Source organism: Archangium lansingense, assembly GCF_026626635.1.
GTDB classification, from domain to species: domain Bacteria; phylum Myxococcota; class Myxococcia; order Myxococcales; family Myxococcaceae; genus Archangium; species Archangium lansingense.
The window spans coordinates 5,917,892-6,840,637 of sequence record NZ_JAPNKA010000001.1 but is presented as its reverse complement, the minus strand read 5'-3'; the positions used below and the strand labels follow the sequence as shown (position 1 = coordinate 6,840,637).

Annotated in this window: 696 protein-coding genes, 7 pseudogenes and 1 riboswitch (2 of these 704 only partly in view); of the genes and pseudogenes, 334 read left to right on the top strand and 369 right to left on the bottom strand. The window is 68.3% G+C overall.

The window, feature by feature from the left end; genetic code table 11:
• Positions 1–2,694: the final stretch of an Ig-like domain-containing protein gene (locus OV287_RS27760; RefSeq protein WP_267537066.1), read on the top strand. Its footprint begins 2,907 nt before the window's first position; 2,694 of the gene's 5,601 nt are visible here — the last part of the coding sequence; its start codon lies beyond the left edge, outside the window; the stop codon is at positions 2,692–2,694.
• 447 nt (positions 2,695–3,141) lie between these two features.
• Here the strand turns inward: OV287_RS27760 and OV287_RS27755 are convergent, their stop codons facing one another.
• The 5 genes from OV287_RS27755 to OV287_RS27735 form a co-directional block, all read right to left on the bottom strand.
• Positions 3,142–4,140, bottom strand: a complete 999-nt coding sequence (locus tag OV287_RS27755; RefSeq protein ID WP_267537065.1) for a hypothetical protein — start codon at positions 4,138–4,140, stop codon at positions 3,142–3,144.
• Positions 4,110–4,925: a serine/threonine protein kinase gene (locus OV287_RS27750; protein WP_267537064.1), complete on the bottom strand. Its 816-nt coding sequence runs from the start codon at positions 4,923–4,925 to the stop codon at positions 4,110–4,112. Before OV287_RS27750 ends, OV287_RS27755 begins: the two co-directional genes overlap by 31 nt.
• Positions 4,926–4,937: 12 nt before the next feature.
• On the bottom strand, positions 4,938–5,804 hold the full coding sequence (locus OV287_RS27745) for a DUF2381 family protein (RefSeq protein WP_267542428.1): 867 nt from the start codon (positions 5,802–5,804) through the stop codon (positions 4,938–4,940).
• A 211-nt stretch (positions 5,805–6,015) separates the two neighbouring features.
• Positions 6,016–6,573, bottom strand: coding sequence for a GNAT family N-acetyltransferase (locus OV287_RS27740; protein ID WP_267537063.1), 558 nt, complete (start codon positions 6,571–6,573; stop codon positions 6,016–6,018).
• A gap of 24 nt (positions 6,574–6,597) precedes the next feature.
• Positions 6,598–7,572 (bottom strand): LysM peptidoglycan-binding domain-containing protein, encoded by a 975-nt coding sequence (locus OV287_RS27735; protein ID WP_267537062.1) that lies wholly within the window; start codon positions 7,570–7,572, stop codon positions 6,598–6,600.
• Between the two features lie 280 nt (positions 7,573–7,852).
• On the opposite strand from OV287_RS27735, the gene OV287_RS27730 reads away from it, so the two are divergent.
• Together OV287_RS27730 and OV287_RS27725 are read left to right on the top strand one after the other, a co-directional pair.
• Positions 7,853–7,990, top strand: coding sequence for a hypothetical protein (locus OV287_RS27730; RefSeq protein ID WP_267537061.1), 138 nt, complete (start codon positions 7,853–7,855; stop codon positions 7,988–7,990).
• Positions 7,991–8,128: 138 nt separating this feature from the next.
• Positions 8,129–8,407: a LysR family transcriptional regulator gene (locus OV287_RS27725; protein ID WP_267537060.1), complete on the top strand. Its 279-nt coding sequence runs from the start codon at positions 8,129–8,131 to the stop codon at positions 8,405–8,407.
• 30 nt (positions 8,408–8,437) lie between these two features.
• On the opposite strand, the gene OV287_RS27720 is transcribed toward OV287_RS27725, so the two are convergent.
• A complete protein-coding gene (locus OV287_RS27720) occupies positions 8,438–9,754 on the bottom strand; it encodes a hypothetical protein (RefSeq protein ID WP_267537059.1) in 1,317 nt (438 codons plus the stop codon).
• A 1-nt stretch (position 9,755) separates the two neighbouring features.
• Positions 9,756–12,524 (bottom strand): TonB-dependent receptor domain-containing protein, encoded by a 2,769-nt coding sequence (locus OV287_RS27715; protein WP_267537058.1) that lies wholly within the window; start codon positions 12,522–12,524, stop codon positions 9,756–9,758.
• 224 nt (positions 12,525–12,748) lie between these two features.
• On the opposite strand from OV287_RS27715, the gene OV287_RS27710 reads away from it, so the two are divergent.
• The 6 genes from OV287_RS27710 to OV287_RS27685 all read left to right on the top strand — a co-directional run bounded on the left by OV287_RS27710 (position 12,749) and on the right by OV287_RS27685 (position 20,493).
• Positions 12,749–13,522: an ABC transporter ATP-binding protein gene (locus OV287_RS27710; RefSeq protein ID WP_267537057.1), complete on the top strand. Its 774-nt coding sequence runs from the start codon at positions 12,749–12,751 to the stop codon at positions 13,520–13,522.
• Positions 13,523–13,527: 5 nt separating this feature from the next.
• Complete coding sequence (locus OV287_RS27705; protein WP_267537056.1) at positions 13,528–14,331, top strand: ABC transporter permease; 804 nt, start codon at positions 13,528–13,530, stop codon at positions 14,329–14,331.
• A 180-nt stretch (positions 14,332–14,511) separates the two neighbouring features.
• Complete coding sequence (locus OV287_RS27700) at positions 14,512–15,117, top strand: MEDS domain-containing protein (protein WP_267542427.1); 606 nt, start codon at positions 14,512–14,514, stop codon at positions 15,115–15,117.
• 24 nt (positions 15,118–15,141) lie between these two features.
• Positions 15,142–17,748 (top strand): hybrid sensor histidine kinase/response regulator, encoded by a 2,607-nt coding sequence (locus tag OV287_RS27695; protein WP_267537055.1) that lies wholly within the window; start codon positions 15,142–15,144, stop codon positions 17,746–17,748.
• An 83-nt stretch (positions 17,749–17,831) separates the two neighbouring features.
• On the top strand, positions 17,832–19,982 hold the full coding sequence (locus OV287_RS27690; RefSeq protein WP_267537054.1) for a M13 family metallopeptidase: 2,151 nt from the start codon (positions 17,832–17,834) through the stop codon (positions 19,980–19,982).
• A 115-nt stretch (positions 19,983–20,097) separates the two neighbouring features.
• Positions 20,098–20,493 (top strand): VOC family protein, encoded by a 396-nt coding sequence (locus tag OV287_RS27685; RefSeq protein ID WP_267537053.1) that lies wholly within the window; start codon positions 20,098–20,100, stop codon positions 20,491–20,493.
• A gap of 50 nt (positions 20,494–20,543) precedes the next feature.
• Here OV287_RS27685 and OV287_RS27680 read toward each other — a convergent pair whose 3' ends face one another.
• Positions 20,544–22,022 (bottom strand): endo alpha-1,4 polygalactosaminidase, encoded by a 1,479-nt coding sequence (locus tag OV287_RS27680; RefSeq protein WP_267537052.1) that lies wholly within the window; start codon positions 22,020–22,022, stop codon positions 20,544–20,546.
• A gap of 93 nt (positions 22,023–22,115) precedes the next feature.
• Here OV287_RS27680 and OV287_RS27675 point away from each other — a divergent pair, with 93 nt between their 5' ends.
• Positions 22,116–23,432 (top strand): DUF418 domain-containing protein, encoded by a 1,317-nt coding sequence (locus OV287_RS27675; protein ID WP_267537051.1) that lies wholly within the window; start codon positions 22,116–22,118, stop codon positions 23,430–23,432.
• 46 nt (positions 23,433–23,478) lie between these two features.
• Here the strand turns inward: OV287_RS27675 and OV287_RS27670 are convergent, their stop codons facing one another.
• The 3 genes from OV287_RS27670 to OV287_RS27660 all read right to left on the bottom strand — a co-directional run bounded on the left by OV287_RS27670 (position 23,479) and on the right by OV287_RS27660 (position 26,209).
• Positions 23,479–24,282 (bottom strand): hypothetical protein, encoded by an 804-nt coding sequence (locus tag OV287_RS27670; RefSeq protein WP_267537050.1) that lies wholly within the window; start codon positions 24,280–24,282, stop codon positions 23,479–23,481.
• A gap of 87 nt (positions 24,283–24,369) precedes the next feature.
• The gene (locus OV287_RS27665) at positions 24,370–25,113 is read right to left on the bottom strand and encodes a hypothetical protein (protein WP_267537049.1); all 744 of its coding nucleotides are present in this window, start codon (positions 25,111–25,113) and stop codon (positions 24,370–24,372) included.
• 208 nt (positions 25,114–25,321) lie between these two features.
• Entirely contained in the window at positions 25,322–26,209 is an 888-nt protein-coding gene (locus tag OV287_RS27660) for a LysR family transcriptional regulator (RefSeq protein WP_267537048.1), read from the bottom strand.
• Positions 26,210–26,315: 106 nt separating this feature from the next.
• On the opposite strand from OV287_RS27660, the gene OV287_RS27655 reads away from it, so the two are divergent.
• On the top strand, positions 26,316–26,894 hold the full coding sequence (locus tag OV287_RS27655) for an HD domain-containing protein (RefSeq protein ID WP_267537047.1): 579 nt from the start codon (positions 26,316–26,318) through the stop codon (positions 26,892–26,894).
• A gap of 1,012 nt (positions 26,895–27,906) precedes the next feature.
• Here OV287_RS27655 and OV287_RS27650 read toward each other — a convergent pair.
• On the bottom strand, positions 27,907–28,995 hold the full coding sequence (locus OV287_RS27650; protein ID WP_267537046.1) for an alkene reductase: 1,089 nt from the start codon (positions 28,993–28,995) through the stop codon (positions 27,907–27,909).
• A gap of 58 nt (positions 28,996–29,053) precedes the next feature.
• On the opposite strand from OV287_RS27650, the gene OV287_RS27645 reads away from it, so the two are divergent.
• Positions 29,054–30,034, top strand: a complete 981-nt coding sequence (locus tag OV287_RS27645; RefSeq protein WP_267537045.1) for an AraC family transcriptional regulator — start codon at positions 29,054–29,056, stop codon at positions 30,032–30,034.
• 107 nt (positions 30,035–30,141) lie between these two features.
• Here the strand turns inward: OV287_RS27645 and OV287_RS27640 are convergent, their stop codons facing one another.
• The gene (locus OV287_RS27640; protein ID WP_267537044.1) at positions 30,142–30,861 is read right to left on the bottom strand and encodes a sulfite exporter TauE/SafE family protein; all 720 of its coding nucleotides are present in this window, start codon (positions 30,859–30,861) and stop codon (positions 30,142–30,144) included.
• 50 nt (positions 30,862–30,911) lie between these two features.
• On the opposite strand from OV287_RS27640, the gene OV287_RS27635 reads away from it, so the two are divergent.
• The 8 genes from OV287_RS27635 to OV287_RS27600 all read left to right on the top strand — a co-directional run bounded on the left by OV287_RS27635 (position 30,912) and on the right by OV287_RS27600 (position 38,941).
• Positions 30,912–33,323: a heavy metal translocating P-type ATPase gene (locus tag OV287_RS27635; RefSeq protein WP_267537043.1), complete on the top strand. Its 2,412-nt coding sequence runs from the start codon at positions 30,912–30,914 to the stop codon at positions 33,321–33,323.
• The gene (locus OV287_RS27630) at positions 33,320–33,511 is read left to right on the top strand and encodes a cytochrome oxidase (RefSeq protein ID WP_267537042.1); all 192 of its coding nucleotides are present in this window, start codon (positions 33,320–33,322) and stop codon (positions 33,509–33,511) included. Before OV287_RS27635 ends, OV287_RS27630 begins: the two co-directional genes overlap by 4 nt.
• Positions 33,512–33,515: 4 nt before the next feature.
• On the top strand, positions 33,516–35,852 hold the full coding sequence (gene ccoN / locus OV287_RS27625; protein ID WP_267537041.1) for a cytochrome-c oxidase, cbb3-type subunit I: 2,337 nt from the start codon (positions 33,516–33,518) through the stop codon (positions 35,850–35,852).
• Between the two features lie 2 nt (positions 35,853–35,854).
• Entirely contained in the window at positions 35,855–36,028 is a 174-nt protein-coding gene (locus OV287_RS27620; protein ID WP_267537040.1) for a cbb3-type cytochrome c oxidase subunit 3, read from the top strand.
• Positions 36,025–36,579, top strand: a complete 555-nt coding sequence (locus tag OV287_RS27615) for a c-type cytochrome (protein ID WP_267537039.1) — start codon at positions 36,025–36,027, stop codon at positions 36,577–36,579. Before OV287_RS27620 ends, OV287_RS27615 begins: the two co-directional genes overlap by 4 nt.
• A gap of 10 nt (positions 36,580–36,589) precedes the next feature.
• Positions 36,590–38,011 (top strand): cytochrome c oxidase accessory protein CcoG, encoded by a 1,422-nt coding sequence (ccoG, locus tag OV287_RS27610; protein ID WP_267537038.1) that lies wholly within the window; start codon positions 36,590–36,592, stop codon positions 38,009–38,011.
• 92 nt (positions 38,012–38,103) lie between these two features.
• A complete protein-coding gene (locus OV287_RS27605) occupies positions 38,104–38,514 on the top strand; it encodes a c-type cytochrome (protein WP_267537037.1) in 411 nt (136 codons plus the stop codon).
• Between the two features lie 115 nt (positions 38,515–38,629).
• The gene (locus OV287_RS27600) at positions 38,630–38,941 is read left to right on the top strand and encodes a hypothetical protein (RefSeq protein ID WP_267537036.1); all 312 of its coding nucleotides are present in this window, start codon (positions 38,630–38,632) and stop codon (positions 38,939–38,941) included.
• Here the strand turns inward: OV287_RS27600 and OV287_RS27595 are convergent.
• The 9 genes from OV287_RS27595 to OV287_RS27555 form a co-directional block, all read right to left on the bottom strand.
• Positions 38,916–39,134, bottom strand: coding sequence for a hypothetical protein (locus OV287_RS27595; RefSeq protein ID WP_267537035.1), 219 nt, complete (start codon positions 39,132–39,134; stop codon positions 38,916–38,918). The genes OV287_RS27600 and OV287_RS27595 overlap by 26 nt on opposite strands.
• 21 nt (positions 39,135–39,155) lie before the next feature.
• A complete protein-coding gene (locus tag OV287_RS27590; protein ID WP_267537034.1) occupies positions 39,156–40,031 on the bottom strand; it encodes an alpha/beta fold hydrolase in 876 nt (291 codons plus the stop codon).
• A complete protein-coding gene (locus tag OV287_RS27585; protein ID WP_267537033.1) occupies positions 40,028–40,675 on the bottom strand; it encodes a TetR/AcrR family transcriptional regulator in 648 nt (215 codons plus the stop codon). The genes OV287_RS27590 and OV287_RS27585 overlap by 4 nt, the downstream gene beginning before the upstream one ends.
• 138 nt (positions 40,676–40,813) lie before the next feature.
• Entirely contained in the window at positions 40,814–41,695 is an 882-nt protein-coding gene (locus tag OV287_RS27580; RefSeq protein WP_267537032.1) for an arginase family protein, read from the bottom strand.
• A gap of 41 nt (positions 41,696–41,736) precedes the next feature.
• Entirely contained in the window at positions 41,737–42,966 is a 1,230-nt protein-coding gene (locus OV287_RS27575; RefSeq protein ID WP_267537031.1) for an eCIS core domain-containing protein, read from the bottom strand.
• Between the two features lie 84 nt (positions 42,967–43,050).
• Positions 43,051–43,425 (bottom strand): hypothetical protein, encoded by a 375-nt coding sequence (locus OV287_RS27570; RefSeq protein WP_267537030.1) that lies wholly within the window; start codon positions 43,423–43,425, stop codon positions 43,051–43,053.
• Between the two features lie 155 nt (positions 43,426–43,580).
• Positions 43,581–44,870, bottom strand: coding sequence for a sensor histidine kinase (locus OV287_RS27565; RefSeq protein ID WP_267537029.1), 1,290 nt, complete (start codon positions 44,868–44,870; stop codon positions 43,581–43,583).
• A gap of 71 nt (positions 44,871–44,941) precedes the next feature.
• Positions 44,942–45,889, bottom strand: coding sequence for a D-2-hydroxyacid dehydrogenase family protein (locus OV287_RS27560; protein ID WP_267537028.1), 948 nt, complete (start codon positions 45,887–45,889; stop codon positions 44,942–44,944).
• 11 nt (positions 45,890–45,900) lie between these two features.
• On the bottom strand, positions 45,901–46,524 hold the full coding sequence (locus OV287_RS27555) for a DUF2239 family protein (protein WP_267537027.1): 624 nt from the start codon (positions 46,522–46,524) through the stop codon (positions 45,901–45,903).
• A 409-nt stretch (positions 46,525–46,933) separates the two neighbouring features.
• Between OV287_RS27555 and OV287_RS27550 the strand changes: the two genes are divergently transcribed.
• On the top strand, positions 46,934–47,311 hold the full coding sequence (locus OV287_RS27550; protein ID WP_267537026.1) for a PH domain-containing protein: 378 nt from the start codon (positions 46,934–46,936) through the stop codon (positions 47,309–47,311).
• Between the two features lie 26 nt (positions 47,312–47,337).
• Here the strand turns inward: OV287_RS27550 and OV287_RS27545 are convergent, their stop codons facing one another.
• Complete coding sequence (locus OV287_RS27545) at positions 47,338–48,351, bottom strand: MYXO-CTERM sorting domain-containing protein (protein WP_267537025.1); 1,014 nt, start codon at positions 48,349–48,351, stop codon at positions 47,338–47,340.
• 165 nt (positions 48,352–48,516) lie between these two features.
• On the opposite strand from OV287_RS27545, the gene OV287_RS27540 reads away from it, so the two are divergent.
• On the top strand, positions 48,517–49,323 hold the full coding sequence (locus tag OV287_RS27540; RefSeq protein WP_267537024.1) for a hypothetical protein: 807 nt from the start codon (positions 48,517–48,519) through the stop codon (positions 49,321–49,323).
• Between the two features lie 2 nt (positions 49,324–49,325).
• Here OV287_RS27540 and OV287_RS27535 read toward each other — a convergent pair whose 3' ends face one another.
• Positions 49,326–49,955: a nuclear transport factor 2 family protein gene (locus OV287_RS27535; protein ID WP_267537023.1), complete on the bottom strand. Its 630-nt coding sequence runs from the start codon at positions 49,953–49,955 to the stop codon at positions 49,326–49,328.
• Between the two features lie 206 nt (positions 49,956–50,161).
• Between OV287_RS27535 and OV287_RS27530 the strand changes: the two genes are divergently transcribed.
• Together OV287_RS27530 and OV287_RS27525 are read left to right on the top strand one after the other, a co-directional pair.
• A complete protein-coding gene (locus OV287_RS27530) occupies positions 50,162–51,295 on the top strand; it encodes a HEAT repeat domain-containing protein (protein ID WP_267537022.1) in 1,134 nt (377 codons plus the stop codon).
• A 119-nt stretch (positions 51,296–51,414) separates the two neighbouring features.
• Complete coding sequence (locus OV287_RS27525; RefSeq protein ID WP_267537021.1) at positions 51,415–52,695, top strand: energy transducer TonB; 1,281 nt, start codon at positions 51,415–51,417, stop codon at positions 52,693–52,695.
• A gap of 149 nt (positions 52,696–52,844) precedes the next feature.
• On the opposite strand, the gene OV287_RS27520 is transcribed toward OV287_RS27525, so the two are convergent.
• Entirely contained in the window at positions 52,845–53,192 is a 348-nt protein-coding gene (locus tag OV287_RS27520; protein WP_267537020.1) for a YtxH domain-containing protein, read from the bottom strand.
• 243 nt (positions 53,193–53,435) lie between these two features.
• On the opposite strand from OV287_RS27520, the gene OV287_RS27515 reads away from it, so the two are divergent.
• The 12 genes from OV287_RS27515 to OV287_RS27460 all read left to right on the top strand — a co-directional run bounded on the left by OV287_RS27515 (position 53,436) and on the right by OV287_RS27460 (position 65,665).
• On the top strand, positions 53,436–54,965 hold the full coding sequence (locus OV287_RS27515; protein ID WP_267537019.1) for an acyl-CoA carboxylase subunit beta: 1,530 nt from the start codon (positions 53,436–53,438) through the stop codon (positions 54,963–54,965).
• Between the two features lie 35 nt (positions 54,966–55,000).
• Positions 55,001–56,146 carry an acyl-CoA dehydrogenase family protein gene (locus OV287_RS27510; protein WP_267537018.1) on the top strand — a complete coding sequence of 382 codons (1,146 nt, stop codon included), beginning with the start codon at positions 55,001–55,003 and terminating at the stop codon, positions 56,144–56,146.
• Positions 56,146–57,009, top strand: a complete 864-nt coding sequence (locus OV287_RS27505; protein ID WP_267537017.1) for a hypothetical protein — start codon at positions 56,146–56,148, stop codon at positions 57,007–57,009. The genes OV287_RS27510 and OV287_RS27505 overlap by 1 nt, the downstream gene beginning before the upstream one ends.
• A gap of 5 nt (positions 57,010–57,014) precedes the next feature.
• A complete protein-coding gene (gene rnc / locus OV287_RS27500; RefSeq protein WP_267537016.1) occupies positions 57,015–57,839 on the top strand; it encodes a ribonuclease III in 825 nt (274 codons plus the stop codon).
• Between the two features lie 77 nt (positions 57,840–57,916).
• On the top strand, positions 57,917–58,477 hold the full coding sequence (locus OV287_RS27495; RefSeq protein ID WP_267537015.1) for a peptidylprolyl isomerase: 561 nt from the start codon (positions 57,917–57,919) through the stop codon (positions 58,475–58,477).
• A gap of 145 nt (positions 58,478–58,622) precedes the next feature.
• Positions 58,623–59,567, top strand: a complete 945-nt coding sequence (era, locus tag OV287_RS27490) for a GTPase Era (protein ID WP_267537014.1) — start codon at positions 58,623–58,625, stop codon at positions 59,565–59,567.
• A gap of 11 nt (positions 59,568–59,578) precedes the next feature.
• Entirely contained in the window at positions 59,579–61,039 is a 1,461-nt protein-coding gene (gene der / locus OV287_RS27485) for a ribosome biogenesis GTPase Der (RefSeq protein WP_267537013.1), read from the top strand.
• An 80-nt stretch (positions 61,040–61,119) separates the two neighbouring features.
• The gene (locus tag OV287_RS27480; protein ID WP_267537012.1) at positions 61,120–61,926 is read left to right on the top strand and encodes a tetratricopeptide repeat protein; all 807 of its coding nucleotides are present in this window, start codon (positions 61,120–61,122) and stop codon (positions 61,924–61,926) included.
• Between the two features lie 55 nt (positions 61,927–61,981).
• A complete protein-coding gene (locus OV287_RS27475; RefSeq protein WP_267537011.1) occupies positions 61,982–63,094 on the top strand; it encodes an outer membrane protein assembly factor BamB family protein in 1,113 nt (370 codons plus the stop codon).
• On the top strand, positions 63,091–63,522 hold the full coding sequence (locus tag OV287_RS27470) for a (deoxy)nucleoside triphosphate pyrophosphohydrolase (protein WP_267537010.1): 432 nt from the start codon (positions 63,091–63,093) through the stop codon (positions 63,520–63,522). Before OV287_RS27475 ends, OV287_RS27470 begins: the two co-directional genes overlap by 4 nt.
• Positions 63,522–64,406 carry a ribonuclease H-like domain-containing protein gene (locus tag OV287_RS27465; protein WP_267537009.1) on the top strand — a complete coding sequence of 295 codons (885 nt, stop codon included), beginning with the start codon at positions 63,522–63,524 and terminating at the stop codon, positions 64,404–64,406. Before OV287_RS27470 ends, OV287_RS27465 begins: the two co-directional genes overlap by 1 nt.
• A 140-nt stretch (positions 64,407–64,546) precedes the next feature.
• Positions 64,547–65,665 carry a serine/threonine protein kinase gene (locus OV287_RS27460; RefSeq protein WP_267537008.1) on the top strand — a complete coding sequence of 373 codons (1,119 nt, stop codon included), beginning with the start codon at positions 64,547–64,549 and terminating at the stop codon, positions 65,663–65,665.
• Positions 65,666–65,668: 3 nt separating this feature from the next.
• On the opposite strand, the gene OV287_RS27455 is transcribed toward OV287_RS27460, so the two are convergent.
• On the bottom strand, positions 65,669–66,220 hold the full coding sequence (locus OV287_RS27455) for a hypothetical protein (RefSeq protein ID WP_267537007.1): 552 nt from the start codon (positions 66,218–66,220) through the stop codon (positions 65,669–65,671).
• A gap of 440 nt (positions 66,221–66,660) precedes the next feature.
• Here OV287_RS27455 and OV287_RS27450 point away from each other — a divergent pair, with 440 nt between their 5' ends.
• Positions 66,661–68,745: a S46 family peptidase gene (locus OV287_RS27450; RefSeq protein ID WP_267537006.1), complete on the top strand. Its 2,085-nt coding sequence runs from the start codon at positions 66,661–66,663 to the stop codon at positions 68,743–68,745.
• Between the two features lie 93 nt (positions 68,746–68,838).
• Here the strand turns inward: OV287_RS27450 and guaA are convergent, their stop codons facing one another.
• Positions 68,839–70,392 (bottom strand): glutamine-hydrolyzing GMP synthase, encoded by a 1,554-nt coding sequence (gene guaA / locus OV287_RS27445; RefSeq protein ID WP_308809746.1) that lies wholly within the window; start codon positions 70,390–70,392, stop codon positions 68,839–68,841.
• 96 nt (positions 70,393–70,488) lie between these two features.
• On the opposite strand from guaA, the gene OV287_RS27440 reads away from it, so the two are divergent.
• The gene (locus OV287_RS27440; protein ID WP_267537004.1) at positions 70,489–71,103 is read left to right on the top strand and encodes a hypothetical protein; all 615 of its coding nucleotides are present in this window, start codon (positions 70,489–70,491) and stop codon (positions 71,101–71,103) included.
• Between the two features lie 53 nt (positions 71,104–71,156).
• On the opposite strand, the gene guaB is transcribed toward OV287_RS27440, so the two are convergent.
• Positions 71,157–72,614 (bottom strand): IMP dehydrogenase, encoded by a 1,458-nt coding sequence (gene guaB, locus OV287_RS27435; RefSeq protein ID WP_267537003.1) that lies wholly within the window; start codon positions 72,612–72,614, stop codon positions 71,157–71,159.
• A gap of 142 nt (positions 72,615–72,756) precedes the next feature.
• On the opposite strand from guaB, the gene OV287_RS27430 reads away from it, so the two are divergent.
• Complete coding sequence (locus tag OV287_RS27430) at positions 72,757–75,345, top strand: TIGR02266 family protein (RefSeq protein ID WP_267537002.1); 2,589 nt, start codon at positions 72,757–72,759, stop codon at positions 75,343–75,345.
• A 68-nt stretch (positions 75,346–75,413) separates the two neighbouring features.
• Here OV287_RS27430 and OV287_RS27425 read toward each other — a convergent pair whose 3' ends face one another.
• The 20 genes from OV287_RS27425 to sppA all read right to left on the bottom strand — a co-directional run bounded on the left by OV287_RS27425 (position 75,414) and on the right by sppA (position 96,538).
• The gene (locus tag OV287_RS27425; RefSeq protein ID WP_267537001.1) at positions 75,414–76,175 is read right to left on the bottom strand and encodes a DedA family protein; all 762 of its coding nucleotides are present in this window, start codon (positions 76,173–76,175) and stop codon (positions 75,414–75,416) included.
• Between the two features lie 310 nt (positions 76,176–76,485).
• The gene (locus tag OV287_RS27420) at positions 76,486–76,941 is read right to left on the bottom strand and encodes a Crp/Fnr family transcriptional regulator (RefSeq protein WP_267537000.1); all 456 of its coding nucleotides are present in this window, start codon (positions 76,939–76,941) and stop codon (positions 76,486–76,488) included.
• Positions 76,942–77,027: 86 nt separating this feature from the next.
• A complete protein-coding gene (gene miaB, locus OV287_RS27415) occupies positions 77,028–78,410 on the bottom strand; it encodes a tRNA (N6-isopentenyl adenosine(37)-C2)-methylthiotransferase MiaB (protein ID WP_308809745.1) in 1,383 nt (460 codons plus the stop codon).
• A gap of 94 nt (positions 78,411–78,504) precedes the next feature.
• The gene (locus tag OV287_RS27410) at positions 78,505–79,014 is read right to left on the bottom strand and encodes a hypothetical protein (protein WP_267536999.1); all 510 of its coding nucleotides are present in this window, start codon (positions 79,012–79,014) and stop codon (positions 78,505–78,507) included.
• An 11-nt stretch (positions 79,015–79,025) separates the two neighbouring features.
• Entirely contained in the window at positions 79,026–80,423 is a 1,398-nt protein-coding gene (locus OV287_RS27405; protein ID WP_267536998.1) for a VWA domain-containing protein, read from the bottom strand.
• 47 nt (positions 80,424–80,470) lie between these two features.
• Complete coding sequence (locus OV287_RS27400) at positions 80,471–81,760, bottom strand: class I SAM-dependent RNA methyltransferase (protein WP_267536997.1); 1,290 nt, start codon at positions 81,758–81,760, stop codon at positions 80,471–80,473.
• Positions 81,761–81,884: 124 nt separating this feature from the next.
• Positions 81,885–82,541 carry a CoA transferase subunit B gene (locus OV287_RS27395; protein ID WP_267536996.1) on the bottom strand — a complete coding sequence of 219 codons (657 nt, stop codon included), beginning with the start codon at positions 82,539–82,541 and terminating at the stop codon, positions 81,885–81,887.
• A 9-nt stretch (positions 82,542–82,550) separates the two neighbouring features.
• Complete coding sequence (locus tag OV287_RS27390; RefSeq protein ID WP_267536995.1) at positions 82,551–83,249, bottom strand: CoA transferase subunit A; 699 nt, start codon at positions 83,247–83,249, stop codon at positions 82,551–82,553.
• 93 nt (positions 83,250–83,342) lie between these two features.
• The gene (locus tag OV287_RS27385; RefSeq protein ID WP_267536994.1) at positions 83,343–84,521 is read right to left on the bottom strand and encodes a thiolase family protein; all 1,179 of its coding nucleotides are present in this window, start codon (positions 84,519–84,521) and stop codon (positions 83,343–83,345) included.
• Positions 84,522–84,787: 266 nt separating this feature from the next.
• Entirely contained in the window at positions 84,788–86,497 is a 1,710-nt protein-coding gene (locus OV287_RS27380) for a 30S ribosomal protein S1 (protein ID WP_267536993.1), read from the bottom strand.
• A 361-nt stretch (positions 86,498–86,858) separates the two neighbouring features.
• Positions 86,859–88,004 (bottom strand): acyl-CoA dehydrogenase family protein, encoded by a 1,146-nt coding sequence (locus OV287_RS27375; protein WP_267536992.1) that lies wholly within the window; start codon positions 88,002–88,004, stop codon positions 86,859–86,861.
• Between the two features lie 11 nt (positions 88,005–88,015).
• A complete protein-coding gene (locus OV287_RS27370) occupies positions 88,016–88,498 on the bottom strand; it encodes an AgmX/PglI C-terminal domain-containing protein (protein ID WP_267536991.1) in 483 nt (160 codons plus the stop codon).
• 14 nt (positions 88,499–88,512) lie between these two features.
• On the bottom strand, positions 88,513–89,655 hold the full coding sequence (locus OV287_RS27365) for an acyl-CoA dehydrogenase (protein WP_267536990.1): 1,143 nt from the start codon (positions 89,653–89,655) through the stop codon (positions 88,513–88,515).
• A gap of 150 nt (positions 89,656–89,805) precedes the next feature.
• Positions 89,806–90,582 (bottom strand): enoyl-CoA hydratase-related protein, encoded by a 777-nt coding sequence (locus OV287_RS27360; protein ID WP_267536989.1) that lies wholly within the window; start codon positions 90,580–90,582, stop codon positions 89,806–89,808.
• A 15-nt stretch (positions 90,583–90,597) separates the two neighbouring features.
• A complete protein-coding gene (locus tag OV287_RS27355) occupies positions 90,598–91,446 on the bottom strand; it encodes a 3-hydroxyacyl-CoA dehydrogenase family protein (protein WP_267536988.1) in 849 nt (282 codons plus the stop codon).
• 67 nt (positions 91,447–91,513) lie between these two features.
• A complete protein-coding gene (locus OV287_RS27350) occupies positions 91,514–91,921 on the bottom strand; it encodes a hypothetical protein (RefSeq protein ID WP_267536987.1) in 408 nt (135 codons plus the stop codon).
• Between the two features lie 4 nt (positions 91,922–91,925).
• Positions 91,926–92,414, bottom strand: coding sequence for a hypothetical protein (locus OV287_RS27345; RefSeq protein ID WP_267536986.1), 489 nt, complete (start codon positions 92,412–92,414; stop codon positions 91,926–91,928).
• A gap of 28 nt (positions 92,415–92,442) precedes the next feature.
• Entirely contained in the window at positions 92,443–93,525 is a 1,083-nt protein-coding gene (locus tag OV287_RS27340; RefSeq protein WP_267536985.1) for an Mrp/NBP35 family ATP-binding protein, read from the bottom strand.
• A 129-nt stretch (positions 93,526–93,654) separates the two neighbouring features.
• Positions 93,655–94,830, bottom strand: coding sequence for a zf-TFIIB domain-containing protein (locus tag OV287_RS27335; RefSeq protein WP_267536984.1), 1,176 nt, complete (start codon positions 94,828–94,830; stop codon positions 93,655–93,657).
• A 13-nt stretch (positions 94,831–94,843) separates the two neighbouring features.
• Positions 94,844–96,538 carry a signal peptide peptidase SppA gene (gene sppA, locus OV287_RS27330; protein ID WP_267536983.1) on the bottom strand — a complete coding sequence of 565 codons (1,695 nt, stop codon included), beginning with the start codon at positions 96,536–96,538 and terminating at the stop codon, positions 94,844–94,846.
• 81 nt (positions 96,539–96,619) lie between these two features.
• On the opposite strand from sppA, the gene OV287_RS27325 reads away from it, so the two are divergent.
• Positions 96,620–96,973: a hypothetical protein gene (locus OV287_RS27325; RefSeq protein ID WP_267536982.1), complete on the top strand. Its 354-nt coding sequence runs from the start codon at positions 96,620–96,622 to the stop codon at positions 96,971–96,973.
• Between the two features lie 14 nt (positions 96,974–96,987).
• Here the strand turns inward: OV287_RS27325 and OV287_RS27320 are convergent, their stop codons facing one another.
• Positions 96,988–97,890, bottom strand: a complete 903-nt coding sequence (locus OV287_RS27320) for a LysR family transcriptional regulator (RefSeq protein ID WP_267536981.1) — start codon at positions 97,888–97,890, stop codon at positions 96,988–96,990.
• A gap of 87 nt (positions 97,891–97,977) precedes the next feature.
• On the opposite strand from OV287_RS27320, the gene OV287_RS27315 reads away from it, so the two are divergent.
• From OV287_RS27315 to OV287_RS27295, 5 genes are all read left to right on the top strand, one after another.
• Positions 97,978–98,514, top strand: a complete 537-nt coding sequence (locus OV287_RS27315) for a ferritin-like domain-containing protein (protein WP_267536980.1) — start codon at positions 97,978–97,980, stop codon at positions 98,512–98,514.
• Between the two features lie 153 nt (positions 98,515–98,667).
• The gene (locus OV287_RS27310) at positions 98,668–99,504 is read left to right on the top strand and encodes a hypothetical protein (protein WP_267536979.1); all 837 of its coding nucleotides are present in this window, start codon (positions 98,668–98,670) and stop codon (positions 99,502–99,504) included.
• A gap of 151 nt (positions 99,505–99,655) precedes the next feature.
• Entirely contained in the window at positions 99,656–100,510 is an 855-nt protein-coding gene (locus tag OV287_RS27305) for a hypothetical protein (protein WP_267536978.1), read from the top strand.
• Positions 100,503–101,489: a type VI immunity family protein gene (locus OV287_RS27300; protein ID WP_267536977.1), complete on the top strand. Its 987-nt coding sequence runs from the start codon at positions 100,503–100,505 to the stop codon at positions 101,487–101,489. The genes OV287_RS27305 and OV287_RS27300 overlap by 8 nt, the downstream gene beginning before the upstream one ends.
• 90 nt (positions 101,490–101,579) lie before the next feature.
• Positions 101,580–101,858: a hypothetical protein gene (locus tag OV287_RS27295; RefSeq protein WP_267536976.1), complete on the top strand. Its 279-nt coding sequence runs from the start codon at positions 101,580–101,582 to the stop codon at positions 101,856–101,858.
• A gap of 32 nt (positions 101,859–101,890) precedes the next feature.
• Here OV287_RS27295 and OV287_RS27290 read toward each other — a convergent pair whose 3' ends face one another.
• Together OV287_RS27290 and OV287_RS27285 are read right to left on the bottom strand one after the other, a co-directional pair.
• The gene (locus tag OV287_RS27290) at positions 101,891–103,624 is read right to left on the bottom strand and encodes a putative ABC exporter domain-containing protein (RefSeq protein WP_267536975.1); all 1,734 of its coding nucleotides are present in this window, start codon (positions 103,622–103,624) and stop codon (positions 101,891–101,893) included.
• Complete coding sequence (locus OV287_RS27285) at positions 103,621–104,358, bottom strand: ABC transporter ATP-binding protein (protein ID WP_267542426.1); 738 nt, start codon at positions 104,356–104,358, stop codon at positions 103,621–103,623. The genes OV287_RS27290 and OV287_RS27285 overlap by 4 nt, the downstream gene beginning before the upstream one ends.
• 135 nt (positions 104,359–104,493) lie before the next feature.
• On the opposite strand from OV287_RS27285, the gene OV287_RS27280 reads away from it, so the two are divergent.
• From OV287_RS27280 to OV287_RS27270, 3 genes are all read left to right on the top strand, one after another.
• Entirely contained in the window at positions 104,494–105,930 is a 1,437-nt protein-coding gene (locus tag OV287_RS27280; protein WP_267536974.1) for a GuaB1 family IMP dehydrogenase-related protein, read from the top strand.
• 221 nt (positions 105,931–106,151) lie between these two features.
• Complete coding sequence (locus tag OV287_RS27275; protein WP_267536973.1) at positions 106,152–106,499, top strand: HU family DNA-binding protein; 348 nt, start codon at positions 106,152–106,154, stop codon at positions 106,497–106,499.
• A 215-nt stretch (positions 106,500–106,714) separates the two neighbouring features.
• Positions 106,715–107,377, top strand: coding sequence for a hypothetical protein (locus OV287_RS27270; RefSeq protein ID WP_267536972.1), 663 nt, complete (start codon positions 106,715–106,717; stop codon positions 107,375–107,377).
• A 38-nt stretch (positions 107,378–107,415) separates the two neighbouring features.
• Here the strand turns inward: OV287_RS27270 and OV287_RS27265 are convergent, their stop codons facing one another.
• Complete coding sequence (locus tag OV287_RS27265; protein ID WP_267536971.1) at positions 107,416–110,274, bottom strand: MopE-related protein; 2,859 nt, start codon at positions 110,272–110,274, stop codon at positions 107,416–107,418.
• Positions 110,275–110,585: 311 nt separating this feature from the next.
• Positions 110,586–110,991: pseudogene (locus tag OV287_RS27260) on the bottom strand (tyrosine-type recombinase/integrase); the annotation flags it as partial.
• Positions 110,992–111,215: 224 nt separating this feature from the next.
• Between OV287_RS27260 and OV287_RS27255 the strand changes: the two are divergent.
• Both OV287_RS27255 and OV287_RS27250 read left to right on the top strand, forming a co-directional pair.
• Complete coding sequence (locus tag OV287_RS27255; protein WP_267536970.1) at positions 111,216–112,142, top strand: DUF6310 domain-containing protein; 927 nt, start codon at positions 111,216–111,218, stop codon at positions 112,140–112,142.
• A 1-nt stretch (position 112,143) separates the two neighbouring features.
• A complete protein-coding gene (locus OV287_RS27250; protein WP_267536969.1) occupies positions 112,144–112,902 on the top strand; it encodes a DUF5953 family protein in 759 nt (252 codons plus the stop codon).
• Between the two features lie 177 nt (positions 112,903–113,079).
• Here OV287_RS27250 and OV287_RS27245 read toward each other — a convergent pair whose 3' ends face one another.
• Complete coding sequence (locus OV287_RS27245; RefSeq protein WP_267536968.1) at positions 113,080–113,709, bottom strand: hypothetical protein; 630 nt, start codon at positions 113,707–113,709, stop codon at positions 113,080–113,082.
• Between the two features lie 358 nt (positions 113,710–114,067).
• On the bottom strand, positions 114,068–114,445 hold the full coding sequence (locus OV287_RS27240; protein WP_267536967.1) for a hypothetical protein: 378 nt from the start codon (positions 114,443–114,445) through the stop codon (positions 114,068–114,070).
• 400 nt (positions 114,446–114,845) lie between these two features.
• On the opposite strand from OV287_RS27240, the gene OV287_RS27235 reads away from it, so the two are divergent.
• The 5 genes from OV287_RS27235 (at position 114,846) to OV287_RS27215 (ending at position 120,402) form a co-directional block, all read left to right on the top strand.
• Positions 114,846–115,745, top strand: coding sequence for a cupin domain-containing protein (locus OV287_RS27235; protein ID WP_267536966.1), 900 nt, complete (start codon positions 114,846–114,848; stop codon positions 115,743–115,745).
• Positions 115,746–115,806: 61 nt separating this feature from the next.
• Positions 115,807–116,058 carry a hypothetical protein gene (locus OV287_RS27230; protein ID WP_267536965.1) on the top strand — a complete coding sequence of 84 codons (252 nt, stop codon included), beginning with the start codon at positions 115,807–115,809 and terminating at the stop codon, positions 116,056–116,058.
• A 253-nt stretch (positions 116,059–116,311) separates the two neighbouring features.
• Complete coding sequence (locus tag OV287_RS27225; RefSeq protein ID WP_267536964.1) at positions 116,312–117,697, top strand: hypothetical protein; 1,386 nt, start codon at positions 116,312–116,314, stop codon at positions 117,695–117,697.
• Between the two features lie 386 nt (positions 117,698–118,083).
• Entirely contained in the window at positions 118,084–119,346 is a 1,263-nt protein-coding gene (locus OV287_RS27220; protein WP_267536963.1) for a cytochrome P450 family protein, read from the top strand.
• Between the two features lie 123 nt (positions 119,347–119,469).
• On the top strand, positions 119,470–120,402 hold the full coding sequence (locus OV287_RS27215) for an L-tyrosine/L-tryptophan isonitrile synthase family protein (RefSeq protein ID WP_267536962.1): 933 nt from the start codon (positions 119,470–119,472) through the stop codon (positions 120,400–120,402).
• A gap of 66 nt (positions 120,403–120,468) precedes the next feature.
• Here the strand turns inward: OV287_RS27215 and OV287_RS27210 are convergent, their stop codons facing one another.
• Together OV287_RS27210 and OV287_RS27205 are read right to left on the bottom strand one after the other, a co-directional pair.
• A complete protein-coding gene (locus OV287_RS27210) occupies positions 120,469–121,485 on the bottom strand; it encodes an oxygenase MpaB family protein (RefSeq protein WP_267536961.1) in 1,017 nt (338 codons plus the stop codon).
• Positions 121,482–122,441 carry an oxygenase MpaB family protein gene (locus tag OV287_RS27205; RefSeq protein WP_267536960.1) on the bottom strand — a complete coding sequence of 320 codons (960 nt, stop codon included), beginning with the start codon at positions 122,439–122,441 and terminating at the stop codon, positions 121,482–121,484. Before OV287_RS27205 ends, OV287_RS27210 begins: the two co-directional genes overlap by 4 nt.
• A 134-nt stretch (positions 122,442–122,575) precedes the next feature.
• Here OV287_RS27205 and OV287_RS27200 point away from each other — a divergent pair, with 134 nt between their 5' ends.
• From OV287_RS27200 to OV287_RS27190, 3 genes are all read left to right on the top strand, one after another.
• Complete coding sequence (locus OV287_RS27200) at positions 122,576–123,250, top strand: TetR/AcrR family transcriptional regulator (RefSeq protein ID WP_267536959.1); 675 nt, start codon at positions 122,576–122,578, stop codon at positions 123,248–123,250.
• A gap of 260 nt (positions 123,251–123,510) precedes the next feature.
• Positions 123,511–124,596, top strand: coding sequence for a cytochrome P450 (locus OV287_RS27195; RefSeq protein ID WP_267542425.1), 1,086 nt, complete (start codon positions 123,511–123,513; stop codon positions 124,594–124,596).
• Positions 124,542–124,835: a ferredoxin gene (locus OV287_RS27190; protein WP_308809744.1), complete on the top strand. Its 294-nt coding sequence runs from the start codon at positions 124,542–124,544 to the stop codon at positions 124,833–124,835. Before OV287_RS27195 ends, OV287_RS27190 begins: the two co-directional genes overlap by 55 nt.
• A gap of 80 nt (positions 124,836–124,915) precedes the next feature.
• On the opposite strand, the gene OV287_RS27185 is transcribed toward OV287_RS27190, so the two are convergent.
• Positions 124,916–125,080, bottom strand: coding sequence for a hypothetical protein (locus OV287_RS27185; RefSeq protein ID WP_267536958.1), 165 nt, complete (start codon positions 125,078–125,080; stop codon positions 124,916–124,918).
• Positions 125,081–125,331: 251 nt separating this feature from the next.
• Between OV287_RS27185 and OV287_RS27180 the strand changes: the two genes are divergently transcribed.
• The 3 genes from OV287_RS27180 (at position 125,332) to OV287_RS27170 (ending at position 127,186) form a co-directional block, all read left to right on the top strand.
• A complete protein-coding gene (locus tag OV287_RS27180; protein WP_267536957.1) occupies positions 125,332–125,715 on the top strand; it encodes a DUF952 domain-containing protein in 384 nt (127 codons plus the stop codon).
• A 326-nt stretch (positions 125,716–126,041) separates the two neighbouring features.
• On the top strand, positions 126,042–126,542 hold the full coding sequence (locus OV287_RS27175) for a hypothetical protein (protein WP_267536956.1): 501 nt from the start codon (positions 126,042–126,044) through the stop codon (positions 126,540–126,542).
• The gene (locus OV287_RS27170; RefSeq protein ID WP_267536955.1) at positions 126,539–127,186 is read left to right on the top strand and encodes a hypothetical protein; all 648 of its coding nucleotides are present in this window, start codon (positions 126,539–126,541) and stop codon (positions 127,184–127,186) included. The genes OV287_RS27175 and OV287_RS27170 overlap by 4 nt, the downstream gene beginning before the upstream one ends.
• A gap of 24 nt (positions 127,187–127,210) precedes the next feature.
• On the opposite strand, the gene OV287_RS27165 is transcribed toward OV287_RS27170, so the two are convergent.
• Positions 127,211–129,430, bottom strand: coding sequence for an ATP-binding protein (locus OV287_RS27165; protein ID WP_267536954.1), 2,220 nt, complete (start codon positions 129,428–129,430; stop codon positions 127,211–127,213).
• A 110-nt stretch (positions 129,431–129,540) separates the two neighbouring features.
• The gene (locus tag OV287_RS27160) at positions 129,541–130,389 is read right to left on the bottom strand and encodes a class I SAM-dependent methyltransferase (protein ID WP_267536953.1); all 849 of its coding nucleotides are present in this window, start codon (positions 130,387–130,389) and stop codon (positions 129,541–129,543) included.
• Positions 130,390–130,633: 244 nt separating this feature from the next.
• On the opposite strand from OV287_RS27160, the gene OV287_RS27155 reads away from it, so the two are divergent.
• Both OV287_RS27155 and OV287_RS27150 read left to right on the top strand, forming a co-directional pair.
• Complete coding sequence (locus OV287_RS27155; RefSeq protein WP_267536952.1) at positions 130,634–131,518, top strand: oxidoreductase; 885 nt, start codon at positions 130,634–130,636, stop codon at positions 131,516–131,518.
• Between the two features lies 1 nt (position 131,519).
• Positions 131,520–132,533, top strand: coding sequence for an AraC family transcriptional regulator (locus tag OV287_RS27150; RefSeq protein WP_267536951.1), 1,014 nt, complete (start codon positions 131,520–131,522; stop codon positions 132,531–132,533).
• On the opposite strand, the gene OV287_RS27145 is transcribed toward OV287_RS27150, so the two are convergent.
• Positions 132,526–133,176: a TetR/AcrR family transcriptional regulator gene (locus OV287_RS27145; RefSeq protein ID WP_267536950.1), complete on the bottom strand. Its 651-nt coding sequence runs from the start codon at positions 133,174–133,176 to the stop codon at positions 132,526–132,528. The two genes, OV287_RS27150 and OV287_RS27145, sit on opposite strands and share 8 nt — an antisense overlap.
• 75 nt (positions 133,177–133,251) lie before the next feature.
• Between OV287_RS27145 and OV287_RS27140 the strand changes: the two genes are divergently transcribed.
• A complete protein-coding gene (locus OV287_RS27140; RefSeq protein ID WP_267536949.1) occupies positions 133,252–134,472 on the top strand; it encodes a serine hydrolase domain-containing protein in 1,221 nt (406 codons plus the stop codon).
• Between the two features lie 103 nt (positions 134,473–134,575).
• Here OV287_RS27140 and OV287_RS27135 read toward each other — a convergent pair whose 3' ends face one another.
• Both OV287_RS27135 and OV287_RS27130 read right to left on the bottom strand, forming a co-directional pair.
• Positions 134,576–142,906, bottom strand: a complete 8,331-nt coding sequence (locus OV287_RS27135) for an RHS repeat domain-containing protein (RefSeq protein WP_267536948.1) — start codon at positions 142,904–142,906, stop codon at positions 134,576–134,578.
• Positions 142,907–142,958: 52 nt separating this feature from the next.
• A complete protein-coding gene (locus OV287_RS27130; RefSeq protein WP_267536947.1) occupies positions 142,959–143,891 on the bottom strand; it encodes a hypothetical protein in 933 nt (310 codons plus the stop codon).
• Between the two features lie 215 nt (positions 143,892–144,106).
• On the opposite strand from OV287_RS27130, the gene OV287_RS27125 reads away from it, so the two are divergent.
• Both OV287_RS27125 and OV287_RS27120 read left to right on the top strand, forming a co-directional pair.
• Entirely contained in the window at positions 144,107–146,035 is a 1,929-nt protein-coding gene (locus tag OV287_RS27125; protein ID WP_267536946.1) for a sigma 54-interacting transcriptional regulator, read from the top strand.
• The gene (locus OV287_RS27120) at positions 146,028–149,543 is read left to right on the top strand and encodes a protein kinase domain-containing protein (RefSeq protein ID WP_267536945.1); all 3,516 of its coding nucleotides are present in this window, start codon (positions 146,028–146,030) and stop codon (positions 149,541–149,543) included. Before OV287_RS27125 ends, OV287_RS27120 begins: the two co-directional genes overlap by 8 nt.
• Before the next feature lie 20 nt (positions 149,544–149,563).
• Here OV287_RS27120 and OV287_RS27115 read toward each other — a convergent pair whose 3' ends face one another.
• The gene (locus tag OV287_RS27115) at positions 149,564–150,061 is read right to left on the bottom strand and encodes a hypothetical protein (RefSeq protein ID WP_267536944.1); all 498 of its coding nucleotides are present in this window, start codon (positions 150,059–150,061) and stop codon (positions 149,564–149,566) included.
• A 294-nt stretch (positions 150,062–150,355) separates the two neighbouring features.
• On the opposite strand from OV287_RS27115, the gene OV287_RS27110 reads away from it, so the two are divergent.
• The 3 genes from OV287_RS27110 to OV287_RS27100 all read left to right on the top strand — a co-directional run bounded on the left by OV287_RS27110 (position 150,356) and on the right by OV287_RS27100 (position 154,085).
• Positions 150,356–151,192, top strand: coding sequence for a hypothetical protein (locus OV287_RS27110; protein WP_267536943.1), 837 nt, complete (start codon positions 150,356–150,358; stop codon positions 151,190–151,192).
• Between the two features lie 97 nt (positions 151,193–151,289).
• Positions 151,290–152,657, top strand: a complete 1,368-nt coding sequence (locus OV287_RS27105) for a di-heme oxidoreductase family protein (RefSeq protein ID WP_267536942.1) — start codon at positions 151,290–151,292, stop codon at positions 152,655–152,657.
• Positions 152,658–152,714: 57 nt separating this feature from the next.
• Positions 152,715–154,085, top strand: coding sequence for an alpha/beta hydrolase family protein (locus OV287_RS27100; RefSeq protein ID WP_267536941.1), 1,371 nt, complete (start codon positions 152,715–152,717; stop codon positions 154,083–154,085).
• A 39-nt stretch (positions 154,086–154,124) separates the two neighbouring features.
• On the opposite strand, the gene OV287_RS27095 is transcribed toward OV287_RS27100, so the two are convergent.
• On the bottom strand, positions 154,125–155,408 hold the full coding sequence (locus tag OV287_RS27095) for an SGNH/GDSL hydrolase family protein (protein WP_267536940.1): 1,284 nt from the start codon (positions 155,406–155,408) through the stop codon (positions 154,125–154,127).
• 315 nt (positions 155,409–155,723) lie between these two features.
• Between OV287_RS27095 and OV287_RS27090 the strand changes: the two genes are divergently transcribed.
• The 3 genes from OV287_RS27090 (at position 155,724) to OV287_RS27080 (ending at position 158,783) form a co-directional block, all read left to right on the top strand.
• Positions 155,724–156,419: a pirin family protein gene (locus tag OV287_RS27090; protein ID WP_267536939.1), complete on the top strand. Its 696-nt coding sequence runs from the start codon at positions 155,724–155,726 to the stop codon at positions 156,417–156,419.
• A 76-nt stretch (positions 156,420–156,495) separates the two neighbouring features.
• A complete protein-coding gene (locus tag OV287_RS27085; protein WP_267536938.1) occupies positions 156,496–157,887 on the top strand; it encodes an alginate export family protein in 1,392 nt (463 codons plus the stop codon).
• A gap of 134 nt (positions 157,888–158,021) precedes the next feature.
• Positions 158,022–158,783: a hypothetical protein gene (locus OV287_RS27080; protein ID WP_267536937.1), complete on the top strand. Its 762-nt coding sequence runs from the start codon at positions 158,022–158,024 to the stop codon at positions 158,781–158,783.
• 33 nt (positions 158,784–158,816) lie between these two features.
• On the opposite strand, the gene OV287_RS27075 is transcribed toward OV287_RS27080, so the two are convergent.
• A complete protein-coding gene (locus OV287_RS27075) occupies positions 158,817–159,944 on the bottom strand; it encodes a methanobactin export MATE transporter MbnM (RefSeq protein WP_308809743.1) in 1,128 nt (375 codons plus the stop codon).
• Positions 159,945–160,161: 217 nt separating this feature from the next.
• Positions 160,162–160,854, bottom strand: coding sequence for a YcnI family copper-binding membrane protein (locus OV287_RS27070; protein WP_267536936.1), 693 nt, complete (start codon positions 160,852–160,854; stop codon positions 160,162–160,164).
• Between the two features lie 1,122 nt (positions 160,855–161,976).
• Between OV287_RS27070 and OV287_RS27065 the strand changes: the two genes are divergently transcribed.
• Entirely contained in the window at positions 161,977–163,374 is a 1,398-nt protein-coding gene (locus OV287_RS27065; RefSeq protein ID WP_267536935.1) for an NHL repeat-containing protein, read from the top strand.
• A 604-nt stretch (positions 163,375–163,978) separates the two neighbouring features.
• Here the strand turns inward: OV287_RS27065 and OV287_RS27060 are convergent.
• Both OV287_RS27060 and OV287_RS27055 read right to left on the bottom strand, forming a co-directional pair.
• Positions 163,979–164,305 (bottom strand): SRPBCC family protein, encoded by a 327-nt coding sequence (locus OV287_RS27060; RefSeq protein WP_267536934.1) that lies wholly within the window; start codon positions 164,303–164,305, stop codon positions 163,979–163,981.
• Positions 164,306–164,314: 9 nt separating this feature from the next.
• Positions 164,315–164,533, bottom strand: a complete 219-nt coding sequence (locus tag OV287_RS27055) for a hypothetical protein (RefSeq protein WP_267536933.1) — start codon at positions 164,531–164,533, stop codon at positions 164,315–164,317.
• 215 nt (positions 164,534–164,748) lie between these two features.
• Here OV287_RS27055 and OV287_RS27050 point away from each other — a divergent pair, with 215 nt between their 5' ends.
• Positions 164,749–166,068, top strand: coding sequence for a hypothetical protein (locus OV287_RS27050; RefSeq protein WP_267536932.1), 1,320 nt, complete (start codon positions 164,749–164,751; stop codon positions 166,066–166,068).
• Here OV287_RS27050 and istB (OV287_RS27045) read toward each other — a convergent pair.
• The 4 genes from istB (OV287_RS27045) to OV287_RS27030 all read right to left on the bottom strand — a co-directional run bounded on the left by istB (OV287_RS27045) (position 165,992) and on the right by OV287_RS27030 (position 169,497).
• Positions 165,992–166,759, bottom strand: coding sequence for an IS21-like element helper ATPase IstB (gene istB, locus OV287_RS27045; protein ID WP_267533277.1), 768 nt, complete (start codon positions 166,757–166,759; stop codon positions 165,992–165,994). The two genes, OV287_RS27050 and istB (OV287_RS27045), sit on opposite strands and share 77 nt — an antisense overlap.
• Positions 166,740–168,254 carry an IS21 family transposase gene (gene istA / locus OV287_RS27040; RefSeq protein ID WP_267536931.1) on the bottom strand — a complete coding sequence of 505 codons (1,515 nt, stop codon included), beginning with the start codon at positions 168,252–168,254 and terminating at the stop codon, positions 166,740–166,742. Before istA (OV287_RS27040) ends, istB (OV287_RS27045) begins: the two co-directional genes overlap by 20 nt.
• Positions 168,255–168,263: 9 nt before the next feature.
• Complete coding sequence (locus tag OV287_RS27035) at positions 168,264–168,593, bottom strand: hypothetical protein (RefSeq protein WP_267535216.1); 330 nt, start codon at positions 168,591–168,593, stop codon at positions 168,264–168,266.
• A gap of 535 nt (positions 168,594–169,128) precedes the next feature.
• Entirely contained in the window at positions 169,129–169,497 is a 369-nt protein-coding gene (locus OV287_RS27030) for a hypothetical protein (protein ID WP_267536930.1), read from the bottom strand.
• A gap of 299 nt (positions 169,498–169,796) precedes the next feature.
• Between OV287_RS27030 and OV287_RS27025 the strand changes: the two genes are divergently transcribed.
• Positions 169,797–170,492, top strand: coding sequence for a pirin family protein (locus OV287_RS27025; RefSeq protein ID WP_267536929.1), 696 nt, complete (start codon positions 169,797–169,799; stop codon positions 170,490–170,492).
• A gap of 149 nt (positions 170,493–170,641) precedes the next feature.
• On the opposite strand, the gene OV287_RS27020 is transcribed toward OV287_RS27025, so the two are convergent.
• A complete protein-coding gene (locus OV287_RS27020; protein ID WP_267536928.1) occupies positions 170,642–171,226 on the bottom strand; it encodes a hypothetical protein in 585 nt (194 codons plus the stop codon).
• 460 nt (positions 171,227–171,686) lie between these two features.
• Here OV287_RS27020 and OV287_RS27015 point away from each other — a divergent pair, with 460 nt between their 5' ends.
• Entirely contained in the window at positions 171,687–171,941 is a 255-nt protein-coding gene (locus OV287_RS27015) for a metallothionein (RefSeq protein ID WP_267536927.1), read from the top strand.
• A 21-nt stretch (positions 171,942–171,962) separates the two neighbouring features.
• Here the strand turns inward: OV287_RS27015 and OV287_RS27010 are convergent, their stop codons facing one another.
• Complete coding sequence (locus OV287_RS27010) at positions 171,963–172,589, bottom strand: TetR/AcrR family transcriptional regulator (RefSeq protein WP_267536926.1); 627 nt, start codon at positions 172,587–172,589, stop codon at positions 171,963–171,965.
• Positions 172,590–172,669: 80 nt separating this feature from the next.
• Between OV287_RS27010 and OV287_RS27005 the strand changes: the two genes are divergently transcribed.
• A complete protein-coding gene (locus tag OV287_RS27005; protein ID WP_267536925.1) occupies positions 172,670–173,515 on the top strand; it encodes an SDR family NAD(P)-dependent oxidoreductase in 846 nt (281 codons plus the stop codon).
• Here the strand turns inward: OV287_RS27005 and OV287_RS27000 are convergent, their stop codons facing one another.
• Positions 173,516–174,838, bottom strand: a complete 1,323-nt coding sequence (locus OV287_RS27000) for an ammonium transporter (protein WP_267536924.1) — start codon at positions 174,836–174,838, stop codon at positions 173,516–173,518.
• A gap of 592 nt (positions 174,839–175,430) precedes the next feature.
• On the opposite strand from OV287_RS27000, the gene OV287_RS26995 reads away from it, so the two are divergent.
• Both OV287_RS26995 and OV287_RS26990 read left to right on the top strand, forming a co-directional pair.
• Positions 175,431–176,651, top strand: coding sequence for a pyridoxal phosphate-dependent aminotransferase (locus OV287_RS26995; protein ID WP_267536923.1), 1,221 nt, complete (start codon positions 175,431–175,433; stop codon positions 176,649–176,651).
• Entirely contained in the window at positions 176,648–177,433 is a 786-nt protein-coding gene (locus tag OV287_RS26990) for a nitrilase-related carbon-nitrogen hydrolase (RefSeq protein ID WP_267536922.1), read from the top strand. Before OV287_RS26995 ends, OV287_RS26990 begins: the two co-directional genes overlap by 4 nt.
• 81 nt (positions 177,434–177,514) lie before the next feature.
• On the opposite strand, the gene OV287_RS26985 is transcribed toward OV287_RS26990, so the two are convergent.
• A complete protein-coding gene (locus OV287_RS26985; protein ID WP_267536921.1) occupies positions 177,515–178,501 on the bottom strand; it encodes an SDR family oxidoreductase in 987 nt (328 codons plus the stop codon).
• A gap of 107 nt (positions 178,502–178,608) precedes the next feature.
• On the opposite strand from OV287_RS26985, the gene OV287_RS26980 reads away from it, so the two are divergent.
• Both OV287_RS26980 and OV287_RS26975 read left to right on the top strand, forming a co-directional pair.
• Positions 178,609–179,592, top strand: a complete 984-nt coding sequence (locus OV287_RS26980) for a helix-turn-helix transcriptional regulator (RefSeq protein ID WP_267536920.1) — start codon at positions 178,609–178,611, stop codon at positions 179,590–179,592.
• A complete protein-coding gene (locus OV287_RS26975; RefSeq protein ID WP_267536919.1) occupies positions 179,576–179,800 on the top strand; it encodes an amphi-Trp domain-containing protein in 225 nt (74 codons plus the stop codon). Before OV287_RS26980 ends, OV287_RS26975 begins: the two co-directional genes overlap by 17 nt.
• 279 nt (positions 179,801–180,079) lie before the next feature.
• Here OV287_RS26975 and OV287_RS26970 read toward each other — a convergent pair whose 3' ends face one another.
• Both OV287_RS26970 and OV287_RS26965 read right to left on the bottom strand, forming a co-directional pair.
• Complete coding sequence (locus OV287_RS26970) at positions 180,080–181,690, bottom strand: sensor histidine kinase (RefSeq protein ID WP_267536918.1); 1,611 nt, start codon at positions 181,688–181,690, stop codon at positions 180,080–180,082.
• Entirely contained in the window at positions 181,687–182,358 is a 672-nt protein-coding gene (locus OV287_RS26965) for a response regulator transcription factor (RefSeq protein WP_267536917.1), read from the bottom strand. The genes OV287_RS26970 and OV287_RS26965 overlap by 4 nt, the downstream gene beginning before the upstream one ends.
• Before the next feature lie 174 nt (positions 182,359–182,532).
• On the opposite strand from OV287_RS26965, the gene OV287_RS26960 reads away from it, so the two are divergent.
• The 3 genes from OV287_RS26960 to OV287_RS26950 all read left to right on the top strand — a co-directional run bounded on the left by OV287_RS26960 (position 182,533) and on the right by OV287_RS26950 (position 188,043).
• Complete coding sequence (locus OV287_RS26960) at positions 182,533–183,096, top strand: hypothetical protein (protein ID WP_267536916.1); 564 nt, start codon at positions 182,533–182,535, stop codon at positions 183,094–183,096.
• 107 nt (positions 183,097–183,203) lie between these two features.
• Positions 183,204–184,598: a HAMP domain-containing sensor histidine kinase gene (locus OV287_RS26955; protein ID WP_267536915.1), complete on the top strand. Its 1,395-nt coding sequence runs from the start codon at positions 183,204–183,206 to the stop codon at positions 184,596–184,598.
• Positions 184,599–184,788: 190 nt separating this feature from the next.
• Positions 184,789–188,043, top strand: coding sequence for a PAS domain S-box protein (locus tag OV287_RS26950; RefSeq protein WP_267536914.1), 3,255 nt, complete (start codon positions 184,789–184,791; stop codon positions 188,041–188,043).
• Here OV287_RS26950 and OV287_RS56815 read toward each other — a convergent pair.
• Positions 188,022–189,113, bottom strand: coding sequence for a DUF2378 family protein (locus OV287_RS56815; protein ID WP_506344825.1), 1,092 nt, complete (start codon positions 189,111–189,113; stop codon positions 188,022–188,024). The two genes, OV287_RS26950 and OV287_RS56815, sit on opposite strands and share 22 nt — an antisense overlap.
• A 298-nt stretch (positions 189,114–189,411) precedes the next feature.
• On the opposite strand from OV287_RS56815, the gene OV287_RS26940 reads away from it, so the two are divergent.
• Together OV287_RS26940 and nth are read left to right on the top strand one after the other, a co-directional pair.
• Complete coding sequence (locus OV287_RS26940) at positions 189,412–191,544, top strand: site-specific recombinase (protein ID WP_267536912.1); 2,133 nt, start codon at positions 189,412–189,414, stop codon at positions 191,542–191,544.
• A gap of 77 nt (positions 191,545–191,621) precedes the next feature.
• The gene (gene nth / locus OV287_RS26935; RefSeq protein WP_267536911.1) at positions 191,622–192,263 is read left to right on the top strand and encodes an endonuclease III; all 642 of its coding nucleotides are present in this window, start codon (positions 191,622–191,624) and stop codon (positions 192,261–192,263) included.
• A gap of 22 nt (positions 192,264–192,285) precedes the next feature.
• On the opposite strand, the gene OV287_RS26930 is transcribed toward nth, so the two are convergent.
• The 3 genes from OV287_RS26930 to pdxR form a co-directional block, all read right to left on the bottom strand.
• The gene (locus OV287_RS26930) at positions 192,286–192,993 is read right to left on the bottom strand and encodes a glutamine amidotransferase-related protein (RefSeq protein WP_267536910.1); all 708 of its coding nucleotides are present in this window, start codon (positions 192,991–192,993) and stop codon (positions 192,286–192,288) included.
• Between the two features lie 122 nt (positions 192,994–193,115).
• The gene (locus OV287_RS26925) at positions 193,116–193,262 is read right to left on the bottom strand and encodes a hypothetical protein (RefSeq protein ID WP_267536909.1); all 147 of its coding nucleotides are present in this window, start codon (positions 193,260–193,262) and stop codon (positions 193,116–193,118) included.
• Between the two features lie 53 nt (positions 193,263–193,315).
• Positions 193,316–194,836, bottom strand: coding sequence for a MocR-like pyridoxine biosynthesis transcription factor PdxR (gene pdxR / locus OV287_RS26920; protein ID WP_267536908.1), 1,521 nt, complete (start codon positions 194,834–194,836; stop codon positions 193,316–193,318).
• A gap of 95 nt (positions 194,837–194,931) precedes the next feature.
• Here pdxR and OV287_RS26915 point away from each other — a divergent pair, with 95 nt between their 5' ends.
• The 6 genes from OV287_RS26915 to OV287_RS26890 all read left to right on the top strand — a co-directional run bounded on the left by OV287_RS26915 (position 194,932) and on the right by OV287_RS26890 (position 201,174).
• Complete coding sequence (locus tag OV287_RS26915; RefSeq protein WP_267536907.1) at positions 194,932–195,597, top strand: pyridoxamine 5'-phosphate oxidase family protein; 666 nt, start codon at positions 194,932–194,934, stop codon at positions 195,595–195,597.
• Positions 195,598–195,667: 70 nt separating this feature from the next.
• Entirely contained in the window at positions 195,668–196,390 is a 723-nt protein-coding gene (locus tag OV287_RS26910) for a hypothetical protein (protein ID WP_267536906.1), read from the top strand.
• A gap of 241 nt (positions 196,391–196,631) precedes the next feature.
• Positions 196,632–197,171: a TetR/AcrR family transcriptional regulator gene (locus OV287_RS26905; protein WP_267536905.1), complete on the top strand. Its 540-nt coding sequence runs from the start codon at positions 196,632–196,634 to the stop codon at positions 197,169–197,171.
• Positions 197,172–197,197: 26 nt separating this feature from the next.
• A complete protein-coding gene (locus OV287_RS26900) occupies positions 197,198–198,589 on the top strand; it encodes a hypothetical protein (RefSeq protein ID WP_267536904.1) in 1,392 nt (463 codons plus the stop codon).
• A gap of 86 nt (positions 198,590–198,675) precedes the next feature.
• The gene (locus OV287_RS26895; protein WP_267536903.1) at positions 198,676–199,986 is read left to right on the top strand and encodes a hypothetical protein; all 1,311 of its coding nucleotides are present in this window, start codon (positions 198,676–198,678) and stop codon (positions 199,984–199,986) included.
• 3 nt (positions 199,987–199,989) lie between these two features.
• Positions 199,990–201,174 carry a hypothetical protein gene (locus OV287_RS26890; RefSeq protein ID WP_267536902.1) on the top strand — a complete coding sequence of 395 codons (1,185 nt, stop codon included), beginning with the start codon at positions 199,990–199,992 and terminating at the stop codon, positions 201,172–201,174.
• Positions 201,175–201,273: 99 nt separating this feature from the next.
• On the opposite strand, the gene OV287_RS26885 is transcribed toward OV287_RS26890, so the two are convergent.
• Both OV287_RS26885 and OV287_RS26880 read right to left on the bottom strand, forming a co-directional pair.
• The gene (locus OV287_RS26885) at positions 201,274–202,605 is read right to left on the bottom strand and encodes a cytochrome P450 (RefSeq protein WP_267536901.1); all 1,332 of its coding nucleotides are present in this window, start codon (positions 202,603–202,605) and stop codon (positions 201,274–201,276) included.
• Between the two features lie 47 nt (positions 202,606–202,652).
• Positions 202,653–203,768, bottom strand: a complete 1,116-nt coding sequence (locus OV287_RS26880; RefSeq protein ID WP_267536900.1) for a tetratricopeptide repeat protein — start codon at positions 203,766–203,768, stop codon at positions 202,653–202,655.
• Between the two features lie 215 nt (positions 203,769–203,983).
• Between OV287_RS26880 and OV287_RS26875 the strand changes: the two genes are divergently transcribed.
• The 3 genes from OV287_RS26875 to OV287_RS26865 are packed head-to-tail and all read left to right on the top strand — an operon-like array spanning position 203,984 to position 208,937.
• Positions 203,984–206,272 (top strand): GMC oxidoreductase, encoded by a 2,289-nt coding sequence (locus OV287_RS26875; protein WP_267536899.1) that lies wholly within the window; start codon positions 203,984–203,986, stop codon positions 206,270–206,272.
• Between the two features lie 9 nt (positions 206,273–206,281).
• On the top strand, positions 206,282–207,838 hold the full coding sequence (locus OV287_RS26870; RefSeq protein ID WP_267536898.1) for an FAD-dependent oxidoreductase: 1,557 nt from the start codon (positions 206,282–206,284) through the stop codon (positions 207,836–207,838).
• Positions 207,839–207,884: 46 nt separating this feature from the next.
• Positions 207,885–208,937 carry a lipase family protein gene (locus tag OV287_RS26865; RefSeq protein ID WP_267536897.1) on the top strand — a complete coding sequence of 351 codons (1,053 nt, stop codon included), beginning with the start codon at positions 207,885–207,887 and terminating at the stop codon, positions 208,935–208,937.
• On the opposite strand, the gene OV287_RS26860 is transcribed toward OV287_RS26865, so the two are convergent.
• The 5 genes from OV287_RS26860 to OV287_RS26840 form a co-directional block, all read right to left on the bottom strand.
• Complete coding sequence (locus OV287_RS26860; protein ID WP_267542422.1) at positions 208,938–209,849, bottom strand: fumarylacetoacetate hydrolase family protein; 912 nt, start codon at positions 209,847–209,849, stop codon at positions 208,938–208,940. It abuts the gene before it with no gap.
• On the bottom strand, positions 209,849–210,922 hold the full coding sequence (locus OV287_RS26855; RefSeq protein WP_267536896.1) for a hypothetical protein: 1,074 nt from the start codon (positions 210,920–210,922) through the stop codon (positions 209,849–209,851). The genes OV287_RS26860 and OV287_RS26855 overlap by 1 nt, the downstream gene beginning before the upstream one ends.
• A gap of 72 nt (positions 210,923–210,994) precedes the next feature.
• Positions 210,995–211,555 (bottom strand): DUF2378 family protein, encoded by a 561-nt coding sequence (locus OV287_RS26850; protein WP_267536895.1) that lies wholly within the window; start codon positions 211,553–211,555, stop codon positions 210,995–210,997.
• A gap of 119 nt (positions 211,556–211,674) precedes the next feature.
• Entirely contained in the window at positions 211,675–213,324 is a 1,650-nt protein-coding gene (locus tag OV287_RS26845; protein WP_267536894.1) for a sensor histidine kinase, read from the bottom strand.
• Positions 213,293–213,994: a response regulator transcription factor gene (locus OV287_RS26840; protein WP_267536893.1), complete on the bottom strand. Its 702-nt coding sequence runs from the start codon at positions 213,992–213,994 to the stop codon at positions 213,293–213,295. The genes OV287_RS26845 and OV287_RS26840 overlap by 32 nt, the downstream gene beginning before the upstream one ends.
• A gap of 177 nt (positions 213,995–214,171) precedes the next feature.
• Between OV287_RS26840 and OV287_RS26835 the strand changes: the two genes are divergently transcribed.
• A complete protein-coding gene (locus OV287_RS26835; RefSeq protein ID WP_267536892.1) occupies positions 214,172–215,587 on the top strand; it encodes an SPFH domain-containing protein in 1,416 nt (471 codons plus the stop codon).
• Positions 215,588–215,600: 13 nt separating this feature from the next.
• On the opposite strand, the gene OV287_RS26830 is transcribed toward OV287_RS26835, so the two are convergent.
• The 4 genes from OV287_RS26830 to OV287_RS26815 form a co-directional block, all read right to left on the bottom strand.
• Positions 215,601–216,473 (bottom strand): serine hydrolase, encoded by an 873-nt coding sequence (locus OV287_RS26830; protein WP_267536891.1) that lies wholly within the window; start codon positions 216,471–216,473, stop codon positions 215,601–215,603.
• 61 nt (positions 216,474–216,534) lie between these two features.
• A complete protein-coding gene (locus OV287_RS26825) occupies positions 216,535–218,835 on the bottom strand; it encodes an AAA family ATPase (protein ID WP_267536890.1) in 2,301 nt (766 codons plus the stop codon).
• Complete coding sequence (locus OV287_RS26820; RefSeq protein WP_267536889.1) at positions 218,832–222,293, bottom strand: AAA family ATPase; 3,462 nt, start codon at positions 222,291–222,293, stop codon at positions 218,832–218,834. Before OV287_RS26820 ends, OV287_RS26825 begins: the two co-directional genes overlap by 4 nt.
• Entirely contained in the window at positions 222,290–225,643 is a 3,354-nt protein-coding gene (locus OV287_RS26815; protein ID WP_267536888.1) for an AAA family ATPase, read from the bottom strand. Before OV287_RS26815 ends, OV287_RS26820 begins: the two co-directional genes overlap by 4 nt.
• A gap of 90 nt (positions 225,644–225,733) precedes the next feature.
• On the opposite strand from OV287_RS26815, the gene OV287_RS26810 reads away from it, so the two are divergent.
• The gene (locus OV287_RS26810) at positions 225,734–226,909 is read left to right on the top strand and encodes a M48 family metallopeptidase (protein ID WP_267536887.1); all 1,176 of its coding nucleotides are present in this window, start codon (positions 225,734–225,736) and stop codon (positions 226,907–226,909) included.
• A gap of 464 nt (positions 226,910–227,373) precedes the next feature.
• Positions 227,374–228,066: a ceramidase domain-containing protein gene (locus tag OV287_RS26805; RefSeq protein ID WP_267536886.1), complete on the top strand. Its 693-nt coding sequence runs from the start codon at positions 227,374–227,376 to the stop codon at positions 228,064–228,066.
• On the opposite strand, the gene OV287_RS26800 is transcribed toward OV287_RS26805, so the two are convergent.
• The gene (locus tag OV287_RS26800; RefSeq protein WP_267536885.1) at positions 228,041–228,244 is read right to left on the bottom strand and encodes a hypothetical protein; all 204 of its coding nucleotides are present in this window, start codon (positions 228,242–228,244) and stop codon (positions 228,041–228,043) included. The genes OV287_RS26805 and OV287_RS26800 overlap by 26 nt on opposite strands.
• Positions 228,245–228,367: 123 nt before the next feature.
• Entirely contained in the window at positions 228,368–228,871 is a 504-nt protein-coding gene (locus OV287_RS26795) for a hypothetical protein (RefSeq protein WP_267536884.1), read from the bottom strand.
• A 508-nt stretch (positions 228,872–229,379) separates the two neighbouring features.
• Here OV287_RS26795 and OV287_RS26790 point away from each other — a divergent pair.
• Positions 229,380–230,807 (top strand): hypothetical protein, encoded by a 1,428-nt coding sequence (locus tag OV287_RS26790; RefSeq protein ID WP_267536883.1) that lies wholly within the window; start codon positions 229,380–229,382, stop codon positions 230,805–230,807.
• 288 nt (positions 230,808–231,095) lie between these two features.
• Here OV287_RS26790 and OV287_RS26785 read toward each other — a convergent pair whose 3' ends face one another.
• Positions 231,096–232,109, bottom strand: coding sequence for a TIR domain-containing protein (locus OV287_RS26785; protein ID WP_267536882.1), 1,014 nt, complete (start codon positions 232,107–232,109; stop codon positions 231,096–231,098).
• Positions 232,110–232,152: 43 nt separating this feature from the next.
• Positions 232,153–233,226 (bottom strand): RNA 3'-terminal phosphate cyclase, encoded by a 1,074-nt coding sequence (gene rtcA, locus OV287_RS26780; protein ID WP_267536881.1) that lies wholly within the window; start codon positions 233,224–233,226, stop codon positions 232,153–232,155.
• 66 nt (positions 233,227–233,292) lie between these two features.
• Here rtcA and OV287_RS26775 point away from each other — a divergent pair, with 66 nt between their 5' ends.
• Positions 233,293–234,546, top strand: a complete 1,254-nt coding sequence (locus OV287_RS26775) for an ArsB/NhaD family transporter (RefSeq protein WP_267536880.1) — start codon at positions 233,293–233,295, stop codon at positions 234,544–234,546.
• Positions 234,547–234,549: 3 nt separating this feature from the next.
• On the opposite strand, the gene OV287_RS26770 is transcribed toward OV287_RS26775, so the two are convergent.
• The 7 genes from OV287_RS26770 to trpS form a co-directional block, all read right to left on the bottom strand.
• A complete protein-coding gene (locus OV287_RS26770; RefSeq protein WP_267536879.1) occupies positions 234,550–235,374 on the bottom strand; it encodes a hypothetical protein in 825 nt (274 codons plus the stop codon).
• Positions 235,375–235,456: 82 nt separating this feature from the next.
• A complete protein-coding gene (locus OV287_RS26765) occupies positions 235,457–237,289 on the bottom strand; it encodes a cyclic nucleotide-binding domain-containing protein (RefSeq protein ID WP_267536878.1) in 1,833 nt (610 codons plus the stop codon).
• A 1-nt stretch (position 237,290) separates the two neighbouring features.
• The gene (locus tag OV287_RS26760; RefSeq protein WP_267536877.1) at positions 237,291–239,396 is read right to left on the bottom strand and encodes a HEAT repeat domain-containing protein; all 2,106 of its coding nucleotides are present in this window, start codon (positions 239,394–239,396) and stop codon (positions 237,291–237,293) included.
• A 68-nt stretch (positions 239,397–239,464) separates the two neighbouring features.
• On the bottom strand, positions 239,465–241,657 hold the full coding sequence (locus OV287_RS26755; protein ID WP_267536876.1) for a pseudouridine synthase: 2,193 nt from the start codon (positions 241,655–241,657) through the stop codon (positions 239,465–239,467).
• A gap of 31 nt (positions 241,658–241,688) precedes the next feature.
• Positions 241,689–242,669, bottom strand: a complete 981-nt coding sequence (gene scpB, locus OV287_RS26750) for an SMC-Scp complex subunit ScpB (protein ID WP_267536875.1) — start codon at positions 242,667–242,669, stop codon at positions 241,689–241,691.
• Complete coding sequence (locus tag OV287_RS26745; RefSeq protein WP_267536874.1) at positions 242,656–243,522, bottom strand: segregation and condensation protein A; 867 nt, start codon at positions 243,520–243,522, stop codon at positions 242,656–242,658. Before OV287_RS26745 ends, scpB begins: the two co-directional genes overlap by 14 nt.
• A 17-nt stretch (positions 243,523–243,539) precedes the next feature.
• Entirely contained in the window at positions 243,540–244,553 is a 1,014-nt protein-coding gene (gene trpS / locus OV287_RS26740) for a tryptophan--tRNA ligase (protein ID WP_267536873.1), read from the bottom strand.
• Positions 244,554–244,788: 235 nt separating this feature from the next.
• Here trpS and OV287_RS26735 point away from each other — a divergent pair, with 235 nt between their 5' ends.
• On the top strand, positions 244,789–245,955 hold the full coding sequence (locus tag OV287_RS26735; protein ID WP_267536872.1) for a DUF4388 domain-containing protein: 1,167 nt from the start codon (positions 244,789–244,791) through the stop codon (positions 245,953–245,955).
• A 30-nt stretch (positions 245,956–245,985) separates the two neighbouring features.
• Here the strand turns inward: OV287_RS26735 and OV287_RS26730 are convergent, their stop codons facing one another.
• Positions 245,986–246,588 carry a Uma2 family endonuclease gene (locus OV287_RS26730; protein ID WP_267536871.1) on the bottom strand — a complete coding sequence of 201 codons (603 nt, stop codon included), beginning with the start codon at positions 246,586–246,588 and terminating at the stop codon, positions 245,986–245,988.
• Positions 246,589–246,810: 222 nt separating this feature from the next.
• Here OV287_RS26730 and OV287_RS26725 point away from each other — a divergent pair, with 222 nt between their 5' ends.
• On the top strand, positions 246,811–247,479 hold the full coding sequence (locus tag OV287_RS26725; RefSeq protein WP_267536870.1) for an SRPBCC family protein: 669 nt from the start codon (positions 246,811–246,813) through the stop codon (positions 247,477–247,479).
• A gap of 24 nt (positions 247,480–247,503) precedes the next feature.
• On the opposite strand, the gene xerD is transcribed toward OV287_RS26725, so the two are convergent.
• Positions 247,504–248,457 (bottom strand): site-specific tyrosine recombinase XerD, encoded by a 954-nt coding sequence (gene xerD / locus OV287_RS26720; RefSeq protein ID WP_267536869.1) that lies wholly within the window; start codon positions 248,455–248,457, stop codon positions 247,504–247,506.
• Positions 248,458–248,683: 226 nt separating this feature from the next.
• Here xerD and OV287_RS26715 point away from each other — a divergent pair, with 226 nt between their 5' ends.
• The 3 genes from OV287_RS26715 to OV287_RS26705 are packed head-to-tail and all read left to right on the top strand — an operon-like array spanning position 248,684 to position 251,358.
• Positions 248,684–249,370, top strand: coding sequence for a Coq4 family protein (locus OV287_RS26715; protein ID WP_267536868.1), 687 nt, complete (start codon positions 248,684–248,686; stop codon positions 249,368–249,370).
• 6 nt (positions 249,371–249,376) lie between these two features.
• Positions 249,377–249,922: a MarR family winged helix-turn-helix transcriptional regulator gene (locus OV287_RS26710; protein ID WP_267536867.1), complete on the top strand. Its 546-nt coding sequence runs from the start codon at positions 249,377–249,379 to the stop codon at positions 249,920–249,922.
• A gap of 20 nt (positions 249,923–249,942) precedes the next feature.
• Positions 249,943–251,358: a cytochrome P450 family protein gene (locus OV287_RS26705; RefSeq protein WP_267536866.1), complete on the top strand. Its 1,416-nt coding sequence runs from the start codon at positions 249,943–249,945 to the stop codon at positions 251,356–251,358.
• Between the two features lie 14 nt (positions 251,359–251,372).
• On the opposite strand, the gene OV287_RS26700 is transcribed toward OV287_RS26705, so the two are convergent.
• From OV287_RS26700 to OV287_RS26675, 6 genes are read right to left on the bottom strand one after another with little or no spacing between them, the layout of a single operon-like run.
• Positions 251,373–251,924, bottom strand: coding sequence for a glutathione peroxidase (locus tag OV287_RS26700; protein WP_267536865.1), 552 nt, complete (start codon positions 251,922–251,924; stop codon positions 251,373–251,375).
• A 25-nt stretch (positions 251,925–251,949) separates the two neighbouring features.
• Positions 251,950–252,561: an L-threonylcarbamoyladenylate synthase gene (locus OV287_RS26695; RefSeq protein WP_267536864.1), complete on the bottom strand. Its 612-nt coding sequence runs from the start codon at positions 252,559–252,561 to the stop codon at positions 251,950–251,952.
• Positions 252,562–252,573: 12 nt separating this feature from the next.
• Positions 252,574–253,872 (bottom strand): cation:proton antiporter, encoded by a 1,299-nt coding sequence (locus OV287_RS26690; protein WP_267536863.1) that lies wholly within the window; start codon positions 253,870–253,872, stop codon positions 252,574–252,576.
• Positions 253,869–255,074 carry a cation:proton antiporter gene (locus OV287_RS26685; protein ID WP_267536862.1) on the bottom strand — a complete coding sequence of 402 codons (1,206 nt, stop codon included), beginning with the start codon at positions 255,072–255,074 and terminating at the stop codon, positions 253,869–253,871. The genes OV287_RS26690 and OV287_RS26685 overlap by 4 nt, the downstream gene beginning before the upstream one ends.
• A 33-nt stretch (positions 255,075–255,107) precedes the next feature.
• On the bottom strand, positions 255,108–255,446 hold the full coding sequence (locus OV287_RS26680) for a hypothetical protein (RefSeq protein WP_267536861.1): 339 nt from the start codon (positions 255,444–255,446) through the stop codon (positions 255,108–255,110).
• Positions 255,447–255,483: 37 nt separating this feature from the next.
• Positions 255,484–255,942, bottom strand: a complete 459-nt coding sequence (locus OV287_RS26675) for a general stress protein (RefSeq protein ID WP_267536860.1) — start codon at positions 255,940–255,942, stop codon at positions 255,484–255,486.
• 291 nt (positions 255,943–256,233) lie between these two features.
• Here OV287_RS26675 and OV287_RS26670 point away from each other — a divergent pair, with 291 nt between their 5' ends.
• Positions 256,234–257,034 (top strand): TVP38/TMEM64 family protein, encoded by an 801-nt coding sequence (locus OV287_RS26670; protein WP_267536859.1) that lies wholly within the window; start codon positions 256,234–256,236, stop codon positions 257,032–257,034.
• A gap of 6 nt (positions 257,035–257,040) precedes the next feature.
• Here the strand turns inward: OV287_RS26670 and glnD are convergent, their stop codons facing one another.
• On the bottom strand, positions 257,041–259,737 hold the full coding sequence (gene glnD / locus OV287_RS26665) for a [protein-PII] uridylyltransferase (protein ID WP_267536858.1): 2,697 nt from the start codon (positions 259,735–259,737) through the stop codon (positions 257,041–257,043).
• Between the two features lie 99 nt (positions 259,738–259,836).
• Here glnD and OV287_RS26660 point away from each other — a divergent pair, with 99 nt between their 5' ends.
• Positions 259,837–260,916 (top strand): GNAT family N-acetyltransferase, encoded by a 1,080-nt coding sequence (locus tag OV287_RS26660; protein ID WP_267536857.1) that lies wholly within the window; start codon positions 259,837–259,839, stop codon positions 260,914–260,916.
• A gap of 10 nt (positions 260,917–260,926) precedes the next feature.
• Here OV287_RS26660 and OV287_RS26655 read toward each other — a convergent pair whose 3' ends face one another.
• Positions 260,927–261,949 (bottom strand): Rieske 2Fe-2S domain-containing protein, encoded by a 1,023-nt coding sequence (locus tag OV287_RS26655; RefSeq protein ID WP_267536856.1) that lies wholly within the window; start codon positions 261,947–261,949, stop codon positions 260,927–260,929.
• A 74-nt stretch (positions 261,950–262,023) separates the two neighbouring features.
• Between OV287_RS26655 and OV287_RS26650 the strand changes: the two genes are divergently transcribed.
• The 6 genes from OV287_RS26650 to OV287_RS26625 all read left to right on the top strand — a co-directional run bounded on the left by OV287_RS26650 (position 262,024) and on the right by OV287_RS26625 (position 273,961).
• On the top strand, positions 262,024–262,713 hold the full coding sequence (locus OV287_RS26650) for a class I SAM-dependent methyltransferase (protein ID WP_267536855.1): 690 nt from the start codon (positions 262,024–262,026) through the stop codon (positions 262,711–262,713).
• 224 nt (positions 262,714–262,937) lie between these two features.
• On the top strand, positions 262,938–266,066 hold the full coding sequence (locus OV287_RS26645; protein ID WP_267536854.1) for a serine/threonine-protein kinase: 3,129 nt from the start codon (positions 262,938–262,940) through the stop codon (positions 266,064–266,066).
• Positions 266,067–266,127: 61 nt separating this feature from the next.
• On the top strand, positions 266,128–267,009 hold the full coding sequence (locus tag OV287_RS26640; protein WP_267536853.1) for a sigma-70 family RNA polymerase sigma factor: 882 nt from the start codon (positions 266,128–266,130) through the stop codon (positions 267,007–267,009).
• Between the two features lie 138 nt (positions 267,010–267,147).
• Positions 267,148–268,386, top strand: coding sequence for a matrixin family metalloprotease (locus tag OV287_RS26635; protein WP_267536852.1), 1,239 nt, complete (start codon positions 267,148–267,150; stop codon positions 268,384–268,386).
• 180 nt (positions 268,387–268,566) lie between these two features.
• Positions 268,567–269,502 carry an SDR family oxidoreductase gene (locus OV287_RS26630; RefSeq protein WP_267536851.1) on the top strand — a complete coding sequence of 312 codons (936 nt, stop codon included), beginning with the start codon at positions 268,567–268,569 and terminating at the stop codon, positions 269,500–269,502.
• Positions 269,503–269,632: 130 nt separating this feature from the next.
• Positions 269,633–273,961: an AAA domain-containing protein gene (locus OV287_RS26625; protein ID WP_267536850.1), complete on the top strand. Its 4,329-nt coding sequence runs from the start codon at positions 269,633–269,635 to the stop codon at positions 273,959–273,961.
• Positions 273,962–273,995: 34 nt separating this feature from the next.
• Here the strand turns inward: OV287_RS26625 and OV287_RS26620 are convergent, their stop codons facing one another.
• From OV287_RS26620 to OV287_RS26610, 3 genes are all read right to left on the bottom strand, one after another.
• Positions 273,996–275,789 (bottom strand): N-acetylmuramoyl-L-alanine amidase, encoded by a 1,794-nt coding sequence (locus OV287_RS26620; protein ID WP_267536849.1) that lies wholly within the window; start codon positions 275,787–275,789, stop codon positions 273,996–273,998.
• Positions 275,790–275,862: 73 nt separating this feature from the next.
• Entirely contained in the window at positions 275,863–276,627 is a 765-nt protein-coding gene (locus OV287_RS26615) for a DUF3592 domain-containing protein (RefSeq protein WP_267536848.1), read from the bottom strand.
• 30 nt (positions 276,628–276,657) lie between these two features.
• Positions 276,658–277,275 (bottom strand): TIGR02265 family protein, encoded by a 618-nt coding sequence (locus OV287_RS26610; protein WP_267536847.1) that lies wholly within the window; start codon positions 277,273–277,275, stop codon positions 276,658–276,660.
• A gap of 247 nt (positions 277,276–277,522) precedes the next feature.
• Here OV287_RS26610 and OV287_RS26605 point away from each other — a divergent pair, with 247 nt between their 5' ends.
• On the top strand, positions 277,523–279,448 hold the full coding sequence (locus tag OV287_RS26605) for an ATP-binding protein (RefSeq protein WP_267536846.1): 1,926 nt from the start codon (positions 277,523–277,525) through the stop codon (positions 279,446–279,448).
• A 25-nt stretch (positions 279,449–279,473) separates the two neighbouring features.
• Here the strand turns inward: OV287_RS26605 and OV287_RS26600 are convergent, their stop codons facing one another.
• Complete coding sequence (locus OV287_RS26600) at positions 279,474–280,628, bottom strand: class I SAM-dependent methyltransferase (RefSeq protein ID WP_267536845.1); 1,155 nt, start codon at positions 280,626–280,628, stop codon at positions 279,474–279,476.
• A 204-nt stretch (positions 280,629–280,832) separates the two neighbouring features.
• Here OV287_RS26600 and OV287_RS26595 point away from each other — a divergent pair, with 204 nt between their 5' ends.
• The 4 genes from OV287_RS26595 to OV287_RS26580 all read left to right on the top strand — a co-directional run bounded on the left by OV287_RS26595 (position 280,833) and on the right by OV287_RS26580 (position 287,142).
• Complete coding sequence (locus tag OV287_RS26595; protein ID WP_267536844.1) at positions 280,833–281,417, top strand: hypothetical protein; 585 nt, start codon at positions 280,833–280,835, stop codon at positions 281,415–281,417.
• A gap of 102 nt (positions 281,418–281,519) precedes the next feature.
• The gene (locus OV287_RS26590) at positions 281,520–282,833 is read left to right on the top strand and encodes a PKD domain-containing protein (RefSeq protein WP_267536843.1); all 1,314 of its coding nucleotides are present in this window, start codon (positions 281,520–281,522) and stop codon (positions 282,831–282,833) included.
• Positions 282,834–282,905: 72 nt separating this feature from the next.
• Positions 282,906–286,643, top strand: a complete 3,738-nt coding sequence (locus OV287_RS26585; protein ID WP_267536842.1) for a WGR and DUF4132 domain-containing protein — start codon at positions 282,906–282,908, stop codon at positions 286,641–286,643.
• 70 nt (positions 286,644–286,713) lie between these two features.
• Positions 286,714–287,142, top strand: coding sequence for a hypothetical protein (locus tag OV287_RS26580; protein WP_267536841.1), 429 nt, complete (start codon positions 286,714–286,716; stop codon positions 287,140–287,142).
• Between the two features lie 26 nt (positions 287,143–287,168).
• On the opposite strand, the gene OV287_RS26575 is transcribed toward OV287_RS26580, so the two are convergent.
• Complete coding sequence (locus tag OV287_RS26575; RefSeq protein ID WP_267536840.1) at positions 287,169–287,876, bottom strand: dienelactone hydrolase family protein; 708 nt, start codon at positions 287,874–287,876, stop codon at positions 287,169–287,171.
• 273 nt (positions 287,877–288,149) lie between these two features.
• On the opposite strand from OV287_RS26575, the gene OV287_RS26570 reads away from it, so the two are divergent.
• The gene (locus OV287_RS26570; protein ID WP_267536839.1) at positions 288,150–289,658 is read left to right on the top strand and encodes an eCIS core domain-containing protein; all 1,509 of its coding nucleotides are present in this window, start codon (positions 288,150–288,152) and stop codon (positions 289,656–289,658) included.
• 3 nt (positions 289,659–289,661) lie between these two features.
• On the opposite strand, the gene OV287_RS26565 is transcribed toward OV287_RS26570, so the two are convergent.
• A complete protein-coding gene (locus OV287_RS26565; RefSeq protein WP_267536838.1) occupies positions 289,662–292,880 on the bottom strand; it encodes a carboxypeptidase-like regulatory domain-containing protein in 3,219 nt (1,072 codons plus the stop codon).
• Positions 292,881–292,975: 95 nt separating this feature from the next.
• Positions 292,976–294,526 (bottom strand): glycoside hydrolase family 43 protein, encoded by a 1,551-nt coding sequence (locus OV287_RS26560; RefSeq protein WP_267536837.1) that lies wholly within the window; start codon positions 294,524–294,526, stop codon positions 292,976–292,978.
• 421 nt (positions 294,527–294,947) lie between these two features.
• On the opposite strand from OV287_RS26560, the gene OV287_RS26555 reads away from it, so the two are divergent.
• On the top strand, positions 294,948–296,183 hold the full coding sequence (locus OV287_RS26555) for a TonB C-terminal domain-containing protein (protein ID WP_267536836.1): 1,236 nt from the start codon (positions 294,948–294,950) through the stop codon (positions 296,181–296,183).
• Between the two features lie 102 nt (positions 296,184–296,285).
• On the opposite strand, the gene OV287_RS26550 is transcribed toward OV287_RS26555, so the two are convergent.
• Positions 296,286–299,768, bottom strand: a complete 3,483-nt coding sequence (locus tag OV287_RS26550; RefSeq protein ID WP_267536835.1) for a M4 family metallopeptidase — start codon at positions 299,766–299,768, stop codon at positions 296,286–296,288.
• Between the two features lie 310 nt (positions 299,769–300,078).
• Between OV287_RS26550 and OV287_RS26545 the strand changes: the two genes are divergently transcribed.
• Genes OV287_RS26545 through OV287_RS26535 form a run of 3 tightly spaced genes read left to right on the top strand, consistent with a single transcriptional unit; the run spans position 300,079 to position 304,167 of the window.
• Entirely contained in the window at positions 300,079–300,645 is a 567-nt protein-coding gene (locus OV287_RS26545; protein WP_267536834.1) for an RNA polymerase sigma factor, read from the top strand.
• A complete protein-coding gene (locus OV287_RS26540; RefSeq protein ID WP_267536833.1) occupies positions 300,638–303,577 on the top strand; it encodes a CHAT domain-containing protein in 2,940 nt (979 codons plus the stop codon). Before OV287_RS26545 ends, OV287_RS26540 begins: the two co-directional genes overlap by 8 nt.
• 14 nt (positions 303,578–303,591) lie before the next feature.
• Complete coding sequence (locus tag OV287_RS26535; RefSeq protein WP_267536832.1) at positions 303,592–304,167, top strand: hypothetical protein; 576 nt, start codon at positions 303,592–303,594, stop codon at positions 304,165–304,167.
• Positions 304,168–304,295: 128 nt separating this feature from the next.
• Here OV287_RS26535 and OV287_RS26530 read toward each other — a convergent pair whose 3' ends face one another.
• The 3 genes from OV287_RS26530 to OV287_RS26520 form a co-directional block, all read right to left on the bottom strand.
• The gene (locus tag OV287_RS26530) at positions 304,296–304,871 is read right to left on the bottom strand and encodes a hypothetical protein (protein WP_267536831.1); all 576 of its coding nucleotides are present in this window, start codon (positions 304,869–304,871) and stop codon (positions 304,296–304,298) included.
• 343 nt (positions 304,872–305,214) lie between these two features.
• Positions 305,215–306,090: a hypothetical protein gene (locus OV287_RS26525; RefSeq protein WP_267536830.1), complete on the bottom strand. Its 876-nt coding sequence runs from the start codon at positions 306,088–306,090 to the stop codon at positions 305,215–305,217.
• 377 nt (positions 306,091–306,467) lie between these two features.
• Positions 306,468–307,592: a YopT-type cysteine protease domain-containing protein gene (locus tag OV287_RS26520; protein ID WP_267536829.1), complete on the bottom strand. Its 1,125-nt coding sequence runs from the start codon at positions 307,590–307,592 to the stop codon at positions 306,468–306,470.
• Between the two features lie 673 nt (positions 307,593–308,265).
• Here OV287_RS26520 and OV287_RS26515 point away from each other — a divergent pair.
• On the top strand, positions 308,266–309,024 hold the full coding sequence (locus OV287_RS26515) for a YopT-type cysteine protease domain-containing protein (RefSeq protein WP_267536828.1): 759 nt from the start codon (positions 308,266–308,268) through the stop codon (positions 309,022–309,024).
• Between the two features lie 71 nt (positions 309,025–309,095).
• On the opposite strand, the gene OV287_RS26510 is transcribed toward OV287_RS26515, so the two are convergent.
• On the bottom strand, positions 309,096–310,118 hold the full coding sequence (locus tag OV287_RS26510) for a deoxyhypusine synthase family protein (RefSeq protein ID WP_267536827.1): 1,023 nt from the start codon (positions 310,116–310,118) through the stop codon (positions 309,096–309,098).
• A 335-nt stretch (positions 310,119–310,453) separates the two neighbouring features.
• Between OV287_RS26510 and OV287_RS26505 the strand changes: the two genes are divergently transcribed.
• The 7 genes from OV287_RS26505 (at position 310,454) to OV287_RS26475 (ending at position 318,710) form a co-directional block, all read left to right on the top strand.
• The gene (locus tag OV287_RS26505; protein ID WP_267536826.1) at positions 310,454–311,590 is read left to right on the top strand and encodes an AAA family ATPase; all 1,137 of its coding nucleotides are present in this window, start codon (positions 310,454–310,456) and stop codon (positions 311,588–311,590) included.
• Between the two features lie 10 nt (positions 311,591–311,600).
• On the top strand, positions 311,601–313,913 hold the full coding sequence (locus OV287_RS26500; protein WP_267536825.1) for a DUF5682 family protein: 2,313 nt from the start codon (positions 311,601–311,603) through the stop codon (positions 313,911–313,913).
• Positions 313,910–315,034: a VWA domain-containing protein gene (locus OV287_RS26495; protein WP_267536824.1), complete on the top strand. Its 1,125-nt coding sequence runs from the start codon at positions 313,910–313,912 to the stop codon at positions 315,032–315,034. Before OV287_RS26500 ends, OV287_RS26495 begins: the two co-directional genes overlap by 4 nt.
• The gene (locus OV287_RS26490; RefSeq protein WP_267536823.1) at positions 315,031–317,061 is read left to right on the top strand and encodes a YehQ family protein; all 2,031 of its coding nucleotides are present in this window, start codon (positions 315,031–315,033) and stop codon (positions 317,059–317,061) included. Before OV287_RS26495 ends, OV287_RS26490 begins: the two co-directional genes overlap by 4 nt.
• A gap of 221 nt (positions 317,062–317,282) precedes the next feature.
• Positions 317,283–317,741, top strand: coding sequence for a hypothetical protein (locus tag OV287_RS26485; protein ID WP_267536822.1), 459 nt, complete (start codon positions 317,283–317,285; stop codon positions 317,739–317,741).
• A gap of 114 nt (positions 317,742–317,855) precedes the next feature.
• Positions 317,856–318,167 (top strand): PadR family transcriptional regulator, encoded by a 312-nt coding sequence (locus OV287_RS26480; protein WP_267536821.1) that lies wholly within the window; start codon positions 317,856–317,858, stop codon positions 318,165–318,167.
• Between the two features lie 12 nt (positions 318,168–318,179).
• Positions 318,180–318,710: an alpha-ketoglutarate-dependent dioxygenase AlkB gene (locus OV287_RS26475; protein WP_267536820.1), complete on the top strand. Its 531-nt coding sequence runs from the start codon at positions 318,180–318,182 to the stop codon at positions 318,708–318,710.
• A 98-nt stretch (positions 318,711–318,808) separates the two neighbouring features.
• Here the strand turns inward: OV287_RS26475 and OV287_RS26470 are convergent, their stop codons facing one another.
• Positions 318,809–320,047, bottom strand: a complete 1,239-nt coding sequence (locus OV287_RS26470; RefSeq protein ID WP_267536819.1) for a M24 family metallopeptidase — start codon at positions 320,045–320,047, stop codon at positions 318,809–318,811.
• A gap of 215 nt (positions 320,048–320,262) precedes the next feature.
• On the opposite strand from OV287_RS26470, the gene OV287_RS26465 reads away from it, so the two are divergent.
• Positions 320,263–320,829: a prolyl hydroxylase family protein gene (locus OV287_RS26465; protein WP_267536818.1), complete on the top strand. Its 567-nt coding sequence runs from the start codon at positions 320,263–320,265 to the stop codon at positions 320,827–320,829.
• Positions 320,830–320,839: 10 nt separating this feature from the next.
• On the opposite strand, the gene OV287_RS26460 is transcribed toward OV287_RS26465, so the two are convergent.
• Positions 320,840–321,772, bottom strand: a complete 933-nt coding sequence (locus tag OV287_RS26460) for a LysR family transcriptional regulator (protein ID WP_267536817.1) — start codon at positions 321,770–321,772, stop codon at positions 320,840–320,842.
• Between the two features lie 109 nt (positions 321,773–321,881).
• On the opposite strand from OV287_RS26460, the gene OV287_RS26455 reads away from it, so the two are divergent.
• Positions 321,882–322,583, top strand: coding sequence for a type 1 glutamine amidotransferase domain-containing protein (locus OV287_RS26455; RefSeq protein WP_267536816.1), 702 nt, complete (start codon positions 321,882–321,884; stop codon positions 322,581–322,583).
• Between the two features lie 5 nt (positions 322,584–322,588).
• Here the strand turns inward: OV287_RS26455 and OV287_RS26450 are convergent, their stop codons facing one another.
• Positions 322,589–323,482, bottom strand: coding sequence for a LysR family transcriptional regulator (locus OV287_RS26450; RefSeq protein ID WP_267536815.1), 894 nt, complete (start codon positions 323,480–323,482; stop codon positions 322,589–322,591).
• Between the two features lie 65 nt (positions 323,483–323,547).
• On the opposite strand from OV287_RS26450, the gene OV287_RS26445 reads away from it, so the two are divergent.
• A complete protein-coding gene (locus tag OV287_RS26445; protein WP_267536814.1) occupies positions 323,548–324,471 on the top strand; it encodes an MBL fold metallo-hydrolase in 924 nt (307 codons plus the stop codon).
• Between the two features lie 141 nt (positions 324,472–324,612).
• Positions 324,613–325,629: an endolytic transglycosylase MltG gene (gene mltG, locus OV287_RS26440; RefSeq protein ID WP_267536813.1), complete on the top strand. Its 1,017-nt coding sequence runs from the start codon at positions 324,613–324,615 to the stop codon at positions 325,627–325,629.
• A 6-nt stretch (positions 325,630–325,635) separates the two neighbouring features.
• Here mltG and dusA read toward each other — a convergent pair whose 3' ends face one another.
• Positions 325,636–326,691 (bottom strand): tRNA dihydrouridine(20/20a) synthase DusA, encoded by a 1,056-nt coding sequence (gene dusA, locus OV287_RS26435; RefSeq protein ID WP_267536812.1) that lies wholly within the window; start codon positions 326,689–326,691, stop codon positions 325,636–325,638.
• Positions 326,692–326,904: 213 nt separating this feature from the next.
• Between dusA and OV287_RS26430 the strand changes: the two genes are divergently transcribed.
• The 4 genes from OV287_RS26430 to OV287_RS26415 all read left to right on the top strand — a co-directional run bounded on the left by OV287_RS26430 (position 326,905) and on the right by OV287_RS26415 (position 336,033).
• Positions 326,905–328,047, top strand: a complete 1,143-nt coding sequence (locus tag OV287_RS26430; RefSeq protein ID WP_267536811.1) for an energy transducer TonB family protein — start codon at positions 326,905–326,907, stop codon at positions 328,045–328,047.
• A gap of 168 nt (positions 328,048–328,215) precedes the next feature.
• Positions 328,216–330,645, top strand: coding sequence for an efflux RND transporter permease subunit (locus OV287_RS26425; protein WP_267536810.1), 2,430 nt, complete (start codon positions 328,216–328,218; stop codon positions 330,643–330,645).
• A gap of 267 nt (positions 330,646–330,912) precedes the next feature.
• Complete coding sequence (locus OV287_RS26420) at positions 330,913–333,669, top strand: YncE family protein (protein WP_267536809.1); 2,757 nt, start codon at positions 330,913–330,915, stop codon at positions 333,667–333,669.
• Positions 333,670–333,759: 90 nt separating this feature from the next.
• Positions 333,760–336,033, top strand: coding sequence for an ATP-binding protein (locus tag OV287_RS26415; protein WP_267536808.1), 2,274 nt, complete (start codon positions 333,760–333,762; stop codon positions 336,031–336,033).
• 14 nt (positions 336,034–336,047) lie between these two features.
• Here OV287_RS26415 and OV287_RS26410 read toward each other — a convergent pair whose 3' ends face one another.
• Both OV287_RS26410 and mutS read right to left on the bottom strand, forming a co-directional pair.
• Positions 336,048–337,442, bottom strand: a complete 1,395-nt coding sequence (locus OV287_RS26410) for an adenylate/guanylate cyclase domain-containing protein (protein WP_267536807.1) — start codon at positions 337,440–337,442, stop codon at positions 336,048–336,050.
• 77 nt (positions 337,443–337,519) lie between these two features.
• Positions 337,520–340,141, bottom strand: a complete 2,622-nt coding sequence (gene mutS, locus OV287_RS26405; protein ID WP_267542421.1) for a DNA mismatch repair protein MutS — start codon at positions 340,139–340,141, stop codon at positions 337,520–337,522.
• A 307-nt stretch (positions 340,142–340,448) separates the two neighbouring features.
• Between mutS and nhaA the strand changes: the two genes are divergently transcribed.
• The 11 genes from nhaA (at position 340,449) to OV287_RS26350 (ending at position 353,411) form a co-directional block, all read left to right on the top strand.
• Positions 340,449–341,825, top strand: coding sequence for a Na+/H+ antiporter NhaA (gene nhaA, locus OV287_RS26400; protein ID WP_267536806.1), 1,377 nt, complete (start codon positions 340,449–340,451; stop codon positions 341,823–341,825).
• Positions 341,826–341,891: 66 nt separating this feature from the next.
• Positions 341,892–343,577, top strand: coding sequence for an ABC1 kinase family protein (locus OV287_RS26395; protein WP_267536805.1), 1,686 nt, complete (start codon positions 341,892–341,894; stop codon positions 343,575–343,577).
• A gap of 168 nt (positions 343,578–343,745) precedes the next feature.
• On the top strand, positions 343,746–344,498 hold the full coding sequence (locus OV287_RS26390) for a DUF5953 family protein (protein ID WP_267536804.1): 753 nt from the start codon (positions 343,746–343,748) through the stop codon (positions 344,496–344,498).
• Between the two features lie 114 nt (positions 344,499–344,612).
• The gene (locus OV287_RS26385; protein ID WP_267536803.1) at positions 344,613–344,849 is read left to right on the top strand and encodes a hypothetical protein; all 237 of its coding nucleotides are present in this window, start codon (positions 344,613–344,615) and stop codon (positions 344,847–344,849) included.
• 105 nt (positions 344,850–344,954) lie between these two features.
• Positions 344,955–346,664, top strand: a complete 1,710-nt coding sequence (locus OV287_RS26380) for a serine/threonine protein kinase (RefSeq protein WP_267536802.1) — start codon at positions 344,955–344,957, stop codon at positions 346,662–346,664.
• A gap of 24 nt (positions 346,665–346,688) precedes the next feature.
• Positions 346,689–347,582, top strand: a complete 894-nt coding sequence (locus tag OV287_RS26375) for a DUF2381 family protein (protein WP_267536801.1) — start codon at positions 346,689–346,691, stop codon at positions 347,580–347,582.
• Positions 347,583–347,674: 92 nt separating this feature from the next.
• On the top strand, positions 347,675–348,316 hold the full coding sequence (locus tag OV287_RS26370; protein ID WP_267536800.1) for a hypothetical protein: 642 nt from the start codon (positions 347,675–347,677) through the stop codon (positions 348,314–348,316).
• A gap of 130 nt (positions 348,317–348,446) precedes the next feature.
• On the top strand, positions 348,447–349,937 hold the full coding sequence (gene istA, locus OV287_RS26365; protein ID WP_267533779.1) for an IS21 family transposase: 1,491 nt from the start codon (positions 348,447–348,449) through the stop codon (positions 349,935–349,937).
• On the top strand, positions 349,934–350,761 hold the full coding sequence (gene istB, locus OV287_RS26360) for an IS21-like element helper ATPase IstB (protein WP_267533778.1): 828 nt from the start codon (positions 349,934–349,936) through the stop codon (positions 350,759–350,761). Before istA (OV287_RS26365) ends, istB (OV287_RS26360) begins: the two co-directional genes overlap by 4 nt.
• Before the next feature lie 235 nt (positions 350,762–350,996).
• Positions 350,997–351,392, top strand: coding sequence for a hypothetical protein (locus OV287_RS26355; protein WP_267536799.1), 396 nt, complete (start codon positions 350,997–350,999; stop codon positions 351,390–351,392).
• A 123-nt stretch (positions 351,393–351,515) separates the two neighbouring features.
• Entirely contained in the window at positions 351,516–353,411 is a 1,896-nt protein-coding gene (locus OV287_RS26350) for a M4 family metallopeptidase (protein WP_267536798.1), read from the top strand.
• Between the two features lie 89 nt (positions 353,412–353,500).
• On the opposite strand, the gene OV287_RS26345 is transcribed toward OV287_RS26350, so the two are convergent.
• From OV287_RS26345 to OV287_RS26335, 3 genes are read right to left on the bottom strand one after another with little or no spacing between them, the layout of a single operon-like run.
• Positions 353,501–356,641, bottom strand: coding sequence for an efflux RND transporter permease subunit (locus OV287_RS26345; protein WP_267536797.1), 3,141 nt, complete (start codon positions 356,639–356,641; stop codon positions 353,501–353,503).
• The gene (locus OV287_RS26340; RefSeq protein WP_267542420.1) at positions 356,638–357,816 is read right to left on the bottom strand and encodes an efflux RND transporter periplasmic adaptor subunit; all 1,179 of its coding nucleotides are present in this window, start codon (positions 357,814–357,816) and stop codon (positions 356,638–356,640) included. The genes OV287_RS26345 and OV287_RS26340 overlap by 4 nt, the downstream gene beginning before the upstream one ends.
• Positions 357,817–357,837: 21 nt before the next feature.
• Entirely contained in the window at positions 357,838–359,223 is a 1,386-nt protein-coding gene (locus OV287_RS26335) for a TolC family protein (protein WP_267536796.1), read from the bottom strand.
• Positions 359,224–359,408: 185 nt separating this feature from the next.
• Between OV287_RS26335 and OV287_RS26330 the strand changes: the two genes are divergently transcribed.
• The 3 genes from OV287_RS26330 to OV287_RS26320 are packed head-to-tail and all read left to right on the top strand — an operon-like array spanning position 359,409 to position 362,821.
• Positions 359,409–361,337 carry a putative metal-binding motif-containing protein gene (locus OV287_RS26330; RefSeq protein ID WP_267536795.1) on the top strand — a complete coding sequence of 643 codons (1,929 nt, stop codon included), beginning with the start codon at positions 359,409–359,411 and terminating at the stop codon, positions 361,335–361,337.
• 12 nt (positions 361,338–361,349) lie between these two features.
• Positions 361,350–362,048: an ABC transporter ATP-binding protein gene (locus OV287_RS26325; RefSeq protein WP_267536794.1), complete on the top strand. Its 699-nt coding sequence runs from the start codon at positions 361,350–361,352 to the stop codon at positions 362,046–362,048.
• Entirely contained in the window at positions 362,045–362,821 is a 777-nt protein-coding gene (locus OV287_RS26320; protein ID WP_267536793.1) for an MlaE family ABC transporter permease, read from the top strand. The genes OV287_RS26325 and OV287_RS26320 overlap by 4 nt, the downstream gene beginning before the upstream one ends.
• A gap of 75 nt (positions 362,822–362,896) precedes the next feature.
• On the opposite strand, the gene OV287_RS26315 is transcribed toward OV287_RS26320, so the two are convergent.
• Positions 362,897–363,631, bottom strand: coding sequence for an alpha/beta hydrolase family protein (locus tag OV287_RS26315; RefSeq protein ID WP_267536792.1), 735 nt, complete (start codon positions 363,629–363,631; stop codon positions 362,897–362,899).
• A gap of 535 nt (positions 363,632–364,166) precedes the next feature.
• Here OV287_RS26315 and OV287_RS26310 point away from each other — a divergent pair.
• From OV287_RS26310 to OV287_RS26300, 3 genes are read left to right on the top strand one after another with little or no spacing between them, the layout of a single operon-like run.
• On the top strand, positions 364,167–364,910 hold the full coding sequence (locus OV287_RS26310) for an MlaE family ABC transporter permease (RefSeq protein WP_267536791.1): 744 nt from the start codon (positions 364,167–364,169) through the stop codon (positions 364,908–364,910).
• A gap of 6 nt (positions 364,911–364,916) precedes the next feature.
• Positions 364,917–365,639 (top strand): ATP-binding cassette domain-containing protein, encoded by a 723-nt coding sequence (locus tag OV287_RS26305; RefSeq protein WP_267536790.1) that lies wholly within the window; start codon positions 364,917–364,919, stop codon positions 365,637–365,639.
• Entirely contained in the window at positions 365,632–366,648 is a 1,017-nt protein-coding gene (locus tag OV287_RS26300; RefSeq protein ID WP_267536789.1) for an MlaD family protein, read from the top strand. The genes OV287_RS26305 and OV287_RS26300 overlap by 8 nt, the downstream gene beginning before the upstream one ends.
• Positions 366,649–366,650: 2 nt before the next feature.
• On the opposite strand, the gene OV287_RS26295 is transcribed toward OV287_RS26300, so the two are convergent.
• From OV287_RS26295 to OV287_RS26275, 5 genes are all read right to left on the bottom strand, one after another.
• Complete coding sequence (locus OV287_RS26295; RefSeq protein WP_267536788.1) at positions 366,651–367,022, bottom strand: DUF2019 domain-containing protein; 372 nt, start codon at positions 367,020–367,022, stop codon at positions 366,651–366,653.
• Between the two features lie 26 nt (positions 367,023–367,048).
• Entirely contained in the window at positions 367,049–367,456 is a 408-nt protein-coding gene (locus tag OV287_RS26290) for a suppressor of fused domain protein (protein ID WP_267536787.1), read from the bottom strand.
• A gap of 341 nt (positions 367,457–367,797) precedes the next feature.
• Positions 367,798–368,850: an SPFH domain-containing protein gene (locus OV287_RS26285; protein WP_267536786.1), complete on the bottom strand. Its 1,053-nt coding sequence runs from the start codon at positions 368,848–368,850 to the stop codon at positions 367,798–367,800.
• 5 nt (positions 368,851–368,855) lie between these two features.
• On the bottom strand, positions 368,856–369,911 hold the full coding sequence (locus tag OV287_RS26280; protein ID WP_267536785.1) for an SPFH domain-containing protein: 1,056 nt from the start codon (positions 369,909–369,911) through the stop codon (positions 368,856–368,858).
• The gene (locus OV287_RS26275; RefSeq protein ID WP_267536784.1) at positions 369,908–370,525 is read right to left on the bottom strand and encodes a hypothetical protein; all 618 of its coding nucleotides are present in this window, start codon (positions 370,523–370,525) and stop codon (positions 369,908–369,910) included. The genes OV287_RS26280 and OV287_RS26275 overlap by 4 nt, the downstream gene beginning before the upstream one ends.
• 279 nt (positions 370,526–370,804) lie before the next feature.
• Between OV287_RS26275 and OV287_RS26270 the strand changes: the two genes are divergently transcribed.
• The 6 genes from OV287_RS26270 (at position 370,805) to OV287_RS26245 (ending at position 378,914) form a co-directional block, all read left to right on the top strand.
• Positions 370,805–371,650, top strand: a complete 846-nt coding sequence (locus OV287_RS26270) for an MBL fold metallo-hydrolase (RefSeq protein WP_267536783.1) — start codon at positions 370,805–370,807, stop codon at positions 371,648–371,650.
• 13 nt (positions 371,651–371,663) lie between these two features.
• A complete protein-coding gene (locus tag OV287_RS26265) occupies positions 371,664–373,235 on the top strand; it encodes a sigma-54-dependent Fis family transcriptional regulator (RefSeq protein ID WP_267536782.1) in 1,572 nt (523 codons plus the stop codon).
• A gap of 221 nt (positions 373,236–373,456) precedes the next feature.
• Positions 373,457–375,577 carry an ATP-binding protein gene (locus tag OV287_RS26260; RefSeq protein WP_267536781.1) on the top strand — a complete coding sequence of 707 codons (2,121 nt, stop codon included), beginning with the start codon at positions 373,457–373,459 and terminating at the stop codon, positions 375,575–375,577.
• 150 nt (positions 375,578–375,727) lie between these two features.
• Positions 375,728–376,777 carry an HlyD family secretion protein gene (locus tag OV287_RS26255; RefSeq protein ID WP_267536780.1) on the top strand — a complete coding sequence of 350 codons (1,050 nt, stop codon included), beginning with the start codon at positions 375,728–375,730 and terminating at the stop codon, positions 376,775–376,777.
• Entirely contained in the window at positions 376,774–377,781 is a 1,008-nt protein-coding gene (locus OV287_RS26250) for an ABC transporter ATP-binding protein (RefSeq protein WP_267536779.1), read from the top strand. Before OV287_RS26255 ends, OV287_RS26250 begins: the two co-directional genes overlap by 4 nt.
• Positions 377,778–378,914 (top strand): ABC transporter permease, encoded by a 1,137-nt coding sequence (locus OV287_RS26245; RefSeq protein WP_267536778.1) that lies wholly within the window; start codon positions 377,778–377,780, stop codon positions 378,912–378,914. Before OV287_RS26250 ends, OV287_RS26245 begins: the two co-directional genes overlap by 4 nt.
• Before the next feature lie 6 nt (positions 378,915–378,920).
• Here OV287_RS26245 and OV287_RS26240 read toward each other — a convergent pair whose 3' ends face one another.
• The 5 genes from OV287_RS26240 to OV287_RS26220 all read right to left on the bottom strand — a co-directional run bounded on the left by OV287_RS26240 (position 378,921) and on the right by OV287_RS26220 (position 386,140).
• On the bottom strand, positions 378,921–380,219 hold the full coding sequence (locus OV287_RS26240) for a hypothetical protein (protein ID WP_267536777.1): 1,299 nt from the start codon (positions 380,217–380,219) through the stop codon (positions 378,921–378,923).
• A 174-nt stretch (positions 380,220–380,393) separates the two neighbouring features.
• Complete coding sequence (locus OV287_RS26235) at positions 380,394–381,293, bottom strand: hypothetical protein (protein ID WP_267536776.1); 900 nt, start codon at positions 381,291–381,293, stop codon at positions 380,394–380,396.
• A gap of 159 nt (positions 381,294–381,452) precedes the next feature.
• Positions 381,453–383,405, bottom strand: coding sequence for a serine/threonine-protein kinase (locus OV287_RS26230; RefSeq protein ID WP_267536775.1), 1,953 nt, complete (start codon positions 383,403–383,405; stop codon positions 381,453–381,455).
• Positions 383,402–385,078 (bottom strand): adenylate/guanylate cyclase domain-containing protein, encoded by a 1,677-nt coding sequence (locus OV287_RS26225; RefSeq protein WP_267536774.1) that lies wholly within the window; start codon positions 385,076–385,078, stop codon positions 383,402–383,404. The genes OV287_RS26230 and OV287_RS26225 overlap by 4 nt, the downstream gene beginning before the upstream one ends.
• 102 nt (positions 385,079–385,180) lie before the next feature.
• On the bottom strand, positions 385,181–386,140 hold the full coding sequence (locus tag OV287_RS26220; RefSeq protein ID WP_267536773.1) for a hypothetical protein: 960 nt from the start codon (positions 386,138–386,140) through the stop codon (positions 385,181–385,183).
• A gap of 96 nt (positions 386,141–386,236) precedes the next feature.
• Here OV287_RS26220 and truD point away from each other — a divergent pair, with 96 nt between their 5' ends.
• The 6 genes from truD (at position 386,237) to OV287_RS26190 (ending at position 393,561) form a co-directional block, all read left to right on the top strand.
• Positions 386,237–387,772 carry a tRNA pseudouridine(13) synthase TruD gene (truD, locus tag OV287_RS26215; RefSeq protein WP_267536772.1) on the top strand — a complete coding sequence of 512 codons (1,536 nt, stop codon included), beginning with the start codon at positions 386,237–386,239 and terminating at the stop codon, positions 387,770–387,772.
• 123 nt (positions 387,773–387,895) lie between these two features.
• The gene (locus OV287_RS26210) at positions 387,896–388,462 is read left to right on the top strand and encodes an RNA polymerase sigma factor (RefSeq protein ID WP_267542419.1); all 567 of its coding nucleotides are present in this window, start codon (positions 387,896–387,898) and stop codon (positions 388,460–388,462) included.
• A complete protein-coding gene (locus OV287_RS26205) occupies positions 388,459–388,968 on the top strand; it encodes a hypothetical protein (protein WP_267536771.1) in 510 nt (169 codons plus the stop codon). The genes OV287_RS26210 and OV287_RS26205 overlap by 4 nt, the downstream gene beginning before the upstream one ends.
• An 8-nt stretch (positions 388,969–388,976) precedes the next feature.
• Complete coding sequence (locus tag OV287_RS26200; RefSeq protein ID WP_267536770.1) at positions 388,977–390,422, top strand: DUF8173 domain-containing protein; 1,446 nt, start codon at positions 388,977–388,979, stop codon at positions 390,420–390,422.
• Between the two features lie 296 nt (positions 390,423–390,718).
• Positions 390,719–392,077 carry a 2Fe-2S iron-sulfur cluster-binding protein gene (locus OV287_RS26195; RefSeq protein WP_267536769.1) on the top strand — a complete coding sequence of 453 codons (1,359 nt, stop codon included), beginning with the start codon at positions 390,719–390,721 and terminating at the stop codon, positions 392,075–392,077.
• A complete protein-coding gene (locus OV287_RS26190; RefSeq protein ID WP_267536768.1) occupies positions 392,074–393,561 on the top strand; it encodes an FAD-dependent oxidoreductase in 1,488 nt (495 codons plus the stop codon). The genes OV287_RS26195 and OV287_RS26190 overlap by 4 nt, the downstream gene beginning before the upstream one ends.
• 71 nt (positions 393,562–393,632) lie before the next feature.
• On the opposite strand, the gene OV287_RS26185 is transcribed toward OV287_RS26190, so the two are convergent.
• Positions 393,633–395,054: an IS4 family transposase gene (locus OV287_RS26185; RefSeq protein ID WP_267536767.1), complete on the bottom strand. Its 1,422-nt coding sequence runs from the start codon at positions 395,052–395,054 to the stop codon at positions 393,633–393,635.
• A 150-nt stretch (positions 395,055–395,204) separates the two neighbouring features.
• The gene (locus OV287_RS26180; RefSeq protein WP_267536766.1) at positions 395,205–396,086 is read right to left on the bottom strand and encodes an SDR family NAD(P)-dependent oxidoreductase; all 882 of its coding nucleotides are present in this window, start codon (positions 396,084–396,086) and stop codon (positions 395,205–395,207) included.
• Between the two features lie 383 nt (positions 396,087–396,469).
• On the opposite strand from OV287_RS26180, the gene OV287_RS26175 reads away from it, so the two are divergent.
• Positions 396,470–397,270 (top strand): trypsin-like serine peptidase, encoded by an 801-nt coding sequence (locus OV287_RS26175; protein WP_267536765.1) that lies wholly within the window; start codon positions 396,470–396,472, stop codon positions 397,268–397,270.
• A gap of 181 nt (positions 397,271–397,451) precedes the next feature.
• On the opposite strand, the gene tnpC is transcribed toward OV287_RS26175, so the two are convergent.
• From tnpC to tnpA, 3 genes are read right to left on the bottom strand one after another with little or no spacing between them, the layout of a single operon-like run.
• Entirely contained in the window at positions 397,452–399,119 is a 1,668-nt protein-coding gene (gene tnpC, locus OV287_RS26170) for an IS66 family transposase (protein ID WP_267533915.1), read from the bottom strand.
• 48 nt (positions 399,120–399,167) lie between these two features.
• Positions 399,168–399,479 carry an IS66 family insertion sequence element accessory protein TnpB gene (gene tnpB / locus OV287_RS26165; protein WP_267533914.1) on the bottom strand — a complete coding sequence of 104 codons (312 nt, stop codon included), beginning with the start codon at positions 399,477–399,479 and terminating at the stop codon, positions 399,168–399,170.
• Positions 399,480–399,505: 26 nt separating this feature from the next.
• On the bottom strand, positions 399,506–399,895 hold the full coding sequence (gene tnpA, locus OV287_RS26160) for an IS66 family insertion sequence element accessory protein TnpA (protein ID WP_267533913.1): 390 nt from the start codon (positions 399,893–399,895) through the stop codon (positions 399,506–399,508).
• Between the two features lie 250 nt (positions 399,896–400,145).
• On the opposite strand from tnpA, the gene OV287_RS26155 reads away from it, so the two are divergent.
• Positions 400,146–400,604, top strand: a complete 459-nt coding sequence (locus OV287_RS26155; RefSeq protein ID WP_267536764.1) for a universal stress protein — start codon at positions 400,146–400,148, stop codon at positions 400,602–400,604.
• 36 nt (positions 400,605–400,640) lie between these two features.
• On the opposite strand, the gene OV287_RS26150 is transcribed toward OV287_RS26155, so the two are convergent.
• Positions 400,641–401,708 carry a hypothetical protein gene (locus OV287_RS26150; protein WP_267536763.1) on the bottom strand — a complete coding sequence of 356 codons (1,068 nt, stop codon included), beginning with the start codon at positions 401,706–401,708 and terminating at the stop codon, positions 400,641–400,643.
• A gap of 135 nt (positions 401,709–401,843) precedes the next feature.
• Between OV287_RS26150 and OV287_RS26145 the strand changes: the two genes are divergently transcribed.
• Both OV287_RS26145 and OV287_RS26140 read left to right on the top strand, forming a co-directional pair.
• Positions 401,844–405,521 (top strand): hypothetical protein, encoded by a 3,678-nt coding sequence (locus tag OV287_RS26145; RefSeq protein ID WP_267536762.1) that lies wholly within the window; start codon positions 401,844–401,846, stop codon positions 405,519–405,521.
• A gap of 30 nt (positions 405,522–405,551) precedes the next feature.
• The gene (locus OV287_RS26140; protein WP_267536761.1) at positions 405,552–406,586 is read left to right on the top strand and encodes a threonine aldolase family protein; all 1,035 of its coding nucleotides are present in this window, start codon (positions 405,552–405,554) and stop codon (positions 406,584–406,586) included.
• Between the two features lie 8 nt (positions 406,587–406,594).
• Here OV287_RS26140 and OV287_RS26135 read toward each other — a convergent pair whose 3' ends face one another.
• The 5 genes from OV287_RS26135 to OV287_RS26115 form a co-directional block, all read right to left on the bottom strand.
• Positions 406,595–407,848: a sialidase family protein gene (locus OV287_RS26135; protein ID WP_267536760.1), complete on the bottom strand. Its 1,254-nt coding sequence runs from the start codon at positions 407,846–407,848 to the stop codon at positions 406,595–406,597.
• Between the two features lie 133 nt (positions 407,849–407,981).
• Positions 407,982–408,353, bottom strand: coding sequence for a hypothetical protein (locus OV287_RS26130; RefSeq protein WP_267536759.1), 372 nt, complete (start codon positions 408,351–408,353; stop codon positions 407,982–407,984).
• Positions 408,353–408,598 (bottom strand): fatty acid desaturase, encoded by a 246-nt coding sequence (locus tag OV287_RS26125; protein ID WP_267536758.1) that lies wholly within the window; start codon positions 408,596–408,598, stop codon positions 408,353–408,355. Before OV287_RS26125 ends, OV287_RS26130 begins: the two co-directional genes overlap by 1 nt.
• 146 nt (positions 408,599–408,744) lie before the next feature.
• Positions 408,745–409,914 carry a ferritin-like domain-containing protein gene (locus OV287_RS26120; RefSeq protein ID WP_267536757.1) on the bottom strand — a complete coding sequence of 390 codons (1,170 nt, stop codon included), beginning with the start codon at positions 409,912–409,914 and terminating at the stop codon, positions 408,745–408,747.
• Positions 409,911–410,354, bottom strand: a complete 444-nt coding sequence (locus OV287_RS26115) for a 2Fe-2S iron-sulfur cluster-binding protein (RefSeq protein WP_267536756.1) — start codon at positions 410,352–410,354, stop codon at positions 409,911–409,913. Before OV287_RS26115 ends, OV287_RS26120 begins: the two co-directional genes overlap by 4 nt.
• 153 nt (positions 410,355–410,507) lie before the next feature.
• Between OV287_RS26115 and OV287_RS26110 the strand changes: the two genes are divergently transcribed.
• Entirely contained in the window at positions 410,508–411,035 is a 528-nt protein-coding gene (locus tag OV287_RS26110; protein ID WP_267536755.1) for a polymer-forming cytoskeletal protein, read from the top strand.
• On the opposite strand, the gene OV287_RS26105 is transcribed toward OV287_RS26110, so the two are convergent.
• The 4 genes from OV287_RS26105 to OV287_RS26090 form a co-directional block, all read right to left on the bottom strand.
• Complete coding sequence (locus OV287_RS26105; protein WP_267536754.1) at positions 411,022–411,801, bottom strand: lysophospholipid acyltransferase family protein; 780 nt, start codon at positions 411,799–411,801, stop codon at positions 411,022–411,024. The two genes, OV287_RS26110 and OV287_RS26105, sit on opposite strands and share 14 nt — an antisense overlap.
• A gap of 16 nt (positions 411,802–411,817) precedes the next feature.
• Positions 411,818–412,606, bottom strand: coding sequence for an exodeoxyribonuclease III (locus OV287_RS26100; protein ID WP_267536753.1), 789 nt, complete (start codon positions 412,604–412,606; stop codon positions 411,818–411,820).
• 107 nt (positions 412,607–412,713) lie between these two features.
• Positions 412,714–413,748 carry an aldo/keto reductase gene (locus tag OV287_RS26095; RefSeq protein WP_267536752.1) on the bottom strand — a complete coding sequence of 345 codons (1,035 nt, stop codon included), beginning with the start codon at positions 413,746–413,748 and terminating at the stop codon, positions 412,714–412,716.
• A 54-nt stretch (positions 413,749–413,802) separates the two neighbouring features.
• The gene (locus OV287_RS26090; protein WP_267536751.1) at positions 413,803–414,633 is read right to left on the bottom strand and encodes an AraC family transcriptional regulator; all 831 of its coding nucleotides are present in this window, start codon (positions 414,631–414,633) and stop codon (positions 413,803–413,805) included.
• 75 nt (positions 414,634–414,708) lie between these two features.
• On the opposite strand from OV287_RS26090, the gene OV287_RS26085 reads away from it, so the two are divergent.
• On the top strand, positions 414,709–417,087 hold the full coding sequence (locus OV287_RS26085) for a PPC domain-containing protein (protein ID WP_267536750.1): 2,379 nt from the start codon (positions 414,709–414,711) through the stop codon (positions 417,085–417,087).
• A 40-nt stretch (positions 417,088–417,127) separates the two neighbouring features.
• Here OV287_RS26085 and OV287_RS26080 read toward each other — a convergent pair whose 3' ends face one another.
• Positions 417,128–417,715 carry an NYN domain-containing protein gene (locus OV287_RS26080; RefSeq protein ID WP_267536749.1) on the bottom strand — a complete coding sequence of 196 codons (588 nt, stop codon included), beginning with the start codon at positions 417,713–417,715 and terminating at the stop codon, positions 417,128–417,130.
• A 53-nt stretch (positions 417,716–417,768) separates the two neighbouring features.
• Positions 417,769–418,365 (bottom strand): dihydrofolate reductase family protein, encoded by a 597-nt coding sequence (locus OV287_RS26075; protein ID WP_267536748.1) that lies wholly within the window; start codon positions 418,363–418,365, stop codon positions 417,769–417,771.
• 416 nt (positions 418,366–418,781) lie between these two features.
• Between OV287_RS26075 and OV287_RS26070 the strand changes: the two genes are divergently transcribed.
• Positions 418,782–420,497 carry a trehalase family glycosidase gene (locus tag OV287_RS26070; protein WP_267536747.1) on the top strand — a complete coding sequence of 572 codons (1,716 nt, stop codon included), beginning with the start codon at positions 418,782–418,784 and terminating at the stop codon, positions 420,495–420,497.
• 40 nt (positions 420,498–420,537) lie between these two features.
• Here OV287_RS26070 and OV287_RS26065 read toward each other — a convergent pair whose 3' ends face one another.
• Positions 420,538–421,491: an alpha/beta fold hydrolase gene (locus tag OV287_RS26065; protein ID WP_267536746.1), complete on the bottom strand. Its 954-nt coding sequence runs from the start codon at positions 421,489–421,491 to the stop codon at positions 420,538–420,540.
• Positions 421,492–421,568: 77 nt separating this feature from the next.
• Here OV287_RS26065 and OV287_RS26060 point away from each other — a divergent pair, with 77 nt between their 5' ends.
• Both OV287_RS26060 and OV287_RS26055 read left to right on the top strand, forming a co-directional pair.
• A complete protein-coding gene (locus tag OV287_RS26060; RefSeq protein ID WP_267536745.1) occupies positions 421,569–422,570 on the top strand; it encodes an aldo/keto reductase in 1,002 nt (333 codons plus the stop codon).
• Between the two features lie 2 nt (positions 422,571–422,572).
• Positions 422,573–423,364, top strand: a complete 792-nt coding sequence (locus OV287_RS26055) for a phytanoyl-CoA dioxygenase family protein (protein ID WP_267536744.1) — start codon at positions 422,573–422,575, stop codon at positions 423,362–423,364.
• A gap of 6 nt (positions 423,365–423,370) precedes the next feature.
• On the opposite strand, the gene OV287_RS26050 is transcribed toward OV287_RS26055, so the two are convergent.
• A complete protein-coding gene (locus tag OV287_RS26050) occupies positions 423,371–425,710 on the bottom strand; it encodes an ATP-binding protein (RefSeq protein WP_267536743.1) in 2,340 nt (779 codons plus the stop codon).
• Between the two features lie 433 nt (positions 425,711–426,143).
• Between OV287_RS26050 and OV287_RS26045 the strand changes: the two genes are divergently transcribed.
• On the top strand, positions 426,144–427,271 hold the full coding sequence (locus OV287_RS26045) for an endonuclease/exonuclease/phosphatase family protein (RefSeq protein ID WP_267536742.1): 1,128 nt from the start codon (positions 426,144–426,146) through the stop codon (positions 427,269–427,271).
• 17 nt (positions 427,272–427,288) lie between these two features.
• A complete protein-coding gene (locus OV287_RS26040) occupies positions 427,289–428,089 on the top strand; it encodes a WbqC family protein (protein ID WP_267536741.1) in 801 nt (266 codons plus the stop codon).
• A 29-nt stretch (positions 428,090–428,118) separates the two neighbouring features.
• Here the strand turns inward: OV287_RS26040 and OV287_RS26035 are convergent, their stop codons facing one another.
• On the bottom strand, positions 428,119–430,062 hold the full coding sequence (locus OV287_RS26035; RefSeq protein WP_267536740.1) for a DUF8689 domain-containing protein: 1,944 nt from the start codon (positions 430,060–430,062) through the stop codon (positions 428,119–428,121).
• Between the two features lie 127 nt (positions 430,063–430,189).
• On the opposite strand from OV287_RS26035, the gene OV287_RS26030 reads away from it, so the two are divergent.
• Together OV287_RS26030 and OV287_RS26025 are read left to right on the top strand one after the other, a co-directional pair.
• A complete protein-coding gene (locus tag OV287_RS26030) occupies positions 430,190–431,851 on the top strand; it encodes an acyl-CoA dehydrogenase family protein (protein ID WP_267536739.1) in 1,662 nt (553 codons plus the stop codon).
• Positions 431,852–432,014: 163 nt separating this feature from the next.
• Positions 432,015–434,276 carry an NACHT domain-containing protein gene (locus OV287_RS26025; RefSeq protein ID WP_267536738.1) on the top strand — a complete coding sequence of 754 codons (2,262 nt, stop codon included), beginning with the start codon at positions 432,015–432,017 and terminating at the stop codon, positions 434,274–434,276.
• 297 nt (positions 434,277–434,573) lie between these two features.
• On the opposite strand, the gene OV287_RS26020 is transcribed toward OV287_RS26025, so the two are convergent.
• Positions 434,574–435,185, bottom strand: coding sequence for an alpha/beta hydrolase (locus tag OV287_RS26020; protein ID WP_267536737.1), 612 nt, complete (start codon positions 435,183–435,185; stop codon positions 434,574–434,576).
• Positions 435,186–435,257: 72 nt separating this feature from the next.
• Here OV287_RS26020 and OV287_RS26015 point away from each other — a divergent pair, with 72 nt between their 5' ends.
• Entirely contained in the window at positions 435,258–436,196 is a 939-nt protein-coding gene (locus OV287_RS26015; RefSeq protein WP_267536736.1) for a DUF2381 family protein, read from the top strand.
• A gap of 1,201 nt (positions 436,197–437,397) precedes the next feature.
• Here OV287_RS26015 and OV287_RS26010 read toward each other — a convergent pair.
• A complete protein-coding gene (locus OV287_RS26010; RefSeq protein ID WP_267536735.1) occupies positions 437,398–438,222 on the bottom strand; it encodes an alpha/beta hydrolase in 825 nt (274 codons plus the stop codon).
• A 332-nt stretch (positions 438,223–438,554) separates the two neighbouring features.
• On the opposite strand from OV287_RS26010, the gene OV287_RS26005 reads away from it, so the two are divergent.
• From OV287_RS26005 to OV287_RS25990, 4 genes are all read left to right on the top strand, one after another.
• Positions 438,555–439,772 carry a hypothetical protein gene (locus OV287_RS26005; protein ID WP_267536734.1) on the top strand — a complete coding sequence of 406 codons (1,218 nt, stop codon included), beginning with the start codon at positions 438,555–438,557 and terminating at the stop codon, positions 439,770–439,772.
• Between the two features lie 209 nt (positions 439,773–439,981).
• A complete protein-coding gene (locus tag OV287_RS26000; RefSeq protein WP_267536733.1) occupies positions 439,982–440,959 on the top strand; it encodes an SPFH domain-containing protein in 978 nt (325 codons plus the stop codon).
• Positions 440,952–441,878: a diacylglycerol kinase catalytic domain-containing protein gene (locus OV287_RS25995; protein WP_267536732.1), complete on the top strand. Its 927-nt coding sequence runs from the start codon at positions 440,952–440,954 to the stop codon at positions 441,876–441,878. Before OV287_RS26000 ends, OV287_RS25995 begins: the two co-directional genes overlap by 8 nt.
• An 80-nt stretch (positions 441,879–441,958) precedes the next feature.
• Entirely contained in the window at positions 441,959–442,459 is a 501-nt protein-coding gene (locus OV287_RS25990) for a hypothetical protein (RefSeq protein WP_267536731.1), read from the top strand.
• Between the two features lies 1 nt (position 442,460).
• Here the strand turns inward: OV287_RS25990 and OV287_RS25985 are convergent, their stop codons facing one another.
• A complete protein-coding gene (locus tag OV287_RS25985) occupies positions 442,461–445,493 on the bottom strand; it encodes an error-prone DNA polymerase (protein ID WP_267542418.1) in 3,033 nt (1,010 codons plus the stop codon).
• Positions 445,494–445,851: 358 nt separating this feature from the next.
• On the opposite strand from OV287_RS25985, the gene OV287_RS25980 reads away from it, so the two are divergent.
• Genes OV287_RS25980 through OV287_RS25970 form a run of 3 tightly spaced genes read left to right on the top strand, consistent with a single transcriptional unit; the run spans position 445,852 to position 450,090 of the window.
• The gene (locus OV287_RS25980) at positions 445,852–446,976 is read left to right on the top strand and encodes a DUF3142 domain-containing protein (protein WP_267536730.1); all 1,125 of its coding nucleotides are present in this window, start codon (positions 445,852–445,854) and stop codon (positions 446,974–446,976) included.
• Positions 446,977–447,016: 40 nt separating this feature from the next.
• Positions 447,017–448,975: a hypothetical protein gene (locus OV287_RS25975; protein WP_267536729.1), complete on the top strand. Its 1,959-nt coding sequence runs from the start codon at positions 447,017–447,019 to the stop codon at positions 448,973–448,975.
• Between the two features lie 32 nt (positions 448,976–449,007).
• Positions 449,008–450,090 (top strand): acyl-CoA dehydrogenase family protein, encoded by a 1,083-nt coding sequence (locus OV287_RS25970; RefSeq protein WP_267536728.1) that lies wholly within the window; start codon positions 449,008–449,010, stop codon positions 450,088–450,090.
• A gap of 7 nt (positions 450,091–450,097) precedes the next feature.
• Here OV287_RS25970 and OV287_RS25965 read toward each other — a convergent pair whose 3' ends face one another.
• From OV287_RS25965 to OV287_RS25955, 3 genes are read right to left on the bottom strand one after another with little or no spacing between them, the layout of a single operon-like run.
• Positions 450,098–450,811: a histidine phosphatase family protein gene (locus tag OV287_RS25965; RefSeq protein ID WP_267536727.1), complete on the bottom strand. Its 714-nt coding sequence runs from the start codon at positions 450,809–450,811 to the stop codon at positions 450,098–450,100.
• Between the two features lie 13 nt (positions 450,812–450,824).
• Entirely contained in the window at positions 450,825–451,649 is an 825-nt protein-coding gene (locus OV287_RS25960; protein ID WP_267536726.1) for an alpha/beta fold hydrolase, read from the bottom strand.
• Between the two features lie 25 nt (positions 451,650–451,674).
• Positions 451,675–452,442: a glucose 1-dehydrogenase gene (locus OV287_RS25955; protein WP_267536725.1), complete on the bottom strand. Its 768-nt coding sequence runs from the start codon at positions 452,440–452,442 to the stop codon at positions 451,675–451,677.
• A gap of 164 nt (positions 452,443–452,606) precedes the next feature.
• Between OV287_RS25955 and OV287_RS25950 the strand changes: the two genes are divergently transcribed.
• From OV287_RS25950 to OV287_RS25925, 6 genes are all read left to right on the top strand, one after another.
• A complete protein-coding gene (locus OV287_RS25950; RefSeq protein WP_267536724.1) occupies positions 452,607–453,086 on the top strand; it encodes an NfeD family protein in 480 nt (159 codons plus the stop codon).
• A complete protein-coding gene (locus OV287_RS25945; RefSeq protein WP_267536723.1) occupies positions 453,087–454,160 on the top strand; it encodes an SPFH domain-containing protein in 1,074 nt (357 codons plus the stop codon).
• A gap of 180 nt (positions 454,161–454,340) precedes the next feature.
• The gene (locus tag OV287_RS25940; protein ID WP_267536722.1) at positions 454,341–454,721 is read left to right on the top strand and encodes a hypothetical protein; all 381 of its coding nucleotides are present in this window, start codon (positions 454,341–454,343) and stop codon (positions 454,719–454,721) included.
• 197 nt (positions 454,722–454,918) lie between these two features.
• Positions 454,919–456,421, top strand: a complete 1,503-nt coding sequence (locus tag OV287_RS25935) for an ATP-binding cassette domain-containing protein (RefSeq protein ID WP_267536721.1) — start codon at positions 454,919–454,921, stop codon at positions 456,419–456,421.
• 131 nt (positions 456,422–456,552) lie between these two features.
• A complete protein-coding gene (locus OV287_RS25930; RefSeq protein ID WP_267536720.1) occupies positions 456,553–457,962 on the top strand; it encodes a DUF2254 domain-containing protein in 1,410 nt (469 codons plus the stop codon).
• An 8-nt stretch (positions 457,963–457,970) separates the two neighbouring features.
• Positions 457,971–459,125 carry a hypothetical protein gene (locus tag OV287_RS25925; protein ID WP_267536719.1) on the top strand — a complete coding sequence of 385 codons (1,155 nt, stop codon included), beginning with the start codon at positions 457,971–457,973 and terminating at the stop codon, positions 459,123–459,125.
• Positions 459,126–459,169: 44 nt separating this feature from the next.
• Here the strand turns inward: OV287_RS25925 and OV287_RS25920 are convergent, their stop codons facing one another.
• Positions 459,170–459,958, bottom strand: a complete 789-nt coding sequence (locus OV287_RS25920) for a TOPRIM nucleotidyl transferase/hydrolase domain-containing protein (RefSeq protein WP_267536718.1) — start codon at positions 459,956–459,958, stop codon at positions 459,170–459,172.
• 197 nt (positions 459,959–460,155) lie between these two features.
• Between OV287_RS25920 and OV287_RS25915 the strand changes: the two genes are divergently transcribed.
• Positions 460,156–461,346 carry an ISAzo13 family transposase gene (locus OV287_RS25915; RefSeq protein WP_267542308.1) on the top strand — a complete coding sequence of 397 codons (1,191 nt, stop codon included), beginning with the start codon at positions 460,156–460,158 and terminating at the stop codon, positions 461,344–461,346.
• Between the two features lie 23 nt (positions 461,347–461,369).
• Here the strand turns inward: OV287_RS25915 and OV287_RS25910 are convergent, their stop codons facing one another.
• From OV287_RS25910 to OV287_RS25890, 6 genes and pseudogenes are all read right to left on the bottom strand, one after another.
• Positions 461,370–462,545 carry an ATP-binding protein gene (locus OV287_RS25910; RefSeq protein WP_267536717.1) on the bottom strand — a complete coding sequence of 392 codons (1,176 nt, stop codon included), beginning with the start codon at positions 462,543–462,545 and terminating at the stop codon, positions 461,370–461,372.
• Between the two features lie 13 nt (positions 462,546–462,558).
• The gene (locus OV287_RS56495; RefSeq protein WP_373371922.1) at positions 462,559–462,771 is read right to left on the bottom strand and encodes a KTSC domain-containing protein; all 213 of its coding nucleotides are present in this window, start codon (positions 462,769–462,771) and stop codon (positions 462,559–462,561) included.
• Between the two features lie 76 nt (positions 462,772–462,847).
• Positions 462,848–462,979, bottom strand: a complete 132-nt coding sequence (locus OV287_RS25905; RefSeq protein WP_267536716.1) for a hypothetical protein — start codon at positions 462,977–462,979, stop codon at positions 462,848–462,850.
• 125 nt (positions 462,980–463,104) lie between these two features.
• Positions 463,105–463,755: a LysR substrate-binding domain-containing protein gene (locus tag OV287_RS25900; RefSeq protein ID WP_267542417.1), complete on the bottom strand. Its 651-nt coding sequence runs from the start codon at positions 463,753–463,755 to the stop codon at positions 463,105–463,107.
• 105 nt (positions 463,756–463,860) lie between these two features.
• Positions 463,861–463,986 (bottom strand): annotated as a pseudogene (locus tag OV287_RS25895) (helix-turn-helix domain-containing protein); the annotation flags it as partial.
• A gap of 37 nt (positions 463,987–464,023) precedes the next feature.
• A complete protein-coding gene (locus OV287_RS25890) occupies positions 464,024–465,214 on the bottom strand; it encodes an ISAzo13 family transposase (protein WP_267542308.1) in 1,191 nt (396 codons plus the stop codon).
• Between the two features lie 312 nt (positions 465,215–465,526).
• Here OV287_RS25890 and OV287_RS25885 point away from each other — a divergent pair, with 312 nt between their 5' ends.
• From OV287_RS25885 to OV287_RS25875, 3 genes are read left to right on the top strand one after another with little or no spacing between them, the layout of a single operon-like run.
• Positions 465,527–466,771, top strand: a complete 1,245-nt coding sequence (locus OV287_RS25885) for an acyl-CoA dehydrogenase family protein (RefSeq protein ID WP_267536715.1) — start codon at positions 465,527–465,529, stop codon at positions 466,769–466,771.
• Positions 466,768–467,589, top strand: a complete 822-nt coding sequence (locus OV287_RS25880) for an SDR family oxidoreductase (protein ID WP_267536714.1) — start codon at positions 466,768–466,770, stop codon at positions 467,587–467,589. Before OV287_RS25885 ends, OV287_RS25880 begins: the two co-directional genes overlap by 4 nt.
• A 13-nt stretch (positions 467,590–467,602) precedes the next feature.
• Positions 467,603–468,676 carry a phosphotransferase family protein gene (locus OV287_RS25875; RefSeq protein WP_267536713.1) on the top strand — a complete coding sequence of 358 codons (1,074 nt, stop codon included), beginning with the start codon at positions 467,603–467,605 and terminating at the stop codon, positions 468,674–468,676.
• A gap of 44 nt (positions 468,677–468,720) precedes the next feature.
• On the opposite strand, the gene OV287_RS25870 is transcribed toward OV287_RS25875, so the two are convergent.
• Entirely contained in the window at positions 468,721–470,439 is a 1,719-nt protein-coding gene (locus tag OV287_RS25870; protein ID WP_267536712.1) for an alpha/beta fold hydrolase, read from the bottom strand.
• A gap of 159 nt (positions 470,440–470,598) precedes the next feature.
• Between OV287_RS25870 and OV287_RS25865 the strand changes: the two genes are divergently transcribed.
• Positions 470,599–471,603, top strand: a complete 1,005-nt coding sequence (locus tag OV287_RS25865) for a DUF481 domain-containing protein (RefSeq protein WP_267536711.1) — start codon at positions 470,599–470,601, stop codon at positions 471,601–471,603.
• 10 nt (positions 471,604–471,613) lie between these two features.
• On the opposite strand, the gene OV287_RS25860 is transcribed toward OV287_RS25865, so the two are convergent.
• From OV287_RS25860 to OV287_RS25820, 9 genes are all read right to left on the bottom strand, one after another.
• Entirely contained in the window at positions 471,614–472,576 is a 963-nt protein-coding gene (locus tag OV287_RS25860) for an NAD-dependent epimerase/dehydratase family protein (protein WP_267536710.1), read from the bottom strand.
• 95 nt (positions 472,577–472,671) lie between these two features.
• Positions 472,672–474,030, bottom strand: a complete 1,359-nt coding sequence (locus OV287_RS25855) for a protoporphyrinogen/coproporphyrinogen oxidase (RefSeq protein ID WP_267536709.1) — start codon at positions 474,028–474,030, stop codon at positions 472,672–472,674.
• Entirely contained in the window at positions 474,027–474,752 is a 726-nt protein-coding gene (locus tag OV287_RS25850; RefSeq protein WP_267536708.1) for a glycosyltransferase family 2 protein, read from the bottom strand. Before OV287_RS25850 ends, OV287_RS25855 begins: the two co-directional genes overlap by 4 nt.
• A complete protein-coding gene (locus OV287_RS25845; RefSeq protein ID WP_267536707.1) occupies positions 474,749–475,363 on the bottom strand; it encodes an Aq_1264-related membrane protein in 615 nt (204 codons plus the stop codon). Before OV287_RS25845 ends, OV287_RS25850 begins: the two co-directional genes overlap by 4 nt.
• 7 nt (positions 475,364–475,370) lie before the next feature.
• Positions 475,371–475,961, bottom strand: coding sequence for an FMN-binding protein (locus OV287_RS25840; protein WP_267536706.1), 591 nt, complete (start codon positions 475,959–475,961; stop codon positions 475,371–475,373).
• Entirely contained in the window at positions 475,958–476,482 is a 525-nt protein-coding gene (locus OV287_RS25835) for a hypothetical protein (protein WP_267536705.1), read from the bottom strand. The genes OV287_RS25840 and OV287_RS25835 overlap by 4 nt, the downstream gene beginning before the upstream one ends.
• A 14-nt stretch (positions 476,483–476,496) precedes the next feature.
• On the bottom strand, positions 476,497–477,906 hold the full coding sequence (locus tag OV287_RS25830) for a putative porin (RefSeq protein WP_267536704.1): 1,410 nt from the start codon (positions 477,904–477,906) through the stop codon (positions 476,497–476,499).
• A gap of 5 nt (positions 477,907–477,911) precedes the next feature.
• Entirely contained in the window at positions 477,912–478,604 is a 693-nt protein-coding gene (locus tag OV287_RS25825) for a hypothetical protein (protein ID WP_267536703.1), read from the bottom strand.
• On the bottom strand, positions 478,604–480,094 hold the full coding sequence (locus OV287_RS25820) for a hypothetical protein (RefSeq protein WP_267536702.1): 1,491 nt from the start codon (positions 480,092–480,094) through the stop codon (positions 478,604–478,606). Before OV287_RS25820 ends, OV287_RS25825 begins: the two co-directional genes overlap by 1 nt.
• Positions 480,095–480,230: 136 nt before the next feature.
• Between OV287_RS25820 and OV287_RS25815 the strand changes: the two genes are divergently transcribed.
• On the top strand, positions 480,231–481,247 hold the full coding sequence (locus OV287_RS25815; protein ID WP_267536701.1) for an FAD:protein FMN transferase: 1,017 nt from the start codon (positions 480,231–480,233) through the stop codon (positions 481,245–481,247).
• Positions 481,248–481,278: 31 nt separating this feature from the next.
• A complete protein-coding gene (locus OV287_RS25810) occupies positions 481,279–482,034 on the top strand; it encodes a bestrophin-like domain (RefSeq protein WP_267536700.1) in 756 nt (251 codons plus the stop codon).
• Here OV287_RS25810 and OV287_RS25805 read toward each other — a convergent pair whose 3' ends face one another.
• From OV287_RS25805 to OV287_RS25795, 3 genes are all read right to left on the bottom strand, one after another.
• Positions 482,035–483,546: a Y-family DNA polymerase gene (locus OV287_RS25805; protein ID WP_267536699.1), complete on the bottom strand. Its 1,512-nt coding sequence runs from the start codon at positions 483,544–483,546 to the stop codon at positions 482,035–482,037.
• A gap of 21 nt (positions 483,547–483,567) precedes the next feature.
• Positions 483,568–484,419 carry an ImuA family protein gene (locus OV287_RS25800; RefSeq protein ID WP_267536698.1) on the bottom strand — a complete coding sequence of 284 codons (852 nt, stop codon included), beginning with the start codon at positions 484,417–484,419 and terminating at the stop codon, positions 483,568–483,570.
• Positions 484,420–484,683: 264 nt separating this feature from the next.
• The gene (locus OV287_RS25795) at positions 484,684–485,895 is read right to left on the bottom strand and encodes a vWA domain-containing protein (protein WP_267536697.1); all 1,212 of its coding nucleotides are present in this window, start codon (positions 485,893–485,895) and stop codon (positions 484,684–484,686) included.
• A gap of 260 nt (positions 485,896–486,155) precedes the next feature.
• Here OV287_RS25795 and lon point away from each other — a divergent pair, with 260 nt between their 5' ends.
• Entirely contained in the window at positions 486,156–488,633 is a 2,478-nt protein-coding gene (lon, locus tag OV287_RS25790) for an endopeptidase La (protein ID WP_267536696.1), read from the top strand.
• A gap of 121 nt (positions 488,634–488,754) precedes the next feature.
• A complete protein-coding gene (locus OV287_RS25785; protein WP_267536695.1) occupies positions 488,755–489,696 on the top strand; it encodes an N-acetylmuramoyl-L-alanine amidase family protein in 942 nt (313 codons plus the stop codon).
• On the opposite strand, the gene OV287_RS25780 is transcribed toward OV287_RS25785, so the two are convergent.
• Genes OV287_RS25780 through OV287_RS25770 form a run of 3 tightly spaced genes read right to left on the bottom strand, consistent with a single transcriptional unit; the run spans position 489,667 to position 526,371 of the window.
• On the bottom strand, positions 489,667–509,655 hold the full coding sequence (locus OV287_RS25780) for a non-ribosomal peptide synthetase (RefSeq protein WP_267536694.1): 19,989 nt from the start codon (positions 509,653–509,655) through the stop codon (positions 489,667–489,669). The two genes, OV287_RS25785 and OV287_RS25780, sit on opposite strands and share 30 nt — an antisense overlap.
• The gene (locus OV287_RS25775) at positions 509,652–521,033 is read right to left on the bottom strand and encodes a non-ribosomal peptide synthetase/type I polyketide synthase (RefSeq protein ID WP_267536693.1); all 11,382 of its coding nucleotides are present in this window, start codon (positions 521,031–521,033) and stop codon (positions 509,652–509,654) included. The genes OV287_RS25780 and OV287_RS25775 overlap by 4 nt, the downstream gene beginning before the upstream one ends.
• Entirely contained in the window at positions 521,026–526,371 is a 5,346-nt protein-coding gene (locus OV287_RS25770; protein ID WP_267536692.1) for a non-ribosomal peptide synthetase, read from the bottom strand. The genes OV287_RS25775 and OV287_RS25770 overlap by 8 nt, the downstream gene beginning before the upstream one ends.
• A gap of 228 nt (positions 526,372–526,599) precedes the next feature.
• On the opposite strand from OV287_RS25770, the gene OV287_RS25765 reads away from it, so the two are divergent.
• The 3 genes from OV287_RS25765 to OV287_RS25755 are packed head-to-tail and all read left to right on the top strand — an operon-like array spanning position 526,600 to position 529,128.
• The gene (locus OV287_RS25765) at positions 526,600–527,130 is read left to right on the top strand and encodes a hypothetical protein (RefSeq protein WP_267536691.1); all 531 of its coding nucleotides are present in this window, start codon (positions 526,600–526,602) and stop codon (positions 527,128–527,130) included.
• Positions 527,127–528,137 (top strand): M28 family peptidase, encoded by a 1,011-nt coding sequence (locus tag OV287_RS25760; protein WP_267536690.1) that lies wholly within the window; start codon positions 527,127–527,129, stop codon positions 528,135–528,137. The genes OV287_RS25765 and OV287_RS25760 overlap by 4 nt, the downstream gene beginning before the upstream one ends.
• A gap of 10 nt (positions 528,138–528,147) precedes the next feature.
• Positions 528,148–529,128 carry an aldo/keto reductase gene (locus OV287_RS25755; RefSeq protein ID WP_267536689.1) on the top strand — a complete coding sequence of 327 codons (981 nt, stop codon included), beginning with the start codon at positions 528,148–528,150 and terminating at the stop codon, positions 529,126–529,128.
• 11 nt (positions 529,129–529,139) lie between these two features.
• Here OV287_RS25755 and OV287_RS25750 read toward each other — a convergent pair whose 3' ends face one another.
• The 5 genes from OV287_RS25750 to OV287_RS25730 all read right to left on the bottom strand — a co-directional run bounded on the left by OV287_RS25750 (position 529,140) and on the right by OV287_RS25730 (position 536,649).
• Positions 529,140–530,045: a T6SS immunity protein Tli4 family protein gene (locus tag OV287_RS25750; protein WP_267536688.1), complete on the bottom strand. Its 906-nt coding sequence runs from the start codon at positions 530,043–530,045 to the stop codon at positions 529,140–529,142.
• A 123-nt stretch (positions 530,046–530,168) separates the two neighbouring features.
• Positions 530,169–531,716 (bottom strand): esterase/lipase family protein, encoded by a 1,548-nt coding sequence (locus OV287_RS25745; RefSeq protein WP_267536687.1) that lies wholly within the window; start codon positions 531,714–531,716, stop codon positions 530,169–530,171.
• A 35-nt stretch (positions 531,717–531,751) separates the two neighbouring features.
• Entirely contained in the window at positions 531,752–534,238 is a 2,487-nt protein-coding gene (locus tag OV287_RS25740) for a type VI secretion system Vgr family protein (protein WP_267536686.1), read from the bottom strand.
• Positions 534,239–534,358: 120 nt separating this feature from the next.
• A complete protein-coding gene (locus tag OV287_RS25735) occupies positions 534,359–535,330 on the bottom strand; it encodes an FHA domain-containing protein (protein ID WP_267536685.1) in 972 nt (323 codons plus the stop codon).
• Positions 535,318–536,649, bottom strand: a complete 1,332-nt coding sequence (locus OV287_RS25730; RefSeq protein WP_267536684.1) for a trypsin-like peptidase domain-containing protein — start codon at positions 536,647–536,649, stop codon at positions 535,318–535,320. The genes OV287_RS25735 and OV287_RS25730 overlap by 13 nt, the downstream gene beginning before the upstream one ends.
• Before the next feature lie 230 nt (positions 536,650–536,879).
• Here OV287_RS25730 and OV287_RS25725 point away from each other — a divergent pair, with 230 nt between their 5' ends.
• The 7 genes from OV287_RS25725 (at position 536,880) to OV287_RS25695 (ending at position 545,823) form a co-directional block, all read left to right on the top strand.
• Complete coding sequence (locus OV287_RS25725) at positions 536,880–537,368, top strand: hypothetical protein (protein WP_267536683.1); 489 nt, start codon at positions 536,880–536,882, stop codon at positions 537,366–537,368.
• A gap of 124 nt (positions 537,369–537,492) precedes the next feature.
• Positions 537,493–539,307, top strand: coding sequence for a serine/threonine-protein kinase (locus tag OV287_RS25720; protein ID WP_267536682.1), 1,815 nt, complete (start codon positions 537,493–537,495; stop codon positions 539,305–539,307).
• A complete protein-coding gene (locus OV287_RS25715; RefSeq protein WP_267536681.1) occupies positions 539,304–540,266 on the top strand; it encodes a hypothetical protein in 963 nt (320 codons plus the stop codon). Before OV287_RS25720 ends, OV287_RS25715 begins: the two co-directional genes overlap by 4 nt.
• Before the next feature lie 12 nt (positions 540,267–540,278).
• Positions 540,279–542,174 (top strand): sigma 54-interacting transcriptional regulator, encoded by a 1,896-nt coding sequence (locus OV287_RS25710; protein ID WP_267536680.1) that lies wholly within the window; start codon positions 540,279–540,281, stop codon positions 542,172–542,174.
• 317 nt (positions 542,175–542,491) lie between these two features.
• Positions 542,492–542,953 carry a hypothetical protein gene (locus tag OV287_RS25705; protein WP_267536679.1) on the top strand — a complete coding sequence of 154 codons (462 nt, stop codon included), beginning with the start codon at positions 542,492–542,494 and terminating at the stop codon, positions 542,951–542,953.
• The gene (locus OV287_RS25700; protein WP_267536678.1) at positions 542,950–544,557 is read left to right on the top strand and encodes a carboxypeptidase regulatory-like domain-containing protein; all 1,608 of its coding nucleotides are present in this window, start codon (positions 542,950–542,952) and stop codon (positions 544,555–544,557) included. Before OV287_RS25705 ends, OV287_RS25700 begins: the two co-directional genes overlap by 4 nt.
• Positions 544,558–544,647: 90 nt before the next feature.
• Positions 544,648–545,823, top strand: a complete 1,176-nt coding sequence (locus OV287_RS25695; protein ID WP_267536677.1) for an AI-2E family transporter — start codon at positions 544,648–544,650, stop codon at positions 545,821–545,823.
• 6 nt (positions 545,824–545,829) lie between these two features.
• Here OV287_RS25695 and OV287_RS25690 read toward each other — a convergent pair whose 3' ends face one another.
• Positions 545,830–546,111: a sll1863 family stress response protein gene (locus OV287_RS25690; RefSeq protein ID WP_267536676.1), complete on the bottom strand. Its 282-nt coding sequence runs from the start codon at positions 546,109–546,111 to the stop codon at positions 545,830–545,832.
• A gap of 73 nt (positions 546,112–546,184) precedes the next feature.
• On the opposite strand from OV287_RS25690, the gene argC reads away from it, so the two are divergent.
• From argC to argF, 5 genes are read left to right on the top strand one after another with little or no spacing between them, the layout of a single operon-like run.
• Positions 546,185–547,246, top strand: a complete 1,062-nt coding sequence (gene argC / locus OV287_RS25685) for an N-acetyl-gamma-glutamyl-phosphate reductase (protein ID WP_267536675.1) — start codon at positions 546,185–546,187, stop codon at positions 547,244–547,246.
• The gene (argJ, locus tag OV287_RS25680; protein WP_267536674.1) at positions 547,243–549,321 is read left to right on the top strand and encodes a bifunctional glutamate N-acetyltransferase/amino-acid acetyltransferase ArgJ; all 2,079 of its coding nucleotides are present in this window, start codon (positions 547,243–547,245) and stop codon (positions 549,319–549,321) included. Before argC ends, argJ begins: the two co-directional genes overlap by 4 nt.
• 24 nt (positions 549,322–549,345) lie before the next feature.
• A complete protein-coding gene (gene argR / locus OV287_RS25675; RefSeq protein WP_267536673.1) occupies positions 549,346–549,831 on the top strand; it encodes an arginine repressor in 486 nt (161 codons plus the stop codon).
• Positions 549,828–551,273 carry an argininosuccinate lyase gene (gene argH / locus OV287_RS25670; protein ID WP_267536672.1) on the top strand — a complete coding sequence of 482 codons (1,446 nt, stop codon included), beginning with the start codon at positions 549,828–549,830 and terminating at the stop codon, positions 551,271–551,273. Before argR ends, argH begins: the two co-directional genes overlap by 4 nt.
• Complete coding sequence (gene argF / locus OV287_RS25665; protein ID WP_267536671.1) at positions 551,270–552,175, top strand: ornithine carbamoyltransferase; 906 nt, start codon at positions 551,270–551,272, stop codon at positions 552,173–552,175. The genes argH and argF overlap by 4 nt, the downstream gene beginning before the upstream one ends.
• A gap of 78 nt (positions 552,176–552,253) precedes the next feature.
• Here argF and OV287_RS25660 read toward each other — a convergent pair whose 3' ends face one another.
• The 7 genes from OV287_RS25660 to dacB form a co-directional block, all read right to left on the bottom strand.
• Positions 552,254–552,421: a hypothetical protein gene (locus OV287_RS25660; protein WP_267536670.1), complete on the bottom strand. Its 168-nt coding sequence runs from the start codon at positions 552,419–552,421 to the stop codon at positions 552,254–552,256.
• Between the two features lie 8 nt (positions 552,422–552,429).
• Positions 552,430–553,860, bottom strand: coding sequence for a multicopper oxidase family protein (locus tag OV287_RS25655; RefSeq protein WP_267536669.1), 1,431 nt, complete (start codon positions 553,858–553,860; stop codon positions 552,430–552,432).
• Positions 553,861–554,013: 153 nt separating this feature from the next.
• Positions 554,014–554,406, bottom strand: coding sequence for a hypothetical protein (locus OV287_RS25650; protein WP_267536668.1), 393 nt, complete (start codon positions 554,404–554,406; stop codon positions 554,014–554,016).
• 165 nt (positions 554,407–554,571) lie between these two features.
• Entirely contained in the window at positions 554,572–555,291 is a 720-nt protein-coding gene (locus OV287_RS25645) for an alpha/beta fold hydrolase (RefSeq protein WP_267536667.1), read from the bottom strand.
• Between the two features lie 79 nt (positions 555,292–555,370).
• Entirely contained in the window at positions 555,371–555,508 is a 138-nt protein-coding gene (locus tag OV287_RS25640) for a hypothetical protein (RefSeq protein WP_267536666.1), read from the bottom strand.
• A 74-nt stretch (positions 555,509–555,582) separates the two neighbouring features.
• Positions 555,583–555,882: a hypothetical protein gene (locus OV287_RS25635; protein ID WP_267536665.1), complete on the bottom strand. Its 300-nt coding sequence runs from the start codon at positions 555,880–555,882 to the stop codon at positions 555,583–555,585.
• A 63-nt stretch (positions 555,883–555,945) separates the two neighbouring features.
• Entirely contained in the window at positions 555,946–557,448 is a 1,503-nt protein-coding gene (dacB, locus tag OV287_RS25630; RefSeq protein WP_267536664.1) for a D-alanyl-D-alanine carboxypeptidase/D-alanyl-D-alanine endopeptidase, read from the bottom strand.
• A 238-nt stretch (positions 557,449–557,686) separates the two neighbouring features.
• Between dacB and OV287_RS25625 the strand changes: the two genes are divergently transcribed.
• Positions 557,687–558,091 (top strand): hypothetical protein, encoded by a 405-nt coding sequence (locus OV287_RS25625; protein ID WP_267536663.1) that lies wholly within the window; start codon positions 557,687–557,689, stop codon positions 558,089–558,091.
• A gap of 51 nt (positions 558,092–558,142) precedes the next feature.
• Here OV287_RS25625 and carB read toward each other — a convergent pair.
• A pseudogene (carB, locus tag OV287_RS25620) lies at positions 558,143–561,369 on the bottom strand (carbamoyl-phosphate synthase large subunit).
• A 158-nt stretch (positions 561,370–561,527) separates the two neighbouring features.
• Between carB and OV287_RS25615 the strand changes: the two are divergent.
• A complete protein-coding gene (locus tag OV287_RS25615; protein WP_267536662.1) occupies positions 561,528–562,265 on the top strand; it encodes a hypothetical protein in 738 nt (245 codons plus the stop codon).
• Positions 562,266–562,294: 29 nt separating this feature from the next.
• Here OV287_RS25615 and OV287_RS25610 read toward each other — a convergent pair whose 3' ends face one another.
• The 6 genes from OV287_RS25610 to OV287_RS25585 all read right to left on the bottom strand — a co-directional run bounded on the left by OV287_RS25610 (position 562,295) and on the right by OV287_RS25585 (position 567,599).
• On the bottom strand, positions 562,295–562,897 hold the full coding sequence (locus OV287_RS25610; RefSeq protein ID WP_267536661.1) for a head protein: 603 nt from the start codon (positions 562,895–562,897) through the stop codon (positions 562,295–562,297).
• 52 nt (positions 562,898–562,949) lie between these two features.
• On the bottom strand, positions 562,950–564,140 hold the full coding sequence (locus OV287_RS25605) for a pyridoxal phosphate-dependent aminotransferase (protein WP_267536660.1): 1,191 nt from the start codon (positions 564,138–564,140) through the stop codon (positions 562,950–562,952).
• Between the two features lie 131 nt (positions 564,141–564,271).
• Positions 564,272–564,754, bottom strand: coding sequence for a pantetheine-phosphate adenylyltransferase (gene coaD / locus OV287_RS25600; protein ID WP_267536659.1), 483 nt, complete (start codon positions 564,752–564,754; stop codon positions 564,272–564,274).
• 33 nt (positions 564,755–564,787) lie between these two features.
• On the bottom strand, positions 564,788–565,345 hold the full coding sequence (rsmD, locus tag OV287_RS25595; RefSeq protein WP_267536658.1) for a 16S rRNA (guanine(966)-N(2))-methyltransferase RsmD: 558 nt from the start codon (positions 565,343–565,345) through the stop codon (positions 564,788–564,790).
• On the bottom strand, positions 565,345–566,382 hold the full coding sequence (locus OV287_RS25590) for a hypothetical protein (protein ID WP_267536657.1): 1,038 nt from the start codon (positions 566,380–566,382) through the stop codon (positions 565,345–565,347). The genes rsmD and OV287_RS25590 overlap by 1 nt, the downstream gene beginning before the upstream one ends.
• A 227-nt stretch (positions 566,383–566,609) precedes the next feature.
• The gene (locus OV287_RS25585) at positions 566,610–567,599 is read right to left on the bottom strand and encodes a cation diffusion facilitator family transporter (protein ID WP_267536656.1); all 990 of its coding nucleotides are present in this window, start codon (positions 567,597–567,599) and stop codon (positions 566,610–566,612) included.
• 112 nt (positions 567,600–567,711) lie between these two features.
• Here OV287_RS25585 and OV287_RS25580 point away from each other — a divergent pair, with 112 nt between their 5' ends.
• The 5 genes from OV287_RS25580 to OV287_RS25560 all read left to right on the top strand — a co-directional run bounded on the left by OV287_RS25580 (position 567,712) and on the right by OV287_RS25560 (position 574,607).
• Entirely contained in the window at positions 567,712–569,295 is a 1,584-nt protein-coding gene (locus tag OV287_RS25580) for a sigma 54-interacting transcriptional regulator (protein ID WP_267536655.1), read from the top strand.
• A gap of 4 nt (positions 569,296–569,299) precedes the next feature.
• A complete protein-coding gene (locus OV287_RS25575; RefSeq protein WP_267536654.1) occupies positions 569,300–570,247 on the top strand; it encodes an alpha/beta fold hydrolase in 948 nt (315 codons plus the stop codon).
• Between the two features lie 166 nt (positions 570,248–570,413).
• A complete protein-coding gene (typA, locus tag OV287_RS25570) occupies positions 570,414–572,255 on the top strand; it encodes a translational GTPase TypA (RefSeq protein ID WP_267536653.1) in 1,842 nt (613 codons plus the stop codon).
• Between the two features lie 149 nt (positions 572,256–572,404).
• Positions 572,405–573,127, top strand: coding sequence for a YebC/PmpR family DNA-binding transcriptional regulator (locus OV287_RS25565; RefSeq protein ID WP_267536652.1), 723 nt, complete (start codon positions 572,405–572,407; stop codon positions 573,125–573,127).
• A 175-nt stretch (positions 573,128–573,302) separates the two neighbouring features.
• Positions 573,303–574,607, top strand: coding sequence for a procyclic acidic repetitive family protein (locus OV287_RS25560; protein ID WP_267536651.1), 1,305 nt, complete (start codon positions 573,303–573,305; stop codon positions 574,605–574,607).
• 19 nt (positions 574,608–574,626) lie between these two features.
• Here the strand turns inward: OV287_RS25560 and OV287_RS25555 are convergent, their stop codons facing one another.
• A complete protein-coding gene (locus OV287_RS25555) occupies positions 574,627–575,082 on the bottom strand; it encodes a MarR family winged helix-turn-helix transcriptional regulator (protein WP_267536650.1) in 456 nt (151 codons plus the stop codon).
• A 118-nt stretch (positions 575,083–575,200) separates the two neighbouring features.
• Here OV287_RS25555 and OV287_RS25550 point away from each other — a divergent pair, with 118 nt between their 5' ends.
• From OV287_RS25550 to OV287_RS25540, 3 genes are all read left to right on the top strand, one after another.
• Positions 575,201–576,586: a TolC family protein gene (locus OV287_RS25550; protein WP_267536649.1), complete on the top strand. Its 1,386-nt coding sequence runs from the start codon at positions 575,201–575,203 to the stop codon at positions 576,584–576,586.
• Positions 576,583–577,740, top strand: coding sequence for an efflux RND transporter periplasmic adaptor subunit (locus tag OV287_RS25545; protein ID WP_267536648.1), 1,158 nt, complete (start codon positions 576,583–576,585; stop codon positions 577,738–577,740). Before OV287_RS25550 ends, OV287_RS25545 begins: the two co-directional genes overlap by 4 nt.
• Positions 577,741–577,818: 78 nt before the next feature.
• A complete protein-coding gene (locus OV287_RS25540; protein WP_267542416.1) occupies positions 577,819–580,962 on the top strand; it encodes an efflux RND transporter permease subunit in 3,144 nt (1,047 codons plus the stop codon).
• 53 nt (positions 580,963–581,015) lie between these two features.
• Here the strand turns inward: OV287_RS25540 and OV287_RS25535 are convergent, their stop codons facing one another.
• The 6 genes from OV287_RS25535 to OV287_RS25510 all read right to left on the bottom strand — a co-directional run bounded on the left by OV287_RS25535 (position 581,016) and on the right by OV287_RS25510 (position 586,106).
• Complete coding sequence (locus OV287_RS25535) at positions 581,016–581,831, bottom strand: sigma-70 family RNA polymerase sigma factor (RefSeq protein ID WP_267536647.1); 816 nt, start codon at positions 581,829–581,831, stop codon at positions 581,016–581,018.
• Between the two features lie 132 nt (positions 581,832–581,963).
• A complete protein-coding gene (locus OV287_RS25530; RefSeq protein WP_267536646.1) occupies positions 581,964–582,434 on the bottom strand; it encodes a DsrE family protein in 471 nt (156 codons plus the stop codon).
• Between the two features lie 59 nt (positions 582,435–582,493).
• Positions 582,494–583,537: a YeiH family protein gene (locus tag OV287_RS25525; RefSeq protein WP_267536645.1), complete on the bottom strand. Its 1,044-nt coding sequence runs from the start codon at positions 583,535–583,537 to the stop codon at positions 582,494–582,496.
• A 21-nt stretch (positions 583,538–583,558) separates the two neighbouring features.
• A complete protein-coding gene (locus OV287_RS25520) occupies positions 583,559–585,175 on the bottom strand; it encodes a bifunctional metallophosphatase/5'-nucleotidase (protein ID WP_267536644.1) in 1,617 nt (538 codons plus the stop codon).
• Entirely contained in the window at positions 585,172–585,666 is a 495-nt protein-coding gene (locus tag OV287_RS25515; protein ID WP_267536643.1) for a DUF6691 family protein, read from the bottom strand. Before OV287_RS25515 ends, OV287_RS25520 begins: the two co-directional genes overlap by 4 nt.
• A gap of 14 nt (positions 585,667–585,680) precedes the next feature.
• A complete protein-coding gene (locus tag OV287_RS25510) occupies positions 585,681–586,106 on the bottom strand; it encodes a YeeE/YedE family protein (protein WP_267536642.1) in 426 nt (141 codons plus the stop codon).
• Positions 586,107–586,310: 204 nt separating this feature from the next.
• On the opposite strand from OV287_RS25510, the gene OV287_RS25505 reads away from it, so the two are divergent.
• Both OV287_RS25505 and trxA read left to right on the top strand, forming a co-directional pair.
• Entirely contained in the window at positions 586,311–587,006 is a 696-nt protein-coding gene (locus tag OV287_RS25505) for an MBL fold metallo-hydrolase (protein WP_267536641.1), read from the top strand.
• Between the two features lie 109 nt (positions 587,007–587,115).
• Complete coding sequence (gene trxA, locus OV287_RS25500) at positions 587,116–587,511, top strand: thioredoxin (RefSeq protein WP_267536640.1); 396 nt, start codon at positions 587,116–587,118, stop codon at positions 587,509–587,511.
• 88 nt (positions 587,512–587,599) lie between these two features.
• Here trxA and OV287_RS25495 read toward each other — a convergent pair whose 3' ends face one another.
• Positions 587,600–588,181 (bottom strand): TetR/AcrR family transcriptional regulator, encoded by a 582-nt coding sequence (locus OV287_RS25495; RefSeq protein WP_267536639.1) that lies wholly within the window; start codon positions 588,179–588,181, stop codon positions 587,600–587,602.
• 82 nt (positions 588,182–588,263) lie between these two features.
• Between OV287_RS25495 and OV287_RS25490 the strand changes: the two genes are divergently transcribed.
• The 8 genes from OV287_RS25490 (at position 588,264) to OV287_RS25455 (ending at position 593,860) form a co-directional block, all read left to right on the top strand.
• A complete protein-coding gene (locus OV287_RS25490) occupies positions 588,264–589,103 on the top strand; it encodes an SDR family oxidoreductase (protein ID WP_267536638.1) in 840 nt (279 codons plus the stop codon).
• 108 nt (positions 589,104–589,211) lie between these two features.
• On the top strand, positions 589,212–590,453 hold the full coding sequence (locus OV287_RS25485) for a hypothetical protein (protein ID WP_267536637.1): 1,242 nt from the start codon (positions 589,212–589,214) through the stop codon (positions 590,451–590,453).
• Between the two features lie 444 nt (positions 590,454–590,897).
• Positions 590,898–591,422, top strand: a complete 525-nt coding sequence (locus OV287_RS25480; protein WP_267536636.1) for a hypothetical protein — start codon at positions 590,898–590,900, stop codon at positions 591,420–591,422.
• A 14-nt stretch (positions 591,423–591,436) separates the two neighbouring features.
• Entirely contained in the window at positions 591,437–591,988 is a 552-nt protein-coding gene (locus OV287_RS25475; RefSeq protein WP_267536635.1) for a DUF4123 domain-containing protein, read from the top strand.
• Positions 591,989–591,991: 3 nt separating this feature from the next.
• Positions 591,992–592,312: a hypothetical protein gene (locus OV287_RS25470; RefSeq protein WP_267536634.1), complete on the top strand. Its 321-nt coding sequence runs from the start codon at positions 591,992–591,994 to the stop codon at positions 592,310–592,312.
• A gap of 44 nt (positions 592,313–592,356) precedes the next feature.
• A complete protein-coding gene (locus OV287_RS25465; protein WP_267536633.1) occupies positions 592,357–592,482 on the top strand; it encodes a hypothetical protein in 126 nt (41 codons plus the stop codon).
• A gap of 67 nt (positions 592,483–592,549) precedes the next feature.
• Positions 592,550–592,738 (top strand): hypothetical protein, encoded by a 189-nt coding sequence (locus tag OV287_RS25460; RefSeq protein ID WP_267536632.1) that lies wholly within the window; start codon positions 592,550–592,552, stop codon positions 592,736–592,738.
• Positions 592,739–592,840: 102 nt separating this feature from the next.
• On the top strand, positions 592,841–593,860 hold the full coding sequence (locus OV287_RS25455; RefSeq protein WP_267536631.1) for a helix-turn-helix transcriptional regulator: 1,020 nt from the start codon (positions 592,841–592,843) through the stop codon (positions 593,858–593,860).
• A 10-nt stretch (positions 593,861–593,870) separates the two neighbouring features.
• Here OV287_RS25455 and OV287_RS25450 read toward each other — a convergent pair whose 3' ends face one another.
• Positions 593,871–594,998 (bottom strand): oxygenase MpaB family protein, encoded by a 1,128-nt coding sequence (locus OV287_RS25450; RefSeq protein WP_267536630.1) that lies wholly within the window; start codon positions 594,996–594,998, stop codon positions 593,871–593,873.
• A gap of 3 nt (positions 594,999–595,001) precedes the next feature.
• On the bottom strand, positions 595,002–595,883 hold the full coding sequence (locus tag OV287_RS25445) for a hypothetical protein (protein WP_267536629.1): 882 nt from the start codon (positions 595,881–595,883) through the stop codon (positions 595,002–595,004).
• 205 nt (positions 595,884–596,088) lie between these two features.
• Here OV287_RS25445 and OV287_RS25440 point away from each other — a divergent pair, with 205 nt between their 5' ends.
• Genes OV287_RS25440 through OV287_RS25425 form a run of 4 tightly spaced genes read left to right on the top strand, consistent with a single transcriptional unit; the run spans position 596,089 to position 601,450 of the window.
• A complete protein-coding gene (locus OV287_RS25440) occupies positions 596,089–598,080 on the top strand; it encodes a CHAT domain-containing protein (RefSeq protein ID WP_267536628.1) in 1,992 nt (663 codons plus the stop codon).
• Positions 598,081–598,120: 40 nt separating this feature from the next.
• The gene (locus OV287_RS25435) at positions 598,121–599,170 is read left to right on the top strand and encodes a nucleotidyltransferase domain-containing protein (protein WP_267536627.1); all 1,050 of its coding nucleotides are present in this window, start codon (positions 598,121–598,123) and stop codon (positions 599,168–599,170) included.
• 4 nt (positions 599,171–599,174) lie between these two features.
• Positions 599,175–600,941, top strand: a complete 1,767-nt coding sequence (locus OV287_RS25430) for a ThiF family adenylyltransferase (protein ID WP_267536626.1) — start codon at positions 599,175–599,177, stop codon at positions 600,939–600,941.
• Entirely contained in the window at positions 600,941–601,450 is a 510-nt protein-coding gene (locus OV287_RS25425; RefSeq protein ID WP_267536625.1) for a Mov34/MPN/PAD-1 family protein, read from the top strand. Before OV287_RS25430 ends, OV287_RS25425 begins: the two co-directional genes overlap by 1 nt.
• A gap of 180 nt (positions 601,451–601,630) precedes the next feature.
• On the opposite strand, the gene OV287_RS25420 is transcribed toward OV287_RS25425, so the two are convergent.
• Both OV287_RS25420 and OV287_RS25415 read right to left on the bottom strand, forming a co-directional pair.
• Positions 601,631–602,098: a hypothetical protein gene (locus tag OV287_RS25420; protein ID WP_267536624.1), complete on the bottom strand. Its 468-nt coding sequence runs from the start codon at positions 602,096–602,098 to the stop codon at positions 601,631–601,633.
• A gap of 95 nt (positions 602,099–602,193) precedes the next feature.
• Positions 602,194–602,427, bottom strand: coding sequence for a hypothetical protein (locus tag OV287_RS25415; protein ID WP_267536623.1), 234 nt, complete (start codon positions 602,425–602,427; stop codon positions 602,194–602,196).
• Positions 602,428–602,666: 239 nt separating this feature from the next.
• On the opposite strand from OV287_RS25415, the gene OV287_RS25410 reads away from it, so the two are divergent.
• The 3 genes from OV287_RS25410 to OV287_RS25400 all read left to right on the top strand — a co-directional run bounded on the left by OV287_RS25410 (position 602,667) and on the right by OV287_RS25400 (position 604,500).
• On the top strand, positions 602,667–603,269 hold the full coding sequence (locus OV287_RS25410) for a GrpB family protein (protein ID WP_267536622.1): 603 nt from the start codon (positions 602,667–602,669) through the stop codon (positions 603,267–603,269).
• A gap of 563 nt (positions 603,270–603,832) precedes the next feature.
• Positions 603,833–604,123 carry a hypothetical protein gene (locus OV287_RS25405; RefSeq protein WP_267536621.1) on the top strand — a complete coding sequence of 97 codons (291 nt, stop codon included), beginning with the start codon at positions 603,833–603,835 and terminating at the stop codon, positions 604,121–604,123.
• Between the two features lie 62 nt (positions 604,124–604,185).
• Positions 604,186–604,500 carry a dehydrogenase family protein gene (locus tag OV287_RS25400; RefSeq protein ID WP_267536620.1) on the top strand — a complete coding sequence of 105 codons (315 nt, stop codon included), beginning with the start codon at positions 604,186–604,188 and terminating at the stop codon, positions 604,498–604,500.
• A 14-nt stretch (positions 604,501–604,514) separates the two neighbouring features.
• Here the strand turns inward: OV287_RS25400 and OV287_RS25395 are convergent, their stop codons facing one another.
• The 4 genes from OV287_RS25395 to OV287_RS25380 form a co-directional block, all read right to left on the bottom strand.
• The gene (locus tag OV287_RS25395) at positions 604,515–605,609 is read right to left on the bottom strand and encodes a thioesterase domain-containing protein (protein ID WP_267542415.1); all 1,095 of its coding nucleotides are present in this window, start codon (positions 605,607–605,609) and stop codon (positions 604,515–604,517) included.
• Between the two features lie 28 nt (positions 605,610–605,637).
• Positions 605,638–607,551, bottom strand: coding sequence for a hypothetical protein (locus OV287_RS25390; protein ID WP_267536619.1), 1,914 nt, complete (start codon positions 607,549–607,551; stop codon positions 605,638–605,640).
• Between the two features lie 47 nt (positions 607,552–607,598).
• Complete coding sequence (locus OV287_RS25385; protein WP_267536618.1) at positions 607,599–608,867, bottom strand: diaminopimelate decarboxylase family protein; 1,269 nt, start codon at positions 608,865–608,867, stop codon at positions 607,599–607,601.
• A 408-nt stretch (positions 608,868–609,275) separates the two neighbouring features.
• Positions 609,276–610,220 (bottom strand): hypothetical protein, encoded by a 945-nt coding sequence (locus OV287_RS25380; protein WP_267536617.1) that lies wholly within the window; start codon positions 610,218–610,220, stop codon positions 609,276–609,278.
• A 305-nt stretch (positions 610,221–610,525) separates the two neighbouring features.
• Here OV287_RS25380 and OV287_RS25375 point away from each other — a divergent pair, with 305 nt between their 5' ends.
• Together OV287_RS25375 and OV287_RS25370 are read left to right on the top strand one after the other, a co-directional pair.
• A complete protein-coding gene (locus OV287_RS25375; protein WP_267536616.1) occupies positions 610,526–612,685 on the top strand; it encodes a S9 family peptidase in 2,160 nt (719 codons plus the stop codon).
• Positions 612,686–612,735: 50 nt separating this feature from the next.
• Positions 612,736–613,533 carry a DUF1963 domain-containing protein gene (locus OV287_RS25370; protein WP_267536615.1) on the top strand — a complete coding sequence of 266 codons (798 nt, stop codon included), beginning with the start codon at positions 612,736–612,738 and terminating at the stop codon, positions 613,531–613,533.
• A 185-nt stretch (positions 613,534–613,718) separates the two neighbouring features.
• Here OV287_RS25370 and OV287_RS25365 read toward each other — a convergent pair whose 3' ends face one another.
• On the bottom strand, positions 613,719–614,510 hold the full coding sequence (locus tag OV287_RS25365) for a DNA alkylation repair protein (protein WP_267536614.1): 792 nt from the start codon (positions 614,508–614,510) through the stop codon (positions 613,719–613,721).
• Positions 614,511–614,765: 255 nt separating this feature from the next.
• Here OV287_RS25365 and OV287_RS56230 point away from each other — a divergent pair, with 255 nt between their 5' ends.
• Positions 614,766–616,313 carry a PPC domain-containing protein gene (locus OV287_RS56230; protein ID WP_308809741.1) on the top strand — a complete coding sequence of 516 codons (1,548 nt, stop codon included), beginning with the start codon at positions 614,766–614,768 and terminating at the stop codon, positions 616,311–616,313.
• 165 nt (positions 616,314–616,478) lie between these two features.
• Here OV287_RS56230 and OV287_RS25350 read toward each other — a convergent pair whose 3' ends face one another.
• Both OV287_RS25350 and OV287_RS25345 read right to left on the bottom strand, forming a co-directional pair.
• On the bottom strand, positions 616,479–617,948 hold the full coding sequence (locus tag OV287_RS25350) for an MDR family MFS transporter (RefSeq protein ID WP_267536613.1): 1,470 nt from the start codon (positions 617,946–617,948) through the stop codon (positions 616,479–616,481).
• A 130-nt stretch (positions 617,949–618,078) separates the two neighbouring features.
• On the bottom strand, positions 618,079–618,489 hold the full coding sequence (locus OV287_RS25345; protein WP_267536612.1) for a hypothetical protein: 411 nt from the start codon (positions 618,487–618,489) through the stop codon (positions 618,079–618,081).
• 61 nt (positions 618,490–618,550) lie between these two features.
• On the opposite strand from OV287_RS25345, the gene OV287_RS25340 reads away from it, so the two are divergent.
• Positions 618,551–619,288, top strand: a complete 738-nt coding sequence (locus OV287_RS25340) for a class I SAM-dependent methyltransferase (protein ID WP_267536611.1) — start codon at positions 618,551–618,553, stop codon at positions 619,286–619,288.
• A gap of 129 nt (positions 619,289–619,417) precedes the next feature.
• Here the strand turns inward: OV287_RS25340 and OV287_RS25335 are convergent, their stop codons facing one another.
• Both OV287_RS25335 and OV287_RS25330 read right to left on the bottom strand, forming a co-directional pair.
• Positions 619,418–620,332, bottom strand: a complete 915-nt coding sequence (locus tag OV287_RS25335) for a hypothetical protein (RefSeq protein ID WP_267536610.1) — start codon at positions 620,330–620,332, stop codon at positions 619,418–619,420.
• A gap of 214 nt (positions 620,333–620,546) precedes the next feature.
• Positions 620,547–621,155, bottom strand: coding sequence for a hypothetical protein (locus tag OV287_RS25330; RefSeq protein ID WP_267536609.1), 609 nt, complete (start codon positions 621,153–621,155; stop codon positions 620,547–620,549).
• Positions 621,156–621,244: 89 nt separating this feature from the next.
• Here OV287_RS25330 and OV287_RS25325 point away from each other — a divergent pair, with 89 nt between their 5' ends.
• Entirely contained in the window at positions 621,245–621,415 is a 171-nt protein-coding gene (locus OV287_RS25325) for a hypothetical protein (RefSeq protein ID WP_267536608.1), read from the top strand.
• A gap of 73 nt (positions 621,416–621,488) precedes the next feature.
• On the opposite strand, the gene OV287_RS25320 is transcribed toward OV287_RS25325, so the two are convergent.
• The 3 genes from OV287_RS25320 to OV287_RS25310 all read right to left on the bottom strand — a co-directional run bounded on the left by OV287_RS25320 (position 621,489) and on the right by OV287_RS25310 (position 626,486).
• The gene (locus OV287_RS25320; RefSeq protein WP_267536607.1) at positions 621,489–621,950 is read right to left on the bottom strand and encodes a hypothetical protein; all 462 of its coding nucleotides are present in this window, start codon (positions 621,948–621,950) and stop codon (positions 621,489–621,491) included.
• Between the two features lie 61 nt (positions 621,951–622,011).
• The gene (locus OV287_RS25315; protein ID WP_267536606.1) at positions 622,012–625,242 is read right to left on the bottom strand and encodes a lantibiotic dehydratase; all 3,231 of its coding nucleotides are present in this window, start codon (positions 625,240–625,242) and stop codon (positions 622,012–622,014) included.
• Complete coding sequence (locus OV287_RS25310) at positions 625,239–626,486, bottom strand: lanthionine synthetase C family protein (protein ID WP_267536605.1); 1,248 nt, start codon at positions 626,484–626,486, stop codon at positions 625,239–625,241. Before OV287_RS25310 ends, OV287_RS25315 begins: the two co-directional genes overlap by 4 nt.
• 140 nt (positions 626,487–626,626) lie before the next feature.
• Between OV287_RS25310 and OV287_RS25305 the strand changes: the two genes are divergently transcribed.
• Positions 626,627–626,848 carry a hypothetical protein gene (locus tag OV287_RS25305; protein ID WP_267536604.1) on the top strand — a complete coding sequence of 74 codons (222 nt, stop codon included), beginning with the start codon at positions 626,627–626,629 and terminating at the stop codon, positions 626,846–626,848.
• Between the two features lie 153 nt (positions 626,849–627,001).
• Here the strand turns inward: OV287_RS25305 and OV287_RS25300 are convergent, their stop codons facing one another.
• On the bottom strand, positions 627,002–628,207 hold the full coding sequence (locus tag OV287_RS25300) for a lanthionine synthetase C family protein (protein ID WP_267536603.1): 1,206 nt from the start codon (positions 628,205–628,207) through the stop codon (positions 627,002–627,004).
• Between the two features lie 148 nt (positions 628,208–628,355).
• Between OV287_RS25300 and OV287_RS25295 the strand changes: the two genes are divergently transcribed.
• The 4 genes from OV287_RS25295 (at position 628,356) to OV287_RS25280 (ending at position 633,945) form a co-directional block, all read left to right on the top strand.
• Complete coding sequence (locus OV287_RS25295) at positions 628,356–629,297, top strand: efflux RND transporter periplasmic adaptor subunit (protein WP_267536602.1); 942 nt, start codon at positions 628,356–628,358, stop codon at positions 629,295–629,297.
• Positions 629,287–630,255, top strand: a complete 969-nt coding sequence (locus tag OV287_RS25290; protein WP_267536601.1) for an efflux RND transporter periplasmic adaptor subunit — start codon at positions 629,287–629,289, stop codon at positions 630,253–630,255. Before OV287_RS25295 ends, OV287_RS25290 begins: the two co-directional genes overlap by 11 nt.
• The gene (locus OV287_RS25285; protein ID WP_267536600.1) at positions 630,245–632,476 is read left to right on the top strand and encodes a peptidase domain-containing ABC transporter; all 2,232 of its coding nucleotides are present in this window, start codon (positions 630,245–630,247) and stop codon (positions 632,474–632,476) included. The genes OV287_RS25290 and OV287_RS25285 overlap by 11 nt, the downstream gene beginning before the upstream one ends.
• A 74-nt stretch (positions 632,477–632,550) precedes the next feature.
• Complete coding sequence (locus OV287_RS25280) at positions 632,551–633,945, top strand: MBL fold metallo-hydrolase (RefSeq protein ID WP_267536599.1); 1,395 nt, start codon at positions 632,551–632,553, stop codon at positions 633,943–633,945.
• A gap of 51 nt (positions 633,946–633,996) precedes the next feature.
• Here OV287_RS25280 and cglE read toward each other — a convergent pair whose 3' ends face one another.
• From cglE to OV287_RS25210, 14 genes are all read right to left on the bottom strand, one after another.
• On the bottom strand, positions 633,997–634,593 hold the full coding sequence (gene cglE / locus OV287_RS25275; protein WP_267536598.1) for an adventurous gliding motility protein CglE: 597 nt from the start codon (positions 634,591–634,593) through the stop codon (positions 633,997–633,999).
• Between the two features lie 80 nt (positions 634,594–634,673).
• On the bottom strand, positions 634,674–636,590 hold the full coding sequence (locus OV287_RS25270; protein ID WP_267536597.1) for an AgmX/PglI C-terminal domain-containing protein: 1,917 nt from the start codon (positions 636,588–636,590) through the stop codon (positions 634,674–634,676).
• A 47-nt stretch (positions 636,591–636,637) separates the two neighbouring features.
• A complete protein-coding gene (locus OV287_RS25265) occupies positions 636,638–636,922 on the bottom strand; it encodes a hypothetical protein (protein ID WP_267536596.1) in 285 nt (94 codons plus the stop codon).
• Between the two features lie 178 nt (positions 636,923–637,100).
• Complete coding sequence (locus OV287_RS25260) at positions 637,101–638,513, bottom strand: tetratricopeptide repeat protein (RefSeq protein WP_308809740.1); 1,413 nt, start codon at positions 638,511–638,513, stop codon at positions 637,101–637,103.
• Positions 638,510–642,121, bottom strand: a complete 3,612-nt coding sequence (locus OV287_RS25255) for a tetratricopeptide repeat protein (RefSeq protein ID WP_267536595.1) — start codon at positions 642,119–642,121, stop codon at positions 638,510–638,512. Before OV287_RS25255 ends, OV287_RS25260 begins: the two co-directional genes overlap by 4 nt.
• A 274-nt stretch (positions 642,122–642,395) precedes the next feature.
• Positions 642,396–643,931, bottom strand: a complete 1,536-nt coding sequence (locus OV287_RS25250) for a tetratricopeptide repeat protein (RefSeq protein WP_267536594.1) — start codon at positions 643,929–643,931, stop codon at positions 642,396–642,398.
• Positions 643,932–643,941: 10 nt separating this feature from the next.
• A complete protein-coding gene (locus tag OV287_RS25245; RefSeq protein ID WP_267536593.1) occupies positions 643,942–645,042 on the bottom strand; it encodes an outer membrane beta-barrel domain-containing protein in 1,101 nt (366 codons plus the stop codon).
• Between the two features lie 15 nt (positions 645,043–645,057).
• Positions 645,058–645,831 (bottom strand): outer membrane beta-barrel domain-containing protein, encoded by a 774-nt coding sequence (locus OV287_RS25240; protein WP_267536592.1) that lies wholly within the window; start codon positions 645,829–645,831, stop codon positions 645,058–645,060.
• Positions 645,832–646,088: 257 nt separating this feature from the next.
• Positions 646,089–646,763: a 50S ribosomal protein L3 gene (gene rplC, locus OV287_RS25235; RefSeq protein ID WP_267536591.1), complete on the bottom strand. Its 675-nt coding sequence runs from the start codon at positions 646,761–646,763 to the stop codon at positions 646,089–646,091.
• A gap of 143 nt (positions 646,764–646,906) precedes the next feature.
• Positions 646,907–647,680, bottom strand: a complete 774-nt coding sequence (locus OV287_RS25230) for a hypothetical protein (RefSeq protein ID WP_267536590.1) — start codon at positions 647,678–647,680, stop codon at positions 646,907–646,909.
• 33 nt (positions 647,681–647,713) lie between these two features.
• Positions 647,714–648,115, bottom strand: a complete 402-nt coding sequence (locus OV287_RS25225) for a hypothetical protein (RefSeq protein WP_233166200.1) — start codon at positions 648,113–648,115, stop codon at positions 647,714–647,716.
• A gap of 136 nt (positions 648,116–648,251) precedes the next feature.
• Positions 648,252–649,334 (bottom strand): HupE/UreJ family protein, encoded by a 1,083-nt coding sequence (locus tag OV287_RS25220; protein WP_267536589.1) that lies wholly within the window; start codon positions 649,332–649,334, stop codon positions 648,252–648,254.
• A gap of 36 nt (positions 649,335–649,370) precedes the next feature.
• On the bottom strand, positions 649,371–649,934 hold the full coding sequence (locus OV287_RS25215) for a hypothetical protein (RefSeq protein WP_267536588.1): 564 nt from the start codon (positions 649,932–649,934) through the stop codon (positions 649,371–649,373).
• Positions 649,931–650,086, bottom strand: a complete 156-nt coding sequence (locus OV287_RS25210; protein ID WP_116119722.1) for a lmo0937 family membrane protein — start codon at positions 650,084–650,086, stop codon at positions 649,931–649,933. Before OV287_RS25210 ends, OV287_RS25215 begins: the two co-directional genes overlap by 4 nt.
• A gap of 263 nt (positions 650,087–650,349) precedes the next feature.
• On the opposite strand from OV287_RS25210, the gene OV287_RS25205 reads away from it, so the two are divergent.
• The 9 genes from OV287_RS25205 to OV287_RS25165 all read left to right on the top strand — a co-directional run bounded on the left by OV287_RS25205 (position 650,350) and on the right by OV287_RS25165 (position 661,188).
• Positions 650,350–651,063: a lytic transglycosylase domain-containing protein gene (locus OV287_RS25205; protein ID WP_267536587.1), complete on the top strand. Its 714-nt coding sequence runs from the start codon at positions 650,350–650,352 to the stop codon at positions 651,061–651,063.
• Between the two features lie 201 nt (positions 651,064–651,264).
• Positions 651,265–651,591 (top strand): STAS domain-containing protein, encoded by a 327-nt coding sequence (locus OV287_RS25200; RefSeq protein WP_267536586.1) that lies wholly within the window; start codon positions 651,265–651,267, stop codon positions 651,589–651,591.
• 122 nt (positions 651,592–651,713) lie between these two features.
• Entirely contained in the window at positions 651,714–652,694 is a 981-nt protein-coding gene (locus OV287_RS25195) for an AAA family ATPase (protein ID WP_267536585.1), read from the top strand.
• Between the two features lie 74 nt (positions 652,695–652,768).
• Positions 652,769–653,653 (top strand): DUF58 domain-containing protein, encoded by an 885-nt coding sequence (locus OV287_RS25190; RefSeq protein ID WP_267536584.1) that lies wholly within the window; start codon positions 652,769–652,771, stop codon positions 653,651–653,653.
• Complete coding sequence (locus OV287_RS25185; RefSeq protein ID WP_267536583.1) at positions 653,650–655,680, top strand: transglutaminase TgpA family protein; 2,031 nt, start codon at positions 653,650–653,652, stop codon at positions 655,678–655,680. The genes OV287_RS25190 and OV287_RS25185 overlap by 4 nt, the downstream gene beginning before the upstream one ends.
• A 425-nt stretch (positions 655,681–656,105) precedes the next feature.
• Positions 656,106–656,996 carry an RNA polymerase factor sigma-32 gene (locus OV287_RS25180; protein ID WP_267536582.1) on the top strand — a complete coding sequence of 297 codons (891 nt, stop codon included), beginning with the start codon at positions 656,106–656,108 and terminating at the stop codon, positions 656,994–656,996.
• 167 nt (positions 656,997–657,163) lie between these two features.
• Positions 657,164–659,635 (top strand): OPT family oligopeptide transporter, encoded by a 2,472-nt coding sequence (locus tag OV287_RS25175; RefSeq protein ID WP_267536581.1) that lies wholly within the window; start codon positions 657,164–657,166, stop codon positions 659,633–659,635.
• 78 nt (positions 659,636–659,713) lie between these two features.
• Positions 659,714–660,394 (top strand): hypothetical protein, encoded by a 681-nt coding sequence (locus OV287_RS25170; protein WP_267536580.1) that lies wholly within the window; start codon positions 659,714–659,716, stop codon positions 660,392–660,394.
• A complete protein-coding gene (locus tag OV287_RS25165; RefSeq protein WP_267536579.1) occupies positions 660,391–661,188 on the top strand; it encodes a hypothetical protein in 798 nt (265 codons plus the stop codon). Before OV287_RS25170 ends, OV287_RS25165 begins: the two co-directional genes overlap by 4 nt.
• 6 nt (positions 661,189–661,194) lie before the next feature.
• Here the strand turns inward: OV287_RS25165 and OV287_RS25160 are convergent, their stop codons facing one another.
• Complete coding sequence (locus OV287_RS25160; protein ID WP_267536578.1) at positions 661,195–661,839, bottom strand: hypothetical protein; 645 nt, start codon at positions 661,837–661,839, stop codon at positions 661,195–661,197.
• A 280-nt stretch (positions 661,840–662,119) separates the two neighbouring features.
• On the opposite strand from OV287_RS25160, the gene OV287_RS25155 reads away from it, so the two are divergent.
• Entirely contained in the window at positions 662,120–663,886 is a 1,767-nt protein-coding gene (locus OV287_RS25155; protein ID WP_267536577.1) for a HEAT repeat domain-containing protein, read from the top strand.
• Positions 663,887–663,891: 5 nt separating this feature from the next.
• Positions 663,892–665,208, top strand: coding sequence for an HD-GYP domain-containing protein (locus OV287_RS25150; RefSeq protein ID WP_267536576.1), 1,317 nt, complete (start codon positions 663,892–663,894; stop codon positions 665,206–665,208).
• 23 nt (positions 665,209–665,231) lie between these two features.
• Here OV287_RS25150 and sugE read toward each other — a convergent pair whose 3' ends face one another.
• The 9 genes from sugE to OV287_RS25105 form a co-directional block, all read right to left on the bottom strand.
• Complete coding sequence (gene sugE, locus OV287_RS25145) at positions 665,232–665,558, bottom strand: quaternary ammonium compound efflux SMR transporter SugE (protein WP_267536575.1); 327 nt, start codon at positions 665,556–665,558, stop codon at positions 665,232–665,234.
• Between the two features lie 16 nt (positions 665,559–665,574).
• Positions 665,575–665,635: riboswitch (guanidine-III (ykkC-III) riboswitch) on the bottom strand.
• A gap of 71 nt (positions 665,636–665,706) precedes the next feature.
• On the bottom strand, positions 665,707–666,684 hold the full coding sequence (locus tag OV287_RS25140) for an RluA family pseudouridine synthase (protein WP_267536574.1): 978 nt from the start codon (positions 666,682–666,684) through the stop codon (positions 665,707–665,709).
• Positions 666,678–666,941, bottom strand: a complete 264-nt coding sequence (locus OV287_RS25135; RefSeq protein ID WP_267536573.1) for a hypothetical protein — start codon at positions 666,939–666,941, stop codon at positions 666,678–666,680. The genes OV287_RS25140 and OV287_RS25135 overlap by 7 nt, the downstream gene beginning before the upstream one ends.
• A 90-nt stretch (positions 666,942–667,031) precedes the next feature.
• A complete protein-coding gene (locus tag OV287_RS25130; RefSeq protein ID WP_267536572.1) occupies positions 667,032–668,303 on the bottom strand; it encodes a helix-turn-helix domain-containing protein in 1,272 nt (423 codons plus the stop codon).
• Positions 668,300–669,247, bottom strand: a complete 948-nt coding sequence (locus OV287_RS25125) for a P-loop NTPase (RefSeq protein ID WP_267536571.1) — start codon at positions 669,245–669,247, stop codon at positions 668,300–668,302. The genes OV287_RS25130 and OV287_RS25125 overlap by 4 nt, the downstream gene beginning before the upstream one ends.
• Positions 669,248–669,372: 125 nt before the next feature.
• Positions 669,373–671,100 carry a hypothetical protein gene (locus OV287_RS25120; RefSeq protein ID WP_267536570.1) on the bottom strand — a complete coding sequence of 576 codons (1,728 nt, stop codon included), beginning with the start codon at positions 671,098–671,100 and terminating at the stop codon, positions 669,373–669,375.
• Between the two features lie 131 nt (positions 671,101–671,231).
• Positions 671,232–671,831 (bottom strand): HNH endonuclease, encoded by a 600-nt coding sequence (locus OV287_RS25115; protein WP_267536569.1) that lies wholly within the window; start codon positions 671,829–671,831, stop codon positions 671,232–671,234.
• On the bottom strand, positions 671,825–673,222 hold the full coding sequence (gene selA / locus OV287_RS25110) for an L-seryl-tRNA(Sec) selenium transferase (protein WP_267536568.1): 1,398 nt from the start codon (positions 673,220–673,222) through the stop codon (positions 671,825–671,827). The genes OV287_RS25115 and selA overlap by 7 nt, the downstream gene beginning before the upstream one ends.
• Before the next feature lie 69 nt (positions 673,223–673,291).
• Positions 673,292–675,685 (bottom strand): transglycosylase SLT domain-containing protein, encoded by a 2,394-nt coding sequence (locus tag OV287_RS25105; protein ID WP_267536567.1) that lies wholly within the window; start codon positions 675,683–675,685, stop codon positions 673,292–673,294.
• 102 nt (positions 675,686–675,787) lie between these two features.
• On the opposite strand from OV287_RS25105, the gene OV287_RS25100 reads away from it, so the two are divergent.
• Positions 675,788–678,034: an ATP-binding protein gene (locus OV287_RS25100; protein WP_267536566.1), complete on the top strand. Its 2,247-nt coding sequence runs from the start codon at positions 675,788–675,790 to the stop codon at positions 678,032–678,034.
• A 1,119-nt stretch (positions 678,035–679,153) separates the two neighbouring features.
• Here OV287_RS25100 and OV287_RS25095 read toward each other — a convergent pair.
• Positions 679,154–680,041: a hypothetical protein gene (locus OV287_RS25095; RefSeq protein WP_267536565.1), complete on the bottom strand. Its 888-nt coding sequence runs from the start codon at positions 680,039–680,041 to the stop codon at positions 679,154–679,156.
• Positions 680,042–680,107: 66 nt separating this feature from the next.
• Between OV287_RS25095 and OV287_RS25090 the strand changes: the two genes are divergently transcribed.
• The 5 genes from OV287_RS25090 to OV287_RS25070 all read left to right on the top strand — a co-directional run bounded on the left by OV287_RS25090 (position 680,108) and on the right by OV287_RS25070 (position 686,428).
• Positions 680,108–680,746 (top strand): hypothetical protein, encoded by a 639-nt coding sequence (locus OV287_RS25090; protein ID WP_267536564.1) that lies wholly within the window; start codon positions 680,108–680,110, stop codon positions 680,744–680,746.
• A complete protein-coding gene (lnt, locus tag OV287_RS25085; protein ID WP_267536563.1) occupies positions 680,743–682,386 on the top strand; it encodes an apolipoprotein N-acyltransferase in 1,644 nt (547 codons plus the stop codon). Before OV287_RS25090 ends, lnt begins: the two co-directional genes overlap by 4 nt.
• A gap of 103 nt (positions 682,387–682,489) precedes the next feature.
• A complete protein-coding gene (locus OV287_RS25080) occupies positions 682,490–683,257 on the top strand; it encodes an RNA polymerase sigma factor (protein ID WP_267536562.1) in 768 nt (255 codons plus the stop codon).
• Positions 683,258–683,275: 18 nt separating this feature from the next.
• Positions 683,276–685,399, top strand: coding sequence for a serine/threonine protein kinase (locus OV287_RS25075; protein ID WP_267536561.1), 2,124 nt, complete (start codon positions 683,276–683,278; stop codon positions 685,397–685,399).
• Positions 685,400–685,516: 117 nt separating this feature from the next.
• Positions 685,517–686,428 carry a TIGR04222 domain-containing membrane protein gene (locus OV287_RS25070; protein ID WP_267536560.1) on the top strand — a complete coding sequence of 304 codons (912 nt, stop codon included), beginning with the start codon at positions 685,517–685,519 and terminating at the stop codon, positions 686,426–686,428.
• Positions 686,429–686,500: 72 nt separating this feature from the next.
• On the opposite strand, the gene OV287_RS25065 is transcribed toward OV287_RS25070, so the two are convergent.
• Positions 686,501–687,760 (bottom strand): dipeptidase, encoded by a 1,260-nt coding sequence (locus OV287_RS25065; RefSeq protein ID WP_267536559.1) that lies wholly within the window; start codon positions 687,758–687,760, stop codon positions 686,501–686,503.
• A 151-nt stretch (positions 687,761–687,911) separates the two neighbouring features.
• On the opposite strand from OV287_RS25065, the gene OV287_RS25060 reads away from it, so the two are divergent.
• Entirely contained in the window at positions 687,912–688,844 is a 933-nt protein-coding gene (locus OV287_RS25060; RefSeq protein ID WP_267536558.1) for a hypothetical protein, read from the top strand.
• A gap of 50 nt (positions 688,845–688,894) precedes the next feature.
• Here the strand turns inward: OV287_RS25060 and OV287_RS25055 are convergent, their stop codons facing one another.
• Positions 688,895–690,856, bottom strand: coding sequence for an ABC-F family ATP-binding cassette domain-containing protein (locus tag OV287_RS25055; RefSeq protein WP_267536557.1), 1,962 nt, complete (start codon positions 690,854–690,856; stop codon positions 688,895–688,897).
• A 216-nt stretch (positions 690,857–691,072) separates the two neighbouring features.
• On the opposite strand from OV287_RS25055, the gene OV287_RS25050 reads away from it, so the two are divergent.
• Both OV287_RS25050 and msrC read left to right on the top strand, forming a co-directional pair.
• Positions 691,073–692,758 carry a serine/threonine protein kinase gene (locus OV287_RS25050; protein ID WP_267536556.1) on the top strand — a complete coding sequence of 562 codons (1,686 nt, stop codon included), beginning with the start codon at positions 691,073–691,075 and terminating at the stop codon, positions 692,756–692,758.
• A gap of 198 nt (positions 692,759–692,956) precedes the next feature.
• Positions 692,957–693,448: a free L-methionine (R)-S-oxide reductase MsrC gene (msrC, locus tag OV287_RS25045; protein ID WP_267536555.1), complete on the top strand. Its 492-nt coding sequence runs from the start codon at positions 692,957–692,959 to the stop codon at positions 693,446–693,448.
• An 83-nt stretch (positions 693,449–693,531) separates the two neighbouring features.
• On the opposite strand, the gene cmk is transcribed toward msrC, so the two are convergent.
• The 3 genes from cmk to OV287_RS25030 are packed head-to-tail and all read right to left on the bottom strand — an operon-like array spanning position 693,532 to position 696,310.
• Complete coding sequence (gene cmk / locus OV287_RS25040; RefSeq protein WP_267536554.1) at positions 693,532–694,221, bottom strand: (d)CMP kinase; 690 nt, start codon at positions 694,219–694,221, stop codon at positions 693,532–693,534.
• Entirely contained in the window at positions 694,218–695,312 is a 1,095-nt protein-coding gene (gene hisC, locus OV287_RS25035) for a histidinol-phosphate transaminase (RefSeq protein WP_267536553.1), read from the bottom strand. Before hisC ends, cmk begins: the two co-directional genes overlap by 4 nt.
• A gap of 29 nt (positions 695,313–695,341) precedes the next feature.
• The gene (locus OV287_RS25030) at positions 695,342–696,310 is read right to left on the bottom strand and encodes an acetyl-CoA carboxylase carboxyltransferase subunit alpha (RefSeq protein WP_267536552.1); all 969 of its coding nucleotides are present in this window, start codon (positions 696,308–696,310) and stop codon (positions 695,342–695,344) included.
• A 97-nt stretch (positions 696,311–696,407) separates the two neighbouring features.
• On the opposite strand from OV287_RS25030, the gene OV287_RS25025 reads away from it, so the two are divergent.
• Both OV287_RS25025 and OV287_RS25020 read left to right on the top strand, forming a co-directional pair.
• Positions 696,408–697,088: a tetratricopeptide repeat protein gene (locus tag OV287_RS25025; RefSeq protein ID WP_267536551.1), complete on the top strand. Its 681-nt coding sequence runs from the start codon at positions 696,408–696,410 to the stop codon at positions 697,086–697,088.
• A gap of 84 nt (positions 697,089–697,172) precedes the next feature.
• Positions 697,173–697,634 carry a hypothetical protein gene (locus OV287_RS25020; protein ID WP_267536550.1) on the top strand — a complete coding sequence of 154 codons (462 nt, stop codon included), beginning with the start codon at positions 697,173–697,175 and terminating at the stop codon, positions 697,632–697,634.
• Position 697,635: 1 nt separating this feature from the next.
• Here the strand turns inward: OV287_RS25020 and OV287_RS25015 are convergent, their stop codons facing one another.
• The 7 genes from OV287_RS25015 to OV287_RS24985 form a co-directional block, all read right to left on the bottom strand.
• On the bottom strand, positions 697,636–698,523 hold the full coding sequence (locus OV287_RS25015) for an alpha/beta fold hydrolase (RefSeq protein ID WP_267536549.1): 888 nt from the start codon (positions 698,521–698,523) through the stop codon (positions 697,636–697,638).
• Positions 698,524–698,719: 196 nt separating this feature from the next.
• Positions 698,720–700,732 carry an ArsA family ATPase gene (locus tag OV287_RS25010; protein WP_267536548.1) on the bottom strand — a complete coding sequence of 671 codons (2,013 nt, stop codon included), beginning with the start codon at positions 700,730–700,732 and terminating at the stop codon, positions 698,720–698,722.
• 354 nt (positions 700,733–701,086) lie between these two features.
• Positions 701,087–702,523, bottom strand: a complete 1,437-nt coding sequence (gene nla6 / locus OV287_RS25005; RefSeq protein ID WP_267536547.1) for an enhancer binding protein Nla6 — start codon at positions 702,521–702,523, stop codon at positions 701,087–701,089.
• 65 nt (positions 702,524–702,588) lie between these two features.
• Positions 702,589–703,269 carry a histidine kinase dimerization/phospho-acceptor domain-containing protein gene (locus OV287_RS25000; protein ID WP_267536546.1) on the bottom strand — a complete coding sequence of 227 codons (681 nt, stop codon included), beginning with the start codon at positions 703,267–703,269 and terminating at the stop codon, positions 702,589–702,591.
• Positions 703,270–703,511: 242 nt separating this feature from the next.
• Positions 703,512–703,976 (bottom strand): deoxycytidylate deaminase, encoded by a 465-nt coding sequence (locus OV287_RS24995; protein WP_267536545.1) that lies wholly within the window; start codon positions 703,974–703,976, stop codon positions 703,512–703,514.
• 75 nt (positions 703,977–704,051) lie between these two features.
• Positions 704,052–704,945, bottom strand: coding sequence for a S1C family serine protease (locus OV287_RS24990; protein ID WP_267536544.1), 894 nt, complete (start codon positions 704,943–704,945; stop codon positions 704,052–704,054).
• A 136-nt stretch (positions 704,946–705,081) separates the two neighbouring features.
• Positions 705,082–707,358: a PrkA family serine protein kinase gene (locus OV287_RS24985; protein WP_267536543.1), complete on the bottom strand. Its 2,277-nt coding sequence runs from the start codon at positions 707,356–707,358 to the stop codon at positions 705,082–705,084.
• A 414-nt stretch (positions 707,359–707,772) separates the two neighbouring features.
• On the opposite strand from OV287_RS24985, the gene OV287_RS24980 reads away from it, so the two are divergent.
• Positions 707,773–710,184 carry a hypothetical protein gene (locus OV287_RS24980; RefSeq protein WP_267536542.1) on the top strand — a complete coding sequence of 804 codons (2,412 nt, stop codon included), beginning with the start codon at positions 707,773–707,775 and terminating at the stop codon, positions 710,182–710,184.
• A gap of 83 nt (positions 710,185–710,267) precedes the next feature.
• Entirely contained in the window at positions 710,268–711,782 is a 1,515-nt protein-coding gene (locus OV287_RS24975; protein WP_267536541.1) for an Hsp70 family protein, read from the top strand.
• Positions 711,783–711,841: 59 nt separating this feature from the next.
• Here OV287_RS24975 and OV287_RS24970 read toward each other — a convergent pair whose 3' ends face one another.
• The 4 genes from OV287_RS24970 to OV287_RS24955 all read right to left on the bottom strand — a co-directional run bounded on the left by OV287_RS24970 (position 711,842) and on the right by OV287_RS24955 (position 715,443).
• Positions 711,842–712,231: an endonuclease domain-containing protein gene (locus tag OV287_RS24970; protein ID WP_267536540.1), complete on the bottom strand. Its 390-nt coding sequence runs from the start codon at positions 712,229–712,231 to the stop codon at positions 711,842–711,844.
• Positions 712,232–712,313: 82 nt separating this feature from the next.
• The gene (gene clpX / locus OV287_RS24965; protein ID WP_043395463.1) at positions 712,314–713,591 is read right to left on the bottom strand and encodes an ATP-dependent Clp protease ATP-binding subunit ClpX; all 1,278 of its coding nucleotides are present in this window, start codon (positions 713,589–713,591) and stop codon (positions 712,314–712,316) included.
• Positions 713,592–713,796: 205 nt separating this feature from the next.
• Positions 713,797–714,429 carry a hypothetical protein gene (locus tag OV287_RS24960; protein ID WP_267536539.1) on the bottom strand — a complete coding sequence of 211 codons (633 nt, stop codon included), beginning with the start codon at positions 714,427–714,429 and terminating at the stop codon, positions 713,797–713,799.
• 69 nt (positions 714,430–714,498) lie between these two features.
• On the bottom strand, positions 714,499–715,443 hold the full coding sequence (locus tag OV287_RS24955; RefSeq protein ID WP_267536538.1) for an AgmX/PglI C-terminal domain-containing protein: 945 nt from the start codon (positions 715,441–715,443) through the stop codon (positions 714,499–714,501).
• Positions 715,444–715,524: 81 nt separating this feature from the next.
• On the opposite strand from OV287_RS24955, the gene OV287_RS24950 reads away from it, so the two are divergent.
• Complete coding sequence (locus OV287_RS24950) at positions 715,525–716,388, top strand: tRNA pseudouridine synthase A (protein WP_267536537.1); 864 nt, start codon at positions 715,525–715,527, stop codon at positions 716,386–716,388.
• On the opposite strand, the gene OV287_RS24945 is transcribed toward OV287_RS24950, so the two are convergent.
• From OV287_RS24945 to OV287_RS24910, 8 genes are all read right to left on the bottom strand, one after another.
• Positions 716,385–716,549: a ribbon-helix-helix domain-containing protein gene (locus OV287_RS24945; RefSeq protein WP_073562486.1), complete on the bottom strand. Its 165-nt coding sequence runs from the start codon at positions 716,547–716,549 to the stop codon at positions 716,385–716,387. The two genes, OV287_RS24950 and OV287_RS24945, sit on opposite strands and share 4 nt — an antisense overlap.
• A gap of 327 nt (positions 716,550–716,876) precedes the next feature.
• Complete coding sequence (gene larE / locus OV287_RS24940) at positions 716,877–717,758, bottom strand: ATP-dependent sacrificial sulfur transferase LarE (RefSeq protein ID WP_267536536.1); 882 nt, start codon at positions 717,756–717,758, stop codon at positions 716,877–716,879.
• A gap of 107 nt (positions 717,759–717,865) precedes the next feature.
• On the bottom strand, positions 717,866–718,636 hold the full coding sequence (cysC, locus tag OV287_RS24935; RefSeq protein WP_267536535.1) for an adenylyl-sulfate kinase: 771 nt from the start codon (positions 718,634–718,636) through the stop codon (positions 717,866–717,868).
• 164 nt (positions 718,637–718,800) lie between these two features.
• On the bottom strand, positions 718,801–719,289 hold the full coding sequence (locus OV287_RS24930; RefSeq protein WP_267536534.1) for a M67 family metallopeptidase: 489 nt from the start codon (positions 719,287–719,289) through the stop codon (positions 718,801–718,803).
• A gap of 121 nt (positions 719,290–719,410) precedes the next feature.
• The gene (locus OV287_RS24925; RefSeq protein ID WP_267536533.1) at positions 719,411–720,022 is read right to left on the bottom strand and encodes a ThiF family adenylyltransferase; all 612 of its coding nucleotides are present in this window, start codon (positions 720,020–720,022) and stop codon (positions 719,411–719,413) included.
• Positions 720,023–720,026: 4 nt separating this feature from the next.
• Entirely contained in the window at positions 720,027–720,299 is a 273-nt protein-coding gene (locus OV287_RS24920) for a ubiquitin-like small modifier protein 1 (RefSeq protein ID WP_267536532.1), read from the bottom strand.
• A 3-nt stretch (positions 720,300–720,302) separates the two neighbouring features.
• The gene (locus OV287_RS24915) at positions 720,303–720,545 is read right to left on the bottom strand and encodes a sulfurtransferase TusA family protein (protein ID WP_267536531.1); all 243 of its coding nucleotides are present in this window, start codon (positions 720,543–720,545) and stop codon (positions 720,303–720,305) included.
• Positions 720,533–721,258, bottom strand: coding sequence for a HesA/MoeB/ThiF family protein (locus OV287_RS24910; protein ID WP_267536530.1), 726 nt, complete (start codon positions 721,256–721,258; stop codon positions 720,533–720,535). Before OV287_RS24910 ends, OV287_RS24915 begins: the two co-directional genes overlap by 13 nt.
• Before the next feature lie 164 nt (positions 721,259–721,422).
• Between OV287_RS24910 and OV287_RS24905 the strand changes: the two genes are divergently transcribed.
• The 3 genes from OV287_RS24905 (at position 721,423) to OV287_RS24895 (ending at position 723,913) form a co-directional block, all read left to right on the top strand.
• Complete coding sequence (locus OV287_RS24905; protein WP_267536529.1) at positions 721,423–721,800, top strand: hypothetical protein; 378 nt, start codon at positions 721,423–721,425, stop codon at positions 721,798–721,800.
• A gap of 89 nt (positions 721,801–721,889) precedes the next feature.
• Entirely contained in the window at positions 721,890–723,170 is a 1,281-nt protein-coding gene (locus OV287_RS24900; RefSeq protein ID WP_267536528.1) for a sensor histidine kinase, read from the top strand.
• Entirely contained in the window at positions 723,167–723,913 is a 747-nt protein-coding gene (locus OV287_RS24895; RefSeq protein WP_267536527.1) for a response regulator transcription factor, read from the top strand. The genes OV287_RS24900 and OV287_RS24895 overlap by 4 nt, the downstream gene beginning before the upstream one ends.
• A gap of 24 nt (positions 723,914–723,937) precedes the next feature.
• On the opposite strand, the gene OV287_RS24890 is transcribed toward OV287_RS24895, so the two are convergent.
• Positions 723,938–725,599: a hypothetical protein gene (locus OV287_RS24890; protein ID WP_267536526.1), complete on the bottom strand. Its 1,662-nt coding sequence runs from the start codon at positions 725,597–725,599 to the stop codon at positions 723,938–723,940.
• A 60-nt stretch (positions 725,600–725,659) separates the two neighbouring features.
• The gene (locus OV287_RS24885) at positions 725,660–726,808 is read right to left on the bottom strand and encodes an AI-2E family transporter (RefSeq protein ID WP_267536525.1); all 1,149 of its coding nucleotides are present in this window, start codon (positions 726,806–726,808) and stop codon (positions 725,660–725,662) included.
• A gap of 107 nt (positions 726,809–726,915) precedes the next feature.
• Between OV287_RS24885 and OV287_RS24880 the strand changes: the two genes are divergently transcribed.
• Entirely contained in the window at positions 726,916–727,413 is a 498-nt protein-coding gene (locus tag OV287_RS24880) for a hypothetical protein (RefSeq protein ID WP_267536524.1), read from the top strand.
• A 48-nt stretch (positions 727,414–727,461) separates the two neighbouring features.
• Here the strand turns inward: OV287_RS24880 and OV287_RS24875 are convergent, their stop codons facing one another.
• The 5 genes from OV287_RS24875 to OV287_RS24855 form a co-directional block, all read right to left on the bottom strand.
• Positions 727,462–727,572, bottom strand: coding sequence for a hypothetical protein (locus OV287_RS24875; protein ID WP_047858218.1), 111 nt, complete (start codon positions 727,570–727,572; stop codon positions 727,462–727,464).
• A 40-nt stretch (positions 727,573–727,612) separates the two neighbouring features.
• The gene (locus tag OV287_RS24870) at positions 727,613–728,947 is read right to left on the bottom strand and encodes a DmpA family aminopeptidase (RefSeq protein WP_267536523.1); all 1,335 of its coding nucleotides are present in this window, start codon (positions 728,945–728,947) and stop codon (positions 727,613–727,615) included.
• 32 nt (positions 728,948–728,979) lie between these two features.
• The gene (locus tag OV287_RS24865; RefSeq protein WP_267536522.1) at positions 728,980–729,627 is read right to left on the bottom strand and encodes a TetR/AcrR family transcriptional regulator; all 648 of its coding nucleotides are present in this window, start codon (positions 729,625–729,627) and stop codon (positions 728,980–728,982) included.
• 76 nt (positions 729,628–729,703) lie between these two features.
• On the bottom strand, positions 729,704–730,843 hold the full coding sequence (locus OV287_RS24860; protein ID WP_267536521.1) for a LamG domain-containing protein: 1,140 nt from the start codon (positions 730,841–730,843) through the stop codon (positions 729,704–729,706).
• A gap of 135 nt (positions 730,844–730,978) precedes the next feature.
• Positions 730,979–732,040: an NAD(P)-dependent alcohol dehydrogenase gene (locus OV287_RS24855; RefSeq protein WP_267536520.1), complete on the bottom strand. Its 1,062-nt coding sequence runs from the start codon at positions 732,038–732,040 to the stop codon at positions 730,979–730,981.
• 110 nt (positions 732,041–732,150) lie between these two features.
• On the opposite strand from OV287_RS24855, the gene OV287_RS24850 reads away from it, so the two are divergent.
• Genes OV287_RS24850 through OV287_RS24840 form a run of 3 tightly spaced genes read left to right on the top strand, consistent with a single transcriptional unit; the run spans position 732,151 to position 735,134 of the window.
• Positions 732,151–733,113, top strand: a complete 963-nt coding sequence (locus OV287_RS24850; protein WP_267536519.1) for a LysR family transcriptional regulator — start codon at positions 732,151–732,153, stop codon at positions 733,111–733,113.
• A 38-nt stretch (positions 733,114–733,151) separates the two neighbouring features.
• A complete protein-coding gene (locus tag OV287_RS24845; protein WP_267536518.1) occupies positions 733,152–734,342 on the top strand; it encodes an acyl-CoA dehydrogenase family protein in 1,191 nt (396 codons plus the stop codon).
• A gap of 6 nt (positions 734,343–734,348) precedes the next feature.
• Complete coding sequence (locus OV287_RS24840) at positions 734,349–735,134, top strand: GNAT family N-acetyltransferase (protein WP_267536517.1); 786 nt, start codon at positions 734,349–734,351, stop codon at positions 735,132–735,134.
• Between the two features lie 42 nt (positions 735,135–735,176).
• On the opposite strand, the gene OV287_RS24835 is transcribed toward OV287_RS24840, so the two are convergent.
• The 7 genes and pseudogenes from OV287_RS24835 to OV287_RS24805 all read right to left on the bottom strand — a co-directional run bounded on the left by OV287_RS24835 (position 735,177) and on the right by OV287_RS24805 (position 779,673).
• On the bottom strand, positions 735,177–739,724 hold the full coding sequence (locus OV287_RS24835; RefSeq protein ID WP_267536516.1) for a non-ribosomal peptide synthetase: 4,548 nt from the start codon (positions 739,722–739,724) through the stop codon (positions 735,177–735,179).
• On the bottom strand, positions 739,721–745,861 hold the full coding sequence (locus OV287_RS24830) for a type I polyketide synthase (RefSeq protein WP_267536515.1): 6,141 nt from the start codon (positions 745,859–745,861) through the stop codon (positions 739,721–739,723). The genes OV287_RS24835 and OV287_RS24830 overlap by 4 nt, the downstream gene beginning before the upstream one ends.
• Positions 745,858–761,457, bottom strand: coding sequence for a type I polyketide synthase (locus OV287_RS24825; RefSeq protein ID WP_267536514.1), 15,600 nt, complete (start codon positions 761,455–761,457; stop codon positions 745,858–745,860). The genes OV287_RS24830 and OV287_RS24825 overlap by 4 nt, the downstream gene beginning before the upstream one ends.
• 1 nt (position 761,458) lies before the next feature.
• Complete coding sequence (locus OV287_RS24820; protein WP_267536513.1) at positions 761,459–767,041, bottom strand: type I polyketide synthase; 5,583 nt, start codon at positions 767,039–767,041, stop codon at positions 761,459–761,461.
• A gap of 16 nt (positions 767,042–767,057) precedes the next feature.
• On the bottom strand, positions 767,058–769,334 hold the full coding sequence (locus tag OV287_RS24815; RefSeq protein WP_267536512.1) for a type I polyketide synthase: 2,277 nt from the start codon (positions 769,332–769,334) through the stop codon (positions 767,058–767,060).
• Between the two features lie 296 nt (positions 769,335–769,630).
• Positions 769,631–772,522, bottom strand: a pseudogene (locus tag OV287_RS24810) (type I polyketide synthase); the annotation flags it as partial.
• A 122-nt stretch (positions 772,523–772,644) separates the two neighbouring features.
• The gene (locus OV287_RS24805; RefSeq protein WP_267536511.1) at positions 772,645–779,673 is read right to left on the bottom strand and encodes a type I polyketide synthase; all 7,029 of its coding nucleotides are present in this window, start codon (positions 779,671–779,673) and stop codon (positions 772,645–772,647) included.
• Between the two features lie 598 nt (positions 779,674–780,271).
• Between OV287_RS24805 and OV287_RS24800 the strand changes: the two genes are divergently transcribed.
• Positions 780,272–780,838: a hypothetical protein gene (locus OV287_RS24800; RefSeq protein ID WP_267536510.1), complete on the top strand. Its 567-nt coding sequence runs from the start codon at positions 780,272–780,274 to the stop codon at positions 780,836–780,838.
• Between the two features lie 44 nt (positions 780,839–780,882).
• On the opposite strand, the gene OV287_RS56225 is transcribed toward OV287_RS24800, so the two are convergent.
• The 7 genes from OV287_RS56225 to OV287_RS24765 form a co-directional block, all read right to left on the bottom strand.
• Positions 780,883–780,957, bottom strand: a complete 75-nt coding sequence (locus OV287_RS56225; protein WP_308809836.1) for a hypothetical protein — start codon at positions 780,955–780,957, stop codon at positions 780,883–780,885.
• Between the two features lie 267 nt (positions 780,958–781,224).
• Positions 781,225–782,058, bottom strand: a complete 834-nt coding sequence (locus tag OV287_RS24790; RefSeq protein WP_267536509.1) for an SAM-dependent methyltransferase — start codon at positions 782,056–782,058, stop codon at positions 781,225–781,227.
• 236 nt (positions 782,059–782,294) lie between these two features.
• Positions 782,295–784,505 carry a D-alanine--D-alanine ligase family protein gene (locus OV287_RS24785; protein ID WP_267536508.1) on the bottom strand — a complete coding sequence of 737 codons (2,211 nt, stop codon included), beginning with the start codon at positions 784,503–784,505 and terminating at the stop codon, positions 782,295–782,297.
• Complete coding sequence (locus tag OV287_RS24780; RefSeq protein WP_373371921.1) at positions 784,490–785,080, bottom strand: RDD family protein; 591 nt, start codon at positions 785,078–785,080, stop codon at positions 784,490–784,492. Before OV287_RS24780 ends, OV287_RS24785 begins: the two co-directional genes overlap by 16 nt.
• 41 nt (positions 785,081–785,121) lie before the next feature.
• On the bottom strand, positions 785,122–785,673 hold the full coding sequence (sglS, locus tag OV287_RS24775; protein WP_267536506.1) for a type IV pili motility protein SglS: 552 nt from the start codon (positions 785,671–785,673) through the stop codon (positions 785,122–785,124).
• Positions 785,674–785,739: 66 nt separating this feature from the next.
• Positions 785,740–786,711 carry a porphobilinogen synthase gene (hemB, locus tag OV287_RS24770; RefSeq protein ID WP_267536505.1) on the bottom strand — a complete coding sequence of 324 codons (972 nt, stop codon included), beginning with the start codon at positions 786,709–786,711 and terminating at the stop codon, positions 785,740–785,742.
• 59 nt (positions 786,712–786,770) lie between these two features.
• On the bottom strand, positions 786,771–786,980 hold the full coding sequence (locus OV287_RS24765; protein ID WP_267536504.1) for a hypothetical protein: 210 nt from the start codon (positions 786,978–786,980) through the stop codon (positions 786,771–786,773).
• A gap of 241 nt (positions 786,981–787,221) precedes the next feature.
• Here OV287_RS24765 and OV287_RS24760 point away from each other — a divergent pair, with 241 nt between their 5' ends.
• From OV287_RS24760 to OV287_RS24750, 3 genes are read left to right on the top strand one after another with little or no spacing between them, the layout of a single operon-like run.
• Positions 787,222–788,130, top strand: coding sequence for an ABC transporter ATP-binding protein (locus OV287_RS24760; protein ID WP_267536503.1), 909 nt, complete (start codon positions 787,222–787,224; stop codon positions 788,128–788,130).
• Complete coding sequence (locus OV287_RS24755; protein WP_267536502.1) at positions 788,127–788,963, top strand: hypothetical protein; 837 nt, start codon at positions 788,127–788,129, stop codon at positions 788,961–788,963. Before OV287_RS24760 ends, OV287_RS24755 begins: the two co-directional genes overlap by 4 nt.
• Positions 788,963–790,093, top strand: coding sequence for a hypothetical protein (locus OV287_RS24750; protein ID WP_267536501.1), 1,131 nt, complete (start codon positions 788,963–788,965; stop codon positions 790,091–790,093). Before OV287_RS24755 ends, OV287_RS24750 begins: the two co-directional genes overlap by 1 nt.
• A 9-nt stretch (positions 790,094–790,102) precedes the next feature.
• Here OV287_RS24750 and OV287_RS24745 read toward each other — a convergent pair whose 3' ends face one another.
• The 3 genes from OV287_RS24745 to OV287_RS24735 form a co-directional block, all read right to left on the bottom strand.
• Positions 790,103–790,855: a tRNA1(Val) (adenine(37)-N6)-methyltransferase gene (locus tag OV287_RS24745; protein WP_267536500.1), complete on the bottom strand. Its 753-nt coding sequence runs from the start codon at positions 790,853–790,855 to the stop codon at positions 790,103–790,105.
• A 50-nt stretch (positions 790,856–790,905) separates the two neighbouring features.
• Positions 790,906–792,051, bottom strand: a complete 1,146-nt coding sequence (locus tag OV287_RS24740) for a DUF1015 family protein (RefSeq protein ID WP_267536499.1) — start codon at positions 792,049–792,051, stop codon at positions 790,906–790,908.
• Positions 792,052–792,117: 66 nt separating this feature from the next.
• Positions 792,118–793,152, bottom strand: coding sequence for a hypothetical protein (locus tag OV287_RS24735; RefSeq protein ID WP_267536498.1), 1,035 nt, complete (start codon positions 793,150–793,152; stop codon positions 792,118–792,120).
• 239 nt (positions 793,153–793,391) lie between these two features.
• On the opposite strand from OV287_RS24735, the gene OV287_RS24730 reads away from it, so the two are divergent.
• Positions 793,392–793,712, top strand: a complete 321-nt coding sequence (locus OV287_RS24730; protein ID WP_267536497.1) for a polyhydroxyalkanoic acid system family protein — start codon at positions 793,392–793,394, stop codon at positions 793,710–793,712.
• Between the two features lie 4 nt (positions 793,713–793,716).
• Here OV287_RS24730 and OV287_RS24725 read toward each other — a convergent pair whose 3' ends face one another.
• The 6 genes and pseudogenes from OV287_RS24725 to OV287_RS24700 all read right to left on the bottom strand — a co-directional run bounded on the left by OV287_RS24725 (position 793,717) and on the right by OV287_RS24700 (position 800,817).
• On the bottom strand, positions 793,717–795,369 hold the full coding sequence (locus OV287_RS24725) for a CheR family methyltransferase (protein ID WP_267536496.1): 1,653 nt from the start codon (positions 795,367–795,369) through the stop codon (positions 793,717–793,719).
• A complete protein-coding gene (locus tag OV287_RS24720) occupies positions 795,363–796,370 on the bottom strand; it encodes a chemotaxis protein CheB (protein WP_267536495.1) in 1,008 nt (335 codons plus the stop codon). The genes OV287_RS24725 and OV287_RS24720 overlap by 7 nt, the downstream gene beginning before the upstream one ends.
• Before the next feature lie 19 nt (positions 796,371–796,389).
• A pseudogene (locus OV287_RS24715) lies at positions 796,390–798,674 on the bottom strand (hybrid sensor histidine kinase/response regulator).
• A gap of 54 nt (positions 798,675–798,728) precedes the next feature.
• Positions 798,729–799,958, bottom strand: coding sequence for a methyl-accepting chemotaxis protein (locus tag OV287_RS24710; protein WP_267536494.1), 1,230 nt, complete (start codon positions 799,956–799,958; stop codon positions 798,729–798,731).
• A 5-nt stretch (positions 799,959–799,963) separates the two neighbouring features.
• Complete coding sequence (locus tag OV287_RS24705) at positions 799,964–800,338, bottom strand: Frizzy aggregation protein FrzB (protein WP_267536493.1); 375 nt, start codon at positions 800,336–800,338, stop codon at positions 799,964–799,966.
• Complete coding sequence (locus OV287_RS24700; RefSeq protein ID WP_267542412.1) at positions 800,335–800,817, bottom strand: chemotaxis protein CheW; 483 nt, start codon at positions 800,815–800,817, stop codon at positions 800,335–800,337. The genes OV287_RS24705 and OV287_RS24700 overlap by 4 nt, the downstream gene beginning before the upstream one ends.
• A gap of 142 nt (positions 800,818–800,959) precedes the next feature.
• Here OV287_RS24700 and OV287_RS24695 point away from each other — a divergent pair.
• A pseudogene (locus OV287_RS24695) lies at positions 800,960–801,223 on the top strand (response regulator); the annotation flags it as partial.
• Positions 801,224–802,018: 795 nt separating this feature from the next.
• A pseudogene (locus OV287_RS24690) lies at positions 802,019–802,540 on the top strand (response regulator); the annotation flags it as partial.
• Between the two features lie 131 nt (positions 802,541–802,671).
• On the opposite strand, the gene OV287_RS24685 reads toward OV287_RS24690, so the two are convergent.
• Entirely contained in the window at positions 802,672–803,979 is a 1,308-nt protein-coding gene (locus OV287_RS24685) for a radical SAM family protein (RefSeq protein ID WP_267536492.1), read from the bottom strand.
• 159 nt (positions 803,980–804,138) lie between these two features.
• Between OV287_RS24685 and ald the strand changes: the two genes are divergently transcribed.
• The 5 genes from ald (at position 804,139) to OV287_RS24660 (ending at position 810,048) form a co-directional block, all read left to right on the top strand.
• A complete protein-coding gene (gene ald, locus OV287_RS24680) occupies positions 804,139–805,269 on the top strand; it encodes an alanine dehydrogenase (protein WP_267536491.1) in 1,131 nt (376 codons plus the stop codon).
• Positions 805,270–805,486: 217 nt separating this feature from the next.
• Positions 805,487–806,158: a sigma-70 family RNA polymerase sigma factor gene (locus tag OV287_RS24675; protein ID WP_267536490.1), complete on the top strand. Its 672-nt coding sequence runs from the start codon at positions 805,487–805,489 to the stop codon at positions 806,156–806,158.
• A 79-nt stretch (positions 806,159–806,237) separates the two neighbouring features.
• Positions 806,238–807,065, top strand: coding sequence for an anti-sigma factor family protein (locus OV287_RS24670; protein ID WP_267536489.1), 828 nt, complete (start codon positions 806,238–806,240; stop codon positions 807,063–807,065).
• 189 nt (positions 807,066–807,254) lie between these two features.
• A complete protein-coding gene (locus OV287_RS24665) occupies positions 807,255–808,961 on the top strand; it encodes a response regulator (RefSeq protein ID WP_267536488.1) in 1,707 nt (568 codons plus the stop codon).
• A 274-nt stretch (positions 808,962–809,235) separates the two neighbouring features.
• Positions 809,236–810,048 (top strand): hypothetical protein, encoded by an 813-nt coding sequence (locus OV287_RS24660; RefSeq protein WP_267536487.1) that lies wholly within the window; start codon positions 809,236–809,238, stop codon positions 810,046–810,048.
• A gap of 63 nt (positions 810,049–810,111) precedes the next feature.
• On the opposite strand, the gene OV287_RS24655 is transcribed toward OV287_RS24660, so the two are convergent.
• Positions 810,112–813,417 (bottom strand): CHAT domain-containing tetratricopeptide repeat protein, encoded by a 3,306-nt coding sequence (locus OV287_RS24655; protein ID WP_267536486.1) that lies wholly within the window; start codon positions 813,415–813,417, stop codon positions 810,112–810,114.
• Positions 813,418–813,538: 121 nt separating this feature from the next.
• Entirely contained in the window at positions 813,539–814,453 is a 915-nt protein-coding gene (locus OV287_RS24650; RefSeq protein ID WP_267536485.1) for a sigma-70 family RNA polymerase sigma factor, read from the bottom strand.
• Positions 814,454–814,777: 324 nt separating this feature from the next.
• On the opposite strand from OV287_RS24650, the gene OV287_RS24645 reads away from it, so the two are divergent.
• Both OV287_RS24645 and OV287_RS24640 read left to right on the top strand, forming a co-directional pair.
• Positions 814,778–818,527, top strand: coding sequence for a bifunctional serine/threonine-protein kinase/formylglycine-generating enzyme family protein (locus tag OV287_RS24645; RefSeq protein ID WP_267536484.1), 3,750 nt, complete (start codon positions 814,778–814,780; stop codon positions 818,525–818,527).
• A gap of 42 nt (positions 818,528–818,569) precedes the next feature.
• Positions 818,570–819,562 (top strand): ADYC domain-containing protein, encoded by a 993-nt coding sequence (locus OV287_RS24640; protein WP_267536483.1) that lies wholly within the window; start codon positions 818,570–818,572, stop codon positions 819,560–819,562.
• Between the two features lie 8 nt (positions 819,563–819,570).
• Here OV287_RS24640 and OV287_RS24635 read toward each other — a convergent pair whose 3' ends face one another.
• The 7 genes from OV287_RS24635 to OV287_RS24605 all read right to left on the bottom strand — a co-directional run bounded on the left by OV287_RS24635 (position 819,571) and on the right by OV287_RS24605 (position 827,743).
• Entirely contained in the window at positions 819,571–820,740 is a 1,170-nt protein-coding gene (locus OV287_RS24635) for a hypothetical protein (RefSeq protein ID WP_267536482.1), read from the bottom strand.
• Entirely contained in the window at positions 820,737–821,507 is a 771-nt protein-coding gene (locus tag OV287_RS24630; RefSeq protein ID WP_267536481.1) for a type III pantothenate kinase, read from the bottom strand. Before OV287_RS24630 ends, OV287_RS24635 begins: the two co-directional genes overlap by 4 nt.
• Before the next feature lie 15 nt (positions 821,508–821,522).
• Positions 821,523–822,527 carry a biotin--[acetyl-CoA-carboxylase] ligase gene (locus OV287_RS24625; protein ID WP_267536480.1) on the bottom strand — a complete coding sequence of 335 codons (1,005 nt, stop codon included), beginning with the start codon at positions 822,525–822,527 and terminating at the stop codon, positions 821,523–821,525.
• A gap of 106 nt (positions 822,528–822,633) precedes the next feature.
• Positions 822,634–823,959, bottom strand: coding sequence for a homoserine dehydrogenase (locus OV287_RS24620; protein ID WP_267536479.1), 1,326 nt, complete (start codon positions 823,957–823,959; stop codon positions 822,634–822,636).
• A 22-nt stretch (positions 823,960–823,981) separates the two neighbouring features.
• Positions 823,982–824,584, bottom strand: a complete 603-nt coding sequence (locus OV287_RS24615; RefSeq protein WP_267536478.1) for a hypothetical protein — start codon at positions 824,582–824,584, stop codon at positions 823,982–823,984.
• 5 nt (positions 824,585–824,589) lie between these two features.
• Positions 824,590–825,525, bottom strand: a complete 936-nt coding sequence (locus tag OV287_RS24610; RefSeq protein WP_267536477.1) for a HEAT repeat domain-containing protein — start codon at positions 825,523–825,525, stop codon at positions 824,590–824,592.
• Positions 825,526–825,580: 55 nt separating this feature from the next.
• A complete protein-coding gene (locus OV287_RS24605) occupies positions 825,581–827,743 on the bottom strand; it encodes an HTH domain-containing protein (RefSeq protein ID WP_267536476.1) in 2,163 nt (720 codons plus the stop codon).
• Between the two features lie 103 nt (positions 827,744–827,846).
• Between OV287_RS24605 and OV287_RS24600 the strand changes: the two genes are divergently transcribed.
• Positions 827,847–830,033, top strand: a complete 2,187-nt coding sequence (locus OV287_RS24600; protein ID WP_267536475.1) for an outer membrane protein assembly factor BamB family protein — start codon at positions 827,847–827,849, stop codon at positions 830,031–830,033.
• A gap of 127 nt (positions 830,034–830,160) precedes the next feature.
• On the top strand, positions 830,161–831,219 hold the full coding sequence (locus OV287_RS24595) for an NAD(P)H-dependent flavin oxidoreductase (RefSeq protein WP_267536474.1): 1,059 nt from the start codon (positions 830,161–830,163) through the stop codon (positions 831,217–831,219).
• Positions 831,220–831,273: 54 nt separating this feature from the next.
• Here OV287_RS24595 and OV287_RS24590 read toward each other — a convergent pair whose 3' ends face one another.
• The 3 genes from OV287_RS24590 to OV287_RS24580 form a co-directional block, all read right to left on the bottom strand.
• Positions 831,274–831,855: an HNH endonuclease family protein gene (locus OV287_RS24590; RefSeq protein WP_267536473.1), complete on the bottom strand. Its 582-nt coding sequence runs from the start codon at positions 831,853–831,855 to the stop codon at positions 831,274–831,276.
• Positions 831,852–833,099 carry an AAA family ATPase gene (locus OV287_RS24585; RefSeq protein WP_267536472.1) on the bottom strand — a complete coding sequence of 416 codons (1,248 nt, stop codon included), beginning with the start codon at positions 833,097–833,099 and terminating at the stop codon, positions 831,852–831,854. The genes OV287_RS24590 and OV287_RS24585 overlap by 4 nt, the downstream gene beginning before the upstream one ends.
• A gap of 111 nt (positions 833,100–833,210) precedes the next feature.
• Positions 833,211–834,116, bottom strand: a complete 906-nt coding sequence (locus OV287_RS24580) for a hypothetical protein (RefSeq protein WP_267536471.1) — start codon at positions 834,114–834,116, stop codon at positions 833,211–833,213.
• Between the two features lie 58 nt (positions 834,117–834,174).
• Here OV287_RS24580 and OV287_RS24575 point away from each other — a divergent pair, with 58 nt between their 5' ends.
• Positions 834,175–835,176, top strand: coding sequence for an alpha/beta fold hydrolase (locus tag OV287_RS24575; protein WP_267536470.1), 1,002 nt, complete (start codon positions 834,175–834,177; stop codon positions 835,174–835,176).
• A gap of 6 nt (positions 835,177–835,182) precedes the next feature.
• Here OV287_RS24575 and OV287_RS24570 read toward each other — a convergent pair whose 3' ends face one another.
• Positions 835,183–835,566 carry a TIGR02265 family protein gene (locus OV287_RS24570; RefSeq protein ID WP_267536469.1) on the bottom strand — a complete coding sequence of 128 codons (384 nt, stop codon included), beginning with the start codon at positions 835,564–835,566 and terminating at the stop codon, positions 835,183–835,185.
• Positions 835,567–835,598: 32 nt separating this feature from the next.
• On the bottom strand, positions 835,599–836,234 hold the full coding sequence (gene udk, locus OV287_RS24565) for a uridine kinase (RefSeq protein ID WP_267536468.1): 636 nt from the start codon (positions 836,232–836,234) through the stop codon (positions 835,599–835,601).
• A gap of 278 nt (positions 836,235–836,512) precedes the next feature.
• On the opposite strand from udk, the gene OV287_RS24560 reads away from it, so the two are divergent.
• A complete protein-coding gene (locus OV287_RS24560) occupies positions 836,513–837,454 on the top strand; it encodes a hypothetical protein (RefSeq protein ID WP_267536467.1) in 942 nt (313 codons plus the stop codon).
• Between the two features lie 246 nt (positions 837,455–837,700).
• Positions 837,701–838,702, top strand: coding sequence for a hypothetical protein (locus OV287_RS24555; RefSeq protein WP_267536466.1), 1,002 nt, complete (start codon positions 837,701–837,703; stop codon positions 838,700–838,702).
• Positions 838,703–838,732: 30 nt separating this feature from the next.
• Here the strand turns inward: OV287_RS24555 and OV287_RS24550 are convergent, their stop codons facing one another.
• Positions 838,733–840,376, bottom strand: coding sequence for an MbnB/TglH/ChrH family RiPP precursor modification enzyme (locus OV287_RS24550; protein WP_267536465.1), 1,644 nt, complete (start codon positions 840,374–840,376; stop codon positions 838,733–838,735).
• Between the two features lie 102 nt (positions 840,377–840,478).
• On the opposite strand from OV287_RS24550, the gene OV287_RS24545 reads away from it, so the two are divergent.
• From OV287_RS24545 to OV287_RS24535, 3 genes are all read left to right on the top strand, one after another.
• Positions 840,479–841,735: a dipeptidase gene (locus tag OV287_RS24545; RefSeq protein ID WP_267536464.1), complete on the top strand. Its 1,257-nt coding sequence runs from the start codon at positions 840,479–840,481 to the stop codon at positions 841,733–841,735.
• 115 nt (positions 841,736–841,850) lie between these two features.
• A complete protein-coding gene (locus OV287_RS24540; RefSeq protein WP_267536463.1) occupies positions 841,851–842,273 on the top strand; it encodes a hypothetical protein in 423 nt (140 codons plus the stop codon).
• Positions 842,274–842,283: 10 nt separating this feature from the next.
• Positions 842,284–842,937, top strand: a complete 654-nt coding sequence (locus tag OV287_RS24535) for an HAD hydrolase-like protein (RefSeq protein WP_267536462.1) — start codon at positions 842,284–842,286, stop codon at positions 842,935–842,937.
• Here OV287_RS24535 and OV287_RS24530 read toward each other — a convergent pair.
• From OV287_RS24530 to OV287_RS24510, 5 genes are read right to left on the bottom strand one after another with little or no spacing between them, the layout of a single operon-like run.
• Entirely contained in the window at positions 842,925–845,138 is a 2,214-nt protein-coding gene (locus OV287_RS24530) for a SpoIID/LytB domain-containing protein (protein WP_267536461.1), read from the bottom strand. The genes OV287_RS24535 and OV287_RS24530 overlap by 13 nt on opposite strands.
• Before the next feature lie 7 nt (positions 845,139–845,145).
• Positions 845,146–849,864, bottom strand: coding sequence for an MG2 domain-containing protein (locus tag OV287_RS24525; protein WP_267536460.1), 4,719 nt, complete (start codon positions 849,862–849,864; stop codon positions 845,146–845,148).
• Positions 849,861–851,477: a hypothetical protein gene (locus tag OV287_RS24520; RefSeq protein ID WP_267536459.1), complete on the bottom strand. Its 1,617-nt coding sequence runs from the start codon at positions 851,475–851,477 to the stop codon at positions 849,861–849,863. Before OV287_RS24520 ends, OV287_RS24525 begins: the two co-directional genes overlap by 4 nt.
• Positions 851,474–852,055 (bottom strand): DUF1175 family protein, encoded by a 582-nt coding sequence (locus tag OV287_RS24515; protein ID WP_267536458.1) that lies wholly within the window; start codon positions 852,053–852,055, stop codon positions 851,474–851,476. The genes OV287_RS24520 and OV287_RS24515 overlap by 4 nt, the downstream gene beginning before the upstream one ends.
• A gap of 15 nt (positions 852,056–852,070) precedes the next feature.
• Positions 852,071–852,976 (bottom strand): DUF2135 domain-containing protein, encoded by a 906-nt coding sequence (locus OV287_RS24510; RefSeq protein ID WP_267542411.1) that lies wholly within the window; start codon positions 852,974–852,976, stop codon positions 852,071–852,073.
• A 198-nt stretch (positions 852,977–853,174) separates the two neighbouring features.
• Here OV287_RS24510 and OV287_RS24505 point away from each other — a divergent pair, with 198 nt between their 5' ends.
• From OV287_RS24505 to OV287_RS24495, 3 genes are all read left to right on the top strand, one after another.
• Entirely contained in the window at positions 853,175–853,732 is a 558-nt protein-coding gene (locus tag OV287_RS24505; protein WP_267536457.1) for a restriction endonuclease, read from the top strand.
• A complete protein-coding gene (locus OV287_RS24500) occupies positions 853,729–854,346 on the top strand; it encodes a hypothetical protein (protein ID WP_267536456.1) in 618 nt (205 codons plus the stop codon). The genes OV287_RS24505 and OV287_RS24500 overlap by 4 nt, the downstream gene beginning before the upstream one ends.
• A 140-nt stretch (positions 854,347–854,486) precedes the next feature.
• Complete coding sequence (locus OV287_RS24495; RefSeq protein ID WP_267536455.1) at positions 854,487–855,305, top strand: hypothetical protein; 819 nt, start codon at positions 854,487–854,489, stop codon at positions 855,303–855,305.
• Between the two features lie 89 nt (positions 855,306–855,394).
• Here OV287_RS24495 and OV287_RS24490 read toward each other — a convergent pair whose 3' ends face one another.
• Positions 855,395–857,533, bottom strand: a complete 2,139-nt coding sequence (locus OV287_RS24490; protein WP_267536454.1) for an alpha/beta hydrolase family protein — start codon at positions 857,531–857,533, stop codon at positions 855,395–855,397.
• 267 nt (positions 857,534–857,800) lie between these two features.
• Positions 857,801–858,880 (bottom strand): DUF3616 domain-containing protein, encoded by a 1,080-nt coding sequence (locus OV287_RS24485; RefSeq protein ID WP_267536453.1) that lies wholly within the window; start codon positions 858,878–858,880, stop codon positions 857,801–857,803.
• A 148-nt stretch (positions 858,881–859,028) separates the two neighbouring features.
• Here OV287_RS24485 and OV287_RS24480 point away from each other — a divergent pair, with 148 nt between their 5' ends.
• Genes OV287_RS24480 through OV287_RS24470 form a run of 3 tightly spaced genes read left to right on the top strand, consistent with a single transcriptional unit; the run spans position 859,029 to position 863,089 of the window.
• Positions 859,029–861,830 carry an AMP-binding protein gene (locus tag OV287_RS24480; protein WP_267536452.1) on the top strand — a complete coding sequence of 934 codons (2,802 nt, stop codon included), beginning with the start codon at positions 859,029–859,031 and terminating at the stop codon, positions 861,828–861,830.
• A gap of 26 nt (positions 861,831–861,856) precedes the next feature.
• Positions 861,857–862,309: a hypothetical protein gene (locus tag OV287_RS24475; protein ID WP_267536451.1), complete on the top strand. Its 453-nt coding sequence runs from the start codon at positions 861,857–861,859 to the stop codon at positions 862,307–862,309.
• A gap of 9 nt (positions 862,310–862,318) precedes the next feature.
• Positions 862,319–863,089, top strand: coding sequence for an SIR2 family NAD-dependent protein deacylase (locus OV287_RS24470; protein WP_267536450.1), 771 nt, complete (start codon positions 862,319–862,321; stop codon positions 863,087–863,089).
• Positions 863,090–863,093: 4 nt separating this feature from the next.
• Here the strand turns inward: OV287_RS24470 and OV287_RS24465 are convergent, their stop codons facing one another.
• Together OV287_RS24465 and mtgA are read right to left on the bottom strand one after the other, a co-directional pair.
• Positions 863,094–863,741, bottom strand: coding sequence for an archaemetzincin (locus OV287_RS24465; RefSeq protein WP_267536449.1), 648 nt, complete (start codon positions 863,739–863,741; stop codon positions 863,094–863,096).
• A gap of 159 nt (positions 863,742–863,900) precedes the next feature.
• Positions 863,901–864,788, bottom strand: a complete 888-nt coding sequence (gene mtgA / locus OV287_RS24460; protein ID WP_267536448.1) for a monofunctional biosynthetic peptidoglycan transglycosylase — start codon at positions 864,786–864,788, stop codon at positions 863,901–863,903.
• A 188-nt stretch (positions 864,789–864,976) separates the two neighbouring features.
• Between mtgA and OV287_RS24455 the strand changes: the two genes are divergently transcribed.
• Complete coding sequence (locus tag OV287_RS24455; protein ID WP_267536447.1) at positions 864,977–865,330, top strand: hypothetical protein; 354 nt, start codon at positions 864,977–864,979, stop codon at positions 865,328–865,330.
• Between the two features lie 56 nt (positions 865,331–865,386).
• Here the strand turns inward: OV287_RS24455 and OV287_RS24450 are convergent, their stop codons facing one another.
• On the bottom strand, positions 865,387–867,345 hold the full coding sequence (locus OV287_RS24450; RefSeq protein WP_267536446.1) for a lysyl oxidase family protein: 1,959 nt from the start codon (positions 867,343–867,345) through the stop codon (positions 865,387–865,389).
• Between the two features lie 274 nt (positions 867,346–867,619).
• On the opposite strand from OV287_RS24450, the gene OV287_RS24445 reads away from it, so the two are divergent.
• Positions 867,620–869,182 carry a GspE/PulE family protein gene (locus OV287_RS24445; RefSeq protein WP_267536445.1) on the top strand — a complete coding sequence of 521 codons (1,563 nt, stop codon included), beginning with the start codon at positions 867,620–867,622 and terminating at the stop codon, positions 869,180–869,182.
• Positions 869,183–869,206: 24 nt separating this feature from the next.
• Here the strand turns inward: OV287_RS24445 and OV287_RS24440 are convergent, their stop codons facing one another.
• Positions 869,207–869,488, bottom strand: a complete 282-nt coding sequence (locus OV287_RS24440) for a hypothetical protein (RefSeq protein ID WP_267536444.1) — start codon at positions 869,486–869,488, stop codon at positions 869,207–869,209.
• A gap of 106 nt (positions 869,489–869,594) precedes the next feature.
• Here OV287_RS24440 and msrA point away from each other — a divergent pair, with 106 nt between their 5' ends.
• On the top strand, positions 869,595–870,254 hold the full coding sequence (msrA, locus tag OV287_RS24435; protein ID WP_267536443.1) for a peptide-methionine (S)-S-oxide reductase MsrA: 660 nt from the start codon (positions 869,595–869,597) through the stop codon (positions 870,252–870,254).
• 22 nt (positions 870,255–870,276) lie between these two features.
• On the opposite strand, the gene OV287_RS24430 is transcribed toward msrA, so the two are convergent.
• The 6 genes from OV287_RS24430 to OV287_RS24405 are packed head-to-tail and all read right to left on the bottom strand — an operon-like array spanning position 870,277 to position 876,859.
• Positions 870,277–871,506 (bottom strand): ABC transporter permease, encoded by a 1,230-nt coding sequence (locus OV287_RS24430; RefSeq protein WP_267542410.1) that lies wholly within the window; start codon positions 871,504–871,506, stop codon positions 870,277–870,279.
• Between the two features lie 32 nt (positions 871,507–871,538).
• Positions 871,539–872,771, bottom strand: coding sequence for an ABC transporter permease (locus OV287_RS24425; protein ID WP_267536442.1), 1,233 nt, complete (start codon positions 872,769–872,771; stop codon positions 871,539–871,541).
• Positions 872,768–873,532: an ABC transporter ATP-binding protein gene (locus tag OV287_RS24420; protein WP_308809724.1), complete on the bottom strand. Its 765-nt coding sequence runs from the start codon at positions 873,530–873,532 to the stop codon at positions 872,768–872,770. Before OV287_RS24420 ends, OV287_RS24425 begins: the two co-directional genes overlap by 4 nt.
• Positions 873,529–874,794 carry an efflux RND transporter periplasmic adaptor subunit gene (locus OV287_RS24415; protein WP_267536441.1) on the bottom strand — a complete coding sequence of 422 codons (1,266 nt, stop codon included), beginning with the start codon at positions 874,792–874,794 and terminating at the stop codon, positions 873,529–873,531. The genes OV287_RS24420 and OV287_RS24415 overlap by 4 nt, the downstream gene beginning before the upstream one ends.
• On the bottom strand, positions 874,791–876,119 hold the full coding sequence (locus tag OV287_RS24410) for a TolC family protein (RefSeq protein WP_267536440.1): 1,329 nt from the start codon (positions 876,117–876,119) through the stop codon (positions 874,791–874,793). The genes OV287_RS24415 and OV287_RS24410 overlap by 4 nt, the downstream gene beginning before the upstream one ends.
• Positions 876,116–876,859, bottom strand: coding sequence for a YIP1 family protein (locus OV287_RS24405; RefSeq protein ID WP_267536439.1), 744 nt, complete (start codon positions 876,857–876,859; stop codon positions 876,116–876,118). The genes OV287_RS24410 and OV287_RS24405 overlap by 4 nt, the downstream gene beginning before the upstream one ends.
• A gap of 208 nt (positions 876,860–877,067) precedes the next feature.
• Between OV287_RS24405 and OV287_RS24400 the strand changes: the two genes are divergently transcribed.
• The 3 genes from OV287_RS24400 (at position 877,068) to OV287_RS24390 (ending at position 880,951) form a co-directional block, all read left to right on the top strand.
• On the top strand, positions 877,068–879,632 hold the full coding sequence (locus tag OV287_RS24400) for an AAA family ATPase (protein WP_267536438.1): 2,565 nt from the start codon (positions 877,068–877,070) through the stop codon (positions 879,630–879,632).
• A 4-nt stretch (positions 879,633–879,636) separates the two neighbouring features.
• A complete protein-coding gene (locus OV287_RS24395) occupies positions 879,637–880,488 on the top strand; it encodes a Rossmann-like and DUF2520 domain-containing protein (RefSeq protein WP_267536437.1) in 852 nt (283 codons plus the stop codon).
• Between the two features lie 67 nt (positions 880,489–880,555).
• Positions 880,556–880,951 carry an SET domain-containing protein gene (locus OV287_RS24390; RefSeq protein WP_267536436.1) on the top strand — a complete coding sequence of 132 codons (396 nt, stop codon included), beginning with the start codon at positions 880,556–880,558 and terminating at the stop codon, positions 880,949–880,951.
• 113 nt (positions 880,952–881,064) lie between these two features.
• Here the strand turns inward: OV287_RS24390 and OV287_RS24385 are convergent, their stop codons facing one another.
• The gene (locus OV287_RS24385) at positions 881,065–882,348 is read right to left on the bottom strand and encodes a hypothetical protein (RefSeq protein ID WP_267536435.1); all 1,284 of its coding nucleotides are present in this window, start codon (positions 882,346–882,348) and stop codon (positions 881,065–881,067) included.
• A gap of 69 nt (positions 882,349–882,417) precedes the next feature.
• Here OV287_RS24385 and OV287_RS24380 point away from each other — a divergent pair, with 69 nt between their 5' ends.
• Positions 882,418–885,339 carry a TolB-like translocation protein gene (locus OV287_RS24380; protein WP_267536434.1) on the top strand — a complete coding sequence of 974 codons (2,922 nt, stop codon included), beginning with the start codon at positions 882,418–882,420 and terminating at the stop codon, positions 885,337–885,339.
• 176 nt (positions 885,340–885,515) lie between these two features.
• Positions 885,516–886,739, top strand: a complete 1,224-nt coding sequence (locus OV287_RS24375; RefSeq protein WP_267536433.1) for a sensor histidine kinase — start codon at positions 885,516–885,518, stop codon at positions 886,737–886,739.
• Positions 886,740–886,745: 6 nt separating this feature from the next.
• Here the strand turns inward: OV287_RS24375 and OV287_RS24370 are convergent, their stop codons facing one another.
• From OV287_RS24370 to OV287_RS24345, 6 genes are all read right to left on the bottom strand, one after another.
• A complete protein-coding gene (locus OV287_RS24370; RefSeq protein WP_267536432.1) occupies positions 886,746–889,439 on the bottom strand; it encodes a COG1361 family protein in 2,694 nt (897 codons plus the stop codon).
• Between the two features lie 118 nt (positions 889,440–889,557).
• Complete coding sequence (locus OV287_RS24365) at positions 889,558–891,480, bottom strand: hypothetical protein (RefSeq protein ID WP_267536431.1); 1,923 nt, start codon at positions 891,478–891,480, stop codon at positions 889,558–889,560.
• A 4-nt stretch (positions 891,481–891,484) separates the two neighbouring features.
• Positions 891,485–892,441, bottom strand: coding sequence for a FecR domain-containing protein (locus tag OV287_RS24360; RefSeq protein WP_267536430.1), 957 nt, complete (start codon positions 892,439–892,441; stop codon positions 891,485–891,487).
• Positions 892,438–894,291: an ATP-binding protein gene (locus OV287_RS24355; RefSeq protein WP_267536429.1), complete on the bottom strand. Its 1,854-nt coding sequence runs from the start codon at positions 894,289–894,291 to the stop codon at positions 892,438–892,440. The genes OV287_RS24360 and OV287_RS24355 overlap by 4 nt, the downstream gene beginning before the upstream one ends.
• Positions 894,292–894,480: 189 nt before the next feature.
• Positions 894,481–895,467 carry a hypothetical protein gene (locus OV287_RS24350; protein ID WP_267536428.1) on the bottom strand — a complete coding sequence of 329 codons (987 nt, stop codon included), beginning with the start codon at positions 895,465–895,467 and terminating at the stop codon, positions 894,481–894,483.
• A 29-nt stretch (positions 895,468–895,496) separates the two neighbouring features.
• Entirely contained in the window at positions 895,497–896,189 is a 693-nt protein-coding gene (locus tag OV287_RS24345; RefSeq protein ID WP_267536427.1) for a hypothetical protein, read from the bottom strand.
• Positions 896,190–896,334: 145 nt separating this feature from the next.
• On the opposite strand from OV287_RS24345, the gene OV287_RS24340 reads away from it, so the two are divergent.
• The 3 genes from OV287_RS24340 (at position 896,335) to OV287_RS24330 (ending at position 901,770) form a co-directional block, all read left to right on the top strand.
• Positions 896,335–897,315 carry a PKD domain-containing protein gene (locus OV287_RS24340; protein WP_373371843.1) on the top strand — a complete coding sequence of 327 codons (981 nt, stop codon included), beginning with the start codon at positions 896,335–896,337 and terminating at the stop codon, positions 897,313–897,315.
• A gap of 84 nt (positions 897,316–897,399) precedes the next feature.
• On the top strand, positions 897,400–900,480 hold the full coding sequence (locus OV287_RS24335) for a cyclic nucleotide-binding domain-containing protein (protein ID WP_267536425.1): 3,081 nt from the start codon (positions 897,400–897,402) through the stop codon (positions 900,478–900,480).
• A gap of 9 nt (positions 900,481–900,489) precedes the next feature.
• Positions 900,490–901,770 (top strand): styrene monooxygenase/indole monooxygenase family protein, encoded by a 1,281-nt coding sequence (locus OV287_RS24330; protein ID WP_267536424.1) that lies wholly within the window; start codon positions 900,490–900,492, stop codon positions 901,768–901,770.
• Here OV287_RS24330 and OV287_RS24325 read toward each other — a convergent pair.
• Positions 901,750–902,883, bottom strand: coding sequence for a hypothetical protein (locus tag OV287_RS24325; RefSeq protein ID WP_267536423.1), 1,134 nt, complete (start codon positions 902,881–902,883; stop codon positions 901,750–901,752). The two genes, OV287_RS24330 and OV287_RS24325, sit on opposite strands and share 21 nt — an antisense overlap.
• 226 nt (positions 902,884–903,109) lie before the next feature.
• Between OV287_RS24325 and OV287_RS24320 the strand changes: the two genes are divergently transcribed.
• Positions 903,110–904,681 (top strand): bifunctional metallophosphatase/5'-nucleotidase, encoded by a 1,572-nt coding sequence (locus tag OV287_RS24320; RefSeq protein WP_267536422.1) that lies wholly within the window; start codon positions 903,110–903,112, stop codon positions 904,679–904,681.
• Between the two features lie 74 nt (positions 904,682–904,755).
• Here OV287_RS24320 and OV287_RS24315 read toward each other — a convergent pair whose 3' ends face one another.
• Entirely contained in the window at positions 904,756–906,771 is a 2,016-nt protein-coding gene (locus OV287_RS24315) for an ELWxxDGT repeat protein (protein ID WP_267536421.1), read from the bottom strand.
• A gap of 340 nt (positions 906,772–907,111) precedes the next feature.
• Here OV287_RS24315 and OV287_RS24310 point away from each other — a divergent pair, with 340 nt between their 5' ends.
• The 4 genes from OV287_RS24310 (at position 907,112) to OV287_RS24295 (ending at position 910,108) form a co-directional block, all read left to right on the top strand.
• A complete protein-coding gene (locus OV287_RS24310; RefSeq protein WP_267536420.1) occupies positions 907,112–908,704 on the top strand; it encodes a hypothetical protein in 1,593 nt (530 codons plus the stop codon).
• A 38-nt stretch (positions 908,705–908,742) separates the two neighbouring features.
• Positions 908,743–909,258, top strand: a complete 516-nt coding sequence (locus OV287_RS24305) for a hypothetical protein (RefSeq protein WP_267536419.1) — start codon at positions 908,743–908,745, stop codon at positions 909,256–909,258.
• Between the two features lie 98 nt (positions 909,259–909,356).
• Positions 909,357–909,602, top strand: coding sequence for a WD40 repeat domain-containing protein (locus OV287_RS24300; RefSeq protein WP_267536418.1), 246 nt, complete (start codon positions 909,357–909,359; stop codon positions 909,600–909,602).
• 50 nt (positions 909,603–909,652) lie between these two features.
• On the top strand, positions 909,653–910,108 hold the full coding sequence (locus OV287_RS24295) for a putative toxin-antitoxin system toxin component, PIN family (protein ID WP_267536417.1): 456 nt from the start codon (positions 909,653–909,655) through the stop codon (positions 910,106–910,108).
• A 12-nt stretch (positions 910,109–910,120) separates the two neighbouring features.
• Here OV287_RS24295 and OV287_RS24290 read toward each other — a convergent pair whose 3' ends face one another.
• The 3 genes from OV287_RS24290 to OV287_RS24280 are packed head-to-tail and all read right to left on the bottom strand — an operon-like array spanning position 910,121 to position 911,651.
• Positions 910,121–910,456 carry a Carotenogenesis protein CarS gene (locus OV287_RS24290; protein WP_267536416.1) on the bottom strand — a complete coding sequence of 112 codons (336 nt, stop codon included), beginning with the start codon at positions 910,454–910,456 and terminating at the stop codon, positions 910,121–910,123.
• Entirely contained in the window at positions 910,453–911,112 is a 660-nt protein-coding gene (locus OV287_RS24285) for a DUF1109 domain-containing protein (RefSeq protein WP_267536415.1), read from the bottom strand. The genes OV287_RS24290 and OV287_RS24285 overlap by 4 nt, the downstream gene beginning before the upstream one ends.
• Entirely contained in the window at positions 911,112–911,651 is a 540-nt protein-coding gene (locus OV287_RS24280; protein ID WP_267536414.1) for an RNA polymerase sigma factor, read from the bottom strand. Before OV287_RS24280 ends, OV287_RS24285 begins: the two co-directional genes overlap by 1 nt.
• A 126-nt stretch (positions 911,652–911,777) precedes the next feature.
• On the opposite strand from OV287_RS24280, the gene OV287_RS24275 reads away from it, so the two are divergent.
• Positions 911,778–912,692 carry an alpha/beta fold hydrolase gene (locus OV287_RS24275; protein WP_267536413.1) on the top strand — a complete coding sequence of 305 codons (915 nt, stop codon included), beginning with the start codon at positions 911,778–911,780 and terminating at the stop codon, positions 912,690–912,692.
• Between the two features lie 6 nt (positions 912,693–912,698).
• Here OV287_RS24275 and OV287_RS24270 read toward each other — a convergent pair whose 3' ends face one another.
• The 4 genes from OV287_RS24270 to OV287_RS24255 form a co-directional block, all read right to left on the bottom strand.
• Entirely contained in the window at positions 912,699–915,359 is a 2,661-nt protein-coding gene (locus OV287_RS24270) for an ATP-binding protein (RefSeq protein ID WP_267536412.1), read from the bottom strand.
• Positions 915,356–916,915, bottom strand: coding sequence for a sensor histidine kinase (locus OV287_RS24265; RefSeq protein WP_267536411.1), 1,560 nt, complete (start codon positions 916,913–916,915; stop codon positions 915,356–915,358). Before OV287_RS24265 ends, OV287_RS24270 begins: the two co-directional genes overlap by 4 nt.
• Positions 916,912–917,376: a response regulator gene (locus OV287_RS24260; RefSeq protein WP_267536410.1), complete on the bottom strand. Its 465-nt coding sequence runs from the start codon at positions 917,374–917,376 to the stop codon at positions 916,912–916,914. The genes OV287_RS24265 and OV287_RS24260 overlap by 4 nt, the downstream gene beginning before the upstream one ends.
• 142 nt (positions 917,377–917,518) lie before the next feature.
• Positions 917,519–920,338: a cation-translocating P-type ATPase gene (locus OV287_RS24255; RefSeq protein WP_267536409.1), complete on the bottom strand. Its 2,820-nt coding sequence runs from the start codon at positions 920,336–920,338 to the stop codon at positions 917,519–917,521.
• Positions 920,339–920,724: 386 nt separating this feature from the next.
• Between OV287_RS24255 and OV287_RS24250 the strand changes: the two genes are divergently transcribed.
• Positions 920,725–922,746: the 5' end (the start) of a non-ribosomal peptide synthase/polyketide synthase gene (locus OV287_RS24250; RefSeq protein WP_267536408.1), read on the top strand. The gene runs 35,289 nt beyond the window's last position; 2,022 of the gene's 37,311 nt are visible here — the first part of the coding sequence; it begins with the start codon at positions 920,725–920,727; its stop codon lies off the right edge, out of view.

The window sequence follows — 922,746 nt, the reverse complement described above, 5'->3', positions numbered from 1 at the left end:
GAACTGGTGCCTCCGTCCGTGGCGCTCACCGCGCCAGTCGGTGGGGCGAGGCTCGTCGGGACGGTGACGCTCTCGGCGAACGCCACCGATGCCTCCGGGGTGAACAAGGTCGAGTTCCTGTTGGACGGGGTGCTGCTCGCCACCGATACGTCCTCGCCCTACAGCTACTCTTGGAACACCCAGACGGCGGCGAACGGCGGTCACCTGCTGAGCGCGCGTGCCCGGGACATCCACGGCAACATCGCCACCTCCACGGAGGTGAGCGTGACGGTGGACAACGCGGCCCCGGCCGTGGCGATCACGTCTCCAGCCGGTGGGGCGACGGTGAGCGGCGGGGTCTCGCTCCAGGCGGACGCCACGGACAACGAGGGGGTCACCCGGGTCGAGTTCTTCGTGGACGGTGCGCTGCTGGCGAGTGACACGACGGCGCCCTACAGCGTGGAGTGGGACAGTGGCTTCTGGTTCAACGGGAGCCACACGCTGCTGGCCAAGGCGTATGACGCGGTGGGCAATGTGGGGACGAGCACCCAGCTGACGGTGAGCACGAGCCAGCCGGGCAGCGCCATTCACGACTACTATTACCTGCGCGCTCCGAAGTGCTCCACGCCGACCCCCATCTGCGACACCACGGCCACCGTGAAGGGCCGGCACACCGCGGAGAGCTACGGGCCCAACACGATCAACGCGGCCTGCGCCGACGGAACGGCCTCCCTCGAGGCGCAGAAGATCAACCGGATCAGGCTGTCGAGCGTCGATGGAGAGAACTTCACGCAGGGCCAGCGTGTCCGGATCGAGGTCCACGTGCTGGCGCTCGACACGGCCACGGATGCGCTCGATCTGTTCTACGCGACCGATGCCCTCAATCCCGCGTGGACGTACCTGACCACGCTCCAGCCGGGAGCGACGGGGGCCCAGGTGCTCTCGACGGAGTACGTGCTGCCCGGGGGCAAGCTGCAGGCGGTAAGAGCCCAGTTCCGAGTGGGAGGGATCAGCGGATCGGCGTGCAGCACCGGCGCGTTGGATGACCATGACGACGTGATCTTCACGGTGAACACGGGCCCGACGGTGGCGCTCACCGCGCCCACCAACAATGCGCTGGTGAGGGGCACGGTCTCGCTGACGGCGACGGCCACCGACGACCAGGGAGTGGCGCGGGTCGAGTTCTACGTGGACGGGACGCTGATTGGCACCGACACCAGTTCGCCCTACGCGGCGAGCTGGGACAGCACTGGCGCGATGGATGGGGCCCACTCACTCACGGCCAAGGCTTACGACGCGGCGGGCCTCGCCACCACCTCCGCGGTGGTCGGAGTGCTCACCGACAACACCCCGCCGGGAGCAGCGCTCACGTCACCCGCCCAGGGAGCGCTCCTGCGAGGCGCCGTTGTGATCGAGGCCACCGCCAGCGACAGCCAGGGGGTCACCAAGGTCGAGTTCTATGCCGGTGCGACGCTGATCGGCACGACCTTCACGGCCCCCTATGTGGCGGGCTGGAACACCACGAGCGTGACGTCCGGTGCTCACACGCTCACGGTGAAGGCCTATGACGGCGTCGGCAACGTGAGCACCTCCGCGGGAGTGGGGGTGACGGTGGACAACACCGCGCCGACAGTGTCCATCAGCGCTCCGGCGAGCAACGCCCTGGTCGGAGGGACCGTGCAGATCAGCGCTACGGCCAGCGACTCCTCCGGGGTGGAGAAGGTCGAGCTCTATGTGGACGGTGCGCTGATTGGCACCGACACCAGCGCGCCCTACGCGGTGAGCTGGAACACCGCCACCGTGGCGGACGGGGCCCACTCGCTCACGGCCAAGGCCTTCGACATCGCGGGCAACGTTCGCACGTCCACGGCAGTCTCGGTAAACACCGACAACAGCGTGCCGGAGGCGGCGCTCACGTCACCCGTGCCGGGGATGTTCTTCCAGGCGGGCTATGTCACGCTCGATGCCACCGCCAGTGACTCCCGAGGGGTGACGAAGGTCGAGTTCTATGATGGAGCGACGCTGCTCGGCACGGATACTTCCTCGCCGTACGCGCTGAGCTGGTACACGGTGGGCGTAGGGGAGGGGGCTCATACGCTCACGGCGAAGGCCTATGACGCCATTGGCAACGTGGGTACCTCTGCCGGCGTGACGGTGACAGTCGACCGCACGGGGCCGGCGACGGCGATCAGCGCTCCGGCGCAGAACGCCCTGGTGCGTGGCATCGTCCCGGTCAGCGCCACCGCCAGTGACACCTATGGGGTGGAGCGAGTCGAGTTCTATGCGAACGGGACATTGCTCGGCACGACCACCACGGCGCCGTACGTGGTGAGCTGGGACACGACGGTCCTGGCCGATGGTGTTGTGACGCTCACCACGAAGGCTTACGACCTGGCGGGCAACGTCACGCAGTCCGCCAGCCGCACGGTCACCGTGGACAGCATCGCGCCCACCGTGGCCATCACCTCACCGGCCAACGGGGCCTCGGCCTTCCTGAGCACGACGATTCAGGCCAGCGCGAGTGACAACCGGGGCGTCACCCAGGTGGTGTTCTACGATGGCGCCAATGTCATCGGCACGGACACCACGGCGCCCTACAGCCTGAGCTGGGGCCTGCTGACCGTGCCCAAGGGGTGGCACACGCTGACGGCCAAGGCGTATGACGCAGCGGGCAATGTCACGACGTCAGCGCCCATCTCCCTCAAGGTGAACTGACTTCGACCTTACCCTCCATTCGCCGCCGTGCTCGACAATCCATCACTGCACGGCCGAGACCTACCCAGGTCCGAACGGGACCTTTACCGGTTCGGCGACCGTCAGTACCAATGGTGAGATCACGCGCATCACCTACACTGGCACCTACACCCTCGAGCCCGATTGTAGCGGCACCGCGACGCTCACCGACAACCTCGGAGGCACTGCGCACTTCGACATCTTCGTCACCAAGAACGGGGAGAGCACGTCCTTCATCCAGACCTACGCTGGCTACGTCACCGCCGGCTTCGAGATACGACGGGAATAGGCTGGGTGTCCGACCCAGGTGTCAGACTCGACTTTCGCCATTGCCGTCTTCTCACGTAACTGCTCGCCGGCCCCCGTCGTGACGAGAGGGGCCGCGACGTGAGACCTCCGGGCCACAAACCAGGCTCGATGGGTGATGCCTCACGGCCAGCGCCTGACGGCGGCCACCGGGAGTTCCCGAAACAGTCGAACGGCCCCGGGCTTGGAGCCGGGCAGTTTGCGCCAGCGACCCTCATACCCGCCCAGGACGATGCACACCGGCAGCTTGCGGCCGTCCGGCAGCAGCGCCTCGGTGTAGCGCCCCAGCACCGCCTCCATTCCATTCCAATTCTGAATCCCAGGGCCCGTCCAGAGCTTTCCGTACAACAGGGTGCCACCGGGTAGTTGCGGCGAAGTCCCCTCGCGCTGCACCACGCGGCTGACGATGGGGCCGTCACGGTAGATGCCCTCCTCGGTCGGGTCCCCAGGCTGGTTGACGTCGACGATGGCCTGGAGCCGCATGCCCGTGTTGAGTTTCAGCACCTCGAACATGGCGTACTGGGCCTCGGTGGGGCAGTCCTCTGACTCTGGCTTCACCTGGGCGGCGGGACAGCCCAGGCCAGCAGCGGTGCACAGCCACACGGCGAGGACTCCGAAGCGTGAGCGGCTGGAGGAAGTCGAGTCCTGGGGGGTGGTGAGAGGGGGCACGGTCGCACTTCCTTTCTCGGGAGGGCCGGATGCGATGGACTCCGACATGTGGGGCCGCGCGAGTGTGGATCGCACCAGCCACGGCGCAAGGAACAGGCCGACGAGGAGGAGCAGGCCCACCATGGCGAGGCGCCCCACGCGCCACGTGCGGTGCTTCTTGTCGGGCGCTTTCTCGCGAGCGTCCTCCGGCGGCCGCGTATCCTCCGGCGTCGGAGCTGCTTCACCTGCGGGTGCTGCCTGGGGGTGCTGAGCCTCCTGCTCCGGTTCCGCCTGCTTGGGCGGAGCCTCTGCCGGGCTCTCCGGCGCGGTGAGGGGCACCTTCCAGGCGGGGGACTTTCTCTGCTTCTCGGTGGCCTGATCCAGTGCCTCGAGCAGGGCTTCGGTGTTGGGGTAGCGGTCCTCGGGCCGCTTCTCCAGCAGCTTCAGGGTGATGTCGCTGAGGGAGTGCGGCACCAGGGGGTTGAGCAGGTGGGGCGCGGCCGGCGGGACGGCGGCGATGGCGGCCAGCAGCTCCTTGTCCGGCAGCTCCGGGTCGAAAGGGTGCCTGTCAGTGCGTACAGGTCCGCGGCCACCCCGCCGAGGAAGGGCTCACCCCGCTTCCACGCCTCGGTGCGCGTGTAGGCCAGGAGCTCGGGGGGCAGCAGGTGCAGGACGCCCTCGGGCAGGCCCAGTGTCTTCGTGAAGGCCCCGGGGAGGCGCACGGTGCCAAAATCGATGACAAAAGGCCGGCCGTCCTTCCTGCGGATGAGGATGTTCTCCGCCTTCAAGTCTCGGTGGTGCACGCCGCGCGCGTGCAGGACGCCCACGGTGCGCACCACGCCGGAGAAGACGTCCACCACCTCGGCGGCGTGACGGGGTTTGCGCCAGCGCCACTGGTGCCAGTTATCTCCGTCGACGAAGTCGGTGATGATGAAGGCGTAGCCCTTGGTGGGGTTGGGCCAGAAGTCCACGCCATACACGCGCAGCAGGTTGGGGTGGGAGGCATAGGTGAAAAGCGCCGCCGCCTCATGCGCCAGCCGCCGGTAGGCGCTCTTCTCCTCCACGTACTGCTCTTCGGTGAGCTCCTCCTTGGACTGGGTAAGAGGGAGCAGCGCCATCTTCATGGAGTAGGGCTGGCCGTCGCGCTCCACCTTGAAGACCCTGGAAGAGCCGCCGCGGCCCAGCACCTTGACGATGTGCCAGGGCCCCACCACATGGCCGGGTTGGAGGTGGTCCGGGTGTTGGGGTTCCGTCGTCATGGGCCGGCCCTCCTAGAGCTCAACCTCGGTGATGGGAAGGCGCCGCCCGCCCGTGGTGTCCATCAACTCCAGTCGGAAGAGGACCTCGTTGGAGGCGGGGGGCTCCACCATGACGGCCACGAGCGCGAACTCCCCCGGCTGGAGCTGGGGCTTCTCCATGTGCACCGAGAGCACCTTCACCGGCGTCCCCTTCACGCTGGTGAGCAGTGCCGCGCCGGGCACCCAGGCGGGCTGTCCCGGGAGGTTGCGCACCTGGACAACCACCATGGCCCAGAGAGTGCCCCGGTAGCTGGTGCCAGGCCCCGGTTCGAGGCCGCCCTTGTAGCCGGGAGCCGGCTTCCCGAAGAAGCTCTTGGCGCTGACCCCCTCCGAGTTGAGCACCCCGGAGAAGGCGAGACTGGGAAGCCCGCTCTGCGCGCACTGAGCCTTCAAGGAGACAAGCTCGGCTTCCACGTGGGACAGCCTGGCTTCCAGCGCCTCGACGGTGCGCGGGCGGCGCACCACCTCCACCTCCTTGTCCACCAGCGTGGGGTGGGAGACGAGAGCAAGGGCAGCGTACGCCGGGGAGCTGCCGTCTTTGTAACGCACCCGCACGCCCAGCTTCTCCCCGGGGCCCGGCTCGACGGCCACCTCGAGGGTGAGGGTGTACTCGCCTGGGTCCACCAGCTTGAAGCGCGTCGCCCGCCCCTCCACCTCCAGCGAGGCCCTGTCGATGGGAGCGTTGAAGCGCAGGTAGGTGGACACACCGGCCGCCACCCGCACCTCGGGAACCGGCTCACCCGGGCCGTTGAGGACGACGACTTGCCGCTGCTGCTGCTCGCGGGCTGGAGACTGGGGCTGCTGCGCTGTCGCCGTTGCGCCCGTCAGGACGAGTACCAGCAGAAGCGACGGTAGGAGTCGTGCCAGGGTGGGATACCTCCGGAGTCCACCCTAGCAGATGTCGCACTCCGCCCGGCCAGCACCGATGGTGGGGAAACGGACTTTTCGTTCCCCGAGGGGGGAGGCATGACAAGGCCACGGCGAACTGAGCCGGAGCGGCGGAGCACACCGGGGGAGGAGAGAGGCCCCCGGGTGCGAGGTTCTCGTCAGCTCAGGGGTTGGAGGTCTTCTTCCGCCTGGCCCGCCAGGTGTCGCGGTCCTGGCCCCAGAGCTCTACCGGAGTCGTGTCATAGGGCGGCGGCAGCTTCCCAGGGCCCAGCAGGCGCGAGCCCAGCCGGATGGCGACCTGCTGGGACGGCGTGTTCTCCGGCGCGATGGAGTGAATGAGCTCGGTCCAGCCGAGGTGGTCGAAGGCCCAGTCCATGGTGGCCGCCGCCGCCTCGGTGGCGTAGCCGCGGCCCCAGCACTCGCGCAGCAGACCCCAGCCGACCTCCGGCCCCGGCCAGCCTTCTGGCATCCAGGGACCGACGCGGCCCACCCAGCGGCCTGTCGCCTTTTCGATCACCGAGAACATGGAGAAGCCCTGCAACGCCCACGAGCCCGCCATGGCGCTCATGGCCCGCCAGGCCACCGAGCGCGGCTGCACTCCGCCCAGGAAACGCGCGGACTCCGGGTCACCAATGAGGGTCGCGAAGCCATCCAGGTCCTCCAGCGCCGTGGGGCGCAGGAGGAGGCGCGCGGTTTCGAGGGTCGGGCCAGGAGCAATCATCGTGGGTCTCCGAGTTGGTATGAATCAGACCGAGAACAGGTAGAGCTTCGGCTCCGGAACCTTCTTCACTCGCCAGATGTGGCGATCCTCCAGCGCCACCCAGTTCATCTCCAGCGGACGGGCGATGTAGATGACTCCGGGGTCGTCGTGGCGGCTGAGCACGAACTTGCCGGTGTCGTCCTTGGTCGTGCAGCCCACGTCGATGAACAAGTGCCGCTGGATTTCCTCGGGGTCGGTCGTGCCCCAATTGAACTTCGTGAGCTGATCCACCGTGAGCGAATACGTCTCGGCGATGCTCTCCAGCGTCTCGCCGTCGGACACCTTGTGCTCGGAGATTCGCGCGAGGAACTTCCCCGAGGGGGCCATGCGGCGGCGCCGCTTCTTCCCCGAGTCGAGTGACTTCAGGATACCGGCCTTCGCGAACGCCAGCGTCTCGGCCAGGGTCGCGCCGTCGATCGCCGAGGTGATGTCGACACGCCCCTTGGGCACGTCCGAGAGGGAGATGCGGCCCTCGTCGTCGGTGGTGACCTTCTGCTTGGAGCCGTCGGGCAGCTTGATGCTCAGCTCCAGGTCGGTGATCGGATCCTCGGTGACGTCGTCGACGATCTGCACCATCAGCCGCAGCTTCTCCTCGACCACCTCGGGAGGCGGCTTCTTCTCCACCTTCTCGCGAGGCTGCATCACCCCGGGCATCTTCGGCAGGGGTGCGCGGGCCAGCCTCACGTGCTTGCTCGAGAGCAGCGTGGCGGCCTGCCGCAGCACGCTCTCCTCGGAGAGCGGCTCATAGGGCCGCGCGTTCACCTGGGTGTAGACGAGCTCGCGCAGCGTCCGCAGGTTGACGGAGTCTTGCGCGAACTCGCGCAACCGGCGCTCGGCCTGCCACGAGTCCCCGAGCGCGATGTGCTCATGTCCTTCGGGGAGTGGTTCGTGGAATCTGAGGAGCAGGTACTCATGCTCCCCGTTTCGCAGGCGAGGACGAAGGATTCCAAATGCGGCCATTCCCCCAGAATACGTTTCACTGGCCATAGGTTCAGAGGACCACGTGCCGAGGTGGATGGTCAATCCCGGGACCCCCCTCCCTCTCCCTGGGATGGGCGGGTGGTATAGCCGCCGCCGTTACACCCACTTCACGGGGGTTTACAGAGGCCTGGACACCGCCATCCGCTGGGGCGGACAAGAATCCGCGCAACTGGCGGAGGGCTCCTTCCGATAATGGTTTTGAGCGCTCCCCGATGAGGGGACGGTGGCAGTGAGCCACTTCAGGAAAGCGGTATCCGCCATGAACCAGGCTGCCGAAGTCATCAACCTCGACGAGTTCCGCAAGCGCCGCGACGCCCAACCCGCGGCCACGCGCACCCCCAGCCCCGCCTCCATGTGGTCGCCCGTCTGGGTCTGGGTCATGGTCTGGCCCCGCTGAGGGCTGACCACGGGTTCTGAGCAGCCACGGAGTCCAATGCTATTTCGGCATGGACTCCGTCCCACGGTGCACACGGCCCGAGGTGGAGGACCCTCCGCGGGTGTACCCGCTCCCGGGAGCGCGCTAACCTCGGCGGCCGTGAGCCTCACACACATCCAGTCCTTCATTGCGGTGGCCGAAGAGGGCCACGTGGGCCGTGCAGCGCGCCGGCTTCACCTCTCTCAGCCTCCGCTCAGCCGCCACATCCTCGCGCTCGAGGACGAGCTGGGTACCCCGCTCTTCGAGCGCACGCCCCGCGGCATGCGCCTGCTACCCGCTGGCGAGGTCTTCCTGAGCCATGCGCGCCGCATCCTCGCCGAGGTGGACGCGGCGGTGCACACCGTGCGGAGCGTCGGAACGGACCGCACGGATCACTAATCCCCCTCTCCGAGCACTTCCCGCGAGCCGCTAGGGGAACACGGACAGCTCGGCGAGGGAGTACAGGTAGAGGTTGCGGCCCGGTTGATAATCCGGCTCCGCGCGGAGGCGGACGTAGCGCACGGGTTCTTGGGTCTGCAAGGGCAGGTCCAGGAACACCAAGGCCTCGCGGGGAGGAGCAAGCCTCTCATCCTGGAAGGGAGAGTCCCAGGAGGACTCATTGGCGAAGGCATTGGACTGGAGATCCAGGTCCATGCGCTGGGGTTCGAAGGTGCGGACAACGGCCTCCGCGAGCGGAGTCCACTGCTGCCCATCCACGCTGCCCTCCAGCCGCACACGCTCCGGGCCATTGAGGGTGCTCTCGAAGTGCAGCCCGCGGATGACGGCACGCCTCAGGTGCGTGGGCTCCGCCAGGGTGATGACGAGCGACTCCGGGGGGCCATGCTCCACGGTCCCGGAGATGGTGACGGGGGTAAGTTGACCGTCCGTCCAGGGACACTCGCCCGAGAGAGAGGGCTGGCATGCGGCCCCACGGCTGATGGGCCGAGAGGCTCCAGCCGGAAGCGCCAGACGGCCAGTGCGCCACTCCTGCCGGAAGGAGGTGGCGCTCCAACTGCCTCCCACGGGGCTGAAGATCCACTCTCCCAGTGACAAGGCGCGCAGCTGCACCTCGGGACTGGCGAAGTCCTCCATCAGGTGCGGGCCCGGTACCCAAGGAGAGGTGACCCCCGACTGGCGCCACATCGGGAGACCACCGCTGAAGAAGTGCGCGATGGCTTCGGGCGTCGTGGTGGGAACCTGCACCTCCTGCGGTGCGGACGACCCCTGCTCATGGAAGTAGACGAACCGCAGCTTGCCACTCGGGGGCAGCGGGGGCGTGGGCGGGGCGGGCGCGAAGGTGAGGGTGGGCCCTTGGGGGCTGTCGCTCACGGCCAGCCGGGCATCCCAGGGTTGCAGGGCCGGCAGCTCCACATCGCCGTTGAGGATGAAGGACAGGAAGGTGCCCTGGCCGTTGGCATCCAGGGGCAGCGCCAGCCGGAAGCGGTATTGGATGTACGTGTCGGGGCGATTCTCTTCTACGTCGCCCCAGAGGACCTGGAACGTGAACTCGCCGTTGGCCTGGGTGGTGGACGTCCCATAGGGGCTGAAGGTGGGGGGCGCCCCGGGTCCCGCCGGATCGAGCGGGGCAGGGGGAGCCCGCTCGAGCGCAATGGTGGCCCCCGGTATGGGGGAGCCGTCCGTGTTCACCGCGCGGCTGTAGCCGAAGAGGGGGTCCTCCGGGTAGCGCTGCTGGCAGCCGGCGGAGAGCAGGGGCAGCAGCAGGAGGAAGCGATGGGGGTGGCGCATGTCAGTAGGTCCCCTTCAAGCCAACGAGCGGGAGGATGATGGGAAGGGTCATGGGCTTGCGCTCCAGGCCGTCCAGGCCGCGGATGTACTCATAGGCAACGACCTCCTGCTGGAGCGAGGCATTGAGGATGTCCAGGTAGGCGTCGAGCGTGAAGTCCTTCATGGCCCACGACTTCGCGACGCGCAGGTCCACGCGGAAGTAGGGGGCCAGGCGATCGGCGCGGTCCAGATCCTGCCGCACCCACGCGCTCTGGCCATCCGAGCCGGTGATGGAGCGCTGGGTGAGCGAGGTGATCTGCCCCGTCTCGGGCCGGCCGGTGTTGAAGTGGAGCACGGTGCCCACGGTCCAGTTGTTGCCGAACTTGTAGCTGATCGCGGCGTTGACGACGTGGGCCTGCTCGAAGGCGAAGGGCAGGGTGCCCTGCACGGTCTCCACCACGCGGTTGTCATCGCCAATGCGGTTGAAGGTCACGAGGCGCTTGCTCTGGAGGAAGCTGTAGGAGACCCAGCCGAACCAGTTGCGGCCCAGGGGGTGGCGAGCCATCAACTCGAAGCCGTAGGCGTAGCCGCTGGCGCTGGGGTCCACCTGCGCGAGATCGCGGCGCCGCCGGTTCTCCGCCACGTCGGCCAGGTCGAACTCCACGGTGCGCGACAGCGGGTTGTAGAAGACGTCCGCGCTCAGCTCGAGTCCTTCGACGGCCTTCCACTCGGCACCTACGTCGAACTGGGCACCGGACTGAAGGCCGAAGCGCAGGCCCGCGGTGTCCAGCGCGGGGATGTGCAGCAGCACGGTGGGGGGCTGGTGGAAGAGTCCCGCGCCGCCCTTGAGGGTGAGCGTGTCCGAGAGGGCGTGGCGAACAGTCAGGCGCGGCTCGACGGCGGTATGCGTGATGCCGGGCACCAGGTGGTAGGCGTCCACGCGCAAGCCGGGCACCACGGTCCAGCGCTCGGTGGGCCGCCATGTCACGGAGGCATAGGCGCCGGAGAAGGTGGCCAACGAGGAGGGGTTCTTGAGCGGATCCGCCTCGTCCTCGGGCCGCCAGCCTGGAGGACGCCCCTCACCAATGATGAGGGTGGCGGCGCGCCGGTGCTCCACGTCACCGCCCACCTGCAACTCCAGGGAGTCCGAGAACTGCCGCTTCCAGCTCGTGCGTGCCGCATAGCTCGTCTGCCGCAGGCCGAACTCGCCCACGCGCCGGACCGCCAACTGACCGGAAGGCAGCTGAGGCATCGCCCCATCTCCCACCAGCCCCATCGAGTCCCAGCCAAGGGTGAAGGCCAGCTCGCCCTCGCCGCCGGCCAGGGGGTGCGTGCCGCGCAAATCGATCCGGTGGAAGCCGGAAGCGACGCCGCCTCCGGTGCTGCCCAGGCGCATCTCAGGGGAGAGGCCCACGTCGTCCGAGCTGCCCAGCACGAAGAGCCGCAGGCGCCCCTGGCCCACCTTCTGCTCGATGCGCGCCTGGTAGTCCCAGAAGCCGGCGCGCACCCGCTGCGCGTTCTCGTCGCGGAGGGCATTGGCCATCAGGGAGATGAGCATCGCCGAGTAGCTGATGCGCCCGGCCAGGCTGACACTGGTGCCGGTGGACTCGAAGGGGTACTCGACGAAGCCGCCGCTGTTGAGCAGATCCGCGTAGGCGGTGAAGTGCAGCCGATCCTCGCGCGGGCGGGAGAGGCGCCCCTCCACCGCACCACCGAGCACGCGGCCGTACTGCACCGGCGGAGTGCCCGGGTAGAAGTCCACGGTGTCGATGAAGTCCGGGTGCACCACCGCGGGCCCGAGCAGCAGGTGGTAGAGCATGGGGATGCGGATGCCATCCAGGAAGAAGCCGGTGGCGGCGGGCTGGCTGCCACGCACCACGGGGTAGCTGATGCCCGAGGCGAGGCTGCCCACGCCGGGCATGAGCATGACGACACGGAACGGATCTCCCAGCGTGCCGGGCACCTCGCGCAGCTCCTGCTCATGTAGCGAGAAACGGGTGACCTCGGTGCGCGGGCGCTCATCGCGCACCACCGTCTCGTACGGGTTCACCCGGCCGGGCTCCAGGCGGTAGATGACCTGGAGGGACTGGCCGGTGGCGAGTGTCTCCTCGAAGGTGGAGGGCTTGTGCCCCGGGGCACGCACCTCGAGCCGGTGGGCTCCGGCGGACACCTCCAGGGAGAAGAGGCCATGCGCGTCGGTGGTGGCGGCGGGGGTGTCGCTGCCATCGAGGAAGAGGGTGGCGTCCACCAGGGGGCGGCGAGTGCCGCGCGCGCGGACCTCTCCCGTGATACGGGCCTGGGCGGTGGTGGTGGCGGGCTCTGCGGGAGGCTCGAAGCGGTAGACGAAGGGCAGGCGCACCGAGACGGACACTCCGCCCATGGTGGCGGGAGTGAAGCGCAGGCCGCGAGCCGCCGCGAGGGCCGCCTCGGTGAGACGCGCCTCCGCGGGGGCCTGGACCACCGTCACGTCGGCGACGTGGCCCTGCTCGTCGATCAGCAGCTCCAGCCCCACCTCGCCAGCGGTGCCCTCGAGGCCCTCGGGCCAGGCGGCGGGCGAGTCGGCCAGGAGCGAGGGAGGCACGAGCTCGGCCGTGCCGTCGTCGCTAGCCAACCCCAGGCGCGTGGCGTCCTCGGAGGAGACAGCCGTCGTGCCCGCGTCGGTGGCGTGGAGCTCCACCTCCACGGTGCGCGGCTCAGCTGCCGCCGAGGGGACACCCTGCTGGGCCCGGGCGAGGCCGGGAAGCGTGAGCAGGGCGAGCAGGAGAAGGAGAGGGCGACACGCAGCATCCATAGATGCGTGCCTCAGAACCACAGCGACACATCGCTGTCACCCTCGAACTTCGAGGGCTTCACGCAGAGCGAAATCTTTCAAGGAACGAGTGACACATCGAGTGTGAAACCATCGAGCGTGTCCGTTCCACCTCGGACGACGAGGACATGCGTGCCCGCGGGCGGATTTGCGCATGGAGGCTCTTCCTGGGCGCGACTATAGATGGAGCCAGGAAAGGGTGGGACATGCTGACGAGGAACGAGCCTGGAGGACAAGCGGGGAAGGTCCTCTCGGTGCAAGCGCTGCGCAAACAATACGGCACCACCGTCGCGGTCGATGGCATCTCGTTCGACGTAGGCCGCAATGAGATTGTCGGGCTTCTCGGCCCCAACGGTGCCGGGAAGACCACGACCATCAACATGATCCTCGGTGTCCTCGAGCCCTCCGCGGGGTCCATCCTCATCGAAGGAGTGGACCTCGCGAAGCGCCGGGCCCAGGCGCTCGAGCGCACCAACTTCGCCGCCGTCTACGCGCCCCTGCCCGGCAATCTGACCGTACAGCAGAACCTGCGTGTCTTCGGCCTCATCTACGGCGTGAAGGGGCTCTCCGCACGCATCGAGGAGCTGCTCGTGCAGTTCGATCTGGTGAGGTTCCGCGACACGAAGTGTGGCGTGCTCTCCTCGGGCGAGCAGACGCGGGTGGCCCTGGCCAAGGCCATGCTCAACCGTCCGCAGCTCCTGCTGCTCGACGAACCCACGGCCTCACTGGATCCCGCGACGGCGAAGGACATCCGCGCCCGGATCCGCGAGTTCGCCTCCCAGGGGACCGGGGGCGTGCTCTGGACCTCGCACAACATGTACGAGGTCGAGGAGGTCTGCGACCGCGTCCTCTTCGTCTCGCACGGGAAGCTCCTGCTCGAGGGCGACCCGAAAACCCTGCCACGCGAGCACGGCAAAGCAACCCTCGAGGAGCTGTTCATCACCGTGGCGCGGCAGCCGCTCGCGCTGGAGCGAGCCTGAACCCCATGGCCTTCAACCGCGCTGCCGCCATCATCCTCCGCCAGTTCTATCTCATTCGCGGGAGCCCCTCGCGCATCTTCCCGCTCTTCGTGTGGATTGCCATCGACATGGTGCTCTGGGGCTTCATGTCCCGCTATCTCAACAGCATCACCGCGCCTGGCGCCGACTTCGTCCCCGCGCTCCTGGGCGCGGTGCTCCTCTGGGACTTCCTGATCCGCGTCATGCAGGGCGTGACCATGGCGTTCTTCGAGGACGTGTGGTCGCGCAACTTCCTCAATGTCTTCGCGACGCCGCTCTCCATCACCGAGTACGTCGGAGGGCTCGTGCTCTCGAGCATCGCGACGAGCTCGATCGGCCTCGTGGTGATGCTCCTCGTGGCGGGGGCGGCGTTCGGCCTGTCCATGTTCTCCTACGGCCTGATGCTCGTGCCGTTCCTGCTGGTGCTCTTCCTCTTTGGAATCGCGCTCGGCATCTTCGGCGCCGCCGTGGTGCTCCGGCTCGGGCCGTCCGCTGAGTGGTTCATCTGGCCCATTCCCGCCGTGGTCTCGCCCTTCGCGGGCGTCTTCTACCCGCTCTCGACACTCCCTGAATGGATGCGTGCCGTCTCGCGCTTGCTGCCACCATCCTATGTCTTCGAGGGCATGCGGACGATCGTCGCGGGTGGGACCTTCTCGGCCATCACGCTGCTCTGGGGCGTGGGACTGGCCCTGCTCTACATCCTGCTGGCATGCGGGTTCTTCACGCGTGTCTTCCGGTATGCCGTGCGCACCGGCCTCATCGCCCGGTACAGCGCCGAGAGTGTGAGCTAGCCGTGCCTCCTCTGAGAGCGCTGTCCGCTATCAGACGGCTCTCTTGGGGCAGCACGGCGCGAGTCCTCCAGTAAGGGTAGTATTTTCAAGAGCAACAGCTTCGCCCTGAAAGGGCATCGGCCGGGGGGTCCATGGCCGGGAGCTCGTTGACCCTGAACAAGGAGGACGGCCTTGGGGGACGTGACCGTCGCGGGAAAGAAGCTCCAGCACTTTCATATCGCCGCGTTCTTCCGGTCTCGTGAGGAAGAGTACGAGGTGCTTCGCTCCTACATCCGAGAGGGAATCGAGGCGGGCGAGAAGGCGGTCCACATCTGCGATCCGCTCCTGAAACATAAGCACCTCGAGAACCTCGAGACGATGGGCGTCCCCGTCCAAGACTGCACTCGGACAGGGCAGCTCGAGGTGATGGGGTGGAACGACGCCTACCTCAAGGAGGGCCGGTTCGACTCGGATGCGATGATGGCACTCATCGAGGAGGTGGTGACGACGAGCCGGGCCGAGGGCTTCTCTCGCGTCCGCATGATGGGCCACATGGAGTGGGCGATCGAGGAGCGGCCTGGAGTGGACCGCTTCATCGAGTACGAGGCTCGCGTCAACCACCTGCTCAACCGGCTGCAGCAGCCCGCCATCTGCGTCTACGATCTCAATCGCTTCAGCGGCTCGGCGGTGATGGACGTGCTGCGGACCCACCCCTTCACCATCATCGAGGGCGCGCTGCGCGAGAATCCCTACTACGTTCCGCCCGAGGAGCTGCTCGGCACCTCCACCAAGGGCAGGCGCTCCTGAGTCGAGGAGGGCACTCCATTGGTCATGGAGCGCACCACCTTCCGCATGCCCGTGCTTGCCGATCTGGGAGCGCTTGCGCTTCGCCGGCAGGCTCATGATCTGTTCACCCTGCTCGAGCTGCCTTCTGGCTGGCGAGGCAGGGAACCGGAGGAGATTGCTCGAAGCACCCTCGACGCCCTCGTCTCCCTGCTGCGTCTGGACGTCGCCCTCTTGAGAATCCACGGACCAGAGGGGGACCTCGAGTACCAATTTCCCTCGGACCTGGACCGCGAGGCGTTCCTGGCTGTGGGGGGCGATGCAAGCCCCGACTCGCCGGCGACCTTCGAGCTGCCACGGCCGAACACAGTAGGCCGGACCACCGTCCGGGTGATCTCCACCGAGCCGCTGGGAGAGGCTGGGAGGATCATCATTGGCTCCTGGCGGGCGAACTTCCCCACGGCTCACGAGCAGCACCTGTTCCAAGTGATCGCCAACCAGGCCGCGCTCGCGATGCAGTCGAGCCGGGAGGCGCTCGCACAGCGCCGGCTCGCCGAAGAGCGGAGCCGCCTCCAGCGCGTGAACTCCGTGCTGGCAATGCTCCATGCCGTCGCGGATGGGCTCTCGCGGACACACACCGTCTCCCAGGTTGCGGACGTGATTCTCTCCTGGGGATTGGGTGCCATGGGAGCCCACGCCGGGAGCTTGTATCTGACCGATGAGACGGGGAGAGGACTGCGGCTGATCCGTGCCGTGGGCTATCCCGAGCCAGTGCTGCGCGACTACCAGCTCATTCCGGTGGAGGCCGATCTGCCAATCGCGGAGGCCTATCGCCAGAAGCGGGGAGTTTTTGGCAATGGCTACCGGGGCCATCCTTCAGGCTACGCCTCCGTCCCCTTGCTGGTCGAGGACCGATGTCTGGGCGTGCTCGGCTTCAACTTTCCCGAGCCACGGCCCTTCGAGGAGGACGATCGCGCGTTCATCCAGGCGATCGGCCATCAAACGGCCCAGGCATGTGATCGTGCCCGGTTGCTCGATGCCGAGCGTCGGGCCCGGCTCACGGCGGAAGCCAGGCAGCAGCGCGCGGATCTGCTGGCGGAGGTGAGCGCCACCCTGGGCTCGTCGCTGGATCTGGAAGCGGCCCTCACCTGGGTGGCCAATCTCCTGGTGCCCCGGTTCGCGGACTGGGGCGTCATCCAGATGGTGGAGCGCACCCCGTCTGGCGACGACGAGACGAAGACGCTCGCCGTCCACCAAGAGCCGATGAAGGCTGGGCTCGCGCGAGAGCTGGGCCTCTCGCTGCTCTCGGCGGGGGGCGGGCCGCGCGCCTGCGTCACGAACAACTCCGTCATGGCACCGATCGCCGCGCGCGGCCGGGTGTTGGGTGCCATCGTCCTGGGCGCCGAGGAGGTGGGCCGTTTCGACACGGAGGTCCTGGAGCTCGTCGGGGAGCTGGGTCTACGAGCGGGTGTGGCGCTCGATAATGCCCGGCTCTACCAGGAGGCACGCGAGGCGGACCGCCGCAAGGATGAGTTCCTCGCGATGCTCGGCCATGAGCTGCGCAATCCGCTCTCGCCCATGGTCACGGCCCTCCAGCTCATGCGCATGAAGGATGGGAGCGCCTTCGAGCGCGAGCGGACCATCATCGAACGGCAGGTCGAGCACCTCACCCGGCTTGTGGATGACCTGCTCGACGTCTCTCGCATCACGCGGGGAAAGGTTCAGCTCAAGCGGGGGCGCATCGATCTCGCGGCTGTTCTGGCCAAGGCCGCCGAGATGGCGAGTCCCCTCTTGGAGCAGCGCTCGCACTACCTGGAGATGATCCCGCCGGCCGGACCGCTCCTCGTCGATGGGGACCCGGCCCGGCTCGCCCAGGTGCTGGCGAATCTCCTCAACAATGCCGCGAAGTACACGGACCCCGGAGGGCGCATCGTCGTCAGCGCGGTGGGGGAGGGCGAACAGGCCGTGGTGCGGGTCCGGGACAATGGCGCGGGCATCGCCCCCAACATCCTGCCGAAGATCTTCGACATGTTCGTCCAGGAAGGCCGGTCGCTCGATCGTTCCCAGGGGGGACTCGGCCTGGGCCTGGCCATTGTCCGCAGTCTGGTGGAGCTGCATGGAGGCACCGTCTCGGTGCACAGCGAGGGCCTGGGCCGTGGGAGTGAGTTCATGGTCCGCCTGCCGCTCGTCTTGCCGCTCGCCAGCGCAGAGCGGGAGGACCCAGGCCCGCCGCCGGAGACCCTCACGCTGCGGGGAGACCCCCATGCCGTGCGCCTCCTGCTCGTGGACGACAACCGCGACGCGGTCGAGCTGCTCACCGAGTTCCTGGGTACGAAGGGGTACGTCACACAGATGGCCCTGGATGGGCCCGCCGGGCTCGAGGCAGCCAGCGCCTTCCGGCCCCACGTCGCACTCTTGGATGTGGGCCTTCCCGTGATGGATGGCTACGAGCTCGCGTCGCGGCTCCGTCAGGAGCCCGCATTGAAGGGCATCAAGCTGGTCGCCATCACGGGTTATGGGCAGGACTCGGATCGCCTCCGCGCGCGTGAGGCGGGGTTCGACATGCACCTGGTCAAGCCCATCGAGCCCAGCCAGCTGCTCCGCATCCTCCGGGACCTGATCGAGGCACCGGAGGAGACGGGGCCTCACCCCTGAATTCGCGCGGGCCGCCGAAGCTCGGGATTAAGTGGCGGATTTCGCTGTTGGGGCGCGGACTTTTTTCAGGGACTCTCCAGCTCATGACCTCACGGAATCGACGTATCCCGAGTGCCACGCGCGTGGTGCTCACGGCCAGTGCATCCGCGTTGCTCGCCGCGTGCGCCACCTCCGCGCCCATGGACAAGCCGGCCGAACCAGCGCAGGTGAAGCCGGCCGCTGAGGCCCCGGCGGCTCCTTCCGCTCGGCCCACCTATGGCAGCTTCGGTGTCGACACCGCTGGCATGGACACGTCTGTAGCGCCCGGTGACAGCTTCTTCCGCTTCGTCAACGGCACATGGCTGGAGAAGACGGAGATCCCCGCGGACCGGTCCAGCTACGGCATGTTCACGAAGCTGGCGGAAGAGGCGAGCCGGCGCACCCGCGAGCTGATTGAGAATGCCGCGAGCGCCAACGCGCCCGAGGGCAGCGAGGTCCGCAAGCTGGGTGACGTCTTCGCCAGCTTCATGGACGAGGCGGCCATCGAGGCCAAGGGCCTGGCGCCGCTCAAGCCCGAGCTGGATCGCATCGTCGCCATCAACACCCGGAAGGAGCTTGCCGCGGCCCTGGGCGAGACGCTGCGCACGGACGTCGACGCGCTCAACACGGGGGATGTCACCACGAGCCGGCTCTTCGGCCTCTGGGTGACCGAGGACCTGAACGAGCCGTCGCGCTACGCCGCCTATCTGCTGCAGGGCGGCCTGGGCCTGCCGGATCGCGACTACTACCTCGTGGACAACGCCCGGTTCACGGAGGTGCGTCAGAAGTACCAGCAGCACATCGCCGCCATGCTGACGCTGGCGGGCATCCCCGACGCAGAGGCCAAGGCGAAGCGCATCTTCGAGCTCGAGCGCAACATCGCCCGGGTGCACTGGACCCAGGTGGACACGCAGGACGTGACCAAGGTCAACAACCCCTGGCCCCGGAACGAGCTGGCGAAGCGCGCGCCCGGCCTCGACTGGGAGGCCTACCTTGGCGCCGCGGGACTCGGGCAGCAGCGCGAGTTCATCATCTGGCAGCCGAGCGCGCTGACGGGAATCTCGAAGCTGGTGGGCAGCGAGCCCGTGCAGACCTGGAAGGACTACCTGACCTTCCACACCATCGCACGCGCGGCGCCCTTCCTGCCCAAGGCCTTCGTCGACGAGTCCTTCGCGTTCCATGGCCGCGTGCTCTCTGGAACGAAGCAGCAGCGTGAGCGCTGGAAGCGCGGCGTCGATGTCACGGGCGAGGCGATGGGGGAGGCCATCGGCAAGCTCTACGTGGAGAAGTACTTCCCGCCGGAGGCCAAGGCCGAGGCCGACAAGATGGTGCGCAACATCGTCGCGGCGCTGGGCCAGCGCATCGACACGCTGGCCTGGATGTCCCCGGAGACGAAGGCGCGCGCGAAGGAGAAGCTGGGCACACTCCAGGTGGGCATTGGCCATCCGGAGAAGTGGCGGGACTACTCGGGACTGGAGGTTGTGCGCGGGGACGCCTACGGCAATGCGCAGCGCGCGTGGCGCTTCGAGTACCAGCGCAACCTGAACAAGCTCGGCAAACCGGTGGACCGGTCGGAGTGGTTCATGGTGCCGCAGCTGGTGAACGCGCTGAACTCTCCGCAGCAGAACTCCATCATCTTCCCCGCGGCCATCCTGCAGCCGCCGTTCTTCGATCCGAATGCCGATCCAGCGGTGAACTACGGCGGCATCGGCTCGGTCATCGGGCACGAGATCGTGCACAGCTTCGATGACGTGGGGGCGCAGTTCGACGCGCGGGGCAAGCTGGCCAACTGGTGGACGAAGGAGGACGCGGAGAAGTTCAAGGCCGCCGGCCAGGAGCTCGCCGCACAGTACAGCGCCTACCGCCCGCTGCCGGACCTCGCGATCAATGGCGAGCTGACCCTGGGAGAGAACATCGCCGATATCGCCGGTGTGGCGATCGCGTTGGATGGCTACCGGTTGTCGCTGGGCGGGAAGCCGGCACCGGTGCTCGATAACTTCTCTGGCGAGCAGCGCTTCTTCCTCGGCTTCGGACAGGTCTGGCGCAACAAGTACCGGGAGCCGACCCTGCGTCGCATCCTGCTGACGGACGGGCACTCCCCGAGCGAGTACCGCGCGTCGACCGTGCGCAACATCGATGCCTGGTACCAGGCCTTCGGTGCCGCGCCCGGGCAGACGCTCTACCTCGCGCCCGAGCAGCGCGTGCGCATCTGGTAGCGCAGGGCAGGGGAGACAGGTTCGAATCACCAGCACTACGGGGACGCCCGAGAAGCTCTCGCCGCGCAGGGACGGTCAAGCGCGGTCCGAGATGCTCTGATAGGAGGGCGTCACCATGATCGACCACCTGAGCTTCTACGCAACCAACTACCCCGCAACGAAAGCATTTTATGAGTCGGCGCTCGCCCCCCTGGGCTACGGCCTGGAGCGGGAGATGACCGCCACGTGGGACCCGGAGTTCCCCGGCCGCCGGATGTGTGCCTTCGGCCCGCCCGGCAAGCTCTGCCTCTGGGTCATAGAAGTGAAGGAGCCCGCCTCGCCCCGCCACGTGGCCTTCACCGCGAAGGACCGGACGGCCGTGGAGGCGTTCCACCGCGCGGCGCTGAAGGGGGGCGGGAAGGACAACGGCGCCCCCGGCGAGCGGCCTCTCTATCACCCCGCCTACTACGGTGCCTTCGTGTTCGACCCGGACGGCAACAACGTCGAGGCGGTGTTCCACGGCGCCCCGTGAACGGGGACCTGCACAGGGGCGGCCCGGGTCCAGGTCGCCATTCGCGTACCCTACTGCGGGTCCCACCCAGCGTTCACGGTCATCTTGTTGAGCGCACGTACGGAGACGTAGGGAACGAAGCCAGCCGCACGCGAGCGGGTATAGGCATCGGCGATGTGCGCGGACTGCACCGCGTAGTCCACGGAGAGGACGAGCTTGCCCGCGGCACGCACGCGAGCGGCGTTGGTACGATTCTCCGCGCACCAGTCCGCGGAGCACGCCACGTCGTCCGACCAGTACATGTCCTCCATGCCCAGCCCATCGATGGCGTCGAGATAGCCCGCGTAGTCGATGAGCTCGGGGGCGTTCTGCGGCATGACCCGGAAGGAGGGGTTCTTGGACTTCGCGTACTGGCTGATGCGCGAGATGAGCGCCACCATCTTGCGCGCCAGGTCGTCACGGTTGGTGCCCGCGGCGTTGGCGGCGATCTCCTCGTAGGTCACCACCATGTCCAGGTAGCAGCCATTGAAGCCGGCGGCGAGGGCCTGGTCGATACGGCCCTGGACGATGGGCCACCAGCGCTCGTCCCAGTACTTCACGTACTGCTCGTCCGGCCAGCCGTCCACCGCGCCGAGCTTCATGTCCGCGGGCACCTGGCTCCATTCGGGGCGGTACTCCTCGATGGCGCCGATCTCGAAGTAGGCGAGCACCTGCTTGCCGGTGGCCTTCACCGTCGTGAGCTCATCGCTCCGGAAGTAGCCGTTCGATCCATCACGTGAGAGCTCGATGATGGCCAGGTTGAACTTGGAGGCGGCAATCTGGTCCAGCCGGTCGTTGGAATACTGGGTCAGCTGGTAGGTGAAGCTGGTGACACCCTCCCAGGGCACGGGCGGAACGGTGCCCGCATCGGAGGCCCCCGCGTCTGGTGTCGAGCTGCCAGCGTCTGGCGTCGAGGTGCCCGCGTCCGTCCCCTCGAGCTGGATACGCACCACCAGCAGATCGAGCAGCGAGGCATCCGCCGAGGACGTCGTGCCGTAGCGCAACTTGAAGGGGCCACCGCTCACGAAGCGTCCCACCGGAGAGGGAAGGGCGAGCGATGTGGATGTCCACCTCCAGGAGCTGGCGAAGGTGTTGTCGCTCACCACCACCCAGGCACCGGCCTGGTAGTCCCAGGCCTCGAAGGTCCAACGCATCTCCGAACGCGTGGGGCCGCGGTAGTTGATGCTCACCTCCGCCGCCTGTATCGCCGACGCACTCACGTCCTGCGGCAGCGCATAGGTGCATGTCGCCGAGCTGTTGGCGGCGAACTCCACGTACTCGGCCCAGCGATCCTCGGTGCCGGACAGGGTCTGGCTGGCGAGGGCTTGCGCTCCCTGTCCCGACCCGATGGAGCCGCGCAGCACCTGGAGGGCGGAGCACGTCAGTGTCCGGGCGTTGATGAGTGCCGCTGCTTCTGGATTTTCGGGCTCCCTCCCCACCTCGGGGGCCTCATGGCACGCGGCGAGCACCGCGAACAGGGTCAGGGAGAGTCGGGCCAGGGTGTGTCGCATGGGTGAGATCCTCCTCCGCTTCATCGGCTTGGCGTTCTTCTTCGCGCAGCCGCTGAGGTTGACGCAAGGAGGAAGCGGGGATCTGCTGGGAGCATGTCCGCCCCCACTTCTCCCACGCCGAGCCCCAGCGCCCCAGCCCTCCCGGTGGACCTCTCCGAACGCGTGTCGCTGCTGGATGTGCTGCGTGGCTTCGCGCTGTGCGGTGTCTTCGTGTCCAACAGCTTCACCTGGTTCAGCGGCCGCAACCTGCTGCCTCGCGACCAGGCCCTTGCGCTGGCGGCTCCACCGTTCGAGACCGTCGTCAGCTCCCTCTACCACTTCTTCGTGAACCAGAAGTTCGTCACGATCTTCTCCTTCCTCTTCGGGCTGGGCTTCTCCATCCAGCTCTCCCGCGCCAAGGCTCGGGGGACCTCCATCGTCCCGCTGTACTCGCGGCGGCTGTTGGTGCTGCTGGGCATTGGCGTGACGCACATCTTCGCCCTCTGGGTGGGCGACGTCCTCTCCACCTACGCGGTGGTGGGCTTCGCGCTGCTGCTCTTCTACCAGCGCTCGGATCGGGTGCTGCTCACCTGGGTGGTGGTGTTGATGCTGGTGGTGCCGCTGCTGGTGCACGCCCTCCAGAACTTCGTCCCCATCCTGCTGCACGGCGCGCAGGCGGCGGCCGAGGCGGCCAAGGCCCATGAGAGCCACGAAGCCCAACTGCGGGCGCAGTTCCTGGCGGGGCTCTCCAGCGACTCCTTCTGGACGACCCAGTCGGCGAACGCGCGCTACTACGTGGACTCGTTCTTCCGGGTCAACCGGCTGCTCTGGATGGTCGTCATCCTGGGTCGCTTCCTGCTGGGCCTGATCGCGGGGCGGCATTTGCTGCTGCAGGACGTGGAGCGCAACCGCCATTGGCACCGCCGGCTGCTCGTCTGGGGGCTCGTGCTGGGCGTGCTGGGCAATGGCACGGGGCTGGTGATTCAGCGCCTGCGCATCGCTGGCCTGGTGGATCCGACGAAGGATTCCTGGATGTTCGTCCTGTCCGCCGTCTCGGAGCTGGGTTACCTGGGACTGGCCGCGGTGTATGTGTCCGCCTTCGCGCTGCTCTTCCAGCGTGAGCGGTGGCGGCGGGTGATGAATGTGCTGGCCCCGGTGGGCCGCATGGCGCTCACCAACTATCTACTGGAGTCCGTGGTGAGCCTCTGCATCTATGACGGCTGGGGGCTGGGCCTCGTGGGCCGGATGCCGCCGTCGCGCTGCGTGGCGGTCTCGCTTGCCGTCTTCGCGCTGCAGATACCGTTCAGTCACTGGTGGCTGTCGCGCTTCCGCTTCGGACCGGCCGAGTGGCTGTGGCGCTCACTCACCTATGGCCGCGCGCAGCCCTTGCGCCTCGAGCCCCGGGGCACCGCGGAGCCGGTGGCGAGCTGACACGGTAGGGTCACAACCAGCACAGCGGAGACCCAACCCGTTGATGCTAATGACGCCCCAACTCCCTGTTCCAGGCCCACAATTGCCCGCTCACCGCGTATTTGTCGGCGCTGGAAACATCCTCGAAGTCCTTCGGGGGAAGCGCGCGGAGGCGCTCGCGCAGGAAGTCCGTGTCGCTGAGCGCCTCGCGGTGCTTCAAGTCGGCGTCCATCTCCACCACGACAGGCATCACCCGGAGCACGGCCTCCAGGCAGTCCTCTCGGGTCGCGCGAGCCATGCGTTCCACCGTCAGGGCCAGGTGCTCGCGAACCGAGGCAGGGCCTCCGGGGCACCAGGCCTCCAGGGTCTTGCCGTAGATATCCTCCATGAGCTCGTCCAGCGTGTACTTCTGCTCGAACGACCAGAACGCGTAGCGAGGGCCCTGGAGCACCTCCCAGAAGCGGAGCACCGAGGCGAGCCGGTTCGCCACGCGCTCCGCGCTCCGCGGCGGGGACGGAGACACGGTATATTCGAGGGCGCCCCAAGGGGTGCCGAGGCAGAAGGACTCGAAGGCCTCCCTCATACGTTGACGCTCCTCCTTCGGGACGCCTTCATTCAAGTCCATGAAGACGGCGCCGAACATGTGCATCCGCCAGCGGGGGTCGCCCGTGTCGAAGTCGGCCCCCGAGTGCATCAACAGAACCTCGCCGGGCGGCACCTGGCGCATCTGCCGGGGCTGGGGAAAGGCACCGGTCTTGAGGTACTCCCGGGCCCACCAGCGCCCCTCGGCTCTCGCCTTGCGGCGGATGGCGGCGATGGTGCCGTAGAGCCATGCTGGAAACTCGAGCACAGAGGACTGTTCCGGGGTCATGGCTTTTCGCCCTACCACAGCGGTCAGACGCGCCTCAAGCGCCAGGCACTTCGCTCGCGCCGAGGGTGGCAGACGCCTCCCGCCCGCTCAGCGGCAGTCCACAGGCAGGTAGACCTGGCCCTGGAAGCCCTTGGGCCATTCGCCCCCGTCATAGGCGGCCCGGATCGCCTGCTCGGCCAACTCACCACGTTGCTCTATTTCTTCCCTGGGCAATTCCTCTTCCTTCTGGGCCGCTCGCTCCTTCCAAGAAGCATGGGGCTTCTTGCGCCGGTAGCTCCAGCGGTACAGCGTCACTCCGGGCTCTGGCGTGCGCCAGGACAACTGCCAGAGTGCTCCCCCGTTCTCGAACTCGAGGAAGAGCGACCCCTCGAAGCCGGTGCCTCCCACGAGCTTCTTGTCAGGCTCGACGGCCTTGTTGAGCGCTGCCAGGTAGCGCCCCGCCTGTTCTCTCCCTTCCCCGCGCGACTCCTCATTGTCCGGCTTGAGCTCGAACAGCACGAGGGCGTAGGTATCGGTGATGTCCGGGCGCAAGAGCCTCACGAGCTCCGGAAGACGCTCGGGGTCCCCCAACTTTCCCTTCTCCACAATTCTGTAGAGGTCGACGGTGTCGAGGAAGACGACGCGGGAGGGGTGCTGCACGCGGTACGCTCTGCCAATGGCGAAATGTGCGGCCTTGCCAAGAAAAGCGCCCCAGGGCTCCTTGGAGTCCGGCTTACGGCCAGGGAGCTTGGAGGAGGGCGGCTCCGCCTGGGCTCCGAGGGCCGCCATGAGCACCAGGAGAAAACCCGCAAGCCCCAAGGTGCTCCTCATCCTGGTTCCACTGTTCTTCATGTCCAACATGCTCCTCCCCGGTTCGATTGGGGAGGGAACCATGAGGAGCTGACATGCCGATGACGACCGTGGTCCCCGCCCGTGTCTTCGCCATGAGAAAGATGACTTTCCGCGCTGGGGCGGTTTGCCTTTTCTGAGGCGTGGCACAGGACGACTGGAGGCCTACCAGGAAGCAGGCCAGCAGCAGGATCGCTGAAGCAAACGGGCCTCAGTCCTTGAAGAGGTGCTCGGCCAGGAAGTCGACGAACACCCGGACCTTCGGAGAGAGATTGCGGCTCGCTGGCCAGAGCACACGCAGTGTGCCGACGTCTCTCATGCTGTTCTCCAGGAGCGACACCAGCTTTCCCTCCGCGAGCTGGCGCTCGATGGCGAAGGGTGGCAGGCAGGCAATTCCGAAGCCCTGCTCGGCAAGGTAGATCCGCGCCTCGACTGTGCTCGCGATAATGGTGGCCGGCAGTTCCAGCTCCGGACCGTCGTTGCGACGAAGCAGCGGCCAGGGCTCCAACTTGCCGGTGACCGGGTGCCGGTGGTGGAGGCAGGCATGAGTACGCAGATCTTCCGGTACCTTCGGGCGCCCGTGTCGCGCGAGATACTCCGGCGACGCGACGAGCCGGTGGCGGAACGTCCCGAGCTTGCGGCTCATCAGGCGGGAATCGCTCGCTGCGCCGGTCCGTATCACGGCGTCAAAGCCCTCTTCGATGACGTCGACGAGCCGATCCGTGAAGTCCAACTCCATCCGGATCTCTGGATACGTCCGCATGAAGGAGGCGAGGGTGGGCATCAGCAGCGTGCCAAAGAGCGGCAGGCTGACCCGGAGGGCCCCCCTCGGCGCGGCGGTCGCTTGGGACAGTTCCTGCTCGGCCGCTTCCACCTCGCCGAAGATCCGCCGGCAACGCTCGAGGAACAGGCGCCCCTCGGGGGTGAGCGTCATGCTTCTCGTGCTGCGGTGAAAGAGGCGAACCCCCAGCCGCTCCTCGAGGCGCGCCACCGCCTTGCCCACGGCGGAGGCGGACACCCCGAGCTGCCGCCCCGCGGCCACGAAACTCCGCGTCTCAGCCGCCTGCACGAAGACGTTCAGTGCTCCCAGCCTGTCCACGACGACCCCTCATTCCGGACACCGCTGTCCGGGCTGACCGGAACCCTAGCCAGTTTTTCGCGCGAAGGCGCGGGGCTATTCGGGCTCGACCGGAGGAGGCAGCCCCATGCAGCAGATCGTCGATTTCATTCTCGAACTGGACAAGCTCAAGGCGGTGACGCGGAAGGTCCGCCCTCTGGGCCTCGAGCGCTATGAGAACTCCGCGGAGCACAGCTGGCAGATCGCGCTCCTGGCCGCCTCGCTGGCGCCCTATGCCGAGGCTCCGATCGACATCCACCGGGTGGTCGCCATGCTGCTGGTGCATGACATCGGAGAGATCGACACCGGAGACACCATCGTCTTCGCCACGGAAGGTTGGCAGGAGCGCAAGGCGGCGGAGCTGGCGGCGGTAACGCGGATCTTCGGGATGCTGCCAGAGCCTCAAGCCGCGTCCTTCCTCGCGCTGTGGCGGGAGTTCGAGAGCGGTGAGACCCCGGAAGCCCGCTTCGCCCATGCCGCCGACCGGGCCATGCCGGTCCTGCTGAACCTCGCCAACCAGGGTCAAAGCTGGCGCGAGAACGGCATCAGCCATGAGCGCGTGGTCCGCCGCATCGCTCCCCCCATCAAAGCGGGCTGTCCGGCCCTGTGGAACTACCTGGAAGCCCGCCTCGAGGAGGCCCGCGAGAAGGGGTGGTTCGGCGCCTGAGCAGCAGGTGCCGGGTGGAGACCCCATCACCGGCACTTCCAGCAATGGTGAGGCTGGCAGGGTTGCCCACCGCAATCCCATTTGATGTGGCATTCTTCGCCACAATACTCTTCGCACGCGGCACCATCACCCGAAGCAAACCATCCCTCGCCCATCTCTTCGCACGTCGGGCCGGCGGGCGCTTCCTCTTCGGGCGCTGGTGGCGGCGGCGCTGACACGTCCAGGACCTCTTCACCACCGTCTTCCAAGAAGCCCACGGAACGGCAGCGTGGAGCGCTTGGGTGCAGGAACTGATCGCAAGAGACGTTCGCGAATCTCAATTCATTGCTGCAGAGGATGCGATCGCCTTGCTTGCATAGCAAGTCGCCTTCGATGGTCTGAAAGTTCTCATAGATGTTGCAGCGATTGTTCACGGTATCAATCAATTGCTTCCAAAGACCCAGAGAGGTCCTGGTTTTGACGAAGGGGACTCGCGTTGAGCATACCCCGCATATTCCGTTACGCGTGCTGTTGTTCCACTCCGCCGTGGTGGTGGTGGTGATGACGATTGCTGGATAGGTGACCGTCTTGCATGGCGTTGCTGTGCAATTGGGGGCGGAGACGGGGCCGCCCCTGGTGCTGCAGAGCTCCTCCGAGGAGACACCGGGAGGCAGTTCATAGATGCAGGTCCAGGCATGGAAGTCACCGCAATTGGTGATCTCTCCCGATGGGGCCCTGCAGGTACGGTTACAGACTTTGTTGCATACTCTCGGGTCGGTGCAGGACCCCGCTGGCTCCCCTTGCGCCCAGGAGAGGGATGCCAGTGTCACGAGCAATCCAGAGATGGCCCAAGCGAATTGACGGCTCAGCGGTCGCATGACAGCTCCTTGTGAGAGAATTTATTGCTCTCATTAGAGAAATTCCGTCAGTGATATGGGGAATTCCTCTGGGCCATCCCGCTTCAAGTGCTGTCGGGCGGCTGTAGGTCCAAGGGGCCGCCCGCTCCCTTCCTTATCTGAAGCCTGGTGCTGGATCAGCGCAGCGCCGGGTAGTCCGTGTAGCCCTTCTCCTCGCCCGTGAAGAAGGTGGGGAAGTCTGGCGGGTTGAGCGGGGCCTCGCGCTTGAAGCGCTCCGGCAGGTCCGGATTGGCGAGGAACGGCACGCCGTAGGCGACGAGATCGGCTTCTCCCCGAGCGAGCGCTGCTTCTCCGGCTCTCACGTCGTAGCCGCCGTTGACGATGAAGGTGCCCTGGAAGGCCTTGCGCAGCAGCGGAGAGATGCGCTGCTCCTCGCTCGGCACCCCGTTGCCCGACACGGCCTCGGTCACATGCAGGTAGCCGAGTCCCAACCGGTTCAGCTCCCGGGCCATATAGGTGAACGTCTCGACCGGGGTGGAGTCCGTCATGCCCGCGTAGGCGAACGATTGCGGCAAGAGCCGGTAGCCCACTCGCTCCGCGCCCCAGACGCCCACCACCGCTCGGGTCACCTCCAGCGGGAAACGCGCCCGGTTCTCGATGCTGCCGCCGTAGGCGTCGGTGCGCTGGTTGGAGCCATCCCTCAGGAACTGATCCAGCAGGTAGCCGTTGCTGCCGTGCAGCTCGACGCCATCGAAGCCCGCCTCCTTGGCGTTCTCCGCCGCGCGCCGGAATTGCTCGACGATGCCCGGAAGCTCTTCGGTCTCGAGCGCTCGCGGCGTCACGATGCGCGTCTTGCCCTTGAAGGTGAAGACCTCGCCCTCGTAGCCGATCGCGGAGGGCGCCACGGGCAACTGGCCGTCATGGAAGTCCGGGTGCGAGACGCGCCCGACATGCCAGAGCTGCGCGAAGATGACTCCGCCCACCGCATGGACGGCATCCGTCACTTTCTTCCAGCCCGCCACCTGCTGGGGCGAGTGCATGCCAGGCGTGCGGATGTACCCCACGCCCTGGGGACTGACCTGGGTGGCCTCGGTGATGAGGAGCCCCGCCGAGGCGCGCTGCTCGTAGTAGGTCGGTGCCAGGGGGTTGGGCACGTTGCCGTCCACGAGCGCCCGGCTCCGCGTCATGGGCGCCATCACCATCCGGTTCTTCAGTTCGAGACGGCCCAGGCGAAAGGGGGACAGGAGCTTCGAAGCGTTTGCCATGGTTCTTCCTTGAAGAGGTCTGGTGGACAGAAAATGCCCGGGCCGCTATGGACGTGCCATGGCCTCCAGTCCAAATATTTTGACCGATCGTCCAGGCTCGGCGGACGAGCCGGTAACCGACGTCCTCGCGGATGTGCTGGACGCAATGCGCCTGTCGACCCTCATGCACGGCCGCTTCGAGCTGGGTGCACCCTGGGGAATCCAGTTCCCGGGGAGCCCTGGTGCTCACCTCATCGTCGTCGCGCGCGGAAGCGCTCGCCTGGAGGTCGAGGGAGTAGACGGGGTCATCATCCTGTCCGCCGGAGATCTGGCGCTGTTTCCGCACGGTGGCGGGCACACGTTGCGTGATGCGGAAGGGAGCCCGCTCCACACTCTCGGGCATGGCGAATGTCAGCGTGCCCGCGGGGTAGGGCCGATCCGGATCGGCGGCGATGGGGCCCGTACGAGCCTGGTCGCGGGGTCCTTCCGGCTCGGCGCCGCGCCTCGCATGCCGCTGTTCGAGGGGCTTCCGCGCGTCATCCACATCACCGCGGACGATCCCGTGACGTCCCCCTCGCTGGCGCCGATCGTACAACTGCTCATCACGGAGAGTGCCTCGTCCAGCCCGGGGGCGGCCGTCATCATGAGCCGGCTCGCGGACATCCTGTTCGTGCAGGCCCTTCGGACGCACATCGCGGGGAACGGTTGTAAGGAGCACGGGCTGTGTGCGCTCGCGGATCCGCAGATCCGCAAAGCCCTCTCACTCATCCACGAGAGACCCGCCGATCCCTGGACCGTGGAGAGTCTCGCGACGGCCGTCGCCCTCTCGAGGTCCAGCTTCGCCGCGCGCTTCAGCTCGCTCGTCGGGGAGCCTCCGTTGGAATACCTCGGGCGGTGGAGGATGACGAAGGCCGCCCAGTTCCTTCGTGAGAGCGAGCTTCCGCTGAGCGAGGTCGCGGAGAGCATCGGCTACCAGAGCGAGGCCTCGTTCAACCGGGCTTTCAAGCGCTGGGGTGGAGTGGCTCCAGGCACATACCGACGCGACCACCGCAGGGGATGATTGCTCAGCGCTTCAAGGGCGTGGAGGCATATCGCTTCACGGTGCCCCACGCGATCCGCGCGGAGAGATGCCCAAAAAGAATTGGGAATGGAGTCCGTCATCCTGGCTCAATGACAGCTCGGCTGACCCGAGGCGGTGCTCACCGCGCGATAGATGAGTACCGCCGCGGCCGTCAGCGGCATGGCGCGTTTGAGCACGAATGTCGCCAGCCAGGACTGCTCACGCCACAGGGCCGACTGGAGCTGCGTGCCCAGCAGGGCCGGGACTCCGCCGAACGCGAATGCACCCATTAGCAACGCTCCTCCCCAGAAGGAGCCGCTCGCCAGCGCCGCCGCGTACACCCCAAAGAGCAAGCCGCACGGCAACAAGGGCGTGACCGCACCCATTGCGCCCGCGCGGCTCGCGGACGAAAACTTTGCGCCCAGTCGCATGAGGGCACTCGCCAGTCGCGAGAGCCCCGGCACCGGCCTCAGTCGCTTGCCTAGTTCTAGCGCCGAGGCCACCAGCGCGCCCGCCATGAGCCACGGCAGATAGGGCCGCGCCGATACCGCCAGCGCACGCGTCACTCCACCGCCCAGCGCTCCGAGTAGACCTCCCGTCAGCGCGTACGCGCCCACGCGCCCTCCTTGATAGGAGAGCACCGCGCGCCAGCGCTCGGGGCCACTCACTCCGGGCAACGCGGCGCAGGCCAGCGGCCCGCACATCAATAGACAGTGCACGCTCCCGGTGATGCCGACCACCAGCGCGCCCACCGCGCCGGCCACCACCACGGGCGGCGTTGTGAGCAGGCCCGGGAGCCCTTCGAGAACGGTGAGAGAGGGGGTCATGCCCTCGCCTGTTCGCAAGCGGCATGCCGTTCGCAAGAGAACACTCGCGCATGCCTGCAACCACTTCCAGCGAGCCGTCCGCGATCGCCTGTCGCCACTGCGGCAGCCCCGTGCCCGAAGGGGCCGCGCGCCAGGAGTTCTGCTGCGCCGGCTGCGAGACCGTGCACCAACTCCTTCTGGAGCAGGGGCTGGGCCGGTACTACAGCCTCGCGAGTGGCAAGGCTGCTCCCGTGGCCGAGCCGAAGAAGGATCGAGGCTTCACCTGGTTGGAGCCGCTCGTGGCCCGGAGCGAGGCCGCGCCCGGCCCGGTGTTCGTGCTCGAGCTGGATGTGCAGGGCATTCACTGCGCCGCCTGCGTCTGGCTGATGAACGAGCTGTTCCGTCGCCAGCCCGGAGGCGCATCGCTCACGGTGAATCCAGCGCTGGGCAAGGTGCGGCTGGCCTGGTGCAGGGGCGCCTTCGATGTGACGGCCTTCCTGCGCACTGTGGAGTCCTTTGGCTATCTCTTCGGCCCCAGCCGCAAGCGCCCAGAGACAGCCTCCACGGATCTGCCGCTGCGCCTCGGGGTGTGCGTCGCCCTGACGATGAACGTGATGCTCTTCTCCGTGAGCTTCTACGTGGGGCTCACTCCGGAGGAGGGCGAACTCTTCCGGCTCTTCACGCAGCTGAGCCTATGGCTCTCCACTGCCGTGGTGCTGGTGGGCGGCTGGCCCTTCTTCCGCTCCGCATGGCGAGGGCTGCGCAGCGGCGTGCTCCATCTGGATCTGCCCATCGCCCTGGGCATGTTGCTGGTGTACGCCACCTCGGTGGTGCAGGTGCAAGACGGGCGGGGAGACCTCACCTACTTCGACACCCTCAACACCTTCGTCACCTTGATGTTGGTGGGGCGCTGGCTGCAGCAGCGCGTCCTCGAGCGCAACCGCCGCTTCCTCCTGGAGGATGATGGAGCGGAGGGCCTCTTCGCACGCCGCCAGGAAGGGGAGCGGCTCGTCACCGTGCGCGCCGCATTGCTACGGGCAGGGGACATCCTGGTGATCGCCCCGGGTGAGCTGGTGCCGGTGGACGCCGAGCTGTTGGATGCTCACGCCAGCTTCTCCACCGACTGGATTACTGGCGAGCCGGACGTGCGCACGGTGGAGCGGGGTGGCGAGGTTCCCGCCGGGGCCTTCAACGCCGCGCGCTCGGCGGCTCATGTGCGCGCTCGGACGGACTTCCAGGACTCACCGCTGGTGGCCCTGCTGCGCCAGGCGCCTGCCTCGGCGGGCCGCGTGCCCGAGCATGCGCGCTTCTGGAACGCGGTGTCGCGCCGCTGGGTGCTCACCGTGCTGGCCGTGTCCCTGACAGGCTTCGCCCTCTGGTGGCCAAAGGGAGAGCAGCGGGCGCTCGAGGTGGCCGTGTCCCTGCTGGTGGTGACGTGCCCCTGTGCCATCGGCATCGCCGTGCCGCTCGCTTACGAGCTCACGCAGTCCCGCCTGCGACGGCTGGGCCTCTTCGTGCGCAGCCAGGATCTACTGGAGCGGCTGCCACGCGTGCGCAAGGTGCTCTTCGACAAGACGGGAACGCTGACACTGGGGCGGCTGGAGCTGGTGGATCGCGGGGCGGTGCGGGCGCTCGCGCCCGAGGTACGCGACGTGGCCTTCGACATGGCGGCACGCAGCAACCATCCGGTGAGCCGCTGTCTCACGGAGGAGCTGGCGCGCGAGGGAGCTCGTTTCTCGTCCGGCGCGCAGGTGACGGAGCACCCCGGACAGGGCCTGGAGTTGGTCCGTCCGGACGGCACGTGGCGACTGGGGGCTGCTGCTTGGGCGGCTCCCAGCGCCGGAGTGGGGGAGGGGACGGTGCTCGCCAGGGAGGGCCAGCCCGTGGCCACCTTCCTCCTGCGCGAGTCGGTGCGCGCCGATGCGCGCCGGGAGCTCAGCGCCTTGCGCGAGTCGGGCCATGAGGTCTGGCTCATCTCGGGGGATGCGCCCGAGCGCGTGCGCGCCATGGCCCGAGCGCTGGGTCTTCCCGAGGAGCAGGCCCTGGGAGGCCAGCGTCCCGAGGACAAGGCAGCCACCGTGGCGCGGCTCGACCAGCAGGACACGCTGTACCTGGGGGATGGCGTCAACGACAGCCTCGCCTTCGAGCGCGCGTTGTGCGCGGGCACTCCCGCCATCGACCGGCCAGTGCTGCCGGGTAAGTCCGACTTCTTCCTCCTGGGCGAGGGCCTGTCCGCCATCCGCGAGTCGCTGGCGCTCTCTCTCCGGCTGAGGCGCATGGTGCACCGGCTGCTGGCGGTGGCCCTCCTCTACAACGGGGTGGCCGTAGCGGTGTGTCTCGCGGGGCTGATGACACCGCTGCGCGCGGCGGTGGCCATGCCGCTCAGCTCCCTGTCTCTCATCCTCTTCACCCTGGCGGCCCTCTCGCCCCGGCGCCCACGCTCCGCCAGTTCCTCCTCGGCGCTCACCGAGGTGCACGCATGAGCGTCCTCGTCCTCCAGGTCTTCGTCAGCCTCATGCTCGTGGCGGGCTCGGTGGTGCTCTTCGCCTTCAGTGTCCGGCACCGCGACTACGAGCACTCCGACCGGCTCTCCCTCTTCCCGCTCGAAGACGACAGCGCACGCCCCGCGCCGCCGTCCCCTCCGCCATCGCAGTCCGACTTCCCGAGGTGATTCCGTGCAACAGCAACGCATCGTCTACGACGACACCATCACCCGCAGGTTCATCATCGCCTCGATGCTCTTCGGTGCGGTGGGCCTGTTGGTGGGCGTCTTCATCGCCGCCCAGCTCGCGTGGTGGCAGCTCAACTTCGGCATTCCCTATCTGACCTTCTCCCGCCTGCGCCCGCTGCACACCAACGCGGTCATCTTCGCCTTCGTGGGCAACATGATGTTCGCGGGCGTCTACTACTCCACCCAGCGTCTGCTGAAGACGCGGATGGCGTCCGACACGCTCTCGCGCATCCACTTCTGGGGCTGGCAGCTCATCATCGTCGCGGCGGCCATCACGCTGCCGCTGGGCATCTCCACCTCCAAGGAGTACGCCGAGCTGGAGTGGCCCATCGACCTTGCCATCACGCTGGTGTGGGTCGTCTTCGCCATCAACTTCTTCTGGACGCTGGCGAAGCGCCACGAGAAGCAGCTCTACGTCGCCATCTGGTTCTACATTGCCACCATCATCACCGTGGCGGTGCTGCACATCGTCAACAGCCTGGCGCTGCCGCTCAATGCGCTCAAGAGCTACTCCGTCTTCTCTGGAGTGCAGGACGCGCTGGTGCAGTGGTGGTACGGCCACAACGCGGTCGCCTTCTTCCTGACCACGCCCATCCTCGGCATCATGTATTACTTCCTGCCGAAGGCGGCCGAGCGCCCGGTCTTCTCGTACCGGCTGTCCATCGTGCACTTCTGGGCCCTGGTCTTCATGTACATCTGGGCCGGCCCGCACCACCTGCTCTATACGGCGCTGCCGGACTGGGCTCAGTCGCTGGGCATGGTGTTCAGCCTCATGCTCTGGGCGCCGTCCTGGGGCGGCATGCTCAACGGCCTGCTCACGCTGCGCGGTGCCTGGCACAAGCTGCGCGAGGATCCCGTCCTCAAGTTCTTCGTGGCGGGCGTCACCTTCTACGGCATGGCCACCCTCGAGGGGCCGCTGCTGTCCATCAAGTCGGTGAGCGCGCTCGGCCACTACACGGACTGGATCATCGGCCACGTGCACGGCGGAGCGCTGGGGTGGAACGGCCTCATGGCGGCCGGCATGTTCTACTGGTTGATGCCGCGCCTGTACGGCACGAAGCTCCACTCCACGAAGGCCGCGGACGCGCACTTCTGGATGGCCACCGTCGGCATCCTTCTCTACATGATCGCGATGTGGGTGTCCGGGGTGAACCAGGGCCTCATGTGGCGCGCCACCAACCCGGACGGGACGCTGCTCTACCCGAACTTCGTGGAGACGCTGCTGGCCATCCGGCCCATGTACATCGTCCGCATGGTGGGCGGCCTGCTCTACCTGGCCGGCTTCGTGATGATGATGTGGAACCTGTGGAAGACGGCGCGCTCCGGTAAGCCGGTGGACGCCGAGACCACGGTGGTGGTGGAGCCAGAGGCGGTGCCCACGGGTGCTCGGCCTGGCATCGGAGCGGTGCTCACCGGCTGGCCGTTCGTCTTCGGCCTGGCCATCATCGGCGTGTCCATCTTCCTGGGCTGGGGCAGCCCGGTGCGCTTCTTCGTCCTCACGGGCGTCATCGTGGTGCTGGGGGCGCTGGCCTTCGTCGTGGCGCGCAAGCAGCGTGAGGCGGGCAGGCCCTCGTGGTTCGCGCTCGTGGAGGGCCGTCCGTTGGCCTTCACCGTGCTCACCCTGGTGGCCATCCTCGTGGGAGGTGTGGCGGAGCTGCTGCCCACCATCCTGGTGAAGCAGGCGGTGCCCCACCACGGCGAGGGCCAGCAGCCGTACTCGCCGCTGGAGCTGCAAGGGCGGGATCTGTACGTGCGCGAGGGCTGCTACGTGTGCCACTCGCAGATGATCCGTCCCTTCCTCGCCGAGACGCAGCGCTACGGCGACGTCTCCCGCGCCGAGGAGTTCATCTACGACCATCCCTTCCAGTGGGGCAGCAAGCGCACCGGGCCGGACCTGCACCGGGTGGGCGGCAAGTACCCCAACCTCTGGCACTACACGCACCTGATGGATCCGCGCGCCACCAGCCCTGGCTCCAACATGCCGGCCTACTCGTGGCTGGCGGCGAACAAGATCGACGTGAAGGCGGCGCCCAAGAAGCTGGCCCTGATGCAGAAGCTGGGCGTGCCGTACACCAACGCGGACGTGGACGGGGCTGAGAAGCGCCAGCGGGCCCAGGCGGAGACGATCGTCACGGACCTGGCGGCCCAGGGTGTGCAGGTGGCGTGGGACTCGGAGATGGTGGCGCTCGTCTCCTATCTGCAGCGGCTGGGACGCGGGCCGCAGGATCTCCCCAAGCCCGGCTCGCCCGAGCCCGTCTCGTCGACCACGGGAGGAGAGTAGCCATGTACAAACAGTTCTTCGCGGGCATGCAGCTCACCGCGCTGCCCCTCTTCGCCATGTTGTTCTTCCTGGCTCTCTTCATCGGCGTCGTGGCGTGGGTGCTCCTCGCTCGACGCGGCCAGGACTTCGATGGGCTCGCGCGGCTGCCGCTGACCGGGCCGGAGGATCATCCATGAGCGCCCAGGACAAGACTGGCGTCGTCCACGTCTATGACGACATTGAAGAGCTGGACAACCACCTGCCCAACTGGTGGCTGTTCCTCCTCTGGATCACCGTCGGCTTCGCGTTCGGTTACTGGTACTACTTCCACACGACGGGCGAGGGGCGGGGCTCGCTGGAGGTGTACCGCGCGGAGGCAGCCGAGGCGGCGCGGCTGGCCGAGGCTCGCAAGCCCAAGCCAGACTCGGACGCGGGGCTGATGCTGCTGACCAAGGACTCGGCCACGGTGGACGAGGGCCGGCAGAACTTCCAGCAGACCTGCGCGGCCTGCCATGGCCTGAAGGGCGAGGGCATCATCGGCCCCAACCTGACGGACAACGCGTGGCTGCACGGCGGTAAGCCCACGGACATCAACAAGGTGGTGAACGAGGGGGTGCTGGCCAAGGGCATGCCCGCCTGGGAGAAGGTGCTGGGCCCGCAGCGCGTGCGCTCTGTCGTGGCGTACGTGCTGACACTCAAGAACACGAACATTCCGGGCAAGGCGCCGCAAGGCGAGCCCGAGAAGTAGGGCGTCCGCCATGGCCTCCTCGCACTTTCAGCCACCGGGCCCAGGCATGGGCCATCTTCCTTCCGTGAAGGAGGATGGCTCGCGGCTGGCGCTCCACCCCGCGGACGTCCAGGGCCGCTTCATCACCTGGCGGCGTGTCGTCTTCGCGGCGCTCATCGCCATCTACGTCGCGCTGCCACTCGTCCACGTGGGAGGGCGCCCTTCCATCCACCTCGATGTGGCCGCGCGCCGCTTCTACCTCTTCGGGAACACCTACAACGCGCAGGATTTCTGGCTCGTCCTCTTCCTGCTCACCACCATCGGCTTCGGGCTGCTCTTCGCCACGGCGTGGCTGGGCCGGGTGTGGTGTGGCTGGGCCTGCCCGCAGACGGTGTTCCTCGAGGGGGTGTACCGCCGCATCGAGCGGTGGATTGACGGCCCGCGCGAGCGCCGTCTGCGCACAGCGGCCGGGCCCTGGACAGTGGAGCGGGTGCTGCGCGCGGTGGGCAAGCACAGTGCCTATGTGGCGGTGTCGCTCCTCCTGGCTCACGTGGCGCTCAGCCTCTTCGTCTCCGCGCAGGGGCTGACGGGCATGGTGCGCGATGGGCCCGTCCAACACCCCGTGGCTTTCGCCTGGGCCATGGCCGTCACCGGCGCGCTCTACTTCAACTTCGCCTGGTTCCGAGAGCAGCTCTGTGTGGTGCTCTGTCCCTACGGGCGCCTGCAGTCCGCCATGCAGGACCGGGACTCGCTCATCATCGGCTACGACCTGGGACGGGGAGAGCCTCGGGGTCGGGTGCAGAAGGTGAAGGCCGAGGGCGTGGAGCCCCCGCGCCTGGGCGACTGCGTGGACTGCCGCAGGTGCGTCGTGGTCTGTCCCACCGGCATCGACATCCGCAACGGGCTGCAGATGGACTGCATTGCTTGCGCGCAGTGCGTGGATGCCTGTGACGAGGTGATGGACAAGGTGGGTCGGCCGAGGGGCCTCGTTCGCTACGACTCGCTCAACGGGCTGGCGGGGCAGGGGAGGCGTGTGTCGCGTCTCCGGCTCTTCCTCTACGGGGGCTTATTGTTGGCTTCCGTCCTCGCGCTCGGCGTGAGCCTCGCCCGCCGCACTCCCTTCGAGGCCAACCTGCTGCGCCTGCAGGGCACGACGTACCTGCTGGAGGGCAGCATGATTCGCAACCAGTTCGACCTGCACCTGGTGAACAAGAACCCCACCGAGTCCACCTTCTCCCTGCGAGTGGACAGCCCGGTGGCGGCCTCGGTGGTGGTGCCCCAGCAGCAGGTGAAGCTCGCCTCGCTGGAGAGTTTTCGCGTGCCGCTCTTCCTCACCGTGGAGCGCGGCCAGGCCCTGCCGTTCACCTTCTACTTGGAGGTGACGGACGAAGCCTCCGGCCAGGTGAAGCGGCTGGAGGCTCACTTCCTCGGGCCTCCCGAGAGCGGCTACTGACGCAGGCTTTTCGTTCCTTTCAATCGCTTGGATGGTCCAAGCGCGGCCCTCGATACCGGGGGCATGTACACCTGGATGGGGAGGTCATACGTATGCGTGAAAACCTGACGAAGTGGATGATGGTGGTGGGGATGCTCGGCAGCAGCCTGGCTTTCGGTGCGGCGCCGGCCCCGACGAAGGAGATGCTCGAGAAGGCGAAGCCGTCCTTCGGCAAGAATTGCGCTGCCTGCCACGGAGAGAAGGGTGATGCCTCCGGGCAGATGGCCGCGGTCCTGGTCCCCAAGCCTCGCAACTTCCTCACCGAGCCCTTCAAGAAGGGCAACAAGCCCGACGAGGTCTTCAAGACGATCTCCACGGGCATCCCGGGCTCGACGATGGTGGCCTTCACCCAGCTACAAGAGGATGAGCGCTGGGCGCTGACCTACTACGTGCTCGAGTTGCAGAAGCCGGGCTCGGTGCTGGGCGGCAATAAGCCCAAGGGCGGCAAGTCCAAGGGCAAGTAGGTCCGCCTTGGCCGGGCGATGCGGTGACCCAAACGCAGGGTATGGGTCAACATGGACGCAGAGAGGGGAAAGACATAGCATCCGTTTCTCCCCCCGTTTCACCCAGGAGTCCCCCATGTTCCGAGCGCGCATCCTTGGCCCCCTGCTCATGACACTCACCCTTGCCGGCACCGCCGCCGCCCGTCCCCCCGGGTGTGAGGAGCAGTGCGGCAACACCAGCAACGCGAGCCTCCTGTGCACCTGCTGGGAGCGGGCGGGCGCGCCAGTGACCACCTGTGGCGATTACTGGGAGAACCTCTGCGGCCTGTTGGTGGCGCCCCCGGAGGACGAGCAGGTGACGAGCGAAGAGGCCGAGGCGTCCTTCGAGCCGGGCGACGAGCAGGCTTCGCGGACGGCCGAGGTCAACGCGTGCCAGGCCGCGAGCTGAGCGGCGTCCCGAGCACCTGAAGCCACTCCAGGACGCGTGCAAGTGCCGCCGCGTCCTCCAGGAGCCATTCGTGGCCCCGCTGCGGCACCTCGTGCACCTCCAGGCGCAGGCCGGCCGCGGGCCAGGTGTGCGAGGCCTCGCGCCACAGGGGGGCGCTTCCATCCCGAGCGCCCACCACGGCGAGCAGCGGCACCTGGGCCTTCGTAGAGTTTCATCAGTTCGCGAGCAGGAAGCCGCTGATGCGCTCCGACAGCCAGCGCCGGAAGGCGTCCGTGGTCGGAGGGCAGTGACGGCAATCCTTGATGAGCTCCGTATCGGCGAGCGTCGAGAAGAGCTGGGGCGCGCGGGCGAGGAGCCGATCTCCCGGGAAGCTCACATCCAGGTCCGCACCCAGCACGAGCGTGGGCGCCTTCAGTCCACGGAGCTCCTCCGGCGTCGCGAGCGAGGGCACCCGCATGTCCATGTTGAACGAGCGGAGGGCATCACCCAGGTAGGGCACCCAGTCGTCATCCGTGTTCGTGAGCATGTGCCGGACGAACGCGTCGAGGCGCCGCTTCGTGGGGGACATCCGGTACAGCATCATCGGGAGGCCGACCTTGACGAACCCATCCCAGTGGGAGCCATTCACCACACCCGCGGGAACGAGGAGGGCCAGCCGGTTGATGCGCTCGGGCGCGAAAGCCGCGAGCCGGATCGCCACGAAGCCGCCCCAGCTCACGCCCACCACATGCGTGCGCTCCAGTGACAGCCCATCGAGCACATCCTTCAACCACTCTCCGTACTCGTTGTTCGACACCGAGGGCCGCGCATCCGCGCTCTTCACCGACTGTCCGACAATGTCCACCGCGTAGATCCGGAACCGCTCCAGGAGCGGGGCCAGCTCGCTGAGCACGTGCGCCGAGCTCGCGAGCGCCCCGTGGAGCACAACCAGGCTCGGCCCCGCCTCTGGGCCGCCGACGAGGACATGCGTGTCGCCGAAGCGGGTCTTCACCATCCGGCTCTCCGTCGGCACCTTCAGACGGTCGCGGAAGCGGTTGAACCACTGCGAGAGTACTGCCTTGGCCTGCTCGCCTCTGAACGCGGATTTCATCGGTCTCTCCTTCTGGGCACTTTCTGGATGGGGCGAAGACCCTCGAGGTGCTGGCTGATCAGGCGCTCCACCATTGCCACCGGTGCGCCATGTCCGCCCTGCACCCACGAAATGAGGGCGAAGTAGAAGAATGAGAAGTACGCGGCACCGAACAACGCGCCGTCCACGCCGGGCCGAAGCTCCCCCCGCGCACTCGCCTCCTCGGCCAGCCGCGCGATCGCCCCATGCACCATGCCCACCTGGCCGGTGAACTTCTGCGCCCACGGCTCGTCCGCGAAGAGCGACTCCTTGAGCAGCGTCCGCGAGAGCTTCGGGCGCCGCTGGTAGTACCCGAATACGGCGCGCGTCAGCTCGGAGAGCTGCGTCTCCAGCGATCCCGGGCCAATCCCGGCGAGTGCGCTCCGCAAGGTCTCCTCGAGATCATCGAACAGCGCGGCGTGGAGCAGCTCCCTTTTGTCGCCGTAGTGGTGGAGCACCGTTCCGGCGGACACGCCGGCCCGCGCCGCGATGGCCCGCAGGTTCGCCGCCTCGAAACCGACACGCTCGAACTCCTCGCGTGCCGCCTCCAGCACCGCTTGACCGGTGGCCGCCTTCTGCGTGGCTCGGAGGCCTGGCTGCTTCTTGGATTCTGGTTCGTTGGACACGTTCAATGAACATGTTTAATGAAATATTGATTCCGCGTCCAGCGAAACGGCGGTCCCGTCTGAAGCGGCGGACGGACCAGGACGTTCCCGATGTGGACGACATCGCCCTGCGCTGTTCGTTCTTGCCTGGCCCGTGAATCAAGCCACCTGGCCGAAGGTCCGGGCACAGGCCAGCAGGGTGGCGTCATGCAGCTCGAGCACCTTGCGGAGCGGCTGCTGATAGCCGCCCGCGAGGTTCCAGGCCACCGGCAGGCCCAGCTCGCGGCACTTCTCGAAGACGATCACGTCACGCCGGCGCATCTGCTCGGTCGTCATGACGCCCCCGAGCGGATCATCGACGTGGGGATCCGCTCCCGCCTGGTAGAGGAGCACCTGGCAACCCTTGGTCCGGAAGCCATCGAGGATCTCCGGCAGTCCAGTGAGCCAGCGTTCGGTACCGCTCGGGTCGCGGGCCGGCCCGTGCTGAACGGCCGAGAGGCCGAAGGTGTAGTGCTCGATGCGCTGGGTGAGCCGCAGCTTGAGGATGATGGAGTCGGTGCCATCTCCGTAGTGCATGTCCAGGTCGAGAATCCCGACCTTGTCCGCGAGCCCCTCCTCGAGGATTGCCCTGGCTGCGAGCATCAGTCCATTGAAGGTGCAGTACCCGCCGCCCTCGCTCCAGCCCGCGTGGTGGAAGCCGCTGGTGGGCGACACCGCCACGGGAGCACCGGCCGCCACCCAGCGCGCGGCGGCCAGGAAGCTGCCACTGGTCCAGCGCAGGGACTCGGCGACATCGATCGAGGTGTTGTGGAACCCGTTCTTGCGCGTCCCGGCGAAGATGCCATCGACATAGCCGGGGTCGTGGACGGCGTGGAACTGCTCGGGGCGCACGGGCTCGAAGCTGTGGACTTCCAGGGGAACACCGAGCGCCCACCAGGACGCCATGGCCTCAGCGGGCTTGTGGGCGCTCGGGCTGGCACTTCCCGGATTCGAGGCGTTCTGGCGTGGATCGTAGAAGACGGGGAGGGCGTGCGAGGACATGGGCTCCGCTCGGTGGTCTGTGCGTTCGCCACCGAGCGCTGTCAGAGGATCTTGGCTATCTGCTTGGCGGTCCTGGCGGACTTCGCCTTCTTCTTGTTGTTCTTGCTGACGGTCTGGAGGGAGTGCAGCGAATAGGGGTCGTTCACCTCGACGCCCGATTGCAGCTCTTCAGAGGCATTCTCAATCTGCTTCTTCTGGAGCTTCTTGCGAACCTTGTCCGTCATGGGCAGCAGCGCGGCGGACGCATGCGCCGCCTGCTTCCCCTTCGTCACCGTCTCGAGATTCGAGATCATCTCGGCGGCGTCCTCCGAGGGTTCCACTTGCGAGAGCGGGTGGAGGAGCTGGAGCTGATCGTCATCGCTGCCCTGCGCGAACTTCTTGGCGACCGCGAGCTCATCGAGCGTCTTCTGATCATTGTAGACGTTGCGTACCGACTTGGCGCCCTTGACCGCCGAGCTCAGGCCTGGCACCGAGGCGATCTTCATCGCGCCGCTCGCCACCACGTTGGCGCTCTTCTTCTTCATCTTGGACAGCTTGTGGGCGCGCTTCGCGTCGTGCTCCTCCGCGGACTCCAGGAGGCTCTGCTTGTCCTCGGGGAGATTCTCGTGCTTGGTGAGGGCGTCCACCTGCTTGCGCTTGAACTTGTTGAGCTGCTTGCTGAAGAAATCGGTGAGGAAGTTGCCCCCCTGGATGGGAGCTGCCGCAGCGGGCCCTGACGCCATCCCGCCCGCCGGTGACGGCCGCGGGCCGTGAAGGGGGACCAGGCCTCCCTGCGCCACCTTCATGCCCACCGCGTCCGCCTCACTCTCGAGCCCCGGAGCGGAGTTGAGCGCACCGCTCCCCAAAGGCTGCGCTACGCGCCCATTCCGCTGCTGCACCACGTGGGTCAGCTCATGCGCGAGCAAGCCTTTTCCCGCCGGCTCGTGAGGACGGTACGCCTCGGGCGAGACGTGGATGTGGTTGCCTTGGGTGAGGGCGTCCTTGCGGTGGAGTGACGGACGCGAGTCGATGTGGAGGCGCACATCGGAGAAGTCGGTCCGGAGCGTCCGCTGCATCTCCTGCTGGAGGGACGCGGGGAGCGGCTGGCCCCCCATGGATGCACCGCGCGCCGGGGCGGTGACGGAAATGCCTCCGAAGCGGTGCCCGTGACGGGCCGCGGCCTCAGCGTCGAGTCCCTCGGGCTCTGCCTTCGTGGTTTCCACGCCAGCGGGATGCCGTACCGCGTGCGCGTTGCCGGTGATCGTCTTCGAAGAGTGCGTGTGCGATGCCAAGGACTGCCCCCCTGTGGACCGTGCCGCATAGGCACGGTTATTCGAAGTGTAGCACTCGGCCACGGGCCAGCCCCTGGACGCCCCTCAGGTGTCCGTATCGGGCGGTTCCTCGCCTGTCACCTTGCTCATGATGTCGATGCGCTCGGCCACTCCGGTCCCATCGCGCCGCAGCTCGTAGACCAGGCGGACCTTTCGTCCCGCCTTGACTGCGTCCAGATCGGTCTGGATGCCGTTCTCGACCACACTCGTCTCGGGTGTCACCCAGACCTGGACCTTCTTCTCCCAGGGGGCCATCGGATCGAATACCCAGGCCTTTCCCTCCTCACACACGTGGGTGAAGACGCCGGTCTCCACCATTGGCTCGCCCACGTACACGCCCGCGGCCTGCCGCCGGTTCACACAGCCCGTCCCGAGGGTCGCGGCCAGCATCACCGTGGCGACCAGCACCTGTTTCCTCATGGCTTTTCCTCCTGCCGGATGCGAGTCCCAATGTGCCTCGCCCAATGTGCCTCGAAAGAGAAGCTGACACGGCCCGGGGGGAGACAGCTACCCCCCACTGTTGAACGGGACCCGCCGCACAAGTGCCTCCTGGCGAACAGGCCCCTCTCGCCGGCTCAGCGAGCCGCGCGCAGGTCTCCGCCCGAGGGGTTCTCTGGAGGCAGTGGCGGCACGTTCGGCAGGTCGATGATGAAGCACGTGCCCTTGCCCAGCTCGCTCTCTACCTCGATGCGGCCGCCATGGGCCTTGATGATGCCGTGCACCACGGAGAGCCCCAGCCCCGTGCCCAACCCAGGCGGCTTGGTGGTGAAGAAGGGCTCGAAGAGGTGCCGCTTCGTCTCCTCGGACATGCCCGAGCCGGTGTCTCGCACCTCCACGTGCACCCGGTTGCCCTGGCGGCGCGTGACGAGGCGCACCACTCCGCCCGACGGGGTGGCCTGCCCCGCGTTGACCAGCAGGTTCACCAGCACCTGCACGAGCTGGCGCGGCCGGCCCACCACCGTCCCCACCTCGTCCAGCGCTTCCTCCACCCGGACGTGACCGAGTTGGATCCTCGCGATGCGCAGCGCCGTGCGCACCTCCGCGTCGAAGTTGTAGGGGCTGTACCCCTCGAAATCCCCGCGCGAGAAGCGGCGCAGGTCCGAGACGATGGAGTTCACCCGTTTGATCCCGTCCAGCGTCGCCGGGAGCACATCGTCCACGTACTCCTTCAGTGGCGAGGACAGGTTCTGTTCTTCCCGCAGATCCTGGAGCAGCGAGTCGACATTGCTCGTCACGTAGCTCATCGGGTTGTTGATCTCATGCGCCACGCTCGCCGCCATCAGCCCCAGGCTGGAGAGGCGTTCCTGCTCGATGGCCCGCTGGTGCAACTGCTGCAACTCCTGGTGGGCCCTCTCCAATTCTTCGTGCTTCATCAGCAGCATGGAGACCCGCTTCTCGGACGCCAGGTACCCGAAGATGCCAACCAGGGAGAAGGCCAGGGCAGTGGTGGGGTCAGCGCCGGTCGACAGGGCCACCGTGTTGATCGCCCCCAGATAGAGGGCCATCCGCAGTCGGACCCATCGATCGAGCCCGAAGTACCAGATCATGTTGTAGGGCACGAAGACCCAGAGCAGCACCGACCACCGTGTGAGGGTACCCACCAGGATGATGCCCGCCGCGTTGAGCGTCATCCGAATCGCTTCCGCCTGGGCGCGGCTGGTTTTCCTGGTGAGCCACTCGAGGAGGACGGTGTTGGTCGAGATGAGCGCCAGGTCCACCGCCACGACGGCGAAGACCACGCGCCAATTGCCCCAGAACGTGGAGATCAACGCGACGTTGACGGAGGTAGCCCCCATCCCCGCGATGCGCTGGATACCGCGCTGAGCTTGCTCCAACTCCGCGCTCCCGCCGGGTCGAGTCTCCATCGCACCCCTCCGAGTCAGGTATCGGAGGAGATCTTAAGAGGAACGCGGGCTCGCTGACCAAGGAAGGCCTCTCACGTGAGCAGCCTCACCGGTGCGCCAGCCCGCCAGGCGAGAATGTCCTCCAACGCATCGCGGTAGAAGACGGCGTAATTTTCCCGCGTCACGTAGCCGAGGTGCGGCGTCAGCACGACGTTGGGCAGGGAGAGCAGGGGATGGTGGGCGGGGAGGGGCTCGAGGGGAAAGACGTCCAGCCCGGCTCCGGCGATCCGTTGCTCTTTCAACACGTTCAGCAGCGCCAGTTCGTCCACCAGCCCGGCCCGGGAGGTGTTGACGAACCAGGCGGTGGGCTTCATCGCGTTCAGCTCCCCGGCGCCGACGATTCCGCGCGTCCGCTCGCTGAGGATGAGGTGCAGACTGACGACATCCGAGGTGGCGAACAGCTCGTGCTTCTCCACCCGGCGCACACCCGCCTCGGCCGCACGCTCCGCGGTGAGGTTCTGGCTCCAGGCCACCACCTCCATCCCGAAGGCCTGGCCCACCCGCGCCACCTGGGTGCCCAGCTTCCCGAGGCCCAGCAGACCCAGGCGTTTGCCTGCGAGGCCCTCGGTCAATCCGGTCTGCCATGTGCCCGCGCGCAGGGCGCGCTCCTCCGCCGGGATACGCTTCACCAGCGCCAGGATCAGGCCCCAGGCCAGCTCCGCTGTTGGCGAGCCGACATTGCCCGTACCGCTCACCGTGATGCCGCGCGCCCGGCACGCCTCCAGATCGATGGCCGCGTTGCGCCCGCCAGTGGTGACCAGCAGACGCAGGTTCGGCAACCGATCGATCAACGCGGCGGGGAAGGGCGTGCGCTCGCGCATGATGACGAGCACCGCGAAGGGCTGGAGTGTTGCCTCCAGCTCCCTGCTGTCGGCGATGTGCCGGTCGAATATGACGAGCTCACTGCCAGCCGGCAGACGGCTCCAATCCGCAAGGCCTTGAGCGACGCGCTGGTAGTCGTCGAGAACGGCAATCTTCATGCGGACGGACTTTATGCGGACGCACTCTCCTGATCCCGGATGGCGATCGCCACCAGCTTCCTGACGTGGTTCCGGACATCCTCCGGCCAGGGCTGGATGAGCTGCTCGAAGCGCTCGTGATTCTTCGCGAAGAAGGCTCTCGAGGCCTCCTCGAAGCCGGGGAAGTCTCCCGCCAGGGTGGCCATGAACTTGTAGGCCGCTTCCTGGGAGCGCCGGGCTCTATCCGCACCCACGTTGTTGCGCTTCGCCTCCTCGACGAGCTTGCGCAACGTCACCGAGGCCCCACCCGGTTGCGAGTTGAGCCAGTCCCAGTGGCGGGGCAGGAGAGACACTTCCCGGGAGACAACGCCCAGCTTCGGCCGGCCCGGACCGGACCTCTTCGTCTCCTCCGCCGCCAGCTCAGCCTCGGCCCGCCGGGCCCGCTTCTTCTCCAGCTTGTCCAAGAACTCGTAGAGCGAGCCCCGGAAGTCCAAGTCGACCGGATTGCCCGTCTCGTCCTCGAAGATGAGGATCGACGCGCTGTCTCCCCGGTCCAGCCACTCCTTGGCCTTCAAGGCGACCTCGGTCAGCTCTCCCGACGCGATCAGCCGGTGCCCCGCGAACCCCGTGTAATTCCTCTGCTTTTCCTCGCCCATGCCCGGCTCCTTTCCGTGGCCCCAAAACCACCCGGGTAAAAACAATCCCCACAGGACAAACTCCATGTGGGAGAATATTGCCCGGGTGAAAATCAGGGTCAAGACATAATGCCCGGGTAAAATGGAGTCTACTTGGTTCTACCCGGGTGAAATTATGGGCACAAAAGCCCGCGGAAGCGTTCGGCCCGTGGGCGGGCGGGCTTATCAGTCCCGGTACAGGAGGCTGACCGCCTCCATTACCCGCGGAGCCTTGCGCTCCTCCACGCCGACGAACTGGGTGTAACCCGCCAGACGCTGGTGCTCATCGCCTCTTCCTGTGTCTGGTCACGACGACTATCGCCGCCGGCCCGGACTCAGGGGAGCACCGCGTGCTATAGCGCGCCGCTCAACCCCTTCACGGAGATGAGACATGGGCCTCTTGGACAACCTCATGGGCAACGCATCCGAGGTGGATATCGGCAAGCTCCATGAGGAGGCGGCCGAGGTCCTGGCGCCCAACGAGAAGCTGGAGCGGGCCTTCAAGATCTTCCGCGACCTCTACCTCTTCACAGACAAGCGGCTGTTGCTCGTGGACAAGCAGGGGCTCACCGGCTCGAAGGTCGAGTACATGTCGCTGCCGTACCGGTCCATCACCCGCTTCTGCGTGGAGACGGCCGGCACCTTCGACACCGACTCCGAGCTGAAGATCTGGGTGTCGGGTTCGCCCGAGCCCCTGCTCAAGCAGTTCAAGAAGGGCTCGGGCATCCTCGAGCTCCAGAAGGTGCTCGCGACCTACGTGCTGAAGTAGGGAGCGCGTTGCATGGCCCATGATCTCTACGCCATGGGCCGGCGGCGGACGCGCCACACGGTGAGCAGCGCGCCGAGCAACACCAGGAACGCCGTGCCCTCGGTGCCCGGGGTCACCGAGCATCCGAAGGCGAAGCCCCGGGGATGGACTGTCTCCTTCGGGCAGATCGGAGCGCCCTCGAGCGTACGCCCCGCGGGGTCGACCGCGCGCCAGGCGAAGCAGGGTTTGTAGCTGAAGTCATATCCACCATGGAACACGAAGAGGGTCTCGACGGGCTCGCCCGCGGACTGCGCCCTCCATGAGTCCATGACTTTGTGCTCCCGACGCTGCTCCTGCGCAGGCACATCGAAGCGATAGGGCGTGTTGTCCGTCACCCAGATATCGAAGTCATAGCTCCCGATCGGGCTTCCGCCCTGGACGCCGGGAACGCGGATCCGGGCGCGGGTGGCCACCTCCCGGCCGACCTTGTTGTCACAGGAACACATGCCGGGATCGCAGTGGTACTTGTCCTGCTCGAAGGACTCGAGCTCTACGTCCAGCTCGCCGAGAAACTCGAGAGGAGGAGACAGCTGCTCTCCCGTCGAGAAGGTCCCGTGAAGCTCCGTGGGACCCTGGGCTTGCCCGGGCCGGGGATCGCTCTGTTGCAAGGCCGCGACGAAGGAGTAGCTCCGGTTCGGGAGCAGCGGGGCATTGGGCTGCCACACCTCACCCGAGGGCGTTCCCCACCAGGAGCGGAGCTGCCCGGGAACGAGCTCACCCGTGTCGAGGTCCGTCACGGTGACGGTGAGAACGTCATGAACGCCCGTGTGGGCGTCCTCGAAAATGCCTTCGAGCGCCCAGCCTCGCGACGTGAACAGCAGGACTCCGTCGAGGGGGACGTTCGAGGCCCCATCGCCAGGGATGCTCTCCGCGAGCGTGTAATAGGTACGAGGTACCGGTGGCTGCGAGCACGCCTCGGCGGGAGACGCCCGCAGCGACACCGCGAGGAGCAGGGCTGCTTGGAGGAGACAGACAACGAAGGGCAAGGGTTTGAGACGCATCAAGGCTCCAGGAGAGATGGGTTGCGCCGGAGCGGCTGTGCAAGGCACGAACCACGCGCGAGCGGTGGGGTTTCCCGTGGGGCAGCGCGATGCGGAATCGCGACAGAGGCGTCAGGGCGCCCTCGGATTTGGACGTGCGGCGGCCGGAAGCGGCATCATCACCTCGTGCGTCTCCCTGTCTGGCTTGCCGTGCTGTTGCCGCTCGTCACCGCGGCCTGTGCCACCACCTCGGTGGCCTACCATCCGCAGAAGGACTGCGAAGCGGGTAGCTCGAGCGCGTGCGTGGACTGGGGAGACCAGCTCGCTGGAAGGGGAGAGGAGCTCCAGGCCGAGGCCGCATATGGACAGGCCTGTCAGGGTGGAATCGTGACGAGCTGCATCACACAGGGCCAGCTCCTCATCCAGCATGGCGAGTTGGACGCCGCCGAGCATCCGCTCCGCAAGGCGTACCTGGAGGAGTTCCCAGAGGGACACGAGGCACTGGCGGACCTCTACCAGGCCCGGGGGACTCCGCCGGATTTAGAGATTGCCCGGGGCCTGCGCTTCGAGGCGCCCGCCATCGACAAGCCGGCCACGGAGTTTGTCTCTCAGCTCCGGATGGACTCCCAGGGGAACCTCGGGACCGCAATCGCCTTCAATGTGCAGCCGATGCTCTTCCTGTCACGCCGGCTGCACCTCGGGTTTCACGCCGCCTTCGGCACGGGCGCGACGGAGCTCAACGGCTTCGTCGGATACCAGCATTTCGAGTCCACCTGGGCCGTGCCCTACGCGCGGGTGATGCTCGGCGGTCTGCCGGGTGCACCCCCCGGCATGGGACTCAACTACGGCGGAGAGCTCGGCTTGAAGCTGTGCCTGGGGCCGATCGGTCATCTGGAGTTCGCCGTCGGCTCCTCGCGGGCCAGTCCCCTCCACGCCTCGGTGGGACTGGGTATCAACGGGCTCTTCCTGTTGCTTCTCGCGGCGGCGCGCTGACCTCAGCCCTTGGAGGCAGGGAGGTACTTCGCGGGCAGCGGCTGCTCGGGAGTCTCCGCGGTCCAGGCCACCGTCAGCACCCACCACCGCTTGCCATCGTTGATGAGCTGGATGCTGTTGACGCCGCGCATGAAGGGCTTGGGCTCCCCCTCGCGCATGGCCTCGTAGGTGCTGAAGACGTGTATGAGGGAGCCGAAGCGCTCCTCCACCCGGTGGATCTCCCGCTCGCGGAAGCCCTCTTCGACGAGCATCTTCCCGGAGTTGGAGATGTACTCCTCGGTGGTGATCTGCCGGAAGCCAATGGTGCCGTCCTTGCGCTTGCCGGAAGGGATCATCCGGGCGCCGGGCACGAAGAGCGAGCGGAAGCGATCCCAGTTGCGCGCCTGGCCCTTGGGTCCGGAGATGACGTCATAGAGCGCGGCCACGATGGACTCGGGAGTGGCCACGTCCTCCGGCTTCGCCTCCGGGACGGTGGGGGCGGGCGAGGCCTGCGCGGCAGGGGCAGGAGCAGGGGAGGAGGCTGGAGCGGGGGTGGGCTTCTTCGGCTCGGAGGCATACGCCGGGGCCGTCACACCGGTGGAGAGCAGCGCCGCGACGAGCGGCCACACGCGAGACTTGAGAGCAGGATGCATGGGGAGCCTCATGGACTGCGAGGGGCGCGCATCATGTCCCACGCCTCGGTCAGCGGCGAGCCTCCGGTGCGCGCTCCGCTCCGCGTGAAGACTTCCAGGAAGGGGAGAGAAGCAAGGGCGGCGTCCGAGACTTCGCTTCGCTGGCCCGTCCACGTGCCATTACAGTTGGCCGGGCCTGTGCCTGCATCCAGGCACCGGGGGGAATCATGAAACGTTTCGTCATCAGTCTCGCCCTGCTCGCCGGCTGCACCACCACCACCCGTCAGGCCGAGCCACCCACCCAGCAGACATCCGCGCCTGCACCTACGCCGGAAGCACCGCCACCCGCGAAGGCCGAGGCGCCGCAGCAGCCCAGCTCCATCTATGTGTTCCAGGGCGTGGAGGTCTTCGGCTCGCGCAAGATTCCCAAGGAGAAGCTGCTCGAGCTCATCACATTGCCGGCTCCGGGTACGGAGCTCGACGTGCAGAACGAGAAGCAGCAGAAGGAGTTCGTCGCGAACCTGATGGAGAGCAAGAAGCGGCTCACCGACACCGGGGCCTTCGCGTTCATCCGGATGTCAGTGGGCCAGGACCAGAAGCACAGGATGAGTGTGACGGTGGATCTGGTCGACAACGGGGACGAGTGGCGCATGGCCTTCAACCCCGAGCCAAAGGGCGAGGTTGCCGATCCGGAGGGATTGCTCGCAGCCTGGTCGGACTATCTGAAGACGTTCTGGAAGCTGCGCAACGAAGGTGCGGTCCCCGAGTGGGGCATGGGCACCTGCCGTGCGCCCATGGGGTGCTACGGAGGTTTCGATCACCCCGAGCTCGCACCCCTGGAGCAGCGATTCATCGACGGAGTGCCTCGCAACGTGGATGCACTCGTGCGCGTGCTGCGCGAGGACAAGGACAGCGGCAAGCGCATGAACGCGCTCATGCTCCTGACCTATCTGTCCTCGCCCGAGCAGATGGCGAAGGCCGTCCTCCCGTCGGTGCGCGACCCGGACCAGGGCGTGCGCAACGAGGCACTGCGCCGGCTCGGGTCGGCGCAGGAGGTGTCGAAGAAGCCCGGCATCGTCCCGATCGAGCCCGTGCTCGAGGCGCTCTGGTATCCGCTGGCGAGCGATCGCAACAAGGCGGGTTGGACGCTGGTGCACATCATGGAGGTCGAGGGCACCGCCCACCGGCAGCAGATCCTCGACAAGGCGGGCGAGGTGCTGGTGGAGATGGCGAGCATGCGCTCGGACATCGATCACGAGCCCGCGCGCAAGGTGCTCGCGCAGCTGGCAGGGAAGGACTTCGGCAACGACGTGGCGGCCTGGCGCCGCTGGTTCGAGCAGGCGCGCAGCCCGCGGCCCTGATGGACTGAGCGGGGAGGGGCCATGCAAGCGAAGAGGAGCGCCTCTCCCGCTCGGTTCTGTACGCCCCCGTACCTCCATCCTTTGTGTGGAGGGCGCATCTCTGCCAGCGTGGGGGTTCGATGCGGCGCTCCCGCCTGCTCCAGGCCCTGATCCTCTCGCTGGCCCTACACCTGGGCTTGGGGCTCCTGCTGTACCTGGCGCCGCCGACGAAGCGCGAGCCCTCATCGGACACTGGCCAGGAGCCGCTCCAGTTCGAAGTGGTCGAGCGCACACCCCCACCGCGCGTGGATCCGCCTCCGCCGCCAGTACCAGCGGAGCCCGTCCGGCCGCCTCGTGGCACTCCACGACCACCCCGCACCGCGCCGCCTCCCGCTCCGCCCCCTCCGAGCGCCACGGCCGCCGCGCCTCCTCCAGCCGCCACTCCATCCGCTCCGCCTCCAGCCGAGGCCGAAGCCAAGGCTGATGAGCCCGAGGTTCCGGATGTGCCGCATCAGGTGCGGCTGTTCCCGGGCCCCGAAGGCCTGGCGGTAGGCCCCTCCACGGGAGCCACTCCAGGAGCCCCCACGGGGCGCACGTGGAGGCCGGGGGATGGACCCACTCCCGGGCAGCTCCTCGCCGAGGAGGGCAAGCGGGTGCAGGGTCGCGTCCAGGGCTTCCTCGACGACGGCATGGCGAGCCTGCGCGTTCAGAATGGCCTCATCGACACCTACTTCGGCGAGATGGACAGAGCGCTGGAGAAGGGGCTCACCGGCGCGCCACTCTTCGCGTACCAGGGAGTGTTCAAGCACTTCTTCAAGGCGACCCCGGGGCGCATGCAGGGCCTGCGTGACCTCATTTCGAGCGCCGGACGCTATGGCGCAACGGGCAACCCGGACGCGATGGGAGAGCCCACGGGTACGGATCGGCTGGAGGACGTGGCGCGCTCGGGGACGGCGGGGACACGTGCCCGTTCGAGGCCCTCGAACGTGGACATGTTGGAGACGTACAGCAAGGCCGCTGGCGGGCTGCTCGTGACGCTCGAGCTGGAGCAGTCGCGCACGGGCCAGGTGCTGTCAGTGAAGCTGCTCGACAGTTCCGGCAATCCCCTCTTCGATGCGTATGTTGTCGAGCGCGTCCCCAAGTCGCTGGAGGTGCTCGGGCCCGCGTCGGAGCACTTCGCCGTGAGGTCGAAGGGGAACGTGCGCAGCGTCTGGCGCATCAATGGGAACGTGAGCTTCTCGCGCACCATCCGGTTCTCGAAGCTCGACGAGCTCGGTGCCGATGACGCGGCCTACATCTCGGCGTTGATCCCATTCGGGCTGCTGTCGGGCAACTTCGAGGAGACGCGGGGCGAGGTGATCATCCCGGACCTCCGCCGGCCGCACTTCGACATCCGGACCCAATTGCTGCGCGTGTACTGACAAAGCCCAGTGATTTCAGGGGCTTGAATGAAACAAAGGCCCCAGAAGCGCGCGGTGTGCGACGCCTCCGGAGCCTCAATCCCTCTTCAGTCAGGGCAGGGGAGCACGACCTGGAACCCCGACCTGTCTGATGGACAGCCTGGCGGCGGCTAGGCGTTGGCCTGCTTCTCCTGGCCCACGTTGATGCCCTGCTTGCCGAGGTAGCCCATGGCCTTGTCCTTCACGTCGGTGCGCAGCTCGGTGCCCTTCTTGGGCGCGAGCATGAGCGCGGCGATGCCGCCGACGGCGCAGCCGATGAAGAACGCACCGATGCCGGCGAACGAGCTACGGGCGGGTTTGTAGGTGGTGAGGCCCACGTAGCGCAGCACGTCATCGGCGTCGAAGTCGTCCCACTGGTTCTTGGCGAACTTGGGCAGGTCCTTGATGATCTTCCGGGCGAGCAGCTTCCGATAGAGGTCACTCTTCATCGCCCACTTGGCCTTCTTCGCGAACAACATTCCGTCCTCCTCCTTGGCCACAGCCAATCGAGAGGTGGCCTCCCCCACGGCAGCCCACCTCTACAGACAAGAAGCTAGGGAGGGAGGGCAGGGGGGGAACCCCCTGGGCAACGTCTGGGTGACAGGGGAGGGGGAGGGCGTCCGCTGCCGGTCAGAGTAGGGCCATGACGCGGCGTGCCCAAGGTGGGGAGTGAACGGAGAGGGCAGCCAGGCGAGCACCTTTCTGGTATGCCCCCCGGCGCCATGTCATTCGATCAGAAACTGCTCGAGAAGATCGCCCAGGTGGAGAAGGGCGGGGCCGAGAAGTACCACGCGAAGAACCGGGAGACGGGCAAGCTGTTCGCCCGTGAGCGCATCCGGCTGCTGGTGGATGAGGGCTCGTTCGTCGAGGACGCCAAGCTCGCCAACAACCTGGACGCGGACCTGCCATCGGACGGCGTCATCATTGGCGTGGGAAAGGTGGCGGGGCGCCCGGTGGCGATCATGGCCAACGACTCCACGGTGAAGGCGGGGAGCTGGGGGGCGCGGACGGTGGAGAAGATCCTCCGCATCCAGGAGACGGCCAAGGCGCTGCGTTGCCCGCTGTTGTACCTGGTGGACTCGGCGGGAGCGCGTATCACCGACCAGGTGGAGATGTTCCCCGGCCGGCGGGGCGCGGGCCGCATCTTCTACAATGAGGTGCACATGTCCGGCGAGGTGCCGCAGGTGTGCCTGCTCTTCGGGCCCTCGGCGGCTGGCGGCGCGTACATCCCCGCCTTCTGTGACATCGTCATCATGGTGGACGGCAACGCCTCCATGTACCTGGGCAGCCCGCGCATGGCCGAGATGGTCATTGGCGAGAAGGTGACGCTCGAGGAGATGGGCGGCGCGAAGATGCACTGCTCGGTGTCTGGCGTCGGCGACGTGCTGGTGAAGACGGAGCAGGAGGCCATCGAGGCGGCCAAGAAGTACATCTCCTTCTTCCCGGAGAACTTCACCCAGCCCGCGCCCCGGGTCGAGCCCAAGGCCCCCAAGGCCAGCGGCAAGCGGGTGGACGAGATCATCCCCGCGGACCAGAACAAGCCCTTCGACATGCACGCGCTCATCGCCGAGCTGATCGACGAGGGGAGCTGGTTCGAGGTGAAGAAGCTCTTCGCCCAGGAGCTCATTACGGGTCTGGCGCGCATCGACGGGCGGCCGGTGGGTATTGTCGCCAACCAGCCCAAGTACAAGGGCGGCGTGCTCTTCGTGGACTCGGCGGACAAGGCGGCGCGCTTCATCTGGCTGTGCGACGCGTTCAACATCCCGCTGCTGTACCTGGCGGACGTGCCGGGCTTCATGATTGGCACCAAGGTGGAGCGCGCGGGCATCATCCGGGCGGGAGCGAAGATGATCTCCGCGGTGTCCGAGGCCAGCGTGCCGAAGATCTGCGTGGTGGTGCGCAAGGCGTACGGCGCGGGCCTGTACGCCATGAGCGGCCCGGGCTTCGCTCCGGACGCCACCCTGGCGCTGCCCCAATCGATGATCGCCGTGATGGGCCCCGAGGCGGCGGTGAACGCCGTTTACTTCAACAAGATCCAGGAGAAGCCGGAGGCCGAGCGGGCCGCTTACGTGCAGCAGCTCCGGGACGAGTACCGTCAGGACGTGGACATCTACAAGCTGGCGAGCGAGCTGGTGGTGGATGAGATCGTCCCGGGCGACCGGCTCCGGACCGAATTGCTCCAGCGTTATGAGCTGTATTCCCGGCGCTTCCAGCCCCGGGCGACGAAGAAGCACGGCGTCTACCCGGTTTGATGGTCCCCCCTCCACCCTCTGCTATACATCCCGACATGGACTTCGAACTTCCCGAAAGCCATCGAGCCCTCCAGTCCTCCCTGCGTGACTTCTGCGAGCGCAAGGTCAAGCCCTACGCGCGCGAGTGGGACCGGGACGAGAAGTTCCCGATGGAGGTGGTGAAGGAGCTGGGTGAGCTGGGCGTGCTGGGCATGCTGGTGGCCGAGGAGTACGGCGGCGCCGCCATGGACTCGCTCGCGGTAGCGGTGGCGGTCGAGGAGATCGCCCGCTACGACGGCTCGCTGGCCCTCACCGTGGCCTCTCACAACGGGTTGGGCACCAGCCACCTGCGCGTGTTCGGCAATGACGAGCAGCGGCGCAAGTACCTGCCCAAGCTCGCCACCGGCGAGTACCTCGGCGCCTGGGGCCTGACGGAGCCCGGCAGCGGCTCGGACTCCGCGGGAATGAAGACCACGGCCGTCTGCAAGGGCGACAAGTGGGTGCTCAACGGCGCCAAGATGTTCATCACCCAGGGCACGGTGGGCAGCGTGTTCGTGGTGCTGGCCGTCACCTCGCCGGCCAAGAAGCAGAAGGGCGTCACCGCCTTCATCCTCGAGAAGGGGATGCCGGGCTTCAGCCAGCGCTCCATCCACGGCAAGCTGGGCATGCGCTCCTCGGACACGGCGGAGCTGGTGCTGGAGAACGTGGAAGTGCCGGACTCGATGAGGCTGGGCGAGGTGGACCACGGCTTCATCGACACGATGAAGATCCTCGACAAGGGCCGCATCACCATCGGCGCGCTGGCGGTGGGCTTGGCCCGCGGGGCGCTGGAGGAGGCGGTGCATTACGCCCGGGAGCGCACGGCCTTTGGTCAGCCCATTGCCGAGTTCCAGGGTCTGCGCTGGATGTTCGCGGACATGAAGACGGAGACGGACGCGGCACGGCTGCTGGTGCACCGCGCGGCGTACCTGGCCGACGCGGGCCAGCCGTACAGCCAGGAGGCCTCCATGGCCAAGCTGTTCGCCTCGGAGGTGGCCACGCGGGCCTGCAACAAGGCGGTGCAGATCCACGGTGGCTACGGCTACACCCGCGAGTTCCCTGTCGAGCGCTACCTGCGCGACGCCAAGCTGTGTGAGATCGGCGAGGGAACGAGTGAGATTCAGCGCACGATCATCGCCCGCGAGGTCTTCAAGAAGGCGTGATGGACAAGGCCCGGCTGCAACAGCTCGGACTGGAGGTACGGGGCGAGGGGGACGGCCTGGAGGCGACCCTCGTCCTGAGCGAGCCCCTGGAGAACCCGGTAGGAGCCCGGAAGGTGGAGCGGGTGGGCTTCCAGGTTCAGGGGGATCGACTGGTGCCCGTGTCGCCGCCAGAGGTGGTGGGACTGCGTCCCATCCCGCTGGGCGCGGTGCAGGCGCGCCGAGAGGTGGAGGCGGAGCTGACGGACGCCTTCAATGAGCACCTGTTCCAGGTGCAGCGGCGATCGGCGGAGCTGCGGGCGTTGGGGTTGAGCCCTCAGGTGGATCCGGTGTCGCTGGGGCTGTCCACGCACGTGGTCGAGCACGGCCTGGCGCTGACGCTGGTGGCGGATCGCCAGGGCCACTTCCAGGTGTCGAGCGCGATGCGGGACGGGCAGCACCTGACCGTTCCCCAGGGCCACCCCTTCGAGCTGTCCGAGTTTCGCGAGCGCGGCGCGCTGGTGGGTTACCTGGCCGCCCTGTTTGGCGAGCAGCCGGGGCAAGCGGCTCCGGCACAGCAGGCAGGGGAGGAGCCGGTGCGCTTCTCGGAGGTCCTCAGGGCTTTCGGGGAGGGAGCGCTCGTCCCCCCGCGGAGTGGGCTGGAGCTGCTGGTGCTGCTCGAAGTGGAGGGGAGACCCTACCGTTTCGCAGCGGCGCGAGTGGCCGGCCGGACCTTCCGGGGTCTGCTGGCGGGGGCACAGGGCAAGGTGTGGGCGGAACGTTTCGAATTGGATGATTTCCCCGGGGTCGTCCCGCTGGTGGCGGATCTGCTGAAGGTCCCCGCCGAGGCCGTGAAGCTGGTCGGCGCGGACGCTCCACAGGAGTAAGGGTTTTGGCGACCTTGCAACCCGCCGAGCGAGTGAAGGCCCTGGAGGAACGGCTGGGGACGGTGTTTGCCCGTGCCGAGCTGGGGCTCACCGCGCTGACGCACAAGAGCTGGATCAACGAGCACCGGGGCGAGGGCTTCCAGGACAACGAGCGGCTGGAGTTCCTCGGGGACGCGGTGCTCAACCTGGCGGTGGGTCACCGGCTGATGGAGCGCTTCCCCCAGATGAAGGAGGGGGAGCTCACGCCGCTGCGCGCCCGTATCGTCAACGAGGAGGGCCTCTCGCGCATTGCCCGGCAGCTGGGGCTGGGCGAGCTGCTGCAACTGGGGCGGGGCGAGGAGCTGAGCGGCGGCCGGGAGAAGAGTTCGTTGCTGGCCAACGCGCTGGAGGCGGTGTTCGCGGCCGTGTACCTGGGCTCGGGGCTGGAGCCGGTGATGGGGCTGGTGGACCGGCACTTCGCGGAGGCCCTGGACGGGGTGGCGCAGGCCCTCAGCCGGCAGGACTACAAGACGAAGCTGCAGGAGGCGGCGCAGGAGCGGCTCAAGCTGACGCCCCGCTACCAGATCGTCTCCGAGGTAGGCCCCGACCACGAGAAGATCTTCGAGGTGGAGGTGGTGCTGGGCACGGAGGTGTACGCGCGCGCCACCGGCCGCAGCAAGAAGGACGCCGAGCAGACGGCGGCCCACGGCGCCCTGGCGCTGTTGAACCGGGGGGAGAAGCCGGGACAGGTGGCCACGGCGTCGCCGGGGACGGCGAATCCCGGGGTTCCAGGGGCAGCCGAGCAGGCGCCGGTGGCCGTTCCGGGTCCGAAGGACGACACCCCGGCTTGAAACTGCTTGGCCGCCTGGGGGGTGGAGCATAAGGTCCCGCGCCCATCCGCTAGTGGGATTCAATCTGGGAGGCAGCCATGGGAATGCTGGACGAGGCGCGTGCGGGCAATGATCTCTACGCCACCTTCGACACCACCGAGGGGCAGATTGTCGTGAAGCTCTTCTCGAAGGCCGCGCCGGAGACGGTGCAGAACTTCGTGGGACTGGCCACGGGCGAGAAGGAGTGGGTGCACCCGGGGACGCGCGAGAAGATGACGGGCAAGCCCTACTACGACGGGACGATCTTCCACCGCTGCATCTCCAACTTCATGGTCCAGGGTGGAGATCCGCTCGGCCAGGGAGTGGGCGGGCCGGGGTACAACATCAAGGATGAGTTCAATAACGGCTATGACTTCGCCAAGAAGGGCAAGCTGGCCATGGCCAACACGAGCCGTCCGAACACCGGTGGCAGCCAGTTCTTCATCACGGTGGCGCCGACGACGTGGCTGAACAACAAGCACACCATCTTCGGCGAGGTCTTGAAGGGCCAGGAAGTGGCCGATCGCGTCGCCAACGACATCGCCAAGGGCCCGAACGATCGGCCGAAGAAGGACGTGGTCATCACCAAGCTGACCATCTCCACCAGCGCACCGGCCTAGGCATCCCGAGCCGCCCTGGAGGCGGTTGCCTGCCTGGCTGGTTCAGTTTACAGCAGGCCAGATGTTTTCTGTCGTTCCGAGTAGTTCTTGGGGAGCGCCCTCCAGAGGGGGGCTCCCTGATCACCTTCGACCTTCGAAGCTTTAGATGGCTCCTCAGCAGACACACCGCAGCGGGTTCGCCGCGCTCATTGGCCGTCCGAACGTGGGCAAGAGCACGCTGCTCAATCAACTGACAGGCGAGAAGCTCGCCATCGTCTCCCCCAAGCCGCAGACCACCCGGAACCGGATTCTGGGCGTGGTGACGCGTCCGGAGGGGCAGGTGGCCTTCCTCGACACCCCCGGCATCCACCAGGCCAAGGGGGAACTCAACCGCTACATGGTGGACATAGCCCTGCAGGCGGTAGACGACGTGGACCTGGTCCTGTTCGTCGTCGAGCCGACGGGCGGGGAGAAACCCGAGGTGGGCCCGGGCAACCGGTTCATCCTCGAGCGGCTGCAGAAGGCGGGCAAGCCCACCTTCCTGATCATCAACAAGATCGACACCGTGCCCAAGCCGGTGCTGCTGCCGCTGATTGAGCTGTACCGCAACGAGTTCCCCTTCGCCGAGGTGGTGCCCATCTCCGCGAAGGATGACGACGGCGTGGAGCAACTCTTCAAGGCGGTGCTCCAGCACATGCCCGAGGGCGATCCACTCTTTCCCGAGGACGTGCTGACGGACCAGGCGGAGAAGACCCTGGTGGCCGAGTACATCCGCGAGCAGGTGCTGCGGCATTGCCGGCAGGAGATTCCGTACTCCACGGCGGTGCTGGTGGACTTCTTCGACGAGTCCGAGCGCGAGCCACCACCTGGAACGCCCCCAGGCAAGCTGGCGGGCCTCATCCGGATTGCCGCCTCCATCTACGTGGAGCGCGACAGCCAGAAGGCCATCATCATCGGGAAACAGGGGCAGATGCTGAAGACGATCGGGACGGACGCGCGCAAGGCCATCCAGCGGTTGCTGGGGGCGCACGTGTACCTCTCGCTACGGGTCCGGGTGGAGCCTCGCTGGAGCGAGCGTCCCGAGGGCCTCAAGAAGCTGGGTTACGAGTAGGAAGTACGAAAATGAAGCCTCTGGTCGCCATCGTGGGTCGCCCGAACGTGGGCAAGTCCACGCTTTTCAACCGCCTCGCCCGGCGCCGCATCGCCTTGGTGGAGGACATCCCCGGAGTCACCCGCGACCGGCATTACTGGGACGTGGAGTACGAGGGCCGGGACATCACCATCATCGACACGGGCGGTTTTGTGCCCGGGGAGAAGGACTCCCTGCTGCAGCAGGTGCGCGAGCAGGCGCAGCTGGCGGTGGAGGAGTGTGATGCCATCATCTTCGTGACGGACGCCCGGGTCGGTCTGACCTCGGCGGACCAGGACGTGGCCCACTACCTGCGCCAGAGCGGCAAGCCGGTGGTGGTGGCCGCCAACAAGCTGGACAGCGAGTCGGGCACCCTGCAGGCCCTCGCTGGCGAGTTCTTCAAGATGGGACTGGGTGAGGTGTTCCCCATCTCGGCCGAGCACGGCCTGGGTGTGGGCTCGATGATGGAGACGGTGATGGGCAAGCTGCCCCCTCTGTCTCCGGAGGAGCTCGAGGCCCGCGAGCAGGCCGCCAAGGCCGAGGAAGCCGCGGAGGCGGGGGAGGGTGGGGAGGAAGGCGCTGAGGAGGCGCCCGCCGAGGAGGAGGAGCGCCCCATCCGGGTGGCCATCATCGGCCGGCCCAACGTGGGCAAGAGCACCCTGGTCAACGCGCTGCTGAAGGAGAAGCGGGTGGTGGCCAGCGAGGTGCCGGGCACCACGCGGGATCCGATCGACTCGGAGCTGACGTACAAGGACCACAAGGTCATCCTCACGGACACCGCCGGCATTCGGCGCAAGAAGACGATTGCCCACCGGGTGGAGAAGTTCTCGGTGGTGGCGGCGCTGAAGTCGATGGAGCGCAGCGACGTGGCGGTGCTGTTGATGGACGCCACGGAGCCGGCGGTGGATCAGGACGCGAAGCTGGCCGGCATCGCCGAGGAGAAGGGCCGCGCGCTGGTCATCGTGGTGAACAAGTGGGATCTGATCAGCACGGACAAGCGCAAGCAGGAGCTCTTCCGCGAGGATCTCAAGCACGCGCTGAAGTTCGTGCATTATGCGCCCATCGTGTTCACCTCGGCGCTGACGGGCTCGAAGGTGGAGAAGGTGCTGGAGCTGGCGGTGGAGCTGGCGGTGCAGTTCCGCTACCGGGCTCCCACGCCACAGCTCAACCGTCTGTTGGAGCACATGGCGGACAACCACCCGGCGCCCATCGTGGGACGCGGGCCGCTGAGGTTGTACTACATGGCCCAGGTGGGGACGGCGCCTCCTACCTTCGCCATCACGTGCAACCGGCCGGACGGGGTGCCGGACATGTACAAGCGGTACATCACCAATCAGCTGCGCGGCACCTTTGATCTCCGGGTGCCCATCCGGCTGCTGTTCCGGGATCGCCCGGGACAGGCCAAGCGCGCGGCACGCAAACGGCCGAAGCTGGCCGGCAAGTCGAAGCATTGAGGACTTGTCCGCGTTGACACTGCTGGTGCGCGCTCCGTAAATTGCGCGCCCTTCGACTCTGTACAGAGGTGCGAACCATCGTGGCCCAGAAGTCCGACAAGATGACGAAGCAGGAGCTCAGTGCTCCCGATGCCTTCCAGCTGTACGGCGCCGAGGCGAGTGACTGGCTGCAGAAGCGCGGCCAGATCATCAGCACCGTGGCTGTCGTACTGGTCGTGGGCGGGCTGATCGCCGCGCTGGTGCAGTACTTCTCCAACCGGAGCGGGGAGGCCGCGGCCAAGCAGCTCGGCCAGACGCTGGAGACGCTGGAGCGTCCGGTGGTGGAGGGCGTGCCGCTGCAGCCGGCGGATGGGGAGCTGCCGCCCTTCAAGTCCGAGAAGGAGCGGGATGAGACCACCGTCAAGTCGCTCACCGAGTTCCGTGCGGCGCACAAGGGCACGGACTCCGCGGTGACGGCGGCGCTGCCGCTAGGCAAGGCCGAGTACCGGCTGGGCAACTACGACGGGGCGCTGGCCGCCTTCGGCGAGTACACCAAGGGGGCCCCGAAGAATGATCCGCTGCTGACCTCGGCGTACGAGGGCCAGGGTTATGCCCACGAGGCCAAGGGGCAGCTGGACCAGGCGCTCGAGTCCTTCAAGCAGATGGAGCAGGTGAACGCCGGTGAGTTCATGCAGGGCATGGGGCAGTACCACCAGGCGCGCATCCTCGTGGCGCAGGGCAAGAAGGACGAGGCGGCGCAGCTGCTGGCGGACCTGAAGGCCACGCAGGCAAACGCGGCCGCGGGGCGGCTGGCCACCGAGCGGCTGGCGGTGCTGGCGGCGCAGGGCGTGAAGGTGCCCGAGCCGAAGACGCAGCCTGCGGCCACCCAGACGCCGGACGCGGGGTGACCGCCTGACTATGCGCGCCGCGAGCCGGTGGAAGCGTTGGGTGGGTGGGCTCGCGATGGCGGGTCTGCTCGGTGCATGCACCACGGTCCCGGTGTTCGGCAGCCCGGACACCACCCCGGTGCAGCCTCCACGCCACTTCTTCTCGGTGGACTGGTGGAAGCGGCTCGTCAGCCCCACGCTGCTCGAGTACGCACCGCGGGAGCACGCGCAGCCGACGTATGACGCCCGGAACGAGCGCGTCCTCACGCTCACCCGGGACGGCTACGTCCGGAGCTTCGACCTCGAGGGCCATGAGGTCTGGAGTTACGCGGTGGGCAACCGCTTCTATGCGGGCGCGACGGCGGACGACGGCATCGTCTACGTGCCCGGCACGGACGGCGTGCTGCACGCCCTGTACGCGAAGACAGGCGAGCTCAAGTGGAAGTACGCCGCGGGCGAGGCGCTGGCGACGGCGCCGGTGCTCGCGGGCGACCTGGTGCTGGTGGCCTCGCAGAGCGACACCCTGTTCGCGGTGAAGCGGGCCACGGGTGAGCTGGCGTGGCTGTACCGGAGAGATCCGCCCGCGGGCTTCACCATCCACCGGGCCTCCGCGCCGGCGGTGCGTGGACAGACGGCCTGGGTGGGCTTCTCCGATGGCACCCTGGTGTCACTGGACCTGGCGGACGGCGGCGTGCGATGGGAGAAGTCGCTGGCGCCGAGCAGTGTCACCCAGTTCGTAGACGTGGACACCACGCCGGTGCTGGACGAGTCGGGCCATGTATACGCCGCCTCGTACGCGGGTGGCCTCTACGCGCTCGACGCCGAAACGGGCGACGTGGTGTGGAACTCGGTGGCACAGGGCATCACCTCGCTGATGGTGCACGGCCAGGTGGTGGTGGCCACGGGTGACGATCGCCTGGATGCCTACCTGGGCGACAACGGGAAGCTCCTCTGGTCGCAAACCCTCCAGGAACGGGCCGGGTTGGAGCCGGTGTTGGTCAAGGGGATGCTCCTGGTACCTGCACAGCGCTCGTTGCTCTTCGTGGACCCGCGCACGGGCCAGTCGCGCCTGGCGTGGAACCCGGGAGAGGGAATCTCGGCTCCACCGCGGGTGGTGGGCGGCAAGGTGTACGTGCTGTCCAACAACGGCTACCTGTACGCCCTCCGGTTGGACGGGAGGAGCGGTTGACGCAGGGGGCCGCGAAGAGGGCGGTCCGAGTGGTGGCCGCCCTGATTCCCCAGCCTGGGGACGACTCGCGGTTCCTGGTACAGCAACGGCTGCCGGGCGGGAGCCGGGGGCTCCTGTGGGAGTTTCCGGGCGGCAAGGTGGAGCCCGGAGAGTCCGAGCCGGAAGCGCTGGCTCGGGAGTGCCGGGAGGAGCTGGATGTGCGGCTCCAAGTGGGGAGGCGGCTATGGGCGGGGAGACACGAGTATTCGGACCTGACAGTGGAGCTGGCGCTGTACGTGGCCCGGCTGGAGTCGGGGGAGCCGAAGACGCTGGGGGCCAACGCCCTGGCGTACCTGACGCCGGCGGAGATGCTGGCGCTGCCGTTCTGCGAGGCGGACATTCCGCCCCTGGAGGACCTGGTGGCGGGCAGGTTGGGTCCGCTGGGCTGATGCTGCGCCGCACCTTCCAGCTCATTCCGGGCGTGGGTCCCTGGAAGGAGAAGGACCTGTGGGCCCGAGGCATTCAGACCTGGGACGACTTCCCGGGCAACGGGACGGTGCTCGGCCAGAAGCTGGACGAGGCGGCCCGCCGGCGGCTGGCGCTGGCTCGCGAGGCCTTGGAGCGGCGCGATCTGAAAGGCCTGGCCGCCATGGTGCCACCTCGGGAGCACTGGCGGCTGTACCCCGAGTTCGCACACGATGCCGTCTACTTCGACATCGAGACGGACGGAAAGCAGGAGCAAGCACCCACGGTGGTGGCCCTGTTCGATGATGCGGGGCTGCGCGTCTTCATCCAGGGCCGCAACATGGACGAGCTGCCGGAGGCCATGGCGGAGCGGCGGTTGTGGGTGACCTTCAACGGCTCGTGCTTCGACGTGCCGGTGCTGCGCGACTATTTCGGCAAGCGCTTCCCGACGCCGGACGCGCACATTGATTTGCGCTTCGTGTGCCGGCGGCTGGGGATGGGCGGCGGGCTGAAGGAGATCGAGGACAAGCTGGGGCTGGGACGGCCGCCGCACATGAAGGGCGTGAACGGGTGGGACGCGGTGCTGCTGTGGCGCGCGTACCTGGCGCGCGGGGACGTGGAGGCCCTGCGCTTCCTGGTGGAGTACAACCTCTATGACTCATTCCAGCTCCGGTCCCTGATGGACAAGGCGTACAACCGGGCCCTGGACGACCTGAACCTGGAGGCCGAACCGCGCGTGCCGGTGTTCGAGCGGGGTGAAGTCCTCTACGACGTGAGCCGGCTCATCATGGAGCTGGGACCCACTGAGCGCGACCTGAGGGTGCTCGAGCGCGTGCGGGCCCAGGACCGAGAGCTGCACCAGGACTGACGCCTCGCGGACCCGAGGGGAAAAGTCGGGCAACCGTGTCAGTCCGGTCTGGTAGGGTGGATGACGCTGGAGGTTTGGCGTTTAGACCCTACCTCCGGTATTTCACTGGCGCGGCGTTGGCGTCGCAAAGGAGAGCCCGAGTGTCCATCGACAGGCCCGAGTCCTCGAACCACCCCCGGCTGCTTTTCTCCGTGGATGGGACCCGTTATGAGCTCGTCCGCAAACTGGGACGGCGCAGCAATGGTGAGCTGATGCTCGCCCGGCGCCGCTACGCGAAGGGGCCCGCGGGCTCCGTGATCATCAAGCGGCTGTCCCAGCCGGTCAGTGAGAAGCAGAAGCAGCGGCTGACGGAAGAGGTCCAACTGGCGTACCGGCTGGATCATCCGGGCATCGCCAAGGTGTTCCAACTGGTGCTGCATGGAGGCCTGCCGTATGTGGTGATGGAGTACGTGGAGGGCCACTCCCTGGAAACGGTGTTGAGCGTCACGGCCATGCGACAGCGCTCCATGTCCGAGGCTTTCGTCTGCCACGTGGTGTCCGAGGTCGCGGACGCGCTTCACCATGCGCATACGCGGACGGATGAGCATGGACAGCCCCTGGGAATCATTCACCGGGACGTGAACCCGGAGAACATCCGGGTGGGCAGCAGCGGCGAGGTGAAGCTGGTGGACTTCGGCGTAGCGTACTCGTTGCTGCCCGGGCGCGAGGCCACCACGGCCAACGTGTTGCGCGGGGACATTGCCTATGCGTCTCCCGAGCGCATGCGCCTGGAGAAGGTGGACCACCGCTCGGATCTGTTCTCGCTGGGCCTGGTGATGCTGGAGCTGCTCACGGGCAGGCACCTGTTCGATCTGGAGGACGTGGAGCAGGCAGCGCAGACGTCCGGGCCTGTGTCCGCCGCGCTGGCCGAGGCGCATTGCGAGGAGCCCAGCTGGGTGCCCATCACGCAGATGGCGGCACGCATCCAGCGGTTCGGACCGGAGGACGTGGAGCGGGCCACTCAGGGGGTCTCTGAGTCGCTGCGGGCTGTGGTGCACCGGACGCTGCGGCGGGATCCGTCCGAGCGCTACCAGTCCGGCCTGGAACTGCGGGATGCGCTCCGGGAGTTCCTCGTGGTGCAGGGGCACTCGTACGGGCGGCCGGAGGCAGCGCGGGAGGTGCTCGTGGCCGTGAAGGAGGCGGAGCTCCTGCGCGAGTCCGCGGACATCCTGGAGCCGGATGTTTTCCCAGAGGCGGCTCCGAGGCGGAACGAGCACTGAGAATCAGCGCCGACGTTGTTTCTTCTTCGCGGGCGGCGGCGGCTTTTCCTTTTCACCAGAGACCTGGAAGGGAATCCGCATGTCGGGGACCTCGCGGCCCTGGGAATCCGTCATCGACGTGCCGGTCTGCGCGTCGATGACCAGCGTGTATTTGTGGCCGGTCTTGAGGGGCGTGGGCAGGGAGATCCGGTACAGCAGCCCGTTGGGGGATTCCTCGGCGGAGTCGTCCGAGGCCATGGCGCGCTCGGCCTCGTCGAACAGGCGAATGCGGTAGTTGCGGAGCACCAGTGTGCTGCGCAGCTCGAGCGTCGATGTGGAATCGATGAGCGGTCTGCCTTCTTCTTCGCCCACGACGGGAATGACCTCCAGGCCAGCATCCGGGAGCGCGTACTGAAGCGTGAATGACGCGGGGCCAGGACCCGCGTCGGCTGCGGCCGTCTCGGATTCTCCGGCGGCGGTGACGCCCGCGTCATCGGTAGGGGCGGAGGGCTTGGGGCATCCGGCCACGGCGAGTGCGGTCGCGCAGACAGCGAAGCTCAAACGGAGGAAGCGCATAGGGCGCGCAGACCCTATGTCCCAACACCGAGGACGAGAAGTGCGAAAGCCAGGCTCCGGGTGCTGGGAAACGCCGTTTCCAAGGTCCGGAGTGGCATTCCCGGGAGGCTGGGGAACGGGCCCGAGGACGGCCGAACTCCACCCCGTTTCCCTCTGACATGGGGTCTGATAAGATGCGTTATGTAAACTAAGCCCGTGGGCATCCCAGGGGGTCTCCAGCCCAGCGTCGGTGGCCATGGTCGGCATGTTTCTCCCCCCTCCCCAGGTCCCGGTCCGATCGCGACGAGCCGCGTCAATCGCCGCGCCCCCGCCATCGGAAATCAAAGTCCCGCTCATGAGTTCAGGGGCCGGGAATTTTCTCCCCGCTTGACCGGGACCGGCTGTTCCCACGACAAACCCCGCCGCATCTCTTCCGGCTCCCGGAAAGGAACTTCAACTCCATGAAGCGTCTGCTCATCGTGGCATCTCTCATCGGCGCCGCCCCCGCGCTCGCTGATGAGGGCATGTGGACCTACAACAACTTCCCCGCCGCCAAGGTCAAAGAGAAGTACGGCTTCGAGCCCTCCCAGGAGTGGCTCAACAATGTCCGTCTGGCCTCGGCCAAGTTCGGTGGCGGCTGCTCGTCGAGCTTCGTCTCCCCGGACGGCCTGGTGATGACGAACCACCACTGTGCCCGTGGCTGCATCCAGCAGCTGTCCACCGCCAAGAAGGACTTCATCGCCAACGGCTTCTACGCCAGGACCCAGGCCGAGGAGATCCAGTGTCCGGCCCTCGAGGTCAGCCAGCTCGTTGAGATCACCGACGTCACGGACAAGCTCAACGCCGCCACCCAGGGCCTCACCGGCAAGGCGTACGCCGACACCCTCAAGGCCGAGATGTCCAAGCTGGAGAAGGCCTGCACCGACGGCGCCGCGGATGTCCGCTGTGACGTGGTGACGCTCTACCAGGGCGGCAAGTACAACCTCTACCGCTACCAGCGCTTCCAGGACGTGCGGCTGGTGTTCGCCCCCGAGCACGCCATCGCCTTCTTCGGCGGCGACCCGGACAACTTCGAGTTCCCCCGGTACGACCTGGACGTCACCTTCGTGCGCGCCTATGCCAAGGACGGCAAGCCCGCGAAGACCCCCAAGTACTTCAAGTGGTCCGACAAGGGCGCCAAGGAAGGCGATCTCACCTTCGTCTCCGGCCACCCCGGAAGGACCTCGCGCGGCCTGACGGTGGCGCAGCTCGAGTACCTGCGTGACACGGGCCTGCCCAAGCAGCTCTTCAAGCTCTCGGAGATGCGCGGCATGGTCACCGAGTTCCAGAACCGCGGCGTCGAGCAGAAGCGCGTCTCCAGCAACATGCTCTTCGGCGTGGAGAACGCCATCAAGTCCATCAAGGGCAAGCACGAGCAGCTGGTTGACAGGGCCTTCTTCGCCCAGAAGGTCGCCGCCGAGCAGGAGCTGCGCGCCAAGGTCAACGCGGATCCGAAGATGAAGGCGAAGTACGGCGCTGCCTGGGACGAGATCGCCCGCGCCCAGGACACCTACCGCAACATCCGCAAGGACTACGAGAACATCGAGGGCGGCCTCGGCTCGCACCTCTTCGGCATGGCTCGCACGCTGGTGCGCGCCGCCGAGGAGCGCACCAAGCCGGACACCGAGCGCATGCGCGGGTTCAACGAGGCCGGCCTGCGGACGCTCGAGACCCAGCTGATGAGCAAGGCGCCCATCTACCCCGAGCTGGAGATCGCCCAGATGACGTTCGCGCTCACGAAGGTCCGCGAGGAGTTGGGCGCGGATCACCCGTTCGTCAAGAAGCTGCTCGGCAAGGAGTCGCCCGCGTCGCTGGCCACCCGCGTCATCAAGGGCTCGAAGCTGGCCGACCTCAAGGTTCGCGAGCAGCTCTACAAGGGCGGCAAGCAGGCCGTCGAGGCCTCCAAGGATCCGATGATCCAGCTGGCCACCCTGGTGGACCCGGACGCCCGCGCCATCCGCAAGACGCACGAGGAGCAGATCGACGCCGTCATCCGCAAGAACAGCGAGCTGATCGCCCAGGCGAAGTTCGAGGTCTATGGCACTGGCATCTACCCGGACGCCACGGGCACGCTGCGCCTGTCCTTCGGCTCCGTGAAGGGCTACACCGAGGACGGCAAGCAGGTGAACCCCATCACCGTCATGGGCAACACCTTCGACCGCCACACCGGTGAGGAGCCGTTCGCCCTGCCCAAGAGCTGGCTCGCTGCGCAGAAGCAGCTGCCGAACGCCACCCCGATGAACTTCGTCACCACCAACGACATCATCGGCGGCAACTCGGGCTCGCCCGTCATCAACAAGGACGCGGAGATCATCGGCCTGGTGTTCGATGGCAACATCCAGTCGCTCGGCGGTGACTACGGCTTCGACGAGAGCGTCAACCGCACCGTCGCCGTCCACAGTGAGGCCCTCATCGAGGCGCTCAAGACGGTCTACAAGGCCGACCGCGTCCTCGAGGAGCTGCGCCCCGGCACCACGCCCACCGTGAAGGCCAGCCCGGGCCTGTAGTCCCCAGAGGCTCTCTCGCTGAAATATCAAGGGGCTGCCCGAGTGCATCCGGGCAGCCCCTTTGTTTTTTCTCCGCTCACCCTGCCCCTGCGGCTACTCCCACTCGATGGTGGCGGGCGGCTTGGAGGAGACGTCGTAGACGACGCGGTTGATGCCGCGCACCTCGTTGGTGATGCGCGTGGAGATGCGCTCCAGCACCGGGTACGGCAGCCGCGCCCAGTCCGCCGTCATTCCGTCCACGCTCGTCACCGCGCGCAGCACGCAGGTGGACTCGTAGGTGCGCTCGTCCCCCATCACGCCCACGCTCTGCACTGGCAGCAGCACCGCGAACGCCTGCCACAGCTCCTTGTACAGCCCCGCGTCCCGGATCTCCTGCTGGACGATCGCATCCGCGCGGCGCACCAGCTCCAGCCGCTCCTCGGTGATCTCCCCCAGCACCCGGATGGCCAGGCCCGGACCCGGGAACGGCTGCCGCGACACCATCTCATCCGGGAGCCCCAGCTCACGGCCCAGCGCGCGGACCTCGTCCTTGAAGAGCTCGCGCAGCGGCTCCACCAGCTTGAGGTTCATCTTCTCCGGCAGCCCGCCCACGTTGTGGTGGCTCTTGATGGTGACGGACGGGCCCTTGTACGACACGGACTCGATCACGTCCGGGTACAGCGTGCCCTGCGCCAGGAACTCGGCGCCCTGCACGTCACGCGCGGCCGCCTCGAACACCGTGATGAACTCGCGGCCGATGATCTTCCGCTTCTTCTCCGGGTCCGTCACGCCGGCCAGCTCCGTCAGGAAGCGCGCCCGCGCGTCCACCGTCTTGAGCGGCACGTGGAAGCGGTCCACGAAGAGCGCTTCCACCTGCTCGCGCTCACCCTGCCGCAGCAGGCCGTTGTCCACGAAGATGCACTGCAGCCGAGGACCCAGGGCCCGGTGCAGCAGCAGCGCCGCCACCGAGCTGTCCACGCCACCCGATAGCCCGCAGATGACCCGGCCGTGCTCGCCCACCTGGCGGCGGATGGCTTCCTCCGCCTCCTGGATGAAGCCCTTCATCGTCCAGCTCCCGCTCACCTTGCAGTCGGTGAACAGGAAGGCGCGCAGTATCTCCTTGCCCATCGGGGTGTGCACCACCTCGGGGTGGAACTGCAGGCCGTAGAGGGGCTTGCTCTTGTGCGCCGCCGCCGCGAAGGGCGAGTTGCCGCTACGGCCGATGGCCTCGAAGTCCGGGGGCAGCGTGTCCACCCGGTCCCCGTGGCTCATCAACACCTTCACCCGGTCGCCCAGCTTGAATCCCGCCAGGGGCCCTCGGGCCGCTAGTACCTCCACCTCGGCGGAGCCGTACTCGCGGTGGGCGGTGCGATCGACCCGGCCTCCCAGCAGCTTGGCGATCAGTTGCAGGCCGTAGCAGATGCCCAGCACCGGCAGTCCCGAGCTGAAGACGAAGGGATCGCACCTCGGCGAGCCCTCCGCCTCCACCGAGGCCGGTCCTCCAGAGAGGATGATGCCGCGCGGGGCGAACCGGCGGATGTCCTCTGCCGGGAGATCCGGGCGGTGGATCTCACAGTACACACCGAGCTCTCGCACCCGGCGGGCGATCAACTGCGTGTACTGGCTCCCGAAATCGAGGATCAGAATCTTCTCAGCGTGAATATCCACCACACTCTCCATGGGGGGCGCGCGTTGACGGATGCGGCCCTTATCGCTACAAACTTTCGGAAATCAACCATTAAGTCCCGCTCGAAGAGGTCCTGGATGCGCCTGCCCGCCGTTGCAACCGTCCTGTTGCTGTCCGCCACCGGTTGCTTGAAGGAGATCTCCTCGGAGGAGCGACTGGATCGCGAGTCTCCGTCCCGCTCCTCAGCCAGTGACACCCCGGATGCCGAGGCGCTGAGCAAGGTCCACTGCGACGACACCGGCGATGCCCTCAACCAGGCCCGCAACGTCAACCGGCCGGAGACCGACCGGGTGATGGGCTACATCGACCTCTACACCTCGTTGATGAAGCGCAACGCCACCTTCGAGGAGGCGATGAACCGCAACCCGGACCTCAACTACACCGAGGGCAGCCAGAAGCTGGTCGCCGCCCGGGAGAACTGCATCCAGCAGACCGCGGACGTGAAGGTGGAGTTCGAGACCTACGTGCGCGAGCTGGTGGAGCTGCCCACCGTGCAGGAGGTCAAGGGCGGCAACACCGTCACGGTGGCCCGGCTGGACTTCAACACCCTGCGCCAGGCCATCGAGACGCTCAACTCGGACGACAAGGAGCAGCTCCTGGCGAAGGTGGTCAACGCCGAGAAGAAGGTGGCTCCCGCGGCCAAGGCCGAGGAGGAGCCCGCCAACGCCGGCGGCCGCAAGCGCGGCAAGTAGCTGGCTGGCTCGGGGCCCTTTCACGGGGGCCCCCTCCGGCCGACTCGAGCGCCCTACTCCACCCGGTAGTTGGGCGCTTCCTCGGTGATGATCACGTCGTGCACGTGGCTCTCCTTGAGCCCGGCCGAGGTGATCCGCACGAACTCCGCCTTGGTGCGCAGCTCCTCGATGGTGCCGCAGCCCACGTAGCCCATGCCGCTGCGCAGCCCACCCAACATCTGGTGGATGTTCATGCCCAGGCTGCCCTTGTACGGCACGCGCCCCTCAATCCCCTCAGGCACCAGCTTCACCGCCTCCACGTCCGACTGGAAGTAGCGGTCCTTGGCGCCCTGCTTCATCGCCCCCATCGAGCCCATGCCCCGGTAGCTCTTGTAGCTGCGGCCCTGGTACAGGATGACCTCGCCCGGCGCCTCCTCGGTGCCCGCGAAGAGCGAGCCAATCATCACCGTGCTCGCCCCGGCGGCCAGCGCCTTGACGATGTCGCCGGAGTACTTGATGCCGCCATCGGCGATGACGGGCACGCCGTGCTTGTCCGCCTCGCGCGCGCAGTCGTCGATGGCGGTGAGCTGGGGCACTCCCACGCCGGCCACCACGCGCGTGGTGCAGATGGAGCCGGGGCCAATGCCCACCTTCACCGCGTCCACACCCGCCTCGATGAGCGCCCGGGTGGCAGCGGCCGTGGCCACGTTGCCAGCGATCAGCTCGAAGCCGCGGAAGTTCTTCCGCGTGTCGCGCACGGCGTCGATGACGCCCTTGGAGTGGCCATGCGCCGTGTCGATGACGATCACATCCACGCCGGCCTTCACCAGCGCGTCGACCCGGGCCTCGCGATCCGCCGAGGCCCCCACCGCAGCGGCGCACAGCAGCCGGCCCATGGCGTCCTTGGCCGCGTTCGGCCGAGTCCGCCGCTTCTCCATGTCCTTGATGGTGATGAGGCCCCGGAGCTCGAACTGCTCATCCACGATCAGCAGCTTCTCGATGCGGTGCTCGTGCAGGAGCTGCTGGGCATCCGTCTGGCTGATGCCCTCGCGGCCGGTGACGAGCTTGCGCGTCATCACCGACTCCACCTTCTGCCCCAGGTCCGTGACGAAGCGCACGTCGCGGCTGGTGACGATGCCCACCAGCTTGCGGCCCTGCACCACGGGAATGCCGGAGATGTTGTACTGGCGCATCAGCTCGATGGCGCGAGCCAGCGGCACCTGCGGCTCGACGGTGATGGGATCCACCACCATCCCGCTCTCGAACTTCTTCACCTTCATGACCTCGAGCGCCTGCTGCTCGGGGGTCATGTTCTTGTGAATGACACCGATGCCGCCCTCCTGCGCCATGGCGATGGCGGTACGGGCCTCGGTCACGGTGTCCATCGCCGCGGACAGCAGCGGGATGTTGAGCCGCAGGTTGCGCGTCAGCCGGGTCGAGAGGTTGGCATCCTTTGGAAGGATGGAGCTCTCGGCTGGCTGGAGAAGCACGTCATCGAAGGTCAGCGCGAGCCGGACGTCGGAGGTCAGCATGGGGGCTCCCGGGAGCAGCGGGTCATGCCCGCGGTGAAGCCGCTTCCATAAGGGGTGAAGGCCAGGGGCGCAACGATCAAAACCGCCTTTTCAGGGCCCGTCTCCCCGGCATGCAGGCGATTGATGTTAGGATTCGCGCACCATGGGAGAAGCCATCGGGTTGGTCGTCAAGCTGCCCTTCGCGACCGCCGAGGAGTTCGTGGCGAAGTACGGAGCCAACGTCACCCGCGGCGGCATCTATCTGCGCGCGAAGACGGTGAAGCCTCCTGGTTCCACGGTCACCCTGGATCTCAAGCTGGCTGATGGCTCCCGCATCATCTACGCCACGGCCGTCATCCACTTCGTCACCGGCCAGAGCGGTCAGGGCGTCTCCGGCATGGGGTTCCGCTTCCTCACCGTGGACCCCGCGACCAAGCAGCTCCTCGACTCCGCCATCGCTCCCCTGCCGCACGCCCAGTCATCCCTTCCCCCACTCCCAGCAGGAGTTGGACCGGCCGATTACTCGGTCCCCGCAGGAGGGCAGCAGCCTCCGGCGCTGACGGATGAGCCAGCGGTCGCCCCCGCGCTCACCCCCGCTCCCGGGCAGGAGCTCCTGGTCCCCGCCCATACCCCATGGCCCGGGACCATCGCCGCGTTCACTCCGCCGCCCGCGCACACGCCTCATCCCGGAGCCCTCCCTACCGCCGAACGGCCCGCGCATACGCCTCACCCTGGAGCCCTCCCCGTCACTGAGCGGCCCGCGCATACACCCCATCCCGGGGCTCTTCCTGCCGCCGAGCGGCCCGCGCACACGCCTCATCCCGGAGCCGTGCCCTCTGCGCCACCTCCCGCGCTCCCTCCCGCCGTGGAGGTCCCAGTCGTTCCGGTGGCAGCTCAGGCTCCCGCGGTGGCTTCGAGCCGTCCCGCGCCGCCTCCCGATCCCACCCAGACACTCGCCCCGTCGGCCACGCCGATGGTCCCCAACGCCCCCGCCTTCGAGGCCCCCACCGAGGAGCCCAAACGGATCGGGCCCGTCATCGGCATCGACCTGGGGACGACCAACTCCTGCGCCGCCTACGTCCGCCAGAACAAGCCAGCCGTCCTTCCCAGCCGTGAGGGGCACAATACCGTGCCCTCCATCCTCGCCCTCAACACCCGCGGCAGGCTCGTGGTGGGCCACCCCGCCAAGGGGCAGATGCTCACCAACCCCCGGCAGACGGTCTACGGCGCCAAGCGCCTTGTCGGCCGCCCCTACGACTCCCCCATCGTCCAGCAGATCAAGGACCGCTTCGCCTACGAGATCGCCCCCGGTGACAACGGGGAAGCGGCGGTGCGGCTCGGGGATCGCATCTACAGCCTGCAACAGATCTCCGCCCTCATCCTCCGCGAGGTGAAGGAGGTGGCCCAGAACCAGCTCGGTCAGGCCGTCTCTCGCGCTGTCGTCACCGTCCCCGCCTACTACAACGACAACCAGCGCCAGGCCGTGCGCGAGGCCGGACGACTCGCCGGGCTCCACGTGGAGCGCATCCTCAACGAGCCCACCGCCGCTGCGCTCGCCTACGGCTTCGGCCGCAAGCTCACCCAGCGCGTGCTCGTCTATGACCTGGGCGGCGGTACCTTCGACGCCTCCGTGCTCGAGCTCAAAGACACCCTCTACGAGGTCGTCTCCACCGGCGGAGATACCTTCCTGGGCGGCATCGACTTCGACACTGCCATCGTCGAGCACCTGATGGCGCAGTTCCATCATCAGACCGGCCTCTCCATCCAGTTGGACCGGGTGGCCATGCAGCGGATCCAAGACGCCGCCGAGCGCGCCAAGTGCTCTCTCTCCGAGCGCTCGCAGGTCCGCGTCCACGTGGCCTTCCTCACCATGGTCGACGGCAAGCCCGTGGACCTCGACGTCTCCCTCACCCGCGAGAAGCTCGTCGAGCTCACCGAGGAGCTCGTCAACCGCACCCTCCAGGTCTGCGCCGACGTGCTCGACGTCAAGGGGCTCAGCGCCAAGGACATCGACGAGGTCATCCTCGTGGGAGGCCAGAGCCGCTCGCCCCTCGTCCACGAGAAGATCTCCTGGTTCTTCGGCAAGGCCCCCACCAAGAACGTGCACCCGGACGAGGCCGTGGCGCTCGGCGCGGCCCTGCTGGCCCACAGCCTGGCTCAGAACGAGGGCGTGCAGCTCGTCGACGTGCTACCCATGGCCATCGGCGTGGGTCTGCCCGGCGGCCGCTTCAAGCCCGTGCTCGAGCGCAATGCCCCACTGCCCGCCACCAAGGGCTACCAGATCTCCACCAGCCGCGATGATCAGCAGGAGCTGGAGCTCATCATCCTCCAGGGAGACTCGGAGCGAGCCGTGGAGAACGAGTACCTGGGGACGTTGAAGATCTCCGGGCTGCCCCGAGGGCCCCGCGGCTCGGTGAAGGTGTCCGTCACCTTCGCGGTGAACAATGAGTGCATCCTCACCGTCACCGCCCGCGAGCCGATCAGCGGCGTCGAGGTGATGAGCCTCTTCACCACCCGCGACTCCCCCGAAGACGTGAATGCGAAGCTGGGGCCCAACCACCCGCATCAGCCCGAGCCTCCTCCCATGGCGCGGAGGCAGTCGTTGCCGGGCATGCCTGTCGTCGGAGGCCCGGTGCAGAAGCCCACCGCGGCTCCGCCCGTGGCATTGCCCATCGCCATTGCCGCAACCGCTCGAGACGTGGCCCCGGGCGGCCTCGTGGGCTGGTTGAGGCGGATCCTCGGACGCGCGTGAACCGGAGAGGGGGACCCGATGCGCGGGCCCTTCCCTTCCGGCTCACTGGGGAAGCGATGTTTTGAGACTCAGTCGCGGATGGGCAGGCGCTCCGTGCCAGAGGGCTTCTCCGCCATCTCGAACACCGGGGCCGCGGCCGGCTGGACCTCGGCGGCCGCACCCGTCAGCAGATGCGCGGGCACCGGCGAGGCCTTCACCGCCGCGTTCATCGCCGCCCCGCGCAGGGCCGCGATCCGCTTCCGCCACAGGAACACCCCGAGCCCCACCACCGCGAGGGCACCGAACACCACCAACTGCCCCTCCTTCATCCGGTCGATGGCGTAGTCCAGCTTGTCGCCGAAGTGGAAGCCCAGCCACACGAAGAAGGGCGCGGACAGCAGCGCCGCCAGGCCGTCCCAGAAGAGGAAGCGCCAGTAGGACATGCCCGCGGAACCGGCGCTGAAGTACGTCACCGCGCGCACCCCAGGCATGAAACGAGCAATCATCACGATCTTCTGCCCGTGCAGGGCGAATAGCCCCTCCACTCGGGCGCGCTTCTCAGGCGTGATGAACTTGCCGAAGAAACCGGTGGGAGAACGACCCACCTGCGAGCCCAGCCGGCGGCCGGCGTAGAAGATGAGGCTGTCGCCGACGAGGATGCCCAGGAAGCCGACCAGCATCATCACCGACAGGTTGGCCGCGCCCTTGTGGGCGAGGAAGCCACCCAGGATGAGCGAAATGTCCTCGGGCAGTGGCACGCCGAGCCCGCACGCCACCAGGATGCCGAAGACGGCGGCATAGGCGAAGAAGCCTTGGGTACTGCCCAGCACGTTGGTGAGAAATTCTTGCACGCTCGTCTCTCTGTCACGTCCGGGGAGACCAGGCAGGCATCGTCATCCGCGCCCAGGTCTCCAGCGTCCCCGCATCAACCGGGCACGCGTCGTCAAAACTCCGAGCCCCCATTGGCCGACTCATAATCACCAGGCGCGTCCGCTGCTCGGAGTGCGACCGCCTGGGCGTCCGTTCGTGCGCCCGTCCCCTCCTCAACAGGCCTCGACAGAGGGTCGTTCCCCTGTCCGCAGGTGTGGGCGTGTAGGTATTTCGGACGTCCCTCGCATCATCCGCGAGGAAGGTAGCACGGCGCGCAAGGTGGGATGCTGCTCAAGTCTTTCCCACAAGCGACTTCATGGCGTCCTTGTTGTCGCGGACCTTCTGACCGAAGTGGCTGACGATCCCCATCAGCAGCTTCATGCAGGCCTGGGGCTTCTGGATGGTGAGCTTCTGGAAGTCCGCGTGACGGATCTCCACCGCGGTCACATCCGTCATGGCAACGGCGGTGCACAGCCGATCGCCCTTCTGGATGAGGGTCAGTTCACCCAGAGGCTCTCCGGCCACCACATCCCCGAGCGTCACTTCCTCGCCCGTGGTGTTCTTCGCACTCAGCCGGACCGTGCCGTCCCCGACGATGAAGAGGGACTCGCCAGGACGGTTCTCCAAGAACAGGGCAGATCCCTTGGGAAAAGCCCGTGCGACCCCGATGGCGGCGAAGATCTGGATGCCGACGTCGGTGAAATCCTTGAAGAGCGGCGAAGCCTTGAGTGCTGCTGCAACCTCCATGCAAGGTGGTCCTAACACGCACGCTGGCGGGCGTCACGTTAACGGCCAGCACGGGGGTCGACGGCCTTACGCTTCGGGCGGGAGGCTCAGCCCACGACGCACGAGAGCTCGGGGCTCGGGAGGTCGGCGGGCGGCACCACCAACGGTTGGCTCAGCACCACCGTCTGCTTGCCGGACAGCTGGTTCGGCGTGGCGCTCTCCACCAGCACCTTCACGAAGGCTCCCGCCGGCGCGTCCCCGTCGAAATTGACGGTGCGGTTCTCCGGCGTGCGCCCGAAACGCTTGAGCGGGTTGTAGCGCGAGTGGCCCTCCACCAGCACCTCCACCTCCTGCCCCACCTGCGCCGCGGTGATCTCCCCGCTGATGCGCCGCTGAATCTTCTGCAGGCGCTCCAGCCGCTCGATCTTCACCTCGTGGGCCACCAAGCCCCACTCGTCCTCCTTCAGCGCCGCGCCCGTCTTCGGCCGGGGGCTGTAGATGAAGGAGAACTGGTTGTCGTAACGGACCTTCTCCGTGAGCTCCAGCGTGAGGGCGAAGTCCTCCTCCGTCTCTCCCGGGAAGCCGACGATGATGTCCGTCGTCACCGCGATGCCCGGACGCGCCGCGCGCAGCTTCTCCAGCCGCTCCAGGTACTGCACCACGGTGTAGTCGCGCCGCATCCGCTTGAGCACCGGGTTGGAGCCGCTCTGCACCGGCAGGTGGAAGTGCGGCGTGATCTTCGGCTGCGTCCGGAAGGCCTCGATCAGCTCGTCGGACAGGTCGTGCGGGTGGCTCGTGGTGAAGCGCACGCGCTCGATGCCCGGTACCTCCGCGGTCCGCAGCAGGAGCTGCGCGAAGCTGATGCCACCCTGGTACGAGTTCACGTTCTGCCCGATGAGCGTCACCTCGCGCACGCCCACCTTCGCCAGGTCCGCCACCTCGGCGAGCACGTCCGGGAAGGGCCGGCTCACCTCGCGGCCGCGGGTATGCGGCACCACGCAGAAGGAGCAGACATTGTCGCAGCCCTTCATCACCGTGACGAACTCGGTCACCTTGCCGCGGCTCGTCTCGGGGTCCGCGCGCGGGAAGACGTACTCCTCCGAGTCCACCCAGGCCGTCTCCACCACGCGCTCGCGCTCGCCCTGCACGCGGCCGATGATGTCCGGCAGCTTGGCGATGGAGTCCGGACCGAAGACGAAGTCCAGGTAGGGCACCTTCTTGAGGAGCTTGTCCTTCTCCTGCTGGGCCACGCACCCACCGACGCCCAGCAGCGTGCCCCGGGCGAGCTTCACCGTGCGGTAGCGGCCCAGGGCCGACAGCATCTTGTCCTCGGCCTTCTCACGGATGGAGCAGGTGTTGAGGATGATGAGGTCGGCCTCCTCCGGCACCGGCGTGGGCCGGTATTCCAGCTTGCCGAGTACCTCGCTCATGCGGAGCGAGTCGTTGACGTTCATCTGGCAGCCGAAGGTGTGGATGAAGTAGCGCTTCATGGGTCTTTCCGTACGGAGAACGGGCCCTTATCCGACGAGCCCCGGCGGATTGCAATGGTTCCAGCGCCCAGGCAGGGGCGCGGGCGAGCCCCTCCTACGCCCGGGTGAGGGCCTTCTGCATCCGGGTATGGAGGGCCACCAGACGGTCCTCGTGCTGGTTCATCAGATCGATCGCCTCCTGCCCGTAGCGCCGGGCCAGGGGCTCCAGGTCCTCGATGCGGCGCAGCTCGTCACGGGCCTTGCTGGCCTTCTCGGACGAGGTGGCATCGGACTGCTGCTCCAGCTCCGCCAGCCGGGTGCGCAGCCGGCGAGCCGTCCAGTGATGGCCGCTGTAGGCGCGCAGCATGGCGTTGCCCAGCTCCACCACCTTCACCGCCAACCCGGAGGCCTTCAGGCCGAGCTCGTGCGCGGTGGTGAGCGCATTGGGCTCTACCGGGGACTGCCCCTGCTCCAGGTGGGAGAGGAAGGCCTCCTGGTAGCGGATGAGACCCTCCAGGTCTGCCTGGGTGAGGGCGTGGGCGGCGAACCGCAGCGTCCGGGAGTCAGCAGCCCCCATGGCGCTGGCCTGCGACACCTCGAGATCATCGAACATGGAACGGGACATGGCTGTCTCTCTCAGGCGGGGACGAGCTGCTCCGCGATGCGGGACAGATCGGACACGGAGTTCACCACCACCGTCTGGTGGCACTCCTTCGAGTAGGTGAGCATCTCGCTATCCCCGAAGCCCCAGTTGGGACGATCCTCGGGGCAGATCCACAGGAGCCGTTTGCACTTCTGCTTCAGGTCCTTGAGGGCCCAGGCGTTGTTGGCGTTGTAGTTGTTGCGACCGTCCCCGATGATCATCACCGTGGTCCGGCGGGTGATGCTGCCGAGCTGATCCCTCGCGAACATGGCCAGCGCGCGGCCGTAGTTGGAGTTGGCGGTGAGCGAGACGGCCTGACCCATGGTGGCCAGATCGATCGCCTTGTCCACGTCCTGCTCCTTGAAGTACTGCGTCACGTCGCCCACGTCCGACACGAAGACGAACGAGCGCACACGCACGAAGAGTGACTGCAACGTGTAGGTGAAGAGCAGCATCATCCGTGAGGCGTTGCGCACCGAGTCCGAGACGTCGCAGAGGACGACGACCTCGGGGCGCTCGGGGCGGCGGTCGCGGAACTGGGGCACCATGGGCACCCCACCCCACGGCAGGTTGCGGCGCAGCGTGCGGCGCACGTTCAGCGCTCCCCGCCGGTTCGAGCGTGCTTTGCGGATGAGGCGGGCCTTGAGCTTCTCGGCCAGCGTCTTCACCGCCGTCTCCATCTGGCTCACCTCGGCCTGGCTGAGCTGGAACAGTGGCTTGTCCGCCACCCCGCCCGTGGGCTTGCGGATGCGCGCCTCGGCCTGACGCTTCACCTCACGCCGCGCAGCGTCCTCCACCTTGCGCATGGCCTCGGCCACATGGCGCGAGACGATCTCCACGCCCTCGGCCGGCAGGCCCCGCTTGCGCAACTCGTCCTCGAAGGTCTTCAGCTCTGAACGCGCCCGGTCGATCCCCGCCGCCACCAGCAGCCGCCGCGAGAAGAAGCCCGTCTGCATCGAGCTCTGCATCTGCGACAGGTCCAGCTGCAGCGTGGCCGAGCGGAAGATCTGCGCCAGCCTCGCCCGATCCCCCATCAGCGCCGCCTGGGCCAGCGGGGACAGCTCGGGGAAGAGCTGGTTCATCTGGAACAGCAGCATCGTCAGGTTGTCGCCCTCGATGAGCCCCTGCTCCTGGATCTGCTGCGCCAGCGACTTGTCGAGCGCCTCGAACGTCTTCGCCGCCCCCGAGAAGTAGAAGTCGAAGACCCGGTTGAAGACATCCACGTCCTGGTGGCGCTTCACCATCGTGGTCCGCAGCACCGATCGGAAGATGGCCTTGTCCTGGAGCCCCACCTCGGCGGTGGCCCGCGCCGCGTCCGTGACCTCGGACGTGCTCACACGCACCCCGTTCTGGCGGAGGACCTCGGCGAACTCGACGATGCGTGCGTCCATTGACTGTAGACCCTCACCCCAGCCCTCTCCCAGAGGGAGAGGGGGCTTTACGCAGGCAGCTCGAAGGACATCACGGATTCGACGTGGTGCGTCTGCGGGAACATGTCCACCACCTGCAACGCCAGCGGCTTGTAACCGGCCTCCACCAGGCCCGCAGCGTCCCTCGCCAGCGAGCCAGGATCGCATGCCACGTACACCACTCGCCTCACCCCCAGGGCCTTGAGCCACCGAGCGAGCCCTGGTGCCCCCGTCCGCGGAGGATCCGCCAGGGCCAGGTCGAACCGCTTGCCCTCGCGGATGAGGCCCTCGCACACCTTCCGGGCATCCCCCTGGTGGAAGCGCACGTTCGTCACCCCACCCTCTCGCGCGCTGCGCTGCGCCAGCTCCACCGACGCCGGCGAGGACTCCACCCCCAGCACCGACGCCGCGCTCGCCGCCAGCGGGAACGTGAAGTTGCCGTTGCCCGAGTACAGCTCCAACACCGTGTCCGTCTCTCGCGGGGCCAGCTCGTACACCGCCGACGTCACCAGTCCCACGTTGGCCTCGGCGTGCGCCTGCGAGAAGGCATCCGGCCGCAGGTACAGCGGCACCTCCGGCCGCAGCGGCGACACCGAGCGCAGCACCGGCTTGCCGATGATTCGCGGTGAGCCCTCCTTCGGCACCAGCACCGCGCCCTCCAGCCGAAGCGTGCGCACCGCCGTCTCGCACGCCTCGACATGCCGGGGCGTCGCCTGGCCCTTCAGCAGCACCGCGAAGGCCGCTTTGCTGCCCTCGGCCAGCAGGTGCACCTCTTCCGCGTCCTTCGACACCGGCTTGAGCAGCGGCCCCAGCTTCCCCGGCAGCCCGGCCAGCACCGGCACCAGCGCGCCGCACTCGCTCACTGGCACCCGGTCATGGCTCCGTCGCCCGAAGTAGGCCAGCTCGTCCTTCAGGAGGTGCAGCACCGCCCGCCGCCGGTAGCCGAACTCCGTCGGCGCCATCAACAGGGGCCGCACCGCGAAGCTGTCCCGCTTCAGCCGGCCCAGGTGCTCCAGGGCGGAGAGGACAATCTCCTGCTTCGCGGCGCGCTGGGCGGACTCAGCCAGCTCCAGCCAGTCGCACCCACCACACCGCGCGCTCAGGGCACACGGCGAGCGCCTTCGGTCCGGGCTCGGGGCCACCACGTCGCCGAGCAGGTGCCCGCGCACCACCTTGCCCTCCTGCTCCAGGCGCACGCGCACCCGCTCGCCAGGGAAGGCACCGGGCACGAAGACAGTGCGGCCCTCGTAGGAGCCCACGCCCTCTCCGAGCTGCCCGAGGCGGTCGATCGTCAATTCAATGGGTGTATCCGGCAGCATGGGAAACGGGGAACTGGCAACCCCTCCGGGCGCCATCCTTATTCGACCTCCGCTCCGGTCTGGGTATTCCGCCGCGGCCCCGTGTTCCAGGACCGCGGCGGGTACAGCGAGAGGCCTGGAAGCCTCAGATCTTCATCTCACGCACGTCCGGCGCCACCTTGAAGGTGGGCTCGGTGATGGACCGAACCTGGTCCACCGTCACGCCGGGAGCCAGCTCGCGCAGCACGAGGCCCTCGGGCGTCACGTCCAAGAGGGCGTACTCGGTGACGATGTGGTTGACGCACTTGAGGCCGGTGATGGGCAGGGAGCACTTCTTGAGGATCTTCGGCTTCCCCTCCTTGTTGACGTGCTCCATGGTCACGAAGACGCGCTTGGCGCCCACCGCGAGATCCATGGCGCCGCCCGGGCCCTTCACCATCTTGCCGGGGATCATCCAGTTGGCGAGATCTCCCTGCTCGCTCACCTCCATGGCGCCGAGCACGGCCAGGTCCACATGGCCGCCGCGGATCATCCCGAAGGACAGCGCCGAGTCGAAGAAGGCGGCGCCCTTCACCACCGTCACCGTCTCCTTGCCGGCGTTGATGAGATCCGGATCCTCCTCGCCCTCCACGGGCCAGGCTCCCATGCCGAGAATGCCGTTCTCGGACTGGAACATGATGTCGATGCCCTTCGGAATGTAGTTGGCAACCAGCGTGGGGATGCCGATTCCGAGGTTCACGTAATAGCCGTCGCGCAGCTCCTGGGCGATGCGCTGGGCAATCTGCTCACGGGTCAGGGGCATGGCGTCCTCTCAAGCCTTCTTCTGCACGGTGCGGCGCTCAATCCACTTCTCGAGATTCTTCGACTGGATGATGCGGTGCACGAAGATGCCGGGCAGGTGCACCTGGTCCGGGTCGATCTCGCCGGCGGCCACGATGTGCTCGGCCTCGACGATGGTGACCTTTCCCGCCATGCACATCATCGGCGAGAAGTTGCGGGCCGTCTTGCGGAACACCAGGTTGCCCCACGTGTCCGCCTTCCAGGCGCGCACGATGGTGAAGTCCGCCTTGAGCGGCGTCTCCAGCACGTGCAGCCGCCCATCGAACATCCGCGTCTCCTTGCCCTTGGCGAGCTCGGTGCCCGCGCCCGACGGCGTGAAGAAGCCGGCGATGCCACAGCCACCCGCGCGAATGCGCTCGGCCAGCGTGCCCTGCGGGTTGAGCTCCACCTCGAGCGTCCCGGAGAGCATCTGCTGCTCGAAGACCTTGTTCTCGCCCACGTAGCTGGCGACGATCTTCTTCACCTGGTTGGCCTTGAGGAGAATCCCCAGGCCCAGCTCGGTGGTGCCGCAGTTGTTGGAGATGATGGTCAGTCCCTTGGTCCCCTTGCGGTGCAGCGCCGCGATGAGGTTCTCGGGATTGCCGCATAGCCCGAAGCCGCCGCTCATCAGCGTGGCGCCATCCGGGATGTCGCGGACGGCCTCGTCCGCGCTCGCGATGATCTTGTTCATGAACCCCTCCTACGAGAACGGGGCGAGGGCCCTGTTGAGACCCTCACCCCGCCCCTCTCCCAGGGGGAGAGGGAGTGTTCGTCCCGCGTTGGACTAGCGCTCCACCATCAGCGCGATGCCCTCGCCGCCGCCGATACACAGCGACGCCACGCCCCGCTTCTTGTTCGTGTCCTGGAGCGTGTGCACCAGCGTCACCAGCAGGCGCGCGCCCGAGGCGCCGATCGGGTGGCCGAGCACCACCGCGCCACCGCGCACGTTCACCTTCGAGGCGTCCAGGCCGAGGAGCTTGTTGTTCGCCAGCGCCACCACCGCGAAGGCCTCGTTGATCTCCCAGAGGTCCACGTCGGCGGCCTTGTGGCCGGTCTTCTTGAACAGGTTGTTGATGGAGTCCGCCGGAGCGATGGTGAACTCCACCGGCTTGCGGGCGGCCCCGGCGTAGCCGGTGATGCGGCCCAGGATGGTGCGGCCCTCGGCCTTGGCGCGCTCGGCGCTCATCAGCACCAGCGCCGCGGCGCCGTCGTTGATGGAGGACGCGTTGGCCGCCGTCACCGTGCCGTCCTTCTTGAAGACCGGCTTGAGCGTCGGAATCTTGTCCGGCCTGGCGTTCTTCGGGCCCTCGTCCTCGCTCACCACCACGTCACCGCCCTTGCCACCGGGCACGGTGACCGGGACGATCTCCCGGGTGAACAGGCCGGCCTTCTGCGCCTCGATGGCGCGCTTGGTGGACTCGAGCGCGTACTCGTCCTGGTTGGCGCGGCTGATGCCCTGGCTGACGGCGCACTCCTCGGCACAGTTGCCCATGTGGACGTTCCCGTAGGGATCCCACAGGCCGTCGAGGATCATCGCGTCCTTGAACTCCACGTTGCCCATGCGCGCGCCGCCACGCATGGCGTGGCTGACGTAGGGCGCGTTGCTCATGGACTCCATGCCGCCGACCACGACCACCTCGGCGTCACCCAGCGCGACCGCCTGGGCCCCGGCGATGACCGCCTTGAGGCCCGAGCCGCACACCTTGTTGATGGTGACGGCGGGGACGGTGTCCGGGATGCCGGCATAGATGGCGGCCTGGCGCGCCGGGGCCTGGCCCACGCCCGCCTGCAGCACGCAGCCCATGATGGTCTCATTCACCTGATCCGGGGAGACGCCCGAGCGCTCGAGCGCCGCCTTGATGGCAACCGCGCCGAGCTGCGGCGCCGTCAGCTTCGACAGGGCTCCCTGGAAGGCCCCGATGGGGGTACGGGCCGCGCCCACGATGACCACTTCACGAGCCATGAACTGCCTCCTTGGGATGCTGGGAGATGACTTCAAATAACCGTCGGCAGGGCCCTTATCACTGTGCCTTGTGGGAGGGTCAAGCCTCCTTGCCCGCCCGGGGGCTGGAGCGTCCACTGTCCCGAGAGATGGGCTTCTGGCTCCAAGGACTCCTCGGAATCAACTCATGACACGGCGCGTCGAGGTGTGGAAAAACAAACGGCCGAGCCCCCCCGAAGGAAGCCCGGCCGCTTGTGTGTCCCTCTCGTGAGGGGCGAACCGCTTGATTACTTCTTCAGCTTGCTCGCCATCACGTCGCCGAGGCGCGCCTTCGAGCCCTCAGCCTGGCGGCGGAGGTACTCGCGGTAGTCGTCGCCCTCGCCGATCAGGGCCTTCATCGACAGAGCCACCTTCCGGTCCTGGGTGTTGATGTCGATGATCTTGACCTCAACCTCCTGGCCCTCCTGCACCACGTCACGCGGGTTCTCGACGCGCTCCTCCTTCAGCTCGGAGACGTGCACGAGGCCCTCGATGCCGGGCTCGATCTCCACGAAGGCGCCGAAGTCCGTCACCTTGGTGACCTTGCCCTTCACGCGGCTGCCCACCGGGGTCCGCTCGGACAGCGTGTCCCAGGGATCCGGCTGGAGCTGCTTGATGCCGAGGCTGAAGCGCTCGTTCTCGACGTCGATGTTGAGCACCACCGCCTCAACCTCGTCGCCCTTCTTGAACATCTCGCCCGGGTGCTTGATGCGCACCGTCCAGGAGATGTCGGACACGTGCACCAGGCCGTCCACACCCTCCTCGACGCCGACGAACACGCCGAAGTCGGTGACGTTGCGGATCTGACCCTTGATGACGGAGCCGATCGGGTACTTGTCCTCGAGCAGCGTCCAGGGGTTCTGCTCGATCTGCTTCATGCCCAGCGCGATGCGCTTGGCCTTCGGATCGATGTCGAGAACGACGGCCTCGACCTCCTGGCCGACCTCCAGCATCTTGCTGGGGTGCTTGAGGCGCTTGGTCCAGGACATCTCGGACACGTGCACCAGACCCTCGACGCCCTGCTCGATCTCGATGAACGCGCCGTAGTCGGTGATGGAGACCGTCTTGCCCTTGACGCGCGTGCCGACCGGGTACTTCTCGTCGGCGCGGTGCCACGGATCCTCCTGGATCTGCTTGAGGCCGAGGCTGACGCGCTCCTGCGTCGGGTCGAACTTGAGGACAACGACCCGGACCTCGTCACCCACGTTGAACATCTCGCTGGGGTGACCGATGCGGCCCCAGGACATGTCGGTGATGTGGAGGAGGCCGTCGATGCCGCCGAGGTCGATGAAGGCGCCGTAGTCGGTGAGGTTCTTGACCACGCCCTTGAGGACCGCACCCTCCTTGAGGTTCTTGAGGGTCTCCTTCTTCATCTCCTCGCGCTGCTTCTCGAGCAGCACGCGGCGGGAGAGCACGATGTTGCCGCGCTTCTTGTTGAACTTGATGACCTTGAACTCGAATTCCTTCGAGATGTACTGGTCGAGGTTGCGCACCGGGCGGATATCCACCTGGCTGCCGGGGAGGAACGCCTTCACGCCGATGTCGACGGAAAGGCCACCCTTCACGCGGCCCACGATGGTGCCCTTGACGATTTCATCGCGCTCGCAGGCGGCGCTGATCTCGTCCCAGATGCGCATCTTGTCGGCCTTCTCCTTGGAGAGGACGACCATGCCGGTATCGTTCTCGCGGCTCTCCAGGAGGACCTCGACAGGGTCGCCCGCCTTGACGGAGACCTCGCCGCGAGGGCTGGTGAACTCGGAGATCGGAACCTGGCCCTCGGACTTGTAGCCGATGTCGACGATGGCGTAGTCCTTGGTCACCTGCACCACGGTGCCCTTGACGATCTCGCCTTCCTTGAGGATGCCCTCGCCGCCACGCTCCTTGAGCGAGGCCTCGAACATCGCGGCAAAATCCTCGTCGCCGACATCTCCGATCTGCTGGTTCACATTCTGCTGCATGAGATTGGGAGTCCTTCGAAACGGTACTGCTGCCCCCGGTTGTTGACGGCAGCCACTCGCGGGGAGCTACGAGTGGCCCGCGAGCCGATCCCACAATGAGATTGACTCGAAGGCGCGCACCCTAGACACCGGTTACACCGGCAGTCAAGCGAGCACGCGGTACTTGTTCACAGTCTTGATAATCCGGCCCCGGACAGTCCGGGACCCCCCCGGAGCCCTTTACACCTGTCCCACAGGCCAGGTCGCCCGGGCTCCTGGCGCCTGCCCTGGAGGAGAAGGTGCTACCCCATGGGTAGTTGCACCATCACCCTGGCGCACGAGATCCACCAGGATTGTGGGCCCTCGGCCAGGGGGCGGGCGTTCAGTCGAGCAGCTTGAACGTCTCGCGGGCGATCACCAGGCGCTGCACCTCGCTGGTGCCCTCGTAGATGGTCTGCACGCGGGCATCGCGGAAGTAGCGCTCCACGGGGAACTCGTCGATGTAGCCGTACCCACCGTGAATCTGCACCGCCTTGTCCACCGCGCGGTTGGACATCTCGCTGGCGTACAGCTTCGCCATGGAGGCCTCGCGGGTGAACGGCTTGCCCTCCTCCTTGAGGTAGGCAGCCCGGAACGTCAGCAGCTCGGCCGCCTGGAGCTCCGTGGCCATGTTGGCCAGCATGAAGCGCAGCCCCTGGAACTCGGCGATGGGCTGACCGAAGGCCTTGCGGTCCTTCGAGTAGCGGATGGCAGCATCGAGCGCCGCCCGGGCCACGCCGCACGCCTGCGAGGCGATGCCGATGCGCCCGCCGTCCAGGGCGATCATCGCCAGCTTGAAGCCATCCCCCTCCTTGCCCAGGAGGTTCTCCGCGGGGATCTCCATGTCCTCGAACGTGAGGCTCACGGTGTTGGACCCGCGCAGGCCCATCTTGTCCTCGTGCTTGCCGATGATGAGGCCCTTCGTCCCACCCTCCACGATGAACGCGGAGATGCCCTTGTTCCCCTGCCCGCCCGTCAGGGCCCACACCACCATCACCCCCGCGTAGGCGCCGGAGGTGATCCACTGCTTGCTGCCGTTGAGGACCCACTTGTCCCCGCGCCGCACCGCCGTGGTGCGCATGGCACGCGGATCCGAGCCGGCATGGGACTCGGAGAGCGCGAACGAGCCCACCACCGCCTCACCCGACGTAATCCGCGTGACGTACTTCTCGCGCTGGGCGTCGGTGCCGAACTTGTAGATGAGCTCGGCGCACATGTTGGTGACGGCCATGGCCACCGCGGTGGAGGCGCACGCGGCCGACATCTCCATCATCGCCAGGGAGTAGGAGACGACGCCCGCCTCGGCGCCGCCGTACTGGCCGGGGATGTTCACCCCCATCAACCCCAGGGAGGCCAGCTCCTTGAAGAGCTCGACGGGGAAGAGTTCCTCCTTGTCGAACTTGCGGGCCTGGGGCGCCACGCGCTCCCGCGCGAACTTGCGGGCGGTGTCACGGATGAGCGTCTGCGTCTCGGTGAGCTCGAGGTTCACGGGAGCGGGTCCTACTTGATGGCCTTGAGGTTGAACGGATACTCGATGGGGTACTCGCGCCCATCCGGAGTCTGCGGGAAGTTGATGCCGGAGAGCACGTTCACCACGCACTCGTGCAGCCGCGCGTCCTTGATCGTCGTGCCGTTCTTGGCGACCTTGGCGTTGCGCACGAAGCCGTCGGGCGAGATGGTGAAGGTCGTCATGATGCGGCCCTCCTCCACCTTGTTGCCCTTCGTCGCGAGCAGCTCCTCGTAGCACTCCTGAACGTCACGCGAGTGGTACTGCATCACCTCGCGGATGGAGTCCGGGGTGAAGGGCATGCGGGCGATGTTCGGAGGCGGAGGCCGCACCGGCTCCGCCTTCTTCTTCTCCTGTGCGGGGGCAGCCGCCTCGGGTGCGGTCTCCTTGCCGGACGCGCCCTTCTTCCCAGCCGTGCCCTGCGCGAACGCCAGGCCCGACCCGAGCACCACCACCATCATCAGGGAACGATTCATGGACGACTCGACTCCTAGTCCTTCAACAGGTTGGCCGAGATGACGATGCGCTGAATCTCGCTCGTCCCCTCGTAGATCTCGGTGATGCGCGCGTCGCGCACGTGGCGCTCGACGTCCATCTCCTTGGAATAGCCCATGCCGCCGTGGACCTGCAGGGCCTTGTTGGCCACGCGGCTGGCCATCTCGCTGGCGTACAGCTTGGCCATGGCGCTCTCGGACGAGTGGCGCACGCCCTTGTCCTTGAGCAGCGCCGCGCGCAGCACCAGCAGCCGGGCCGCGTCGATCTCGGTGGCCATGTCGGCGATCATGAACTGGATGGCCTGGTGCTCACGGATGGACTTGCCGAACGTCTTGCGCTCGCCCGAGTAGCGCACCGCCTCCTCGAAGGCCGCGCGGGCGATGCCGAGGGCCTGCGAGGCGATGCCGATGCGCCCGCCGTCCAGCGTGCTCATGGCGACCTTGAAGCCATCGCCCTCCTTGCCCAGCATGTTCTTGGCCGGCACGCGCATGTCCTCGAAGAACATGCTGCAGGAGTGCGCCGCGCTGATGCCCATCTTCTTGTCCGGCTCGGCGCGGATGAAGCCCGGGGTGTTGGTGGGGACCAGGAACGCGGTGATGCCCTTGTTGCCCGCCTCCTTGTTCGTCATCGTGAAGAGCACGATGGCGTCCGCCCGGGGGCCGTTGGTGATCCAGTTCTTCGAGCCGTTGATGACGTACTCGTCACCCTTGCGCACCGCGACGGTCTTCTGGGAGGCCGCGTCGCTGCCCGCCTCAGGCTCGGTGAGGCCGAAGCAGCCCAGCTTCTCGCCCCGGGCGAAGGGCGTGAGGAACTCGGCCTTCTGGGCCTCGTTGCCGAACTTCATCACCGGATCGCAGTAGAGCGAGTTGTTCACGCTCATGATGACGCCGGTGGACGCGCAGCCGCGGCTGATCTCCTCCATCGCCAGCGCGTAGCAGACGTTGTCCAGCCCCGCGCCGCCGTACTGCTCCGGCACCGCCACGCCCAGCAGCGACAGCTCGGCCAGCTTCTTCACCGCATCGGTGGGCCACTGGTGCGTCTCGTCCCACTTGCGGGCGTTGGGGGTCAGCTCGCGCGAGGCGAACTCGCGACACATCCGCTGGATCTCGCGCTGGACGTCGTTCAGCTCGAAGTTCATGGCACTCCTGGTGGGGAAAGGGCGCGAACGTACATATACGGGGCTTCGCCCCTGGGAACAGCTATTGCATGGGGGGCGGGCAAGCGTCAGTTGCCGCGCCCATTAGTCTACCCGGGGCCCCCCGGGACATCCGGCGGGGCGACTCCCCGGTTACTTGCCGGTGAAGCCGGCCGCGCGCTTCTCCAGGAAGGCCTTCATGCCCTCCTTCTGGTCCTCCGAGCCGAAGAGCACCGCGAAGCCCTGGCGCTCCAGCTCGTTGGCCGCCCGGAGATCCTGGTCCGCGCCGAACTCGATGACCCGCTTGGCCTGCGACACCGCCAACGGACCGTTCTTGAGGATCTTCCCCGCCACCGCCTTGCAGTGGGCCAGGAGCTGATCCGCCGGGAGGACGTCGAGGACCAGGCCGATCTCCTTCGCCTTGGCCGCGTCCAGACGCTCACCCGTGAAGACGAGCTCCTTCGCGCGCATCTTGCCCACCACTCGGGTGAGCCGCTGCGTGCCGCCGAAGCCGGGGATGACGCCGAGGCTCACCTCGGGCAGGCCCAGCTTCGCCTTCTCCGAGGCGTAGATGAGATCGCACGCGAGGGCCAGCTCACATCCGCCGCCGAGCGCGAAGCCGTTCACCGCGGCGATCGTCGGGATGGGGAGCTGCTCGAGCGTCGCGAAGGCACGGTGACCCAGGGCGGCGAACTCGCGCGCCTGTGCGGCGCTGATGGACGCCATCTCCGAGATGTCCGCGCCGGCCACGAAGGCCTTGTCGCCGCCGCCCGTGATGATGAGCGCGCGGGCCGTGGCGGGCAGGGAGTTGAACGCGGACTCGAGCTCCTGGAGCGTCTTGCTGTTGAGGGCGTTGAGCGCCTTGGGGCGATCGATGGTGAGGATGGCGATCGCGTCCTCGGTCTCCAGCCGGATGTTCTCGTAGGCCATGTGAGTATCCCCGTCCTAGTACTTGTAGAAACCGCGACCGCTCTTCTTGCCGTACCAGCCGGCGTCCACGTACTGCCGCAGCAGCGGGCTCGGGCGGTACTTGTCGTCACCCAGGCCCTTGTGGAGCACCTCGGCGATGTAGAGCACCGTGTCCAGGCCGATGAAGTCCGCGAGCTGCAGCGGGCCCATGGGCTGGTTGGTGCCCAGCTTCATCGCCGTGTCGATGTCCTCCGCCGTCCCCAGCCCCTCCTGCAGCGCGAAGCAGGCCTCGTTCAGCATCGGGATGAGGATGCGGTTCACGATGAAGCCCGGGAAGTCCTTGGACACCACCGTGGTCTTCCCCATCTTCTCCGCCAGCGCCTTGGTGGTCTGGTAGGTCGCGTCCGACGTCGCCGCGCCCCGGATCAGCTCCACCAGCTGCATCACCGGCACCGGGTTCATGAAGTGCATGCCGATGACGTTCTCGGGGCGCTTCGTCGCCGCGGCGATCCGGGTGATGGGGATGGACGAGGTGTTGGTGGCGAGAATCCCGCCCGGCTTCACCACGCTGTCCAGCTCCAGGAAGATGCGGCGCTTGAGGTCCTCGTTCTCCGTCACCGCCTCGACGGCGAAGTCCACGTCCTTCACCTCGGTGGCGCTGGTGGCGGTGGCCAGGTTCGCGTTCGCCGCCTCGAGCCTGGCCGCGTCCAGCTTGCCCTTCTCCACCAGCTTCTTCAGACCGGCCTTGATGCGCTCGGCCCCCTTGGCGAGACCCTCCTTCGAGACGTCCACCAGGGTGACCCGCAGGCCCGCCTGCAGCGCCACCTGGGCAATGCCCGACCCCATCTGACCTGCCCCGACGACGATGATGTGCTCCGATGCCATGGCGTTCGCGACCCCTTGCTCGGTAAACGAGGAACCGGGCGCGCTATAGCCCTGGCCTCCCCACCGGTCAACGGCTCACGGGCAGTCGTAGCCCCCGCTCGACATGTACATCTTCGTCCCCGAGTGTCAGCCGCTCCACAAGGGGCGGTCGGGACGGTCCGCTCTCACCTCGGGCGAACACCCACACCTCGTATGCCCCCGAGGGTAGATCATCCGTCGTCAGACTGAGAGCGCTCGGCGGCCCCATCTGGAAGGAGCGCGTCTCCCGCTTCACCAGTTCGCCGTCCGCGTTCTTCACCTGGAAGTCGAGCGCCCGAATATCGTTCCAGCCCGGGCCCTCTAGACGCCACACCAGCTCGCGGGAGGGGGCCTGCGTGCCCTGCCACAGCCACAGGCCCAGCCCGATGAGCAACAGGAACGGAAGCCGCTTCAGCAGCGGGTGTTGTCGCCAGTTCCGCCGCGCCTCACCTTCCACGCCCCTACTCCTTCTTCGTCGCGGTCTTCTTACCGCCGCGGCGCGTGTGCAGCTCGGTGACGGTCACCTTGGTACGACCCGGCGTGCCCGTCTCGCCGCTCGACTCCTCGTCCTCGCGGCCTTCGGGAGGCACCAGGCGGATCTGCGCCTTCACCTCGATGGTCATCCCCGACACCAGCTTGAGCAGCTCGTCGCGCAGCTTCTCCGACTGGAGGAAGCGCCGGAGCTCCTCGGAGACGACCCGGCCCACCTCGTCCTTCGTCTTCTCCGCCTGCCCGAGGATGTAGCCGAGCACTTCCTTGGGCAGTTTCAACTGGCCGGCCAGCGAGCGGATGCCCTCCTCCGTCATGAAGAGAGCGCCCAGTCCCGCCACCGCCACCTTGCGCACGAACTCGGGCACGAAGCCCGCGCGAGCCCCCTCCTCCCGCTCCGGCTCGTCTCCGAGCAGCGGGTCGAAGTCGTCGTCTTCTTCGGGAGCCTTGCCAGGCGCCATAGGGGTCCTCGGGGGTCGCGGGGGGCCGCTAGCGTATCACCGGCAGCTTCACCGCCACCCGCATGTTCTCGGTGGACACGCGACCCGCGATGTTTCGCGCCATCGCCATGAAGGCCTGGGCCTCGGCGCTCTCCGGGGCGCTCAGCACCACCGGAACACCCGCGTCACCCGCCTCGCGGATCTTCAGCTCCAGGGGAATCTCTCCCAGGAACGGGATGCTGAACATCTGCGCCGCCTTGTGGCCGCCGCCCCGGTTGAAGATGGGCGTGGCCTTCGAGCAGTGCGGGCACACGAACTGGCTCATGTTCTCCACGATGCCCAGCACCGGGATGTGCACCTTGTCGAACATCTGCTTGGCGCGCACCACGTCCGCCAGCGCCACGTCCTGCGGCGTCGTCACCAGCACCGCGCCCGATGCCTTCACCGACTGCGACAGCGACAGCGCCACGTCACCCGTGCCCGGCGGCAGGTCCAGCACCAGGTAGTCCAGCTCGCCCCAGCGCACGTCCCGCACCAGCTGCATCAGCGCCCCGTGCAGCATGGGGCCGCGCCAGATGAGCGCCTGATCCGCCTCCACCAGGAAGCCGATCGACATCACCTTCAGCCCGTGCTTCTCCAGCGGCAGCAGCGACTTGCCATCCGGGCTCACCGGCTTCTCCGTGATGCCCGTCATCAGCGGCACCGAGGGGCCGTAGAAGTCCGCGTCCAGCAGGCCCACCTTCGCGCCCTCGCGCGCCAGCGCCGCCGCCAGGTTCACCGCCACCGTGCTCTTGCCCACGCCGCCCTTGCCGGCGCCCACCAGGATCACGTTCTTCACCTGCGGGAGGATCGCCTGGCCCTGCGCCATGCCCTGCGGCGCCGAGCGCACCTGCGCGCCCCACTCGATGTCGAACGTCTTCAGCCCCGGCACCTGCTTGAGCGCTGCCTCGGCGTCCGCCTGGATCTTCCCCTTCATCGGACAGGCCGGCGTGGTCAGCTCGATCTTGAGCTTCGCCTTGTCGCCGTCCACGCGGACGTCCTTCACCATCCCGGCCTTCACGAGGTCGATGTGCAGCTCGGGATCCATCACCTTCGACATCGCCGCGAGGATGTCGCGCTCGGAAACGCTCATCTGGAGTACCTGAATCCTTTTGGAATCCGGGGGGTTGGGGGGTCCCCCCACGGAAGGGCGCGGAGATAGCCAGCGGCCCCCCTGGTGTCAACCTCCTCTAATCCAGCGCCTCCCCGGCCGCACCTCTTCTCATTCGATGGCGGCCACCCGGTACTCGCCTGCTTCCCGGACCAGCCGCACCGCCCGGCCCTTGCCAATCGGGAACTCCGCCCCCGAGGCCGTCACCCGTACGCCCCCCTTCAGCGCGAGCTGCGCCCGGCGCACCCGCTCGGCTGACTGGGGCTCGCGCTTGAAGTCCTCGCGCAGACGCTCGGGGGTGTAGCGGGCACGCAGGGGATCGCTCAGCAGCGACCAGGCCGTGGCCCAGTTGCTCGCTCCCACCGCGTCCAGGAAGCGCTTCAATACTGCCCGGGGTGCATCCTCTGGCTTCTCCTCGACCACCCGCCAGCCGTCCTTCACCTGGAGCAGCGTGAGGGCCGGGGCTCGCGCCTGCAGCTCCGGAAGCGCCGCGCGCACCTCCTTCACCCGGGCCTGGCGGACCGAGGCGTCCGCGTAGTGCTCCAGGAACCCGGGTTGGGCCTCCGGTGGAGCGTTCGTCAGCGCGTAGGCGTCCGCCAGCCGGTTCTCCTCCAGCGCCTGGGCGTAGGACTTCGCCACGTTCGAGGGGCTCGGGGTGTGAGCGCAGCCCGTGGCCACCAGGGAGGCGGCCAGGGACAGCGTGGACAGGGCTCCCAGGACCCTGCGCAGCGGCCCTCCCTGCGCTCCCTTCTTCAACGCCGCCCCCGAGACGGCACCCGGCGGCCGGCATGCACCGCAATACACGTCACCATCGTAGACATAGGCCTCCGAGACCTTGAGCCCCACCCCGCAGCGCGAACACTCCATGGCCGCCGCGGGCGCGGGCCGTGTCTTCGGCTGGGATATCACTGTCACGCCACCCAACGCCTCGAAAGCGCCTGCGTCCAGCCAGACCCCTTCGCACGAGGGGCACACGTCGACGGGGCTGGCACTCGTTACCACCCGCCGCAGTCGCTCCGAGCACGCCGGACAGCGCACGGGCTCGCTCCGGCACGTGGGGCACATCGCCTCCGCGCGCCCCACCGGGTGCCCCGACTTCCGGCACCGGGAGAAGGTCTGGCCCTTCATGGCCAGGAAGCTTCGCGCCGAGGGCCGATCCGGAAAACGCTCCAGCTCGCCCCGGTCGAACCACAACCCGTGACAGCGCGGACACGTGTCGACTTCCACATGGGAGACGCGCAAGGGCCGCAGCAGCTCGTTCTCGCAGAGGGGACAGGGGCGCGCCATGCGAGGCGGGAGGTTACTCGAAACGCTCCCCCGCCTTGAACCCCAACAGGCTCCAGGCCGTTGGGCAGAAGGCATAAGTCCCCGCGGACGCGCCCCCCAACAGCAGCTTCAGCAGCGAGAAGCCCCGGTCCGGGCCCCCATACATCTGGAGGTCGAAGCGCTGCTCCGCCGGCACCTTCGCCAGCCCCATCGCGTGACGACACGCCTCCTCGAAGCCTCCCAGCTTGTCCACCAGCCCCACCCCCAGCGCCCGCGTGCCGCTGTACACCCGTCCCTCTCCCAGCGCGTGGATCTCCTCCGTCGTCCGGCCCCGTGCCTTCGCCACATGCTCGAGGAACGCCTGGTACGTCTCCTCCATCTCGGCCTCCATCAAGGCCCGCTCGCGCTCGGTGAAGCCCCTCGAGCTCGAGTAGATGCCCGCGACCTCCCCCCGGGTGATGAGCGTGCGGTGCACCCCCAACTTCTCCATCAGCTCCGAGGTCTCGAACTTCCCCCCGAACACGCCGATGGAGCCCACCACCGCGTGCGGCGTGGCCCAGATCTCCTTGGCGCCCAGCGCGGCCATGTAGCCGCCGCTCGCCGCCACCTGGTCCACGAAGGCGATGACCGGCTTTTTCTTCGCCACTCGTTGCACCGCCTCCAGCATGAGCTCCGAGGCCACCGCCGAGCCTCCCGGGCTCGCCACGTACAGCACCACCGCCTTCACGCTCCGGTTCCTCGCCGCCGAGCGCAGCGCCTTCACCACCGTCTCCGAGCCCGCCATCCGCCCCGCCGCGCCCTTACCCGGGACGATCATCCCCGAGACCGGCACCACCCCCAGCCGAGGCCTTGGACGCAGCGGGCGCCAGCGCACCGGCGGCCACGGCAGGCGCGCCAGGTACATCGGCATCGGCTCCAGGCCCTCCTCCTCGTCCTCCTTCGCTCCGATCCGCGCGGGCAGATCCGCCTCGTCACACATTCCATCGATGAGGCCCCCCGCCATCGCGCGCTTCGCGCTGTAGGGGCCCGAGTCGATCCACGCCCGCACCTCCTCCGGCGTGCGCCGTCGCCCCCTGGCTACGCTGTCCACCAGATCCACGTACCGCTCGTCCAGGAACGACTCCACCGTCTGCCGCTCGATGTCCGACACGCGCGCGTGCGTGAAGAGCTCCGGGGCCGTCTTGTATGCCCCCCTCCGGAAGAAGTGCGCCTTGATGCCGAGCCGGCCGAGGCCCTCGCCCAGCGTGGTGGCCTCCGCGGCGAAGCCCACCAGCTCCAACCTCCCCGCCGGGGACAGCAGCACCTCGTCCGCCGCGCACATCACCTGGTACCCCAGGTTGTCCACGCTCACGGCCCACGCCACGACCCGCTTGCCCGCCGCCCGGAAGCCCTCGAGCAGCTTTACCAGCACCTCCCGCTTCGCCGGCGGCACCTCCAGGTCCTCCATTACCAGGAGGATGCCCTTCACCTTCTCGTCCTTCGCCAGCACCTCCAGGGCCTTGCGGAAGCCCTCCAGCGAGGTCACCGTGGCCGGCTCCGGGCGGCTCTGCCCTCCCAACCCCAGGGGCAGGCGGGAGCGACGGGGCCGCTCCCGGTAGGGGGGATTCCCCGCCAGCCGGAAGCGCACATATGCCGGCCGGCTCCTCGCTCCTAGCAGACGGAACGGGAGACCCAGCAGGACTCTCAACAGCACCAGCAGGTTGATCAGGGGAATGACGAGGAGGCGCACGGGTCTGGCGCCTAATGGAGCGCCGGGGACGACGCAAGCCCTGTTCTACGCACTTGTAAGGTCGTGGTAGGCTCAACTCCCATGCGCCCCCCCTCCCTCACGCGTCTGCTGGTCGTCCTCGTGCTCGTCACTGGCGGCGCCGCCCTCGCCCAGCGGCGGCAGCTGCAGAACTTCGAGACCCAAGAGATGACCCAAGAGGAGCGTGACGCCCTCCGCTCCCGCCCGAAGTACAACATCAACTCCTACGGCAAGGACATCCAGATCAAGGAAGAGCCCATTCCCTGGAAGGCCATTGGTCTGGGGGTCATCGCGATGCTCGTGGCCGCGCCCTTCGCCTATCGTGCCTACAGGGGCACCACCAAGGAGATGGCCGAGGCCAACGTGTTCGGCGTCTCCAGCGCCCGTGCCGGCGAGGCCGAGGACGAGCAGCAGTAGTCGCCCCCCCTCGCTCATTCTGGAGGCTGGAGTTTTCCCGCCTCCTCCAGCACGAGTGACACGAGCCGCTCTAGCGCCTCCGAGTGGGGCGCGTCGCGGCGCAACAGCAGCCGGTACGTCACCGAGCCCAGCTCGGGCACGGGTCGCAACACGGCTCCCCACGTGGGCCGGCAGATGCCATTCACCACCGCGACGCCCAAGCCGGCCGCCGCGAACGCGAGCATGATCGGCCAGCCATCCGCCTCCACGGGAGGGGCCACGGACACGCCGAGGCTCGCCACCGCACGTCCGACGATGTCTCGCTGACGCTGCCCTTCGGGCGCGAGGATCAGCCGCTCCCCCGCGAGATCCGCGAGCTTCACCGTGCGCTTCCTGGCCAGCGGGTGGTGAGGCGCAAAGGCAGCGCAGAGGGGCGCACTCAGGAGCTCCCTCGCCACGAGCCCTCGCGGGACGATGTCGAAGACACCGACGGCGAGGTGCGCCTCGCCCGATTGGAGGGCCTCGCACGCCGACGGCCCGCCCCGGGTGAGCACTCGCAGGAGGGCACGCTCGCTGGCGACGAAGCGGGACAGCGCGGGGCCCAGCAGGTAGAGGTAAGCCCCCTCCCCCGCGGCGATCGTCACCGACTCCGCCGTCTGGCCCTGAAGCTCGCCCGTCAGCCTGCCCGCACGCGTGAGCATGTCCCGCGCGAAGGCGGCGAGCCGCACCCCAGTGGGCGTCAGCTTCAGCGTGCGCCCTTCCTTCTCGTACAGCGGTGCACCGACGTGATCCGCGAGCCGCTTCACCCGCTCGAACAGCGCCGGTTGCGAGAGCCCCACCTGCTTCGCCGCGCGGGAGAAGTTCCGCACCTCGGAGAAGGCGGCGAAGGCCCGCAGAAGCTCCCCATCGAGTATCGGCTGCGGCGATAGCTCATCCATTCTTTCGAGTTCCCTCCGATAGGTGTGATTCGTACCGTGTTCGTGACCGGGAGGGAAATCCAGGCCCCGGCCAGGAGAGAGAAAGCCATGCCAGGCACACGGACGAGCCAGCAGTGGTGGGAAGAGACCCGGAAGGAGCCGGCCAGACTCCTGGCCTGGCTGCTCGATCAGTACCGGGGAGAGGCCACCGCGGCGGGACGAATCGAAGCGCTCCGCGACGCGCATGCTCAGGGTGATGCGAAGGCCCGGCGGATCCTGACCGTCATCGCCGCACAGGAGCGCCAGCACGCCCAATGGGTGGGAGGGCTGCTGCGAGCCCGAGGCCTCGAACCAGTCGTCCAGGACAAGGCCGAGCGCTACTGGGAGCAGCCGCTGGCCGCCATCCAGGACCTTGAGAGCGGCTGCGCCGTGGGCGCCCATGCGGAGCGCATGCGCCTGGCGCGCATCGAGGTGATCGCCTCGGACCCGGAGGCCCCCGAGGACGTGCGCGCGGTGTTCCGCCGCATCCTCCCCCAGGAGCGTTTCCACGAGCGGGCCTTCCGCACCCTGGCCGGAGCCACGGCCCTCGAGGCGACGCGTGGAGCCCATGAACTGGGGCGCACCGCGCTGGGACTGTCGCCCTAAACGCGGCGCCGGAGACGTCCCTTGTCGGGTGTCCGACGAGGCCGGGCCCGAGTGTGCGCTGGCGAGCACGCTCTGGCCCTCGAAGGTGGGTGTCCTCCCTGGCGAGTGCTGCCGATCGTGCCGAGCCTTGGTTGGCCGCTCTCTGGAGGCTCCATGGGCACCCGGTCCGCTCTTCTCGCCGCATCCACTCCCGACGTTGAGGTCCTGGCGCCGAGTACGCCTGGGACCTCGGGGAGATGGACACCGCCCCCCCTGCTCGCCGGTCTCGTGAGCGCGGGCCTCGGGGCAATCCGGAACCTGTGGTGGATCGTGAAGTGCTTCGCGCGCGGGCTCGCCGGGCTCCTCACGGGGAAGCCGTCTACGGGCGGCCGTGAGCTGGTCCGGAGCGTGTTGAAGATCGTCCAGCTTCCCTTGGACCTCCTGCTGAGCCTGGGCGGCCGGATGCTGAGCGGAGTCCAGACGCTCCTTGGCCTGGAGCCCGTGGGCGTCCGACTCGATCCGAAGCAGCTCGCCGAGCTGCGCAAGGTGTTCGGCGACAGCATCGACTACGAGCGCGTGCGCCTCAAGGTTGGACGACTCGGGCTGCTCGGACTGCCCGGCCGCCCCTTCGCGCTCGGCCATACCCTCTACGTGCCTCGGGACATCCCTCGGAAGGGCTCCGGTGCACTCCAGCTCCCCATGCACCTGCTCATCCAGGAGATGGGCCACGTCTGGCAGTACCAGACGGGGGGAACCGATTACGTCTGCGAGACGCTCTGGAGCAGTTGGTTCGGGGAGGGCTCGGATTGGCGCACGGCGTTGGACACGGGCCGGGGCTGGGGCCAGCTGGACCCCGAGCAGCAGGTCCGGCTCCTCAAGGTGGCCTACGCCCGCTCCGGCTACTTCGAGGCGCCTGGCCAGCGGTTCATCGACGAGGACACGGGCGTGGATTACACGGGGCAGCTCGAACAGGCTGTCGCACAGCTCCGGGCGGGAAAGGGAGCACCCTGAGAGCGGGGGGCGGCTCCCGACGCCCGCGGTCAGCGGCTCGCCTCCCCGGCCGGTGACCCGGGGTCCCACGAGGTTGTTGCTTCGGATGCGTCCCCGGTGGTGCTACGTCTGGCCACCCACCGGGCACGTACCTCCAGAGCGAGCAGCCTTCATGAATACGGCAGTCCCCATGCGCGTGGAGGAGCCTCCGCGCTCAGCCTTCCTTGGCCTCGATGTGCACAGTGCCCGGCCGGTGACGACGCAACTGTGGCTGTGCATCGTGGTGGGTGCCGTGCTGCTGGCCGGGTGCGCCACACAACAGCCCATGAGGCCGCCTCCGCAAGGCTACTACGCCCAGTCCACGGACTCGGCGACGAGCGGATGCCTGAACAACCCCGCCTGCTACACCGCGGCGCCGGGCGAGGAGGCCATCATCCCGTGGCTCTCACGCGCATTGGAAGTGGCCAGAGCCCTCGCCACCCTCAAGGAGGTCCTCGAAGAAGCCGACCTGCGCCTCATCGAGCAGATTCTCGTCGAGTGCGCCAAGGAGGCGGACTTCCAGATCAACGAGCGGGAGTATGGAGAGGGCAAGTACCCGGACGACGCCGAGTGCGACAGGGTGGTCGGCTACGACGAGAAGGGGAACAAAGTGACGCGGGCTATAGAACTCGGGACGATGAAGCACGAGGCCGCCTTCGCCTGTGTCCGGCTGCGACTCGTCACCCGGTTCCCGGAAAACATCTCGATAGAACCCCGCTATGCACCCGGCTCGGCGCAAGGGCGCGCCGTCCTGACCGACCAATGGAAGGGCTCTCTCAAGCCAGACATCGTCCTGCACATGGCGCGCACTCCGACCAAGGTTCAATGCATCCTCGACTTCAAATTTCCCTGTACGCTCGCGAGCAAGAGCAACCCACTCGGCCCCAAAGATTCCGACGTTCGTAAGCAACTGGAGAATTATGACGAACTGGGTGGCAACTGCCCCTCGGCTATCGTGACGCCCCAACTTGGAATCAGTCATGAATGAGCATTACCCCCGGATTCGCCATCACGGCCCCACCCGGCGGGGGGAACGGCTGCTCATCCGCGAGACCATTCGCATCACCTTCTACATGCCCCATGACCATGTGGAGCTGGCAACAGGGGTGAGCCGAGCCCTCGATAGCTACATACAAGCTGTAGGTGAAGGGCCCGAAACCGTCTGCGGCTGGGCTCCGGGTGGCGGCGAATACTCCGCTCTGAATGCAGACCAGTGGGCTCGTATTCGCCACCTGCTGCGTCCAGAGCGGCTCGTCCGCTTCGCCGATGACCATGAAGAGGGCTTCCTCGACCGAATGGTGAAGGACGGCTTCGAGACGTACCTCAGCATCGATGGCGATCCTTCGCATCCCACTGGCTACGGTTTCACGTATTGCGCCCGCCTTCCGTGGCGTTCTCCTCCGGAAGGCAGCGTGAGCGTGTTGAGCGCCACCCTTCCCACGGAGTACCTTGAGCAGCACGGCCCGGGACGGGTGCGCGAGCTGGCCCTGGAGATGGCCTCTCCCCTGCGCTTCTCCACCGGCCATGCCGGCCTCGCTTTCGAGTTTCTGGGCTCTCGCACCCGCCTCCTGCCCGAAATCCGCGCCGAGCTCTTCCGCTACCCGGGGCTGGACGTGTCCCGCTGGGGACTCCTGTGCCGCCAGGGCATGCGCGTGGACGGCGTGCACTGGCTCAACTTCCTGGGCCAGCCTGTGCTCGGAGAGTTGGAGGGCGCGGCGGGCCTGCGCGCCCGGCTCCACTCGCCTGGAACCACCGTGCAGGAGATAGAAGGCGAGCGTGCGCTGGTGACGCTCGGGCTGTGGCCGGAAGCTGGAGACCTGGCGCAGGGCCGCGACCTCCCCGCCTACCGCGAGCTCGCGCGCGTGCTGGAGCCCTGTTCGGACGCGTTTTCCCCTGGCTATGTCAACGCCTGGAGAGGCTATACGGAGGAGGAAGTCCGGCGGTGGTGGCGCCGCTTCCTCGATTGAGACACGCGGAGGGACTCCGTTGGACGCTCCGGTAGGCCCTCGGCCTCGCTTCCGGTTACTGTCTCCGTCATGTCCGGCCCTCGACCGAAAATGTGCGCCACATGCGGCCGCAGTATCGCCGCGAGCGAGGTGTACTACCGCTTCTCCCTCGTCCTGCAGGGTGAGCAGGACGTGCTCGGCCCGGCCCCGGGATCCAGTTCAGGAGACGAGCTCGCTTCCCTCCTGAAGCAACTCGAGGCGAGTTCGGAGTCCGCCCAGGAGATGGAGGAGCAGGTGCACTGGGAGCGCAGCGGCGTCGTGTGCTCGGCGTGCCGCTCGGTGGTGGTGCGCACGCTCTCTGCGCCCCCCGAGGTGGCCGGGCCGCATTGAGGCACCTGCACGGCCCCGGCCAAAAGCTCCCCTCAGGACTGCGCCCCAGTCCCCTCCGTCGACACGTCGAGCCTGTCGAAGGCATGGCCCAGGCCCACCACGCCGATGGCCACCTCGGCCACGAGCACCAGCGCCGCGGCGGGTCCCGCGAAGGGCAGCGCCCACACCCCGAGGTCCAGGAGCAGATCCAGTCCCAGACCCACCACGACCGCTACCAACGCCGCGGGCACCATCCCCACCAGCAGCACCACCAGCGTGCCCACCAGGGTCAGCAACCGTTGCCCGAGCGCCTCGAGCCCACGCGCCCGCTCGCCTTCGGGCGGCAGCCACGCCGGAAACAGCACCACCGCCGCGTTCTGCACGAAGAGCGCCCCGAGGGACACCGCCGGCAGCACCCAGACCGCCGCCAGTCCTCCGGCCAACCACAGCTCCGTGAGCGCGCCCCCCTGCCACACCGCGAGCGCCATCGCCAACAGGATGAGCCCCACCTGAGCCACCCCGAGCAGCAGCGCGGGCGCGGCAAGCTCCGCCGCCACCACCTGCCTTCCCGAGAGCGGCAACGCCCGGAGCTGCTCCAGCCGGGGCAGGTCCATCCGCAGATCGAACCTCAAGGCGGACGGCCCGAAGAAGCACAGCACCACCGCGAGCCCTCCGCACAGCGGGGCCATGAACAGGCGCACGTTGGCGAGTGCCTGGGACATGCCCCCGCCCGAAGCCACCGCCGCCACCAGTCCACCCACCAGCCCCGCGGCGAGCAGCCGCCCTGCCCCACCCAGCCGCCGCCCGGCGACGAGGTTCTTCCAGATGATCGCCACCTCCGGCCTGCCCGTGGGGGCGAGCCGGAAGAACGCGGCACTCGCATTCAGGCGCGTGGGGCGACCGCCCTCCCGCGAGAGCTGCTGTCGGAGCCGGGCCCGCTCCTCGGCCCGAACCACCGCTGCCTCCTCGAAGGGCACCGAGGCCCTCATCACCCAGACGTAGTGCATGGCGAGCAGACCAAGCCCGAGGGGCAGCGCCTTCACGAAGGCCCCTACGTCCTGCGCGAGCGGCAGGGCCACCAGCAACCGCCCCGGCCACAGCGCCGGCGAGTCCATCAAGGAGACCAGCCAGTCCTGGAGCTGCCGGGGATGACCCAACCGCAGGGGAAAGGGGTGCTCGCGCAGTGCGGAGATCCCCGCGCCGACCAGCAGGGCGCTCACAGCGGCAAGAGCGGCCCAGCGCAGCGCCGTCCCCACCCCACCACGCTGGGCGAGCCGCGTCCGCACGAAGGAGGCCCCCATCACGTGCAGGTGCACCGTGGCGAGCGTCACGGTGGCGCCGAGGAAGAAGAGGACGGGCTGCGGGGACACCATACGGCTCACGAAGATCGTGGAGAAAAGGGCCCCCGTGGCCGCGCCCACCAGGCCGCGCACGAGCTTGTAATGCAGCAACCCCCGCCGGGACACGGGCGCGGGGAAGAGCTGCTGCACCTCCGTCTCATTGAAGGACAGCGAGGGCCTGTCTGGCCCCAGTGTCCAAGCGGAGAGCACCGTGCCCAACATCGCGGCCACGAGCATGAACTGGCTGAAGAGCTGTACCGAGGGAGGGACCGTGCCCTCCTGGGCCTGGAGTCCCACCCACCGCCGCAGGAACACGGAGTACACGTACAACCCGCCCACCACCGCGCCCACGAGGTACTTCGGTTGACGCAAACGCTGGATCTGGCGGATCAGCCGGTTGCGAGCCGAAGCCAGCCAGAGGAACGTCACCGCACGAGGGAAGCTCATGCCGCGCTCGTGATCCGGATGAAGAGCTCCTCCAGCGACGCGGCCGAGCCGTCCGGGCCACTGAGTTGCTCGCGGATCTCCGCCAGCGTCCCGAGCGCCACCGCGCGCCCTCCGGCGATGACGAGGATGCGGTGGCACAGCTCCTCCACCAGCGGCAGCAGGTGCGAGGAGAGCACCAGCGCCGTCCCCGCCTCCGCGCGCTGGCGCAGCGACGCCTTCATGCGGCGGATGGCCAGCGGATCCAACCCCGTGAGCGGCTCGTCGAGGATGATGAGCCGGGGCGAATGCAGGAAGCCACAGGCGATGGACAGCTTCTGCTTCATCCCGCGCGACAGCTCCCCGGGCAGGGCCTTCTCCTTGCCGGCCAGCTCCATCTCCTCCAGCAGCGCCCGGGCCCGCTCCTCCCAGTCCGCCACCCCGTACAACCGGGCCACGAAGTTCAGGTGCTCCCAGACGGTGAGGTACTCGAAGAGGCGCGGCTCGTCCGGGAGGAAGGCCAGCGAGTGCTTGGCCTCCACCGGGAAGGCCGCCAGGTCATACCCGGCCACCCTCAGGCGCCCGCTCGAGGGCGGCAGGATGCCCGCCAGGCAGCGCAGCGTGGTCGTCTTCCCCGCCCCGTTGGGCCCCACGAGCCCGAGCACTTCGCCGGGAGCGACCTGGAAGGTCAACTTCTGCACGGCCTTCACGTCGCCGTAGGTCTTCTCCAGCCCCCTCACGTCCAGCACCGGCGCCATCATCCCGGCTTCGCTCATGTGCGACAAAATACGCGGCCCTCCGGATGGATTCCAATCAATGGGGCCAACGCACTCGCTCGGGGCCGGAGCGAGCCCTTGCCGAAAGCGCTACGGTACGCCCCTCTGGAGGGTGTGATGCGGTTCCTCGATGACCAGAAGCCTCCCTACGATCTCACCTACAACGACTGCTTCATGGTGCCGGGCCGCTCGGAGGTGGGCTCGCGGCTGGACGTGGACCTGAAGCCGGCCGATCACCTGGGCACCACCATCCCCATCGTCGTGTCCAACATGACGGCCGTCTCGGGCAAGCGCATGGCCGAGACGGCGGCGCGCCGCGGGGCCATCGCCGTGCTGCCCCAGGACATCCCCCTCGACATCGTCGAGAGCAACATCGCCTATGTGAAGTCGCGCCACCCCGTCTACGAGACGCCCATCACCCTGCGGCCCGGGGACACCATCCAGGAGGCGCTCAACCTCATCCACAAGCGCGCCCACGGGGCCGTCATCGTCGTCAACGACCAGGAGGAGCCCGTCGGCATCTTCACCGAGAACGACGCCACCGGCTTCGACCGCTTCACCCAGCTCCACCGGGTGATGTCCACCGAGCTGCTCACCATCGACGAGGGCACGCCGCTCGAGCCCATCTTCGACCGCCTGTCCAGCAGGCGGCTCTCCTGCGCGCCAGTGGTGCGCGGCCGCCGGCTCGTCGGCGTGGTGACGCGCAAGGGAGCGCTGCGCTCGACGCTCTACAAGCCAGCGCTGGATGCGAAGGGCCAGCTGCTGATCGGCACGGCCATCGGCATCAACGGCGACGTGAAGGGCAAGGCCGAGGCCCTGCTGCGCGCGGGGACGGATCTGCTCGTCATCGACGTGGCGCACGGCCACCAGCGCCGGATGCTCGAGGCGGTGGAGATCGTCCGCGCCCTCAACCCCACCGTGCCCATCATGGCGGGCAACGTCGTCACCCGCGAGGGGACGCGCGATCTCATCTCGGCCGGCGCGGACCTGGTGAAGGTCGGCGTGGGGCCCGGGGCCATGTGCACCACTCGCATGATGACCGGGGTGGGCCGGCCCCAGTTCTCCGCGGTGCTGGACTGCGCGGAAGCGGCCCGCAAGCTGGGCAAGCAGATCTGCGCCGACGGAGGCGTCCGGCACCCCCGCGACGTGGCGCTCGCGCTCGCGGCGGGCGCGGCCAACGTGATGATCGGCTCCTGGTTCGCGGGGACCTACGAGAGCCCGGCGGACGTCCTGCGCGCCAGCGATGGCCGGTTCTACAAGGAGAACTTCGGCATGGCGTCGCAGCGCGCCGTCAAAGCCCGCTCCCGCGGCGAGTCGCTCTTCGAGCGCGCCCGCAAGGAGCTCTTCGAGGAAGGCATCAGCACCTCGCGCATGTACCTGGACCCCGATCACCCCGGCGTCGAGGACATCATCGATCACATCATCGCGGGCGTGCGCAGCTCCTGCACCTACGCGGGCGCGCGGACGCTCGAGGAGCTCCATCAGCGGGCCGTGGTGGGCGTGCAGAGCCAGGCGGGCTACGAGGAGGGACGTCCGGTACGCACGAGTTGGTGAGCCCCACTCTTCCGGTGGCCGCACGTCCTGACATAAGGTCCTGGCGCTGGAGCCCGGGGATTGATGGGGGGAGCGCCCGGTGCCCAAAAAACCGGCTAAATCGTCGGCTCCCCAGCGGATCTGCACCGCCGAGTCGTTTGATCCATTGCCGAATCGCGTCTGAATAGATAAGGGCAGTTCAGATCCATCGCAGATCCATCCCTTTTCACAGGAGAACCAGAATGGCCGCGAAGACGAAGACCGCTGCGAAGAAGGCTGCATCCTCCGACAGGGGCCCGACCAAGTCGGAGCTGCTGGTATCGATCGCCGAGCAGACCGGGCTGAGCAAGAAGCAGGTCTCCTCGGTGTTCGAGGCGCTCAGCGGGCAGATCCAGAAGAGCGTGGGCAGCCGCGGTCCCGGCAAGTTCGTGGTGCCGGGCCTGATGAAGATGAAGGTGGTGAAGAAGCCGGCCACCAAGGCTCGCAAGGGCATCAACCCGTTCACGGGCCAGGAGACGGTGTTCAAGGCCAAGCCGGCGCGCAAGGTCGTGAAGATCCAGGCGCTCAAGGCCCTGAAGGACATGCTCTAAGCCGCTGAATCGCTGAACAGCTGAAGCCGGGGGTCGAGGCCTTGAGGGTCTCGGCCCCCGAGTCATTTCCGGGGGACGGCCGAGCAACCGGAGCCCTGCGTCATGACATCTTCGTCATGGCGGCCATGTCAGACCGCAGCCGCGCGAGGGGGGCCTCGCCATTCGCGGCTCCGAGGGAAGAGGCCTCGGCCTGGGGGTTGCACAAAGGCCCGGGCATGAACCTCCACCCACTGTCTCGCCCGATGACGTGTCTGCTGACCCTGCTGCTCCTCACGCCCGGCGTGGGCTTCGCCGCGAACCTACGGGGCTCGCTCGTCCCACCCGCCATGGAGGGCCTCCGTGGAGAGGAGACCCCTCATGCACTGCGGCTGCTGCAGTCGCCCGAGGAGTCCGAATTCGAGTCCGAGGTGGAGCAGCCCTGGCGGCCCCATGCTGCGTTTCGCATCGCGGCAGAGCTGGGCGCCGGCGCGCTGACCGGCGTGGGCCTGACCCTCGTGGGGGTGCGCCTCGGCAGCTCGTTGTGCCCGCAGGAGGCTCCGGAGGATCCCCCGGATAGCTGCACGCTCTACCCGTTCCTGGGGGGCTGGCTGGGCAGCGGACTCGGCTTCGCGCTGGGCACCTGGTGGGGCGGAAGTCTGCTGGGGGGCCGAGGCCACATTCTACACACGCTCGGAGGCATGGCCCTGGGCATGGCGGCGGGTGCCGGCGCCTTCGTCCTCGCCCGGGGAAACATCAATCCCCTCTCGGGCGCCGCGATGCTGCTGCCCTACGCCCTGAGCGTCGTGGCCTTCGAGATGTCCTCGTCGGCACACCTCCAGCCCATGTTGAGCTTCACCCCGAGGGGAGGGGCGGTGCTGGGTCTCGCCGGCAGCTTCTGAGCGACGAGACCCGGGCAGTCCCCTCCCCTACCGACGGCTCAGCGGCCGGACAGGACGACCTGGCAGGTGTTGCCGCCCGAGGACCCGGGCTTGCACACGAGACCGTCGCAGCACGGGCTTCCGTCGCTGCAGCTCTGGCCTGTTCCAACGCAGGGAGCACGGCAGGAGCAACTGCCTCCCGTGCAGTCCGCGCCGCTCGCATCCAGGCAGCGGAGCCCATCGCAGCAGGGCGCCGCGGCCGAGCACCCCGACGCCTCCGGCTGGCACTGGGGAATGGGCTGGCACACGCAAGCACCGGACACGTCGCAGGGCTGCGGCGGGTCGGCGTCGAGCTTCACGCACTGCAACCCATTGCAACACGTGCCGCCGCCCGAGCCACACGCCTCGCTCGCGGTGGAGCAGCCATTCTCCACTGCGTACCCCGTCCACTGCGGCAGGTGGTTGGAGGCGGTGAGCTCCTGGAAGGGCAGCGCGAAGGCCGAGAAGGAGGGATCCTCCCCCGCGAGCAGCTTGTCCGGGTCCACCGCCGCCACCCAGAGGCGCGAGCTCTTGGGGTTCTCACCCATGGACGACGGCGGCGAGCGCAGGCCATACATGCGGGTCGAGGCGAACGCCACCCACATCACCCGCGCATGGCCCGCTACACCCTGCGCCACGACGGAGTTCCATCGCGGGTAGCTGTTGGTCAGGTTCACCGTGGTTCCATCCATGGGGCCAGGGGCGTTGACGCGCGCCAGCTCCACCGGTGCCGCGCTGGCGTTCAGCAACGCGGCCCAGATCCTGGCGGAGGGATCCGTCTCCGAGTTGCAGTCCGTGTGCGACTCGACCGAGGAGGGGCACGTGGACTCGTTGTAGACGAGGAAGGACGAGTCGGGTGCGATGGCCGGGGCGTAACGGTTCTTCCCGCTCAGCGACGGTACCAACGTCACCGGGGCGCTCCAGGAGCCACCCGGCTGCGCCGTCACCACGTTGATGGAGCCCTTGAAGCTGCGCTGGTTCGTCCCGGCGACCCCCATGGACATGTAGGCGATCTGCTGACCATCCCCGCTCCAGTCGGGGTGGTTGGCGGGATGGGTCTGGGTGCCGGTATTGGGGATTTCACCCAACAGGGCAGCGGTGTCACCGTCGAAGAGCTTCAGGTTGTAGCTGGTGGCGCCCTGGTCGGCGTAGACGCCGACGAACCGGGAGCCATCCGGGTTCCACGATTGGAAGCTGCTCAGCTTCGTGCCGCCCTGCGCGAGGGGAACCTTGGTGGTGGGCGTGAAGGTGGACAGATCCACCAGGGCGAGCCGGCCATCGTGCTGCCCGTTGGCCTCGACGACCATCTTCTTGCCGTTGCGGCTCACCGCGTGGCAGCCCACACAGGGCACGGAGGTGCTGCTGACGTTGCTGGCCCTGAACAGGGTGGCGACGCTGCCTGGGGACGCGCTGCCGAAGTCGTAGCGCATGAGGCCAGTGCCGTTCGCGGTCGTGAAGTAGGTCAGCGCGCCCCTCAGCATGGAGCGCGAGATGTGGAGGGAGATGGGCTCGGACACGCCCACCGTGCCGCTGCCCGAGTCCTCCGTGCCACGCAGGACGAGCTGCACGGGCTGGCCTCCACGGTTGCTCTCAGCCACGAACCTCCAGACCTGCTCCGAGGGCGTGTAGATGCAGCCGCGGCTCACTCCGGAGGGCAGCGTGAAGCCGCTCGGCACGTAGCAGCGCAGATAGACGCGCACGTCGGTGATGGCGTTGCTGAAGGTCAGCTCGAACAGGGTGTTGGAGGTGGGGCCGGGCAGGAAGTGGATCTCCAGCTGCGTCATGTTGGGAGGGAGCAATGTGCCGCTGCTGGGATAGACGATCTGCGGCTTGAGAGAGGCGTCCTCCGCGCCGCCGAACCGCGTCTCCGGCTGCGAAGGCATGGAGGTGGAGCTGGCGTCCACGATCCGATGCGCGAGCTTCACCGTGAGGGAGGTGGAGACGGACAGGGAGCCGATCCGGGCGCGCACGGTGCTGGTGCCACCCACCGTGGTGCTCGAGGTGAAGGTGGCCACGTTGAAGAAGCCCAGCCGCGTGTCGTCGATGCTGAAGACGGCCTGGCCCGTCATGTCCTCCGAGTGCCCATCAGAATACGTCCCCGTGACGGTGAACGCCTGGACGGCCCCCGTGCTGCCCTGGACGACGAGCTGGACGTTGCCAGGATTGAGCGTGAGCGAGCGCAGGGTGGTGCAGGCCGGACAATCCGAGTCCTCGCAGTCGGTCTTCGTGTCGCCATCGTTGTCCTGGCGATCGCTGCAATCGGTCTCGGTCCCGATGCCCCCCTCGCAGCGACAGCCCGTGCCGCAGGCCTGGCCGTCACAATCCGAATCCTCGCAGTCGGTCTTCGTGTCGCCATCGTCATCGCGGTGGTCGCCGCAGTTCAGCTCCGAGTTCGGCAGACAGGCACCATTGACGCACGACTCCGACGCGCTGCAGACAACGTCGCACCTGCCGCAGTGGGCCGGGTCCTTCTGCAGGTCAAAGTCCTCGTCCACCTGACCATCGCAGTCGTCATCCGCGCCATTGCAGCTCTCCACGGTGCTGCTGGTGATGTCGCTGCACACCGCCCCGCCCGAGGCGCTGCAGACGAACTGACCCTCGGCGCACTGATCCGAGTCGTTGCCATCGCAGGCCTCGCCTGTGTGGAAGCCCTCATCCACCTCGCCGTCACAGTCATCGTCGCTCAGGTTGCAGAGCTCCACCGAGTCTCCGGTGGTGTCGTCGCAGACCGTGCCTCCGTTGGGGCCGCAGACCACCTTCCCCTCCGTGCACCGGTCGCTGTCTGGACCGTCACAGGCCGTCCCGAGCTCAAAGCCCTCGTCCACCTCGCCGTCGCAGTCGTCATCGACGCCATTGCACAGCTCGGCGGCGGAGGGCACACAACCGCCTCCATCCGAGGTCCCCCCGTCGGGGCCACCTGTCTGACCTGCGTCATCTCCCGTAGTGGGAATCCCTGAGTCTGGAGTGCCTGGCCCCGGGGGATCGCAGGCCGTGAGACCCGGCACCGCAACTGCCACCATCAGGACGAAGGAGAGAGAACGGAGCGCCGCGGAGATGCTCATAAATATTCTCGTGAGACCTGTGCCTTTCGGAACAATCGGTGACGACGGGCGCGCGTCTTGTCACAAGTCCACCATTGAAGCCCAAATTTTGTGGAGTTCGGTGCGTCTGCCCTCGTCCTCGTGACGATGTGCCACAGGTCGTGCCATGTGATGCACCCCTGCTCGCACGTGATGCCCGCTCGGCTCAGTGCCCGCTCCAGGCGGTGCTGCGGTGAGCAGCTGGCCGTCCTCCTGGCAGAACACGTAAGGCCGCGCAGGTGGCGGTGTCCCTTGAGCGCGTCCAATGCCGAGCCCGACAAGGTCCACCGTTCTTTCCCGTCCACACTTTGGCAGCCCCGTCTCACCCTGCCAGATGGTGCGCCGAACCTTGAGCTTGCCGCGCTGAAAGTCCAGATCGCCCCACTGGAGCCCGATCAACTCCCCATGCCGCAGCCCCATCTTGAACGCCAACAGGATCAACGTTCGCCACTCCGGCTCAGCGGCGTTGCTCAGGCGCTCGACCTCCTCGAAGGTGAGGAAGTCGAAGGCCGGCTTGCTACTCCACGACTTGCGCCGCGCCCGTGCTGAACCGCGCTGTGCTCACCGCCCCTGGTTCCAGTGACGCCGCGCCGCTTCATGGTGTGCCCCGCCGCGCCCGAGACCCGTGCCGCTGGCGCTCTCCCGCGCCAAGCTGCCTTGCTCGTGTACTCTCCGAGCCTCCTCACCATCACAGCTCCACCAGGACTCTCCAGGTTCTGGATTAGTTGGAGGACGTAGCCATGCGTTTCCGAGCGTGCATCGCACTTCTGCTCTATGTCTCCGCCTGCGCTACGTCAGCGCCCAGCCCAAGAGAGCCAGCGGCCCGAGACCCGAGGCTCGCCAACCTCCAGCGAGCGGCGACGCTGCCCTGGACGGACGGGGGGCGGTGCGCCGTACAGGAGGCTTCAGAGCCCTGGCCCGTGCTGGCGGAGCGGTGCTTTCATGCCCTCGACCATGACCGGATCGAGTTTCACGACCCCACAGGACGATGCGCGGTTGCCTCTGCGGGTGCCGCTGCCATGGGGCTCGGGGTCTGCGTCCTGGCGGCCCCGGAGCTCGTCGTGGGAGCGGTGATTGTGGCAGGCGTTGTAGTGGTGGGCTTCGCCATCAAAGAGACCCTGGATGCGTATGAGCTGTTAGGGGACGAGCCCGAGGTCGTAATGCCCGCGCCTGAAACGCGGCCCGTGTCTGAAGCAAAGCCCGCTCCGCAGGAACCCTCGCCGAAACAGAAGCCCAAGCCTGAGCCAAAAGGGCCGGATTTCCCTCCTCCGGAGCCACCCGAGACCTCGGAGCGAGATCGCCGCCCGGAGTGCATGCCCGTTCCGGTGCCGCACCGAGGCGGAAATAACGATCACAACAAGTGCGCCGACAGAATTCCGTACAACAGCTTCTCCGGTTGGGATGTTCGCGTCAATGGGAAGGATTTTGACGCGCTGCAACTCGCCGTGCGCACGCTGTGGGAAGTCAAGACTGACGATTTCGATATACACTCGCCTCGCTCACAAGCGTTCTTCGCCAAAGTGAAGTTGCCGGAAATACGACGCGAAGCCAGACTCGCCAAGGAGTGTGGCTATAACTTCGTTGTTGGCGTCAAAAGCGCCGCACACAAAGAAGCACTTGAGAAATTGGATAAAACCCTCACCATTGCCGTGATGGAGTGGTGTTGATATGGAGTTTGCTCTAAATGGCATTACCGTCAGCGTGTACGCCCCCGCGCTCGTAGGCGATGATGGGCGCCCGCTTGCCATAGTTCATGGAATGGAGCGTGCGTTTCCTGGATTGCGCTTGCGGTGGACAACCTCGGAGAAGGACGACCTCATCGCAGTACCCCACCGCGATGCGTGGGTCGCGTCCGACAGGACAGACGGAGGGTTTCCGTTCCTTTGCAACGATGACGACGCCCACCCTGTGACAATTTTTGGGCTCGAAAACCCGAACGGTCTTTCCGCAGAAGGCCCGCCGCATTTTGAAGTGCATGCGTCGCTGCCAGCGCATGCAGCCGGCCTTGCGGCGGCAGCGGATGTGCTGGCGGCCGTAGGGGAAGGCGCACGTGCGTACTGGGGGCACGCCACGCCCTTCAACGCGACCGTGGAGATTTCGCGGCAGACGACCGATCCAGTGCGTAAGCCAGGAGTTCCGCCACGAGGGCTGCCAGCGCTCAGGTTCCCAGACTACATCCTCGCGCCCGAGATTCCGCATAACCTCGGCTGGCTGAACTACTGGTCGGATGCTGCCGCACGGGCCATCGGCTTCCCGGACCCGGCCCGCGATGCGGAGCTGCTTTCGCGCTCACGGCGTACCGCGACGGGCGGGTGGGTCGTGCAGCTCACGGAGGCGCCGCTCGACCTGGACAACCCCGCGCACCTGGACGTGCTTAAACGGGCCTACGAGCGCTTCCCGGAGATCGGAGGGCGCTCCACTCTTTGAGCCGCTTTATTCACCACGCACTCTATGGGCAAAGGCGCTCTCCCAGGGTAGCTCGTGGCTCGCTCATGCGGCAGCACGGCGCACGTCATCAACGAATCCGAATGGGCTTCGCGGTGCTTGAACGGCCCGAGGGCGTGGTGCTCGCCATGGAGCCCACGCCCTGAGCACCTCGCCCGGCTAGTAGTCGACGACCTCGATGGACAACGAGAGGTCGCACTTGGGCCAGGAGTCCTTGGCGCGCGCCAGCTCGAAGGTGATGCGCAGGCCATCGTCGTTGGTGGCCGTCACCATGCGCTGCTGCTCATCGCGGAAATCGCGGCCCACCTGGCCGTCCTGCCAGTTCCAGTTCTTCAGGCAGCTCATGAACGCGGCCGACATCGCGTGGAAGCTGTCCTTGCCCTTGGCGCACTCGGTGGTTTGCACGCACATGACGTAGTCGCCCAGCTCCTCCGCCCGGTACACCGCGCAGTTGGAGAACTCCTGCACGCCCTTGGTGGACTCCCACACAGACACGCCCTCCATCGCCCCGCGCTTGGGCGCGCCCCGCAGCTGCACGAAGTTCTTCGCCGCCGCCTTGACGATGGCCTTCACGTCCTTGCACATGGTCACAGTGTCCGGCCCGGTCGAGACCGTCTCCTTGGTGACCGCGTAGCCCACCTTCGGGCTGCCGTAGCCGCCCGTCGGCGGCAGTTGCTTCCACGGCGGCGAACTCGACGAGCGCGACTGCGCCCAGAGGCTGCCCGTCCAGCCCAGGATGACGGTGCACAGCACTCCAGCGACGCGCGACTGGTGATGATTGAACCGCATGTCCCCTCCATTTTCGGTGGGGAATGCCATGACCTTCGCAACCGGCCCCCCCCCCGACCGCCCCCTCTCCGGTGCGGCACTCGCATCAATACTTTACAGGCATACGCAAAAGCAACCTGCTCTTCACGCTGTACCACGACGGCAACCACTCCATCTGGGAGCGTATCTACAAGGACCCGCAGGTCTGGAACTGGCTGCTCGCGCAGCACCGGCCGTAGCTCCACGGGAAGTGGCACACCACGCAGACGGCGAGTCCCTTCTCAGGTCAGACCGAGGGGGCAGCGGTTCTAAAATCCTCTGCCCTCTCCTTCGGAGCGACCGAGCCGGCGCGCACAGGCACCGGCCAGCGCAGGACGACTCAGTGCAGACATTCCCCGCATGAGCCGGACAACTTGGTATTGGCGACGAAGGAATCGTAGTCCGCCTTCGAGGAGACAACCGCTGAGCCGAAGTCGGCGTAGACCGCCCAGGTGGAGGGGGTGGCCACGGCGTCCTTGAATGTTCCGCGATAGTAGCCCACCCCATTGTTGTTCTTGAGGAAGCTCCACCCGTAATTGCTATTCCATGGACGGCAGCTCGCATGGGTGGCCATGTAGCCCTCCGTGGGCGCACCTCCACGCCCCTTCCACAGGTAGCACGCATTCGAGGGCGGTTGCGCGGCGGGCGGCGTCTGCGCTCCAGCGCCAGTCATCAGCAGACAGCTCCCCAGCGAAAAGACAGTCAAGAATTTGCGCATTTTTGTAGCTCATCTCCGGTAGGGGGCCCCCTGTCCGGTGGGCCTGAGTCAACACGGCACTCGTGTGCACCTGAAGTGCCGCGGGGATGCGTGTGCACGCAGCATGCCGCCCGAAATGGGCCGTCGTCCCAGCGAGGGCTCGCGGACGAAACAGCGGCGGTCAGGGGGGTGGCGTGTCATTGACGCGCCAAGCGAGGCGGTGACGCGTCAACTGCACGACCCCCCAGAGCACTCCCCGCTGGCCCCTCCGGACACGCACCGCATCCATCGAAAACCCTAGCCCCCCGCCAGGTCGCCAGCCGGGCGAGAGGTGTATCGGCCCGGAAAATCCAAACAACCGCGACGCGCCGTAGCGACCTTCAAGAGGCTCGGGGAAACAACCCATGCATAGGAGAATCCCATGGCGGCAAGGATGCTCGCGCACGATCAGGATGCGCTCGTCGAGGGCCCTACGATCAACGTCAATTCCGAGCTCGGCAGGCGCGCGGTGGTCCAGACCGCCGCCGTCCCCTGGTCGCCCTCCCCGTGGATCCCCGGGATCAACCGGAAGTTCCTGGACCGCTACGGCAACGGGCAGTTCGTCCCGAGCACGTCGGTCGTGTCCTTCGCGAGCGGCGTGCGGGACCCATACCACGCGCACCCGCATGGCGAAGAGTTCTACGTGCTGAGTGGCGTCTTCACCGATCACACGGGCGACTACCTGCCGGGCTTCTACGTCCGGCATCCGATGCGTTGGTGTCATGCGCCCTACGTGGACCCCCAGAACGACGATGCGGTGCTCTGGGTCAAGGTGTCGCAGGTGGCCGAGGAGGGCGAGCCCATCATCGTCGAGGACACTTGTGATCTCGACCTCTCGGAGTGGGAGGACGCCCCGAGCACGAGCGGGAGGATCCGCCGGCGTCCGCTCCATACCAGCCAGCGGACGGGCGAGCGCGTCTGGATCGAACTCTGGGAGCCGGGGACCGAGAACCTCGTGACCCAACCCGCCGGAGGCGAGGAGGTCTTCGTCATCTCGGGCTCGCTCCTCGAGAACGGAGTCGCACACCCGGCGCTCACCTGGATCCGCAACCCGCCGGACGGCGAGGGCAAGTGCTGGGCCCGCTCGGCCCCCGAGGGGTGCAAGCTCCTCATGAAGTCCGGGCACCTGCCAATGGTTTCCAAGCTCTACGAGCAGGCGAAGGACGGCTCCCTCTTCAGTTCGAGCGTGCTCCAGTACCGCGAGGGGGAGCGCATCCACGGCAGCGCGCACGGCGTGGATGTGCGGCGCCGGAAGCGGGAGCTGGAAACGCCGCCCAGATAAGGAGGGACGGCCTCGTGGCGAACATCCCGGATTCGCCACGGCGACCCGCGCGCTGGAGTGGTTGAAACAGCATCCGGCCTCGGTCGTCTTGACCGAGCTCGACTTCCCGCGAGGCCTCTCGGGGCTGGAGCTCATCCAGTCCTTGCGCCGCACGGTCCACGAGCCCGTCCACATCATCGCCACCAGCACGCGGGACCGCCGCGTCGCAGGGGCGGAGCGCCTGGCCCGGCTCGACGTGCTCTTCATCCCGAAGCCGCTCAACCTGACATTCGTCGCCGGGATGATCGCCGGGTTGGTGCGTCAGGCCGTGTAGAGCGCCCTTGGAGCCATCTAATCGTCGAACAGGCTCCACTCGCCCCTGGTGACTCCGCTCATCAGTGGTGACTCGACTCACCACCCTCTGTCTGGTGAGCCCTGTCACCAGGCCCCCCTGAGGCGCGCTTCCCTTGGCCTAACCCCTTGAGAAGACAGCGTCTGGCCAGGGACCAAGGCCTGGCACGCACGCTGCAATAACGCTTCGCCATCTCGGCTTCCTCTTCTCAATCCTCTTTCTTCCGGAGCGCGTCATGGGCATCAAACTCGGTGGTGCAAGCAACCTCTTCAAGGGCGGCAGCAACAAGATTCCGGATTTCAAGCCCAGCGCTCCCAAGCCGGACGTGAAGCCCCAGTTCACGCCGCGCCCCGACATCAACGGCAACAAGCCGAGCCTGAACGGTCCGGGCTTCAAGCGGGACAGCTTCGATCCCACCGGGCTGAACAACCCCAAGCTCAACGGGCTGGGCAATATGTTGGGGGGCGTGGGTGAGGCCTTCGGCGGGGTCGCCCAGGGGGCCGCAGGATTGGCCGGGGCCGGACTCGACGCCGCCTCCACGCTCGGCATGATGGCGCCGCAGCTGATGGCGCCCGCGATGGACCCCTACGCGATCGCGGGCCTGGGCCAGGGCTTCGGTGGTGCGCCCGCGATGGACCCCTACGCGATCGCGGGCCTGGGCCAGGGCCTCGGTGGTGCGCCGATGATGGACCCGTACGCCGCCGCTGGTGGCCTGCCGCCGGAGCTGGCCGGTGCGCCGATGATGGACCCCTTCTCGGCCGGCGGCCTGCCCCCTGGCTTTGGCGGGGACCTTGCCCCCATGGCCACCGCTCCCCGCAGCCCCTCGGCCGCGAGCAAGAATGCCCCGAGCAAGGCCGCCGCGCCGCTCGCGGCGGACGGGACGCCCATTCCCCAGGCCACGGACAAGCGGCCGCAGGGGGACACCCGCTCGGCGGCGGACATCGTCAACGATTCTCCCGCGCTGGCCAGGCTCGGCCGTCAGAAGGACATCAAGTTCGAGCAGCTGTGCAAGCAGACCGGCGTGGATCCCAAGCTCGACCTGAAGGACTCCCGTCAGAACCCCGATGCCGTCTACCGGCTGGCGAAGGTGCTGGATTACATCGACAGCTCCAAGATTTCCGACGGTGGGGAGCGGACGGGCAAGGTCAAGGGCGGAAAGGGAGACGGCAACATCGAGGGCATCACCAAGGATGGAGACGCCCGGCACGGCACCGAGGCCGGAATGGTCAAGGACTTCGCCGAGAAGGGCTACGCCTCCCTGGGCTCGGAGCACCGGCTGCCGACCACGTCCGACACCCACGTCAAGAAGGACGGGAGCAACAAGGACAACTTCCAGTGGTTCGCCGGCGAGGCGGGCAAGCACCTGTGGTTCTTGCCGGGCGTCAGCAATGTCCTGACCGGGATTGGCAACTCCGAGGGTGGCGTCAAGGGCGTCATCGAGGGGGGCCTGGGTGGGATGGTCAAGACCTGGAAGGGGGCCGCCGAGGGTGTGCTCGGGGCGCTGGGGACTGGCAAGGTCAACCCCGCCTCCGCGCTGCTGGGAGCCTACACGGGCGCCCTGGGTGAGACCGATGCCGCTCCCCAGGAAGTGAAGGACCTCGTCAACAATCTGCCCATCTGATCGTCGATCACTGAATTCGAATCCCGTCAGGGACACAAAAGCCGAGGCCGGAAGCCGCTGAGCAATCAGGGGTTTCCGGCCTCGGCATTTTTCAGGCCGCGGACACCTTCCGCGGAGCATTGCGACTCCCTCGCACTTGTGATGCCGCGCGTGAGCCGGACGAGCCTTGCTCGAATACCGAGCATCTAGGCCGGCACTCACTGCCCTCACAAAACCAGTTCACTTCTCTACCCGCACGTGGGCCACGCAGCAGGCCCGAATTCCTCGTGGATTGGCGCATCCACGCCGCGGCCATCACCAACGTCTGAATCACCGGCTGGGCGTCCTTTCACGGCGACACCCGCTCCCAGCACTACCAGCCCGAACTCACCTTCTGAGGAGCACCCATGACCCTTCACGACCCCCTGCCCGCCACCGAGCCAGACACCCTGCCCGACCCTGTCCCGCTCACGGGCTGCCCCTACAAGGCCAACCCCTACCCCCTGTACGAGCGGATGCGTGAGGCCGGCCCGGTCCATCGCGTGCTCTTCCCCAGCGGCGTCCGGGCCTGGCTCGTCACCGGCTACGAGGCCGCGCGCTCCGCGCTGAACGACGAGCGCCTCGGCAAGAACCACGACCGAGGCAACGACCGCTGGCGGGCCCGCGCCGCGATCATGCCGGAGCCGCAGCACTCCCAGCTCCAGGTACACCTGCTCCACCAGGACCCGCCCCGGCACACCCGCATGCGCCGGTTCGTGACGGACGCCTTCACGTCCCGACGCGTCGAACAGCTCCGCCCCCGTTTCCAGGAGCTGGCCGACGCGCTCGTCGATGGGCTCCCCGAGTACGGCCCCGCGGACCTGGTCACCGGCTTCGCCGCCCGCTTTCCCTTCCAGGTCCTCGCCGAAGTCATCGGTCTCCCACCCGAGTTGGCAGGCCGCTTCGACCGCGACTGGGGGAAGGTCGTCCAGCCAGTTGGCCCCACCGACCCCGGTCGGCCGCTGTACGAAGCACGCCTGCACGGCCTGCAGAGCTACATCGCTGGCGTCGTCGCCTACAAACGCGAGCACGGGGAGGACGACCTGCTCAGCCGCCTCGTCGTGGCCCGTGACCACGGTGAACTGACTCCGGAGGAACTGGACTCGATGATCTTCCAGCTCCTCGTCGCCGGCCAGGAACCGGTCACCAACCAGCTCACCACCGCCCTGATCGCCCTGTTCCGTCACCCGGACCAGCTCGCCCGCCTCCGCGGCAACCCGGACCTGCTGCCCCGCGCCGTCGAGGAACTCCTGCGCTACGACAGCGCCTTCGAGCTGACCACCTGGCGCTTCTTCGACCGGGACAGCGACCTGCACGGCACGCGCGTCCCCGCAGGCGACTCGGTGATCGTCTCCCTGTGCGCCGCCAACCGCGACCCGCGCCGCTTCCCCGACCCCGACACCCTCGACCTCGACCGCAGCCCCAACCCCCACCTCGCCTTCAGCCACGGCATCCACTTCTGCCCCGGCGCCACCCTCGCCCGCACCGAACTCCAGATCGCCCTCGGCACCCTGCTCACCCGGTTGCCCGGCCTGCACCTGACCATCAGAGAGGAGGACCTCGAGTGGATCCCGGCCGTCCTCGGCCGCGGCACCAACCACCTGCCCGTCGGCTACGACCGACGCCTCTGACACCACCCCACGGCTGACCGCGTCCGGCCGCACCGCCCGACCCAGCCTCGGCCGCCCAACCCCCACCCGCTACCCGACGGCGCCCGGCCGTAACGCCACCGCCATGCCTCCAGGAGACCCGCCATGCAGATGACGACCACCCCAGACGCCCTCTCCACGAGCATCAGCTCCGCGATCCTGAACCTCCTCCTGCCTCACCACCGCACGACCGACCCAACCCCCGCCCCCGCGACGGCGTTCCCCCACCAGCTGCGCAACATCGCCGCCTTCGTACGCGACGGCGCTCCCGTCGTCTTCACCCTGCCCGCCTTCCCCTGCAAGTCCCCCAACCCGGACAAAGTCCTGGGCCACCTGCCCGACCAGGGAGAACGTCTCTCCCTCACCTTCCTGAACACCCTGTGCACCGATATCCAGCGGATCCACCCGCCCGGCGCCCGGGTGGTCATCTGCTCCGACGGCCACATCTTCGGCGACCTCATCGGCGTCCCCGACGGCCACATCGACGCCTACACCGACGAGCTCCGCGCACAGATAGGGCGATTGGGCCTGAAGAAGCTGAGCGTCTTCGACCTGCGCGACGTCCTCGGCAACCTTCCGCACCCCGCGAAACGCGCCCACGTCCACGACCAATATGCCCCCGCCCTGGACGACCTGCGCGCCGAGATCCACGCCAACCACCAGACCCTCGCCCTCTACCGGGGCATCACCCGCTTCCTCGTCGAGGACACCCCCCACTGGCCCGGCACCCGCACCGCGCTCCAACGCGCCTGCCGGTGGCGCGCCTACGGCGTCATCCAGCGCAGCCGCGCCTGGGGCGACCTCATCGCCGAGCACCACCCGAACGCCGTACGACTGTCCATCCACCCCCAGCCCGTCGGCGCGGCCAAATTCGGCATCCGCCTCCTCGACGCCCCGGACGCCTGGACCACCCCCTGGCACTCGGTGGCCCTGCGCCGCGCGGACGGCACCTGGACCCTCATGCCGCGCGAGAAGGCCGCGAGACTCGGGCGCCTGGTGCACCTCGACGGCAAGCCCAGCCACTTCCAGCAGGACTGATCAGGAGCCCGCGAGCACCGCTCCGGGCTCTTTCCGGAGGGGCTTGCCCGCGAGCCGCCTCTCGGCTCAGGCCTCGTGGCGCTGGGCGAATTCCGGGCCGAGGGCCTCGATCTGATAGTCATTACCGGGGTAGGTGCGATTGGGGCTGTTCTTGATTCGCGTGGGGTAGCGCTCCAATGAAACATAGCGCTTGGCGCATGCGCGCAGCTTGAGCGCGGCACGCGTCAGTCTGGAGACCCAGGCGGGAGGGGGCGAGAACTGGATGGCGGGCAGCAATTGCGGCGGAACGAGGCTGAGGCTGATGGGAGCGATCAGTCCGCGCAAGGGACGGGGAAACCAGGCGGCCATGATGTCGATGGTGGCCTGGGCTACGCGGTGGCTGGCCTCGTTGGGCACGAACTCGCGGGCCTCATAGGCGCGGATGTAGTCGTCATAGGCAGCCCTGCTCTCGGGGATGCCTTGCAGGCCCATCCGGCGGCCGATTTCGCACCAGTAGTAGAACCAGGCCTCGCGCTCGTGCGCCGTGAAGGACCGCCAGCCGAAGTCGTCCATCCACCGGATGGGAAAGTCGATGAAGGTCCACAGCACGAAGAGGAAGTCCTCGTTCGAGATGCGGAAGAATGAGTGGATGTGGTTCATGTGCTCGATGGAGCGCCGGCCGGTCTCCACGTCCCAGCCGCATTCCATGAAATGAGCGATCAGCAACCGCGTGTCGTCATAGCGCTTCTGGCCACGCTTGCTGAACTCGCCAGTACGATCCAGCAGGCGCGCGACGGAACGGCTACCAAAGGTGTGGAAGAGCGCGAGCTCGTTCGCGCGCTGCATGTCGAAGGGGAACTCGTAGGCCGTCAGCAGGTGCACGATGCGCTGGCAGTCGCGCCGCGCATCCAGGCGGGATATCTCGCGGCGCACCTCCGGAGAGCGTGGCCGCCAGAACGGGCGGCGATAGGTCGGGCCGGGCATGTCTGCGCCGGCGCGTTCGTTCCGCGCGTGGCCACCGAAGGGGCAGCCCGCCGGGACGCCGCTCGTATCGCGCTCGTGCTCGCTGGACTGGAGGCTGGCACCGGGTAGGGAGTTGTTCATGGGGAAGGCTCCGATAGGGAGGTCTTGAGCAGGCTTCTCTGCATCGATGGCGATCGCCAAGCAAAATCGCCTGGCAGACCGAGACGCAGCGCCGCCTGCCAGGCGGGAGAGTTGCGGTCGCGCCAATGGTTGGCGAGCCGGCCGGCGGAGGTCAGCGCAAGACGGTCGAGCGCGGTCAGGTCCCATTCCTTCCCGAGCTCCAATCTCTTCCGGACCACCGGTGGGAGGAGCGCGACCGCGCCGCGGGCCATCGCGCGGTGCAGGAAGCGCGGCACGGACGGCGCCGCACGGCCCGATTCGATGATGTTCAGGAACTCGAGGTTGATCGGGTGCGGCTCGAAACCTGGCAGCAGCCCTTCCATCATCGCGACGAACTCGGCTTCCGACCCAACGCTTTGCGTGACGCCGTAGAGCTCGGCGACCGGCTTCCCGTCCGCGAAGAAGCGCACCTGCTCCTCCGGCGAGAGCGGACGAACGAAGGTGTGGTAGGCCTTGAAGAAGCCGAAGGCAGCGGTCGCGGAGACCCAATTGAGCAGCACCGGATCGAGCGCACGGTACGACTGACCATTGGGGGTCTCACCCGACACGCGCGCGTGCATCTTCGTGACGCCGGCGATCACCTTGCGCGCCACCGAGGCGGGGCCATACACCCCCACCATCGCCGCGACCCCGGTCCGTCGCGAGCGTCCGATCGGGTCCACCTTGTAGATCGAGTGGTCCCATACCCCGCTGCGGATCCGTGGGTCGGCGAACTCGAGCAGCACGGCGGCCACTCCGCCAATGCCCATGGCGATCGGGTTGCGGTAGACCCGCCACTGCACCGAGTCCGGCGGGACCAACGAAGGCTCTCCGGCGGGGGTGAGAAAGTCGATCTTCCACTCGCGTGCAGCCGCCCGCTTTGCCGCCTGCGCCGGCGCTGCTTCGTGCTCGGCCGCTACCGACTCACGTAAAGCCATATCGCCACCCCTATCAGTTGATATATTTCGTATATCACTTGATAGGTTCTGCTGCAACAACCCGAGCACCTGCTTCGGAAGGGCGAGGAGCGCGCCCTACCGGAACAGACTCCTCCCTGCCTATATGACGGAGCATGAGCCTCGAGACCAAAAGCCGCCTGACGCCGACGGAGATGACCAGGGCCCGGATCCTCGAGGCGGGCATGCGCTGTTTTGCTCGTGAGGGCTTCACGGGCGCCACCACCCGGATGATCGCCGCCGAGGCGGGTGTCTCGCTCCCGGTGATCGCCTACCACTTCGGCAACAAAGAGGGGCTGCACCGCGCTTGCGCGCAGGAGATCGTCGAACAGTACAGTCGCCGGTTGTTGCCGCTGGTGAGCGCCGCTCGCGAGGCCGCGAACAAGGGGTCGCTCTCGGCCACGGAAGCGCGGGACTGGCTCGACCGTATCCTCGACGCGCTCGTCAAGGCGATCACCGCCGATGCCGAGCAACGGCTCACCACCGATTTCGTGCAGCGCGAGATGCGCGAGCAGGGCCCGGGCTATGCGGTGCTATTCGAGGGGCTGTGGAGCCCCGGTATCGGACTCGTCGCCGATCTGCTGGCCATCGCGCGCAATCGCCGCCCCGGTAGAGAGGAGGAGTGCGCGGGCGCGGTGATGCTGCTCACCTCGCTCTCCGCATTCACGACGATAGAGCCCGTGTCGCTCTCTGTCCTCGGGTGGGAGCGGCTCGACGAGACCCGCCGCGACACCGTGACGGCCCTCGCGAAGCGCCTGCTCGACGGTCTCGTCGGGCGCCCCCCCAAGTAGGTGCCAAGGAGGCGAGCGTGGCGCTCGAGGCCGCGGCCAGCAAGGAGCCGACGAGTTCTCGGTGCTCTGACGGCGCCGACGTATCACAACAGGCGCGGTCGCCACTCTGTCCACGTATGAGCACGAGGAACTCCAATCGTGGGGATGCTCAGGCGCTCCCCGGTGCACCACCGAACTATCCGTTCGGGCCCGTCCGGGCCTTGGACCTCCACCCTCGGTACGCGGAACTGCGCCGGGAGGAGCCGATCAGCCGCGTGAGGATGCCGTTCGGTGGTGAAGCGTGGCTGCTGACCGGCTACGCCGAGATCAAACAATTCCTGGCCGACCCGAGGTTCAGCTCCCTGGAAGCCACGGAGCCGGATACCGCCCGGGTCACCCCATTGCCGCTGCGGCCGGGAAACCTGCTCACGATGGATCCACCGGAGCACACCAGGATCCGCCGCGTCGTGGTGAAGGCCTTCTCGATGCGGCGGGTGGAGCAGCTGCGCGACCGGATCCGTGACGTGGTGGATGAGCAGCTCGACCTGCTCGTTGCACAGGGACCACCGGCGGACCTGGTCGCCAGTCTGGCGGTCCCGATGCCGGTCGTGATGATCTCCGAGTTGTTCGGCATCCCCTACGCGGATCGGGAGCGGTTCCGCCGGTACTCCGACGTCTTCGTCGCCACCACGGCCTACGATCCCGTCGAGATCGACCGGTCCCGGACGGCGCTGGAGGAGTACTTCCAGGAGTTGCTGGAACAGCGCCGCGCATGCCCCACGGACGACCTCGTCAGCACCTTGCTGGAGGCGATGAACACCGAGCGGCTGACGCTGCGCGAGGCCGCTCGAACCGGTATCGGGATTCTCATGGCCGGCCACGAGACGTCGCTCAGCATGATCTCGAACAGCTTCTTCCTGTTGCTCTCCCACCGAGAGCTCTACGCCCAGCTGGTGGCCGAACCCTCGCTGCTGCCGACGGCGATCGAAGAGCTGCTGCGGTACATCCCGCTGCGCTCGACCGGGAGCTTCCCGCGGCGAGCGACGGAGGACGTCGAGCTGGGCGGCGTATTGATCCGCAAGGGGGACACGGTCATCTTCCAGCGTGCGTCCGCGGATCGTGACGAGCGCGTCTTCACGTGTCCCGAGAAGATCGACCTCGCCCGCAGACCCAACCCGCACCTCGGTTTCGGCCACGGGGCGCACCACTGCCTCGGGGCGTCGCTGGCCAGGACCGAGTTGAGCCTCGCGCTCGAGGGCCTGCTCCGTAGGTTCCCGAACCTGCGGCTCGCGGTCCCTGGCGACGAGGTGCCGTGGAAGCCCGGGCTGATCGCCCGCTGCCCCGCACGCCTCGAGGTGACGTGGTGAGCGGCGAAACCTCCCTGCCCCTCCGCTGGCGGGTGCGGGTCACGGAGAACTGTGGCGGTTGCGGGATGTGCGTCATGACGGCACCCCGCTACTTCCACCTCGTGGACGGCCTCTCACAAGCCCTGCTCAGCGAGGTCGATCCGGACGACGCCGTGCTCGCGGCGGCCGAGCTGTGCCCGATGACCGCCATCGAAGTGTTCGACGCCGACACCGGCGCCGCTGTGACACCCACGCCCTGAACCGGCCTCAGGACCAACTTCTTTTGAGCGGGGACGCCCTGGCTTATCGTGGCCCGTGCAGTTCTCACCCAGGAGACACATCACAGTATGCGAAGGGCAATCATCGCAGGGTTGATGGCAGTGGGGATGCTGGCGGGCTGTGGCGGCACGTCCACCGAAGAGGTGTACATGTCGTGCGGCAACGGCACCACGTGCACCGGTTCCGCTGCCGAGTGCACGGAGCAGTGCGCATCCGATTCAGGCACGAAGCACGCTTCCTGGATCATCATATATTGTTGCGACGGATCCGAGTGCCGCAGCCCCACCTCGCCTTCCGTCTGCTTCGAATATTGCGCATCCCGCGACGGCGTTTGCTGAAGCCGAGGTAACACCTCTCGTTCTGTCAATGCGGCAGCCCGCCCTGAGCTTTCAGGGCGGGCCGCTGTGCTTCACCCGCCGAACCTTCCGAGCACGCCCGTGCCCTGGGCCGCGCGAGGAGGCATGGCATGATGCCCGCATGAGCGACCAAGACCGCCCGCCTGAAGCCGTCACCACCATCTACACCCTGGTGCGTGGCGAGGATTGGCGTGCGGCCCAATCCGTGGGCGAGTACCGAGGCAGCGCCGACGACACGCGTGACGGCTTCCTCCATTTCTCCACCGCCGCGCAGGTGCGCACCAGCGCCGCCAGGCACCGCGCCGGAGAGCTGGACCTCTTCCTGGTCGAGGTCGACGTCGCCGCGCTCGGCGACGCCCTGCGCTGGGAACCGCCTGCCCGCGGCTCCCGCCCCGGCCTCTTCCCTCACCTCTACGGCCCCCTCCCCCTCCAGGCCGTGCGAGGCGTCACGAAGCTGCCGTTGAACCCGGACGGGACACACACCTTCCCGCCCAGCATCCCCTGAGCAGGGGCAAGACAGACGTCACGGCCTCCCTCCGGTATGATGCCGGGCGGAGGCAGTCGAAATGAGCAACGTGTAGGACGCAGGATCTCTGTGAAGGGGCTCGACAACTGCCGCCGGCTGGGATTGTCTTCGCCCACTCCATGCGTTGGCTCGCCCTCCTCTTCCTGCTCTGCTCTACCGCAGCCGTGGCTGCTCCCGAGGGTTCCACCCGCGGAACCTCCCGCAAGAAGCCGAAGGCTCCTCCGCGGGAGGCGAGCCCCGAGCCCCCGCCGGCAGCGCCTTCGCGCACCGGGACTCAACCGGCCGCGACGAAGCCCGCGGAGGAGATGCGATACTCCCTCGCGCTCGCGGGTGGCGCGTTCTACGGCGGTGGCTTCAACCGCGGCCCCCAGGGCTCGGCGCAGCTGACCCTGACGCCGCCCGGCTGGGGTCGCTTCTCCTTCGACGTGGAGCTCGGCTGGCGGCTGTCGCGCTTCCGCGCGAACGTCCCCGGAGCCGGCGTGGGGGTCTCCGCCCTGCACTCCTTCCCACTCCTCGCGGTCGGGCGGATGAACCTCGTGCGGATGAAACACTTCGGCGTGGACGTGCGCGCTGGCGTGGGGCCGCAACTGGCGCTGCACCACCTCTCGAGCGACTTCTCCGAGAGCTCCGTGCGCTCGTCGATTGGCTGGGAGCTGCTCGCGGGGGCCCAGCTGCGCTTTCCGTTCGGAGCGATCGAGCCATTCCTCGACGGGCGAGTGGGGCTCGGAGAGGCGTACATCCCCTTTGTCACCGGGCGCTCCATTGGTGTGCAGGGGCTCCTGGGCGTGAGGTATCAGCTGCCATGAGGAAGCTCGTCTCCATCGCCCCGCTGGTCTTGCTCATGGCCTGCCAGGACTGGCCGGAGCCGGTCATCCACTCGGTCTCTCCGTCGGAGATGCGCGCGAGCGAGGCCACGGCGCTTGCCCTCGACGCCGAGCTGATCCTTCCCGCGACGGTCGACTACAACGAAGGAACCATCGAGGTGGACACCCAGGTGTCGGTGCGCATCGGGCCGCTCGATGTGCCCACGCTCGCCGTCTCGCCCGAGGGCGTCATCTCCACCCGCGTTCCGTCGATGCTCGCGCCCGGCAGCTACGACGTGAAGGTGACCCTCGGGGACGGCCGCACCGCCGTGCGCACGGGCGGCCTTACCGTCGTCGAGGGAGAGTGGCCGGAGAGCTACAGCATCGACCCCATCGGCCCGCAACGGCGCCTGGTGCCCTTCACGGTGACGGTGCGCGCGACCGGCGCCAACGCGGCGGCGTTCCGCGGCAACGTGCGTCTGGAGACAGGGGCTGGCAGCACCGTTGGCCCGCGCGTGAGCGAGCCCTTCGTGGACGGGGTGCTCACGCAACAGGTCGTGGTCGACTCCGTCCAGTCGGACATGGCCATCCGCGTCACCGACATCGCCGGCCACGTGGGCACGTCGAACACGTTCTTGCTGCAGTGACGGGGTGACCGCCTTGTCCGTGAGTCATGCGGATGGCGGAGTGGCCGCAAGCGCCTCGCCATATGGGAGCACCACCGTGAAGGTCGAGCCCTCCCCGGGAGTGCTCTCGACCAGGATGGTGCCGCCGTGGGCCTCGACGATCTGCCGGGTAATGAAGAGCCCGAGCCCGAGCCCGCCGTAGTGACGCTCGGAGACCGCCCGCTCGAACTTCTCGAAGATACGTGCCTTGGCCTCGATCGGGAAACCGATGCCCTGGTCCCGGATGACGATCCGCACCGTGTCCGGCCCGGGCTCCACCCGGACCTCCAGCGGCTTTCCCTCTCCGAACTTGATGGCATTCGCGAGCAGGTTGGTGACGACCTGCTCCAAGCGAAGCCGATCCCACCTTCCCATGGCAGGGCACCCGGTCCGAAGCTCCAACTGGGAGCCGCTGCGCGACAGTTGATCGCGCAGGTCATCCACCACGTCCTGCACCAACTGGCAGAGGTCAAACTCCTCCCGCATCAGCTCGAAACGCCCCGAGCCGATGCACGAGGCATCGAGGAGCTGCTCGATGAGTGTGCGAAGTCGATCGGCCTGGGCTTGAATGCGGGGCAGCTCGCGCAGGAGGGAGTCGGTGCGAACCTGCTGCTCTGGGGCTTCATGGGCCAGCCGTTGCAGAATCGAGATGCGGAGCTTCAGGGACGTCAGGGGCGTGCGAAGCTCATGGGCGGCGACCATGAGGAAGGCATCTCGGATTCGAATGGCCTCCTGGGCTTGCTGATACAGCCTGGCATTGTCGTACGCGACGGTGGCGTGTCGAGCCACCTCCTGGGCCAGCTCGAGCTCCCTCCTCCCATAGCGCCTCCCAAGGGGTCCGGATCCCAGGGTGAGCACCCCGAGCATGTGTCCTCGCGAGATGAGGGGCACCGAGATGGCGCTTCGGGTTCCGAGCGCGATGATGAGTTGCGCATGTTCCTCGCTCACACACGTGGACCGGATTTCCTCCTCTGACAGCTCGGGGTAGAGCTGGGGCTGGTGGGTTCGAAGCACCTCGCCGGCCGGACTGGGGCTTCCCTCTTGAGCTGGGTAGCGTTCGGCGAGAATGTCGAGCAGGGGCCGCTTCGCCGGGCTGAGATGAGCCCCCGCGAGCCGGCGGACCCTCCCCTCTGTCACCACGTCAATGACGCACCAGTCCGCGAAGTGGCGCACGCACAGGTCACCCAGCCGGGACAGCGTCTCACTGTAATCGAGCGTCTCGGAGAGGATGATGCTGGCCTCCGCGAGGAACGAGACGTTCCGATGCGCCTCCGCGAGCTCGTGGGTCCGCGCCTGCACCTGCCGCTTCAGCGCCTTGTTCCAGGTGATGACCGTCCCCACCACCACACCCACGCCCACGATCAGGATCGCCACCACCCGCCAGAAGAGGGGGTCGAGGTAGAACGGTGGCTCCCTCGCGTAGACCCAGCGCCTCCAGATGCTCTCCTTTTCCTTCTCCGTTATCTGGTCCAGTCCTTTCTGGACGATGCGCTGCAGGATCGGCTGATCCTTCCGGACCGCGATCGACAGCTCGTATTCGTAAGGGATTCTTCCCGCCACATGGAGGTTCGTCAGGTTCTCCTGGGTGATGTGGAAGGACAGGGACGCGACATGCATGATCATCACGTCGACCTCGCCGGTCGACAGGCGCAACAGTCCCTCGAGATCATTGGGAACGGGGACGAGCTGAAGCTCGGGATGGGTGCGCTTCAGATACTCATGGGCTCCGAAGTTCTCGCCGACCGAGATCCTCAACCCCTGCATCTCCTCGAGGGTGAGCATCTCCCACGTGCCCTGGCGTACAACGATGAGGTTGGGAATGCGGACGTACGGCTCGGAGAAGAGGAGGTAGTCCAAGCGCTCGGGGGTTCGGGTCAGCCCGCTTGCCAGATCCACCCGTCCCGCGCGCATGTCCTGGAGCAGCTCGCTGACGCTGGTGGGAGAAGCCCTGCGAAACTCGACGCCCAACTTCCCCTCCAACAGCCGGAGATATTCCACGGCGATGCCGCTCAACTCGCCTTTGCCGTTGATGAACGACAAGGGGGCGTTGAGGTAGCTCCCGACCACGAGGCTGTCGGCATGGCGATCGAACCACTCCCGCTCCTCCGGGGTGAGCGTATCCCGAGCGTGCCCCTCGAAGAGGTCGCTCCCAAACACGATGGCCACTCCGGTCAGGACAACCAACCCGGTGAGAAGCAACCAGCGTCGTACCCGTTCCCGGCGCATCGGAGAGCTCACCTCCCGTCAGCAGCCACCAGAGCGGAATCTGAGGACCCTGGGTAGGGGGATCTCTCAGACGCGTTCGCCAGCGAGCGCATCAGGGGTAACAGGTGTTTTCAAACCCCGACCTTCCTCGCCACGACGAGCCACGTCACTCCGCCGAGCAGGACCTTCCCGCCAGTCCGATAGCGCTCGCTCTCGCGGGCGACCTCCTCCTCCCATGCGCGCTGCTCCTCCGGCGACAGCTCCTTCACGAGCTTCGCCACGGGCCCCCCGAGCTCGTAGATCCAGCGCACGACTCCCGCCCCATCTGCTGCTTCCATCACAGGGACGTGCATGGACTCGACGTGCTCCATCGTGAACCCGCTGCGCGTCAACAGCGTGCGCAGCTGCTCGGGGTCGGAGAAGCGGAACACGCTCGGAGCATCGGGCTCGACGGGGGGAAGCGGACGGAAGCGAACCACGGCCTTGCGCGGAAGTGTCGCGTACTCGACCTGCTCGGGCCCCGCCCAGCATGCGCACACCATGAGTCCGGAAGGACGAAGCGCCTGCCAGAGCCGCTCCAGCGCCCGATCGGGCCGGGGCATGTACATCAACCCCCAGCGCACGGTCGCTGCATCGAAGGACTGCTCCGGCACCTCGAGCGACTCCGCATCCGCGACGCGGAACTCGATGTTCGAGAGGGCCTGGGCTTGTGCCTTCTCCCGTGCCGCCTCCAGCATGCCGTCGGACAGGTCCGTTCCCAGCACGAAGCCAGGGGGGCCCACCCGTTGCGCGGCACGGAGGGAAGGCTCGCCCATCCCCGACGCCACATCGAGCACCCTCATTCCCGGCCGAAGGCAGGCCAGGTCGAGCATCCGCTCGCTGACGGAGGCCGTGAGGCGGGACTCCATCTCGTCGTACCGGCGGATGATGGCGAAGCGCTCGGCCCACCAGGTCGGCTGCGGCGGTCTCTGGGATGTCATCTCTGAAGTATAGGAGAGTTACTTGTCGCTCTCACAGGCCGACGGCGTGTAGCCGCATCCGCAGCCATGCAACCAGGCGCGTGAAGCGTCGGACGGAGTAGAGGGCACCCTATTCGAGCGGCACGCTTTTCCGTGGGGCTCCATGGCGCGATTCGATGATTTTCTGGCGCGATCGGATTCGCTCCGCCCAGGCCTGTCCCGTTACTGATGGGACCGAAGCTCCGCTCCACAAAGGAAGGTTCCCATGTCGAAGGTCTGGTTCATCACTGGAAGCTCGCGCGGCCTCGGCCGCGATCTCGCGAAGGCCGTACTTGCTGCTGGCCACCGCCTCGTGGCCACGGCGCGCAAGCCCGAGGATCTCCAAGAGCTCGTTGCCCAGTACGGCGATCAGGTGCGAGCAGTCGCGCTCGATGTAACGAATCCCGCCGCCGTGCGCGCGGCCGTGGCCGTTGCGACCTCCGCCTTTGGCCGGCTCGATGTCGTCGTCAACAACGCTGGCTACGCGAACGTCAACTCGATCGAGGACGTGGCAGAGGATGACTTCCGCGCGCAGTTCGAGACGAACTTCTTCGGTGTCGTGAACGTGACGCGCGCAGCCCTACCCGTCCTGCGTGCGCAACGCGACGGCCACATCATCCAGATCTCCTCCGTCGGTGGGCGTGTCTCCACCCCGGGTCTGGCGGCGTACCAGTCCGCGAAGTGGGCCGTCGGGGGGTTCTCCGAGGTCCTTGCGAAGGAGGTCGGCCCCCTCGGCATTCGCGTGACCGTCGTCGAGCCCGGCGGCATGCGTACCGACTGGGCGGGCGCCTCGATGCGGGTGGATGACATCCAGCGCGACTACCAGCCGACCGTTGGCGCATTCGCCCAGGCCCACCGCGGAAACTCCGACATCACGCGGGGCGATCCCACCAAGGTCGCTCAGGCCATCCTCCGGGTGGCGGCGGAGAAGCAGCCGCCGCTCCGCCTCCTCATCGGCTCCGACGCCGTGTTCGTCGCCGGCACCGCCGCCACCGCGCGGGCGGATGAGGACGCGAAGTGGAAGGCGCTCAGCCTGTCCACCGACTTCGATGGCATGATCGACTTCTCTGAGACACCTGTTGCGAAGATGCTGATGTCCAAGAGGAGCTGAAGTGCCTGCCGATCTCGTTACCGTACCGAGCGCGCTGCTCGACCGCCTCGCGGCGTTGGGCGTCGACGTGCCTCGCCTGTTGCGACACGCCGACGTCCTGCCTTCCCGGTTCCAACCACCCAAGGCCCGGCTGACGATCCACGAGTTCTTCTCCTTCTGGCGCGCCCTGGAGGAGGTCAGCGGGAGCCGGGACCTCGCGCTGCGCGTGGGCACCGAGGCGCTGCCGCACCAGCTCGATGTCGCATCGCTCGCGGCGCTGCACTCTCCGAACCTGGGCGAGGCGCTGAAGAAGTTCGCGCGCTACAAGCGTCTCTGCTGCGCGGAAACCGTGGGAGTCGAGACGGTGGGCGGTGAAGCGAGAATCGGATTCCATTGGGTGCACGTCGAAGAAACGCTCCCCATGATGCTCGTCGATGCGACATTCGCATCCCTTCTCGCCCTGGCGCGCCGGGGCTCCGGACGCGCGATCATGCCGCGGCGCGTCGAGTTGGCGAGGCGCCGCTCCGACGAGGCGATGCTGCGGCGGCACTTCGGGTGCGAGGTGCGCTTCGACGCGCCGCTCGATCTCCTCGTGCTCGAGGAGACGGCGCTCGCTCTTTCTTTCGTCACGCACAACGCGGATCTGCTCGCGGTGATGCTGCCGGGGCTGGAAGCCGCCTTGAGTGAGAGCCTGACGTCGCGCTCGCTGGCCGACGATGTGAGGGCGGCTCTCGGCCGCCGCATGTGCGGAGAGCGCCCCAGCGTCCAGAAGGTTGCCAGGGAGATGCACATCAGCCCGCGCACCCTTCAGCGGCGCCTGGAGGAGCTCGGCACCTCCTACCAGAGACTGCTCGACGACGTTCGCCGCGACACCTCGCGCCGCCTCCTGGCCAGCACCGATCTCGACGCGAGCGAGGTCGCCTTCCTGTTGGGCTTCGAGGAGCTGAACTCGTTCACGCGCGCGTTCCACATCTGGGAGGGCGTATCACCCACCCGGTGGCGCGACGCCGAGCGCAGCCGCCCCGCGCTCACCTGACTCGCGGCGACGAGGACTTCTGGGCCACTTTGTCCCAGGCCAGCATCGCGAGCTCCCCGATTGCGAGGAGCTCGGCCTCGCTCGCGCCATCCAGCGCCTGCACCGACATCCCCTGGATGATGGCGCCGAAGTACCGGGCGAGCGCCGCCGCGTCCGTCCCGGCCGATAGCTCCCCCTCGGCAATGCCCTGCTCGATGCGAGCCCGGAGCGCTTTCAGCGTACCGGCTCTCAGTGCGGCGACATGCTCGGCGACCGGCTGGTTCTCCTCCGCGCACGTCAGGACCGCCGTCGAGATCATGCACCCAGGCGGATGCTTGCGGCTGGAGAAGTCCCTGGCGGCCTCCCGCAGGATCTTCTCCACGGCGCCGCGAGCGGTGGGCTCCTCGGTGAGCACGCGAGGCGTCGAGGCGCCTTGCCGAGCCTGGTAGCGCTCCAGGACCTGGCGGTAGAGCTCAGCCTTGGACCCGAACGCGGCATAGAGGCTGGGCGCGGTGATTCCCATCGCTTCGGTGAGGTCGGCGATCGATGCGCCCTCGTACCCCTGCCGCCAGAACACCTCCAGGGCCTGATCGAGCGCCTTCGTGCTGTCGAAGCCTCGGGGACGCCCGCGCGGACGCCGTTCTGGGGTGGTGCTGGTTTTCATAGCGATCACTCTTGAAATGGGGTGATGGGCTTTTTATTTGTGTAGTGGTCACTCAATAAACAGGAGCACCACACCATGTATTCTGCCATCGCCACCGCCCTGGTGGCTGTCAGCGTCGCTCAGGCCCCCGCCATACCCGCCTCCCCTGCCATCTCCGAGGAGCGCGCCCTCGCGGCGCGTCTGGACGGGGTCATCGACCAGGCGATCGCGGAGAAGCGCATCGTCGGAACCGTCGTCGTCGTCGCGAAGGACGGCAAGGTCATCTACCGGCGCGCCGCGGGCCTGTCGGATCGCGAGGCGGGGCGGCCCATGCGGGAGAACGAGGTGTTCCGCCTGGCGTCCATGAGCAAGCCGATCGTGGCCGTGACGGCGCTGGCGCTGGTGGATCAGCACAAGCTCACACTGGACGAGCCCATCACGAAGTGGCTTCCCACCTTCCGGCCGAAGCTGGCGGACGGCCGCGAGCCCGTCATCACGGTGCGCCAGCTGCTGACCCATACCGCGGGCCTGACCTACGGCTTCACGGAGTCCGAGCAGGGGCCGTATCACCGGGCTGGGGTCTCGGATGGCTTGGACCAGTCCGAGGTGTCCTTGGATGAGAACCTTCGCCGGATCGCCTCGGTGCCGCTGTCCTACGAGCCCGGGAAGCGCTGGGGCTACTCCGTGGCGACGGATGTCCTGGGCGCAGTCGTTGCCAAGGCCGGAGGCGCGCCCCTACCCAAGGTAGTCGAGCGGCTCGTCACTGGGCCGCTGGGCCTGAAGGACACTGGGTTTAGCGTGAAGGACGTGAGCCGGCTCGCGACGCCCTACGCGGACGGAAAGCCGGAGCCGGTGCGCATGGGCAAAGAGCAGGTCGTGGCCTTCAACGGCGCCGGGGTCCACTTCGCTCCCGGGCGGGCCTTGAACCCGCGCGTCTTCCCGTCCGGCGGGGCGGGCATGGTGGGAACGGCGGGTGACTACCTGAAGTTCCTGGAGACTTTGCGAACGGGCGGCACGCCGGTGTTGGCGGCATCCACCGTCGAGCAATTGAGCTCCGCTCAGGTGGGCCCGGAGGCCGCGACCCAGGGGCCTGGCTGGGGCTTCGGCTTCGTCGGCGCGGTGCTCGTTGACCCGGCGAAGACGCGGAGCCCGCAGTCCGCGGGGACCTACCAGTGGGGCGGCGCCTACGGCCACAACTGGTTCGTGGATCCGCAGAGCCGCCTGACAGTCGTGGCGCTCACCAACACGGCGTTCGAAGGCATGGCGGGGGCCTTCACCGTCTCCGTCCGCGATGCGATCTACGGCACCAGCAACTGAGGCACCTGGATGAGCCCGAAGTGGGCCAGGCACCCGGCGACGTAGAGTCTGCACCAGGCGAGGCTCTGGCATGCGGTCCGCATGCCAGAGGCCTTCCGCTGAGTCAGCGCCCGCTCGCCGACATCGACGTGGAGGCGTCCTGGGAGTTGAGCCCGAGGGCGCCAAAGGTGGTCAGCACAGTCGCCGACACCGCCACCGTGTAGCCGGCGGGTGCTCCGATCGTCCTGACGATGCCCTCGCAGGCCGCGTAGCTCACCGCTCCGTTCACCGCCCCGAGCACCGTGCTCCGGCCGAGCTGGCTGTAGAGCGGATCGCCATTGCGGGCGTTGCTCAGCATCTGCCCCATGTTGCCACACGCGATGCCCGACACCGTCGAGGCCGTGAGCGAGAGGCAGGCCTTGCGCCACACGCCGAAGTCCTTGTAGCCGGGGATGTACCGGGCGAACCCCAGCTCCATCGTTCCGGAGATGAGTCCGCCCACCATGCTGCCGACGAACCCCTTGCCCATGGCCCCCAGCAGGCCCTTCAACGACCAGTCATCGTTGGCGATGCCCTGCACGTCGTACTTGATGGCCGAGCGCATGGTGCCCTTGACGCCGCTCTTGAGCATCTCCGTTCCGAGCTTCTTCAGCGCGCTCTCGCTGGTGCTGGCGCTGGCCTGTGCGCCGGTCGAGACGGCCCGGGTCGCCCCCTCCGCACCCGCCTCGGCTCCGGTTGCCAGCTCGGACGCCGCCTCCGAGCCCGCCGCCGCGGCCTCGCCGCCTCCCTCGACCGCCGTGCCCACCGCTTCGGCGGTGCCCTCCACCGCCAGCTCGGTCCCGGCTTCCACCCCCACATCCACCGCGACCTCGGCCGCGTCCACCGCCACCGCCGCGCCCACCTCCGTTGCTTCCGCCGCGGCCAGGCTGGCATCGATGCTCGCCGCCACCGCGTCGGACGCCCCGAAGGTGAACACGGTCAGCGCGATGCCCGCCACGCTCACCGCCATAATGGCCGCGGAGGTCACACCGATGGCGATGGTGGCTCCCGATGCCTGTCCGCTGGAGTCGACGTTCCGCAGCGGGTCGCCTCCCACGAATACGTAGGGGCTCGAGTACTGGCGTGCCGGATCGGGAGCGAGGAAGCGCCGCAGGGACGGATCGTAGAGGCGCGCCACGAAGTTGTGGACCTGCAGATCCGCGTCCCACTCCTGGCCCTGGTAGCCGAGGAAGAGCCGCCCGGTGTCGCCCTCGCTGGACACCAGCCCACCGAAGGCCGACCAATCCCACCGCGCTACCCGCTTGCCCGATGCGTCGAGCAGGCCGTGGACGGTGTGCTGGGAGTCGCACACCGGGAAGTAGCGGCCGCTGGCATCGGCCACCATCACCAGCCCCGTGGGGCCCCAGACCGCCACCGACACCGCGCCACCGGTGCTCCACAGGAGCGGAACGCTGCCCGCTCCGCAATGAACGAAGCGGGTGCTCCCCCCGGCCACCTGGCGCAGGACCCGCTGGCCCTGCCCGCCGTAGGCCAACCGCAGCACGGTGCCTCCCCGGGCCGCGCGAACGGGCTGGCCGAGGCAGCGATCCATGATCGCGCTGTAGTCACCCCAGGCGGAGACATGCCCCGTGGCGGTCGTGGTGACGCGCGAGTCGCTGCCTCCGAGTGTGACCGAGCCCAACCGGTTGCTGGCGCCGGCGAGGGTGGCGCTCAGCGAGGTGCCATCGAGCCGTGCGCCGAGGATGTTGCCGTTGGCGTCGTAGGAGGTGATCTGCTCGTCCCCCGCCCCCTGGCTGGGCTGGCAGCGCGTCAGCCGGCCATTGCCGTCGTAGGTGCAGGTCCACTGGACCTCGCTCTCTCCGGCCCAGGTCTCCAGGAAGCCGGACACCGAGCCGTCCGCGGCCCTCCGGAGCGTCTGGCTCCACGCCGTCGCGCCGTCCACCGTGAGGCGTTGGCCCAGCGGCCAGCCGGCGCCCGTCCACGCCAGTGCTCCCTGGAGCCGACCCGCACCGCGTTGCTCGGTCTGTACAGCGCCGTCGAGGGTGTACGTGTAGCGCGCGATGTCATCGGCGCCCGGCGAGGTGCCGATCGTCTCCACCTGTCCCTGGTCGTTGTAGCCGTAGTGGACGGCGGGGATCGGACTGCCCTCGGGGAAGCGCAGCTCCACCACCTCGCCCTGTGCGTTGTAGCCGTAGGTGATGGAGGTGTTGAACGCGGTGTCGGCCGACACGTCCAGGTCCGCGCGCACCACGTGGCCACTGGCATCGTGCTCGAAGGACTCGGTAACGGTGGTGGCGCTGGAGAACCCTTCAGGGGCGGGCAGCGTGGTGGTGACGCGGGTGAGGTTGCCCAGCTCATACGGCCGCTGGCCATCTCCATCCCAGTCCCAGCGGCGGCGCACCGTGTGAGCCACGCCGCTGTCGGGCCAGCTCATGTCATTGACCCGGGTGGCCAGGGTCTGATCATCCACGTTGGTGTCGAGGGTACCGAGTTCCACGAGCCGGCTGCGCGCGTCGTAGCGCTGGTACACCAGCCCCTGCTCGCCCGCGTCGAGTGCGGGGGCGGCGAAGCGCACCTGCCCCTCGGCGGTGTACCAGAAGCGGGTGGTACCGGTGTCGGGATCGCTCAACCGAAGTTGCTGGCCGAGCGGGTTGAGGATCGACCGGCTCACGTAGGACTCGTCTACGGACGGCACGCCCGTGCCCCCTCCATTGGGGGTCTGCAGCAGGCGGGTGCTCACCCCTCCATCAGAAGCGCTGGCGTACGAGGTGACCTGGCTGGCCCGCCCGGTGGGGACAGAGCTCGCATCCAGGGTCTCCGCCGCGAGCACCGACTGGGGACCAGCCAGGGTGCGCTGGCTCTCGCGTCCCACCGGGTTGCGGGTGGTGTGCTGCCGGACAGGGCCCGCGCCAACGAGCGTGCTGCCATAACTCCAGGAGGTGGTGGCACGATCCGTCACGGGGGTGTTGTCCACCTCAGTGATGGCCAGGGCCTCGCCCGGTGCACCCTGCTCGAGCTTGCGCTTGCGCGCGGAGGACTCGTAGCGCGTGCCCGAGTAGGGGAAGGCGCCATCCTCGTCCGCGTAGTAATCCGCGAGCGCCCCGGTCATCTCCCAGGTGCTGCCCAGCGTGGCCAGGAAGGCGCTCTCATCGACGAAGTCTGGCCGGAACGCCAGGGGCGCGAGCGCGGTATCCGGGCGGCAGGAGCCCGGGGCCATGCGGGTGACGGCCACGGTGCGTCCCAGCGCGTCGCGCACCACCTGGCTCACCCGCGTGTCGCTTCCCCACCGGTACTGGCTCTGGCGATCCTGGGTGGTGCCGTCCTGCCACTCCACCCGGAGGCGGGGGGCTCGCAGCAGGCCGAGGTTGCGCAGCCTGGCCGAGCCGTTCCCGGTGTCGAGGCGGAGCGTGGTGAGGCCGCTGGCATCGAAGGCGCCGGAGAAGATCAAGAGCCCATCGACGACGAGCTGGAGCTGTCCATCGGCGACCACCAACATCCACAGCGCCCCGAGCGTGGACGGCGTGCAGAGAGGCGCCGGACCACCGGGCCAGGACCAGCCGTTGTCCCAGCCCAGCGACAGTGAGCCGAGGCGGAACCCCATCCAGCCACTGCCCTGCCGCGCCACTTCCACCACCACCGCGAAGCCCTCGTCCACTCCCTTCTCGGGCACGGCGGCGTCGAGGGCTCCCTGGAGCGTCAGCGCTCCGTCCTGCCGCGACCAGGTGCTGCCCTGCGAGGGGACCCAGCGCCGAGCCCAGTCGTCACCCTGGCGGAAGGTCTCCACCCGGCCTCCCCCCGCGGGCTGGAGGCTCCAACTCGCATTGGGGTGGCTCGGGGTGAAGCCATCACTTGCGGTGGCCTGGCGTGACAGGCCGTTCACTGTCCACTCCTGGAGCTGCTCTCCAGGCCCGCTCTGGCCCACCCTCACGCCCGCGGCGCTGTAGTGGTAGCGGGTGGTGCTCCCGCCCAGGCTGCTTTGCGCGGTCACCTGGCGGGCCACCGACGCCACCGTCTGGAGCTGCAACGCAGCCTCCTTCGGGCACACCGCCACCATGTCCACCAGGCTCGCCGCCCCCGAGGTGTTGACCAGGGTGAGGGTGAGTGTCTCCACCCGCGTGGCGAGCGTCACCGGAACGAGCACGTGAGCCCAGCCCCCCTTCCCCGTAACGGTCTGGGTGGGCAGCGTCACGCCGTCGGCGGTGGCGGTGAGTTGGAGCGAGGCGTCTTGGGCGGCATGAATCCAACCCGACCAGACCAGGGTACCGGCGCTCGCGCCGAGCGAGACGGTGAGCGTGCCACTCGGGGCCAGCGACAGCGAGCGCGTGCCCATCCAGCAGTCACTCGACCAGGAGCCGCCCTGGGCGGAGAAACCCTCGCCGGGATCGTCCTGCTCGAAGGTGGTGGCCCGCCAATCGGCGAGCCGCGCCCCGCTGCAGCCGGCGATGGGCAGGGAGAGCTGGCGGCTACGCCGGATGGAGCCTGGCACGTTGCCAGCGTCCACCTGCTCGGTGATGAGGCCGTACGCATCCCACTGGGACACCTGGCCCAGGGACGTCCAGCCACTCGGGACGGATGAATCGCTCCACGAGAAGGTGGGCGCGGAGGTGCCATTCCAGGCGTAGCTGCCGGACTGGGCCGGCACGGTCACACCCCGGCTGTTGAGCACCCCCACCGCGAGCGAGGCCGAGGCGGTGGTGGTGACCGACGGCTGGCCATCGGACTGCCAGGTGGTGCTCTTACCCGCCTGCGCCGAGAGCATGTTGAGCGCCGCGTAGAGCGGGCTCACCGTGGCGGCGCCCGTGGTGAGGTTCGTGGAGGTCTCCACGGTGCCGGTGCTGCCAACCTGGGACGAGCTGTTGCTCACGGAGCGCGAGGACCAGGGCGCCTTGAAGCCGTCCTGCACATACCCGGTCTTCCGGGTGACGAGGACCCCATCCGTGTTGCGGGAGAGGGAGGCGCGCACCACGAAGCCGCCGTAGAGGGCAACCGCCTCGGCAGCCGGAGCCTGAGGGCTGGCGGCGCGCTGACGGTAGACGTCCCATGTCATGGAGAGGGTGCTCAAGAGCGCACCGCTCGCGTCATGGAGCTCCACCGAGGAGAGCAGCCCGTCGAGCATCATGTCCAAGCCCGCCGTCTCGCCGCCAATCCCGTTGATATAGGTGCTCTTCACGCTCCCGAAGGGCGTGCTCGTCGGAGTGTCGCTGCCCGGTACCACCGTGGTGGCGTAGTACTTCGCGACGGTGCCGGAGCTGTCACAGGCGGCCGAGCTGGCATCGGGCACGATGCGAGTGGTGCGCTGGCTCAGCCCATCGTCTACGGAGAAGGCGCTGACGGCGTAGTGACGGATGTTGCCACTGAGCTGCGCGGTGGGGGTGGAGGGATCCGCGGTGAGGCTGTTGCCGGCGTAGCGCCGGAGGGTGATCGCCGTGGCGTGGGAGAAGTCCTTCGTGCCCGCCGGGAAGGTGCACAGCGTGGCCTGGCCCGCGGCCGACTGACCTGGACCGCCGTCGCTCAGGCGATCACTCGTGATCTCGATGGGCGAGCCATGGAGGATGGCACCATTGCCCAGCGGCGCCACGCCCAGCGTCCACGCATTCGCGGCGGAGGCGCTCTGGGTGTCCTCCACGTTGAAGGCGAGGAACATCGGGCCCTGGTTCACCAGCGTCTGGGTGTTCACCGCGTAGCGAGTGGAGAGGGAGTCGCCAGCCAGGGACTGATTGACCAGGGACTGGAGATCCTCCGGCGTCCCGGCCAGCGCGTCCGCCCAGCTCGGCGAGTTGCCGCGGAAATAGAGGTAGCGGCCCACCGTGGCCCAGTCTCCACTGCCCGCATTGGGCCAGGATTGGACTGAGCCCGCGGTGCCCGAGGCCGCGGGCAGCCGGGCACTGGGGGTGATGGGCCGGAGCTGAGCCCAATCGCTCCCGTCGTAGGCCAGGGCCGTCACCACGGGAACCGCGCTGCTGCTGGCGAGCGACACACACAGGGACAAGGACGCACTGTGGCTGTAGCGCACCATGCCCGCGCTCTGGGACTTGTAGAGCGACGAGTTGAGCACCCACGTGCTCCCGTCGAAGCGGAGGACCCACGGCCCGAGCGCCACCACCGTGTCCTCGACCACCACCGGCATACCCAGGGGGGGGCTCACCGCGTTGACCGGCAAGGTGCCAGAGAGGTTGCTGGGATAGGTGTAGACGCCGAGCTGGTGCTGAGCATCCCACTGGTAGATGGAGAGCGCGACCTTGGGACTGGTGCTCGTGCCGGTCTGGTAGGCCACCGCCACCATGGCCTCGCCAGGGGTGAGGGCAAAGGGAGTGGTGAGGTTGACGCTCGTAGGCCACCAGGCGGGTCGGGAGGTGGGAGCGCTCGTGGTCCACGTGCCCGTGGCATCCACCCAGGAGAGCGTGGCGGTGCCATCGGCCTCGAGCAGGAAGTAATGGCTCGATCCGCAGGTGAGCCAGAAGGGCTGGTTGGGCAGGGAGTCGTGGGTGGTGAGCTTCCAGCGGCACTCGCTGAAGCTCCACGTGTAGCGGCTGAGCCGTGCCGCGCTGGAGCCGGACTGGTTGCCCACCAGCACGAAGTCCTGGCCCGCGAGGTGGACGATGCTGTCGGCGCCAGCCGCCACGGTGGTGAGCACCACCGGCGCGCCACCATCCTCGCCCAGCGTGCCGTCGGGCTGAACGGGCGCAAAGGACCAGGGCCGGGCCGGGTCTCGCGAGAAGAGGAACAGCGAGCAGGTGTTGTTGACGCCCTCCACTGACAGCGAGAAGAAGTCGCGTCCGCAGCACACCTGGAGTGTGTCGAGGAGGATGGCGTTCGTGGTCAGGGTCTGGGGCTCGCCACTGGCGATCCATCGGCCCTGCCACGTGTAGCGCTGCACTGACAGCCGGGTGGGCGACGAGCTGTACCACACCACCACCGCGTAGTCGGAGCCGTACCAGATGCGGGGTGTGTCGGTGACCTGGCCATTGGACGTGTCCGGACCGGTGACCACGACGTCGCGCTGGCAGACGTCGAGATCCTGCGAGGTATAGGCATACCGGGCCACGGCGCCGCCTGGAGTCGTCAGGCTGGCGAGCGCGCCGGGCGCATAGCCCTCCGCCGTCGCGTCGGTGTGGTACGCGAAACGCGTCGCCGGCTGCGTGGCGCCATCTGCCCCGCGAACCTGGATGGCGGTCAACAGGCGCTTGGCGCAATCTCCGGCGAGGCGGCCCGTGGCCTTCGTCAGGTTCACCACCGCGGGATCGGCGCTGCCGGGATTGGGGGCATAGTCGAAGGAGACCCCGAACAGCTCCGTCCCGTCCGTCTCCACCACCGAGATGCCGGAGAGGTAGCGAGTCTCATACGCGTCCTGCCACGCATTGGGGCTGTTGTCGGGCACGTCCTTGTGGGGATCCGCGTACTCGCGCGCCCGGCCATCATCGTCGCTCCACAGCTTGTCGCCGTAGCTGAAGCGGGCGCGGCGCCCGAACACGTCGGTGATGGTGGTGAGGTAGACAGCCTTGGTGTAGGCCAGCCCGGTGCTGCTGCCCACGCGCTGCTCCACCACGGGGATCACCCCGCTCACCGGATCCCACTCGTTGTAGGCGTAGCGCACCACGTCGCCCCAGACGTCCCTCACGCTCTCCAGGTACCAGGCCCGAGCCGAGCGCTGCTGCCCGGCCGTCGTGGTGCTCGGGCCCTTCCAGAGGGGAGCGCCCTCCCCGCCCGACCACACCACGGACCAGGCGAGGCTGTTGGAGCGCCCCGTGGTGGTGCTGGCCGGAGCGAGGCCTCCGTAGCTCTTCACCAGCCCGGTGTCGTCGGTGATGGCCCAGCGCTCATAGGGGGCGTAATAGATGATGCGCCAGAAGGCATAGCTCTGGAGCTGGAAGCTCTGGCCCCCATCCAGCACCGTCACCGAGTTCCCCATAAGCAGGCGGAAGAGGCGCTGCTCGTCGTCATCCGAGAGCACCCAGCTCCCATCCTCCTGGAGGCTCGCCCGAGCCGTGGCGGACAGCACCGTTCCAAAGCGGGCGAAGCCGCTCACGAGACCGGCCGGCACCACCGCGCCGTCCTCCAGCCCCGACGCCTCGCTGGTGGCGAGGCTGAAGAGGGTGGGCCCCTGCGGCTCGGCGATCAGAGCCGCCCCACTCCCCTGCGTCACCAGCTGGTACTGGCGTGACTCGGGGGTGAGCCCGGAGCGCAGCTCGATCCGCTCGAGCGGCAGGCTCCACCCCAGCCCCAGCACCCCGGTGGGCTGGGACCGGTTCCAGCTCCAGGCCTGCAGGCTGACATTGCTCTGGTAGAGCAGCGTCACACTCACGTCGAGCGCCTGATCATCGGAGCGGCCCGGCATGGTGAACAGGGGTTGGCTCAGGTTCACGTCGCCCCTGAACAGATTCACATTGCTGCGCACGTCGCCGACGCTGGTCGCGTCGAGCTGAAAACCACGGATGGAAGGCGCGGAACCGGACATGGCTATCCCTGGAGGCTTGTGAGGAGGAGACGTCGGGGAGTGGGGATGGGGATCAGGACTGCGTCTTCACCGCGCCGATGACCACGTAGTCGGCATAGGAGAGGTTGTCGTCCTGGCTGTTGTCGCTGTCGTCCCGCATGAAGGGCTGCGGCCCCAGGAACATGAACGTCTTGTGGTCCGGCTGGAGCCCCGCGTTGGAGCCGGTCGGCGAATAGAAGTTGTTGTAGGACACGCTCATCTTCTTCACCTTGTGATCGTGGTTTCCGGAGTACTGCACGTTGAACCCGACCAGCAGCGCCTGCGCCATGGAGACCTCGTTGTCGAACGTCACGCTGGTCGCACCGCCCTTCTTGGCACGGAAGGCCTTGATCTCGAAGACAGGCGAGGAGCTGGCATCCGCGAGCAGCGCACCGTAGAGCGACAGGTTCGTGGCCTTGGTCTTGCTGCTCTCCGCGAGCACGCAGGAACCACCGATCGTGGCGATGTTGCCGCTGTTGAGATAGGCGGTGACCGTCGCGCCGATCTGGTTGACGCCCTGGTCCGAGTCCCCCGAGTAGCCCATCGAGAAGCCGGACAGCATGCCGGTGAGTGAGGGCGACTCGACGGTCAGGGGGATCTGCTCGCTCGTCCCGCCGCTGGAGAAGCTGGGGGGGTTGGCCATCGTCACCTGCGAGTACGGGCCCGGCAACGCCGCGATGAGGATCACCTGGGTGTAGACGTTGCCCGTGTGGTGGTCGTCGTCCTCGAGCACGCCATTCACGGTGCCCGTGATGGTGGACTTGCCATTGGCGGTGGACAGGGAGATGCCGGTCAGGGACACGCCCATATCGAGGATGTTGTTGTCATTGTCGCCGTAGTCGAAGACGAACCCCGCCAGGCCCAGACAGAAGCTGTTGCTGGCGATGACGCCATCCACCGTGAAGCTGAACTGACCACCGATGGGGATGTCATAAGCGAGCTGAACGACGCCAAAAGAGTCGGACATGGGTGCTGTTTCCTGTGTTGGAAGGTGCGCCCGCCCCAAGAGCAAGCGGTATGCCGCGCGGGAAACACTCGGGGGAATGAGGCCGTCCCTCGGAGCGCGCACGAGACTTCTGACCAAGGGAGCCGCGGGCGCTAACCGCCGGGCGAGTCCGACTAACCGAACGGTTACAACCCCGGTGGGCTATAGTCCTGCACCGTCGTCAAGGAGTGTGACGGTTGACCCCTCGTCTCATCGCGCTGAGCGGCTCGCATCGAGGCTCCACCTGGGAGCTCGGGCTCGAACCCCTCGTCCTCGGCCGCCAGTCGGACTGCCAGGTGCGGCTCACCGATCCGGTGGTGTCGCGCCGTCACTGTGAGCTGCTCACCGAGGGCGGGCACTGGGTGCTGAGGGATCTCGACAGCCGCCATGGCACCTTCGTGAATGGAGTGCCCACGCGTGTGCGGCAGCTCGAGCACACCGATGTCCTCCAGGTGGGCGACAGCTCGTTCCTCTTCCTGTGTGACAACGTGCCAGCCCCTACCGTGGGGAGGGGGGCCTCGCCTCCAGATGCCGCTTCGTGGAGCACCGTGCAGCGGCGGCCCGAGGATGTGCTGTACCTCCAGCCGCGGAAGCTCCAGGCAGCATTGGCCGGGTCGGTGGGTCCGGGCCCTGGCCGCATCGCCTCGGACCTCCAGGCCCTGCTCGAGTTGAGCACCGCGGTGCACGAGCTCCAGCAGGTGGAGCGACTGGCGGCGCGCGTCCTCGATCTGCTCCTGGCCGTCCTGCCGGCGGAGCGCGCCAGCGTCCTGCTGTGCGAGCCGGGCTCCCGAGAGACCGTGGCCGTCGCCTCCCACGACCGGCGCGGCGGCGGCGGCATGTCCATTCCCGTCAGCACCACGCTGGTGAGCCGCGTCCTGCAAGGCCAGGAGGGGTGCCTGTACACGGACGTGGCGGTGGACGGTGGGTTGCGCGAGGCCGAGAGCCTGCGCGAGGCCGCTGTGCGCTCGGTGCTGTGCGCGCCCCTACCGGGACGCGAGGGACCGTTGGGCCTGCTCTACTTCGACACCTCCTCGGGCCACGCCTTCACCGAGCACCATCTAGAACTGCTCACGGCGGCGGCCGTCATCTCCGCCCACGGTCTGGCCAACGCCCAGCACCTGGCCCGTCTGGAGCGGGAGAACCAGCGCTTGCAGGGAGCGAGCCTGGAGCACGGCGTGGTGGGCGAGAGCGCCGCCATGCAGCGTCTCTTCCGTTTCATCTCCCGTGCCGCGCCCGTTGACTCGACGGTGTTGCTGCGCGGCGAGAGCGGTACGGGCAAGGAGGTGGCCGCGCGCGCACTCCACAAGGCCAGCCCGCGAGCCAACGCGCCCTTCGTCGCCATCAACTGCGCCACGCTCTCGGAGACGCTTCTGGAGAGCGAGCTGTTCGGCCATGAGAAGGGCGCCTTCACCGGCGCCGTGGCTCGCAAGGAGGGCAAGCTCGAGCTGGCCCACGGCGGCACCCTCTTCCTCGACGAGGTGGGCGAAATCCCTCCGTCGCTCCAGGCCCGGCTCCTGCGAGTCCTCCAGGAGCGCGAGTTCGAGCGCGTGGGCGGCACCCGTCCCCTCCAGGTCGACGTGCGCCTCATCACCGCCACCAATAGGGATCTCGAAGCGGCCATGCGCGAAGGCCACTTCCGCGAGGACTTCTTCTACCGCCTCAACGTCATCTCCTTCACCCTGCCCTCTCTGCGGGAGCGGCGCGAGGACATCCCCCTGCTGGCGCGCCACTTCGCCCGGCTTCACGGCGAGCGGCTGCGTCGCCGCGCTGTGAGCCTTTCACCCGAGGCCCTCCGCGCCCTCGAGTCCTACGACTGGCCCGGGAACGTGCGCCAGCTCGGCAACGTCATCGAGCGTGCCGTGGTGCTGGGCGCCGATGAGCTCATCCAACCCGAGGACTTGCCCGACGAGGTGCTCGAGGGCGGTGGTGCCGCCCCCAGCGACTTCCAGGCCACCGTCACCTCCTCGAAGAAGAAGAGCATCCTCGACGCCATGGAGAAGGCCCGGGGCGACTACCGCGAGACGGCGGCCCTGCTCGGCATCCACGTCAACTCGCTGCACCGGCTGATCCGCAACCTCGGCCTCAAGCCTCACCTCCCTCGCGCATCCCCTTCCCACCGTGATTGAAACTCCCGACATCTTCCGCCTGGGTGGATACCGCATCGAGTCCCTGCTCGGCCGTGGCGGGATGGGCGAGGTCTATCTCGCCTACGACGAGCGCCTGCATCGTCACGTCGCCCTCAAGCGCATCCGCGCGGATGGCCCTGTCGACGCGCAGGCCCGCGCCCGCTTCCGCCGGGAGGCTCAGGCCGCCGCGCGCCTCAACCATCCCGCCATCGTCCAGATCTACGACATCCTCGACACCGAGCACGGCGACTGCATCGTCATGGAGTACGTCGCCGGGGAGTCGGTGGCGGCACTCATCAAGCGGGGGCCACTCGCACTTGCCCAGGCCCTGCGGCTCGCCAGCGCGGTCGCCGACGGTCTGGGCGAGGCCCACGCCAAGGGCCTGGTGCACCGGGATCTCAAGGCGGAGAACGTCCTCGTCACGTCCGCGGGCCAGGCGAAGATTCTCGACTTCGGCCTGGCGTTGCCGCTGTGGGGAAATTCCCCGTCGCCCACGCTGACGCAGGAGGGAGTGCTGCTCGGCACGGTCCACGCCATGTCCCCCGAGCAGGCCAGTGGCCGCGCCGTGGACCATCGCTCGGACATCTTCGCGCTTGGCGTGCTCCTCTATGAGCTCGTCACGGGCCGCTCGCCCTTCCGAGGTAGCAACCTGCTCGACACGTTGCGGAGGGTGACGAGCGAGGCGCCCGCGCCGCTCACGGAATCGAGGCCCGAAGCGCCCGAGGAGCTGGTGGCGCTCGTCGAGCGATTGCTCGAAAAGGAGCCCGAGCGCCGGCCCCAGAGCGCGCGCCTGGTGGCGGCGGAGCTCACAGCACTAGCCGCCCGAGTGCCCGTGGAGGCAGCACCGCCCCTCTCGCGCGAGGGAGACTCACCGAGGCCCACTCCAGCGTCGGGGGAGCGGTCCGGTGATGAGCCCACCGCTTCGCGCGTTCGAGAGGCCGTGGGGGCGCTCGTCGCACCCGACTCCGCCCCGGAGGTGCCCGAGTCCGGCGACGCATCGATGCCAGACTGGAGGCCCGCGGAGGGACAGGCCCTGCCGCGCCGTCCCCATTGGCGGCTGCTGGAGCGGTTGGGAGAAGGTGGCTTCGGCGAGGTGTGGCTGGCGGCGCACGCGGTCACCGGCGAGCGCCGGGTCTTCAAGTTCTGCTTCCAGCCCGAGCGGCTTCGCGCCCTGCAGCGCGAGGTGACGCTCTTCCGCCTTCTCAAGGAGGCCTTGGGCGAGCGCGAGGACATCGCCCGAATCCTCGACTGGAGCTTCGACGCGCCGCCCTACTTCCTCGAGTCCGAGTACACCGCGGGCGGCTCTCTCATTGACTGGGCAGCCCGCCAGGGTGGACTGGGGCAGGTGCCGCTCGCTACCCGGTTGGAGCTGGTCGCGCAGGTGGCCGCCGCGCTCGCCGCGGCCCACTCGGTGGGCATCCTCCATAAGGACATCAAGCCGGCCAACGTGCTCGTCCATACCCAGCCCGGGGGCTCTCCGTCCATTCGCCTCACGGACTTCGGCATTGGCCTGCTCACGGACCGGAGCGTGCTGGAGGCCCAGGGCATCACCGCGCTCGGCTTCACCACCGCCGATGGGTCGGGAGCGAGCCCTGGCGCCGGGACGCCGCGTTATCTCGCCCCCGAGCTGATGAATGGCCAGCACGCCACCCTCCAGGCCGACATCTACTCCCTGGGCGTGCTGCTCTATCAAATGGTGGTGGGGGACTTCTCCCGCCTGCTCGCGCCCGGCTGGCAGCGGGACGTGGGGGACGCGCTGCTGGCCGAGGACATCGCCTGCTTCGTGGATGGCGATCCAGGGCGGCGCACGAGCGATGCGCGCGAGGTGGCCGAGCGGTTGAGGAACCTCGAGAAGCGCCGCGCACAACGCGAGGCCGAACAGCGCTCCCAGCTCGCGCTCGAGCAGGCCCGGAGGCGCCGCACGCTGGCCGTGTGGGGGGCCGCCGCGCTGACCCTCATGCTCGCGGTGGTGTCCGTCTTCGCCCTGAGCGCCGTTCGTGCCGGAGAGCAGGCGCAGGCCGCCCGTGCGGAGGCAGAGCTGCGACGGCATCAGGCGGATCGGCTCATCTCCTTCATGTTGGGAGACCTGTACGGCAAGCTCGAGCCCCTCGGCCGGCTCGGCATCCTGCAGGACGTAGGCGACAAGGCGCTGGAGTACCTCGCCACGATGCCGGAAGGGGAACAGTCTCCCGAGGAGCTGATGCAGCGCTCCAAGGTGCTGGGGCAGATCGGCCAGGTGCGCTTCGGCCAGGGGCGGTTCGCGGAGGCTTCGCGGGCCTTTCTCGAGTCGCTCCAGGTGGCCCGCGATCTCGTGGCGCGTGAGCCAGGCAATGGCGCGTGGCTGTTCGCACTTGGCCAGAGTGAGTACTGGGTGGGTTTCTCGCTGCTCCAGCAAAAGGAGCTGAAAGGCGCCCTGCAACACTTCGAGTCCTACCTCGATATCTCGCGACGCCTGGTGACGATGGATGCGCGCAACACCGACTGGCAGCTGGAGCTCGCCTACGCGCACAGCAACATTGCCTCCATCCAGCAGCTCCTGGGAGACGGCCAGGCGGCGAGCAGTGCCCTGGGCGCGAGCGCCACCATCATGGAGACGTTGCGCGCGCAGCGTCCGGAAGACGCGCTGCTCGAGCGCGAGCTGGCCCAGGTGTACGCCAAGCTCGGTGCCGCCGCGAGAAGCCGGGGGGCGCTGCCCGAGGCGCTGAAGTGGTCCCAGCAGAACCTCGCGCTCCTGGAGTCCCTGGCCGCCAGGGCACCGGAAGACGCGGGCCTGCGGCGCCTGCTGGGGATTGCCCGCAGTCACGTGGGGGACATCCTGCTCTTCCAAGGGGACACGCGCGGCGCGCTGGCGCAGTACGAGGCGGAGCTCGCCATGGCCCAGCGCCTCGCCGAGCATGACGCGGACAACGTCACGTGGCGTGGCGAGCTGCTGTTGCGCTACGAGAAGGTGGGCCGCTGCCACCGGATCCTGGGGAACCTGGCCTCCGCACGCTCCATGTTCGACACGGAGCTGCGCATCGTCAGAGAACTCCTGGCGAAGTCACCCGATCACCGGGGGTGGCGTTTCGCACTGGCGCGCGGCCACATGTCGCTCGCCTCCTTGGACGGAGCACAGGGCCAGGACACGCGGGCTCGCGGCCACCTACAGGAAGCCCTGGCGATGCTGGAGAAGCTGGGGGCAGAGGCTCCGGCGGAGCGTGAATTCCCGCTGTGGCGAGCGTCTGGCCTGTGGCAGCTCGGGCAGCTCGAGGCGCGCGCCGGGGCCTCCTCCCGTGCGCGCACCGTCTGGGACGAGGCACTCACCTTGCTCGGCCCCGAGGAGAAAGCCTCGGAGCCCCATACGCTCGACATCCGGGCCCGGCTGCTGCTGGGGCTTGGTCGCGCGGACGAGGCCCGCCCGTTGCTCGAGGCGCTGGACAAGCTGGGCTACGGAGACGAGGAGTCCCTGCGTGTCCGCCGTGCGCTCCTCGCTGGAGGAGGCGTCGTTCCGGCTCGAGCGGGCCCGTAGCGGCGCCTCGCACCCGCCTGTCAGGCGCTCACGAGGATGGGCGGCGGCGGAATGGTGATCGGCTCCAGGACCACCTGAGGATCCTGGCTCGACTGCTTGGGGATTCCCTGAGAGTTGGCGGACACCGTCAGGGACAGGCCCAGGGTGAAGGCCTCGCTGCCCGAGGACAGCGCGTTCGTGATGTTCAGGGTGAGTGCGTCCGGGTTGAAGCTCGTGACGGACACCGTCCCGGCTCCATCCTCCAGCGACTGGGGGGTCTGCATCGTCTCGCCCTGGGTGAGGGTCACGAAGCCGGCGCTGATGGAGTCGTACACCCTGCGCAGCGATACCGCAGCGAGGCTCCAGGAGGTGGCATCGAGCAGCCGGTAGGTCACCTGATACTCCTGCCCGCTGAAGAGCTTCACCTGGGTAGCGTCCCGGCCACCCTCCTCACGGTCGAAGGACCAGGTGGCGCAGGGATTGCCATCCATCATCTGCACGCGCACGTCGATGTCGATGGACTTGATGTCGTTTGCCATGGAGCGCTCGGGGGAAAGAGAGAGGGGCCTGCTTTTGTAGCGCTTATGCATCTCGGAGGCCATGACGGCGTGTGAGGCCCACAACCACCCGCCCTCCGACAGCAGGCCCCGGGGCGAGCCTGTTGCCAGTCGAGCAACATGGCCTCTCCACCCCCGTTGTCCCTGAGACCACAATTTCCAGGCAAAGCGGGCTTCTCCCCTCTAGGCCACAGGGCGCTCACGCCTTGGCACCGATGTTGAAGACATCTCGATCCGACCAACCCCCCGTCCTGGTCACACGGCAAGGAGATGTTCATGCGTTCGCTGCGAAGCCTCGGAAACTCGTACTGGGTCGCCCTGGTGGCCCTGGTCCTCCCCGTCGCGCAGAGCCACGCGCAGCAGTGCGTGAAGTCGGAAGGGCTGAGCATCTGCGCCATTGGTAAGGCCCAGGTGCGTCAGGCGGATGAGACCAGCGTCCTGCTCACCAACCTCGGTGCGGCCGGTACGGACGGTGCCTCCGTCTCCCTGGGACAGGCCACGGACTGGACCGCCGCGTACGAGACCTCTTCCAAGGACCCCGAGCAGAAGACCACGTTCACGGCCGTGTCGGATGGCGCCGCGATCAGCAGCACCACCAGCGTCAAGAAGGGAGACACGCGCGAGATCTCCGCCACCTTCTCTGGCTCGGGAGCGGACTCCACCTACATGGTCCAGGCCTATCGCCAGGGCGAGCTCGTGGCGCAGGTCAGCAGGATTCCGAACGGGGTGGTCGCCGCCCGGGCCCTGCCCATTGGCGGCGGAACCGGTCCCTCGTGCCGCCCGTACTACCAGACGGTCCCCGACTGTCTCGCCAACTGCAATGTGATGCATTACGGCTCGTGCGCCTACTGCGACGTCCGGTGCGCTCGCCCCATCGGGTTCCATAACGTTCGCGACCAGGCCCTTCTGGGTGCGTGCCGGTGGATCATCCGGGATGCGGTGACCCCCGTGGTCCTCGCGGACGGCACCACCGTGGAGGCCGACGAGCTCGTCCTGACCGAGGAGGTTCGTGCCTCGGGCAGCTACCCCTACCTGAGCTTCGAGCGGATCCTCTTCCAGACCTCGGGCGGCTCGGCGCGGCTCGGCGATCAGACCGTCGGCATCAGCAAGTAACCTGTCGTCCCGGAGCGGAAGGAGGGAGCCCTCACTCCCCTCTTCCGCTCCGTAGTTTCTCGAAACACCCGTACACGCCCAGCGGAGGCACCTGCCCATGATGAAAGCCTGGTGGTGTCTGACCGTCGTCCTGGCCGCGGCTCCTGGAGAAGCGCCGAGTGAGCCCCCCGCCTCCCCCGCTGGAGAGGAACTGTCGGGCGGAGCCACGACGGTCTTCGACACCACCCTCAATGCCTTTGGCAGGGCGCTGGGCAACATGGAGCCCGGGCGCTGGAAGACCCTGCGCGACGGCAAGGCGTTGTTCGTCAGGGATTGGAGCGCTCCCCCGGAGGCCCTGGCCGGCCCCCTCACCAATGCCCAGGCGTGCAACTCGTGCCACTTCAAGGATGGCCGCGATCGTCCCTATGACGCGATTGGGCCCGAAGCGCCGCTCCTCATCCGCCTGAGTGTTCCCACGGCGGATGCGCCAGGAGGCGCACCCGAGCCCGTCTATGGCGGGCAGTTCAACGACCGGGGGACACCGGGAATCCCCGCCGAGGGGACCGTCCAGGTGAAGTACGTCCCCGTCAAGGGCCGCTATGCCGACGCGACGGCGTACACACTGCGGCGGCCCCACTACAAGTTTTCTCCCCTGGGCTATGGACCGTTCGCGCCCAAGACCCAGTGGTCGCCCCGGATTCCCGCGACCGTCGTCGGCCTGGGATTGCTCGAGGCCATTCCCGAGGCGGATCTCCTCGCCCGGGCAGACCCCGAGGACACCGACGGTGATGGGATCTCGGGGCGCCCCAACCGGGTCACCAGCACGCGAACGGGCCAGACGGTGCTCGGGAGGTTCGGGTGGAAGGCCAGCCAGCCCACCCTGGAGCAGCAGATCGCGAAGGCCTACTCGGAGGACCTCGGAGTCACCTCGCCGCTCTACTCCGAGCCCAATTGCACGCCGAAGCAGGAGGCCTGCCGCGCGGTGACTCAGGCCCGGGAGCCCGTGCTCTCGGCGGAGATGTTGGAGAAAACGACGCTCTACATCCGGCTGCTCGCGGTGCCCGCGCGCCGGGACTGGAACGCGCCCGCCGTGCGCCGGGGCCAGGCCGTCTTCCAGCAGACCGGCTGCGCCTCGTGTCACCACCCCGAGTACCGGACCGGGGAAGTGGCTGACATTCCCGAGCTGTCCGGACAGACGATCCGCCCCTATACGGACCTGCTCCTGCACGACATGGGCAAGGAGCTGGCAGACGGACGTCCAGACGCGGAAGCGACGGGCTCGGAGTGGCGGACGCCTCCGCTGTGGGGGCTGGGGTTGCTGGAGACCGTCAACCACCAGCTCCGCCTGCTCCATGACGGACGGGCCCGCAGCTTCGAGGAAGCCATCCTCTGGCACGGCGGCGAGGCGGAGGCCGCGCGCGAGCGCTTCAAGCGGCTGGAGCGTGCCGACCGGGACGCGCTCGTGGCCTTCATCCGCTCGCTCTGAGCGCACTTTTGAGCGTCCGCCGCTTTCAGAAAAACGCGCGTGCGGTGTCTTCAGGACATGCGCATTTTCCTGCTGATGTTCCTGGGGTTGACCCTCGCGGGTGGCCCTTCCTTCGCGGCTGACGACACCCTACACACTCCCAACACCTCAGGAGCCGAGAACACCGGGCTGGTGGTAACGGTGCTCGGCACGGGGCAAGCCGAGGCCTGGGGGCAGCTCTGGCAGTACCAGCTCCTGAAGTTGCAGGAGCCTGGCAAGGCGCCCACGTATGCCCAGTGGTTCCCACCGCGGAACCCGGGCGTCTGGCCCACGATGATGCTCACGCGCCCCTACGACGGAATCTCCTGGACGGGCGAGGCCGTGGACGCGAAGTGGGCCACGCGCGGCTCCGGCATGTTCCCGGATGACAGCGAGCCCCACTACCACTCGGGCTCCTCGTCGATTGTCTACACCCTCAGCACGCCCGAGCTCATCACCGCGGAGGCCTTCTTCTACCTGTACCACGACTTCGGAGTGCTCGCCGTGTTCGGCCGCTTCTACGCGGGCGGCGACATCCAGAATGATCGGGACGACATGCACGCGGGGATGAGCTTCCTGGCCCAGGCTCCGGGCGTGGACCGCTCTCGCATCGGAATCTTCGGCGGCTCGTGGGGAGGCTTCGAGGCACTGTACGCCGCAGCGGACGCACCGGCCGAGGCTCGTCCGAAGGTGGGCGTGGCCCTCTTCCCGCTCTCGGACTTCGCGCGGCAGTTCGACTATCTCGATCAGGTCATCCCCTCGCGGGTGACGGACCCGGTGGTGAGGGATCGCTACGCGACGTTCTTCGAGCCCTATGCCCGCCGCATCATCGCCACCACCGGCGGGCGGCCGGGAACTCCGGGGGCGGACTACAGCCGGTGGACGCGAGAGCACCTCGCTTCGAAGCTGGACATGCCCTTCCTCGTCCTCCATGAGGATTGGGACACCCTCGTCCCGGTGGAGCAGACGCAGACCCTGGCGGCCCTGGTGGGCCCGACGATGACGCCGCTCTACTTCCAGCACCTGGATGTGCCCGACTGGAACACCCTCCCCCTCAACCACGGCCCGCTGGTGGAGCAATACGGGCATGCGGTGCAAACGCTGTATCTGGGGCACCTGCTGACGAACCTGGGCAGCCCCACCCAGTACCTCTTCGTCCCCTACACGCAGTCCACGCTGTTGGCCTGGCTGTGGGAGGTGCGCGTCCTCCAGTGGTATGGCCGGGATGTGGCCTCCGTGGCGCCGTTGCTGCGCGAGCTGGCCGACCCGCGCATGGTGCTCTTCGAGCTCACGAACGGGAGCATGGTCTTCGGAGCGGACGAGGTAGCGGCGGCGGTCAACGCCCTCTGGGGCACCAGCTACACGTCCGCCACCATCCGCGAGGCCCTCGCCACCGGGCTGCCTCCCTGAGCCCAACCCAGGCGTCCACCTGCACGCAGGAGCGGGTTGTCAGGGCTGCACTGCGAGCAGACGGATATCCACCGCATTCGCCATGGCCTCGGCGCCCTTGTCATTCGGGTGCAGGAGGTCGCCGCTATCATAGGCTGGCAACAGGGCCAGGGGGTCGGCTGGATCGCGCAAGGCCTGGTCGAAGTCAATCACACCGTCGACTGTCTTGTTGGCGCGTATCCAGGCATTGAAGGACTGACGCTTGGCTTCGCCAGCCTCCGAATAGTAGGGCGCACCGCCTGGATTTGCCCCTTTCCAGGGCAGCAGCGTGCCCAGCAGCACCTTGATCCCCTTGGCCTTGGCCTTGTCGATGAGCGACTGCGTGCCCGCGGTCATCTGCTCAACCGAGACCTCCTGCTCCGGCACGAATGCCGACAGGCCGATATCATTGATGCCCAGCAGGAAGATCACATGGGTGACGCCGGTCTGGCCCAGCACGTCTCGCTCGAAGCGGTTGACGCCGCTGGGGCCTATCGCATCCGTGAGTATCCGGCCGCCTCCAATGCCCGCATTCAAGACGCTGACGGCGCTCCCATCCGATTGCAGACGGCGCGACAGGTAGTCGGGCCACCGGCGGTGGGTGTCCGGGGTGGTACCCGCCCCATCCGTGATGGAATCGCCGAAGGCCACCACCACGTTGGCCTTGGCGCTGCTCCGCACATCAACGCCCGAGATGAAGTAGTACGAGCTGCGTGTTTCAGCGCCCGAGAGGGTTTCGGTGGACAGGGCATTGCCGGCGACCACGTAGTGGGTTTGCAGGCCCAGCGCGTGCATCGTGGACAGGGCGGTTTCAGTGGCAAGGAACAGGCTCACCGCCAGGTCTTCCCCTGCCCCCACCTCGAGCTTCGCGGCATCGCTCCACAGCTCGCCGCCAGCCGGAATCGTAGCGGACGCGTTCCCATTGAAACGCAGCTCGGTGTCAGAGGCTGGTTTGATGCTGGAACTGCCCGCGCTGAGCGCAATGCGAGCCCCATCGATCTTGAGCGGGCTCGTACCGAACAGGTTGGAGAAGCGCACGCGTACCTGATCGCCACCGATCGAGGTTCGCAGTACCTGCCGGATCGTCTGGTTGTCGAAGAAGCTGGGAGGTGGAGGAGCGGGGAACGGCTCGTTGTAGTCCTGCGGTGCCGCGCTCCAGCTTCCGTACCAGTGGGTGACCTTGTCGTCCTCGTCGCATGCGGTGAGCACGCTTGCCGCCAGGGTTGTCGCGAGAGCGCCTCTCAGGAGATTGCGGCGCGTGATGGCGAACCAGGTCGGACGTCGATCCCTCAAGGCCTGTTTCATTGTCGTCTCCCAGGGGTTGTCGTGAGGGCAGGATGCTTAACGCGGAAGCCTGACATGGGCCCCCTCCCTCCGGGCCTTCAGCTGAAAAACTTGTCCAACAGTTGGACAAGTTCGTGAAGAGCGCGCCCGGGAGGACGTCGGCCCCACGGAGCCCGTCACGGATGGCCCGGAGCACCCGGAGGGCTGAAACGACACATGGCGAGCCGCGGCCTGGTTTGTCCCATGGATGGAACGGTCCTTCCTGGATTCACATCTGGCGGAGCACCCGCCTCGCCGTCATCTTGGAGGGGTCCAAACGGAGAAAAGGAGCACCCCATGATGACCGTTCGACCTTCTGAAGCACGCGGACATGACAACCACGGCTGGCTGGACTCCCACCATACCTTCTCCTTCGGCGGCTACTACGACCCCAGCTTCATGGGCTTCCGCTCCCTGCGCGTCATCAACGAGGACCGCGTCACCGCGGGCGAGGGCTTCGACACGCACCCGCACCGGGACATGGAGATCATCACCTACCCGCTCAGCGGCGCCATCGCGCACCGCGACAGCACCGGCGGCGAGGAACTGCTGCGCACCGGCGAGGTGCAGCGCATGACTGCGGGAACCGGCATCCAGCACAGCGAGATGAACGGCGCCAACGAGGAGCTGCACTTCCTGCAGATATGGATTCTCCCCAACCAGCGAGGACTGAAGCCCGGCTATGAGCAGAAGGCCTTCCCCGAGTCCGAGCGCCAGGGCCGCTGGCGCGTGGTGGCCAGCCCCGACGCGCGCGACGGCAGCCTCACCGTGCACCAGGATGTGGTGCTGCACAGCACGCTGCTGGGCAAGGGCGAGCAGGCCGAGTACACGCTGGCTCCGGACCGCCACGCCTGGGTTCAGCTCGCAAGAGGCAAGGGCACGCTCAACGGCGTGGAGCTGAAGGCCGGAGACGGCGTGGCCGTGTCCCAGGAGTCCCGGCTGGTGCTCACCGCCTCCGAGCCGGTCGAGGCCCTGCTCTTCGACCTCGCCTGATATGTCCCTCGCGATTCCACCGGGGCGGGCCCGGCAACCTCGAATGTGCCGCCCGCCCCATCGCGGAGGGACCACCATGCTCGCGCTGCTCGTCGTGGGGCTGCTCGTTGGCGGGCACGCCCAGGCCCAGGCCCCGCAGAAGCCGTCCTCGCCGCCCCCCTTCAAGGTGCTCCGCGCAGAGGAGGACTACCGCTACCTCCGCGCCCCGGACGCACCTCGCGCGCCCCTCGATGGGCTGAAGTACCTCCCGCTCACCGAGTCGGGCTCCGTGTTCCTCTCGTTGGGGGGCGATCTGCGCCAGCGGGTGGAGTATTACCGCCACCCCGACTGGGCCGAGACACCCGCCGCGGACGGGGCCTGGCTACAGCGCTACATGCTGCACGGGGATGTGTGGCTGTGGAACCTGGCTCGGGCCTTCTTCCAGCTCAAGAGCGGGTGGACGCTCGGACGTGAGGGAGGCCCCGGCCCCACGGACGAGGACCGGTTGGATGTACACCAGGCCTTCGTGGAGCTGCGCCCATGGGAGCGCGCGGACGAGGGGCTCCAGGTGCGGCTGGGGCGCCAGGAGTTGCAATTCGGCTCGGCCCGCCTCATCTCGGTGCGCGAGGGCCCCAACGTGCGCCGGACCTTCGATGGGGCACGCACGCGGCTCCGGTTCCACCGATGGGATCTCTCCGCCTTCGTCGTGAGGCCTGTCGCCACGGAGCCCGGCGTCTTCGATGACGGCCCGGTGCGCTCCCAGGGCTTCTGGGGCCTGTACGCGGTGCATCCCCTGCCCGTACTCCCGGGTGGGAACGTGGATCTCTACTACCTCGGCTTCTCCAACAGTCAGGCCCGCTACGCGCAGGGCGAGGGCCGCGAGCAGCGCCACTCCCTGGGCACCCGGTGGTGGGGGACGTCCGGGCGGTGGGACTACAACCTCGAAGCCGTGCTGCAGGTGGGCCGCTTCTCGGGCGCGCCCCTCCTCGCTTGGACGGTGGCAAGCGACACCGGCTTCACGCTCGAGCACCTACCGCTGTCCCCGAGGCTGGGAGTGATGGCGGACATCGCCTCCGGGGACCCGGACGCGGAGGCCCCGTCGCTGGGGACCTTCAATCCACTCTTCCCACGCGGCAGCTACTTCGGGGAGATCGCCCTGCTGGGACCCTACAACTTCATCGACCTGCACCCCGTGTTGCGTCTGTACCCCAGCCGCTCACTCGCGCTGTCGGCCGAGTGGACCGGTTTCTGGCGGCAGAGCGTAGAGGATGGTGTCTATGGTCCGAGCGGCATGCTGGTGCGACCGCCTGGCGGAAGTCGCAGCCGCTGGGTAGGGCATCAGGTGAACCTCACGGCCGATTGGGAGCTCGGCCGTTACGTGCATGTGTACGCCACCGCGTCACGCTTCTTCGCCGGCACCTTCCTCCAGCAGACGGGCTCCTCGCGCGACGTCGACCTCCTCCAGGCCGAGGTCTCCGTGCGCTTCTGAGACCGGGGGCGAAGAGTGCACCTGTGCAGTAGGCCGCCCCCTGATGCACCGAGTACCTCCTGGCAGTTGGAGCCGGTCCATGCGAACAAGAGCAGCAGGCCTCTGGCAGGCTCAGGGGCCAGGGAGGAGCATGCGTGGACGAGCAGAAGCAGGCCGAGACCCGTGAGGAGAATCCGGAGCAGTTGGGGCCGTACCAACTCCAGGAGCAGATGCCGCAAACCACTCACAGCCAGGATGAGCTCTATCGGGCCATGCACGAGACAAGCGGGGCAACGGCCCTCGTGCTCAAGCTCAACGCCGAGCAGGACGCGTCAGCGATGAAGGACTGGCGGGTGAGTCTCATCTCCTCGTCGGCCTCACCTGGCTACGTCGCCATGCAAGTGGAGCAAACCCCGTGGTCCAGAGCTCCCGACAGGCAGTCGGTGGAGTCGCTGGTGTTCACATTTGAAGGTGTGCGCGAGGCTGTGCAGCGCATGGCCCGCGCCGTCCCCGAGAACTATGAATCTCGCCCCCAGTGGCGCCTGGGGTTGGGCGTGGCAAGCGCTGCCGCGGTGTGCGCCCTGCTCCTGGCGCTGGTGCATATGCGCCACAAGGAGCCCACTGCTCCCAATGGGGCCGTGGAGGCTACTGCCTCTCCTGATGCGCCTGCCCTATTGGTTCAGACGGCCAAGCCGACCCCCTCCACCATCACTTATCCACTACCCGCGAAGCCCTTCCGCAATCAGGCCAAGACCCCCTGCATGCCCAGGAAAGGCGAAGTGGAGATCAACGGCGGATGCTGGATTGAGTTGGCGAAGCGCCCGCCCTGCTACGAGGACCAGGCCGAGCACCAAGGCAAATGCTACATGCCCGTCGCCGAGCGACCAAAGCCCGAGCCGAGTGCCATTCAACCGTGAACGCACAAGAGACTTCCCCTGGGGGCGCGGTCCTCAGGGAACAGAGGCGAGCGGGTCCGAGAAGCGCGGCTCCATGAGGAACTCCGTATCCGTGAGCGCCTCCAAGAAGGTGAGCAGGTCCTGCTTCTCCTGGGCCGTGAGGGTGAAGCCGCGGACGAACTCGCTCTGGATGGGGCTGAGCGCTCCCCCCTGTGCGCTGGCCCGGCCGCCGGCCGCGTAGTGGTCAATCACCTCGGAGAGCGTGGCAATGGAGCCGTCGTGCATGTACGGCGCCGTCACGGCGATGTTGCGCAGGGTGGGAGCGAGGTAGCGCCCCATGTCCTCCGGCTTGCCGGTGAACTCCACCAACCCCTGGTCCGTGGCGGGATAGGCGCCGTGCCCATCCACGTTGTAGAGGTTGGTGTTGTGGAATGTTATCTCTGGGAACACCATCAGCTTGTGCTTCACGGAGTCCGTGAAGGCGAAGCCCTGGTGGCAGCGGAAGCACTTCAGGCGCTCGGAGAAGAAGAGCCTCATTCCGCGCTTGGCGGAGACGGACAGGGCATCCCGCTCGCCACGGTAGGAGTACCGGTCATAGGGTGAGCCACCCGAGAGGAGCGTGCGCTCGAAGGCCGCGATGGCGCGTACCACCGAGACCACGGACACCGGCTGCTTCTGCTCGGGAAACGCCTTGGCGAAGAGCTTCGGGTAGCGGGCATCTCCGGAGAGCCGCTGGAGGAGCAGCTCCTCCTGGCCCGCCAGCCCCAGCTCCACGGGGTGCTCTCCGAAGATGGGCACCAGCGCCTGGGCCTCCAGCCCAGGCACCACGGGATTGACCCAGGTGAGGCTGGCCGCGTAGGCCACGTTGGCCAGGGACATGGAGTTGCGCCGGTGGTGCTCGCCCGTGGAGCCCAGCGCGGTGGTGCGTCCATCGGTGAAGGCGTATTCCTGACGGTGGCAGCTCGCGCAGGACTGGGTGCCGTTGGCCGACAGCCGCTTGTCATGGAAGAGGTACCGCCCCAGCTCCACCTTGGCGGTGCTCATGGGGTTGTCCTCGGGTACAGCCGGGTCGGGGAAGCCGGCGGGAAGCTTCCACTCATACGGCTCCGGGGTCGTGTTGCCGCACCCCGTGGCCAGCAGCAGCGACAACCCCAGGTACACGGTCCGGAGGACACCTCGCACCACGTCTACTCCTGGCGGCGGTGCTACCGCGAGAAGCCGGGTGGCAGCAGCTCGCAGGGAAGCTGCCCCGAAGGGGGGCCCGGGAGCGCGGTGGGTTGCTCCACACACGCAGTCAAGCTGTCCGGTGGCGGCGCTGGAGGCGGCTCCTCCCTGCATGAAGCCGCAACCAGTGGAACGAGGAGCCACAACCACCGGGCTTTCATTCGCGCGCGTCGCATCAGTACTTCACCCAGATTTCGTCGTTGGCCTGCAGCTCCGTGAGCGTCGAGACGCCCGAGGTCGCATTCACCAACTCCGTGGTGGCCGGGTTGGCGCTGTAAGCCGCCGTGCCCCTCCATACGATTTGCGCGTCGCCGAAGAAGACACCGAGGTCGGAGAGCGCGCTCGGCACAGTGAACTTGTTCCAACCCGCCTTCCTCGCCGGCACGATGTTTAGCTCCGGCGCGGGCTCCACACCTGCTCCGCTCGTCGGCGTGCCGACCCAGTCGGTGGTGGAGAGAGTCCCATCGCTCGCCTTGCAGGTTTGATGGGTCGGGAAGTACAGGGTGGTGAACGGCTTGTTGGGAACCTTCAGCCGAACAGTGAGCTTGTAGTAGCTGATATCGCCTTCGAGCAGCTCCTGGTCGGCCTTCTGCCAGACGACGGCTGTCACATCCCCCGCCGCGTTCTTCTCGACGGAGACCTTGCCGAAGTCACTCCGCACGGGCCGCACCGACGTCACTCCCGCGGGAATCTCGATTCTCACGGTGTACGTGTCCGCACCCGCGCAGCCGTGGCCCACGCCGAAGGCAATTTCCTGCGTCGTATTGGCGAAGCCAGGGCCAGAGGCCACCGAGATGTGCGCGCTGGCGATTTCCGGCGCCAGGAGGAGTCCCGTTGCTGCCATCAGCGCTACTACCGTCTTATTCATGCGATGCCCTCTTCCAAAGTTCATGCGCATTCTGCGAGTTGACGTGGCCCTGCCAATGAGGCGAATTGTCGCACGTGTTGAACTGCTTCCCTGAACGAGACTCGGCTCGCATGCGCGACAGAACGTGGAGTGACGTCATTTCATGGGCATTCATCGGCGGCTGCCTCCTGGTAGTGGCGTGTGGAACACCCACACCTGCCCCACCAGTGAGCGAGCCGGACGCAGGGACCGTGCTTCCAGACAGTGGGACGGACCCCGAGCAGCCTTACGCGTGCGACGTACCGCCCCCCACCAGTTGTCCGGACCCTGCGCCTCGCTACGCGGACGTGGCGCCAATCTTCGAGCGCCGGTGCATCACCTGCCACGCCGGCGCTCCCGGAGGCCCCTGGTCACTGGCTGACTACGGACATGTCGCGGACTGGCAGGACACCATTCGCTTCTCTCTGCGCGACTGTTCCATGCCGCCCCCCGCTGCCGGTGTTCCCATGACGCTCGAGGAGCGGACCGCCATCCTCACCTGGATTCGGTGCGGCCTTCCGAGGTGAGCGCAGCGCTCGCTGTCCATGGCGCGAGCCTGCAAGGCTCGATCACTCCACCCGAGCGTAATGGGGGTGGGGGCTCCGCGCTCAGTCCGCGAGCGGCTGCTCATCGGCTCCTGGCAGCACTCGGGGGCGATGCTCCTTCGGAATACCGCCGTTACCTTGAGGCTGACGGAGTAGTCGCTCGGGTGAGGGGGAAGACCATGGGATGGGACTGGAGACCGTGGGTCTGGGGCGTGCTCGTGTGTGCGGGCTTGCTGGGGTGTGGCGGGGTGGTGGAGGCCGGGGCCGAGCCAGGGCTGGTGCCCATCTTGAACCTCTCGCCCTGAGCCCGGAGGGCAGCGTTCCCGCGCACGGGCGCCACCGCGAACACAGTGCTGTAATCACCCCGCGCAAGCCCATGGAGACGCCCTTGTTCCGGTGGAACCGAGCCCCCGCCAAGCGGCTCGGTTCCTGGCATTCCCCCCGGCTCTCAACGAGGCTCATGACACCGGCATGGACAGTTGGACAGGATTCCCCAGGCGTTGCCATGGCCTAACGTCCCTCACCCGGTGAAGGCGAAACGCCGGGAGAGGGGGATGCCATGAAACGACAAGGGCCCGGGTATGGGCGGTGGGTGGGCGTGTGGTTGGCGTTGGCCGGTGCGGGGGCGTGGGCGGAGGCGCCAAAGTCTGTCGTGCCCATGGGAGTGGCGGAATGGGACACCCCCACTCCCCGCGCGGGCACGTTGGATCCGTCCTTCGGCTCGGGGGGCGTCGTCACCACCGACTTCTCCGGCGGCGCCGAGCAGATAGAGGACCTCGCCATCCAGCGCGATGGGCGCATCGTCACCGTTGGCTCGACACGCAACACGCTGACGAACAACACGAACGTCGCGCTGATGCGCTACCTGGAGGACGGCAGGCTGGACCCCTCCTTCGGCGAGGGCGGCAGGGTGACCACGGACTTCGGCGGCACGGACGTGGCTCGCGCGGTGGCCATCCAGCCGGATGGGAAACTGGTGATCGCCGGCTTCACCACCACCTCGGCCCCTCGCGACGTCTTCCTCGTCGCGCGCTACCTGAAGGACGGCCGGCTGGACACGTCCTTCGGCACCGGGGGATGGACGACGATCGACTTCGGTGGCCACATCGTCTCGCTGGCCCATGACGTGGGCATCCAACCCAACGGCCGCATCGTCGTGGCGGGACTGACCCTGGACGCGCGCTCCAGCTATGACTTCGCCATCGCCCGTCTGCGCAAGGATGGGAGTCTGGACCCCAGCTTTGGCAGCGGCGGCACGGTCAACGTGGACTTCTCGGGGGGAGCCGACTTCGGGCTCGCCATGTCCATTCTTCCGGGATGCCGCATCGTCGTGGCGGGCAGCGCCGCCGTGCCCGGCTCCGGCGACGACTACGCCGCCATCCGCCTGCGCCCGGATGGGACGTTGGACCCGTCCTTCGGCACGAGTGGCCGCACGACGGTGGATTTCCTCGGCGCGGATGACGATGCGTGGGGCGTGGCCATCCAACCGGGCGGCAAGGTGGTGCTGGCCGGCCGTGTCTCCAGGCCCGGCGAGAGCCACTTCGCCTTCGGCCTCACCCGTCTCGACTCCGAGGGCCGCCTGGACACCCGCTTCGGCGACGGGGGCCGCACCCTCACGGACTTCTCCCGCTCCTCGGACTCGGCCATGGACGTAGCCGTCCAATCGGACGGCCGTATCGTGGCGGCGGGTATCGTCGGCGACGATGTCCGGGGCGGCGTCCATTTCGGCATCGCCCGCTACGACAAGCAGGGCCGGTTGGACCCGAGCTTCGGCACGGGCGGCCTCGTGACGAGCGACTTCGGCCTGAGCCCCATCTTCGGCGACCAGGCGTTCGCCGTGGCCGTGGACGAGGACGACCGCATCCTCGTGGGTGGAGCCAGCGTCGTGGGCTTTCCCGAGCCCCGCGACCTGGACGCCTCGCTCGCACGTTACCTCGGTGGCAAGAAGCGGCACTGAGGCGCCGCGCTGAATCCAGCGGTGTCTGGGGAGCCATCCCCCAGCAGGGAGAAGGCCTGGATGAGGTCCGTGCCCGACCGGGCCGGACCCCTGCACGGCCGGATACCTTCAGGAGCGTCGGCCGTCCTCGTCGGTGAGCGTGGCGAAACTCTTCCCGGCGGTGCCCGCCCGGCCACCTCGGGTGGCTTCTGACGAGGGAGAACTCCTACGACAAGTTTGTCCTCGCGGCCCACTGGTACACCCAGTGGGCCGCGGGTGCGCTCAGGGCCAGTGTCTGCGCCACCAGGCGCCGGGGCGGCGATCAAGTCTGAACCTCCCCTGCTCCTCCAGGAGAGAGCAACCCCGGGCGAGACAGAGGCCTGAGCGAGCCCAGGTATACGACAGGCGACCGCTACGGAGGGAACGTCACGTTGCCGAGGGTGACGGTGCGCTGGCGCTCCTCGTCCCATAGGACGAGGGATGTCCTTTCTCATGTCCTTCTCTGTCTGTCCAACTCCGCCGCGGCCTTGAGCCGCTCCAGCGCCTCCGCGGGCTCATCGACGAGCCTCTTGCTGAGAAGCCTCTTCACCATGGCGCCCCTCCACCCGGGAAGGAACGAGAAGTTTCACCCAAAGGTGATGCGACAGCGCTCCGGGCCGAGCGGGGTGATACGGATGACTTCTTCATTGCGGAGGCCGAGTGGTAGCCGGATGTCGAGCCCGAACTGCAGGTTCTCCGTATCCACCAACGTGACGTCGGCGGTGATGCGAAGGAAGCCTGGGGCCCCTTTCGGGTGCGCGATGATGCGGTCTCCTGGGACCAGCGGACGATCCGGCGCCTCCAACGACTCCGCGTCCCACCAGCGATCCATCGCTCTGGGTTGCACGAGCAGCGCCCAGACGAACGACGCAGGTGCCTGGGCGACGACGGTTGGACAGACAGAGACGGACATACCCAACTCCTAGAGAGACACCCCTGGCGAAAACAAAATGCCCGGCGGCTCAGGCTGCGGATTCAGCCGCACCCTAGACAACGACGAGAGATAGCGCATCGATCTCGGCGGCAGCGGTTGAGGGTTCAACATCACCTCGCTGGCGTAGCCACCACTGACCCTTGCCAGCTCGGAGATGTCGAGTTCACGGAAGTCGACGGTCGCCGTTTCGGTCTTCCAATCAGTCATGTGCCTGCTCGTGGTTGGGCCGGCCACTCCATTGCCACCGGTCCTCTCTTGATGAATGAGTGGGTTGAGTGCCGATGTGAGCATCACCGGGGTGCACATGCGACTCGCCCGCGGCGTTGCCGGTAGCACTTGGCATTGGACGGCATGCCCGCTGGGAACCGATATTGACCCCGGGGTGTCCGCGGGTAACAGGAGCGCGGAAGGAGGAGGTTCACATGATGCGTCGAATGCGGTGGCTGTCCGTGGTGGGAGTGCTGTGCGGGCCGTGGTCCCCGGTGGCCATGGCGGAGGACACTTGTGCAGGGGTCGGCGGCGAGGGCATCCGCGAGATGCAGTCGCTGTTCGAGGCGGAGCAGTCCTCCTTCCAGGAGAGGGATCGCTATTCACAGGATCTGGCGCAGGTGGGCTTCTCGCCCGCAGCGTGCGCGGATGGCTCGCGTGCGCCCGTGCCCGGTCCCGGCTGGGTGGCGGGCTGCCATTTCGCCTATCACGTGACGTCGGTGACGGGTCTGCCGGCTGCGTCCTTCACCGCCATCGCGCAGGGCGCCGCGGGCACTCCGGCCGAGAACGTCACGCTACAGATTGGCTCGCCCTCGTTCCAGAACATCATCTTCTGGCTGGAGCAGTCCGGAGTGCGTCGCTTCGTCGACTGGAATGAGTGCCAGCCCACCGGGTCCTTCTCCGCTCACGAGAGCGAGGGCGTCCTGGCCATGAGCCACATCTTCCAGGGAATGCAGGCGTCCTTCTGGGAGAAGAACCAGTATCCGAGCACCCTCGCGCAGATGGGTTTCTGGCCCATGAGCTGCACGGATGGCTCGCGTGCGCCCCTGCCCGGACCCGATTGGGTGGCCGGCTGTCACTTCGCCTATCGGGTGACGTCGGTGTCGGGTTCGCCGACTCCCGCCTTCACTGTCATCGGGCAAGGGGCCGCGGGCACTTCGGTCGCGGACGTCACGCTGCAGATCGGCTCACCCTCGATCCAGAACATCGTCTTCTGGTTGGAGCGCGCCGGGGTGCGCCGCTACATCCCCTGGGAAGAGCGGGTGCCCACCACGTCCGTGTGCACCGCCCAGGAGGAGGAGGGCCTCGCGAACATCCGGGCCCTCTTCACGACGGAGCAGGCCTTCTTCCAGGAGAAGGATAGGTACTCGAGCAACCTCGCGGAGACGGGCTTCCTGCCCTTGAGTTGCACGGATGGCACGCGCCCCGTGGGTCCGGACAGCTCCTGGCTCGGTGGGTGCCGCTTCATCTACCAGGTCGAGGTGACGAGCCCCTCCTCCTTCATCGCCACGGCACGCGCCGTGTCCGGGCTCATCGCGGGCACCACGCTCCGGATGGACGAGACCGGCACTCTCACCCGCTCGCCCGTCTATGTTGGCGTTCACGAGGAAACGCGGAAATTTGGACTGGGACGCTGGAGGTGTGCCGGGGGTCCGGCATCCCGGTCCGAGGTGAGGCTCAGCGCTTGGACTTCGCCCTCCTGGTCGTCGCGGCCTCCTCGGCCTCGCGGCGGCGGTAGCTCTCGCCTTCGATAGCGAGGACGTCCGCGTGGTGGATGACGCGGTCAATCAGCGCGGTGGCGCACGCGGCGTTGGGAAAAATGGTCGGCCAGTCCGAAAACGCCAGATTCGTGGTCATCACCAATGAGCGTTGTTCATACCTGCGCGCCACGACTTGAAAGAGGAGGTCCGCGTTGCGCGCGTCGTAGGCGAGGTAGCCCATCTCGTCGATGACGAGCAGGCTGGTGCGGCTGGTGTAGTGGCGCAGGCGGCGGTCCAGTGCGCGGCTGGTGTCCTGGGCGCCCAGGTCGAGCAGCAACTGGGAGGCGGTGACGAAGAGAGCGGAGTGCCCCTTGAGGACGGCCTGGTGGGCGATGTTCTGCGCGATCATCGTCTTGCCCAGTCCCTGAGGGGCGACAATGACGACGTTGCGCGCGCGCTCCAGGAAATCCAGGCGCAAGGCGGACTCGACGGCCTCGCGGTCAATCTTCTTGGGCCATCCCCAGTCGTAGTCCGCCATGGGCTTGAAGCGGCCAAGGCGGCTGCGAGACAGGCGCCGCTCGAGACTTCTGCGGCCGCGTTCCTTCTGCTCCTCGTCGGCCAGGTGCTCCAGCAACTCGGTAGCGCCCCATCTGGCCTTCGTGGCGCGGGCGATGAGGTCCGCGAGGCCCTGGGAGGTGGCGTGCAGTCCGAGGGAGGCCAGGCGGTCAGCGAGTGGAGTCGTCATCGGCGGAGTCCTTGTTAAGGAGGCGGTCATAGTCGGCGAGGGAGTGGGGGCGGGTGCGGGAGGCGGCGATGCGCGGGTCATCCGGCAGCACCACGGTGAGTGGTGGAGGCTGACGCTGGCGGCGAGCGCGCTGCTCCAGGAGGTGGGCCACGGCGGGGGCGCTCACCGCCCCCTTGCGCAGGGCCTCGGCGAGGGCCTCATCCAGGGCGCGTGCGCCGTGGAGCGTAAGTAACTTCAGCAATTGAGCAGTGTGGTGTGACAGCGAGAGGTCGCGCTGGGCGAGGGCCGCGAGGAAGCCCTCTGCCTGCTGGCAGGAGGCGCGCAGCAAGTCTCGGCCGCGCAGCTCGTGCGCGCGGGCCTTGGCGTCGGCGAGAGCGGCGAGGTGGCCGGGCTGCTCCAGGGTGCGGCCCTTCTCGAAGCAGCGCGGGTGGGAGGCCACCTCCTCGGAGCCGTCCAGTACGCGTACGCGTGTCTCGGAGGCCACCAGGGTGAGGGGCTTCTTCACCAGGGTGTGTGGAATGGAGTAGTCGTTGGAGTCAAAGCGCACGTAGGGCGTCTTGCCGGAGGCGACGGGGCGCACCACGTCCGTGGGAAACGGGTGTGCGGGCAGGGGCAGCAGCCGCGGGCGTTCCTCCTCGAGGGCCGTGGCGACGGTGCGCCCGGTGACGTCGCCGGGCAATTGGCGCGCGTGGGCCACCTCGGCCGCCCACCGCGCCGCTTGCGCGTTGAGGTCATCCACGCCGCTAAAGGTGCGCGCGGCGAAGAAGGAGTCGCGCAGGTAGCGGATGGTGCGCTCCACCTTGCCCTTCTCGTTGCCGCGGTAGGGGGCGCAGGGCTTGGGTGCGAAGTGGTAGTGGCCAGCCAATTCCAGCAGGCGCGGGTGGAAGCGGATGGCGTCTCCGGCGCGCTCGAGCACCACGGACTTCAAGTTGTCGTACAGCAGCGCGCGCGGCACGCCCCCCAGCGCCTGGAAGGCCAGCACGTGGCCCCTGAGGAAGCTCTCCAGCGTCATGTCGAGGAAGAAGCGCGCGTAGAGGGCGCGGCTGTGGCCCAGCACCATGACGAAGCAGCACAGAGGGCGGCGCGTGTTGCCCACGGACAGCGTGCCGAAGTGTCCCCAATCCACCTGGGCCTCCTCGCCCAGAAGCGTGCTGCGGCGCAGGAAGGCCTCGGCGCGAGAGGTGGGACGCACCGTGCGCACGTAGCGGCGCACCTGGAGCGGGCCACCCACGTAGCCGCGCGCCTTCACCATGTGGAAGAGGCGCATGGCGGTGAGGCGTGGGTGGGCCTCCAGGGTGGCTTGGATGAAGCCCTTGTAGGCATCCAGCAGCGTGGGCCTGACGGACTTCACCCCCGTGCCGCTGACGCGCTCGAGCGTCAGGGCGCGCCGGACGGTGTCGTGGTGCACGCTCAGCTCGGAGCAGATGGTGCCCACCTTCCAGTGCTCGGCGAAGTGCAGTCGGCGGATGCGGGCGGCGAGTTCGGGGGAAATCATGGGCCCACCTCACGGCGGACGGGCAGCCCTGAAGCGCCGGCCCACGTGGGTGCGCGCAAGCGTGGTGTGGCGCAGGAAGGGACTCTGACGCCCGCACGAGGTGCAGGCGGGGATGGAGGGCGGCGGTGCATGCGGCAGTGGCCTCGCTGCGCTCGGCTCCGCGGCCACCTGCGTGGCGGCCGGGGCCGGCGCGACGGGCACACTGGCTGTCCGCGCCACGGCAGCGGGAGACTGATGCGTCACTTTCTCTCGCCGCCGCTCCCGCCAGGCCGCCTGCCGCGCGGCATGTGCGTGCCGTCCGTCCCGGGTGCGCTGGTAGCGCGCACCAGCCGCGCGCATTGACTCCGCCCGCGCCCTTCGACTGCACGGCGGCCCGCAGTAGCGCTGGCCACGGTCGCACGCAGAGCAGAGGAAGAACACCTGCCGACACTCGGGCCGGCCGCACACCACGAAGCGCAGCGCCTCCACGACACTCCTGCGCGCGCCGGCTTCTGGCGCCGCGCCCCGGAGTGCGCTACCTCTTCCTCACCGGCTCGCCCCTCTCGCACACCAGGGCGCGCCTCCAAGGAGGGCCCTCCAGCCGCTACTGGTGGGCCTTCCGTCTTTTCAGGACGCGCGCGACCGTGGACTCCACCGGCGCACTCTCCCCCCCTCAACTTCTCGGCCACACCCATCTCAGGGAGTGGTCTTGAAGTCAGGCAACTCCCGGCGACCCATGACCAGGAACCTGCGCTTCCTGGTGACCATCAACAGTCTACTCCGACACCTGTCCGTGAGGCGTCCGCTGGAGCGGGCGCTCATGGAGCCCCGCCCCGGCGCGGACTCGACGAGGAGCCGAGCGCATGCCGCTGCCCGGACGCTGGCCGCGGAAACGTCAGCGCAGCCAGCCCACGTAGCCCTGCAGTGCCTGGCCGATCGGCTCCGCCGGCTCATCGAGCCGGACACTGGCACCGACGAGCGATTCCAACCCGGTGCGCTCGAACAGGGAGCGCTCGACCACGAGGAGCGCATCGAAGGCATTCGTCGTGCACCCATCCCTGCCCTGCGGGTGTCGTTGAACCACCGCCGCCAACATGTGCGCATCGTCGTGGGAGAACTCGAACACCATCAGCCCGGAGCGCCCCGGACGCTTCCTCATCCAGGGCTGGCTTTCACGCAGGTCCACTTCGTAGAGCGCGGGCGGCGGAGACATCTTGAAGACGCATGCGCTGGAAAAGCCGGGGTAGGTGGTGAGATAGACCACCGGCTCCCTGGGTGAGCACCGGTCAGGCCTCGTCGGAGAGTCCCCTCTGGCGCTCGCTCCACCATGCTGCCAGCGGACCACAGAAGTGTCGTCCCTCCTCCGGCTTCTCTTCCCACGCCCTCCCATGGCTCCTCACATCTACGCGCGGCTCTCCTCCGATCCTTCAGCTGAAACGACACACGGCGAGCCGCGGCCTGGTTTGTCCCATGGATGGAACGGTCCTTCCTGGATTCACGTCTGGCGAAGCACCCGCCTCGCCGTCATCTTGGGGGGGTCCAAATGGAGACAAGGAGCACCCCATGATGACCGTTCGACCTTCTGAAGCACGCGGACATGCCGACCACGGCTGGCTGGACTCCCACCATACCTTCTCCTTCGGCGGCTACTACGACCCCAGCTTCATGGGCTTCCGCTCCCTGCGCGTCATCAACGAGGATCGCGTCACCGCGGGCGAGGGCTTCGACACGCACCCGCACCGGGACATGGAGATCATCACCTACCCGCTCAGCGGCGCCATCGCGCACCGCGACAGCACGGGCGGCGAGGAACTGCTGCGCACCGGCGAGGTACAGCGCATGACGGCGGGAACCGGCATCCAGCACAGCGAGATGAACGGCGCCAACGAGGAGCTGCACTTCCTGCAGATATGGATTGTCCCCAACCAGCGAGGACTGAAGCCCGGCTATGAGCAGAAGGCCTTCCCCGAGTCCGAGCGCCAGGGCCGCTGGCGCGTGGTGGCCAGCCCCGACGCGCGCGACGGCAGCCTCACCGTGCACCAGGACGTGGTGCTGCACAGCACGCTGCTGGGCAAGGGCGAGCAGGCCGAGTACACGCTGGCTCCGGACCGCCACGCCTGGGTTCAGCTGGCACGGGGCAAGGGCACGCTCAACGGCGTGGAGCTGAAGGCCGGAGACGGCGTGGCCGTGTCCCAGGAGTCCCGGCTGGTGCTCACCGCCTCCGAGCCGGTCGAGGCCCTGCTCTTCGACCTCGCCTGACATGTTCATCCTGCCCATCGATGCCCAGGGGTATCACCCCCTGGGCACTCGCGAGCTGGGCAGGAGCGGTGGCTTACTGCACGGCTTCGCGCAAGGGATGCCCAATCAATTGCGTCCGGCTTGCGCGATCAGCGTACGTGGGGAAAGCTTTACGAGTTGATGACGAGATAGGGGTCGAAGTAGAAATACTCGACGCTTGTCCCATCCCTCGTCAGTCCGAACACCAACCCGTACTGCAGCTCACCGCTCACAATGCGGCTGCCATTGAACGTAACGTACGGGACGTAGGTCCGCGTCATGCTCGCGTAGAGGCCTTGCGAGATGAGGGGATTGCCGGCCCAATACGGCCAGGAAGGGGGGGCCGCCGTCCACTGCGGGTTGTCATCGGGGAGGTACGCGATGAAATCAGGCACGGGGCCCGGGTACAGCTCGAAGTTGGGGATGTCGATGGGCCGCAGCGTGGGGTCCTTCATGATGCTGGGGCTGAGTGCCTCCCCCTTGAAGGTATGCGCGACGATGCCGCAGGGCGCGACCTTCACGGACTGGGAATGATTCGCCTCCTCCGTGTAGATGACGACATTCTCCCCGCCCCCGATGGGTACCTTGTACTCCGGGTCCATCGGCTTACCGTTCAGGACGAACGGCGGATGGCTTACAGCCACCGGAGCGTTGATGGAGGGCCCTCCTTTTTGGAGTTTCGTGGAATCGATCAGAAACGTGATATTCGTCGCCATGTGTTACCAGCTCCTTCTTTCAGATACAGGTGGAGTGACTGGGATCCGCGACTGCTGATGCTTGTTGTTGCTGAACCCTGACATGGGGTTCACGGCGAGGAGTTCGTCCCGCCTGACCTGGCTCAGAGCAAGCGACATACCAGGGGGCGTCAGTCCGCAATGCCTCTGGAGCTCGCTTCAAAGCTACAGCGACACCACCCAATTGACGCGTCAGCCTCGGTCGTTGACGCGTCAGCCCCACGAAGGACGCGTCAGCCGAAACGGGTCCGGGTTCGGTTCACTTGTAATGGAATCCTCTCACGGGAAGGTCTCGGACCCACCCATGCCCCCAGGCCGGACAGCCTGGCGATGGGCAGGCGGCCTGGGTGAGAGCCAGCGGCTGACGCGAGCCGCTCGGACCCGGGGGCAGGAGGCTCGCCTCGGGGCATGCGCGGCCCCACTCTTGTGCCAGGAGGCTTCCATGGCCAAGTGCGAGGTTTGCGGCAACGACTACTATCTGGCCTTCCAGGTCACCACCGCTGGCGTCACTCACACCTTCGACAGCTTCGAGTGTGCCATCCACAAGCTGGCCCCCGTCTGCGACCACTGTGACTGCAAGGTGATCGGCCACGGCATCGAGGCCAACGGCACCTTCTACTGCTGTGCCCATTGCGCCCACGCCGCCGGAGCCCGCTCCATCGTCGACAACGAGGAGCACGCCCCCGCGGCCCAGTAGATCCGGCGCGAACCCAGCCGCCTACTTCTCCGGCGCCACGAGCACCGCACGCACCAGCTCCGTTGCTGTCTCCGCCAGCTCCCGGAGTTGACCCGCGCGCCCCTTCTCGACCGCGACGAGGACCAGCTCGTTGATCCCTCCAACGAGCGCCGTCGCCATCGCCGGTGAGAGTTCGCGCAGCTCCGAGTGCTCACCGCGAGCCGTCTGCGCCAGTTCGCGCAGCTGCTCGGCGAAGCGCTGGTGTACCTCGCGCCGCAGCTTCAGCGCACGCGGGCCCGCCGCGAGGATCTCCAGCAGATACGTCCGCGTCAGCGCTGGCTTCTCCTCGAGCACGTGGAGGTAGGTGCGTACCGCGGCATGGATCCGCTCCTCCCATGGGAGGCCAGCCGCGAAGGCGGCAGTGGCGATCGCGCGCAGCGTCTCCTCGCTGGCCCGCACGTACGAGGCGAGGAAGCACGCGTCCTTGTCCTCGAAGTGCTCGTAGAAGGTGCGCTTGGACACCCGCGCGTGCCGGACGACATCCGCGATGGTGGTGGCCGCATAGCCCTTCTCGGTGATCGCCGCCGCCATCCCCTCGAGCAACCGGATGCGGTTCGGGTTCTCGGTACTTTCAGGGCTCGTCTCGCCAGTCACAGGGGGGGCTTGCATCTGGTACCCGATCGTACCACAGTCGATGGTACTGCTGAGTACCAGCGTGCTCCCATCACCCCACCCCATCGGAGTCAGGAATGAAGACAGTACAGGGCAAGGTCGCGGCGATCACCGGCGCGGGCTCGGGAATCGGCCGGGCTCTGGCGAAGCTGCTGGCGCAGCGCGGCTGCCATATCGCGATCTCGGATGTGAACGAGAAGGGGCTGGCGGAGACGGCGGAGCAGTGCGGCCAGTCGGGCGTCAAGGTACTCACCGCCCGAGTCGATGTGGCCAGACGTGAGGAGGTCGAGGCCTGGGCGGCGCAGGTCGCGCGCGAGCTCGGGGGCGTCAACGTCATCATCAACAACGCTGGCGTGGCCCTGGGCTCCACCATCGAAGACGTGCGCTACGAGGACTTCGAGTGGCTCATGAACATCAACTTCTGGGGCGTGGTGCATGGCACCAAGGCCTTCCTGCCGCACCTCAAGGCCTCCGGGGATGGGCACATCGTCAACATCTCCAGCGTCTTCGGGCTGATCGGTGTGCCAACGCAGGGCGCCTACAACGCCGCCAAGTTCGCAGTGAAGGGCTTCACCGAGGCGCTGCGCCAGGAGCTGGAGATCGAGGGGCTTCCCATCGGAGTGACCAGCGTGCACCCCGGTGGCATCAAGACGAACATCGCCCGGAATGCCCGCGTCACCGAGCGGAAGGGCTGGGTGGATGCGCAGGCCTCCCGCGACTTCGAGAAGGCCTTCGCGACCACGCCGGAGCGGGCGGCCCAGGACATCCTCCAGGCCATCCTCAAGAATCGCCGGCGCCAACTCATTGGCACCGACGCGGTGCTGATCGATCTGGTGCAGCGGGCCCTGCCGACCCTCTACCAGTCGCTGCTGGTGGCGGGAGCCCGGCGGTGGCGGCGGAAGGCGCTCGACAGGGCCGGGTGATCAACCCTCCATCACGGGGTCGGCGCCGATCGGCGCCTTCTCCTTCTCCTCGCGGACCACCGGGGCAGACGCATCACGCGGCACCGCGCTGTGGCCACCTAGCGAGATGCCGGTGTGGTAGGCGCGCTCGCCATGGACGTGGGGATCCAGCCCCTCGAACTCAGCCTCGGCATCCACACGCAGGCCCACCACCGCCTGCACCCCCTTGAGGAGGACAAAGGTCAGGAGCGCGGAGAAGGCAGCCACTACCAGCACGCCGAGCGCCTGCTTGCCAAGGAGGGCCCACTGTCCGCTCGCGAGCAGACCATCGGCCCCGGCCGGATTGACGGCCACCGTGGCGAACACTCCAGTGAGCAGGGCACCGAGCGCGCCCCCAATTCCATGCACGCCGACGACATCCAGGGCATCGTCGTAGCGGAAGTGCTCCTTGAGGAGGACGCCGCCATAGCAGACCGAGCCGGCCAGGAGCCCGATGGCCAGCGCGCCCATGGGTGAGACGAAGCCGGCCGCGGGAGTGATGCCCACCAGGCCCGCGACAAGCCCGCTGGCAGCGCCCAGCGCGGTCACCTTCTTCAGACGCACCAGGTCCACGAGGCCCCACGCCACCGCACCGGCCGCAGCCGCCAGGTGGGTGTTCGCCGCGGCGACGGCCGCCAGCTCATTCGCGGCGAGTGCGCTGCCCGCGTTGAAGCCGAACCAGCCGAACCAGAGGAGCCCCGCGCCCAGCAGCGTGAAGGTGAGGTTGTGCGGGGGCTGACGCGCCCCTCGGCGGCGGCCCACCACGAGCGCCACCACGAGCGCCGAGACACCACTGGTGAGGTGCACCACGGCGCCACCGGCGAAGTCGAGCGCGCCCAGCTTCAGCAGCCAGCCGTCCGGAGCCCAGACCCAGTGCGCCACGGGGGCGTACACGAACGTCGCCCACAACACGGTGAAGAGAAGGAAGGCGGAGAACTTGAGCCGCTCGGCATACGCACCGCTGATGAGCGCGGGCGTGATGGCGGCGAAGGTGCCCTGGAAGAGGAAGAAGAGGATGTGAGGCAGCGTGCCCTTGGCCTCCTGCCCCACCCCCTTCATGAACAGGTGAGTGGCCCCTCCGATGAGGCCGCCGTGGCTCTCTCCGAAAGCAAGCGAGTAACCCCACAGCGCCCAGACCACCGTCACCACCGCCAGAGCGCCGAAGCTGTGCATGAGGGTGGAGAGCACGTTCTTGCCCTGCACCATGCCTCCGTAGAAGAGCGCCAGGCCTGGCACCATCAACATCACCAGGGCGCTCGCTACCAGCACCCACGCCACATCGGCTCCGACGATTCCGCTCGGCATCCTCACCTCGCACGGCGATGGGCCCGGTAGGCCCGCACACCCCGGTGCCAGTGCAACAGAAAGGCCAAAGCCCTCTCACGCCCGGGGGTGGCGCCATCCCCTCGAAATCGTGAGGAAAACCCCGGGCTGAAGCCGCCTGTCTGGTGGAATGCCTGGCCGCCCTATTTCCTACAAATTTGTATTTTCCCCAGGGATAGCCGACAAAATTGTAGGACCCTTGAAGGGCACCCGGAAATGAAGGCCACCTCGCGATACGTACTCCTTCCCAGAGGAGGGGCGCGTCTCTGTCCTACGTTTTTGTCGCCTCGAAGAGGAATTCCTACAAATTCGTAGGAGGCTGCCCTGGGGTTGACGGCGGTGCCGCGCCGCGTTATGACGTGGCGTTCAGTTTTGCAAGAGCCCCTGATCCATGCTCGCCACCCAGAAGACCAACCTCAAAGCCAAGCGCAACCAGCTCTCGAGAGGGGCTCTGGTCAGGTGATTGCTTTGGAGGTTGTTCCCTTCGAGCCCGCCAGCCCCCCGCTGGCGGGCTTTTTTATTTCCCCTCAACAGTTCCCCCATCCGCAACCCGCAGTTCGAGGAGAGCAAGACGATGTCAACGGCCGTGACCGAGAGGCTTCCCGCGCACACCCTGGATGCGATCTCCTTCGGAAAGATCGTGCAGATTCGCGAGGGGCTGCTCCGTGCCCAGGCAACCGGCAAGCGGGTGATCCGCTTCGAGTCCGGTGACCCCAGCTTCTCCATTGCTCCGCACGTGGCGGAGGCGATCACCGTGGCGATGCGGGCGGGCAAGACGCACTACGTGCCGAATGACGGCATCCCGGAGCTCCGGGCGGCACTGGCCGACAAGCTAGTGAAGAAGAATGGGATCAAGGGCGCGACGGCCGAGCAGGTCTTCCTCACCAACGGCGCGATGCACGCGCTGTACGTGACCTTCGGAGCGCTGCTCTCGCCGGGGGACGAGGTGATCCTCCCCGATCCGATGTGGACCGAGGTGGCGGAGAACGTGAAGCTCGCGGGAGGAAAGCCGGTGGGCGTACCGGTGCGCGCCGAGGAGGGTTACGCCTACCGCCCCGAGGCCATCAAGGCGGCGATCACCCCGCGCACGCGGGCCATCTTCGTCAACACGCCGCACAATCCGACTGGCGCCGTCATGCCGCGCGAGACGCTGGAGGCCATCATCGCCCTGGCTCGCGCGAATAATCTGTGGATCGTCTCGGACGAGGCCTACGAGGACGTCATCTACGATCCGCACGTGCACCACTCCGTCGCCTCGCTGGCGGGGGACTGGGCGGGGCGAGTCATCAGCGTCTATTCCTTCTCCAAGAGCCACGCCATGAGCGGGCTGCGCACGGGCTATCTGCACACCGCGTGGCCGCTGCTGCAGAAGCGGGTGCAGAAGCTGCTGCGCTGCACCATCAACGGCGTGAACAGCCTGGCACAGTGGGGCGCGCTGGCGGCGGTGACGGGGCCGCAGGACTATCTGCAGTCGATGCGTGCCGAGTACCGCCAACGGCGTGACGTGCTGGTGAAGGCGCTGGAGGGAATCCCCGGCGTGCGCCCGTTCACCCCGCGCGGGGCCTTCTACGTGTGGGCGGAGCTGGAGCCGGTCCTCTACGAGCGGCTGCAGGTGGCCGACGCTGACGCGCTCTCGGCCAGGCTGGCGGCGCAGGGAATCGGCAGCGCGCCGGGCGACGCCTTCGGCCACTCGTGCGCCAACGCCATCCGCTTCGCCTTCAGCTGCGACACCAAGATGGTGCTGGAGGGCGCCGAGCTGCTGCGTGTCGCGCTGCTGGGCGGAGCGGCCCGATGAGCGGCCGCCTGTCCGTGGCCCTCGGGCAGTACGACACGGGCTGGCACGCGCCCGAGGCCTCGCTCGCCGCCGCGGAGACGTTGATTACCCGCGCCGCGGCCGGCGGTGCGCGGCTCGTCGTGCTGCCGGAGATGGCCACCACCGGCTTCACCATGGACAAGACGCAGGCGACCCCGCTGGCAGGCCCGGTGGTGTCGCGACTGGGCGAGCTGGCGGCGCGCTCCGGAGTCTGGCTCGTGGCCGGCGTGGCTGTGCGCGAGGAGGACGGCGCGGACGCGACCGCCCCCTGCACGGTGAACACGGCGATTGCCTTCGAGCCCACGGGGCGGGTGGCGGCGGTGCACCGCAAGCAGCGGCTGTTCGCCTACGGCGGGGAGCACCAGCACTACCGGGCGGGGACCACCCCTACCCGCCTGACCATCGACGGAGTCAGGATCGCGCTCTTCATCTGCTACGAGCTGCGCTTCCCCGAGCTCTTCGGAGCGGTGGCCCGGGACGTGGACGCAATGATTCTCATCGCCAACTGGCCGGCGGCCCGACGCGCCCACTGGGACGCGTTGCTGCGAGCCCGCGCCATCGAGAACCAGAGCTACTTCGTCGGCGTGAACCGCACCGGGACCGCGGGTGGGCTGACGTATGACGGCGGCTCGGCGGCCTTCAGCCCCTGGGGCGAGGAGCTCGCGCCCGACACGGCGCCCGGAGTGCCGCTCGTCACCCTCGAAGCAAACAAGGTGGCGGAGGTTCGCGAGCGGTATCCGTTCCTGCGCGACCGCGCGGTGTAGCCAGACCCGGGACCCGCTGACGCCGGGGCATACAGCGGCGTCAGCGGGAGCACGGTGGATGAGGAGCTGAGCGCCCGCGCCTCAGTCGTCCTTGATGAAGTCCGGGAACGCGATGTCGATGGGACCGTCGAACCACGAGGCGTACGCGCGCTCATCCGCCACCGGATAGACGCGCTTGTACGTCTCGTGGAAGTGGGCCGCCCAGTCCGGCTTGCGCCCGTCGATGTCAGTGAAGCCGTACTCCTTGGCGAGATCCCATGAGCTGAAGACCCGGCCCGCCTTGCGCCGGACGTCCGGGTCCGCGGCGAGTGCCGCGACTCCGCGCGCCACGTAGTACGGCGTCTCCGAGGCGATGAAGTTGGGATCCTTCGCCGCGCCATCGCGCCAGGTCGCCTCAGTGACGCCGAAGTGCTCGAGCATTGTCTCCGAGCGGAGGAAACCCGGAGTGACGGCCAGAGCGGTCACCCGCTTCTTCCGGAGCTCGGTGGCCATCGCGAAGGCGAGCCGAATGACTGACATCTTGGCCAGGTCGTAGAACAGGTTGCCGCGATAACCGAAGTGATCGCCATCAGTCACCTCGACGATCAACCCGCGCTCCCCGTTCAGCATGAGGGGCACGGCATGGCGGCTCGTCACGATGTGGGACCAGATCGCCCGATCGAGCAACACGTGCCCCTTCTCCAGGGAGAGCTTCCAGAAGGGCGCTCCGAACTCGGTCAGCTCGTCCCCTCCCCAGATGTCGTTCACAAGCACATCGAGCCGGCCGTGCTCGTCAAGAATGCGCGCGCAGAGGGCCTCGACCTCGGACTCGACCGTGTGGTCGGCGCGCACGGCGATCCCCTTGCCTCCCCGTGCAGTGACCCACTCGGCCGTCTCCTCGATCGTCTCGGGACGCCGATCCAGCTCGAGAAAGGGACCGGGCCCCTTCCCCCTCTCCTTCTGCGTCCGCGTGCTACGGCCCGTGCAGTAGACCGTCGCCCCAGCCTCGCCGAGCATGCAGGCGATCGCGCGCCCCGCACCACGCGTGGCCCCAGCGACCAGGCAGATTCTTCCTTCCAGCGTCTTCATGTCGTCTCCCTCAAGCTGCGCGTCCACTTCCCCAAGATGAGGGCGGCGACCCTAACGGGCGATTGTTGACACCTCCTGTCAGGAATGGACGCTACCCTGGTGCCACCATGCGCGCTGACCGGTTGGTGAGTCTGATGCTCCTGCTCCAGGACGAACGGAAACACACGGCCGAGGAGCTCTCCCGGCGCCTCGAGGTGTCGCCGCGGACGATCTACCGGGACCTGGATGCGCTCTCGTCCGCGGGGGTCCCCGTGTACGCCCAACCCGGCTCGACCGGCGGCATCTCATTGCTCCCGGGCTGGCGCACCCACCTCACGGGCCTGACCGAGCCGGAGATCCAGGCGCTCGCGAGTGCGCATCCCATCGATGCCCTGGACGACATTGGACTGGCGGGCCCGCTGCGAACAGGGCTCGTGAAGCTCGCCGCGGCGCTCCCCAGTGTCCAGCGAACGGCCGCCGAGCACGCACGCCAACGGCTCCACATCGATGGGTCCTCGTGGTTCGGCGAGAAGGATCCAGTGCCGCACCTCGCCGTGCTCCGCGAGGCCGTCTTCCAGGATCGCCAGGTGCGGCTCGCCTACCGAGACTTCGAGGGCGCTCGGAGCACCCGGGTGGTCAATCCCTACGGCCTGGTCATCAAGGGCGACCACTGGTACCTCGTCGCGGACGACAAGGGTGCCACGAAGGTCTTCCGCGGGGCGCGGGTCGAAGGCGCGCGCATGCTCACCGACTCGTTCGTGCGCCCCACGGAGTTCGAGCTCCGCGCGTTCTGGAAGGACTGGTGCAAGCGGTTCGCGACCCAGCGGGCCCGCTTCGAGGTAACCATGCGTCTCACTGCAGAGGGAGCCGAGGAGCTCGCCGCCATGCGCCCGGGCTCGGAGCGGGAACGGCTCCGCGCGGGCACCGTGACGATCGACTTCGAACGCCTCTCGATCGCTCTCTCGCAGCTCGTCATACTCGGCCGTGGGGCCGAGGTCCTCGAGCCACCAGAACTGCGCGCCCGCCTCGGCGAGCTCGCACACGACCTGAGCGCTCTCTACGGAACGCCCCAGGAACCAACCCGAAGGGAAAGAGATGCCAAAGCGACCTGAGCGAGACATCGAGAAGGGCTATCCGCGCAAGGAGTTCGCCGCCAAGCTGAGGCGGCTGGCCGATGCCATCGAGGCCGGTAAGGCCTTCACCATCCAGGTCGCGGGCGAGCGCCTGCGAATCCCCGCGGATGCGCTCTTCAACATCGAGCACGAGCGCGAGGGGAAGGTGGACGAAATAGAGTTCCAGTTGCGCTGGAAGCGAGAGTGACAGAGACGTGATGAGGGCTGGGCAGGCAGCACGGCCCTCATCCTCCTGCCCCTCCTGGGCACTGTCGGACGGTGCGCTGCTGGCCTGGAAGACCCTCGTCATCCGCTCCTCGCTCTCGAACGCGTCGTGCCAGATCCCGGGCGGTAGTGGCGGTGGTGGCCCCGGCGGTCCTCCTCCTGGGGATGGTGGCGTGCGTCCGCCTCCGGGCTGGGATGGCGGCACGCCTCCCCCTCCTCCTCAAGGCTGAGCGGGCTCGTCGCTGCTGACGGGCTCGGGAGCCTACCCGGGACCCGTCGCCGGACTGCTTCCTCCGCCCTGCTCGGATGGAGGAGGCAGCTCCCCCAGGAAGTCCACCTGGAGCCCGCCGTATTCCGAGCGCCCCAGCTGCAGGCTCCAGCCGTGAAGCACAGACACCCTCCAGGCGATGTTCAGGCCCAGGCCGTGTCCCCCGGGCCCTCGAGTGCGGGCCGCATCACCCCGGACGCGCCGCTCGACGATGTGCGGCAGCTCGTGCTCGGGGATGCCGGGCCCATCGTCCAACACCCGCAGACGGAACGTGTTTCCCGGCAGGCGCTCCAGCACCACGGCGACATGGCCTCCGCGCGAGTTGTAGCGCACTGCGTTGTAGATGACGTTGCTCACCGCCTGCTCGATGAGCGTGTCATCCCCGATGACCCGCACCGCCGGCTCCGGGACGGCGTAGTCGAGCTGCACGCCTTGCCCGCGTGCGATGGGACGATGGCGGCCGATGCACCGCTGCACCAGGGCATTGAGGTCCACCGGGGCACGCTGCACAGAGGGCTCGCCTGCTTCCAGCCGCGCCGCGGCCCCCAGGTTGTGGATGAGCGCCGCCATGTAGTGGGCCTCCTGGCTCGCCGCCGCGACAACTGAGACCTCCACCGTCTCTCCCCGGGCCGAGCGCTGTTGCAGCTCGGCCAGGTGACCCTGGAGCACCGTCAGGGGGATCATCACGTCATGCGTGGTGTTCTCCAGAAAGGAGCGCAGGGTCTGCTCCCGCTTCTCCTTCAGCTCCATCTGTGCGCGCACCTCGTGCCCCGCCTCATCAAAGGCTCGCGCCAGCTCGGAGATCTCATCGTTGCCTCGCAGGGTGATGGAGCCCTGGTAGGCGCTGCCAACAAAGGTCCGCACCTCACGGGTGAGCTGGCGCAGACGGCCCACCACCGGACCCAGCGCGAACAGCACTCCCGCGAGGGAGATCACCGAGGGAAACAGCCAGACGTCGAAGGGGATCGGCGAGCTCCGCTCCCCCTTCGGGCCGGGCCGCTCCGGCCAGTGAACGAGCACGAAAGCACATGGCCCCGCGCCCCAGGGCATCCGGACCAGGACCTGTCGTGGCTCCTCCGTTCCAAATCCAGAGGACAGGCTGGCCACCTCCTGCCCCTGCTGCATGGCATCCACGAGCGCTGCGTCCAAACGAGGCGCAGCGGAGTTCCGAGCCGAGAGCTGGGCGTCGTAGGCATACAGCCGCGTGCCCCGCGGTGGACGTGGTCCTCCTGGACCGCCCGGCCCGCCTGGGCCTCCAGCTGGAGGAGGCCTGTCCCGGAGCTCGGCGCGTGGAGGCGGAGGGGCTCCGTCCCGCCATTCTGGAGGAGGTCTCAGGCCCTGCTCCCGCCAGTCTCCGGAGGGCGGTGGCCCACCCCGGCGCGGAGGGGGCTCTCCGAGCGGTGGTCCCCGGGGCTCGCTGCTCCAGGACTCCGGAGAGGCCTCGCAACGCTCGCGTCCTCCCGAGAGCATGTGCGCGAGGGCGTACTCGGAGAGCGCGGTCTCGAGCGCGCGCGCCTCGACGGCCAGGTGGATCCACGCCATGCAGAGCGCAACGGGGATGGCCACCACCACCGTCGTGAGCGCCAACCGCATGCGCAGCTTCACGTCTCCCCTCCTTCGCCCAACCGGTAGCCGATGCCCCACACCGTCTCGACGTGTTTGCCCGGGCCCAGCTTCCGCCGCAACCGGGACACGTGCACGTCCAGTGTCCGCTCGGAGCCCTCTCGCTCTGGATCCAGCACGTTCTCCACCAGCCACTGGCGCGTCACCGCGGCGCCGGGCCTCTTCGCGAGCGCAGCCAGCAGATCGAACTCCACGCGCGTCAGTTCCACCGGTTTGCCATCGACGCGGACCTCGCGCGACTGGAGGTCCACCTGCAGCGCGCCGATCTCCAGGAAGCTCTGCCGATGCATCACCGGCCGGCGCAACCGGGCGCGGACACGCTCCACCAATTCCTCGGGCCAGAAGGGCTTGGTCATGTAGTCGTCGGCGCCCAGCTTGAGCGCCCGCACCTTGTCCGCGGTGTCGTTACGAGCACTGAGGACGAGCACCGGCACGTCCGAGCCCTCGCGGAGCTGCCGGAGGATGTCCATGCCGTAGGTACCGGGCAGCATCAGATCCAAAATGATGAGCCCGTAGGCGGTGGCCTCACCCGGCTGCAGTGGGCGCCCCTCGGTCCACCAGGTGGGCTCGAAGCCCGCACGGCCCAGGAAATCGGCGATCTGTGCGCCGAGCTGCGGATCGTCCTCGATGAGCAGGATGCGTTCGCCCATGGCGCCAGTCTCCTACCAGGAGTGTCGTAAGAGAATCTTAAGACGCCGCTTTGGGGGCGGGGCTCGGCGGGCAGCCCAGTGTCCGGCCCACTTTTAAAGGTTGGCGTTGAAATAAAAACCCGCTCCCCCCGTCCAGATGGGTGTTGGCAACAACCCACACCGGGAGTCTCCACCATGAAGACGTTGAAGCCGTTCTCTTCCGCCCTTGTCGCCTCGCTGCTGCTCGCCGGTTCCGCGCACGCTCAATCCCGCATGGAGCGAGCACAGGATCGCCACGAGGTGCGTCAGAACGCCGCCCAACGCTCGGATGACCGGATGGACGTGGCCGAGCTGGAGCGTGTGCTGGAGCGCTTCGATGCGGCGCGAGGGCGCAGGAACAACGCCGCCGAGTTGGCCGCGGTGGACAACCGGCTGCGCGAGCTGCTGCGCGCCGAGCTAGCCGAGAGCCGCGCCGAGACTTCCCAGGCCAAGGCCGAGGCGCGGAAGGAGTGGGGCGAGAGCCGCGCGGAGAACCGGGATGATGTCCGGGACGCACGCGTGGAGGCTGCCTCGCTGGCGGCGCGGAAGACGATCGCGCGGGAGCTGAACTCGCTCATGGGGGCCCGTTCTCCGGCGCAGCTCAATCGCAAGCGCGAGCTCATCGTGGAGCTGGTGCGGCTCGGCAAGCAGGAGGTGCGGCAGGACCGGCAGGAGCAGCGCGAGGACCGGAAGGACGTTCGCGACAACCGGCACCGCTGACCCCCGCCGCGGAGCCCACCCTCCAGAAGTCGTCACTCGGCGCCCCAGGATGAGCCCACGCCAACCCGTCTGAGTATGGTGGCGGATCTCACCTGGAGGGCGTCGTCATGCGGCTGAGGATCCTCTTCCTCATCGGTGCGGTTCTGCTGGTGCTCCTGAGTCTTGGTTCCGCGGCTGGCTTGTTCTGGATGAGCACCCAGTTCCAGTCTCGGACCACGAGCCTGAGCGAATCCATCGAGAGAGTGCACTCCGCCGAACGGTTGGCGCTCACCCTCTTCATCCTCCAGATTGTCCAGGAGTTCGCGAGCATCGATGCCCCTCCAGGTGTGGGGCCGCCCATCAGCGTGGACGAGGCGCGCCGCCGGGTGTTGGAGCAGTTGCAGCAGATCGAGCAGTACTCGGAGACCGCCCAGCAGCGGGAGCTGATCGCATCCGCTCGCAACCGGGTCGACGCGTACCTTCGCGCTCCAGCCCAGGAGAAGCTCTCCAGGTTGAGGGAAGCCGTCGAGGCGACCGAGGCCGTGTCCACCGCGAACATCGAGCGAGCTCGCGCTGTCCGCGATGAGGCGAAACGAGGGAGCGAGGTGGCGAGGCTCATCGGATTGGTCCTCGCGGTGTGGATCGTGATGGGTGCCGCGCTGGTGCTCGCCGCCACCCGCACGCGCATCTATCTGCCGCTCCTGTCGATCCGCCGGGCCCTGGCGGCCTTCAAGTCCGGACAGCGGGAGTCGAGGGTGAAGCAGGTCGGAGCCCCCGAGCTCCGCGAGCTGGCCGCCGAGTTCAACGACATGGCGGACACCCTGGTCAGCCAGGACGCGCGGCATGTCCAGTTCCTGGCAGGAGTGGCCCACGATCTGCGCACCCCGCTCAATGCCCTCAAGCTGTCGGCCCAGGTCATCCTCCGAGCACCGGAGCCGCCTCCGCCCGAGAAGGTCCGGGAGTCGCTCGTTCGAATCTCCGCGCAGCTCGATCGGCTGGATCGCATGGTGGGAGACCTCTTGGAGCAGACCCGTATCGAGGCGGGCAACCTCGAGCTCCGCCTGGAGGACTGCGATCTGCGCGAGCTCGTGGCGGATGTGGTCGAGCTCCACCGGCCTTCGAGCCAGCAACACCAGCTCGAGCTCTCCGTGCCCAACCTGCCCGTTTCGGTGCGGGGGGATCCAACGCGGCTCACCCAGGTGCTCACCAACCTGCTGAGCAATGCCCTCAAGTACTCGCCTCGGGGAGGCTTCGTGCGGGTGCTGCTCGCACAGTCCAAGGAAGAGGTGACGCTCTCCGTCTCCGACGAGGGCGTGGGCATTGCTCCCGACGAGTACGAGCACATCTTCGAGCCCTTCAGACGGAGCAAGGGCTCGAGCGCGGAGATCCCCGGCATCGGGCTGGGGCTCTCCGTCTCCCGTCGCATCGTGCGGGCTCATGGCGGAGACATCGAGGTGGTCAGCCAGGTGGGAGTCGGCTCGACCTTCCGGGTCCGGATACCGCTCCAGCGCCCCCGCGCGTAGTGGCTCAGTGCCGCGTGCGGCCACCAGGCAACCCGTCGACCCCTAGGCGTTGCCCGGGCGGCTGGCACTCGCCCCAGGGTCTTACGTAGACCTCCAGGCGCTTCTCCGCAAGGTGGGGACTACTTTCCCCTGCTGTTGGTGTCTCACTGGAACGGAGCTTTTGGCTCCACCCTGGGGGAGGAAATTCGGAGTGAACCTCGAGACGCATCTACCCACGAGCCCGCCTGCCTCCCTGGCGGACCTGCTGGCTTCCCGTCGAAACACCATCACCCAGCAGTGGATGGAGCGGTTGCACGCGGGCCTGGCACCGGAGCGCCGGACGCGGTCCGCGCTGGAGGCTTACCTCGAGGACTACCTCCAGGAATTGACCGAAGTGCTGCACCGGGCTCGGGACGGGGGAACGGCCTCGGTGCCGGACCGGAGCGCCGAGACCCGGGCGCACAGGAGCCAGCGCCTGGACCACGGCTTCGCTCTCCCCGCGGTGGTGCGTGAGTATGGAGTCCTGCACGACTGCATCCTCGACCAGGCAGCGGAGGCAGGCGTGCCCGTCTCCCATGCGGAGGTCCGCATCCTGGTCTCCTCTATTGTCACCGGCATCACCGAAGCCGCGGACGCGTACACCCTGCGGCACGACGAGGCACGGCGCCAGGACGTGCTCACCGCCCACCAGGAGGCCGAGGCCGCGCGTGCCCGGCAGCTGAGCGAGTCGGAGGCCCAACGCGAACGCCTGGCCGCCCTCTTCCAGGAAGCGCCCGCCCTCATCTTCGTGCTGCAAGGGCCCGAGCACATCCTCACCATGGCCAACCCCCGCCTCCACCAGGCCATCGGGGCGCGGGAGATATTGGACAAGCCCCTCCGCGAGGCCTTGCCGGAGCTGGAGGATCAGGGCTTCCGCGTGCTGCTCGACAACGTCTACCGCACGGGCGAGCCCGCTGTAGGCCATGAGGTGCGGGTCTGGGTGTACCGCGATGGCGGCCTGCCGGTGGAGTGCTTCTTCAACTTCGTCTACGCCCCCAACCGAGGAGCGGATGGGAAGGTGGAGGGCGTCTTCGTGCACGCGGTGGAGGTGACGGAGCTGGTGCGCGAGCGCCAGAAGACGGAGGAGGCACTGGCGCTGCTCGACACCCTGCTCACCACTGCCCCCGTGGGGCTGTCCTTCATGGACAGGGAGCTGCACTACGTGCGCGTCAACCAGATGCTGGCGGACATCATCGGTGCCCCCATCGAGAACATCCTGGGTCAGGGCGTCAACGAGGTCATTCCCGGGCTGGCCACCCAACTCGAGCCCATGCGCCGCAAGGTGTTGGAGACGGGGCAGCCGGTCCTCGGGCAGGAGGTGACGGGCACTACCCCTGCAACGGGCGGAGAGATCCACCATTGGCTCATCAACCACGCCCCGGTGCGCAACCGCGCCGGTGAGGTCTTCCTCGTGGCCAGCGCGGTGCTGGACATCACCGAGCGCAAGCGCGCCGAGAGCGCGACCGAGGAGCGCTTCCGCCTCCTGGTGGAGGGCGTGGAGGACTACGCCATCTTCATGCTGGATCCCGAGGGCCGGGTGGCCAGCTGGAATCCAGGGGCCGAGCGCATCAAGGGCTGGAAGGAGGAGGAGGTGCTCGGCCACTCCATGGCCCTCTTCTACCTGCCCGGGGACGTCCTGGCCGGAGTGCCCGAGGAGTCGCTGCGCATCGCCGCCTCCGAGGGGCTGTACCGGACGGAGGCCATGCTGGTGCGCAAGGATGGCACCCGGTTCTGGGCAGACGTCCTCATCAGTGCCCTGCGTGACGAGCGGGGGGGCCTGCGGGGGTTCGCGAAGATCGCCCGGGACATCTCGCCACGGCGGCAGGCCGAGGAGGCGCTCCGCGCGACAACCCGGCGACTCGAGGCCATCCTGGAGACGGCGGTGGACGGCATCATCACCATCGACGAGCAAGGTGCCATCCAGAGCGTCAACCCGGCCACGATGCGCATCTTCGGCTATGTGCCCGAGGAGCTGATCGGCCGGGACATGCGCCACCTGGTGCCCGAGCCCCAGCAGCGCAGGAACCTCGGCACGGGAGTGCGCAAGCTCGTCGGCATCGGGCGCGAAGTGCAAGGCCGGCGCAAGGACGGGAGCGTCTTCCCCCTAGAGCTCTCCGTCAGCGAGACACTCCTGCCCCAGGGGCGCTTCTTCACCTGCATCGTGCGAGACATCACCACGCGTAAGCGCGCCGAGGAGGCCCAGGCCCTGTTCGTCGAGGTGGGCACGCTGCTGTCCCAATCCCTCGATGTCCACACCACCTTGAAGAGCCTCGCCTCGCTCGTGGTGTCCCACCTGGCGGATTACTGCATGGTGGATCTTCTGGGCGAAGACGGGCAGCTACACCGGTTGGAGCTGACGGCTCGGGACGCGGAGCGGCAGGCCCACCTGCACCACTCGATGATGTACCCGCCCCACGTGGGAAATGGAGGCGTCATGCTCCAGCTCCTGGACAACGGCGTGCCCCTGGCCGAGCCGGACGTCACCCCCGAGTGGCTGGACTCCGTCGCCCGCAGCGCGGAACACCGGGCCCTGCTGGAGGCGCTTGGCATGAGGTCGGTCATCCTCGTGCCGCTCGTGGCCCGGGACCGGAAGCTCGGCATCATCTCCTTCGCCTGGAACCGGTTCCGCCCCACGTGCACCACCACGGACCTGGAGGTGGCCCGAGGCGTGGCCGATCGCGCGGCCATGGCGCTCGACAACGCGCGGCTCTACCAGGAGGCCCAGGCGGCCATCCAGGAGCGCGAGGATCTGGTGGCCATCGTCAGTCACGATCTGCGCACGCCCCTCAACGCCATCGCCCTGTCCGCCACCACGCTGCTCAAGCGCGAGGACGTGGACGAGCGCACCACGAAGGCGGCCCACCGCATCCACAGCTCGGCGGACCGGGCCAGCCGGATGATCCGCGACCTGCTCGACTTCAACCAGGCACGCATGCGGGGCATCCCCGTGCACCGAGAGCCCCTCAACCTCCACGAGCATGTGCGGAGAGTGGTAGCGGAGGTGCGGCTGGCCTGGCCCGAGCGGCGCATCTCCTTCCAGGCCAGCGGGGACGGCTGGGGTGAATGGGACGGGGATCGCCTGGCCCAGGTCGTCACCAACCTGGTAGGCAACGCGCTCCAGCACAGCCCCAGGAGCACGCCCGTGCGGGTATCCACTCGAAGTGAGGGTGAGGACGTCCTGTTGGAGGTGCACAACGAAGGCCACCCCATTTCCCCTGAGGTGCTCCCGGGACTCTTCGAGCCCTATCAGCGGGGTCCGGAGGCCGGGGCGCGCCAGGGGAGCCTCGGGCTGGGGCTCTTCATCACCCGGCAGATCGTCCTCGGACACGGCGGCACCATCGACGTGAGCTCCTCCGAGGAGGACGGCACCACCTTCACCGTGCGCCTGCCTCGGCGCCTGGCGAATCAGGACCAGCTGATGTCGTAGTCCACGTCGAGCGGGGATATCCGGAGGCCCCGCACCACGAGGTTCTGGACGGGGGCCTGCTCCACCACGGCGGTGAGGATGCCCTCGATGTAGAGCATGGGCAGGAAGTCACGGCGGGCCATCATGCGCACGTGCTTGTCCCCGAGCTTCTCCACGGAGCGCTCGCCATAGCTCAACGAGGCCCGGCAGGCGTTGGGGAAGTTGGCGAGCAGCCGGTGCGGATCCGTCCCGGCGAGCGCCACCATCGTCTTGCCGACGGTGGAGTGGAGAAAGTCCTCGGTGGCCCGCCGCCCGAGCCGGTGCAGGATGGCGTCTCTGCCGCCCATGCGCGGGCCGAGCAGATCCGTGGCGGTGTAGATGGCCTTGAGGAGATCCGAGACCGGGTAGCTGCGGAAGTCCACGAACTTCCGATCACCGGCGGCCGCGAGGACCTTGGCCCGGACCTCCTCGCTCCCGAACGAGCGCACCGCATCCAGCAGGCCGTTGAAGAACATGCCGCGGGCTGTATCCGCGGGGGTGACCAGGGAGAGCAGGTGTTCCAGTCCAGGGGCGGGAACGGGGGTTGGAAGGGGCACGGTGGGTACTCCTGGGGCATGTCCGGCGGCCGCGCGGCCCATGGGACAAGGGGGGACTCCATTAGAGCGCAAAACGCCGATGTCACCACCTATAGCGTCGCTGGGTTCGCTCAGGACCCGCCAGTTCCTGTCGAACAGCGCCGGAGTGGACGCCCACGCCCCCGTACAGAGGGAGGGCAGGCGCGGACGCAGTTTCACGATTTTCGATTTGCGGACAAATTTTTGTCGCGTCCGGCGCCGTTTCCAGCCCGGTTCGCCCGAGGGTAGGACGGTGAGTGCGGCTCCAACGGAGAACGCCCACCGGGGCCGTCCATGCGCCCCCGCGCCACGGAGGGGGGGCATGCGGCACCGGCGGACGTGGGCCAGCGAGTCCCCCTGCAACAGCCCGTCGGTGTTCGTGTCGAGCCCGGACAGTACGGCAGTGCCGCCCTGTGGACACCGTGCTCCCGGCGGCTCTGGAACAAGTCGAACGATCGCGTTCTTGCCGTTGATCATCAGGCAAACATTTTCATGCATTGCATTGGACTCCCAATGAATTGCATATCGATAGGCTAGAGCCGCGAACGTTATGCAGAATCGAGGGCTGTGCTGCCCGCTCAGGACAGGCAGCAAGCTGTTCCGGCCTCCCCTCCTCCCCAGGTCTCTCGGACCCGTCCGGAGTGCAGGCAGGCATGACCCGCCCATTTCGCGTTCTGTTGATTTGAGGACAAACTTCCCACCACTCATGCTCGCCAGCCCCGTTCCCGCCCCGCCCCCAGCGCCCGTTCTCTTCTCGCCCCCGTTGGAGCAACTGATGGCCTGCTACCCGAGGACACCTGAGGCCGAGGAGAGGCTGCGTGAGCTGCATGCACTACTGACATCGGCCCGGCCCTGGGCACCACTCGCGATGCGCATGGCGTGGCTGGAGCAGTTGGCCCGCTGGCTCCAGGCCCCTGGCGCCCCACCCTCGCGGCGCGGGCGGCTGGCGCCAGTGGAATCCCCGGGCTCGGCTCGCCTGAGATTGCTGGTGGAGGTGCTCGGCGAGGCACCCGCATGGTGCGAGTCCTTGCGTGGTGTCATCACGTCGGTGCTCTCCGAGACCTCCGCGCTGAGTCTGTTCACCGAGCCAGGCCTGTCCGCCGGCCGCGGTCTCCTGGGAGACGCCATCGCGAGGCTGGGACAGCAACTGGTGCCCCCCGCGCCGGACGAGCAGGACCTGGCACAGCTCGTGTGGCGCCTCTTCCCCGGAAAGGAGGGACAGGCCTGGCTGGACGAGCTGTCCGAGGAGCATGTGGTGGCCCTCTGCGCCCTACTGCGAGCCCCCACCTTCGCCCCGTTGATAGAAGCCGTGGAGGACGCCGTGCTCGTGCTCGCCACACGCGCAAGTGCCCTGGGCCTGGCGAGTGACGTGTTGGCGCGGCGGCCTCCGGGGTCGCTCGAGCAGTCCCCCTTCGTCCGCCTGCCGCGCGCGTGCGAGGCCCTCCGGGCTGAGGTGCGAGCAGGAGCACAGGGGCTCGCGGTGGAGTGGAGACGCGAGTCCTGCGCTGAGGCCATCGCCGGCTGCCGCGCCGCCGCGCAGGGAGTGCTGCGCCACATGGATGCCCATGCGGTGGGAACGGATCTCGTCTACCGGCTCGAGCAGCTTGGTCACGCGCTGGATCGGCTGGAGTCGCTGCTGTGGCTGCTCGCCCCGGACCACTCCCGCGCCACGCCGGGCGCCGCCACTCGGCTGCTCTCCTCCCTGGTGGATGCACATGCCCGAGAGCGCAGTGTGGCGGCGCTCTTCCGGAGCAGCGTGCGCTACATCTCGCGGCGCATCTTCGAGCACACCGGCGAGGTGGGCCGTCACTACATCACCACCACCCCGGGCGAATACCACCGGATGGTGAGCGCGGCGGCAGGCGGAGGGCTGCTCACCGCGGGCACCGCGGCCCTCAAACTGACCATCGCCTTCGCGGCGCTGCCGCTCTTCTTCGAGGGGCTGACGTCCGCCGCCAACTACGCCCTGTGCTTCCTGCTCATCCAGCTGCTCGGCTTCACCCTGGCCACCAAGCAGCCCTCCATGACGGCTGCGGCCCTGGCGGCCTCGCTGGATGTGAAGGCTGGGGACAAGGGGATGCACAGCCTGGTGAAGCAGTTGGCCTGCATCACCCGCTCGCAGCTCGCTTCGGTCTACGGCAACCTCGGCGGAGTGGTGGTCACCGTCACCCTGGTGGGCCTCCTCCTCCAGGCACTCTGGGGTCGATCGATGCTGGAGACGCATGAGGCGGAGTACGTGGTGCGCTCGCTCCACCCGCTCAAGAGCGGCACGCTCCCCTTCGCCGCCATCACCGGAGTGCTGCTGTGGTGCTCGAGCGTCTTCGGCGGCTGGCTGGAGAACTGGGTGCACTACCAGCGCTTGCCGGAGGCGCTCGCGCGTCACCCGGGCCTGCGGTGCCTGCTGGGTGAAGCTCGGGCGAAGTGGCTGGGCAATGCGCTCGCGCGTCACGCGTGCGGCCTGGGCGCCAACGTCAGCCTCGGCCTGCTGCTGGGCATGACACCCGCGGTGTGCCGCTTCTTCGGCCTGCCGATGGACGTCCGGCACGTCACCCTCAGTGCCGGCACCCTCGCCTTCGCTGGCACGGCGCTGGGGCCCGAGCGGCTCGTGGAGCCGGAGTTCCTCTGGGCAATGGTGGGCCTCCTCGGGGTGGGGGTGATCAACCTGGCAGTGAGCTTCTCGCTGGGGCTCTCCGCGGCGGTGCGGGCCCGAGGCCTGGAGCCGGTGGGCTTCCTGCGCCTGGCGTGCGCGGTGCTCGCGGGAGGCCTCCGCTCCCTGTCCGACTTCGTCCTTCCCCCCGTTCCCCTCCTGCCGGCCCAACGCCCCTCGTCGCCGTACAGTGTGCGGTCGGCGGCACGCCCGCGCTCCTCCACCCGCCCGAATCAGGAGGAGACAGCCCGTCCCCACTGAAGTCCCATTCGTGGACTTCCCGTGTCGGTCGCGCTCGGTACACTGGGTTCAGCCGCCTCTCCTGACTGAACCCCACCATGACCGCCGCCCAGACCGCCAAGACCCTGCTCTCCCGCCTTCACACGGCCCATCCAGGTGCCCGCTACGAGCTCAACTGGAGCACGCCCTTCGAGCTACTCGTCGCCACCATTCTGGCGGCCCAGTGCACGGACGAGCGCGTCAACCGGGTGACCGCGACCCTCTTCAAGAAGTACCCCGGCCCCAAGGCCTTCGCCGAGGCCGACACCGCCGCGCTCGAGGAGGACCTCAAGCCCACCGGCTTCTTCAAGCAGAAGACGAAGTCCGTGCAGGCCATGAGCCGCGAGCTGCTCGCGAGCTTCGGTGGCGAGGTACCCAAGACGATCGACGAGCTGATCACCCTGCCCGGAGTGGCCCGCAAGACGGCCAACGTCGTGCTCAACACCGCCTTCAATCTCCCCTCGGGCGTCATCGTCGACACCCACGTGGCCCGCGTCAGCCAGCGCATGGGCCTCACCAAGAAGGAGAAGCCCGAGGAGATCGAGAAGGACCTGATGAAGCTCATCCCTCAGGACCAGTGGACCTTCTTCGGGCCCGCGACCGTGCTGCACGGCCGCTACACCTGCACGGCCCGCAAGCCCAAGTGCGAGGCCTGCCCCATGAACGACATCTGCCCGAAGATTGGGGTGGAGACGGAGTAAGGCCCCCTGCCCCACCCTGTGTTCACCGGGCGGCGCGAGCCACCCGGGCGAAGTGGTGGGCAAGCCGCTCGAGGAGCTCTCGGTTCTCGGCCTCCGCCGAGTGCAGCTTGGGGAGCTGGGAGCGCAGCTCGTCCAGGTTCTTCTCGTACAGTTCGACCAGCTCCTCGGCGCCCGCCGTGAACCAACGGTCGAGCTCGTCCGCGGTGAGCTCCAGGTGGAACTGGAAGCCGTACGAGTCACCAAGTCGGAAGGCCTGCTGTGTGTAGCGATCCGTCGAGGCCAGGAGCGTGGCTCCGGGCACGGCCTTGAACGTGTCCTGATGCCAGTGGGCCACGGTGGTGCGCGGACGCACGCCGGCAATGACGGGATCGGCCAGTCCCTCCTTCGTCCAGCGCACAGGAGCCACGCCCACCTCGAGACTGTTCTTCCCCACGAAGACCTCGGAGCCAGCCGCGGCCGCCAGGAGCTGCGCGCCCAGGCAGATGCCCAACACGGGGAGCCCCAGAGCGAGCCGCTCGGTTACCAGCCCCAGCTCCTCGCCGAGGAAAGGATGGCGCTCCGCCTCGTAGACGCCCATGGGGCCGCCCAGCACCACCACCAGCTCCGCGTTCAGGTCCTCGCGCTTGACGGTGCGGAAGCGCTTCACCAGCGTGAAGCCCGCTGCCTCCAGCGCTGGCCCGAGCAACCCCGGCCCCTCGTGCTCCTCGTGCTGCATCACCACCGCGCGCATGGCGCCTCCTGGATGGGAGTCCGCGCCCAGACTACCGCTCCCTCCTCGCGCCGTAACGTCAAAGGCCTCACCCGGGAAGCCCGGATGAGGCCTTCATCACCACGAAGCCGAGCTCCGAGCCGTTACGGACAGGGCGAGGTGCAGATCAGCTGCCCGGTGATCGGGTGCTTGTAGCAGGTGGGCGCGCAGGTATCGGCCTGCACGGGGGCGGAGGCGAGGCCCATGCCCAGGGCGATGGCGGCGACGGCGAGGACGAGAATGCGCTTCATGGTGCTCTCCTTGGGGGGTTTGAAGTGAAGCGCGGCGAGGATAGAGGATCAGCTCACGAGCGGGTAGCTTTTCCCATTCTCGCTGATAATTCCTGTTTCCATGGACGAGGGCTCTTGGGGAGGGAGCGAGCCATGCGCCGCACCGCCTCGGCGAGCTCGGACTCCTTCAGGCAGGCGAAGCCCAGCCGCACTGCGGGCACAGGCCGACCGTCGAAGCTGTAGTCGCCCCCGGCGGTGAAGGCCACCCCTGCCTCCAGTCCCGCACGGGCCCAGGCCGCGGCGTCCACGTCCGGTGCGCAGTGCGCCCACAGGGCCATGCCTCCCGCGGGAGACGAGACGGTGAGCGCGCCCGCCAGCTCGCGCCCCACCGCCTCCACCAGGACGTCGCGCCGGGCGCGGTAGATGCCGTGCATCTTGCGGACATGACGCCGTACCTCGCCCTCCTCCAGCAGCTCGGCCACGGCCGCCTCCAGGGCGGAGTCACCCTGCCGGTCCACCGCCTCGCGCACCCCGAGGGCGCGCTCCAGGAAGGGACGAGGCGCGGCGAGAAAGCCCAGGCGCAGGGCCGGGGCCAGCACCTTGGACAGCGTGCCCACGTACAGCACCAGCCCGTCCCGGTCCGCGCTCGCGAGGGGCAGGATGGGACGGCCCTCGTAGTGGAACTCGTGATCGTAGTCGTCCTCGATGAGGGCCACGCGGTGCGTGCGAGCCCACGCCAGGAGTGCGAGTCGCCGCGCCGGGGAGAGCGTCACGGTGGTGGGGTACTGGTGGTGGGGCGTGAGGTACACGGCGCGCACCGGGGTCCGCTGAGCGAGCGCCTCGAGTGCCTCCACCCGCAAGCCCTCCCCGTCCAGTGGAATGGGGGCGAGGCGGGCTCCGGCGAGCTGGAAGGCGTGCCAGGCGGGACGGTAGCCAATCGCCTCCACGGCCACGGTGTCCCCGGGCGTCACCAGGGTACGCGCCACCAGGTCCACCGCGCCCTGGCTGCCCCGCGTGATGATCAAATCGTCCGCGCGGACGGCGAGCCCTCGCAGAGAGGAGAGCATCCCGGCGAGTGCGGCGCGCAGGCCATGGAGACCCCGCGCGTCGCCGTAGTGGAGCAGGTGCTTGCCCTGGAGCTTCAGTGCACGGCGATAGGCGCGCGCGAGCAGGGACGCGGGAAGGAGCCGGATGTCGGGAGCGCCTCCGGCGAGGACGAGCGTGCCGCGAGGGGGATCTGGCTGCTCGCGGCGCAAGGAGGTGGATGAGAGGGAGAAGCCCACCTGGGTGGGCATGGCCGTACGGGGCGCTCCAGCGGTGGAGCGGGCGGGAACATCCGGCAGCGTGGGCGAGACGTAGGTGGCACGCGCCGCCGAGGTGGAGATCCACCCTTGCGTCTCGAGCTCCCGATAGGCGGCGAGCACCGTGTTGCGGTGCACTCCCAGGGATTCCGCGAGGGTGCGGCTTCCAGGCAGTGGCGCTCCAGGTGGAAGTCGGCCACGGCGGATGTCCTCCTCCAAGGCGCGAGCGATGCGTACAAAGAGGGGTGTTGGAGATGGAGCGTGGAGGTCGAGCGTCAGGTTCCAGCCCTTCATGGACGGGAGCCTGCCCCGGTTGGCGGACACTGGTCCATCAGATTTGTGGAAACTGGGCCTGTTGGATGGACCAGTCCGGGAGCATGAAGAGGCGCATGAACACGCCCCCTCCCAGTGAACGAGCCACCGTCCGCCGCCTTCCTCAGCGAGCCTCGTATGAGGAGACAACCATCCACGCCATTCTCGATGAGGGCCTGATGGCCCACGTGGGCCTGGCGGTAGACGGTCAGCCGTACGTGCTCCCCATGGTGTACGGGCGCATCGGACGGAACCTGTACCTCCACGGTGCATCGGTGAGCCGGATCGCTCGCCAGCTCGCCCAGGGCGTTTCCGTGTGCCTCACGGTGACGCTGCTGGATGGGCTCGTGCTGGCGCGCTCCGCGTTTCACCACAGCATGAACTACCGCTCGGTGGTGGTGCTGGGCACCGCGACGCTGGTGACGGACGAGGCGGAGAAGATGCAAGCGCTGGAGGCGATCACGGATCACGTCCTGCGCGGCCGCTGGGCCGAGGTGCGCCCTCCCAACACGCAGGAGATGAAGGCGACGTCCGTGCTGCGGCTGCCCCTGGAGGAGTCCTCGGCGAAGGTGCGCACCGGACCGCCGAAGGACGACGAGGAGGACCTGGCGCTGAACTGCTGGGCGGGGGTGATTCCGCTGAAGCTCGTGACGCTTCCGCCCGAGGACGCCCCAGAGCTGCGCGAGGGCATCCGTCCCCCCGGGTCCCTCCTGAAGTACCCGCGTCCCCAGACGGCGCCCTGACGGATGGATCGTTCCCCGTCCCGATGCCGATAATGACGGCTGGCCATTCAACGGCCATAGGGGGACACACATGCTTTCGAAGAACCTTCCCATCACGCTGGCGCTGGGGCTGGCACTGGCGACGCTCGAGGTCGGCGCCGCGGCTCCCAAGAGCGTGATGGACTACTACCAGGAAGTTCCCACCAGCCTCTTCCCGAGCGAAACGAAGTACGAGCTGAAGCAGACGAAGGGCGGATGGATCACCCACTCGATGGACACCGAGGCGGAGATCTCCGCCACCGTCGACACGAAGAACGGCTTCATCCAGTTCATCGACGAGGGCACGGGAGGTGGTGACGTCAAGACGCAGGTGGCCCTCTTCCTCAAAGAGGACAAGTCCCCGCTCGTCGCCATCAGCACGAGCATGTTCGATGGGATGGCCAGCACCGGCCGTATCGCGCTCGTCGAGCCGGACGGAGGCAAGTGGAAGGCCGTCACGAGCACCGCGATCCCGGCGCTCCGGCTCGCGGACTTCCTCGATTCCAAGTGCCTGGCGGCCTTGAGGGAGGATGTCAGAGGAATGCTCGAGAAGGAGGGCATCCGCTTCACGCTCCCACGCCAGGGCACCACGGTTCACGCCTCGGTGATGCTCACCCCCTCCATGCTCGAGGGCGTAGGTGATGAGGCCTCCGCCAAGGCAAACTCCCCCTGCCCCACAGGGGACGTGTCCCGCGAGCTGAAGTGGGACAAGAAGGCGGGCCGGTTCACCCTCGACGCGGCGAAGCCAAAGGGGAGCGCGGCCAGCAAGAAGTAAGCCCCGGTCTCGAAGGGGCCGGGCGTGCCTCCGGAGCGATTGCGCTCGAGCTCTCTCCGGAGCGCACCGCACCCGAATAAACTTCCTCACTGAGGAAGGATAAAAACCTACACGATAGGCTGGCGATGGGATTACCCATCGAATATCCATCCCGCACATGGGAAGGATATCTGGCTCTCGCAACCGGGATCATCATGAGACGCGCTCGCGGCTCCTGCAGAGCGTAGCCCAGCAGATGCTCATGGCGGGTGGCTCGCACCCGAGTCTGCGTGTGCTCGCGGAAGGTGCTGGAGTCGACGCGGGGACGCTGAGGCACTACTTCGGCGATCGCCGGGGCGTGGTGCAGGCCGCCTTCGAGCACCTGTTGAAGTTCGGACAAGAGCGCCAGGCCTGGGCGAAGTCCCTGGCGGAGCTGCCGGTGAGAGAAGCCTTCACCCAGCTCCTGGGACAGATCGCCGCCGCGTGGTCGGGAGCATTGGGCGGATTGCACGCCACGGGCTTCTCCGAGGGCATGGCCGACTCGGAGCTCGGGCAGATCTACGTCTCGTCGATCCTCGAGCCCACGCTGAGCTCCGTAGAGGAGCTGTTGATCATGTTCCACGCGCGAGGAGAGCTGTCCGTGCCGAATGCACGCGTGGCCGCGCTCGCGCTGATGTCTCCGCTGCTGCTGGCGCTCTTCCACCAGCACCAGTTGCAGGGCCGCCGCTGCCGTCCGCTCGTCATGGAGAGCTTCGTCGAGCAGCACCTGGACGGGTTTTTGAAGGGCTACACGAAGAGCTAGTTCCACAATCCACCTGGGAGTTGCCAATGAGTTCACCGCGATTTTCGCCGGTGCTGGTACTGCTTTGCCTCGTCGCTGGGTGTCAGTGCGGTGGAGGAGAGATCCCCCTCGTTCCCGAGAAGGTGGTGGGCCACTGCACGTATACGAACCAGTTCAGCAGTCTCGAGGAGTGCCGCGACTATGTCGGTGAGTGGACCGACGAGGCCGCGGTGGAGGACTGTAAGGATCAGGGCTCGACGGCGGTCCTGGGCTCGGCGTGCAACCTGGAGGAGCGACTGGGCTACTGCTTCCTGGGTGGCGAGAACGATCAGTGGACGCGCATCTCCTTCCCGGGAGTGGACGCGCAGAAGTGCGGCTCCATGCAGCGTGGGTGTGAGCTGTTCGGTGGCGGCGTGTTCGACCCCGCCCCCGTGTGCGGTGGGCAGGTGGTGGACTCGGGTGGTGGGACGGGGCTGCCAACGTTCCAGCAGCCGGTGCGCAACTGTGTTGAGCCCAAGCAGGGCGAGCCTCCCGGGAGCTCGCCGGGCGGGAAGGTGTGCACGTGGGAGATGATCTCCGGAGCCACCGAGCCCGGCCGGAGCTTCATGGACTACGCGAGCTGCGATCGCGTGCGCACGCAGCGCCCGTACTACCCGGTGGCGCCAGCAGAGAACGCAGAGCGGGAGGAGCCGCGCATGCAGGATCCGGCGTACGTCGCGGAGGTCAACTGGGTGAGGTCGCAGATTGAGGCGACGGCCTGCGTCTGCTGCCACTCGACGCGCGCGCCCGAGGGCCCGTCAAACTGGTACGTCGAGTCACCGGGCAACTTCATCAACTCCTTCAACCCGAGGGGCCTGGCCATGGGGGCCGGGTGGATCAACACGGTGGGCTTTGGCGCGTACCCGCCCGAGCAGAACAACGGCTTCTCGCGAGCCACGCCCGAGACCCCCCACCACTCCATCTTTGTCACGACGGATCCCGCGCGAATCATGAGCTTCTTCGAGACCGAGCTCTTCCACCGAGGCTACAAGCGCGAGGACTTCGCGGGCCAGACGTATGGGGCGGGACCGCTGGATGTTCAGCGCTTCTACCGACCGGTGGCCTGTGAGAATGGAGAGGGTGTTGGCGCGGACGGGACGATCACCTGGCGGGGAGGAAAGGCCCGTTACGTGTACGTGCTCGAGGCGGACGCCACGTCGCCAACGGTGCCTCCGAACCTGGATCTGCCCGAGGGCACGCTCTGGCGCATCGACGTGCCGGTGGACGGCACGCCCGTCACGAGCGGAACGGTGCGGTACGGAGTCGTCCCCACCGGCCTGTCGCAGCGCTTCCCGGCGTCCGGCCGGCCCGACTCACTGACGAGCGGCAGGACGTACTACCTCTATGTGCTCGCGGACATCATCGTCCCCGTCACCCGCTGCCTCTTCACCGTGCCGTAGGCCCTCCACAATTTCTGCACGAACATTCCCCGGGAGGTGCACAGGGCATCCATTCCCGTTGCACCCCCCTGCCCCACTCTGGGCCCATGAGCCCAGACACCCTTCTTCCCGCGCCTACGCCCACACCCCCGCGCCCGTCTGACTCGCCGGTCCGGCGGGCGCTCGGGTGGCTCGTTCGCCACCACGTCTTCGGCAGCCTCTTCATCGTCGTCTTCGCCACCGCGGTCATCGCCAGCCAGGTGGTGGACCGGACGGACTTCGCCAGCTCGGAGCTCGCCCGAGACGTGGAGGAGCGCTGGGGCGCCCCCGTCGTCCAGCCAGCTCCCTCGCTGCGCTTCGTGCAGAGCGGCACCATCTTCACCGAGCTCAAGCCCCTGCCCTTCGACAAGCAGCACGTGCAGGTGCAGTCCCGGATGAACTACCGCAAGCGCGGCCTGCGCTACTTCTCCGGCTTCGACTTCACCCTCTCGGCCGACTACGCCGTCGTCAACCGCGAGGGCCACGATATCGACGTGGCCTTCATCTTCCCCATCGAGGTGGACAAGTCCCAGGTGCTCCTCTCGGAGCTGCAGTTCCTCGTCAATGGCGCCGAGTCGGACCTGGACCTTGGCGAGTCCGGCAACCGGCTCGTCTGGACGGGCCGCATCTCCCAGGGCGCCACCAGCACCTTCTCCATCCGCTATCGCGCCCGGGGCCTCGACTCCTTCATCTACAAGCTGGATCCCGCCCTGCCGGCCCGTGACGTGCGGCTGCACATGGCCGTGGAGGGCGGCGAGAACTTCGACTACCCGCCCCAGGTCCTCTCGGCCACCCAGGTGGAGACTGGACGAGGCACCGTGGCGCTCGACTGGGCCTTCCAGTCGCTCGAGTCGGGCGTGAACCTCGGCGTCGTCCTCCCCTCGGTGGAGGCCTATGACAACGTCGTCTCCATCATGGCGGGCCGGGCCTGGGTCCCCTTCCTCGCCCTCATGGGCCTGCTGGCCGCCTTCAGCATCCGCCATCGCAGGCCGCTCGCCTTCTACGAGTCGTATCTGCTGGCCGCCGCCTATGGCTTCTTCTTCGTGCTGCTCGCGTACCTCGCGGCCTTCATGAACTTCTACGTGGCCTACGGGCTGGCCACCCTGGGACTCGGCGCCGCGGTGGTCGCCTACGCGAAACGCCTCTATCCCCAGGAGAAGGCCTCTCACCTGGCGGGCGTCTGGGGAGCCACCCTCGTGGTGCCCACCACCGCCGTCATCCTCCAGGGCTACACCGGCCTCATCTACACGCTGGAGATCCTCGCGGCGCTGCTCGGCCTGATGGCGCTCTCCACCCGCGCGAGCGTGCGCGCCCTGCTCTCGGATCTCCCACCCGGCGGTGAGCCCCCTCACGCCCCCGTTCCCCAGGAAGCGAAGTGAACCATGTGGACCACGTCTCTCGTACTCGGATTGATGCTGACCGCTTCGGCGGGAACTGCTTCCCCTTCGGCCACTGTCTCGGGCTCCGCGACGATTCCCCTCCAGGAGCTGCTCCCGCTGTACGCGCAGCGTCCGGAGCAGGCGCCTCCCGCGCCCCCCACGGACGCCCTGGTGGTGAAGAGCCAGCTCAAGGGCCGCCTCACCGCGGACGCACTGCTGGTGGATGCGCACTTCGAGGTGGAGGTGCTCGCCAGCGATCGCTGGACGCAGGTGCGGCTGCTGCGGCTCGACGCGGACACGTACCTCACCGCGCTCCCCTCACTGGAGAACGCCACGGTGGGCGCACTGGAGGACCAGCTCAGCCTGGTGACGCGCGAGCCCGGCCGCTACAGCTTCGACGTCAGTCTCGCGCTCCGGCCCACGAGCAGCGGCCCCGACCGCCAGGTACAGCTGCGCTTCGGACCCCACGTCACGCCGGTGCCGATCCGACTGGAGGCGGATGCCTCGGCCTTCACCCTGACCGAGCCGCCCGCCTCTGGAGGTGAGGATTCCGAGGTGTACCCCCGGCAGGGCGTGCTGAGGATCGGCTGGCGCACGGCCGTCGCGCCGAAGGTGGCCCGTCAGGTGGTGCGTCCGCCGCTAGAGCCGAGCATCCCCGAGGCCCATGCCTCCTGGGTGTCCACATTGGAGGGCAGAGCCTCGGTGCGCGTGCGCTATGCGCTGCGGCTGGATCGCGAGCAGGAGCTCGAGTTGGAGCTTCCCGAGGGCCACCGCCTCGAGCGGGTGCTGCTCGACTCCGTACCCTTGGTGCCTGACGAGAAGGACGGCCGGCTGAAGCTGAAGGTGGCCCCGACGCGGTTCGGAGAAACGGAGGCCACGCTGGAGGTGGTGCTGGCGAGGGATCTCGGCGTCTTCCACCTGTCCGGCCGGCTGAAGCTGGCGCTGCCGCGGGTGTCCTGGCCCGTGGCCACGTTGCAGGCCCGGGCGCACTTCCCGGCCGTCTTCAACTACCGGCGCGAGGGCGGCAGCATGGAGCAGTATGAGGCCACGGAAGCGGACAGCGGACTGGAGACGCAAACGCCCCTGCCTGGCAAGGTGCTCCATTTCCGCCAGTACCTCGTGGCGGCCTCCGCGCCCACGCTGGAGCTGGGCTACTCGGTGGACATCTCTCAGAGCTACTTCCGGTGAGGTGAGAGCCGCCAGCCTCCCGGGCGCGCGATTCACCAACTGGTCCGATGGTCGGACCAGTTGCTCGAGCTCTCGCCCGGAGGGCTCCCTGTCCAGAGCTCACCGCCGCGAGAAGCGCACGAGGAGTCCATCGCGCGGGAGCGGAATCGGGAAGGGAATCGGGCTCAGGTCCTGCCCGGGAACGAGCTCCCACTGGTAGTCGCGCAGCAGCAGCGCGGCGACCGCGGCCATCTCCACCATGGCGAAGTGCTGCCCGACACACACCCGAGGGCCACCGCCAAAGGGAATGTAGGCCCCCTGCGGCTTCTGCTCGCAGCGATCGGGGCCCATGCGCTCCGGATCGAAACGCTCGGGGGACGTCCACGGGGCGCCCTTGTGCGCGGCGCGGATGTTCAGCGACACCTGCCAGCCCTTGGGGATGCGGTAGCCGCCGTAGGACACGTCCTCCGTCGTCACCCGGAAGGCACCTGCGATGGGCGGGATGAAGCGCATCACCTCCTGGATGACCTGATGCAGGTAGGGCATGGCCCGGAGCGACTCCAGCGTCAGCGGCCCCTGCTCGGCCAGCTCCTGCTGCTCGCGCCGACACCGCTCCAGCACCTCCGGGTATTGCGCGAGCAGCATCATCAGGTTGGAGGTGGCCGTCACCGTGGTGTCATGGCCGGCGAAGAGCAGGAGCTCGAGCTCGTCGATGATGGCGTCGCGAGACAGCGGCCGGCCCTGCTCATCCCGCGCCGAGAGGAGTGAGCCGAGAGTGTCAGGGGGCTGCTCGGTCCGCTTCTCACGCTCGGCCACCAGCGAGTCGATGTACGCGCGCAGCTCCTTCTCGGCGGCAACGCCACGACCGAAGGCGGTGAAGGGGAGGTCCACTGGCACCGCGGCGAAGAGGCCCGCCACCCATTGCTTGAACAGGCGGCTCATGTAGGCCGGATCCACCTGGCTCTCGCCCATCATGAGGACAATGGCCACCTCGAACACGAGCGCACGCACGGCGTCCACGGCCTTGAACGGCTGCGTTCCCGAGAGCCACTGCTCGCAGTGCCGCTGGACGATGGCCTCGATGCGCGGCACGAAGTGGCGCATGGCGGCGTAGGTGAAGTGCGGGGCGAGCAGGCGGCGGCGATCCAGGTGGTCACCGCCGTTGAGCATGGCGACGGACTGCTTGCCCAGTAGCTTCCGGGCGGCCAGATGCCAGCGATTGCGCAGGTACTTGTTCTCGCCAGCGAAAATCCACCGGTTGGCCTCGGGGCCGAGCAGGAAGACGATGGGATCTCCCAGCACGTGGGAGCGAAAGACATCCCCGTGGAGGAGGCGGCGATCCTCGACGAACTTGCCGGTGTTCTGAATGAAGGCGAGCGTCTCGCCCAGGAGCGGGAGGCCCGAGCTGCCGGGAGGCAGCGGCAGGTGGGAGATATCGGCCGACGTTTCCATGGGCAGGTCTATGCCATGGAAGAAGGGGCGGAGAACAGGGCCCGGGCTCAGGTGCCCCCGGTGGGCACCAGCACGTACCGGAGCACGTACGCGTGCAGCCGCTTCCGGGCCTCGTCGTCGAGCGTGAGCGTTATCTGCGGATGAACGCGGGCAGCCATCTCGAAGAGGATCAACTCCGTGGCCATCTTGCCCTGGACGATGGCACTCAACCTGGAGAGCGCGCGATCCTCGTGCTCCTCCTCTCCCTTCCGCAGCCCACTTTCGTAGAGGCTGACAGCCGACGCCAGACACTCGAGCTCTTCGGCGGAGGTGAAGCGGTGTTCGGTGCTCCCCGTCATCTCCTGGCGGTGCGAGGGCTCGCCCAACCAGAGCGCCTTGCAGTTGGCATAGGCGAACCAGGCGGGGTGATGGTCGGGATCGAAGTGGATGACCACCCCATCGTCCTGAGCGAGCGCGCGCCCTCGCGGCACGATGACATCGTCGGTGATGGCGAGCCCCACGGAGCGGTTGTTCTGGAAGAACTGGCGGATGATGGGGTTGCGCGGATTGAGCACGAGCGACCAGGCCCAGGCCTCACGGGCCTCCTGGGAGCGCTCGAGCCGTATCAGCGCACTCCCCCGGTAGAAGTGGGCCCGATAGTCGTAGGGATTGAGCTCCGCGGCCTTGTCGTAGTGCGCAAGTGCGGTGGTGGGATCGCCGCCAAAGAGGGCGGCATCCCCGCGAAAGAGCCACGCCAGGTAGCACCCTGGGCAGCGCTCGGTGGCTTGGGCGTACAGCCGTGCCGCCTCCTCGAAACGCTGTGCCTGGTAGTGCGGTTCCGCCTCCGCGAGAAGCTGCTGCACTTCTGGCTTCTGGGGCCACTCGCGGAGCACCCGGCTGCCCCCCTCCTCCACCACCTGCGGCCACGTTACGGGCTCGAGCTGGCGAGGCCAGAGCTGCTCCGCCCATCCGCCGGGTGGCGAATCCTGGGGCTCCACCTTGTACGAAACGGGCGACTTCTCCATGCGCTCGAGGATCTCGGGCGGCGAGAGGAAGCTGGGGCGCTTCGTGGTGGGGACAGCCGGGGAAGCAGGCGGAGAGGAAGCGCAACCCAAGGCGAGGACACAGACGAGACTTCCCAACAGCCCGAACCAGTACCGGCTCACGAGGTTCCACCCTTTCATTGTCGATTGGCCCCCCATCGCAGCACCCTGGCCTGGCTGACCTCAGCGGTGGTTCGAAGCGAGGACCTGCTGAGTAGAGCGGCCATCATCGCTGGCAGCTCCCGACGGATCCACACACACGAATGCGCCGCGCCGTGTTAGGGTTCCAGCGCTTCGGGAGCCCCGACATCCACCCAGACTCTCCACGGGAGAGACGGCTCCACAGGGGGGTACACATGACCAAGACGTACGATGCCCTGGTCATCGGCACCGGCTTTGGCGGTGCGGTGGCGGCCTGCCGTCTGGCGCAAGCGGGCCTTTCAGTGCGTGTCCTGGAGCGCGGCCGGCGCTATCCCAAGGGTGGCTTCCCGCGTGACTGGGACAGTCCACTCAACGGCTGGCTGTGGATGAACAAGCAGGGCCTGCTCGATGTGAAGCTCCTGTCGGGTATGAGCGTCGTGCAGTCGGCCGGCTACGGAGGCGGCTCGCTCATCTACGCCAACGTGCACCTGCGCCCGCCCGAGGAGACCTTCGCCAATGGCTGGCCCGCGGGCTACGGCCGGGCGATGTTGGATCCGTACTACGATCTGGTCGCGTACATGCTGGACGTGCAGCCCATCACCACGTCCGCGCGGGGGCTGCCCACCAAGACGAAGCGCATGCGCGAGGTGGCGCAGCAGCTCGGGCGCGAGGCGCAGTTCATCCACCCGGACCTGGCCGTGCGTTTCACTCCGGCTGGCGAGGAGCTGCCCAACAAGTTCGGTGTGCCGCAAGAGGGCTGCAACTACTGCGGCGAGTGCGACATCGGCTGCAACGTCCGGGCGAAGAACACGCTGGATCTCAACTACCTGGCCGTCGCCGAGCAGCGCGGCGCCGAGGTGACCACCCAGGCTGAGGTCATCAACATCGAGCCGCTCTCGCCGGGCTACCGCGTCACCTACACAGACCATGCGGCGGATGGGGTGCAGCGCACGGTGGACGCACAGCGCGTCTTCCTGTGCGCGGGCGCGGTGAACACCACCGAGCTGCTGCTGCGCTGCCGGGATGACCTGGGCACTCTGCCCGAGCTGAGTGACACCCTGGGCTACCGCTACTCGGCCAACGGAGACCTGCTCGCCTTCGCCTTCGACACGCGCGAGCCGTGGGAGCCGGCGGTGGGTCCCACCATCACCACCAGCATTGTGGTGGACGAGGGCAAGGGGGCGGACAAGAGGTGGTTCCTCTTCCAAGAGGGCGGACACCCGGCGCAGGTGGCGGGGCTCCTCCAGGTGCTCAATCCGGCCCAGAGCCTGGCGCGGATTCCGACGGACCTGATGCAGCAGGAGCTGGTGAAGGTGTTCCGCCAGCGTGCGAAGGAGATGTCGACGATCGACGGCGAGCAGGGGCGCTTCCAGTCGATCTTCCTGGCCATGGGCCGGGACAAGGCCAACGGGCGGCTGGAGCTGGTGCCTCTCACGCGCGAGCTACAGGCGCAGTGGGACGTGCCCTCCAACCTGCCGCTGTACCGCACGCAGGAGCAGCTCTGTCAGGACATCGCGCGGGCCCTGGGCGCGCAGGTGGCCTACAACCCGCTGTGGGAGCGGCTCCACGTCCCGGTGTCCGTGCACAACCTGGGCGGCTGCGTCATGGCCGAGGAGGAGGCCTACGGCGTCACCGACCCGAACGGTGAGGTGCACGGCTACCCCGGGCTGTACGTGCTGGACGGCGCCGCCCTGCCCTCCAGCACCGGCGTCAACCCCGCGTCCACCATCGCCGCCGTGGCCGAGCGCAACGTGGAGAAGGCCATCCGTGGCATCCTCTGCAACGCGGACTGGAAGGCGCCGGAGCGGGCCCTGGCGACTCCCCGCGAGGACCTGGTGGGCAAGGTGACGATCCCAGCGGGAGGCACGGTGGCCTCGCCCAGCACGGTGGTGGGCATGCGCTTCACCGAGCGGATGACGGGCTTCCACGCGCAGGGCCACACGCCCGCGGAGGACTTCGCGGGCGCGGAGAAGGCGGGGCAGCAAGCCAACACCGTCGCGGAGTTCACCGTCACCATCACCCTGGCCAACCTGGATCGCTTCCTGGCCGAGCCTGCCCACGGTGGCATTGCCCAGGGCACCGTCCACGTCGCCGGCCTCACCCCGCCCGAGGGCGCCAAGGTGGAGAACGGCGTCTTCAACCTCTTCGTGGACACGGACAGCTTCTATGAGCGGCGGATGATCTACCTGCTGCCCTTCGTTGGCCAGGACGGTCAGACCTACCTGCTAGACGGCTACAAGGAAGTGAAGGACCACGGTGACTTCGACGTGTGGGGCGCCACCGCCACCCTGTACACCGTCATCCGCCGAGGCAAGGACAAGAACGGGCCAGTGGTGTCCAGCGGCATCATCCGCCTGAACAAGAAGGACTTTGCCGAGCAACTCACCACCTTCGAGGTGCTCGGCACCACCTCGACGCAGGCGAAGGCCGACGCCTACTGGCGCTTCGGCTCCATGTTCCTGGGCACGCTCTGGGACGTCTTCGTCCGCCCGCGTATGGAATAGGAGAGACACATGGCTGCGATGGCGAACCGGTATGACGTGGTGGTGGTGGGCTCCGGCTTCGGAGGCTCCATCACCGCCCTGAGGCTGGCGCAGGCCGGCAAGTCGGTGGCAGTGCTCGAGCGCGGCCGGCGCTACAGCCCCGGGCAGTTTCCTCGGGATGTGAAGCGCACGGACGAGCTGCTCTGGCGCCACTCCTCCCGCGAGCAGGCCCAGGGCCTGTACGACATACGTTTCCTCTCCGGCATCGGCACGGTGGTGGCCAGTGGCGTGGGCGGTGGCTCGCTCGTCTACGCCAACATCCACGTGCGGCCGGACCCCGTCGTCTTCGAGGATCCGCGCTGGCCCCGGGGCTACACCCGCGCCGCGCTGGAGCCCTACTACGACAAGGTGGCCAGCGAGCTGCACCTGACGCCGATGCCCGAGTCCATCTCCCTGCGCAAGCGCAACGTCCTGCGCCGCGCCGCCGAGCGCATGGGCCGGGAGGTGTTCGATCCGCCCGAGGCGGTGGCGTGGACGGAGTCGCCCGGCCCGGGCCGCAAGCCGTGCCAGCTCTGCGCGGAGTGCGAGTTCGGCTGCCAGTTCGGCGCCAAGCAGACGATGGATCAGACGTACCTGGCCCGGGCCGAGAAGCTCGGTGCCACGATCTGGCCGCGCATGCAGGTGTCCCACGTGGAGCCGGCGCCGGGCGGCGGCTACCGGGTGCATTACCAGGATCTGGCCACCGGGGAGCGGCGCTCGGTGGACGGGGCCCGCGTGGTGCTGTCCGCCGGAACGCTGGGCACGGTGGAGATCCTCCTGCGCAGCCGCGACAAGACGCGCACCCTGCCCAAGCTGAGCGCACGGCTGGGCCATGGGTACTCGGGCAACGGTGACTTCCTGGGCTCGGTGTTCAACAGCCGCGAGGACCTGGAGCCCTGGGTGGGACCAGACGTCTCCACGGTGATGCGCTTCTTCGACGCCGAGCCCTCCTTCACCATGGCCGCCCCCACCTTCAACAAGCCCGTCATGGAGGTGCTTGCGGGCCTGGGACAGCCGCGGATCGGCGGTCTCTTCCAGGGCATCGGCGCGCCCCTGTGGCCCCTGCTGGGGCCGGCGCTCAACATGGCCTTCGCCAAGGGGCTGCTCAGCAAGCCGGCCCGCACCTCGGCGGACCCCGCGCGCATGACGAACCTCTTCGGCATCGGCCGGGACAACGCCAACGGGCGCATGGGGATGAAGGGCGGCCAGCTGGACATCGAGTGGAACTACGCCGCGGAGAACAAGGCGCTCATCCAGCGGATGACGGGGGCCATGCAGGAGCTGGCCTCGCAGTACGGCGGCACCTACGCGCCGCTCGTCACCTGGTCGCTCTTCCAGCGTCCCATCACGGTGCACTCGCTGGGCGGGGCGCACCTGGCCGAGTCCCCCGAGCGCGGCGTGGTGTCCACCGAGGGCGAGGTGTTCCAGTACCCCGGCCTCTATCTGGCGGATGGCTCGGTGATTCCCACCTCCATCGGCTTCCACCCCGTGATGACCATCAGCGCGGTGTCCGAGCGCATCGCCGAGGCCGTGGCACGCGGCTTCTGACAACCCGGGCGGCCCTCGGGCCGTCCCTGTGAACGAGGAGAGGGCCATGAGGATCATGGACACACAGCCGGCCTCCGAGCGGTACGAGTTCAACGCGGGTGACGGCGTCCCGCTTCGGCTCACCCGCCACCAGGGCGGCACGAAGGGACCGGTGCTGCTGGTACATGGGGCCGGAGTGTGGAGCGGCATGTTCAAGCTGCCCACGATCTCGGAGAACTTCGTGCAGTACCTGGTGCGCCACGGCTACGACACGTGGCTGCTGGACTGGCGAGCCAGCACCCAGCTCCCGCTGCGCCAGTTCTCGCTGGACGAGGCGGCCGAGCACGACATGCCCGCCGCCGTGCGCAAGGTGCGCGAGGTGACGAAGGCGGACAGCGTGCAGGCGGTGGTGCACTGCGCCGGCTCGGTGATGTTCTTCATGTCGCTGGCGGCGGGGTACCTGCCGGACGTGCGCGGCGTGGTGGCCTCTCAGGTGGCGCTGCACCACCGAGTGCCCCGCTCCACGCTAGTCAAGTCCCGGCTGCGGCTGCCGGAGATGCTGGACGTGGCGGTGAACTACATGACCCCGGGCGAGGGCACGCAGAACCCGAGGCTCCAGGCCGCCTTCGGAACGATGGTGGACCTGATGTACAGGGAGTGCGACAGCACGGTGTGCCACCGGCTCTCCTTCCTGTACGGGCGCCTGTACCGGCACGCGCGGATCAACACCCAGACACATGAGCGGCTGCACGAGCAGTTCGGCCGCTGCAACATGCAGACGTTCCGCCACCTGGCGCAGATGGCTCGGGTGGGGCACGCGGTGCGCTACGACTACGGCAAGGAGGAGAACCTCCGGCGCTACGGCAACGCCAGGCCACCCGACTACCTGGATCCGAAGCACCTCAAGCTCCCCATCACCTTCGTGGTGGGCGACCACAACCAGACGTACCTGCCCACCGCCTCGGAGCAGACGTACGAGTGGCTGAGGGAGGCCAACGGCGCGGGCCTCTACGAGCGCAAGGTGCTCGAGGGGTACGGGCACCTGGACACCTTCATGGGCAGCACCGCCTCGCGCGACACCTACCCGGTGATCCTCCAGGCGCTGGAGGCCCAGGCCTGATCAGCCGGTGATGGTGATGCGACGGTGGCCCAGCACGCCGCCGTCCATCTCCACCACGTCCCCGGCCTTCAACATGCGCGGGTTGGTGGCGTGGGTGCGCAACGCGGCAGAGAGCCTCGCCGTGGGGCCCGGCAGCAGCGCCGCCAGCTTGCGCTTCCACGCGGGCACCGTGAAGGCGACTCCCGCGGGCGTCCCGGTGAGGACGGCGTCCCCCTTCTCCAGCACCCCAGAGGGCACCGCGCGCGCGGCCAGCCGCAGCAGCTCGCGCGGCGAGGCGATGAGATCCATCGTCCGGCCCCGCTGGCGGACCTCTCCATTCACGGTGAGGGTGAGCGTCACATCCAGGCACGCCTCGGCCTGGGGCGCGTCCGGCACCCACAGGACGGGTCCGGCCACGAGGAAGCCCGGGAAGCTCTTGGCGGCGCCCCAGAAGGCCATCCGGTCCGGCCGGCCCTCGCCCAGCACCTGCACCGTGCGCGCCGACACATCATTGGCGAGGAAGTAGCCCACCGGTGGCGCGAAGTCCGGACGTTCCAGCGCGTCCGCGCGCACCTCCTCCAGCAGCACCAGACCCAGCTCCACCTCGTAGTCCAGCAGCGGCGGCAGCTCTGGGAAGCGCGAGGCCACCCGCGAGGACAGCGCCGCATCCAGCTTCGCCACCGCCGCCAGCATCGCGTCGCGCGAGGGGCTCGCCACCGAGTCCCCCTGCACCAGCAGCGACGAGGCGTCCTTGGCGAAGACGGCCGGGCCTCCCGCCTCGCTGCCCGTCTCGTTGATATGGGCCGCGTAGGTGAGGCCGAGCGCATGCACCCGCTTCGGGGCCAGCACCAGGGGCTGCGTGCGTCCGGGAGTACGAGCCGGATCCAGCGCCTGCAGTACGGCTGGGACGGCGCGCGACGCCAGGGTCAGCATCACGTGCCCTCCACCGCCTTGAGGGGAGCCGCCTGCTCCGGCAGCACGGTGCCGTCCCACTCGACGTAGCGCACGCCCTCGAGCCGCTCAGGGCCATGGAACTCCAGGGCGCCGACGGCGGAGGTGAGCTTCTTCCCGTCCGGCTTCCAGGCCGCGTAGGGATGGGAGCGGGAGAAGAACTCCAGCTCGCAGTTGGCCACGTCGCTCTGGGCCACGTGCACGTCCCAGCCCTCCGGGTCCCTGTACGCGTAGCCCACCAGCGTCCGCGGATCGCACCAGGCGCGCCCCTTCACGGACACGGTGGCGGACGTCGCCTGGAAGAGCAGCTCGCCGGGGCGAGGCGCCTCCATCTTGGTGAACAGCAGGCCGGGCACTTCATGGAAGGAGTGCTGTGCTTGCGCGGTGCGCAGGTAGATGGGTGTGAGGCGCGGGCCGCGATCACGGCGGGGACGCACGGTGAGGGCCTCCAGGCGGGCCTCCGAGTCCTCGCGGAACGTCGGGCAGTACAGCCAGGTCAGCTCCTCGATGCGCCGGTGGCCCCACAGGTGCTTCTGCAGACCCGGAGCACCGCGCACCTCCATCTGCTTGCCGTCCACGGTGACGGTCCCGCTGAAGGTGATGTCGTCGTGGGAGTGATTGACGTGCGTGGTCAACGGCAGCAGCCCCACGCCCCGCGGCGTGCGCCGGACGGCCTGGGTGGACTCGGGGGTGTAGCGCAGATCCCACGCGATGGAGTGCCCGCCCGAGGCGACGCTGCCATGGCACTTGCCCGGCGACAGCTCCGCATCGCCAATGCGAATGCCGAAGCGGCCCGGTGTCCCAGCATCGAAGGCCGAGATCGGATGAATGGCCTTCACTGCTACCGCGGGCCCATCCGGCGAAGCGCAGTCGAAGGCCGCCGCCCACAGCGTGGCCCGAGGCTCACCGGGAGCGCCCGGTGCCGGCGTGAAGATCGTGTAGCGCAGCCACCAGGCGCGCTCGCCGCCCGGGTCGAGGACACACAGGAACCAGATCTCGAAGAACCCCGCCTGCTTCTTCCAGCGTGGCAGGTTCGCTTGCTCGCTCGTCGGCATAACGTCACCCCCCTATACGTGCACCCTCGCAGAGCTAACGCGGCACGGCAAGAAGCGCAGCGTCACATCACGTCAGCGCAGCTCCTCGGGCCAAGAGATGCGGAATGTTACGCCCTCAGCATCATAGTGGCGCAGCTCCGCAGTCGTCTCGTGGTCCCCCGCGCAGCGCCCCGTGCCTAGAACGATACCGTGCTTGAAGTGGCGCAGCATGCCGCGCTCGTTCAACCACATGTCCACCTGGGTGGGCCCCACATCGGTGATGAGGACTTCCTGGTAGTTGTTGCCCGCGCGGAAGTTCTGCCGCACGCGCGCCAGCCTCCGCTTGCGGTTCAGCAGCCGGAACACACCGAAGAGGGCGCGGCCCAACATCGTCTCGCTGTACCCTTCGATGTGCCGCTCGCCGAGCAGCCGGAAGGCCTCCGCATCTGGCTTCCCCGGGTGCAACGACTTCGCCGTCAGGCCCAGGCACCGCTCCCAGACCTCCACCGGGTAGGCTGGCAGCAGCCGCTTGTCCAGGTCCAACCCCGCCTGCCTCAACTGCTGCTTGAGCGCGGGCGTGATCTTGTTGCCAAGAGCCCGGACGAAAAGCCCCTCGACGGTCTGATCGAAAACGAGTCTCTCGTTCTTCATCATGGTGTTGCTTCCTTGCAGTGCCCAGACCCTTGGGTCAGGCCCCCTTAGGCACGCAGGCACCCCACCTGCCGCGTCACGGACGCAGATTAGCATGGGGCCACCTCGAGCGAGGGGTGGGTCTAGCCCGAGGAAGGGCCCATCCACAAGCGGTGAGCCCCCGCCACCACCGCGAAAGCCGCCCCCTGTTGCTCGAACGGCAACAGCTCCAGGCTGGCCCCGAAGGCCCGCAGCATCGACTGGGCAATCGTCAAGCCGAGCCCTGTGCCTCCTCGCTCGCGTGCCGTGGTGAAGAAGGCGTCGAAGACACGGACTCGGTTGGACTCGGAGATGCCCTTCCCATCATCGCGCACCACCACCCGTCCCCTCCCCTCACCCGCCATGTCGGCCTCCAGCCGTACGCGCACTCCCTCGCCCCCGTGCTGTGAGGCGTTGGTGATGAGCTGCCAGACGATGTCCTCCAGCACCTCGGCGGGCAGGCCCAGGGCGAGCCCCGCGGGCACGGCCCCTACCTCTACGGTCAACCCCTGGGCTCGGGCTCGCTCCGCCAGCGCCACCAAGAGGGGAGCCACCTCCGTCTGAGAGGGACGCGCCACCAGCGAGTCCGCGCGGGCCAGTTCCAGCAACCGCTGCACCAGCCGGGTGAGCCGCCGGGCATCCGCGTCGACATTGGAGAGAAAACGCTCGCGCTGCTCGGACGACATGCTGTCGGCACTGTCGCGCAGCAGCTCCACCGCCCCCTGGATGGAGGCCAGCGGCGTCTTGAACTCATGTGACACGTTGGCCGCGAAGGAGCGGATGTATTGGTTACGGTCCCTCAGCGCCGTGGCCATGCCGGCCAGGGACTCGGACAGCTCGGCCAGCTCCTCCACCACCGGACGCGCCACCGGCTCGAAGCCTTCGGGTGCGCTGGCGGCGATGGCCCGCGTCTGCCGCACCAGGGCTCTCACCGGACGGACCACCAACGCCGCCGCGGCCAGCGACATCAACGCCACCACCCCCAGCAGCACCAGCCCGGTAGCTGTGAGGTTCCATCGATCCGCATAGACCGCTTTGGCGAACGTCATGGGCGTGCGGGAGAGAACCACCGCGCCCCAGACCTTCTCCCCTACGAGCACTGGCAGCACCACCGTCACTCGCACTCCGGTATCGCGGCTCAGGGAGGCGAGCGGCGCGTCATCGGGATCGGCGAGGCGTCGGCGCAGAACGCTGCGGGGCTCGCCCCGCAGGGCGCGCTGGACCTCCTGGCGGGCCAGCAGCGTGGTCCCCAGACCCGAGGAGCTGCTGGCCACCACCACGCCCTGGGCGTCCACCACGCGAATGCCGGCCAGAGTGGAGCGCCGCACCTGGACGAGCAGCGGAGAGAGCTGCTCGCCGGCCTGCAGCGCACGAGGCTCTGCGGGGATGGCGGAGAGTGGTGGATCCTCCACCGCGGGCAGCGCGTCGTCCGAGGCCCGGAGCGAGGGAAGGATGGGCTGGAGCTGCGAGTCCGCGGGCGACGCGAAGGGCCAGGCGGCGACCCGGGTCAGGCCGTAGTCTTCCGTCCCGACCTTCTCGCGCAGCAGCTCACCGTAGACCGAGACGACTACGGTGCCCTGGGCGATGAGCTCGGTCTCCGTCTGGCGGATGAGCTGGTTGTCGTAGACGCGGACGAACACCAGGCCGAGCAGCGCGATCACGAGGGCGCCCAGCCCCACCGCCGCGAAGACCATCCACAAGCGCGGGCGGGCGCGCTGGCGGTCAGGGGATCGCGAGCCGGTAGCCAAGGCCATGCACCGTCTGGATGACTTCGCCCCCGGCCGAGGCGAACTTCTGCCGGATGTGCCGCACGTGGCTGTCGATGGTGCGGTCACTCACCACCACGTTTTCGTAGACGCGCGTCATCAGCTCATCGCGGGTGAAGGCCTTGCCGGGCGCGCGCAGGAGCGCGGCGAGCAGGTGGAACTCGGTAACCGTGAGCACCACCTCCTGGCCGTTCCAGTAGGCACGCCACAGGTCCAGGTCCATCCGCAGAGGTCCGCGCTGCAGCACCTGGGAGGACGAGGGCGCGGGGGCCGCGGGGCTCGCGTTGGCACGGGCCCGCCGCAGCACGGCCTTGATGCGCGCCACCAGCTCGCGCGGGCTGAAGGGCTTTGCGAGATAGTCATCGCCGCCCAGCTCCAGCCCGAGGATCCGGTCCACCTCGTCTTCCCGCGAGGAGAGGAACACGATGGGGACCTCATGAGTGCGGCGCACCTCGCGGCACATCTCCAGCCCGTCCATCTCAGGCATCATGATGTCCAGGACGATGAGCGCGGGCACGGAGCGACGCACCTGATCCAGGCCGGCGCGTCCGTTGGAGGCCTGCTCGACGTGAAAGCCCGCCTGCGAGAGGGCGAAGCTCACCACCTCGCGCAGGTGCGGATCATCATCGACCACCAGGATGGAAGGACGTTCGGTCACGGCACCCCGAAACGTATCACGGGTGGGACAAGGGGAGCCCCATGGTAGAGCCCCACCTCAATCCGGGAGACGGCCACGGAGTGGAGCGAGCGACACCCGAAGTCTGATTAGATGCGCGCGAAGTCTCCGGGTACGGCGTGCCGATGACCGGCGCCCCTCCGGGACATGGGGGCCTCGATGTCGATGAACCACGAGCCGGTGAGGAACGAGTACCTGGATCAGGTCCGCGAGCAGCAGCAGCGCCTCGAGGTGGACCTGAAGGCACGCAAGGCCGTGATGCCGATGGCTCAGGCGGCCCAGATGGCACCGAGAGCCGCTCGGGCCTTGGCCGCCCCCCCTCGCGAGATTCCGGGCAACGCCGTGGACGTGCGTATCACCGGCTTCTGGAGATGGAAGACGGTCGTAGTACCTCCCAATGCTTACGTCGTGCACACCCGCCGCGGCCACGCCCAGCCCCTGCACATCGGCCTGGGCGTCTCCTTCCGCTTCAACCCGGCAACGGACTCGTTCCTGGTCGTGCCCGGAGCCATGCAGACCATCCTCATCAACGCGCACAGCATCTGCCGCGAGCTGCAGGGCCTGCTGGTGCAGGGCTACGTGCAGTGGATCATCGAGGACTTCGCCACCGCGTACAAAAAGCTCGACTTCACGGACGCCGAGGACCCGATGCGGGTGGTGAACGTGCAGCTGCGCGAGCAAGCCGAGGCGGCCATCAAGGACAAGGTGGCCACCATGAGCATTGACGCGGTGCTCTCGGACAAGCAGCCGATCATCGAGGAGCTCACGGCGCGGCTGCGCCATGTGGCCGAGGGCGGTGGCGGCGGCGACAAGGGCCTGGGGCTGCGCATCGTCACGGTACAGATCAAGGAGGCGGTAGTGAGCTCGGCGCGGCTCTGGGAGAGCCTGCAGAAGCCCTTCCGGGCCGAGCGCGAGCGCGTGGCGCGGCTGGCCACGCTGGAGACGGAGGATGCCATCACCCACCGGGAGCAGGAGGTGGAGCAGCAGCGCGAGCGGACGCGGCTGGAGACCAACAGCGAGCTGGCGATGCTGCGCGGGCGCAAGGAAGCGGAGGCGTACGACCGGGAGCAGGCCGAGCGGCTGCGGCGGCAGCAGCGCGAGGAAGAGGACGCCCGGAAGCTGGCCGTCGATCGGCAGCAGTCCGCGCTCCAGGGAGCCGAGCTGGAGAAGGCACGACTGGCGGTGGAAGCGGACGTGGCGAAGCAGAAGCAGGAGGCAGAGGCCGCGCAGCGCAAGCGCGAGGCCCTGACGGCCATCGAGCTACAGGACCTGCAACGCACCGCGGCCAACCGGCAGAAGCAGGTGGAGCTGGAGCAGTTGGAGAGCCGCGAGCGCATCCTCAACGGGCTCAGCTCGGCCAACCTCCAGGCGCGGATGGTGGAGCTGCTGCCGTCCATCGCCGAGAAGATGCCTCAGCCCCAGGAGCTGCGCTCCGTCACCATCGGAGGGGGCGCGGGTGCGCAGGAGGGCCAGGCGCTGACCACGATGGTGGCGCAGATGATGGCGCTGGTGGGCGCGATGAAGCCCGAGGGCGAGCCGGCTGCTCCTGACAAGGCAGAGCGCCGGGAGGCATAAGACCCTGGATCCGTTACCGCGTCGCGTGCGCGTAGACCTGCCGGGAGAGGTCGGCGATGAGCGCGCGGGCCACCTTCTCGTCCGGGATGCCGCTGGTGAGCACCACGAGGATGTAGGGAGGACGGTTGGGCGGGTAGACGATGGCGGCGTCGTGGAGGACGCCAGAGATCTGCCCCGTCTTATGCGCCACGGGTGTGCCCGGCGGCAGTCCAGCGGGGATCTCCAGGTTCAGTTCCTGGGCCAGGAGGATGGTGCGCATGGCCTGCGTGGAGGCAGGTGACGCGGCCTTCCCCTGCTCGATGGCCGTCATCAGGGTAGCGAGGTCGCGCGCCGTCGCGGAGTTATTGAGGCCCTTCTGGTACGCCTTCCCGTCCTCCACACCGCGCAGCACGTTCATCTGTTGGGCTCCCAGCGAACGCAGGGTCTTCGTGACGCGCTTCGCGTCCACCAGGGCGATGACGGTGTTGGTCGCCAGATTGCTGGAGCGGGTGATCATCCGCTCGACGAGCTCGCGCGCCGGCACCGGCTTGCCGAGCCGCTCATAGAGGGAGGCGTCCTCGTCGTCCTTCGCATCCAGGGCATACGGCGAGCCATCCACGATGGAAGCGAACTGGTTGGCCAGAGGCAGCTGCTGGCCCAGGGACAGCTTGCCGGCATCTACCTGGCGGAAGAACTCAATCATCACCGGCACCTTCATGGTGCTGGCGGCATGGAAGGAACGATCGGCCTCCAGGTAGAGCGAGTCCTTGGGGTTGCCTAGGTGCTGATAGGCAACCGCCACGGTGGCGCCCTTCACCTGGGCGATGCGCTCCTGGAGGGAGGCGCGGAGGGGATCGGTGCCGGACGGCGTCGCGGCGAGGAAGACGAGGAGCGCGGTGGCGATCATGTGTGCAGGGGGGATGAAGGTCGAACGGCGAGCCCAGGCTATCCGAGGTTGGTCCTGTGGCTCAGCCCTCGAGTACCGTGGTGAGGGCTCGGTACTCCGGCCGGAGCATCCGCTCGGCCTCGGTGCCGGCGACGACCACCGGGAGCATTGCGCCCTCCAACCCCGCCTCGGCCGAGAGCTTCACGGCGATGGGAGCCATGACCTTCGCCTCGATAAGCCGCTTCAAGGGTCGGGCACCCAGCTTCGGGTCGTAACCGTGACGGGCCAGCCAGGCCCGTGCGTCCGGCTCCACAACCAGCCGCAGTCTGCGCCGCAGCAGTCCCGCCCGGGAGGCCGCCTTCTCCAACTCCAGGTCCACGATCCGCAGCACGTCCGCCTCCGACAGGCGGCGGAATGGGATGACGTGGTCGATGCGGTTGAACAGCTCCGGACGGAACGCCTGACGGATGGCGCGCAGGAAGTCCTCCGAGCCACGCTCAGCCCCAAAGCCCGCAGGCTCGGACTGCTCGACGCCGAGGTTGCTCGTCATGCAGACCACCGCCATCCGGAAGTCCACCAGCCGCCCGAGGCTGTCCGTGAGTCTCCCCTCCCCCAGGATGCCGAGCAGCAGATCGAACACCTCGGGGTGCGCCTTCTCGATCTCATCGAAGAGCACGAGCGACATCGGCTGCTGCCGCACCCGCTCGGCGAGGCTGGTGATGCCGGGACCCACCTCCATCAGCCGCTGGGCCGAGCCGGGCAACATGTACTCGGACATGTCGAGCCGGATCATCCGGTCCTCGTTGCCGAAGAGCGTGCGAGCGAGCTGCTTGGACAGCTCCGTCTTCCCCACGCCCGTGGGCCCGGCGAAGAGCAGCGTGCCCACCGGCTTCTCTGGATCATTGAGCCCCGCCTTGAACCGCGCCAACACGCCCGCGGCCAGCTCACAGGCGCGATCCTGGCCAATGACGCCCTGCCGCAGCTGCGCCGCGAGCATGGTCTGCTCTGCGGGAATCTCATCACTGATGAGTTGGAGCGGCAGTCCCGTGTAACGCGCGTAGGCCTCGGAGACGTCGCGTGGATAGAGCGTCCGGGCCTTGCCGCGCTCGCCCTGCTGCTCCAGCCAGTCGAGGAAGCGGAAGGCCTTCCCCGGGAACAAGCTGTCGCGCTGGAACGTCTCCAGGTGCCCGACGAGCTGCCGCAGCCCCAGGGAATGAATGCTCACGCGGCTGCGCTTCGCCGCCTGGTAGCGCACCATGAGCTCCGGCACCTGCGAGGCGGGGGGAGGCTCGATGCGGACGATACGGAAGGGCCGCAACGCCTCCGGAAGGCGCCGCTGGCAGCGCTCGAGCTCGGCCTCGGTGCACTCGGCGATGAGGGAGATCTCCCCGCTCATCGCCGCGGGAAGTAGCAAATCTCCGATGGACGAGCCGTCCGACTGGGGCGCGAGGATCGACGTGAGCCGGTCCACGTAGAGGTAGTCGTTCTCGTACGAGAGCGCATCCACGATCTTCAGGCAGCGCTCCTGCCACATGCCCAGGTACACCATGCCGGCGACGATCCGCTCGGCGCTGGTGCGCCAGATCTTCGGCAACTGGGCCTTTTTGTCCTCGCGCCGCAGCTCGGCGATCAGCCGCGCGAGCCTCAGCACCTGGCTCGTCTTGCCGGAGCCCGGGCCACCCACGAGCAGCAAGGACTGCGGTGGCTGACGCCGCACGGCGGCAATCCAGGACTGCATCGACTCAGCGTCGTAGACCAGCGTCGGCTGCCGCCCGCCCAGGGCCCGCGAGGTCAGCTCTTCGCTGATCTGCTCGAGCACCTCTGGAGGACGCTCCTCACCCGTGCCGCGCTGGGTATCCCGCTGCAGTCCGCCCGGATCCCAGCTGCACACGTACTCCGCGCCCTCATGGCGGAAGTCGTACAGCCCCTTGGGCTTCTCCCCGAGCAGCGCGGTGGTGAGAGCGTTCTGCAAGACCTCTCGTGCGATGGAGAGGTCCTCGATCACGAACGACCAGCCGAAGCGCGGCACCCTCACGCGCCAGGCGCCGCTCTCCAGCTTCCCGTAGACGTACGTCAGCTTCAGCGGGACCAACGCCTTGGCAATCACTGGCCGCTTCTTGTGCACCGTCTGCGGGTGGATCTCCACGCTGATGGTCCGCGCCTCCAGGGTCTCCTCCCAGAGGAAACGGTCGAGCGCGGCCGGGTCGTCGAGCAGCATCAACCGGCTCCGGGTCTCGAGCAGCGCGTAGACCTCCGCCTCGCTGTTGCCGTAAGCGGAGGGAGGGGGCTCATCGAAGAAGCTTTCCCAGACCGGCAGGAGCTGGCCCGTGAGCCGGCCGTCGTGGTGGGTCGTGAAGTAGACGCGAAGGCTCTTGTCGCTCATGGAGTCACCCGCTCGCTCATCCGCAACCGCCACAGGGCCGGCAGGGCCTCCGCAGGAGACCGCACGCGATGGCTGCCACTGTGAGTCAGCAGATAGTCATCGAGCTCCAGCACCGACACCGCGCCAGGACGGACCGGCGGCTCGAAACGATAGGCACGGACAACAGGGGCCGCAGACTCGGGATCCTCCGGGAGCGGGCGCACGCCCTCCTGGCGCGCCTTGTGGAAGGCCTGGAGCTTCGCGCTGTGCAGCGCAAGCAGCTCCGAGGGTGATGGCGCGTTCGCCTCGTGGATGCGGACCTTGACGATCTCCGGGAGCCGGCCCGAGGACTGCCAGACATGCAGCCCGGACTCCCCCTCGAAGAAAGGTCGCACGCCCGGACCCACCAGCTTGAGCGCAACATGCACCGGCTCCTGCATGGACGCATGGAGAAACTCCCGAAGCTGCCGGGCCCCACCGGACACCACGGCACCTCCGGGCAGGTGCGCGGCGAAGGACTCGATCTCCCCGCGCGAGTGGGCGTAGGCCGAGCAGAGCCAGCGAGAGAGCAGAGAGCCGGAGGATGCACCCTGGCGCCACTGGCCGAGCGGGAGCAGTTCCAACATGACCACGTGCTGATCGGCACTGGAGAGCCCGCGGAGGATGCGTTGCAGGAAGTACACCTCCGACAACGCATCGAGCATCTGCTCGCGGGAGACAACCTTCACGGGTTCGAGCGCGCGCCGGGAGAAGAGCCGGATGCGCGTCCCCTGGGACCAGCGGTCAGCGCCAATCCGTTCCACGCCGAAGCGCTCGGCCTCAATCATCTCCAGTTCTGCCTCCTCGGGGGCACGGGCGAAGGACTCGAGCTGCGCCTCGAACGATTCCAGGTACATGCGCATCGCATCGAGCGTGTAGAGCGATTCGGCATGCTCGCGCTCTCCCGCGCGCAGACGCTCGAGGTGGAAGCGGACCTGTTCGGACAGCGCACCCAGGGCCTCGCTCCCGCGCATCTGCTGGACCACCTCGCGCAGCTCGAGCATCTTCTCGCGCAGCCTCGCAATGGGGAGCGACAGCAGCGGCTCCAGCGCGAAGCCCTGTGCCACTGGCTCCCGAGGAATCAGCGCATCGGCCTGCACCTCGAAACGGCCATCACGGGTGTAGAGCTGGAACAACCGCATGAGGGCCTGGGGCCCCCGGATGATGGATTCGGAGAGAACCTGCCCGACCTTCTCCTCCAGGTAGCGCTTCAGCGGCCGAGCGCCCAGGTGCGCATCGAAGGACTCCTCGACGATGCGCCGCTTCACCGCCTCGTCGGCGGACACGAAGATGTTGCGCGAGACCAGACCTTGCCGCGACAACAGCCGCGCCAGCTCCTTCTCGACGACCTTCTCGCCCACCTCTCGTGATAGCGGGGAGAAGTGCACGATGCGATCGATGCGGTTGAAGAGCTCGGGCGGGAAGAACTCACGCACGGCTCGGTCGGCATCGAGCTCCAGGGAGCGCGCATCCGCTTCACCGATGCCCACCGCCGGCTTGCGCCGGGCGCCGAGGTTGCTCGTCATCACAATGACGGTGTGGGTGAAGTCCGCCGTCTCGCCCGAGGCGTCCGTCAGCCGGCCCTCGTCGAACGTCTGCAGCAGCAGGTTGAGCAGCGAGGAGTGTGCCTTCTCAATCTCATCGAGCAGCACGAGTGAGAAGGGCTGCTCGCGGATGAGGCGCGTCAGCCGCCCCTCCGGCTGCCAGGCATCGCCCGTGAGCCGCGCGACGGCATCCGGCGTCTGGAACTCGGCCATGTCCAGCCGGACCAGGCGCGACGCATCGCCATACAGATAGGTGGCCAGCGCGCGTGCAAGCTCCGTCTTCCCAGTGCCCGTGGGGCCGGTGAAGAGATAGACGCCATAGGGCCGCCGGGGGTCGGTAAGCCCTGCGTGGATGCGCGAGACGAGATCGCATGCCGCCCGCACCGCCTCTGGCTGCCCCATTACCTTGCGAGACAGGGCCTCGTGGACCTCCTCCGGCGCCAGCCGCTCCTGGGGGCGGAGAAGGAAGTCTGGCAGGCCCGTCCTGCGCGAGAGGTGCTCGAAGAGCTCGCCAACATCGATCTCCTTGCCCGGATGCCTCTGCTCGGTGGCCAGCTCGCGCAACAGATCGAGCGCCTTGCCCGGCAGCGCGGCCCCGGCAAAGAGCGAGCTGGCCTGTTCGAGCAGCACCGGGAAGAGCGGAGGTGACCAGGAGGTGTGGTGCTTGGACTCCAGCTCGCGCGCCTCGTGCAGCAGCATCCGGAGCGTCTCGTCCGTGCCGGTGGAACGCACGTGGAGCTGGGTGAAGAGCGCAGCGAAAGACGGAGCGTCGGACTCCAACCGCTGGAGCTGCTCCGGCGTCACCGTGCCGGCAAGCGTGATCTCGCCACGAGACAGCGCTCCCAGGAAGAAGAGCGCGAGGTTGGTGTCACTGTCTCGCGTACGGCCAATGCGGCCAAAGGCATGCAGATCCTCGACGAAGAGGATGCGGCGCCCTCCCCTCGCGTCCTCGAGCAGCTTGATGCAGCGCTGCTCCCAGTCGCCGACATAGCTCATGCCGGCGATGATCCGCTTGCCGGCGATGGACCAGACCTCGGTCACCTTGTCCAGGTTGCGATGGGTCTGGAAACCATCGACCTCGAGCTGCTCGGCCACGAAGCGCTTGAGCAGGGTCCGCTTGCCACAGCCGGGAGGCCCGACAAGCAGCACCGGTGTACGCCGCTCGCCACCGAGCAGGAGCTGAAGCTGCTCGCGATAAGGGCTGCGCGGCATCCCAATGTCGAGCGTGCCCTCCGCGGCCTGGAGGGTGAGGTTGGTGCCCAGCTTGTGCACCACCTGGGTGCCCCCGCTCGACTTCTTCTGCTTCTTCTTGCCCTGCCGGTCCTCGAGCTCCAGATCGTCCCAGGGGCCCTTCTTCTTGCCGAGCTGATCGAGCAGCGACTTCGGCCGGGCCATGAACGCGAGCGCCTTGAGGCTGTCCTTGCGGTTGGTACGCAGGGCCTCATGCTCGTGCGGATCCAGTGCGGCCCAGGCACGGGTGAAGAAGACCTTCGCCTGGTCCTCCAGACTGGCACTGGGATCGACCGGAAACCACTCGTTCTGGCGCGAGGGGTGGTAGGCGATGGTCATGGGCTCGTCGCGCGTGCGCCAGCGCGGCTCGAGGATGAGCGGAAAGAGGCCAGACAGCCGAGGCGTCTCGGTCCCAGCACGCACACGCTTGAAGTCCAGCTCGAGCTGGACCCGCTCCAGGCGGATGCCTCGGGGAAGCTGGAAGTACGACAGCTCCCGAACGGGCAGCTCGCCAATGATGCTCCGGAGGTCGTCCACGAGCTTCTGCTGGAGCTTGACCGTGCTCCGACCCTCGCGGCTGCGCGTATGGGGGCCGAGCGCAAGCGTGGTCCACCGGAAGCCCCCGGTGGCGTCACGGCTCTGGTAGACGGCGATGGTGAGGTTCATCGAGCCGTCCCCCTGAGCACGTCGAGCGGGAAGGAAAGACTCCCCTCCGGATCAAAGTTTCCGGTGCGTGCGAGGTAGAGGATGTGTTCGAGCAGGATCAACTCGAGCTCCTGGAAGTAGTCCCGGCCATCCAGTGGGAAGGTGTGTGCGCCCGCGAACAGCACGAGTCCGCCATCGGAGAGGAACTCACGTACAGCCGGCGCCAGACGGAACTCCTTGACGCGCAGTGGCGCTTGGGGAGCGATGGCCGGCAGCCCGAGTTCCTTCTGGAAGAGATGGGCAAACATCGCCACGGGTTTGATGTTGACCAGGACCGGCTCGTCCTTCTCCGTGAGGGGCAAGCGATGCGCCCCGGCCTCGAGCGCCAGGAAGGCTCCAGCATTGGTCCCACTGACCGAGAGCAGCACCTCCCGGAAGGTACGCGAGGGGGCGATGAGCGCCTTCCTCAGCTCCTCTGCATCGAGAAGCTTGTCGTCCCATCTGCGTGAACGGTCGCTGCTCTTGCTGGTGACAGCGACGCGGCCCATGACTGTCCAGCTACGCCGGGGAGCGTCCGCGAGCAGCGGGAGGATCCAGCGCTCAAGACCACGGGTCTCACCCGCCTCCTGGATGCTCAACGTGATCTCATCCCGCCGGGGCTGGAGCGCGAGCAGCACGGACGGCATCAGCCGGCGGATGGCCTGCAGCTGCTCGTGGGCATCATCCACGAAGGGGGCAGCATCCTGCTGCTCGAAGAGGGCCATCAGCGCCAGCTCCTCGGCGGCCAGGAGGGCCGAGCGCAACCGCCAGGCTTCGCTCCAGAGTGCCCCGAGCCGGCTGTGCTCGTGCTGGAGCTGGCCCAGCGAAGCGGCCTCGGGCCCTCGCATCTTCTTCTGCTCCCCCTGGGCGAGCTGAGCCACCAGGAAGTGGATCCGCTCGCCGACTTGTTCCACGGCCTCCAACCGGAAGATCCCGTCGATGGCCTGCCGCTGCCGCTGCATGTCGCGCACGAGGTCGAGCTGGTTGCGCGCCGACTTCGGGCTGCCCTTGGACAGCTCCACCGCGAGCCCCTCTGGAGGTGAGGAGATCTCCACACGTCCGCCTTGGGCCTCGGGTCCAGCGGAGGAGAGTGCGCGGGCGATGGGAACAACGAGCTGCTGGTCCAGATGCCTGCGCATGGCCCGGGCGCCATACGCCTCCTGGTAGCCGGAGATGGCAAGCGCGGTGATGATCTCAGGGGGGACGTCGAGCGAGATGCCGCGCTGCATCAGTCCGCGCCGATGCCGCAACCTGTCCACGCCAAGCCGCGCCACCTCCGCCGCCTGCTCGGGGGTGAGTGGATGGAAGGGAATGAGCTGGTCGATGCGGTTGACGAACTCGGGCCGGAAGTGCCGGTGCACCTCACGCAGGTAATAGGAGGTGTCATCCACCGAGGTGGCACCGATGCCCAGGGGAGCGCGGCGGTGCGCCACCCCGAGGTTGCTCGTCATGATGATGATGGCGTTGTGGAACCAGGCCGTCTGCCCCCGAGCATCGGTGAGCCGCCCTTCCCCGCAGACCTGCAGGAGCAGATCGAAGACGGCCGGGTGCGCCTTCTCAATCTCATCCAGCAGGAGCACGCAGAAGGGCTGCTGCCGGACGCGGCGTGTGAGCAGCCCCTCGCCCTGGCTGTTGCCTCGGATGAGCCGTTCGGCGGCCCAACCGTCCATGAACTCGCTCATGTCGAAGCGGAACATCCGATCCGGCGAGCCGAAGAGGAACGTGGCGAGCAGCCGCGCAAGCTCGGTCTTGCCGACGCCGGTGGGGCCCACGAAGAGGAAGGTGGCCAGCGGCTTGCCCTGGGGCTGGAGCCCCGCCTTGACCATGCACAGCGTCTCCACGACGCGGCGCACCGCCGCCTCCTGGCCGACGAGCTGGCGACGAAAGTGGGCCTCGACTTCGGCGGCGAGCAGCGTGCGATCCTCGCGCAGCAGGAACTCGGGGACGCCGGTCTTGAGGCTGAAGAGCGAGTACACGCGCTCGCGGGTGAGCATGGGAACCTGGCCCGTGCCCGTACGCTCCTGTTGCAGGCCCGCACGCATCTCTTCGTAGAGCCGCACCGCCTTGCCCGGAAGCGCTCGGCTCGGCAAGTAGCGCTCGGCCAGGTCCACGAGTGGATCCACCGCGTCCTCGGCCAGCGAGGACCGGGACGGCTCCGCCTTCTGCTGCCAGGCCGACCGAGTCCGGAGCACCTCGCGGGTCTGCCGTGTCCCCAGTGGCTCCAGGCGCACACGCCCGAGCACAGCGAAGAGGCCCGAGTGCCGGTTCTCGAGCAGATCCAACGCCTCGGGGGAGAGCTCACCCAGGAAGCGCACCCGGCCCTCCTCCAAGAAGGGCTTCATCGCGCCGGGGATGTCCACATGCTCCGTGGAGTGCTGCGCGAGCAGCTCACCAAGGTTCTCGAAATAGAGAACGGCGTCGAGGTCCTGAGCCGAGCGCATCACGCGCAGCACGCGCTCCTGCCACTGACCAAAGCCAGACATGCCGGCGATCAGCCGCGAGCCGCTCGTCGCGTACACCCGGCGCTCGCGGCCTGCCTTCCGCTCGGCGCGAATCCAGGCGTGGAGCAGCTCCGTCTTACCCACGAGCTCCGGACCGACGAGCAGCACCCCCTGCCGCTTCTCACCTCCGAGCAGGGCCGACAGCAGCGCGAGCTCGGTGTCCCGGGCGATGAGGGGCGGACCGTGCCGGACCTCGTCGCGATCGTGCAGCGGCGTGGAGACGGAGAGCAGCACCTGATGCGCCTGCTCCCGCTTGAGCTTCTCCTCCAGCTTCTTTTTCGCCTGCCGGGCCTTGTCGCTCGCGTCCTGACGGCGCAGCGCGAGCTGGATGGTCTCCAGTGTCACGGACTTCGGAGGCAACAGCCGCAGGTACTCATGGGCTCCTGGCTCCTGTGCGGCGAGCAGCCGTTCCACGTCCGCGCGCACCGTCTCCCGGACGTCCTGGTTCTTGCCGACAAAGACGGTGTGATCGATCGCTGGGACGAAGACCCAGGTCTCCTCCGGGAGCGGCACGACGATCGTAGCCAGCTCGACGGTGACGGGCTTGACGAACCGCTTGGGCAGATCGGCACGGGGCGCCAGGATCTCCAGCATCTCGAGCCGCACCTGCTCGGGGAAAGAGAAGCGGGCGAGCTCCTCGGGCTCCGCCTTGGACAGGTGCTCCTCGAGGAACAGGCGCTGCTCCCCCAGACAGGCCTCGAGGGTGGGCGCGTGGCTGGTCAGGGCTGGTGCGGCCACGGGGAACACCTGGTGGTCCCCATTCCAGAGCTGCTGACAGACGAGCGGAGTGGAGAACTCGAGGGTCCCGGGCGCGGCATCGGAAGGGGCCATGTACCCGGCATCCTATGCCGTCCTCCTCCGTAAAGGGATGGGGCGTGCCAATCCCGATGAGGTACGCTGGCGCCAGGAGACCACCGCACCATGGCGCATGTGAACCCGAGCATCTTCCAGTCCGCGATCGATCGGCGCTTGCACGACGAGCTGCTCGCCCATGAGGACATCCAGCGGGCAGTGCGGCGCGCGGAGAAGGATCCGGTCAGGTCCGGCTCGATCGCGAGGCGGAGGCAGCTGCTCTCCAACGCCTTCAGGCTGACGCGCGCGGTGGCCCCGGTGGTCCTGGATACACTGGCCGCCTGCAGGGAAATCCTGGGCCACAAGGAACCGGTGGAGGTGTTCGTTAGCTCGGAGCCGATGATCCGAGCCGCGGCGATTTACGCCCCGCCGGAGACGCCCGCCATCGTCCTGTCCTCGCGGCTCCTCGAGGTGTTCCAAGAGGCCGAGTTGCGCTTCATCCTCGGTCGCGAGCTCGGCCACCTCGCCTTCGAGCACTTCAACCTCCCCCTGCCGGCTACGGCCGTCGCCAGCGATGAATCCGGGAGGATCGTCCCCCACGCCGCGCTCCTCGGGCTGTACCGGTGGAACCGGGCGGCGGAGGCCAGCGCTGACCGGGCGGGACTGCTGTGCGCCAAGGAGCTCGAGGTCTCCGCGAATGTCCTGCTCAAACTGGCGAGCGGATGGACCTCTGGGTCCGTGAAATCCGAGCTACAGGCCGCGACGCGCCGGGTGAACGCGCTGCTGTCTGACCCGTCGGCTCGCCAGACTCCCTCCGAGGACGACGAAGCGCTCGGGAGCTTCCGAGCCCATCCTTTCAGCCCATGGCGGCTGCGTGCCCTCGTGGCCTTCTCCCAGACAAGGACTTTTCTGAGGATCGCGGGCCGCTACGCGAGCGAGGAAGGGCTGTCGGACGAGGATGCCGACACCCTCCTGGCGTGGGATCTCCGAGAGTTGGATCCTTCTTATCTGGACGAGGGCGCCGCGCACTCCGGGTTGATGAGGCGGGTCCTGACGATGGGAGAGCGCCTGCCCCTCCCCGAGGCCTCGCGGAGTGAATGGGGAGACGTGCTGGCCCAGGTGCGCCAGGCGGTGAGCCTGCCCGAGCGGGCCCGGCTGGTGCAGCACCTCGCACTGGTGAAGGCCCCGGACGGGAACGTGACCAACGAGAGCTTCCTGGAGTTGCAGCGGATGGCCGGAGCGCTGTCCGTGCCTTCGTGGCTCGTTGATGAGGCATTGCGCGGCGCCAGCAACCCATTGGGCTAATCTCTCACCCCCAAGATGCAAGGATTCCCAGCGCAACGCACAACACAAACATCAACAACCGCCTGTGCTTGCAGCAACAAAACACAATCAACAATCAGTTAAATGATTGTGTTTTATTGCCACAGACAAAGACAGTCAAAAAACAAAGAAATACATAGACAACAAAACCAAACACACGCACGCCAATTGCGATTGGCTTTGTCGCACAGCCATAATCACATACATGTATTTAATTGAGATTCTTGCATACAAAAGATGCCGATGTAGGCATGGCATATTCGAGCTTTTGGACGCGGTCGTGTCGCGAAATGTAGGCATGACATGCTCTAGCTGGAGCACGAGGTGTGCGCGGATGTAGGCACGATATCCGACCGCTCTCTGCATCTGCTGGAAGCTAGGTTCGAGCCATGAACGGCATGGCAGCGCCCGAGAGACTCCTGCAACCGGGTTGCCCCTGGTGGGACATGAGGGTCACTTGGGGCGAGCCAAACGTGAAGTGGTGCGAGGCCACGATGTGCGCCTGGGTGAACGAACCCGCGAATGCCTGGTCCAACCTGGCCTACCTGGCGGTTGCGCTGTGGTGTGCGTGGAGGTGGCGAGTCACGGGCAGCCGCGCCATGGCGCGATTCGCGTGGACGACGTTGCTCGTAGGAGCGTTCTCTTTCGCCTTCCACGCGACGAACAACTTCGCCACCCAGCTCCTGGATTTCGTGGGCATGTACGTGCTCGTCTTCCTGCTGGTGTCGTTAAACCTACACCGCGCAGGTTGGTTGCCGCGCGAGCGGGTGGGAGCGGTACACGCCGGGCTGACGGTGGGGTGCACCCTGCTCGTGCCGATGATGCGGCTCGCACAGGTGCCCTACCAGCTCGTGGTGCTGGGGGCGGTGCTGGTGATCGTGGGAACCGAGCTGCACCTATCTCGGAGGGCAGACCCGCGCGAGTCGTACCGGGACTTCTGGCTGGCGGTGGGACTGATGGCCGCGGCGGCGGCATGCTCGGTGGCGGATGTGACGCGGGTGTGGTGCGACCCGGACAATCACTGGTTGCAAGGACACGCGGCCTGGCATGGCCTGAGTGCGCTCGCGCTGCTGTTCACCGCGAGGCACCATGCCGCGCTCGAAGCCGGAGGACTCAGGCCTGCGCCCCCTCGTACGTGATGCGCAGACCCTGGTGGGTCACCGTGAGGAGTGGACGGCCAAACCACCCGCAGTGCTTGCAGACGCCGTGGGTACCGGCCGCGGAGACGCGCACAGGCAGATCCGCGCCACAGGCGGGGCAACCCTCGGGCAGCGTGTAATCGCGCGGCGACGCATGGGCGTGGGATACGTCGGTCATTGATCTGAGGTAACGCAGGGTGCGAGCCGCGCAACCCGGTGCCCGGAGCCACGGGGTCATGGCCCGGCGCATCATCTGATTGCCCGGCAGGTGTCCAGACACCCGCTCAGGCGCAGCGCCGTCTCAGTGCTCCCCATCCAGTGGCAACGTCACCCGCACGCGAAACGCATCGGAGCCCCCGGCGCTCGCGAGCGTCCGGCCGCACACGTGCAGAGGTGCATCGAACTGTCCCGAGAGCACTACCCCACCACGCGGTGACACCGCGATGGCATAGCCATACTCCGAGCTCGTCCCCCCGAAGCTTCGCGCCGCGAGCAGGTGGCCATCGCCGGAGAATGCGCCGAACCACACATCGCTCTTCCCCTGAGACCGTAGCGTCGTAGCTCCCACGGTGAGCGACTCCTTGAAGTGCCCGCTCACCCACGCACGCCCCTGGGCATCGAGCGAGACGCCGTGCGCCTGCACATCGCTCCGGGTCAGCCGCTGCTCCCACACGAGCGTTCCGTCCCCGGTGCGGCGAGACAGGAACGCATCGAAGCCCGCGGCGGCGAGCGGCGTCTGGCCACCGAAGTCAGTGCGCCACTGCAGCGGACCCACCGCCCAGAGCACGCGCCCAGAGCGTCTCATCAGAGGGACCAAAGCGCGTCACGAAGACATCGGTGCCTCCCGCGCTATGGATGGGGCCCGCGCCAAGATCGACCGTCTCGGAGAAGAAACCCGTGACAACACCCCCACCAGCGTCATCGAGCGCGAGCCCTTCTGAAGCACCATCGTCCCCAGGACCGCCCATACTCCGTACCTCGCACTGCTCGCTTATCGGTGGAGCGGATGAAATGGATTGAACTGACGCACACCCGGCGAGCACCGGGGCGAGCAGCCAGGGCTCGAGGCGCTGGGAAAAACCTCGTCCCAGCCGGAAGTAGGTCCAAGTACGTCGGAGGTGCGCTCGCACGGGGATTCTCCTTGAAAACTTTCGCCAGCACGGGAGTTTCTCGTATTCCTTTGAAAACTTCTATCCACACCGCAATCACTTTCATCAAATAGATTGAAGAAGAGGATTTGATTGTGGCCGCCCTCGTGGATCGCGAGTCTTGTTTTACGTCAAAGGTTCCGACACGAATTCGCGAGGCACCTCATGCAATCCAGCGCTCGTTGGTTGTTGCTATTGGTCCCTGGGCTGTTGTTTTTCTATACCTTGAGCGGAGCACCCCCTGAGGCCGAGGCAGCCCCCCGAGGTGGCGGTAATTGCAAGAGGTGCCCGCCAGATGCTGGCACTCCGGACGCGGGCACGGGCTACGACGCGGGTACTCCGGACGCGGGCTCCGGGGGCTCGGACGCTGGCACTCCGGACGCGGGGAGCGGCTCGGACGCCGGCACGCCTCCGCCCGCGAGCTGCCTCGGCCAGCCGCTGCTCGAGTCCCTCGGAAAGGACCATGTGCTCATCGGCGGGCAGACGGACAGCTCCGTGGCTGGGCTGGCGCCGTTCGACCTCCGCTACATCTACCTCGCCGGAGGCCTGTTCGACAGCGTGGAGCCGTGCAACTCGTGCAGCACGAGTTGCTCCGCCGCCGGGCAGTCCTGCTCCAACTCGAATCCCAATGGCTGCGGGTGGTGGGGATGCTGGCAGTGGGATCAGGTCGCTCCAGGGCAGTACCTGCGCGACTACTTCCAGCAGACCATCAACCTGGGGCAGATCCCGATGATCACCTATTACGAGATGCTCCACGCCAGTCGCGTGGCGGAAGGCTCGCAGGAGGTCGCCGCAGCGCAGAACGTCTCGATGATGCAGCGCTACTACAATGACTGGCGTTTCGTGTTGAAGCAGATTGGTACTTCCACCGCATTGCTTCACATTGAGCCAGACTTCTGGGCGTATGCGCAGCATGTGAATCCCAATCCTCACATGATTCCGGCGGCGGTCGCCTCGGCCAATCCCACGGACTGCGCGAACGTGGAGAACACCATCGCCGGCATGGGCCGCTGCATGATCGCCATGGTTCGCAAGTACGCCCCCAATGCCAAGGTGGGCCTGCATGCCTCGGCGTGGGCGACGAAGATTGACGCCATGATGAACAAGGACCCCTCGCTCGATGTGGAGGGCGAGGCCCGCAAGGTGGCCGACTTCCTCTTGGCGTGCGGTGGTGGCGCAGGGGACTTCGTCGTGGTGGAGACGAGCGACCGCGACGCCCAGTACTACCAGGTGCGCCTGGGACGGAACAGTTGGTGGGACACGACCAACACCACGCTCCCCCACTTCCGCCAGGCCTTCCGGTTCGCCAAGGCGCTCTCGGAGCGGATGGGCCGGCCCAACCTGTGGTGGCAGATCCCCGTGGGCAACATGTCGATGCCTGGCTACGACCAGCACTGGAAGGACAACCGTCTGGACTACTTCTTCGACCACCCGCAGGAGGTGGCCGCCGCTCACGGCATCGGCATGATCTTCGGTGCTGGCGAGCAAGCCCAGACGACCCCCTCCACCGACAACGGGAACCTGCTGCTGCGCACGAACGATTACTTCCTCACCGGCGGGCAACGTGCCTGCCTCAACGCCAACACGCCCTGAGGGGCTCGGCGGGCGTCAGGCCGTGCACCCCTGACGCTCGCGCTTGACATCCGCTCCCGGTCCGGGCGTGGGTAGGGGCCATGGATGAAACTCCGCCGTCCTCGCTCCCCTACCCCACGAGCCTGTGTCACCGCTGCGCGGCACCGCCGAAGTATGTGCGGACCAAAACCTCCACGTTCATCCTCTGCCCGCTGCTGCCGCAGAAGTATCCGCCTCAACCGGTGCTCAGGTGCCCCCTCTTCCGGCCGAAGTCCCCAGGGCCGGAAGAGAAGTAGTGCCCCCGAATGCTCAGCCGAAATGCTGTAGCTCGCGCGAGAGCTGGGTCTCCAGGTCTCGAATGTTGCGGTACACGAGGCAGCGGTAGGCCGCGACGTCGAACTTGAGCTCCTTGAGGTCGCGGACGAGCAGAATCGTCGGCCGCCCCTTACCCCACGCGTAGCCGACCTCCAGGTACACGTTCGGGTTGGCCATGGAGAGGTCGGCGATGACCACCTTCGCGGTGTCGATGCGCTCTTTGATGCGCTGGATGATGGCGCCCTCGAACACGACCTGATCCACGCGCTCGCACAGCAGGCCCGCGCCCTTCACGGGGCTCAGGATGCCGTAGTGATAGACATCCTCCATCTCAGGAGCGAAGGGCATTGCGACGAAGGCGTGCGGCTTGGCCAGTGACTGTGCTCCGGCCGTGGCCAGCGGCGGCGCCTGGACGACCTGGCTCATGCGCTTGACGCGGAAGCCCCAGCCACTCGGCAGGGGCTCCACCCCCGGGCTCTTCCCGAGTCCCCGCTCCAAAGCCCTGCGGAGCCGCTCCGCGCGCCGCTGGTGCAGCTCCACCACGGTGATGCGCTCCAGGCCTTCCGGCCCTGCCCCCCTCATGAAGGACTCGACGAGGCCTCCGACGAGCGCGAGCGCCGCCTCGTCCTCATCCAGGCCGTAGTTGGGGCCATGGATCGTGCAGGCGATGTGGCGGATGCCCGGGCGCGACTCGAGCGCCTTGAGAGCCCGGTCCGCGAACTGGCGGATCTCGTGGTAGCCGAAGTGCCCCAGCCTCACGGTCCCCAGGAAGAGGGCCAGGGGCGCGGCGATGGCACCATTCGTGTCGACGAAGGCATGCGCTCCGACGGGCACGGACAACCGTGCCATCGAGACGCCCACGCCCTCGAGCCGATTTGCCACGGCCTGATCCGCGCCGTAGAAGCTCTGGGCGTGTTTGAGCAGCACCACGTCCGCACGCGTGGCGGTGATGTCTCCGGCTTCGAGGACGACGTCGAGGGCAGCGCTCATCGGGATGGACTGTCGCACGGGAGGAGTCAGGCCCGCCATCGGGGGCGGTGCAAAGGAGTGGTCAGGCCGGAGCGACCTCGACCGCGCCCCCTGGTTCCACCGTCACTCGCACCGGCAGGAAGTGCTCGATGAGCCACGCGTGCGTGGTGAGGTGTTCCGTCACCCGCGCCGTCGTGTAGCGCGTCGTCCCCGGCGAGGCCGGGCCCAGCTTCCCCGCCGCCAGCAGCGCCGCCGGCAGGAGGATCTGATCCCCGAGGTGCTCATCCAGCGCGCCCCCGCTCTCCATGAAGCGAGCCACCTCCTCCGCCGCCTCGCGCCCTACGTCCTCCGCCGGGCGCCCCCGCTTACCCAGGGCAGTGAAGCCGGCGATCGTGTGCTCGAACTGCGCCAGGATGAACGTCACCGTGCCCACCGAGTGCGTCGTCGGCAGCGGCCGGTTCTCCGCGTGGCTGTAGATGCCCCGCTCGCGCAGCGCCGCCACCGCCTCCTTGGACTGCCGCTCCGCGATGCCGAAGGGCAGCCCCCCCACGAACGAGCCCACCGAGATGTCCCGCAGCGTCCCGCGCGCCGGCAGCTCCACCCGGCTCGGAGGGTCGCGCACCGGCTCCACCTCGGCGATGAACTCCCCCGCTCCCTGCGGGTAGAAGCCCGCCTGTACCAGCCGCAGCGAGGCGTTCAGCCCGTAGGCCTTCGCCACCGGCAGCCACACGCCCACCACGTAGTGGTAGCTGGGGCTGTGAGGCAGGTGCGTCCCCCCGCGCAAGGTGAGCGAGCCGCCCCCCGCCAGCGCCAGCGGATAGAAGAGGCACTGGAAGAGCAAGGGCGTGCTGCCCGCCGTCCCTACCTCCAGCACGTAGTCGCCCGGACGCACCGGCCCCGGCTCGAAAAGCAGCTCCGACGCCCCTACCGCCGCGCCCTCGCTCTGGCCCCCACTGATGGCCTCCGCCCCCCGCACGCAGGCGAGATGCTGCGGCCTCAGCCCCGTTGGCTGGCGGTGGGCCCTCACGTTCTTCATGTGGAAGGGCCTCCCGGTGATGAGCGACAGCGAGAGCGCCGAGCGGAGGATCTGTCCTCCCCCCTCGCCCTCGCTCCCGTCGATCTCCACCGGTCCATCCTGGCGGTCGGCGCCTGCCATGCCCCTTCCCCTCCGAAGAAGTCCACCCCAGCCTAACAGAAGGCTTTCGGTTACTGTCCGCCCGCCTTGGCCCTCGCCATCTTCCTGTTCACCTACGTCTTCATCGCCGGTATCCGCCTCCCCTTCCCCAGGCTGGATCGCCCCGGAGGCGCGCTCGTAGGCGCCGTCCTCATGGTGGTGGCCGGTGTCGTCGCCCCCTCCGAGGTCTTCAACTACAGCTCCGACCCCGCCCGGCACGCCGTGGACATGGACACGCTCGTGCTCCTGCTGGGGATGATGCTGCTCGCGGACTACCTCTCCCAGGCCGCCTTCTTCCGCGCCGCCGGAGCCTGGGCGCTGCGCAAGGCCCATACGCCCCGGTTGCTGCTCGTGGCCGTGGCCATCACCAGCGCCTTCCTCTCCGCCTTCCTCGTCAACGACACCATCTGCCTGATGCTCACCCCGCTGGTGCTGGTGGTCGTCGAGGACGCGCGCCTGCCTCCCATCCCCTACCTGCTGGCCGTGTGCATGGCCTCCAACTCGGGCTCGGTGGCCACCTTCACCGGCAACCCCCAGAACATGCTCATCCAGGGCGCCTCCGGCCTGCCCTATGCGCAGTTCGTCGCCTACATGGCGCTGCCGGCCGTGCTCTCCACCGCCGTGGTCATCGCGGGGCTCCTCTTCGTCTTCCGCAAGGAGCTCTCTCACGAGCGCTTCGATACCCACCCACCCGCGCCACCCGTGGACCGGCCGCTGCTCGGGCTCACGCTCGTCACGATCCTGGGCGTGGTCGCCGCCTTCTTCATCGGCCTGCCCATGAGTTGGAGCGCCCTGGCGGGTGCCGCGGTGGTGATGACGCTCGCCCGCCGCTCCGAGCCTCCTCGCAAGGCCATCGAGCGCGTGGACTACGTCCTGCTGCTCTTCTTCGCCTGCCTCTTCGTCGTCGTCTACGGCGTCAACAAGGCCGGCTGGGCCGATGACATCTACCGCGTCTTCTCGCCCTTGATGTCCGGGCCGCCCTGGCGCGAGACACTCGGCTTCGCCGGGCTGACGCTGGTGGCCTCCAACCTCTTCAGCAACGTGCCCTTCGTCATGCTGGCGCGCGCCTGGGTGCCCACGCTGCATGATCCCGTGCTGGGCTGGCACGTGCTGGCGCTCGGCTCCACCTTGGCCGGTAACCTCACGCTGGTGGGCAGCGTGGCCAACCTCATCGTCTTCGAGGCCGCCCGCGGCAAGGCCGAGCTCAGCTTCCTCGGCTACCTGCGCGTAGGCATCCCCATCACGCTCATCAGCTTCGTGCTGGGGCTCGCGGTGCTCCTCGCGGAGCACGCGCTCTTCTAGCGGCTACGGATCCGGATCCGGCAGCTCACCGGGCGCCAGGTCGGGCTCGGCGGGCTTCGGAGGAGCCGGCAGCTCGCGGCCCGTGGTGTGCGTACTGTCCGGCCCCGCGACCTCAGGCGGCGGCGCGCCCGGCTTGCGATCCGGTGGGCGCAGCTCCTCGGCGAACTGCGCGGCGACCACGTCCAGCATCCCCGTCAGCTCCTGGCGGAACAACGAGGGATCCTTCCCCACCTTGAAGGGATCCAGGTGCTCAGCGCCCTCGGACACCCGGTCCACCTCGAAGGGACGGCGCCAGATCTCCGCGCGCCCGTTGATCTTGAACATCCGCGCGTAGCCCCGCATGTACGCGCCCGCGCGCCCCTGGTCGCTGCGCATGCCGTAGTCCTGGATGACGAACTCCACCACCGAGTCCGCTCCCAGCCGCGTCAGCAGATCGTAGTCCGGGGCGTTCGCCGGAACCTCTTCCACCAAGAAGCTCTCCAGCATCGTCGCCACCCGCGCCGGCGCCAACGCGTCCACCCACGGCCGCTCCTCGGGGAGCTGCCGGAACGTGTTCACCCGCAGGCGCTCGGAGACCTCGAAGCGCGACACCGCCCCGGTCAGCTTCGCCTGCAGCCGGCGATCCGCTTCCTTCGGCTCCAGCTTCTTCAGCTTGCCCTTGTAGGCGCTGTCCTTCTGGAACACGAGGCTGTGCGGACCCGCCTCGATCTCGATCCGGGAAATGAACGCGGGCCGAGAGATCCGATCCAGGTCCGAGCCCGCAAGACGCTGCGAAGCACAACCCCCAGTGAGAAGCACCAGCAATGCGAGGAATGAGATCCGCCCCATTCCTCACACATACAGCACTTTTCCGCTTCGACCCAACGCACGGCGTCACAGGGAGGACAGTCTCTCCCAGGGGGAGCAGGCTTCAGAACAGCAGCAGCTCCTCGTGCGGCTCCAGCGTCTCCCCCGAGACTTTCTCATGCCCTCCGAGGAGGGCCTCGTTGCTGCGCTGCCGGGACTCGGTGAGCTCGGAAACGAGGGCGAGGATCTGCGGATGGGTGAGGATGAGGGTGTCGAAGTCCTCGCGGGGCAGCCGCAGCAGCGAGGTGTTGCGCGCAGCCGTCACGGTGGCATTGGCGGGCGTCTTCTGCAGCAGGGACATCTCTCCGAACAGCTCGCCCTCGCGCAGCCGGGCCAGTGACTGCTCTCCCTTGGAGACGGCCACCTCGCCGGAGAGCACCACGTAGAGGCCGTCCACCTGCTGGCCCTCGTGAATGATGGTGTCGCCCCGGCGCACCTCGCGGGCCCGGAAGCGCTCCACCAGCTCGCGCCGATCCTTGCGGCCGAAGGGCTGGAAGATCGCCGAGGTGTTCACCACGTCCGACAGCAGCCGCTGCCGGCAGAACCGCCGCAGCGCCCGGGCCACCTGCGGGTAGCGCCTCGAGAGGCTCGCGAGCACCGGGGCGGAGATCTCCAGCACCTGCGTCTCCTCGGCGGCGCTCACCACCGAGGCCGAACGCGGCGCGCCGGACAGCAGCGCCATCTCACCGAAGAAGGCCCCTTCGCCCAGCACGGCCAGATCGCGCTGCTCGGCACCGGTCTGGCGCACGATGCGCACGCGGCCCGCGCAGATGACGTAGAAGGCATCTCCCTTCGTGCCCTGCTCGATGATGCGCCCTCCCTCGGGGAAGCGGCGCAGCGGGCAGCGCTCGAACAGCGCGATGAAGGCGTCGCGCGGCAGGTCCGAGAAGAGCGGGATCTTCGGCAGCGCCTCGTCCTGGGGGGCCGCCTCGGTGACGGGCTCCTCGCCAACAGGAGTGCCCGGCTCCTCGGTATCAGCCACGGGCCCGGACGCTGCCGGCTCCGAGGCCTGCTCCGTGCCCGCGAGCGCCGCCAGCTCCACCGCGTGCAGCAGCGAGTCCGCCTGGACGGCAAGCTCTGTGAAGGGCGTACTGCCCGGCACCGGGGGCTGGAAGTCCACGCCCTCCTGGGGCGTGAAGCGCTCGAGGCGCGGTGAGGCGAGCTGCACCGCTGCAACTCGGAGGGGCTGGGGTGGAGGCGCGGGTGCGGAAGGCGCGGGACTGGGCGGCTGCTCCGTGACGGCTGGCCGGACGTCGCTCGAACGGCGGCGCAGACCTGGAGGTGCGGACTTCGCCACGGTGGCCTGGGTAGGCGCGGCCTCCGGGCTCCCCTTCTCCGCCTCGCTGAGATCCAGCTCGACCTCGATGTCCGCAGCGGGCGCCTCAGGCGGCGCGGCGCTCGCGTCCTCGAGGTCCAGATCCACCTCGATACCCGACAAGGACGAGGGGGCCTCGGGCTCGGAGTCCTGGGCCAGGGCCTCGTCGATGTCCGGCGGCAGCTCGATGTAGAGCGCGGCCTGCTTCGCCACCGGAGGGGCCTCCAGGGGCTTGGGCGTCATTGCTCGCGCTGAGCCCCCCGCTCCGCCACGGCGGGCGTAGAGGTTGGCGAGCATCTGCTGGACGCCCTGATGCGACGCATCCAGCTCCAGGATGAGCTTGCTGGCGGCGATGGCTCGCGGGAGGAATCCCTCGCGAGCAAAGCCCTCGGCGGCGGCCTGGTAGGCGGAGATGGCACGGGCGCTCTCGCCCACCTTCACCCAGGCATCTCCCAGACGCACGCGCGCCTGGTAGTCCTTCGGATCCAGCTCGCAGTATTCCTCGAAGAGCTCGGCGGCTCGGGAAAAGCGTCCCTTGGTGAGGGCTTCGTTGGCTTTGTCCCTGAGCTGCCGTGGCTCCATGTCAGCGTGCCCCCTCGGCTGCGGTCGTCGTCTTGGCCAACGCCGTTACCGCTGCCTCTCGGACCCGACGGTAATAGTCACTCTTGAGCGCGTCCAGTGAGTCGGCCTGGGCGCCCGTGCCCATCTTCGTGAGGGCACCCGCCGCCGCGGCCCGGATCTCCGGCAGGTCATGGAACAGGTCGCGTGCCACCTCCTCAGCCGCCGAGGTGTCGCCGATCTCCCCCAGGGCGGTGAGCAGATCTCGCCGGCCGACGCCCGAGGGCTCCTGCAGCGCCTTCACCAGCGTGGGCACCGCCTCCTTCGCCTTCATCCGGCCCAGCAGCGTGGCGGCCAGCACCACCTCGGGGCCTCCCTCGGAGACGACCTTCTGGAGCTCACCCGCCGCGGAGGCCGGGGCACCCGCCTTGACGAGCGCATCGAGCACCACCAGCTTCTCGCTGTTGATCTGCGGCAGCAGCTCCAGCAGCGCGGACCGACCGGCGTCACCCTGCTCGGCGAGCGCCTGGGCCAGGGCCTTCAGCAGATCCCGATCGGCTTCGAACATGCCGGCCTTGGCGATCGTCACGCCCTCGGGCCCCAGCCGCGTCAGGCCCACCAGAGCGGCGGTGCGCAGCGTCACGCTGGAGTCCCCGGAGAAGCCCTTGAGCAGCTCCAGCGCCCCAGGAGCCTTCACGGACCCGAGCGCGCGCAGCAGCCCGGCCAGGGGCTCGAGCCGGGACGACTCCACGTCATCGAACAGCTCCGCGGGCGTACGCTGGCGCACCACGGGTCGACCCAGGTCGCGAGCCTTGGCCGCATTGAGCGCCTTCACACGCGCCATGAGGCCGGAGTGCTTCTCGCCCCGCTTGTCCTGCCCCTCCTCCTTCCGAGAGGGATCAAACCCAGGCCCGTAGCGCTCGGGGAGCGGCTGGGTGACCCAGTCCTGCCGGAGCGCCTGCACGGACGCGAGCTCCTGCTCGTAGGCCTTCTGCAGCACGGGTGCCGCGGCGACATCCCCGATGGCCGCGGCGGCGTCCACAGCGAGTGCGCGCAGCATGGCATCGCCCTGGGTGATGAAGGGCAACACCTTGGGGAGCAGGTCCTTGACCACGGGGCCGAGGCCAATCACCGCCTGAAGCCCGCCAACGGCGGTGGAGGGGCGCGACAGACGCTCGACGATGGGCTCCATGGGGCAGCCGCCGCGCTCGCGCATCGCCCGGGCGACGGGGATCGCCTCGCTGGTCTCGGCGTCGAGCGCGACAGAGCACAGCGCGGCATCGGTCTGGGGTTGGCGCGGCATGGCCAGCAGGGCGTCGATGGCCAGGGGGCTCACGGAGCTCTTCTCCACCGCCACGGCCTGCAGCCGGGGAATGGCCTGGAGCTCCTGCAGCCGCGTGAGGGCAGTGATGGCGGCCTCGCGCAGCTCGGGGAAGCTCTCATCCAGCAGGGGCAGGATGGCAGGCACGGCGCGCTTGTCACCCAGGTCTCCCAGGCCGCGAACCGCGGCGGCGGCGAGGATGACCTGGCTGTCGCGCACCAGGGGCAGCAGCCGGTTGAAGGCCTCGGGACGGCCGCTCTTGCCCAGCTCCTCGGCGGCGCCGACGCGCTCGGGCAGCGAGCCCTCGTTGAGGGCCAGCAGGTTGCGGTCCCAGATGGCCTTGGACTCGGCGGCGACAACCTCGGCCATGGCGCCCGGCACGTTGGCCTGCTTGAGCGCCTGGACGATCACCTGACGCGTCTGGCGGCCACGGCGGCCGTACTGCAGGGTGAGGTAGGCCTTGGCCTTGTCGTTCTTCACCTGTGCGAGCGCCATGGCGGCCTGGCCCTGGACGTCCACATCGGAGTCCTCGAGCAGCTCGCCGAGCAGATCCACCACGCGGGGATCCTGGCTCTTGCCGAGTGCGGCAGCGGCCTCCCCGCGGACGATGGAGGCCATGTCCTTGGCCGCGCGGGTGAAGAGGGACAGGTCGTCGGGACGGGCGTCCTCGGCCAGCTTCTTCACGGCGAGAGCCCTCACCTCGGGGCGAGGGCTCTGTAGGTCCGCGAGCAACTGATCCCGGCTACCACTGCATCCCGCGGAGACGAGAAGGGACAGGACGACAAGGAAGGTGCGCGCGCCGGTTCGCATCGTTCTCCGGGGAGGGAAAGCGTGAGACGCCGGCGGTTATATCAGCGGTGCGCGCGACCGCCCACGACTCAGCGGCCCTTGCGAGGGCCCCCTCGCCCCCTGGGCGCCCCAGCACCCCGAGGACCACCTGCGCCGCGAGGACCGCCCCGAGGGCCGCCTGCGCCCCGAGGCCCGCCCGCGCCCCGAGGCCCGCCCGCGCCCCGAGGAGCACGAGAGTTCCACTCGGTCCTGGGCTCCTGCTTCTTCGCACGCCAGTTCACGAAGGAGCTCGAGCCCTCGCCAGTCTCCTCGCCTCCCGACCGTGCCGCACCGCGGCGCGCGGGGCCTTCGGCACTCCGTGGTCCGGGACGAGCACCGCGCTCGCCACGCTCCTCACCCCGAGGCGCCCACTCGCGGCGCTCCGGACGGGGGCTACGCGCGGGAACCCGGCGCTCGGCACTCGGGTCGGAACCAAAGGACTTGCGCTCGGGACGAGCACCGCGCTCGCCACGCTCCTCACCCCGAGGCGCCCACTCGCGGCGCTCCGGACGAGGGCCACGCGCAGGAACCCGGCGCTCGGCACTCGGGTCGGAACCAAAGGACTTGCGCTCGGGACGAGCACCGCGCTCGCCACGCACCTCACCCCGAGGCGCCCACTCGCGGCGCTCCGGACGGCCACCCGCGCCCGCCCCGAAGGACTTGCGCTCGGGACGAGCACCGCGCTCGCCACGCTCCTCACCCCGAGGCGCCCACTCACGGCGCTCCGGACGGCCACCCGCGCCCGCCCCGAAGGACTTGCGCTCAGGACGGCCACCCGCGCCTGCTCCGAAGGACTTGCGCTCCGGACGGCCACCCGCGCCTGCCCCGAAGGACTTGCGCTCCGGACGGCCACCCGCGCCTGCCCCGAAGGACTTGCGCTCCGGACGGCCACCCGCGCCTGCTCCGAAGGACTTGCGCTCCGGACGGCCACCCGCGCCTGCTCCGAAGGACTTGCGCTCCGGACGGCCACCCGCGCCTGCCCCGAAGGACTTGCGCTCAGGACGAGCACCGCGCTCGCCGCGCTCCTCACCCCGAGGCGCCCACTCACGGCGCTCAGGACGACCACCCGCGCCTGCGCCGAAGGACTTGCGCTCAGGACGAGCACCGCGCTCGCCGCGCTCCTCGCCCCGAGGCGCCCACTCCTTGCGCTCGGGACGGCTGCTCGGGCTCTCCTCCAGCTCATCCTCGTTGGGCGTCCACGTGCGACGCTCGGCTCGGCCACCCGCCGCGCTACGGAACGCCGGCCGGGAACCACCCTCGCCACGCGGGGCAAAGGCCTTGCGCTCGGGACCGCCAGCGGCCGCTCGTGCCGGACGCTCCGCCTTCACACCCTTGCGCTCGGGACGCTCCGTCCGGGCAGCCCCCCGCGGCGCGGGCTTCGCCGCCGCACGAGAACGCGCCGGTGCGGGAGGAGCCTCCTCGCCGAAATCCTCATCATCCAGGTCCGCCTCCGCGAAGCCCGGTGCCGAGCGCCCATGGCGCCGCGGCGGCAGCTTGAGCTCCCGCTCCGGCGGCGTGGCCTTGCCGTCGGCCACCTCCTGCAACATGCGCACCTGGTTCTCCGACAGCGGCCGCATCTCGCCCGGGCGCAGGCCCTCGACGGAGATGCCCGCGTAGTTGGGCCGGAACAGGCGCACCACCGGGGCCCCCACCGCGGCGCACAGCCGCTTGATGAGGTGCGGGCGGCCCTCGGCCACCACCAGCTTCAGCCAGGTGTTGCGCTCGGCCTGCTCGAAGACGTCCACGGACAGCGGCGTGGCCATGCCGTCCTCCAGCCGCACGCCGCTGCGCAGCTTCTCCAGCGTGGCCGCGTCCGGCGAGCCCTTCACCTTCGCCAGGTACGTGCGAGGCACCTGGAAGCTGGGATGCGTCAGCTTGTGCGCCAGCGCCCCGTCGTCCGTGACGAGCAGGGCCCCTTCGGCGTCGTAGTCCAGCCGGCCCACCGGGAAGAGCCGCTTGCCGGTCTCCTCGATGTAGTTGGCCACGGTGGGACGCCCCTGTGGATCCGACAGCGTCGTCACCACGCCCACCGGCTTGTAGAGCACGTAGTAGGTAGACTCCTCGGGCGGCGTGACGAGCTTGCCGTCCACCGTCACCAGGTCCCCTGGCTCCACCTTCGAGCCCAGCTCGGTCACCTTCTGGTTGTTCACCGTGACGCGACCATCGGTGATGAGCTCTTCCGCGTGTCTCCGCGAGGCCACACCCGCGCGCGCCAGGTACTTCTGCAATCTTTCAGCTGCCATTACCGCCACCTTCCACTTCTTCGCCCAGCCGTCAAGCAGGCTCTGATCCCTTGTCGCCCTCGGCGGGCGGCGGAGGGGTCGGGTTCAGGATGCCGGAAGCGGCCTTCTGCGTCTTGTCCGCAGCGTCCATGGCCTGCTCCAGCTCCTCGAGCGCGGCCTCCGACGCCGCCACGCTCTTCTCCATGCGCTTCTGGAACTCCGGATCCCCCAGCGTCTCCACGGTGCCGCTGGCCCCAGGCGCCGTCGGACGCTCCTTCTCCACGATCTCCTGGTGCTCCTGCGTCAGTTCGTGGAACTCGCGCAGCGTGGGCAGCGCGGACAGGTCCTTGAGGGCGAAGAACTCGAGGAACTCGCGGGTCGTCCCGTACAGCATGGGCCGGCCCACCTCCTCCTTCTTGCCGAGGATCTTGATCAGCTTGCGATCCAACAGCGCCTTGATGACGGCGCCGCAGTCCACGCCGCGGATGTCCTCGATCTCCGGGCGCGTCGCGGGCTGCCGGTAGGCGATGATGGCCAGCGTCTCCACGGCGGCGCGGGTGAGGCGCTGGGGTTTCACGCGCAGGTAGCGCCGCACGTACTCGCCCGAGTGCGGATCCGTCCGGAATTGCCACCCGCCCGAGACCTCGTACAGGACGATGCCGCTGATGCCGTCGCGGTGGATGCCAGAGATGAGGTTGAGGGCCTCCTGGATCTTCTCGCGCTCGATGCCCGTGGCCTCGTAGAGCTGATCCAGATCCAGCGGCTTCTCGGCCACGAAGAGCACGCTCTCCACGACGGTGCGGATGCGCTCTGGGGAGAGGTTGCGGCTCTTGACGACGAGCTTCTCGAAGGACGACTGGAGATCTGGGACCTCGTCGGCCTCGATGGTAGCGACGTCGGAGTCCTCCAGCTCGTCCTCGTCACCGGGACCGGTGACGGCGGCGATCTCCTCCTCGGTGAAGGGGCTGGGGCCTCCGGAGGAGCGCGGGGGCTTTCCTCCAGTGTCCTCGGGACCGTTGTTACCGGTACTCACTCTCATCCACCTCCGTGGGGACCAGCCGCTCCAGGGCATCCCCGTTGGGCGTGAGCATGATGTCCGCCAGGGGGGCTTCCTGGCTCACCTTGAGCAACCGCCGCTTCACCATCTCCAGGATGGCCAGGAAGGTGATCACCACCTCCTGACGCGTACGATGCTCATCGAACAGGCTCTCGAAGGAACACGCCCCCTGGGCCTTCAAGCGCTCGGCGATGCGCTGGATGGCATCGGAGATGCTCACCTTCTCGCGTACCACCTCGTGCTGCAGCTTGGGCGCCAGGCGCTCCAACACCCGGTCGAGCGCCTCGATCAACTTGAGGACCGAGAACTCCTGCAGGCCCACCTCCTCCTCGGGGATGGGCACGGCCTCCACGGGCACCCGGCGCGGGAAGACGTCGCGATCCAGGATGTCCTGCATCGCGAGCTGCTCGGCGGCGTCCTTGTACTTCTGATACTCGAGCAGGCGGCGCACCAGCTCGGCGCGAGGATCTCCCACGTCCTCCTGCTGCAGCTCCGTCACCGCGTCCGCCGTCTGCTCCGCGATGTCCTGACGCGGCAGCAGCATGCGGCTCTTGAGGTGCGCCAGCGTGGCGGCCATCACCAGGAACTCGCCGGCGATGTCGAGATTGATCTCCCGCATCTTCTCCAGGTGCTCGAGGTACTTCTCGGTGATGAGCGCCAGGGGGATGTCGAAGATGTCGAGCCGGTGCTCCTTGATGAGGTGGAGCAGGAGGTCGAGCGGTCCCTCGAAATTGGGCAGGGCGATGCGAAACGCGTCGCCCGGACTGAGGGGCACGTCTGCCTCGAGGGTCTCCTCGGTGGGAGGGGCGCTGCGACGGCCTGCGCTCACCAGACGTCCTTCACGCGCTAGGGAACGCCCACGGCGCTGCGGACCCGCTTCATGAGCTGGGACGCCTCGGCACGGGCCCGCTCGGCGCCATCCTGGAGGATGCGCTCGAGCTCGGCGGGATCGCTCTTGAACTCCTCGTAACGCTTGCGCGCCGGACCGAAGGTCTCGTGGAAGGCCTCGAGGAGCAGCTTCTTGTACTCACCGTAGCCCTTGCCACCCGCGCGCCAGGAGGCATCCACCTCCTGAAAGCGCTGCTCGGGCAGCATCAGCTTGAGCAGATCGTACAGAGGGACGTTCTCGGTGGGCTTGGGCGCCTCGACGGGCGTGGAGTCCGTCTTGATGCCCATGATGCGCTTCTTGATCTCCTTCTCGTCTCCGAAGAGCTCGATGGTGTTGCCGTAGGACTTGGACATCTTCTGTCCGTCCACGCCCGGCACCGTGGCGGTGCTCTCCTGCACCCGGGCCGCGGGCAGCTTGAGGATGCCGGGGGCGTGCCCCTTCTCCTTGCCCTCGGGATCCTGCGGATCGTAGCCCGGCACGTACGTCATGTTGAACTTCACCGCCCAGTCGCGGGCGAACTCGATGTGCTGGATCTGATCCTTGCCCACCGGCACGAAGTCCGCGCTGTAGAGCAGGATGTCGGCGGCCATGAGCACCGGGTAGGCGAAGAGGCCGAAGTCCGGGCTGATGCCCCGGTCGAGCTTGTCCTTGTAGCTGTGGGCGCGCTCCAGGTTGGCCATCGGCACCACGGTGCCGAGGATCCAGTAGAGCTCCAGCACCTCGCGCACATCGCTCTGGCGGAAGAGCACGGCCTTCTTCGGATCCAGACCCAGCGAGAGGTAGGCCATGGCCGCCTCGCGGGTGAGCTCCTCGGCCAGCTTCGCGTCGCGCACGGTGGTGAGCGAGTGGTAGTTGGCGATGAAGTAGTAGGCCTCGCCCTCATCCTGCAGGTGCACGAACTGCCGGAGCGCGCCGTAGTAGTTGCCGATGTGCAACCGGCCCGAGGACTGGACTCCCGAGAGGATCCGCATGACTCCCACGCCTATATACGAAAGGGGTGACAGCCCTGGTTCGCACACCCAGGGCCACCCTGCAACTTTCCTGCGAGCGCGTTGCTCGGATTGAACTCGGCCGCCCGCTCCCCGAGCAGACCGACTACTGGGAACTTCTTGGGACCCAGGAGGAAAAGCTGTGAAATCAAAGGGTTGCCGAGGGGTCCGGCCTTGGCTACCCTGCTGTTCCCCCAGCGAGAAGGAAGTCGTCGACATGGAGCGTTTCAAGGGGAATCTGGCCAGCTACCGGCTGCAGCTGTTGATGCCCGCGTTCTTCGAGGAACCAGCGGTGGACGGGATGCTGCGGGTCGAGCGGGGGGCGGTGCGCAGACACTTCTTCTTCCAGCGCGGCTACCTGGCGGGAGAGAGCTCCAGCGAGGCCACGGAGCACCTGGGACAGGTGCTGGCGCGGCTTCGAATCCTCGATGCAACGAGGGCGGCGGAGGCCTTCGCGGAGGCGGAAGCGTTGGGGGTGCCCTTTGGCACCTTCTTGGTGGAGCGAGGCCTGGTGGCGAGGGCGCGGCTGGCGGAGGCCATGGCGCACAAGGCGCGTGAAGCGCTCTTCGACTGCTACGGGTGGGAGTCCGGAGAGGTGGAGTTTCGTCCGGGGCTGCCGCCGCTGGGACGGGCGGTGGAGCTGCAGCTGGGCCTGAAGGAGCTGCACCGGGACGCGCTGACGCGGCTGCTCGAGTGGAAGGTGTTCTGGGATCTCTTCCCGGGGCCGGACACGCTGTTCGGGGTGTATCGAGAGTTCGCGGTGGAGACGGTGTCGGCGGCGGAGGATCAGCTGCTGCAGCTCGCCGAGAAGGGCGCGACGCTGAGCGAGCTGCTGGCGGCATCGCCGGAGGGTCCGCTGCACGGGGCGCGCTGGGTGCTGCGCCTGTACCGGCGCGGGGCGCTGACGCCGCGCAAGCCGAGGGGCCCGAAGGTGGGCGAGGCAACGGAGCTGGCGGATCTGCTGGAGCTGGCCCGGCGCCTGGTCGAGGCAGGCCGGTACGAGGAGGCGGTGGCGGTGGCGGCACAGGTGTTGGAGCGAGCGCCGGTGCCGGAGGCGCATGCACTGTACCGAGAGGCGGAGGTTCGGCTGACGGTGGCGCTGGCGGACGAGGTGCTGGCACTGGACGGACGGCTGTACTTCGAGCCGTTGCCGCGCCCTCCCCCGCCGTCGCTGACGGCGGATGACCTGTACCTGTACACGAAGCTGCGGGGCAGCCGGAGCGTGCGCGAGGTGCTGCGGAACACGGCCATGGGCGAGCTGGCGGCATACCGGGCGCTGAAGCGGCTGATGGAATCGGGAATCGCCCGAGTGATGCCGGACACCGGGGCTCCGAGGCGGCGCGCGAAGACGGAGCCGTTCGGAATCCCCATCGTGGGGCGCTGAGAGCCAATCCCCTCTCCCCTCGGGAGAGGGCTAGGGTGAGGGTATCTGAGCTCGTGTTGTTCCAACCCGTGGCCACCACAGTGAGCCCAGCGTCAACGGGAGCGCGTCAAACGGCTCGGCGATGACCTCCCCGTCACCGCTGCAACCAGCCACGAGCAGCCAGTCCCGCTCCTGCCGACGGTAGATCTCCAGGGTGCGCACCGACGGATCAATGAGCCAAACATGGCTCACGCCCTCGCGGTGGTAGAGCGGCAGTTTGCGTTTCCTGTCGACTGCCTCAGTCGAGGGCGAGAGCACCTCGCACAACCAATCCGGGGCCACCGTCGAGTAGGGCTCATCCATGAAGGGGGGCACGGGCATCCGATCGCGACGCCACCCCGCGAGATCTGGCACCAGGACGTCTCTCCCGAGGTGCAGCTCCGGCTCATGGAGGATCCACCACCCACCGCCAGGCTCCTGCTGCCCCAGATCCGAGACAGGGCCGAGCAGGACGCTCAAGGCCCAGGCCACCCGTGCATGGGGCATGGCCGGTCGAGGAGAGGCCACCAGTTCATCCCCCAACAACTCCCCGACCCACCCGACCGGCAGCGCTTCGATGTCCTCGTACGTCGCCGGCTTCTTTCCCTTCCCCATCGCCGTCTCCTCCTACCTCTGTGGTCAGAACCAGCAAGGCCAAGCCCCGCCTCCCTTGCTCCAGCTATTCTACACCGGGTTCTGACTTTTCCGGTAGGGTCGTCCCACACGGACAGGCTCAAGACAGCGCCCAGGGGAGTCCACACTCCCGGACTCTTGCGAGAGGCAAGCGCTTTCCCCTATGACGCGCCGGCTTTCTCACCTCTCAGGAAAGAATCCTCCATGCTCAAGAAGATCCTCCTTGGTGTCGCCGGCGTTCTCGTGGCGCTGTGCGGTGTCATCGCCATGCAGCCGGCCGAGTATTCCGTGCAGCGCAGCGCGACGTTCAAGGCGTCGCCGGACATCGCCTTCGCGCTGGTGAACGACTTCCACAACTGGGGTGGGTGGTCGCCCTGGGACAAGCTGGACCCGAACCAGAAGGTCACCTTCGAGGGCGCCGCCGCGGGCACGGGCGCGAAGTACGGCTGGTCTGGCAATGACGACGTGGGCGAGGGCCGGATGACGATCGAGGAGAGCAAGGCCAACGAGCTCGTCCGCATCAAGCTGGAGTTCATCCGGCCGTTCGCGTCCACCAGCCCGACCACCTTCACCTTCACCCCGGCCGCCGAGGGCGTGACGGTGACGTGGAAGATGGATGGCACCAACGACTTCATGGGCAAGGCCTTCGGCCTGTTCGTGAACATGGACGTGATGCTCGGGAAGGACTTCGACAAGGGCCTGGCGGCCATGGGCAAGATCGCGGAGGCCGAGACGGTGAAGCGCGCCGAGGCGGAGGCCGCGAAGCTGGCGGCCGAGAAGGCGGCGGCCGAGGCCGCGGCTGCTGCCGCCGCTCCGGTCGAGGGCCAGCCGGCTCCCGCGGGCGGCCAGAACGTGGCGGCCCCCACGCCGTGATGACGTGAGGTGGGTGGTGGGGGCTTACGTGCCCCCTGCCCTCTTCCTCGCCACGCGGCTGCCCAGGGCCCCTCCCCGCCCGCGCACGTCGTCTCCGCGCGGGTGGGCGTTGTCGTAGACGGCCCGCAGCCGCACGCTGTTCACGTGCGTGTAGATCTGCGTGGTAGCCAGGTCCGCGTGGCCCAGCATGGCCTGCACCGCGCGCAGATCCGCACCGCGCTCCACCAGGTGCGTGGCGAACGAGTGCCTCAGCTTGTGAGGTGACAGCGGCTTGCGGATGCCCGCCTTGAGCGCATAGCGCTTGAGCAGCTTCCAGAAACCCTGCCGGGTGAAACCATCGCCGCGCGGGGTGATGAAGAGCGCCTTCGACTCGCGCTCGCCCAGCAGGAGTTGCCGGGGCCCCGCGAGGTACGACTGCACCTTCTCCGCCGCGATGCTGCCCACCGGGACGATGCGCTCTTTGGAGCCCTTGCCCTTCGCCACCAGATAGCCGGCACCCAGCTGGATGTCGTTGATGCCCAGGCCCACCAGCTCGCTCACACGCAGGCCGGTGGCGTACAGCACCTCGAGCATGGCCTTGTCCCGCATGCCCACGGGCGTGCGCTCGTCCGGAGCGGCGAGCAACTGCTCCACCTCCTCCAGCGTGAGGAAGACAGGCAGCTTGCGCGCCGAGCGCGGGGTGTCGATGTCCTCGGTGGGATCCTTCTCCACGTACTTCTCGGCCACCAGGAAGCGATGGAAGCCGCGGATGGCCGCCAGGTGCCGCGCCTGGCTACGCCGGGAGAGCCGGCGTGTGTTCAGCGTCGTCAGGTGGCCGGTGATGTCATCCGGCTGCACGCGCACCACGTCGATGATGCCCTTGCGCTTCAGGTCCGCGAAGTACACCGCCAGATCCGCGGCGTAGGCATCCACCGTCTTGCCGGACAGGCCGCGCTCGGCACGGATGAAGGCGATGAATGCGTCGAGGTACCCTTCCATCGTCCGTGCAGGGTAGCCCAGCGGGGTGAGCGAGCAACCTTCCGGATGCGACGGACCTCAGCCCGACACCTCCGAGAGGGAGCTGGCGTTCAACATGACGCACCGATGGGTACGCGTTGATCGAATGGTTTGCTTCGTATATCATTTACCTCATAAACGAATGGGATGAGCCTGTCCGCCCTGAGCCCACATCAACTCCCATCCCCCATCCTGTGAGCCGGCCCCCATGAGCGATGCCCAGACTCTGTCCCTGCCCGACAACGCCTCCCTGTTCACCCGCCTGCGCGTGGCGAGCCAGTGCCTGGGGGTGCTCAAGGAGGACCCAACGAATCCCACCGCCGGCCAGACGTTCAACTTGAGTCTGAACGCCAACGTCTACGCATCGCTCGTCCAGCAGTTCCAGCGCGGCGAGGAGGGGCGCCGCCTGCTGTCCGAGCGCCCTTCTCTACAGGGCAAGGAACTGGATCTGACCGCGTTCGAGCGCATGCCCGAGGGAACGCTCGGCCATGAGTTCGCGCGCTACTACCGCGACAACAAGATCTTCCCCTTCGAGACGACGCTCGAGCTCGAGAACGACATCCACTTCATCTCCAAGCGATACCGCGAGACGCATGACCTGCTGCACGTGCTGACGGGCTACGGCACGGACGTGGTGGGCGAGATGGAGCTGCAGGCGTACGTCCTGGGCAACCTGGGACTCCGGACCACGGCGTTCGTCCTGTTGAACGGCACGATCGGGCTCCTCAAGACTCCGCAGTCCAGCATCGGGCGATCCGAGTACCTACAGCGGTTGTGGGCCGCGTTTCGCCGAGGCCGCGCGTCCCCGCAGTTCCTCAGCGTCAGGTTCGAAGACCACTGGGAGACCCCCGTGGCCACGCTGCGCGCGCGGCTGTGCGCCCCCGCGAATGGGTAGGGAGCGATGACTCGGAGCGACCCCCTCATCGAGCACGCGGAGCGCGCACTGCAGCTGATGTCCCGCCTCCACCGCTGGGCCGCCACGAGCGTGCAGGCGAACCACCTGGGCGGGGAGTTGAGTCTGCGCCAGCTCACCATGCTCTACGCCATCCGGCAGGGAGTCTCCTCTCCTGGGCTCCTGGCGCGGCGGCTGCTGGTCACGCCGGCCGTCATCACCGGACTGCTCGACCGCCTGGAGCGGCAGGGCTACGTGCGACGCGAGGCCGAGCCCGACGACCGGCGGCGGCTCCGCATGGTGCTGACGGAGGCTGGACTGGCGGTGAGCCAGCGGGTCCGTCAGGCGCTGACCGGTGACCTGGCCGCCCAGTTCGCGAGCGCCTCCCCGGCGGAGCTGAAGGAACTGGGCCGCGCGCTGGACCTCATGGAGCGAGCGCTCGGCGCGCTGGAGCAACACACGCCCTCGCCCCCCGAGGAGGGGCTGGAGGACGAGGAGGTGCGCCCCACCCGGCGCAGACGCGTGCCGCCCGCGAGCAAGGGCCGGAAGAAGTGACACCAACGACGGAGGACACCATGACGACGAACCGGATGGACGAGCAGAAGGAAGCCGTGACGCCAGTGCAGACCCAGGACGGCACCTGCCCCGCGAGGGCCCTCCGGGAAGCTCCCACCCAGGACTCCGTGGTCCTGGACAGGGAGGACCCCGAGTTCCTGGCCAACGCCCCCGCCATCTATGCCGAGCTGCGGGCCCTGGGACCCGTGGTGCGCTGCCCCTTCGGCCGCGGCATCTCGGATGGGGTCAATCCGGAGGGCTCACGAGCGCGCGAGTCCGGCAGGGTTCCCGGACGCGACAGGCTCTTCGTGAGCCGGTACGACGACGCGGTGTCCGTGCTCCTCAGTGATCGCTACGCCTCCGACATGCGCTCGGTGATGACGCCGGAGCAGCGGGCGCGGCTGGAGGCGACCATGCCCGAGGAGTTCCGGCCCCTCGCGCACAGCATCCTGATGCTCGACCCGCCGGATCACACCCGGCTGCGCAAGCTGGTTCAGCCCAACTTCACCGCTCGCGCCATGGAGCTGCTCCGGCCGCGCATCCAGCGGCTCGTCAATGAGCTGCTCGACACCATCGAGCGCAAGGCGGCCGAGCGCGGTGAGGCCGTGTCGGAGCGCCGGATGGACCTGATCGAGTCCTTCGCCTACCCCCTGCCCGTCACGGTCATCAGCGACATGCTCGGCATCCCGGCGGAGGATAGAGAGCAGGTTCATGGCTGGGCGGAGCTCCTCCTGCGCGCCGATCGCAAGGACGCCATGCGGGATGATCGGATTCGGGCCAGCCTGCGGGCGTTCAGCCAGTACCTGGACGGGCTGTTCGAGCGGAAGCGGCGTGCGCCGGCCGAGGACATGATCAGCCAGATGCTCCACGTCCAGGAGGATGGGGACACCCTCAGCCACCGGGAGATGGTGTCGATGGTGTTCATCCTGTTCTTCGCCGGGCACGTGACGACGGTGAACCTGATTGGCAACGGCGTCTTCGCGCTCCTGACCCACCCCGAGCAGCACGCCCGCTTCCTGGCGGACCCCACCGGCCTGGCCAAGGGGCTCGTCGAGGAGACGCTGCGCTACTGGGGACCGGTCGACTACATCAGCACGCCGCGCATCGCCCTGGAGGAGATGGAGCTGGGAGGAACGCGCATTCCCAAGGGGGAGAACCTGTCGGTGGGGCTCTCCTCGGCCAATCGGGATCCGGCGCGGTTCGCCAATCCGGAGGTGTTCGACATCACGCGGCCCGACGCCCACCGGAACATCGCCTTCGGCAAGGGCATCCACGTCTGCATCGGGGCGCCGCTGGCCCGGCTCGAAGGGCAGATCGCCTTCGAGTCCCTGTTCCAGCGCTTCCCGAAGCTACGGCTGGCGGTCCCCGCCGAGGAGATGCAGTGGGGCAGTGTCGCCAACCTGCGTGGGTTCACCCGGATTCCGGTCCTGTTCTAGGAACGGGAACGCCCTCAGGCGGCGAGCGCCTTGTCGATGGCGGAGAGCACCAGGGGATCGTTCGGCGGCACGTCCGGCGCGAAGCGAGCGACCACCTCGCCGTTCTTGCCAATGAGGAACTTCTCGAAGTTCCAGAGCACACCAGGCTCGGGGTTCGGCGTCATGCCGTAGCCCTGCAGCCGCTCGCGGAAGTTCTCGCCAGGCCGCGAGGCCGCCTTGGGGAACCGCTGAGTGAGCTCGCGGTACAACGGATGGATGTCCGGTCCGGTCACCGTGATCTTCGAAAACATCGGGAAATCCACACCGAAGGTGGACCGGCAGAACCCCTGAATCTCCTCGTTCGTCCCCGGCTCCTGGCCAGCGAAATCGTTGGCCGGGAAGCCCAGCACCACCAGGCCCTGGCCGCGGCGTTCGGCGTAGAGCTTCTCCAGGCCTTCATACTGCGGCGTCAGTCCGCACTTGGAGGCCACATTGACCACCAGCAGGACCTTGCCGGCGTAATCGCCAAGATTGGCGTCACCGCCCGTGATGGTCTTCAGAGGCACGTCTTGAATGGTAGTCGGCATGCGGTTTCCTCTCTTTGCCCAGACTTCAGTCTAGCTGGCCCTTGCCCTGCCGCAGCACCTCGATCTGGTCGCCGATCAACGACACCACCGTCGAGGGCTCCATCAGCCGCACCCCGCCATCGAGGATGAGCTCCAACCCGTGCCCCAGCGCGTCCTTGATGTCCTTGGCGTCGATGAGGGGCTCGCCCTCGGCGTCCGTGGCCGAGGTGGTGACGATGGGCCGCCCCAGCGCCGCGGCCAGCGCCCGCGCCAGCTCCGAGTCCGGCACCCGGATGCCCACCTGCTTCTGCTTGGACATCATCGCCTCGGGCACCAGCCGCGTGGCCTCGAGCACGAACGTGAAGGCCCCGGGCGTCAGGCTCTTCATCGTCCGGTACGCGAAGTTGCTCACGTGCCCATACTTCGCCACGTCCGACAGGTCCGGGCACAGGAAGGCCATGGGCTTCTTCTTGTCCCGGCCCTTGAGCTGATACAGCCGCTCGATACCCTTCTTCGAGCCCAGGTCACACCCCAGGCCGTAGTAGGTGTCCGTCGGGTAGGCAATCAGCCCGCCGCTGGAGAGCACCTCCACCGCGCGCTGCACGTGCCTCGGCTGCGGGTGCTCCGTGTTCACCTCGATGATCGGCGCTGACGCCATACACGTATCTCCTCAAGCCGGGCCCGCGGCCTCTTCGGAGTGTACCTCGCCACTCCGCTCCAAGGCCCGCCGGGTGAGGACCGGGCCAATCAGCTCGTGAGCGGTGATCATCGCCACGATGAGCACCTCCACCTGCGGCCCGAAGTCCGGGAAGGTTCGACTGATGAGCGCCGCCAGCCCGAACGTCACGCCCGCCTGCGAGATGAGCCCCATCCACAGGTAGCGGCGCAGCCGGGGATCCTCCGGCGGAGAGAAGCGCCGGCACGAGACGTAGATGGCCACGCCCCGCACCGCCACCAGCAGCAGGGCCGCCGGCCCCACCGTCACCAGCGCGTCCAGCTTGAGCCCCGCCCCGGCCGCGGCGAAGAAGAGCGCGAAGATGGGCAGGCCCGCCTTCTGGATGGCGTGGTGGATGCGCTCGCCCTCGCGCTCGTCCAGGTTGGCGATCAGCGCCCCGGCCGCCAGCGATATCAGCAGCGGAGACAGGTGCAGGCGCGCCCCGGCCTCGGCCGAGACGAAGCACAGCCCCACCAGGAAGAGCGGCAGCTCGCGCTTCACCCTCCGCATGTACACCAGCAGGAGCAGCGCCAGCACGCCGCCCACCAACACCGAGCCGAACAACTCCCACCCCACCCCGCCCAGCAGCCCTCCCACGTCCAGCCCTCCGCCGAAGCTCGCCCGCGTCAGGCCCGCCGCCAGGGCGAAGCCCACCATGACGACCAGGTCCCCGATGATGACCAGGGCCATGAGGAACTCGGTGAAGCTGCCACGCGCGCTCGTCTCCTGCACGATGGCGATCGTCACCGTGGGAGAGAAGGACACCACCACCATGGACACCAGCGCACTCACCGCCAGCGCCTGCGGCACCGTCAAGGGCGCCAGGAAGGGCAGCACCGGCTTGAGCGCGAAGAGCGCCCCGAAGACAACCAGGAACGTCACCCCGCAGACGCCGACGCACAGGGCCGCCACCTTGGCGCCCACCCGGCGAATGAGCTGGAGCTGCAGCTCCGTGCCCGCTACCAGCGCAATGAGGCTCACCGCGAGCCCCTTCACCAGCTCCAACCCCTTCACTCCCGCGCCAGGGATGAAGCCCAGGGCATAGGGCCCCACCGCCACGCCCACCAGCAGGTAGCCCGTGAGCCGGGGCAGCCCGAGCCCCTTGGCCACCTTGCCAGCGAACAACCCGCACAGCAGCAGCGCTCCGGCCGCGAGCGTCACCGACGTGCCCGTGTCCACGCGCCACGCCTGCGCCCTGCCGATGGCCGCCAGCACCAGCAAAAGCAACGTCAGCCGCAGGAGCACGCCCTTCATGACATGCCTCCCCGCGCTCGGGCCGAGGCGGGCGCCAGCACGTAGCGGAAGGCCTGGCTGCCGAGCAGCTCGTTGATGACCGCCCCCGCCACCACCACGTCAAAGACGCGCTGGGACAGGGTCCCCGGCACCAACACCAGGTACTCCACCACCAGACACAGCGCGAGCCCGCCCTGGGCGATGAGCGCGTAGCCCAGCCGCGGCGGCAGCGCCAGCGTGCCTCCCGCGATGCGCTGCGCGAACGCGCCTCCCAGGACCTTGCCCAGGAAGCGCAGGCCCAGGTACCCCGGCAGCAGCGCCCAGGCCATCATGTCCCGCGCCTGCACATGGGCTCCCACCAGGAAGATCAGCAACAGGTACGAGGGCCGCTCGAAGCGTCCGAGCCCACGTGCCGCCTGCTCCACGGCCCGTCCGCCCACCAGCGCCAGGGTGGCCCCGCAGGCCACTCCCGCCAGCAGCGCCGACACCCGCAGGTACGCCGCGGCCCCAGACACCAGCGCGACCCCGCCCAGCAGCACCGCCATCAGCTCGTCCTGCTCCTTCAGCCCATGCATGAGGAAGGCGAGCAGGGCACCACACGCCACGCCCAGCAGCAGCGCGAGCGCCACCAGCCCAAACCCCTCCAGTGGATTGCCCGCCGCGCCGAAGACGAGCGCCAGCACGAGCACCCCCAGGCCCACCAGATCATCCAGCATGGTGAGCAGCGCCACGGACAGGCCGCTGCGGCGGTCCATCCGCCCGCTGCGGTAGCCCAGCACCGCGAAGTGGCCAGAGGACAGGCTCGCCGCCGCACCCAGCAGCGCCGCCGCACCCACCGCGGCCCCGGGGGGCAGACCCATGGTGAAGAGCAGCGGACCGGCCAGGGGCAAGGCCACCCACAGGAAGGCCGTCCCAGCATGAGCGAGCGCCGCCGCGTACACCTCCCGAGGCAGCAGCCGCAGCACCCGGGGCTCCAGGTTGAGGCCAATGATGACCCCGGCCACCCCGAGCCCCAGGGCCAGCACCGGCCGCAGGGCCGTCAGGTCGCTCCAGGAGAGCACCCCCAGAGTGCCCGGCCCCACGAGCGCCCCACAGGCGAGGAAGAGCAGTCCACTGGCGGCAAGGTGCGCCACGGCTGGAAAACGGCCAGGGTCCAGCACCACCCGGCTCGAGGCCAGCAAAGAGAGCGCCGCAATGGCGAGTAGGACGAGCAGCGCCTGCACGAGAAAGGTGATTACACCGCTCGGCGCGTGTCGTCACTCCCGACGATGCATGGGCGCGGCGATCACCGGCAGGGCTACCAGCCGGCCCATCGGAGGGTCGTCCGCATCCATCTCCAACTGAACGCGCTGGACGAGCCGCTCCACCTCCTCGGCCGACTGGGCCGGGAGGAGGCTCACCAGGATGAGCCTGTCTTCATCCGCCCCGAGCGCGAGACTGCGCAGGCCGGCGAAGACAGGCACCTCAGCTGACAGCGTGGCCGCGGCACTTCGGGCCCGTACAACCAACGGCTCCGGGATACCAAAGTCCCGGAGCCGTCGGATGGCCCGCTCAGGTTGGTCCGCGTGGTCGAGGAACGCGAGGAAGAGGTACACGACCCGTGTCTATCTGGTCCGCGGCCTTCCCGTCACGCTACTCGGTGCGATCTGGGCCCGGCTCAGTGGGAGGCGGCGCGGCAGATGCCCCGGGCTCCTCCTGTCCCGCCGGCGGGCTTCCAGCCTCCTGCTGCTTCTCCATCGCAGCCCTGGCCGCCCGCTTGCCCTCCTCGATCAGCTTCTTCACCTTCTGGCCGCCCTTGCGGCCGATCTCCTCGTAGAAGTTCGGACCCCGAGTGGCCTTCACCCGGTCTCCGCCCTTCTTGCCGATCTCCTCGTAGAACTTCGCCCCTCGCTCGGCCTTCACGGTCTCGCCGCCCTTGCGACCGATCTCCTCGTAGAAGGAGCGGCCTCGCTCGGCCTTCACTGTCGCTCCGCCCTTGCGGCCGATCGTCTCGTAGAACTCCCGGCCCCGCTCATTGCGGACGGTCTCTCCGCCTTTCCGTCCCGCCTCGGCCACCGTCATGCTGCCCTTGTTGTCTTTGTCCTGCTGCATGTCGTCTCTCCTCCTACTTTCTCCCCTTCCCCGCCAGGGTGCCCCTTGCCCCAAAACTTGGGACGGAAGCGCCCCGATGCAAGCAAGCTCCGTACACCGCCAGCCGTTCACACCGGACAGAGCACACGAGAACCCGAGGAATTACCCAGGGTTAGGGGTACACGCTGTCCCGGCGGGCGAGACTACGGCCTGCCCGCCCGGACGCTTCAGTGTCAAGAACACGCCAGTGCACGTTGCCGATTCCCGTTCGATGTCCCACCTTTCACCGCAATTCTGCGAGGGAGCTCTTGCGTGAACGGTGGCGGCGGAGGTGGCGGTCTCAAGGCCTGGCTGAAGATCCTGGCGCCCGTGTTGGCCTCCATTGGGGGGCTCACCATGCTGAGGCTGCTGGGCCCGGACTTCCTCAACCAGGAGGACCTGCAGGCCTTCCTGGAGCCCATGGGGAAGTGGGCGCCGGTGGCCTTCGTGCTCTTCCTGGCGGTGCGGCCGGTGACGCTGCTGCCCGGCCAGGTGTTCACCGCGGTGGGCGGGATGCTCTTCGGGACCCGGGCGGCGACGCTCTATTCACTACTGGGCAGCTTCCTGGCCACGGCGCTCATTTTCGGACTGTCGCGCTGGCTGGGGACGCGGTTGATGAAGCGCATGGCGGGCAGCCGCTACCCAGCCCTCACCCGGGCGGCGAAGAAACATGGCTTCAAGTTCGCGCTGCTCACCTGCATCAACCCGCTGCTGCCCACGGACGTGATGATCGCCACGGCGACGGCGGCCAAGGCGCGCTTCTGGCCGCTGGCGCTGGGGGTGCTGCTGGGCACCGTCCCCGGCACCTTCCTCACGGCACAGTTCGGAAGTGGACTGGCGCAGGGCCGGACGGTGATGACGGTGGTGTCCGGCGTGGGGATGGTGGTGTCGCTGGTGCTGGGAGCGGTGCTCGGCCGCCGCATCTTCCGGGAGATCAGCGAAGACGTCCCGGCCGACGAGCCGGAGAAGGCCGAGCCCCAGGCCCCGCCGCTCGGCCGGCCGCCCCGGGTAAGGGGCCAGCTGAGCCAGCCGGCGATCTCGACCTTCCAGGAGCTGCCGTCCGCGGGCCCGTGAGCCCCTTCAACCGCGAACCTCCGCGCCGTCGCGCTCCAGCGCCTCCAGGGCGGCGGTGATGTCGCCCACCAGCGCCGCCTCGTCACCCGTGCCCTCCACCTTGGTGCCCTGGCGGGTGATGTAGAACGAGTCCACGGCGCGATGGGCCTCGGTGGCCACCTTGGCGAGGGCAATCCCAGCGCCCGCGCGAGTCAGGGCGGAGGAGATGGCGTACAGGAGGCCCACCCGATCCTGGGCCACCACGTCCACCACGGTGAAGTCGCGGGAGGCCCGGTTGTCCACCGTCACCTTCGGGGGCACGGGCGGCAGATGGCGCTGCAAAACAGAGCCGGAGCGACGGCGGCGCAGCACGTCCTCGATGGAGGTCTCACCCATGAGGACGCGCAGGAGATCCGTCCGGGCCATGCGCCAGCGGGAGCGCTCGAGCAGCAGCCCATGCGGGGGCCGCACATCGAAGACGTCCAGCGCGAGCCCGTCCGAGGTGGAGACGATGCGGGCCGAGAGGATGTCGATGCGATGGGCGGACAGCACTCCGGCGAGCAGCGCGAGCAGACCGGGCCTGTCCTGGACGGCGAGGGACAGCTCGCTGTAACCAGCCTCCGGGTGGTGGCGGAGCGCCGCGGCCAGGGGGCGCTTGCGGGCGCACGCGAGCAGCCGACCGTGAAGCGTGGCGCGCGAAGGGTCCGTCCCGAGGAAATACCGCTCGGGAAGCACCTGCCCCAGCTCACGTGCCCGCGGCTCGCCGAGGACACGGGCCCAGCGTGCGTGGAAACGCTCACGCACGTGCTCGGAAGAGCGCTCGCCCTGAGGCGCCGCCGAGCCCAGGAGGTGGGCCCGTGCCTTGTCATACAGCTCGCGCAAGAGCTGCGCCTTCCAGCCCGTCCACATGCGCGGCCCCACCGAGCTGATATCCGCCCAGGTGAGGAGGTAGAGACAGGTGAGCTTCTCCACGTCGCCCACGGTGCGGGCGAAGTCGGCGATGAGGGCCGGGTCGCTCAGATCGCGGCGCTGGGCGGTGTGACTCATCGCCAGGTGCTCCTTCACGAGGAACTCAGCCACCTCGCGCTGGCGGGGCGTGAGGCCCAGGCGCTCCCCGAGGGCCACCATGAGCAGCCGGCCCTTCTCCGAGTGGTTGCCCCCCATCCCCTTCCCTGCGTCGTGCAGCAACATGCCGAGGTAGAGCGGGAGCGGATCCTTGAGGTCGCGCATCTCGCGGGAGAGCGCGGGCTCCTGCTCGACCAGGTCTCCGGCGCGCAGGGAATAGAGGCGGCGCACGGCGAAGAGCGTGTGAACGTCGACGGTGTACACATGGTACAGGTCGTGCTGGTGGTGGGCGGTGACGCGGCCGAACTCGGGCACCACGGCGCCGAGCACACCGGCATCATGCAGCTCGAAGAGGAGCTCGCCGCGGGTGCCGGGCCGGGCGAAGAGGGCCTTGAAGGCAGAGGTGACGGCGGGAGTGGCGCGGGCGGCCTCGAGCGCGGGCAGGGCCTGCACGGCCTGCTCGCGAGCCCACGAGTAGAGGGGCAGTCCGTGCTCCTCGGCAGTGCGGAAGAAGTCGAGGAGGGTTGCGGGCTCGCGGGTGAAGAGGCCCGGGTCCGGCAGGGTGAGCTTGCCGCGGAACACCTTGAAGGCGCCGAGCCGGCGCTCGGGGAGGAAGGAGATCTTCCGATCGGTGCTGAGCTCCTCGCATCGGGCGATGAGCCCATCGGCGGCCTGACGGAGGGCATGGGCGGCCAGGTAGTAGTCGCGCATGAAGGCCTCGACGGGCAGCACGGGGCCCTGCTGATAGCCGAGGAAGCGAGCCACCTCCTCCTGGAGATCGAAGGTGAGCCGGTCCTCTTTGCGTCCGCGCAGGAAGTGGAGCTGATGGCGGATGCGCAGCAGGAAGTCGCGGGCGGCCTTGAGGCGCGCCACCTGGGAGCCGGGGAGAATGGATTGCTGGAGCAGGCCGGTGAGGCCGCGCGTGCGGAAGCGGACGCGGGCGATCCACAGGGCGGTCTCCAGGTCTCTCAGGCCACCATCGCCCTGCTTGAGGTTGGGCTCGAGGAGGAAGACGGAGTCGCCGAAGCGCTCACGACGCGAGCGCAGCTCCTGGACCTTGTCCTGGATGTAGGCGTCGGCACGGTGGGTGAGGAGCTCGGGGAGGACCTCCTCGGAGAGGAGCTGGAAGACGGAGGCGTCGCCGGTGAGGAAGCGCGCGTCGAGCAACGCGGTGCGAATGGTGTGATCGGAGTCAGCGGCGCGGGCACACTCGTCGGGGCCACGAGCACTCCAGCCGACGGCGCGCTTGAGATCCCACAAGAGCGTGGGAAAGGCACGGGCCAGGGGGGCGGTGGCCTCCTCGGAAACACCCGGACCGCGCAGGAGGAGCAGATCCAGATCCGAGTGGGGAGACAGCTCGCGGCGTCCGTAGGAACCGAGCGCGACGAGGGCGAGGCCTGGAGGGGCATGGAGCTCGGAGGACAGCTCGGAGAAGAGCCCGTGGACGAGCCGGTCCGTGGCGGTGGAGAGGAGGCGGCAGGTGGACAGGCCCGCGGCACCACCGCGGTGGAAGGCCTCGACGCGAGCGTGGGACTCGCGAAGGTACTCCCGGGCGCGGGCCAGCCGATCCTCGGGGCCACCGTGCGGAAATCCAGGGAGCGAGCCGAGGGCCTCGCGGTGCGTGGGCGCGGGGGGTTGAGGGATGGGCGGAACGCTCATGGCCAGGGTTCTAATCCTTGGGGCCACGGGAAGTCCGGCCGCATCCACCCCCCTGTGCGCTTGACCGCACTTTCACCGGAACATAAGGAGGCCGCCGCCGTGACATCCCCCCTCCGCATCCAGATCGTCGACTCCGAGGAAACCCACTGGGCCCAGGTGCGTCAACTCCAGGCGGAGACGGCCATGGGCGGCGTGCCCCTCATCATCCAGCGCAGCGCTCAGCGCGCGCTCGCGTACCTCAGCCTGGGCGGGAGCGGCTTCGATGTGCTCGCCTGGCGCGGCGAGCGGCTGGTGGGCTTCGCCCATGCGCGCATCGATCGGCGCATGGCATACGTGGAAGGACGGCTCCAACCCGCCGAGCTCTTCTACGGCGGAGACCTGCGCGTGGCCACCGACGCACGGGGCACCGGCGTGGTGCGGGCCCTGTTCGACACCGTGCGCGAGCACTGTGCTTCGCGCGGCGTGCACCAGGGGTGGGGCCTCATCAACCAGGGCAACGACAAGTCGCTGGCCGTCATGACGGCGGGCAAGCACGGGCAGCGCACGACCATCCAGCGCACCTTCGTCACGGCCAGCCGCCTGCTCCTGGCGCTCCCCTCCGCCCCCTCACGGCCCGTGCTCGAGGAGTGGCTCCCCACCGACGCCGAGCTGGAGGCCCTGCCCCGGGAATGGAGCCACCGCTTCCTCGCGCCCGCTCCCCCACCGGGCGCCATGGCCACCGTGCGTGCCACCTACCCCGAGCTGCGCTTCTTCCGCCGCCGCGCCGACGGGCTCTTCGTCACCGCGCTCTGGAATCCCACCCGTGCCCGCCAGCTCCGGCTGCTCTCCACCCCACCCGCCCTGCGAGCCCTGGCCGCCACCTGGAATCTGTTGCGGCCCCTCACCCGGGCCCACCCCTTCCCGCGCGCGGGCGAGTGCATCGAGACGGTAGAGCTGGCCTTCGCCGTGCGCGAGCGGCTCGATGCGCCCGCGCTGCGGCAACTGCTCCACGAGGCGCACCGGATGGGGGGCCACATCGTCAACGTCATCGAGGATGGACTGGAGGCCCGGGGCTCCCCGCACGTGCACGGCCCCGCCAATCGGATGCGCACCCACGTCCTCACCATGGCCATCGGCGACCCCCCCGTGCCCACCTGCCCTCCCGAGGTGCCGGTGCACGTCGACCTCGCCTTCCTCTGAGACGCGGTGGCTACAACCGGTAGGCCACGCGCCGCCGCCGCTCCACGGGCTGGGGCGAGCGCTCGCCGGAGAACTGCCGGTGGACGTCGTGCACCCAGAGACAAGGGAGATCCGCGGGCGTGGAGGCAAGCGGACGGTCCGGGTAGCGCTCGAGCTGGCGCGCCTGGTCCTCGAGGATGCGCACGTCCTGCGCGAGGATGCGCGCGGTGAGGGGCCGCATCGCCGCCAGCACCACGCGGTTGAGGAGACCGAAGCGCACACCCAGGCGCGTGTAGATGCGGGTCCTCCGCTCGGTGAGCGGCGTGCACACCGAAGTGGTGACGAGGTGTTGCTCGCCCCACCAGTAGTTCACCTCCACGGTGTGCGGGGCCCGGTAGGTGTCCGTGTGGCGGATGGAGCCTTTGCCTCGCGAGAGCAACCGGGCCACGAGCGACTCGGGCGTCGTCTCGCCCTGAGTCTCCACGTGGACACCCTCCGGCCGCTGCTCGACGTGCGCCTCGATGTCACGCGAGGGCTCACCCCGGAAGAGCCCTCCATGGAGGATGCCCGTGTGCGCGCAGTCGACGAAGTTCTGGACGACCCACGTCAGCGGGCACTCCACCTCCGTCACCAACTCCGTGAAGGCGTAGCCCCGCTCGCCCCAGCACGCCCAGCGAGGCGGGGCGGCGTCGCCCTGCTCGGACAGACGGACCCACACCATGCCCTCCTGCTCCACGGCGGCGAAGGAGGGGACACGGCAACGAGCGGGCGGCGTGGAAGCGGTGGCGCTCGGCACATGGACGCAGGCCCCATCGGAGGCGAAGCGCCAGCCGTGATAGGCACAGGCGATGTTCCCCGCGCGCACCGTGCCGAGCGACAGCGACACTCCCCGGTGGGGACAGAAATCCTCCAGCGCCGCCACCCTTCCCTCCTGGCCCCGGAAGAGGACGAGCCGCCTGCCGAGCAGGCTCACCCCCAACGGGCGCCGGCCCAGCTCTCGACTCCAGGCGAGCGGGTACCAGTGCGACTCCAACCCCGTTGAAACCAACCTCAAGCTCCTCTCATGACGTGAGCCGGGTGTGCACTACAGTGGCTCGGGCGTCCATCGCCGCATTCGCGACTCCCTCAATGCACGCTCCTGACTCCTATCACTCGCGCACGGCCTTCTGGGCATCCCAATCCTGGCACTCGGGTTACCTGCGGCGCTGCTACGCCTGGGCCCTCGCCCGGGTACTCACCGAGCCGACGGCTCCCCTGCATGCCCCCGGCGCGAAGGTGCTGCTATGTGGCACCGGCTCGGCGCGGACGACGCGGACCTTCCTGGACACACTGGCGAAGCACGGCCTGCGACCCGAAGTGTATGTCCTGGACATCGCCGAGGAGGCCCTGGAGCGCTCGCGCGCGGTGGTGCGTGAAGACGAGCGCGTGAGCTTCCTCCTGGCGGACGCGCGCCAGTTGCCGCTGCCCGACGCCTCCTTCGCCCTGGTGGAAACGGACTTCCTGCTGCAACTCATCCCTCCCGGGGACCGGTCCGCAGTGGTGCGGGATTGGGCACGTGTACTCGCCCCCGGTGGCGCCGTGACGACCCGGGACTGGATCCACGAGGACGTGAAACCCACGATGCTGGAGCGTGGCACGGACGCATTGCGGCTGGCGATGCTGCGGCGCGCACTCGGAGTGCCCGTTCACGCGCTGGCACGCACGGAGGTGGAGGCACTCTTCGCGGAGGCGGGGCTGAGGATGGAACTGCACCCCCTGCGACTGCCGGGTACCGTGGTGCGCCTGCCGCTGCTCAAGGCAGTTCTCGGCTGGCGCTGAGGCTCACCTCAGCAGCTCGTTCGCGACTTACGCGTAGATCGCGGCTGCGGACCGAGACCCATTGGTCGATGCCTCCAATGCGGACCTGCTCGCGATACCCGTGGGTACCACGAGCCCGAGCCCGGGCGCGGCGTCGACTGCGTCCGACGTGCCCGTCCTCACTTCAGCAGGGTCTTCCCGGTGAAGTGTATATTACCGGCTTATACGATCTTGCGCTTATTCCCATGACGCCGTGCCCTGACGAGAACGAGCTGCTGGAATGGGAGCAGGGGCGCCTGTCCGCGGACGCCGTGGTCCGGCTGGAGGCCCACCTGGATGGGTGCGCGGCATGCTGCGCGGTGGTGGCGGGACTCAGGGGGGAGGAGGGTCTGTCCGAGGAGAACCAGGAGCCCATGGCACCGCTCGGGCCGGGCTGTACGCCGGAGCCTGGGGCGCGCGTGGGGCGCTACGTGCTACTGCGCCGCGTGGGCGAGGGGGGCATGGGAGTCGTCTTCGCCGCGTATGATCCGGACCTGGACCGGGAGGTGGCGCTCAAGCTGCTCAAGCCCGGGGCGGTGGCGGACGCGGAGGCGCGCGGGCGGCTGGTGCGCGAGGCCCAGGCGCTGGCCCGGCTGTCCCACCCGAACGTCGTCATCGTGCATGACGTGGGCCTGGACGGCGACACCGTCTTCCTCGCCATGGAGTTGGTGCGGGGACGGACGCTGCGCCGCTGGCTGGCGGAGGCACCGCGGCCGTGGCGCGAGGTGCTCTCGCGCTTCCTCCAGGCGGGCCAGGGGCTTGCCGCCGCGCACACGGTGGGGCTGGTGCACCGCGACTTCAAGCCAGACAACGTGCTGCTGGGGGACGACGGCCAGGTGCGCGTCACCGACTTCGGCCTCGCGCGTGCGATGCTCCCTCCCCTGCCCCCTCCAAAGCCATGGGCCAGGGAGCGCCCCACCCGGCAGACCCCGTCGCCAGAAGGCGACACCCTCACCGGCGTCCGGCTGGGCACGCCCGCGTACATGTCCCCGGAGCAGTGGCGGGGCCTGCGTGCAGATGCGCGCAGCGACCAGTTCAGCTTCTGCGTCGCGCTGTACGAGGCACTCTTCGACCAGCGGCCCTTCGCGGGTGGCACTGTGGAGGAGCGCGTCCGGGCCCTGCGCGAGGGACGGGTGACGCCGCCGCCTCGCGGCTCTCGCGTGCCGGGCGCTGTGCGCGACGCCGTGCTGCGGGGCCTGGCCGCCGAGCCGGACAAGCGCCACCCTTCCCTGGACGCGCTGCTCGTCCGGCTCGAGTCCGGCTCACGCACGCGCCGCTGGCGTTGGGCGGCAGCACTGGCTACGGGCGTGACGGCCAGCGCCGCGGTGGGCTTCGGCCTGGCATGGAGTGACGCCACGCAGGTGTGCACCGGCTTCGAGGCCCGGTTGGAGGGCACCTGGGACGCGACGCGCCGGGCCCGACTGGAGCAGCGCTTCCGGCAGGCAGTGCCGCCAGTGCCGGGAGACGCTTTCGAATCCACCGCGCGGGCACTGGACGCCTATGCCCAGGCGCTGGTGGCCCAGGAGCAGCAGTCCTGCGAGGACACGCGCATGCGGCAGGCGCAGTCCGAGCGGCTGATGGACCTGCGCGCCGCGTGCTTGGATGGCCGGCGAGAGGCGTTGCACGTCCTGGTGGAGCTGCTGGAGGGGGACGATCGGGAGGCGCTCCCTCGGGCGCCCGAAGCCGCGCGGCAGCTCCCCTCCCTGGCCGCGTGCGCGGACCGGGACGCGCTCGCCCGCGTGGACCCGCTGCCGGAAGCCCTGGAGGCCCGGTGGGAGCTGGCGGCGCTTCGCCGGGAGTTGGACGGGCTGCGCGTGCAGGGCGCGGCCGGGTTCCATGCGCGCGTGCTACCCCGGCTGGAAGAGGTGGTGGCGGCACTGCGAAGGTTGGGGCACCGGCCCACGCTGGCGCGGGCCCTGCTCCTGCAGGGCGAGTTGCGGGGCACCGCAGGCGGCTTCGCGGCGGCGCGCGAGGTGCTGGAGGAGGCGGTGCGCGTCGCGGAGGCCGGGCACGACGATGAGGCGGCCGCGCAAGCGTGGAACCGCCTCCTTTATACGGAAGTCGAGGGCATGGGCCTGGTGAAGGAGGCCCAGCGCACGGCACGCATGGCGGAGGCGGCCCTGGAACGCCTGGGGCCTGAAGCCTCCCTGGAGGTGGCCGCGGAGCTGCACCGTGTCCGCAGCACCCTCGGTTACCGGCAGGGCGAGTACGCGCGCTCACTCACGGACGCCCGTGAGGCCCTGGCCCTGCTGGAGCGGGCGCGCGGGCCCCAGGACGTGGCGCTCACCGAGGTCCTGACGGTCATGGGCATGGCCCTCAACGCGATGGGGCGCTACGCCGAGGCGGAGCAGCAGTATGCGCGTGCCCTGGCGCTGACGGAGGCGGTGTACGGCCGGGAGCACCCGCTGCGCGCGGGGCACCTCAGCAACGTGGCCACCGCGCTGCGGCTCCAGGGAAAGGTGGCCGAGGCAGTGGCACGCTACGGCGAGGCGCTCGACCTGGCCGAGCGCCTCCTCGGGGCGGAGCACTCCAGCACCAGTGTGATTCGGGTGAACCTGGGCGATGCGCTCTCGCGGCAGGGCCAACTTGCGCAGGCGCTGCCCCACTACGAGCGCGCCCTGGCCAGTCTGCGCAAGGGCGGGGACGGCGAGCGGCTGCGGATGGCCAATGTGCTGCTGAGCCTGGGCAATGCACGGTTGGACCTGGGACAGCATCCGCGGGCAGAGGAGGCCTACCGCGAGGCGCTCGCGCTCCAGGAGGCACAGCTCGGTCCCCGGCATCCGGACGTGGCCCTGTCGCGCAACAACCTGGGCTCGGTGGCGTTGGACGCGGGCCGCCTGGAAGACGCGCGCGCCCACTTCGAGGCGGCACGCGCGCTGTGGGAGTCCACGCTCGGCCCCGGCCACCCGAAGGTGGCCAGCGCGCTGTACAACCTGGGGCACGTGGAGCTGCGCCTGGGCAGGGTGCGCCCGGCGCTCGCCTACCTGAGGCGGGCGCTGGAGTTGCGCGAGCAGGCGCTGGGGACGGAACACCCCCGGGTGGCGCAGACGCTCGGGATGCTGGGCGAGGCGCTGGTGGAGGGCGGCCAGCTGCGCGAGGCCCGTGAGCCGCTGGAGCGGGCGGTGACGCTCTCCACTCGGGTGGAGCTGCCCCCACACGACATAGGCCGGGCACGCTTCGCGCTCGCCCGTGTCCTCTGGCGGTCGCAAGGAGAACGGCCCCGGGCGCTCTCGCTGGCACGAGAGGCCCAGGCAGCCTACGCACGCAGCGCGCCCTTCTACGCGCCCCGCGCGCGCGAGGTACAGTCCTGGCTGTCCGCCCACGACCCCTCCTGAGCCGGGGCGCTGTGTCTCATTCCCGCCCGTGTCTAGGCGGGCTTGCCGGTGGAGGTGGTCCGTGACGTCCGAGCACACCGAGTCCTTCCTGTCGCGGGCGCCGCGCGCGCTCGTCCCTGCGCTGCGGGCGCTTCCCGGCCTCGAGGAAACACTCGCGGGGCTGGTGCGACAGGCGCGCGAGGCGTGGCCGGAGGTGGGCATGGACGCGGGGGCCTTCCTGGCCCACGTGGCGGAGCGGTTGCCCTCCACGGGCGAGGCCCGCGAGGTGCTCGTCAGCCTGCGCGCGGAGGATGTCTTCCTCGCCTTCGCCTGCGTGCGGGGGGAGGCGCGGGCGCTCGAGGCGCTCGACGCGCACGTGCTGTCCCAGGTGGGGACGTGGCTACCGCGCGAGGACCCCTCCTTCGTGGACGAGCTGCGGCAGATGCTGCGCCAGCGGCTGCTCGTCCCGGTGGACGGGGCACCGCCGAAGCTGGCCTCCTATTCCGGGCGCGGCCCGCTGGGGCAGTGGGTGCGGGCGGTGGCGCTGCGGCTCCACATCGATCTGCAACGCGCCGCGCCACGCGAGCGGCCCATGGAGGAGGCCCCGGTGGCGCTGGCGGAGCGGCTGGGCGCGGACCCTGAGCTGGCCTTCATCCGCGAGCGGCACCAGGAGGACTTCCGCGCGGCCTTCCGCGCCGCGCTGGGCCGGCTGGAGGCCCGGGAGCGCAACCTGCTGCGGCTGCACCACGTGCATGGCCTGTCCATGGACGCGGTGAGCGCCACCTACCAGGCGCCCCGCTCCACCGTGGCGCGCTGGATTGCCCGCGCTCGCGATCGGCTGCTGGCGCTCACCCGCGAGGAGCTGACGGTACGGCTGAGGCTGGCGCCCGACGAGCTGGACAGCCTGCTGCGCCTCGTAGGCAGCCAGCTCGACGTCAGCCTGCGCGTGCTCATGACGGACTGATGGGCCCGTCAGCCTCCGCCACGAGCACTTTTTTCCGCCGTGGCAGCCCCGGCACTTTTTTTCAGATTCTCGTGGGACGAGCGCCACGTTTCTCCGTCCTTACGGGGAAGTGTCCGTGTTTCACCTAAGGAGATGATCGTGACGAGGAAACAAACGCGTTCCTGGGTCGTGCCCTTGGCGCTGTTGGGAATGGTGGGATGCACCAGCAGCGGAGTGGATGAATCGAGCGAGCCCGCTTCGAAGGACGCTCACGTGACGGCATGGGTGCCCGGGACGCCGAGGCCCACCCACGCGCACGCTGAAGGAATGGAGCACACGCTCGAGATGGACTGGATCCGCCACGAGGGTTCGGTCGAGGACCTGACCGACCACTCGGCGTTGATCATCGGCGGTCGGGTGGAGTCCACGCGCTTCGACGTCATCCGCACCTACGCGCAGTCCAAGCTGGAGGGGCAACCCTCCGGAGAGGCCAGCGGCATCTACACCGACCTTCCGGTGACCATCGCAACCGTGAGGATCAACGACCTCGCGCGCTCCTCGCTGGAGCTCAAGACCGCCTCGGGCGGGGTGATCGCGCAGGGGGCCACCGTGGACGTCATGTTCCCCGGCGGCCTGCTCTCCGACGGATGCACGCTCGCGCCGAAGGACAACCCGCTGCCGAAGGTGGGCGAGCAGGCGGTCCTCTTCCTCACGCCGCAAGGGGGCACCAAGCCCATGGCCGCGAGCTCCATGACGGGCGTCTACTCCGTGACCGGCGGACCGCTGGGTCGAGTCCTGGTGCAAGACGGCCTCGTTCAAGGCAAGTCGGTCGACGCGCTGCTCGACCGGGTCGAGGCCCGCGCACGGGCCGTCCAGTACATGGGCCCCGACACGCGCGAGGAGCCCCTGTTCAAAGCGGGCCCCGACACGGTGAGCGCCCAGAGCTGGTGCGGGCTTGCACGCTTCGGCTACAAGTGGTGCCGTAACCCCACCAACGTCACCTTCACGGACTACACGGGCACGCGTTGGCCGGTCGGCGACTCCATGAACGCGTGGATGCACACGAGCATCAACAACAGCTTGTATCTCCACTGGCGTTCCAGCGGCACCTCCGACGTCACGGTTTACGAGGCCTACTACGGCTACACCGGCTGGTACGGGTACGCGGGGAACTCCTGGTCGGGCAGCTGCATGACCCGAAGCACCATCCAGCTGAACAACACGTACTACACGGGTGCGCACTACGCGAAGACCGTCACGCTCCACGAGATCGGGCACTCCCTCGGCTTCTACCACCACTCCAACTGCAACTCGATCATGTACACGGACCCCACCCAGTGTACGGCCGCCCTCACGTCCTGCGACGCGCAGGCGGCGGCGGAGCTCTATCCGTACTGAGCGAGCTGCTTGCGCGCGTGAAGCCACTCTCCAAAGTGAACACAGCGCGCGCATTCCGCTGACCAAAGGACGATACGCCCTCCCCTGTCGCGGAGGGCCATTGCACCTCCCCGCCCCGCGGCGGCTATGTCCCTCGCCATCTACGCCGGGGCACGAGCCCCGCACACCCGGGGGGAAATCATGCAGGGTCCATCCGTCCACACCGCGCAGCGCACCGTCCTGGTCCTCGGGGCCCGGGGCACCGTCGGCAGCGAAGTCACCCGTGCCCTGCTGGACGCGGGTGCTCGCGTGCGCATCCTCACGCGCACCTCGAACGGACTCGCCTACCTGCCCGACACCGTAGAACGGCTGGTGGGCGACGTGCGGGATCGCGCCTGTCTCGCGCGGGCCATGGACGGCGTAGCCTCCACCTTCTACTCCTCCCCGCATGAGGAGGATGAGGAGCAGCTGGCCCGCAACGTCGTGGAGGCGTGCGAGACGGCCGGCGCGCGCCTCGTCTTCGTGGGGGTCCACGTGGACGGGCCGAACCGCATGGTGCGCGCCCTCAAGCGGGGGGCGTTTGGCCGCATGGCTCCGCACTACCGGCCGAAGTTCGCCATCGCCGAGCGCGTCCGCCACTCGCGGACCCATCCAGTCCTGCTCATGCCCTCCAACTTCTGCCAGAACGACGAGCTGTTCCGCGAGCAGCTGCTGGAGGGCATCTTCTCCCAGCCTCTGGGACACAAGGGCCTCAACCGGGTGGACGTGCGTGACGTGGGCGACGCCGCAGCCCGAGCGATGCTCGACCCGTCCATCCCCTCGGGAACACACCCGGTGGACGGGCCGGCGACCTTCTCGGGGCCCGCGTGCGCGGCGGTGTGGAGCGCCGCGCTGGGCCGCGAGGTGCGCTACACGGGTGACGACGAGCAGACCTGGACGCGCCCGCTGCGCGAGCACCTCTCGGGCCGCAAGCAGGAGGACTTCCTCAACACCTACCGGATGATCTCGCGCTTCTACGTGCCGACCGATCCCCGCAGCGTCGCACGCACCACGGAGCTGCTCGGTCGTCCTCCCCGGAGCTACGGGGAGTACGTGCGGGACACGCTCGCCCGGTGGCGCTCGGCCGCAGCGAGCTGAGGAACCCGGTACAGCCGGGCCCGGCACTACGAAGCCGGTGCCGGAAGGCCTCCTGCCGTTGTGATAGGACGTGCCCCATCCCAGGAGGTGCGCCCTGTCGTCGGAGCCCCGCAACCGCTTCCTCGAGAAAATGCTCGATCGCCTGTACGCCTCGCTCGCGTCGGGCCCGAGTATCAACTGCCGTCCGCACAACAGCCGCCAGCGCGTGGACCTCACGCTGCTGAGCCGTCTGGATGGCACCCCGCCCCAAGCCGTACTGGCCGGGCTGCTCGGGGAGAAGGCCACGGTGAAGCTCTCCGTGCGCGCCACGAGCTCCTCGAAGGATGACGCGGACGCTCCGTCCAGGCGTGAGGACGACGAGCGGCAGGCGTTGCTGCGCAAGCTGAACACCATCACCGAGGACGCCCGCACCTTCGAGCAGGACACCGGGGCCCAGGTGCTCCACGTCGGCTTTCCCCTGCTCCACCTGCCTCCGGGCTCGAAAGACTCACGGGGCTTTGCCAGCACCAAGCGCGTCCTGGCTCCTATCGCATTCATCCCCGTGCGCCTCACCCTCAAGAAGGGCCGCACGCCGGGCCTGGAGCTCGAGTCCGCCGCCGACGGTGCGGATCGGGTCATGCCCAACACCGCCCTCATCGCCTGGGTGGAGCGGCAGACGGGCAAGCGACTCGGAGAGCTGTTCGCCGACGAGGAGGGCCAGGATCCCTGGCGCGAGCTCAACGAGCTATCCAACGCCGTGGCCAGTGCCCTGGAGCTGCCCGCCCCCGCGCCCTTCACCCCGGAGACGCTTCTCTCCCCTACCCCGCGCTCCGAGGACGAGACCACGGCCGGCGCTGCCATCCTCCCGTGCGCCGTGCTCGGCCTCTATCCCCTGTCCAACCAGAGCCTCGTGGATGACATGCGGGCCCTCGTGGACGGCGAGCCCGTCCAGGGTCCCATCGAGAGCTTCCTGCGCGTGAGCGTCTCTCTAGGCGCCCAAGGCACGCCCAAGAAGGACACGGCAACCCAGGGCTCCTGGCGCGCGGGTGAGGACCGGCTCGTCTCTCACGCGGACCCCTGCCAGTCTCGGGCGGTGCGGCTTGCTCGCAGCAGCCGGGGACTCGTGGTCCATGGACCTCCCGGTACGGGCAAGTCACAGACCATCGCCAACGCCATCGGAGACCACCTCGCTCGCGGGGAGCGCGTCCTCCTCGTCTGCGACAAGCGCACCGCGCTCGATGTCGTGAAGCATCGGTTGGAGCACCTCGGCCTGGGCTCGCTCTGCGCGGTGGTGCACGACGCACAGAGAGACCAACGCGAGCTCTACCTCGGCATCCGCGAGCAGCTCGACAACCTGACCGAGTCCAGGATCAACCCGGCCGCCAAGGCCGAGCTCTCCCGCGTGGACACCGAGATGCAGGCGCTCCACGACGAGCTGTCCTCCGCCGATCGAGCCCTCTCCGAGCGGCCCGCCGGAGGCACCGAGCCCTCCTTCCACGAGCTGGTGGGCAGTTGGTTCGGCCAGGAGGCTCAGGCGTCGCTGGCCGGCGCGACGGAGTCCCTCGGCTCGTTCCGTCTGGCCGAGTCGCGCCCCCACGAGCGCGAGGTGCGCGAAGTGCTGGAGCGTGCCGGGAAGGAGGGCTACCCGGACAACCCCTGGCGCACCTCGCTCGGCACCGAGCTGAGGGATTACCTGTCCACGCCGCTTGCCACGTACCGCGAGCGGATGGCATCCGCCGTGGAGGCCGCGCGCGAGGCGGATGCCCAGGCCTCGCCGGACATCCCGGCCTTCTCTCCCACGGGAGACGTAGCTGCCGAGGGCCGGGCGCGTGCCGAGCTCGCCGACAAGCTGGAGCGAGTGCTGCAGGAGGCGCGTCCCGAATGGCTGATGCGCTGGGCCTCGTCCATGTCCGAGGCCGTGCAGGCGACGAAGACCCAGCTCGAGGGCCTGGCGCCGCAGATGAAGGTGCTGAACGAGGGCCCGCTGGACACGGAGCTGGCCCTGGTGCACCGCTCGGAGCCACTGGGCTTGAGCGCTCTGGGGCAGTCGCTGGCGTTCCTCGCGTCCTGGCTGCTGGTGGCGCGCAAGTGGTACCGCTTCCTCTTCTTCTTCACCCGCCGGGCGAAGGCCGCCGAGGTGCTCAGGCGCTTCGGACTCACCGTGGGGGCCGAGACCGCTGAGCGCGTCTCCCGCTTCCTCACGGGTGTGCGAGCACGACTTCTGCTCACTGAGTTCCATCACGGCGTGCTCGCCCCGGGCCCGAATGAGCCCCTCACGGATGAAGCGCTCGCCCGTGGATTGAGGACCCATACCGCGCTCTTCGAGGTGCTGTTGCAACTGGAGCGGCCGGTATTCGCCTCCTGCCGACAGGCGGTCCGGGACGCGTTGAAGGCCGACGACACGGCGCGGGCACGCCTGCTCGCGGGTCTGCGCCAGTCCGCCACCCGGAGCGAGGCCGTGGTCCGGCTGGAGTCCCGGCTGGCCGAGGTGGGCCTCTTCGCCTCCGACTGGCGCACGAGCCGGAGCCGGGCGCTGCGCGCGGGCGAACAGGTGCAGCCACTCCTCGTGTCACTCGCGGCGCGGCTGTCCAGCGTGGAGGGGCTGCTGCGAATCCAAACCCTGTTGGCCGGACTGCCTCCGGCGCTCGGCACGGCGGCCGGGAAGCTGGCCCTGGCCGGTGCGGACGCGGAGAGCGGCTGGTGCGCGGTGCGCAAGGCCGTGCTGGCCGCTGAGGTGTCCGCGCGGGTGAAAGAGAGCCCGGTGCTCCAGCACATCGACGCGGACCGCATCCACGCGAGCCAGACGCGCTACCGGGCCCTGGAGGCACGCAAGCGCGAGCTGGTGCGCGACGTCATCCTCCACCGTTGGACGGAGTGTCAGCGAGATCGGCTGTTGGCCGCCACGGGAGGACGGCTCAACGGATTGGGCGCGGAGCTGCGCCGGCGCCTGTTGCTGCGGGGCGAGCGCGCGCTACGGGTACGCCAGGTCATCGCCGCGGGCGCGAGCGTCGAGGGAGGAGATCCCCTCTTCGATATGCGGCCGGTGTGGATGGCGAGCCCCCAGACGGTGGCGCAGATCTTCCCCCGGCGGGAGCTCTTCGACGTGGTCATCTTCGACGAGTCCTCACAGTGCCGGCTGGAGGAGGCGCTGCCGGTGCTGACGCGGGCGAAGCGGGTGGTCATCGCGGGAGATCCCAAGCAACTGCCGCCCACGCGCTTCTTCGAGACCGCGGTCGTGCAGAGCCAGGAGGAGCTGGACACCGAGGACGAGCAGGGCCTCTTCGAGGATCAGCAGTCGGAGGTGGAGGATCTGCTCGGCGCGGCGCTGAACCTGGAGATCGACCAGTGCTACCTGGACGTGCACTACCGCTCTCAGAACGAGGATCTCATCGGGTTCAGCAACGAGCACTTCTATGACTCGCGGCTGCAGGCCATTCCGGGGCACCCGTCCAACCAGGTGGAGCACGCGCCGCTGCGGCTCATCCACGCGGGAGGCCTGTACGAGAAGCGGGTGAACGTGGTGGAGGCGCGGGCGGTGGGCACACTGGTGAAGGAGCTGCTCTCGCATCCGGAGCCGCCGTCCATCGGCGTGGCGTGCTTCAACCTGACGCAGCGCGACGCCATCATCGAGGTGCTGGAGGAACTGGCGGCGGCGGACGCGGACTTCGCGGCGAAGCTGGCGGCAGCACGGGTGCGGCGCGGCGAGGGCTCGTTCGAGGGGCTCTTCGTGAAGAACCTGGAGAACGTCCAAGGCGACGAGCGCGATCACATCATCATCAGCACCACGTACGGCCCCGACGCGAAGGGGCGCTTCTATAAGCGCTTCGGGCCGCTGGGGAGCGCGGGCGGAGGGCGGCGGCTGAACGTGCTGGTGACGCGGGCGCGGCAGCAGGTGCACCTGGTGTCGTCCATCCCGCGCGAGGTCTACTCGGCGCTGCCTCCGGTGGAACAGGGCCGCAAGCCGAACGGGGGCTGGCTGCTCTTCGCCTACCTCCAGTACGCGGAGCGGCTCGCGGAGGAGTACGCGCGCGAGTCCGGGCAGACAGAGGAAGTGCGGGAGCAGCCGGAGCCTGTGGTGCGCGAGCGCGAGACGGAAGCGGGCTCGGACTTCGCACGGGCGCTGGCGGAGAACCTGGCGCGGACGCACGGCGTATCCTCGGACGTGCACTGGGGCAACGACGGCTTCTGCGTGGACGTGGCCCTGCAGCACCCCCGCCGCCCCGGGGACGTCACGGTGGGCGTGCTGTGCGATGGCACGCGCTACCCGAAGGCGGCGGACCCGGTGGAGTGGGATCTGTTCCGCACGGCCATCCTGGAGGGCCAGGGCTGGAAGCTGGTGCGGCTGTGGACGCCGCACTTCTTCCGAGATCCCGAGGGCGCTCGGGAGAAGGTGCTCCAGGCCGCCAGCGAGCAGATCGCTCGCCAGCCGCCCGTGTCGGAGACTCCGGCCCGAGGAGAGCTGCGCCGCGTCCTCAACTGAACCGGGGGCAGGCTTCCGTCCGAAGGGTGCGCCGCTAATCCACCTGCACCTTGGCGAGCTGACGCCGGCCGAGGAAGTCCTCCACGCCGTGGGCAATGGCCTGGGCCACGTCCTCCTGGTACGTGTCCGAGGCGAGGCGGCTCTCCTCCTCGGCGTGGGACAGGAAGGACGTCTCCACGAGGATGGCCGGCATCTTCGTGCCCAGCAGCACGTAGAAGAGCGCCTCCTTGGTGCCCAGATCCTTCACGCCCTTGTACTGGCTGGACAGGTGGCTCACGAGGCTCTTCTGCACTCGGGTGGCCAGCCGCGTGGACTCCTCCGTGTTGGCCTTGGTGGCCAGGTCCGCGAGGATGAACTGCAGATCGCTGATGCCCTTCTCCGAGGACGCGTTCTCGCGCGCCGCCAGGCGGATGGAGTAGCGGTCCGCGGACGTGTTGAGCGTATACGTCTCGATGCCGCGCAGCTTCGAGGTGGGCGCCGAGTTGCAATGGATGGAGATGAAGAGATCACCCCTCAGCTCGTTGGCCATGCGCGCGCGCTCCTCCAGCTTGAGGTAGCGATCGCCGTCACGGGTGAGCATCACCTCCAGCCCCCGGGTGCGCAGCTCGCGCGCCAGCTTCTGCGCGATGGCCAGCGTCACGTCCTTCTCCTTCGTGCCCTTGCGGCCGATGGCACCCGTGTCGTGGCCACCGTGCCCTGCGTCGATCACCACCCGGCGCACCTTCAGCCCGAGCTGCTCGGCCAGCGTCAGCTCGGCGTTATGGGACACCTTGGCCGCCGCCTTCAGGCGGGCCTGGGCGACGTGCTCGTCCACCGGAGCGGTGACGGACTTGTTCGACGCGAGAGCGCTGGTGGGCGGCTCCACCGGCTTCGTGGGCTGCTCCGCCACCTTCACGGGCTCCACCACCGCCGGCTTCGTGGGCTCCACGGAGGGCTTCACGGGCTGCTCCGCCACCTTCACGGGCTGCTCCACCGGCTTCGTGGGCTGCTCCGCCACCTTCACGGGCTCCTCCGCGGGCTTCGACTCCGGAGCAGGAGTCGGCTGCGGCGCCTGCGCGGTGGAGCCAGGCTCACGCGAGTGCCGGCCAATGGCGTCGAGCAGCGGCGACGTGCTGGGCTTCTCCCCCGCCGCGGCGGAGGCCACGGTCTGCTGAGCGGGAGCCGGCTGCGACTCGGCCTGCTTGGACAGATCGACGCGGATCACCGGAAGCGGCTCGGAGGTGGCCGGCTTGGAGGGCTGGGTGGTGGCCACGGCGGGCGCGGGCGACGACTCCGGAGGAGTCCGGGCCGGGGTCTTCTCACGCGCGGGAGCCGGTGCCTTGGGCGCGGGGGGCGGAGGCAGCGAGGCCAGCAGCGCCTTCAGATCCCGGACGCGATCTCCCTTGGGATTGGCCTTGAGGCTGCCGTTGATGACGCGACGCGCGGCCTCGGGCTGATCCATCCGCTCGAAGTACATGCGCGCGAGCGTCAATGCCGCGTCGTCCGCCAGCCGGTGCCGCGGGTGGGACTCCACCACGCGCGTGTAGTCGGCGATGGCCGCCTGCTGATCCTCGGCGACGAAGGAGATGCGGCTCAGCTCGTTGAGCAGCTCCGCGGCGGTGTAGAGCGCGTCCGGAGCCCGCGGGCTCTTGGGATGGTTGGCGGCCACGGCCTCGAACCGAGCCGCCACCTTGAGCCAGTGGTGCCGCAGCTTGCGCCGCGCGGCGTCATCCTTGAGGGCGTAGTACGACCGGCGCGCCTCCTCGTAGGAGGTCTCTGCCGGATCCCGTTTCGCCTGGGTGGCGATCGGCAGCAGCAAGGCCAGGAGCAGGACGAAGCGCGGGAGCATGGTCGGTCCTCCAAGGACGGCGAGGGCTACAGGTGTGTGTCACGGCCCCCCTACCCCCGCAAATTTTCGCCCCTCAGCGCACCCACCCCAGGGTCCGCGCCAGCTCCTCGTCAATGACCCGGGCCTGGCCGGGCAGCGAGGACAGCACCGCCGCCAGCACCTTGTCCCCGTTGCGCACCGGAGCCCGGCCGGGACGCAGGCGCGCGCGCACCGCGTGCTTCTGGTCCTGCTTCCAGTAGCTGGCCGGAAAGAGCACCTCCCGGCTCGACTCCGGCAGCGGGCCGTCCGGCGTCAGCCACACCAACATGCCCTTGCGCAGCGGCTCCAGCTCCGCGCGCAACGTCCGCCGCAGCTCCCTGGCGAAGAGGCCCGCGCCCACGAGCGCCCCGAGCGCCAGGCCCCAAGGCACCAGTCCCAGCGTCTTCGCGCGCGCGCGCACGTACCCCGCCTCGCGAGGCTTCTCCGGCACGCGCGGATCCACCAGCAGCCGGACGCGAGCCCCGGGTCCCAGGCCCTCGGCGTACTCAGCGTAGGTGCGAACCCCACTGGCCGAGTACTGCATCTTCCCCACGGCGTAGAGCACCTCCAGCGTCGCCTCGGCGCCCTCTCGCTCGCCCCGAGGCGGGAGCGTCAGCGCCGCCAGCTGGCCTTCCAGCTCCTCGGCCCGCGAGAGGAAGGCCTGCTCCTCCACCACGAAGCGGCCCAGCGCACCCGCGCCCGCGCCGAGCACCGCCATCACCACCAACCCCACGGCCACAACGCGGACGAGCCGGGCAATGGCGCCGGGCACCTTCGAGAGGGGAACGCGTCGGGGGGCCTGGGGGATGGCGAGCTGCATGGCCCCATCCTACACCCAGCCCCGCACATCTCACCCCCAGGACAACACGTACTCGCTGGAGAGAGGCTCCAACTGCCGGCTCCACACCCGCGGCTCGCGCGTGCCCACCACCTCGAGCGCTGCCGCCAGCGCGCCCTCCACATACGCACGGGGGAGGAAGTCCTGCTCCAGCCGCACCAGGGCGCTGCCCGACCGAGCCCACACCACCACGCAACTGCCGCCATTGGCCGAGGCTGCCGCGTACGCCATGGGGAGGCTGTCCAACAGCCGCTGCGGGTTGCCCGCCATCAGGGACTGCAGCGGCCTGCCCGTCGAGGAGGCGAAGAGATCCGTGGCCCCCCGGCGCCCCAGCGCCCGCAGCGCTCCCGGGAAGTCCCCGTACGCGGTGCCCAGCAACCGGGCCGCCGTCCAGAGCAACAGCAGGAAGTCGCTCGTCGGGTAGCAGGTGAAGTCCGCGAACTTGCGCCTCCCACACACTTCGACGCAGTGCTCCACGGACGCCTCGTCCCCCAGTGCCCACATCACCTCCAGCACGCTGCGGAAGAACATCCCGCGCACGCTGTCCGCCGGCGTGGCCAGTATCAGTCTCCGTTCCAGCTCCCGTTCGGCCCCGACCTCTTCCGGGGCCGCGCCGGTCTCACGCCTCATGTGCAACGCCCCTCCCGGGCTACCTCCCCCCTAATATCGGAGAGCCAGGCGCCTCCCGCACGAAGAGCCATCCCGGAGATTTGGATCCGAAACAGATGGAGCCGAGGCCGGACTCCCGGATGCGCCCCAAGCAGGCACTCCCCCTCGGGAACCCACCTCCACGCGGGGGGGAGCCCTTCACGCTGACAGTGTATGATTGAAGACATACCGTCCGCGGGCTCGCGGGCGTGGGGGACGCACCTTCGTCATGTCGAGCACTTCCACCATCAAGGCGGGACAGCCTGTTCCGGAGCCCGTGAGATCACACGGGCTGGGGCGTTGGAATCAGAAGCTGGGGGGGTGGATCCTCACGCGACTGGACGTCTTCCTGTCGGAGTCCCTGCGCCGGGCCGCACCGGAGGATGTCATCCGCTGCCGCCTGCTGGTGTGCATCGCCCTGGGGCTGATGCTGATCGACACGGTGCTGCTGCTCGCCCTGCCCATCAGCCCCCAGCCATGGATGCACGGCACGATCGGGCTCTTCTCCTTCTCCATGAACATGGCGGCGCTGGTGATGCTGCGGCGGCGCACCTCCCACGAGCTGTCCGCGCTGATCATCTGCTCGACCATCGCCGCCTCGTTCGTGTTCAACTGCATCACCAGCACCCGGGCCTTCTCGGCCTCGCACGCAGCGAGCATGCTCCTGCCCGCGATGTCGGTGTACCTGATGGGGGCGCGCCTGGGGTTCATCCTCACCGTGCCCGTGGCCCTGTTCGTGGGCCTCATCCACCCCATCCACTTCAGCGCCCGTGCAACCGAGCCCCTCCACCTGGGCAACCTGTGGATCGTGGATCTCCTCGCGGCCCTCTGCATGATGTGCATCTGGGCGGTGAGCTGGCTGCACACGGCCGCGCGCAACCAGGCCCACGCGGCGCGCGAGCAGGCGCTGCGCACGCTGAAGGAGAGCGAGCGCAAGCTGCAGAGCCTCATCGAGAACACCGAGGATCAGGTGTGCTCGCTCGACGCGGAGGGGCGGCTCATCGTCGCCAACTCGGCGCTGCTGCGGGCCTACCGCGAGCACTACGGGAAGGAGCCGCAGCCGGGCGAGCCCTTGCTCATCCACGCCCCCGCGCACCACCAGGAGGGCTGGCAGCGGTGTGTCGAGAAGGCCTTCAGCGGGCAGCGGGTGAGGATCGAGGACACCCAGGTGCGAGGGGGCCGCATGCAGATCCTGGACATCTCCTTCAACCCCGTCTTCGGCGAGGACGGCCGGCCGCTGGGGTTGACGCTCTTCGGGCGGGACATCACCGAGCGCAAGGAGGCGGAGATCAAGCTCGGCGAGATGCACCGCAGCCTGCTGGATGTCTCACGCCACGCGGGCATGGCCGAGGTGGCCACCGGCCTGCTGCACAACGTGGGCAACACCCTCAACAGCGTCAACGTCTCGGCCAACCTCGTCACCGAGCGCATCCGGAGCCTGAGGGTGGGAGGGCTCGTCCGTTCCGCGGAGCTGCTGCGCGAGCACTCCAGCGACTTGAGCACCTTCCTCGCCACGGATCCCCGCGGCCGGCAGCTCCCGGCCTACCTCATCGCCCTGGCGGACCAGCTCTCCGAGGAGCAGCAGGCGCTGCTGACCGAGCAGCAGACGCTCACCGAGGGACTCGAGCACGTCAAATCCATCGTCAGCATGCAGCAGGAACACGCGCGCTTCGCCGGCATGGTGGAGCTGATGTCGGTGACACGGCTCATCGACGACGCCCTGCGCCTGCAGTCCGTCTCCTTCTCCCGCCATGGCATCGAGGTGCGCCGCGAGTACGCCGACGTGCCGCCCATCCTGCTGGATCGGCACAAGCTGCTGCAGATCATCCTCAACCTGCTGAGCAACGCGCAGCACGCGCTGATCGACAGCGGCCAGGAGAACAAGCGCATCACCATCCGCGTCGAGCCCGCGCCCGACGATCGGCTGCGCATCCAGATTGCCGACAACGGCCCGGGCATCCCCCCGGAGCACCAGGCGCGCATCTTCTCGCAGGGCTTCACCACCAAGAAGGGCGGCCACGGCTTCGGGCTGCACATCAGCGCACTGTCCGCCATCGAGATGGCCGGGAGCCTCACCTGCGAGAGCGATGGCGCCGGCAAGGGCGCCACCTTCACCATCGAGCTGCCCATGCAGACCGAGGATCACCGCATCTGACGGCGGCGATCCCCGGTCCACGTCCTTACTTGGACTTCAGGTCGCGCTCCCCCAGGTTCGTGGCGCCGACCCACCGCATGCGGTTGAAGCCATCGAGGTTCTTGTTGGCGACGACCTGGAAGCAGGTGGACGCGCCCTGGGCGGCGATCTCCACGGACCAGCCGAGGAACATCTGCCAGAGGCGGAACCACCACTCGCCGTAGGTCTTCACGACGTCCGCGCGGTTGGCCATCCAGTTGTCGTACCAGCGCGAGATGGTGAGCGAGTAGTGGATGCCCACGTTCTCCACGCTGTGGATCTCGAAGCCCGCGGTCTCCAGGTTGCTCACCACGAAGGACAGCGGCATCGAGGCGTCAGCGCCCGGGAAGATGTACTTGTTCATGAAGAGGCCCCACACCAGATCCTCGAAGTGGAAGCCCAGGGTGCCCTTCTTGGCGCGCAACCCGGCGATCTGCAGGTAGAAGAGCCCGTCATCGGCGAGCATCCCGTACACCTGCTTCATGAAGTCCTGGAACTTCCTCACGCCGACGTGCTCGGCCATCTCCAGGCAGGAGATCTTGTCGTACGGGCCGGCCGGGATGTCGCGGTAGTCCAGCGTGAGGATGCGGGCGCGCTCGCTCACGCCCATGCGCTGGATCTGCTCCGTGCCGTACGCGGCACCCTTCTGCGCGATGGTGATGCCCGTTGCATCCACGCCGTAGTCCCTGGCGGCGGTCGCCACCAGCGTTCCCCAGCCACAACCGATGTCGAGGTAGCGCTCGCCCTTCTTGAGCTGCAGCTTGTCGCAGACCAGCTGCATCTTCTGATCCTGCGCCTGCTCCAGGGTCTGGTTGGGCGAGGTGAAGAAGCCGGACGTGTAGATCATCCGCGGTCCGAGGAACCAGCCGAAGAAGTCGTTGCCCCGGTCGTAGTGCTCGCGCCCGATGCGGAGGTCCTGCTCCTGCGAGTGGATGAGCACCTCGGGCAGGAAGTTGGTGAGCAGGAACTTGAAGTGGTCCGCGACGAACTTGTAGTCGGCCACCGAGTGCCGCTCGCGGATGAAGGTGCGGAAGTCCCCCTCGATGTCGAGCCGCTCGTGGATGTAGTCCTCGATGAGGGTGGTCATCGGGACCTTGCCGGCGGCATAGCGTGCGGCAACCGGGCCCTTCGGGTTGAGACGGAACGACATAGGTGCATCCATGCTGTTTCTCCGGAAAGGATGAGTGCCCTCCAGAGGGAATGGAGCCCGCACGGCGCGGCCTTGTCTCCCCCCCGGCCTGGCGCGTGGTGGCCGGCCACTGTACGTGAGTGCGCGTGAGCATGTGTGAAATCCTTCACAGCGCGCCCCCGGAGCCGGTGTGTTAAGAGCATCCGTTATTCAACACCTCGTGAAGAGGGGGGGAACATGCGGACACTCATCCTGATTGCCACGGCGGGCGCGCTCATCTCGTGTAAAGGAGGAGGCACGGCCAGCGCGGCGGACTGCTCCACGACTTCTTCGTCTTCGCAGGGGAGCACGGCGGGACTCACGTCCTTCGAGCAGGGCCTGGTGGGCCCGCTGCTCTCGGATGTGCGCGAGGGCGTTCAGCCCTACAACGATCAGAGCATCGGCATCTGCAAGGGCCAGGGCCGTGACTGCACGGAGTTCCTCGGCACCAACGCCGAGGACCTGCCGCCGGGCGAGTACATGATGCGCGCCGAGCTGAAGGTGCCGCGCGTGGGCGACAAGGGCACCTGGCGGGTGAAGTTCGAGGCCGAGTGCACCACGACGCGCAAGACCGAGCGCGGCGAGACGACCAGCACGAACACCACCAGCAAGGAGTACGACGTGCAGTACGCCGGCACGGAGCGCGGCTCGCGCCTGTCGCCGCTGTACACCATCCGGAGCCCGGATCCGAGCGGCGAGAAGCACTGCAACTACAAGCTCACCTCGCTCCACCCGGACCATCCTACGGAGTGGACGGGCAGCTGGTCGGTGCCGCAGGGCTGAGCCCAGGATGGAGAGGCCCTCGCGGGGAGATTCGCGTGGGGCCGGCGTGCGATAGTCCGAAGTTCCGGGCACCCGAGCGGTGCCCGAGAGCGAGGAAGACTCATGCACGCGTTTCAGAAGAAATCGTTGCACGCGGTACTTCTGCTGAGCCTGGGGGGCATTGGCTGCGATCCGTTCGACGAGAAGGACACCCAGGCCCCCACCAACGTCCGGGTGACGGGCGGTGTGACGGCGGGAGAGAGCGTTACCGGCCAGCGGACGCTTCAGGCCACCGCCGACGACGATTCCGGCAAGGTGTCCCGGATCGAGTTCTCCGTCTCCGGCAAGTCTGTCTGCATGGACGCGGCGGCCAAGAGCTCTGGCCAGACCTTCTCATGCACGTGGGACGCCTCGACTGAAGCCCAGGGGAGCCACCAGCTCACCGCCAAGGCCTTCGATGCGGCAGGCAACGCCACCACGTCCGAGCCCATCTCCTTCACCATCTCCGCCCCCAATCGCCTCCCCACCATCACCCAGGTGGCGGCCACGCCCACCTCCATCGACGAGGGCGCGAGCACCAGCCTCTCGGCGACCGCCAGCGACCAGGACGGCGATGCGCTCACCTACTCCTGGGCGCAGATTCCGGCCTCTCCGGCGGGCACCTTCAGCAACGCGACCGGGGCGACTCCCACGTGGAAGGCGCCCTTCCTCTCGAGCAACACGACCTTCGCCCTGCAGGTGACGGTCACGGATGCAAAGGGTGGCTCGGCCCAGGCCACGGTGGACGTGACGGTGGCCAACGTGCCCGCTCTCAACAACGCGCCCAACGTGGACGCGGCCATCACCATCTCCTCCACCTCGGTGATCGCCGGTGACACCGTCAACCTCTCCATCAACGCCAGCGATGTGGACGGGGATCCGCTTACCTACTCGTGGACCACGAGCACGGCGGGCCAGGGCACCTTCACGAGTACGACGGCTTCCTCGACCCAGTGGCGCTCGCCCGATATCAGCGCGGCCACGCCCTTCACCATCGAGCTCACCGTGTCCGATGGGGTCGACTCCGTGACGCGCACGGTGGACGTACAGGTCGCCGTTCCCCAGTACGCCCGGGACCTCCAGCCCATCTGGGACGCGCAGTGCACGAGCTGCCACAGCAGCGCTGGCCGCGGCGGATTGAACCTGCTTGCAGGCAGTTCCCACGCATCCCTCGTCAACACCCCTGCCGCTGGAGCCCCCTGCGGCCCCTCTAGCGGCGTCGTGCGCACGCGCGTGGTGCCGAACAATCCGGATACGTCCCTGCTGGTGAACAAGCTCGGCCCCACCCCCGTCTGCGGCATCCGGATGCCGCAGGGCAATGAGTCCCACTTCGACAACAATCCGGGCCAGCTCACCCGCATCCGCTCCTGGATTCTCGCGGGCGCGCCGAACAACTGAGGCCCCCACAAGTGCCTCCACTTCCGGAGCGGGAGCACGCTACTCTCGCTCCCCTCCGGAGGGCAGAGAGGCATGCGGCGTTTCGAGTTCGTCGAAGGCTCAGCGAAGAAGTTCTGGGAGATCGAGCTTCAGGGCACGGAGTTCACGGTGCGCTGGGGACGCATCGGGACCGACGGGCAGACCCAGCAGAAGTCCTTCGCCAGCACCTCGAAGGCTCAGGCAGAGCACGACAAGCTCATCGCCGAGAAGCAGAAGAAGGGCTACTCGGAGGTCGCGGGCGGTACCAACACCCTGGTGGCCGCGACCCCCGCCACCACCCCGAATCCTCCTGCCGATCCGGACGAGGTGCAGCAGACCACTCCAGCTCCCGCCCGGAAGAAGGCTGCCGCGAAGACGGCTTCCGCTCCGGCTCCTGACTCCGTCCCGGAGGCACCCGCGCCAGCTCCCGTTCCGGTGGCACCTGTGCTCTTCGACGCCCACTCGCCCATCGCCTGGAGCGAGTCCCTCGTGCAACGCGTGCATCCCCGGCGGGGAGGACTCCAGGTTCCGGTTCGTCCCCCCACCATCTCGAAGAAGACCTGGACCTCGATCCGGAAGGCCGTCGGGACCCCGCACGACAAGGTGGGCGAGTTCGCCGCGGAGACGAAGGCCGTCGAGATGCTGCTGCAACGCTTCGAGCCCGCCATCGGGACTCCCGAGGAGGACGCCGTCCTCCTCACCTACGTGCAGAACAAAGAGAAATACAACGACAAGACCCCCGCCGTTGAGCCCGTCGTCGACCTGCTGTTCTCCCTGGGAGGGCCCGTCCACGCGACGCGGGCCGTGCTCCTGTCGCTCGCCATGTACCTCGAAAACACGTCCCAGAGGCCCGTGGCGCGCCGGGGCACGAACCCCCACTGGTACAACTCCCTGAAGCAAGGGGCGCTGTTCGGCCTGCCCCGGCTGCGTGCCCTGCTCGCCACCCAGACCGATGATGCGGGCTATGCGGCCGCCCGCGACGCCGCCGCGGCCCTCCTGGAGCAGGCCACCGCCGAGCAGCGTGCGGGCGCGGCCTTCCTCTTCCCCACGGAGAAGGCCTGGGTCCGCGCCGAGGCCGAGGCCTACGCCAAACACCCGGACCAGCAGTCGGATCTCTTCCTCTGCTCGGTCTCGGACCGCGCCACCCTCGAGCTCATAGCGCCCTTCGCTCAGGGGATGTACCTGCTCGGCGGCTACCACCCCCGGGACTACCTGCCCTCGCTGCTCGACGGCGTGGGCGTGGATGCGGTCGCAATCCTCCAGGGCATGGCCACGCAGCAGTACTCCAATGCCGAGAGCCGGCGGAGCTGGGCGGAGCTCGTCTCCGTCATCAACACCGACGAGGCGATGGTGCTGCTGCTCGACCACCTCGAGAAGGATGTAACGCCCTACGCGCTCGAGGCCGGCCTCCGCTGGCCCGGCCGCGCGCTGCGCCTGCTGGTGCCCAGGGCTGCCCAGCGCGGCAAGGAGGCGGAGGCCCAGCGTGTGGTGCTCACCACGCTCGTGCGCCGCGCCCCCGAGGCCGTGAAGGCCGAGCTGCCCGGGCTGTCCGAGGAGGCACGCAAGCTCGTCTCCAGCCTCCAGCTGGTGTCCTCCGGCCCCGACGTCCCCGAGGCGCGTCCGGACCAACTGCCGCCCGTGCTCGCCAACCCGCCCTGGCACGCCGGGACGCCCGCCGCCCTCCCCGTCCTCGACGGCGTGTCACCGCCCGCGATTCCCGAGGCCCTCGTCTGGCGCGAGGGAGAGCGCGAGGCGTGGGCCCAGGAGAAGGGCTGGGAATACGGTGAGCGGTATTCGACCTATTCCCCGGCGCAATGGCAGGAGGCGCGCAAGACCCTGGCCCCGGGAACGGCCAAACCCCGGGCGAGCTTCTTCGTGTACGCCCCCGTGGAGCTCGCCCTCGAGCACATCGCGCACTTCGAGTCCGACCGCTGGGCAGATGAGATGTGGCTGCCCGCCATGGCCACGCACCTCGGGGCCGCGGCGCTCCCCGCTGTCCTCACGAGCGTCAACAACAAGGGAGGAGAGCAATACCGCCTGCTGTTGCCCTTCGGCGTCACACGGCTCGCTCCGCAGGTGGCCGAGGCCTTCGCGGGCTCGAAGAAGGCCCGTCCCCATGCCCGCGCCTGGCTGCTCCGCCATCCCGAGCACGCCACCACCGGGCTCCTCCCCGTCGCGCTCGGCAAGCCGGGGAAGAGCAAGGACGCCGCGTGCGCCGCGCTGCGCCTGCTCGCCTCCAACGGACACGAAGCCACCGTGCTCGACCTGGCCGGCCGCATCTCGCCCCAGGTGCGCGAGGCGGCCTCCCGGGTGCTCGCGTTCGATCCGCTGCTGCTCTTCCCCCAGAAGCTGCCGAAGCTGCCCGACTTCTTCGCCGCGGGAGGCCTGCCCAGGCCGCTGCTCGCCGATCGCTCTGCGAAGCTGCCTGTCGCGGCTGTCGAGACGCTCGGGATGTGTCTGGCCATCTCCTCCCTCGAGGAGCCCTATGCGGGGGTCGCACAGGTAAAGGCTGCCTGCGACCCCGCGAGCCTCGCCCGCTTCGCCTGGGGCCTCTTCGAGGCGTGGATGGTGGCCGGTGCGCCGCACAAGGAGTCCTGGGCGTTCCAGGCGCTTGGCCATCTGGGTGACGACGAGTGCGCGCGGAAGCTCGCGCCGCTCATTCGCGCCTGGCCTGGGGAGGCGGCTCACGCGCGCGCGGTCACGGGACTGGACGTGCTCGCGACCATCGGCACCGACGTCACGCTCATCTACCTCAACGGCATCGCCGAGAAGGTGAAGTTCAAGGGCCTTCAGGAGCGGGCCCGGGAGAAGATCGCGCAGATTGCCGAGGAGCGCGGCCTGACGCGGGACGAGCTCGCCGACCGGCTCGTGCCGGACCTCGGGCTGGACGAGAACGGCTCGCTCGCGCTGGACTTCGGCGAGCGCACCTTCACCGTCGGCTTCGACGAGCAGCTCAAGCCCTTCGTGAAGGACTCCACCGGCGCACGGCTCAAGGATCTGCCCAAGCCCACGAAGAAGGATGACGCCGAGAAGTCCAAGGCCGCCGAGGAGCGGTGGAAGGCGCTCAAGAAGGACGCGAAGACGGCCGCCGGCCTCCAGGTGCTCCGGATGGAGCTGGCCATGTGCGCCCGGCGCCGCTGGAGCGCGGGGACATTCCGTCAGTTCTTCGTCGAGCACCCGCTGCTCATCCACGTGGTGCGCCGTCTGGTCTGGAGCAGCTACACGGCCGACGGAAAGCTGGCCACTACCTTCCGAGTTGCCGAGGACCGGACGTTCGCCGATCTGAACGAGGACACGTGGACGCTCCCCGATGATGCGAGCGTGGGCATCCCGCATGCGCTGGAGCTCGATGCGCAGCCAGCGGGCGCCTGGGGACAGATCTTCGCGGACTACCAGTTGCTGCAACCCTTCGCCCAGCTGGGCCGCCCCACCTATTCGCCGACGGCGGAGGAGCGCACGGGCATGGAGCTGGCGCGCGTGAAGGGGCTGAAGGTGCCCACCGGCAAGGTGCTGGGGCTCGAGGCGCGCGGCTGGCGCCGAGGCCCGCCCCAGGACGCGGGCGTGGTGGGGTGGATGGAGAAGCACCTCGGCCCCGATCGCATGATCGAGCTGGACCTCGATCCCGGCCTCTACACGGGCATGCTCTCCGAGTCCCCCGAGCAGACGCTGGGCACCGTCACGGTGCGCAAGCCCAACACCTGGGGAAAGGAGGGCCGGTACCCGCTCGGGTCGCTCGACCCCATCCTCTTCTCCGAGCTGGTGAGGGATCTCGAAGGGCTGCGCCCCTCCTGATTGGAAGAGGCTGTAGTGAGCAACCGAGCGCTCCTGCGGTTCGCGAGTGCCGGCTGCTTAGATTTTGACCATGGAGATACCCGACCGCGTGGCACTGGGGCAGTTCGCACGGGAGCGTCACGTGCACTACGACGTCGAGCGCGAGGTGGTCGAAGGCGAGCACCGCGAGGTCGTCGGATTCCGGGTCCGGCTCTTCGCCGCGCACGGCAAGTCGGGGCCGGGGACGCCGATGTGCCCGAAGTGCGTCGAGCTGCTCCGCGAGCTGCAGTCGTTCGTGGAGCGGCTCGTCCTCCCGGGCGAGGCGGCGAGCCGCACGGAGATAGTTCCCGCGACGCCGGCGCTGTACGAGTCCGCGGAGGACCGGAACGAGGACGAGGTGGCGCTCACGGTGCACGTCCGCTGCCAGTCACCCGAACACCGGCAGCCGGGGGCTGGGGAGGACCTCTGCCTGCGCGACGTCCGGGAGCGCCTGGAAGCGGTCGGCGTTCCCCGGCGCTGAGGGCCTGATGGAGGTGGCCGGCGCGCTCAGACAAAGCGCCCCTCGGCATCCGCCCAACCGTCGCTGCGCGGCTCGACGGCGGCCCGGAAATGATCGTGGAACCACTCGCCGGTGATGTGCACCGCGTCCTCCCAAGCCCCCGGCTCGTGGAGGGTGCTGGAGGCGCCTGGAATGAGCCGCAGAGAATGCTCGCCCGCGAGCTCGCTGCTCAGCCGCTGAGCCTCCAGCAGCCCGTGCTCATCCTCGCTGCCGACGACGAGCAGGGTGGGCACCCGCACCCTCGCCGCAGCCGCCCCGGCCAGGGACGGGCGTCCGCCACAGCAGGCAATGGCGGAGAGCTCCGCCGGATGGCGCGCGGCAACCAGGAGCGAGGCAGGCGCTCCGCTGCCAGTCCCGAAAAGGCCGAGCCGCATTCCCTGCGTCTGCGCATCGCGGGCGAGCAGGGCGCACGTCCGCTCCAGCCGGCGAGCCGCACGTTGCAGGCGTGCCTCGTCATCCACCCCCCATCCGGCCTGCAGCCCCTCCTCGACTTCCGTCCAGAGCCCGAACAGGAGGCTGGCGAGGCCGCACTTCGCCAGCTCCTCTGCCAGGCGGACGGTCTGGCGCCTGTAGCGCTCGCTGGTGTCGTCGTTGCCCCAGACCACTACCCCCATGGGCCGCTCCGAGATGAAGAGCTGCCCCACCAGGGTCTCATCATCCTGCGGCAGCACCATCTCGCGCCTGAACACCGCCATCGTTCTTCTCCCGCGCAAGCTCCACTTCCAGCACCACGATTTGCAGCACCGTCAGAGTTGGCACGGCCACGCTTGCCCCCGCCACCCCAGCAGCCTGCTTCCCAAGCGGGAGCGGAATCAGGCTAGCGGCTGCCGGTTCTTCGGCTCCTCTCCCGTCGCCGCCAGCCAGGGGAGAACCTTCGGCGCGCGGTTCGGCTGACTGTCCTCGACTCTTCCTTGCGAACGGAGAATCATCAGCCGCCTACGCCTCGATGTGACCTGGAGACGTCCACCTTGAGCGCCCCCTCCCTTGTGAGAGCTCCCCATCCGGCACCGGCCGCCCGCCAGGCGACCTCCGAGCCCGTCAGCTCTGACCAGGAGCCCGTACAGCCGGAGGCGCCTGGTCACCTCTCCCTGGAGTCCCTGGAGTCCTCCGCGGAGCGCTTTGGCCATCGATTCGAGTCCGTGGCCGTTCGTTCCGCTCCCCTGACGGCGGAGTCCGCTCCGGTCCAGCTCGCGCGAGATGGAGCACGGGCCTCGAAGCGGCTCCAAGCGGTCCAGGCCGGAGCGCACCAGTTCCGGCTCCCCGACGTGCGACTCCCGCGCCCCACCGGAGGACGCCCTCTTCCCGAAGCGCTGCGCAGCAGGATGGAGCACTCCTTCGCGGCCGACTTCTCCTCGGTGCGGATCCACGAGGGGAAAGCCGCCTCGTCCGTGGGCGCCCTCGCCTACACCCAGGGAACTCACATCCACTTCGCACCCGGCCGTTACCAGCCGGACTCGGCCACGGGAGAACGGCTCATCGGACATGAGCTCGCGCACGTGGTGCAGCAATACCACGGACGCGTGGCGGTGCCCTCGGGTGAAGGCGCGCCGGTGAATACCCACCCGGGCCTCGAATCCGAGGCGGATCGGGCCGCATCCCAGGCCATCTCCGGCCAGCCTGCCCGCATTCCAGGCGCGGACCCCGGGGTGGTCATCCAGCCGTCACACGGGGCCGTCATCAACCGGGTCCACGACCTGGACGCGCTGTTCAACATCATCGACCCCAGCGACCCCGACCAGGTGTCGAAGGGCAACCGCTTGAAGCCCGCCGAGCTCGAGAGCCTCAAGAAGCAATACGACGCCATCGCGGCGGGAAAAAAGGGCGTGCAGCTCAGGATAGACGCCTCGGATCTGCCCGATGCCCGGGACCAGGACGCCTACCAGAAGCGGATGATGGGCAACATCGCCAAGATGATGCAGACGGAGTCAGGACGAACGCTCATCAATGCGCTCGGGCGCCCCGCCGCCAAACACACGACAACCCTCAAGCCCGAGGCGGATCCCGAGAAGTTCAAGGCCATCCCCACGGGAGCCACGGTGGCGGACAGGTTGGAAGGGTTCGCGAAGCCTGGCGGGCCGGGCCTGGGGAGCAACACGACCGTGCGCCACTCGGGCGAAGACACCGTCGTCCCGGATTCGACCGAGGGCTGGGCCCAGATGCCCGGCCATATCTCGATGTTCCATGAGCTCGTTCACGCGCACCACCTGACGACGGGGACCGCGATTCCTCGTGGCAGCACCATCCCCGATGGCATGGACAAGGGAGTCCCAGAGGAGGAGTACGCCACGGTGGGACTGAAAGGCCATCGGGGCAATCCACTCACCGAGAACGCCTACCGCGAGCAGCGGAGGCAACTGGGCGAGGTAGCGCCCGACAGGCCCTCGTACCGATCCCCCGCGCGGGAGCAGGCGAAGCAGGACAAGCTGATGAAGGCGTGGCTGGACGAGGCCTCGGGCCTGGTCGCCGCCATGAAATAGCCATCACTCCTTCAGGCCCGGAACACGCACCCACCGGGGAGAAAGGTCGTGAGACACCTCCCCCTCCCCGGCCAGATCCAGTTCTTCCCGGTGCCAGTGAGGCTCCCCATTCACGAGAGCCTGGACCAGGAGGGTGTAGTGCCCCTCCGGCAGCCTGTGGAAGATACCGGCGTTCGAGTTTCCCATCGCGAAGACCAGTTCCCTCAGCCGCTCGACCGCTCGAGGTGAATCCGGGAGGGGGATGCTTCCCTCCACGAGGTAGTAGCCGGCCATCGGCACTGGAGTCCCGCTCCACCGCAGCCGCAACGTGACCTCGGCCGGGCTCTGCGCGAAGTCGAGCACCACCAGGCCGCTGGCGGGAATCTCCACCTGCCGGGGGGGGACGTCCACATTGCGCGCATGGGTGGGACGCTTCGTTCGGACGATGACGGCGTAGGTGCCCGCGGGCAGGCCTCGTATCACGTATTCGTTCCCCACGACGCGCGCGCGCCTCGAGAAGCTCGGCGGCGACCAGGCGACGACCTCGAACCCGAACCCGCTCGAGAGGTACACCTCGCCCTGGAGCGTGGCCCCCGTCTCGAGGGCCACCGCCACCTCCGCCTGCCGCGGGGCGAGCGCCATCAGCGTCTGCTTGTAATCCGGGTGCCCCACACCAAGGGTGAGCGGACTCTCCTCCACGTGGGTCAGCGTGAAGGTCCCATCGTGCGCGGTCCTCACTTCGCCAACCCTGGACCGCAGGCTCAACTCCAGGTCCCTCGGGTCGTCATCCACGCGCACCTCCGCCCCGGCCACGGGCGCTCCGCTCACCGCATCCACCACCCTGCCTCGCACCTCGCGGCCCGCGGTGAGCACCACCTCTCCCAGCTCGGTATCCACCCCCTCCTTCAGCACGACCTCTCGTGTCGTACCGGCCAGGTTCGGGGCGGTGAAGACGAGCCTCTCTTCACTGCTCCGCTCGATGGGCAGGGCGAATGCGCCCTGGGGATCCACCACCTGCTTCTGGTTGATCTCGAAGCGCGTGACGGGGGTGCCATCCGGGCGCACCACACGCCCACGAAGCCGTGCGCGCTTATTGAGGACGATGCGCACGTCGGTGGCGCCAGCAACGGCCTTGACGCCCTGGAAGCCGTCCTCCTTGCCATCGAGCCCATTCGCGACCGGGTCGAAATCGTGGCCCTTCGCGCTCGCGCGCAACAGGTAGCGCCCGGCCGCGAGGTAGCGCACCTGGAAGCGGCCGTCGGCTCCCGTGCGAGGCTCTCGCTGCCGCCGCCGGTAGAGCATCTCCTGCTCGGGGTCTTCCAGCTCATCGGGCACGAGCGTGACGTCTGCTCCGGGAACAGGATTCCCGGCACCATCGACAACGAGGCCCGACAGTGTCAGTCCCTCGGGGAGCTGGAGCCGCACCTTCACCGGTTCCGTTTCTTTCACCTCGATGGGCCGGATGTGCTGCCGGATCTCCCCTCCCGCTTCCGACGACACCGTGACGAAGTGATCTCCAGGTACCAGGCCCTGCAGGGTGAAGCGCCCCCGCTCATCCGTGAGGGTCACCTCGGGCGTTTCGAAGCCATACCCGTGGGCATCCTCGGCGGGCTGCAACAGGACCTGGGCCAGGGGGACGGGGACCTCCTTCTCGTCCACCACCTCGCCCTCCACTCGCGCTCCGGCCCGCAGCATCAACTGGACTCCACTCGAGGGAGCCACGGCGGTCTGGGCCGTGGGGAGGAAATCATCGTGATGGGCTCGCAGGTGGTGGTTGACCGGCCTCAGGGCCTCGAGCACGAACGTTCCATCCTTGCCAGAGAAGGTGGAGTCCTTCCATGAGCGGCGATCTTCCCCGGTGGCCTCCTCTTCCAGCTCGAGCCTCACGCCCGAGAGGGGCTGCCCGGCGGCGTTCAGCACACGGCCCTCGATGAGGAGTGAGGGATCGATGGTGAAGTCCTGGTAGTTGGGCTCCTCTGCCGACACGTTCACGATGTGCGACGAGGCATGGTACTGCGGCGCCGCCGCGAAGAGGTGATACCTGCCGAGGGGAAGCGGTCCGAGCGTGTAGGTTCCATCCGAGGCGGTATGCGCGTCCTCCCTGTCGTCATTGCCGGATTCCGAGCTGAGCCTCACCCAGACTCTGGCGCCGGCAATGGGGTGGCCGGCCGGGTCGCGCACCGTCCCCGTCACCCGCGCGTCCGTGCCGAGTTCAAACAGGACATCCCGGGGCTCCCTCCCGGGCTCGAGAGAGGCACGACGGACCGCATCCAGGCCCGCGTGGGTGGCGATCACCTGATAGGTGCCCGGCCCCAGGTCCTCGAGGGTGAAGCGCCCCTCGGCGTCCGTGGAGGTGTGCCGCTGGTGCTTCTTTCCCTCGGCGAGTACCCGGGCTCCGGCCACGGGGCGGCCTTCCAGCAGCACCTGCCCCGTGAGCCGCAGCGGCCGGTAGAGCGTCACCTCCAGCTCACTGCTTTCGTCCACACTTTCGTGCCCGGGCAGGAAGCCCGCATGGGTGACGACGAGGTGGTAGCGCCCCACAGGCAGCGGTCCGATCCGCCAGTTTCCCCGGGCATCCGAGAGCGTATCGAAGAAACGGCTGGGCCCGTCGGGCAGCGCGGTGACGAGCGCCCCCGCGACGACGTTCCCATCCTCATCGTGGATGCGGCCCGAGAGGGTCATGCCCGGGACCCCCCACAGTTCGATGCCCTCCGAGCCCGCCGGGACGTTCTCGCGCAGGACGGTGCCGAAAGAGCCATCGGCCCAGAGCGCGTAGGAGCCCGCTTCCAGCCCCTCGAGGGAGAAGCGACCCTCCGCATCCGAGGTGGTGCGCGCATGAGGTGGGGCCTCGCCCTCACGCTCCACCACTCGCTCCACGAGTTGGAGGATTCCCTGGGCGCAGCCGCACTGGGGCAGCTTCTTTCCACGCTCGTCGTCGCAGGGACAGGACAGCTCGGAGAGTGTTTCATCCCGGGTGGGAGCGGTGGCCACGACCATCGCGCCGGCCATGGGACGGCCGTCGAGTCCCAGCACCGTACCGCGAATGAAGCTGCTTCCCCGGGACGAAGGCAGGGGCGCGGCGAGCAGCGCACTCACCGGAAGTGAGCGCGCGGTGGAGTCCCCCTCCGTTCGCGCTCCCCGCCCCTCAGAACCGGACGCCAGACCTCCCTGCTTCGAAAAGACATACCCGAGCGAGGCCACGAGCACGGCCAGCACCACGCCAAATCCCAGCCACCGACGCATATCCGTAGCAGCCCTCTCCGGCCCGAAGCTCCAGCCGCGTGAAACGGCCCTTGTGGCGGCGAGGTTGGCCCATCACCCCTGATGCTGTCCATCCATCACGGAATCACGATCGGCACATGCATGCTCTTGCCATCGTAGGCCGTGGCGCCGCAGCGCGCGTGAGCCCAGTCGCCGCCCACCGCGGAGCAGATGCGGAAGTTGCTGATGTTGGAGATGGCCACGTTGATGCCCGGGGTGTCGCAACGCCCGCTGTAGGTCCAGGAGAGGCTGCGGTTGACGGGGTTGACGCCGATGCACGGGCCAATCCACGCGCCCGTGTCGCGCCGCTGCACGTCGATGGAGTACTGGGCGCCCGTCTCCTCCTCGCTCCAGCTCAAGTCCACGAAGGGCGTGGTGCCCCCGGGAAGCTCCAGGAAGACGTCATCCGAGACGCCGTCATACGCCTTTTCGACAAAGGGCCCCCAGGTGCTGCTGTTCGAATAGAAGATGCGGAAGGCGGCGATGTCGCCCTTGTTCACCATGCGGCTGCTCGCGCTGGGGCACACCCCGTCGAAGACCGTCTTGTTCGCCGAGCCGATGATGCCGGCATAGATGCACGGGCCAATCACGGTCCCATCGCGCAGCACGAGGTCCAACGAGTAGTTGTACCCAGCCAGCCGCGTCCAGCGGAGATGAACCTGGTTGAGCGAGTGCATCGAGCCATCGGGCTTGAAGGCGATGCGTTGCTTGTAGGTGCTGCGCGAGGTGAAGGTGCCCGCGGGCTGGAAGGCGCCCTGGTGGAAGATGTTGAAGAACTCGCCGCGGCGGTCCACCACCACGTTGTGGCCGTGCGTCTGGATGAGCGCCCCAGAGTCATTGCGCATCGGCTGGGAGAGCGACCGCACCGCACGCGCCCGAGTGAGCGCGGGCAACGAGTCCGCCATGATGTACTTCATGGCGTACTGGCTGTTGTACCAGCCGGTGCTGAAGAGCAGATAGTAGAGGCCGTTGCGCTTGAGGAGCTCGGGAGCCTCGTTGATGGTCTCGTCCTGGGCGGGGAGCGTGTAGAGCGCCGGACCCGTGTGGTTGTAGACGGTGGCCGGGGCCGCGGTGTTGAACGAAGAGATGTTGTTGCCCCGGTCAAACCAGACATAGAAGAGCCAGCGGCCCGACGTGTCATTGAACGTGGCCGAGTCGATGCGGATGTTCCGGTTGCAGCCCTGCGGCGTGCAGGCAGAGCCGATGGTGGTGCGCGGATAGGTCGTGTTCGGATTGATGGGCTGGGGCGCACCGAAGTTGAGGTTCAGGTCGGGCGCCGAGGCCACGAAGGTCGTCACATCCTGGCCGGAAGCCGGACAGGCGGAGCCGTTGGGCACCCGCTGCGCGGAGAAGTAGAGGAAGTAGACGCCGTTGTTCTTGCCGAGATCCGGCGCCCAGATCATGCAGTAGTCGTAGGTCGGATCCGCGGCCGAGGGGTCGTAACCCCGCTTGAAGCGGAAGCTCGACAGATCATGGGTCTCGTAGATGGGCAGGGTCCGCGCGTCACCGGTACCGGTGAGGAAGAACAGATCATCGTTCTCCTTGTAGACGTCGGGGTCCGCCAGCCCTGGGACGAGCAGCGAGCGCGCGTAGAAGTTGGAGCCGCGCGTGGCGCACGAGGCTCCCACGAAGCCCTCGTCGCAGACACATAGAGCGCTGCCGGCGTTGTCCTGACAGACACCGTGTCCGCTACAAGTGACTCCGTCGCAGACCCCGAGCCCCTGCGAAACGGTCGAGGATGCATCGCCAGGCGCGAGCTCGGAATGGGTGTCCTCCGGGCCCGCGCATCCGGCGGCCACTGCGAGGGCGAGAAATGAGACGAGTGTCGTTGGGAAGCTGGGAAGCATGACTCTCCTTGGGGGCCAGGAGTCCGGCTGGGTTCCGGTGGCTCGTACAACGCCTTGTTCAAGGAATTCCAGTTTTTCTTGTTCCATGTGACAGCGACCACTGAGATTCGCCTGACACCTCCGCGGTGGCTCGGCGCGGAATGAACCACCGCGAGCGGACGTGCTTGTCTGCTCACTCCCCGGAGGAGAGGATGGCTCCGTCATGAGCAAGCCTGCTTCCCGCAACAGGGTCCTCCCACCCCTCCTCCTGTCGGTGCTCCTGCACCTGCTGCTCGGAGTCTGGCTGTGGTCGACGGAGCCATCCTTGTCGGCGGCTCGGCCCATGCCCGCGGAGTCGTTCACCGTGGAAGTGGAGTTCCGCGAAGCACCGGCCTCGGTGCCCGTGACCCCGTCGGCGCTTCCGGAAACCAAGACCCCGCCCACCCGGTCCGTCCCGCGCGCCGAGCGCCGGCAGAAGAAGTCAGGCCCCGTTGTCGCAAAGAGCCCCTCCTCCCCTCCTCCCGAGCCCGTGGAGAGGCAGCCAGAGCCCCTTGCCGCCGGAACAACGGACGCGACGAATGTGGAGGAGGTACCCCGTCGTGCGCCCATCCTCCTGCCCTCCTGGATGCAAGCGCCTGCCTCGACAGGCTCCCTGGCCGTGGCGCCGGAGCCCCGCGGCGGGCGGACGTTGCGCCCGGGCGATCCCGAGTTGCGGCCCGAGTCCAACGAAGAGGCCTCCGAACGGCTCACCGCCCAGCTGCAGGACTGGGCCGATGACGACACGGCCGGGGTGCGCGCCCAGGGCATCGGAGGGCATCCCTATCTGGGCGAGATGCGGGACTCGCTCGCGGAGGCCCTCGGACACACCGCCGGTGGCAAGCCCAAGGAGCTCGGCATCGACAATCCCATCGCGGGCCTGCTGAAGAACTACACGGAGGCCGCCGAGCAGTACGGCAAGACCGGAGGCCCAGGCATCACGCCCCCATCCACGACGCCGCTGCACAGCGAGCAACTCGCGGCGCGCTTCCGCGACGAGAGTGCGGCCAGGAGCATGATTGCCTCCGCACAGGCGCTCGAGACGCTCGAGGCTCTGGAGAGCCGCAGCGCGCTCCTCACGGTCCAACTGGAGCTGCGCCACTCCCCCACGGGAACCCTCCTCGGGTCGCGGCTCACGGAGAGCTCGGGCAACCGCCTCTTCGACGCCTTCGTGCTCAAGGTGGTGCCCGCCTCCCTGGGAGAGCTGAAACCGCCCCCGCCGGAGGTGATGCGGAACAAGGAGGAGCTCAAGACCCGGTGGCTGGTCGAGGGCTGGCACCGTCCGCCCAAGGGGCTGTCGCAGTCGATCGCGTCATCCCTCGCCTCGGGCCAGCTCATGCTCTCCCCCTTGGCGTTGCTCCCCTCAGCCCAAGACGAGGAGGCCGAGTTCGAGTACCGGGTGCGCCTGACCAGGCTCTACTGACACGACTTCCTGGCCGCAACGGCTACCGTACGCGCCCGGTTTGACGCCGGGAGCAGTAGCCCCGCCGCCAAGCGCCATCTCGCGGCGGGGCACCGCACGGGCTCAGTTGCTGATGATCAACTGCGTGTAGGTGACGCTGACGTTGTCGATGCGGTAGGTGGTCGCCAGGGCAGCATTCTCTCGCACCCGGAAGCGCAGCCGCACCGTCTTCCCCTTGAACGCCGTCAGGTTCACGGTGCGCTTCTGATACCCATAGAAGGTGTCACCGGTGCTGATGTCGTCATTGGCATCGATGACCTCCAGGACCTGCCACTCGCCATCCGGCAGCACCTGCGCCTCCATCTGGAGCTTGTCGGTACCTCCAACGTTGTCCTCATCCGTGTCGATCTGGACGCGGTAGCTCCACTGCGCGCTCAGGAGGCCCGCCGGCAAGCCCACGATCTGGGAAATGAAGCCTTCCTGCTGGATTCCCTTGCCCCCCAGGCGGCCGTACCGCTGCCCGAGGAAGGCGTGGTTGACGCCCTCGGAGTCGGTCCCCACCGAGGCCGAACCGCTGAGGAGCCAGGACGCGGGCCCCGCCTCGAAATCGCCATTCACCAGCGCCTGATTGACGCCCTTCAGTGTCAGCGTCACCGCGGGCGACTGTCCCACGAGGGCTCCAGCGTAGTCGTACACCCGGGCCACCACGGAGGTGCTCCCCGTGGGCCAGCCCTTGGTGGAGACGACGGCCATGTGCGACCCCCCGCTGGAGGTCGTCGTCGCCTTCACCTCTCCGCCCACCACGTATTCGACCTTCCGGATCCGGTGCGGCGCATACCCGCTGAGTCCCATGAACGTGAAGCGCAGGGTCTGCTCGTCCTCATTCAGCACGAGCGCGGGGGCACTGACTTTGATCGGCGCGGCGTAGGTCAGGCTCACGCTGTCAACGCTGAAGTCCCACTCCCCCGTCCCCGCGCTGGACACGAAGCTCAGCTGCACCGTACGGCCCCGGAAGGACGCCAGATCGAACCAGGCCCGCCGATAGGAACGAGCCGCCGGGAAGTAGTTCACATCCTGCCGGTCGTAGGCGGCCAGCACGGTCTGCACGCCCGTCCCCTGCTCCTTGACCAGGACCGACAGCTTCGCGGCCTCCGTTGCATTGGGCTCGACACGGTAGCGGAAGCTCAGCGGCACGGACGTGGCATCCGCGGGAATGAGCACCGCCTGACTCAAACTGCCACTCGCGCTGAAGTTCGAACTCCAGTTGCCCATGAATGGCTTCGGGCGCTTGCCCGCGTGCTTCGCGAGAACCCCCGCGCTGGCCGACCAACCGGTGGTGCCCGCCTCGAAGGTGCCGTTGGTCAGGAGCTGGTTCGCCCCCACCAGCACCATCGACAAGGTCTTCTGCGCGGTCTTGAGCGTGCGATCCTCCGCCGTCACATAGACCGGATGCGAGCCAAGGCTCAGCGAGCTGAGATCCAGATAGGCCTGGAACGGTGCGAAGTCCGAGACGCTCTCCTTCGAGCCGGCCTTGAAGCGCGTCCGGAGCACCCCGGTATCGTCCGCGACGGAGGCCTCGACGAACGCTGTGCCTTCGCCTTCGTCCACCGTGGCCACGTGGGTCTCGACAATCTCCGGCACCGTGTTGTCGGTCGCCACATACCCCACCCTCACGGCACCGAAGGCATCCTTCACGGCGTTGTGCACGCGGCTGCCTTCACCGTAGAGCTGCTTCGCGGCCGACAGGTAGGCCGCGCGCAGGTCGTTGAAGCCCGGATCCTTCGGGAGATAGGCCGTGGTGGCCAGATACCAGAGATCACCCGCCCGATCCGCGCCAATCCCCGCCATGCCATTGGGGAGGAAGTTGCTGTACAGCGTGGAGTTCGGATTGCTCGAGGCCCCATGCGCCAGGAAGACGAAGGCATGGCCATAGAGCGTGCCGATGACGTGCTCCGGCTCATAGCTGATGTTCGACCACCAGTACCGCAGGCCGGTCCGCACGTCCCCGTTCTCGTTCGGCTCGGGGTATCCCTCCGGGTCGACCATGCGACGCACCCAGTTCCACCCGGCGCGCGTATCCGGGACGCGAGTCCCGAGGCCTTGATGACCGTGGGTATAGAACTCGACCAGGGAACCGAGGATGTCGCCGTGCCCTTCGTTGATGCCGTCGGAGAGGGGTCCACCCCACTTCCCCAGCTCGTACTGCCAGAGGCCATGGCCGAGCTCATGAGCGATGACCCAGAGGTCCGTCAGCGCCGGAGTCCCTGGCAGCGGATCTTCGCCATCGCCGAAGTACGGTGCCTGGTAGTAGTTGTTCCAGTGCGCATCGCTGTAGTTGTGCCCGTAGTGAACCCGGGCCCTGATCGCGGAGCCCTTTCCATCGAGGCCCTTCCGGCCGTACACCTTGTGCAGCAGATCCCACGTGCGTTCGATCGCATAGGCCACGTCCACGGCCGAGGTCTCTCCGCGTGCACTGGCAGTGGCGTCGCCGTCCTGGAACTCCGCACCATCGCCCCAGTCGTTGTCCTTTCCCGTGTACAGGTAGGACTTCCCCAGCCGGCCCTTGGTCCCGTTCCTCAGATCTCGAATCTGGTTGCCACCGCGGAAGGGATCCTGCAGTTCGTGTCGGTTCTCCCCCGTGTTGTAGCGGGTGCTGAGCTCGACATCGCCGTGTTGGTACGAGTGGCCCAGGCTCGTGACCGCCTGGCCGGCATGGCGCACGTCCTGGCGCTGGGAGATGAGCCGGCCCGTCTCCGCGTCGATGACCACCTGCACGGGGGCATCCACGAGCACGGGCTTCGATGCCGGAACCCGGCTGCCACCCCGCTCCGGCTCCAGATCGTCCAACGAATACGCGTCGACCGCGCGCGAGGGAGCTGGCGAGGGTGGCACACCCGTGGGTGCATCCCCCGACGGGGCCTCCGGCACCTCTTCCTCCTCCGGCGCGACCCGCGCGAGATAGACGAGGCGATAACCGGCGATCTCCCGGCGCGCCTGCTCGCTGTTGGTGACAGCGCCGGTGGCGTCCGGCTCGAACCACTCTCGCTTGAGCGGCTCGATCGCCAGCTCCACTTCCGTGATCAGCGGCTCGGTCGAGGGCAGTCCGGAAGCCGCGATCGCGAGGCTCCTCGCCTGGGCCTCATCGATGGTGGGCTCGGTATCCACCGAGAGGAACGGCGCGAGGTAGTACGTCTCCGTCGCGCTCGTCCCATCGCGGTGGGCGACCATGCCAACCCCCAGCACGGGAAGGCCGCGGTGGTACTGCTCGAAGCGGAAGTGGGCCATCCCGTATGGGTCGAGCTGGGCCTGCATCACCCGCAGCTCGTCATCGGGACCAAGCCCCAGGCGAGTACGCGTGGCATTCAGCTCCGCCATCACCTGCTCGGCCTGGACGCCCAATGACAGCCCCAGCCGCTCCAGCTCCGCGGCGCTCAGCTTCGGACGCAAGGGCGCATCGGGCTCGACGGAGGTGCTCGAGCCAGGAGGGGGGGTAGAGGTAGCGGCGCCGACGACCTGCGTCGTGCCCAGGGCCCAGACGAGAGGAAGCAACACGCCTCCCGTCCGGAGCACCCGCCTGGGGTGCCGGTTCAGACTCTTGCGATTCATGGTGGGTCTCCGCCCGCGAGAGCGCGGGCCTGGTTGCAGAAGCCCTTCAGCGGCCTCTTCACCCGTCCAGACGCACTTGCTCCGGACTATTCCGAAGATTTTTCGACGTGGGGTTCGAGGTCCTCGGAACGCCCTCGAAAAATCGGGGAGAAAAAATCCCGGGAACAATCCCCGGGCGGTGCGTCTGGACCGATGAGACCTCTGACGCACCTCACTAGACGCACCTCACTTCCTCATGATCTGGCTCGCCTCTTCCAACGGACGGGAATTCTTGACTTCCCGGAAAGACAAGGTAGACCGTAGCGCTCGCGTGAGGGCCCCTGTTCAAACCCGGAGCGAGGATGAGGCGCTCCGCCTGGCGAAGCGCCTCCCCGCCTACGAACCGGGGTTGCTCGAGGTGGCCCGCCACCTGTGCGGAGATGCCTCGGAGGCGAAGGACCTCGTTCAGGACACCTTCGAGCGAGCGCTGCGCAGCTCGGAGTCCCCTCCTTCCGAGGAGCGCCTCCGTGCCTGGCTCTTCACCATCCTGAGGAACCTGTTCCTCGATCGCTGCCGGCGGCAACGGGCCCGGGCGGAGCGAGAGGAGCCCTTGGGTCCAGAGGTCGAGGAGTCCTGCCCATCGCCGGAGCCCGGCCCCGAGCCCTCCTGGACGTCCATCACCACCGACCAGCTCCGCACCGCCCTCGGTGGACTGAAGGAAGACTTCCGCCGCGTCTACGAGCTGCACGAACTGGAGGGCCGCACATATGAGGAGATCTCCCGCCAGCTCGAGATTGCCCGCCCCACGGTCGGGTCGCGGCTGGTCCGCGCCCGCCAACGGTTGCGAGAACTGCTTGCGCCCATGATCGGAGCCGAGTCGGAGGTGTCGCGTGACTGACGCATGCCAACGGGTCCACGCCCTCGTGGACGGCGAACTCGCACCCGACGAGGCCCAGCGCGTCCGGCTGCATCTGGCCACCTGCGCCGTGTGCCAGGACGAGCTGGGACGGCTGCTTCAGCTCAAGGCGCTGGCGCAGGAGCTCGTGGCACCGGTGGCGCCGGGCGCCCCGAGCACTCCTCCCAAGCAGTCCCGGGCCTTCCAACCCCGGTGGAGCCGGTATGCCCGGCATGGCGGACTCGCGGTGCTGGTGACGGCCATCGCTTCCGCGGCACTCCTCTTCGTGCTGCCCCAAGCGCGTGGCCCACGGGCGGAGCTGCTGTGGAGGACGGGTGCTCCGACGCGCTCGCTCGAGCTGCGCTCCAGCTATCCGGGCGCGGACCTGTACCACCCCTATGACACGCTGCGCGCGGGAGGGCCGGGAGCGCAGGAGGTCGTGCCGCTGTCGGAGATGGCGCGGCTCGAGGAGGCGGGAGACCTGCGTGGGATTGCCGCCGCCTACCTGCTTCGGATGGACGCGGAGTCGGCGGCCCCGTACCTCGCGCGTGCCGGGGACTCGCCAGACGTGGAGACGGATCGCGCGGTGGTGGACCTGCTGCGCGGCGACACATCCGAGGCACTGCGGCGGTTGGATGCAGTGCTGCAACAAGCGCCCCGCCACTCACAGGCGATGTGGAACCGGGCGCTGGCGCTGACGCGGCTCGACCTGGAGCTGACCGCGGCCGAGCAGTTCGAGGCGGTGGCGGCCCTCGGCGAGCAGGGCTGGGCCGAAGAGGCACGACAGCGCGCGGAAGCGCTGCGAGCCCACGCCACCCAAGGGCAGGAGCACTGGCAGGGCGCGCTGAAGGCGGGGGAAGCGCTGGTGGCCCATGCCTCCATTCCCTCCGCCGAGCAGCTCCAGCAGACCCCCGGTCTCTTCCGGCTCTACTTCTACGATGCGCTGCGCACCGCGCGAACGGTGGAGGAGTTGCGCGCGCTGTTCCCCATGGCCGAGACCCTGGACGCGCTCCAGGGCGGCACGGTCCTGCGTGATGCCGTCCGCGGTGCCGAGAGTCGGGATCTCCGCCGCCGCGCTCCGCTGTCGGAGGACTATGCGCGCCTGGTCCGCCGGGAGCCGATCCCGGGTGGGGTGCCGGCCTTCCTCGAGCGGCTCCGCGCCGCCCGGGAAGACAACCTGCTCCTGGGCGCGCTGCTGCACGCCGGGACGGTGGCCGCGAACCTGGAGGAGTACCAGCGTCTCGCCACGGCCACGCGAGATCCCTGGTTCCTCCTGCTCGCGGAGCACGAGCAGGCGAAGGTGCTGTTGTCTCGCGGCGAGCTGCTCCAGGCGGAGCAACACCTGCTCGCGGCGCTGAAGCAGTGCGGGGAGTCCCCGGTGGCCTACCGCTGCGCCCAGATCGAGCGAGAGGTGGCCACGCTCTACCGGCAGCTCCACCGGCCAGCGGAGGCGGTGCAGCATGCCCAGGCGGCCTGGCGATGGAACCGCAAGGACGGCGCCTGGGGACTCGATGGCCTCGTGCTGCTCGAGCTGGGGCAGCTCTCCCGCTTCCGGCACCAGCCCGCGCTGAGCCGCGCCTACCTGCACGAAGCCCTCGCCCGCGAGCCCAGGCGCTGCGAGCTGCGACACTTCGTCTTCGCGAACAGCGCCTCCGCGCACCTCAATGCGCTCGAAGTGGACGAGGCCCGCGGGGACATCGACGCGGCGCTGAAGTGCCCCGGCACCCTGTCTCCCAGCGGCGCACAGGCGCTGGCCGATCTGGCGCGCCTGCGGCCGTCACCCGGGGACGCCGAGCACTTCACGAAGGGAGTGGCGAAGCTTCGTGCCTCCGGGAGCCTGAACGCGGGGCAGCTCGCGCTCCTGACGCAATCCGAGGGGCGCTTCCTCATCGAGCAGGACCGCCCCGCGGGGGAGGCGCTGCTGCGGCGCTCCCTGTCCGAGGCGGCCCAGCTCCCGCGCTGGAACGTGGACGCGCGCAAGGCACGAGCCTACAGCTACGCGTCCCTGCTGTTCGCGGCGGGGAAGGCCCGGGAGTTCGATCGGGTGTTCTCGCTCCTCGCCGAGGAGCTGGGGGGCGCGCTGCCAGAGCAATGCATCCTGGGTGTCGCACTGGATGTCGAGCGCACACTGGTCGTCGTCCGCGGCGTGGACGGGCAGCTTCATGGAAGGTACGACGATCGCCGCACCGGACCGGTGGGGAACGTGGCGGGACTGATCCCCGAGGAGCTGCTCGCGCCGCTGCGGGCGTGTGAGCGAGTCGTCGTGGCCGCGCGACCGCCGCTCCACGGAAGGTCCGGAATGCTCCCCCCGGACATCGCCTGGAGTTACTTCCTTCCGCGTCCGAAGCCCCAAGCGTCTCCCGCGGTGCCCGCGCGCCGCCTGGTGGTGGCCAACGTGGAACCGCCCCCCGGGCTAGCGCTCGCCCCTCTGAGGGGCTGGGGACCACCACCTCCAGGAGGGATGCTGCTCTCCGGGGCCGCGGCGACCCCGAGCCGCGTGCTGGAGGCGATGGCGCGTGCAACGGAGGTGGAGATCCACGCCCACGGGCTCGTCAACCTGGGCATCTCGGACGCCTCGCTCCTGGTGCTGACGCCCGAGTCGGACGGACGCTACGCGCTGACAGCCGGCGAGGTGCGGGCGCGGCGTCTCGAAGGGGCGCCCCTGGTCATCCTCGCCGCGTGTCGAGCGGCGCATACGGCTCCGACGTCCCATGAGCCCTTCAACCTTCCCGTCGCCTTCCTGGAGGCGGGGGCTCGGGCGGTGCTGGCGGCCACGGTGGACATTCCAGATGAGCAGGCCGTGCGTTTCTTCGAGGCGGTGCGGGCCCGAATCCAGGCGGGCCAGCCCGTGGCGGTGGCGCTGCGCGACGAGCGCGTGTCGTGGCTGAAGCGCAGCGGATCCGAGTGGGTCCAGGCCGTTCTGGCCTTCGAGTGACAAGGAGATCAACGATGAGAAAGCCTCTGCTGCTGGTGTGCCTCCTCTTCTTGGGAGGCTTTACCTGTGGACCGGGAACAGACACCGTCGTCCAGAACGCGGGAAGCACCCGGAGCCCGCTGGTCACTTCGCTGCCAGCGATCCAGGACTATCTCGCGGGAGATCCGCTGCCCACGGGTCCGATCACCCACCTGGTGGTGGCTTACTGCAAGAACCTCGGCGACTTCATGGCCGTGGGAGTGAATGCCTCGAGCAATACGGTGATGTACCGGCTCCGGGCAAACGATCCCACGACCACCTCACGCTTCCTCTCGGTCGCATATGGTGCCGGTGTGCCCGTCACCGTGTACACCGCGAATGTCCTGGTGCCAGACGAAGAGGTGGAACCGTCGGTGCCAGGCACGCCGGACCTGCCCATCACGGGAGTCATCTTCCCTGTCTGCACCAGCGAAGTGGGGGATCCCCTCCCTCCCCGGCCTCCCCCGACAGGTCACGAGGCGTCGCGGTGGCAGATCTTCACCGATCTCGCGATCGATACGTCCAGGGTTCTGCATCGGGTAGCGCGCCCGGTTCCTTCCACGGCCCCCTGATCACATACCTCCCGGCCCCGAGAGTCTCGGTGGATGGTTGGGTCGGCGAAGCTGTGTGTCGCCGACCCAACGGGTCTACCTGCGCGCGATCGTGCTATCGGCGCTCAACCATGGCTGGGACGTAGCGCTTACGGCGTAGAGCAGGTGCGGTTGATGAACGTGCCCGACAGGGTCTGCCAGAACGTCACGCGGTAGTACGCGTACGGCCCCCACATCACCGGGCTGCTGTCGCCGTAGCAGGTCGTGATGTGGACCGTCTGCCCATAGGCCCCCGTGTTCGACCGGTACAGCACGCCATCGATGTAGATCCGCGTGTCCGCGCCCGAGAACATCGAGAGCAGCGAGCCGTCCCAGGTCGGAGCCCGCGAGTAGGGATCCCAGCATTGAAAGCGATACTTATTGTCACTGCAGAGGAAGTACTCCGTGATATCGGCCGGACCGAAGCCGAGCAGATCCTGCACCACCACGCCGTCCACGAAGGTCACTCTGCGCGCGGAGCTCTGGGTGGCCGCGTCGTAGTTCTTGATGTCCTGGATGGTATTGAACGGACCGCTCCCCTGCATCGTGGAGATGTCGCCCGCTCCCTCAGCGCGCTGCGCCGACTGCTCGGCCTTGGCCGCTGCTTCATCGGCCTCGGTTCCTGCCAGGGCGGCGCTCGCCAGCAAGGAGGTCAGGGAGATGCCCGCGATAATCGTTGCTCTCATCAGATGGTTTCCTTTCAAGGGCCTGCTGTCAGGCGCTCTGTCTGGTTGTTCGGCGCTCCGGTTCGGCTCTTGGAGTGCACGAGATTTCCCCCAATGAATGGAAACACAGGGTAAGCAGGCTACGCAGAAAGAACACATCTTTCGTTTGAGGCAAAAATTTGCGGCGCGGTTGTGGTCACGCCCCTGTCACAGACGCGCTTCCGCAGGCGATGCGCGAAAGGTGTCTCGTTTGTTGGACCGACCAACGCATTCCGTGAATGGTCTCTCATCCTGGTCACTTACTGATATGAGAAAGTGACCCACCTAATTCCCGGTGCTCCCCTCCCGCTGAAGCCCGCGTTGCTCAACGCGTGTGGGGGGGCTTGCTGGTCGGCGGGCTCGAGGGCGCGCGCAGCTCCGTGCTGGTGTTGCGCCGCAGCGGCAGCACATCGAGCGCGATGACAATGACCGTGTTGAGGTTCTGGATCTTCTCTGGCACGGCGAGCATTGACTGGAGGCTGAGTCCCCGCCTGGCGACGACAACGACGACCTGCTGCCCCGCTTTGTTCTCACCCAGGCTGACGCGCTCGATGCCCTCCACATGGGTCAGGAGCCGTCGCGCCTCCTCCACCGCGGCCATGGCCTGCGTAGGTCCCGCGGCGCCGCTGGGCGGAACGGAGGGCAACTCACGCAGGTAGGTTCCCATGGGCTTGCCCGTGGCGAGCAGCCCCGAGGCGCTCGTGGGCGCCGAGGGAGGGCGCGCGGGAACGGAGACGGGCGGGGCGACGGGCGGTCCCGGTTGGGCCGGCAGGCTCTGGGCCCGTGGAGTCTCCACGAGCTTTCGCTGAGTCCCGAAGATGCTCCGCTGGGGATTGGCCTGCGCTGCCTTCTGCGCCTCCGCGGTGAGGTGTTGCGCGGACGAGCCTCCCCTGGCACCGGAAGACTCCACGCCGTCCGTGCTCGCGCCCCGCTGCTTCGTCTGCCCAAATTCGAGGTTGCCCCTGTTCCGGAACTCCTCGAGCCGCCGCCAGGCCTGCTCTTCCGTGTCTCTTTTGTCCTGATGTCCGGTGGAGACGTCCGCGCCCTCTTCGAGTCCGCGCTCCTCTTCGTCCAACTCATTGATGCCGGTGTTGACCCCCGGATTGGCCTGACCCCGGGCGGTGCGTCGCCGCTGCTCCAGGGGTCGCGGTCGCGCAGTGCTGTGGGGGCGGTGCAGGGGGGGATGGGTTATCTTCTTCACGAGATGTGCTACCTTCCCAGGCCCCATGGGAGCCAACGACGGCGGTGGTGGATACGATTACGGAAATTGCCCCTGTGCCGGGTTGTACGAAGGCCGCTTCATCGAAGTCGAGATGGTGGTGGCGGGACGGAACGTGGTCGTCACGGCGATTCCCCAGGGGGAGTGCCCTCTTTGCAGCTCGCAAGTGTACAAGATGCAAGTCATTGAGCGCATGGAGTCCTTGATGCGTGCGGACAAACCCGCCGCGCAGCGTTAGGCGCGTGGACTTCAATGATGCTCCGCGCCAAAAGCAAGGGAAAACCGGCCTTCCGGGGCCAGGACACCGTGCAGTTGGCCGGGGCAGAGGCAAGGGCCGGTCTGTGCGGCGCCGCCGTACATCACGTCACGTGCAGCAACGACCACGTTCCATTCTGATACGCGTTGTCGTACGTCTGGGCCATGTGGTCCTTCCAGAACCCGGCGAATCGGTCCTGGGGGATCTGAGTGAACTCGCCCGTGTTGGGATCCAGCACCGAGAACTCCACCGTGCCTCCAGGCAGCCGGCTGGCCTTGATGCCAATGGCGTGGCCGCTGTCTCCATTGCTGTCGTTGATCCCCAGCTTGAAGAACGCGCTCGTGTTCCCCGGGGGAAACTCGTTCCGCACCACCCTCGACAACGCGAAGCCGAAATCAAGATGCGAGGAGATGGTCGCGCCCTGGGGCGTCACATCTCGCGTGGTGAGGTTTGGGATGGTGTTGTTCCGGTCGCGCGCCGCGGACTGCTGCTGGAGCGTCCTCCGATCATTGAGGGTCATGTGATTTTTCGCCAGGTCGTCGGCAACGAGGAACTGCTCGTTCTTGACGACCTGGTTCTGCACGAACTCGCCTTCCTTCTGCAGCTCGACGAAATGGCCATACGAGCCCGAGTGCAGGAGCGCGCGGAAAGCACCCTCTGCGTCGGCGCCGAGCAGGCCCGAGCGGGCCCACTCATTCACCATCACGGAGCAGACTCCTCCCGCCTGGGAGGAAGCCTGGATGACCGGGTCTCGCCCCTGCTCGACCCATGCGCTGAGCTGCGCCTGGTGGTTGGTCGCAAGCTGCGTGTAGTCCTTGGACGGTTTCTTGGCCATGGCGTGGAGGGAGCCTGACGCCGACGCAATCTCCGCGGGGTTGGCCTCAACGCCCTTCGGGGTCCCCTGGGAGGCGCGAGTCGTGAAGACGGAGTTGCGCCGCGAATTCAGCGCGGCGACGGTCTCCTTCGACTGGAACATCGCCTTCGCGGAGGTGTCCTGGGGCGTCGCCTTCGGTTTGCCGAGTTGGTCCTGATGCCAGCCGGGCGGGGCGGAGGCGGGCGGCTGCTGTTGTTGGACTTGCTGCCCCGTGGCCGGGCCCGTGCGCCCAGTCGCCGAGGTTTCATGCGCGGCACTGTTCTTGGCCACGTTCGTCGGGTTGGCGGCCGGAGCCGAGGGCGCTGAAGTGAGCGTCTTCGGTATGGGAGCGTTCCTGGTCTGTTTGATGGTCACGAGAGACTCCGAAAGTGGAAATGGCACTTCCGCCCGCCTGGCGGCCGACTCATTGGCTTGGCATCGCTCATCCGGCGGGTTCCCAGTCTAGCCCGGGACGCCTCGGCTGGGTACGCGCGGTGGTCATCGCCGGCAAGCGCCCTGACACGCCGTGCCAGGGCACCGGACGGGGTTCTCATATTCGAGGAAAATGAGCCAACCTGCGGTTGCTTTCAGTGAGCCTTTATTTCCCGCTTATACCGCTTAAGGTACATGGGTCGCGTCTCCTCCAATTCGGAAGCCCGGGGCTCACTCAACAGGGACTGGAGACAGCGTCGTGGAGGACTATATGCAAGGAGTCAGGAGCAATTCGCCCGGCAGGAACACTCCCGCGAGACCATCAGAGCAATCTACCGCTCCGGCCAATGTGGCGAGGTCTCCCCAGTCGAACCCGACGCAGGCTCCAGAGCCGACTTCGACCCCGGGCCATTCGGACAGGAGTCAGTACGGTGGGCAGTCGCCACGAGCGTCCTCTCCTTCCCAGCGGCCGCCGTCGCCTCAGGAGCACGCCGCGCTCAATGCGCGGGTTGGCACCGTGGGCTATGGGCGCTCCTCGCGGGCGTCCTCGCCGTCCTCCCCCACCAGGCCGCCATGGGGGGTTCGGCCCGACATCCAGAAGTTCTGTGAGGATGCCGTGAAGGAGAACGAGGGAACCCGTCTCACCCAATTCACGGCCCAGGGGTCCTGTCCCGGCACAAATGGTGGGGTCTGCAACGCCATGACCGGAGAATGGATCAAGCATGGCGCCCAGAATTCCTCCATGGACCAGGCCTCAGCGGCCTTTACCCAGACACTGCATCACGACATGCAGGGACTGATTGTAAAACAAGCGCAATTCGAGGACCGGCTGCGTCCGCTGAAGAATGAACTGCAGCAGAACAAGGCCGAGGCTGATCAGCACACGCAGGATCTGAAAGATCTCACCCCGTTCATCCAACAAATGGAAGCGGGGCAGCTCTCGCCCAGTCGGAATAGACAGGTGATGAAGTGGGCAGCGGATCTGGAGTCGAGAATGAACGCCACCCAACAAAAGATCTCCGACACGGGTGCCAGAATCGCCCAGATCGAGAAACAGGAGGCGGCGAACCTCGGGGGAGGACTATCGCACACCCGGATGCTGGACACCGAGCTCATCAAGGGCGACTTCGTCCATGTCCTTGACAGCGCCACCCAGAGGCCGGGTTTCTACGCCCTGCACATGCATTCGAACAGCGGGGGGTCCGGGCACGTCATGGGCATCGAGGTGGGGCCCAAGGGGTGCAAGTTCATGGACCCGAACACCGGCGAGTTCGTCCTGAAGGATCGCAAGGCCATGCTCAATGTGGTCACGGATCACGTGGCCTCACTCTATATGGATCTCAACGACCGGTTCTCGGTCGACCACTTCGGGTGATGCCCCACATCAAAACCGACTGGGAGGGCGACCGCTCCGAGGAATAGAGCGGCACGCCCCCCGGGCGGGGACTACCCCCCGTGCCGGGCGATGAGGGCTTCCGCCTCCGCGGGATGACGCTTGCACTCGAGCAGCGCGCGGAGCACGAGCGGCGCGACGATGGTCGCATCGGACTCGATGACGAACATGGGCGTCGTCTCCGTGAGCTTGTCCCAGGTGATCTTCTCGTTGGGGGTCGCGCCGGAGTACGAACCGTACGAGGTCGTCGAGTCGCTGATCTGGCAGAAGTACGCCCACGGCTTCACGGGCTGGGAGAGGTCATACTTGATAGACGGCACGACACAGATGGGGAAGTCCCCGGCGATGCCGCCGCCAATCTGGAAGAACCCGATGCCCTCGCCCGCCGAGAGCTCCTGGTACCGGCCGTAGAAGTCCGCCATGTACTCGATGCCGGACTTCACGATGCGGGCGTCGCACTCCCCCGTCTTGACGTACGAGGCGAAGATGTTGCCGAAGGTGGAGTCCTCGTAGCCGGGCACGACGATGGGCAGCCGCGCGCGCGCCGCCGCGAGAAGCCAGCAGGCCTCGGGGTCCCCCTCGTACGCTGCCGGCTCGATGGCCTGGATGACCTCATAGAAGTACTCGTGCCAGAAGCGGCGCTCACCGCTCGCCGTGGCCCGCTGCCACATGGGCACGATGATCTTCTCGACCGCGCGGAATGCCTCGTCCTCGGGAATGCTCGTGTCGGTGACCCGGCGCATCCGGTCGGCGAGGATCTTCGTGTCGTCGCTCTTGGTGAGATAGCGGTAGTTGGGGAAGTCCTTGTAGCCGTGGTGGGCCACGAGCCGGAAGAGGGACTCCTCGAGGTTGGCGCCGGTGACCGACAGGCCGTGGATCAGGCCCGCGCGGATGGCGGGGGCGAGCGTAATCCCGAGCTGGGCGGAGGACATGGCTCCGGCGACGGCCCAGAACATCCGGCCCCCCGCGGAGATGTGGCGCCAGTACGACAGGAGCGCGTCGCGTGTCGCGCGCGCATTGAAGTTCTTGTAGTTCGTGAGAACGAAATCGAGGACGGGGAGCTGGGTATCGGACACGGTCTGCCTCCAGTCAGGGGGTCAAGACTCGGACGACGCCACATGTGGAACGCCATCCGAGGACGCCCTACGGCCACGACGTTTCCGTCGCGCCGCCATCGGAGCGTCGAATGGCTGGGGAGTACGTAGCACAAAACGGCGGTGCATCAAGTGCCCGGGGTGGACGACGCCGAACTCGAGGAGCGTCGCGAACTGCTCATGAAAGGGATGCCCGGGCTGGAGCATGGCCCGCTCCTCGGCGGAGAACCGCTCGTCCACGAAGCTCTGGATCTTCGCCGCGGTACGCCCTGAAGTGACTGGCGCGTACAGTCGCTCTTGAGTACGAGGAACTCCTGATGGCGACGACCCGGAAGAAGAACACGGCCCCCACCCCGTCCGAAAGTGGCACGGCGAAGGACGTCCAGCGGCCTCCCGCGGAGAGCCTCTACGCGGAGGAGCTCGAGCGGCTGCGCGAGAAGGATGATGCGCCGAAGCCCCCGGGCTGGAGCATGTCCCTGCACGCGGTGCGCCGCTTCATCCTCGGAGACGAATCGCTGGGCGTGCAGCGCAAGTTCGTGGGCAACCCGAGCCTCGTGGACCGGGCGATGGTGACGCTGGCCACCAACCGCGGGTTGATGCTCGTGGGCGAGCCCGGCACCGCCAAGAGCCTCTTGTCCGAGCTGCTCGCCGCCGCCATCTCCGGCACCTCCACGCTGACCATCCAGGGCGGCGCATCCGTCACGGAGGATCAGATCAAATACTCGTGGAACTACGCGCTCCTGGTGTCCGAGGGGCCCACGCCCCGCGCGCTCGTGCCCGCCCCGCTCTACACGGGCATGAAGGAGGGCAAGGTGGTGCGCTTCGAGGAGATCACCCGCTGCCCCATCGAGGTACAGGACTCGCTGCTCTCCATGCTGTCGGACCGGGTGCTGGCGGTGCCAGAGCTGCGAGACGAGGAGGCCATGGTGTTCGCGAAGGATGGCTTCAACGTCATCGCCACCGCCAACACGCGAGACCGCGGCGTCAACGAGATGAGCGCGGCCCTCAAGCGGCGCTTCAACTTCGAGACGGTGTTCCCCATCGGCGACTTCAACACGGAGCTGTCCCTGGTACGCAACGAGACGGCGCGGCTGCTCAAGCGCTCGGGGGTGCCAATAACGCCCTCGGAGGATCTGCTGGAGGTGCTGGTCACCACGTTCCGCGAGCTGCGCGCCGGTGAGACGAGCGACGGTCAGGCGATGGAGCGGCTGTCAGCGGTGCTCTCCACGGCGGAGGCCGTCTCGGTGGCCCACGCGGTGGGCGTGCGCGGCTACTACCTGCGTGGGGATGGCGGCTCGGCAGCGGACCTGGTGGAGACGCTGGCCGGGACCGCGGCGAAGGACAGCCCCGAGGACCTCAAGCGCCTGCGCTCGTACCTGGAGCAGCGGGTGGCTCGCCGCACCGGACCCCAATGGCGCGCCCTGTACGAGGCCCGCCACCTCCTGCCGGGCTGAGAGCGTGGGCATGCAGGGGACTCCGGGCCTCCATGTCGTTGGCGTGCGCCACCACAGTCCGGCGTGCGCTCGCATCGTGGCGCACACGCTGCGCACGGTACGGCCTCGTCACGTGCTCATCGAGGGGCCGGCGGACATGAATGCCCGCCTGGACGAGCTGCTCCTGCCACACGAGCTGCCCCTCGCCGTCTTCAGCAGCTACCGCGACGAGGCCCGGACGCACGCTTCGTGGACGCCCTTCTGCGCGTACTCGCCCGAGTGGGTGGCCCTGACCGAGGGCAAGGCAGCCGGGGCCCAGGTGCGCTTCATGGACCTACCCGCCTGGGACAAGTCCTTCCATGGCGTGCGCAACCGCTACTCGGATGGGGAGCGCCGCACCGCCCGGCTCATCGAGACGCTCTGCCGGAAGCTGGGCCTGGAGGGGATGGATGCCCTCTGGGATCATCTCTTCGAGCAGCCGTGTGAGCTGGACGCTCTGGCGGAGCGGCTGCGCGTCTACTTCGACTCGTTCCGCAGCGAGGAGGAGGCCACCGAGAGCGACCGGCAGCGCGAGGCCTTCATGCTGGCGCATGTGGAAGCCGCGCTGTCTCTGGGAGATGGCCCCGTGATGGTGGTGTGCGGTGGTTTCCACGCGCCTGTGCTCGCGCGAGCCACGGTGAAGCCGGGCGCCACCTTCCCTACCCCGCCGAGCCACCCGTCCGCGCGCAGCTACCTCGTGCCGTACAGCTTCCGCCGCCTGGACTCCTTCACCGGCTATGAGTCCGGCATGCCCTCCCCTGCCTTCTACCAGGCGGTGTGGGAGCTCGGCCCCGAGAAGGCCCCGGAGCACATGCTCCGCGCCGCCGTCCAGCGGTTGCGCAGCCGGGGGCAGCATATCTCCTCGGCGGATCTCATCGCCGCTTCGGTCATGGCCGAGGGACTCGGGCGCCTGCGCTCCCATGCGGCCCTGGCGCGCTCGGACCTGCTCGACGGGATGGCAGCCGCCCTGGTGAAGGATGCCCTCGACGTGGCCTTGCCGTGGACGATGCGTGGCGTCCTCTCCCCGGACACGGATCCGCTCCTCGTCGAGGTGTTGCGTGCCTTCTCGGGCGAGCGCACAGGACGCCTGAGCGACCTCACACCGAGGCCCCCACTGCTGGCCGACGTGGAGCGCGTCCTCGCCGCACACGATCTCAAGCCGCAAGGGCGCGCCCGGAAGGTGAGCGTGGAGCTGCGCGAGCCGTCGCACCTGGAGCGCAGCCGCGCGCTCCACCGACTGAGGGTGCTCGGCATCCCCGGATTCACGCGGGACGCGGGCCCTACGTTTCCCACCGAGCCGGTGCTCCAGGAGTCCTGGACGGTGGCGCTCTCGGAGGACTTCATCTCCTGGGTCATCGAGGCCTCGGGCTGGGGTCCCACGCTGGAGGTGGCCGCCACCGGTCGGCTCGAGGAGGCGCTCCTCCAGGCGGGCCCGGACCTGGGCAAGCTCGCGCTGCTGCTCGCCGAGAGCCTCTTCACCGGCTCGAAGGGCCTCGCGCAGCGTGTGCTGGAGGCCGTGGCCGCGCAGGCGTTGCATGAGCCGGACCTCTCCCGTCTGGGCACGGCCCTGGAGCGGCTCCTCTCCGTCTGGCGCCATGACGTGCTGCTCGGAGCCCAGGGCTCGGCCGAGGTGGGCGCTGTCATCTCGGCGGCCTTCGATCGGGGACTCTGGTTGCTCGAACAGCTCGACGGACCCGCGCTCCCGGCGGACGAGGGACACCTCCGGGCCGTGGCTGCGCTGCGTGACACACTCCGCTTCGCGGGCAAGGCCCTCGGGCTCGATGAGAACCATGCCGCCGCCGTGTTCGAGCGCCGCCTGGCCGATCTCCGCGCACCGCCCGCTGTGCGAGGTGCCGCGCTCGGAGCGCTCTGGTCCCTGTCCCGCTTCTCCGACGAAGCAAGCGCCGAGGCCGCGGCCATCCGCGCGACCCGGGCCGCGGCACGTCCCGCAACCCTGGGCGACTTCCTGGCCGGCCTGTTCCGGCTTGCCCGCGAGCAGGTAGTGCGTGCACCTCCCGTCACCGCTGTGCTGGACGAGGTGCTCCGCGATTTGCCCCAGGAGGACTTCCTCGTCGCGCTCCCGGCGCTGCGCCTGGCCTTCGGCTTCTTCCCTCCCCAGGAGAAGGAGGACATCGCCCGGACGCTCCTGACGCTCCACGGGAAGGACCCGGCGGGAGCACGGGCACTGATCCGCCTCGAGGTGGATCCGGCGCTCGTCGCCGCGGGCACGGCGCTGGACGAAGAGGTGGAGCAGGTATTGGCCCGCTACGGACTGCTGCGGCCCGTCGAGGGAGGTGCGCGATGACGCTGGATCCCCTGGCGCGCTGGCGCCTCGTGCTCGGCGAGGCGGCGGAGGGAGCACTCGGCAACAGCCTGGACTCGCAGGCCCGCGCCATGGACGCGGCGCTCGAGTGGTTGTACGGGCGCGAGGGAGACCTCGCTGACCGCGATGTACGCGGGCGCCAGGGAGGCTCGGGCCCGTCCTCGCTCACCGTCCCGGACTGGATCAACGAGGTCCACACCCTGTTCCCCAAGGAGACCATCGAGCGTCTCGAGCGCGATGCCGTCGAGCGCTACAAGATCGACGAGGTGGTGACGCGAGCCGACGTGCTCTCGCGCGTGGAGCCCAACGAGACGCTCCTGCGCGCCGTGCTGCGCACCAAACACCTCATGAATCCCGAGGTGCTGGCCGTGGCCCGCCGCATCATCGAGAAGGTGGTGCGAGATCTGATGGAGAAGCTGAGCAAGGAGGTTCGCCAGACCTTCTCGGGCGTGCTCGATCGGCGCCGTCGCTCTCCGCTGAAGGTGGCGCGCAACTTCGACTTCCGGCGGACGCTGCGACAGAACCTGGACCGGTACTCCCCCACCGAGCGCAAGCTCACCATCGAGCATGCCTCGTTCTTCTCGCGCACCCGGCGGTTCACCGAGCGCTGGCAGGTGATCATCCTGGTGGATCAGTCCGGCAGCATGGTGTCCTCGGTCATCCACTCGGCCGTCACCGCGGCCTGCCTGTGGGGACTGCCGGGCATCCAGACGCACCTGATTGCCTTCGACACCGCCGTGGTGGACCTCACCCGTGAGGTGACCGACCCGGTGGAGCTGCTGATGAAGGTGCAGCTCGGGGGAGGCACGGACATTCAGCAAGCGGTGGCCTACGGCGCGCGGCTCATCGAGGTTCCCCGGCGAAGCATCGTTGTCCTCATCACGGACTTCTACGAGGGCGGGAGCCCCGAGCTCCTCGTGCGCCGCGTGAAGGAGCTGTGCGCCCAGGGAACGAAGGTGATGGGGCTCGCGGCGCTCGAACCGGATGCGACCCCGAACTACGACCGGGACCTCGCCCGGCGGTTGGTGGAGGTGGGCGCCCACGTGGGAGCGATGACGCCCGGCCAGCTCGCGGCGTGGATCGCCGAGAAGGTGCGCGCATGAGCCGCCCCGATCTGCTCGCCCTCACCCCGCAGGCCATCGCCAGCCTGTCCAACCTGGGGCTGGTGAAGCGCGCGCAGAAGGAGATCGAGCAGGGCAAGGGACCCCGGCTGGAAGAGCTGGCCGATGGCACGGTGGTGGGCACCTTCGAGGATGGGAACTCGGCCCGGCTCCTCCCGGGTAAGAGCCTGAAGGACAGTCCCTGCACCTGCAACGCCACCACTGTGTGCCGACACCGCGTGGCCGTGGCGCTCGCCTACCCCACCCTCTCCAGCGCGAGCGCGGCGCCGGCCCCGGAGAAGGCCGCGGAGACCGCACCGGAGCCCCCCTGGTCTCCGGGCTCGGTGGACGACCAGGCCCTGGCGGAGCTGATTCCCCGCCGCTCGCTGGAGCGGGCCGAGTCCCTCCGGGAGCGCGGCTATCTCGCGCAAGTGCGCCGGGGAACGTTCGTGGGCGAGGACGTGCCCACGGTGTCACTCGCCACATGCACGGTGCGCTTCCTCGTGCCCCGGAACCTGGGTTACGCGCGCTGCGACTGCTCGGTGGGCACGGGCTGCGAGCACCTGCCCCTGGCCATCTGGGCCTTCCGCGCCGCCGATGAGAAGGACGCCACGAGCCGCGAGCTCTCCGTCGAGGTGGCGCGCCAACACGTCGAGTCGCACGAAGGTGGACCCGCACTAGACGCCGCGGGCGATCTGGCCAGCTTCCTCCTGCTGGAGGGAGCCCAGCACGCCAGCACCGGCCTCGCGGGACGTTTCGCTTTGGCGCGCTCGAGCCTCGCGGACGTGAAGATGGCCTGGCCGCTCGCGGCGCTCGATGAGATTGAGGATCTGCTCGGGGCCTACGTGAGCCGCGGTGCCCGCTACGCCCCGGCGAAGCTCTCGGCCACCCTGGCGGAGCTCTTCGCTCGCCTCCGCGCCGCTCGCACCGGTGGAGCTGTACCGCCTCGCGCGGTGCTGGGCATGGACGAGGCTCCGGAGACGAAGCTCGACTACGTGCGGCTGGTGTCGCTCGGGACGCGGCTGTTCGCCGATGGCAGGGAGCGCCGCGCGGAAGTGGTGCTGGCGGACCCGGCCAGCGCAGGCCTCCTCGTGGTGCGCCGTGCCTTCACCTATGCGGAGGATCAAACACCCGAGAATGGCGCTGAGCTCGGACGTCGGCAGGGAGCGCCCGGCGCGACGCTCGAGGCCCTCGGGAGAGGACAGGTGGTGACCTCGGGCGCCACCCGTCAGCCGGATCGCCTCGTGGTGTTCTCCACGCGGGGGCTGCAGCGCACCTCCGTGACGCCTCAGTCCGGAGACTGGAGCCTGCTGCCAGCGCCGCTGCTCGTGAAGGACGTCTCCGTGCTGGAGGCAATCCTGCGGGCCCGGCCGCCACGCTTCCTGCGGCCGCGTCAGCTCGCCGAGAACGTGCACGCCTTCGCGGTCTCCCGCGTGGTGGATGTGACCTATGCGCCGGGCGCCCAGATGGTGCGCGCGGAGCTGGAGGACGCGGGAGGGCACACCTTCTTCGTGGAGCTGTCCCACCGCCGGGTGGCCCCCGGGGCACTGGACGCGCTCGCCGAGGGCCTGGGTGGAAAACGCGGGCAGCTCCGCTACCTCTCAGGTGAGGTGCGGAGGTCCGCCCGCGGGCTCATCGTCGAGCCGCTGGCCCTGTCATGCGAGGGCTCGGGAGTGGTGGTGCTCGACCTGCAACCCGCTGCCGCGACGGGGCCGCTGCGCACGGCGGAGGACAGGCCCCCGCTGCCCCCCCTCCCGGCGGCCCTCGCCGAGTTGGAAGGCTGCCTGGCTGACGCGGTGCATCAGGGCCTGCGCCATGTCGTCCCGGCCTGGACGTCTCGGCTCTCGGCTGTGGCCGCGCGTGTCCGGGAGCTCGGGATGAAGCGCCTGGCGGATGACCTGGGATCGCTCGCCACGAAGCTGGAAGCGGCCCGTGCCTCGGGCCAGGCCTCGGACGAGGCGGCGCTCGCGGCGGCGTGGGCCGATGCGGCCCTGCGCGTCACGGTGGGACTCGAGCAGCTCGGGACGTGAGTCCTCAAACTGTCAGGACCTCAACAGTCCGTTGGATGTGGAATTTTTAAATTGCAAACCTCAAAATTCTAGGTACCTTACATCCCACGAAAGCACCGGAAATCCCACACAGGCCGGGCGATGTGGGATGCCATAGGCATTCGGGAGGGTAACCACGAGCGGATTTTCCGTAACGAAGACGTTGCAGGGCTCAACCTGTTGCATCCCACGGAGGTGTTCCGATGAACGACGAGCACAAGCCGGAGTCCACATACGGGGATGAGTGGTTCGCGCTCGATGATGGGCTCACCCGCGGGCGCGGGAGGAACGTGATGTCCGGCCCCTGCGCCACGCGCCACCCCTCCGTGACGTCCACCGCCCCCGCCAGGAAGGAAGAGGCGCAGCCCGTGGCTGTGCCAGCGAAGCTCCCGGAGCAGTCGGAGCTGCTGCTGGAGGCCCGGCGGCTCTTCGACTCCATGGGCGCGCACCTCCCCCAGCGCATCAGCACCGAGGAGCTCGGCGATGCGCTGGAGGCCCTCCAGAAGATGGTGAAGGAGGGACAACCGAAGTGGAAGATCCAGGCGAGGATTCTCTCCACCCTCTTCTGGGTCAGCGCCCACTCGGTGCAGGACGGCGTCCACGCGATCCTCGGGACAGAGACGGCGGCCACCGGGAACAGCGGCGGCAAGGGCCAAGAGTAGTCGCTGCACGCGGGCGGGGCCCCACGGCCCTGCCCTGCTTCCATCTGGTAACTGGCGGGCATGCCCGTGACTCGGGGTTGTAATCCTCAAAGTCCGAGGTAGCCTGCCCGGCCCATGGATACCCCCCTCTCGACCCGGACCGCGATCCTGACCGTGCTGATGCATGACAGGAGCTTCGGACTGGAGATCATCGAGAAGGTGCGTACCCGGACCCATGGGAAGATCGTCCTGAACGAGGGCTCGGTGTACCCGGCGCTCAAGGCCCTCGAGCGAGAGGGACTGGTGCGCAGCTTCGAGGGAGAACCCCTGCCAGAGCGTGGCGGCCGGCCGAGGCGCTACTACGAGCTGACGGGCGAGGGCCGGCGTGCGGCGCTCGAGCAGAAGCGGGCCGTACTCGGCCTGCTGCTGCCCGCGGGAGCCTTCTGAGGGGTACAAGCCATGACGCCTCATCCCCGCATCGCGGGTGCGGGGCTCGCCGAGTCCTTCGTGTCCGAGCCCTCGTCGCTCTTCGAACTGCTCCAGCGTACCATCGCCTGGGACACGCGCATGCGCGCGCGGCTCACCGCGAGCTTCGGTGCGCCGTACAACTACTCCGGCATCGAGTACCCGTACGTGCCCATGCCCCCGGAGCTGGATGCGTTGGCGCGGCGGATCGAGAGCGTGGTCCAGCACCCCATCACGAACTGCCTCATCAACTTCTACCCGGAGGGCGCATCCAGCATGGGATTCCACTCGGACTCCTATGCACATCTCCAGCCGGGCACCACCGTCTCCATCGTCAGCCTGGGTGGCCCGCGTACCTTGCGGTTCCGGCGGAAGGAGGCGAAGGAGCAGGTGGTGGACGTGCCGCTGCACAGCGGCTCCCTGCTGGTGATGCAGCAGCGCGTACAGGACGAATGGATGCACGCACTGCCGCCCGAGCCCGAGGCTCCCCAGCGGATGAGCCTCACGTTCCGACAGGTGCTCTGAGCATTACCCCCCGCTGCCCGGCTTGCGGGGCTCCGCTGGCGAGGGGATGAGGATGAGATCCTCCTGAGGCGGGATGAGGTACTCCGCGCCCTTCTCCGTCACCACGGCCATCTCCTCGACCGAGAGCGTCTTCGTCTCGCAGGAGTCTCGAGCTTCCAGGCGAAGAAGCCATCGAAGCCGAAGACCTGGCCGGGGCGGAGGGGCCGGAGCGCCCAGCCCTCGGGCGGCTTGCCCTTCTGAGCACCCGAAAGCGCCGGGCCCACGTCGTGCGCCCAGTAGCCCACCGGATGGCCCGTGCCCCACATCACCGGCTCCGAGCCCGCCTCGCGCATCCAGTCACGCTGGGCCTTGTCCACGTCGTAGCCGCGCACGCCCGGCTTCATCGCCGCGAGCGCCACCCGGCTGCCCTTTTTCGACTTCTCCCACTTCTCCAGCGCCTCCGGTGGAGGCTGCGTCTGTCCCGGGGCGAGCACGTAGGCGAAACGCTGGATGTCAGTGCTCCACATGCCCTCCACCTTGATGCCGAAGTCCGTCTGGATGAAGTCACCCGGCTGGATGACGCGATCCGTCGCGTGCGAGTGGCCACGGTCCGGACCGGAGTTCACGTTGGGGTTCTGGTCAGGTTGCCAGCCATCCTCCACGCCGAGCTCGGCGATGCGCTTCTTGAGAAAGCGCGCCACGTCCGAGTCACGCGTCTTGCCCGGGACGACAGTGCGGTAGGCCTCCTCCTGGAGCGAGGCAGTCAGCGCCGCGGCGCGCCGCATGATCTCCACCTCCTCGGGCAGCTTCACCGACAGCCACTCGAAGACGAGCTCCTCGGACGAGACGAGGCGGCGGCGCAGCGCGGGAGGAAGCGACGCTTCGAGCCGCTCACGCTGGGTGGACGACAGCCCGTCCGCCACGGTGAGCGTGCTCGAGGAGTTCACCGCGATGCGCTGAGGCTTCGCCTCGGAGAGCGCCGCGGCCACCCGGGCGAACAGGTCCGTGCCACGCTCCAGGGAGACCACCTCGTCGTGGGTGCCCACATCCTGGAGTGCCTTCGCCTCACCAGCCGGAGAGAGCGCGAGTGAGCGCACCCCATCCTTCTGCTTCAGGAAGAGGAAGGCCGCCTGGCCGCCAGCGTTCTCACAGCCGACGTGCATGGCGAGTGGATCATTGTCATTCTCGCGGCAGAGCACGACCCAGGCCTCCACCTTGGCCCGCTCCATGGCTCGCGGGAGCAGTTGCTGGATGCGGGCCTTGCGGATGCGGGGCCAGGAACTCTGGGCGTGGGATTCGGCGGCGCTGGCGGGCAGGGCCGAGAAGAGCAGGAAGGCGGAGAGCAGGGCACGACGCATCGAGGTGGGGCCTCCAGGGGACAGAGGCCACCATTCTCACACGTCCTGCTGGACCTCAACCCACCGGACGCCATGGCGCCACAAACCGGTCCCCATGCCCTCTCGCGGCGAAGCTCTCGCGCACCCAACGCATGGGTGTCCTTAATACACTAAGCCCCTTGCGCAAGCCACATTAGTGTGTATATTACACCAAGCTCGCTTTCAGGGGGATCGCCATGGATGCATCGACGCAGGTGGACTTGAAGCAGCCATTCATCCGGACCCTCTCCGCCGTGCTGTCCGACGCGGAGTGCGAGGCGATACGCCAGCGCATCGAGTCCCTGGGACCGGCCCCGGCGCCCATCACCACGCCGTTTGGCTTCGTGATGCGCCCGGACATCCGCAACAACGACCGGGTGATGTTCGACGACGTGGCCCTGGCGGCGGAGCTCTTCGAGCGCGTGAGGCCCTGCATCCCGCAGCTCGTGGGCGGCTGGCGGGCGGTAGGAACCAACGAGCGCTTTCGCTGCTACCGCTACCAGCCGGGGCAGTACTTCGCGCCACACAAGGACGGGGCCTTCGTCCGCTCGCCCGACGAGCGGAGCCTGCTCACCCTGCTCGTCTACCTCAACAGTGAGTGTGAGGGCGGAGAGACGCGCTTCCCCGGTCTGCAGCAGGAGGTCATCCCTGCCCGGGGACTGGGGCTGCTGTTCGAGCACAGGGTGCTGCACGAGGGCGCGGTGGTGCGCGGTGGCGTCAAGTACGTGCTGCGCACTGACGTCATGTACCGCTTCGAGGGGTGAAGCGTCGGACTCAACGAGGCCCTTGAAGCGCCGCCGGGCTGGCCTCCAGCAGCCAGTCACGCACCGCGAGGAAGCGCGCGGTTGGCGCCGCCGCGCGTCGCCAGGCCAGCCACAGGGTGCCTCGGGGCTGGCGCAGTGAGCCGCGCCGCCGCTCCGGCTTGAGCGCCTGCACCCGCCCGGCGCTCAGACTGTCCTCCACCAGGTAGTCCGGCAGCACCGCGATGCCGCAGCCGGCCTCAGCCAGGGCCAGCATCTCATCCAGGTTGGCGATATGACACACCACCCCTTTGGGCAGTGGGGTGCGCGGCCCGAAGGCGGCATGCCACCAGGGCGTTAGCATGGCCAGATCCTCGTCGAAGGCGATGTAGCGCTGCGCGGAGAAGTCCGTCACGGTGCGTGGCATCCCCCGTTCACCGAGGTAGCGCGGCGCGGCTACCGCGATGAACTCCTCCTGGGCAATGGGGCGCGACTCCAGCGCCACCTCGTCGGCGGGGACGCTGAGCACGGCCAGATCCACCTCCCCCGCGAGCAGCCGGTGGAGCAGCACCGAGGCCACCCCGAAGCGTACCGAGAGCGTGAGCTCCGGGTAGCGGGCCAACAGCGGCGGCAGGCGAGGCCGCAGCCAGACACGACAGAAGGGCGCCGGGCCCCCGAACCTCACCTCGCCGCGCACCACTGTCTGCTCGGCCCTCGCCTCCTCGATGGCGGCCTCCACCGCGGGCAGGTGCTCCTCCAGCCGCGCCACCAACACCGCCCCGGCCGTGGTGAGCCGCGAGCGCCGCCCCACCCGCTCGAAGAGCGCCAGCCCCAACTGTCCCTCCAACGCCTTGAGCTGCTGCCCCACCGCCGACGGCGTCACCCCCAGCCGCGCTGCCGCCGCCGCGTGGGTCCCCGCACGGCTCACCTCCAGCAGCGTCCAGAGCCCCTCGTGATTGACAAGCATGGCTCTACATTATGAGAAGAAACCCGAGAGTTCCTACACCCAGCCCCCGGGCTATTCATCGTCCCATCAGGTGGCGGGAAGACCCCGCCCCGCATGAGGAGCAAGAGCCATGGGCGGTATGACTGCGATGAAGGTGTTGAAGATCCTGTTGATTGTCACCAGCCACGACCAGATGGGCACCAGTGGTGAGCGCACCGGCTTCTGGATGGAAGAGCTCGCCGCGCCCTACGCCGAGTTCTCCGCGGCAGGAGCGCAGGTGGACATCGCCTCGCCGCACGGAGGCAAGGCCCCGGCGGATCCGCGCAGCCTCCAGGAGTCCTCGGAGGTGGTGCGCACCTTCCTCGCGGACCCCGCCGCGGTGAAGAAGATGGAGAACACCCTCGCAATCGAGAAGGTGAAGGACACCTATGACGCCTATTTCGTGGTGGGTGGCCACGGCGTCATGTGGGACCTGGCCGCGTACGCTCCGCTGCACCGGATGCTGGGCCAGGAGTGGGAGCGAGGGGCGGTGGTGGCGGCGGTATGCCACGGGCCCGCGGCGCTGGTGGGGGTGAAGGACAAGGCCGGGAAGCCGCTGGTGGCCGGACGGCGGGTGGCCGGTTTCTCCAACGAGGAGGAGGTGGCTGCGAAGCTCGACAAGGTGGTGCCCTTCGCGCTGGAGACTCGGCTGAAGGAGCTGGGTGGCAAGTATGAGCGCGGCCCTATGTGGAAGAGCTTCGCGGTGCGGGATGGGCGTCTGGTCACCGGGCAGAACCCCGCCTCGTCCGCGGCCGTGGCCCGCGAGGTGTTGAGCGCGTTGCGCGAGCGTTGAGCTGCTCAGGAGCTGGAGGAGGCCCCTACCTTCTCCAGCTCCGACACGAGGAGCTCCGAGACACGGCGCACGCGAGGGATGTCGAGCGCCGACTTCGCGCACACCAGGTACAGCGAGCTGCGCTGGTAGGGCCCCAGGTCGATGGGCAGCGGTACGAGCGAGGACGGGCGGGAGAAGCGGTGCCGGTTGCGGGCCATCACCATGGCCCCGAGACCGGCCTCCGCCGCCGCGAGCTGCACGAGGTAGTTGTCCGAGGTGAACGCCGGAGTGAACCCGGGAATGAGCTCCTCGAGCTGCGGATTCGGCGGCACCATGTCGAATGGGGGTGCCCAGGCAATCCACGGGAGCTCGGCGAGGGATGGCTTGCGCGGCAGCTTCGCGGCGAGCGACTTCGAAACGAAGACGGCATTCTCGAACTCGAGTACCAGCACCTCCTTCAGGCCCTCCTGGGTGGGTGCCTTGGCGCGCAACGCGAGGTCCGCCTCGCCCCGATTGAGGTCGAGGTATTGGATGCTGGAGAGCACCTCGAGACGCAGGCCCGGGTGCTTGCCCGCGAGCCACGCCCCGAAGGGAGCCAGGAAGTCGAAGGACTGGAAGGGAGTCGCGGTGATGCGGACGAGCCCCCGGGGCGAACGGTCCGAGGACTCCACGGCCCGTCCCACCTCACCGGCCCACTCCGCCATCTTCTTCGCCGGTCCCAGCAGCCGCTCGCCCGCGCTGGTGAGTGAGGCCCCCTCCACGCCCCGCCGGAAGAGCGCCGCGCCGAGCGTGTATTCCAGCGCGGCCAGGCGGCGGCTCACAGTGGGCTGACCGATGCGGAGCCTCCGCGCCGCTCCGCTCAAGCTGCCCGTCTCCGCCACCGCGAGGAACAGCCGCACGTCTTCCCAGGGGATATCCATATCTGGATGGCATTATGCCGAAATGCCCGATTTCCATCCATTCACGCATGGGTAGAGTCACGCCCATGAGAAACCTGCTCGTCACCGCCCTCGTTGCCCTGCTCACCGGTTGCGCGGTGAGCACCCATGCCACCCAGAAGTCCACCCTCGGGGTCTCGCGCTCGTCCTCCGAGCTGCTGGCGGTCATCGACCAGCCGGGCCCGGTCTCGCTCGAGACGGTCGCGTCCAGCGACTGGCAGGTGGACCGCAGCGGCCTCATCAACCTCCAGCACCCGCGAGCGAAGGAGGCCGGCCTCACCGACGGCCCGGAGAAGATTCAGGTGTACTTCCACGTGCTCCGCCACCCCGAGCGCGGCACCTTCATCGTGGACACCGGCGTCGAGAAGGCGCTGCGAGACAACCCCAAGGAGTCCGCGATGAGCGGCCTGGTGGCCTCCGCCATGAAGCTCGAGACGATGAAGTTCCTCGTCCCGCTGGGGGACTGGCTCGCCAGGCAGCAGGAGCCGCTCCAGGGCGTGTTCATCACGCACCTCCACTTCGACCACATCACGGGAATGCCGGACGTGCCCGCGGGCACCGCCATCTACTCCGGCCCGGGTGAAACCGCGTCCAGCGCGTTCATTCACGCGTTCGTGCGCGGCAGCACCGACCGCGCGCTCCAGGGCAAGGCCGCCATCAGCGAGTGGGCCTTCGAGGCCGATTCCACGGGCCGCTTCGCCGGAGTGCTCGACATCTTCGGGGACGGGTCGGTCTGGGCGCTCTGGGTGCCGGGCCACACGCCGGGCAGCACCGCGTACCTCGTGCGCACTCCGGAAGGCCCCGTGCTGCTCACCGGTGACGCGAGCCACACGCGCTGGGGCTGGGAGCACGATGTCGAGCCGGGCACCTTCTCCGGCGACCTCCTCGAGAGCGCCGAGAGCTTCGGCCGCCTGCGCAAGCTCGCCACCGAGCACCCGGCGATGGATGTGCGCTTCGGCCACCAGCGGTGAACACCCAGCCGGTGAACCCCCGCCGGGTGTTGCAAACCGGCCAGGTGTGAAGTCGGCGGGCGAGCAGAGGGGCGTCCGGAGGGCGTCCCGCCCCCAACATCTCCTAGGGCCCGCGCGGACGGGTGCTAATGTGCGCCGCCGATGAAGCGCATTCTTCTCGTCCTGGTTGGGGTTTTCGTCCTCGCCGTGAGCGCAGTCGCCGGCACGTTCTTCTGGGCGGAGCGCGAGGTCCAACGCGCCGTGGCCCCTCCGGGCGCCGCCACCGTGGAGTTCACCGTGCCCAAGGGCACCACGGGCCGCGGCCTGGGGACCCAGCTCGCTGCCCAGGGGCTGATCCGCGACGTCCGAATCTGGCGCTGGCACCTCTACCGCCGCGGTCACTTCGCCCCCAAGGCGGGCCGCCATGCGGTGAGCCCGTCCATGACCATGGCGGAGCTCTCCACCGCGCTCGAGGGCGCCCCCATCCCCGAGGATGTCCCCTTCGTCGTCATCGAGGGCTGGCGCCTGCGAGACACCGACGAGGCGCTCGCCGCCGCGGGTCTCATCAAGCCCGGTGCCTATATCGCCGCCGCCAGCGAGCCCGCGCGCTACACCGCCGCCTTCACCCTCCCCCGGGCCTCGCTCGAGGGCTACCTCTACCCGGAGACCTACCGGGTGGTGCCCGGCGCCTTCAACGTGCAGGAGCTCATCCAGCGCCAGCTCGACACCTTCGCCGAGCGCTTCTACACCCCCCACCGCGAGGCCATCGAGCGCAGCGGGCGCAGCCTGCACGAGGTGGTGGTGATGGCCTCGATGCTGGAGCGCGAGGAGCCCGTGCCGGCGCAGCGTCCGCTGGTGGCGGGCATCCTCTGGAAGCGCGTGGACAAGGGCTTCCCGCTCGGCGTGGATGCGACCTCCCGCTACGAGCTGGCCGAGTGGAACGACCGGCAGGCCTTCCTCAAGCGCCTGCGCGACCTGGAGGACCCCTGGAACACGCGGCACCGCAAGGGACTGCCGCCGGGCCCCATCGGCGCGCCCACGGTGGCGTCGCTCCAGGCCTCGCTCAACCCCAAGACGAGCGAGTTCTGGTACTACCTCCACGACTCCGAGCGGCGCCTGCACCCCTCGCGCAACGCCGACGAGCACGAGGCGCTGCGCCGCAAGTACAACGTGTACTGACAGCCCTTACGCCGAGGCGGCCAGCGGGGCCGGCTCGGACCCGGGCGGCTCGTCCAGGACGCGATCCGGCACCTGGGCGAGCGCATCCCGGAGCACCTCCATTCCCGCTCCGCCCCGGCAGGCGCGCTCGCTCAGCACCCGCCGCCAGCCACGCGCTCCCGGCTGCCCGGCGAAGAGCCCCAGGATGTGCCGGGTGACGCGCGACAGGTGCACACCGCGCGACAGCAGCTCCTCGACGTACGGCACCAGGGCCTCGACCACCTGGCGCCGGGTGGGCGCAGGGTTCTCCTCACCGAACAGCAGGCCGTCCGCCAGGGCGAGCATGTACGGGTTCTGGTACGCCTCGCGGCCGATCATCACGCCATCCGCCCACTCCAGGTGCGTGCGCGCATCCTCCAGGGACTTCACGCCGCCGTTGAGCACGATGGTCAGGTGCGGAAAGTCCGTCTTGAGCTGGCGCACGACCTCATAGCGCAGCGGAGGAATCTCGCGGTTCTCCTTGGGGCTGAGTCCCTGCAGCCACGCCTTGCGCGCGTGCACGATGAAGGTGTCACAGCCCGCCCCGTGGATGGTCCGGACGAAGTGCGTCAGCAGCTCGTACGAGTCCAGGTCGTCGATGCCGAGCCGGTGCTTGACCGTGACGGGCAGCCGGGTGGCTCCGCGCATGGCCTCGACACAGCGGGCCACGAGGTCGGGCTTCGCCATCAGACACGCGCCGAACATGCCGTTCTGCACGCGGTCCGAGGGGCAGCCCACGTTGAGGTTCACCTCGTCATAGCCCCACTGCTCGGCGATGCGAGCACACTCGGCGAGCTGCTCCGGATCGCTGCCTCCGAGCTGGAGCGCGACCGGGTGCTCCTCCTTCGAGAAGTCGAGGTGACGCGCCTTGTCGCCGTGAAGGATGGCGCCAATGGTGACCATCTCGGTGTACATCCGCGTGCGCTTGGAGATGAGGCGCAGGAAGTAGCGGTCGTGGCGATCCGTCCAGTCCATCATGGGCGCGACGGAGAGACGGTGTTCCGTCACTGCAGGCGAGGGAGTGGAGGGCAGGCGGGCAGTCATCGGGGGTCATCCATGCCGGGCTTCGGGCCTCCATGCAAGCCAGCAGCGCGGCACTGAGCGAACAGAGAAGCCGCGGCCCCCCATCCGAGGTGAGTGGAAGCGTGTCAGGGCGGGCAGTCGGGGGCCTGGCTCCTCGTCCACCCTAGGAGTCACCGCCGCCGCCCCGTGCCTACCCTTGGATTGCAGCTCGCGCGACCATGAGGGCCTGGGCAGATGAGGCACCCATCCCGTGTCTTGAAGCTCGCCCTGGCCTTCAGCCTCGCCCTGCACCTGGTGCTCCTGTGGTGGTGGCAGAGAATCCCACTTCCGCCCGAGCAACCCCCCGCGCCCCCTCCCCCCACCCAAAGCCCGGTGGAGGTGATCATCGTCGACATCCCCCCTGCCCGCCCCAGTCCGCCGCCTGCCTCGGCCCCGCCATCGAGGAGCCCGGAGACGCGCGAGCGCGAGACGGGGCGCGGTGGCGGCAGGACCCGTCCCGGCTCTCCCGCGCCGAGTTCCCCACCCGCGTCCGCCCCACTGGCCAGTGACGTGCCCCGTGCCGAGCAAGGTCCGGAGAACCCCTCGCTGCTTCCGAGCGCCGACTCCCTGGCGCTCCATCCCCAGGGGGATTTCCCCGTGCCCCCACCGGAGCCGGGGCCTCCGGGCACCCGCCTTCGAGCACCTGCGCACCCGGCATCTCCCCAGGAGCTCGTTGCCGAGACAGCCCGCGACACTGTGGCCCGGCGGCGCGCCGAGAGCGGTCTGACGCACGCGTACTTCGGCGACATGGGCAAGCAACTCCTGAGTCGCTTCCGCCAGAGCCATGCGGACGTCGAGCGCGCACAAACCACGGACGAGAAGGTGGCCCAGAAAGCCCGCGACGTGTCGAGCGTGCTCTCCCGCGCCGGCGAGATGGAGGATCCGCTCGACCACCCCCGCCGGCCAGATCCGCTCGCGAGTGGACCGGCCTCACACCCGAGCATGGAGGAGGCCCAGAGGAACCTGGCCTATACGCTTCCCCACAAGTGGACGCACAGCGAAGGCGTGGCGGTGGTGCGCCTCACCCAGGCCGCTGACGGGAAGGTGCTCGCCGTGGAGATCCTCTCACCCTCTGGAAACAGGGGATTGGATCAGGCTGCCGTGGCGGCCGTGCGGGACCTCGAAGAGGAGTTGCCGTCACTTCCGCCCGAGGTCCTGATGGGCCGCGACTCGGTGGTGAGCGAGTGGAAGTTCGAGCTGCTCCGAACCGTGGGAGGCCCGAGCGCCGGGGGCGTGGGCATCGTTGGAACATTCGACCCCGTCACGGGTGTCGAAGACGCACTCCCCTCCTTCGCGGGCAGGAGTCAGGTCCGCGTGACGCTCGTGGCGTACTACTGAGAGCACCCCGCGAGCCCTGCCCCGCTTACAATTTGTTTCCGGGCTTTCGCGACGCTTGGGCTCGCCGCGCATTCATGAGACACACGGAGGAGGAAGCCAGAAGATGCCGGACCTGGCTCCCATGATCTGTGAGGGTCCTTGGATTTGCATCTGGATTTCAACAGAGGAATGGAGCGCTTCGCCCGGCTGTCGTACCGGCGGCCCGGACTGGTGCTCGCGGGTGTGGTGGTAGCGGCGCTGCTGTCGGGTCTGCTCGCCTCGCGGCTCGTCTTCCGGGGCTCCTTCGTGGAGCTGCTCCCCGCGCACACTCAAGAAGTTCGGGAGCTGGAGGTCGTGTCCCATAAGGCCGGCGGTGACGGCTATCTGGTCCTGCGAGCCCGCGGCGGGAGCCCGGAGACCCTGCGCCGTTTCGCCCACGCGCTGGCGCCGCGGTTGGAGGCCCTGGAAGAGGTCCGCTACGTCGAGTTCCGCTACGACACGCGCTTCTTCGAGGAGCGTGCCCTGCTCCTGCTCCCGGCGGAGCAGTTGCGTGCCCTGCGTGGGGACCTCGAGGCCGTGCTCCAGGCGGAGAAACGCGCCGCCCTCCCCCTCCTCGTGGAGCGCGAGGACCTACCTCAGCCACCCTCGATGGAGGAGATCGCCCGCCGCTACGCGCCCCGCGCCGCCGTGCGCGAGTACCTGAGCCCCGCGGACGGCAGCGAGCTGTACCTGTTCGTGAAGCCCTCGGGCGTCACCGGGGATCTCGCCTTCGCCCAGCAGTTGGTGACGCGGGTGCGGGCCACGAGCGCGGAGGTGGCACGGGACTTCCCTGGAGTGGAGACGGACGCCACCGGCGCGCACGTGCTGCGACTCGAGGAGGACCGGAGGATGCGCGCGGATCTCACGCGCGCCTCGATGCTCTCCTGCGCCATCGCGGCGCTCATCGTCGTCCTGTCCTGCAGGCGCCTCTCCGCGCTGCTCGTGGTGGGGGCGCCCGTGGGCGTGGGGTTGCTCGTCACCTTCGCGGTGGCGCAGCAGTCCATCGGCTACCTCAACATCATCACCGGCTTCCTCGTCGCCATCCTCATCGGGCTGGGCATCGAGTACGGCCTCCACCTGGCCATGCGCCATGGCGAGGAGCGCCGCCAGCTTCCCGCCGCGGAGGCACTCGTCGAGGCCGTGCTGGGCACCTGGAAGGGCGCGCTGACCTCGGCCTGCACCAACGCCGCGGCCTTCGCCGCGCTCACGCTTGCGCAGTTCCAGGCCTTCGCCCAGTTCGGATGGATCGCCGCCGCCGGCGTGATGCTCACCGTGCTGGCCACGTACCTGAGTGGCCCCGCGCTCATCGCCCTCACCGAGCGGCTCCGGCCCGGACGCGCCGAACTGCCACTTCCCGCCCGGCCCCGCCGCGAGGCGTGGCGCCTGTCCCGCCCCGCGCTGGTGGGCATCGTCGTGAGCATGTGCGCGCTGGCCGCCTGGTCCGCCACGGTGGTGGGCTCCATTGGCTTCGAGCCCGACATGCGCAAGCTGCGCGGAGACTTCGCCGCCACCCGGCTGGATGATCACATCATCTCCCAGCTCGGCCGGCGGCACTCGCCCACCATCTTCCTCGCCGAGGACGTCTCGAAGGCGGGCCAGCTCGCAACCACCCTGCGTGAGCTGGAGGCCCGCCACAGCACGGATCGCACCTTCGCGGAGGTGGTCTCCCTCAGCGACTTCCTGCCGCGCACGGGCGCTGACGTGGAGGCGGAGCGCACCGCGCTGCGAGCGTTCCTCGAGCGCATTCCCGGAAGTGCCTGGGACTCGGAGCGCGTGGGCCCCGCGCTGCGCCGCCTGGAGGCCCTCTTGAATGCCAGGCCCTACGGTGTGGAGGAGCTGCCCGCCGAGGTGCGCCGCCGCTTCACCGCGATGGATGGCGAGGGCAGCTTCGTGCTCGCCTTCAAGCAGGAGTCGCTCTCCGACACCGACGCGCTGCACCGCTTCGGCGTCCAGATGGACGAGCTGCGGGAGCTGGCCCGGGCCCAGGGCCTCCAGGTGCAGGTGCTGGATCCGAACCTCATCGCCTACCGCATCTTCGAGCTGGTGAGGGTGGATGGCCCCTGGCTGCTGCTCGCCGCCGCACTCGCGGTGTTCGCGATGATGACCCTGAGCCTGCGCAGCCTCCGCCGGGCGGGGCTGGTAGCCGGGCCCCTCTACATCGGGCTCGCCTGTCTGCCGGCGGCGATGTACCTCTACGGGCTCAAGCTCAACTTCATCAACGCGGTGGTGCTGCCCAACCTGCTGGCCATCGCCGTGGATAACGCGGTGCACCTCTACCACCGCTACCGGGAGGAGGGGCCGGGCTCGCTGCCCCACGTGGTGCGCACCACGGGCGTCGCGGCGGTGGTGGCCACCCTGTCCAACGCCGCGGGCTACGGCGCACTCCTCACGGCCCGCCACCCGGGGCTGCGCTCCATCGGGGAGATCGCCCTGCTGGGCGTCGTCTGCGCCTCGCTGGGCACCACGGTGCTGTTCCCCGCCGTGCTCGCGCTGCTCGAGCGCCCCCGCTCCACCACCGCGGAGGAGGCAGCCCTGCCACTCCCAGTGGAATCAGACGAGGAGCCCCGGCACTCCGCGTGAGTGTGGGTTGGCTCGAGCAGGATCGGCACACCGCTCGCCCGCATCCGCTCTGTAGAATCCCAAGGCGCGTTCGAGATCCTCAGTGGACAGCATTGGAAACATGCGCCGGGCGCTCGCGCGGCCTGCCCAATCGCTGTTCCGGGTCACGACGGACACAGGGGGATCGGAATTTTTCCACCCAGCTTGACGCCGAACAGCTTCCTGATGGAAAGGCTTGGGTTCGGCTGCGAGCAGTCGCAGTTCATTCTTTCTTCGTATGGAGTCCGCATGAAGGCAGCTCTCGCCGCGATGTGGCTCGTAGTCCTGGCCTCGAGCCAGGCAGCGTCCGCGTCATCGTTCACGCTCTTCGAGAGCGGACAGGTCCGGCCGCTCGCGCTCTCTCCGGGGGGCAAGTTCCTCTACGCCGTCAACACGCCAGACAACCGCCTGGAGATCTTCCAGGTGGTAGCGGGCACCCTCACCCACATCTCCTCGGTGCCCGTGGGACTCGAGCCGGTCGCGGTCGCGGCGCGGAGCGACGAGGAGGTCTGGGTCGTCAATCACCTGTCCGACAGCGTGAGCATCGTGCGGCACAACACGCTCGGGCGCGGTGGCACCGTGGTGCGCACCCTGCTCGTCGGTGACGAGCCGCGCGACATTGTCTTTGGCGGGACGGGCAAGAGCCGCGCCTTCATCACGGCAGCCCACCGCGGGCAGAACGTCCCCTTTGATCCGCAGTTCACCACGCCGGGCGTGGGCCGGGCGGACGTCTGGGTTTTCGATGCCACCAACCTGGGCACCTCGCTGGGCGGCAACCCGCTGACGATCGTCAACCTCTTCAGCGATACCCCTCGCGCGCTCGCGGTGACGCCGGACGGCTCGCGCGTCTACGCCGCGGCGTTCCACTCCGGAAACCGCTCCACCGTGGTTCATGAGATCCTCGTGCCCAACGGCGGCGAGGCCGTGGGCGGCGTCCCGGGACCGAATGTCAACTTCGAGGGGAAGCCGGCACCCGAGACCTCCGTCATCGTTCACTTCAACGGCCAGGACTGGGTGGACTCGCTGGGCCGGCCATGGACGGACAAGGTGAAGTTCTCCCTGCCGGACAAGGACGTGTTCGCGATTGACGCCAACGCCACCCCGCCGGTGCAGCTCTCCGGCTCGGCCGGCTACTACTCGGGCGTGGGCACCATCCTGTTCAACATGGCCGTCAACCCGGTGAGCGGGAAGGTGTACGTCAGCAACACCGAGGCCCGGAATGATCTGCGCTTCGAGGGCCCGGGCACCTTCGCGGGCGAGACGCTCCGCGGTCACCTGCATGAGAGCCGGATCTCCGTGCTGAGCTCCACGGGTGTCGCCCCTCGGCACCTCAACAAGCACATCAACTACGCGGCCTGCTGCGCGCCCATCCCCAACGCGGAGAATGAGAAGAGCCTCGCGCAGCCGCTCGGTATGGTGGTGAGCGCCAACGGCTCCACCCTGTACGTGGCCGCGTTTGGCTCCTCGAAGATCGGCGTCTATTCCACCGCCGCGCTCGAGGCGAACACCTTCGTGCCGAGCATCGCGAACCAGATTCCCCTGAGCGGTGGCGGTCCCACCGGCATGGTGCTGGATGAGAACTGCGGGCGCATGTATGTGCTGACGCGCTTCGACAACGGCATCTCCGTCGTCAACACCACCACGCGTCAGGAGATCGCCCACCTGACGCTGCACAACCCCGAGCCGGCGAACGTGGTGGCGGGACGCCGGTTCCTCTACGACGCGAAGCACAGCTCGAGCCACGGCGACTCGTCCTGCGCGAGCTGCCACATCTTCGGCGACTTCGACAGCCTGGTGTGGAACCTCGGCAACCCGGATGGCGTGTACAAGGTCAACCCGAACCCCATCGCCCAGGTGCCGCCCGAGTTCGGCAACGATCCCACGTTCGGCCAGGATCCCAACTTCCACCCGGTGAAGGGGCCGCTGTCCACCCAGAGCCTGCGCGGCATGGCGAACCACGGGCCCATGCACTGGCGTGGGGATCGCACCGGCGGTTACACCGAGTCGAGCGCCCAGCCGGACGACGGAGCCTTTGACGAGGCCGCGGCGTTCGAGCAGTTCAACCCGGCGTTCATGGATCTGCTCGGGAGGAGCGCGCAGCTCACGCCCGCGGAGATGCAGCAGTTCACCGACTTCATGCTCCAGGTGACGTACCCGCCCAACCCGGTCCGCAACCTGGACAACTCGCTCACGCCGACGCAGCAGGCCGGGCGGGACTTCTACTTCGACACCGTGAGCTTCTTCCACGGCTCGTGCAACTCCTGCCACACGCTGGATCCCAACGCCAACCCGAGCGCAGGCGCGGCCAAGGGCTTCTTCGGAACGGACGGCCGCCCGGCCTTCGTCGCGACGGCGATCTTCCCCAAGACGCCGCAGCTGCGGAACATGTACCAGAAGATCGGCATGTTCGGCGTGGGCTACGACTTCGGCTTCAAGCTGGCCGACCCCTTCCTCGGAGATCAGGTCCGCGGCTTCGGCTTCAACAGCGACGGCTCCCTCGACACGCTGTTCCGCTTCAACAGCGGCTTCGACTTCCACCCCATCTTCAACTCGGTGGGCATTCCGGACACGCCCGCGGGCCGCCAGGCCAAGTCGGACATGGAGCAGTTCCTGCTGGCCTTTGACAGCAACCTGGCGCCGATCGTCGGCCAGCAGGTGACGCTCACGCCGAGCAACGCCCTCGTGGTGGCCCCCCGCCTCAGTCTGCTGGTGGCGCGCGCGAACGCCGGCGAGTGCGATCTGGTGGCCAAGGGCCGGATCGCGCTGGCCGAGGTGGGCTTCGTCTACCAGGGGGGGAGCTTCAAGGCCGACCGCCTGTCCAAGCCGCTGCTGACCGACGCGGCCCTCCGCACGAACCTCATGACGGGCGGCGGTGCGCTGACGTTTACCTGCACGCCTCCGGGCTCGGGCCAACGCATCGGAATCGATCGCGACCTGGACGGGTTCCTCGATGGTGACGAGCGGGCGGCAGGCAGCAATCCGGCGGATCCTCTCAGTACTCCCTGAGCAGTCCGGTGAGGCCCGGGCTGTTCCCGCGAGGAGCGGCCCGGGCGTACCGGTAGAGCATCACCCCAGCAGTTGACCGAGCACCTCAACATGGTCGTCAGACAGCACGCGTCCTCCCTCCCTGCCCGGTCCTCCCTGGCGCGCTCGACGCTCATCAAGATGGGCGTGCGCATCGCGGTGATCATCGCGCTGACCACCCTCTTCAGCTACCTCCACATCTTCCACTCGCTGCGCGACGAGGCCCTCGTGCAGCTCGAGCGCAACGTCACGGAGCGCAGCCAGCGGGAGCAGACCCTCTTCGTGCTGGCGGAAGACAACCACGCCGCCATGAAGGTGGCCATGGCGGAGCGGCTCCGGACCCTGAGCCAGGAGGACGTGGACGCCCGTTTCAACAGCCTGTTCGCCCTGCGTCCCGACGGGACACTCCGCAACCGCCGCGAGCTCTTCGATGGCACGCGAATGCCGGGCGTCTTCGTTCCCAAGGACGTGACGCTCGATGCCGACTTCCGCCGCCGGCTCGTGGCCGCCTACGATGTGGTGTCCCAGTATGCGCCCGCCTTCCATGTCCGCTTCACCAACACCGGCATCATGCTGCCGGAGGGCGTGGTGGTGGGGTATTGGCCAGAAGGGCCCAATTACTTCCAGGACCTCGAGGCCACCTTTTCGATCAAGGACTTCGAGTACTTCACCCTCGCCCAGCCCGAGCACAACCCGAAGCGGGAATCCGTCTGGACCAGCATCTTCGAGGATCCGCCCACCCAGACGTGGATGGTCACCGTCACGACCCCGCTGGATGTGGACGGCCGCTATGTCGGGACCATGTCCCATGACCTGCTCCTCAACGATTTGATGGGCCGCACCATCAACAACCACATCCCCGGGGCCTACAACATCCTGCTCCGCGACGATGGTCAGCTCATCGCCCACCCCGAGATGAAGATGAAGAGCGGAGAGGGCGTCTACGACATCCAGAAGAACACCGGGAAGCCGGAGGATGTCTCCGCGCATGCGGGCACCGCGGAGGCTCGAGCCCACCTGCACGCCATCTTCCAAAAGTTGAAGGATCTTCCCCCCGGCGAGGTCTTGTTGGAGGTCCCGGAGTACGGAGAGCTGCTTGCCGTGGCCCGGCTGCAGGGCCCGGAGTGGATCGCCGTCACGGTGCTGCCCGAGCAGGTGGTGTCCTCGGCCGCCTTCCGCGCAGCGCGCTATGTGCTGGGGTTCGGCGTGGTGTCATTACTGCTGGAGCTGGTCATCATGTACTGGGTGCTGAGGCAGCAAATCTCCCGCCCGCTGCTGGACTTCACCCAGGCCACCGCCCGACTGGAAGCGGGGGACTTCAATGTCGAGCTGGACACCTCGCGCGACGACGAGCTGGGGCATCTGGCGAGCTCCTTCCAACGAATGGCCGATGAGATCCACCGGCGCGAGGAGGCACTGCGGCAGGCCAATGAAGGACTGGAGCAACGGGTGGAGCAACGAACCCGGGAGCTTCAGGAAGTCCACCGGAAACTGGTGGAGACCGCGCGGCAGGTGGGCAGAGCGGAGATCGCCACCAACGTCCTGCACAACGTGGGCAACGTGCTCAACAGCGTCCTCACCTCGACGCTGCTGGCCCGGGAGCGGCTGACCGCGCTGAAGCTCGAGAGTGTGGAGAAGGTGGCGGAGCTGCTCGAGCAGCACCGGAACGACCTCCCGACCTTCCTCTCCCAGGACGAGCGCGGAAAGAACGTGCTGCCCTTCATCACCCGGCTGGGCAAATACATGCAGGTGGAACGCCAGGAGATTCAGACCCTGCTCGGCGACGTCAGCCGGCACACCGAGCACATTGGCGCCATCGTCAAGCTGCAGCAGCGCTACGCCCGGACGCCCCAGCAGCTCTATGAGTCGGTCAATCTGGGGGAGCTGGTGGAGGACGCCCTGCGCATCAATCAGGCTGCGCTCGGCCGTCACTCCGTCAAGGTGGAGCGCAAGCTGGCCGAGATGCCCGCCGTGGTGACGGAGAAGCACAAGGTGTTGATGATCCTGGTCAACCTGATCAGCAATGCCAAGTACGCCATGGACGTGGTGCCCGAGGGGCAGCGGCACCTGACGGTGAGCCTGGCCAATTCCTCCCCTGGCCATGTCCACATCGAGGTGCGGGACAACGGCATGGGCATCGCGCCGGAGATGCTCACACGCATCTTCCAGAATGGCTTCACCACCCGCGAGGACGGGCACGGCTTCGGCCTGCACTCCAGTGCCCTGGCGGCCCAGGAGCTGGGGGGCTCCCTCAAGGCGTACAGCCCCGGGCCGGGCAAGGGGGCCACGTTCACGCTGGAGCTGCCCACCACCCCCGATCAGCGCGGTGAGCGGGCGAGCGCGTAGCTAGACACCCCGGCTCACGGGACGCCGAGCAGCAGCCAGGTTCGCATGGGTCCCTTCCCCTTGATGGGGACGATTCCCTGATCCTGTAAGCGGTAGCGGCCCCGCAGCCGCTCGTAGACCGTCTCGGAGAGGTGGATGCCATCCACCACGCCGTGAGATTCCATCCGGCTCGCGGTGTTGACCGTGTCGCCCCACAGGTCATACGCGAACTTCTTGCCGCTGATGACTCCCGCCGTCACCGGGCCCGAGTGGAGGCCAATGCGCAGGTGCAGGGGAATCTGCAACTGATCGCCCAGCTTCAAGAGCTCGGCGCGCATGGCCAGCGCCAGGCGTGCCATGGCCTCGGCATGATCGTCCCGGGGGAGCGACAGCCCGCCCACCGCCATGTACGCGTCGCCGATCGTCTTCACCTTCTCCACCCCGAACTCGTCCGTGAGCTGGTCGAAGATGGAGAAGACCATGTTCAGCACCTGCAGCACGTCCGGCGGCGAGTGCTGCGCAGCGAAGCGGGTGAAGTCCACCAGGTCCGCGAACAGCACCGTCACGTCCGGGAAGTTCTCCACGATGATCCGCTGGCCATGCTTGAGCCGATCCGCCACGGGTTTGGGCAGGATGTTGAGCAGGAGCTGATCCGCCCGCTCGCGCTCGCTCTGGATGGTGTGCAGGTGCGCCAGCTCCTGCTCGTGCAGGCGACGCAGCTCGGTGAGGTCATGGTAGATGGCGATGAAGCCCACCTGCTCCCCCTCCACCATCACCGGCAGCGCGAGGAGCTCGACGTCGATGGGCGTCCCATCCTTGCGCAGGCGCCGGGTGAGGAGCTGGATACGACCGCGCTCGAGCGCCTCGCGCGAGGTGCTCTCGGCCTCATCCCGGATCGGCCCCTCACTCGCCACCAGCCGCAGAATGTTCCGGCCCATGGCCTCCCGGGCCGTGTAGCCGAACAGCCGCTCGGCCGCTGGATTCCAGGACACCACGTTGAAGCGCAGGTTGATGGTGACCATGGCCACCGGGCTGTTGAGCACCAGTGACTCGTAATACTCCTTCTGCTGGCGCAGCATGGCCTCGACTTCCGCGTGCGCCGTCAGATCCCTCAGCAGCAGCACCCGGCCTTCCGGGAGGGGCACGCAGCGCACGCGCAGAACGTGGGCCTGGCGCGGGGACTTCACCGTCCCGTGCCACACCCACTCTCCGTCCCGAGGCGGATCCTCCGGAGACAGCGGCTCAGGTGGAGTCCACTGCGGCAACAGCTCCGAGATAGGCCTGCCCCGGAGCGCGTCGCCAGACTCCCCGAGCAGCCGCTGAGCGGCGCCGTTGGCCTCCACGAGCCGGTACTCGAGATCCAATACCAGCACGCCGTCGGATGTGTGCTCGAAGAGGGCGGTATGCGCGCGGCGCACCAGGTCGGACATGGATGGTTCCGGGGACAGTGTAGGCCACCCTGCTGACGTAGGCACCACGTCTAGGAGCCGCCCTCTAATGTCCGCCCCTACTTCAACTCCCGCTGAAGCTTCGCCAGGAGGTTGAGCGCCTCCATGGGGGTCGTCTCGTCCACCTTCACGCCCCGCAGCGCCTCCAGCACCTTCTGGTGCGACGGCTCCAGCTTGGGCCCGGGCTCGGCGGCTCCGCCGAACAGCCCCAGCTGCCCCGGGGACGGCGCCCGCGAGGAGGTCCGCCGCGCCAGCCTCGGCCGCCCACTGTCGTCGAACTCCCCGGACTCGAGGTTCTGGAGGATGTCCCTTGCCCGCGTCACCACCTCCGGGGGCAGGCCCGCGAGCCTCGCCACCTCGATACCGTAGGAGCGGTTGGCCCCACCCGGCACCAACTTGCGCAGGAAGAGCACCTTGCCGCCCTGCTCCCGCACCGCGATGCACATGTTCTTCACCCGGGTTTTCTCCCGGGAGAGGTCCACCAGCTCGTGGTAGTGCGTGGCGAAGAGCGTCCGCGCTCCCACCTTGTCGTGCAGGTGCTCGGCCACCGCCCAGGCGATGGACAGACCGTCATAGGTGGACGTGCCGCGGCCAATCTCGTCCAGCACCACCAGGCTGCGCCGCGTGGCGTGGTGCAGGATGTGGCTCGTCTCCGTCATCTCCACCATGAAGGTGGACTGCCCTCGCGCGAGGTTGTCCGCTGCGCCCACGCGCGTGAAGATCCGATCCGACAGGCCGATGTGCGCCGCGCCCGCCGGCACGAAGCTGCCCGCCTGCGCCATCAGCACCGTGAGCGCCACCTGCCGCATCACCGTGCTCTTGCCCGCCATGTTGGGGCCGGTGATGACGAGGATCTGCGCGTCCTCCGAGTCCATCTTCACATCGTTGGGAACGAACGCCTCCCCTGCCCCCAGCATCCGCTCCACCACTGGGTGGCGCCCAGCGGTGATGGTCAGCACCTCGGACTCGTCCACCACTGGCCGCACATAGCCGTACTCGGCCGCGCAGCGAGCGAAGGACAGCAGCGCGTCCGCCGTGGCCACCGCCTCCGCCGCCGAGCGCAGCCGCGGCGCCTCCTTCACCACCTGCGCCCTCAGTTGCTCGAAGAGCTCCAGCTCCAGCGCGCTCCGCCGCTCCTCCGCCGTGAGCACCTTCTCCTCGTACTCCTTGAGCTCCGGAGTAATGAAGCGCTCGGCCCCCACCATCGTCTGCTTGCGAATGTAGTCCGGGGGCACCAGGTGCAGGTTCGCCTTCGTCACCTCCAGGTAGTACCCGAACACCCTGTTGTAGCGGATCTTCAGCGAGTTGATGCCCGTCCGCTCCCGCTCCCGCGTCTCGATCTTCAGCAGGAAGTCCTTACCGGAGGTGGACAGCTCCACCAGCTTGTCCAGCTCGGCATGGAAGCCCGGACGGATGAATCCGCCCTCCTTGAGGCCCGTGGGCGGCTCGTCCACCACCGCCCCCAGCAGCAGCTCCGTCAGCTCCGGCAGCGAGCTGAGCGGCCCCGCCAACGACTTGAGCAGCGGGGACTCGCAGCGCGCGAGCACCGCCCCCAGCCGAGGCAGCTGAGCCAGCGACAGCCCCAGGGCCCGCAGGTCCCTCGCATTGCCCGCCCCCAGCGACAGCCGGCCGCACAGCCGCTCGATGTCTCCCACCTCCTTGAGGAGGTTGGTCATCTCCTCGCGCCACACGCTGCGCTGGGACAGCTCCTCCACCGAGTCCAACCGGGCGTTGATCTCCGGCAGCGAGCACAGGGGCGCGGCCAGCCACCGGGCCAGCTTGCGTGCACCCAGTCCCGTGGCCGTCCTGTCCAACACCCCCAGCAGCGAGCCCTTGCGTCCCCCGTCCCGCAGGGTGCGCAGCACCTCCAGGTTGGACCGGGAGGCCTCGTCCATGAGGAGGTGCACGCCGCGCTGATGGCGGCTGAGCCTGTCCACGTGGGCAGCGGCCGTCTTCTGGGTGTCCTTCAGGTAGCGCAGCGCCGCGCCGGCGGCCCCGGTGGCCAGGGGCGCGTCCTGTAGCCCGAAGGCCTCCAGCGACTGCACCGCGAAGTGACCGCGCAGGTACACCGTGGCCCGTCCGGGCTCGAAAGCCGCCTTCTCCAGCTCCGCCACCGCCGGCGGCTTGGACAAGCGCGACACGATGAAGGCCGTGTCCGGCGAGTCCTTCTCCCCCTCGGGTACCAGCAGTTCCCTCGGCTCTACCCGGGCCAGCGCCTCCACCAACTCCTGCGTGGTCTCCGCCTCCAGGCTGAAGAACTCACCCGTGGAGGCCTCCAGCAGCGCCGCCCCGAAGCCCTGAGCCCCCGGGTACACCGCGGCCAGGAAGTTGCTCGCCCGCGGCTCGAGCGCCTCCTCGTCCAGCACCATGCCGGGGGTGATGACGCGCGTGACCTCGCGCCGGACGATGCCCGGCCCGCTGCCTGCCTCCTCCACCTGCTCGCAGATGGCCACCTTCAGCCCGTGCTCCACCAGCCTCGCGATGTAGCGGCGCGCCGAGTGGTACGGCACCCCGGCCATGGGCACCTTCTCCGCGTTCTTCGCCCGCGCGGTCAGGGTGATCTGCAAGAGCTCCGAGGCGCGCACCGCGTCCTCGAAGAACATCTCGTAGAAGTCCCCTAGCCGGAAGAAGAGGATGGCGTCCGGATTGAGCGCCTTCACCTCGAGGTACTGCCGCATCATCGGGGTGAGGGCACCGATCTCCCGCGCCCCGGCCGTCTCGCCCGTGGCCTCCACCGGTGCCTCGGCCTCGTCCCCGTGTCCCTTGCCTGCCTTCGCTTGCGTCGCGCCCATCGCCGCCCCTTGTGTCATGCGTCCGGTTCCGGATCAACAGAACACATGACTTCTGCCGTCCACCCGCTCGCTCCTACTCCTGTGATGGCTAGCATGCCCCCCTGACAAGCGGTCCTTCCGGGCCGGGAAAATCGGAGGAACCTCCCCCGAAAACGGTTGGCCCGGCACCACCCCAGCGGGCAACCTGCTCCGCGCCATGGAGACCCGCCCTACCACTACTGCACAGCCCCTCCCGGTCCCCCGGCTCTTCAAAGCCGCCGTCGCGCCCCTCCAGGCGTTCTTCCACCTCGAAGCCAGCAGCGGCATCCTCCTGGCGCTCTGTGCCCTGGCCGCCATGGTCTGGGCCAACTCCCCCTGGGCCGGCAGCTACACCGCCCTGTTCGAGGCCCCCCTGGCCCTCGGCGCGGGGGGCGCCCTCTCCCACTTCACCGTCCGTGAATTCATCAACAACGGGTTGATGACGATCTTCTTCTTGCTGGTGGGGATGGAGATCAAACGGGAGCTGGCGGCCGGGGAGCTGCGCACCCTGTCCAAGGCGATGCTGCCGCTCATCGCGGCGGTGGGCGGCATGGTGGTGCCGGCGGCCCTCTACGCGGCGCTCAACGCGGGCACGCCGGCGCTCAAGGGGTGGGCCATCCCCATGGCCACGGACATCGCCTTCGCCATTGGTTGCCTCACCCTGCTCAAGGGCCGGGTGAGCCACGGGCTGGTGGTGTTCCTCACGGCGCTGGCCATCTTCGACGACATCGGCGGCATCCTGGTCATCGCCATGTTCTACGGCACGGGGCTGCACGTGGAGTGGCTGCTGGGGGCGGTGGGCGTCACCGCGGTGCTGGGGGTGTGCAACAGGTTCTACGTGCGCAACGGACTGGTGTACGCGGTGCTGCTCGGGGCGCTCTGGTACACCATGCACCACGGCGGCGTGCACGCCACCATCGCGGGCGTGGTGGTGGGAATGATGATTCCCGCCAGGCCCATGCGCCGCGGCCGGGAGGTGCTGGAGGACCTGCACGGCTTCATCGGCCAGCTCCTGCGCGAGCCCGCTGACGAGGCCCTGCGCGCCAACCAGTTGTTGCACATCGAGGAGCAGCTCGAGGACATCGAGCCGCCGCTCACCCGCTTCGTGCACCTGTGGCACGGCTGGTCGGCGTACGCCATCGTCCCCCTGTTCGCGCTGGCCAACTCGGGCATCTCCCTGAAGGGGATGAGCCTGGCGGATCTGCTCGAGCCGCTGCCGCTGGGGGTGATGCTCGGCCTCTTCGTGGGCAAGCAGGTGGGCATCTTCCTCTTCACCTGGGTGGCGGTGAAGGTAAAGGTGGCGGAGATGCCGGGTCGGGCGGGCGTCATGCAGCTGTACGGGGTGTCGGTGGTGGCCGGCATCGGCTTCACGGTGGCGCTGTTCGTGGCGGGGCTGGCCTTCGCCCAGGAGCCGCAGCTGCTGACGGAGGCGAAGCTGGGCATCCTGCTCGGCTCCCTGTTGTCCGCGGTGGTGGGCTACCTGCTGTTGCGTTTTGGACCCACGCCCCGCCCCGGGCCGGAAACGACCTCCGAGCCCGCCTCCGGGGCGGCCTGAGACGGCGCGCGGAGGGCTTCTTGGGGTTTGCGGGCGGCGCGGCCCCGTGGAAAGGTGCCGGCCACCGTGCTCCTCCAGGATTTGAACCGCATCCGGCAGATTGGGGTCATCGCAGCGCGCCACGGCTTCGGCGAGTGGCTGGAGCGTGCGGGCGTGTGGCGCCTGCTCGGGCGCCGAGAGAAGGTGGAGGTATCGCCCGAGGCCCAGCGAGCCTCCACCGCCCGCCGCTTCCGGATGCTGCTCAATGACCTGGGCCCCACCTTCGTGAAGCTGGGGCAGATCCTCTCCACGCGCGCGGACCTGCTGCCGGCCGAGTACATCGAGGAGCTGGCCACGCTGCAGGACCATGTGGAGCCCTTCCCGCTAGAGGACGTGTACACGCGGCTCCGCGAGTCCCTGGGCCGCGACTCCAGCGAGCTCTTCAAGCAGATCGATCCCCAGCCACTGGCGGCGGCCTCCATCGCCCAGGTGCACCGAGCGATGACGCTGGAGGGCGACGAGGTGGTGGTCAAGGTGCAGCGGCCGGGAATCTCCGAGCAGATCGACTCGGACCTGGTGGTGCTGCGCTCGCTGGCGAGGCTGCTGGAAGCGGTGGTGGAGGAGACGGGCATCTACTCACCTACGGGGATCATCGACGAGTTCGACCGGGCCATTCACGAGGAGCTGGACTTCGTGCACGAGGCCTCGAACATCCGGGCCTTCCTCGACAACAACCGCAACCGGCCGTACATGAAGATTCCGCGGGTGTACGACACGCTCAGCAGCCGGACGGTGCTGACGATGGAGTTCATCCGGGGGGTGAAGATCAGCCAGGCGGAGCTGTCACCGGAGGACCGGCGGGAGGTGGCGGGACACATCCTGGACGCGAGCTTCCGGCAGCTCTTCGAGGACGGGCTGTTCCACGGAGATCCGCATCCGGGCAACCTGCTGGTGCTGGAGGGCAACCGGCTGGCGCTGCTGGACTTCGGGGTGGTGGGCCGGCTGTCGCGCGCCATGCAGGAGACGCTGGTGATGCTGTCGCTGGCGGTGGCGCTGAAGGACAGCGACTCGGTGGCGCGCATCCTCTACCGGGTGGGGGTGCCAGATTCGCGGGCCAACCTGGTGGGCTTCCGCAACGACATCGAGGCGCTGCTCGGCAAACATCTGCCAGCGACGCTGGGCCAGGTGGACGCGCGCAGCCTGATGCGGGAGCTGTTGGATCTGGCGGTGAAGTACCGGATCCGGATTCCCAAGGAGTACGCGCTGCTGAGCCGGGCCTCGGTGTCCACCGAGGGCATGCTGCGCAGCCTGTACCCGGACCTGAACATCCTCGAGGTGGCGATGCCGTACGCCAAGGAGCTGTTGGCGGACCGGTATGATCCGAGCCAACTCCAGGGCGGACTGATGCGCACGCTCTTGCGCTTCCAATCGCTGGCGCAGGATCTGCCCACGCAGCTGTCGCAGATCCTGTTGGATCTGGAGTCTGGGAAGTTCAGCGTGACGGTGAGGGCGGAGCAGTTCGACAAGCTGAACGACAACCTGCGCAGCGCAGCGATCGTGATGTTCATGGGTCTGTGCGCATGCGGGCTCATTGTGGGGGCGTTCATCTCGTTCGCGCAGACGCCGTGGCAGTTCCACGGCCTACCGGTGCTGGGCCTGCTGGGCATTGCCCTGTCGGCGGCGATCTTCGGAGCCGTCTTCACCTGGTACCTGTTCGGCAGACGCTTCGGGAAGGTGAGCGTGAGCCGCTGGCTGACGACCAAGCGCCGCTAGTGAGTCTCTTCATGCTCTTGCGTCGGACATGGGCTGTCCTGCTCGCGGTGCTCCTTGGGTGTAGCAGCACTCCGCGGCAGTTCCACCTGGACATGGAAGAGAGCGAAAGCATGCTCTCTGCAAGCCGGGACCCGAAGCTCGCCAATCTCCAGCGAGCTTGGTGTTGAAATGTCGACCACCCAAGACTGCTTCAACCTCGTCGTCTATGCGCCGACGCTCGTGAGCCATGATGGGCGCCCTCTTGCGGTCGTTCACGGTATGGAGCACGCAGTTCCCGGCTTGCGGTTGGGGTGGACGACTTCTGAAAAAGAAGATCTCATTGCATTGCCTGATCGCGATGAGTGGGTCGCGTCAGACAGGACAGACGGCGGGTTTCCGTTCCTCTGTAACGATGACGACAATCACGTCGTGACACTTACCGGGTGGGAAAGCCCGGCAGGCCCCTGCGACGAGCCGCAGTTTGAAGTCCATGCGAGGCTGCCAGTGAATGCCACGGTGGTCGCGGCAGCGATGGGTGTATTGGAGGTTGTGGCGGAAGGCGCACACGCCCGCTGGGGTCATATGACGCCCTTCGGTGCAGCGGGGGACATCGCCGAGCAGACGGCGCCCACGTTGGCCGGGCCACCTTCTCCACCCCGGGGGCTGCCAGCACTCAAACTCTTCCAGCACATCCGCGCGCCGGAGATTCCCTATTACCTTGGGTGGCTCAACTACTGGTCGGCCGCCGCCGCACGAGCCATCGGCTTTCCGGACCCAGCCCGCGACGCGGACCTGCTCTCGCGCTCACGGCGTACCGCGACGGGCGGGTGGGTTGTCAGGCTCACCGATGCGCCGCTCGACCTGGACAACCCCGCGCACCTGGACGCGCTCAAACGGGCCTACGATCGCTTCCCGGAGATCGGCGGGCGCGCAACCCCTTGAGACCGGCACCTCTCGAAGAGGTGTAGTGGACACCCCACCGTAAAGGGTGACCCCGAAGGGTGACGCCCCAGGTGGTCCTTCAACGGAGCCACGCGTTCTGGTTGAAGCCGGGGCGTGCTCATCCTCCCACGCTTCTACTCGACCTCCACCACGGCCCGACTCGAAACCCGGGCGCGGCAGCTCGGATTGCGCCTGGGCATCTCCTATGGCGAGGGCGACCGCTGCGATCGCTACTTCATCGTCTCGGTAAACGGGAAGAAGCTGGAGCGCATGATCCCTCTCGGGTGGACAGGGACTGAAGCCGAGGAGGCCCTGGTGCAGTACGCGAAGGATTTCCACTCGTCGAAGTGAACCCTCTGGGTTTCCTCCCGCCCTCGCCCACCTGCCCAACCCGTCACGTCCGGGGCTGTTCTCGACCGCTCTGGTAGCCTCTTCCGCTTTTCGGAGGCTTACGGAATGCTCGACGGTAGCGGCGGATGGGGCCACGGTGACATTCCCGGGCTGAGGTTGGCTCCGGGTACGGTGGTGGCGGGCTTTACTATCGAGGGACTGCTCGCCTCCGGCAGCTTCGGCACCGTCTACCGGGCCAAGCGGGACGGGCGCCCCTTCGCCATCAAGCTGGTATCCCTGGCCCCTCGAGGCAACCGCGAGGCGGACGCGCTGCGCCGGATGCAGCACCCGAACGTCGTGGGCTTCCACGGGTTTGGCTTCTGGCCGGACGAACAACCGCGCTTCCTCGTGTTGGCCCTGGAGCTCGTCGAAGGGCTCCCGCTGGACGTGTGGATGCAGCAGGTGAATCCGACCGCGCTCGAGTTGGTGGGCAGGGTGATGCTGCCGGTGGCGCTCACCCTGGCGGACGTGCATGCCGCGGGCGTGGTGCACCGGGATCTGAAGGAGGCCAACATCCTCATGCGGGATTCGGACGGGCTGCCGGTGTTGGTGGACTTCGGCGCGGCGGGCCTCGAGGGGGCGCCACGATTGACACAGTGGCTGCCGCCAGGCACCCCGGAGTACCGCAGCCCCGAGACGCTGCGCCAAGCCCGGGAATGGGAAGGCGAGCCCTACCAGATCGGGCCGGCAGAGGACCTGTGGGCGCTGGGCGTCGTCGCCTACATCCTGCTGACGCGCACGCTTCCGTTCGGGGACCGGAACGAGCCTGGAATGGTGCGCGCCATCCTCGAGAAGACACCACCGGCGCCTCATGAGCTCAATCCGCGCGTGCCCCCGGCCTTGAGCGAGCTGTGCATGCAGATGCTGGAGAAGAACCCCGAGGACCGGTACGCGGATGCCAGGGAGCTCGCGGAGGCCCTATCGACGGAATGGGCCCAGGCAGACAAATCCTGGCGCGTACGGCTGTTCCCAGAAGCCAGGCGCGAGGAGAACCCTGCCCCTGCCCCGCCCCCCGCTCCGGCGGTACCACCCGAGAACCTGGCTCCCAAACGGCGGAAATGGCCTCGCACCGGGCTCATTCTCGCGACCGCCATTGTGGGAGGAGTGGTGACGCCTTTCATCCAACGTCGCGAGTCTCCTCCCCCGGCCCCACCGCAAAAGGCAGTTACTCGCCAGGAATTGGCTCCGCCCCAGGTGACGGGAGAAGTTGGCAACGGCGCGGGACTTCAGAAGTCACCCACCCCCGCGCCCGTCGCCAGCGCGACGTCCAGCGAGGAACCCAAGACAATGAACTCCCAGAAGCTCCGTTCCCTGGCCGCGACCACCCTCTTGGGCAGCGCCACCTGCGTGGGAGCCGGCTGCGTGAGCGCCCCACAGCACCGCCCCCCGCCTGAAGACTGCCCGCCCGAGGCACTCGCATCCCACAAGAAGCTTGGTCTCAAGCATGGAAATTATCGTGGCGTCTTCCTTCCGGCCTACAGCCCCGAGCGTCATCCCGACGCAGTCGTCTCGGAGGGAGACACCATGGTCCTGCTCTTCAGCTCATTGAAGGGGCTCCCGGCCGACGCCCAGCTGCTCGGCAGGTTCTACTTCGCGAAGAACCATGTCTATGGCCGCTTCACGCAAGCTCGACTGGCCAATGGGGAGATCGTGCCGGTTTGCATGCAGCTCACCACGAGCCGGGGGCTCGGCATCGCGATGGCGCCCGGCAGTACCCCCAAGAAGACCCTCGTCCCCAACCTCATGAGCGTCGAAGCGGTGGAGCGCTTCGAATAGGCCACACTGGAGACCCCGCCCCCCGTGCTCCCCTCCCCTCCCTCCCTACTCGTTCTGATCATTCTTCAAGGCGCCCCTATCGAGACACCGACAGCCGTATGCGGGGACTCGCAGCGCATCGAGCTGGCGTCAGCTCCCACTGCGGAGACCTGGGAGATCTGTGTCAGCCCGGGAATGATGACGGGCATCCTCTTCGATACCATCCCCGTGAGTCTGGAGTTGCAGGACGAGGTGCGCTTTGTGGAGGTGCTACGCGGCCGGCGTGGCATCAGCTTCGTGCCTCCAGAGGACATGATGCGCGGAGATCACTTCCGGCTGACGGCCCGTCTTGGAACTGGGGCAGCTCAGGAGCTCGTCACCTTCACCCTCGTGGCCCACCCTGGACAAGCCACCCGGCAAGTCAACGTGTACCACGACAGACGCCCCCGGGAGTCCTACCAGCAGGAGGTGGAGGAAGAGCGCGCGAGGAACCAGCAACTTCTCCAAGAGAATCAGCAACTGCGCGCCCGGCTCGATCAGACTCGAGGACTGAGTAGCCTCATCGCCGATGGCATCGTGGGACACAATGGCGTCCAGACCCTGGAGTTCAAACCGGACATGCCTGCGCCGCCAGATGAACCCGTGTCCTTCATAAGGGGCGTCACCTACCGCACGGATGAGACTGTCGCGGCGGAGGTGTGGCTGAAGAACTCCAGCCCGGAGCCCTGGATGACGCTCCGGGCGTCACTCCTGGATGCCAACGACAATGAGGTGCCGGGGGTACGCCTTCGGCAGGATGCTGCCATTGCGCCCAACAACCAAGGCCCTGTCATTCTCGAAGTCGATGCGAGCAGGATGCAGGCCCAAGGTCACTTCAAGCTGAAGCTCTGGGATGAGAAATCACGTGTCATCACCATCCCAGAGTTGAGGTTTCCGTAGGCCTCGTTCCCAGATACGTCCGCTGCCTCATCCAGAACGTTCGGTAACAGTCGCTCGCAGGCCCGCGTGAGGGAGGTCTATGCTCTTGCGCCATGGGCGTGACCTTCTTCTGGCTGTCTCTGACAATCCTCCCCGAGCAGGCCCCCAGCATCGCCGCACACTTCGCCGAGGCTGTCACCGCCTCACCCGTGTCCCAGAGCGCCCGCCGAGTGCTCGATCGCTGGCGCGAGGCCTCCAGCTCCTTGTCGCCGGAGCTCGTGCCCGAGCCTGCACGTCCTGACACGTGGACGGACTCCGAGGGAGCCGTGGACTTCGAGGAACTCTTCCGCCCGGAGGCGCTGAGTGCATTCGGGCAGGGATTCATCAGAACGGGCGCGGAGGCGAACGCCTGGGGCATTGAGTTCACTGCGGCGAATGCCGGCCTTGTCATGACCGACCGCATCCCCGCCGCAGCTGCCTTGCACTTCGGATTGGGGGCGGAGCAAGCAGCACGCCTGCCCGGCCATTTCGGCGCCCTCTTCGTGGCCCCGAGCGATGTTGGCCAGCTTCTACCCGCCCTGGATGCTGTGCTCGAACGACCCTCACCGGAGATGCTCGCGCGGGCCAGGTGCTGGCTGAATCGTGGGAATAATGAGCGCGTCCGCCCCGAGGATCTGTTCTCCTTCATTCCCCGCGCCCTCCGGACTGCCCAAGCGCGGCGCGAAGGATTGTTGCTGCTCACGGCCAGAGGCTGAATAGACGGCTTCCTTCTTCCCCTGCTCAGCGACAACTACACCTCCCCATCAACGACAACTACACCTCCCCATCCTGAGTGACGGCAGCCGTCGGTAGAAACCCGGTGACTCCGGAGGTTCGGATGGGCGGGTGAGGACGACGGATGCCCAGGTGAGGAAGCTGATGGAAGAGATGGCGAAGCACGGTCGCCTGGGGCTGGCGTCGGCCCGGGCGGGGATGGACCGCAAGACGGCACGCAAGTACATGAAGGAGGGGAAGTTCCCCTCGGAGCTCGAGCAGGAGCGCACCTGGAGGACACGGGAGGACCCCTTCGAGGAGCAGTGGGACAGCCTGGCCGAGCGGCTGAAGGAGGCGCCGGAGCTGGAGGCCAAGACGCTCTTCGAGGAGCTGTGTGCTCGCGAGCCGGGCCGCTACAAGCCGGGGCAGCTGCGCACGTTGCAGCGGAAAGTGCGCCAGTGGAGAGCGCAGCAGGGGCCGGAGAAGCAGGTGTTCTTCGCCCAGGAGCATCGGCCCGGGGAAGCGATGCAGACGGACTTCACGTGGGCCAATGAGCTGGAGGTGACGGTGGGAGGCGAGCCCTTCGCGCACCTGCTGTGCCACCCGGTGCTGCCCTACTCCAACTGGGAATGGGCGACGGTGTGCCACTCGGAGTCCATGGCGGCCATCAAGCGAGGAGTGCAGGCGGCTGTTTTTCGGTTGGGGAAGGTGCCGCGCTACCACCAGACGGACAACTCCACCAGCGCCACGCATGACCTGCGCAACGGCAAGCGGGGCTTCAACGCCGAGTACCTCGCGCTCATGAAGCACCTGGGCATGGAGCCGCGCACCATTGAGGTGGGAAAGAAAGAGCAGAACGGGGACGTGGAGGCGCTCAACGGCGCGCTCAAACGCCGGCTGTTGCAGCACCTGCTGATGCGCGGCAGCCGGGACTTCGAGAGCGCCGCGGCGTACGAGAGCTGGGTGCAGGGAGTGCTGGAGAAGGCCAACCGGCTGCGCGGAGGGAAGGTGGAGGAGGAACTCGCGGCGATGAGGCCGCTGTCGGTGCAGCGGCTGGTGGAGTACAGCGAGCAGGAGGTAGTCGTCACGGCGTGGAGCACCATCCGGGTGCAGCACAACACGTACTCGGTGCCCTCGCGGCTGGTGGGCCAGCGCGTGCGGGTGCGTGTGTATGACGACAGGCTGGAGGTGCTGCACGCGGGAAAGCCGCAGCTGGTGGTGGACAGGCTGGTGGGTCGCAACGGGCACCGAATCAACTACCGGCACATCATCTGGTCATTGGTGCAGAAGCCAGGGGCCTTCGCGCAGTATCGCTACCGGGAGGACCTCTTCCCCTCGCTGGTATTCCGCCAGGCGTACGACGAGTTGCAGCGGGTGCACGAGGGGAGGAGAGCCGCGGATGTGGAGTACCTGCGGATTCTTCACCTGGCGGCCTCCACGCTGGAGTCCCAGGTGGAGCAGGTGCTGGCGCGACTGCTGGCCGAGGGCGGACTGCGCGGTGCCGAGCAGGTGAAGGCGCTGGTGGCGCCAGCCAGGCCTGAGGTGCCCCAGCTGGCACAGCCCGAGGTGGACCTGAGCAGCTATGACGCGCTGCTGGTGGAGCAGCGGGAGGTGGCCTCATGAGCACCACCTCCACTTCCCTGCGAGCAGCGGCGAGCGCCGAGGGCGAGCAGCAGCAGACGCTGGCCATGCTGCTGCGAGCGCTGAAGCTGCCGGCATTCGCAGCCCACCACGAGGAGCTGGCCAGGCGCGCCGGACAGGAGGGCTGGACATGCCCGCACTACCTGCGCCAGCTGGTGGAACTGGAGCTGAGCGAGCGCCGGGGCCGACGGATAGAGCGGCTGCTCAAGGCCTCGGGGCTGTCCACGGACAAGACGCTCGCCACGCTCGAGCAGGAGAAGCTGCCGGCCAAGGTGCGCCGCCAGCTACCGGCCCTGTGCGAGGGTGGCTTCATCGAGCGCGCGGAGAACGTGCTGGCCTTCGGGCTGCCGGGCCGCGGCAAGACGCACGTGGTGAGCGCCATAGGCCACGAGCTGGTGCAGCGTGGTTACGAGGTGCTCTTCATCCCGGCGGTGCTGCTGGTGCAGCGGCTGCTCCTGGCCAAGAAGAGCCTGTTGCTGGAGAAGGAGCTGCGGCGGCTGGACGGCTACGACGCGGTCATCATCGACGACATCGGCTACATCCAGCAGGACCGGGAGGAGATGGAGGTGCTGTTTACCTTCCTGGCCCAGCGCTACGAGAGGAGGAGTGTCCTGATTACGAGCAACCTGGTGTTTTCGCAGTGGGACCGAATCTTCAAGGACGCGATGACGACTGCGGCGGCGATTGACCGGGTGGTGCACCACGCGCTGATTCTGGAGCTCACCGGCGACAGCTACCGCAGCGAGAAGGCCAAGAGCCGGGAGACGGTCGACAAGGCCCCGCGTAGGGCGCCCGGGGACGAGTAACACCACGGCACAGGAGGTGACCGACTCAGAGGCTCCGACGGACGTAGCGACGACTATGGCGACGATGAAGTGAACGCAGTCAGAACATCAACCCGATGGGGAAGTGTAATTGTCGCCAAGGGGAAAAAGTAATTGACGCTGGGCATTCCCCCGTAGAGCTGGCGCGTGGCCGGGCAGACAGAGGAGTCGTCATCGTTGCCTCCAGGAACAAAAACGCGAAAGACTCGGCGCGATCATGCCCTACATCGAAGACTTCGACACAGACGCAATCCTCAAGATTCTCAACTCAATCAGCCAGAAGCACCCGGAGGGCTCACCGGAAAGGGACGCAATCGAACTTGCACAGATTGCGTTGATCTATCCCCGCCACACCAGGAAAGAGGATGACTTCCGCAGGTTCTACAGGAATTTTTTCGACCCATCATTCAAGCTCAAAGTCTCTCATGAGTTCGCAACACGAGAAGATGCAGACAAATGGCTTGCCAGCGGGAAAGCCGAGGACGCTGAACGCGTCAGAATCGCTGGCAAGGGTTTCATGGTTATTCGATTGCCTGGGAGGTTTACATTCATGAGCGCACCTCTTGAAGGGGAAGAGGTGGAGGCAGACGAATCAGGGGAGGAATCCGAATAGGAAATTCATCCCGAAATGTCCCCCAGTCAACATCTACAGACTTTCCCTTGAATCCCGTCCTGGCGGGCCTTCATTCTCCCCCACTCGGCGGCACCCTGCCGCCTCCTCAGGGGGAAGTACTGAATGCGTACCCGGATGCTCGCAGCTTGCCTCTCGCTCGCGCTCACCGCCTGTGACACTGAATCTCTGGAACCGTCCGCTGACCTCACCTCCACCGAGGACGTCCAGGCGGCCCTCGCCGCACTGCCCGCCGCTCAGGTGCTCGGTGCTCACGTGGATGGCGTCCCCTACATGATTCGCGGCCGACTCGGCTCGTCGGAAAGCTCCCTCCGGGGCTTCTCGGCCGCCCAGGCCCACGCCCAGGTCAACGCCGCCCTCGCCAACATCGCCCCCGCCTTCCGCCTCCAGGCCTCGGATCTCGTCGTCCGCCGGCTCACCCGGGATGAGCAGGGCCATACGCACATCCGCTACGACCAGACCAAGAACGGGCTTCCCGTCGTCGGTCATGAGCTCGTCGTCCACGTGGATGAGAACGGCACCGTCTATGCCGCCAACGGCTCGGCCCGCGATGGTGAGGCCCTCCCCTTCCGCCCCCGGATCTCCCCAGAGGCCGCCCGCTTCGCGGCACTCGCGGCCACCCCAGGCGGTGCCTCCACGGAGGAGAGCCCGCGCCTCGTCTATGTGCGCTCCGACACGGACGGTCGGCTGAAGCTGGCCTTCGAGGTCGTCGTGACGGGTGAGGGCTCGGAGCTGCCCATCCGTGATCATGTCTTCGTCAACGCCCTGGATGGTTCCGTCGCGGAGCGCACCTCGGATATCCACTCCGCGCTCTACCGCATCGTCTACTCAGGGGGGAATGGCACCAGCATTCCCGGGACCAGCGTCCGCCGCGAGGGAGATCCTCCCACGGGCGACCCCGTTGTGGACAGCGCCTACGACAACCTCGGCCTCACCTACAACTGCTACTACCAGAACTTCAGCCGTGACTCGTACAACAACGCCGGGGCCCAACTGAAGGCCACGGTCCACTACAGCAACAACTACGTGAGCGCCTTCTGGAACGGCAGCCAGATGGTGTACGGCGACGGCAACGGCGTGGATTCCGCGCCGCTGGCCAGGTCCCTCGATGTGACGGTGCACGAGCTGACCCACGCAGTGACCAGCTACGACTCCAACCTCACCTACTCGGGTGAGTCCGGCGCTCTCAACGAGGGCATCAGCGACATCTTCGCCGCCTACTGCCAGGCCTGGACCCAAGGCTGGGTGGCGGACCAGGCCGTGTGGCAGATCGCCGAAGACGTGTGGACGCCGAACATCCCGGGTGACGCGCTCCGCTATATGTACAGCCCGACCGTGGACGGCTCGTCCTACGACTACTACCCCGAGCGCTACACGGGCACCTCTGACAACGCTGGAGTGCACTTCAACTCGGGCATCGCCAACCTGGCCTTCTATCTACTCAGCCAGGGCGGCACGCATCCGCGCGGCAAGACGACCACCTTCGTGCCCGCCATCGGCATCCAGAAGGCCGGTGCCATCATCTACCGAGCCAACCGCGACCTGATGACGGCCAGCACCAACTTCGCCCAGGCCAAGACGTACACCGAGCAGGCTGCCGCGACGCTCTACGGCTCGGGCTCAGCGGAAGCCTCCGCGGTGAGCAAGGCCTGGGAGGCCGTGGGCGTGGGTGGCACGGTTCCGCCCGCTCCCGCCACGGCGCTCACCAATGGTGTGGCGAAGACCAACCTCTCGGGCGCCGCGAGCTCGCAGACCTATTACTACCTGGATGTCCCGGCCAACCTGCCCGTGGCCTTCACCATGAGCAGCGGCACGGGAGACGCGGACATGTACGTGAAGTTCGGCTCGCAGCCGACCACCTCCTCGTATGGCTGCCGCCCCTACCTCAGCGGCAACAACGAGACGTGCAACATGGCCGCGCAGACCAGCGCTGGCCGCTACCACGTGATGCTGCGTGGCTACAGCGCGTACTCGGGCGTCTCGCTCAAGGGCCAGTACTGACCCCTACCCCACCGGCTCCGACGTGAACGCAAGAAGCCCCTGGGAGCACACCTCCCGGGGGCCTCTTCGTCTCTACGAGCGGAATGTGCTCAGCTCCCTGCGAGCCGGGGCTTCTCCTCGGGCTCGGCGATGGCCGAAGCCTCGCCTCCAGCACCCGAGTCGTGAGTATCGGAGCCCCCGGAGCCACCGCGAATCCGTGCCAGCCGCGCCTTCATCCGGTCCGCCACCACGTAGAAGGCGGGCACCACCAGCAAGCTGAGCACGGTGGAGACGGAGAGTCCTCCCAGCACGGCCACGGACATGGGAGCGCGCGTCTCGCTGCCCGCCCCGAGCGCCAGCACCGCGGGCACTGCCGCCATCATCGTCGCCAGCGACGTCATGAGGATGGGCCGCAGGCGCACAGGCCCCGCCCGCTGCATGGCCTCCACCGCGTTCGCGCCCAGCTCGCGCTGCTGCAGTGCGTAGTCCACCAGGATGATGGAGTTCTTCTTCACGATGCCCATCAGCAGCAGCAGGCCGATCATGCTGAAGATGTTGAGCGTCGTGTTCGTGCCCCACATGGCGAAGGCCGCTCCAGCCACCGACAGCGGGAGGATGGTGAGCACCGTGACGGGGTGGAGGAACGAGTTGAACTGCGAGGCCAGCACCATGTAGGCCACCCCGATGCCCAGGAAGAGGGCGAAGAGGAGGCTGTCCATGGACTCCTTGAAGGCCACGCTCGAGCCGCCGAACACCACGCGGGTGCCTCCGGGCAGCTCCCGAGCCAGCCGCTGCACCGTCTCCATCGCCTCCTGCTGGGTCGAGCCAGGGGCCACGTTCGCGAAGATGCTGATGGCGCGCTCACGATCCTTGCGGGTGATGGCCTGAAGGGCCGGACGCTCCTCCTGCGTTACCAGAGAGGAGAGCGGCACCAGCTCGCCGGAGCTGGTACGCACCTTCAACATCGACAGGTCCTCCGGCCGCGAGCGCTGATCCTTCAAGAGGCGCAGCCGCACGTCGATGCGGCGCCCACCGGTGCTGTACTTGCCCACGCGCACCCCGCCCACCAGGGAGTTGAGGGTGGAACCCACGTCCTGCATGGACACGCCCAGGTCCGCGGCGCGCGCCCGGTCCGGCGTAATCCGCAGCTCCGGCATGCCCACCTGGTAGTCCGTGTCTACGTCCACCACCTTGCCGCTCGCCTGGAGCGTCTCGCGCATGTCCGTGCTGGACTCGATGAGCCGCTCCCAGTCCGAGCCACGCACGCTGAACTCCACCGGGAAGCCGCGCGAGCCGGTGAAGCCGCTCTGCGACAGGTCCATCACCACCGCGCGCAGGCCCGGGTACGAGTTGAACTCCTTGCGCAGCACCTGGTTGAACTCGGACATGGGCATGCGCTGGTCCGGGGGCACCAGGGTGACGAACAGCATGCCGCCGTTCACCCCGGCGCCACCGCCGCCCACCACCGCGAACAGGCGCGACACCTCGGGCCGGTTGCGCAGGAACTCCTCGGCCCGCAGGAACAGCCGGTTCGTCTCATCCACCGTGCTGCCCACCGCCGTCTGCATGCGCACCATGACGCGGCCCTGATCCTGCGAGGGGACGAACTCGCTCGACAGGCTCTTGAAGGCGAAGCCGGACAGCGCCAGCAGCGCCACCGCGCCGCCCAGCACCCACCAGGGCCGCTTCAACCCCTGGGCCAGCACCCTGCCGTAGTGGTGCTCGAGCCAGGTGAAGGCCTTGTCCACGGCCAGTCCCACCTTGCTGCGGCCCTCGCGGCCCGTCTTCAGCAGCTGCGCGCACCGCGCCGGCGCCAGGGTGATGGCCTCCACGTAGGACAGCATCACCGCCACGCACAGCGTCACGCCGAACTGGAGGAAGAACTTGCCGATGACCCCCTTCATGAAGATGACGGGGATGAAGATGGCCACCACCGCCAGCGTGGCCGCCAGCGCCGCGAAGGTGATCTCCCGCGTACCCTCGCTCGCCGCCGCCACCCGACTCTTCCCCTCCTCCGCGTGCCGGAAGATGTTCTCCATCACCATGATGGCGTCATCCACCACGATGCCCACCGCCAGTGACAGGCCCAGCAGCGTGAAGGTGTTGAGGGTGAAGCCCAGGAAGTAGATGACCGCCACCGTGCCCAGCAGTGACATGGGGATGGCGAGGATCACGTTCATCGTGCTGGAGAGCGAGCCGAGGAACGCCCAGCACACCAAGGCCGTCAGGAGACAGGCCAGCAACAGCTCGAACTCAATCTCGTGGACGCTCTCCTCGATGAACTGGGTGGAGTCGAAGTTGATCCCCACCTCCAGACCCGGAGGCGCGTCCTTCTGTACCTCGGCCAGCTTGGCGCGCACGCCCTGGGCCACCGCCACCGCGTTGGCGCCGCGCTGCTTGCGGATGCCGAGTCCCTGCGCGGGCTGGCCGTCCACTCGGGCGATGCGGCGCTCGTCCTCGAAGCCGTCCTCCACCAACGCCACGTCGGACAGGTAGATGGGCGAGCCGTTGCCCTCGCGAATCACCAGGTGGCGCAGCGTCTCCAGGTCCAACGCCTCGCCCATGACGCGGACGTTGACCTCACGACCCGCCGTCTCGATGCGGCCCGCGGGCAGCTCCACGTGCTCACGCTGCAGCGCAGTGACGACATCGGAGACGGTGAGTCCGCGCGCATCCAGCTTCTGCGCGTCCACCCAGATGCGCACGTTGCGATCCAACGAGCCACCCAGCGACACCTCGCCCACGCCCGGCACCGTTTGCAGCGACTCCTTCAACCGGTAGCGGGCGAAGTCGGAGATGAACTGCCGCGAGAAGGGGCCGGACACGCCCACCTGGACGATCGGGTTGTCCTCGGGATTGCTCTTGGAGATGACCGGCGGATCCACGTCCCGCGGCAGGCGGTTCTGCGCCTGGCTCACCTTGGACGTCACGTCCTGCAGCGCCTTGTCCACGTCGATGGACAGGTCGAGCTCCACGGTGATGTTGCCACCACCCTGGCTCGCCTTGGAGGTGAGGGCCTTGACGCCCTCCACCTGCATCACCGCTTCCTCGAGCGGCTCGATGATGTCCGTCTCCACCGCCTCCGGCGAGGCCCCCTCCCACGACACGTTGACGCTGATGACGGGGTAGTCCACGTCCGGGAACTGGCTGATGCCGATGTCCTGCGCCGCCACCAGTCCGAAGACGATGGTCGCCGCCATCAGCATCCAGGCGAAGACGGGCTTCTTGATGCAGACGTCCGTGATGCTCATCGGGCCGCGCCTCCCGTGCTCCCTTCCACTTCCTGGCGAGGCTCACCGGTGACGGCGGGCTTGGGGCCCTCGGCGACGCGCACTCCGGCGCCGTCCTTGAGCGCCTCGCCACCGCGCACCACGAGGTCCTCGCCTGGCTTCAGGCCCTCACGCACCTCCACGAGCCCGTCCGCCGTGCGCAGCCCCAGCTCCACCACCCGCTCACGCGCCTTGCCGTCCTGCACCACGAAGGCCAGGAAGCCGCGCTCGCTGGGACGCACCGCCGTCTGGGGGATGACCGGAGCCCCCTTCGCCGTCTCCACCGGCACCGTCACCGTGGCGAAGGCCCCCGGCCGCAACGCCTTGGCCTCCTCGCCACGCACCTCCGCCGTCACCTTCACCATGCGGCTGGCTGAATCCGCCGCGTCCGCCACGTAGCTGATCTTCCCCGTGTACGTGCGCGAGTCCGTGCGCACCGTGAAGCGCGCCGGCATGCCCGGCTTCAGCCGCGCCACGTCCGACTCGGCCACGGCGAAGCGCAGGAGCAGCGGATCCCGCCGCAGCAGCGTGGCCAGCACCGTACCCGGCTGCACGTACTGCCCCGTCTGCACCGTGCGCGTCTGCAACACGCCTTCCATCGGCGCCTTCACGTACGCATCCCGCAGGTTCAGCTCGGCCTGATCCAGCGCCGCCTGTGCCGCGCTCGCATCCGCCGCCGCGGTGCGCGCCCGAGCCTCGGCGGTGTCGATCTGCTCGGCCGGCAGCAGGCCCGGCTTCACCTCGTTGGCCGCCGTGCGCCGCCCCGCCGCCGACTCCGCCTCGGCCTTCGCGGCCTGCGCCTTCTCCAGCGAAGCCTGCGCCGCGCGCACCGCGATGCTGTAGCGCGTGGGCTCGATCTCCGCGAGCACCTCGCCCCTCTTCACCGCCTGCCCTTCCATGAAGCGCACCTGCTCCACCACGCCCGCCACGCGCGCGGTGATCTGCACCTGCTCGAAGGCCTCCACCGAGCCCACCGCGGAGACGACATACTCCACGTCGCGCGACTCCACGGGCCGCACCTCTACGGGGAACTGGATCGGCCCACGGCCGGGGCCGCCGCCCTTCCCGCCACCCTTGCCACCGCCCTGCGCCGCTGGAGCACCTCCCGCTGGCTTGCCACACCCCGTCCCCAGGGCGAGCGCGGCGCCCAGTGCCATCGTCACCACACGGATCTTCACTTACGGCTCCTTCCCCAGCGGATCGAGTCCAACAGCGGCCCGCAGCCCCAGGAGGGCGGACCCCAATGCATACCGAGCCCGGGCCAGCGCTACCTCGGCCTCGAACTGCCTCACTTGCGCATCGCTCAATGCCAGGGACGATGCAATCCCCTGGCGATACAGGATGCTCGTCTCCTCCGCGTTCTGGCGGGCGGCTTCGAAGGCCACCTGGCTCCGGTTCAGCGAGGACTGGGAGGTACGCAGCGCCACGTGCGACTGCTCCACCGCCACGTCTACCCGCCGCGTCCGCGCCGCCGCGTCCAACTCCAGGGCCCGGGCCAGCGCCAGCCGCTCCCGGCGATCCGCGTAGCTCTCGCCTCCGTCGAAGAGCGACCAGCCGAGGTTCACCGCGACGAAGGCGTTCCAGTTGCGGCCGGACAGGCCCGCCTCGTTGGTGAGGCTGTACTGCCCGGTGGCCGACAGCGTGGGCAACAGCCGCGCCAGGGGCTCTTGAGCGAGCGCCCGCTGCTGCTCCACCCGCAGGTTCGCGGAGAGGATGTCCGGGCGGCGCTCCAGGGCGTTCTCGGCCAGCCCGGCGAAGGACTCCACGGGCCGGGAGGCCTCGCCCAGCAGCGTCTCGGGCGCCGCCAGCGGGCCCTCCACCGGGGCCACCAGCAGGTAGCCCAGCTCCAGGCGACTCGTCTCGGCTTGACCCACCGCGTCAGCGAGCTCCGCCTCCGCGGTGGCCACATCCAGCTCCGCGCGCGTCACGTCATTGACGCTGGCCAGGCCGGCCTTGGCCCGGGCCTTCGCCTCCTCGAGCGACTGCCGGGCATAGGCGAGCCGGCGCTCGGCGGCCTGGGCCACCTGCTGCAAGCCCAGCGTCGTCAGGAAGGCGTCGGCGGCCTGAAAACCCACCTGCCGGCGAGCCTCCACCGCGTCCAGCGCCGTCGCCTCCCGGTCGCGATTCGCCGCCTTGAGGAGCGGGAAGCCGCGCGCATCCAGGAGGGGGACGGTGGCGGTGGCATTGCCGGACAGGGCGTTGCGCGCCTGGACCACCACCTGCTCGCCGCCCACCTCGCGCACCACCTCCGCCAGGCGGCGGGTATAGGTGGCGCTGACGTTGAGCCTCGGCAGGAAGAAGGCGCGGGCGCGGGCCACACGCGCCTCGGCGGCCTCGGAGCGGGCCTGGGCCGATAGCGCCGTCTCGTTGCGCTCGGCCGCGAGTGACACCGCGCGCTCCAGCGTCAGCGGCCCCTGCGCGGGCTCAGGCGGCGTACCGGGCGTGGACGGGGTCTCGGCTCCAGGCCCCGGGACGGGCTGCTGCTCCTGTGCGCGCGCTTGGGGCACACATAGGGCGAGCCAGGCGCACACGGGGACGACAACGGCGGAACGGATCAAATGCATGCTCGAGCGAAGGGAGATGTTCCTGGGGACGGTCGGACGACAGGCCCAATTTTTTATTCAAAGGACCCGAGCGAGCACGACCACCGGAACCCACCTCTCTGGACGCTGCATCGCACATCGGGCTAATGGGGAGAAGGACGAAGACTTTTCGAGTGGGGCGCGGCGCGCCCGGGAATGCCCGAACGATGCGTTTATTCCTGCTGGCGGTAGGAATGTTGGCGCTGTGCGGCTGTAGCGGGGCGGGGGCCGGGGCCGTGCGTGTGGAAATCTTCTACGCGACGTTCCATCCCGGGTGCCTGACTGTGACGGCACTGGATGAAGCGGACACGAGCCGCACCGAGACGCAGCAGCTCACGGTGGAAGACCGCAACAGCGACGCCAAGACGGTGGCGGTGTTCCGCAAGCCAGACTGGGGCCGGCGCCTGCAGGTGATCGCGAGCGCGCACGAAGTCTCCTGCTCGGGACCGGTGGTGGCCACGAGCACGCAGCAGGTCGAGGTCCCCGCCAGCGGCAGCACGGTGGTGTACCTGGACCTGCGCGCGGAGGACCTGGACGGAGACGGCTTCGTCGCGGCGAGCGCATCCGGAAAGGGCACGGACTGCGATGACACCGACCCCACCGTGCACCCCGGGGTCCCGGACCCGTGCGACGGCAAGGACAACAACTGCTCCGGCGACGAGGAGGATGCGACCGGCAAGCGCGGCTTCTACGTGGACGCGGACGGTGACGGGTACGGAGACCGCAACCGGGCGGTGGTGGCCTGCGTGCTGCGCGCGGGCATCGCCGAGGAGGCCGGAGACTGCGACGACACCGACGCCAGCGTGCACCCGAACCAGCCCGAGCTGCGCTGCGATGGGAAGGACGATGACTGCGACGGCGCGGAGGACGAGGACTTCCGGCTGGGCTCCGCGTGCACGACGGAGCTCGGCTGCGCCGGCACCCAGCAGTGCAAGACCGATGGCTCGGGGGCGGCGGAGTGCAAGGGCACCCAGCTCCCGGCGACGTGGTACGTGGACGGAGATGGAGACGGGCTCGTCGGCACGGTCGCGACCCTGTCGTGCACGGCGCCCGCGGGCGCGAAGTCCACTCCGGACGACTGCGATGACACCTCGCGCTTCATCGGTGGCACCGAGGTGTGCGACTGGCTGGACAACGACTGCAAGGGTGGCGTGGACGAAGGAAACGTCTGCGCGGCGAACACCTGGACGACGCGGACCCTCTGGAGCACGGCGTGGGGGGCGGTGACGACGTACGCACCGGGGAAGGCGTGGCTCGCGGGCCCGGGCGGCTGGCTTGCGCACGTGAACGGCGCCTCGGTGGCGGACTCCACGGGCGTGTGCGGCACCACGAGTGACTGGAAGGTGGCCTGGGCGAGGCCGAGCGACGGGCGCGTCTTCCTCGGCACCGCGGAGGGCACGCTCGCCAGCGCCCGGCCCATGACCTCCGGCTGCACCATGGGAGTGGTGAACGAGGTGCCGGGCACTGTCACCGGCCTCGTGGGCTTCGAGCGGAACGGCACCACCACGGTGTACGCGGTGACCAGCAGCGGCCACGTGCTGCGCTGGGAGTGGAGTGGACAGGTGAGCAATTCCGCACCGGTGGTGGTGACCCGGTTGGCGGCGAACCTGCAGAGCGTGCACGGCCTCGGCCCGGACTCGCTGCTCGCCGTAGGCGCCGAGGACTTCCAGCCGGGCGGCGATCCCCTGCCCCGCGCCTTCCGCCTCGACGCGGCCTCGGGAAATTGGATTCGCGAGGAGCTTCCCACGGACGTGGGCACGGGCTACCTGCGCGGCGTGTCCGTGGCGGACGGAACGCGCGCCTACGCGGTGGGCGATGATGGCCTGGTGCTCGCGCGTCAGGCGGGGACGTGGCGGAAACTGCCGTCACCCGGAGGCGCGGCGGCGCCGGATCTGCTGGACGTGGCTGCCTTCCATGACAACCTCGTCTTCGCGCTCTCCAACAAGGGCGGCACGTACCTCCACCGCTTCGACGGCACGGCCTGGAGCGAGCCCTTCCCGCAGGCCCAGGTACTCCTGTCGCTCGACGCCATCAGTCCCCGGGAGCAGTGGGCCGCGGGCCAAGGCGGCACGCTGGTGCGCTGGGGCCCTCCCTGAGCTGGGAGTGACATGGAGCTGCGCGCGGACAGGCTCTCGGTTCGGCAGGGCGGACGGCCCCTCCTCCAGGAGGTGGCCTGTACTCTTCCGCCCGGCAGCCGGGTGCTCGTGTTGGGGCGCTCGGGCGCGGGCAAGACGACGTTGCTCAAGGCGCTCGCGGGACTGGTGACGCCGGCCAGCGGACAGGTCTTCTGGAATGGTGAGGACGTGGCCAGGATGGCTCCCGCCGGAAAGCGCGCGCGCCAGGCGGCGTTCGGCATGGTGTTTCAGACGGATGCCCTCTTCGACTCGCTGACCGTGCGCCGCAACGTGCTGCTGCCCCTGGAGCGCCGGCGAGTGCCCCGCGAGGAGGCGGAGGCGCGCGCGGACGAGGTGCTACGCGCGGTGGGCCTCTCTGAAGCCGCGGACACCCTGCCTGAGCGACTGTCCGGAGGAATGCGCAAGCGGGCCGGCATCGCGCGGGCACTGGCGGCGAGTCCTTCGGTGCTGCTGGCGGACGATCCCTTCGCGGGGTTGGATCCCGGCACGGCGAGGCAGGTGGCGCGGGTGCTCCTGGAGGTGGCCGGAAGCGGCTCGCTGGTGGTTGCCGCGCCCGACGTCCCGCCGGAGCTCCCCCTCTCGCGCTGGCTGTATCTGCGCAATGGGCAGCTCACGTATGACGGCCCGCCCGCCCCGCAGGTGGAGACGCTGACGGACGAGGCGCTCGCGTGACGGCGGCGCTGACGTGGCTCGGCCAGGAGACGCTGGGCGCGGTTCGAGGCGTGGGGACGGTGGCACTGGTGCTGGCGCGTACGGTGCTGGGGCTGGCGCGGATGGATCGCCGCGAGCTGCTGCGCGGACTGGTGCAGTTCGGCTGGGGCTCGCTGCCCCTGGCACTGGCGACGGCGGCGCTGACGGGGGCGACGGTGGTGGTGCAGACGTCGCTGTACGTGGAGCGCTTCGGGGCGAGGGCGATCCTCGGGTGGGCGGCGGGGTACGCCGTGCTGTGGGAGTTCGGCCCGCTGCTGCTGGGGTTGGTGATGGCGGCGCGGCTGGGGGCGCGCAACGCGGCGGAGCTGGCGACGATGCAGGTGGGCGGGCAGCTCGAGGGCCTGAGAGGGATTGGATTGGATCCCTTCGCGGTGCTGGTGGCGCCGCGCGTGGTAGCGATGACCGTGAGCGTGTCTGCCCTATCCGCCCTCACCTTCCTGGTGGCGGTGCTCTTCGAGTCGGTGGCGGCCTTCTTCACGCTGGGGCTGCCGGTGCGGGCCTTCTTCGGCAGCTTCGAGCAGATGCTGCACGCGACGGACGCACTGGGAGGAATGGTGAAGGCGAGCGCCTTCGGGCTGGCCATCGCGCTGGTATCGACGGCGGTGGGGCTGCGAGCGCGGGGAGGCGCGCGGGCGGTGGGTCAGGCGGCGGCCGGCGCGGTGGTGCACGGATGTGGAGCCATCTTCCTATTGGATTTCCTGCTCACCACCACGCTGGCGATGTGGCTGAGCTGAGTCCGCGCCTCCACTCCCTCGCCCTCCGGGAGAGGGTCGGGGTGAGGGTGCCACGGACCTCGCATTCGCTGCCGGTCACTCCCGGTAGAGGTTCCGCTGGAGGAAGCCGAGCGTCCAGCGCCAGACGTCGTCCCAATCCTCCTGCCGCATCATGTGGTCCGACTCCGGGTACTCGAAGTGCTCGACGTGCAGCCCGGGGTGCCACGCCCAGATGGTATGTGCGAAGTCGCGGGCCCAGTGCGGCGGGACGATGCTGTCACGACCCGCGTTGAGCAAGAGCAGCGGGTGGCGCGCACAGTCCCAGGGGCGGTGGACGGGCGCATGATGCATCAACTCGCGGATCTCCTCGGTGATGGGTCCCTCTCGGGGAGTCCAGTCCGGCGAGCCGAGGATGGACACGGTGGCCTGCACCCGCGAGTCATTGGCTGCCACGGCCAGCGCCGTGTATGCGCCAAACGAGATGCCGACGATCCCGATGGGCCAGTGTCCCTCGGAGACCACGTGATCGATGACCCGTGAGACATCGTAGGTGGCGTGGCGAATGGCGTGAAGCATGCGGGCATGGGACTCGGGCGGACCGAGCCCCGCCATCTCATCGAGCCACCCGTCGCGCCGAGCACCGTGGTGCGGAGCGTCCACACCGACGGCACTCAGGCCCCCGGTGGCGAGCACGTTCAGTTCCGAGCGCTGAGCGTCCGCGTTCGCACCGAGCCCGTGCAGGACGAGGACGGCCGGGCCGGGCCGAGGCTCGTCATGCACCTTGAGCACGGGGATGCGTCCATCCACGAGGAACCGGTATTCATCGGGCATGCAGGGAGTCTACAGCGGGGATCAGGCAATTGGCCTCACGGTCATCTGGACTCTGGAACCGTCGGAAGAGCCGTTCCATCGATGAGCTGTATCGCTTGAATGCTTCCGAAGGGTTGCGCATGGCTGGTAGCATCCGACGCTCCCCATAATGACTCTACGAGAAACGGTCTCGGCCTTTGTCAGGCTGGGCCCACTACCTGATTCCAATGCGCCTGAGGGGCAGATCGCCCTTCATGAGGAGTTACTGTCGAAGATTGAAGCCCCAGTCACCGACGAGGAGGCAGCACAGTTGATATCGTGTTTCGGCCCTGACGACTGCTTCGGCTTGGCGTGGACCCTCTTGCACCTCATCGAATCCGCTCCAGGTGGAGTTCCGCTAAGCAGTGCTCCACCCGCTTCCGCCAACGAGTGGATTCGACGATTGTGGGCAAGATCGAATCGGAGATAGGGCACCTGCCTACAGAGACGAACTCGGCCAAGCCAGAGGCGTGAACGATTACTATCTATCGAAGGCTGGTAGCATCCGGCGCCCCCCATGAACCCCCTCGCCTCCATCGGAGCCTCGGCCTTGATGCTCGCGCGCACGGTGCGGGCGGGCGTGCGCAACGGCCTGTCCTGGCGCGAGTGTCTGCACCAGCTCCACGAGACGGGCTCCCGCAGCATGTGGCTGGTAATGTCGGGGATGGCCTTCTTCGGGGCGGTGCTGGTGACGTTCGCGGACAGCCAGGCGCGCAAGGTGACGGGCAACCTGCCGGTGGTGGGCCCGCCCTACTTCGAGCTGCTGGTGCGTGAGTTCGGCCCGGTGGTGTCGGCGCTGCTGGCGGCGGCGCGCGGAGGGGCGAGCCACAGCGCCGAGCTGTCCACCATGAGCGTCAACGAGCAGGTGGAGGCGCTGGAGATGTCCGCGGGGGACCCCTACGCGGACCTGGTGGCGCCGAGGGTGGTGGCGGGGCTGGTGGGAGTGCCGCTGCTGTGCATCGTGGGGACGATGGCGGCGACGCTGTCGGCGGTGGCCACGGCGAGCTGGGCCTTCGGGGTGGACGGAACGGCCTTCATGGACGCGCGGTTCGTGGACGGGTGGGACGTGCTGGCGGGGCTGACGAAGGGGGCAGGCTGTGGCCTCTACATTCCATTGGCGGCGGCGGTGGCGGGCCTGTCCGCACGCGGAGGCGCCGAAGCGGTGGGCGAGGCCACCACGCGCGGAGTGGTGGCGGCGTGCTTCGGCTGCCTGTTGATCGCCTTCGTGGTGGCGCTCGGCTTCCAGGCGCTGGGGGTGTGAGGGGAAATGCTGCGCTTCTCCGAGGTGGCAGTGACCTTCGAATCCGGCCGGCGGGTGCTGACGGGGCTGAGCGCGGAGCTGTCCACGCGCGAGCTGACCTTCGTGGCGGGCGCGAGCGGCGCGGGCAAGAGCGTGCTGTGTCGGCTGGCAGTGGGGCTGCTGAAGCCGGAGGCGGGCCGGGTGGAACTGCTCGGTGAGCGGGTGGACACGCTGCCCGAGCGGGCCCTGCGAGCCCTTCGCCAGCGGGCGCCGTACCTGGTGCAGGGCCCGGCGCTGCTGGACTGGCGGACGCTGCGGGAGAACGTGGCGATGGCGGCCCCGGGCCTCTCTCCGGAGGCGGTGCACGAGGCGCTGGCCCAGGTGGGGCTGGAAGCGGCGGCCGATCGGCTGCCCACGGAGCTGGGACCGGGGGCGAAGAAGCGGGCGGCCATTGCCCGGGCGCTGGCGTTGCGACCGGAGTACCTGCTGCTGGACGAGCCCACCACGGGGCTGGACCGGAGGGCAGCAGCGCAGGTGGAGGAGGTGCTCGCCTCGGTGAAGGCGCGAGGGCTGGGCGCGCTGGTGGTGTCCCATGATTACCGGCTGCTGCGGACGCTGGCGGACCGGGTGCTGGTGGTGGGCGGGGGGCGCTGCGCCTTCCTGGGCACGCCCGAGGCGTTCCTGGCATCCTCGGAGCCGGAGCTACGGGCCCTGACGGCGCCCTTCCTGGAGAGCGCATCGGATGGATGAGCGTCGCTTGGAAATGAAGGTGGGCGCGCTGGTGCTGGCGGCGCTGGTGGGCGTGCTCGGGCTGCTGTGGCTGATGGGCGAGCTGACGATGGGCCGCGACACGGTGCTCTCGGTGGACTTCAGCCACACGGGCAACGTGGTGAAGGGCGCACCGGTGAAGCTGGGGGGCGTGGTGGTGGGCCGGGTGGAGGACATCCACCTGGAGCCGGACCGGAGGGACGCGCAGGGCCGGCCGATGCCGGTGCGCATGGGGCTCTCGGTGAAGCCTGAGGCGATGGTGGCGCTGCGCGAGGACACGCGGGTGACGGTGGCCACCGTGGGACCGCTGGGCGAGCCGTACCTGGAGCTGAACCCTGGTTCCGCAGCCGCACCTCCCTTGCCCTCCTCTGGTGGCTCGCTTCGGGGCACGGACGCGCCGAGGTTGGATCTGGTGGCCCAGCAGCTCTCGGCCTTCCTGGACGTGGCGAGCGGCGCGCTCGCGGAGGACCCGGAGGGCATGCGCAACCTGGCAACCAACCTGTCGCGGCTGACGGGCACGCTGGACGGCGTGCTGAGCGAGAACCGGGGCGACCTGAAGACCCTGACGAGCGATCTGACCGCTGCGGCGAAGGATCTGCGGATGCTGGCGAAGGTCGCGCGAGAGGCCATGCAGCCCGGGGGCACGGGGGCGCAACTGCTGGGCGACGCGGCGGAGACGGCTGCGCTGATGAAGCGGGAACTGCCCGGCATCTCCGGCTCGGCGGCGAAGACGCTCAATGGACTGTCGATGGTGACGGGTGGGCTCGACGCGAAGGATGGCGAGCGGCTGAAGCTGGCGCTGGAGCGCTACACGGCGGCGGGCGAGAAGCTCGATCAGATGGCCACGAAGGCGGACCGGCTGCTCGCGCGCATCGAGGCCGGAGAGGGCACGGTGGGTGCCTTGCAGAAGGACAAGCAGGTGTACGACGACCTCAAGACCCTGCTGTCGGATCTGCGCAAGCACCCGTGGAAGATGCTCTGGAAGGAGTGACATCAAGGCGGGTTGAAGGTGCCTGCCTTCCATTGCTCAAGCGTTCTCTCCGCGGAGAACCCCACCAGACCGTCAACGTGTCTAGCAATTTCGGTCAGCACCCGCTCCCCCTCGCTTGGTGCGAACTCCAAGACCGAGCCAGCAGCCCAGCAACGGGTTCCCGGGTCTGGATCATCGATCAACTTCAATAACTGGCGCTGCGCTTCGATACCTCTTGCCCGCAGCTCCTGGCGAATTGCAACGAGGAGATCATACATGCGGTTTGCCTCCTTCGGTTTGCCCGCATGAATCGCTGGCCACCTCTCAGCGGAAAGGAGCCTGGCCTTTTCGATCAACTCTTCCGTTGAAAGCTTCTTTATCTGTGTCTTCCTCATGGATCTGGAAGGAGTGACGCCACCACTCAGACGAGCGGTGGACGGCGGACATCGGCGAGGCTCCACTCGGAAGCCTCTTCCAACGCGTGAAATGCCTCGATGCCCTGCTGCTGGATGAGGTTGTATTCAGCCCCGTGGATCGGCACCAGCCACCACAGATTCACGTGTTGAGTTCCCACGTGGAGGGTCTCCAGTTCCTCCGGCTCGCCGAGCGGCTCGGTCACCATGACGGCCCGGGTCGGCCACTCCGCGGGAAGCAGCTTCGATTCAGGCGCGGTGCAACCGGAGCGCAGGTTCACCTCGGGTTGCCGTGCGTACAGCACGAAGTCCATTACGAATGAGGCGACCGACCTGAAGCTCGCCCCACCCAGGTCTGGCGGAAGTACCAGCACGAACTCACAACGCCAGACCCCCGGTCTCACAAAGTCCGTCATGTCAGGGATTGTTCTGGCTCGACTTCGACCAGGGGTCTCGGAGGAGGCCCACGCGGATGAGCCATCTCGAGAAGCATGTATTCCTGTAGCGCAGCGGCAGGATGCGCAACGGAAGAGGTTTCCCCGTGATCGCATGCCTGGCGGCGACCGGCTGGATTCCAGGCCGCAGCCCCGGACCATGCGCCATCCAATACGGCATCGAGATCTCCAGCGTCCCCCAGTTGTGGGGAACGATCAGGATGACCTCTCCGGGGCTCGGGCGACCCGCTCTGCTCCGATGCTCCATATCCAGGAAGACCCTCACCCCAGCCCTCTCCCAAAGGGAGAGGGAGCGGCTGTGGTCACTGCTGGTTGCTCGATGTCTGTGTGGACTTGCTCGTCGCGTACTGGGTGAGGATCTGGTTCATGTCCATGGTCTGCAGCGTGGCCCCGCTGCGCCCGCCACTGGGCATGAAGATGATCTGCTTGCCCATCAGCGCCTCGGCGATGCGCAGCTTCACCATCGTCCGGCCGCCCGCGCCCGCCATCGCCTCGTTCTCCTTCGCGATGCCCTTCGACTTTGCCTCGGCCTCCTTGAGGATCGCCGTCGCCTCGTTGGTGGCCCGCACCAATTCCGCGTCCGCCGCCAGCTTCGTTTGCTCCAGCTCCCCCATCGCCTGGGCGATCTTCTGCGACACCGTGCCCTTGGCCGACTCCAGGTTGCGCTTGGCCTCCTCCGCCGCCGCCTGCGCCTCCGAGCGCAGCTTCTCCGCTGTCTGCTCCGCCAGCTTCTTCTCTCGAATCACCTTCTCGTACTCGGGGTTGAAGCGGTGCTCCTGCAGAATCACCTGCTCCACGATGACGCCCTCGGGCAGCAGCGCATCCTCCAGCAGCTTGCGCGCGCTCTCCGCCGCCGCGAAGCGCTTGTCCGCCGTATAGAAGTCCTCCGAGCGCAGCACGTTCAGCGCATCACGCACCAGCGCTCGCGTCGCCGGCCGCACCAGCCGGTTCTCCACGTCCAGCGTCGAGCGCCCCACCTTCTGCATCAGGTGCGGCGCCTTCGCGGGATCAATCCGCCAGGCCACCGTCACGTCCACCGCGATGTCGTTGCCGTCCACCGTCTTGAACTCGATGTCGTCCGTGCGGCCCCTCTCGCCCTCCGCCTTCGCCCGCATCAGCAGGTTCTGTAGCTTCGTCTCGAAGGTGTCCCAGTCCGTGGAGAACGGCGGGAAGAAGAAGTAGGTGGCGCCCGGTGCGTACGTCTCCGGCTGCACGCCCCGCGAGCCCACCAACGTGAACTTCCGCGTGAGCACGCCCACCTCGTTCGCCTCCGTGGAGTGGCACGCGCACCCCTGCACCACCGGCAGCGCCAGCACCACGAACAGCCCCAGCATCCGCAAGTCCATGCGATTCATGGCGCTCACATCCCCTTCACGTCGAAGCGCCGGAGCGCCGCGTTGAGATCCAACGGGTTCACCCCGCCCTCGCCGTCCGTGGGCACGACAATCACCTGCGTGCCGCCCAGCACGTCCGCCATCTTCAGGCCCACCATGTTCTCGCTACCCGCGCCGCGCAGCGCCGCGTTCTCCAGCTCGATTCCCTTGGCCCTGGCCAACTTCACCACCAGATCGCCCTCGGCCGCCTTGGTGCGCCGGTACAGATCCGCCTCCGAGCGTAGCTTGGCCACCTCCGCGTCTCCGCGCGACAGCTCCACCTGCACCGTGGCCTGGCCCTGGGCGATGATCTTGTTCTTCTCCGCCTCGGCCTGCGCCGCCGCGGCCTCCGCCATGTTCTTGAAGACCGACTGGTCCTGGATCTTCCGCTGCTCGATGGCCTGCTGGTAGCGCGAGTCGTACCGGTACTGCCGCAGCAGCACGTGCGTCACTTTGATGCCCTTGGGCTCTAGCTCCGCGACCAGCAGCTTTTGCGCCTGCGCCACCGCCTTGTCGCGCCGGTCTCCCTTGTAGAAGTCATCCGCGTCCATCTCGCCCAGCGTCCGGCGCAGCACCTGCTCCGCTCGCGGAATCACCGCCGAGTCCTCGTACAGCCGCCCCGGGCCAATCTGCGTCATCACCTTGTACGGGTTCTCGATGCGGTAGAGCACTGTGACGTCCGCGGACACCGTGTAGCCCTCAGACGTCTGGATCTTGATGGCTCGCACCACGCGGTGATCCGCGCCCTCGCCCACCTCGGAGGGGTTGTCCGCCATCTCCAGCAGTTGCAGATCCATGGGGAAGCGGTGCATGCGCTCGGCCCCCGGCGTCACCCAGTGCAGCCCCGGTCCATACACCGTGTCCCGGATGCCCTTCTCTCCACCCAGGATGACCTGCTTCACCCCACTCTCGTACGGCCGGATGTAGACGGTGCATGCGTTGTACGCAAAGAGGCCACCGAACAGCAGCACACCTATCGGCCAGAGCAGCCGCATCCGGGGCTGCTTCAGGGCCGAGAGGATCTGATCTCCCGCCTTGCTCATACCTTCTCCTTCGAAGAGGACCCACCGCTCCGCTCCGGGGACTCCGGCTCGGAGAGGCGCTCGAGCGCCGGCCGGACGGGCTCGTCCAGGGGCCGATACGCCTCGAGCTGTTGCTGCTCCACACCCATGTCATGTACCAGCGTGGCGAGCTGCCGCCGGTAGCGGCGCTCGAAGAAAGACTGCTGCATGTCCGGCAAGAAGGGCCCGAAGAGGATGAGCGCGAAAGGCAGCGGCTCCATCCAGTCCGGCACCGCCGTCACGGCGATCACCACCGCCGCGGCGATACCCACCCCCGTGTAGGCCGCCCGCGAGATCAGATCCCCCCCTCGCCACAGCCCGTACCTGGCCCGTTGCAGCCCGTGATGCTCCCGGGTGAGCTGGAAGTAGCGCGGCAGCGCCACCGTGAAGATGCTGCGCTCCAGGCGCTCCCAGTAGCCGGGATCCTCCGCCACCTCGGCGAAGCGCCGGGCCACGTCCGCCAGCGCCAGCCGCGCCTCGGCCAGCAGCTGCGCCTCCACCTCTCCGTCCCACTCTCCGAACCCGGGCCGGCGCCGCTCCAGCCACGTCAGCACATGCTCGGTGACCTGGGGCAGCCGGAAGCGATCGGGATACACGCGGAAGTTCCCCCTCTTGCCGCACAAAGGGGCGGCGCGCCGAGTCTTCCATGTGCGTCCATTCCCACACAATGCCCGGCTACCCCACGCGCCCCCGATCGATCCGGATCGGACCGTGCGCTCCATCCAGGTGCGCCGGAATGGCGCGATCGATCTATCCCACCGCCCCGGATTCCCAGCAATTCCAGCCATTTGACGTTGGCAACGTCCTTGCTTTTCCCAGGGGCAGAAGGGGCGGCCGGAATGGAGCGCCCCAGCAGCCTTCGAGGAGGAGCGACCATGGAAGTGCGATTCTACGGAGTGAGGGGGAGCATCGCGGTGTCGGGGGCGCACGCGGCGCGGATCGGAGGCAACACCTCGTGCCTGGAGGTGGTGAGCCAGGGGCACCGGCTCATTCTGGACGCGGGCACGGGCATCCGGGCGCTGGGCGAGGCGATGATGCGCGAGGGCGCGCCGCAGAAAGCCACCCTCTTCTTCTCGCACCTGCACTGGGACCATGTGCAGGGCTTCCCCTTCTTCACGCCGGGCTACCTGCCCACCACGGAGCTGACGCTGTACGGCCCGGGGACGGACGGGGCGCAGGCGCTCGAGTCGGTGCTGGCCAAGCAGATGGAGCCGCCCAACTTCCCGGTGCCGCTGTCCACCATGCGCTCGCGGATGACGTTCGGCTCGGCGCTGCACGGACGCACGGTGGAGGTGGGGCCCTTCCGGGTGACGCCCTTCGACGCGCCGCATCCCCAGGGGTGCCTCGCCTACCGGGTGGAGGCGGACGGCCACAGCTTCGTCTACGCCACGGACATGGAGATCTCCCTGGCCTCGTTGGATCCCCGCGTGGCGCGGTGGATGGAGGGCGCTGACGCGCTGTGCCTGGACGCCCAGTACACCCCGGACGAGTACAACGGGATGAAGGGCATCCCGAAGAAGGGCTGGGGCCACTCCACCATGGTGGACGCGGCCCAGGTGGCCTCGGCGGTGAACGCGCGCCGGCTGTTCCTCTTCCACCATGACCCGGCGCACAACGATGACCAGGTGGAGAACATGGCCGAGGAGGCTCGCAATTACTTCGTCGCCACCGAGCCGGCGCGCGAGGGCAAGCGCATTGTCCTCGGGGCTGCTTGCGGATGATCCGGAGGGGCACATGGGCCCGCACTGCGATAGTCTTCCCCCGGACTTCGAGCTTCCCCCCCTGCCCGTCATGGCCTCTTCCCCGGACATCAGTCAGGTGCTGCTCCCGATCGGCGGGCTCGTCGGGCGCGAGATTGATCTCGATGCGTTCCTCCAGACGTTGATGGATCGCATCGCGGTGACGATGCAGGCGGACCGGGGAACGCTGTGGTTGTTGGATCCAGCGCGCGGCGAGCTGTTCTCGCGGGCCGCGCACCTGCCCGAGGTGTCGCAGATCCGCGTGAAGGTGGGCCAGGGCGTGGCCGGCTACGTGGCCGCGCACGGCGAGCCCGTCAACATGCCGGACGCCCGGGGCGAGACCCGCTTCTTCGCGGACATCGACAGGCTGACGGGCTACCGCACCACGACGATCCTCGCGGTGCCGCTGCGCGACTCGGTGGGGAACATCTACGGGGTGTTGCAGGTGCTCAACCGGCGCGGTGGAGGGCGCTTCACGGATGATGACGTGGAGCGGCTCATGGCCATCGCGGTGCAGGTGAGCCACGCGCTGCAGAGCACGAGCCTCTACCAGGAGTTGCAGCGGGCGAAGGATCAGCCGCAGGCGCCGGTCGGCTACTTCTTCAACCGGATCATCGGCGAGTCCGAGCCGCTCAAGGTCATCTACCGGCTCATCCAGAAGGCGGCGCCCACGGACGCCACGGTGCTGCTGCGCGGCGAGAGCGGGTGCGGCAAGGAGCTGTTCGCCCGAGCGGTGCACGTCAACGGGCCGAGGCGGGACAAGCCCTTCGTGAAGGTGGACTGCGCGGCGCTGCCGGCGTCGCTGATCGAGAACGAGCTGTTCGGCCACGAGAAGGGAGCCTTCACGGGCGCGGACCACCGGATGCCGGGCAAGTTCGAGGCGGCGGATGGTGGCACGGTGTTCATCGACGAGATTGGCGAGCTGCCGTTGCCGGTGCAGGGCAAGCTGCTGCGGGTGCTGCAGGATCGGGAGTTCGAGCGGGTGGGCGGCACGCAGACGATCAAGGTGGACGTGCGCATCGTCGCGGCCACGAATCGCGATCTGGTGAAGATGGTGGCGGACGGGAAGTTCCGGGAGGACCTGTACTACCGCATCAAGGTGGTGGAGCTGGTGCTGCCGCCGCTGCGCGAGCGCGGTGGAGAGGACATCGAGCGGCTGGCGCGCCACTTCATCGCGGCGTCGGCGAAGCGGCACCGGCTGCCATTGCCGAGGCTGAGCGGGGTGGCGCTGGAGCGGCTCAAGCGCTACCGGTGGCCGGGCAACGTGCGCGAGCTGGAGAACTGCATCGAGAGCGCGGTGGTGCTGTGTGAGGGGGAGATCCTCGAGGAGCACCTGCCCTTGCCCAAGGTGGTGGGCGCGGCGCCGGCCCCGGTGGAGAGCAGCGAGGCGGCGGTAGAGGGTGTTACCGGAGAGCTGCTGCCGCTGGCCGAGGTGGAGAAGCGGCACATCCTGCGAGTGCTGGACTCGGTGAAGGGCAACCGGACGGCGGCGTCGAAGGTGCTGCAGATCGGCCGCAACACGCTGGGCCGGAAGCTGAAGGAGTACGGCATCGCGGACGAGGGGTAGCCCCGATGCCCGGACCTGTGGCGCGCGAACGGGCCGCCCGTATCGCCCCCTTGGCAGGACCCTCTCAGGCCCTCATCCATGAAGGATGAGCAGGAGGGATTCCATCGCCACGAGGTAAAAACCCGGAGGGAGACCGACAGGAGGCATCCGCGCACTGGCCGCCCTCGCTCGCCCTGCTGCTGGTCGTGGGATTGGGCGTAGCGCTCACCTGCGGCCTGCTCATGTTCGAGAAAAGGGCACGTCACGGCCAGGAGCAGGAGGCCCTTGCCCAGCAGACCGCTCGTGCTCACGAGCTGGCGACCGCGCTCGGCTATCCGCTCCACGCCTCGGAGCAGCTCCTGGATACCCTGGCCGCGCTCGCGAGTCCCATCCAGGGGAAACATGAGGTCGAGGACCTGCTCCGCCGGATGCTGGCCTCCGGCCCGACGCACATGGTCTATGGGCTCGGGTTGTGGTTCGAGCCCGGCCAGTTCGAGCCCGGCGTGCACTACATGGGCCCCTATGTCTACCAAGACCGGAGTAGACGAGGCGCACCCCAGGTCATCACCTACGACTGGTCCACGTCCTCCTATGACTACCCCCGTCAAGGTTGGTACCTGCTTGCGTCGCAGCGTGGCGGGCTCATCACCGTCACCGAGCCCTACTTCGATCTGGACCAGACATATGTGGCTCTGACGAGGGCCTTCTTCGACGACCAGGGCCGGCAGCGGGGGGTCGTGAGCCTGGATCTCACCCTCCCCATGATCGGAGAGGTGGTCCGCCAGGCCAACGTCTCCCCAGCGGAGACCCTCTATCTCGTCAGCCCCCAAGGCGCGCTCATCGCGCACCCGCGGGAGAAGGAGCTCCTCGCCTGGGCACACAAGCGCGGACGCTCTCCACTGAGCATTGCCGAGCTCACGCTCGAGGACCTGCAAGCGTGGGAGCGCGAGCACGGCTTGGACCGTGAGAGGCGCACCACCGAGGTGCGCGTCCCGACAACCGGCTGGAGGGTGTTCGCCTCGACAACAGAGGACATGCTGTTCTCGGACGTACGCCGCGAGCGGTGGTTGCTGGTGGCCCTGGGCGTGCTGCTCTGGATGGGGCTGGGAGCAAGCGGAATGGTCATGGCCCGCTCCGAGAGGACCCGAGCCCTGCTCCGGACGCTCGCCGAACGCCAGCGACAGGAGGAGGAGCGGCGGCGGCTGCTCGCCCAGGTCCGGCGGCGCTCGGCGGAGCTCCAGGCCATCATCGAGAGCATGGTCGAAGCCGTCATGGTGGTCGATGCCGAGAGAAACATCACCCTCGCCAACCGGGCCGCGCTGGCGCTCTTCGGGTACTCCTCATTCGAGGGCCATCGCCTCGACACCGAGTTCCAGGAGCACTCCCCCCAGGGATTGGATGGGCAGGAGCTGGCCTTCGAGTCCCTGCCCCTCCTCCGGGCCTTGAAGGGTGAGGAGGTGATCGACACCGAGTTCGTCCTCACCCTGCCCCCGCTGAACCGGATGCGAGTCGTGCGGGTGAACGCTGCCCCCATCCGGGATGAGTCGGGCCTCGTCGTCGCCGCCGTGGCGGTGGGACGCGACGTCACCCAGGCCATCGAGCTGGAGCGTCTCCAGAGCGAGTTCGTGAAGATGGCCGCGCACGAGCTGAAGACGCCTCTGGCGGTGATGAAGTCCTTTGCCCAGCTCGCCTGCCGGACGGCGCATCCGGCCCCCGTGCTGCGCCGTCAGCTCGAGGGCATCAGCCGTGGCGCGGACCGGATGGACCGGGTGGTGCGCACGTTGCTGGATGCCTCCCAGCTCCAGCTCGGCCGACTGCACTTCGAAAAGAAGGAGCTGCGTCTGCGCTCGTTGGTGGAAACGGCCGCCGCGCTCACCGCTGCCCACCATCCGCGCCATCCGATTCACGTGCAGCCGGGGCCAGACGCGTGGGTGCTCGGCGATAGGGCACGGCTGGAGCAGGTGCTCTCCGAGCTGATGGACAACGCCGCGCGCTACTCGGTCGCGGGCACTCCCGTGGAGATAGCGCTCACCGTGGATGGGGGGGAGGTGGAGGTCTCCATCCGGGATGAGGGCATCGGCATCTCGGAGGAGCAACGGGAGCGGCTCTTCGAGCGCTTCTACCGCGCTCATGCGGGAACGCCCCATGATCGCGGCGGGATGGGTCTGGGGCTGTACCTCTCGCGAGGCCTCCTCCTGCTCCATGGGGGCGAGGTGGAGTTGGAGAGTCAGGCGGGCAAAGGCACTCACGTGCGCGTCCGCCTGCCGCGGCTCCCCGAGCAACAGCCCGTGCCAGAGGTGACGTCGCGCCAGGCCCCCACGCATCCCCCATTCGAGCCGGACGGCGAAGCAGCTGGCCCTTGATGGAAACCGGGAGGGTGCGGCCGAGCGGCCGCCCCATACCGCGGGGTGAGTCACGCGCCGCTTCTCCCCTCCTCCTCCCGTGAAGACCCTCGACGAGGAGTGCACACAGGGGCGCGGCCGCGAGGGGCTGTGTCCGGGATGGTGGCTCACATGGGGACAGTGGCGGCGTTGCCCCGCAAGGTGGCGGTCACTCGCAAGGTGCGCGAGCAACCCCGGCGGCTCATTCCCCTAGGACTGGTGGCCATCGCGCTGCTTGCCTGGACGGGTTACCGAGCCTGGGCGGCCCGCCAGCCGTACACCTGGGCTGGCACCGTGGAGGCCCGGGACATCGCCGTGGGCTCGCGCGTGGGTGGCCGGGTGAAGGAGGTGCTCGTCCGTGAGGGCGAGCGCGTGGAGCCTGGCCAACCCCTGATGATTCTCGAAGAGGGAGACCTGCCAGCCCAGCGCCTCCAGGCAGAGGGACAGCTCCTCCAGGCCCAGGCCGCGCTCGACAAGCTGAGGGGCCCTGGACTCACGCGAGGAACCGGCAGCCTCGCCGAGCAGGTGGCCCGAGCCCGCGCCGAGCTCACCGCCGCCCAGGTGGGCCTGGACAAGGCAGAGCTGGATGCACGGCGCGCTCGCACCCTCTTCCAGCAGCAGGTGAACACCCGCGCCGAGCTCGATACCGCCGAGGCCTCACTTCGCCAGGCCCGTGCCGAGCGCGACGCCCGCCGTTTCAGGCTCCAGGAGTTGGAACAGGGGACGGACGCGGATGTCCGTGCGCAGCAAGGGCTGGTGGATACTGCGCGGGGACGGTTGGAGGCCATCAATGTGGCGCAGGGGGAGCTGACCATCCGCGCGCCCGTGGCCTCTCGGGTGGAGTCCCTGGACTTGCGGCCCGGAGACCTGCTCGCGCCCAATGCCACCGCGGCCACGCTGGTGGAGGATGACCAGGTCTACGTGCGCATCTTCATACCGGAGACGCACCTTGGCAGGCTGCAACCGGGAAGCGAGCTCCCCGTGCACGTGGACTCCTTCCCAGAGCGCACCTTCACGGGCGTGGTGGAGAACATCGCCACGCAGGGCGAGTACACCCCGCGCAACCTCCAGACGCCGGACGAGCGCGCCTCGCAGGTCTTCGCCACGCGCATCGGCCTGCGCCAGAACGGCCAGCACCCGCTGCGCGCGGGGATGGCCGCGTACGTCACGGTGCCGAAGTGAGCGCGCCCGAGCCCGCCATCTCCGTCCAGGGGCTGACCCGGCGCTTCGGGGACTTCACCGCGTTGGACCGCGTGGATCTCGAAGTCCACGGCGGCTCCATCTACGGGCTGCTCGGGCCCAATGGCAGCGGCAAGTCCACGCTCATCCGCATCCTCTGCGGGCTGCTGGCTCCCTCCGAGGGCGGAGCCCGGGTGCTCGGCCTGGACGTGGCGCGCGAGGGCGAGGAGATCCGCCGCCGCATCGGCTACATGAGCCAGCGCTTCTCCCTGTACGAGGATCTCACCGTCCTGGAGAACCTCCGGTTCTACGCCCGTATCTACGGCCTGTCCGGAGAGCGCGCGAGGCAGCGGCTGGAGGCGGCGGTGGAGCTCACGCACATCGGCCCGTACCTGGAGCGGCGGGCGGGGCTGCTGTCGGGCGGGTGGAAGCAGCGGCTGGCGCTCGGGGCGGCGCTGATGCACCAGCCGCAGGTGGTGTTCCTCGATGAGCCCACGGCCGGCATTGATCCGGTGGCTCGGCGTGAGCTGTGGGACTTGCTCTTCCTGCTGGCCGCCGAGGGCGTCACGCTCTTCGTCACCACGCACTACATGGACGAAGCCGAGCGCTGTGGCGAGGTGGGGTACCTGTACCTGTCGAAGCTGCTCGTCACGGGCACGCCGGAGGAGCTCAAGCAACTGCCCGCGGTCCACCGTCCGGGCCAACGCCGACTGGCGGTGGAGACACCGCACCCGGCACGCGCGCTCGCCTTCCTGAGAACCGTGCCCTGGTGCTACGGCACAACCCTCTTCGGACAGTCCGTGGAGGTGCTGGTGGACACGGGACTGACGGACACCGAGGTGCTCGCACGGTTGGAGGAAGCGGGTTTCCCCGGAGCGGAGGTCCGTCCCATCACGCCCTCGCTGGAGGACGTCTTCGTGGCGCTCACCGAGCAGGCCGCACGCGAGCGAGAGAGTCCGGGCCCAGCAGCGCTCCCCGGCACCAGGCTCGCGGAGGTGCACCCATGAAGCTGAGTGCCATCTGGGACTCCTTCGTCGCCGTCATGCGCAAGGAGTTCGTCCATGTGCGGAGGGACCGAGCCACGCTCATGGCCGCGCTCTCCATTCCCCTCTTCCAGCTCATCCTGTTCGGGTTCCTGGATCAGACGGTGCGGCACGTGCCCACGGTGGTGGTGGACCAGGACCGGACGAGCGCCAGCCGCGAGCTGGTAGAGCAGCTCGAGGCCACCGAGACCTTTCACGTGGTGCTGGTGACCTCGGACCCGAGCGAGGCTCGCGAGCGGATCATCCAGGGCCGGGCCAAGGTGGGCGTGGTGGTGCCTCCACAGTTCGGTGCCGCGCGAGTGGGGGCCGCACCCGGCAAGCACGCCTCGATGCTGGTGCTCATCGATGGCTCGGACTCGGTGGTCAGCTCGCAGGCGCTGGCGGCGGTGAACGGGCTGGCGGCGAAGTTGAACCTGGAGGCGGTCTCCGAGCGGATCGGCTCCGCGGCCGAGCCGGTCATCGATGCGCGCCCGCTCATCCTCTTCAACCCGAGCGGCCGCACGGCCAACTACATCATCCCGGGGTTGGTGGCCGTGCTGCTGCAGATCGTCGCCACGCTGCTCACGGCGGTGGCCATCGTGCGCGAGCGGGAGAAGGGCACGCTGGAGCAGCTCCTGGTGACGCCTGTACACCCGCTCGGGCTGATGCTGGGGAAGCTGGTGCCCTATCTGCTGCTGGGCATGGGGGAAATGACGCTCATCCTGCTGGCCATGCGCTTCGCCTTCAGCGTGCCCATCCGGGGCAACCTGGTGTTCCTCTTCGCGATGGCCGTGGTGTACCTGTTCGCGCTGCTGTCCCTGGGGCTGTTCGTCTCCACGCGCGCGAAGACCCAGGCGCAGGCCCAGCAGATGTCTCAGCTCTTCATTCTCCCGTCCATCTTCCTCAGCGGCTACATCTTCCCGGTGTCTGGCCTGCCGTGGCCCCTGTACGCGCTCGGGCGGATCCTTCCAGCCACGCACATGGTGGAGATCATGCGCGGCGTGGTGCTGCGCGGCGCGGGGCTGATGGATCTGCTGCCCAACGTGCTTGCATTGATGGCCCTCTCCGCCGCGCTGCTCGGGCTGAGCGTGCGCCAGTTCCAGAAGGTGACGGCTTGAGTTCACTCAGAAGGTCAGGATGGCGCCCGTCTCGAGGCCCAGCGTGGTGCGATTCGCGTTGAAATTTCCCACGTCCGCTGGTTGCAGCTGGAAGTGCGACTGGAAGAGGAAGCCCTCCAGCACGAAGGCCAGCCTGCGAATGGGCTTGATCTCGTAGCCCAGGCGCACCGTGCCGTTGTGCAGCATCCCGGGACCCGTGCCCGAGAGGGTGGCGCTACCCGTGGGGGGGTTATCGTAGCTGGGCACCACCTTCGAGGGCTCGAGCACCTTCTGGTAGCCCGCCATGCCGTAGACGGAGTGCATGCCCGTCAACACCTGGCGGACCGAGATATAGCCTCCCAACTCCTGCAGGTCCTCGGCGGCGCGGCCCTGTGCGAGCGTCAGCAGGCCCAGGTTGGCGGAGTTCTGCCCGAAGTTGAGCTCCACCCGGATGTTGGTGTGCTCGGAGGGCGAGAGCTCCGAGAAGAGAGCGGCGGCGAAGGCCGCGGCGAAGCGCTCGTCCGGAGCCTTGAAGTTGAAGGGGATCCGCGTGGCGATGGCCGATGCGCCGACTCGGCTCTTGCCGAACTTGTAGGTTCCGCGCACGGCAAAGGTGGGCAGCGCGCCAATCTCGAGGAACGCATCCTTGGGCGTGACGTTGGGGGCGGGAAAGCCCACCGCCGCTCCCAGCTCGAAGCTCGGCGTGGTGTAGAAGTATTTGAACTGCTGGCGCATGAAGCCGCTGTTCCCCGACTGGAAGAGCGCTCCCACCAGGTTGATGCCGTGCGGATTGAGGGGGGCGTGCAGATCCCAGTCCTGCCCCAGGGACACCGTGTGGACGGAATGGAAGGAGTAGTCCACGCGCGCAATACGCAGGCGGGGCAAGCTGGCGACAGTGGGGGTGGCCTTGGTGAAGTCCACGAAGTCGATTTCGACCTGCGCCTTCAGGGGCCCCTTTTCGTTGAGCCAGAACCCCACGCGCGACTGCGCCACCTGGAAGGAGTGACGGGAGTCGTCCGGGAAGTTGGCGTAGACGGGGTTGCCCGCGGCGGTGATGGCCGAGGCATTGGGCTGGCTGAAGGACTCCACCGCTCCGTTGGCCAGCACGAAGCGCGGGTTGAGCGTGCCGTAGAACCGGAAGAGGAGCTCGTCGCTCTCGGCGGCGGCCGGGGCTGAAGCGGTGGCCGGCGGCGGAGTGGGAGTCGGAGTGGACTGGGTGGCGGACGGAGGGGTGGCATCACCGGTGCCGGGGGTCTGGGCCAGTGCGTGGGTGGCCGAGCAGAGTCCCACCGAGACGATCACTGCGGCGAATCGAGCATTCTTCATGGCTTCCCTGGGGTCGAGGGGTCAATGGGTGCCTGGATGCTGCGAACGCAACGTCCGTACCATAAGAGCCCACACTCTTGGCCGGCCCACGTCGCCGCACCGCATCCAGTGTGGTTTCGTAACCTCTGTTACCATCGGTAACAGGGCGACTGACGCATTGTGGGCAACCCCGGCTCAGCCCGCGAGCACCCAGGCCGCCGCCACGGTGAGCCCACCGGCCACCGAGAACAGCGTCCACGCCCGCCGCGTCAGCACCTTGCCCGTCCCCTCGCCCGCGTTGCCCAGGATGACCATCGCTGGGCCGCCCTGCTTCCCGCGCAGCTCGTACACGCCCGGCACCGGTCCCCGTCTCAGCTCCCCCACCACCAGGCACTCCTCGCCGAGCTTCCCCACCCGCTCGTACGAGAGCGACTCCTCCACAGCGCGGCCCTCCGCCAGCACACCCGTGCCCGTCTCCGCCAATGGCTTCCCCATCTGGCAGCGAAGGATCCGCAGCGGCGCCAGCAGCAGCTTCGGCGAGAAGCTCACCGCCGCCTCCGCCCGCTCTCCCCTCACCTGCAACACCGGCGCGTACGCCCGCTCCACCGACAGCAGCGGTCCCTTGCTCCCGTCTGGCATCACCCCGCGCAGCTCCGCCTCGTAGAAGGCGCACACCACCCCGCCCGGTGACGTCACCTGATCGCTCGACGCCAGCCGGCCCCGGTACACGCCCCACCCTGGAGAGCGCCCCTCGCGCAGCGCCGCCACGCCCTCGTCGATGCTCCGAGGCGCCTCGGCCCGCAGCGCATCCGCGCGCAGCCACACCCGCGAGCCCGCCACCGCCAGCCCCGCCGCCACCACCAGCAGCGCGAAGCCCAACCCGTCGCCCAGCACTCCTGGGGACAGCCACATGAAGGGTCCAGCTCGGTAACGCAACGTGACGATCGCGAAGAGCACCGCCAGCAGCCCGAACCACGCCATTGGCCATTGCGGCATGAAGGTCCGGGCATCCTTGCGCCCGAAGGCGAACGCCGCGACCACCAGTGCACCCAGGCCCGCCGCGTACAGCGGGGCGAATGCCCACCGCAAGTCCATGGCTCCCCCTCTGCCCGAGTCACACCGCGGCCCGCATTCACACACGGGCCCCGTCCCGGCCAAAGGTGGAGACGGCTCCTCGTGCACGCAAGGGCACACCAGGGACGTGCGCCCGTGCACCACCGGACGCGGCCTCACCCTGCGGGAGGAGCCCTCCCGTCACTCCTGTTCGGTTTCCGCCACCTTGTTGTGCGCGGACTTCTTCGTCTGGACGCCTCGCACCACCAGCTCATCGAAGGTGCAGACCAGATTGCGGCATCCCATCGCCACCTTCGCCGAGCGCCCATGCAGGCCCGGCAGGAACTTGTGCGCGAAGGGCTCGGAGGAGCCGTTGAGGTACGCGCTCACGTCCACGCCGTTCTTCCGCTTCTTGAGCTGCAACTTCACGCGGAAGGGAGTCTGGGGCACTGGCGTCTCGTCCTGCACCAGGCTCTCCACGTCCTGTGAGCTGTTGCCCACCACGTCCTCTCCCTCCGGGGTGGTGTAGCGCCAGCTCAGCCGCATGCCCGCTTCCGGAATGGCGTAGACGGACACCTGCAAGCCGACCACTCGGTAGGACAGCTCGGCGTAGTGCTGCGTGTCCGGCGGCTGCTCAGCGTAGCCCCGGGCCAGGGGGCTCGCGCTCATCAGCACCTCGGCGGAGAAGTCATCGCTGGAGAAGTAGCGGTGGGCCAGGTACGCGCGCGGAATGAGCTGCCCGCCGCCGGCCTCATCGCCCCCCTGAATCACCTGGAGCAGTCCGTTCTCCACCTTCCAGGTCCCCGCGTGGGCGTTCAGCTCCTCCTCACCCGCCGCGAAGTCCACCCCCAGCCGCACCTTCCCATCCGCCAGGTCCTCCATCTCCGAGGACACGAACAGATCCCCATCCGTGTTGGCCGGCCACGGCTTGCCCGTATCTATCCACCGGGGAAGCCACGTGCCGAGCACCAGCTTCCCGTTGGCCGATTGGTAGAGGGTCGCCTGACCCAGCAGTTTCCTCGCCCCGGCGAAGATCACCACCAGGCCGCCCAGCACCGTGAGCACCGTGCTCACCTTGCGCCAACCCCACCGGAGCCGACGCTTCACCGGGCTCCGCTCCTCCTCGGCCCGCAGCGCCCCCGGCGGCAGCGAGGTGCTCGACACGAGCCCCTCCAGCGCCTGGCACACCTCGGCGGCCTTCTGGTAGCGCGCCTCGGGCTCGTTCTCCAGCAGCCGCGCCACCACCTCATCCACCCGCTTGTCCAACCCCTGCACGCGCTCGGACGGCAGCTTGAAGCGCCCCACCGGCAGCTCTCCGGTGAGCATCTCGTAGAGCACCACACCGAACGAGAACAGGTCCGCTCGCCCATCCACGTTCTTCGCGTCCCGGCGCTGCTCCGGGGCCATGTAGTTGAGCGTCCCCATGGCCACCGCCGTGGCGGTGAGCTGCAGCCGCGAGTCCGGCCGGCGGATGCCCGCGAGCCCGAAGTCCGCCACCTTCACGTGCCCGCGCGCATCCAGCAGGATGTTCTCCGGCTTCAGGTCGCGGTGGATGATGTCCTTGTCGTGCGCGGACTCGATGGCCCGCGCCACCTGCAGCGCTACGCGCAGCGCCTCGGGAGGAGACAGCTCGCGCATCACGTCGCGCAGCGAGCGCCCCTCCACGTACTCCATCACGAAGTAGTAGTGATCTCCCGCCACCCCGCGATCGATGATCTGCACGATGTTCGGGTGATTGAGCGCCGCCAGCGCCGTGGCCTCTTTGTCGAAGCGCGTGACGAACTCGGGATCCTTCGCCAGCCGCGGCGGCAGCACCTTCACCGCCACCATGCGGTGCAGCGACTTCTGCCGCGCCAGCCACACCTCGCCCATCCCGCCCCGGCCCAGCACGCGCACCAGCTCGTAGCCCGGCAGCTCCACCGAGCCGCCCACGAACGTGCCCTCCCCTTCGGGCGGCCGCAGCTCCAGAGCCGTCCCCGCCACGGGCAACGAGTGGCGCACCAGCGTGGGCGCGGACACCTCGGGCGCCAGCGGGGAGACCGGCGCAGTGCGCACCGGGAAGCGGGCACCGCAGGCGCATACCACCTCGTGGCCGTCCGCGAGGCCGCTCACGTCATGCGCACGTGCACAGCTGGGGCAGTTCAAGGTCGTCATCGCTGAGAGTTGGTGATCTCCAGCCCAAGGACCCGATACGCCTGGACCCCCCGCTCCTTGCCCTTCACCTGGGTGACGGGCATGGGCTCCACCTCGAAGCCGATGCCGGCCTTCTGCACGGTGCTCTGGTTGGCCACCACCTCGCCGCCCCTCGCCAGGCCGCACAGGCGCGAGGCCGTGTTCACCGTGTCGCCGATGGCGGTGAACTCATGGCGCTCGGTGCTGCCCATGTAGCCCACGACCGCCTGGCCGGTGTTCACGCCGATGCCCACCTCGATGGGCCGCTTGCCCGCCGCCATGCGCGAGCCGTTGAGCACCTCCACCGCGTCCTGCATCTCCAGCGCCGCGCGCAGCGCCCGCGCCGGATCGTCCGGGTGCACCAACGGAGGACCCCACACCGCCATCACGCAGTCGCCGATGAACTTGTCCAGGTTCCCCTCGTGGCGGAACACCACGCCCGCCATCAGGGTGAAGAACTCGTTGAGCATGGACACCACCTCCTGCGGAGACTCGTTCTCCGACAGGGTGGTGAAGCCGCGGATGTCCGCGAACAGGCACGTCACTTCCGCCAGCCGGCTCTGCCGCAGGTCTTCCGTCTCGCCGCGGATCACCGCCTCGGCCACCGCCCGCGACAGGAAGCGGCTGAGCTCGGCGCGGGTAATGGCCTCGGCCTGGATCTGCTCGCCCAGGGCCGCGTTCTCCAGGGCGATGGCCGCCTGCGCGGCGATGCCCGAGAGGATGGTCAGATCCTTCTCCGAGAAGGCGTTGGTCTGCTGGCGCGAGTCCAGGAACAGCACTGCCTCGACCTGGCCCTTGGACAGCAGCGGCACCGCCATGGCCGAGCGGATGCCCTGCGCCACGATGCTCTCCGAGGAGGAGAAGCGCTCGTCGATGATGGCGTCCGCGGTGAGCACGCCCTTCTTCGTCTCGGCCACCTTCTGCAGCACGGTGTCCGACACCATCACGTTCGGCTGGCTGCCCTGCCGGTGCTTCACCGCCACCGGGGTGAACTGGCCGTCCGTGCCCGGCTTGAGGATGACGCCGTGATCCGCTGCCAGCAGTTGGAAGGCCACCGCCAGAATCTGCTCGAAGAGATCGGCCTGCTTGCCCTGCTGGCTCACCTGGCGGTGGAACTCGTAGGCGATGCGCAGCTTCTCGTACTCGCGCTTGAGGGTGGCCAGCTCCTGGATCTGCTCGGCGGGCCGGAAGTTCTGCGGCACCTGCTGATCCATCTGCGCGAGGAACGCGGGGATGGAGTGCGACTGCGCCACCACCGTCACCCGGGGAGCGGCTCGCCCCGGTCCGGAGCTGGGGCCCGGAACGGGGGGCGCCGCCGGGACCGCCTCACCGGAGTGGAAGACGAGCTTGGAAGTACCGAGGCTGATCTCATCCCCATCGCGCAGCCGCAGCTCCGCGACACGCCGCCCGTTGACGAACGTGCCGTTGGAGGAGCCCAGATCGCGCAGGATGAAGTCGCGCCCCATCCGCTCGATGGTCGCGTGCTCCTTGGACACCTCCCGGTCCACCAACCTCAGGGTGTTGGACGGGTGGCGGCCCAGGGTCGTCAAATCCCCAAGCGGGAAATCCCCGGTTGTTCCATCCGGGAACCGCCCCTTGAGGTGCGGCCCCCGAGGGCTGACGGACTTTGCGGATTGGGTGGAACCTTGACTCACGCGTGAGACCTCGACGGCCCGAACACCGACGGCAACCGGCGGGACACTACCAGAGCCGCTGAAACGCCGGAACGGCCACGGTCGCCCGCCTGACCGGCTGTTTCAGGGGACCGTAATCGGGCTTTCCGTGGTTACCGGAGAATCCGCCCGGGAGGCTCGGCCCCAAAACGGGAGGGGATTTTTGATGGCGATGCCCACCGAGGGGTACAGGGTGACCCCCCCCAGATCGCGCTGCTGGCCGAAGACGACCGGGCGACAGTCGGTATAGCCGCCGGTGAGCTCGGCATAGAGGTGGACGTACTTGTAGCCCAAAGCAAACCCCACGCTGGCGCCGTAGAAGTGGCTGGACACCTCGGCCGGCAGGGATACGTCGAAGCCCGTCACGTTCTGGCCGGACTGGGAGACGTCCACCAGCCTCGAGTCCAGCGAGGTGTGGCTGTAGATGTACTTGGGGGCCGCGTACAGCTTGAAGATGTCGCCCAGGTCCATGCTCAGGTAGACGGGGACCTCCAGGTCCCAGCGCGAGAACTCGTCGACCTTCACAATCTCCAGCACGTCCAGGACGGGGCTCTTGAAGACGTGGCGGGAGTACCCCAGGCCGATCGCCAGATCGTAGGACTTGCGCTTGTAGTCGGGCAGGGGGGAGTCGTCGGGGTCGCCGCCGTGCGCCAGACGCACCTTGCCGTCGAAGCGCATGGAGGTGGTGCTCAGGCGCACGCCCAGGTCCAGGGTGTTGGACTCCAGCAGGCCGGTGCGGATCATCAGCTCGTTGGCTGGGCCCGGGGGCGCCACCGCCAGAGCCATGCCCACCCCGAGCAGCCGCTGGGCCTCGTCCTCGGACAGGTGGTAGGGCTGGCCCGACTTGATGGCCTCGTTGATCTCCTTGCCCTGGTCGATGCCCTGGTCAATCAGCGTGGCGAGCTGACCCACCGGGGTGAAGAGGCCCGTCCCGCCGGACACCTGAAACTGGCCCCGGGCAAGCGGCTTCGCCGTCTGCATCGTGGAGAGGGTGGAGGCACAGCCAGTGACGGTCAGCAGGGCGAGCAGAGGCAGAAGTCTCATAGCGGGGCGGCACGTTATGCCGTGGGATGTCCGGTTGTCAGGCCCCCGGCCATTCGTTCCTTCCTCTCAGGGCACTCCCGCTGTTAAGGGAGCCTCGTGCGAATCAAGCAGAAACCCGAGGATTTCTCCGTCAAGGAGTCGTACCGCTTCGACGAGGTGCCGAGCGGACGCCACCGCGTCTACCTGATGGACAAGCAGAAGCTGTCCACCTTCGACGCGGCGGACCGCATCCGCGACGCCTTCGGCCTCAAGCCCGGCTCCATCTCGTACTGCGGCTTGAAGGACAAGCAGGGCCGCACCGAGCAGCTCATCGCGGTGGACGGGGCGGACGTGGACATGCAGGACCCGGATCTGCGCCTGAAGTACCTGGGGCGCACGGACCAGCCACTGTCGGCCGCCAACATCACCTCCAACCGCTTCGCCGTCACCGTGCGCATGCTGACGGAGGACTCGATTGGTCCGCTCAACCTGGCCGCCGCGGAGATCAACCGGCTGGGCGTGGTGAACTACTTCGACAGCCAGCGCTTCGGCTCGCTCAAGCACGGCCAGGGCTTCATCGCCAAGGATCTCATCCGCGGCGACTTCGAGGCCGCGCTGCGCAACTACCTGGCGCAGCCCTCGGAGCTGGACCGGAGCGAGGACGCCAAGGTGAAGGCCTTCTGGCGGGAGAACTGGGGCCGGTGGGACGCGCGCGTGCCCTTCGAGGGCAGCCGCAAGTACCACCGCATCCTCAAGTCCCTGCGCGACCACCCCGGCGACTACCTGCGCGCCTTCCTGCAGATCGACGCGTCCTACCGCGCCATGCTGCTCTTCACCTACCAGAGCTACCTCTGGAACGAGGGCGTGCGGCGCTACCTCCAGCTCCTGCTGCCTCGCGAGAACCTCTTCCCCCTGAAGTACCAGGCGGGCACCCTGCTCTTCCACCGCGACGCGGACCCCGAGGTGCTCAACGCCCTGCGCGACTCCACCTTCCCGCTGCTCGCCCCGGACAGCCTCATCGAGGAGCCGAAGGTGAAGCAGGCCGTGGACTGGGTGCTCGGCCGCGAGAAGCTGGCCCTGGCGGACCTCCGCGTCGAGGAGGCCCCGCGGATGCTCTACTTCAAGCACGAGGAGCGCCCCACCGTCGTCATCCCCCACAAGCTCGTCATCGGCCGCGTCCAGAACGACGACCTGAACCGGGGCTACCTCAAGGTCAACATCGCCTTCACCCTGCCCCCCGGCGCCTACGCCACGCTCGTCATCAAGCGGCTCTTCCACTTCGAGTACCAGGAGGAGAGCGCGCAGCAGATCCGCGAGTCCTGGCGCGCCCCCGTCGAGGACCGGGACGGCGAGCGGGAGTCCGCGGACACGGCCTACGCCCCCCGGGGTCCCCGCCGCGCCCCCTCCCCCACTCCCCCCCTCCCCGTGGCCAAGGGAGCGCCCATGGCGGGTCCGAAGGCCGCCCGGCGCACCCCCGCCCCGGAGGCCGCTCCCACCCCGGGCAGGCGTCCCAAGACCCGGGAGGAGGTGGACACCCGGCCCTCCCAGCCCTCCGCCGGCTTCCTGGAGCGCCAGCGTCAGAAAAAAGACGCCAAAGAGCAGGCCCGGCGCGAGCAGTCGGCCAAACGCCCGGAATCACGGAAGAAGAAGTGACCGGGGCCGCTGATTTTTCCGGCGGCGCAATCAGGCTTCCCATGCTCCGTAGACCAGGGCGTGAACGCTCTCGCCCTCAATGCAGCAAACGTCGCGGACCTCGCCCAGGCCATCGGCATGCTGATGGCCGATGACGCCGCGGCCCTCCCCTGGAAGGCGGATGTGGTCGCCGCCCGGCGCGGAGACCCCTCGGCTTTCGAGTCGCTCGTCCGCAGCGTGCAGCGCCCGGTGTACGGCCTGGCGCTGCGCCTGCTCGGCAACGAGGCCGAGGCCTCCGAGATCTCCCAGGAAGCCTTCCTCCGCGCCTACCAGAACCTCCACAAGTACGACGAGTCGCGCCCCTTCGATCTCTGGGTGATGGCCATCACCCGCAACCTGTGCCTGGACCTGCTGCGCCGGCGCACCAAGGTGAAGACGGAGGAGCTCGAGCCGATGAAGGAGTTCCTGCCCAACGGCGAGGCCTCGCTCGAGGAAGGCGCCATCGCCCGCCAGGAGCGCCAGTCGCTGGAGACGGCGCTCGGCACCCTGTCCGCGGACGACCGGGAGGTGCTGGCGCTCTACTACGTGCAGAAGCGCACCACGAAGGAGATCGCCCAGGTCCTGGGCTGCGCGCCCGGCACCATCATGGCGCGCCTGTTCCGGGCCCGGGAGAAGCTCCGCAAGCAGATGAGCCCGGAGAATCCGACATGACGCCGACCTCCATCGAATGCCCGGACCTCGAGGTGCTCTTCAACGAGCTGGAGGCCGGCGAGGGCCCCGCCCTGGAGCACTCCAAGCATTGCCCGCTGTGCACCGCCATCATCGAGGAGCACCGGCTGCTGGAGCACGACCTGTGCCGGCTGGCGGATCCGCTCCCCCCGCCGGACCTGGTGCACAAGGTGATGGCGCGGGTGGCCGCCGAGCCCACGCCGGTGCGCCGCGAGCTGTGGACGGGCCTGTCCATCCTGGGCGCCTCGCTGATGATGGGGCTGGGGCTGCTGCTCACCAGTGACGCCGCCCTGAGCGGGCTCGGCAAGTCGCTGGCCCGGACGCTGGTGGATGGCACCGCACTCACCGAGGCGCTGCTGAGTGGAGTCCACGCCCTGTGGAGCACCGCCGCCGGTCCCCTGCTCGTCCTGGTCGCCTTCGTCGTCTTCTCCTCCGTGTTCGGCCTCAAGCGCCTGGCCCGCAACGGTCCCACCCCTTCCGAAGCGTGAGTGTCGCCATGAAACTTCCACACACCCGGAGCCTGTTGCTCTCCGCCGCATTGCTCGCTTCGCCCCTCGCGCTCGCCCAGACGCAGGACACTGAGGCACACGCCGAGGACACCATCAGCGTCCAGTTCCGCGGCACGCTGAAGGATGCGCTCCAGGAGATCGCCGAGGAAGGCGGACTCAACGTGGTGGTCATCGGCTCGCTGGACGCTCCCGCCGAGGTCTACCTGAACAACGTCAGCGCCCGGCAGGCCCTGCGCACCGTGGCCCGCGCCCACTCGCTGCAGATCGAGGAGCAGGACGGTATCTTCACCGTGCGCTCCGCGGCTGCGGGAACGGCCCAGGGAAGCGCGGCGGCGGCCCCCGTGGCCCCCGTGCCGCCGACTCCTCCCGTGCCGGCCGTGGCTCCTCCACCGCCCACGCCACCGGTGCCTCAGAGCGAGGCGGATGAGATCGCCGAGAGCGCCGTGGACGAGGACGAGATCAAGGAGCGCATGCGCGAGAAGATGCAGCAGGCGCGGAGCTCCAGCAACGGCTCGCGGGACGTGGTGGCCCGTGGCCGCTCGCTGGAGGTGAAGGAAGGCGAGTCGGTGGACAGCGCCGTCGTCTACGGCGGAAACCTGACGGTGAAGGGGCACGTGGAGGATGACGCGGTCGTCTTTGGCGGCAACCTGGAGATCACCGGCCACGTGGAGGGAGACGCCCACGCCTTCGGCGGCAACGTGGTGCTCGGCCCGGGCGCCACGGTGCAGGGTGACGTGTCGTCCTTCGGCGGCGCCGTCATCAAGCAGGAAGGGGCGCACGTGGAGGGCAGCACCGAGTCCTTCGGCGGCGCGAAGATCGGCAAGCTGGTGTCCGGCGAGCTGAAGGAGAACCTGAAGAAGACGAAACGCAAGCACGCGGGCCACGACGAGCACGAGGAGCAGGACGACGACGACGAGAACGGTTTCGCCACCTTCCTCATCCAGTTCGCGGTGCTGTTCGGGCTGGGCTTCCTGGGACAGATGCTCTTCCCGGAGCGGATGAAGGCACTGACGGCGGACATCCAGGCCAGGCCGCTCAAGGGCGGAGTGGTGGGTCTGGCGGGGGCACTGGCATTGATTCCCGCGTCGCTCCCCTTGTTCATCGTGTCGATCGTGCTGGCGGTGACAATCATCGGCATCCCCGTGGCGATGGCGCTGTGGCTGATTCCGCCCCTGGCGATGGCGGTGGGCTTCACGGCGGTGGCGAGCACCATCGGCATGCGGCTGCCGGTGATGCGCGGCCGGAAGACGCAGGCGATGGTGATGGCGCTGGGGCTGCTGGTCCTGCTGGTGGTGGGACAGATTCCGGTGCTGGGACCGCTGGTGGTGGTGGCGGCAGCGCTGGTGGGCTTCGGCGCGGTCATCCGCACCCAGCTCGGACGCCGCCCGCGGGGCATGCCGGAGCCCATCATCTCCGACCACATCCCGGCCTGAGCGGCGGGCGGGACTGAAGACGGGTAGCACCCTTCGGGGGGCGGCACGGGGCGCGGGGGCGCTTCGGGTCGTCCCCCGGAGTGTTTCGAGGGCAAGACAGTTACAACTCCAACATTGTGACGCGCTCCTGCTCGCGCAGCGCGCCAGACGGGACTGACGCACCGCGCCAGCCTGGAGAGAAGCCGGGGTACCGTCCCCCATCACCCGGGCTGTCATATCCGCTGTCAGGGGAGCGAGCGGGAGGGCCGGGTGGCCTTTGACCGCCCGGGCCGGCTGGGACATTGTCCGCGCACCCTATGCGTCGCCTCCCAGATGCCGCCGCGCGCGGCAAGTCCATCACCGTGGACCTCGAGGGCGAAACGGTTCCCGCGGTCGAGGGCGAGCCCATCGCGTGCTCGCTCATCACCGCTGGTGAGCCCGTGCTCGCCCGCTCCATCAAGTACCACCGCGCCCGTGGTCCCTACTGCTTCTCCGGCGCGTGCTCGCACTGCCTCATGCGCGTGGACGGCGTGCCCAACGTCTACACGTGCCGCACTCCGGCCCGCCAGGGCATGAAGCTGGAGCGGCAGAACGCCTACCCTTCCGCGAAGGTGGACGTCTTCGAGGCGATCGACTGGTTCTTCCCCAAGGGGTTGGATCACCACGAGATGTTCGCCGGCGTGCCGGTGGCCGAGCAGGTCATGGCCAAGGTGGCGCGACAGCTCGCGGGCCTCGGACTGCTGCCGGCCTCCCCTGCTCCGGAGCGCATGCCCGTGCAGACGCTGCGCACGCGCGTGGCGCTGGTGGGCGGTGGCGCGGCGGGCCTGGCGGCGGCGCAGGTGCTGGCCGGCAAGGGCGTGTCCTTCCTCCTCTTCGAGCGCGAGAGCGTCCTGGGTGGCCGTCTCGTGGCGGGCGCGCCGGAGGCGGATGCGCCGAAGCCGCTGGACGCGGGGGCCCTGCCCTCGGGCAGCGTGCGCATGCGGGCCACGGTCATCGGCCTGTATGACGACGAGGCCGGCCGCTTCCTGGCGGTGGTGGAGAACGGGCCGGAGGGACTGCGGCTCCTCAAGGTGTACGCCGAGCGCTTCCTGCTGACGCCGGGCGGCCACCCGCCGCTGCTGCCCTTCGAGAACAATGATCTGCCGGGCGTGTACGCGGGCCGAGCGGCGAGCCTGCTGATGCGCCGTTACGGCGTGGCGCCCGAGGTGGCGGCGCTGGTGGGCTGGGGCCCCGAGCTGTATGCGCTGGCGCGGCTGATGAAGGAGCACGGCACGAAGGTAGCGGCGGTGGTGGACCTGAAGGGCCCGGTGCCCTCGGAGGCGCCGGCTGGAGCCACCCAGGGCAGCGAGCCCAAGGCCCACGGCCGGAACGAGGTGAGTGGCTTCAGCTACACGGACGCGTCCGGCCGCCGGGTGAAGGTGGACTGCGACGCGGTGCTGGTCGCGGCGGCGACGAGCCCGAGCTTCGAGCTGGCGCGCCAGGGCGGCGCGAAGGTGGAGTTCGACGAGGCGCGCGAGGTGTTCGCGGTGGTGGCGGATGCGGACGGGCGCACCGCGGCGAAGGACCTGTATGTGGCCGGCGACGTGACCGGCGGAAGGAGCGCGGCGGAGGCGGCGGCGGACGGCAGGCGCGCGGCCGAGACACTCGCTGGTTCGCTCACGGGAGGCCAGTCATGAGTCGGACGCTCATCTGCTCGTGCGAGGACGTGACGTCCGATGACATCCGGCACGCGGTGTCGAAGGGCTTCACCGACGTGGAGTCGGTGAAGCGCTTCACGGGCTTCGGCACGGGCATCTGCCAGGGCAAGGGCTGCCTGTCGGCGGTGGCGGCGCTGCTGTGCAAGGAGAAGGCGCAGAAGCCTGCGGGCCTGCTGCCCTTCACGCCCCGGCCGCCGCTCTACCCGACGGAGCTGTCGGTGTTGGCCTCGGTGCCGGTGGACGAGTCCCAGCCTCCCGTGGGCGGCGTACCCGAGGAGCTGGCCGTCTTCCCGCCGTCGCTGCGGCCCGAGGGCCCGGTGCCGGCGAAGGCGAAGGTGGTCATCATCGGCGGCGGCATCATGGGCCTGGCGCTGGCGTACAACCTGTCGCTGCGCGGCGAGACGGACGTGGTGGTGCTCGAGCGCGGCTACCTGTGCGCGGGCGCGTCCGGACGCAACGGCGGTGGCGTGCGCATGCAGTGGGGCACGTCAGCCAACATCGAGCTGGCCAAGCGCTCCATCGAGCTGATGGGCCGGTTCGCGCGCGACCTGGGCATCAACGTGTGGCTGCGCCAGGGTGGCTACCTCTTCATGGCCAAGACGAAGGCCGTGGCGGAGCGCCTGGAGCGCAACGTGGCGCTGCACAACAAGCACGGCGTGCCCACACGGCTGCTGACGGTGGACGAGGCGCGGGAGATCGTCCCGGGCTTGTCGCTCGCGGGTGCGCAGGCGGCCTCGTTCAACCCGGAGGACGGCGTCATCTTCCCGTGGCCCTTCCTCTGGGGCTACGCGAACGGCTGCCGCAAGGCGGGCATCAAGGTCGAGACGTTCACCAACGTCATCGGCTTCGAGGCATCGGACGGCCTGGTGCGCAAGGTGAAGACGGATCGCGGCGACATCGCCTGCGACACGGTGGTGCTGGCCTCGGGGGCGTGGAGCCCGGAGATCGCGAAGCTGGTGGGCGTGCAGCTGCCCAACGAGCCGCACCGGCACGAGATCCTCAGCACCGAGCCGCTCAAGCCCTTCGTGAGCCCGCTGGTGTCGGTGCTGGACTCGGGGCTGTACTTCAGCCAGTCGATGCGCGGGGAGATCGTCGGTGGCATGGGCGATCCGAAGGAGCCAGCGGGGCTGAACATGGGCTCGACGCTGCGCTTCGTGTCGCGCTTCTCGCAGGCGCTGCTGGAGCAGATGCCGCAGCTGGGACACGTGAAGGTGCTGCGCCAGTGGGCGGGGTGCTACGACGTGACGCCGGACAACAACCCGGTGCTGGGCCGTACGCCGGGCCTGGAGAACCTGCTGCAGATGTCGGGCTTCGTGGGGCACGGCTTCATGATGGCCCCGGCGGTGGCCGAGCGGATGGCGGGGTGGATGACCACGGGCGAGTCCGACGAGCTCTTCACCCGCTTCAACCTGCGCCGCTTCCAGGAAGGCAAGCTGGAGCGAGAGGACATGATCATCGGCTGAGCAGAAACCCCACCCGCGGAAACAACACCGCGGAAACAACCCCTCTCCCACTGGGCTGAGGATTGCACACGCTAAGTAGGCGGGGGAGCGGAGGAAAGGTGCTGGGCGAGGGTGAAGCCGGCGACGTAGTCGCCCAGCCGTTCGTAGCCGCGCCAGAGGACGAGCCAGCCCGGAGGTTTCTTGTCCGGGTTGGCCATGTAACCGCCTAGGGCGGCGATGAGCAGCAGGGCCTGACGAAGCGTCAGCGCCCCTTGCAGTCGCATGCGTGGAGAGAGTTGGGGTGCCATGGCTTGGAGCACCTGCACCTCGGCGGGCTCCAACACTTCATCTGCGGGCTCGTCCGGGAGAGTGCGGCTCAGGGTGCGCAGGCGCAGCATCTTGACGGAAACCAGCAGAGTGAGGACGAGCAGGTTTTCAAGGTGCTCGCGCCTCTGGTGCTGGCGCCCCTCCAGGCGGCAGCCCGTCTTCAGGGCCTTGTGCAACTCCTCAATCCCCCACCTCTTCTGGTAGGTGGACACCGCGCCCCAGGCCGCCTCCACGCTTTCAATGGGCACGTTGCTCAGCAGCAGCCACTCCACTGCTTTCTGTCCCTGTGGCGGCTCTTCTTCGCGCACCAGCACGCCCCACACCGGCACCGGCTGCCCACCCTGGCGCCCGGGAGGCAGCAGCGTGAGAGGGACGTAGCGCAGCACCAGCGTGGCGTCGCGTGCCGTGCGCGCCGGCTTGTCCGCCCGGGCTGGTTGCGCCGACACGTGCAGCAGCCGGCTGTCCACCACGGGCAGCCCCTCCATGGTGGCCCACAGCCTCCCCCCTTCTCCCTCCACGCGCCTGTCCTGGCCGGCGCGCACCAGCAGTTGATACGACGCGCTAGCCGAGCGGGAGAACAACTCGAAAATGTCTCCTTCGGCGTCGATGACGTGCAGCAGTCGCCCTGGCTCGTCCACTCCCTCTTCGGCCTCCACCATGGCCTGCCACCACAAGCCGCTTTCCTTCTGCTCGAAGGGCCGCTGCTTCCTGCTCTTGGCCTTTCCCCTTTGCGCGGCCGGGCGCGCCCAGGTGCGCGCTCCCAGCACTCCAAAAGCGGCGCCGTCGGCCTGCACCACCAACGCCGTCTGCAGAAAGAAGCCCTGACACACGGGATTGCCCACCTGGCCCACCCCGCTCATGGACAGATGGCTGAGCTCCACCTCGGTCCGGTCGTGTACACACAAGGCCACCTCTCCCGCCTGCCCTTTCGCCACCGCCTTGCCCACTGTCCGGGCCGCTGGCTCCAGCAGCTGCTGGAAGCTGACGTCTTCGTTCTCCAGCATGCGGTAGGCCCCCATTCGCTCCGCCCGGCTGGTGCCCAATCGGTTGATGGTGACGCCGGGCTGCCCCTCCATCAGGTGAAGGGTGTGCAGCAACCTCTCCCTCAGCCACACCTCCTCAAGCGGACCGAAACTCCCTGCTGGATAGAGAACCTCGTACGTCAGATACAAAGGGGCAGCTTCCATGGGCTGCCTCTCTATCCGGCCCTACCGCTCACGTCATGCTCCATCCAGCTTGCTCACCCCTTGCTCCCTCTCTCCCTCTGCGTGTGCATTCTTCAGCCCACTGGGAGAGGGACGGGGTGAGGGTATCTGTCCCTCGGGTTCTCCCCCGTGTCACGCCCCCTCGGGTTCCCCGGCAAGCAACACGCGCCGACCGGTGTCAGGGTGAGCAGGCGCCAGCAGCGAAGTGCCGTACCGGAGCTTCCGGGCGCCCGGAAGACCCGCGGCCCTGTGCATGCCCCGAGGCATGAGCGAAGACAGCCGCATCATCCACCGGTAGGCGAAGCCCGGGTACACGAGGGGCTGGGCGCGATCGAAGCCCTCGATGGCCTCGCGGGCGCACTGTGCCGGAGAGATGCGCATCCACGCCGGAACCCTACCGGCACGCTCCCCCGTACCCGCCACCTCGCTGAACTCGGTGTCCACGGGCCCAGGCGCCACCTGCGTCACCACCACCCCCGTGCCCCTCAACTCCAGCCGCAGCGATTCCGTGAAGCCATCGAGGAAGTGCTTGGTGGCGGAATAGACGGCCAGCCCTGGGACGAAGGCCCGGGCTCCCCCGCAGCTGATGTTGAGGATGCCGCCGCGCTTGCGCTCCACCATGAGCCGCAGCAGCCGATGCGTCAGCAGCAAGGGCGCCGTCACGTTCACCTGCAACATCTGGTGGATGCGCGACCAGCTCTCCTGCTCGTAGAGGCTGTAGTCCCCCAAGCCGGCGTTGTTCACCAGCACGTCCACGCGGACAAGGTGCCGGTAGAGCGAGTCCAGCAGCGAGTCCACTTCGTCCGGGTGGACCAGGTCGCACCGCTCCACCAGGATGCCCAGGGTGGGGTTGCGAGCGTGCAGCTCATCGCGCAAGGCCTCCAGGCGCTCCTCCCGGCGAGCCACCAGCACCAGCGTCCGTGCCCTCCGGGCGAGCTGGCGGGCGAGCTCCCGTCCAATCCCCGAGGAGGCCCCGGTGATCAGGACCGTGCCTGAGTCGATGGGTGGACGCATGGTTCCTCCTTGCCTCGCCCAAAAGGGTAGCTAGGCACCCGGAGCACCGCCCACAGGGCGTGCCGGGCCGAGCGCCCTCCAGGCCACCCTGCTCCGGCCCAGCCCGAGCGAATTGTCCGTTTTCGCTACGAATCCCAGAAAACCCAATGTCCTGTTTCTGGACAGACGCGTGCAATCCATAAGCTCCGGAACCGACTCAGCTTTCGTCCGGATTTGTGCAATCCATTTACATCTGCAACCCAGAAGCAGGAGCAAACACGCTCCACTCTGACCAGAGCAGGAAGGACTCGGCCCGAGGAAAAACGGCCACCTACGGGGCTGGCACGACACATGCCATAGCGTCCGCCGCGCGCACTTCCCCGCGCGACGGAGAGAACCCCCATATGAGCCTGAAGCTTGTCCGTGCATTCCTGGTGGTAGGTCTGACGGGTTGTGGTGTGGCCGAGCTGCCCGAGGACGTTCCGAACGCGGAGACCACGGACTCGGTGGAGTCCCCTGTGATCGTCGGCTCGGTGAACTGGACCGCCGCCACCTCGCTGAGCTCCACCAGCACCGAGCGGGCCCGCTCCAAGGCGGTGGGCTACCTGTCGATTCCGGCCGTGGGCAGCCGCTGCACCGCGTGGCTCATCGCCGATGACAAGGTCATCACCAACAACCACTGCATCGGCAGCAGCTCGGAGGCGGTGGGCGCCAGGGTGTCCTTCAACTACGAGGACGGCGTCGCCTCCGCCAGCCGCATCTGGTACGACTGCTCCACGTTCGTGCGCACCTGGACGGCCGAGGACCTGACGGTCATCCAGTGCAAGGCACTCAATGGCTACCTGCCCGGCCAGGTGTACGGGAAGCTCACGGTGGCCAGCGGCAACGCCACCAACAGCTCGGCGATGTACATCGTCCACCAGAACTGCGACTACGTCGCCACCCCGAGCTGCGTGCCGAACAAGAAGTACTCGCCGGGCTCGGTGCTCAACACCAACTACAGCAGCAACGAGCTGTCCTACAACGCGGACACGCTGGGCGGCTCGTCGGGCTCGCCGGTGTTCGGCGCCGCGGGCACCACCTACGCGCACCAGGTGATCGGCCTGCACCACGTGGGCGTCGGCTCCAACTACAGCAGCAGCTCCTTCAACACGGGCGTCGAGGCCTCGGCCATCAAGGCGCGCCTGGCGACCATCGGCCTGTAATCCCAGGCCATCCCCCCGCACCTCCAAGTGAGGCGAGGGAGAAGACGGCGGCTCCTCGCGGGGCCGCCGTTTCATTTTGGGCATCTCGGGCGCCCGCCCGTAAGCCTCCGGTCCAGCCCATGGTGTCGGCCACCGAGGAGCATGGCACGGTGGCCGCGTGATGGATGGCGCGTCGACAAGCCTATCGCTGCTGAGCCTGCTGCTGAGCCCACGACTCGGGGAGGAGCTCCGCGAGGCGGGAGGCGGGGAAGCGGGTGTCGCCGAGCTTGGGCAGCACGTCGCGGAAGTAGGCCCACGGGTCCATGCCCAGCCGGTAGCAGCTGAGCACGAGGGAGTAGACACTGGCGGCCCGGTGGCCAGCGGCATCGCTGCCCAGGAAGAGCCAGTTCTTGCGTCCGAGGACAATGAGCTTGATGAGGCGCTCCACCTCGCCGTTGTCCACCGGAAGGCGTCCGTCCTCGAGGAAGCGGCCCAGGGGGAGGTAGCGGTTGCGCGCGTAAGCAATGGCCTTGCCCAGCGGCGTCTTGGCGGGCACGTGCGGGGCCCACTCCTCCAGCAAGCCGAAGAGTTCCTCGTAGACGGGGCGGCTGTGCTCGAGGCGCAGGCAAAGGCGTGCCTCGGCGGAGAGCCCCGCGTCCTGGGCCTGCCGCTCCACGGCGTACAGCTTCTGCACGAGCGTGAGCACCGTGCCGCCGCGAGCGTCTCCGGCCACGTATGCGCGCTCGAAGCCACGCCGGGCGTGCATCCAACAGCCCACCTCAATGCGTGGAGAGGTGGGGCCGAAGAGGGACTGGTAGCCCTTGTAGCCGTCCACCACCAGGTAGCCCCGGAAGTCGGCCAGCACCCCTTGGGGGCCCGTGCCACTCCAATCGGGGGTGTACTCCACGAAGACGTTGCCGCCCACTCCCACGTACGGCCAGAGGTGTCCGCGCTTGATGCCGCGGGCGTCGTCCCTGTCCAGCACGCGCACCCCGGTGTCGTCGGTGTGCAGCAAGGCGTCCGCCAGCGTGCGCTGCTTGAGCAGCGCCACCACGGGCGCCAGCAAGTCACTGGCCCCCGCCACCCAGTCGCCCAGAGTGGAGGCGGGCAGCCTCACCCCGTGGCGTTTGTCGAAAATGGCCTGCTGGCGGTGCAGGGGCAGCCCGTCGCGGTACTTGCCCACCAGTAGCTGCGCCAGCAACCCCGGGCCGGGCAGCGCTCCCGGCAATGGCGCCTCACCGGCGGGCGCGGCGGCCACCCCCTCCTTGCAGCGCTGGCACCCGAGCTTCGGGCGCTTCTCCACCCGCACGTAGAAGCGCGCCGGCTCCAATTCCAGTCGCTGGCTTACCTCCTCGCCCATGGGCTGCCTCTGCTCACCGCAACCCGGGCAGACGCACTCCTCGGCCGCGGGTTGCACCAGCACCTCGCGCCTCTCCAGGTGCGCGGGCAGGGCCTGGGCGCCGCGGAGGGGCGCGCGTCTGGGCGTCTTCTTCGGCGCGTCGGCCGGCGGGGCCGCTGGGGCGGCTGCCTGTGCACCGTCGACGGTGGCGGGCACGGCCTCTGGCTCGGCGGACTGCTGCTGGGTGAACAATGACAGCAGGAGTTGGAGCTGACTGGCGGGAGTCTTCTCACTGCGCCGCCCGTACAGCTGCCGCAGCGCCTGCTGGAGTCGCACCGTCGTGGAGCTGTGCTCCTCGCGCAGCCGACCCAACAGGCCCAACAACATCTCAACGGCCTGCTCGCCGCGGCCCTCCATCAGCAGTTGCAGCATGTAGGCGCGCACCGCCTCCATGTCGTCCGCCTCGAAGGCGGTCGGCTGGGCTTCTTCCTGCTGGCCCCTCTCTTCTTCAATGGTGACGGGAAAAGTCATGCGCACCGTGCCTATGCACGAAGTGGGGCCGGGCGCGCAAGCGCGGACTCAATGCACCTCGCCTCGCCGTACCGCGCTGCTGGCCTCCACCAGCGACAGCAACTCCGCGAGCTGCCGCGCTTCCAGGTGCACCGCGGCCTGGCCCTCTACGGGCGCCGGCACCCGAAAGCGCCCCGCCTCCAGTCTCTTGCTCACGGTGCAGTAGCCGTTGGCGTCCCAGAAGAGAATGCGCACGAAATCCCTTCTCCTCGAGAAGAAGACGAAGAGGTGGCCCGACTTCGGCTGCTGCCCAAGACTGCCCTGCACCAGCGCGCTCAGCCCGTCGGCCTGCTTGCGCATGTCGCACGGCTGCGTCGCCACCCAGATTCTCACCCCCTCCGGTAGCCTCAGCACCCCTGCACCTCCTTCACCGCCCGCAGCACCCGCGCCACCAACTCCTGGCTGGCTCTCGCATCCACTCTCACTCTCACCCCGCCCACCTCCACCTGCACCGCCTCCCCCTGCTCCCGCCCCACCTCACTCCGCTCGGCGGGCGCCACCTCCACGGGCACGAAGGCCATGGCCGTCCGCGCTCCCTCCTTTCCCTCTCGCCTGCGCGTCCAGAAGCGCAGCCTCTCGCGCGGTAACCCGTACTTGCGCATGAAGGCCGACTGCGTACCTCCTTCCGCCTCCCACGCTCGCACCACCTCTGCTGCTACCTCCGGGGTCCACCTCGGCTGCCGCGCTGCTTCCAACCACGCCGGCTCCGTCTTTGTCGTCGCTGTGTTCGTCGTCATCGCGCCGCGCACTCTGCGACCCCTCCAGCACCTCCACTACCTGGGCTGGATCGGAGGCTTACGCCCGCCCTACCCCTCCGGGCAGGCTTCCGTCAGGCGCAAGGCTTGCGCCCCTTCCGCCACCGCACGGAAGAGTTTGCGCGCAAACACCGTACCGTGCGTGAAACCGCCCTGGCACACATCTTTCAGGGATGAAGCCACAGAACGCCCGCCCCACGTCGGGGTCCGGGCCGCAACGGAGGGAATACCAATGCCAACGCCTTCTCGCATCCTCGTACCCGTGGACCTGATGGAGGGCTCCAAGGCCGTCATCGATTACGCGGTGCAGCTCGCCCGGCCATTCAACGCCTCCATGGAGGTGATGCACGCCTGGGAGCCGCCCCAGTACGTGGCGCCGGATCTCCTGGTGGCCGCACCGGGCTGGAATCCCCAGTCGCTGGAGAAGACGGCGCTCGAGGCGGCACGCAAGGAACTGACAACGCTCATCAGCTCGCTCAAAGCTCCGGGTCCCATCACCCAGCGGCTGGAAGTGGGAGAGCCGGCCGCGGCCGTCCTCCGCGTCGCCGAGGCGGGCGGGTTTGATCTGATCGTCATGGGCACGCACGGCCGACGGGGCCTGCCGAGACTGCTGCTGGGCAGCGTGGCCCAGAAGGTCATTGCCCGGGCCCACTGCCCTGTCCTCACCCTGCATGTGACCGAGGAGAAGTGAGCCCGGAGGCGGTGGCCTCGAGCCGCCGCCCTCCCCTCACCGCCCCGAAGCGCCGGTCCCCGCTTCCGAGCCCGGGAGCTGGGTGTCCCGCTTTGCCGCCCGACGCGCCTGGAGCACAGCAGGAAGGCTGAGCACCAGCATCGCCCCCATCACGAGCGCGGCGCCCACCGACTCCCGAGTCCCCACGCCTGGCAGGCCGAGCAGGACGGAGAGCAGTCCAGTGGCCACCACGCCCGCGACGATGCTGGAGGCGCGGTTCACCGGGACGCAGAAGGAGTTCTCCCGGTGGTCCAGGAGGATGAGGCCGCCGAAAATACCGGTGCCCTGCGACAGCACGCCCACGAGCAGCTCTTCGAGCACCCGACCGCGCGCGAACAGCTCCGTGAAGCCATGGCGGATGTCCAAGAGCACGGGTCCCTCGCCGATGAGCGCCGCCACCGCCAGGACCGCCACGAGGACAGGCGTGGCCACCATCTGCTCCTCGGCGAAGTAGCGAATGCCGGCCGAGGGCTCACCCGTCTTGGCCAGGCGGCTCATGAAGCGCAGCCGGATGAAGTAGCCGATCAGGTACACACCCAGGTCCACCAGCGCCGCCGTGGTGACTCGGGCATCCACGCCGGGCGCGGTGGCCACCCCCACGGCGGCGAAGCTCAGCCCAAGCGCCACCCACGAGGGCCACGCCACCCGGCGCTGGCTCAGCACGTCCACCAGCGGCGCGAGGATCAGCACCCCACCGCGCATGAGCAGCATCATGAAGACGATGGACGTGCCGCTGAAGGTATAGGCGAGCGTGGTGGTGGCGATGATGGCGGCGGAGCACAGCCCCGAGAGGAACGTCCACGGCCCAGGGAAGGGAATCCGCAGGCCCAGGAACGTACGGGTGCTCGCGTATTGCCACCAACCCCGGCCGGTGAGGAAGAGGAACATGCCCAGTCCGGACGCGAGCGTGCTCCACGGCAGCAGCTCGAAGCCGGAGATACCGCGCGTCATCCCCTCCAATGCGCCATGTGAAAGGGCCTTCGTGAGCGCGCTGTAGGGCGCGTAGCAGGCGAAGTAGCCGAAGGCGTACCCCCAGATGGCGAGGTCGCGCCGGTGGTTCGTCATGTCCAAATGAGGGTCCTCCCGAGGGCTCCATCCGGCGAGGACTGCAAGAGTGGCGCCTGCCGTGCGGGGGCTCGCACCCACCCCGCGTATCGCCTATGGTCCCGCGCGTATTCAGTCCCTGGAGGGGGGGAATCAATGGAGCGCTTGAACACGCTGGCCGAGGACATCCGACACGTCGCGGGGCTGCTCGCCGAGGACGTGCTGGAGCCGGATCCGGATCGAACAGACTGGGCCGGCATGAAGGTCCGCGTGGACATGGTGCGCCAAGGCCTGGACAAGGTGCTCGACGGCCTGTCCGGTGCGCTGGAGGAGGCCGAGGAGGCCGAGCTGAAGGTGCTCGTGCGCAAGCGGGTGGCGGGCGTGGTCGCCCGGGCCGCGGCGCTCCTGCACGCCACGGGCAGCGCCGAGGGTTGCCGCCGCCTGCTGGAGAAAGCCGTGCGGCTGTCCGAGGACGCCTCGCAGCGCGCGGAGCTCGAGGCCGGACTGGCCGAGCCGGAGGTCTTCTGCCGCTTCGAGTACGCAGGGTGGCTCCTGGGCAAGGGCCAGCTCGGGAAGGCGGACGCCCTCCTCAAGCGCGTGGCGAAGGACACCCGCCAGCCCGCGTTGAAGGCAGCGGCTCGTGCTGCGCTGCGGGGCCCTCGTCCCCTCAAGGGCGCCCCCTCCCTCTTCCGCATCAATGGCTGCGGCGTGGGGCTGTACGGCAAGCGCGATGAGGCCCCGGACGGATCCTATATAGCCACGACCTTCATCAGCCTGATCTTCATCCCCGTGTTCCCGCTGGCCTCCTACCGGGTGCGCGAGGTGGACGGAAACGCCTACCAGTTCTACACCAAGGAGTCGCTCGGCCCGGTGACGCGCGTGTGGCAGCGGCTGGTGCTCGCTGGTGCCGCGGGGCTGCTCCTCTGGTCGGGCGTGGATGGCTACCTGAACTCGCCGGAGCGCCTGGCGCGGCTGGCGCTGGAGGAGGTCCAGTCGGCGGAGGCCACCCTCTCGCGCGAGCAGGCCATCGAGCGCTACCGCTCCGTCATCGACGCGCACGAGGATGCGTCGGCGCGCGCCCAGGCGGTGGACGCAGTGGTGCGCTTGAGCCTCGCGGGTCTGCCCACGCCCTGCACGAGGGACGCAGTGGATGCGGTGGGCCGCGTGGTGAGGGGCGTCTCCACCCTGCCCTCCAACTTCATCGTCGGCGCCACCGCGGCCCGGCTGGGCGAGCGGCTCGACGGCTGCGCCCGGGAGATCGGCCAGGAGACGCCGGCGGACGCACGGGCGGCGCTCGCGGTGGTGGAAGCCGGACTGCGGGTGGTCAATGGCACGCCCGCGCTGATGGAGCGGCAAGTGGCGATCAAGCGCTCCCTGGCGGAGCGGCTCGTGAAGGAGAGGCCGCTGCAGGCGCTCGCGCTCTATGTCGAGCTGCCCGGGAAGGAGTCACTGAACGCGGCCCAGGCCATCATCGACTCCTTCGGCGAGGCGCCCTCGCTGTGGATGGAAACCTCTGGCGCGGTGGAGGCGTGGAGGCGACACAGGGACCTGGACAAGTCCCACAAAGACACGGTGGCCCTCTATCTCACGCGGCTGGAGGCGGCCCACGCCGCGCACGCGAAGGACACGGCACTCATCGAGGAGGGTGACGAGGCGAAGCTCGTCCAGGCCTTGAAGGCGTCTCCGGGCAACCAGGAGCTGGCGGTAGCGGTGGCCGGCATCGCGCGGAGCGAGGGTGACGCAAAGGGGGCACTGGCCACCCTGACTGCGCTCGGGCCTGTGGGACGGCTCACGGGCGAGGCCCAGATGATGCTCGGTCTCTGCCACCGTGACCTGGGACAGCTCCCCGAGGCGGATGCGGTGCTCTCCGCCTTCATCGCCGAGCACCTGGAGCCCTTCCAGCATGTGCAGCGCAAGTACGAGCAAGAGTCGAGCGCGCTGGAGGATCGGCTCATCTCGCAGGCGCGAGCGGGCCAGCTCCCCACGGAGGTGACGAGCCGGTTGGAGGTGGCCTCCGGCAGCGAGGAGCAGCAGCAGAAGATCTTCAGCGAGTGGCTGTCCGAGCGGATGGAGAAGGACCCCGGCCTGGAGAAGCTGCGCGAGGAGTACCTGCGTCACCAGCCGGTGGTGCCGGCCTCGCTCATGCTGGGCATGGTGAAGCTGCAGCGGGCCAACGAGACGGAAGGCACGGCGCGCCAGGCGCTGCTGGGTGAGGCCGAGCGGGTCTTCCTCGCCATCCGCCAGGAGGCCGAGGGAGATCCGCGTTTCCACCTGGGACTGGGACAGGTGTACCACCGGCTCGGCCGGGCCGAAGAGGGAGACAAGGAGCTGCGCGGCGTAGTGGAGCGCAAGCAGCCGGAGCTCACCCTGGAGGTGGCCCGCGTCTACCGTGAGATGGATCGGATCGATCAGGCCCGGCCTCTCGCCGAAGAGGTGTACTCCACCGCGACGGAGGAGACGTACAAGCACTGGGCGGCGTCCCTCATGGCGCGCATGGCCACGGATGAGGACGAGCAGGAGAAGTGGCTGCGCAGGAGCGATACGAGCTCGCCGAACATCCAGGATTCACTGCTGGAGCTGGAGGCGGAGCGAGCGCTGCGCGAGGGTCGACTGGAGGAGGCCGATCGGGCCTTCGCGAAGTGCGTGGCCTTCCGGGCCAGGGATGCGAAGCACAGCTCGACGTCGGCCAACAATGCGGCCCTGTCGCTGCATGGTCGGTATCTGGCGACGGGGGACGTGGCGCACCTGCGCTCGGCGATGCGGCACCTGGAGAACGCGGTGCGGCTGGAGCCGGACAACGCCCTGGTGATGGGCAACCTGGCGGACGCGCAGCAGTACCTGGGCACCGTCACCGTGTTGGAGCGCTGGGTGCGCACGAAACCGCTGCACCTGAAGGAGGGTGAGGCGGAGGAGCTGCTCAGGGTCCTGCTCGGAGGCCCGTTGCGAGAGGAGGTGCTGCGAGCGATGGACAGAGATCCCGCCCTGCGCCGGAGCCAGGAGCTGAGCCAGCAGGAGCAGACCCTGGCGCCCGGGAAGGCCTCGGCCTGGGAGCGGCAGCTGGCCTGGCTGCGGCTGCACCGGGACGAGCGGGGACTGGCGGCGCTGGCGAAGCGGCTGGAGACGCTTCCTGCCTTCGAGGGAGGCTCGAGGGCCGAGGTCCGCCGCAAGTGGGAGTCGGGCGAGATGGACGCGAAGCTGGTCAAATGGGTGGCCCAATATGTGGCCCGGGCCGAGGCGACCTTGAAGCGGGCGAAGCAGACGAACCACGCGCCCACGATCGCGGCGGCATGGCACCTGCTGGGAGAGGTCCTGCTCTGGCAGCGCGACTTCATCGAGCCGAAGGCGGAGCAGCTCGACGCGCTGGTGGACACCTACCGTCAGGCGGCGAAGCTCTGGCCGCAGCTCGGCGTGAGCGGGGACCTGGAGACGGCGTTGGCCTTCGCGGCGGTGGAGCGCGGGGCGGCGAAGTCCGAGGCACTGGCGAAGGTGTTGAAGGAGGAGCGGCGCATCCAGACCACGGCGACGATGATGCACCATGCGCTGACGGGCCCCTCGGGCTCGGAGGTGGCGGCGGTGCTGCGAGCGCAGCCGGAGCTGAAGGAAGCGGTCGAGCGCGCGCGTGAGCGGGCCAAGGCCCAGCCCAGGCTGTCGGACTGGGTGCTGGCGAAGGCAGCGGGAGACGTGGTGCTGGAGCAGGCGGCGGCGGCAGTGTTCTCGCGGCAGGACGTGGAGCTGGAGCTGGCCATCGACGCGAGGTTGGCGGGAGATCACCCGCGCGAGAAGGCGGAGCAGGAGCTCTTCAAGCAGGGCAAGGCGCAACAGGGCCGGCCCTGAAGTACACGAGTGACAGGAGCGAACGACCGAATGAATCCGAAGCGAGGCTTTGCCAGCGACAACAACGCGGGGATCCACCCGACGATCCTCGAGGCCATTGCCCGAGCCAACGTGGGCCACGCCCTGGCCTACGGCGGCGACCCGTGGACCGAGCGCGCGGTGGCGAAATTCCGTGAGCACCTGGGCTCGCACGTGGACGTGCACTTCGTCTTCAACGGTACGGGCGCCAACGTGCTGGGCCTGAGCGCGCTCCTGCGGCCGTACCACGCCGTGCTCTGCTCCGAGACAGCGCACATCAACGTGGACGAGTGCGGCGCCCCGGAGAAGGCCACCGGCTGCAAGCTGGTGGACATCCCCACCCCGGACGGCAAGCTGACTCCGGCGCTGGTGGAGCCACGCATCCGCGGCCTGGGAGACCAGCACCACGTGCAGCCCCGCGTCATCTCCATCTCCCAGTCCACGGAGCTGGGCACCATCTACACGCCCGAGGAGATCCGCGCGCTCGCGGACCTGGCGCACCGCCATGGCCTGTACCTGCACATGGATGGCGCCCGCATCTCCAACGCCGCCGCCGCGCTCGGCGTCCCGCTGCGCGCCATCACCACCGACTGCGGCGTGGACATCCTCTCGTTCGGCGGCACCAAGATCGGCCTGATGATGGGCGAGGCCGTGGTCGTCTTCGATCCCAAGCTGGCGCCGGATTTCAGGTTCCTCCGCAAGCAGGGCATGCAGCTCTCCTCGAAGATGCGCTTCGTGTCCGCCCAGTTCGAGGCGCTGCTCACCGATGACCTCTGGCTGAAGAGCGCGCGCCACGCCAACGCCATGGCGGCGCTGCTTGCCCGGGAAGTCTCTTCCCTGCCCAAGGTGCGAATCACCCGGCCCACCCAGGCCAACGGAGTCTTCGCGTCCCTGCCCAAGGAGCTCATCCCTCGGATGCAGGAGCACACCTTCTTCTACGTCTGGGACGAGTCCATCTCCGAGGTGCGCTGGATGACGTCCTTCGACACCACCGAGGAGGACGTGCGCAGCTTCGCCACGAGGCTGCGCGAGCTCGTGGGCGGTTGAGCCTCAGCTCAGGGCGCCAGCACTCCCCGGCGGTAGAAGCTCTCCCGATTGCCGGGGAGGTCCTCCTCCCAGAGGACATGCACCTCGGCGGCCCTGCCCGAGGAGATGATGACCGGCGAGGTGGACTTCCCGGGAGACTGACTCAGGTTCTGCGTCTCCTCGAAGCTCGCCCCCCGGTCAGCGCTGGAGCGATAGAAGATGTCGCCCCCGCCCTCAGAGCGGTCACGCCAGACGATGCGGACGAAGCCGCTCGACGTAGAGAGCGCGTACTGCGACGACTTGCCCGGTGTCTGGCTCAAGTTCCTGGGCGCCTCGAAGGTGCCACCTGTATCGATGCTCCGCGTGAAGAAGATGTCCGTGCTGCCCGCCACCTTCTCCTTCCAAAGGACGTAGACGAACGCGTCTTTCACCTCGAGCAGCGGATCGAGCGAGGCCACGGCGTTGTTGCTGAGGTTCAGGATGGGCTCGAAGCTGGCGCCGCGCGTGATGCTCCGGCGGAAGGCAATCTCACTGGCGCAGCCGCTGCCCTCCCGCCAGACGACGTACACCCCCGTCCCTTGCGCCACCAGACTCGCGTCCTCGGAGGCGGCGCTCCCCTCATCCAGCACCTGCGTGGGCGTGAACGAGCGCCCCTCGTCCATGCTCTGGCGGAAGAACACCTGGGAACCATCGTCCCAGACGGCGTAGACAGAGTCGCCCTCCGCGGCGAGAGACAGATCGCTCCCCTTCGCCTGCTCGCTGAGCTCGATGGGCGCCTCGAAGGTGTCGCCGAAGTCGTGGCTCGCCCGGAAGAAGAGGTCGCTTCCTCGCTCCGAGCCGCGCCAGCCCACGTAGACGTTCCCACCCATGGCGACAATCCGAGGCGCCGTGCCGCGTGCGCTCAGCACCTGGATGGGGCCGAAGGTCACCCCGAAGTCGTGGCTCGCCCGGAGGCGGATGCCCTCCTCGGCCCAGACGACGTAGATATCGCCCTCAATCCGCGCCACCTGGACGTCCGAGGCGCGCGCGTGGCTGTCGCTCAGCTTCTGGGCCGCACTGTAGGTCAGCCCCCGATCCGCGCTCTGCCGGAAGTAGACGTCCCCGTAACCCGTCTTCATGTCGATCCACGCGGCGAAGACATGGTTGCCCACCACCGCCACCGCAGGTTCACGAGAATTGGCCCGCGTCTCACTGAAGTTCCCGGCAGTCTCGAACACCTCACGGGCGTACCCGGCCTGGGGCGCCAGCAGCACCCATACCCACAACCACCTGAAAGCCCCCATTGAGTCCCCCCCTCACTTGCTCTTGGGACAGGCAGGGTCAACTTCGCTATGCGAGCCCCCAGGCTGAATCGCACGGTGGACCAGATGTGCCGTCGAATGGACAACCGGCACACGGGCTCGGGGGCCCAGAGGACTACCAATAGCGACGCGGCGGCGGAGGGGGTGGGGCCTGCACAACCACCGGTTCGAGCATGCCGCACTCCAGCAGCCGCTCGACCGCGGCCTTGACCTCCCTCGGGCTGGCACAGTCATCGAGGTTACGGGTCACCTCGGAGATCGTCCGCTCCCCCACCCCGAACTCCACGAGGAAGAGCCCATCCTCGGAGGTCAGCCCGCGAGGCCCGCTCCATTCACCCCGGGCCGCGTCGAACTGCGCACGCCCCATGCCCGCCCGAGACCTCTCGACGAGGAGGGTATAGGCCGACACGGCCTCGTTGCCCTTCGTGGAGAGCCGGAACTTCTGCCCACGCCCGAAGCGGACCTTCTCTGAATTCTCGATCTTCATCACACGGCCTCCGCAGCCAGAGGCCGGCCCATCCGTTTGAGCCAACGCACGTGGCTCCCCAGCGCCGCGCGCACATTGTCCTGGGTGCGGTAGCGCACGCCGTGCTCCAGACAGGTCTTCTCGATGATCCGCGAGAGCGCCGGGTAGTGCAGGTGGCAGACCCGCGGGAACAGGTGGTGCACCACCTGGAAGTTGAGCCCACCGAGGTACCAATCTAGAAACTTCGCCTTCGTCGCCAGCGCCAACGTCCACCCGCTCTCGCGCCCCCCGATGGGTCTTCGGCCCGGCGGGGTAGATCCCCGCGCGGCCCTGCCCCAGCTCGGCAAGCCCTCCTTCGTAACATGTGCGGACCGTCGCGGGTGACCTGAATCCAGAAGCGTTCGTTCTCCAGCTAAGCCACCTCGGCCAGCAAGTCAGCGGCAGTGACGCGATCCGCCGCGGCCCCGCCAAAGTAACGCATCAACCCGACCTCCTCGTACCTCGGAAGGATGCGAGGGCTCATCAGGCCGATCTCCCGCAGGTTGGGCACCAGCCTCGAGAACATGGTGTGGCGGAAGTTCTCCAGCCCCGGGGCCACGGACACGAAGCCACGCCACTGGGCACGGGACAGGCGCCCCGCGAACCACTCGTCATACACCTCGTAGGCGATGAAACGGTCGCGCATGAGCAGGGCGATCTCGAAGGCCCAGTCCTCGCGCTCCTGGCGCTCGCGCTCGGACAGGTGGCAGGTGAACTGCTCGCGCAGGGCAAGCACGCCATAGTGCACATGGCGCGCCTCGTCCTGGATGACGCGGGAGAGCAGCTCGCGCAACAAGGGCTCTCGGGTCTGCCGATAGAGCGTTCCGAAGGCTCCGAGCGCCAGGCCTTCCACCATGATCTGCATGCCGAGGAACTTCATGTCCCAGCGGCCATCGCTCATCAGCGCGTCGATGATGACAAAGAGGTTGTCGTTGATCTGATAGAGCTTGTTCAGCTTCTGGTCGAGGTAGCGGTGGAAGACCTCGACGTGGCGGCCCTCGTCCATGACCTGGGTGGAGCCGTAGAGCTTGCCATCGAAGAACTGCACGGCCTCGGTCACCTGGGCGGCGGCGAAGAGGGCGCCCTGCTCACCATGGAGGAATTGGGAGAGCATCCAGGCGGCGAGGTCCGCGGTGAAGCGCCGCTTCTCCCGTGCATCCAGCCGGATGCCGAGCACCTCCAGGGCCTCGAAATTGACAAAGGACTCGGGCAGGAGCGGCACCTCGGGGTTGAACGGATCCACGGAGAGGTTCCACGGCAGATCGGCCCCGTCCCATTGGCCGCGCTTGGCGCGCTGGTAGAGCTCGGCCATCTCCGGCTGATCGGCGGGATAGCTCCAGTCGAAGTGGGCGTGGTGGCGCGAGGCGATGCGGGTGGGGACTCCCTGTTTGCCACGGAGCAGCAGAAGCCCGCGCACGGCCGAGGGCAGCAGCGCACCCAGCACTCGGGGATCTCTCATCTCCGCCACCATGCCGAGTGCTTCCAGATAGGGATCCAACCGGGCCCGGGCCTTGGGGGGCAGGAACGTCAACAGCTGCTTCATCGCGACACCTCCACCGTGATTGGAGACAGCGGCCGCGCCACACACGCGAGTACCTGCCTGCTGGCGCGCTCCTCGAGGGAGAGACAATTCGGCTCCTCCAGGTGGACCTCACCCGAGAGCAGCGAGAGCCGGCACGTCCCGCAGCCGCCCACGGCGCAGGAGTACGGCAGGGGCAGTCCCGCGGCGAGCCCGGCCTCCAGCACCGTGGCGCCCGGCGCGGCCATCAGCCGGTGGGACACCCCGCCCAGGCGCACTTCCACGGGCTGAGCGCCAGACAGGGTCTCGGACGGATCCGCGATCCGCGAGGGGGACCCGGCGCTCCGGACGGAGGACGCCGGAGCCCTGCCCGCGCGGCGCACGAGTGGTGGAGGGGTCCGCCCCGCGAGCCCGTCCCTCACCATGGAGAGATCGCGCCGGAGCTGGTCGAGGAAGCGTTTCACCCTCCCAGGCGTAGTGAGCCGCTCGACAACGCGTCAAGCGTCCCCCTCCCCTCACGTCGGCCCGAAGACGTTGAGCGGGGCAATCACTCCGGCGGACAGCCGTAGAACCGGATGCGCCGCCTCGAGCGGCCGCTCTCCTGGAGCCCAAGCACCATGTCCAAGCCCCTGCTGTCCGCCCTCGCCATCCTCTCGCTGCTCGCCGTGCCCGCCGCCTACGCGGGAGATGACGCCAAGAAGGAAGAGAAGGCCAAGGACGAGAAGTGCACCATCAGCGTCAAGAAGGGGGACCTGGTCTCCCAGGGCAAGGACCTGGTCGTCGAGGGCAAGGGCGCGGTCCGGGACGCGGTAGCCATCGACGGCAACGTGATCGTCCGCGCGGGTACCACGGTGAATGACGTGGCGGCGCTCCGGGGCAAGGTGACGGTGGAGGCCGGCGCCCGGGTGTCCGGGGACGTCTCGGCCATCGGCGGGGACGTCTACATCCAGAAGGGCGCCACCATCGCGGGGGATGTGAACGCCATCGGCGGATCGATTCACGCCGACGAGGGGGCCACCATCGCCGGCGAGAAGAACCAGCTCTCCATCAACATCAACGGAGAGGAGTTCTTCCAGAAGCTCATCGGTAAAGCCCTCAGCGGCAAGGGGAGCCGCAACTGCGAGCTTCGCATTACCGAGGAGTAACAGCCCGCTCATGCTCGGAGGGCGCCCCGCCCTCGACGCCCGTGAGCGGCATCATCGTGGCCCGGAGCGCGAGGATCTGCTCCCGGGCCATGTCCTTGAGCCGATCCACATCCGCGAGCGTCATGCCCTTGGTGGAGATGGGCGTTCCCACCGTCACCAGAGCGCGCGAGGTAGCAAAACGCCACGAGTGCTTGGGCAGCGCCCGGCGCGTCCCGCTCACCGCCACGGGCAGAATGTCCGCGCCCGCCTCGATGGCCAGCCGGAAGGCGCCGTCCTTGAAGGGCAGCAGATCCTCCGTCTTCGAGCGCGTGCCCTCGGGGAAGATCATCACCGGCATGCCCTTGTCCAGCCAGCGAGCGCAGGTGGCCATGGCGGCCGAAGCGGAGTCCTTCTCGCCGCGGCGCACGGGGATGTCCCCAGCCAGCCACATGCTCCAGCCCACCACGGGAATCTTGAAGAGCGAGGCCTTGCCCAGCCACTTCATCTCCCAGGGCAGGAAGGAGATGAGGAACGGATCCGCGTTGGACTCGTGGTTGCTCACCACCACGGTGCGGCCCGCGGGGGGCACCGGCTTGCCGTACACGCCAAACTTCCAGAAGGGGTTGAGCCTGGCCGCGGTGACACCGATGAGCCGGAAGGCACGGCCCGTAATCACCTTGCGCTTGTCGAAGGGCCAGGTGATGACCATCGGAGCCTGCAGGCAGAAGCCCGTCAGGGCCACCAGGCCGGTTTCCAGCCACGCATACATGGAGAGCAGTGCGTTCATGAAGTCTCCCGGCCTATCAGCGGCGGACCTTGGGGTCCAGATCCACGCTTACCGGGCAGTGGTCGGAACCGAGGACATGGGGGTGAATGGCGGCGCGTTTCACGTAGGGCATGGCCCCGGGTGAGGCCAGCACGTAGTCCAGGCGCCAGCCCACGTTGCGCTCGCGAACCCCGAAGCGCTGGCTCCACCAGCTGTAGTGCCCCGTCCCCTTCTCGAAGTGACGGAAGGTGTCCAGCCAGCCGGCGCGGATCCACCGGTCGAACTCCTCGCGCTCCTCGGCGAGGAAGCCACTCGTCTCCCGGTTGTCCTTGGGGCGCGCCAGATCGATCTCTTGATGCGCTGTGTTGAAGTCCCCCATGACCAGGATGCGCTCGCCGTCGCGCAGGCCCTTCTCCAGCCGTTTGAAGAGGCGCCGGTAGAAGGCCAGCTTGAAGGGCACGCGGCTGTTGTCCCGCTCCTTGCCGTTGCCATTGGGGAAGTAGCAGTTGACCACCGTGAGGCTGCCGAACCGGGCCACCTGCAACCGGCCCTCGGCGTCCATCTCCTTCACGCCCAGCACCGTCTCCACCTCATCCGGCGGCTTGCGGGCGAAGAGGCCCACCCCGCTATAGCCAGGGCGCTCGGCGGCGACGAAGTGGGAGGTACGCCACCCCTTGGGGGCGCGCACCTCCTCTGGGAGCTGGTCCTCGCGGGCGCGCACCTCTTGCACGCCCACCACGTCGGCCTTCTCGGCCGCCAACCAGTCCAGGAAGCCCTTCTTGTGGACCGACCTCAGCCCGTTCACGTTCCAGGAGACAATCCGCACACCCCGTTCATTGCCCGAGCGGCGCGCGCTTTTCCAGTCCCTCCGTGTGTCTCCCCGCTCCCTCTGGGAGCGAGCGGGGGTCACAGGGGGAGCCTACCTCTTGGGACTCAGGAGGTCGGGAAGGGATTGCGCTCGGTGAACTGCTTCTGGTGCCAGTAGGGGTAGACCGAGGGCGTGGCGCTGGCCGCGTCGAGCTTCGCCACCTGCGCCGGGGTGAGGTTCCAGCCGATAGCCCCCAGGTTCTGGCGCAGCTGCGCCTCATTGCGCGCGCCGACGATGACATTGGCGACCGTGGGACGCTGCAGCAGCCAGTTCAGGGCGATCTGCGGCACCGTCTTGCCAGTCTCCTTCGCCACCTCATCCAGGGCATCCACGACCTTGTAGAGGTGCTCCTCCGGCACCTGCGGACCGCCCGCGGCCGTCATGGCGTTCTGCAGCCGCGTTCCCTCCGGCAGGGGCTGGCCGCGCCGGAGCTTGCCCGTGAGCCGTCCCCACCCGAGCGGGCTCCAGACGACGGCGCTGACCTTCTGGTCGTGCCCCAGCGGCATCAGCTCCCACTCGTACTCGCGCCCGACGAGCGAGTAGTACGCCTGGTGGGCCACGTAGCGAGCCAGGTTGTATCGCTCCGACACGGCCAGCGACTTCATGAGGTGCCAACCCGAGAAGTTCGAGCAGCCGATGTAGCGAATCTTCCCGCTGCGCACGAGATCATCGAGCGCGTTGAGCGTCTCCTCGACGGGCGTGACGGCATCGAAACCATGGAGCTGGAAGAGATCGATGTAGTCAGTGCCCAGGCGGCGCAGGCTGCCTTCCACGGAGCGGATGAGGTGGTAGCGCGACGAGCCCACGTCGTTGGGGCTGGAGCCCGCGCGGAAGGTGGCCTTGGTGGAGATGATCGCCCGCTCGCGCCGGCCCTTGAGCGCCTGGCCCAGGATCTCCTCGGCCACGCCACCGGAGTAGATGTCGGCCGAGTCGAACATGTTCATCCCGGCATCGAGCGCGATGTCGACGAGCCGGGTGGCCTCCTTCACGTCGCTCTCGCCAAAGCCTTTGAAGAACTCGTTGGTGCCACCGAACGTCCCGGTGCCCAGACTGAGCACGGGGACCTTGAAGCCTGAGCTGCCAAGTTGCCGAAATTCCATGGTGTCGACCTTCCCATCCAGACGAGCGCGCCGACGGGCGCGGAGACGCGCGATCTAACGAATCGAGGATGAGGCCGCAGCACGAAGTGAAGGCTCCGAGCCTCGAGCCACCCGCTGCCGGAAGTCCCGGGGGCGCTCGCCGGTGAAGGCGTGAAAGGCATGGGTGAACGAGGCAAGGCTCTCGAAGCCCACCGCGTAGGCCGTCTGCGTCACCCGGGCCCCCTCCTCCGCGAGCAGCTCCATGGCGCGCAGCATCCGCGCGTCGTGGAGGAACCTCCGCCACGTCGTCTGGGCTTCTTCCTCGAAACGCCGCGAGAGCGTCCTCCCAGACAACCGCGCAGCGCGTGCCGCGTCTTCGAAGGAGATGGGCTCGCCCAGGTGATTCAACGTGAAGGCCATGGCCCGCTCCAGCTCCGGCGTCCGGGCCCGTGGCAGCCGCCATTCCTGGGCCCCCGAGGCCCACTCGGACAACAGCAGCGCCAGCGTCCCGAAGAAGCCATCCGCCAGGGCATCCCTGGGCGGACGCTCCGGACCCCAGCGGGTGGAGTAGAGGAGCATCTCCCGCGCGAGCGGCTCGATGGTAAACACCCGGCACTCCCCCTCGGGAGGCACGCGCACCAACTTCGGCTCCAGGTACACCGTGCGCAGGCTCACCGGCTGGGAGACACGAATCCGATGCCGGGTCCCGGAGCGCAGCCACGCCGCGCGCTGGGGAGGAAGCAACCACTGCTCCCGCTCCACCTCCAGGTGAATCACTCCCTGCGACGAGTACAGGAGTTGGTGCTTGCGGTGGGAGTGCCACGCCGAGGTGAAGGGCAACAACTCATCGGCGAGACAGAAGGCCGGCGCCTCCACCGCGTCCACATCCACCAGGGGTTTCGGCACGCCGCGTCCTCCCGCTCAGGCCTCCATACTGACGTCCGGCCGCGCATTGCGCCAACTGTGATAAATCGCACCTGCATGAGCGTCTTCCCAAGGAATGTGTTCACCGCGCTGCCCGCGTGGGTGCTGCTGGTGCTGTGCGCGGGTTGTCCTGGAACCGAGCTCGAGTGCAAGCCGGGCTACCACGTAGAAGGTGGGGCATGCGTGCCGGATGTCACGACACCGCCGCCTCCGCCTCCCAACCCGTGCGAGCCCAATCCCTGCACCGCGCCGAACAAGACAGTCTGCTCGGTGTCGAGCGGACAGGCAGTCTGCGCATGCAATTCCGGGTACTTCCCCGTCGGTGACACCTGCGAGCAGGATCCGCCGCCCGACTGCGCGCGCCGGCACTCCCAGGGTGACGCCTTCGAGCCCGACGAGTGCCCGTCGCTCGCGCGCCCGGTGGACACCCTGAGCGCCTGGGAATCGCACACGATAAGCGCCCCTTCGGACGAGGACTGGTTCCGCCTGTCCGCCACCAGCGGCAACATCTACGAGGTGGTCGCCATCGGCGGCTCGGAGCTGCGGCTGCGAGTGGACCTGTATGGCGCGGATGGCACCACCGTGCTCGCCTCGGAGACCGGTTCGGAGCTGGAGATGGGCCTGGCGTACAAGGCTCGCACCACTGGGAACCTCTTTGCCCGCATCGTCTCGGCGAATCGCTCCACGGTGGGCCCCTACGAGGTCTCCTTCAATCACCTGGGCACGGACGACCTCGCGGACGAGCCCGCCCAGGCCACCACGGTGATGACTCCCGCGCAGACGCCTGGCTCCGGCATGCTGCAGTTCAACGGGGACGTGGACGTGGTGCGGATGAAGCTGGAGGGAAGTGGCCGCACCTACCGCATCGAGGCGTCATGGGCCGCCACCCCCACCACCGCCTTGCTGCGGCTGGAGCTGCTCGGCACGGATGGGACGGCCGTGCTGGCCTCCAGCGAGTCCGCCACCACGGCGAGCTTCATCTACCGTGTCGCCACCGCGGGTGAGTACTTCCTGCGCCTGAGTGAGCGCACCGGCAAGCGGCGCGAGAGCTACAGCTACACGCTCACGGACCTGGGGATCGACGCGGATGCGAACACGCCCGCGCAGGCCACTCCGGCCACCCCGAGCACGACGCCCACCAGCAGCACGCTCGACTACCCGGGAGACCTGGACGTGTTCTCGTTCCAGGCCCAGGCGGGCCACATCTACCAGTTCACCTGTGATGCCACCGTCCCCAGCATGCCCGCCCACTTCACCTGCGACGTGGCCTTCGTGGACGCCCAGGGCTCGGTGCTGAAGCGCGGCTCCACGACTCTCGCCGGTACCCAGGCGGTGGCTGCCGAGTTCGACACGGCAAGCACCGTCTACGTGCGGATCACCACCACGGGGGCCTTCACCGACGGCGGCTACAAGTGGCTCCTCACGGACCTGGGCGTGGATGACTACGGCGACATATTGGCCACGGCCACTCCGGTCACTGTCCCGACTGACACCCAGACGGACGGAAAATTCGAGATCACCGAGGACGTGGACATGCTGTCGTTCCAGGCGCAGGCGGGCCACATCTACGAGTTCACGTGCGCCCCCACCAACGTCACCTGCAACGCGAGCATTCTGGATGCCACGGGCTCGGCGGTGCGCTCCTCCTCGTCTACGACCACCAGCAGCGCGGTCGTGCAATACAAGCTCGGTACGACGGGCACCTATTACGTGAGGCTCCTGCCGGTCTCCCCCAAGAACATCACCACCACCTACAAGTGGACCCTGAAGGACCTGGGCGTGGACGACCACGGCGACACGTTGCCCACGGCCACGGCCGTCACCCCCTCCACCACCCCGACCGCCGGTAAGGTGGACTTCCCCGGGGACGAGGACTGGTTCTCCTTCCAGGCCCAGGCGACCCAAACGCTCACCTTCACCTGTGACGCCGCCAGCAATTTCAATTGCAACCTGTACCTGATGAACGCCGGAGGAAGTCTGCTGACGTCGGACGCCACGAGCGCCCAGAACGCCCAGATCACCTACCGGTTCACCTCGGCGGGCACGTACTACATGCGGCTCGCATCCGGGGACAACAAGGCCTCCCCCTACACCTGGCAGCTCATCGATCAGGGCTTGGATGACCACGGAGACACCGACACCAACGGCACGGCGCTCGTCCTCGGCGCCGCCACCTCCGGCAAGCTGCAGGTCCCCACCGACGTGGACTACTTCACCGTGTCACTGGCCGCGAACACCACGTACACCGCGACACTGTCCCCGAGCAACGGCGTCATGTTCACCGTCTACGGAACCAACAAGGCCAGCGTCCTCGCCAGCGGCACGGGCACGAAGTCCTTCAACAGCGGCACCGCCGCGGGCACCTTCTACGTCAAGGTGGCGTACCAGTCTCAGCAGGCCACCGTCACCCCGTACACGATCACCGTGGCGAAGTAGCGGAACGGGGGCTCGGCCACCACGGCCGAGCCCCTCTGCGTTACAGGAAGAGCGTGGGGTCGAACTCGTCCACACGCACCGGGAGCAGGCGCGGGAGCGGCCTCTGGAACACCTTGGCATTCAGCTCGAGATCGAGGATCTCCAGCCCGGCCGGGACGAGCTCACGGAAGCGCTGGCTCATGTACTCGCGCAGACCCAGGATGGCGACTTGCCGCTTCTCCTCGAGCAGCAGGCGCAGGGCATCCGCGAAATCCGTCCCATCGTGGCTGGCGAGCGCCACCGCGGCCTTGGGGCGCTGGGTGCGGATGGCCTCCAGGAGCTTGAGGATGCCCAGGTCCACCACCTTCTGGTCAGGCCGTCCATGGAGGAGCACCACGTCGCAGCCGGCGGTCTTCAGGGCGCGCACGAAGCCGATCATCACGTCCGGCAGTTGCTCACCCCGAGCGTTCAGCACCACGATGCAGCGCACGGGTTTAGGGAAGTGCTCTTCACAGAAGGCCACCAGTCGATCGAACTGCACACGATCCTGGGGCTCGGGCTTGCGTCCCACGACGTTGGACACGGCCCAGTCGACGTTCTCGGCGTCGATGATGACGTAGGAGGCTGCGGGAGGACGTGAGGAAACCATGGCGAGGAGGATACTCCGACTCCACGCCATGGGAGGACGTTACCTGCCGAGCCTCAGCGCTTGACGGCGTACTGCAGGAGCACGACGCCGTTGCGGTACACCTTGGTCGAGAGCAGCTCGAGGTCAGCCTTCCGAGCCAGGTGCGGCGCGAGCGTCTTGCCCGACCCGAGCAGCACCGGGTTCAGCTTGATGATGACCTCGTCGATGAGGCCCGCGTCGAAGAGGGTCGTTGCCAGGGGCCCGCCGCCGCACAGGTAGATGTCCTTGGGAACGCTCATCTTGGCCGCGCGCACGGCACGGCTCATGTCAACCTGCGTGCCGGGACGCGACTTCAGCTCCCGCACGAAGGCGACGGGATCCTCTCGGACGAGGTGCACGCGCGGATCCGGACTCTCCTTCATGGTGCGCGAGAAGACGTAGGTCTCCAAGGAGGGGTACGGGTCCGTGATCCCCACCTTCGGCGCGGGCTCGTAGGTACCGCGGCCCATCACCACCGTGTCGTACTCCGACAGCAACGAGTGGAAATAGTCCATCACGTGATCGGGCGAGATGTCCGAGGGGAAGAAGTCGACCGAGTCGTCCTCGCGAGCGATGAAGCCGTCGAGGGTCGTTGCGACGTGGTACTTGAGCTTGCGCATCTGGGATTGCATAGGAGCTCCGATGGCGTGAGTTGTGGTTCTCCGTCGCGCACGGGTGCGCTTCGCACGGGGACGCGCGACGGCAAGAGGTGGCGGGTCCGCGGACCTGGAGCCCGAAGACCTGTTGATGAACTTGAGGGGGACGGATCTCCGCTCCTCGCATGCGCACGGCACACCGACCAAGGGTGACAGACGTCGTCACACTCGAAGGTCGCTACATGGGGCGGAGGTTTTTAGCGAAGAGAGATCATGGACGACACGGTTTCCCGTGCCGGAACGAAAGGTCTCACGGGCGCACGTTCGAGACAAGCTTCTTGTTTGCTGCTGCTGTCTGGTGTCGAACGCTCCGCCCTACCCCGTCATCCGTTGCCGCCAGGCGCATGAGCGGCAAGCTTCTCTCCCAGGGATAGGTGAAGGAAGGGGGCAACATGGCAGGCACTCGACGGTCTCGCATGCCCGCATGGGTTCCGGGGCTCATCGTCGCGCTCTCGCTGGTGGCGAACGCGGCTCCCCAGGCCAAATTGCCCGAGTACTGGGACGTCCGCGTGTACATCTCGCTCAACTGGGATGTGCTGACGCGCTCCCTGGAGACATGCTCGGTCCTGGCGGATCCCAAGGTCCCGGAGCGCTCCGTGCTCTATCTGCCCAAGGATCTGCCCGAGCCCCTGGTGGTCCAGCAATTGCGCCAGAGATGCCCTCAGGTGCGCATCCAGCGTCTGCCCTCGGATATCACTGAACCAGGACAGGCGAACGTCCAGGCGATTGATCCGCCGGGGCTGCTCTTCCTGGAGCATCCGTATGTCGTGCCCGGCGGCATGTTCAACGAGATGTACGGATGGGACAGCTACTTCATCCTCCGCGGGCTGCTGCGCGACGGGCGGGACGAGCTGGCCCAGGGCATGGTGCGCAACTTCTTCTTCGAGCTCGAGCACTACGGCGCGGTGCTCAACGCCAACCGCACCTACTACCTCACCCGCTCCCAGCCACCCTTTCTCTCCTCGATGGTGCTGGCGGTCCATGACTCCCTCGGAGAGGCGGAGAAGCGTGCGTGGCTGACCGAGGCCCTGCCCTATCTGACCCGCGACTACGAGATGTGGGTCCGGGGAGAGCACCTGGCCGGGCAGACAGGGCTGTCCCGCTACTTTGATTTCGGCGAGGGGCCGGTGCCCGAGCTCGACACGCACGCCCGTTACTATCGAGACGTGGTGGCGTACTTCCTGCGCAACCCGGAGGCCGGCAAGCCCTATCTGCGCGAGGTGAACCCGGAGACCCGGCAGACAACCGACACGAGCCCCGTGTTCACCTTCCAGGTCTGTGAGCAGAAGGTCGGGACGACGAGCTGCACGGCCATGGAGTCGTTCACGCTCACGGAGGATTACTACAAGGGCGACCGCAGCATGCGCGAGTCGGGTTTCGACGTCTCCTTCCACAACGGGCCCTTCAACGCGAGCATGCACCACTACGCCTCGGTGGACCTGAACAGCCTGCTGTACAAGACAGAGACGGACCTGGAGCGCATCAACACGTTGCTGGGCCGCACCGCGGAAGCGCGTACGTGGCGGGAGCGCGCCGCACGGCGCAAGGAGCTGGTGAACCGCTACCTGTGGGACGCCCAGCGTGGCATGTACTTCGACTACGACTTCGTGGCCGGCAAGCGCTCGACCTATGAGTACGCGACGACCTTCTATCCGCTCTGGGTGGGGCTGGCGTCCCCCGAGCAGGCACGGGCCGTGGCGGGCAAACTCTCCCGCTTCGAGCAGCCCGGCGGTGTGGCGATGAGCCGCCAGGAGTCACACACCCAATGGGATTACCCCTACGGGTGGGCTCCCATCCAGCTTCTCACCGTCGAGGGGCTGCGCCGCTACGGCTTTGGGGCGGACGCCGACCGGCTCTCCCGGAAGTTCCTCGACACGGTCGCCGAGGACTTTCGCCGCGATGGGACCATCCGGGAGAAGTACAACATGGTGACGCGCTCCTCGGAGGTGAAGGTCAAGGCCGGCTATGCGGAGAATGTCGTCGGTTTCGGGTGGACCAACGGCGTCTTCCTGGAGCTGCAGCACGGGCTCCAGCAGGAGCAGGAACCCGCCGTGAGAGCCTGGCCGAGAACTCAGCCGCAGCAACAGCAGCCGGCCGCGGCTCCGTGAGGCGCAAGGGGTTCGGCTACGGCGTGGCGTTACAAACGGCTCAGTGCGTAAGCACCGGGTACGCCGGGCCCACCCCGCATCTCTGACGGAAGGCTCGCACGGCCTCGGCGATCTCCGTGCCCGCCTCCACCAGGCCCGCGTGGCCCGCGTCCGCCACCAGCACCCACTCCGCTTCCGGCATCCGCGCGCGCATCCGCTCCATCTCGCGCAGGGAAATCAGAAGATCATTCTTCGCGGCGATGAGCTGCGCGGGCACCCGCACGTCTGGCAGCACGTCCCAGCACGGAGGGCAATCCACCAGGCCGCGCATCATCATCCAGAAGGCCTGCGGATCCATCCGGCGCAAGGCCAGCAGGAACTCCAGGATGTCCGCGCGTGGGGCTCGGGCCCGCAGCAACCCCGAGACGCGCCCGAGCGGATATGCCAGGCGCGAGGCGAGCACCTGGTGGACGAGCGGCGCCACCTTGGGCACCAGCGGCGTCAGGGTCTTCAAGGCACGGCCCAGGGTGGCGTGTCCACCCGGCAGCGGGATGAACCAGGCGCTCGGATCCGGCGAGGCAGGGCTGCCAGCAATCAGCGTCATCGCGGGCACCAGCTCCGGCCGGCGCCGGTACAGCTCCAGCACCACCCGGACGCCCATGGAGAAACCCACGTGGTGGGGCGGGCGCCCATCACCACGAACCATCATCTCCTCGGTGACACGCTCCAGGTCGTCCACGTGGACGCGCAGCGCGTAGTCCCCATTGGCGGACAGTTGGCTGCGACCATGACCGCGGTAGTCCCAGTGCACCACCCGGTGGTCCTGCTCCAGGTCCGCGACGATGTACCGCCAGAAGTTCTCCGACGTGCCGATGCCATTGGTCAGCAGCACCGACGAGCGGGAGGCGAGCGCGGGTTCAGCCTCGCTCTCCGGGGCATTGCCCACATGCGTGTGGTACGCAACGCGGGTGCCATCGGGCGCGGTAACGAAGCGGGTGAGGCGCAGGTAGGGCATGTTCCCCCCCACCATTCGGACGCTCCCCCAACGGCGCAAGGCCCGGCGTTCACTTTTGGGTATCGTTACCCCCTTCCATGAGCCAGACCGCTCCGACCCCTCCCCTCTCGCCCTGGCTCGAACCGCGTCCCTCGGGTCCCGGAGCGCCGCCCGCGGCCGTGTCCGTAGGCACGATGAACTTCGGAGCCCGTACCCCAGCACCCGAGGCGCAGCGGATCGTCGCCCGGGCCCTGGAGCGCGGGGTGCTCTTCTTCGACACCGCCAACTCGTACGGCAACGGTGAGGCCGAGCGCCTCCTCGGTCAGGCGCTGCGAGGCCGGAGGGCGGAGGTGGGTCTCGCTACCAAAGTGGGACTGGCACGCATCCGGGGGAAGTCCGAGGGCCTCTCCGGAGGGCAAGTGGTGCGTGCGGTGGAGGACAGCCTGAAGCGGCTCGGGACGGACTACGTGGACGTGCTCTACCTGCATGCGCCGGATACCTCCACGCCGGTAGAGGAGACGCTGGACGCCGTGCACGGGATGCTGCGCGCCGGCAAGGCGAGGCACTGGGGCGTGTCCAACCACGCGGCCTGGCAACTGCTGGAGCTCCGAGGCCTGTGCGATGCGCGCGGCATGCCTCGCCCGGTGGTGTCCCAGGTGCTCTACAACGTGCTGGTGCGCCAGCTCGAGGTGGAGTACCTGCCCTTCACGAGGCGCTACCCCATCCACACCACCGTCTACAACCCGCTGGCCGGAGGGCTGCTCTCCGGACGCCATGTGCCGGGCAGTCCCATCCCTCCGGGCTCGCGCTTCGACGGCAACCGCCTCTACCAGCGCCGCTATTGGTCCGAGCGTCTCCTCGAGCAGGCCGGACGCCTGCGGGAGGTGGCGGAGGCAGCGGGCCTCACGTTGGTGGAGCTCGCCTACGCGTGGCTGGCGAGCCGTCCCGGAGTGGACTCGGTGCTGGCGGGCCCGGCAACGGTGGAGCACCTGGATGCGGCGCTGGACGCCTGCGCGAAACCGCTGCCCCCGGAGGTGGCCACGCGCGTGGACGAGATCTCCCGGGAGTGGCTGGGCACGGACGCCACGTACGCGAGGTGAGCATGCTGGCGGTGGATGCGGAGACTTTCGATATCGCCGGGCCGCTGGCGCACTACGCCGAGCACGGGTACGCGCGCCTGGGCCGGTTGCTCAGCGCGGAGGGCCTCGAGGCACTGCGCGAGCGCGCGGACGATCTGATGCTGGGCCGGGTGAGCTACCCGGGCTTCTTCTGGCAGATGGACGCGCCCACGGGCCGGTATGAGGACGCGCCGCTTGGGCTCGGCTGGCAGGGCCCGTCGCTGGACTACCGCAAGCTGGAGAAGCTGGAGAAGGATCCGCGCTTCCTTGAGTGGATGGAGAACCCGCTCTTCGAGCGCATCGCCCGGACGCTCATCCCCGGGGACCTCTGCCTCTACCGGGCCATCCTCTTTCACAAGGGCCAGCGAGGAGGCAGCGAGCTGCCCTGGCACCAGGACGGGGGCAAGCTGTGGGGCCTCACGAAGGACCCCGAGCTGCAACTGTGGACGGCGCTGGACGATGCACCGCTGGACGGGGGTTGCGTGGAGGTGGTGCCGGGAAGCCACCGCTGGGGGTTGGCCACGGCGCTCGGGGGCGTGGTGCCGCCAGACCAAGTGGCTGCGCGAGACGCGGACCGGCTGGCGGTGCCGCTGCCCGTGGAGGCCGGCGAGGTGCTGCTCCTCCACAACTACGTGTGGCACCGCTCCGCATCGAGCCGCACGGGCCAGCGCCGCCGGGGCTTCTCGGCCTGCTACATGAGCGCGGACACGCGCTGCGTGCGCAAGAAGAAGGCCCCACGGGACTTCTTCCCACTCTTCCGCCGCGCCTCGCGCTGAGGCGCCCTACCCCGCCTTCAGCTTGCTGCGGAGGGCGGGCAGGCTGATGCGAAAGGTGCTGCCCTTGCCCAGATCGCTGCTGGCGGTGATCTCCCCGCCGAAGCCGGTGATGATGCCGTGGCAGATGGACAGGCCGAGCCCCGTCCCCACGCCCACCGGCTTGGTGGTGAAGAACGGATCGAAGATGCGATCCAACACCTCGCGGGGCATGCCGCAGCCGGTGTCCTTCACCTCGATGATGGCGTGGTTGCTCTCGGAGCGCAGGACGACGCGGATCTCGTTCTTGTCCGGCTGGCCAGCGGCGATGGCGTGGGCGGCGTTGATGAGCAGGTTGAGGACCACCTGACCGAACCGGGCCTCACTGCCCTCCACCAGCGGCACCTCGGCCACCTCCTTCACCACGGTGGCGCGGTGGCGCAGCTCGCCGCGGGCCAGCGCCAGCGCCGAGTCGATGCCGCGCCGCAGATCCACCGCCGTGGGCAGCTCCTCGTCGCCTCGCGAGAACGTCTTCAGGTCCTGGACGATGAGCCGCACCCGGTTGACGCCCTCGTTCGTCTCTGCCAGCACCTCCTCCAGCTCGCCGAGCTGCCCCTCGGGCAGCAGCGAGGAGATGGTGTGCAGCTCCTCGGTGAGGAAGGACAGGTTGGAGATGACGAAGGCGAGCGGGTTGTTGATCTCGTGCGCCACGCCCGCGGCGAGCGTACCCACCGAGGCCAGCCTGTCGGCGACGACGAGGCGCGCTTGGATCTGCTTGCGCTCGGTCAGGTCGCGCGCGCTCACCAGGGTTGCTGGCTGGCCGGCGAAGACGAGCCGCAGGCTGCTGATCTCCGCCGTCAGCAGGCCGCCCCCGGGAGGCTGGAAGCGGATCTCCCGCACCCGGCTGGAGGAGCCCCGGCTGGGCATGCCATCGAGCATGCCGCCAGCGGCGCTGCGATCCTCGGGGTGGACGAAGTCCAGCAGCGAGCGGCCCACCAGCTCGTTGGCCTTGAGCCGCAGGAAGGAGCACGCCGACGGGTTGACGTAGAGCAGCGGCCCGCCGCGGTGCACGAAGATGGCTTCGGGCGAGCCCTCGATGAGGGCGCGGAAGCTCTCCTCGGAGCGGCGCAGCGCCTCCTCGGCGGCCTTGCGCTCGGTGATGTCGAAGGACACCCCTCCGAGGAAGCGCTGGCCCGAGCTGTTACGGGCGATGAACCGGTAGGTGAGGAACTGGCGCTGCTCTCCCTCCGGCGTGGGAATCATGCTCTCGGAGACGGAGGGCTGACCGGACTTGAAGGCCTGATCATCCTGCTCGCGCAGGTGGGCGACCGTCTCCGTCGGCATGAACTGCTCGTCGGGGATGGTGCTCACGTCCAGGCCGGGAGACAGCCCGAAGAAGCGCCGGAAGGGCTCGTTGGCGAAGACGCGCCGGCCGGCCTCGTCCTTCATGTAGGCGAGCGCCGGATTGTTGTTGAGGAAGGAGTCGAAGAGGTGCTGGCTCTCCTGGAGCGCGGTGACGATGGAGGCCACCTCCGTCATCAGCGCCTGCTTCGCCGCGTGCTCGGCGGCGTTGCCCATGGCGGCCCCGAGCAGGCCGGCCATCAGCTCCAGGGTGCGCTCATCCGAGTCCACGAAGGCGAACGGCACCTGGGAGGCGATGCTCAGCACGCCCACCGTCTGGTTGTCGCGCTTGAGGGGCACGTTCAGCATCGAGCGCACCTTGAGCCGGCGCGCCGTCTCCACGTTGGCGCGAGGATCTCTCTCGGTGTCGTCGGTGCGCATCACCTCGCCGCGCAGCACGCTGCTGCCGGCCATGGTGTTGGCGATGGGCAGGCGCGCGCCCTCGAACTGCTTCGAGTAGCCCGTGCACACCCGGTAGAACATCTCCTCGCCCTCGATGATGCCCACGGCCGCGCCGCCCGCGCCGCAGAGGATCATCGCCCGCTCGGCGATGAGCCGCATCACCACGTCCAGATCCAGGCCCGCCAGCGCGATGTCGTTCTGCGTCTGGATGATGGCCGCCAGCCGCTCGATCTCCCCACGCGCGGACTCCTCGTGGGACTGCCGGCGCATGAAGGCGTAGCAGCGGCGCTCGAACAGGGCGATGCGGGCGCGCACGTCCACCGGATCGAAGGGCGCCACCAGGTAGTCGTCCACGCCGATTTCCATCAGCGGGATGATGTCCTCCTCGGCGAGGCTGGCGGCCATGCCGAGCACGGAGACCTCGGCGGCGCGGATCTGCGCGCGCAGCCGGCTGAACCACTCGGACTTCTCGCGGACCTGTTCGGCGCCGACAACCAACACGTCCACCAGGGAAATGGTGGCGGCCGTGACCTCGGGTCCCGAGGCAACCACGACCTCATGTCCCATCCGGGCAAGCTCCGCCCCAATGGGATGGTCACCGTCGCGACTGAGGAGGAGAAAGCGCATGGAGGCTGGAGCGAATTCTAAGGAAACAGACGAGGCTAGATCGAGGCCCTTCCGGTCCACCAAGAGCACCCGACACCGGGAGGACGGCTCTCCGTTGGACGGAAGCCTATCCTCGTTCGCTCCGCATGGGGGAGAGGTGGGAGGGACAAAGGGGGACCATGGCCGCCAGCACAGCCGGCGGGCGGCCCTCATTATTGCCACGTGTCCAACGTTTGTGCGACCTCGACGTGCTCAATGGTGGTCGGCAGGGTGCGCCTCGGGGCCTGGACCCCTGGCGTCCAAGCAGGAGCGCCCTATCTCTCCGGGGTTGTCCGCCGCAGGCAAGCGGGCACGGGTTGCTCGGGGCGGGGTCGGTCCGGGGGGAAGGTCACACATGAGGTACGGCATCGCGGTGGGGCTATGGATGGTGGCGCTCGGCGCCTGTCAGGTGGCGACGCTGCCCCAGGTGGTGGACGGACGGGTGGAGCAGTCCGCAGCCGAGCACTCCCAGCTATTCGACCGGGGTGCCCTCACGGTGATGACGCGCAGCCTTTCGGGCGGGACGCCTCTGGAGCGGCTGCTGGAGGGCCCCCTGGCGGAGGAGCCGGCACGGGCCGCGGAGCTGCTCGGGGCGCTGAGCCAAGAGGACGTGCGGGCCCGGGCGCGCAAGCTGGCGGATGAGATCCAATATGCCCGGCCGCACCTCATCGGGCTGCAGCAGGTGACGCAGGTGCGGCTGCAGTCGCCGGGGGACGCGCTCTTCGGCGGCACCCAGCCCGCGGAGGCGATGTACCTGGACGTGTTGCCTGTGCTGCTGGGCGAGCTGGAGGCGCGCGGGCTGCACTACCGGGAGGTGGCACGGGTGCGCAATGCGGACGTGGAGCTGCCGCTGCTCACGAGCAGCGCGCCGACGTTCGACGACGTGCGGCTGACGGACTTCGACCTCATCCTCGCGAGGGCGGACGTGGAGATAAAGGAGGCGCGGGCGGGCAACTATGTCGCACACCGGGAGGTGTCGCGACCGGGCCAGGAGCCGGTGGCGCTGCCGAGGGGCTGGGTGTCGGTGGCGGCGAAGGTGGAGGGCCGGAAGTACCGGTTCGTCAGCACGCACCTGGAACCGGCGCCGGACGAGACAGGGCTGCGCGTACAAGTGGCGCAGGCGGGGGAGCTGATCCGCACCCTGCGTGGCGAGCCGCTGCCGGTGGTGCTGGTGGGGGACTTCAACACGCCGGCCAACCTGGGGCTGATGGGGGCGCCCACGTACCGGGAGCTGCTGCTGGCGGGCTACGTGGATGTATGGACGCGCCGCCAGGGAGGCCTGCTGCCGGTAGGGGCGGACCTGCCGAATGAGATGCCGGCGCTGGCGGAGCGCCTCAACCTGGTGCTGGTGCGCAAGCCGGTGGCGCCGAGCCCGCGCCGGATGGGCCCAGTGCTGGCATACGTGGTGGGGGGCTCACTGGAGGAGCGGTTCGGCCCCTGGAAGTCGGACCTGGCGGGAGTGGTGGCGCGCCTGCGCATCTGACACCTACACTGAGCGCCGTGACAGAGCAGCAGTCTGGAGTCCTGGTCGCGGAGCAACCCCACTACCTGCCGTGGCTGGACTTCTACGAGCAGGCGGCGAGGGCGGACACACTGCTGGTGCTGGACAACGTGCAGTGGCTGAGGAGGGGCTGGCAGCGGAGGGCGCGAGTCGCACTTCCGCCGGGCACTCCCCTGCCCCCGCCAGCCGAGTCGGCCTTCCAGTGGCTGACGATCCCCCTGGAGGGAGCGCACCGGGACACGCGAATCTCCGAGCTGGCGGTGGACACGGGACAGCCGTGGACGCGCAAGCACCTGGCGACGCTGACGATGCTGTACGGGAGGAGACCCTATTTCCGGAGCCAGGTGCTGCCGAGACTGGAGGGCTTCTACGCGGAGGCGGCGAAGGAGCGGGGACCGGGCTCGCTGCTGCGCACGCTGCTGGCGAGCATGGCGCTCTTCTACGAACCGCTGGGAGTCAAACCGCGGGTAGAGCTGGCGTCGACACTGGACCGCTCGCACCCGGACAAGACAGGGAGACTGGCGTCGTACTGCACGCAGCTGGGGATGGACACGTACTACTCGGCGGTGGGCTCGCTGTACTTGAGACCGGGGCCGTTCCGAGAGGCGGGGGTGCGGCTGCTGTGGCAGAAGTTCCGCTATCCGGCGTACGACCAGGGGAGAAAGGGAGAGCGCTTCGTGCTGGGCCTGTCCATCGTGGACGTGCTGTCGAACGTACCGGTGGACGAGGTCCGCAAGTGGCTCGAGCCGAGCCCCTGGGGACCCTTCGCCAAATCCCCTCTCCCTTTGGGAGAGGGTTAGGGTGAGGGTCTACCCCCACCCCGCCTCGCTCAGCGCCCGGAGCCGCGCTCCTTGTCAAACCGGACGAAGTAGCTGCGAACAGCCGAGTCGATGAGGTCCTGGTCGAGCTGGGGAGACATGCCGCGGTAGTGGGCCATGTCGATCATCTGATCGAGCAGGTCACGAGGCTGGCAGGCGGCGAAGCGGCGGCCGATGGGCTTGTAGTGAGTATCAATGAGGTACTGGACCATGTCGGCGTCGTAGATGACACCGCGCTTGCGGCACATGACCTCGAAGATCTGATGGAACAGCTCCTCGTCGGGGGGCTGGACCTCGAGCTTGTAGCGGACGCGGCGGAGGAAGGCGTCGTCGACCAGGTCGCTGGGATCGAGGTTGGTGGAGAAGGCGGCGAAGACGTCGAAGGGGACCTGGATCTTCTTGCCGGTGTGGAGGGTGAGCATGTCCACATCGCTCTCGAGCGGGACGATCCACCGGTTGAGGAGGTCCTTCGGGGAGACCTTCTGACGACCGAAGTCGTCGATGAGGAGCATCCCGTTGGTGGCCTTCATCTGGAAGGGAGCCTCGTAGTACTTGACCTCGGGCGAGTAGACGAGGTCGAGCATCTCGAGGGTGAGCTCGCCGCCGACGACAACGAGGGGCCGACGGCAGCGAACCCAGCGCCGGTCATAGGACGGGGTGTTGACGTCGTCCTCGACAGGCCGGTGGAGGATGCTGTCGTAGATGCGGACGACGAAGTCGTCGATGAGGATGGCGTGGGGGATGAAGATCTCCCCATCGAAACAGTTGACCATGCCCTGGCAGATGGCCGTCTTGCCGTTGCCGGGGGGCCCGTAGAAGAAGATGGCGCGGCCCGAGTTCATGGCGGGGCCGATGCCATCGAAGATGTAGTCGCGGATGATGAGGTCGCCGAACTGGTCCTCCATCCGGTAGCGGGTGATGCGATTGCCCCGGACGGTCTGCTTCTTCACCGAGTCGATCCACTCCTGGAGGGTGACAGGAGCGGGGCCGTTGTAGCGATTGCGGTCGAGGATCTGCCGCAACACGTCCGTGGCGAACGTGGTGAGCTGGTAGATCATCGTGGACTTGCCCACGCCCGAGCCGCCGCCGCCGCGGATGTCGATGTACTTCTGGCGGCGCAGTCCCTCGACGATCTCATCGATGACGGTGGAGGGCAGCTTGAGGCGGTTGGCGATGTCCATGCCCCGCATCTCGCCGGCGAAGAAGATGGCCTTGAGGACGAGCTCCTCCACCATGGTGGCGGTGAGGCCCGTCTCGGCGAGCGTGCGCGGCTGGGCAGGCCAGAAGGAGGTGGAGCTGGCGGCGCCCCCACCCTCGGCGATGGCGGCGCGGCGCTGAGTGCCGGTCATCCTCCGCTCGGCGCCCTGGACGGGCATGCCACCGGACGTGGGACGCCGCATCTCGACGGGGACGGGAGGCAGCTCCGACGTCGGGACGGGGGGAGCCGAGCGGCGCTGATCGACGATGACGGAGGGCAGGTCCATGGACGGCACCGGCGGAGCCGAGCGCCGCTGTTGCTCCACGGGGACCGGAGCCATCTCCATGCTGGGCACGGGCGGGGCCGAGCGCTTCTCCATGGGGACGGCGGCCAGGTCCATGCTGGGCATGGGAGTGGCCTGGCGGCGCAGCTCCGCTGGAACAGGGGGAAGCTGCTCCGTGGGGAGGTTGGAGATGACGCGGCGAGCCTCGGGACTCGGAGGGCTCGGGGTGCGACGCTCGAGGAAGGGGCTGGGACCGATGGACCGGCGCTCGGCGGTACCACCCTGCGCCGGAGGCCGCGCGGGACCACCCTGGGCGGGGCCCTGCCCGGGGGGAACGCGGGGCCGGGGAGGCGCGGAGAGCACGTTGCTCGGGACGGGAGTCTCCCGAGGGGTGACGGTGCGGCCCGTGTCGGTCTCGAATTCGGGGGACTCGAATGGAGGGGGATTCGCCCCCGGCCTCCGCTGCTCGGCCATGGATGTTGCTCCGGGTTGAGGCTGGCGAGTCTAGCAGGAAGTGGCCGAGAGGCCCTGATCCAGTCGAGGAAAACAGGGGGGCGAGACGCAGGCCCCTCTGGGGCGGCCCGGTGCTAGCTTGCCCCGTATGAGCTTCTTCCAGGAACCGCCGAGGCTTGGAAACCAGTACGAGGACGACGCACTGCTGCGCAGCTACCTGGACCGGGTGCTGCCCCAGGACATGCGAGCGGGGCTCGAGGACGAGCTCCGGGAGCTGGGCGAGCTGGGAGGCAAGGACCTGTACGAGTTCCAGCTCAGGGACCGGTTGAACGAGCCGGAGCTGACGCAGTGGGACGCCTGGGGCCAGCGGGTGGACCAGATCGAGGTGTCGCCGCTGTGGAAGGAGGCGGAGACGCTGGCGGCGAAGCGGGGGTTGGTAGCGGTGGCGTACGAGCAGAAGAACGGGGAGCGCTCGCGCATCCACCAGTTCACGCTGAACTACCTGGTACAGCCGTCGCTGGACGTCTACTCGTGCCCGCTGGCGATGACGGACGGGGCGGCGCGAACGCTGCTGTCCCTGGGGAACCAGGAGTTGCTCCAGCGCGCCCTGCCCCACCTGACGTCGAGGGACCCGAAGACGTTCTGGACGTCGGGCCAGTGGATGACGGAGCGGACGGGCGGCTCGGACGTGGGGCTGACGCAGACGGTGGCGAGGCAGTCGCCCGAGGGGTGGAGACTGTACGGGACGAAGTGGTTCACCTCGGCGACGACGTCGCAGATGGCGCTGACGCTGGGGCGGCCGGAGGGGAACGGGCCTGGGGGCAAGGGCCTGGCGATCTTCTACGTGGAGACGCGAGGGGCGGACGGGAGGCTGAACGGGATTCAGATCAACCGGCTGAAGGACAAGCTGGGGACGAGGAAGGTACCGACGGCGGAGCTGACGCTGGACGGGACGCTGGCGGTGCCGGTGGCGGGGCTGACGGACGGCATCCGGAACATGTCATGGATGCTGAACGTGACACGGACGTGGAACGCGATGGGCGCCGCGTGGAGCATGAGGAGGGCGCTGGCGCTGGCGAGGGACTACGCAAAGCGGCGGGTGCAGTTCGGGGCGCTGCTGGCGGAGAAGCCGCTGCACGTGGACACGCTGGCGGGACTGGAGGCCGAGTTCCACGGAGGCTTCCTGCTGGCGTTCCGGGCGGTAGAGCTGCTGGGGAAGATGGAGGCGAAGACGGCGACGGAAGAGGAACTGCTGCTGCAGCGGCTGGTGACGCCGTTGGCGAAGCTGACGACAGGGCGGCAGGTAGTGCACGTGACGTCGGAGGTGGTGGAGAGCTTCGGCGGAGCGGGCTACGTGGAGGACACGGGGCTGCCGAGGCTGCTGGCGGACGCGCAGGTGCTGTCTATCTGGGAGGGAACGACGAACGTGCTCTCACTGGACACGCTGAGAGCAATGGCGAAGGGCGGCGCGCTGGAGGCGCTATACACGGACGCGGAGCGGCGGCTGGTGGCAGCAAAGGACGCGGGCCTGCGACCGTGCGTGGCGGCGGCGCAGGAGTCGCTGGAGAAGGCGCGGGCGTGGGTGATGAAGGCGATGGAGAACCCGGCGGGGGTGGAAGCTGGGGCAAGGCGGTTCTCACTGACGCTGGGCCGCACCTACGAACTGGCGCTGCTGGTGGAGCACGCGCAGTGGTGCCTGGACAACGGACACGGCCCGAGGGCCATGGCGGCAGCGCGGCGGCTCATGCGTAACGGCGTGGACCTGATCGCCGACATAGACCTGGACGACGCGCGGCTGCTGGTGTCGTAAAATCGCCCTGAACTCCCTTGTCAGGAGGAAGAATATTAACTCCGGCACAACGGTTTGATTATCGCCGTAGACAGCCGACTCTTTTCCTTATTCGCAATGTTCGTTCCGCAGCAATCCAATGCATATATGCGCCAAAAATTTGGCGTTTTTTTAAGGAACTGCCTTGACTGGATCTGAATTCGAAAAAGCCGTGAGGTCGCTGGCGCGGGCAATCTGGGATGCCGAACCAGGCGCAGGTGCGCCAACTTATGTGGATGGCCTTGAGCGCGACTGCATCATCGAGACCGCTGATGTCACCTACTACATTGAATGCACGACCCAACGGACTCTTGAAAAACTGAAGAGCGACTCAGGAAAGATGATCTCCTTCAAAACGCGAGAAGAAAGGAGGAATCGACTCGTAAAGTTAATCTTCGTGACACTAGAGGAGCCTACTGCTGATCAAGTTCAGTATGGCAAGGAACGCAGCATCGCGGTGCTCTCGTTGGCCGAATTAGGCAAACGACTTCTTGATGCAGGGCAATATCTAAATCTACGGGTCAATCATCCATTCGGCAGCGCAACAGACCCGAAAACAGATAGCAATCAAACATGGACTCTCAACTACGAGCCAGTTGCGATTCGCCCAAACAACTCCACCATCGATAGCTTATCAGTAAAAAACGTAGCACAGGAACTCACCAACAAGCGGATTATATGCCTGTTGGGTGACTTCGGAATGGGCAAGAGCCTCACGCTCAAGGAGGTATTTGGCGACCTGAGAACGAGCTATTTCAAAGGCAACATCGAATACTGTCCTGTCCTCCTCAATCTCAGAGAACACTGGGGCCAGGATGACGCCTACGAAGCGCTAGAGCGGCATGCCCGGCGCGTCGGCATGTCTTCGCCCCAGCAACTCATTAGAGCGTTCAATGCAGGTCGACTGATATTGATGCTCGATGGGTTTGATGAAATCGCCTCTGTAGCTTGGGAAGCGGGAAGCAGCATTCGATTGCGCGAGCTTCGAAAAGCCGCCGTCGCACTTGTTCGTGCATTCGTTGTGGAATCTCGGAACAAGTGCGGAATCATAATCGCAGGCCGAGCACACTACTTCGATAGCCACGATGAACTGCGGGAGTCGATGGGGCTTCGTCGCGACGACCTATTCCTATCACTGGGAGAGTTTTCTGAACCTGAGGCCCAGAGGTTTCTCGAACGGATCGGCTACTCCGCACCTCTGCCTGCCTGGCTCCCTCGAAGGCCGTTGCTTCTCGCTAAACTCGCTGCAGATGGCACGCTAAACCTACTCCTAGCAAATACAGACGTCGAGCCCGCCCGCGCTTGGGACCTCTTGATCAACGCCGTATGTGACAGAGAGTCCAGAATTCATCGATCCCACCTTGATCCGCAAGCAATCCGGCGGATATTGGAATTACTAGCCTCAACTGCTCGGACCAAGCCAGATGGCTTTGGCCCACTCACAGAAGATGAAGTCGCCGAAGCATTCCGAGAGATAGTACATGCCTATCCTGACGATAAAACACGCCCACTCCTCCAGCGGCTTCCAGGATTAAGCGCACGAAACGCCCAGACAGGCGACAGATCATTCATCGACGACCAGATACTTGACGCACTGCGCGCTGGGCATGTGATCGAACACGTGATTAGCCCATATGCCAACAATCTCAAAGCGCACCTATGGAAGCATGGACTAGGACCTCTTGGCGCTTCACTCGCCGGAACCAGACTCTCCCATGATATCCAGCCAACTCAATTCATTATAGCTGCGCGTGAAGCCGCAATTCGATGGAACGCTCCAACGCTAGCGGCTGATGTTTTACTCACATTCCCTCATGCACATCCCGCTCTAGATGAACTGAATTGCGATGGCCTGAAAATCAATGCAGCGGATGTCGACACCTTGGATTTTAGTGACACACCGATACCGACAAACTGGGAACTTACCGAGGCGACGGTCGGTACGCTCGTCTTGGGCGACTCGCAACCACAGGGGGTGAAAGTTACTGGCTGCCTAATACAGCAGGTGATTGGCTGCTCAACGGAATACGATTTACCTCCATGGGTCGAAGGTTGCTACATTACAAATTTCGACACGCAACAACAAACAAATGCATCTATTGTAGCCGACCCGTCCATCCCAGGCCCATTGCGCGTCTTGCTGACAATTCTTCGCAAGCTGTATTTGCAAAAAGGGAGTGGCCGCCAAGAACGAGCTTTGTCACGAGGGCTGGATCCGAGCCTCCGCACGTTCGTTAGCAATGTACTGGAGATTGTGGATCGTCATCGACTTGCATTTCCCGTTCGACTGAGTGGAATCACTGTTTGGCAGCCGCTCGCTGGACGCAGAAGCAGGGTCTCGGCCATCCTTACGTCTGGCACATCATCGACCGATAGTGCCGTACGCGAGGTAATGACGATTCAATGAGCGAGTGTGCAGGCGGGAAAAACCAATCTAAACTCAAGTCATTGCAAAGATTGCTCTTGAGCGGAGCACGGTGGCGTCTTGGATCTCTATTCTTAGCCGCTTGCCCCCATGTCCACGGGGATGACCTCATCCAGTGGTCCGTGGACAGTGGGCACTAGCAAATTCAACGCGGAAGCATTGGTCGCGCCGTCGAATAGAAATCTCACGAGCAGACAGTCTTACGGGCAGACACAAGAAGAGCCTCGCCGTACATCCACCAGTGAACCGCGGACTGTGTCATTGCCCCGATCAAGGCTCCTACTGACCTGTCTTGACGGCTCCGTCTCGCGCAAACTCCATCATTTCCAGCAGAACAGCCGGCCGATCGAGCACATCATCGTGACGCTTGCCCTCGAACAGGCGCACGGTGGCGTTCGGGAACAAGGCTCCCAGCCGCTGCCCCATGTCCACGGGGATGACCTCATCCCGCGTGCCGTGGATGATAAGCACCGGCAGCTTCAACGCGGGAGCCTTGGCCGCGCTGTCGAGCGGAGCCCTCACGAGCAGACTCGCGGGCAGCCACGAGAAGAGCCTCGCCCCCAGGTCCACGATGGAGGTGTAGGGAGTGATGAGCACCAGCCGCGAGCCGTGGCCCCGCTTCGCCATCTCGACCGCCACGCCCAAGCCAAGCGACTGCCCCTGCAGCACTGTGCGCTCTCGAGGCCCCCCCCCCAGCTTCTGGTGCAGATGCTCCAGCGCGGTCTCCGCCGCCGCATAGATGCCGGTCTCGGAAGGCCCCTGCGCCGCCGCGAGCCCATAGCCCGGGTACTCCACCGCGTAGAAGCCGAGCCCTGCCTCCTGGAAGCGCTGTGCCAGCCCCTCCGCGTCTGCGGACTGATCGTCGTCAGAGCCCTCCATCGACACCGGCATGTGCAGCATCCGTCCGATCGCGCAGCACCTGACTCCACATGACTCCAGAAGGCTGCTATAAGCCCATGACCGATGAGGTCACGCCTTCTCTACTGGATACCGTCGCTGCTGCTGGCCACGCTCTGCCTGGTCTCCGCGACCATCGCAGCCAGTCCTACGGTTGCCAGACCGAAGCCAATGCATCGCAGCCTCTTCCTTTCCGACGAGCCACCGGGGTCAACTCCGGAGATCCGAGTGGCCGCGCACACCTCCACAACCCTCCGCTTCGAAATACCGCCTTCCCCATCCCTCACGAAACTCGGCGGGTGGGAGGCGCGCTTCGAGCCTCCGCTCGTGGGCGGAAGTTCCGTGGTCGTCGTCGCCCTGCATGAACTCTCACCAAAGGACCGTGTCCCACTCACGGTGACGCTCATGGACGGAACGGCCCTCCCCTTCACCCTCGTTGCCGCACAGGAAACGGTGGACACCCAGGTGGACGTCTTCCTCAACGCAGAATCCGTTCGCGCCCTCAAACGGGCCCTGGAGGATGAGCGAGAAGAGAACAACAGACTCCAGGCCGAAAACCTCCGCCATCAGCAGGAGGCGCTCTCAACGGAGCACGCCCTGGCGACCCTGGTACTCAACAAGGCTTTCGGTGAACACTCTCTCACCACACGGCAGAGGTGGACATTGAAAAGCCCTGGTATTGGGACGGACATCGAAGCAGATGTCGACCTGCTGTTGCTTCCCGAGAAAATTGTCCCCGGGTACGTAGCAGCCTTATTCACCATCACCAACAAATCGCGGGAACAGCCATGGGCGCTGGGAGAGGTACGGCTCACGAACATGGCCACAGGAGAGAGCAAGCCCTACGCCGTTCGTATGCACTCCACCCGTATCGCTCCAGGTCAGACCGGACATCTCGTCATTGTGACCTCGCTGCTCAACCCAGATGGGAGCGGCTCTTTCCTGATGGAGGTCTTCAGGAAGAATGGCTTGAGGGACTTCGCCCTCATCGATCTGAAGCTCTGAGAAGGATCCCTACCCAACTGGCTCCTGTCCTATCCTACTGAACGATGCGAATCGCCACTCCCATCAAGAAGGTCTCCACACACCTGCTCCTGCTGTCAGCCATGTCCCTGGGTTCCGGCTGCACTGGCGTCTCCACACGGCCGGATGGCAGACCGGGACCCCAGGACTGCCCCTCCAGAGCCCTAGAAGCAATGCAGCGACTGGGACTTGCGGTCTCCGATAGAGGTCCCATCCGCATTGATCCCAGGTTGGAGCAGAACCCCCTCGTACTCCTCAATGGACCCATCGAGAGCCTACTGGAAGATGAGTTCGGTGCGCTGCCCACCGGTACTCGCCTCCACGGGCAGGTCTGGACCGAAGGTCCCGACGTAGTCATTCGCTACTACGAAGCCCGCACTCCTCATGGCAGGACATACCCTTTCTGCGGCATTGCTGTTGACGGTTCCAACGGCATGACGAAACGACCGGATTCCCCTCCTGGTGCAGGGATCATCCCGGATGCCGCTGCAATAGTCCGGGTGGTCGATGCTTTTCGTTGAGTGGAGCCAACCTCACATGCGTGCAACCCGGATTCGTGTCGTGTTACTCGGTGTCTTCTTCATGGGTTTGGGTACCGGTTGTTCGGGTGTGTCCCTGCGCCCGGATGGGCTACCTGGCCCTCAGGCGTGTCCAGCCAATGCGCTCGATGCAATGAACACCTGGGGCATCTCCCCGGGTGATACTGCTGGGATCCTCATTGACGAAAACAAGTACGGGCAGGCGCCGTTCACGTTGTCCGATGGACCGGTCGAGGGCTCCCTGATGCAAGCCCTGGGAGCGCTGCCTGCAGAGACGCTACTGTACGGGCATATCTGGGCTGGAAGCGGCTCCACTGTCGCCATCCGCTATTACGAGATTCGCTTCCCAAGAGGAGGCAGGTACCCCTTCTGTGGAGTCGTCCTCAATACTGACGGGGACTTGGATAAACGACCCGGTTCACCACCAGGTGTAGGCGCCATACGGGATGTCTTCGGCGTCGTTCAGGCAGTCGACGCCTTCCGCTAGGAGCCTGTCGGAATACCTCGGCTACCCACTACATGAGGGGTAGTGCGACTCAAACACACCGCTATGGTTGGTATGTAGGAGTCGTTTTTCGGCGATTCTCCGACAAGCTCCTAGCACCCGGTCGACAGCGAGCCGTCGCATGCGCCATGCCTGCCATTCAAGGCTCCGACGGACCTGTGCCAGTCTTGTGTGCTCCGTCTCGCGCAAACTCCATCATTTCATGGAGAACGGCCGGTCGATCGAGCACGTCATTGTGACGCTTGCCCTCAAGGAGGCGCACAGTGGCGTTCGGGAACAGGGTTCCCAGCCGCTGCCCCATGTCCACGGGGATGACCTCATCCCGCGTGCCGTGGACGATGAGCACCGGTAGCTTCAACCCGGGCGCCTTGGCCGCACTGTCGAATGGATCTCTCACGAGCAGGCTCGCGGGCAGCCACGAGAAGAGCCGAGCCCCCAGTTCGACGATAGAAGTGTAAGGCGTGATGAGCACCAGCCGCGAGCCGTGCCCCCGCTTCGCCATCTCGACCGCCACGCCCGAGCCGAGCGACTGTCCCTGCAGCACCGTGCGCTCCCGAGGCACGCCCAGCTTCTGGTGCAGGTGCTCCAGCGCGGCCTCCGCCGCCGCATAGATGCCGCTCTCCGAGGGCCCCTGCTCCGCCGCGAGCCCGTAGCCCGGGTACTCCACCGCATAGAAGCCGAGCCCCGCCTCCTGGAAGCGCTGCGCCAGCCACGCTCCGTCCGCGAGCTGCTCGCCATTGCCGTGGAAGTGCACCACGGTCGGCGCCCCTGCAGGCGCGGGCACGTGCAGCGCGTAGACCGTCGAGCCCTCGTGCCCTGGGATGCGAAGGAGCGTAGCTCCAGCCAGCGAGGGCTCACGAGCCCCTGGAGGCACCGGGAACACCATGTGCCGCTGGTTGAGGAACACCAGCACGCAGATGCCCACGTACACAATGACCACCGTGACCAGAACCAGGAGCAACATCCGCTTCGCTCCTCGGAGGAGACGATCCATGAGCCTGTGTGCCTCGATGATGGCGCTAGACATCTTCGCCCTGGCCGGACTCTACTCCGCACCTTCTCGATGTTCCTCTGCCTCTCGCTCGCCCTCGTGAAGCGCTTCTCCCAGGTACACCGCCCCCGCAGCTCCAGCGAGGCGAGCGTGCACGGACTGGCGGTGGTGATGGCGGCAACATGATAGCGCCTCCCACTCGGGTCCCAACCGACGCGGCGACGGCTGCCCGGTGCTCGCCTCACGCAGCGTCCGAGCTCCGGCCACTTTCCTCCCCCGCGCTCCTCGCCTTCGGAGTGTGCCTGGTGCTGCTGCTCGTGCGCTCCCACGAGCGGCTGGCCCGCGCGCACCTATGGGCCGAGGACGGCTCGCTCTTCCTGCGCGAAGCGCTCGAGCGGGGCGCCGCCCCCATCCTGGAGCCGTACGCCGGCTACCTGCACGTGCTGCCCCGAATACTGGCTGTGCTCTTCGCGCAGCTCCCGCTGGAGTTCTTCGCGGTCACGGTGACCACTTTCACCCTGGTGGCGTATGCAGCCATGGCGGCACTCTTCTCCCGCCGCTGTCATCGTGGGCTCGTTCCTCACGACGCCGCGCGCATCCTGACCTCGGCCGCCCTGTGCTTTGCCCCCGGGATGTGGGAGGTGACCGGCAATCTCGCAAACCTCCACTCGATCGCCTTCTACGCCGCGGCCTTCATCGCACTGCAGGACCTCGACCGGCCGCTTGGGGCCGCCGAGCTGCTCTTCATCGCGGTGGTCGGCTCGACCGCTGGCGAGCTGGTCATCCTCGCTCCCGCGTTCGCCGGCCGGGCCCTCCTCCGGCATCGTGCGGGGGCCCAGTTCCGGTACGTCTGGCCGGAGTGGGCCGCGGCAGCACTCACGCTCGGCTGGGCGGCCGTCAACGTCCTCGCCTTCCGTGAGGCCGTGTCCTCCTTCCCACAGACGGATCCGGTCCGCTGGTTTGAGGTGGCCCAAGGGACATTCCACACACTCAACACCCGCTACCTGCTGCACCCCGTGCTCGGCGACAGCCTCACCCGCTCCTACTTTCGCCGCCCCTTGCTCGTGGAGCTGCTCTGTGCGGTGGCGCTGCTCGGAGTTTTGGGGCGAGGGCTGATGCGCCTGCCGTCGCAGCGCCGCCAGGTGCTCCTCCTGGTGGCCAGCTGCGTGTTCGGCCTCGTCGCCCTCACCTGGATGGTGCGCCCATGGAGCGTGCGCGAGCCGCCCTTCGGGCCCGTGCTGACGACCGACGTCTTCCAGGGACGCTACTGGTTCTACTGCGCGCCCGTGGCGGTGGTGCTCTGGGTGGCCGCCACTGCCGCCCTCCACCGCTGGGCACCACGCGTGCTCTGTATCGCCATCATCGGCCTGGCTTTCCCCCGCTGGGAACTCGGTCCTTTCGGGCCGGAGCAGGACTGGCCGGCAAGCGCACGGCGCATCCAGGCGGCGCGTGGTCACCCGGGCGCGGCGGACCGTATTCCCATCAACCCCGAGGGCTGGAACATCTCCCTGGACTCCAGGTGAGGAGCACCAGCGCCACCAGGGTCAATTCCCCCACGCGCGACCGCCGCCGCTCACGTTACGCGTAGGACACCTCGTGGGGAACACCCTCACCCCAGCCCTCTCCCAGAGGGAGAGGGGGCATCTCGAATTCATTCCTTGTTGCACTCGTGTCCAACAGACACTATGTTGGTGTCATAAAAACACGAAGATGAAAGGACGAGGGGTGGACCATGAGCATCCGGTACATGAAGGCGCCGCCGACGACGTACGTCATGCAGTTCAAGGACGGCCGAGTGAAGCGGGAGGGGCCGGGCCTCTCCTTCTTCTACTGGGCGCCCACAACCACCGTGGTGGCCGTGCCGCTCGCCAGCTCGGACGTGCCCTTCGCCTTCAACGAGGTCACCCAGGACTTCCAAGCCGTCACCCTCCAGGGACAGCTCACCTACCGCGTCGCGGACCCCAAGCTGCTTGCCGGGCTGCTGGATTACTCGGTGAAGCCCTCGGGCGAGTACGCCTCGGAGGACCCTTCGAAGCTCGAGGAGCGGCTCGTCCAGATCGCCCAGGTGCGCGCCCGCACCGTGGTTCAGTCCATGCCCCTGCGCGAGGTGCTCGTGCAGGCGGCCACCATCGAGGCCAAGGTGCTCGCGGGGCTCCGGGAGACAGAGGCGGTGCGAATGCTCGGTGTGGAGGTGCAGGGCTTCGCGCTGCTGTCGGCGCGCCCCACCCCGGAGATGGCTCGGGCCCTGGAGGCCGAGGCCCGTGAAGCCCTCCAGCGGCGCGCGGATGAAGCCATCTACGCCCGCCGCAACGCCGCCGTGGAGCAGGAGCGGCGCATCAAGGAGAGCGAGATCGCCACCGAGCTGTCCGTGGAGGCCGGCAAGCGGCAGATCCGCGAGGCGCAGATCGCCGCGGACATCGCGGTGGAGGAGCAGCGCGCCTCCTTCATGGAGCGCTGGAGCGAAAACGAGCGCAAGGCCGCTGAGGCCAAGGCCTATGCGTTGGAGAAGACGCTCGCCCCGGTGCGAGACATGGACTGGAAGGTGCTCATGGCTGCGGCCGGCGGAGGGAACGATCCCAAGCTGAACATCGCGCTCGCCTTCCGCGAGATGGCGGAGAACGCGGGGAAGATCGGCGAGCTGAACGTGTCCCCGGACTTGCTGCGCACCCTGCTCTCGGCCCCGTCGGGCAACCAGGGCCGCCATGGCTGAGTACGAGAAGATCGTCCTCGTCACCCGCAAGACGAGGCTCGCCGAGTTGGTGGAGCGCTTCAACACGCGCTCGCAGGCGCGCTTCTACCTGGAGCACGCCGGCCAGGACTTCGAGGACTACGCGCGGGAGGATGACACCTACCGCCGCTCGCTCGATGCGCTGCACAAACTGCTGGAGCTCGGCCTGCCGGTGCAGCAGGTGGATCGCTCGCTGGTGCCCACCTTCCTCTTCACCGGCAAGGAGCTGGTGGTGACGGTGGGCCAGGACGGCCTGGTGGCCAACGTGGCCAAGTACGTGGGATCGCAGCCCATCGTCGGCGTCAACCCGGACCCTGAGCGCTTCGATGGAGTGCTCCTGCCCTTCGGCGTCGACAAGGCGCGGGTGGCGGTGCGCCACGTGCTGGAGCAGCACGCCCGCTTCCGCGAGGTGACGCTCGCCGAGGTGGTGCTGAGCGATGGCCAGAGACTGCTCGGGTTCAACGATCTGTTTCTCGGAGCGCGCACTCACGTCTCCGCCCGCTACACGCTGCACTACGAGCAACGTGCCGAGTCCCAGTCGTCCAGTGGCATCATCGTCTCCACGGGCGCGGGCTCGAGCGGCTGGCTGTCCTCGGTGTTCACGCTCGCCCGCGGGCTCACGGAGGCGACGGGTGGACAGCCGGGCCAGCCATGGCGGCTCACATGGGAGGACCCGCGACTGGCCTTCGTGGTGCGCGAGCCATTCATCAGCCGGCACTCGGCGGCCAGCCTGGTGGCCGGATTCGTCAGCACTCAGCAGGAGTTGGAGGTGGAGTCGCGGATGCCCTCGGGGGGCGTCATCTTCAGCGATGGAGTGGAGGAGGACTTCCTCGCCTTCAACGCGGGCACCACCGCACGGGTGCGCCCGGCGGCACAGCGCGCCCGGCTCGTCGTCCACTGAACCTCGTGCGCTCCCTATTGCGTGCTTGAGCGTGTTCCTCGCGATGGCTACGTTGGCTTCCTCCATCAGAAGGAGCCTCCATGATTCAGACAACGAAGCGATTCGCCCTCGCCTGTGCACTGTTGCTCGGGCCGGCCCTCGCCACCGCACAGTCCGGAAAAGACAATGCGCCCTCACCCCAGAAGGAATCTCGACCCAAGAAGAAGCCGCCAGAGATCGGTGAGTTCACATCAAAGCAGACCCAGTTCAGCGGCTGCGGCATGAGTCTCTGGAAGCCCGAGCGCTCCAATCTCGAGGGCCTCTATGTCTTCCATAACGGTACGAAGCCCGGTTCGATGAGGATGATGATCTCCGGAAGGATCCTCGAATTCGAGCGCATCAAGGGCAGTGGCCGGGAGTTCTATGGGCAGTACACATCCCAGACCTTCCGCAGCAAGGACGGCAAGGTGACAGCGCAGGTCGATCTCGAGCTGGGCGAAAGGTTCGAGCTCGAGCTCCTCATCATCAATGGTGGAACCATCCGCGTCACCGAAAATGGACGGGAGACCCAACTGCGCGCCGTTGGCTCCGCCGGGTGCTGAATCAGCCTGGAAGCCCGGAGGCGATCGGCTCCAGTTGCTGCACCTTCACGTTCAACACCTTCCCCGTCCTCTCCAGCGTCCCCTGCCCCACCAGGAACAGCGCGCCGTGGATGTCCTTACGGAACCGCGCATACGCGTCCGGTGACACCACGAGGTTCGCGATCCCCGTCTCATCCTCGAGTGACAGGAAGCAGAACCCCTTCGCCGTCGGCGGCATCTGCCGGCAGATGAGCATCCCGCCCACCGCCACCCGAGCCCCTGCTCGCACCCGCTCCAGCCCCGCCGCCGTCACCGCGCCCCGCTTACGCAGGATCGGCCGCAACAGCTCCAGCGGGTGCTTCTCCAGCGACACGCCCACCGTCTCGAAGTCCTTGCTCACCCGCTCCGCCACGTTCATCTGCGGCAGTTCCACCTGCGTCCCGTCCATCGCCATCCCGAAGAACAGGTCCGTCTCCTCCAGCGGACCCAGCGCCTGGATCTCCCACAGCGCGTCCCGCCGCGAACCGCTGAGGCTCCCCAATGCCCCCGACAACGCCAGCCGTGCCAGCTCGTGCCGGGGCGCCCGCGTCCGCCTCGCCAGATCGCCGACGCTCGCGTAGCGCACGCCCTGCCTCGCCGCCTCCACCCGCCGCCCCGCCGCCTCCTGGAGCCCTCGCACCATCCGCAACCCCAACCGCAGCGCCCCGCCCTCCTCCATCGTGCAGTCCCACCCCGAGTGGTTCACGTCCACGCCCAGCACCTTCACTCCGTGCCGCTGCGCGTCCGCCACCAGCGTATGCGGCGCGTAGAAGCCCATCGGCTGCGAGTTCAGCAGCGCCGCCGTGAAGGCCGCCGGGTAGTGGCACTTCAGCCACGACGACGCGTACGCCAGCAGCGCGAAGCTCGCCGAGTGGCTCTCCGGGAAACCATAGTGCGCGAACCCGCGGAACTGGCGGAACAGCGTGTCCACGTACTCGGGCGTGTATCCCCGCGCCACGCCTCCCTCCACGAAGCGCTGGTGGAATGGCCCCAGCCGCTCCTCCGCCCGCTTGTGTGACAGCGCCCGCCTCAATCCGTCCGCCTCCGCTGGAGTGAAGCCCGCCACCGCCATCGCCAGCTTCATCGCCTGCTCCTGGAAGAGCGGCACCCCCAGCGTCTTCTGCAGAATCCGCCGCACATCCTCCGATGGGTACACCACCGGCTCCTTCCCCTCCCGCCTCCGCAGGTACGGGTGCACCATGTCCCCGACGATCGGCCCCGGCCGGATGAGCGCGATCTCCACCACCAGATCGTAGAAGCACCGCGGCTTCAGCCTCGGCAGCATGTTCATCTGCGCCCGGCTCTCGATCTGGAACACCCCGATCGAGTCCGCGTTGCACAGCATCTCGTAGACCTGTGGATCCTCCGCCGGAATCGTGGCCAGCGTCAGCTCGCGGCCGTGGTGCTCCTTGATCAGCGCCAGGCACTTCGCCAGCGCCGTCAGCATCCCGAGCCCCAGCAGATCCACCTTCAGGACGCCCACCGCCTCCAGGTCGTCCTTCTCCCACTGCACCACCGTGCGGCTCTTCATCGCCGCGTTCTCCACGGGGATCATCTCCACCAGCGGCTCGCGGGTGATCACGAACCCGCCCACGTGGATGGAGAGGTGCCTCGGGAAGCTCTCGATCTCCTGCGCCAGCGCGAGCGTCTGCCGCACCCGCCGGTCCTCCTCCGACAGTCCCACCTCCTTCAGCAACTCGGGCGACATCTCGCCGCCGTGCGAGCCCGCCACCTTCGCCAGCCGATCCACCTGGTCCAGCGACAGCCCGAGCGCCTTGCCCACCTCACGCAGCGCCAGCCGCCCCCGGTAGCAGATGACCTCGCACACCATGCCCGCCCGGTGCCGGCCGTGCTTCTCGTAGACGTACTGCAGCACCTCCTCGCGCCGCTCGTGCTCGAAGTCCACGTCGATGTCCGGCGGCTCCTTGCGCTCCATGCTCAGGAAGCGCTCGAAGAGCAGCCCCATCCGCACCGGATCGATCGCCGTGACCCCCAGCGCGTAGCACACCGCCGAGTTCGCCGCGCTCCCTCGCCCCTGGCACAGAATCCCCTTCGAGCGCGCGAACCGCACGATGTCCCAGATCGCCAGGAAGTACCCCGCGAAGTCCAGGGCCGCGATCAGCTTCAGCTCGTGCTCGATCTGCTTCACCACCTCGGGCGGCACGCCTCCTGGGTAGCGCACCTGCAGCCCCTGGTACGTCAGCTCGCGCAGCCACGTCGACGTCGTCTGTCCCGGCGGCAGGTCCTCTTCCGAAAAGTGGTAGCGCAACCCGTCCAGCGTCGCGTTGCAGCGGCTCGCCAGCTCCAGCGTCCTCTCCAGCGCCTCCGGGCAGTCCGCGAACAGCCGGGCCATCTCCTCCGGCCCCTTCAGCGTCCGCTCCGCGTTGGGCAGCCGCCTCGTCCCGAGCTGCCCCAGCGTCGTCTTGTACCGGATGGCCGTGAGCACGTCCTGCAACGGCTGGCGGCTCCGCTGGTGCGTGTGCACGTCGTTGTGCGCGCACAGCGGCACTCCGAGCGTCTTCGCCAGGGCCTTCGCCTGCGCCACCCGCGCCTCGTCTCCCGAGGACAGCGTGCGGCACATGCCCACGTAGAAGCGCTCGCGGAAGGAGTCCGCCAACGGGGCCACCTGCGCCGCCGCCACCGGGTACGGCAGCAGCGCCAGGAGCCCCTCGTTGCCCTCCGCCAGCTCTCGCCACGGCAGGCCCGCCTCGCCCTTGGGGTGCAGCATCCGACTCTTCGAGATGAGCCGGCTCAGGTTCGCGTAGCCCCTCGCGTCCTGCGCGTACACCACCACCCGCGGGCCATCCATCAGCGTCAGCTCGCTGGCGATCAGGTACTTGATCCCCGCTTCCCTCGCGGCGAGGTGGGCCTTCACCGCCCCGTACAGCCCATCCCCATCCGCCAGCGCCACGGCGGACAGTCCCCGCTCCGCCGCAGCCTGGATCAATTCCTCGGGGTGCGAAGCCCCGCGCAGAAACGAAAAGTTCGACCGGCAGACCAGCTCGGCGTACACGATCGCCAACCTACTGAGCAGCCGTTCAGGCGGAAGGTCCGCCCCGGTAGGTATGTTGTTCCTACCCGCCGTGTCACGTCACTCTGGAAGTGGGATCCGCCCGCGTGACCTTCTTGCCGAGTGTGTGGACGGATGGGGACTCGGGACGTCTGATCCAGACCCTCACCCTGGCCCTCTCCCAGAGGGAGAGGGGATGAACACGGATGGGAATCCGGGTAGCTCGATACCCTCGCCCCGACCCTCTCCCGGAGGGCGAGGGAGAGGGGGCCGAGGTGGCTGGTGATGGCTCGCCATCCCCCGCTCGTTCGTGCAATGGAGCACTTTCATGCGCTCCCTGCTCCTGCTCGTTGGATAGAATCCCGTGGTGTCCTCGATACAGCGGCGCACTTGGGGGTGGGTGGGCGTGGTGCTCTTCGCGCTCGGCCTCGCGTGCACGCGGGGGGACTCATCGCAACCCCGGGTCCTCGTCCATGAGGCCTATGTCTGGCAGCGTGACTGGAGCCCTGAGCTGAGCCAGGCCATCACGGAGGCCCCCTCGGAGCTGAGTGCCCTTCGTGTGCTGGCGCGCGAGCGCTCCGGACCCGCCCGCACGCCAGTGGATGTCGCGGTGGACGTGGCAGCCCTGGCGCGCAGCGGCCGCGAGGTGGTGGCGGTGATGCGGGTGGATGGCACGGCGCCGCTCGAGGGCATCTCCCTCCAGGAGGTCGCCACCCACGCGCGTGCCTGGCGGGCCCAGGGCGTACGCGTCCGGGGCATCGAGCTCGACCATGACTGCGCCACCACCGCGCTAGACGCCTACGCGGACTGGCTGACTCGCGAGCGGACGGCACTCGGAGATTTGACGCTCACCCTCACGGCGCTGCCCACGTGGAGCTCCTCGCCAGCGCTCGCCCGGCTGGTCTCCATTCCCGACGGCATCGTCCTCCAAGTGCACGCCGTGCGCGCCCCTACCCTCTTCACTCCCGAGGAGGCCCGAAGCTTCACCGAGGCCTGGTCTCGGGCCACGCGCCGTCCCTTCCACGTGGCGCTCCCCACCTACCGCGTGCGGCTGCGCGACGGGACGCCCCTGGCCGCGGAGCCTCGTGAGGTGGCCCGCTTCCTCGCCGGGTTGCGCGAGCGTCCCGTGGAGGGCGTCGCTGGCATCCTCTGGTTCCGGCTCGGCCACCGGGGCGATCCAGAGGCCTGGAGCCTGCCCACCCTCTCGGCGGTGGTGCGGGGCGAACCGCTGGAGCCTCGCTTCCTCCCGCGCCTGGTGGACGCGGGCGGAGGCACGCTGGACATCGTCATCGAGAACACCGGCCGCGTGGACGCCCAGGCTCCCGCGCGCCTCACCCTTTCTGGAAATCTCGAGGTCCTCGATGGCGTGGGCGGCTACGCCCCGCGGGGGACCTCGCTCGTGGCGCGCACGCCTCCCCGACTGCGCGCTGGCGAGCGCCGTGTCATCGGCTTCGTGCGGGGATCCGAGGTGGCCATTGCTGCTCCGTAGTGCACTGACATTCCTGGTCTTCCTGGTGGCTCTCACCCCCATGCGCCGCGCGCACGCCTGCGGCCCCGACTTCCCGCCCGATGCATTGGGCAACCGGGCCCGTACGCTGTCGGAATTGCCTGACGGCGCATTCCTGCACGAGGCCTCGCACCTGCTGCCAAAGCCGGCGGATGCCTTCGCCGTCGTCGAGACCTACGAGGAGCCAGAGGGGGCGCGGACGGGCGGCGGTGCCCGCGAAACGGAGCTGTACCAGTCTGGCGCGAAGGCCTTCCAGGCGGGCCACTGGGACGAGGCCCGCGCCCGTTTCCTGGAAGTGCTCGCGCTGCCCGGGGAGGAGCGCCGCCGGTTCTCCACCTTCGCCGCATTCATGCTGGGACGAATGGCGGGCGCGGGAACGGAGCATGAGGGACCGCAACGCTTCGCCGAGGTGCGCGAGCTGGTCCGCCAGGGTTTCGACGATCCGCTGGGCCTGGCGGTCGCGAGCCTCGGTGAGGAGGCCCGGCTGCTCATGAGAGAGGGGAACGACGTGGGAGCGCTCCGGCTCTACGCGGAGCAGGCGGCCCACGGGAGCGGGATCGGGGCGGTCTCGTTGCTGTACATGGCCCGTGCGATTGCCCGGGACGAGGCACGCCTGCAGCAGGTGGTGAGGGATCCCCTGGGGCAGCGCCTGATGGCGACCTATGCCTGGACGCGCGGGCAGGAGACGCTGTGGTTGGACAGTGGTCAGTCCCCCACGCCACTGCCACGTCTGATGGAGGCGCTCGCGGCCGTGCCCGGGCTGGCCGGGGCGGACCGGCTCGCGGCGAGTGCGTGGCGCGCGGGACGCTTCGATCTGGCCGAGCGTTTCGCGGGACAGGAACAGACCCCGCTCGCCGCCTGGGTGAAGGCGAAGCTGGCGCTGCGGCGTGGAGACAAGGCGGCGGCGGATCAGTTCCTCGCGGAGGCCGCGGAGGGCTTCCCGGAGCAGGAGAACTGGTCGCCCCAGCCCTGGATGCAGCCGCTGCGTCCACGGGCACACCTGGGCGGTGAACGGACCATCCTGGCGCTCCTGCGCGGCGATTTCCATCAGGCGGCCGAGCATGCGCTGAAGACCTGTTCCTGGCCGGATATCGCCTACGTGGCGGAGCGCGTGCTGACGGTGGAGGAGTTGCAGCGGTTCATCGTGGCCCACGCCTCCGGCCCGGAGTTTCAGTGCAAGCCCGAGCCCGGCTTGTGGGAAGAGGAGAACGAGCGCAAGGACGTGAACGCGCAGATCCGCCTGCTGCTCGCGCGACGCCTGTTGCGAAGCGGGCGGGGTCAGGAGGCGCTGGAGTATTTCCGGGGGACGAAGTGGGAGGAGCCCGCGCGCAAGTATGTGGAGGCGCTCGAGCAGGCGCGGTCGGCCTGGCGAGACCTGGATGAGGCGCAGGCGCTCTACTCGGCGTCGCGGCTCGCCCGCTCCGCGGGCATGGCGCTGATGGGCACCGAGGTGGCTCCCGACTGGACCTGGGTGGCTGGAGAGTTCGACATAGGCGAGTGGAACCTCGAGACGCAGCAGACGACCGAGGACTCTCAGACAAAGGCCATGTTGGGGCAGTTGCTGCTCACCTCGGAGGCTGAGCGTGCTCGGCTGAGTGCCAACGCGCCACCGCACACCGTGCGCTTCCACTACCGCACCACGGCGTCGGAGCTCGCCGAGAAGGCCGCGGCGCTGGTGCCTCCCCGCAGTCAGGCCTACGCCGCACTCCTGTGCCACTCCGCGCGGTTCGTCTTGAACACAGCTCCCGAGCGGGTCCAGCGGCTCTGGAGCACCTACGTGAAGAACGGAGCGTTGATCTCCGACCCGATGCAGTTCGGCCAGAGCTGCCCGGAGCCGGACTTCGATCGGCTGCGCAACCAGAAGCTCGCCATGCCCTGGAAGAACTGGCGGCTCCGGACCGTGGCCACGGTGGGAGGAGGATTCCTGCTGCTGCCCTTGATGGGCGCTGCCGTCTTCATGCGCCGCAAGCGCCAGCGGTAGGATGACTCGCTTTACTCCAACTGGGGGCACCGATGACGGAAGTGGATTATCTGAAGGAAGCAGAGCGGCTGCGGACACTGCTGGCGGAGCAGGCCGCGAAGCACGATCGCGAGGCCACCTTTCCCGAGGAGGGGAAGGCGGCCATGAGCCACTCGCCGCTGAATACGGCGCTCCTGGATGGCATCTCGTGGCTGACCTTCGGACGGCTCGTCAGCATCCTGTCCCGGGGGGATGCCTCCTTCGGTACGGCCTGGCTGATGCACCAGGGCACAGCGGTGGCACTGCGGGCCCTGGTGGACCCGGCGCAGGCGGCCTTCATGGAGGCCGAGCTCCGCCGTGGCGCCTGGTTCGGCAATGCCCTGGGCGAGCCCACCAGCGGCAACCAGTTCCTGACGCCGCTGCTGCACGCCCGCCGCGTGGAGGAGGGATGGCGCCTCACGGGAGCCAAGCGCTTCGTCTCTGGCGGCGAGGGCGCGAAGTACCTCTTCACCAGCGCCATCTGTGACGGCCAGCCTGGTTTCTTCCTCATCGACAAGGATGACTCCGTCCGGGCGGAGGAGATCTGGGATCCCATGGGCATGCGGGCCACCCGCAGCCAGCTCCTGCACCTCCAGGACACGCTGCTGCCAGACTCCCGGAGGCTGCGGCTCGATCCCACCCAGACCAACGCCATCGCCGTGGGGTTGCCCTGGATCTCCCTGGGTATCGCCGAGGCGGCGATGGGTTTCGCCATCGGCTACGCCAAGGAGCGCCGGTTGCCGCCGGAGAACAAACCGCTCGCCGAGCTACAGTGGGTCCAGTTCTCCGTGGCGGACATGAGCATCCGCCTGGAGGCGGCGCGCTCCCTGGCCATGCGCTCGGCCATCGCCGCCGACGAGCGTGCTCCAGACGCCCTCTTCCTGCAGATGCAGGCCAAGGCCGTGGCCAACGAAGCCGCCATCTCCATCTCCACCGCGGCCCTGGAGATCGCGGGAGGCTCGGGCTACCTCCGGAGCCGCCCCATCGAGCGGTACGTCCGCGACGCCATGAGCGGGCCGCTGATGGCCTGGTCTTCCGCCGTCACCCGCGACATCCTCGGCAAGGCCCTCCTGGGACTCGGGCCTCCGCAGGCCTGAGAGGCTTTCAGCGCATCGTCTGCAGCTCGGGCTCCACCAGGTGCGGTGTCCCGTTGAAGCTCCGCAGCGAAATCCGCTCTCCCGAGAAGAGGAAGTCCGTACAGGCCGTGTTCCACACCATGAGGCTGAGCGCGAACACCTTCTCCGCGCTCGCCTCCAACGTCAGCCCCGCCGCCACCGCCATTGGCCCCGCCGACGTGAACGCCGCTACCTCCGCCTTCCTCCCCGGCTGGTTCATCATCTTCCGCAGCCCTGCCTCCACCCTCGACACGAACTCGCTCCAGCGCTCCACCGCCGGATCCTCCAGCTCGCCCCGAGCCCAGGCCCGGCCCAGTGGATCCAACAGCCGGAACAGCCGCTGCGCTCCGTCCCGACCCTCCAGCGCGCCCGACTCCATCACCTCCCGCACCGACGCGTTCCGCTCTGCCAGCTTCGGCAGCAGCACCCGGAACAGTGGCTCCGCCGCGTACTCGTCCAGCTCCGGCAGCACCACCGGCTCGGGGAACCTCAGCCCCCGGGCCAGGTAGGCTGCCCGCACCGCCTCGCACGTCTGCTGGTGGCGCCGGGCGGGCCCTACGTACACCGCCTCCAACGCATGCTCCGACGCCGCCCAGACCTCACCTAGCCGCGCCGCTTGACGCTCACCCAGCTCCGACAGCCGGTCCCGGTCGTACCACTCGCCGGACGTCTGCCCATGCCGCACCAGGGTCAACACTCCCATCCTCGGCCTCCCCTCACCCCACCTGCTGCTTGCCCGGGGACACGTCCTCCAGGAAGCCCGCGAGCGCGGGGTTCACCAGCCCCGCCTCCTCCACCGTCGAGGTGTGCCCACCCCGCGGCATCCTCACCAGCTTCGAGCCCGCGATGGCCCCGTGGAGGCACTCAGCCTTGGCCGGCACCGTGGCCACGTCCTCCTCGCCTACCAGGATCAGCGTCGGCGTCTTGATGCGCGGCAGCTCCTCGTACACGCCGCGCCGCTGGATGACCCCGTTCACCGCGCGCCAGATGTCGCGTCGGTTCTCCTTCAGCCGGCGCTTCCACTCCTTCCGCTCCGCCGAGCGCGCCGGATCCTCCAGGAATGTGCGGCCGAACATGATGCCCATCACCGGGTCCGTCACCAGTCCCAGCCCCAACCAGCGCGCGACGAGGTTGAGCCGCTTGTATTTCGGAATGTTCTCCGGCGGCTCCGGATCCGCCGAGGTCTCCATCAGCACCAGCGAGCGCAGCAGGTCCGGCCGCCGGGCCGCCAGCCGCATACCCACGAAGCCGCCCATGGACAGCCCCAAGAAGTGGCACGGCCCCACGCCCAGCTTCTCGATGAGGCCCACCGCGTCCGCGTACACCGTCTCCATGTCCACGGTGTCCACCTCCCACACGTCGCTCTGGCCCTGGCCGCGATGGTCGTAGGTGATGCAGCGGTAGCGGTCCTTCAGCGCCGCCACCTGCTTGTCGAACATCCGGCCGCTCCACAGCAGGCCGTGGCTGAACACGATGGGCTCTCCCGAACCCCCGGTGTCCTCGTAATAGAGACGGGTGCCGTTGACGTCCAGGAAGGGCATGGTGCGCTCCGGGGTTGAGGGTTGCTCACATCGCCGTGCTGCCACCGTCCACCACGAGCTCCGAGCCAGTCATCAGCTTGGACTCGTCCGAAGCCAGGTACAGCACCGCGTAGGCAATATCGTCCGGCTCGCCAATGCGGCCGAGTGGAATCATGCGCGCCAGCTTCGCCTTCCCCGCTGCCATGTCGCCCGACAAGCTGGCCAGGTCATCCACCATGGGCGTCTCGATGAACGTGGGGTGCACGGAGTTGCAGCGGATGCCGTAGCCCTTGCGCGCGCAGTGCAGCGCCACCGATTTCGTCAGCAGGCGCACCCCCGCCTTGCTCGAGCAGTACGCCGGCAGGGTGTCCACCCCCACCAGCCCCGCCACCGAGCTGATGTTGATGATGGAGCCCTTCGCGCTGCTCTTGCGCATGCCTCGGATGGCGTGCTTGCAGCCCAGGAACACCCCATCCAGGTTCACCGCGTGTACCAGCCGCCACTCCTCCAGTGACAGTGACTCGATGTCCTTGGAGATGCCAATGCCCGCGTTGTTCACCACCACGTCCAGCCGGCCAAACGTGGCCACCACCTCGTCCACCACCCGCTCCCAGTCCGCCTCTTTCGTGACGTCCAGCGTCCAGGCGCGCGCGGACTCTCCCAGGGCCCCGGCCACCTCTCGGACACCAGCCTCGTTACGGTCGGTGAGCGCCACCCGAGCGCCCTCGCGCACCAGCATCGCCGCCGCGGCCTTGCCCAGCCCCGATGCGGCTCCCGTGACCAGCGCCACCTTGCCCTCGACTCTTCCGGCCATCTCGTGCCTCCTCACACTGGGCCCCCACACCCCCAGGGGGTTCGACGGCGGCGGAGCCTACCCCGCCCCCCACTCTCGGGGTCGAGGAATGTCGGCTCGGGGACGGTCGGTCCTGGCGCACTCCATCCGCGAGGTGGCAAGCTCCCGGCCGGACAGGAGCATTCATGGACATCCATGGCTGGCAGTTGTGGATCCTCGCCGCGATCATCGGGGGCGCGCTGGAGATGGCCCTCCCCGGCTTCGTGGTGCTCTGGTTTGCCGTGGGGGCGCTGGTCGCGGCCCTCGCCGCGGCAATCGGGCTGGGCATCAACGTCCAGCTCACGATCTTCATGCTCGTCTCGGTGGCGCTCTTCGCGGGCTCTCGCACCATCTTCAAGAAAGCCTTCATGCGCAACGCGTCCAACATGAAGACAGGCGTGGAGGCGATGGTGGGCCAGGAGGCATTGGTGACCGAGGCGCTCGTCGACGGGCACGGCGGCACGGTGCGCATCAACGGCGAGCTGTGGTCCGCACGCTCCCTGGGCGGCGGAGTGGCCCCGGGTGAGCTCGTCATCGTCGAGCAGGTGGAAGGTTTGAAGCTCTGGGTGCGGCGCCCCGCCGCATCCCTGGAAGTTCTCCCCAAGCAGAAGAAGGAAGGTCGTTAGATGGGTACGGGTACCGTCCTCTTTGTCATCACCGCGGTCGCCGTGGTGTTCGCTATCGTCAAGGGCCTGCGCATCGTGCCCCAGGCCAAGGTCATGGTGGTGGAGCGCCTGGGCAAGTTCCACCACGTGGCCAATAGCGGGCCAAACATCCTCATCCCGTTCTTCGACTCGCCCCGCGTGATGGAGATGCGCGTAGGCAACCGCTTCAACCGCAGCCACCTGGTGGACCTGCGCGAGCAGGTCATGGGCTTCGAGACCGTGCAGGTCATCACCCATGACAACGTCACCATGGAGGTGGGCTCGGTCATCTACTACCAGATCGTGGATCCCGCGAAGGCGCTCTACGCGGTGGAGAACCTGGCGCTGGCCATCGAGCAGCTCACGATGACGAACCTGCGCAACATCATGGGCGGGCTGACGTTGGATCAGACGCTCACCAGCCGCGAGACGGTGAACAGCAAGCTGCGCATGGTGCTGGATGAGGCCACCGAGAAGTGGGGCGTGAAGGTGACGCGGGTGGAGCTGCGCGAGATCGAGCCGCCCTCCGCCATCAAGGAAGCCATGGCCAAGCAGATGACGGCCGAGCGCGAGCGTCGCGCCGAGGTCACCAAGGCCGAGGGTGACAAGTCCGCCGCCATCCTCCAGGCCGAGGGCGAGAAGATCTCCCGGATCCTCCGCGCCGAGGCCGAGCGTGACGCCGAGGTGGCTCGCGCCGAGGGCCGCAAGCGCGCCACGCTGCTGGATGCCGAGGCGAAGGCCGATGCCACGCGGATGGTCTTCGATGCCATCAACGCCGGCGGCGGCGCGACGCCCGAAGTGCTGGCGCTGCGCTACATGGAGACGCTGCAGGAGCTGGGCAAGGGCGACAACAAGATGTTCGTCCCCTACGAGGCCACGGCGGCGCTGGGCAGCATCGCGACGCTCAAGGAGGTGTTCGCCAAGGAGGGCACCACCAAGACTCAGTCCGCGCCGAGCGCGGCGGCCCTGAGCGCCCAGTCGCTCACGCGCACCCTCCAGACCCAGCCGCCCGCCGTACCGGTGCGCAACCGTCCGGCACTCCCCTCCGAGGAGTAGCCGCAACACGCACCACCCAATCCCCTCACCACGTCAACATCCCCTCGCCCTCCGGGAGAGGATCCCCCCGTCGTTCAAAGGGGGGCAAGCCCCCCGGGGTGAGGGTATCGAGTCCCCGCGCTGGAACCTTCCGCGCCCCCCGTTGTCCGAGGGGATGCTCATCACCAAAAGGGAGAGCCCATGAAGGAAGCGTTCATCGCGGGTGGTTTCGGGATGTACCCCACGCTCATCGCGGGTCTGGCGTTGCTGTTCACCAGCCTGCGGTATGCCAGCCGCCCGGAGTCCCGCTACGTCCCGCTGATGCTCACCCTGGGGCTCTTCACGATCTTCGCGGGAGGCCTGGGCTTCATCACGGGCGTCATGAACCTGCTGCGCGCCTACGCCGGCCCGCTGGCCGCTCAGGGGCCGTCCGTCCTCTACCTCGGGCTCCAGGAAGCGCTGCACAACGTAGCCCTGGCGCTCCTGCTGAGCACGACGTCGGCGATCGCCGCGTCCATCGGCGCGTGGCGGCTCGCTCGGCAGGCCCAGGCCACCGCGCCTGCCTCCCTGCCTGTCCGCTAGGACGACTCGTCAGGGATTGCGCGGGGGCCCGTCGTTGGTTAAAACGTCCGGGCGTTGCAGTCCGAGCCCGGCAGCCCGGGCCCCCTCGAACACGAGGCTTCGTACTCCATTGAAGATCCACTCCTGAATCGTCGGCGCTGTCTCTCAGCCAACCCCCGGGCCCCTCGTGCGTGCCCGGAACGATTCCGGAGTTCCTCGTGTCACTCGTTCGCGCCCATCGCGTCTCTTTCGCGTTCTCCGACGCCGTTACCCTCTTCTCTGATGCCGAGTTCCACCTGCCCGCAGGATGGACTGGCCTCGTCGGCTCCAACGGCGCCGGCAAATCCACCCTGCTGCGGCTGCTCTCCGGCGAGCTCCAGCCCTCGGGCGGACACCTCCAATTCGAGCCGACCTCGGCGCTCGTCCACCTCTGTCCGCAGCGGGTCGAGGAGCTCACCCCCGATATCACCGCGCTCGCCGAGGCCTATGACTCACGCTCGAGGAGGCTGCTCGGCCAGCTCGGGCTGGATGTGACTGCCCTGGAGCGGTGGCCCACGCTGTCGCCCGGGGAGCGCAAGCGCTGGCAGATCGGCGCCGCCCTGGCGCGCGATCCGGACGTACTGCTGCTCGACGAGCCCACCAACCACCTCGACGCCGAGGCCCGGGAGTGGCTCATCTCCGCGCTGCGCCGCTTCCGCGGGGTGGGCCTGCTCGTCTCGCACGATCGCGAGCTGCTCGAGGCCCTCACCACCTCCACGCTGCGTGTCCACGGGGGCACCGTGCGCCTGTGGCCCGGGGCCTACTCCGCCGCGCGCGAGGCCTGGGAAGCCGAGCTGGAGGGCCGCCGCGGCGCCCGGCAGCAGGCGCAGGAGGAGCACCGCCGCCTCCAGCAGCGGCTCGACCAGACGCGCCGGGAGCAGGAGTCCGCCTCCGCCGCGCGCAACGCCGGCAGCCGCATGAGGAACAAGTACGACAGCGACGCTCGCACCCTGGGCGCCAAGAACCTCGCGAGCTGGGCGGATGCCCGTCTCGGCCGCAGTGTGACCCTCGTCCGCCGCGAGGTCGAGCGCGCCGCCAGCGCCGTCGAGTCCATCGAGGTGGAGAAGACGCTCGGCCGCTCCATCTTCGTCGACTACGTCCGCCCGCCCCATGCGCTGATGTTCAGCCTCGACGTGCCCCGATTGTGTGCGGGCGAGGTGGAGCTGTTCGGTGCGCTACGGCTCGACGTCCCGAGGGACGCCCGTATCCGCATCGAGGGCCCCAATGGCGCGGGAAAGAGCACCCTGCTGCGGGCCCTGCTCGAACAGGCGCGCGTGCCGCTGGAGCGCGTGCTGTACGTGCCGCAGGACCTGAGTGCGGACGAGACCGAGGAGGCGATCGAGTCGGTGCGCGAGCTGCCTCCCTCGGAGAAGGGCCGCGTGCTGTCCCTGGTGGCGGCGCTCGGGGTGGATCCGGATCGCCTGCTCGCCTCGGAGCAGCCGTCCCCGGGCGAGGCGCGCAAGCTGCTCATCGCGCGCGGGCTTGGGCAGCACGCCTGGGCACTCGTGCTCGACGAGCCCACCAACCACCTGGACCTGCCCTCCATCGAGCACCTGGAGGAAGCCCTGCGCGAGTACCCCGGAGCGCTGTTGCTGGTGACACACGACGCGCACTTCGCGCAGCGCTGCACCACCACGCGCTGGCGGGTGCAGGGAGGCGGCGTGGACGTCACCTCGGATTGATGACCCGCCCTCCAGGGAGGGAGGAACGGGCATCCGGGGGCCGGCTTCCTCCGTGCCTCCCTCTCGAGTGCTTGAGAACCAACACTCCAGGCCACAACTTTTCCGCGTCCCTCTGGCCAGGAGGTTGGGACATGAGTGTGGGAGTAGAGCCCGCGCCCCGGGGGCTGCGAGCGCCGCACGTGAAGCCGCGGCCGGGCCCGTCCGGGAGCGGACTCCACCGGGTGAGGCTGTGGGTGCGCGACAGCGCGTGGATCCTCCCCGCGGTGGGGGCCGTGCTCGGGGCCTTACTGGCCGTGCTCTTCGTGATCGAGCCCTTCGGCCTCGCTCACGGATGGCTGCGAGGCCTGGCCTGGCGTGCGTCCGTGAGCGATGCACGCAAGGTCCTCGCCTCGATATTTGGCATCGTCCTCACCACCCTGAGCATCGCCTTGTCGCTGTCCCTGGTGGTGCTGCAGAACGCAGCCAGCCAGTACTCCCCTCGCCTGCTGCGCCTCTTCCTCGGGAAACCGGGCTCCCGCGTCCTCATCCCCGTGTTCGTGGCCACTGGCGTCTACTGCCTCGTGGGAGTGTATGCGTTCGGCTTCACGGAGAATCAAGACGTGGCGCCCAGGCCGGCGCTCAGCATGGCCATGTTGATGCTCATCTGCTGTGGCGCGGCCCTCGTCTTCCAGATGACGTACACGCTCGACATGGTGCGCGCAGAGCAGATCGTCCGCCGGGTGCGGGTCTCCTCCCTCAAGGTCGCGCGCAAGCTGGACCGGCTGCGCCGCGAGGAGCCGGAAGCTCCTTCCATGGTGCCCGTCCCCTCCGGCACGTGGTGGCGGGTCGCCGCGCCCTCCTCCGGCTTCGTGGTGGACATCGACGCGAGGGCGCTGCTCTCTCTGGCCGAGGAACGAAGACTCTCCATCCACGTGGAGGTCAACATCGGCGAGCCGGTGATGAAGGGGGCCTCACTGGGCCGGGTAGTCCAGGAAGGCGCTCATCAGGAGGAGGCGCGAATCGCCCGGTGTGTGGAACGCGCCGTCCTCGTTGGCCGCTGGAGGGAGCCGGGCAGGGATGTGGCGCTGGGCGTGCGGCAGCTCGTGGACGTGGCCATTAAGGCGCTCTCGCCGGGAATCAATGATCCGTCCACCGCGGTGGAGGCCGTGGATCAGCTCGCCATCATGCTGTGTGTGCTGTGCCAGCTCCGGCTGGGCCCGCGCGTCCTGGCCGATTCCGAGGGGCGCCCGCGCGTCTTCCTGCGCGCGCTGGAGCTGCGGGACTACCTCGCGCTGGCCACCGCGCAGATCAGTCACTACGGCGCGGGGGAGCCAGCCGTGGTGCTGAGGCTGCTCCGACTGGCCGGGGAAGTGGGGCTGCGCGTCCGGCGGGAGCCGGACTCGAGCGCCGTCCGCGAGGTGCTCCATCAGGTGAGAGAGGACGCGGAGACGGCCCAGCCCGGCTCCTCATACCTGCCGATGCAGCAACACTACGCGGAGGAGGTGGAGCGAGCTGTGGAACGCAAGGAGCCCTTGCCCCCCCTGCCTTCGCTCGGCTACTGAGCTCTCCCATGGGAGCCGCTGGTGCCACCGCGAGCGAGGTCATCGAGCAGGCACTCGGCGCATTGCCGGCCTCCGTGCGAGAGGAGTTGCGCGCACGATTGGCGGGGGCCGACGCGCTCGTCGTCATGCACATCCGTGACGAGCGCTTCCGCTGGATGTCGCTCTTCACCTTTCCTTTCAAGGTCCTGCTGTGGAGCCTCGTCCTGCTGGTGCTCCTCTGGGTCTTCTTGCAGAACCTGACGTCGGGAGAGGGAGACCCCGGAGATGGAGACACACCGCAACGCTCCTCCCCGAAGCCGGAGGCACTGCCGCGCTACGAGGGCAGCAAGGACAGCTCCGTGCCCGTCTATGTGAGCCGGGTCGAACGCCCGGCGCGAAGCTGGATACCGGGCTTCCTGCGTTTCCGTTTCACGGTCCCGGTCCATACCGTGGAGGTGGTGACCTCACCGTCCGAGGCGCCTCCCTTTCGCTTCACGGTCTCCGGCGAGCGCCAGGGCCACGCCGCCGTGGCCGCGTTGTACGCAGTGGCTTCCGTGGCCAGACTGAAGCTCGTGGAGCTGAACCAGGGACCGCCCCCCGTGGTGGTGCACCGCGGCCATGGGCGACTCCCGCTCATGCTCGACCCCCGATCGCTGGACCTCAAGTGGGCCAGGTCCGAGGTCGCCGCTGCGGGCTTCGAGCTCGTCACCACCTCAGCGGGCCTGGAGCTGCGGCACGCCCACTCGCCGACATCCAAGGGACTGGCCTGGGTCTTCCTCGTGGGGATGCTGCTCGTCTCGCCCGCATTCTTGTGGCTCGCGAGCTTCCGGCGCCTGCTGCTGAACTTCCTGTTCGATGCGTGGGGCCGTCCCCCAGGCGCCGATGTCTTCTTCGTCGATGGCGAGGCCGTGGGCTACTGCTACAAGCGGGCGGGACGAACGTGGTCACGCGTCGCAGTGCCGAGAAGCCAGTTGCAAGCCATCGTCTTCGGGGAGGAGCTCGGCTTCGATGACCAGGTGAGCTACGGGCAGCCGAGGCTGCGTCTCGTCGGGAACGGGTCCGTATACACGGTGGACTACAGCCTAGGAGACAGACTCGGCAACGCCATCCGTGACCTCCTCGTGAGCGAGGTTCTCGCTTCGGAGTCCACTCGCCCTGGGGCAACAGCCTCGACAGGCAGCTGACTCACCGCCTGGCCCGGCGGCGCGCATTCTCCCGCATCCCGGCTTCAAGCCGCGCCGCTTGCAAGACCTGAGGATGAAGCATGATGGACAGGGCGGGCGGGCGGGCCATGGCGTCCAGTCTTTGCGGATGCAAAAGCGCAAATGGCATTACAGAGCCGCTCAAGAGAAGAAAACCGCGCACCCTTGCCCCAAGCATGGGTTAGGCAGTAAGCAATAAATAGACTATGTTTATCAACATCCTTGATATTGAGGGAGTGCTCTTGTCGAACTTCCTCTTTGATCTTCATCCAAGCTTCCCGGCCAATTTCGGCCTCGACGACGTCTTGAATCTTCGTGCTCCACATCACGTGATCCGGTGCCCAGAGAGTATCCGCCGGGAACGGCTCTACGCTCGAGTTACACAGGCACAATATGTCTCGATTATCCTTTTCATGCTTCTCTCTATGTCCTTGCTTGGTTTCATCACCATCTGCATCGAAGACTACAAAAGTAGGAATTTTAAGGCTCTTGGCCACGGCCAAGGGTTCGACCATGCGACTCTTCCCGCCAACAGCCACGAAGTGACCGCCTAGGCGAATGAAGTCATCATAGATGCCCAGCAACTCAAGGCACGCAGTGATACATGCAACATCTTCAGGACCCTCCACCAACACGACAACCTCAGAGAAGAACATCTCATTCAAAGAGGGCTGAAGCGCCTGCTCCAGTTTAACGAGCGCATTGTTCTTTGTTTTGATATTGCGAGAAGTCTTGGTACTCAAAACTGAAGCAACTTGTTCGAGCGTTGCTGAAGTGATGTGTGCTTCTTGTTCGGAGGGATCTCGCCGGACCACCCTAACATCCTCAAATCCGCGAGCGGAGATGAAGTAAGGGGCTGTCGCAAAATAAGTGTAATGAAAGTGATAATGAGCCCACCAGGCAGGCAGCCATGGGGCTGGTCGCTGCGTAAGAGGCATTTCGTGGGCATGTTGTATGCGTGAAAGTAGATCTCGAAGCCTTGCGCGCCAAGTTCAAGGCCCTGGCCCCCATCATGGACGAGAGGGTCAGCCGCCTGTGGGCTGCGGCTGAAGTGGAAAGCCTTGGACGCGGAGGAACCGCAGCGCTCCAGCGGGCAACGGGGATCAGTGGTCGTCGCATCTGGAAGGGCAAGAAAGAGCTGGCGGAGCTTCGGCGGCAACCGCCTTCAAGGGCTTCAACGTCGCGAGTGCGTCGGCCAGGAGGAGGAAGAAGGCGCCTGAGCGCAAAGGACGCGAGGTTGCTGGGTGACCTCCAGGCGCTGCTCGAGCCGGTGACGCGCGGCGAACCGCAATCGCCGCTTCAATGGACGACGAAGAGCGTGAGGCACCTTGCGTCGGAGTTGAGAGAGCGAGGGCATGAGGTGAGTAGCGACACCGTCGCGCGGATGCTGCACGAAGCGGGGTATAGCTTGCAGGCTCCGCGTAAGGAGGAAGAGGGAGGCAGCCATCCAGATAGGAATGCACAGTTTCGTTACATCGCTCGACAAGCGAAGGCCTTTCAGCGGCGCCGACAACCAGTGGTGTCCGTCGACTCGAAGAAGAAGGAGTTGATTGGAAACTTCAAGACCCCGGGTCGGGAGTGGCAGCTCCAAGGCCAAGCGCCCAGAGTCAACGCCTACGATTTTCCGGATATGGCTGAGGGCAAAGCGATTCCCTATGGAGTGTATGACTTGGCCCGTGACGAGGGCTGGGTCAACGTTGGGACGGACCATGACACTCCTGAGTTCGCAGTCCAGTCGCTTCGGCGTTGGTGGCTCACGATGGGCAGGCATGCATATCCTCATGCAAGAGAGCTTCTGGTGGTAGCGGATGCTGGGGGTTCGAACTCGGCACGGTCGCGGGTATGGAAGAAGTGCCTGCAAGAATTTGCAGATGCCACGGGGTTGAAGGTCTCCGTCAGCCATTACCCTCCGGGCACGAGCAAATGGAACAAGATCGAGCATCGACTCTTTGCCCAGATCACGCTCAACTGGCGAGGCCGACCGCTAACGAGCTATCAAGTTGTCATCAATCTCATCGGCAGCACCACGACACGCACGGGACTGTGTGTTCGGGCTGCCCTGGATACGAGGGAGTACCCCCTTGGCGTTCGCGTCAGCGCAGCGGACTTTGGGCAACTGAACATCCGAAAGAAGCGGTTTCACGGGGAATGGAACTACTCGCTCTCTCCGAGACGGCAAGCGAGCGCTCAGCTGGTGAAATAATTACACTTATTTTGCGACAGCCCCTAAGGGCTGTGGGTACACACAAGAACCTGGGAAGACGCGCTAGCCAACGTCTGAAAAACCCTAGATAGATGCTTTGCTTGCGAAGGGTGCTGATAAAGCTCAGGCTCCTCACACCCAAGTATTAGCGTTGTCTTTGACGAGTCCTTATAATTTGCCAACTCATGAAGCAGCGCAATCAGGAACGCCCGTTGAAGCCCATGCCCGAAACGAGCCATGTTTCCACTGAAACGACTCTCTCCAGCGATGATTTTTGCAACCGGCTCTTGGATATTGATGTAGCTTTCGGGTTGATTGTGCCACTCAACTCGCAAGTGCGCATCCGATTGAACCAGTCCTTTAATGCGTGTATCAAGGGACTGAGAGAGGGTGGATAGAAGCTCCTGGCGTCTTTCGAGAATCTCCCGATATCTGGCCTGCACCTCTCTGCGCAACTCGTTTAGTGGGTTATCGAAGGCCGCTGCAGCTTGCAGGGTTCGCTCCAGCAAGACCCCCAATGCAGATTTCTTTGTCTCCAGTTGCTCTGTGGCGGCGTCTTTAACAGCGGGCAAATACACCCAGTGGACATATTTTTGTAGACGATTTGCACCTTTCGTAATCCCGTAGAACTGATCCTTGCTCTGCACCGGTTCGCACAGTTCGGGATGGGCACTCTCATACCGCGACAATTCGGTATGCATTTCTTTCTTTGATGTAACGAGTCCCAATTCTGGTATTTCACTCTTTATCTGATTATAAATCTCCTTCAGGATTGCAGCCGACTCCCCATCGTCGAATTTGGCGAAGAACTGGGTGAATCGCTTCATGACCATGCGTTGGCCATACTGCATCACCTCCGCTTTTCGGGTCTCGGAACTCCATAAAGCCACAGAGGAAATGATGAGTTCACCTTGACGATAGTACGCCTGAAAGTCTTGTTGTGCCTCAGGAGAAAGATTATTGAAGGTGACTGTGATTCGGATGGGGCGAGATGTGTCCTTCTTGTGAAAGTCTTCCTCATCCAAGTAGACAACGTCCGTGCTGGCTCCGCTCTGGTCTCTGAAGAAGATATTTAGCGCTGTGAGAATCGTGGACTTACCGACTCCGTTGGTCCCAACGAGGCACGTGTACCTGTTGAGGTGAATGGTCTCGTCTCGGTAGGCACGAAAATTCTCGATTCTGATGCTTTTGATTTGCATTGTTTTCCTGGTCTTACCGAATGCGTCGATAGGAAAATCGATCCTTTATTCTTTCATGGAGAAAGGCCCCCTTCGATGGGGCACGCATGAGTGCATCGTAAAGAGCGGCGGGGACTCCGAGATACTGGTAAATAGCTGAATCCTTGAATTCGACTTCGAGCGTCTGTGACTCAGGTACGTACCCTATTGAAGCTACATTGCTCGATTGGACTGGTTGGCGGAGCATCTTCCGGGCGATGGTTTGAGGAACTTGGCTGCGATGCTCTGGCAGAATGTTCAATCGGCGCAATCTGAATCAATGTTCAGCCCCCCTCCACTTCGGAGATGAAGTAGAAGACAGCGGAGTCCACACGTCCCATTGGGGGCGTGGCGAAGAAGCGAGCAGCACGCCAGAACTCTCCATCAGCCAGCAACGGCACGCCTACCCTGGACATCGTCGCGTGTCCCGATTCAGAGCCTCCGGCAAGTGCTGGCCTACCTGACAAAATTCAACGATAACCGGCAGTCTTAGAGCAACTAAGCTTCTTTCAGCACTGGACCTATCGCGGTTACGTGGTCATTACCTCGAACCGCTCCTCGACTGGCGGCGCGCTCCTCTCGGCTTCACGTCTTCGCGCAGCCCCTCCGACAGGCCAAGGAGTTCCGTGCGCAGCCACTGGCTGCGTGGCTCACCGTCCACCTGGCGATGCCAGTAGAGGTGGAGTTCCACCGGCGGGAGTTCCACCGGCATCGGCAGGAGGTGGTTGCCGAGAGGAGCATTGAGCGCCTCCGCATGGCGCCGCGGCATCGTGAGGAGCAGGTCCGAGCCGGCAACAATGTGGCACGCTGCCTCGGGATGCTGGCAGCGCACGGAGACCTCCCGCTGGTAGCCCAGGCGGCTGAGCAACAGGTCCTCGAAGGCCAGGCCCGTGCGCCTCGAGGACACGGTGACGTGCCGCGCGGCCAGATAGGCCTCCACATCCAACCTCCGCTTCCGCGCGCTGACGACACAAAAAGTGTCGCGCTGCAACAGCGTGTGGCGCAGGTCGGCCCCGGTCGGCTGAGCCACGTCCACGGCCAGATCCAACCTCCCCGACGCCAGGTCCCTCTCGAGACTGGCTCGATCGAGCCGCACGCTCGCGATCCGGACCTGGGGGGCGCGCTCGCGCAGACGCGTGACGAATCGTGGGAGGAACGCGGGCTCCAGCTCGTCGTTCATCGCGAGGGTCACGTGGCCCACGTCGCGCCGGGGATCGAAATGACGGGTGCGATCCACGGCCTGCTGGAACAACCCGAGCGCCTCCTGGATCCCCGGTGCCAGACGCTCGGCGAGCGGGGTCGGCGCCACGCCGCGCCCCTGCCGCACGAAGAGCGGATCATCGAGTTGCTCCCGCAGCCGCGCCAGGGCGTGGCTCACCGCGGACTGGCTCAGGAACAGGATCTCGGCGGCCCGCGTGAGGTTCCGCTCCCGGTAGGGGGCTGTCGCAAAATAAGTGTAATTATTTCACCAGCTGAGCGCTCGCTTGCCGTCTCGGAGAGAGCGAGTAGTTCCATTCCCCGTGAAACCGCTTCTTTCGGATGTTCAGTTGCCCAAAGTCCGCTGCGCTGACGCGAACGCCAAGGGGGTACTCCCTCGTATCCAGGGCAGCCCGAACACACAGTCCCGTGCGTGTCGTGGTGCTGCCGATGAGATTGATGACAACTTGATAGCTCGTTAGCGGTCGGCCTCGCCAGTTGAGCGTGATCTGGGCAAAGAGTCGATGCTCGATCTTGTTCCATTTGCTCGTGCCCGGAGGGTAATGGCTGACGGAGACCTTCAACCCCGTGGCATCTGCAAATTCTTGCAGGCACTTCTTCCATACCCGCGACCGTGCCGAGTTCGAACCCCCAGCATCCGCTACCACCAGAAGCTCTCTTGCATGAGGATATGCATGCCTGCCCATCGTGAGCCACCAACGCCGAAGCGACTGGACTGCGAACTCAGGAGTGTCATGGTCCGTCCCAACGTTGACCCAGCCCTCGTCACGGGCCAAGTCATACACTCCATAGGGAATCGCTTTGCCCTCAGCCATATCCGGAAAATCGTAGGCGTTGACTCTGGGCGCTTGGCCTTGGAGCTGCCACTCCCGACCCGGGGTCTTGAAGTTTCCAATCAACTCCTTCTTCTTCGAGTCGACGGACACCACTGGTTGTCGGCGCCGCTGAAAGGCCTTCGCTTGTCGAGCGATGTAACGAAACTGTGCATTCCTATCTGGATGGCTGCCTCCCTCTTCCTCCTTACGCGGAGCCTGCAAGCTATACCCCGCTTCGTGCAGCATCCGCGCGACGGTGTCGCTACTCACCTCATGCCCTCGCTCTCTCAACTCCGACGCAAGGTGCCTCACGCTCTTCGTCGTCCATTGAAGCGGCGATTGCGGTTCGCCGCGCGTCACCGGCTCGAGCAGCGCCTGGAGGTCACCCAGCAACCTCGCGTCCTTTGCGCTCAGGCGCCTTCTTCCTCCTCCTGGCCGACGCACTCGCGACGTTGAAGCCCTTGAAGGCGGTTGCCGCCGAAGCTCCGCCAGCTCTTTCTTGCCCTTCCAGATGCGACGACCACTGATCCCCGTTGCCCGCTGGAGCGCTGCGGTTCCTCCGCGTCCAAGGCTTTCCACTTCAGCCGCAGCCCACAGGCGGCTGACCCTCTCGTCCATGATGGGGGCCAGGGCCTTGAACTTGGCGCGCAAGGCTTCGAGATCTACTTTCACGCATACAACATGCCCACGAAATGCCTCTTACGCAGCGACCAGCCCCATGGCTGCCTGCCTGGTGGGCTCATTATCACTTTCATTACACTTATTTTGCGACAGCCCCTAGACGACGTCGAACACCCGGAAGAGGTTGAGGTCGAGCTGGGACAGCCTCGTCGATTCATGAGCCGCATTCATGGCGACACATGACCAACATTCACTGGATTCATCAAGGGGCCCCGCCGCAGGATGGGGCGTCGAGACAAGGGGCCTCTCATGAACTTCGAGCCGAGTGACCGTTCCAAGGACTACCGCGAGCGCGTGCGCCGCTTCATCCGCGAGCACATCCAGCCCGTGGAGGCGCAGTATTGGGCGCAGCTCCGCGCGGCCAGCCATGGCGGCGACTGGCGGCGCTGGAAGATCCTCCCCATCGTGGAGGAGCTCAAGGCGCGCGCCCGAGCCCAGGGCCTGTGGAACCTGTTCCTGCCCGATGCGACGCTCGGCGCTGGCCTCAGCACCCTGGAGTACGCCCCCGTCGCCGAGGAGATGGGCCGCAGCTTCATGGCTCCCGAGATCTTCAACTGCAACGCCCCGGACACCGGCAACATGGAGGTGCTCTGGAGGTACGGCTCCGAGGAGCAGAAGGCACGCTGGCTCACGCCGCTGCTCGCCGGAGAGATCCGCTCCGTCTTCTGCATGACCGAGCCCGATGTCGCCTCCTCGGATGCGACCAACATGCAGGCCACGGCCGTCGTCCAGGGCGATGAGGTGGTGCTCAACGGAAAGAAGTGGTGGTCGAGTGGCATCGGCGACCCGCGAGCGAAGGTCGCCATCTTCATGGCCCGCACCCCCAGCGAGGGGGGAGATCGCCACCATCAGCACTCGATGGTGCTGGTACCGCTGGAAGCGAAAGGCGTGGAGATCCAGCGCATGCTCCCGGTGTACGGCGATTACGACGAGCCCCACGGCCACGGCGAGGTGCACTTCCGTGACGTGCGGGTGCCTCTCACCCATGTCATCGCGGGCCCGGGACGGGGCTTCGAGATCGCCCAGGGACGTCTCGGCCCCGGCCGCATCCACCACTGCATGCGCTGCATCGGCGCAGCAGAACAGGCGCTCGATCTGATGATCGACCGCGGAATGAACCGCACCGCCTTCGGCAAGCCGCTGCTCAACCTCGGCGGCAACCGCGAGCGCGTCGCCGAGGCCCGCATCGCCATCGACCAGGCGCGCCTCCTCACCCTCTACGCCGCCTGGAAGCTGGACGAGCTCGGCGCCCTCGGCGCGATGAGTGAGATCTCCGCCATCAAGGTCGTGGCGCCCAACGTGCTGCAGAAGGTCGTGGATGACGCCATCCAGATCCACGGTGGCGCCGGGGTGTCGCACGACACGCCGCTCTCGAGCTTCTTCGCCCAGGCGCGTACCCTGCGGCTCGCGGATGGACCGGATGAAGTCCACAAGGGTCTCATCGCCCGTATCGAGCTCTCCCGGCGTGGGTTCTCCAGGAGCCGCGAATCATGAGTGAACAGCGCATCTTCATCACCGGCGGCGCCAGCGGGCTCGGACAGTCCATCGCCCTGCGCTACGCTCGCGCCGGATGGCGGGTCTGCATCGCCGACGTCAACGACGCTCGGGGGGCGGAGACCCAGAAGACCCTCGCCTCCCTCACCCCTCACGCGCACTACCTCCGCTGCGACGTGACCCGCGAGGAGGACCTGGGCGCGGCCTCCGAGTGGCTCGCCTCGAACTGGGGCGGCGTCGACGTGGTGGTCAACAACGCCGGTGTTGCCCAGGCAGGCGCCATCGAGGAGGTCTCGCTCGACGACTGGCAATGGATCATCGACATCAACCTCCTGGGCGTCGTGCGCGGCTGCAAGGTCTTCACACCGCTGTTCAAGCGCCAGGGCCACGGGCACTTCGTCAACGTGGCCTCCATGGCCGGTCTGCTCGATGTGCCGATGATGAGCAGCTACAACGCGACCAAGGCCGCTGTCGTCTCGCTGTCCGAGACGCTTCAGAACGAGCTCGCCGATGATCACATCGGCGTCAGCCTCGTCTGCCCGTCCTTCTTCAAGACCAACCTCACCGAGTCCCTGCGCACCTCCAGCCCTGGCCTGCGAACGGCCATGGGCAAGCTGCTCGAGCGCTCGCCCATCACCGCGGACGACATTGCCGACCGGATCTTCCGGGCGGTCGAGCAGCGCGCGTTCTATGTCCTGCCCCACTCGGAGGGCCGTCAGGCCTGGCTGATGAAGCGGCTCCTGCCTCGAGGCCTCTATGCCTCGTTGATCCGCAAGCGCACCCGCCGGATGCGCAGCTATGGGACGCAGCAGGCCTGATAGACAAGGACCCATGTCATCCACTCCCCCCCTCGATGAGGCCCGGGCGGTACGCGCAGGCGAGGAGCTCGACGTCGCCGCCGTGGACGCCTGGCTCAAGACCCAGGTGCCCTCGCTGGAGGGCACGCCCAAGGTCACCCAGTACGCAGGTGGCGCCTCCAACTGGACCTACCGTCTCGAGTACGCGAACCGAGACCTCATCCTGCGCAGGCCCCCCGCGGGCACCAAGGCCAGGTCGGCACACGACATGGCGCGCGAGTACACGGTGCAGAAGGCTCTCAAGCCCGTCTACCCCGCTGTGCCCACCATGATCGGGCTGTGTCAGGACCCGAGCGTCATCGGCGCCGACTTCTACGTGATGGAGCGGATCGCCGGCCTCATCCCCCGCTCGCGCATGCCCCCGGGGCTGCGTCTGGACGCGGCGCAGACCCGGCAGCTCTGCCTCAACGTCATCGACAAGCTCATCGAGCTGCACCGGGTGGACTACCGGGCCGTGGGACTCGAATCGCTCGGCAAGGGCGCCGGCTACCCCCGGCGGCAGATCGAGGGCTGGTCGGATCGCTACGAGAAGGCCCGCACCTGGAACGTCCCCAGCTTCCGCTCCGTGCGCGATTGGCTCGCGGCCCATACCCCCGACGACGTCGCCACCTGCGTCATCCACAATGACTGGCGCTTCGACAACGTGGTGCTCCACCCCGAGCGCCCCACCGAAGTCATCGGCGTGCTCGACTGGGAAATGGCGACCCTGGGCGATCCGCTGATGGACCTCGGCAACACCCTCGCCTACTGGGTGCATGCGGACGATCCCTGGCTGATGCGCATCACTCGCCGTCAGCCCACCCACCTGCCCGGCATGCTCCGGCGCGAGGAGGTGGTCTCCTACTACCTCGAGCGCACCGGGCTGAAGCCAGCCAACTGGGCCTTCTACGAGGTCTACGGCCTGTTCCGCCTCGCCGTCATCGCCCAGCAGATCTACTACCGCTACCACTACAAGCAGACGCGCAATCCGGCGTTCAAGAACTTCTGGATCCTCATCAACTACTTCGACTGGCGTTGCCGGGGCATCATCAAGAGAAGCCGAAGCTGAAAGAGCCTGGGCGCCCAACGACGAGCGGCGCCCAGGCCGTAGGCTCAAGCCTTCTGCGTGGCTTCGAGGTGCTCGAGGATGTGCGGGAACACGTCCTTCGCCGCGTTCTTGCCGAAGATGCAGTCGATGTGGCCGTACTCCGGAATGACCCGCCGCGAGTACAGCCCCGGCCCGTTCGCCCTGACGAGCGCATCGAGCGTCTTCTGCGTGCTCTCCGGCAGGAAGCACCCGTTGCGCTCACCGTGGATGAAGCGGATGGGCAACGCCATGCGCTCCAAGTGAGGCCGGTAGCTGTCCCTCTCCGAGGCGTCCACGATGTGGCCCGCGCGAACCATGTCCGCGATCCCATCGAAGGCCTTCATGGTGGCCAGGCCGAACATCTCGTGCAGCGCAGCGTGCGTCGCCTCGTTGAGCTGCGCGTGCTCGTACAGCAGCGAGTACATGAAGGTGATGCGGTGGCACACCGGGCTGTCGCACTCCTCGTCCTTGTCCACCGGGTAGAGGTCCACCGCCTTGTTGTAGAGGCGCCCCAGCCAGTCGGACTTCGTGTCCGTGTAGGCCGTCATGGACCTGAAGCCCAGCTTCTCCAGCACGTTCGGCGTGTGCAGCCCGGCCTTGAGGCCCACCAGCTTGGGCACCACGAACTCGGTGGAGATCTGCGACATCACCGCCGAGCGCACCCCCTCGAGCCCACCCAACAGCGCCATGCTGAAGGTGGTGGCTCCGAAGCAATGGGCCACCATCTGCACCGAGGGCGCGCCCGTCACCTCCCGCACCTTCGCCACCGCCGCTGGGTAGTCCTTCAGCGCCACGTCATCGGCGGAGTACTGCGTGTTGGCCGCCGACAGCAGGATGCTGGAGCGGTAGTCCAGCAGCCACACGTCGTAGCCATTCGCGCACAGGTACTCGAGCAGGTTGGTCTCGATGGTATCGATGGTGAAGATGCGGCTGGAGACCCCCAGGCCATGGGAGAGGATGACGGGTCCCTTGGAACCAGCCTGGTGGCGCGTGAGCAGCAGCTCCAGCCCATCGCTCGTCTTGAATGGAACGAACTGAGGCGCGGGCACGCGGAGGGAGCGCTTCGCGCGGGGAGCCGCGTCGGGATCGAACACGGACTCCGGTGACGTGGCCCCGCCGTAGTAGTCGTACACCACGCCAGCGAAGTAGCGGCCGAAGCGCACCAGGGTCTCCAGCCGCTCCTCGGTGTCCCGGGCGTTGATGGCCTCGAGCGTGCCGAGCTGCTGGATGAAGTCCTCCGGGGCAATCCGCATCACGCCCTTCCCCACCACCGTCCCACGCTCATCCACGCCCTCGTAGAGCGTGATGTAGAGCGTGGAGGTGTCGTGCCACACCTTCCAGAGCGGGCCCTCGCGGACGATCTTGTCGCCGGAGAAGAAGAAAGAGCGTCCATCCGAGGCGGTCAGCCGCATGCGGTACTTCATCCGCCGCGTCTCGACGGCGTTCTCGTCCTTCACGAACAGGTTGAACGTGCCGTGCGATACCGTCAGCGGCTGGGGTGACAACGCCGGCGCCATCGCCGTGCCCGCGGTCTGGGCCTCGTGCCGCTCATCATCGACGAGCTTGTCCAGGTCATCGGAAGTGATGGTCAGCACGAACTCGATGGAGGAACCCGCCCGCTCTCCCCGCTGCTCCGCCGCCTCGAACTCCTCGGGCTTGCTCGCCGCGCCACCCTCCAGGGCGAAGTAACCCTTCATCCTCTCGGTAAAACGGATGCCCGGCTTCTGCTCTGCGGACGGTTTCATGGTGATTCCCTTTCCCGACGAGTCAGTTCATCTGTCGGGTTCCCCCTCGCCTCATCATTGCACCCGCGGTGATTTTGCGCCAAGACTCCGCGTTGCTCTGGCAACGGAGTGGCCTTTCACCCACCCACCAGAGTCCTTCATTTCTCAGCCGAGTCCGCCGTGCTTCCTGTCCACGCCCTTCTGTCCGCCTTCCTGACGTTCCAGACCCCTGCTCCCGCGCAGCATTCCGCTCCGGCGCAGGCCACCACCCCCGAGCAGGCCGCCTCCGCCGCCGAGCGCGCCGCGACCTCCGCCGAGCGCGCCGCCGCCGCCGCCGAGCGCGCCGCCGAGGCCAACGCCCGCATGGCTGAGGCCATCGAGAGCCTCGCCCGAGGCATTGCCAGCACGGCGCCTCCCGCCGAGCAGAAACCCGAGACTCCCGCCGAGAAGAAGGAAGAGGCCAAGAAGGACGTCTGGGACGTCACGGTGGGCCTGGGCCTCATCTTCATCACCGGCAACGCCTCCACCGTCACGTTCAACGGCCTGGTCGCCGCGGAGCGCAAGTCGGAGAACTGGATCTACTCCGTCAAGGCCTCGGGCGTTTACGGCGAGAGCCGTCCGCCCGGGCTGGAGGGAGAGGTGGAGACGGTGGCTCAGGTGACGGCGCTCAACGCGGCCCTGCAGCTGCGCGGAGACCGCCGGTTCAACGAGAAGATCAGCGGCTACCTGCTGGGCGCCGCGGACACGGACCACGTGCGCAGCGTGGAGTTCCGCGGCGCGGGCGAGGCGGGTGTCGGCATCATCTGGTTGGACCAGAAGCGTAAGGACGGCGGTGAGTCCTTCCTGCGCACCGACCTCGCCTTCCGCTACGCCCGCGAGATGCGCTTCCAGTACTACCCCATCCGCTCCAATCTGCCGGACGTGTCGATCGGCGGCCCTCGTCTCGGCGTGGCCTTCCGCTACGGCATCTCCAAGGACGTGTCGTTCCTGGAAGAGTTCAGCGTGCTGCCCAGCCTCGTCGATGACTCGCGCCTGCTCATCAACAGCCAGACGCAGCTCACCGTACGGCTGACGAAGACGCTGTCGATCGCCACCACCTTCCTCTTCCAGTACGACAGCGTTCCGGCCCCGGGCAAGCTGCCCACCGACACCTCGTTGTCGGTGAGCGCCGCGATCACCTTCTAAGCGCTCCGGCTCAGCCCTCGGTGCCCCGGTACCACGCCACCAGCCTCGCGAGCCCCTCCTCCAGGGGCACCGAGGGACGGAAGCCTGTCTCGCGCTCCAGTGCCGTCACGTCCGCGCACGTCACCTCCATCTCCCCCGGCTGCGCGGGCCGCAGCTCCACCCAGGCCTTCGTCCCGAGCTGCTCCTCCAGCAGGTCCACGAAGTTCGCCATCGTCACCGGCGTGCCCCGCCCCACGTTCAGCACCCGGTACGGCGGCGCCCCCGCGGGCGGCTTGTCCAGCACCCGCACCAGCGCCTCCACCACGTCGTCCACGTAGGTGAAGTCGCGCTGCATCTTCCCCTCGCCGTGGAGAACGATGGACCGGCCCTCCAGCATCGCCCGGAGGAACAGCATCGGCGCCATGTCCGGCCGGCCCCACGGGCCATACACCGTGAACAGTCTCAGCCCCGTCACCGGCAGCCCATACTGGTGGCTGTAGACGTGTCCCATCAGCTCGTCCGCGCGCTTCGTCGCCGCGTACAGGCTCAACGGGCGATCCGCCGGCGCATCCTCGGCGAAGGGCACCGGCGTGCCCGCCCCGTACACCGAGCTCGACGAGGCGAACACCAGATGCTCCACCTTCGCCAGCCGGCATAACTCCAACACCTGAAGGAAGCCCGAGACGTTCGTCTCCGCGTACTCCGGGGCCTCCGCCGCCATCCCCCTCACCCCCACCCGCGCCGCCAGGTGCACCACGCGATCGGGCTTCGCCCCGTCGAAGAGCTCCCGGCACGCCTTCACGTCCCGGATGTCCGCCCGGTGGAAGCCAAAGTTCGGCGCCGCCTTCAGCCGCGACAACCGCGTCGCCTTCAGCGTCACGTCTCCCGACGTGTCCAGGTTGTCTACTCCAATGATCGTGTCCCCACGCGCGAGCAGCCGCTCACAAACGTGATACCCGATGAAGCCCGCTGCGCCCGTGACGAGCACCTTCATGACTCAACTCCTACCGCGGTCGACAACCACGGAACGGCCCGGGGAAGACCCTCACCCTGACCCTCTCCCAAAGGGAGAGGGGACATAGCACCGAGTCAGTCCTCGATCTGCGTTTCGAGGAAGGGTTTCTGCCGGCCTCGCCACACCCGGGAACTCTCACCTTCCGAGACCAGTCTTCCTACCGCTAATCCCACCGCGCATGCGTGATGCACGTTGTCATGGACGAACAGTGCGCTCCGCCCCGCTGGGTAGAGCCCCTCCACCTCACTCAATGCGTTCAACGCTCGCTCGCGCGCTGCCGCGAAGTCCTTGCGGTATAGGGGATAGGCCGCCGCAATGCGTCGCACCCGGGCTCCCAGCACCTCCACTCCCGCCAGCCCCGTCCGCTCCAGCGCTGGGCGCACTCGCGCTGTGAGCTCCTCCGGCGAAGCCCGCCAGATGGTGTCCCCTACCCCACACGGCAGATCAAAGCCCACCACGGTTCTTCCCGCGGGCCCCTCGCCGCCCAGGAAGTTCCTCGCCTCGAAGAGCCGATTGGCTGGGAGCTGCTCGTCCGCGAAGTAGTGCACATCCTGCGGCGTGCCTCGCTGCGTCGCGAGCAGCAGATACAGCAACGTCAGGGCGCGGTAGCCCAGCCCCTCGGCCGCCTCCGCCCGCCCCGTCCACTCGCACAGCAGCGGCAGCGGCACTGTCGCCACCACCGACTCCGCCGGCACTTCTCGCCCCGCCACCACCACCGCCTTCACCCGCCCGCGCTCTAGCACCAACCTCTCGGCCGCCGCGCCACACCGCACCTCGCCACCGGCCCGACGGAGTCCTTCCGCGAGACCCTCGGCCAGCGCGCCGACTCCGCCCTCCGGGTAGAAGTACCGCCGCCCCGCGGACGCACCTCCGCGCCCGAGCGCAGCGCGCACCACCGCCAGCGGGCCTCCCTTCTGCACTCGAGCCCGTCCGAGCGAGGCGTCCAGCTCCTCCGGCGCCAGGCCCCACACTTTTCTTGCCGCGGGCTCGTACAGCACCCGCGCCGCGTGCCGTCCCAGCCGCCGCGCTGCCTCTGCTCCGAAGTGACTCCCCTCCGGCGGACGCAGCCGCGCCATCACCGCCGACAGCCCATGCCTCGCCACCTCGCCAAGCCCCAGCCCTCGCGCGAGGCCGAGCAGCGACAGGGGATAAGGCAGCCGCCTCCCGCCCACGTGCACCAGGCCGCTGCGCGCCCTCACATGCAGCGCGCCGCCCAGGGCCGCCCGGTAGAGTTCCAGCACCTCCGGCCCCGCCGCCTGGTGCAGCCGGTGCGGGCCGTAATCCACCTTGAAGCCCGCGAAGTCGAACGAGCCCGAGAGTCCGCCCACCTGTTCGGCCGCCTCGAGCACCACCACTCGCTTCCCCGCGCGGACGAGCGCATGCGCCGCGGCCAGCCCCGAGGGCCCCGCGCCGATGACCACCACCGCGCTCACCCCGTGCCTCCCACCGCCGGCAGCTCCAGCGCCGTGAGCGTCTTCGGTGCCCGACCCGCGCGCAGCCAGCCGATGCCTCGCGCCACCGTGCGCCCCATCAGCCACGTGTCCTGCACCGGCCGCCACTTCGAACGGCCCACGCGTGCGTGGTAGTCGATGGGCAGGAAGACGATGGGGTCCCCCGCCGCCGCCAGGGCAAGTGTCAGCGTCGTGGTGAGTGAGAACCGGTCCGGCAGCACCGGCGCGAGCGACAGCAGATCCGCCGTGCGCAGCACCCGCAGGCCCGAGTTGAGATCCGGTGCCTCGAAGCCCCCCAGCCACCGCACCGCGCCCCGGAAGAGCGCCTTCACCGCCGAGCGTGCGATGGGCTCGGAGGCCCCGAGCTTGGGCCGGGCACCAATCGCCTGCCGCGCGCCTCCGCGAACTGCCCCCAGCAGCTCCGGCAGCGCTGACTCCGGGTATGTCCCATCCGCGTCGATGAGCGCCAGCAGAGAGCCGTGCGCCTGGGCGGCACCGGCTTTGATCGCCGCGCCGTAGCCCACCCCGTTCAAGGTCAGCACTCGCGCCCCGGCCTCACGCGCCACCGCGCCCGTGCCATCCCGCGAGCCATCGTCCACCACGAGGATCTCGTGCGCCTCCCCCGCCAGCGCCTCTCCCACTCGCCGCACCACTCCGGCGATGGCGCGCACCTCGTCGCGAGCGGGGATGACGACGCTGATCATCCCGTCGTCACCTCCGCGGCTGGCACCGGCCGCCACATCTCCCACAGCGGCCATACCAGCATCGGCAACCACCCCACCGCGGCGCCCACCACCGACACCGGCATCAGCCAGCCCCACTGGGGCCCCACGAAGCGCACCAGCAACGGCGCCAGCAGGTGCACGAACGTCGCCACCGAGGCCACCGCGATGACGCCCACCTTCAACCGCGTGGACAGCGCCGTCAGCATGAACAGGTGCCCCACGATGAGCAGCACCACCGGCACCGTGAACAGGTGGAAGTGGAACGTCTCCATCACCTGACGCGCGGGCTTCTCCAGCCGCATGGGCACAGCGGCCGCCGTCTCCCCGGGCAGGTCCAGCGCGGGCCCATCCGAGGGCAGCTCCAGCGCCGGACCTCCCGCGGCGTCTACCTCTGGCCTCGGCTCGGCGGGCGCGGCACCACCCCGGTAGTACTCCGCCGTGCTCTGTCCGGACAGGCCTCCGAACGAGTCCGCGTACAGCCACACCGAGGACATGAAGCCCAGCACCAGGAACAGCAGGAAGCCGGTGTAGAGGACGCGCGCCTCCAGCGAGAGGCGGGTAATGGGAAACGGCCGAGCGTACTGACGCACGAGAAGTCTACCCCTTGGGCGCACCCAGTTCGGGCTTGAGAATGAGCTCGTCCAGCAGCACCAGCGCGCGGCGCACCCCCAGGGACATCGACCTGGACGAAATGGTCGCTCCCGTCACCACGTCGATGTCCACCCCCGCCCGCACCGCATCCTTCACCGTCTTCCCCTGGAACTGGCGGCGGAAGCGCGCGTCGGTGATCTCCTGGCCGTAGGACTCCCGGTACACCATCACCTCGTGACGCTCGACCACGCCCTGGGGCGACAGCTTCACCGCGAAGGTGATCTGCTCATGCTGCCCGAGCTCCTCGTCGATGATGGCGTAGCCGTCCACGTGATCCCCCGTGGTGGCCACGAAGATGACGTACTCGGGCTTCGCTGGCTTGTACCCGAGCCGCCCCTGGACCGCGGCCAGCTCAGCAGGGCCGAGCTTCACCTTGCGGTAGGAGACCCGCTCGCTCTTGGGGAAGAACTCCTTGAGGACCTGCGGCGTCGTGAAGAACGTGCCCGCCGCCCGCGCGGGCAGCGACACCCCGAGCCACAACCCCACCACCAGCGCCAGCACGAAGTGCTTCACGGCCATTCCCCTTACCACGCTCATGGCAACTCCCGAACCGCCTGGATGACGGCCTGCCTGACATGCGAGCGCCAATCCGTCTGGGCGCGATAGAGACCCCGCGCAGTGGTGTTGCTCCGGCGATCGTCACTCGATAGGACCCGACCATCCGGGCCCACCATCATCGACTCCAGCTCGACCTCGGCCTGCCCCAGCGACTGCACCACTGACAGGTCCAACCGGGTCAGCACCAACACCACCGCGGCGTCCGCCTGGTACTGACGCGCCAACGCCGCGGACTGCTCCACCGTGGGCGCGGGCCCTCCCGTCAGCTCCACGCCCAACACCTTGTAGCCTCGGGAGCGCAGGGCCTCCGCGCCTTCCCGGGCCACCACGTCGCGCGGCTCCTCTCCACCGAACACGTTTCCGACGAGCCCTCGCGGCGCGGGCCTCTCCACCACCGACGCGCCCACCACCACCACTCGCGACGGCGCCCCCTCCGGACGCACAGCCTTCCCGCCGCAAGCGGCAAGCAACACAGGGATGATGAGCAGCAGGGCACGCATCGGTTCTCCGGCTCTCAGAAGAGGTAGGCCACGCTGGCCAGGAACGTCCAATGGCCTTCGTCCCAGAAATCGCCCGACCACACGTGAGGCTTCACGCCATCACCACCGCTCTTCTCCCAGAAGTAGCTGGTCTTGAGCACGTAGGGCGGCAGCGGCCGGAAGTTCAGGCCGAGCGTCAGCCGCGCCACGTCTCCCACGGTGACGAACTCCGTGTCGGTGTCCTTCTCCTCGTAGCGGAGCGACGCCGTGAAGTGGCCCTCCTTCCACTCGTCCGGCAGCAACCGGAAGAAGGGCTCGATGCGGAAGCGGTAGTTGGCCTGCCCGTAGAAGCCGAACATCCCCGTGGGAACCCGATCGCGCGTGTTGGCCGTCGAGTTGTTCGGGAAGCCCTGCACGTAGCCGGGATCGATGAAGGCGCGCACCACCTCGCCCGTGAGGTCCAACGCGCCGAGCCGCCAGAAGACATCGGCGTTGACCATGTTCACCCGGCGGCCCTCGAGGTCATACGCCCCCGTGTAGCCGGACAGGCCCGCCTCCAGCCCCAGGAAGGGCGAGATGGACACGCGGCCCGTGATGGCCTTGTCGTCGTTGTTGTCCTCCAGGTGGCTGCCTCGCGCCGCCCGGAAGCCCTGGCCATCGAGGATCTTCGCGTCCAGGCCGTTGACCGCGTACACCTCGTAGGACAGCCGCCAGTCACGGCCCAGGTCGAAGCTGCCCAGGAAGCCCGCGCCGGACTCGAACCAGGTGGTGGGGACGATCGTCGTGTACGCGATGGGACGCTCGGGCAGTTCCTGCGCCGGAGCGTCGTGCCGCAGGTTGTACGCACCCACCGGCACCAGGATGACTCCCGCCCGGAAGGTGGCCCAGTCCGTCAGCATCAGGTCCACCACCGAGAACTCGAGCAGCACTTCACCTACGCCCAGGACGCCATCGCGCTTGAGCGGGGTGCCCGCGAACTCGAACTCGATCTCCGTCGCCGTGGAGATGCGCTCGGAGATGTGGCTGTAGACGAAGAGTACGTACCGGTGGTTGCGGAACGTGGACACGCCCTGCTCGGGCCAGATGAAGTCGTGCTCGGCATAGCCGCCCAGCGTCGTCCGATCGAGGATCGCCGCCGCCCGCTGCGCCAGCGTGGTGGTGGGCTCGAGTCGCTCGGTGAAGCTCTCCTCTGCTGACGACTCGGGTGTCCCGGCGTTAGGCATCGGAACCGCTGTGCCTGTCCCGGCCGGATCCTCTAGTCCTTCCAGCTCGAGGCGCGGACCCTCGTCCTGCTTCGGTTTCTCTGCGTCGGGTACCCGGGGCGCGTCCTCCGCCGGCCGGGGGGGCGTGGAGCCCTCTTCTTGCGCCAGGCCCGTAAGGGGCGCGAGCAGCAGGGACAGCAGGAACAGGTGATGGCGGCGCGCCACGGTGGCTCTCGAAGTCATACGAATCACTCGCCCGTCTCGATGTCCACGCAGCGGCCACGCAGGCACGTCTTGTCCGTGGTGCACTCGGCATCCGTCTGGCAACACACGCTCACGCAGGCACAGCACACGGTGCCCTCTGGGGCGGTGCCGGCCAGACACTCTGGCGTCGCCTGGCAGCTGGGCGGGTCCACGCACACCACCGCCTTGGGCGCATTCGACTCGCCCACGTATGTGACCGTGCCGTAGTACGAGTCCACCACCTGCCGGCCCGGACTCCCCATGTTGGTGTCGAAGTACTCGTACACGCCCGGCCGAGGAAAGGCGTAGCGCCAGTAGGAGTACGTCTCCCCGGACTCGGCCGCCACGTTGTAGGGGCGCACCAGGTTTGGGCTGAAGAGCGGCGAGGGCGACGACAGCGAGGTGACGTTGGTGGCCACATCAGGCTGGTAGTTGCGGAACTCGACGATCTGCTCCGGGCGCATGAACAGCCCGCCCGCCCGGGGGAACTCCGCCGTTCCTGGCGCCACGTTCAGCGTGTACTGCTGTCCGATGCACGAGGGCGAGATGGCGCGGTAGCGGCCGGCGATGATTCGGTTGAGGGACACGGAGGCACGAGGCGTGCCCTTCGCCGAGTCCTGGACGGGCTGGAAGTCCGCGGGCGGGCCCTTGCAGGCAGCGACGCAGAGCGCGAAGGCGAGAAGCAAACGGGCGCGCATCAGAGGACCTTCTGGGGAGGAGCCGGCGGCGCGGGCCGGTAGTGGAAGAGAACGATGTCGTGAGCGTGCGAGCGCACACGCCGGCCGCACGTGAAGCGCGACACGGGCTCCAGGTGAGGCGCGAGCGCCTCGGCCCCCGGAGCGGTGGAGGTGACGTAGACGTCAGCCCCGGCGGCGGACACCCGCTCCACCTCTCGGCGGAGCTGCTCGCCCGTGGCGGGACGGCCGGCGCGGAAGTGAGGCACGTAGTACTCGAAGAGCCGAGCTTCCTCGCCGGTGAAGAGCAGCGTGCCGGAGGGGGCCAGCGTGGAGGACACGTGCGCCACCAGACGTGCCGCGGGCGAGGGCTCGCGGCCCTGCTCAAGCGCCACCGGCAACATGACGGCCGCCGTACTCACGGCCAAGGCCCCGGCCATGGGGAGGGACACTCGGGACGACCAGGCGCGAGCGAGCACCGCCACGCCCACCGCGACCAGGAGCGCCAACGCGAGCACCACGGGCAGAGCATGGCGCGCCTTGAGCAGGTTCTGCCCGAGAAACATCCACGCGGCGTAGGGGACGCCAAAGGACAGGGCCAGCAGGGCCACCCGGCGCTCGGCAGCGGACAGCGACTCACGGAGCGCTGCGTAGACGAGTGCCACCAGCGCCCCGGTCAGGCACAGCGACAGGAGGAGACGCGCGACCAGCACGGCTACGGAGTCACCGCCCACGCCGGGCCAGGGCAGCCCGAAGCCCGCGGCCAAGATGTCGAACCCGAAGTGCTCCAACCGCCAGCCAAGCTCCGGGCGCACGGCCACGGTGCCGCCCCATGAGCCCGCGTGACCGAGCAGGAAACCCGAGCCGATGCGCAGCAGTTGAGCCGGGCCCGTGAGGGCCACCAGGGGGACGAGCCACGCGACCACACCGGCTCCGCTGCCTGCGAGCGCCGCCAGCCACCAGCCACGAGGAACCACCAGGGCCAGTCCGAGCAGCGCCGGGAGGAACGAGGGCCGTGCCCCGAGTGCCACGCCCGCCAACACGCCCGCCAGCACCGCCACGCGAGGCGCGGAGTCGCGCGTCATCAGCGCGGCACAGGCGGCGAGCACCAGGAGCGCGAGGCCCGTCCCATCCGAGCCCGGAGTGGCGCCGAAGAGCACGGGCAGGGGCAGCAGCGCCAGCAGGGCCGAGGCCACCAGCGCCCCGGCCGCCCCGAGATACGGCCGCAGCACGAGGCCCAGCGCCCCGATGGCCACCGCTCCGAGGACGAGTCCGGGCAGGACCAGCGCCAACACCTCGGAGGCCCCGGCGGCCGAGGCCAGCCGGGCCATGGCCACGTACACCGGGTAGCCCGGGAAGTGCGGGGCCTGCGCGGCGAGGTCGAAGCGGCTGAGCGAGCGCGCGAAGTTCACCGCGTCCAGGTCTGGCAAGAGCCGGGGCAGCGCGAGCACGCGCGCCGTGACTCCTGCCCCCACCAGCAAGGCGAGGGCGCCCGCGAAGGCTCGGGACGTCATCGTCCCCTGCCCCGTCTCCCCAGTCGCGCCGAAAGCGGAGGAGATGATTTTGCGATTGATTATCAAAACCAGGAATGGATGGCGTACTACGCCCCAGATATGAGGTCAATTGGAGGGTACCGACAGGAGGAGGGTCATGATGCTGAGTGCCCTGCTGGTGATGGTCCTGGCCGCCGCACCCGTTCCGCGAGTCCGCACCGAGACGCGTCCGATGATGGGGACGACGGTAACGGTGACCCTGGTGGGAGGCACTCCGGAGAAAGCGCGCGAGGGCTTCGACGCGGCCTTCGGTGCCTTCGAGCGCGTCAATCAGGTGATGAACGAGTGGCGCCCGGACAGTGAGCTCTCGGCGGTGAACCGCAAGGCGGGAGACGGAGAGTGGGTGCCGGTTCCCGAGGACCTGTGCGCGGCACTGCGGCGAGGGGTGCATGGAGCGGAGCAGACGGGAGGGTTGTTCGATCCGACGTGGGCGGCGCTGCGGGGGATGTGGCGCTTCGGGACGGACCTATCCCCTGCCCTGCCGGACGCGGCCGAGCTGAAGGATCGGTGCGCGCTCATCTCGTACAAGGACCTGGAGTTCGCGCCGGCGGCGAACGGTGGGAAGCCTGGGTGCGAGGTGCGGCTGAAGCGCGCGGGAATGCAACTGGGGCTGGGCGGGCTGGCGAAGGGATGGGGCGTGGACGAGGCGGTGAAGAAGCTGCGGGGACAGGGGTTCAAGGACTTCTTCGTGCAGGCCGGGGGTGACTTCTACGCGGCGGGGAAGAAGGCGGACCGGCCGTGGAAGGTGGGGATCCGGGATCCGCGCGGCGAGCCGGACAACGTCTTCGCGGTGCTCGAGGTCTCCGACGCGGCGTTCTCGACCAGCGGGGACTACGAGAACTTCTTCGTGCTGGAGGGCAAGCGCTACCACCACATCATCGATCCGCGGACGTGCTACCCGGCAACGGCCTCGCGCTCGGCGACGGTGCTCGCTCCGAGCGCGGTGGACGCGGAGGTGCTGACGAAATCCGTGTTCATCCTCGGAGGCCAGGAGGGACTGGCGCTCGCGGAGAAGCACGGCGCCTCCGCCGTGGTGGTGACGGCGGACAACCAAGTGTTGGTATCGCCCAAATTGGAGAAGAAGCTGAAGCGGCTGAAGACTCCGGGCCCGTAACCGAGGCTACACTGACCGCGGAGGGGGGCTCATGAACAGACCTGCCTTGTTTCTTCCGCTGTGCTTCGTGCTTCTGCTCGCATCGGGATGGGCTGGAGCGTTCCTGCGTGAACGAAAGCCCGGCCTGATTCCACAGGAGCACAAGGAGCATTTCAGTTCGCTGGAGACATCCGTGCTGGGCATGCTGGCGCTGCTGCTCGGCTTCACCTTCTCGATGGCGTTGTCGCGGTACGACACACGACATCAACTGGAGGTGGAAGAAGCCAATTCCATCGGCACCACCTGGCTGCGAACATCGCTTCTGCCAGAGCCGCAACGGTCGCAGACGCGCGCACTGCTCCCGAATTATGTGGACGCGCGCGTGCGGTTCTTCTCTGCTGGGACGGACCAGACCGCGTACGAAGAGGCGCTGCGGAAGGCCGGAGAGTTGCAGCAACAGTTGTGGCAGACCGCATCCGAAGCAGCGGATGCGCGGCGCGACGCGCTGATGGCGAACTACATCACCACGCTGAACGAGACGATCGACGTGAGCGAGAAGCGCACGGCGGCGCTGGAGAACCACATTCCCCATGCGGCGTGGGCGATGCTGATCTTCTTCTCGCTCGCGGCCACGTTCATCGTGGGACTGGCAATGCCTTCGCGAGCGGCGATGATGCTGGTGATTCTTCCGATGGTCATCAGTTGCGCGCTAACATTGGTGCTGGACCTGGATTCGCCGCGAAGTGGATTGATTCGCGTGGACCAGAGCAGCATGGAACGGACACAGCGCGCCATCCACGGCAAGTAGCTAATCGAACAGGCCCTGGAGGTAGAAGCGCCCGTCCCTCGCGTCACGGAACACCCACGCTGGTCCCAGTCCCTCGAAGTGCACCCGGTAGTAGTCGCGGCTGTACGGCCTCGCGTCCCACCAGTCCCCACTCAGCCGCTCCGGGCCCACCAGCGCCATCACCCGGCGCCTCCGCCCACCCAGCCTCGCCGCCAGCAGTTCCCCTGAGGCCGTCATTTCCACGTCGATCGTGGTCGGATTCCCCAGCATCCGCGAGGGCCTCTCCCTCATCACTTCGGGCACCGGTTCCGCCGCCTCCACTGACTGGAGCAGTTCCCCCTCCAGTCCGCGCCGCATCGGCGGTGGCCGGAAGGTCCGCGTCGCATATGCGTCCTCGGGCCGATGCGTGTCCTCCAGCGCCGCCATGAAGAGCGAATCCTCTCCCAGCGCCGTCGCCAGCCGCGAGAGCACCACCTCCAGCGCCGCGTCTCCCTCGGGGGCGTCCCCCAGCGCCAGTTGCTGGCCCCGGTCCTCGCAGTCCTCCTCCACCCGGAGGAGCAGCCCCGCCACCGGCCCCTCGAGCCGCACGTCCGACAGCCGGTGCCGTGTCAGTTCCAACAGCATCTTCGCCTGCGCCGTCGGCCTCGCCAGCGTCAGCGGCACCACCGCCTGCCCCGATGGGTCCAGCTTCAACGTCAGGTTCATCCGCACCGCCGCGCGCTTCCGGCCGCTCAGCCGTCCGCACAGCCGGTCCAGCACCGTCTTCAGTGCGAACTGCAGCGGCTCCAGCGACTCGGCCGGCCACTCCAGCGTCAGCCGCTCCTCCAGTACCTCTTCCAGTACCTCCGCGATGAACGGGGTCTCATCCCCTCCCCGACAACGCGTGTGCGCCCGCATGCCCGCCGCGCCGCCTCGCGCCGTCACCGCCCCCACCGGCAGCCCTGCCACCTCGCCCAGTGTCGTCAGCCCGAGCGCCGCGAACGCCGTCTGCTCCGGGCCCTCCAGGGCACTCAGCGGCAGCGGCGCCAGCGCCTGCGCGCCCTCTCCTTCCGGCACAACGTTCATCCGCGGCGCCCCATGCCGCGCCAGCGCCCTCGCGGTGAACTTCTCCGAGGCCACTACCACCCGGCCCCTCCAGCCCAGCTCCGAGCACAGCGCCAGCACCTTCGCGCACAGCCCCTCCTCCCCCTTCACCAGGTGCGCCGCCCCCGCGTCGAACCACAGCCCGTCCGGCTCCGACAGCTGGAAGCCCGGCGCCAGCGACATCAGCATCTCGCCAATGCCCACCAGCGCCCTCCGCTCCTCCTCCGGCCGGTAGGGAAAGTGTTTCAGCGATGGCTCCAGCGCCGTCGCCGCCGTGAGCGTCATCCCTTGCCGCACGCCCGCCTTCAGCGCGCTCGTGGATGCACATGCCACCCGCTGCTGGCCTCGTACCTCCTCCACCAGCACGAACGGTCTGCCCGCCAGCTCCGGCAGCTCGATGACCTTGCGCTGCACCGGGAAGCGCGAGAAGTGCAGATACCCCAGCCGCATGTCCGTTCCCCTCCCCTCGCCTCAGTGCAGGGCCGTGCCCGCATCCAGGCTCGCGCGCAGCGACGGCATCGGTCCGTCCCGGCCCGGGCGCTGCCACATGATTCCCCGGTGGCCCTCGCTCGGGGCTCGTTCCTCCCGCGGCAGCTCCGGCACCGTCACGTCCTCCGCCGGCGGCAGCTCCGCCCCCCATGGGGACTCGCCTCCCGCCAGCTCCGGATAGAGCGCCCGCCACGGCACCATCGCCCGCGAGCCGATTCCTCCCTGCCGGCTTCGCACCACCTCCACCGACAGGCCCTCGTCATCTTGTGCCTCGGTGCGCAGCCGCATCATCCCGTCCCCCGGGGCCTCCGGCGCCGTCAGCAGCAGCAGCAGGCTCCCCCCTCGCCCCGCCGCATCCATCAGCCGCTTGCCCTCCGCCGGGGACAGACGCACCGCACCCCCACCCTTCGGGCCCCGCGTCAGATCCAACACCACGCACGCAAAGGCTCCGCTCCTCACCAGCTGCACCGCCGACCACGCCAGCTGCTCCGCCGTCTTCGGACGCACGATCAGCAGCCGGGTGGGATCCACCCCCGCCGCTACCGCCGCTGGCGGGTAGAGCTCCCCAGGTCCATCCACGTACGCGCACAGCCGCCCTTCCCGGTGCGCCGACGCCACCGCCCTCAGCGCCAGGCTCGTCCTCCCCGAGGCCGCCTCACCCCACAGCTCCACCACCTGCCCCAATGGCAGCCCTCCCCCAGGCAGCAGCTCGTCGAAGGCCTCCACCCCCGTCCGCAGCGCCGCCAGGTACTTCCTCGGCGCCGCTTGCAACCGGCGGATCTGCTCCCTCAGCGCCTCCACCGTCACCGACACCTTCTCGGCCGTCGCACTCATCACGTCCCTCGTCCCCCACCAGACCTGAAACGAGGTTCAGTATGCCGGGCGCTCTGACATGCGCCAGGAAATGTCGCCTGGTGATCAACCGGACGGCTTCTTTTTTACTGTTTCCGGGGGGTTACGCAGGGGGTGGCACACATACCCTCACCCCAGCCCTCTCCCAGAGGGAGAGGGGGCATGCACGGGCTCAACCTGGGGTCTAGATACCCTCACCCCGTCCCTCTCCCGGGGGGAGAGGGGTGGTTGGGCCAGGGGGGTTGGTCAGTTGGCGCAGAGCAGCTTCACTTCCAGCTTCTTGTCCGTCGGCCTCCTCTCGCACGAGGACTGGAAGTACAGGCGCGCCGCCCTCCCCTCCGCCGCCGGCTCGTACGTCAGATCGCGCCCCGCCACGCTGCACGTCTGCACCGTGCCGTCCTCCCGCGTCACCAGCACCTGCGCCAACCTCGCATCCGGCAGGTTCACCACCTCGATGCTCTGGGACGTCCTCGCCAGTGTCGCGATGGACACCAGCGTCTCTCGGAAGCTCGCTCGGCAGACGGAGTCCAGGTTCTTCAGCCCCGAATCGAACCGCTCCGCCATCTCCCGCTGCCGGAATCCCGGTCCATACGAGGTCGGGCAATCCACGTTGCGCACCACCGTTCCCTGCGGCGTCCGGTCCTGCACCGCTTCGGCCCTCTTGTCCCCCAGCGCCACCGGGCCAATCGTCGCCCAAAGCACCTCGCGCGCAGACCCCCTCCCGTCATCCAGGTTCCGGAAGAGCCGCACGTACTCCTGCACCGGCGTCAGCCGATCCGCCTGCTCGCTGCACAGGTCCACACTGGTGTCCTCCGTCAGCAACACCCTCGGCGGCCTCTCTGTGGTGCTGCAATCTTCCTCGTCCGAGACCACCACCACCAACAGCCGCGCCCCATCCCGCAGGAAGCCCCCGTTCCCCCCCTCCCCCACCGGCCTCGTGGACAGCGGCGGCGTCACCGCCAGCCTCACCGCCTCGAAGGGCGTCTCCTGGCCACTGCCGCTCGTCCCCACCTTCACCAGGCGACGGAACTTGGCCAGCAGATCCGGATCTCCCTCGTCCAGGTAGCGCTCGGCCGTGGGCCGGCCCAGCTCGTCCGGGATCGGCTGCAGCCGCCCCGCCTGATCGGGAAATTCCGTGAACTGCTCGCGGTTATCATAGAAGGCGTTCAGGTACACCGACGTCGTGATGACCCCCACGCGGAAGTCCTGCTCCACGTCGTTACCTCTCTGTAGCTCGTCCAGGAACGCGGGAAGCTCCGTCGCGATGGCCTGCTGCTCCTCGGCCATCGACCCCGAGTTGTCGATGACGAAGAGCAGATCCGTCTTCTGTGCCGAGATCAGCGGGGCGTCCACCTGACACTGGCCGGGCAGCGTAGAGCCCGGCTCCTCCACCGGAGAGGTACACGCCACGCCCCACAGGGCGACGGCCAGCAGCGCGCTCGAGCGGATGGGATGCATAGGGGGGTCTCCTGGAACGCGGCCGGATGTAGCACTCGCCGCGCCGCAACAAAGGGGGGGGGCCGCTTAACATGCCCCACCTCCGGGGGATGTGCGAGCAACCGTCCGGCACCCGACTGCCTACAGGAAAAACACAGGTCGCGTTTGCCATGTGCGTTTTGGTTGCTACGTTGGGTCAACTCTCACAGAAGATCGACAACTGAGTAGTTCTACCGGCTCGGAAGCTGTCCGGCCGGGCTGGAAACCGAGGCATCGACTACATGTCCGAAGACAAGAAGAAGGGTTCCGGCGCCGCTGCCATGCCGGCCGCGATGGCGCCCCCGGGGATGATCAACAAGGAGGACATTCCTCAGGTCCTGCCGATCCTCCCCCTGCGCAATTCAGTGTTCTTTCCGGGCGGCGTGCTCCCGCTCGCGGTGGGGCGGCAGAAGACGATCGCCCTCATCAAGGATGCGGTCCGTGACGACCAGGTGATCGGCGTCGTTACCCAGCGCCGCGCCGAGGAGGAGGACCCGGGTGCGTCCGACCTCTACACCATGGGCACCGTTGCCCGCATCGTGAAGCTCCTCAAGATGGGCGAGGACAACTACTCGCTCGTCGTCCAGGGTCTGGCGCGCTTCCGCGTCATGGATCTGGTGCAGGAGGCCCCCTACCTCAAGGCCCGCGTGGAGGCCGTGGAGGACAAGACCTCGGCGGAGAACGTCGAGGTGGAGGCCCTGGGCATCAACCTCAAGAAGCTGGCGCGCGAGGTCATCGAGCTGATGCCCGAGCTGCCGGCCGCGGCCACCGAGCTGGTCGAGTCCATCACCCACCCGGGCCACCTGGCGGACCTCATCGCCGCCAACGTGGACGTCCCCATCGAGGAGAAGCAGGCCGTCCTCGAGACCGTGGACCTCAAGGCCCGGATGAAGCTCGTGCTCGAGCTGCTCAACCGCAAGCGCGAGATCCTCAAGCTCTCCAACAAGATCGACTCCGCCGTGAAGGGCGAGATGTCGAAGACCCAGCGCGAGTACTACCTGCGCCAGCAGCTCAAGGCGATCAAGGAAGAGCTCGGCGAGATGGGCGAGGAGGAGGAGGAGCTCGACGAGCTGCAGGAGCGCCTGAAGAAGGCCGGCCTGCCGCCCGAGGTCGAGAAGGTGGCCAACAAGGAGCTCAACCGCCTGAAGACGATTCCGGCGGCCTCCAGCGAGTACACCGTCGCCCGTACCTACCTCGATTGGATCGCGGACCTGCCCTGGGCCAAGCTCAGCGAGGACAACCTCGACATCGAGAACGCGCGGCAGACGCTCGACAAGGACCACTTCGGCATCAAGAAGGTGAAGAAGCGCATCCTGGAGTACCTGGCGGTGCGCAAGCTCAAGAACGACATGCGTGGGCCCATCCTGTGCCTGGTGGGGCCGCCGGGTGTCGGTAAGACGTCGCTGGGTCAGAGCATCGCCAGGGCGGTGGGCCGCAAGTTCGTGCGCCTGTCGCTCGGTGGTGTGCGTGACGAGGCGGAGATCCGTGGCCACCGGCGTACCTACGTCGGCGCGCTGCCGGGCCGGTTCATCCAGAGTATGAAGAAGGCCGGGACGAAGAACCCGGTGATGATGCTGGATGAGATCGACAAGCTCGGAGCGGACTTCCGCGGCGACCCGAGCGCGGCCCTTCTCGAGGTGCTGGACCCGGAGCAGAACAACTCGTTCAGCGACCACTACCTGGACGTGGCGTTCGACCTGTCCAAGGTGCTCTTCATCGCCACGGCGAACCAGCTGGATCCGATCCCTGGCCCGCTCCGTGACCGCATGGAGATCATCGAGCTGTCGGGCTACACCTTCGAGGAGAAGCAGAGCATCGCGCGCATCCACCTGGTGCCCAAGCAGCTCAAGGAGCACGGGTTGAGCACGGATCACCTCACGATCACCGACGAGGCGCTGCTCACGCTGACCACCGCGTACACGCGCGAGGCCGGTGTGCGTAACCTCGAGCGGCGCATCGCGGACATCTGCCGCGCGGTGGCGGTGGAGGTGGCCGGCGGGAAGACGGACAAGCAAAACGTGGACAACAACCGGGTGAAGGAGATCCTGGGGCCCGAGATGTTCTACTCCGAGGTCGCCGAGCGCACCGAGGTGCCGGGTGTGTCCACGGGTCTGGCCTGGACGGCGGCTGGTGGTGACCTCCTCTTCATCGAGGCGACCAAGATGGCGGGCAAGGGCGGCATGACGCTCACCGGCCAGCTCGGCGACGTGATGAAGGAGAGCGCCACGGCAGCGCTGAGCTACCTGCGCAGCAAGGCGGAGGTGCTGGGCATCAACCCGAACTTCCTCGAGAAGACGGACCTGCACCTGCACTTCCCGGCGGGCTCCATCCCCAAGGATGGTCCTTCCGCGGGCGTGACGATCCTCACCGCGCTCACCAGCCTGCTGACGGGCATCCGGGTGCGTGGCGATACGGCGATGACGGGCGAGGCCACACTGCGTGGCCTGGTGCTGCCGGTGGGCGGCATCAAGGAGAAGGTGCTCGCGGCTCACCGCGCGGGCATCAAGCGCGTCATCCTCCCGGAGCGCTGCCGCAAGGACCTGCAGGACGTGCCGGAGCAGGCGAGGAACGAGATCGAGTTCATCTTCGCCACCCGCATGGACGAGGTGCTCCAGGCTGCGCTCGAGACCTCTCCGTTCAAGACGCCGATCGCTCCTCCGGAGGGCGGGGAGAAGTCGGTCCCTGTCCAGACGGAGCAGGCCCCCGAGGTCCGCGCCTAGCGCGGTCCTGAGTCAGGGCTGAAGTAGAATGACGGGCAGGTTCCCTCACGGGGGCCTGCCCGTTGTCATTTCCCCTCGCTCACGTGGGAACGCCGAGCGGCCGACCGGGGTCCGAGGAGACATGCAGAAGAGACCCGCGTGGCCGCTGCTCCTGGGCCTGGCCCTGTCCGCCGCCGGCTGCGAGGAGCAGGCCCGGGCCGCACCCCCTCCGCCCGAGGCCACCCCCGCCCCCGCCGTGATCGCCACCCCTGCCCCGGCGCCAGAGGCCCCACCCCGCTGGCCCGCCGCGAGCGCCCCGCTCACGGTGGCGAAAGTGGAGTTCCCCCGAGGCTTCGGGAAGAAGCGCCTCTACCTGGACGCGGGACACGGCGCGCCCGGGAACGAGGGAAACACCTCCGTCACCTGCGAGCCGGAGGAGGCTCACACGCTGCGGGTGGCCCAGGATCTGGCGAAGCGGCTGGAGGCCACGGGGCACTTCCTGGTGAAGCTGAGCCGGAAGTCCGGGGAGCGGCCCACGTACCAGACTCGGCTCGAGGAGGCGGAGCGCTGGCGGGCACAGCTCTTCGTGAGCATCCACTCGGACTCGCGGGGTGAGACGAGCTGGTGGCGGGGGTCACCGGAGGAGCATTGGTGCCTGAGAAATGACTCGGCCCCCGGCTACAGCGTGCTCTACGCCGATGACACCGCCGAGCCCCTGTTGTCCCGGCGGCTCACCCTCGCCCGGACACTGGCCCGGCGCATGGGCGAGGCGGGATTCCTGCCCTATGGCGGCGAGGACTACGTGGGCCTCTATGCCCCCGACTCCGAGCAGGCGGGGACCTTCGTGAGCCGTCACCTGCCCGGACAGCGCATCTTCGTGCTGCGCACGCCACCCATGCCCTCGATCATCATCGAGACGCACCACGCGCTCGACTTCGAGGAGGTGGCGCGCTGGCGCGAGGAACGCACCCTGGAGGCCTTCGCCGCAGCGGTGGCCCAGGGAGTGGTCGACGCCTTCGCTCCACCCCCCAGTGCCTCACCACCGCCCCGGGTCTCAACCCGTGCCACGCTCCCCGCGCCCTGACTCCGCTCGCTCCGCCTCCGCCAGCAAGCGAGCGAGCCGCTCCGCCAGCGCGTGCACGTGCGGCGCCCGGAGGACTCCGTGGTGGTCACCCGAGACCTCCTCGACCGAGATCCCAGAGGCGGTGAGCCGCCCCCAGCCATGCGTGGGCTCTACCTCGACGCCCCGCCGCGCGTCCCGCGCCCGGAGCAGCACCACCCGCCCCTCGTAGGGCTCGGGATTGTACTGGGCCACGGCGCGCAGGTTCGCCCGGGCCACCTCTAGCAGCACGCGCAGCTCCTCCAGGCCCATCCCGGGAGGCAACAGCCCAGCCTCGCGCGCCTGCGTCCAGAGGGCTCGGAGCTGCTCGTCGTGGGGCAGGCCCGCGAGGGACTCGGGCGCGAGGGACAGCTCTCGTCCGGCGCTCCGAGCCAGATCCGCCGCGAAGCCCGCAAGCAGCGTGGTGGAGTCTGGCTCCTGCGTGGACTGCCCGGCGGGGGCGAAGCTGTCCAGCAACACCAACAGGGCCACCTCCTGCCCCTGGCGCCGCAGCTCCCTCGCCATCTCGTAGGCCACCGCCCCGCCCAGCGACCAGCCTCCGAGGAGGTACGGCCCCTCGGGCTGCACGGCACGCACCTGCTCCACGTACCGGCGGGCCATGTCCTCCACGCGCGTGAGCGGGGCCTCGCTCCCGTCCAGCCCCGTGGCCTGTAGCGCATGGAAGGGACGTCCGGTGCCCAGGTGCCGCGCCAGCTCCGCGTAGCACAGGATGTTGCCCCCCACCGGGTGCACCCAGAAGGTCGGCGTGTTCCTGCCCTCGGGCTGCAACGTGACGCGGTTGCCCTGAACGGAGGCGGGAGTGCCCGCGCGCAGCCGGGCCGCGAGCGCCTCGACGGTGGGTCCCTCGAAGAGCGCCGCCAACGGCACGGTGCGTCCCAGCCGCTCCCGCAGCCGGGCCACCAGTCGCACCGCCAGCAGAGACTGTCCACCCAGCTCGAAGAAGCTGTCCGTCACTCCCACGGGCCGCACTCCGAGCACCTCCTCCCAGACCTGCACCAACTCCCGCTCCAGCTCATCCCTCGGCGACAGGGTGGTCCGGCCCTCCCGGCGCGACTCCCCGGGCGCGGGCAGGGCTCGCCCATCCACCTTCCCGCTGGAGGTGAGGGGCAGCGCTTCCAGGTAGACGAAGGCCGAGGGCACCATCGCCTCCGCCAACCGCTGGCGCAGCCTCGCACGGACTTCTCGCTCCTCGCGCGGCGTGGCCTCTCCCGGCACCAGGTACGCCACGAGCCGCGTCTCGCCCGAGGGGCTCTTCCAGGCCCTCACGTGCGCCTGCTTCGCTCCGGCCAGCTCCCGTAGCGCCGCCTCCACCTCTCCCGGCTCCACTCGGACGCCGTTCACCTTCACCTGCGCGTCCACGCGGCCCAGGAAGTCCAGCCGCCCGTCCGCCCTCCACCTCACCACGTCTCCCGTGCGGTACAGCCGCGCTCCCGGCTCGCTACCGAAGGGGTTCGGCACGAAGCGCTCCGCCGTCAGCTCGGGCCTCCCCATGTAGCCCCGCGCCAGCCCCGGCCCGCCCAGGTACAGCTCCCCCGCCACGCCCGGTGGCACCGGCCTCATCGCCCCGTCCAGCACGTAGGCCTGCGTGTTGGCCAGCGGCTTTCCAATCGGCGGACGGCTCTCACCCAGGACGCACTCCTCCCACGTGGCGAGCACCGACACCTCCGTGGGGCCATACCCGTTGACGAAACGACGACCCCTGCCCCACCGCTCCACCAGCTCCGGAGGGCACGCCTCGCCCGCGACCATCACCACCCGCAGGTGCTCCAGCCCCTCGTCCGGCAGCAGCGCCAGCACCGAGGGCGGTAGCGCCAGCACCGTCACCTTCCCCTCCACCAGCTCGCGCCTCAGCTCCTCCCCCAGCGGCACCCTGCCTCCCGCGGGCACGTACAGCGTCCCGCCCACCGCCACCGCCAGCAGGTAGTCCCACAGGGACACGTCGAAGCCCAGCGACGAGAACTGCATCACCCGGCTCTCCGCCTCCACTCCGAACGCCCCCGCCTTCCCCCGGACGAGATCGCACGCGCCCTCATGCGTCACCACCACGCCCTTGGGCCGCCCCGTGCTGCCGGAGGTATAGAGGACATAGGCCGCGTTGCTGGCCCGCACGCCGCTCTCCAGCGGGCCCACGTCCTCGCCCACCGCCTCCAACACCACCACCGAGGTGCCTTCCGGCGGTCGGCACCTGTCCTCCAACCCGCGCCTCGTCACCACCGCGCGCACGCCCGCGTCCCGCGCCATCCACTCCAGACGCTCCGCGGGCAGCACCGCCTCCAGCGGCACGTATACGCCGCCCGCCTTCTGGATGCCCCAGAAGGCCACCACCGCCTCCACGCTCTTCTCCAGCAGCACGCCGACGCGAACCTCCGGCCCCACCCCCTCTCGCCTCAGCCGGTGCGCCAGACTCCTCGCCCTCGCCTCCAGCTCCCGGTAGCTCAGCCTCTGCCCGCTGCCCTCCACCGCCAGTGCCTCTGGCGTCACCCTCGCCCGGTGCTCCAGCACCCGGCCCAGTCCCTCCTCCGCCCCCTCCACCCGCGGCCCCTGGCTCCACTCCTCCAGCACCCGGGACCGCTCCTCCCCCACCAGCAACTCCACCTCCGTCACCCGCCGCTCCGGCTCCCGCGCCACCGCCGTCAGCAGCGTCTCCAGGTGCCTCGTCAGACGCTCTATCGTCTCCGGCTCGAAGAGCGAGGCGTTGTAGGAGAACGCGCCCCGCAGCCCCTCCGGCATCCGCGCGAAGCCCAGCGTCAGCTCGAGCTTCGCCGCCGGGCCCTCCCGCTCCACCGGTGACAGCTTCAGCTCCCGCAGGGCGACCTCGTGGCCCGGCGTGTTCTGGAGCACGAGCATCACCTGGAAGAGGGGCGAGTGCCGCAGCTCTCGCTCCGGCTTCAGCTCCTCCACCAGCTTCTCGAAGGGCACGTCCTGGTGCGCATACGCCCCCAGCGCCACCTCGCGCACCCGTCCCAGCAGCTCCCGGAACGTCGGCGCTCCGCTCACATCCGTGCGCAGCACCAGCGTGTTGACGAACAGGCCGATCAGCCCCTCCACCTCCGCCCGCGTGCGCCCCGCCACCGGCGTCCCCACCACCACGTCCTCCTGCCCGCTCCAGCGCGCCAGCACCGCCTGGAAGCCCGCCAGCAGCACCATGAACAGGCTGCATCCCTCGCGTTGCGCCAAGGCCTCCAGCGCCTCGCTCAGCTCGAGCGACAGCTCCACCGGCACCCGGCCCGCCCTCTGCGTCCGGGCTGGGGCGCGCGGCATGTCCAGGGGCAGCCGCAACAAGGACGGACTGCCCGCGAGCCGCCGCCTCCAGTACGCGAGCTGCTCCTCCAGCACCTCTCCCTTCAGCCACTCCCGCTGCCAGCGCGCATGGTCCGTGTACCGCAGCGGCAGCTCCGGCAACGGGCTCGGCTGCCCTCGCGTGAAGGCGTCGTACAGCGCCGCCAGCTCCCGGAAGAGAATGCCCGCAGACCAGCCGTCGAAGACGATGTGATGCACCGTCAGCAGCAGCACGTGCTCCCGCTCTCCCAGCCGCAACAGCGTCGCTCGCAACAGCGGCCCCTGCGACAGCTCGAAGGGCCGGGACGACTCCTCGGAGGCGAGCCGCTCCACCGTCTCGTTCCGCGTCCCGACGTCCAGTGCCGACAGGTCCACCGGCGCCAGCGGCAACCTCAAGGGCCCGGAGAAGCACAGCACCGGCTCGCCCTCACGGCTCTGGAAGAAGGCCTGGAGCACCTCGTGCCGGCGCACCACCTCCTCCAGCGCGCGCTCCAACGCCACCGTGTCGAGCGGGCCCTCCAGCCGCAACGCGACGGGGATGTTGTACGCCGTGTTCCCCGGCTGGAGCTGCTCCAGGAACCACAGCCGCTGCTGGGCGAAGCTGAGCGGCGGCGGCCCGTCCGTGTCCACCGCCCGGACCAGGGGAGGCGCCACCACTGCCGCCACCCCACCCACCGAGGTGATGTGCGCGGCCAGTGCCTCGAGTATCGGTGCATCGAAGACGGCCTGCAGCGGCACCTCCACCCCGAGCTCCTTGCGCACCTGCGACACGAGCTGCGTGGCCAGCAGCGAGTGCCCGCCCAGGTCGAAGAAGCTGTCCGTCACGCCCACCGGCTCCACCCCGAGCAACTCCTCCCAGATGCGCACCAGCGTGCGCTCCAGCTCATTCCTCGGCGCGACACAAGGCCTACCCTCCGAGCGGACCTCCTCCGGAGCGGGCAGCGCTCGCCCATCCACCTTCCCGCTGGAGGTGAGGGGCAGGGCCTCCAGCCAGACAAGGGCCGAGGGCACCATGACCTCCGCCAGCCGCTGGCGCAGCAGCGCGCGGACTTCCCGCTCCTCGCGCGGCGTGGCCTCTCCCGGCACCACATACGCCACGAGCCGCGACTCGCCCGAGAGGCCCTTCCACGCCTTCACGTGCGCCTGCTTCGCTCCGGCCAACTCCCGCAGCGCCGCCTCCACCTCTCCCGGCTCGATCCGGACGCCGTTCACCTTCACCTGCGCGTCCACGCGGCCCAGGAAGTCCAGCCGCCCGTCCGCCCTCCACCTCACCAGATCTCCCGTGCGGTAGAGCCGCGCTCCCGGCTCGCCACCGAGGGCATCCGGAACGAAGCGCTCCGCCGTCAGCTCCGGCCTCCCCACGTAGCCCCGCGCCAGTCCCGGGCCTCCCACGTACAGCTCTCCCGCCACGCCCGGTGGCACCGGCCTCATCCCCCCATCCAGCACGTAGGCGCGCACGTTGCCCAGCGGCCCGCCAATGCCCGGCCGGCCTCCGCCCACCGCGCACTCCTCCCACGTGGCGCACACCGTCACCTCCGTGGGGCCATACCCGTTGACGAAGCGCCGCCCCGGGGCCCACCGATCCACCAGCTCCGGCCGACACGCCTCGCCTACGGACTTCACCACCCGCAGGTGCTCCAGCTCCTCGTCCGGCAGCAGCGCCAGCACCGAGGGCGGCAACGTCACCACCGTCACCTTCCCCTCCACCAGCTCGCGCCGCAGCTCCTCTCCCAGCGGCACCCTCCCGCCCGCCGGCACGTACAACGCCCCGCCCACCGACACCGGCAGCAGGAACTCCCAGATGGAGGCATCGAAGCCCAGCGACGCGAGCTGCATCACCCGACTCTCCGCTCCCACCCCAAAGGCCCGCACCTTGCCGCTCACCAGATCGCACGCGCCCTCGTGCGTCACCATCACACCCTTGGGCCGCCCCGTGCTGCCGGAGGTATAGAGGATGTAGCAGGCATTGCCCGGCTGGACTCCCGCCTCCAGCGCGCCCGCCGACTCCTCCAGTTCCTCCAGCCGCACTACGGACACGGCCTCGGGCAACCGGCACCGCGCCTCCAGGCCCCGCAGCGTCACCACCGCGCGCACGCTCGCGTCCCGCGCCATCCACTCCAGACGCTCCGCGGGCAACACCGCCTCCAGCGGCACGTATACGCCGCCCGCCTTCTGGATGCCCCAGAAGGCCACCACCGCCTCCACGCTCTTCTCCAGCAACACGCCGACGCGAACCTCCGGCCCCACTCCCTCTCTCCTCAGCCGGTGCGCCAGACTCCTCGCCCGCACCTCCAGCTCCCGGTAGCTCAGCCGCTGCCCGCTGCCCTCCACCGCCAGCGCCTCCGGCGTTACCGCCGCCTGGCGATCCAGCACCCGGCCCAGTCCCTCCTCCGCCCCCTCCACCCTCGGCCCCCGGCTCCACTCCTTCAGCACTCGGGCCCGCTCCTCCCCCACCAGCAACTCCACCGCCCCCACCCGTACGTCCGGCGCCCGCGCCACCGCCATCAGCAGCGTCTCCAGGTGCCTCGCCAGGCGCTCGATTGTCTCCGGCTCGAAGAGCGCCGCGTCGTACAAGAAAGTGCCCCGCAGCCCCTCCGGCGTCCGCGCGAAGCCCAACGTCAGATCGAGCTTCGCCTCCACGCCCTCGTGCTCCACCGGTGACAGCTTCAGCTCCGGCAGCGCCACTTCGCGCGCTGGGAGGTTCTCCATGACGAACAGCACCTGGAAGAGGGGCGAGTGCCGGGACTCCCGATCCGGCCTCAGCTCCTCCACCAGCTTCTCGAAGGGCACGTCCTGGTGTGCGTACGCCCCCAGCGCCACCTCGCGCACCCGGCCCAACAGCTCCCGGAACGTCGGCGCCCCGCTCACATCCGTGCGCAGCACCAGCGTGTTGACGAACAGGCCAATCAGCCCCTCCACCTCCGCCCGCGTGCGCCCCGCCACCGGCGACCCCACCACGATGTCCTCCTGGCCACTCCAACGCGCCAGCAGTGCCTGGTAGCCCGCCAGCAGCACCATGAACAGGCTGCTGCCCTCCTCGCGCGCCAGGGCCTCCAGCGCCTCGCTCGGCTCGCGCGCCAGCACCACCGGCACCCGGCCCGCACGCGGGGATCTCTGGGCCGGACGCGGCTTGTCCAGCGGCAGGTCCAACACCGGAGGACTGTCCGCCAGCCGCTGCCTCCAGTACGCGAGCTGCTTCTCCAACACCTCGCCCTTCAGCCACCCACGCTGCCACCTCGCGTAGTCCGCGTACCGCAGCGGCAACTCCGGCAACGGGCTCGGCTGCCCTCGCGTGAAGGCGTCGTACAGCGCCGCCAGCTCCCGGAAGAGAATGCCCGCAGACCAGCCGTCGAAGACGATGTGATGCACCGTCAGCAGCAGCACGTGCTCCTGCTCCCCCAGCCGCAGCAGCGTCGCTCGCAGCAGCGGCCCCCGCGACAGCTCGAAGGGCCGAGACGACTCCTCGGAGACGAAAAACTCCACCGCCCCGCGCCGCTGCTCCGCGTCCATCCCCGACAGGTCCACCGGCGTCAGCGGCAACCGCGAGGGCCCGGAGAAGCGCAGCACCGGCTCGCCCTCACGGCTCTGGAAGGAGGCCTGGAGCACCTCGTGCCGGCGCACCACCTCCTCCAGCGCGCGCTCCAGTGCCTCCCGCTCCAACCGGCCCTCCAGCCGCAGCGCATAGGGAATGTTGTACGCCGTGCTCTCCGACTGGAGCTGCTCCACGAACCAAAGCCGCTGCTGGGCGAAGCTGAGCGGCGGCGGCCCGTCCGTGTCCACCGCCCGGACCAGGGGGGTGACCGCCGCGGCAACCGCCCCACCCACCGCGGTGATGTGCGCGGCCAGGGCCCCGAGCGTCGGCGCATCGAAGAGTGCTCGCAGCGGCACCTCCACCCCGAGCTCCTTGCGCACCCGCGATACGAGCTGCGTGGCCAGCAGCGAGTGCCCGCCCAGGTCGAAGAAGTCGTCGTGCATGGCCACCCGCTCCACCCGAAGCAGCTCGCGCCAGATCCGGGCCAGGGCGAGCGCCACCGGGCCCTCGGGCTCCACGTACCCGAGCCGCGCCGGGTGCGCAGGAAGCAGCGCCGGAGGTGGCACGGGACGCGCCCCGGTGCTCTCTCCCAGCAGGCGAGGAAGCGGCTGATCTGGCTCCATCGCCACTGCGCCGAGCAACGCCTCCAGCTCCATCATCCACCGCGCCGCCGTGCCTTCGTCGAAGAGGCAGGCGTTGTAGCTGAACAGGCCCCGCACTCCTCCCTCCCACTCCTCCAGCGACAGCGAGAGATCGAACTTCGAACCTCCCTTATCCGTATCGAGGCCCGTGAGCGTGAGTCCCGGCAGCTCCAGCCGCGCCCGAGGCACGTTCTGCAGCGAGAACAGCACCTGGAAGAGCGGCGTGTACCGCGGATCCCGCACCGGCTTCAGCTCCTCCACCAGCTTCTCGAAGGGCACGTCCTGGTGCGCGTACGCCTCCAGCGCTCCCTCGCGCACCCGTGCCAGCAACTCCCGGAACGTCGGCGCTCCGCCCACCTGCGTGCGCAGCACCAGCGTGTTGACGAAGAAGCCAATCAGCCCCTCCACATCCGCCCGCGTGCGCCCCGCCACCGGCGTGCCCACCACCACGTCTTCCTGCCCGCTCCAGTGCGCCAGCAGCGCCTGGAAGCTGCCCAGCAGCACCATGAACAGGCTGCTCCCCTCCCGCCGCCCCAGCTCGCGCAAGGACTCCACCCGCTCCGCTGGCAGCGAGAACGCACGCGTGCCCGCGCGGAACTCCGGTACCTCGGGGCGCGGCTTGTCGAGCGGCAAGGTCAACACGGGCGGGCTACCCGCCAGCTTCCGCCTCCAGTACGCAAGCTGCGTGTCCAGCACCTCTCCCTTCAACCACTCGCGCTGCCACGCCGCGTAGTCCGCGTACTGCAACGGCAACCGCGCCAGTGGGTCCGGCTCACCTCGTGTGAAGGCCCTGTACAGCGCCGCCAGCTCCCTCACGAAGATGCCCGTGGACCAGCCGTCCGTGATGATGTGGTGCATCGTCAGCAGCAGCACGTGCTCGGACTCGCCCAAGCGCAGCAGCGTGGTCCGCAACAGAGGCCCCTCCGCCAGCACGAAGGGCGTCCGCGCATCCCGCATCGCGAGCCGGAGCACCTCGGCCTCGCGCTCCGCCTCCGGCAACCCAGAGAGCTCTACCTGCTCGAGCGGCATCCGCATCCGTTCCACGATGCGTGCCACCGGCCAGCCCTCCTCCTCGCCGAAGGTCGTGCGCAGCACCTGGTGACGCTCAACGATCGCCTCGATACCCCGTTGCAAGGCCTGGAGCTCCAACGCTCCCGTCAGCCGCACCGCATAGGGGATGTTGTAGGCCACGCTACCGGGCTGCAGCCGCTCCAGGAACCACAGCCGTTGCTGCGCGAAGCTGAGCGACGGCTCGCCTCTCGAACGCGCCACCAGCGGTGGCGGTGCCGCCGCCCCCGTGGCCAGACGCGGCGCCTGCTCCACCGCCCGCGCGAGCCCCTCCAGCGTGGGCTCCTCGAAGACGGCGCGCAGGGGCAGCTCCACTCCGAAGGTTCCACGCACCCGCGACACGAGCTGCGTGGCCAGCAGCGAGTGCCCGCCCAGCTCGAAGAAGGAGTCCGTCACGCCCACGCGCTCCACGCCCAGCGTGCGGGACCAGAGTTCCGCCAGTCGCTGCTCGGTGTCCGTGCGCGGCGCGATGAAGCCCTTGTTTCCTCCTGTCGTTCCCGGCAGCGGCAGCGCCTTGCGATCCACCTTGCCACTCGGGGTGAGCGGGAAGGCGGGTAGCTCGACGATCACCGCGGGCACCATCGGCTCGGGCAGGCGCTGGCGCAGACGGGCGCGCAGGTCAGAGAGGTTCAACCCGGGGGACGCTATACCCTCACCCCGTCCCTCTCCCGGGGGGAGAGGGGAAGTTGGAGGGAAAGTGGGAGGGGAAGTGGGGACCACGTAGGCGACCAGGCGCTGATCTCCTGGTCCGTACTCACGCACCGCGGCTACGGCCTCGCGTACCGAGGGCTGCTCGCGCAGGGCCGCTTCCACCTCGCCCAGCTCGATGCGGTGGCCTCGCAGCTTCACCTGGAAGTCCACGCGCCCGAGGAACTCCACCGTCCCGTTCGCCAGCCACCGGGCCCGGTCTCCTGTCCGGTACAGCCGCGCACCCGGCTCTCCGCCGAAGGCATCCGGCACGAAGCGCTCAGCCGTCGCGTCCGGACGCCCAAGGTACCCGCGCGCCAGTCCCGCTCCGCCGATGTACAGCTCGCCCGAGACTCCCACGCCCACCGGCTGTCCGATCCTGTCCAGCACGTACAGCCGCACATTCTCGATGGGCCCTCCCAGCACGGGGCGCCCATGCTCCAGCGTGATGGGGCACACCGTTGCGTCCACCGTGCACTCGGTGGGGCCATACACGTTGAAGGCACGCACCGCGCGCGACGCCGCCAGGCGCCTCCACAACGTCTCGGAGATGGCCTCGCCGCCCACCAACACGATCACCGGCCGCGTGGCCTCCTCCAGCCAGCCCGTCTCCACCAGCAACTGGAGTTGCGAGGGCGCGCAGTCGAGCACCTCCACCCGCTGGCGCTCCAGGTAGCCGCGCAGCGCCTCGCCATCGAAGCGGACGAGCTCCGGCGTCATGTCCAGCGTGTGCCCGCGCAGCAACTGGAAGAGCTGCTTCACCGATGTATCGAAGGACACCGAGCCGTTGACGCTCACCCGCTGCCCCGGCTCCAGCGCCGCGTACACCGCGCTGTGCAGCGCCTCGACGAGGTTGGCCACCGCCCCCTGCCGCACCATCACCGCCTTCGGCCGGCCCGTGCTGCCCGAGGTGTAGATGGCATACGCCAGGTGCTCCGGCCCCGCCCCTCCCGGCACCGGCATCTCCGGCTCCCCACGCAGCGACTCCGCCTCCGCGTCCAGCCGCAACAACCGCTGCCCGGGTCCCACCAGGCCCTCGGCGGCCTCACCCGCGGTCACCACCACTCCGGCTCCCGAGTCCTCCAGCATGTAGCGCAGCCGCTCGGGCGGGTACCCCGGATCCAACGGCACGTACGCACCGCCGGCCTTCAGGATGCCCCACAAGCCCACCACCAGCTCCAGCGAGCGCTCCAAGCACAGGCCCACCCGCACGTCCGGGCCCACGCCCATCCGCCGCAGCCGGTGCGCCACCTGGTTCGCCCGCGCGTCCAGCTCGCGGAAGGTGAGCCACACCGGCCCCATCACCACCGCGGGCACGTCTGGCGTGCGTGCCACCTGCGCCTCCAGCAGCGCCGCCAGTCCGGTTCTTCCCTCGCGCGCCACCGCCGTCGCGTTCCACTCGCGGAGCACCCGCTGGCGCTCCTCGTCGCTCAGCGGGGACAGCGCCTCCACCGGACGCTCCGCCGACTCCGCCATGACCTCCAGCAGGCGCTGGAAGTGCTCCAGCAGCCGCTGCGCGTCCGCACCGTCGATGCGGCGCTCGTCATGGAAGAGGTGCAGCCCCAACCCCTGGTGGGGATCCGCGATCAGCACCAGCGGGAAGCTGTCGAGCTCGAAGCTGCGCAGGTCGCGGATCTCCAACCCGGTTCCCTTCCCGAGCTCGCCCTCCAACGCACCGTCCACCCTCAGGTTCTCCACCACCACCAGTGACTCGAAGAGCGGCGTCCCGATCGGCACCTCGCTCCAACGACGCACCTCCACCAGCGGGCTGTAGTCATGCTGCCGCATCTCCAGCAGCCAGCTTTGCAGCTCCCTCAGCCACTCCCCCACGGGCTTGCCTCGGGCAACACGCGCGCGCACCGGCAGCGTGTTGATGAACATCCCGATGGTCTCCTCCACCCCAGGCAGCGTCGCCGGACGGCCGGAGACGGTGTTGCCGAACACCACGTCATCCTCACCACCGTGGTGGCGCAGCAGCAGCGCCCAGGCCCCCAGGAGGCACGTGCTCAGGGTGACCTTCTGCTGGCGAGAGAGCTCCTGCAGTGCGGCAGCCTGCTCGGGCGTCAGACGGACCCGCCGCTCCCGGCGCACGGGCACCCCGCCCGAGATGGGACCGCGATCCACTCCCACCTGTGTGGGAGATGTGAAGCCCGCGAGCGACTCGCGCCAGAACTCCTTCGCGGCGCCCAGCTCCTGACGCTGCAACCAGGCAATGAAGTCCCGATACGCGGGCGCCTCGGGCCAGTCCCTCGCGCCGCCGAGCACCAGCGCCCCGTAGCGGGCGAACACCTCGCGCAACATCAGCGGCATCGACCAGCCATCCAGCACCAGGTGCGAATAGCTGAGGACCAATCTCCAGGCCCGCTCGCCAACTCGCAGCAGGGCGAGCCGCAACAGGGGGGCTCGCTCCAGCTCGAAGCCTTGGCGCCGATCCGCGGCGATCCACGCGGCGAAGCGTGCCTCGAACTCCGAGGGCAGCACCTCGCGCCAGTCCTCCGATCGGATGGGAAGCTGCGCGTCCCGCATCACCACCTGCAGCGGCTCCTCCAGTCCCTCCCAGAGAAAGCCCGTGCGCAGGCTGGCGTGGCGGGCCACCGTCTCCTGCCACGCGCGAGCCACGGCGGTGACATCCAGCGGGCCCTCCAGCTCCCAGGAGAGCTGATTGAGGTACATGTCCGCGCTGGACGCGTGGAGCACGTGGAAGAGCAGTCCCTTCTGTAGCGGAGAGAGGGGGTACACGTCCTCGATGTTCCGGCGGCGCCTGGCATCTCCCCGCGCCACCCGCTCCACCAGTGCATCCAGCTCCTGCTGGCCCAGCTTCACGAGCGGAAAGTCGGACGGCGTGAAGCGCTCCCTACCCTCCAAGGCCCGCGCTCGCGCCACTGACTCCGCGGCCCGCTCGGACGCCGAGCCCGCCACCGCGGCGAGCCGGGCGATCGTCGGCTGGGAGAAGAGCTGCTTCGCAGTGATGTGGACTCCCGCCTGCGCGGCCCGCGAGATGATCCGGATGGCGAGGATGGAGTCGCCGCCTAGTTCGAAGAAGTCATCGTGGAGGCCGACACGCTCGTGCCCGAGCACCTGCGCCCAGGCATCTGCCAGTGCTCGCTCCTCGGGGGTGCGAGGCGGCTCATACGTGGCGGGCGTTTCCCGGGCCTGCTCCGGCGCGGGCAGGGCCTTGCGATCCACCTTGCCGCTCGTGGTGCGAGGCAGCGCCTCCAGCGGCACGAAGACCGAGGGCACCATGTACTCGGGCAAGCGCTGACCCAGGAAGGTGCGCAGCTTGGCGAGGTTCAGCCCGGGAACCGTGGCACCCTCACCCCGTCCCTCTCCCGGGGGGAGAGGGGATATGGGGGAAGCAGGAACCACGTAGGCCACGAGCCACGGTTCGCCACCGGCTCGCTTGCGGAGCACCACCACCGCCTCGCTCACCGATGGCTCCGCGCACAGGGCGGCCTCGATCTCCCCCAGCTCGATGCGGAACCCGCGCAGCTTCACCTGGTCATCGACCCGTCCGAGGAAATCGAGCTGCCCGTCCGGCATCCACCGGACGACGTCGCCCGTGCGGTACATGCGAGCACCGGGCTCGTCGCAGAAGGGATCCGGGATGAAGCGCTCGGAGGTCAGCTCCGGGCGGCCGAGGTAACCCCGGGCCACCCCCACGCCTCCCAGGTACAGCTCTCCGCGCACGCCCACGGCCACCGGTTGCAGGTGCGAATCCAGCACATACGTGCGAACCCCGGGGAAGGGCCGGCCGATGGACACCTGGTTCGCGTCCGGCGAGCAGTCGGCGAAGGTCGCGTAGATGGAGACTTCCGTAGGTCCGTACCCATTGACGAAACGCCGCCCCACGCCCCAGCGCCTCGGCAGCCTCGGGCTGCAGGCCTCACCCACCACGATGATCGACTCCAGGGCGGGCAGCTCCTCGACGGGGGTGGCCTCCAGGACGGAGGGGGTGAAGGCGGCGGCGGCCACGCGCTCCTCGCGCAACACCCGCAGCAGCTCCGCTCCGGGCATGAGCGCCTCGCGCGGAGCCATCACCAACACCGCGCCCGCGTTGAACGCGCCGAAGATGTCGAAGACGGAGATGTCGAAGCTCGCCGAGGCGAACTGCAACACCCGCTTGCCCGGTCCCGCCGCCCACCAGGAGCGGCAGGTCCACAAGACGGTGTTGCAGGCCCCCCGGTGCTCCACCAGGACGCCCTTGGGCTTGCCCGTGGAGCCCGAGGTGTAGATGACATAGGCAAGCTGCTCCGGGCTCACCTCCACCCCGGGAGAAGTCCACGGCTCACGTGCGAGGGCCTCGCGCTCCGCCCGCGCGTCGAGCAGCACCCGCCGCACGTCCTGCCCCTCCAGCCACGCGGCCGTGCGCTCCTGAGCGATCACCACGGATGCTCCGCAGTCCTCCAACAGGGACTGGAGCCGCACCGCCGGCCAGGCGGAATCCACCGGCACGTACACCCCGCCGGCCTTCAGGACTCCCAACATGGCGATGATCAGCTCCGCGGAGCGCTCCAGGCTCAACACCACCCGGGACTCCGCCCTCACGCCGAGCCCTCGCAGGTGGTGCGCGAGCTGGTTCGCCCGTGCGTCCAGCTCCGCATAGGTCAGCAGCTCCGCGCCGAAGACGAGTGCCTCCGCCTCTGGAGACGCCGCCGCCTGCTTCTCGAAGAGCCGGTGCAGCAACGCATCCTCCGCCGGAGCCACCCCCACCCCACTCCACTCCCGCAGCAGCCGTTGCCGCTCGGACGCGTCCACCGGAGACAGCTCGCCCAACCGTTGCTCGGGCCGGGCCACCATGGACTCCAGCAGGTGGCGCAACTGCCCCAGCACCCGGCCGATATGCTCCGCGTCGAAGCGCGTCGCGTCGTAGGCCAGGTGCAGCGGCAGCTCCCGCGCCGGCGACGAGATGAGCGTCAGCGGATGGTGATCCGACTCCAACGAGCGGACGTCACGCACCTCCAGCGAGGGCAACGACGCCGTGAGCGCCGCGTCCACCGGGTAGTTCTCGAAGATCACCAGGCTCTCGAAGAGCGGCGTGCCCGCGGGCACCTCACTCCAGCGCTGGACCTTCACCAGTGGCGAGTGCTCGTGCTGCCGCATCTCCAGCAGCCACGCCTGGAGACGCTGGAGCCAGGGAACGAGTGGCTCGTCCCGCGTCAGGCGCACGCGCACCGGCAGCGTGTTGATGAACAGGCCCACCATGCCCTCCACTCCGGGCAACTCCGGTGGACGGCCGGACACCGTGGTGCCGAAGACGACATCCCTCGTCCCCGCGTAGTGCCCGAGCAGCAGCGCCCAGGCTCCTTGCAGCACGGTGTTGAGCGTGAGCCCCTGCTGGCGCGCGAACGTGTTCAGCGCCTCGGTCGTGGCGGCGGACAAGTGGATCTGCCGCGTCGCCCTGCTTACTCCGGGCACGTCCTGGCTCGCGGTGCCCCGGCCCAGATCGGTGGGCTCGGAGAAGCCCGCGAGCGAGTGGCGCCAGAAGCGCTCGGACTCCTCCAGGTTCCGCACCTGGAGCCAGCCAATGTAATCGCCATAAGGCCGCGTCTGCTCCATCCGCGGCGCCTTCCCCTGCGAGAGCTGCTCGTAGAGGGTGAAGACCTGGCGGATGACGATGGGAACGGACCACCCGTCCAGCAGCAGGTGGTGGTGGCTGAAGACGAAGCGGTACACCGCGCCCCCGGTGCGCAGCAGGGCGAGCCGGCTCAACGGCGGCGAGGACAGGTCGAAGCTCCGGCGGCGATCCGCCTCCAGCCATGTGGAGAAGCGCGCCTCCTGCTCTGGCGCCGGCACCTCACGCCAGTCCTCCTGAACGATCGGCAACTCCGCCTCGCGGAGCACTACCTGCAGGGGCTCGTCGACCCCCTCCCAGACGATGGCCGTCCGGAGGATGGGGTGTGCGTCCACCACCTGCCGCCAGGCCCGTGCGAAGGCGGAGAGGTCCAGCGCTCCGCGCAGTTCGCAGACGAGCTGGTTGAAGTACATGCCTCCGCCCTGCTCGCGCAGGACGTGGAAGAGCATTCCCTGCTGCAGGGGCGAGAGCGGATACAGGTCCTCGAGGTTCCGCCGCCCGCGCGCACTGCCCCGGGCCACGCGCTCCACCAGCGCATCGAGCTGCTTCTGCCCAAGGGGTGCCAGCGGGAAATCGGACGGGGTGAGGAGGCTCGCCGCGTCCTCCGAGGTGCAGCGCCTGAGCAGGGCTCGCACTGCGTCCAGGAAGCCGCGAGCCAGGGACTCCAGCGTCTCCTTCCGATAGAGGTGCTCGCCGTACGCCCAGGAGATCTGAAGGCGCCCTCCAGAGACGAGAGCATTCACGCCAATCCGGTGGGATCGATGGGCCCTCGGGTCCTGCGTGGGTCCCACGGACTCGGAGGTCAGCGCGAGCGGTGACTCAGGCGGCAGCACATGGTCGAGCTGCCCCAGGTAGTTGAATGAGACCTCCGAGGCCGAAAGCGAACGCAGGCGGGCAGCCAGCGCCTCATCCTTCGAGAGATAGCGCAGCACGCCGAACCCCAAGCCGCGGCGGGGAATGCGCCGCAAGGACTCCTTGACGGCCCTGAGCCCCGACTCCGGCGTCTGACCCTCCCCTGCCTCCAGCAGCACCGGATACAGGCTCGTGAACCACCCCACGGTGCGTGACAGGTCCACGCTGTCGAGCACGTCCTCGCGCCCGTGCCCCTCCAGGTCCACCTGCAGGCAGGACGCTCCCGTCCAGCGGCGGAAGGACTCCACCAGCGCGGCCAGCAGGACTTCCTCCACTCGCGCTCGCCATACCCGCGGCACTTCCTGGAGAAGCACCCGCGTCTCCTCCGCGTCGAGCTCCACCTGCACCAGACGCGCGGCGCCCTCGGTGTCCTCACCTCCGGGTAGCTCCACGGGCAGGCGGGACGCGCGCTCCCAGGGCAGGCCCAGCCAATACCCCGCGTCCTCCCGCAGGGCCGGCGTCTGGGCATACGACTCCAGCCGCTCCGCCCACTGCTGGAAGGAGGTGGTTTTCGGCGGCAGTTGCACCGGACCACCCGCTCGGAGCTGCGCCCCCGCGGTGATGAGGTCCGTCAACAGCACCCGCCACGAGACGCCGTCCACCACAAGGTGATGGATGATGAGCAACAACCGCCGGGGCTCTCCCGCCCCCAGGTCGTACAGCACCGCGCGCGCAAGTGGCCCCTGGTCCAATCCCAGCGAGGCCTGCGTCCGAGCGGCATGCGCCTCCAGGGCCGCACGGCGCGCCCCCGGCTCCAGAGCGGAGAGGTTCACCCGCTCCAGCGGGAAGCGGCCCTCGGAGCCTCCATGCTCCTGGCTCCAGCCTTCATCGCTCCGAGAGAACCGCAGGCGCAGCGCATCGTGGTGCTGGCTCAGGTGATGAAGCGCCTGCTCGAGCAGGGCCACGTCCCAGGGCTCGCGCAAGGCGAAGAGCAGTGCCTGGTTATAATGATGCGGGCTCACCCGCTCCTGCTCGAAGAACCAGCGCTGGATGGGCGTAGGCACCACCGGCCCTGTCACCAGCGACTGCTCGGCCACAACTCCAGGGGCTGAGCCCGCCACCGCCGCGAGCTGCGCGATCGTCCGGTGCGAGAAGAGCTGCTTCGCGCTGATGTGGAGCCCGGCCTGCGCGGCCCTCGAGATGATCTGGATGGCGAGGATGGAGTCGCCGCCCAGCTCGAAGAAGTCGTCATGGATGCCCACCTGCTCGTGCCCGAGCACCTGGGCCCAGACCTCCGCCAGCGCGCGCTCGGCAGGAGTACGCGGAGGCTCATAGGAGCCAGGGACCTCACGCACCTGCTCCGGCGCGGGCAACGCCCGGCGATCCACCTTACCGCTCGTATTGAGGGGCAGCGCGTCCAGCAGCACGAAGACCGCGGGCACCATGTACTCGGGGAGGCGCTGACGCAGGGAGGCGCGTAGCGTGGAGAGATCCAACCTGGGAGCCGTGGCACCCTCACCCCGTCCCTCTCCCAAAGGGAGAGGGGAAGTGGGGGAAGTGGGGGAAGTGGGGGAAGTGGGCACCACGTAGGCCACCAGCTTCGCCTCGCCCTGGGCTCCCTTGCGGAGCACCACCACCGTCTCGCTCACCGAGGGCTCCGCGCGCAGGGCGGCCTCGATCTCGCCCAGCTCGATGCGGAAGCCGCGCACCTTCACCTGCTCGTCGGCGCGACCGAAGAACTCGAGCTGCCCGTCCGGCATCCACCGGACGACGTCACCCGTGCGGTACATGCGAGCCCCAGGCTCTCCGCTGAAGGGCTCTGGAAGATAACGCTCCGCCGTCAGCTCTGGCCGCCCGAGGTAGCCCCGGCTCACACCCGCGCCGCCGACGTACAGCTCACCCCGCACGCCCTGGGCCACCGGACGCAGTTCCGCGTCCAGCACGTAGAGGCGGGCGCCTCCGATCGGCGGACCCAGAGGCGTCACCGGCGCACCCGGCACGCAGTCGGCCAGGGTCGCGCAGATGGTGATCTCCGTCGGCCCGTACACGTTGATGAAGCGCCGCCCCGTGCCCCAGCGCTTCGTCAGCCCCGGGTTGCAGGCCTCGCCCGCCGCCATCACCGTCTCCAGCAGGGGCAGCGACTCGGCAGGTGTCACCTCCAGGACGGAGGGCGTGAGCATGGCCGAGGTGATCCGCTGCTCGCGCAGCAGCCGCACCAGATCCGGCCCAGGCTGAATGGCCTCGCGCGAGGCCACCACGAGCGCCGCGCCGTCGAGCAGCGCGCCGTAGATCTCCGAGACGGATGCGTCAAAGCTCGCCGAGGCGAACTGCAGCACCCGCTTGCCCGGCCCCACGGCCCAGGCCCAACGAGAGACCCGCACGGTGTTGCAGACGTTCCGGTGCTCCACCAGCACGCCCTTGGGCCTGCCCGTCGAACCCGACGTATAGATGATGTACGCGAGCTGCTCGGGGTGCACCCGCACTTCGGGAGCCGTCCGAGGAGCCAGCGAGAGCGCCTCGAGGTCCGCCTGCGCATCGAACACCACGCGAGGCACGTCCCGTCCCTCCAGCCAGGCAGAGGTCCGCGACTGCACGAGCACCGCGACGGCACCGCTGTCCTCCAGCAAGGACTGGAGTCGAGCCGCCGGCCACGCCGGATCCACCGGCACATACGCGGCACCGGCCTTGAGCACGCCCAGCATGGAGACAATGAGATCCAGAGAGCGCTCCAGGCACAGCACCACCCGGGACTCCGCCTTCACGCCGAGCCCGCGCAAGTGGTGCGCGAGCTGGTTGGCCCGTGCATCGAGCTCCGCGTAGGTAAGCCGCTCGGAGCCGAACACCAGCGCCTCGGCCTCCGGCGTCCGCGCCACCTGCTCCTCGAAGAGGTGATGGAGCACAGCCGGCTCGGTGGAAGGCCCGCCTGCGGTGCTCCACTCCTGGAGAAGCCGCTGGCGTGCGGCCGCGTCCACCGGGGACAGCTCGCGCAGCCGCTGCTCCGGCCGGGAGGCCATGGCCTCGAGCAACAGACGCAGTTGTCCCAGCATCCCGTCCACATGGTCCGCGTCGAAGCGAGCGCACTCATGGGAGAGGTCCAACCGCAGCTCGCGGCCCGGCACGGCCACCAGCGTCAGCGGGTGATGGTCCTCCTCGGCGGCGCGCACGTCGCGCACCTCCAGCGAGGGCAGCGATGCCGTGAGTGCCGCGTCCACCGGGTAGTTCTCGAAGACAACCAGGCTCTCGAAGAGCGGCGTACCGGAGGGGACCTCGCTCCAGCGCTGGACCTTCACCAGCGGCGAGTGCTCGTGCTGCCGCATCTCCAGCAGCCACGCCTGGAGTCCCTTCAGCCACTGAATGAGCGGCTCATCCGACGGCAGACGCACGCGTACCGGCAGCGTGTTGATGAACAGGCCCACCATGCCCTCCACGCCGGGCAGCTCTGGTGGACGGCCCGACACCGTGGTGCCGAAGACGACGTCCTTCGTCCTCCCGTAGTGCCCGAGCAGCAGCGCCCAGGCCCCCTGCACCACGGTGTTGAGCGTGAGCCCCTGCTGGCGCGCGAGCGCGTTCAGCGCCTCGGTGGTGGAGGCGGACAAGTGAATCCGCCGGGTGGTGCGGCCGGACGTGGGCCAGCCCTCCGCGGGGGGGAAGCCCCTCCCCAGCTCGGTGGGCTCGGAGAAACCCGCGAGCGAGCGGCGCCAGAAGCGCTCGGACTCCTCCAGCCCGCGCTCCTGAATCCACTCGATGTAATCACCGTAGGGCCGTGCCTGCTCCACGCGCGGCGTGAGGCCCCGGACGAGGCTCTCGTAGAGGACGAAGACTTGCTTGATGAGGAGGGGAACGGACCACCCGTCCAGCAAGATGTGGTGGTGGCTGAAGACGAAGCGGTACGCCGAGTCCCCGGTGCGCAGCAGCGACAGGCGCAGCAGCGGCGGCGTGCCCAGGTCGACTCCCCGGCGGCGATCTTCCTCCAGCCAGGCGGTGAAGCGCGCCTCCTGCTCCTCGGCCGGAGTCCCGCGCCAGTCCTCCTGCTCGAGCGGCAGCTCCACCTCGGTGAGCACCACCTGGAGGGGCTCGTCGACGTCCTCCCAGACGATGGCCGTGCGAAGGATGGAGAACGCCGCCACCGCCCGCCGCCAGGCCTCCGTGAAGGCCGGGAGGTTCAGCGCCCCGCGCAGCTCGCAGGAGAGCTGGTTGAAGTACAGACCAACGCCCTGCTCCTGGAGGACGTGGAAGAGCATTCCCTGCTGCAGCGGGGAGAGCGGGTACAGGTTTTCGATGTTGTCGCTCATTTGGTCTTCTTGCCGAACCGGGCGGAAAGCTTGTCGAGCTGGGACTGCTTCACCTTGGCCATCGGGAAGTCAGAAGGCGTGTGGCCTCCGGCCTCGGGGGACTGGCAGTGCGCGATCAGCTCGCGCAGCCGCTCCAGGAAGTCCGCCGCGAGCTTCTCGACGGTCTCCTTCCGGTGAATCAACTCCCCATACGTCCACGTCATCTGGAGGCGGCCGCCCACCACGGCGCCCACCACGTCGAGCAGGTACGGCCTGCGGGTGCGAGGCCCACGCTGCGGTCCCATGCCCTCGGGCGCGAGCGCGAGCATCCCGTTGCCGTTGAGCGCCCCATCCACCTGTCCGAGGTAGTTGAAGCTCAGCTCTGCCGACGGAAGCCCCGCCAGCCCAGCGTCCTCGCCCAGGTGGCGCAGCAGCCCGTAGCCCATGCCCTTGGAGGGCACGGCGCGGAGCTGCTCCTTCACGTCTCGCAACGTCTCACCCAGGCCAGCGGCCTCCCGGGCCTCCAGCAGCGCCGGGAAGAACGTGGTGAACCAACCCACCGTGCGCGAGACGTCCAGACCCGCGAGCAATTCCTCGCGCCCGTGGCCCTCCACGTCCACCAGCACCAGCGAGTTGCTGGACCAGCGGCCCACCGTCCGCGCGAGCGCGGTGAGGAGCGCATCGTTGATCTGCGTGTGGTACGCGCGCGGCACGTCCTGCAACAGCGCACGGGTCTCCTCGGCGGTGAGGCTCAGGCTCACGCTCCGAGCCGAGCCCTCGAGGTTCTCCCCTCCCGGCGAGTCTACGGGCAGCCGCGTGACGCGAGCCCAGGGACGCGCCAGCCACCAGGAGCGCTCGGCGTCCAGCTTCCCGGAGCGCGCGTGCTCGGAGAGGCCCCGGGCCCACGCCTGGAAGGAGGTGGTCTTCGGAGGCATCGCCACCGGAGCACCCGCCGCGAGCCGCTGGTACGTCACCAGCAGATCCTCCAGGAGGATGCGCCACGAGACGCCATCCACCACCATGTGGTGCAGCACGAGCAGCAGGCGTCCGGAGTTCCCGGCCCCGAGGTCGAACAGCACCGCCCGGAGCAGCGGTCCCTCCTCCAACCGGAGCGAGCCCTGTGCCTCCGTGGCCCGCCGCTCCAACTCCGCGGCCCGGGACTCGGGAGCCACGCCCGACAGATCCACGCGCTCCAGCCGCATGGGCTCGCCCGGGGCCGCGCACACCTGCCGCCAGCCCTCGTCCGTGCGAGCGAAGCGCAGGCGCAGCGCGTCGTGGTGCTCCACTACGAGCCCCAACGTGCGCTCCAGCAGCGCCGCGTCCAGCGCCGTGCGCACCTCCAGGAGGAGCGACATGTTCCAGTGATGAGGCTCCGCGGGGGCCTGAGCGAAGAACCAGCGCTGAATGGGGCTCAGCGCCACCGGGCCCGTCACGGGTCCCTGCTCGGCCTGCACGGCGAGCCGCGTGTTCGCCACCGCCGCGAGCCGGGCCACCGTGGGGTTCTGGAAGACCTGGCGCGGCGACAGCTCGATGCCGGCCCGGCCCGCCCGGGTGACGATCTGGATGCTGAGGATGGAATCCCCGCCCAGCTCGAAGAAGTTGTCGTCCACGCCGACGCGCTCCACGCCGAGCACTTCGCACCAGATGCGTGCGAGCTGTTCCTCCAGCTCGTTGCGCGGTGCCACATACGCGGCGCTGCGGACGGCCGGCTGGAGCTCCGGGGCCGGCAGGGCGCCCACGTCCACCTTGCCATTGCGCGTGCGCGGCAGGACCTCACGCTCCACGAAGGCGGACGGCACCATGTATTCGGGGAGCCGCTCGCGCAGGAAGGCGCGCAGCGCGTCCGCAGTAGGACCGGGACGCTGGTGGGGAACGACGTAGCCGACGAGCCGTCTGCCGCCACGCCCGTCCTCGCGCGCGGCCACCGCCACCTCGCGCAGCCCGGAGTGGGCAGCGAGCGCAGCTTCCACCTCACCCGTCTCGATGCGGAAGCCCCGTACCTTCACCTGCCCGTCCTGGCGTCCGAGGAACTCGAGCACCCCGTCCTTCCGCCAGCGCACGCGATCGCCCGTGCGGTACAGCCGAGCACCGGAGCTCGTGTCGAACGGGTCGGCCACGAAACGCTCGGAGGTGAGCTCGGGCCGCTTGAGGTAGCCGCGCGCCACGCCCGCGCCGCCGATGTACAGCTCGCCGGGCACACCCACGGGGACGGGCTGGAGGCGCTCATCGAGCACGTACACCCTGGCACCGGGGATGGCGCGGCCGATGGGAACGGATCCCAGGTCCGCCGGATCCACCTTGTGCACGGTGCTCCAGATGGTGGCCTCGGTGGGGCCGTACTCATTGAAGAGGGCCGTGTTGGGCAGGGCCTCGTGATGGGCGCGGACCAGGTCGCGCGGGCACGCTTCGCCGCCGACGGTCACCGCGCGCAGACTGGAGAGCCCACCGGCCGGAGCCGCCGCGAGGATCTGCGCGTACAGCACCGGCACACCAATGAGATGCGTGACCCCATGCCGCGAGAGGGACGCGGCCAGCGCCCGCGGATCATCCATGACTCCGGAATCCGGGAAGCGCAGCGTGCCGCCGTGGAGCAGCGTCCAGAACAGGCCAGCAAGCGAGGCATCGAAGGTGAACGGTGACAGCGGGACGCAGATGCCCGGAGTCCCGTACACCTCGAAGCGAGCCCGGGTGGCATGCACGAGCTGGCGGTGCTCCACCACCACGCCCTTGGGCCTGCCCGTGGAGCCGGACGTGAAAAGCACATAGGCCGCGTGATGGGGCTCCGGGCGCGACGCGGGGAGCACGGCGGACTCGGACGCCGCGGACTCCACGGCGAGCACGGGCCGTCCCTCTCCCAGCGCGAAGCGACCACTCATGGCCTCCCGGGTGAGCACCACGCGCGCACCCGCGTCCTCGAGCACGAGCTTCAGCCGTTCCGGCGGATTCGAGATGTCCAGCGGGAGCCAGGCACCTCCGGCCGCGAGCGTGCCGAGAATGGAGGACACGACATCCGTGGGGCGCTCCAGCGCGAGGGCCACGACGTGCTCTGGACCCACGCCCTGCCGCCGCAGCAGCGAGGCGATGCGCCAGGACCGTGCGGCCAGCTCGCGATACGAGAGCACCTCACCGGCATCGGCCACGGCGGGCGCGTCCGGGGTCCGAGCCACCTGAGCCTCGAAGAGCTCGAGCACCGTGGCGGAGGACGGAGACGCCTGAGTCGGATTCCACTCCACCAGGAGCTGGCGGCGCTCGGCCTCGGACAAAAGCGTCAGCGAGGAGAGCCGGTGCTCTGGAGCCGCGGCGATGCCTTCGAGCAAGCGCACGAAGTGGCCGCCCATGCGAGCGATGGTCTCTGCATCGAAGAGTTCGGTGTTGTACTCGAGACCACCCCAGAGCCCGTCCGCCGTCTCGCGCAGTTCCAGCGCGAGGTCCAACTTGGCGGCGCCCGCGTGGAGCTCCATGCCGCTCAGGGTGAGACCCGCGAGCTGCACGGTGGGCATGGGAACGTTGTGGAGCACCAGCAGCGTCTGGAAGATGGGCGTGTGGCCCAGGTCACGCGAGACGTGCAGGGCATCGACCAGCTTCTCGAAGGGGGCCTCCTGGTGGGCGAAGGCCGCCAGGGCGGTGCGGCGGACGCGACCGAGCAGTTCCACGAAGGACGGATCCCCGGAGAGCTCGGCGCGCAAGGGCAGAGAGTTGATGAAGCAGCCCACGAGGGACTCGAACTCGGGGCGGCTGCGGCCTGCCACGGCCGTGCCCACCGCGAAGTCCTCCTGGCCGCTGTAGCGGGACAGGAGCACCTGGTAGGCGGCCATGAGCACCATGAAGGGCGTGGCACCCTCGCGCTTCGCGAGCGCCCCCAGCGCGTCGGCCACGCGCCTGGGCACGATGAAGCGGTGCTGCGCACCCCGGTAGGACTGCACTGCCGGCCGGGGCTTGTCGGTGGGGAGCCGCAGCACCGGAACGTCGGCGAGCGTCTGCTTCCACCAGGACTGCTCCTTCTCCAGCGCGGGGCCTCGCAACCACTCATGCTGCCACGCGGCGTAATCCACGTACTGCACGGTCAGCTCTGGCAGCGGCGAAGCAGCACCGGAGACAAAGGCGGCGTAGAGGACCGCCAGCTCCTTCATCATCACGCCCGCGGACCAGCCGTCGGAGACGATATGGTGCGGGGTGACGAGCAGCACGTGCTCCGTGCCGTCGACACGCAGCAGCGCCGCGCGAATCAACGGACCGGCCGCGAGATCGAAGGGCCGTCGAGCCTCTTCACTGGCCCACCGGGCGATCGCCTCGTCACGGTCCCCCTCTACATCCAGCGGCACCACGGGCAGGGGCACGGTCAGGGACTCGGCGATGCGCTGCACGGGGCCGGAGTCCTCCAGAACGAACGTGCTCCGGAGCGCCTCGTGGCGGCGGACCACCTCGTTGAGAGCACGCTCCAGCGCGGCGGCATTCAGGGGCCCGCTCAGGCGCAGCGCGGACGGGTTGTTGTAGGCCACGTTCCCCGGCTCGAGCTGATCCAGGTACCACAGCCGCTGCTGAGAGAAGCTGAGCGGCAGCGGCCGATCGCGCGGCACACGAGCGATGGCGGGAGGCCCCTCGGGACGGCGAGCCGCTTCCGGGCGAGCCACCTCCGGGCGTTGAGCCTTGACTGGGGCAGGCGCCGGACGACGGACCGGAGCACCCGCGAGGAACTCCACGGAACCATCGGCCCTGCACCGGGCGCGCTGTCCCGTGGGGAGCAGCCGTGCTCCCGCCTCCAGGGGAGGTTCCTTCCAGAAGCCTCGCGGGACGCCACCGCCTCCGATGGCGAGCACGCCGGAGACTCCCACGGGAACGGGCCGTCCCCGGGAGTCCAGCACCTGAACCGGAATGTGAGCGGGAGGCAGGAAGACAGGTGTGCCCGACTCCTCCGCGCGCACCGGCAGCCACGCCGCCGGCCCGAATGCCTCCTCGCGGCGCAGCACCTCCACCCCGGCCGCACGTGCGAGCGAGGCGGCCAGCTCCGGAGCCGCGCCCTCGACGAACAGCCGCCGCACGGAGCGAAGCTCCTCGGAGACTCCCGGGAGCGCGGCGAGCGCGCGGGCCAGCGGGGGCGTGCAGTGCAGATGCGTGGCGCCCGTCTCGCGCACCAGCGCGAGCAACGACTGCACCTCCGCACCGCTCTCCGTCAGCGCGGAGGACACGGCCCCGGTCCCCTCTGGCTGCGAGCGCCGCCGCAGGGTGTCCAGGTGCTGGAGGCTGGTCATCGTCGCCTCGGTGCTGGCGCCGAAGTCCACCAAACAGGCCACCTCGTCTACGTCCAGCCGCCGCATGCGCTCGACGGTGGGCGCGCAGGACTCGGGCGTTCCGAAGAGTCCGCCATCCTCCAGGTGGCGCTCGAAGCCATGCTCCAGCATCGCGTCCATGTCGCGAGGCGTGAGGGTCCGCACGTCCACCTTGAGGCCCTGGCTCGCGGCGAAGCCACTGGAGATGTCCACCGAGCTGCGGAAGTAGCGCATCAGCGGCTCGCGCACGGTGCGGCGCACCTCGGCCACATCCGTCCCGAGGAACGCGTGCATCATCAAGCTCACGTGACCACGGCCCGGATGGCCGTGCCGCCGCCACGTCTCGCGGTAGAGGGCCACCTTCTCGGCGAGGGAGTCGAGCTGCTGGCCCATCAAGTTGGTCAGGATGTTGGCGCCCAGCTCGCCCGCGAGCCGGAACGTCTCCGGGCTGCCGGCGGCCGTGAGCCAGAAGGGAAGCTCCGCCTGCACTGGCTTCGGGCGGATGGCGATCTCCACCTCCTGGCCATCGCCGTTGCGGCGGCGCACCGACCCGCCTCGCCAGAGGTGCCGCACCGTCTCGATGCCGCGGAGCATGATCTCCTTGCGGCGCGCGTAGTTGTCCGGGGCGAAGACAAAGTCATTGGCATGCCAGCCCGAGGCGAACGACACCCCCACCCGGCCTCCGGAGAGGTTGTCGATCATCGCCCACTCCTCAGCTACCTGGAGGGGATCGTGCAGGGGGATGACCACGCTGCCCGCGCGAATGCCCAGTTTCTCCGTGATCGTGGCGATGCCCGCGCCGGTGATGGCGGGGCTCGGGTAGAGGCCGCCGAAGGAGTGGAAGTGGCGCTCGGGCGTCCAGATGGCGGAGAAGCCGTGCGAGTCGGCGAAGCGCGCTCCATCCAGGAGGAGCTGGTACTTGCGCCGGCCGAGCGAGTCCTCGTCGTTGGCGAAGTACGAGAGACTGAAGGCCAGCGAGCGGCGGGGCGCGGAGTCCCGACCCGTCACCACGAACCGGGCGCTCGCGGGCTCACGCGGCAGGACGACGCGCAGGCCCCGGCACAGGGCCCAGAGCACTTCCAGTCCGCTCCCCTGCCCCGCGGCCTCCTCGGCCCATAGCCAGGCGCCCCCGGGAGTCCCTCCATTGCCCTGGTCGAGCGCATGGAACAGGTGCGCCACCGTCCGGGGTGTGTGGATGGCCCGCCGCGGAGTGGCCTCGTTCGCGCTCAGCGCCTCGAGGCAGACCATGGCCTCGGCACCGGCCGAGGAGGCGCGACGTTCGAGCCCGGGCACCTCGTCCAGAGGCGCGTCCACGAACAACACCCGCGAGGCCTCCAACGACACACTGGTGCGCAGCCGCGAGTCCGTGAGCAGCAACGGCACCGGTGCGCCCTCGGGTGCGAGCGAGGCCAGCTCCTTCAACCGGGACGGAGGCACGAGCACCCAGGCTCCACCGGCCTCCAGCACGGCCCACTGGGCGACGAGACGCTCGGGAGACGGCTCCAGGCACACGGCCACGAGCTGCTCGGGCCCCACGCCCCTGCTCGTGAGCACTCCGGCCAGACGCCGAGCCCGCTCGCGCAAGCCACCCCAGGAGAGACTCTTCTCCCCGGAGATGATGGCGGGTGCCTCCGGGGCCCGCGAGGCCTGGGCCTCCAGCAGAGCAATAATCGAGACCCCCTCCTCGCGTACGGACGGGACCGCGAGGGCCTCCCGCTGGCTCCGCTCCGCCTGGGTCTCCAGGGACAGCTCGGAGAGGCGCAGGCCGGGATCCGCCACGGCCGACTCGAGGATCGCCTCGAAGTGGCCGATGATTCGCGTGATGGTGGCCGCGTCGAAGAGCTCGGTCGCGTACTCCATGTCACCGGAGAAGCCCTGCTCGCCCTCGCCGAGGGAGATGCAGAGATTGGCGAGCATGGAGCCGAACTGCGAGGGCGCATCCGGCACCTGCACGTGCTCCAGACGCAGCCCGGGCAGCTCCAGGTGCGAGCCAAAGCCGGCATGGAGGACGAACAGGGCGTCGAACACCCGCGAGCTGTTGGGGTCCTTCCGAGGCTCGAGATCACGCACGAGTTGCTCATAAGGAACGTCCGGGTTCGCGTAGGCGCCCAGCGTTGTGTCCCGCACGCGGCCGAGCAACTCGCGGAAGGTGGGATCGCCCGAGAGGTCAGTGCGAAGCGGGACGGCGTGGGCCACGTAGCCGATCAGCGGCTCCAGCTCGCCGCGGGAGCGGTTGCCAATGGGCGTGCCGACAACGATGTCCTCCTGGCCGGCGTAGCGAGCCAGCAGTGCCTTGTAGCCGGCGAGGAGGATCATGAACGAGGTAAAGCCCTCACGCTGACCGAGCGCCAGGACGGCGTCGGAGAGCCTGCGGGACAGGCCGAAGAGGCGACGAGCGCCGATGAGCGAGCGCGAGGCCCCGCGCGGACGATCCGTGGGGAGCGCGAGCGGACCAGGGGGAGCAGCCATGCGCTCGCGCCACCAGGCCTGCTGAGCGGAGAAGGCACCGGACTCCAGCGCGCGCCGCTGCCAGGCCGCGTAGTCCATGTACTGCACGGGGAGCGAGGGAAGCGGAGAGGGGCGGCCCTGGAGGAACGCCTCGTAATTCACCGCCAGCTCCCGGGCGATGGCCACCATGGACAACGTGTCCGAGACGACGTGGTGCACCGTGACGAGCAGCAGGTGCGAGTCCGGAGCGATGCGCACCAGGGTGGAGCGGAGGACGGGGCCCTGCTCCAGGGAGAAGGGCCGCGCGGCGTCCTCGCGAGCAAGCCGCAGCGCCTCCGCTTCGCGCTCGTCACGAGAGCCCTCCAGCTCGATGACCGGGAGCGCCAGCGTCAGCTCGGAGTGCACATGAGGCACGAACCGGCCATCCACGAACGCGTAGGTGATGCGAAGGGCCTCGTGACGGCGGACGATCTCCGCGAGGCTCCGCTCCAGCACGGGGATGTCGAGCGAGCCCGTCAGCCGGAGGACCATGGGCATGTGGAGCGCCGGGTTGCCGGGCACGAAGCGCTCCAGCGCACACACCCGCTCCTGCACATAGGAGAGTGGGAGCACCCCCTCGCGCGGCACGGGCACGAGACGAGGCATCGGAACGCCACTCCCCGAGGGCCCTGCCTCTTGCAGCCGTGCCTCGATGCGTCCGGCGATGCCCGCCACGGTAGGCGCCTCGAAGAGGTCACTCAGGGGGAGCTGTACCGGGAAGGACTCGCGCAAGCGCGTGAGCATCTGCGCCGCCATCAGCGAGTTGCCGCCCAGCTCCAGGAAGTTGTCGTGAATGCCGATGTCCTCGACACCGAGCCGCTCGCGCCAGATGGCCAGCACCTGCCGCTCGACGTCGGTGCGGGGGGCCTCCTTGCCGGCCGGAGCCACGACGGGGGCCGGGACATTGACCGAAGCCGGAGCCGGAGCGGCCACGGGAGCCTTGACCGGAGCCGGAGCCACGTCCGTCTCGACCCAGCGGGGCTCGAGCCGGCAGAACTGGCGCTCGAATGGATACGAAGGCAGGGACAGACGCTGGCGCTGCTCATGGGCGTAGAAGCGATCCCAACGCACCTCCAGCCCGGCCTGCCACAGCGCACCGAGCGCCTCCAGCAACGCGCCCTGATCGGACGCGGAGGAGCCTGCACGAGGCAGCGAAGGGATCACCCGAACCAGCTCCGAGCCACGCAGGTGCATCCGAGCCAGCGTGGTGAGCGCCTGATCGGGGCCGACCTCCAGGTAGACGTCACAGCCGTCCTGCTGAAGGACGTCCAGACCCGCGGCGAAGCGCACGGGCTGGCGCATCTGCCGGGCCCAGTAAGATGGATCCGTCGCCTCCTCTGGGCGGATCCACGTCCCGGTGAGGCTGGAGACATAGGGCCGCTGGGGCGCGGACAGCCGCAGTCCCGCAACGGTGCGCTGGAGCTCCTCGCGCAGGGGCTCCACGTCCGCCGAGTGGAAGGCCTGTCGCGCGGGCAGCCGTAGCGAGCCCACCCCACGATGCGCCAGCTCATGCTCGAGCCGCTCCACCTCCTCCACGGGGCCGGAGACGACACAGCGGCTGGCGCCGTTGATGGAGGCCAGCGACAGCGCCCCGGTGAGCAGCGGCTGGAGGTCGGCCTCGGAGCAGCCCGCGGCGGTCATGGCGCCGGGAGGCATGCGCGCCATCAACTGGCCCCGCACCACCGCGAGCGCCAGCGCATCCTCGAGCGACAACACACCCGCGAGACACGCGGCCACGTACTCGCCGTAGCTGTGCCCGAACATGGCATAGGGCTCCAGGCCCCAATCCATCCACAACCGGGCGAGCGCGTACTCCACGGTGAAGAGGAGCGGCAAGGCGTAGCGGGGATCCGCGAGCGCCTCACGCGCTTCGGCCTCCTGAGCGGGAGCCGGGTACAGCAGCGGGCGCAGGGGCCTGCCCAACCGAGGGGTGAGCAGCGCGAGGCATGCATCCACGTGCTCGCGGAAGCCGGGCTCGGCGGCGTACAGCTCACGCGCCATGCCCACCGATTGAGCGCCCTGCCCGGGGAAGAGGAAGACCACCCGCTGCTCACGGGCCGCCTCCAGGCTAGCGATAGCCTGCGCCGCGGGAGGCGCCTTCAGCCGGGCGAGCAGCGAGGGAACATCCGCCGCGACAATCGAGCGCCGGTGCTCGAAGGCCTTGCGACCCACGTTCCGGGTGAAGGCGAGATCGGCCAGGTCCACGCGCGGGTGGGCCTCCAGGTGAGCGGCGAGCTCACGTGTCACAGCCTCCAGGGCGGTGGCGGTGCGCGCGGAGAGCGTGACGAGCTGACGGGGCCGGGCGCTGGGGCGGCTTGCTGAAAGGGGGGCCTCGGCGAGGATGGCGTGCGCGTTGGTGCCGCCAATGCCGAAGGAGCTGACGCCCGCGAACCGGGGCTGCTCGCCGCGAGCCCAAGACCGACGCTCAGAGGCGACGAAGAAGGGGCTGCCGGCGAAGTCGATGGCCGGGTTGGGGCGCTCGAAGTGGAGGCTGGCGGGAATCTCCTCGTTGTGGAGCGCAAGGGTGGCCTTGAGCAGACCCGCGATGCCCGCCGCGGTATCCAGGTGGCCGATGTTGGTCTTCACCGAGCCAAGCGCGCAGTAGCCCCGTGCATCCGTGTCCTGGCGGAAGGCGCGAGTGAGCGCGGAGATCTCGATCGGATCCCCGAGCGACGTGCCAGTACCGTGGGCCTCCACGTAGCCGATGTCCCCTGCTCCGACACCCGCGAATGCGAGGGCTTCGGAGATGGCTTCCGCCTGGCCCTCGACACTGGGCGCGGTGTAACCAATCTTCTGGCGGCCGTCGTTGTTGATGGCCGAGCCCTTGATGACGGCATAGACGTGATCGCCATCGCGCAGCGCATCCGCGAGGGGCTTGAGGACGACCACGCCCACGCCATTGCCACTCACGGTGCCCCGAGCGCGCGCATCGAAGGCGCGGCAATGCCCGTCGGGCGAGAAGATCATCCCGTCCTGGTAGAGGTAGCCCGTGCGCTGGGGAATCGACAGGCGGACCGCTCCGGCCATGGCGATGTCGGACTGGCGCAGCAGGAGGCTCTGGCAGGCCATGTGGACGGCGACGAGGCCCGTGGAGCACGCGGTGTAGAGGGCCATGCTCTCGCCGCGCAGGCGGAGCTTGAAGGAGGTCTTGGTGGCGACGTTCTCCGCGGTGGTGGTGCCGAGCGCCTCGAAGAGCGCGGCCGGTTCCTTCTTCACGTGGCCCAGCAGGGAGAGCACGTGGCCGGACTGACCGGCGCCCGCATAGAGAGAGATCTTCCCGGGGAAGCGCTCCGGATCATACGCGGCGTCCTCGAGCGCGGCCCAGGCGCACTCCAGGAACACGCGCTGCTGCGGATCCATCCACAGCGCCTCGCGCGGGGCGATGTCGAAGAAGTCGTGATCGAAGAGGTCGGCGCCCTCGAGCACACCACCCGCGCGCACGAAATCCGGGTGCGAGCGCAGCGTCTCGGGGACGAGCGGAGACGGCTCCAGCTCCTCCGACTGGAAGCGGGAGATGGACTCAACGCCCTCGCGCAGGTTCCTCCAGAAGGCGTGGATGTCACTGGCGCCGGGGAAGCGCCCCGCCATGCCGATGATCGCGATGTCGTTCCCCGTGCCCTCGTCCAACATGTCCTGCTCAGCCATTGCCACGGCTCCCTCGGGGGTTGCGGCGCTGGAGGGCCTGCCGGCGTGCCTCCGCGCGATCCTGGTGGTTGTTGTTGCGTTCGGAGCTCACAGCCGGATCCAGGCGTCTGGCGAGCGCGTGGACCGTGGGGTGCTCGAAGAAGTGGACGATGGGGACATCGCGCTTCAGTTCCTCGCGCAGCAGGGCACAGGCCCTGACGACGGTGAGCGAGCTGCCGCCGAGGTCATCGAAGAAATGATCATGGAGGCCCACGGCCTCGCGCCCGAGCGCCTGGGCCCAGCAGCGCGCGATGGAGATCTCCAGCGGGCTGCGGGGTGGAACAAAGGAGGCGGAGCGAGCGGGTGGCTCGGGAGGAGGAAGGGCACGCCCATCCACCTTGCCACTGGAGGAGAGCGGCAGAGCCTCCAGGTGGACGAAGGCCGAGGGCACCATGGACTCGGGCAGACGCTGGCGCAGCAGCGCGCGCAGCTCCCGAGGCTCGCGCGGTGTGGACTCACCGGGCACCACGTAGGCCACCAGCCGGGCCTCACCCGAGGGACTCTTCCAGGCCTTCACATGGGCCTGCTTCGCGCCGCCCACCTCGCGCAGCGCGGACTCCACCTCGCCCGGCTCCACCCGGACGCCGTTCACCTTCACCTGCACATCCGCGCGGCCCATGTAATCGAGCCGCCCGTCCGCTCTCCACCGGACCATGTCTCCCGTCCGGTACAGCCTCTCGCCGCCCTCTTGGCTGAAGGGGTTGGGCACGAAGCGCTCGGCCGTCAGCTCCGGCCGCCCCACATAGCCTCGCGCCATGCTGGGGCCGCCCAGGAACAGCTCGCCTGCCACGCCTGGAGGAACGGGCCGCAGCTCCGCGTCCAGCACATATGCCTGCACGTTGGCCAGCGGCTTACCGATGGAGGGCCGGCCTTCTCCCGGAACGCACTCGGCCCAGGTGACGCACACCGACGTCTCCGTAGGCCCGTATCCGTTGACGAAGCGCCGTCCCCTGCCCCACTTCTCCACCAACGCGGGCGGGCACGCCTCTCCCACGGACTTCACCACCCGCAGGTGCTCCAACCCCTCCTCGGGCAGCAGCGCCAGCACGGACGGCGGCAGCGTCACCATCGTCACCGCGCCCTCCACCAGCACCCGCCGCAGGTCCTCGCCCAGCGGCACCCGTCCTCCCTCGGGCACATAGAGCGTCCCGCCGACGGACACCGTCAGCAGGAACTCCCAGATGGAGGCGTCGAAGCCCAGCGAGGCAAGCTGCAGCAACCGGCACTCCGCCCCAACGCCGAACGCCCGCATCCTCGCGTACGCCAGATCACACAGCCCCGCGTGCGGCACCTCGACGCCCTTGGGCCTTCCGGTGCTGCCCGAGGTGTAAAGGACATACGCCGCGTTGCCGGCCCGCACACCACTCTCGAGGTCGGCCAGCTCTTCCGCGCCCGTCTCCTCCAACCGCACCACCCGCGCGCCCTCTGGAGGGAGACACCGCTCCTCCAGCCCGTGCACTGTCACCACCGCCTTCACGCCCGCGTCCCGAGCCATCCACTCCAGGCGATCCCGAGGCAGCACCGCCTCCAGCGGCACGTACACGCCGCCCGCCTTCTGCACGCCCCAGAAGGCCACCACCGCCTCCACGCTCTTCTCCAGCAGCACGCCCACCCGCACCTCGGGCCCCACGCCCTCGCGCCGCAACCGAGCGCCAAGCCGCCTCGCTCGCGCCTCCAGCTCCCGGTAGCTCAGCCGCTGCCCGCCTCCCTCCACTGCTATCGCCTCCGGAGCGCGAGCCACCTGCTCCTCCAGCAGCCGCACCAGCCCCTCTACCGGCACCTGCACGCGCGGCCCGCGGCTCCAGTCCTCCAGCACCCGAGCCCGCTCCTCCCCTCGCAGCAGTTCCACCTCCTCTACCCGGCGCCCGGGCGCCTCCACCAGCTCCGCCAGCAGGGACACGAAGTGCCGCGCCATGCGCTCGGCCGTGGAGGCCTCGAAGAGGTCCGTGCAGTACTCCAGCGACGCGCCCAACCCGCCCTCCGTCTCAGCCATCATGAGGGTGAGGTCGAACGTCGAGCCCCGGCGGTTGAGCGGCAGGGACTCAACCTCCAGCGCCCCCAGGCGCATGCGTGCATCCGGGTCACCCAGCGCGAAGGAGGCCAACGAGGTGCCCTCTCCGGGCAGGTGTCCGCGCTGCAGGACGAACATCGCCTGAAAGACGGGTGAGTGACCCGGCTCGCGCGTGGGCTGGAGCTCCTCCACGAGCCGGGTGAAGGGCATGTCCTGGTGCTCCAGCGCCTCGAGCACCGTGCTCCGCACCTGGGAGACCAGCTCCCGGAAGGTGGTGCCCTGGGGAATGCTGGCACGCAGCGCCACGGGGTTGACGAGGTAGCCCACGAGCCGGAGGAGCTCCGGCCGGGTGCGGCCCGCGGTGGGCGCTCCCACGATGAGCTCGTCCTGTCCGGTGTAGCGGCGCAGGAAGGCGAAGAAGGCGGCCAGCAGCACCATGTACGGCGTGGCGCCCAGGTCGCGAGCAAGCGCATTCACGCTCCGGGCAAGCTCCGGCCCCACGTGGAACGGGAGCGAGTCACCCCGGAAGGACTGGAGCCGGGGCCGGGGGTGATCCGTGGGCAGCGAGAGCAACGGCAGCTCGCCGCCGAGACGCGCCTTCCAGAAGGAGCGCAGGGCCTCCCCCTTGGGTCCGGCAAGCTGCGCGGAGAGCACCCGGGTAGCCTCCACGGGCTCTGGGGAGAGCGCCGGCAGCACGCCCGCGAGCCCTCCCGTCTCCGCGGTGTAGAGCGCGCCCAGCTCCTCCACCATGACACCCAGGGACCAGAAGTCAGTGATGATGTGGTGGAGCGCGAGCAGCAGCACGTGCTCGTTCGGGCCACGGGTGAGGAGCAGGACGCGCATCAACGGCCCCCGCTCCAGCTCGAAAGGCCGGTGGGCCTCGGCGTCGAGCCGCGTCTTCACCTGAGCCTCACTCCAGCCAGTGGCCTCCTCCACCTGAAGCAAGGGGCCCGAGGGCGCCACGAACCGCGGAACGGGGGCACCATTCTCCTCGGGGAACACGGCGCGCAGCGACGGATGGCGCGCCACGAGTGCCTGGAAGGCCCGCTCCAACGCCGGGACATCGAGCTGGGATCGGATCCGCGCCGCGCGAACCACGTGGTACGCGGTGCTCTCCGGAGACATGCGTTGCAGGAACCACAGCGCCCGCTGTCCCTCGGAGAGGGGCGGAGTCTCTTCCGGAGTCTGAGGCGCGAGCGGTGTCTCGGCTTGCTGGACCGGGCGCACCAAGAGAATGTCCGCCAGTTCCTGAACACTGGGCCCGCGCAGGAGAGCGGTGACGGGCAGCGACGCCCCGAGCGCCAGCTCGAGCGAGCCTCGCACCTCCATGGCGCGCAGCGAGTCGAGCCCGTACCGGGTGAGCGGAACGTCCATTCGCAGCTCGCTGGGGGGAATCCTGAGCTCCCGAGACAGGAAGGCGGAGAGCCACGGCAGCAACGCCTCCACTCCCGCCCCCACGGGAGGAGCGGGCTCGTCCGGCCCACCCAGGGACGAGGTCTCCACACGGGTGACAGAAGCCCCCTCGCGCCAGGAGCCCACCGCCTCCAGAGAGCCGTCGAGGAACGCGGCACGGCAGGCATGGCGCTGGATCTTCCCGCTCGACGTCTTGGGGATGCTCCCGGGCACGAGCAGCACCACGGCATGCACGCCGAGCTCATGCTGCTCGGCCACTGTCTGGCGGATGCGGTCGATCACCTCGCGGGCACGCACCTCCGGATCCGCACCCGAGCGATCGGCGAACTCCTGGACGACGACCAGACGCTCCTCGCCCGCGATGTCCACGGAGAAGGCGGCACCGCAGCCAGGCCGAAGCCCCGGGTCGCACCGCTCCACGGTGAGCTCGAGGTCCTGCGGGTAGTGGTTGCGTCCGCGGATGATGAGGAGGTCCTTGCGCCGACCGGTGACGAACAGCTCGCCGCCCTCGAGGACACCCAGGTCCCCGGTGCGCAGGTAGGGCCCTTCCCCGGAGCCCGCGAGCCGCGCCTGGAAGATGCGCGCGGTGTCCTCGGACCGCTCCCAGTAGCCGCGAGCCACACTAGCGCTACGGACCCAGATCTCCCCGATGCGGCCAGGGGCGCACGGCTCACACGTCTCGGGATCGACGATGCGCACCGACTGATCCCTCAGGGAGTCGCCACAGCCGATCATCGGCACGCCCTCGTGCCCAGCGTCCGGAGCCCGGGCCTCTCCGCGCAGCAGCGCGTCGCGTGCGAAGTGGCGAACCACGGGTGCCTGGGCCTTGCGTCCACCGCTGACGATGAGCGTGCCCTCGGCGAGCCCGTAGCAGGGATAGAAGGCCTCGCGCCGGAAGCCAGCGGGGGCGAACGCCTCGGCGAACCGCTCCAGCGTCTCCTGTCGGATGGGCTCGGCGCCGCAGAAGGCCACTTCCCAGCGGCGCAAATCCAACGCGGCCCGTTGCTCGGGGGTCGTCTTCCGGACGCACAGCTCGTAGGCGAAGTTGGGGCCGCCGCTGACGGTGCCGCCGTGACGGGAGATCGCCTCCAGCCAGTGCAGAGGGCGCTGGAGGAAGAAGAGCGGCGACATCAAGACGGTGGGGATGTCGCGGTAGAGGGGCTGGAGGATGCCGCCGATGAGCCCCATGTCGTGGTACGGGGGCAGCCAGATGACGCCCACGGGCTGGGGCGACGCATCGAACCCGAGCGCGATGAGCTCCGAGTTGTGCAGCAGGTTGCGGTGGCTGAGCATCACGCCCTTGGGCGTGCCGGTGGAGCCAGAGGTGTACTGGAGGAAGGCCAGGTCTTCGGAGGAGAGCCGCGGCGCGGACCACGCCCCGGCGGCACCGGGCTCAATCGCATCCGTGGCCAACCAGCGCAGCGCACGGAGGTCCGGAGCTTCCCCCGTGAGGAACTCGACCATGTCGAGCAGCGCGGAGGTGGTGAGCGCCGCGGTGGCGCGGCAGTCGGCCACCAGGGCCTGGAGCCTTGGCAGGGTGCGTGCCAGGCGAGAGGGGTCCGGCGGATAGGCGGGAACGGCGATGACGCCGGCGTAGAGGCATCCGAGAAAGCCCAGCACGTACTCACGGCCCGGCGGGTAGAGCAGCAGCGCCCGATCACCGGGAGCGAGGTGTCGACGCAGGGAGGCCGCGACGGCGCGGGCGCCCTCGTCCAGCTCGCGGTAGGTGATGGAGGTCTCCCCTGCCTCGTCGAGGAAGGTGAAGACACGAGCCTCGGGTTGCAGGAGGGCCCGCTCGCGAAGCACGTCCACGAAAGTGGTGCTGTCGGGAAGGGAGACGGCCAGCGCAGGGTTCTCTCGCGACAGCAGCGGCATGGGTCCTCACGAGCAGGGCTCGGAAGGCGCGAGGAAACCAATGCCGCAACCACACGACCGCGAGGGGCCGAGCGGTTCCAACTGGCTCATCGTGCCCCCTGTTTCAGGCGCGCAACCTTAGACTCTCGGCCTGCCACACTCCAAGACTCCCTGTGTGTGAGGCCGGGCGCCTGCTGAGACTCCGGGCGCGCGCCCCTTTACTGGGAGAGAGGATAGAGTGCCGCACCCATGCGCCATTGGATGATGCTTGTCGCCGCGCTCCTTCCGGGGATGGCCGCGGCCTCCGGACATGAGCTGTCGCTCGGGGGAGCCCTGTTCTCCACGAGTGGCTTGTCGCTCGCCCTTCCCTACCGCCCGGGCTTCGAAGCCGCTTACGCGTACCAGTTCGATACATGGCGGCTGGGGGGCGGCGTGCGTTGGAACCTCGGTGGTGGCTCACCGCCGCTCGAGGTCTACGCCCGAGCCCAGCTCACCGCGGACATGGGTGTATGGCGGCCGGCGGTGGGCCCGGAGCTGGGCCTCAGCGGGCTGCGCACCGTGGGCCCGGCTCCGACCGGCTATCCCAATGACTACCAGAGCACCCGGGCCGGGCTCTTCGGACCCGCCTACGTGGCCATCCACGCCGCGCCCTTGCGCTTCGCCTTCGGCCGCTTCACCGCGAGCACCCTGGAGCTCCACTGGGGCACCCTGCTCACACCCCGGCCGGGCTCCGTGCTGCGCCTGCAGCTCGGCCTGCTCCAGGTGGGGGTGATGCTGTGAGAGCCCTGTCCACCGCCCTCCTGCTGCTCGCCGTGAGCGCCTGTACCTCGGCTCTTCCCATCGAAGAGGCCGCCATCACCCAGGCAGGAGACTTCGCCGCGGGCGTCGAGAAGTCCCGCCTGGTGTCGGACGTGGATTCACTGGTGGCTGCCCACCTCGAGGACACCCCGATCGATTGCAGCAACTTCGACTTCGATACGCTCGACACAGAGATCCATCCGGTGTGCCACATCACCCGCGAGAAGGCCCGCCAGCTCATCCAGCGGCGCTTCGAGGAGCTCGGCTACACCGTCATCGCGCAAGACGTGGAGGGGCCCACCTTCCCGACCACCAACGTCATCGCCGAGCTGCGCGGCACCGAGCGCCCCGAGGAAGTCGTGGTGGTGGGGGCGCACTACGACGCCTTCTTCTCGGGTGCGGACGACAACAGCTCGGGGGTGGCGGCCATGCTGGAGCTGGCGCGGCTGGCGGCGGGCAAGCGCTTCGCGCGCACCGTGCGCTTCGTGGGCTTCGATCTGGAGGAGCTTGGGCTGGTGGGCAGCACGCGTTATGTGCGCTCGCACCCGGATGAGGAGCTCGTGGCCACCATCGTCTTCGACTGCATTGGCTACAGGGATCCGCGCCCCGGTGCCCAGCAGGGGCTGCCCGGCTTCCCCATTCCCAACACGGGTGACTTCATCGCGGTCATCGCCAACGAGCAGTCCCGTCCCCGGCTGGAGGAGCTGCACGCGCTGGGGAGTCAGCTGGAGTTCGTCCCGCTCCGGGGCGCGCTGGCGCCGATCGACGGCTCCGGTCCCTTCTCGGGCAACCTCATGCGCAGCGATCACGCCCCCTTCTGGCTGGCGGGCCACAGCGCCCTCTTCGTGACCGACACCGCCAACTTCCGCAATCCCCACTACCACCGCGACACGGACGTCCCCTCCACGCTGGACCCCGACTTCCTCGCAGGCGTCACCCGGCTGTCCGCCGCGGGGCTCGCCTACTGGGCAGAGGGTCCACAGCAATGAAAGGTCCGAGATGAAATACGCCAACCTGGGCCATACCGGCCTGAAGGTGTCCCGCATCTGCCTGGGGTGCATGAGCTATGGCACGCCCGAATGGCGCCCGTGGGTGCTGGACGAGGAGTCCTCGCAGCCCTTCTTCCGGCGAGCGGTGGAAGCCGGCATCAACTTCTTCGACACAGCGGACATGTACTCGCTGGGGGTGAGCGAGGAGGTCACCGGCCGAGCGTTGCGCCACTACGCGCGGATGGAGGAGGTGGTGATCGCCACCAAGGTCTACTACCCGATGACGGACCGGCCCAACATGGGGGGCTTGTCGCGCAAGCACGTGGTGCAGGCCTGCGAGGCGAGCCTGAAGCGGCTCGGGGTGGAGACGATCGATCTGTACCAGATCCACCGGATGGATCCGCACACGCCGCTGGAGGAGACGCTGGCCGCGTTGGATCAACTGGTGCGGCAGGGCAAGGTGCGCTACCTCGGCGCAAGCTCCTCGGCGGCGTGGAAGTTCGCCAAGGCGCTGAGCCTGTCGGAGCGCAACGGGTGGGCGCGCTTCGTCTCGATGCAGAACCACTACAACCTCGTCTACCGCGAGGAGGAGCGGGAGATGATGCCCCTGTGCGAGGCGGAGGGCATCGGGGTGATTCCCTGGTCCCCGCTGGCGCGCGGGCTGCTGGCGGGCACGCGCAAGTCGCTGGATGATCGGCAGGCCACGGCGCGAGCGGGCTCGGACGCATTCGCGGTGGCGCTCTACGACAACCCGCACGACTGGGACGTGGTGGAGGCGGTGAAGCAGGTGGCCTCGGCACGGGGGAACACGCCCGCCGAGGTGTCCCTGGCGTGGCTGCTGTCCAAGCCGGCCGTGGTGGCGCCCATCATTGGCGCCACGAAGCTGGAGCACCTGGACGCGGCCATCCGCTCGGTGGACGTAACGCTCACTCCGGACGAGGTGAAGGCGCTGGAGGCGCCCTACCAACCGCACGCCGTGCGCGGAATGTAGCGCTCGCGGAGCTACAAGCCCGCGGGGCGCACGGAATCGAGCACCTGGTTCCAGACAGCAACCTTGGCGTCGTCCTGGTCGAGGTTGCTCTCCATCTCGATGGACATCTTCGGGTGGCTGCCGGACTTCGCCTCTCCGGCGTACGTCCACAGGCAGTAGAGCTGGCGCTTCTTTCCCTCGGTGTAGCGGAGGATGAGCTCCTCGCCCTCGAGCCCGGCCACCTTGCGGGACTTGTACTTCTGGGTGACGAGGCTGCCCTGCATGGTCTCGCCGGCCAGGGCCAGGGAGTCGGAGAGCCGGTCCATGAGGCTCTGCTTCTTCACCTGGCTGACCGTCTTGGTGGTGATGGCCAGCTTGAGCCCGAGCGGGTGCCCCTCGAAGCGCGCCTGGGCCTCCTCCTTGAACTTCATGGGGAGGCTGACACGGCCGTAGTTCAGGTAGAACCAGTCCTTACCGGGAACGGGCCACTTCTCCTGGGCCTCCAGCGGCCGGTACGACTGGGCCACCTCGGACAGGCGTGCCGCCCACTCGCTCTCGCGATCCAGATCTCCGTCGATCTGCATCCACACGTCCACCGGTCCGCTGTTCAGCAGCCCGCCCCAGGAGACGAGCTCCGGGTTGTCGTCCTCGTGGAAGAGCACTCCGCGCAGGCCGGGCGCGAGCTCCCGCTGGCCACGAATCTCTCCCCGAGAGTCCGTGGGGATCTCCCGCTCCAGCTTGAGGGCCTCGATCCGGGCCAGCCGCGCCTTCCACACGTGCGTCCGGGCCTCGGCGTCGGGCTCCTTCCAGAACACCTCGTCCAGGGAGACGTACTGGAGCGAGAAGGAGCCGGCCTTGCGCACCATGGAGGTGGGGACCTCCAGGCAGAAACGACCGACACAACTGCGGACGACGGGCTCTGCCGGCTGGGAGCTCATGCGTACTTCCTCCGAAGGGGGACTGCTGCGTGTGCAGGAGGCGAGAACCAGCAGGAGCAGGCTCAACGCAGCCCTGGGGCTCCTGCGTGGCAGAGGGAACGGGGGCGAGGGCATCGGGGCGGGCTATCCCTGGATGCGCTTCTTGACCTTGCCGCGGATGTACTTCTCGATGGCCTGGAGGGTGAAGTCGGTGGCCACCTTGTCCTGGTAGGCGGGCTCGTGGGCAATCTTGGGAACGCCCGTGGCGTCGTTCTTGAGCCCCTTGCCGGAGGACTCGGGCACGGTGCCATCGCCCGCGCCATCCGGAGGCTGCAGGGTGACCAGGAGCTTGGCGTCGTTCAGGGTGATCTCCGCCTCGAAACCACCGCGGGACTTCCACCAGTCAGTGGAGGTGATGGCCTCGTAGCCGAGATAGACGGCCGCGCCCCAACCCCCGGCGATGGCAGCGGCCATTTCCCAGGTCCAAATCACCCGGAAGAACTCTCCGGCCTTCTTCATGAAGCCATTGGGGGACAGCTTGTAGAGGACGCGATCCGCCGTGAGGTGCTCCTTGCCGGAGCCGTAGAAGACGGAGGTCTCCGCGTTGGGACTGAGCCCGACGCGATCATGGAAGGCCTTGGTCTTGTCCACCAACTGGGTGTAGCCGGCCCAATGCGTCTTGGCGGAGGTGGGGCTGTCCTCGTCCTCCCCCGGCGCCAGGAACGCGGGATTGACCAGCCGCCAGTACTGCTTCTGTTCCTTATAGATCTCCGCGTACGGGTCGCCGCTCTTGGGGAGCGCGGCCATCTGCTTGCCGGTGTGGTCCTCGAACTGGAGCCACTGCTTGGAGCCATCATTGGCGGTGTAGTGATGGCTGGGCAGGAGCTGCATGCCTCCGGGCATGTTGGCCAACAGGGCGGTGACCTCCTCGCCGTTGGTCCCGAGCACCCAGGCCGCGGGAATGGACATCAGGTTCGTGCGCTCGAAGCCAGCCTTCATGCGCCAGTAGGCGGCGGCCGCGCCGGTGACAGGCTGCACGCCATGGACGATGCCCAGCACCTTGGCATTGGCACCGTGCTCGATGCAGGCCGAGCGCGTCACCAGACCACCCATGGAGTGGGTGACGATGATGACGTGCTCGCAGGCGTTCTTCTCGACGATGTCGTCGATGAAGGCCTTGAGCTTCTTGCCCGCGGTGGTGTTGGAGCCCGTCCAGTTGTACCCGAAGGCGTAGACGGGCATTTTGAAGCACAGGCGTGCCAGGGGGCTCCACTTCTGGGTGTGGAGGGCGGTGAGGATCGCTCCGTAGCTACTCCAGGAGACGCCGCCCCAGCCCCGCTCGTCCGCTCCCGGGAAGTCCTCCAGCTTGTCTTCGTTGTGATCCTCGTCGTCCAGGTAGGTCTCGAGGAAGTTCTCATTGAACTTCTTGCCGACGACCATCTCCTTCTTGTCCTCGGCGTCCCTCCAGGCCAGGCCGTACTTGCGCAGCATGAAGAGCGCGTCGTCCGGATCCCAGACCTTCTCGCCCTTCGAGTTCTTCAGCCGGGTGCCCATGATGCCGGGCACGAAGACGATGGGGATCGTTTCCCGGACGACGACGAGCTGGTTCTTGGCTCCCTGCTTCATGCCCTTCATGGGCTTGAAGAGCTGGTGCCACTGGATCTCCGCCTTGTTCTCTTCCGGTGGGGACATGCGCGTCTCTCAGTGGGAATGCGAGGCTCGGGGGTTCACTCCGCCAGCTTGGCCAGGTCGGGGAAGGAGATCTCCGACTGGCCGGGCTTGGCCTCGGCAACACTCGCGGCCCCGCCGCCATCCACCTTGCCCGACTTCGTGGAGCCATCGGGCAGCTTCACCTCGAACTTCTGGCCCGCCAGCGCGGTGCTGTCCGCCATCTCCATCTCCACGTGGACCGAGTTCTTGACCTTGTCCTCCTGGAGGGCCTGGATCTCCTTCAGCTTCACGGACTTGTCCTTCATCGAGCCGGCCGGCTCCATCTTCACCTTGCCGCCCTTGACCTTGATGTCCGAGCCGTCGACGGTGAACGTCTTGGGCGCGAAGTGCACCTTGCCGGACTTCTCCATGCTGAGGATGAGCTTGCCGTTGACCACCAGGGAGAACTTGTCCGCCTTGAGCTCGAAGGACTTGGCGAGCGCCGACGTGGCCTCCTTGACGCCCAGCTCGTGCTTCTTGCCCACCTGGCCCTTGAAGTCCTTTCCGAGCGTCTCTGAGACCTGGCCTTTGATCTCGGTCTTGTAGTCGCCGCCCACCTTGACCGAGGTGTCCTTTTCGACCATCTCCTGGCGGCTTCCGACAACGAACTCGGAGAGGGCGCCACCGACCTGCACGGACTTGAGCCCGCCGACGGCCTCGGTCTTCGCCAGGGCCACGTTGATCAGATAGGAGCCGCCCACGCTGAGCGCCTTGGCCGCGCCAACGGTCTCGCTCATCGCCTGGACGACGGATGCGGTGACATTCTTGGACACCGTCATGGACTGGTTGCCCTCCACGTCCTCATCGTGACTGCCGATGGTCCGCGTGGAGCGGTTGCCCGTCACCTGCAGGGTCTGATTGCCCTCGATGAGACTGCCATCGTCCAGCACGACGCGGAGGGATTGATTGCCATCCACCGTGCGGGAGCGATCCTTCTTCACCAGCAAGTCCTCGTAGGCACGAACCAGCTGGTCCTTGTCGTTCTCGGTGGTGAGGTCCTCGTCCTTCTGTCCGTGGACGAAGATCTCCTCCTCACCCGCGGCGTCTTCTATCCGGAACTCGTTGAAGCCGTCGCTGCCCAGGCTGGAGGCGCTCTTGAGGGTGGACTTCGTCTTGTCGTCCGGCAGCGCGTAGGGCGTCGGATTGCTTCCGTTGTACACGGTGCCCGCGATCAGCGGCCTGTCCGGGTTGCCCTCCAGGAAGCGAACAACCACCTCCTGCCCCATTCTCGGCAGGTACAGCGCACCCCACGCCGGGCCACCCCACGCCTGTCCCACGCGCACCCAGCACGAGGCCTTGTCGTCCCGCTGGCCCTCCCGGTCCCAGTGGAACTGCACCTTGATGCGCCCATGGTCGTCCGTGTGGATCTCCTCGCCCCCTGGCCCCACCACCGTCGCCGTCTGCAACCCGGGGATGTGCGGCAGGGGCGTCGTGCGCCTGGGCCGGAAGGGCACGCTGGACGGCATGCACTTGAAGCTGTTGCGGTACAGCTTGCCGAGCGCTTCCCTGCTCCCCCGCGTCTCCGGCTGCCAGCCCGAGTGCACCACCTCCACCGCCACGTACTCGCCGGCGTGGACGCCCGCGTCCTCCACCTCGAAGCGGTAGCCCGGCGTCAGCCGCGGGCACACGCCCTCGCCCTCCAGCGTGCGGGCCGCCTGCACCGCCTCTTCCAGCCGCACCTTCGCCGCGCCCTTGCCAACTCCCGGCGCCACGTACTCGCCCGGGTAGTCGTACACCTCCAGCGAGGCCTGTCCGTTGCTGGAGTCCTGCGTCTTGCCTGACACGTCCAGCGAGGGCTTCTCGAAGTCGTAGTCCTTCAGGTGCACCTTGCCCGGCCTCAACCGGTGCACCCGCTGCAGCGAGGAGAGGTACTCCTTGTCCTCGGCCAGGCCCTCGTTCTCCCGCAGCGGCAGCTTGGCTCCGCTCGGCAGCGCCTCGTGCACGTTGGGCTTGTCGCCCACCACCAGCAGGTGCCCGTCCTCCGTGTGCTCGAAGAAGTAGAAGAGACCCTCCCACTCCATGAGCCGGCTCACGAAGGCGAAGTCCGTCTCCCGGTACTGCGTGCAGTACTCGCGCGCCTCGTAGCTGCCGCTCAGCGACAGCTTCACCTTCACGCCCCCCTCCTCCAGCACCGCCTTGATGATCTGCGGCACCGCCTGGGCCTGGAAGATGCGGCTGCGCTTCACCTGCGAGAGCCACCACGCCCCGGGCACCACCCAGGCCCGGTAACGCCAGCGACCACCGTGCTTGCCCAGCGAGTCCAGCGCGCGCACCCGCCCGTGGACCCACCGCGTCTTGTCCTCGGGCAGCCGTACCGTGAGCAGCGCCTCGCTGCCCAGCAGCTCCTCGGACTCCAGCGGCACGTCCTCCAGCGGGTGGAAGTCCACCTGGAACTCATAGAGGCGGCTCAGTGCCTCGCGGCCCGAGAAACCACTGACTACCAGGGCCTCCGGCTCCTGAGAGCCGATTCGCAGCGTAAAGGCGGGTGTTACGGGCGCTCCCATGGGTGCCCCCCTCAATCGATCCTGTGCGTTCGACGGCACAGGATAGCAGAGCAGGGCGACCTTCCTCAGCGATCCTTGAAAAGTTTAGCGGAGGGAGACGGTTCTTCCCTGCCTGGATGCTCAGGGAGCCTCCTTCGCGAGCGCGTCCACGTCCTCCTGGAGTTCCTGGGTGCCCTCGAAGAAGGAGTCCACCGACTTGGAGGGCACCACCTGGAAGGAAGGCGGCAGCAGGGTGCGGTCGAAGTCGATGGTGGAGGAGAAGTCCTCCTCGCCCAGCAGCGAGTCCGCCTGGGTGAGGGCCCCGAAGCACACGAGGATGACCGCGAGCATGAGGGCGAGCCGCTGGGGCTCCGCGCGCGTCACGTAGCGCAGGTGCCAGAAGAGCACGAAGCCCATCCATCCCAGGTACCCGGCCAGGTAGAGCCATCGCACCCAGGCGCCCAGTCCCAGGCTGTACGTCAACAGCCCGAGCAGCAGCGGGATGACCAGCAGCCCCAGCAGCCCCAGGCTCCCGATGGTGCCATGTGCGCCAAAGTGGAACACGCGCCGTGCCACCTTGCTCGCCACGGACCAGAGCCCCGCCCAGACGAAGGAGGCGAACACCGGCACGACGACCGCCAGCGCCAACGAGCCCCAGTCCGTCTTCTGGTAGTTCGTCAGGTACTCGTGGAGGAGGAAGATCACCACCGCCACCGCCAGCATCACAGGGAAGGCGAAGGGCAGCTCGAAGGGACGGCCCCGGGGTGCCACGGGAATGGCGGTGATCCGCGTGTCCTCCACCGCGTGAGACCGGCTGCGGAAGCGCAGCACCGTGTCTCCCACCGCCACCCGCGCGTCGTCCGTGAGCTCCAGCTCCGCCAGCCGGGTCCAGGGCTCCACGCGGAACGTGCCATTGTGGCTGCCCACATCCCGAAGCACCAGCCGGCCGTCCTCGGTGCGCTCAATCCGCAGGTGCGAGGCCGACACCTTTGGATCATCCAGGATGACGTCGTTGGTGTAGCCGCGCCCCACCGTCACCGGGAAGCGCTCCAGCCGGTGCCGGGCGTGTACGTCCTCTCCTTCCAGCTCCTCCAGGAAGATCACTTCGTCCACGCGAGCGCCTCCAGGTAGCGGCGAGCGAGGGCGCGCGCGTTGTCCGCGGAGAACCCCGCCAGGGTCAGGCTCGTCTGCACGCCCGAGGTGCTCGCATTGGTGGTTGCCGCCCGGAGCGCCAGGTCATACAGCCCGGGGAACTTCTTGTAGGCGCGCAGGCACAGGGCGGTGCGCGTGGGGATGCCACCCACCTTCACGAAGTCCACGCGGCAGCGGAAGTTCGTCACGTCCTCCTTGGTGGCGTCCACGCCGCCCGGATCATTGCTGAAGGTGGCCTCGTAGAGCGCCGCGAAGCGCAGGGCCCCGAGCTGCTCGCTCGACACGTAGGCGTGGTCATAGGCCAGCACGCCGGTGCGGTGCTCTCCGCTCAGGAAGATGTCCTCCTCGGAGGAGCACTGGTAGCTGGTGATGGTGTAGGGGTTCTCTGGCTGGTGGGGGGTGTCACCCCAGCACTTGAGGAAGGGCAACCAGCGGCCGGGCACGCGATAGTCCCCGAGCTGTTGCGTCGGGAGGGGCGCGGCCAGGAGCCGATCGGTGATGCGCTGCTGGTTGTCCAGGAGCTGCGCGCCCACCACGGCCAGCAGGGCCGAGGGGCTGCTCTCCTTCACCTCACGCGCCCGCTTCAGCAGCTCGCGGGCATGCGCCACAGGCACCAGGAAGCCGAGCTGGTTGCCCATGGTGGACACGTTGATGCCGATGACCTGGCCATCTCCCGTCACCGTGGGGCCACCGCTCATGCCGGGGTTGATGGCACCGCTGAAGTGCACCTTGTCGTAGAGCGCGTCCTGCACGAGGCCGTTGTAGGTGCCCTCGACGATGGTGGTGCCCAAATCATGCGGGTTGCCCATGGCGTACAGCCGGGTGCCCTGAGGCGGCTCCTTTGGCGCCAGCTCGAACCTGTCCTTCACCGGCTCGTCCTGCTGAATGACGGCCAGGTCATGCACCACGTCCACGTCCACCACCCGGACGGGCACGGCCTCGGCGTCCTTGCCCTCGCGCACCACCTCGGCGGTGTAGTCCTCCGGGTGGAGAACGATGTCGGAGATGACGTGGTAGTTGGTGAGGGCGTGCCCCTCGGCGCTCACGAAGAACGCCGAGCCGATGGACGACCGGGTGCCGCTGCGCCGCTCGATGATGCGCACCTGGACCACGCGGCCCTTGAGGCGCTCGAAAAGCTCATGGGTGGCCGGAGGCAGCGTGGCCACGGGCAGCGGAGGCACAACGGCCGGAGTACCCGCATCCGGCGCATCCCCGGTAAGGGCGTCCGCGGTCGGGACCGGAGCCTGGGCCAACGCGGCGAGGAGGAGGATCGTCAACATGCGGGGCACACACTAGCGGAAGCACCTCGCCCCCTGTCCCTTTCCCGACGCCGGGTGGGCGCATCGCCAGCATGGGGAATTCCAGGAATAATGAGATTTTCCGCCTCTCGTCTCCAGGGCAGGCGGACGGCCGGAGGTTCTGCCCGGGGTGACACCCGCTCCACCTTCAGAGCAGGCCCCAAGAGTCCCCGGGTGACTTCCGCGCTCCGTACGGTAACCTTGCGCCCGAGATGAACCCCGAAGCCCGCGCCGAAATGGTCGCACATGCCGAACGCGCCCTGCGCCGCGGAGAGCTGAATGAGGCCCTGAGCCTCTTCGAGACGCTCTGTCGGGCCTTCCCCGAGGACGAGGCGCTCGCCCTCAAGCTCGCCAACCTGCGCGAGACGCTCCAACCCCTGGAGCTCCAGACCCTCACGGCCCTCCGGGCCAGCGCCGACCCCGATGCCCTCCCCCAGGGCCCCTCTACCCCTGTCACCGAGGGCGAACGCCTCTTCTTCCGCGGGGACTATGTGGGTGCCGCTGCCGCCTACCGCCGTGCCCTCCAGGAGCATCCGGAGAACGAGCTGTTCCGCGAGCGGCTGGAGGAGCTGTACCGGCTCGCGCGCTCACTCCCCGTGAACTCCTCCCCCACGGACCAGAAGCTGCCCCGTCAGGCCGAGCCGCTCCTGCAAGCCCTGTTGGACAGGGTCGCCGCGCGCCGCCGCATCAAGCGCGATTGACGCTTTGCACCCCACGGGGGCGGCTCCTAGAATCCAACCCCGACGCCGCTGTCATAGCCGCGCGCGCCCCCCTGACACTCGCGTCTGGATGGGCATCGGCTTGAAAGACTGAAACTCGGCACCCATGACGCACATCGGCCGCAACATCGGGCGGTACCGCATCCTCGAGGAGCTGGGCTCCGGGGGAATGAGCGTCGTGTACAAGGGGCTGGATACAGCACTGGACCGCGAGGTCGCGGTGAAGGTGCTGCACCCGCACCTGGCCAACAAGTCCGAGTCGCGCCGGCGGCTCGCCCGAGAGGCCAAGGCGGTGGCGCGGCTGCATCACCCCAACATCCTGGAGGTGTTCGACTTCTCGGCCGAGGGCGCGCAGGACGCCTTCCTCGTCACCGAGTACGTGCGCGGTCGCACGCTGAAGGAGTGCGTGGACACGCTGGGCCGGCTGGAGCTGCCCGAGCTGGCGGCGATGATCATCCATGAGATCGCCGCCGCGCTGGCCCACGCGCACGAGTCCGGCGTCATCCACCGCGATCTCAAGCCCGAGAACGTGATGGTCCGCGAGGACGGCGTCCTCAAGCTGATGGACTTCGGCATCGCCAAGCTGCTCGACATCGAGGAGCGGATGACTGTCACCGGTGCGCTGGTGGGCTCGCCGGCGCACATGGCCCCGGAGATCATCGAAGGCCAGGAGGCCGGCCCCGAGACGGACATCTTCTCGCTGGGCACCATCCTCTATGCCCTCATCGTGGGCCGGCTGCCCTTCACGGCCACCAACGCCACCGCCACCCTCAAGCGGATTCTGGACGGGGCCTATGAGGATCCGCGCCAGCGGGTGCCCACGCTCTCGGACGAGCTGGCGGACATCTGCGCCACCTGTCTCGCGAGGGATCCGGCGCGGCGCTACCCGAATGCGAGCAAGCTGCGCGATGCGCTCGGGGACTACCTGGCGGGGCTCGGCTTCGCACGCGTGGGCGAGGAGCTCACGTCCTTCTTCGTGGATCCGCCCTCGTACCAGAAGCTGATGCGCCCGCGGATCATCGCCACGCTGCTCGAGCGCGGTGAGCAGATGCTCGCCGACAAGCGCACGCCCCGGGCACTGGCCTACCTCAACCAGGTGCTGGCGCTGGATGCCACCAACGCGCGGGCACTCGGGCTGCTCAAGGGACTGGAGCGCGAGCGCCGCATGAAGCTGTGGCGCGCCCGGGGGCTGAAGCTGGGCGCGGGCCTGCTGGTGGCCTCAGTGCTCGGTGTGGGCCTCTCTCTGTTCCGGCAGCCGGACGCCGCACCGGTGGCCACGACCCCCACGCCTCGGGACACAACCCCCGCGCCCAAGGCCCCCGCCCCAGTTCCGAAGGGCCCGAGTGCGCCGCCCGCGGAGACGGCCCCCTCGTCCGAACCGCAACAGGCCACACCCACCCCGCCCCCTCCGCGGACCCCAGAGAAGCGGCCCACCCCGCCACGCGCCGAGCCCGCCCGCGTCGCGCTGGAGAGGGTGTCCATCCTCGTGCGCCCATACGGCTACATCCGCGTGGACCAGGGAGCGCGCAGCGATCAGCAGCTCGCGCGGCACGCGGTGGAGGTGACGCCCGGCCGGCACACCATCACCATCTCCTGCGACTACTGCGAGGACGCGCAGGAGACCATCGAGGTGAAGCCGGGGGAGGAGAACATCTTCGCCCTGCGCGCCCTGCTCAAGAGCTCGCGGCTGTCCTTCGTATACGAGCCCGCGGACGCCGTGGTGCGAGTGGGCGGCGAGACACGCACCGTGCGCGAGTCGCAGACGCGCCCCTTCGAGATTCGCTCGCCGAGGGGGCCGGCGAGCTTCCAGCACCGCGTGGAGTACGAAGTGAGCTACAACGGGTACCTCACTGAGAAACGCGTGGCGAACATCGAACCTGGCCAGTCCACCACCCTGCGCGGGGCGCTCGTCGCCGAATGAGCCGCTGCCTCCGCCTCCTGTTGCTACTGGGGCTGCTCGCGCCCTCCACCGTGTTCGCCGAGGAGCCGGTGGACGCGGAGGTGGTCACCCTGCGCGCCACCTATGAGCACGGCCGTTACGCCGAAGTGCTGGAGCGGGCGGGCACACGCATCGACCGGGGCCGGCTGGAAGACAAGGACCTGGCGGAGCTGCACAAGCTGGCCGGACTGAGCGCCTTCCACCTCAACCGCAATGAGGACTCCGCGCGCCATTTCCGCGCGCTGCTGCGACTGGAGCCCGACTTCAACCTGGACCCCTTCTCGGTGCCCCCGCCGGCGGTGCAGCACCTGGACGGCATCCGCGAGCAGATGTCGGCGGAGCTGGAGCTGGTGCGCCAGGAGCGGCGGCTGCGGTTGGAGCGTGAGCGAACGGCCACCGAGCGCCTCGAGCGAGAGCGCGTGGCCGCCGAGGAGCAGCGCCGGCGCATCGAGGTGCTGTCGCGGCAGGTGACGGTGCGGCAGGTGGAGTCGCGCAGCTTCCTGGTGAACTTCGTCCCCTTCGGCGCGGGCCAGTTCCAGCAGGGCCGCACCGGCCTGGGCACTCTGCTCGCGGCCTCCGAGGGCGTGCTCGCCGTCACCAGCATCATCTCCTTCTTCGCGTACGACAGCCTCGTCGAGACGCAGACGGTGACGGTGGACGACGTCCGTGGGCCGCTGAAGGTCACCGTGCGCTACATCCCCACCGCGCGCGCGAGGCAGGCCGAGGCCTGGACGGGACTCAAGTGGGGCTCTGCCGCGGGGTTCTACGCCGTGTACGCAGCGGGTGTGATCGACGCCCTCCTGCGCCACCAGGATCGCGTGGTGAACACGAACATCGAGACCCTGCCGCCCTTCGCGCCCGAGCAGGACCCGCCCCGGGCGAGCCTCCACCTCTTCCCCACCTCCGGCGGCGCGGGTGCAGGATTCACCCTCGCCTTCTAGGAACGCGTCGACATGGCCAGCCTCACCGTCCGCAGCCCCGAGGGCAAGGTCCGCACGGTCCCCCTCCACAAGCGCATCACCAGCATCGGCCGCTCGCCCGACAATGACGTGCAGCTGGAGGATCCCTCCGTCCCGGACAGCGCCCTGCACGTGCTCTTCGATGGGACGCGCTACCAGCTCGGCAGCCTGGGCGCGACGTTCCAGGTGAACGGCAAGAAGCGCGACAACCACGTGCTCGCCACCGCCGACGTCATCCGCGTGGGCTCGACCGAGCTCGTCTTCACCCGTGACGACGCCGCGCCCAAGCCTGCCCCGCCCCCGAGCCCAGCGCTCTCGGTGACGCACGAGCCCACGTCGGATCCGGACTCGCACACCCGGGACATGCCGGGCGTGGTGGGCCGCGAGCTGGTGCTGCTGCGCCGCCTCACCGCCTTCAGCGAGCGGCTGCTGGGCAGCTCCAGCCGGGACGAGCTGCTGGAGAGCGTGCTGGACGAGGCCATCGAGGTGACGCGGGCGGACAAGGGCTTCCTCATCCTGCGGGAGAATGGCGAGCTGGTGGTGAAGGTGGCGCGCAACCTGTCGCGGGAGAACCTCGAGGACGCGACGTCGCGGGTGTCCGACTCCATCATCGAGAAGGTGGTGCGCTCCCGCAAGGCGCTCATCCTGAGCGACGCGCTGGATGACCCGGAGTTCAAGAGCAGCAAGTCGGTGGTGAACCTCAAGCTGCTGTCGGTGATGTGCGTGCCGCTGGTGCGCAACGACGAGCTGTTCGGGGTGCTGTACGTGGGCAATGACAGGCTGGTGAACCGGTTCGAGCCCAAGAGCCTGGACATGCTCACCATCTTCGCGGCCCAGGCGCTGCTGCTCATCCAGAACGCGCTGCTGGTGAACGACCTGAAGCTGGACAACACGGAGCTGCGCAAGCGGCTGGACGACACCCACTATGGGGAGATCGTCGGGGCGTGCCAGGGGATGCTCGACGTGTACCGGCGCATCGACAAGATCGCCCCCACGGACATCTCGGTGCTGATCACCGGCGAGACGGGAACGGGCAAGGAGCTGATCGCCCGGGAGATTCACCGCCACTCGCCGCGGACCAAGGGTCCGTTCATCACCATCAACTGCGGGGCGATCCCGGAGAACCTGCTGGAGAGCGAGCTGTTCGGCCACGTGCGCGGCGCCTTCACGGGCGCGGTGAACACGAAGGTGGGCAAGTTCCAGGCGGCCATCGGCGGCACGCTCTTCCTCGACGAGATTGGAGAGATGCCGCTGCAGCTGCAGGTGAAGCTGCTACGGGCGCTGCAGGAGAAGGTCGTCTACAAGGTGGGAGACCACCGGGGCGAGCCGGTGGACATCCGCGTGGTGGCAGCCACCAACCGGGTGCTCGAGGAGGAGGTGCGCAAGGGCACCTTCCGCGAGGACCTGTACTACCGGCTCAACGTGGTGACGCTGAAGCTGCCGCCGCTGCGCGAGCGAGGCGAGGACCTGTTCGTGCTGGGCAAGTACTTCCTGCAGAAGTACTCCAAGGAGTTCAACTCGAAGGCGAAGGGCTTCTCGCCGTCGGCCACGGTGGCGATGAAGAAGTACGGCTGGCCGGGCAACATCCGCGAGCTGGAGAACCGCATCAAGAAGGCGGTGGTGCTGGCGGACAAGCCGCTGCTGGGGCCGGACGATCTGGATCTGAGGCCGGAGAGCCTGGAGCCGGTGCTGCCGCTGTCCGATGCGCGCGAGCGTTGGCAGAAGCAGTACATCCAGGAGGTCTACGAGCGGAACAACCGCAACAAGACCAAGACGGCGAAGGACTTGGGAGTGGACCCGCGCACCATCTTCCGCCACTTCGAGAAACTGGAGGTGGAGAAGAACGGCGGGACTCTGCCGCCTGGCGATGGCGACGAGGAGTTGCTGTAACCACACCCGCCCATGCGGCCGAGCAGCGGTGCGTCGTCGCGAGGGCATGAGGCACGGGCGCTCCCCTGCCCAGGGGGAAAGAGGGGAGGCGCCCCTTGTCCAGGAATCATCGTGACAGGGCTGTCGCGGTTCCCAGCACCTGCCGGCTGTGGCACCCTCGCCAAACCCCTGTTCTGACGATGAAATCCTCGCCCTACCGACTGGCCAGCGAATTGCTAGGACTCCCTGCCGTGAAATGCCTGGGGCTTGGAGCCGCCGTATGGGTCCTGGGGGGGTGCGTCATCCCCCAGGAGGAGAGCTATCTCAGCGAGATCCCCATGCAGCGCAACCGTCCCCCACGGATCGTGGAGAGTCAGGTGCAACCCACCGAGCGCATCATTCGCGGCTACGGCTCCGACCTGTGCAATCTGGAGTTCTCGATCATCGTCGAGGACCCCGACGTCGACAACCGGCTCCTCGCGTACTGGTACGTCGACTACGACCCCAACCAGACCCGCGGAGAAGATGAGCGGGACCCCATCGAGCCCAGCGGCAGCAAGGTCGTCCGCGACGAGCGCGCCTCCTTCCAGGTGAACTTCGGCTCCGCTGACTTCAACAGGCTCAATACCCCGGGCGACCACATCGTCGAGGTGGTCGTCACCGACACTTCCCTGGTGGGCCGCGAGCCCGCCGAGAGCAAGACCATCCCGCTCGCGGATGGAGGCACCGTCATCGATCCCGGCTATGCCGCCACCTACGTGTGGTTCGTCCGGACCGAGGCACGAGGAAACTGCCCATGAAACGACTCACCTCGCTCGCGCTGCTCACCACGGTCCTCGCCACGGGCTGCGGCTCGGCCTACGAAGCAGACCCCGTCGTCAGCTGCCGCAGTGACAGTGACTGCGACAGCGATGAGGTGTGCTTCATCGACGGCTGTGGAGACCCCGGCAAGAACATCGTGGTGGAGGTGGTCCCCAATCCCCGCGGTGGCCTGCATGCCCAGGACTTCCGGGTGGAAGACCTTCGGAGCCAGCAGAACATCGAGCTGTTCGACCCCGCCATCCTCCACGGCGAGGTGCGCGTGGAGGGGATGACCTCCAGCGGCGCGTACTCCGCCCCGATCACCCTGCGCATGACGGGCGAGAGCCTCCTCATCCCCGGCGTGGTGCGCCGCCACGAGAGTACGCTCGTGCCCTATAACGGCGGCTACTCGCTGCCCGTGGGCGTGGGGCGCTACAATGTCACCCTGCTCGCCACCGACGCAGAGCTGCCGCCCCTGTCCAGCACCCAGGAGGTGCAGCCGGGCCGCTCGGTGACGTTGAACTTCACCCTCCCCGTCTCCTCCGAGCTCGTGCGGCTCTCCGGCAAGGTGCTGCGCCAGGACGCGAGGCCGGTGGATGTGGAGCTGGAGGTGCAGGCCCTGGACGAGGAGCTGCACCCCCTCTCCCAGAGCGTCATGGTGATGCGGGAGACGGGGGAGTTCACCCTCGCGCTCCCGCCCGCGGCCGCACTGCGGTCCACAGTCGTCCTCCAGGTGGTGCCCACCTCCGCGGATGCCCTGGTACCGCAGAAGCTGTTCACCGTGAACCCGCGCCTGGGTCTGCAGGAGTCGCTGTCCATGGGGGACTATGGGGAGCCGGTGCGGTTCAGGAGCCGGGTGGTAAACCGGGAAGGGCTGCCGGTGGCGCAGGCCACGGTGTCCCTCCAAGGCAAAGTGAGCGGCGGCGGGCAGTTCCGCAGCCAGAAGGTGCTCACCGACGAGAACGGTGACTTCGAGCTCCTCACCCTGCCCAACGAGACTGGCAACGCGATGGCGCTCTCCGTCGTGCCTCCTCCGGGCTCCGAAGCGGGCCTCACCCTGAAGTACGTCCAGGTGCCGCGCACCAGCCTCTTCGTGGCGCCCGACATGAAGTGTGGAGAGCGGATGAAGGTCCGTGGCACCCTGCAGAAGCCCAGCGGCTCGCAACCAGCCGCGGGGGTGAAGGTGGTGGCCGAGCCGATTGACGAGCTCACCGACTGGCCCCGGTCCTCGGTCAGCTTCGAGGCCTCGCGCACCACGGATGCCCAGGGCCGCTTCGAGCTGGCCATGGATCCGGGCCGCTACCGCTTCGACTTCATTCCCACCGAGGACCTTCCCCGCGTCAGCCGCATCGTGACGGTGCGGCCCGAGGAGGGCTCCTCGGATGGAGCGCTGGAGCTCTCCTCCTTCACCCTCTCCAAGGGCCGCAGCGTCACTGGACGGGTCAGCTTCAACGGCACCAGTTCGACGCTCTCGGCCGCTCCCTACGCGTCCATCCGCTTCTTCCGTGTGGGGGATGTGGAGGGCAAGCCCTCCGCCCTGCTGCTCTCGCAGACGCTGACGGACCAGAGCGGCGCCTACTCCACCACCGTGCCCGCGCGCTGAACCGGTCTCCTCGCTGGGCAGCAGTCCAGGCAGGAGGACGAGGCCTCCCAGGGTGGCCCGCCCTCCTGCCCCAAGACGGAGCCGATGCCGGTGCGTGCCTACCTTGAGCACCGGATGCCCGCTCTGGACCCTACACGCCGTTCACAGATCTCCCCCCGCACCGTCTGGACGGTGGGACTCAACGCGCTCGCCCTGGGGCTGCTGGCGTACATGATCATCCAGCTGCGCGCCGTCTTCGTGCTGCTGGCGGTGGTGCTGTTCGTCGCCCTGGCAATCGATCCGCTGGTGCGATGGCTCCAACGGCAGGGCCTGAGCCGAGGCTTGGGTGTGCTGGTGACGTTCCTGGGGCTGCTCGGGCTCACGGCCCTGCTGGGAGCCACGCTGGTGCCCCTGGTGGTGCAGCAGGCGCGCAGCCTGATCCGGTCCGCGCCCGGGCTGGTGAGCGAGGTCCGAGCCTGGGAGTGGACACGGTGGCTCGAGGAGCGCTTCGACCTGGAGCGCAAGGTCCAGGACGCGCTGTTGCACCTCCCGGACGAGGTCGCCCAGTCCCTGCCGGGCGTCGTCTCCACCACGGTGAATGGCGTCCTGGTGTTCATCACCGTGGTGACGCTCAGCCTCTTCGCCCTGCTCTTCGGGAAGGATCTCTACGAGCAGGCGCTGGGGTGGGTGCGTCCCGCGCGCAGACCCGCGGTGCGCGAGCTGGTGAAGAACATGCACCGGGCGGTGAGCGGCTACCTGGCGGGCACCGCCCTCACGGTGACGCTGGGCGGCCTGGCCACGGCGCTGGGCACCTTCTTGCTGGGCGTGCCCTATTTCCTGGCACTCGGGAGCCTGTACCTGGTGCTCGGCCTCATCCCCTACATCGGCAGCTTCCTGATGGCGCTGCTGGTCTCCTTCACCACGCTGACCACGGTGGGACTCAACCGGGCGCTGATCGCACTGGGCCTCTTCCTCGTCTACCAGCAGGTGGAAGGAAACCTGATCCAACCGCTCGTCCAGCGCCACTCCATCCGGATGAATCCGCTGCTCATCTCAGTCGTCCTCCTCATGGGCGCGGCGCTGATGGGACTGATCGGCGCGGTGATCGCCCTGCCGCTGGCGGCGGCCATCCAGGAGCTCCTGCGGGAGGTGCAGGAGGAGCAACGGGAGCGGTGGCTCGCCGAGAGCGAGAACGGCGCCACCGGCCCCGAAGCCGGCACCGCGTCCCGGGAGCCCGAGCCAAGAGACCGCGGACCGCACGACACGATGGGCCCCGCTCCTCATTAGAAGAAGTTACCCGGCGGACGAGCCCGTAATCTTCCGGGAGTGCTCCTGGAAATCAGTCCAGGCCTGCTCGAAGCGGGCCTGGGCCTGGTCCCAGTCATCGTCCTCGGACTGCTTCAGTCGAGACAGCGACTGCCGGACGGTGTCCAGCGAGCGCCGGACGAGCTCGAACTCCTGCTGCGTGAGCCGCAGGTCCTCGGCGGAGGTCCGCTGGAACACGGCCTCCATCTGGCCGATCTGGGCGTCGATCTGCTCCAACCCGGCCGCGTGCTTCTGGAATGAGACTCTCATGGTGGTGCCCTCCAGGGGGAATATGCATTTGCCGCTTGCTTGTATGCACTGTAGCGAATATTCATGCACTTACATGCATAAGACGGCGATCGGCATCATTGGCGCGTCCGGGTACTCCGGCGTCGAGGCGACCCACATCCTGGCAGCCCACGAAAAGGTGGAGCTGCGGCTGGTGACCAGCGACAGGTGGCAGGGCGAGGCCGTGGGCCGCCGTCTGGGCATCATGGGAGCAACGGGGCAGCTGCGCTATGCGCCGCAGGACAAGAGCGCCGAGCTGGCCCGGGAATGCGAGGTGGTACTGCTCGCCACGCCGGCCGAGACGTCGCTGCACCTGGTGCCCGGGCTGCTCGCCGCGGGCGTGCGGGTCATTGATCTGTCGGGCTCCTTCCGCCTGAAGGATCTCGCCACCTATCCAGCCTTCTACAACTTCACCCACTCGGCGCCCGCGCTGCTGGAGCAGGCCGCCTATGGCCTGCCGGAGCTGTTCCGCGAGCGCATTCCCAGCGCGCGGCTGGTGGCCAACCCGGGCTGCTACGCCACTGCCTGCGCGCTGTCCGTGGCGCCGCTACTGCGGGCCGGGCTGCTCGACGAGGGCTCCATCATCTTCGACGCTGCCTCGGGCACCACGGGCGCGGGCCGCAAGGGCTCGGAGGACATGAGCTTCAGCGAGGTGGACGAGGACTTCCGCGCCTACCGGGTGCTGCGCCACCAGCACACGCCGGAGATCGCCCAGACGCTCGCGGGCGTGGCCGGCCGTGCCGTGCCCCTCACCTTCACCGCGCACCTGCTGCCGCTCAAGCGGGGCATCCTCGTCACCGCTTATGCACGTTTGCGTTCGGGCGCAACTGCCGCCGAGGCTCGCGCCGCCCTGGAGCAGGCCTATGCCTCCAGCCCCTTCCTGACGGTGGAGTCCTCGCCGGACGCGGTGAACCTCAAGGGCGTGGTGGGCACCAACCGCTGCACGGTGGCCGTGGCCGCCGACACCAGCGGCTATGACCCGGGTCGCGTGGTGGTGACGGCCGCCATCGACAACCTGGTGAAGGGGGCGGCCGGCCAGGCCGTCCAGAACCTCAACCTCATGATGGGGTGGGAGGAGACGCTCGGCCTCTCCACCTTGCGGGGGTTCAATCCGTGAAGGTACCGCTCGGCTTTTCCTTCTCCGGCATCCACGCCGGCCTCAAGCCCCAGCGCAAGGACGTGGCGCTCGTCTACAGCGACACGCCCTGCTCCGCCGCGGGCTGCTTCACGGCCAACAAGGCGCGGGCCGCCCCGGTGCAGGACGCCGAGCCCCGCCTGCCCGCCTCGGGCATCCACGCCGTGCTCGTCAACTCGGGCAACGCCAACGCCCTCACCGGCCCCGCCGGACAGCAGGCCGTGCGCACCCTGCGCGAGGAGCTGGGCCGCACCCTCTCCCTGCCTCCGTCCGCCGTGCTGACCGCCTCCACGGGCGTCATCGGCCATCCGCTGCCCGTGAACAAGGTGGTGACGGTGTTCGGCGCGCTCAAGGACTCCCTGCGCTCCGAGCCTGACGCCGCCTCCGAGGCCATCATGACCACCGACACGCGCGCCAAGCAGGCGTACCGCTCGGTGCGCATTGGTGGCCGCGACGTGACGGTCTCCGCCATCTTCAAGGGCTCGGGGATGATGCACCCGTCGCTCGCGACGGTGATCGCCGTCATCACCACGGACTGCGCCATCCAGCCGGGGGTGCTCGCGGCCGCCCTGCGCGAGGCGGTGTCCGGAACCTTCAACAGCCTCACGGTGGACGGGGACATGAGCCCCAACGACACCGTCTACGCACTGGCCAACGGCCGGGCTGGCAACACGCCCATCTCGGACCCGGGGCCGGAGCTGAAGGAGTTCACCGCCACGCTCTCGGACCTGTGCCTGGAGATGGCGCGGGAGATCGCCTCGGACGGCGAAGGCGCCACCAAGCTGCTGGAGGTGGAGGTGACGGGCGCACCGGATGCCGCCATCGCCCAGGACCTGGCACGCGCCGTGGCCGGCTCCACGCTGGTGAAGGCCGCCGTCTTCGGGGCCGATCCCAACTGGGGCCGCGTGCTCGCCACCGTAGGCGCGCGCGCCGGCACCCAGGGCTACGCCGTGGACCCCTACTCGGCCCACGTCCGCATCCAGGGCATCTCCGTCTACCAGGGCGAGCCGCGGCCGTATGATCCCGTGCAGCTCAAGACGCGCATGCGCGAGCCCGAGGTCCGTATCCAGGTGGACCTCACCGGCGGCGAGGGCTCGTCCGTGGCGTGGGGGTGCGATCTCTCGTACGACTACGTGAAGATCAACGCGGACTACACCTCGCTCATCGTCCCGAGGCCCGACGGCGGCGTGGGCAAGGACGACCGGCTGGCCAACTACAGCCCCGCGTTCAAGACGACGCTGCTCGTCGAGGCGCTCTCGTACATCTCTCGCTTCCGCGGCAAGCGCTGCGTCATCCGCTACGGCGGCGCGGCCATGGTGAAGGAGTCCCTCAAGCAGTCCTTCTGCCGGGACATCGAGCTGCTGCGCTCGGCGGGCCTGCAGCCCATCATCGTGCACGGCGGCGGGCCGGAGCTCACCCGCACGCTGGACAAGCTCGGCCTGCGCCAGGAGGGCGCGCTCATCACCGATGCCTCGGGCCTCAAGGTGGTGGAGATGGTGCTGTCCGGCTCCGTCAACTCGGAGCTCGTCACCATCCTCAACAGCCTGGGAGACCGGGCGGTGGGCCTGTCCGGCAAGGACGGCGCGCTGCTGCGGGCCCGGCGGATTCCGACGGAGGACGGCCGCTCCCGGGAGCACGTGGGCGAGGTGACGCGCGTCAACCACGAGTTCCTGGAGATGCTGCTGGGCCAGGGCTACGTGCCCATCATCTCCCCAGTGGGACTGGGCGAGGACGGGCAGACGTACGACCTGGGCTCGGACGCGGTGGCCGCCGAGGTGGCCAGCGCCCTCAAGGCCCACAAGCTCATCTACCTGCACGACGCGCCGGGCATCCTCCGGGGTGAGGAGCTCTTCAACGAGCTCACGGTCTCGCAGCTCGAGGCCCACCTCGCGGCCGGTGCCTTCGCCGGCAGCATGCAGACGCGGGCGAAGATGGCCCTGAAAGCGCTGGGCGGCGGCTTCGTGGAGCGTGTGCACGTCATCGATGGGCGCGTGCCACACAGCCTCATCGCCGAGCTCTTCACCGACAAGGGCGTCGGAACGCTCGTCACCCGCTGAGGCCCGGCCGTGAGGACATTGAACGTGAGTCCGCTTCGGAACAACGGAGACAAGGCGGCGCGGCAGGAGGCCATCCGCCGCATCATCCGCACCCATGCGGTGCCTACCCAGGACGAGCTGGGACAGCTCCTGGCCCGCGAGGGCTTCGACGTCACCCAGGCCACGCTGTCGAGAGACCTGGCCCAGCTCGGCGCCATGCGCGTGTCGCTGCCCCAGGGCGGCACGGTGTACGGGCTGGAGGAGGCTCCCCCACCCTCGGGCGAGGCCCGGCTGCAGGAGCTGGGGGAGATGGTCCTCTCGGTGGAGGACAACGAGATGTTGGTGGTGGTCCGCACCCGCCCAGGCGCCGCGCCCGCGGTGGCCTCGGCCATTGATCACGCCCGACTGCCCGAGAACCTGGGGACCATCGCCGGAGATGACACCATCTTCGCCGCCCCGACCCGGGGCAAGTCGACCCGCGCACTGAACCGGAAGTTGAAGTCCCTCTTTGGAAAGGAAGAAACCCCGTGACGATTGCCAAGACGGCCGCCTCCGGCGGGCCCGGCCTCCACCCGGAGGTGCTGGCATTCACCAGCTCGCTGGCGCTCGACAAGGCGCTGCTCACCGAGGACCTGGTGGGCAGCATCGCCCACCTCACCATGCTGTCGCGCACCCGCCTCATCCCCTCGGAGGACGCGCGCGCCATCCGCGAGCAGCTCGTGGCCATCTGGAAGGGCGCTCAGGCCGGCACGCTCGTCCTGGCTGACGAGGAGGACGTGCACATGGCCGTGGAGGCGGAGATTACCCGCGTCCTCGGGGAGCGAGCGGGCCTGCTGCACACCGCACGTTCACGCAACGACCAGGTCGCGTTGGATCTGCGCCTGCACGTGCGCGAGAAGGTGGCCGAGGTGCTCGGCGTGCTGGCGAAGCTGCTGGAGGGCCTGGCCGCCCGGGCCGAAGCAGAGCGCGAGACGCTGCTCCCCTCGTACACGCATCGGCAGCGGGCGCAGCCCATCTCGCTGGCGTACCTGCTGTGCGGGTACGGGGCCATGTTCACCCGCGACGTGGACGCGCTCGGCTTCGTGCTGGAGCAGGTGTCCGCGCTGCCGCTGGGCGTGGGGGCCATTGGCGGTACGTCGCTGCCCATCGACCGTGAGGTGACGCGCGAGCTGCTGCGCTTCCCCCGCCTGACGATGAACGGGCTGGACACGGTGGGCGATCGCGACTTCGCCATGGACTTCGCGTACGCCGCCATGCGCTCGCTGCTGCACGCGAGCCGGGTGGCCACCGACTTCTATGACTTCGCCTCGCCCGAGTTCGGCTTCGTGAAGCTGGACGGGGAGATTGCGTGCGGCTCGAGCATGATGCCGCAGAAGCGCAACCCGGACGTCTTCGAGCTGATCCGCGGCAAGTCCGGTCGGGCGGTGGGCAACCTCAACACGCTGGCGGTGCTGGTGAAGGGACTGCCGGGCGGGTACAGCCGGGACCTGCAGGAGGATCGGCAGGTGCTGCTGGAGACGGGGCCGCTGCTGACGAGCGTGCTGTCGATGCTGCACCTGGCGCTCGGCAAGGTGCACTTCGACAAGGAGCGGTGCTTCGCGGCGGTGGAGTCGGACTACATGCAGGCCACGGACGTGGCCGAGGCGCTGGCGATGAAGGGGATTCCCTTCCGTACGGCGTACAAGGCAACGGGGGCGCTGGTGCGGGCGTGCCAGGAGCGAGGCTTGCCGCTGGCCAAGGTGACGCTGGAGTTGGCCCAGTCGGTGGACCCACGCTTCGACGCCGAGGTGCTGAAGAGCGCGGATCCGCGACGCGCGGTGGAGCGCAAGGCCAACGCCGGAGGCACCGGGCCGGCGTCGGTGGAGAAGCAGATTGCGGAGCTGAAGTCCCACGCGGCCCGGGCCAGGGCGATGGCGGATGCCGTCCCCCGGCTCGCGGCCCTCTTCGATTCCTTGCAGGAGGCAGCACTGTGAAGCGCGATTTCCTGACCCTGGCCGACCGTACCGAGGCCGAATACCGCGCCCTGTTCGATCGGGCCCATGCGCTCAAGGCGAGCCGCAAGCGCAAGGAAGTGGTGACGACGCTGGCCGGGCGGCACCTGGTGCTGGTGTTCGAGAAGTCCTCGACGCGCACGCACCTGTCGTTCGAGGCGGCGATGTACCAGCTGGGCGGCACGGTCTCGACGATCACCTCGAGCAGCAGCCAGATCGCTCGTGGGGAGACGATCGAGGACACCGCGCGGGTCATCTCCGGCTACGCGGACTGCATCATGTTCCGCACCTTCGGGGATGACCGGCTGGAGGCGTTCGCGAAGGCGTCCCAGGTACCGGTGATCAACGGCCTGTCCGAGGGCGGTCACCCGGTGCAGATCCTGGCGGACCTGTTCACGGTGGAGGAGCGGCTGGGGAGCGTGAAGGGCAAGACGATTGCCTTCGTGGGCGACTGCGCGAGCAACATGGGCCGCTCGTTCGTGGAGGCCACGCGTTTCTTCGGGTTCAACCTGCGGCTGGGGTGCCCGGAGGGCTACCGTCCGTCGGCGGAGCTGCTGGCGCAGGCGGGAGCGCGCGTGCACGTGACGGCGGACGCCACCGAAGCGGTGCGTGGGGCGGACGTGGTGGTGACGGACGTGTGGACGAGCATGGGCCAGGAGGCCGAGTCGGCGAAGCGCATGAAGGAGCTGCACGACTACCAGCTCAACGAGACGCTGCTGGCGAAGGCGAACCCGAAGGCCATCGTGCTGCACTGCCTGCCGGCGCACCGGGGTGAGGAGATCACCGACGGCGTCGTAGACGGGGCGCAGTCGGCGGTGTGGGACGAGGCGGAGAACCGGATGCACGTCCAGAAGGCACTGCTGGAGCAGCTCATCCTGGGCTGAATCCCCGCCCTCAGCTGAACCCCGAGGGCAGAGGGTCACGAGCACCCTCTCCCTCAGGGACCTGAAGGGCGAGACTCCTCAAGCGTCTGTCTTGGGACCCCGGGAGTCCCCGGCATCCCGCGTCTTCTCCGACGACTTCTTCTCTTTGATCGTGCCCAGGCTCGTGCTCCACCACTCTGGGCACAACACCAGGAAGAGGCCGCCAAACACCAACATGCCCACCAGCGAGACCAGAATCAGTTCCATGGTTCCTCTCACTCCTTCTTGACGTCAATCATTGTCATCATGCCGGCCTCGGCATGTTCGAGGATGTGGCAGTGCATCATCCAACTGCCGGCGTCCGTGGGGACGAGCGCGATGTCCACCTCCTCGCGCCCGTGGATGAGGACGGTGTCACGGAAGAACAGCTCATCCACCGGTACGCCATCGCGCGCGAGCAGCCGGAAGAACATCCCGTGCAGATGGATGGGGTGCAGGCGCGCCGACTCGTTCACGTACCGCAGGCGGTAGAACTGGCCCTGCTTCAGCGTCAGGCCCGACGCATGTGGGTGCGCATGCCCGGCGAAGGCCAGGCCGTCGATGGTCCACTCGATACCAAGGGGGCCTCCCCCGCGCGCATTCAAGCGAAAGGTGTGGTGCTCCGGCACCTCGAGCCCCACCTTCCAGGCAGGCACATGCGCGCGCGCCGGCGAACCGAAGGTCGGCGTGTCCAGCGGCTCCCCTTCGATCACAATGTCCGCGAGGTGGTTGGACTGACGCGCGTGGAACCGGTCCACGATGCGCAGGGGCGCCCCCGAGAGCTGGTTGAAGGTGAGGTCGATGTCGACACGGTTGCCGGGAGCCAGCTCGAAGCCCGAGGGATCGATGGGCGCGCTCAGGTACAGCCCATCCACCGCGATGAGCTTCGCCTGCAGGCCCGAGAAGTCCGGAGTCACCACGCGCCCATTTGAGGAGTTGAGCAGGCGCAGGCGGATGCGCTCGCCCGGACGCACGCGCAACACCTCGTCAGTGCGCCCGTTCACCGTGATGACGTTGCCCCACCGCCCGTCGTGCGCGAGATCATGCCGGGTGTTGAAGCGCGGGAAGATCTGCCGCGTCTCGTCGAGCAACCAGTCGTCGATGACCCACACCACGTCGCGGCTGTAGGGCGGCGGCTCGACGTCCTCGACGATGAGCACGCCGTAGAGGCCGCGCTCCACCTGCTCGCTGCTGCGCACGTGCGGGTGGAACCAGAAGGTGCCGGCGTCCTTCGGAGTGAACTCGTAAACGAACGTCTCTCCCGGCTGCACCGGGGGCTGGGTGGCGTGGGGCACGCCGTCCATGGCGTTGGGCAGCCGCACGCCGTGCCAGTGAATGGTGGTCTCCTGCGGCAGCCGGTTGGTGAAGCGAACCCGCAACGTCTCGCCCAGGCGGATTCGCAACTGTGGCCCCGGCACCTGGCCGTTGTAGGCCCAGACGCGCAGCCGATGGCCGTCGATGAGCGGCACCTCGGTGGGCTCGGCCACGAGGTCGAAGGTGCGCACCGTGCCGAGAGGACGGGCCTCCAACGGGTAGGCGCCCTCGAACTCGCGCAACGCCCGCTGGACCTGGGGCGACTTGTTCCCGCCCGATTGGCAAGCTGAAGGAAAGATGAGGAGGAATGCGGCGGCCACGAGGGCTCGCGCGCACCCGGAAGGTGTCAACACGTGAGTCGAGCTCCAGAGCAGAAGGGAATGGCTGGCCGGAGCGCGAAAACGTGCCCGGCCCCTCAAGGCTTTCGACACGGCACACGGAGACTCGAGCCTCCTCGCGCTATGGCGAAAAGAGGACCGGAGACCCGGGGCACGCGCCGGGAGAGCTCAAATGAGGAGCGAGCGGATGCGGAGGAAGACAGGTGGCCCCTGGGCGTGGGGCGTATCCCAGAGGGCGAACGACAGGCGGCCACCACCCTCGGGAGCCTTGAAGGCGAGCCATACCGGCAGCGAGGCCGGTGGGACCGCGAGCGGGGACGCGTGGCTGGAGACGTCCACGAGGGCCGGCCCGAGGAGCTCCCGGTCCAACGCGTCGCAGCAGTCCTTCCGCAACGTCGTCCCGTCGTGCGAGGACGTCTCCGCCTTCTTCTCTTCGTGCGGGCACTTGCAGGCGGTGCCCGTCGCGGCCTGCTTAGGGCAGAAGTGCGCGAGCCCTACTCCGCTGGCCACCTGCCAACCGAGGAGAAGCGCGAGCGTGAAGATGCGAAGGGCCAGCGACACGATGGCCTGTCCTATACGCGGGTCGAGGATTGGCCGCAACCGAAGCTCATCGCGCAGTATCCGGGCGCGGCGCAATCCCTTCTCGCCACCCCGGTGAACTCGGGGCGGATCCGCTGGTCACGGCTGTTCGAGCAGCCGCTGTTCGGACGGTGAGGGCTACCCTCCTCATCCCGGACGGCGTCGGGGCACGCGACCTTCGTTCCCGTTGAGCAGAAGCTCGACGAGCTCACGCGGCCGTGCGAGCGCGACGAGGTGACCGCTGTCGAGCCGTTCCGGCTCGATGTCCAGCCGTCGAAGCGAGAGCGAGCGCAGGAACTCGAACGGAAAGAGCCGGTCGCGAAGGCCAGCGATGACGCGAGTCGGGACATCCGGCCACGCGGCGAGAGGCCAGCGATCCGCGAACGGCCTGCTCGACTGCGTCGGTCCACCGTGAGCGAGCGCGTCCTCGAGGACCTCGGGCGGCAGGTCGTGTAGGAACATCGTGACCGGGTCGAACGGTGCGTCCGGATTGCGCCCCTCGCGGATGGCCAGGTCGCGCTCCGCATCGACCTGGCCCGTCGCCGTCCACCACTCGCCCGGCGTCTCGCCCGGCGCCGGTATCATCGGCGCGACCAGCACGAGCGAAGCCACGTCGGTGCGCTCGCAGACCATCGTCGCCGGATAAGCGCCCATCGACGCCGCGACGATGACGACCTTCGAGCGCGAGCCGATCGCGTCCGCGACGATGTCCGTGTATGCACCGAGGCCCGCCGAATCATCGGAGGCCGGAAGGTCCGGAGCGATGACCTCGTGTCCAGCCGAGCGGAGCAGCGGCACCACGAGATGCCAGCCCCACGCCTCACCGCCCGCTCCGGGGACCAGGACATACGTCGATTTCGAGTGCATGTCCGTTGGACTCTAGAGGAGGCACAAGCTCATCGGAGAATCGACCGATGATTGCCTCCGTCGATGTCGAGCCGCCAACTCATCCTCTCGCGCGCGCCACCAGCGCCTCGGACTCCGCGAGGAACTTGCTGATGTGCGCGCTGTCCGCGAGCTTCGGCGAGGGCTCGATTGAGCCATGCGCCGCGACCTCGCCGCCCCCCTGCTGGGTGACAACCACCGCTGTGCCGTCATGGAAGCGGCGGGAATCGCCCCCTCCTACTCCTTCTCGTTGTCGGCGGGAGCGGAGGCATCTCAGCCCTGGGTTCCGCCGCTCATGCCTTCTTCGGAGCGCCTCGCCGCGACGAACCCCACGACGAAGGCGATCAGCCCGGCCCCAGCGCTCGCCACGGCGAATAGCCAGATGATTATGAACATCATCCCCAGCGACGTGAAGCCCACGCTGATGCAGAGCGCGAGGGGCGGCAAGGCCATCACAGACGTGACGATGAGCGCGAACAGCCCCCCTCGGGCGACCGCCCGCGAGCCCTGACCCAACAACCACAACAGCAGCGCGATCACGACAGGGACGAAGGTGGCGACGATGGCCGGCATGCTGAGACTTCTCCTGGTTCTCGCGAGAGCATACCCCAGAAGGAGCCTCGGGCTCCTGACGGCTCAGCGCAGGGGCAGCGACACCATCGCCTCGGCGAAGCGCTCGAACACCTGATTCGCGGTGAGCGTGGGCTGCTCGTCGATGTTGCCCAGCATCAGCGCGAAGACGACGCGCGGGTGCTCGGGATCATGGGGGCGCTCGGCGATACCTACGTAGGCTTTCTGCCCCGAGAGCGTCCCCGTCTTGGCGCGGATGAGCCCCCGGGCCCCGTTGGAGACGGCGGTGCTCGCCAGCGTGCCGTCCACCCCCGCGATGGGCAGGCTCTCCAACAGCGCGTTGGCATAGGACTCCTTCAGGCTGGTGTAGATGACCCCCACCAGCCCACGCGCGGTGGCCACGTTGTAGCGCGACAGCCCGCTGCCATCCGCCGCCCGCAGCAGGCGCGTGGAGATGCCCCGGCGCGTGAGCTCTTGCGCCATGGCGTCACGCAGCGCGGCGTAGCTCTCGGTGCCCGTGCGCTCGCGGGTGAAGCGCAGGCCGAGCCGCTCGGCGTAGAGGTTGAGCGACTCCTTGTTCGTCACCTTCACCAGCTCGGCCAGCGACGGGCTGACGAACTCCAGGAGCGGCTCACTCGTGGTGGCCAAGGGCACGGAGACCGTCTGCGGCGCGGCCGGCACGCGCCAGATGCCGCGCACGGCCAGGGACTCCTCCATGCACGAGGTGAACAAGGCTTGTGGCTCATCGATGGCGACACGCATCGACGCCTTGCTCGGGCACTGCTCCGCCGTCGAGCGCCACACACAGCGGATGCGTCCACTCCCCCGCTCGCGCACGCAGCCGAGCCCGGCGCGCTGGGCGTTCGACTCGAGGTACACGACGGTGGGGGGCGCCTCGAAGGCCGGGCTGTAGCGCACCTCGATGGGCCTCCGGGGCTGGGACTTGCAGTCCTGTCCCTGGGGACGCTCCAGCGACAGGTCCACCACGTTCTCGCGGAAGACGAAGAGGGAGGGAGCGGCGCTGTAGGCATAGGCCGCGTCGTCCCAGGCCCAGCCGGGGCCGAAGAGACCATAGGGCCCCTCGTCAGCGTTGTTCACCCGCACCGCCCCGAGCCATTGCCGGATGCCCCGCGCGTGGATCGCCTCGGCCAGCTGCTCGCAGGCCATGGCGGTCTCCGGGAAGCGCCACGAGCCCAGCGATGGGTCTCCCGAGGCCTCCACCACGAGATCCCCGAGGAAGAGGTTGCCCAGCTGGGTTCCCTCGAGCCGCACCGGCGTGCGGAAGCGGTAGTCCGGGCCGAACGCGGACAGGGCGGCGGAGGTGGACACCACCTTCATCGTCGACGCGGGCAGCAGGCGCACGTGCTCGTGGCGCGCATAGAGCGGTGCCCCCGTCGCCGCGTCCACCATGAAGACGCTCGCCAGCGTGCCCTCGTCCTCGACGGACTCGAAGAGCGCATTGGCCACCGTGGTCAGTGACGGTGGTGGCGGCGGACGGGTCGTCGCCTGGGGGAGACAGGCCGGAAGCACGAGGGCCAGCAGGAGCGTCGCGAGGGGGAAACGGCGCATGGCCTCAAGCTACCGTCCCCTCTCCGGGGTGTCGACGCTGGGGTGAGCCGCGGTGAGGTGCTTCCGTGCGCACGTTCACAGAGGGGGCGAGGGGGCAACCCGGACGCAGGCTGAATTCGGCTACGGAACAAGCCCTACCCGTCCAGTTCCACCAGTCCCAGGTCTCGAATCAGCGACGCTCGGAGTCGAAATCCCCTGGCCGGCGTGCTGGCGCGCAACTTGCTCTGGCGCCACTCGAATGAACACGAAACGATTCATGAAGTGGCTGGCGCCGATGCTCACCCTGGCGGTGCTCGGTGCGGGGACGGTGGCACGCGGCGGAGCCAGGTACACGTCCGCCTTCTGCGTCAGGAACGCAGACGCGTCAGGCCATTGCTATGGGAGCCTGGTCGCGTTTCGCAACCACGAGAACGGCGCCACTTCCGCGGAGTTCAGCGTGAGCTCCGATGGCGCCATGCTCTTCAAGGCCGAGTTCGCGCCCACGGCCACCGCGCCCGTCACGTCGATGTCCTGCACTCCGAACGCGAAGGTGGCGGCCTTCTGGGACAAGGCCCTCTTGCACCACGGCTACTTCAACATCTACTGGGACGCCGCCGGGACCTGCTACCACCTGTACCTCTCCAATGGCTCCCGGTACTTCTAGACCACGCGCGTCCGGCGGCAGGCACCCCCGTCGGACGCGCACCACTGCGGCCTACTTCCTGGCCAGGTAGTCCTGGAGCGGACGCACCGTCAAATCCTTGCGCAGCAGCGCCTCCAGCGCACCCACCGCCATCCGCGCCGCCTGCACCGTCGTGTAGTACGGCACGCTGTGCATCAGCGACTCGCGGCGGATGGAGAAGCTGTCGGCGATCTCCTGCTTGCCGAACGTCGTGTTGATGACGAGGACGATCTGCCCGTCCACGATCTTGTCCACGATGTGCGGCCGGCCCTCCTGCACCTTGAGCACCTTCTGCGTCTCGATGCCCTTCGTCGCCAGGTAATCGTGCGTACCGCCCGTGGTCACGATCTGGAACCCCAGCGAGCGCAGCCGCCGCGCCAGATCCACCACCGCCGGCTTGTCGTCGTTCTTCACCGAGATGAAGACCTTGCCGCTCCTCGGCAGCTTCACGCCCGCCGCCTGCTGGCTCTTGGCGAAGGCCGACGCGTAGTCGTCCGCGATGCCCATCACCTCGCCCGTGGACTTCATCTCGGGCCCGAGGATGACGTCCACCCCGGCGAAGCGCGCGAACGGGAACACCGACTCCTTCACCGCCACGTGCCGGAACTCGGGCTCCTGCGTCGCGCCCAGCTCCGCCAGCGTCTTGCCCACCATGCACAGCGAGGCAATCTTCGCCAGCGGCATGCCCGTGGCCTTCGAGATGAACGGCACCGTGCGGCTCGCCCGCGGGTTCACCTCCAGCACGTAGATCGTCTTCCCCTGGATGGCGAACTGCACGTTCATCAGGCCCACCACGCCCAGCTCCTTCGCCAGGGCGATCGCCTGATCCTTCATCCGCTCCACCAGGTCCGGCGACAGCGAGTGCGGCGGCAGCGTGCACGCCGCGTCACCCGAGTGCACGCCCGCCTCCTCCACGTGCTCCAGCACCCCGCCCACCAGCACCGCGCCCGTCTTGTCCGCCACCAGGTCCAGGTCCACCTCGGTGGCGTCCTTGAGGAAGCGGTCGATCAGCACCGGGTGCTCCGGCGACGCGCTCACCGCCTCGCGCATGTACCGCTCCAGGCTCTGCTGGTCGTACACCACCTCCATCGCCCGGCCGCCCAGCACGTACGAGGGCCGCACCATCACCGGGTAGCCGATGCGCTCGGCCACGCGGTAGGCCTCCTCGTGGCTGCGCGCCACGCCATTCTCCGGTTGCGTCAGCCCCAGCCTCTCGATGAGCTGCGCGAAGCGCTCGCGGTCCTCGGCCCGGTCGATGGCGTCCGGCGGCGTGCCGAGAATCGGCAGCCCGGCCTTCTCCAGCGGCACGGACAGGCGCAGCGGCGTCTGCCCGCCGAACTGCACGATGGCTCCCACTGGCTTCTCGCGCTGCGACACCTCCAGCACGTCCTCGATGGTGAGCGGCTCGAAGTACAGGCGGTCCGACGTGTCGTAGTCCGTGGACACCGTCTCCGGGTTGCAGTTGACCATCACCGTCTCGTACCCGGCCTCGCGCAGCGCGAAGGCCGCGTGCACGCAGCAGTAGTCGAACTCGATGCCCTGGCCGATCCGGATGGGGCCGCTGCCCAGGATGAGCACCTTCTGGCGCGGGGTGGGCGGCGCCTCGTCCTCCTCCTCGTAGGTGGAGTAGAGGTACGGCGTGTAGGCCTCGAACTCGGCGGCGCAGGTGTCCACCCGCTTGAACACGGGCCGGATGCCCTTGGCGTGCCGGCGCGCTCGCACATCGGCCTCGGTGCAGCCCAGGAGCTGCGCCAGGTACTTGTCCGCGAAGCCGTCCGACTTCGCCGCGCGCAGCACCTCGTCGGCACCTTCTCCAGCTTGCCGAACTCCTGGATACGCCGCGCCTCGTGCACCAGCGCCTGGATGTGGCGCAGGAACCACGGATCGATGGCGGAGAGCTCGTGCACCTCCTCCACCGTCATGCCCTCGCGGAAGGCCTGCACCAGGTAGCCAGGCCGCTCGGGCCGGGGCACGCGCACGTAGTCGCGCAGCACCTTGCGCCGCTCTTCCTTGTTCTCCGGCAGCTCGGGGGACTCCAGACCCGTGCGGCCGGACTCCATGGAGCGCATCGCCTTGAGGTACGCCTCGCGGAAGGTGCGGCCGATGGCCATCACCTCGCCCACCGCGCGCATGCTGGTGGTGAGGGTGCGGTTGGCGTGCGGGAACTTCTCGAAGTTGAAGCGCGGCACCTTCACCACCACGTAGTCCAGGGTGGGCTCGAAGGAGGCCGGGGTGTCGCGGGTGATGTCGTTGCGCAGCTCGTCCAGCGTGTAGCCCAGGGCCAGCTTCGCGGCGATCTTCGCGATGGGGTAGCCCGTGGCCTTCGAGGCCAGCGCGCTGGAGCGCGACACGCGCGGGTTCATCTCGATGACCACGATGCGCCCGTCGCGCGGGTTGACGCCGAACTGGATGTTGGAGCCACCCGTGTCGACGCCGATCTCCCGGATGATGCGCATGGACGCCTCGCGCAGCCGCTGGTACTCGCGGTCCGTGAGCGTCTGGGCCGGGGCCACGGTGATGGAGTCACCGGTGTGCACGCCCATCGGGTCCAGGTTCTCGATGGAGCAGACGATGATGACGTTGTCCGCCGAGTCGCGGACCACCTCCAGCTCGTACTCCTTCCAGCCGAGTACGCTCTCCTCGATGAGGATGGTGGAGGTGGGGCTGGCCTTGAGGCCGGAGCGGCAGATGGCCTCGTACTCCTCGCGGTTGTAGGCGATGCCGCCGCCAGTGCCGCCCAGGGTGAAGGAGGGCCGGATGATGGCCGGGAAGCCGATCTCCTCGGTCAGGGCGAGGGCCTGCTCCATGGTGGTGGCGTAGCCGCTCTTGGGCAGCGCCACGCCGATGCGCTCCATGGCCTGCTTGAAGAGCAGTCGGTCCTCGGCCTTGTTGATGGCCTCCAGCGAGGCGCCGATGAGCTTCACCCCGTACTTCTCGAGGATGCCCTGCTCGGCGAGCGCCTTGGCCAGGTTGAGCGCCGTCTGGCCGCCCATGGTGGGGAGGACGGAGTCGGGGCGCTCCTGGGCGATGATCCGCTCGGCGACCTCGACCGTGATGGGCTCGATGTACGTGCGGTGGGCGAACTCCGGGTCGGTCATCACCGTTGCCGGGTTGCTGTTCAGGAGGACGACTTCGACGCCTTCCTCACGCAGCGCCTTGGTGGCCTGGGTCCCTGAGTAGTCGAACTCGACGGCCTGGCCGATGACGATCGGGCCGGAGCCAATGACGAGAACCTTCCGGATATCGTTACGCTTGGGCATCGAGGGGGGCCCAATAGCAACCTTCGCCCCCTCTTGCACGAACCGTGTGAACCGGGTAGCGGGGGGGGGTGGAAGATGGAAGCTTGCCCGGCGGCAGGGAGGTCGGTCCCAGGCGGCCGGGCGCTCTGCTAGGCTGCACTCCGTTTTCCGGAGGTTTCATGCGTCGCTGGTCCCTGGCCCTGCTCTTCTCTCTCGCCTCTCCCGTTTTCGCCCAGGAGGCCCAGGAAGCCCCCGCCGCAGCCCCTCCGCCAGCCGCTGAGCCCACACCGGCTCCCGCCCCAGCAGCCGAGCAGGCGTCCCCCGCCACGGAGTCGGCTCCCGCCGCGGAGTCGGCTCCCGCCGAGAAGCCACGCCGCCGCCGCAGGCAGGAGGCTTCCGCCGAGGCACCCGCCGCCGAGACTCCTGTCGCGGCCCAGGCACCTGCCCCCCAGGCTCCGACTCCGGCTCCGACCCCTGCCCCCACCGCTGCGGCTCCGACCCCCGTGGCCCCCCCAGCGCCCGCGCCTGAGCCCGGCAGCGTCCAGGAGGAGGTGCGCGACGAGGCCCGTTACCTGCTCGGCTATCTGCTCACCGGCGATGTGCGCAGCTCCGTGCCGCTGATCTCCTTCCCCTTCCAGCTCGAGGAGCGGAGGTTCGACGCGCCCGAGCCCCTCGTGGTCACCTGGGTGAAGGCGCTGCGCAACAAACGGACGGACCTCGTCACCCTCTACGACATCGAGGTCCTGTCCTACGCGGAGCTGGAGAAGAAGTACGGCAAGCCGCCCGCGCGGCTGGGCGCCATCGTCCCGCGCGGTACGGAGGTGTACGGCGCGGTGGCCAACCTCTCGGGGCGTGCGGCGGTCATCCTGTACCGGAAGGACGGCGATAGCTGGAAGGCGTTCGCCTATACGGACTGACCAGTACCGCTCCGAAGGTGGCCCGCAGCCTACTCGCCCGCCTCCTTTTGTTCCCGCCTCCTCCGAATTGCATGGAGTCTCTCCACAACGGAGAAGGGGAAAATGGCGCGGTGCTGGATGTTCTCGTAGAACGCCGCCAGATAGCGTTCGCTCCCAATCTGGATGACGGCCTGCGCAGGCTGCTCGGACTGAGCACCCCACCAGGCATCCGCCTCGTCACGCGTGTTGAACGTGGCCACCACCGGGGGGGGACCGTTTCGCGTCATCTCCTCGATGTGGATCGCGATCGCCAGATCTGGAACAAGCGCACGGCGGTCTCCCTCTCGAGAGGAGAGGACCACGTGATACTGGTCCGCGATCAGTACAAGGGCCAGATCGGGCGGCTTGGGTCTTGACCTGAGCCAGGCTTCCGCTTCGTCGAGAGTGCTGAAGGAAGCGATGACTCGCGGGGGAGCCTTGGATTCGACGTCCTTGAGGTAACTCTCGAACTCATACGCCTGACCATTCTGCCAGACGAACCAGAGCGCATCGATGGCGAGGAGAAACAACTTCTTCTCCTCGGGAGACTGAGCATGCGCCCCGCTCTTGCCGAGCAACTTCTGCGCTTCGCTGACGCGATCGAAAATCGTCACTGCGCCACCATTTGGCCGAAGCTATGCGGGCGATGTGGACGGTACAAGTGTCTCAGCGCACAGAGCCCACGAACTCGCGGAAGCGCTCCAGGCCCTTGCGCAGTTGCTCGCGCGAGGTCGCGAAGCTCATCCGGATGTAGCCCTCGACGCCAAACGGAGTGCCCGGCATCGCGGCGACACGGAAGTCGTTGAGGAGGATCTCCGACATCTGCACCGCGCCCGTCAGCGGCGCGCCCTTGTACGTGCGCCCCAGGAGGCCGCTCACGTTGGGCAGCACGTAGAAGGCGCCCTCGGGCCGCCGGCAGCGCACGCCCTCCATCGAGTTGAGTGCGTCCACCACCATGTCCCGCCGTCCCCGGTACTCCTCCACCATGGGGATGAAGATGTCCTGCGGGCCCTTGAGCGCTGCCGTCGCCGCCTTCTGCACGAAGGACGCCGCGTTCGACGTGGACTGATCCTGGATCATCTGCATGCCCGCGATGAGCCACTTGGGCCCCGCCGCGTAACCCATGCGCCAACCCGTCATCGAGAACGCCTTGCTCATGCCGTTGATGACGACCAGCCGCGACACCAGATCCGGCGCCACGTTGCCGATGTTCAGGAACTCGCCCTGGTAGAGCAGCTTCTCGTAGATGTCGTCGCTCACCACCAGGCACTCGTGCCCGCGCAACGCCTGGGCAATGCCCTCCAGCGCGGCCCGCGAGAACACCGCCCCCGAGGGATTGCTCGGGCTGTTGAGGACGATCGCCTTCGTGCGCGGCGAGAGCGCCCGGCGAATGGCCTCTGGATCCGGCGCGAAGCCGTCCTCCTCGCGCGTCTGCACGAAGACGGGCTTGCCGCCCGCGAGCTGCACCATCTCCGGGTAGCTCACCCAGTACGGCGCCAGGATGATGACCTCGTCCCCCTCGTTCAGCAGCGCCTGGAAAGCGTTGTAGATGGCCTGCTTGGCCCCCACGGACACCACGACCTGGTCCGGCGCGAAGGTGAGGCGGTTGTCCCGCTCCAGCTTCGCGCAGATGGCCTCGCGCAGCTCCGGGATGCCCGCCGTGGGCGTGTACCGGGTGAAGCCCTGTTTCAGGGCGTCGATGGCTGCCTGTTTGATGAACTCCGGCGTATCGAAATCGGGCTCGCCCGCCGCCAGACTCACCACGTCCACACCCTGGGCCGCCAGCGCCTTCGCCTTCGCGTTGAGCGCGAGCGTGGGGGACGGCTTGATGGCCTTGAGCCGGTTCGCAAGATTCATGGCCGGTCCCTACCAGTGCGCCCCAGGCCGGACAAGAAGCCTGGAGTCACGACTGAACAGATCCGGTCTCTGCCACACTGCGCCAATGACGCTCGGCTCACCGCGTCATCGACGCGCGCTTCTGACGCCCCTCAGCCCTGCTTCGAGTACTTCGCGCGCAGCACCTTCAGCACGTTGGGGGGAACCAGCCCCTCGACGTTGCCGCCGAACGAGGCCACCTCCCGGACGAGCTGCGACGACACGTAGAAGTAGTCCTCACCCGTCATCATGAAGACAGTCTCGATGCCCGGAGCCAGCTTGCGGTTCATGTTCGCGAGCTGAAACTCGTACTCGAAGTCGGAGACCGCCCGCAGGCCGCGCAGCAGCACGTTCACGCCGCGCCGGTTCGCGTACTCCACCAGCAGGCCGTGGAAGGCATCCACCTCCACCCGCGGATCCTGACACGCCTCGAGGATGAGCTGCTTGCGCTCCTCCTCGGTGAACAGCGGGACCTTCTTCGGGTTCACCGCTATCGCGACGATCACCCGATCGAACATCTGGAGCGAGCGCTGGATGATGCTGAGGTGACCGTTGGTGAGTGGATCGAACGAGCCCGGATAGATGGCGGTGCGCATGCCAGCCCAGTCTCGACGCACCCCGGCAACCGGTCAAGGAATGCGGAAAATACTCACCAGCGTGTCCCCGAACCGCCGCTGGTCCACCCGCTCGAAGCCCTCATGGGACTCGGGAGCTGTCTCCCGCTTGTCGTGCTCGACGACCACGGTGCCCCCGGGCGCCAGCACCTTGCTCCGCACCACCCCCTCCAGCACCGTCTCCACCACCCTGGCCGCGTACGGCGGGTCCGCGAAGACAATCTCGAACCTGTCCCCCCGGCGGCCGAGCACCTCGAGCGCCCGCTCCACCGGCTGCGCGAGGATCTCCACCCGCTCGCCAAAGCCCAACGCATCCGTGTTCGTCCGGCAGAGCGACAGCGCCTCCCGATCCGAGTCCACTAGCACCACCCAGCTGGCCCCTCGCGAGACGGACTCGAGGCCCAGCGCCCCCGTCCCCGCGTAGAGGTCCAACACCTTCTGCCCTTCCAGCCACTGGCCGAGCACGTTGAAGATCGTCTCGCGCACCCGGTCCGCCGTGGGGCGGATGTGCTTCGACGTTGCCTTGGGGCCCGCCAGCGCCCGCCCTCTCGCACTACCCGCGACAATCCGCATCAGTCGCCCCGCTTCTCCGCCAGGAAGAGCATCGACTTCCAACCCGTCCGCGACGCACCCAGCGCCGCCAGTACCTCGGAGGCCTCGGTGAACGCCAGCGCCTCCAGCCGCGTCGCCTCCTGGGCGTCCAGCGCCGGGAGCTGCGCGCCCAGCACCCCGAGCAATTCCCCCGCCCTCAGTCCCGCCTTCTCCGCCTTCTGATCCAAGCTTGCGCGCACCTGCTCCGGGTACGAGGCCAGCGCCAGCCGCTCGAAGGGCGCCGCGCACTCCACCTTCCTCACTCCCGCCGCCACGTACGTGGGCAGCACCCGCGCCGAGCGCCGCCCGGCCTCCCCCACCGACACCCCCACCCCGTGCTGCCCCGCCAGCTCCACGAGGCTCTGCAGGAACTGCACGTCCTGATCCTCCTCGCCCAGCAGGGCCGCGGACACGCGCAGGAAGCGCACCGACAGGCCCTGCCGCTGAAGCTCCTCCAGCAACACACGAGCCCCCTCCAGCTCGCTGCCCTCGGGGCCCGCGGGCAGGGACACCTCTAGCACCAGCTCGCGCTCCACCACGGGCCCGGAGAGCTGCCGCACGGCCTCCGCCGCCGCATCCACCTCCAGCCGCGTCACGTCCAGCGACACCAGCGAGAAGCCCGCGTCCACCAGGCGGAAGATGCCCTCCTGGAGCTGCTCCAGCGCCTCCGGCTCCGCCGTCGGCACCCGTACCGGCCCCGCCTGCAGGAAGAGGGGGCGCGTATGGCCGTCCGCCTCGCCCACCTCCTGCACCGCGGCCATGAAGCGCTCGGCCGCACCCCGGTCCGCCAACGGATGCGGGCACATCAGTCCCAGCACCGCGTCCTCGCCCCGTGCCGCCGCCAGCAGTCCGGGCAGCATCGGCCGTACGGGCACGGGCAGGCACGGCAGCGCCACCGGTACCCCTTCGAGCGCCTCGAGCAACTCGCGTGGGTTCAGCACGGGGAGCCGCGAGCGGACCCCCAGCCGCGCCACCACGCTCGTCGGCCTCAGCGTCAGCACCTTGTCGAGCACGTTCATCCGGGAAACGAGAATCGTCCGCTCCCGAGAGGGCCGCAAGCGCGATGTGGGGATTTTCGTTCAGCCCTCCACCCCAGCGCGCCTCCGGCCCCCCCTGCGTCAGGGCGCCGAGCAACCCTGCGCGGTGGACACTCCGAGCGACGTGGCCGTGCGCACGAGGCTCTGCGTCGTCAGCCGTACGTCGGACACCTGGACGTTGGCGCCCTCGAGAGACAGGGAGAAGCGGCTCAGTGCACCTCGCCCTGATGGGCGTAGGTCTCGCTCTCGATCTGGATGGTGGTGTGATCGATCCCGAACCGGTCGAAGAGCTCGTGCTTGGCCGCGGTGAGGATCTCGTCGTTGTTGCAGACCATCGGATCCAGCACCACCAGGTGAGCCGACAGCGCATACATCCCGCTGGCAATGGTCCACACGTGCAGGTCATGCACGTCGCGTACGCCCTCCACCTTCAGCAGCAGCTCCTTCACCACCGACAGGTCCACGTGCGACGGCACCGCCTCCAGCAGCACGTCCACCGCGTCGCGCACCAGCCGGAGCGCTCCCACGACGATCACCACCGAGATGAGCACCGAGATGAGCGGGTCCATCATGTACCAGCCCGTCAGGTACATCACCCCGGCGCCAATCAGTACGCCCACGCTCGAGAGCGCATCCCCCAGCACGTGCAGGAAGGCACCCCGCACGTTCATCGAGTGCGAGCGGTGCAGGAAGCCGAGCGCTCCCAGGTTCGCCACCAGGCCAACCGTTGCCACCACGGCCATGGGCCCCAGCTTCACCTCGGCCGGGGCGCGCAACCGCTCCCACGCCTCCACCAGGATGAAGACGGTGATCCCCAGCAGCAGCACGCCATTGAGCAGCGCGCTGAGAATTTCCATGCGGTAGTAGCCGTAGGACTTCTTCAGATCCGCTGGCTTCCCGGAGAACCACAGCGCCAGCAGGCTCAACCCCAGCGCGCTGACGTCCGTGAGCATGTGGCCCGCGTCGGACATGAGGGCCAGCGAGTTGGTGAGGTAGCCGCCCACCGCCTCGGCCACCGCGATGGTGCCCGTGAGCACCAGGGCGAACACCAGCCGGCTCCGATCCTTGCGCCGCTCCTCTTTCAAGGAAGGATGCGGCGGCCTGGCGGGTTTCCCATGACCGTGTCCCGCACACTCCTCGCCATGAGCGTGATCGTGCTCGTGCCCTGCCGCGCCATGTGTGTGTGGAGATGTAGTCACGTGAAGGAGATGTACGAACGCAGATCCACGGAGAGCCGGCAAACGGCTAGAGTCCAAAAACCTCGTAGGTTCAAGGTTTTTCCCCCTGTTGAACATCCCCAAGAGCCGGAAGATGGACCTCGAGAGGCACCAGAACCTGCACACCATCATCATGCTGCGGGAAATCATCCGCAAGTGGTGGAGAGCGGAGCTCCACTTCGCGGACCGCAATGGCCTGGTGATGGATTGGCAGCGTGGCGGAGATATTCCGCCCACGCCCAACGAGTGCTGCCGCCTCTCACTCAGCTCGCGGGAGGGCCTGCGCCGCTGCAACCAGTCCGTGCGCCAGCTGCACGAGCAGTTTCGAGCCAACCGGCGCCTGCGCCGGGCCACCGTGCAGCCGTGCCACCTGCAGTTCAGCCTGGTGGGCGCCCCGCTCTACATTCAAGACGAGTACGAAGGCTTCCTCTTCGTGGAGGGCTTTTTGCGCGAGCCGCCCTCGGGACGGGAGTTGGAGGTGCTCAAGGCGCGCCTGCGCGAGCTGGGGCCAGGGGTCTCGGACGCGGAGCGCGCGGTGGCGCGCCTGCCGGTGCTCGGCGACGAGGGCCTGGAGAAGCTGGCGGACCTGCTGGAGTACGGCGCCAGTGAGATCACCGCCTTCGAGGCCGAGAAGGCTCGCCGCGAGGAGCGGGGCCCGCCGGGGCTCGCGCAGGGCAACGGCGAGCACTACCGCTTCGAGGACATCATCGGCCGCTCCGGGCCGATGCAGGAGATCTTCAAACTCCTGCAGAAAGTGTCCAACTCGGAGGCCACCGTGCTCATCAACGGGGAGTCGGGCACGGGCAAGGAGCTGGTGGCACGCGCCATCCACTCCAACGGCCCGAGGCAGCACGGCCCCTTCGTGGTGCAAAACTGCTCGGCCTTCAACGACAACCTGCTGGAGAGCGCCCTCTTCGGCCACATGCGGGGTTCCTTCACTGGCGCAATGAAGGACAAGAAGGGCCTCTTCGAGGTGGCGGACACCGGCACCTTCTTCCTGGACGAGGTGGGAGACATGTCCCCCGCCCTGCAGGTGAAGCTCCTGCGTGTGCTCCAGGAGGGCACCTTCCTGCCCGTGGGCGGCACCGAGCCACGCGAGGTAGACGTGCGCGTCATCGCCGCCACCCACAAGGATCTGGGCGAGATGGTCAAGCGCGGCGAGTTCCGCGAGGACCTCTACTACCGTATCAACGTCATCCGCGTGCACCTGCCCCCGCTGCGCGATCGCCGGGACGATCTGCCCCTGCTGGTGGACCACTTCCTGCGCAAGCACCACCGTGAGGGCCAGCGCGCCCGGGGCCTGTCCTCCGAGGCCATGGCCCTGCTCGCCTCCTACGCCTGGCCGGGCAACGTGCGCGAGCTGGAGAACGAGATGGAGCGGCTGCTGGTGCTCGGAGGCGACCTGGATCTCCTGCCCGCCGAGCTCATCTCCAGCCGCATCCGCGACGCGGTGACCCCCGGAAACCTCTCCATGCTCACCGCCCGCGCCGCCGGCAAGCTGCACGAGGCCGTGGAGACGTTGGAGCGCGACATGATCCACCAGGGACTGTTGCGCACTGGCAATAACAAGAGCCGGCTGGCTCGCGAGCTTGGCATCAGCCGGTCCAACCTTATCTTGAAGATCGCCAAGTACGGCCTCGACAAGGGTCTCCCGCCCGACGCCGAGGCAGACGCGTGAGCGCATGAGCCACTATTTCCGGCAGGACTACCTCACCGTCCCCGATGGGGCGGCGCTGTACTACCAGGTGCAGGGCGAGGGCGAGCCGGGAATGGTGATGTGCGATGGCCTCGGCTGCGACGGCTTCGTCTGGAAGTACCTGGCGCCCTACCTGGGGCAGAGCTACCGGGTGCTGCGCTGGCACTACCGGGGCCACGGCCGCTCGGGGCTGCCCCGCGAGCGCCAGCGCATCGGCATGCTCTACACCTGCGACGACCTCAACCGGGTGATGGACGCCGCGGGCATCGATCAAGCCGTCGTCTTCGCCCACTCCATGGGGGTGCAGGTGGCGCTCGAGTTCCACCGCCGCTACGCCCACCGGGTGAAGGGGCTCGTCCTCATCTGCGGCAGCTACGGTTCCCTGCTGGACACCTTCCACGACGGCAACTGGCTCAAGCGGCTCTTCCCCTTCATCCGCTTCGCCGTGGAGCGCTTCCCCCAGCCCGCGGCCCAGCTCACCCGCACCCTGTTGAGCACCGAGCTGGCCATGCAGATCGCCCTCTCCGTGGAGCTCAACCGCTCGCTGCTGGCCAAGAGCGACCTCGTCCCCTACTTCACCCACCTGGCCAATATGGATCCGGTGGTTTTCGTGAGGACCCTGGAGTCCGCCGCCCACCACAGCGCGTGGGATCACCTTCCCCACGTGGACGTCCCCACCCTCATCATCGCGGGCGAGCACGACAAGTTCACCCCGGCCTGGCTCTCGCGGCGGATGGCCGCCCACGTTCCTGATTCCGAGTTCATGATGGTGCCCCAGGGCACCCATGCCGCCCCCTTGGAGCACCGAGAATTGGTGGAGCTCCGGGTGGAGCGCTTCCTGCGCGAGCACTTGCCCGCCTCGCCTCCTGCTCCCCTTGCCCCCTTCCGGGAGAGCGAGCGAGAGCCCCTGGATGTCGCTTCCTCGCCTACCTGACCGCTCTTCTTTCTTCCAGCCACGTTGCAGGCGGAACACCCACGGCATATAAGCGCCCGCCCTCCGCGTTCCTGTGTGGTTCACACAGGGTCCCCCCGCGGGGCCTGGGCGTCTTGCCCATTCACGATTTTCTCAGCCGGAGGACTCAGCTCCGGCTCACCTCGACATGATTGCCCGAGAGAACATTCGCAACGTCGCCATCGTCGCCCACGTCGACCATGGCAAGACCACCCTCGTCGACCACATGCTCCGCCAGGCGGGCATCTTCCGCAGCAACGAAGCCGTGACCGAGCGGGTCATGGACTCGAACGACCTCGAGCGCGAGAAGGGAATTACGATTCTCGCGAAGAACACGGCCGTCACCTACAAGGGCAAGCAGATCAACATCATCGACACCCCGGGCCACGCGGACTTCGGCGGTGAGGTGGAGCGCGGTCTGCGCCTGGTGGATGGCGTCATCCTCCTGGTGGACGCGGCCGAGGGCCCCCTGCCCCAGACGCGCTTCGTGCTCAGCAAGGCGCTGGGCATGGGCCTGAAGACGGTGCTGGTCATCAACAAGATCGACCGCCAGGACGCCCGTCCCAAGGAGATCCTGGATCAGGTCTACTCGCTCTACATCGACCTGGGCGCGGACGAGCACCAGCTCGAGTTCCCGGTGCTGTACACGGTTGCCCGCCAGGGGCAGAGCTCGCCCTCGCTGGAGCAGCCGGGCAAGAGCCTGGAGCCGCTGTTCGAGGCCATCCTCTCGCACATCTCGCCCCCGCCGGCGCCGACGCAGGAGCCGCTGCAGCTGCTGGTGGCCAACCTGGACTATGACGACTACGTGGGCCGCCTCGCGGTGGGTCGCGTCCAGTCCGGCCGCCTCACGCCCAACATGCCCGTGGCGGTGATGCGCGACGGTGGCAAGGTGGAGCAGGGCAAGATCGTGAAGCTGTACGGCTTCCAGGGCCTCAAGCGCACGGAGATCGCGGACGCGGGCCCCGGAGAGATCGTCTCCATCGCCGGCATCGAGGCCATCTCCATCGGCGACACCATCGCCGACGTGGAGAAGCCGGTGGCGCTGCCGCGCATCACCGTGGACGAGCCCACGATGATGATGATCTTCAAGGTCAACGACGGGCCGCTGGCGGGCAAGGAGGGCAAGTACGTCACCAGCCGCAACCTGCGCGAGCGCCTGTACCGTGAGGCCTACCGCAACGTGTCCATCCGCGTGGAGGACACGGAGATGCCGGACGCCTTCCGCGTGGTGGGCCGTGGCGAGCTCCAGCTCGCGGTCATCATCGAGACGATGCGCCGCGAGGGCTACGAGCTGACGGCCTCCAACCCGGAGCCGGTGACGAAGACGGTCGACGGCGTGCTGCACGAGCCGATGGAGCTGATGTTCTGCGACGTGCCCGAGGGCAGCGTAGGCGTGGTGACGGAGCGCCTGGGGCCCCGCAAGGGCCGCATGTCGGACATGTCGCAGCTGGGCGGTGGGCGCACGCGCCTGGTGTTCCGCATTCCGGCGCGTGGCCTCATCGGCTTCCGCTCGGAGTTCCTCACCATCACGCGCGGTGAGGGCATCATGAGCAGCCAGTTCGACGGGTACGAGCCGTGGTTCGGCTACATCCCGAAGCGGGCCAACGGCGCCATCGTGTCGGACCGCCTGGGCGAGACGGTGCCCTACGCGCTCTTCAGCATCCAGGAGCGTGGCCATCTCTTCGTGGGCGCGGGAGTGACGATCTACGAGGGGATGATCATCGGCGAGCACGTGCACCCGTCGGAGCTGAACGTGAACGCGTGCCGCGAGAAGAAGCTGACGAACATCCGAGCGGCGGGCCGCGACGAGAACGTCATCCTCACGCCGCCGCGCGAGATGGGGCTGGAGAAGGCGCTGGAGTGGATCGCCGACGACGAGCTGGTAGAGGTGACGCCGAAGTCGGTGCGCATGCGCAAGAAGGCGCTGAGCTCGGGCGAGCGTTACCGTGCCGAGCGTGACCGCAAGCGCGAGGAGCGCGGCGAGGCGTAGTCCACCAGCGAGAGGGTGTCTCGGGTTCCGAGCACCCTCTCCCTCTGGGAGAGAGGGCCGGGGTGAGGGTCTAGAGGACCCCTACCCGCGGCCCTCTTTGCATTTGCCGGCCTTGAAGGAGACCCGGGGGCTCGGCCATTCTCCGGCCCATGGGACGCATTTTCGAAACCCGCAAGACCACGATGTTCGCCCGCTGGAACAAGATGGCGAAGATCTTCACGCGGATCAGCAAGGACATCGCCATCGCGGTGAAGGCTGGAGGCCCCAGCCCGGACAACAACCCGGCCCTCCGCCGAGCGTTTCAGAACGCCCGCGCCGCGAACATGCCCAAGGACAAGGTCGAGGCCGCCATCAAGCGCGCCAGCGGCCAGGACGCCAAGGAGTACGAGGTCGTCCTCTACGAAGGCTACGCGCCGCACGGCATCGCCGTCATGGTGGAGACCGCGACCGACAACGTGGTGCGCACCGTCGCCAACGTCCGCATGCACTTCAAGGACTGGGGCGGCAACATGGGCAACAGCGGCAGCGTGGCCTATATGTTCCAGCGCATGGGCGTGTTCCGGCTCGCCCCCGAGGGGTTGGATCTGGAGGCGCTCGAGCTGGACCTCATCGATCACGGGTTGCAGGAGATGGGAGAAGGCACCGGCGAGAAGGGTGAGAAGCAGATCATCATCCGCTGCGCTTTCAACGACTTCGGGCAGCTCCAGGCCGCCATCGAAGCACGGGGCATCCACCCCCTGTCCTCGGAGTCCGAGTACATCGCCCAGAACCTCATCGAGCTGCCCGAGGACAAGGCCAAGGAGATCCTCGAGCTGGTGGACGCACTCGAGCAGGACGAGGACGTCCAGCGGGTCTTCCACAACCTGGCGTGACGGAGGCCACCCAGGCCGGAAGGTCGAAGTAGGGCTGAGCGTTCCATCGGGCGGACGACATCCACGCACAGATCGTCGGGGGACCACCTATCTCCCGGCCCTCCCACTCTGTTAGAAGACACGAGTCGGTACCCCCTGCGACCGCAACTCCGAGGACGACCAGGAAGGGGATACGGTGGACGACGGTAACTGGATCAACTGCCCCCACTGCGGACTCAAGCACAGGCCCAGGGCCCAGAGCCTCTGCCCCCGCTGCGGCCGGACCTCGACGGCCTCCCGCGCCTCTTCCGCGGCCATCCCGAGCGTCCCCGCCATACCCCGGGCCTCCGCACCGAGCGTCTCGGATCGCGCCATCACGCCCGTCGCGAACGTCCCCGCCATCCGCGTCTCCCCGGTGAGCACCCCCGTCGCTCCCCCGCCTGCCCGTGAGCCGGAGTACAGGCCCAACGTGGAGTACATCCCGTCCCTGGAGCCCGCTCCCGCCCGGCAGAGCGTCCCCCTCTCCGAGCCGGAGCCCGAGGCTGCCCCCTCCTCCGGGGCGAGCACCGCGCTTGCCGTCGCCGGCGCCATCCTGCTGGGGAACGCGGTCCTCCACCTGTTCGAGTTCCTCTTCCTCCCCTCCGTGTCGACGAATGCCTCGCTCCGGGCGGCCCAGCTCGCGGGGACGCTCGTCGGCATGGGCCTCGACGCATTTCTGGGCATCAGCTTCCTCCGCGGGAAGACACAGCTGCGCCCCGTCGCCTTCGTCCGGCTGGTGGTCGGCATGTTCCTGTTCGGAGGCATGAGCCTCTACCAGGCCCAGTACCTCTTCACCCTCGTCGTGTTCGCCTTCTCCTGCGGCACGCTGGTGCTCGTCTGGGGCAAGCCCTCGTCCTTCCTCGCTGGCGTTGGCCTCACCGCCGTGCTGCTCAGCGCGGCGGTGGAGCTCATCGGCTTCAACCGGCTCTCCACCATCCAGCCCCTGAGCGACCGGGCCCGGATCGCCCTGCGGCCTGACCTCGAGGGGCGCCAGCTCGGCGAGGCCGAGTCCATCGTCGGCGAGCGCCACCCCTACAAGCTGCGCGTGCCCTCCAATGGCTGGTACCGCCGTAAGGGCGAGGTGGCCCGGACGCCGGACGGCAGCGTCGACTTGTGGCTGTCTCAGCCGGAGCACGCCGCGAGCCTGCTGGTGGCCGTGCACCGCTGGAACGAGGCGGAGACGGCCAACCTGAAGGAGGCGAGGGATCTGGAGCTGCGCAACCTGCGGGTGCAGTACCCCGACTTCCAGCTCGCCGAGACCTCCGACAACGGCACCCCGCTCCAGGATGCGAGTGTCGCCACCCTCACCGGGGGCGCGGCGCGCAACGGTAAGCCGTTCCTGTTCGAGGTCTCGCTCTACAAGACGGGCGACAAGGTGCTGCTCGTCACAGCCTTCGCGCCCACGGGCTCCTTCGAGCTGCTGAACCTGCAAGGGGCCACCACCAGCCTCCGGCCGGACTAGCGCGGGCCCTTCGCCCCCCTCAGCCGTGAGACTCGCCCTCGACGGGCTGCTGTGCGGCGGCATGCGACTGCGACAGCCCCGCCTGTACCTTCTCCAGCAGGCGCTTCAGCTCCGTCATCTCCTCGGGCGTCAGGTACCTGGCAGCATCCTCATCCAGGCGCGCCGCCTCCTCTTTCAGCACCTCCAGCTCCGCCCGGCTCGCGTCGGTCGCCTCCAGCCGGACGCAGCGGCGATCCTCCCCCGCGCAGCGCTTCACCAATCCATCCTCTTCCAGCCGATCCACCAGGCGGCTCACCGCCGGCGGATCCATCAGCAGCCGCTCGGCGAGCTCCGCCTGAGTGCGGACCCCGCTCAGGGCGATGTTCTTCATGGCCAGTAACTGATTGAAGGGCCGGCGCGTACGGCCACTCAGCTGGCGGCTGAGCAGCCGGTACAGGGTCCGCCTCAGGGTTCCCACTTGCTCGGCGAGGGTCATTTCCCCTATACAATGATTGCTGCATACAACAATTGTCAATGACACCGAAAATGCTGGCCGTTATAGGGGGCAACCGGACAGCACTCGCGACACCCGATTTCTTCTGGTTCCCCCTGGCATGACCTCCCGTATCGCCCTCCTCGTCCTGGTACTCACCGCGGGCCCCGCCCTGGCCCAGGATCCACTCCTGCCGGCCCCGTCCCCCTTTCAGCCTCAGGTGGACGATCCGATGCTCGCCCCCGCGCCCCCCGCCCCGAAGCAAGTGGGGACCTGGGAAGAGGCGCTCGGACTGGTGCGCGAGCGCTCCACGGATCTCCGCATCGCCGAGTCCAACGTCACGCGCGCGGAAGGCCGGTGGCGGCAGGCCCTGGCGACGCTTCTGCCCAATGGCCGCTTGTCGGCGGGTATCGCCACCGATCTGCTCAACCCCGACGTCCCCGTGGGGCTCTCGGGCTCTCCGCTCTTCGTACAGACCGGGGGCGAGCTCCGGCCCACCGTGCCGCTGGTGAGCGGCTCCGTGTCGCTGTCGCAGTCGGTGGTGGACGTCAGCGCCTGGCGAGGGCTGTCATCCGCCTCGTCGGCCGAGGACAGCGCCAAGGCGAACCTCCAGGACGTGCAACGTCGCCTCACCCTGGGGCTGGCGCGCACCCTGGTGGCCACCGTGGCCGCCGAGCGAGCCGCGGAGATCAACCGCGTGGGTCTGCGCCGGGCCCTCGAGCGCGCGGCGCTGGCCCAGCGTTCCCTGGAGCTGGGCGCGGGCAACCAGCTGGACGTGGTGCGCGTGCGCCAGGACGTAGAGATTGCCCGGCAGTCGCTCATCTCCGGTGACGAGCAGCTGCGTCGGGCCCGCGAGGCGCTCGGCCTGGCCCTGGGCCTGCCCCAGCAGGTGGGCGTGAGCACGTCCTTCCAACTTCAGGGACTGGTGGAGCAGACCCAGTCCGCCTGCACCCCACTGAAGGCCCTGAGCGAGCGGCCGGATCTGGAGGCCGCGCGCACCCAGGTGGAGTCGGCCCGCGAGAGCAAGCGTCAGGCCTCCGCCGGCTACCTGCCCACGCTCGGCATCAACAGCAACCTCAACGCCTTCACCACCGATCCCGGCCCCGCGCGGGTGGCCACCTGGAGCATCGCCGCCGTCCTGTCGGTGCCAATCTGGGAGGGAGGCGGACGGGCGGGAATCGTTCGCGAGCGCGCGGGTTTGGAGCAGCAGGCGGCCGAGACGCTTGAGCGTACCCGGCGCGATGTGGAGGTGGAGGTGGCGCGCGCCCGGCGGAGTGTGGAGGTGGCCGAGTCCCTGGTGAAGACGGCGGCCGAGTCGCGGGAGCTGTCCGCGAAGACCGACCAGCTCACCCGGCGAGCCTTCGAGGTGGGCCGAGGCAGCAGCCTGGAGTTGGTACAGAGCGGGGCAGCCCTGCGCCAGGCGGAGCTGGCACTGGCCCTGCGTGAATTCGAGCTTGTCCAGGCGCGCCTGGACGCATTCTTGACGGAGGCCCGGTGCGACTGGTGAGAAGGGTACGCCCCCTGAAGGCGCTGGTTGTGGGAGTGTGGGGTGCCGCCCTCGTGGCGGGAGTCTCTGGCTGCGGTGGCAAGCCCGCGGCCAAGGCTGCTCCCCCACCCCGAGAAATTGAAGTGGTGCAGCTGGCCCCCAGCGAGGTGCGCGATACCAGCGAGTACCTCGGGAGCCTGCTGTCGCGGCAGAGCGTCAACGTGCTGCCCCAGGTGGCCGGCTACGTGCGCCGCATCCACGTGCGCCCGGGCCAGAAGGTGGAGGCCGGCGCCCCCCTCATCGACGTGGACTCACGCGTGGAGACGGCGGCGCTCGAGACGGCTCGCGCCCAGCGAACCTCCTCCGAGGTGAACCTGGAGCAGGCCCGCCGCACGCGCGCCCGCATCGAGTCTCTCTATAAGGAGGGGCTGGCGAGCGCTCAGGAGTTGGAGCAGGCCCGGGCCCAGGTGGAGGCACTGGAAGCCAACACGCGCGCCGCCGCCGCCACGGAGACCCAGCGCGAGGTGCAGCTGCAGTTCAACACGGTGCGCGCCCCCTTCGCTGGAACCGTCGGTGACGTGCTGGTCCGCGTAGGCGACTTCGTGAGCGCCACCACGCCCCTCACCAGCGTGGCCCAGGCGGACGTGCTCGAGGTGAGCGTGTCGGTGCCCTCCGAGCGCGCCCGCTCGCTGCGCCCCGAGACGCCGCTCGAGGTGCTCGACTCGCAGGGCAAGGTGCTGATCTCCAGCCCCATCTTCTTCGTGGCCCCCCAGGCGGATCCGCGCACCCAGCTCGTCGAGGTCAAGGCCGCCTTCCGCAACACCGTGGGCCTGCGCCCCAGCGAGCTGGTGCGTGCACGCCTCGTCTACTCCACCCGCCAGGCCCTGCAGCTGCCCGCGCTCGCGGTGGTGCGCCAGAGCGGCCAGCCCTTCGCCCTCGTGGTGACGCAGAAGGAAGGCCAGACGGTGGTGGAGCGCCGCCCGGTCAAGCTCGGGACGCTCGGGGAGATGGCCTACGTGGTGGAGGGCGGGCTGAAGGAGGGCGAGCAGGTGGCCGTCACCTCGCTGCAGGCGCTGCGTCACGGCGCACAAGTGAAGGTGAAGCCCGCGCCCGCGCCCGTCCGAGCCGCGCAGGACACCCAAGGCGGTGGAGGACCCGCCGGCGGCAGCCGCTGAAAGCATTGAGCAGGACCGGGCGCCCTGGGGAGGGGAGCGGGGCCCGGCCACAGCAGAAAAAATGAGGGCTTGAACGCCGTGTTCGTCGACTTCTTCATCCGCAGGCCCGTCTTCGCGGCCGTCTGCTCCATCCTGCTGACGCTGGTGGGACTGATCGCCATTCCCACCCTTCCCATCGCGCAGTACCCGGATCTCGCGCCGCCCCAGGTGACCGTCACCAGCACCTACGTGGGCGCGAGCGCCGAGGTCGTGGAGAGCGCCGTCACCATCCCGATCGAGCAGGAGCTCAACGGCGTGGAGGGCATGCGCTACATCACCTCCACCAGCAGCAATGACGGCACCAGCCAGATCACCGTCACCTTCGAGCCCACGCGCGACATCGAGGTGGCGGCCGTGGACGTGCAGAACCGCGTGAGCCGCGCCGCCTCGCGCCTGCCCGCCCAGGTGAACCAGACGGGCATCGTCGTCAACAAGGCCTCCAGCCAGATGCTGCTGACGCTCGGCCTGTCCAGCCCGGACAACCGCTACGACGCGAGCTTCCTCAGCAACTACGCCGACGTGAACCTGAAGGACGCCATCAAGCGCGTGCGCGGCGTGGGCGACGTGCGCATCTTCGGCGAGCGCAAGTTCTCCATGCGCCTGTGGTTGGACCCGACCGAGCTGGCACGCCGCGGCCTCACCCCCCAGGACGTGGTGCGGGCGCTGCAGGAGCAGAACCTCCAGGTGGCCGCGGGCCAGGTGGGCCAGCCCCCGTCCACAGACGAGCAGCCCTATCAGATCGCCGTACGCGCGCGCGGCCGGCTCGTCGAGCCCGAGGAGTTCGGCGACATCGTCCTGATGCGCAACACGGACGGCAAGCTCGTGCGCGTGAAGGATGTGGGCCGCGTGGAGCTCGGCGCGGAGAGCTACGGCACGCTGCTGCGCTTCAACGGCCGTACCGGCGTGGGCCTCGCCGTCTTCCAGCTCCCCACCGCCAACGCGCTCGACGTGCGTGACGGCGTCATCAAGGAGATGGACCGGCTCGCCCAGTCATTCCCTCCGGGGCTCGAGTACAAGCCGGGTAACGACACCACGCTCGCGGTGCGCGCCTCCGTCAACGAGGTGGTGCGGACGCTCGTGGAGGCCATCGCGCTCGTCATCCTCGTCATCTTCCTGTTCCTGCACGGCTGGCGCAGCGTGCTCATCACCGCCACCACCCTCCCCGTCTCGCTGGTGGGCACCTTCGCCTTCGTCTACCTGATGGGCTTCTCCATCAACACGCTCACCCTGTTCGGCCTGACGCTGGCCACGGGTCTCGTGGTGGACGATGCCATCGTGGTCATCGAGAACATCGAGCGCTTGATGGCGGAGAAGCACCTGAGCGCCATGCAGGCGGCGCGGGAGGGCATGAAGGAGGTGGCCGGCGCGGTGGTGGCCATCTCCATCGTGCTGGTGGCGGTGTTCATCCCCGTGGCCCTCTTCCCCGGCACCACGGGCGCCATCTACCGCCAGTTCGCGCTCACCATCGCCGCGTCGGTGGCCCTGTCCACCTTCTGCGCCCTCACCCTGACGCCCGCCCTGAGCGCCCGCCTGCTCAAGCACCACCAAGGAGAGAAGTGGATCTTCTTCCGCTGGATGGACCGGGCGCTCGACTGGACGAAGGCCACCTACGGCCGGGGGCTGCGCTCGCTGCTCAAGCGCCCCGTCATCATCCTCGTGGCGTTCCTCCTGTGCATCGCGGGAACGGTGATGCTCTTCCGCTCGGCGCCCACCGGCTTCATCCCCGACGAGGACCAGGGCTACCTCATCATCTCCGTGCAGGGGCCCGAGGGCATGTCGCTGGTCCAGACGGAGAAGGTGCTGGCCCAGGCGGAGGAGTTGCTCAAGGCCCAGCCCGAGGTGGTCACCATCTTCGCCATCGGCGGGTTCTCCTTCCAGGGCACCGGCCCCAACTACGCCACCATCTTCGTCCCCCTCCAGCCGTGGGAGCAGCGGCCCAACCCGAATCAGTCCGTGGCCGCGCTGGTGGAGAGGCTCCGAGGACCGCTCAGCAGCATCGGCGGAGCCCGGGTGATGCCCCTGCAGCCCCCCGCCATCCGTGGCGTGGGCAGCGTGGGTGGCTTCCAGTTCATCCTCGAGGACGTCGGAGGCGGCCTCTCGCTGGACCAGCTCGCCACGGCCGCCCAGGAAGTGGTGGCGGGCGGAGGCCAGGACAGCCGGCTGCGCGGCGTCTACACCACCTTCAACGCCGACACGCCGCTGCTGGACGTCGAGGTGGATCGCCAGAAGGCCAAGGCGCTCGGCGTGCCCATCGAGCAGATCTTCGGAACGATGCAGCTCTACATGGGCAGCCAGTACGTCAACGACTTCAACTACGCGAACCGCACCTACCGCGTCTACGTCCAGGCCGAGCAGCAGTTCCGCGACAGCCCGTCGGACATCGGGGCCTTCTACACGCGCACCGACAGCGGGGCGATGATTCCCCTGGAGTCGCTGGTGAAGGTGACGCCCACCGCCTCCGCCCAGGTCATCCGCCACTACAACCTCTTCCGCGCAGTGGAGGTCAACGGGCAGAGCGCTCCAGGCATCTCCTCCGGCCAGGCGCTGGAGGCCATGGAGCAGGTCGCCGCCCAGCAACTCCCGCAGGGCATGAGCGCGGAGTGGACCGGCATCAGCCTCGAGCAGAAGGAGAGCGGCGGTCAGACGTTGATCATCTTCGCCCTGGGCCTGCTGTTCGTCTTCCTGGTGCTCGCGGCTCAGTACGAGAGCTTCACCCTACCCTTCGTCATCATCCTCTCGGTGCCGCTGGCCATCATGGGCGCGCTGGGACTGCAGCTGGCGCGTGGCTTCGCCAATGACGTCTTCTGCCAGGTTGGACTGGTGATGCTGGTGGGCCTGGCCAGCAAGAACGCCATCCTCATCGTGGAGTTCGCCGAGCAGCTGCGTGAGAGCGGCAAGAGCGCCGTGGACGCGGTGGTGGAGGCCGCCGAGGTGCGCCTGCGGCCCATCCTCATGACGTCCATCGCCTTCCTGTTGGGCGTGGTGCCGCTGATGATGGCCAAGGGCGCTGGCGCCGCCGCGCGCAACTCGCTGGGCACGGCCGTCTTCGGCGGAATGCTCGTGTCCACCGTGGTCAACTTCGTCTTCATCCCCGGCCTGTATGTGCTGATGCAGCAGCTCCGGGGTGCGGCGAAGCACGCCAGTGCGGAGCCTGAGACGATCGCTCCCGCCGCCGCGCCGTGACGTAAACCCGAGGCCTGGGTCCCCGAACATCGGGGCCCGGGCCTCGTTCGCCTTCACCCGGAGGCAGGCAACGCTCGTGACAGCGCCTGGCGCACCGCCGCGCGCACCGGCGCGGGTACCGCATCCCCCGGAATACGCCGGCACAGGGACACCGTGCGCTTGAGCGAGTCGCAGGCCGCAGCACAGCGCGGACAGCGCGACAGATGGTCCTCGAGGCGCACGCAGGTGGCCTGGTCCACGTCCTGTGCGGCGAACTCCGAGAGCTCCTGCGCCAACTCCGAGCATCCCTCGGACCCTCCCTGGGCGCTCTCCCCCATGAGGGTGGAGAGGTTCTCGCGCAATTGGAGGCGCGCACGGTGCAGCCGGCTCTTGAGCGCCCGCACCTCGATTCCCACCACCTGCGCCGCCTCCTCGGCCGAGAGCCCCTCCACGTCCCGGAGAATGAGCACCTCGCGCTGAGCCTCCGGCAGCGCGAGGATGGCCGCTTGCAGCATCTCTCCCATCTGCCGCGCATGGGAGGCCATATCCGGAGTCGCATCCGCGGCGGCAACGTCGGTTGCAGCGGGAGAATCCAGTGGCTGGAACTCCTCGGGTGCTCCGGCGCGCGGTCGACGCAGGCGGAGACAGTGCGTGCGGGCCACCTGGAACAGCCAGGTGGACAGTGCCGCGTCGCCCCGGAACGCATGGATGCCACGGAACGCCGCGAGCAACGTCTCCTGGAGCACTTCCTTGGCATCCTCCTCCGAGCCGCACATGCGCAGGCCGAAGCGGTACACCTGCTTCTCGTGACGGGCCAGGAGCTCATCCACGGCCTTGTCGTCACCCGAGCGCGCGGCCTCCATCAGTTGCTCATCGGTTCGCGTCGACATCCCCAGGTCGCCTCCTCGTGCTCCTGTCACATCCCATTGGAGAACGCTCGACCGCCAGGAGTCCTTCCTGGCCGTCCTGACGAGGAAGGGAGGAGCGTAGGCTGTCCTTACCAGAGTCGGTGCATGTGAAGCTCAGTAACGAATGACTTGATATCCCTCGGCCACCAGGCGCGAGAGCTCCGCCACGCCGTTGTCGACCACCTCCACCTGGGGCTGGAGCTTCTTCGGATCGATGTCGAACTTCCCGAGCGCGTTGCCACAGGCCACCAGCCGCACGCCGGCGGCCTTCGCATCCTGAGCCTCCTTGCGGATGGACTCCGGCACCGCCTTGACCGTCGGGTCCAACACCACGATCGCACGGCCGTAGGTGAGCCACACCACGTCCGAGAGATAGCCGGAGTCCTTGGCCGCCTTCGCGTGCCGCAAAGAGCTGGAGAGCGTGCCGAGGTCCTCCAGGCCCGTGGTGGACACGAAAACGAGCTTGCCCTGGCGCGCGGGGACCTTCTTCTCGGAAGCCTGGGGAGCCTGTGACGGCGCCGCGGCGAATGTAGCCAGGGGAGCGGTAGCAAGCGCGGTGATGAGCAGCAGCAGAAGGCGGTTCATTCGATGGACTCCGATTCGAGGTTGAGAGGGGGGGCACTTCGCAAAACCAGGGACACTCGTCACTGGATGGACAGCAGTTGGATGAGACCCCAGGCCGACAGCGCCAGCGCCGCGAAGCCGGCGAGGCCCGCGTAGACAACACGCATACCTGCGCGGCGAATCATGCTGACGTGGGTGCCCAGACCCATGGCGGCCATGGCCATCACCATGAGGAAGACGCTGGCGATGGAGAGAGCCGACTTCGCGGCATCGGGCAGCACGCCCACCGAGCCAAGGACACCCACCGCGAGGAAGCCCAGCACGAACCAGGGGATGGGTGGCTCCTTCCACGAGTAGCGCACCTTGCCGCCCGCGCCGGAGGCGAGCCCCAGCACGACGAGCGCGGGGGCCAACAACACCACGCGGGTGAGTTTCACCAACGTGCCCAGGTCACCCGCCGAGGTGCCCCAAGTGAAGGCGGCGGCCATCACCTGCGCCACCTCGTGCAACGTGGCGCCCGAGAGGATGGCGAGCTGCGCCGTGCTCAACCCCAGCAGCGGCCCCGCGAAGACGTAGAAGAGGACACCCACCGTGCCCAGAATCCCGCACAGGCCCACCGCCAGCGTGGTGTCCTCCTCATCGGCACGGGTGACGGAGCTGGCGGCCACCACCGCGCTGGCTCCACAGATGGAGGTGCCCACGGCCAGCAGCATGCTCAGCTTCTCTGGGACGCCAAATCGCCTGGCGACCCAGCGGATGCCAACAATGCCACCGACGATGACCCCCAGGGAGAGCAGCAGCACGCGTGGGCCCACCTTCGCCACCAGCGCGAAGTCCAGCCGAGCCCCCATCAGCACAATGCCCAGCCGCAGCACTGTGCGCGCCGAGTAGCGCGTGCCCTCCACCAGCGTGGCGGGCAGACCGAGGGCCGTGCGCAGCGCGATACCGATGAGCAGGGCCACCGTCAGAGGCCCCACCACCTTGAGGCCGGGGAGCGTGGCGAGCCAGTAGCTGGTCACCGCCAGCCCGGCGGCAAGCCCGAGGCCCGGTAGACGGCGGCGCCAGACGCTTCCTGGCGGAGGTGCGCCGACAGTGGACGCGGATGGAGCAAGAGGGGGAGTCATGTCATGTTCCCGTTGTCGGACTCATTGCACCTGCTGGGTACGCAGCACCAGCGGGAGGTCCTCGCCCACCGCGCGGCCCTCCAGCGCTCCATGCAGACGAGGCTTGCCAGCAAGGAAGCGGCGCACCGCTTCATGCGCATCGATGTCGAGGACGCGCGCCTCTTGGATGCCGGGGATGCGGCAGACCATGTCGGGGGCATCCCCCTCGCGCTCGCAGGCTGTCACCGTGTAGAGGCGCTCGTCCTCCACCGTTTTGCCTCCCACCTCCAGGGCGAGGAGGCGCTGCCCCTTGGGCGCGTCGGCCCGGAAGCGCAGCGTCATCCCCGAGGGACGCGGCAGCCACCCGCCAAAGCGCTTCTCCGGGTCCCTGGCGAAGACGTTCTCCAGTTCCTGCTCCCAGAAGGCGCGCAGCTGGCGGCCACTCACCTTGCCCGTCTTCAGCTTGTTGACGATGGGGTAGAGGTTCCACAGGTCCGCCTCGCTCACCGGCCCGGGCAGCAGCGGAGTGCCAAAACGAAAACCATTGGAGAGGCCAATCTCCGTCCCCCCAGCCGCGCGGATGGCGTCGGCCAGCACGTTGTCGAGCGGGTTCTCCACCACCGCGTACCGCGCGAGGGTCACCTCCGTATGGCCCACCGGGGAGGACAACGTCGCCTCGTACGGAGCAAGCGCGGCGTCCACCAGCCGGGTCACCTCGGGATCCTCGGGGAAGCGCGAAGCAGTCAGCTCGATGAGTTCCCAATGGCGGTCCACGACCATCCCCTCCTCCACCCATAAATCCAATCGGCCCAGGAAGGAGCCGAAGGCGCCGGGCTCCACCACCCAGCTCCCGGCCTGCTCGATGGGCACGTAGGTGCGCTCGTGCGTGTCCCCGGACAGGTGGACGTCCACACCGGGAACCCGGGAGGCGAGGCCCACCGCCTTGGCGAGCCCCACGTGGGTCATCAGCAGCACCACTTGGGCTCCCTCGCGCTCACGCACCTCGCGCACGAGCGCCGGCAACTCCTCCGGACCGTCGTAGCGCAGACCCTTGCTGTAACCGGGGGGCTGGCGACGCGGGACGTCCGGGTCAGTGAAGCCGACGACGGCCACCTTCACTCCGCCCACCTCCTTCACGAGATAGGGCGGGAAGAGGCGCTCACCACTCTGCGCATCGCGCAGGTTGGCGGCGAAGAGCGGGTAATTCAGCTCGCGGGCCCGTTGGCGAAGCACCGCGGGGCCGTACACCACCTCCCAGTTGCCAGGGATCGCACCATCGAAACCGAGCGCATTGAGAGGCTCGGTGAGAGCGCTTCCCTCGGTGAGAGCCGCCGCGCCCGAGCCCTGAATGGTGTCTCCAGCATCGAGCACCAGCACTTCCCCGCCGCGCTCAGCACGAATCCGCCGGATGGCGGCGGCCACTCGAGCAAAGCCACCCGCCTCCTCGATGCGCTCCTTCCCTTCATGCCAGAACAGCTCGGGATGGGCGCGCAGCTGCGCGTGCAGGTCCGCCACGTAGAGGATGGTGAGCTGCTTGCGCGTGGGGGCGGGAGTGCTAGCGGCACTCACGGTGGTGACGGAGGGCCGCAGCGGAGTGCAACTGAAGGCCAGTCCGCTCAGGGCAAGCAACGTACCGAGCATGGAGAAGAGACGCCTCATCGTGGTGCACCTGAAATGGGGGCAGAAGACTGCGGTGAAGGCTTCGTGCCCAGACTCGGAGTCCTCGCACTCGCGGCGAGCCACGCTTGCACCACCTGAGCGAGGTAGATGCCGGCGAACATGGCGGGCACGAAGACGAGCAACTGAGGCGCGCCGCTGGAGAGAGCGGTGAGCGCGGGACCGGGGCAGTAACCGCTGAGTCCCCAGCCCGCGCCGAAGAGGGCCGCACCCGCGAGGAGCATCGGGTCCACCCGGCTGACGGGAAAGGAGGGGAACTTCGCGGCGAACAGGGGCCGCTCCCGCTTGTGAATGAGGGGCCGCAGCGTCGCATGCACCGCGATGGCACCGGCCATCACGAACGCGAGCCGGAAGTCCCAGTCCCCGGCAATGTCCAAGAAGCCAAGGACGTTGGCCGGGTCTGTCATGCCGCCAAGACCCAGACCGAGGGCGAAGAGCAGGCCACTGAGAAACGCACTGAGGGAGGAACGCATGGGGAAGCTCCCGTCTAGAAGACGTGGCGGACCAGGAAGACGGTGAGGGCGCCGGTGGCCATGAAGGTGAGCGTGGCCACGATGGACCGGACAGAGCCGCGGCTGATGCCACAGACGCCATGCCCGCTGGTGCAGCCGTTACCCAACCGCGAGCCGAAGCCCACCAGCAGCCCGGCTACCACCAGCGGCACGACCCCGCCCGCACTCAGGGATGCAGGGGCCGCGAAGGACTCGGGGCGCAACCGCGCCAGCAACAGCCCACCGGAGAGGAGGCCCCCGAAGAAGAGCACGCGCCAGGCGATGTCGCCGCGGACGGGGGCCAACAGCGCTCCCACCACACCACTGATGCCAGCCACCCGGCCGTTGGCCAGGAGGAGGAGCGATGCGCTCAACCCGATGAGTGCCCCACCCAAGAGCGGAAGCAGGAAGGAAGAAGTCATGCCCTGCTAGAGCCAGATTCCTCAGAAAAGGATTCACCGGGGATTTACGAAACACCCGCGTGGGGTGGCCTCATCACCGGGCCCCCTAGGAGACAGGTGGCGACCCCTTGTCCCCTCGGCTGCCCGGCGCGGTCTCACACCGGACGGGGGAGGTCCTGAATCCTTCTTCCCTGGCCTGGGCTCTCACGGACAGGAGACCTCGACATGATTTTCCGCCAGCTTTTCGATACCGAGTCCTCGACCTATACCTACCTCATCGGAGATGAGGCCACGCGGCAGGCCGTCCTCATTGATCCCGTGCTCGAGCAGGCCGACCGCGACCTGCAACTGGTGAGCGAGCTAGGCCTCACCCTCACCCACGTCTTCGATACCCACGTGCACGCTGACCACGTCACCGCGTCGGGAGTGTTGCGTGAGCGCACGCAGTGCACGGTGGTGGGCGGAGTGGGAGGAGCCTCGTGCATCAACGTCCAGGTGCGCCACGAAGACGAGGTGCGCGTCGGGCAGCTCATCTTCCAGGTGCTCGCCACTCCAGGACACACGGACGACAGCGTCAGTTACCGCCTCGGCGACCGCGTCTTCACCGGGGACGCATTGCTCGTGCGCGGCAACGGGCGCACCGATTTCCAGAATGGGAACGCGAACCAGCTCTACGACAGCATTACCCGCGTCCTCTTCAGCCTGCCGGACGAGACGCTCGTCTACCCCGGCCACGATTACAAAGGCCGCACGGTGACGAGCATCGCCGAGGAGAAGCGGCACAACCCGCGCCTGACCGGCAAAAGCCGCGAGGAGTTCATCCACATCATGGAGAACCTCCACCTGCCCAAGCCCAAGAAGCTCGACCTCGCGGTCCCGGCAAACCGCGAATGCGGGCACATGGCGCCCTCACCGTACTGAGGCGAGCTGCCATCCCAGCGATCCCACGGCCGGCTGGTGTCGTGAGCTACCCCAGCCTCCTCCATGGAGACACTGGCACTCTGCGCGATGGGGTCACATGGTGAGGGCCATGGCGACCATCGAAATGGGCAAAGGCAACTTCAAGGATGTCGTGTCGAAAGAGGGCATCGTCATCCTCGATTGGTGGGCAACCTGGTGTGGGCCCTGCCGCGGCTTCGCACCGATCTTCGAGCAGGCGAGTGACAAGCACTCGGACATCACCTTCGGGAAGATCGACACCGACAAGGAGCAGGAGCTCGCCGGAGCCTTCTCAATCCGCTCCATCCCCACGCTGATGGTCTTCCGCGACGGCATCATGCTCTTCGAGCAGGCAGGAGCGCTCCCAGCAGCAGTGCTCGAGGACCTGATCCGCCAGGTACGCGCGCTGGACATGAACGAGCTCCGCCAGCGGCTCGTGGAAGTCCAGGCGAAGCAGCAGGCGGCCGAAGAGGCGCCCAAAGCCTGACGACGGTAGCGGGCGTACGTGCCCCTGGTCCCCCCTCGGTACCGGCCAGGGCCTCGAGTCCGGACCGACAACCGTTCGAGGACGGCACCTATCGGGCGAGGCCCGTGAAGAGCGCATCGAGCAGATGTTCGCAGGCCTCCTCGGAGAGCGCGGTGCGCGCGAGGAGGCGGTACACGACGAACCCGATGAGGGCGTCGGCTACCGGCACCGGGTCTGCCGCACGCAGCTGGCCCGAGCGGATGGCGGTGCGCAGACGCTCGGTGACAGCCGCGTGGTACGGGGCCGTGAACCGTTTGTACAGACGGTCGGAGACCTCCTGGCTGTCGGACGCAGCGGCGACCAGCGCCCGCATCAGCGACGCGTTCTTCGGCTCCCCCAGGTAATCGGTCAACCCCACGAGCAACGCACGGACGTCCGCTCGGACGTCGCCGGTGTCCGGCACCGCGGTCTGTTCCGGCAGGAGATAGCCCTCGAGCAGGCACTCGGCGACGACGGCGCTCTTCGACGGCCACCATCGGTACACCGTCTGCTTCCCAACGCCAGCCTCGGAGGCGATCCGCTCGACGGAGAGCCGCTCGTAGCCATGCGCCGCGAGCAGCTCCCGGGTCGCTTCGAGTATCGCGCGTCGGGCCTGATCACTGCGGGGACGGCCGCGCTGTCGGTCGGGCATTGAGCGAGCGTACCCAGAGGAGTATCTTGCCGTCATTAACGAGACAACTCGTCTCGTTAATGGGAGATATCGAGGGAGCGCCATGCGAAAGGAAGTCGTCGTCGTGATCGGAGTGGGCGGTATGGGGCAGGCCATCGCCCGTCGGCAGGGAGCAGGGCGGACGGTCCTCCTGGCCGACCTCAACGAGGGCGTCCTGGAATCGCTCGCGACGTCCCTGCGGGGCGACGGTTACGACGTCTCGACCCAGAGGGTCGACGTGTCGTCGCGGGAATCGGTGCGGTCGCTCGCCGAGACCGCCAGTTCCAGGGGGAAGGTGGTGCAGATGATCCACACCGCCGGACTCTCCCCTCTCCAGGCGCATGTCGAGGCAATCCTCCGGGTCGATCTGCTCGGCGTCGCGCTCGTGCTGGAGGAGTTCGGCCGCGTCGTGGCCGACGGTGGGGCGGGCGTCGTGATCGCGAGCATGGCCGGACACATGTCAGTACGGCTGACTCCCGAGCAGGAGGCAGCACTCCGGATGACGCCGAGCGAGGGTCTGCTCGAGCTGCCGTTCGTGCGGCCCGACGCCGTAACCAATTCCGGTGCGGCGTACGGCCTCTCCAAGCGCGCCAACCAGCTCCGTGTCCAGGGCGCCAGCGCTGCCTGGGGTGAACGCGGAGCACGCATCAACAGCATCAGCCCGGGCGTCATCGCCACCCCGATGGGCCAGCAGGAGCTCGCCGGGGAGCACGGCGGCATGATGCGGGCGATGGTCGCTGCGTCCGGGACAGGACGCCTCGGAACCCCCGCTGACATCGCGAACGCGACCGCCTTCCTTCTTGGCCCCGACGCCTCGTTCATCACGGGCACGGACCTGCTCGTCGATGGCGGCGTGATCGCTGCGATGTTTTCCGGTCGACTCCACGCGTCCGCCGCGAGCTGAGCCGGCAAGTCGCGTTCGTCTGATTTCAGATAAGCCCGAGAGGGGTTGACGAATGCGTGACATTGCCTGGATAGACCGCGCGCTCCACACGAACGGAGCTTCCAGGCAATGGCTGAACAGCAGACGACGCAGCGGATGGTGGAGCAGCTGAACCGGGCTTTGAGTGGAGCGGGGACGCGAAGCGGGACGCCGACACGGTGGGAGCGCAACCGGAGCCACAACCTGCTGGCCGGGGTGATGCTCAACGCGTTCGCCCGGCAGTCCCGGCGGGCCGCGCTCACGGGCCTGGAGCAGGCGCTGGTGCAGGGCTTCAAGAAGGTGGGCTTCACCGACGAGGACCTCTCGGCCCTGGGCAGCGCCTATGCCCAGGCGCCCCTGGAGGCGCGGAGCCGGCTCTTCCCGGAGCGCGCCGCGCGCCTGGGCGTGGAGACGGGGTTCTCCACGGACGACCTCCGCGCGGAGCTGAAGGCGATGGCTCCCCAGGTCGTCCAGATGAAGAACCTCCAGGTGCTGGACCAGCGTCACCTGGCCTTCTCGGGGCTCTCCGACGCGGAGCTCCAACGCAAGAGGACGGAGCTGGGAATCCAGGAGGACCTGAGCCAGGCCCGGCCGCCCCCGCCTGGCGAGGAGTTCCTCCAGGCGCAGCGCGAGCTGGGCTGGTCCGTGTCCTGCGTGGGAATCACCGCCGCGGAGCTGGCCGCGGCCCGAGGAGCCAGCCTGGGATGGGTCACCGCGCGAGCCACCACGGTCTACTGCCATGAGGGCACGCATGAGGTGGGCAATGATGAGCCCTTCTTCGGCTTCGCCGTCTGCGACGGCATCACGGGCACGAAGTACGTGTCCGAAGAGCTCAGCATGGACGAGGGCGACGAGCGGACCTTCAGGTCGAACACGCTCTGGAACAACAACGTCCCCGGCGGTGGGCTGTGCTTCACCATCGACGCCTGGGAGGCGGACCACAGCAATCAATACGACAAGGAAATCGCAGTGCTGACGGAGATCCTCAGGGTCCTGATCGATCAGCTCACGATCGACAGCTGGGCGGACATGGCCCAGGTCCTCATCGAGACGGGGATGGGCACGGGGATCCCCGCGGAGATCATCGCCCTGTTCGCCGCGGTCATCGCTGCCATCATCGGCTTCCTGAAGAACGAGGATGACTACATCGGGACCTATGCGGCCTACGTTCCCAACGCGGCCATGATCTCGCGGAAGGAGCTGTTCCAGCTCATCCAGGGCAAGTCGATCTCCGAGGCCACGCAGATCCTCATGAACCACCTGAACATCGACTACATGGGCGCCATGTTGATAGCCATGGTGCTCTCATGGAGGGCTCGTCGCTTGGCTTGAGCGTGCCCATGGACGCCCGAAGCGACAACCACGGCTTCTACGAGGTCTACCTGCGAGTGAACATCTGAAGTGCCGCCAGTCGGCCCCCCACTCGGCTCGTCATCGACGATGACGAGTGGGAGCAGGGCCATCAGGACGCAACGGGAGTCCTGTACTTGCACACCCCATGGCTGGGAGGCGCGAGCCCCGCTCCGGCCCGGTTCGAGCTGTGGATGGACCAGAGCCAGGTGGAGCCCGTTCACTCGCGCAACGCCGTGCGGTGCAGCCCTTCACCCACCAGGACCTCGCCGCAGGGGTGCCCGTGCCTTGATGCTCGGCATGGTCTACGCCTTCTTCGCCGCCCAGTGGGTATAGTATAGTGGGTATAGTATAGCGGTGATGAAACGGCAGGCCGGCCACGTGCGTGGAGGCCCACCGAGCCCCACCCCGTTTCGAGGAGTGACGATGCAGAACTCCGTTCCCGCCCAGCGCCGTTCCTGGCGCCTCAGGGGATCCTCCAAGGAGTATGAGATCATCCGGGCCTTCGAGCTGAGCGAGGCGGAGGTCGCCCTGGTGATCCCCCTCGAGGATCTCCAGAGGGAGTTCGATGGCTGGTTGAAGTTCTCCCAGGGCCCGCTCCGCGACATGCTCGGGTCGGTGGGCCGGGTGCCCTCCTCCACGAATCCCCTGGAGGAAGCCAGGCAGCTCAAGCGGCTGTTCACCGAGGTGTTCCAGTCTCAACGGCTCGTGGCGTTGCGTCGCGAGCCGAGACAGCCTGCGTTGGGCCACCTCATACAACCGGCGCCCACCATCCCCTCGGATGTCGTTGATGCGGCGGAGCTGGCAAAGGAGCCAGCGCCAGCGCCCCAGGCCAGTCCCGCTCGCAACGTCAACGTGGCCCAGCAGGACAGCTGTTTGAGCGCCGCGGCACAGGATGGCACCCCCTTCTGCGAGGTGTGCGACAACATCAAACGAGGGATTACGAGCTGAACGATCAGGTGCCCATGTCCCCTCCGCATGTCGAGAAGCTCCTCCAGTGCGTGTGGCCACCCCTCAAGGCGCGCAACCTCCTGGATGTGTATGTCCTCCTGGATGCCGCCCGGGACGAGGCCATCCTCCCCGCCATCCAGGGCTGTGACCTCGAGGTGGACTGCCTCTTCTCTGGAGTGATGCCCGCCGCCTTGGCGCGGGTGGCGCCCTACCTGGTGCGGCTCAGGCGGTCCGATCCCTTCCCCGGCTGGTTGGCCGAGCACGCCTGGCGCAAGAGCTGGGGGATTTTCCTGCAGGCGACGGGCGACAGGGAGCTCGTGCGCAAGCACCTGCAGTCCCTGCTGCTGGTGCGCACCGAGCAAGGCAAGGAGCTCTACTTCCGGTACTACGACCCCCGCATCCTCCGGGTGTACCTGCCCACCTGCACCCCGCAGGAGCTTCAGCACCTGTTCGGACCGGTGCGGAGCTTCTTCGCGGAGAGTGAGGACGGGGCGACCCTGCTGCAGTACGCCCTGCGTGCTCAACAGGTGCCCCCCCTCGACGTGTCGGTCCACCCGCTGGTCTGAGAGATGAAGAGAACACCTCAGGAGTGGGAGGCGTATATCCAGTCGGCTACCTCCCTCAAGGCGCTGGCGGAGCGGCTAACCGCCTACGACGACGCAGTCGATACTGCCTGGGGGCAGCGGGACGAGGAAGAGTACGGCCGGCTCCTGTCGGCAAGGCTGGATCCTCTTCCCAAGTGGGGGAAGGAGCCTGTCCAGACCCGTGGCGTCCAGAGCTACGACGAAGGGCGGGTGCTTCGCTTCATCCCCAGGGACCGTCCCCTTCCCCCGGGGACGAAGTCCCGGTGGCTCATCGAGCCAAGGGATGAAACACCCTGGTGGTGGTGACCCACCCGTCCGTCGCCGGAGACGCCAGGCGTTACGAGAGTCGGGTGAGCAGCAAGGTGACCCGGCGAGAAGATGGCGCGGACGCGTCCATGCGCGACATCCTCGGACATGCGCTGGAAGCCCGCCCGCCAGTCCGCGCTCGCACCGCTCTGGCCCATGTCTTCACCTGAAGCTGTTGCTGGAGCTCGGCGTGGACCTGCGCGAGACGTACATCCTGCTCCTGAGAAGATGGCGCGGGTGGCCGCCAAGTACTGCGATCCCACCCACCGCCAGGACGTCGCTGACTTCTTCACCGAGTGCATGGCCCGCGCGCCGGGAGGAACCCGGATGCTCGCCCAGGTGTTGGAGTCCGTGGACCTGTGCATCGCCTTCAAGGCCGCCCAGGCCACCAGCGTCGAGTCCTTCCTCGCCTCTCCCCATCCGTGAGCAGAAGACGGACGTACTCAACACCACCGACGATGGCGATCCCCACTTGGGTCAAGCCACGCTGACTTGTCGTATGCTCGAGGTCTGCCAAGGGGCAGTCGCATGGCCAAAAAAGCTGATCTACTGAGCATCGTGGAGGCCGCCTACCGCGTGGAGTTGGAGGACGCCTCGTGGTTGACGGGGCTTGCGGAGGCGGTGCTTCCTCATCTCGATGACGGTTTCGGAGTGGCCGCCTTCGAGTTCTACCGGCCGGGAGATGGCCTGCCAGAGGTGGTGCAACGGTGCCACCTGGGCATTCCGGACAAGCTCGCGGCGATCTACCCGACCATCTTCCAGACCATGGCTCCCGAAATCCGCCAACGGCCCTTCCGCATGGGGCCCTGCATCACCGGCAGCCAGATGATGGGAAAGCGGCGGGGGTTCCTGGATGAGCCGCACATGAAGCAGTACGCCCAGAAGTTCGGGATGTACGACTCCTTCTGGATCACCGCCGCCGAGCCGTCCGGACGAGGCTGTGGATTTCACGCGGGCCAGTCGCGGCTCACCCGGGCGTCGGCGGCGCAGGTGCTGCAATGGGGACGTATCGCCGCGCACCTTTCCACCGCCGTTCGCTTGCGACACGCGCTGAAGGGGCTCCCGTCAGGGCGGGCCGACGCAGACCTCGAAGCCATCTTCGACCCCAGCGGCAAGCTCCACGACGCGACCGGGGAGGCGCGAAGCGAGAAAGCCCGCGACCTTTTGCGGCACGCGGTGCTGATGCTCGAGAAGTCGCGGGGGCCCCTCCGGAGAAAGGACCCGGAGAAATCCCTGGAGATCAGGAAGGCGCTCGTGGCCGGGCGCTGGTCGCTGGTTGACCAGATCGAGCAGAACGGCGAGCGCTACATCGTCGCCCGCCAGAACGAGCCCACCGCAACCGGTCCGGCGCTGTTGAGCAAACGGGAGAAGGTGATTGTCGGGTACGCCCTGCTCGGGCACCACGACAAGCAGATCGCCTACGACTTGGGGATCTCTCACTCGACGGTGCGCGGGCTCGTGGGACGGGCGAAGAAGAGGCTGGGCGTCCGCAGCCGGAAGGAGCTGCTGGAAGTCTGCCGTGGTGCGATTCGCGCCAAAGCAGACTGACGCAACGGCGCTACCGATCCATATGCAGGCCCCAACGCCCCCTGAAGGCCGGCGGCACCTCGAAGGGAGAACCCCCATCCGGGCGCTTGTGGAGAATCATGCGCTGGGCGAACTGCCTGGCCACCCAGCTGCGGCGCCGCCGCGCCCCCGGAACCCAGTCCAGCAAGCTCAGGATCGTCCGCTTCTCGGCCGCCCTGACCATCACGAACCACCTCGTCCAGTTCGCCTTCGGGAGATCCAGCGCCTCGGCCACGTTCTTTCCAAAGACCGTATCCTGGAGAAAGAAATGGGTAAGGCTCGTGGCATACCCCGCGACAGGGAACAGCGTTTGCACTGAGTTCAGCAACTGCGCCGTCAGTTGACGTCCTTCCGGCGTGGGCCGGACCTGGCGCGCACCTATCCGCAGGGCCAGGAGGGCTGCCTCCTTCTCGCTCGGGGGCAGGAGCGAGGGGTCCACTCCGAGGAGACGCCCCACCGCGGACCACGCCGTGATGTACGCGTCCGCCTCCTCCGATGTCACCCTCGCCCCCATCCTCCTGAGCCCTTGGAGGGTGGCGATGGAGAAGGACAGCAACGTTCCAGCCTGGTCCTCCTGATTGATCGGCAACCCCCACTCCGCACGCCAGGGATGGGCGGCATCCAACTGGACCCGCCGTCGCACGAGCGCATGAATCAGCCGGACCTTGCGCGCCGCGAGCCAACCCACCCCACCCTCCTCCAATTCACCGGGCTGCATGACATTCACGACCATCTGCGCCGTGTCGCAGAGACGGCGGATGGGCTCGTCCTTCAGCCGGCGTGAGCGATAGACCACCTGGACGCCGTGGCCCGCGGCGTAGGCCAGTGGCAGGGAATAGGAGCCCAGGATCATGAGCACCTCCGGTCCATAGAGACCGAAGAGGTCCTGCCCTCTGGCGATCACTTCCCGGTCTACGAGTTCGATCCGTGGCAGCACTTCCAGGTAGCTACGCACCAATGGATCGGCCTCGGGCATCCGCTGGGTTCGAAACAAATCCCGCAGCAAGAGCTCCAGCGACTCCGGACCCCGAGTCGCGACGTGCTCGGCGATCAGCGCGTCCACACCGGGGTCACCGACGCTCCGCATCCTGTCCAGCCATTCACTGTTCGCGTTGAACATGGACTACTCCTCCGGAACCACCACGAGTTCGATGCCGTGCCGCTTGGCGAGCGCGCCAATCCCCCCGTCCGTCACCACGTAGGTTGAATTTCCGCGAGGCTCGGTCCCCCGGATGGGCTCCGGCGCCAGTGGCAGCAGATCACATATCTGCTGGACGCACTCCCGCTCGCTCAACCCGCGCTTGAACCGTCCGGCGGCGTTCATCCAGCCAGTCATCCGGAGGAAGGCCCTCTGGTGAAAGTCCTCGTCGAGGTACGCGCGATGCAACTCGCGCTGGAGCCCTTGAAGTTGCACGGAGGGTTCCTCCCGCTTCGCCCGGAGCGAGCTCAACAAGATGCTCATCCGCCGGTAGGCCTGCCTCGCGGTCAGCTCCAACGTCGCCGCGAGCTCGAAGAACTCGCGCACGTTCATCGAGCCAAGTTCCCGCGCAAACTCTGGCACGGTGCCCGGGGCGAGCACGACTCCAGCCGTGACGAAAAGCTGAGCGAGGGCCTGGCCCAAGGTCGGCCGCGCCGGCGTAAGGCTGCACAGCAACCGCCCCTCGATCGTTCCAATGGCCTGAAGCATCGCGGGAGCCAGCGGCCCGCCCCCGAGACTCACCAGCCCGGAGGTGAGGCGCGCACGTGTCCATTCCGTGTGTACCGCCTCCTCTTGCCAGATCTCCGTCAACGCATCCCAGGCCGCGCGCTCCGCCCCGCTTTCCGGGTCGGGCAGGCGCACCTTGCGCTGCGCTTCGCCATACACCTCGTACACGAGCGCCTCCCGGCGCGCCGCGATCTCGAGCCATGCGCGCAACTCGCCCTCTGGATCCCCTTTGAACTTCTGGCTGTACTCCTCGGCGAGCGCGTTCGTCTCGGCGATGATTCTGGAATTCAGATCGTTCATGACAACCCCAAAATAGCAACGAGAGAGGCGATTTCCCGTCAGTCATTGCGGGAAAGATGTTTACACTCCCGCGTAAACATCTTTCAGATGGCGCGCGGCCGCGCTCGTGCCCAAGATTTGTCGCGAACCTTTTCGGGCACGATCCCACAAGAAGTCGAGCCAGGACTCGAGTCCTGAAGCCGGCTGGCTTTGCGCGGAGCACTTCATGAACAGCTACAGGGAAGTCCACCTACGCTTCACGCAGAACGGGCAGGATTCCTACCGGGTGGCCCTCTCATCTCACGTCGGCAGCGCCAGCGCGGTCACGCCGCTGCTCCTGACCGTGTCTCGCCTGAAGGAGCTGCGTCACCAGATTCAAGCGGCGTTGCTGCAATCGAAATCACATGACGCGGCGATCGATGGCGAACTCGCGCGGCTCGGCGAGGAATTGTACGAGGCGATCTTCCCGGAGGGCCGGGTGCGCGACGCCCTGACGAAATCGCTGAGCGTGCTCTTCTCACCCGAAGAGAAACAGCAGCGTCTGCGCATCTGTCTGCACTTCGACCTCGATGACACCGAACTCGCGTGGCTCGCCGAGTTTCCCTGGGATGTCTTACGGATCCCCCAGGTCTTCCCGGCTCGCCACGCGGCGTTGGACCCCCGTCTCTCAATCGTCCGTTGGCTGGATGTGACACAACCGCCCCGGCCACCGACGTTCGCTCCGCCTCTCCGGGTACTGCTGGTCCGCGCAGGAGCGCGCGGGTGTGGCGGTCTCCAGTACCAGGCCGAGCAGGACAGCATCACCGAAGCTCTGTCCAGCATCTCCGGTGTCCAATGGGACTCCCTGGACCTGCCCACCGACCTGGAGCTGCGGCGCAGGCTCCGCGCCTTCCAGCCTCACGTGCTTCATTTCATGGGGCACGGCAAGGTGGATGAGGACACCGGGATCGGGTGGGTCTACCTGCGAGATGAGGAGGGGAAGCCCGTCCTGCTGCGTGCGCAGGACGTTGCGGAGCGCTTCAGTGGCTTCACTCCGCAGTTGGTGGTCCTCAATGCGTGTCAGTCGGCGGGCGGAACGCTGTCGGTCAATGGCCACGGGAGCGTTGCGGGAGCACTGGTCTCCCAGGGAGTCGCCGCGGTCATCGCCATGCAGTTCGCGATCTCCGATCGGGCGGCGATGGCATTCACAGCGGAGTTCTATACCCGGCTCGCGGAAGGAGCCTCGATCGATGACGCGGTCGCCGAAGGCCGGCTGGCCATGCGGTCGACGGTGCGTGACTCGTTCGAATGGTGCACCCCTGCCCTGTACATGCGCGCCGAGGCGGCGGGAGTACTGATCCAGCGTGGGATCCAGGAGCCCGCCGACCGGGTGGAGCCCGCCCCGGTCGTGTCCGAGGGAGCGCCCGCCGGAGACCTCGTCCTGCTCTGCCACGAAGCCTATGCCAAGACCCATTCCGCGCCCGAGGCGGAGGACGCCCCCGCGCTGTTCGCGCGGCGCCGGACACGGAAGGTGTTGATTAATCAGACGGAGCACTTGAAGAACCGCGAGTGGGCGTACGTGGAGCCCGCGGTGAATGCACTCGTGGATCCCGAGGGTGGGCTGAAGCGCGCGCTCTCCGAGCAGGGGACGACGCTGCTGTATTACGGCTTCCCGCTCATTCCACTGGCGGCGCTGGCGGGGCACATCGTGACGACCACCCGTCCGGTGCATGTGATCGAACACGACCGCGAGTCGGGGCGTTTCACCTGGTCGAAGGCCGCGGACGAGGCAATACCCGAACTGAAGCTGGAGCAGCGCCCCCACTCCACCGGATCCGCCGTGCGAGTGCGGATTTCGATCTCGTCGGAGGTCGAATTGGAGGATTGCCAGGAGGCGTTGCCGGATGACCAGGTCCGGTTGGATCTGCACTTCCGGCTCGACGAGCCCGGCCGCGGCGTGGTGCGCCAGGAAAAGCAGGCGTTGGAGTACGCGAGAAAGCTCCGTGCCTCGTTCGACCGGTTCATCGCGGGGAAGCGGGCGTTCGACGGCGGCGTTCACATCTTTGCCGCGGTGCCCGTCAGCGTGGCGTTCCTGTTGGGCCGTGAGCTGGCATCAACCGGGCTGCCTCCGTGCTTCGTCTACAACTTCGCTTCCGGGGACTCCCCCCGCTACCGGTGGAGGCTTTGCCTCCAGGCCGCGGTAGAAGGCCGTCCCTCTGTCGACATTCTCGGGAAATGAACGCGGTGTTCTTCAACGAGTCCTGAAGGAGAGAATAGACATGGCCAATATCCAGAAGCAGTTCGTGCAATTCGACGAGACCATCCGGCTCAAGCGGTTCGGCGAGAACAAGATGCTCCGCGAGAAGCGGGATGCGATTCTCGACCGGCTCCGCGCCCAGAAACAGATTCCATCGTTCGACCATATCAACCAGGGCAGCTACGAGATGGGTACGGGAATCCAGCCGGCGGAAGGGAATGAGTACGACATCGACGTAGGCCTGCGCTTCAACCGCGCGAAGTCGGAGTATCCCAACCCCGTCGACCTGAAGGTGCTGGTCGAGGATGCGCTGAAGAATCACACGGATCTCGGAGCCAGGATCAGGCGCTCCTGCGTCACCGTCTACTACAAGCTCGGTGGCGAGCAGGGTTACCACGTGGACCTCGCCATCTACACCTATGACAACCCTCAGAGCTCCTCGCGGCGGCTCTTCCTGGCCAAGGGACTGCGTGACGCGGATGAGCAGAAGCGTTGGTGGGAGGAGTCCGATCCCCAAGGGCTGGGAGACTGGGTCGAGAAGCGGTTCTCGGATGGTGACAAGCAAGAGCAGTTCCTGCGGATCATCCGGGCCCTGAAGCGGTGGAAGACGGAGAAGTTCAAGACGGATGGCAACAATGCGCCCTCGGGCATCGGTCTCACGGTTGCCGCGGGGCAGTGGTTCCAACCCCAGGTCACGCACGACACCTTCGCCCACACGACCCACTGCGATGACCTCAAGGCGATGCGGCTCTTCGTCGACGTGCTGCTCACCCGCTTCACCCAGGTCGACTGGAAGCAGGACGGCTCCCCGCTCTATCGCCTGACGGTACCGGTCCCGGTCGCTCCCCATAAGGACATCTTCGAGAAGATGACCACGGGCCAGCTGACGACCTTCCGCGAGCGGCTGGTTCAGCTCCAGGAAGGCCTGGACAAGGCGGCCCGCGAGCCAGACCCGGTGGTCGCCTGCGAATTGATGAGCAAGCACTTCGGCGACAAGTTCCCCGTCCCTGACAAGACGCACACGGGGCAGCGCGGCGGTCCTGCCATCGCCACCAGTGGCGTGTCCGCCTGAACCCATGTCCCCTGCTCCCGGAAAGAAGACTCCACCGACGCACAGGGAGATCCTCGAGGACCTGGCCAGCAAGGGGGTTCTCGAGGAGTGGCGAATCGGGCCCCTGTCCTCCACCGGAAGCACCCAGGTGGGTCAGGCCGAGCAGGTGGCTCTCACGGGGCATCTGACCCTCCAGGACCATCGGTTCCGGCTGCGTGTCACCCTGCCACGGACATTTCCTGGCTGCCTGCCGGAAATCACCATCGAAAAAGTCGAGCCTGATCTCAAGCTCCCCCACCTGGTGGGAGATCGTCAGCTTTGCTACGAGGCGGGAGCCAATCTGCTCGATCGTCATGACCCCTGGGGGGTTGCGTACGAGGCGCTGCTTCGTGCCCGGGCGATGCTCAGCGACATGCTCTCGGGCAGCCGTGCCCAGGAGTTCGCCCAGGAGGTCATTGCCTACTGGAGCCGATTCTCCCTCCGAGGATACGACGGCATCGGCTGCGACATCGGGGCGGGAGAGCATCCGTATGTCACCATGGCCCTCTACACAGTGCTGGGGGACTTGCTGGCTGTCGCCGATGAGCCAAAAGTCATCCTCAAGCGTCTGCCTCAATATGAGGCAACGCTCGCGCGCACCGAGAGAGCCCTATACATCCCCATCGACCCGGTCGCGGTCGACCCGAACTTCGAGCCGAAAGAGCTGGGCACGCTCGCGGGTCTCCGAAAGTACATCCGTGCACTGCCGCAGGAGGATCACCTCAAGCTCGAGAAGCTGCTGGCGCGCCGTGTGGGGAGTCAACAACTCGTGGTGCTCGGAGTGCGGCGCCCTCGGGGCGAGCGGGCGCTGATTGGCGTCCACCTGGAACAACTCCGTGGTGGGCACCCCTTGGCCAAGGAACACGCCGACGCCCAAGTCGTGCCCGTCGAGCTGCTGCGGTACGATCATGCCTTCCTCGCACCTCGGGGAGGGGCGAGCGTCGGCTTCCGGAAGCGTCGGGTGCTCCTCGCCGGGTGTGGCGCCGTGGGCGGGCACATCGCGTTGGCACTGGCCCGAGCAGGGGTGGGTCAGCTCTCGCTGGTCGATCAAGATGTCTTCGAGCTGGCCAACACCTATCGGCACGTCTGTGGAATGGCCCAGGTAGGACAGCCCAAGGTGTTGGGTCTCAAGCATGAGCTCGAACGTCTCATCCCATATGTCGAAGTGACTCCGCACGCGGGGGCGCTCGAGCAGTTCCTGCAGAATGACCCCGCCGGGTTGCGTGCGTACGACCTGATCATCTCCGCCCTGGGCCACCCCACCATCGAGCTCGACCTGAACGAGCGGCTCTGGTCTGATCCGGGTTTCCCTCCAGCCATCTTCGCCTGGGTGGAGCCACTGGGTCTGGGCGGCCATGTACTCCTGACGCATGTGCGCGGCTCACAAGGGCTGGCTCGCGGTTGCCTGGAGTGCATCCATCAACGCCCCAACGTGGGCGGGCCTCTGGAGAATCGAGCCGCCTTCGCCTCTCCGGACGTGACCTATACGCACGACACGCTCGGCTGTGGGAGCCAACACCTGCCCTTCGCGGATCTCGATGCCCTGCGCACCGCCGAACTGGCGGCACGCCTCGCGCTACGGGTGCTGAGGGGTGAGGTCGAGGAGGCACCTCTGTTGTCGTGGAAAGGAGACAGACGGGCATTCGAGCAGGCTGGGTACACGGTCACCCATCGTTACAAGACCGAGCCCGACCAGCTGGAGGCGGAGCGGCTCCTCTATCGGTGCGAGAACTGCCCGGTATGTGGAGAGTGATGATGGAGGAGGGGCTGCTCTTCCGCCGCGCGGGTGGCGGCCTGGTGAAGGTTGCTCCCACAGCGCTCGCACAGCTGCTTCTGTTCCGGCAGCTGGACGCAGACAGTACAGAGGCAGGCGGTGTGCTTCTCGGCCGCCACATCGTCGGCTGCCGTGACATCATCATCGACGAGGTGACGGTCCCCGTGCAGGAGGATCGCCGTCTGCGCCTGGCTTTCCATCGGAGTCAGGCGAGCCATCAGAAGGTGATTGATGCCCGGTGGCTCGACTCGGGAGGCACATGTCACTACCTCGGAGAGTGGCACACGCACCCGGAGACAGCTCCCACACCCTCACTCGTGGATCTCGCCGACTGGCGCCGTCGGCTGCGTGTCGACCAGTTCGAGGGGGACTCCCTGCTCTTCCTCATCGTGGGCACCCGCGAGCTGTGCGCTTGGGAGGGGATGCGGCACCCGGCCAGCGCACACGGCCCACCTCCAGGTATGGTGTGCCTCGCCCTGAACCGGTGAGGCCCATGACCACTCCCCCACCCCAGCAGCAGACCTCCTGGGCCAAGCGCATCACCATCGCCCGCCAGCCAGCCCCCTTTGGGCACACGCCTGCCCAGGCGCCCTCCCAGGAACGACCGCTTCTTCTACTGTTGGGAGTGCCATCCCTGGCCATCCGCACCGCGCCGGGCTCCACCGCGGTCAGAATCCGAGGAATTCGAGCTCTTCATCGGTGAGCTCGTGCAGGGGCTGGCGGGACTTGACCTCGCCCGTCTTCGGGTCGTTGTAGAGCTCCGTGTCGGGGAGGTTGCGCAGAATGAGCTCCATCTTGCGGATCTGCCCGCGTTCCGAGTCGATCATCTCCCTCTCGCGGATGATGTTCGCAATCACCCCGGCGGGGACGACGACGTCGCGCTTGGAGTCGCCCTGGGCCTGGTAGGAGACGAAGCCCGAGTCGTTGTTCTGGTACTGGATGATGAGGGCGGCGAGACGCTCGGCGTCGATCTGGTACTCGTCGCGGATGCGCCGCATCCGTGCTTCGCGCTCCTCGATGTGTGCGGCGAGTTCCTTGACCTTCCTCTGCATCGCCGCGCGGACTTCGGGAGTGGTCTTGATGTTGTAGCGGACGGACTCGAACATGTCCGTGGGTTTTTCGACGCGATAGCCCATGGCGTTTCTCCTCTTGAGGTGTGGCGGATGAAGCTCGAACGGGTGGCGTGGCGGGTGGACACACTTCTATGGAGCGACCGGGCAGCTCATGCTCCTCATGAGCCGCGACGTCTCTGGGCGATGCGCCGCAGCAGGGCCTCACCCTGGGAGCGAGGCGGCTGGCGGGCGAGGAACGCGGGCACCTCGCTCAGCGTCCGGGGACGGTACCCGGGCCCACCGTCCCCACACGAGCGATACTCGTACCCATGGGCGTAGAGGACACGAACCTTCTCCCACTGACGCACGCTACGCTGGGGCGGCGGTTTGAAGTCCAGGCCCAGGTCAACCATGGGACCGCCACACTGAGGGCACTTCACCTCGGGCGGAACACCTTCGGGTGGAGGTCGATGCGCATCGCGCGGCCACTTGAAACTCTTGCGACAGTCGAAGCAGGCCCGATGTTCCTTGTAGGGGCCATAGAGACCGTATCGGCACATGGCGTGTTCCTCCGCGTCCAAGCCGCCCCCCTGGACGCGGAATCCCACCCGAAGCTGACAGGGGTTCGGGCCCCTCGTTACACTCGGCCGCCATGGCCAGCGCAGCAGAGATCGTCCGCAACCACGAGTACGACCCGAACGGCGTCGAGTACCTCGCTCCCTCGCCGAAGAGCGAGCACATCGAGGTGGTGCCGTACGACCCGGCCTGGCCCGATGCATTCGAGGAGCTCGCCGCGCGCATCCACGCTGCGCTCGGCGACGTCGCCCTCTCGATCGAGCACGTCGGCTCCACCTCGGTGCCGGGCCTGCCCGCCAAGCCGATCATCGACATCGACCTCACCGTTCCCGACTCGAGGGACGAGGCCGCCTACCGCCCGGCCCTGGAGGCCGCAGGCTTCCCTGTGCTGTTCCGGGAGCCGGTCTTCCACGAGCACCGGTTCGCCCGCAGCGACTCGCCGCCCGCGAACATCCACATCTGGAGCCCCGATTGCCCGGAGGCCATCCGGCACCGCATGCTGCGGGACTGGCTCATCGCCCACCCGGAGGATCGCGAGCAGTACGCCGCGGCGAAGTTCGCGTCGGCGGAGCAGATCAACGCGGAGGGCGGCATGGTGATGGACTACAACCAGCGCAAGCAACCGGTCATCCGCTACATCCTGGAGCGGATGTTCCGAGCCCATGGGCTCATCGACTGACCAGCATCGCCGCTAGCCTCAGCAGGACTCCTGTACGAGGCGGTGAGCGTCGTCGTCTCGGGAGCCCGCAAGGTCGACGCGGACCGCTTGGGCCGGCGTGTGCCCAGAGGGGGGTTGAGCAAGCCCTGGCCGTTCGGCTGGGAGGGCCTCCGGCGGGTCCCCCGCGAGTCACACTTTCGCCGCGCCAGCTCTATCCACAGGAACCGCAACCTCCTTCGCCTTTCGGCGTGCAGAAGCATTGGGTGAAGCCGTCCCGCTAGACGGTTCCCCGCATGCACGCAGCGACGACGAGAAGAAGGGCGCAGCGGCGTTCGCCTGACTCACGAGCAACCGGCACGGCGTGATCTTGGCCGTCACGACCACGGCGAACCCACTTCACCCCTGGCGGGAATGCCGCGTGGAGGAAGCCATGACAAGGAGCTGCCTCATGACGTGATTCGAACAATGCCTCACGAAGCATGCCGTCCTGTTGCCGAGACGTGGAGGTGACGCCTCCCTGCTCGTCCACATCGACGACACACATGATTGCAAAATGATCACCTGACAAACCATTGGAGGGCATCATGTTGCACAAGATCAAGACCCTACTCGCCGGCGCTGCTGTGGCGGGCGCACTGGTGACCATCGCGCCGACCAGTGCTCTGGCGGCGGCCACAATCCCTTCGCGTGCCCAGTGCAAGACCAAGGACTTCATTGCGTCCCAGAACTATTACGATTACGTCAAGTCAGAAACGCGCACATCGGAGCTCGGCACGATTCGCATCACGCATTTCTTCAAGCCTGTGACGGGTCCCAAGAAATGGTGCGCCTACAACACCAGTGGCCGCGAACAGTTCAATACCGGCACCTGGTAACAGCAGCCAACACAGGGCGAGCGTTTCCAAGCTGAGAGTTCTGGAACTGGAGCTGGCGCGGTTTGCCGCGCCAGCTCCACCCCCACCCCATCGCCTGCTCGGACTCCTCGGGCCATCTCGTCGACGAGGCGGGCATCGATCTCGCGCTCCTCAAGCAGGTCAAGGAGGTCGAGCGGGCGCGCATCCGCGAGTACGCCGCGCGCCGTGCATCGGCCCGCTTCGTGCCGGACGCGTCGGTGTGGGAGGTCGGGGGGCAGATCGCGCTGCCGTGCGCCACGCAGAACGAGATTGACGGGCCGACCGCCGGGAAGCTCGTAGCCCGAGGCTGCCTGGCCGTCGGCGAGGGCGCCAACATGCATTATGATGTTTCGGCGTGAGGAGGAGAGCCCGCTCATGACACCTGCGCCTCCGCGATGGCGATGCGGATCTCGTTCGCCACCACCTTCACGTGCGGCTCGGTCAGCAGCGAGACATGGTTGCCCGGGACCATGCGCAGGCGCAGCGGCCTCATCGAGACGTCCTCCCACCCCTCGGTGAGCGTCTCGCAGAACTTGCTGTCGAGCGCGCGCAGGAAGGTGATCGGGCCATGGAAGCGCTCCGCCGGCTCGTAGCCGGAATAGCTGACGCTGCGAAAGAGCGCCAGGATGCGCTCGATGCGCTCGTCGGGCTCGTCCGGCGTATAGGCACCGTGCTTCCTGGAGAGGTCCATGAAGTGCGCGATTCGCTGTCGCGGCTCGAGGGCGCGCATGTCGTCGCTCTTCAGCCCGATGTCCACATCGAACCAGTACCGGGAGCCAGCCGCGATGATGGAGTAGAACTCGACGAGGTCGTCCAGGAAGGTCTCGTTCGGCAGGCGGAGACGGGCGTTGGCGGGCGACCAGGCGTCGCACACGGCAAGCACGGCCACCTGTTCCCCGCGGCGCTGCAGCTGCAGGGCCATCTCCAGCGCGACCATGCCGCCGGAGCAGTGGCCCCCAAGGAGGTAGGGTCCGCGCGGCTGCACCGCACGCATGGACTCAATGTGGTCGGCCGCCATGTCCTCGACGCGATCGAACGGGGGGCGAGCGCCATGGAGCCCTCGCGTCTGGAGGCCGTAGACGGGCTGATCCGGCGCCATCCAGCGCGCCAGCGCGTAGTAGTTGAGCACGCTCCCCTCTCCTCCCGGCAGGAAGAAGAAGGGGCGCTTCGAGCCGTGCGGCTGGAGCGGGACAACGGTCTGCTCGTTGAGCTTCCTCGAGCGCGCGCGCAGGTGGCAGCCGATGCGCTCGATCGTCGGCTCCTCGAGGAACGTCTCCATCGAGAGCGGGCTGTCGAACTGAGCCACGGTCGCGGCGCGGACGGCCTCCGCCGTACCACGGTCGCCGCCGAGCTCGAAAAAGTCATCCTTCATCCCGATTCCGAGGGAGTCTCTGTGCAGGATGTCCGCCCAGATTCGCGATAGTCGTAGTTCGTAGGCGTCTCGAGGGGGGATAAAACGCTGGGGCATCATGGTCCTCACGTGCTTCGGTTGGGGCTCACACCTGCGCTTCTGCGCTCGCGGCCGTGACGTGCTGTATGGAAGGAGGGTGCGCGCCGGACGGCTCGCGCTGAACCGAGAGTTCCTGGTCACGCACCTGGCGCTTGAGCTGGATCGGCAGCGCGCCGGAGACCGCCTCACGCGCGAGCACGCTCGCGATGAGATGGGCGACACGCGACCAGTTGCAGTACCCGTTGATCGCCTCCCGCTGGAGCAGCTGGACGGCTGGATCCACCGCACGGCGCAGCGTGGCCAGCGCCCGCTCCAGATCGCCGCCGAGTGTGTCGACGAGGATCGGCAGCGGCGAATCCCGGTGCGTGGTGCACCGGGTGGCATACAGCCGCTCGAGCTGGAACGCGTAGACCGCGCGCTCCATGGCCACCTCCGCGGCGATCGCGTCCACGGCTCCATCCGGCCCCTCCAGCGGATCAGGCGACATGAGGAGCGGAGGGATGCCGTTCACGAGCGCGGCGCCGATGCTGCTCAGGCCCGGGCGGCAGACGAAGGTCGCCCGTGGCTTGGCACTGAGAGCCCGGAGGAACGTGCTCCAGTCCTCGTTGATCCATCCGAGCAGCGTCACGTTCGCGAGCCGCGAGCGCTCGAGCTCGAGCGACAGCCACGCTCGATCCTCCGCGCTCCCACCCGCGAGCAAGAAGTGCGTCTCCTCCATCTGTGCCGCCAACGCCAGCATCGCGCTCCAGTGCCGGCGGCTATAGGCGGAGAAGCCGTTGCCCTGCGACACGAGCACGACGCCGCGCGGATCCCGCGGGGTGAAGAGGTGCTGGAGCGCCGGCGAGTATCGGGCCAGGAGGGCTCCGGCCCGCACCGCAGCCTCTTCCGGAGAGAGCACGCTGGCCTGGCCGAGCGGCGGGATGACCACGTAGGGCCGCTTGCCCGATTCCAGCGACTGCCAGTCACGCCAGTTGACGGCCTGATACCAGATCGTGCCGCTCTCCGGCACGCCAGCCATGAGCTCCCGGCTCGCGGCCTCGAAGTCGACCGAGGGGTTGCGCCGCGGATCGATCCCCGATGCGCTCAGCGCGTCCTCGAGCTCGCGCCGCGTGTGGATCGCTGGTGCGGACGCGACCAGGAGCTCGACCAGCCCCGGTGCCACCGTCGTCGACCGGGCCTGTCGCGCCAGCCGCCTGAGCCACTCGAACTCCTCGAACGCATACCGCACTGCATGGAGGGGGACTTCCTTCCGCCGCGCATGCTCGGCGAGCTGGTGCAGGATCCAGGTCTCCGGCCGGCAGTCGTTCACGATGGCGGCCGCGCCCGCGCTGGCCCGGGCGAGCTCGCGGTTGTCCGCGATCCACAGGAGGGCCGCCTCGCGGTTCAGCAGCGCCGGGCGCGAGACGTTGGAGACATCCGCGGGCGTGATCGTCGCCGACTCCGAGTCGCTGTAATGGAGCGGAACCACGTGGAGCCCCGCCGGGTTCTCGGCCTTCCGGAGCGCGGATGCCGCGTCCTCCTGCCGCCGGATCGCCGCGGTGAACGGCACCGGGTCCGGGAGCCTGGCGAGGGCTCCGTGCACGGCCGGGACCCAGCCCGTCGTGTGCCCGAAGGCTTGCGCGACGTACATCACGCCCGAGGGAACCGGCGCGCCGTGGACCCTCACGCGGAACTGGCCCTCGTGCCTGGGATCCGGACCCGTGACATAGAGCGGGACCCGCGCCTCCCGCAGTGACGAGCCGTCACGTGGGACGAGCATCGCCAGCCTCGCGTCGCGATCCGAGATCAGGATGCTGTCCGAACCCGCGGCCAGGGCGAACGCCGCCGTGTCCATGGCCGGCAGCGCGTTCTCGATCGACAGCGGCTGCCCGGCGACGGAGAGCCGCGGCGGCTCCCCGGGCGCGAGATACGTCACCTCGACGCGCCCGAGCGAGAGCTCGACGGCATCACCACGCAACACGCAGGACGGCTCATCCCGCGGCGGATACGTGAACCGCGCATGAGCCCTCATCGGGAGGCCTCGTTCGCGTGGAGATCCCTGGCGATCATGTCCTCGTAGGTCTCCGCGCGACGGACGAGCGTCTCGCGGCCCTGGTCCAGGACCACGATGCCCGGCTGCGGGAAGCAGAAGGAGTTCGAGAAGGAGACCAGATAGGCACCCGCGTCCATGATCGCGAGCGTGTCTCCAAGCCGCAGCCGCGGGAGATCGATCGTGGTCCGCAGGCGGTCCATCGGGCTGCAGGTGGGGCCGTCGAGGGTGTACGTCTCGCTCGGGGACTCGCCCCATCGCTCGGCGTGGAAGATCTCGTGATACTCGCGGTGCAGGATGTGGGCGATGTTCTCGCCGGCGTCCAGGATCGCGTGCGCGGGCCCCTCTCCGGCCGCGTTGAGGCTGCTGACCCGGCACAGCAGCATCTGGGTGTTCCCGGTCATCGCGCGTCCGGGCTCCAGCAGGATGCGAGGTGCCGGACGGCCGGCGCGACGGAAGTGGTCCTCGACCCGCTCGACGAGCAGCGAGAGGTAGCCGTCGATCGAGAGCCTGCGGCTGACCCGCTCGGCGAGAGGGAGAGGCGAGTCGTTGAGCGGCAGGACCGTGGGGACCGCCAGGCTCCCGCCGAGGTCGAGCAATTCCACGTCGAGCCCGAGCCGGGCGTGGAGCGCGTCGCAGAACTCCAGCACCTCTCGAACGAAGCGCTCCAGGGTATCGGCATCCTCGATGGCCACGCCCCGGTGCGCGTGCAACCCAACGACCCGGAGGGAGGGATGAGACAGCGCCTCCTCGTAGGCCGCCAGCGCCTGCCCTCCAGCGATCGGGATGCCGAACTTGCCCGACCAGCTATCGGAGGTGGCCACGCGCAGGCCCACAGTGGGCCGCTTGCCAAGCTCCGCGGCGGCCTGTGCGACGAGCGCGATCTCCTCGCGATGATTCAGGTTGGTGAGCAGGAGATCGCTCTGGACGAGCGTGCGCGCGACACTCGGCGTCTTGCCCGGGCCATTGTAGATGATCCTTCCGGGCGCGACCCCGAGCCGCATGGCGAGCCACAGCTCGTACGGAGAGACCACCTCGGCTCCGACGCCGAGCTGCGACAGCCTCTGGAGCACGGCAGGGATCGGATTGGTCTTGTAGGAATAGAAGACCTCGACACCCCGCTGCTGGCCCGGCGGCACCTGCTGGAAGCGCCGGACGTTCTCGGCGAGCTGGTCGGCGTGGACGACGAAGAGAGGGCTCCCCCAGCGCTCCACGAGGCTCGAGAGCGGCTTCCCCTCCAGGCACAACCCTCCTTCGGCTCGCGTCAGGCGCCATCTTTCTGGATGAAGGGACTGAGAAGCTCGGGACTCCTGCTTCATGTGCCTTTCGGGAACAACGACGGGATGTGCGGACAAGGTCGAACCCTCATGGAGCTCGGAGAGCGACAAAGGACCCGCTCGGCTTTTGCATGGGGCCTTCCCTCTCCGAGTCAGCGCGGTAGCTGAGACATCCCGCCAGACAGCACGGCCCATGCCAGTTCGGAAATGCCTGGGATTCCTCGGGAGCTCCCTCCACCGAGCTCCGGCTGACACGCCATTGACGTGTCATTGACGCGTCAGCGTGCTCGGGAGCAGCTCACCAGATCGGCCTCAATGGCATATGGCCCCAAAACATACACTTCTGGTGGCCCCCCTAAAGGCTGACACCCCGCCTGCTCAAAACCACCCGTCGAGCCACGTGAGCTGCGCGTCCAGCGTCTCCGACACCGCCTGGGCTCGCTCCGAGGAGGAGGGCTCCGTGTAGGGATTGCCGATCTCCTTGTGCTTCCACTTCACCCAGTTCTGCTTGTACCAACCCCAGTCGAGGTTCGAGCCCGTCTTGGGCGGCGTGCCCGAGTACGCCGAGAACGCGCGGATGCCCGTGAGAGGAGCCACCTCCTCGCCTCCCGCGATGTGGAAGATGTGAAGCCGGGCCCGGCGCGGGAACTGCGCGGAGAGGTCCGTGGCCCAGCCACCGTAGGACGTGAAGGACGGCCGCACCGGGTTGTTGATCTTGTCCCCGGTGGTGCCCAGCTCTCCCTGGGTGTACTTGCACACCCCATCGAATGAGGAGACGTAGAGCTCAATCCCATCGAGGCTCGGGTTGTTGCGAAGCTGTTGGGCCATGAGCATCACCAGACATCCTCCTCGCGAGCTCCCTGCCAGGTAGATGGAGCGCGTCTCCGGCCGCACCTGGGCCTGCAGCCATTGCACGAAGCCATTCACGAGCTGCTGCTTCGTGCCGCTGTCGGACAGGTGATCGAAGTTGTTGTCGTTCACCACCGCCATCCACGTCGTGGCCGCGGGGAGCCAGCCCTGGTGGCGCAGCTTCATCGCGAGCGAGCGCCCATCCAGGGTCACATTGGGGCACGAGACATCACCGCACGTGTCATCCCAGTTCGAGGCCTGGCCCGTCACCCCGCTCATGTGGCCGCTGCTCGAGATCTTCTGCCCCGCGGACATCACCACCAGGGCGTTGCGCACGCTCGGCGCGTCCACCTCGGCAATGCGGATGGCGAACAGGTCGCTGTCCGGGGCCCCGGCCGCTCGGAAGGCCTCGAACCCCGCCGCGGCCTGGTAGCTGCCAGAGGAGTCCTTGTAGACAACGCGCCGCGAGGTCACCGTCCTGCTGCTCCCCTCTGGATAGGAGAGGGCGACGGACCGATCTCCCAGCGGCTCGCCGAGGTCCGCTGAAACGTCCGTCCCTCCACACCCAGACAGGGCTCCTCCCAGAAGACATGTCAGAACCGCGAGGGGTGCTGCAGCCCAAAGGAAGCTCCGCCTGCTCTGCATAGGGTGTCTCCGGGGGATGGAAGTGGCCGCGATGATGCCATGACAGCGCCCGGCGATTCGAGGAGCTCCGAGATACGAATCCGCGGGTGTTTCACCGGAATGACAGCCAGACTCGGCCGGACGAGGTGCTCCATATGCTCCAGTTGCTAGCCGCGGTCGCGATGGTGAGCGCTGCCGCTCCATCCGAATCCGACACCCTTCTCCGGCAGCTCGCGGAGACGCGCAACTTCAACCTTGGCCGGCCGATGGCGGTGGGGATCACACCCGGCGAAGAGACGGTGCTCTTCCTCCGAAGCCCCCCGGCGTCGGGCGTGAGCTCGTTGTTCGCATTCGACGTCGCCACCGGAGGAACCCGCGAGCTGCTCACGCCAGAGAGTGTCATCGCTGGCGCGGAGGAGACATTGTCCCCCGAGGAGAAGGCGCGCCGCGAGCGCATGCGCGTCTCAGGCCGGGGCTTCACCTCGTATGCGCTCTCCAACGATGGGCAGAAGGTGCTGCTCACGCTCTCGGGCAAGCTCTATGTCGTCGAGCGCAGCTCCGGGAAGGTCACCCAGCTCAACGCGGGCGCGGGGGTCATCGATCCGCGGTTCTCGCCCGACGGCAAGCAGGTCGCCTACGTCCGCGACAACGACGTGTTCCGCATCGAGCTCACCACCAACAAAGAGCGCCAGGTCACGCGTGGCGGTACTCCCGAGCGGACGCACGGCCTTGCCGAGTTCGTGGCGCAGGAAGAGATGTACCGCTTCACCGGCTACTGGTGGAGCCCCGACGCGAAGCATATCGCCTACGAAGAGGCCGATACGTCCGGCGTCGAGAAGCTCAACCTCGCCGACCCGGCGAGACTCGAGCAGGGCGCCCAACCGTTCGCGTACCCGCGGCCCGGCAAGCCGAACGCGAAGGTGCGGCTCTTCGTCGTGCCGGTGGCGGGTGGCCCGGCGAAGGAAGTCAGGTGGGACGCGGAGAAGTACCCCTACATGGCAACGGTGAAGTGGCCGAAGGCGGGCCCGCTCACCTTGCTGGTCCAGAACCGCGCGCAGACGGAAGAGGTGCTCCTCGCGGCGGACCCGCGGACAGGCCAGACGCGCCCGCTCCTCGTCGAGAGGGACGACGCGTGGCTCCAGCTGGACCAGGGCTTCCCCGAATGGTTGGAGGACGGCAGCGGCTTTCTCTGGTCCACCGAGCGCAACGGGGCCTCGGAAGTGGAGCTCCGCCGCGCCGACGGAAGCCTGGCGCGGTCGCTGGTGAAGCCGGGCGCCGGCTTCCAGATGCTGGTGAACTATCAGCCGAAGGAAGACATCCTGTACTTCCTGGGCGGGCCGAACCCGACCGAGCGGTACCTGTGGCGGGTCAAGGGCGGCGGTGAGCCCGAGCGCGTCACCTCGGGCGGCCCCGCGCTCGAAAGGGCGGTCGTCTCCGCCCGGGGCGGCTTGATCGTCGTCACGACCGAAGGTCCCACGAGCCTGCGCCGGGTATACGTCCATCGGTCCGACGGGACGCGCCTCGGCGAGCTTCCTTCGGTTGCGCGCGAGCCTCCGTACCAGCCCCGGCTCGAGCTGCGGCAGGTCGGGCCCGAGCGGTTCTGGACCGCGCTCATCCGGCCCCGGAACTTCAAGCCGGGCGTGAAGCTGCCGGTCATCGTCGAGATCTACGGGGCCGCCTATCCGATGGTTCAGCAGAGCATGGCGATGAACCTCACCGCACAATGGATGGCGGACCACGGCTTCCTCGTGGTGAAGCTCGACGGCCGCGGAACGGCGCTGCGCGGCCGGGCGTGGGAGCGGAAGATCAAGTTTGGCTTCGCCGACGTACTCGACGATCAGATCGCCGCGCTTCAGGCGCTCGCCGCCGAGGTGCCGGAGATGGACCTCACGCGCGTGGGCATCGAAGGATGGAGCCACGGCGGGTACATGTCCGCGCTCGCGGCGCTCTCGCGCCCGGACGTCTTCAAGGCCGCGTTCGCCGGTGCCCCGGTGGTGGACTGGCGTGACTACGACAGCTACCTCTCCGAGCGCTACCTTGGACTGCCAGCGGAACACCCGGAGGCCTACGAGAAGAACTCCCTGCTCACCTTCGCGAAGGAGGACAAGCCCATCGGCAAGCTGCTGCTTGTCCACGGCACCTTCGACGACAACGTCTTCTTCTCGCACACGCTGAAGCTCTCCGATGCATTGTTCCGCGCCGGCAAGCCTCACGAGGTGCTGCCGCTGAGCGGCTCCACGCACATGCTCGCCGACCCCCTCATGAGCGAGCGGGTCTGGGCGAGGCTGATACGCCACTTCCAGGAGAACCTTTAACCGCCTGGAGCCTTGCCAGGACCAGGGTGCGGCAGGCACCTTGGCGAGACATGCAGCCCCCCCTCGACAGAACCGATGTGGTCCGTTGGCTCACGCCTCTGCTGCGCCAGCGCACGCTCTTGTTGCCGGCAGCCCGCGCGCAGAAGCCAGAGAGGAAGTTCCGCACGCAATTCGGCGGCAGGCCGACCGCACTCAGGGGCGAGAGATGGCCCCGTTGCGGCCGCTGCCACGGGGCCCTGCGCTTCGTATGCCAGGTGGACTACCGCCATGACGCGCTCCACGAGCCCCGGCTGGAGGTGGCATTCATCACCTTCTTCTACTGTTGGGAGTGCCATCCCTGGGGTAAGGAGCAGGGGCCAGCCCGGTCCTGGTGTGTACGCGCCTACCCGCATGCGGCGGAGCAGGAAGCGATCGTGCTCCGCTCGCGGGCAGCTCCCTTCACCCAGCATTTTGTCCGTGCCCGGTTGGGCCTCTCGTTACCGGATGCGGTGGGCTTCGAGCGGCACTGCCCTGAACTCTGGGCGGCGGTGCCGGGCACCAGCGGCTCCCGCGAGGCTTGGGCCAATTGGGACGTCGTCGAGCGTGCCGCGGGGGAGTTGCAACGGGCGGAGGACCTGAGCCATCCGCACACGCGCAACCGAGGCCTGGCGTTGGGCGGCTACCCCCATTGGGTCAACGGCCCGGATGAAACCCCGGACTGCGGGACGTGTGGCCAGGGGATGGAATTGCTGGTGCAACTGTCCCCCAGTCCCATGGTGGACGCCGAATGGGGGGACGTCGGGACCCTCTATCTCTTCATGTGCCGGGTCCACATCAACGAGGTGAGCCTTCGCATCCAGTGCACGTAAGGGGAACGGCGCCGGGAGTTGGACTTCTGAAGAGAGCCCGTTCCTCACAGGGAGCCTCCGACTGGGGGGCGCGTCTCTCTCCGTATAGCACGAGAGCGTCACGGCTCCGCCCTCGAAGAGCTCGCGCCACCTTGTGCCTCCAGCCTCTGAGCCAGCCGAAGTCCTGCCGAGCCTGGCGCGCGATGTCAGCGCGCCCTCTTCGGGGCAGCTGGCCTCTTCCTGGCGCTCTTCTTCCTGACAGGAGCGGCCTTCGCCTTTGCAGCCGCCTCCATCGTCTTTCGTGCCGCGGTCTTCTCGCCTCGACGCAGCGCGAGCGACGCCGCGATCCACTCCGGCGCGTAGCTCGACGTGCAGCCCTTCGGGATCGGTCGCGGGTCCCACCGGCCGAGGCGCTCGCCGATCGCGATGGCCTCCGCGGTGTACGCGGGCAGGTGGATGCCGATCCAGACGAGACAGAAGTTGATGCCCTCCTTCACCCGGTACGGTGCGGGCGGCAACTCACGCTCGATGCGCGCGAGCGTCGCGCGGACGTCGAGGTCCTTCGCGAGCCCGCGCGCGATGCGCCCGGCGAGGAGCCTCCACCCAGCGCGGAGGGGAAGCTCCTTGCTGCCGTCCATCCATCGCACCTGCAGCGCCTCGGCGATGGGCGCATGCACGAGCACACGTCCGACGAGCTCGTCGACCAGGGTCGGGTTCGAGAGCGGCTCGAGGAGCGCGCGCGCCTCCTTCTCGGTGAGCGCCGCGGGATCGAGCAGCATGCACGCGAGGATGCGTGCCTCGTGGTTGCCCGTCGCCCACAGCTCCAGGCCGAGCCCGTGGTTCGTCCCGAGCGCCTCTGCGAGGCTGCGGATCTTGCCGAGCAGCACGCCGAAAACGTTGTCGCCCGCGCCATCGCGCACGTAGCGCTGGCGCACCTTCTCGTCGCCCTGGTCCTCGAGCTTCTTCATTACCTGGGACAGCGTCATCGTCTTCGGCATCTGAGTCTCCTCGAGTGCAGTCTCTTACCCGATCGCCTTGGCGGTCACATTCGCTTTCGCGGTGGACAAGAAGCCGCCGGTGGCGATGACGCAGGAGCGCCGCGGGGCCATCGAAGCGCTCGGACGCATCGCACATCTCTACTCGCCCAGCCGGAATGTCAGACACGCTTGATAGCTTTCGCATCATCCGGCGGCCAGTGACGACAGGCTTTCGCCGCCCCGGATGAAACACATTCTCACGAAATGAGGAACAAATTGAAACGTCTTGCATGGAAGGCTTTGGCCGCGACGTGGCTGACGTGTGTCCTGACGGGCTGCGGCGCGGAGCTGGAACAGGGCCCGGAGGCGGCAGCGGAGCCCACCCCCGAGGCCGGCGAACAAGCCCCGGTGGCGAAGAAGGGACCGCCGCCGGAGGAACGCGTGCAGGCCATGGCCGCCTGCTCCGGCAACATCGCCCTCACGCCCAACGTGGCCATCACCGACATCAGCGCGGACACAGGGGAATGGTCCTGCACGTACACGCTGTCCGTCGCTTCTTCGAACAGCAACCTCACCTTCACCACCACCGGCGGTTCGGGCGACGCGGATCTGTACGTGAAGCGTGGCTCGGAGCCGACGTCGGGAGATAAGGACTGTTATTCCGAGGGCCCCAGCAACGAGGAGGCCTGTGCCATCTCCGGCGCGCAGGCGGGCACGTATTACGTGAAGCTCTATGGCTACAGTGCGTTCAGCGGCCTGAGCCTGAGGGCGACGTCCACGCCTGCCGGCACGGGTGGCTGCACCAGCAGCACCACCCTGAGCAACGGCGTTCCGGCGGTCGGCGTGGGCGCGACCACGGGCAACTGGTCCTGCATCTACAAGCTCTATGTCCCCACCGGGGCCACCCGCGTGGAATTCACCACTAGCGGAGGCACCGGCAACGGCGACCTGTTCGTGCGCCGGGAAGCCTCCCCCACCGAGACGGTCTACGACTGCAAATCCAGCTACTCCACCAACACGGAGAGCTGCTCCGTCACCGTGACGACCCCCGGGACCTACTACGCACGCCTGTACGGCACCGGGACGTTCTCCGGCGTGGGCATCACGGGCACCTACACCCTGTCGGAAGGCCAGCCGGGGTGCACATCCACCAGCCCGCTCACCAACAACTCGCCCACGTACGGCGTGAGCGCGCCGCCGGGGGGCTTCTCATGCGACTACACGCTCTACGTCCCGTCGGGGGCCACCAGCGTCACCTTCAACACCTACGGCGGCTCCGGGAGCACCGCCCACCTGTACGTGAAGCGCGAAGCCGTGCCCACGCTGTCGTCCTATGACTGCAAGGGCACGATGGGCGGCTCCAGCAACAACAGCCAGTCGTGCACCATCAACTCGCCCGCGGCCGGCACCTGGCACGTGCGCGTCTACAACGCGGGTTCGAGCCAGACACTCACCAACGCCACCCTGCGCGGCAACTACGTCACCGGCGGCGGGAATCCCAATCCCCCCACGGGTGTGCTGACGCTCGGCCAGACGGTGTCCGGACTGTCCGGGGCGAAGGACTCGGTGCGCTACTGGAGCGTCACCGTGCCGTCCGGCCAGAACTTCCTGACCGTGCGGACCACTGGCGGCACTGGGGACTCGGACGTGTATGTCAGCCGGGATGTCCAGCCGACCACGTCCACCTACGAGTGCAAGTCCAACAATGGCGGCACCACGGAGTCGTGTGCCACCTACGTCATCAGCCCGGGCACCTACTACGTGATGATGTACGGCTACGCGGACTACAGCGGTGTGTCCATCACGGCCACCCTCGATCCCTGATGTGTGAAGCAGTGCCCGGCCCTGGGGGTGATTTCTTCCCTCAGGGCCGGGTTGGGAAAACACTCCGACCGGGCGAAGCTCGAGGCGCGGACGATCGTCACGGACCGTCACTGCCTCGGCCGCACCGCGGGGGCGGGCTCGAATCAGCGCTCCCCGTTGGGCGTCTCAGTGAGGCGCCGCCGCGTCAGTGGAAGAGAGGGTCACGCCCTCGCCGCGCTTCACCCTGGGGAAGAAAAGCCCGGCGGTGAAGGCCCCCACGCAGGCGGCGCAGATGATCCAGAAGTTGATCGTCAAGCCCGTGCCGAGCGCTCCACTCAGCGCCTGGAACACGGCCGGAGGCAGACCGCGACCGTGCTCGGGGCCAAGCAGCTCGTTGGCAGCGGCCACGGGGACCCGCGGGTCCTTCAGGAGCTGGGACACCACCACGCCGCCCATCAATCCCACCCCGAGCGCCCCGCCGATGGTGCGGAAGAACATGTGGCTCGCCGTCGCCACCCCGCGCAGCTCCCAGCCCACGCTGGTCTGCACGGCGATGAGCAGCGCGGTGGCGGTGAAGCCCAGGCCAATGCCAAACAGCGCCATCGCCAGCTCTGGAATCAGCAAGGATGACTGCGGCTTGAGCAACAGCGCCATCGCCCCCGTGCCAATCACCGTCAGCCCCAGCCCTCCGACGATGAGCGGGCGGAAGCCCGTCTTGAGCAACAGCCGCCCCGCGAACAGGCTCGCCACGGGCCAGCCGACGATCATCGGGGTGATCATCCCACCGGCCAGCGTGGCCGAGCCGCCCAGCACGCCCTGCACGTACAGCGGCACGTAGGTGGTGGCACCGAACATCGCCGCGGAGAAGAGCGCACCCGCTACCGAGGAGATGGCAATGGCGGGAATCTTGAAGATGGACATGGGGATGACGGGCTCGGCCACCTTGCGCTCCACCAGCACGAAGGCGACGAGCAGTACGATCCCTACCGGCAGCGCCAGCAGATTCCGGCCGAGTCCCTGCACGCCAAAGAGCAGCGCCACCACTCCGGCCGAGAGCAGCGCCGCGCCCGCATAGTCCAGCTTCTGCGGCTTGTGCTGCACCTGCTCGTGGAAGAAGACCACCAGCAGCGCGAGGGCGCCCAACCCCACCGGGACGTTGATGAAGAAGACCCAGTGCCAGGTGAGGTACTTCACGATGAGGCCACCGGTGAGCGGGCCCACCAGCCCCGCCAGGCCCCACACCCCGCTGAAGACACCCTGCACCTTCGCCCGCTGCTCCAGCGTGTAGAGGTCTCCGATGATGGTGAGTGCCACGGGCTGCATCGCTCCCGCCCCCAAGCCCTGCAGCGTGCGGAAGGCAATCAGCATGTTCATCGACGTGGACAGACCACTGAGGATGGAGCCAGCGAGGAACAGGCCGATGCCGAAGAGCAGCACGGGCTTGCGGCCATAGAGGTCCGCCAGCTTCCCGTAGATGGGCACGGTGACGGTGGAGGACAGCATGTACGCGGTGAAGACCCAGGCGTAGCTCTGCAGCCCGCCCAGCTCACTGACCACCGTGGGCATGGCGGTGGAAACGACGGTCATCTCCAGCGCCGCCATGAAGAGGCTCAAGGCCAGGGCGACGGTGGTCAGGGGACGGTGGGTCTTTCGCATGCTGTCGGTTCGGAGGTGTCGGGACGAGGAGGTAGCGCCCTCCTTAACGGGTGAAGGCCAGGGCCGCCACCGTCAAGTATCCCCGCCTCCCGCCTGTCCGGCCACCCGCTCACCCGGTGTCAGCTCGCCCTCACTCGGCCAGGGGAACTCCGTCCGCGGGGATGAGCGTCATCTCCACGGGCTCACCCGGGTTGTTCACGCGGATTCTGAAGGTGTCCGCGGTCAACTCCAAGATGTCCACCGGGTATGCGATGGACTCCTCCACCATCGTGAGCGCCCCCTTCTGGTAGCGCCACGTGCCCAGAGACGGAGTGCCGTTTCCGGCTGCGATCACCAACGTCCCCTCCGAGAGGAACACGTACAGCTGCCCCTTCTGAATGGTGGGAGAGGCATCGACCTTCCAGACCTTGTTGATGAAGCTCGCCGGGCGCTGCTCCGCTCCGGCGGAGAGCGGCTGCGCTCGGGTCGTGGCGCAACCAGCCATCAGCAGCACGGCGACCCCGGCTGCAAGCCAGGGCTTGCTCGCAACGGGTCGGCTCACGGAGCATCCCTCACGGTGCAGTGCAGCCCTGCTCGTGAACGGCCAGGAAAGGAAGTGGGACATGTCGGCACAATACGATCAGATTGGAAACAAAGTCGCGGACTGGGACGTGCTGCCAGTGCGCTCGGAGTACATCGAGGGGCATACCTTCTTCAAGGCGCTCGGCCCCGTGGAGGGAAAGAACGTCCTCGACCTGGCCTGTGGTGACGGGCTGTACACGCGGCAGCTCAAGACGCGAGGCGCCACGCGAGTGGTGGGGGTGGATATCTCGGAGGAGATGATTCGCGGTGCCCGAGAGTACGAAGAGGCACAACCGCTGGGCATCGACTACCACGTCTCCGACGTGGCCAACATGCCCCCGCTGGGCTCGTTCGACGTCGTGACGGCCATCTACCTGCTGCACTATGCGAGCTCGCCTGAGCACCTGCTTCAGATGTGCCGGAACATCCATGCCCACGTGAAGCCGGGAGGCAGCTTCGTCACCTATTCCTTCAACCCCGAGTTCAGCGCGAAGGGCCCCAACAGCACCCGCTATGGAATAACCATGTTGGACTTCCCGGAGGCCCCTCGTGAAGGACAGGCGATCTCCGCGGAGCTGCTCACGAAGAGCCCCTTCACCATCCACTTCTCCTACTGGGGCCGGGACACGTACGAGCGAGCGCTGCGCGAAGCAGGCTTCCACACCCTCACCTGGACGCGCCCCGAGTGCTCGCCCGAGGGGATTTCGAAGTTCGGCCGAGCGTTCTGGCAGGACTACATCGACAACCCTCACGCGGTGGCGCTGCGCTGCGAGCGGTGAACCGGATCATCCTCCCGTCCAGTGGATCCCCGAGGGTGCAGGCGGTACGGGCTGGCTTGCCCCTGCTCTACCTCACGGCCGCTGTGGGATTGGGGAGCCTCGCCCGGTGGCTCGCGGCGCCCCCTTCCGCTAGTAGTGGATTCGAGCGCTGACGGCGCGGTGGCCGGAGTAGTTGAGATCCTCCCGGTCGGACCCGGTGAACTGCAGGTCGGCGGCATCCCCCTCGTTGTAGGTGCTCGTCTTGCCGTACGACGAGGTCGCCGCCGCGTTGAAGAAGAGGTAGTCGATGCGGCCGCCCGCCCCACCCGTCCAGTTGTCGTCGAGGCAGCTCCGGCTTCCCCCGCAGGCCTCGTAAATGGGATCGTTCCAGCTGTAGTCGGTCGTGCTGGGAACCTGGGAGTTCGCCTGCTTGTACCAGTCCTTGTAGCCGCCGTTGGCGTAGTCACCCTCGTTGGAGTCGACGCCCCAGATGCTCAGGTTGGCGCCGCTGATCTCCCGCATCTTCGTGTCCGTGAGCTGGATGTTCTTCTCGGCACACCCGCTGTCCGAGCTCGGGCCCTCCTGCGCGGTGGGCCAGTGTGACGAGCCGAGGACGACCTTCTTGTTGGTGATGAGGTCCGTGAAGGCCATCCGCACGCTGATGGTGCGCGCCTGATGGTTGGGCACGCACGAGCCATTCGCGCCCTTGTAGACCTGCCACGTCGCCTTGGTTCCGGAGATGGGCTGCAGGCGGCCCGTGCGATAGATGATCGCGTTGGTCTGATAGTCCTTCGCCGGACCGCAGGGGCTGTTCATGGCCTCCGGGTTCGCCTCGGCAATGACGTAGTCATACAACCCGGGCAGGTTGTCCTGCATGTACTTCGCGAGCTCGGCGGCCTGGGCGGCTCCGCTCATCTGATGGACAATAAAGACATCCGGCGAGTACGCCTGGGTCTTCATGTAATAGATGAGGTCCTGCCAGTCCCCCGCGCACTGCTCGCTGGCGGTCGGCAGGTTCTCGTAGTTCACGTTGTAGACCACCAGGAAGCCGGCGTTGGTGTTCACCGAGACCGCCTGGGAAAGCGTACTCAGTGCACCGGGCTCCGCCGCCTCTTGAACTGCAACGTCTCCACATCCGAACAGGACAAGAGAGGCCAGCACCGAAACCGTGACTCTGGGATTCATGGGACCTTCGAGGCAATGGGCCCGAGGGATTCAGGCTCCACCCTGAAAGAGGGTCTATCCCGGCTTCCATCCCAAGAATCGGCATCGGTCCTGGCTACACCTTGATCTTCACCTCGTCGTAGTCTTCGGGGTTCACCCCAGGGATCCCACGCAGGTCGCGGTGGTCGCGGGTACCGATCCAGGCGCCGTCGGAGCGGCGGCGGAAGTAGCGGTCGTAGCCGTCGGCCACCTGGTAGGTGTTGCCCTCGCCGTCCATCACGGTGCGCTCCTCGGCGATGACGTTGAGGAAGCGGCGGTGCGCGTCATCGGAGGTGTGCATCTGCGCGTGGTGCGCCGCATCCTGCGCCGTCTGCTGGCGCTGCCAGGCCGCATTGTGCGCGTCATGGCTCTCGTGGAGAGACGCCATGCGCGCCTGGTGGCTCGCTGCCATGCCCTGCAACGTCGCCATGTTCTGCTGATGGTTCGCTCGGAGGGTGGCAGCACCCTGGTCGAGCATCGCCATGGTGGCCTGGTGCTGCGCGGCCGACCGCGCGCGCTCCTGTAGCTGGCGCTGCAGGATGGCCGGGTTCGTCCGCCGCGAGGCCAACATCTCCAGCAGCGCCGGGGCGAAGGCCTCGGGGTCACCCACCGTGGAGATGCCGTGAACCTCGACCATCCAGTTCGGCCCGAAGCTCGTGCTGGAGCCGAAAAGGAGCGCCTGCACTCGGCGCGGTCCCTCGTCGAACGTGAAGGCAGGGCCTGTTCGGCCGGGTCGACCCCCTCGGCGCGGCGAGCCAGGAGGGTCCAGCGCTCGTGCTGAGCAGCGCGCCGATTTCCGGCGGAACCGGAATCCGTGCCAACAAGGTTCCGGTGTTTCGCAACCACCGGCTCGTCCCGTACGTGCACGGGCTCGTCGAACAGGTGCTCGCGCCGTTGCACGAGCGCTATCCCATGAAGCGGGTCGAGCTCTCCCGATTTCCGTAAGCGCCAATCGTTGCGTTGACGGAGTGCCGCGATGGAGTGGGACCCCCTACCCGACTGCGGAACACCCATCGCCTCAGTCGAGGCGGAAGCCAGTGGGCGCGCGCGGCTCCTGGCGACGGTACATGTCGAGGTAGAGCGTCACCGGCTTCTTCAGGCCCTCGTACGTCACCTCGTACATATCGAGCATGCCGCCGCCAAGGGGCAGGGAGGGGTCCTCGAAGCCGCAGCAACTGCCGAGCCGCTCGAAGCTCAGCTGCTGCCCCTCGGGACCGCGCAGGTACTGCAGGTACTCATGCTCGCCCGCGGGCCCTCCGCCGACCTTGATGGGGTCCTCCGGCGTGTAGCCATAGCCCGAGGGCTCCCGCGCCGGCGTCTCCACGGGGGCGTCAGGTGTCTGCGCGGCGGCTTCGGTCGCGGGCGCTCCCGCCTCCCCGCCCGCAGCCCCCTGGCGCATCGTGGCGGACGAGCTGGCACAGCCGGAGGACAGCACCCCCAACAGGACACTGCAGCAGAGCGCGGCGCGGAGCGTGAGCATCCCCGAATCCTAACCCGACCGGCTCCTGTCAGGTCGGTCCGTCCGAGTCCGGGGCCTTCTTCTACCCACCACCCTTCTTCGCCCTGGCCCGGGCCGAGTCATAGAGGCGGAGGAGGAAGTCGTAGATGACGACCTCGTACTGATTGGCCGCGGCGGGCAGCATGCGGTTGGCGTGCATGTGGAGGAAGCTCGGCAGGAGCGAGGCAAAAGGCCTGTTCAGTGAACCGGCGGCCCCACGCGTCCGCAGCTCTCCAAAGAGAGGCCTCGACGCGGCGCCGTACGTCTTCCAGATGCCCTCGTGCGCGGGGCCCTCTTGCAAGGCGGCCACCTGGCCAGCGAGCAGCTTCTCGAGCCGCGGCCGGTAGGTCCGGAACCGCTTGCCCAGTGCGTGCTCGAAAGCCGCTTCGAGTCGGAGCCGCCGGGTGTAGTCGGCGCGCATGTCCGTCAGCAGGCGCACACGTGCGTCGAGGTCCAGCCCCGACGCCTCGAGCACCTGGTGCATGCCCCAGAGCACATAGGGCCAACGCTCCGCGACCTCGGAGGAACGCAGGAGCTGGACGCTCGAGGCGACGGCCACGCTGTCGTGGTGGAACAACGCCTCGGCGAGCTCGACACCATCCGGCCCTCCGTAACGCTCGGTCTCGCGCTCGTAGGTGTCGTGCTCGACGCGGTAGACGCCATAGTCACCGAAGAACCGCCGGGTGAGCGCATGGACTTCGTCCGTCAGCGCGGCCCGCAGGCGCGTGTCCTTCGTGGCGAACCGCAGCCGCAGGTGGTGCTGAGGGTCGGCGTAGCGGATGAAAAACCAGCGCACCGAGGCCTCGGCGGCCTTGCGCGAGAAGGCGGTGATCAGGTCGGACACGAGGGCGTCGCGGGTGTGGGCCCCGGAGTAGAGCTTCAGGTAGGTCCACTCCGAGCCGGGCGCGAAGGAACGCTCGCGCTCGTGGCCGCGATCGCCGCCCAGGGAGAAGCGCTTCGTCTTGCGCGGCTCCTGGCGGACGAACGGCAGGACGAGCTCGTGGACGAATGGGCCCTCCGGGCCCTGGGTGCAGGGCGCGCTCTCCAGCAGCCCGTACTCCTCCAGGAGCACCACCTGCTGGCGCCCCACCACCTGGAGCATGCTCTCCACGCTCAACACGTTGTCGAGATCGACGGGCAGGACGTTGTCGCTCTCGACGAGGCACACCCAGCGTGGCAGCCGCGCACGGGCCCGGTAGGCCTGCACCGCCGCGAACTGCTCGGCCAGCGAGGGAGCCTCGCACCAGCGGCGCAACTCCTGGCCATCGACGCGCCAGCGTGCCCAGGCGAGGATGATGTTCCGGTACGTCACGCGCGGGAGGAAGGGCGCGGTGTCCAGCGGGCCCCAGGACCACCGGATCGAGAGCATGTCCTGGTACTGCAGCGCGGCCAGGAACCGGTAGATTCCCAACGTCGACAACGGGGTGTTGTGCGCCGTGGCCAACCGGGGCACCACCTCGCGGTTGAGCTGCTTCGACCACAAGACCACGCGCTCCCCGTCACGGACCGTCACCCACAGGTCGTCCAGGGGGATCTCCGCGGCCTCGCCAGCGCCCGACCGGCCGAGATACGGAATCTCGTACTGCCGCAGCACGGGGCGGGCGATGATGTTGCCCACTCGCCCGTCGGGCTGGTGGACGATCTCCGCAAAAACGACATCCGGCCGCAGGGACTCCTCTGCACGGATGTGCTCCACCATCTGCTGCCGCAGCTCATCATTGCCCGAGGCGAACCGCCCGAGGATGGAGCAGCCAGAGTTGGGCAGGAAGTTGTCGAGGAAGAACTTGAACTCTCCCCGGTCGAGTGCCTCCGGCGACGCGGCGAGCAGCGAACCCGAGAGGGCGAAAGCATCGGGGAGCTCTTGCGGATTGTGCCCGAACTGATCGAGGTCGCTGTCACTCAGGGTGAGCTCGGTCAAGCCACTGCTGTAGATTTCCTGGAGCTTCGCGAGCAGGAGAGCGGACGGGAAGTCCTCGGCTTCACGCGCACGCGATTTGGCCCCCCCGAATCGCAAGCCCGCGAGCACGGCGGCGCCCTTCATCTCCGCCTGATCGGCATCGGCCTTCCCGAAGCCCACGCCGCTCTCTTCGTCGAGCGCCAGGGCCAGAGGCACGAGCCTCGTCTCGAAGCGCTTCTCGAAGGCCTCGCGGAACTCCTTCAACCCCCCGCGTGACGCCGATCGCGCCAGGCGCGAGAGGGCACTCACGTCCGCCAGGATGCGCTGGGTGACCTCGGAGGAGAGGCGGAGGTTGCCGGGCTTGTGCAGCTCGACATGCAGCAGATTGTTGCGGCGCAACGGCACGGGCGCCTTCTCCAGCCGCTGCTCGAGCCGCCGCAAGACCTCGCCTCCGCTGCCCAGCTCGCGGCGATCCACGTCTTCCAGGTCGGCGATGGCGCCCCCCAGGAGCTCGGCCAGAGACTGCTGTCCGGGGAGGGCACGAAGAACCCGGTGCAGCTCCCGGGCCGCGTCTCCCCCTGTCACCAGCAGCTCGAGCTCCGAGGTCAGGAGCTGGGAGTGCTCCAGCTCCGCGATGAAGTCGAGCGCCTCCGCCTGCTGGATCTCGGGATCCGACGCCACCAGCGCCTCGGCCAGGGCCGCGGCGGTCGCGCCGTGACGGGCCCGTGCGAGGACTTCATCCAGGTACGGCGTCCGGGTCACGCGCACGAAGTGGTGGACACGCGCCGAGTCCTTGACGCGAACCTCGACATACCGATGGTCCGTGTCCGTCGTGTAGAGACTCGAGTTGACGCGAAGCTTGCGCGAGGGCTCGGCCACGCGGCCCCGCAGGGTCTGGACGAGCGTCTCGAGGTAGTCCACATCGAAGCGGGAGAAGCGCCGGTACGAGGAGGCAGGAGCGAGCTCCAGGCGCGTGCCGCCGTCACCCACGGACCCCAGAGAGCACCCCGCGAAGAGTCCGAAGGGCGTGCACCGGCCCGACATTCGCGCGAAGTAACGGATGGCGGCGTGCTCGAACTTCTTGCCACGCTCCGAATCCGGCGCCTTGTCCCAGTACGGCTGGGTTTCGGCGAGACTCGGCGAGGCGGTGAAGATGGCGTCACGGAACGAGGGGCGCTCCACCACCATCCGGAAGCGCTCGCGGAGCGCACGCACGTCACTGGAGATCGCGTCCCCGAGCGCCCCCGCCGGAGCGCTCGCGCTCCTGACATCCAGTCCCCCCCAGTCCAGGAGGTCGGTGATGGGGCGCAAGGGTGTACGCAGCAGGAAGAACCCGGAGGCGCGGTGGGTTGGCACTGCACGCGACACTCGCATCATGCGCCTCCGGCCAGCGCGCGGTGGGCCGCCGGCACATCTGTCATCAAGAAGCGATCCCAGGTGGGCTCACTCGGGGAGATGGTGGAGAGCAGCGCCAGTGCCACGCCCGCCCCTCCCGTGAGAATTCCATCGTCCCGCACGATCTCGCGCTTGCGATGTCCCTTCTCGTCCCGCGGAAAGGTCACCGCGTCGAAGAAGACCTCGTCGCCGTCGCGCTTGACGAGCCTGAGTGTCCGCCGGAGCCAATCGATCGCGGCCTCCTTCAGCCGCGTATCCCCGGTGGCCTGGTACGCACGGTTGAAGATGTGCACGAGCCCCGCGGAGCCGTGGCACAGGCTGGCATCGACCACCCCCGTCTCCCGGCCGGGTGTTGCCGTATCGAGCAGGATGGAGATCGCCTCGCGCTCCAGCTGCGCATCCCCCAGGGCATGCGCCGCCGAGAGCAGTGCGATTCCCACACCTGGATTGCCATAACACCACGCGTCCCGGGCCTTGTCGGGGGGGCGGTTGTGATACCACCGCGACGGGAACCGATCCCCCATGCGCTGCGCGAGCAACCACCGGATGCCGGCGCGGGCCCAGCGCTCCGACTCCTCGGGACGGATCCCCGCCGCGGCGCACCGGGCGAGCAGGGAGACCACTCCCGGCACACCGTGGGCCAGTCCCACGTTGTAGGTGCCTTCGGGGAAGAGATCACGGAACTCGCCGATCGTCTCGGGATGGCTGTGCCAGGTCGCGCCCTGCTCCGTCTCGATCGCCAGGCGCGCGAAATGGCCCACGAGCATGCTCAGGAACTCACGCGCCCAGGGAGAGGGAAGCCGCTCGAGTCCATAGACCCCGAGGCCCACGTAGCCGAAAATGAGATCGTAGTAGAGCGAGGAGCGCTTGGAGTGCTCCATGAGCAGTGGCTCGATCTGCTCCAGCGATTCGTCCTGCGGCTCGAGGAGCCCGCGCTGATGGAGGTGCAGGAGCACCCAGCCGGTCCCGGACAGACCCTGGTACAGGGAGAAATCGCTCGGAGCAGCGCTGAGCGCATCGAAGGTATGCGCGAGTGCCTCCTCGCAGCGCGCCTGTGCGGTCTCGTCACCCAGCTCCAGGGCAAGTGAGCCCCATAGGAGGGCAGCGCCCGCGGTTCCCGAGGCGAGCGTAGGTCCGACAAATGTGTGGCGTCCCGAGGCAAAGCCGCGCAGGACGGACTCCACCTCACGCCGCAACTCCCCCTCGACAAGTACACTCCAGCTCACGTGCTCTCGTCCTCACTCCAGTTCACCCGCGATGCGGGAGAACCCTGTTTTGCTGTATTGACTCGATGTGTTGCCAAGGTACATTGGCTACGGCAGTTGAGTCACCAACCATCACATCAACGCTGATTTGGGAGGGAATCATGGCCAAGATTCAGACCAAGAAGCTGGCGCTCCACAAGGAGACCATGCGCGTTCTCGAGAACTCCGATCTCGAGAAGGTCGCGGGCGGAATTACCGGCAGTGTCTGCGGGAATCCGACGTGCTGCGCGCTGTGCAACCCCGACGCCACGATCGTGGCGTCGTGCAACCAGAGCGACGGCGGTACCTGCACCTGCTGGACCACCTGTACCGACATTTGCTGAGCGCGAACCGGGCCTTCCCGGAACGCGGTTTCATTCATTCGCGCCGCTGAGGATCTCGGCCGGCGCGAGGTAGTGCCCAGGGCCTTCTCCGCGACACCCAGCCGCACCTCGCGCGGAGAAGGTCCGCCCCTGCCCGTACGGAGCGCCAGGCGCTCAAGCCCGGGGGTCGCTCCCCTGCACGTCCGTCATCAAGATGCGATCCCACGTCGGCTCGTTGGAGGAACTGGCCGTGAGCAGCACGAGCGCGGTCCCCAGCCCACCCGAGAGGAAGTGGTCGGATCGCGAAGAGGTGTGCATCCAGAAGCTCCCCTCCGCCGAGTGCCTGGCGAACCGGACCGTGCGCTGCAGCCAGGAGAGGGCCGCCTCGTACAAGCAAGGTTCCCCCGTGGCCTGGAACGCGCGATTGAAGATGTGCGCGAGCCCCGCCGAGCCAAACCAGATGCCCGCGTCCTCGAGGTCCGCCTCGGGCTCCGGCCGCGCCGCGACGTCGAGGAGGATGGAGAGCGCCTCCTGCTCGAGCCGTGTGTCACCCAGCGCGCGGCCCGCGGACAGCAGAGCAATCCCCACCCCCGCGCTTCCAGAGCCCCAGCCATCCCAATGTTGGGTGGGCGGTCCGCCCGGGATGAAGAGCGAGGGGAAACGCCCCTCCTGCCGCTGCGCGAGGACCCAGTCGGCGCCCAAGCGCGCCAGGTGAGAGGCTTGCTCACGGTGGATTCCCGCGGCGGCGCACCGGGCGAGCACCGAGACCACTCCCGGCACGCCGTGCGTCAACCGGAGGTTGTAGGAGTCAGCCCGGGGTTGGGGACGTTCGGCCTCCGGCGACCCGAACAGGTCCCGCCACGTCGTGCCCTGTCCCGTCTCGATGGCCAGAGCGGCCAGTTGCCGCACGACCTCGCCCAGGAACTCCCGGGCCCACGCGGACGGGAGCCGCTCGAGCCCATAGACGCCAAGGCCCACCAGTCCGTCGAAGAGGCCATAGACGGGAAACCGCTGGTGCCGGAGACGCTCCAAGAGCAACAGCTCGAGCTCGGAGGTCGTCTCGTCCGGGCACTCCACGAGCCCACGCCGGTGGAAGTGGTGGAGGAGCCAGGCGACTCCCGTCACGCCTTGGTGGAGACAGGCGTTGCTGGGAATGGAGGCCATGGAGTCCATGGCCCGTTCCAGGGCCTCCTCACACCGGGAGAGCGAAGGCGCATCGTCCAGCTCCAGGGCGAGCGACCCCCAGAAGAGCGCGGCCCCCGCGAACCCGCTGGAGAGCGAGGGGACGGGGTGGACGGAGATGGGGCCGGACGCATACGCGCGCAGGAGCGTCTGGAGCTGCTCCCGCTTCTCCTCGCCAACGATGGCCTTCCAGGTCATGCTTCCGAATCCTCGATGGGTCACGCGGCGCGGGTCCAGCCGGGGGTCGCCGAAGGAGCTTGCGGCCAGGCACCCCGGCAACACCGAACCAGAATCGAGAGCGCCGGCTTATACTCCTATACTCGCGTCGATGGAAACCCGGGCAATCATGAGCGGAGTGGGCGGGGTGCTGCTGGCCACCCTGGGCGTGCTGGGGGCGCTGCGGCTGCGCGCCGCTCCCGAGCCGACGTCTGCGCCGCCGCCGGCCCCGGCCCGTGTGGAGGCTCCCGCCGCGCAAGCCCCCTCCGCGGGGTTCCTGGGCGTGATCATCTCGGAGGAGGCGCTGGACCTCGCCCCCAGCATCGAGGGGCGGCTGGAAGAAGTCCGGGTGCAGGTGGGGGATCACGTTCGCCGGGGCGAAGTGTTGGCCACGCTGGAGATGCGGGCGCTGCAGCAGGAGCGGGCGATGGCGGAGGCGGAGCTGCAGTCCGCGCGCGCCGAGTTGCGGATCGCAGAGCTGGCGCTGGCCGAAGCGGAGGATCGGCTGCGGCGGCGCGAGGATCCGAAGCAGCTCAGCGTGGGGGCGCTCTCCCAGGAGGAGCTGATCCGGGCCCAGTACGAGCAGCGCATGGCGGCGGCGAAGCACGAGGGCGCCCGGGCGCGGGTGACGGAGCGGGAGGCCCGGGTGGTGCAGCTCCAGCAACGCCTGGCCGAGTCCTCCCTGCGCGCCCCCTTCGATGGGCTGGTGGCCAGCCGCGCCCTGAACCCGGGGGCGCTGGTGAGACCGGGACAGGCCGTGCTCCACCTGCTCCGGGAGGGGCCGCAGCAGGTGCGCTTCGCCGTGCCCCAGGAGGAGGCCTCGGCGGTGAGGGTGGAGCTGCCCGTGCGCGTGCGCGTGCAGGAGGGCGGCGCAGTGCTCTCCGGCCGGGTGTCCCACGTGGCGCCCGAGGTGGACGTGGCCTCCCGGATGGTCTTCGCCATGGCTCGCCTGGAGACGGCCGACCCGTCGCATCCGCTGCCCACGGGGACGGTGGCGCGGGTCGAGGTGTCCTCGGACGCGACGCCGGATGGAAACGGGATGATGTCGAAGCGGAAGAGCGATGAGCACTGAACCAGCGTCCGGCCAGAGCGACAAACCTTCGCTCTTCCGCAAGGAGGCCCTGGAGCACCACCAGCGCGGCGTACAGCCGCCCAAGGGAGACGTCCTGCGTCTGTCCCCGGCCTGGACGGTGTGGGCCTACTGGCTGCTGGTGGCGGTGCTCGCGGAGGCGTTCGTCCTGGGCGTCGTGGGCACCATCTCCGAGTACGCCTCGGGCCCAGCGCTGGTGCGGTTGGAGGGCCGCACGGACCTGACGGTCCCCATGGCCAGCATGGTGGCCCAGGTGCATGTGCAGCCCGGCCAGCGCGTGCGGGAGGGGGCGCTGCTGGTGTCGTTCCAGGCCGAGGAGGAACGCAGCGCGCTGACCCGCCTCCAATCCGAGTTCGAGTCGCACCTGGTGCGCTACCTGAGGGACCCCTCGGATGTGGCGGCGCGGCAGGCGTTGACCTCGCTGAGGGCCGAGCGCGAGCTGGCGCGAACCCGCCTGGAGGCGCGCAGCCTCCGAGCGCCCTTCGCGGGCCTCGTCGGGGACGTGCGCATCCAGCCGGGCCAGTACCTGACCCCCGGCACGCGTGCGCTGTCCCTGGCTTCCGAGCAGACCCCGGTGATGTTGCAGGCCTTCCTCCCCGGCTCTTACCGGCCGCTGCTGCGGCCCGGCATGTCCCTCCGGGTGGAGCTGAACGGCTTCCGCTATGCCTGGAGCGAGCTGGTCATCGAGTCCGTGGGAGATCAGGTCATCGGCCCTGGCGAGCTCAAGCGCTACCTGGGGCCGGAGCTGGCGGACGCGGTGGAGGTGCAGGGGCCCATCGTGCTGGTGAAGGCACGCCTGCCGTCCTCCTTCGAGGAGAACGGGCGGACGCTGGACTACTTCGATGGCATGCCCGCGCGGGTGGAGGCTCGGGTGCGAACCGAGTCCATCCTGATGACGCTGATTCCCGGCCTGAAGGGGCTCTTCTCCCATGGCGGATGAACCGAAGCAGGGACTGCTCGACCGCTTCCCGGTGCTGCGCTCGTTGCAGGAGCGCGCGCAGCGGCGGCACCGCGTCCCCGACGTGCGTCAGCTCTCGATGACGGACTGTGGCCCCGCGTGTCTGGCGATGGTGCTGGGTTACCACGGCCGGGAGCTGAGCCTGGAGCAGGTGCGCGAGCTGGCGGGCACGACCCGCGACGGCACCACGGCCCAGACGTTGCTGGCGGCGGGGCGCAAGCTGGGGCTGCGGGGTCAGGGCGTGTCCCTCGATATGGATGCGCTGCCCTACCTGCCGCCGGCCAGCATCCTCCACTGGAACTTCAACCACTACGTGGTGTTCGAGCGGCTGGGGCCCGACTGCGTCCACCTTGTGGACCCGGGCCAGGGGCGGCGTCAGGTATCCCTGGAGCAGTTCCGCAAGAGCTTCACCGGCGTGGCGCTGCTGTTCGAGCCGACCGAGGACTTCCACCACCTCACCTCGCGCCGCAGCGGCGCCTTCCGCTACCTGCTGCCGCTGGTGCGTCAGTCGGACACCCTGGGCCGCATCGTGGTGACGTCCGCGGCGCTGCAGCTCTTCTCGCTGGCGGTGCCCCTCGTCACGGGGATGGTGGTGGACCGGGTGGTACCGCGAGGGGACTACCACCTGCTGGTGGTGCTGTCGGTGGCGCTGGCCTCGCTGGCGGTCTTCCAGTTCCTGGCCTCGCTCATCCGCGGCCACCTGCTGCTGGAGCTGCGCACCCGGCTCGACGCGTCGATGACGCTGGGCTTCCTGGAGCACCTGGTGCGCCTGCCCTACTCCTTCTTCCAGCTCCGCCCGGCGGGCGACCTGCTGACGCGAATGAGCATGCAGGCCACGGTGCGCGAGACGCTCTCCACCTCGGCCATCTCCACCCTGCTGGACGGCACGCTGGTGCTCTTCTACCTGGTGCTGCTGCTGTTCACCAACGCGTGGATGGGGCTGGTGGTGCTGGCACTGTGCGGAGTCCAGGTGCTGGTGCTCCTGTTCTCCGCATGGCAGCGGCGCCATCTGCTGTCGCAGAACCTGGAGCTGGACGCCAAGAACCAGAGCTACAGCATCGCCATGCTGACGGGGATGCAGACCCTGAAGGCGTTCGGGGCGGAGCAACGGGTGGTCCAGGACTACGCCAGCCTCTTCGTGAACGTGCTCAACGTGGGGCTGGCGCGCGGGCGGATGACGCTGTGGGTGGACTCGCTGACGAGCATGGTGAAGCTGGCCTCGCCCCTGGTGCTCCTGGCCATGGGCGCCTACCAGGTGATGCAAGGCAAGCTGACGCTGGGGGAGATGCTCGCCCTCAACGCGATGGCCAGCGCGTTGCTCGTCCCGCTCTCCAGCCTCGTGGGGACCGCCGGCAACCTCCAACTGCTGGGCAGCTACCTGGAGCGCCTCAACGACGTGCTGGACGCCACGCCCGAGCGCCCCATGGATCGCCCGGGCAAGGAAGTGAGGCTCCAGGGAGCCATCGAGCTGGAGAACGTCTCCTTCCGTTTCGGTTCCGACTCGCCCCTGGTGGTGCGGGACGTGTCCGTCCGCATCCAGCCGGGACAGCTCGTGGCCCTCGTGGGCCGCTCCGGCGCGGGCAAGAGCACGCTGGCCAACCTGCTGCTGGGGCTGTACCTGCCCACCTCCGGACGGGTGAGCTACGACGGCGTGGACCTGGGGGAGTTGGATCTGCAATCCGTGCGAGGCCAGATGGGCGTCGTTCCGCAGAACCCCTCCTTCTTCGGGAGCACCCTCCGGGAGGCCATCGCACTGGGAAGACCGGACCTCCCCTTGGAGCGGGTGATGGAGGCGAGCCGGCTGGCTCAGATCCACGACGACATCATGGCCATGCCCCTCCAGTACGACACGCCCATGGGCGACCAGGGGTTGATGCTCTCCGGAGGCCAGCGCCAGCGGATGGCCCTGGCGAGGGCCCTGGCACATGAGCCCGCGGTGCTGCTGCTCGACGAGGCCACCAGCGCCCTGGATGCCATCACCGAGAGTCACGTGCATCAGGCGCTGGCCTCGCTGCATTGCACCCGCGTCATCATCGCCCACCGGCTGAGCACGGTCCGGAGCGCGGACGTCATCCTGGTAATGGAGGCCGGGCAGGTGGTGGAGATGGGAAGGCACGAGGAGCTCCTCGCGCTCCAGGGGCATTACGCCCGGCTCGTGCGCGCCCAGATGGAACCCGCCCGCCCCACCTCCCTGGCTGGTTGAACGGACGCGTCCCGGATCCACGCTGTGGACGCACATGGCCGGGCTGTGGTTTCTACTCCTTCCAGGAGATGCGCATGGACAAGGAGAGGATCGGACTCCATCCCGAGACCAGTGTGAGCGTGAAGACGTGGATGGACACGCTTTGCAAACAGTGGAGCCCCATGGTCCTGCAAGCCGCGCAGGCCATCGTCGACGGCAAGCCGTTCGCTCAGGTCCTCTCCGAGGTGACAGGGAAGCACGCCGAGGCCACGTCGTTCTTCACGGCCGGGCCGGACGGCCAGGACTTCCGTCTCCGGGACGAGCTGATGTTTCCGGCCGAGAACCGCGTGGTCGAGGTGCAGATCGCCAACACGGCGACCCGGCGCGTCATCCGCTTCGATCCGGGGGAGGACACACTCCTGCCGGCCATCGCCGGCCTGCTCTGGCGATGCGCGTGCGGCCGGATGAGCGCGGACGAGATACGCCAGTCCATCGACGAGGAGCTCGTCGAGCTGTTCGACAGCCTCCTGGAGGACGGCTTCCTCCAGGCCGCTCGGGAGATCCCGAACCCACGCTTCTCCAAGCCCGGGCTCCACCGGCTCCAGCACGCGTCCCTGCTCCACCGGAGCCAGTCCTCCGGCGTCCTGATCGATCCGCAGTTCCACTCGAGCATGGCCCCCTCGGCGCGACACCCCCTCCTGCGCTCGGACGTGGAGGGGCTGGTCGACGCGATCGTCATCTCGCACTGGCACGAAGACCACTTCAACCTGGCCACGCTGATGATGTTCCCGCCGGAGACGACCCTCATCGTCCCCCGGGTCCCACGGGCCAGCATGATCTGCGACCACATGGCCAACCGGCTGCGGAGCTGTGGTTTCACGGACGTGCGCGAGCTGGAGTGGTTCTCCGAGCCGGTGCGCGTGGGGGACATCGAGATCGCCGTGCTGCCGTTCTATGGCGAGCAGCCGCTCCGGGACGGCCCGCCCCGGCACCCCGAGCTCCGGAACTGGGGAAACACCTACCTGTTCCGCTCGATGGGAACCACCTCCTGGGTCCTGGTCGACAGCGGCAACGACGTGCGCGGCACCATGGCCGGCGTGGCGGACGAGGTGCTCGAGCGCTTCGGCCCCGTCGACTTCGTGCTGAGCAACCTGCGCGAGTTCGCGCCCTTTGCTCCGGAATACATCACCGCGACCGGGACCTACTGGCTGAGCCTGCCGCCGGAGCAGATGCGCCGGTTCCGCTCCCTCAAGAACCAACTCCTGACGCTCGGGCCTACCGGGGTGGCCGAGGTCTGCCAGCGGGTCCGCGCCCGGCACTTCCTTCCCTACGCCCACTGGTGGCACGAGCCGGGGACGATCCCTGGCGATGGGGAGGAGACCATGGTCCGGACGCTCCAGCACTCGCTCGCGAACCTGGGCGCGCCGACCACCGTGCTGCCGTGGCGGGTGGCGGACCATCTCAGCACGAACGGGGTTTGCTCCGGTTGACCGGCCCGGGAGGCTTTCAGTGCCTCGACGGAGGTTCCGAACCCGTCGGGCTCAGAACGTGTATTTCACCCGCGGGAAGAAGGCGAAGGTGGGGATGTTGGGCCCGATGAGGTAGCGGGCCAGGAAGTCCGCCCCCACCGAGAAGTGGTCCATCGGCGTCGCGTACTCGATGCCAATGCCCAGCCCCGCGTTCGGCGCCGTCAGGGCCGCTCCTGGATCCGCGCTGCCCACTGGCGCCGGATCCAACCGCGACAGGCCCGCCGCCACCTTCGGCATCAGGTAGAGGCGCTCCGCCAGCGGCACCATGTACGCCGCCGTCACGTCGGCGAACGCCACCGTGAAGTTGTCGGACATGCTGCACACGTTCGTGCCCGGCAGATATCCGGCGAAGCAGTTCGCCGCCGACGAGCCCAACCCGAAGTGCACACCCAGCGAGACCTTGTCCGTCAGGTCGTACCCCACGCCGAGCTGCAGGTACGTCTGCGCGTTCGAGTAGATGTTCTCCCCGCCCAGCGTGAAGAACATCCCGATGTCGGCCTCGGTGAAGAAGCCACGGCGGACCTCCAACGGGACACCTTCCGGCGGGGTGGCCGCCAGAGCGGTAGTGGGCAGCATCGCGAGCACGGCGGCCAGCAGCGACTTCTTCATAGCGGGACGACCCTCATCACCCTGCCCTCTCCCCAACGGGGAGAGGGGTTTTCGTTACGCTTGGATGGAGACGCGAGCGGCTATTCACCCGCGGGCGAGAAGAGCCACGGGTACGTCACCGCCACCACACCGCCACCCTTCGGCTCGGGGAACTTCCAGCGGCGGATGCGCGAGAGCATGCAGTTCTCCGCGGCCGAGCTGTTCAGCGTGGTCTCCGTCACGTTCGCCTCCGACACGGCTCCCGCCGGATCGATCGTGAAGGCCACCGCCACCTTGCCCGCGAGGCTCGGGTTCTTGTTGAGCTCGGTCTCGTAGCAGTACTTGATCTCGTTCTGGTGGCTCCGGATGATCTTGGCGATCACGTCCTTGTCGAGGCCGCCAATCACCGTGGTCTTTCCGGGGACGATCTTCGTCACCGTCTTCCCACGGCCCGCCAGGTCGATGCCGCCGTTGTCACCCGCGCCCCGGCCATTGCCCTTGGTGCCCAGGCCACCGAGGCCCAGCGCGGTACCGCCACCGCCCGTGCCCCCACCACGCGAGCCGAGTCCACCCACGCCCTGCGCATCCCCGAGACCCGCACCGCTCTTGAGGCCGCCCAGCGCGTTGTTGATGCCCGTGCCCAGACCGCCCGGACCAAAGACATCCGAGGCGCCCCCCTTCAGGTTCTTCATCGCGCCCAGCAGGCCCACCCGGCCCACCACCTTGCGGTCCTGCTCACGCTTGTTCTTGTTGACGATGTTGGTTCCCGGCTTGGAGGGATCGGCCTCCGCCTTCTTCGCCTCCTCCTTGCCGAACTTGCCTTCCTCGCCCTTGGCCTTGGCGCCTTCCTCCACGCCCTTCAGGTCCAGCCGTTTGGTGTCGATCTGCTTCGCCGGCTGCACCAGGAACTTCGCCACCCGCTGCTGGCTGGCGAAGATGTCGTCGCCCGAGGGGGCCTCGGAGCGCGGCGTGAGCAGCATGGCCGCCAGGAACGCACCCGCCGCCACGAAGCTGATGCCGGCGACCTTGAACCAGGTGAAGTCCGCATCACCCAGCGTGTTCACCGGCACGGCTGGCGACGGCTTCACGTAGCGCACCACGAAGGTGAGCGTGCCCAGCGACACCTCCGCTCGGTCATGCAGGCCGAGTGTGTACGCGTGCTCCTTGCCCGAGGCCGTCAGCTTGCCCTCGGCGCGCAGGCTGTCCTTGGTCCGCACATCACCGTTGTGAGTGACGATGACGCCCGCGGACTCGGGGACGCGCAGCTCGTACAGCTCGCCGCGCCCCACCGCCAGCACGTGACGCGCGCCCACCTCGGACTCGAAGACGTGGAAGAAGTTCTTCTTCGCCTCGCCGATGGTGACCGGCACTCCGTCCCGGAAATGCTGCACCGACATCATCTGATCGCCCCAGAGCAGCTGCACCTGGAGGACCTTCGCGTCCTTGGTGGGCAGCGCCTCGGGAGGCAGCGGCTCGCGAATGTGCGCCGCCACGAGCGACCGCGCCTTCTGAGCCGCCGGAGCCGAGGTGTTTCGCACCGGCTGCTCGGGGGCTGCCCGGTTGCGCAGGCCCGGTGGCACCACCCGGTTGCCCGCTTCCGGTGCGCGCGACACTGGCTCTGGTGCTCGAGGGTGCAGCATCGAGCCCTGCAGCGCTGCCCCACTCTCCACCTGCGCGCCCGCGGGCGGTGGAGGCAGCTCCGAGCTCCCGAAGAGCACCTCCACCCGAGAGCTGCCCAGCATCAGCACGTCACCCGGCGAGAGCGTCCTCGGTCCCACCACCCGCTGACCGCCCACCTGCGTGCCATTCTCACTGCCCAGATCGATGGCCGTCACCGAACCGGTGGACTCGACCTTCAACATCACGTGAAGGTTCGAGACCCGCGGGTCCAACAGCTTCACCGCCGCCTGAGCGCCTGATCCGACGATGACGCTCTCGGCCTCGGACACGGCCTCGTGCACGGAACCATCCGGCCCGGTGATCCGCAGCGTCAATGCGTTCTTCTTCCCCGCCGCCATAGAGGATCTTTCCTCCTCCCTTCCATCCCTCATGCCCACGCCGCCCATTAGAGGTTGTCCACCGACTTCTGCAGCTCGGGGTTGAAGTTGTCGCGGACCCGGATGAGGCTCTGGAAGTCCGTCTTCTTCCGGTTGAGAACGTACGAGCCCTCCGGCTTGGTGAGCTCGCCTTCCACCGCCATGTCGGTGAAGTCGATCGTCGTCTTCTTGCGAACGACGACCTTGTCCTCCTCCTGGATGACCTTCACCTGGGTCTGCTGCGGCTCCTCCTCCGCGAGCGCCGGCCCCGCCCAAAACGCCACCACCGTCACTACCGCTGCCAGTCGTCTCATGTCAGGCCTCCTCGTCGGATGGGACAGCGGGTCCCTGATGAGGTTCCGTCCAGCTCTCTTGCACGCCCTGCACCAACGTCTCGGGTGATGGAATGCCGCGAAATCCCAGCGAAGCGCTTTCACCCGCACCACGTGAGGCCCCAGTAAGTGGAAAAATTTTCCCACTGGGGCCGGTAGGTTATTCGGCCCTCGGGGTCTCAGCCGGAGGCTCGGTCGCTGGCCCGCCCTCGGCTGCTGGAGCCGTCGCACCTTCCGCGGGCGCGCCCTCCTGCGGTGCCGCGTCATCGGACACCTTGTCGAGCATCGAACCACTGCCTCCGACCGCGGCCGGATTGGGTGCCTTCTCCTCGGGCGCGGGCGCGGGCTCGGGCTGGCCACTCTTGCGCATGGCCGCGAGGCCCTGGAGCTTCGCGTCGATCATCTGCTTGTCCTGAGCGCTCGTGGAGCTCAGGTCCTTGCAGCGCTGGAGGAAGCCCTCGGCCTTGTCCCAACCAGCGCGCTCGACGGCGTAGGCCCAGCCCGCGCCACAGACGGCCTCGGGATACTCCGCGCGCAGCGAGAGCACCTTCTCGAAGGCCTCGCCCGCCGCGAGCCCCTTCTTGGCGTCGCGGCCCTTCTGCCCGTCCAGCGCGTACGCGTAGTAGAGCCAGGCCTCGTGGGAGCCGGGCTCCAGCTCAACGGCCTTGGAGAAGGAGCGCTCGGCACCAGCGTAGTCGCGCCAGGCCAGCGCCATGGCGCCGAGGTTGACGTAGCCGGAGGCGAAGCGCTCGTCGAGCGACACCGCTTTCTGGAACTGGGTGAGCGCACGGGCCCGGTCCTCCAGCTTCAGGTAGACCATCCCCAGGTTGTTGTAGATGCCGGGGTCCTTCTCATCGAGCTTGCGCGCATTGGCGAGCACCAGCTCCGCGAGCCGGTACTTGCCCTGGTCGTAATAGACGAGCGCGAGGTTCTTGTACGCCTCGGCATCATCCGGGTGGCGCGCAAGCACGCGGCGAGCGGTGGCCTCGGCCAGCTCGTACTTGCCGGCCAGCCGATAGGCCAGGGTGAGGTTGTTGAGCAGCGAGGGCTCGTGCTCGCGGCCCTTCACCTTCAGCCCAGCCTCGTAGAGGGAGATGGCCTCTTCGTACTTCTCCTGCGTCCGGTAGATGCGGCCCAGATTGAGCAGCGTGGGGACATGACCCGGCTCGAGGAAGCGGACCTTCTCGTAGGCGGCCTGCGCGTCGGCGCTCCGGCCCTGGCGCTCGGCGATGACGCCCAGGTTGAACTGGGCGTTGAGACTCTGCGGTGCCTTGGCCACCACCTCGCGGAAGCCCTCCTCCGCCTTCACGTAGTCGCCCGCGTGGAAGGCGGCGACGGCCTGGGCGAAGATCTCCCGCGCGTCGCGCTCCTTCTTCGTCTCGGGGACAGGAGCGGGAGCGGGAGCCTGTTCCACGGGAGCCGGTGCCGCGGAGGCCACCGACGTAGGCTTCACTTGCGAGGTCGTGGCGCACGCGGCCGTGAAGGCCAGCGAAGCGACGGCGAGGGTGCGGCGGAACGCCATGAACGTACTCCCTGCGGAGGCCTGCGAGTGCATGTGCGTCACCTTCTTCACGGCCGGACCTCCCCGGAAGCAGTAGGCGGCAGGGGCGCCGCGTTGCCCGTAGGAACCGGGGCCTCAGTGGGGGCAGGAGCTGCCGGAGCGGCAGGCGGCTCGGCGGGAGCAGCCTGACTGAGCTCTGGGAGGCCAGGCTCCTTGGCCACGTCCGAGGTGACGAAGAACTCACTGCCGCGGAAGGGCACCTGGCGCACCTGCGCGTAGGCCCCGGGGCGGTAGCGGTTCACCTGATCCTGCGCGGCCAGCGTCCACTCGTTGTAGAGCGACAGCTCATAGGCCTTGCCCAGCGCCTTCTCGAGCGCCTCGGTGGCCTTGTCCTCCAGCGGGAGGGCGAGGTTCTCCAGCTCGGCGCGGTACATGGACGTCTGCTCCTCGTCGAGCCCCGCGGGATCCGGCGACTCGAGGATGTTGCGCGCGAAGTCCGCGTAGGCGAGGCCAATTCGGGTGAGCGCGGCGATGCCCCACTCGCCCGAGCCGGTGGCCAGCACGTCCACGTAGGCCTTCTCCAGCTTCTGGATGGACTGCTGCTTGGCGGTCAGGTCGCGCCGGATGGTGGCGACGCGCTTGAAGCGGATGTCCATGTAGCGCTGCCAGTCGGCCTCCACCGCGAGGAAGCGCGCATGGCCGTAGGCATCGAGGAGGTCCGGCCGCTGCTTCTCCTGCGCGGACAGCCGGGCCCAGCCGCGGACGAGCTCGCCCTGCATGCGCTCGGTGTCGCGGGTGTTCTTCTGCTTGCGGTAGGCGATGAGCTGCCGGTAGCGCGCCAGGTAGAGCTGGCCGGCCGAGGTGCGCGAGTCGCGCCCGTAAGTCACGGCGAAGGACTCGAAGGCGCGCGCGGCCTCGGCCGGCTTGCCGTCCTTCTCGTGGACGAGGCCAATGTTGTAGGCGAGCTGCGGCACATCCGGCCGGTCCTTGAAGCGGGAGATATACGCTCGGTAGGAGGAGATGGCCTTGTCGGACTCGCCCACGCCCTCCCACCAGAGACCGGCGTTGAAGAGGGCATCTGGCACCCACTTGCTGGCCTCGACGAGCAGCTCGCGGCGCTCCTCGTCCCTGCTGGAGCGAGCCTCGTCCGCGCTCGGCGCGTCGCCTGACAGAGTGTCCTTCTTCTTCGAGTCCTTGCCCTTGCTGGCCACCGGCTTCGCCTTGCGAGCGTCGACGGAGCGGGAGGCAGCGTCATGGGCGTCCACGAAGGCGGCGTACATGGCGGCGGCCTTGCGGAACTCGGCGAGCTTCTCGTAGAGACGCGCGAGCGTGTAGCGCACCTTGGTCTCGAAGGGGCTGCCCGCGTAGTCGGTGAGGACGCGCTCGCCGGCGGCCACGCCCCGGTCGAGCTGCCCGGCCTCCTGGAAGATGACCATGGCCGAGGTCAGCGCACGGTCCGCGTTCTCCGAGCGGGGGAACTCCTTCACGTAGTCGAGGAAGAGCTCGGCGGCCTTCGCCGGGTTCTTCTCCTTCTGGTAGACGACCTCGTGGATCCACTTGTACTGCGAGCCCTCGACGACGCGGCCCACGCGGGCGGCGAACTCGGGGCTGGGCTTGAGCAGCTTCTCGTTGGCGAGGAACTGCCGGGAGAGCTTGTTGAGCTCGAGCCACTCCTCGCGGGACTCGAGCACGTACATGGTCAGGTCCGCCGCGTCACGCGAGCGCCGCTCGGCGGGGAACTTGTTGATGATCTCCCCGAAGCGCCGGGCCGCGTCCATGTAGTGGTGGCGGTCGTAGACGATGAGGGCCGACTGGTAGCGCAGGTCGATCTCATCCGGGTTGTCCGGGTAGAGCTTGTTGTACGTGTCGCACGCGGCCACCAGCCGATCCTCGAAGCGCGTGAGCGGCTCTTCGGCCTGATCGGTGTCCTTCTTGGAGATGCGGCCCTTCTTCTCGACCTGGCCCTTCGACTTGTTCTCGTCGACCTTCTGGCCGTCCTTGAGATCGCTCTTGGTGAGCTGGCCGCGCTCGATCTTCACGAGCTTGTCGTAGGCCATGATGGCGGCGAAGGACGCGTTCTTGCGGTAGGCCTCGTTGGAGACCTCGCGGGCCGAGTCGCGCTCCGGAATCTGGAAGGCAACCACGGCGTCGTACTGAGCGGCGGCGGCCTCCCACTCCTCGAGGGCCCAGAGGATCTCCGCGTAGAAGAACCGCATGTTGAAGGCGGAGTCGGAGATGAACTCGGGATCCTCGCTGGTGGCGAAGGTGTCCACGTACTGCTTGTAGATGTCGCGCGCGAGCCGGTACGTCTCCACCTGACGCGTCTTCTGCGCCTCCTGGTGGTAGTCGGTGACCATGACGCGCATGGCCTCCTCGGTGACGCTGAAGGCGTTGCGCAGCACGGGCTTGTTGCCGGTGTTGGCCTGCCACCACTCGCCGCCGGGCCGGTACAGCTCCACCATGCGCTTCATCTCGGCGCGCACCTGGTTGCGCTGGCGCAGGCCCTCGTAGGAGCGGACGATGGACTGCTGGTAGTCCGGCGCGCCGGGGCCCCTGGGCCTGTCCAGGATGAGGACGCGGTACGTCTCGATGGCGCTGTCGTACAGACCCACGTCCATGAGCTGGGCGGCCATCTTGGAGATCAGCCGCTCCTGGCGCTTCTCGGGGGCCTTCGCCTTGAAATAGGCGATGCCCTCCTTCGCCTTGTCCAGCTTGACGTAGAAGACGATGACGTCGTTGAGCGCCTCCGTCTTGAGGTCACCCAGCTCCTCGCCCCGGTCCCCGGCGTACTCCACCACCTCGTGCAGCTTCGCGAGGCCCTCGTCGTAGGCACCGCCGTTGTAGTCGCACCACGCCAGCTTGTAGACGGCGTAGGCGTACACCTTGGGCACCTTCGAGGCGCGCGCCTTCTCGTAGTAGTCGCGCGCCTCCTTCAGCTTGTTGCTGTCGAAGTAGTGGTTGCCGAGCTGGACGTAGGTGTCCGGCACGAACTGCGACTGGGGGAACTCCTCGATGAGCTGCAGGTAGCGCTTCACCGCCTCATCGCGCCGGCCGAGCTCCTGGTGGTTGTAGCCGTGGAGGAAGAGGATCTCATCGCGCTGGGGCCAGTCCGTGTAGCCGCTCAGCAGGTCCTCGTAGATGCGCATCGTCTCGGCGCGGAAACGCTCGCTGTCGCGGTGGTCCGCCTTGGGCGCCTCCCGCTGCTCACCCCGAGCGGTGGCCGCGTCATAGGCTTTCTCCGCCTCGAGGTAGCGGTTCATCTCCTGCTGGTAGAGGTACTTGGACTTCTCCCAGTAGAGCTCGGCGAGGCGGTAGAGCATGTCCGCCCTGCGGTGCGAGCCCTCCTGAAGCTTGGGGATGAGACGCTTGAAGCCCTCGATGGCCTCGTCGCGCTTGCGGTCCGCCAGCCCGTCCTTCTGGGCATCGGCGATGCGCGGCGTGCTGTCCGATCCCGGACCCATGCGCACCGGACCCATGCGTGCGGGCCCCTGGCGCTCGGGCTCTCGTTCCTGGGAGGCCTGGCGCGCGGCCTCTTTGGACTTGGAAGGACCTTGCCTGGCCCCCTTGCGCGACTCCGCCGCCTGGGAGGGCTTGCCCGAGGGCTGTGCCGCCTCCCCTGCTCCGCCCGCGGTGAGCGCCACACCCACCGCCAGCGCACCGAAACGAAGGACCGCCTTCATGCGAGCTCCTGTGGTGGGTACGAGGAAAAAGAGGGCTCCCGGCGGACGAGCCGCACCGTGTGCGTCCCACCCGCCCCGAGTTCCTGGAGAAGCCGGGCCGCCCCCATCGCCTCCCTCACCACCTACCGAAAGGGACGATGGAAAGTAGAAATGCAGGGTTGGAATGAGAAGTGCTCCACGAGCGGGATTTCAGGGCTGAACAAACACGAAGGGGCGGCGCCCGCGCACGAAGCGCACGGGCCCGCCCCCTCGCATCCTCCACCCCCGTAGAGGACTACTTTTCCTGGAGCTTCGCCGGACAGCCGCGCTTCAGGGTGTACTGGTAGTAGCCGATCTCGTCGCGCCAGAACTCGCCCTGGAACTTCCAGTAGTTCCACGCGGCCCCCGGCATCTTCGGCCGGTAGATGGACTGCGTCTTGAGGATCGCCTTCTGGTCTACGCCCGCCAGCAGCAGATCCTTCTCGTCGAGCGCCGTCTGCACGCGAATGATCTCCGCCTGATCCGCGAAGGTGCGGAGGTTCTGCGCGGCCTCCTGGAGGCGGCTCTTGGCGAACCGGCCGCCGATCTGCGTCAGCGTGCCACGCACCTCCTCGAGCGACGACACCAGCTCCGGCACCATGCCCGTGCCTTCCCAGTCGCGGATGTCGTTGACCACACGCTTCTCCGCGTCCACCTGCTCGATCATCCGCATCACGTCCTGGATGCGCTCGTTGCCGCGAATCCACAGGTAGATGGGACGCGGCAGCCGCCGGTTCTCCGCCGCCACCAGGTTGTAGGCGCTCAGCAGGTCCACGTCCTCCCCGGAGAAGGGCTCGAGCTGCTTCGCCATGGGATCGTAGAGCTGCTCGTAGGCAGCCAGCGTGGTCTTCACCTCGTCGAAGAGGCAGCTGTAGTAGTAGACGGTCGCCTTGAGGACCCACGACTCCGGCTGGAAGGCGCCCTCGAACTGAGGGGCATGCAGCGCCTGGAGGCTGCCGAGCGCCCCGCCAAAGTCCTCGTTCTGGAAGCGGGCGAAGCCGTTCTCGAAGAGGGCCTGATCCCAGAAGCGGGCGTAGCGCGGTAGGGCCTCGTAGGCCGAGACGGCCTGCGGGTACTCGTGGCGGCCGTAGTGCAGGCGGCCCATGCCCAGCAGCGAGAGCTGCTTCACCTCGTCATGGGCGAGCTGCGGAGCCTTGGCATCCAGCGCGCCCTTGAAGGCGGACAGGGCAGCGCCATCCAGCGCATCCGCCTCACCGGGCCGGCCCGGGAAGTGGGGATCCGCCAGCACCACGCCCAGCAGGTAGCGGGCCCGAGCGTAGACGCGGCTGTCGGGCGGCACGGCCTCGAGCAGAGCGCGAGCCTCCTCGAAGCGGCCGCGACGCTGGCGGATGGTGGCCACCAGGTAGTGGATGCGTGCCAGCACCTCGCGAGGCAGCCTTACCCACTTGTCCTGCACCTGGGGCGTGTAGGCCTTGTCGAGGATGTTGGGCACGAGGTTCTGCTCGTTGAGCTTCTGCTGCACGTCCACCAGCCCCTCCAGCGCCTGGAGGTAGAACGGGTGCTCGGGGCCAGCGTTGACGATGGCCGCGTAGGTGACGAGCGCGCTGATGGGCAGGTTCTTCCGGGCGTACGTCTGCGCCAGGTAGTACTCGGACCGGGCGCGCATGTCGGCGTCCATCGCGTTGGCGGCCAGATCAAAGAAGAGCGGGGCCGCGAGGTCCAGCTTGCCCGCGTTGAAGGTCGCGAGCGCCTGGTTGTACGCAGTCATGTCCTGCGCGGAGACGGCCAGCGGCGCGAGGACCAGGAAGGTGGCGAGAATCAATCGGTGCATGGCGCGGGCCTCAGAAGAGGAGGGAGAAGCCGGCGTAGAAGCTGAGGTTGTTGAGCACGTCCGAGGAGGGATTGCCGACCAGGTCCTTCCCCAGGACGATGTCCTCGCGGTAGTTCTTGCGCGTCTTCGGGTCCACCCCGTCGAACTTCTGGAACTGGCAGCTGCCCGTCAGTCCCAGCTCCGAGAAGGACTGGCCGGTGCTCCGCGCATCCTCCAGCTTCTGGAAGTCTTGCAGGTTGCAGCCATCCACCCGGTCCACGCGAGCGGTGTAGACCAGATCACGCACCTCCAGGCGCAGCGCCATGGAGTCGCCGAACTGCACGCGGAAGCCGCCGCCCACCGAGCCGAGGAACTTCGACCCCGTGTCACCGAAGCGCGCCGGGACGGTGAACGTCTCTCCATCCACCTGGTTGGAGACCTCGGGGCGGACGAGCACGCGCGTGGAGCCGATGCCGGCGCCGCCGCTGATCACCAGGCTGAACTGCAGCAGGTGGTTGTCGTAGAAGGCGAACTTGCCGTAGAGCGGCGTCACCTCCACGCCTGCCTGTGCGCCCCATACCAGCAGCAGCGCCGAGGCCGCCTGCGCCTGCTCACGTACCTTGTCGATGAGCTCCAGGTTGAAGAGGCTCTCGTTGGAGTACCAGTTGTACGTGGTGGACACCTGCAGGGCGAAGTTCTCCTGCAGGTGGTAGGTGTAGTGCAGCGCGCTGCCCGCGTGCTCGGTGAAGCGGCCATTCACCTGCCCCACCACCGGGTAGAGCGTGAACTCGTGCCGGCCCTCGTCCGCGAAGCGCTTCTTCTGCACCACGTGGACGGCCACGTTCGGGTTGTGCAGCGGCGCCCCATTCACCAGGCGCTGCGAGTTGGGATCGGACACGGGCTGGAGCTCGGGCTCCCCGGCCGTGGCCAGCGGCGCGTCCGACGGAGGCGCCGGCGCCTGGGACTCCGGCTCGGGCTCCACGGGCGTGGACTCCACGGGCTCGGGCTCCTGGGGCTTGGGCTCCGGCTTCACGGGGATGGGCGCCGTCTCCAGGGGCGGCGCCGGGGTCTCCTCCTGCGCGGACGCCAACGTCGCGGACAGGAGAACGGCGAGGAACGAGGTCGTTCGCATGCGGGACGTTCAGCCTCAGAAGATGAAGGAGTAGCCGATATCGAACTGCACCAGGTGCGTCAGGCCTGGGTTGGCCGCGGGCTCACCACTCTCCTGCCCCGCCTCCCAGAGCTCTCGCTGCACGTTCACGCGGTACTGGTCCGTGAAGACCCAGTCGCGCAGCTCGAAGCGCAGCGCGTGCCCGCTGGCCAGGAAGAAGCGGAAGCCCACCGCTCCAGAGGCCACCGGCGCCATGCGCGTCTCGACGCGCCAGAGGCCGCAGACGCCCTGCTCGCGGTCCGCCACCTGCGAGCACTGGATGATGGACTGGCGCCGCAGCGAGGCCAGCCCGCCACCGGCCCAGAGATAGGCCTGGAAGTGGGCCGTCTCGTCCGCCAGCAGCGACAGCTTGCCGTAGATGGGTGCCCAGCGAGCTCCCACCACGCCGTGCAGATTCATCTCCCACATGTCCTCGAGCTCGTCCGTGATCTTCTTGTCCTCACGGGCGAGGAAGCTCTCGGAGATGGAGCGCGCCAGGCCCGTGTGGCGGCTGAGCGCGTAGCCAGCGCGTGCCTCCACGCCGAGCGTGTTGAAGAAGTTGTAGGCGAGGCCGGCGTTCAGGTTGTAGTGCGCGGTGAGGTACTCGCGCGCGGGCAGGCCCACCGTGAAGGACGCCTCCAGCCGCTCCCCCGGAGAGAAGAGCCGATGGCGCACGGCGGCCGGGTCCAGCACCTGCTCCTGCGCTGAGGCAGACAGCGCCGTCAGCACCAGTGCCAGCGAAACGAAACGGGGAAGGTTGCGTGCATTCATGGCCGTGTGGCGCAGACATGTGGGCACGCGATCAGCCGGGAGCAAGGGACCAGGCTCACACAGGCTGTGGAATGCTCTACACACGGCATGCCAGCGCACGCTGGCCAACGTTTCCAGAGGCTGGAAACACGAACGCCCCGCCCGGTCGGTGGCCGGTGCGGGGCGTCGAGGAACCTGTGGCGGTGCCTGGAGTCTCGGTAGGACGATGGTCCGGCCCTCCCCCTGGCGAGGGAGGGGGCACACACAGGGGTACGGCCTTACTTGGTGCGGGCCGCCTTGTGCTGCTCGCGCAGCGCGACCTTGATGCTCGGACGCACGACGATGATGCCGTCGTTGTGGCCGGGGACGGTGCCCTTGATGAGCAGCAGGCCCTTCTCCACGTCCACGTCCACCACCGTCAGGTTCTGGGTGGTGACCTGATCCACACCGTAGTGACCGGGCAGCTTCTTGTTCGGGTACACGCGGCCGGGCGTCTTACGCTGACCGATGGCGCCCGGGTGACGGCGGTACTCGTGCGTGCCGCGGGTGGCCGTCTGGGAGCCCTTGAACTTCCAGCGCTTCATGACGCCCTGGAAGCCACGGCCCTTGGTGATGCCCGTGACGTCGACCAGCTGGCCCTTGGTGAACAGGTCCGCCTTGACGGCGTCGCCCACGTTGAAGCCCGCGGCGTCCTCGGCGGACACGCGGAACTCCTTCAGGTGACGGCGCAGCTTCGCGCCGCTCTTCTTGAAGAAGCCCACCTCGGCCTTGCTCAGGCTCTTCTCGCGAACCTCGCCAAAGCCCAGCGTCACCGCCGAGTACTTGTCCTTCTCCGGCGTCCGCTTACCCACGACCTGGCAGGTGTTGACGTCAACCACCGTCACCGGAACGAGGTTGCCCTCGTCGTTGAACACCTGGGTCATTCCAATCTTCTTACCGATAAGACCCTTCACGTCGTCCTCACAGCTCGCGCGTCTTGCGCGAAAACATCAATGAATCCAGCAGTTTGCGTCCGACTTCAGTTCCCCGGACGCCAGGAAGCGGCGCAATGTAGCAGTTGGCCCCCTACCGTCAAGCACGGAGGGCGGGCGGCGCTTCACTGTGCGCGATCCAGCCGCGGGTAGAACGAGGCGAGCTGCGCGTCCTGGATGCGCTGGGCATACACGTCCTCGCCGAGGAGGAACAGCGCCTGGTCCAGATAATCCTCCGCGGCCTGGACCTCGGTCTCCTTCTCGGCGATCGCCCGGTCGATCTCCGCCATGGCCTCGTCGACGGCCTCCTTCTGGGCGTTCATCGCGTCTTCCATGTCGAGCATGCGCTTGTGCGCCAGGATGCCCGCCGCACCGGGCTGGCCGGGCTTGGGGGTGAGCGCCAGCTCGACCTGCCGATCCAGGTCCTCCACCTCGCGGGTGAGGCGCATCATCTGGATGCGGTTCTTCTTGATGTTGTCGCGGGAGAGACCCAGCTTGGACTCCTCCTGGGTGACGAGCTCCAGGTCGGAGTGCTTCTTCTCCAGCTTCTTGAGGGCGTCCTGGGCGTAGCGCAGGTCGGCGCGGCGGTTGGTCAGCGTCTTGCGGAGGGTCTTCGTCTGCCCCTCCACGGCGTCCACCGCCTTCTTCCACTTCTTGACGATCTCGAACTCGGCCGCCCGTTTCCCCTCATACTGGGCGAGGTAGTCCTGCCAGGCCGCGTCCTCGTCGTTCATCTGCTGCTCGAGCACGGCCAACTCGTCCCGGCGGGCCACCAGCGCCGCCTCGGCGCGGTAGACGCGATCCATGGTCCGGGGACAGTTGGGCTTGCCCGCCAGGCGATCTCTCGCGAGGTCGCCAAGCTGGAAAATCAGATCGTTGTAGCTCTCCGCCTTGGGCATGAGGCGTGTTTTACGCCCAAGGCGAGCAAGCTGTCAGCTATCGGCCGGAGCGGCGGCGGCCGAGGAGAGGCTGGCCTCGGCGGCGGCCTGGGCGGCGCCCTCGGCCAGGGCGAAGAGCTCCCGGGCCCGATCCTGCTCCTCGGTGCGGTTGAGCTCGCAGACCCAGGCGCTGGACAGGTCCGCGTGCTGGCGAGCCAGCTCCGCGGTGGACTCATACCGGGCGGCCGAGGCGCGGGCAAAGGCCCCCTCCCGGCGCAGCTCCATCACCGTGTCGTCATCGAGGGTGATTTCCTCGGGCGGGACCGGAAGGGGCCCGCGGCCGAGTGCCGCCAGCCGGGCCAGCAACCGCGAGGCGTGTGCCCTGCAAAAAGCGGCGAGTACCATCAGCCGCGCCCGCCCGCGGCTATCTCCGAGCCGTTCGGCCAGCATCGTCATGCGACGTGCTGACACCACCTCGGACTCCCATGCCGCGGCCAGTGCTGCGGCCAAGCGGGTATGCCTTGCGCCCATCGGCCCTCCCCAGGTGCTGCCCCCAATCCCGCGAGCAAACTAGGGATGGACTCGCCAGGATTCAACCGATCGGGCCCAAAGCGCGCTCCATCAACCAATAGCCGCCGGCCGCGAGGATGAGGAGCGACAGAGCGCGCACAGTCCTGGAGTGCAGCACGGGCCGGCGCTGCACCAGCCGGACAATGGGCAGCAGCAGGGCCACGACGGCGGCCTGCCCCAGCTCCACGCCCAGGTTGAATCCGAACAGTCCCGTCACCACCGAGTCGCCCAGGCCGTAGCTCCCCAGCACGCTGGCGAAGCCGAAGCCGTGTATCAGCCCGAACAGGAACGTCAGCAGGGCCCGGTGCCGGTGCTCGCGCAGCACCAGGTTCTCGAGTGCCACCCAGATGATGGACGCGGCGATGGCCGCCTCCACCCAGCGCGTGCGCGCGTCGTCCAGGAGGATGAAGCCCAGCGCCGTGGCGCCCAGCGTCAAAGAGTGGGCCACGGTGAAGGCCGTCACCAGCAGCAGCACCCGCCGGAAGCTCCCGCCCACCAGCAGCAGGGCCAGCAGGAAGGCCAGGTGATCAATCCCTCCAAAGATGTGGACCAGGCCCAGGCCCACCCAGTCGAGCATCCCCGAGATGCGCTCGCGATCCGGCTGTCCGGGCTCGGACACCACCAGTGTGGGCTGGGAGGCATCCGCGAAGCGCTGCCCCTGCTCGCCCTGGATGTAGCTGCCGAGCACCACCTTGTAGTTGGACGGCAGCACGGACAGCAGGGAGAAGCGTTGGCGCAGCTCGCCGGGCGCACACTGGAAGGTGGCGCTGAGCTCCACGAAGGACTCGCGAACCCGGGCGCTGGTGCCAGTGCGGGTGCAGGGCTGGCCCCCGGCGCTCAGGGGAATGGAGTCCCAGATGCCCACCGCCAGCGCTGGCGCTCGCGCGTCCAGGTCCGCCTGGGTGAGCGCGCCATCCCCATCCGCGTCGGCGGGGATGAGCAGGGCGAGCGAGTCCGCCGTGAGCGTGAGGCGCTCGCGCACCTCCGGCCCGCTCGCTTCGGGGCGCCAGAGCTGCGCATAGAGAATGTCCGCATCGTGGGCGCTCGCGCTCCCGGCCACCACCAGGAGGGCAAGCGGTAGAGCCAGCCGGGCCGTCCGCCTCATCGGGCCCGGAGACTGCCCCCGCGGGCCGGCTTCCGTCTACTCCTGGATGAACTCCAGGTGGATCTGCTGCCGACCACTCAAGCCCCCGTGCCGGGAGCCGCAGCGCGGACAGTAGAGCGGCCCCTCCCAGTCCCAGAGGGCCTTCACCTCCTCGCCGCAGCACACCAGGGGGATGATCCGAAGGTCATCCGCGTCCTGGGGCATGGGCCCGGGCAGCGCCTCCGGCTCCACGCTGACAAAGGTGGGCCGGGGGTTGAGCGACAGGGTGCGCGACACGTAGGCGAGCTGCTCGTAGCGCACGTGGTTGGCCCAGGCGCGCGCCAGGGCCTCCACATGGGCCTGCTGGGCCGGGGTGAGCCACTCGTCCCCCGGGGCCCGGTGCCCACAATAGAGGCACCACCAGTCCGGCACCTCGTCGAAGCTCTCGTGCGCGTTCTCGAAGGGGAAGAGCGAGGCCAGCCGGCGCTGGAGGATGCTCGCGTCATGGCGGCAGGGCCGCGTCTTGAAGTCGCGCTGACACTGCGGACACTCGCGCCGCACGAAGCCGCTCGCATCCCGCGGCAGCTCCAGGGCGATGATCGCTGGCGCCCGGCGGCTCATGCCAGGGCTCCCCTGCCCCGCCGCGCCAGCGCGAGGATCAGCGTCACCATGGAGAAGATCAATAGAAGGTGAACCCACCTGCCCTCGGTCGAGCCGCTGATCAGCCCGAGCACCCACAGCACGAACAGGATCGCACTCATCGTCCAGTACACGCCGCCCACTCCTCTCCCGATGGTCTCGGAACCGTGCGCAAAGCTGGGACGCCTGATGAGCCTCCGCAACCCCTCCTTTCGACAGTCTCGAGTTGGGCAAAGGGGTTCCCAGATCGGACTTTTTTTCCGGTTCACCACTTCCCACCTCCCACGTCCTCCTCGTGATTCCAGGCATTTGCCGGATGGCACGCCGGCTGCTTTGTGCGGCGGTCATCTGCCACACGGACGCGTTGGCCCGTTTGGAGCGCGTGGGGAGGGTGTGAATGAGAGGGTGGACGGTGGCGATGGTGACGGCGGCGATGCTGGTGGGGATGGAGGCGGGGGCCTTCCAGCCCTACTTCCCAGGGGAGAGCAGTCCGGAGGTGGCGGAGCTGCGCGCGAAGCTGGCGGCGCAGGAGGCCCACCTGGCACGGCTCGAGGAGGAGGCGACGCTCTATGAGGAGGCGGAGGCGCTGGGGGTGACGGTGGCGGTGGAGGCCTCGCGGCTACCCGAGCGCCAGCAGCGGCGGCTGGCCATGGCCATCGTCCGCGAGGCCCGGCGCAACAAGGTGGATCCCATGCTGGTGGTGGCGGTCATCCGCTGCGAGAGCTCCTTCAACAACTACGCGGTGTCCCACGTGGGGGCCATGGGACTGATGCAGGTGATGCCGGACACCGGCAGCTACCTGGCGGACAAGGCGGGCTTCAAGCTGCAGCGCCACACCAATCTGTTCGATTCGGAACTGAACGTGGAGCTGGGCACGGCCTACCTGGCCGATCTCATCGCGCGCTTCGGCTCTCCGGAGCGGGCGCTGGTGGCCTACAACGCGGGCCCGGGGCTGGCCAAGAAGATCCTCGCCAAGAGGGACAAGCGCGAGCGCTTCATGGCGGGCTACCCGGCCAAGGTGATGAAGGAGTTCCGCCGCCTGAAGGCCCAGCAGGCACGCGAGGTCTCCCAGCGGGAAGCGCAGAAGAAAACTTCTGGCGGACCGGGTTGATGGGAAACGGACAGTTTGCTCGGTGGATGCCCGACATTGGGGCGGTTTTTTCAGTGACGTGACTGCCTTTCCCGAGAAAACGGAAGCACTGTACGTCGCCGGTCTGATGCGCCGGGGTGGGTGGTTCCACCTCGGATCGGGCGTCCCGAAACGCCCGGTTCCCAGAAGGACGCATGCGGCATTATTGGAGAGAGACGAACCATGGTAGCGGGGCTTGAGATTCAACGGGAAGAACTCGCGGGGCAGTTGACCCTGCGGCTCACGGGCACGCTGGATGGTCGCACCGCGATGACGCTGCGCAGCTCGCTGGAGGAGCTGGGTTCGCGCGAGGTGGTGGTGGATTTCACCCACTTGAAGGAGTTCCGTGACTCGGCGGTGGCAGTGCTCACCCACGGGATGGCGGAGCGCAAGGTGCAGTTCCGGGGGCTGGCCGGGCACCACGAGCGGATGTTCCGCTACTTCGGCCTGACCACGGGCGTCATCGCCCCGCCACGCGCGTACTACACGCCGGAAGAAGTCCTCGCCTGACCAGAAGCCCAGGCGGATTACGGAAATCCCGGAAGTAATCCGCCTGCCTGCCTGCTCCTCGTGGCGATCTCCAATCGCGGGGGGTTCAGGGACGTCACGGCTGGAGTAGAGTGCCGGCCGGAATGAACTCCCCTGCCAGAGCCATCAGTTCCCTTCCCTCTCCCGCCACCGCGCGGGCCGCGCTAGAGCGTGTGGCCGCCAATCTCTCGCTGGCGGTGCAGGGCAAGGACAAGGAGGTCCGCCTCGCCGTCACCTGCATCGTGGCCGGTGGGCACCTGCTGCTCGAAGACGTCCCCGGAGTGGGCAAGACAACGCTGGTGGAAGCACTCGCCCGTTCCTTCGCCCTCTCCTTCTCCCGCATCCAGTTCACCGCGGACCTGATGCCGGCCGACATCCTCGGCGCCCAGGTCTTCCACGCCCAGACGGCCACGTTCTCCTTCCGGCCCGGGCCGCTCTTCCGCCAGCTCGTCCTCGCCGACGAGCTCAACCGCGCCCCGCCCCGCACCCAGTCCGCGCTGCTCGAGGCCATGGCTCAAGGGCAGGTGTCCCTGGATGGTGCCACCCACGCCCTGCCCCGCCCCTTCACCGTGGTGGCCACGCAGAACCCGGTGGACTTCTCCGGCACCTACCCGCTGCCGGACTCGCAGCTCGACCGCTTCCTCATGCGCCTGTCGCTGGGCCACCCCTCTCCCGAGGTGGAGGCGCGCCTGCTCACCACGCGCGATGCCTCGTCGCCCGTGGAGGCGCTGGCGGCGGTGACGTCACCCGAGGAGCTGTCGGAGCTGCGCGCGCAGGTGGCCGCCCAGCGCCTGGACGACACCGTGGCCGAGTACATCGTCCGGCTGGCCCAGGCCACGCGCTCGCATGGCGACATCGAGCGCGGCGCCTCCACCCGCGCGGTGCTCGCGCTGGGCATGGCGGCCCGTGCCTACGCCCTCTGGGAGTCGCGCGACTTCGTGACGCCCGGCGACGTGCGGGCGGTGCTGGCGCCGTGCCTGGCCCACCGACTCCTGCTGCGCAGCGCCAACCAGGGCGCCTACACCCGTGACGAAGCGACGCATCTGGTCGAAGAGGTCGCCCGGAAGGTCGTAGCGCCCCGGTGAGCACTCGGCCCCGCTCCGTCTGGCAGCGCCTCCGAGCTGCCCTCCGCCCGCCGCGCACCCTCAAGGTGACGCGCATGGGACGCACCTATCTCGTGGTGACGTTCGGCGTGGGCCTGGGCGCGCTCAACACCGGCAACAACCTCCTCTATCTGGTGCTGGGCTTGTTGCTGAGCGTCATCATCCTCTCCGGCGTGCTGTCCGAGCGCTGCCTGAAGGATCTGTCGGTACGGCGCGTGGGAATGGACGGAGCGTTCGCCGGAGAGCCCTTTGCCTTCCGCTGGGGGCTCACGCGCCGTCAGGGACATGCCTTCGCCCTCACCCTGGCCGAGGTGGACTCGCCGCTCACTGGCGAGGGCGGCGTGGGCTACCTGCCGGCGGGTCCCGAGCACGTGGTGCGGGCCGATCTCACCGCGCCGCGCCGGGGCCCGGTGAAGCTGTCGGGCGTGCGCATCACCACCACCTGGCCGCTGGGCCTCTTCGCCAAGACGCGCATCTTCACGCTGGAGGGCACGCTGCTCGTCTACCCGCGGCGGGGCTTCGGCTGCACGGATCCGGGCGAGGCGGCCGTGGGGCACGTGGGCGAGGCCAACAACCCCCACCGGATAGACGGCACCGGAGACATCGCGGGCCTGCGCGAGCTGGGCGAGCACGAGGACGCCCGGCGCGTGCATTGGCTGAAGAGCGCCTCGGTGGGCAAGCTCCTCAAGGTGGAGCGAGAGCGCGAGGAGCGGCGCACGTACATCCTCGGGGTGCAGTCCGGGCTGACAGGTGACGCGCTGGAGCGGCGCTGCGAGGAGGTGGCGGAGCAGGCGCACCGGCTGCTCGAGGCCGGCCATGAGGTGGGGCTGGAGCTGCCCCACGAGCGGCTGCGCCCCGGCGCAGGCAGCGGACAGGAGCGAGCCATCCTCCGGGCCCTGGCGTGGCTGGGCTTCGAGGAGCAGCGGGAGGAAGCGGCATGACACGGCCCAACCGGCTGCGCCTCATCCTGAGAGATTTGGGCACGGGGGCGGCCTTCGCCTCCATGGCCGTGTCTGGCCAGGTGCCCGTGTGGGCGCTCGGGCTCGTGCTGGTGGCGCTGCTCGTGTCGCTGATGGGCTGGAGGCCCTTCGCCCGCGCGCCCCGGCTGACGGCGATACTGCTGATGCCCATGGCGGGCGCGCTCTACCTGGCGGTGGCCGCGGGACAGATGGACCTGGTGGTGGCCGCCTGCTCCTTCGCGGGCTTCGTTGCCTCACAACGGCTGCTGTCGGAGACGAGCCCCTCCACGGACGGGCAGGTGCTGCTGGCCGGCCTGTTGATGATCGCCGGCGGCGCGGCGCTCTCCGGTGAGCTGCTCTTCGCGGTGTGCTTGTTGGTCTTCGCAGTGATGTCGAGCCTGTCGCTGGGACTGGCGGTGGTGGAGGCGGCGGTGCCCCCGGGCGAGCCGGTGCCGGTGCGCCACGTCATGCGCCCGCTGTCCATGGGCGTGCTCGTCGCGATGCTTGGCGCGGTGGCCTTCTTCGTCCTCTTCCCGCGCCTCAACTGGAACATGGGCATCCGCCGGGCGTCCCCGGGGCTCGGCCCGGCCACCAGCGGCTTCTCCGACACCGTGCGCCTGGGCGGCTCGGGCACCCTCAAGAGCAATCCCCGCGTGGTGCTGCGGGCGAAGCTGGCGCCGGCGCCCGGCAGCGAGCGGCTCGAGGCCTACTGGCTGGGCCGCACCTACGACACCTTCGACGGCCAGGAGTGGTCGACGATCGGCGCACCCAACAACCGCCGCCGCACGCGCGTGACGCTGCGCCCGGGCGCGGAGAACCAGGTGTATCAGCGGATCGAGCTGCTGCCCGCCTATGGCAGCCGCACGCTGATCGCCCTGGAGACGCCCGCCAAGCTGGGCAACGCCCTGATGCACACGGCCACGGGCGATCGGCGCACCCGACTCCAGGAGCTGGGCGGGGACGAGCTGCGCTTCGTGGAAGAGGCGCTCGGGTACTCCTATGAGGTGTACAGCGTGCCACCAGGCACGGATACCGATCCGGGCAAGCTGACCCAGACGGAGATGGATCAGCTCCTGGCCCTGCCGGAAGGAATCGATCCGCGGATCGAAGCGCTGGCACAGCAGATCGTGGGCAACGAGACGGATCCGCTGGCCGCGGCCCAGAAGCTCTCTGCCTGGCTGCAGCGTGAGTACACGTACACGCTCGAGCTGGGCGGGGACGTGGCGGATCCGCTGATGGAGTTCCTCTTCGTGCGCAAGGCGGGCCACTGCGAGCACTTCGCCACGGCGCTCACGCTGATGCTGCGCACCCAGGGCTTCGAGGCGCGGCTCGCCACGGGCTTCTTCGGCGGTGAGCGCGTGGGTGACGAATACCTGGTGCGAGCCGGAGATGCCCATGCGTGGACGCACGTGCTGGTACCCGGGCGCGGTTTCGTCACGGTGGACGCCACGCCCCCGGCGTTCCGCGCCAACCAGTCGCTGGAGCTACTGGAGTCGCTCATCTCCTTCTATGAGGCCATCGAACAGGCGTGGCGCTCGTCTGTCATCGACTACTCGTTCCGCGATCAGATGAACTTCATGCGGAACCTGTCGCGTCCGCCGCAAGAGCCGGAGGACAAGGAGCGGACCCAGCTGCCACCGCTGCGCGCCTGGCTGACGGCAGCGCTGGCGGGCGCGGCCGTGTACTGGACGTGGAGGTACCTCTCGAAGCGCAAACCCCGGAGTCCGGTGCTCGAGGCGACCCGCTTCGTGGACGCGGTGGAGCGCCAGCTGGCGACGGTGGGCGTACGAGCAAGTGACGGCGAGACGCTCGAGGACGTGTCAGCGCGGTTGACGCGAGAGGCCCACCCGCTGGCCCCAGCGGTGTCTCCGCTCACGCGCCGTTACCTGGAGGCCCGCTTCGGCCAGCGTCCGCTGCAGCCCGGCGAGTCGGCCCGGCTCCTCAAGGAGCTGAAGCAGCACATCGAAGCCCGGAAGCAGCAGCAGGCCCCCAGGGCGCGCGCCTCCTGAGGAGTCTGAGGAGAGGCCCCACCCGTCGAGCGCTCGTCCACCCGCCTGCACTCCGGCGGGGCACGAGAATGATTCCGGCTGAGGACAAGTGGCCCCCTTATTACCCGTTGGGACGAAGGGGGCGATGGAAGCCCCCGACGTCCCTGCCCCGTAGTTCAATTGCAGACGGGGCATCTGGAGGCCACTTGAGAACAGAGGCGCATTCTTTACAGCCCCCGTCGCCCGGTGGAACGACACCGGCGCTGTAACGCTTACGGACTTCCGTCCACAGCCATGCGGTCGCATCGGCCAAGTATGCGTTGCGACTGGTGAAATCCCGCGTGAGGGCGTGGCACACACGTTGCTCTAGCCACCCTCCATCAGGTTGTCACGCGGCTCCAAATCACTTCTCACCGGCCCCGACACGGGGTCACTCGGGAGAAACCATGCAGCTCTCTACTGAGCAGTCGTCCAACTCGGGCTCGCTGGCCATGTACCTCTCGGAGATCAACCAGTACGCCCTGCTCTCGGTGGAGGAGGAGCAGGCCCTGGCCCGCCGGTTCATCAAGGGCGACCTCGCCGCGGGCCACCGGCTGGTGACTTCCAACCTTCGCTTCGTGGTGAAGGTCGCCTACGAGTACCGCTCCTACGGCATCAAGATGTCCGACCTCATCCAGGAGGGAAACATCGGCCTGATGAAGGCGGTGCAGAAGTTTGATCCAGACAAGGGTATCCGCCTCATCTCCTACGCGGTGTGGTGGATCCGCGCGTACATCCAGAACTACATCCTCAAGAGCTGGTCGCTGGTGAAGCTCGGGACGACGCAGGCCCAGCGCAAGCTGTTCTTCAGTCTGGCCCGCACGCGGCGCGAGCTGGAGAAGCTCGGCGACGCGGACGGCTCAGTGGCGAACGTGGATGAGATTGCCAAGCGGCTGCACGTGAAGCCCGGCGAGGTGCGCGAGATGGAGCAGCGCATGGGCGGCCGGGACTTGTCGCTGGACGCGCCGATGGGCGAGGACGGGGGCAACAGCCACGTGGACTTCGTGGTGAGCGCGAGCGCACCGCAGGACGACGAGTTCGCGGACAAGGAGGAGGCGGGCCTCATCAACGCCCGGGTGCGCACGGCGCTGATGCGGTTGGATCCGCGCGAGCGCTTCATCATCGAGCAACGCGTGATGAACGAGCGGCCGATGACGCTCAAGGAGCTGGGCGAGCACTTCGGCTTCTCGCGCGAGCGCGCCCGTCAGTTGGAGATCCGCGCCAAGGACAAGCTCAAGGCGGAGCTGGCCGCGCTGATGGCCGAGGTGGATCCGGAAACGGCCGCGTCCATGCAGTAGTCCTGGAGGAGCCCGGGAGGGCTCCCGGCTGAAGCACCCGAGGCGCCTCCACTGTTCGCGGTGGGGGCGCTTTCGTGTTCTCGGGGCCGCAGATACATGGCGAGCGGCGATCCCTGAGCTCGCACGTCTGCTACAAGGGCCGCCTCCCCGCAGCGAGGAGCGCCCGCTTGTCCCACGGCCAACCGCCGATCTCCGAGGATCGCGTCCCCATCGCCCAGGCCACTGTGCCCCTGACCCACAAACCCTATGTCCCGGCCTCCGAGTCGCGCCCGGAGCTGACGTTCCGAGGGCTGGCGCTGGGCTCAGTGCTGGGTATCGTCTTCGGGGCCTCGTCGGTGTACCTGGCGGTGAAGGTGGGCCTGACGGTGTCTGCCTCCATCCCGGTGGCAGTGCTGTCCATCGCCATCTTCCGGGCGCTGGGCCGCTCCAACATCCTGGAGAACACCATCGTCCAGACGGTGGGCTCGGCCGGCGAGTCGCTCGCCTTCGGAGTAGCCGCGGCGCTACCAGCGCTGCTGCTGCTGGGCTACGACATCGATCTCATGCACGCCTTCCTGGTGGCGTCGCTCGGCGGCGTGCTGGGAGTGCTGATGATGATTCCCCTGCGCGAGGGGCTCATCGTCCACGAGCACGGCAAGCTCACCTACCCCGAGGGCACCGCCGCCGCAGACGTGCTCATGGTGGGTGAGGAGGGCGGAACGAACGCGCGCACGGTCATCCTCGGCTTCGCGGTGGGAGGTCTGTACAAGTTCGCCTACGCGGGCCTGCACCTCTTCAAGGAGGTGGTGGGCACGGCGCTGAGCCAGGTGAAGACGACGGCGGCCGGGGTGGCGCAGCGGGTGGGCTACGCGGGCGGCTCGGTGTCCATGGAGGTGAGCCCGGAGCTGCTCGGCGTAGGCTACATCATTGGCCCCAAGGTGGCGTCCATCACCTTCGCGGGGGGCGTGCTCAGCTACCTCATCCTGATTCCCCTCATCACCTTCTTCGGCAGCGGGCTGGAGCAACCACTGCTGAGACCGGACGGCCAGCTCATCCGGGACATGGATCCGGACACGGTGCGGGACGCATACGTGCTGTACATCGGCGCGGGCGCGGTGGCCACCGGAGGGCTCGTCAGCCTCATTCGCTCGCTGCCGACCATCCTCAACGCCTTCCGACGCGGGCTGGACACCTTCCTCGCCTCGCGGCGCAAGGAGGCAGCGCCAGTGCTGCTGCGCACCGAGCAGGATTTGCCCATCACCTTGGTGCTGGCGGGCAGCGCGCTGCTCGTGCTGGCCATCTGGCTGGCGCCGCCGCTTCAGGTCAACATCCTGTCCGCGCTGCTCATCGTGGTGTGTGGCTTCTTCTTCGTGACGGTGAGCGCTCGAATCACGGGAGAGATCGGCTCCTCGTCCAACCCCATCTCCGGCATGGTGGTGGCCACGCTGCTGCTCACCTGCCTGGTGTACCTGATGCTGGGCTGGACGAGCGCCGAGGACCGATTCATGGCGCTCACCACGGCGGCCATCGTGGGCATCGCGGCCTCCAACGGAGGCACCACGGCGCAGGACTTGAAGACAGCCTTCCTGGTGGGAGGAACGCCGCGGCGGCAGCAGATCGCCCTGTTCGTAGGCGTGCTCACCAGCGCGCTCCTCATCGGGCTGGTGCTGGTGGTACTCAACCGGGGCGCCACCACCGTCATCCCCGAGACACATCCGGGCCAGAAGGTGAGCCTGGTGGGCGACGAGACACGCACGCAGCACACGTATCCGTGGGCAGTGTCGGAGCAGGCGCTGGCGGCGCGGGGCGTGAAGCTCGCCGAGCTGAAGGGCCCCTTGTGGAAACAGGGACTCGAGGTGGCACAGGGGCCGGGCGGAGCAACCGAGCTGCGGAGTTGGAGCGCGCAGCCGATGGAGCGGGTGGCGGCCACGGACGTGAGGCTGGCCTCGGGACAGACGGTGAAGCTGTCCGAGCTGGGGGCGGTAACACAGGGTCCCGAGCGCACCTGGCGCACGGGCTACGTCCGAGGAGCGGACACGCCAGTGCCCACCGGCACGTATCTGTTGGATGAAGCAGGGGCCATCCACTACGTGGTGGACCCGGGCATCGGTGGCCGCATCACCAGCTACGAGGGTGTTCCCCTCACCCGCTACCCCGCGCCCAAGGCGCAGCTCTTCGCACTCATCATCGACGGCATCCTCACGCAGAAGCTGCCGTGGGATCTGGTGCTGGTGGGCGTCTTCATCGCGTTGATGCTGGAGCTGTGCGGCGTGTCCTCGCTGCCCTTCGCGGTGGGCGCGTACCTGCCCATCTCCAGCACCGCTCCCATCTTCGTGGGCGGCATGGTGCGCTACGTGGTGGACAGGGTGCGAGGGGGCTCCGCCGCCGAGTCCGAGTTCTCCCCTGGCACGCTGCTCTCCTCGGGCTACATCGCCGGCGGAGCCATCGCGGGAGTGCTCATCGCCTTCCTGGAGATCGCCAGCGACGGCGCCTGGACGCGAGCCATCGACATTCCGGGGATGCTCGGTGACACACCGTTCTCGCGCTTCCTGCAGGAGTCCAACCTGTGGGGCCTGGGCTTCTTCGCCCTCCTCACCGTCCTGATGCTCCTCACGGGCCTACGGGGCGAGAGCGCCGCTCAGGCCCGGCCCGCGAAGTAGCCCACGCAGCAGGAGAAGCACGGGCGCTTATCCCTTTCTCTTGGACGTCATGGTGCCCATGTACTACACGCGCACGACATGGGCATCACAACCCTCCCGCAGAAGCTCACGGCATCGAGCCTCGCTCTTCTCCTCGTCTCCTGCACGGCGACCAGGCCTGTGACGGCGACCCGAGGTCCCACCGGCCCGCACGACCTGGGCAGATTCGTACTCGTCATCCAGGGGACGCCGGACGGGCGGGTGACGCACAACTGGAAGCCGCTCGAGGACTTTGACCTGCAGCAGTATCAGCACCTGCTTGGAACGGTAGGTATCGGCGGCTCCCTCAAGCGGACAAGTACGTCAATGGATGACGACCAGATTGACGAAACCTGCTTTGAAGTGTGGGATCAATGCACGAAGAGGTGCAATAGAAGCCCTCTTCCACCACACGCCGAGCACTACATTGCCAGTTACAAGAATGCGCGAGCCGCCCTGAATGCGTATTGCGCGGATGAGTGTCGCAAGGAGAGCAACGACTGCCGCAGAAGACTCACGCGACAGGCTGTGGAACCTCTCGAATTTCGAGCTACCGGCGAGGCTGTCGATTGGCTGAAGCGCCACAAGGAAGAACTCTCCGTAGGTGGCGCCGTCATCATCACGGGCGTGGTTTTCTACGTCGTCATGAGCAGCGTGGGAATCCTGATACTGGCACCCGCTTTTCTCCTGACGTCGCCTGATGTTCCCGCTGAGCCCCACCTCGCGGAGGCGTTTCAGTGAGCTCCGACAATCCTCTGGGCGACGCGGTTCTGCTGCTTCTCGAATACCGGCGCAACAACCGCTCCGCTGAGGAAAGGAAACTCCTCCAGATCGCCAGCGGCGCCGTTGCGTTTCTCTCCAACACCGGACAGCTCTATCGTTTCGAGGATTTCCGCAAGGGCCTGCAGCCAGGGCATGTGCGGTCACTCGCCTTCGCCGATGTGATTCATTACCTTGAGCAACGGCGGGCCCAGACGCAATCCGCCGAAGACAAGGAAACCCTGCGGGGCGCCAGTGACGCACTCGTCTTCATCGAGTCTTCTGGCCAGCACGAGGGGCTTGAGGATTATCTGGGCTACTGGAGAAGCAGCACGCTTCCGCCCGTGATCGCCGCGTTCGAGACGCTCGAGCAAGCCGATGCCTGGTTGGAGCACCAGACCGTTCCGCCCTACAAGGCCAGGGTGTTGATTGGTGATGAATACCACGTGGTATCCGCGACTCGTGAAGACAGGGAGTGGCCTTTCGCTCCCTATCCGGTCGTGGCCGAATTCATCGAAAACCGGCTGGAAAAAGGTCTTCCACCAGTGGTAGCCACATTCGACACGCGTGAGCAGGCCGAGGCTTGGCTCGCCGCCCTCCCCGACCCGCCAAGGCACGCCTTCATTACCATCGACGGCAAGCACCACGTGGCGGCCTGCTGGAAGAACGTGAACCGCCGAGCCATCTACCCGTTCACCCTGGCCGACGATCTGGCGGAGGAGAGACGGGCAGGACTGGAACGGCTCAGCGGTGGCAGGAAGCGCGAGGACGAGTAGTTCTTCTCACGGATCCTTCACAGACCCGGGCTCGAGCCCCGGCCAGGTGTGGATGAGGTCCCGGTCCACGAAGACCTCGGCCTGCTCGACGATCGGATCCAACCCCCGGGGGGCCGTGTCCTCCGGCCTGTCGACGGAGGCCATGATCTCGAAGTTGATGCGGGACGCCCCCAGCCAGACGTCCTGGAACAGCCGCAACAGGTTCGATCTCGGTGCATAGCGGCGGACGACACGGTCGGGCAGGTCCCTGAACGCCTCGGGCACGTCCACGAACTCCAGCTTCTCGCGGAACGCGGCCGACTTCCTCTCGATCTCCAGGTCCTCCGCGAAGGTGTCGCGCCACTGCTGAGGCGTGGCCGGGGACTCGCGCCATGCGACGTTGATGGTGAGCACCAGCGTGCTGCGCTGGACCTGGGCCTCGCAGAACACGGCCTCCCCTACGCTGGTGTCCGGTTTGCGCTCGCGCAGCAGCGTGACCCCCGGGAGCAGGAGGACGACGTACTCGGAGGCGCTCGTCGCGGCCGCCACCCCGATGAAACCGTCTCCTCGCAGCGAGACGATGCGGTGGCCCAGCACGCTTCCCGGGGTGTACCGCAAGCTCTCGCTCGTCAGCAGAGCCCTGCTCCGCATGATGTTTCCGGCGGTTGTCACGGCTCGTCCCTCCTGCACACCATCCGCATCTCTCTCCCACTCCCGTCCGGGAGCCAATGGGTAGACGCTCCCACACTGCGGAATCCCCTCAAAGCGCGCCCCGCCATGGCCCCTCCACCCTGAGAGAGGAAGGGTGCACAGACCCTACACGCGGAGTAACCCCTTCGGGCCCAGAGTCGGCAAAACCCCTCGGGTTCCTGACGTTTCCCGTGAGGCGAAACGGGAAGAAACGGGGTACACTGAACTCTCCCCCGCCCCCGCTCGCCCATCCAAGGACGTCATGGCCCCCCAGGCACAGACCGCCAGTAGCGCCGCCCAGGCCCCCGCGACGGACCCCGCCGTCCTGGAGAAGCTGGAGGCAGCCCGCAACTTCACCTTCCATCTGCTCAAAGGCATCAAGCAGATCGGCATGTACCGGCACAACGAGGCCCGGTTCCCCGAGTTCCTCACCCGGGCCACCGAGGCCCTCGCCGCGTACACGGAGAAGCACGGCCCGCTGTCCCTCAAGGTGGAGCAGCAGAACTTCATGCTGCACGGCGAGCCAACCTTCTCCGAGGACACGCCGCTGCCCTACAAGTTCTTCCGGGACGGCATCCGGCAGCTCATCTTCCGGCCGGGCCTCACGGTCGCGGAGCTGGTGACGTTCACGCTCGTCGCCCTGTCCGAGCCCGAGCGCGGCGCCGAGGACGTGCTCGCCCAGCTCTGGAGAGCGGGCCTGGAGCACGTCGAGTACGTGGTCGTCGAAGGCTTCAAGATGGACGAGGTCTCCGAGGCGGAGGTCGAGGTCGAGGTCGACAAGGTGGTCGGCTACCTCTACTCGCGCCTCAAGACGAACTCGGACGACTACCTGCGCTTCGCCCGCGTGAGCGCGGAGGACCTGGACTCCAAGCTGGAAGGCGTGGAGCAGATGCGCGGCCTGGTGGTGGCCGGCAACTACGCCTCGGACGATCTCAAGGCCCGGCTCCAGCGGGAAATCACCGAGGAGGAGAGCTCCCGACTCTTCCCCAAGCTGGTGAGCGCCATCTTCCAGGTGATCGAAGGCGGCGTGGACGACTCGGCGCTGCTGGAGGAGGTCTTCGTCCAGCTCCTGGATGCCATGCTCATCCAGGACGACTACGGCACCCTCAACCAGATGGTCCTCAAGCTCCGCTCCCTGGCGCAGCGCGAGCCCCGCGGCAGCATCGGCTCGCTGCTGTCCCACTTCATCCTGAAGATGGGCGAGGAGCAGCGGGTGATGCGTCTGGCGGAGATGCTCAAGACGACACGCCCGAAGCACCCGGTGGACATCACCCGCTACCTCCAGGCGTTGGACAACACCACCGTGTTCTCGCTGCTCAACGCGCTGGAGACGATTGAGCTGCCGGAGAACCGCCTGCTGCTGTGCGACGCCTTGGCGCGCTTCGCGCAGGAGAACCCGCAGCCCTTCGTGCAGCGGCTGGAGTCCGAGCGGCCGCAGACCGTGCGCGACATGGTCTACATCCTGGAGAAGAGCAACCATCCGGACCGGGTGAAGATGTTCGGCCTGGTGATGCTCAACAAGAACCTCGCGGTGAAGCTGGAGGTGATGAACATCATCGCCCGAGGCCGCACCGCCGAGGCGCGCAAGCTCATCCTCGATGCGGTCAATGATCCTGCCGCCCAGGTGCGCATGCTGGCGGCCCGGCTGCTGCCCGAGTTCGATCGGGACAAGGCCTACGTGGACCTGGTGCGGCTGATGAAGGATGCCAACTTCGAGAAGAAGAGCATCGAGGAGCGCACGGCCATCTACACGGCGCTGGGCGCCACGGGGCTGCCCGGGGCCATCTCGATGCTGCTGCAGATCATCGCGGTGAAGCCCACGCTGCTCAATAAGAAGAAGGTGATGGAGGACAAGCTGCTGGCCGTTGCTGGGCTGGCGGGCGCGTGCTGCATCCCCTCGTACAAGGCCTTGCAGGGCGTGGTGGAGGACAAGAGCCAGCCCATCGAAGTGCTCAACGCCGCGCGCAAGGCCATGTACCAGACGAAGAAGACGCTGTTCGGCGAGACGTCCAACACCGAGGAGGCCTGAGAGCCATGCTGGACAACCTGAAGGTCACCCAGGGCCAGGAAGAGAACGTCGGCGAGTTTGGCCGCGGCTACTCGGAGAAGCTGCAGACCCTGGCGCGCGGCCTGGTGTCGGGCCTGTACATGCTGATCCGCTCGGTGAAGATGTACGACCCGGAGAACGCGGTCTTCGAGAAGCCGCTGCTGCAGCTCCAGGACATCGTCAACCAGATCATCTCCAAGGAAGGCCGGCTGGAGCTGGTGGGCGTCAAGGACTCCTTCTACCTCAACAACATGCTGGTGAAGGTGGACCTGAACTCCATCGACAACCAGCGCTACCTGCTGGGGGAGATGCGGGCCAAGGACGTGGGCGGCATCTCGCTCAACAAGCCCGTCACGGTGCCGGACCTGAAGAACTTCATCTGGATCTTCAGCAAGGACCAGGCGGCGGCGGCGGAGGAGGAGGGGCTGGCGGGCCGCAAGCTGCTCAACATGAAGGTCACCCGCTTCTCCAAGCTGAAGGAGAAGCTCAACCGGGACGAGCTGGCCAACCCGGACGACCAGAAGGTGGATCGCAAGAAGTACGCGATGACGGTCTACTCGCGCGCGGTGTTCTTCCTGTCGAAGTACCTGGAGTCCGTGCAGGCCGGCAAGCCGCTGAACACGGCCAAGGCGCTGCGGATCGTCCAGGACTTCGTGGACGTCTCCTACGAGCAGAAGACGCACTTCCTGGGGATGACCACGCTCAAGAAGAGCGAGGTGGACTACCTCGTGTACCACCAGGTGAATGTGTGCCTGATGAGCATCGTGTTCGGCATGGAGCTAGGGCTGACCAAGGCACAGCTGAGAGACCTCGGCTACACCGCGCTCTTCCACGATGCGGGCATGGTGACGCTGCCGGAGGAGCTGTCCACCAAGAAGGGCGCGCTGAGCAGCGAGGAGAAGGCGCTCATCAAGAAGGCGCCGCTCATCTCCATCCGCAACATCCTGATGGAGAAGGGCTTCACGCGCTCGACGCTGCTGCGCGTGGTGACGACGTTCGAGCACAAGGCGGACTTCGGCACGGCAGTCCGGGACGGCCGAGGCAACATCGAGATGATCATCCCGAAGACGAGCCTCGGGGTGTACGCGAAGATCCTCGCCATCTGCGACGCCTACGACGCACTGACGTCGAGGCGGCCGTACCGCGATGCCTACGGCCCCGAGGTGGCGCTGATGCTGATGTGGACGGAGATGCGCAACAAGTTCGACCCGGAGCTGCTCCAGGTCTTCATGCGGGTGATGGCGATCCAGCCGGTGAAGGTGCTGAGCCGCCGCCAGCAGACGATGACGCTGGGAGGCGTGTAGTCACACCTCCCGCGCCTCGGGAGTCAGTGCTCCCCGCCGCTCGTGAGCTTCAAGCCGATGATGGACGTCAGCAGCATCGCCAGGAAGAAGACGCGCGCGGGGGTGATGGGCTCGCGGAACAGGAAGATGCCCAGCACCGCCGCCCCCAGGGCACCGATGCCCACCCAGATGGCGTAGGCGGTGCCGATGGGCAGGCTCTTCGCCGCCAGCGAGAGCAGCACCATGCTGGCGATGATGGCCGCGACCGTCAGCACGGTGGGGATGGGACGGGAGAAGCCTTCGGTGTACTTGAGCCCAATGGCCCAGCAGATTTCGAGCAGACCAGCGACGACGAGCATGACCCACGCCATGACGCACACTCCTTCTCAGGCGTCGTCTTGTCGTGACCGGGTACGGCGCACCTCGTCCGGGTCCAGCGCGCTCCCCAATGAGCCCACCAGACAGGGTGAGGCATAACCCCGCCTCACCTCTCGCGTCCAGGACAACCCTCGCCCCGGACTACTTCTTCCCTTTCCGGGGCGTGGGAGCACCACTCGCACGCAGCAGCTTCAGCGCGGCGGTGAAGTCCGCGGGCAGCGGCGCCTCTACGTGCAGCACCTTGCCCGTACGCGGGTGCGGGAAGGACAGCTTCCACGCATGCAGCGCCTGGCGGCCCAACGCCTCCTGCGCCTCCGCCGCCCTTCCCTTCGCCTTGCGGCCCGCGCCGTACATGCTGTCACACAGCAGCGGGTGGCCCGCCTCCGCCAGGTGCGCGCGAATCTGATGCGTGCGGCCAGTGAGCAGATCCACCTCCACCAACGCGGCGTCCTCGAAGGCCTCGCGCACCCGGTAGACAGTGACGGCGGGCTTGCCCTCCTTCACCTTGCCGGTGAAGCGCTGGCGGTGCACCGGGTGGCGGCCGTAGAGCGTCTCGATGCGCGCCTCGGCGGCCTTGGGCGTCCCGTGCACCAGCGCCAGGTACGTCTTCTCCACTACCCGCGTCTTGAAGGCCTTCTGCAGCGCCACCAGGGCCGTCTCGTGCTTGGCCACCACCAGGCAACCCGTGGTGTCCTTGTCCAACCGGTGGACGATGCCCGGGCGCAGCTCGCCGCCCACCCCGGCCAGATCCTTCACCCGGTGCAGCAGCGCGTTGACCAGCGTCCCCGAGGCATGGCCTGCTCCTGGGTGCACCACCATTCCCGCCGCCTTGTCCACCACGACGAGATCCCGGTCCTCGTGCAGCACCGCGAGCGGCAGCTCCTCGGCTACCGGCACCGCTGCCACGGGAGCGGGAATCTGGAGGGAGAGCAGCTCGCCGCCCCGAAGACGCAGAGCGACCTTGGCGGCCTTGCCATCGACCTGAGCGTGCCCGGCCTCGATGAGACCCTGGATTCGCGAACGCGTCAGATCTGGAAACGTGCGCGCGAGGAACTGATCCAGCCGCTCGCCACGGGCTTCGGGCGGGGCTCGGTGCTCTCGCGCGCCGGGGGCTACCAAATCTTCGACTTCACGTGCGCCTTGGAGCGCAGGACGATGTCGTTGATGGCCCGCTCGAAGAAATTCATCCTCTGGAAGATCTCCTGGCTGACACGGCTCTTGTAGAGCTCCCGGCCCTCCTCCAGTTCCTCCTTGAGGACCTCGAAGAGGTTGTCCTGCTCGATGCCCTTGATGATCTTCTGCTCGTTGTAGAGCGAGATATCCGAGGCAATCGCGCGGGCCAGCCGCATGGCCTTGATCTTTTCTTCTTCAGTCATCCTGGACCTTTCTAAGCAGCCCCCCCCAGGGTGTCAACTTCGCTGACAACCAGCAGACACCTCGGGGACGCCAGAGCGGCCCAAGGGGGCTCAGCGGTGCTTTTTCTCACCGGATGCGACGAGCCCCATGTAGCTCCTCGCCACCCGGAGCGGATCCAAACCCAGCTCGCGAGCAATGCTGATCAACATACCGCGCAGATAGACGGACGCGGGCAGGTTGTCGTAGCGGTCCGCCTCGATGTTCTCCACGTGCCGGGACGAGATGCGCGTCCGGTCCGCGAGCATCTGCAGCGACAGGCTCCGGCCCTCGCGGACCTGGCGCAGCAGCTCTCCATTGAACTCGGCATCCGACGGGATGTCGACCACCGTCTTGAGCCGGGTGCGCGAGTCGCGCGAGGCGGACTCGGGCTCCACACGGCGCGGGGGCTCGGCCTCCGGGCGAACGGGGGCCCGGAGACCATTGCGCGGCGGCAAAGGGGGCGGCACGGCCGAACCGGGGCGCGTCATGGGAGCCATGGGCCGGGCATGGATGGCCGGCTTGAGCCCCCCGACAGGAGCGGGCGTGAAGGACCGGGACAGCACCCCCGGCCTCGCGGCCAACGGCGTCACGGGGACAGCGGCCGGAGTGGGCGCGGATGGGGCCTCGGGCGCGTTCGAGGGGGCCTCGTTGAGCGCCGGAGCCGGAGCCGGGGTCTGGGGCTCCGGGATGGCGGGGGCCGGCGGCACGGAGGCCGGCTCTGGTGCGGTGGGCTTCGCCTCGGCCACCTGCTCCGGCTCGGCCACGGGCTCCACCACTTCCACCTCTGCCGTCAATACTTCGGCCTCCAGCACCTCCTCTTCGGCGGAGGGCTGGGCCTGAACCTCCGGCGTCACCTCAGCCGCAGACGCCGCCTCGACCGCGGGCTTCGCCTCTTCGGCGGAGGGCTGGGCCTGGACTTCCGGCTGCACCTCGGCCGCAGGCGCCACCTCTGCCACGGGCGCCACCTCGGCGGCGGCCTGCATGACCGGCGGCCCCCCTGCCCCGTTGGCGGGCACATCTCCGGCGGGAACCTCGGCCGCGCGCTTGAGGGACTCCTCACGCAGACGGGCCAGCTCCTCGGGCGAGCGCGTGACGCCAATCTTCCGGTCGTACTCGAGGCGCTGCTCCAGCGCGCAGAGCACCTCCATGGCCTGGGTGAGCCCCGCACGCAGGGCCTCGAGCTGCTCTGGATCCGCCAGCGTGTACACGGCGATGGAGTCAGGCGAGTACGTCTCCATCGCACGCGCGTAGGCGTCGAGGATCTGATCTTCCGAGGCGGTGACTGGCACCTCCAGGAGCTCGTAATAGGACTGTTGCTCGAAGTGCTTCATGGCGGACGTCACCCCGTCACTCCGTCGAGCGCCAGCAGGCGATCGGCGATGCTCTGGATACCGATGGCGGCAGGAGACTCGGGCTTCTCCAGGACGATGGGCCGGCGCTTGCGTACCGCACGCCAAGCCTCGTCGTCGTAGCGGATGGCCCCCAGGTCATCCATCTCCAGGCCGAAGAACTTCTTCCACGCGGAGACCACCGCAGCTCCAACGTTCAGGTCTCCCTCGGAGCGCGCCTGGTTGAGCACCAGCTTCACGCGGAAGGCGGCCAGCTCCTTTTCGAGACGCTCGGCGAGCGCGGCGTTCTGCTGCCGCACGTGTTGGATGATCTGATGGGGCGTGCGCACGGCGCCCTCTCGGGTAGAGAGGGCCTTCTCTACCAGGCGCTCGATGCCGTACTGCGACTCCACCTGCTGAAGCCGCCGGTAGAAGGCGGCTTTGATGAAGCGGTAGGCGTTCTCCACCGAGGTGGGCTCGGGAAGCAGCACCAGCACACCGTGGTCAGCGATGATGAAGAAGTCGAGCGTGTTGAAGCTGGAGCCGGCCCCCAGGTCGATGATGAGGTAGTCCACCGACTGGGTCTGCAGGCTGCGCAGCAGCCGCTGCTTCTGGGCGTACTTGATGTTGGCGGCGTCCAGCACGTCCAACGCGCCGGCGATCAGCGACAGGTTGGCCACGCCGGTGGGAACGATGACGTCCTCCAGGCGCGCCTTGGGGCGCAGCATGAAGTCCGACAGGGTGGCCGTGGGCTGAGCGACGCCCAAACACGTGTGGAGGTTGGCGCCACCCAGGTCCGCGTCCACCAGCAGCACACGTTGGCCTCTGAGAGCCAGCGCCACGCCGAGGTTGGCGGAGACGAGCGACTTGCCGATACCGCCCTTGCCGCCGCCCACCGCGATGATGCGGTGGGGGCGGTTGCGTGCGACGACCCCCGGAGACTCGGGGTCCGTGCGCACGGCCGCGCCCGCGGTCTGGGCGGGCGGGGACGAACGGGCGGGCTGCGACGCGGAGGAGGGACTGGGGGGACTCAAAGCACCCGTATCAAAACCTGTCCCGCGCTCCGCGTCGACTCCCTGGCCAATTAGTTGATGGGGATCCGGCAGACGCAGGCCGAAGTCCCGTCACACGCCAGTCCCGTCGAGGTGCGGCAGGAGAGGCCGGTGCAGCACGGACTGGTGGGCGAGCACGCCTGGCCGCTGGACGAGCAGGTGGCTCCCGGCTGGCAGGTGCCGGTGGTGCTCCCCTGGGGTACCTGGCAGGACAAGCCGGAGCAGCAGTCCGAACCCGAGGTGCACGCCCCGTTCTGGGGCTGGCAGGCCGCAGGCGCCTCGCACTTTCCAGCCGAGCAGATGCTCGAGCAGCACTGGGTGCCGGTGGTGCACGAGGTGCCGTTGGCCTGGCAGACCCCGCCCGTGCCCCCATCGGTTCCACCATCCGTGGGAGGCGTTCCACCATCCGTGGGAGGCGGGGTGTAGGGCACCTGGCAGGCCTTGGTCAGCTCGGAGCTGGGCAGGCACTGGGTGCCCGCGCAGCACGTCACGCCTCCCTGGTCGCAGGGCGTGCCCACCGGAGCGCAGGTCGGCGTCTGGCAGGACAGCCGGCCGGTCCCATCATTCGCCGGGAGGCAGAGAGCGCCATCGCAGCACTGCTCTGAGAACTGGCAGGTGTTGTTCGCCGCGATGCAGCAGCCGGCCTCACCGGTGTAGCCACTGGGGCACGAGCCCCCCAGACCGCCGCCGCCGAAGCACCGCGGCACGCCAGACGAGTCCACGTTGCACACGGCCTTCTTGCCATCGCAGCAGTTCTGGGACGCGTTGATGTCGACGGAGCCACCGTCCGGCAAGGTGCCAGCACCGCAGATATTTCCCACGCCGTTGCACGACTGCCCGTTGTCGCAGCGGCCACCCACACACTTCACGCTACCGTTGGGGTTGATCACGCCGCCATCGGGGTACTTGCCGCCGCCGCAGCAGTCACTGTCCTGGGTGCAGAAGTTTCCGGTGAGCTTGCAGCCTCCCACCGGCTGGCAGACCGTGGCGCCGTAGCCGAGGTCCACGCACGTGCGCGAGCAGCAGCCGGAGCCGCTGCTGCACGGATTGCCGTCCTGGATGCAGCCGCCACCGCCACCGCCGGTGATCAGCTGGCACCGACCCACGCCGCCAGCGGGGGCCGAGCACGCGTTGCCGCAGCACTCCGCGTTGCTGGTGCAAACGTCGCCGTAGGCCTGGCAGGAGTAGGCGCGAGCGCAGATGCCGGCCTGACAGTTGGTGGAGCAGCAGTCCCCGTCCACCCCGCAGGCCTGACCCACCACCTTGCACATGGAGGAGGTGTCGCTCGGAATCTGGGCACACGTGCCATTGGTGCACGTCTTGGTGCAGCACTGCTCAGGGCCGGTGCAGGAGCCACCAATGTCGCGGCACAGGTTATCGCCGCACTTGCCGTCGCTTCCGCACACGTTGGTGCAGCACTGGACGCCAGAGGTGCAGGCCTCGCCGGGGCTCCGGCAAAGCGTATCGGGCTCCGGACAACGGCCGTCCACACCGCACACGCCGGTACAGCACGCGCCACCCGAATCGCGGCTGCAGGCAGCGCCCGTGGCCAGACACTCCGACGACCCACCGTCCGGGAGGGTCTCGCCACCGTCGCCACCATCCGAGGTGCCGCCCCCACCATCCTCATTGTTATTGGATCCGCCGTCGTCCGTGACGCCAGCGTCACCGGTGGGATCCGGATTGCCGCCACAGTCACAGCCCGCGATGCTCATGACCAGTGCGAGCGCGCCCAGCACCAGCCAGCGATTTCCCTGCATAGATGTCTCCCGGAAAGCCGACGCGCGGGCAGAACCCGCGCCTCAATGGGAGACCCCTCGAAGCAGGCAGCGACCACCGCGGGCCGCTCGCTACAATCCGCCTGGAAAACTCCAACGCCGAGGCGGAGACATCAGTCGTCGAGCAGCTCGACGTTCCAGTACGAGGCATCCGCGAGATTCAGGAACGGCAACCACTCGCGGTAGGTGATGCGGCGGGAGGCGCCGCGGAAGAAGGGCGTCCAGCGAGGCCGCATGGGCACCTTGAGGAGCTTCATGCCTGCCTGCACTGGCGTGCGCCCACCCTTCCGGAGGTTGCAGGGCACGCACGAGCACACCACGTTCTCCCAGCTCGTCTTGCCGCCCTGGGAGCGCGGAACGACATGGTCCAGGTTGAGCTCCGAGCGAGGTAGCTGCCGAGCGCAGTACTGGCAGGTGTCATGGTCGCGCGCGTAGATGTTGAGTCGCGAAAAGCGCACCCGCCCTTTGGGGAGGTATTCGTAGGCGGAGAGCACCACCACTCGCGGGACGCGGATGCGCCGATCGATGGTGTTGATGCTGTCGTGCGGAGCGCTGGCGCTCAGGGCCGCCCAGTCCTCGAACTCATAGAGGCGGTACTGGGCGTCGATGGCCTTGGCCACACCCAGGTAGAGCAGCGAGAGGGCGCGCTTCACCGAGGTGACGTGCACCGGCTGATAGTTGCGGTTCAGGACAAGAACGGCGCTGTTCAACATGGCTGCCTTCCCTGTGAGGCTGTACCAACGACGTCAGCGACCTGCCCGAGGTCCTCCTCCGCCAGGCACCGGACGTCCATAACCACCTCGCCGTCCGAGATCCGCCCAATCACCGGAACTCCCGCTCCCCGAAGACATTCCAGGAACGATGCTGGCTCCCCAACGGTGAGGATGCACGCATAGGACGGCAACCGGGCCAGGGGCATCGCTCCCCCGCCTACTTGCCCGGAGATCGGCGCCACCCGGGCCTTGATTCCCTTCATCACCAGGAGACCGTGCAAGCGCTCGGCACGGGCGCGGAGCTCCTCGACGGGCCAGGTGAGCATTCGGTACGTGGGCACGGCCTCCGGCCGCCCGTCCCGATACAGCTCCAGCGTGGCCTCCAGGGCCGCCACCGTCATCTTGTCGATGCGCAACGCCCGAGTGAGGGGGTGCTGCTTGATGCGGGCGATCAGCTCGGCGCGACCCACGATGATGCCGGCCTGCGGCCCTCCCAGCAGCTTGTCCCCGGAGAAGGCCACCACGTCGGCACCCGCGGCCACCGTGGTCGGCACGGTGGGCTCACCGGTGAGGCCCTCGCCAGTGAGCGGCACCAGCGCACCCGAGCCCAGGTCCACGAACACGGGCACCCCGCGCGCGCGGCCGAGCCCGGCCAGCTCCTTCACCTCCACCTCCTCGGTGAAGCCCACCACCGCGAAGTTGGAGCGGTGCACCTTCATCAACACCCCGGTGTCCGGAGTGAGCGCCGCTTCGTAGTCCGAGCGCCGGGTACGGTTGGTGGTGCCCACCTCCACCAGGCGCGCCCCAGACTGCTTCATCACGTCCGGCACCCGGAAGCCGCCGCCGATCTCCACCAGCTCCCCGCGCGAGACAATGGCCTCATGGCCCGCCGCCAGCGTGGCGAGCACCAGCAGCGCCGCACCCGCGCAGTTGTTCACCACCAGGGCGTCCTCGGCACCGGTGAGCTGGGTGAGCAGCTCGACGACGGGATCATAGCGGCTGCCGCGCTCGCCCTCGTCCAGGTCGTACTCGAGGTTGCAGTAGCCGCGTGCCACCTCGGCCACACGGGCCAAGGCCTCCAAGGCCAGCGGGGCTCGCCCCAGGTTGGTATGCAGCACCACGCCGGTGGCGTTGATCACGGGCCGCAGGTTGGGCGTGGCCAGGAGGCGCAGCGCCTCGTCCACGTCCGAGTCCTCGAAGGGACGGGCCTCGCCACGCAATAACCGCTCGCGTACGCGCGCCACCGCCAGCCGCAAGGCCGCCACGGCTCGAGGACGTGGAATCGCCGCCAGCCGCTCCTCGAGGGAGGGCCGGCGCAGGAGCTGCTCAATGGAGGGGAGCGCTCGCAGCAGAGCGTTCTTCCCCCCGTTCTCGGTCGAGGGTGCACCCACAACCGGAATTGTAAGGGAGCGGGGGCGCTCGCGCCACCCCACTCCCCTGCCCTTCACACGGAGTTCACGCTACCGGCTGGCGGCCTGGACGCCCGACACCTTGGCCGGCCGCCCGTAGAGCAGCTGGTAGGTGTTGTAGGAGCGCAGCACCCGCTTGATGTAGCCACGGGTCTCCGCGATGGGCACTTCCTCCACCCACGCGTCCAGCGGCACGCCCGGACGATCCTCGCGCCACCGGTTGATGGCGTTGGGACCGGCGTTGTAGCTGCCCACCGCGTACGGGGTGTGCCCGGAGAAGCGCTTGATGAGCGAGCCCAGGTAGTGCGCGCCCAGCCGGATGTTGAGCTCCGGGTCCAACAGCGCCTGGGTCGTCACCCGCTTGAGCTTGAGCTGGCGCGCTACCGCCTGCGCCGTGGAAGGCATGAGCTGGGTGAGGCCCAGCGCGCCCGCCCACGAGAGCGCCTTCGGATCCAACGCGCTCTCCTCGCGCATCAGCGCCTGGAGCAGATCCGGCTCCACGCCGGCCGCGGCGGTGTGCTTCTCGATGAGCTCACGGAAGGCGTTGGGGTAAGCCACCTCCCACACCGGCCGCGTCTCCGGAGTAATGCGGCCGCTCAGGTCGCGGCGCAGGGCCACTCGGGCCACCGCATGGGCCGCGCGCTCGTCACCGGACAGCGACAGGAGCTGGACCAGCAGCCGGACGTTCTCCGACGGCAGATTCGTGCGGTTGACGGCGAGCAGCTCCGAAGAGACGGCCTCGGGGAAGCCCAGGCGCAGCAGCTCCACCGCGGCGGTGAAGTGTGGATCCTTCTCCATCGCCCCCGCGTGCAGCGGCCAGGGACCGCGGCGCTCCTGCTGGGTGAAGTCGATCGACGCCGTCACGCGCTCCATCCGCGCCGGCTCCAGCTCGCCGAGCACCGTGCGGGCCATCAGCCCGTAATAGGTGGCCGGATGCTCCACCGCGAGCATCTCGAAGAGGTCCGCGGCGGCCTTCTTGTCCCCCTTGTCCTGCAGGGTGCGCGCCCGCCAGTACTGCGCGCGCTCCAGGTCGTACGTCTCGTCCGCATCGGCGAAGCGCTTCTCGATCTCCTGCAGCATGGGCAGCCCGGCGTCCGCGGTCTTCAGCGTGCGGGAGATCCAGAAGTCCTTGAAGAGCGCCTCGCCGAGGAAGTCGCCCTGGGGATAGAGCTTCACCAGCTCCTTGAGCCGCTGCGAGGCCAGCTCCAGGCGGCCCGTCTTCACATAGAGGTCCGCGGCGTAGAAGAGCGCGTCGTCGGCGAAGGAGTGATCCGGGTACTCGCGGGCGAGCCGCTCGTACGTCTCGGGGCCCTTCACCTGGTCCACGATGGAGCGCGAGGAGCCGAGCACGTACATGGCACGCGGCAGCAGATCGCGATCCTGGCACTTGTCCACCACGGGGGTGAGCGTGGCGATGGCGCGGGTGTGCTGGCGCTCCTTGCGCATGCCCTTGCCGAAGGCGAAGTGAGCACGGCAGGCGAGCGCATCCGGCAGCTTCAGCTTCGGCAGCAACGGCTCGAGCACGTCGAGGCCCTGCTTGTTGCGGTGCAGCTCGATGAGCTGCTCGGCGCGCGCCACCTTTATCTCCACGGGCGCCTGCTGGCCCTTGAGGCGCTTCTCGGCCTGCTGCGCCAGGGGCGTGAGCGGATGGTTGGCCCACAGGCGCCAGAGGAACTCGCGCTCACGTGCCTTGTCCTTCTTCTGCGCGGCGATGTCGGCGCTGGCCATGAGGGCCTCGGCGGCGACATTGCGGCCCCAGGAAGGCGAGGAGCGGCTGGACAGGGGGGCGAGCGCGGAGACCGCGGCGTCGGTGTCCTTGGCCTTGCGCAGGACGCGGCCGAGCGCCAGGCGGGCATCGGCGTACAGCCGGGAGCTGTCTGGCACCTGGGCGAGCAGCACGGCCGCATCGTTGAAGCGCCCGAGCGACTCGAGCGCCACGCCGGCATGGGTGAGGCAGCGATCGCGCAGCGCGGGGTAGTTCTCGGCCAGGGCGGCCATCTCCTCGGCGGCGCGCTTGTCATCCCCGGCACGCACCGCGCTCAGGGCGCGCAGGTAGCGTACAGGCAGCGAGTTGCCCTCTTTCTCCAGCAACTCGCGGGCGCGGACGTAGAAGCCCTTGTCGAAGGCCTGCTTGGCCTCCTTGAGCTTGCCCTCGCCGAAGTACGGCGACAGGTCGTCCAGACCGTAGGCACGGCCCTTGAAGATCTTGGGCTGGACGGGCGCCGGCGGGGGCGGATCCGGGAACGCCGGGTTGAGCACCTCCACGTACCCGGGGGGCACGAGGACCTTCTCCGCGTCGGGAGGTGGGGAGAGTTGGGCCTCGGACGGGGCATTGCCCGTGAGTGCCTGGGGAGCAGCGGAGGGCTCCTCGGTAAGCGGCGCCTGGGCAAAGGCCAGCGAGGTGGCGGCAGCGGCGGCGGCGAGCAGGGGGACGAAGGCTTTCATGCGGAATGGGTCCCCAGGTGATGGGCCTGGGCAGCCACGGAGACAACTGGAAGCAGGGAAAAAATTTCCACGAGCGAACGGAGGTTAGACTGGCCACCACGCATGGACATCCGGACACAGAGCGCACTCCTCGCATCCATCATCGGGCTGGCGCTGGGCGTTTCCATGTTGTTGAGGGCGGGTCGTCCGCGGGTGCTCACGCTTTACTCCGTCTTCGCGTTGGCGGTGGGCGGGTACTACCTCTCCAGCTTCTTCCACAACCTCTTCGCGCGCACGGAACACCCGTGGGTGGCGAGAGTGGCGGTGGGTGCCACCATTCTACTGGCTTCGCTCGTTCCTGGCGCGGCCGTTGCCTTCTTCTTCGAATTCCTGGGGGTCAGCAAGGGAACACATCAGCTCGGCAGGCGGCTCGCTGTGCTGTCCGCCGTCTTCGGCCTGGCAGTCGCGGTGTCCCCGCTGGCCCTCAACGGCTGGGCCAAGCTGGCCATGGGCGCCTGGGTGCTCGGTGCGCTGCTGGGCTCGGTTTCGTTGCTACTCCGACGAGTCAGCACCACCGAGTCGCGTATCGAACGGTTGCGCCTGACGTACCTGGCCACCGGTGCGGGGGCGGCCATCCTCTTCACCGCGCTGGATCTGCTCGAGCGCTACGGCCTGCCCTTCCCCACCCTGGGGCCGGTCTTCACCACGCTCTACCTGTTCTTCCTCGCCCAGACGCTGCTGCGGCTGCGGCTGATGGATCTCCAGGAGCTGCTGGGGAAGATCGCCTCGCAGACGGTGCTGGCCAGCATCCTGGCCGCGGTCTTCACCGTGCTGACAGTCTGGGTGGACAAGCAGAACACCTCGCTCTTCGTCTTCAACACGGTGGTAGCGGCCTTCGTGGTGCTCATCCTCCTGGAGCCGCTGCGGGTGAAGGTGGAGGAGCAGGTGGTGGCCATCTTCTTCCGCGAGCGCTTCGAGCTGCTGCGGGTGCTGGGCAACGCGCGCGCGAGGATGGCGGGCGTCATCGAGATCTCCGAGCTGGCGCGGATGGTGCTGGACGCGCTGCATGAATCGGGGCGCATCACGCACGCCTCGCTGTACCTGCTGGCGGAGGACAGGCCGGGCTACCGGCTGCTGGATGCGCGAGGGCCGGCGCCGGTGAGCTTCCTGGACACGGGCGCGGCGCGAGGCGTGCTGTTCGCGGTGGCGTCGGGACAGAAGGCGGTGCTGCTGGAGAACGTGGAGCGGCGCATCGTGGTGCTGCGGCAGCAGGCGGTGGAGGGTAAGCGCTTCCGGGACGAGCTGAAGCGGCTCAACGACACGCGCGCGGCACTTCTGCAGATGAAGGGTGGCATCACCGTGCCGCTGCTGGGCAATGATCGCGTCATCGGCTTCCTCAATATGTGGGACGAGCGCGTGCCAGAGGCGTACGCCTCGGACGAGATCGCCCTCATCCTGGAGGTGGCCGAGCGGCTGGCGACGGCGCTGGAGAACTCGAAGCTGTACGAGAAGATCCGTGAGCGAGACCGCCTGGCGGCCCTGGGCGAGATGGCGGCGGGCCTGGCGCATGAGATCCGCAACCCACTGGGCGCCATCAAGGGCGCGGCGCAGTGCCTGGATCCCAAGCAGCTGCCGGGCGAAGAGGGCGAGTTCCTGGAGGTCATCGTCGAGGAGGTGAACCGCCTCAACGGAGTGGTGTCGGCGTTCCTCGACTACGCGCGCCCGCTGAAGCAGACCTTCGGGCCCACGGACCTGAATGAGGTGGTGACGCGGACGGTGCGGCTCATCCAGAACGAGATGCCGCAGGGCATCGGGCTCAAGGTCGAGCAGGAGGAGTCCCTGCCGCGGGTGGAGGCGGACGCGGAGCAGCTCAAGCAGGTGTTGATCAACCTGGTGCAGAACGCGATGCAGGCGATGGCCGACACCGGGGGAACCATCACGGTGAAGACGGTGCGACCGGATCGCTTCACGGAATTCCGCCCCGCGGGGGACTCGTTCGTGGAGCTACACGTGACGGACACGGGCCCTGGAATTCCGCAGGATCAGCAGCAGCACATCTTCGTGCCCTTCTACACGACGAAGCAGAAGGGCACGGGACTGGGCCTGGCCATCAGCCAGCGCATCGTGAAGAACCACGGCGGGACGCTGTCGGTGCAGAGTAAACCGGACGAGGGAGCAACGTTCATCATCCGCCTACCCGCACCGCCGTCCGAGCCAGTCCAGCCTCCGGAGCCAGTCCACCCGGATGGGACGCCCTTCCCCACCACGAGGCCTGCCGAGGGCAAGGCGGCGGAAAGCATTCCGGACAGCACGCCTCCAACCAAGTCCGAGCGCAAACCGAAGCGCGACAAGAAGCGCCGCACGGGCTGAGGAAGAAACTGCGCGGACGTCGGGGCACTGCCTCCGGTTATTCGGTGGGTCGACGGCCGCGCGTTTTGGCGTCCTTGCGGCGGGTGGATCCTTCCGCGGCGGCTTCGATGCCAAGACCGATAAAGTCTCTAGCCCGAGTCAACATGAACTCGACCTGCGCTCTCGCCTCTGGAGCCGGTGGCCGGGCACGAGCTCGCCGCTCGAAGTCAGCCATGAGCGCGGCTGCCCTGCGCAGTCCAACGGGAGATCCTCTAGCAGCCTGCGCCGCCCAACAACAAACCAACAAGCGATCGTCCATTGAGGGGTAGCCAAGCCGCTCCATCCGCCGCAGGTACGGCGAGAACCTTCTCCAAGGACCAGCACAGGTCTCCATGAGAAGGGCTTTGGTAATCCGTCTCTGCACCTGTCGTTTGCCTGCTGCGGTACGCATCTCCTTCAGAAACCGCTTTTCGAGCTGCTTGAACGCCGGAATCTTCTCTGCGATGGGCGCTCGCAGAAGCGAGAGGTAGAGACGATCCCACTCTTGGGCCAGGCGGTCCAACCGAGCATCCTCTGCCTTTGTCAGATGCCCGGGCATGACAGCCGCACTCCATTCCACGTGTAGATCGCTTCTGGCCAGAAACCATTAGATGTGCAGTAGGCTAGGCAGGAAGCACAACGGCTATAGCCCGAGGCATGGCCATTCATGCTGCCGCCACCCGCCTCTATACACTTGAGGTAATAATCCGAGCACCGATCCTTGGTGTCCTTGTCCGTCGCGCGGACCTCGTTCGTGATGGGCACAGTGCCCGTACCGGGTGGCGGAACAGGTCCGGGACCTGGAGGTCCGGGCGTCTTGGGCGCCGTCCCCAGCTGCTCGCAGGCCGCTGCTGACCCATTCTTGCACGCGCAATCCAGCGTGCTCGTACAGCCCGGCCCGGGTCCTGGTCCCACGGACTGACGCAACTGCTGGTGGCCACCCACACAGCCCACGAGCCAGACACACGCCAGGACCAGCCACACGAAGGAGTGCATGCCTTCATCCAAGCACCGCCTTCCATCCCGAACGCAGCCCTCCGCTCACAACGTCCACCACCCGACTCGGACGTCAACACCCCAGATCCGAGAGCAGCTGACGCCCTACTGGAGGAACTTCCACGCCACGAGCGAGCAGAAGCCCCCGTAGTAGAGCACCGCAACTGCGACCTCCACGAAGCGCCGCACACCCCGCACGCGCAGCGGAGAAATCCACGCCGCCGCGAAAGCCACCAACTCGGCCAGCACGCGCCAGATGCTGGCGAACAGCACGAGCAGCGCGGTGAAGTAGGACCAATACGTGATGAAGCCCTGCAGGTACGGCCCCAGCCCGTACATGTGGTACTGCGCAAACGGCCCACCGTAGGTGATGCGCTGGTTGAGCTGGAACATGATGACGGCGGGCACCAGCGGGAACAGGACGAACTTGAACGCCAGGTGGTACCAGCGCCGGCGGACGACCACTGCCCGTGCGTGCGCGAAAGCCGTGAGCGGGTGCCGCGCCTCTGCCCCCATCGCCTCCAACACCGGCAGTGGATCCGCCACCTGCAGCGCGTATTGGAAGCTGCGCCCCGACTTCATCCGCAGCGACAGGCCAGCCCCCGGCAAGGGCAGCCGCCAGACCCGGGCGGACTCCACCGCAGTGACAGGAATCTCGAACTGCTCATCGCGGCGCTGAAGCACGAACCGCGACGGCTCAACCGAGAACGTAGCAGCGGTGCGCCAGCGGATGAGCCGGGTGAAGCCGAACAGGACAATCGCGAGCAGGGCGAGCCATCCCGCCAATGCAGGGGGCTTGGGGTTCATTGCCCCCGTGAAGGTGGCGGCGACGACGAGCGCCGAGGCGCAGAGGATGTCGGCCGTGATCAGCACCTGGAGCGCGGCACCGACGATGCGCAGGGCGAGCGGGTAGGCCTGGACCTGGAAGCGCGGAGCAACGGCCTGGCCATTGGCGGAAGGCTCTGCGGGTGCGTCGGCATGCATGGGGGTCATGGGGGAACGGATTGCCCGGGCGACAGGGGGCCCGTAGCATACGGGTCCCGGAGAACAGGGGCGAGAATGGGTTCACAGCATCCCGAGTACGAGCGGCACGTCGACAGTGACGGCGTGACGCGCATCCAGCGGAAGCGAAGTGGCAGCGGCATGTGGATCGTCGGGCTGGGGCTCGGCTTCACCGTCGTGTGTCTGCTCTTGAGTGCCTGGCTCGTGTCATCACCAGCCCCTGTGCCAACTACTCCCGAGGCCGAGCCCGTCAAGCTCGCGCAAAGTGCACCCGCGCCCTCCCCCGCCCCGTCCCGTCCCGCTCCGAAGGCAGCTCCGCCCGGGAACATCCCGGCCCAGCCGTCCGAGCCCTCGCCCGAGCAGGAGCCCATGGAGCAGGAGGCGGCGCCCGCTGGACCCGCCGAGGGAATCAACCTGTACCGCCCGGGCACCAGCCCCCTCAAGCAGGGCATCATCGTCCCCGAGGACTTCGAGCTGCCTCCCGGTTACGTGCGCCACTACCAGACCACGGACAGCGGTGAGCGCGTGAAGGCGATCCTCATGTTCCATCCGGACTACAAGCCGGTGGACTCGAAGGGGACGCCGGTCGAGCTTCCCTCCAACAGAGTCGTCCCGCCCGAGCTGGCCCCGGCGGGCATGCCCATCGAGGTCCTGGAGCTTCCAGAAGGGCCAGAGGGAGTGGAGCCCATTCCATGAGCGCGAGTGCAGTACGCGCCAGAGGCCTGGCGGCCCTGCTGCTCGGCGTGGCGGGCTCCACGGGCCTCATGTGGCTCTTCGGACGCCTGGAGGCACGTTGGGTGGCGGTGGGTTGGGTGTGCTTCATTCCCTGGTTGCTGGTGCTGGACCGCGTCAACTCCCGGCGCGAGGCCGTGCTCTCGGGCCTGGTGATGGGACTCGCCTTCACCGCAGCCATCTTCGGATGGTTCCCCGCGGCATTGCAGAGCTACTCCCAGGCCCCCCTGGCAGTGTGCTGGCTCGCGCTGCTGCTGCTGGCGCCCTTCATGGAGCTCCAGTTCATCACCTTCGCGCTGGCCCGCTACCACCTGCGGCGCACCTCCCGGGAGGGCCCGCTGGCCTTCTGGCGCATCACGCTCACGGCCGCACTCGTGTACGTGGGCACCGAGTGGCTGAGCCCCAAGCTCTTCGCCGAGACCCTGGGACAGGCTTTCTTTGCCTCCGAGTCACTGCGCCAGGGCGCGGATCTCGCCGGAGCGCATGGCCTCACGCTCGTGCTCCTCATCGTCAACGAGTGCGTGCTCGCAGCCGGGAAGGCCCTCGCGGCCCACGGCCTTCGCGAGGGCTCGCGGCGTGCCCTGGCTCCGATGGCCATGCTGACGGCGCTCATCCTGGGCTGCTTCGGGTACGGCCAGCTCCGCCTCCGGCAGGTGGCCGAGCTCGAGACTCCCAAACAGCAGCTCGTGGTGGGCGTCGTGCAGGCCAACATCACGAAGTACGAGAAGCTCGCCGCGGAGATGGGCACGTACGACGTGGTCCGGATGATCCTGGACACGCACTACCAGCTCTCGGCCGAGCTGCTCCAGAACCGCAAGGTGGATCTGCTCATCTGGCCCGAGACGGTGTACCCGACGACCTTCGGCACACCGAAGAGCGAGGCGGGCGCCGAGTTCGACGCGGAGATCCGCGAGTTCATCTCGCGCAGCCGGGTCCCACTGCTCTTCGGCACGTACGACCTGGAGCAGGAGCGCGAATACAACGCCGCCATGTTCGTGGGCCTGGGGCGAGACGGAGCACTGGAGCGCTCGGCCTACCGCAAGACGATGCTCTTCCCGCTGACGGAGTGGGTCCCCGAGCTGATCGACTCGCCAAGGCTGCGCGAGTGGATGCCCTGGACGGGTTACTGGAAGCGAGGGCCCGGTCCCCAGACGCTGCCTCTCCAGCTCGGCGAGGGCCGGACGCTCACCGTCGCGCCCCTCATCTGTTACGAGTCCATCTTCCCCAGCTACGTCGCCGAAGAAGCGCGCCGCGGTGCCGAGCTCATCATCACGCTGTCCAATGACTCGTGGTTCTCGGGGACGCCAGCGCCGAAGCTGCACCTGATGCACGCGGCGTTTCGCAGCATCGAGACGCGCCTCCCCCAGGTGCGCGTCACCAACTCGGGCATCTCCGCCCTCATCAGCCCCACGGGTGAGGTGCTCGCCGAGGTGCCGGATGATCATCGCGCGAGCCTGGCTCTGACCGTCCCCCCGACTCCGCGCCTGTCCACCCTGATGGTGGCCTGGGGTGACTGGCTGGGTCCCACCGCCCTGCTGTTGAGCGCGATGCTGCTCCTCGGGCCCTCGCTCTTGACGCGGCGCAAGGTCCGCCCAGCCGCGTAGTACGTGTTGTTCCAGGCGTGAACACGACGCCCTCCCCAATTGACCATCCGAGCAAGCGCGGTCCTAGGCTAGGTTCTAGCAGCGGGAGCGATCGGGGGAGCCGATGTCATCACCCAGGCGGGACGACGGAGAGGACGTGCTCGAGGGACTTCCTCGGGGAAGTCCCAGGAAGTTCCAGACAACGCACTGGAGTCTGATAGCCGTCGTGCGCCAGGGCACCGCGTCCGAGGCACACGAGGCGTTGTCCACGCTGTGCAGGCTCTACTGGTACCCGCTCTATGCCTTCACCCGGCGCCAGGGACGTGGACCCGAGGACGCGCGCGACCTGGTCCAGGGATTCTTCATGCGGATGCTCGAGAAGAACGACCTGGCCGCCGTGGATCGCCAGCGCGGACGGTTCCGCTCATGGCTGCTCTCCTCACTCAAGCACTACCTCTCCAACGAGTGGGACCGGGAACGGGCCCAGAAGCGCGGCAGCGGCCTGACCCCCGTGTCCATCGACGCCGAGGACGCGGAGGGCCGCTACCAGCACGAGCCCTCGCACAGCCTGACGCCCGAGAAGCTCTACGAGCGCCGCTGGGCCCTGACGCTGCTGGAGCACGTCCTGTCCACACTGGAGCAGGAATGCGCCCGGCTCGGCAGGCAGCAACTCTTCGAGAAGCTGCGCGGCACCCTGACGGGAGACGTGGAAAAACAGCCCTACGCGAAGGTGGGCGAGACCCTGAAGATGAGCGAAGACGCCGTGAAGCTGGCGGCCTACCGGCTCCGCGGCCGATACCGGGAGTTGCTCCGGGCCGAGATCGCCCAGACAGTCGAGCAACCCGAGGACATCGATGACGAGCTCCGGCTGTTGCTGGTGTCTCTGGAGTAGCGCTGGGGCCGGACGCGCATGACACCCTCCGCGCCCACTCCCCTGTGCCCCAGGTGCGGCTCGAGCCTGAACACCGCGGGCCTGTGCTCCCCCTGCCTGATACGCGGGGCGCTCGAAGAGGAGCCTGAGTTCCCTCCGGCCTCTAGCGGTCCCTCGCGTTTCGGTGACTACGAACTGCTCGAGCCCCTGGCGCGGGGTGGCATGGGAGTGGTCTACCGTGCGCGGCACCGACGCCTGGAGCGCGTGGTGGCCCTGAAGTTGCTCGTCGGAGGCGTGCTGGCCAGTGAGGCCGAGCTGCACCGCTTCCGCACCGAGACCGAAGCCGCGGCCCGGCTCGATCATCCGAACATCGTCCCCATCTACGAGGTCGGCGAGCACGACGGCTGTCCGTACTTCACGATGAAGTATCTGGACGGTGGCAACCTGGGCGAGAACCTGGCGCGGTTCCGGGGCGATCGCCGGCGCATCGCCGAGACGCTCGCGGTGCTCGCGCGGGCGGTACACCACGGCCACCAGCGCGGCATCCTGCACCGGGATCTGAAGCCGGCCAACGTGCTCCTCGACACCGGGGGACGGCCGCACGTGGCGGACTTCGGCGTGGCCAGGGATCTGGAGAAGAAGGCCGAGCACACCCGGTCCGGCGTCTCGGTGGGCACGCCGAGTTACATGGCGCCGGAGCAGGCCGCCGGACAGTCCAGGAACCTGACCACCTCCGCCGACGTCTACGGCCTGGGCGCCATCCTCTACGAGCTGCTCACCGGCCGCCCGCCCTTCATGGCGGACAGCCCCACGCTGATCCTCCAGCAGGTGCTGTACACGGAGCCCACGCCGCCTCACGAGCTCGACCCCCGTATTGATCGAGACCTGGAGACGATCTGCCTCAAGTGCCTGGAGAAAGAGCCGGAGCGCCGCTACGGCTCAGCGGAGGAGCTGGCCGAGGAGCTGGAGCGCTATCTCCGGGGCGAGCCCATCCGCTCCCGACCCATAGGCAGGGCCACTCGCGTGTGGCGGTGGTGCCGGCGGCACCCGGTCCCCGCGGGCCTGGTGGGCAGCATCATCTGGCTGCTCCTCGTCACCGCGGGGGCGGCCCTGACCGTGGCGCGAGCCCAGGTGGACGATCGGCGCAGGGAGGAGTTGAGCACGAACATCTACGCCGCCCGGACGGTCGCGGGCACGGTGCTCTTCAGGCTCGAGGAGTACAGCGATGCCATCGAGCGGGCCGCCAGCGCCCCCCGGCTTCGCGAGCTGCTCCAGCACCAGAATCTGCCCGCCCTCCAGGAGTTCTGCCGGGAGATGTACGAGTCCCATGAGGATCCGCGACTCGGATTGAAGCTCCCGGGTGGAGACTCCCCCTTCGACAGCTGGTTCATCCTGGATGCCCAGGGGACGGTGCTGGCCCGCTGGCCCGAGCCGCCCCGGGACTTCCTGGGAAAGGGCTTCGCTTGGCGCGACTACTTCGAGGGCGCGAAGCGGCATGCCCTCGCGCGACAGCCCCAACCCTACATCTCGAGCGCATTCCTATCGGAGGCCGATGATCGCCATCGCTTCGCGATCTCCATTCCGCTCCTCGATGCGGAGGGCGGATGGCAAGGAGTGCTCGTCGGCATGGTGGGCACCGGCGCCACCCTGGGCTCCCTGCGCCTGAGCGATCCAGACGAGGCCCGACAGCGGAGCGCCGTGCTCGTCGCGCCTCGGGACAGGACCCGGAGCGAGGCCGGGAAACCGGCGCCAGGGGGCTACATCATCCTGCTCCACGAGGACCTCGGGCACGGTGAATCGCTGCCACTCGATGGAGGCCTGGCTCGCGAGTTCGACAAGGTCAGCCAGTCCCTGCCACGCACGGAGGGCGAGCAGCTCCGGATGCCCGAGCCCTGGCCCACCGTGACGGTCGCCGAGCACCGGGATCCCCTCGCGACACGGGAGGGCCCCTGGCTCGCGGCCTTCGCACCGGTGGGTTACACGGGCTTCGTCGTCATCGTGCAGACGCCCGCCGACGCGGCGCTCGCGATGGACAAGACGCTGGCCTGGCGCCTGGTGCTCTGGGGCGCCGTCCCCTTCTTCCTCGGGGAGGCATTGCTCGGGATCCTGTTGTGGTCCGCCTGGCGCACGACGATCCGGTGGCGCGAGGCGCGGGAGCGGTGAGCCCCCTGCCCGCTCGCCTGGCCTCCGTCAAAACAGGCGCCAACGCCTCCAGCACCGCTCTGTAACCCCGCGCCGCCGCTCCTTCAGGAACGAGTGGCTTCGGACGGAGGGTGCATAATGTTTCCCTTTGATCTGCGCGGACCGCAGTTCCTCGTGTTCTACGCTGTCCTGCTGCTCAGTGGATTCCTCGCGACGTATGCGCTGAGACGGTGGCTGCTCGGGCTGGGTGACAAGGGCGACCCAGCCGATCAAGACCTCGATCCCTACTCGGTGGCCTTCCTCTCGGGAGGAAGTGCCGGGACTGCCACAACGGTGATTGCCCATCTCGTCGACCGGGGATCCCTCACCTATGAGCCCACGGCCCAGTGGCTCGCCCAGGGACCGCGGGATGGTCCCGGCAGGCCCTGGCACCCCTTCGAGCGCGACGTCTACGATCAACTCTCGGACGGAGGCCTGACGCTCTCGACCGTCCATGCCCAGGCCCGACGCACCGCGGAGGAGTTCTTCGCGGAGGATCTGCGCGAGCGGGGGCTACTCCTCTCCAAGGACAAACGCGGCCAGCTCCGAGCCCCCGCTCTCTTCATCCTGGGGCCGATCCTGCTCATCGGTTTCATGAAGTACTTCGACGGGATGAGCGACCAGCGCCCCGTCGGGTTCCTGATGCTCATCCTCCTCAACCTGGCGCTTCCACTGACCTTCAGCGCCATGAGGGGAGCCACGCGTACGCGCAGAGGCGATCGTGTCCTCTCTGCGCTGCGCCAGAAGAACGCGGCACTCGCCACCAAGGCCTGGGCCGGTGCTGGCCGCGCGTTGCAGGAGAAGGAGCTCCTCATGCTCATGGGCCTCTACGGTCTCGCAGCCATCTACCTGCCCACCATCGCGGAGCTGAAGACTCCACTCGCCAACCTGTCGCAAACCCAGTCCGCCAGCAGCACGAGTTCCTCCAACTCCGCGGGCTGCGGCGGCGGGGATGGCGGTGGAGGGGGCGGGTGTGGTGGCTGCGGCGGTTGTGGCGGCTGCGGGGGATAATGCGCATGCGGGCCGGGCACGGGGCATGCGCACGCCGTCATCGCCGGGATCGTGGCGTTGAACCCCCGGTTCTCAGCGGCCGGTGGCGTGGGACTCAACCCGCTGCCACACGCGAAAGACATTCCCGGAGGCGACCTTCTCGATGTCCGCCTCGCTGTAGCCGCGCTCGAGCAGGACTCGGAAGAGGTTGGGATACTGGGACACATCCTTGAGCCCGATGGGGAGCGACGGGCCCACGCCATCGAAGTCCGAGCCGAGACCCACGTGGTCGATGCCCACCAGCTTCACCACGTGATCGATGTGATCGGCCACGTCCTCCACCCGGGCAAACGGGACGGGATGCTCGCGCATATAGGACTCCACGAACGCCTGAACCTCGGCGCCGTCCCGGGCCACGCCGCGCTCCTGGACGAAGGCCATCATCGCCTTGCGGAGCTCCAGCTCATAGGTGTTGGCGGCCTGGGAGAGGAAGCCAGAGCCGAAGTTGATCATCACCACCCCACCCTTCGCAGCCACGACACGGATGAGCTCGTCACTGATGTTGCGCTCGAAGCCGGGCGTGAAGTAGCGGCACGAGGAGTGCGAGGCGATGACGGGCACCTGGCTCACCTCCACCGCTTGACGGATGGCATCGTCCGAGAGGTGCGAGACATCCACCATGATGCCCACGCGGTTCATCTCGGCCACCACCTGCCTGCCGAACGGGCTGAGACCATTCCAGGTGCGCTTGCCCGTGTTGAAGGAGGCATCGCTGATCTGGTTGTCCTTGGAGTGCGTGAGAGTGATGTAGCGCACGCCGCGCTTGTGGAAGTGCTTCACGTTCTCCAGCGAGTCCTCGATGGCGGAGCCATTCTCGATGCCCAGCGCGAAGGACACCTTGCCGTCCTGGGTGTTGCGCCGGGCCTCCTCGACCGAATGGGCCATGGCGAACTTCTCGGGCGACTTGCGGGCGATCTTCTCCATCATGTCGATCAGCGAGTCCGCGAGGGCCTTCGAGGCCCCGGGCTTCGCCTGGAGATCGGCGGGGATGTAGATGGACATGAAGGGCACATCGAGCCCGCCCTCCACGGCGCGCGGGTAGTCGAAGTCGCCCCCGGCGGTGCGCTGCGAGATGTCCTCGGTGGGCTCCCCCTCCGGCCCCAGCTTCTCGACGAGGCGGTAGGGCACGTCGACGTGGCCGTCAGCGATGATGACGCGCTTCGCGAGCGCGCGGCTGCGCTCGGCGAGGTCCGTGACAGAGGGGCTCACCGGAGCCTCCTGGCGGTTGGACCCGTGCGTGCAAGACGTGGTGGCAAGCAGGATGAGGCTGAGGAGCGCGGTGGTCTGTCTCATGGGCCCTCCGCTTAGCGCACCGGCGCGGGCCCGTCATCGCCTGGCTGACTGTTGCCGGGTGAGCCCTCGGAGCACCTGCCCTCACGTGGCGTGAATAAGTTGAGGCGGTAGACGTCCTACCCATGACGCGGCAATTCGTGGAGACGATGTCATGACGCCTCGATGGTTGGTCTGTTTGGTTCTCGGTCTGGCGGCTCCGGCCGCCCATGCGCAGACGGCGCCGGTCGCCGCGCCAGAGCTCGGGTACACCGAGGAAGCGGATGTGGATCTGGATCCCCTGGCGCCCTCACCGCCTCCAGCGCTCCCCCTGGAGAGGCCCACTGCGAGGCCCTTCGCCGACTCGGTGTGGACCTCCGGCCATTGGTATTGGGACGGCAACGAGTGGCGCTTCAAGCCCGGAGCCTGGGTCGCTCGGATGCCGGGCTACCAGTTCGTCAACGGCTACTGGCAGCAGGAGGGAGAAGACGTCTGGCGGTGGATCTCCGGTGGTTGGGCAAGGCCTGGCTCAACGGACGTGGAGATTCCCATCGACGTGAACAGCGAGGAGGTCGCGACGTCTCAGGCACCTCCCCAGCTCCAGGCGGAGACCCCGCCGCCCGCTCCCGCCCAGAACCTCACCTGGGCCCCCGGATACTGGTACTGGTCCGGCAATCAGTACGTCTGGGTGGATGGAAGCTGGGTCGCGCCGCCCCAGCCCAATCTGGTCTTCATCGCACCGAAATGGAGCCGGCGCGGCCACTCTTGGGTCTTCATCGAGGGAGGTTGGGCTCCCCGTGGCTCGGTCCGGATCGTCGTGCCGGAGTACCGCCACGCGAGGATCTCCGTGGGATGGGGGCATCCCAACTACTTCTTCCACACCTGGCGGCGCTACCCGATGATGCGGCATCACGAATGGAACCGGCCCTGGGGCTGGGGCCGTTATCGCGAATACCGGAGCCGCCCCTGGGGCCGTCATGACGGCTCCCGCTACCACGACGCGAGCCCGTACCGTGGCCACGACCGGGGTGACCATCGGGGCGGCCACCGCGGCGGACGAGGGGGCGGGCGAGGAGACGACCACCGGGATGGCCGTCACCACCGGTAGCGAGGGGACACCCTCACCCCAGCCCTCTCCCAAAGGGAGAGGGAGCTGACTCAGAGCGACGCGGAGGCCTCGGCCAGCTTCTCCTGGGCTGCTTCCCACTGGGCATAGAGCTGCTCCAGCTGCTCCTTGCCCTCGCGGTGCGTGTCCATCAGCGGCTTGGCCTTCGCGAAGTCGTTGTAGAGCACCGGATCCGCCAGCTGCGTCTCGCGCTCCTTCTGCGCCGTTTCCAGCTTGGAGATCGCCTCCTCCAGCTTCGCGATCTCCTTCTTGATGGGGCCCTCCACCGCGCTGCGCTTCTGCCGCGCCTCGGCCTCCATCCGCTTGCGATCCTTCTCTGACAGCCCCGCCGTGGACGCCTTCTCCGCCGGCTTGTCGCCCAGCCCCGCGGCCTCCGCCGCCAGCCGCTGCTGCTCCTGGTGGTACAGGTAATCGTCCAGGTTGCCCGGGTGCGGCACCACCTTCCCGCCCACCACGTCCCAGACGTGCGTCGACAGCCCGTTCACGAAGCTCCGGTTGTGCGACACGAACAACAGCGTGCCCCCGTAACCCTTCAGCGCCTCGATCAGCATCTCCGTCGAGTCCAGGTCCAGGTGGTTCGTCGGCTCGTCCATCAGCAGCAGGTTGGACGGCACCAACAGTAGCTTCGCCAGCGCCACGCGCGCCCGCTCACCACCGCTCAGCACGCCCACCGGCTTGTCCACGTCGTCACCCGAGAACATGAACGCGCCGAGCACCCCGCGCACGAAGCTCTCCGGCTTGTCCGCCGCCAGCGGTCGCACCTCTTCGATGATGCTATTGTGCTTGTTCAGCTTGTCGCCGTGGTGCTGCGCGTAATACCCCATCACCACGTTGTGCCCGAGCGTCACCGTGCCGCCATCCGGCACCAGCTCGCCCGCGATGATCTTCAGGAGCGTCGTCTTGCCCGCACCGTTGGCGCCCACCACGGCAATGCGCTGCCCGCGCTCCACCCGTGCGTCCAGCCCCGAGTACACCACCGTGTCCCCGTAGCGCTTCTGGATGCCCTCCAGCGTCACCACGTCACGCCCCGAGCGCTCCACCTCCGGGAAGCGGAAGCGCATGGTGGCCCGCTCCTCGAGCACCTGCACGTCTTCCATCTTCTCCAGCTGCTTCGCCTTGCTCTGCGCCTGCCGGGCCTTGGTCGCCTTGGCGCCGAAGCGGTCGATGAACGCCTGCAGCTCCGCCTTGCGCGCCTCGACGCGCTCGGACTGCGCCTTGAGCTGCTCCATCTCCTCGGCGCGCTGCCTCTTGTACGTGTCGTAGTTGCCCACGTACGAGCGCAGCCCCTCCATCTCCAGCGAGAGGATGCGGTCCACCTGCCGGTTGAGGAAGTCCCGGTCGTGCGAGATGAGCACCACCGCCTTGTTCGAGCGCTTGAGGAAGCCGTCGAACCACGCCAGCGTCGGCACGTCCAGGTGGTTGGTGGGCTCGTCCATCAGCAACAGGTCCGGGTCCTGCAACAGCAGGCCCGCCAGTGCCGCGCGCATGCGCCAGCCACCGCTCAGCGCGCTCGTGGGCTTGACCAGGTCCGCCTCGCGGAAGCCCAGGCCCTTGAGGATGCGCTCGGCGTGGTGCCGGCCGTAGTGGTCCTCGAAGTGGTCCAACTCCGTGTGCAGGTCCGCCAGCGTCTGGGCCAGCTCGAGCTGCTCCTCCTCGCTGGACGCGTTGCCGAGCGCCGCCTCGGTCTCCCGCAGGCGGGCCTCCAGCGCGTCGCGGCCGGGCACCGTGCTCATCACCGCATCCACCACCGAGCCCTCGGGCAGGCCCGCCAGCTCCTGGGGCAGGTAGCCGATCCGTGACTTGCGCCGGTAGGTGAGCGTCCCCGAGTCCGGGTGCTGCGCCCCGGCGAGGATCTTCATCAACGAGCTCTTCCCCGTGCCGTTGGCCCCAACGAGGCCTATCCGGTCCTTCGGGCTGAGGGCGAAGCTTTCGTTGTCGAAGAGAACCTTCTTCCCGTAGGAGAGGCAGATGTCCTGGGCGATGACGAGACTCATGGCGGGTTCGGGGGTGTAACAGCCCAGCGGCCTTCCGGGAACGGCCGAGATGCCCGCCCGCTCCCTCCCTCCCCTGTCCCAGGCCCGGGGCGGCCCCCCGTCAGGACCCCTGCCCGGCGAAGCCCGGGTCTGCCTATACTCGGCGCCCTGATGGCTCCCCCCTGCCCGCACTGCGGTAGCACCGATGGCTCCGACCACCTGTGTAGCGCCTCCCAGATGGCCCTCATCGGCCAGGTGCTCGATGGCCGCTACAAGATAGAAGACGTGCTCGGCCAGGGCGGCATGGGCATGGTCTTCGGCGCCACCCAGACGTCTGTCCAGCGCCCGGTGGCCGTCAAGACGCTCAACCCCTCCCTGGCGGCCGCGCCCCAGTTCTTCGAGCGCTTCAAGCGCGAGGCGGAGATCGCCAGCCGCCTGCGTCACCCCAACATCATCACCATCTACGACTTCGGCCGCGCCCAGGACGGCACCTGCTACTACGTCATGGAGCTGCTGGAGGGCGAGAGCCTGCGCGAGCTGGTCAAGCGCGACGGCCCCATGACGCTGCGCCGCGCGGTGGACGTCATCGAGCAGGCCTGCCGCGGCCTCGCCCACGCCCACGAGCAGGGCGCTGTCCACCGCGACATCAAGCCGCACAACATCATGGTGCAGCAGCTCGACAGGCGGGACTTCGTCAAGGTGCTGGACTTCGGCCTGGTGAAGGCGCTCGAGCAGGAGGACGAGCATCAGCTCACCTCCACCGGCCAGGTGCTCGGCACGCCCCAGTACATGCCTCCCGAGCAGGCCGGCGGCGAGCACGTGGATCACCGCTCCGACCTCTACTCGATGGGCGGCGTCCTCTATTACTGCCTCACGGGCACCTCACCGTACGGGGCCAACACGGTGCGCAAGGCGCTCACCGCCGCCCTGACACAGTCCGTGCCCTCCGTGGCCTCCAAGCGCCAGGGCGCTCCCGTGCCGAAGACCCTGGAGGTGTTCTTCCAGAAGGCCCTCGCCCGCGAGAAGGAGGACCGTTTCCAGAACGCCCAGGAGTTCATCGACGCCATGCTGGACGCGGTGGCGGACCTGTCGGCCGAGGAGCTCGATGCGCTCCCCACCGGCTCGGCCCCCGAGGCGGGCAACAACAGCAAGAGCAGCAGGGCGGGCGGCACCAGCAAGCCGGGTCAGCGCAGCGTGTCCAAGCCGGGCCGCTCCTCTCCGAGCGAGGCGCGCTCCCGCCCCGGCGCTCCGGCGGCTCGCGGGGGTTCTCAGCCTTCGGCGGCTCGGGCCGCCCAGCCCTCGTCCCGCGGCTCGCAGCCGTCCAGCGCGGCCCCTGCGCGAGCCGGCACCGGGTCGGTCTCGGCCGTCCGTCAGCGGACTCCGCGCCCCGAGGCCGCCGCCCCTGCCCCCCACCACACCCATTCACGCGGGGAAGAGACGCAGAGCGGCTCCGTGGGCAAGAAGATCGCGATCGTGGCGGTGCCGCTGCTGCTCATCGCCTCGGGCGGCGCGTTCGTGGTGATGCGCTCCCCCACCCCGCCGCCGGTCGAGGAGGCGCCTCCTCCCGTCGCCGAGGTGAAGCAGGTGCAGGCCCCCGCGCCGAAACCCGCGGCCCCCGTCGTGAGCGACATGCTCCTGGTGCACATCCGCTCGACGCCCGAGGGCGCCACCGTTTTCTCGGGTGACGTGCAGATCGGTACCACCCCGCTGGATCGCCAGCTGCGCCGCGAAGTCCACGAGCTCACCTTCCGCCTGCCCAAGCACCAGGACGTGACGCGCAAGCTGGACTTCTCCGGCGTCATGTCGGACGCGCAGGACGTGAGCGTGACGCTCGAGCCCGTGAAGGCCGCCCCCGTCGAGACCCGGCCCTCCTCCCGTCCCTCGAAGCAGGACAAGGACGACTCCGTCCCCATCTTCGAGTAGCCCGAGGTTCAACCCGGGAGGCGTGGCACCCTCACCCCGGGGGGCTTGCCCCCCCTTTGAACGACGGGGGATCCTCTCCCAGGGGGAGAGGGGTTCCTGGTCCCTCTCGGTATCGCGGTCAGATCCGGATCAGGTTAAAGATGCGCCCCGCGCCGGTACGACTCACTCCACCGGCCCTCGTTTCGAGGATTACACACCATGGCTGAAGTCACCCTGGATCTGCGCGGCCAGCCCAAGGCCGAGGCCTACGCCGAGCTCAAGCGGCACGTCGAGGCCGTTCTGGAGGGCATCAACGACGACGTGGCCGCCATGGCCACCATGAGCTGCCTGCTCCACAACGCCTTTGGCCACCTGTGGACCGGCTTCTACCGCGTCGTGGAGCCCGGCAAGCTGCTGCGCGTCGGCCCCTACCAGGGAACCCTCGGCTGCTTGGAGATCCGCTTCGGCAAGGGCGTCTGCGGCACCTCCGCCGCCAAGGGCGAGACCGTCGTCGTCGAAGACGTGCACGCCTTCCCCGGCCACATCACCTGTGATGGTCGCTCGGTCTCGGAGATCGTCGTTCCTGTCTTCGGGCCGAATCGCGAGCTGATCGCCGTGCTCGACATCGACTCCGAGCACAAGGCCACCTTCGACGATGTTGATCGCCGTGCTCTGGAAGATCTGATGGGGTGGTTCTCGCGCCGGAAGTAGAGGCGCTCGAGTGGGGGCGAGGGGTTGGAACTCGATGGGTTCCGATACCCTCACCCCGTCCCTCTCCCAGAGGGAGAGGGAGTTTAGCGCTTGGACATCCGGGCCAGGATCGTCTGCTCCAGGATCCGCACCACTTCGGACAGCGGCATGCTCGTCGAGTCGAGCCGCATCGCGTCCTCCGCCGGCTTCAGCGGCGCCACCGCTCGCGACGCATCGTCCTGATCCCGCTTGATCTGATCCGCTAGCACCTCTTCCAGCGAGCGCTCCACGCCCTTCTGGAAGAGCTCCTCGAAGCGGCGCCGCGCACGGGTGTCCGGATCCGCCTCCAGGAAGAACTTCGCGTCCGCGTCCGGGAACACCACCGTCCCGATGTCACGGCCTTCGAGAATCGCCCCCTTCGGGGTCTCCAGCGCCAGCCTCCGCTGCAGCGACAGCAGCCCCGCTCGCACCACCGGCCGGCTCGACACCTGCGAGGCCGCCATCGAGTTCTCCGGCGTCCGGATCTCCCCCGACACGTCCTCGCCATCCAGGAACACGTGGTTGTCCTCGCCCACCACCTGGAAGGACACGTGCACCCGCGTCAGCAGCTCGCCCAGCTTCTCGTCGTCGTCGAACGCGAGGCCCTCGCGCCGCGCCTTCAGCGCCACGCTGCGGTAGATGGCCCCCGTATCCACCAGCGCGAAGCCCAGCCGCCGCGCCAGCACCTTCGACACCGTCGACTTGCCCGCGCCCGCCGGGCCGTCGATCGCCACGATGAAGGGGCGTTGGCTCATGAGGCCAGCACCTCCCGCAGGGCCGTCACGCAACGCACGTTCTCCTCCTGCGTCCCCACCGAGATGCGCAGCGACGTGGGATAGCCGTTGCCCGCCATGGGCCGCACGATGACGCCCTTGCGCAGCAGCTTCTCGTACAGCTCCATCGCCGGCCGCCCAAAATCCGCCAGCACGAAGTTCGCGTGGCTCTCCGCCAGCTTCGCCCCCAGCTTGGGCAGCTCCGTCTGGTAGTAGCGCAACCCCTCGCTGTTGAGCTCGCGCGTGCGCCGCACGTGCTCCACGTCCCCCAGCGCCGCCAGCCCGCCCATCTGCGCGGGAATCGTCAGGTTGAAGGGCATCCGCGTGCGCTGCAGGTACGCCACCAGCCGCGCATCCATCACCCCGTACCCCAACCGCAGCCCCGCCAGCCCGTAGATCTTGCTGAACGTCCGCAGCGCCACCACGTTCGGGTGCTTGCGGAAGTACTCCACCGCGCTGAAGTACTCCGGCCAGTCCACGAACTCGAAGTAGGCCTCGTCGTGGACCACCAGCACGTGCTCCGGCACCTTCGCCAGGAAGGTCTCCCACTCCTGGCGGCCGAACGTCGTCCCCGTGGGGTTGTCCGGGTTGGCGATGAAGATCATCCGCGTGCGCGGGTTGATCGCCTTCGCCATCGCCTCCAGGTCATACCGGTGCCCCTCACGCATGGGCACCTCCGCGAAGGGCCGGCCATGCGCCTGCACCGAAATGCGGTACGCCGGGAACGAGCCCTTGCACAGCAGCACCTCGTCCTCGGGCGTGGTGAAGGTGCGGATGAGCAGCTCGATGATCTCGTTCGAGCCACACCCCAGCACCACCTCCTCCGGCTTCACGCCCAGGTGCTCGGCCAGCTGGCGCACCAGCGTGTAGCTGCTCGCGTCCGGGTACAGGTGCACCTTCTGCGACGCCACCCGCATGGCCTCGATGGCCTTGGGAGAGGGACCCAACGGATTCTCGTTGGACGCCAGCTTGATGACGCCCGTGAGCCCGTACTCCCGCTCCGTCTCCTCGATGGGCTTGCCCGGGACGTAAGGCTTGAGGGTCTCGATGTACGGCGGAACGAGCGGTCTCATGGGATTCTGGCTTCTTTCTTGGATTCGGCTCAACGCCCGGAGAACACGCCGAGCGCGCGGAATTTCTGGTAGCGGTCCTGGACCAGCTCGTCGCCCGACAGCTCCGACAGCTCGGCCAGGTTCCTGCGGAGCACCTTGCCCAGGTTCTCCGCGGCCTTGGAGTAATCGCGGTGCGCGCCGCCGGCCGGCTCAGGGACGACCTCGTCGATGATGTTCATCTCCTTGAGGTCCTTGGCCGTCGGCTTCATCGCGTCCGCTGCCTTGGCCGCCTTGGTGGCGTCACGGAAGAGGATGGAGGCGCAGCCCTCGGGGGTGATCACCGAGTAGACGCTGTTCTCCAGCATCAGCACGCGGTTGCCCACGCCGATGGCCAGCGCGCCGCCGGAGCCGCCCTCGCCGATGACCGTGGCGATGATGGGCACCTTCAGCCGGCTCATCACCTCCAGGTTCACCGCGATGGCCTCGGCCTGGCCGCGCTCCTCGGCGCCGATGCCCGGGTAGGCGCCTGGCGTGTCCACGAAGGTGAGGATGGGCTTGTCGAAGCGCTCGGCCATCTCCATCAGCCGCAGCGCCTTGCGGTAGCCCTCGGGGCGCGGCATGCCGAAGTTGCGCGCCATGTTCTCCTTCGTGTTCCGCCCCTTCTGGTGGCCGATCAGCATCACTGTCCGGCCCTCGAAGCTCGCGAAGCCACCCACGATGGACGGGTCCTCACCGAAGCGGCGATCCCCCGCCAGCGGGAAGAAGTCCTTGAACAGGTGCTCCACGTAGTCGAAGAAGTACGGTCGCGAGCTGTGGCGCGACAGTTGCACCACCTGCCAGCGCGAGAGATCACTGAAGATCTCCGTCTGCAGCTTCTTGGCCTTCTTCTCCAGCTTGGAGATTTCCGAGGTGAAATCCACCGAGCCGCTCGCCGAGAGGGCCTTGAGCTCGTCAATCTTCTTCTCCAGCTCGATGAGCGGGCGCTCGAAATCGAGTGGATAGTTGATGCCGTTCGCCATGGCGCCGGACCCCTATCACCTGCCCCCAGGGCTTTACAACGCGCAACCGGTTACGCGGTGCGTAGAATCCCCACTCCCACCCCTCCGTCGGAGTGTCATGCACCGCCTGCTCCTGCTGCTCACCCTCGTCCTGGCCGCCCCCTCGTTCGCCCAGTCGGCCCGCGCCCTCAATACCGAGGGGTTCCGCCTCTACCAGGCCGGTAAGTACCCCGAAGCCCTGGAGAAGTTCGAAGCCGCCGCCCAGGCCGACCCCAAGTTCGCCCTCGCCCAATACAACGTGGCCGCCACCCTGGGCGTGCTGCGCAAGCAAGGGCAGATCTGCCCCTACTCGGCCCACCGGCAGACGATCCTCGAGCGGCTCAACACCGCCATCCAGTTGGATCCGCGCCGGCTCGCCCGAGCCAAGGAGGACGCGGACCTGGATCCCATCCGCGATACCTTGGGCTGGCAGAAGCTGCTGGGCCGCTCCCCCACACGCCAGGCGGATGTCCCGGAGCTCCTCCGCCGCATCACCTGGTTCTCCCCCGGTGAGGGCGTCTATGGCTCCACCCGGAAGCTCTCCTTCTCTGAAGGCAAGCGCGTCGTGCTGTGGCGGCGGATCATCGAGGACCCCACCCGCACCGAGGAGCAGGCCGGGACGTACACCGTCAAGGGCCGCACCATCACCCTGACCTTCCCGGGCAAGAAGCCCATCCCGGGCCGGATGACCGCTCGCGGAGTGCTCGAATTCGAGGAGTTGGGGACGTTCCTGGACTCTCCGTCCGAGTGCGAAGCCTAGGACGAATCCACCCCCGGAGCCCTCCCGGGGGACTTGGCGGCCGAGCGCCCCCTGACCACCCTCCCAGCAAGGAGGTGTCGGGGGATGGTGCGACTCACGGGGCATCAGTGGGGATTGGTGGCCATGGTGGCGGGTACCCCGTTCCTGTTCGCCTTCCTGCTCGCGGCCTCCTCTCCAGGGCTCGTCGAGCCGGTGCTCGGCACGGCGCTCGGCGGCGCGAGCTGGTTGCTGGCCGCGCTCTTGGGGCTACTCGGTGGAGCTGTGTTCGCGGGCTGTCTGGGCACGCTGGCCCGCTCGCCCGCGATCTCCGCTTCACCTGTCCGCCGCTCTCTCGGGCTGGTCTTCGCGTCGCTCGTCCCCATGGGGCTGTGCATCGTCCCCGCCCTCTGCTTGATGCTGGCGGGGCCCGCGCTCGCCATGCGTCTCGAGCGCGGTGCGCTGAGGCCTCGCGAGGAGCGCTTCCACCCGGCCCAGGAGCTCGCGGAACGGCTCAGGTATCAGCTGCCCCGAGTGCTTCCGCGCATCCCTCGGCTGGGCTCCTGGTGAGTCAAGGCTTCCTGACACTCGTGCGCTTCAGGAGCGAGCGGAGCACGTCCTCCGCGTGGGTCCACAGCAGCGAGCCCCCCGCCTCCGGAAGGACGTGCCTGTGTGAGGTGGGAATCCGCCGGGCCAGGGAGGCACCGAAATCGGGCGAATGGACGGGGCTGGTGTCCTGCGCGCCGTACCAGAGGTCCACTGGGACGGTGATGCTGGCGGGATCGAACGGCCAGGCGCCCATCGCCAGCACGGTGTCGCGCGCGTAACCGGCCGACCCCTGCGCGAAGGCCTCGGTCAGAGCGCGGCGGTAGGCCTGTGCGAACGCGGGAACGGTGTAGACCTTGCGATCGACGTCGCCGCTCATGGCGAGGATCATGTCCCACATCGCATCCGCGCTGCCGAAACCGCGGAAGAACGCCTCGGCACCGGCCGGGTCGGCTGCCACGGAGTCCACGAGCTTCCGCACGTCGGGCACGAGCAGGCCCCTGAAGCCCGGACTGGCCAGCTCATCGGTGCCGGAGACCACCGCCACGCCGGTCACGCTCCCGGCCGCCGCGCAAGCGAGGGCGAACGGCGCGCCCTGGGAGCACCCAACGAGCGCCATTCCGCGCAGCGCACGTGCCTCCGCCAGGTGCCGGACGTCCTGCACCCAGTTGTCGAGCGTCCGCCCTGGCGCGGGATCAGAAGCTCCCAGTCCTGGGCGATCCACGGTGACAAGGCGGATCCCGAGACGGTCGACGACGTCACCACCGAAGCCCAACCAGCGGCTCGTCGCGGCCCCCGAGCACAGCAGCACGGGCGTGCCCTCCTCGGGACCCCACTCCGCCCAACCCAGCCTCCGGCCGTCGGGAAGCCTCACCTGTCCGAGCCGGGCTGGCTCCATCTCTCCGTCGCTCATGCGCCTTTCCTCCATGACCGAAGCGCCAGCGCCATCCGGCGCATGACACGCGCTCCAGCACGACGAGGGAGGGGGCACTTCCTGACCGGCGTCACGACGGGATCAGCTAGGGGTCCTCGATACCCTCACCCCGACCCTCTCCCGAGGGGAGAGGGAGGGATGCGTGAGGGTGGATCAGGATCAGGCTTCCTTGGCCTCAGGCCGCCTTCGTCTTCGCCGTGGCGCTCAGGGCGTACCAGGCCGTCCGGAACGCCTTGAGCTCGCGCAGACCGGCAGGATGACGGCCCAGCGCGGGCGCCACCGTCACCGGCAGGCCGATCTTCTTCTCGATCACCTTCGCCGCGTTGAGCTCGTTCTTCCGCCGGTTCTCGCACTTCGGGCAGTCCGCCTTCGGGCCCACCCGATTCACCAGCACGCGCTCCACCTGCAGCTTGCGCTCCTTCAGGTACTCCACCAGCCGCTCGCTGCGCGCCGCCGCCAGGTCCTCACCCCGCGTCACCACCACGAAGCGCGACTCGTTGGGCGAGGCCAGCGCATCCTCGAAGCGCTTGATGTGCTTGAGGAACGCCGCCATGTCGTCGGCCAGATCGCCCAGGCCCTTCGACTTGTACTTGGACAGCACGCCGTGCAGCGCCGTGAACCAGCTCTTGGCCGTCTCCACCAGCTCCACCACGCGCATGGAGTTCACCATGGGCGCCCCGTCCACGACGATCCGCTTGAAGCGCTCCTGCACCAGCGCGTCCGTCAGGCACGACATGGCCGCCAGCTCGTCGATGCCCGGAGGCGCCGCGTCCAGCAGGTTGCGGAACAGCAGCAGATCCACCGGCACGTCGTTGCCCGTCTTCGGCGCGCCCTCGAAGGCCTTCTCCGCCTTCTCCTTCCAGCGCTTGCGCAGGTTGCTGAACCAGCCCGCCATGTCCAGCTCGCGCGCGTACAGGCCCTTCGTGCCCTTGACCTGCGTCTCCACGTCCGTCAGCCGGCTCTGCAGCACGTCCGACAGCGAGTGCGCCGGATCCGTGGAGATGAGGAGCACCGGCCCCTCCTTCTCCGTCAGCGTCACCGCCGCGGCAGCCGCGCACGAGCTCTTCCCTACCCCGCCCTGCCCCACGAAGAAGATCAGCCGCGTGGGAGGCAGCGGCGGCGCCGCGATGGGCGGCATGGACGGAGCGCGCACCAGGGCCGGCGGGCCCTCGGACGCGGCGAACTCCATCGTCTTCGTCTCCTTGCCGCTCGCCCACTCCTTGGCGAAGGGCTTGAGCAACTCCAAGCCCTGCGGCGCCACCTCGCGCTTGAGCACCAGGTGCACCGGCACGTTCTTGTCCAGCGCCTGGTACTTGCGCACATGAGGCGCTTGCAACCCGCGGCGGCCCAGGCAGGCCGTACAGCCTTCCTTGTCCTCCACCTGGTTGACAACTACTTCGACCACCGGAATCCCACGCTCGCGCAGCTGCGCGAAGTACATGCGCGTCTGGGCCTCGGGCACCGGCTCGGCCAGCGCCACCAGGTGGAAGGCCGAGCGCGCCGGATCCTTCAGCAGCGCCAGCAGCTTCTCCGCCTTCGCCGCGAACTCCTCGAGGAACACCTGCTCCTCCGAGGGCGCCGCCGCCTTCTTGCCCTTGCCAGCCGCCCGCTCCGCCCCCGCCTTCACCAGGCCCAGGAACTTGCGCAGCCCTACCGGCATGTCGAACAGACGCAGCGTGTGGCTGGTGGGAGCCGTGTCCACCACCACCCGCTCGAACTCGCCGCTCTCGGCCAGCTCCGCCACGTGCAGCAGGCCCAGTAGCTCCTCCAGCCCCGGCGTGGCCTGGCCATACAGCTTGCCCAGGTCCTCCTCCGACAGGTGCTGACCCTTCACCGCTGCCTTCTGCAACGCCGGCACGTATTTGGCCAGGAAGCTCTTGGCCAGTGCGGCGGGCTCCACCTCCATCGCCCACACGCCCCCGTCCGCCTTGCCCTTCGCCGCCTTGCCCTTGCCCTTCGGCTCCGGCCTGGCCTCCTTGGCGGCCTCGTCCTCGTCCACCCGCACCGGCTTCGCCGACAGCTTCTTCTGGATCAGATCCGACAGCGAGCGCACCGGGTCCAACGAGACGAGCAGCACCTTCTCCTTGGGCGCTTCATCCGCGAGCCGCAGCGCATACGCTGCCGCGAGCGTGGTCTTGCCCACCCCGCCCTTGCCGCCGAAGAAGTGAAGAACTCGCGCGTCGCTCATGAAAACGTGGCCTTCCTTGACGCCCACAGGCGTGGCCGGTCTCCGTCCTGTTCTGGACAACCGTGGAGAGGGCACACCGGAGGTGCTCCTGAGTAGGGAGCTGTGTCACCGGTTACCCCGTGGGTGTGTGTGGCGGGAGGATCGCCCGCAGTGACCCTGTGAGTCAAGCGAAGACGGGCTATCCCACCCTGTGTTTCGCGCACCGCGTCATGCCTCGCTCTCATACGGAACATACGCCCTGGCGCCCGCTCTCCCGGTATCTGGACGTGGACCAGGAGTGCTGGCCGGACCAACCGCAGAGGTTGGTTCCGGGGCAGGTTCCGCCGAAGTAGGTAGGGGGCGGTGGGACGACGCTCAGCGGATCTCTGGAGTGCTACCCAGAGAGGGACCGCCGTGACCGGACAGGGTGTTCCCCTGGGACTCCTTGCCGCCCTGCTGGCGGGCCTCGGCCGCATAGCGGTTGAGCTTGTTGTAGAGCGTCTTCTCGCTCACCCCAAGGACCTCGGCCGTCCGAGCCTTGTTGTTCCCGTTCCGCTGGAGGCTCCCGAGAATGTACTCGCGCTCCACCGCGTCGAGCGACAGCCCGTAGGGCAAGCGGAAGGTGTGGCGCTCGGGGCTCTTGCCCGCCATGTCGGGGGGCAGGTGCTCGCGCATGATGAGCTCGCCGTCGCAGAGGATGACGGCACGCTCCACGGCATTGCGCAGCTCGCGGATGTTGCCCGGCCAGTCGTGGTTCTTGAGCGTCTCCATCGCGTCCGGGTGCACACCCGTCACACGCTTGGCCGAGTCCCCGCGGAACTTCTCCACGAAGTGCTGCACCAGGATGGGGACGTCATCGCGCCGCTCGCGCAGGGGCGGGAGCTGGATCTGGAAGACGTTGAGGCGGAAGTAGAGATCCTCGCGGAAGCGCTTGGCCTCGATCTCCTTCTTGAGATCGCGGTTGGTGGCGCACAGCACGCGCACGTCCACCTCGAGCTCCACCTTGCCGCCCAGCCGCCGCAGCCGGCCCTCCTCGAGCACGCGCAGCAGCTTGGCCTGCAGCTCGATGGGAATCTCGCCGAGCTCGTCCAGGAAGAGCGTGCCGCCGTGGGCCAGCTCGAAGACGCCGGGCCGCCGCTGATCCGCGCCGGTGAAGGCGCCCTTCTCGTGGCCGAAGATCTCCGACTCGATCAGCGTGGCGGGGATGGAGGCGCAGTTGATGGCGACGAAGGGCTTGTCGCGCCGCTGGGACAGGTTGTGGATGGAGCGCGCCACCACCTCCTTGCCCGTACCGGACTCACCGGAGATGGCCACGCTCGCCTTGGAGGGAGCCACCTTCTCGATGAGCTCGAACACCTTGCGCATGGCCGCCGACTGGCCGATGAAGTCCGAGGAGCCGAGCTGCTTGAGGCGCCGGCGCAGGCCCTGCACCTCGCGCATCGTCTCCTTCTTCTCCAGCGCCCGGTCGATGCAGACCTTCAGCCGCGCGGTATCCAGCGGCTTGACGATGAAGTCATAGGCGCCCTCGCGGATGGCCTCCACCGCGGCGGTGATGGTGCCATGACCGGTGAGGAGCACCACCGGGCAGTCCGGCAGCTCATCGCGCAGCGCGCGCAACAAGCCCAGACCGTCCGTCTCCGGCATGGCCAAGTCGGACAGGACCACGTCCGGGCGGAACTCGCCCGCCTTGCGCAAAGCGTCGTGCGCGTCGAACGCGGTCTCGACCTTGTGGCCCCAGGCGGTCAACATCTCCGCCAGTGCCTCGCACGTATCGCGCTCGTCGTCCACGGCCAGAATTCGCGCGCTGCCCACGTGAGAACCTCCAGACCTCTAGAACAACCCAGGTGAAGAAACGGTTTCGAAAACCACTCGCTGGCTCAGACGAGCGGGAAGGAGAGCCGGCACGTCCCTGCGCGAAGCTGCAGATCCACGCCGAGCTGCGCACACCGAAGCCCCAGGGCGAGAGCTGCCTCCGGGGTGGTCTCCGCGGGAGAGGAGGTGGCTTCCACCACCTCGAGCACGGCTCTGGACTCCTCGGTCCGCACCGCCACCAGCACCTCCGCGCCCTGCTCCGAGCGGCCGTAGGCCCTCATCAGGGTCTGCACCACCAGAAAGCCCAGCTCGCCCGTGTCCGACAGCCGAGCCCGCACCCCGGCGGAGATGGCCTGACGCACCTGGAGACGCCGCTTGCGGCTCTCGTGCGCCAGCACCTCTAGAGCGCGCGTCACCGTATCGGACAGGTCCGCGTCACCGGGCACGCCCGGGCGGTTCACGATGAACTCGGCGAAGCGCCGCAGAGTTCCATCCACGCGCTGGATCTGCTCGCGCATGGCCTTGAGGTTCTTCTCCTGCGAGGGGGGCACCTGACCCGTCTCGCCCTTCAGCTTCTCGGACAGCACCTCCAGGTGAATGGAGAGTGCATTCAAGGGGTTGCGCACATCGTGCAGAAGGCTGTCCATCAGCGAGGGCACCGCACCGTAACGTGCAGCATCCACCACTGGATCCGCCCCTTCGCGCACCGAGGGCGCACTGCTGCTCGCAGCCGTGGAGGTAATCACGAAAGCTCCTAGAGATTGACCGGCGCCCTTCACACCCGCCGCCCTGTCGCTGCGAGGATTTAGGGAGCCGCCCAAGTACCGTCAACCCTGGGGCGGTAATTCTTGCTGGCTGCGAGGTATTCCCACAACGAACCGTCGGACACTCGGCTGTTCAGGTGTCCCCGATAGAACGATTCACTCGTACCAAGGAGCGAGTCCACGCCACATTCGTGAACCAGCCAACAGTGTGCGGGGGGAAGCGATCAGCGCTCGCTCGGCTGCTCCGCAGGGCCCGGACCCACGAGCTCGATGTTCAGCCGGGCCGCGTACTCGAAGATGCGCGGATCACGGTAGAACTCGCCGTAGACGATGCGGTGCACGCCCGCGTTCGCGATCAGCTTGAAGCACGGCCAGCAGGGGCTGGCGGTGGTGTAGAGCGTGGTGGGTTTGTCGCGCTCACTGTCGATCCGCACGCCGTTCTTGGCCGCCTGGATGATGGCGTTGGCCTCGGCGTGGACGGTGGCCACACAGTGTCCGTTTTCCATCATATGGCCCACGTCACTGCAGTGCGGCAGGCCACGGATGGAGCCGTTGTAACCGGTGGAGAGGATGGTCCTGTCGCGCACCAGGATGGCACCCACGTGCTTCCTGTCGCAGGTGGCGCGGCTGGCCACCTGACGCGCGATGTCCATGAAGTACTGATCCCACGAGCTCCGCTCGTTGCCCATGCGTGCCTCCCCTCCTCCGGCGGATGTACCGTGGCGGGGCCCGCAGTCGAATTTCCGGCCAGAAGCCCGCGGAGGCTAGCGGCTGGCGGTCTGCGAGGTGCTCGTACCCGGGTTCGTCGCCGTCGTGCTGTTGCCGAGCAGCCGGGCAAAGCCCTTCTGCTCCAGGAAGAGGCGCACCTTGGAGCTCGGGGCTGCGAAGGTCTCGCCAGGCATGGGCACGTCGAAACTGAAGTTCTGCTCGGCCACGGCGAAGCCCACCTTGGCGGTGCGATAACCCTCGACGATGGCGAGCAGCTTGCCGGACTCCAGGCTGAAGATGCCGCCGCCGGAGGCTCCGTAGCCGATGGCCGCGTCCGTCTTCACCATGCGCGGCAGCTTGGTCTCCTTGTCCCATTCGACCTGAGACACCATGCCGCCGGAGAGCGACAAGGCTCGGCCGAAGGGCGAGGCGGCGACCACCACGTCATCGCCCAGCTCCAGCTCCGAGTCCATGGCGAGCTGCGCGGGCCGCAGCGGCAGACCGGGCACTTTGAGCAACGCCAGGTCCATGTCCGGCACCACGCCCGTGGCCACGACATGGGCCTTGTATTCGGTGGAGTCGGCACGCTCGTCCACGATGGCCACGAGGTGAGGCTCCTTCAGGTCGTCCATCTCCACCGCGTGCGCGTTGGTGATGACGTAGCTGACGAGCCCCTCGGGCGTCTGCTCGTTGCCGATGACCACGCCCGAGGCGGTGCGCCGGGCCTTGCCGTCCTCGAGGATGGAGAGCCGGACGTTGTGGGGGAGAATCCGCTTCACCTGCTCCTTGCGCGTGAGCCGGGGAGTCAGCGCGCCCACCTGCTGCATCACCACTGGCGAGCTGCCCGCACCACCGGTGCCCGAGATCTCGGAGACCGGCTGCGGCGTCGGGGCCGCGGCGCAGGAGAGCATGGCGAAGAGGGCGGGCAGGCCCAGGGAGAAACGGTTCATCGACGCTCCGAAGCGGGAGGTGGAGGGAACAAAATCCCTCTACCTTTAAAGAGTCCCCATCATCCCCGCTGTAACGCATTTTCGGAAAGCATCGCGACCGCCGGGCGCCCGTCCGCCCGGCTGCTTCGGCCGAGGCTCAGCCGTAGCGCTTCTTCATGAGGAAGAGGATGGCGTCCTTGGCGCAGTGCTCGCAGTAGCCGTAGCGCTCGTGCATCGTCTTGAGGGTGCTCTCCACCTGGGTCTGCTCGCGCGAAGACAGCGAGCCGCGCTCCTCGGAGAGGTACTTGAGGACGTTCTCCTTGTTGCGGCGCAGCACGCGCTTGCGCTCCTCGAAGTAGTGGTCGCGCAGGCGGCGGAACATGTCCGGGAAGATGCGCGGGTAGTCCATCTCCGCGTCCGGGTTGTCCAGCTTGTGCGCGCCGATCTGCGAGATGAGTCCACGGCGGTACTCGCCCGGATCCTCGCCCCGCGGCATGACGATGGCCTCCAGCTCCGCCATGCGCTGCTCGTCCGGGCGCTCATTGGCACCGGTGATCCGGTTGCGGACCTTCTCGCCCTTCACCCAGTGGCTCACGTTGTAGACGTAGCGCTCCACCAGCTCGCGGTATTGGCCCTCGGAGACGAGCCCCATGGACTCGCGCACCTCCTCGTCCACCCGGTCGAGGTACTCGGCCTCCACCGCGCGCACGAACTCCTCATGATCGTGGTAGCCGTCCACCACCTCCTGCAGGAGGAACTCGTAGACGCTCTTGTCCTTGCAGATGGCCTCGAGCTCCTCGATCACCGCCAGGGCGTTGAGGCACTTGTAGTCGGCGTTCTGCGCGGCGTTGAAGAGCGCGGTCTTGATCTCTCGGGCACTGGCGCCGCTGCGACCCTCGTAGTTGGGGTAGGCGTCGGACTCCTCGTACATGTCCGTGCGCAGCTTCCGCAGCTCCTTGCCGTGCGAGAGGCTGAGCCGGTCCGGCACCACGCCCTCCTCGTACAGGTGCATCTTCTCCACCGGCGTCACCTGATCCACCAGCTCCTTCACCTCGGGCTGGTAGCGATCCGGGATGGGCTTCTTGAGGCGCGTGAGCACGGCCCACATGGCGGCCACTTCGGTGGCGTGAGGGGCCACGTGCTTGCCCACGGTGGTGGGAGTGATTTGAGCGTCGTAGACCTGCTGCTCCTGCTGGTAGCGGCGCAGGTAGGGCACGCGCACCAGCTCGATGCGGCCCTTGAAGGAGGCGAAGTCCGGCAGCTCCTTGAAGGCCCCCAGGTGCTTCTCGTTGGACGAGGCGATGAGCACCTCGTCGAGCTGCAGCACGAAGTGCTCCAGGGGCACCTGGGACGTCTCGCTGAAGCCCAGCAGGTACTTGAAGGCCTCCAGCGGGCGCTTGAGCAGATCCGAGTACTCGATGAGACCGCGGTTGGCGTGCACCAGCGGGCCATGGGGCTCGAAGAGGGCCACGTTGTGAAGCGCGGGCGGGACATTGAGCTGGGTGCGGTCCGCCGTCACCTGCTGGTACATGGCGTCCACGCTCATCTGCGGCTCCACCGTCACCGTGCCCACCTGGTAGCGGCGCGAGATGTAGAAGCGCTCCACGCGCACGTGGCGCAGCACCTGGAGGTAGTCACCCTTGTAGTTGGACAGCAGCGCCGTGTAGATGCTCCGGCACTTGTGGCACAGCTCTCCGTGCACCAGGTAGTCGGAGAGGACGAAGTCGCTATCGCCCTGCCCGTCCCCGTTGCCCAGACCCTTCTTCTTCAGCGCCCCCTCGAGCAGGCGCTGGCGCTCGACGGGAGGGACGACGAAGAGCGGGTGATCCCTCAGCTCGCAGGGGACGCGCACGTCGATGGACTCGGCGTCCAGATGCGCGTAGGTGGACAGATCACCCCCCGCCGCCGCCGCGCCCGCCGCCGCGACCGCCGCGCGCTCGCCGCCAAATCCGATGGAGCCCTTGACGAGCTTCTCCGAGGGGAAGATCCAGCTGATGCGGTAGAGGGCTCCCTGGGGCTGGCGCGAGTAGTCCTCCATGCCAGCCTTGAGCGCGTTGACCAGCGTGGACTTCGCGCTGCCGTTGGGGCCGTGCAGCATGATGAGCTTGTTGATGCGGCCGGCGCGCGTGAAGTTGCCGAGCTGCCGGTAGATGGCGTTCTGTACCTCCTCCTGGCCCGCGACCCGGCCATCGCGCTCGCTGGAGGGGACGTCGAAGACCTTGAAGCGGCGGATCTTCCCCGTCGGGTGTGACACCGTCTCCGTGCCGTAATGGTCCATCACGTCGCGCAGGTATTGGGCCGCATTGCGCGACTGTCCCCGTGGATCGCCCATGAAGAGCGTGACGTACTCCTCGAAGGAGAGGATGGAGCGATTCTTGACGAAGTCGTCGGACACCTGGGCGCCCACTTCCTGCAGGTATCGCTTGGCTTCCACGGGATGACTCCTCTGTGCTGTAGTTCAGGAACCCACTAACCACACCGGACGGTCGCCGCCATGTCGCGCGGACCCCCCGGAACTTTCCCCTCGGGGAGCGGGATGTCCAGGGTACTTCTTTCCGTTCTGTTGTTGGCAGTGCTCTCTGCCTGCCCGCCTACCTCAACGACACCGTGCGACACGGACTCGGACTGTCCGGAAGGCCGATGCCGCCTGGGCGGATGTGGTCCGCTGTGCCTGGACGACACCGAGTGCGGAAGTCGGCAGGTCTGCGCGGGAGGCTCGTGCGCCCCTCGTCCCGAGTGCGTCCAAGCCACCGACTGCGCCGAGGGCTTCGCCTGCACGGAGGGCCGCTGCACTTGCGGCTCGGATGCGGCCTGTGCTGCCAACCAGTCCTGCCGCGAGGGCCAGTGTGTGACGGCCACCGCGTGCACCTCGGCGGAGGACTGCCCGGCCGGACAGCGCTGCGAGGTGGTTCAGGGCGTGTGCCAGGCCCCGTGTGTCCAGCCCGTGGACTGCGCGCCGGGGGTGGATCCCCGCGTGGCCTCGCTGCTCTACGTCTGCCGGCAGGGCGACTGTCTGCGCCAGTGCTTGAATGATCAGCTGTGCGGCGCGGGCTTCATCTGCGAAGCCGGGACGTGCGCCCGCGCTGGGTGCACCACGCAGGCCGACTGCCCCTCGGGCCAGTATTGCACCAGCGCCACCGCGGGCCGCTGCCTCGAGTACCAGACCTGCGAGTCCACCGCGGAGTGCGGCCCCAACACCGAGTGCCGGGCGTTCACCTCGGGCACCTGCCCTCCGGGCTTCGACTGCGCGACGAAGATCTGCCAGGAGCTGCCGCGCTGCCTCGTGGATACGAACTGCTCCGCCACCGCGTACTGCAGGGATTCGCATTGCCAGCCGAGCGCCGCGTGCATGGACAGCACGGAGTGCGCCTCGGGCTTCACCTGTGTGGCGAGCCGGTGTGTGCCGAGCGGTTGCCGGGGACACTCGGACTGCGCCTCGGGAGAGGCCTGCACGGATGGCGCCTGCCGCCCCGCGCCTCCGGCAGCCAACATCGTCTCCATCGCCCTCAGCCCCAGGACGGCCACGCTCGTGGTGGGTGACACCGTGCAGCTCTCGCTGGTGGCCTTTACGCTGGACGGTGCGAGCTTCCCCCTCGCCCAGGGCAGCTTCTCGGCACTGGATGCGAGCGGCTCGCCCAGCAGCGCGGTGACGGTGTCGTCCTCGGGACTGGTGACGGCCGTGTCCGCCGGAACGGTGCGCGTGCAGGCTCGGCCCGTGGGCGCGGCGGTGTCCGCCCAGGAGACCTCCCTCACCGTGCTGCCCGTCCTGGAGAGCGGCCGGCGGCTCGTCGTGGTGGATGCGGCCTCCCGGCGCCCACTCGCTGGCGTGGAAGTGCTCGGGTGTGATGCGCCTCCCGCTTCCGGCCCCTGCCCTGCTCCCGTCGCGGTGACGACGGATGCGACCGGCGTGGCCCTCTTCCCTGGTTTCACCGGAGCCACCGCCAGCTTCTCCGCCGCCTCGGGCGAGCTGCGAGCAGACGGGTTCCCTCGCTACGATCGGGTCTCCGTGGTCTCCACGTCCGCGCGCGACGTGCTGCTGCCGCTCGAGGAGAACCCCGTCCACGGCGCCGCCGGCTTCACCGCGGGCATCAGCTTCAACGAGGTTCACTCCTCCGGTGAGCTCTCGGTCGGCTTCTCAGTACTGTCCGCTGGGGATCCGACGACGGTGGATCTCACCAACCTCTTCGGGGAGACCTTCCTCGTTCCCCTCCCCGGCCTCACCCAGCGCATCCCCGCTCCTGGCAGCCTGGTGGCGTATGCGTCCCTCGGGCTGGCGGGCAACACGGAGCTCAAGTCGCGCTCCTACGGGCTGGGACAGGCTGGACGACGCACCGCGGTAGCCTTCGCCGGCAAGCTTCCACTCGCCCAGGCCACGAGCCTCCGCCCCACGGACCTGCTCGCCTACAGCGGCGCGATGGACTACGCGCTCCAGGCCTTCACCTCCATCACCCACCTGCCCTACGCGCCGGATGCGACGGACCTCGATGGGGATGGTCTGTGCTCGGACACCACGCGCTGCCAGGGCAGTGAGGACCTCCCGGATTACAGCCGCTTCACCGGCCTCACCCACCGCCCCCGTCGCGAGCAGCTCCGCCGCACCGAGGTGGTGATCCCCAACCTGCCCTCCGGGCTCGACACCGCCGTAGTCGCCGCCGTGGAGCTCTCGCCTGAGGCGGGACTCATGCCCCTGGGACTCGCCTCCCAGACCGCCGGAGCGGCCCAGCCGGATGGGACGCGGCCCGTGCCGCCAGTGCTGTTGCGCAGTGGGGCCCCCTACGGAGGCGCAGAGGCGAGTACACCCGGAGTGTGGATTTTCGCCACTTCTAGTACATCGGGGGCGTCCGTGAGCGGGAGCATCATCCGCGCGCCCTCGCTCCCCACCCGAGCCTCCATGCCTGGGTTCCTGCCCCTCCCCACCGCCTCCTACACACCTGCGAGCCGGACCCTTACTCCCTCTCCGGCCAGCTGGAGCGCTCTGGCCGGAAGGGGCGTGGGGCTCGCCCGAGTGACGCTCACCGGGGCCCAGGGACGGCACGTGGTGTTCTTCGCCCTGGAGGCGAGTGGAGGAGCCATCCGAGTGCCGGATGCTCCGGCAGGGGCCACTGCGGACCCGGCCGGTCAGACCGGGGTGGCGCTGGAGGTGACGGCCCTGCGCCTGTCCTCGGGGCTGTCGGCCGAGGGCCTCCTGGACGCTCCTGGGGTGAACCTGCTTCAGCTCCCCGGGGTGCTGGACGCCTACTCTCGCTCGCGACCCCAGTGAAGTTGCACTAACCTCGCGAGTTGATAAGAGCCGGGGCTTTTCCCCCTCGCCCCGAGCCCCCCTTTCTTCGGAGTCCACGCGCGATGCACAAGGATCCCATCATCGGCATCGACCTCGGCACGACCAACTCGTGCGCCGCGATCGTCGAGGACGGTGGGAACGTGAAGCTCATCCCCTACAAGGGCGGCGAGTACACCATCCCCTCCATCTTTGCGATCGACGACAAGGGCAACGAGCTGATTGGCAACGAGGCCAAGCGCCAGTGGCAGCTCAACCCGAGGAACACCATCTACGGCTCCAAGCGCCTGGTGGGGCGGCACTTCAAGAGCGACATCGTCGACTCGATGAAGAAGGTCGTGGCGTACTCGGTGCGCCCCGGCAAGAAGAACGACGTCGTCCTGGACGTGGGCAAGAAGGAGTTCTCCCTCCAGGAGATCAGCGCCAAGATCCTCAACAAGATTCGCGACGTCGCCGCCAACTACCTCAAGACGCCCATCAGGCGCGCGGTGGTGACGGTGCCGGCGTACTTCAACGACCGGCAGCGCCAGACGGTGAAGGAGGCGGGCAAGCTCATCGACCTCGAGGTCGTGCGCATCATCAACGAGCCCACCGCCGCGGCCCTGGCCTATGGCGCCGGCAAGGGCGTCAACAAGAAGGTGCTCGTCTACGACCTGGGCGGTGGCACCTTCGACGTGTCCATCATCGAGATTCGCGACCGCATCTTCGAGGTGAAGGCCACCGGCGGTGATGTCTTCCTGGGCGGCATCGACTTCGACAACGCCATCATCCACCACGTCCTGACGGACTTCGCGTCGAAGACGGGGATTGATCTGGCCACGGATCCCGTGGCCATGCAGCGCATCAAGGACCTGGCCGAGCGCACGAAGATCGATCTGTCCGCGCGCGACGAGGTGCAGTTCAACATCCCGTTCATCACGATGACGGCGCAGGGCCAGCCGCTGAACATCGAGATGAAGTTCTCGCGCAAGATGCTGGAGAAGCTGACGAACCACCTGGTGGATCGCACGCTCCAGATGGTCGCGCGGGTGCTGGTGGACTCGGGGCTGAGCACCAAGGACATCGACGAGGTGCTGCTGGTCGGTGGGCAGACGCGCATGCCCGTCGTGCAGGACCGGCTGACGAAGTTCTTCGGCAAGACGCCGAGCAAGGGCGTGCACCCGGACGAGGCCGTGGCCGTGGGCGCGGCGCTGTACGCCAAGTCGCTGGAGGACAACTCGAGCCTGCGGCTGCAGCTGTTGGACGTGATCCCGATGGCGATTGGCCTGGAGCGCGCGGGCGGGGCGTTCCATACGGTGTTCCCGCGCAATGCGCCGATTCCGAACGCCAAGCAGGTGGTGGCCACCACGAGCATGGACAACCAGACCGAGCTGGCCATGCGCATCTACCAGGGCGACCACGAGATGGTCGTGAAGAACGATCTGCTCGGCGAGTTCACGTTCTCGGGGATCCGCCCGGCCCGGGCAGGCTCGGTGCAGGTGGAGATTACCTTCGACGTGAACGTGGAAGGCATCCTCACCATGCGCGCCAGGGATCCCGCCACCGGCCGCGAAATGAAGACCACGGTGCGGGTGAGCTGAAGCCGGTAGCGTCACAAGGACTGCTGCCCGTGAATATCCCCTCTCCCTTTGGGAGAGGGTTAGGGTGAGGGTCGACCCTCCGACTCCGTGAGCACCGTGTAAAGGCGCATCAGCACGGCCTCGGTCTCAAGGAGAACGTCCCGGTTGCCGAAGCGCAGCACCCGCACGCCCTGCTCCGCGAGAAACCGTGAACGCCCAGCGTCTCGCACGACGTTTGCGGGAAGCGCGTGCTGGTCTCCGTCGAGCTCGATGCGCAAGGAGCGCTCCGCGCAGAAGAAGTCGAGGATGTAGGGACCAAACTGGTGCTGCCGCCGGAACTTGAAGCCGGCCAACTGCCGGGCACGCAGCAGCTTCCAGAGAAGGGATTCGGCATCGGTCGAGGAGCGGCGCAGATCGCGACATCGCTCCAACAGACCGACGATGGTGGTGTTGCCTCGATAGTCGGGCACAGCGATGTCCCCCCCTCTCACGGCCAGGACCGGGGTGAGAGTAGACCCTCACCCCAGCCCTCTCCCAGAGGGAGAGGGGGCTTTACGCCGACTTCTTCTCCTTCTCCATCACCAGCTGAGGCGGCTCGTGCTTGGTCACCACTGTCTCGGTGATCTTGCACTCCTTCACCCCATCCCGGTACGGCACGTCGTACATGATGTCCAGCATCGCGTCCTCGAGGATGGCTCGCAGGCCGCGCGCTCCCGAGTTGCGCCTCATCGCCTCCTTGGCGATCGCCTTCAGCGCTTCCTTCGTGAAGGTCAGCTTCACCTTCTCCATCTCGAAGAGCTTCTGGTACTGCTTGATCAGCGCGTTCTTCGGCTGCGTGAGGATCGTGATCAGATCCTCTTCCTTCAGATCGTTCAGCGTCGCCACCACCGGCAGACGCCCGATGAACTCGGGAATCATCCCGAACTTCATCAGATCCTCTGGCTCCACCATCGCCAGCAGCTCGCCCACGCTGCGCTCTTCCCGGTGCGTGATCTTCGCCCCGAACCCCAGGCCCTTCTCACCCACCCGGCGCTTGATCACTCCATCGATCCCGTGGAACGCGCCGCCGCAGATGAACAGGATGTTCGTCGTATCAACCTGCACGTACTCCTGCTGGTTGTACTTCTTCCCACCCCGCGGCGTCACATTCGCCCGCGTTCCCTCGATGATCTTCAAGAGCGCCTGCTGCACGCCCTCGCCGCCCACGTCTCGCGTGGCGCTCGGCGTGTCACCCTTGCGCGCGATCTTGTCGATCTCGTCGATGTAGACGATGCCCCGCGCTGCCTTCTCCACGTCGTAGTCCGCGTTGTGGAGCAGGTTCTGGATGATGTTCTCCACGTCCTCGCCCACGTAGCCGGCCTCGGTGAGGCTGGTGGCATCCGCGATGGTGAAGGGGACGTTGAGGAAGCGCGCCAGCGACTGCGCCAGCAGCGTCTTGCCGCTACCCGTGGGGCCCACGAGCAAGATGTTGCTCTTGCTCAGCTCCACGTCCTCCGAGCCCGAGGGCTTCATCCCTGGACGCGGCCGCGCCGTCGGCTTCTTCTGGTAGATGCGCTTGTAGTGGTTGTAGACGGCAACGGAGAGGACCTTCTTCGCCTGGTCCTGTCCGATGACGTAATCATCGAGGAACGCCTTGATCTCCATCGGCGTCGGCAAGCTGACCTGCGGCTTGCCCTCCTCGCGCTCGTTCTCGTCCGCGATGATGTCGTTACAGAGCTTGATGCACTCGTCGCAGATGTAGACCGTCGGGCCCGCGATGAGTTTGCGGACCTCGCGCTGCGACTTGCCGCAGAACGAGCAGGACAGGTTGACGTGGTGCTCCTTCTTCACTGCCGCCTCCGAGTTCACCGACCCCGGTTCCCCGGAGCCTACCTAGCCGACACCATCACCACACCCAAGTTGCCTGGCTGCCCACGTCTCGAACAGCCGTCCGACAAAATATAGGCTCCGGCTGAATCCGCAGGAAGCCCATCTCGGATATGTCGCCCGGCGGGCTGTGCACCGCCGGACGGGGTCAGCGTTGAGTAACACCCGTTCAGGCGTCGTTCACGCCCGAAGCGAGTTCCTCCAAGTCCTCGGCCAGGGTGCCCGCCCGCTCAGCAATGGCATGGGGTACCCGGCGACACCCGGACACCTCGGCAGCCAGCTTCCGGGCCAGCTGAGCCAGCTTCCTTACCTGGAGGCTCTCCGGAGGGGGCTCCGGCGGCGGCTTCGGGAAGCGCTCCACGAACTCCTTCTTCAGTTCATTGGGCGGCTTCTCCGCGTTCCAGATACTGTCGCGCAGTGAACGGTACTCCTGCGGCGAGAGCTGGCCGCGCTCCTCCGCGTCCGCCAACACCTCGATGACCTCAAAGGGGGGCGCCTTCTGGGGGAAGTCCGGCTGGGACACCTCCTCGGGGGCCTCATGCTTGGCCAGGAAGCTGAACGAGCGCGTCAGCTTCAGCGCCGTCTGCTTCTTGATGTGGAGCTCCTTCAGGGCATAGGCCTCGAAGGAGTTGTAGCCCCACGACTCCCAGAGATTCTCGTCCCGCACCTGCACCAGCAGCTTGCCCAGCTCGGCCCAGGTGGACTTGAAGCGCTTGGCCGCCACCAGGACGGTGTGGCGGAAGGTGCCCGGGGGCACGGAGGCGGCCTTCTTCTCAATGTCGATTTCAGCAGCGGTCACCATGCCCCCCTGTATCGGGCAGGAAAACCGGGGGGGCAAAAAAGCGGCTCGCTGCTGCCTACATCTCCCTCCTCACTTCTTACCGATGGTGAACGCCAGGTTCACTGTGGCTCGCTCCCCCGTGTAGGGCTTGAAGGGCCACTTCTTCATCTCGCCCAGCAGGCAGTCGAAGAGCGGGCCCTTCTTGAGCTGAGGGTGGTCCACCCAGAGCTGCGCCACCCGGCCGTCATTGCCGATGGTGAACTCGAGCGGCACCTTGGCGGCGAAGCCCGGACGGCGCTCGGCCTCCGCCTTGAAGCACCGATGCAGCGTGGCCTGGCTCTGCTTCACCACCCGGTTGATGGCCGCCTGATCGTAGTTGACTTCCGTCGACATGCCGTCCGGGTCCGTGCTCACCCGGCCCGTCGGGCGCCCGCCCGTGGGACGGCGGTCCGGCTTCGACCCCGGCGTGAGCGAGGCCAGCTTCTCCGGCTTGTCGGTCTTGTCCGGCGTCGTCGTCTCGGTGGGCTTGCTGGGAGGCCGCTCCGACGTCTGCTGCTTCGGCTCGCCGGGGTACTCGAACAGCTCCTCGGGCCTGGAGCGCTTCGCCACGGTGATGACCGGCGCGGACACCTCGATGGAGAGCTCTTTGTCCACCCCCGGCAGGTACACCGACGAGTAGCGGGCGATCTGCCACGCCCCCGCCCCCAGCCCACCGAGCACCACCACCGCCACGCAGGCCGCGAGCAGCCCCTGGCGCATGCGGCGCGAACGCAGCGCCCGGGCCTCCGCCTCCACTCGCGTCTTCGCCGCCGCCTTGGACACGTGCAGCTTGAAGGCGTCCAGCTCCTCGAGCTTGCGGAAGCCGCTCGGGCCGGTGGCGGAGACCTCCGTCTTCCCGGTCAGCACTCCTGTGTACAGCTTCTCCACCAGTTGGTGGCCGGTCAGGGGACCGAGGACGAGATCCCCCTGGCGGTAGAGCCAATGGGAATCGAGTTGCTCCCTCTCGGGGTCATGGAGGTCTTTTGCTGCCGACATGGGCTAGGAAGTATCCCAGGCCGCACGAGTCATCACAACGCCCCTTCCACTTCCCTCTGCTCGCTCCCCCCTCTACGCCCCGTGAAGAGACTCCCCGCCGCCCTGTGGATCTGGTACCGAGGCACCCACTTCCGTGGCTATCAGCGCCAGCCGGAAGGCTCCACCGTCCAGGAAGCGCTCGAGGACTCGCTGCGCAAGGCCGGTGTCCCCTACCCCGTCATGGCCGCTGGCCGCACCGACCGCGGCGTCCATGCGCGCATGCAGGTGGTTAGCGTCCGGCTGCCGCCCTTCTACACCTCGGAGATGCTGTCCGAGCGGCTCCCACCCCAGCTCCCGCCAGATCTCGGACTGTGTGTCGCCCGGCGCCCCCCCGAGGGCTTCCACGCCCAATGGAGCGCCGCCGGCAAGGAGTACCGCTACCGTATTCAGCTTGGCGGCACCGTCTCCGAGGCCTGGCGGCCCTTCGTCATGGAGACCACCGCCGAGCCTCGGCTGATGGAGGGACGTGCGTTGACGCCCGAGCGGGTGGCGGAGGTGCTCGGCACCACCGTGGGCTGCCGTGACTTCGGCGCCTTCCACGAGAACTCCAGCCTGCGCAAGCCGCGCACCCTGGAGTCCGCCAACCTCCACGAGCTGGGCAATGGCCTCTTCGAGGCCCGCCTTCGCGGGGATGGCTTCGGGCGCTACCAGGTGCGCTACCTCGTGGGTTCCGCGCTGCTCACCGCCGCCGGTGTCCTCTCCGAGGAGCGCTTCCGCGCTGCGCTCGACTCGGGAACGTCCATCCCAGGGCTCAAGGCCCCCGCTCAGGGGCTCCTGCTCTGGGAGGTGCTCTACCCGCCCACCTTGGATCCGTTTCCCGCTGGGGAGCGGGCCCACGCCCCGGGTCTCCCCCTGGCGCCTCCCTTCTCCCTCTCCGCGGACACGGACTCCGAGGTCGCCGCCTAGTCGACCAGGCGATCCTCGTACTTCGTCAGCAGATCCGAGATCGCCTCCCGCAGGTACTCGCTCTGGCGGATCCTCGTCGAGCGCGACAGCTCCTTCAGGGCATCGAGCTTCTCGCGGTTGAGACGGAACACCACCGAGGTGAGGCGAGGATTCATGTCCATGTGCGTGATCTCCTACAGGTGCGCACAAGGTCTCACAGACGCATCGGATCGCAAGAAAATCCCCGCACCCGTCAGATCATGTGGGGATCTCCTGGGATCAGAATCGGATCACCAGGCGCCCCGCGCACGCAGCGGCTCTGCTCTACGTCCGATCCGCGCACGGATCCAAATCCCGGCCACGCTCACAGAGGGGAACTTGGGGTGCGAGATACCCTCACCCCAGCCCTCTCCCGGGGGGCGAGGGAGGTGGGGGCGCGGATCAACCGCGGATCAGCCAGGGGATCAACCTGGGATCAGCACGGGATCACCTGTTGGATCAGGCGCGGATCAGCTCACGACGGGCAATGGGTGGGCGTCCGCCGGCCTCTGGATGCCCGCCGCGTCGTTCATCCGCCCCGAACGGAACGGCTCGAGGTCCAAGGCCACGAACTTGAAGCCCAGTGCCTTGATCGCCTTGTCCACGTCGCGCCGCAGCTCCGCCGATAGGAAGCGCTCGTACTCCTCCGCCGCCAGCTCGATGCGCGCGATCTCCTCGTGGTAGCGCACCCGGAACTGCCGGAAGCCCCTCTTGCGCAGCTCCGACTCCGCCCCGGCGATCTGGAACAGCCGATCCCGCGTCACCGACGTCCCGTACGGAATCCGCGACGCCAGGCACGCCATCTGCGGCTTGTCCCACGTGGGCAGCCCCAACGCGTGGCTCCACGCCCGGATCTCCTCCTTCGTCAGCCCCGCCTTCGCCAGCGGCGACTGCACCGCGTGCTCCTTCGCCGCCTGGTGCCCCGGCCGGTGATCCTTGAAGTCGTCCGCGTTGAAGCCGTCCAGCACCACCTCCAGCCCCAGCTCCTTCCGCTTCGCCTCGCAGATGTCGTACAGCTCCGTCTTGCAGAAGTAGCAGCGGTTCGTCGGGTTGGCCGCGTAGCTCGGGTTGGCCAGCTCGTCGCTCGATACCACCAGGTGCCGCGCCCCCAGCTTCGCCGCCAGCTCCCGCGCCTCCTGCTCCTCCTCCGGGGCCACCGACGCCGACAGCGCCGTCAGCGCCAACGCCCGCTCCCCCAGTTCCTCCACCGCGATCTTCAGCACGAACGTGGAGTCCACCCCTCCCGAGAACGCCACCAGCGCCGAGCCGTGCACGCGCAACGCAGCACGCATCGCGTCCAGCTTGGGGCGGGAGGAATCACACAGGGCCTGAATCCGCTCGGGGGTCAGCATGGGGGCACCTCTATAAACGAAGAACCCCCGGGTTGCCTGCGCAACCTGGGGGTCCTCACTGCTCTCGGGCCCATGGTCCCTCGCCAGGAGGGACCCAGGCCACTCGACTAGCGAGCCTTGCGCTTGGGAGCCGCCGCCTTCTTGGCCGCCGGCTTGGCCACCCGGGCCGCCCGAGCCGCAGGACGCGCCTTGGCCCCCTTGCCCGCCGCGGCCTTCGCCGCCGGAGCCGCCTTCGCCGCCAGAGCCGCCTTGCTCGGCTTCGTGGCCGACGACACGCGCGTCACCTCGGTCTTCGTCGGAGGCTGCGCCTTCATCTTCTTGCCGGTGATGATCTTCAGCTCCTCGGACGTCACGTACCCGAGGTCCAGCAGCGACTGGAAGATCTTCCCCGCCCCGTCCTCCACGCTCTCCAAGTCCGAGTGGATCACCACCTCGGCCGAGGCCGGCGGCTCATACGGCTCGGTGATGCCGATGAAGTTGGGGATCTCCCCACCTAGCGCCTTCTTGTAGCGGCCCGTGCCGTCCCGCTCGATCAGCTTCTCGGTCGGGCAGTCCACGTACACTTCAATGTAGCGGCCGATCGTCCGGCGGTTGTCCTCGCGCCCCGCCTTGTACGGGCTCACGCAGGGCACCAGCACCGCCACGTTGTTACGCGTGAGCAGTCCGGCCACATACCCCAGCCGGCGGACGATGGTGTTGCGCTCGTCCTTGCTGTCCCCAATTCCCTGCCAGAGATCGTCGTGGAGCTCGTTCTCGTCGAGAATCTCCACGTTGCGATCCACCTGTCTGAGCCGGGCCGCGATGTAGGCAGCCATCGTACTCTTGCCAGTCCCGGACATGCCGGTCAGCCAAACGGTAAAACCAGTCGTCTGCGCCATAACGGGTCCCAAACTCCCTGCGCCTCCAAGGGGTTACATCCGTGCCCCCCCAACAGCGCGGCAGATCAAAAGTCGGGGGGGTTATAGACGAAAAACGCACCGTTTGACAATTCGCACCCACCTTTCCGCAGGTAGGGGGGGCAGCCAGCCAAGTGCCCGCCTTCTCAAGGGATTTTCGAGGGGTGGATCGACTCAAAGTCAAGCAAAACACGAAGGCCCCGAAAAAATCCGCACTCCCACCAGAAAATTTTCACATCCCTGACATACCCCGAGTGGATAGCGATCACGAGGTAGGAAACCCCCGGAAGCAGGGGCTCTCCGTCCGGGGTGGCCTGGCGCCGGTCCTCCTCGGAAAAGTCCGCATCGCCGTCCACATGCGAGTGGAATACACAGGCCACGTATTCGCCCCGGGCCTCCGCCTCCATCAGGACGCCGAGCCACTCCCGCGGCTCGAAGGCATAGGCCGTCCGGGAGGTACGAGGAAAACGCACAGGCTCTCGGGCATGAAGCTCGTCCTGGACGTTGCGCAGGGGGCGGACTCGCCAGGGCCCTGAGTCCCCGGCGCGCAGCAGCACCCCGCAACCTTCCCGGGGATAGGAAGCCACCAGGTGTCGGATGACATCCGACAAGTCTTCTGGCAGCGGGGGACTCACCCTGGCTCCTGGAACAACCGCGGCGGCCCCTCGCCGGCCCGAGGGGCCTGCCGCGCCCGTCCGAAGCTCGCAACGGGGCTAATGGGGATTATCGGGTTTTCCCATGGAAACGTTGTGGGACTCAACCACACCTGCCACAGCGCCTCATCGACAGGTCCGTCAGCAGGCCCGGAGCCTCCCACCCGCACGCGCCCAGCGCCGGCCCCAGCCCGATCAGCAACCGCTGGAGGATCAGCGCACCCAAGGCGCCCAACCCTACCCCGAGCGCCCCCGAGGGCAGAGCCCCCAGCGCGGCCGTGGTGGCCTCGAAACACTCGACACACCCATCGGCGCCTCGGAAGACGATCGCTCCTCGCGTCCCATCACCGCCCAGCGCCACCCAGGGGCCTTCTCCGTCCCAGGCCGCGGGCAGCTCCGCCAGGCGCCCGGTACCACGTGCGGGCAGTGCATCCGCGTTGAGCTCCGGCAACACCCGCTCGAGCACCTCCGAGCCCGACCGGCCCACCTCCCCCGCCTGGACAAGGAAGCCCTCGGCACCGGGCCCCAGGGGCTCGGGACCCGACTCCACCGCAGTGCCCCCGGCCGCCACGTACGCCGCGGCCGTCAGCCCCGCCGCCCCCGCCGCCTTCAGCCGCACGCCTCCCGCCAGCAGCTTCTCCTGCCCTCGCCCGCCCACCTCACGCAGGAGGATCTGCCTCGAGTAGCGGAGGATCTGCTCCTCGCGCAGCGCCATGGCCCTACCCTCCCGCGATGGCCGGGATGAGCGTGATGCGATCTCCCTCCGCCACCGGCGTGGACAGCTCCTGCAGGAAACGGATGTCCTCGTCGTTGAGGAACACGTTGACGTAGCGCCGCACGGCGCCCTTCTCGTCGAACACGCGCGGACCGATTCCCGGGTGCGCCTTCTCCAGGTTCTTCAGCACCTCGCCCACCGTGGCGCCTGCGACGCGGACCTCGCCCTTGTTGCCCGTAAGGCTCCGCATGGCGGTGGGAATACGAATCGTGGCCATCTCTCAGGCTCCTCCCTGCTTGCGCAGCAGCAACCGGTGCATCCCGTCTCCCCGAGGCTCCAGCGACAGCACCTCGTGGCCCTCCTCGCGGGCATTGCGCGGGACGTTCTTCAGCGGCTCATCCCCCCGCAGCACCACCTCCAGCACCGCGCCCTCGTCGAGCGCCTCCAGCGCCAGCTTGGTGCGCACGTACGTCATGGGGCAGACCTCACGGGTGATGTCCAACGTCCGGGTCACCGCATGCATCGGTCGATCTCCTCGGTGAAGACGGGCGGGCGAGAGCGGGAGCAGCCCTCACAATCGAGAGCGCGGCGCACGCGCACCTGGCGGCCCCGCAGCGTGGCGCCGTCGAGCACGTGCAGTATGGCCGTGCCGTCCACCGCCGGGGCCGAGCCCGACAGCCGCTCCAGAACCAGCATGGCCTGAAGCGCGCCCACCAGCCCCGCCATCGAGCCAAGCACCCCCGCCTGGGCGCACGTGGGTACCGCATCCGGCGAAGGGGGCTCCTCGTACACGCAGCGCAGGCAGGGCCCGCCGGGCTCCACGCGCAGCGCCTGCCCCTGCATCCGCAGCACCCCGCCGTAGACGAGCGGCACCCCGGTGGCCACCGCCACGTCCGACAGGAAGAGCTTGGTGGACGTACCGTCGGTGGCATCCACCACCGCGTCATGGGCCTGGAACAAGGAGGCGGCGTTGCGATCGTCCACCCGCTCGGCGAGCGTCTCCACCCGCAGGGCCGGGAAGGCGCGCCGCAGCCCCTCCGCCGCCGACTCCACCTTGAGCCGGCCCACGTCCGGGGTGCGGTGCCAGAGCTGCCGGTGGAGGTTCGTCACGTCCACCCGGTCCGGGTCCACCAGCGTCAGGTGTCCCACGCCCGCGCGCGCGAGCGCCAGCGAGGCCGGACAGCCCAATCCGCCCGCCCCCACCACCAGCACCCGTGCCGAAGCCACTCGTTCCACGCGCGCGACCCTCGCCGAGCCCCCCGTCCGCCGTCAACCCCGCCTGGCGAAAAGCCGCCCCGCCCCGCACCCGAACGAATATCTTCCCGCCCCGCCCCGTCGCCACCCAGACACACGCATCTGGCGCGGAAGCACCTTCACCGCTCCTTCCCTCTTGAGGACTCATGAGACACGCGCTCGCCCTCCTCGCCGTCGCCCTGCTCGCCACTGGCTGCCCCAAGAAGACCGGGGAGAACCAGCCCGCCGACAACCCCTCCGCCAACGACGCCGGCCAGACCGGCTCCTCCGGCGCCAGCCTCACCGCCCCCACCGATGCCGGCCCCACGGCCCAGGGTGGCGACAAGGCCGCGGTGGAGGCCTGCGTGGACCGGTGGCTCCAGGAGCACAAGCTGGACAGCTACGGCAACGCCGAGGGCACCATGTACGCGGGCGGCACCCCGCTCTTCAACGAGGCCACCGGCGAGAGCCGTGACCGCCTCGAGTTCGTCTTCGAGCGCCAGCCCGAGGCCCGCAAGGCCTGCGTCACCCAGCCCGCGAAGTAGTCCCCGGCCCCCAAAACCAGGGGGGCAGGCATCATCCCGAGTGACGGGATTCCCGAAAACCCGGCAGGTCCCTTAAGCTTGCCGGCCTGATGGAACCCGCCCTCGCGCTCGAAGAAGACAATCCCGACTCGCACCGGCGTGCTCGCGTGCGCGCGGTGCTCGAGCGGCGCAAGCTCACCGACAGCGTCTCCGCCGAGCAGGCCGCGGCCTCGTGGGAGCAGGATCGCTTCGTGGCCCGAGCCCGCGCCCTCTTCTACGCGCGCCTCATGTTCCTCACCCTGGGCCTGGCCATCCTCGCGGTGCCCGACTGGTCCTCCTACTTCGGCTTCCAGGGCAACTTCGCCTTCGCCGGCTACTTCGCGATGCTCCTCTACAGCGTCGCGAACTTCACCGTCATCGACCACCCCAAGGCCGGCCGCTGGGTGACGTACATCACCCTGTGCTTCGATCTGCTCATCGTGGTGGTGCTCATCGCCAAGCCCCAGGTCGGCGGTGGTCTGCAGAGCCCGCTGCTCGGCACGCAGCTCATCTTCACCACCCTCTTCGCCATCCTCTTCCCCAAGCCGCTGGCGATCCTCCCCTCCATGCTGGCGCTGCCCATCACCGCCCGGCTGGATCTGCTCCTCAACCGCGAGGTCACCGCCGTCGAGGTCCTCACCCTGCTGTGGTACTCGGCGCTCAACTTCACCGTCGTCTACGTGCTCGTGTACCTCAACGAGCGCGAGGCCGCCTCCCACCGCGAGGTGGTGGAGCTCCAGGGCGATCTCAAGGAGCTGGCCGTGGTGGAGGAGCGCAGCCGGCTGGCCCGGGAGATCCACGACGGCCTGGGCGCCTCGCTCTCCTCGATGATCATCCAGTCCGAGTTCATCCTCGGCATGGCGAAGGACGACTCCTTGCGCTCCGAAATCCAGGAGCTCAAGGCCACCGCCGAGGAGTCCATCGAGGAGCTGCGCCGCAACCTGCAGATGATGCGCGAGGACTTCGAGCTGACCCAGGGGCTCGAGGACTACGTGAAGACGTTCGGCGACCGCACCCAGGTGGACCTGCGCTTCGAGCGCACCGGCCTGCCCCGCAAGCTGACCCCGGATGCCCAGCTCACCCTCTTCCGCATCCTCCAGGAGTGCCTCTCCAACGCCGTCAAACACGCCGAGCCCAAGCAGGTGCAGGTGAAGCTCGACTACGACCTGGACCGGGTGCACCTCATCGTCCGCGACGACGGCAAGGGCTTCGACCTGAAGCAGACGCCTCGCGGGCACTATGGCCTGCTCAATATGCGCGAGCGGGCCATGAAGATCGGCGGTACCCTCATCGTGGACTCGGCGCCAGGTAACGGCACCCGCGTATCCTTCTCCCTACCTACCAGCCCATGACCGAAGCGATCGCGCCCTCCCCCATCCGCGTCTTCGTCGTCGAGGATCAGACGAAGATCCTCAAGAACCAGCTCCGCCTGCTCGAGAGCAACCAGGACATCACCATCGTTGGCACCGCGCTGTCCGGCGAGGCCGCGCTCGAGGAGGTGCCCCGGGTGAATCCGGACGTCCTCCTGCTGGACCTGGGCCTGCCTCGCATGAGCGGCATCGACGTCACCCGCGAGGTCAAGGCGCGGTGGCCCCAGGTGGAGATCCTCATCTTCACCATCTTCGACGAGGAGGACAAAGTCCTCGAAGCCGTGAAGGCCGGGGCCTCGGGCTACCTGCTCAAGGGCACGCCCGCGGACAAGATCATCGAGGCCATCAAGGAGGTGCGCGCTGGCGGCACCGTCATCCAGCCCAGCCTCGCGCGCCGACTGCTGCGCCACTTCCGCGTGGAGCCGGACTCGGGCCCCGTGCCCACCGAGCCCGTGGCCTCACCGCCCGCCCCCGCCGCGCCCGAGCCCCCGGCCGCCGCGCCCTCCGAGGCCAGCGAGCCCCTGCTCAAGCCGCTGTCCAACCGCGAGACGGAGCTGCTCCAGCTCATCGCCAAGGGTGTGTCCAACAGCGAGGCGGCCCGGCTGCTCAACCTCTCCAAGGCCACCATCCGCACCCACCTCGAGCACATCTACCGCAAGCTCGAGGTCACCAACCGCGTCGAGGCCGTCACCGAGGGCATCCGCAAGGGCCTCATCTCGGTGTGACGGCCCGGGGCATCGCCCGGGGTCTCACCAGGAGGCGGTGACCCCCGCGATGATGCTCGAGTAGGACTCCTCGGCCACACCGCCCTCGGTCCAGCCGCGCCGGGTGCCCTGCCCCGTGTAGCGATCCTTGTAGGACTCCAGCCGGAAACGCGCGGAGTAGCCAATCGGGCCCCAGATGTCGCCCGCCACGCCCAGCTCCGCCGCCCAGCCCAGGCTCGACACCGCCTCGCCGTAGTCGCGCACCTCGGCCGCCAGCGAGCCATCAGCGTCCCCCCAGGGCGACTGCCCGGGATTGGGCCGCAGGAAGAGCTGACCCGAGCCCTGGATACGAACCAGGCGCATCAACGGCACCGACACGTCCAGCCCCACCGCCGGGTAGAACCGGTGCACCACCGGCAGCGGCGTCTCCACCTGCTCGCCTACGTCGAACTCCCGGCCGAGCGCCCCCACCCGCAGCCCGGCGTAGCCGAACAGCGGCGTCCCCTCCTTCCCCAGGTCGAAGAAGTAGCGGTACGCGAGCATGGCTCCGTAAGCCGTGTCCGTTGCGTACACCTCACGCTCGGGCGTCTCTCCAACGGGCGTCGACACCTGCACCGTCGTCCGCGCGAAGCTGCGCTGGTAGGCCAGCGTGAGCCCCACACCGCGCAGCAGCGTCGGCCAGTGCGCCAGAGGGAACACCTCCGCCTCCGCGGCGATCCCCACGTACGGCGCATTCGAGGTGAAGTCCGTGATGTCCCCCACCTGCTGCTCCGGAGGCCGGGCGTCGTACTCGGCGCACGACGTCGCACCCGGCCGCGCGCAATACCGGCGCCACGTCACCGGCGCCCCCAGCAGCACCTTCAACCGCGGAGGCATCCGGCCCTCGGCCGCTACCCCCTCCTCCTCAGGAAAACCTCCGCCACTGCCCTCGAGCTCCGTGAGGTACGTGTGCGACTCCTCGTCCAGCTCCACCCACGCGGGCACGGGCTTGGACTCCGGAACAAGCGCAGGCTTCGGCGCCCGAGGCGTGGCCTCGGACTTTGGAGCGGAGGCGGTCCCCTGCGCTGGCGACGGCTCGGGCTCCAGCGGACGGGCCGGCTTCACCGCCTCCGGCTCTCCCTTGCCCGCCGCGTGGGGCTCGGGCGCTGGCTGCTCCACCGTAGGCGCAGGCTGAGGGGCGGGGACGGGCGCGGAGTCGGCCACGGGCGGCTGCTCGGGCGCTGGCGGGGGCGCGACAGCAGGCGCGTTCGCCGCCTTCACCGCGTCGAGCACCGCCTGGGTGAACTTCCGGGCCTCATACTTCGGGAGCAATCCGCGCTGCAGCACGAACTCCCCGGTCCACACCTCCTGGCCGTTCTCGTCGAGGAGCCGGGCGTTGAAGGTGCTGTAGGTCCGCCCCGCCGAGCCCGTGAGCACGGCATCCACCTTGAGCTTCGGTGCCAGGCGAGCCACCGCCCGGGGGTCCACGGCGGCCTGGCCTCGCAGTTTCTGCTTCGCGGCCGCCTTGGCCCACGCCGCGGGCGGCAGCACCTGCACCTTTCGCGTCTTGCGCAGGAGCCCCGTCACCTGGGCGCGCAGCTTGTTGTTCTTGTCTCCTTCAATCGCGGAGACGGCCACGCGCTCGGCGAGCGCGGCCTGCGAGGTGAGCATCACAGCCAGGGCGAGCACCGCGCCCCAGCGATACAGCCAGCGTCCAGAGGCCATCATGGATGAGCAGCAGCCTCACCCAGCGTGTGGGCCCTTGTCCAGGCTCGTGGAAGCCGAGCGTCAGACCTCGGCCACCGAGGGCGCGGGAGTCATCGCGGGCTGCCGCACGGGGAGCGGCTGCTGCGCCACCATGGACACGGGCTCGGACACCGGAGGCAGCACCGGCGGCTGGAGCCCCAGGAAGTCGCGCCGGTAGATGCGCACCATGGCCATGAAGAGCGAGGCGATGAGCGGCCCCACCAGCAGGCCCATCATCCCGAACACCGCCAGCCCGCCGAACATGGAGAGGAAGACGAGCAGCGGGTGGAGCGTCATCCGCGAGCCGCACAGCTTCGGCCGGATGACGTTGTCGATGCTGCCCACCACGAAGGCGCCCCAGGCCAGCAGGAAGACGCCTTCGTTCACCTTTCCGGCCAGCAGCAGCACCACACCGATGGGGCCCCAGATGAGCGCCGTGCCTCCCACCGGCACCAGCGCCACCAGCGCCATGGCCGCGCCCCACACCCCCGCGTGCGGCACCTTCGCCAGCATCAGCCCCACCATCCCCAGCGCCCCCTGCACGAAGGCGGTAATGGTGTTGCCGTAGACGATGGCGTGCGCCACGTCGGTGAACTCCTGCGCGAACGCCTGGATGTAGCGCTTGTCCAGCGGAATGAGCTGCGTGGACTCCGCCCAGAGACGACGGCCATCCAGGAAGAAGTAGTACATGGCCACCGACATCAGGAACAGATCGATGATCAGCTCCGTGCCGGCCCCCAGGAGATCCTTGAGCACCGAGGCCCCACTGGCCATGGCCCCCACCAGAGCCTGCTCCGTCTGCGAGCCGTGCAGATTCGCTGGCACGTAGCGCCGCAGGCCCCTCGGCAGGCTCGCGACGAGCTGCTGCTGATTCATCTGGTCCAGCAGCACCTGCGCATGCTCCATCAGCCCCAGCACCTCGCGGGCCACCAGCCACCCCACCACCGACAGCGGCACCAGGATGAGCAGGAAGACGGCCCCCGTGGACAGGCCGGCGCACAACGACGGACAGCCCCGCAGCCGGGTCCGGAACAGGACATCCTGCAGCGGCCGGAACAGCACCACCAGGAAGCCCCCCAACAGCACCGGCATCAGGAAAGGAAGCAGGATTCTCGAGAAGAGAATCAGCGCCAGGGCAAACAGCCCTGCGAAGATAAGATTGGACCACCGTTTTGTGTCGAGCCCAGTCACGCCCACCCCTCCACCCCCACGACACCACCCCGCCCAGGATGCGACAGAACGTAGGAACTTCGATTCCCTGCGGGAAGCCTGGGCCTCTTTCGCGAGGTAGACGATCCATGACTTCTGGACGCTTCAGCTTCCCCACCTTCGCCCTCACGTTGGCGGGAGCGCTGCTGCTCGCCCCCGGGTGCGGTGGGGGCTCCTCCCAGGGCTGCACCGATTGCCCCCCCATGGAGGGCACCTACGGCCTGGAGCTGGCGCCGGGGACAACACCCTCCGCCTGCGACGGCATGACGGTGACGCTGCCCGAGGGACCCTTGGAGGTCAGCCGCCAGGGCAGTGAGCTCACCGCGACGCTGGACGGTCTGACGCTGCGCGGCACGCTCTACCGGACGTACGACTTCAGCCTGGCGGGCAACAGCCTGGGGCAACAGTCAGATGGAGGGACCCAGTGGCCCGACTCGACAGTCCTCTCTGGGCGCTACATCCCAGCGATTGGGGACGGCGGCGTGCCCAGACTGGCGGGGGAGTGGCTGGGGAACTTCTCGAGCACCATGGCCGGCAGCACCCGGCGATGCTCGGTGACCCGCTCCTTCACGGCGCCCCGCCAGTAGGCAGGCGAGCGTGCTCGCGCGGAGCGGGTCCGAGGCAACCGAGCGAGATTACTTCTTCTCGCCCTCGGCCGCCTTGGCCGCCTTGCGCTTGAACTGGCGCTTCCACTTCTGCTTGATCTTGTTCTGAACGCGGCGGTGCTTGCTCTTGCTGCGGGCCATGTAGGTGACTCCTGATGGAGGTAGGACAGACGAGGGGCGCCTAACTACCAGAAGATCCTCCGGATGAGGAGTCCTCGATATCGTCCGGGGCCGGCCGGGTGGGATACGGGATGCCTTCCGCCCCCCGGACCTCGGTGGGGAGCACCGCTCCCGCCGTCACCTCGCCCTCCTTGTCCACGTCCGCCGGCTTCTCCCGAGCCACGGGGGCGCTCGTCTGCTGGGGGCGCTTCTTCACGGAGGCGAAGATGGGCCGGCAGGCCTGAACGAAGCGCCGCACCTCGTCCAGCGGCAGCGCCGGGACGTAGTTGTCGTTCACCCCCTTCATGGAGGTGGCCATGCACATGGAGTTGAGGATGGCCTCCTCGGTGGCCTCCATCACCGCCTCGTAGAGGGGATCCAAGCGCTGATCCAGGAGGATCTTCAGCTTGTAGACCATCTTCTGGGTGCGCCGGGGGATGATGTTGGCGGTGGAGAACCCCACCACGATCTCCCCCGAGCCGTGCGCCGCGTAGCTGCCCACCCGGCCAATGCCCAGCGACACGCGCTTGCACAGACGGTTGATCTGATGGCTGAGCAACGGGGCATCGGTGGCCACCACGGCGATGATGGAGCCGTACGTCTGCCCGCGCCGAGGCGTGTCCTTGAACTTCTCGGCGAGCACCTCGCCCACGGGCAGGCCGCCCACGCGCAGGTTGTGCATCTTGCCGAAGTTGCTCATCACCAGGACGCCCAGGGTGAACCCCCCCAGGGCCTCGGGGAGCTTGCGCGAGGAGGTGCCGATGCCGCCCTTGAAGTCGCACGTCACCATGCCGGTGCCGCCGCCCACGTTGCCCTCGGGCACAGGGCCCTCCGAGGCGTTGCGGATGGCCTCGAAGACGTGCTCGGCGCGCACGTGCCGGCCGGAGATGTCGTTGAGGTAGCTGTCGTCGCACTCGCCGACGATGGGGATGATGACGTCGTGCTCGTCACCAATGCCCGGGTACTTCTCCACCATGTGACGGGCCAGGGCGTCGGACGCGGCGCCCACGGACATGGTGTTGGTGAGGAGCATGGGCGTCTCCACCAGGCCCCACTCCATGAGCTGCGTCATGCCGGCCACCTCGCCGGCCCCGTTGAGCACGAAGCCGCCTCCGTTCAGGCGCTCCATGAAGATGTTGCTGCGGTTGGGCAGGATGGCGGTGACACCCGTGCGCACAGGGCCATGGCCCGGCCGCAACGGCCCCTCGCCTCGAATGATGGTGCTGTGCCCGACGAGCACGCCCTCCACGTCGGTGATGGCGTTGTGCCGGCCGGTCTTGAAGCGCCCCAGTGGGATGCCCAGTTCCCGGGCTCGGACGCGCTTCTCGGTGGACTCGCTCTCGGGGGGGTTGGCCATGGGGCGCCAACCTAGCCGAGGCGCTCTCGCGGTCAATTGCCCGTCGTGCGCTCCAGCCCTTGTATCAACAGACGCGTCTGCTCCCAGGCCAGGGCCTCGGCCTGAGGAACGGTGGTGACGCCCGAGAACTCCAGCTTCCGGTCCACCAGCAGCGAGCCCAGCCCGTGCACCAGCGACCAGCACGTCAGCGCGAGCATGCGGGGCTCGCCCTCGCGCATCTCGCCGGTCCGCTGGCCCTCGGCGATGGAGTCCACCAACAGGCCGAACGCATCCGTGTCCCCGCCGGGCGGACCCAGTTTCGGCGGCCGGGTGAAGTGAGGCCCGAACATCACCCGGAAGTGCGCGGGGTGCTCCATGGCGAAGAGGACGTAGGCCACGCCGCAGGCCATCAGGCGTCTGTTGGGCGTCGACTCCCGGGCCATGCGCTCCTTCATGCGGGCCGTCATGACGCGGAAGCCCTCCTCGGCCACCGCCTCCAGCAGCGCCTCCTTGTCCGCGAAATGGCGGTAGGGCGCCGCGTGCGTCACCCCCGCCCGCCGGGCCACCTCCCGGAGGGACAGAGCACCGAAGCCCTCCTCGGAGATGAGGGTCAGCGAGGCGTCCAACAGCGCCCTGCGCAGATCTCCATGGTGGTAGTGGGGTTTGTCCGCCGTCTTCTTCCGGGTGCCGCGGGTGGCCATGCCGCCCTCCTCACTCAACCACCCTTCTCGCGCAGTATGTAACCACTGTCCACATCGAATATGGAGGACGGCCGCCCTACTCCGAGCCCCAGGTGGCATCGCGGATGAGACCATGGTTCTCGCTGGGGGAAATGTCATGGGCGATGACACCGTCCCCTTCGTTCAGCGGCCAGTAGCCGACGAGGCCCTGCTCCTTGCCCGTGAAGGTCCGGTCCTTGTCCGCGCGGACCTCCTGCTGGCCGCGAGGCATGTTCCAGATGCGCACGTCGCGGATGTCTCCCTGGAAGAAGCGCTCGCGCCCACCGCCCCTGGCGCCGATGCCCCACGTCGCATCCACGAAGAGGGAACCGAGCGTCTGAGCCGTGGAGGACGCCAACTCCCCATCTCGGTAGAGGACCCAGCGGGTGCCGTCGTAGACCCCGGCCAGGTAGACCCACCGGCCCACGTCCGAGGAGGGAACGTCAGCGCTCGTGGAGAAGTCCTGCCCGTTGAAGGAGCCGACCTGGTAACGCCCGTTGTTGATGCGGAGGTAGACCTCGGAGAGTGGCGAGTTGGAGTGACCGTGAACCACGATGTTGCGGATGCCATTCAAGGATCGCGGCCGGACCCACGCTTCGATCGTGATGGGGCCGAAGAAGATCAACTCCCTCGGGTTGCCCAGCTCGATGTAGGACTGCTTGCCATCAAGGCTCAGGAACGCCGGCTTCTGAGGGGCCTGATCCGCCTGTCCCGCCTCGCCCGCACCGCCCACCCCAGCCTCTTCTCCACCCCGGCCGCGAAGCGCGAAGAAGGTGGCCAGGGAGATGATGAGGATGCCGGCGGCTAGCGCGATCCACGCGATGGGGAGCTTCTTCTTCGGCGCAGGAGCCTGGGGAAGTGGAACCTGGAAGCTCGCCGAGGGCCCGACGGTAAACTCCTCATCGGGATTGGCCACGTTCACCATGGACAGATGGAACGCGTGCTGCCCCTGAGGCGTGCCATGAGGGACGTTCACCTTGACGGTGTACTGATGGGTGCCATCGGGGGGGAAGTCGCGTTCGGACTCCCCCTCGAGCGCCAACCAGTCCTTCGACGTCGCACCTTCCGGCTCGACGACGGCACGGCCCCGCACCGGACGCCCCAACGCGTTGGAGACCGTGAAGGTGAGCTCTCCCCGGCCCATCCCATCCAGCCGGATCGACGAAGTGGACGTGGTAATGGCGAAACCGCGAACCATGCGCGCCTCCCTTGAAGACCTGGACTTGTCGTCCGCTTCAAGGGTGGACATGGGCCGGGAGGGACGTGATGCCCCGAAGGGCCGCATGCCACGCTCCCAGCGAATGAGGAGCCAGGCCCTCGGCCCCTTGCAGGCCTACCGCGCGTTCGCGCCAGAGAGCGACGCCAGATCGATGACGAAGCGGTAGCGGACATCGCCCTTGAGCATGCGCTCGTAGGCCTCGTTGATCTTCTGGATGGGGATGATCTCGATGTCGGAGACGATCTGGTGCTTGGCGCAGTAGTCGAGCATCTCCTGCGTCTCGGCGATGCCTCCGATGCTGGAGCCAGCCAGCCGCTTGTTTCCGCCGATGAGAGAGAAGGCGGCCACGGGCGCCGGCTCCGGAGGAACACCGACGAGCACCATCGCGCCCTGGGGGCGCAGCAGGCTCAGGTACTGGTTGTAGTCGTGCTGCGCGGAGATGGTGTCGATGATGAGATCGAGCCGGCCCGCCAACCTCTTGAAGGTGGCCTCATCCCGGGTGACCTCGAACGCCTGTGCGCCCAACCGGCGAGCATCGGCCTCCTTCGCGCGCGAGGTGCTGAGCACCGTCACCTCGGCGCCCATGGACACGGCGAACTTCACCGCCATGTGGCCGAGCCCGCCCAGGCCCACCACGCCCACTCGGTCGCCCTTCTTGCAGTTCCACTGCCGGAGCGGCGAGTACGTCGTGATGCCAGCGCAGAGGAGCGGCGCCGCGCTCGCGGGGTCGAGGCCCGCGGGGACCTTCAGCGCGAAGTGCTCGGCGACGACGATCTGCGAGGCATAACCGCCGTGAGTCGGCGTCTTCCGGTCCAGCTCGGTGCTGTTGTAGGTGTAGGCGACGCCCTTCAGGCAGAACTGCTCCAGGTCCTGACGGCACGACGAGCAGTCACGGCAGGCGTCCACCATGCAGCCGACGCCCGCCATGTCGCCCACCTTGAGCTTCTTGACGTGCTGGCCGACCTGCCGGACCCGTCCGATGATCTCGTGGCCCGGCACCATGGGGTAGATGGAGCCGCCCCACTCGTCACGCGCCTGGTGGATGTCGGAGTGGCAGACTCCGCAGTAGAGGATGTCGATGAGCACGTCATGGGGACCGGGCTCGCGCTGCTCGAACGAATACGGCGCCAGGGGCTTGCCAGCGGCGGCAGCGGCATAAGCAGAGGTCTTCAGCATGGGGTCTTCCTTCAGGAGGGGGGATTGACTCGAACGCATCCTGATATGCGCCGGACACACCGCCTTCGAAACTGGCGTAACGCACATGGGTCATTTAGGAAAGCTTCACGATGGCCCTCACCCCACTCAATGCCCTGCACGGCTTCCTCGCCGTCGCTCGCCACCGCGGCTTCGCGCCCGCTGCCTCCATGCTGGGCGTCTCTCCGTCTGCTTTGAGCCAGGCCGTCCGCCAACTGGAGGAGCGCCTGGGTGTCACCCTGCTCACGCGGACCTCCAGGAGTGTGGCGCTCACGGATGCGGGACGGCGCCTGCTGGAGAACGCTGGGCCAGCCATAGACCAGGCGCTCGATGCACTCAAGACAGCTTCGGCGCAGCCAGGCGAGGTGACAGGAAGGGTCCGGCTGTCCGTCCCATCGATAGCCATCCCCATCGTCATCGCTCCCCTACTGCCCAGGTTCCATGCACGCCATCCGAAGGTGGAGGTCGAGGTCCGAGTCGAGGACCGCTTCGTGGATATCGTTGCGGAGGAGCTCGATGCGGGCATCCGCCTGTCAGAATCCATCGAGCGCGACATGGTGCAGGTCCGACTCTTCGAGTCCTGCCGGTTCGTCGTGGTAGCAGCGCCTGCGTACCTCGCGCGGAGGGGCACTCCGGAGACGCCGAAGGATCTGCTGTCCCACGACTGCATCTGCATCCGGTCCACCACCACCGGTGGGCTCTATCAGTGGGAGCTGGAGCGCGGGCAGCAGACCTGGCGCATCCCTGTCCGAGGGCCCATCGTCACCAACGATGGGGCGCTGATGCTGGAGATGGCCGAGGCCGGCATGGGGCTCATGTACGCATTCGAGCCCACGCTTGCCGAGCAGCTACGGCGAGGGACGCTGAAGGTGGTCCTGGAGCCCTTCGCGCCCGTGGTCCCGGGCCTCTTCCTCTACTTCCCCAGCCGAGCCCAGGTCTCACCGGCCCTCCGGGCCTTCGTGGACATCGCGCGCGAGGCCGCGGCGGAGCGGAAGCTGCCGACGCCACGAGACGCGGCCGTCCCGGCGGGCCCGCGGAAGCCGCGGAAGCGCTGAGTCCGGGAGCCTCGCGTTTCGAGTACGCTCTCCGCCCCATGACGATCTCCTCCGCCGTCGCCGCGAAGCCCTCTGGAGAGCACCCGATGCTCGCCGCCATCCGCGAACTCGCTCCCAAGGTGGCCCCTCGCTCCGAGGAGATTGAAACAGCCCGCCGGCTGCCAGCCGATCTCGCCCGCGAGCTGGCCCAGGCGGGTGTCTTCCGCATGGCCGTGCCCGAGGCCTACGGAGGCCTCGAGCTCCACCCCACCCTCATCGTCGAGGCCATCGAGTCGCTCTCCCGGGCGGACGCCTCGGCGGGCTGGTGCGCCATGATCGGCTCCCTCACTGCCATCTGCTCGGCCTGGCTGCCCGAAGCGGAGGCGCGCCTCATCTACGGCGATCCGGAGGTCATCACCGGCGGAGTGGCCGCTCCCATGGGGCGAGCCGAGCTGGTGGAGGGCGGCTACCGCGTCACCGGGCGTTGGCCCTGGGCCAGTGGCAGCCAGAACTGCCGCTGGCTGGCCGGAGGCGTGGTGGTGATGAAGGACGGACGCCCGCGCATGCTGGGTGAGAACGTCCCCGAGGTGCGCGTGCTCTTCTTCCCCATCGAGGACGTGACGCTGCACGACACCTGGCACGCCGCGGGCCTGTGCGGCACGGGCAGCGGCGACATGGAGGTGAAGGACGTCTTCGTCCCCGCCGGGCGGAGCCTGTCGTTCTTCACCGAGCGCCCCCGTCTCGACCGGCCGCTCTACGGCATGCCGCCGTTCGGGATGCTGGCCCTGGGCATCCCGTCTGTCGCGCTCGGCATCGCCCGGCGTGCCATCGACGAGCTGAAGGCCCTGGCGCTCCAGAAGAAGATCATGCCCGCGGGCCGCCACCTGCTGGCCACGCGGCCGGCGGTGCAGGAAGCGGTGGCGGAAGCCGAGGCCACCCTCCGCGCCGCACGCGCCTTCCTGTTCGAGACCGTTAACACCATGTTCGAGGCCGCCTCGCGCCGCGAGGTGTCCGTGCATCACCGGGCGGAGCTACGGCTGGCGTGTACGCACACCACCCGGAGCGCCGCGCGCGCGGTGGACCGCATGTACGAGGCCGCGGGAGGCACGGCCGTCTACCGCGCCAGCCCGCTGCAGCGCTGCCTGCGCGACATTCACGTGGCCACGCAGCACGGCATGGTCGCCCCGCCCACCCTGGAGACCATCGGCGGCGTCCTGCTCGGGCTGGACGCCCACGCCGTCATGCTCTGAGCCCCCATGTCGACCCGTGACCTCGAAACCGGGAGCGAGCGCCTCCGCGAAGTGCTGGAGCCCCCCCGAAGAGCCTTCATCCCGCTACCGGATACGCAGGTCATCGAGCGTCCCGGCTGGCTGCAGCTCATCACGCCCTCGCTGCGCCAGGGCGGCCTCAACGAGGTGGCTTTCTCGGCCCTGGATGAGAAGGAAGCGGACGCCGTCATCGACGAGACGATCGAGACCTACCGCCGGCTCGGGCTGCGCTTCCGGTGGAGCGTGGGGCCCGACAGCCGGCCCGCGGATCTCGCCGAGCGGCTCGAGCGCCGGGGTCTGCGCCGGAACGAGACGCTGGGGATGATCCGCGAGACCGCGGACGCACCGGCGAGCTCCGAGGGAGACGTCACCGTGGAGCAGGTGGACGAGCACACGGTGGAGGAGTACTCGCGAACCATGGCCGAGGGCTGGGAGATGACGGACCCAGCGCCGATCATCGCGTTCAATCGGCTCGTCCTCGCCCACCCCGCGGGCCGCCACCGCCTCTTCCTGGCGCGGTATCGGGGCGCACCGGCGGGCACAGCGGGACTGGTCGCCTTCGAGCGCTCCGTGTACCTGCTCGGCGGCGTCGTGCTCCCCACCTTCCGCAAGCGAGGGCTGTACCGGGCGCTCGTCACCGCGCGGCTCCACTACGCCGCCGGGCGGGGCATTCCCTTCGCCACCAGCCACGCCCGCGCGAGCACCTCCGCCCCGCTCCTGGAGCGCCTCGGCTTCGAGACGCTCTGCCGATTCCCGATGTTCACCAACGACTGATCGAAACGCGCACCTACCGCGGCCTGCCCGAGTGCCCGCGCGTCACCTCGTCTCGGGTGCATTGAGGAAGCCGCGGCGCACGAGAGATGAGAGGTAGGTCGAAATCAAGCGGGTGTCCACCGGCGGGCAGGACGTCCCTGTTCCGCCCAGGGCCTGCCGCGTGTGGTCACAATCGCAGACCACCATCCGTGGCCCTCCAACGCTCCGGTCCTCGGGCGGGACCTGCTGGAGGAACATGAGCAGATCTCCCAGCTCGCTGTCGGACGCGGCCGCCGAGGCGAGTTTGGCGAGCCATTCGTCATAGGGCAGACCGCGCAACCCGTAGCCAAAAGCCCGCATGAGGTTCCACATCTCATCGGCGCGCACGAGCTGCGGATTCACGAGGTGATAGGTCTGACCAATCGACTCCGGCCGCATGGAGAGCTCAACGATGGCGCTGCTAACGTAATCGACAGGCGTCAGGTCGAGCAGCGCATCGACGCTTGGAGCCATCCCCATCCGAACGCACCCCTTGAGGGTCCGGCACACCAGATCGTCCGTGTTCCAGGCACCCGTCTGGCTATGGCCGGTCACCCTCCCCGGCCGGAGGATGGTGACCGGGAGCCCACGCCGTGAGGCCTCCCTCACGAGCTTCTCGGCAACCCATTTGCTCTGTGCATAGCCTCCCACCAGGCTCGCGGGCCCATCCAGAGGCTCATCCTCCCGGATCGGATCCTTGCGTCCCAGGGGCAACACCGAGACCGTCGAGACGTAGTGCAGCGGCTTGAGGCGGGTCCGCGTCGCGAACCGGAGGATCTCCCGCGTGCCGAGCACGTTGGCCGCCCGTAGTGACTCGTAGGGATAGAGGAAATTGACGAGCGCACCGTTGTGGTAGACCGCGTCAATCTCTTCCGAGAGCCGCTGGAACTCCGTCTCCGAGAGCCCCAGCAGGGGCTGGCCGATATCCCCTCGGACGGGGACGATGCGGGACGCCAGGGCCTCGTTCCACAGCGAATAGTTCTCCAGGTTCTTGCGAATCCGGCGCAGCCCCTCCTGCTCCGTCGCGGCCCGCACCAGGCAGTAGATGCGCGCCTCCGTCTTGCGGCAGAGCTCCTCCAGAAGGAAGGCACCCAGGAAGCCGGTGGCGCCCGTCAGGAGGACGGTGCGCGCGGCCCCCGCCACCGGCGGCCGCACCCCGCCCGGATCGATCCCGGCCTCGAGCACGGCATCCGCTTCCATCTCCGCCGTCACATCGTGGGTTGGCAGCGAGCCCGTCCTCGCGGCCTCGATGGTCCGCGCCATCTCCTCCAGGGTCGGCGCCCGCAGCAGGGCGCGCAACGGGATGTCCGCGCCGGACGCCGAGCGCGCGAGGACGAGCACCCGGTAGAGCAGGAGCGAGTGTCCCCCGAGCTCGAAGAAGTTGTCGTGGACGCCGATCTGCTCCACACCCAGGACCTGGCGCCAGATGGCGGCCAGGGACTCTTCCCCCGGAGTCCGCGGCGCGACGTGCTCCTTCGCCGACCCCGAGCGCATGCGCTCGGGCGCCGGGAGCGCGGCGCGATCCACCTTGCCGTTCGGAGTGAGCGGCAGGGTGTCGAGGTTCACGAACGAAAAGGGAACCATGTACTCGGGCAGCCTGGACTTCAGGTAGTCACGCAGCTCTCCCGGAGCGGGCGCCTTCTCGCCACGCACGACCACGTAGGCGACGAGCTGCTTGTCCTCCCCCGACTCCCCCCGCACCACCACCACGGCATCTCGGACCGCCGGGTGCTCCGTCAGCACCGCGCCGATCTCCCCGAGCTCGATGCGGAAGCCACGGAGCTTCACCTGGTGATCCATCCGGCCCAGGTACTCGAGCTGCCCGTCCGGGAGCCACCGTGCCAGGTCACCCGTCCTGTACAGGCGGGCCTCGGTGCCACCACCGAAGGGGGAATGGACGAACCGCTCCGCCGTGAGCTCTGGTCGGCCCAGGTACCCGCGCGCGACTCCGCTGCCTCCGATGTAGACCTCGCCCGGCACGCCGATGGGCATGGGCTCCCTGTTCGGATCCAACACGTACACCTGGGTGTTCCCGATGGGGCGCCCGATGGTCGGCGTCTGCCCGCGGCCCACCTGGGTAAACGTCGAGTAGGTTGTAGTCTCGCTCGGACCGTAGAGGTTGAACACCGCTCGCACATGGTCGAGCCGGTAGATCTGCTCGACCAGCGCCCCCGCGAGTGCTTCACCCGCCAGGTTCACGATGGACACCGAGGGCGGCACGGCGCCTGCTCGCAGGAGCGCGCCCATGGCCGAGGGCACGGTGTTGATGAGCGTCACTTCCCGGGCCGCGGGCAGCTCTGGCAGCTCCAGGGCGTTCTTCGCGACGAGCACCTTCGCGCCGCAGCTGAGGGGCGTGAAGAGCTCGAAGACCGACAGGTCGAAGCAGATCGATGTCGAGGCCAGGGTCCCCGCCAGTTGGCTCGGAGAGAAGACGCGCAGGGCCCACATCAGGAAGGCCACGGCGTTGCGGTGCTCGATCATGACGCCCTTGGGCCTGCCGGTGGAGCCCGAGGTGTAGATGAGATAGGCGATCGCCTCCGGTGTCGTGTTGCGCTCGGGGTTTCCGTCCGGTTCGGCTCCAATGGTGGGCCAGTCCGTGTCCAGGCACACCACGCGCGCCTGGGTGGAGGGAAGCTCCGGCACGAGGCGCTGCTGGGTGAGCAGCACCGGCACCTGGGCATCCTCGAGAATCAGCGCCAGCCGCTCCTTCGGGTAGGCGGGATCCAACGGGACATAGGCCCCCCCCGCCTTGAGGATGGCCAGCAATCCGATGACGACATCTTCCGTACGCTCGACGCAAAGGCCGACGCGCACCTCGGACCGTACGCCGAGCCGCCGCAGATGATGGGCAAGCTGATTCGCCCGGCGATTGAGCTCGGCATAGGTGAGGGTCCGCTGCCCGCTCACCACGGCCACGGCCTGGGGAGTCCGCTCCACCTGGGCCTGCACGAGCTCGTGCATGCACACCGCCGGGACGTCGATCGCCGGGCCGTTCCAATCGGCGAGGAGCCTCCTTCGCTCTTCCGCTGTCAACAGCGGCAGCTTCGATAGCGGAGCCTCGGGATGGGCCACGATGGACTCGAGCAGCACCTGGAAGTGCCCCACCATCCGCGCCGCCGTCGAGTCGTCGAAGACCTCCTTCGAGTACTCGAGCATGCCAGCCAGGCCTTTCTCCCCCGAGGCCAGGATCAGCGAGAGCTCGAACTTGGCCGTCCCCTCCACGCTGCCATCCGGCGCTCCATTGAGGAATGACCAGCTCGTCCCTGGCAGCTCGAGGGCCGGCGCTGGAATGTTCTCCAGGGTGAAGCAGGCACGCACCAGCGGGTTGAGCCCACCATCGCGCGGCGCGCCGACCGACTGCACCACCTCGCTGAACGGCAGCGCCTGGTGGTCCAGCGCCTCGAGCACGGTCCTACGGGCACGCGCCAGCCATTGCGCGAAGGTCGGCTCGCCCGACAGCTCACACCGGAGCACCAGGGTGTTGGCAACGAAACCGATGAGATCCGGCGGCACACTCCCCCGGTTGGCGATCACCGTCCCCACACCGAAGTCGGGCTGCCCGGAGTAGCGGTGCAGGAGTGCCGAGAACGCGGCGAAGAGCACCATGAACAGGCTGCACCCTTCCCGGCTGGCGAGCTCTCGCAGGGCCTCGCTGAGCGCTGGCGACAAGGAGAGGGGAACGGTGGCACCTCGATGGCTCGTGGAGGTGGAGGCCGTGTGATCCACGGGGAGCTGGAGCGGAGGCAAACCCGTGAGCTTCTCCTTCCAGTACGTGCGCTCACGGGCTCCTGACGCTCCGGCCAGCCATGCACGCTCGCGCAAGGCCGCGTCGGCGAACTGCATCGACACGGGCGGCAACGCAGCCGTCTGCCCCCTGACGAAGGCCGTGTACAGCGCCGACAACTCCCGGACGAAGACGCCGAGTGACCAGCCATCCGTGATGATGTGGTGTTTCGTCACGAAAAGAGCGAAGTCGTCGGCCCCCAGGGCCACGAGCGTGACACGAAACAGTGGGCCTTTCGCCAGGTCAAAGGGCTGCCGGGCCAGCTCTTCCGAGCGCCGCTGGAGCTCCTCCTCGCGCGCCTGCTCCGTGAGCCCCGGCAGCTCCACGAGCGTCAGCTCCACACCGGTTTCGAGAGACTCGATGACCTGCTGGGGATTCCCCTCCACCTCGGGGAACCGCGTCCGGAGTACCTCGTGCCGCCGGACGAGCGCGTCCAGGCTCCGGCGCAGCGCCTTGATGTCGAGCGCGCCGCGCACGCGGATGCCGAGATGGACGTTGTACTGCGGCGTGCCGGGCGAGAGCCGGTCGAGGAACCAGAGCCGCTCTTGCCCACTGGACAGAGGGATGACCTCTGGCCTCGTGGGGGGTCGTCCCGGCTCGGCTCCTGCCTCCTCCCGAGAGGAGTGCTTGCGCAGGAACTCCAGGATGTCTCCCTTGTGCGCCGACAGCTCGGCGCGCAGCTCCGGGGTGAGGACGGCCTTGCCCGCCTCGACCAGGAGCTTGTCTCCGTCGACACGCAGGCGCACCCCCTTGGCCGCGAGGGTGCCCAACAACTCACGTACACTCATAGGACGAAGACCTCTTTGTCATCGGCGGCGGTCTCACCCGCTACCGGTTCAGCACCCTCCCCCGCCCTCGCGAGCGTTTCGGCCAGGGTGCGATCCATGACTTCACCCAGGAGATGCTCGCAGAGCGCGGCCAGCGTCGGGTGCTTCCAGATCAACGAGACCGGCAGCGACAGCCCCAGCCCCGACTCCAGACGGTTGCGCAGCTCGAGCCCCATCAGGGAGTCGAGGCCAAAACCCTGGATCGGCACCTCCGGATCGATGCGCGCGGAGTCCAGGCGGAGAACCCGGGCAAGCTGCTCCCGGACGAACCGCGTGAGGGCCTCGCGCGCCGCCTCCTTCGTCGCCGTCCGCAGCGTCTCAAGCAGGGCCACGTCCCTCGCGTCGGCGGAGCCCGCGCCCGAACTGGCCGGGACCAGCTCCGAGAGCCAGGGGGAGGTGCGCGCACGGGGATAGAACTCCACCCACTTGTGGAGCTCGAGCGGCATGACCGCCATCTGGGTCACCTCGCCATCGAGCAGCCGGCCCAGGAGCGCGTTGCCCTCCGCGGGCGTCAGGCTGTCCGAGCCACGCTGGGCGAGACGTTCTCCCCGGTTGGCCTGGGCCGCGGCCAGACCGACCTCCGAGAAGGGCCCCCAGTTGATGCTCAGGCCGGGCAGCCCGAGCGCCCGGCGATGGTGCGCGAGCGCATCGAGGAAGGCGTTGGCGGCCACATAGTTGCCCTGCCCCGGTGCACCGAACATCGAGGCCGCCGACGAGTACAGGACGAAGAAGTCGAGCGGCAGCTCGCGCGTCAGGACATGCAGGTTCCAGCCACCGAGGACCTTGGGCGCCATCACGCGGCGGAACCGCTCCACCGTCTGTTGCACCAGGACACCGTCGTCCAGCACACCCGCGGCGTGGATGACACCTCGCAGGGGAGGCTCCCCCTCCGCGGCCTCCGAGAGCACCCGGGCGAGCTGCGTCCGGTCGGACACGTCGGCCCGGGCCACCCGTACGCGAGCCCCGCTGGCCTCGATCGCCGCCACCGCCGCCTGCTGTTCCGGGCTCAGGGCCGTGTCACGTCCCACGAGCACGACGTGGCCCGCGCCCTGCTCCGCCATCCACTTCGCCACCGAGAGACCCAGCCCGCCGAGTCCGCCCGTGACGAGGTACGTCCCATCGGCGCGGAGCCGGCGTGCCTCCGTCGCGGGCACCACGATGCGCGCCTTTGGATCGTTCAGGGTGAGGGCGACCACCTCCGGCGGTGGGAGAGTCCCCGCCTCGCGCGCGTCCCGCACTTCCCTCCAGAGACGCGCGAACCTTTCGGGCTTGCGACGGGCGAGCTCCGGCACGTCGACCACGCACCAGGCGACGTTCGCATCACCGGCACGGGCCGGTGCTCCCGACGCACGCAGGTCGAGGACCCGGGCCCCCTCACTCAACACGGACAGACTCCGCTCGAGCTCGGCCGCGCCCGGCGCGACGACGGCCAGCTCCACCCCACGTCCTCCGGTCAGGTCCAGCAGCCGCGTGGCGAACGAGGCCTCGCTCGGATCCACGAGCCGCTCGACCCCCAGCTCCCGCAGGGCCTCCCGCTGCCCGGCCGTCGTGGCAACGGCGATGACCTCCGCGCCCGCCCCTCTGGCCAACTTGACCGCGGCACGCCCGAGCCCGCTCTCGGTCCCGAGCACCAGCACGCGGCCTCCCTTCTCGAGCCGTCCGAGGTGGAACAGCGCGTACCAGGCAGGCAGGACGGCCGCCACGAGCGCCGCGACCCCCTCGGACTGAGGAGCACCGCGCACGATGCGCGCGACATGCCGGCCATCCGGGCGAAGGGAAAGCTCCTCCTCCGCGTCGGCCACGAGCAGCTCGCGCACCAGCGCCGCTCCAGCGTCACCGGGGCCCATCACGGCGGAGACGTCCACGCGCGTGCACTGCAGCTCCGGGTGCTCTTGCGCGAGCGTGCGGCCCAGGCCCCACAACGGGGCCTGCGCCAGGCTGGAGGCCGACCCGCTGGCGGAGCCATGGTGCATGCCGCGCGTGACGAGCCACAGCCTGGGCGAACCCGACAGCCCCGCCCGGGAGAGTGCCTGGACGAGGTGCAGCACGCCGCCGCACCCCTTCATCGGCTCCACGGTGGGCTCCGCATCGTGCGGCGGCATCCCTGCGAGCTGGATCACCCCACCAGGAACCTGTTCTCCGCCGAAGGCCTCGGCCAGCACCGCGTCGAACGCCTGGGGCGAGCTCGCATCCACGATGCGGCGCCCCGGCCCCTCCCCCGCGAGGTCAACGCGGAAGACGTCTCCGCCGCGCGCCCGCAGCAGGGACTCGACCGCGTCGGCGAGCTCGCTGCCGTCGGCGACGAGCAACCAGCGCCCGCTCGCCCTGGCGGTCTCGGGGAGAGCCGGCTGGGCGGCGGGCTGATGCCGCCACTCGAGCGCGAAGAAGAGCTCCTTCCCCGCGCGCTCCGCGGCCGGGGTCTCCAGTTGCTGGATGCGCAACCCGAGCGCCTCCACCAAGAGCTGGCCGGACGCGTCGCACAGCGCGAGATCGAACTCGTACACCCCACTCGGCACGCCCTCCCGTGGGCGCAGCCGCACGTGGCAGAAGACCTCCGTCCCCGGCTGTGCATGAAACCGCAGGCTGGCGAGCGCCACGGGCACGGCGGGACCCGAATCGGGCGTGAGGTCCTCCTGGGGAACGGCCGCGGCCACCAACTGGAAACACGCATCCAGCAGGGCGGGATGGATTCGATACGCCGAGGTCCCCGCGGCGAGCGGCTCGGGCAGGCGCACGTGCCCGAGCGCCTCCGCGTGGCCACGCCACACCTGCTGGACCCCCTGGAACGCCAGTCCGTAGGCCACCCCACGACGCGCCAGCTCTTCGTAGTGAGCCGCCTGGGCGATCACCTCGGGGCAGCGCCGCCGGATCGCATCGAGCGACTCGAGCGCCCGCGCCGGCTGCCCTTCCGGAATGGGACGGATCCGCCCCGTGACGTGTGCCATCCAGCCCGCCGGAAGGCCCGCCTCCGTGCTCGCCTTCTGGCTCGAGAGCCGGAACGAGAGGGCTCCTCCGCCCTCGTCGCTCAGCGCCATCTGGACCACGCGCGGCTGCCCTTCCGGCAGTAGCAGTCCTTCCTTGAAGGAGGTGTCGACGAGCTCGTGCGCCGTCTCTCCGGACACCTCACGCGCCGCCGAGAGCGCCATCTCCAGATAGGCCGCGCCCGGCACCACCACCGAGCCACTCACGCGGTGATCCGCCAGGTACGACGGCGCCGTGGCGCTCAGCGCGGACTCCCAGAAGCGCGTCTCCTCGTGCACGGAGGCCGTGAACGAGGACCCCAGGAGCGGATGACCTCCGGAGCTCGAGCGCACGGCCCGGACGCGCGCGGTGGCGGCGGGCTCGATCTCCAACCAGTGTCGCTCGCGCTGCCACGAATAGGAGGGGAGCGCGACCCGGCGGCGCTTGTTCGGGTGCAACCGCGGCCAGTCCACGCGATCCACCCGGGTGGACAGCGCGCCCAGCGACGAGAGCAGGCAATGCCACTCCTCCTGCTCGCGGAGCAGGCTCGGCACCACGAGCCCCCGCCCCGACGTGTCCCCCTCCCTCAACATCGCATCCACGAAGGGCACGAGGATGGGATGCGGGCTCAGCTCGATGAACAGGACGTTTCCATCCTGGATGAGGCGCTGGACCGCATCTGCGAACAACACGGGCTGGCGCAGGTTGCGCACCCAGTACGAGGCATCCAGCTCGCGGCCGTCGATGGGAGCCCCCAAGACCGTGGAATAGAGCGGCACCGTGCTCCCGGTGGGGCGGATGGCCGCCATCCGCACCAGCAGCTCCTCGCGCAGCGGATCCATCTGCGGGCTGTGCGAGGCCACGTCCACCTTCACCCAACGGCAGAACACCTCGCGCCGCTGGAGACGCTCCAGCACCTCCTTCAGCGCGGCCGGGTCTCCCGAGAGCACCGTCGACTTCGGCCCGTTGCTGACCGCGATGGCGATCCGATCCTCCGCGCCCCGGATCTCCACCTGCGCCTGTTCCCGGGAGAGATCCACGACGGCCATGGCTCCCTGGCCGCTGACGCGTTTGAGCAGCTTGCTCCGCTCGCAGATGATGCGCGCCGCGTCGTCCAGAGAGAGCGCCCCCGCGACGTGCGCCGCGGCGACCTCTCCCATGCTGTGCCCCACCACGGCGTGAGGCTCCAGCCCGAACGAGCGCCACACCGCCGCGAGCGCCACCTGCAAGGCGAACAGCGTCGGCTGGATGACGTCGATGTCATTCCAGCGGGGCTGCTGCTCGGGGTTCGTCAGCAGCTCGCGCAGGGACCAATCCACATACGGGCGCATCGCCTCATGGCAACGATCGATGGCCTCCCGGAATGCAGTGTCCTCCGCGTACAGCTTCCGCCCCATTCCGAGCCACTGCGAGCCCTGCCCCGGAAAGACGAAGACGATCCGCTGTGCGAGCCCCGCGCCCCGGCGTCCCGAGGACAGACCGGCATGGCTCTGCCCGGCGGCGAAGGCCGCGAGCTGCTCGAGGAGCTCCTGCCTGGACCTCGCCGCGAGGGCGAGCCGGTGGTCGTGATGGGTGCGGCAGAGCGTCGAGGTGTAGCTGAGGTCCGCGAGCGAGCCCGCCTCCTCGCTCTTCAGGAACGTGCTCCACGTCTCCGCCAGGGAGGACAGCGCCCGCGGCGTCTTGGCGGACAGGACGACGAGCTGCGGCCTCCCGTCCTCGGCGGGTGCGGCGGTGCCGGTGGTGGCGGGAGCCTCCTCCAACACCACGTGCGCGTTGATTCCGCTCAGTCCGAAGGAGCTCACACCGGCGATGCGCCGCCCCTCGTGCGCCGGCCAGGGGATGCGCTCGACGGGGACTCGCGCCGGAATGCGATCCCACTCCACATGCGGGTTGGGTGTGTGGAAGTGCAGATGCGGGGGGATCTCCTTGTGCTGCAGCGCGAGGATCGTCTTGATGACTCCGGCGATGCCCGCGGCCGGTTCGAGGTGGCCGATGTTCGTCTTCACCGAACCGATGAAGAAGGGCCTGTCCTCCGGACGCCCCTTGCCGAGCACGGCGCCGAGCGCCCGGAGCTCGATCGGATCCCCGAGCGGCGTGCCGGTCCCGTGGGCCTCGACGTAACCCACGAGGGCCGGGGCGATGCGCGCGTTGTCGAGCGCCCGCTGGATGACCGCCTGTTGCGCCGGCCCGTTGGGGACCGTCAGTCCGCCGCTGGCACCGTCATGGTTGACGGCGGAGCCACGGAGCAACGCGAGGATCGAATCGCCATCGCGTTGCGCATCCGAGAGCCGCTTGAGCACGAGGACGCCACACCCCTCCCCTCGCACGTACCCATCCGCGGAAGCATCGAACGTCTTGCACCGGCCATCGCCCGCGAGTGCCTGCATGCTGCACAGGCAGATCGTCGTCTCCGGGGAGAGGATCAGGTTGACTCCGCCCACCAGCGCCAGGTTGGACTCACCCGCGCGGAGGCTCTCGCTGGCCAGGTGGAGCGCGACCAGCGACGACGAGCACGCGGTGTCGACCGGCATGCACGGTCCCTGCAGCCCAAGCACGTAGGCCAGGCGGCCCGGAACGAAGCTGTACCCGTTGCCCGTCGCCGTGTACCCGTCGAGGAGGGCCGGATCGTTCTCCTTCAGCAGGCGCGCCATGTAGTCGCTGGACATCACGCCCATGAAGACGCCCGTCTTGCTGCCAGCGAGCCGCTCCGGCGCCAGGCCCGCGTTCTCCAGCGCCTCCCACGCGACCTCGAGGACGAGCCGCTGCTGCGGATCCAGGCTCGCCGCCTCCCGGGGAGAGATACCGAAGAAATCGGCATCGAAGTGCTCCACGTCGTCGAGGAAGCCGCCCCGGAGTCCGTACATCTTGCCGGGGACACCCCGGCGGGAATCGTAATGGCCGGGCACGTCCCAGCGGGACTCGGGCACCTCGCGCAGCGCGTCCACGCCGTCGCGCAGGAGCTTCCAGTACGACGGACCATCGCTGGCGCCGCCAGGGAAGCGGCACCCCATTCCGATGATGGCGATCGGCTCGGTGCGGGCACGCTCCACCGCCTCGAGACGCGATTGCAACTTCTCCACGAGCAACGCGGCGCGCTGCAGCGCGGTGGGCTCGGCTGGTTTTTCCTGCTTGCTCATGATCCCTCTTCCATCAGGGCCGAGAGCTTCGCCTCCAGCGAGGCGGCGAGCTCATCCTGCGATAGTTCCATGATGCGCTGGAGCGCCGAGTCCTCGGCCTCTCCCGGCGCGCTTCCACCCGGCTGCTGCCGCAGGCCGAGGACCTCGTCGTGCAAGTAGCTCGCGAGCGCCTCGGCCGTCGGGTAATCGAAGACCAGGGTCGACGGCAGCGACGCACCCACGGTGTTCTGCAGGCGGTTGCGGAGCTCGAGCGCCATCAGTGAGTCCATCCCCACCTCGAACAACCGCTGCCGGGGTTCCAACGGGGACGATGCATCCAGGCCGAGCACCCGCACCGCCTCGCCCTGCACGTGCTCCATCAGCAGCGACAGCCGCTGGCGTGGCTCCGCCGTCTCGAGCCGGCGCCGAAGCTCGGGAGACGAACGCTCGCCAGCCTCGGACCCGGCCTCCGGCCGGCCGCCCAACTCCGCGAGCAGGGTGGGCGCCGCGCCCCGCGGGAACTGCTCGAGGTAGCGCGGCCAGTGGACCCGCATGAGGGTGACCTGCGGCTGCCCATGACCGAGCGCCCGGCCAAACGCCCCCAGCGCCACGTCCGGAGAGAAGGCCTCGATGCCCTGCGCCTGGAAGCGGGACGCGAGCTGCGCGGCCATGCCGACCTCGGCCCAGGGGCCCCAGTTGATGCTCAGCGCCGGCAGCCCCAGGGCGCGCCGGTGAAGCGCCAGCGCGTCCAGGAAGGCATTGGCTGCCGCGTAGCTGCCCTGCCCCGGCGAGCCGAGCAGCGTCGCCGCCGACGAGAACAGCACGAAGAAGTCGAGCTCCCCGCCCTGGGTCAACTCATGGAGGTGCCACGCGCCGTCCACCTTGGGTGCGAGCACCCGGGTGAAGCGCTCCCAGTCCTGCTGCAGGAGGACGCCGTCGTCCAGGACGCCCGCTGCATGGACTACGCCGCGCAGGGGGGCCAGCCTTCCCGCCTCTTCGAGGGTGCGGCGAACGTCTTCCCGCTTCGACACATCCGCCTGGAGGACGAGGATCCTCGCGCCAGCGGCCTCCAGGGCTCGGAGGGTCTCCTGGGCCTCTGGCCTGGGCCTGCCGCGCCCGATGAGTACCAGGTTCCGCGCGCCCTGCTCCACCATCCACCGCGCGAGCGAGAGGCCCAGCCCACCGAGCCCACCCGTGAGCAGGTAGCTCGCGTCCGGCCGCAACGGCGGCACCGTCCGCGGCTCGTCACGCGACGCGCGCATCCGCGCGACGTGGCGCTGGCCCTCGCGGATCACCACCTGCCGCTCGCCATCCGAAGCGCTGAGCTCACGCCAGATCGCCAGCGCATCGTCTCCGGAGGCGGCGGGATCGAGATCCACGAGCGCACCACACCGATCGGGATGCTCCTGCGAGAAGACGACGCCCAGGCCCCAGAGCGGGACCTGCTCCAGCGCGAGCGGCCTCGAGCCGGACGAGAGCGCCCGGGCTCCACGGGTCACCAGCCAGAGACGAGCGGTGGAGGGCGAGCCCGCCAGTGCCTTGACCAGATGCAGCGCGCTGCCACAACCCAGCAGGTGCGCCGCGCGCAGCGACTCCAGGTCCTCTCCGCCAGGCCCACGCAGCCCCCAGAGGTGGATGACGCCCCCGAGCGATTCGCCCGGCGGCACTGCCTCCTCGAGCAGCCGCGCGTAGTCCTCGGCGCGCTGGGGATCGAGGGTGAAGCGGTCCCCGTCGTGGCGGACGAACGCCTCGCCCGGGTGGACCAGCACGGAGCGGCAACCACTCCACCGGAGCCGCTCCGCCAGGGCCTCCGCGGTGCCCGCCGCGTCCGCGAATACGATCCAGCGGCCGAGCCCGGGCACCCCGTCGGGCAGGGGCTGACGCATCCAGCCGAGCTCGTAGAACGTCTCGCGCTGGCCATGGCGCAGCACCGCCATCAACGCCTCGCGCGGTGCGCGCTTGTGCTTCAACCCCTCGATCTCGATGAGCACCCGCCCCTCGGCGTCGACCACGTACACGTCACCGGTGATCACCTCACCCACGGCGTCCCCGGCGTCCCGGCGCACGGCGTACGCCCACACGGGGCCGCTCGGCCGCTCGTGGAAGCGGAAACGCTCCACCGAGATCGGTACGTAGACGGTGCTCAGCTGCGCGTCGTCGCGGATGAGATCCGTGCCCATCGCCTGCAGGAAGGAGTCGACGAGGCCCGGGTGAATGTACAGCCCCCGGTCATCCCGCTCCGTTGGCAGGCGCAGCTGGCAGAGCGCCTCGCGCCCGCCGCTCCAGATGCGCTCGATCCACCGGAACGCGTGGCCGAGGTTGAACCCGATGTCCCAGTTCCGCTCATAGATACCCGAGTCCACCTGGCGCGAGCAGCGCGCCTCGATCTCCTGCCGCGACAGGGGCGCCGGGCGCGCGGGCCCGTCTCCGCCCACTTGCAGCGACCCCGTACCATTCAGGAGCCAGCCCTCGGTCTCCGGGTCGGCGGACGCGGAGAGGCTGTAGAGCTCGAAGTCGTACCGGCCCTGCCCCTTGGGCGCGAGGACGAGCTGGACGAGCTGTTCCTCCTCGTCCGCGAGCACGATGGGCTGCGAGAAGAGGCACTTCTCGATGGTGTACGGCCCGGCCCCGAGCGACTGGGCGGCGGTCGCGAGGATGCGGGCGATGTGGCATGAGCCGGGCACGACGATCGTCCCGTAGAGCCGGTGCTCGTCGAGGAAGGGCAACGACTGCGCGCTGTAGCGGCCCTCGAAGACGATCGCCTTGTTCAGGGGCGAGCGCACACGCTGTCCGACGAGCGCCTGCGCACTCGTGACCGGCGAGGCCGGACGAGAGGCCTTGGGCGCCTCCAGCCAGTGCCGCTGGTGCTGCCACGGATACGTCGGAAGCGTGACACGCGACCGGCGGCGCCCACCGTCCACCGCGGCCCAGTCCACCGCCACGCCCTGGGTGTAGAGCGCCCCCAGGCTGGAGAGGATCTGCGGCTGCTCGGAGTGGCCCTTGCGCAGCGAGGGCAACCAGGTGCCCGCGTCCTCCCCGAGCCCCTTCAGCGCCATGCCGGTGAGCGTCGGATGCGGGCCGACCTCCACGAACACGGTGCCGCCGAGCGCCCGGAGCGCCTTCAGCCCGTCGTGGAAGCGCACCGCCTCGCGCACGTGGCGGCGGAAGTACGTGGCGTCGAGCACCTCACCGTCCCCGAGGACCTGGCCCGTGACATTGGAAGCCAGGTGGATGCGGGGCGCGCGGAAGGAGATCTTCCCGGCCGTGAGCTCGAAGGAGTCCAGCATGGGCTCCATGAGCGGCGAGTGGAACGCGTGGGACACGGTGAGCCGCCGGGTCTTGATGCCCCGGGCCTGCAACGAGGCGGCGATCGCCTCCACCGCCTCGCGCTCGCCGGAGAGCACCGTGTCCGCCGGCCCGTTGACCGCCGCGATCGAGACGCGATCCGCGTACGGAGCCAGGAGCTCCGCGACCTGCTCCTCGCTGGCGGAGACGGCCATCATCTCGCCATTGCGCGGCAGCGCTTGCATGAACCGCGCGCGCTCGGTGATGAGCCCGAGGGCCTCCTCGAGGTCCATCACCCCCGCCACGCAGGCGGCGACGTACTCGCCGACGCTGTGGCCCAGCACGGCCCAGGGCTCGACGCCCCAGGAGCGCCACAGCTCCGCCAGCGCGTACTCCAGCGCGAAGAGCGCCGGCTGCGTGAACTCGGTGTCGTCGATCCGCGACCCCGTCCCGTGCATCACCGACAGGAGGGACTCACCCCACCTGCCCTCGAGCAGCGCGTTGCAACGATCCAGGGCCGCGCGGAACACGGGCTCGGTCTCGTACAGCTCCCGGCCCATGCCCGCGTACTGCGCGCCCTGCCCCGTGAACACGAAGACGACCTTGGGGTCCTCGCCCTCGGCACGGCCCTGGACCAGCCGGGGGACCTCCTCCCCGCGCGCGAACGCCAGCAGCCGCTCCCGGGCCTGCTCCGCCGACTCCGCGACGAGCGCGAGCCGGTGCGCGAACGAGGTGCGCTGGGTGTTCGCCGCGTGGCAGACATCCGCGAACGCCTGTGCCGGGTGCGTGGCGAGGTGCTCACCGACCCGCGCCGCGAGCTGCGTGAGAGCGCCCTTCGTCTTCGCCGAGAGCGCGAGCACGTGCGCGCCCGGCTCGGACCGGGCCGCGACGGGCTCGGGCGGAGGCGCCTCCTCCACGATGACGTGCGCGTTGGTTCCGCTCAGGCCGAAGGCGCTGATGCCGGCGATCCGCGGACGCGAGCGCTCCGGCCACGGAGTGGGCTTCGTGGGGATGTCCAGCGGGAACCCGCCCAGCTCGATGTGGGGGTTGAGTTGCTGGAGGTGCAGGTGCGGCGGGACCACCCCGTGCCGCTGCGAGAGGACGACCTTGATGAGACCGGCGATGCCCGCCGCCGCCTCCAGGTGGCCGATGCTGGTCTTCACCGAGCCGATGAGTAGCCGCTGCTCGAGCGTGCGCCCCTCACCGAGCACCCTGGCCAGCGCCCGGACCTCGATGGGATCACCGAGCGACGTGCCCGTTCCGTGCGCCTCGATGTAATCCACGTCCGCGGGCGCGACACCGGCGTTGGCCAGGGCGGCGCGGAGGACCTGCTGCTGGGCATCCCCGTTTGGCACCGTGAGCGCGCTGCTCGGGCCATCGTGGTTGACGGCCGAGCCGCGGATGACGGCGAGGATGTCATCTCCATCCCGCTTCGCATCGGACAGGCGCTTGAGGACCACGATGCCGCAACCCTCGCTGCGCACGTAGCCGTCCGCGGAGGCATCGAAGGTCTTGCACCGTCCATCCCGGGACAGCGCCCGGAGCTGCGCGAGGTAGATGGTCGAGTGCGGCGCGAGCGTCAGGCTGACGCCACCGGCGAGCGCCAGGTTGCTCTCGCCGGAGCGCAGGCTCTGGCAGGCCAGGTGCACGGCCACCAGCGACGAGGAGCACGCGGTGTTCAAGCTCATCGTCGGACCCTGGAGCCGGAGCACGTAGGCCAGCCGGCCAGCGGCGAAGCTCGAGTCGTTGCCCGTGGCGATATAGGCGTCACCCGGGGCCGAGGCACTGCCCACCCCGTGGAGCATCGCGTACTCGTTGCTGCCGATTCCGATGAACACGCCGGTGCGGGTGTTGGCCACGTGCGCCGGAGCGATCCCCGCGTGCTCCAGGGACTCCCAGGCCACCTCCAGCAGCAGGCGCTGCTGCGGGTCCATGTTCGCCGCTTCCCGAGGAGCAATTCCGAAGAACTGGGAGTCGAACTGATCGACCCCATCCAGGAAGCCACCCCACCGGGTGTAGGTCTTCCCCGGGACGCCCGGCTGTGGGTCGTAATACTCGTCGAGCTTCCACCGCGAGGCGGGAACCTCGCGGATGGCGTCCACGCCTCCCTCCAGCAGCCGCCAGAAGGACTCGGGGCCCGAGGCCTGGGGCACCCGGCAGCCAATGCCGATGATCGCGATCGGCTCCGTCGCGCTGCTCGCTGCGCGCTCGGCCTCCTCCTTCACCTCCACGTCCAGCTGGAGCACGTCCTGCAGGATGTGGGAAGCGAGTGCCAGGACGGTGGGACGATCGAACGCGATCGTCGACGCGAGCTCGACACCGAGCCGGGCCGCCAGCCGCCGCCGCAGCTCCAGGGCGGTGATCGAGTCCATGCCCGTCTCGAAGAAGCCCTGCTCCAGCTTGACCGAGGCGCTCGACGGGAAGCCGAGCACCCGGGCCACCTCCTCACGGACCCAGGAGATCACCAACTCCTTGCGGCGCGCGGGCGAGGCGCTGTTCAGCTGCGCCAGCGCCTCGCTTCCGGCGGCCTGCTCCACCGGACGCGGCGCGGGAGCCGAGGGCGCCGGCACCGGGCCGAGCGCCTCCAGCAGAGGCCTGCGCGCCCGCGACTCATAGACGGACTTGAAGAGGCTCCAGTCGACCGGAGCGACGCTGCGCTGGGTCACGTCCATGGCGAGCAGCGCCTCGAGTACCTGGACCCCTCCCTCCACGGTGACACCCCGGAGACCCATGCGCTCGAACCAGCGCAAGCCCTCCTCTGCGACCATGCCCTCGGCGGCCCAGGGGCCCCAGTTGATGCTCAGCGCGTGCTGTCCCCGTGAACGGCGGTAGTGGGCGAGCGCATCGAGGAACTGGTTGCCCGCGGCGTAGTGCGCCATCCGGGCCGAGCCCCACACGGCCGAGCCCGACGAGAAGTAGACGGTGAAGTCCAGCTCCAGCTCGCGCGTGAGTTGGTGGAGCACCCAGCCACCGGTCACCTTGGGACGGAGGATGGAGGCGAGCGCCGCCTCGTCCATCGTCTCGAGCGGCACGAGCGTGGACACACCCGCGGCGTGGATGATGCCCTTCAGCGGAGCCGGGCTTCGATGGATCGACTCGAGTACCTCCGCCATGCGGGCCGGGTCACCCACGTCCGCGCTGAGGGCGTGCACGATGACCCCCTCGGCCTCCATCGCCTCGATCGCGGCGAGTTGCCGGCCAAGGTCTCCCTCGCGGGGGAGCGCCGGCCACTCCGCGCGGTCGGGCAGTCCCCTCCGGCCCAGCAGCACCAGGTGCCGCGCGCCCTTGGAGACCATCCACCTCGCCACGTGCAGCCCCAGCCCACCCAGACCGCCGGTGATGAGGTACGTCGCATCGGCACGGAGCGCAACGGGCGCGAGCGCAGCAGCAGGAGGCGCGGAGACGAGGCGCGCGATGTACCGGGCCCTACCGCGGAAGGCGAGCTGATCCTCCCCATCGGAGCCGGACAGCTCGCGCCACAGCGCCTCCACCTCGCCCGCCGGAGCGCTTGGATCCAGATCCACCAACCCGCCCCAGATCGCCGGGTGCTCGAGGGCCATGACCCGCCCCAGGCCCCACATGGGCGCGTGCAGCGGCGAGCCGACCGCGACGTCGCCCACCGGCTGGCTACCACGCGTGCACAGCCACAGCCGGGCACCGTTCGCGGAGCCACTCCGCACGAGCGCCTGCACGAGGCGCACCGCCGAGTGGACCCCCAGCTGCTGCGCGGATTCAACCTCCGCGAGCGTGGGCTCCGAGGCCGGCGGAGCATCCGCTCCCCACAGGTGCACGACGGCTCGAACCGGACCGACCGCCTGGAGCAGCCGCTCGAAGTGCTCGGGGCGCCGCGGATCGATCGACCGTACCCGCTGGCCTCGTACCGACTCCTCCTCCCCGGGGATGATCAACCAGCACGGCTCGCCCCTCTCCTCGAGCAGCGCGGCCAGCGCGGCGCCAGTGCCTTCGCGATGGCCGAGGACGAGCCACGCCCCGGCACTCTGCTGCGCGCGCGGTGCAACCGCCCCGCGCTCACTCGCCTGCCACGTCAGATCGTAGACCCAATCGTCCGGCCGGGTCGTGCCCGGAGCCTGAGCGCCGCTGCCCACGCCACTGGCCGCGGCCGCCGGAGCGTCGATCCAGTACCGGGAGCGCTGCCACGGATAGAGGGGCAGCGAGACCGGGCGCCCTCCCGAGGGGGAGAGCCGGGCCCAATCCACGGCGAAGCCCTTCACGTGGAGCCCTCCCAGGGCACCGAGCATCACCGTGTGGCCATCCCGCCCCTTGCGCAGGGAGGGCACCGCGGCGCCCTCCAGCTCGCGGCGCGCGAGCGCCTGGGAGACGTACCGGCCGAGCGCCGGCTGCGGCCCGAGCTCCACGAAGAGCCGGTGGCCCTCGTCGAGCAGGGTGTCCACCGCGTCGGAGAAACGCACCGCCTCGCGGATGTTGCTCGCCCAGTATGCCGCGTCGAGCGCCTGGCCCTCGATGACCCTGCCGCTGACGGTCGAAATCATCGGGATGGACGTCGGCCGCGTCTCGAGACGGCCCAACACCTCGACCAGCTCGGGCTGGAGCGGTGCCATCTGCTGGCTGTGGAACGCGTAGTTGACGCCGAGATCACGCGTGGAGATGCCACGCGCGCGCAGGGTTTCGAGCACCTCCCCGAGTGCCGCCGGCTCGCCGGAGAGGACCACGGAGCGGGCATCATTGATGGCCCCGATGGATAGCCGCTCGGCGTAACGCTCGAGCTCGCGCCGGGCCTCCTCGGGCGAGAGTTCGACCGCGGCCATGCGGCCCTTGCCCGTTGCCCGCTGCATGAGGCGGCTCCGATGCGCCACCAGGCGCGCCGCCTCGGGCAGGCTCAGCGCTCCGGCCACGTGCGCGGCGGCGATCTCGCCCACGCTGTGACCCACGACGGCGGCCGGGACGACCCCGAGCGCACGCCAGGCCGCTGCGAGCGCGACCTGGATCGCGAAGATGGCGGGCTGCGCCACCTCCGTCTCGTCCAGCCTCGACGCGGGGCCTTCCGCCTCGAGCGCCTCGACGATCGAGAACCCGGTGTGCTGGGCGAGGAGCGTGTCGCACTCGCGCAGAGCGGCGGCGAAGGGCTCGCTCCGTGCGAGCAGATCCCGCCCCATGCCCTGCCACTGCGAGCCCTGACCGCCGAAGACGAAGACCACCTTGCCCCGCCGGCTCTCGACGACCCCCGTGGAGAGGTACGGCGGCGCCGAGCCCTCGAGGAAGGACTGGAGCTGCTCGCCCCATTCCTGCGTGGAGCGGCCGGCCACGGCGAGACGGTGCTCGTGGTGGTTGCGCCGGAGCGCGGCGGTGTAGGCGATGTCCTCGAACGAGAGGCTCTCGTTGCCCGGCTGGGCCAGGAGCTCACGGTACGAGCGCGCGAGCGCCCGCAGCGCGCCCTCGCTCCGCGCGGACAGGGCGAGGAGCTGGGCCCCGGCCTCGGCGGCCGGGTGCGCACGGGATGACGTGGGAGGCTCCTCGAGGATGACGTGCGCGTTGGTCCCGCTGATGCCGAAGGAGCTCACGGCCGCGTACCGGCGCCGCTGGGCGGCGGGCCACGGCTGCGGCTGCGTCGGGATGACGAAGGGCGTGTCCTCGAGCGAGATACGGGGGTTGAGCGCCTTGAAGTGCAGGTGCTTCGGGATGGCCTCGTGCCGCAGGGCGAGGAGGACCTTGATGAGGCCCGCCATGCCGGCCGCTGCCTCCAGGTGCCCGATGTTCGTCTTGGCGGAGCCGAGGAAGCAGGGGAAGCCGTCCTCGCGCCGGGCGCCATAGGTCTCCCGCAGGGCCTCGACCTCGATCGGATCCCCGAGCGGCGTACCGGTGCCGTGGGCCTCGATGTAGCCGATGTCCCGGGGCGACAGCCGGGCCGCCGCCAGGGCCTCGCGGATCAGCGCCTGCTGGGCCAGCACGTTGGGCGCCGTCAGTCCGGTGGAGCCACCGTCCTGGTTCACGGCCGAGGCGCGAATCACCCCGAGGACGTTGTCTCCCTGGGCCAGCGCATCGGAGAGCCGCTTGAGCACGACGACGCCGCAGCCCTCACCACGGACGAAGCCATTGGCCCTCGAATCGAAGGTCCGGCAGCGCCCGTCCGGGGACAGCGCCATGAGCTTGGAGAGCCAGGAGCTCGGACGCGGGGAGAGGAGCAGGTTGACGCCTCCCACGAGCGCCGCGTCGCACTCCCGGTTGCGCAGGCTCTGGCTGGCCAGGTGCAACGCCACGAGCGAGGACGAGCAGGCCGTGTCCACGGACATGGCCGGGCCGCGCAGATCCATCAGGTACGAGAGCCGCCCGGCGATCACGCTGTTGGAGCAGCCGATGACCGAGTAGACGTCTCCCTCGACGCCGCGCTCCGCCTGCAGCATGGCGTAGTCGTAGCCGCACACGCCGACGAAGACGCCCGTGCGAGTGCCCGCAAGGCGCGACTTCGGCAGGCCGGCATCCTCGAGCGCCTCCCAGGCGACCTCGAGCAGCAGCCGCTGCTGCGGATCCATGGCCACGGCCTCGCGAGGCGCGATCCCGAAGAACTCCGGATCGAAGCCATCCACGCGCTCCAGGAAGCCTCCCCAGCGCGTGCCCTTGTGCTCGGCGGCGTCCGTGCTGCTCCGCCAGCGCTCGGCGGGGACCTCGCGGACGGCATCCACCCCTTCAGACAACAGCCGCCAGTACGCCTCCGGCTCGTTGGCGCCGCCCGGGAAGCGGCAGCCGATGCCAACGATGGCGAGGGGCTCGAGGCCCTGGTCAGCCGGGGCCTCCTGCCTCGTGGCCGTCTGCGTGGACACGGTCCGCACCGCCGGGGACTCGACCCGGGAGGCGCGGGTCTCGCTCTTCGCCGGACGGGCCTCGGAGCGGGCCTCGGCGTCGAGGAGGGGCTCCAGCTTGCTGAACAGGTGCGTCGTCAGCGCCTGCACCGTGGGGTAGGCGTAGATGAGCGTCGCGGGCAGCGTGAGCTTCAAACCCGACTCGATGCGGTTGCGCACCTCCAGGCCCGTCAGGCTGTCCATCCCCTGCTCGCCGAAGGGCTGATCGGGCTCGATACGATCCGGCTCCATGCGGAGGATGCGGCCGATCTGCTCGCGCAGGTAGGCCTCCAGGAGTCCGAGCCGCTGCTCCGGCTCCGCCGCTGCGAGCTGCTCGCGCGCACCGCCCTTGCGAGAGGAAGTGCCCCCCACCCGCTCCTGCATCAGCGCGGAGAGGAAGGGTGCCTGCGCCGCGCTCAGATAGAACTCGCGCCACTGCCGCAGGTCGAGCGGCACCACGACGGCCTGCGCGACCTCGCGCGCCAGGAGACGGCCGAGCGCCTCGAGCGCCTGCGCGGGCGGCATGTTGCCCACGCCCCGAAGGGCCAGGCGCTCGCCGCGATTCGTCGCCCCGGCGGCGAGCCCCACGTCGGCCCACGGCCCCCAGTTGACGCTCAGCGCCGGGAGTCCGGCCGCGCGCCGGTGATGCGCGAGCGCGTCCATGAAGGCGTTCGCCGCCGCGTAGTTGCCCTGGCCCGGCGAGCCCAGCACCGACGCCGCCGACGAGAACATCACGAAGAACTCGAGCGGGCGGCCCTGCGTCTGCACATGCAGGTTCCACGCGCCCTGGACCTTCGGCGCCAGCACCGAGCGCAGCCGCGGCTCATCCAGTTGCGTCAGCACGCCATCGGCGATGACACCCGCCGCGTGGACGATGCCGCGCAGCGGCCGCTGCTCCGCGTCGATGGACTCGAACAGGCTCGCCACGTCGGCGGCACTCGTGACGTCCGCGCGGTGGACGCGCACCCCGACTCCGCTCGCCCGGAGCTCTCCCAGCACCCGCTCCGCCTGCTCGGAGGGAGCGCCACGCCCGGTGAGCACCAGGTGCCGAGCGCCCCTCTGGACGAGCCACTTCGCAACCTCCAGCCCGAGCCCACCCAGGCCACCCGTGATGAGGTAGGTGCCATCCGCCGTGAGCTCGAGAGGCTTCTGCGCCTCGCGCCCGGACGTTCCCCGTCCCAGCCGCGCGATGTAGCGCACCGCCCCACGCAGGGCGATCCGATCTTCCGCCCCGTCGGCCAGCAACTCCTCGGTGAGAGAGGCGAGCTCCTCGGGCGATGGCCGGGCGCTCAGATCCACGTGCGCGCAGCGCAGCTCGGGGTGCTCATGGGTGATCACCGCCGCGAGGCCCGCGAGGGGCGCGGAGGCCGGAGAGCCGGGGCGCTCGTTCTGGGCGAGCACCTGGACCCCCGACGTCACCAGCCACAGCCGGGGCGCATCGCGCCATCCACGCTGCGCCCACGCCTGCAGCAGGTACACCACGCTGGTGCAGCTCAGGGACAACGTCTGTTCGAGCGACCCGGGCTCCTTCGCTTCGGACGTATCGAGCCCGAAGAGGTGCACCATGCCCCTGCAAGGCGAGTGCTCGCCGAAGGCCTCGCCCAGGAGCTTCTGGAAGTCCTCGAGCCGGGCGGGATTGATGCGGTAGCGATCCTCGCCGAGCCGCTCGTAGGTGGTCCCCGCCTCCACCACGACACAGCCACCGGAGCGCTCCGCGAGCGCGGCGGCCAGCGACTGGCCCGTGCCCCGCGCATCCGCGAAGACGAGCCACCGGCCCTGCTTCCGCGAGCTCCCCTCCTCCACCCGGGCCTGGCGCTGCTGCGGCTGCCATTGCACGGAGTAGATCCAACGGCCCACCTCGTCGGCCGGCGCGCTGGCGGCGCCGATCTTCTTGCACACCAGCCGCTGAACCTCGGCCACCACCCGCCCCTGCTCATCCAGGAGCGTGACGTCGCACTCGACCACGCTCGAGCCCGCGGAGGCCCCATCGACGATCCGGACATGGCTCCAGAGCCCGGCCTCCGGACGCGCCAGGACACGCAGCCGCGAGAGCGCCACAGGCACGTAGACGCCCTCCTCGCCATCGAGACCCTCGAGCGCCGCCGCCAGCACCTGGAAGCAGCCGTCGAGTAGCGCCGGGTGCAGGCCGTAGCGCTCCACCTCCGCCTTCAGCTCGTCATCGAGCTGCACACGGCCGAGCGCCTCCCCCTTCGCCCGATACAGCTCACGCACCACGCGGAAGCTCGGGCCGTACTCCAGACCGATCTCCCGGAGTGTCTGGTAATGCGCCTCGACGGAAGACTCCTCGCCGCAGCGCACGCGAAGCTCCTCGAGCCCGGCCAGAGCCGCGCCCTCCACGGCGGACGCATCCCCGTGCCGCAGGGTGCCCTCGGCGTGGAGCGTCCAGATCAGCTCGGCGGGTGCCGCCTCGCGCACGGCCGGTGCGCTGAAGAGCCGGAACGCGCTCGCACCCGGGCGCTCCGTCGAGAGCCACAGCTGAAGCACCCGCTCCTCGTCCTCGGGGAAGGACAGGAGCGTGCTGAAGCTCATGTCCTCGAGGAAGGCCGGCCCCCCGAGCACCTGCCTCGCCGCGCTCAGCGCCATGTCGACCATGGCCGCCGCAGGCAGCGCGGGCACGCCCTGGACACGGTGCTCCGCGAGCAGGGGGAAGTGCTTCGGCCCCAGCTGCACCTGCCAGAGGCGCGCGACGTCCCCCTGCGCGGACAGGTCGATGCGCTCGCCGACGAGCGGGTGTCCGGAGGTGGTGCGCGACGCATGCGCGCCACGGGAGGCGGGCTCCAGCCAGAAGCGCTCGCGCTGCCAGGGATACGAGGGCAGCCTCACAAGCTGTCCCTTGCCCGGATACACCCGGTTCCACGCCACGCGGTGGCCCGAGGCATAGAGGGCGCCGAGCGAGGAGAGCATCGTGTGCCGCTCGGCCTCACCACGCCGGAGGGACGCGAGCACCGCGCCCTCCCTGCTCACCGCGTTCATCGTCTGCTCGACGGCCGGGAGCAGGACGGGGTGCGGGCTCACCTCGACGAAGGTGTCGTACTCGCCCGCGAGGAGCCGCTGCGCCGCCGCCGCGAAGCGCACCGGGTTGCGGAGGTTGTTCCCCCAGTGAGCAGCATCCAGCTTCGCTCCATCGAGGAACTCCCCCGTCACGGTGGAGCAAAGGGGAATCTCCGCGGAACGGGGCGAGATGCGCGCGATCCGTCCCTCCAGCTCCCGGCTGATCACCTCCACCAGCGGAGTGTGAGACGGCACATCCATCTTCACCCAGCGGCAGAACACGCCCCGCTGCTCGAGCGCCGCGACTGCCTCCTTGACCGCCTCCGGCTCCCCCGACAGCACCTGCGAGCGGGGACCATTCAGGCCCCCAAGCCAGATCCTTCCGCTCCAAGGACGGATCGCCTCCTCGGCCTCCTCCACCGACAGCTCGACCATGGCCATCGTGGCGCCCCGCCCCCCCAGGGTGCGCATGAGCTTGCTGCGATGGCAGATGATGAAGGCGGCATCCTCGAGGCTCAGCGCCCCGGCCACGTGGGCCGCGACCACCTCGCCCATGCTGTGTCCCATCACGGCGTCGGGCTCGATTCCCCACGAGCGCCACAGGGCAGTGAGGGCCACTTCTACCGCGAAGAGCACCGGCTGGTTGATGTCGATCTCGGCCAGACGCGAGCTCGACTCATCCTTGGCGAGCTCGTCGAGCACGCTCCAGCCCAGGTGGGACCGCAGCGCCTGGTCCACCTTGACCAGCGTGTCGCGGAACACCGGCTCACTCTCCATCAACTCCCGGCCCATGCCAGCCCGCTGCGCGCCCTGGCCCGGGTAGACGAAGACGATCTTCCGGCGCAAGCCGAACGCCTTGCGGCCCGCCCAGGCGTCACCCGGCAGCTCTCCTCGCACGAACGCCCGCAGCCGCTCGGCGGTGCGCTCGCGCGAGTCCGCCAGCACCGCGAGGCGGTGGGGATGGTGCGTGCGGTGCGCGGACGCCGTGTAGCAGACATCGGAGAGGCTCCCTCCCCCGTCACGGCCGAGCCGCTCCGCGTAGCGGTCGGCGAGGGCCAGGAGCGCCTCACGGCTGCGCGCGGACAGGGGCAGCAGCTCCGGGCGCTGCGGCAGCGAGGACTTCACCGCGGGCTGGGGTGCCTCCTCGAGGATGACGTGGGCGTTGGTCCCGCTGATTCCGAACGAGCTGACACCCGCACGGCGTGGCTGCCCGGAAGTCTGCCAGGGCGTGAGCCGCGTGGGGACTGTGAGCGCACTGCCCTCGAGCTGGATGCGAGGGTTGAGCTGCTTGAGGTGCAGGTGCGGCGGGATGCTCTGGTGGCGCATCGCGAGCACGACCTTCATGAGCCCCGCCACGCCCGCGGCGGCCTCCAGGTGTCCCACGTTGGTCTTCACCGAGCCAATGCCACACACGCCGCCGTCGGCGCGCGGGACGCCGTAGGTCTCGCGCAGCGCCTCCGCTTCGATCGGATCGCCGAGCGAGGTACCGGTGCCGTGCGCCTCCACGTAGCTCACCTGCTCCGGCTTCAGCCCGGCGTTCTCCAGCGCCTGGCGGATGAGCGCCTGCTGCGAGAGCACGTTGGGCGCGGTGAGCCCCGTCGACTTGCCGTCCTGGTTGATCGCCGAGCCGCGGATCGTCGCCAGGATGTGATCTCCATCCGCGAGCGCATCCGAGAGGCGCTTGAGGACGACAACCCCGCAGCCCTCACCGCGGGTGAAGCCATTGGCGGAAGCATCGAAGGCCTTGCTGCGGCCGTCGGGCGAGAGGGCCTGCAGCTTGGACACGAGCAGCACGGACTGCGGCGAGAGGATCAGATTCACGCCGCCCGCGAGCGCCATGTTGCACTCGCGCGCCCTCAGGCTCTGGCAGGCCAGATGGAGCGCGACGAGCGAGGACGAGCAGGCGGTGTCCACCACCAGGCTCGGCCCCTGCAGGTTGAAGAGATAGGACAACCGGCCGGAGAGGACGCTCGTGGCGATGCCGGTGGCGCTGAACGCGTCCCCCGTCTCCGGGCGATCCACCTGCATGCAGTGGTAGTCGTCATTGCACGCGCCGATGAAGACGCCGCCGCGGCTGCCCGAGAGCTTGTCCACATCCAGGCCAGCGTCCTCGAGCGCCTCCCACGCGACCTCGAGCAGCAGGCGCTGCTGGGGGTCCATCCGCACCGCCTCGCGGGGAGAAATCCCGAAGAAGCCCGGGTCGAAGGCGTCCACTGCGTCCAGGTAACCGCCCCAGCGCGTGGCCCCATCGCCAATGCCAGCGGTCTCCTCCGTCGACCAGCGCGAGAGGGGAATCTCCCGCACGGCGTCGACACCGTCGTGGAGCAACCGCCAGAAGGACTCCACGTTCTCCGCCTGGGGGAAGCGGCACGCCATGCCCACGATGGCGATGGGCTCCTTCGCGGCCCCCTCTACGGCGTTCAACCGGGCCTGCATCTTCTCCAACGCCACCAGCATGCGCTTGGCGGGAGACAGCTCGCTGGACTCGTCGTTGCGGTTTGCCATGTCAAATCTCTTCGTTCAGCGCGGCGAGCTTCTCCGCGAGGAGCGCCTCGGCCTCTTCGTCCGAGAGCTGCTTGACGTTGTTGACGATCTCGGCCTCGAGCGCCGCCGCCTCGTCCTGGGGCTGCTGCTCGGCCTTGTTCGTGATGGGAAGTTGCAGTCGCTCGGCCAGGTGCTCGACGAGCGCCGCCACGGTCGGGTAGCGCCACACCAGCGTCGCCGGGAGCCGCAGCCCCAGGCTCGCCTCGAGCCGGTTGCGGATCTCCAGGCTCATCAGGGAGTCCAACCCCAGGTTGCCGAGCGGCTCCTGGGGATCGATCCGCGAAGGGGCCAGCCGGAGCACATGGCCGACCTGCTCGCACAGGTGGGCCTCGAGCAGCCGCGCCCGCTCCAGCCGCTCTGCCGCCCGGAGCGTCTCCACGAAGGCACCCCGCTCCACCGGACGCTCGCCGCCGGTGGCCTGCTCACGCGCGAGCCGTGACAGGAACGGAGACTGCGCCGCCGTGAGGTAGAACTCGCGCCACTGCCGCAGATCGAAGCGCATGATCGCCACGCGCGCGTGGGAGCCACCCAGCACCCGGCCCATCGCCTCGAGGGCCTGCGCCGGCTGCATGCTGTCCACGCCGCGCTGGGCGATGCGCTCGCCGCGGTTGGCCGCCGCGGCCGCCAGGCCCACCCCGGCCCAGGAGCCCCAGTCGATGCTCAACGCGGGCAACCCAAGGCCCCGCCGGTATGACGCCAGCGCATCGAGGAAGGCGTTGGCCGCCGCGTAGTTGCCCTGTCCCGGCGAGCCCAGGAGCGAGCCCGCCGCCGCGAAGAGCACGAAGAAGTCGAGCGGAGCCGCCGCTGTCAGCTCGTGCAGGCTCCACGCGCCCCGGACCTTGGGCGCCATCACCGCGCGCAGGCGCTCGGCGGTGAGGTTCACGAGCACGCCGTCATCGAGGACCGCCGCCGCGTGGAAGACGCCCCGGAGCGGAGGCATCCCGGCCGACAGCTCCGCGAACACCCGCTCGAGCTCCGGCCGCACCGCCACGTCCGCCTTGCACACCCGGACCTCGGCACCGGCCGCGCGCAGCGCGTCGATGACCTGCTGCGCCTCCGCGGACGCACCTCCCCGGCCCAGCAGAGCGAGGTGGCGGGCACCGCGAGACACCAACCACTCGGCGAGCTTCAGACCCAGGCCACCGAGTCCTCCCGTGATGAGGTAGGTGCCGTCGGCTCGAAGCTCCGCCTCGGGGACCATGGCGCGCTCCATGCGCGACAACCGCGCCACGAACCTCGCCGGACCCCGGAGCGCGACCTGCTCCTCCGGTGTCGACGACAGGAGCTCGTCGGCGAACACGCGCGCCTGCGCCTCGTCGAGGGCCCCGAGGTCCACGTTGCAGCACCGGAGCTCGGAATGCTCCAACGAGAGGACCCGTCCGAGCCCCCAGAGCGGTGCCTGCTCGACGTGGAGCGCACGCTCCGCGGGCCTGGCGGCATGCACCCCCTCCGTCACCAGCCACAGCCTGGGCATGTCACGGAAGCCCGCAGACACCAGGGCCTGCGTGAGGTGGAGCGCGCTCTCCACCCCGAGCGACCGTGCCTGATCCAAGGCCTCTGGCCCCTCCTCCGGCCGAGGCGCGTCGAGGCTGAAGAGATGCACGACACCGCGGCACGCCGGCTGACCGGAACCGAACTCGGCCTCGAGAATTCGCGTGAATCCCTCCGTCCGAGACGGATCGACGACGTAGTGGCCCGGCTCGATGAGGCGTGACTCGTCTCCGTGGGAGACCAGGACACACGGCTCGCCACGCTCGCGCAGCACCGCCTGCAACTTCTTGCCGAAGCCCTGGCGATCCGCGAGCACGAGCCACGCCCCCTGCGCGGACTCCGTGGAAGGCAATGCTTCCGCGCGCGGCGCCTCCTGCCAGTCGACCTGGTACATCCACCCGTCGATCTCGTCCGCGGAGCGCCGCCGCACCGCATCCAGGCGCCGGCACATCAGGCCCCTGGCCTCCATCAGGACACGGCCGTCCTCATCGAGCAGGGTCACATCCGCCTCGACGGTGCCCCTCCCGCTGCTCGTGCCGGGCCTTACGAGGGCGTGTCCCCACAGCGCCCGGCCCGGCCGCCCGTGGACGCGGAGTCTCTCGACCGCCATCGGCACGAACGTCTCGCCCCGCCGCTCGCCCAACCCCGCCCCGTTGATGACCTGGAAGCAGGCATCCAGCAGCGCCGGGTGGAGCTGGTGGACCGCCATCTCCGAGGCGACCGAGGACGGCAGCTCGAGGCGGGCAATCGCCTCCCCCGGCGCCTTCCACAGCTCCTTCAACACGCGGAAGCTCGGCCCGAAGTCAACGCCTCGCTCCTGCATGAGCTGGTAGTGCGTCTCGCCGTCCATGCGCTCCGTACACCGCCCCCGCGCCTCCCCGAGCGCGAAGGCTTCCGCTCCGGCGCACTCACGGATCCGCCCCTCGGCGTGCAGCATCCAGGCCCCGCCCGCTTCCGCCGGCCGGCTGAAGACCCGGAAGCGCGGCGCTCCCGCCTCGTCCGGCGCGAAGCTCATCTGCACCGCGAGCGCCTCCTCGCGAGGCAGCACCATCATCTCCTGGAAGCTCACGTCTTCGAGCGCGCGGCTCGCGGGTCCCAGCGCCTCCGCCGCCCCCGCGAGCGCCATCTCGAGGTACGCGGCGCCGGGGAAGATGACCTCACCGTGAACGACGTGGTCCTCGAGGTATGCCGGGCTGTCCGCGGACAGCTCCGTCTGCCACAGGTGAGCGCCCTCCTGCCCCGCCAGCGCCAGGTGGGCGCCCAGCAACGGGTGATGCCCGGCCTCCCTGGCACGGCGCGCACGCGCTGGCGCCTCGACCCAGAAGCGCTCGCGTTGCCACGGGTAGGTGGGCAGCGCCACCCTCCGGCCGCGCACCGGGTGCTGACGCTGCAGGTCCACCTCGTGACCCATGGCGTACAGCGCCCCCAGCGAGGACAGCATCGAACCGCGCTCGTCCTCCTCACGCCGGAGCGACGGCAGAACCGCGCCCTCGCGCCCGAGGTGCCGCAGATGCTGCTCGACGGCGGGCAGGAGGATGGGGTGCGGGCTCAGCTCGATGAAGATGTCATGACCCTCGACGGCGAGCCGCTCGACCGCCTTCGAGAACAACACCGGCTCCCGCAGGTTGTCGGCCCAGTAGCCGGCGTCGAACGCCGCGCCATCCGTCATCACCCCCGTCACCGTCGAGCAGATGGGGACGCGGGCCGCGCGCGGCGAGATTCCCTGGAGGGCCGCGAGCAGCTCCGGCCGCAGCGGGTCCATCTGCGGGCTGTGCGACGCGACGTCCACCTTCACGAAGCGGCGGAAGACATCCCGCTGCTCGAGGTGGCGGGAGATCTCCTCGAGCGCCGCGGGCTCGCCCGAGAGGACGGTGGACCGCACGCTGTTGCTCACCGCGACGGAGACACGCGATTCGAAGCCCCGCAGGGCCTGCTTCGCCTCCTCCAGCGTCAGGTCCACCAGGAGCATGGAGCCCTGGCCACTCACGCCGCGCAGCAGCCGGCTACGGCGGCAGATGACCTTCGCCGCGTCGTCGAGGCTCAACGTGCCGGCCACGTGCGCCGCGGCGACCTCGCCCATGCTGTGCCCCACCACCGCGTCCGGCTCGATGCCCCACGCGCGCCACAGCTCCGCCAGCGCCACCTCCATGGCGAAGAGCACGGGTTGGATGACGTCGATCTCCTGGAGGCGGCTCCGGCCCTCATCGGCCGCGAGCACCTCGAGGACGCTGAAGCCCGCGCAGGCCCGGATGGCCTCGTCGCACCGCTCCAGCGCGGCCCGGAACGCCGGCTCCTGCTCGAGCAGCTTCCGGCCCATGCCCAGCCACTGAGAGCCCTGGCCAGGGAACACGAAGACCACGCGGCGGCGAGCCGACCCCGACCTGCGCCCGACGGCCGCCCCCGGCGCGGACTCTCCGCGCGAGAACGCCTCCAGCTTCTCCGCGAGCTCTGCGGGCGTGCGGCCCGCGAGCGCGAGCCGGTGCTCATGGTGGGTGCGCGACAGGGCCGCCGTGGCACAGGCCTCGCGAAGCTCCACGCCCGGGTTCTCCGCGAACCAGCGCGCGTGACTCCCGGCCATCGCCCGCAGCGCCTCGGAGCTGCGCGCCGAGACCACGAGCAACTCCGCGCCCCGCGAAGGTGCCGGGGGCTGGGGCACACGCACGGGCGGCTCCTGCAGGATGACGTGGGCGTTGGTCCCGCTGATGCCGAACGCGCTCACTCCCGCCAGGCGCGGCTGCTCGCCTCGCGGCCACGGACGGGGCTCGGTCGGAATGGCCACCGGCACGCCGTCGAGGGCGATGTTCGGGTTGAGGGTCTTGAAATGCAGGTTCGGCGAAATCGCCTCGTTGCGCAGCGCGAGCATCGTCTTCAGCACGCCAGTGAGCCCGGCCGCCGCTTCCAAATGCCCGACGTTCGTCTTGACCGATCCCACGACGAGCGGCGCCTCGGCACTCCTCCCCTTCCCCAGCACGCGAGCCAGGGCCTGCAGCTCGATGGGATCGCCCAGCGAGGTGCCCGTCCCGTGTGCCTCGACGTAGGAGATCCGCGAGGGCTCGAGCCCACCGCTCGCCAGCGCCTGTTCGATGACGCGCTCCTGTGCCGGGCCGTTGGGCACCATCAGGCCGCTGCTGGCGCCATCCTGGTTCACCGCCGAGCCGACGATGAGCGAGAGGATCTCATCCCCCTGGGCCAGCGCATCCGACAGCCGCTTGAGGACGAAGACGATGCAGCCCTCGGAGCGCACGAAGCCATTGGCGGAGGCGTCGAAAGTCTTGCAGCGCCCGTCGGGAGAGAGACCCCGGCTGCTGGACAGGGCGATCGTCGCGTCCGGCGTCAGCATGAGGTTGACGCCCGCGGACAGCGCCATGTCGCACTCGCGGTTGCGCAGGCTCTGGCAAGCCACGTGGAGCGCCACCAGGGACGACGAGCAGGCCGTGTCGATGGACATGCACGGCCCCTGGAGGCCGAGCGTGTAGGAGAGCCGGCCCGCGGCCGCGTTCAGCGAGGTCCCCGTCACATGGTAGATGTCGGTGGCCGCGCCGAGCTGCCGCGCCTGGAGCTGCGCGTAGTCGCTCCCGATGATGCCCAGGAACACGCCCGTCCGGCTCCCGGAGAGCTGATCCGGCGGCTGCCCCGCGCGCTCGAGCGCCTCCCACGCCACCTCGAGCAGCAGCCGCTGCTGCGGATCCATCCGCGAGGCCTCCCGAGGGGAGAGCCCGAAGAACGCGGCGTCGAAGCGATCCACGCCGTCGATGAATCCTCCCCAACGCGCGTACGTGCGGCCCGGCTTGCTGGGATCGGGATCGAACAGCGCCTCGGCGTCCCATCGATCGCGCGGCACCTCGGTGATGGCGTCCACGCCCTCGTACAGCAGACGCCAGAACGCCTCCGGCGTCCGCGCACCACCCGGTACGCGGCAGGCCGTGCCGACGATGGCAATGGGCTCCGAACGCGCGCGCTTGAGCGACTCGCTCTCCGAATGCAGCTCGAGAGCCAGCAGCACGAGCCTCTTGGGAGGGAGGTTCGCGATCTTCTCGTAGAATTCTTTGCTCATCGCAGTCGTGCCCGATTCAGCTCAACTTCTGTGCAATCAGCCGCTCGACCTCTTCGTCGGACAGCTCCGTCACCTGTGACAGGCGCTCGGCGAGATCGCCGATCTCCGCCTGCGCGGCCTGGGGCCGTGACTCCTGCGGTGCCGCCGCGGTGGTAGGCAGGGGGATCTCCACCGCGGTGACACTCGAGGCCAGACGCTTCGCCAGCGCGAGCACCGTGGGGTGATCGAACGCGAGGCTCGCGGGCAGCTCCTTGTCGAGGCCCCGCTGCAGCGCGTTGCGCAGCTCCACGGACATCAACGAGGTCATGCCCATCTGGAAGAAGCCCCGCTCCGCGGGCGGCAGCTCGGAGGACGGGAACCCGAGGATCCGTCCCACCTCACCCTGGATGCGCTGTACCAGCGTGTCGAAGCGGCGGGCCGGCGGCAGTGACTCGAGCTCCGACAGCCACCGCGCCCGCGAGGACGCCGTGCCCGGCGTGGACGAGGACTCACCCACCTGCCGCAGGAAGGGCCGGCGGCGCCGCGCCTCGAAGATCGGCTTCAACGCCGACCAGTTCACGGACGCGACGGTCCTGTGGCCCACCCCCGCGCGCAGTACCTGGCCCATCGCCTCGAGCGCCCGCTCCGACGCCATGGGCTCCATTCCGAAGCGCGCGAAGTCCCGCTCGCCCTCGGCACGCTCCCCGCCGACCTCGTCCCACGTTCCCCAATGGATGGTGGTGGCGGGCAGCCCCAGGGCCCGGCGGTGGTGCGCGAGCGCCTCGAGGAATTGATTGCCCGCAGCGTAGTGCGCCAGGCCCGAGGCGCCCCACAGGGTGGACGTCGACGAGAACATCACGAAGAAGTCGAGGCCGAGCTCGCGCGTCAGCTCGTGCAGCACCCAGGAGCCGAGCACCTTCGGGCGCAGCATCGCCGTCATCGTCGCGAGGTCCATGTCCTCCAGCCGGCACTCCGTCAGGAGCGCGGCGGAGTGGACCACGCCTCGCAACGGGGGGAGCGTCGCGGCCAGCTCGCGCAGCAACTCCGTCATCCTCGCGCGATCCGCCACGTCGGCGGCCAGCGTGGTGACGGTCGCACCGAGAGCGCGAAGCGACTCGAGCCCCTCGCGGCGCCGCGCCGAAGCCGCGTCTCCCGCGTCGGAGATTCCACTGCGGCCCAGCAGCACGAGGTGCCGCGCACCCCGCTCCACCAGCCACCGCGCCACCTTCAGGCCCAGTCCGCCCAGCCCGCCGGTGACGAGGTAGGCCGCGTCCGAGCGCAGGCGCAGCGGCTCCGCTGGCGCGTTCACCTTCCCGCGGACGATGCGGGGCACCAGCGTGCGCTTCTCGCGGAACGCGAGCTGATCCTCACCGTCCCCGCCGAACGCGGAGATCTCCCGGAGCACCGCGGTGCTCTCCTCGGGAACCCCCGCCGGATCCAGATCGATGAGGCCTCCCCACACGTCCGGCTGCTCGAGGGACACGCCCCGGCCCAGGCCCCAGAGCGGCGCCTGCGCCAGCGACACGCGCTCGGTCCCCGAGCCGGTGACCTGGGCGCCCCGCGTCACCACCCAGAGCCGCGCGCGTCCGGGTGAGCCCATGAGCGCCCTCACCCAATGCAACGCGGCCATGGAGGACTCCGGCGAGACGCCCTGCTCGTCGAGCGCCGCATCCAGGCCCCACAGGTAGACGGCGTGGCCCTCGTGCCCCGGCGGAAGTGCCGGCAGCTCGCGCAGCAGGCGCTCCATGTCCTCGGGCCGCTTCGGGTCCACCACGAAGCGCCCCGCGTCCAGCCGCTGGAAGGACTCGCCCCGCGTCACGGTGACGCACGGGTGACCCTGACGGCCAATCGCCTCCACGAGCGCCGTGCCCCACCCGCCGCGATCCAGGAACACGATCCAATCCGTGGGCCGCGGCTGGGCCGCTGCTCCCACGGGCCGGGCCTCCCAGGCCACGTCGTAGAACCAGTCTTGCGAGCGGGCCCCGCCCAGCACCTCGAGGAGCCGCTCGGCCGCGACACGCCGCAGCCGCACACCGCGCGCCGCGGCCACCTTGCGGCCCTCCCCATCCAGCAACTCCAGCGTGCCCACCCGCTCGTCCGGGCTGGCGGCGGGCACGAGCGACACATGGGCCCACTTCACGTCGGCACGGCCCGGAACGCACTCGATCGCCTCGATGCTCAAGGGCATGAACAGCGCGGGCCCCTCCGCCTCCGCGGCGATCGCGAGCGCCAGCGTCTGCATCCCCGCGTCCAGCAGGGCGGGGTGGAGCTGGTAGCGCGCTGACTCCTGGACGAGCTCCGGCCCGAGCGCCACGAGCCCGAGCGCCTCGCCCGGCCGCCGCCAGGCCTCGCCGAGCGTCCGCAGCGAGCCTCGTACTGGACGTTGCGGCGCTCGAGCTCCTCGTAGATGGCCGGACCCGACACCTGCTGCACGCAGCGTGAGCGCACCGCATCGGGTATCACCGAAGTGCCCGAGGGCGCGCCCACGGTCCGCACCTGGCCCCGGCAGTGCCTCACCCACCCCAACTCTCGCGCCGATCCGCCCGCCGGGCGGCTGTGGAGCTGGAACACGTGCCGCCCACCGGAGCCCGGCGAGACATGCACCTGCACCACGCGCCGCTCCGCCTCTGGCAGTACCAGCGCGCGCTCGAACTCCACCTCCGAGAGCTCACGAGGCCCGGTCCCCAGCACCTCGGCCGCGGCGCTCAGCCCGAGCTCGACCAGGGCCGAGGCCGGAACCACCGCGACGCCGCCCAACTTGTGCGCACCGAGCCACGACAGCGAGGTACTGCTCAGCTCCAGCTCGAAGATCTCTCCGTCGATTCCATGCGCCACGCTCACCGGCCGGCCACGCAGCGACGTCACCTGCTCGGCGGCGGGAAGGACGGGCGACACCGCCGCGTCGATCCAGAACCGCTTGTGCTGCCAGGGATACGCCGGCAGCGGGACCATGCGCCCACCCTCCGGGAAGAGCCGGGTCCACTCCACGGGCCAGGCCGCGCGGTACAGCGCGCCGAAGGACTCCAGCATCACCGTCCGCTCGGACTCCTCGCGGCGCAGGGACGCGAGCGTCAGGCCCTCGCGGCCCGCGTGCTGCAGGCACCGCTCGACGGCGGGCAGCAGGATCGGGTGCGGGCTCATCTCCATGAAGACCGTGTGCTCGCCCTGGACGAGCTCGAGCACGGCCGTGGAGAACAGCACCGGATCGCGCAGGTTGCGGACCCAGTACGCGGCGTCGAAGCCGGAGCCATCGCAGGCGGACGCCGTCACGGTCGAGACAATCGGCACGGAGGAGGACTTCGGCCGCACCGAGGAGAGCGCGGCGAGCAGATCGGCGCGCAGCGGATCGACCTGCGGGCTATGCGACGCCACGTCGACCTTCACCCACCGGCAGAACACATTGCGGGCTTCGAGCGAGCCACGGATCTCCTCGAGCGCCGCGGCATCTCCGGACAGCACCGTCGACGTCGGGCTGTTGCTCACCGCGATGGCGACACGATCCTCGCGTCCCACGAGGGCCTTCTTCGCCTCCGCCAGGGACAGCTCCGTCGCCAGCATCGCGCCCTGGCCACTGATGCGCCGGAGCAGCCGGCTCCGGAGGCAGATGATGGCCGCCGCATCCTCCAGGCTCAGCGCGCCCGCCACGTGCGCCGCGGCCACCTCGCCCATGCTGTGCCCCACCACCGCATCGGGCTCTATTCCCCAAGAGCGCCAGAGCGCCGAGAGCGCCACGGCCATGGCGAACAGCACCGGCTGCACGACGTCGATCTCCTGGAGCCGCGACGACTCGGACGGCGCCCGGAGCACGTCGAGCAGCCGCCACGTCACGTGGGGTTGCATGGCCTCGTCGATGCGCTCGATGGACTCGCGGAAGACCTTCTCCTGCTCGAGGAGCTGCCGCCCCATGCCGAGCCACTGCGAGCCCTGGCCGGGGAACACGAAGACCACCTTGCGCCGCTCGTCCGCGCCCTGTCGGGCCGGTGCGGGCCCTCCGGCGGCGAGCTCCTGGAGCTTCCCGGCGATGACGGCCGGGGACTCTCCCGCGATGGCCAGGCGGTACTCATGGTGCGTCCGCCGGAGCGCCGCCGTGTAGCAGATGTCCCGGAGCGGCACTTCCGGCGACGACACGAGGTACTCCGCGTACTTCCGGGCCAGCTCCTGGAGCGCGGAGGGAGAGCGTGCCGACAGCGGCAGCAGGTGCGCACCGGACGAGTGAGTGGCCGGCGCCACCGGAGCCGCGGGGGGCTCCTCGAGAATCACGTGCGCGTTCGTCCCGCTGATGCCGAACGAGCTGACGGCGCCACGGCGCTTCCTGTCCTCCCGCGCCGGCCAGGGGTGGAGGGCCGTCGGGAGGGTGATGGGGGCGTCGCCGAGATCGATCCGCGGGTTGAGCCGCTGGAAGTGCGCGAGCGGGGGAACGGCCTGGTGCCGCAGGGAGAGGACCATTTTGATGACGCCCGCGATTCCCGCGGCCGACTCGAGGTGGCCGATGTTGGTCTTCGCCGCGCCCACGACGAGCGGCTGCTGTGCGGAGCGCCCGCTGCCGTAGACCTCCTGGAGCGCCTCCATCTCGATGGGGTCCCCCAGCGAGGTCCCGGTCCCATGCGCCTCGACACAGTCGATCTCGGAGGGTTCGAGGCCCGCGCTCTGCAGCGCCTGACGGATGAGCGCCTTCTGGGCGAGCACGTTGGGCGCGGTCAGCCCCGCCGACTTGCCGTCCTGGTTGACGGCCGAGCCCCGCACGAGCGCGAGGATGGGGTCCCCCGCGGCGATCGCATCCGACAGGCGCTTGAGGACGACGACGCCGCAGCCCTCGCCCCGCACGAAGCCGTTGGCGCGCGCATCGAAGGTCTTGCAGCGCCCATCCGGCGCGAGCGCCTGGGCCCGCGACACCCTGCTCGAGGAGTGGGGCGAGAGGATGAGATTGACGCCGCACGCCAGCGCCATCGAGCACTCCTGGTTGCGAAGGCTCTGAGTGGCCAGGTGCAGCGCCACCAGCGACGACGAGCACGCGGTGTCCACGACCAGGCAGGGCCCCTGGAAGTCCAGGAGGTACGACAGGCGCCCCGACACCACGCAGTTGAGCGTCCCCGTCACGCTGCTCGCGTCCCGGGCCGAGGGATTGCTCATCTGCAGCAGCGCGTAGTCATCGCTGTACAGCCCCACGAACACGCCCGTGCGGCTGCCCGCGAGCCGCGTCATGTCCTGCCCGGCGCGCTCCAGTGCCTCCCACGCCACCTCGAGCAGGATGCGCTGCTGCGGATCCATCCGGTGCGCCTCGCGCGGCGAGATCCCGAAGAAGTCCGCGTCGAACCGGTCCACCTGGTCGATGAAGGCCCCCCACCGAGCCCCCAGCTTCTCCAGGGCCTCGGGGTCCAGGCGCGCCATGTCCTCACGGGTCCACCGCGAGGAAGGCACCTCGGTGACGGCATCCACCCCGTTGCACAGGAGGTTCCAGTACGACTCCGGATCGGTTCCACCGCCAGGGAAGCGGCACCCCATCCCGATGATGGCCACCGGCTCCGAACGCGCGCCCTCCACCGCGTCGAGCCGGGACTTGAGGTCCATCGCGAGGAGCGCCAACCTCTTGGGGGAGTACTGCGCGATCTTTTCGGCGAAGCTCGTCATTTGCCCTGCGCCATCCTCTGAGCGAACAGTCGCTCGACTTCTTCTTCCGACATCTCGTCGATCTCACTTCCCGGCTCGGCGCTCGGCGCGGCCGGTGAAGGAGCCGCCGCGGCCCGGGGCTCGCCGTCCTTGTCCTCGAACGGGAGCCCCAGCTTCTCCGCCAGGTAGGGGGTGAGCGCGGCGAGCGTCGGGTAGGTCCAGACCAGCGTCGCGCTGAGCTTCAGACCCAGCTCCGCCTCCAGGCGGTTGCGGATCTCCATGCTCATCAGCGAGTCGAGGCCGAGGCTCCCCAGCGGAGTGCGTGGCTCGATGCGCGACGGCTCCATCCTCAGCACCCCGCCGATCTGCTCGCGCAGGAGCTGCTCGAGGAGGGCACGGCGCTCGGAGCCACGGACGGCCTCGAGCCGCTCGCGGATCCGGCTCCGCCCCGGCTCCACGGCGGATCTGCCGGCACGCTCCTGGGACAGCCGCGTGAAGAAAGGCGACTGCGCCGCGGCCAGGTAGAACCCCAACCACTGCCTCGGCTCGAGCGCCATCACACCCACCTGCGGACGGCCCTGCCCCAGCAACATGCCGAGCGCCAGGAGTGCCTTGTCCGGCGGCATCCCCCGCAGGCCACGCGCCTCGAGGCGCTCTCCGCGGTTGGCCTGCGCCGCCGCGAGGCCGACGTTCGTCCAGGTGCCCCAGTTGATACTCAGCGCGGGCAGGCCGTCCGCCCGGCGGGCATGGGCCAGCGCATCCATGAACGCGTTGGCCGCGGAGTAGTTCGCCTGACCCGGGGTGCCCAGCAGGGAGGTCGCGCTGGAGAAGAGCACGAAGAGCTCCAGCGGCAGATGACGCGTCTGCGCGTGGAGGTTCCAGGTGCCCTGGACCTTGGGCGCCATGACCGAGGCGAAGCGCTCCTCCGTGAGATTGAGCAGCAGGCCGTCCTCGAGGAGGCCCGCCGCGTGGAAGACACCGCGCAGCGGCGGCATCGCCTCTTCCACCCTGGCCAGCGCTCGCGCCACGTCCCCGGCGAGCGCGACATCGGCCTGGAAGGGCTCCACGTGGGCGCCCGCCTGGCGCAGCTCCGCGAGCGTGCGCTCGGCCTCCGCCGAGGGAGTGCGGCGCCCCAGCAGCAGCAGGTGACGCGCCCCATGCGTGACGAGCCAGCGCGCCACCTCGAGGCCCAGGCCCCCGAGCCCACCCGTGATGAGGTAGGTGCCGTCGGCGCGCAGCAACGTCGCCGGCTCCCGGGCGGCCAGCGCATCCGCCGCCCGGGCAAGCCGCGCCACGAGCCGCGTGCCACCACGCCATGCGATTTGATCCTCGAACGCCGTGGACGACAGCTCCCGGAACAGCGCGTGGGCGCACGCGTCCGCGTCTCCGTCGAGATCCACGCGGGTGCAGCGCAGCTCGGGCTGCTCCAGGGCCAGCACCTGCCCCAGACCCCAGAGCGGGGCCTGGGCCACGTTGACCCGCTCCGGCTCCTTGCCGACGGAGCGCGCGCCACGCGTGGCCAGCCAGAGCCTGGGTGGATCCCTCCAGCCGGCCCGGGAGAGCGCCTGCACCAGGTGCAGCACGCTGGTGGTGCCGAGCCGCCGCGCGGACTCCAGCGCCGACGGCGTGAGCGCGTCATTCGAGGCACAATCGAGGCTCCACAGGTGCACCACGCCGCGGCACGGGGGTGCCCCCGCCTCCAGCGCGTGGCCGAACGTCTCGCCCGGGGAGACGAGCACGCAGGTCTCGCCACGCGCCCGCAGCAACGCAGCCAGCCGCTGGCCCACGCCACCGCTGTCGCCGAGAATCAACCAGTTCCCCGGCGAGCGCGCCGGCCATGGCAGCTCCGCCGGTAGCGGCTGCGCCTCCCAGTCCACCTGGTAGGCCCACTCGCCGAGTTCCTTGCGCACTGCGGCGCCCGCCTCGAGCCTGTAGACGCGCAGGCCCTCGAGCTCCGTCAGCACGTGGCCCTGCTCATCCAGGATCCGGATGTCGAAGGCGTGCTCCCGCTCGCTCGCGGACGTATCCCCCAGGGCCTTCACCCACACCCAGGCCGCGCGCCCGGGCCGCTGGAAGAACCGCATCCGCCCGAGCCCCACCGGCACATGCGTCCCCACCGGCGCCGCCTCCGCCGGCGAGACCAGCTCCACCGCGACCTGAAGGCAGGCATCCAACAACGAGGGATGGAGTCGATACGCCCCGCTCTCGGAGGACACCAGCTCGGGAAGCTCCAGGCGCCCCAACCCCTCACGCGCGCTCCTCCAGAGCTGCCGCAGCGACTGGAACGCGGGGCCGTACGTGAGGCCCTGCTCCTGCCTGCGCAGGTAGTGCGTCTCGGAGGAGACCGCCAGCTCCAGGCGCTCCCGCAGCAACTCGGGCGGCTCGGCGGTCAGCTCCAGGGCCGCGCCCTCCTCCCGGCGCAGGCTGCCCTCGGCGTGCTTGCGCCAGGTCTTGTCGCCCGTGGCCCGGCTGGAGATCTGGAAGGAGGCCCGGCCCGCGCCCTCCTCGCTCAGCACCACCTGAACGAGCCGCTCCTTCTCCGGCTCGAGCGTGAGCATCTCGCTGAGCGAGACGTTCTCGAGCATGAGCCCCGTCTCGCCCAGCACCTCCGCTCCGGCGCAGAGGGCCATCTCCACGTAGCCCGCGCCCGGGAAGACGATGTCACTCCACACGCGGTGGTCGGAGAGATACGGGAACACCTCCGTGCTCACGGCCCGCTCCCAAAAGTGGGTGCCGGGCTGCACGGACGAGGAGAGCGAGCCGCCCAGGAGCGGATGCCCCGGACCGCCCTCACGCGCGGCACTCACGTGCCGTGAAGCGGCCACCGTCTCGTCCAGGAGCCAATACCGCTCCCGCTGCCACGGGTACATGGGCAGCGCGACGACGCGCCCTCCCGAGGGGTGCAGCTGCCGCCAGTCGACGGAGCCGCCCCGCGCGTACAGCGCCGCGAGTGACTCCAGCAGACTCCGCCGCTCCCGCGCCTGCCGCCGCAGCGAGGCGAGCGCGATCGCGTCCCGCTTCGACTCGCGCAGCGTCTCCTCGATGGGAGCGAGCAACACGGGATGCGGGCTCACCTCGAGGAGCACACCGTGGCCGTCCTCCAACAGCCGCTCGATGGCGCCATGGAAGAGCACCGGCTCGCGCAGGTTGCTGACCCAGTAGGAGGGATGGAAGTCGCTCCCGTCGCCCGTCCGCCCCGTCACCGTGGAGTAGATGGGCACCGCCGCGCGCAGGGGAGAGATTCCCTCGAGCGCGCGCAGGAGGTCCTCCTTCAGCGGATCCATCTGCGGGCTGTGGGAGGCGACGTTCACCTTCACCCGGCGGCAGAAGACGCCCTGGCCCTCAAGCCGCCGCAGCAACTCCTCCAGGGCCGCGGTGTCTCCGGAGAGCACCGTCGAGCGGGCGCTGTTGCTCACGCCAATGGAGAGCCGCGCCTCGTAGCCGGCCAGCGCCTCGCGGGCCTGCTCCAGGCCGAGCTCCACCACGGCCATGGCCCCCTGCCCGCTCATACGGCGCAGGAGGAGGCTGCGGCGGCAGATGATCCGCGCCGCGTCCTCCAGGCTCAGCGCGCCCGCCACGTGCGCCGCAGCCACCTCGCCCATGCTGTGGCCCACCACCGCATCGGGCTCGACCCCCCACGAGCGCCAGAGCGCCGCCAGCGCCACCTGCATCGCGAACAGCACCGGCTGCACGACGTCGATCTCGTCCAGGCGCGAGCGCTGCTCATCCGCGGCGAGCTCCTCCGTGAGCGACCAGTCCACGTGGGCCCGCATCGCCCACTCGCAGTCCTCGATCGCCGCGCGGAAGACCGGCTCCTCCCGCAGGAGCTGACGGCCCATGCCGAGCCACTGCGACCCCTGCCCCGGGAAGACGAAAGCGACCCGGGCCCGGCCCTCGGGGCCCACCCGGCCCTGACTCACACCGGGACGGGCCTCGCCCCGTGCGAAGGCCTCCAGCGCCTCGGCCAGCTCCCGCCGCGAGCCACCCACCACCGACAGGCGATGGGCATGATGGCTCCGCCGCACTCCCGCCGTGTAGGTGATGTCCTCGAGGGTCGCGCCCTCGGCCGTGCCGTCCCCCAGGAAGTCACGCCAGGCCGCGGCCAGCGACTTCAGCGCCTCGGGGCTGCGCGCCGACAGCGGCAGGAGCCGCACCGGCTCCTCACGGGCGGGCGCACCCACCCCACCCTCCGCGCCTCCCGTGAGCACCTCCCATCGGACGTGCTGGCCACGGGCATACAGGACACCCAGCGTGTCGAGCATCACGCTCCGCTCGTCCTCCTGTCGGCGGAGGGTCGAGAGGACGAGCCCCTGCTGGCCGGCGTGCCGCAGGGTCGACTCGATGGGGTGCTTGAGGATCGGGTGCGGGCCGACCTCCAGGAAGGTGCGGTGCCCCTCGCGAATCGCGTGGGAGAGCGCGCCCGTGAAGAACACGGGCTCCGCGAAGTTCTTCGCCCAGTGGGCGGCATCGAAGCTCTCGCCCTCGAGCGGCGAGGCCGTGACCGTGGAGAGGATGGGGATGAGCGCGCGGCCGGGACGGAGTCCCCTCAGGAACTCGGAGAGCTCGCCCCGCAACACCTCGACCTGAGGGCTGTGCACCGCCACGTCGGTCTCCACCCGGCGGCAGAACACGCCTCGCTGCCGCAGGGTGGCAAACACCTCGGCGAGCGCGTCCGGCTCACCGGCCAGCACCGTCGAGTCCACGCTCGCGTCGATGGCGCGGCACAGTCGGCCCTCGTAGCCGGCCAGGAGCTGAGCGGACTGTTCCCAGGAGAGCCCCACGAGCCCCATCGCGCCCTGGCCACTGAGCCGGCTCAGCAGACGCCCCTGGGCGCAGATGACACGCATGGTGTCCTCGAGACTCAGGATGCCCGCGACGTGCGCGGCCGAGACCTCGCCGATGCTGTGACCCACCACCGCGACGGGCTCGATCCCCCAGGAGCGCCAGAGCGCCGCCAGCGCGATCTCCAGTGCCACGATCGCCGGGAAGGCGACCTCGATGCGCGCCAGCCGCGCCGCCGCGCCATCGGCGCTCAGCTCGGCCAGCAGGGACCAGCCCAGCTCCTCCCGGACGAGCCGATCGCACCGCTCCAGCGCGGCCCGGAACACCGGCTCGGTCCGCAGCAGCTTCCGGCCCATGCCGGGCCACTGCGAGCCCTGCCCCGAGAAGACGAAAACCGGCTTCTGGGAGTGCCCGGGCGCCACCTGCCCCGTCGACAGCCCCGCCCTGGTCTCACCGCGAAGAAAGCCCGCGAGCTGCTCCCGGAGCTCCTTCCGGGAGCGAACGGTCATCGCCAGGCGGTGCGCGTGTCCACCGGCGTGGGCCACGACCGAGCGGCACAGCTCGTCCAGCGGCACCTGCTCCCCGGGGGCGTCGAGGCGCTCGACCAGCCGTTGCGCCGCCTCGCGGAGGGCCTCCGGAGTCTCTCCCGACAGGGGCACGAGCTCCGCCCGGGGCGCGTCCGACTCCTCGACCACGACGTGACAGTTGGTGCCACCGAAGCCGAAGGAGCTGACTCCCGCGACGAGCTTCCGCTCCGGCTCGGGCCAGGGCCCGAGGGCGCGCTGGACCTCCAGACGCAGCTCCGCGAAGGGGATGTGCGGGTTGGGTATCTCGAAGTGGAGACTCGGCGGGAGCGCGCGGTGCTTGATGGACAGCGCGACCTTGATCAGCCCCGCGATGCCCGCGGCGGCCTCCAGGTGGCCGATGTTCGTCTTGCAGGAGCCGATGTGCAGCGGCCTGTCGGCGGGCCGCCCCGCTCCGAGCACCTCACCCAGGGCGCGGGCCTCCATCGGGTCTCCGAGCTGAGTGCCAGTGCCATGCGCCTCGACGTACTGTACCTCGGACGGCTCGATGCCCGCGCGCGCGTAGGCCAGGCGGAGCATCTCCTCCTGGGCCTTGGGGTTGGGCGCGGTGAGGCCGTTGCTGCCGCCGTTGTTGTTGATGACGCTCCCGCGGATGACGCAATAGATGGGATCGCCATCCGCGATCGCCAGGGAGAGGGGCTTGAGCACGACCACGCCCGCCCCCTCACCGCGCACGTACCCATTGGCGCGCGCGTCGAAGGTGAAGCAGTGCCCATCGGGCGAGAGGGCGCCGACCTTGGACATGCCAACCGTGCTGTCGGGTGCGATGTTCAGATTCACGCCACCCGCGAGGGCGAGCGTCGACTCGCCCCTGCGCAGGCTCTCGCACGCCAGGTGCACCGCCGCGAGCGAGGAGGAGCACGCCGTGTCGATGGCGAGGCTCGGGCCCCGGAGACCCAGCACATAGGAGACGCGGTTTGCGATGATGCTGTGGTGGAACCCCGTCGCCGTGTGCGGGGAGATGCGCCGCAAGCCGAACCGCTGCAACAGCGTTTCGTAATCCGTCCAGATCACCCCAAAGCAAACGGCCGTGGGCGAGCCCTGCAGGCGCTCCGCGGCGATCCCCGCGTCCTCCAACGCCTCCCAGGTCAGCTCCAGCATGAGCCGCTGTTGCGGATCCATGTGGAGCGCCTCCTTGGGCGAGATGCCGAAGAAGAGGGGGTCGAACCCATCCACCCGCTCGAGGAAGCCACCCCAGCGGGTGTTCGCCTTGCCGGCCGCGGAGAGGTCGCGATCGTAGAGGCGCTCGGCGTCCCACCGCTCGGGAGGGACTTCCGTGATGGCATCACTCCCCCCCGCGAGCAGACGCCAGAACGCCGAGGGATCCGGTGCCTTGGGATAGCGGCACGCCAGACCGACGATGGCAATGGGCTCGTCCGCCGAAGAAGCACGGGAGATGGGTCGCGCGGCTGCGGGGCCCTGCTCTCCGGCGAGATGCCTGGCCAGGGACTCGAGGGTTGGATATTCCCAGACGAGTGTGGGTGACAACGAACGCCCGAGCATCTCACCGACCTCGGCGATGAAACCCGTTGCCTTCAGTGAGTCGAGCCCATACCGGCTGAAGCGCTCGTGCACGTCGAGTGTATGTACTTCGAGCCCCAACCGTTGAGCGAGGGCAGCGGCTAGACGCGCCTGCACCTCAGCCAGACCATTTCTCAGCAACCCGTCTTGCGCCGACACCTGAACCTCGCACCCAGCAAGCCGACGACCCCCAACGCGACCCTTGAGCGAAACCAGGCAAGAACCCGGTTTTCGCTCAAACCACTCCAGCCTCTGAAACGAAGCTCACGTGTCAAACTTTGAACATATTGTCCAGTGAAACATTTTGTGCGGTCATCTTTTACAGGTCGTACAGGCTCGCTGCTGCAAGCCCTCGGGCCGTTCGGGGTGGACTGAGCACCGACGGGCTTGTCTCCTCAAGTTAATAGAAACCAATCGCATTCGTTGAAACTTCAGTCCCTGGCATCTGGGCAGCCCGCAGATTTTCTGCATCATTTTCCTCCTCGTCGGCTCATTCAATTAGAGGGGGACCTGCTCGGCCCCTCGAAAGTGAACTCGGGACGAGCCGAACACCCACTCATGCGACACCAGTACTGGAGTTCGTACAACAACGCCGTCGGCACTCAACGACTTGAATGCCGGATGGCTTCCATCCGATGTGAATGATTCTGAGTCTCAGCGGCATGACCTACCGATGGTTGACACGGGTGGGTCACATACCGATGGCAGCCCGGCCTTGCTGGCCAGTTGCCATCCTCAACGAAAAGAAGACCCTTTCATGTCCATTACACGCGTGGTAACTGTCGTCGCGCTCGTCGTGACATCGTCCCTTATTGGGTGCGGCACCTCTGTCGACCCTGCGGACTTGCAGAAGCCCGAGAAGATGGGGACGAACTCGCAGGCGCTCGGCTGCGAGGAGTCGTGCTACGAGACGCTCTATCAGTGCGAGATCGACTGCCAGCAGTTCGACCCCTACTGGGACGAAGCGTACTACAGGTCCTGCATGACCACTTGCAGCACTGAGTACGGCTGGTGCGTGCAGAGCACCTATGTCTACGCGGGCCCTTCCTACCAGATCTGCCACATCGATGCGGACATGCACGTCAGCGGCGTCGATATAGAGCTTCACACGGTGGATCTCTATGTGGACCCGAACTGCCCCACGAGCCAAACCTACTATCGGAAGCGCGTCCTCGACTCGGTGCACTGTGGATTCCACAGCGAGAGCACGTGTAAACAGCGAGTCGCGGACCGAATCGGGGGCACCTGGATTCCTCAAGGGTATTACCCGACTGTGACGGAATCCGACGGTGAAACGGACAAGTGCCCCGGGCCAAGGCTCTAGCTTGCTTCAGCAAAGTCTGTCATCAGCAGCATGCTGCCCTTCTCTTAGCGACGCGCCACCAGTTGGAAGAAGAGGTGGGCAATGCGCTTCTCGAACGGCAGGTAGCCTGGCTCGTCCACCACCAGCAATTTTGGCTTGGCGAAGTAGTTGAGCTTGTCCTTGAGCGCCCCCCCTCACTCTCGGCCTTGGCCAGCGCCGCCACCAGCGCCGTGGCGCTAGTGATTGCTCTGCCTCACCAGCTCGTGGAGGCCGCGGCCGACTGAGTCGTCGCGGTGCTCTCCACCTCCGATTTCATCTGGACGCCGCGACTGCCTACATCGTCGCGGCGCTTGCCCTTTCACGCCTCGAGCCTGGCGTCAACCGTGAGCTATTCCGGTACTAGGACGTCACGCTGGCTTGACGGCCGCGAGCAGCAGATAACCCAGCTTGTCCGTGAAGATGGCCGCTATCTTCGGCCAGAGCTCGAACGTCATCGCTTGGAAATCCGTTCCGTACGCCGCGCTGATCCCCTCCTGCTCTTTGGAGATGAGCTTGTCGGTTCCAACCATCGCTCGGCGGGTATTGGGAGTGATGTCGAGGGCCTCTTCGACGGAGAACCCCGCGGCCTCGACCACCGGGGAGTACTCCTGGAACCGCAGCAGCGAGGTGAGCATGAGCCCGCTGTACACCAGCGTCCGCTCTTCATCGGTCAGCACGTGCTGCTCGGTCACGTCTGTCAACACCAGGATGCCGCCGGGGCGAAGCACACGAAATGCGTTGCGGAGGACATGCGCCCGGTCGGGCATGTGAAGCAGCGACTCGAAAGCCCACACGGCGTCGAAGGAGGCTTCCGGGAACGGTAGCTCCATGGCGTCGGCTACCTGGAAGCGCACCTGGTCGGAGAGCCCTTCTTTTTGCGCCCGCGCGTTCGCCTGCTCGACCTGCATGGCGCTGACGCTGATCCCCGTTACCGAGCACCCCGTTGCTTGCGCCAGCCGAACCGCTGGCCGGCCCGTGCCGCACCCGATGTCGAGCAGCCGCTGACCAGCGCCGATCCGGGACCTCTGGATCATCATATCGGTGAGCCGCTCCTGCGCCTCGGTGCCAGAGCTCTGGTCTTCCGGGCCGGACCAGTAACCTACGTGGATGTTGTCACCGAGCAGCGTTGCGAGGAACGGCCCCATCTGGTCGTAGTAGCGCCCGATGTCGGCAGGGGTCGGTAGGGGCTTCTGGATCGTCACTGTGGCTCCTGATGGGATTGCATCCGCGGACTGTATAGTGGCTCCAGCAGGTGCCGCCAAGCGAGGCGAAGGCCCACAGGCGCAAGATGGAGTTGCTGGTCAATGCGTTGCAGCAGCAGATGCACTACATCTACCGCGTGGCCGAGCGGCACCGCTCCTGAAAACACACGAAGGGCCCGGCCCCGAGGTCTCCCTCGAAATGCCGAGCCCTTCACACCAGAAGCGTCAGTCCCGCCTCAGTGGGCCTTCATGTCCATGCGGATGGGCGGCTCACCGGACGAGGACGGCCCGGAGCCCGAGCCCGAGCCCGTCACGGTGACGGTCCCAGCCTTGTCGTCGGCCATGGCGGCCTTCTCGATGGCGGCCTTCTCCATGGCCAGCTTCATCAGCGCGCTCTCGTCGGCGGCACGACGGGCCTCGCGCTCCTTATAGCGGCGGATGGCGGGAGCCATGATCTCACCGATGAGGCCCCGGTAATCCATGCCGGCGCCCTGGGCGATGAGCACCAGATCGCTCCACCCCGGAGTGAGACCCGGCAGCGGGTTGCACTCGATGAAGTAGATGCGGCCCTTGTCGTCCATGCGGAAGTCGATGCGCGCCACGTCGCGGCACCCCAGCGCCATGAACGAGCCACGCGCCGCCGCCCTCAGCTTCTCCAGCAGCGCGGGCTCCAGCTTCGCCGGCGCGTCGTAGCGGATGCGGTCCGTCCAATCCAGCTTGTGCTCGAAGCTGTAGATGGGCGTCTTGTCCCCCTTGTCCAGGAAGACGATCTCCATGGGCGGCAGCACGCGCGGACGGCGCTCGCCCAGCAGGCCCACCGTGAACTCGCGCCCGCCGATGTACTCCTCGATGAGCGCAGGCTGCTGGTACTTGCCGACGATCTCCTTCACCACCTCGCGCAGCTCCGCCTCGTTGTGGCAGACGCTCTTGCTCACCACACCCTTGGAGGAGCCCTCGGCCACCGGCTTCACCATCAACGGGAAGTTGGTGAAGTCCTTGTTGAGCCGCTCCTTGCCCGTGTGCATGAGCTGGAAGTTGGGCGTGTGGATGCCCGCCTGACGGACGATCTTCTTCGCCAGCGCCTTATCCAGCGCGATGGAGAGCGTGGCCGGATCCGAGCCCGTGTACGGGATGTCCAGCAGCTCCAACATGGCCGGCACCTGGCTCTCGCGGTTACGGCCCTTGAAGCCCTCGGCGATGTTGAAGACGATGTCCAACGGAGTGCTGGCCAGCACGCTGGGCAGCTCCGCCGTGGCCTCCAGGTCCACCACCTCGTGACCCCACGAGGCAATGGCCTCGCGGATGGCCTGCAGCGTGGTGGGCGAGTCGTACTCGGCCTCGCTGTCCTCCACGGCCTGGCCGTCCGAGGACACCGGCTTCACGCGCTTGACGTTGTAGGTGAAGCCCACGCGCAGCGGACCCGACTTGCGCGCCGGCTTGCCCTGGCGCTTGCCGTCCTTGATCTTGTTGCGCCGCGCCGCGCTCTGGATGATGGCGCCGACCACTCCGTCCAGGTGCATGCCCTCCATGGCCGCGGCGGCGTAGATGCCCGCGCCCGGCTCCAGGCTGGGCAGCGCGTTGATCTCCAGGAAGTACGGCACGCCCGCGTCGCTGAGCCGGAAGTCGATGCGCCCCAGGTCCCGGCAGTCGAGCACCTGGAAGATCTTCTTCGACATGGTGCGCATCTCCTCGGACACCTTCGGAGGGATGTTGGCCGGAGCGCGCACCTTGACGGCGTTCTCCTTCTTCGTCTTCAGCTCGTAGTCGTAGATGGCGTACTTACGGCCGGCGATGGCAGCCGGGTCGATGTCGTACTCCGTCGGGCTGAGCACGCCGTCATGGTCGTTCTGCACCGCCGCCAGGTACGGGACGGTGACGTCCGAGCCACTGATGAACTCCTCCACCAGCACACCGGCCGGGTAACGGGCCAGGGCCTGAGACACCTTCTCGCGGGCCTGCTCCACGGTCTCGGCCACCGAGTCCTGGGTGATGCCCTTGGAGGAGCCCTCGAAGTTGGGCTTGATGATGACGGGGAAGCGCAGGTCCTCGGCCTTGAGCTCGTTGAGCTTCTCGACGAACTGCCAGCCGGGAGTGCGGATGCCGTGCTTGGAGAGCACCAGCTTGGTGAGCTGCTTGTCCAGCGTCACCGCCAGCGCATACGCGTCCGAGCCGGTATAGGCGAAGCCGAGCTCCTCGAAGAGCGCCGGGTAGAAGGCTTCGCGGAAGCGGCCGCGGCGGCCCTCGGCGATGTTGAAGATGAGGTCCGGGCTATAGGCCTCGAGCCGAGCGACGGTGCGGGAAGCCGGGCCGCTCACCTCGAAGCGCTCCAGCCGGTGGCCGAGCCGCTCGATGGCCGCGGCCAGCGTGTTCACCGTCTCCTGCGTGTCAAACTCCGCCTCGTCTTCCGAGTCGGACAACCTGAGGTTGTAGGTCAGCGCGATGCGCAAGGCTTTCCCCTTCTGGACTTCTTCAAATGGCGGATCCGGCGAAGCCGGGCCGCGGACAAGAATCTTCCCGGGACGCGAGCGGCCGTCACGGGCGTGCGTGCTGCAACCGTTGCTCCGGCGACGACCTTCCCATCCACCACCTGCGTCTGGGCCCAGGTGTCGCCCAGCCGCCAGCCGAGCGGATCCCTCACCACGCGCAGGGCCTCCACGCCACCGATCACCACCAGGCCGGCGAGGCCCGCCACCACGCCCAGCGGCGGCGGCATCATCCCCAAGAGGACGATGAGGGCCAGGGGTGCGTTGCGCAGGGTGCTGTCGCGGTGGCGAGCGGCCGACTGCGTGGGCAGGTGCATCACCTTCACACCGAAGATGCGCTTGCCCACGCTCTGGCCCTGGAGCATGCCGTCGGCCAGCAGCAGGAAGAGCAGCGCCACCACCGCTCCGGCGGCGCCGCACACCACATAGAGGCCCCAGGCCACGGCCACGTCCACGATGCGCGCGCCCAGCCGCATCCACAGCGAGGCCTTGGGATAGGGAGAGCCAGGCAGCTCGTCTCCGTCATGGACCACGCGCAGGCCAGGCCGGCGCGGAGTGGAGAAGACCTGATGGGAGGGGATCACTCTTCGGGCTCCAGGATGAGGCCCCGCTCGGGGCGCTCGGGCTCGTCCAGGCCAGCGAGCTGGGCGAGCCGCTCGTGGGCGCTCACCATGCCCGGGGGCCGCTGGTACTGGTACGAGGAGGAGGTGGTGGCAGCGTTGCCAGTGAAGTCCGGTGAGGCCACCAGCTGGGCCGTGGGCGAGCCCGTCTCGGACATCTGCCGGAGCCGGCTCCGGGCGCCCTCCACATCCTGGGCGGCGGGCTCTCCCTCGCTGGTGAAGAAGACGAAGGCCATGGCAGGCCGCTTGGAGGACTCGCGCATGGCGAACTGCACGCCGTCCAGAGTCCAGCCCCGGGCGCTCCACTCATTCACGGTGCGCTCGAGCGTCCCCTCGTCCACGGTGGACAGCTCGACGACTTTGTATTGGAGGGGTCCCGCGGGACGCACAGGGGCGGCCGGGATGGCGGTGCGGGCGGCACCCGGGCGCTTGCCGGCACGTGGGGTGCGCCGGGTCGTCGCCGGGGGTGCCGCCTTGCGAGGCGGGGGCCGTTTCTTCTTTCGAGTGGCCATGGCCGATTCTGATCCTCGTGCCCGGGGGTGGATGCAAGCCCCTCGTGCGGAGCTTCATCCCAACCGTCAACCGAGCAGCTTCGCGGCTTCCAGCGAGTGGTAGGTGATGATGAGATCCGACCCGGCGCGCTTGATGGAGGTGAGAATCTCCAGCATCAGCCGATCTCCGTCGATCCACCCGTTCTGCGCGGCGGCCTTCACCATGGAGTACTCGGCGGACACGTTGTAGGCGACCACCGGCACGTCCACGCGCTCGCGCACCCGGTGGATGACGTCCAGGTAGGACAGCGCGGGCTTGACCATGATCATGTCCGCGCCTTCCTCGATGTCGAGGTCGGTCTCCTTGAGGGCCTCGCGCACGTTGCCGGGGTCCATCTGGTGGGTGCGGCGATCGCCGAACTGGGGCGTGCTCTGAGCGGCCTCGCGGAAGGGCCCGTAGAAGGCCGAGGCGTACTTGACGGCGTAGGAGAGGATGGGAACCTCGGTGAGCTTCACCTCGTCCAGCGCCGAGCGGATGGCGGCCACGCGCCCGTCCAGCATGTCCGAGGGCGCGATGATGTCCGCGCCGGCCTGGGCGCACGTCACCGCCATCTGCGAGAGCAGCGGCAGCGTGGCGTCATTGGCGACGTGGCCGCCCTCGATGATGCCGCAGTGGCCGTGGTCGGTGTACTCGCACAGGCACACGTCGACGATGACGAGCATGTCCGGGAGGGCGTTCTTGATCTCCCGGACGGCGCGCTGGACGATGCCCTCGCGCGCGTAGGCCTGGGAGCCCTGGGCATCCTTGTGATTCGGGATGCCGAAGAGGAGAACGGCGGGCACGCCGAGCGCATGGGCCTGCTTCGCCTCAGCGACGGCGTGCTCCACCGAGAGGTTGAAGATGCCGGGCATGGAGCCGATCGGACGGCGGACATCCCGGCCCTCGACGACGAAGAGCGGATAGATGAAGTCCGAGGGCGCGAGCGTGGTCTCGCGCACCATCTCACGGAGGGCCGCGCTACGGCGCAGACGGCGGGGTCGGTGGATCGGAAAAGCCATGTGCCGACGGTATAAACCGTTGGCGGGCCCCGGAAAGGAAATCTCCTTATCGAGGCTGCTCAGACAGCTGCCAGGCGCCAGCTCTCATCGAGCCAGCTTCGCTGCCTGGACATGCGAGCGACCATGCGTTCGGCGAGCTCCGCCTCGTGGACCGCGCGGGCATAGCGCGTCCGGGCCGCCTCGGTGTTCTCGTGCAGCTCGCGCTCCGCATCCGCCAGCTCCTGGCGTGCCGCGTACAGCTCCTGCTCCATCAGCTTGATCGTGGACATGGGTGTTGCCTCCTGTGCTTTCCAGGGTGTGCACACCTCGGGCCATGCGCTCTCACCCCGCAAGGGTGCGAAACCACGAAGGCCCGAAAAATTGGGAGCTCCAAGCACCCGGAAAAAAGGTGCGAACCGTGCTTCCCGGGTGCGCAGCGATCGTCGCGAGCGTGCGGAACACAGGCTCGGACGGTGGCTTGTGTGCCATGCAGGGCAATCGCGGGCCGGGCTCCGTCGTAGAGTGCGCATCGTGCCAGCCATCGAAGTCAGTGGACTCCGTAAGACCTACCGGCGAGCGTTCCGCGCAGGACATGAGGCGCTTCGGGGAGTGGATCTCTCCGTGCCCGAGGGCAGCGCGTTTGGGCTGATTGGCCCGAACGGTGCGGGGAAGACAACGTTCATCAAGAGCATCCTGGGGATCGTCCAGCCCACCGAGGGGACGATACGGGTGCTCGGCGGCTCTCCCGAGGATCCGCGCATCCGGGCCCGTATCGGCTACCTGCCCGAGCGGCTGCACCTGCCGGGCTCGTGGCTGGCGCCGGCCTTCCTGGCGACGGTGGCGAACCTCAAGGGGCTGAAGCCGGACAAGGCCGCGAACCAGCGCCTGCTGGAGCGAGTGGGACTGGGGGACGCGCTGGGCCGGCGCATCGGCGGATATTCGAAGGGCATGCGGCAGAGGCTGGGGCTGGCGACGGCGATGCTGGGCAACCCTGCCCTGCTCATCCTCGACGAGCCCACGGACGGGATTGATCCCATGGGCCGGGTGGAGGTGCGGAGGATTCTCCAGGAGGAAGTGCAGCGCGGCACGACGCTCTTCCTCAACTCGCACCTGCTGGCGGAGACCGAGCGGCTGTGCGACCGGGTGGCGATCCTCGGAAGCGGCAAGGTGCTGCGCGAGGGGCGGCTGGAGGAGCTGGCGCGTGGCGGTGAGCGGTGGGTGGTGCGCTTCGCACCGGGAGCGGACGCGGGGGCACTGAGCGGAGCGGGCTTCACGGAGGCAGGCTCCGAGGGCCAGTACCACGTGACGGCGGCGGACGCGGCGGGGCTGAACGCGGCGCTGGACAAGGCGAGAGCGTCGGGAGCGCTGCTGGTGGAGCTCAAGCGGGACGGGCAGGACCTGGAGTCGGTGCTGGCGTCGGCCATGGGGGTGGCGGCATGAGCGGCGTGCTGGGGATCGCGGGTTACGTGTTGCGCGAGGCGGCCTCGCGCAAGTTCATCCTGGCCTTCCTGTTGGGCGTCACGGGCGTACTGGTGACGCTGTCCTTGAGCCTGCGGATTGAAGTGGTGGACGGCGCGCTGGCGGCCTCGCGGCTGTTCGGCGAGGTGCTGGACATGGACATCCGCGCGGTGGACGTGGCGCTCAAGCCGGTGTTCATGGCGGCGGCGGCCATCGTCTTCTACGGGGGCATCCTGTTCGGCATCGTCTCGTGCTCGGACTTCGCGCCGAGCCTGCTGTCGCCGGGCCGCATCGAGCACCTGCTCGCCCTGCCCTTGCGCCGCTGGCACATCCTGGCGGGCACGTTCCTGGGAGTGATGACGCTGGCGCTGTTCGGGTCGCTGTACGGCTCGGTGGGGCTGGTGCTCATCTTCGGGGTGAAGACGGGGTACTGGACGGCGGGACCGGTGATCTCCGCGCTGCTGGCATGCGTGAGCTTCGCGGCGGTGTACGCGGTGATGTTGACGACGGCGACGCTGATCCGCAGCGCGGCCCTGTGCGCGGCGCTGGGGGGCATCACCCTGGTGGGCGGCGTCATCGCGGGCTTCCGGACGAAGATCGCGCCCTTCATCGAGGAGGGAGTGAGCCGGGAGCTCTTCAAGGGCGTGACGCTGGTGCTGCCGCGCCTGTCCTCGCTGGCGAAGGCGGGCATGGATCTGGCGGCCTCGACGCCGCTGGGAGTGCAGTCGCTGTCGATGCTGCTGGCGGGAGTGTTCGTGTTTGGCCTGGGTGTGCTGGCCGTGGGCTTCTGGTGGTTCGAGGGGAGGGATTACTGATGCAGCAGCGGCGTCGTGGACTGTGGCTGGTGTTCGCGGTGGTGCTGTTCGGCCTGGCCGCGTGGCTGATGCTGTCGGGACAGGGCGAAGAGGAGACTCCTCCCCCTACGAAGGTGGCGTTCCCGAACCGGCTGCGGCCGGCGGAGCGCGAGCGCATGGAGAAGCGGCGGACGTACGTGGCGCCGGTGGTGGACGCGGGGACGGTGGCGCAGCAGCCGGTGCGCCCGAGAGATCCAGTGCTGGCGGCGCTGCCCCGGGGCACGGGGAAGACGGCGATGGTCATCGAGGCCAATGCCATCCGTCACTCGCCCATCGGGGAGATGCTGGTGGAGTGCCTGATGAACCGGGAGGGCGCGGACCTGGAGCGCTTCAAGCAGGAGACGGGCGTGGACCCGCTCCAGGATCTGGACCGGCTGGTCATCACGGACGACGGAGTGATTCTGTCCGGAAACTTCGGTGACGAGCGCCTGAAGAACCTGCTCAACAGCCGGGGCTCGACGAACTACGACTACGGAGACGATGCGCGGCTCTTCGAGCCCCAGTACGCGCGCAACCTGCCGGACGGTGGCGTGGCGCGGCGGAACGGGCCGCAAGTGGGCCTGTGGAGCAACCAGATGCTGGTGTTCGGCCGGTCGGCGGACGGGGTGAAGGAGGTCATCGACCGGGTGGAGGGCCGCGGGCCGGACGAGCCGCCCGTCATCTCCGAGAGCAGCACCTACGGAGAGATGTACGGGGTGCTCTCCGTGGAGCAGCTCAAGAAGCTGTTCCCGGAGGATCAGCAGGAGCTGGCGTCGAGGCTGGCCGAGGTGGCGCAGAACGTGGAGCTGCACGTGGACGCGAGCTCGGACTTCGCGATGACGGCACAGGTGAAGGGTGCGGACGAGGCGAAGGTGACGGACCTGGGCAAGTCGCTCGGGGGCGCGCTGTCGCTGGCGCGGATGAAGGCGCAGGCCGAGGGCGAGAAGGAGCTGGCGCAGCTGCTGGACTTCGCGAAGGTGAATCCAGACGGCAGCGAGTTCAAGCTGGAGTTGGCGGTGCCGCTCGAGGTCATCAAGCAGCAGCTCGCGTTCTGCCGGGAGAAGCAGAGCGCCCAGGACGCGAAGCAGCAGGAGGCCAGCCCCACGCCGTGATGACCCGCCCTACTCCACCATCGCGCTGACTTCCCGGGAGAAGGCCTGCTCGTCATCGGCGTGGATGACGAGCGGGGGCAGCACGGTCAGCCCGGTGGGTGCGCCCTTCACGGCGTGCATCAACACCAGCTTCGCGGGGCGCCCCGCGCGGGAGTGCACCATGCGCGCGATCCTCGGCTCCAACTTCGTCGTGTGCAACACGGCCATCAGCTCGGACAGCCGCGAGGCCGGGTACACCACGCAGAAGCTGCCGCGGCTCCTCAGCAGATACGCCGCCGAACGCGCCACATCCTGGAGCTCGCAGGCGATCTCATGCCGCGCGAGCGCCTTCTCCATGTCCGTGCTGATCCTCCCCTGCTCCCGCGCCCGGTACGGCGGATTGCACAGCACGAAGGAGAAGCTGGCCTTCGGGAACAGCCGGTCCACGCAGCGCAGGTCTCCCCGGACCAGTGACACCTCGCGCTCGCAGCGGTTGAGGTGCACATTGCGCTCGGCCAGGGAGAACAGGCGCGGCTGGAGCTCCAGCCCGGTGATGCTCCCGCAGCCCAACCGCCGCGCCAGGATGAGCGGGATGATCCCGCAGCCCGTGCCCAGGTCCATCAGCCGGCCCCGCACCGCTCCTGCCTCGTAGACGGCGAAGTGCGCGAGCAGCACCGGATCCAACGTAAAGCGGTAGCCCCGGCGGCGTTGAAGCAACCTCACCTCGCCGCCACAGACAGAATCAAGCGTCTCTCCAGCCCCGGGCCGGAGCTCGAGAGGCATGCGCTGAGGCCACTCCAGCGCTTCTGTCAGCGGGGCGCCCACCCGCGCTCCTAGGCCTCCGGATCCAGGAACAGGAGCCCCGCGGGCGGCGCGGGCTCCACCCATAACGTCTTGGCCGGCAGGCACTGCGCCGCCTCCATCACCGCGCGCACCTCCCACAGCGGCGGTGGGTTGAGCGCGAAGCCCACCTGGAACGTCCCCCCGTGGACGCCTCGCACCAACGAGTCCAGCCCCTGCACCGCGAACACCTGCGGATGCCCCGGCTCCTCGGGATCCTTGATGCCCAGCACCGTGCGCAGCACCAGTGCGTTGAGCAGCGCCAGGTCCAGGCTGCGCAACGTCGGGCTGCGCGGCGCGGCCTTCAGGTGCGCCAGGTCCAGGCCCTGTCGGAAGCGGAGAATCTTCCCCCGCCCTCCGGGCAGCACCATCAGCACCGCGTGGTGTCCCCGCACCAACGTGGCCAGGCGTTCGTTCGCCAGGGCTACGCCCCGAGGCGTCGTCAGGGGCTCCTCCAGGTCATAGATGCGCGCGTACGCCCTCACGAGGGCGAAGAACGTCTCCTCCTCGAAGGTCTCCACTCCCTGGATGGCGCGGTGCACCGGCTCGAAGTGCAGCCCGGGATCTGACAGCGGCACGATGGCCGCCAGACTCGTCCTGCGCTCATCCAGCTCGGCCAGGGGGCGCAGGGGCGCCTCGTCGAGCACCGCCATGATGCGCCGGGCCAAGGGCGAGGGCTCGATGCGCCGCAGGGACACCGGCGCGTCCTCGAAGGTGCCCTGCCACACGGTGCTGCTGCGCTCGGCCGCCTCCGCCAGCAGGGCCCGGAGCACCCCATGGTCGTCCGCCGCCAGAGTGACGGTGGGCTCCACCTGGGCCGAGCGAGGCCGGTACGGCGCGTCCTCCAGCGGCTCGGCTGCGTCCGGCGCCAGACCACACAGGAGGAAGCGAACCGGAGGCCCTCCGAGCCGGCCCGCGGAGCTATACACCTCCGCCAGATACAGAGCGGGCCGGGTATCGCGCAGGACGGAGCCCGCCTCCCGCAACCGCCCTAGCTCCGCCGTGGGGTCCACCCGATCCAGCAGCGGGCGGATGAACGCGGACCTGGGCGGCGCGTTGAAGGGACAGCCATCGTCATCGGCCGCCAGGTGCGATTCGAGCGAAGGAAGCAGGGCTGAGAACGGAAGGACGCGCGCCATACCCCAAAAAATGGGGACTTGCCGTCCCACCCGCCACCGCGCCGTCTCGGCCGTCCAGCAGGCGAGCTACCACCAGACGCAGCGGTAGGCCTTGGAGCGCCCCGTGCTGCGCACGCCCATGCTGGGACGCTCGGCGGCCTCCTCCCAGAGGAGGCTCACGGTGGTGATGGCGGCCGCCGAGCCGAGGAAGGACAGCACGTACGGGGTGGGCTGATCGAACCCGCCGAGCACCAGCCCGGACAGCAACAGCACCACGCCACCCACGCCCACGCCGAAGAGATCGGCTCGGAGGATCTGCGCGGGGGTGGGGTTGTATTTCATCGTGGCCACCGCGAGCGCCGTCGCCCCGAGGGCCGGTGCCATGAGCAGCGAGTCCGCCCACGTCTGCCCGGAGATCTTCGTGCCGGAGAAGTGGACGATGGCCAGCAACAGCGCGCCGTAGATGAGGCCCCACCCTCCTCCCGAAGCCACCAACATGCCGTCATCGAGCGGGAGCTGGCCTCCAGCGATCGTCGCGGTGAGCCACGCGCCCAGCTCAGCGCCCAAGAAGGCGGCCCAGGCCAGTGCGCTCGCGTCCCGCGTGAGCATGTCCATGAAGCCGGCGGCGAACATCCCTCCCATGACGGAGTTGCCGATGCCGAAGTAGCCCATCGGCTTGTCGACCCAGTTGTAGAACTGCCACCACGCCGAGGAGCCGAAGCCAAGCCCCGCACCAATGAGCGTGCCGGCCAGCATGGCCTCGCGGGAGGAGCGCTCGAGGCTGAAGCCGTTGGCGATGCCCTGGGTAAAGAAGCCACCCAGCGCCCCCATGAGGGAGTGGTGCAGGATGAAGGTGAGGCTGCCCGGGCCTGAGAGGAATGCGCCGTAGCGCAGGTGGCCGTCGAGGATCGCCCCGTTGGTCTCGGGTTCCTGCGCAACGGGAGCGGCGGCGGGCGGAAGCTGTCCTTCTTCCTGGGTGAGCGGAGCCTGGGGCTCGGTGCGCAACGAGGCCGCGTCCGGAGGCTGCACGGGCGCATCGGAGGCGTATTGCGCGCGGGCGGCCCCGGGCATGGCGAGCACGAGGACGGCGGCGAGGGACAACCAACGGGTCAGCGAGGACACTCGAACCACTCCTTGTCCGGACTCGGCGGCATCAAACCCCAACACGTGGCCGATGCAGCGGGAATCGCACGGCTTCGGGGACGTCTGTCTCCTCCCGGAATTCAGTCTTGCCGTCCGGAGCCATGCAGCCGTGTCACAGCAATGTTGACTTCCGTGCTCGCGGCGGCGAGACCCAGGTTCCCCTCCCGCCTCTGCATCACTAGACCGGGCGGGTACATTCACGACCCCAGGAGCGCCATATGGGCACGATGAAGTTCGAGGTCCCCCACTCCCTCCCGAAGGACGAGGCCAGGAAGCGCGTCGAGCAGCTCCTCAAGTACTGGACGGAGAAGTACGGTGTGAAGGCCAACTGGTCCGGTGACGGAGCGAAGGTGATCGGCAAGGTGATGGGCATCAACCTGGATGCCAACTTCACCATCACCGAGGGCGCCATCCAGGGCGAGGGCACCGACCCCGGCATGCTGCTGCGCAGCCAGGCCAAGTCCTACCTGCAGAAGAAGTTCAGTGCCGCGCTCGACCCGAGCAAGAGCGGCATCGAAGACGACAAGGGCCTGGCGTAACGGGCTACAGCAGCGGGCCCTCCTCCAGCGCGGCGAGCGCATAACGCGCCGCGCGGGAGATGGCCTCGGCCGAGTCCGGCAGCTCCGGATAGTGGCCGGCCAACGGGCGCTGGGGGAAGCGCAGCTGCGAGATGGCGTTGCGGTAGTGACGCCGCGCCGCCTCGGGCTCCTTCAACCGCTCGTGCACCTGCGCCATCAGGTAGTGCCCGATGGCCAGCGAGGGCTCCAGGAAGAGCGCCTTGCCGAGCTCCGTGCGGGCCTCGGCGAGCTCTCCGGCCTGCAACTCGGCCAGTCCGCCGAACACCCGCGCCTCCACGCACAGCGGCTCGCGGTTGATGGCCTGCGCGAAGGCCTCGCGCGCGTCCACGATGCGTCCCGTCAGCGAGTAGAGGTTGCCCACGGTGAGCAGCGCGTCCAGGTGGCCCGGCTCATCCGTCAGGAGCTGCTCCACGGTAGACACCGCGGATACGAAGTCGCCGCGCTCGATCATCCGCACGGCGGCGTTCAGCCGCTCGCCCGGAGACAGCATCAACGACCACGCGGGCAGTTCCCCTGTCGTGCGGGGGCGGGACCCCTCGGAGCCTACGGCGGAAACCTCGAGTGACTTCCGGGGTGACTCGGAGGCCGAGGGGTTCGCCACCTGGGAAGCCTCGGGGCCTTTAGCCGTGGGCAACTCCACCGTCCTGCGCGGTGCCGAGCCTCCCGAGGACACTGCGGGCACCTTGGTAGAGGCATCCAGCGTCGTCTTGAGGGCCCGGGTGGATGGCAGCACCGAGGGTGTGGACACCGTGTGCCGCGTACCCCCGGCGGTGATTGAAGTGCGCGGCGCCAGCGGCTTCACGGGCCGCCGGTAGACGAACGCCCCTTCCACCTCCACCATCTCGAAGCGGTCGTAGACCTTGAAGAGGCTCTCCGAGTAGCCCAGCAGCAGCAGAGCCCCGGGCCGCAGCGCCGCGAGGAAGCGGTCCATCAGCGCGCGGATGGTGGGCAGATCAAAGTAGATGATGACGTTGCGGCAGAGGATGAGATCCAGCGACTCCGGCTTGACCTTCTCGAAGACGGGAACGGCGAGGTTCTGCCCGTCGAAGCGGACGTAGTCCTTGAGCGAGGAGACGATCTCGTACCCGTCGTCCACCGGCCGGAAGAAGCGCGTGCGGCGATCACTCTGCATGCCGGCCACGCGACGTCCCGAGAAGCGCCCCTGCCGCGCGGCCTCCACCGCGGCGAGATTCAGGTCGGTGGCCCACAGGTCCACCTCGATGGGGAGCGCGCCCTGCTCAGCCAGCACCATGGCCAGGCTGTAGGGCTCCTCGCCGGTGGCACAGCCCGCGGACCAGATGGAGATCCGGCGGTTCTCCCGCCTCGCCCGCCACAGCGCGTCCGGGAGGATGCGGCTCTCCAGCGCCCGGAACTGCTTGGGATCGCGGAAGAACTCCGTGTGTCCCACCGTGACGAGCGGCAACAGCGAGCGCAGCTCGTCCTCCGCCGTGCGGAGCATCCTCACGTACTCCTCGGCATTGACGATCCCCACCGCGGGCATGCGCGTGGACAGCGCCAGCCGGAGGCTGTGGTAGCCGTCGGGAGTGATCTTCAGCCCTGCCCGCTCCAGCAGGAGAGAAGAGAGCTGCTGCAGGGCCTTGGAGGTCACTGTCAGCATGTCTGCACCCACTGGATGAGGGTTGGTCCAATTTGTTCGAGCGGCAGAATTTCCTCAGCGGCACCGAGCCGCACGGCCTCCTTGGGCATGCCGTACACGGCGCAGCTCGCCTTGTCTTGGGCAATGGTGCGCCCGCCGCGCTCGCGGATCTCCTTGAGTCCGCGGGCGCCGTCGCGCCCCATGCCGGTGAGAATGACCCCCATCACACGCGTGCCGAAGGACTCCGCCGCCGACGTCAGCAGCACGTCACACGAGGGCCGGAAGCCGCGCACGGGAGGGCTGGTATCCAATACCAGCCGGCCCTTGGAGCGCACCACCAGGTGCGAGCCCGAGCGGGCGATGTAGACATTACCGGGCGCCATCTCCTCGCCGTCGGAGGCCTCCACTACCCGCAGCGGAGACTCGGAGCCGAGCCACTGGGCCAGGCCCTCGGTGAAGCCGTGGCTGATGTGCTGGCAGATGCATACGGGCGCGGGGAAGTCCTTGGGCAACATCTTCAGCACCACGGAGAGGGCCTTGGGCCCGCCGAGCGACGAGGCGATGGCTACCAGCGGATACGGCGCCTCGGTGGGCGCGGGGCGCACGTTGGGCTTCTGGACCTGCACGGGGCGCGACACACGCACCTCGGCGAGCAGCATCAACTTGCGGCCCACCGTCTGCCAGAAGTCGGTGCCGGGCTCGGCCGGCCGATCCACCACGTCCACGGCCCCGAAGGCGAGCGCCTGGAAGGCCTCCGCCCCGGAGAGCACGCCCGGGTGGAGCGCGAGCACCGGCACGGGCCGCTCCGCCATCACCCGCTCAATGGCCTTGAGGGCCTCCTGACCGGACAGGTCCACCACGACCACGTCCGGGTGCAGGCGCTGGACGCCTTCGAGGGCCTCGGAGAACTCGAGGACGTTGCCGGCCGGGGCGAGCACCACCCCGTCGAACAACCCCCGCGACGCTCCCCGGAGCACCTCGCCCACGAGCAACACTCGGTATGCGGACGCGCCGACGTCCAAGCTTCCCCCTAGCCTCGCATCAGGTCAGACGATCGATGGTCTGAGCCAGGCTCTCCACGCCCAACTCACCCTTGACCAGGTACGCATCCGCGCCTGCTTCGGCACCGCGCCGCCTGTCCTCCGGCGATGCGAGCGAAGACAGGATGATGACCGGGACGCGAGCCAGTCCCGCGGTGGACTTGAGCCGCCGCGTGAGCGAGAACCCATCCAGCCGGGGCATCTGCACGTCCGAGAGGATGAGATCGTACGCCTGGGACTGGGCCTTGAGGTAGCCCTCCTCGCCGTCCTGGGCCTCGTCCACGGTGTGCCCCAGCGCCTTGACGAGCGCGGACTCGGTGGCTCGCGCGATGGGCGAGTCGTCCACCAGCAGCACTCGCAGACGCTTGGCGGACTGGCCCTGGGTGACGGGCCGCGCCACGCGGCGCACCTCCGTCATGATGTCCGGCACGTGCAGGAGCACGGCGATGCGGCCGTCCTCCAGCGCGGCCGTGCCGGCGATGAAGGCGGCGCCCTTGAGGAACTCGCCTCCACAGGGCTTCACCGCCACCTCGCGCTCATCCACGAAGCCGTCCACCACCAGGGCGGCCAGGTCGTCGCCGTGACGCACCACCACGGCGGGCGGCTTGTCGAAGCGGTTGCCACCGTTGACACCCAGCAGCGGCCCCAGACCCACCAGCGCGGTGGGCTTGCCCCGGTGCTTCACCGCCAGGGTGCCGAAGACCTCCATCCGGTCCTCGGGCTTCACACGCATCACCGCCACCACGTCGGCAGCGGGCATGCCGTAGACGTCGTCACCCAGGCGCACCAGCAGCACCTTCATCAACGCCAGCGACTGCGGCAGGCGCAAGGTGATGGCGCTGCCACGGCCCAGGCGGCTGACGATGCCCACCGAGCCGCCCAGCGACTCCACCTTCTTCTTGACGACGTCCATGCCCACGCCGCGGCCGGAGATGTCGGTGATCTCCTGGCGGGTGGAGAAGCCAGCGCGGAAGACGAGCTCGATGGCCTCGCGCTCGGAGAGGGCGGCGGCCTGGGACTCGGTCAGCAGCCCCTTGCGCACGGCCACTTCCCGCAGCTTCTGCGGGTCCATACCGCGGCCGTCGTCATCCACCTCGATGCTGAGCATGTCGCCGTCGGCACGCACGCGGATGCGCAGCCGGCCCGCGGAGGGCTTGCCGAGCATGCGGCGATCGTCGGGTGTCTCCAGACCGTGGTCCACGCCGTTGCGCAGCAGGTGCACCAGGGCGTCGCGCACGTCGGCCAGCATCGAGCGATCCACACCCAGGTCGGCGTTCTCGATGACGAGATCCACCTCCTTCCCCTGGGCCCGGGCGATGTCGCGCACGGCACGCGGGAAGGCGTCGAAGACGGTGGACAGCGGCACGAGGCGCGCCTCGGCCACGTGGTCCGCCATCATCGACAGGTTGCCGTGCAGCGTCTCGATGCCATCCCCATTGCGGCGCACGAAGCGGAACGCGTCGTCGCGCAGCATGTGCAGGTCGCCCTCGATGCGCTCGAGGTCGTTGCGCAGCACGTTGGGGACATCCAGATGTCGGCCAGCCTGAGGAAGCGGTCACCCAGGCGTGAGAAGCGCTGGAGCAGCGCCTCGGCCTCGGCCGCGCGCAGACGGCCACGCGCGCTCTCCACCAGGAGGTCTCCCGCGAGCAGTCCGAGCGAGTCGAGCACCTCGACGTTCACGCGGATGCTGCGATCGGCCAGCGCCTTGTGGGAGTGACCCTCCTCGTGGGCGTGCTCGGCCTTGGCGGCGCGCGGGGGCGGAGCAGACACCGCCGCGGCCGGAGGAGGCACGTAGACGGGCTCCGCGTGCTCCTCGATGGTGGCCTCCACCACGGGAACCGCGGGCACCGCCGGGATGGAGGTGCGCGAGGGAGCCTTGACGCCCCCGATGGGCGGAGGCGCGTGCCCGGAAGCCGCGGCAAGCGCCTCGACCATCTCCTGCGAGGACGGGGTGCCCGACTGCGCGCCCTCGTTGTCCTCCAGAAGGTCCGAGATGATGTCGCACGCCCGCAACAGGAGGTCCGTCGCCACCTCGGTGGCCGCCCTCCCGTCTCGCTCGGCGCGCAGCACGTCCTCGGCCGCATGTGCCAACTGGCCGATGGCGGCCAGGCCCAGCATGCGGGCCTCGCCCTTCATCGTGTGCAGCTCGCGCGCGACCTCGTCCGCCGCCTGATCCGCGGTGGGCTTCTCGAGATCGAGAATACCCAGCTGGATCTTCTGGAGACGGTCTGCGCTGACCTCCTGGAACTTCGACAGGAGGGATCTCTTGAGGGACTCGGTGTCCATGACCAGAGGGCGTCAGGACGGAAATCCGCCCCGAGTGCCCCTCCCGCTCCTGACTTAGTCGGCCTTGAAACGCTTGATGAGCTCCGCCAGACGGCCAGCGAGCTGCGTGAGCTCGGCGGCGGCACCCGTGGCCTGCTTGGAGGCCTGAGTAGTCTGACGCGTCACGTCCTCGATCTCCGCCATGGAGGCAACCACCTGCTCGGTGGCGGTGCGCTGCTGCTGGGTGGCGAGGTTGATGACGCGGGCAGCGTCACTCGTCTCCTGCACGCCAGCGAGGATGCCCTCGACGGCCTGCGCAGCCACCGCGCCCAGCTTCTCACCGGACTCCGTGGCCTCCTTGGAGGCATCCGCGGCGCTGCCAGCGGCGGCCGTGGCCTCGCGGATCTCGGTGATCAGGTTCTTGATCTCCTTGGTGGACTCCATGACGTTCTCCGCCAGGCGGCGCATTTCGGCCGCGACGATGGAGAAGCCCTTGCCCGCCTCACCGGCGCGGCTGCCCTCGAGGGCCGCGTTGAGCGCGAGCAGGTCCGAGCGGTCGGCGATCTCGTCGATGACCTCGACGACGGTGCCGATGCGCTCCACGCGCTTGGACAGCTTGGTGATGGAGTCGGCCACGGCGACGCCGTCGCTGCGGATCTGCTGCATGGCCTGGATGAACTCGCCGATGGCGCCCCGGCCCGCGCGAGCGGCACCCAGGGTCTCCTCGGCCACGCGCGCCACGCTGCCGGCGTTCTCGGCGATCTGCGCCGAGGCGTGCTTCAGCTCTTCCATCGTGGCCGTGGTCTCGTGAATGGCCGCGGCCTGCTCGGTGGAGCTCGTCTCGTGCTGCGTGGACGCGGCGAGCACCTGGTTGGCGGACGAGGACAGGCGCAGGGCCGCCTCGTTGATCTCCCGCACGAAGGTGCGCAGCGTCTCGATCACCTTGCCGAAACCCTCGAGCAGGGGCCCGAGCTGGGCGTCCTCGGTGGAGGTGTTCCACTGGGACAGGTCGCCCTCACGCACCAGGGTGATGAGCGCGTCGATGGCCTGATCGATCTCCTGGGCGGCCACCTGCTTGCGGCGCTCGGCGGAGGCGTGGCGATCCAGCAGCTGGTTGAAGAGCTGGGCCAGGTCGGCGGCATCATCCTCCAGGGCGTTCTTGGGAACGCGCGCCTCGAGGTTGCCCGCCAGCACCGCGATCACGGTGTCGGTGAGGGGCTTGAGGGAGCCGGCCTTCTTGGAGCGAGGGGCGGGAGCAGCGCCCTCCGTCGGGACAACTTCGTTCTTCGTGTCAGCGGGGGACATTGCCTTCAGTGCCTTCCTTGAGCATTCAAGGTTTCAACAAGATCGATGAGCATCACGGGGCGTTCCTGGTCCAGGAACACACCGACTGCGTAGGACGCGGCGCCAGCCACGATGGGCAGCCGCCGCAGCTCCACGATGGGGACGGGGCGCACGCCTCGGATGGCGTCCACCTTCAGGTGGCCCTCCCCCTCGGGGGTCTCGAAGACGAGCGCACGGCCACCACGCTTGAGCGAGCCGAGCCCCGCCACCTCGAGATCGTCGGGGTGGGAGCGGTCGATGCGCAGCACCTGCTGGGCATCGGTGCCGTAGACGACACCGCCGACCTCGAAGAAGAGGAGGTCGACCTCGTTCACCGCTGGCGCGTGATCGTCGTAGATCATCGCACCACCGCCCGCTGCCGGGCGCTCTGGAGCAGCTTGGTGAAGTTGACGAGCGCGATGGCGTCCTGGGGCGAGTTGCCGCCATAGACGCCGAGCAAGTGCTCGACGGCCGCATCCCCACCCAGAGGAGGAGGAAGGATGTCGGCCACGGGAATGCGCCGCAGCCCGAGCACCGCATCCGCCACCACACCGACGCGGTAGTTGCCGCTGGTGCCGATGAAGAGCCGGGTCCTGGCCCCGACGCGGGCCTCCCCCTTGCCAAGGAAGCGCAGGAGATCCATCACAGGGAGTACCTCGCCGCGATGGCCGGTAACACCCAAGAGGAAGGATGGGGTTCGGGGAAGGGGCGTGAGGAGCCCAGTGCGGATAACCTCGAGGACATTCTCACTGGGAACCGCGAGGCGGAGCTCACCCGCGCGGAAACAGAAGAATTCCTGCTCCGGCCGGGCCTGGCCTGCAACGGCTCGGTCGGGCGCCATCCGCAGCGCACGCTGAAGGGGAGTGTTGGTCAAGGCGCCAAAGTATCCGGAGGCTAGCGAAGAGGGTCAAGGGTGGACCGAATCACATGGTCCGGGCCCACTCAACGGTGTAGGGTAACGGCAGTATTCCTTGAGGAGGCAGATGTCTCGCGTACTGGTCATCGATGATAGCCCGATGCTGGTGGAACTGACGGTCCGGGCACTCGCCGCCTCTGGCTACCATGCCACTGGGGCGACCGACCTGGCGAGCCTCGACCAGAAGCTCACCGAGGGGCCGTTCGCGCTCATCCTCATGGACGTGAACATGCCGGAGATGTTCGGCGATGACGTCGTCGAGTACCTCCGCACCCAGAAGAAGGTCACCTCCAAGCTGGTCCTCTACTCGGACATCTCCGAGGAGGAGCTCGCGGCCAAGACCCGGAACTCGGGCGCGGATGGCTACATCCTCAAAGGCGGCGGCCTGGAGGCGGTCATCAGCGGCATCATGCGCATTCTGGGCGCTCCCACCGCAAGTGCGGCAGCTCCCGCACGGCCAGCAACAGCTCCGGCGGCCCCGAGTGCCCGCCCCACGGGGACTGCGGCGTCCCCCCGCCCGCCCGCTGTGGCTCCGGCAACCCGTCCCCCCGCCACCGCGGCAGGCCCCCGGCCCACCAGTCCCGGCGTGCCTCAGGCGAATGTCGCCGCCCCGCCGCGAGTGGCTCCTGCAGCGGCCCCAGGTCAGGCGCCCGGACCCCGCGCCCCCGTCGCGGGACAGGTAGCTCAGCCCCGTCCGGTAGCTCAGGCCCCCGCGGGGGCGCACCCTGCTCCGGCGATGGGAACCGCTCCTCATGCTCCGGCCGCTCCGCGCGCCCCCGTCGCGGGACAGGTGGCCCAGCCCCGTCCGGTGGCTCCAGCTCCGGCGGGAGCCCACCCCGCCCCAGCGGCAGGAGCCCATCCGGCACCGGCCGCTCCGCGCGCGCCTGTCGCGGGACAGGTGGCTCAGCCCCGTCCGCTGGCGCAGGCGCCCGTGGCGGGAGCACACCCCACTCCGGCAGTTCCTCGCACCACCGCTCCGGCCACGGCACAGGTGGCTACTCCGGGGACGGCGCCCGCAAGGCCCGTGGCTCCCGCGGCGGCGCATCCCACGGCTCCAGCGCCCCAGGCCACCCCGGCACCGGTCGCTGCACGCGGCCCAACTCCAGTTCCCGTAGCGCCTCAGGCGGCTGCGCCTGCCCAGACTCCCGCGACACCCCCTGCCTCGGTGGCCCCTCCGGCTCCGGCAGCCCCCTCCCCTGCCGCTGCGCCTGCTCCGGCCGCGACGGGGGGCTTCCCCTCGGCCGCGAAGATGGCGGCGGCCGCTGGAAGGAAGCCTCGCATCCTCATCGTCGACGACAGCGAGATGACGGCGCGCATCATCGAAGCGGACCTGGTCACCAAGGGCTTCGAGGTGCACATCGCCGACTCGGCGGACAAGGCGACGAAGATCATCCTGAAGAAGCAGACGCGTCCGGACCTGGTCCTGCTGGATGTGCGCATGCCCAACGTGAACGGCGAGCAGTTCTGCCGCTTCATCAAGAGCAACAGCCTCTTCAAGGGCATCAAGGTGCTGCTGTGCTCCGGCGAGAACGTGGAGGAGCTGCAGCGCATCTGCCGCGAGGCCGGCGCCGACGGCTACGTGCCGAAGGACGCCGTGCTGGGCAATCTGGTGGCGAAGGAGCTCAACCCCAGCACCACGCAGGAGTAGCCCTCGCTCAAGCGGGGGCACTTCTCCGACTGGCACCTCCCCCGGCTCCAGCCAGGAGGAAGTGTTCACTGGACAACCACATCCGCTCCCCTCTCCCAGCCCGGGAGGGGGAGGCCTGGCCCACCCCAGTGTTACCGCCTGGCGCTGGCCGCGTTCTCCCGCTCGTCGAGCCCGCGCGCGAAGTTGCCGATGATCAGCCCCGGCCGGGCCGCCTTGAGCCGGCGCAGCAGGGTGCGGATGCCCTGGGGCTCTCCACCCGGGCCCTTGTCGCGAGCCACCTCCAGGTACTGGATGGGATCGATGCACAGTGAGCGCGTCTGCACCTGATCCACCTTGTACTTCTTCACCAGCCGCTCCAGGGCCTTCACCTCGCCCTCGCGATCGGTGACGCCCGGGAAGAGCAGCAGGTTGAGCGCCAGGTACGCACCGCGCTCACGCGCCAGGGCGATGGACGCCTCCACATCCTCCCAGCCGTACTTCACCGGCTTGTAGTAGGCCTCGTAGAGCTCCTTCGACGCCGAGTTGAGTGACACCCGGATGGCGTCCAGCCCCGCGTCGAAGAGCGCCTCGAGGCCCTTGGTGAGGCTCGCGTTGGTGTTGATGTTGATGGAGCCGCGCGAAGTGCGCTCGCGCATGTAGCGGATGGCCTCGGCGATGAACTTCCACCGGGTGAGCGGCTCGCCCTCGCAGCCCTGGCCGAAGCTGACCATGGTGCGGCCCGGAGCGTGCTCCAGGTGGTACAGGCCGATCTGTCCCATCTCCTCGCCCGTGGGCCCGTCATTCATGCGCTCGTGCGAGGCGGGAGGCCCATCCGCCGGCTGATCCGAGATGCACCCCACGCAACGCGCGTTGCACATCACCGAGGCGGGGATGGCGCCCTCGTCGCGCACGTAGAAGACGTTCTGCGAGGTGAAGCACCGGTACAGCATCGCGCACGTGGTGAGCTGCTTGAGCACGCGGTTGCCCGGAAAGCGCGCCAGGTGCGCGTCCACGATCTTCTTCAGCTCGGGCGTGGAGTACTTCTCCGGATCCCAGTGCGAGCGCGTGTCGGTGTGGATGGCCCAAGCCACCGGACCGTCCTTGCCCCAGGCCGCGGCGGTATAGGCCCACTGCGGAAGCACCGGGCCCTCTGCCTTCACCTCGCCGGGCAGGAACGTCCGCGTGTAGCCCGGAGGCAACAGGGCGCCCACCGCGTTGGGCACGAAGGTCTTCCCGTTCATCTTGATCTCGCGGACCAGCTCCAACTCGCCCGTCTCGGGATCGATCCCCACGGGGAGCCGGCCCGGCAGGTGGACGAGCCGGCCAGCGGACGGCAGGGGGATGGGCTTGTCCTGCGGGGGAACGAGCTCCTCCCCGCTGCGCAGGGTAGCCACCAGATAGGGATGCTCCATCACCCGTCCCTTCGGGTCCGCGAACAACAGCTTCGGTGCCAAAGTCATGACCTCGTTAACTATCACTGCCGGGCGCGCCTTTCGACGCACTGCGCATTCACGAGCCGTACGGCTCCTTGCCGGAGCGCGTCTTGACTCCCCCAGGGCCCCTGCCTAGGGTCCGCCCGCTTTTCGTCCCTTATTGCGGACAATTCGGAGGCATCTCAAGTGATCGTCGGAGTTCCCAAGGAGATCAAGACCCGCGAGTACCGTGTTGGCATGGTTCCGGCGGGCGTTCGCGCTCTCACCAGCGCGGGCCACACGGTTCTTGTCGAGACGAACGCCGGTGTCGGCTCTGGCATCCCCGACTCGGAATATCAGCGCGTCGGTGCGCAGATCGTCCAGAGCGCGGACGAGGTCTGGAAGCGCGCCGAGATGATCGTCAAGGTGAAGGAGCCCATCGCGCCCGAGTACGAGCGCATCCAGGACGGGCAGATCATCTACACCTACTTCCACCTGGCCGGCGTGGACCCCGAGCTCACGCGCACCCTGGTGAAGAAGAAGGCCTCGGCGGTGGCGTACGAGACCATCCAGCTGGATGACGGCTCGCTGCCGCTGCTCAAGCCCATGTCCGAGGTGGCCGGCAAGATGGCCATCCAGGTCGGCGCCGCGTGCCTGGAGAAGGCGCACGGTGGCAAGGGCATCCTCCTGGGTGGCGTGCCCGGCGTGCGCCGCGGCCGCGTCACCATCATCGGCGGTGGCGTGGTGGGCACCTGCGCGGCCAAGGTCGCCGTCGGCATGGGCGCCGAGGTCACCATCATCGACATCAACCTGGACCGCCTCACCTACCTGGATGACGTGTTCCTCGGCCGCGTGGCCACCCTGGCCTCGGACACCGAGAGCATCGCCAAGAGCGTGCGCGAGGCGGACCTCGTCGTCGGCGGCGTGCTCATCCCCGGCGCGGCCGCGCCCAAGCTCGTCTCCGAGGCCCTCGTGGCCGAGATGAGCCCCGGCTCCGTGGTGGTGGACGTGGCGGTGGACCAGGGCGGCTGCATCGAGACCTGCGTCCCCACCACTCACGACAACCCCACCTTCGTGAAGCACGGCGTGGTGCACTACTGCGTGGCCAACATGCCCGGCGCGGTGCCCCAGACGTCCACCTTCGCCCTCACCAACACCACCCGGCCGTACGCCCGGAAGATCGCCGACCTCGGCCTCGTCGAGGCCGTCAAGGCGGACAAGGCCCTGGCCCGCGGCCTCAACACCTACAACGGCAACGTCACCTACGAGGCCGTCGCCAAGGACCTGGGCTACAAGTACCTGTCCATCTTCGACGCCATCGGCGCCAAGGCCCGGTAGTCGCTACCCGGTAGTCAACAGTGCGACACCCCGGCGGAGGGGTTGCTCCCGAAATCAGGGAATAATTATCTCCGTCGGTTGTCTCCCGCCCGCTGGGGCAGCCGTGCAAACGGCGCCAGCGGGCTTTGTGTTGTTGCCCAGTCTGTTCCCGTGCATACATTGCCGGGTAGGTAACGACTCAATTGCCTGTAATTTCGGGCCTCTGGAAGGCGGGAGCATGCTGGACTTCAGGCAGAACAACCGGACGAAGCAGGAATTCGAGGAACTGGCCCTGGCCCACCTCGACCCGCTATACTCCGCGGCCCTGAGGCTGACGAAGAATGAGCGGGACGCCGAGGACCTGGTGCAGGACACCTGCATGAGGGCCTACCGCTTTTTCGACAAGTTCGAGCGCGGCACCAACATCAAGGCCTGGCTCTTCAAGATCCTCACCAACACCTTCATCAACCGCTACCGGCGGAAGGTGAAGGAACGCAGTGTGGTGGAAGGTGTGGAGCGCGAGGCGGTGCACGAGCGCTTCGTGAGCCGGGACGCGACGGACTTCGCGGCCAACCCCGAGCAGTACTTCTTTGATCGTCTGCTGTCGGACGACGTGTTGCGCGCCATCGACGCGCTGCCCATCGACTTCCGGCTGGTAGTCATCCTCGCGGACCTGCAGGAGTTCTCCTACAAGGAGATCGCCGAGATTCTCGAGTGCCCCGTGGGCACGGTGATGAGCCGGCTGTTCCGAGGGCGCAAGCTGCTGCAGAAGACGCTGCGCGAGTATGCGCAGGGCTCTGGCGTGCTGCGTCAAGAAACTGGCGGCGAGGAGGCGAACGCAGCAGGGGCCGCGGCCGCAGGCTCGCCAGCGAATCTCGAAGAATACCGCCGCAGGAAGAAGGTGGGGTAGATCGAGGTTGATGGCCGCGGAAATATTTCTTCACGATATTTCCGCACGGGACCTCTACCATCTCCCGCCCTGAGCGCTCATGACCTGCCAGGAACTCGATTCCATCCTCTACCCGTACCTCGATGGTGAGTTTCAGCCCGAGGAGCGGCTGGAAGTTGAAGCGCATCTCACCGGCTGTGCCGAGTGCGCGCAGCGGGTGAACATGGAAGTCCGGATGCAGCAGTCGCTGCGCCGGGCCGCGCGTCAGGCGGTGGAGACCACCCGGGCCCCGGACGCCCTGCGAGCCCGCATCCAGCTGGGCATCCGCCAGGAACAGCGCCGGGACACACAGGCGTGGTGGCTGCGCGCGAGCGCGGCAGCGGTGGTGCTGGTGGTGGCCGGCGGCACGTGGATGGCGCTGCGGCCCGAGCAGCGTCAGCGCTTCGTGGACGACGCCGCGCGACGGCACGCCCGCCAGTTGCCGGTGGAGGTTGCTGGCGGCTCGCACGAGCACGTGGAGGCCTGGTTCGACGGGAAGTTGGACCATCGCGTCTCCGTGCCCCGGTTGCGTGACGTGCAGCTCTCCGGCGCGCGCATCTCCAACGTGACGGATCGCCCCGCCGCGTACATCAGCTACGAGCGCAACGCGGACAAGCAAGGCGCGCCCGCCAAGCGCATCGGACTGTTCGTCTTCGACGACGCCAAGCGCGAGGTGGAGGCCCCGCCCCTGCCCTCCGTGCAGGTGGGCTCCAGCCACGGATACAACGTGGCCGTGTGGCGTGACGGAGAGATCGTCTACGAGTTGGTGAGCGATCTCGACGAATCGGACATCCGCCGAATGGTCGCCGAGCAGGGGGCGATGAAGAGCAGGCCGTCGCGTCCGGTGACGCCGGACGTCGTCGCTCGCCCCGTGGCGCTACAGCCCTGAATCGTGCGCGGGCTCGCGAGCACAGGCTGCTCGCCTGCCCCACGAGCTGGACTGCCTGGAAATCCGACTGGACCGAAGATTGACGGTCCTGGAAGGCACCGATAGCCTCCCCGAGCGACTTTTCCAGCGCCGCCGTTCCCCGTCATCGACGCGGAACGCGCCCGCCCTTCCTGGTCCGGCAGCCCTTCCATGTCCAAGAACATCCTGATCGTCGAAAGTGACACCACCCTCTCCGCGAACCTGCGGCAGGCCTTGGAGGCCCGCGGCTTCGCGGTGCAGGAGACCACCGACGGCAAGGGCAGCGTGGAGCAGATCCGCCGCGACCGGCCGGAGCTGGTGGTGCTCGCGGTGGACCTGTCGGCTGGACAGAACGGCTACCTCATCTGCGGCAAGCTGAAGAAGGACGACGATCTCAAGACGATCCCCATCGTCATCATCGGCAACCCGGACGGCTTCGCGCAGCACCGCAAGCTGAAGGCACACGCGGATGACTACGTGGCCAAGCCGGTGAATGCCGACGAGCTGGTGGATCGCGTAGGCGCGCTGATCGGCTTCCCCGAGCTGCCCGCCGGTGAGGTCGTCGACGACGGCCTGAGCCTGGGCGGTCTGGACGGACTGGGCGACGAGCCGGTGCAGGGCGAGGAGCTGGCCATCGAAGGCGAGCCGCTGGAGAGCCACGGCGACGAGCTGGCGCTGCTGGACAACCCCTTCGGCGACAGCGTGGATGATCCGCCCGTGACGGGCAGCATCGAGGAGCCGGTGGAGGCCCCGCCGGAGCTGAGCTCGCCGGAGGACGACTTCTCCGGGCTCGACAGCCTGAGCAGCGGCGAGGACGACAACGCGCTCGACTCGCTGGGCATGGACAGTGACAAGACGGTGGTGGGCTTCATGCCTCCGGAGCCCCCGCCAGCCCCGAAGCCCACCCCCACCCCGGTGGCGCGCCTCACTCCGGCTTCGGTGGCCACGGCCAGGCCGGCTCCAACGCCCGTGACGTCCACGCCAGCTCCCCGCGCGACGCCGGCGGCCACGACCCGGCCCGCTGCGACGAGCACGCCTGCGGCCCCGGCCATGTCCGCGGCGGACGCGGCCGAGCTGCGCAACCTGCGCACGCGCGTGGCCGAGCTGGAAGGCGCCCTGGAGGATGCGCGAAGCCAGGCCAGCACCGCGGAGACGCGGGTCCAGGAGCTCGAGTCCGAGCTGGAAACCAAGAGCACGGAGCTGGAGACGGCGAAGGCGTCGGTCGGCAAGAACGACTCGGCCACCCTGGCGCTGCGTGAGGCCTCCAACCGGAAGGATCGGGAGATCCTCCGGCTCAAGACCGAGCTGAACCAGAAGGAGCAGGAGATCGTCGAGCAGCAGGATCGCTTGCTGGCGCTGGAGCAGCAGGCCAGCGGGGCCACGGACGAGATCGCCCGGCGGGACGCGGAGCTGAAGACGCTGAAGACGAAGGCGGACCAGCTGATGGCGGAGCGGCGACGGGCGGAGCAGCAGCTCACGGCGGCGAAGGAGGAGGCGCGTGGCGCCACGGCCCGCGCATCGGCGCTGCAGGCCGAGGTGGATCAGTTCCAGGCGCAGGCGGGCGAGGTGGAGGAGCTACGGGCGCGCGCGGACCAGCTGGACGCGGAGCTGGCGGCGGCGAGGAGCGAGGGGGACAGCTGGCGGGAGGAGATGGAGGCGGTGAAGGCGCAGGCGGGCCAGGAAGCGGACGAGCTGAGCAAGCGCATCACCGAGCTGGAGGAGCAGGCAGCACGCAACGAGGATCGGGTGGCGCGGCTCTACACGCGCATCAAGTCCGACGAGAAGCTGCGCGAGAAGACGAAGAAGGCGCTGGCCATTGCCACGCAGCTCCTGGAGGAGCAGCCGGCGGGCGCGGACGACGAGGAAGCCGTCGCCTGAGTCCCTTCCTCTGATTCACCCTCCCCTCTCCCCTCGGGAGAGGGACGGGGTGAGGGTATCGAGGGCCCCGGGTTGAACCCGAGCGGGCCCTCCCCTCGCCCCCAGAAACAAAGACAGACATTCTGTGCTGAATGCCCGCCGGGAGAGCAGTCAGCCATGAAATGCATGGGAAAACTCCCTGCATAGTTCTTCCGCAGCTCGTCTCTTCTTTCTGAGCGGGTGCACCGGGGCGATTGAGCTCCTGCACTCGAGCAATCCCAAGGAGAGTACTGTTTTGAAGCTGCGTCACTTCGCCGTTGTGTTGCCGTTGACCGCCACCATCCTGGGGGGCTGCGGCCCGGAGGACATGCAGGACGAGCAGAGCGGGAGCGCCGGGCAGCCGATGCCCACCCAGGGGATGAGCCCCAATGAGACCGAGCCCACCCTGGGCACCGCGACGCAGGAGTTGGCCAGCCTCGGTGCGCACACCTGGAGCGCGCCCGCGGATGCGACCCCCATGGGCGCGACGGCGGACCGGTTCTGCTTCCTGAACCGCATCCGGGGGAACTTCGTGAGCGCGGGCAGCTACATGGACATCTTCGCCTCGGGAGGAAGCTGGTACCTCCGGGGCGGCGGTGACACGAGAGGCACGGCCCGGTGCGCGACTCGGACCAGCGCCACCGGCCTCTCCAGTGAGTACGTCTGGAAGGCGGGCCAGAGACTGCCCACGAACATGGGCACGACCACGGGCCGGGTGTGCTTCCTGGTGCGCGTCTCCGGAAGCTTCGACAGTGGGGCGGACTGGGTCCGCGTCTATGCGAGCGGAGGCTCGTGGTTCCTGTTCGGTGACTCGGCGAAGGGCGACGGAGGCGCTCAGGCTCGGTGTGTCAACGTGAGCAGCTTCAGCGGCGAGTACTCCTGGAGCTCGAGCCAGAGCTACGACACGCACATGGGCGTCACCTCGGGCCGGGTCTGCGCGCTGACGTACATGGCGGGCCGCTTCGACAGCGTGAATGACTACATCGACATCTACGCCTCCTCGGGTTCCTGGTACCTGGGCGGGAATGCCTCGGCCCCCGCTGTCTCCGCCAAGGCCCGCTGCTTCTGATTTCTCCAAGCCAGCCGGGGACGGCTATCGAGCCATCTCGATAGCCGTCCTCCTGGTGCGGACTCAAGGAGTTGAACGCACCCCGGTTGTCGGGAGCAGGCCCTGAAGGGGCTTATCCTGGCCAATGGCAATGAACGGCGCCCAGTAGTAGGGATGCGGTTTCCTCTTGCGCAACTCCCTCATGGCCGAGCGCAGGGCCTCACCACGGCCCTGCCCGGCCAGCAAGTTGCGGTAATAACTGTCCATGAGCTGGTGTGTCGCCTCGTCTCTGACCTTCCACAAGCTCGTCACCAGTGTCTGCGCCCCAGCCACCATCAGCGCACGGCGCAGGCCGTAGACCCCCTGACCGAGCTTGACGTGACCGCGGCCGGTATCACAGGCCGACAGCACCACCAGTTGCGTCCCCCACAGGTCCAAACCAGCCAGTTCCAGCGCCGTCACCCATGACTCCTCTCGACGGGAGGCATCTGACCGTGCCGACGAAGCACGAGCACCCGCGAGCACCAGGCCCGAGCGCAACAGTGGCTCGTCGGAGAGACTGATCGGCGGGATCTCCCCCGCGGCGCAGCAGTGCCCTACCGCACGCGTGCCCACCTGGGCCTTGGCATCCTCCAGGAAGAAGCCATGGGTGGCGATGTGCAATACCCCCGGCGTCGCCAGCGTCAGCAACGCCTCCTTGGTTGCGTCGCGGCCCATCAATGTCCGGGCTTGCGGCAGCAAGCGCTGGATGGCCTCGGCCTCCTTGCGCGTACCGGGTAACGGCAGCAACGGCTGATCGCGGGACTCCGGGCGAAGAGTGAAGAAGAAACGCTCGAGGGATGCGGAACGCTCAGTCGGCAAGCGCGCCCCCCCCGCTACCAGATGACTCGTACCAAGAGCGGAGTCGAAGTCGGGGTCGGCCATGACAACGACCGATTGTGCCGGGGAAATATTCGCGGAACGCGTCAGCAGATCCTTGCCCGAAGTGACGTACGTGATGTCGAAGCGGTCGACCAGGAACTGACGACCATCGTGGAGAGCGGCGAAGGGAACCAAGGCCAACTGACTGTCAGGCGAAATGAAGAGCCGCCGCGCCTTGCCCAGCAAAGGAATCAGAGGCTGGAATGCACGCACGTAGAATGCTCGAGCCTTGGATTGATAGGACACATCCCTATCAGCGAGCGCTGCATGCAGACGCAGGGAGGCCTGGTCAATAGGCGCGGCGGGACCGAGATCCAAGGCGTGCGTACGACCATCCGCGAAAAGCAGAAGCGCGAGGTAACGCAGTTGGCCTGGACGCCGCGAGGTGGGAAAACCCGGAGTGGAGACGAGAGCTCTGTCCTCATAGGCAATGAACTCGACGAGTGCCCCATCATCAGGCAGGGCCGCGGCCACACTGCCGATGAGCTCCTTGAGAGAGGGGCGCGCGAAGAGTGTACGCAGAGGCCCCGAACGCCTGGCGAGGTCTGCTTCGAGCGCATCACCCTGATCAGTGAGTTCCTTGAGGCGCTGCTGGTGGTCGGCGGACAACGAAGTGCCGGCACTCGCGAGCGACAGCCTCGCGAGTTGGGTGCGCAAAGCTCGCAGGCGTTCGAAGGCTTCACGATCAGCCTGACCAAGACCGCGGTAGATGATTCGAGACGTTTCAGCAATTTCTTCAGCCGATCGGCCCTTGCGGAGCAGCACGGTGGAGAGCGCGAGCTGCCGGACGCGGTCATTGCCTGGGTGCGCGCGGGCAAGAGCATAGAGACGTTCTTCATCCGTGCGAAGAAGGCGCAGAACGCTTGCCAGACGTGCCTCGGAGAAGCCGTACACTTCCTGGCGGAGGTGATCCTCATGGATGGTGAAAGCACGCTCGAAGAGCGGCAGGGCCGCGGACAGGTGCCCCCGCTCGAGCTGGAGCCGGGCGAGGGCCTGGAGCGAGTGGGCGACGTCAGGATGCCCCTTTCCAAGAACGGCCTCCCTGATCGAAAGCGCACGCTCGTGCAGTAACTCGGCTCGCGCGTAATCGCCCTGAGCGCTGTAGAGAGTCGCGAATTCGTAAAGCAAAGAAGCCACGTCAGGATTGTTACTGCCCAGGGCCTTCTCCCAAATCGCGAGTGCGCGCGCATACAACGGTTCCGCACCTGCATAATCTCCCCGCTCTCTGTAGATAGTCGCGAGGTTCTGGAGCGAGTTGGCGACGTCGGGATGATTACCACCGAGAGCCGCTTCCCTGATCTCGATCGCTCGCAGAAAGCGCGGCTCGGCCAGCCCGTAGTGCCCCTCCTCCATGTCGAGATCGCCGAGGTTGTGGAGCACGCTGGCGACCAGAGGATGATTCTCACCGAAGTTTGCTTCATGAATCGCGAGTACGCGCTCGTACAACGGCCTGGCTCGCTCATACTGCCCCTGCCTCGCGCTAACATCGGCGAAATTCTTGAGTGATTCGGCGACATCAGGATGGTTCTTGCCGAAGATCGCTTCGCGAATCGCGAGCGCACGCTGGTAGAGTTGCTCTGCTCGCGCGTAGCGTCCTTGCAATTCATAAAGGATAGCGAGATTACAGAGAGAATCCGCAACCTGGGAATGCTTCTCCCCAAGTGCCGTTTCGCGAATCGCGAGCGCACGCAAGAGGTCAGACTCTGCCTTCTGATAATGACCCTGGTCTATGTGGAGGGTGCCCAGGTTATGGAGCGATCCAGCCACTTCTGCATGATTCTCGCCGAGCGCTTTTCGACGAATCTTGAGCGCACGCAGGAAGAGTGACTCGGCTCGATCATAGTTCCCCCGCGCATAATAGAAGCCAGCGAGATTATTGAGCGATGAAGCAACGTCGAGATGCTCCTCGCCGAATGCTGTTTCGAAAATCCCAAGCGCACGCACGTAGAGCGGCTCTGCGCGCGCGTAGAGCCCTTGCAGGTTGTAGAGTTGGGCAAGGTTTTGCAGCGCCGCGGCAACATGGGGATGATTGCCGCCAAGAGCTGCCTCCCATATCTCCAGCGCTCGCTGAAGGAGAGGCACAGCCCGTCTGTAGTCCCCCTGGTGCTTGTATAGGAGGGCGAGGCTGTTGAGTGATGCCGCCGCATCAGGATGATCCCTGCCAAGAGCGGCTTCGCGGATGGCGAGCGCACGCTGATGAAGCTGCTCGGCGCGCACGTAATCTTGCAGCTCCATATGAAGAACACCGAGCAGACTGAGGCATCTGGCCACCTCCGGATGCGCGTTCCCAAGAGCAGCCTCTCTCAGCTCCAATGCTCGCTCAGCGGGTGGAACAGCATCCGCGAACCGCCCCTCCGCCCTGCTCCGCATTGCCTCGTCAAATGCCTTCTGGGCCTCCACCAGTCGTGCATCAACCGGCACCTTCTCCACCGTTGCACAGGCCGCACAACCCAGGATGAGGAGCACCACCGTGGCGAGAGCTCGAAATGAAACCTGACATGGACGAGTCACACAGGGATCTTTGACCATAGGGGGTAGATTCGGACCAGACGGGCGTTGCCCCTGTATCCGGGCGAAGCGAAGAGGTTCTTCATTCCTCTTCTCTGAAAATCTGGCTGATGCTCAGGTCGAACTGGCTCTCGATGGCGTTCCAGAGGCTCATGAACTCTTTCGAAAACAGGCCGAACCGCTCTTGGAGGCGCCGTTTCGTCCCTTCACGGATCGCCTGCCGTGCATGCTTGAGCCAGCGCGAGACCGTCGATTGGTTCACGTAGAACATCGCGCCCATCTGGGTCGTGGAAAGCCGCTCGATGAAATGGAGCCGGAGTTGGTATCGCCGCACACTCGACAGCTCGGCAAAGGCCTCGTGCATGGCCCGGCGGAACTCGCGGCGATACCGGCGCCTGATGAGCTCGAGTTCTGTGTCAGCTCCAGGCTCGGGCATGGCCACGATAGCCGCGGTGAGGTTCTCTTCAGGGACTGTCTCCCGAATCTGCCCGCCCAGTCTGAGGGCGATGCGCACGGCCATGACCCGAATCCAGCTCAGCAGCGAACCCCGGCCCGTGTAATCGGCGAGTTTTGGCCCCGACCCATTCGAGCCCACCAGCAGATGAATGCGGACCAATTGGCAGACGTCGTCGATCAGCATGGGGGACCGCTTGAGGAACCCGAGTAACGCGGGCAGCTTCGCCATGTAGTGGCTCTCCAACGCCGCGATGGCCCCGGGCATGCCATGCACGCAGGCACATGCGAGATAGAGATCACCCTGCGATAGCTGATTGAGCACCAGCGCGAGCGGCATCCCCCTGCAACCGGAGTCCAACCGCTGGGCCAGATAGCGCACGAAGACTTCCGCGGACAGCGCGACTTGCGGCCACGGATCACGCCCCGCCTCCCAGGCGCAACGAAGCTGGGACTCGAAATCGTCGGCATCCGCCGGCACACCAACAGGCACCGACATGTGCTCGAGAAAAATCCTCATGAGACTGGGCTTCTTCTCCTCCATCCTCCCCCCTTCCTTCCAACCTAAGCACCCGTATTTCCACCTCACCGCAATCTTGCTGAACTGAACTCAGAGAATGTCTTGTTTTCACGATCCGTGACCCGGCCCGGTTCCGCCCCTGCTGGAGAATCGACACACTCCCCGCGTCTTCCCGGAGCGTTCATGCCAGAACAGACCGAGATTATTGATTCTCAATGTCTGACAAACGATCTCCTCGCCGAGCTGGTCGACGGACGGCTGGCTCGAAACGAATTGTCACGCGCCCACGACCACGCCGCGGAATGCGCGGAGTGTCGTGACCTGCTCGTCACCCTCGTACTCGGAGGCATGAAGCCGGAAACCAGTCACGCAACCGACGCCTCCACCGAGCCCCCCTCCTCCACTGACTGGCTACCGCCCACCGAGTTCGATGAGTTCCGGCTGGAGCGTCCACTCGGCCGCGGCGCCATGGGGATCGTCTATCTGGCGCACGATCTCACCCTGGACCGGCGCGTGGCGGTGAAATTCATCGCCGCGTCCCAACCTCACGCCCAGCTTCGCGAGCACGTCCAACTCGAAGCGCGTGCCATTGCGCGCCTGCAGCATCCCAACGTCGTCACAGTGTTCCGAGTGGGCGAAGCCAAAGGCCATCCCTACATCGTCTCCGAGTACCTCGACGGTCAGAGCCTGAATGAGCTGGTCCTGCCGCTGCCCTGGCGGCGAGCGCTTGACCTGGGTATTGGCCTGACTCGCGGGCTTGCGGCGGCCCATCGCCAGGGAGTGCTGCACCGCGATATCAAACCTGCCAACATTCTTCTCACCCACGAGGGCGAGGTGAAGTTGCTCGACTTCGGTCTGGCCGAGCTCGTCGAGGCGGGTACTCCCACTGGACCGGGCGGTGTGCGTTCCCCCGCCGGGACGCCGCGCTATATGGCGCCCGAGCTCTTCCGTGGAGCACCCGCGACGCCACGGAGTGATCTCTACTCGCTGGGCCTGGTGCTCTACGAACTCTGCACGGGCACCCTTCCCTCCCGGCATCAAGACAACCCGCACAGCGACACTCCCCCGCTCACCGCACTCGTGCCGGGAATCGACCTCGACTTCGCCTCGATCATCGAGCGTTGTCTTCACACCGATCCAAAGGAACGCTTTGCCTCGGCTGAGGCGCTCCGCGAAGCACTCGAGCGGCTCCGCGATCCGGAAGTGCTCGCCACGGACAATCCCTATCGGGGTCTCGCCCCCTTCGAGGCAGAACACCGCACGCTCTTCTTCGGACGCGACTCAGACATCCGCGCTGTGCTCGAACGCCTGCGCCGACAGCCCTGTGTCCTCGTCGCCGGTGACTCGGGTGTTGGCAAGTCTTCGCTTTGCCGCGCCGGCATTCTGCCTCGCATCGCCCAGGGCGCGCTCGATGAGTACCGCGACTTCTCCACCCTCACGCTGGAGCCTGGCCGCCGTCCACTCGCGGCCCTCGCCGCTGCTCTCGCCCCCGTGCTCCAGCAATCCGAGGCCGAGCTCGCGACCCGGCTCACCGACGCACCGGGCGAGCTGGGGCCGGCGCTGCGTGCTGTCCACCAGGAGGGGCGTGGACTGCTCCTCTTCGTCGACCAGCTCGAGGAACTCCTCACCCTCAGCGAGCCCACGCAGGCGGCGCGTTTCGCCAGTATCCTCGGTGAGCTCGCCTTACCGGCGGCGGGCGTACGCGTCCTACTCGCGGTGCGCGGCGACTTCCTCGCGCGTCTCCGTTCGCTCCCCGGCCTGGGCGACGAAATCGAGCGAGCTCTCTACCTGCTTCGGCCTCTCACTGCCCACGGTGTGCGCGAGGCCATCATTGGCCCCGCACGCAGCCGTGGCGTGGGCTTCGAGTCCGAGGCGCTCCTCCAGACGCTCGTCGAGGCCACAGTGCAGAGTGCGGGAAGCCTGCCGCTGCTCCAGTTCACACTGGCCGAGCTATGGGAGCGTCGAGATCCGGCCCAGGGCTGCATCACCCAGGCCGCGCTCGACACGATGGGAGGAGTCGCGGGTGCGCTGTCCCGGCACGCCGATGAAGTGCTCGCGCGGCTCTCCCCTACCGCACGGCAGGCCACACGTCGCCTGCTCGGCCTCCTCATCACGGCGGAGGGGACCCGTGGCGAACGAAGCGAGGAGGAGCTCACCGCGGCTCCAGACGAGGCACGCACCGCCTTGCGAGCACTCGTGGAAGGACGCCTCCTTCATGCGCGAACCACAGGCGGTCGGACGAGCTACGAGATTGCCCACGAAGCCCTCCTCACGAGCTGGGGCACGCTGCGCCAGTGGCTCGACGAGGACGCTGGCCAGCGCGTGCTCCGGCAACGCATCGAGACCGCGGGTGCCGAGTGGGAGCGCCTGGGGCGCGCCACGGACCTGCTCTGGCGGAAGCGTCAGCTCAACGAGGCCCGGACGCTCGAGCCCACCACCCTGGGAGCACACGAGCAGGAGTTCCTCCGCGCGTCCCGGCATGCCGTACGCCGCCAGCAACTGCGCCGCTGGAGCGCGGCGATCCTCCTTCTGCTCATGATGGGAGCCCTCTACGGCGGGCCCCGGCTGCAAGCACACCTGGAGACGCAGCGCTTCATCAGCGCCCGGATGGCCACGGCACGGAACACGCATGAGCAAGGACGAAAGCATGGCCAGAACGCCAGCAGGAGCCGTGACAGAGCGCTGGCCCTGTTCAATGCCACCGTCGTCCAACTCCCTAGAACCACGCAGCCGCCGCCGGACATCCGCTCTCGCGCGGAAAAGGAATGGGCCCGGGCGCTCGACAAGCTCAGGCAGGCCGATGCCGCCTTCACCCAGGCGGAGCAGGCACTCGAGGACGCTCTCGAACGAGCCCATGAGCATGAAGACGCACGCCAACTCCTCATCGGCCTGACCTACGAGCGGCTCGTGCTTGCCGAGCGCTTTCACCTGGCGGACGAGAAGGCCCGACTCGAGAAGCACTTCAGGCGATTGGCGGCCAAGAACACTGCATGGCTGCAACGGCTCGAAGCCCCGGCCGGACTCGACGTCGAGACCTTGCCCCCCGGTGCAAATGTTGAGCTCACACGCTATGTGGACGAAGGGGGTCGATTGCGCAGTGAAAGCGTGCCCGGCCAGCGCTCATCTGCCCAGACGCCCATGACCTGGAAGGGCCTGCCAGCGGGCTCCTATCAATTGCGATTCACACGCAAGGGTCATGCACCGGTCGAGCTGCCCCTGTTGCTCGAGCGAGGGGCAATCGAGAAGGTCCAGCTCAAACTTCCCTCCGCGATACCCGAGGGGTACGTCTACATTCCGCCTGGCTGCACCCTCGCGGGCAGCGCCGATCCCGAAGTAATGCGGAAGTTCGAGCTCAGCGCCCCGCTGCACCAGCGCTGCCTCGAGCAGGGTTATCTCATCGGGCAGACCGAGGTGACGCTGCGCGATTGGCTGACCTACCTCGACACCCTGCCCGCCGATGCGCTGCAAAGGCGTTACCTCGCGAAACCACAGGAAGGCATGGGCAGCGCGCTCACGCTGCGGAAAACGCCTGGTGGCACCTGGCATTTCTCCTTTCGTCTGGAGGACGGAAGGGTTCTCACGGCGCGAGATGGCGACCCCATTCGCTATCCCGGCCGGAGCCATCACCAGGAACAAGACTGGCGCCGACTTCCCCTGACGGGTATTTCCGCCGAGGAGCTCGAAGACTACCTGGGTTGGCTCGACCGCTCCGGGAGACTGCCGGGCGCACGCCTGTGCAATGAGTTGGAGTGGACGCGCGCCGCCCGCGGCGCGGACGACCGTCAGCACCCGCATGGCAATCAATTGCGGAAGGACGATGCCAATATCGATGAGACTTACGGGCGGACTGCAATGGGCCCTGATGAGGTGGACGCCCACTCCGCCTCGGCCAGTCCCTTTGGTCTCCTTGGAATGGCAGGCAACGCATTCGAGATGACCCGGTCCATGACTCCAGACATCCAGGACATCGTCCTGCTCGGGGGAGCCTGGTACTACGGTGAAGTCGGCACGCTGATCGCCAATCGACAGGCCAGCACGCTGGAGGCCCGTGACGTCAGGGTCGGCGTGCGCGTGTGCGCCTCCGTTCCCTCCAGGTGATTGCCAATAGATGACGTGGATCCCACTAAAGAGAGGTCACGAATGAAGAGATTGCTCGTTTTTGTCTGTTTTCTGATTGGCGTTCCCGCGTTTGCCGCCACACCCCAGCAGAAGCAGCGGGCGCGACCCTGCCAGGACCAGGAGGCCCAGCGCAGTGTGTGGCCCCAGGGCACGCTGCTATGGGGCACCGGGCGCACAGCCGTCGAGAAGGAGATGAGCAGTGTGCTGGTCTCGGTGGACCTCGACAAGGTGCGGCTGCGTGGCGGCACCCGGCTGAAGGAGCTGCGCATCGAGGAGGGGCGTCTGGTGGCGCCTTCGCGCGCGCGCAACAAGCTGGTGGGCTCGGTGTTCCAGGGGACCGCCAGCGATGGCCAGCGCGTCGAGGTGGCCCTGTGCGCCGCCGAGCCCTCCGCCCGGAATCCGTCGATGGTCTGGTACCGCATCGAGCTCTGGAACAAACAGAGCGCCGCGTGGGAGAACCCGTGCGTCGCCACCAGCCGGGTACCCTCGCCGCGCGCGCTCGTAGTGCAGGGGGTCTGGGACGAGACAGGCGCTCGCCAGGAGGCGCCGGGAAGGTTCACCTTCGCGTGTGAGAACGGCGCCATCGCCAAGTGCATCAGTTGGGGCTACGCGCCCTGGGCGAAGAAGGACGGACACTCACTGGCGGAGCTACACCAGGCCTGCACGCGCATGGCCCGGGCCGACTACTGCGGCGATGGGCGCAGCCACACCCGCCAGGACAATCCCATCGATATGTACGATGACCTCGCGGTACTCACGCAGACGACGGAGCCCTCACGGGGCTGGCAGCCCGAACGGGCCTCATTCGAGGCAGCCTGGACTCCCGAGGGCGCCTGGTGCCTGGCACGCACGCGGGAGGGGCAGGCGTTGGAGACGATCCTGGCGCAGTGCCCCGGCCGTTTCGAGCCGGGAGCGAACGACCTCGGCGACGGGGACCGCTGCACGGTGCGCCGCAAGGAAGGACTCGCCAGGCGGGCGCTGCTGCGCAATCGCTCGTACGGCAAGGACGAGTGAACGGAGCCCTACTTGCCGTCGTCCTTCTTGGGCTCGTTCTTCTTCTCGACCATCTTCTTGGCCACACCCTGGAGGCCGGACGGGACGTTCTTGTCCCGGCTGAGATCCTTGAGGTCGTTCTCGCGCAGGGTGCTGAGGAACTTCATGCCCACGGCGAGCGGCAGCTTGGGGTTCTTCAACAGCGCCATCTTGATCTTGTAGTTCTTCGTGAACTCACGGCTGTTGTAGATGATGCGCAGCACCTCCTCGTTGACGGCCTTGTTGGTGGCGCAGTTGAGGACCTCGCCGTCGGTGATGCGGGGGCTGCGGATGACGGCGGTGCAGACAAGCTTGTTGGTATCGCGGATGAGGAAGCTGCGCGCTTCCTTGTTGCCCAGCGTCGCCAGCTTGATCTTCTGGGCGATGCTCATCTTCATGATGCGCTGGGTGAGGCTGAGCTTCTTGGCCTCGGGAATGGCGGCGGTGGGATCTTCCCCCTCCTTGCCCTCCTCCGGGCCCGTGGCGGCGACCTTGGGCGCGGCGTCCTCGAGCTCCTTGAGGATCTCCTCGGCGGTGGGGCCAGGCTCGGGGGGAGCAGCGGAGGGCCCGAGGATGCGGACACGGGCGGCCTGCATCTGGGGCACATCCGCCACGGCCATGCCGCTGCGCACCGCGAAGTCGCACACGTTGTCGATCAGCGCCGGGCTGGCGTTGGGGTTGGTGCACAGGCCGCGGATGATGTCCTCGTGGCGCAGGACGCGCAGCTGGTTCTGCCCGATGATCTCGGCGATCTTCGCGCTGCAGCCGCGCGCCACCTGGGCCACGGCCTCATCGGGCGTGGAGGGGTTGAGGACGAGCATCTCCGCGAGAGCGTCCTTGGCGGACAGCAGCGTGAGGAACCAGCCCAGCACCGGGGCGGCGACCCCCTCGTCGCGCAGGCCCGCGGAGAAGCGATCCGGGAGGGCGGCAGCCGACTTCGCGGCGGTCTCGCGCACGCCTGCGTCCGAATCGAACGTGAGCATGAAGAGGGCGCCGAGCATGTCCGCGGGCGCCAGGGGCACGATGGCCTTGGCGGCCATCATCCGCAGGGGCACGGGCGCGGCCGGGTCCACATGCTTGCGCATGTTGGGCGGGAGGAACTCGGCGGTGATGGGACAACCCTCGGGGGCCGGAGGGATCTGCTGGGGAGCGGTGCTCATGAGGCGTGGTTCCTTCCGTAGATGATGCGGAGACCCTCGAGCGTGAGGAACTCGTCGACTTCGTGAATGTGCGTGGACTCGCTGGCCACCAGGGGCGCCAGGCCCCCCGTGGCAACCACCCGCGTCTCGAAGCCGAGCTCCGATTGGATGCGGGCACAGATGCCATCCACCATGCCCACGTAGCCGTAGAAGAGGCCGGACTGGATGGAGTGCACGGTGTTGCGGCCCACCACGTGCGGGGGCCGGGCGAGCTCGACGCGCGGCAGCTTCGAGGCGTTCTGGAAGAGCGCCTCCATGGAGATGTTGATGCCGGGGCAGATGGCTCCGCCGAGGTACTCGCCCCGCGGCGTCACCGCGTCGAGCGTGGTGGCGGTGCCAAAGTCCACGACGACGAGGCCCTGGTGGTGCTTGTCGTAGGCCGCCACCGCGTTGACGATGCGATCGGCGCCCACCTCGCGCGGGTTGTCGTAGAGGATGGGCATGCCCGTCTTCACGCCGGGCCCGACGAACATGGGGCGCGTCTTGAAGTAGCGCTCGCTCATCCGCTCCAGGTTGAACTGCAGCGGCGGCACCACGCTGGACACGGCCACCGCGCGCACCTTGTCCGGATCGATTCCGCTCGACTGGAAGAGCTGGCGCAACAAGATGCCGTACTCGTCCGAGGTACGGCGGGCGCTCGTCTCCAGACGCCAGTGGTCCAGGAGGCGCTTGCCTTCGTACACCCCGAGCACCGTGTTGGTGTTGCCGACGTCGATGGCGAGAAGCATGGCTCGCCGCGCAGTCTAGCGGGGCCGGAGTTGCTCCACATCCCCAGCGAGCACTCTTTCCAGCGAGCCCCCCGCCGTCCGCACCAGCAGTGCACCGGACACGTCGATGTCTTCAGCGACACCGCGCAATTCCGATCGGTCGGTACGCACCAGCACCTCCTGGCGGAGCGTGGCGGACAGCTCCTTCCAGCGCTGGCGCACCGGGTCGAAGCCCACCTCGTGGTGCAGATCCAACCACTCCTCCAGGCGGCCCCAGAGCGCAGTGGTGAAGAGGGCGCGGTTGACGCGTCGGCCCAGCGCCTGGGAGAGCGAGGTGGCGGTGGTGGCCACCTCGGGCGGGAAGTCCTCGGGGCCCGCGTTGAGGTTCACGCCAATGCCGAGCACCACGAAGTGCACGCGCTCCGGCTCCGCGGACAGCTCGGTGAGGATGCCCGCCACCTTGCGGCCACCGATCTGCACGTCGTTGGGCCACTTGATGAGGGCATCGGCATCGGTCTCGCGCAGCGCCTCGGCGAGGGCCACCGCGGCCACCAGGGTGAGCTCGGGGGCGCGCTGGGGCGGCAGCTCCGGCCGGAGGATGGCGGAGAAGTACAGGTTCAGCCCGCTGGGAGACACCCAGGTGCGGCCCCGACGGCCCCTGCCCGCCGTCTGCTGCTCGGTGATGACCACCTCGCCGTGCTCGGCCCCATCCTGGGCGAGCCGGAAGGCAGCCTCGTTGGTGGAGGGCAACGACTCATGGAAGTGGATGCTCTGCCCCAGGTGGTGGGTGGACAGCAGCGGCGCCAGCTCCAGCGGCGAGAGCCGATCCGGCACGTCCACCAGCCGGTAGCCCCGCGCGGGCACGGCGTCGATGCGGTAGCCCTTCTCACGCAGCGACTGCACGTGCTTCCACACAGCGGTGCGGGACAGGCCCAGCTTGGCGGAGAGCGCCTCTCCCGAGAGGAACTCGTCACGCCCGTCTGCGAGGAAGCCGAGGATGATCTCCTGCTGCGTCTGCTCGGCCGTCTCGGTGGCACCCATGCCGCGAACCTCCCTGGGAAAAGGGCCCCCAGGGTAGGGACCGGCGGCCCGACTTTCAACAGCCCCGCCGGTGGGTGAACCTTCGCTCGGGTGCCCGCCTGCCCTCCTACCGGCTGGCGAGCAACACTCCCGGCCCTTCCTCGATGCGAATGACCTGGGTAGGTGCACGTGTGCTGCGCAGCGAGTCGATCCACTGCACCGCGGCCACCACATCCGCCTCACGGGTGTCGTGAGTGAAGACGACGATGGTGGCGTGGGCATCCTCGGGGCGAGGAGGACGTTGGAGCACCGAGTTGATGCTCACCCCCTTCTCTCCCAGCACGCTGGCGATGCGCCCCAGCACGCCGGGCTCGTCGCTGACGGAGAAGCGCAGGTAGACGGGCCCGCGGCGCGCCCCGGAGGGCAGCAGGGGCACGTCGTGCACGTGGGGCGGGCACGGCAGGGGCAGCCGCCCGGAGACGCCGGCCAGGAGGTTGCGACAGGTGTCGATGATGTCGGACACCACCGCACTTCCCGTGGGAAGGGCCCCAGCGCCCCGGCCCGAGTAGAGCGAGGCCCCCAGCGCCGCGGACTGGAGCAGCACGGCGTTGAAGGCACTGCTCACATCCGCCAGGGGGCTGGCCGCGGGGATGAAGGCCGGGTGCACGCGTACGTCCAGCCCCTCGGGAGCCCGGCGCGCCGTGGCGAGCAGCTTGAGCACGTACCCCGCCTCGCGCCCGTGGGAGATGTCCGCGGGGGTGAGGCTGGTAATCCCCTCGACGAGGATGGACTCGGGGGACACGCGCGCGGAGAAGGCCAGCGAGGCCAGCAGGCACAGCTTCTGCGCCGCGTCCATGCCGCTCACGTCCAGCGTGGGATCCGCCTCCGCGTAGCCGAGCTCCTGCGCACGCCGCAGCGCGTCCGCGTAGCTGGCGCCCTCGTTGGCCATGGCCGAGAGGATGAAATTGGTGGTGCCGTTGACGATGCCGGTGAGCGACTCCACCCGGTCCGAGGCGAGCGCCTCGCGCAGCGTGCGGATGATGGGAATGCCGCCGCAGACGGCCCCCTCGAAGTGCACGTCCACCCCGCGCGCCAGCGCCTTCGAGTAGATCGCCTCGCCGTGCGCCGACAGCAGCGCCTTGTTGGCCGTCACCACGTGGCGGCCCGAGGCAATGGCCTGCTCGAGGTACTCGCGCGCGGGACTCAGCCCGCCCATCAGCTCCACGACGACGGCCACCTCTTTGTCGTCGAGGATGGTCTTCATGTCGTGGGTGATGAGCGAGGCGGGGACGTCCTCGGGCCGCGACCGGCCCGTGTTGCGCACCAGCACGTGGCGCACGCGCACCCGTGCCCCCAAGCGCCGCTCGATGTCCTTCGCATGGTCCGCGAGGATGCGGTACGTCCCCAGCCCCACGTTGCCCAGTCCCAGCAGGGCGATGCCGATCTCTTTCATGTGATGTCTCCCCTGCTCGTGCTCAGCGGCTCGGTTCCTGAAGCTTGAAGGAGGTCAGCTCCAGCCAGGTCTGAGGCAGGCGCTCGCCGTTGCTCTTCTCGGCGGAGACCTCGATGCGCACCAGGCCCACGCCCTCGGCGAAGGTGAGCGCGTTCACCAGGGTGGTCTGGGCATCCACTCGGTTGCGCGCCTCCACCCGGACGCAATGCTTGAAGGAGCCCGCGGGCGCATCGCAGGGAACCCCCGCCTGGAGGATGCGGTAGCGCTCGGTGGAGGACACGGACACCACGTTGGTCCACTGGTTGCCCTCGGCCAGCGGTCCGCGCAGCAGGTAGCGCTTGCGGTCGCGCACGCCGAAGTTGTCCACGGAGAGCTGCCCGCCCTGGTTGTCGTGGAAGTACCCGTCCTCCTCCTTGAGCACCTCCACGTCCACGGTCCTGTCCGCGCGGCCGTTGACCCGGTACGTCCAGCGGTTGCCCACGGCTAGAGGGTAGTACGCGGCCAGCGACTCGGAGGGACGCGTCTCCTGCTCGGCCACCTGCTGCCGGCTCGAGGAGCAAGCGCCAACACCCACCACCAGCGAGGCCCCGAGGCCCCACCGTACGACGACAGACGAGAGCTTCATATGTGTCAGTGTTCCGCGCGGTCCGTGCCGCGCGCCTCCGGAGCAGCGAGCTTGCGTGATGCCAGGAGTGTGTCCAGTGCCTGCTTGGCCGCGGCCTGCACATCCGGCTGGTCGTGTCCCTGTGCCACGGTGAAGAGGTACGCCTCGGCCTCCGTCCCGCCAATCTCTCCGATGGCGAAGACGACCTCCTGCACGAAGCCAACCTCCCGGTCCTTCACCAGATCGATGAGCGCGGGAACGGCCCCCGGCGCCTTCATCTCCGCCAACGCGCCGATGGCCTGGCGCACCACCTGCGGGTCGTCCTCCTCAAGCTGGCGAATGAGCAGCGGTGCCGCCGCGGGGTTGCGCCGGTCGGCGAGCACGCGCAGGGCGAACTCACGTACCCGCTCGTCCTGGGATTGCAGATCCTGCACCAGCGCAGCGTCCGGCCGCTCCACCGCCGCGAGCTGGAGCGCAGCCGCATGGGTCACCTGGGTGAAGGCCCGGCGCAGCGCCTCGCGCAGGGCCTCGCGCCGCGCCTCGGGAGTCTTGCCCTCTACGCGGACCTCACCCAACCCCACCACCTGGTAGCGCTGATCATGCTCCACGCCCGGACGCTCCATCGCCAGGGTGACGCCCACCTCGGCGAAGGAGAACGAGCTGCCGTCCTTGAGCGCCTCACGGGTGAAGGGCAGCTCGAGCGTGAACGACCAGGCCTCCAGGGCGCGCTTGTCCTTCTCGCCCTTGCCCTTCCCGCCCTCCTCGAGGAACTCGAAGCGGCGGCTGTCGCGCAGCGTACGGGTGAAGAGCTCGTGGACGCTCGACGGGGCCCAACCGAGCAGGCCGTTGTCGACCACCGTCGCGCCCTTGAGCGAGACGTGCTCCACCGGAAAGCTCGGCTCCCGCGAACGGCAGGCGCCGAGCATCAGGGCCACCAGGGCGATGAGCAGGCCGGGCTTCATACCGGCCTACCCTAACCCAGTCCCGCGCTCCCCTCACGCCAGGAGCGCGAGGAAGTCAGGCCGCTCCACCTTCCGGCGAGCCGCTCCCCGAGGAAGCAGGCCCACTGGAGGGCTCCGGCTCCGAGGGCGCACGGGCCCCCTCGGCGGCGGACTCCGCCTTCTCGGCGGCCACCCGGGCGTACTCCTCCGCGGCGGTGCGCTGGGCCTCGGCGGGCGCGGCGCTCTCGACGCTCGGGAAAGGCGACTGCCACTCGGAGGCCGTCCTCACGGCCTCACCTGGAGCCGCAAGGCCCTCGGCGCCCTCGGCGGGCACAGCAGCGGCGGCGGCTGCCACGGCGGTTGCACCCTCAGCGGGCGTCCCTTCAGCAGCGGCGGCGGCTCCCTCGGCAGGGGCCTCACCACCCTCACCCGGCGCGCCCTCTGGACCCCGGCCACCCCGGCCGCGACGGCCCCGGCGGCGACGGCGGCGGCGCTTGCGCTCACCCGCCGCGGCGCCCTCACCCGGAGTGCCTCCCTCGGGCTGACCTCCCGCGACGAAGGCACTCGCGGCCTCCAGATCCTCGTCCTCGCCCTCGCCCTCGTCCTCACCCTCCTCGCCCTGCTCCTCCTCGGAGAGGCCGGCGGGCGCGGGGACCTCGGTGGGCGCGGCGGCGGCGGCGGCCGGCACGGCACCAGCGGCCTCGGCCTGCTCAGCCTGGGCGGCGGCTTGCCTCTCGCGGCGGCGCTCTTCGCGACGCGCCTCCCGCTCGCGCTTGCGCTCCTCGCGCTCGCGCTGACGCTCCTCGCGGCGCGACGGCGGAGCCGCCTCCTCGGTCCCACTCTCGCGGGAGGCCTCGGCCTCTTCGCCGCCCTCCTCGCCCTCGCCAGTACGGGCCTGCTTCTCGCGCTGGCGCTCCTCGCGGCGCTTCTGGGCCTCGTCGGCCTCGAGCTTCGCCACCTCGAAGAAGCGCTCGTCCACGTCGTACAGCTCCACCGTGGTGACGGTCACCGCGGACTTCGCCTCGAGGAACTTCTCGCCGAGCGCGTCACCGCACCAGAGCATCACCAGCGAGCCACTCGCCTGGGCCTCGGTGCGCGCATCGCCCCGCACGTCCCCGGCGCACGCCAGCAGACCCACCTGGGCCGAGTAGTGACCCAGGTCCTTGCGCAGCTCCTGCACCGCCTTGCGATCCAGCGACGGCGTGCCCTTGAGCATGCGGATGGCGTAGCGCAGGTCCACGCTGCCCTCGCGCTTGCGGGCGGTAAGCAGCGGACCTTCCTTGGAGCGCTTGGCCACCTTCAGCTCGCGGAAGCCCAGCGCGTGCATCATCTTCACGACGGACTTCTCGAAGGGGCCCACGTCCAGCTCGCCCAGGCGCTTGCGCAGCGCCCGCGCCACGGCCTTGCGCGCGTCCTTCACCGCCGTGCGAGCCGTCGTCAGCAGGGCGGCATCGGCCTGGGCCTCGGGAGTCGCCGCGGCGGCAGCACCTGCCCTCGGCAGCACCGGACGCCCGTCCTCGAGCGGAATGCCCAGCGCGGCGGCGAAGGCGGCCTGCAGCTCCAGCGGCGGCGCCTCGCTCGGCGCACCGGCACGCTCCAGCACCACCGCCCCGCTCTCCTTGGAGAAGGAGAACTGGGGACGGCGGCCCGCGTCGATGCGGCGCTGGTTGTCCTCCAGCAGCGCGGTGAGCAGCGCCTCCACCGTGGCGTCCTCGGCGGCCAGCTCCTTGCCGCGCGCCTGCTCGAGGATCTGCTCCGGGCGCAGGCCCTGCTCGGCCTCGCTGAGGATCTCGAACACCACCTCCGGAATGGGCGGGAAGCGGCGGCGTCGTCCACCCCGTCCGGCCTCCTCCTCCTCGTCCCGGCGGCGCTTGCGCTCGCTACCCCGGCCGGCCACCCGAACGTTGTCGGTGCGCGGCTCGGGGTGACGCTCGACCGGCCGCAGCGGCGGCAGGCTCTCCTCTGGATGCGCCTCCATCACTCCCGTCTGAGCCAGCGCCTCGGCATCCTCCGGCAACGCCCAATCGGCGAGCGCGAAGGTATCCTTGGCGGTGACAATCACCTTGCGATCGCGCGTCCGACGGGCCATCGCCGCGAGCCGCGACAACATCGTCAGCTCGGGCGTCTTGCCCACGTGGGACAGCAGGTTCTGAGCGATCGACTTCTCGGTGATCTCGAGGAAGGAGAGGGGACGTCCTTCGCTCTCCAGCACGCGGAGAGCGGCCTCATAAAAAGTCATCGGCGAATTCCCCAACAAAATCGAACGGTTACAAAAATGTAGGTCCGTATAGGCGGCGGATGCTAGCCATCGCTATTCTGGCTTGTCAACGAATGGGGAAGGGATGATCCGCTTTCGCATCGGACATCGATGGAAGCGCGAACCCGCGGAGGCGCCGCACGATTCCGTTTCGATGGAACTGGACGGGGTCAATTTGCTGCCGGGAGCGGTGGAGGAGCCGCTCGTGGAAGCGGTGCCGGCGCTCGTGGAGGCCGTGGCGGGGTTGCATGTAGGAGGGCGGCGGCTGGCGCAGGTGTCGCTGACGGAGGCGCACCTGGAGCTGGTGCTGCGACGTTCAGGAGCGGACATCGAGCTCCAGGTGGCGAGCCTCTCGAGGCCGGCCCGGCTGCTGCGCCCACCGCTGCGGCTGGACGCGGAGGAGTTGGCGGAGGCGGTCCGGGCCGGCGGGCAGGGCTTCCTGGAGGACCTCACCCAGGTGGCCCCCCGGAGGCTGACGGGGGCCGCCAGGCAGGGCTTCGAGCGGGCGCTGAGGCTGCTGGAGGAGCCGGTCCACTTCCCGGAGGAACTGCGTCCGGAGCCCTTCACCCGGCGGGTGGCGCCCCCCTCCCTGCCCGGCTTTGGCTTCGCGCTGGACGACACGGACGACGTGCTGCGGCGCTCGGCGAGGGAGAAGGGCCCGGCACTGGCCTCGCTGCTGTGCCCAGGAGAGGTGTGGCTGTCGCTGGAGGAGCGGCCGGTGGCATGGCGCACGTCGGGCCCCCCCTTCCTCACGGCGCTGGAGCTGGCACGGCAGGCGGCGGACCTGGCACGAGCGGTGGAACTGGGCGAGCCGCGCTTCAGCTTCGAGCCCGCGGGTGTGCGTCCTGAGCTGACACTGGACCTGAAGGCGGGAGAGGCTCGGCTGGGCAGGGCCACATTCCCGCTGCGGGGCGAGGCGCTGGTGGAGGCCATGTACCACCTGGGGCAGGCGCTGGCGGTGGCCATGTCCGAGCGCGAGCGCTCCCTGGCGGGCAACCCCTACCTGGTGGAGCTGGCCGAGCGCTGTCGGGAGGGACTCTCGCACCTGCGCGGAGCGGTGCAGCCGCCCGAGGAGAGCGGGACTGCGATGGCGAGGGCGGCACAGTCCCCGGGGGCCTCACGCCCGTTGAAGGTACCGGGACGCCTGCGCCGCCTGCGCTTCGATGACTTGTGGGAGCAGCGCAAGCTGGCGGACGCGGATCGGGGGCGGCTCATGCTGGGACGCCAGGGCCCGGTGTACTCGTCGCCCCAGATGGCGTGCGCCTTCGATCGCAAGTCGGGCAAGCAGATATGGAGGCGGGCGGCGACCCACGGCGTGGCGGCCTCGACGGACGGCTACAGCCTGGCGGCGAGCGCCGTGCGCGTCTGCGGCTTCCACGGCAAGGGCGCGGGGGCTCGCTGGCTGCACGACCACGATGGACTGCGCATCGGCCCGCTGCTGCTGCGGCAGGACGGGCTGCTGCTCACCCTGTCGGATGACCGGATCGCCCTGGCCTACAACGAGGTGACGGGCCGGGAGATGTGGCGCCTGTCGCCTCCGCGCACGCGGCGCAGCTACCTGGGAATCCATGCCCACCGGGCCCTGCTGGCAACGGACTCGGGGTACCTGTACGGGCTGGACCTGACGGACGGACAGGTGCGCTTCCGGGTGAGCGCGTCCCTGCCCTTCCTGGGCACTCCGGTGCCGTGGGGCCGGCGCTTCGTGGCCACGCTAGGACAGGGCTCGCACTTCGCCCTGCTGCTATCGGACGCCCACACGGGCGAGGCGGCGTGGACGTACGAGATGTCGCTCTCCCTACCCTCGGCGCCACTGCCGAGCGGGAAACGGCTGTACGTGGCCGGGGAGTTGGAGGGCGAGGGCGTGCTGCTGTGCCTCGATGCGAACGGACAGACGCGTTGGCAGCGGGCGCTGCACCTGGGGCCGGGACCGTTTGCGCTGGCGAGACTGCCGGGCGGAGTGCTGGTGACGTCGGCGCTGGGCGCGGCCACGCGGATGAGCGACGAGGGCGAGGTGGACTGGCGCGTGGGGGCAGCGGGCGAGCAGCTCTCCAAAGCGCTGCAGCCCATCATCTCGCGCGGGGTAGTGCTCGTGCCGGGCGAGCGCGTGCGCGCTGTGGACCCGGACAGCGGCAACGTGCTGGCGGAGGTACGGGCAGGAGCGGGCCTGATGGCGCTACAGGTCGACTCTCAGCTCAACCTCTACTTCCTGGATGAACTCGGCACGCTCTCGGCCTACCGGCTCGTCTCGCACTTCGCGGTCGTGAGCAACTGAGCAATCACTCCGATGAGCCGCACTTTCACTCGAGCCGCACTTTCACTGGCGCGGAGAACCCTCCAGACTCAACCATCCCACGAGGCCTCCCCGCTTTGCGGGCACCAGGCTCGCTCGGAGGTAGGTCATGGCAGTGGCCAATACGTGGCGGCAGCTCGCGGTGCGACTTGGGATCGAACATCCCATCATCCAGGCCCCCATGGCCGGCGTCACGACCCCGGAACTGGTCGCCGCCGCGTCGAACGCGGGCGGGCTGGGCTCCATCGGGGCTCCCTACATGAAGCCGGCGGACATCGTGCAGTTCGCGCGGCGGGTGCGTGAGCTCACCGATCGGCCCTACGCCATCAATCTCTTCGCGCCCCAGCCACCGCCCGCCAAAACCGACCCGAGCCGGATGCTGGCCGAGCTGGCGCGCTACCACCAGGAGCTTGGGCTCGAGCCGCCGCGGCCCCCCAGCTCTCCGCTGCCTTCCTTCGAGGAGCAGGTGGACGCCGTCGTGGAGAGCGGAGCCCCGATCTTCAGCTTCACCTTCGGGATTCCGCCTCCCGCGGTGCTGGAGCGGCTGAAAGCGCGAGGGATGGTGCTCCTCGGGACCGCCACGAACGTGAGGGAGGCGAAGCTGCTCGAGGCCGCGGGAGTCGACGCCGTCGTGACACAAGGCAGCGAGGCGGGCGGACACCGGGGCACCTTCGCGGAGCCCTTCGAGGCCGGGATGGTGGGCACCATGGCCCTGGTCCCCCAGGTCGCCGATGCCGTGCGCATCCCGGTCATCGCGAGCGGGGGCATCATGGACGGGCGGGGAATCGCCGCCGCACGCGTGCTCGGGGCAAGCGGCGTGCAACTCGGGACGGCCTTCCTGACCTGCCCCGAGTCGGGCGCCACCCCCGCCTACAAGGCCGCGCTCCGGGAGGCACGGGATGACATGACCGTCATCACCCGCGCCCTCTCTGGCCGTCCCGCTCGGGGCCTCGCCAATGAGCTGACGGAGGCCTTCCAGGAAGAGGGGGCCATCCTCCCCTTCCCTCTCCAGCACGGGGCCACGGGTCCGCTGCGAAACGCCGCGGCGGCCCGTGGAGACCCCCGCTTCATGACGCTCTGGTCGGGCCAGGCCGCCGCGCTCTCCCGCGGTCTTCCCGCGGCGGAGCTGATGCGGCAGCTGATCGCCGAGTCCGAGCGGCTCGGGTGACGGAGCGCCATCTCACAGGAACTCTTCCGGCAGAACGAGCGCTTGCCGTCCGGCTCAGATGTCCTCGCGAACCACTCCCTGCCGGATGAGTTCCATGGCCAGGAAAGGGAAGTGTTTCCGGATGTAGCTGAACCGCACTTCGCCGCTCCGGAAGACTTCGTAGTAGGCCGCCCGGGCCTGGATGAATTCGTCATCGTTCAGGTCCAGACGATCAATGGTCTCCTGGACGCGTTGACGCAGCGGTTCGGGTAGCCCTTCCGCTGGAATGACCTGGAGCGTGGAGAACTCGAGCGCGAACCAGCCATCCTGGACCTCGAATGGATCGAGCACGCTCTCCAGCGCGTTCTTGCGTGCATTCATCCGGGCGCAGGCGAGCCGGTAGTTGGACCACTCATACGTCAGCTCGCGACGCTTCGACTTCGGCAGGAGATGATCGACGGAGCGCGCACCCGTCCCGCGTGGGATGTAGAGACACGAGTAGGCACAGACACCACGATAGGCGTGCCAGAGTTGCACCGCGCAGTGTTGCCAATGCGGCCTCAGCTCACCTTCCTGCGACGCAAGATCGGACTGGCCCGGCTGACGGACCTTGGAGTCGAAATCCGGTGGCTCGGGCTGGGGGTCGACGTGGATCACGGCTCGATCCCCGCGGCCTCGGCACGAGCCAGCCAACGCGGCCAGAAGGGATCCGTATCCTTGAGCAGCCTGTAGAGCTCATTGTGGATCTCCCGCACCTTCTCAAGAGGGAGCTGCGGGTCCTTGAGGGCAGCCTTGGCACGGGTGATGGCCTGCTCGGCCTCCACGGAGCGGGGCTCCTTGAGATCGAAGACCTCGGACGTGAGCCAGGCGTTGGCATCCCCACGGGGCCGCCAGTCAGCGCGCGTGACCTTCACCTCGCCACCAACGAGGTCGAACATGAAGAGCGCATCTTGCTTCGGGTCGAAATGGGGCTCGACGGAGGCCAGCAACATTGGCGCGTGAGTGACAGCGAGGATTTGTACCTTGACGTCAGGACGCAGCTCACTGGCCACGGACAGCAGGGACGGCAGGATGAGCCGCTGCCACCGGGGATGAAGGTGTGCCTCCACTTCGTCCACGAGGAGCACGAGGGACTTGGAGGTCTCCTCCCGAAAAAGCGCGGCGGCTCGTTGGTGTTCTTCCCAGGCCCAGACGAGCAGGTAGGCGAGCCCGACGATCCGCTTGACCGCGGCGGATGCGTGGGTGAGCGGAACGGTGTCGTAGGGCAACTCCAGCGTGGGGATGTCCCGCACGTCGTCGATACCGATGCGCGTGGGTTCTCCAGGCGTCAATGGCTCATGGCCGTCCGGGGAGAGCACCCGGAGGACACGCCGCAGGCGCTCGAAGGACTCCGACCTCTTGAGCTGCCATGACACCCAGTCGCGGATGAGCCCGTTACAAACGATACGACCGTTCCGCGCCAAGCCGTCCCAGAGCTCTTCCCGTGAGAACTCGTACTCTGGGAGTGGCGTATGCATGCCGTGCTGCCAGCGCATGTCGTTACGGATGGGATCCCACACGGAGAAGCTCCCATCCACGCGCGCATAAAGGATCAGCCCTTGATGGGCAGCGAACCTGCCGGTCGACTCGAACGAGTGAGGGGGAATGGTCTGAACAAAGGGATAGGGGCTGCCGTCGTCTCTGATGAGCGAGCCCTCGACCCTCGCCTTTCCCGGCCAATCCTTCCTGGGCAGGGCAGGGAGCGGCTCCCGCTCTTGAGCGGTCAGCGCCCACCACGCCAGATCGAGCACGAACGTCTTACCGAGACCGTTGTCCCCGGTCAGCAGGTTGAGACGCGGCGCGAAAGAGAACGACATCCGAGGGCTCGGCCCCACGCCCTCCAGCTTCAGCCCTTCGAGCATTCCTCGTCCTCCTCACACGAGGAGTAGCACCGTAGCGCGCTGAATCAAGGGCGTAGAAGGCGGAGTGGCACCACGCTCGGTTCGCGGTGCCACTCGCGCGCCCCTGCAGGGCTACTTCTTCTGCGCCTTGGAGGGATCGATCTCCTCCTCGGAGCGTTCGGTGACCTCGGCCCCCTCCCACTTCTCACCCGCGCCGAGCCGCCAGCCGGAGGGCACTTCCATCTTCCACAGGTAGGTGGCCGTGGCATCGCCACCCGAGGCCGCGCGCGAGCTCACGTTGAAGGTGATCTCCATCTTCTTCACCTCGTTGGGCACCAGGTCCATGTCGTAGTGGCCCAGCACCATCTGCGGAGGGAACTCGGCGATGAAGCGCTCGGGGAAGTCGACCTTCATGGACGGATCCTCGCCCGTCATCTCGCCAATGAGCTTCCCCCGCTCGTCGGTGAGCTTCCACTGGGTCTTGAAGGAGGCGCTGGTGACCATCTTCTTCACCTTGCCGTCCGTGCGCTCCTCACGGTGAGCACCCCAGAGCGCGAGCTGCAGCCGCACCTGCGGCTTGTTGAGCACCATCACCACGTCCGAGCTGACGACGTCCAGGCGCATGCCCTTGTCGGTGGCCGTCCACTGCGGCTTGTAGCGACCCTCGCGCATCTGGTCGAACACCTTGCGCGTGTAGTCGTAGAAGGCCTTGCGGTCCGCAATGCGGTCATCCGTCTCGCCGCGCTTCTCGAGCTCGATGAGGTACGCGTCGAAGTCCTTGCTCAGCTTGTAGCGGCTCTGGTACGCGCTGATCTGCTCGAAGTACGTCTTGAAGAAGGGCGAGAGCTCCTGCCGGTAGGAGGCCTCGTCGGGGTTGGTGCGCATCCACCCCACGCGCTCCAGGTACTCCCTCTGGATGCGGGTGAAGTCCGCCTCACGCTGGGCCTCGAGCGCCTTGGCACTCGAGCTGCGGTACGTCATCACCCCGCCAATGAGGATGCCGGCGATGATGACGATGACTCCGAAATAACGCTTCACGCGGAGATGCTCCTGTCTCTAGGTAATGACGGCCGTAGTGATATGAGACCTGCCTCGCGTGTACCAGACCACCGGCACCATCGCGTTACCGGTCGCACTTCCTCTTGAGGAGGGCGGCCTGCTGGGCAGGGCCCAGCTCGCCTGGCATGCCTACGGAGAGCGCTCCGACGACAATGTTGCGGTGCTGCTGCACGACCTGACGCACTCGCACCAGGCGTTGGGGCCCGCGGAGGTGGCAGCCTTCCAGCCCTCGGGCTGGGGCACGGAGCTCATCGGTGAGGGGCGGCCGTTGGACACGTCCACGCTGCACGTGGTGGTGCCGAACCTGCTCGGCAGCCCCTTTGGCTCCACGTCACCGGTGACGGTGGACGAGCGGGCGGGGCTGCCCTACGGCGCTGCCCTGCCGACGGTGACCGTGACGGACATGACACGCGCGGTGGCGGCCATGCTGCGCGGGATGAAGGTGGAGCGCGTACGGGCGCTGGTGGGCGTGGGGCTCGGAGGGATGGTGGCGTTGAGGCTCGCGGCCCTCTTCCCGGAGCTGGTGACGGCGGTGGTGGTGCTGGGGGCAGCGCGCGCCCTGCCAGAGCCCCTGCGCGAACGGCTCGGCCTCACGCGCCACGTGATGAGGTTGGATCCGGACTTCCGCGATGGCCAGTACGAGCCGGGCCGCGGGCCGAAGCGGACGCTGCGCAAGCAGTACCTGGAGTACCTGCGGCTGGTACACGGAGCCGCGGCCGAGCAGGCGCTGGAGGCCGAGGCCGACGCCTTCGCGGAGAGCTTCGACGCGAACACGTGGGCGCTGTTGTGCACGGCCTACGCTGGAGGAGACGTCACCGACGGCCTGTCACAGATACGGGCGCCAGTGCTGCTGGTGGCGGCCTCGGAGGACGCGCTGGCGCCTCCGTCACGGGTGCGCGACACGTACCACCTGCTCAGCGCCGCGGGCGTGCGGGCGCACTACCACGAGCTGCCAACGCCGAGTAACCACGCGAGCCTGCTCACCCAGGCCAGGCGGCTGCATGGCCCGATGCGGGACTTCTTGCGCCGCCGGGGTTGAGTCCCTTCACGCCCAGGTGAAATCACACTCGCTGTCGAGGTCTCCCGTCGGGCGCCCGAGCACCCGTACGCCCGAGGTGCGCACCGCCTCGAGCAGCCCGAGCACCACGCCCTCGTGAAAGAGGTACGGCATGTAGTCGTTCTTCACGACCAGCCGCCCGCGCTGCGCCTCGGGCCACTCGACGTGGAGGTGCCCGTAGTTCGTGGCCACCCGGAAGGCGGACGGCAGACTGCCCAGCAGCAGCTTGGGATTGTGCCTGGCCACCACCAGCATCATCCGCCCCGCGACGGAGCCCAGGAAGGAGGACGAGGCCTGCCGTCCCATCTGCCGCAGCCCTTCCTCGCAGTCTCCGTACCGCTCCGCGAGCATGGGCAGCACGAGGGCGAACATCTGGACGTGCAGGCCGATGGGGTAGCTGAAGGTCAGCGCTGCGTGTGCGGATTGATCAGCCGGGCTCGGAGCGCTCCCACCAGCATCCCGATGGCGATGTCGTTGTTGCCGCCGTGGGGGACGATGATGTCGGCGTGGTGCTTGGAGGGCTCGACGAAGCCCATGTGCATGGGGCGCACATGGCGCAGGTACTGGCTCACCACGTGATCGAAGTCGCGCCCGCGCTCATGGATGTCGCGCTCGAGGCGGCGGAGGATGCGCAGGTCGTCGTCGGTGTCCACGTAGATGCGCACGTTCATCTCGTCGCGCACCTGCTTCATGTGCAGCACGAGGATGCCCTCGATGAGGATCATGTCCCCAGGGTCCACGCGCACGGTGTGCTTCTGCCGGGTGGAGGTGACGAAGTCGTAGACCGGCTTCTGGATGGGACGGCCCGCCTTCAGCTCACGCAAGTGCTCGACGAGCAAGTCCGTGTCGAAGGCGTCCGGGTGGTCGAAGTTGACCTCCCGGCGCTCGGCCAGCGTCAGGTCCGACAGGTCCCGGTAGTACGAATCTTGGTCGATGAAGGCCACGCGGCAGTCGGCGAGCGCATCGCGGACCTTCCGGGCGACCGTCGTCTTACCGGAGGCGGTACCACCGGCGATGCCAACGACAAGGGGGGGCGACATGACGCGCGAACTACCGCAGCAGGGTGGGCCGGCGCAAGGCACCGTCTGAAAGCCGACAATTCCACTCTTGCCAGTTCACCTCGCGGCGCGGGCTCGGTCTCCCGCGCTCAAGGCCCTCTGTCGGGCCACGAACACCCATTAGGCAAACTCAATTGAATCAGCTTTTCTGATTATAGTCATAAGAGCATTCTGCAATTGGAGCGCATCTTCCTCGCGATCACGCCCTTGAGGCTCCCCGGGCGCCAGGCCCGGACCCATCGCAACTCAGGGGGAAGCCCATGGAAACCGGTGTCTCCACCGCAGGTGCCTGTCGACTGGGGCTCGTGCTGTTGCTGCTGACCGCGAGCGCGTGCGGCCCGATGGAAGCAGGTCCCGAGCCCGAGCAGCTCACATCAGGGCCCCAGGAGCTCCAGGAGATGCGCACCACCAATGGCCTGTCGCTCAACGGCCTGTCCCTCAATGGGTTGTCGCTCAACGGGCTCTCGCTCAACGGCCTGTCCCTCAATGGCCTGGCCAGCGCCGAGTTCGACACCTGGTTCCAGGCGGACCCGGCGCTCAACGACTCGGTGATGACCTATGTCGTCCGCTGCGCCGTGCCAGCCACAGAGCGCCGCACCTATACGTCCCCCACCACGGGCCGGACCTGGAGCTGGACAGGAGGGCTGGGCCTCGCGCCGGACTGGGCCAACGGCTCGCCCGCCACGCTGGCCGAGCAGCGCATCGTCTCCGCCTGCCTGGCGGCCCATGTCGCCAAGTACGAGCTCCACGTCTCCATCTCCGTGCAGGGGCTGAGCGCCACGGGAGTGGCCATCCCCACCCCGGACTGGGAGCTGGCGCTGTACTCGGAAAAGGAGGCCTGCTTCTTCGGCAACCTCTTCACCACCGAGGGCGTCTACGCCGGCAATGATGGACGTCCACTCAACGAGAGGGAGAGCACCGCACGCGCCTGCGCCCTCTCCAGCAAGAAGGACTCGGGGAACCAGCCGTGCGCTCCGCTCATGCGCGTCGAGCAGGACTGCGCGAAGTTCTGCACCCTGGATGCCTCGCGGCGGTTCTACCCGTCCTGCACCTACAACGGCATCAGCTACCCGGCCATCACCACCCGGCTGCTCCGCTCGCAGATCTACACGTGCGGAGATGGCGTCTGTCAGGTGACCGAGCAGTGCGGCACCGGCGAGTCCTACGACAATTGCGGCAGGGACTGCGGACCCTGCCCCTGAGCCCAACTGCCCAGAAACCGCCACCGCCCCATACCTCCGGGACCCGCGGCGCGCACCACTGCACAGAAGCTCCGGCGACAACCGGATGAAACACGGATTCCCAGCGCGCCCCGCTTCCATGGTTCGCGGGCGCGCGACACCTTGAGGGTGGAGCCCTCCACCTCGCAGCTACACCATCGTCCTCCTGGCTCCCCGAGAATCCCCTCTCGTACCCGATCCCGCTTCGCACTTCACAAAAGGCATGCCATGCAACACGCCCTGGTCGAATTGTCTCGGCAGGTGAAGCACCCCCCAGCAGTCCCCTCCCCCTTCGCCCTGCTGTGCGCGGTCTTCCTGCTCTCCACGGCGAGCGCCTGCGGCCCCGTGGCCGGGCCCGAGGAAGAGCAGGAGATCGCCGCCGTGCAGCAGACGCTGTACGAGCTCAACGGATTGTCCCCCAACGGCCTGGCCTTCAACGGGCTCGCCTTCAACGGCCTGGCCTTCAACGGGCTCGCCTTCAACGGCCTGGCCTTCAACGGCCTGGCCTTCAACGGCCTGTCCACCGCCGAGTTCTCCTCCTGGTTCCAGACGAATCCAGCCATGGGCAACCAGGTGATGCGGTACATCGTCCAGTGCGCCGTCCCCGCGGGGCAGACGCGCAGCTACACCGCGCCAACGGGCATCACCTACACGTGGGCGGGAAATCTGGGCCTGGCGCCGGATTGGGCCAACGGCGCTCCCGCCACCCTGGATGAGCAGCAGCTCATCTCCGCCTGCCTCGCGGCACACACGAACAAGTTCGGAGTCCGGGTGCCCATCTCCGTGCTGGGACGCAACACACGGGACGAGCCCATCCCCTACACCAAAGAGGAGCTCGAGGACTTCTCGGAGAGGGAGGCCTGCTTCTTCGGCAACCTCTTCAACGGCGGGAGCCTCTACACCGGCAACGACGGACGCATGCTCCACCACGAGAACAGCTCCGCACGCGCCTGTGCCCGCTCGGACGAGAAGGACGATGAGCGGCAGCCCTGCCTCCCGATCGTCCGCGTCCGGCTCAAGTGCGACAAGGTCTGCGAGAAGGACGAGGCGAAGGAGTTCTACACTTCGTGCACCTACAAGGGCATCACCTACCGGCCCATCACCACGCGGATGCGCAAGAACGAGGTCTTCAGGTGCGGCGACGGCGTCTGCCAGTACACCGAGTCATGCGGCACGGGAAGGACCCCCGATAACTGTGGCAAGGACTGCGGCCCCTGCCCCGCGCCTTGAGGTGAAGGCCCAGGGCGGGTCCCGAGCGGCTCAGCCCCGACGCAACACGCCCAGGGCCCGGCCCTCCGCCAACATCGGGGCGGGCACCTCCTCCACCGGCCGGGGCCCCTGCGCGAGCGAGCGCACCACCTGCAGCAGCGAGGGCGGCACCGAGAGCACTTCCAGCCCCCGCCCCCTGCGCCGCACGACGAAGGTCCACGGGCCCGGAGCCGGACGCCGGGCCACCTGCGTGAGCGACTCCAGACCACTCACGTCCAGCACCTCGCACGCCCAGGCCCGCCCCGTGAGGTGGCGGCGCAGCGACTTCGCAGCGAAAACGAGCTCGGTGAGGTCCACCGGGAAGCCGCCGACGCGCACGTCCTCGGCCAGCCCCACCTGCCCCGGACCGGGGGCGGGCACCGGCCGCGTGAAGGCGTTGGGCAGGAACGTCTCGAAGGTGACCGCCGCCGCGAGCCCGTCCTCCGGATGCTCTCGCAGTTGGCGCCGCGTCCAGGCCGCGAAGGCCTGCCCCAGCGAGCGGCCCAGGCCTTCGAAGAGCTCGCGAAACTCCTTGGAGGCCGTGAAGGTGCGCAGCCCGTCCCGCGTGCCCGCCAGCAGCAGCCGGGACAACGGCCAGTCCCGATCGAGCTCCTCCGCCACCACCGCGAGGCGGAAGTCCGTCTCCGCCCGGGCTCCTTCCGCATCGCCTCCGGCCTCCTCCTTCGCGCCGTAGCCGATCTCATAGAGGGACCACGGCTCGCTCTCGCGGGTGAGGGCCGGCGCGGGCTCCTTCACCGGCGTGAGCTCGAGCGGTGGCCGAGGCCAGGTGGACACCAGCTTGCGCAGGCGGCGCAGCGTGAGGGCGGCCACCTCGGACGGGTGGCCATCGCCCTCGAAGGTGACGGCGCGCAGCGAGGGGCAGCGCGGCAACAGTGACTCCAGCAGGCCGAAGAGCTCCTCGCGCACTGGCTGGGTGTGGTCATCCACGTAGTAGCCCCGCCCGCTCCGCCGGGTGATGACGCCACCGGCGATGTGAATCTCGATGACCTTGTCCAACGGGAAGCCGTCGAGCCCCGCCTCCAGGGGCAGCCCGGCGGCGAGCTGGTAGCTGAGCAGGTGTCCCAGGTCGAGCAGCAGCGGCAGGCCGGTGCGCGCGTGGACGCGGGCCATGAAGTCCAGCACGTGCAGCTCGCCGCGCTTCGCGAAGGCAGCGGGGTTCTCCAGCGCGAGCGGCACGGACAAGTGCGACTGAACGTGGAGCGCGTGGGCCACGCTGTCGCGGACGCCGGCCTCGGTGAAGGGCGGCGTGAAGTAGAGGTAGCCGGGGAATGGCTGCCCGCCCGAGTGCCACCAGCCGATGTCGTTGCCCACCCAGGCGCTGCCCACGGCGCGCGCGTGCGCATCCAGGTCCTTGAGGGCCTTCACGGGCTCCAGCTCGGGGCCGTAGAGGTTGAGGTGCACGGGGTGGAAGAGCACCGGCACGTTGCCGCGACGCTCCCACATCTCGGGAAAGAGCGAGGCGTGCTGCCGCGTCTCGTCGAGCGACAGGGGCGCGCTGTACTCCACGAAGTCGAAGAGGCCGGGCGACTCGGCGAGCAGCCGGTAGGGGTGCGGCTGGTCCGCCGCGTTGAGGTTGCTGCTGAGGCCCAGCCCGCGCCAGGGGAGCTGCCAGGCAGCCGCGTCAGAGTGGCTCATGGGGCGTCAACCCTACAGCGGGCTCCGCCCATTCTCAGCACTCCTATTGCGCGTCCCCTACCCCTGGCACTTCCGGCATGCTTCCCCATCAGAGGAGAGGCAATGGTCATCCGGAGTACGTGGCTCTGTTCGCTGCTGTTGGTGGGAAGCCTGGGATGTGCCGTCCTCCGGCCGCTCCCGGAGGAGACAACTCCCGCGGTGGCACCCGAGGTGCTCCGGGCCGATCTCCACGTGCACGTGAACATGCGCGCGGCGCTCGGGCCCCTCTTCCAGGGGGAGCCCGGGGAAGGAGTGCTGGCGGGCTCGCACACGGCGTCCCTCGTCAACCAGGTGGACGCGGCGGCGCTGCGCCGAGCGGGCGTGCGGCTCATCGTCGCGACGGTCTGGCCGCCCCCCGCCACCCGTCCCGGCCGAAGCGCGCTGGGTGAGGCCCTCCACCAACTGGCGGAGCTCGAGTCCTTCGCCCAGCGCAACCCGGACTTCGTGCTGGCGCACAGTGCCGCAGAGGCACGGCGGAAGCTCGCGGACGGGCAGCTCGTGCTCATCCCCGCCGTCGAGGGTGGCGAGGGCATCCGGCGCATCGAGGACGTGGATCTGCTCTATGCCGCGGGAGCGAGGTCCATCACCCTCGTCCACTTCTTCGACAACCCGCTGGCGGACGCGGCCGATGATCAGTTCGGCGCGCTGGTGGGTGGCCTCACCAACGGACGGGACGGAGGACTCACCGCGCTCGGGGTAGACGCGGTCCGGAGGATGATCCAGCTCGGCATCCTGATCGACGTGGCCCATGCCAGCGATCAGACGATCTCGGAGGTGCTCGCCCTCGCCGGGCCCGCGGGGGTGCCGCTCCTCTACTCGCACACCGGGGCGGGCTGGGGCGAAACGCGCTGCCTGAGCACCCCCCTGGCCCAGCGGATCGGCGCAGGCGGAGGGCTGATCGGCATCGGCCTCTTCCGCTCCCCCTTCCAGCAGGTTCCCCTCGCTGAACGATGGGAGGGCTTCCAGCCAGGGACCTGTGACGACGACGTGGCCCACTGGCTGCACTATGCGCGGGAGGTGAGCCCCGAGGCCGTCATGCTCGGCAGCGACTTCAGCAGTGTCATCTTCCGCGCCCGGCCGGGAAGCGCCTGCGCCCAAGGCCTCCGCCATACGGGGGACCTGCCCGCCCTCTTCGCCGCGCTGGAGGCCCATGGCATCCCCCGGGACAACCTGGACAGCTCTGGGGAACGGCTGCTGCGCCTGCTCGAGACGGTGGAAGGCCGGGCGGACCCCTCCGTCCTTCAGTCCGCTCGGAAACTCTCCGTGCCACGGGACGACCTCTTCCTCGATTGGGCGGAGCGCGCACCCCAGGCGCGATGACCTATGCTCGACGGTTGTACCCCTACCCCATCACACATCGACGGCCCTGACGCGTCAGTCCTTGCTTCCGGCTGTCGGCTGCCGTAACTCGCCCCGCATGCTCGCGCACTCGGTCATGAACGGAACCAAGACCTGGACCACCCCGAACGGGGAGCTGCGGCTGTGGCAGCCCGCTCCACACGTCATCGTGACGCGCTTCCAGGGGGCCATGTACGACGCCCACCTGGCCCACCTCGCCATGATGAGCATCGAGGGAATCGTCTCCACCCAGCCGAAGACCGACGTCTTCCACGACTGGGAGGAGATGGAGCTCTACGCCACCGAGGCGCGGACCATCATGACGGAGCGCGCCGTCCCGCTCGCGCCGAAGATCAACTCCCTGAGCGTGCTGTTCGGCTCGAAGGTGGTGCTGATGGGGGTGTCGCTGGCCAGCCTCAAGCTGGGCGGCATCAACACCTTCACCAGCCGGGAAGACTTCGAGCAGGCCGTGCGGCAGGCCGCGGCGTCCCGGCCCGGGACGTTCAAGCCGGCGCACTGAGGCCCGCGGAATGATCTCCAACGTCGTGTTCGACTTCGACGGCACCATCGCCGACTCGAAGTCCGCGATCATTTCGGTCTACAACCAGGTGGCCGAAAAGCATCGGTTCAAGCCGCTGTTCGAAGCGGACATCCCCACCTTGAGCAAGCTCTCCATCCCGGAGAGATGCCACAGGATGAACGTCCCGATTTACAAGCTGCCCGTGTTGATCGTGGAGGTCACCCGGAGCTTCAAGAACGTCGTGGACTCGGTGTCGGCCTTCGACGGGATGCGCTCCGTCCTCGAGACGCTCCACCGTCACGGGCTCACCATCGGCATCATCTCGTCCAACTCGAACGAGAACATCGAGCGGTTCCTGGCCCGCCAGGGCATGGAGTCGCTCGTCCAGCGCGTCCATTGCTCCAGCAACGTCTTCGGCAAGGACAAGGTGATCTCCCGCTACCTGAAGACGTACGGGCTGACCCCCGAGCAGGTGCTCTACGTCGGGGATGAAGAGCGGGACGTGGTGGCCTGCAAGAAGACGAAGCTGCGCGTCCTGTCCGTCTCATGGGGACTCGAGTCCCTGGACGTCCTCACGCGCGCGGGCCCTGACTTCATCGTCCATCAACCCTCGGACATCCTCCAGCGGGTGGCCGAGTTGAACGGGTTGCCTCACCTGGCGTAGGCGCGCTCGAGAATCCGCCCGGCGTCGAGACCGCTCACCTTCGCCGCCTCCACGTCCAGGCCCTCGCCGTGCCCCTGGCCCCGCCCCTCGAACGAGACCTCCCTGTCCTCGAAGCGGGCCGTGCGCGGACAGGCGGGGAGCTTCAGCGCTGAACGTAGGAGCTCGCACGGCTGCGACTCGGCGGCGTCGAAGACCGCGCCCCCTTCCCGCTTCGTGAGCAGGTAGTGCACGCGTCCGTCCGAGAAGCGCACTCCCGTCACTCCGGGGCCCAGGAGGGATTCCACCTGCCCACGAGGACGCGTCTCCTGCCACGGCTCCTGGCCCCCCTGTGAGAACAGCAGCCACTCGCGCCAGCGAAGGGGCGGTGCCGCGAGCGCCCGTTCCTCCTCGGGCCGCACACGCACGGTCCCGAGGAAGGCCTGACAATGCGTCGTGTCGCAGACCGGCCGGCCCGGATGCCGGCTGTCGGCGTGCCGCTCGTTGTGCGCCACCACCTGCGCCAGAGCCACCCTCACCTCGCCCTTCAACGTCGCGTCCTCCGCCGCCACCACCCCCGCCGTGTATTGCAGCCGGGTGGTGCGAAAGAGGAAGTCCGAGCCCCGCCGCGCCTTGAGGGCATTCGGACTGGTGGGCACTCCGGCGGGCGGCCTGTAGGGCGGCGGCGGAGAACCCGTGAAGATGCCGGCATAGTCGCGGCCGGCCGGCACCTCCGGGAAGCGCACCCGCCACGGGCTCCCGAGGCACACCACCGACCCCTTCGCCACGAGCGGCTCCAGCTTCGTGAAGTCCTCGGGGATTGCTCGCGGCGTGCCCTGTTCCAGCGAGAAGCCCGCGCCCTGACACCGCGCCTCGATGGCTCCCGGCGACACCAGCCCCAGCACCTGCACCCGCGCGGCCTCCAGCCCGCTCCGCTTCTTCCGCACCTTCGCCAGCACCTCGGGCACCTCGTCCGCGAAGGCGCGCGGCATCTTTCCCGGCCGAGCCACCACCGCCACCAGGTCCTCGTCCACCGCGACGATCCACCCGAGCCTCGGCCGGCTCTCCGCGTCCCGCACCGTCCCCGTCTTCGCCGCCACGCCCGCATAGGCCTTCGAGGCTGGCAGTTCGGACAACGTCCCGCGCGCGGCGCTGCCAGCGAGCACTTCCATCAACTCTGGCCTCGCCTCGGCCAACAGCCGGTACGCTTGCGCCAGCCCCCACGGCGAGAGGCGCAGCGTCGAGCGCAGTCCGATAGCGTCCGCCATGTCCAGGGGCACACCGGACAGGCCCACCGCGGTCAGCACCGCGCCCCAGGAACCAAAAGCCCTCGGCGCGCTCCCCTGCCCCTCCCAGTCCAGGAAGTACCCGTTGCATGAGCGCACCAGCGCCGTCCGCGCGTCCACCTTGCCGGGCAGCCGCTCGCCACACATCCACTCGGGCACCTCCGCTCGCGGGGAGAGCACCGGCGGCGACACCGCACTCCCGGCCACCACGAAGGGCTTCAGCGTCGAGCCGTACGGCATCGCCGTGCGGATGTCCCCCTCGGAGAACAGCACCTCGCCCGAGTGGCGGCTGAGCACCACCGTGGCCGAGGCCATCGCCTGCATCGCCACGCCAGCCAGCTCGTCCACCGACAGCGGCACCGCCCAGCGGGCCTCGTCCTGGCACTGCCTCAACCGGCGCGTCAGGGCTTTCGGAAAACCCGAGTCCTCGTTCAGCACGCGCGCCAGAGCCCGCCGGGCTCGCGGAGTGTCCACGTCCGGGTTGTGCGCCAGCTCCGCCGAGGCGCTCGTCAGCGACTGGTAGGGCGCCTCCCGCCACTCGGCCAGCTCCCCGCTCACCGCCAAGGCGAAGGCCTCGTGAAACAGCCGATCCTCCGCCGAGGCCGGGCAGGCCCACCACAGGAACTGGTGCGCCAGCTCGTGCCGCAGCGTCACGCGCAACCGCTCATCCAGCACCCCGGGCAAGCCCTGCCGCAGCTCCACCACACCCGGCCGGCCCTGCCCGTTGCGAGAGGGCAACATCCCCTCACCCTTCCGCAGGGAGATGTTCACCGGGGCCCGGCTCGGTGCACTCCCAGCCTCGGCCACATAGCGCGCCTCCAGCGCCTTCCACGCGGCCTCGGCCTCGGCGCGCAACTCCGCTTCGGGCGTCACGTCTCCCCTCGTGAGGAAGACAGGGGTGGCCGCCAACATGGCGACCGTCACGGCGGCCCACCCCATCACCGCTTCACCACCCGCCCTGGCCGACGTCGCCCATGGTGCGCTGGGACGGCGCCACCTTCAGCACGTCCGCCGCCGTGCGCCCGCGGATGCTCGTCACGTACATGTCCTCGATGAAGGCCGGCGGCGCGGAGAAGGTGCCCGCGAACTGCGCCCGCATCACGTACCCCACCGTGCGCGGACTGTCGCTCCACCACGTCGGCTCCTCGAAGAAGAACGTGGCGCGCTCGGGGCTCAACGAGCGCCGCTTGAGAGCCTCGGGTGCCAGCGGCAGCGAGTGCGGAGCCCCGCGGAACTCCTTGTCCTCCACCAGCGGCACGAAGCCCGCCGGCACCGCGTCCTCCACCACGTAGTACGCCGTGCGGTTCCGGTTGTCGCCGCGCGCATCCAGCGTCAGCTCCACGTACACCTCCTCGCCCTGGCTGACACTGACGCCCGGCTCGAGCTTCACCCGGCCGCCCTCGCGCAGCACGTAGTACGCGCGCTGGAGGCTCATGCCCTCGGCCACCGGCTTCACCTCCGCCAGCGGCGTGGCCGCCGTAGCCCTCAGCGTCGCCACGCCCGCGAAGCCCGCCACGTCCACCGTGCGCGTCCCCGGCTCCAGCGTCGCCACCAGCCCCATGCCTCGCGGCGTGAAGCGCACCGGCCCCTTCGCACCCTTCACCTCGGGCGGCGTCAGCTTGCGGAACTCCTTCGCGTCGCGCTCGATGAGCCACATCGAGTGCAGCAGCGCCGTGCTCCGATCGAAGGTGGACAGCCCCGGCTCGGTCAGCGCCTCCAGCAACCGCCGGCGCGCCTTGTCCACGTCCATCTTCCCGAAGGATGCCGCGTGGCCCAGGATGGCGGTGAGACCCACCCGGCGCAGCGGGTAGCGCCAGAGGGCCTCGCTCGGCGCGGGCATGTTGGCCAACGTGACGAAGCCCTCGTTGCTCAGAGCCACCAGCTCGTCGATGCGGCCCTTGAGCGCGGGCTCCCTCATCACGCCCGACTTCTCCGCGGCGAGCACCGCCAGTGCCAGCGGGTAGAGATCTCCCGGCTGCGCGGCCTCCACCAGCGCACGCACCCGGGCCGCCTGCCGCTCCCCGTCCAGCCGCGCCAGCACCCATGCCCGCGTGGCGTCCCACTCGAAGGGCAACCCCTCCTGGCCCTCCAGCCAGCGCATGCCCTCGGTGATGCGCGGATCATTCCGGTCCACCAGCCCCGCCTCCACCGCGTACGCCAGCCCGTCCAGGGCGATGAGCGTCATGGGCAGATCCGGCGTGCTGTAGCCGCTGAACCAGGTGAAGCCGCCCCCGCGCACGGACATCTCCAGGATACGGGCCGTGCCCTGCACCGAGCGGCTGCGCGCCTCGGCCAGCAGCGACTGGCTGTCCGTGTCGAGCGACTCCAGCGAGCCCGCCTTCTTCAGCGTCTGGTACAGCGCCACGTTGGGCACCGTGGTGGACACCAGCTGCTCCAGGCATCCGTACGGATAGGTGAGCAGCTCGCGCACGTTGGAGAGCGCCGCGTCCACCAGCGACGGCTGCAGTACCAGCTGCACCTCCGAGACCGTCGCGCGCTCCGACGCAGGCAGGGCCAGTGCACCACCGCCCCACTGCGACACCTTCACCGGCTCCTCCAGCACCGCCGGCCGCACCGCCACCACGCGCCTGTCGCGCAGCGGCTCCTTGCCGCCCGTCACCTCCACCGCCAGCTCGGCCGTGCCCGGGCTCTTCGTCTTCAGGGTGATGGGCAGCACCTGCTCGCCGCCCTGACCCAGCTCCACCTTCTGCTTCGCCTCGGAGGACTCGAGCACTCCCGCCGCCGCGAGCCGCACGTCCAGCAACTGGCTGCCCTTGGACGCCTCTCCCGCCGACAGACGCACCGAGGCGAGTGCCTCGTCCCCCTGCCGGAGGAACTGCGGCAGCGCGGCGTACAGGTTGAGACCACCGCGCGTGGCGAACTCGGCCGTGGACTCACCGAAGCGGCCCGAGGTGTCCGCCGCCACGCCCGTCACCACCCACAGCGTCTGGTTCGAAGGCAGCTTGAAGCGCAGCGTCGCCCGCCCGTCCCGGTCCGTAACGACCGTGGGGCTCCAGTACGCCGTGTCCCTGTCCAGGTCCTTCGCCTGCCGCGTGGGCGGCTTGATGGAGGCGAAGGCGTGGTCCGGCAGCCCTGCCAGTTTCCGCGCCAGGGCCTCGCCGTAGCCGTAGCCCTGGAACTCGGCCGAGAAGAAGGTGGCCACGTTGTTGCGGCCCACCGGGTAGAAGAAGTCCAGCACCTTGGGACGAAACTCGTTCTGGATGGCGTAGACGGCCTTGTCCACCACGCCGACCGAGAGCTGCGCCACCACACCCTGGCCCTCATGGTCCGTCACCCGGACGTCGATGACCTGCTCAGTAAGAGGAGTGGCCTCGGCGCGCCGGGGCTGCAGCGAGACACGGAGGGTCCGCTCGGAGGGAATGACGCGGAAGCCCACCGTGCGCTCCTCCCAGCGGCCCGAGGCCGTCGGGTACGCCACCGAGGCATACACCGCGCTGCCGAAGCGCTTCTCCACCTCGAAAGCGTGCACCAACGTGCGGCCCTTCTGCTTCACGAGCTGCGTGCCGTACATCCCCGAGCCCGTGAGCGTCACCCACACCGGGCCCTCATCCGAGCCACCCGGGCCCCAACCATCCGGCAGCAACGCCACGAGCTGAGCCGTGTCACCCGGCTCCAGCGTGCCCGAGAGCGAGGCCAGCGTCAGGTTGGGCACCTGCGCCACCGCCTCATCCGCCTCGCCGATGACGAGGAGCTGGTCCTCGCCCGCCCAGGCCTCGCCGCCCTTGTCCTTCACCGTGACGCGGGCCACCACAGCGCCCACGTCCGAGGTGGGCACCTTCTCGCGGTACGTGCCATCCGCCGCCGTGGTGAAGCTCTTCTTGCCCAGACTCTTCTCGCCGCCATCCGCCTTGCGCAGCACGAACTCCACCTCGCCCGGCGTGGCGCCATAGGGCTTGCCGGACAGCGTGGTGGCGCGGATGCCCAGCGTGGCCTCGGTGCCCTTCTTCACCACCGCCGCCGAGTAGCGCGTGGAGCCCAGCACCTCCACCTTCGAGAGGAAGAAGGCCGCACTCGCGTTGGCGAACGTCTGCTGGTCATCCCGCGCGCGCACGGTGAGCGTGTAGCGATACGGCAGCCGCTCCTCGCCCGGCTTGAGCGCGGGCACCGCGATCTCAATCTGAGCGTCCCCGTTGGCGTCGAACGTCGCGGCACTCGCCCACGGGTCCTCCTCCACACCGCGCTCGGCCACCGTGGAGAACAGGCGCTCGGGGACACTCAGCCTGCCCTCCGAGGTCGAGGCACTCCCGTACGTCACCGCGCTCCCCTGCCCGCCCAGGCCCGCGTCATCCACCCAGGCCGGTGCGTCCAGCAGCGAGCGGTAGAGGAACACCTCGTACTTCGCTCCCGGGGGCACGCCGCCCGCGTACCGCCGCGCCTTCACCGTGGCCCGCAGCGTCTCGCCCGGCACCACCGTCTCCTTCTCCGGCTGCAGCTCCAGGTAGAAGGTGGGCTTCACGTAGTCCTGCACACGCGCCTCGCCCTGGTGCGGCTGCGTGTCCAGCTCGGCCATCACCCGCAGCACGCCAGTACCCAGATCCGCCGGCACCTGCACGGTGCCGTTGAAGCTGCCGAACTCGTCCACCTTCGCGCGCGTCTGCACCTCGCGGCCCTCGGCCGAGACGAGCTTCACCGCCACGTCGCGCCGCCGCGGCGTGAAGAGGCGCGCGAGGAAGCTGTCCGGCTGGCGCACCAGGCCGCGGAACTTCACCTCGTCACCCGGCTTGTAGATGGGCCGGTCGCTGTAGATGAACACGTCCGGCGCCACCGCCAGCGACGAGTAGAAGTCCGTGTCCACGATGGCGGTGTCCCCGCCCGACGTGGCCGTGGCGATGAGGCGCGGCTCCTGTACGGCCAGCGTCAACTCGCCCTTGTCGTCCGTGGTGCCGCTCGGACCCTTGCCCGAGGACAGGTACACCTGCACCTGCGCACCCGCGCGCGGCTTCTGATCCCTCCCCGCCACGCGCACCAGCACCTGCCCATCCGTCTGCTTGAGCTGCACGGTGAGGTCAGTGACGACGAGCACCACCTGCCCCTCCACGCGCCCCTGGACAAGCTGGAGGATGTACGTCCCAACCGGCAGCGGCGCGAGCGTCACCCGGCGCTCCTCGAAGCCTCCGCTGTAGAACGAGGTGTCGAAGCCCGGGACGCTGAACTCGCGCTCGGCGCCACCGAGGTCCAGGTTCAGCCACTGGCTGCGCACCACGGAGAAGCCGGGAGGAATGCCCACGAGCTTCTCGGCGCCCTCGGACACGCGAGCCAGCGGACGGCCTGGCGGAGGAGGAGGACGCGTGGGCAGGCCCGGAGCCACCGTCTTGCGGAAGTCCTCATTGAGAGCGAACAGCAGGAACGATCCCGGCGAGTGCGCGGCGTTGAAGCCGCGGCTGAGCGCATTACCGGGATTCGCCGTGGTGGGCGGAGCCTGCCAGGCGCGCCGGACGTCCCCCTGGGCGCGGATGAAGGCGTCGGTGTCCGCGGGCTTCAGCACCCGCAACTCGACGGGCCCCTTGTTTTCGAAGGCCACGTCCACGGCCACCGGCTCACTGCTGCCGTAAGCCCGAGGAACGGTGATGTAGAGCGGCTTGGCCGCGGCCACGCCAGTGCACACCAGCGCGGCCAGCGCCGCGATGCGAGCGGAATACCTCATGACCCAAACCCTCCCGGAACCAGCCTGCTGCCATCCACCGTGCCGCGCAGCCCCATGTACGGCAGCGTCTCCAAATCACGCCGCGCCTCCTCTATCTCCGGAGGTGCCGCGCGCGGCCGCGGCTTGCTCGAATCCACCGGAGTCACCTGCGACCAGTACCCATCCGCCATCAGCATGCCGAGCAGCCGCCCGGTATTGACGCCGAAGGACACCGAGCCCGGCGCGCGCAGCCCCTGCACCACAGGCGACGCCGCGTTGAGCATGTTGGGCCCCTTGCCCTCACAGGCCTTGCGCAGCCGCGCGAGCACGTCCTGGGTAGAGGCCAGCACGTGGTGCCCGCACAAGGTGGCGGACTGCATCGCGTTGGGTCCCGAGAAGAGCTGCCCCAGTGCCGCCGCGTCCTCGGGCCGCCCCCACAGCAGCGCCACCTCGGTAGGCAGCGCCGGATCTCCCCGAGGCGTCCACACCATCGCCACCTGACGCGTGCGCAGCGGCACGGCAGAGCCCTTGCCGGACCAGAAGGCCTTGAGCGAGTCCCGGTCCAACTGCTCGGGCAGCTTGAGCTGGAGCGCGAGCAGCACCGGCGTCTCCTCGGGAACGAGCTTCAGCAGCTCGTCCGAGAGCGGCGCGCTATCCAGCCGGGGCTCGTCCGCCACCGGCCCGGAGATGCCCCGGCCCACGAGCCGATTGCCCTCGACGGCGAACTGCAGCCGGATGCCGTTGGCCACGCCCATCACGTGCGTGAGGAGCTGCGCCTCGCGGCCGAGCGGCTCGGGAGCGAAACCCAGCTCCACGTCCACTCCCTGGGGCGGCTCCAGGTCCAGGTGCAGCTCACACAGGCCCTGCAACACCACCGCCGGATGCCGGCCGAACACCAGCTTGTCATCCGTACGCGCGGCCCACAGCGACTGCTCGGCGATGAGCCAGCGCTGCAACGTGAAGCCCTCCGAGGGCACCTCGCCCTCTCCGCCTGGGCACGAGGAGGCCACCAACACGCTGCGGCGCACGACGCCGCTCATCGAGTCGAAGGCCGCCATGGTGGCGTTGCCCGGCTCGGGGACGATGATGGCGGGCGTGCCCGCGCGGTACTCGCCGGAGTACCAGACCATGCGGAACGGCGCGGCCAGGAACTGTCCGGCCATGATGTCGAACACGGCGCCCTTGAAGCTGCCCCCCAGCTCCTCACCCCGAGTGTCGAGGAACGCGGCCCACCCGCCCACGAAGCCCTTGCCGAGCGGCTTCTGGAGCTGCTCCTTGAGCCATGGGTTGCCCGCGAGCGCCTCGCGCACCTTGCCAGGCGCGTAGACGTCCACCCAGACAGCCGGGCGCACCGGCTCGGTGGGCACCTCCAACTGACCCGGTTTGCCGGGCGCGGGAGGCAGGGCTTGGAGGACCGAGCCCTGACCAGAGCCGGACGCACCCGAGGATGCGGAGGGGCCCTGGGCATCCGGCGCCTTCGCCGGGCCGGAGGTGCCCCGGCCGAGGAGGAAGGCGACCAGGGCCACCACGACGAGCACGGCGGCGCCGATGCCCACGAGGAGAGCCCGAGGAGGTCCACCCTTGGGAGAGGGAGCCGGGGGCGGTGCGCCCGGCGAGGGAGAGGGAGGGTTCATCGCATCCACTCCTTGAAGCGGAAGAAGCCGAGAAAGGCGGTGTTCTGAGGCACCGGGCGCCACTCCAGGGGAGCCTCGGTGACGAGCGACTGGAGGACGCCGGTGCGTACCGCGGCCCCCTTGTCGCCCGGGTGGTAGACGATGCGCGTGGGGGCGTGCGCCTTATCCTCGGGGCGCACCACGAGCATCAAGTGGAAGATGGGGCCAGCGTCACGCTCCTGGCGGAAGGCCACCAGATCGCCGGTACGCAGCGCCTCGCGCGTGGCCTCATCGCGGCCGAGCGGCACGAAGCTATGTGCCAGCAGCGTCTCGGCGTCGGCGAAGTCACCGGGCTGGCCCTTGTCGTCGAGCCACAGGGGCGAGGCGAGCCGCTCGGGGCGAAAGCGCCGGTACGCGCCGCGGAAGGCGAAGCGCACCAGGCCCGCGCAGTCGCGCTGGTCGGGGTGCCAGGCCGGATCCATTCGGCGCACCTGGGCGAGCGCGACCTGGGCCACTTCGCGCCGCAGCAACGTCTCGAGAGACTCTGCTGAAGCGGGCGTGGCCGCCTGGAGGATCAGAAGCAGGGACAGCGCACTCATGGCGTGCCGGGTGCCTCAGCCTTCCGAGTCCACGCCGCCGCTGGTGAGCGTCTTGACGGCGTCGTCCAGGTTGCGAGGCCACGAGGAGCCCTTGGGCGCCGGATCCTGCGAGGGCACATACACCTCGGCCTTGCCATCGCCGAGGACGTTGATCCAGGCCAGCACGCGCGTGGTGCCAGGCGTGGCGAGCGGGATGCGCACCATGCGGCGCATCTCCTGGGGAGTGCCCTCGTAGAGGACGACGTTGAGGGTGGCCACGGTGTGGGCCTTGTCGCCGCTGGGCCAGTAGTTGGTGGCGATGAGGTAGACGCCCTTGGGGGGCGCGCGGTGGACGTAGAGGTAGGGCCCGTAGGCGGGGTCGTCGAAGGAGTCGCCCTGCTCGTTGAGGTAGAAGGTGCCGCCGCTGGGGCTGTTGGTGTCGGCCCAGTAGACGTGGCCCATCTTCTTCAGATCGAGCACCGGGCCCTCGCCCGGCTTGGGCGTGGAGACACTGTCCTGGGTGGGCTCGTAGATGTGGAGGTCGGTGTAGACGCCCTGGGTGTCGCTGGTGAGGATGGCCTTGAGCGGCACGGGAGGAATCTGCGCGTAGCTGGTGGCCTGGACGCGCGCGGTGCCGGCCTGATTGGTGGCCATGAGGGTGACGACGTTCTTGCCGCTGGCCGCGGGGAACTTGCGCTTGAAGCGCCCGCTGAAGGTGCGCATCAGGTAGCGGTCGCCGTTGATGGAGATGACCACCGGGTCGATGGTGGTGTCACTGACGGTGCCCTCGACGAGCAGCATCCGGTCCACCGTCCAGCCACCGGAGGGAGCGGTGAGGCGCACGGTGGGGAGCGTCTTGCCCTGGCCGATGGGGACGCCCTGCTGGCGGGAAGGGGCAGTCGGGGCCTGGGAGAGCAGCACGGCCAGGAGTACGGGCAACATCGCGGGCAGGTCCTGTCGAAGGGAGGAACGGCCGACAGACTGCGTCATGTGGCCGCTGCATTCAAGACGATAGAAGCCCAGGCGTGTCACCTGTCGAGTAGACCCGACCACATGACGTCATGGATTGAGCATGTCAGACGGCTGAGGTAGGGTGGCGGGAGTTGACGTCGCGGAGCGACCGGTGGAGGGAGGGCGAGGGTGGGAATCGAGGACGCGTACAAGTCACGGATCAGGGCGATGGGCTGGGCCCGGCTGAGGGCCTTCCACGAGCGGCTCGTCGAGGGACGGGTGAAGGGCTGGGAGCCCGGGAAGGCGTTCGAGTACCTGGTGCTCCGGGCATTCGAGCTCGAGGGCGCCACGGTGACGTGGCCCTACATCACCAATGTCTCACTCTCGGAATCTGAGGGTGAGACGGAGCAGATCGATGGGGCCGTCTACGTGGACGGCCTCGCCTGCATCGTGGAGGCGAAGGATACCGCCGCCACGGTGGATATCGCTCCCATCGCCAAGATGCGGAACCAGTTGCTTCGCAGACCTTCGAGCACCGTGGGGTTGATCTTCAGCAGGGGCGGGTTCTCCCGCCCGGTCACCACGCTCGTCAAATTCGTCGCACCCCAGACGATCCTGCTGTGGACGGGTGATGAGGTCGCCTACGCCCTGAAGCACCGGACGTTCCGAAAAGGATTGAACGAGAAGTACAGACGCAGCGTCGAGCAGGGGCTCGGCCTGCATGACACGCTGGAGAGCAACACATGAAATCCCCCGTGAAAGCCTATGTGGTCACGGAGAACGAGTTCGACACAGAGCTGATCCAGGCGCTTCTGACCAGACGCTTCGGCAGGAGTGCTCGAGAGATTCACGTCCGCGCTGCGGGTAACAAGCAGCGTGCGTGGACAACCGCGGACTCACTGCTCTCCAACCGCAGAGGGCCTACAGCACTCATCGTGGACGCGGACACCATCGATCACGATCTCACGATGGAACAGCAGACCGAGCTCGAAACGATGTTCGGAACCAGTGCACGCAGACACATGTGGCTCGTCGTGCTCGCCAAACCCGAGGTCGAGGCCGTGTTCTTCTCCGACCGTGCGCTGTTGGAGCGCGTTACCGGGAAGAAGGTCTCGGAGCTGGACATTGCCCGGGCCGCGCTAGGTCCTCGGGCTGCGCTCCTCAAGCTGCTGCCGAAGCCCAGGTCCGGCCATGGCGCGAAACAACTGGTGAAGAAGCTGTCCGATTCCGACTTCGAGAAGATCATCTCCTCCGAGGCCTTCCGCCCGCTGATCGAGTTCATCCAGCGGATGCTCGCGCTCAAGGATCCGCCTCGCGGGATCCAGCGCACGGACGAGGACTCGTCATCCTTCTTCCCGTGAGCAACTGTCTAACTTGAGTCCCGCCCCAGCCCGAGAGCGCTCACTCCTCGCCGGGCTACTCCCTGTCTCCTTGAAGGCAGCGGCTCTGAACTCCCCGCTCCTGGCCATCGCCCGGAGACTTCGGCGAGCATGCTTGCCCCATGGACTTCTACGCAGACGTTCTCGACCACACCGGGCGTACGCCGCGCGAGTTCGGCGCCATCCACCTCCACGTGGAGCCCGTCCTCCGAGGCCCCCTCGGGGACGCCGTCGCCACCCTGTGGCTCCAGGGCGCCTTCGAGCCGCTCGGCTCCGGCCATGCCGTGCAGATCCTGGGGCACCAGAAGAATGGCCCCGCACGGCGGATGCTCGGCCGCTTTCCCCTGCCATCCCTCGAGGGGGGCACGGTGGTGCGCTGGCGCCTGCCCTTCTCACTCCCCGCGGAGATCGACGAGCTCCACTTCCGCGTGGAGTCGACGCTTCATCCCAAGGCCGAGCGCGTCCGTCCCGCGTGGAAGCTCTTCGACACCCTCGAGATCGCCAAGGAGAGCGACATGAAGTCGACCTCGCTCGAGCCCAGCATCGGGGTTGACATCGGTGAGTCGCTGCTCAGTTCCGTGCTGTCGGGAGGCCTGTCGGTCAGTATCAAGGTGGGGATGGCCACGCGCGATGGCTCGAGCCTCTCGAAGGCCGTGCACAGCAAGCTTCACGCGGCGACCCAGCTCCCGGAGGTCATCGTCATCCCAGTGGTCGATGGCAACTCGGAGCCCCTGCCCGAGCCGCACATCGAAGTCGTCTGGAAGCCGGGCATGTCCCTGCCCGAGGCCTCCGTAACCCCTACCTGGGCGGCGGCCTCGCCAGCGGTCGCCAACCCCCCACAAAAAGCGATGCGAACCTGCTACGCCTGTGGCTTCGAGGGCCCACAGGCCGAGTACGCCCGAGCAACCCTCTGCCCCCAGTGCGACGCCACCTGGATGTGAGAGTGCTCACCGCAGCGGCGGAGGTGGCACGCCAGAGATGTCCGCGTAACGGGTGACGACCCACAGGTGGTCATCCATGGCAGGGGCGCCTAGCTGTCGCGCTCCGGGAACTCCAGGCCGACGTCGTCCAGGAGCATCTCCCCCTTCGGCGTCTGATCGAAGCGAAGCGTGATGGAGCGGAGCGACTGGAGATCCAACGTGGGCTCCGCCGCCAGGAAGTCGGAAAGCGGAACGGCGCAGCGCCGGAAGATCCTTCCCGCCGGCAGCCCCAGGAAGAGCTGCTCGAGCGCCGGCACCTTGTACAGCGAAACGTCCGTACGAGGCCCTTTTCCACAGAACGCGAAACCCTGCCGTCCGCTCGCATCCGCGACCTCGATGCGAAACGCCGCGTCCGGCTCGGCAATGGCCAGCACCAGGCGGGTCGCTCCGTCCACGGCGCGACCGCCGGTTGGACCTTCGGGCAAACGCACCACGTAGGTGCCCACCCCTCGCTCCGAGGCCTCCCACTTCAGGCGCACGGCATGGTTCCCCTGCCCCACTCCCATGCGAAGACGAAACTCCTCCTCCCGCCAGAGCACGAGATTCTCCGCGCTCACCCGGCCCCCCGGGAGTGTCGCGGTCGATACATCGGCATCTTCCTCGAAGCCGGCGAGCCGCTGATAGGCACCGTCTTCGTAGAGAGGGAGGTAGGCCGTCTCAGGCAGCCACGTGGCACCCACGGCCGGGTTCCTGAACAACTCCCGGTATTCATTCCTTCCGTGCAGCGTCGCCTCGACGAACGCGGAGAGGTAGACCCGGGCCACCTGCTGCTGCTCCGCGCCGGACAGCAACGCCGCTCTATTCAGGAGCCATCCCATGGGCAGGACCAGATCCTTGTCGCCCCACACGGTGTTGAACTGCCCGTGATTGGCCCGGTGGATATAGACACTGGCCTTGAAACGATTCTCGCCCGGCAATACCCGTTGGTAGAGTCGGCTGCCCCAATAGACTGGCATATCGGCATCGTGGGAACCCCAAAGCAACAGGTAGTTCACGCCGGAGGGAGACAGCGGGTGTCCCGCGGGGCGAGCCCCACCGTCGGTCGGCGACAAGCTCGCCACCGCTTGAATCTGAAAGCCAAAATCAAAGAGGAGCGCACCGTTGCCAGGGTATCGCTCCATCTGGTTGAACGAATGGGCCAGGGCCACGGCATCTCCTCCGCGGGAATGGCCCACCAGCGCGATTCGCGTCATATCCACCGCACCGAAGAACCGGTGGTCCTGGGTCCCATTCCAGGTCCGCCAGAGTTTCAGGTGCTGGAGCAGGAGCCAGGCCCGGGCGTCAGTATCTTCGAAGAGACCTCCCGCAAACGAGTTGTTGAGAAAGTTCTCGTCGATGGAAACGACGATCGCACCACGGCTCGCGAGCAATTCGCCCAGGTACCCATAGCCGGAATCGGAGTCCTTCTGCATCAGGTAGTTCCCGTGGACGAGCACCACCAACGGGAATGGCCCCTCACCTTCTGGGTACCAGACACGCCCGTTGAGCGGCAGGCGCGTCGCATCGAAACCCCAGTACCAGGTACGGACCCCGCCACCCAATCCCTCGCCCCAGCGGGAGAGGATGAGGGAACCGTCCACCGGCGTTGTCCGCAGCTCCGCGCCCGAACCATATTCAAGGCGCCGCTGGTCCGTCCCGCTGCCATAGAACAACGTTCGCACCGCATACGGCCCGGCCTGCGACGGATCTGTCAGGGAATGACTCTGCTGCGAAGCAGTCGCGGGGCGCGTGACCCCAGCCGGCCTGGTGCCCGGAGATACCAGCCACCCGATTCCGGCCACGTCCCCGCAGGCCGCCAGGATCACCAGGGAAACGGCGATGAGCTGGGACCTGCCCTTCGCCCCATCCCGAAGCATTCCCAGGCCCGCCCCCAGGGCGCCCTGTAGAAACACCGCAGGCAACCCGATCAACAGCAGCCCCATCATGCCCAGCGGCAAGTTGATCAACGCAAAGAGCGCCCCAAGGGCCAGGACAGAGCCAGCCAGCACACCCACCATCCAAAGCGGCAACCGGCGCAACATCGCGCCAAGACCCGCCACCAGCAGGCCAAGCATTCCTGTCAGGAGCAGCCCAAACATCGCCGTCGCCAGGGTATCGATTGGCCATCCCAGGCCGGACACGACCAGGCCAGCCACCGTCACGAACACCCCGACAACGGCGATGACTGCCCCCACAGCGGCCCCTGACAAGCTTCGTCCCCGTACTCGCGGAGACCCTTCCACCACCTGCTCTTGTGACTGTGATCGCAGTAGACCCACCAGCATCCTCGAAGCCTCCTGTACCCGGCGCCTTCTGCACCCCGGTGACTTCTGATGGGGATATAGCAAAAGTGCCTGCTCACCGGGATGGGGGCCTGAGACGATGCAACAGCTTGGCCGGATTGCTTCTCAATCACAGCCCTGCTCAGGAATGCTTGTTACGCGGCGACCCCGCTCCCAGAGGTCATCGTCGAGCCATCAGAGCCGGAACACGTCCGCGAGCACGCCGTCCGGCCCGTAGCAGCGCTGTGGCGAGGGCGTGTCGTAGACGACGAGCACGGAGTCGTTCGGCGCGAACCAGGAGAACACGGCCACGCCCTCGGCGTTGTCGTCCCTGCTCCCGTCCTTCAGATCGAAGAGCGGCTCCAGCACGCCCTTCTCCTGCGGGTGGAGGGTATCTCCAGACAGCAGCAGGCCCTTGTGCAGCCGGAACAACCGGATGGGACCATCCACCGGCATGGTGGGCCCCGCGAGGATGAGCAGGTCCTCCCCATGGCGGCACAGCTCGCGGATGCCCAGGCCATCCAGGTCCAGGAAGTGCTTGTGGTAGGGGCTGCCCTTCTTCGTCCGCCGGGGCGCGAGAAGGCCGTTGCCCACCTCCTCCACCTCCATCTCCAGGATGACGGCATAGCCCCGCAGCACGGGGCCCCGGAGCCCGAGGAAGACCCGGTCCCCGTGGACGGCGAACCCCTCGATGTCCAAGCCGTTGTCCTTGCTGGGAATGGCCAGGGCGCCATCCGGATCATCCGGCGAGGCGGGCGCGAGGAAGGGCCCCAGGTGGGGGTCCTGGCGCAGCAGCTCCACCAGCACGTTCACCCCCGAGTCCTCCCGGCCCTCGGCGCGCTTGAGCTTCGCCGGGCGGGCGGAGCCCGACGTCTTCTCCGGCAGCGGCACCCGGGCGAGCAGGAAGCGCCAGGGCTGGTGCTCCACGGTGGCCAGGCGCTCCAGATCCTTCACCATCGCCTTGCCCTTGGGCTTCTTCCGCTTCGCGCTATGCGAGCCCACGAACCACAGGTGCCCGTCCTGGAAGTCCAGCGCCTCGATGTCCACCTCTTCGCGGACCTCCTCCCCGAGCAGCTCCGCCATGACGAAGTGCCGGTGCTCGCCGAAGACGCGCGGGTTCACCGGGGAGAAGCGTTCGAGTGAGTGGTGCTCGTCCGAGGCCACCCAGAGGCTGCCATCCGAGGAGAACACCGCCGCGGAGAGATCCTCATGAAGCTCCTCCTTGCCGGTGTTGAACTTCAGCAGGACACGGCCGAGGAGTGGGGCATGCAGCATGGAAGTGTCCTCCAGGTTGGGAGCCTTCCGCTTAAGCACCCCCCTGTACTCGCGCCAACCCCCGGGCCCTCCGTAGAGCCCGCTGGCGGACAGGGGGTGTGGCGCCTCGTGAGCACACCCCAAATTTAGAACATCTGGAGGCTGGCCCATGCTCCCGCGAGGCTCCCCCGTCCGACCGGAGGCGATCGAGCGCGCCGTGCTCGACGTCATCGGGACGCTCGTGGCCGAGCTGGCTCCGCCGCGCGCCGGGGAAGCAATCGGCCTCGATGACTCGTTGGATCATGACCTCGGACTGGGCAGCCTGGAGCGGGTGGAGTTATTGCTCCGGTTGGGGCAGCGCTTCGGCGTGGTGCTGCCGGATCCCATCGTGGCCAGCGCGTCCACCCCGCGCGACCTGGCACAGGCCGTCGCCACGGCGGTGCCCGCCCTCACTGAGGAGGGACCCCCGGCTACCTGGGCTCCGCTGACGCCAGGGATGGCCGCGCCGGACTCGGCACGCCTGCTGACGGACGTGCTCCGCTGGCATGCGGAACACCACCCGGAGCGCCCCCACCTCTTCCTTCGTCAGGAGGATGGCTCGGAGCGTCCCCTGCACTACGGCGAGCTGTGGGCCTCGGCCTCGGCGGTGGCGGCGGCCCTCTTCCACGAGGGGCTCCAGCATGGAGACACCGTGGGCCTCATGCTGCGCACCGAGCGGGCCTTCTTCCCATGCTTCCTCGGCATCCTGCTCGCTGGAGGGGTCCCGGTGCCCCTCTACCCGCCCTTCCGGATGGATCATCTCGAGGAGTACGTCGAGCGGCAGGTCGGCATCCTGCGCAACGCCGGGGCACAGGTGCTCATCACTTTCGACGAGGCGAAGCGGGTGGGCACGCTCCTGAAGGCCCGAGTGCCCTCCCTGCGGCGAACCCTCACTCCAGCCGGACTGGACTGGAAGGACGCGGTGGCCCCACCTGTGCGCCTGGAGGACTCGGACGCCGCGCTCATCCAGTACACGTCCGGCAGCACCGGCGCCCCCAAGGGCGTGCTGCTCACCCACGCGCAGTTGCTCGCCAACATCCGCGCCATCGGCCAGGCGCTGCGCATCCACCCCGAGGACGTCGCGGTGAGCTGGCTGCCGCTGTACCACGACATGGGGCTCATCGGCTCCTGGCTGATGCCGCTCTACTACGGGATTCCGCTCGCGATCCTCTCGCCGCTGGCCTTCCTCGCGCGCCCCTCGCGCTGGCTGCGCGCCGTGCACCACCACCGCGGCACCCTCGCAGCCGCGCCCAACTTCGCCTATGACTTGTGCGTCCGGAAGGTGGAGGACGCGGAGCTGGAGGGGCTCGACCTGAGCTCCTGGCGCGTGGCCCTCAACGGCTCCGAGGCGGTGAGCCCGGAGACGATCGAGCGCTTCACCCGGCGCTTCGCTCCCCACGGTTTCCAGCCCGGCACGATGTTCCCGGCCTACGGCCTGGCGGAGGTCGGCGTCGCCCTCACCTTTCCTCCGGTGGGACGACCGCCCCACATCGAGGCGATCGAGCGCGAGCACTTCACACGTCGCCGCGAGGCCCGGCCCGCTCACGAGGGGGAGGAAACTCCGCTGCGCTTTGTGTCCTGCGGCCGACCGCTCCCGGGCTACCAGGTGCGCATCGTGGACGGCGCGGGCCGCCCAATCGGAGAGCGAGTGGAGGGGCGGATCGAGTTCCGAGGGCCCTCGATGACCCCGGGCTACTTCCACGCTCCTGAGGCTACACGTGCCGTGCTGCATGACGGGTGGATGGACTCGGGAGACCTCGGCTACCTGGCCGGAGGGGAGCTGTACGTCACTGGGCGAAGCAAGGATCTGATCATCAAGGCGGGCCGGAACCTGTACCCCACGGAGCTCGAGGAGGTGGTGGGAGAGCTGCCTGGCATCCGCAAGGGCTGCGTGGCCGCTTTCGGGCTGCCCAGTGAGGAGCTTGGGACCGAGCGGCTCGTGGTGGTCGCGGAGACGCGCGAGCGTGGAGAGGAGGCACGAGCGAGGCTCCGCGCGGCGATCCTCGATCGGGTGACCGCGGTGCTCGGCCTGCCACCGGACGAGGTGGTGCTGGCACCTCCCGGCGCGGTGCGGAAGACCTCCAGCGGGAAGATCCGCCGGAGCGCCACCCGAGAGGCCTATGTCCACGGGGAACTCTTGCGAGGAAGGCGCGCGGTGCTCGTCCAGTATGCTCGGCTGGCCGGGGCGCACCTGAGGGCGCATGGAGGACGAGTGGCCAGCACGGTGGGACCGGCGCTCTACACCGTGTACCTGTCCGTGTTGATGCTGCTCACGGCGCTGATGCTCGGAGTGGGGCTGGTGACGGTGCGCTCAGGTCCCTCCACGGATCGTCTGGTGCGCCGGATCGCGCGCTGGATGCTGCGGGCCGCCGGATGTCCAGTGCGGGTCGAGGGGCTTGAACACCTGCGCGGCCCCGGGCCGTGGGTGCTGGTGGCCAACCACGTCAGCTATGTGGACTCGGTGGCCATCCTCGCGGCCCTCCCCGTGGACTTCCGCGCGGTGGCGAAGCAGGAGGTCCGCTCGTGGCCCCTGGTGGGCGCGGCGGTCCGCGGCGCCGGGCACCTCACTGTGGATCGCTTCGACACGGCCCGGGGAGTCGAGGGGGCGGCACATGTCACGGAAGTGCTCCGGCAGGGCACCTCGCTGCTCATCTTCCCAGAGGGCACCTGTGCCCGAGGGCCCGCGATGCTCCCGTTCCGGCTGGGAGCCTTCAAGGCTGCGGTCGAAGCAGGGAGGCCCGTGGTGCCCATCCACCTCGAGGGCACCCAGTGCATCCTCCGCCCGGGCTCACGCTTGCAGCGCCCCGGCCACATCACACTCTCCGTCGGCGAGCCGATTATTCCGGCTGCCGAGGGCTGGCCGGAGATGGTACGCCTGCGAGATATGGCACGGGCCCGGCTCGACCATCCGGTCAGCGCCCCCACTCTCTGAGCGGTCAGGACGAGGAGAACACGGACATGTCCATGGATCCCCACCGCGAGTATTGCCGGCGCCAGCATCGCCTCCTGGCACACCACCTCAGCATCGAGGCGTGGTGCGCGGGCGACGACTGCATCCTCCTGGAGCGCAACCACCTGGAGGAGTTCCTGAAGCTCGAGCGCTTCAAGACCACCCGGGTCCAATGGCTCCTGGAGGACATCAAGCCCTGGTTCAAACACACCGAGCCCGTCTACTCCGGCCCCGAGGGTGAGCTGTCCTCGCTCGAGGCGTTGTACCTGTCTCGCGTGCCCATCGCTCGGAAGTTCCTCGTCCGGCCCGATCCCATCAACGCGGATGAGCTGGTCGCCTGGCTGCGGAGCAACGGTCTGCGCGTCAACCTCCTGCATTCGGTCAGCGCGGTCATTCCTCCCTCGGAGGAGCAGATCGTCACCCGGCTCGCGCTGCTCGCCTCGGGTCTGGCGGAGCCGTAGACTCCCGCCATGTCGGTCTCCCTCACGAGTGATGCCGAGGTGGTGGCGTTGCGCGCGCAGCTTCAGGCGGCCTCGTGGCGCCACGTCGTGGTGCTGACAGGGGCGGGCATCTCCGTTGCCTCGGGGCTCCCCACCTACCGGGGTCCCGGCGGACTGTGGACCCGGCCAGACCTGGAGGAGCTCCCCACTGCCGACATGCTCGCCCGTGACGCCTCGCGCGTCTGGTCCCTCTTCGGACCACTACGTGAACAGGTCCGCACCGCAATGCCCAATGCCGCGCATCTCGCGCTGGCCCGGTGGGAGGAACGGTTGGGAGCGGGCCGCTCCTTCACCCTCCTGACGCAGAACGTGGATGGGCTGCACACCCGAGCGGGAAGCCGAGACGTCGTGGAGCTCCATGGCTCGCTGCGGCACACCCGCTGCTCCAACACGCGCTGCTCGCTCGCCCCGTTCGAGGACTCCGTCGCGCATACGCAAGCACCCGCGTGCCCCGCCTGCGGCCAGCCCCTTCGGCCCGACCTCACCCTGTTCGAGGAGCCGCTCCCGCTGGATGCCGAATGGAAGGCCAAACACGCCCTGCGGGAGTGCGACCTCTTCCTCGCCGTCGGAACGTCCGGAACGGTGTCCCCCGCCTCGAACTTCGTCCGTGGGGCGAAGTACGCGGGGGCGCGGACCCTGCTGGTCAACCTCACGCCCATGCAACCCCGCCATCCCGATTTCGACGTGGAGATTCTGGGGCGCGCCGAGCACATCCTGCCGCTGCTGCTCGGCGAAGCGTGAGGCGCTACTTCACCAGCGCGCGCTCTTCGGTGGGCAGCAGCCCCAGGCACTTCGTGCAGTAGCGCCCCGAGCTCGCATCCGCGGACGAGATGGCCTTGCCCTTTGCGTCCGCCATCACGCAGCCCTTCTCCTCGCAGTGCGGGAACCCCAGCGTGTGCCCGAACTCGTGCACCGACAGGTCTCCCAGCCGACGCAGCAGCGCCTCCTTCGTCTTGCTGTGCTTCTTGTAGATGTGCGCTGACACCACGCAGCTCGGCCCGCCGATGCTCCCCAGTCCCGCGATACCCCAGTCGAGGATGTTCCCCTTCGTGGCCGAGATCTCCGCCTCCGTCACCGCCACCACCTTCCACGCCCCCTCCGGCGGATGCTCGTCCAGCCAGTCCAGCAGCCGATCCGCCCTCCAGCGGCGACGCGGGGCGTACCAGGCCTCTTGTGGCAGCTCCCTGGGTGGATCGATGCGGATCCTCACCTTCATTCGCGACTGGAGCTCCTGCTGGACCTTCTCCAGGAACTCCTGCCGTACCTCGCCCAACGGCACGATCGCGACCACCCGCTCTGGAGGCGTCTCCGCCTCCGCCGGGGCGAGGAAGGACCCCACCAGCACCAGGGTGATGAACAGGAGGCCCGAGCCCACGAGGCGTCGCGTACGCATGCCTCACAGTGTAGCCGGATGAGGCACGGGTTCGCGTTCACGGAGGGGTGAACACGGGCCCGGATACCCTCACCCCGTCCCTCTCCCGGAGGGAGAGGGGTGATTGGCAGGTTGAGGGGTGATTGGCAGGTTGAGGAGTGATTGGCGTCGGGTGGTTGCTCAGCCCTGGGCTTCGTCCTCGAAGTCTTCCGCCGTCTTACCGTCGAGGATTTGATCGATCTCCGCGTGCGCCACCCTCGCCTGCTCGGCGTTGAGCCGCTTCACCGCTTCCATCTGCTCGATCACCCAGTGCGCCCGCTTCTTCAGCGCCCTCGAGCCCGAAGTCGGAGACCTCTTGCGCGGTGCCGGTAGCATCGACGCCAGGATCGCCCCCTGCGCCGCCGTGAGCTGCGAGGCCGAAACCCCGAAGTGCTCCCGCGCCCCCGCCTCGATGCCGTACACCCCGTTCCCCCACTCCACCACGTTCATGTACAGCGTGAGGATCCGGTTCTTCGGCAGCGACTCCTCCAGCCGGTGCGCGAGGATCAGTTCCTTGCCCTTGCGCAGCAGGCTCCGGTCCGTCGACAGCCAGAGGTTCTTCGCCAACTGCTGGGTAATCGTCGACGCCCCTCGCCCCAGCTTCCCCTTGCGCACCGCTTCCTCCAGCGCGTTCTCCAGCTCCTTCGGGTCCAAGCCCGCGTGCAGGTAGAAGCTCGCGTCCTCCGAGAGCAGCACCGCGTCGATCGCGTGCCTGGACACATTCGACAGGCCCACCCAATGCTGGCGGCGCCTCGGCTTCTGGCCTGCCTCCCGCGCCTCCTCCACGCGCTGCTCCATCAGCGCCGTCACCTTCGGGTTCTGCTTCAGCAGCGGCTCTGCTTCCGGCAGGCTCGCGTACTCGTAGGACGCGAACACCACCAGCCCCAGGAACACCAGCATCAGCACTCGGCGCAGCCATCCGCCACGCGCGGGAGCCTTCGCCACCTGCCGGGACTTGCCCGTGGTCGCTTGCTTCACCTTCCCCGTGTTGCCCGTGCTCTGCTTCAGCTTCATCGTCCGACTGGCCATGTGCGTGCCCCATCTACATCGAAGCACCGCCGGAGGAAAATTCACCTTCCTGGCAGGCCTCCCCCTCCAGCCTGGGGCAGGAGGGCCCACTCGCCGGTCCCCTCCCAAACGCACTCTCCGTGCCGATTTCTGTTTCGCAAAGGAGAGTTCACATGTCCCTTCGGCCTATTCCTTGGAGTCTGGTGGTCATGGGTCTCGCCCTTCTGAGCTCGGCCTGCGGTCCGGCCGATGCAGCCGACCAGACAGGGCCCGTCCAGGCGGCCCAGGGAGGCGAGTTCTGCGGCGGCATTGCCGGCATCCCCTGCGCCAAGGGCTTCACCTGCGTCGATGACCCCAATGACAGTTGCGATCCCAACCAGGGGGGCGCCGACTGCGGCGGCATCTGCCAGGCGGAAGAGAAGAAGGCTTGTAACTACGACGAGCCGAACCGGACCTACGTCTCGAAGGATCCCGAGCGGTGTGCGGCCATCCGGTTCACCTGCCCCGAAGGTGCCTCGGCGTTCTTCGATGACTGCGGCTGCGGCTGCGAGACTCCTCCGTAGTGCTCGCCGCGGTCCCGAATGCTCCGGGGTGCATGTCCCCGGAGCACGGGCCCTTCCTACGGGAGGATCTCCACGGTGGTGCCGGAGATCTTCACCTTCACGTCGACGGAGTTCGGATGGACGTCCTCCTCGTCGACGAGGTTGCTCTTGTCCACGCCGATGCGCAGCGTGTACGTGCCGTCCGGGACGTCCGTGATGTCCAGCCACTGGCACGGATAGTCACCCGCGTACACATCGGCCCAGCCCGGCGAGATGCCCTGCGAGCCATCCGTGTTGATGAACGAAGGCGGCGCGTCTCCGCAGTAAGGCATCAGGTCCACCAGGAAGAAGCCCTGCTTGCGACCCACCGCCACCACCTCGTTCTGGGGATCGACCAGCTCATAGCTGGCGAACCCGACGAGGTGATCATGCTGGTGGCACGCGTCGAACTCGTAGAGGTCCGGTCGCGCATCAGGGGACGGGATGTTGACGGCGCCCGAGCCCAGGTTCGGGATGGAGACGCTGAAGCGCAGCAGGCGCCGGTTTCCGGGCGCGCCCACGCACTGCTCCGTCACCTCGCAGGCCGTCTCCGCGAAGTCGCGCCGCTCGACATACGCCGTGCGGGAGATGACGTCCGGGTCCACCGTCACATCCGGCTTGCCCGAGCCGCTCGCCAGTCCACACGACGCGGGCGATCGCATAAAGGGCGTGGGCGCCTGGGGCGGCACCTTGCCTCCGCCGTAGGCCACCACCCGTCCCGGCCGCTGGGGCGTCGCAGGGGTGAGTTGGTCATACGGCGGAGCCAGTCCGGCGAGGAAGTCGGCGTAGCCGTCCCCGTTGAGATCCCCGGCCCCCACGGGCGCGAAGCGCACGTAGCCCTGGAACGCGGCCCCCAGCGAGTTGCTCTTCGGCCAGGCCCACTCCGAGCGCACCTCGGAGGAGAGCCCCTGCTTGGGGAAGAACGCGTACAGGCGCCCCGCCGCGCTCATCAGGAACTCCGTCTCCTTGTTGTCCTTGTCCAGGTCCCCCACGAAGTACGCCGTGGGACTGAAGCCGGGATACGCCGCGTCTCCGAGGATGCTCCAGATGGGTGTCGGCGAGAAGCCACCTTCCGGCTGGAAGAGATGCACCGCCGCACGGCCCTGATCCCCGAGGATCACCTCCCGGTGCCCATCCCCATTCTGATCCGGGAAGAACCCCAGCACTTCGTTGGGGGCCGTCCAGGACGAAGAGAACGACAGACCGCCCTCACAGACCCCAGCCTCATCGGTCTTACAGCCGAGGAAGAGCCTGGCGCCCTCCGCGGTCCCGAGCAGCAGCTCATTCGCCCCATCGCCGTTGAGATCACCCGCCCGGATGACCCTCAGCGCCCGTTCCGTGAACATCCTCACCAGGGTGAACGGAGCATCCGCGGTGGGGGTGGCGCGAAAGATACCCGTCCGCCGCGTCGAGCCCTGGCTGATGACGAGGTCATCGAGTCCATCCCCATTCAGGTCGCTCAGAAAGCTCGCGTAGAGGGTCCCGGTGTACGGCACGCGGAACAGGGGCGCCTGGAGCACCTCCCCGAGGTCCGCCTTGCCCGCGAAGACGAGCGCCCCCACGGTCTGAGCGCGGATGAGGATGTCGGCAAAGCCATCGCCGTTCACATTGCCGATAGACACGCCACTGTTTCGCCCGCTCGCCGCCGGGTTGGTGTTCGGCCAGTCCAGCTCGCCAATGACGGGCTCGGTGGAGAAGGAGGAGCCATTGCCGGCGTAGATGGCCAACGAGCCCTTGCCGGTCATCCCCGCGCATGGAGGCGCCGCGACCACCAGGTCCTGCTTCCCGTCCCCGTTCACGTCTCCGAGCGCGATGGAGTTGCCAAAGCACGACAGCCGGAGCGACTCGGGGGCCTCCAGCGTCCAGAGGGGCGTGTCGGACAAGAAGGGCGGCTGTTCCACGGGCGGCGGCTCTACAGGCGGCTCCGGAGGGGGTGTAAGGCAGCCCCCCAACACCGCCGCCAACGCAGTGGAGACCCACACTCGATTCATCTTCATGACCGAAACCCCCTTGATGTCCGAGCTCCCCGGCCGAGCCCGACGTTGCCCTTCATGGCTGCTCCCAACCAGGAGCGTCCAGCGGGGAACGATAGTGCAGGCGCCACATATCGAGCCCTTCTCGCTCCACCGTCGTCGCGTCTCCCCGTCTGAAACCATGCGCGTAGCACGCCGGGACACGCCGCTCCCTCCCCCGGTCCACGTCCGAGGAGACATCTCCCGCCTCGTGCGGCAGGAGTCCTGAGCACGGCGCGGGGCGTGTTATGCCAATTGCATGGCCCAGGGGTCCGACACCTTCTCCGAGCTCTCGCAGTACGCCCTCGATCGCCACTCCATGCGGCTGCTGCCGGAGCCGTTCTGCCGCCGCCACTCCGTGGTGGTGCTGGGCAAGATCGACGCGCAGGCCCCCGACGCCCCCATCCCCATCGGCATGGTGGACCCCGACAACCAGGCCCTGCGCTTCAGGATCTCCGACTTCCTGCAGCGTCCCATCCGGCCAGTGAAGCTCAACCGCTACGAGATCGACTCGGCCCTGCGAACGGGCTTCGGCGCCGGGCCCCAGACGAAGGCGGATCTCCTCATCCAGAAGCGCCCGCCCTCGCGGCAGCCGCCCACGCCCGTCGAGCTCGTGGATGACCTGCTTGCTGGCGCGTTCGAGCGAAAGGCCTCGGACATCCACATCGAGAGCTACCGGGACGATGTGGACCTGCGCTACCGCATCGACGGCATCCTGCATCAGGCCTACACGGACATGGATCCGGAGTCCGTGAAGGAGGTGGTCAGCCGCATCAAGATACTCGCTGACATGGACATCACCGAGCACCGTCGGCCCCAGGACGGCCGCATCCGCGCCGTCATTGCCCGGAGCGAAGAGCACAAGGTCGTCGACTACCGCGTGAGCGTGGTGCCAAGCCCGGGCGGTGAGGACGTGGTCATCCGCGTGCTGGACTCGAGCGCGGGGCTGGTCCCCGTGAGCAAGCTGGGGATGAGCCCGGACACGGAGCGGTTGTTTCTCAACCTGCTCTCCAATCCCGAAGGCCTCATCCTCGTCACCGGCCCAACCGGCAGCGGGAAGACGACTACCCTCTACGGGGCGCTCGCGCAGCTCAACGACGGGCGCAAGAAGATCATCACCGCGGAGGACCCCATTGAGTACTACGTCCCCAAGGTGAACCAGAAGGAAGTCAGCCCGCAGATGTCGCACGCGCTGCTGCTGCGCGCGCTGCTGCGGCAGGATCCCAACGTGATGCTCGTGGGGGAGATCCGCGACCTGGAGACGGGCAGCATGGCGCTCAACGCCGCGGCCACCGGACACGTCGTGCTCGGCACGCTTCATACCGCCGATGCCGTGGGCGCCGTGGGCCGGCTCCGCGGCCTGGAGTTGGATGACGCCGACATCGCAGACTCGCTGCTCGCGGTGCTGGCCCAGCGGCTCGTGCGTCGCATCTGCCCCAAGTGTGAGGCACCGGCCGAGCCCACCCGGAGGCAGAAAGAGCTGCTCGGCTCGCTGCTGGAGGGCCTCCAGCCCCGCACGGGTGTCGGTTGCGAGGAGTGCCGCCACACCGGCTACCGCGGGCGCACCGGCATCTACGAGCTGCTGGTGGTGGACTCGGGGTTGCAGGATCTGATCGCCCAGGGAGCCCACAGCGCGCAGATCCGCCGCTACGCGCGCGCACACGGCTTCCGCACCCTCGTGGAGGATGCACTGGCGAAGGTGGCTGCCGGACAGACCACGCTCGCGGAGCTGGTGCGCGTGATTCCCTTCCGTCAGATCATGACGGCCCTGGAGGATCGCCAGCAGGGCCAGGGAGGACAGGGCCAGCGCCAGGAGGGCTGAGCCGGGCCCGTTCCGGGCGGCGTTCTAGAGCAGGATCAGCGCCGCCAGTCCCAGACCGACGAGCACGAGAATCACCGCCAGGGTCAGCGTCGGGAGGGCCTCCACCTGCGCAGGCAGCGACTTGCCGCGGGGAGGCTCGGGCGGCTCATAGGGCTCCTTGGTGACGCTCAGCCGCAGCAGCACCGACTCGGACAGGTTTCGTCCGAGGTCCTCAGGCAGCATGGGCTCTCCGTTGATGATGAGCCGGGGCCGCTCGGAGGGGGACGGCTCGGGAGTCTCGGGAGGTACGGAGGGGGGAGCCGTCATCTGCCCGACACTCTAAGCCATCCCGGGCCTCTCGAAAGAAGGGGGAGCCACCGGGCGAGCCGTCACATTCCCGGCACGTGCCCATACCTCGCGTTAAGCTCGGGGCATGTGGCGGATCTTCAACCCCATCAAGACGAAGCTGCCTTCCGCGGAGGAGGCCCTGCCCGGCCGCTCCACCCGGATGCCTGTCCCCAAGAAGCACTACGTCAACGGCGCGCCGCTCGAGCCGCCCTTCCCGGAGGGCCTGGAGCAGGCCATCTTCGGCCTGGGCTGCTTCTGGGGCGCCGAGCGCAAGTTCTGGCAGACGCCCGGCGTGTACTCCACCTCCGTGGGCTATGCGGGAGGCTTCACCCCCAACCCCACCTATGAAGAGGTGTGCTCCGGCCGCACCGGCCACACCGAGGTGGTGCTCGTCGTGTACGACCCGAAGAAGGTCTCCTACGAGACGCTCCTCAAGGTCTTCTGGGAGAGCCACGATCCCACCCAGGGCATGCGCCAGGGCAACGACACGGGCACCCAGTACCGCTCGGCCATCTACTGGACCACGGACGCGCAGCGGCAGACCACGCTGGCCTCGCGCGAGGCCTACCAGCAGGTGCTCACCGGGGCTGGCTACGACACCATCACCACGGAGCTGCGCCCGGCGCCCGAGTACTACTACGCCGAGGACTACCACCAACAGTACCTGGCCAAGAACCCGAACGGGTACTGCGGCCTGGGCGGCACGGGGGTGAGCTGCCCCGTGGGTGTAGCCGCCGCGCCGTAGCGGACGGCCCGGGCCCTGCGCCCTACTCCGTGCGCATGGCCTCCACCGGATCCAACCTCGCGGCGCGTGCCGCGGGGTAGATGCCGAACACGAGGCCCACGCCCGAGCTCATCACCAGTGAGAGCACCACCGCCCAGCCGGGCACCACGGTGTTGACGCCCAGCATCCATCGCGACAGGAAGGCCAGCCCGAAGCCGAGCCCCACTCCGATGGCGCCTCCCAGCAGCGACATCATCACCGCCTCGGTGGCGAACTGGGCGAGGATGCGCCACTTGCGCGCCCCCAGCGCCTTGCGGATGCCGATCTCCTTCGTCCGCTCCGTCACCGACACCAACATGATGTTGAGGATGCCGATGCCGCCCACCACGAGCGACAGCAGGCATACGCCGAAGCTGGCGATCGTGATCACCTGCGACAGGCTGTTGAAAGTCTCCGTCATCGACTCGTTGGTGCGCACCTCGAAGTCGTTGGGAGCCAGGGGTGCCACGTCACGCCGGCGGCGCAGCAGGCCCGTCACCTCTTCCTGAGCCTTGGAGAGCTGATCCGGCTCACGCGCCTGGATCGCGAGGTTCACCGAGTCCACCTCGCCATAGAGCATCTCGTAGGCGCGCAGCGGCACGATGATGACGTTGTCCATGCTCACCATGCCCAGGAAGCTGCCCCGCCGCTGCAGCACGCCCACCACGGTGAAGGGGCGGCCCTTGATGCGCACCTGCTGGCCGAGCGGCTCCATGCCCGAGAAGAGCGTCTCCACCACGTCCATGCCCACCACGGCGACCTGACGGCCATCCACCGCGTCCACCTGGCCGAAGAAGCGCCCCGAGGCGATGGTGATACCGCTGGTCTCGATGTACTCGGACGAGGCGCCCGTGACGCGCACCGAGGGGCGCGTCTCCACGGTGGCGGTGGAGATCTTCTGGCCTCCCACCGTGTCTGACACGGACACCACGCCCACCGAGGCACACGACTCCTGGATGGCGCGCATGTCCTCCATGGTCAGGTCCTTGCGCTTGGCGTACATGCGCCAGTTCACCCGGCCGAAGCCCGAGGGCCACTTGCTCACCTGGAAGGTGTTGGCGCCCAGCTGCGACAGATCGTTGTTCACCTTGAGGCGCAGGCCCTCGATGAGGGCCATCATGACGATGACCGTCGTCACGCCAATGACGATGCCCAGCAGCGTGAGCAGCGTGCGCAGCGGGTTGCCCATGAAGGTACCCAGGGCCAGCCGCAGGTTGTCAGCCATTGCCAGCAGGCCGGCCTCGATGCGTCGGAACATGCGCGTGCTCACTCGTAACGGAGGGCTTCCACGGGATCCAGGTTCGCGGCCCGGGCCGCCGGCCAGATGCCAAACAACAGCCCCACCAGCGCGGCGAAGCCCACCCCGCCCACAATGGTGATGAGCTGCACGTCCGCCGCCAGCGGGGTGATGAGGGCCACGACCTTGGCTGTCCCCAGCCCCACCACCGTGCCCAGCAATCCGCCCACCGCGGACACCGCGGAGGCCTCCAAAAGGAACTGCAACACAATGGTGCGCTTGCGTGCCCCGAGCGCGCGCCGGATGCCGATCTCCCGCGTCCGCTCTCGCACCGACACCAGCATGATGTTCATGATGCCGATGCCACCCACCAGCATGGTGATGAAGCCCACCCCCACCGCCACGCCATAGAGCGCCCCAGTCAGCTGCTCGTACGTCTGGGCAAGCTGGTCCGGGCGGTTGATGGAGAAGTCATCCGGAACACCCGGGGGCGTGCCTCGCACGCGCCGCAGGACGCCCACGAGCTGATCCTCCGCCTTGCGCACATCCTCCACGCGCTCGACGGCCATGGTGATGCTGAAGGGACGGCCCTTGCCGAAGGTGGAATAGAACGTCTTGAAGGGCAGCAGGACGATCAGATCCTGATCCTGCTCCAGGAGCTTGCCCTTGCGCGACAGCGTCCCCACCACCTGAAAGGGCCGGCCGTCGATGCGGACAGAGCGGCCCACGGGGTTCAACCCGGGGAAGAGGCCATCGGCCACGGTAGCCCCGAGCACCACCACGGGCCGGGACACAGCGTCATCCGCGCCCGTCAGGGGGCGCCCGGCCACTACCTCGAAGGAGCCGATGGAGAAGTACTCCTGCGTCACCCCGGCGATCTCCACGGTGGAGAGCTGCTGGCCATTGAAACCCACGTCACCGGTGCGGCTCACGTAGGGAGACATGGCGGTGATGAGCGTCGCCTGCGCGCGGATCTGCTCCAGCTGCGGAAGGGTGAAGTTCTTCCGGTTGCGGTACATCCACCAGTCGCCCTTCATCACCCAGGGGAACTTGGAGACGGTGAGGGTATTGGAGCCGATGGAGGCCAGCTGCTTGTCGAAGGAGGTGTTGAGCCCCTGGATGATGCCAATGATGGCCAGCAGCGTGGCCACGCCAATGCCGATGCCCACCGTGGTGAGCACGGTGCGCATCCGGTTGGCCCCCAGCGAGAAGAACGCAATGCGCGCCCCCTCCATCACATCCACGCGCGCGGCCTTGTTCATGCCCCCCCCACAGCCTGTGCCTGGGGCGCGGGCGCGTCGCCCAGGGCCACCTGGCGCCCGGGACCGTCCGCGACGATCTCCCCGTCACTGAGCCGAATGGCCCGCGGGCAGCGCGCCGCCAGCTTCGGCTCGTGCGTGACGAGCACCAGCGTGTTGCCACCGCGGTGCAGCTCCTCGAAGAGCCGGACGATCTCCTCGCCCGTGGCCGAGTCCAGGTTACCCGTGGGCTCGTCCGCCAGGAGCATGGAGGGCTCGGCCACCAGCGCCCGGGCAATCGCCACGCGCTGGCGCTGACCACCGGACAGCTCGTTGGGCTTGTGGTGCATGCGGTGCTCCAGGTGCACCTTCGCCAGCGCCGCCTTGGCCCGCTCGCGACGCTCCTTGGTCTTCATGCCCCGGTAGACGAGCGGCAGCTCCACGTTGGCCAGCGCCGTCTCGCGCGGCAGCAGCTGGAACGTCTGGAAGATGAAGCCAATCTCCTCGTTGCGCACCACGGCGAGCTCGTCGTCCGTCATGCGCGACACGTCCTTGTGGTTGAGCATGTAGCGACCGCTGCTGGGCGTATCCAGACAGCCCAGCACGTTCATCAGCGTGCTCTTGCCCGAGCCGGACTGGCCAATGATGGCCACCCACTCGCCACGGCTGATGCCAAAGGAGACGCCCCGCAGCGCGCGGACTTCCTCGCCACCCACGTGGAAGACACGGGTGACGTCCTGCACATCGATGAGCCGGGAGGGCCCGGCGCCATTGGCTTCACTCACGACTTCTTCCCACCCGGACCGCCGGGACCGCCCGGCTGAGGCTCGCGCACCGTGTCGCCGTGCTTCAGATCCTTGGACAGCGTGCGGAAGGGGCCCTCCACCACCTTGTCGCCCTCCAGGATGCCCTCGATGATCTCCAGGTCCGTGTCGGAGGCAATGCCCGTGCGCACCCGGCGCATCTGCGCCTTGTTGTCCGCATCCACCACGAAGACCACCTTGGCCAGGGTCTCCGCGCGGCGGGCCACCGTCAGGCCCGTGCCCTCCACCGGCGGCTGGTAGTCCGGCAGGCTCCGCTCCGGACGCACCGTCACCGACTGGATGGGGACGAGCACCGTGTCGTCATGCTGCTCGGCGGAGATGCGCACCTCGGCGCTCATGCCCGGCAGCACCTTCGCCGGCCGCGTGTTGAGCGCCACCGTCACGGGGAACGTGGTGACCTCGGCCTCGGTGCCGGGGTTCTTGATGAGCGCCTTCTGGGCGATCTCCACCACCGAGCCCTGGTAGGACTCGCCCTCCAGCGCGTCCACGGAGATCTCCGCGGGCTGACCGGGCTTGAGGTGCACCACCTCGTGCTCGCCCACCTCGAACTTCACCTCCATGATGTTGAGGGCGGCGATGGTCATCACCACGTCCTCGGAGAAGTCCGAGCCACGCACACGCTCACCCACCTCGCGCGACAGCTCGATGATGTTGCCGTCGATGGGCGACAACAGCGTCGTCTTGGAGAGGTTGGTCTGGGCCTCCTCGTAGACAGCGGAGGCCTGGGCCAGACGCTGCTGGGCCGCGGCCAGCCGGGCCGCGGCCGTGTCCCGGGTCGCCCGCGCCAGCTCCACCTCGGCGGCCGAGGCAAGGCCCTTGTTGCTCAGATCCTCCACGCGCGCCAGCTCGGCCGAGGTGCGGGTCACATCCACCTGGGACACCTGCGCGTCCGAGCGCGCCGCGTTCTGCGCCGCCAGGGCCTGCTTCGCCGCCGCCTCGTAGCGCTTGCGATCAATGCGGCCGAGCACCTGGCCCTTGGCCACCCGCTCTCCATCCTTCACCACCAGCTCCGTCAGATCGCCGGAGAGGTTGGAGGAGATCTTCACCGTGGTGGCCGCCTGCACCTTGCCGGCGCCCGTGATGGTGCGGGTGATGCTGCCCTTGCGAGCCTTGGCCACCTGCGCCTCCACCGTGGGAGGGGGCCGATCCTTCAGACCCCCCACCGTGATGGCCGCCGCTCCGAGGAACAGACCACCTGCGATGACCGCCTTCCACCACTTCATTTCGCTTCTCCCGGGGCCAGAGTGCCCATGGCCCGCATCAGCGTGAAGCGGGCGATTTCGACGTTGATCCGATTCTCCAACAGGGTCAGCTCGGACTGCGTGAGCTTGAGCTGCGCGTCGCGCACCTCCAGCGTCGAGCTGACACCCGCGTTGAAGCGCTCCTCAGCGAGCACCAGCGCGTCAGCAGCCGCCTTGCGGTTGGCCTCGGCCAGCTCCGCGGAGGTGATCTGCGCCAACAGCGACACGTGCGACTGGCGCACCGAGCCCTCCAGCTCGCGCTCGGACTGCTGCATGTTCAGCTCGGCCACCCGCGTCTGGTACTCGGCCCGGCGCGCCTGCGCCTGCGTGCTGAGGCCATTGAAGAGATCCCACGACAGACCCACCCCGGCGCTCACCTGGTTCTGCCGCTGCGGCTGGGCGAAGACGACGGCCGGGTCCGGGCCACCGCGATTGTAGGAGCCCTGGAAGGTGAAGCGCGGCAGGTAGCCGGCGTTGGCGATGCTCTCCTGCAGCTCCGCCGCGCGGATGCGCTGACGCAGCGCCACCAGCAGCGGCCGGCGGGTGCGTGCCTCCTGCAGCGCCTGCTCCAGAGAGGGGGCCGGCGTGGGAGCCTGGGTGAGCACGCCCGGGTCCACCGCCTCCACGGCATCCGTGCCCGGCATGGCCAGCCACGTGGACAGCCGCGCCTGGTCCGTGGCGAGCTGCGACTGCCGCGACACCACGGCGATGCGGTCATTGCCCAGGTTCACCTGCGCCGACAGCTCCTCGGCCTTGCCCACCCGGCCCGCCTGGAAGAGCGCCCGGGCACGATCGAGTTGCTGCTCGCTGCGGCGTACGTTGGCCTCCAGCACCTGGATGGTGGCCTGGGTACGGAAGAGTGAGTAGAAGCGCTGGATGCCCTCCAGCTCGGAGGTGTCCTGCTGCTCGAGGGCCTCGCCCCGCTGCGCCTCGTACTGCGCCCCGCTCTGCTCCAGCCGAGCCCACACGGCCCGGTCATAGATGAGCTGGTTGACGCTGAGGCTGAGGTTGAAGTTGGGGATGGTCACCGCCGGAACGTCGACCACCTGCTGCTCGAAGCCGCCGCCCTCCACGGGCACCAGGTTGTAGTTGCGCTCGGGGCCCCTGTACCCCACGGAGCCACCGGCCGAGAGCCGGAGCTGGGGGAGCAGCGACGAGCGGGCGACGCGGATGTCCTGCTCGGCACTGGAGGCCTGCAGCAGGGCGGTGAGGGCCTGGACGTTCTCCCGGCTCCTGGCGCGGGCCTCCTCCAGGTTGACAGGGGTGGAGTTAGCAGCAAGCACTACCGCAAGCATGAGCGCGTTCATCGACCACCTCCTCGACCACCGGGACCACCCGGACCGCCGGGCCCTCCGGCCATCATCGCGGGCACTCCAATGAAGAACACCCCGATGAACAGGACGTAGAGCACGAGGCACAGCAGCACCGCCCGGCCCTTGCTCATCCCCGTCGCCGAGGAGAAGCCCAGCCCCATCAGGGCCACGCTCCACAGGTTGAAGAAATCCACGCCCCGCAGCACCTTGGCTGCATTGGGCGACAGTCCGCCCAGGGCCGCCAGGCTGGAGGGCACCAGATCCTGCGCTCCCGCCTCAGTGAGCGAGTGCTGCGCCAGCGCGCAGACGGTGAAAACGAGGTGGTAGAGGGCGATGGGCAGCATCGCCAGCGCCGCCGCCGACATGAGCTGCCCAAAGGGCGCGGTCCGGTCGAACAGCCACGCGGCCACCCACAGCGCCGCCGCCAGCACCAGCGTCATCAGCGGCATCACGAAGACGCCCTTGGCAATCCCCGCAACCAGCTCCTTGCGCGAGGCCGTTTGGATCTGCTCGGAGATCTCCGTCTCCGTGGTCCGTTCGAGCTGACCGGACATTTGCATCTGCTGCACTACTGCAGTGCCAGCGTCCCAGCGGAGGGAAAAAGCCGTCCCAGAAGCGGACACACACACGGCGAGGATCAGGAGGGGCCACACCCAGCGGCGGGCCTCGATGGCGGCTCCCGTCGCGTCGAGCGGATCGAGGAGCACACGGGTGGGTTGGACAATTGAGGTCATAAGTGGAGGTACGTGGCGACGGGATGTACGCCCAGGAGCGCCCCGTATTGCAAGCCGGATGACAATTTCCCCCCAACAGGCAGGCAACCGGCCAATTCCCCCGATCATCCCCTACGCGGGGGTAGAAGGTGTAGTGACCTGTAGCGGAAATTTTGCCGCGCGGATCCGAAGGGTGTATGTGCTCGCCTGCCCGCCTGCCGGAACTCGAATGGTCGACAGCACGGATCTCGCTCAGGTACTCCACGAAGCCCATGACATCGCCCAGAGCGTGGCACAGAAGCCTACCTCGGCGCACGTGCTGCTGGCGCTGTTCACGGTGGAGAACCGGGCGCAGCTCCTCTTGAAGGAGAAGGGGGTCGACGAGGACAGCCTCCTGGAGAGGATGACGTCGCAGCCCTCGGAGCAGGACGGGCTCGTGCGGGAGCTATGCATGCGGGCGAGGGAGATCGCCCAGAGCAGCGGCGCCCGAGAGACGGACTGCATGCACCTGCTGGTGGCTTTCACCCGGGTGCGCTGCGCCGCCAGCGAGCTGATGGCCAAGGCGGGCCTGCACCTCATCAACCTGGGCAACACCGCCCTCTCCTACTGTCTCAGCGGGAGCATGCCCCGGAGGCTCCAGCCGGGCCGCAACCCTTCGATGGCGGTGGGTATGCCCCGCCCCAACCGGCCCCTGGGGGCGCCCCCTTCGGCGCCGCCCGCCTCCGCCCTGGCGCTCGCCGCGCGTCCCGCCCCCGTGGCGCCCCGGACGCCGTCCCGGCCCGCGCTCTCCCCGCGCGACCTCATCGACGAGGTGAACGAGGATGTGCCCGGTGCCGCCGAGCCCACGCCGGTGCCCCCGCTGCCCACGCGCACCCCTCCGCCAGTTCCCGCCGTCCTGGCGCCCGCCCCACCCGTGACGGCTCCGGCCACGCCGACTTCCCTGCCCGCCGTCACGCCCCGGCCGGCTCCCGTCCCGGCTCGCGCCCCCGCTCCATCGCTGGTGCTCGACGAGAAACGCTTCCCTCTGCTCACCTCGCTGGGCCGCAACCTGAGCCGGCTCGCTCAGGAGGGGAAGCTGGATCCCGTGGTGGGCCGCGCCAAGGAGATCGAGGAGGTCATCGACATCCTGGGCAAGCGGCGCACCAACAACCCGTGCCTGCTGGGCGAGGCGGGCGTGGGCAAGACGGCCGTGGTGGAGGGCGTGGCCCAGCGGCTGCTGGAGCTGCGCGGCACCCTGGCCGAGAAGATCCTCCTCGAGCTGGACATGGCCACGCTGGTGGCGGGCACGCAGCTGCGCGGCTCGTTCTCCGAGAAGCTCAACGCCCTCAAGGAAGAGGTGCGGCGCGCCGACGGCCGCGTGGTGGTGTTCATCGATGAGATCCACACGCTGGTGGGCGCGGGCTCCACGGGCGAGGGTCCGCAGGACGCCGCCAACGAGCTGAAGACGGCCATGGCGCGTGGCGAGTTCCCCTGCATCGGCGCCACCACGCACGACGAGTACCGCAAGTTCATCTCGCAGGACCCGGCGCTGGAGCGACGCTTCACCCCGGTGGTGGTGCACGAGCCGTCGGTGCCGGAGACGGTGGAGATCCTCCAGGGCATCATCGGCCGCTACGAGGATCACCACGGCCTGCGCTACGCCCCCGAAGCCCTGGAGGCGGCCGCGTCGCTGGCATCGCGCTACGTGACGGAGCGCTTCATGCCGGACAAGGCCATCTCCGTGGTGGACCTGGCCGGCTCGCGCAGCCGCCGCGAGGGCAAGGAGCTGGTGGAGGCCTCGGACGTGGCGCGGGTGGTGGCGAAGATCGCCGGCATCCCCGAGGAGCGTCTGCTGATGACGGACTCGGCGCGGCTGCTGAGGCTGGAGGCGGACCTGGGCGAGCGCGTCATCGGCCACGAGGAGGCCATCTCCCGCATCGCCCGCGTCATCCGCCGCAACTACGCGGGCTTCGCCTCGCGCCGGCCCATGGGCTCCTTCCTCTTCCTGGGCCCCACGGGCGTGGGCAAGACGGAGATGGCGCGCGGGCTGGCCGAGGTGCTCTTCGGTAGCAAGGACTCGCTGGTGCGCCTGGACATGAGCGAGATGTCCGAGAGCCACGGCGTCTCGCGCCTCATCGGCTCGCCCGCGGGCTACGTGGGCTATGGCGATGGGGGTCAGCTCACCGAGCCCGTGCGCCGCCGGCCCTCGTGCGTGGTGGTGCTGGACGAGATCGAGAAGGCCCACCGCGAGGTGCAGTTGCTGCTGCTCCAGGTGCTGGAGGAAGGCCGCCTCACGGACGGCAAGGGCCGGCACATCGACTTCTCGAACACGGTCATCATCCTCACGACGAACCTGGGCGCGGACGCCTTCCACAAGACCAGCCGCACGCTGGGCTTCGGCTCCGCGGCGGCGGAGGCGAGCAAGGCGCAGAACGACATGGACGCCGCGAGCGCCACCGCGCGCCAGTCCCTGCCGCCCGAGCTGTGGAACCGCATTGACGAGCGGCTCCCCTTCCGGCCTCTCACCGAGGAGCAGGTGGCCCGCATCGCCACCCTGTTGCTGGAGGAGAGCAGCCGGCGGCTGACCACGGAGAAGGGGATCACCTACGCGGCTGGGGCCGAGGTGGTGGAGCTGCTGCTGAAGTCGGGCGGGTTCGACCCGAAGCTGGGCGCCCGGCCCATGCGCCAGGTGATGCAGCGGCTGGTGGAGGCGCCCCTGGCCGAGCGGATCCTCGCTGGCGAGTTCATGGCGGGCGACCGGGTCCAGGTGTCCGTGCAGGCCGGAGAGCTGCAGTTCCTGCGCGAGAGCCGCTGAGCCCGTGAGCCCCCCGCGCCCCAGCCGTCCAAAGGTGGTGGTGGTGGGAGTGGGCCGGTTGGGCGGTGCGCTGGCCCTCGCGCTCGCCGCGAAGCGCTGGCCCGTGCGCGTGCTGGCGCGCTCCGAGGAGAGCCGGCGCCGTGCGCTCGAGCTGGGGCTGAAGCCCGCCACCGAGAAAGACCTGGCCCAGGCCCGGGTGTGCCTGCTGTGCGTGCCGGACAAGACCGTTCCCGCGGTGGCCGAGGAGCTGAAACCCCGGCTGGCGCGAGGTGCCGCCCTGGTGCACTGCGCGGGCGCCCTGTCGCTGGAGGCCCTGGGTCCTCCGCGCGGCAAGGTGCTCGGATCCTTCCATCCACTGGTGGCGGTGTCGGATCCGCGCGACTCGCTGGCCGGAAACTCAGTGGCCCTCAGCACCCGCTCTCGCTGGCTGCGCGAAGCGCTGGAGCGGATGGCAAAGGACGTAGGCCTGCGTGCCCTGCGGGTGCCGGAGAAGCAGCGCGCTGCCTACCATGCCGGGGCCGTGCTGAGCGCGGGGGGCGTAGTGGCCGCCCTCTCCGCGGCCGTGGAGGCCTTCCGCGCCGCCGGCATCTCCGAGGAGGACGCCCTGGCCGCGCTCCTGCCCCTGACGCGCTCGGCACTCAGAGGCGTGGAGGCTCGGGGACTGGCGGCGGGCTACACCGGCCCCATCGCCCGGGGGGACGCGGGCGTGGTGACAGCACACCTCGCGGCGCTCCCGCCCGAGGTTGCCACTGTCTACCGGCCACTGTCTCGGCGCGGACTGCGGCTCGTGGGACACCGTCTGCCGCACGATGCTCTCGCCACTCTGGAGAGACTGCTCGCCTCCGACCCCCTTTGAGCGTCGCGCCACCGTGATTAGAGGGGTCCCACAGGGATACCTACGAAGTCCGAGGCGGAGAGGCATCATGATGCGAGTGAAGACCTACATCTCCCATTCGAACATTCACGGCATTGGCCTGTTCGCGGGCGAGCCCATCCCCAAGGGAACTGTCGTCTGGGGGTTCGATGAGCCGCTCGATCAGCGCTTCACGCCCGCCGATGTGGCGAAGATGCCGCCGAAGATGAAGGAGTTCCTCGCGCGCTACGCCTACAGCGAGCGCGGCACCCTCGTGCTCTGCGGCGACCACGGGCGCTTCATGAACCACTCGCCCAACCCGAGCTGCGGCAACGATCCCACCCGGCACTTCACGCTCGCCCTGCGCGACATCGCCAAGGACGAGGAGCTCACCGACGACTACTCCACCATGGAGGACAGCTGGGCGCCGTTCGCGGGCATCATCGAGCCCGAGCGCATGGAGTAGGTGGAAATGCAAAAGGGGCCGACGGGTGGTTCCGTCTGGCCCCTTTCTCGAAAACCCTCACCCCGGCCCTCTCCCAGAGGGAGAGGGTGGTTAGAGGGGAAGTAGCTGGCGACTCAGGCCAGGATGATGCGCGGCGCGCTGAGCGCCTGACGAATCTCCGCCACCACCTGCTCGGACATGGCGTCGGCCTCGGTGATCTGCCGCAGGCACAGCTCGCCCTTGGCCTCGGTCACCGCCCGCTTGAGATCCGTCAGCAGCACCGTGGCCGCCTTCAGCATCTCCTCGTTCTGCGGGTTGGGCGGCGCGCCCTTGCCCGCCTTCTCCTCCATGTACTTGGTGAAGCGGCGCACCGCGTCCACCATCTGGTTCGCGTCGAACTTCTCCAGCAGCGGCTTGAGGCGATCCACCTTCAGCTTCAGGAAGCGCTGCACTCCCGCGCGCTCGAAGGACGGGTGCACCAGCCCCACCTCGGAACGATCAAAGGCGCCCAGCAGCCCGTCGTCCGGCGCCTGCACCGTGTGCGGCACCACGTCCACGAACAGCTCCAGCGGCGGCACGCCCTGGTTGAAGGCCTCCAGCTCCTCCTCGTCCACCGGCGGGAAGCTCTGCGGCGCGCCGATGAAGACCAGCGGGAGGATCAGCTGGCCCCAGAACTCGTTCTGCGCCGCGCCGGTGTTCCCCTGCGTGGCGAACAGGTGGATCATCAGCTCCGCGATGCGCGGGGCCAGCTCCACCTGCTCCGCCAGCGACTTGGTCGCATCCATCTGCTGGAGGACGGCGACGACCTGACCCTCGAACTGCTTGCGCACCTCGGGCGGCAGCTTCGTGGCGCGGCCGATCGCCTCACGGATGTCCCGCGCCAGCGCGTCCGGCTTCGTGTCGAGCGTCTTCTGCGCCTTGGCCGGATCCACCACCAGGAACTGCATGAAGCCCGGATCCACCATGCGCTGGTAGTCCGCGGGGCCCAGCTTCGGCCGATTGCCGGCGGCGCCAAAGCGCGCCTCGCCCAGCGTGCGGCGAATGCCCGCGGCCACCTCGTCCAGCCGCGACAGCTTGCCCGCCACCAGCGCGTTCATCACCTCGCCAAACGGCGAGAGCACGATCGGCACCTCGGGGAAGCCCAGCGAGGCCCCCTCAGGAGAGTCCCGGTTCACGAACCAGAACGCGTTGTGCTCCTTGCCCAGGCGCTCGGCGAGCGCACCGGCAAGACCCAAGGCCAGGCCCTGGTGGTTCGGATCGTTCGGCTGGAAGGCACCGCCGAGCAGCTTGGGGATGGACGTCTCCACTTCCGTCCAGGAGACCGTGAGGAGATCCACCGGCTTGCCCTCGACCTGCTGGAGGGCCGCGGCGACCTGGGCCTGGGCGGATTGGACATGGGGAGGGGCAGGAAAGGCCATGGACGGCTCCTTATCGCGAAAACCAAGTTCATCGCCACGATTTGTCGCCGCACCTAGGATGGGGGGCGCATGCCCTGCCGCCTCCCCCCCCTCCTGCTGCTCCTCCTCTCCCTCGCCGGGTGTGCATTCGTCACACCCCGTTTCTCCCAGAACGTCCAGGCGGAGTACGCCCGGTCGGACATGCGCAAGCTCTCCACGCGCACGCTGGAGCTCTACTACCCGGCCCAGCTGCGGCCAGCGGCCCTGCGCATCGCCGCTCGCCTGGAGGACTGTGTCGAGCGCCTGCGCAGCCTTCCCCGGAAGCCCGGCCACCAGGAGCGGGTGCTCGTCTACCTGACGGGCGCGGACTTCAATAACGCGTACGTCAGCCCGGACTACACCAGCATCCCCCAGCAGATGGTGATGCCAGCGCACATGTCGCTGGAGCTCTTCAACCTGATGGGCTTCGGCCCCTCGGAGCTGGGCGAAGTGGGCTGCCACGAGTCCGTGCACTACGTGCAGCTCGAGCAGACGCACGGCATCTGGTGGCTGCTCAACACCATCACCGGCGGCCTCTTCCAGCCCAACACCATGACGGAGTCCTGGTTCCTCGAGGGGCTCGCCACCTATTACGAGGGACGGCTGGGCAAGTCCCAGGGCCGCCCCCACAGCCCCTTGTGGCGCGGCTACTTCGAGGCCGCTTCCCAGGCGCTCGGCGGCAACCTGAATCCCGGCTACCTCTCCCCGGAGCACCGGCGGATGGATCCGCTCGGCGGCAACTACCTCACCGGCAGCTACTTCGTGGCGTGGCTCGCGGAGCGCTACGGTGAGGAGCGGCTGTGGCAGCTGGTGGAGAAGCAGGGAGAGACGCTCGTCCCCCCGCTCGCGCTGACGCTGCGCTTCGACAGCGTGTACGGCCGCGACCTCGGCGAGCTCTTCGATGAGTTCACCTGGGCACTCGCCCAGAAGACGCAGCGGCGCGAGCGCCCCGCCTCCCAGCAAGTGCTCGCCCCGAAGGTGGGCTACTTCGCCCGGCTCGCCGCCTCGCCGGACGGCGCCACCGCTACCGTGGACGCGGGCCGAGATCAGGTCGCCCACCTCACCGTGCGCGAGCATGACGGCTCCGTGCGCTTCAGCCGCTCTCTCACCCAGTTCCTCCCCGGGCGCCGGTGGATCGCCACCTTCCCCACCCTCATGAGCGGCCTGTCCTTCACCTCCGACGGTGCCTCCCTCTTCCTCGTGGCCGCGGACATCGACTCGCTGGGCAGCTACCTCTCGCGGGTGTGGCAGGTGGACGCGCGCACCGGCGAGGTGGTGAAGACCTGGGAGGGCATCAAGGGCATGGGCGGCAGCGTCACCCCTGATGGCAGCGCTTACGTCTTCGTCCACGTCGAGAGCGACACTGCCAACCTCCACCGATTGGAGCTCGCCACCGGAGAGAGCACACCGCTCACGCGCTTCGAGGGGCACTCTTCCCTCGGACCCCCCTCGGTGGCAGCGGACGGGCGCGTCGTCTTCCCCCGGATGACGGAGCAGGGATGGAACCTCGCGCTGCTCGAGGCCGATGGCACCGTGCGCACGCTCACGGATGATACGCACTTCAACTACGCCCCCCGCTGGCTGGATGCGGGCCGGATCGTCTTCCAGCGCGTGCATGAGGGCCGGTGGCAGGCCCATGTCCTCGAGGTGGCCGGCGGTGAGCCGGTACGCATCACCGATGCGCCGCACCTCGTCATGGACGTGGCCCCGGCCGGGAACTCGGAAGTGGTCTTCCTCAACCGCGATCACTTCGACTTCTCGCTGGACCGCGCTCCCATCGCCCCGGTGGCGCCCTCCGAGGCCATCGCCCAGGCGCCCTCCCCCACTCCCGCGCCGGCCGAGGCCACCTCGAAGGCGTCGGCCCCGTACCAAGGGCACGAGCTGGACATCCTCTCCGACGAGCCCTACTCGCCGCTGGAGCACTTCTTCCTGCCGGAGCTTCGCGCCCCCTACTTCTACGCGCTCCCCGATGAGGATGACGCAACCAGGCCCGTCTTCTACGGCGGCGTGGCCCTCGCTGGGCAGGACAGGTTGGGCTTCCACCAGTACGCCTTGCTGGCCGAGGGCAACTCGAAGCTGAGAGATGTCAGCGTCTCCTTCAGCTACGCCACCGCCCTGACGGCGCCCTGGTACACGGGGCTGACCGTGGCGCGCATCGTCCAGGAAGGCCAGAGGGATCTACAGGCCTCGCTGTCCACGTCCCGCACCTTCTGGACCACGCCCGTGAGCCTCAGCCTGCTGGCGCTGCGCCGGGACTACTACGCCACCTCCACGGACCCCGCCGTGCGCACGTCGATCCTCGGACCCGAGGCCGCCATCTCCTACTTCGCCGGGGAGAGCACCTCCTATGGTGGCACGCAGCGGGGACTGGGCCTGTCACTGGGCGCCGGCGTGTACCCGCTCGCCTTCGACAACGCCAACCCCTTCGCGGACGTGCGCGCCGAGGTGACCGCCTATGTGCCGGGCCTTCCCCTGCTCCAGCGCGACAACCTCCAGCTCACCGCCATCGCCCGCGTCCTGCCCAACGCCCCCGAGGGGCTGCTCCAGGTGGGCGGCATCCAGTCCGGCACGGCCCTCATGTACCGGCAGGGCCCCGGTGACACGCGCGACCTGCCGCTGCGCCTCCGGCCGGGTACCTCCTTCTCCGAGTTCCTGCGCGGCTACGAGGACTTCGCCCTCAGCGCAACCAGCGTCATGATCGCCATGGCGCGTTACCGCTACCGCATCATCATCGACTACGGCTGGACGTCCTTCTTCTGGCTGGGCCCCTCCTTCTTCATCAGCCAGGTGGAGCTGGAGGCCTTTGGCTCCTTTGCCCGCACCGACTTGAGGGACAACCACCGGGCCGTGGGCGGCGCGGTCTTCCTGCGCACCACTTTCGGGCAGGCCGTCCCCTTCTCCCTCTTCTACCAATACGCCCGGCGCTTCGATGACGGGCTGGGGGACCTGCACCTGGTGGGCTTCGCGTTGTAGCTGTAGGACTCGCTCCCCTTCGAAGCCACCTCGCTGTCCACTCGTCAACCCTTCCGACCTTTCCGCAAATGCCGTGAAGGTTGGATTGAGCTTGCTCCCTTGCACTCCCAAGGAGTCGATCGCAGTTTGTCGCACCCTCTGAAAAAACGATCAAAGGGTGGGGGTGTCAGACACCAATGCGAACGAGTGCCAATCCCGCTCCCGAGTCCGTGCTGATCGTGGACGATGAGCCGTCGCTGCGCACCATCCTCTCCTTCATTGTGCAGCGCACCGGCGCCGTGCCCGTCCTGGCTCCAGACGCCGCCACCGCGCGCCAGCTCGCAGCGAAGCACACCTTCGCCTGCGCGCTCATCGACAAGAACCTGCCGGGCGAGAACGGCCTGGAGTTCCTCAAGTGGCTGCGCTCGGTACAGCCCGGCTGCAACGCCCTCATCGTCACGGCCTACGGCAACGTGGACAGCGCCATCGAAGCCCTGCGCCTGGGAGCCTTTGACTACCTGCTCAAGCCCTTCGAGGTGGATGCACTGGAGCACCGCCTCAAGCTGGCCCTGGAGCAATACCGGCTGCGCCAGGAGCACGAGCGCATGCAGGCCATGCTGGTGCAGGCAGATCGCCTGGCCTCGCTCGGCCTGCTGGCCGCAGGCGTGGTGCACGAGGTGAATACGCCCCTGGCCTACATCCTCTCCAACCTGGACTGGCTGGACGAGGAGCTGCCCTCCCTGCGCGAGGGCCTCCAGCGGCAGGCGCGCGAGGGCTCGGGTCCGGAGCTGACCGCGCTGGCCGCGCGCATGAAGGCGGTGGAGAGCACCCTGCGCGACATCCGCGACGGCGCCGAGCGCGTGCGCGACATCGCGCGAGATGTGAAGGCCTTTGCTCGCAACCCGGACGACTCGAGCATGCTGGTGGACCTGCGCGAGGTGCTCGACGCGGCCCTGAAGATGGCGCTGGTGCACATCCGCTACCGCGCCCGCGTCGTGCGCGACTACCAGGACGCGCCGCTGGTGCGGGCCAACGAGGCACGTCTGGCCCAGGTGTTCCTCAACCTGGTGGTCAACGCGGCCCAGGCCATCCCCGACGATGGCTGCGATCATGAGATCCGCGTCCGGCTGTGGACGGGCCCCAATGGAGAGGCCTGCGCCGAGGTGGGGGACACCGGCCTGGGCATCCCCGCCGAGAACATGGCGCACCTCTTCGAGCCCTTCTTCACCACCAAGCCCTCGGGCGAGGGCACGGGGCTGGGCCTCTTCATCTGCAAATCCATCGTTGAGGCATTCGACGGGAGCATCACCGTGGACAGCCGCGTGGGCGAGGGCACCACGTTCCGCCTCTCCCTGCCCCCGCACGTGCGCGCCTCCCGCGCCGCGATGCCCCTGGAGACCACGAGCGCCGCGGCGCCGTGAGGCGGCTCAGTCCATCAGCCGGAAGAGCCCCGCCGGCCCAGTGCCATTGCCGGCGGTGAGGTAGACGGACTCGCTGCCGCTGACACCGAGCGCCTTGCCATCGAAGATGCGCGTGGCGCCCGCGCCCAGCCCATTGCCGCCCAGACCCGCGCACCCGGCGGGGAACTGCGCAGCGGAGCATCCCGCCAGTCCCGTGAAGTCGCTCCGGTTGAGGGGGGCAGGCGTGGAGGCGCGCAGCAGCACCACGCCCCGCGATGCATTGTCGAAGCCTAGGTAGAGGCCATTGGCGGTGACCACCAGGAGCGAGAGCGAGACGTTGTCCGGGTCGTTGAACTGGGTGAACTGCGTGTCCCCCGTGGAGTTGGGGGCCACGAGGGACCAGTCCCCCGGATCGCAGTCCCCGGTGGAGCCCGTCTTGTCCGGGTTGCACACGAAGAGCTGCGGCCCTCTCACCCCCGCCCTGCTCGTGGTGTTGCGCGCGAGGTAGAGCCGCCCCTGAAACACGGCCAGCTGCGGCACGGCCTTGTCCGCCGGCTCGAGGTCCGCCGTCTTGGTGGTCGTCCTGCCGGTGCGCGAGTTCCACGCCGGAAGTGAAGGCGTGCAGGAGGCCCAATCCCCCGGGAACAAGCCGTAGGAGCGCGGCGTGGGCGTCGTCGAGCGGACGCACCCGCCATTGTTGGCCAGGTAGAGACGAGCATTGAACCCGGCCATGGTGTCGATCATCTGCATGGGGGCGGTGTTCCTCGGTGAGCCGCCCACGCTGATGCCGGGCATCTCGTCGGCCGTCAGGTTCTCCACATCCATCCCCGAGGAGGCGTTGTAGCCGGGATCCACCATGGGGAGCCGTTTGACGACGAGGAGGTAGGGCCGGCTGCCTCCAGTGTCTGGAAAGCCGAGGTAGAGGCGATCCTGGAAGAAGAGGGCCGCGGAGAAGCCCCGCGTCTGAGACCCGAGCACGACCGAGAGATCCAGGTGCCGCATGTACATCGTGTTCAGATCATCGGTGTCCTGGCCGAGGTAGACGTAGTCCAGACTCCCCCCGCTCTTGGCGCCGCCAAGCCCCAGCCACTCCTGCGTCCCCACCCGGCCGGAGAAGAAGAAGCCGCGACCATCCTCGTTGTCCGGGCCGCACTCGGACGTATTGATCCTGCAGCCCGTCGCGCCGATGGACGGATAGGGCGCCGCGGAGGCGTTCTGGCTGAAGTTGCCCGCGGTGTCCTTGAGTAGGAAGAATCCGAAGCTGCGGCCTCCGCGCCCGTCCAGGTCCACGCTCACGCCCCCGGTGCCACTCTTGTTGGGGCCGACATAGACGCGGCCGTCGTAGCCGAGGACATGGGCAAAGGGCGAGCCATCTCCGAGGGGATCCGGGAGGAGTTGCTCCACTTCGGGCACGATGATGACCTCACCCGATGAGACCGGCCCGGCGACAACGACCGCTCCCGTGTTTCCGTCCCGGCCACCAGCCTCCGCGCTGAAGGACGCCTTGCCCGGCTTGGCGGCGCGATAGCTCCAGGTGAAGGTGGTACTGGCCCCACCCGCGAGCTCCAACGGAGCGGAGTTCGGTCCACTGAGAAGCTCCGCCACGTTGGTGCTCGATTCCGGCAGCGAGGGAGTCACTCCCTGGGCCACGGTGCTCCCGGTGTTGGTGACCTTCAGGCTTACACCGAAGGTGTTTCCCGGTTTGACGCGGGAGGGCGCCGAGAGCGTAGCGGTGAGCGCCGAGGACCACCGCACGATCACCGTGGAAGAGTTGACGGGCGAGGCCACCACCGGGGCCCCACTCGTCTGCTCCACCCCGCGAGCCCCCGCGTGGAAGACGCATGAGCCCTCGCGCGAGCCAACGAGGCGTGCACGGAACACCGCTCGTCCCTTGCCGGGAATGTCCACGCTCGCCGGCTCCGGCTGCGACCCTTGCGCCAGCGTCACCTCGCCCGTTCCCGAGGAGCTCGTGGCCTCGGGCTTCACCCCGAGCACCGCCACATCACCCGGGTTGGTCACCTCCAGTTCGATGTCGAACTCCTGCCCCACGTTGACGCTCGGGGGCAGGGGGAAGAATCTCGCCACCAGCGCTCCGGGCAATTGCACAGGCTCGCGTATCCGCAGCGGCCCCGTCTCCACGACCGGTGCTCGTAGCTCCGCTCCCGTCATCTCCTCGCGTCCCAGGGCCTGCAGAGAGAAGCTCACATCTCCTGGCTCGGCCGCCTCGAGCTCCCACGCGAAGGACGCGCTCGCGCCCGCGGCGATGTCCGCGGGCCCGGGCTCCGAGATGACCGCTACCCTCCCCTCGCCTGTGATGCTCAACACCGGAGCAACCGAGAGCGCCGCCGCCTCCCCCGTGTTCTCCACCGTCAGCGTCAGCCAGGTCCGCTGCTCCACCGACACATCCACCTGCGCCAGCGAGGCCTGCGCCTCCAGCCGTGCGAGCGGCACAACCGAGGACAGATACGCCCGCGGCACCTCCACGCGCCGTCCCACGGGCCCCGCCACCACCAGCGAGTACCAGCCCGGCGCGAGCCCCGCGGGGATTCGGGCCTGGAGCGTGCGGCCATCCACCCACGTGACCTCCTCGAGGGCCACGTCGCCAAGGAAGGCTTCGAAATGTGCATCCATCGTCACCGGCGCCTCGCCACCAATGTGCTGGGTGGCGCGTGGCAGGAAGTTCTCCCCCTTGATGAGCACGGAGACCGGCTCCGTGTTCATCCCCCAGGCCGGCACCACGCGTTGGGGACGAGGATCCTGCTCGGAACCCGGCTCCCGGACACAGGCAGCCCCCAGGACAGACAAGGCGAGGAGTACGAAAAACGAAGAGAAACCGCGATCAGATGAGCTCAAGGCGATACCCCAGGTGGAGACCACCGCCCCACAGCGCACCACGCAGCACGCTCAGGGACGGATCATCGAACCAGCAGAAACGCGCCTCGACGAAGGGCTGTCCCCGTCCGAGCGGGAGGCCAGCCCCCACCATCGCCTGCGCGCCCAACACCCACGTGCCCTCTTCCAGCATGGGCCCCTCGCTCCACGCCGCACGGCTGCTTACCCGGGCCAATGACGGTCCCGCCGCCACCCAGCCCTGAAGCCCCTGCTCCTTCAGCGTGCGCCAGCCCACCGCCACGGTGGTGTCGAGCCACTCGTTGCGCCCCGTGAAGCCCGGCGCCGCCGAGCCCCCCGTCCGCGAGAACCCCAGGTAACCGGTGTCGAGCAGCAGCCCCACGGCCGGCCAACTGCGCAGCGGCCACACCTCCAGCCGCAGCCCCGCGGATGGCGCCAGCACATCCCCGAGGTTCGTCACCAGGCCCACCCTCGGCGCCACCAGCAGCATCGGACGGCGGCGCAAGAGCTGGAGTGTTCCGCGTCCATGCACCTCCCCCACCCGCACCTCCAGCTCGGAGAGATGATCCATGCGGGCCTCGGGCGGCACGTACCGCAGCTCGTACGTGCCCGGCTCCTTCGACAGCAGCGAGCTCGCCAACTCCCGAGCAAGCACGGCCTCGGGCCAGGGCTCGCGCACCGGGTTGCCGAAGCGGTCCGCCACGGAGATGCGCCAGACCGCCTCCGACCGGCCATCCGCCATGAGCAGCGAATGCAATGGGTCCACCGACACCCGCGCAGGCGCGGCGGAGCGCAACCTCAAGGTCCGCGTCAGCACGGGAGCCGAGGCTCCATCCGCGAGCAGCCGCAGCTCGACCTGCTCCCGTGTGCCAAAACGAGGCGCGAGGCTGAAGACCCCGGCATACGCTCCCGGTTGGCGCTCGGTGAGCACGCCCTCTCCCGCGAAGTCGGACTCGAGCCGCAGGTCGGCACGTGCCGGGTTGCCGACGGCGTCCCGGGTGGACACCTCCACTGTTACCCGCACCTCCTCGGAGGCCACGAGCTCCTCGCGGTCCACCCGCATCTCGAAGTGCCGTGCCGGGCCGGGCACCGCCGCCAACCGCACGCTCACTGCCCCCCGTCTGTCTCCGGTCGCCGAGCCCTTCAGCTCCAGGCTCGCGGCGGGTCCAGGGGGTACGGTCCAGCGCAGGAGAAACACGCCCGGCTCCAGCTCAACCAGCGTGCTCACGGTGCCGCGCGACACGGAGAAGTTCTCCTGGCGAGGTGGCTTCTCCCCAGGCATCAAGGAGTAGAGACGGATGGCCACCGTCTCCTCGCGATCGGCCCGCACCTCGCGGCGCTCGGCAACGGCGTGCAGGAACGACTGCGGTGGAACCCCGAGGTCGATGCGCTTGCGTCCGAAGTAGGCCTCATGCACTCCAGGCGGCACCCCCACGGGGATACGCGCCAGGCCCGTTGCGTCCGCATGGACAGGCCCGAAGGACTGGCCCCCCACTTGGAGCGTGACGGGAGCTCCGGCCCGGGTGCGCACCTCCGCCTCGCCCTGCCCCCACAGCGTAAGCACCACCCATCCATCGAGTGCCCCCTCTTTTCCCCGCGCCAGTGCGACGAGGATGACCTCCACGGGAAGGCTCTGCCGCGGAGGCACGTAGGTGGCACGGAAGACACCCGGCTTCACCTTCGTCACGGGCCCCACCTCGCCACGGCTGGCGAACAGCTCGAGGCCGGTGGCCTCGGGCTCCAGCTCGATGCGCACCTCGGCCTCGCGGTCCGCGCCGAGCAGCATATGCCCGGGGACACACTGGATGCGGATGCTTCCTCGCGACGTGCGGACGGCCTCCGCCCCCATCGCGAGCACGGGCCACACGGCCACCAGCAACCCCACCAGGAGAGACCTCGAGCACGAGCACATGGCGTCAGGGCGCCTCGTCCCAGCGGAACTTCACCGACTCCGCCTGCGGTGGCCCGGCGCGCGGACGGCAGGCCATCATCCGCTCCCGGATTTCTCCACTGGGCTCCCTCGCCACCACCTTCACCTGGCCGAGGCCCTCGCGGCGGGGGACCTCCGCCCGGAAGGAGCCATCGCTGGAGACCTCCGCGGGCTCACCTTCCACGAACACCTCCGTCCCCACGCGCACCTTCCCCGAGAGCGAGACACACAGCGAGTCCGCGACGGAGGCCTTGGACGCGACCTTCAGCAGCACCTCCAGCGGGATGGGCTCCGCGGCGAGCGGCTTCGCGCCATCGAACACCACCGACTGCTGCCCGGCACTCACCTGGACGGTGACGCCGGCGGACGACAGATTCACCGAGCCTACCCGGGTAGCCACCGCCACCTTGGCTCCGCTGCGCAGCATGGTGAAGCGCGCCGCCCGCGTCTCGGCCACCGTTCCGTTCTCACTCCACACGCGCAGCACCCGATCCTCCCGCCCGAGGTAGTCCACGTCGATGCGGCCGCGCTGCAGCTGGATGGTGTGCTCGGCGCGCGTCACCTCGCCCACCCGCACCTCGGAGCGCTCCGGGATGGACAAGCGCGAGGCCTCGTCCCCCACCTTCAAATCCACCCGCGCCCCGGGACCGGTACGCACCGAGTCGTCGGGAGCGAGCTGGTGCCCCACCTGCAGCGCTGCCCACTTCCCATCGTGGGCCCACTCCACCGAGCCCACCACCTCGACAACGGTGGCGCGCACGTCCGGAACCACGGCCGGGACGGGCCGCGACTCGGCGGAGGCAGGCACGACGGGTCTCGCCCGCTGCGGCGGGATGGCGCCGAAACGCTCGAAGAAGAACCAGCCCCCCATGGCCAGCAGGAACACCAGGCACAGCCCAAGCGCCAGGGCCCGGCCCAGTGAATCTTTCGATCTCGTGCTCATGCGAGGTGTGCCTCCGCGCCGACCGCGGGAAGGATGACGGTGATGGTGGTCCCCTGCCCCGCGTCGCTCTCCACCCGGATGCAGCCATGGTGGGCCTCGACGATGCGGTGCGCCACCGACAGTCCCAACCCCACTCGCCCGGGCTCGTCCTTGGTGGTGAAGAACGGATCGAAGATGCGCTCACGCATCGTCTCGGGGATGCCCTTGCCGGTGTCCTTCACCGACAGACACACCGCGTCGCCCTCCACCGCCGCGAGCCCCACGGAGAGCGTGCCCCCCGAGGGCATCGCGGTGAGGGCGTTCTGCAGCAGGTTCGTCACCACCTTCTGAAGCTGATCCGCGTGCCCGAGCACCTGCGGCACCTGCTCACTCAGCTTGCAGGACAGGGTGACCCCGCGTGACTGAAGCTCCTCGCGCACCTCGTGGAGCGCGGCCCGCACCGGCTGGGCGGGGTTCAACGGCCGGCCCGCGCCCGCGCGCTCCTGCTCCGCCATCTGCCGCAGCTCCCGGATGATGCCCGCCATGCGGCGCGCCTGCTCGAGCGCCATCGTCAGACTCTGGCCCACGGCCGAGGTGGCGGGCACCTCATCGCGCGACAGTGCCAGCAGGCCGAGGATGCCCGTGAGCGGATTGTTGAGCTCGTGGGCAATGCCGGCACTGAGCGAGCCAAGTGCGGCCAGCCGCCGGGTGCGAGCGATCTGATCCTGCGCCTCGCGAAGCTGCCGGGTGCGCTCGTCCACGCGCTGCTGCAACTCCTCGCTCCAGCGCCGCAGCTCGGCGTCGCGCCGTTGCAGCTCGCCGGCCATGTGGTTGAAGGAGCGGGCCAGCAGTCCGAGCTCGTCGCGGCCCTCCTCGGGGACGCGCTCGCCATAGCGGCCCTCGGCGAGCGCGGCCACGCCCTTGGAGAGCCGGGCAATGGGCTGGCTCACGCCTCGGGCGAGTACGAAGCCAAGCACCCCAGTCGCCGCCAGCGCCATCAGCGCCCAGAAGAACGTCGAGCGCCGCACGTGCTCGGCGGGTGCGAAAGCCGTGCTCGCGTTGCGGCCCACCACCGCGCCCCAGCCGAGGTCCGGCACGGAAACGAAGGCGGCGAGGTACTCCAGCCCATCCACGCTGCGCACAGTGCGCACCACGGGCTCGCGCCGGGAGAGGCCCTCGGCCACGAGGCTCTGCTCCTCCTCGCTCAGCGCGCCCGGCCCGTGCGCGGAGACCACCAGCGCGCCCCGGGAGTCCACGATGAAGGCCAGCCCGTCCTCTCCGGACAGCTCCGCCACCTGGCGTCCCAGCTCGGCGAGTGACAGCTCCGCGAGCAACAGGCGCGAGGCGGTCTCACCCGTGCGCACCGCGAGCGCCACGCGGCCCACGGACGTCCCGGGGACGCGGTACGGCGGGCCGATGGCCGCGCCCGTGGAGAGGGCGTCCTGCACAGGCACCTGGCGCGAGAAGAGCGCGCGCGAGTCATCGGTGACGGGCTGCCGGTTGCCACCGCCCTCGGGCGAGAACACGGCTGGGGCGATGGCATGGCCCTGGGCGTCCACCAGCACGAGCAGGTTGAGGGTCCCGAGCTGGCGCAGGGGGATGCTCAATACCTCGGAGGTCTCTTGGGGTCCGAGGCCCTCGAGTGGGAGGTACTCGGTGGCGGCGCGCAGGTTGTCCACGCCCGTGAGGACGAGCTGGCGGCAGGAGCGCGCAAGCTCCGTGGCAGCCTGTGTCTGGAGTCCTCCCACCAGGCGGTGCAACTCATCGCGGTTGGCGCGAAAGGAAAGCCCGCCGAGCAACAAGACGGGCACGACCCCCACCAGAGCCAGCACGAGCATCAATCTCGAGACGAAGCGCACGGGCACGACCATTCCCCTGTCCAGCAAACGCGGACGATTGCAGCACAGGGAGCCGATCGAATCCGACGCGGGTGCGGTGGGACGTCGCACCGTGAACGCGCGCGGGTGGCAGTCGTTGGGAGTCGGACGCTTCGACTCAGACGACTGTGCACCGCCGCGCGCTCGTCAGACGCGGAAAACCCACGTGACCGGGCCTCGGCCTCAGTACACGACGAGCGGATGCGGGGCGTAGTAGCTGACGATGGTGAGCACCGGCAGCTTGGGCGCGTCCTCGTCCTCCTCCTCCTCGCTGCTGGAGGTGACGCGCAGCCCGTCGAAGCGCGCGAGCACGACGAAGTCCTTACCCGGAGCGAAGAACGGATCCGCCTTCTGCATGCGGCCGAGGGCCTCGCGGCCGGTCTCGTCGGAGAAGTTGTCGAAGCGCTCCACCGTACTCGAGCTCACCTCCCGCTCGCTGGTGGCAAGCTGCCCGTCCAGGTTGGACGGACCGAGCAGCCCGACGTTCCCGCCGACCGCACCGGAGTGCACCCTCACCGAGTCCCTCCGGGTCGCATAGCCCACCGACTGCTCACGCGACATCGAGCCCAGCCCCTGCTCGACGAGCCACACCGTGGGCCTGTCGCCCTCGCTGCGCACGTCCGCCACCTGGGCGCGCAGCAGCAGGTAGCGCCCCTTGTAGATGTCCGGCTGCGCGACGGCGGCCGACAACCCGAAGATGGGAACCTTGCGCGCATGCAGCCTCGGCAGCTCTCCCTCCACGCTGCCACCGCGCTGGGCCACCACCTGAGCGATGACCTGCGCTGCGTCCGGCCGCACCCGCAGTTCCTCGGCCCACGCATCGCGCAGCAGCGCGTCGAGCAGCGTGAAGTGGGTGTGCTCGACACACGACTTCAGCGCCGCCCACGCCTCGTCCCGGGACGAGGCCAGCAGCCTGCGCGCCGCCACCTCGCACTGCGCCGGGGTCGCGTAGCGGGCCCCAAAGGCCTTCTCCCCTGGCCGCGAGGGCTCGGGAGCGGCCTCGGCCCTGGTTGCACGGGCCGGCCGTGCCTCCGACACGGGCCGCTTGGAGAACTCCTCGTCCACCGTGTGGGAGTGCCTCAACGAGCCGCACCCCACCACGGACACCGCACACAGCAGGGCCGCACCCGAACGCGCGGCCACCTTCGACAGCTTCTGGAAGGCAGACATGATTCCTCGCTCCATCCCGGCGATTGCCACTACAGCGACCCCGAGACCTGGGACGAGCGCCGGGCCTGCTGCTTCGCGGGCCGGATGTCCCGGGACGTCGTCTGCGAGGCCGGCATCACCAGGGAGCACGCCTCGCCGCACTGGTTGGCCAGGCACGCGAGCACGGCGGGGCCCACCTCCTGGCGGGATACGTTCTCGTGGCAGCGCTCCCCCGTCCCCGGGCAGCCGCGCTTCTCGGCGCACTGGCAGCACGCCGAGGCCACCGTCGCCATCATCGCGGTGTCCTGCAGCACCTGGGACAGCTGGCGGTAGCAGGCCCGCGCGGCCGGCGCGAAGCGGCCCTTACCGTCGATGATGGGCGCCTTGCCTTCCAGGCCACACACATCCTCCGCGGCCTCGGCGAACTTGCGCTCGCACTGCGCCACCAGGCTCTTGTCCGCCGCCACTCCCGAGGGCGGCTTCGCGGCCTGCACACACAGCGTGTGGCCAATGTCCTTGAGCGAACGAATGTTGCTCGCGGACTGGGCCTGCAAATCCGTGGAGGACGACACCTCGGCCTCGAAGATGCACTCGCGGCCTGCCCGCAGGGTCTCCACGGTGCAAGCCCAGGCCGTCGGCGACTCGTCCGCCTGAGGAGGAGCACCCAGCGCCTCGGGCGGCAGCGCCGCACCTGTGGCATCGGGAGCCGAACAGAGAAGGGCAAGAAGTACGGCGGTAATCATGATGCCCCCAGCGTAGGACCAACGCGTCACATACTCAAACAGACGCGGGGCGGCAGGCAACCATGAGTTCACCTCATGCACGCTGGCCATCACTGACTAGCTTTCAGTGGCTGCGGCGAGACAGTACGCCGGAGGGGGGAGAGCCATGCAGTCTTCCGTTGGCAAGCGTGCATTCACGCGGCTCCTGCTGATCTGTGTGCTCATTTGTGCATGTGATGCGCCCGTCATCCTCAGGGGCCCCGCTGCCCTACCCGGTCAGGTCAAGGGACCACTCCCGGTGAAGCTTTCCATCCAGGCGGTGGATCCCGCCGGGGGGGCACTCACCTACACCTGGCGGCAATTCCCTGAATCACCCGCTGGGACGTTCAGCGAGGCCACCTCGCCCACGCCTACCTGGCTGGCGCCGGTGGTGAAGGAGACAACGATCTTCACGCTGCGGGTGACGGTGACGGACAAGAACGGAGGCACCGCGCAGGCCGAGGTCCAGGTAACGGTCCAACCCCCGCAGCGGCGGCACAACCGCGCGCCAGTGCTCTCCGAGGGGCCCGTCGTTTCTCCCGGGCCGGCGAGGGCCGGAGACACCCTCACGCTCTCGGCGCTGGCGGAGGATGCGGATGGAGATGCCCTCACGTACCTCTGGCGCCAGCTGGGAACCGAGCCCCAGGGCACGTTCGTCTCGGGGCCGGAGGGGGCGACCGTCACCTGGTTCTCCGCACCAGTCGGCGCCGAGACGGCCTTCACCTTCGAGGTGCTCGTGTCCGACGGCCATAACGCTCCCGTGCGCGGGATGGTAACGGTGCCGGTGCACGTGCCCCGCTACGCCCAGGACATCCAGGTGCTCTGGGACTCGCTGTGCACCGGATGTCACGGCCGGAGTGGCGGATTGGACCTGGCACCGGGCAGCAGCCATGTGGCGCTCGTCGGGGCGCCGATGCTGACCCGGGCGTGCTCGGACCTCATGCGGGTGGCGCCTGGTGACCCCGAGTCCTCCGGGCTCGTGATGAAGGTGTCCGGGACGGCCTGTGGCAACCGTATGCCGCGCAACAATCCAGACCACTTCGATGCCCACCCGGGCGAGCTGGTGCGCATCCGCTCCTGGATTCTCGGCGGCGCGGCGGACGACTGACGCCCGCCTGCCTGCTCCTCGCCTCACGGACACCTGTGCTTCGTTCTGGATAATCCGGTTTTCGACAGATAGAATGGGCTGCCCGTGGCAGCCCAAGAGTCGCAGTCCTGGGGCCACCGCCTGTGGCCCGCGGCGACATTCCAGTTCGCCCTCATCGCCGGCGTAACGCAGCTCAAGACGGCTGCCAACGCACTCGTCTTGTCGCGCTTCGAGTCGCACACGATGCCCTACCTGTACCTGGTGGGCGCGTTGCTCGTGGCCACACTGACGCTGCTGCCGCGCCGGGAGCCTGGTGCCCGCAGCGAGTCGCTCAGCGTGCTCACTGGAGCGGGCGGGCTGGTGGTGCTGGGACTGGCGGCCGGCGTGTCCATGGGCCAGAGGATTCCAGCGCTGGTGCTGTACCTCTTCGTGGACGCCTTCACCACGATCATCTCCCTGCGCTTCTGGGGGAGGATGGCGTCGGCCTTCGACGCGCGCGAGGCTCGGCGAGCCTTCACCGCCCTCAACGGGGTGGGCATGGCGGGAGGCATGCTGGGCGGCCTGCTGGTGCAGGGACTCGCCGAGCGGCTTGGCACCGCCTCCATCGTCGTGAGCGGCGCGCTGTCGCTCTACGCCGCGGGAGTGGCCTTCCACTTCCACCACAGCGAGGCGCCTCAGCCCATGCGCCTCCGTCACATGGCCCCGTCGGTAGCGGCCTGGGAGTACCTGTCCACCAGCAGCTATGCCCGGGTGCTGGCGGCGCTGGGCGTGAGCTTCGCGGTGCTGTCTTCCTTCGTGGACTACCTCTTCCGCCTGCGCGTGGAGAACACGCTCAGCGAGGACGGGCTGGCGGCACTCTTCGGCTCGCTGCAGCTGTGGATCGGCCTGGTGTGCGTGCTCTTCCAGCTGCTGCTGGCCGAGCGGCTCCTCAAGCGGATGGGGTTGATGAGCTACCTGGCGCTGCTGCCCGGAGCGATGGCGCCGCTGGCGGTGGCCTCGCTGCTGACAAAGGAGCTGTGGCCGGTGCACCTGCTCCGGCTGCTGGAGAACGCGGTCAATTACTCGCTGCTGCCGGTGGGCGTGCAGCTCCTGTACGCGGCGGTGCCGGACGAGGAGCGCGAGGCGCTGCGCGGCGCGGTGGACGGGCTGCTGCGCAAGGGCGGCACCATACTGGCGGGCGTGCTGCTGATCGGCGCGGGCCGCGCGGCCAACGGCGTCACCATGGCGCTGGCGGTGATGGGCCTGTGCGGACTGCTCGGCGTGCTGCTGCTGCGCCTGCGGCCCGCCTACGTGGAGGCACTGGGTGAGCAGGTGGGCGCCCAGCGAGAGGACGACGAGGAACTGGGCCGCGAGGATCGCAAGCTGCTGGTGGAGGCGCTGGGCTCGAGCGCGCCGGACCGGGTGCTGCACGCGTTGGACTTGATGGAGGAGGAGGGACTGCCGCTGCGGCCCCACCTGCCCGTGCTGCTGCACCACACGCACGAGCGGGTGCAGGAGCGCGCCGTGGCCCTGGCATTGGAGCTGGGAGCCACCGAGACGGCGCCTCTGCTCGAGCAACTGGTGACCCAGGGCGCCCGGCGTCCGAGGGACAGCGCGGTAGGGGCGTTGGCGAAGCTGGCGCCGGAACGGGCGGAAGTGCTGCTGCCCCCGCTGCTGCAGAGCACGGACGTGGGGCTGCGCTGCGCGGCCGTGGGGGCGCTGCTGAGCACGAAGTGGCGCGCGGCGGCGCAGGTGTCGTTGGGGGCGATGGCGGCCCGGGGCGCGCAGGCGCCGGTGTCGGATCGCCGCGAGGTGGCGCGGCTGTTCGGGCGGCTGAAGGACACGAGCTACACGCCCATGGTGACGCCGTACCTGAACGACCCGGACAGCTCGGTGCGACGTGTCGCGCTGCGCTCCGTGGGCGAGGGCGGCTACGTGAAGCTGGCGCCGAAGCTGCTCACCTTCCTCACCTGGCGCGAGGAGCGGCGCGAGGCCCGCGAGGCGCTGGCCGCATTGGGGGATGAGGTGACGCCCCTGCTGGAGGCGACGCTCAACGACCTGGCCGCGCCGCTGCCCATGCGGCTGCAGGTGCCCCGAGTGCTGCGCCTCATCGGCACGCCAGGGTCGCTACACGCCCTGCTCTTCTCCAACGTGCGCGACGATGCCCGGCTGCACTTCCGCATCGGCGCCGAGCTGTCGCGCCTGCGCGATGAGCACCCTGAGCACCCGGTGGACGAGGACCGGGTCCGCGAGGCGCTGGGTCGGCGGCGTGACGTGTACCGCGCCCTGGTGGAGCCCTACCGCGACCTGCGTGCGGAGCTGGGAGACCATGCGCTGCTCACCCGCGTGGTGGGGGATCGCCTGGATCAGGCGCTGGAGCTGTCCTTCTTCCTGCTGGGCCTGCTGCACCCGCCCCACGTGATGCGTCGCGTGCACCAGCAAGTGGCGGGCCAGGACGCGCGGCGGCGGGCGTACGCGCTGGAGCTGCTGGAGACGCTGACGAACGAGGAGGACCGGGCGCTGGTGCGCGAGCAGGTGGAGTTGCACCACCGGGATCTGCCTCCGGGCACGACGGGCCAGCTCGAGGCGCACCTGGCGTGGCTGTGCCGCAGTGAGGATGTGGTGCTGCGCGCGTGCGCGCGTTACGTGGCGGGGCGGATCGGCATGGATCTGCCACCATCGCAAGAGGGAGACATGAGCCAGGCGACGGTGCAGAAGCTGTTCCTCCTCGAGGAGGTGCACGTCTTCTCGCAGAGCGACGTGGACGACGTGGCGGCGGTGGCGGCGATTGCCCGCGAGGCCCGCTTCCGCGCAGGCGAGCGTGTCTTCAGCCAGGGGGATCCGGGAGACGCGCTCTACGTCATCATCGAGGGTGTGGTGGACGCCCGCAGCAACGGCGAGCACGTGCTGCGAATGCGTGCCAAGGAGACCTTCGGCGACCTGAGCCTGCTGGACGGCGCGCCCCGCCCTACGGACGCCATCGCGGTGGAGGACACACGGGTGCTGGTCATCGACCGGCGTGACTTCCTCGATCTCCTCGCGGACCGTCCCGAGCTGCTGACGGGCTTCTTCCGCGCGGTGACCCAGCAACTGCGTGCCGTCATCAACGCGTCGGATCAGCCGCTGAGCGGGGCGCACCTGGTGCCACTGCCGAAGGATGAACAAGCCCCGGCCCCGGAGGAGCAGAAGCGACCCTTGACGGGCTAGGATCGCGGCATGGCGAACATCGCGATCGTTGGCGCGGGGCAAGCAGGGCTCTTCCTGGGCTTCGGCCTGCTCGAGGATGGGCACGCAGTCACGCTGTTCTCCGACCAGACCGCCGACGCCATCCTGAATGGACAGCTTCCCTCGGGCATGGGGCTCTTCGAGGACGCGGTGAAGAAGGAAGCCGCGCTGGGGCTCACCTTCTGGGAAGACGTGATGACGCGAGGGGAAGGCGCCGTCCTCGAGCTGATCAACCCGGATGGCAGCGTCGGGCTGCACATTGCCCCTCCCGTACCGCGGCCGCATCGGAGCGTCGATCAGCGGCTGAAGAACTCCCGGTGGATGAAAGAGCTGGAGCGCCGCGGAGCGTCCATTCGCATCGTCCCCCTGGCGAACCAGGATGAGCTCGACAGGCACGTGGCTGGCTTCGACCTCGTGCTCGTCGCCACCGGCAAGGGTTCAATCTCCACCCTGTTCTCGCGAGATGCCGAGCGGAGCCCCTTCGACAGACCTCAGCGCCACATCACCGGCTTCCACGTGAAGAACTTCCGGCCCGAGCTCCGCAGCGGGACCATCCGGATCCTGCCCGGCCTGGGCGAGGTGGTCATCACGCCGTTCTATGGCCGGGAGAACATCAAGGGCCGCTTCCTCCTCATCGAGGGCATCCCAGGCGGACCGCTCGACTATCTCCCGCGTGCGCTGCCGGGCCGCGAGCTGCTGAAGGAGGTCCAGCAGAACCTGCGCGGCCTGCTCCCCGGACAGCTCGAGGACTTGCAGGACGCGGAGCTCCCCAGTGAGCAGTGCTGGCTTCGCGGCACCCTCACGCCCACCGTCCGCCACCCGGTGGGCCGGTTGCCCTCTGGCAAGGCAGTGCTCGGCCTGGGCGATGCCATCATGCTGCATGATCCGCTGGCCGCGCAGGGCGGCAACAACGCGACCCACATGGCGGACTTCTACCGGACCCGCATCCGGGAACACGCCGGGCAGCCCTTCACCGCGGAGTGGATGCAGCGGACCTTCGATGACTTCTGGCAGGTGTATGGTCAGTACGCGATGGGCGTGACGGCGGGCCTGCTCATGCCCCCAGCCCCTCACCAGCAGGCGGTCCTGGTCTCGGCACACCACGTGCCCGCTGTCGCCACGGCGCTGATCGATGGCCTGTACGATCCACGGGCTCTTTTCCCCTGGTTCGTAAACCCTGCCACTACCCGCGAGTTCCTCCACTCCAAGGGAGTCCCAGCGGAGCTCCTGGAGCGGCTCTGGAATCCTGCGTCAGGCGTCGCCGGGAACTGAGCTGTCCTTGAGCAGACTGGCGGGCGCATCGGCCGCGAGCAGATGGGCGGCGGCCACGGGGATGACGGGGCGCAGGAAGCACTTCACCAGCGGGAGCGCCGCGAGCGCCCGCACCACCGCGAGCCCCATCAAACCCCAGGGCCTCCGCTCCACGCTGGCGACCGGGGAGAACACCTCGCGCGTGTGCTTCGTCCACATGGAGCTGTAGACGCCGAACATCGCCCAGCGCCGGGTGAGCTCATTCCAGCCGCGCAGGAACCAGGGCTCGCGCGGAGCCTGCTCGTTCCAAGCCAGGGCGCTCTTCCCGGCGGTGAAGACCACGAACCACCAGGCACCCCAGAGCGACATCAGTGTGGCGAGGATGCTGTCCCTCCAGGGAAGGAACCGCGTGAAGAGCCAGAGCACAGGCACCCCGCACGCAAACACCACCAGGGCCCGCCAGCGGCGCCTCATCTTGCTGCGCACCCATGGAACGTTGAGCCGTACGCGCGGGGTGATCGGCTCGTCCTCCGGCGCCACCCCGGAGCGCAGACTCACCTCGCGCGAGAGCTCCGTGTGGAAGTCGCGCGACAGGGCGATGACGATCCACTGGGCGAGCTGCAGTGAGGACAGCAGCGCCACCAGGTACACCATCGGGTGAAAGCTGCGCTTCTTCTCCGGGTGCTCGAGCTCCTTGCCCGCGGTCTCCCTCGCCGCGCGCTGGAGCTCCTCGGCTTTATGGGCCTCCTTCAGGGCCTGCTCCACCGCGACCCGCACCTTCTCCCCATCCGAGCCCGCCATCCCGGCGAGCTTGCCCGCGCCTTCCGCCACCTCCTCGAGCTCGCGCTCCCGCTCCCCCCGGGCCTCGGCCTCCTCCTGCTGCTGCACCATCCACTCCTCGGGCCCGACCGTCTCCACAACCCCCGTGCCCGAGTCCGTGAGCAGCACCGCCAGCCCGAGAATGACGACCGCTTGAAGCAGGCTCACCGCCAGGTGGCGCCGCCGCAGCCGCCGGTCCTCCCACAGCGTCCGCACCAGGTGGAACGGCAAGCAGAGACCGTGGACGAACTGGGCCAGCCGGTTCACTGGCAGCGGAACACTCCGTTGGTAGAAGTGTCCGGCGCCACGACGCACTTCCCCCCATACCTGCCAGAGCCTCTGATCGCGGTCCGTGACGGGTTCAGGCGTGGGGGTCCCCCCGCCCCGCACCGTCTCGGGAGGCGGAGTGTCCTTCTCACGGTTCAGCACGCCCGGGACGCTACCACGACGCGCCTTGGAAAGAGGGGGTGCCCTTTTTGGGGACCCCGGGGGGGAGGTGTGGTATTCGCGCGGTCGTATCGACAACGAATTCGGAGCCCTCATGCATCGAGAGTCCGTTATCAAGCCGGCGGTGGTGACCATCGCCCTCGTGGGTGCGCTCACCGGCTGCGAGAAGAATTCCGCACAGGAAACCCCGCCCACGCCGGCCCCGCAGGCCCCGGCGCCCACCACCCTGCCTGCCCCCAAGCCCACCACGGTGACGGTGCTCGTCACCGGCAGCCCCAATGGTCAGCTCGTGCCGACCACCCCCGCGGAGGGGGAGAAGCCGACCATCGGCGCGGCAGAGCTGCTCGGCTGGTGGGCCGCCAAGGAGAAGCACTGTCCTGGCCAGGTGAAGGATGGCCAGGCGGCCTGTAAGGACGCCTCCACGCTGGCGCTGACCATCGGCGACGCATGGAATGGACCGGCCATCTCCTCCTTCTTCTACGGGGAGACGACGTCGGCGGTGATGGGCCACATGGGCTTCGCTGCCTCCGCTCTGGGCAACCACGAGCTGGACTACGGCCGCGAGCAGTTCCAGAAGAACCTGAGGACGAGCGGCTTCCCCTTCCTGGCGGCCAACCTGAAGGTGAAGGACGCCGCGCTGGCCAAGGACTGGGATCTGCCGGGCTTCAAGGTGTTCGATCGCCAGGGCCTGAAGATCGGCGTGGTGGGTCTGACGTCGCCCAAGACGGTGTCCACGGCCATGGCCGGGCGCGCCGAGGGCCTCGAGGTCCTCCCCGACGAGGAGGCGCTGACGAGCGCGGTAGGCGAGGCCCAGAAGGCCGGGGCCGACACCGTGGTGGTGCTGGCCGACGCGTGCCCGAGCGATCTGCAGGCGGTGGTGAGCAAGCACCCCGAGTGGAAGGTGTCGCTGGTGGCCGGTGGCCGCTGCCCGCAGCCGGTGAACACGAAGGAGGGCAACACCACCTACGTGTCGCTGGGCCGTGGCTTCGACAAGTACCTGCGTGCGGCCTACACCTACGATGCCTCCAAGCCCGAGGGTGAGCAGGTCACGGGCGTGGAGCTCACGACGGTGGACGTGACGGGCGGCGAGGGTGCGCCGGCCGCGGACGCCGACACCGCGAAGATGATCTCCGACTACAAGGCCAAGCTGGATCAGGCCCTGGGCGAGGAGATCGGCTTCACGAAGAAGGCGCTCGAGAAGGACTCCAAGCAGCTGGCCAGCTGGGTGACGACCGCCATCCGGCAGCAGCTGGACACGGACGCGGTGGTGCTCAACCGCAAGGGCTTCCGCGAGGGCCTGCCCGCGGGCAAGGTGACCAAGGGCAGCGTGTACTCGGTGCTCCCCTTCGAGAACTCGCTGATGGTGGTCGAGGTGAAGGGCGCGGACCTGGCGAAGCAGCTCGCCAACCCGGAGGCGGTGTACTCGGGCTTCACGTCCGCCGGGAAGGGCAAGTTCAAGGACGCCAAGGGCAAGCCGCTGGATGCGAAGAAGGAGTACAAGGTCGCGACGGTCGAGTACCTCTACTTCGGCGGTGATGGCTTCGAGTTCGAGAAGCTGGACACCGAGCCGGGCGAGACGGGCATGTCGTGGCAGACGCCCGTCATCGACTGGACCAAGGAGCAGGGCACCTCCGAGGCCAAGCCGCTGGACAAGCAGATCAAGTAGTCCGCCGTCCGCGGCAGCCACGGGGCCCGGTCTCCTCCTCGCGAGGGTACCGGGCCCTCGTGTTTCACCCTTCCCTACTCCTTCCCGGAGGACCTGCGGCGGCGCCTGGCCAGCATCGACACGGCCGTCAGGAGCGCCCAGCCAGAGAGCACCCCGGGAGAGGCCGCGCCGCAGCCGCAGCCACTGTTCGTCTGGGGGTCGTACTCCCGCCGCACCTTCACATCGAACGAGCAACGCGACGTGTTGCCGGCCGCATCGGTGGCGGTGACGCGAACCTGGGTGGTGCCGACAATGAAGTCACTGCCGGGCGCGGGCTCGTAGCTGATGGCCGGCTTGGAGACCGCGTCGGCGGCGTCGGCCACGTAGTTCACCGGCGCGCCGTACCGGAACTTCCTCCAGACCTCCATGTTGCGCGGGCAGGTGAGCCGGGGCGCCGTGGAGTCGCGGACCTTCACCTGGAACGAGCAGGAGGACACGTTGCCGGACTCGTCGGTCGCGGTGGCGACAACCGAGGTATTGCCGAGCGGGAAGTCGGTGCCGGAGGCCTTGTTGTAGCTGACGGTCGGGCTCCCGGGCTTGTTGTCGCTCGCCGTAGCGAGCCCATAGGTCACCGGCGCCCCCATCGGACCCCGGGCCTCCACGAGCATCTCAGCCGGGCAGGAGAGCTCCGGCGGGGTGCAGTCGTTGAGCACCCACGGCTCAGCGCCGCTGGTTCCATCGTCGGTGACGAAGAAGACGCGCGGACCGACAACGGTCAGCCGGCTGGGCTCCGAGGAACCAGGTCCGGGAACGATGTCATGGAGCAGCGCCGTCCCCTCGCGGGTGCCATCGGAGATCCAGAGCTCGCGACCCGCCTCCTCGGTCTGCGCGCTGAACACCACCTTGCCATCCACCACGGTCAGCCAGAAGGGCGCCGAGCTGTCGCGTCCGGGACGGATGTCCTCGACCACGACCGTGCCAGCCACCGTGCCATCACTCCGCCACAGCTCGAAGCCGCTCGCGTCATCCCAGGCGGTGAAGAGGAGCTGGCCGTTCAGGTTCGTCAGGAAGCGGGCGTCGCTCGACTGCTTGATGATGCTCGTGCCCTCGGCGGTGCCATCACTCCGCCACAGCGAGCCACCCGCCCCCGACACGAAGAAGATCTGTCCGCCCACGGACGTCAGTGACACGGGGCCCGCTTCATAGTCGGCGGCGCTCCGGCCCAGGCTCCGGACCCGGACCGTCCCCGGACCCGAGCCGTCGCTCTTCCACAGGTCCCACTGCGTCGCAAAGGACGAACCGGCGAAGAAGTAGAGCGTGTCGCCCGCCACCGTCAGGCCGTGGAGGACCTGCTCGGCAGGATCGCTCTCGATGACCCGGACGGTCGCGACGCGCTCGGTGCCCGCCTCCGTACCATCGCTCTTCCACAGCTCGGCATCGTGGGGCCCACCATCGGCCGCGAAGTAGATTGCGTCCCTCAGCACGGCCAGCGAGGTAATCCCCGCCCCCTGGGGGCCGGGGACGAGATCCTCGACCAGCACCGTGCCATCCGGCGTGCCATCGCTCTTCCACAGCTCGGGGCCGTGGACGCCGTCATCGGCAACGAAGAACAGCGTGCCACCCAGCGCCATCAGCGAAGTGACGCCCGAGTCCTCGGGGCCAGAACGGATGTCCTTGACGAGCACGGTGCCCTCGGCCGTCCCATCCGTCTTCCACAACTCGCGGCCCTGGCTCTCGCCCTTCGCGGTGAAGAAGAGCGAATTGCCGACCACCGTCAGCGACCGCGGCTCCGAGCCCATCGAGCCCGGGAAGACATCCGCCACGCGCTCCGTGTCTGTCTCTCCGCCACGGCTCTTCCACAACTCCAGACCGCTGACTCCGTCGTTCGCGGCGAAGAAGGCCGTCCTGCCCAGGACGGTGGGCGCCTGAAGGTCATAGTCCGGGAAGGAGCTGGCGCCTCCTGCGGCGATTCCCTTGACCAGGGTGACGGCGCGACAGGTGGCGGACTCTCCCGGAGAAGAGTCCAGCGCGGCGGCCGTGAACGGGACGCCACCCGTGGCCAGGGCGCTGAGGCATAGCAATGAAGACACACCGGTCCAGTACCGACGCATAATCCACCTTCCTGTCTGAGGATCGAATGAGAGGGGGGCCGTACTCTGTGCACTCGCACCCGAGCGACAACTCGTGCTCCAGGGCGAGGACCGGTTTCTGTACTGCACAGCTCACTTTCCAAGGGCGCGAGTCCGAGGACAGTCAAGTGGCAGAGATGCTTGTCTTTGGCTCACTTGGGCGACGTCCCGACGTCCTGCCAGTCCTGGCCCGGCTTGCACACCAGCGCGGGACGATGGTACGCCCCAAGGTCCAACACGTCCGTCTCATTCCTGACACCAAGACAGGGGACCCAGGCCCAGTCTGGTTGCCATGAGAGGCAGCGGGGGAAACAGCATGCACATGTTCAGCAGGACATTGTCACACCTCTTCGGGCGCGCACTGACACTCGGTGCGCTCCTCGCCCTGGCGACAGGGTGCCCCGGTGGAGGTGACGACGACGATGACGGCGGCGGCGGAACCCCGAAGACCCTCACCGGTCAGGTGACCTACGACTTCGTCCCGGCGACCTACTCGTCCCTGACGGACTCGGGGACGCTCGCCTTCAACCAGGCCACCAAGCGGCCCGTGCGCAACGCGGTCGTACAGGTGCGGCAGGGCTCGAGAATCCTCGCAACCACGAACACCACCGAGCAGGGCAACTACCAGCTCACCTACACGCCCGCCGCCACCGGAGAGCTCTCGCTCGATGTGCTCGCGAAGACGAGCAGTCCGCAGATCCAGGTCGAGGACAACACGGACTCGAACTCGATCTGGGCGATGGGCAGCAGCATCACCAGCACCAGCACGACCCTGAACGTGCACGCCAGCCACGGCTGGACGGGAAACGCCTACGAGGCCAGTCACCGTGTGGCGGCCCCGTTCGCCATCCTCGACTCCATGTACACCGCCGCCCGGGCCTTCATGGCGGTCCGCACCGTCACCTTCCCCGCCCTCAAGGTGAACTGGAGCCCGGACAACGTTCCCCAGGGTGGCGACAAGGCCGCTGGCTTCATCAGCACCTCGCACTTCTCGCCGTCGGAGAATGAGATCTACATCCTCGGCAAGGAGGGCGCGGACACCGACGAGTTCGACAGCCACGTCATCGTCCACGAGTGGGGTCACTACTTCGAGAACAACCTGTCGCGCTCGGACAGCCCCGGAGGTCCTCACGGCCGCGGCGACATCCTCGACCCGCGCATCGCCTTTGGCGAGGGCTACGGAAACGGCATCGCGGCCATCCTCCTGCCCGAGTCCCTGTACGTGGACACACACTGGGGTCCCGACGGGCTGACCTCCTTCGGCTTCGATGCCGAGACCGAGCCGCTGGACACCGATGATCCGGAGCCCGGGGTGTTCTCCGAGACGAGCGTGCACCGGCTCCTCTACGACCTCTACGACTCCGGCACGAACGAGTCGTACGACCAGGTCGCACTCGGCCTCGGCCCCATCTACGACGCCCTGGTGGGTCTGCAGAAGACGACGCCTTCGATGACGACCATCGCCTCGTTCATCACCGCGCTCAAGGAGATGAAGGTCGTGAGCAACGCCTCGGTGGACACCCTGCTCGCCCGTTACAGCATGGGCCCCATCACCTCGGTCTGGGGCGAGGGGGACTCGAAAATGTCTGGCATCTACGTCGGCGTCAGCTCGCTCCCGTACAGCACCACGGGCACGCTCGATGGTGACTACGAGTCCAACAAGCGGGCACAGAACCAGTACTTCGTGTTCACGGGCAAGGGCTCCCAGGTCACTGTCTCGGCGAACTCCGCGTACGACGTGGGGATCGCGCTCTACAAGCAGGGCCAGGTCGTGGGCTACGCGGACAGTTTCATCACCGGCACCGAGTCCTTCAGCGTCGCCACCCAGACCAACGCGCTCTACGTCCTGGTGTTGACCGGCTACGAGGAGCCCAGGGTCAGCTACTCCGCCTCCGTCTCCATCACGAGCCCGTGACAGGGTCCTCCCCTTCACCCATGAATTCAGGAGCACACATGAACCGCATGACCTTCGCAGCCCTCCCGGGCTTCTTCGCGCTGCTGGCCCTGGCGGCCTGCTCTTCCTCGACGAAGTCCACCCCCAGCTCGACCACCTCGTCCACCGCCTCGGAGCAGGTCGTGCACGGCAAGATGCAGGCCCCCGTGGTGGTGAATGCCGAGATGCAGGACGCCTCCGCCCGCGTCACCCTGCGCTTCGATACCCCGGCCACCGGCGTCCGGGTGAGCGTGCGCGGACTGGATGGCCTGGTGGTCACCAGCCAGCCGACGCTCGCCGACGGCGTCGACTTCCCGTCAAACGCGACCGCCAGCTATGACGTCGCCTTCACGCGGGGCTCCGGCCGCTCCCACCTGGTCGTCTCCGTGTCCGGCGACTTCAAGGGCGCCCATCAGTCGCGCGTCGCCAGCTTCGCGATCGGCACCCCCACGAACGCCCAGCGCTCCTCCAACGCCACCAAGACCGAGGGCGCCAATGGCGAGCGCATCAAGGTGATGCCCGTCGATCCGCAGTAGGCAGAGTATGTCTTCTCCAGAGCCCCGGCCGGTTCCTCCCGGCCGGTGGCTCGCCCCGCTCGTCTCAGCAGGCAGGGAAGCAGGCGCATCCTGACCCGTTGGATCCGACGGCGGCCTCATGCCGTAGACTGGCCGTCCCCCATGGGCAGATCCGCGACATCGCCTTCTCGCCCGACGGGACGCGGCTGGCGGCGGCGAGCCTCGACAAGATGGTATGGCTGTGGGACCTGGCCACCGAGGAGGTCCGGACGCTGCGCGGTCACACTGGACAGGTGGGGACGGCACCGTGCGGCTCTGGCTGGACGAGCTCCCCTCGGACGCGGACGCGCTGCGCTCCTGGATGAAAACCGTCACGGGCGACGAACCCGCGCCCGGAGTCACCTGGCATTAGACCATGTCCAACGCTTCCCCCTCAGAGCCGCTGCCACTGGTCCTCGACACCAACGTGGTCCTGGACATGCTGGTGTTCGAGGACCCCGCCGTCCAGCCGCTGGTCTCCGCGCTGACGGCCAGAGAGGTCACCGCCTGGGCGGATGAGTCCACCCTGACGGAGCTGCAGCTCGTCCTCGCCTATCCCTCCTTCGCGCTGGACGAGGCGGCTCAGCACGCAACCCAAGCCCGCTACCGAAGCCTCGTGCGTGTGGCCCCCGAGGACCTGGGAATGCCGCCACCTCCCCTACCCCGCTGCAGGGATCGGGATGACCAGAAGTTCCTCGTCCTCGCCGCGCGCGTGGGAGCCACCTGGCTGGTAAGCAAGGACAAGCGGGTGCTCGCGCTTGCCGGACGCAAGGATGTTCCGTTCGACATCCTCAAGCCGCGGCAGCTCGCCGAGCGGCTGCGACAGCGTTGAGCGGACTCCGCTTCAGGTCATCCGCTCCACACCGCGCCGCTCGGCGTCCCGTACCGACTGCCGCAGCTCGGCGATCTGGCGCCTTGCCCACTCCGGTGCCAGCTCGAGCTCCTCCGGGAAGAACAGGTCCTCGCCAAGGTCGCCGACGCGCACCTGGATGAGCGGATCATGCGGGAACTGGAGGTCCGGGTCATCGAACACCAGCGCCTCCACGACGCCCGTCTGACCGAGGAACCGCCGGTTCATGGAACCATCCGCTGACGTGCTGACGAGCTTCACCGTCTCGCCGATGCGCACGGGAGCGCCTTCCACGTCCTCGAACACGATGAGAGAAGAATCCTGAATCATGGTGCGAAGGACCGGGGCTTGAGGGACTTGGAGATGACGAGCGTCGCGACGGCGGCGATCGCCCAGGCGGACAGGTGATAGACCAAGACGTGCCGCCAGCCCTGGGTGCACGCGAGCTCTCCCACGAAGGCACCCGTTGAGCCCACGGCCAGGCCGGCCAGGAGGGCTCGCAGGGGGCGGAAGGCAGCGCCTCGCAGGACGGCGACCGCCACCACCAGCGGGACGAGCCCCACCCCGACATGACTGGCCGTGCAGACCCAATCCGGCAAGGACGGCGCCGCCGCGAGCGAGCCCCGCCCGAAGACGAGCGCCGCTGCACTGGCCATGGCCAGCATCACGCCCCAGGGTTCGAGCTTCCGCCCGCGCGGAGAGAGGGCGCCCCAAGCGCACACCGCGCTGGTGGTCCACAACAACGCCAGGATGGGGGCACGGCCGAGCAGAACGCCACCGGACGTCTGCCCCAGCACGAGCAGCACTCCGGCCACCGCGGCCGTCAGTCCCGCCGACGCCACGAACAGCCACGCCGCCTGCGTCCGCCAGCGCCGCACCGGACGCTTGCGCGCCAGCTCCTCGCGAGCGACGGACAGCGTCCGCTCGAGCACCGCGCCATCGGTCCGGAACTCCTCCGCGAGCAATAGCTCAATGGACGGCCGCATCAGGCGCCCTCCAGTCCGTCCAGCAGTTGCCGGAGCTTCTCGTAACCACGGTGCGCCCGGACCCGGGCCGCGCCCACGCTGATGCCTCGCATCGAGGCAATCTCCTCGAACGACCACCCCTCGACCTTGCTGAGGATGACCGCCTCGCGCTGATCCGGGGGAAGCTGTTGCAGCGCGTCCTCAATGCGCCGACGCATCCCGGGATCACCTACGCCCGGGGCCACCGACGAGGGCGAGGCATCTCGCTCCTGCGACATCGCCTCGGCATGCTGACGACGGCGCAGGGCATCCCGCGCCGCATTCGCTGCGATCGTCAGCAGCCAGGGAGCGAAGCGGGTACCCAACTCGTACCGGCCTCTCGCCCGGATGACGGACAGGAAAGTCGTCTGCAGCAGGTCCTCTGCGAGCGGTCCATCCCGCACCATCCGCGCCAGGTATCCCTGCACGCGGCCGGCATGCCGGGCGAAAAGCGCCTCGAATGCCTCCTGGTCACCGTCACAGAACCGTTCCATGAGCTCTTCGTCCGTGGGACTCCGCATCTCCTGACTCACGTACGAACCACCCCAAAAAACGTTTCCGCGCCTTGAAAGAAAGCGGTTGCCAGGCCCCTTGCTATCAGGGCATGACATGTCGCGTCACAACTTGAAGCATCCCCGGGGGGATACATGGAAACGCTGCGCAAGGCCGAGCAGGGCCCCGCGCTGAAGGGGCTGACCCTTCGCGCCAACGAGCTGAAGTTCTCCGCCATGGAGATGGGAGAGGGACCGGAGGTCGTCTTCTGCCTCCACGGCTTCCCCGACCACGCCCGCTCCTTCCGCGAGCAGATGCCGGTGCTGGCCGAGGCCGGCTACCGCGTCATCGTCCCGACGCTCCGCGGCTACGAGCCCTCGTCACAACCGCGCGGGAGAAACTACCACCTCGCCTCGCTCGCGGAGGACGTGCTCGGGTGGATGGAGCAGTTGGGCGTGCGCAAGGTGCATCTCGTGGGACACGACTGGGGCGCGCTGATCGGCTTCGCCGTCACGGCGATGGCGCCCGAGCGCTTCCACTCACTGGCCACGCTGGCGGTGCCCTACACCCCGGACGCCATGTCGGGCCTGCTCACGGACCGGGAGCAGCTCCGCAACTCCTGGTACAGCTTGTTCTTCCAGCTCCGGGGCGTGTCGGACGCCGTGGTGCGCTGGAACGACTTCCAGTTCATCGAGAAGCTCTGGCGCGACTGGTCCCCCGGTTGGCAGTGGCCCGCCGAGGAGATGGAGGCGCTCAAGCGGACGTTCCGGCAACCCGGCGTGGCCCGCGCGGCCCTCGGCTACTACCGCGACTTCTACAGGTTCTACAGCCCGGCGAACTGGCGCACCCAGAAGCTGCTCTTCAAACCCGTGCTCGTGCCCACGCTCGCGCTCACCGGAGCCAGGGACGGCTGCGTCGGCACGCATCTGTTCGATCGGGTGAAGCCGGAGAGCTTCCCGAAGGGCCTGCGCACCGAGCGCATCCAGGGCGCGGGGCACTTCCTGCACCAGGAGAAGCCGGCCGAGGTCAACCGGCTCCTGGTGGAGTGGCTCGGCCAGCACCGCGGCTGAGACAGCTCAGGCGGAGGGAGCCGCCGGCAGGGAGAAGGAGAAGGTGGCCCCCTGCCCCACGGTTCCTACCGCCCAGGTGCGGCCCCCGTGGCGCGTGATGATGCGCCTCACGTGAGCCAGGCCAATACCGGTGCCCTCGAACTCGCTGGCCCGGTGTAGCCGCTGGAAGACGCCAAACAGCTTGTCCTCGTACGCCATGTCGAAGCCCACGCCGTTGTCCTTCACGTGGACGACGAGGCCGCCTTCACCCTGCTCGGCCGCTATCTCCACCCGGGCCTCCGGTCTCGGGCGCGTGTACTTCACCGCGTTGCCGAGCAGGTTCTTGAAGACGAGCCGCAGCATGGCGGGATCTCCCCGAGCCTCCGGCATCGGCCCCATCTGCAGGACAACCTGACGGCCCTCGCGCTCTGGCGCGAGCTCCTCCCACACCTCCGCCACCAGAGGCTCCAGCTCAATGCGCGACTGGCGCATCTCCACCCGGCCCATGCGGCTGAAGGCGAGCAGATCGTCCACGAGCTGACCACCCCGCTGCGCCGACGAGGCGATGGTTCGCACGTAGCCCTGGGCCTTGGCATCCAGGCTACCGCGGGCATGACGCTCGAGGAGCTCGACGAAACCGGTGATGTGGCGCAGGGGCGCGCGCAGATCATGGCTCACCGTGTAGCTGAAGGACTCGAGCTCCCGGTTGGCCTCCTCGAGCTGCCGGGTCCGCTCGCTCACACGCTTTTCCAACTGGTGGTTGAGCTGGTGCACCGCCTCCTGCACCTCGCGCTGCACGGTGATGTCACGCGCGGCGGCGTAGATCATGCCCTCGGGAGTCGCGGGAGCGGTCGTCCAGGACAGCCATCGCCAGGTGCCGTTCTTGCACTGGTAACGGTTCTCGAATTGGAGGGCATGCGCGCCCTGCCCGATCTCCGCCAGCTCGTGGTTCGTCCGCTCCCGGTCCTCCGGGTGGATGAGGTCCAGAAAGGGTCGGGCGAGCAGTTCCTCCTCGCTCCAGCCCAGCACGCGCGTGAAGGCTGGGTTGACGCGCTTGAAGTAGGCATCCAGGCCCGCGATGCAGAACATGTCCGGCGCCAGTTGGAAGAAGCGATCACGCTCCTCCTCCGCACGCTTCTGGAGGGTGATGTCGGTGGAGATGCCGCCCAGGGCGTAGGGCCGGCCCGACGTGTCCAGGAGCGGGAACTTGACGGACCAGTAGTTGTGCAGCCCGTCCACGTGGGGCGCCAGCTCCTCCATCTCCATGGGAACCCTACGGCGCAGCACTTCCACGTCATTTCGGCGGAACACCGCGGCAAGCTCCGGAATGTAGAGCTGCTCATCCGTCCTGCCGAGAATGTCCTCGCGATTGCGGCGCAGGAAGGCCTCGAAGGCATTGTTGACCAGCAGGTAGCGGCCCTGAACGTCCTTGACGTAGATGACGGCCGGAGACGCATCGAGAATGGCCCGGTAGTGCGCCTCCTCCCGCCCCCAGAGCCGCTCCAGCTCGAGGTTGCGCCGCTCCAGCTCCTCCCGGACGTGCTTGAGCTGGAGGAGGTTGCGCACGCGTACCCGCACCTCTTCGGCGGAGAAGGGCTTCACCAGATAGTCCTGGGCCCCCTCGCGCAGCAGCTTCAGCTTGAGCGCCTCGTCATCTCGGGTGGACAACACCACGATGGGCACCCGCTCGAGCGACTCCTCCTGGCGCAGCGCGGTCACCAAGGCATCACCGCTCAGGTGCGGGAGCTGGATGCCGGTGAGGATGAGATCCGGCCGGAGCGAGCGAGCCTTCTCCAGCGCCTCCTGGCCATTGAAGGCCGAGATGACGCGGTAATCGTCCTGGAGCGCCTCCACCATGAAGCGGTGGAGATCCGCGTTGTCCTTCACCACCAGCACGGAGGGGCGCGAAGTGTCATCCGCGCCATCCGCCTGGGCCGCCACCGCCTCGTGGACTCGCTCCGGTGCAGGGGGGGTGAGCTCCTCCAAGGTGCTGCGCAGCGCCAGACCCGCCTCGAGCCCCCACTCCTCCTCCGGAGCATGCCGTGTCACCTGCGTCCCCTCGGGAGCCTGGCATGGCAACTCCACCTGGAAGAGCGCGCCGCCGCTCGGCACCTCCGTCACCTGGACTTGCCCACCGTGCAGCTCGATGAAGTCCCGCACGAGGGACAGGCCAAGCTCCCTGCCCTCGACGCCACGCGTGCGCTCGGATCCCGTGCCCTCCACCTCCAACCGCGCCCGCTCTCCGGGCTTTCCGCCCACCACCACGCGGATGGATCCACCATCCGGGGTGGACTTGAAGGCATGGGACAGCAGGTGGAGCACCACCCGCTCCAGCTTCTCCACATCCACCTCGATGGAGAGGAGCACGGGCGCGTCCACGACGAAGGAGATGTGCCGCTGACTCGCCAGGGGCTCGAAGTGCCGGGCTACCTCGCGCACCAGCGACGCCAGCTCCACCTCGGCATACGCCAACTTCATGCGCCCCACGTCCATCCGGGCAATATCGAGCAGATCATCGATGTGCCTGAGCAGGAGGAGGGCGTTGCGGCGCATGACGTCCAAGTCCCGCCGCTGGACTCCGGTGAGGTTGTGCCCGTGCGCGAGCAGGGCCTCCGCGGGCCCCAAGATGAGCGCCAGGTGAGTGCGCAGCTCGTGGCTCACGTCGGAGAAGAACTGGGGGGTCTTCATCCTTCACGTCCTGGAACAGAGGGAGGCATTCGCGGCAGGTGAATCTGGAAAGTGGTGCCCTCTTCCGAGGAGGAGCGCACGCCCACGGTGCCACCATGAGCCCGGACGATCTGATCCACGATGTAGAGGCCCAACCCGATGCTGCGACGGGAGTTGTCGGGGGACTCCTCGCCACGCTGCAAGGGCTCGAAGAGGCGGCCGAGCAGCCCGTCAGGGATGGGGTCGCCGATGTTGTGAACCTTGAGCCATACGGCCTCCGCCTCGCCCACCACCGAGACCGTGACGTGCCCCTCATTGGGAGAGTACTGAAGGGCATTGCTCACCAGGTTGCTCAACACCTGCGCCAGCCGGTCCGCGTCCCATAGGCCCCTGCCCGCGTCCTGGTAGTGCTCGCGAATCTCCCGCCCAGAGTGGTTCAGCCCCACCTCCTGCAGCACCTGCCGGACGAGCGCGTACAAATCCACGGCCCTGCGCTGCAGCGGGATGCCACCGCCGAGGCGCGCCCGGGTGAAGTCGAGCAGGTCGCGCACCATGCGGGTGGCACGCTCCGCACTGGTGAAGATGAGGCGAGCATAGAAGGCGTTGCGCTCGTCCAGGCCCGCGTGGTTCATGAGCCCCGAGGCGCTCAGGGAGATGGCCCCCAGGGGGTTGCGCAGATCATGGGACACGATGCCGATGAGCTGCTGGGCGAACTCGGCATGTTGACGCGCCTCGGCCTCGGCGGCCCGGCGCTCCGTCACGTCCTGCGTGGCCCCCACCATCCGGGTGGCCCGGCCGTGCTCGTCCCGGACGACGAAGCCGTGGTCCGACACCGTGGCATAGCTCCCGTCCTTGCGGCGCAGGCGGTATTCGTCCTCCCACCGGTCCACTCCGGGAGATTGGACGGCGGTCTGGAGGCCGTGTAGCACCCGCCCGAGATCCTCCGGGTGGACGGCCTTGAGCCACCACTCCCCGGCGACATCCAGCTCGCGCACGCTGTAGCCGAACTGCTCCCTGAGGCCATCGTTCCGGGTGATCCGGCCCGCCCTCACATCCCAGTCCCAGAGCGAGTCCCGGGTGGCCCGCATGGCCAGCCGGTAGCGCTCCTCGCTCTCACGCAGGCGCTGCTCGGCCTGCAGGCGCTCGGCGCTCTCGCGAGCCTCCCGCAGGGCACGCTGGACACTCGGAACCAGGCGCTCCAGGCGCCCCTTGAGGACATAGTCGGTGGCGCCCAGCTTCATCAGCTCGATGGCGCGCTCCTCGCCCAGCGCCCCCGACACGAAGATGAACGGGAGCTGCGGCCGGGCGTGGCGAGCCAGCTCCAACGCCCGAGTGCCGCCGAATCCCGGGATGTTGTAGTCCGCGAGAATGAGCTCGTGGCCGTGATCGGCCAGGGCCTGGGTGAAGGAGCCATCCGAGTCCACGCGGGAGAGCGCCACGCTGAGCCCGTCCCGCTCCAGCCGCGCCTGGATGAGCTCGGCGTCGAGCGGATCATCCTCCAGCAGGAGCACGCGCAACGGAGGCCGTGTCCGGTCCCCCACGTCCGGAGGAGACCCCTCGGTATGGGGAAGGCTCATTCGCCCCCCTTCAGGACGGACGCCGTATCCGGCGGAGGCTCATTCACCTGGGTCCAGAAGACGCGCAGCCCCTCGAGCGCGGACTCGAGCTCCAGGAAGGAGACGGGCTTGATGACGTAGGCATTCGCTCCCAGACTGTAGGAGCGCACGAGGTCCACCTCCTCACGGCTCGAGGTGAACATCACCACCGGAACCAGCTTCAGGTCTGGATCACTCTTCATCCTGCCCAGCACCTGCAACCCGTCCACCCGCGGCAGCTTCAGATCCAGGAGCACCACCGCCGGATTCTCCGCCGGACGTCCAGAGTGAGAGCCCTGCCGGTACAGGTAGTCGAGTGCCTCCTGGCCATCGTTCGCCACGACCACCTTGTCCGCGAGGTGAGCCTCGGCGAAAGCGGCCAAGATGAGGGTGACATCGTTTTCACTGTCTTCGACCAGCAGGATGCGTTTCAGCGCCGACATGAGGGGAAGCCGCAAGAGGGGGGCGAGGTGGGGGGAGACCTTGTGAAGTCAGTAGATGAGAGGCCCACCCGGGAAGCAACCCAGGGGGCTCCTACGATTTGATTACTTTATATACCAAGTGCTTCTTTAACCTCGCAGGTGACTACCCCACTGTCGCGCGACGAGGAATCCGCAACCCGAACCGGCCACGAGGCTCCTGCTCCCTGTCTCGGTCTCGCCGGGCGCGCCGCGAGCGCCACCACTTTTCTACACCAATGACGGGCACCACAGCGGCACCCACCAGGGCACACAACCCCAGCGCCTCGAGCGTCAGCGGCGCGGTATCGAACACCGCCTGCATGAAGGGCAAGTAGATGAACCCGAGTTGCAGCAGCACCAGCAGCCCAATGCCGGCGTAGACGACAGGGTTGCTGAAGAGGCCAATGCGGAAGATGGAGTCGCGCAGGGCACGGCAGTTCAGCAAGTAGAAGATCTGAAACATGATGACCGTGGTGACAGCCATGGTCTGCGCCTCGGCGAGCGCCCGCGCGTGACCGACGCGTACGAGCTCGGCGTTGTACTCCCAGAGGAACAGTCCCGTGGCGCCAGCACACATCAGCACCGCGACCAGCAGGGTGCGCATCACCACGAAACCACTGAGCACGGGCGCATCCGGGTGGCGAGGAGGCCGATTCATCACGTCCGGCTCTCGGGCCTCGAAAGCCAGCGGCAGAGCGAGCGCTACCGTGGCTACCAGGTTGATCCACAACAACTGAGTGGGAAGCATGGCCAGCAACGGAACGTCCTCACCGTCGAGCCGCATGATGGGGAAGAAGGCCACGCCGACGATGAGGATGAGGGCCAGCCCCAGGTTGGTGGGCAGCACAAAGGCGAGCGATTTGATGAGGTTGTCGTAGACGCGCCGGCCACCCTCTACCGCCGCGGCGATGGAGGCGAAGTTGTCGTCCGTGAGGATGATGTCGGCAGCCTCCTTGGATACGGCCGTGCCGGTGATGCCCATGGCCACGCCGATGTTGGCCTGCTTGAGCGCGGGCGCGTCGTTGACACCATCTCCCGTCATGGCCACCACGTGCCCCTCCTTCTGGAGGGCGCGCACCAGGCGCAGCTTGTGCTCAGGCGCCACGCGGGCGAACACGTTGGAGGACGTGGCCACCTCGCGCAGCTGCTCCTCGTCCATCTCCGCGAGCTGAGCACCCGTCACCACCCGGCCCCCCTCGAGGATGCCGAGCTGCGCGCCAATGACCTCCGCCGTCTTTGCATGATCGCCGGTGATCATCTTCACGGTGATGCCCGCCGTGTGGCAGCGCTTCACCGCGTCGATGGCCTCCTCTCGCGGCGGATCGATCATCCCCTCGAGCCCCAGGAGCCGGAAACCACCCTCCACGTCTTCGAACCGGAGGCAGCCGTCCGAGGCCGCGACGGGCTTGCTCGCCATGGCCAGCACACGCATGCCACGCGACGCCAGGCGCTCCACCTCGGCGAGCACCCTGCCGGTGTCGAGCCCCTCGCCCAGGGAGCAGCGGCGCAACACCACCTCGGGAGCGCCCTTGAGGAGGATGAAGCGGCCGTCCCTCCCGCCCTCGTGGAGGGTGGCCATGAACTGATTCTCGGACTCGAAGGGGATGGCATCCACACGGGGATGGCGCTCGCGCAGCTCGTCCACCTTCAGGCCCGCCTTCTCCGCGGCGACGAGCAGCGCCCCCTCGGTGGGATCGCCCGTCAGCTCCCAGGAGCCATCCCTGGAACGGACCGAGGCGTCATTGCAGAGCGCGCCAGCCACGAGCGACTCGCGGGCGTCCTCGGACGGAGGGCCTGGAGGCTGCCCCTCGCGGCACAGCTCGCCCTGGGGTGAGTAGCCCACTCCCGAGAGGGACCAGGCACCACCCGGCGTCCACAGCGCCTGTACCGTCATCTCGTTGCGGGTGAGCGTGCCCGTCTTGTCGGAGCAGATGACGGTGGTGCTGCCCAGCGTCTCCACGGCGGGCAGCTTGCGGATGATGGCGCGGCGGGCGGCCATGTACTGCACGCCAATGGCCAGGGCGATGGTGACGATGGCGGGCAGACCCTCGGGGATGGCGGCCACCGCCAGCGTGAGGGCGGCCAGGAGCGACTCGGCCACCTCGTAGCCGCGCAACAGGCCCACGGCCAAAAGGATGATGGAGATGACGAGGATGGCGTAGGTGAGGTAGCGGCTGATGACGGCGAGCGCCTTCGTCAGCGGCGTCTGCAGGTCCACCGCCTCGCTCAGCAGTTGGGAGATGCGGCCGAGCTCGGTGGCACCGCCGGTGGCCACCACCACCGCTGTGCCTGTGCCGTAGGTGACGTGGGTGCCACCAAAGGCCATGTTCGTGCGGTCTCCCACGCCCGCGCTCGCGTCGACGGCGCCCATGCGCTTCTCCGAGGGGAGGGACTCACCCGTCAACGCGGCTTCTTCCACCTGGAGGTTGCGCGCGGCGAGCAGCCGCACGTCCGCGGGAACCTTATCGCCCGAGGCGAGCAGCACCACGTCTCCGGGCACGAGCTCGGCGGCGGGCGCCGTCCGCTTCTGGCCATCGCGCAGGACGGTGGCGTTCTCCGGCACCATCTGCGTGAGCGCCTCGATGGCCTTGCCCGCGCGGAACTCCTGCAAGAAGCCGATCAGGGTGTTGAGCCCCACCACTGCGAGGACGATGAGGCCATCCGTCAACTTGCCCAGGGCGATGGCCAGGGAGGCCGACGCGAGCAGGACCCAGATGAGCGGGCTGTTCACCTGGCGCCACAGGAGCTTGAGCGGACTCTCCCCGGAGACGTGCTGAAGCACGTTGGGGCCATGGCGCGCAAGTCGAGCACGGGCCTCGGACTCAGAGAGCCCCTCAGCGTGGGTCTGGAGGGTCTCGAGCACCCTCTCGGACGGCAAGGCGTGCCAGGGCGAGTCTTGCGGCCGCGGGGAGACCGACTGGGACGCTGGCTTACTCGGATTCATAAGGCGCTCCTCACAGGGCCAATCTGTGAACGCCCCCCCTCCCTGGCCAAAAGCAAGGCGCTCAGGGAGGCTTCGAGACGGCCGAAACCCAACTCCGTCTGCCTGAACGAAGGGCGACCAGACACGCTTGCCCCCGAGCAGCAGCTCCTTACTACCGCGATCTCAAGATCCAGCCGGTTGAGAATAACCCTAGAGGTTCTCACCAAAAATAGAACCTTACAGGGTGACGTAGTGCAGTTCTTCGTGAGGAAACGAGGCTACAAGAGCAAGGCCTTCACACCTGTAGCGCTGTTGGCTGTGTCAGATCGGCAAGGCTAAGCTGGAGGGCTCGGGCAGAGCGCGGACACACGCGCCCCCGACATCTTCTCGACGGAGTTTCCAGCCCCATGAACGATCTGTCCAAGCGCATCGCCAATCTTCCGCCCGAGAAGCGCGCGGAGCTGCTGCGCCGACTGGAACAGGCGGGTAACAAGGTCTCTCGGCCCAGCAACCGAGTCCGTGAGCCGGGCCGTCCACTCCCGCTGTCGTTCTCGCAGCAACGCCTCTGGCTCCTGCACGAGCTGCAGCCCACGAGCGCGGCGTACAACCTGCCCAACCTGCTGCGCATCCAGGGCCAGCTCGACACGGAGTTGCTCGAGCGCGCCCTGCGAACGGTGATCGAGCGGCACGAGTCGCTGCGCACCACGTTCCGCTCCGGTAACGACGGCCCAGAGCAGGTGGTGGTGCCGTCCACCGACTTCTCTCTGGAGCGCGCCGATCTGACGTCCGTGCCCGCCGAGCGCCGCGAGGAGGCACTCCAGGAGCGTGCACGCGCCGAAGCCCAGCGCCCGTTCGAGCTGACCACCGGGCCGCTCCTGCGCGCCACGGTGCACCGGCTGGGCGAACAGGAGCACGTGCTGCTGGTGGTGGTGCACCACATCGTCACGGATGGCTGGTCCTTCGGTGTACTCGCGCGCGAGCTGCTCGCCTGTTACGACGCCTTCGCGTCGGGCAGAGCGCCCGCGCTCCCGCCCCTGCCCCTCCAGTATCCCGACTTCGCGCTCTGGCAGCATGAGCGGTTGCAGGGAGAATTCCTCCAGGAGCAACTGGCCTACTGGAAGAAGCAGCTCGAGGGCGCGCCTACCGCCCTGGAGATGCCCACGGACCACCCTCGGCCCCCGACGCTCTCCGGACGGGGCCAGGAGCACCTCTTCGCGCTGCCTCGCGAGCTGTCGGACGCGGTGCGCGCGTTCGCGACCCGTGAAGGCGTGAGCGGCTTCATGGTGCTGATGGCCGCCTTCAACGTGCTGCTGTCGCGCTACGGAGGCCAGGAGGACATCTGCGTCGGTACGCCCGTCGCGGGCCGCAGCCACGCGGAGCTCGAAGGGCTCATCGGCTTCTTCATCAATACGGCCGTGGTGCGCTCGCGCCCTGTGGGGAGCCTGCCCTTCCGCGAGTTCCTGAAGGAGGTCCGCGAGGCCTCACTGGGAGCGCTCTCCCATCAGGAGGTGCCCGTCGAGAAGCTCATCCAGGAGCTTCGCCCGCCGCGAGAGCCGGGCCGCAATCCCCTCTTCCAGGTGTCCTTCGCGCTCCTGCCGCAGCAGGGGGCGTCGATGAACGTCGCGGGCCTGGATGCGCGCGTCGTGCCGATCTCCTCGGGTGGGGCCACGTTCGAGCTCACCTGGCTGTTGTCGGATCGTCCAGAGGGGTTCTCCGGCCGCATCGAGTACAGCACGGACCTCTTCGAGCCCGGGACGATTGCCCGCATGGCCGGGCACTTCCGGGTGTTGCTGTCCACGGCCATTGCCCACCCGGAGGCCCGGCTCTCCGAGCTGCCGCTGCTCACTGACGCCGAGACGCATGAGCTGCTCGTCGAGCGCAACGGTCCCGCCTCGGAGTACCCGCGCGACGTGTGCGTGCACCAGCTCATCGAGGCCCAGGTCGAGCGCACGCCTGAGGCCGTCGCCCTCACCTTCGAGGGCCAGTCGCTCACCTACCGCCAGCTCGACGAGCGCGCCAATCAGCTCGCCTGGCATCTGCGCTCGCTGGGCGTTGGCCCCGAGTCCCGCGTCGGCCTGTATCTGGAGCGCTCCCCGGAGATGGTCATCTCCCTGCTGGCCACGCTCAAGGCCGGCGGCGCCTATGTGCCGCTCGACCCCTCCTATCCCCAGGAGCGCCTGGGGTGGATGCTCGAGGACGCTCGGCCCACCGTGTTGCTGGCGCAGGAGCGCCTGCTGCCGGGTCTTCCTCCGCAGGGGGCCCACGTGGTGTGCGTGGACTCGGGTTGGAAGGACGTCTCCTCGCAGCCGCGCCATGCGCCTCCGCCCCTGGCCACGCCGGACAACCTGGCCTACGTCATCTTCACCTCCGGCAGCACTGGCCGCCCCAAGGGCGCCATGCTGGAGCACCGCGGCGTCGTCAACTACCTG

Excerpts from the sequence above, each read along its gene's own strand:
- OV287_RS25250 (WP_267536594.1), bottom strand. The coding sequence starts at position 643,931 with ATGCACCGATTGATTCTCGCCACCTTCCTGGTCCTCGCGCCGCTGGCC.
- OV287_RS25810 (WP_267536700.1), top strand. The coding sequence starts at position 481,279 with ATGAACAGACCTGCCTTGTTTCTTCCGCTGTGCTTCGTGCTTCTGCTC.
- OV287_RS27325 (WP_267536982.1), top strand. The coding sequence starts at position 96,620 with ATGCGCCCCCCCTCCCTCACGCGTCTGCTGGTCGTCCTCGTGCTCGTC.
- OV287_RS26085 (WP_267536750.1), top strand. The coding sequence starts at position 414,709 with ATGAGCGTCTTCCCAAGGAATGTGTTCACCGCGCTGCCCGCGTGGGTG.
- OV287_RS24600 (WP_267536475.1), top strand. The coding sequence starts at position 827,847 with ATGATCCGCTTTCGCATCGGACATCGATGGAAGCGCGAACCCGCGGAG.
- OV287_RS26140 (WP_267536761.1), top strand. The coding sequence starts at position 405,552 with ATGAATCCGAAGCGAGGCTTTGCCAGCGACAACAACGCGGGGATCCAC.
- OV287_RS24750 (WP_267536501.1), top strand. The coding sequence starts at position 788,963 with ATGCAGCAGCGGCGTCGTGGACTGTGGCTGGTGTTCGCGGTGGTGCTG.
- OV287_RS26220 (WP_267536773.1), bottom strand. The coding sequence starts at position 386,140 with ATGAGACTTCTGCCTCTGCTCGCCCTGCTGACCGTCACTGGCTGTGCC.
- OV287_RS25800 (WP_267536698.1), bottom strand. The coding sequence starts at position 484,419 with ATGAGTGCGACGGCCGAGAAGGTGTCGGTGACGGTGGAGGCGCTGAGG.
- OV287_RS26030 (WP_267536739.1), top strand. The coding sequence starts at position 430,190 with ATGAGCTTCTTCCAGGAACCGCCGAGGCTTGGAAACCAGTACGAGGAC.
- OV287_RS24305 (WP_267536419.1), top strand. The coding sequence starts at position 908,743 with ATGAACCGCATGACCTTCGCAGCCCTCCCGGGCTTCTTCGCGCTGCTG.
- OV287_RS26055 (WP_267536744.1), top strand. The coding sequence starts at position 422,573 with ATGCTGGCGGTGGATGCGGAGACTTTCGATATCGCCGGGCCGCTGGCG.
- OV287_RS27715 (WP_267537058.1), bottom strand. The coding sequence starts at position 12,524 with ATGGATGCTGCGTGTCGCCCTCTCCTTCTCCTGCTCGCCCTGCTCACG.
- rtcA (WP_267536881.1), bottom strand. The coding sequence starts at position 233,226 with ATGGCAGGCGCCGACCGCCAGGATGGACCGGTGGAGATCGACGGGAGC.
- OV287_RS25705 (WP_267536679.1), top strand. The coding sequence starts at position 542,492 with ATGCAGCGCAACCGTCCCCCACGGATCGTGGAGAGTCAGGTGCAACCC.
- OV287_RS25635 (WP_267536665.1), bottom strand. The coding sequence starts at position 555,882 with ATGCCGGCCATCGTCGCCACCTTCGTCCCTGTCGTGATCGCGCTGCTG.
- OV287_RS26555 (WP_267536836.1), top strand. The coding sequence starts at position 294,948 with ATGAGCAAGCCTGCTTCCCGCAACAGGGTCCTCCCACCCCTCCTCCTG.
- OV287_RS25365 (WP_267536614.1), bottom strand. The coding sequence starts at position 614,510 with ATGCCGAAGACGATGACGCTGTCCCAGGTAATGAAGAAGCTCGAGGAC.
- OV287_RS26065 (WP_267536746.1), bottom strand. The coding sequence starts at position 421,491 with ATGCCCTACCTGCGCCTCACCCGCTTCGTTACCGCGCCCGATGGCACC.
- OV287_RS24925 (WP_267536533.1), bottom strand. The coding sequence starts at position 720,022 with ATGGCGCTGCGCGAGGAGCAGATCCTCCGCTACTCGAGGCAGATCCTC.
- OV287_RS26610 (WP_267536847.1), bottom strand. The coding sequence starts at position 277,275 with ATGAGGCGTGAGACCGGCGCGGCCCCGGAAGAGGTCGGGGCCGAACGG.
- OV287_RS26575 (WP_267536840.1), bottom strand. The coding sequence starts at position 287,876 with ATGGCGGTGTTCAGGCGCGAGATGGTGCTGCCGCAGGATGATGAGACC.
- OV287_RS24310 (WP_267536420.1), top strand. The coding sequence starts at position 907,112 with ATGTTCAGCAGGACATTGTCACACCTCTTCGGGCGCGCACTGACACTC.
- OV287_RS27455 (WP_267537007.1), bottom strand. The coding sequence starts at position 66,220 with ATGCGCTTCCTCCGTTTGAGCTTCGCTGTCTGCGCGACCGCACTCGCC.
- OV287_RS27645 (WP_267537045.1), top strand. The coding sequence starts at position 29,054 with ATGGCCTCCAGTCCAAATATTTTGACCGATCGTCCAGGCTCGGCGGAC.
- tnpC (WP_267533915.1), bottom strand. The coding sequence starts at position 399,119 with ATGACTTTTCCCGTCACCATTGAAGAAGAGAGGGGCCAGCAGGAAGAA.
- OV287_RS25590 (WP_267536657.1), bottom strand. The coding sequence starts at position 566,382 with ATGAACGTGCTCGACAAGGTGCTGACGCTGAGGCCGACGAGCGTGGTG.
- OV287_RS27085 (WP_267536938.1), top strand. The coding sequence starts at position 156,496 with ATGCTCGCGCTGCTCGTCGTGGGGCTGCTCGTTGGCGGGCACGCCCAG.
- OV287_RS26175 (WP_267536765.1), top strand. The coding sequence starts at position 396,470 with ATGAGCCTGAAGCTTGTCCGTGCATTCCTGGTGGTAGGTCTGACGGGT.
- glnD (WP_267536858.1), bottom strand. The coding sequence starts at position 259,737 with ATGAGCGTTCCGCCCATCCCTCAACCCCCCGCGCCCACGCACCGCGAG.
- OV287_RS26530 (WP_267536831.1), bottom strand. The coding sequence starts at position 304,871 with ATGAGAGCAACGATTATCGCGGGCATCTCCCTGACCTCCTTGCTGGCG.
- OV287_RS26675 (WP_267536860.1), bottom strand. The coding sequence starts at position 255,942 with ATGCAGCAGGACAAAGACAACAAGGGCAGCATGACGGTGGCCGAGGCG.
- OV287_RS25720 (WP_267536682.1), top strand. The coding sequence starts at position 537,493 with ATGACGCACATCGGCCGCAACATCGGGCGGTACCGCATCCTCGAGGAG.
- OV287_RS25450 (WP_267536630.1), bottom strand. The coding sequence starts at position 594,998 with ATGTTCAACGCGAACAGTGAATGGCTGGACAGGATGCGGAGCGTCGGT.
- OV287_RS26095 (WP_267536752.1), bottom strand. The coding sequence starts at position 413,748 with ATGGAATTTCGGCAACTTGGCAGCTCAGGCTTCAAGGTCCCCGTGCTC.
- argC (WP_267536675.1), top strand. The coding sequence starts at position 546,185 with ATGCATAAGACGGCGATCGGCATCATTGGCGCGTCCGGGTACTCCGGC.
- OV287_RS27580 (WP_267537032.1), bottom strand. The coding sequence starts at position 41,695 with ATGTCCTCGCACGCCCTCCCCGTCTTCTACGATCCACGCCAGAACGCC.
- OV287_RS26370 (WP_267536800.1), top strand. The coding sequence starts at position 347,675 with ATGGGCGTGACCTTCTTCTGGCTGTCTCTGACAATCCTCCCCGAGCAG.
- OV287_RS24705 (WP_267536493.1), bottom strand. The coding sequence starts at position 800,338 with ATGATCTACGACGATCACGCGCCAGCGGTGAACGAGGTCGACCTCCTC.
- OV287_RS25945 (WP_267536723.1), top strand. The coding sequence starts at position 453,087 with ATGGGTACGGGTACCGTCCTCTTTGTCATCACCGCGGTCGCCGTGGTG.
- lon (WP_267536696.1), top strand. The coding sequence starts at position 486,156 with ATGTCCGAAGACAAGAAGAAGGGTTCCGGCGCCGCTGCCATGCCGGCC.
- OV287_RS26875 (WP_267536899.1), top strand. The coding sequence starts at position 203,984 with ATGACCAAGACGTACGATGCCCTGGTCATCGGCACCGGCTTTGGCGGT.
- OV287_RS26860 (WP_267542422.1), bottom strand. The coding sequence starts at position 209,849 with ATGCTGACCCTGGCGTCGCGCGCCGTCCCAGCCGTACTGCAGGCGCTG.
- OV287_RS25015 (WP_267536549.1), bottom strand. The coding sequence starts at position 698,523 with ATGAGCGACGGAGAGATGGAGCCAGCCCGGCTCGGACAGGTGAGGCTT.
- OV287_RS26380 (WP_267536802.1), top strand. The coding sequence starts at position 344,955 with ATGCTCGACGGTAGCGGCGGATGGGGCCACGGTGACATTCCCGGGCTG.
- nhaA (WP_267536806.1), top strand. The coding sequence starts at position 340,449 with ATGGAGACCCGCCCTACCACTACTGCACAGCCCCTCCCGGTCCCCCGG.
- OV287_RS24445 (WP_267536445.1), top strand. The coding sequence starts at position 867,620 with ATGGCCCAGGGGTCCGACACCTTCTCCGAGCTCTCGCAGTACGCCCTC.
- OV287_RS25885 (WP_267536715.1), top strand. The coding sequence starts at position 465,527 with ATGAACTTCGAGCCGAGTGACCGTTCCAAGGACTACCGCGAGCGCGTG.
- OV287_RS27285 (WP_267542426.1), bottom strand. The coding sequence starts at position 104,358 with ATGGCGCCGGTGCTGGACGTGAGGGGGCTGGAGAAGACCTACGGCGAC.
- OV287_RS25805 (WP_267536699.1), bottom strand. The coding sequence starts at position 483,546 with ATGCGGCTGGGGTATCTGCACTTCTCGCGCTTCCCGGTGCAGCGCAAG.
- OV287_RS26735 (WP_267536872.1), top strand. The coding sequence starts at position 244,789 with ATGGAGCGTTTCAAGGGGAATCTGGCCAGCTACCGGCTGCAGCTGTTG.
- OV287_RS25485 (WP_267536637.1), top strand. The coding sequence starts at position 589,212 with ATGGCTGAACAGCAGACGACGCAGCGGATGGTGGAGCAGCTGAACCGG.
- OV287_RS24905 (WP_267536529.1), top strand. The coding sequence starts at position 721,423 with ATGAGACACGCGCTCGCCCTCCTCGCCGTCGCCCTGCTCGCCACTGGC.
- OV287_RS25840 (WP_267536706.1), bottom strand. The coding sequence starts at position 475,961 with ATGAGCGTGGTAAGGGGAATGGCCGTGAAGCACTTCGTGCTGGCGCTG.
- OV287_RS25715 (WP_267536681.1), top strand. The coding sequence starts at position 539,304 with ATGAGCCGCTGCCTCCGCCTCCTGTTGCTACTGGGGCTGCTCGCGCCC.
- OV287_RS24800 (WP_267536510.1), top strand. The coding sequence starts at position 780,272 with ATGTCCATTACACGCGTGGTAACTGTCGTCGCGCTCGTCGTGACATCG.
- OV287_RS24670 (WP_267536489.1), top strand. The coding sequence starts at position 806,238 with ATGACCTGCCAGGAACTCGATTCCATCCTCTACCCGTACCTCGATGGT.
- OV287_RS27165 (WP_267536954.1), bottom strand. The coding sequence starts at position 129,430 with ATGCGCCGGGAACGGGTACGACGCTGGTTGCTTCTCACCGGGTTGGTT.
- OV287_RS25925 (WP_267536719.1), top strand. The coding sequence starts at position 457,971 with ATGGGAGCCGCTGGTGCCACCGCGAGCGAGGTCATCGAGCAGGCACTC.
- OV287_RS27050 (WP_267536932.1), top strand. The coding sequence starts at position 164,749 with ATGATGCGTCGAATGCGGTGGCTGTCCGTGGTGGGAGTGCTGTGCGGG.
- OV287_RS27210 (WP_267536961.1), bottom strand. The coding sequence starts at position 121,485 with ATGAACAACTCCCTACCCGGTGCCAGCCTCCAGTCCAGCGAGCACGAG.
- OV287_RS25180 (WP_267536582.1), top strand. The coding sequence starts at position 656,106 with ATGCAGCTCTCTACTGAGCAGTCGTCCAACTCGGGCTCGCTGGCCATG.
- OV287_RS27510 (WP_267537018.1), top strand. The coding sequence starts at position 55,001 with ATGGACTTCGAACTTCCCGAAAGCCATCGAGCCCTCCAGTCCTCCCTG.
- OV287_RS26600 (WP_267536845.1), bottom strand. The coding sequence starts at position 280,628 with ATGGATGCACCTATGTCGTTCCGTCTCAACCCGAAGGGCCCGGTTGCC.
- OV287_RS26195 (WP_267536769.1), top strand. The coding sequence starts at position 390,719 with ATGCGTCGCCTCCCAGATGCCGCCGCGCGCGGCAAGTCCATCACCGTG.
- OV287_RS27730 (WP_267537061.1), top strand. The coding sequence starts at position 7,853 with ATGAACCAGGCTGCCGAAGTCATCAACCTCGACGAGTTCCGCAAGCGC.
- OV287_RS26235 (WP_267536776.1), bottom strand. The coding sequence starts at position 381,293 with ATGGACTTGCGGTGGGCATTCGCCCCGCTGTACGCGGCGGGCCTGGGT.
- OV287_RS27420 (WP_267537000.1), bottom strand. The coding sequence starts at position 76,941 with ATGGAGGTTGCAGCAGCACTCAAGGCTTCGCCGCTCTTCAAGGATTTC.
- OV287_RS27010 (WP_267536926.1), bottom strand. The coding sequence starts at position 172,589 with ATGCAAGCCCCCCCTGTGACTGGCGAGACGAGCCCTGAAAGTACCGAG.
- OV287_RS25215 (WP_267536588.1), bottom strand. The coding sequence starts at position 649,934 with ATGAGCCGCCGGGCGCCAGCGATCATCGCCCTGGAGCTGCCGCGGGAT.
- OV287_RS26930 (WP_267536910.1), bottom strand. The coding sequence starts at position 192,993 with ATGCGCGCGGTGGTGATGCAGCACGAGGAGCACGAGGGGCCGGGGTTG.
- OV287_RS26070 (WP_267536747.1), top strand. The coding sequence starts at position 418,782 with ATGGCAGGCACTCGACGGTCTCGCATGCCCGCATGGGTTCCGGGGCTC.
- OV287_RS24945 (WP_073562486.1), bottom strand. The coding sequence starts at position 716,549 with ATGGACATGAATCCTCGCCTCACCTCGGTGGTGTTCCGTCTCAACCGC.
- OV287_RS27525 (WP_267537021.1), top strand. The coding sequence starts at position 51,415 with ATGCGGCGCTCCCGCCTGCTCCAGGCCCTGATCCTCTCGCTGGCCCTA.
- OV287_RS24625 (WP_267536480.1), bottom strand. The coding sequence starts at position 822,527 with ATGGGTGCCACCGAGACGGCCGAGCAGACGCAGCAGGAGATCATCCTC.
- OV287_RS26145 (WP_267536762.1), top strand. The coding sequence starts at position 401,844 with ATGGAGCGCTTGAACACGCTGGCCGAGGACATCCGACACGTCGCGGGG.
- OV287_RS27545 (WP_267537025.1), bottom strand. The coding sequence starts at position 48,351 with ATGCGTCTCAAACCCTTGCCCTTCGTTGTCTGTCTCCTCCAAGCAGCC.
- OV287_RS27505 (WP_267537017.1), top strand. The coding sequence starts at position 56,146 with ATGGACAAGGCCCGGCTGCAACAGCTCGGACTGGAGGTACGGGGCGAG.
- OV287_RS24685 (WP_267536492.1), bottom strand. The coding sequence starts at position 803,979 with ATGACTTTGGCACCGAAGCTGTTGTTCGCGGACCCGAAGGGACGGGTG.
- OV287_RS25525 (WP_267536645.1), bottom strand. The coding sequence starts at position 583,537 with ATGACTCCCCCTCTTGCTCCATCCGCGTCCACTGTCGGCGCACCTCCG.
- OV287_RS26350 (WP_267536798.1), top strand. The coding sequence starts at position 351,516 with ATGCGTACCCGGATGCTCGCAGCTTGCCTCTCGCTCGCGCTCACCGCC.
- msrA (WP_267536443.1), top strand. The coding sequence starts at position 869,595 with ATGTGGCGGATCTTCAACCCCATCAAGACGAAGCTGCCTTCCGCGGAG.
- OV287_RS24315 (WP_267536421.1), bottom strand. The coding sequence starts at position 906,771 with ATGCGTCGGTACTGGACCGGTGTGTCTTCATTGCTATGCCTCAGCGCC.
- OV287_RS27555 (WP_267537027.1), bottom strand. The coding sequence starts at position 46,524 with ATGGGCGAGGAAAAGCAGAGGAATTACACGGGGTTCGCGGGGCACCGG.
- OV287_RS27600 (WP_267537036.1), top strand. The coding sequence starts at position 38,630 with ATGTTCCGAGCGCGCATCCTTGGCCCCCTGCTCATGACACTCACCCTT.
- OV287_RS25115 (WP_267536569.1), bottom strand. The coding sequence starts at position 671,831 with ATGTTGAACAGCGCCGTTCTTGTCCTGAACCGCAACTATCAGCCGGTG.
- OV287_RS27250 (WP_267536969.1), top strand. The coding sequence starts at position 112,144 with ATGGAGTTTGCTCTAAATGGCATTACCGTCAGCGTGTACGCCCCCGCG.
- OV287_RS24960 (WP_267536539.1), bottom strand. The coding sequence starts at position 714,429 with ATGGTGACCGCTGCTGAAATCGACATTGAGAAGAAGGCCGCCTCCGTG.
- OV287_RS25010 (WP_267536548.1), bottom strand. The coding sequence starts at position 700,732 with ATGAGCGACGCGCGAGTTCTTCACTTCTTCGGCGGCAAGGGCGGGGTG.
- OV287_RS26835 (WP_267536892.1), top strand. The coding sequence starts at position 214,172 with ATGTCGATGAACCACGAGCCGGTGAGGAACGAGTACCTGGATCAGGTC.
- OV287_RS27495 (WP_267537015.1), top strand. The coding sequence starts at position 57,917 with ATGGGAATGCTGGACGAGGCGCGTGCGGGCAATGATCTCTACGCCACC.
- OV287_RS25580 (WP_267536655.1), top strand. The coding sequence starts at position 567,712 with ATGGACCTCGAGAGGCACCAGAACCTGCACACCATCATCATGCTGCGG.
- OV287_RS25910 (WP_267536717.1), bottom strand. The coding sequence starts at position 462,545 with ATGCAAATCAAAAGCATCAGAATCGAGAATTTTCGTGCCTACCGAGAC.
- OV287_RS25285 (WP_267536600.1), top strand. The coding sequence starts at position 630,245 with ATGGCGGATGAACCGAAGCAGGGACTGCTCGACCGCTTCCCGGTGCTG.
- OV287_RS27070 (WP_267536936.1), bottom strand. The coding sequence starts at position 160,854 with ATGAATAAGACGGTAGTAGCGCTGATGGCAGCAACGGGACTCCTCCTG.
- OV287_RS25975 (WP_267536729.1), top strand. The coding sequence starts at position 447,017 with ATGCGCCGCGCGCACGCCTGCGGCCCCGACTTCCCGCCCGATGCATTG.
- OV287_RS24320 (WP_267536422.1), top strand. The coding sequence starts at position 903,110 with ATGCATCGAGAGTCCGTTATCAAGCCGGCGGTGGTGACCATCGCCCTC.
- OV287_RS25135 (WP_267536573.1), bottom strand. The coding sequence starts at position 666,941 with ATGACTGAAGAAGAAAAGATCAAGGCCATGCGGCTGGCCCGCGCGATT.
- OV287_RS24635 (WP_267536482.1), bottom strand. The coding sequence starts at position 820,740 with ATGAGCACCGCTCCCCAGCAGATCCCTCCGGCCCCCGAGGGTTGTCCC.
- OV287_RS25225 (WP_233166200.1), bottom strand. The coding sequence starts at position 648,115 with ATGACGATGCTGGCCGAACGGCTCGGAGATAGCCGCGGGCGGGCGCGG.
- typA (WP_267536653.1), top strand. The coding sequence starts at position 570,414 with ATGATTGCCCGAGAGAACATTCGCAACGTCGCCATCGTCGCCCACGTC.
- trxA (WP_267536640.1), top strand. The coding sequence starts at position 587,116 with ATGGCGACCATCGAAATGGGCAAAGGCAACTTCAAGGATGTCGTGTCG.
- OV287_RS27155 (WP_267536952.1), top strand. The coding sequence starts at position 130,634 with ATGTCGAAGGTCTGGTTCATCACTGGAAGCTCGCGCGGCCTCGGCCGC.
- OV287_RS26940 (WP_267536912.1), top strand. The coding sequence starts at position 189,412 with ATGGCCTGCTACCCGAGGACACCTGAGGCCGAGGAGAGGCTGCGTGAG.
- OV287_RS26715 (WP_267536868.1), top strand. The coding sequence starts at position 248,684 with ATGAGCGATGCCCAGACTCTGTCCCTGCCCGACAACGCCTCCCTGTTC.
- OV287_RS24380 (WP_267536434.1), top strand. The coding sequence starts at position 882,418 with ATGCCCTGCCGCCTCCCCCCCCTCCTGCTGCTCCTCCTCTCCCTCGCC.
- OV287_RS26765 (WP_267536878.1), bottom strand. The coding sequence starts at position 237,289 with ATGGAGCCACGGCAGCTCAGGGACAAAGCCAACGAAGCCCTCACCAAG.
- OV287_RS26865 (WP_267536897.1), top strand. The coding sequence starts at position 207,885 with ATGAGGATCATGGACACACAGCCGGCCTCCGAGCGGTACGAGTTCAAC.
- OV287_RS26425 (WP_267536810.1), top strand. The coding sequence starts at position 328,216 with ATGGAGCGCTTCGCCCGGCTGTCGTACCGGCGGCCCGGACTGGTGCTC.
- OV287_RS26760 (WP_267536877.1), bottom strand. The coding sequence starts at position 239,396 with ATGCGAACCGGCGCGCGCACCTTCCTTGTCGTCCTGTCCCTTCTCGTC.
- OV287_RS26295 (WP_267536788.1), bottom strand. The coding sequence starts at position 367,022 with ATGAGGAAGACACAGATAAAGAAGCTTTCAACGGAAGAGTTGATCGAA.
- OV287_RS24725 (WP_267536496.1), bottom strand. The coding sequence starts at position 795,369 with ATGCTGACAGTGACCTCCAAGGCCCTGCAGCAGCTCTCTTCTCTCCTG.
- mutS (WP_267542421.1), bottom strand. The coding sequence starts at position 340,141 with ATGATGCGGCAGTACCTCGAGGTGAAGGCGCTCAATCCGGACGCCATC.
- OV287_RS26810 (WP_267536887.1), top strand. The coding sequence starts at position 225,734 with ATGGCGCATGTGAACCCGAGCATCTTCCAGTCCGCGATCGATCGGCGC.
- OV287_RS26445 (WP_267536814.1), top strand. The coding sequence starts at position 323,548 with ATGAGAAACCTGCTCGTCACCGCCCTCGTTGCCCTGCTCACCGGTTGC.
- OV287_RS26455 (WP_267536816.1), top strand. The coding sequence starts at position 321,882 with ATGGGCGGTATGACTGCGATGAAGGTGTTGAAGATCCTGTTGATTGTC.
- OV287_RS26995 (WP_267536923.1), top strand. The coding sequence starts at position 175,431 with ATGTCAACGGCCGTGACCGAGAGGCTTCCCGCGCACACCCTGGATGCG.
- OV287_RS26340 (WP_267542420.1), bottom strand. The coding sequence starts at position 357,816 with ATGGCACTGGGCGCCGCGCTCGCCCTGGGGACGGGGTGTGGCAAGCCA.
- OV287_RS25240 (WP_267536592.1), bottom strand. The coding sequence starts at position 645,831 with ATGAATGCACGCAACCTTCCCCGTTTCGTTTCGCTGGCACTGGTGCTG.
- OV287_RS26305 (WP_267536790.1), top strand. The coding sequence starts at position 364,917 with ATGCTGCGCTTCTCCGAGGTGGCAGTGACCTTCGAATCCGGCCGGCGG.
- OV287_RS24295 (WP_267536417.1), top strand. The coding sequence starts at position 909,653 with ATGTCCAACGCTTCCCCCTCAGAGCCGCTGCCACTGGTCCTCGACACC.
- OV287_RS27290 (WP_267536975.1), bottom strand. The coding sequence starts at position 103,624 with ATGAGCTTCCCTCGTGCGGTGACGTTCCTCTGGCTGGCTTCGGCTCGC.
- OV287_RS24520 (WP_267536459.1), bottom strand. The coding sequence starts at position 851,477 with ATGAACCCTCCCTCTCCCTCGCCGGGCGCACCGCCCCCGGCTCCCTCT.
- OV287_RS24730 (WP_267536497.1), top strand. The coding sequence starts at position 793,392 with ATGGGCACGATGAAGTTCGAGGTCCCCCACTCCCTCCCGAAGGACGAG.
- OV287_RS26905 (WP_267536905.1), top strand. The coding sequence starts at position 196,632 with ATGGCGGGTGGCTCGCACCCGAGTCTGCGTGTGCTCGCGGAAGGTGCT.
- OV287_RS24270 (WP_267536412.1), bottom strand. The coding sequence starts at position 915,359 with ATGAAGACCCCCCAGTTCTTCTCCGACGTGAGCCACGAGCTGCGCACT.
- OV287_RS24530 (WP_267536461.1), bottom strand. The coding sequence starts at position 845,138 with ATGGGGTGGGCCGCCGTGACGGTCGCCATGTTGGCGGCCACCCCTGTC.
- OV287_RS26075 (WP_267536748.1), bottom strand. The coding sequence starts at position 418,365 with ATGCAATCCCAGATGCGCAAGCTCAAGTACCACGTCGCAACGACCCTC.
- OV287_RS25770 (WP_267536692.1), bottom strand. The coding sequence starts at position 526,371 with ATGCCGCTGCTGTCGCGAGAGAACCCTGCGCTGGCCGTCTCCCTTCCC.
- OV287_RS25030 (WP_267536552.1), bottom strand. The coding sequence starts at position 696,310 with ATGGCGAACGGCATCAACTATCCACTCGATTTCGAGCGCCCGCTCATC.
- OV287_RS24280 (WP_267536414.1), bottom strand. The coding sequence starts at position 911,651 with ATGCGGAGTCCCACGGACGAAGAGCTCATGGAACGGTTCTGTGACGGT.
- OV287_RS25775 (WP_267536693.1), bottom strand. The coding sequence starts at position 521,033 with ATGGCTGAGCAGGACATGTTGGACGAGGGCACGGGGAACGACATCGCG.
- OV287_RS27335 (WP_267536984.1), bottom strand. The coding sequence starts at position 94,830 with ATGGCGCGCCCCTGTCCCCTCTGCGAGAACGAGCTGCTGCGGCCCTTG.
- OV287_RS25690 (WP_267536676.1), bottom strand. The coding sequence starts at position 546,111 with ATGAGAGTCTCATTCCAGAAGCACGCGGCCGGGTTGGAGCAGATCGAC.
- OV287_RS25785 (WP_267536695.1), top strand. The coding sequence starts at position 488,755 with ATGCAGAAGAGACCCGCGTGGCCGCTGCTCCTGGGCCTGGCCCTGTCC.
- OV287_RS27640 (WP_267537044.1), bottom strand. The coding sequence starts at position 30,861 with ATGACCCCCTCTCTCACCGTTCTCGAAGGGCTCCCGGGCCTGCTCACA.
- OV287_RS27670 (WP_267537050.1), bottom strand. The coding sequence starts at position 24,282 with ATGACCCCGGAACAGTCCTCTGTGCTCGAGTTTCCAGCATGGCTCTAC.
- OV287_RS24265 (WP_267536411.1), bottom strand. The coding sequence starts at position 916,915 with ATGAGCCTTCCCCATACCGAGGGGTCTCCTCCGGACGTGGGGGACCGG.
- OV287_RS26645 (WP_267536854.1), top strand. The coding sequence starts at position 262,938 with ATGACGCCGTGCCCTGACGAGAACGAGCTGCTGGAATGGGAGCAGGGG.
- OV287_RS24550 (WP_267536465.1), bottom strand. The coding sequence starts at position 840,376 with ATGAGCCACTCTGACGCGGCTGCCTGGCAGCTCCCCTGGCGCGGGCTG.
- OV287_RS26795 (WP_267536884.1), bottom strand. The coding sequence starts at position 228,871 with ATGAGACGCTCTGGGCGCGTGCTCTGGGCGGTGGGTCCGCTGCAGTGG.
- OV287_RS26105 (WP_267536754.1), bottom strand. The coding sequence starts at position 411,801 with ATGAACGCACTGCTCTCCATGTATGCGTGGCTGGAAACCGGCCTGGTG.
- OV287_RS24510 (WP_267542411.1), bottom strand. The coding sequence starts at position 852,976 with ATGTTGCCCGTACTCCTGGCCGTGCTGCTCTCCCAGGCCCCGACTGCC.
- OV287_RS25370 (WP_267536615.1), top strand. The coding sequence starts at position 612,736 with ATGCAGCCCCCCCTCGACAGAACCGATGTGGTCCGTTGGCTCACGCCT.
- OV287_RS25430 (WP_267536626.1), top strand. The coding sequence starts at position 599,175 with ATGTCCCCTGCTCCCGGAAAGAAGACTCCACCGACGCACAGGGAGATC.
- OV287_RS26465 (WP_267536818.1), top strand. The coding sequence starts at position 320,263 with ATGGATGCATCGACGCAGGTGGACTTGAAGCAGCCATTCATCCGGACC.
- OV287_RS27650 (WP_267537046.1), bottom strand. The coding sequence starts at position 28,995 with ATGGCAAACGCTTCGAAGCTCCTGTCCCCCTTTCGCCTGGGCCGTCTC.
- OV287_RS27675 (WP_267537051.1), top strand. The coding sequence starts at position 22,116 with ATGTCCGCCCCCACTTCTCCCACGCCGAGCCCCAGCGCCCCAGCCCTC.
- OV287_RS25095 (WP_267536565.1), bottom strand. The coding sequence starts at position 680,041 with ATGACCCCCATGCATGCCGACGCACCCGCAGAGCCTTCCGCCAATGGC.
- OV287_RS26270 (WP_267536783.1), top strand. The coding sequence starts at position 370,805 with ATGGAAGTGCGATTCTACGGAGTGAGGGGGAGCATCGCGGTGTCGGGG.
- OV287_RS24400 (WP_267536438.1), top strand. The coding sequence starts at position 877,068 with ATGGTCGACAGCACGGATCTCGCTCAGGTACTCCACGAAGCCCATGAC.
- OV287_RS27410 (WP_267536999.1), bottom strand. The coding sequence starts at position 79,014 with ATGTCCCGTTCCATGTTCGATGATCTCGAGGTGTCGCAGGCCAGCGCC.
- OV287_RS26770 (WP_267536879.1), bottom strand. The coding sequence starts at position 235,374 with ATGGGGCGGATCTCATTCCTCGCATTGCTGGTGCTTCTCACTGGGGGT.
- OV287_RS26430 (WP_267536811.1), top strand. The coding sequence starts at position 326,905 with ATGAGGCACCCATCCCGTGTCTTGAAGCTCGCCCTGGCCTTCAGCCTC.
- OV287_RS27110 (WP_267536943.1), top strand. The coding sequence starts at position 150,356 with ATGCGTTCGCTGCGAAGCCTCGGAAACTCGTACTGGGTCGCCCTGGTG.
- OV287_RS25265 (WP_267536596.1), bottom strand. The coding sequence starts at position 636,922 with ATGAGACGACTGGCAGCGGTAGTGACGGTGGTGGCGTTTTGGGCGGGG.
- OV287_RS25230 (WP_267536590.1), bottom strand. The coding sequence starts at position 647,680 with ATGCCCAAGGCGGAGAGCTACAACGATCTGATTTTCCAGCTTGGCGAC.
- OV287_RS25550 (WP_267536649.1), top strand. The coding sequence starts at position 575,201 with ATGACCTCCCGTATCGCCCTCCTCGTCCTGGTACTCACCGCGGGCCCC.
- OV287_RS27090 (WP_267536939.1), top strand. The coding sequence starts at position 155,724 with ATGATGACCGTTCGACCTTCTGAAGCACGCGGACATGACAACCACGGC.
- OV287_RS25870 (WP_267536712.1), bottom strand. The coding sequence starts at position 470,439 with ATGAAACCGTCCGCAGAGCAGAAGCCGGGCATCCGTTTTACCGAGAGG.
- OV287_RS24880 (WP_267536524.1), top strand. The coding sequence starts at position 726,916 with ATGACTTCTGGACGCTTCAGCTTCCCCACCTTCGCCCTCACGTTGGCG.
- OV287_RS26150 (WP_267536763.1), bottom strand. The coding sequence starts at position 401,708 with ATGACGAACCACCGGCGCGACCTCGCCATCTGGGGGTACGCCTTCGGC.
- lnt (WP_267536563.1), top strand. The coding sequence starts at position 680,743 with ATGAGCGCGAGTGCAGTACGCGCCAGAGGCCTGGCGGCCCTGCTGCTC.
- OV287_RS26890 (WP_267536902.1), top strand. The coding sequence starts at position 199,990 with ATGTGGACCACGTCTCTCGTACTCGGATTGATGCTGACCGCTTCGGCG.
- OV287_RS24915 (WP_267536531.1), bottom strand. The coding sequence starts at position 720,545 with ATGCATGCGGTGACCCGGACGTTGGACATCACCCGTGAGGTCTGCCCC.
- OV287_RS25305 (WP_267536604.1), top strand. The coding sequence starts at position 626,627 with ATGGCCAAGATTCAGACCAAGAAGCTGGCGCTCCACAAGGAGACCATG.
- OV287_RS26200 (WP_267536770.1), top strand. The coding sequence starts at position 388,977 with ATGAAACTTCCACACACCCGGAGCCTGTTGCTCTCCGCCGCATTGCTC.
- OV287_RS27570 (WP_267537030.1), bottom strand. The coding sequence starts at position 43,425 with ATGAGGAAACAGGTGCTGGTCGCCACGGTGATGCTGGCCGCGACCCTC.
- istB (WP_267533778.1), top strand. The coding sequence starts at position 349,934 with ATGAGCACCACCTCCACTTCCCTGCGAGCAGCGGCGAGCGCCGAGGGC.
- OV287_RS26885 (WP_267536901.1), bottom strand. The coding sequence starts at position 202,605 with ATGGAAACGTCGGCCGATATCTCCCACCTGCCGCTGCCTCCCGGCAGC.
- OV287_RS24835 (WP_267536516.1), bottom strand. The coding sequence starts at position 739,724 with ATGAGTGTACGTGAGTTGTTGGGCACCCTCGCGGCCAAGGGGGTGCGC.
- OV287_RS24975 (WP_267536541.1), top strand. The coding sequence starts at position 710,268 with ATGCACAAGGATCCCATCATCGGCATCGACCTCGGCACGACCAACTCG.
- OV287_RS25740 (WP_267536686.1), bottom strand. The coding sequence starts at position 534,238 with ATGGGAGCGCCCGTAACACCCGCCTTTACGCTGCGAATCGGCTCTCAG.
- OV287_RS27270 (WP_267536972.1), top strand. The coding sequence starts at position 106,715 with ATGAACCTCCACCCACTGTCTCGCCCGATGACGTGTCTGCTGACCCTG.
- OV287_RS25880 (WP_267536714.1), top strand. The coding sequence starts at position 466,768 with ATGAGTGAACAGCGCATCTTCATCACCGGCGGCGCCAGCGGGCTCGGA.
- OV287_RS27255 (WP_267536970.1), top strand. The coding sequence starts at position 111,216 with ATGCGTTTCCGAGCGTGCATCGCACTTCTGCTCTATGTCTCCGCCTGC.
- OV287_RS25195 (WP_267536585.1), top strand. The coding sequence starts at position 651,714 with ATGAACTCCCCTGCCAGAGCCATCAGTTCCCTTCCCTCTCCCGCCACC.
- OV287_RS27315 (WP_267536980.1), top strand. The coding sequence starts at position 97,978 with ATGCCAGGCACACGGACGAGCCAGCAGTGGTGGGAAGAGACCCGGAAG.
- OV287_RS27205 (WP_267536960.1), bottom strand. The coding sequence starts at position 122,441 with ATGGCTTTACGTGAGTCGGTAGCGGCCGAGCACGAAGCAGCGCCGGCG.
- OV287_RS26915 (WP_267536907.1), top strand. The coding sequence starts at position 194,932 with ATGAACACGCCCCCTCCCAGTGAACGAGCCACCGTCCGCCGCCTTCCT.
- hemB (WP_267536505.1), bottom strand. The coding sequence starts at position 786,711 with ATGGCTTTTCCGATCCACCGACCCCGCCGTCTGCGCCGTAGCGCGGCC.
- OV287_RS26565 (WP_267536838.1), bottom strand. The coding sequence starts at position 292,880 with ATGCGTCGGTGGCTGGGATTTGGCGTGGTGCTGGCCGTGCTCGTGGCC.
- OV287_RS25420 (WP_267536624.1), bottom strand. The coding sequence starts at position 602,098 with ATGGGCTATCGCGTCGAAAAACCCACGGACATGTTCGAGTCCGTCCGC.
- OV287_RS24990 (WP_267536544.1), bottom strand. The coding sequence starts at position 704,945 with ATGAACCGTTTCTCCCTGGGCCTGCCCGCCCTCTTCGCCATGCTCTCC.
- OV287_RS24390 (WP_267536436.1), top strand. The coding sequence starts at position 880,556 with ATGATGCGAGTGAAGACCTACATCTCCCATTCGAACATTCACGGCATT.
- OV287_RS27135 (WP_267536948.1), bottom strand. The coding sequence starts at position 142,906 with ATGTCCGGTTCCGCGCCTTCCATCCGTGGTTTTCAGCTCGACGCGACC.
- OV287_RS25490 (WP_267536638.1), top strand. The coding sequence starts at position 588,264 with ATGCGAAAGGAAGTCGTCGTCGTGATCGGAGTGGGCGGTATGGGGCAG.
- OV287_RS26470 (WP_267536819.1), bottom strand. The coding sequence starts at position 320,047 with ATGCGTCGTGCCCTGCTCTCCGCCTTCCTGCTCTTCTCGGCCCTGCCC.
- OV287_RS27475 (WP_267537011.1), top strand. The coding sequence starts at position 61,982 with ATGGCGGGTCTGCTCGGTGCATGCACCACGGTCCCGGTGTTCGGCAGC.
- OV287_RS26010 (WP_267536735.1), bottom strand. The coding sequence starts at position 438,222 with ATGTTGCTCCTGGTTCTGGTCACGGTGGTCATTGTGTACGTGGGCATC.
- OV287_RS26815 (WP_267536888.1), bottom strand. The coding sequence starts at position 225,643 with ATGGCCCCTTCCGATGCCGCGCCCGGGACCCTCGAGTTCTCCACTCCG.
- OV287_RS24535 (WP_267536462.1), top strand. The coding sequence starts at position 842,284 with ATGATCTCCAACGTCGTGTTCGACTTCGACGGCACCATCGCCGACTCG.
- OV287_RS24640 (WP_267536483.1), top strand. The coding sequence starts at position 818,570 with ATGAAGAGATTGCTCGTTTTTGTCTGTTTTCTGATTGGCGTTCCCGCG.
- OV287_RS25565 (WP_267536652.1), top strand. The coding sequence starts at position 572,405 with ATGGGACGCATTTTCGAAACCCGCAAGACCACGATGTTCGCCCGCTGG.
- larE (WP_267536536.1), bottom strand. The coding sequence starts at position 717,758 with ATGCTGACCCCCGAGCGGATTCAGGCCCTGTGTGATTCCTCCCGCCCC.
- OV287_RS27710 (WP_267537057.1), top strand. The coding sequence starts at position 12,749 with ATGCTGACGAGGAACGAGCCTGGAGGACAAGCGGGGAAGGTCCTCTCG.
- OV287_RS27100 (WP_267536941.1), top strand. The coding sequence starts at position 152,715 with ATGCGCATTTTCCTGCTGATGTTCCTGGGGTTGACCCTCGCGGGTGGC.
- OV287_RS24405 (WP_267536439.1), bottom strand. The coding sequence starts at position 876,859 with ATGACCTCAATTGTCCAACCCACCCGTGTGCTCCTCGATCCGCTCGAC.
- OV287_RS24855 (WP_267536520.1), bottom strand. The coding sequence starts at position 732,040 with ATGCTGAAGACCTCTGCTTATGCCGCTGCCGCCGCTGGCAAGCCCCTG.
- OV287_RS27235 (WP_267536966.1), top strand. The coding sequence starts at position 114,846 with ATGGCGGCAAGGATGCTCGCGCACGATCAGGATGCGCTCGTCGAGGGC.
- OV287_RS24870 (WP_267536523.1), bottom strand. The coding sequence starts at position 728,947 with ATGGCCAACCCCCCCGAGAGCGAGTCCACCGAGAAGCGCGTCCGAGCC.
- OV287_RS27170 (WP_267536955.1), top strand. The coding sequence starts at position 126,539 with ATGAGGAAGCTCGTCTCCATCGCCCCGCTGGTCTTGCTCATGGCCTGC.
- OV287_RS24675 (WP_267536490.1), top strand. The coding sequence starts at position 805,487 with ATGCTGGACTTCAGGCAGAACAACCGGACGAAGCAGGAATTCGAGGAA.
- OV287_RS27550 (WP_267537026.1), top strand. The coding sequence starts at position 46,934 with ATGGGCCTCTTGGACAACCTCATGGGCAACGCATCCGAGGTGGATATC.
- OV287_RS26345 (WP_267536797.1), bottom strand. The coding sequence starts at position 356,641 with ATGAGCATCACGGACGTCTGCATCAAGAAGCCCGTCTTCGCCTGGATG.
- OV287_RS25155 (WP_267536577.1), top strand. The coding sequence starts at position 662,120 with ATGGCCCCCCAGGCACAGACCGCCAGTAGCGCCGCCCAGGCCCCCGCG.
- OV287_RS26260 (WP_267536781.1), top strand. The coding sequence starts at position 373,457 with ATGTTCGAGAAAAGGGCACGTCACGGCCAGGAGCAGGAGGCCCTTGCC.
- OV287_RS26180 (WP_267536766.1), bottom strand. The coding sequence starts at position 396,086 with ATGCGTCCACCCATCGACTCAGGCACGGTCCTGATCACCGGGGCCTCC.
- dacB (WP_267536664.1), bottom strand. The coding sequence starts at position 557,448 with ATGCGCCGTTTCCCCCTCGCGACGCTCCTGCTGGCCCTCGTGCTTCCG.
- OV287_RS26255 (WP_267536780.1), top strand. The coding sequence starts at position 375,728 with ATGGGGACAGTGGCGGCGTTGCCCCGCAAGGTGGCGGTCACTCGCAAG.
- OV287_RS25200 (WP_267536586.1), top strand. The coding sequence starts at position 651,265 with ATGGTAGCGGGGCTTGAGATTCAACGGGAAGAACTCGCGGGGCAGTTG.
- OV287_RS27405 (WP_267536998.1), bottom strand. The coding sequence starts at position 80,423 with ATGGACGCACGCATCGTCGAGTTCGCCGAGGTCCTCCGCCAGAACGGG.
- OV287_RS25795 (WP_267536697.1), bottom strand. The coding sequence starts at position 485,895 with ATGCATCCCATCCGCTCGAGCGCGCTGCTGGCCGTCGCCCTGTGGGGC.
- OV287_RS25255 (WP_267536595.1), bottom strand. The coding sequence starts at position 642,121 with ATGAAGGCGGTCCTTCGTTTCGGTGCGCTGGCGGTGGGTGTGGCGCTC.
- OV287_RS26985 (WP_267536921.1), bottom strand. The coding sequence starts at position 178,501 with ATGAAGACGCTGGAAGGAAGAATCTGCCTGGTCGCTGGGGCCACGCGT.
- OV287_RS25025 (WP_267536551.1), top strand. The coding sequence starts at position 696,408 with ATGCACCGCCTGCTCCTGCTGCTCACCCTCGTCCTGGCCGCCCCCTCG.
- OV287_RS26960 (WP_267536916.1), top strand. The coding sequence starts at position 182,533 with ATGAAGACGTTGAAGCCGTTCTCTTCCGCCCTTGTCGCCTCGCTGCTG.
- OV287_RS24765 (WP_267536504.1), bottom strand. The coding sequence starts at position 786,980 with ATGTCCACGATCAAGCTGATGGAGCAGGAGCTGTACGCGGCACGCCAG.
- OV287_RS27750 (WP_267537064.1), bottom strand. The coding sequence starts at position 4,925 with ATGACGACGGAACCCCAACACCCGGACCACCTCCAACCCGGCCATGTG.
- OV287_RS26900 (WP_267536904.1), top strand. The coding sequence starts at position 197,198 with ATGAGTTCACCGCGATTTTCGCCGGTGCTGGTACTGCTTTGCCTCGTC.
- pdxR (WP_267536908.1), bottom strand. The coding sequence starts at position 194,836 with ATGAAGGGCTGGAACCTGACGCTCGACCTCCACGCTCCATCTCCAACA.
- OV287_RS27740 (WP_267537063.1), bottom strand. The coding sequence starts at position 6,573 with ATGATTGCTCCTGGCCCGACCCTCGAAACCGCGCGCCTCCTCCTGCGC.
- OV287_RS24440 (WP_267536444.1), bottom strand. The coding sequence starts at position 869,488 with ATGACGGCTCCCCCCTCCGTACCTCCCGAGACTCCCGAGCCGTCCCCC.
- OV287_RS26910 (WP_267536906.1), top strand. The coding sequence starts at position 195,668 with ATGCTTTCGAAGAACCTTCCCATCACGCTGGCGCTGGGGCTGGCACTG.
- OV287_RS25340 (WP_267536611.1), top strand. The coding sequence starts at position 618,551 with ATGTCGGCACAATACGATCAGATTGGAAACAAAGTCGCGGACTGGGAC.
- OV287_RS27105 (WP_267536942.1), top strand. The coding sequence starts at position 151,290 with ATGATGAAAGCCTGGTGGTGTCTGACCGTCGTCCTGGCCGCGGCTCCT.
- OV287_RS24745 (WP_267536500.1), bottom strand. The coding sequence starts at position 790,855 with ATGCCTCTCGAGCTCCGGCCCGGGGCTGGAGAGACGCTTGATTCTGTC.
- OV287_RS24480 (WP_267536452.1), top strand. The coding sequence starts at position 859,029 with ATGCTCCCGCGAGGCTCCCCCGTCCGACCGGAGGCGATCGAGCGCGCC.
- OV287_RS26240 (WP_267536777.1), bottom strand. The coding sequence starts at position 380,219 with ATGAAGAATGCTCGATTCGCCGCAGTGATCGTCTCGGTGGGACTCTGC.
- OV287_RS26790 (WP_267536883.1), top strand. The coding sequence starts at position 229,380 with ATGCAATCCAGCGCTCGTTGGTTGTTGCTATTGGTCCCTGGGCTGTTG.
- OV287_RS26580 (WP_267536841.1), top strand. The coding sequence starts at position 286,714 with ATGGAGATACCCGACCGCGTGGCACTGGGGCAGTTCGCACGGGAGCGT.
- OV287_RS24545 (WP_267536464.1), top strand. The coding sequence starts at position 840,479 with ATGGTCATCCGGAGTACGTGGCTCTGTTCGCTGCTGTTGGTGGGAAGC.
- OV287_RS24755 (WP_267536502.1), top strand. The coding sequence starts at position 788,127 with ATGAGCGGCGTGCTGGGGATCGCGGGTTACGTGTTGCGCGAGGCGGCC.
- OV287_RS26705 (WP_267536866.1), top strand. The coding sequence starts at position 249,943 with ATGACGACGAACCGGATGGACGAGCAGAAGGAAGCCGTGACGCCAGTG.
- OV287_RS26605 (WP_267536846.1), top strand. The coding sequence starts at position 277,523 with ATGTCGAGCACTTCCACCATCAAGGCGGGACAGCCTGTTCCGGAGCCC.
- OV287_RS26185 (WP_267536767.1), bottom strand. The coding sequence starts at position 395,054 with ATGGAAGCTGCCCCTTTGTATCTGACGTACGAGGTTCTCTATCCAGCA.
- OV287_RS26690 (WP_267536863.1), bottom strand. The coding sequence starts at position 253,872 with ATGAAGGGCGTGCTCCTGCGGCTGACGTTGCTTTTGCTGGTGCTGGCG.
- OV287_RS27635 (WP_267537043.1), top strand. The coding sequence starts at position 30,912 with ATGCCTGCAACCACTTCCAGCGAGCCGTCCGCGATCGCCTGTCGCCAC.
- OV287_RS24525 (WP_267536460.1), bottom strand. The coding sequence starts at position 849,864 with ATGAGGTATTCCGCTCGCATCGCGGCGCTGGCCGCGCTGGTGTGCACT.
- OV287_RS25120 (WP_267536570.1), bottom strand. The coding sequence starts at position 671,100 with ATGCAGGGAAATCGCTGGCTGGTGCTGGGCGCGCTCGCACTGGTCATG.
- OV287_RS26630 (WP_267536851.1), top strand. The coding sequence starts at position 268,567 with ATGCAGGGTCCATCCGTCCACACCGCGCAGCGCACCGTCCTGGTCCTC.
- OV287_RS25990 (WP_267536731.1), top strand. The coding sequence starts at position 441,959 with ATGATTCAGACAACGAAGCGATTCGCCCTCGCCTGTGCACTGTTGCTC.
- OV287_RS26390 (WP_267536804.1), top strand. The coding sequence starts at position 343,746 with ATGTCGACCACCCAAGACTGCTTCAACCTCGTCGTCTATGCGCCGACG.
- OV287_RS56815 (WP_506344825.1), bottom strand. The coding sequence starts at position 189,113 with ATGATCAACGGCAAGAACGCGATCGTTCGACTTGTTCCAGAGCCGCCG.
- OV287_RS26615 (WP_267536848.1), bottom strand. The coding sequence starts at position 276,627 with ATGCAGCTCGCCATCCCCCAGGCCCCCCGACGCGTTCCCCTCTCGAAG.
- OV287_RS27005 (WP_267536925.1), top strand. The coding sequence starts at position 172,670 with ATGAAGACAGTACAGGGCAAGGTCGCGGCGATCACCGGCGCGGGCTCG.
- OV287_RS26845 (WP_267536894.1), bottom strand. The coding sequence starts at position 213,324 with ATGGCCTTGGCTACCGGCTCGCGATCCCCTGACCGCCAGCGCGCCCGC.
- OV287_RS27360 (WP_267536989.1), bottom strand. The coding sequence starts at position 90,582 with ATGGCCTACGAGAACATCCGGCTGGAGACCGAGGACGCGATCGCCATC.
- OV287_RS24830 (WP_267536515.1), bottom strand. The coding sequence starts at position 745,861 with ATGAGCAAGCAGGAAAAACCAGCCGAGCCCACCGCGCTGCAGCGCGCC.
- OV287_RS27320 (WP_267536981.1), bottom strand. The coding sequence starts at position 97,890 with ATGGATGAGCTATCGCCGCAGCCGATACTCGATGGGGAGCTTCTGCGG.
- msrC (WP_267536555.1), top strand. The coding sequence starts at position 692,957 with ATGGCTGAAGTCACCCTGGATCTGCGCGGCCAGCCCAAGGCCGAGGCC.
- OV287_RS25185 (WP_267536583.1), top strand. The coding sequence starts at position 653,650 with ATGACACGGCCCAACCGGCTGCGCCTCATCCTGAGAGATTTGGGCACG.
- OV287_RS26990 (WP_267536922.1), top strand. The coding sequence starts at position 176,648 with ATGAGCGGCCGCCTGTCCGTGGCCCTCGGGCAGTACGACACGGGCTGG.
- OV287_RS27615 (WP_267537039.1), top strand. The coding sequence starts at position 36,025 with ATGAGCGCCCAGGACAAGACTGGCGTCGTCCACGTCTATGACGACATT.
- OV287_RS26230 (WP_267536775.1), bottom strand. The coding sequence starts at position 383,405 with ATGACGACCTTGAACTGCCCCAGCTGTGCACGTGCGCATGACGTGAGC.
- OV287_RS25505 (WP_267536641.1), top strand. The coding sequence starts at position 586,311 with ATGATTTTCCGCCAGCTTTTCGATACCGAGTCCTCGACCTATACCTAC.
- OV287_RS27520 (WP_267537020.1), bottom strand. The coding sequence starts at position 53,192 with ATGTTGTTCGCGAAGAAGGCCAAGTGGGCGATGAAGAGTGACCTCTAT.
- OV287_RS27515 (WP_267537019.1), top strand. The coding sequence starts at position 53,436 with ATGTCATTCGATCAGAAACTGCTCGAGAAGATCGCCCAGGTGGAGAAG.
- OV287_RS25320 (WP_267536607.1), bottom strand. The coding sequence starts at position 621,950 with ATGCTCACGCTCCGCGCCGCGCTCTGCTGCAGTGTCCTGTTGGGGGTG.
- OV287_RS24365 (WP_267536431.1), bottom strand. The coding sequence starts at position 891,480 with ATGTGCTCGTGCTCGAGGTCTCTCCTGGTGGGGTTGCTGGTGGCCGTG.
- OV287_RS24875 (WP_047858218.1), bottom strand. The coding sequence starts at position 727,572 with ATGGCCCGCAGCAAGAGCAAGCACCGCCGCGTTCAGAACAAGATCAAG.
- OV287_RS27390 (WP_267536995.1), bottom strand. The coding sequence starts at position 83,249 with ATGAACAAGATCATCGCGAGCGCGGACGAGGCCGTCCGCGACATCCCG.
- OV287_RS24820 (WP_267536513.1), bottom strand. The coding sequence starts at position 767,041 with ATGAGCAAAGAATTCTACGAGAAGATCGCGAACCTCCCTCCCAAGAGG.
- OV287_RS26880 (WP_267536900.1), bottom strand. The coding sequence starts at position 203,768 with ATGAAAGGGTGGAACCTCGTGAGCCGGTACTGGTTCGGGCTGTTGGGA.
- OV287_RS25960 (WP_267536726.1), bottom strand. The coding sequence starts at position 451,649 with ATGCCCTTCCTGGACGTCAACGGCACCCGTCTCTATTACGAGGACACC.
- OV287_RS25835 (WP_267536705.1), bottom strand. The coding sequence starts at position 476,482 with ATGCGTGCCCTGCTGCTCATCATCCCTGTGTTGCTTGCCGCTTGCGGC.
- OV287_RS27215 (WP_267536962.1), top strand. The coding sequence starts at position 119,470 with ATGCAGATGACGACCACCCCAGACGCCCTCTCCACGAGCATCAGCTCC.
- OV287_RS26755 (WP_267536876.1), bottom strand. The coding sequence starts at position 241,657 with ATGGCAGCTGAAAGATTGCAGAAGTACCTGGCGCGCGCGGGTGTGGCC.
- OV287_RS26035 (WP_267536740.1), bottom strand. The coding sequence starts at position 430,062 with ATGGCCGAGCAGCGGAGGCCGGGGGCGAATCCCCCTCCATTCGAGTCC.
- OV287_RS25965 (WP_267536727.1), bottom strand. The coding sequence starts at position 450,811 with ATGGGAGTGTTGACCCTGGTGCGGCATGGGCAGACGTCCGGCGAGTGG.
- sugE (WP_267536575.1), bottom strand. The coding sequence starts at position 665,558 with ATGGCGTGGGTCATGCTCGTCGTCGCTGGTCTGCTCGAAATCTGCTGG.
- OV287_RS24515 (WP_267536458.1), bottom strand. The coding sequence starts at position 852,055 with ATGAGTGCGCTGTCCCTGCTTCTGATCCTCCAGGCGGCCACGCCCGCT.
- OV287_RS25820 (WP_267536702.1), bottom strand. The coding sequence starts at position 480,094 with ATGACGTCCCGAGCCTTCGCGGGCGCCCTCGCCTTGCTGGTGGGGGCA.
- OV287_RS26480 (WP_267536821.1), top strand. The coding sequence starts at position 317,856 with ATGGATACCCCCCTCTCGACCCGGACCGCGATCCTGACCGTGCTGATG.
- OV287_RS26155 (WP_267536764.1), top strand. The coding sequence starts at position 400,146 with ATGCCAACGCCTTCTCGCATCCTCGTACCCGTGGACCTGATGGAGGGC.
- OV287_RS24425 (WP_267536442.1), bottom strand. The coding sequence starts at position 872,771 with ATGAACAAGGCCGCGCGCGTGGATGTGATGGAGGGGGCGCGCATTGCG.
- OV287_RS25940 (WP_267536722.1), top strand. The coding sequence starts at position 454,341 with ATGAAGGAAGCGTTCATCGCGGGTGGTTTCGGGATGTACCCCACGCTC.
- OV287_RS24920 (WP_267536532.1), bottom strand. The coding sequence starts at position 720,299 with ATGGCCACGATTCGTATTCCCACCGCCATGCGGAGCCTTACGGGCAAC.
- OV287_RS24485 (WP_267536453.1), bottom strand. The coding sequence starts at position 858,880 with ATGCTGCATGCCCCACTCCTCGGCCGTGTCCTGCTGAAGTTCAACACC.
- OV287_RS27340 (WP_267536985.1), bottom strand. The coding sequence starts at position 93,525 with ATGAGCGTTTCCGAGCGCGACATCCTCGCGGCGATGTCGAAGGTGATG.
- OV287_RS26730 (WP_267536871.1), bottom strand. The coding sequence starts at position 246,588 with ATGGGGAAGGGAAAGAAGCCGGCGACGTACGAGGACATCGAAGCGCTG.
- OV287_RS27395 (WP_267536996.1), bottom strand. The coding sequence starts at position 82,541 with ATGCCCCTGACCCGTGAGCAGATTGCCCAGCGCATCGCCCAGGAGCTG.
- OV287_RS24540 (WP_267536463.1), top strand. The coding sequence starts at position 841,851 with ATGAACGGAACCAAGACCTGGACCACCCCGAACGGGGAGCTGCGGCTG.
- OV287_RS25060 (WP_267536558.1), top strand. The coding sequence starts at position 687,912 with ATGACGCCTCGATGGTTGGTCTGTTTGGTTCTCGGTCTGGCGGCTCCG.
- OV287_RS26500 (WP_267536825.1), top strand. The coding sequence starts at position 311,601 with ATGCAGGGGACTCCGGGCCTCCATGTCGTTGGCGTGCGCCACCACAGT.
- OV287_RS24355 (WP_267536429.1), bottom strand. The coding sequence starts at position 894,291 with ATGGTCGTGCCCGTGCGCTTCGTCTCGAGATTGATGCTCGTGCTGGCT.
- OV287_RS27140 (WP_267536949.1), top strand. The coding sequence starts at position 133,252 with ATGTATTCTGCCATCGCCACCGCCCTGGTGGCTGTCAGCGTCGCTCAG.
- OV287_RS27695 (WP_267537055.1), top strand. The coding sequence starts at position 15,142 with ATGGAGCGCACCACCTTCCGCATGCCCGTGCTTGCCGATCTGGGAGCG.
- OV287_RS26450 (WP_267536815.1), bottom strand. The coding sequence starts at position 323,482 with ATGGATATCCCCTGGGAAGACGTGCGGCTGTTCCTCGCGGTGGCGGAG.
- OV287_RS26710 (WP_267536867.1), top strand. The coding sequence starts at position 249,377 with ATGACTCGGAGCGACCCCCTCATCGAGCACGCGGAGCGCGCACTGCAG.
- OV287_RS27025 (WP_267536929.1), top strand. The coding sequence starts at position 169,797 with ATGATGACCGTTCGACCTTCTGAAGCACGCGGACATGCCGACCACGGC.
- OV287_RS25930 (WP_267536720.1), top strand. The coding sequence starts at position 456,553 with ATGAGTGTGGGAGTAGAGCCCGCGCCCCGGGGGCTGCGAGCGCCGCAC.
- OV287_RS26965 (WP_267536917.1), bottom strand. The coding sequence starts at position 182,358 with ATGGGCGAACGCATCCTGCTCATCGAGGACGATCCGCAGCTCGGCGCA.
- OV287_RS26490 (WP_267536823.1), top strand. The coding sequence starts at position 315,031 with ATGAGCCGCCCCGATCTGCTCGCCCTCACCCCGCAGGCCATCGCCAGC.
- OV287_RS25080 (WP_267536562.1), top strand. The coding sequence starts at position 682,490 with ATGTCATCACCCAGGCGGGACGACGGAGAGGACGTGCTCGAGGGACTT.
- OV287_RS25815 (WP_267536701.1), top strand. The coding sequence starts at position 480,231 with ATGATGCTGAGTGCCCTGCTGGTGATGGTCCTGGCCGCCGCACCCGTT.
- OV287_RS25575 (WP_267536654.1), top strand. The coding sequence starts at position 569,300 with ATGAGCCACTATTTCCGGCAGGACTACCTCACCGTCCCCGATGGGGCG.
- OV287_RS25825 (WP_267536703.1), bottom strand. The coding sequence starts at position 478,604 with ATGCGCGCCCGTTTGCTTCTCGCCTTCGCGCTCTGCGTCGCTGCCTGC.
- OV287_RS27365 (WP_267536990.1), bottom strand. The coding sequence starts at position 89,655 with ATGAACTTCGAGCTGAACGACGTCCAGCGCGAGATCCAGCGGATGTGT.
- OV287_RS25075 (WP_267536561.1), top strand. The coding sequence starts at position 683,276 with ATGACACCCTCCGCGCCCACTCCCCTGTGCCCCAGGTGCGGCTCGAGC.
- OV287_RS25725 (WP_267536683.1), top strand. The coding sequence starts at position 536,880 with ATGAACCCCGAAGCCCGCGCCGAAATGGTCGCACATGCCGAACGCGCC.
- OV287_RS26190 (WP_267536768.1), top strand. The coding sequence starts at position 392,074 with ATGAGTCGGACGCTCATCTGCTCGTGCGAGGACGTGACGTCCGATGAC.
- OV287_RS25480 (WP_267536636.1), top strand. The coding sequence starts at position 590,898 with ATGCAGAACTCCGTTCCCGCCCAGCGCCGTTCCTGGCGCCTCAGGGGA.
- OV287_RS24585 (WP_267536472.1), bottom strand. The coding sequence starts at position 833,099 with ATGCTCGAAGGGCTGAAGCTGGAGGGCGTGGGGCCGAGCCCTCGGATG.
- OV287_RS27345 (WP_267536986.1), bottom strand. The coding sequence starts at position 92,414 with ATGGCGCCTGGCAAGGCTCCCGAAGAAGACGACGACTTCGACCCGCTG.
- OV287_RS26355 (WP_267536799.1), top strand. The coding sequence starts at position 350,997 with ATGCCCTACATCGAAGACTTCGACACAGACGCAATCCTCAAGATTCTC.
- OV287_RS24645 (WP_267536484.1), top strand. The coding sequence starts at position 814,778 with ATGAAGCCGGAAACCAGTCACGCAACCGACGCCTCCACCGAGCCCCCC.
- OV287_RS26020 (WP_267536737.1), bottom strand. The coding sequence starts at position 435,185 with ATGCCGGTGTCGATGGAGGGCTCTGACGACGATCAGTCCGCAGACGCG.
- OV287_RS27735 (WP_267537062.1), bottom strand. The coding sequence starts at position 7,572 with ATGGCCGCATTTGGAATCCTTCGTCCTCGCCTGCGAAACGGGGAGCAT.
- OV287_RS25100 (WP_267536566.1), top strand. The coding sequence starts at position 675,788 with ATGGACATCCGGACACAGAGCGCACTCCTCGCATCCATCATCGGGCTG.
- OV287_RS25710 (WP_267536680.1), top strand. The coding sequence starts at position 540,279 with ATGGCCAGCCTCACCGTCCGCAGCCCCGAGGGCAAGGTCCGCACGGTC.
- OV287_RS25660 (WP_267536670.1), bottom strand. The coding sequence starts at position 552,421 with ATGGAACTGATTCTGGTCTCGCTGGTGGGCATGTTGGTGTTTGGCGGC.
- OV287_RS26585 (WP_267536842.1), top strand. The coding sequence starts at position 282,906 with ATGCGGCGTTTCGAGTTCGTCGAAGGCTCAGCGAAGAAGTTCTGGGAG.
- hisC (WP_267536553.1), bottom strand. The coding sequence starts at position 695,312 with ATGAGACCGCTCGTTCCGCCGTACATCGAGACCCTCAAGCCTTACGTC.
- OV287_RS25730 (WP_267536684.1), bottom strand. The coding sequence starts at position 536,649 with ATGTTGACGATCCTCCTCCTCGCCGCGTTGGCCCAGGCTCCGGTCCCG.
- OV287_RS24370 (WP_267536432.1), bottom strand. The coding sequence starts at position 889,439 with ATGAACACGGAGCCGGTCTCCGTGCTCATCAAGGGGGAGAACTTCCTG.
- OV287_RS24995 (WP_267536545.1), bottom strand. The coding sequence starts at position 703,976 with ATGGGCAACGAGCGGAGCTCGTGGGATCAGTACTTCATGGACATCGCG.
- OV287_RS24610 (WP_267536477.1), bottom strand. The coding sequence starts at position 825,525 with ATGAAGCCCGGCCTGCTCATCGCCCTGGTGGCCCTGATGCTCGGCGCC.
- OV287_RS26550 (WP_267536835.1), bottom strand. The coding sequence starts at position 299,768 with ATGAATCGCAAGAGTCTGAACCGGCACCCCAGGCGGGTGCTCCGGACG.
- OV287_RS24840 (WP_267536517.1), top strand. The coding sequence starts at position 734,349 with ATGTCGACCCGTGACCTCGAAACCGGGAGCGAGCGCCTCCGCGAAGTG.
- OV287_RS24620 (WP_267536479.1), bottom strand. The coding sequence starts at position 823,959 with ATGAAAGAGATCGGCATCGCCCTGCTGGGACTGGGCAACGTGGGGCTG.
- OV287_RS25405 (WP_267536621.1), top strand. The coding sequence starts at position 603,833 with ATGTTGCACAAGATCAAGACCCTACTCGCCGGCGCTGCTGTGGCGGGC.
- OV287_RS26300 (WP_267536789.1), top strand. The coding sequence starts at position 365,632 with ATGGATGAGCGTCGCTTGGAAATGAAGGTGGGCGCGCTGGTGCTGGCG.
- OV287_RS26420 (WP_267536809.1), top strand. The coding sequence starts at position 330,913 with ATGAAGGCAGCTCTCGCCGCGATGTGGCTCGTAGTCCTGGCCTCGAGC.
- OV287_RS26820 (WP_267536889.1), bottom strand. The coding sequence starts at position 222,293 with ATGAACCTCACCATCGCCGTCTACCAGAGCCGTGACGCCACCGGGGGC.
- OV287_RS27620 (WP_267537040.1), top strand. The coding sequence starts at position 35,855 with ATGTACAAACAGTTCTTCGCGGGCATGCAGCTCACCGCGCTGCCCCTC.
- OV287_RS25315 (WP_267536606.1), bottom strand. The coding sequence starts at position 625,242 with ATGATGCGAGTGTCGCGTGCAGTGCCAACCCACCGCGCCTCCGGGTTC.
- OV287_RS26505 (WP_267536826.1), top strand. The coding sequence starts at position 310,454 with ATGGCGACGACCCGGAAGAAGAACACGGCCCCCACCCCGTCCGAAAGT.
- OV287_RS27530 (WP_267537022.1), top strand. The coding sequence starts at position 50,162 with ATGAAACGTTTCGTCATCAGTCTCGCCCTGCTCGCCGGCTGCACCACC.
- istA (WP_267536931.1), bottom strand. The coding sequence starts at position 168,254 with ATGATTTCCCCCGAACTCGCCGCCCGCATCCGCCGACTGCACTTCGCC.
- OV287_RS27590 (WP_267537034.1), bottom strand. The coding sequence starts at position 40,031 with ATGAAATCCGCGTTCAGAGGCGAGCAGGCCAAGGCAGTACTCTCGCAG.
- OV287_RS27295 (WP_267536976.1), top strand. The coding sequence starts at position 101,580 with ATGTGCGCCACATGCGGCCGCAGTATCGCCGCGAGCGAGGTGTACTAC.
- OV287_RS25410 (WP_267536622.1), top strand. The coding sequence starts at position 602,667 with ATGGCCAGCGCAGCAGAGATCGTCCGCAACCACGAGTACGACCCGAAC.
- OV287_RS26595 (WP_267536844.1), top strand. The coding sequence starts at position 280,833 with ATGCGGACACTCATCCTGATTGCCACGGCGGGCGCGCTCATCTCGTGT.
- OV287_RS25300 (WP_267536603.1), bottom strand. The coding sequence starts at position 628,207 with ATGACCTGGAAGGCCATCGTTGGCGAGGAGAAGCGGGAGCAGCTCCAG.
- ccoG (WP_267537038.1), top strand. The coding sequence starts at position 36,590 with ATGGCCTCCTCGCACTTTCAGCCACCGGGCCCAGGCATGGGCCATCTT.
- OV287_RS24285 (WP_267536415.1), bottom strand. The coding sequence starts at position 911,112 with ATGCGGCCGTCCATTGAGCTATTGCTCGCGGAGGAGTTCCGGACCGAT.
- OV287_RS25915 (WP_267542308.1), top strand. The coding sequence starts at position 460,156 with ATGGACGAGAGGGTCAGCCGCCTGTGGGCTGCGGCTGAAGTGGAAAGC.
- OV287_RS25445 (WP_267536629.1), bottom strand. The coding sequence starts at position 595,883 with ATGAACGATCTGAATTCCAGAATCATCGCCGAGACGAACGCGCTCGCC.
- OV287_RS25955 (WP_267536725.1), bottom strand. The coding sequence starts at position 452,442 with ATGGCCGGAAGAGTCGAGGGCAAGGTGGCGCTGGTCACGGGAGCCGCA.
- OV287_RS26280 (WP_267536785.1), bottom strand. The coding sequence starts at position 369,911 with ATGAGCAAGGCGGGAGATCAGATCCTCTCGGCCCTGAAGCAGCCCCGG.
- OV287_RS24260 (WP_267536410.1), bottom strand. The coding sequence starts at position 917,376 with ATGTCGGCGCTGAAACGCATCCTGCTGGTCGAAGACAGTGAAAACGAT.
- OV287_RS25615 (WP_267536662.1), top strand. The coding sequence starts at position 561,528 with ATGCGTCGCTGGTCCCTGGCCCTGCTCTTCTCTCTCGCCTCTCCCGTT.
- OV287_RS24385 (WP_267536435.1), bottom strand. The coding sequence starts at position 882,348 with ATGGCCTTTCCTGCCCCTCCCCATGTCCAATCCGCCCAGGCCCAGGTC.
- OV287_RS26695 (WP_267536864.1), bottom strand. The coding sequence starts at position 252,561 with ATGGCGTCAGCGCCGATCATCGAGGTGAACACGGAGCACCCGCAGCCG.
- OV287_RS26830 (WP_267536891.1), bottom strand. The coding sequence starts at position 216,473 with ATGATCGCCACCGCGCTCCTCGTCTTCCTCGCCGCGACGCCGTCCGGC.
- OV287_RS27430 (WP_267537002.1), top strand. The coding sequence starts at position 72,757 with ATGGGAGAAGCCATCGGGTTGGTCGTCAAGCTGCCCTTCGCGACCGCC.
- OV287_RS25150 (WP_267536576.1), top strand. The coding sequence starts at position 663,892 with ATGCTGGACAACCTGAAGGTCACCCAGGGCCAGGAAGAGAACGTCGGC.
- OV287_RS27000 (WP_267536924.1), bottom strand. The coding sequence starts at position 174,838 with ATGCCGAGCGGAATCGTCGGAGCCGATGTGGCGTGGGTGCTGGTAGCG.
- OV287_RS25530 (WP_267536646.1), bottom strand. The coding sequence starts at position 582,434 with ATGAACCGCCTTCTGCTGCTGCTCATCACCGCGCTTGCTACCGCTCCC.
- OV287_RS27655 (WP_267537047.1), top strand. The coding sequence starts at position 26,316 with ATGCAGCAGATCGTCGATTTCATTCTCGAACTGGACAAGCTCAAGGCG.
- nth (WP_267536911.1), top strand. The coding sequence starts at position 191,622 with ATGACCGCCGCCCAGACCGCCAAGACCCTGCTCTCCCGCCTTCACACG.
- OV287_RS25020 (WP_267536550.1), top strand. The coding sequence starts at position 697,173 with ATGGTGCGACTCACGGGGCATCAGTGGGGATTGGTGGCCATGGTGGCG.
- OV287_RS24560 (WP_267536467.1), top strand. The coding sequence starts at position 836,513 with ATGGAAACCGGTGTCTCCACCGCAGGTGCCTGTCGACTGGGGCTCGTG.
- OV287_RS25350 (WP_267536613.1), bottom strand. The coding sequence starts at position 617,948 with ATGCGAAAGACCCACCGTCCCCTGACCACCGTCGCCCTGGCCTTGAGC.
- OV287_RS26870 (WP_267536898.1), top strand. The coding sequence starts at position 206,282 with ATGGCTGCGATGGCGAACCGGTATGACGTGGTGGTGGTGGGCTCCGGC.
- coaD (WP_267536659.1), bottom strand. The coding sequence starts at position 564,754 with ATGCGCACCGCCATCTATCCGGGCTCGTTCGATCCACTCACCAACGGT.
- OV287_RS25875 (WP_267536713.1), top strand. The coding sequence starts at position 467,603 with ATGTCATCCACTCCCCCCCTCGATGAGGCCCGGGCGGTACGCGCAGGC.
- OV287_RS25535 (WP_267536647.1), bottom strand. The coding sequence starts at position 581,831 with ATGTCGACGCGAACCGATGAGCAACTGATGGAGGCCGCGCGCTCGGGT.
- trpS (WP_267536873.1), bottom strand. The coding sequence starts at position 244,553 with ATGCGGATCCTCTCGGGAGTCCAGTCCTCGGGCCGGTTGCACATCGGC.
- OV287_RS26925 (WP_267536909.1), bottom strand. The coding sequence starts at position 193,262 with ATGAAGCGCATTCTCGTCCTCGCCGTCGCCGCCATCGCCCTGGGCATG.
- OV287_RS25475 (WP_267536635.1), top strand. The coding sequence starts at position 591,437 with ATGTCCCCTCCGCATGTCGAGAAGCTCCTCCAGTGCGTGTGGCCACCC.
- OV287_RS24555 (WP_267536466.1), top strand. The coding sequence starts at position 837,701 with ATGCAACACGCCCTGGTCGAATTGTCTCGGCAGGTGAAGCACCCCCCA.
- OV287_RS27245 (WP_267536968.1), bottom strand. The coding sequence starts at position 113,709 with ATGCGGTTCAATCATCACCAGTCGCGCGTCGCTGGAGTGCTGTGCACC.
- OV287_RS25290 (WP_267536601.1), top strand. The coding sequence starts at position 629,287 with ATGAGCACTGAACCAGCGTCCGGCCAGAGCGACAAACCTTCGCTCTTC.
- OV287_RS24470 (WP_267536450.1), top strand. The coding sequence starts at position 862,319 with ATGTCGGTCTCCCTCACGAGTGATGCCGAGGTGGTGGCGTTGCGCGCG.
- OV287_RS25270 (WP_267536597.1), bottom strand. The coding sequence starts at position 636,590 with ATGGCGGCGGGGAAGAAGAACGCATTGACGCTGCGGATCACCGGGCCG.
- OV287_RS24375 (WP_267536433.1), top strand. The coding sequence starts at position 885,516 with ATGCGAACGAGTGCCAATCCCGCTCCCGAGTCCGTGCTGATCGTGGAC.
- OV287_RS25070 (WP_267536560.1), top strand. The coding sequence starts at position 685,517 with ATGTTTCCCTTTGATCTGCGCGGACCGCAGTTCCTCGTGTTCTACGCT.
- OV287_RS26625 (WP_267536850.1), top strand. The coding sequence starts at position 269,633 with ATGCTCGATCGCCTGTACGCCTCGCTCGCGTCGGGCCCGAGTATCAAC.
- OV287_RS25495 (WP_267536639.1), bottom strand. The coding sequence starts at position 588,181 with ATGCCCGACCGACAGCGCGGCCGTCCCCGCAGTGATCAGGCCCGACGC.
- OV287_RS25470 (WP_267536634.1), top strand. The coding sequence starts at position 591,992 with ATGAAGAGAACACCTCAGGAGTGGGAGGCGTATATCCAGTCGGCTACC.
- rsmD (WP_267536658.1), bottom strand. The coding sequence starts at position 565,345 with ATGCGGATTGTCGCGGGTAGTGCGAGAGGGCGGGCGCTGGCGGGCCCC.
- OV287_RS24255 (WP_267536409.1), bottom strand. The coding sequence starts at position 920,338 with ATGAATCCGAGTAAGCCAGCGTCCCAGTCGGTCTCCCCGCGGCCGCAA.
- OV287_RS27300 (WP_267536977.1), top strand. The coding sequence starts at position 100,503 with ATGAATGAGCATTACCCCCGGATTCGCCATCACGGCCCCACCCGGCGG.
- OV287_RS24290 (WP_267536416.1), bottom strand. The coding sequence starts at position 910,456 with ATGATTCAGGATTCTTCTCTCATCGTGTTCGAGGACGTGGAAGGCGCT.
- cglE (WP_267536598.1), bottom strand. The coding sequence starts at position 634,593 with ATGAAGAAGTCGCTGCTGGCCGCCGTGCTCGCGATGCTGCCCACTACC.
- OV287_RS24890 (WP_267536526.1), bottom strand. The coding sequence starts at position 725,599 with ATGATGGCCTCTGGACGCTGGCTGTATCGCTGGGGCGCGGTGCTCGCC.
- OV287_RS26135 (WP_267536760.1), bottom strand. The coding sequence starts at position 407,848 with ATGGGGGCTTTCAGGTGGTTGTGGGTATGGGTGCTGCTGGCGCCCCAG.
- OV287_RS26315 (WP_267536792.1), bottom strand. The coding sequence starts at position 363,631 with ATGCCCGATGAATACCGGTTCCTCGTGGATGGACGCATCCCCGTGCTC.
- OV287_RS24650 (WP_267536485.1), bottom strand. The coding sequence starts at position 814,453 with ATGGAGGAGAAGAAGCCCAGTCTCATGAGGATTTTTCTCGAGCACATG.
- OV287_RS26850 (WP_267536895.1), bottom strand. The coding sequence starts at position 211,555 with ATGATGAAGAACGAGAGACTCGTTTTCGATCAGACCGTCGAGGGGCTT.
- OV287_RS27385 (WP_267536994.1), bottom strand. The coding sequence starts at position 84,521 with ATGGCTCGTGAAGTGGTCATCGTGGGCGCGGCCCGTACCCCCATCGGG.
- OV287_RS25065 (WP_267536559.1), bottom strand. The coding sequence starts at position 687,760 with ATGAGACAGACCACCGCGCTCCTCAGCCTCATCCTGCTTGCCACCACG.
- istB (WP_267533277.1), bottom strand. The coding sequence starts at position 166,759 with ATGACGACTCCACTCGCTGACCGCCTGGCCTCCCTCGGACTGCACGCC.
- OV287_RS25375 (WP_267536616.1), top strand. The coding sequence starts at position 610,526 with ATGCTCCAGTTGCTAGCCGCGGTCGCGATGGTGAGCGCTGCCGCTCCA.
- mtgA (WP_267536448.1), bottom strand. The coding sequence starts at position 864,788 with ATGGCCAGTCGGACGATGAAGCTGAAGCAGAGCACGGGCAACACGGGG.
- OV287_RS26980 (WP_267536920.1), top strand. The coding sequence starts at position 178,609 with ATGCGCGCTGACCGGTTGGTGAGTCTGATGCTCCTGCTCCAGGACGAA.
- OV287_RS24345 (WP_267536427.1), bottom strand. The coding sequence starts at position 896,189 with ATGATTACCGCCGTACTTCTTGCCCTTCTCTGTTCGGCTCCCGATGCC.
- OV287_RS25440 (WP_267536628.1), top strand. The coding sequence starts at position 596,089 with ATGAACAGCTACAGGGAAGTCCACCTACGCTTCACGCAGAACGGGCAG.
- OV287_RS26895 (WP_267536903.1), top strand. The coding sequence starts at position 198,676 with ATGAGCCCAGACACCCTTCTTCCCGCGCCTACGCCCACACCCCCGCGC.
- OV287_RS25220 (WP_267536589.1), bottom strand. The coding sequence starts at position 649,334 with ATGAGGCGGACGGCCCGGCTGGCTCTACCGCTTGCCCTCCTGGTGGTG.
- guaB (WP_267537003.1), bottom strand. The coding sequence starts at position 72,614 with ATGCTGACCTCCGACGTCCGGCTCGCGCTGACCTTCGATGACGTGCTT.
- OV287_RS25510 (WP_267536642.1), bottom strand. The coding sequence starts at position 586,106 with ATGACTTCTTCCTTCCTGCTTCCGCTCTTGGGTGGGGCACTCATCGGG.
- OV287_RS27180 (WP_267536957.1), top strand. The coding sequence starts at position 125,332 with ATGAGCGACCAAGACCGCCCGCCTGAAGCCGTCACCACCATCTACACC.
- OV287_RS24860 (WP_267536521.1), bottom strand. The coding sequence starts at position 730,843 with ATGGTTCGCGGTTTCGCCATTACCACGTCCACTTCGTCGATCCGGCTG.
- OV287_RS26855 (WP_267536896.1), bottom strand. The coding sequence starts at position 210,922 with ATGCCGACGAGCGAGCAAGCGAACCTGCCACGCTGGAAGAAGCAGGCG.
- xerD (WP_267536869.1), bottom strand. The coding sequence starts at position 248,457 with ATGGAAGGGTACCTCGACGCATTCATCGCCTTCATCCGTGCCGAGCGC.
- OV287_RS27240 (WP_267536967.1), bottom strand. The coding sequence starts at position 114,445 with ATGCGCAAATTCTTGACTGTCTTTTCGCTGGGGAGCTGTCTGCTGATG.
- cmk (WP_267536554.1), bottom strand. The coding sequence starts at position 694,221 with ATGAGCCAACGCCCCTTCATCGTGGCGATCGACGGCCCGGCGGGCGCG.
- OV287_RS26330 (WP_267536795.1), top strand. The coding sequence starts at position 359,409 with ATGCGTTTATTCCTGCTGGCGGTAGGAATGTTGGCGCTGTGCGGCTGT.
- OV287_RS25520 (WP_267536644.1), bottom strand. The coding sequence starts at position 585,175 with ATGAGGCGTCTCTTCTCCATGCTCGGTACGTTGCTTGCCCTGAGCGGA.
- OV287_RS26335 (WP_267536796.1), bottom strand. The coding sequence starts at position 359,223 with ATGCATTTGATCCGTTCCGCCGTTGTCGTCCCCGTGTGCGCCTGGCTC.
- OV287_RS25205 (WP_267536587.1), top strand. The coding sequence starts at position 650,350 with ATGAGAGGGTGGACGGTGGCGATGGTGACGGCGGCGATGCTGGTGGGG.
- OV287_RS27160 (WP_267536953.1), bottom strand. The coding sequence starts at position 130,389 with ATGACATCCCAGAGACCGCCGCAGCCGACCTGGTGGGCCGAGCGCTTC.
- OV287_RS25090 (WP_267536564.1), top strand. The coding sequence starts at position 680,108 with ATGGGTTCACAGCATCCCGAGTACGAGCGGCACGTCGACAGTGACGGC.
- OV287_RS26650 (WP_267536855.1), top strand. The coding sequence starts at position 262,024 with ATGCACGCTCCTGACTCCTATCACTCGCGCACGGCCTTCTGGGCATCC.
- mltG (WP_267536813.1), top strand. The coding sequence starts at position 324,613 with ATGAAGCGCATTCTTCTCGTCCTGGTTGGGGTTTTCGTCCTCGCCGTG.
- OV287_RS26110 (WP_267536755.1), top strand. The coding sequence starts at position 410,508 with ATGTCCAAGCCCCTGCTGTCCGCCCTCGCCATCCTCTCGCTGCTCGCC.
- OV287_RS24605 (WP_267536476.1), bottom strand. The coding sequence starts at position 827,743 with ATGACTTTTTATGAGGCCGCTCTCCGCGTGCTGGAGAGCGAAGGACGT.
- OV287_RS26050 (WP_267536743.1), bottom strand. The coding sequence starts at position 425,710 with ATGGGACATGAGGTCGTGGTTGCCTCGGGACCCGAGGTCACGGCCGCC.
- OV287_RS25105 (WP_267536567.1), bottom strand. The coding sequence starts at position 675,685 with ATGAAAGCCTTCGTCCCCCTGCTCGCCGCCGCCGCTGCCGCCACCTCG.
- dusA (WP_267536812.1), bottom strand. The coding sequence starts at position 326,691 with ATGACTGCCCGCCTGCCCTCCACTCCCTCGCCTGCAGTGACGGAACAC.
- era (WP_267537014.1), top strand. The coding sequence starts at position 58,623 with ATGGCTCCTCAGCAGACACACCGCAGCGGGTTCGCCGCGCTCATTGGC.
- OV287_RS27720 (WP_267537059.1), bottom strand. The coding sequence starts at position 9,754 with ATGCGCCACCCCCATCGCTTCCTCCTGCTGCTGCCCCTGCTCTCCGCC.
- OV287_RS26825 (WP_267536890.1), bottom strand. The coding sequence starts at position 218,835 with ATGAGCGACAAGAGCCTTCGCGTCTACTTCACGACCCACCACGACGGC.
- OV287_RS26700 (WP_267536865.1), bottom strand. The coding sequence starts at position 251,924 with ATGCCGACTACCATTCAAGACGTGCCTCTGAAGACCATCACGGGCGGT.
- OV287_RS26285 (WP_267536786.1), bottom strand. The coding sequence starts at position 368,850 with ATGAATCGCATGGACTTGCGGATGCTGGGGCTGTTCGTGGTGCTGGCG.
- OV287_RS26975 (WP_267536919.1), top strand. The coding sequence starts at position 179,576 with ATGCCAAAGCGACCTGAGCGAGACATCGAGAAGGGCTATCCGCGCAAG.
- OV287_RS24455 (WP_267536447.1), top strand. The coding sequence starts at position 864,977 with ATGGGTCTCGCCCTTCTGAGCTCGGCCTGCGGTCCGGCCGATGCAGCC.
- OV287_RS27400 (WP_267536997.1), bottom strand. The coding sequence starts at position 81,760 with ATGCTGCCGGATACACCCATTGAATTGACGATCGACCGCCTCGGGCAG.
- OV287_RS27680 (WP_267537052.1), bottom strand. The coding sequence starts at position 22,022 with ATGCGACACACCCTGGCCCGACTCTCCCTGACCCTGTTCGCGGTGCTC.
- OV287_RS27115 (WP_267536944.1), bottom strand. The coding sequence starts at position 150,061 with ATGGCAAACGACATCAAGTCCATCGACATCGACGTGCGCGTGCAGATG.
- OV287_RS25190 (WP_267536584.1), top strand. The coding sequence starts at position 652,769 with ATGGGACGCACCTATCTCGTGGTGACGTTCGGCGTGGGCCTGGGCGCG.
- OV287_RS25765 (WP_267536691.1), top strand. The coding sequence starts at position 526,600 with ATGCGCCATTGGATGATGCTTGTCGCCGCGCTCCTTCCGGGGATGGCC.
- OV287_RS26205 (WP_267536771.1), top strand. The coding sequence starts at position 388,459 with ATGACGCCGACCTCCATCGAATGCCCGGACCTCGAGGTGCTCTTCAAC.
- OV287_RS25555 (WP_267536650.1), bottom strand. The coding sequence starts at position 575,082 with ATGACCCTCGCCGAGCAAGTGGGAACCCTGAGGCGGACCCTGTACCGG.
- OV287_RS25745 (WP_267536687.1), bottom strand. The coding sequence starts at position 531,716 with ATGTCCCCACCGGAAGAGAACAAGGCGGAGATCCAGTGGCACCAGCTC.
- OV287_RS25395 (WP_267542415.1), bottom strand. The coding sequence starts at position 605,609 with ATGCCCCAGCGTTTTATCCCCCCTCGAGACGCCTACGAACTACGACTA.
- sglS (WP_267536506.1), bottom strand. The coding sequence starts at position 785,673 with ATGGCCACTCGAAAGAAGAAACGGCCCCCGCCTCGCAAGGCGGCACCC.
- OV287_RS26130 (WP_267536759.1), bottom strand. The coding sequence starts at position 408,353 with ATGAAGATCGAGAATTCAGAGAAGGTCCGCTTCGGGCGTGGGCAGAAG.
- OV287_RS24700 (WP_267542412.1), bottom strand. The coding sequence starts at position 800,817 with ATGGCGCCCGACCGAGCCGTTGCAGGCCAGGCCCGGCCGGAGCAGGAA.
- OV287_RS24615 (WP_267536478.1), bottom strand. The coding sequence starts at position 824,584 with ATGAAGCTCTCGTCTGTCGTCGTACGGTGGGGCCTCGGGGCCTCGCTG.
- OV287_RS27015 (WP_267536927.1), top strand. The coding sequence starts at position 171,687 with ATGGCCAAGTGCGAGGTTTGCGGCAACGACTACTATCTGGCCTTCCAG.
- OV287_RS25755 (WP_267536689.1), top strand. The coding sequence starts at position 528,148 with ATGAAATACGCCAACCTGGGCCATACCGGCCTGAAGGTGTCCCGCATC.
- OV287_RS24450 (WP_267536446.1), bottom strand. The coding sequence starts at position 867,345 with ATGAAGATGAATCGAGTGTGGGTCTCCACTGCGTTGGCGGCGGTGTTG.
- OV287_RS27130 (WP_267536947.1), bottom strand. The coding sequence starts at position 143,891 with ATGTCCGACTCTTTTGGCGTCGTTCAGCTCGCTTATGACATCCCCATC.
- OV287_RS27275 (WP_267536973.1), top strand. The coding sequence starts at position 106,152 with ATGGCCGCGAAGACGAAGACCGCTGCGAAGAAGGCTGCATCCTCCGAC.
- OV287_RS27380 (WP_267536993.1), bottom strand. The coding sequence starts at position 86,497 with ATGCAGCAGAATGTGAACCAGCAGATCGGAGATGTCGGCGACGAGGAT.
- OV287_RS26015 (WP_267536736.1), top strand. The coding sequence starts at position 435,258 with ATGAGGTCACGCCTTCTCTACTGGATACCGTCGCTGCTGCTGGCCACG.
- OV287_RS24340 (WP_373371843.1), top strand. The coding sequence starts at position 896,335 with ATGCAGTCTTCCGTTGGCAAGCGTGCATTCACGCGGCTCCTGCTGATC.
- OV287_RS26265 (WP_267536782.1), top strand. The coding sequence starts at position 371,664 with ATGGGCCCGCACTGCGATAGTCTTCCCCCGGACTTCGAGCTTCCCCCC.
- OV287_RS26080 (WP_267536749.1), bottom strand. The coding sequence starts at position 417,715 with ATGGTTTCCTCACGTCCTCCCGCAGCCTCCTACGTCATCATCGACGCC.
- OV287_RS27020 (WP_267536928.1), bottom strand. The coding sequence starts at position 171,226 with ATGGCGACGAATATCACGTTTCTGATCGATTCCACGAAACTCCAAAAA.
- OV287_RS27685 (WP_267537053.1), top strand. The coding sequence starts at position 20,098 with ATGATCGACCACCTGAGCTTCTACGCAACCAACTACCCCGCAACGAAA.
- OV287_RS27060 (WP_267536934.1), bottom strand. The coding sequence starts at position 164,305 with ATGTCCGTCTCTGTCTGTCCAACCGTCGTCGCCCAGGCACCTGCGTCG.
- OV287_RS24900 (WP_267536528.1), top strand. The coding sequence starts at position 721,890 with ATGGAACCCGCCCTCGCGCTCGAAGAAGACAATCCCGACTCGCACCGG.
- OV287_RS26620 (WP_267536849.1), bottom strand. The coding sequence starts at position 275,789 with ATGCTCCCGCGCTTCGTCCTGCTCCTGGCCTTGCTGCTGCCGATCGCC.
- OV287_RS24410 (WP_267536440.1), bottom strand. The coding sequence starts at position 876,119 with ATGAACGCGCTCATGCTTGCGGTAGTGCTTGCTGCTAACTCCACCCCT.
- OV287_RS25605 (WP_267536660.1), bottom strand. The coding sequence starts at position 564,140 with ATGAATCTTGCGAACCGGCTCAAGGCCATCAAGCCGTCCCCCACGCTC.
- OV287_RS25750 (WP_267536688.1), bottom strand. The coding sequence starts at position 530,045 with ATGAGCTCCCAGCCGGCAGAGCCCGTCGTCCGCAGTTGTGTCGGTCGT.
- OV287_RS24710 (WP_267536494.1), bottom strand. The coding sequence starts at position 799,958 with ATGTCCCCCGCTGACACGAAGAACGAAGTTGTCCCGACGGAGGGCGCT.
- OV287_RS26460 (WP_267536817.1), bottom strand. The coding sequence starts at position 321,772 with ATGCTTGTCAATCACGAGGGGCTCTGGACGCTGCTGGAGGTGAGCCGT.
- OV287_RS26045 (WP_267536742.1), top strand. The coding sequence starts at position 426,144 with ATGAGGTACGGCATCGCGGTGGGGCTATGGATGGTGGCGCTCGGCGCC.
- OV287_RS24465 (WP_267536449.1), bottom strand. The coding sequence starts at position 863,741 with ATGCGTACGCGACGCCTCGTGGGCTCGGGCCTCCTGTTCATCACCCTG.
- OV287_RS25860 (WP_267536710.1), bottom strand. The coding sequence starts at position 472,576 with ATGAAGGTGCTCGTCACGGGCGCAGCGGGCTTCATCGGGTATCACGTT.
- OV287_RS26000 (WP_267536733.1), top strand. The coding sequence starts at position 439,982 with ATGAGCATCCGGTACATGAAGGCGCCGCCGACGACGTACGTCATGCAG.
- OV287_RS26495 (WP_267536824.1), top strand. The coding sequence starts at position 313,910 with ATGACGCTGGATCCCCTGGCGCGCTGGCGCCTCGTGCTCGGCGAGGCG.
- OV287_RS25950 (WP_267536724.1), top strand. The coding sequence starts at position 452,607 with ATGGACATCCATGGCTGGCAGTTGTGGATCCTCGCCGCGATCATCGGG.
- OV287_RS56495 (WP_373371922.1), bottom strand. The coding sequence starts at position 462,771 with ATGCTCCGCCAACCAGTCCAATCGAGCAATGTAGCTTCAATAGGGTAC.
- OV287_RS27370 (WP_267536991.1), bottom strand. The coding sequence starts at position 88,498 with ATGAATCGTTCCCTGATGATGGTGGTGGTGCTCGGGTCGGGCCTGGCG.
- OV287_RS27305 (WP_267536978.1), top strand. The coding sequence starts at position 99,656 with ATGAATACGGCAGTCCCCATGCGCGTGGAGGAGCCTCCGCGCTCAGCC.
- OV287_RS24630 (WP_267536481.1), bottom strand. The coding sequence starts at position 821,507 with ATGCTTCTCGCCATCGACGTCGGCAACACCAACACGGTGCTCGGGGTG.
- OV287_RS27630 (WP_267537042.1), top strand. The coding sequence starts at position 33,320 with ATGAGCGTCCTCGTCCTCCAGGTCTTCGTCAGCCTCATGCTCGTGGCG.
- OV287_RS25995 (WP_267536732.1), top strand. The coding sequence starts at position 440,952 with ATGGCTGAGTACGAGAAGATCGTCCTCGTCACCCGCAAGACGAGGCTC.
- OV287_RS26800 (WP_267536885.1), bottom strand. The coding sequence starts at position 228,244 with ATGACCGACGTATCCCACGCCCATGCGTCGCCGCGCGATTACACGCTG.
- OV287_RS26120 (WP_267536757.1), bottom strand. The coding sequence starts at position 409,914 with ATGAAGCAGCTGTTGACGTTCCTGCCCCCCAAGGCCCGGGCCCGGTTG.
- OV287_RS24595 (WP_267536474.1), top strand. The coding sequence starts at position 830,161 with ATGGCAGTGGCCAATACGTGGCGGCAGCTCGCGGTGCGACTTGGGATC.
- OV287_RS26290 (WP_267536787.1), bottom strand. The coding sequence starts at position 367,456 with ATGACGGACTTTGTGAGACCGGGGGTCTGGCGTTGTGAGTTCGTGCTG.
- OV287_RS27690 (WP_267537054.1), top strand. The coding sequence starts at position 17,832 with ATGACCTCACGGAATCGACGTATCCCGAGTGCCACGCGCGTGGTGCTC.
- OV287_RS26535 (WP_267536832.1), top strand. The coding sequence starts at position 303,592 with ATGAGAAAGCCTCTGCTGCTGGTGTGCCTCCTCTTCTTGGGAGGCTTT.
- udk (WP_267536468.1), bottom strand. The coding sequence starts at position 836,234 with ATGTCGCCCCCCCTTGTCGTTGGCATCGCCGGTGGTACCGCCTCCGGT.
- OV287_RS27175 (WP_267536956.1), top strand. The coding sequence starts at position 126,042 with ATGCGATACTCCCTCGCGCTCGCGGGTGGCGCGTTCTACGGCGGTGGC.
- OV287_RS24850 (WP_267536519.1), top strand. The coding sequence starts at position 732,151 with ATGGCCCTCACCCCACTCAATGCCCTGCACGGCTTCCTCGCCGTCGCT.
- OV287_RS26060 (WP_267536745.1), top strand. The coding sequence starts at position 421,569 with ATGAGCCAGACCGCTCCGACCCCTCCCCTCTCGCCCTGGCTCGAACCG.
- OV287_RS25850 (WP_267536708.1), bottom strand. The coding sequence starts at position 474,752 with ATGATCAGCGTCGTCATCCCCGCTCGCGACGAGGTGCGCGCCATCGCC.
- OV287_RS27195 (WP_267542425.1), top strand. The coding sequence starts at position 123,511 with ATGCCGTTCGGTGGTGAAGCGTGGCTGCTGACCGGCTACGCCGAGATC.
- OV287_RS24475 (WP_267536451.1), top strand. The coding sequence starts at position 861,857 with ATGTCCATGGATCCCCACCGCGAGTATTGCCGGCGCCAGCATCGCCTC.
- OV287_RS26955 (WP_267536915.1), top strand. The coding sequence starts at position 183,204 with ATGCGGCTGAGGATCCTCTTCCTCATCGGTGCGGTTCTGCTGGTGCTC.
- OV287_RS27035 (WP_267535216.1), bottom strand. The coding sequence starts at position 168,593 with ATGCGCGCGGCTGGTGCGCGCTACCAGCGCACCCGGGACGGACGGCAC.
- OV287_RS25905 (WP_267536716.1), bottom strand. The coding sequence starts at position 462,979 with ATGTCCAGGGTAGGCGTGCCGTTGCTGGCTGATGGAGAGTTCTGGCGT.
- OV287_RS27605 (WP_267537037.1), top strand. The coding sequence starts at position 38,104 with ATGCGTGAAAACCTGACGAAGTGGATGATGGTGGTGGGGATGCTCGGC.
- OV287_RS24865 (WP_267536522.1), bottom strand. The coding sequence starts at position 729,627 with ATGGCCACCCGCGGCACCCGGAAGAAGACGGCGGACAAACCCCACTAC.
- OV287_RS24955 (WP_267536538.1), bottom strand. The coding sequence starts at position 715,443 with ATGTCGGCAGCAAAAGACCTCCATGACCCCGAGAGGGAGCAACTCGAT.
- OV287_RS25050 (WP_267536556.1), top strand. The coding sequence starts at position 691,073 with ATGGCCCTCATCGGCCAGGTGCTCGATGGCCGCTACAAGATAGAAGAC.
- OV287_RS27450 (WP_267537006.1), top strand. The coding sequence starts at position 66,661 with ATGAAGCGTCTGCTCATCGTGGCATCTCTCATCGGCGCCGCCCCCGCG.
- OV287_RS26415 (WP_267536808.1), top strand. The coding sequence starts at position 333,760 with ATGGTCGTCAGACAGCACGCGTCCTCCCTCCCTGCCCGGTCCTCCCTG.
- tnpA (WP_267533913.1), bottom strand. The coding sequence starts at position 399,895 with ATGACGACGAACACAGCGACGACAAAGACGGAGCCGGCGTGGTTGGAA.
- OV287_RS25425 (WP_267536625.1), top strand. The coding sequence starts at position 600,941 with ATGATGGAGGAGGGGCTGCTCTTCCGCCGCGCGGGTGGCGGCCTGGTG.
- OV287_RS27355 (WP_267536988.1), bottom strand. The coding sequence starts at position 91,446 with ATGGCATCGGAGCACATCATCGTCGTCGGGGCAGGTCAGATGGGGTCG.
- OV287_RS26245 (WP_267536778.1), top strand. The coding sequence starts at position 377,778 with ATGAAGCTGAGTGCCATCTGGGACTCCTTCGTCGCCGTCATGCGCAAG.
- OV287_RS24740 (WP_267536499.1), bottom strand. The coding sequence starts at position 792,051 with ATGGCGCGCGTCCTTCCGTTCTCAGCCCTGCTTCCTTCGCTCGAATCG.
- OV287_RS27145 (WP_267536950.1), bottom strand. The coding sequence starts at position 133,176 with ATGAAAACCAGCACCACCCCAGAACGGCGTCCGCGCGGGCGTCCCCGA.
- OV287_RS26210 (WP_267542419.1), top strand. The coding sequence starts at position 387,896 with ATGGCCGATGACGCCGCGGCCCTCCCCTGGAAGGCGGATGTGGTCGCC.
- OV287_RS24825 (WP_267536514.1), bottom strand. The coding sequence starts at position 761,457 with ATGGCAAACCGCAACGACGAGTCCAGCGAGCTGTCTCCCGCCAAGCGC.
- OV287_RS25280 (WP_267536599.1), top strand. The coding sequence starts at position 632,551 with ATGGACAAGGAGAGGATCGGACTCCATCCCGAGACCAGTGTGAGCGTG.
- OV287_RS24895 (WP_267536527.1), top strand. The coding sequence starts at position 723,167 with ATGACCGAAGCGATCGCGCCCTCCCCCATCCGCGTCTTCGTCGTCGAG.
- OV287_RS26410 (WP_267536807.1), bottom strand. The coding sequence starts at position 337,442 with ATGTCCGACCTGGTGCGCCGCGCGCATACCGCCCTCTTCGAGCACACA.
- OV287_RS27440 (WP_267537004.1), top strand. The coding sequence starts at position 70,489 with ATGCGCCTGCCCGCCGTTGCAACCGTCCTGTTGCTGTCCGCCACCGGT.
- OV287_RS24330 (WP_267536424.1), top strand. The coding sequence starts at position 900,490 with ATGGCGAACATCGCGATCGTTGGCGCGGGGCAAGCAGGGCTCTTCCTG.
- OV287_RS27560 (WP_267537028.1), bottom strand. The coding sequence starts at position 45,889 with ATGAAGATTGCCGTTCTCGACGACTACCAGCGCGTCGCTCAAGGCCTT.
- OV287_RS25435 (WP_267536627.1), top strand. The coding sequence starts at position 598,121 with ATGGCCAATATCCAGAAGCAGTTCGTGCAATTCGACGAGACCATCCGG.
- OV287_RS27665 (WP_267537049.1), bottom strand. The coding sequence starts at position 25,113 with ATGAAGAACAGTGGAACCAGGATGAGGAGCACCTTGGGGCTTGCGGGT.
- OV287_RS27095 (WP_267536940.1), bottom strand. The coding sequence starts at position 155,408 with ATGAAACAGGCCTTGAGGGATCGACGTCCGACCTGGTTCGCCATCACG.
- OV287_RS24500 (WP_267536456.1), top strand. The coding sequence starts at position 853,729 with ATGAAATCCCCCGTGAAAGCCTATGTGGTCACGGAGAACGAGTTCGAC.
- OV287_RS27225 (WP_267536964.1), top strand. The coding sequence starts at position 116,312 with ATGGGCATCAAACTCGGTGGTGCAAGCAACCTCTTCAAGGGCGGCAGC.
- der (WP_267537013.1), top strand. The coding sequence starts at position 59,579 with ATGAAGCCTCTGGTCGCCATCGTGGGTCGCCCGAACGTGGGCAAGTCC.
- OV287_RS25970 (WP_267536728.1), top strand. The coding sequence starts at position 449,008 with ATGACGGAAGTGGATTATCTGAAGGAAGCAGAGCGGCTGCGGACACTG.
- OV287_RS26485 (WP_267536822.1), top strand. The coding sequence starts at position 317,283 with ATGAACGACGAGCACAAGCCGGAGTCCACATACGGGGATGAGTGGTTC.
- OV287_RS25295 (WP_267536602.1), top strand. The coding sequence starts at position 628,356 with ATGAGCGGAGTGGGCGGGGTGCTGCTGGCCACCCTGGGCGTGCTGGGG.
- OV287_RS25055 (WP_267536557.1), bottom strand. The coding sequence starts at position 690,856 with ATGAGTCTCGTCATCGCCCAGGACATCTGCCTCTCCTACGGGAAGAAG.
- OV287_RS27200 (WP_267536959.1), top strand. The coding sequence starts at position 122,576 with ATGAGCCTCGAGACCAAAAGCCGCCTGACGCCGACGGAGATGACCAGG.
- OV287_RS25170 (WP_267536580.1), top strand. The coding sequence starts at position 659,714 with ATGGGCATCACAACCCTCCCGCAGAAGCTCACGGCATCGAGCCTCGCT.
- OV287_RS27565 (WP_267537029.1), bottom strand. The coding sequence starts at position 44,870 with ATGGAGACTCGACCCGGCGGGAGCGCGGAGTTGGAGCAAGCTCAGCGC.
- OV287_RS24570 (WP_267536469.1), bottom strand. The coding sequence starts at position 835,566 with ATGTTCGCCCTCGTGCTGCCCATGCTCGCGGAGCGGTACGGAGACTGC.
- OV287_RS24665 (WP_267536488.1), top strand. The coding sequence starts at position 807,255 with ATGTCCAAGAACATCCTGATCGTCGAAAGTGACACCACCCTCTCCGCG.
- OV287_RS27310 (WP_267536979.1), top strand. The coding sequence starts at position 98,668 with ATGGGCACCCGGTCCGCTCTTCTCGCCGCATCCACTCCCGACGTTGAG.
- OV287_RS24275 (WP_267536413.1), top strand. The coding sequence starts at position 911,778 with ATGGAAACGCTGCGCAAGGCCGAGCAGGGCCCCGCGCTGAAGGGGCTG.
- OV287_RS26590 (WP_267536843.1), top strand. The coding sequence starts at position 281,520 with ATGCACGCGTTTCAGAAGAAATCGTTGCACGCGGTACTTCTGCTGAGC.
- OV287_RS24415 (WP_267536441.1), bottom strand. The coding sequence starts at position 874,794 with ATGAAGTGGTGGAAGGCGGTCATCGCAGGTGGTCTGTTCCTCGGAGCG.
- OV287_RS25780 (WP_267536694.1), bottom strand. The coding sequence starts at position 509,655 with ATGAGCGACAACATCGAAAACCTGTACCCGCTCTCCCCGCTGCAGCAG.
- OV287_RS24495 (WP_267536455.1), top strand. The coding sequence starts at position 854,487 with ATGGACTTCTACGCAGACGTTCTCGACCACACCGGGCGTACGCCGCGC.
- OV287_RS25455 (WP_267536631.1), top strand. The coding sequence starts at position 592,841 with ATGGCCAAAAAAGCTGATCTACTGAGCATCGTGGAGGCCGCCTACCGC.
- OV287_RS27705 (WP_267537056.1), top strand. The coding sequence starts at position 13,528 with ATGGCCTTCAACCGCGCTGCCGCCATCATCCTCCGCCAGTTCTATCTC.
- OV287_RS26325 (WP_267536794.1), top strand. The coding sequence starts at position 361,350 with ATGGAGCTGCGCGCGGACAGGCTCTCGGTTCGGCAGGGCGGACGGCCC.
- OV287_RS24845 (WP_267536518.1), top strand. The coding sequence starts at position 733,152 with ATGACGATCTCCTCCGCCGTCGCCGCGAAGCCCTCTGGAGAGCACCCG.
- OV287_RS25245 (WP_267536593.1), bottom strand. The coding sequence starts at position 645,042 with ATGCGAACGACCTCGTTCCTCGCCGTTCTCCTGTCCGCGACGTTGGCG.
- cysC (WP_267536535.1), bottom strand. The coding sequence starts at position 718,636 with ATGGCGCAGACGACTGGTTTTACCGTTTGGCTGACCGGCATGTCCGGG.
- OV287_RS25700 (WP_267536678.1), top strand. The coding sequence starts at position 542,950 with ATGAAACGACTCACCTCGCTCGCGCTGCTCACCACGGTCCTCGCCACG.
- OV287_RS25890 (WP_267542308.1), bottom strand. The coding sequence starts at position 465,214 with ATGGACGAGAGGGTCAGCCGCCTGTGGGCTGCGGCTGAAGTGGAAAGC.
- OV287_RS24350 (WP_267536428.1), bottom strand. The coding sequence starts at position 895,467 with ATGTCTGCCTTCCAGAAGCTGTCGAAGGTGGCCGCGCGTTCGGGTGCG.
- OV287_RS26310 (WP_267536791.1), top strand. The coding sequence starts at position 364,167 with ATGAACCCCCTCGCCTCCATCGGAGCCTCGGCCTTGATGCTCGCGCGC.
- OV287_RS25645 (WP_267536667.1), bottom strand. The coding sequence starts at position 555,291 with ATGCACTCGAAATCGACGTATGTCCTGGTCCCCGGAGCGGGCGGTGAG.
- OV287_RS24360 (WP_267536430.1), bottom strand. The coding sequence starts at position 892,441 with ATGAGCACGAGATCGAAAGATTCACTGGGCCGGGCCCTGGCGCTTGGG.
- OV287_RS26805 (WP_267536886.1), top strand. The coding sequence starts at position 227,374 with ATGAGGGTCACTTGGGGCGAGCCAAACGTGAAGTGGTGCGAGGCCACG.
- OV287_RS27465 (WP_267537009.1), top strand. The coding sequence starts at position 63,522 with ATGCTGCGCCGCACCTTCCAGCTCATTCCGGGCGTGGGTCCCTGGAAG.
- OV287_RS25515 (WP_267536643.1), bottom strand. The coding sequence starts at position 585,666 with ATGCGTTCCTCCCTCAGTGCGTTTCTCAGTGGCCTGCTCTTCGCCCTC.
- OV287_RS27065 (WP_267536935.1), top strand. The coding sequence starts at position 161,977 with ATGAAACGACAAGGGCCCGGGTATGGGCGGTGGGTGGGCGTGTGGTTG.
- OV287_RS27280 (WP_267536974.1), top strand. The coding sequence starts at position 104,494 with ATGCGGTTCCTCGATGACCAGAAGCCTCCCTACGATCTCACCTACAAC.
- OV287_RS26475 (WP_267536820.1), top strand. The coding sequence starts at position 318,180 with ATGACGCCTCATCCCCGCATCGCGGGTGCGGGGCTCGCCGAGTCCTTC.
- OV287_RS27535 (WP_267537023.1), bottom strand. The coding sequence starts at position 49,955 with ATGCATCCTGCTCTCAAGTCTCGCGTGTGGCCGCTCGTCGCGGCGCTG.
- OV287_RS27055 (WP_267536933.1), bottom strand. The coding sequence starts at position 164,533 with ATGACTGATTGGAAGACCGAAACGGCGACCGTCGACTTCCGTGAACTC.
- OV287_RS26725 (WP_267536870.1), top strand. The coding sequence starts at position 246,811 with ATGCTCAAGAAGATCCTCCTTGGTGTCGCCGGCGTTCTCGTGGCGCTG.
- OV287_RS25415 (WP_267536623.1), bottom strand. The coding sequence starts at position 602,427 with ATGGTTGACCTGGGCCTGGACTTCAAACCGCCGCCCCAGCGTAGCGTG.
- OV287_RS25830 (WP_267536704.1), bottom strand. The coding sequence starts at position 477,906 with ATGACTTCGAGAGCCACCGTGGCGCGCCGCCATCACCTGTTCCTGCTG.
- OV287_RS25625 (WP_267536663.1), top strand. The coding sequence starts at position 557,687 with ATGAACACGAAACGATTCATGAAGTGGCTGGCGCCGATGCTCACCCTG.
- miaB (WP_308809745.1), bottom strand. The coding sequence starts at position 78,410 with ATGAAGCGCTACTTCATCCACACCTTCGGCTGCCAGATGAACGTCAAC.
- OV287_RS27220 (WP_267536963.1), top strand. The coding sequence starts at position 118,084 with ATGACCCTTCACGACCCCCTGCCCGCCACCGAGCCAGACACCCTGCCC.